The sequence below is a fragment of the Rhizobium johnstonii 3841 genome (assembly GCF_000009265.1).
Lineage (GTDB): Bacteria > Pseudomonadota > Alphaproteobacteria > Rhizobiales > Rhizobiaceae > Rhizobium > Rhizobium acaciae.
The window spans coordinates 2,733,383-3,631,570 of sequence record NC_008380.1 but is presented as its reverse complement, the minus strand read 5'-3'; the positions used below and the strand labels follow the sequence as shown (position 1 = coordinate 3,631,570).

The 898,188-nt window shown below is 61.5% G+C and carries 885 protein-coding genes, 2 tRNA genes, 2 other RNA genes, 14 pseudogenes, 5 riboswitches and 1 other annotated feature (2 of these 909 only partly in view); of the genes and pseudogenes, 503 read left to right on the top strand and 400 right to left on the bottom strand.

The features are described 5' to 3' along the window. Window positions 1-457 carry the 5' portion of an MBL fold metallo-hydrolase gene (locus RL_RS17810; RefSeq protein ID WP_011652936.1) on the bottom strand. 188 nt of this gene lie to the left of the window's left edge, so only the first 457 of its 645 coding nucleotides appear in the window; its start codon is at window positions 455-457; its stop codon lies beyond the left edge, outside the window. A 287-nt stretch (window positions 458-744) separates the two neighbouring features. On the opposite strand from RL_RS17810, the gene RL_RS17805 reads away from it, so the two are divergent. Both RL_RS17805 and RL_RS17800 read left to right on the top strand, forming a co-directional pair. After that, window positions 745-1,362 carry a DUF1236 domain-containing protein gene (locus RL_RS17805; protein WP_026159967.1) on the top strand — a complete coding sequence of 206 codons (618 nt, stop codon included), beginning with the start codon at window positions 745-747 and terminating at the stop codon, window positions 1,360-1,362. Window positions 1,363-1,545: 183 nt separating this feature from the next. Beyond that, window positions 1,546-1,815: a hypothetical protein gene (locus tag RL_RS17800; protein ID WP_003541697.1), complete on the top strand. Its 270-nt coding sequence runs from the start codon at window positions 1,546-1,548 to the stop codon at window positions 1,813-1,815. A 142-nt stretch (window positions 1,816-1,957) separates the two neighbouring features. Here RL_RS17800 and RL_RS39865 read toward each other — a convergent pair whose 3' ends face one another. Further along, complete coding sequence (locus tag RL_RS39865; protein WP_157865215.1) at window positions 1,958-2,113, bottom strand: hypothetical protein; 156 nt, start codon at window positions 2,111-2,113, stop codon at window positions 1,958-1,960. A gap of 265 nt (window positions 2,114-2,378) precedes the next feature. On the opposite strand from RL_RS39865, the gene RL_RS17795 reads away from it, so the two are divergent. The 3 genes from RL_RS17795 to RL_RS17785 are packed head-to-tail and all read left to right on the top strand — an operon-like array spanning window position 2,379 to window position 4,973. Then, the gene (locus RL_RS17795) at window positions 2,379-2,870 is read left to right on the top strand and encodes a MarR family winged helix-turn-helix transcriptional regulator (protein WP_017989072.1); all 492 of its coding nucleotides are present in this window, start codon (window positions 2,379-2,381) and stop codon (window positions 2,868-2,870) included. Beyond that, complete coding sequence (locus RL_RS17790; RefSeq protein ID WP_011652933.1) at window positions 2,871-3,572, top strand: response regulator; 702 nt, start codon at window positions 2,871-2,873, stop codon at window positions 3,570-3,572. Window positions 3,573-3,596: 24 nt separating this feature from the next. Continuing rightward, window positions 3,597-4,973: an ATP-binding protein gene (locus RL_RS17785; protein ID WP_011652932.1), complete on the top strand. Its 1,377-nt coding sequence runs from the start codon at window positions 3,597-3,599 to the stop codon at window positions 4,971-4,973. On the opposite strand, the gene RL_RS17780 is transcribed toward RL_RS17785, so the two are convergent. After that, a complete protein-coding gene (locus tag RL_RS17780; protein WP_041936408.1) occupies window positions 4,970-5,428 on the bottom strand; it encodes a winged helix-turn-helix transcriptional regulator in 459 nt (152 codons plus the stop codon). The two genes, RL_RS17785 and RL_RS17780, sit on opposite strands and share 4 nt — an antisense overlap. 34 nt (window positions 5,429-5,462) lie before the next feature. Here RL_RS17780 and RL_RS17775 point away from each other — a divergent pair, with 34 nt between their 5' ends. After that, window positions 5,463-6,356, top strand: coding sequence for an oxidoreductase (locus RL_RS17775; RefSeq protein ID WP_011652930.1), 894 nt, complete (start codon window positions 5,463-5,465; stop codon window positions 6,354-6,356). Between the two features lie 69 nt (window positions 6,357-6,425). Here the strand turns inward: RL_RS17775 and RL_RS17770 are convergent, their stop codons facing one another. The 3 genes from RL_RS17770 to RL_RS17760 all read right to left on the bottom strand — a co-directional run bounded on the left by RL_RS17770 (window position 6,426) and on the right by RL_RS17760 (window position 8,616). Then, a complete protein-coding gene (locus RL_RS17770; protein ID WP_011652929.1) occupies window positions 6,426-6,881 on the bottom strand; it encodes a BA14K family protein in 456 nt (151 codons plus the stop codon). A 141-nt stretch (window positions 6,882-7,022) separates the two neighbouring features. Next, complete coding sequence (locus RL_RS17765) at window positions 7,023-7,238, bottom strand: cold-shock protein (RefSeq protein ID WP_003561293.1); 216 nt, start codon at window positions 7,236-7,238, stop codon at window positions 7,023-7,025. A 487-nt stretch (window positions 7,239-7,725) separates the two neighbouring features. Further along, window positions 7,726-8,616, bottom strand: a complete 891-nt coding sequence (locus RL_RS17760) for a DMT family transporter (protein WP_011652928.1) — start codon at window positions 8,614-8,616, stop codon at window positions 7,726-7,728. A gap of 98 nt (window positions 8,617-8,714) precedes the next feature. On the opposite strand from RL_RS17760, the gene RL_RS17755 reads away from it, so the two are divergent. Further along, entirely contained in the window at window positions 8,715-9,185 is a 471-nt protein-coding gene (locus RL_RS17755) for a hypothetical protein (RefSeq protein ID WP_011652927.1), read from the top strand. 4 nt (window positions 9,186-9,189) lie between these two features. Here the strand turns inward: RL_RS17755 and RL_RS17750 are convergent, their stop codons facing one another. The 3 genes from RL_RS17750 to RL_RS17740 are packed head-to-tail and all read right to left on the bottom strand — an operon-like array spanning window position 9,190 to window position 13,543. Further along, the gene (locus tag RL_RS17750) at window positions 9,190-10,332 is read right to left on the bottom strand and encodes a PQQ-dependent sugar dehydrogenase (protein ID WP_011652926.1); all 1,143 of its coding nucleotides are present in this window, start codon (window positions 10,330-10,332) and stop codon (window positions 9,190-9,192) included. 60 nt (window positions 10,333-10,392) lie between these two features. After that, window positions 10,393-11,166: a class GN sortase gene (locus tag RL_RS17745; protein ID WP_041936407.1), complete on the bottom strand. Its 774-nt coding sequence runs from the start codon at window positions 11,164-11,166 to the stop codon at window positions 10,393-10,395. Next, complete coding sequence (locus RL_RS17740) at window positions 11,156-13,543, bottom strand: marine proteobacterial sortase target protein (RefSeq protein WP_041936406.1); 2,388 nt, start codon at window positions 13,541-13,543, stop codon at window positions 11,156-11,158. Before RL_RS17740 ends, RL_RS17745 begins: the two co-directional genes overlap by 11 nt. A gap of 384 nt (window positions 13,544-13,927) precedes the next feature. Between RL_RS17740 and RL_RS17735 the strand changes: the two genes are divergently transcribed. From RL_RS17735 to RL_RS17715, 5 genes are all read left to right on the top strand, one after another. After that, window positions 13,928-15,130, top strand: coding sequence for a pyridoxal phosphate-dependent aminotransferase (locus RL_RS17735; protein ID WP_011652923.1), 1,203 nt, complete (start codon window positions 13,928-13,930; stop codon window positions 15,128-15,130). Between the two features lie 100 nt (window positions 15,131-15,230). Beyond that, window positions 15,231-15,491, top strand: coding sequence for a type II toxin-antitoxin system Phd/YefM family antitoxin (locus RL_RS17730; RefSeq protein ID WP_011652922.1), 261 nt, complete (start codon window positions 15,231-15,233; stop codon window positions 15,489-15,491). A 2-nt stretch (window positions 15,492-15,493) separates the two neighbouring features. Next, entirely contained in the window at window positions 15,494-15,880 is a 387-nt protein-coding gene (locus RL_RS17725; protein WP_011652921.1) for a type II toxin-antitoxin system VapC family toxin, read from the top strand. A gap of 181 nt (window positions 15,881-16,061) precedes the next feature. Beyond that, window positions 16,062-16,967 (top strand): glycosyltransferase family 8 protein, encoded by a 906-nt coding sequence (locus RL_RS17720; protein WP_028740724.1) that lies wholly within the window; start codon window positions 16,062-16,064, stop codon window positions 16,965-16,967. A 46-nt stretch (window positions 16,968-17,013) separates the two neighbouring features. Beyond that, window positions 17,014-17,883: a hypothetical protein gene (locus RL_RS17715; protein ID WP_011652919.1), complete on the top strand. Its 870-nt coding sequence runs from the start codon at window positions 17,014-17,016 to the stop codon at window positions 17,881-17,883. Window positions 17,884-17,993: 110 nt separating this feature from the next. Here the strand turns inward: RL_RS17715 and RL_RS17710 are convergent, their stop codons facing one another. Beyond that, window positions 17,994-19,091 carry a calcium:proton antiporter gene (locus tag RL_RS17710; RefSeq protein WP_011652918.1) on the bottom strand — a complete coding sequence of 366 codons (1,098 nt, stop codon included), beginning with the start codon at window positions 19,089-19,091 and terminating at the stop codon, window positions 17,994-17,996. Window positions 19,092-19,322: 231 nt separating this feature from the next. Here RL_RS17710 and RL_RS17705 point away from each other — a divergent pair, with 231 nt between their 5' ends. Next, entirely contained in the window at window positions 19,323-19,610 is a 288-nt protein-coding gene (locus tag RL_RS17705) for a DUF2188 domain-containing protein (protein ID WP_003541669.1), read from the top strand. Here the strand turns inward: RL_RS17705 and RL_RS17700 are convergent. Continuing rightward, complete coding sequence (locus RL_RS17700; protein WP_011652917.1) at window positions 19,607-20,122, bottom strand: GrpB family protein; 516 nt, start codon at window positions 20,120-20,122, stop codon at window positions 19,607-19,609. The genes RL_RS17705 and RL_RS17700 overlap by 4 nt on opposite strands. Beyond that, window positions 20,100-21,026 carry a LysR family transcriptional regulator gene (locus RL_RS17695; protein WP_011652916.1) on the bottom strand — a complete coding sequence of 309 codons (927 nt, stop codon included), beginning with the start codon at window positions 21,024-21,026 and terminating at the stop codon, window positions 20,100-20,102. The genes RL_RS17700 and RL_RS17695 overlap by 23 nt, the downstream gene beginning before the upstream one ends. A gap of 94 nt (window positions 21,027-21,120) precedes the next feature. Between RL_RS17695 and RL_RS17690 the strand changes: the two genes are divergently transcribed. Beyond that, a complete protein-coding gene (locus RL_RS17690; protein WP_011652915.1) occupies window positions 21,121-22,143 on the top strand; it encodes an NAD(P)H-binding protein in 1,023 nt (340 codons plus the stop codon). Here RL_RS17690 and RL_RS17685 read toward each other — a convergent pair. The 6 genes from RL_RS17685 to trxB form a co-directional block, all read right to left on the bottom strand. After that, complete coding sequence (locus RL_RS17685) at window positions 22,140-22,940, bottom strand: aminoglycoside phosphotransferase family protein (RefSeq protein ID WP_011652914.1); 801 nt, start codon at window positions 22,938-22,940, stop codon at window positions 22,140-22,142. The genes RL_RS17690 and RL_RS17685 overlap by 4 nt on opposite strands. 75 nt (window positions 22,941-23,015) lie before the next feature. Further along, window positions 23,016-24,140, bottom strand: a complete 1,125-nt coding sequence (locus tag RL_RS17680) for an alkene reductase (protein ID WP_011652913.1) — start codon at window positions 24,138-24,140, stop codon at window positions 23,016-23,018. Between the two features lie 25 nt (window positions 24,141-24,165). Further along, the gene (locus tag RL_RS17675) at window positions 24,166-25,332 is read right to left on the bottom strand and encodes an MFS transporter (protein ID WP_011652912.1); all 1,167 of its coding nucleotides are present in this window, start codon (window positions 25,330-25,332) and stop codon (window positions 24,166-24,168) included. Between the two features lies 1 nt (window position 25,333). After that, window positions 25,334-25,627, bottom strand: coding sequence for an ArsR/SmtB family transcription factor (locus tag RL_RS17670; protein WP_011652911.1), 294 nt, complete (start codon window positions 25,625-25,627; stop codon window positions 25,334-25,336). Between the two features lie 554 nt (window positions 25,628-26,181). Further along, window positions 26,182-27,078 carry a LysR family transcriptional regulator VtlR gene (locus RL_RS17665; protein WP_028740720.1) on the bottom strand — a complete coding sequence of 299 codons (897 nt, stop codon included), beginning with the start codon at window positions 27,076-27,078 and terminating at the stop codon, window positions 26,182-26,184. A 22-nt stretch (window positions 27,079-27,100) separates the two neighbouring features. Next, window positions 27,101-28,075, bottom strand: coding sequence for a thioredoxin-disulfide reductase (trxB, locus tag RL_RS17660; protein ID WP_011652909.1), 975 nt, complete (start codon window positions 28,073-28,075; stop codon window positions 27,101-27,103). Between the two features lie 230 nt (window positions 28,076-28,305). Between trxB and RL_RS17655 the strand changes: the two genes are divergently transcribed. Continuing rightward, window positions 28,306-28,773 carry an Lrp/AsnC family transcriptional regulator gene (locus tag RL_RS17655; protein WP_003541645.1) on the top strand — a complete coding sequence of 156 codons (468 nt, stop codon included), beginning with the start codon at window positions 28,306-28,308 and terminating at the stop codon, window positions 28,771-28,773. Window positions 28,774-28,804: 31 nt separating this feature from the next. Here RL_RS17655 and RL_RS17650 read toward each other — a convergent pair whose 3' ends face one another. Together RL_RS17650 and RL_RS17645 are read right to left on the bottom strand one after the other, a co-directional pair. Next, window positions 28,805-30,151, bottom strand: a complete 1,347-nt coding sequence (locus RL_RS17650; RefSeq protein WP_011652908.1) for a sigma-54-dependent transcriptional regulator — start codon at window positions 30,149-30,151, stop codon at window positions 28,805-28,807. 4 nt (window positions 30,152-30,155) lie between these two features. Further along, complete coding sequence (locus RL_RS17645) at window positions 30,156-32,024, bottom strand: sensor histidine kinase (RefSeq protein ID WP_011652907.1); 1,869 nt, start codon at window positions 32,022-32,024, stop codon at window positions 30,156-30,158. A gap of 224 nt (window positions 32,025-32,248) precedes the next feature. Here RL_RS17645 and RL_RS17640 point away from each other — a divergent pair, with 224 nt between their 5' ends. Further along, window positions 32,249-33,583 carry a dicarboxylate/amino acid:cation symporter gene (locus RL_RS17640; RefSeq protein WP_011652906.1) on the top strand — a complete coding sequence of 445 codons (1,335 nt, stop codon included), beginning with the start codon at window positions 32,249-32,251 and terminating at the stop codon, window positions 33,581-33,583. A gap of 214 nt (window positions 33,584-33,797) precedes the next feature. On the opposite strand, the gene RL_RS17635 is transcribed toward RL_RS17640, so the two are convergent. Together RL_RS17635 and greA (RL_RS17630) are read right to left on the bottom strand one after the other, a co-directional pair. Next, the gene (locus RL_RS17635; RefSeq protein WP_011652905.1) at window positions 33,798-34,856 is read right to left on the bottom strand and encodes a glycosyltransferase family 4 protein; all 1,059 of its coding nucleotides are present in this window, start codon (window positions 34,854-34,856) and stop codon (window positions 33,798-33,800) included. Between the two features lie 27 nt (window positions 34,857-34,883). Beyond that, a complete protein-coding gene (gene greA / locus RL_RS17630; protein WP_003541639.1) occupies window positions 34,884-35,360 on the bottom strand; it encodes a transcription elongation factor GreA in 477 nt (158 codons plus the stop codon). 253 nt (window positions 35,361-35,613) lie between these two features. Here greA (RL_RS17630) and RL_RS17625 point away from each other — a divergent pair, with 253 nt between their 5' ends. Beyond that, window positions 35,614-36,846 carry a putative DNA modification/repair radical SAM protein gene (locus tag RL_RS17625; RefSeq protein ID WP_011652904.1) on the top strand — a complete coding sequence of 411 codons (1,233 nt, stop codon included), beginning with the start codon at window positions 35,614-35,616 and terminating at the stop codon, window positions 36,844-36,846. Beyond that, the gene (locus RL_RS17620) at window positions 36,846-38,300 is read left to right on the top strand and encodes a UdgX family uracil-DNA binding protein (RefSeq protein ID WP_011652903.1); all 1,455 of its coding nucleotides are present in this window, start codon (window positions 36,846-36,848) and stop codon (window positions 38,298-38,300) included. Before RL_RS17625 ends, RL_RS17620 begins: the two co-directional genes overlap by 1 nt. 55 nt (window positions 38,301-38,355) lie before the next feature. On the opposite strand, the gene carB is transcribed toward RL_RS17620, so the two are convergent. Beyond that, entirely contained in the window at window positions 38,356-41,844 is a 3,489-nt protein-coding gene (carB, locus tag RL_RS17615; protein WP_011652902.1) for a carbamoyl-phosphate synthase large subunit, read from the bottom strand. A gap of 269 nt (window positions 41,845-42,113) precedes the next feature. Further along, a complete protein-coding gene (locus RL_RS17610; RefSeq protein WP_011652901.1) occupies window positions 42,114-42,890 on the bottom strand; it encodes a LytTR family DNA-binding domain-containing protein in 777 nt (258 codons plus the stop codon). Between the two features lie 47 nt (window positions 42,891-42,937). Here RL_RS17610 and RL_RS17605 point away from each other — a divergent pair, with 47 nt between their 5' ends. Both RL_RS17605 and RL_RS17600 read left to right on the top strand, forming a co-directional pair. Further along, window positions 42,938-43,468: a DUF2306 domain-containing protein gene (locus RL_RS17605; protein ID WP_041936404.1), complete on the top strand. Its 531-nt coding sequence runs from the start codon at window positions 42,938-42,940 to the stop codon at window positions 43,466-43,468. A 76-nt stretch (window positions 43,469-43,544) separates the two neighbouring features. Beyond that, on the top strand, window positions 43,545-44,465 hold the full coding sequence (locus RL_RS17600; RefSeq protein ID WP_011652899.1) for a KPN_02809 family neutral zinc metallopeptidase: 921 nt from the start codon (window positions 43,545-43,547) through the stop codon (window positions 44,463-44,465). Window positions 44,466-44,763: 298 nt separating this feature from the next. On the opposite strand, the gene RL_RS17595 is transcribed toward RL_RS17600, so the two are convergent. Further along, window positions 44,764-45,759 (bottom strand): aldo/keto reductase, encoded by a 996-nt coding sequence (locus RL_RS17595; RefSeq protein WP_011652898.1) that lies wholly within the window; start codon window positions 45,757-45,759, stop codon window positions 44,764-44,766. A gap of 395 nt (window positions 45,760-46,154) precedes the next feature. On the opposite strand from RL_RS17595, the gene RL_RS17590 reads away from it, so the two are divergent. Continuing rightward, on the top strand, window positions 46,155-47,399 hold the full coding sequence (locus RL_RS17590) for a TCR/Tet family MFS transporter (RefSeq protein ID WP_011652897.1): 1,245 nt from the start codon (window positions 46,155-46,157) through the stop codon (window positions 47,397-47,399). Between the two features lie 142 nt (window positions 47,400-47,541). Continuing rightward, window positions 47,542-48,945, top strand: coding sequence for an MATE family efflux transporter (locus RL_RS17585; protein ID WP_011652896.1), 1,404 nt, complete (start codon window positions 47,542-47,544; stop codon window positions 48,943-48,945). A gap of 17 nt (window positions 48,946-48,962) precedes the next feature. Here RL_RS17585 and RL_RS17580 read toward each other — a convergent pair whose 3' ends face one another. Then, window positions 48,963-49,283 carry an antibiotic biosynthesis monooxygenase family protein gene (locus RL_RS17580; protein WP_011652895.1) on the bottom strand — a complete coding sequence of 107 codons (321 nt, stop codon included), beginning with the start codon at window positions 49,281-49,283 and terminating at the stop codon, window positions 48,963-48,965. Window positions 49,284-49,557: 274 nt separating this feature from the next. After that, on the bottom strand, window positions 49,558-50,763 hold the full coding sequence (gene carA / locus RL_RS17575; RefSeq protein ID WP_011652894.1) for a glutamine-hydrolyzing carbamoyl-phosphate synthase small subunit: 1,206 nt from the start codon (window positions 50,761-50,763) through the stop codon (window positions 49,558-49,560). 269 nt (window positions 50,764-51,032) lie between these two features. On the opposite strand from carA, the gene RL_RS17570 reads away from it, so the two are divergent. Next, complete coding sequence (locus RL_RS17570; protein ID WP_011652893.1) at window positions 51,033-51,488, top strand: GatB/YqeY domain-containing protein; 456 nt, start codon at window positions 51,033-51,035, stop codon at window positions 51,486-51,488. Between the two features lie 3 nt (window positions 51,489-51,491). Here RL_RS17570 and RL_RS17565 read toward each other — a convergent pair whose 3' ends face one another. Beyond that, window positions 51,492-52,382: a hypothetical protein gene (locus RL_RS17565; protein ID WP_011652892.1), complete on the bottom strand. Its 891-nt coding sequence runs from the start codon at window positions 52,380-52,382 to the stop codon at window positions 51,492-51,494. Between the two features lie 670 nt (window positions 52,383-53,052). Between RL_RS17565 and dnaG the strand changes: the two genes are divergently transcribed. From dnaG to RL_RS17520, 9 genes are all read left to right on the top strand, one after another. Further along, window positions 53,053-55,062, top strand: a complete 2,010-nt coding sequence (dnaG, locus tag RL_RS17560; RefSeq protein WP_011652891.1) for a DNA primase — start codon at window positions 53,053-53,055, stop codon at window positions 55,060-55,062. Further along, window positions 55,062-56,930 carry a DNA helicase RecQ gene (recQ, locus tag RL_RS17555; RefSeq protein ID WP_011652890.1) on the top strand — a complete coding sequence of 623 codons (1,869 nt, stop codon included), beginning with the start codon at window positions 55,062-55,064 and terminating at the stop codon, window positions 56,928-56,930. The genes dnaG and recQ overlap by 1 nt, the downstream gene beginning before the upstream one ends. Window positions 56,931-56,999: 69 nt before the next feature. Then, window positions 57,000-57,728, top strand: a complete 729-nt coding sequence (locus tag RL_RS17550; protein WP_011652889.1) for a class I SAM-dependent methyltransferase — start codon at window positions 57,000-57,002, stop codon at window positions 57,726-57,728. Window positions 57,729-57,793: 65 nt separating this feature from the next. Next, entirely contained in the window at window positions 57,794-58,981 is a 1,188-nt protein-coding gene (locus RL_RS17545) for a glycine C-acetyltransferase (protein WP_011652888.1), read from the top strand. A gap of 189 nt (window positions 58,982-59,170) precedes the next feature. After that, the gene (gene tdh, locus RL_RS17540) at window positions 59,171-60,208 is read left to right on the top strand and encodes an L-threonine 3-dehydrogenase (RefSeq protein ID WP_011652887.1); all 1,038 of its coding nucleotides are present in this window, start codon (window positions 59,171-59,173) and stop codon (window positions 60,206-60,208) included. 9 nt (window positions 60,209-60,217) lie between these two features. Next, entirely contained in the window at window positions 60,218-60,565 is a 348-nt protein-coding gene (locus tag RL_RS17535) for a GFA family protein (protein WP_011652886.1), read from the top strand. 468 nt (window positions 60,566-61,033) lie between these two features. Beyond that, window positions 61,034-63,091: an RNA polymerase sigma factor RpoD gene (gene rpoD, locus RL_RS17530; RefSeq protein ID WP_011652885.1), complete on the top strand. Its 2,058-nt coding sequence runs from the start codon at window positions 61,034-61,036 to the stop codon at window positions 63,089-63,091. Between the two features lie 318 nt (window positions 63,092-63,409). Then, entirely contained in the window at window positions 63,410-63,703 is a 294-nt protein-coding gene (locus RL_RS17525; protein WP_003541605.1) for a GYD domain-containing protein, read from the top strand. A gap of 526 nt (window positions 63,704-64,229) precedes the next feature. Further along, complete coding sequence (locus tag RL_RS17520; protein ID WP_011652884.1) at window positions 64,230-64,967, top strand: DUF930 domain-containing protein; 738 nt, start codon at window positions 64,230-64,232, stop codon at window positions 64,965-64,967. Between the two features lie 18 nt (window positions 64,968-64,985). Here RL_RS17520 and RL_RS40600 read toward each other — a convergent pair whose 3' ends face one another. Next, window positions 64,986-65,144, bottom strand: a complete 159-nt coding sequence (locus RL_RS40600; RefSeq protein ID WP_197730826.1) for a hypothetical protein — start codon at window positions 65,142-65,144, stop codon at window positions 64,986-64,988. On the opposite strand from RL_RS40600, the gene RL_RS17515 reads away from it, so the two are divergent. The 8 genes from RL_RS17515 (at window position 65,127) to RL_RS17485 (ending at window position 70,648) form a co-directional block, all read left to right on the top strand. Continuing rightward, on the top strand, window positions 65,127-66,104 hold the full coding sequence (locus RL_RS17515; protein ID WP_244432340.1) for a DUF930 domain-containing protein: 978 nt from the start codon (window positions 65,127-65,129) through the stop codon (window positions 66,102-66,104). The genes RL_RS40600 and RL_RS17515 overlap by 18 nt on opposite strands. Before the next feature lie 106 nt (window positions 66,105-66,210). Further along, window positions 66,211-66,372 carry a hypothetical protein gene (locus tag RL_RS40195; protein ID WP_011652882.1) on the top strand — a complete coding sequence of 54 codons (162 nt, stop codon included), beginning with the start codon at window positions 66,211-66,213 and terminating at the stop codon, window positions 66,370-66,372. Window positions 66,373-66,477: 105 nt separating this feature from the next. Further along, the gene (locus tag RL_RS17510) at window positions 66,478-67,275 is read left to right on the top strand and encodes an APH(3') family aminoglycoside O-phosphotransferase (RefSeq protein ID WP_011652881.1); all 798 of its coding nucleotides are present in this window, start codon (window positions 66,478-66,480) and stop codon (window positions 67,273-67,275) included. A gap of 78 nt (window positions 67,276-67,353) precedes the next feature. Further along, window positions 67,354-68,160: a helix-turn-helix transcriptional regulator gene (locus tag RL_RS17505; protein ID WP_011652880.1), complete on the top strand. Its 807-nt coding sequence runs from the start codon at window positions 67,354-67,356 to the stop codon at window positions 68,158-68,160. A gap of 83 nt (window positions 68,161-68,243) precedes the next feature. Then, window positions 68,244-69,140, top strand: coding sequence for a DMT family transporter (locus tag RL_RS17500; protein WP_011652879.1), 897 nt, complete (start codon window positions 68,244-68,246; stop codon window positions 69,138-69,140). A 3-nt stretch (window positions 69,141-69,143) separates the two neighbouring features. Continuing rightward, the gene (locus tag RL_RS17495; RefSeq protein ID WP_011652878.1) at window positions 69,144-69,836 is read left to right on the top strand and encodes a B3/B4 domain-containing protein; all 693 of its coding nucleotides are present in this window, start codon (window positions 69,144-69,146) and stop codon (window positions 69,834-69,836) included. Window positions 69,837-69,933: 97 nt separating this feature from the next. Next, complete coding sequence (locus tag RL_RS17490) at window positions 69,934-70,332, top strand: DUF427 domain-containing protein (protein WP_011652877.1); 399 nt, start codon at window positions 69,934-69,936, stop codon at window positions 70,330-70,332. An 82-nt stretch (window positions 70,333-70,414) separates the two neighbouring features. Next, on the top strand, window positions 70,415-70,648 hold the full coding sequence (locus tag RL_RS17485) for a DUF6894 family protein (RefSeq protein WP_011652876.1): 234 nt from the start codon (window positions 70,415-70,417) through the stop codon (window positions 70,646-70,648). Window positions 70,649-70,817: 169 nt separating this feature from the next. Here RL_RS17485 and RL_RS17480 read toward each other — a convergent pair whose 3' ends face one another. Further along, window positions 70,818-71,063, bottom strand: a complete 246-nt coding sequence (locus tag RL_RS17480) for a DUF6894 family protein (RefSeq protein WP_011652875.1) — start codon at window positions 71,061-71,063, stop codon at window positions 70,818-70,820. 402 nt (window positions 71,064-71,465) lie between these two features. Between RL_RS17480 and RL_RS17475 the strand changes: the two genes are divergently transcribed. The 3 genes from RL_RS17475 (at window position 71,466) to RL_RS17465 (ending at window position 74,215) form a co-directional block, all read left to right on the top strand. Beyond that, a complete protein-coding gene (locus tag RL_RS17475) occupies window positions 71,466-72,185 on the top strand; it encodes a Crp/Fnr family transcriptional regulator (RefSeq protein ID WP_011652874.1) in 720 nt (239 codons plus the stop codon). Between the two features lie 135 nt (window positions 72,186-72,320). Beyond that, window positions 72,321-73,541, top strand: a complete 1,221-nt coding sequence (locus RL_RS17470) for an MFS transporter (protein ID WP_011652873.1) — start codon at window positions 72,321-72,323, stop codon at window positions 73,539-73,541. Between the two features lie 74 nt (window positions 73,542-73,615). Next, complete coding sequence (locus RL_RS17465) at window positions 73,616-74,215, top strand: DUF922 domain-containing Zn-dependent protease (protein WP_032992421.1); 600 nt, start codon at window positions 73,616-73,618, stop codon at window positions 74,213-74,215. A 121-nt stretch (window positions 74,216-74,336) separates the two neighbouring features. Here RL_RS17465 and RL_RS17460 read toward each other — a convergent pair whose 3' ends face one another. Beyond that, window positions 74,337-75,023: an HAD family hydrolase gene (locus RL_RS17460; protein WP_011652872.1), complete on the bottom strand. Its 687-nt coding sequence runs from the start codon at window positions 75,021-75,023 to the stop codon at window positions 74,337-74,339. A 214-nt stretch (window positions 75,024-75,237) separates the two neighbouring features. On the opposite strand from RL_RS17460, the gene RL_RS17455 reads away from it, so the two are divergent. The 4 genes from RL_RS17455 to RL_RS17440 all read left to right on the top strand — a co-directional run bounded on the left by RL_RS17455 (window position 75,238) and on the right by RL_RS17440 (window position 77,049). Next, window positions 75,238-75,591, top strand: a complete 354-nt coding sequence (locus RL_RS17455) for a DUF1428 domain-containing protein (RefSeq protein ID WP_011652871.1) — start codon at window positions 75,238-75,240, stop codon at window positions 75,589-75,591. An 80-nt stretch (window positions 75,592-75,671) separates the two neighbouring features. Beyond that, window positions 75,672-76,094 (top strand): secondary thiamine-phosphate synthase enzyme YjbQ, encoded by a 423-nt coding sequence (locus RL_RS17450; protein WP_011652870.1) that lies wholly within the window; start codon window positions 75,672-75,674, stop codon window positions 76,092-76,094. Between the two features lie 123 nt (window positions 76,095-76,217). Continuing rightward, window positions 76,218-76,523: a hypothetical protein gene (locus tag RL_RS17445; protein WP_011652869.1), complete on the top strand. Its 306-nt coding sequence runs from the start codon at window positions 76,218-76,220 to the stop codon at window positions 76,521-76,523. 178 nt (window positions 76,524-76,701) lie between these two features. Continuing rightward, window positions 76,702-77,049: a hypothetical protein gene (locus RL_RS17440; RefSeq protein WP_011652868.1), complete on the top strand. Its 348-nt coding sequence runs from the start codon at window positions 76,702-76,704 to the stop codon at window positions 77,047-77,049. A 441-nt stretch (window positions 77,050-77,490) separates the two neighbouring features. Here RL_RS17440 and RL_RS17435 read toward each other — a convergent pair whose 3' ends face one another. Further along, window positions 77,491-78,231, bottom strand: coding sequence for an SIMPL domain-containing protein (locus RL_RS17435; protein ID WP_011652867.1), 741 nt, complete (start codon window positions 78,229-78,231; stop codon window positions 77,491-77,493). Window positions 78,232-78,427: 196 nt separating this feature from the next. Here RL_RS17435 and RL_RS17430 point away from each other — a divergent pair, with 196 nt between their 5' ends. Then, window positions 78,428-78,874 carry a GNAT family N-acetyltransferase gene (locus RL_RS17430; RefSeq protein ID WP_011652866.1) on the top strand — a complete coding sequence of 149 codons (447 nt, stop codon included), beginning with the start codon at window positions 78,428-78,430 and terminating at the stop codon, window positions 78,872-78,874. 99 nt (window positions 78,875-78,973) lie between these two features. On the opposite strand, the gene RL_RS40190 is transcribed toward RL_RS17430, so the two are convergent. Beyond that, window positions 78,974-79,120, bottom strand: a complete 147-nt coding sequence (locus RL_RS40190) for a hypothetical protein (protein ID WP_017989022.1) — start codon at window positions 79,118-79,120, stop codon at window positions 78,974-78,976. Between the two features lie 254 nt (window positions 79,121-79,374). Here RL_RS40190 and RL_RS17425 point away from each other — a divergent pair, with 254 nt between their 5' ends. Then, complete coding sequence (locus RL_RS17425) at window positions 79,375-79,566, top strand: hypothetical protein (protein WP_028740692.1); 192 nt, start codon at window positions 79,375-79,377, stop codon at window positions 79,564-79,566. A gap of 103 nt (window positions 79,567-79,669) precedes the next feature. Here RL_RS17425 and RL_RS40595 read toward each other — a convergent pair whose 3' ends face one another. Next, complete coding sequence (locus RL_RS40595) at window positions 79,670-79,864, bottom strand: hypothetical protein (RefSeq protein WP_041936402.1); 195 nt, start codon at window positions 79,862-79,864, stop codon at window positions 79,670-79,672. Between the two features lie 812 nt (window positions 79,865-80,676). On the opposite strand from RL_RS40595, the gene RL_RS40590 reads away from it, so the two are divergent. Beyond that, a complete protein-coding gene (locus RL_RS40590) occupies window positions 80,677-81,024 on the top strand; it encodes a hypothetical protein (protein WP_244432338.1) in 348 nt (115 codons plus the stop codon). After that, window positions 81,021-81,395 carry a hypothetical protein gene (locus RL_RS40585; protein ID WP_244432337.1) on the top strand — a complete coding sequence of 125 codons (375 nt, stop codon included), beginning with the start codon at window positions 81,021-81,023 and terminating at the stop codon, window positions 81,393-81,395. Before RL_RS40590 ends, RL_RS40585 begins: the two co-directional genes overlap by 4 nt. Window positions 81,396-81,616: 221 nt before the next feature. On the opposite strand, the gene RL_RS17410 is transcribed toward RL_RS40585, so the two are convergent. Beyond that, window positions 81,617-81,692: transfer RNA gene (locus RL_RS17410), tRNA-Ile, on the bottom strand. A gap of 200 nt (window positions 81,693-81,892) precedes the next feature. Between RL_RS17410 and RL_RS17405 the strand changes: the two genes are divergently transcribed. Next, window positions 81,893-82,261, top strand: coding sequence for a response regulator (locus RL_RS17405; protein ID WP_011652864.1), 369 nt, complete (start codon window positions 81,893-81,895; stop codon window positions 82,259-82,261). 122 nt (window positions 82,262-82,383) lie between these two features. Here RL_RS17405 and RL_RS17400 read toward each other — a convergent pair whose 3' ends face one another. The 3 genes from RL_RS17400 to RL_RS17390 form a co-directional block, all read right to left on the bottom strand. Next, on the bottom strand, window positions 82,384-82,587 hold the full coding sequence (locus RL_RS17400) for a hypothetical protein (protein ID WP_003541563.1): 204 nt from the start codon (window positions 82,585-82,587) through the stop codon (window positions 82,384-82,386). Then, window positions 82,584-83,249 (bottom strand): acyl-homoserine-lactone synthase, encoded by a 666-nt coding sequence (locus RL_RS17395; RefSeq protein WP_003541559.1) that lies wholly within the window; start codon window positions 83,247-83,249, stop codon window positions 82,584-82,586. The genes RL_RS17400 and RL_RS17395 overlap by 4 nt, the downstream gene beginning before the upstream one ends. A 158-nt stretch (window positions 83,250-83,407) precedes the next feature. Continuing rightward, window positions 83,408-84,133 (bottom strand): LuxR family transcriptional regulator, encoded by a 726-nt coding sequence (locus RL_RS17390; RefSeq protein ID WP_011652863.1) that lies wholly within the window; start codon window positions 84,131-84,133, stop codon window positions 83,408-83,410. Window positions 84,134-84,256: 123 nt separating this feature from the next. Between RL_RS17390 and RL_RS17385 the strand changes: the two genes are divergently transcribed. Together RL_RS17385 and RL_RS17380 are read left to right on the top strand one after the other, a co-directional pair. Next, a complete protein-coding gene (locus RL_RS17385; RefSeq protein WP_028740679.1) occupies window positions 84,257-84,451 on the top strand; it encodes a hypothetical protein in 195 nt (64 codons plus the stop codon). Between the two features lie 284 nt (window positions 84,452-84,735). Then, entirely contained in the window at window positions 84,736-86,661 is a 1,926-nt protein-coding gene (locus RL_RS17380) for a DUF5054 domain-containing protein (RefSeq protein WP_011652862.1), read from the top strand. Between the two features lie 98 nt (window positions 86,662-86,759). On the opposite strand, the gene RL_RS17375 is transcribed toward RL_RS17380, so the two are convergent. After that, window positions 86,760-86,999 (bottom strand): DUF2934 domain-containing protein, encoded by a 240-nt coding sequence (locus RL_RS17375; RefSeq protein ID WP_003541547.1) that lies wholly within the window; start codon window positions 86,997-86,999, stop codon window positions 86,760-86,762. A gap of 25 nt (window positions 87,000-87,024) precedes the next feature. Continuing rightward, window positions 87,025-87,231 carry a hypothetical protein gene (locus RL_RS17370; RefSeq protein WP_003541544.1) on the bottom strand — a complete coding sequence of 69 codons (207 nt, stop codon included), beginning with the start codon at window positions 87,229-87,231 and terminating at the stop codon, window positions 87,025-87,027. A 361-nt stretch (window positions 87,232-87,592) separates the two neighbouring features. Here RL_RS17370 and RL_RS17365 point away from each other — a divergent pair, with 361 nt between their 5' ends. Next, window positions 87,593-87,976, top strand: a complete 384-nt coding sequence (locus RL_RS17365; protein ID WP_028740677.1) for a hypothetical protein — start codon at window positions 87,593-87,595, stop codon at window positions 87,974-87,976. Between the two features lie 219 nt (window positions 87,977-88,195). Then, window positions 88,196-88,609, top strand: coding sequence for a DUF4174 domain-containing protein (locus RL_RS17360; protein ID WP_028740676.1), 414 nt, complete (start codon window positions 88,196-88,198; stop codon window positions 88,607-88,609). 60 nt (window positions 88,610-88,669) lie between these two features. On the opposite strand, the gene RL_RS17355 is transcribed toward RL_RS17360, so the two are convergent. After that, the gene (locus RL_RS17355; RefSeq protein ID WP_011652858.1) at window positions 88,670-89,380 is read right to left on the bottom strand and encodes a GntR family transcriptional regulator; all 711 of its coding nucleotides are present in this window, start codon (window positions 89,378-89,380) and stop codon (window positions 88,670-88,672) included. A 266-nt stretch (window positions 89,381-89,646) separates the two neighbouring features. Between RL_RS17355 and RL_RS17350 the strand changes: the two genes are divergently transcribed. From RL_RS17350 to RL_RS17315, 8 genes are all read left to right on the top strand, one after another. Then, window positions 89,647-90,735 carry an ABC transporter ATP-binding protein gene (locus RL_RS17350; RefSeq protein WP_011652857.1) on the top strand — a complete coding sequence of 363 codons (1,089 nt, stop codon included), beginning with the start codon at window positions 89,647-89,649 and terminating at the stop codon, window positions 90,733-90,735. A 54-nt stretch (window positions 90,736-90,789) separates the two neighbouring features. Further along, window positions 90,790-92,088: an ABC transporter substrate-binding protein gene (locus tag RL_RS17345; RefSeq protein WP_003541534.1), complete on the top strand. Its 1,299-nt coding sequence runs from the start codon at window positions 90,790-90,792 to the stop codon at window positions 92,086-92,088. A gap of 314 nt (window positions 92,089-92,402) precedes the next feature. Then, window positions 92,403-93,317 carry an ABC transporter permease gene (locus tag RL_RS17340; RefSeq protein WP_003541532.1) on the top strand — a complete coding sequence of 305 codons (915 nt, stop codon included), beginning with the start codon at window positions 92,403-92,405 and terminating at the stop codon, window positions 93,315-93,317. 1 nt (window position 93,318) lies between these two features. Next, window positions 93,319-94,140: an ABC transporter permease gene (locus RL_RS17335; protein ID WP_011652856.1), complete on the top strand. Its 822-nt coding sequence runs from the start codon at window positions 93,319-93,321 to the stop codon at window positions 94,138-94,140. Between the two features lie 2 nt (window positions 94,141-94,142). Further along, the gene (locus RL_RS17330; protein ID WP_011652855.1) at window positions 94,143-94,886 is read left to right on the top strand and encodes an aspartate/glutamate racemase family protein; all 744 of its coding nucleotides are present in this window, start codon (window positions 94,143-94,145) and stop codon (window positions 94,884-94,886) included. 4 nt (window positions 94,887-94,890) lie between these two features. Then, window positions 94,891-95,502 (top strand): flavin reductase family protein, encoded by a 612-nt coding sequence (locus RL_RS17325; RefSeq protein ID WP_011652854.1) that lies wholly within the window; start codon window positions 94,891-94,893, stop codon window positions 95,500-95,502. A 170-nt stretch (window positions 95,503-95,672) separates the two neighbouring features. Beyond that, window positions 95,673-96,161, top strand: a complete 489-nt coding sequence (locus tag RL_RS17320; RefSeq protein WP_011652853.1) for a heme-degrading domain-containing protein — start codon at window positions 95,673-95,675, stop codon at window positions 96,159-96,161. 1 nt (window position 96,162) lies between these two features. Further along, window positions 96,163-96,549 (top strand): hypothetical protein, encoded by a 387-nt coding sequence (locus tag RL_RS17315; protein ID WP_011652852.1) that lies wholly within the window; start codon window positions 96,163-96,165, stop codon window positions 96,547-96,549. Between the two features lie 72 nt (window positions 96,550-96,621). Here RL_RS17315 and RL_RS17310 read toward each other — a convergent pair whose 3' ends face one another. Then, entirely contained in the window at window positions 96,622-97,881 is a 1,260-nt protein-coding gene (locus tag RL_RS17310) for an AGE family epimerase/isomerase (RefSeq protein ID WP_011652851.1), read from the bottom strand. Window positions 97,882-98,050: 169 nt separating this feature from the next. Here RL_RS17310 and metH point away from each other — a divergent pair, with 169 nt between their 5' ends. Beyond that, a complete protein-coding gene (gene metH, locus RL_RS17305) occupies window positions 98,051-101,824 on the top strand; it encodes a methionine synthase (protein ID WP_041936400.1) in 3,774 nt (1,257 codons plus the stop codon). Window positions 101,825-101,958: 134 nt separating this feature from the next. Here the strand turns inward: metH and RL_RS17300 are convergent, their stop codons facing one another. Together RL_RS17300 and RL_RS17295 are read right to left on the bottom strand one after the other, a co-directional pair. Further along, the gene (locus RL_RS17300; RefSeq protein ID WP_011652849.1) at window positions 101,959-102,723 is read right to left on the bottom strand and encodes a GntR family transcriptional regulator; all 765 of its coding nucleotides are present in this window, start codon (window positions 102,721-102,723) and stop codon (window positions 101,959-101,961) included. After that, window positions 102,720-103,604 (bottom strand): N-acetylglucosamine kinase, encoded by an 885-nt coding sequence (locus RL_RS17295; RefSeq protein ID WP_011652848.1) that lies wholly within the window; start codon window positions 103,602-103,604, stop codon window positions 102,720-102,722. Before RL_RS17295 ends, RL_RS17300 begins: the two co-directional genes overlap by 4 nt. Before the next feature lie 528 nt (window positions 103,605-104,132). On the opposite strand from RL_RS17295, the gene RL_RS17290 reads away from it, so the two are divergent. The 5 genes from RL_RS17290 (at window position 104,133) to RL_RS17270 (ending at window position 109,479) form a co-directional block, all read left to right on the top strand. Beyond that, window positions 104,133-105,392: an ABC transporter substrate-binding protein gene (locus RL_RS17290; RefSeq protein ID WP_011652847.1), complete on the top strand. Its 1,260-nt coding sequence runs from the start codon at window positions 104,133-104,135 to the stop codon at window positions 105,390-105,392. A 223-nt stretch (window positions 105,393-105,615) separates the two neighbouring features. Continuing rightward, window positions 105,616-106,563, top strand: coding sequence for a carbohydrate ABC transporter permease (locus RL_RS17285; RefSeq protein ID WP_011652846.1), 948 nt, complete (start codon window positions 105,616-105,618; stop codon window positions 106,561-106,563). Window positions 106,564-106,572: 9 nt separating this feature from the next. Beyond that, complete coding sequence (locus RL_RS17280; protein WP_011652845.1) at window positions 106,573-107,412, top strand: carbohydrate ABC transporter permease; 840 nt, start codon at window positions 106,573-106,575, stop codon at window positions 107,410-107,412. Further along, a complete protein-coding gene (locus RL_RS17275) occupies window positions 107,409-108,467 on the top strand; it encodes a Gfo/Idh/MocA family protein (protein WP_011652844.1) in 1,059 nt (352 codons plus the stop codon). The genes RL_RS17280 and RL_RS17275 overlap by 4 nt, the downstream gene beginning before the upstream one ends. Window positions 108,468-108,477: 10 nt before the next feature. After that, window positions 108,478-109,479, top strand: a complete 1,002-nt coding sequence (locus tag RL_RS17270) for an ABC transporter ATP-binding protein (RefSeq protein ID WP_011652843.1) — start codon at window positions 108,478-108,480, stop codon at window positions 109,477-109,479. Between the two features lie 74 nt (window positions 109,480-109,553). Here the strand turns inward: RL_RS17270 and RL_RS17265 are convergent, their stop codons facing one another. From RL_RS17265 to RL_RS17240, 6 genes are all read right to left on the bottom strand, one after another. Continuing rightward, entirely contained in the window at window positions 109,554-109,859 is a 306-nt protein-coding gene (locus RL_RS17265) for an NIPSNAP family protein (RefSeq protein ID WP_011652842.1), read from the bottom strand. A gap of 196 nt (window positions 109,860-110,055) precedes the next feature. Continuing rightward, window positions 110,056-111,117, bottom strand: coding sequence for an ABC transporter ATP-binding protein (locus RL_RS17260; protein ID WP_011652841.1), 1,062 nt, complete (start codon window positions 111,115-111,117; stop codon window positions 110,056-110,058). Between the two features lie 12 nt (window positions 111,118-111,129). Continuing rightward, entirely contained in the window at window positions 111,130-111,918 is a 789-nt protein-coding gene (locus RL_RS17255) for an ABC transporter permease (RefSeq protein ID WP_003541491.1), read from the bottom strand. Beyond that, entirely contained in the window at window positions 111,915-112,808 is an 894-nt protein-coding gene (locus tag RL_RS17250) for an ABC transporter permease (protein WP_003541488.1), read from the bottom strand. The genes RL_RS17255 and RL_RS17250 overlap by 4 nt, the downstream gene beginning before the upstream one ends. A 71-nt stretch (window positions 112,809-112,879) precedes the next feature. Next, window positions 112,880-113,983 carry an ABC transporter substrate-binding protein gene (locus RL_RS17245; protein ID WP_011652839.1) on the bottom strand — a complete coding sequence of 368 codons (1,104 nt, stop codon included), beginning with the start codon at window positions 113,981-113,983 and terminating at the stop codon, window positions 112,880-112,882. A gap of 191 nt (window positions 113,984-114,174) precedes the next feature. Next, window positions 114,175-115,047 carry a MurR/RpiR family transcriptional regulator gene (locus tag RL_RS17240; protein WP_011652838.1) on the bottom strand — a complete coding sequence of 291 codons (873 nt, stop codon included), beginning with the start codon at window positions 115,045-115,047 and terminating at the stop codon, window positions 114,175-114,177. Window positions 115,048-115,225: 178 nt separating this feature from the next. On the opposite strand from RL_RS17240, the gene RL_RS17235 reads away from it, so the two are divergent. The 6 genes from RL_RS17235 (at window position 115,226) to RL_RS17210 (ending at window position 123,135) form a co-directional block, all read left to right on the top strand. Beyond that, window positions 115,226-115,996 carry an N-formylglutamate amidohydrolase gene (locus RL_RS17235; protein WP_028740666.1) on the top strand — a complete coding sequence of 257 codons (771 nt, stop codon included), beginning with the start codon at window positions 115,226-115,228 and terminating at the stop codon, window positions 115,994-115,996. Between the two features lie 119 nt (window positions 115,997-116,115). After that, entirely contained in the window at window positions 116,116-117,678 is a 1,563-nt protein-coding gene (locus RL_RS17230) for an amino acid permease (protein WP_011652836.1), read from the top strand. 145 nt (window positions 117,679-117,823) lie between these two features. Then, the gene (locus RL_RS17225; protein WP_011652835.1) at window positions 117,824-119,188 is read left to right on the top strand and encodes a glutamine synthetase family protein; all 1,365 of its coding nucleotides are present in this window, start codon (window positions 117,824-117,826) and stop codon (window positions 119,186-119,188) included. Between the two features lie 199 nt (window positions 119,189-119,387). Beyond that, the gene (locus tag RL_RS17220) at window positions 119,388-120,773 is read left to right on the top strand and encodes an aldehyde dehydrogenase family protein (RefSeq protein ID WP_011652834.1); all 1,386 of its coding nucleotides are present in this window, start codon (window positions 119,388-119,390) and stop codon (window positions 120,771-120,773) included. Next, the gene (locus RL_RS17215) at window positions 120,770-121,921 is read left to right on the top strand and encodes an iron-containing alcohol dehydrogenase (protein ID WP_011652833.1); all 1,152 of its coding nucleotides are present in this window, start codon (window positions 120,770-120,772) and stop codon (window positions 121,919-121,921) included. The genes RL_RS17220 and RL_RS17215 overlap by 4 nt, the downstream gene beginning before the upstream one ends. Window positions 121,922-122,421: 500 nt before the next feature. Then, window positions 122,422-123,135: a ParA family protein gene (locus RL_RS17210; protein ID WP_011652832.1), complete on the top strand. Its 714-nt coding sequence runs from the start codon at window positions 122,422-122,424 to the stop codon at window positions 123,133-123,135. Between the two features lie 74 nt (window positions 123,136-123,209). Here the strand turns inward: RL_RS17210 and RL_RS17205 are convergent, their stop codons facing one another. Beyond that, complete coding sequence (locus RL_RS17205; RefSeq protein ID WP_028740841.1) at window positions 123,210-124,610, bottom strand: L,D-transpeptidase family protein; 1,401 nt, start codon at window positions 124,608-124,610, stop codon at window positions 123,210-123,212. A 363-nt stretch (window positions 124,611-124,973) separates the two neighbouring features. Here RL_RS17205 and RL_RS17200 point away from each other — a divergent pair, with 363 nt between their 5' ends. The 3 genes from RL_RS17200 to RL_RS17190 all read left to right on the top strand — a co-directional run bounded on the left by RL_RS17200 (window position 124,974) and on the right by RL_RS17190 (window position 126,639). Beyond that, window positions 124,974-125,813 carry an aldose 1-epimerase family protein gene (locus RL_RS17200; protein ID WP_011652830.1) on the top strand — a complete coding sequence of 280 codons (840 nt, stop codon included), beginning with the start codon at window positions 124,974-124,976 and terminating at the stop codon, window positions 125,811-125,813. A 71-nt stretch (window positions 125,814-125,884) separates the two neighbouring features. Continuing rightward, complete coding sequence (locus tag RL_RS17195; protein ID WP_011652829.1) at window positions 125,885-126,223, top strand: TIGR01244 family sulfur transferase; 339 nt, start codon at window positions 125,885-125,887, stop codon at window positions 126,221-126,223. Window positions 126,224-126,294: 71 nt separating this feature from the next. Then, window positions 126,295-126,639, top strand: a complete 345-nt coding sequence (locus RL_RS17190) for a RidA family protein (RefSeq protein ID WP_003541466.1) — start codon at window positions 126,295-126,297, stop codon at window positions 126,637-126,639. A 39-nt stretch (window positions 126,640-126,678) separates the two neighbouring features. Here RL_RS17190 and RL_RS17185 read toward each other — a convergent pair whose 3' ends face one another. From RL_RS17185 to RL_RS17170, 4 genes are read right to left on the bottom strand one after another with little or no spacing between them, the layout of a single operon-like run. Next, on the bottom strand, window positions 126,679-128,337 hold the full coding sequence (locus RL_RS17185) for a thiamine pyrophosphate-binding protein (RefSeq protein WP_011652827.1): 1,659 nt from the start codon (window positions 128,335-128,337) through the stop codon (window positions 126,679-126,681). Beyond that, window positions 128,334-129,551 carry a CaiB/BaiF CoA transferase family protein gene (locus RL_RS17180; RefSeq protein WP_011652826.1) on the bottom strand — a complete coding sequence of 406 codons (1,218 nt, stop codon included), beginning with the start codon at window positions 129,549-129,551 and terminating at the stop codon, window positions 128,334-128,336. The genes RL_RS17185 and RL_RS17180 overlap by 4 nt, the downstream gene beginning before the upstream one ends. Window positions 129,552-129,577: 26 nt before the next feature. Then, complete coding sequence (locus RL_RS17175) at window positions 129,578-130,534, bottom strand: DMT family transporter (RefSeq protein WP_011652825.1); 957 nt, start codon at window positions 130,532-130,534, stop codon at window positions 129,578-129,580. Window positions 130,535-130,566: 32 nt separating this feature from the next. After that, a complete protein-coding gene (locus RL_RS17170) occupies window positions 130,567-131,496 on the bottom strand; it encodes an alpha/beta fold hydrolase (RefSeq protein WP_011652824.1) in 930 nt (309 codons plus the stop codon). A gap of 159 nt (window positions 131,497-131,655) precedes the next feature. Between RL_RS17170 and RL_RS17165 the strand changes: the two genes are divergently transcribed. The 4 genes from RL_RS17165 (at window position 131,656) to metF (ending at window position 136,241) form a co-directional block, all read left to right on the top strand. Next, the gene (locus RL_RS17165; protein WP_028740846.1) at window positions 131,656-132,396 is read left to right on the top strand and encodes a ribonuclease T2 family protein; all 741 of its coding nucleotides are present in this window, start codon (window positions 131,656-131,658) and stop codon (window positions 132,394-132,396) included. A gap of 97 nt (window positions 132,397-132,493) precedes the next feature. Then, a complete protein-coding gene (ettA, locus tag RL_RS17160; RefSeq protein WP_011652822.1) occupies window positions 132,494-134,143 on the top strand; it encodes an energy-dependent translational throttle protein EttA in 1,650 nt (549 codons plus the stop codon). A gap of 162 nt (window positions 134,144-134,305) precedes the next feature. Continuing rightward, window positions 134,306-135,331 (top strand): ArsR/SmtB family transcription factor, encoded by a 1,026-nt coding sequence (locus RL_RS17155; protein WP_011652821.1) that lies wholly within the window; start codon window positions 134,306-134,308, stop codon window positions 135,329-135,331. 1 nt (window position 135,332) lies between these two features. After that, window positions 135,333-136,241 carry a methylenetetrahydrofolate reductase [NAD(P)H] gene (gene metF, locus RL_RS17150; protein WP_011652820.1) on the top strand — a complete coding sequence of 303 codons (909 nt, stop codon included), beginning with the start codon at window positions 135,333-135,335 and terminating at the stop codon, window positions 136,239-136,241. A gap of 480 nt (window positions 136,242-136,721) precedes the next feature. Here the strand turns inward: metF and RL_RS17145 are convergent, their stop codons facing one another. The 5 genes from RL_RS17145 to RL_RS17125 all read right to left on the bottom strand — a co-directional run bounded on the left by RL_RS17145 (window position 136,722) and on the right by RL_RS17125 (window position 141,869). After that, window positions 136,722-137,627, bottom strand: a complete 906-nt coding sequence (locus tag RL_RS17145) for a DMT family transporter (protein ID WP_011652819.1) — start codon at window positions 137,625-137,627, stop codon at window positions 136,722-136,724. 104 nt (window positions 137,628-137,731) lie between these two features. Continuing rightward, window positions 137,732-138,949: a lytic murein transglycosylase gene (locus tag RL_RS17140; protein ID WP_011652818.1), complete on the bottom strand. Its 1,218-nt coding sequence runs from the start codon at window positions 138,947-138,949 to the stop codon at window positions 137,732-137,734. 81 nt (window positions 138,950-139,030) lie between these two features. Continuing rightward, window positions 139,031-139,828: a glycoside hydrolase family 25 protein gene (locus RL_RS17135; RefSeq protein ID WP_011652817.1), complete on the bottom strand. Its 798-nt coding sequence runs from the start codon at window positions 139,826-139,828 to the stop codon at window positions 139,031-139,033. Window positions 139,829-139,953: 125 nt separating this feature from the next. Further along, window positions 139,954-140,628 carry a class I SAM-dependent methyltransferase gene (locus RL_RS17130; protein ID WP_011652816.1) on the bottom strand — a complete coding sequence of 225 codons (675 nt, stop codon included), beginning with the start codon at window positions 140,626-140,628 and terminating at the stop codon, window positions 139,954-139,956. Continuing rightward, window positions 140,625-141,869 (bottom strand): DUF3419 family protein, encoded by a 1,245-nt coding sequence (locus RL_RS17125; protein WP_011652815.1) that lies wholly within the window; start codon window positions 141,867-141,869, stop codon window positions 140,625-140,627. Before RL_RS17125 ends, RL_RS17130 begins: the two co-directional genes overlap by 4 nt. A 217-nt stretch (window positions 141,870-142,086) precedes the next feature. Between RL_RS17125 and RL_RS17120 the strand changes: the two genes are divergently transcribed. Continuing rightward, window positions 142,087-143,511, top strand: a complete 1,425-nt coding sequence (locus tag RL_RS17120; RefSeq protein WP_011652814.1) for a serine hydrolase domain-containing protein — start codon at window positions 142,087-142,089, stop codon at window positions 143,509-143,511. Window positions 143,512-143,555: 44 nt separating this feature from the next. Here RL_RS17120 and RL_RS17115 read toward each other — a convergent pair whose 3' ends face one another. From RL_RS17115 to RL_RS17105, 3 genes are all read right to left on the bottom strand, one after another. Further along, window positions 143,556-144,497, bottom strand: a complete 942-nt coding sequence (locus RL_RS17115) for a lytic transglycosylase domain-containing protein (protein ID WP_041936399.1) — start codon at window positions 144,495-144,497, stop codon at window positions 143,556-143,558. A gap of 115 nt (window positions 144,498-144,612) precedes the next feature. Continuing rightward, a complete protein-coding gene (locus RL_RS17110; protein ID WP_011652812.1) occupies window positions 144,613-145,248 on the bottom strand; it encodes a LysE family translocator in 636 nt (211 codons plus the stop codon). Between the two features lie 57 nt (window positions 145,249-145,305). Next, the gene (locus RL_RS17105; protein WP_011652811.1) at window positions 145,306-146,517 is read right to left on the bottom strand and encodes a pyrophosphate--fructose-6-phosphate 1-phosphotransferase; all 1,212 of its coding nucleotides are present in this window, start codon (window positions 146,515-146,517) and stop codon (window positions 145,306-145,308) included. Window positions 146,518-146,927: 410 nt separating this feature from the next. Between RL_RS17105 and RL_RS17100 the strand changes: the two genes are divergently transcribed. The 18 genes from RL_RS17100 to murB all read left to right on the top strand — a co-directional run bounded on the left by RL_RS17100 (window position 146,928) and on the right by murB (window position 166,718). Further along, window positions 146,928-147,635 carry a J domain-containing protein gene (locus RL_RS17100; protein WP_011652810.1) on the top strand — a complete coding sequence of 236 codons (708 nt, stop codon included), beginning with the start codon at window positions 146,928-146,930 and terminating at the stop codon, window positions 147,633-147,635. Further along, complete coding sequence (locus RL_RS17095) at window positions 147,632-148,393, top strand: N-acetylmuramoyl-L-alanine amidase (RefSeq protein ID WP_011652809.1); 762 nt, start codon at window positions 147,632-147,634, stop codon at window positions 148,391-148,393. The genes RL_RS17100 and RL_RS17095 overlap by 4 nt, the downstream gene beginning before the upstream one ends. A 262-nt stretch (window positions 148,394-148,655) precedes the next feature. Then, on the top strand, window positions 148,656-149,276 hold the full coding sequence (locus RL_RS17090) for a lytic transglycosylase domain-containing protein (RefSeq protein ID WP_011652808.1): 621 nt from the start codon (window positions 148,656-148,658) through the stop codon (window positions 149,274-149,276). A gap of 81 nt (window positions 149,277-149,357) precedes the next feature. Then, on the top strand, window positions 149,358-150,548 hold the full coding sequence (locus RL_RS17085; protein WP_011652807.1) for an NAD(P)/FAD-dependent oxidoreductase: 1,191 nt from the start codon (window positions 149,358-149,360) through the stop codon (window positions 150,546-150,548). Window positions 150,549-150,635: 87 nt separating this feature from the next. Beyond that, window positions 150,636-151,811, top strand: coding sequence for an NAD(P)/FAD-dependent oxidoreductase (locus tag RL_RS17080; RefSeq protein ID WP_011652806.1), 1,176 nt, complete (start codon window positions 150,636-150,638; stop codon window positions 151,809-151,811). A 157-nt stretch (window positions 151,812-151,968) separates the two neighbouring features. Then, window positions 151,969-152,366: RNase P RNA component class A (gene rnpB / locus RL_RS36950), an RNA gene on the top strand. A gap of 415 nt (window positions 152,367-152,781) precedes the next feature. Further along, on the top strand, window positions 152,782-153,219 hold the full coding sequence (mraZ, locus tag RL_RS17075; RefSeq protein WP_025395324.1) for a division/cell wall cluster transcriptional repressor MraZ: 438 nt from the start codon (window positions 152,782-152,784) through the stop codon (window positions 153,217-153,219). A 17-nt stretch (window positions 153,220-153,236) separates the two neighbouring features. Continuing rightward, the gene (rsmH, locus tag RL_RS17070) at window positions 153,237-154,262 is read left to right on the top strand and encodes a 16S rRNA (cytosine(1402)-N(4))-methyltransferase RsmH (RefSeq protein ID WP_011652804.1); all 1,026 of its coding nucleotides are present in this window, start codon (window positions 153,237-153,239) and stop codon (window positions 154,260-154,262) included. 1 nt (window position 154,263) lies between these two features. Continuing rightward, entirely contained in the window at window positions 154,264-154,788 is a 525-nt protein-coding gene (locus tag RL_RS17065) for a cell division protein FtsL (RefSeq protein ID WP_011652803.1), read from the top strand. Beyond that, window positions 154,788-156,548, top strand: a complete 1,761-nt coding sequence (locus tag RL_RS17060; protein ID WP_011652802.1) for a peptidoglycan D,D-transpeptidase FtsI family protein — start codon at window positions 154,788-154,790, stop codon at window positions 156,546-156,548. The genes RL_RS17065 and RL_RS17060 overlap by 1 nt, the downstream gene beginning before the upstream one ends. A gap of 6 nt (window positions 156,549-156,554) precedes the next feature. After that, a complete protein-coding gene (locus RL_RS17055; protein ID WP_173364444.1) occupies window positions 156,555-158,075 on the top strand; it encodes a UDP-N-acetylmuramoyl-L-alanyl-D-glutamate--2,6-diaminopimelate ligase in 1,521 nt (506 codons plus the stop codon). Beyond that, window positions 158,072-159,505 (top strand): UDP-N-acetylmuramoylalanyl-D-glutamyl-2,6-diaminopimelate--D-alanyl-D-alanine ligase, encoded by a 1,434-nt coding sequence (locus RL_RS17050; RefSeq protein ID WP_011652800.1) that lies wholly within the window; start codon window positions 158,072-158,074, stop codon window positions 159,503-159,505. The genes RL_RS17055 and RL_RS17050 overlap by 4 nt, the downstream gene beginning before the upstream one ends. Window positions 159,506-159,527: 22 nt before the next feature. Next, window positions 159,528-160,628, top strand: a complete 1,101-nt coding sequence (mraY, locus tag RL_RS17045; protein ID WP_003541415.1) for a phospho-N-acetylmuramoyl-pentapeptide-transferase — start codon at window positions 159,528-159,530, stop codon at window positions 160,626-160,628. A gap of 7 nt (window positions 160,629-160,635) precedes the next feature. Beyond that, window positions 160,636-162,048 carry a UDP-N-acetylmuramoyl-L-alanine--D-glutamate ligase gene (gene murD, locus RL_RS17040; protein ID WP_011652799.1) on the top strand — a complete coding sequence of 471 codons (1,413 nt, stop codon included), beginning with the start codon at window positions 160,636-160,638 and terminating at the stop codon, window positions 162,046-162,048. 1 nt (window position 162,049) lies between these two features. Beyond that, window positions 162,050-163,204 carry a putative lipid II flippase FtsW gene (gene ftsW / locus RL_RS17035; protein ID WP_011652798.1) on the top strand — a complete coding sequence of 385 codons (1,155 nt, stop codon included), beginning with the start codon at window positions 162,050-162,052 and terminating at the stop codon, window positions 163,202-163,204. Between the two features lie 6 nt (window positions 163,205-163,210). Further along, window positions 163,211-164,335, top strand: coding sequence for an undecaprenyldiphospho-muramoylpentapeptide beta-N-acetylglucosaminyltransferase (murG, locus tag RL_RS17030; RefSeq protein ID WP_011652797.1), 1,125 nt, complete (start codon window positions 163,211-163,213; stop codon window positions 164,333-164,335). After that, window positions 164,332-165,747, top strand: coding sequence for a UDP-N-acetylmuramate--L-alanine ligase (murC, locus tag RL_RS17025; protein ID WP_011652796.1), 1,416 nt, complete (start codon window positions 164,332-164,334; stop codon window positions 165,745-165,747). Before murG ends, murC begins: the two co-directional genes overlap by 4 nt. Further along, window positions 165,744-166,718, top strand: a complete 975-nt coding sequence (gene murB / locus RL_RS17020) for a UDP-N-acetylmuramate dehydrogenase (protein ID WP_003541407.1) — start codon at window positions 165,744-165,746, stop codon at window positions 166,716-166,718. Before murC ends, murB begins: the two co-directional genes overlap by 4 nt. Before the next feature lie 4 nt (window positions 166,719-166,722). On the opposite strand, the gene RL_RS17015 is transcribed toward murB, so the two are convergent. Beyond that, on the bottom strand, window positions 166,723-167,652 hold the full coding sequence (locus RL_RS17015) for a UDP-glucose 4-epimerase family protein (RefSeq protein ID WP_011652795.1): 930 nt from the start codon (window positions 167,650-167,652) through the stop codon (window positions 166,723-166,725). 113 nt (window positions 167,653-167,765) lie between these two features. Further along, window positions 167,766-169,079 (bottom strand): MFS transporter, encoded by a 1,314-nt coding sequence (locus tag RL_RS17010; RefSeq protein WP_041936398.1) that lies wholly within the window; start codon window positions 169,077-169,079, stop codon window positions 167,766-167,768. A 269-nt stretch (window positions 169,080-169,348) separates the two neighbouring features. Between RL_RS17010 and aqpZ the strand changes: the two genes are divergently transcribed. From aqpZ to ligA, 10 genes are all read left to right on the top strand, one after another. After that, window positions 169,349-170,035 (top strand): aquaporin Z, encoded by a 687-nt coding sequence (gene aqpZ / locus RL_RS17005; RefSeq protein ID WP_011652793.1) that lies wholly within the window; start codon window positions 169,349-169,351, stop codon window positions 170,033-170,035. Window positions 170,036-170,308: 273 nt separating this feature from the next. Further along, a complete protein-coding gene (locus tag RL_RS17000) occupies window positions 170,309-171,235 on the top strand; it encodes a D-alanine--D-alanine ligase (protein WP_011652792.1) in 927 nt (308 codons plus the stop codon). Next, window positions 171,223-172,155: a cell division protein FtsQ/DivIB gene (locus tag RL_RS16995; RefSeq protein ID WP_041936397.1), complete on the top strand. Its 933-nt coding sequence runs from the start codon at window positions 171,223-171,225 to the stop codon at window positions 172,153-172,155. The genes RL_RS17000 and RL_RS16995 overlap by 13 nt, the downstream gene beginning before the upstream one ends. After that, a complete protein-coding gene (ftsA, locus tag RL_RS16990) occupies window positions 172,152-173,483 on the top strand; it encodes a cell division protein FtsA (RefSeq protein ID WP_003561012.1) in 1,332 nt (443 codons plus the stop codon). The genes RL_RS16995 and ftsA overlap by 4 nt, the downstream gene beginning before the upstream one ends. 56 nt (window positions 173,484-173,539) lie before the next feature. Further along, window positions 173,540-175,258 (top strand): cell division protein FtsZ, encoded by a 1,719-nt coding sequence (gene ftsZ / locus RL_RS16985; RefSeq protein WP_011652790.1) that lies wholly within the window; start codon window positions 173,540-173,542, stop codon window positions 175,256-175,258. Window positions 175,259-175,519: 261 nt separating this feature from the next. Then, on the top strand, window positions 175,520-176,476 hold the full coding sequence (gene lpxC, locus RL_RS16980; RefSeq protein WP_011652789.1) for a UDP-3-O-acyl-N-acetylglucosamine deacetylase: 957 nt from the start codon (window positions 175,520-175,522) through the stop codon (window positions 176,474-176,476). Window positions 176,477-176,735: 259 nt separating this feature from the next. Next, on the top strand, window positions 176,736-177,605 hold the full coding sequence (locus RL_RS16975) for an outer membrane protein assembly factor BamD (RefSeq protein WP_011652788.1): 870 nt from the start codon (window positions 176,736-176,738) through the stop codon (window positions 177,603-177,605). Window positions 177,606-177,610: 5 nt separating this feature from the next. Beyond that, window positions 177,611-179,284, top strand: a complete 1,674-nt coding sequence (recN, locus tag RL_RS16970; RefSeq protein ID WP_011652787.1) for a DNA repair protein RecN — start codon at window positions 177,611-177,613, stop codon at window positions 179,282-179,284. 94 nt (window positions 179,285-179,378) lie between these two features. Beyond that, entirely contained in the window at window positions 179,379-179,906 is a 528-nt protein-coding gene (locus tag RL_RS16965) for a DUF6886 family protein (RefSeq protein ID WP_011652786.1), read from the top strand. A 112-nt stretch (window positions 179,907-180,018) separates the two neighbouring features. Then, complete coding sequence (gene ligA / locus RL_RS16960; RefSeq protein WP_011652785.1) at window positions 180,019-182,175, top strand: NAD-dependent DNA ligase LigA; 2,157 nt, start codon at window positions 180,019-180,021, stop codon at window positions 182,173-182,175. A gap of 31 nt (window positions 182,176-182,206) precedes the next feature. On the opposite strand, the gene RL_RS16955 is transcribed toward ligA, so the two are convergent. Next, the gene (locus tag RL_RS16955; RefSeq protein WP_011652784.1) at window positions 182,207-182,743 is read right to left on the bottom strand and encodes a GNAT family N-acetyltransferase; all 537 of its coding nucleotides are present in this window, start codon (window positions 182,741-182,743) and stop codon (window positions 182,207-182,209) included. Window positions 182,744-183,026: 283 nt separating this feature from the next. Here RL_RS16955 and RL_RS16950 point away from each other — a divergent pair, with 283 nt between their 5' ends. Next, window positions 183,027-183,617 carry a 3'-5' exonuclease gene (locus RL_RS16950; protein WP_011652783.1) on the top strand — a complete coding sequence of 197 codons (591 nt, stop codon included), beginning with the start codon at window positions 183,027-183,029 and terminating at the stop codon, window positions 183,615-183,617. 78 nt (window positions 183,618-183,695) lie between these two features. Beyond that, window positions 183,696-184,190 (top strand): CreA family protein, encoded by a 495-nt coding sequence (locus RL_RS16945; RefSeq protein WP_011652782.1) that lies wholly within the window; start codon window positions 183,696-183,698, stop codon window positions 184,188-184,190. A 264-nt stretch (window positions 184,191-184,454) separates the two neighbouring features. On the opposite strand, the gene RL_RS16940 is transcribed toward RL_RS16945, so the two are convergent. Further along, window positions 184,455-184,925, bottom strand: coding sequence for a chemotaxis protein CheW (locus RL_RS16940; RefSeq protein ID WP_003541378.1), 471 nt, complete (start codon window positions 184,923-184,925; stop codon window positions 184,455-184,457). Between the two features lie 319 nt (window positions 184,926-185,244). On the opposite strand from RL_RS16940, the gene RL_RS16935 reads away from it, so the two are divergent. Further along, window positions 185,245-185,847 carry an SCO family protein gene (locus tag RL_RS16935; protein ID WP_041936396.1) on the top strand — a complete coding sequence of 201 codons (603 nt, stop codon included), beginning with the start codon at window positions 185,245-185,247 and terminating at the stop codon, window positions 185,845-185,847. A 68-nt stretch (window positions 185,848-185,915) separates the two neighbouring features. Continuing rightward, entirely contained in the window at window positions 185,916-186,794 is an 879-nt protein-coding gene (locus tag RL_RS16930; RefSeq protein ID WP_011652780.1) for a 50S ribosomal protein L11 methyltransferase, read from the top strand. A gap of 415 nt (window positions 186,795-187,209) precedes the next feature. Here RL_RS16930 and RL_RS39720 read toward each other — a convergent pair whose 3' ends face one another. Further along, window positions 187,210-187,422: a hypothetical protein gene (locus RL_RS39720; RefSeq protein ID WP_129557799.1), complete on the bottom strand. Its 213-nt coding sequence runs from the start codon at window positions 187,420-187,422 to the stop codon at window positions 187,210-187,212. A 240-nt stretch (window positions 187,423-187,662) separates the two neighbouring features. Here RL_RS39720 and RL_RS16925 point away from each other — a divergent pair, with 240 nt between their 5' ends. Then, entirely contained in the window at window positions 187,663-189,498 is a 1,836-nt protein-coding gene (locus tag RL_RS16925) for an aminopeptidase P family protein (protein WP_011652779.1), read from the top strand. Window positions 189,499-189,567: 69 nt separating this feature from the next. Here the strand turns inward: RL_RS16925 and RL_RS16920 are convergent, their stop codons facing one another. Together RL_RS16920 and RL_RS16915 are read right to left on the bottom strand one after the other, a co-directional pair. Next, entirely contained in the window at window positions 189,568-189,876 is a 309-nt protein-coding gene (locus tag RL_RS16920; protein WP_003541364.1) for an AzlD family protein, read from the bottom strand. Between the two features lie 3 nt (window positions 189,877-189,879). Beyond that, window positions 189,880-190,611: an AzlC family ABC transporter permease gene (locus RL_RS16915; RefSeq protein WP_003541361.1), complete on the bottom strand. Its 732-nt coding sequence runs from the start codon at window positions 190,609-190,611 to the stop codon at window positions 189,880-189,882. Between the two features lie 131 nt (window positions 190,612-190,742). Here RL_RS16915 and RL_RS16910 point away from each other — a divergent pair, with 131 nt between their 5' ends. Next, window positions 190,743-190,988, top strand: coding sequence for a DUF2164 domain-containing protein (locus RL_RS16910; protein WP_033181033.1), 246 nt, complete (start codon window positions 190,743-190,745; stop codon window positions 190,986-190,988). 166 nt (window positions 190,989-191,154) lie between these two features. Continuing rightward, window positions 191,155-192,747 (top strand): hypothetical protein, encoded by a 1,593-nt coding sequence (locus RL_RS16905; protein WP_041936395.1) that lies wholly within the window; start codon window positions 191,155-191,157, stop codon window positions 192,745-192,747. Window positions 192,748-192,842: 95 nt separating this feature from the next. Here RL_RS16905 and RL_RS16900 read toward each other — a convergent pair whose 3' ends face one another. The 3 genes from RL_RS16900 to RL_RS16890 all read right to left on the bottom strand — a co-directional run bounded on the left by RL_RS16900 (window position 192,843) and on the right by RL_RS16890 (window position 195,050). Next, a complete protein-coding gene (locus RL_RS16900) occupies window positions 192,843-193,508 on the bottom strand; it encodes a dihydrofolate reductase family protein (protein WP_011652777.1) in 666 nt (221 codons plus the stop codon). Between the two features lie 102 nt (window positions 193,509-193,610). Continuing rightward, the gene (gene pncA, locus RL_RS16895; protein ID WP_041936394.1) at window positions 193,611-194,237 is read right to left on the bottom strand and encodes a bifunctional nicotinamidase/pyrazinamidase; all 627 of its coding nucleotides are present in this window, start codon (window positions 194,235-194,237) and stop codon (window positions 193,611-193,613) included. 333 nt (window positions 194,238-194,570) lie between these two features. Further along, window positions 194,571-195,050 (bottom strand): EF-hand domain-containing protein, encoded by a 480-nt coding sequence (locus RL_RS16890; RefSeq protein ID WP_011652775.1) that lies wholly within the window; start codon window positions 195,048-195,050, stop codon window positions 194,571-194,573. Between the two features lie 401 nt (window positions 195,051-195,451). Here RL_RS16890 and RL_RS16885 point away from each other — a divergent pair, with 401 nt between their 5' ends. After that, window positions 195,452-195,799 (top strand): hypothetical protein, encoded by a 348-nt coding sequence (locus RL_RS16885; protein ID WP_011652774.1) that lies wholly within the window; start codon window positions 195,452-195,454, stop codon window positions 195,797-195,799. A 27-nt stretch (window positions 195,800-195,826) separates the two neighbouring features. Here the strand turns inward: RL_RS16885 and RL_RS16880 are convergent, their stop codons facing one another. Together RL_RS16880 and RL_RS39860 are read right to left on the bottom strand one after the other, a co-directional pair. Continuing rightward, window positions 195,827-198,316 (bottom strand): ATP-dependent helicase, encoded by a 2,490-nt coding sequence (locus RL_RS16880; RefSeq protein WP_011652773.1) that lies wholly within the window; start codon window positions 198,314-198,316, stop codon window positions 195,827-195,829. 52 nt (window positions 198,317-198,368) lie between these two features. Then, window positions 198,369-198,518, bottom strand: coding sequence for a hypothetical protein (locus tag RL_RS39860; protein ID WP_157865212.1), 150 nt, complete (start codon window positions 198,516-198,518; stop codon window positions 198,369-198,371). A gap of 45 nt (window positions 198,519-198,563) precedes the next feature. Here RL_RS39860 and RL_RS16875 point away from each other — a divergent pair, with 45 nt between their 5' ends. The 9 genes from RL_RS16875 (at window position 198,564) to RL_RS16835 (ending at window position 212,285) form a co-directional block, all read left to right on the top strand. After that, complete coding sequence (locus tag RL_RS16875) at window positions 198,564-199,040, top strand: VOC family protein (RefSeq protein WP_011652772.1); 477 nt, start codon at window positions 198,564-198,566, stop codon at window positions 199,038-199,040. A 411-nt stretch (window positions 199,041-199,451) separates the two neighbouring features. Further along, the gene (locus RL_RS16870; protein ID WP_011652771.1) at window positions 199,452-201,395 is read left to right on the top strand and encodes a PrkA family serine protein kinase; all 1,944 of its coding nucleotides are present in this window, start codon (window positions 199,452-199,454) and stop codon (window positions 201,393-201,395) included. Between the two features lie 12 nt (window positions 201,396-201,407). Continuing rightward, the gene (locus tag RL_RS16865) at window positions 201,408-202,682 is read left to right on the top strand and encodes a YeaH/YhbH family protein (protein ID WP_011652770.1); all 1,275 of its coding nucleotides are present in this window, start codon (window positions 201,408-201,410) and stop codon (window positions 202,680-202,682) included. Further along, a complete protein-coding gene (locus tag RL_RS16860; protein ID WP_011652769.1) occupies window positions 202,679-204,229 on the top strand; it encodes a SpoVR family protein in 1,551 nt (516 codons plus the stop codon). The genes RL_RS16865 and RL_RS16860 overlap by 4 nt, the downstream gene beginning before the upstream one ends. A gap of 156 nt (window positions 204,230-204,385) precedes the next feature. Next, complete coding sequence (locus RL_RS16855) at window positions 204,386-205,306, top strand: adenylate/guanylate cyclase domain-containing protein (RefSeq protein WP_011652768.1); 921 nt, start codon at window positions 204,386-204,388, stop codon at window positions 205,304-205,306. 268 nt (window positions 205,307-205,574) lie between these two features. Further along, entirely contained in the window at window positions 205,575-206,783 is a 1,209-nt protein-coding gene (locus tag RL_RS16850) for an efflux RND transporter periplasmic adaptor subunit (protein ID WP_011652767.1), read from the top strand. Next, complete coding sequence (locus tag RL_RS16845) at window positions 206,780-209,935, top strand: efflux RND transporter permease subunit (protein ID WP_011652766.1); 3,156 nt, start codon at window positions 206,780-206,782, stop codon at window positions 209,933-209,935. Before RL_RS16850 ends, RL_RS16845 begins: the two co-directional genes overlap by 4 nt. A gap of 273 nt (window positions 209,936-210,208) precedes the next feature. Then, window positions 210,209-211,207, top strand: a complete 999-nt coding sequence (locus RL_RS16840; protein WP_003541338.1) for a flagellin — start codon at window positions 210,209-210,211, stop codon at window positions 211,205-211,207. A 412-nt stretch (window positions 211,208-211,619) separates the two neighbouring features. Next, window positions 211,620-212,285 (top strand): OmpA family lipoprotein, encoded by a 666-nt coding sequence (locus RL_RS16835; protein ID WP_011652764.1) that lies wholly within the window; start codon window positions 211,620-211,622, stop codon window positions 212,283-212,285. 52 nt (window positions 212,286-212,337) lie between these two features. Here RL_RS16835 and RL_RS16830 read toward each other — a convergent pair whose 3' ends face one another. Further along, on the bottom strand, window positions 212,338-212,745 hold the full coding sequence (locus RL_RS16830) for a DUF2000 family protein (protein ID WP_003560946.1): 408 nt from the start codon (window positions 212,743-212,745) through the stop codon (window positions 212,338-212,340). Window positions 212,746-212,790: 45 nt separating this feature from the next. On the opposite strand from RL_RS16830, the gene RL_RS16825 reads away from it, so the two are divergent. After that, on the top strand, window positions 212,791-213,678 hold the full coding sequence (locus RL_RS16825; RefSeq protein ID WP_011652763.1) for an AraC family transcriptional regulator: 888 nt from the start codon (window positions 212,791-212,793) through the stop codon (window positions 213,676-213,678). Here the strand turns inward: RL_RS16825 and RL_RS16820 are convergent. Both RL_RS16820 and RL_RS16815 read right to left on the bottom strand, forming a co-directional pair. Beyond that, window positions 213,638-214,732, bottom strand: coding sequence for an AbrB family transcriptional regulator (locus RL_RS16820; protein WP_011652762.1), 1,095 nt, complete (start codon window positions 214,730-214,732; stop codon window positions 213,638-213,640). The two genes, RL_RS16825 and RL_RS16820, sit on opposite strands and share 41 nt — an antisense overlap. 327 nt (window positions 214,733-215,059) lie before the next feature. Continuing rightward, window positions 215,060-215,962, bottom strand: coding sequence for a LysR family transcriptional regulator (locus RL_RS16815; RefSeq protein WP_011652761.1), 903 nt, complete (start codon window positions 215,960-215,962; stop codon window positions 215,060-215,062). A 92-nt stretch (window positions 215,963-216,054) separates the two neighbouring features. Here RL_RS16815 and RL_RS16810 point away from each other — a divergent pair, with 92 nt between their 5' ends. From RL_RS16810 to RL_RS16800, 3 genes are all read left to right on the top strand, one after another. Beyond that, window positions 216,055-217,089, top strand: coding sequence for an aldo/keto reductase (locus tag RL_RS16810; protein WP_011652760.1), 1,035 nt, complete (start codon window positions 216,055-216,057; stop codon window positions 217,087-217,089). A 161-nt stretch (window positions 217,090-217,250) separates the two neighbouring features. Next, on the top strand, window positions 217,251-218,663 hold the full coding sequence (locus tag RL_RS16805) for an FAD-binding oxidoreductase (protein WP_011652759.1): 1,413 nt from the start codon (window positions 217,251-217,253) through the stop codon (window positions 218,661-218,663). A 202-nt stretch (window positions 218,664-218,865) separates the two neighbouring features. Then, window positions 218,866-222,582, top strand: coding sequence for an AsmA family protein (locus RL_RS16800; RefSeq protein ID WP_011652758.1), 3,717 nt, complete (start codon window positions 218,866-218,868; stop codon window positions 222,580-222,582). A gap of 107 nt (window positions 222,583-222,689) precedes the next feature. Here RL_RS16800 and RL_RS16795 read toward each other — a convergent pair whose 3' ends face one another. The 4 genes from RL_RS16795 to ssrA all read right to left on the bottom strand — a co-directional run bounded on the left by RL_RS16795 (window position 222,690) and on the right by ssrA (window position 224,321). Further along, window positions 222,690-222,914: a ribbon-helix-helix domain-containing protein gene (locus tag RL_RS16795; RefSeq protein ID WP_011652757.1), complete on the bottom strand. Its 225-nt coding sequence runs from the start codon at window positions 222,912-222,914 to the stop codon at window positions 222,690-222,692. Window positions 222,915-223,071: 157 nt separating this feature from the next. Continuing rightward, the gene (locus RL_RS16790; protein ID WP_011652756.1) at window positions 223,072-223,266 is read right to left on the bottom strand and encodes a DUF4169 family protein; all 195 of its coding nucleotides are present in this window, start codon (window positions 223,264-223,266) and stop codon (window positions 223,072-223,074) included. A gap of 49 nt (window positions 223,267-223,315) precedes the next feature. After that, window positions 223,316-223,831, bottom strand: a complete 516-nt coding sequence (locus RL_RS16785) for an SspB family protein (protein ID WP_003541317.1) — start codon at window positions 223,829-223,831, stop codon at window positions 223,316-223,318. 127 nt (window positions 223,832-223,958) lie between these two features. After that, window positions 223,959-224,321, bottom strand: a transfer-messenger RNA (tmRNA) gene (ssrA, locus tag RL_RS37045). A gap of 111 nt (window positions 224,322-224,432) precedes the next feature. On the opposite strand from ssrA, the gene RL_RS16780 reads away from it, so the two are divergent. The 5 genes from RL_RS16780 (at window position 224,433) to RL_RS16760 (ending at window position 229,861) form a co-directional block, all read left to right on the top strand. After that, a complete protein-coding gene (locus RL_RS16780; protein WP_011652755.1) occupies window positions 224,433-225,227 on the top strand; it encodes a thymidylate synthase in 795 nt (264 codons plus the stop codon). Window positions 225,228-225,240: 13 nt separating this feature from the next. Continuing rightward, window positions 225,241-225,759 carry a dihydrofolate reductase gene (locus RL_RS16775; protein ID WP_011652754.1) on the top strand — a complete coding sequence of 173 codons (519 nt, stop codon included), beginning with the start codon at window positions 225,241-225,243 and terminating at the stop codon, window positions 225,757-225,759. Window positions 225,760-225,907: 148 nt separating this feature from the next. Then, window positions 225,908-226,990 carry an FtsH protease activity modulator HflK gene (hflK, locus tag RL_RS16770; protein WP_011652753.1) on the top strand — a complete coding sequence of 361 codons (1,083 nt, stop codon included), beginning with the start codon at window positions 225,908-225,910 and terminating at the stop codon, window positions 226,988-226,990. Between the two features lie 3 nt (window positions 226,991-226,993). Continuing rightward, the gene (gene hflC, locus RL_RS16765) at window positions 226,994-227,959 is read left to right on the top strand and encodes a protease modulator HflC (RefSeq protein ID WP_011652752.1); all 966 of its coding nucleotides are present in this window, start codon (window positions 226,994-226,996) and stop codon (window positions 227,957-227,959) included. 201 nt (window positions 227,960-228,160) lie between these two features. Beyond that, complete coding sequence (locus RL_RS16760) at window positions 228,161-229,861, top strand: Do family serine endopeptidase (RefSeq protein ID WP_041936393.1); 1,701 nt, start codon at window positions 228,161-228,163, stop codon at window positions 229,859-229,861. A gap of 15 nt (window positions 229,862-229,876) precedes the next feature. On the opposite strand, the gene RL_RS16755 is transcribed toward RL_RS16760, so the two are convergent. From RL_RS16755 to serB, 3 genes are all read right to left on the bottom strand, one after another. Further along, window positions 229,877-230,164: a BrnA antitoxin family protein gene (locus tag RL_RS16755; RefSeq protein WP_011652750.1), complete on the bottom strand. Its 288-nt coding sequence runs from the start codon at window positions 230,162-230,164 to the stop codon at window positions 229,877-229,879. Between the two features lie 99 nt (window positions 230,165-230,263). Next, entirely contained in the window at window positions 230,264-230,434 is a 171-nt protein-coding gene (locus RL_RS40580) for a BrnT family toxin (protein ID WP_244432336.1), read from the bottom strand. A 47-nt stretch (window positions 230,435-230,481) separates the two neighbouring features. Beyond that, complete coding sequence (gene serB, locus RL_RS16745) at window positions 230,482-231,372, bottom strand: phosphoserine phosphatase SerB (RefSeq protein ID WP_011652749.1); 891 nt, start codon at window positions 231,370-231,372, stop codon at window positions 230,482-230,484. Between serB and miaA the strand changes: the two genes are divergently transcribed. Next, window positions 231,371-232,267 carry a tRNA (adenosine(37)-N6)-dimethylallyltransferase MiaA gene (gene miaA, locus RL_RS16740; protein WP_086935557.1) on the top strand — a complete coding sequence of 299 codons (897 nt, stop codon included), beginning with the start codon at window positions 231,371-231,373 and terminating at the stop codon, window positions 232,265-232,267. The genes serB and miaA overlap by 2 nt on opposite strands. On the opposite strand, the gene RL_RS16735 is transcribed toward miaA, so the two are convergent. Then, entirely contained in the window at window positions 232,264-233,772 is a 1,509-nt protein-coding gene (locus RL_RS16735) for a PLP-dependent aminotransferase family protein (protein ID WP_011652747.1), read from the bottom strand. The two genes, miaA and RL_RS16735, sit on opposite strands and share 4 nt — an antisense overlap. A 150-nt stretch (window positions 233,773-233,922) precedes the next feature. Between RL_RS16735 and RL_RS16730 the strand changes: the two genes are divergently transcribed. Both RL_RS16730 and RL_RS16725 read left to right on the top strand, forming a co-directional pair. After that, a complete protein-coding gene (locus RL_RS16730; RefSeq protein ID WP_011652746.1) occupies window positions 233,923-234,537 on the top strand; it encodes a LysE family translocator in 615 nt (204 codons plus the stop codon). A gap of 21 nt (window positions 234,538-234,558) precedes the next feature. Next, on the top strand, window positions 234,559-235,485 hold the full coding sequence (locus RL_RS16725) for a dihydrodipicolinate synthase family protein (protein ID WP_011652745.1): 927 nt from the start codon (window positions 234,559-234,561) through the stop codon (window positions 235,483-235,485). Here the strand turns inward: RL_RS16725 and RL_RS16720 are convergent. Then, window positions 235,470-237,508, bottom strand: a pseudogene (locus RL_RS16720) (ATP-binding protein). The gene RL_RS16725 and the pseudogene RL_RS16720 overlap by 16 nt on opposite strands. A 323-nt stretch (window positions 237,509-237,831) precedes the next feature. Between RL_RS16720 and RL_RS16715 the strand changes: the two are divergent. Together RL_RS16715 and ilvN are read left to right on the top strand one after the other, a co-directional pair. Further along, window positions 237,832-239,622 (top strand): acetolactate synthase 3 large subunit, encoded by a 1,791-nt coding sequence (locus RL_RS16715; RefSeq protein WP_003541291.1) that lies wholly within the window; start codon window positions 237,832-237,834, stop codon window positions 239,620-239,622. Window positions 239,623-239,644: 22 nt separating this feature from the next. After that, entirely contained in the window at window positions 239,645-240,217 is a 573-nt protein-coding gene (ilvN, locus tag RL_RS16710) for an acetolactate synthase small subunit (protein WP_011652743.1), read from the top strand. Between the two features lie 121 nt (window positions 240,218-240,338). Here ilvN and RL_RS16705 read toward each other — a convergent pair whose 3' ends face one another. Continuing rightward, the gene (locus RL_RS16705; protein ID WP_011652742.1) at window positions 240,339-241,187 is read right to left on the bottom strand and encodes an aldo/keto reductase; all 849 of its coding nucleotides are present in this window, start codon (window positions 241,185-241,187) and stop codon (window positions 240,339-240,341) included. Window positions 241,188-241,338: 151 nt separating this feature from the next. Here RL_RS16705 and RL_RS16700 point away from each other — a divergent pair, with 151 nt between their 5' ends. Further along, a complete protein-coding gene (locus tag RL_RS16700) occupies window positions 241,339-241,932 on the top strand; it encodes a LysE family translocator (RefSeq protein ID WP_011652741.1) in 594 nt (197 codons plus the stop codon). Here the strand turns inward: RL_RS16700 and RL_RS16695 are convergent. Then, window positions 241,924-242,400 carry a DUF2269 family protein gene (locus RL_RS16695; RefSeq protein ID WP_011652740.1) on the bottom strand — a complete coding sequence of 159 codons (477 nt, stop codon included), beginning with the start codon at window positions 242,398-242,400 and terminating at the stop codon, window positions 241,924-241,926. The two genes, RL_RS16700 and RL_RS16695, sit on opposite strands and share 9 nt — an antisense overlap. Then, complete coding sequence (locus tag RL_RS16690; RefSeq protein WP_011652739.1) at window positions 242,400-243,674, bottom strand: SDR family oxidoreductase; 1,275 nt, start codon at window positions 243,672-243,674, stop codon at window positions 242,400-242,402. The genes RL_RS16695 and RL_RS16690 overlap by 1 nt, the downstream gene beginning before the upstream one ends. A 97-nt stretch (window positions 243,675-243,771) precedes the next feature. Here RL_RS16690 and nthA point away from each other — a divergent pair, with 97 nt between their 5' ends. The 3 genes from nthA to RL_RS16675 are packed head-to-tail and all read left to right on the top strand — an operon-like array spanning window position 243,772 to window position 245,436. Then, window positions 243,772-244,425, top strand: coding sequence for a nitrile hydratase subunit alpha (gene nthA, locus RL_RS16685; protein ID WP_011652738.1), 654 nt, complete (start codon window positions 243,772-243,774; stop codon window positions 244,423-244,425). Beyond that, entirely contained in the window at window positions 244,422-245,081 is a 660-nt protein-coding gene (gene nthB, locus RL_RS16680; RefSeq protein ID WP_011652737.1) for a nitrile hydratase subunit beta, read from the top strand. The genes nthA and nthB overlap by 4 nt, the downstream gene beginning before the upstream one ends. Next, on the top strand, window positions 245,068-245,436 hold the full coding sequence (locus tag RL_RS16675) for a nitrile hydratase accessory protein (protein ID WP_011652736.1): 369 nt from the start codon (window positions 245,068-245,070) through the stop codon (window positions 245,434-245,436). Before nthB ends, RL_RS16675 begins: the two co-directional genes overlap by 14 nt. A 3-nt stretch (window positions 245,437-245,439) precedes the next feature. On the opposite strand, the gene RL_RS16670 is transcribed toward RL_RS16675, so the two are convergent. From RL_RS16670 to RL_RS16650, 5 genes are all read right to left on the bottom strand, one after another. Beyond that, window positions 245,440-246,222: an anti-sigma factor family protein gene (locus RL_RS16670; RefSeq protein ID WP_011652735.1), complete on the bottom strand. Its 783-nt coding sequence runs from the start codon at window positions 246,220-246,222 to the stop codon at window positions 245,440-245,442. Then, window positions 246,219-246,734: an RNA polymerase sigma factor gene (locus tag RL_RS16665; RefSeq protein ID WP_011652734.1), complete on the bottom strand. Its 516-nt coding sequence runs from the start codon at window positions 246,732-246,734 to the stop codon at window positions 246,219-246,221. Before RL_RS16665 ends, RL_RS16670 begins: the two co-directional genes overlap by 4 nt. A gap of 34 nt (window positions 246,735-246,768) precedes the next feature. Next, entirely contained in the window at window positions 246,769-247,149 is a 381-nt protein-coding gene (locus RL_RS16660; RefSeq protein ID WP_011652733.1) for a COG4315 family predicted lipoprotein, read from the bottom strand. Between the two features lie 143 nt (window positions 247,150-247,292). Then, window positions 247,293-247,709: a VOC family protein gene (locus RL_RS16655; protein ID WP_011652732.1), complete on the bottom strand. Its 417-nt coding sequence runs from the start codon at window positions 247,707-247,709 to the stop codon at window positions 247,293-247,295. 55 nt (window positions 247,710-247,764) lie between these two features. After that, window positions 247,765-248,100: a cupin domain-containing protein gene (locus RL_RS16650; protein ID WP_032992433.1), complete on the bottom strand. Its 336-nt coding sequence runs from the start codon at window positions 248,098-248,100 to the stop codon at window positions 247,765-247,767. A gap of 145 nt (window positions 248,101-248,245) precedes the next feature. Here RL_RS16650 and RL_RS16645 point away from each other — a divergent pair, with 145 nt between their 5' ends. Both RL_RS16645 and RL_RS16640 read left to right on the top strand, forming a co-directional pair. Continuing rightward, on the top strand, window positions 248,246-248,797 hold the full coding sequence (locus RL_RS16645; RefSeq protein WP_028740895.1) for a MarR family winged helix-turn-helix transcriptional regulator: 552 nt from the start codon (window positions 248,246-248,248) through the stop codon (window positions 248,795-248,797). Window positions 248,798-248,930: 133 nt separating this feature from the next. Next, window positions 248,931-249,419, top strand: coding sequence for an RrF2 family transcriptional regulator (locus RL_RS16640; RefSeq protein WP_011652729.1), 489 nt, complete (start codon window positions 248,931-248,933; stop codon window positions 249,417-249,419). 15 nt (window positions 249,420-249,434) lie between these two features. Here the strand turns inward: RL_RS16640 and RL_RS16635 are convergent, their stop codons facing one another. From RL_RS16635 to RL_RS16620, 4 genes are all read right to left on the bottom strand, one after another. Further along, the gene (locus tag RL_RS16635; RefSeq protein ID WP_011652728.1) at window positions 249,435-250,916 is read right to left on the bottom strand and encodes a cyclic nucleotide-binding domain-containing protein; all 1,482 of its coding nucleotides are present in this window, start codon (window positions 250,914-250,916) and stop codon (window positions 249,435-249,437) included. Window positions 250,917-251,108: 192 nt separating this feature from the next. Next, window positions 251,109-251,525, bottom strand: a complete 417-nt coding sequence (locus RL_RS16630) for a cupin domain-containing protein (RefSeq protein WP_011652727.1) — start codon at window positions 251,523-251,525, stop codon at window positions 251,109-251,111. Between the two features lie 68 nt (window positions 251,526-251,593). Further along, window positions 251,594-252,349, bottom strand: coding sequence for an SDR family oxidoreductase (locus tag RL_RS16625; RefSeq protein ID WP_011652726.1), 756 nt, complete (start codon window positions 252,347-252,349; stop codon window positions 251,594-251,596). A gap of 68 nt (window positions 252,350-252,417) precedes the next feature. Next, a complete protein-coding gene (locus RL_RS16620) occupies window positions 252,418-252,897 on the bottom strand; it encodes a carboxymuconolactone decarboxylase family protein (protein ID WP_011652725.1) in 480 nt (159 codons plus the stop codon). A 150-nt stretch (window positions 252,898-253,047) separates the two neighbouring features. Between RL_RS16620 and RL_RS16615 the strand changes: the two genes are divergently transcribed. After that, window positions 253,048-253,971 carry a LysR family transcriptional regulator gene (locus tag RL_RS16615; RefSeq protein WP_028740896.1) on the top strand — a complete coding sequence of 308 codons (924 nt, stop codon included), beginning with the start codon at window positions 253,048-253,050 and terminating at the stop codon, window positions 253,969-253,971. Between the two features lie 73 nt (window positions 253,972-254,044). Continuing rightward, entirely contained in the window at window positions 254,045-255,172 is a 1,128-nt protein-coding gene (locus RL_RS16610) for an ATP-dependent DNA helicase (protein ID WP_003541249.1), read from the top strand. Window positions 255,173-255,267: 95 nt separating this feature from the next. On the opposite strand, the gene RL_RS16605 is transcribed toward RL_RS16610, so the two are convergent. Both RL_RS16605 and RL_RS39715 read right to left on the bottom strand, forming a co-directional pair. Next, window positions 255,268-255,960 (bottom strand): MerR family transcriptional regulator, encoded by a 693-nt coding sequence (locus RL_RS16605; protein ID WP_011652723.1) that lies wholly within the window; start codon window positions 255,958-255,960, stop codon window positions 255,268-255,270. A gap of 77 nt (window positions 255,961-256,037) precedes the next feature. Next, entirely contained in the window at window positions 256,038-256,355 is a 318-nt protein-coding gene (locus RL_RS39715) for a hypothetical protein (protein ID WP_129557798.1), read from the bottom strand. A gap of 59 nt (window positions 256,356-256,414) precedes the next feature. Here RL_RS39715 and RL_RS16600 point away from each other — a divergent pair, with 59 nt between their 5' ends. After that, window positions 256,415-257,167 carry a pyridoxine 5'-phosphate synthase gene (locus RL_RS16600; RefSeq protein ID WP_011652722.1) on the top strand — a complete coding sequence of 251 codons (753 nt, stop codon included), beginning with the start codon at window positions 256,415-256,417 and terminating at the stop codon, window positions 257,165-257,167. A 72-nt stretch (window positions 257,168-257,239) separates the two neighbouring features. Here RL_RS16600 and RL_RS16595 read toward each other — a convergent pair whose 3' ends face one another. Next, entirely contained in the window at window positions 257,240-258,127 is an 888-nt protein-coding gene (locus RL_RS16595; RefSeq protein ID WP_011652721.1) for an SDR family oxidoreductase, read from the bottom strand. 123 nt (window positions 258,128-258,250) lie between these two features. On the opposite strand from RL_RS16595, the gene RL_RS16590 reads away from it, so the two are divergent. Continuing rightward, window positions 258,251-258,667 carry a winged helix-turn-helix transcriptional regulator gene (locus RL_RS16590; protein WP_011652720.1) on the top strand — a complete coding sequence of 139 codons (417 nt, stop codon included), beginning with the start codon at window positions 258,251-258,253 and terminating at the stop codon, window positions 258,665-258,667. A gap of 9 nt (window positions 258,668-258,676) precedes the next feature. Here RL_RS16590 and RL_RS16585 read toward each other — a convergent pair whose 3' ends face one another. The 4 genes from RL_RS16585 to RL_RS16570 all read right to left on the bottom strand — a co-directional run bounded on the left by RL_RS16585 (window position 258,677) and on the right by RL_RS16570 (window position 262,546). Beyond that, a complete protein-coding gene (locus RL_RS16585; RefSeq protein WP_011652719.1) occupies window positions 258,677-259,885 on the bottom strand; it encodes an MFS transporter in 1,209 nt (402 codons plus the stop codon). A gap of 110 nt (window positions 259,886-259,995) precedes the next feature. Further along, on the bottom strand, window positions 259,996-260,619 hold the full coding sequence (locus RL_RS16580; protein ID WP_011652718.1) for a TetR/AcrR family transcriptional regulator: 624 nt from the start codon (window positions 260,617-260,619) through the stop codon (window positions 259,996-259,998). A gap of 61 nt (window positions 260,620-260,680) precedes the next feature. Then, a complete protein-coding gene (locus RL_RS16575; RefSeq protein ID WP_041936392.1) occupies window positions 260,681-261,598 on the bottom strand; it encodes a bifunctional helix-turn-helix transcriptional regulator/GNAT family N-acetyltransferase in 918 nt (305 codons plus the stop codon). 228 nt (window positions 261,599-261,826) lie between these two features. Next, window positions 261,827-262,546, bottom strand: coding sequence for an aspartate/glutamate racemase family protein (locus RL_RS16570; RefSeq protein WP_011652716.1), 720 nt, complete (start codon window positions 262,544-262,546; stop codon window positions 261,827-261,829). A 158-nt stretch (window positions 262,547-262,704) separates the two neighbouring features. Here RL_RS16570 and RL_RS16565 point away from each other — a divergent pair, with 158 nt between their 5' ends. The 3 genes from RL_RS16565 (at window position 262,705) to RL_RS16555 (ending at window position 266,709) form a co-directional block, all read left to right on the top strand. After that, window positions 262,705-263,169: an Lrp/AsnC family transcriptional regulator gene (locus RL_RS16565; RefSeq protein WP_003541227.1), complete on the top strand. Its 465-nt coding sequence runs from the start codon at window positions 262,705-262,707 to the stop codon at window positions 263,167-263,169. A 108-nt stretch (window positions 263,170-263,277) separates the two neighbouring features. Next, entirely contained in the window at window positions 263,278-264,543 is a 1,266-nt protein-coding gene (locus tag RL_RS16560; RefSeq protein WP_011652715.1) for an NAD(P)/FAD-dependent oxidoreductase, read from the top strand. Between the two features lie 210 nt (window positions 264,544-264,753). Further along, entirely contained in the window at window positions 264,754-266,709 is a 1,956-nt protein-coding gene (locus tag RL_RS16555) for an elongation factor G (RefSeq protein ID WP_011652714.1), read from the top strand. A 61-nt stretch (window positions 266,710-266,770) separates the two neighbouring features. Here RL_RS16555 and RL_RS16550 read toward each other — a convergent pair whose 3' ends face one another. Further along, the gene (locus tag RL_RS16550) at window positions 266,771-267,817 is read right to left on the bottom strand and encodes an NAD(P)-dependent alcohol dehydrogenase (RefSeq protein WP_011652713.1); all 1,047 of its coding nucleotides are present in this window, start codon (window positions 267,815-267,817) and stop codon (window positions 266,771-266,773) included. A gap of 204 nt (window positions 267,818-268,021) precedes the next feature. On the opposite strand from RL_RS16550, the gene RL_RS16545 reads away from it, so the two are divergent. The 3 genes from RL_RS16545 to RL_RS16535 all read left to right on the top strand — a co-directional run bounded on the left by RL_RS16545 (window position 268,022) and on the right by RL_RS16535 (window position 271,763). Next, entirely contained in the window at window positions 268,022-268,930 is a 909-nt protein-coding gene (locus RL_RS16545; protein ID WP_003541220.1) for an AraC family transcriptional regulator, read from the top strand. 92 nt (window positions 268,931-269,022) lie between these two features. Next, the gene (locus RL_RS16540; RefSeq protein ID WP_011652712.1) at window positions 269,023-270,081 is read left to right on the top strand and encodes a glycosyltransferase family 2 protein; all 1,059 of its coding nucleotides are present in this window, start codon (window positions 269,023-269,025) and stop codon (window positions 270,079-270,081) included. Then, window positions 270,081-271,763, top strand: coding sequence for a hypothetical protein (locus RL_RS16535; RefSeq protein ID WP_011652711.1), 1,683 nt, complete (start codon window positions 270,081-270,083; stop codon window positions 271,761-271,763). Before RL_RS16540 ends, RL_RS16535 begins: the two co-directional genes overlap by 1 nt. Before the next feature lie 83 nt (window positions 271,764-271,846). Here RL_RS16535 and RL_RS16530 read toward each other — a convergent pair whose 3' ends face one another. Continuing rightward, entirely contained in the window at window positions 271,847-272,212 is a 366-nt protein-coding gene (locus tag RL_RS16530; protein ID WP_011652710.1) for a DUF4087 domain-containing protein, read from the bottom strand. Between the two features lie 21 nt (window positions 272,213-272,233). Further along, window positions 272,234-272,713, bottom strand: coding sequence for a hypothetical protein (locus RL_RS16525; RefSeq protein WP_011652709.1), 480 nt, complete (start codon window positions 272,711-272,713; stop codon window positions 272,234-272,236). Between the two features lie 141 nt (window positions 272,714-272,854). On the opposite strand from RL_RS16525, the gene RL_RS16520 reads away from it, so the two are divergent. Together RL_RS16520 and ilvC are read left to right on the top strand one after the other, a co-directional pair. Then, window positions 272,855-273,520, top strand: a complete 666-nt coding sequence (locus RL_RS16520) for a TetR/AcrR family transcriptional regulator (RefSeq protein WP_011652708.1) — start codon at window positions 272,855-272,857, stop codon at window positions 273,518-273,520. Between the two features lie 49 nt (window positions 273,521-273,569). Beyond that, the gene (gene ilvC, locus RL_RS16515; RefSeq protein WP_003560822.1) at window positions 273,570-274,589 is read left to right on the top strand and encodes a ketol-acid reductoisomerase; all 1,020 of its coding nucleotides are present in this window, start codon (window positions 273,570-273,572) and stop codon (window positions 274,587-274,589) included. A 49-nt stretch (window positions 274,590-274,638) separates the two neighbouring features. On the opposite strand, the gene RL_RS16510 is transcribed toward ilvC, so the two are convergent. The 5 genes and pseudogenes from RL_RS16510 to RL_RS16495 all read right to left on the bottom strand — a co-directional run bounded on the left by RL_RS16510 (window position 274,639) and on the right by RL_RS16495 (window position 277,245). Further along, window positions 274,639-275,226: a class I SAM-dependent methyltransferase gene (locus RL_RS16510; protein ID WP_011652707.1), complete on the bottom strand. Its 588-nt coding sequence runs from the start codon at window positions 275,224-275,226 to the stop codon at window positions 274,639-274,641. Further along, window positions 275,216-275,551 (bottom strand): type II toxin-antitoxin system RelE/ParE family toxin, encoded by a 336-nt coding sequence (locus RL_RS37625; RefSeq protein WP_011652706.1) that lies wholly within the window; start codon window positions 275,549-275,551, stop codon window positions 275,216-275,218. The genes RL_RS16510 and RL_RS37625 overlap by 11 nt, the downstream gene beginning before the upstream one ends. Beyond that, the gene (locus RL_RS16505; protein ID WP_003541208.1) at window positions 275,535-275,786 is read right to left on the bottom strand and encodes a ribbon-helix-helix domain-containing protein; all 252 of its coding nucleotides are present in this window, start codon (window positions 275,784-275,786) and stop codon (window positions 275,535-275,537) included. Before RL_RS16505 ends, RL_RS37625 begins: the two co-directional genes overlap by 17 nt. Window positions 275,787-275,904: 118 nt before the next feature. Then, window positions 275,905-276,054: pseudogene (locus RL_RS16500) on the bottom strand (PIN domain-containing protein); the annotation flags it as partial. A 90-nt stretch (window positions 276,055-276,144) separates the two neighbouring features. Further along, window positions 276,145-277,245, bottom strand: a complete 1,101-nt coding sequence (locus RL_RS16495; protein ID WP_012758181.1) for a branched-chain amino acid aminotransferase — start codon at window positions 277,243-277,245, stop codon at window positions 276,145-276,147. A 206-nt stretch (window positions 277,246-277,451) separates the two neighbouring features. Between RL_RS16495 and RL_RS16490 the strand changes: the two genes are divergently transcribed. Further along, window positions 277,452-278,672, top strand: coding sequence for a PLP-dependent aminotransferase family protein (locus RL_RS16490; RefSeq protein ID WP_011652702.1), 1,221 nt, complete (start codon window positions 277,452-277,454; stop codon window positions 278,670-278,672). A gap of 39 nt (window positions 278,673-278,711) precedes the next feature. On the opposite strand, the gene RL_RS16485 is transcribed toward RL_RS16490, so the two are convergent. The 3 genes from RL_RS16485 to RL_RS16475 form a co-directional block, all read right to left on the bottom strand. Then, the gene (locus RL_RS16485; RefSeq protein ID WP_011652701.1) at window positions 278,712-279,755 is read right to left on the bottom strand and encodes a DUF2278 family protein; all 1,044 of its coding nucleotides are present in this window, start codon (window positions 279,753-279,755) and stop codon (window positions 278,712-278,714) included. Between the two features lie 204 nt (window positions 279,756-279,959). Beyond that, window positions 279,960-281,018, bottom strand: a complete 1,059-nt coding sequence (locus RL_RS16480) for an aldo/keto reductase (RefSeq protein ID WP_011652700.1) — start codon at window positions 281,016-281,018, stop codon at window positions 279,960-279,962. Window positions 281,019-281,242: 224 nt separating this feature from the next. Continuing rightward, the gene (locus RL_RS16475) at window positions 281,243-281,713 is read right to left on the bottom strand and encodes a MarR family winged helix-turn-helix transcriptional regulator (RefSeq protein ID WP_041936391.1); all 471 of its coding nucleotides are present in this window, start codon (window positions 281,711-281,713) and stop codon (window positions 281,243-281,245) included. Between the two features lie 231 nt (window positions 281,714-281,944). Here RL_RS16475 and RL_RS16470 point away from each other — a divergent pair, with 231 nt between their 5' ends. The 10 genes from RL_RS16470 (at window position 281,945) to RL_RS16425 (ending at window position 291,295) form a co-directional block, all read left to right on the top strand. After that, on the top strand, window positions 281,945-282,712 hold the full coding sequence (locus tag RL_RS16470) for an alpha/beta fold hydrolase (protein WP_011652698.1): 768 nt from the start codon (window positions 281,945-281,947) through the stop codon (window positions 282,710-282,712). Window positions 282,713-282,903: 191 nt separating this feature from the next. Continuing rightward, window positions 282,904-283,881 (top strand): ABC transporter substrate-binding protein, encoded by a 978-nt coding sequence (locus RL_RS16465; RefSeq protein WP_011652697.1) that lies wholly within the window; start codon window positions 282,904-282,906, stop codon window positions 283,879-283,881. Between the two features lie 7 nt (window positions 283,882-283,888). Then, window positions 283,889-285,583: an ABC transporter permease gene (locus RL_RS16460; RefSeq protein ID WP_011652696.1), complete on the top strand. Its 1,695-nt coding sequence runs from the start codon at window positions 283,889-283,891 to the stop codon at window positions 285,581-285,583. Next, on the top strand, window positions 285,571-286,590 hold the full coding sequence (locus RL_RS16455; protein ID WP_011652695.1) for an ABC transporter ATP-binding protein: 1,020 nt from the start codon (window positions 285,571-285,573) through the stop codon (window positions 286,588-286,590). Before RL_RS16460 ends, RL_RS16455 begins: the two co-directional genes overlap by 13 nt. 525 nt (window positions 286,591-287,115) lie before the next feature. Continuing rightward, window positions 287,116-288,225, top strand: a complete 1,110-nt coding sequence (locus RL_RS16450) for an endonuclease/exonuclease/phosphatase family protein (RefSeq protein ID WP_003541181.1) — start codon at window positions 287,116-287,118, stop codon at window positions 288,223-288,225. Then, entirely contained in the window at window positions 288,222-288,995 is a 774-nt protein-coding gene (locus RL_RS16445; RefSeq protein ID WP_011652694.1) for a DNA mismatch repair protein MutT, read from the top strand. The genes RL_RS16450 and RL_RS16445 overlap by 4 nt, the downstream gene beginning before the upstream one ends. 165 nt (window positions 288,996-289,160) lie before the next feature. Continuing rightward, window positions 289,161-290,072, top strand: a complete 912-nt coding sequence (locus RL_RS16440; RefSeq protein WP_011652693.1) for a PhzF family phenazine biosynthesis protein — start codon at window positions 289,161-289,163, stop codon at window positions 290,070-290,072. 227 nt (window positions 290,073-290,299) lie between these two features. Continuing rightward, window positions 290,300-290,375, top strand: a tRNA-Lys gene (locus RL_RS16435). A gap of 144 nt (window positions 290,376-290,519) precedes the next feature. Further along, window positions 290,520-290,816: a hypothetical protein gene (locus RL_RS16430; RefSeq protein ID WP_011652692.1), complete on the top strand. Its 297-nt coding sequence runs from the start codon at window positions 290,520-290,522 to the stop codon at window positions 290,814-290,816. Between the two features lie 176 nt (window positions 290,817-290,992). Continuing rightward, on the top strand, window positions 290,993-291,295 hold the full coding sequence (locus tag RL_RS16425) for a hypothetical protein (protein ID WP_028740913.1): 303 nt from the start codon (window positions 290,993-290,995) through the stop codon (window positions 291,293-291,295). A gap of 286 nt (window positions 291,296-291,581) precedes the next feature. Here RL_RS16425 and RL_RS16420 read toward each other — a convergent pair whose 3' ends face one another. Beyond that, complete coding sequence (locus RL_RS16420; protein ID WP_011652690.1) at window positions 291,582-291,890, bottom strand: hypothetical protein; 309 nt, start codon at window positions 291,888-291,890, stop codon at window positions 291,582-291,584. 391 nt (window positions 291,891-292,281) lie between these two features. Between RL_RS16420 and RL_RS16415 the strand changes: the two genes are divergently transcribed. Together RL_RS16415 and chrA are read left to right on the top strand one after the other, a co-directional pair. Beyond that, on the top strand, window positions 292,282-293,097 hold the full coding sequence (locus RL_RS16415; RefSeq protein WP_011652689.1) for a chromate resistance protein ChrB domain-containing protein: 816 nt from the start codon (window positions 292,282-292,284) through the stop codon (window positions 293,095-293,097). Between the two features lies 1 nt (window position 293,098). Beyond that, complete coding sequence (chrA, locus tag RL_RS16410; RefSeq protein WP_011652688.1) at window positions 293,099-294,520, top strand: chromate efflux transporter; 1,422 nt, start codon at window positions 293,099-293,101, stop codon at window positions 294,518-294,520. Here the strand turns inward: chrA and RL_RS16405 are convergent. Together RL_RS16405 and RL_RS16400 are read right to left on the bottom strand one after the other, a co-directional pair. Continuing rightward, window positions 294,517-295,848 carry a hemolysin family protein gene (locus RL_RS16405; RefSeq protein ID WP_003541163.1) on the bottom strand — a complete coding sequence of 444 codons (1,332 nt, stop codon included), beginning with the start codon at window positions 295,846-295,848 and terminating at the stop codon, window positions 294,517-294,519. The genes chrA and RL_RS16405 overlap by 4 nt on opposite strands. Window positions 295,849-296,090: 242 nt before the next feature. After that, window positions 296,091-296,474, bottom strand: a complete 384-nt coding sequence (locus tag RL_RS16400) for a VOC family protein (protein WP_011652687.1) — start codon at window positions 296,472-296,474, stop codon at window positions 296,091-296,093. 363 nt (window positions 296,475-296,837) lie between these two features. Here RL_RS16400 and RL_RS16395 point away from each other — a divergent pair, with 363 nt between their 5' ends. Continuing rightward, on the top strand, window positions 296,838-297,167 hold the full coding sequence (locus tag RL_RS16395) for an RcnB family protein (protein ID WP_011652686.1): 330 nt from the start codon (window positions 296,838-296,840) through the stop codon (window positions 297,165-297,167). A gap of 115 nt (window positions 297,168-297,282) precedes the next feature. Here RL_RS16395 and RL_RS40575 read toward each other — a convergent pair whose 3' ends face one another. The 3 genes from RL_RS40575 to RL_RS16380 form a co-directional block, all read right to left on the bottom strand. After that, complete coding sequence (locus tag RL_RS40575) at window positions 297,283-297,462, bottom strand: hypothetical protein (protein ID WP_011652685.1); 180 nt, start codon at window positions 297,460-297,462, stop codon at window positions 297,283-297,285. Beyond that, complete coding sequence (zigA, locus tag RL_RS16385; protein ID WP_011652684.1) at window positions 297,459-298,664, bottom strand: zinc metallochaperone GTPase ZigA; 1,206 nt, start codon at window positions 298,662-298,664, stop codon at window positions 297,459-297,461. The genes RL_RS40575 and zigA overlap by 4 nt, the downstream gene beginning before the upstream one ends. A 146-nt stretch (window positions 298,665-298,810) precedes the next feature. Next, entirely contained in the window at window positions 298,811-299,860 is a 1,050-nt protein-coding gene (locus tag RL_RS16380) for a zinc ABC transporter substrate-binding protein (protein ID WP_028740915.1), read from the bottom strand. Between the two features lie 102 nt (window positions 299,861-299,962). Here RL_RS16380 and znuC point away from each other — a divergent pair, with 102 nt between their 5' ends. From znuC to RL_RS16360, 4 genes are all read left to right on the top strand, one after another. Next, the gene (znuC, locus tag RL_RS16375) at window positions 299,963-300,874 is read left to right on the top strand and encodes a zinc ABC transporter ATP-binding protein ZnuC (RefSeq protein ID WP_011652682.1); all 912 of its coding nucleotides are present in this window, start codon (window positions 299,963-299,965) and stop codon (window positions 300,872-300,874) included. Next, window positions 300,867-301,682, top strand: a complete 816-nt coding sequence (gene znuB / locus RL_RS16370; RefSeq protein WP_011652681.1) for a zinc ABC transporter permease subunit ZnuB — start codon at window positions 300,867-300,869, stop codon at window positions 301,680-301,682. Before znuC ends, znuB begins: the two co-directional genes overlap by 8 nt. Next, window positions 301,679-302,077, top strand: coding sequence for a Fur family transcriptional regulator (locus RL_RS16365; protein WP_011652680.1), 399 nt, complete (start codon window positions 301,679-301,681; stop codon window positions 302,075-302,077). Before znuB ends, RL_RS16365 begins: the two co-directional genes overlap by 4 nt. A gap of 270 nt (window positions 302,078-302,347) precedes the next feature. Beyond that, window positions 302,348-302,746: an ester cyclase gene (locus tag RL_RS16360; RefSeq protein ID WP_011652679.1), complete on the top strand. Its 399-nt coding sequence runs from the start codon at window positions 302,348-302,350 to the stop codon at window positions 302,744-302,746. A 31-nt stretch (window positions 302,747-302,777) separates the two neighbouring features. On the opposite strand, the gene RL_RS16355 is transcribed toward RL_RS16360, so the two are convergent. Beyond that, entirely contained in the window at window positions 302,778-303,149 is a 372-nt protein-coding gene (locus tag RL_RS16355; protein ID WP_028740916.1) for a hypothetical protein, read from the bottom strand. 332 nt (window positions 303,150-303,481) lie between these two features. Here RL_RS16355 and RL_RS16350 point away from each other — a divergent pair, with 332 nt between their 5' ends. Further along, entirely contained in the window at window positions 303,482-303,883 is a 402-nt protein-coding gene (locus RL_RS16350) for a hypothetical protein (protein ID WP_032992435.1), read from the top strand. A gap of 89 nt (window positions 303,884-303,972) precedes the next feature. Next, window positions 303,973-304,680, top strand: a complete 708-nt coding sequence (locus RL_RS16345) for a methyltransferase family protein (RefSeq protein ID WP_193784111.1) — start codon at window positions 303,973-303,975, stop codon at window positions 304,678-304,680. 279 nt (window positions 304,681-304,959) lie between these two features. Here RL_RS16345 and RL_RS16340 read toward each other — a convergent pair whose 3' ends face one another. Both RL_RS16340 and RL_RS16335 read right to left on the bottom strand, forming a co-directional pair. After that, window positions 304,960-305,490, bottom strand: a complete 531-nt coding sequence (locus RL_RS16340) for a gamma carbonic anhydrase family protein (protein WP_011652675.1) — start codon at window positions 305,488-305,490, stop codon at window positions 304,960-304,962. Window positions 305,491-305,500: 10 nt separating this feature from the next. Further along, window positions 305,501-306,197, bottom strand: a pseudogene (locus RL_RS16335) (fumarylacetoacetate hydrolase family protein). A 283-nt stretch (window positions 306,198-306,480) separates the two neighbouring features. Between RL_RS16335 and RL_RS16330 the strand changes: the two are divergent. Continuing rightward, the gene (locus RL_RS16330) at window positions 306,481-307,233 is read left to right on the top strand and encodes a nucleotidyltransferase domain-containing protein (RefSeq protein WP_011652673.1); all 753 of its coding nucleotides are present in this window, start codon (window positions 306,481-306,483) and stop codon (window positions 307,231-307,233) included. Between the two features lie 44 nt (window positions 307,234-307,277). Further along, entirely contained in the window at window positions 307,278-307,817 is a 540-nt protein-coding gene (locus RL_RS16325) for a GNAT family N-acetyltransferase (RefSeq protein ID WP_011652672.1), read from the top strand. Between the two features lie 48 nt (window positions 307,818-307,865). On the opposite strand, the gene RL_RS16320 is transcribed toward RL_RS16325, so the two are convergent. Both RL_RS16320 and RL_RS16315 read right to left on the bottom strand, forming a co-directional pair. Then, a complete protein-coding gene (locus RL_RS16320; RefSeq protein WP_011652671.1) occupies window positions 307,866-309,836 on the bottom strand; it encodes a CHASE2 domain-containing protein in 1,971 nt (656 codons plus the stop codon). Further along, window positions 309,836-313,552: a FecR domain-containing protein gene (locus tag RL_RS16315; protein ID WP_011652670.1), complete on the bottom strand. Its 3,717-nt coding sequence runs from the start codon at window positions 313,550-313,552 to the stop codon at window positions 309,836-309,838. The genes RL_RS16320 and RL_RS16315 overlap by 1 nt, the downstream gene beginning before the upstream one ends. Window positions 313,553-313,681: 129 nt before the next feature. Here RL_RS16315 and RL_RS16310 point away from each other — a divergent pair, with 129 nt between their 5' ends. Next, window positions 313,682-314,221, top strand: a complete 540-nt coding sequence (locus RL_RS16310) for a Pycsar system effector family protein (RefSeq protein WP_028740920.1) — start codon at window positions 313,682-313,684, stop codon at window positions 314,219-314,221. A gap of 125 nt (window positions 314,222-314,346) precedes the next feature. On the opposite strand, the gene RL_RS16305 is transcribed toward RL_RS16310, so the two are convergent. Together RL_RS16305 and RL_RS16300 are read right to left on the bottom strand one after the other, a co-directional pair. Continuing rightward, window positions 314,347-314,835 carry a RidA family protein gene (locus tag RL_RS16305; RefSeq protein ID WP_011652669.1) on the bottom strand — a complete coding sequence of 163 codons (489 nt, stop codon included), beginning with the start codon at window positions 314,833-314,835 and terminating at the stop codon, window positions 314,347-314,349. Continuing rightward, a pseudogene (locus RL_RS16300) lies at window positions 314,829-315,553 on the bottom strand (SDR family NAD(P)-dependent oxidoreductase). Before RL_RS16300 ends, RL_RS16305 begins: the two are co-directional and overlap by 7 nt. A gap of 193 nt (window positions 315,554-315,746) precedes the next feature. On the opposite strand from RL_RS16300, the gene RL_RS16295 reads away from it, so the two are divergent. After that, a complete protein-coding gene (locus RL_RS16295; protein WP_011652666.1) occupies window positions 315,747-316,649 on the top strand; it encodes a LysR family transcriptional regulator in 903 nt (300 codons plus the stop codon). 113 nt (window positions 316,650-316,762) lie between these two features. Further along, on the top strand, window positions 316,763-317,539 hold the full coding sequence (locus RL_RS16290; protein WP_011652665.1) for a DUF1194 domain-containing protein: 777 nt from the start codon (window positions 316,763-316,765) through the stop codon (window positions 317,537-317,539). A gap of 123 nt (window positions 317,540-317,662) precedes the next feature. On the opposite strand, the gene ampC is transcribed toward RL_RS16290, so the two are convergent. After that, entirely contained in the window at window positions 317,663-318,820 is a 1,158-nt protein-coding gene (gene ampC / locus RL_RS16285) for a class C beta-lactamase (RefSeq protein WP_011652664.1), read from the bottom strand. Window positions 318,821-318,943: 123 nt separating this feature from the next. Between ampC and RL_RS16280 the strand changes: the two genes are divergently transcribed. Continuing rightward, window positions 318,944-319,828, top strand: coding sequence for a LysR family transcriptional regulator (locus tag RL_RS16280; protein ID WP_011652663.1), 885 nt, complete (start codon window positions 318,944-318,946; stop codon window positions 319,826-319,828). 74 nt (window positions 319,829-319,902) lie between these two features. Here RL_RS16280 and RL_RS16275 read toward each other — a convergent pair whose 3' ends face one another. Beyond that, window positions 319,903-320,271 carry an antibiotic biosynthesis monooxygenase family protein gene (locus tag RL_RS16275; protein WP_011652662.1) on the bottom strand — a complete coding sequence of 123 codons (369 nt, stop codon included), beginning with the start codon at window positions 320,269-320,271 and terminating at the stop codon, window positions 319,903-319,905. Window positions 320,272-320,369: 98 nt separating this feature from the next. On the opposite strand from RL_RS16275, the gene RL_RS16270 reads away from it, so the two are divergent. Beyond that, on the top strand, window positions 320,370-320,846 hold the full coding sequence (locus RL_RS16270; protein ID WP_011652661.1) for a MarR family winged helix-turn-helix transcriptional regulator: 477 nt from the start codon (window positions 320,370-320,372) through the stop codon (window positions 320,844-320,846). After that, window positions 320,827-321,360 (top strand): cytochrome b, encoded by a 534-nt coding sequence (locus RL_RS16265; RefSeq protein ID WP_011652660.1) that lies wholly within the window; start codon window positions 320,827-320,829, stop codon window positions 321,358-321,360. Before RL_RS16270 ends, RL_RS16265 begins: the two co-directional genes overlap by 20 nt. Window positions 321,361-321,641: 281 nt before the next feature. Here the strand turns inward: RL_RS16265 and RL_RS16255 are convergent, their stop codons facing one another. After that, window positions 321,642-322,331, bottom strand: coding sequence for a VOC family protein (locus RL_RS16255; protein ID WP_011652659.1), 690 nt, complete (start codon window positions 322,329-322,331; stop codon window positions 321,642-321,644). Between the two features lie 227 nt (window positions 322,332-322,558). Further along, window positions 322,559-322,993 (bottom strand): 6,7-dimethyl-8-ribityllumazine synthase, encoded by a 435-nt coding sequence (locus RL_RS16250; RefSeq protein ID WP_011652658.1) that lies wholly within the window; start codon window positions 322,991-322,993, stop codon window positions 322,559-322,561. Between the two features lie 77 nt (window positions 322,994-323,070). Beyond that, window positions 323,071-323,213: riboswitch (FMN riboswitch) on the bottom strand. A gap of 244 nt (window positions 323,214-323,457) precedes the next feature. On the opposite strand from RL_RS16250, the gene RL_RS16245 reads away from it, so the two are divergent. Together RL_RS16245 and RL_RS37620 are read left to right on the top strand one after the other, a co-directional pair. Further along, the gene (locus RL_RS16245) at window positions 323,458-323,904 is read left to right on the top strand and encodes an SRPBCC family protein (RefSeq protein ID WP_011652657.1); all 447 of its coding nucleotides are present in this window, start codon (window positions 323,458-323,460) and stop codon (window positions 323,902-323,904) included. Between the two features lie 185 nt (window positions 323,905-324,089). Beyond that, the gene (locus RL_RS37620) at window positions 324,090-324,398 is read left to right on the top strand and encodes a GCG_CRPN prefix-to-repeats domain-containing protein (protein WP_011652656.1); all 309 of its coding nucleotides are present in this window, start codon (window positions 324,090-324,092) and stop codon (window positions 324,396-324,398) included. Between the two features lie 115 nt (window positions 324,399-324,513). Here RL_RS37620 and RL_RS16240 read toward each other — a convergent pair whose 3' ends face one another. Continuing rightward, window positions 324,514-324,738: a hypothetical protein gene (locus RL_RS16240; protein ID WP_011652655.1), complete on the bottom strand. Its 225-nt coding sequence runs from the start codon at window positions 324,736-324,738 to the stop codon at window positions 324,514-324,516. A 215-nt stretch (window positions 324,739-324,953) separates the two neighbouring features. Between RL_RS16240 and RL_RS16235 the strand changes: the two are divergent. The 3 genes and pseudogenes from RL_RS16235 to RL_RS16225 all read left to right on the top strand — a co-directional run bounded on the left by RL_RS16235 (window position 324,954) and on the right by RL_RS16225 (window position 328,064). Continuing rightward, window positions 324,954-326,058 (top strand): annotated as a pseudogene (locus RL_RS16235) (adenylate/guanylate cyclase domain-containing protein). Between the two features lie 84 nt (window positions 326,059-326,142). Continuing rightward, window positions 326,143-326,793 carry a winged helix-turn-helix domain-containing protein gene (locus tag RL_RS16230; RefSeq protein WP_011652653.1) on the top strand — a complete coding sequence of 217 codons (651 nt, stop codon included), beginning with the start codon at window positions 326,143-326,145 and terminating at the stop codon, window positions 326,791-326,793. Then, window positions 326,790-328,064 (top strand): MFS transporter, encoded by a 1,275-nt coding sequence (locus RL_RS16225; RefSeq protein WP_011652652.1) that lies wholly within the window; start codon window positions 326,790-326,792, stop codon window positions 328,062-328,064. The genes RL_RS16230 and RL_RS16225 overlap by 4 nt, the downstream gene beginning before the upstream one ends. Here the strand turns inward: RL_RS16225 and RL_RS16220 are convergent. Both RL_RS16220 and RL_RS16215 read right to left on the bottom strand, forming a co-directional pair. Then, on the bottom strand, window positions 328,027-328,926 hold the full coding sequence (locus RL_RS16220) for a LysR family transcriptional regulator (RefSeq protein WP_011652651.1): 900 nt from the start codon (window positions 328,924-328,926) through the stop codon (window positions 328,027-328,029). The two genes, RL_RS16225 and RL_RS16220, sit on opposite strands and share 38 nt — an antisense overlap. Before the next feature lie 298 nt (window positions 328,927-329,224). After that, on the bottom strand, window positions 329,225-330,148 hold the full coding sequence (locus tag RL_RS16215; RefSeq protein WP_041936388.1) for a phytanoyl-CoA dioxygenase family protein: 924 nt from the start codon (window positions 330,146-330,148) through the stop codon (window positions 329,225-329,227). Between the two features lie 97 nt (window positions 330,149-330,245). Here RL_RS16215 and RL_RS16210 point away from each other — a divergent pair, with 97 nt between their 5' ends. The 3 genes from RL_RS16210 (at window position 330,246) to RL_RS16200 (ending at window position 332,811) form a co-directional block, all read left to right on the top strand. Next, window positions 330,246-331,070, top strand: coding sequence for a helix-turn-helix transcriptional regulator (locus RL_RS16210; RefSeq protein ID WP_011652649.1), 825 nt, complete (start codon window positions 330,246-330,248; stop codon window positions 331,068-331,070). 188 nt (window positions 331,071-331,258) lie between these two features. After that, window positions 331,259-332,365, top strand: a complete 1,107-nt coding sequence (locus RL_RS16205; protein ID WP_011652648.1) for an AI-2E family transporter — start codon at window positions 331,259-331,261, stop codon at window positions 332,363-332,365. Beyond that, a complete protein-coding gene (locus RL_RS16200; RefSeq protein WP_011652647.1) occupies window positions 332,362-332,811 on the top strand; it encodes a potassium channel family protein in 450 nt (149 codons plus the stop codon). Before RL_RS16205 ends, RL_RS16200 begins: the two co-directional genes overlap by 4 nt. Before the next feature lie 96 nt (window positions 332,812-332,907). Here RL_RS16200 and RL_RS16195 read toward each other — a convergent pair whose 3' ends face one another. Then, complete coding sequence (locus RL_RS16195) at window positions 332,908-333,930, bottom strand: LLM class flavin-dependent oxidoreductase (protein WP_011652646.1); 1,023 nt, start codon at window positions 333,928-333,930, stop codon at window positions 332,908-332,910. A 159-nt stretch (window positions 333,931-334,089) separates the two neighbouring features. Here RL_RS16195 and RL_RS16190 point away from each other — a divergent pair, with 159 nt between their 5' ends. Next, the gene (locus RL_RS16190; protein ID WP_011652645.1) at window positions 334,090-334,872 is read left to right on the top strand and encodes a class I SAM-dependent methyltransferase; all 783 of its coding nucleotides are present in this window, start codon (window positions 334,090-334,092) and stop codon (window positions 334,870-334,872) included. Between the two features lie 298 nt (window positions 334,873-335,170). Here RL_RS16190 and RL_RS16185 read toward each other — a convergent pair whose 3' ends face one another. The 3 genes from RL_RS16185 to RL_RS16170 form a co-directional block, all read right to left on the bottom strand. Then, the gene (locus RL_RS16185) at window positions 335,171-336,040 is read right to left on the bottom strand and encodes a transglutaminase-like domain-containing protein (protein WP_011652644.1); all 870 of its coding nucleotides are present in this window, start codon (window positions 336,038-336,040) and stop codon (window positions 335,171-335,173) included. An 82-nt stretch (window positions 336,041-336,122) separates the two neighbouring features. Next, window positions 336,123-336,836, bottom strand: a complete 714-nt coding sequence (locus RL_RS16180) for a DNA helicase (RefSeq protein ID WP_011652643.1) — start codon at window positions 336,834-336,836, stop codon at window positions 336,123-336,125. A gap of 309 nt (window positions 336,837-337,145) precedes the next feature. Then, window positions 337,146-338,297, bottom strand: a complete 1,152-nt coding sequence (locus RL_RS16170) for an ROK family transcriptional regulator (RefSeq protein WP_011652642.1) — start codon at window positions 338,295-338,297, stop codon at window positions 337,146-337,148. 209 nt (window positions 338,298-338,506) lie between these two features. Here RL_RS16170 and RL_RS16165 point away from each other — a divergent pair, with 209 nt between their 5' ends. The 7 genes from RL_RS16165 to RL_RS16135 all read left to right on the top strand — a co-directional run bounded on the left by RL_RS16165 (window position 338,507) and on the right by RL_RS16135 (window position 345,301). Further along, window positions 338,507-339,814, top strand: a complete 1,308-nt coding sequence (locus tag RL_RS16165; RefSeq protein ID WP_041936587.1) for an extracellular solute-binding protein — start codon at window positions 338,507-338,509, stop codon at window positions 339,812-339,814. A gap of 77 nt (window positions 339,815-339,891) precedes the next feature. After that, entirely contained in the window at window positions 339,892-340,782 is an 891-nt protein-coding gene (locus tag RL_RS16160; protein ID WP_011652640.1) for a carbohydrate ABC transporter permease, read from the top strand. A 3-nt stretch (window positions 340,783-340,785) separates the two neighbouring features. Continuing rightward, a complete protein-coding gene (locus tag RL_RS16155; protein ID WP_011652639.1) occupies window positions 340,786-341,703 on the top strand; it encodes an ABC transporter permease subunit in 918 nt (305 codons plus the stop codon). 2 nt (window positions 341,704-341,705) lie between these two features. Then, complete coding sequence (locus RL_RS16150) at window positions 341,706-342,824, top strand: ABC transporter ATP-binding protein (protein WP_011652638.1); 1,119 nt, start codon at window positions 341,706-341,708, stop codon at window positions 342,822-342,824. 10 nt (window positions 342,825-342,834) lie between these two features. After that, on the top strand, window positions 342,835-343,665 hold the full coding sequence (locus tag RL_RS16145; protein WP_011652637.1) for a glycerophosphodiester phosphodiesterase family protein: 831 nt from the start codon (window positions 342,835-342,837) through the stop codon (window positions 343,663-343,665). Further along, window positions 343,662-344,492, top strand: coding sequence for an inositol monophosphatase family protein (locus RL_RS16140; RefSeq protein ID WP_011652636.1), 831 nt, complete (start codon window positions 343,662-343,664; stop codon window positions 344,490-344,492). Before RL_RS16145 ends, RL_RS16140 begins: the two co-directional genes overlap by 4 nt. A gap of 155 nt (window positions 344,493-344,647) precedes the next feature. Then, on the top strand, window positions 344,648-345,301 hold the full coding sequence (locus RL_RS16135) for a metallophosphoesterase family protein (protein ID WP_011652635.1): 654 nt from the start codon (window positions 344,648-344,650) through the stop codon (window positions 345,299-345,301). A gap of 109 nt (window positions 345,302-345,410) precedes the next feature. Here RL_RS16135 and RL_RS16130 read toward each other — a convergent pair whose 3' ends face one another. Together RL_RS16130 and RL_RS16125 are read right to left on the bottom strand one after the other, a co-directional pair. Further along, on the bottom strand, window positions 345,411-345,773 hold the full coding sequence (locus tag RL_RS16130; RefSeq protein ID WP_011652634.1) for a hypothetical protein: 363 nt from the start codon (window positions 345,771-345,773) through the stop codon (window positions 345,411-345,413). A 5-nt stretch (window positions 345,774-345,778) separates the two neighbouring features. Further along, window positions 345,779-346,588 carry a DUF899 domain-containing protein gene (locus tag RL_RS16125; protein WP_011652633.1) on the bottom strand — a complete coding sequence of 270 codons (810 nt, stop codon included), beginning with the start codon at window positions 346,586-346,588 and terminating at the stop codon, window positions 345,779-345,781. A gap of 119 nt (window positions 346,589-346,707) precedes the next feature. On the opposite strand from RL_RS16125, the gene RL_RS16120 reads away from it, so the two are divergent. The 3 genes from RL_RS16120 (at window position 346,708) to RL_RS16110 (ending at window position 349,889) form a co-directional block, all read left to right on the top strand. Continuing rightward, entirely contained in the window at window positions 346,708-347,928 is a 1,221-nt protein-coding gene (locus RL_RS16120) for a hypothetical protein (RefSeq protein WP_011652632.1), read from the top strand. Between the two features lie 56 nt (window positions 347,929-347,984). Continuing rightward, on the top strand, window positions 347,985-348,641 hold the full coding sequence (locus RL_RS16115; RefSeq protein WP_011652631.1) for a Vgb family protein: 657 nt from the start codon (window positions 347,985-347,987) through the stop codon (window positions 348,639-348,641). A gap of 333 nt (window positions 348,642-348,974) precedes the next feature. Next, window positions 348,975-349,889, top strand: coding sequence for a phosphotriesterase family protein (locus RL_RS16110; protein WP_011652630.1), 915 nt, complete (start codon window positions 348,975-348,977; stop codon window positions 349,887-349,889). Between the two features lie 56 nt (window positions 349,890-349,945). On the opposite strand, the gene RL_RS16105 is transcribed toward RL_RS16110, so the two are convergent. The 3 genes from RL_RS16105 to RL_RS16095 all read right to left on the bottom strand — a co-directional run bounded on the left by RL_RS16105 (window position 349,946) and on the right by RL_RS16095 (window position 352,214). Beyond that, window positions 349,946-350,800 (bottom strand): alpha/beta fold hydrolase, encoded by an 855-nt coding sequence (locus tag RL_RS16105; protein WP_011652629.1) that lies wholly within the window; start codon window positions 350,798-350,800, stop codon window positions 349,946-349,948. Then, window positions 350,797-351,378, bottom strand: a complete 582-nt coding sequence (locus RL_RS16100; RefSeq protein ID WP_011652628.1) for a glutathione S-transferase N-terminal domain-containing protein — start codon at window positions 351,376-351,378, stop codon at window positions 350,797-350,799. Before RL_RS16100 ends, RL_RS16105 begins: the two co-directional genes overlap by 4 nt. Window positions 351,379-351,677: 299 nt before the next feature. Further along, window positions 351,678-352,214 carry a GNAT family N-acetyltransferase gene (locus RL_RS16095; protein WP_011652627.1) on the bottom strand — a complete coding sequence of 179 codons (537 nt, stop codon included), beginning with the start codon at window positions 352,212-352,214 and terminating at the stop codon, window positions 351,678-351,680. Between the two features lie 87 nt (window positions 352,215-352,301). Here RL_RS16095 and RL_RS16090 point away from each other — a divergent pair, with 87 nt between their 5' ends. Next, window positions 352,302-354,047: a sensor histidine kinase gene (locus RL_RS16090; RefSeq protein WP_049778389.1), complete on the top strand. Its 1,746-nt coding sequence runs from the start codon at window positions 352,302-352,304 to the stop codon at window positions 354,045-354,047. Between the two features lie 10 nt (window positions 354,048-354,057). Further along, window positions 354,058-354,459, top strand: coding sequence for a response regulator (locus tag RL_RS16085; RefSeq protein WP_003560657.1), 402 nt, complete (start codon window positions 354,058-354,060; stop codon window positions 354,457-354,459). 241 nt (window positions 354,460-354,700) lie between these two features. Here RL_RS16085 and RL_RS16075 read toward each other — a convergent pair whose 3' ends face one another. Next, entirely contained in the window at window positions 354,701-356,110 is a 1,410-nt protein-coding gene (locus RL_RS16075) for a PLP-dependent aminotransferase family protein (protein ID WP_011652625.1), read from the bottom strand. 90 nt (window positions 356,111-356,200) lie between these two features. Here RL_RS16075 and RL_RS16070 point away from each other — a divergent pair, with 90 nt between their 5' ends. Continuing rightward, a complete protein-coding gene (locus RL_RS16070; protein WP_011652624.1) occupies window positions 356,201-357,064 on the top strand; it encodes a DMT family transporter in 864 nt (287 codons plus the stop codon). Between the two features lie 27 nt (window positions 357,065-357,091). On the opposite strand, the gene RL_RS16065 is transcribed toward RL_RS16070, so the two are convergent. Further along, window positions 357,092-357,706, bottom strand: coding sequence for a 3'-5' exonuclease (locus tag RL_RS16065; RefSeq protein ID WP_011652623.1), 615 nt, complete (start codon window positions 357,704-357,706; stop codon window positions 357,092-357,094). 251 nt (window positions 357,707-357,957) lie between these two features. On the opposite strand from RL_RS16065, the gene RL_RS16060 reads away from it, so the two are divergent. Then, window positions 357,958-358,695 carry a phosphotransferase family protein gene (locus RL_RS16060; RefSeq protein ID WP_011652622.1) on the top strand — a complete coding sequence of 246 codons (738 nt, stop codon included), beginning with the start codon at window positions 357,958-357,960 and terminating at the stop codon, window positions 358,693-358,695. 77 nt (window positions 358,696-358,772) lie between these two features. Here RL_RS16060 and RL_RS16055 read toward each other — a convergent pair whose 3' ends face one another. The 3 genes from RL_RS16055 to RL_RS16045 form a co-directional block, all read right to left on the bottom strand. Then, complete coding sequence (locus RL_RS16055) at window positions 358,773-359,300, bottom strand: cupin domain-containing protein (protein ID WP_011652621.1); 528 nt, start codon at window positions 359,298-359,300, stop codon at window positions 358,773-358,775. Between the two features lie 254 nt (window positions 359,301-359,554). Further along, on the bottom strand, window positions 359,555-359,941 hold the full coding sequence (locus tag RL_RS16050; protein WP_011652620.1) for a cupin domain-containing protein: 387 nt from the start codon (window positions 359,939-359,941) through the stop codon (window positions 359,555-359,557). Between the two features lie 432 nt (window positions 359,942-360,373). Beyond that, window positions 360,374-361,591, bottom strand: a complete 1,218-nt coding sequence (locus RL_RS16045) for an ROK family protein (protein WP_011652618.1) — start codon at window positions 361,589-361,591, stop codon at window positions 360,374-360,376. A gap of 195 nt (window positions 361,592-361,786) precedes the next feature. Between RL_RS16045 and RL_RS16040 the strand changes: the two genes are divergently transcribed. From RL_RS16040 to RL_RS16020, 5 genes are all read left to right on the top strand, one after another. Next, complete coding sequence (locus tag RL_RS16040) at window positions 361,787-363,058, top strand: ABC transporter substrate-binding protein (protein WP_041936385.1); 1,272 nt, start codon at window positions 361,787-361,789, stop codon at window positions 363,056-363,058. Between the two features lie 218 nt (window positions 363,059-363,276). Next, the gene (locus RL_RS16035; protein ID WP_011652616.1) at window positions 363,277-364,161 is read left to right on the top strand and encodes a carbohydrate ABC transporter permease; all 885 of its coding nucleotides are present in this window, start codon (window positions 363,277-363,279) and stop codon (window positions 364,159-364,161) included. Continuing rightward, entirely contained in the window at window positions 364,161-365,012 is an 852-nt protein-coding gene (locus RL_RS16030; RefSeq protein WP_011652615.1) for a carbohydrate ABC transporter permease, read from the top strand. The genes RL_RS16035 and RL_RS16030 overlap by 1 nt, the downstream gene beginning before the upstream one ends. 46 nt (window positions 365,013-365,058) lie before the next feature. Beyond that, window positions 365,059-366,204, top strand: coding sequence for an ABC transporter ATP-binding protein (locus RL_RS16025; RefSeq protein ID WP_011652614.1), 1,146 nt, complete (start codon window positions 365,059-365,061; stop codon window positions 366,202-366,204). A 14-nt stretch (window positions 366,205-366,218) separates the two neighbouring features. Continuing rightward, window positions 366,219-368,351 carry a beta-galactosidase gene (locus RL_RS16020; RefSeq protein ID WP_011652613.1) on the top strand — a complete coding sequence of 711 codons (2,133 nt, stop codon included), beginning with the start codon at window positions 366,219-366,221 and terminating at the stop codon, window positions 368,349-368,351. 252 nt (window positions 368,352-368,603) lie between these two features. Here the strand turns inward: RL_RS16020 and RL_RS16015 are convergent, their stop codons facing one another. Further along, on the bottom strand, window positions 368,604-369,581 hold the full coding sequence (locus RL_RS16015) for a LysR family transcriptional regulator (protein ID WP_086935555.1): 978 nt from the start codon (window positions 369,579-369,581) through the stop codon (window positions 368,604-368,606). Between the two features lie 48 nt (window positions 369,582-369,629). Here RL_RS16015 and RL_RS16010 point away from each other — a divergent pair, with 48 nt between their 5' ends. Both RL_RS16010 and RL_RS16005 read left to right on the top strand, forming a co-directional pair. Beyond that, a complete protein-coding gene (locus RL_RS16010; protein WP_011652611.1) occupies window positions 369,630-370,616 on the top strand; it encodes an MBL fold metallo-hydrolase in 987 nt (328 codons plus the stop codon). Between the two features lie 26 nt (window positions 370,617-370,642). Further along, window positions 370,643-371,728 carry an aldo/keto reductase gene (locus RL_RS16005; RefSeq protein WP_011652610.1) on the top strand — a complete coding sequence of 362 codons (1,086 nt, stop codon included), beginning with the start codon at window positions 370,643-370,645 and terminating at the stop codon, window positions 371,726-371,728. 156 nt (window positions 371,729-371,884) lie between these two features. Here RL_RS16005 and RL_RS16000 read toward each other — a convergent pair whose 3' ends face one another. Beyond that, window positions 371,885-372,865, bottom strand: coding sequence for an alpha/beta hydrolase family protein (locus tag RL_RS16000; RefSeq protein ID WP_011652609.1), 981 nt, complete (start codon window positions 372,863-372,865; stop codon window positions 371,885-371,887). 149 nt (window positions 372,866-373,014) lie between these two features. Between RL_RS16000 and RL_RS15995 the strand changes: the two genes are divergently transcribed. Genes RL_RS15995 through RL_RS15985 form a run of 3 tightly spaced genes read left to right on the top strand, consistent with a single transcriptional unit; the run spans window position 373,015 to window position 374,648 of the window. Beyond that, on the top strand, window positions 373,015-373,341 hold the full coding sequence (locus tag RL_RS15995; protein WP_011652608.1) for a PadR family transcriptional regulator: 327 nt from the start codon (window positions 373,015-373,017) through the stop codon (window positions 373,339-373,341). Further along, window positions 373,338-373,910, top strand: a complete 573-nt coding sequence (locus RL_RS15990; RefSeq protein WP_011652607.1) for a DUF1700 domain-containing protein — start codon at window positions 373,338-373,340, stop codon at window positions 373,908-373,910. The genes RL_RS15995 and RL_RS15990 overlap by 4 nt, the downstream gene beginning before the upstream one ends. Window positions 373,911-373,943: 33 nt before the next feature. Next, entirely contained in the window at window positions 373,944-374,648 is a 705-nt protein-coding gene (locus tag RL_RS15985) for a GIN domain-containing protein (protein ID WP_011652606.1), read from the top strand. 353 nt (window positions 374,649-375,001) lie between these two features. Here RL_RS15985 and RL_RS15980 read toward each other — a convergent pair whose 3' ends face one another. From RL_RS15980 to RL_RS15970, 3 genes and pseudogenes are all read right to left on the bottom strand, one after another. Next, complete coding sequence (locus RL_RS15980) at window positions 375,002-375,646, bottom strand: hypothetical protein (protein ID WP_011652604.1); 645 nt, start codon at window positions 375,644-375,646, stop codon at window positions 375,002-375,004. Between the two features lie 249 nt (window positions 375,647-375,895). Beyond that, a pseudogene (gene ctlX, locus RL_RS15975) lies at window positions 375,896-376,829 on the bottom strand (citrulline utilization hydrolase CtlX). 7 nt (window positions 376,830-376,836) lie between these two features. Further along, window positions 376,837-377,892: an ornithine cyclodeaminase gene (locus RL_RS15970; protein ID WP_011652603.1), complete on the bottom strand. Its 1,056-nt coding sequence runs from the start codon at window positions 377,890-377,892 to the stop codon at window positions 376,837-376,839. A gap of 138 nt (window positions 377,893-378,030) precedes the next feature. On the opposite strand from RL_RS15970, the gene RL_RS15965 reads away from it, so the two are divergent. After that, window positions 378,031-378,468 carry an Lrp/AsnC family transcriptional regulator gene (locus RL_RS15965; protein WP_028740977.1) on the top strand — a complete coding sequence of 146 codons (438 nt, stop codon included), beginning with the start codon at window positions 378,031-378,033 and terminating at the stop codon, window positions 378,466-378,468. Between the two features lie 106 nt (window positions 378,469-378,574). On the opposite strand, the gene RL_RS15960 is transcribed toward RL_RS15965, so the two are convergent. The 7 genes from RL_RS15960 to RL_RS15930 form a co-directional block, all read right to left on the bottom strand. Then, window positions 378,575-378,913 carry a slr1659 superfamily regulator gene (locus RL_RS15960; RefSeq protein ID WP_003541035.1) on the bottom strand — a complete coding sequence of 113 codons (339 nt, stop codon included), beginning with the start codon at window positions 378,911-378,913 and terminating at the stop codon, window positions 378,575-378,577. A 7-nt stretch (window positions 378,914-378,920) separates the two neighbouring features. Further along, entirely contained in the window at window positions 378,921-379,481 is a 561-nt protein-coding gene (locus RL_RS15955; protein ID WP_011652601.1) for a slr1658 superfamily regulator, read from the bottom strand. A gap of 3 nt (window positions 379,482-379,484) precedes the next feature. Further along, on the bottom strand, window positions 379,485-381,848 hold the full coding sequence (locus RL_RS15950; RefSeq protein WP_011652600.1) for a SpoIIE family protein phosphatase: 2,364 nt from the start codon (window positions 381,846-381,848) through the stop codon (window positions 379,485-379,487). Next, window positions 381,845-383,017: a class I SAM-dependent methyltransferase gene (locus tag RL_RS15945; RefSeq protein WP_011652599.1), complete on the bottom strand. Its 1,173-nt coding sequence runs from the start codon at window positions 383,015-383,017 to the stop codon at window positions 381,845-381,847. Before RL_RS15945 ends, RL_RS15950 begins: the two co-directional genes overlap by 4 nt. Next, the gene (locus RL_RS15940; RefSeq protein ID WP_041936384.1) at window positions 383,014-383,523 is read right to left on the bottom strand and encodes a hypothetical protein; all 510 of its coding nucleotides are present in this window, start codon (window positions 383,521-383,523) and stop codon (window positions 383,014-383,016) included. The genes RL_RS15945 and RL_RS15940 overlap by 4 nt, the downstream gene beginning before the upstream one ends. A 75-nt stretch (window positions 383,524-383,598) precedes the next feature. Continuing rightward, window positions 383,599-385,254 carry a putative bifunctional diguanylate cyclase/phosphodiesterase gene (locus tag RL_RS15935; protein WP_011652597.1) on the bottom strand — a complete coding sequence of 552 codons (1,656 nt, stop codon included), beginning with the start codon at window positions 385,252-385,254 and terminating at the stop codon, window positions 383,599-383,601. A 223-nt stretch (window positions 385,255-385,477) separates the two neighbouring features. Next, entirely contained in the window at window positions 385,478-386,356 is an 879-nt protein-coding gene (locus RL_RS15930; RefSeq protein WP_011652596.1) for a LysR substrate-binding domain-containing protein, read from the bottom strand. 129 nt (window positions 386,357-386,485) lie between these two features. Here RL_RS15930 and RL_RS15925 point away from each other — a divergent pair, with 129 nt between their 5' ends. Beyond that, window positions 386,486-386,872 (top strand): ectoine synthase, encoded by a 387-nt coding sequence (locus RL_RS15925; RefSeq protein WP_011652595.1) that lies wholly within the window; start codon window positions 386,486-386,488, stop codon window positions 386,870-386,872. Between the two features lie 174 nt (window positions 386,873-387,046). Here RL_RS15925 and RL_RS15920 read toward each other — a convergent pair whose 3' ends face one another. Further along, on the bottom strand, window positions 387,047-387,538 hold the full coding sequence (locus RL_RS15920) for a DUF4168 domain-containing protein (RefSeq protein WP_011652594.1): 492 nt from the start codon (window positions 387,536-387,538) through the stop codon (window positions 387,047-387,049). Between the two features lie 236 nt (window positions 387,539-387,774). Continuing rightward, window positions 387,775-388,443: a TetR/AcrR family transcriptional regulator gene (locus RL_RS15915; protein ID WP_011652593.1), complete on the bottom strand. Its 669-nt coding sequence runs from the start codon at window positions 388,441-388,443 to the stop codon at window positions 387,775-387,777. Window positions 388,444-388,566: 123 nt separating this feature from the next. Between RL_RS15915 and RL_RS15910 the strand changes: the two genes are divergently transcribed. The 4 genes and pseudogenes from RL_RS15910 (at window position 388,567) to RL_RS15900 (ending at window position 390,246) form a co-directional block, all read left to right on the top strand. Next, on the top strand, window positions 388,567-389,106 hold the full coding sequence (locus RL_RS15910) for a GFA family protein (protein ID WP_011652592.1): 540 nt from the start codon (window positions 388,567-388,569) through the stop codon (window positions 389,104-389,106). Further along, on the top strand, window positions 389,099-389,305 hold the full coding sequence (locus RL_RS15905; protein WP_032992437.1) for a DUF6958 family protein: 207 nt from the start codon (window positions 389,099-389,101) through the stop codon (window positions 389,303-389,305). Before RL_RS15910 ends, RL_RS15905 begins: the two co-directional genes overlap by 8 nt. Before the next feature lie 298 nt (window positions 389,306-389,603). Continuing rightward, a pseudogene (locus tag RL_RS40570) lies at window positions 389,604-389,693 on the top strand (aldehyde-activating protein); the annotation flags it as partial. A gap of 109 nt (window positions 389,694-389,802) precedes the next feature. Further along, a complete protein-coding gene (locus tag RL_RS15900; RefSeq protein ID WP_003540996.1) occupies window positions 389,803-390,246 on the top strand; it encodes an SRPBCC family protein in 444 nt (147 codons plus the stop codon). A 36-nt stretch (window positions 390,247-390,282) separates the two neighbouring features. On the opposite strand, the gene RL_RS15895 is transcribed toward RL_RS15900, so the two are convergent. Next, on the bottom strand, window positions 390,283-391,215 hold the full coding sequence (locus RL_RS15895; protein WP_011652591.1) for a hypothetical protein: 933 nt from the start codon (window positions 391,213-391,215) through the stop codon (window positions 390,283-390,285). A gap of 178 nt (window positions 391,216-391,393) precedes the next feature. Then, complete coding sequence (locus tag RL_RS40180) at window positions 391,394-391,567, bottom strand: hypothetical protein (RefSeq protein ID WP_012758079.1); 174 nt, start codon at window positions 391,565-391,567, stop codon at window positions 391,394-391,396. A gap of 103 nt (window positions 391,568-391,670) precedes the next feature. On the opposite strand from RL_RS40180, the gene RL_RS15890 reads away from it, so the two are divergent. The 3 genes from RL_RS15890 (at window position 391,671) to RL_RS15880 (ending at window position 392,589) form a co-directional block, all read left to right on the top strand. After that, on the top strand, window positions 391,671-392,096 hold the full coding sequence (locus tag RL_RS15890; protein ID WP_011652590.1) for a hypothetical protein: 426 nt from the start codon (window positions 391,671-391,673) through the stop codon (window positions 392,094-392,096). A gap of 81 nt (window positions 392,097-392,177) precedes the next feature. After that, complete coding sequence (locus tag RL_RS15885; protein WP_041936383.1) at window positions 392,178-392,378, top strand: hypothetical protein; 201 nt, start codon at window positions 392,178-392,180, stop codon at window positions 392,376-392,378. Window position 392,379: 1 nt separating this feature from the next. After that, window positions 392,380-392,589, top strand: a complete 210-nt coding sequence (locus RL_RS15880) for a hypothetical protein (RefSeq protein WP_011652589.1) — start codon at window positions 392,380-392,382, stop codon at window positions 392,587-392,589. A gap of 100 nt (window positions 392,590-392,689) precedes the next feature. Here the strand turns inward: RL_RS15880 and RL_RS15875 are convergent, their stop codons facing one another. Further along, the gene (locus RL_RS15875) at window positions 392,690-393,580 is read right to left on the bottom strand and encodes an SDR family oxidoreductase (protein ID WP_011652588.1); all 891 of its coding nucleotides are present in this window, start codon (window positions 393,578-393,580) and stop codon (window positions 392,690-392,692) included. A gap of 90 nt (window positions 393,581-393,670) precedes the next feature. Here RL_RS15875 and RL_RS15870 point away from each other — a divergent pair. The 3 genes and pseudogenes from RL_RS15870 (at window position 393,671) to RL_RS15860 (ending at window position 396,730) form a co-directional block, all read left to right on the top strand. Beyond that, window positions 393,671-394,499: pseudogene (locus RL_RS15870) on the top strand (helix-turn-helix transcriptional regulator). 223 nt (window positions 394,500-394,722) lie between these two features. Further along, window positions 394,723-396,259, top strand: a pseudogene (locus tag RL_RS15865) (Ig-like domain-containing protein). 258 nt (window positions 396,260-396,517) lie between these two features. Further along, window positions 396,518-396,730, top strand: a complete 213-nt coding sequence (locus RL_RS15860; RefSeq protein WP_011652583.1) for a hypothetical protein — start codon at window positions 396,518-396,520, stop codon at window positions 396,728-396,730. 124 nt (window positions 396,731-396,854) lie between these two features. Here RL_RS15860 and ftsZ (RL_RS15855) read toward each other — a convergent pair whose 3' ends face one another. From ftsZ (RL_RS15855) to RL_RS15845, 3 genes are all read right to left on the bottom strand, one after another. Then, on the bottom strand, window positions 396,855-397,874 hold the full coding sequence (gene ftsZ / locus RL_RS15855) for a cell division protein FtsZ (RefSeq protein WP_011652582.1): 1,020 nt from the start codon (window positions 397,872-397,874) through the stop codon (window positions 396,855-396,857). A gap of 181 nt (window positions 397,875-398,055) precedes the next feature. Then, on the bottom strand, window positions 398,056-398,628 hold the full coding sequence (locus RL_RS15850; protein WP_011652581.1) for a hypothetical protein: 573 nt from the start codon (window positions 398,626-398,628) through the stop codon (window positions 398,056-398,058). Between the two features lie 199 nt (window positions 398,629-398,827). Further along, a complete protein-coding gene (locus tag RL_RS15845; protein WP_011652580.1) occupies window positions 398,828-399,448 on the bottom strand; it encodes a hypothetical protein in 621 nt (206 codons plus the stop codon). A 67-nt stretch (window positions 399,449-399,515) separates the two neighbouring features. On the opposite strand from RL_RS15845, the gene RL_RS39855 reads away from it, so the two are divergent. Continuing rightward, entirely contained in the window at window positions 399,516-399,686 is a 171-nt protein-coding gene (locus RL_RS39855; protein WP_157865209.1) for a hypothetical protein, read from the top strand. Window positions 399,687-399,886: 200 nt separating this feature from the next. Here the strand turns inward: RL_RS39855 and RL_RS15840 are convergent, their stop codons facing one another. Both RL_RS15840 and RL_RS15835 read right to left on the bottom strand, forming a co-directional pair. Then, the gene (locus tag RL_RS15840; RefSeq protein ID WP_011652579.1) at window positions 399,887-401,260 is read right to left on the bottom strand and encodes a sensor histidine kinase; all 1,374 of its coding nucleotides are present in this window, start codon (window positions 401,258-401,260) and stop codon (window positions 399,887-399,889) included. Beyond that, the gene (locus RL_RS15835) at window positions 401,257-401,925 is read right to left on the bottom strand and encodes a response regulator transcription factor (protein WP_011652578.1); all 669 of its coding nucleotides are present in this window, start codon (window positions 401,923-401,925) and stop codon (window positions 401,257-401,259) included. Before RL_RS15835 ends, RL_RS15840 begins: the two co-directional genes overlap by 4 nt. 146 nt (window positions 401,926-402,071) lie before the next feature. On the opposite strand from RL_RS15835, the gene RL_RS15830 reads away from it, so the two are divergent. Both RL_RS15830 and RL_RS15825 read left to right on the top strand, forming a co-directional pair. After that, window positions 402,072-402,560 (top strand): hypothetical protein, encoded by a 489-nt coding sequence (locus RL_RS15830; RefSeq protein WP_011652577.1) that lies wholly within the window; start codon window positions 402,072-402,074, stop codon window positions 402,558-402,560. A gap of 68 nt (window positions 402,561-402,628) precedes the next feature. Then, window positions 402,629-403,042 (top strand): hypothetical protein, encoded by a 414-nt coding sequence (locus RL_RS15825; RefSeq protein ID WP_011652576.1) that lies wholly within the window; start codon window positions 402,629-402,631, stop codon window positions 403,040-403,042. A gap of 200 nt (window positions 403,043-403,242) precedes the next feature. Here the strand turns inward: RL_RS15825 and RL_RS15820 are convergent, their stop codons facing one another. From RL_RS15820 to RL_RS15810, 3 genes are all read right to left on the bottom strand, one after another. Beyond that, window positions 403,243-404,229: an aldo/keto reductase gene (locus tag RL_RS15820; RefSeq protein WP_011652575.1), complete on the bottom strand. Its 987-nt coding sequence runs from the start codon at window positions 404,227-404,229 to the stop codon at window positions 403,243-403,245. 189 nt (window positions 404,230-404,418) lie between these two features. Continuing rightward, entirely contained in the window at window positions 404,419-404,955 is a 537-nt protein-coding gene (locus RL_RS15815) for an ATP-binding protein (protein WP_011652574.1), read from the bottom strand. Window positions 404,956-405,063: 108 nt separating this feature from the next. Beyond that, complete coding sequence (locus tag RL_RS15810) at window positions 405,064-407,076, bottom strand: BTAD domain-containing putative transcriptional regulator (protein WP_011652573.1); 2,013 nt, start codon at window positions 407,074-407,076, stop codon at window positions 405,064-405,066. 176 nt (window positions 407,077-407,252) lie between these two features. On the opposite strand from RL_RS15810, the gene RL_RS41145 reads away from it, so the two are divergent. The 3 genes from RL_RS41145 to RL_RS15795 all read left to right on the top strand — a co-directional run bounded on the left by RL_RS41145 (window position 407,253) and on the right by RL_RS15795 (window position 408,584). After that, window positions 407,253-407,516 (top strand): DUF1127 domain-containing protein, encoded by a 264-nt coding sequence (locus RL_RS41145; RefSeq protein WP_011652572.1) that lies wholly within the window; start codon window positions 407,253-407,255, stop codon window positions 407,514-407,516. A 160-nt stretch (window positions 407,517-407,676) separates the two neighbouring features. Continuing rightward, window positions 407,677-408,057 carry a VOC family protein gene (locus RL_RS15800; RefSeq protein WP_011652571.1) on the top strand — a complete coding sequence of 127 codons (381 nt, stop codon included), beginning with the start codon at window positions 407,677-407,679 and terminating at the stop codon, window positions 408,055-408,057. Window positions 408,058-408,101: 44 nt separating this feature from the next. Beyond that, a complete protein-coding gene (locus RL_RS15795) occupies window positions 408,102-408,584 on the top strand; it encodes a cupin domain-containing protein (RefSeq protein WP_049778387.1) in 483 nt (160 codons plus the stop codon). A gap of 740 nt (window positions 408,585-409,324) precedes the next feature. Here RL_RS15795 and RL_RS15790 read toward each other — a convergent pair. The 3 genes from RL_RS15790 to RL_RS15780 all read right to left on the bottom strand — a co-directional run bounded on the left by RL_RS15790 (window position 409,325) and on the right by RL_RS15780 (window position 412,129). Next, window positions 409,325-410,815, bottom strand: a complete 1,491-nt coding sequence (locus RL_RS15790; RefSeq protein WP_011652569.1) for a DUF1254 domain-containing protein — start codon at window positions 410,813-410,815, stop codon at window positions 409,325-409,327. A gap of 63 nt (window positions 410,816-410,878) precedes the next feature. Further along, on the bottom strand, window positions 410,879-411,043 hold the full coding sequence (locus RL_RS39140) for a DUF1214 domain-containing protein (RefSeq protein ID WP_197729398.1): 165 nt from the start codon (window positions 411,041-411,043) through the stop codon (window positions 410,879-410,881). A 90-nt stretch (window positions 411,044-411,133) separates the two neighbouring features. Beyond that, the gene (locus RL_RS15780) at window positions 411,134-412,129 is read right to left on the bottom strand and encodes an AraC family transcriptional regulator (RefSeq protein ID WP_011652568.1); all 996 of its coding nucleotides are present in this window, start codon (window positions 412,127-412,129) and stop codon (window positions 411,134-411,136) included. Between the two features lie 68 nt (window positions 412,130-412,197). Between RL_RS15780 and RL_RS15775 the strand changes: the two genes are divergently transcribed. Together RL_RS15775 and blh are read left to right on the top strand one after the other, a co-directional pair. Further along, a complete protein-coding gene (locus RL_RS15775; RefSeq protein ID WP_011652567.1) occupies window positions 412,198-412,566 on the top strand; it encodes a DsrE family protein in 369 nt (122 codons plus the stop codon). A gap of 156 nt (window positions 412,567-412,722) precedes the next feature. Continuing rightward, window positions 412,723-414,009 (top strand): bifunctional sulfur transferase/dioxygenase Blh, encoded by a 1,287-nt coding sequence (gene blh / locus RL_RS15770; RefSeq protein WP_011652566.1) that lies wholly within the window; start codon window positions 412,723-412,725, stop codon window positions 414,007-414,009. 30 nt (window positions 414,010-414,039) lie between these two features. On the opposite strand, the gene RL_RS15765 is transcribed toward blh, so the two are convergent. Together RL_RS15765 and RL_RS15760 are read right to left on the bottom strand one after the other, a co-directional pair. Next, entirely contained in the window at window positions 414,040-414,423 is a 384-nt protein-coding gene (locus RL_RS15765) for a type II toxin-antitoxin system VapC family toxin (RefSeq protein ID WP_011652565.1), read from the bottom strand. Next, window positions 414,420-414,677: a type II toxin-antitoxin system Phd/YefM family antitoxin gene (locus RL_RS15760; RefSeq protein ID WP_011652564.1), complete on the bottom strand. Its 258-nt coding sequence runs from the start codon at window positions 414,675-414,677 to the stop codon at window positions 414,420-414,422. The genes RL_RS15765 and RL_RS15760 overlap by 4 nt, the downstream gene beginning before the upstream one ends. Before the next feature lie 202 nt (window positions 414,678-414,879). Then, window positions 414,880-415,136, top strand: a riboswitch (cobalamin riboswitch). 177 nt (window positions 415,137-415,313) lie between these two features. Here RL_RS15760 and RL_RS15755 point away from each other — a divergent pair. Genes RL_RS15755 through RL_RS15745 form a run of 3 tightly spaced genes read left to right on the top strand, consistent with a single transcriptional unit; the run spans window position 415,314 to window position 418,128 of the window. Then, the gene (locus tag RL_RS15755) at window positions 415,314-416,330 is read left to right on the top strand and encodes an ABC transporter substrate-binding protein (RefSeq protein ID WP_011652563.1); all 1,017 of its coding nucleotides are present in this window, start codon (window positions 415,314-415,316) and stop codon (window positions 416,328-416,330) included. Continuing rightward, window positions 416,327-417,367, top strand: a complete 1,041-nt coding sequence (locus RL_RS15750; protein WP_041936380.1) for a FecCD family ABC transporter permease — start codon at window positions 416,327-416,329, stop codon at window positions 417,365-417,367. The genes RL_RS15755 and RL_RS15750 overlap by 4 nt, the downstream gene beginning before the upstream one ends. Next, window positions 417,364-418,128 carry an ABC transporter ATP-binding protein gene (locus tag RL_RS15745; protein ID WP_011652561.1) on the top strand — a complete coding sequence of 255 codons (765 nt, stop codon included), beginning with the start codon at window positions 417,364-417,366 and terminating at the stop codon, window positions 418,126-418,128. Before RL_RS15750 ends, RL_RS15745 begins: the two co-directional genes overlap by 4 nt. A gap of 142 nt (window positions 418,129-418,270) precedes the next feature. Here RL_RS15745 and RL_RS15740 read toward each other — a convergent pair whose 3' ends face one another. Then, window positions 418,271-418,762 carry an HIT family protein gene (locus RL_RS15740; RefSeq protein ID WP_011652560.1) on the bottom strand — a complete coding sequence of 164 codons (492 nt, stop codon included), beginning with the start codon at window positions 418,760-418,762 and terminating at the stop codon, window positions 418,271-418,273. 226 nt (window positions 418,763-418,988) lie between these two features. Between RL_RS15740 and RL_RS15735 the strand changes: the two genes are divergently transcribed. After that, window positions 418,989-419,930: an MYG1 family protein gene (locus RL_RS15735; RefSeq protein ID WP_011652559.1), complete on the top strand. Its 942-nt coding sequence runs from the start codon at window positions 418,989-418,991 to the stop codon at window positions 419,928-419,930. Window positions 419,931-420,041: 111 nt separating this feature from the next. Here RL_RS15735 and RL_RS15730 read toward each other — a convergent pair whose 3' ends face one another. Further along, the gene (locus RL_RS15730) at window positions 420,042-420,686 is read right to left on the bottom strand and encodes a LysE family translocator (protein WP_011652558.1); all 645 of its coding nucleotides are present in this window, start codon (window positions 420,684-420,686) and stop codon (window positions 420,042-420,044) included. Window positions 420,687-420,949: 263 nt separating this feature from the next. On the opposite strand from RL_RS15730, the gene RL_RS15725 reads away from it, so the two are divergent. The 7 genes from RL_RS15725 to modA all read left to right on the top strand — a co-directional run bounded on the left by RL_RS15725 (window position 420,950) and on the right by modA (window position 426,754). Next, a complete protein-coding gene (locus RL_RS15725; protein WP_003540937.1) occupies window positions 420,950-421,339 on the top strand; it encodes a c-type cytochrome in 390 nt (129 codons plus the stop codon). A gap of 165 nt (window positions 421,340-421,504) precedes the next feature. After that, complete coding sequence (locus RL_RS15720; protein WP_011652557.1) at window positions 421,505-422,323, top strand: cytochrome c oxidase subunit II; 819 nt, start codon at window positions 421,505-421,507, stop codon at window positions 422,321-422,323. Between the two features lie 46 nt (window positions 422,324-422,369). After that, a complete protein-coding gene (ctaD, locus tag RL_RS15715; RefSeq protein ID WP_003540933.1) occupies window positions 422,370-424,148 on the top strand; it encodes a cytochrome c oxidase subunit I in 1,779 nt (592 codons plus the stop codon). Next, window positions 424,145-424,864 (top strand): cytochrome c oxidase subunit 3, encoded by a 720-nt coding sequence (locus RL_RS15710; RefSeq protein ID WP_011652556.1) that lies wholly within the window; start codon window positions 424,145-424,147, stop codon window positions 424,862-424,864. The genes ctaD and RL_RS15710 overlap by 4 nt, the downstream gene beginning before the upstream one ends. Window positions 424,865-424,875: 11 nt before the next feature. Beyond that, window positions 424,876-425,595, top strand: a complete 720-nt coding sequence (locus RL_RS15705; protein WP_011652555.1) for a heme-copper oxidase subunit III family protein — start codon at window positions 424,876-424,878, stop codon at window positions 425,593-425,595. Window positions 425,596-425,620: 25 nt separating this feature from the next. Beyond that, window positions 425,621-425,983, top strand: a complete 363-nt coding sequence (locus RL_RS15700) for a cytochrome C oxidase subunit IV family protein (protein ID WP_011652554.1) — start codon at window positions 425,621-425,623, stop codon at window positions 425,981-425,983. A 42-nt stretch (window positions 425,984-426,025) separates the two neighbouring features. Then, window positions 426,026-426,754, top strand: coding sequence for a molybdate ABC transporter substrate-binding protein (modA, locus tag RL_RS15695; protein WP_173364442.1), 729 nt, complete (start codon window positions 426,026-426,028; stop codon window positions 426,752-426,754). A gap of 57 nt (window positions 426,755-426,811) precedes the next feature. On the opposite strand, the gene RL_RS15690 is transcribed toward modA, so the two are convergent. Further along, window positions 426,812-427,849 (bottom strand): AraC family transcriptional regulator, encoded by a 1,038-nt coding sequence (locus RL_RS15690; RefSeq protein WP_011652552.1) that lies wholly within the window; start codon window positions 427,847-427,849, stop codon window positions 426,812-426,814. 121 nt (window positions 427,850-427,970) lie between these two features. On the opposite strand from RL_RS15690, the gene RL_RS15685 reads away from it, so the two are divergent. The 5 genes and pseudogenes from RL_RS15685 to RL_RS15670 all read left to right on the top strand — a co-directional run bounded on the left by RL_RS15685 (window position 427,971) and on the right by RL_RS15670 (window position 433,267). Continuing rightward, window positions 427,971-429,422, top strand: coding sequence for an APC family permease (locus tag RL_RS15685; protein ID WP_011652551.1), 1,452 nt, complete (start codon window positions 427,971-427,973; stop codon window positions 429,420-429,422). Then, window positions 429,419-429,592, top strand: coding sequence for a hypothetical protein (locus RL_RS40175; protein ID WP_003540919.1), 174 nt, complete (start codon window positions 429,419-429,421; stop codon window positions 429,590-429,592). Before RL_RS15685 ends, RL_RS40175 begins: the two co-directional genes overlap by 4 nt. 76 nt (window positions 429,593-429,668) lie before the next feature. Beyond that, window positions 429,669-431,657 carry a primary-amine oxidase gene (locus tag RL_RS15680; RefSeq protein ID WP_011652550.1) on the top strand — a complete coding sequence of 663 codons (1,989 nt, stop codon included), beginning with the start codon at window positions 429,669-429,671 and terminating at the stop codon, window positions 431,655-431,657. A gap of 411 nt (window positions 431,658-432,068) precedes the next feature. Next, a pseudogene (locus RL_RS15675) lies at window positions 432,069-432,441 on the top strand (FAD-dependent oxidoreductase); the annotation flags it as partial. A 244-nt stretch (window positions 432,442-432,685) separates the two neighbouring features. After that, on the top strand, window positions 432,686-433,267 hold the full coding sequence (locus RL_RS15670; protein WP_011652549.1) for a dienelactone hydrolase family protein: 582 nt from the start codon (window positions 432,686-432,688) through the stop codon (window positions 433,265-433,267). Between the two features lie 25 nt (window positions 433,268-433,292). Here RL_RS15670 and RL_RS15665 read toward each other — a convergent pair whose 3' ends face one another. Beyond that, window positions 433,293-433,667, bottom strand: coding sequence for a VOC family protein (locus RL_RS15665; protein ID WP_011652548.1), 375 nt, complete (start codon window positions 433,665-433,667; stop codon window positions 433,293-433,295). An 8-nt stretch (window positions 433,668-433,675) separates the two neighbouring features. Beyond that, window positions 433,676-433,852: a hypothetical protein gene (locus tag RL_RS40170; RefSeq protein ID WP_003540910.1), complete on the bottom strand. Its 177-nt coding sequence runs from the start codon at window positions 433,850-433,852 to the stop codon at window positions 433,676-433,678. Between the two features lie 263 nt (window positions 433,853-434,115). Between RL_RS40170 and RL_RS15660 the strand changes: the two genes are divergently transcribed. From RL_RS15660 to RL_RS15615, 9 genes are all read left to right on the top strand, one after another. After that, on the top strand, window positions 434,116-435,096 hold the full coding sequence (locus tag RL_RS15660; RefSeq protein WP_041936586.1) for an SDR family oxidoreductase: 981 nt from the start codon (window positions 434,116-434,118) through the stop codon (window positions 435,094-435,096). Window positions 435,097-435,345: 249 nt separating this feature from the next. After that, window positions 435,346-436,419: a helix-turn-helix transcriptional regulator gene (locus RL_RS15655; protein ID WP_011652546.1), complete on the top strand. Its 1,074-nt coding sequence runs from the start codon at window positions 435,346-435,348 to the stop codon at window positions 436,417-436,419. Window positions 436,420-436,588: 169 nt separating this feature from the next. Then, complete coding sequence (locus RL_RS15650) at window positions 436,589-437,821, top strand: efflux RND transporter periplasmic adaptor subunit (protein WP_011652545.1); 1,233 nt, start codon at window positions 436,589-436,591, stop codon at window positions 437,819-437,821. Then, on the top strand, window positions 437,818-438,516 hold the full coding sequence (locus tag RL_RS15645; RefSeq protein WP_011652544.1) for an ABC transporter ATP-binding protein: 699 nt from the start codon (window positions 437,818-437,820) through the stop codon (window positions 438,514-438,516). The genes RL_RS15650 and RL_RS15645 overlap by 4 nt, the downstream gene beginning before the upstream one ends. Beyond that, entirely contained in the window at window positions 438,513-439,652 is a 1,140-nt protein-coding gene (locus RL_RS15640) for an ABC transporter permease (RefSeq protein WP_011652543.1), read from the top strand. Before RL_RS15645 ends, RL_RS15640 begins: the two co-directional genes overlap by 4 nt. 4 nt (window positions 439,653-439,656) lie before the next feature. After that, complete coding sequence (locus RL_RS15635; protein WP_011652542.1) at window positions 439,657-440,859, top strand: ABC transporter permease; 1,203 nt, start codon at window positions 439,657-439,659, stop codon at window positions 440,857-440,859. A 138-nt stretch (window positions 440,860-440,997) separates the two neighbouring features. Further along, complete coding sequence (locus RL_RS15630; protein ID WP_041936378.1) at window positions 440,998-441,969, top strand: DMT family transporter; 972 nt, start codon at window positions 440,998-441,000, stop codon at window positions 441,967-441,969. A gap of 520 nt (window positions 441,970-442,489) precedes the next feature. Then, on the top strand, window positions 442,490-443,977 hold the full coding sequence (locus RL_RS15620) for a right-handed parallel beta-helix repeat-containing protein (protein ID WP_011652539.1): 1,488 nt from the start codon (window positions 442,490-442,492) through the stop codon (window positions 443,975-443,977). 463 nt (window positions 443,978-444,440) lie between these two features. Continuing rightward, window positions 444,441-445,934: a right-handed parallel beta-helix repeat-containing protein gene (locus RL_RS15615; RefSeq protein ID WP_011652538.1), complete on the top strand. Its 1,494-nt coding sequence runs from the start codon at window positions 444,441-444,443 to the stop codon at window positions 445,932-445,934. Window positions 445,935-446,000: 66 nt separating this feature from the next. On the opposite strand, the gene RL_RS15610 is transcribed toward RL_RS15615, so the two are convergent. From RL_RS15610 to RL_RS15600, 3 genes are all read right to left on the bottom strand, one after another. Further along, the gene (locus RL_RS15610; protein ID WP_028741026.1) at window positions 446,001-446,282 is read right to left on the bottom strand and encodes a nodulation protein; all 282 of its coding nucleotides are present in this window, start codon (window positions 446,280-446,282) and stop codon (window positions 446,001-446,003) included. A 489-nt stretch (window positions 446,283-446,771) separates the two neighbouring features. Then, window positions 446,772-447,416, bottom strand: a complete 645-nt coding sequence (locus tag RL_RS15605; RefSeq protein ID WP_011652536.1) for an NrsF family protein — start codon at window positions 447,414-447,416, stop codon at window positions 446,772-446,774. Further along, entirely contained in the window at window positions 447,413-447,961 is a 549-nt protein-coding gene (locus tag RL_RS15600; RefSeq protein ID WP_011652535.1) for a sigma-70 family RNA polymerase sigma factor, read from the bottom strand. Before RL_RS15600 ends, RL_RS15605 begins: the two co-directional genes overlap by 4 nt. Window positions 447,962-448,196: 235 nt before the next feature. Between RL_RS15600 and RL_RS15595 the strand changes: the two genes are divergently transcribed. The 3 genes from RL_RS15595 (at window position 448,197) to RL_RS15585 (ending at window position 450,168) form a co-directional block, all read left to right on the top strand. After that, a complete protein-coding gene (locus RL_RS15595) occupies window positions 448,197-448,466 on the top strand; it encodes a pentapeptide MXKDX repeat protein (protein ID WP_011652534.1) in 270 nt (89 codons plus the stop codon). Window positions 448,467-448,552: 86 nt separating this feature from the next. Further along, window positions 448,553-449,395, top strand: coding sequence for a cytochrome b/b6 domain-containing protein (locus RL_RS15590; RefSeq protein WP_011652533.1), 843 nt, complete (start codon window positions 448,553-448,555; stop codon window positions 449,393-449,395). Then, complete coding sequence (locus tag RL_RS15585; protein WP_011652532.1) at window positions 449,392-450,168, top strand: molybdopterin-binding protein; 777 nt, start codon at window positions 449,392-449,394, stop codon at window positions 450,166-450,168. Before RL_RS15590 ends, RL_RS15585 begins: the two co-directional genes overlap by 4 nt. 100 nt (window positions 450,169-450,268) lie before the next feature. On the opposite strand, the gene RL_RS15580 is transcribed toward RL_RS15585, so the two are convergent. Beyond that, window positions 450,269-451,045, bottom strand: coding sequence for a protocatechuate 3,4-dioxygenase (locus RL_RS15580; RefSeq protein WP_011652531.1), 777 nt, complete (start codon window positions 451,043-451,045; stop codon window positions 450,269-450,271). Window positions 451,046-451,382: 337 nt separating this feature from the next. Between RL_RS15580 and RL_RS15575 the strand changes: the two genes are divergently transcribed. Further along, on the top strand, window positions 451,383-452,966 hold the full coding sequence (locus RL_RS15575) for a Na+/H+ antiporter (RefSeq protein WP_011652530.1): 1,584 nt from the start codon (window positions 451,383-451,385) through the stop codon (window positions 452,964-452,966). A gap of 84 nt (window positions 452,967-453,050) precedes the next feature. Here the strand turns inward: RL_RS15575 and RL_RS15570 are convergent, their stop codons facing one another. Continuing rightward, on the bottom strand, window positions 453,051-454,952 hold the full coding sequence (locus RL_RS15570; protein WP_011652529.1) for a potassium transporter Kup: 1,902 nt from the start codon (window positions 454,950-454,952) through the stop codon (window positions 453,051-453,053). A gap of 348 nt (window positions 454,953-455,300) precedes the next feature. Between RL_RS15570 and tyrS the strand changes: the two genes are divergently transcribed. Continuing rightward, window positions 455,301-456,566 carry a tyrosine--tRNA ligase gene (gene tyrS / locus RL_RS15565; protein ID WP_011652528.1) on the top strand — a complete coding sequence of 422 codons (1,266 nt, stop codon included), beginning with the start codon at window positions 455,301-455,303 and terminating at the stop codon, window positions 456,564-456,566. Window positions 456,567-456,751: 185 nt separating this feature from the next. On the opposite strand, the gene RL_RS40555 is transcribed toward tyrS, so the two are convergent. Beyond that, a complete protein-coding gene (locus RL_RS40555) occupies window positions 456,752-457,351 on the bottom strand; it encodes a hypothetical protein (RefSeq protein ID WP_244432334.1) in 600 nt (199 codons plus the stop codon). A gap of 254 nt (window positions 457,352-457,605) precedes the next feature. Between RL_RS40555 and RL_RS15555 the strand changes: the two genes are divergently transcribed. Both RL_RS15555 and RL_RS15550 read left to right on the top strand, forming a co-directional pair. Next, window positions 457,606-458,778, top strand: a complete 1,173-nt coding sequence (locus RL_RS15555; protein ID WP_011652526.1) for an MFS transporter — start codon at window positions 457,606-457,608, stop codon at window positions 458,776-458,778. A 502-nt stretch (window positions 458,779-459,280) separates the two neighbouring features. Further along, window positions 459,281-459,703 carry a TIGR02594 family protein gene (locus RL_RS15550; RefSeq protein WP_011652525.1) on the top strand — a complete coding sequence of 141 codons (423 nt, stop codon included), beginning with the start codon at window positions 459,281-459,283 and terminating at the stop codon, window positions 459,701-459,703. Window positions 459,704-459,759: 56 nt separating this feature from the next. Here the strand turns inward: RL_RS15550 and RL_RS15545 are convergent, their stop codons facing one another. Further along, entirely contained in the window at window positions 459,760-460,545 is a 786-nt protein-coding gene (locus RL_RS15545) for a class I SAM-dependent methyltransferase (RefSeq protein ID WP_011652524.1), read from the bottom strand. Window positions 460,546-460,698: 153 nt separating this feature from the next. Here RL_RS15545 and RL_RS15540 point away from each other — a divergent pair, with 153 nt between their 5' ends. Further along, entirely contained in the window at window positions 460,699-461,175 is a 477-nt protein-coding gene (locus RL_RS15540) for a GNAT family N-acetyltransferase (protein ID WP_011652523.1), read from the top strand. A gap of 91 nt (window positions 461,176-461,266) precedes the next feature. Here the strand turns inward: RL_RS15540 and RL_RS15535 are convergent, their stop codons facing one another. Both RL_RS15535 and RL_RS15530 read right to left on the bottom strand, forming a co-directional pair. Next, on the bottom strand, window positions 461,267-461,587 hold the full coding sequence (locus RL_RS15535) for a low molecular weight protein tyrosine phosphatase family protein (RefSeq protein ID WP_012758013.1): 321 nt from the start codon (window positions 461,585-461,587) through the stop codon (window positions 461,267-461,269). Window positions 461,588-461,663: 76 nt separating this feature from the next. After that, a complete protein-coding gene (locus tag RL_RS15530) occupies window positions 461,664-463,067 on the bottom strand; it encodes a pyridoxal phosphate-dependent decarboxylase family protein (protein ID WP_028741033.1) in 1,404 nt (467 codons plus the stop codon). 314 nt (window positions 463,068-463,381) lie between these two features. Here RL_RS15530 and RL_RS15525 point away from each other — a divergent pair, with 314 nt between their 5' ends. The 3 genes from RL_RS15525 (at window position 463,382) to RL_RS15515 (ending at window position 465,518) form a co-directional block, all read left to right on the top strand. Beyond that, a complete protein-coding gene (locus RL_RS15525) occupies window positions 463,382-463,855 on the top strand; it encodes a hypothetical protein (RefSeq protein WP_041936376.1) in 474 nt (157 codons plus the stop codon). 136 nt (window positions 463,856-463,991) lie between these two features. Next, on the top strand, window positions 463,992-464,498 hold the full coding sequence (locus tag RL_RS15520; protein ID WP_011652519.1) for a GNAT family N-acetyltransferase: 507 nt from the start codon (window positions 463,992-463,994) through the stop codon (window positions 464,496-464,498). A gap of 99 nt (window positions 464,499-464,597) precedes the next feature. Beyond that, complete coding sequence (locus RL_RS15515; RefSeq protein WP_028741035.1) at window positions 464,598-465,518, top strand: ornithine cyclodeaminase family protein; 921 nt, start codon at window positions 464,598-464,600, stop codon at window positions 465,516-465,518. 15 nt (window positions 465,519-465,533) lie between these two features. Here RL_RS15515 and dapB read toward each other — a convergent pair whose 3' ends face one another. Beyond that, a complete protein-coding gene (dapB, locus tag RL_RS15510) occupies window positions 465,534-466,304 on the bottom strand; it encodes a 4-hydroxy-tetrahydrodipicolinate reductase (protein ID WP_011652517.1) in 771 nt (256 codons plus the stop codon). A gap of 428 nt (window positions 466,305-466,732) precedes the next feature. Further along, window positions 466,733-466,948 carry a hypothetical protein gene (locus RL_RS15500; RefSeq protein WP_011652515.1) on the bottom strand — a complete coding sequence of 72 codons (216 nt, stop codon included), beginning with the start codon at window positions 466,946-466,948 and terminating at the stop codon, window positions 466,733-466,735. Between the two features lie 193 nt (window positions 466,949-467,141). Between RL_RS15500 and RL_RS15495 the strand changes: the two genes are divergently transcribed. After that, window positions 467,142-467,531, top strand: coding sequence for a VOC family protein (locus RL_RS15495; protein WP_011652514.1), 390 nt, complete (start codon window positions 467,142-467,144; stop codon window positions 467,529-467,531). A 223-nt stretch (window positions 467,532-467,754) separates the two neighbouring features. Beyond that, entirely contained in the window at window positions 467,755-468,759 is a 1,005-nt protein-coding gene (locus tag RL_RS15490; protein ID WP_011652513.1) for a carbon-nitrogen hydrolase family protein, read from the top strand. A gap of 230 nt (window positions 468,760-468,989) precedes the next feature. On the opposite strand, the gene RL_RS15485 is transcribed toward RL_RS15490, so the two are convergent. Then, window positions 468,990-469,592 (bottom strand): histidine phosphatase family protein, encoded by a 603-nt coding sequence (locus RL_RS15485; protein ID WP_041936375.1) that lies wholly within the window; start codon window positions 469,590-469,592, stop codon window positions 468,990-468,992. Between the two features lie 268 nt (window positions 469,593-469,860). Here RL_RS15485 and RL_RS15480 point away from each other — a divergent pair, with 268 nt between their 5' ends. Next, complete coding sequence (locus tag RL_RS15480; RefSeq protein WP_041936374.1) at window positions 469,861-470,334, top strand: VOC family protein; 474 nt, start codon at window positions 469,861-469,863, stop codon at window positions 470,332-470,334. A 79-nt stretch (window positions 470,335-470,413) separates the two neighbouring features. On the opposite strand, the gene RL_RS15475 is transcribed toward RL_RS15480, so the two are convergent. Further along, window positions 470,414-470,815: a GFA family protein gene (locus RL_RS15475; protein WP_003560448.1), complete on the bottom strand. Its 402-nt coding sequence runs from the start codon at window positions 470,813-470,815 to the stop codon at window positions 470,414-470,416. 226 nt (window positions 470,816-471,041) lie between these two features. Between RL_RS15475 and RL_RS15470 the strand changes: the two genes are divergently transcribed. Continuing rightward, window positions 471,042-472,922: an ABC transporter ATP-binding protein gene (locus tag RL_RS15470; RefSeq protein WP_011652510.1), complete on the top strand. Its 1,881-nt coding sequence runs from the start codon at window positions 471,042-471,044 to the stop codon at window positions 472,920-472,922. An 88-nt stretch (window positions 472,923-473,010) separates the two neighbouring features. Continuing rightward, window positions 473,011-473,652, top strand: coding sequence for a glutathione S-transferase family protein (locus RL_RS15465; protein ID WP_011652509.1), 642 nt, complete (start codon window positions 473,011-473,013; stop codon window positions 473,650-473,652). 41 nt (window positions 473,653-473,693) lie between these two features. On the opposite strand, the gene RL_RS15460 is transcribed toward RL_RS15465, so the two are convergent. From RL_RS15460 to ubiA, 3 genes are all read right to left on the bottom strand, one after another. Beyond that, entirely contained in the window at window positions 473,694-474,341 is a 648-nt protein-coding gene (locus RL_RS15460) for a family 16 glycoside hydrolase (RefSeq protein WP_225510252.1), read from the bottom strand. 216 nt (window positions 474,342-474,557) lie between these two features. Then, complete coding sequence (locus RL_RS15455) at window positions 474,558-475,334, bottom strand: phosphodiester glycosidase family protein (RefSeq protein WP_011652507.1); 777 nt, start codon at window positions 475,332-475,334, stop codon at window positions 474,558-474,560. A gap of 37 nt (window positions 475,335-475,371) precedes the next feature. Further along, window positions 475,372-476,286, bottom strand: a complete 915-nt coding sequence (ubiA, locus tag RL_RS15450) for a 4-hydroxybenzoate octaprenyltransferase (protein WP_011652506.1) — start codon at window positions 476,284-476,286, stop codon at window positions 475,372-475,374. A 213-nt stretch (window positions 476,287-476,499) separates the two neighbouring features. On the opposite strand from ubiA, the gene RL_RS15445 reads away from it, so the two are divergent. Continuing rightward, window positions 476,500-476,883, top strand: a complete 384-nt coding sequence (locus RL_RS15445; RefSeq protein ID WP_011652505.1) for a VOC family protein — start codon at window positions 476,500-476,502, stop codon at window positions 476,881-476,883. A gap of 35 nt (window positions 476,884-476,918) precedes the next feature. On the opposite strand, the gene RL_RS40165 is transcribed toward RL_RS15445, so the two are convergent. Then, window positions 476,919-477,092: a hypothetical protein gene (locus tag RL_RS40165; protein ID WP_003540843.1), complete on the bottom strand. Its 174-nt coding sequence runs from the start codon at window positions 477,090-477,092 to the stop codon at window positions 476,919-476,921. A 344-nt stretch (window positions 477,093-477,436) separates the two neighbouring features. Beyond that, the gene (locus RL_RS15440) at window positions 477,437-478,648 is read right to left on the bottom strand and encodes an argininosuccinate synthase (RefSeq protein ID WP_011652504.1); all 1,212 of its coding nucleotides are present in this window, start codon (window positions 478,646-478,648) and stop codon (window positions 477,437-477,439) included. Between the two features lie 124 nt (window positions 478,649-478,772). Here RL_RS15440 and RL_RS15435 point away from each other — a divergent pair, with 124 nt between their 5' ends. Beyond that, window positions 478,773-479,240, top strand: coding sequence for an Lrp/AsnC family transcriptional regulator (locus RL_RS15435; protein ID WP_011652503.1), 468 nt, complete (start codon window positions 478,773-478,775; stop codon window positions 479,238-479,240). A gap of 196 nt (window positions 479,241-479,436) precedes the next feature. Here the strand turns inward: RL_RS15435 and RL_RS15430 are convergent, their stop codons facing one another. After that, the gene (locus tag RL_RS15430) at window positions 479,437-480,249 is read right to left on the bottom strand and encodes a hypothetical protein (RefSeq protein ID WP_041936373.1); all 813 of its coding nucleotides are present in this window, start codon (window positions 480,247-480,249) and stop codon (window positions 479,437-479,439) included. Window positions 480,250-480,395: 146 nt separating this feature from the next. Between RL_RS15430 and RL_RS15425 the strand changes: the two genes are divergently transcribed. Beyond that, window positions 480,396-481,271, top strand: coding sequence for a bifunctional helix-turn-helix transcriptional regulator/GNAT family N-acetyltransferase (locus RL_RS15425; RefSeq protein WP_011652501.1), 876 nt, complete (start codon window positions 480,396-480,398; stop codon window positions 481,269-481,271). A 149-nt stretch (window positions 481,272-481,420) separates the two neighbouring features. Here RL_RS15425 and RL_RS15420 read toward each other — a convergent pair whose 3' ends face one another. Next, window positions 481,421-482,452 (bottom strand): aldo/keto reductase, encoded by a 1,032-nt coding sequence (locus RL_RS15420; protein WP_011652500.1) that lies wholly within the window; start codon window positions 482,450-482,452, stop codon window positions 481,421-481,423. Between the two features lie 134 nt (window positions 482,453-482,586). On the opposite strand from RL_RS15420, the gene RL_RS15415 reads away from it, so the two are divergent. Next, the gene (locus RL_RS15415) at window positions 482,587-483,207 is read left to right on the top strand and encodes a TetR/AcrR family transcriptional regulator (RefSeq protein WP_028741047.1); all 621 of its coding nucleotides are present in this window, start codon (window positions 482,587-482,589) and stop codon (window positions 483,205-483,207) included. A 69-nt stretch (window positions 483,208-483,276) separates the two neighbouring features. Here the strand turns inward: RL_RS15415 and RL_RS15410 are convergent, their stop codons facing one another. Continuing rightward, window positions 483,277-483,930: an O-methyltransferase gene (locus tag RL_RS15410; protein ID WP_011652498.1), complete on the bottom strand. Its 654-nt coding sequence runs from the start codon at window positions 483,928-483,930 to the stop codon at window positions 483,277-483,279. 88 nt (window positions 483,931-484,018) lie between these two features. Here RL_RS15410 and RL_RS15405 point away from each other — a divergent pair, with 88 nt between their 5' ends. Continuing rightward, window positions 484,019-484,663, top strand: a complete 645-nt coding sequence (locus tag RL_RS15405; protein WP_011652497.1) for a TetR family transcriptional regulator — start codon at window positions 484,019-484,021, stop codon at window positions 484,661-484,663. 181 nt (window positions 484,664-484,844) lie between these two features. Here RL_RS15405 and RL_RS15400 read toward each other — a convergent pair whose 3' ends face one another. Next, window positions 484,845-485,486, bottom strand: coding sequence for a dihydrofolate reductase family protein (locus tag RL_RS15400; protein ID WP_011652496.1), 642 nt, complete (start codon window positions 485,484-485,486; stop codon window positions 484,845-484,847). 90 nt (window positions 485,487-485,576) lie between these two features. Here RL_RS15400 and RL_RS15395 point away from each other — a divergent pair, with 90 nt between their 5' ends. Continuing rightward, window positions 485,577-486,098: a winged helix-turn-helix transcriptional regulator gene (locus tag RL_RS15395; RefSeq protein WP_028741050.1), complete on the top strand. Its 522-nt coding sequence runs from the start codon at window positions 485,577-485,579 to the stop codon at window positions 486,096-486,098. Window positions 486,099-486,119: 21 nt separating this feature from the next. On the opposite strand, the gene RL_RS15390 is transcribed toward RL_RS15395, so the two are convergent. From RL_RS15390 to RL_RS15380, 3 genes are read right to left on the bottom strand one after another with little or no spacing between them, the layout of a single operon-like run. Further along, on the bottom strand, window positions 486,120-486,923 hold the full coding sequence (locus tag RL_RS15390; RefSeq protein WP_041936372.1) for an ABC transporter permease: 804 nt from the start codon (window positions 486,921-486,923) through the stop codon (window positions 486,120-486,122). Window positions 486,924-486,925: 2 nt separating this feature from the next. Further along, a complete protein-coding gene (locus RL_RS15385) occupies window positions 486,926-487,726 on the bottom strand; it encodes an ABC transporter permease (RefSeq protein ID WP_011652493.1) in 801 nt (266 codons plus the stop codon). Further along, window positions 487,723-488,724, bottom strand: a complete 1,002-nt coding sequence (locus tag RL_RS15380; protein ID WP_011652492.1) for an ABC transporter ATP-binding protein — start codon at window positions 488,722-488,724, stop codon at window positions 487,723-487,725. Before RL_RS15380 ends, RL_RS15385 begins: the two co-directional genes overlap by 4 nt. A gap of 162 nt (window positions 488,725-488,886) precedes the next feature. On the opposite strand from RL_RS15380, the gene RL_RS15375 reads away from it, so the two are divergent. Further along, window positions 488,887-489,429 (top strand): NADPH-dependent FMN reductase, encoded by a 543-nt coding sequence (locus RL_RS15375; protein WP_011652491.1) that lies wholly within the window; start codon window positions 488,887-488,889, stop codon window positions 489,427-489,429. A gap of 15 nt (window positions 489,430-489,444) precedes the next feature. Here RL_RS15375 and RL_RS40160 read toward each other — a convergent pair whose 3' ends face one another. Continuing rightward, complete coding sequence (locus RL_RS40160) at window positions 489,445-489,591, bottom strand: hypothetical protein (protein WP_165422417.1); 147 nt, start codon at window positions 489,589-489,591, stop codon at window positions 489,445-489,447. A 139-nt stretch (window positions 489,592-489,730) separates the two neighbouring features. Here RL_RS40160 and RL_RS15370 point away from each other — a divergent pair, with 139 nt between their 5' ends. The 3 genes from RL_RS15370 to RL_RS15360 all read left to right on the top strand — a co-directional run bounded on the left by RL_RS15370 (window position 489,731) and on the right by RL_RS15360 (window position 492,867). Then, window positions 489,731-490,402 carry a response regulator transcription factor gene (locus tag RL_RS15370; RefSeq protein WP_011652490.1) on the top strand — a complete coding sequence of 224 codons (672 nt, stop codon included), beginning with the start codon at window positions 489,731-489,733 and terminating at the stop codon, window positions 490,400-490,402. Then, window positions 490,402-491,763 carry a sensor histidine kinase gene (locus tag RL_RS15365; protein ID WP_011652489.1) on the top strand — a complete coding sequence of 454 codons (1,362 nt, stop codon included), beginning with the start codon at window positions 490,402-490,404 and terminating at the stop codon, window positions 491,761-491,763. The genes RL_RS15370 and RL_RS15365 overlap by 1 nt, the downstream gene beginning before the upstream one ends. A 204-nt stretch (window positions 491,764-491,967) precedes the next feature. Continuing rightward, window positions 491,968-492,867, top strand: a complete 900-nt coding sequence (locus tag RL_RS15360; RefSeq protein ID WP_011652488.1) for a DUF3313 domain-containing protein — start codon at window positions 491,968-491,970, stop codon at window positions 492,865-492,867. Window positions 492,868-493,216: 349 nt separating this feature from the next. Here the strand turns inward: RL_RS15360 and RL_RS15355 are convergent, their stop codons facing one another. The 4 genes from RL_RS15355 to RL_RS15340 form a co-directional block, all read right to left on the bottom strand. Continuing rightward, on the bottom strand, window positions 493,217-493,696 hold the full coding sequence (locus RL_RS15355; RefSeq protein WP_011652487.1) for a BA14K family protein: 480 nt from the start codon (window positions 493,694-493,696) through the stop codon (window positions 493,217-493,219). A 461-nt stretch (window positions 493,697-494,157) separates the two neighbouring features. Further along, complete coding sequence (locus RL_RS40385) at window positions 494,158-494,367, bottom strand: hypothetical protein (protein WP_028741058.1); 210 nt, start codon at window positions 494,365-494,367, stop codon at window positions 494,158-494,160. A gap of 196 nt (window positions 494,368-494,563) precedes the next feature. Beyond that, the gene (locus RL_RS15345; protein WP_041936371.1) at window positions 494,564-494,845 is read right to left on the bottom strand and encodes a hypothetical protein; all 282 of its coding nucleotides are present in this window, start codon (window positions 494,843-494,845) and stop codon (window positions 494,564-494,566) included. A gap of 43 nt (window positions 494,846-494,888) precedes the next feature. After that, a complete protein-coding gene (locus RL_RS15340) occupies window positions 494,889-495,725 on the bottom strand; it encodes an alpha/beta fold hydrolase (protein ID WP_011652485.1) in 837 nt (278 codons plus the stop codon). Between the two features lie 592 nt (window positions 495,726-496,317). Here RL_RS15340 and RL_RS15335 point away from each other — a divergent pair. Further along, on the top strand, window positions 496,318-497,274 hold the full coding sequence (locus RL_RS15335) for a S1C family serine protease (protein ID WP_011652484.1): 957 nt from the start codon (window positions 496,318-496,320) through the stop codon (window positions 497,272-497,274). A 37-nt stretch (window positions 497,275-497,311) separates the two neighbouring features. On the opposite strand, the gene dusA is transcribed toward RL_RS15335, so the two are convergent. The 3 genes from dusA to RL_RS15320 form a co-directional block, all read right to left on the bottom strand. Next, entirely contained in the window at window positions 497,312-498,313 is a 1,002-nt protein-coding gene (gene dusA, locus RL_RS15330) for a tRNA dihydrouridine(20/20a) synthase DusA (RefSeq protein ID WP_011652483.1), read from the bottom strand. Window positions 498,314-498,497: 184 nt separating this feature from the next. After that, complete coding sequence (locus tag RL_RS15325) at window positions 498,498-498,710, bottom strand: cold-shock protein (RefSeq protein WP_003540801.1); 213 nt, start codon at window positions 498,708-498,710, stop codon at window positions 498,498-498,500. A gap of 767 nt (window positions 498,711-499,477) precedes the next feature. Then, window positions 499,478-499,945: a DUF3828 domain-containing protein gene (locus RL_RS15320; protein WP_011652482.1), complete on the bottom strand. Its 468-nt coding sequence runs from the start codon at window positions 499,943-499,945 to the stop codon at window positions 499,478-499,480. A 180-nt stretch (window positions 499,946-500,125) separates the two neighbouring features. Here RL_RS15320 and RL_RS15315 point away from each other — a divergent pair, with 180 nt between their 5' ends. After that, window positions 500,126-500,437 (top strand): putative quinol monooxygenase, encoded by a 312-nt coding sequence (locus tag RL_RS15315; RefSeq protein ID WP_011652481.1) that lies wholly within the window; start codon window positions 500,126-500,128, stop codon window positions 500,435-500,437. Between the two features lie 85 nt (window positions 500,438-500,522). On the opposite strand, the gene RL_RS15310 is transcribed toward RL_RS15315, so the two are convergent. The 6 genes from RL_RS15310 to RL_RS15285 all read right to left on the bottom strand — a co-directional run bounded on the left by RL_RS15310 (window position 500,523) and on the right by RL_RS15285 (window position 510,794). Next, window positions 500,523-503,312, bottom strand: a complete 2,790-nt coding sequence (locus tag RL_RS15310; protein ID WP_011652480.1) for a cadherin domain-containing protein — start codon at window positions 503,310-503,312, stop codon at window positions 500,523-500,525. Window positions 503,313-503,690: 378 nt separating this feature from the next. Further along, the gene (locus RL_RS15305; protein ID WP_011652479.1) at window positions 503,691-504,077 is read right to left on the bottom strand and encodes a GNAT family N-acetyltransferase; all 387 of its coding nucleotides are present in this window, start codon (window positions 504,075-504,077) and stop codon (window positions 503,691-503,693) included. Window positions 504,078-504,146: 69 nt separating this feature from the next. Then, complete coding sequence (locus RL_RS15300) at window positions 504,147-504,482, bottom strand: hypothetical protein (protein WP_011652478.1); 336 nt, start codon at window positions 504,480-504,482, stop codon at window positions 504,147-504,149. 321 nt (window positions 504,483-504,803) lie between these two features. Then, window positions 504,804-505,682 (bottom strand): hypothetical protein, encoded by an 879-nt coding sequence (locus RL_RS15295; protein ID WP_041936370.1) that lies wholly within the window; start codon window positions 505,680-505,682, stop codon window positions 504,804-504,806. A gap of 112 nt (window positions 505,683-505,794) precedes the next feature. Then, on the bottom strand, window positions 505,795-508,824 hold the full coding sequence (gene uvrB, locus RL_RS15290) for an excinuclease ABC subunit UvrB (RefSeq protein WP_011652476.1): 3,030 nt from the start codon (window positions 508,822-508,824) through the stop codon (window positions 505,795-505,797). Window positions 508,825-509,003: 179 nt separating this feature from the next. Continuing rightward, the gene (locus RL_RS15285; protein ID WP_011652475.1) at window positions 509,004-510,794 is read right to left on the bottom strand and encodes a glycoside hydrolase family 15 protein; all 1,791 of its coding nucleotides are present in this window, start codon (window positions 510,792-510,794) and stop codon (window positions 509,004-509,006) included. A 249-nt stretch (window positions 510,795-511,043) separates the two neighbouring features. Here RL_RS15285 and RL_RS15280 point away from each other — a divergent pair, with 249 nt between their 5' ends. Together RL_RS15280 and RL_RS15275 are read left to right on the top strand one after the other, a co-directional pair. Further along, a complete protein-coding gene (locus tag RL_RS15280) occupies window positions 511,044-511,385 on the top strand; it encodes a lipoprotein (protein WP_011652474.1) in 342 nt (113 codons plus the stop codon). A 214-nt stretch (window positions 511,386-511,599) separates the two neighbouring features. Beyond that, window positions 511,600-511,893, top strand: coding sequence for a DUF982 domain-containing protein (locus RL_RS15275; protein WP_315860303.1), 294 nt, complete (start codon window positions 511,600-511,602; stop codon window positions 511,891-511,893). 78 nt (window positions 511,894-511,971) lie between these two features. On the opposite strand, the gene RL_RS15270 is transcribed toward RL_RS15275, so the two are convergent. Continuing rightward, window positions 511,972-512,739 carry an adenylate/guanylate cyclase domain-containing protein gene (locus RL_RS15270; RefSeq protein ID WP_041936368.1) on the bottom strand — a complete coding sequence of 256 codons (768 nt, stop codon included), beginning with the start codon at window positions 512,737-512,739 and terminating at the stop codon, window positions 511,972-511,974. A 244-nt stretch (window positions 512,740-512,983) separates the two neighbouring features. On the opposite strand from RL_RS15270, the gene RL_RS15265 reads away from it, so the two are divergent. Beyond that, window positions 512,984-514,723 (top strand): rhomboid family intramembrane serine protease, encoded by a 1,740-nt coding sequence (locus tag RL_RS15265; RefSeq protein WP_011652471.1) that lies wholly within the window; start codon window positions 512,984-512,986, stop codon window positions 514,721-514,723. 233 nt (window positions 514,724-514,956) lie between these two features. Continuing rightward, on the top strand, window positions 514,957-517,176 hold the full coding sequence (locus tag RL_RS15260) for an adenylate/guanylate cyclase domain-containing protein (RefSeq protein ID WP_011652470.1): 2,220 nt from the start codon (window positions 514,957-514,959) through the stop codon (window positions 517,174-517,176). A gap of 19 nt (window positions 517,177-517,195) precedes the next feature. Here the strand turns inward: RL_RS15260 and RL_RS15255 are convergent, their stop codons facing one another. Further along, on the bottom strand, window positions 517,196-517,687 hold the full coding sequence (locus RL_RS15255; RefSeq protein ID WP_011652469.1) for a YHS domain-containing (seleno)protein: 492 nt from the start codon (window positions 517,685-517,687) through the stop codon (window positions 517,196-517,198). A 95-nt stretch (window positions 517,688-517,782) separates the two neighbouring features. Beyond that, window positions 517,783-518,430 (bottom strand): ankyrin repeat domain-containing protein, encoded by a 648-nt coding sequence (locus tag RL_RS15250; protein ID WP_086935554.1) that lies wholly within the window; start codon window positions 518,428-518,430, stop codon window positions 517,783-517,785. Window positions 518,431-518,641: 211 nt separating this feature from the next. Here RL_RS15250 and RL_RS15245 point away from each other — a divergent pair, with 211 nt between their 5' ends. The 5 genes from RL_RS15245 to RL_RS15225 all read left to right on the top strand — a co-directional run bounded on the left by RL_RS15245 (window position 518,642) and on the right by RL_RS15225 (window position 524,248). Beyond that, entirely contained in the window at window positions 518,642-519,430 is a 789-nt protein-coding gene (locus RL_RS15245; RefSeq protein ID WP_003540756.1) for a DUF899 domain-containing protein, read from the top strand. Between the two features lie 235 nt (window positions 519,431-519,665). After that, window positions 519,666-521,426 (top strand): phospholipase D-like domain-containing protein, encoded by a 1,761-nt coding sequence (locus RL_RS15240; protein ID WP_011652467.1) that lies wholly within the window; start codon window positions 519,666-519,668, stop codon window positions 521,424-521,426. A gap of 376 nt (window positions 521,427-521,802) precedes the next feature. Then, window positions 521,803-522,180 carry a response regulator gene (locus RL_RS15235; protein WP_011652466.1) on the top strand — a complete coding sequence of 126 codons (378 nt, stop codon included), beginning with the start codon at window positions 521,803-521,805 and terminating at the stop codon, window positions 522,178-522,180. A 78-nt stretch (window positions 522,181-522,258) separates the two neighbouring features. Next, window positions 522,259-522,510, top strand: coding sequence for a hypothetical protein (locus tag RL_RS15230; RefSeq protein ID WP_011652465.1), 252 nt, complete (start codon window positions 522,259-522,261; stop codon window positions 522,508-522,510). Between the two features lie 146 nt (window positions 522,511-522,656). Next, window positions 522,657-522,712, top strand: a sequence feature (sul1 is cis-regulatory element that is thought to sense ions involved in sulfur or methionine metabolism; They are found in Alphaproteobacteria). Window positions 522,713-522,781: 69 nt separating this feature from the next. Further along, entirely contained in the window at window positions 522,782-524,248 is a 1,467-nt protein-coding gene (locus tag RL_RS15225; RefSeq protein ID WP_011652464.1) for a SulP family inorganic anion transporter, read from the top strand. 12 nt (window positions 524,249-524,260) lie between these two features. Here RL_RS15225 and RL_RS15220 read toward each other — a convergent pair whose 3' ends face one another. Next, entirely contained in the window at window positions 524,261-525,181 is a 921-nt protein-coding gene (locus RL_RS15220) for a LysR family transcriptional regulator (RefSeq protein WP_041936367.1), read from the bottom strand. 99 nt (window positions 525,182-525,280) lie between these two features. Between RL_RS15220 and RL_RS15215 the strand changes: the two genes are divergently transcribed. Continuing rightward, window positions 525,281-526,162, top strand: coding sequence for an NmrA/HSCARG family protein (locus tag RL_RS15215; RefSeq protein WP_011652462.1), 882 nt, complete (start codon window positions 525,281-525,283; stop codon window positions 526,160-526,162). A 92-nt stretch (window positions 526,163-526,254) separates the two neighbouring features. Here the strand turns inward: RL_RS15215 and RL_RS15210 are convergent, their stop codons facing one another. Beyond that, a complete protein-coding gene (locus RL_RS15210) occupies window positions 526,255-526,992 on the bottom strand; it encodes an SDR family oxidoreductase (RefSeq protein ID WP_011652461.1) in 738 nt (245 codons plus the stop codon). Window positions 526,993-527,085: 93 nt separating this feature from the next. On the opposite strand from RL_RS15210, the gene RL_RS15205 reads away from it, so the two are divergent. The 3 genes from RL_RS15205 (at window position 527,086) to RL_RS15195 (ending at window position 530,556) form a co-directional block, all read left to right on the top strand. After that, window positions 527,086-527,997: an AraC family transcriptional regulator gene (locus tag RL_RS15205; protein WP_011652460.1), complete on the top strand. Its 912-nt coding sequence runs from the start codon at window positions 527,086-527,088 to the stop codon at window positions 527,995-527,997. An 81-nt stretch (window positions 527,998-528,078) separates the two neighbouring features. Next, on the top strand, window positions 528,079-528,888 hold the full coding sequence (locus RL_RS15200; RefSeq protein ID WP_011652459.1) for a class I SAM-dependent methyltransferase: 810 nt from the start codon (window positions 528,079-528,081) through the stop codon (window positions 528,886-528,888). A gap of 417 nt (window positions 528,889-529,305) precedes the next feature. Beyond that, window positions 529,306-530,556: an MFS transporter gene (locus RL_RS15195; protein ID WP_011652458.1), complete on the top strand. Its 1,251-nt coding sequence runs from the start codon at window positions 529,306-529,308 to the stop codon at window positions 530,554-530,556. Between the two features lie 79 nt (window positions 530,557-530,635). Here RL_RS15195 and RL_RS15190 read toward each other — a convergent pair whose 3' ends face one another. Continuing rightward, window positions 530,636-531,469, bottom strand: a complete 834-nt coding sequence (locus tag RL_RS15190; protein ID WP_041936366.1) for an RDD family protein — start codon at window positions 531,467-531,469, stop codon at window positions 530,636-530,638. 293 nt (window positions 531,470-531,762) lie between these two features. On the opposite strand from RL_RS15190, the gene RL_RS15185 reads away from it, so the two are divergent. The 3 genes from RL_RS15185 (at window position 531,763) to RL_RS15175 (ending at window position 535,133) form a co-directional block, all read left to right on the top strand. Next, window positions 531,763-532,110, top strand: coding sequence for a DMT family protein (locus tag RL_RS15185; protein ID WP_011652456.1), 348 nt, complete (start codon window positions 531,763-531,765; stop codon window positions 532,108-532,110). Between the two features lie 211 nt (window positions 532,111-532,321). Beyond that, window positions 532,322-533,833 (top strand): DUF1800 domain-containing protein, encoded by a 1,512-nt coding sequence (locus tag RL_RS15180; protein ID WP_011652455.1) that lies wholly within the window; start codon window positions 532,322-532,324, stop codon window positions 533,831-533,833. Window positions 533,834-533,948: 115 nt separating this feature from the next. After that, window positions 533,949-535,133: a DUF1501 domain-containing protein gene (locus RL_RS15175; protein WP_011652454.1), complete on the top strand. Its 1,185-nt coding sequence runs from the start codon at window positions 533,949-533,951 to the stop codon at window positions 535,131-535,133. Between the two features lie 394 nt (window positions 535,134-535,527). Here the strand turns inward: RL_RS15175 and RL_RS15170 are convergent, their stop codons facing one another. Next, window positions 535,528-536,115, bottom strand: a complete 588-nt coding sequence (locus RL_RS15170) for a hypothetical protein (RefSeq protein WP_011652453.1) — start codon at window positions 536,113-536,115, stop codon at window positions 535,528-535,530. A gap of 19 nt (window positions 536,116-536,134) precedes the next feature. After that, window positions 536,135-536,521: an acyl-CoA thioesterase gene (locus tag RL_RS15165; RefSeq protein WP_003540707.1), complete on the bottom strand. Its 387-nt coding sequence runs from the start codon at window positions 536,519-536,521 to the stop codon at window positions 536,135-536,137. Window positions 536,522-536,810: 289 nt separating this feature from the next. On the opposite strand from RL_RS15165, the gene RL_RS15160 reads away from it, so the two are divergent. The 3 genes from RL_RS15160 (at window position 536,811) to RL_RS15150 (ending at window position 540,579) form a co-directional block, all read left to right on the top strand. Further along, window positions 536,811-538,628, top strand: coding sequence for a methyl-accepting chemotaxis protein (locus RL_RS15160; protein ID WP_011652452.1), 1,818 nt, complete (start codon window positions 536,811-536,813; stop codon window positions 538,626-538,628). 151 nt (window positions 538,629-538,779) lie between these two features. Beyond that, window positions 538,780-540,093, top strand: a complete 1,314-nt coding sequence (locus RL_RS15155) for an extensin-like domain-containing protein (protein ID WP_028741085.1) — start codon at window positions 538,780-538,782, stop codon at window positions 540,091-540,093. Between the two features lie 138 nt (window positions 540,094-540,231). Continuing rightward, window positions 540,232-540,579 (top strand): hypothetical protein, encoded by a 348-nt coding sequence (locus RL_RS15150; protein ID WP_012757920.1) that lies wholly within the window; start codon window positions 540,232-540,234, stop codon window positions 540,577-540,579. A gap of 17 nt (window positions 540,580-540,596) precedes the next feature. Here the strand turns inward: RL_RS15150 and RL_RS15145 are convergent, their stop codons facing one another. Then, window positions 540,597-541,394, bottom strand: a complete 798-nt coding sequence (locus RL_RS15145; protein WP_011652449.1) for a class I SAM-dependent methyltransferase — start codon at window positions 541,392-541,394, stop codon at window positions 540,597-540,599. Between the two features lie 281 nt (window positions 541,395-541,675). On the opposite strand from RL_RS15145, the gene RL_RS15140 reads away from it, so the two are divergent. Both RL_RS15140 and RL_RS15135 read left to right on the top strand, forming a co-directional pair. Beyond that, window positions 541,676-542,071 (top strand): Ohr family peroxiredoxin, encoded by a 396-nt coding sequence (locus RL_RS15140; protein ID WP_011652448.1) that lies wholly within the window; start codon window positions 541,676-541,678, stop codon window positions 542,069-542,071. 117 nt (window positions 542,072-542,188) lie between these two features. Next, entirely contained in the window at window positions 542,189-543,232 is a 1,044-nt protein-coding gene (locus tag RL_RS15135; RefSeq protein ID WP_011652447.1) for a DUF3095 family protein, read from the top strand. Between the two features lie 41 nt (window positions 543,233-543,273). Here RL_RS15135 and RL_RS15130 read toward each other — a convergent pair whose 3' ends face one another. From RL_RS15130 to RL_RS15120, 3 genes are all read right to left on the bottom strand, one after another. Next, window positions 543,274-543,690 (bottom strand): NUDIX domain-containing protein, encoded by a 417-nt coding sequence (locus tag RL_RS15130; protein WP_011652446.1) that lies wholly within the window; start codon window positions 543,688-543,690, stop codon window positions 543,274-543,276. Between the two features lie 44 nt (window positions 543,691-543,734). Beyond that, entirely contained in the window at window positions 543,735-544,208 is a 474-nt protein-coding gene (locus tag RL_RS15125) for a MarR family winged helix-turn-helix transcriptional regulator (protein WP_011652445.1), read from the bottom strand. A gap of 149 nt (window positions 544,209-544,357) precedes the next feature. Then, complete coding sequence (locus RL_RS15120; protein WP_041936365.1) at window positions 544,358-545,413, bottom strand: GlxA family transcriptional regulator; 1,056 nt, start codon at window positions 545,411-545,413, stop codon at window positions 544,358-544,360. A 162-nt stretch (window positions 545,414-545,575) separates the two neighbouring features. Between RL_RS15120 and RL_RS15115 the strand changes: the two genes are divergently transcribed. The 6 genes from RL_RS15115 (at window position 545,576) to RL_RS15090 (ending at window position 551,182) form a co-directional block, all read left to right on the top strand. Continuing rightward, the gene (locus RL_RS15115) at window positions 545,576-546,454 is read left to right on the top strand and encodes an ABC transporter substrate-binding protein (protein WP_011652443.1); all 879 of its coding nucleotides are present in this window, start codon (window positions 545,576-545,578) and stop codon (window positions 546,452-546,454) included. A gap of 183 nt (window positions 546,455-546,637) precedes the next feature. Further along, window positions 546,638-547,390 (top strand): amino acid ABC transporter ATP-binding protein, encoded by a 753-nt coding sequence (locus tag RL_RS15110; protein WP_011652442.1) that lies wholly within the window; start codon window positions 546,638-546,640, stop codon window positions 547,388-547,390. A 7-nt stretch (window positions 547,391-547,397) separates the two neighbouring features. After that, window positions 547,398-548,057 carry an amino acid ABC transporter permease gene (locus RL_RS15105; protein ID WP_011652441.1) on the top strand — a complete coding sequence of 220 codons (660 nt, stop codon included), beginning with the start codon at window positions 547,398-547,400 and terminating at the stop codon, window positions 548,055-548,057. Beyond that, window positions 548,054-548,716 (top strand): amino acid ABC transporter permease, encoded by a 663-nt coding sequence (locus RL_RS15100; RefSeq protein WP_011652440.1) that lies wholly within the window; start codon window positions 548,054-548,056, stop codon window positions 548,714-548,716. The genes RL_RS15105 and RL_RS15100 overlap by 4 nt, the downstream gene beginning before the upstream one ends. A gap of 23 nt (window positions 548,717-548,739) precedes the next feature. Next, a complete protein-coding gene (locus RL_RS15095; RefSeq protein WP_011652439.1) occupies window positions 548,740-549,969 on the top strand; it encodes an Atu1372/SO_1960 family protein in 1,230 nt (409 codons plus the stop codon). A gap of 1 nt (window position 549,970) precedes the next feature. After that, entirely contained in the window at window positions 549,971-551,182 is a 1,212-nt protein-coding gene (locus tag RL_RS15090; protein WP_011652438.1) for an FAD-dependent oxidoreductase, read from the top strand. Window positions 551,183-551,371: 189 nt separating this feature from the next. Here RL_RS15090 and RL_RS15085 read toward each other — a convergent pair whose 3' ends face one another. Continuing rightward, window positions 551,372-552,142: a siderophore-interacting protein gene (locus RL_RS15085; protein WP_011652437.1), complete on the bottom strand. Its 771-nt coding sequence runs from the start codon at window positions 552,140-552,142 to the stop codon at window positions 551,372-551,374. 262 nt (window positions 552,143-552,404) lie between these two features. Here RL_RS15085 and RL_RS15080 point away from each other — a divergent pair, with 262 nt between their 5' ends. Then, complete coding sequence (locus RL_RS15080) at window positions 552,405-553,016, top strand: O-methyltransferase (RefSeq protein WP_028741096.1); 612 nt, start codon at window positions 552,405-552,407, stop codon at window positions 553,014-553,016. Between the two features lie 120 nt (window positions 553,017-553,136). Beyond that, window positions 553,137-553,532, top strand: a complete 396-nt coding sequence (locus RL_RS15075; RefSeq protein WP_003540671.1) for a hypothetical protein — start codon at window positions 553,137-553,139, stop codon at window positions 553,530-553,532. Between the two features lie 5 nt (window positions 553,533-553,537). On the opposite strand, the gene RL_RS15070 is transcribed toward RL_RS15075, so the two are convergent. After that, on the bottom strand, window positions 553,538-554,230 hold the full coding sequence (locus RL_RS15070; protein WP_028741097.1) for a GntR family transcriptional regulator: 693 nt from the start codon (window positions 554,228-554,230) through the stop codon (window positions 553,538-553,540). Between the two features lie 371 nt (window positions 554,231-554,601). Between RL_RS15070 and RL_RS15065 the strand changes: the two genes are divergently transcribed. Next, the gene (locus RL_RS15065; RefSeq protein WP_011652434.1) at window positions 554,602-555,384 is read left to right on the top strand and encodes an alpha/beta fold hydrolase; all 783 of its coding nucleotides are present in this window, start codon (window positions 554,602-554,604) and stop codon (window positions 555,382-555,384) included. Window positions 555,385-555,423: 39 nt separating this feature from the next. Here the strand turns inward: RL_RS15065 and RL_RS15060 are convergent, their stop codons facing one another. Both RL_RS15060 and RL_RS15055 read right to left on the bottom strand, forming a co-directional pair. Further along, the gene (locus RL_RS15060) at window positions 555,424-556,935 is read right to left on the bottom strand and encodes an epoxide hydrolase family protein (protein WP_028741098.1); all 1,512 of its coding nucleotides are present in this window, start codon (window positions 556,933-556,935) and stop codon (window positions 555,424-555,426) included. A gap of 42 nt (window positions 556,936-556,977) precedes the next feature. Continuing rightward, window positions 556,978-557,649 (bottom strand): TetR/AcrR family transcriptional regulator, encoded by a 672-nt coding sequence (locus RL_RS15055; RefSeq protein ID WP_011652432.1) that lies wholly within the window; start codon window positions 557,647-557,649, stop codon window positions 556,978-556,980. A 93-nt stretch (window positions 557,650-557,742) separates the two neighbouring features. Between RL_RS15055 and RL_RS15050 the strand changes: the two genes are divergently transcribed. From RL_RS15050 to RL_RS15040, 3 genes are all read left to right on the top strand, one after another. Continuing rightward, entirely contained in the window at window positions 557,743-558,363 is a 621-nt protein-coding gene (locus RL_RS15050) for an NAD(P)H-dependent oxidoreductase (RefSeq protein WP_011652431.1), read from the top strand. A gap of 89 nt (window positions 558,364-558,452) precedes the next feature. Continuing rightward, complete coding sequence (locus RL_RS15045; protein WP_011652430.1) at window positions 558,453-559,412, top strand: acetylxylan esterase; 960 nt, start codon at window positions 558,453-558,455, stop codon at window positions 559,410-559,412. Then, window positions 559,409-560,137, top strand: a complete 729-nt coding sequence (locus RL_RS15040) for an esterase family protein (protein WP_011652429.1) — start codon at window positions 559,409-559,411, stop codon at window positions 560,135-560,137. Before RL_RS15045 ends, RL_RS15040 begins: the two co-directional genes overlap by 4 nt. A 10-nt stretch (window positions 560,138-560,147) precedes the next feature. Here RL_RS15040 and dhaK read toward each other — a convergent pair whose 3' ends face one another. From dhaK to RL_RS39850, 14 genes are all read right to left on the bottom strand, one after another. Further along, window positions 560,148-561,140, bottom strand: a complete 993-nt coding sequence (dhaK, locus tag RL_RS15035) for a dihydroxyacetone kinase subunit DhaK (RefSeq protein WP_011652428.1) — start codon at window positions 561,138-561,140, stop codon at window positions 560,148-560,150. 58 nt (window positions 561,141-561,198) lie between these two features. Next, window positions 561,199-561,612 (bottom strand): hypothetical protein, encoded by a 414-nt coding sequence (locus RL_RS15030; RefSeq protein ID WP_011652427.1) that lies wholly within the window; start codon window positions 561,610-561,612, stop codon window positions 561,199-561,201. Between the two features lies 1 nt (window position 561,613). Beyond that, window positions 561,614-563,218, bottom strand: a complete 1,605-nt coding sequence (locus RL_RS15025) for a putative PEP-binding protein (RefSeq protein ID WP_011652426.1) — start codon at window positions 563,216-563,218, stop codon at window positions 561,614-561,616. Next, window positions 563,202-563,558 (bottom strand): HPr family phosphocarrier protein, encoded by a 357-nt coding sequence (locus RL_RS15020; protein WP_011652425.1) that lies wholly within the window; start codon window positions 563,556-563,558, stop codon window positions 563,202-563,204. Before RL_RS15020 ends, RL_RS15025 begins: the two co-directional genes overlap by 17 nt. Beyond that, window positions 563,558-563,956, bottom strand: coding sequence for a dihydroxyacetone kinase phosphoryl donor subunit DhaM (dhaM, locus tag RL_RS15015; protein ID WP_011652424.1), 399 nt, complete (start codon window positions 563,954-563,956; stop codon window positions 563,558-563,560). The genes RL_RS15020 and dhaM overlap by 1 nt, the downstream gene beginning before the upstream one ends. Further along, the gene (gene dhaL / locus RL_RS15010) at window positions 563,953-564,573 is read right to left on the bottom strand and encodes a dihydroxyacetone kinase subunit DhaL (RefSeq protein WP_011652423.1); all 621 of its coding nucleotides are present in this window, start codon (window positions 564,571-564,573) and stop codon (window positions 563,953-563,955) included. The genes dhaM and dhaL overlap by 4 nt, the downstream gene beginning before the upstream one ends. Window positions 564,574-564,619: 46 nt before the next feature. Continuing rightward, complete coding sequence (locus tag RL_RS15005; protein ID WP_011652422.1) at window positions 564,620-566,260, bottom strand: dihydroxyacetone kinase subunit DhaK; 1,641 nt, start codon at window positions 566,258-566,260, stop codon at window positions 564,620-564,622. 53 nt (window positions 566,261-566,313) lie between these two features. Next, complete coding sequence (locus tag RL_RS15000) at window positions 566,314-567,321, bottom strand: ABC transporter ATP-binding protein (protein ID WP_011652421.1); 1,008 nt, start codon at window positions 567,319-567,321, stop codon at window positions 566,314-566,316. Then, window positions 567,314-568,411 (bottom strand): ABC transporter ATP-binding protein, encoded by a 1,098-nt coding sequence (locus tag RL_RS14995; protein ID WP_011652420.1) that lies wholly within the window; start codon window positions 568,409-568,411, stop codon window positions 567,314-567,316. Before RL_RS14995 ends, RL_RS15000 begins: the two co-directional genes overlap by 8 nt. A gap of 3 nt (window positions 568,412-568,414) precedes the next feature. Next, window positions 568,415-568,627 carry a hypothetical protein gene (locus RL_RS14990; protein WP_028741104.1) on the bottom strand — a complete coding sequence of 71 codons (213 nt, stop codon included), beginning with the start codon at window positions 568,625-568,627 and terminating at the stop codon, window positions 568,415-568,417. Then, window positions 568,624-569,577, bottom strand: a complete 954-nt coding sequence (locus RL_RS14985) for a carbohydrate ABC transporter permease (protein ID WP_011652419.1) — start codon at window positions 569,575-569,577, stop codon at window positions 568,624-568,626. The genes RL_RS14990 and RL_RS14985 overlap by 4 nt, the downstream gene beginning before the upstream one ends. Next, window positions 569,574-570,542 carry a carbohydrate ABC transporter permease gene (locus RL_RS14980; RefSeq protein ID WP_011652418.1) on the bottom strand — a complete coding sequence of 323 codons (969 nt, stop codon included), beginning with the start codon at window positions 570,540-570,542 and terminating at the stop codon, window positions 569,574-569,576. Before RL_RS14980 ends, RL_RS14985 begins: the two co-directional genes overlap by 4 nt. Before the next feature lie 123 nt (window positions 570,543-570,665). Further along, entirely contained in the window at window positions 570,666-571,991 is a 1,326-nt protein-coding gene (locus RL_RS14975) for an ABC transporter substrate-binding protein (RefSeq protein ID WP_011652417.1), read from the bottom strand. A gap of 80 nt (window positions 571,992-572,071) precedes the next feature. Further along, complete coding sequence (locus tag RL_RS39850; RefSeq protein ID WP_157865206.1) at window positions 572,072-572,320, bottom strand: hypothetical protein; 249 nt, start codon at window positions 572,318-572,320, stop codon at window positions 572,072-572,074. Window positions 572,321-572,564: 244 nt separating this feature from the next. Between RL_RS39850 and RL_RS14970 the strand changes: the two genes are divergently transcribed. The 5 genes from RL_RS14970 (at window position 572,565) to RL_RS14950 (ending at window position 579,031) form a co-directional block, all read left to right on the top strand. Then, complete coding sequence (locus RL_RS14970; protein ID WP_011652416.1) at window positions 572,565-574,010, top strand: MFS transporter; 1,446 nt, start codon at window positions 572,565-572,567, stop codon at window positions 574,008-574,010. Window positions 574,011-574,289: 279 nt separating this feature from the next. Beyond that, on the top strand, window positions 574,290-575,354 hold the full coding sequence (locus RL_RS14965) for a sensor histidine kinase (protein WP_011652415.1): 1,065 nt from the start codon (window positions 574,290-574,292) through the stop codon (window positions 575,352-575,354). Window positions 575,355-575,473: 119 nt separating this feature from the next. Next, window positions 575,474-576,025 carry a DUF924 family protein gene (locus tag RL_RS14960; RefSeq protein WP_011652414.1) on the top strand — a complete coding sequence of 184 codons (552 nt, stop codon included), beginning with the start codon at window positions 575,474-575,476 and terminating at the stop codon, window positions 576,023-576,025. Window positions 576,026-576,117: 92 nt separating this feature from the next. After that, a complete protein-coding gene (locus RL_RS14955) occupies window positions 576,118-578,652 on the top strand; it encodes a mechanosensitive ion channel family protein (protein ID WP_011652413.1) in 2,535 nt (844 codons plus the stop codon). Window positions 578,653-578,764: 112 nt separating this feature from the next. Then, a complete protein-coding gene (locus RL_RS14950) occupies window positions 578,765-579,031 on the top strand; it encodes a hypothetical protein (RefSeq protein WP_017994411.1) in 267 nt (88 codons plus the stop codon). Between the two features lie 21 nt (window positions 579,032-579,052). On the opposite strand, the gene arsK is transcribed toward RL_RS14950, so the two are convergent. The 7 genes from arsK to RL_RS14915 are packed head-to-tail and all read right to left on the bottom strand — an operon-like array spanning window position 579,053 to window position 583,437. Beyond that, window positions 579,053-580,285 carry an arsenite efflux MFS transporter ArsK gene (gene arsK / locus RL_RS14945; protein ID WP_011652411.1) on the bottom strand — a complete coding sequence of 411 codons (1,233 nt, stop codon included), beginning with the start codon at window positions 580,283-580,285 and terminating at the stop codon, window positions 579,053-579,055. Continuing rightward, window positions 580,282-581,007: an arsenical resistance protein ArsH gene (gene arsH, locus RL_RS14940; protein ID WP_011652410.1), complete on the bottom strand. Its 726-nt coding sequence runs from the start codon at window positions 581,005-581,007 to the stop codon at window positions 580,282-580,284. The genes arsK and arsH overlap by 4 nt, the downstream gene beginning before the upstream one ends. Then, a complete protein-coding gene (gene arsC, locus RL_RS14935; RefSeq protein ID WP_011652409.1) occupies window positions 580,982-581,410 on the bottom strand; it encodes an arsenate reductase (glutaredoxin) in 429 nt (142 codons plus the stop codon). The genes arsH and arsC overlap by 26 nt, the downstream gene beginning before the upstream one ends. Next, on the bottom strand, window positions 581,407-582,114 hold the full coding sequence (locus tag RL_RS14930) for an aquaporin (RefSeq protein ID WP_011652408.1): 708 nt from the start codon (window positions 582,112-582,114) through the stop codon (window positions 581,407-581,409). The genes arsC and RL_RS14930 overlap by 4 nt, the downstream gene beginning before the upstream one ends. Continuing rightward, the gene (arsN2, locus tag RL_RS14925; protein WP_011652407.1) at window positions 582,111-582,554 is read right to left on the bottom strand and encodes an arsenic resistance N-acetyltransferase ArsN2; all 444 of its coding nucleotides are present in this window, start codon (window positions 582,552-582,554) and stop codon (window positions 582,111-582,113) included. The genes RL_RS14930 and arsN2 overlap by 4 nt, the downstream gene beginning before the upstream one ends. After that, a complete protein-coding gene (locus tag RL_RS14920) occupies window positions 582,554-583,084 on the bottom strand; it encodes an arsenate reductase ArsC (RefSeq protein WP_011652406.1) in 531 nt (176 codons plus the stop codon). The genes arsN2 and RL_RS14920 overlap by 1 nt, the downstream gene beginning before the upstream one ends. Next, entirely contained in the window at window positions 583,081-583,437 is a 357-nt protein-coding gene (locus tag RL_RS14915) for an ArsR/SmtB family transcription factor (protein WP_012757878.1), read from the bottom strand. Before RL_RS14915 ends, RL_RS14920 begins: the two co-directional genes overlap by 4 nt. Before the next feature lie 42 nt (window positions 583,438-583,479). Between RL_RS14915 and RL_RS14910 the strand changes: the two genes are divergently transcribed. Continuing rightward, window positions 583,480-584,004: a DUF6428 family protein gene (locus RL_RS14910; protein WP_041936363.1), complete on the top strand. Its 525-nt coding sequence runs from the start codon at window positions 583,480-583,482 to the stop codon at window positions 584,002-584,004. Between the two features lie 106 nt (window positions 584,005-584,110). Here RL_RS14910 and RL_RS14905 read toward each other — a convergent pair whose 3' ends face one another. Beyond that, window positions 584,111-585,094, bottom strand: a complete 984-nt coding sequence (locus tag RL_RS14905; RefSeq protein ID WP_011652404.1) for a hypothetical protein — start codon at window positions 585,092-585,094, stop codon at window positions 584,111-584,113. A 347-nt stretch (window positions 585,095-585,441) separates the two neighbouring features. Between RL_RS14905 and RL_RS14895 the strand changes: the two genes are divergently transcribed. Next, complete coding sequence (locus tag RL_RS14895; protein ID WP_032992458.1) at window positions 585,442-586,272, top strand: response regulator; 831 nt, start codon at window positions 585,442-585,444, stop codon at window positions 586,270-586,272. 186 nt (window positions 586,273-586,458) lie between these two features. After that, window positions 586,459-587,790: a diguanylate cyclase gene (locus RL_RS14890; protein ID WP_011652402.1), complete on the top strand. Its 1,332-nt coding sequence runs from the start codon at window positions 586,459-586,461 to the stop codon at window positions 587,788-587,790. A 163-nt stretch (window positions 587,791-587,953) separates the two neighbouring features. Here the strand turns inward: RL_RS14890 and RL_RS14885 are convergent, their stop codons facing one another. From RL_RS14885 to RL_RS14855, 7 genes are all read right to left on the bottom strand, one after another. Then, complete coding sequence (locus tag RL_RS14885) at window positions 587,954-588,973, bottom strand: GlxA family transcriptional regulator (RefSeq protein ID WP_003540607.1); 1,020 nt, start codon at window positions 588,971-588,973, stop codon at window positions 587,954-587,956. 294 nt (window positions 588,974-589,267) lie between these two features. Next, window positions 589,268-589,468, bottom strand: a complete 201-nt coding sequence (locus RL_RS14880; protein WP_028741119.1) for a hypothetical protein — start codon at window positions 589,466-589,468, stop codon at window positions 589,268-589,270. A 329-nt stretch (window positions 589,469-589,797) separates the two neighbouring features. Continuing rightward, window positions 589,798-590,445, bottom strand: coding sequence for a MarC family protein (locus RL_RS14875; protein ID WP_011652400.1), 648 nt, complete (start codon window positions 590,443-590,445; stop codon window positions 589,798-589,800). A 109-nt stretch (window positions 590,446-590,554) separates the two neighbouring features. Then, on the bottom strand, window positions 590,555-590,956 hold the full coding sequence (locus tag RL_RS14870; RefSeq protein ID WP_011652399.1) for a hypothetical protein: 402 nt from the start codon (window positions 590,954-590,956) through the stop codon (window positions 590,555-590,557). Window positions 590,957-591,004: 48 nt separating this feature from the next. Beyond that, the gene (locus RL_RS14865; RefSeq protein ID WP_011652398.1) at window positions 591,005-593,161 is read right to left on the bottom strand and encodes a mechanosensitive ion channel family protein; all 2,157 of its coding nucleotides are present in this window, start codon (window positions 593,159-593,161) and stop codon (window positions 591,005-591,007) included. Window positions 593,162-593,209: 48 nt separating this feature from the next. Continuing rightward, on the bottom strand, window positions 593,210-594,469 hold the full coding sequence (locus tag RL_RS14860; protein ID WP_122330879.1) for an alpha/beta hydrolase: 1,260 nt from the start codon (window positions 594,467-594,469) through the stop codon (window positions 593,210-593,212). Between the two features lie 299 nt (window positions 594,470-594,768). Further along, window positions 594,769-596,589, bottom strand: coding sequence for an adenylate cyclase (locus RL_RS14855; RefSeq protein WP_011652396.1), 1,821 nt, complete (start codon window positions 596,587-596,589; stop codon window positions 594,769-594,771). 145 nt (window positions 596,590-596,734) lie between these two features. Between RL_RS14855 and RL_RS14850 the strand changes: the two genes are divergently transcribed. From RL_RS14850 to RL_RS14835, 4 genes are all read left to right on the top strand, one after another. After that, the gene (locus tag RL_RS14850; protein ID WP_011652395.1) at window positions 596,735-596,992 is read left to right on the top strand and encodes a hypothetical protein; all 258 of its coding nucleotides are present in this window, start codon (window positions 596,735-596,737) and stop codon (window positions 596,990-596,992) included. 151 nt (window positions 596,993-597,143) lie between these two features. After that, on the top strand, window positions 597,144-598,250 hold the full coding sequence (locus tag RL_RS14845; protein WP_011652394.1) for an HlyD family secretion protein: 1,107 nt from the start codon (window positions 597,144-597,146) through the stop codon (window positions 598,248-598,250). Continuing rightward, window positions 598,240-599,268: a DUF2955 domain-containing protein gene (locus RL_RS14840; RefSeq protein WP_011652393.1), complete on the top strand. Its 1,029-nt coding sequence runs from the start codon at window positions 598,240-598,242 to the stop codon at window positions 599,266-599,268. Before RL_RS14845 ends, RL_RS14840 begins: the two co-directional genes overlap by 11 nt. Window positions 599,269-599,296: 28 nt before the next feature. Then, window positions 599,297-599,551 (top strand): hypothetical protein, encoded by a 255-nt coding sequence (locus RL_RS14835; protein ID WP_011652392.1) that lies wholly within the window; start codon window positions 599,297-599,299, stop codon window positions 599,549-599,551. Window positions 599,552-599,622: 71 nt separating this feature from the next. On the opposite strand, the gene RL_RS14830 is transcribed toward RL_RS14835, so the two are convergent. The 5 genes from RL_RS14830 to RL_RS14810 all read right to left on the bottom strand — a co-directional run bounded on the left by RL_RS14830 (window position 599,623) and on the right by RL_RS14810 (window position 604,002). Next, complete coding sequence (locus RL_RS14830) at window positions 599,623-600,150, bottom strand: CYTH domain-containing protein (RefSeq protein WP_011652391.1); 528 nt, start codon at window positions 600,148-600,150, stop codon at window positions 599,623-599,625. Between the two features lie 178 nt (window positions 600,151-600,328). Next, a complete protein-coding gene (locus RL_RS14825) occupies window positions 600,329-600,661 on the bottom strand; it encodes a hypothetical protein (RefSeq protein WP_028741122.1) in 333 nt (110 codons plus the stop codon). A 107-nt stretch (window positions 600,662-600,768) separates the two neighbouring features. Continuing rightward, entirely contained in the window at window positions 600,769-601,614 is an 846-nt protein-coding gene (gene ppk2, locus RL_RS14820) for a polyphosphate kinase 2 (protein WP_011652390.1), read from the bottom strand. 6 nt (window positions 601,615-601,620) lie between these two features. Continuing rightward, window positions 601,621-603,339 carry a SulP family inorganic anion transporter gene (locus RL_RS14815; RefSeq protein WP_011652389.1) on the bottom strand — a complete coding sequence of 573 codons (1,719 nt, stop codon included), beginning with the start codon at window positions 603,337-603,339 and terminating at the stop codon, window positions 601,621-601,623. Between the two features lie 198 nt (window positions 603,340-603,537). Continuing rightward, window positions 603,538-604,002: a hypothetical protein gene (locus RL_RS14810; protein WP_003540585.1), complete on the bottom strand. Its 465-nt coding sequence runs from the start codon at window positions 604,000-604,002 to the stop codon at window positions 603,538-603,540. 450 nt (window positions 604,003-604,452) lie between these two features. Between RL_RS14810 and RL_RS14805 the strand changes: the two genes are divergently transcribed. From RL_RS14805 to RL_RS14770, 7 genes are all read left to right on the top strand, one after another. Beyond that, the gene (locus tag RL_RS14805; protein ID WP_011652387.1) at window positions 604,453-605,859 is read left to right on the top strand and encodes a DUF3300 domain-containing protein; all 1,407 of its coding nucleotides are present in this window, start codon (window positions 604,453-604,455) and stop codon (window positions 605,857-605,859) included. Between the two features lie 20 nt (window positions 605,860-605,879). Continuing rightward, window positions 605,880-606,836 (top strand): DUF2950 domain-containing protein, encoded by a 957-nt coding sequence (locus tag RL_RS14800; protein WP_011652386.1) that lies wholly within the window; start codon window positions 605,880-605,882, stop codon window positions 606,834-606,836. An 81-nt stretch (window positions 606,837-606,917) separates the two neighbouring features. Then, window positions 606,918-607,151: a DUF2171 domain-containing protein gene (locus RL_RS14795; protein WP_003540582.1), complete on the top strand. Its 234-nt coding sequence runs from the start codon at window positions 606,918-606,920 to the stop codon at window positions 607,149-607,151. Window positions 607,152-607,266: 115 nt separating this feature from the next. Continuing rightward, window positions 607,267-607,476, top strand: coding sequence for a DUF2945 domain-containing protein (locus RL_RS14790; RefSeq protein WP_028741125.1), 210 nt, complete (start codon window positions 607,267-607,269; stop codon window positions 607,474-607,476). Window positions 607,477-607,514: 38 nt separating this feature from the next. Further along, entirely contained in the window at window positions 607,515-607,700 is a 186-nt protein-coding gene (locus tag RL_RS14785; protein WP_003560205.1) for a DUF3008 family protein, read from the top strand. A gap of 265 nt (window positions 607,701-607,965) precedes the next feature. Further along, on the top strand, window positions 607,966-608,448 hold the full coding sequence (greA, locus tag RL_RS14775) for a transcription elongation factor GreA (RefSeq protein ID WP_011652385.1): 483 nt from the start codon (window positions 607,966-607,968) through the stop codon (window positions 608,446-608,448). A gap of 109 nt (window positions 608,449-608,557) precedes the next feature. Further along, the gene (locus RL_RS14770) at window positions 608,558-608,917 is read left to right on the top strand and encodes a hypothetical protein (protein WP_028741126.1); all 360 of its coding nucleotides are present in this window, start codon (window positions 608,558-608,560) and stop codon (window positions 608,915-608,917) included. 48 nt (window positions 608,918-608,965) lie between these two features. Here RL_RS14770 and RL_RS14765 read toward each other — a convergent pair whose 3' ends face one another. Then, a complete protein-coding gene (locus tag RL_RS14765) occupies window positions 608,966-609,859 on the bottom strand; it encodes a LysR family transcriptional regulator ArgP (protein WP_011652383.1) in 894 nt (297 codons plus the stop codon). Between the two features lie 100 nt (window positions 609,860-609,959). Here RL_RS14765 and RL_RS14760 point away from each other — a divergent pair, with 100 nt between their 5' ends. Further along, window positions 609,960-610,568, top strand: coding sequence for a LysE/ArgO family amino acid transporter (locus tag RL_RS14760; protein ID WP_011652382.1), 609 nt, complete (start codon window positions 609,960-609,962; stop codon window positions 610,566-610,568). 13 nt (window positions 610,569-610,581) lie between these two features. On the opposite strand, the gene RL_RS14755 is transcribed toward RL_RS14760, so the two are convergent. The 3 genes from RL_RS14755 to RL_RS41010 form a co-directional block, all read right to left on the bottom strand. Then, window positions 610,582-611,796, bottom strand: coding sequence for a LysR family transcriptional regulator (locus tag RL_RS14755; protein WP_011652381.1), 1,215 nt, complete (start codon window positions 611,794-611,796; stop codon window positions 610,582-610,584). After that, the gene (locus tag RL_RS14750) at window positions 611,793-612,674 is read right to left on the bottom strand and encodes an NAD(P)-dependent oxidoreductase (protein ID WP_011652380.1); all 882 of its coding nucleotides are present in this window, start codon (window positions 612,672-612,674) and stop codon (window positions 611,793-611,795) included. Before RL_RS14750 ends, RL_RS14755 begins: the two co-directional genes overlap by 4 nt. Before the next feature lie 96 nt (window positions 612,675-612,770). After that, the gene (locus RL_RS41010) at window positions 612,771-612,905 is read right to left on the bottom strand and encodes a hypothetical protein (RefSeq protein WP_261315767.1); all 135 of its coding nucleotides are present in this window, start codon (window positions 612,903-612,905) and stop codon (window positions 612,771-612,773) included. 163 nt (window positions 612,906-613,068) lie between these two features. Between RL_RS41010 and RL_RS14745 the strand changes: the two genes are divergently transcribed. The 14 genes from RL_RS14745 to RL_RS14680 all read left to right on the top strand — a co-directional run bounded on the left by RL_RS14745 (window position 613,069) and on the right by RL_RS14680 (window position 627,294). Beyond that, window positions 613,069-613,803, top strand: a complete 735-nt coding sequence (locus RL_RS14745; RefSeq protein ID WP_011652379.1) for a PIG-L deacetylase family protein — start codon at window positions 613,069-613,071, stop codon at window positions 613,801-613,803. Between the two features lie 33 nt (window positions 613,804-613,836). Further along, entirely contained in the window at window positions 613,837-614,799 is a 963-nt protein-coding gene (locus RL_RS14740) for a VOC family protein (protein WP_011652378.1), read from the top strand. Window positions 614,800-614,801: 2 nt separating this feature from the next. Next, a complete protein-coding gene (locus tag RL_RS14735) occupies window positions 614,802-615,473 on the top strand; it encodes a 4-carboxy-4-hydroxy-2-oxoadipate aldolase/oxaloacetate decarboxylase (RefSeq protein WP_011652377.1) in 672 nt (223 codons plus the stop codon). Then, complete coding sequence (locus tag RL_RS14730; protein WP_011652376.1) at window positions 615,466-616,533, top strand: 4-oxalomesaconate tautomerase; 1,068 nt, start codon at window positions 615,466-615,468, stop codon at window positions 616,531-616,533. The genes RL_RS14735 and RL_RS14730 overlap by 8 nt, the downstream gene beginning before the upstream one ends. Before the next feature lie 90 nt (window positions 616,534-616,623). Continuing rightward, a complete protein-coding gene (locus RL_RS14725; protein WP_011652375.1) occupies window positions 616,624-617,454 on the top strand; it encodes an amidohydrolase family protein in 831 nt (276 codons plus the stop codon). Window positions 617,455-617,796: 342 nt separating this feature from the next. After that, window positions 617,797-618,726, top strand: a complete 930-nt coding sequence (locus RL_RS14720; RefSeq protein ID WP_011652374.1) for a LysR family transcriptional regulator — start codon at window positions 617,797-617,799, stop codon at window positions 618,724-618,726. 162 nt (window positions 618,727-618,888) lie between these two features. Next, the gene (locus tag RL_RS14715) at window positions 618,889-619,773 is read left to right on the top strand and encodes a shikimate dehydrogenase family protein (RefSeq protein ID WP_244432333.1); all 885 of its coding nucleotides are present in this window, start codon (window positions 618,889-618,891) and stop codon (window positions 619,771-619,773) included. Then, on the top strand, window positions 619,770-621,662 hold the full coding sequence (locus tag RL_RS14710) for a bifunctional sugar phosphate isomerase/epimerase/4-hydroxyphenylpyruvate dioxygenase family protein (protein ID WP_011652372.1): 1,893 nt from the start codon (window positions 619,770-619,772) through the stop codon (window positions 621,660-621,662). Before RL_RS14715 ends, RL_RS14710 begins: the two co-directional genes overlap by 4 nt. Before the next feature lie 91 nt (window positions 621,663-621,753). Next, window positions 621,754-622,596, top strand: coding sequence for a shikimate dehydrogenase (locus RL_RS14705; RefSeq protein WP_011652371.1), 843 nt, complete (start codon window positions 621,754-621,756; stop codon window positions 622,594-622,596). Between the two features lie 134 nt (window positions 622,597-622,730). Beyond that, entirely contained in the window at window positions 622,731-623,879 is a 1,149-nt protein-coding gene (locus RL_RS14700) for an ABC transporter substrate-binding protein (protein WP_011652370.1), read from the top strand. A 49-nt stretch (window positions 623,880-623,928) separates the two neighbouring features. Next, window positions 623,929-624,813 (top strand): branched-chain amino acid ABC transporter permease, encoded by an 885-nt coding sequence (locus tag RL_RS14695; RefSeq protein ID WP_011652369.1) that lies wholly within the window; start codon window positions 623,929-623,931, stop codon window positions 624,811-624,813. Continuing rightward, complete coding sequence (locus tag RL_RS14690) at window positions 624,810-625,823, top strand: branched-chain amino acid ABC transporter permease (protein WP_011652368.1); 1,014 nt, start codon at window positions 624,810-624,812, stop codon at window positions 625,821-625,823. Before RL_RS14695 ends, RL_RS14690 begins: the two co-directional genes overlap by 4 nt. Beyond that, window positions 625,820-626,566 carry an ABC transporter ATP-binding protein gene (locus RL_RS14685; RefSeq protein WP_011652367.1) on the top strand — a complete coding sequence of 249 codons (747 nt, stop codon included), beginning with the start codon at window positions 625,820-625,822 and terminating at the stop codon, window positions 626,564-626,566. Before RL_RS14690 ends, RL_RS14685 begins: the two co-directional genes overlap by 4 nt. A 2-nt stretch (window positions 626,567-626,568) precedes the next feature. Further along, window positions 626,569-627,294: an ABC transporter ATP-binding protein gene (locus RL_RS14680; RefSeq protein ID WP_011652366.1), complete on the top strand. Its 726-nt coding sequence runs from the start codon at window positions 626,569-626,571 to the stop codon at window positions 627,292-627,294. 132 nt (window positions 627,295-627,426) lie between these two features. Here the strand turns inward: RL_RS14680 and RL_RS40550 are convergent, their stop codons facing one another. Further along, on the bottom strand, window positions 627,427-627,630 hold the full coding sequence (locus RL_RS40550; protein ID WP_041936359.1) for a hypothetical protein: 204 nt from the start codon (window positions 627,628-627,630) through the stop codon (window positions 627,427-627,429). A gap of 73 nt (window positions 627,631-627,703) precedes the next feature. Between RL_RS40550 and RL_RS14670 the strand changes: the two genes are divergently transcribed. Next, entirely contained in the window at window positions 627,704-628,645 is a 942-nt protein-coding gene (locus tag RL_RS14670; protein ID WP_011652365.1) for a LysR family transcriptional regulator, read from the top strand. 169 nt (window positions 628,646-628,814) lie between these two features. Then, complete coding sequence (locus RL_RS14665) at window positions 628,815-628,970, top strand: hypothetical protein (RefSeq protein WP_003540537.1); 156 nt, start codon at window positions 628,815-628,817, stop codon at window positions 628,968-628,970. A 73-nt stretch (window positions 628,971-629,043) separates the two neighbouring features. Here the strand turns inward: RL_RS14665 and RL_RS14660 are convergent, their stop codons facing one another. Both RL_RS14660 and RL_RS14655 read right to left on the bottom strand, forming a co-directional pair. After that, on the bottom strand, window positions 629,044-629,406 hold the full coding sequence (locus tag RL_RS14660) for a hypothetical protein (RefSeq protein WP_011652364.1): 363 nt from the start codon (window positions 629,404-629,406) through the stop codon (window positions 629,044-629,046). 20 nt (window positions 629,407-629,426) lie between these two features. Next, window positions 629,427-630,428 (bottom strand): glycine betaine ABC transporter substrate-binding protein, encoded by a 1,002-nt coding sequence (locus tag RL_RS14655; protein ID WP_011652363.1) that lies wholly within the window; start codon window positions 630,426-630,428, stop codon window positions 629,427-629,429. Window positions 630,429-631,083: 655 nt separating this feature from the next. On the opposite strand from RL_RS14655, the gene RL_RS14650 reads away from it, so the two are divergent. The 3 genes from RL_RS14650 to RL_RS14640 all read left to right on the top strand — a co-directional run bounded on the left by RL_RS14650 (window position 631,084) and on the right by RL_RS14640 (window position 634,821). Further along, a complete protein-coding gene (locus tag RL_RS14650; RefSeq protein WP_028741139.1) occupies window positions 631,084-632,538 on the top strand; it encodes a cobyric acid synthase in 1,455 nt (484 codons plus the stop codon). A gap of 123 nt (window positions 632,539-632,661) precedes the next feature. Further along, the gene (locus RL_RS14645) at window positions 632,662-633,432 is read left to right on the top strand and encodes an SDR family oxidoreductase (RefSeq protein ID WP_011652361.1); all 771 of its coding nucleotides are present in this window, start codon (window positions 632,662-632,664) and stop codon (window positions 633,430-633,432) included. A gap of 342 nt (window positions 633,433-633,774) precedes the next feature. Continuing rightward, the gene (locus tag RL_RS14640; RefSeq protein WP_244432332.1) at window positions 633,775-634,821 is read left to right on the top strand and encodes an adenylate/guanylate cyclase domain-containing protein; all 1,047 of its coding nucleotides are present in this window, start codon (window positions 633,775-633,777) and stop codon (window positions 634,819-634,821) included. A gap of 21 nt (window positions 634,822-634,842) precedes the next feature. On the opposite strand, the gene RL_RS14635 is transcribed toward RL_RS14640, so the two are convergent. Continuing rightward, a complete protein-coding gene (locus RL_RS14635; protein WP_011652359.1) occupies window positions 634,843-636,633 on the bottom strand; it encodes a chloride channel protein in 1,791 nt (596 codons plus the stop codon). Window positions 636,634-636,892: 259 nt separating this feature from the next. Then, window positions 636,893-637,290, top strand: a riboswitch (cobalamin riboswitch). Between the two features lie 190 nt (window positions 637,291-637,480). On the opposite strand from RL_RS14635, the gene cobU reads away from it, so the two are divergent. The 4 genes from cobU to cobO are packed head-to-tail and all read left to right on the top strand — an operon-like array spanning window position 637,481 to window position 643,862. Continuing rightward, complete coding sequence (cobU, locus tag RL_RS14625) at window positions 637,481-637,990, top strand: bifunctional adenosylcobinamide kinase/adenosylcobinamide-phosphate guanylyltransferase (RefSeq protein ID WP_028741140.1); 510 nt, start codon at window positions 637,481-637,483, stop codon at window positions 637,988-637,990. Window positions 637,991-637,994: 4 nt separating this feature from the next. After that, on the top strand, window positions 637,995-639,044 hold the full coding sequence (gene cobW, locus RL_RS14620) for a cobalamin biosynthesis protein CobW (protein WP_011652357.1): 1,050 nt from the start codon (window positions 637,995-637,997) through the stop codon (window positions 639,042-639,044). A 4-nt stretch (window positions 639,045-639,048) separates the two neighbouring features. Next, window positions 639,049-643,215 (top strand): cobaltochelatase subunit CobN, encoded by a 4,167-nt coding sequence (gene cobN, locus RL_RS14615; protein WP_011652356.1) that lies wholly within the window; start codon window positions 639,049-639,051, stop codon window positions 643,213-643,215. After that, complete coding sequence (gene cobO, locus RL_RS14610) at window positions 643,212-643,862, top strand: cob(I)yrinic acid a,c-diamide adenosyltransferase (protein WP_011652355.1); 651 nt, start codon at window positions 643,212-643,214, stop codon at window positions 643,860-643,862. Before cobN ends, cobO begins: the two co-directional genes overlap by 4 nt. A 5-nt stretch (window positions 643,863-643,867) precedes the next feature. On the opposite strand, the gene RL_RS14605 is transcribed toward cobO, so the two are convergent. The 3 genes and pseudogenes from RL_RS14605 to RL_RS14595 all read right to left on the bottom strand — a co-directional run. After that, complete coding sequence (locus RL_RS14605) at window positions 643,868-644,662, bottom strand: helix-turn-helix domain-containing protein (RefSeq protein WP_011652354.1); 795 nt, start codon at window positions 644,660-644,662, stop codon at window positions 643,868-643,870. Then, entirely contained in the window at window positions 644,662-645,075 is a 414-nt protein-coding gene (locus RL_RS14600) for a nuclear transport factor 2 family protein (protein WP_011652353.1), read from the bottom strand. Before RL_RS14600 ends, RL_RS14605 begins: the two co-directional genes overlap by 1 nt. A 51-nt stretch (window positions 645,076-645,126) precedes the next feature. After that, window positions 645,127-645,388 (bottom strand): annotated as a pseudogene (locus tag RL_RS14595) (TSUP family transporter); the annotation flags it as partial. A 100-nt stretch (window positions 645,389-645,488) separates the two neighbouring features. Between RL_RS14595 and RL_RS14590 the strand changes: the two are divergent. From RL_RS14590 to RL_RS14555, 8 genes are all read left to right on the top strand, one after another. Continuing rightward, window positions 645,489-645,908 (top strand): cobalamin biosynthesis protein, encoded by a 420-nt coding sequence (locus tag RL_RS14590; protein WP_041936356.1) that lies wholly within the window; start codon window positions 645,489-645,491, stop codon window positions 645,906-645,908. 70 nt (window positions 645,909-645,978) lie between these two features. Further along, a complete protein-coding gene (locus RL_RS14585) occupies window positions 645,979-646,932 on the top strand; it encodes a nucleoside hydrolase (protein WP_011652351.1) in 954 nt (317 codons plus the stop codon). Between the two features lie 323 nt (window positions 646,933-647,255). Beyond that, the gene (gene cobA / locus RL_RS14580) at window positions 647,256-648,095 is read left to right on the top strand and encodes a uroporphyrinogen-III C-methyltransferase (RefSeq protein WP_011652350.1); all 840 of its coding nucleotides are present in this window, start codon (window positions 647,256-647,258) and stop codon (window positions 648,093-648,095) included. Then, window positions 648,092-649,399 carry a cobyrinate a,c-diamide synthase gene (locus RL_RS14575; RefSeq protein WP_011652349.1) on the top strand — a complete coding sequence of 436 codons (1,308 nt, stop codon included), beginning with the start codon at window positions 648,092-648,094 and terminating at the stop codon, window positions 649,397-649,399. The genes cobA and RL_RS14575 overlap by 4 nt, the downstream gene beginning before the upstream one ends. After that, on the top strand, window positions 649,396-650,478 hold the full coding sequence (locus tag RL_RS14570) for a threonine-phosphate decarboxylase (protein WP_011652348.1): 1,083 nt from the start codon (window positions 649,396-649,398) through the stop codon (window positions 650,476-650,478). Before RL_RS14575 ends, RL_RS14570 begins: the two co-directional genes overlap by 4 nt. Continuing rightward, window positions 650,475-651,455 carry an adenosylcobinamide-phosphate synthase CbiB gene (gene cbiB / locus RL_RS14565; protein ID WP_011652347.1) on the top strand — a complete coding sequence of 327 codons (981 nt, stop codon included), beginning with the start codon at window positions 650,475-650,477 and terminating at the stop codon, window positions 651,453-651,455. Before RL_RS14570 ends, cbiB begins: the two co-directional genes overlap by 4 nt. A gap of 93 nt (window positions 651,456-651,548) precedes the next feature. Next, the gene (locus tag RL_RS14560) at window positions 651,549-651,749 is read left to right on the top strand and encodes an ECs_2282 family putative zinc-binding protein (protein WP_003540491.1); all 201 of its coding nucleotides are present in this window, start codon (window positions 651,549-651,551) and stop codon (window positions 651,747-651,749) included. 136 nt (window positions 651,750-651,885) lie between these two features. Then, window positions 651,886-652,317, top strand: a complete 432-nt coding sequence (locus RL_RS14555; RefSeq protein ID WP_028741146.1) for a L,D-transpeptidase — start codon at window positions 651,886-651,888, stop codon at window positions 652,315-652,317. 56 nt (window positions 652,318-652,373) lie between these two features. Here RL_RS14555 and RL_RS14550 read toward each other — a convergent pair whose 3' ends face one another. Then, entirely contained in the window at window positions 652,374-653,096 is a 723-nt protein-coding gene (locus tag RL_RS14550; protein ID WP_011652344.1) for a Crp/Fnr family transcriptional regulator, read from the bottom strand. 419 nt (window positions 653,097-653,515) lie between these two features. On the opposite strand from RL_RS14550, the gene RL_RS14545 reads away from it, so the two are divergent. From RL_RS14545 to RL_RS14515, 7 genes are all read left to right on the top strand, one after another. Further along, on the top strand, window positions 653,516-653,794 hold the full coding sequence (locus RL_RS14545) for an acyl carrier protein (protein ID WP_003540486.1): 279 nt from the start codon (window positions 653,516-653,518) through the stop codon (window positions 653,792-653,794). A 204-nt stretch (window positions 653,795-653,998) separates the two neighbouring features. Beyond that, the gene (locus tag RL_RS14540; protein WP_011652343.1) at window positions 653,999-654,481 is read left to right on the top strand and encodes a 3-hydroxyacyl-ACP dehydratase FabZ family protein; all 483 of its coding nucleotides are present in this window, start codon (window positions 653,999-654,001) and stop codon (window positions 654,479-654,481) included. Further along, entirely contained in the window at window positions 654,478-655,683 is a 1,206-nt protein-coding gene (locus RL_RS14535; RefSeq protein WP_011652342.1) for a beta-ketoacyl-ACP synthase, read from the top strand. The genes RL_RS14540 and RL_RS14535 overlap by 4 nt, the downstream gene beginning before the upstream one ends. Before the next feature lie 12 nt (window positions 655,684-655,695). Continuing rightward, window positions 655,696-656,982: a beta-ketoacyl-ACP synthase gene (locus RL_RS14530; RefSeq protein WP_011652341.1), complete on the top strand. Its 1,287-nt coding sequence runs from the start codon at window positions 655,696-655,698 to the stop codon at window positions 656,980-656,982. Window positions 656,983-657,038: 56 nt separating this feature from the next. After that, window positions 657,039-658,067: a zinc-binding dehydrogenase gene (locus tag RL_RS14525; protein WP_011652340.1), complete on the top strand. Its 1,029-nt coding sequence runs from the start codon at window positions 657,039-657,041 to the stop codon at window positions 658,065-658,067. A 4-nt stretch (window positions 658,068-658,071) separates the two neighbouring features. Further along, the gene (locus tag RL_RS14520; RefSeq protein WP_011652339.1) at window positions 658,072-659,007 is read left to right on the top strand and encodes a lipid A biosynthesis lauroyl acyltransferase; all 936 of its coding nucleotides are present in this window, start codon (window positions 658,072-658,074) and stop codon (window positions 659,005-659,007) included. Window positions 659,008-659,263: 256 nt separating this feature from the next. After that, window positions 659,264-659,980: a PAS domain-containing protein gene (locus tag RL_RS14515; RefSeq protein ID WP_028741148.1), complete on the top strand. Its 717-nt coding sequence runs from the start codon at window positions 659,264-659,266 to the stop codon at window positions 659,978-659,980. An 85-nt stretch (window positions 659,981-660,065) separates the two neighbouring features. Here RL_RS14515 and RL_RS14510 read toward each other — a convergent pair whose 3' ends face one another. From RL_RS14510 to RL_RS14500, 3 genes are all read right to left on the bottom strand, one after another. After that, window positions 660,066-660,428 (bottom strand): VOC family protein, encoded by a 363-nt coding sequence (locus RL_RS14510; RefSeq protein WP_011652337.1) that lies wholly within the window; start codon window positions 660,426-660,428, stop codon window positions 660,066-660,068. After that, window positions 660,429-660,827, bottom strand: a complete 399-nt coding sequence (locus tag RL_RS14505) for a polyketide cyclase (protein ID WP_011652336.1) — start codon at window positions 660,825-660,827, stop codon at window positions 660,429-660,431. Between the two features lie 70 nt (window positions 660,828-660,897). Continuing rightward, complete coding sequence (locus tag RL_RS14500; RefSeq protein WP_011652335.1) at window positions 660,898-661,689, bottom strand: helix-turn-helix domain-containing protein; 792 nt, start codon at window positions 661,687-661,689, stop codon at window positions 660,898-660,900. A 211-nt stretch (window positions 661,690-661,900) separates the two neighbouring features. Between RL_RS14500 and gndA the strand changes: the two genes are divergently transcribed. The 5 genes from gndA (at window position 661,901) to RL_RS14475 (ending at window position 666,052) form a co-directional block, all read left to right on the top strand. After that, entirely contained in the window at window positions 661,901-663,352 is a 1,452-nt protein-coding gene (gndA, locus tag RL_RS14495) for an NADP-dependent phosphogluconate dehydrogenase (RefSeq protein ID WP_011652334.1), read from the top strand. Window positions 663,353-663,436: 84 nt separating this feature from the next. Further along, window positions 663,437-664,195 carry a carbon-nitrogen hydrolase family protein gene (locus RL_RS14490; protein WP_011652333.1) on the top strand — a complete coding sequence of 253 codons (759 nt, stop codon included), beginning with the start codon at window positions 663,437-663,439 and terminating at the stop codon, window positions 664,193-664,195. Between the two features lie 13 nt (window positions 664,196-664,208). Then, window positions 664,209-664,703, top strand: a complete 495-nt coding sequence (locus RL_RS14485; RefSeq protein ID WP_011652332.1) for a GNAT family N-acetyltransferase — start codon at window positions 664,209-664,211, stop codon at window positions 664,701-664,703. 56 nt (window positions 664,704-664,759) lie between these two features. Then, window positions 664,760-665,269 (top strand): GNAT family N-acetyltransferase, encoded by a 510-nt coding sequence (locus RL_RS14480; protein ID WP_011652331.1) that lies wholly within the window; start codon window positions 664,760-664,762, stop codon window positions 665,267-665,269. Window positions 665,270-665,434: 165 nt separating this feature from the next. After that, on the top strand, window positions 665,435-666,052 hold the full coding sequence (locus RL_RS14475) for a class I SAM-dependent methyltransferase (protein WP_041936354.1): 618 nt from the start codon (window positions 665,435-665,437) through the stop codon (window positions 666,050-666,052). A gap of 9 nt (window positions 666,053-666,061) precedes the next feature. Here the strand turns inward: RL_RS14475 and RL_RS14470 are convergent, their stop codons facing one another. From RL_RS14470 to RL_RS14460, 3 genes are read right to left on the bottom strand one after another with little or no spacing between them, the layout of a single operon-like run. Further along, the gene (locus RL_RS14470; RefSeq protein WP_011652329.1) at window positions 666,062-666,607 is read right to left on the bottom strand and encodes an AAA family ATPase; all 546 of its coding nucleotides are present in this window, start codon (window positions 666,605-666,607) and stop codon (window positions 666,062-666,064) included. A 15-nt stretch (window positions 666,608-666,622) separates the two neighbouring features. Continuing rightward, a complete protein-coding gene (locus RL_RS14465) occupies window positions 666,623-667,699 on the bottom strand; it encodes a D-alanine--D-alanine ligase family protein (protein WP_011652328.1) in 1,077 nt (358 codons plus the stop codon). Window positions 667,700-667,733: 34 nt separating this feature from the next. Continuing rightward, window positions 667,734-668,348: a C39 family peptidase gene (locus RL_RS14460; protein WP_041936353.1), complete on the bottom strand. Its 615-nt coding sequence runs from the start codon at window positions 668,346-668,348 to the stop codon at window positions 667,734-667,736. 175 nt (window positions 668,349-668,523) lie between these two features. On the opposite strand from RL_RS14460, the gene RL_RS14455 reads away from it, so the two are divergent. Together RL_RS14455 and leuS are read left to right on the top strand one after the other, a co-directional pair. Then, the gene (locus tag RL_RS14455) at window positions 668,524-669,432 is read left to right on the top strand and encodes a LysR family transcriptional regulator (RefSeq protein ID WP_011652326.1); all 909 of its coding nucleotides are present in this window, start codon (window positions 668,524-668,526) and stop codon (window positions 669,430-669,432) included. 386 nt (window positions 669,433-669,818) lie between these two features. Beyond that, entirely contained in the window at window positions 669,819-672,335 is a 2,517-nt protein-coding gene (leuS, locus tag RL_RS14450) for a leucine--tRNA ligase (RefSeq protein ID WP_011652325.1), read from the top strand. 59 nt (window positions 672,336-672,394) lie between these two features. On the opposite strand, the gene RL_RS14445 is transcribed toward leuS, so the two are convergent. Beyond that, window positions 672,395-673,438 carry a LacI family transcriptional regulator gene (locus RL_RS14445; RefSeq protein WP_011652324.1) on the bottom strand — a complete coding sequence of 348 codons (1,044 nt, stop codon included), beginning with the start codon at window positions 673,436-673,438 and terminating at the stop codon, window positions 672,395-672,397. Window positions 673,439-673,892: 454 nt separating this feature from the next. Between RL_RS14445 and RL_RS14440 the strand changes: the two genes are divergently transcribed. From RL_RS14440 to RL_RS14385, 12 genes are all read left to right on the top strand, one after another. Next, the gene (locus RL_RS14440; RefSeq protein ID WP_011652323.1) at window positions 673,893-675,128 is read left to right on the top strand and encodes an ABC transporter substrate-binding protein; all 1,236 of its coding nucleotides are present in this window, start codon (window positions 673,893-673,895) and stop codon (window positions 675,126-675,128) included. Window positions 675,129-675,305: 177 nt separating this feature from the next. Beyond that, entirely contained in the window at window positions 675,306-676,211 is a 906-nt protein-coding gene (locus tag RL_RS14435; RefSeq protein ID WP_003540432.1) for a carbohydrate ABC transporter permease, read from the top strand. Next, complete coding sequence (locus RL_RS14430) at window positions 676,204-677,148, top strand: carbohydrate ABC transporter permease (RefSeq protein WP_011652322.1); 945 nt, start codon at window positions 676,204-676,206, stop codon at window positions 677,146-677,148. Before RL_RS14435 ends, RL_RS14430 begins: the two co-directional genes overlap by 8 nt. Before the next feature lie 4 nt (window positions 677,149-677,152). Beyond that, the gene (locus RL_RS14425; protein WP_003540428.1) at window positions 677,153-678,244 is read left to right on the top strand and encodes an ABC transporter ATP-binding protein; all 1,092 of its coding nucleotides are present in this window, start codon (window positions 677,153-677,155) and stop codon (window positions 678,242-678,244) included. A gap of 124 nt (window positions 678,245-678,368) precedes the next feature. Further along, a complete protein-coding gene (locus tag RL_RS14420; RefSeq protein ID WP_011652321.1) occupies window positions 678,369-680,831 on the top strand; it encodes a beta-mannosidase in 2,463 nt (820 codons plus the stop codon). Window positions 680,832-680,868: 37 nt separating this feature from the next. Continuing rightward, window positions 680,869-681,630: a sugar phosphate isomerase/epimerase family protein gene (locus RL_RS14415; RefSeq protein ID WP_011652320.1), complete on the top strand. Its 762-nt coding sequence runs from the start codon at window positions 680,869-680,871 to the stop codon at window positions 681,628-681,630. A gap of 9 nt (window positions 681,631-681,639) precedes the next feature. Next, the gene (locus tag RL_RS14410; protein WP_011652319.1) at window positions 681,640-682,773 is read left to right on the top strand and encodes a Gfo/Idh/MocA family protein; all 1,134 of its coding nucleotides are present in this window, start codon (window positions 681,640-681,642) and stop codon (window positions 682,771-682,773) included. A gap of 153 nt (window positions 682,774-682,926) precedes the next feature. Beyond that, window positions 682,927-683,958, top strand: a complete 1,032-nt coding sequence (gene mgrA, locus RL_RS14405) for an L-glyceraldehyde 3-phosphate reductase (protein WP_011652318.1) — start codon at window positions 682,927-682,929, stop codon at window positions 683,956-683,958. 97 nt (window positions 683,959-684,055) lie between these two features. Next, window positions 684,056-685,669: a glycoside hydrolase family 43 protein gene (locus RL_RS14400; RefSeq protein ID WP_011652317.1), complete on the top strand. Its 1,614-nt coding sequence runs from the start codon at window positions 684,056-684,058 to the stop codon at window positions 685,667-685,669. A 458-nt stretch (window positions 685,670-686,127) separates the two neighbouring features. Then, window positions 686,128-687,054, top strand: coding sequence for an ABC transporter ATP-binding protein (locus RL_RS14395; RefSeq protein WP_003540418.1), 927 nt, complete (start codon window positions 686,128-686,130; stop codon window positions 687,052-687,054). Then, a complete protein-coding gene (locus RL_RS14390; protein ID WP_003540416.1) occupies window positions 687,051-687,812 on the top strand; it encodes an ABC transporter permease in 762 nt (253 codons plus the stop codon). Before RL_RS14395 ends, RL_RS14390 begins: the two co-directional genes overlap by 4 nt. A 113-nt stretch (window positions 687,813-687,925) precedes the next feature. Then, window positions 687,926-688,663: an SDR family oxidoreductase gene (locus tag RL_RS14385; RefSeq protein ID WP_011652316.1), complete on the top strand. Its 738-nt coding sequence runs from the start codon at window positions 687,926-687,928 to the stop codon at window positions 688,661-688,663. Here RL_RS14385 and RL_RS14380 read toward each other — a convergent pair. From RL_RS14380 to RL_RS14360, 5 genes are all read right to left on the bottom strand, one after another. Further along, complete coding sequence (locus RL_RS14380; protein ID WP_011652315.1) at window positions 688,626-689,549, bottom strand: LysR family transcriptional regulator; 924 nt, start codon at window positions 689,547-689,549, stop codon at window positions 688,626-688,628. The genes RL_RS14385 and RL_RS14380 overlap by 38 nt on opposite strands. A gap of 128 nt (window positions 689,550-689,677) precedes the next feature. Next, window positions 689,678-690,115: an EamA family transporter gene (locus tag RL_RS14375; RefSeq protein ID WP_011652314.1), complete on the bottom strand. Its 438-nt coding sequence runs from the start codon at window positions 690,113-690,115 to the stop codon at window positions 689,678-689,680. Window positions 690,116-690,380: 265 nt separating this feature from the next. After that, window positions 690,381-691,082 (bottom strand): TIGR02281 family clan AA aspartic protease, encoded by a 702-nt coding sequence (locus RL_RS14370; protein WP_011652313.1) that lies wholly within the window; start codon window positions 691,080-691,082, stop codon window positions 690,381-690,383. Further along, entirely contained in the window at window positions 691,079-691,297 is a 219-nt protein-coding gene (locus RL_RS37570; protein WP_041936352.1) for a DUF1289 domain-containing protein, read from the bottom strand. Before RL_RS37570 ends, RL_RS14370 begins: the two co-directional genes overlap by 4 nt. Before the next feature lie 18 nt (window positions 691,298-691,315). Continuing rightward, window positions 691,316-692,098 carry an adenosylcobinamide-GDP ribazoletransferase gene (locus tag RL_RS14360; protein WP_011652312.1) on the bottom strand — a complete coding sequence of 261 codons (783 nt, stop codon included), beginning with the start codon at window positions 692,096-692,098 and terminating at the stop codon, window positions 691,316-691,318. A gap of 156 nt (window positions 692,099-692,254) precedes the next feature. Here RL_RS14360 and cobT point away from each other — a divergent pair, with 156 nt between their 5' ends. Together cobT and RL_RS14350 are read left to right on the top strand one after the other, a co-directional pair. Further along, window positions 692,255-693,271: a nicotinate-nucleotide--dimethylbenzimidazole phosphoribosyltransferase gene (gene cobT / locus RL_RS14355; protein ID WP_011652311.1), complete on the top strand. Its 1,017-nt coding sequence runs from the start codon at window positions 692,255-692,257 to the stop codon at window positions 693,269-693,271. A 139-nt stretch (window positions 693,272-693,410) separates the two neighbouring features. Then, a complete protein-coding gene (locus RL_RS14350; protein WP_011652310.1) occupies window positions 693,411-693,794 on the top strand; it encodes a diacylglycerol kinase in 384 nt (127 codons plus the stop codon). Window position 693,795: 1 nt separating this feature from the next. Here the strand turns inward: RL_RS14350 and RL_RS14345 are convergent, their stop codons facing one another. Continuing rightward, window positions 693,796-695,331: a sensor histidine kinase gene (locus RL_RS14345; RefSeq protein ID WP_011652309.1), complete on the bottom strand. Its 1,536-nt coding sequence runs from the start codon at window positions 695,329-695,331 to the stop codon at window positions 693,796-693,798. 106 nt (window positions 695,332-695,437) lie between these two features. Between RL_RS14345 and RL_RS14340 the strand changes: the two genes are divergently transcribed. From RL_RS14340 to RL_RS14320, 5 genes are all read left to right on the top strand, one after another. Next, a complete protein-coding gene (locus tag RL_RS14340; protein WP_011652308.1) occupies window positions 695,438-695,995 on the top strand; it encodes a thermonuclease family protein in 558 nt (185 codons plus the stop codon). 4 nt (window positions 695,996-695,999) lie between these two features. Further along, the gene (locus RL_RS14335; RefSeq protein WP_011652307.1) at window positions 696,000-696,632 is read left to right on the top strand and encodes a uracil-DNA glycosylase family protein; all 633 of its coding nucleotides are present in this window, start codon (window positions 696,000-696,002) and stop codon (window positions 696,630-696,632) included. Window positions 696,633-696,701: 69 nt separating this feature from the next. Beyond that, the gene (locus RL_RS14330) at window positions 696,702-697,190 is read left to right on the top strand and encodes an Lrp/AsnC family transcriptional regulator (protein WP_003540387.1); all 489 of its coding nucleotides are present in this window, start codon (window positions 696,702-696,704) and stop codon (window positions 697,188-697,190) included. A gap of 719 nt (window positions 697,191-697,909) precedes the next feature. Then, the gene (locus tag RL_RS14325; protein WP_011652306.1) at window positions 697,910-698,932 is read left to right on the top strand and encodes a porin; all 1,023 of its coding nucleotides are present in this window, start codon (window positions 697,910-697,912) and stop codon (window positions 698,930-698,932) included. Between the two features lie 447 nt (window positions 698,933-699,379). Next, the gene (locus RL_RS14320; RefSeq protein ID WP_011652305.1) at window positions 699,380-700,276 is read left to right on the top strand and encodes a LysR substrate-binding domain-containing protein; all 897 of its coding nucleotides are present in this window, start codon (window positions 699,380-699,382) and stop codon (window positions 700,274-700,276) included. Window positions 700,277-700,303: 27 nt separating this feature from the next. Here RL_RS14320 and RL_RS14315 read toward each other — a convergent pair whose 3' ends face one another. Beyond that, window positions 700,304-700,987: a DNA alkylation repair protein gene (locus RL_RS14315; RefSeq protein WP_011652304.1), complete on the bottom strand. Its 684-nt coding sequence runs from the start codon at window positions 700,985-700,987 to the stop codon at window positions 700,304-700,306. Beyond that, window positions 700,984-701,853: an NAD(P)-dependent oxidoreductase gene (locus tag RL_RS14310; RefSeq protein ID WP_011652303.1), complete on the bottom strand. Its 870-nt coding sequence runs from the start codon at window positions 701,851-701,853 to the stop codon at window positions 700,984-700,986. Before RL_RS14310 ends, RL_RS14315 begins: the two co-directional genes overlap by 4 nt. A gap of 164 nt (window positions 701,854-702,017) precedes the next feature. Between RL_RS14310 and RL_RS14305 the strand changes: the two genes are divergently transcribed. The 10 genes from RL_RS14305 to RL_RS14255 all read left to right on the top strand — a co-directional run bounded on the left by RL_RS14305 (window position 702,018) and on the right by RL_RS14255 (window position 709,092). Beyond that, complete coding sequence (locus tag RL_RS14305; RefSeq protein WP_041936582.1) at window positions 702,018-702,386, top strand: hypothetical protein; 369 nt, start codon at window positions 702,018-702,020, stop codon at window positions 702,384-702,386. Between the two features lie 179 nt (window positions 702,387-702,565). Further along, window positions 702,566-703,531 (top strand): aliphatic sulfonate ABC transporter substrate-binding protein, encoded by a 966-nt coding sequence (locus RL_RS14300; protein ID WP_011652301.1) that lies wholly within the window; start codon window positions 702,566-702,568, stop codon window positions 703,529-703,531. Between the two features lie 364 nt (window positions 703,532-703,895). After that, window positions 703,896-705,086: an FMNH2-dependent alkanesulfonate monooxygenase gene (ssuD, locus tag RL_RS14290; RefSeq protein ID WP_011652300.1), complete on the top strand. Its 1,191-nt coding sequence runs from the start codon at window positions 703,896-703,898 to the stop codon at window positions 705,084-705,086. 78 nt (window positions 705,087-705,164) lie between these two features. After that, entirely contained in the window at window positions 705,165-706,001 is an 837-nt protein-coding gene (locus tag RL_RS14285; protein ID WP_041936351.1) for an ABC transporter permease subunit, read from the top strand. 9 nt (window positions 706,002-706,010) lie between these two features. Then, window positions 706,011-706,838 (top strand): ATP-binding cassette domain-containing protein, encoded by an 828-nt coding sequence (locus RL_RS14280; RefSeq protein WP_011652298.1) that lies wholly within the window; start codon window positions 706,011-706,013, stop codon window positions 706,836-706,838. 248 nt (window positions 706,839-707,086) lie between these two features. Further along, complete coding sequence (locus RL_RS14275; RefSeq protein WP_011652297.1) at window positions 707,087-707,410, top strand: ArsR/SmtB family transcription factor; 324 nt, start codon at window positions 707,087-707,089, stop codon at window positions 707,408-707,410. After that, on the top strand, window positions 707,407-707,817 hold the full coding sequence (locus tag RL_RS14270; RefSeq protein ID WP_011652296.1) for an SRPBCC family protein: 411 nt from the start codon (window positions 707,407-707,409) through the stop codon (window positions 707,815-707,817). Before RL_RS14275 ends, RL_RS14270 begins: the two co-directional genes overlap by 4 nt. Window positions 707,818-707,874: 57 nt before the next feature. Next, a complete protein-coding gene (locus tag RL_RS14265) occupies window positions 707,875-708,096 on the top strand; it encodes a hypothetical protein (RefSeq protein ID WP_003560044.1) in 222 nt (73 codons plus the stop codon). Window positions 708,097-708,107: 11 nt separating this feature from the next. Beyond that, window positions 708,108-708,578 (top strand): DUF1801 domain-containing protein, encoded by a 471-nt coding sequence (locus tag RL_RS14260; protein WP_011652294.1) that lies wholly within the window; start codon window positions 708,108-708,110, stop codon window positions 708,576-708,578. A 46-nt stretch (window positions 708,579-708,624) separates the two neighbouring features. Next, window positions 708,625-709,092, top strand: a complete 468-nt coding sequence (locus RL_RS14255; protein WP_011652293.1) for a DUF1801 domain-containing protein — start codon at window positions 708,625-708,627, stop codon at window positions 709,090-709,092. 78 nt (window positions 709,093-709,170) lie between these two features. On the opposite strand, the gene RL_RS14250 is transcribed toward RL_RS14255, so the two are convergent. From RL_RS14250 to RL_RS14235, 4 genes are all read right to left on the bottom strand, one after another. Beyond that, entirely contained in the window at window positions 709,171-709,647 is a 477-nt protein-coding gene (locus RL_RS14250) for an SRPBCC family protein (RefSeq protein ID WP_011652292.1), read from the bottom strand. Further along, window positions 709,644-709,985, bottom strand: coding sequence for an ArsR/SmtB family transcription factor (locus tag RL_RS14245; protein ID WP_011652291.1), 342 nt, complete (start codon window positions 709,983-709,985; stop codon window positions 709,644-709,646). Before RL_RS14245 ends, RL_RS14250 begins: the two co-directional genes overlap by 4 nt. After that, window positions 709,982-710,668, bottom strand: coding sequence for a glutathione S-transferase family protein (locus RL_RS14240; protein WP_011652290.1), 687 nt, complete (start codon window positions 710,666-710,668; stop codon window positions 709,982-709,984). The genes RL_RS14245 and RL_RS14240 overlap by 4 nt, the downstream gene beginning before the upstream one ends. A gap of 127 nt (window positions 710,669-710,795) precedes the next feature. Next, entirely contained in the window at window positions 710,796-711,614 is an 819-nt protein-coding gene (locus RL_RS14235) for a class I SAM-dependent DNA methyltransferase (protein ID WP_041936350.1), read from the bottom strand. 114 nt (window positions 711,615-711,728) lie between these two features. Between RL_RS14235 and RL_RS14230 the strand changes: the two genes are divergently transcribed. Beyond that, window positions 711,729-712,454, top strand: a complete 726-nt coding sequence (locus RL_RS14230; RefSeq protein WP_011652288.1) for a DUF2270 domain-containing protein — start codon at window positions 711,729-711,731, stop codon at window positions 712,452-712,454. Between the two features lie 60 nt (window positions 712,455-712,514). Here RL_RS14230 and RL_RS14225 read toward each other — a convergent pair whose 3' ends face one another. From RL_RS14225 to RL_RS14210, 4 genes are all read right to left on the bottom strand, one after another. Next, entirely contained in the window at window positions 712,515-712,781 is a 267-nt protein-coding gene (locus tag RL_RS14225; RefSeq protein ID WP_003540344.1) for an usg protein, read from the bottom strand. A 221-nt stretch (window positions 712,782-713,002) separates the two neighbouring features. Continuing rightward, window positions 713,003-713,833, bottom strand: a complete 831-nt coding sequence (locus RL_RS14220) for an ABC transporter permease (protein ID WP_011652287.1) — start codon at window positions 713,831-713,833, stop codon at window positions 713,003-713,005. Then, window positions 713,830-714,636: an ABC transporter permease gene (locus tag RL_RS14215; protein ID WP_011652286.1), complete on the bottom strand. Its 807-nt coding sequence runs from the start codon at window positions 714,634-714,636 to the stop codon at window positions 713,830-713,832. The genes RL_RS14220 and RL_RS14215 overlap by 4 nt, the downstream gene beginning before the upstream one ends. Window positions 714,637-714,749: 113 nt before the next feature. Continuing rightward, window positions 714,750-715,523, bottom strand: coding sequence for a transporter substrate-binding domain-containing protein (locus RL_RS14210; protein ID WP_011652285.1), 774 nt, complete (start codon window positions 715,521-715,523; stop codon window positions 714,750-714,752). A 330-nt stretch (window positions 715,524-715,853) separates the two neighbouring features. Between RL_RS14210 and RL_RS14205 the strand changes: the two genes are divergently transcribed. Beyond that, window positions 715,854-718,043, top strand: a complete 2,190-nt coding sequence (locus RL_RS14205) for an OmpA family protein (RefSeq protein WP_011652284.1) — start codon at window positions 715,854-715,856, stop codon at window positions 718,041-718,043. Between the two features lie 279 nt (window positions 718,044-718,322). Here the strand turns inward: RL_RS14205 and RL_RS14200 are convergent, their stop codons facing one another. From RL_RS14200 to RL_RS14150, 11 genes are all read right to left on the bottom strand, one after another. Further along, complete coding sequence (locus RL_RS14200; protein ID WP_011652283.1) at window positions 718,323-719,411, bottom strand: ABC transporter ATP-binding protein; 1,089 nt, start codon at window positions 719,409-719,411, stop codon at window positions 718,323-718,325. A 220-nt stretch (window positions 719,412-719,631) separates the two neighbouring features. Beyond that, window positions 719,632-721,086 (bottom strand): extracellular solute-binding protein, encoded by a 1,455-nt coding sequence (locus tag RL_RS14195; protein WP_011652282.1) that lies wholly within the window; start codon window positions 721,084-721,086, stop codon window positions 719,632-719,634. Window positions 721,087-721,130: 44 nt separating this feature from the next. Next, window positions 721,131-722,159 (bottom strand): carbohydrate ABC transporter permease, encoded by a 1,029-nt coding sequence (locus RL_RS14190; RefSeq protein ID WP_011652281.1) that lies wholly within the window; start codon window positions 722,157-722,159, stop codon window positions 721,131-721,133. Further along, window positions 722,156-723,031, bottom strand: coding sequence for a carbohydrate ABC transporter permease (locus RL_RS14185; RefSeq protein ID WP_011652280.1), 876 nt, complete (start codon window positions 723,029-723,031; stop codon window positions 722,156-722,158). The genes RL_RS14190 and RL_RS14185 overlap by 4 nt, the downstream gene beginning before the upstream one ends. Continuing rightward, a complete protein-coding gene (rbsK, locus tag RL_RS14180; protein ID WP_011652279.1) occupies window positions 723,028-723,960 on the bottom strand; it encodes a ribokinase in 933 nt (310 codons plus the stop codon). The genes RL_RS14185 and rbsK overlap by 4 nt, the downstream gene beginning before the upstream one ends. A gap of 12 nt (window positions 723,961-723,972) precedes the next feature. Then, window positions 723,973-724,428 (bottom strand): RbsD/FucU family protein, encoded by a 456-nt coding sequence (locus RL_RS14175; RefSeq protein WP_011652278.1) that lies wholly within the window; start codon window positions 724,426-724,428, stop codon window positions 723,973-723,975. Between the two features lie 147 nt (window positions 724,429-724,575). After that, a complete protein-coding gene (locus RL_RS14170) occupies window positions 724,576-726,963 on the bottom strand; it encodes an aldehyde dehydrogenase family protein (RefSeq protein WP_011652277.1) in 2,388 nt (795 codons plus the stop codon). 5 nt (window positions 726,964-726,968) lie between these two features. Further along, window positions 726,969-727,997 carry a deoxyribose-phosphate aldolase gene (gene deoC / locus RL_RS14165; protein ID WP_028741186.1) on the bottom strand — a complete coding sequence of 343 codons (1,029 nt, stop codon included), beginning with the start codon at window positions 727,995-727,997 and terminating at the stop codon, window positions 726,969-726,971. 175 nt (window positions 727,998-728,172) lie between these two features. Next, window positions 728,173-728,895 (bottom strand): DeoR family transcriptional regulator, encoded by a 723-nt coding sequence (locus tag RL_RS14160; RefSeq protein ID WP_011652275.1) that lies wholly within the window; start codon window positions 728,893-728,895, stop codon window positions 728,173-728,175. Between the two features lie 398 nt (window positions 728,896-729,293). Next, complete coding sequence (locus RL_RS14155; protein ID WP_011652274.1) at window positions 729,294-730,052, bottom strand: alpha/beta fold hydrolase; 759 nt, start codon at window positions 730,050-730,052, stop codon at window positions 729,294-729,296. Window positions 730,053-730,106: 54 nt separating this feature from the next. Beyond that, entirely contained in the window at window positions 730,107-731,882 is a 1,776-nt protein-coding gene (locus tag RL_RS14150; protein ID WP_028741187.1) for a cytochrome c biogenesis protein DipZ, read from the bottom strand. 350 nt (window positions 731,883-732,232) lie between these two features. Here RL_RS14150 and RL_RS14145 point away from each other — a divergent pair, with 350 nt between their 5' ends. The 6 genes from RL_RS14145 (at window position 732,233) to maiA (ending at window position 736,958) form a co-directional block, all read left to right on the top strand. After that, window positions 732,233-733,282 carry an alpha/beta fold hydrolase gene (locus RL_RS14145; RefSeq protein ID WP_011652272.1) on the top strand — a complete coding sequence of 350 codons (1,050 nt, stop codon included), beginning with the start codon at window positions 732,233-732,235 and terminating at the stop codon, window positions 733,280-733,282. Between the two features lie 126 nt (window positions 733,283-733,408). After that, complete coding sequence (locus tag RL_RS14140) at window positions 733,409-734,149, top strand: response regulator (RefSeq protein WP_011652271.1); 741 nt, start codon at window positions 733,409-733,411, stop codon at window positions 734,147-734,149. After that, a complete protein-coding gene (locus RL_RS14135; RefSeq protein WP_028741188.1) occupies window positions 734,146-735,468 on the top strand; it encodes an ATP-binding protein in 1,323 nt (440 codons plus the stop codon). The genes RL_RS14140 and RL_RS14135 overlap by 4 nt, the downstream gene beginning before the upstream one ends. A gap of 190 nt (window positions 735,469-735,658) precedes the next feature. Next, entirely contained in the window at window positions 735,659-736,075 is a 417-nt protein-coding gene (locus RL_RS14130; protein ID WP_011652269.1) for an organic hydroperoxide resistance protein, read from the top strand. A 66-nt stretch (window positions 736,076-736,141) separates the two neighbouring features. Further along, window positions 736,142-736,303, top strand: a complete 162-nt coding sequence (locus RL_RS40155) for a hypothetical protein (protein WP_165422416.1) — start codon at window positions 736,142-736,144, stop codon at window positions 736,301-736,303. 19 nt (window positions 736,304-736,322) lie between these two features. Continuing rightward, on the top strand, window positions 736,323-736,958 hold the full coding sequence (gene maiA / locus RL_RS14125; RefSeq protein WP_011652268.1) for a maleylacetoacetate isomerase: 636 nt from the start codon (window positions 736,323-736,325) through the stop codon (window positions 736,956-736,958). Window positions 736,959-737,050: 92 nt separating this feature from the next. Here maiA and RL_RS14120 read toward each other — a convergent pair whose 3' ends face one another. Both RL_RS14120 and RL_RS14115 read right to left on the bottom strand, forming a co-directional pair. Beyond that, window positions 737,051-738,040: an aldo/keto reductase gene (locus tag RL_RS14120; protein WP_011652267.1), complete on the bottom strand. Its 990-nt coding sequence runs from the start codon at window positions 738,038-738,040 to the stop codon at window positions 737,051-737,053. Window positions 738,041-738,054: 14 nt separating this feature from the next. Further along, complete coding sequence (locus tag RL_RS14115) at window positions 738,055-738,450, bottom strand: (R)-mandelonitrile lyase (protein ID WP_011652266.1); 396 nt, start codon at window positions 738,448-738,450, stop codon at window positions 738,055-738,057. Window positions 738,451-738,572: 122 nt separating this feature from the next. Here RL_RS14115 and RL_RS14110 point away from each other — a divergent pair, with 122 nt between their 5' ends. The 3 genes from RL_RS14110 (at window position 738,573) to RL_RS14100 (ending at window position 743,260) form a co-directional block, all read left to right on the top strand. Further along, window positions 738,573-739,466, top strand: coding sequence for a LysR family transcriptional regulator (locus RL_RS14110; protein WP_011652265.1), 894 nt, complete (start codon window positions 738,573-738,575; stop codon window positions 739,464-739,466). Between the two features lie 145 nt (window positions 739,467-739,611). Further along, window positions 739,612-741,123, top strand: coding sequence for an ATPase domain-containing protein (locus tag RL_RS14105; protein ID WP_011652264.1), 1,512 nt, complete (start codon window positions 739,612-739,614; stop codon window positions 741,121-741,123). Next, window positions 741,098-743,260, top strand: a complete 2,163-nt coding sequence (locus RL_RS14100) for a PAS domain-containing hybrid sensor histidine kinase/response regulator (RefSeq protein ID WP_011652263.1) — start codon at window positions 741,098-741,100, stop codon at window positions 743,258-743,260. Before RL_RS14105 ends, RL_RS14100 begins: the two co-directional genes overlap by 26 nt. Here RL_RS14100 and mobB read toward each other — a convergent pair. Genes mobB through RL_RS14085 form a run of 3 tightly spaced genes read right to left on the bottom strand, consistent with a single transcriptional unit; the run spans window position 743,192 to window position 745,257 of the window. After that, the gene (gene mobB, locus RL_RS14095) at window positions 743,192-743,713 is read right to left on the bottom strand and encodes a molybdopterin-guanine dinucleotide biosynthesis protein B (RefSeq protein ID WP_011652262.1); all 522 of its coding nucleotides are present in this window, start codon (window positions 743,711-743,713) and stop codon (window positions 743,192-743,194) included. The two genes, RL_RS14100 and mobB, sit on opposite strands and share 69 nt — an antisense overlap. Next, window positions 743,710-744,339 (bottom strand): molybdenum cofactor guanylyltransferase MobA, encoded by a 630-nt coding sequence (gene mobA / locus RL_RS14090; RefSeq protein ID WP_011652261.1) that lies wholly within the window; start codon window positions 744,337-744,339, stop codon window positions 743,710-743,712. The genes mobB and mobA overlap by 4 nt, the downstream gene beginning before the upstream one ends. 9 nt (window positions 744,340-744,348) lie before the next feature. Next, entirely contained in the window at window positions 744,349-745,257 is a 909-nt protein-coding gene (locus tag RL_RS14085; protein WP_011652260.1) for a DMT family transporter, read from the bottom strand. Window positions 745,258-745,586: 329 nt separating this feature from the next. Here RL_RS14085 and RL_RS14080 point away from each other — a divergent pair, with 329 nt between their 5' ends. Next, on the top strand, window positions 745,587-746,354 hold the full coding sequence (locus RL_RS14080) for an SDR family oxidoreductase (RefSeq protein WP_011652259.1): 768 nt from the start codon (window positions 745,587-745,589) through the stop codon (window positions 746,352-746,354). Between the two features lie 84 nt (window positions 746,355-746,438). On the opposite strand, the gene ribB is transcribed toward RL_RS14080, so the two are convergent. From ribB to RL_RS14045, 7 genes are all read right to left on the bottom strand, one after another. After that, complete coding sequence (gene ribB / locus RL_RS14075) at window positions 746,439-747,074, bottom strand: 3,4-dihydroxy-2-butanone-4-phosphate synthase (protein WP_011652258.1); 636 nt, start codon at window positions 747,072-747,074, stop codon at window positions 746,439-746,441. Window positions 747,075-747,200: 126 nt separating this feature from the next. Beyond that, window positions 747,201-747,351: riboswitch (FMN riboswitch) on the bottom strand. Between the two features lie 193 nt (window positions 747,352-747,544). Then, window positions 747,545-748,327 carry a glucose 1-dehydrogenase gene (locus RL_RS14070; protein WP_011652257.1) on the bottom strand — a complete coding sequence of 261 codons (783 nt, stop codon included), beginning with the start codon at window positions 748,325-748,327 and terminating at the stop codon, window positions 747,545-747,547. A gap of 54 nt (window positions 748,328-748,381) precedes the next feature. Beyond that, a complete protein-coding gene (locus RL_RS14065) occupies window positions 748,382-748,576 on the bottom strand; it encodes a triose-phosphate isomerase (protein WP_028741190.1) in 195 nt (64 codons plus the stop codon). 28 nt (window positions 748,577-748,604) lie between these two features. Next, on the bottom strand, window positions 748,605-749,393 hold the full coding sequence (locus RL_RS14060; RefSeq protein WP_003540277.1) for an SDR family oxidoreductase: 789 nt from the start codon (window positions 749,391-749,393) through the stop codon (window positions 748,605-748,607). A gap of 22 nt (window positions 749,394-749,415) precedes the next feature. Then, entirely contained in the window at window positions 749,416-750,894 is a 1,479-nt protein-coding gene (locus RL_RS14055; protein ID WP_028741191.1) for a sugar ABC transporter ATP-binding protein, read from the bottom strand. 28 nt (window positions 750,895-750,922) lie between these two features. Continuing rightward, entirely contained in the window at window positions 750,923-751,852 is a 930-nt protein-coding gene (locus RL_RS14050) for a sugar ABC transporter substrate-binding protein (RefSeq protein WP_003540275.1), read from the bottom strand. Between the two features lie 117 nt (window positions 751,853-751,969). Beyond that, window positions 751,970-752,950, bottom strand: a complete 981-nt coding sequence (locus RL_RS14045) for an ABC transporter permease (protein ID WP_027667634.1) — start codon at window positions 752,948-752,950, stop codon at window positions 751,970-751,972. Between the two features lie 205 nt (window positions 752,951-753,155). Between RL_RS14045 and RL_RS14040 the strand changes: the two genes are divergently transcribed. The 4 genes from RL_RS14040 (at window position 753,156) to RL_RS14025 (ending at window position 757,428) form a co-directional block, all read left to right on the top strand. Next, window positions 753,156-753,965, top strand: a complete 810-nt coding sequence (locus tag RL_RS14040) for a transketolase (RefSeq protein WP_011652254.1) — start codon at window positions 753,156-753,158, stop codon at window positions 753,963-753,965. Then, a complete protein-coding gene (locus tag RL_RS14035) occupies window positions 753,965-754,921 on the top strand; it encodes a transketolase family protein (RefSeq protein ID WP_011652253.1) in 957 nt (318 codons plus the stop codon). The genes RL_RS14040 and RL_RS14035 overlap by 1 nt, the downstream gene beginning before the upstream one ends. Before the next feature lie 68 nt (window positions 754,922-754,989). Then, window positions 754,990-756,456 carry an FGGY family carbohydrate kinase gene (locus tag RL_RS14030; RefSeq protein ID WP_011652252.1) on the top strand — a complete coding sequence of 489 codons (1,467 nt, stop codon included), beginning with the start codon at window positions 754,990-754,992 and terminating at the stop codon, window positions 756,454-756,456. A gap of 21 nt (window positions 756,457-756,477) precedes the next feature. Further along, window positions 756,478-757,428 (top strand): sugar-binding transcriptional regulator, encoded by a 951-nt coding sequence (locus RL_RS14025; protein WP_003540269.1) that lies wholly within the window; start codon window positions 756,478-756,480, stop codon window positions 757,426-757,428. 22 nt (window positions 757,429-757,450) lie between these two features. Here the strand turns inward: RL_RS14025 and RL_RS14020 are convergent, their stop codons facing one another. Genes RL_RS14020 through RL_RS14010 form a run of 3 tightly spaced genes read right to left on the bottom strand, consistent with a single transcriptional unit; the run spans window position 757,451 to window position 760,410 of the window. Then, window positions 757,451-758,203 carry an ABC transporter ATP-binding protein gene (locus tag RL_RS14020; RefSeq protein WP_011652251.1) on the bottom strand — a complete coding sequence of 251 codons (753 nt, stop codon included), beginning with the start codon at window positions 758,201-758,203 and terminating at the stop codon, window positions 757,451-757,453. Then, window positions 758,197-759,267: a FecCD family ABC transporter permease gene (locus tag RL_RS14015; protein ID WP_011652250.1), complete on the bottom strand. Its 1,071-nt coding sequence runs from the start codon at window positions 759,265-759,267 to the stop codon at window positions 758,197-758,199. The genes RL_RS14020 and RL_RS14015 overlap by 7 nt, the downstream gene beginning before the upstream one ends. 6 nt (window positions 759,268-759,273) lie before the next feature. Beyond that, window positions 759,274-760,410, bottom strand: coding sequence for an ABC transporter substrate-binding protein (locus RL_RS14010; protein ID WP_011652249.1), 1,137 nt, complete (start codon window positions 760,408-760,410; stop codon window positions 759,274-759,276). A 115-nt stretch (window positions 760,411-760,525) separates the two neighbouring features. On the opposite strand from RL_RS14010, the gene RL_RS14005 reads away from it, so the two are divergent. Then, the gene (locus RL_RS14005) at window positions 760,526-761,311 is read left to right on the top strand and encodes a class I SAM-dependent methyltransferase (RefSeq protein WP_041936349.1); all 786 of its coding nucleotides are present in this window, start codon (window positions 760,526-760,528) and stop codon (window positions 761,309-761,311) included. 276 nt (window positions 761,312-761,587) lie between these two features. On the opposite strand, the gene moaA is transcribed toward RL_RS14005, so the two are convergent. Then, on the bottom strand, window positions 761,588-762,634 hold the full coding sequence (gene moaA, locus RL_RS14000; RefSeq protein WP_041936348.1) for a GTP 3',8-cyclase MoaA: 1,047 nt from the start codon (window positions 762,632-762,634) through the stop codon (window positions 761,588-761,590). Between the two features lie 137 nt (window positions 762,635-762,771). Here moaA and RL_RS13995 point away from each other — a divergent pair, with 137 nt between their 5' ends. Both RL_RS13995 and RL_RS13990 read left to right on the top strand, forming a co-directional pair. Next, on the top strand, window positions 762,772-763,146 hold the full coding sequence (locus RL_RS13995) for a gamma-butyrobetaine hydroxylase-like domain-containing protein (RefSeq protein ID WP_041936581.1): 375 nt from the start codon (window positions 762,772-762,774) through the stop codon (window positions 763,144-763,146). A gap of 62 nt (window positions 763,147-763,208) precedes the next feature. Beyond that, a complete protein-coding gene (locus tag RL_RS13990) occupies window positions 763,209-764,399 on the top strand; it encodes a low temperature requirement protein A (RefSeq protein ID WP_011652245.1) in 1,191 nt (396 codons plus the stop codon). Between the two features lie 3 nt (window positions 764,400-764,402). On the opposite strand, the gene RL_RS13985 is transcribed toward RL_RS13990, so the two are convergent. Beyond that, window positions 764,403-764,870 carry a MarR family winged helix-turn-helix transcriptional regulator gene (locus RL_RS13985; protein WP_011652244.1) on the bottom strand — a complete coding sequence of 156 codons (468 nt, stop codon included), beginning with the start codon at window positions 764,868-764,870 and terminating at the stop codon, window positions 764,403-764,405. Between the two features lie 47 nt (window positions 764,871-764,917). Between RL_RS13985 and RL_RS13980 the strand changes: the two genes are divergently transcribed. Then, window positions 764,918-765,898: an alpha/beta hydrolase gene (locus RL_RS13980; RefSeq protein WP_011652243.1), complete on the top strand. Its 981-nt coding sequence runs from the start codon at window positions 764,918-764,920 to the stop codon at window positions 765,896-765,898. 37 nt (window positions 765,899-765,935) lie between these two features. After that, the gene (locus RL_RS13975; RefSeq protein ID WP_011652242.1) at window positions 765,936-766,547 is read left to right on the top strand and encodes a pyridoxamine 5'-phosphate oxidase family protein; all 612 of its coding nucleotides are present in this window, start codon (window positions 765,936-765,938) and stop codon (window positions 766,545-766,547) included. A gap of 246 nt (window positions 766,548-766,793) precedes the next feature. On the opposite strand, the gene RL_RS13970 is transcribed toward RL_RS13975, so the two are convergent. Beyond that, entirely contained in the window at window positions 766,794-767,861 is a 1,068-nt protein-coding gene (locus RL_RS13970) for a GGDEF domain-containing protein (protein ID WP_011652241.1), read from the bottom strand. Between the two features lie 347 nt (window positions 767,862-768,208). Here RL_RS13970 and RL_RS13965 point away from each other — a divergent pair, with 347 nt between their 5' ends. Continuing rightward, a complete protein-coding gene (locus RL_RS13965; protein WP_028741204.1) occupies window positions 768,209-768,415 on the top strand; it encodes a hypothetical protein in 207 nt (68 codons plus the stop codon). A 25-nt stretch (window positions 768,416-768,440) separates the two neighbouring features. Here the strand turns inward: RL_RS13965 and RL_RS13960 are convergent, their stop codons facing one another. Next, window positions 768,441-770,048, bottom strand: a complete 1,608-nt coding sequence (locus RL_RS13960; protein ID WP_011652239.1) for a fumarate hydratase — start codon at window positions 770,046-770,048, stop codon at window positions 768,441-768,443. Window positions 770,049-770,245: 197 nt separating this feature from the next. Between RL_RS13960 and RL_RS13955 the strand changes: the two genes are divergently transcribed. Continuing rightward, window positions 770,246-771,079: a VCBS domain-containing protein gene (locus RL_RS13955; protein WP_011652238.1), complete on the top strand. Its 834-nt coding sequence runs from the start codon at window positions 770,246-770,248 to the stop codon at window positions 771,077-771,079. A gap of 135 nt (window positions 771,080-771,214) precedes the next feature. Here RL_RS13955 and fumC read toward each other — a convergent pair whose 3' ends face one another. Continuing rightward, window positions 771,215-772,606: a class II fumarate hydratase gene (gene fumC / locus RL_RS13950; protein ID WP_011652237.1), complete on the bottom strand. Its 1,392-nt coding sequence runs from the start codon at window positions 772,604-772,606 to the stop codon at window positions 771,215-771,217. A 61-nt stretch (window positions 772,607-772,667) separates the two neighbouring features. Here fumC and RL_RS39705 point away from each other — a divergent pair, with 61 nt between their 5' ends. Both RL_RS39705 and RL_RS13945 read left to right on the top strand, forming a co-directional pair. After that, window positions 772,668-772,934, top strand: coding sequence for a hypothetical protein (locus tag RL_RS39705; protein WP_129557796.1), 267 nt, complete (start codon window positions 772,668-772,670; stop codon window positions 772,932-772,934). A 94-nt stretch (window positions 772,935-773,028) separates the two neighbouring features. Next, window positions 773,029-774,942: a L,D-transpeptidase family protein gene (locus tag RL_RS13945; protein WP_011652236.1), complete on the top strand. Its 1,914-nt coding sequence runs from the start codon at window positions 773,029-773,031 to the stop codon at window positions 774,940-774,942. A gap of 302 nt (window positions 774,943-775,244) precedes the next feature. Here the strand turns inward: RL_RS13945 and RL_RS13940 are convergent, their stop codons facing one another. Next, window positions 775,245-775,961: an HAD family hydrolase gene (locus RL_RS13940; protein ID WP_011652235.1), complete on the bottom strand. Its 717-nt coding sequence runs from the start codon at window positions 775,959-775,961 to the stop codon at window positions 775,245-775,247. 225 nt (window positions 775,962-776,186) lie between these two features. On the opposite strand from RL_RS13940, the gene rpiA reads away from it, so the two are divergent. The 3 genes from rpiA (at window position 776,187) to RL_RS13925 (ending at window position 777,846) form a co-directional block, all read left to right on the top strand. Continuing rightward, a complete protein-coding gene (gene rpiA, locus RL_RS13935; protein WP_003540249.1) occupies window positions 776,187-776,885 on the top strand; it encodes a ribose-5-phosphate isomerase RpiA in 699 nt (232 codons plus the stop codon). 15 nt (window positions 776,886-776,900) lie between these two features. After that, on the top strand, window positions 776,901-777,464 hold the full coding sequence (locus tag RL_RS13930; RefSeq protein WP_011652234.1) for a DUF2059 domain-containing protein: 564 nt from the start codon (window positions 776,901-776,903) through the stop codon (window positions 777,462-777,464). Between the two features lie 97 nt (window positions 777,465-777,561). Further along, on the top strand, window positions 777,562-777,846 hold the full coding sequence (locus tag RL_RS13925) for an acylphosphatase (protein WP_011652233.1): 285 nt from the start codon (window positions 777,562-777,564) through the stop codon (window positions 777,844-777,846). Window positions 777,847-777,903: 57 nt separating this feature from the next. Here RL_RS13925 and RL_RS13920 read toward each other — a convergent pair whose 3' ends face one another. Beyond that, window positions 777,904-778,116 carry a hypothetical protein gene (locus RL_RS13920; protein ID WP_003540246.1) on the bottom strand — a complete coding sequence of 71 codons (213 nt, stop codon included), beginning with the start codon at window positions 778,114-778,116 and terminating at the stop codon, window positions 777,904-777,906. 249 nt (window positions 778,117-778,365) lie between these two features. Between RL_RS13920 and gor the strand changes: the two genes are divergently transcribed. Further along, a complete protein-coding gene (gor, locus tag RL_RS13915) occupies window positions 778,366-779,751 on the top strand; it encodes a glutathione-disulfide reductase (protein WP_011652231.1) in 1,386 nt (461 codons plus the stop codon). Window positions 779,752-779,902: 151 nt separating this feature from the next. On the opposite strand, the gene RL_RS13910 is transcribed toward gor, so the two are convergent. After that, window positions 779,903-781,186 (bottom strand): pilus assembly protein TadG-related protein, encoded by a 1,284-nt coding sequence (locus RL_RS13910; protein ID WP_011652230.1) that lies wholly within the window; start codon window positions 781,184-781,186, stop codon window positions 779,903-779,905. A gap of 220 nt (window positions 781,187-781,406) precedes the next feature. Between RL_RS13910 and RL_RS13905 the strand changes: the two genes are divergently transcribed. Beyond that, window positions 781,407-782,780, top strand: coding sequence for a class II 3-deoxy-7-phosphoheptulonate synthase (locus RL_RS13905; protein ID WP_003540243.1), 1,374 nt, complete (start codon window positions 781,407-781,409; stop codon window positions 782,778-782,780). Between the two features lie 222 nt (window positions 782,781-783,002). Here the strand turns inward: RL_RS13905 and RL_RS13900 are convergent, their stop codons facing one another. Further along, window positions 783,003-784,841: an ABC transporter ATP-binding protein gene (locus tag RL_RS13900; protein ID WP_041936347.1), complete on the bottom strand. Its 1,839-nt coding sequence runs from the start codon at window positions 784,839-784,841 to the stop codon at window positions 783,003-783,005. Here RL_RS13900 and RL_RS13895 point away from each other — a divergent pair. Further along, entirely contained in the window at window positions 784,834-785,037 is a 204-nt protein-coding gene (locus tag RL_RS13895; protein WP_244432331.1) for a hypothetical protein, read from the top strand. The two genes, RL_RS13900 and RL_RS13895, sit on opposite strands and share 8 nt — an antisense overlap. A gap of 101 nt (window positions 785,038-785,138) precedes the next feature. Next, window positions 785,139-785,537, top strand: coding sequence for a GFA family protein (locus tag RL_RS13890; protein WP_041936346.1), 399 nt, complete (start codon window positions 785,139-785,141; stop codon window positions 785,535-785,537). Here the strand turns inward: RL_RS13890 and RL_RS13885 are convergent. After that, on the bottom strand, window positions 785,534-786,064 hold the full coding sequence (locus RL_RS13885; RefSeq protein WP_011652227.1) for a DUF1003 domain-containing protein: 531 nt from the start codon (window positions 786,062-786,064) through the stop codon (window positions 785,534-785,536). The genes RL_RS13890 and RL_RS13885 overlap by 4 nt on opposite strands. A 193-nt stretch (window positions 786,065-786,257) precedes the next feature. Between RL_RS13885 and RL_RS13880 the strand changes: the two genes are divergently transcribed. After that, window positions 786,258-787,937 (top strand): NAD+ synthase, encoded by a 1,680-nt coding sequence (locus RL_RS13880; RefSeq protein ID WP_011652226.1) that lies wholly within the window; start codon window positions 786,258-786,260, stop codon window positions 787,935-787,937. A gap of 62 nt (window positions 787,938-787,999) precedes the next feature. Further along, window positions 788,000-788,827 carry a TolB family protein gene (locus RL_RS13875; protein WP_011652225.1) on the top strand — a complete coding sequence of 276 codons (828 nt, stop codon included), beginning with the start codon at window positions 788,000-788,002 and terminating at the stop codon, window positions 788,825-788,827. Here RL_RS13875 and RL_RS13870 read toward each other — a convergent pair. The 5 genes from RL_RS13870 to RL_RS13850 form a co-directional block, all read right to left on the bottom strand. Next, window positions 788,824-789,885, bottom strand: a complete 1,062-nt coding sequence (locus tag RL_RS13870) for a 3-deoxy-7-phosphoheptulonate synthase (protein WP_011652224.1) — start codon at window positions 789,883-789,885, stop codon at window positions 788,824-788,826. The two genes, RL_RS13875 and RL_RS13870, sit on opposite strands and share 4 nt — an antisense overlap. Before the next feature lie 342 nt (window positions 789,886-790,227). Further along, a complete protein-coding gene (locus RL_RS37560) occupies window positions 790,228-790,848 on the bottom strand; it encodes a hypothetical protein (RefSeq protein WP_011652223.1) in 621 nt (206 codons plus the stop codon). A 177-nt stretch (window positions 790,849-791,025) separates the two neighbouring features. Beyond that, window positions 791,026-791,607 carry a hypothetical protein gene (locus RL_RS13860; RefSeq protein WP_011652222.1) on the bottom strand — a complete coding sequence of 194 codons (582 nt, stop codon included), beginning with the start codon at window positions 791,605-791,607 and terminating at the stop codon, window positions 791,026-791,028. A 58-nt stretch (window positions 791,608-791,665) separates the two neighbouring features. Beyond that, window positions 791,666-793,540, bottom strand: a complete 1,875-nt coding sequence (locus tag RL_RS13855) for a methyl-accepting chemotaxis protein (RefSeq protein ID WP_041936344.1) — start codon at window positions 793,538-793,540, stop codon at window positions 791,666-791,668. Between the two features lie 269 nt (window positions 793,541-793,809). After that, window positions 793,810-795,213, bottom strand: coding sequence for an MFS transporter (locus tag RL_RS13850; protein WP_011652220.1), 1,404 nt, complete (start codon window positions 795,211-795,213; stop codon window positions 793,810-793,812). A 175-nt stretch (window positions 795,214-795,388) separates the two neighbouring features. Further along, a riboswitch (cobalamin riboswitch) is annotated at window positions 795,389-795,577 on the top strand. A 41-nt stretch (window positions 795,578-795,618) separates the two neighbouring features. Between RL_RS13850 and bluB the strand changes: the two genes are divergently transcribed. The 4 genes and pseudogenes from bluB to RL_RS41140 all read left to right on the top strand — a co-directional run bounded on the left by bluB (window position 795,619) and on the right by RL_RS41140 (window position 799,434). After that, complete coding sequence (gene bluB / locus RL_RS13845) at window positions 795,619-796,305, top strand: 5,6-dimethylbenzimidazole synthase (protein ID WP_041936343.1); 687 nt, start codon at window positions 795,619-795,621, stop codon at window positions 796,303-796,305. A 197-nt stretch (window positions 796,306-796,502) separates the two neighbouring features. Further along, window positions 796,503-797,381 carry a tyrosine-type recombinase/integrase gene (locus tag RL_RS13840; protein WP_011652218.1) on the top strand — a complete coding sequence of 293 codons (879 nt, stop codon included), beginning with the start codon at window positions 796,503-796,505 and terminating at the stop codon, window positions 797,379-797,381. Between the two features lie 6 nt (window positions 797,382-797,387). Continuing rightward, complete coding sequence (locus RL_RS13835; protein ID WP_011652217.1) at window positions 797,388-798,584, top strand: IS91 family transposase; 1,197 nt, start codon at window positions 797,388-797,390, stop codon at window positions 798,582-798,584. Between the two features lie 499 nt (window positions 798,585-799,083). After that, window positions 799,084-799,434 (top strand): annotated as a pseudogene (locus RL_RS41140) (DUF2750 domain-containing protein). A 38-nt stretch (window positions 799,435-799,472) separates the two neighbouring features. On the opposite strand, the gene RL_RS13825 reads toward RL_RS41140, so the two are convergent. The 3 genes and pseudogenes from RL_RS13825 to RL_RS40545 all read right to left on the bottom strand — a co-directional run bounded on the left by RL_RS13825 (window position 799,473) and on the right by RL_RS40545 (window position 803,097). Then, window positions 799,473-799,937: a DMP19 family protein gene (locus RL_RS13825; RefSeq protein ID WP_157865203.1), complete on the bottom strand. Its 465-nt coding sequence runs from the start codon at window positions 799,935-799,937 to the stop codon at window positions 799,473-799,475. 165 nt (window positions 799,938-800,102) lie between these two features. Then, window positions 800,103-801,097, bottom strand: a pseudogene (locus RL_RS13820) (tyrosine-type recombinase/integrase). After that, window positions 801,094-803,097, bottom strand: coding sequence for a tyrosine-type recombinase/integrase (locus RL_RS40545; protein ID WP_011652213.1), 2,004 nt, complete (start codon window positions 803,095-803,097; stop codon window positions 801,094-801,096). The pseudogene RL_RS13820 and the gene RL_RS40545 overlap by 4 nt, the downstream one beginning before the upstream one ends. 214 nt (window positions 803,098-803,311) lie before the next feature. Between RL_RS40545 and RL_RS13805 the strand changes: the two genes are divergently transcribed. Then, on the top strand, window positions 803,312-804,058 hold the full coding sequence (locus RL_RS13805; RefSeq protein ID WP_011652212.1) for an SDR family NAD(P)-dependent oxidoreductase: 747 nt from the start codon (window positions 803,312-803,314) through the stop codon (window positions 804,056-804,058). 9 nt (window positions 804,059-804,067) lie between these two features. On the opposite strand, the gene RL_RS13800 is transcribed toward RL_RS13805, so the two are convergent. Further along, window positions 804,068-805,165: a DUF2865 domain-containing protein gene (locus RL_RS13800; protein ID WP_011652211.1), complete on the bottom strand. Its 1,098-nt coding sequence runs from the start codon at window positions 805,163-805,165 to the stop codon at window positions 804,068-804,070. A gap of 249 nt (window positions 805,166-805,414) precedes the next feature. On the opposite strand from RL_RS13800, the gene RL_RS13795 reads away from it, so the two are divergent. Further along, complete coding sequence (locus RL_RS13795) at window positions 805,415-805,948, top strand: ribonuclease H family protein (protein ID WP_011652210.1); 534 nt, start codon at window positions 805,415-805,417, stop codon at window positions 805,946-805,948. A 171-nt stretch (window positions 805,949-806,119) separates the two neighbouring features. Here the strand turns inward: RL_RS13795 and RL_RS13790 are convergent, their stop codons facing one another. Continuing rightward, the gene (locus RL_RS13790) at window positions 806,120-808,432 is read right to left on the bottom strand and encodes an NADP-dependent malic enzyme (protein WP_011652209.1); all 2,313 of its coding nucleotides are present in this window, start codon (window positions 808,430-808,432) and stop codon (window positions 806,120-806,122) included. A 154-nt stretch (window positions 808,433-808,586) separates the two neighbouring features. Further along, window positions 808,587-809,207, bottom strand: coding sequence for an NADPH-dependent F420 reductase (locus tag RL_RS13785; RefSeq protein ID WP_011652208.1), 621 nt, complete (start codon window positions 809,205-809,207; stop codon window positions 808,587-808,589). A gap of 103 nt (window positions 809,208-809,310) precedes the next feature. Between RL_RS13785 and RL_RS13780 the strand changes: the two genes are divergently transcribed. Further along, window positions 809,311-810,198 carry a LysR family transcriptional regulator gene (locus tag RL_RS13780; protein WP_011652207.1) on the top strand — a complete coding sequence of 296 codons (888 nt, stop codon included), beginning with the start codon at window positions 809,311-809,313 and terminating at the stop codon, window positions 810,196-810,198. Between the two features lie 195 nt (window positions 810,199-810,393). Next, on the top strand, window positions 810,394-811,833 hold the full coding sequence (locus tag RL_RS13775) for an FAD-binding oxidoreductase (RefSeq protein ID WP_011652206.1): 1,440 nt from the start codon (window positions 810,394-810,396) through the stop codon (window positions 811,831-811,833). Window positions 811,834-811,893: 60 nt separating this feature from the next. Here the strand turns inward: RL_RS13775 and RL_RS13770 are convergent, their stop codons facing one another. Continuing rightward, window positions 811,894-812,454, bottom strand: coding sequence for a TetR/AcrR family transcriptional regulator (locus RL_RS13770; protein WP_011652205.1), 561 nt, complete (start codon window positions 812,452-812,454; stop codon window positions 811,894-811,896). Between the two features lie 231 nt (window positions 812,455-812,685). Here RL_RS13770 and RL_RS13765 point away from each other — a divergent pair, with 231 nt between their 5' ends. Beyond that, window positions 812,686-813,864: an efflux RND transporter periplasmic adaptor subunit gene (locus RL_RS13765; protein ID WP_173364441.1), complete on the top strand. Its 1,179-nt coding sequence runs from the start codon at window positions 812,686-812,688 to the stop codon at window positions 813,862-813,864. A 5-nt stretch (window positions 813,865-813,869) separates the two neighbouring features. Next, a complete protein-coding gene (locus tag RL_RS13760; protein WP_011652203.1) occupies window positions 813,870-817,022 on the top strand; it encodes an efflux RND transporter permease subunit in 3,153 nt (1,050 codons plus the stop codon). A gap of 65 nt (window positions 817,023-817,087) precedes the next feature. Here the strand turns inward: RL_RS13760 and RL_RS13755 are convergent, their stop codons facing one another. After that, complete coding sequence (locus RL_RS13755; protein ID WP_011652202.1) at window positions 817,088-817,837, bottom strand: histidine phosphatase family protein; 750 nt, start codon at window positions 817,835-817,837, stop codon at window positions 817,088-817,090. Between the two features lie 280 nt (window positions 817,838-818,117). Between RL_RS13755 and RL_RS13750 the strand changes: the two genes are divergently transcribed. After that, on the top strand, window positions 818,118-818,960 hold the full coding sequence (locus tag RL_RS13750) for a UDP-2,3-diacylglucosamine diphosphatase (protein WP_024321852.1): 843 nt from the start codon (window positions 818,118-818,120) through the stop codon (window positions 818,958-818,960). Between the two features lie 151 nt (window positions 818,961-819,111). After that, window positions 819,112-820,332: an MFS transporter gene (locus tag RL_RS13745; protein WP_011652200.1), complete on the top strand. Its 1,221-nt coding sequence runs from the start codon at window positions 819,112-819,114 to the stop codon at window positions 820,330-820,332. Here RL_RS13745 and dgcA read toward each other — a convergent pair. Next, window positions 820,284-821,267 carry an N-acetyl-D-Glu racemase DgcA gene (gene dgcA, locus RL_RS13740; protein WP_011652199.1) on the bottom strand — a complete coding sequence of 328 codons (984 nt, stop codon included), beginning with the start codon at window positions 821,265-821,267 and terminating at the stop codon, window positions 820,284-820,286. The genes RL_RS13745 and dgcA overlap by 49 nt on opposite strands. A gap of 99 nt (window positions 821,268-821,366) precedes the next feature. Between dgcA and RL_RS13735 the strand changes: the two genes are divergently transcribed. From RL_RS13735 to RL_RS13715, 5 genes are all read left to right on the top strand, one after another. Further along, complete coding sequence (locus tag RL_RS13735; protein WP_011652198.1) at window positions 821,367-822,536, top strand: ABC transporter permease; 1,170 nt, start codon at window positions 821,367-821,369, stop codon at window positions 822,534-822,536. Window position 822,537: 1 nt separating this feature from the next. Further along, a complete protein-coding gene (locus RL_RS13730; protein ID WP_011652197.1) occupies window positions 822,538-823,383 on the top strand; it encodes an ABC transporter ATP-binding protein in 846 nt (281 codons plus the stop codon). A gap of 9 nt (window positions 823,384-823,392) precedes the next feature. Beyond that, the gene (locus RL_RS13725) at window positions 823,393-824,763 is read left to right on the top strand and encodes an MlaD family protein (protein WP_003540159.1); all 1,371 of its coding nucleotides are present in this window, start codon (window positions 823,393-823,395) and stop codon (window positions 824,761-824,763) included. A 24-nt stretch (window positions 824,764-824,787) separates the two neighbouring features. Then, the gene (locus RL_RS13720) at window positions 824,788-825,399 is read left to right on the top strand and encodes an ABC-type transport auxiliary lipoprotein family protein (RefSeq protein ID WP_011652196.1); all 612 of its coding nucleotides are present in this window, start codon (window positions 824,788-824,790) and stop codon (window positions 825,397-825,399) included. Between the two features lie 147 nt (window positions 825,400-825,546). Next, on the top strand, window positions 825,547-826,800 hold the full coding sequence (locus RL_RS13715) for a sensor domain-containing diguanylate cyclase (protein ID WP_011652195.1): 1,254 nt from the start codon (window positions 825,547-825,549) through the stop codon (window positions 826,798-826,800). Between the two features lie 111 nt (window positions 826,801-826,911). Here RL_RS13715 and RL_RS13710 read toward each other — a convergent pair whose 3' ends face one another. The 3 genes from RL_RS13710 to RL_RS13700 form a co-directional block, all read right to left on the bottom strand. After that, window positions 826,912-827,787 (bottom strand): D-alanyl-D-alanine carboxypeptidase family protein, encoded by an 876-nt coding sequence (locus RL_RS13710; protein WP_011652194.1) that lies wholly within the window; start codon window positions 827,785-827,787, stop codon window positions 826,912-826,914. Between the two features lie 233 nt (window positions 827,788-828,020). Beyond that, the gene (locus RL_RS13705) at window positions 828,021-828,581 is read right to left on the bottom strand and encodes a cysteine hydrolase family protein (protein WP_041936340.1); all 561 of its coding nucleotides are present in this window, start codon (window positions 828,579-828,581) and stop codon (window positions 828,021-828,023) included. Between the two features lie 111 nt (window positions 828,582-828,692). Beyond that, on the bottom strand, window positions 828,693-835,820 hold the full coding sequence (locus tag RL_RS13700) for a membrane protein (protein ID WP_011652192.1): 7,128 nt from the start codon (window positions 835,818-835,820) through the stop codon (window positions 828,693-828,695). Window positions 835,821-836,282: 462 nt separating this feature from the next. Between RL_RS13700 and RL_RS13695 the strand changes: the two genes are divergently transcribed. Both RL_RS13695 and RL_RS13690 read left to right on the top strand, forming a co-directional pair. Further along, window positions 836,283-836,666, top strand: coding sequence for an Hpt domain-containing protein (locus tag RL_RS13695; RefSeq protein WP_003540152.1), 384 nt, complete (start codon window positions 836,283-836,285; stop codon window positions 836,664-836,666). 261 nt (window positions 836,667-836,927) lie between these two features. Then, window positions 836,928-837,248 carry a 2Fe-2S iron-sulfur cluster-binding protein gene (locus tag RL_RS13690; RefSeq protein ID WP_003540151.1) on the top strand — a complete coding sequence of 107 codons (321 nt, stop codon included), beginning with the start codon at window positions 836,928-836,930 and terminating at the stop codon, window positions 837,246-837,248. Window positions 837,249-837,562: 314 nt separating this feature from the next. Here the strand turns inward: RL_RS13690 and RL_RS13685 are convergent, their stop codons facing one another. Continuing rightward, a complete protein-coding gene (locus RL_RS13685) occupies window positions 837,563-838,189 on the bottom strand; it encodes a DUF922 domain-containing Zn-dependent protease (protein ID WP_017960676.1) in 627 nt (208 codons plus the stop codon). Between the two features lie 101 nt (window positions 838,190-838,290). Here RL_RS13685 and folP point away from each other — a divergent pair, with 101 nt between their 5' ends. From folP to folK, 3 genes are read left to right on the top strand one after another with little or no spacing between them, the layout of a single operon-like run. Next, window positions 838,291-839,160, top strand: coding sequence for a dihydropteroate synthase (gene folP, locus RL_RS13680; protein WP_011652189.1), 870 nt, complete (start codon window positions 838,291-838,293; stop codon window positions 839,158-839,160). Then, window positions 839,157-839,522: a dihydroneopterin aldolase gene (gene folB, locus RL_RS13675; RefSeq protein ID WP_003540148.1), complete on the top strand. Its 366-nt coding sequence runs from the start codon at window positions 839,157-839,159 to the stop codon at window positions 839,520-839,522. Before folP ends, folB begins: the two co-directional genes overlap by 4 nt. Continuing rightward, a complete protein-coding gene (gene folK / locus RL_RS13670; RefSeq protein ID WP_011652188.1) occupies window positions 839,515-840,033 on the top strand; it encodes a 2-amino-4-hydroxy-6-hydroxymethyldihydropteridine diphosphokinase in 519 nt (172 codons plus the stop codon). Before folB ends, folK begins: the two co-directional genes overlap by 8 nt. A 69-nt stretch (window positions 840,034-840,102) precedes the next feature. Here folK and RL_RS13665 read toward each other — a convergent pair whose 3' ends face one another. Beyond that, window positions 840,103-840,654, bottom strand: a complete 552-nt coding sequence (locus RL_RS13665) for a hypothetical protein (RefSeq protein ID WP_003540146.1) — start codon at window positions 840,652-840,654, stop codon at window positions 840,103-840,105. A 9-nt stretch (window positions 840,655-840,663) separates the two neighbouring features. On the opposite strand from RL_RS13665, the gene RL_RS39845 reads away from it, so the two are divergent. Further along, window positions 840,664-840,801: a hypothetical protein gene (locus tag RL_RS39845; protein ID WP_155251661.1), complete on the top strand. Its 138-nt coding sequence runs from the start codon at window positions 840,664-840,666 to the stop codon at window positions 840,799-840,801. 63 nt (window positions 840,802-840,864) lie between these two features. Here the strand turns inward: RL_RS39845 and RL_RS13660 are convergent, their stop codons facing one another. The 3 genes from RL_RS13660 to RL_RS13650 all read right to left on the bottom strand — a co-directional run bounded on the left by RL_RS13660 (window position 840,865) and on the right by RL_RS13650 (window position 843,987). After that, on the bottom strand, window positions 840,865-841,944 hold the full coding sequence (locus RL_RS13660) for a YcjF family protein (protein ID WP_011652187.1): 1,080 nt from the start codon (window positions 841,942-841,944) through the stop codon (window positions 840,865-840,867). Then, the gene (locus RL_RS13655; protein ID WP_011652186.1) at window positions 841,941-843,416 is read right to left on the bottom strand and encodes a YcjX family protein; all 1,476 of its coding nucleotides are present in this window, start codon (window positions 843,414-843,416) and stop codon (window positions 841,941-841,943) included. Before RL_RS13655 ends, RL_RS13660 begins: the two co-directional genes overlap by 4 nt. 76 nt (window positions 843,417-843,492) lie before the next feature. Further along, on the bottom strand, window positions 843,493-843,987 hold the full coding sequence (locus tag RL_RS13650; RefSeq protein WP_011652185.1) for a SixA phosphatase family protein: 495 nt from the start codon (window positions 843,985-843,987) through the stop codon (window positions 843,493-843,495). Here RL_RS13650 and RL_RS39840 point away from each other — a divergent pair. Next, window positions 843,986-844,150 carry a hypothetical protein gene (locus RL_RS39840; protein ID WP_157865200.1) on the top strand — a complete coding sequence of 55 codons (165 nt, stop codon included), beginning with the start codon at window positions 843,986-843,988 and terminating at the stop codon, window positions 844,148-844,150. The genes RL_RS13650 and RL_RS39840 overlap by 2 nt on opposite strands. A 113-nt stretch (window positions 844,151-844,263) precedes the next feature. Continuing rightward, window positions 844,264-844,683, top strand: a complete 420-nt coding sequence (gene dksA / locus RL_RS13645; RefSeq protein ID WP_003559816.1) for an RNA polymerase-binding protein DksA — start codon at window positions 844,264-844,266, stop codon at window positions 844,681-844,683. A 63-nt stretch (window positions 844,684-844,746) separates the two neighbouring features. Here dksA and RL_RS13640 read toward each other — a convergent pair whose 3' ends face one another. Continuing rightward, window positions 844,747-845,382, bottom strand: coding sequence for a DUF1062 domain-containing protein (locus tag RL_RS13640; protein WP_041936339.1), 636 nt, complete (start codon window positions 845,380-845,382; stop codon window positions 844,747-844,749). 411 nt (window positions 845,383-845,793) lie between these two features. Further along, a complete protein-coding gene (locus tag RL_RS13635; protein WP_011652183.1) occupies window positions 845,794-846,852 on the bottom strand; it encodes a flagellar biosynthetic protein FliO in 1,059 nt (352 codons plus the stop codon). A 299-nt stretch (window positions 846,853-847,151) separates the two neighbouring features. Here RL_RS13635 and cckA point away from each other — a divergent pair, with 299 nt between their 5' ends. After that, on the top strand, window positions 847,152-849,755 hold the full coding sequence (cckA, locus tag RL_RS13630) for a cell cycle histidine kinase CckA (RefSeq protein WP_011652182.1): 2,604 nt from the start codon (window positions 847,152-847,154) through the stop codon (window positions 849,753-849,755). Between the two features lie 261 nt (window positions 849,756-850,016). Here the strand turns inward: cckA and RL_RS13625 are convergent, their stop codons facing one another. Further along, entirely contained in the window at window positions 850,017-850,943 is a 927-nt protein-coding gene (locus tag RL_RS13625) for a pseudouridine-5'-phosphate glycosidase (RefSeq protein WP_003559809.1), read from the bottom strand. An 87-nt stretch (window positions 850,944-851,030) separates the two neighbouring features. Next, on the bottom strand, window positions 851,031-851,975 hold the full coding sequence (locus RL_RS13620) for a carbohydrate kinase family protein (RefSeq protein ID WP_011652180.1): 945 nt from the start codon (window positions 851,973-851,975) through the stop codon (window positions 851,031-851,033). Window positions 851,976-852,204: 229 nt separating this feature from the next. Between RL_RS13620 and recA the strand changes: the two genes are divergently transcribed. After that, the gene (gene recA / locus RL_RS13615) at window positions 852,205-853,299 is read left to right on the top strand and encodes a recombinase RecA (protein WP_003540131.1); all 1,095 of its coding nucleotides are present in this window, start codon (window positions 852,205-852,207) and stop codon (window positions 853,297-853,299) included. Between the two features lie 153 nt (window positions 853,300-853,452). Beyond that, the gene (gene alaS, locus RL_RS13610; protein ID WP_011652179.1) at window positions 853,453-856,107 is read left to right on the top strand and encodes an alanine--tRNA ligase; all 2,655 of its coding nucleotides are present in this window, start codon (window positions 853,453-853,455) and stop codon (window positions 856,105-856,107) included. Window positions 856,108-856,201: 94 nt separating this feature from the next. Here the strand turns inward: alaS and RL_RS13605 are convergent, their stop codons facing one another. After that, entirely contained in the window at window positions 856,202-856,834 is a 633-nt protein-coding gene (locus RL_RS13605) for a LysE family translocator (RefSeq protein WP_028741244.1), read from the bottom strand. Between the two features lie 128 nt (window positions 856,835-856,962). On the opposite strand from RL_RS13605, the gene RL_RS13600 reads away from it, so the two are divergent. Beyond that, window positions 856,963-857,814 carry an AraC family transcriptional regulator gene (locus tag RL_RS13600; protein WP_011652177.1) on the top strand — a complete coding sequence of 284 codons (852 nt, stop codon included), beginning with the start codon at window positions 856,963-856,965 and terminating at the stop codon, window positions 857,812-857,814. A 59-nt stretch (window positions 857,815-857,873) separates the two neighbouring features. On the opposite strand, the gene RL_RS13595 is transcribed toward RL_RS13600, so the two are convergent. From RL_RS13595 to RL_RS13585, 3 genes are all read right to left on the bottom strand, one after another. Continuing rightward, on the bottom strand, window positions 857,874-858,500 hold the full coding sequence (locus RL_RS13595; RefSeq protein WP_011652176.1) for a glutathione S-transferase family protein: 627 nt from the start codon (window positions 858,498-858,500) through the stop codon (window positions 857,874-857,876). 77 nt (window positions 858,501-858,577) lie between these two features. Further along, a complete protein-coding gene (locus RL_RS13590; protein ID WP_011652175.1) occupies window positions 858,578-859,024 on the bottom strand; it encodes a GNAT family N-acetyltransferase in 447 nt (148 codons plus the stop codon). 71 nt (window positions 859,025-859,095) lie between these two features. Beyond that, window positions 859,096-860,307, bottom strand: coding sequence for an NADP-dependent isocitrate dehydrogenase (locus tag RL_RS13585; RefSeq protein ID WP_011652174.1), 1,212 nt, complete (start codon window positions 860,305-860,307; stop codon window positions 859,096-859,098). A gap of 188 nt (window positions 860,308-860,495) precedes the next feature. Here RL_RS13585 and RL_RS13580 point away from each other — a divergent pair, with 188 nt between their 5' ends. From RL_RS13580 to RL_RS13530, 11 genes are all read left to right on the top strand, one after another. After that, window positions 860,496-861,023, top strand: a complete 528-nt coding sequence (locus tag RL_RS13580; protein ID WP_011652173.1) for a hypothetical protein — start codon at window positions 860,496-860,498, stop codon at window positions 861,021-861,023. 95 nt (window positions 861,024-861,118) lie between these two features. After that, window positions 861,119-863,158 (top strand): FUSC family protein, encoded by a 2,040-nt coding sequence (locus RL_RS13575; RefSeq protein WP_011652172.1) that lies wholly within the window; start codon window positions 861,119-861,121, stop codon window positions 863,156-863,158. A gap of 4 nt (window positions 863,159-863,162) precedes the next feature. Continuing rightward, window positions 863,163-863,993 (top strand): RNA methyltransferase, encoded by an 831-nt coding sequence (locus tag RL_RS13570; protein ID WP_011652171.1) that lies wholly within the window; start codon window positions 863,163-863,165, stop codon window positions 863,991-863,993. Then, entirely contained in the window at window positions 863,974-864,777 is an 804-nt protein-coding gene (gene murI / locus RL_RS13565) for a glutamate racemase (protein WP_011652170.1), read from the top strand. Before RL_RS13570 ends, murI begins: the two co-directional genes overlap by 20 nt. A gap of 96 nt (window positions 864,778-864,873) precedes the next feature. After that, window positions 864,874-866,049 carry an MFS transporter gene (locus RL_RS13560; protein WP_028741245.1) on the top strand — a complete coding sequence of 392 codons (1,176 nt, stop codon included), beginning with the start codon at window positions 864,874-864,876 and terminating at the stop codon, window positions 866,047-866,049. A 209-nt stretch (window positions 866,050-866,258) separates the two neighbouring features. Then, on the top strand, window positions 866,259-867,773 hold the full coding sequence (locus RL_RS13555) for an ATP-binding protein (protein WP_011652168.1): 1,515 nt from the start codon (window positions 866,259-866,261) through the stop codon (window positions 867,771-867,773). Between the two features lie 224 nt (window positions 867,774-867,997). After that, window positions 867,998-868,615: a 30S ribosomal protein S4 gene (rpsD, locus tag RL_RS13550; protein ID WP_003540107.1), complete on the top strand. Its 618-nt coding sequence runs from the start codon at window positions 867,998-868,000 to the stop codon at window positions 868,613-868,615. Between the two features lie 102 nt (window positions 868,616-868,717). After that, the gene (locus tag RL_RS13545) at window positions 868,718-869,647 is read left to right on the top strand and encodes a glutaminase (protein WP_011652167.1); all 930 of its coding nucleotides are present in this window, start codon (window positions 868,718-868,720) and stop codon (window positions 869,645-869,647) included. Between the two features lie 60 nt (window positions 869,648-869,707). Continuing rightward, window positions 869,708-870,577, top strand: a complete 870-nt coding sequence (gene ttcA / locus RL_RS13540) for a tRNA 2-thiocytidine(32) synthetase TtcA (RefSeq protein ID WP_011652166.1) — start codon at window positions 869,708-869,710, stop codon at window positions 870,575-870,577. Between the two features lie 47 nt (window positions 870,578-870,624). Then, window positions 870,625-871,452 (top strand): inositol monophosphatase family protein, encoded by an 828-nt coding sequence (locus RL_RS13535; RefSeq protein WP_011652165.1) that lies wholly within the window; start codon window positions 870,625-870,627, stop codon window positions 871,450-871,452. A 40-nt stretch (window positions 871,453-871,492) separates the two neighbouring features. Then, window positions 871,493-872,317 (top strand): inositol monophosphatase family protein, encoded by an 825-nt coding sequence (locus tag RL_RS13530; RefSeq protein WP_011652164.1) that lies wholly within the window; start codon window positions 871,493-871,495, stop codon window positions 872,315-872,317. Between the two features lie 23 nt (window positions 872,318-872,340). On the opposite strand, the gene RL_RS13525 is transcribed toward RL_RS13530, so the two are convergent. The 7 genes from RL_RS13525 to RL_RS13495 form a co-directional block, all read right to left on the bottom strand. Then, complete coding sequence (locus RL_RS13525) at window positions 872,341-872,814, bottom strand: GNAT family N-acetyltransferase (RefSeq protein WP_011652163.1); 474 nt, start codon at window positions 872,812-872,814, stop codon at window positions 872,341-872,343. Between the two features lie 74 nt (window positions 872,815-872,888). After that, on the bottom strand, window positions 872,889-873,755 hold the full coding sequence (locus RL_RS13520) for an alpha/beta hydrolase (RefSeq protein ID WP_011652162.1): 867 nt from the start codon (window positions 873,753-873,755) through the stop codon (window positions 872,889-872,891). A gap of 77 nt (window positions 873,756-873,832) precedes the next feature. Next, complete coding sequence (locus RL_RS13515) at window positions 873,833-875,113, bottom strand: multidrug effflux MFS transporter (RefSeq protein ID WP_011652161.1); 1,281 nt, start codon at window positions 875,111-875,113, stop codon at window positions 873,833-873,835. 35 nt (window positions 875,114-875,148) lie between these two features. Beyond that, complete coding sequence (locus RL_RS13510; protein WP_032992516.1) at window positions 875,149-876,354, bottom strand: multidrug effflux MFS transporter; 1,206 nt, start codon at window positions 876,352-876,354, stop codon at window positions 875,149-875,151. A gap of 137 nt (window positions 876,355-876,491) precedes the next feature. After that, a complete protein-coding gene (grxD, locus tag RL_RS13505; protein WP_003540084.1) occupies window positions 876,492-876,827 on the bottom strand; it encodes a Grx4 family monothiol glutaredoxin in 336 nt (111 codons plus the stop codon). Between the two features lie 144 nt (window positions 876,828-876,971). Continuing rightward, entirely contained in the window at window positions 876,972-877,796 is an 825-nt protein-coding gene (locus RL_RS13500; RefSeq protein ID WP_011652159.1) for a c-type cytochrome, read from the bottom strand. A gap of 49 nt (window positions 877,797-877,845) precedes the next feature. Then, on the bottom strand, window positions 877,846-878,076 hold the full coding sequence (locus RL_RS13495) for a hypothetical protein (RefSeq protein WP_028741249.1): 231 nt from the start codon (window positions 878,074-878,076) through the stop codon (window positions 877,846-877,848). Window positions 878,077-878,241: 165 nt separating this feature from the next. On the opposite strand from RL_RS13495, the gene RL_RS13490 reads away from it, so the two are divergent. After that, window positions 878,242-879,417, top strand: a complete 1,176-nt coding sequence (locus tag RL_RS13490) for a hypothetical protein (protein WP_011652158.1) — start codon at window positions 878,242-878,244, stop codon at window positions 879,415-879,417. Window positions 879,418-879,451: 34 nt separating this feature from the next. Here the strand turns inward: RL_RS13490 and RL_RS13485 are convergent, their stop codons facing one another. From RL_RS13485 to RL_RS13470, 4 genes and pseudogenes are all read right to left on the bottom strand, one after another. Then, a complete protein-coding gene (locus tag RL_RS13485) occupies window positions 879,452-879,685 on the bottom strand; it encodes a BolA/IbaG family iron-sulfur metabolism protein (RefSeq protein ID WP_003540079.1) in 234 nt (77 codons plus the stop codon). A gap of 19 nt (window positions 879,686-879,704) precedes the next feature. Next, window positions 879,705-881,939, bottom strand: coding sequence for a phosphoribosylformylglycinamidine synthase subunit PurL (gene purL / locus RL_RS13480; protein ID WP_011652157.1), 2,235 nt, complete (start codon window positions 881,937-881,939; stop codon window positions 879,705-879,707). Between the two features lie 233 nt (window positions 881,940-882,172). Beyond that, window positions 882,173-882,482 (bottom strand): annotated as a pseudogene (locus RL_RS13475) (acyloxyacyl hydrolase); the annotation flags it as partial. An 83-nt stretch (window positions 882,483-882,565) separates the two neighbouring features. Then, complete coding sequence (locus tag RL_RS13470) at window positions 882,566-883,984, bottom strand: PLP-dependent aminotransferase family protein (RefSeq protein WP_011652155.1); 1,419 nt, start codon at window positions 883,982-883,984, stop codon at window positions 882,566-882,568. Between the two features lie 81 nt (window positions 883,985-884,065). Here RL_RS13470 and RL_RS13465 point away from each other — a divergent pair, with 81 nt between their 5' ends. Further along, window positions 884,066-884,323 carry a DUF1127 domain-containing protein gene (locus tag RL_RS13465; RefSeq protein WP_017988467.1) on the top strand — a complete coding sequence of 86 codons (258 nt, stop codon included), beginning with the start codon at window positions 884,066-884,068 and terminating at the stop codon, window positions 884,321-884,323. Between the two features lie 125 nt (window positions 884,324-884,448). On the opposite strand, the gene RL_RS13460 is transcribed toward RL_RS13465, so the two are convergent. From RL_RS13460 to RL_RS13430, 7 genes are all read right to left on the bottom strand, one after another. Beyond that, window positions 884,449-884,844: a hypothetical protein gene (locus RL_RS13460; RefSeq protein WP_003540068.1), complete on the bottom strand. Its 396-nt coding sequence runs from the start codon at window positions 884,842-884,844 to the stop codon at window positions 884,449-884,451. 44 nt (window positions 884,845-884,888) lie between these two features. Beyond that, complete coding sequence (gene purQ, locus RL_RS13455) at window positions 884,889-885,560, bottom strand: phosphoribosylformylglycinamidine synthase subunit PurQ (RefSeq protein ID WP_003540067.1); 672 nt, start codon at window positions 885,558-885,560, stop codon at window positions 884,889-884,891. Further along, window positions 885,557-886,111, bottom strand: a complete 555-nt coding sequence (locus RL_RS13450) for an RNA 2'-phosphotransferase (RefSeq protein ID WP_011652154.1) — start codon at window positions 886,109-886,111, stop codon at window positions 885,557-885,559. Before RL_RS13450 ends, purQ begins: the two co-directional genes overlap by 4 nt. 44 nt (window positions 886,112-886,155) lie before the next feature. Beyond that, window positions 886,156-886,398: a phosphoribosylformylglycinamidine synthase subunit PurS gene (gene purS, locus RL_RS13445; RefSeq protein WP_028741254.1), complete on the bottom strand. Its 243-nt coding sequence runs from the start codon at window positions 886,396-886,398 to the stop codon at window positions 886,156-886,158. A gap of 15 nt (window positions 886,399-886,413) precedes the next feature. Further along, complete coding sequence (gene purC / locus RL_RS13440) at window positions 886,414-887,178, bottom strand: phosphoribosylaminoimidazolesuccinocarboxamide synthase (protein WP_003540062.1); 765 nt, start codon at window positions 887,176-887,178, stop codon at window positions 886,414-886,416. Window positions 887,179-887,449: 271 nt separating this feature from the next. After that, window positions 887,450-889,747 carry a bifunctional diguanylate cyclase/phosphodiesterase gene (locus tag RL_RS13435; protein ID WP_011652153.1) on the bottom strand — a complete coding sequence of 766 codons (2,298 nt, stop codon included), beginning with the start codon at window positions 889,745-889,747 and terminating at the stop codon, window positions 887,450-887,452. A gap of 96 nt (window positions 889,748-889,843) precedes the next feature. Then, window positions 889,844-890,398 (bottom strand): RBBP9/YdeN family alpha/beta hydrolase, encoded by a 555-nt coding sequence (locus tag RL_RS13430; RefSeq protein ID WP_011652152.1) that lies wholly within the window; start codon window positions 890,396-890,398, stop codon window positions 889,844-889,846. A 175-nt stretch (window positions 890,399-890,573) separates the two neighbouring features. Between RL_RS13430 and RL_RS13425 the strand changes: the two genes are divergently transcribed. From RL_RS13425 to RL_RS13415, 3 genes are all read left to right on the top strand, one after another. Next, window positions 890,574-891,380 (top strand): DUF2189 domain-containing protein, encoded by an 807-nt coding sequence (locus tag RL_RS13425; RefSeq protein WP_003540054.1) that lies wholly within the window; start codon window positions 890,574-890,576, stop codon window positions 891,378-891,380. A 210-nt stretch (window positions 891,381-891,590) separates the two neighbouring features. Further along, entirely contained in the window at window positions 891,591-892,079 is a 489-nt protein-coding gene (locus RL_RS13420) for a low affinity iron permease family protein (RefSeq protein ID WP_041936338.1), read from the top strand. A gap of 59 nt (window positions 892,080-892,138) precedes the next feature. Then, complete coding sequence (locus RL_RS13415) at window positions 892,139-892,540, top strand: hypothetical protein (RefSeq protein ID WP_041936337.1); 402 nt, start codon at window positions 892,139-892,141, stop codon at window positions 892,538-892,540. Between the two features lie 75 nt (window positions 892,541-892,615). Here the strand turns inward: RL_RS13415 and purB are convergent, their stop codons facing one another. From purB to RL_RS13390, 5 genes are all read right to left on the bottom strand, one after another. Further along, window positions 892,616-893,923: an adenylosuccinate lyase gene (purB, locus tag RL_RS13410; protein ID WP_011652150.1), complete on the bottom strand. Its 1,308-nt coding sequence runs from the start codon at window positions 893,921-893,923 to the stop codon at window positions 892,616-892,618. A 118-nt stretch (window positions 893,924-894,041) separates the two neighbouring features. Next, a complete protein-coding gene (locus RL_RS13405; protein ID WP_086935549.1) occupies window positions 894,042-894,527 on the bottom strand; it encodes a hypothetical protein in 486 nt (161 codons plus the stop codon). A gap of 32 nt (window positions 894,528-894,559) precedes the next feature. Then, window positions 894,560-895,285, bottom strand: coding sequence for a DUF2259 domain-containing protein (locus tag RL_RS13400; RefSeq protein ID WP_011652148.1), 726 nt, complete (start codon window positions 895,283-895,285; stop codon window positions 894,560-894,562). Beyond that, on the bottom strand, window positions 895,282-895,959 hold the full coding sequence (gene rpe / locus RL_RS13395) for a ribulose-phosphate 3-epimerase (RefSeq protein WP_003559730.1): 678 nt from the start codon (window positions 895,957-895,959) through the stop codon (window positions 895,282-895,284). Before rpe ends, RL_RS13400 begins: the two co-directional genes overlap by 4 nt. A 60-nt stretch (window positions 895,960-896,019) precedes the next feature. Continuing rightward, the gene (locus tag RL_RS13390; RefSeq protein WP_011652147.1) at window positions 896,020-897,102 is read right to left on the bottom strand and encodes an ABC transporter substrate-binding protein; all 1,083 of its coding nucleotides are present in this window, start codon (window positions 897,100-897,102) and stop codon (window positions 896,020-896,022) included. Between the two features lie 183 nt (window positions 897,103-897,285). On the opposite strand from RL_RS13390, the gene RL_RS13385 reads away from it, so the two are divergent. Together RL_RS13385 and RL_RS13380 are read left to right on the top strand one after the other, a co-directional pair. Beyond that, window positions 897,286-897,780, top strand: a complete 495-nt coding sequence (locus RL_RS13385) for a flavin reductase (protein ID WP_003559728.1) — start codon at window positions 897,286-897,288, stop codon at window positions 897,778-897,780. Window positions 897,781-897,825: 45 nt separating this feature from the next. Continuing rightward, a complete protein-coding gene (locus RL_RS13380; protein WP_011652146.1) occupies window positions 897,826-898,143 on the top strand; it encodes a TfoX/Sxy family protein in 318 nt (105 codons plus the stop codon). Here the strand turns inward: RL_RS13380 and RL_RS13375 are convergent, their stop codons facing one another. Continuing rightward, window positions 898,144-898,188, bottom strand: the final stretch of a protein-coding gene (locus RL_RS13375; protein ID WP_011652145.1) for an NUDIX domain-containing protein. Its footprint extends 378 nt past the window's final position; 45 of the gene's 423 nt are visible here — the last part of the coding sequence; the start codon falls outside the window, past its right edge — the gene reads right to left on this strand; it ends in the stop codon at window positions 898,144-898,146.

Sequence of the window (898,188 nt, the reverse complement as noted above, 5' to 3'; positions counted from 1 at the left end):
CGAGATGAGCGAAATTCTGCGCACGGTTGAAATAGATGACGTGGCCGGGGGCATGACCGGGCGTGTGATAGACTTCGAATTCATGGGCGCCGAAAGAGATCTTGTCGCCGTCCTTCAGCCAGCGGTCGGGTACGACGTCGCGCAATCCTGATATGCCGTATTTTTCAGCCTGCGTTTCGATCCGTTGCAACAGCGGCAGATCGTCCTGATGCGGGCCGACCACGTCGATGCCGAGGGCCTCCTTCAGCTCGCTGGCGCCGCCGGCATGGTCGAGATGGCCGTGTGTCAGCCAGATTTCCTTGATGGTCAGGCCGTTCTGGGTAATCGCCTGCAGGATGAGCGGCACGTCGCCGCCGGGATCGACGACGACGCCTTCCTTGGTATCGGGATCGAAGAAGATCGTGCAGTTCTGCTGGAAGGGTGTCACCGGAATGATGCCGGCCTGGAGCATGCCCATATGTGCCTCGCTTCGTGTCTCTGTTGCTTCGGGTATAGTCCGAAACCACGGCAAGGACAGCCGGAATCTTCCGCCATTGCGGCCTGCCTCACGGCAAAAAGACGGACTGAAACAAGAGTTTATGCCTCTCTTCGCCATTGCCGTAGAGCGGAAAAATTGAATTTTGTTCAATTCTTCAAGGTACTTGGATGAAATCTCCCACAAGCGGCTTTTCGCTGGGCGGAGTGCCGGGGAACATCGTGGAACCCCGCGCGTTGTCAGCCCATCGAAACCAAGGAGACGCTCATATGACCTTGAAGAGAAATATTCTGTTGGCTGGAGCCGTGCTCCTGGCGAGCGGCGGTCTTGCGCAGGCGGAGATGATGGCGACAACGGTCAACGATCTCAACGTCCGTGCTGGCCCCGGCCCACAATATCCCTCGGTCGGCCTTGCTACCCGCGGCTCGACCGCGGTGCTCGACGGCTGCATCGAAGGCAGCCGCTGGTGCCGCGTCGACGTCAACGGCATGCGCGGCTGGGTCTATGCGGATTATCTGCAGGTCGATCATGGCGGCAGCTCTGTCATCGTCGAACAGCACCGCGCCGAGATCGGCGTTCCCAGCGTGACTTACGAGTCGACCGCGAGTGTCGTTCCGGCCGAGCCACAACCGGCGCCGGGCGACGAGTTGCTCGGCCCTGTCGGAGCGGTCGAGACCATCACCCCGCCGGAGACGGTCCGCACCTATATCGACACCAATCCGGGCCAGGCGGTGCAGCTTGGCGGCGATGTCGTCGTCGGCGCTGAAGTGCCTGCAGACGTCACCTTCCAGACGATTCCCGACTACGAGTACCGCTATACGAGGATTAACGATCGGCCGGTGCTGGTCGATCCCGGTACACGCCGGATCGTCTACGTCTATCAATGACGTGATCGACAGAAACTGAGGCGAGGCGGACGTCGGACCGCCTCGTTCCGGGGCGCTTCTCCCTGCCTTAATCCCGCATCGGTTGATATTTCTTAACGCTTTCCTCCAAAATATGATAATATACTAATATGTCGAAGGTTCGGCATGGATCGGCGATCGGGGAGATCGCCAGAGGAGGAAATCATGGAAGCGCTACTTCCGCTCATCACACAATTGATTGCCGGTGCAATCGGCGGCAACGCCGCGAGCGCCGCTTTGAAACAGCAGGCGATCAACGTCGTCGCCCGTACGATCGCCGGTGCGATCGGCGGCGTTGCCGGCGGCATGCTGCTCAGCATGGTCGGCGGGGAAGCGGCTATGACCGGCCTGATCGCCGACGGCATCGGCGGTCTGATCGGCGGCGGCATTCTCTCGACGCTCGCCGGACTGGTCATGGCACGGGCGCATAGATAAAAGGCCCGACGGGTCTGTATCTACAGCGCCGCGCGTCTTTTCGAGAGCCGCAACGGACGCGGTAGCACTTTGAACTGTTGCATCCTTAAATCGATTCCGATTTTAGGAATTATGCAGTGGCCGGGCCGATTGCGTGAGGGCCTTATCCGGCGGCGATCGCCGCCGGATAGACTTCCTTCATGTCGTCGTTCATCAGTGTTTCGAGATCGTCGATGAGCGCGCTCGCCTTCGAAGACGGCGTTTGCATATGCAGGCCGTGGGTCAGCACGTGGATCTTGGCGCCTTTCCAGGCGACCATCCCTAACCCCCTCCGGCGCTTCACGCGCCATGCCTGTTGATTGTTGTCCCCATTACGTTTTATCCACAGACGCAAGGGGAAATCGCGTAGTGCGTCGGAGTGCCGGACGGGCCTTGTTTTCTGGGGAAATGCCAGGGAAATGAGAGGCCGTGCGGGGCTCCCGCAGAGTTCGCGGAAGCTAATAGCGACGCAAATTTATGTCAATAAAGCTGACATATCTTCGCGAAAGCTTCCGGCAGCGCGCGGAAAAGAAAGGAAATGCCGAGTGTCACGACAGACCGGCCCGAAAGCAGGCAAGCCAGAGCCGCTAGCCACGCCGATGGAAGATACTGATATCATCGATTTCGAGATCATCGAGCTGTTCTTCTTCGCCTATCGCGACTTCGTTTCCGATCCTGACGCTATCCTCGAAAAGAGCGGCTTCGGCCGGGCGCATCACCGCGTCGTGCATTTCGTCAACCGCAATCCCGGCATGACGGTAGCCGATCTTCTCGAAACGCTGAAGATCACCAAGCAGAGCCTTGCAAGGGTGCTGAAACAGCTGATCGACTCAGGCTATATTCGCCAGGTGGCAGGTCCTGAAGACCGGCGGCAGCGCAAGCTCTATCCGACGAAATCGGGGCGAGAGCTGGCGCTTGCCCTTGCCGAGCCGCAATCGCGCCGCATTGAGCGGGCATTCGAAGGGGCTTCTGCGGAGGTGCGGGAGGGCGTAAAAGCTTTCCTCAGCGGCATGCGGGACAGACAGAAGGCGGATTGAATGGCGGTCAAGACAGATATTTCCGACGATGCGGCGCACTTGCTGGTGGTCGATGACGACTCCCGCATCCGTGCGCTGCTCAATCGCTATCTCGCCGAAAACGGCTTCCGCGTCACCGTCGCCGCCGACGGCGCCGAGGCGCAGCGCAAGCTTGCGGGTCTCGACTTCGACCTGATCATCATGGATGTGATGATGCCCGGTGAATCCGGCATCGAGGTTACCCGCGGGCTTCGCGCCATCAAGAACGTCCCGATCATCATGCTGACGGCGCTGGCAGAATCGGGCAACCGCATCGAAGGCCTCGAGGCGGGCGCCGACGACTATCTTTCCAAGCCCTTCGACCCGCGCGAACTGGTGCTGCGCATCAACAACATCCTGCGCCGCAACGCCGGCGGCGAGGGACCGAAGATCGAACAAGTGATGTTCGGCCCCTACACCTTCTCGCTGACCCGCAAGGAGCTGAAGAAAGCCAGCGAGGTGATCCGGCTCACCGACCGCGAGCAGGAGATCATGCTGCTCTTTGCGCGGCGCGCCGGCGATACGATCCCCCGCCATGAACTGATCGGCAACGATACCGAAGTCGGCGAGCGGACGATCGACGTGCAGATCAACCGGCTGAGGCGTAAGATCGAGGACGATCCCGCCAATCCCGTCTGGCTGCAGACCGTGCGCGGCATCGGATACAGGCTGAGCATCGACTAAACTCAAGGTTCGGGACCGGCGCTGATGGTGACCATCGACAGCTTGCGGCGGGAAGACCGCACTTCTGCGCCGGGCTGGCGCTCGATCGTCCGCTGGCTGCGCCGGCGGTTGCCGACCGGCCTTTACGCGCGCTCGCTGCTGATCATCATCATTCCGATGGTGCTCTTGCAATCCGTCGTCGCCGCCGTTTTCATGGAGCGCCACTGGCAGATGGTAACGGAGCGGCTGTCGCTTGCGGTTACCCGTGACATCGCCGCGATCATCGAGATCATCGAGACCTATCCGCAGAATTCGGACTATAGCGAGATCATCCGCATCGCCCGCGACCAGCTCAGCCTGCAGATCTCGATCGAGCCGGACGGCGATCTGCCGCCACCGCGCGTCAAGCCGTTCTTCTCGATCCTCGACGGCATCCTCAGCGACGAGATCACCGACGAGATCCATCGGCCTTTCTGGATCGACACGGTCGGCAATTCGAACCTCGTCGAGATCCGCATCAAACTCGACAACAAGATCCTGCGGGTGCTGACCAAGCGCAGCCAGACCTATGCCTCGAACACACATATCTTCATCGTCTGGATGGTCGGCACCTCGCTGGTCCTGATCGGCATCTCGATCCTCTTCCTGCGCGGGCAGATCCGGCCGATCCTGACCTTGGCACGCGCGGCCGAAAGCTTCGGCAAGGGGCAGAAGCCCGATAATTTCTATCCGCGGGGTGCTGACGAGGTCAGGCGCGCCGGCCTTGCCTTCATTCTGATGCGCGAGCGAATCGAACGACAGATCGAGCAGCGCACCGCGATGCTCTCCGGCGTCAGTCATGATCTGCGCACCATCCTCACCCGCTTCAAGCTGCAGCTGGCGCTGGCCGGCGACAATCCCGACCTGCATGGCCTCAACGACGACGTCAACGACATGCAGACCATGCTGGAGGCCTATATGGCCTTTGCACGCGGCGAGGTCGAAGAGGATGTCGGCGAGCTGAGACTCAGTGAGATCTTCGCGAAGCTGGAATCCGATTTCGCCCTGCACGGTAAAAAATTCAGCTATTCGATCGAAGGCGATGACGATATTTCCGTCAGGCCGAACGCCTTCATGCGTCTCGTCACCAACCTTGCCTCGAATGCGCGCCGGTATGCCGATAGGCTCGACATCGAGGCCAAGCACAATGCCAAATGGCTGACCGTCATCTTCGACGATGACGGGCCTGGCATTCCCGAAAAGAACCGTGAGGACGTGTTCAAGCCGTTCTTCCGGTTGGATACGGCGCGCAATCTCGATGCATCAGGCACCGGGCTCGGCCTGGCGATCGCCCGCGACATCGCCCGCAGCCACGGCGGTAACGTCACGCTCAGTGACAGCCCGCTCGGCGGACTGAGGGCAACGATCCGCATCCCGGCTTAGCCACGGGCGGCTGTCAGCTTCACGGCTTTGCGTGCATCGAAATCGTCGAGGTGTTCGACGATCCAGCGCCAGAGCGATACGACCTGCATGAGGAGGTCGTGTCCGAGCGGCGTCAACTCATATTCGACGCGCGGCGGCACTTGGGGATAAAGCGTGCGGATGACGAGGCCATCCCTTTCGAGGGTGCGCAATGTCTGCGTCAGCACTTTCTGGCTGATGCCCTCGACCCTCTCCATAAGGCGCGAGAAGCGCAGGGGAGCGCCGGCATCGGAGAGCACATGCAGGATGCGCAGCGGCCATTTCGCCGCCGCCCGTTCGATCAGTTCACGGGCCCGCCCATCCTGTTCCTCCGTCATGCTGCTGCAGAAATCGAACATGTCGCTGCTCACGTCAGTTACCTCAAGGTGTGTATAGATCGTCTGGGTACCTTCTTTCGATTGGATACAGTAGACCATACATGAGCCGGGAACCAAAGAAGGAGGGTTTCCGATGTTCAGAGTCTGGTTGATTACAGGGAGTTCGCGCGGTCTCGGCCGGGCGCTGGCGGAGGCGGTATTGGCCGCCGGCGACAATCTGGTGGCGACGGCGCGCGATCCCGGCCAGCTTGCCGATCTTTCCGAACGGTATGGCGATCAGGTGCTGACGCTGGCGCTTGACGTGACCGACGAGGCGGCGGCAGCGGCGGCAGTCAAGGCTGGTGTGAAGCGGTTCGGGCGCATCGACGTGCTTGTCAACAATGCCGGCTACGGCAATGTCGGCTCGATCGAGGATACCAGCCTTGCCGATTTCCGAGCCCAGATCGAGACCAACCTCTTCGGCACGATCATCATGACCAAGGCAGTCATCGCCCTGATGCGCGGGCAGGGGGCGGGGCACATCATCCAGTTCTCATCCGTCGGCGGCCGGATCGGCCCTGCCGGGCGCGGCGCCTATTCGGCGGCGAAATTCGGGGTCGAGGGCTTTTCCGAGGTGCTGTCGAAGGAGGTCGCGCCGTTCGGCATCAGGGTGACGGTAGTCGAGCCCGGCGGCTTCAGGACCGATTTCGCCGGCTCCTCGACGGTGCTTGCCGAAGGGCGGCAGGACTATGCGGAGACGGTCGGCGCCACGGTGCGCTTCCAGCGTGAATATGATGGTCGCCAGCCCGGCGATCCTGCCAAAGCAGCGGCGGTCGTCATCCATATCGCCGGTCTCGACGAGCCGCCGTTGCGGCTGCTGCTCGGCAGCGATGCGGTCCACAATGTCGAAAAGGCGGATGCGGCGCGTATCGAAGCCGATCGGATGTGGCGCACCGTGAGCGTCTCGACCGATTTTGATGCCGAGGCCGGCGCCATGCCCCAGATCAGGATGATTTTGGGCCCGATCGGCCTAAAATCTGAATCCTGACCGGCTGACGCAGGCCGAAACAAAAGCGCCGCTGAAAAGCGGCGCTTGGCATGACGGATTATGGAGAGATCAGCCGGCGGTGCAGAAGTGGCTGCGACCGTCATTGCCGATGTAGGTGCCGCTGCGCGGATCGAAGGTGCGGTAGCGGTAGGAGCAGTAACGCTGCCATTGCGGCGACCAGGGCTCCACCGCCGTGCGGACCGGCTCGTAATATTGCGGCTGATCGACATAGACGCGGCGCGGGGCGCGATAGACCGGAGCGGGCTCGTAGTAATCCGGCTCGTAGGCCGGGTCGATGTAGCGGCGCTCTTCGTAAACCGGACCGTTATTGGCATTGGCGATGGCAGAGCCGACGATCAGGCCGGTGGCAAGGCCGACGGCGCCGCCGACCCACGCATCGTTGTTGTCGTGATTGCCATGGCGCCAGTGGCGATCGCGGGCCGACGCTTCACCGATGGCGGAAAGCGTGAGTGCGGCAGCGGTTGCCGTCAGCAGAAGGGTCTTGGCGAGCCTGTTCATAAGCATAAATCCTAATCCCGGGAACCGAACGCCGGTCCCTTTCTCGATGGTCACAGTCGTACAGATTTGTAGCTGAACGAAGGCTGAACAACAAAACCCGGCATTGCTGCCGGGCTTCAACTCGAATTCGCCAGCCTTGTTAAGGGTTCAGCCCGCAATCTGCAGATTGACGGCCTTCGGGCCCTTGCCGCGGCGATCCGGCTCCGTGTCGAAGCTTACCTTCTGGTTTTCCGTCAGACCGGCCAAGCCGGAGGCCTGAACGGCAGAAATGTGAACGAAGATATCGGCGCCGCCCCGGTCCGGCTTGATGAAGCCGAAGCCTTTGTCGGTATTGAAGAATTTTACAGTGCCAGTCTCTGCCATGCCTAAGGTCCTTTTCTCTCTGCCCGCCATCCACACGGGCAGCATCATAGCATTGCCTCCTTGCGGGAGGTGTTAGAAGGCAATTCTTGAAATTTGAGAAAAAGGTCCCCTCTACCTCGGCCTGTTCCAGGCAGGACTTTCGCCCGCCATTTTCGGAACCGGCTGACCGGAATATTAGCGTTCCCGGCGCGCAAATACTTAAGGACTTCCCATGCTCGCAAAATGCCCGAACGGGCTGAGAGTGCTGCGTTTAAAGGATTTTGGCAAGCAAAAGTTTTTTAACGTGTCGTTCGGGGCACACCCCTGCCGATATCCAATTTGCGCAAAAACGCGAAAAATTCCTTCGCCGATAGGGGATGATTAACGTTTTATATCGTCTGCAATATAAGTTCCGAGCAGATTTTCCCAAAAATGCAACGTGAACGCGTCTCCCGCATCCGATAAATTTTTTCTCGGATGAGTGACTCACCCATATTTGGACGCGTGTTCACGTGGCTGGCAGGCGTCGGCGGGTCAATCCCGGCACGAGTTCGACCACAAGCATAGCGATAAACATTAGCGCGCAACCTGCATAGCCTGTTACCGGCATCGTTTCGCCGAGCAGCAGGGCTGCAAGCGAGGCACCGAAGAGCGCTTCAGAAGAAAGAAAGATCGCGGCCTGCGAGGGCGTCGTGTAGCGCTGGCCGATCACCTGCAGCACGAAAGCCACGCCCGAGGAGAAGATGCCGACATAAAGGATCTCCGGCGCCGCGGCCTGTATTGCCGAAAGGCTGACAGGTTCGACGACTGCGGCAACGGCCAGCGCGCAGACTGCGGTGACGGCAAATTGCGTGGCGGAGAGTGCGAGCGGCCTTCCGGTCTCGGAAACGGTCGTGCCGGCAAGGGTGATCTGAATCGCCCAGAAGACGGCACAGACGACAGTCAGCAGATCGCCAGGTGTCAGTGCCGAGAGATGGCCCCCAGACAGGAGATAGATGCCGGTGACCGCCATCAGCGCCCCCGGCCAGATGATCCAATGCGGGGCACGGCGCAGGAAGAACACGGCGATAACAGGCACGAAAACGACGTAGAGGCCGGTGATGAAGCTGGAATTCGTCACCGTCGTCGTCTGCAGTCCGACTTGCTGCGTGGCTGCGCCGCCGAAAAGGGCAAGGCCGATCAGGATGTAGAGCTTCGCATGGCGTGCGCTGGTCTTCTCCTTTGCCTTGCGCGCTTCAAAAAGGACGAAGGGCAGCACGGCCAGGGTGGCGACGGCAAAGCGCAGACCGATGAACCAGAAGGGGCCGATCGCCTTCATGGCCGTCGACTGTGCGACGAAGCCGCCGCCCCAGATGGCGGCTGCAAGCAATAGGAGGAGGTTCGCCTGAACGCGCGTCATGTCGTCCTCGATGGGAAGGAGATGTGCCCGAGCGGTTAGCAGTTGCGTTTGCTTTCGGCAAGGGTGAAGACTTCGTGCCGGTTGACGGAGGTGAAGACATGCGAGGCGAAGAACGGAAGCCGGCCGGCAGTGCGGCGGCGCCTGGGACGGGAGGCTATTCCGGCACGCCGCTCGTCAGGAAACTCGGCCTTGCACAGGGGCAGGCAGCCGCTCTTCTCGACATTCCCGAAACGATCGGTGACATCAATGGTTTCGCCGGTTTTGCTTCGGTCGTCCATGCGCTTCCCGAGACGCCTCAGCGTGCATTCGAGTACGTGCATCTGTTTACGACAGAACGTGCGGCGCTGGAGGCCATCGCGCCCGCGCTTTTTTATGTCCTGAGACCGGACGGTATGGTCTGGATCTCCTGGCCGAAGAAGAGTTCACGGGTTTCGACCGATATCACCGAGGACGTGCTGCGGGAGGTTCTGCTCCCAACCGGTCTGGTCGACGTCAAGGTCTGCGCCATCGACGAAATCTGGTCCGGGCTGAAATTCGTCATCCGCAAGGAATTGCGCGGCTTGCTGTGACGTCTCAGCCGTTTCGGGCTTGCGCTCGGGAGATCCTGAGCAGCGCGCCATTGTCCTCGTCCGTCACCATCAGCAGGGCGCCGTCCGGTGCAACGACAACGTCGCGGACGCGGCCGTATTCGCCCTCGAACAGGCGCTCTTCGGTGACGAAGGCGCCTCCGTCGTCACGCTGCATGCGCGAGAGCAGCTGGAACTTCAGCGCCGCGACGATGAAATTGCCGTCCCATTCCGGGAACATGGCGCCGCGATAGACGACGAGCGCGCCAGGCGCAATCGAAGGATCCCAGTAATGCAGCGGCTGTTCCAGCCCTTCCTTGGCGGTGCCTTCGCCGATCTCGGCACCCGAATAGTCGCGGCCATAGGTGATGATCGGCCAGCCGTAATTCTTGCCGGCCTCGGGCTGGTTGATCTCGTCGCCGCCGCGCGCCCCGTGTTCGACGGTATAGAGCTTGCCATCCTTGGCGTCGAAGGTGATGCCCTGCGGGTTGCGGTGGCCTTTCGACCAGATTTCCGGCAACGCCTTGCCCCCGTCCTTGAATGGATTGTCGACAGGAATGCTGCCATCGGCATTGATATGGATGATCGAGCCGGCATCGTCTTGCCAGTTCTGCGAGCGGTCGCGGTTGCCGCGATCACCGACGCTGATGAACAGCGTACCGTCACCTGATATCGCGATACGCGAGCCGTACTGGATATTGCCTGACGTGAAGCGCCGCATGCTGAAGATAGGCGTCACGGCGTCGAGTGTCTTCTCGTCAGTGGAAAGCGTGGCGCTGAAGGCTTCGGTGCCGGAGCCCTGGCTGTTGGCGATGGCGGCGGTGAAATAGAGTTTGCGAGATGTCGCAAAGTCCGGCGCGAGCGCCAAGTCCATTAGGCCACCCTGGCCACGGGCACTGACCTTGGGCACGCCGCCGATGGGCTCGGAGACCTTGCCGTCGCGGACGATGCGCATGCGGCCCGGCCGCTCGGTGACGAGATAGGCGTCATCGGGCAAGACCTCGACCGCCCAGGGATGTTCGAGGCCGTCGGCGAGCTTGTCGACACGGACGGCGAGTTCCTGCGTGTTGACGGTGTCGGCCGCATCAGCGGACACCGTGCCGAACAGAACCAGCGCTGCGGCGAAATGGAAGGCGGACATTCTCTTCATCTTGCATCCCCGTCGTCTCTCCAGGCTGAAAGTGGAGCGGGCAGGGAAGGGCTTCAACCCTCATTCGACCTGCAATAACGGCTTTGTGTTTACCGGTTGAACTGAGCCCGTCGCCTGGTCGTCGACCAATTCTGCCTCGAGGATGTAGCGCAACGGTCCGCGTTCGGTGGCATTGAAGGGCCAGCAGGTGGTCAGCACCAGGCGGTGGCCATCGGAGGAGGGATCTATGCCGTTGGCATCCCACGGGGCGATGCGGCCCTGGCCGGCCTTGAAGGTCAATAGTTTGCCGTCGCGGCGCGTGATCTCGATCGTATCGCCGGGCCTTATATATTGCAGCCAGCGGAAATGCGTGTCGCGATGGGCGGCGATGACGGAGGTGCCTTCCTCGCCGGGCTGCGGCGTGTTGGCGAGCCAGGCCGGACCGAAGGCCAGAGCCTCACCAGAGGCGCCGGAGAGCACGATCGCCTCCTTGCCAAGGCGCGGGGCGCGCACCTTGGCCTCCGTGGTGAAATCCGCCCAGGGCCAGGGTTTTGTCTCTTTCCCCTGAAGCTCCGCGGCGAATGCGCGTTTCAGCAGGATCTGGGAGAGCTCCGCTTTCGCCTTCAGCAGGAAACCGTCGCCGATCAGCGCCAAGCCATAAAAGGCAAGGCCGGCGATGGCAAAGGCGATTGCCTTTTCGATTGAGGAAAGACGCCAGAGGAAGAAACCCTTCCGCTGGCGAGGCTTCGGCATGTCCTGGGCCGTGGCGGCGGCCATGGCGAGTTCCAGATAGGTCGGAAGCGGCTCGAATTCGGCCGCTTCCTCGTTCGGGCTTGCGGAGAGCCTAGAGACCATTTCGCTTGGCTCCGACCGCGATAATGCGCTTGAGGCGCCGCCGCCAGACGGCCAAACCGCTTGCCGCCGTCAGCGCCAGGAGCAGCATGGTCAGCCCGCGGATGATCTGCTCGTCAGCACGCGTCGCCGTCTGCGGCAGGTTCACGATCGAGCTCTTCTGCGCGATCATGGTGGCCGCCTTGGCGGTCGGGGCTGCGGCCATCATGTTTGCGATCTCAGGCGATGCGGCGAGATCCTGTGTTTCGGCTGCAGCCTGCTCCGGTCCGGCGCTTCCTGCCGGCGTAGCCGAGCCATGGCGTTCTGCGCCGCCAAGAGGGGCAACGTTTTCGCCGAAGACTTTATCGAAATCCCAACCATCCGGCAGGTTGAGCGGCAGCTTGGCCGAGCCGAGCGGCTGATCGGCCGGGCGCGACGGGGTGACATCGACGGCAACCAGGCTTGTGACGCGGGAGACGAGATGGTGGGCGAGCGCCACCGTCTCGATATCCTTGTCGAGCGCGGCCGGATCCTGACGCTCATAGGCGCGCGCCTCGAAATCGTCGATCTTGCGGCGCGCCCAGAGCTTGGAAATGCCGCTGCCGTCGGCGGCGTTGGCGATATCCATCTCGACGCGCCAAGGCTGGTCGCCTGTCTTGCCGATGATCTGCAGCTTGCCGGCCGGCTTCTCCTCAGGCAGCTCCGCGGTCAGCACGACGGGCTCGCCGCTGTAGAGGTCCGGCATCGGGTTCGGCGTGATATTCTCGGCTTCGATGCCTTCGAAGGTGGCAGTGATATCGGTCATGGCTGGGTTCTGCAGCTTGGCGAAAAGCTCGCCCATGCGGCTTGCCACCTGGTCGGTCGAGCCGATCGCCGTGAAGGTGCCACGGCCGATTTCGGCAGCCTTGGTCATGAAATAGGTGTTCGGCGCCGAGCCGATGCCGACGGTGAAGACGCGGGCATCGCTGCGATTTGCGGTGATTTCCTGGAAGAGCTGCCGTTCGTTGCCGATCGCGCCATCCGTCAGGAAGACGACCTGACGCAATGCTCCGGTTGCGACCGGTCCCTGGTTGCGCAGCGCAGCCTGCAAGGCAGGCAGCATTTCCGTGCCGCCGTCCGCGGTCAGGCCTCTGACATAGGCGATCGCCTTTTCGCGGTTGTCAGGCGTCGCGGCGACGAGGCCTTTGAAATAGTCAGTCATCGTATCGTCGAAACGGATGACGTTGAAGCGGTCGTCGGGATTCAGCTTGGAGATGGCAAGCGCCAAGCTCTGCCTCGCCTGCTCGATCGACGGGCCGGACATGGAGCCGGAATTGTCGATGACGAAGACCACTTCGCGTTTTGCCGGCGGCGCTGCCGTATCCGGGGCCGTGGGCGGGGTGACGAAGGCGAGCAGATAGGTCTTACCATCAATCACTTCGCGGAAGAGGCCGGCGCTCGGCATCTTTCCGGGAGCGGCCTTCCAGGTGAGTTCGAAATCCTTATCGGCGGGAACGGTGTCCGCCTTCAGGCTGATCGTCCTCGCCTGGTCGCCGTCCTGGCTGACATCGACCGCGTGGAAGGACGATTTGACATCGCCGAGCGGGAAACCGGCCCGGAGGTCGACGGTCAGCGAAACCGGATTGATCCTGGCGTTCTCACGCGGATCGAGCACGGGGGCTTCGATCTTGTCACGGTTTTCCACCGGGTCGCGCGGCGTCGCGAAACCGGCGCCGTTGTTGAACTCGACAGTCTGGACGATCGGCGCCGGATTATAGCGCGGAGCGACGACCATCGGGAAGCGCAGCGAGAACTCGCCGCCCGACTGGTGGATGGTCTGCTGGTATTCGATCTGGACGACGATGGTTTCGCCGGGACCGATATTGGCGACCTGGTTGGTGAAGATGTTCGGCCGCTGCTGCTCGAGCAACGCCGTCTTCTTGCCCTCGGCCTTGGCCTGTTCGTAGATCTCGCGGGCTTCCTGTCGCGGTTTGATCTGGCCTTCGATGAAGCGTTCGCCGATCTGCATTTTCAGCGCGTCGACGGCAGAATTGTCCGGCAGCGGGAAGACGTAGGTGCCTTCGACCCAACCCTGGCTCGGATTTTGGAAGCGCTGCGTCACCTTCACTCTGGCGATAGGACCGGAGACATCGATGGCGACATCGGTCTTCAGCCGCGGCGCTTCGACATAAAAGCCCGGCTCCTTCGACGGAAAGAGCAGCGAGCCGCTATTGACGTCGTTCGGCCGGACAAGCGCTGCGAGCTGGACGGATGCCTGCGGCGTCTGCCCGGCTTGGGCGGCGGAGGCAAGCCCCAGTATCGCGGCGATGCAGGCGGCAAAGGCGGTGACGGCAACAAGGACTGAAACGGAAATTCGGCGCGCACGAATGCGCCCTATGATAAACTCATCTTCCAGAAACATTGGCATACCCTCAATAACCAATTTCGGATGCCGGATGATGCGGCTTCGATCTCGGCGCGCTCGCGACGGAATTGCGGCGTGGCGCGGCATTTGTTGCGGCTTATTCGTGGCAATGGCCGAATTCGACGATGCCACTGATTTCAGGGGATAAATCCGGATGACTTCAGAGATTGATTCAAGATCTTCGCCTGGCGTTTCGACCGCGTGACGCAAGCTTCTCCGAAGGGGGCGGCATGCCGGGTGGGCGGCGTGGCGAACCGATCAATAAGAATCATGCCACCATGACGCCTTTCCGCTTGAAATGCCGTCATACATTGGACATAGAGCTAACCGCAGAACTCCGGTCCCGGCTTTCTGCCCGTTTCAACCATTAGGACCGTTATCATGGCTTTCCTTGCCGATGCTCTTTCCCGTGTGAAGCCTTCAGCCACCATCGCCGTCTCTCAGAAAGCGCGCGAGCTGAAAGCAAAAGGACGTGACGTCATCGGCCTTGGCGCGGGGGAACCGGATTTCGATACGCCCGATAATATCAAGACGGCCGCCATCGACGCGATCAACCGCGGCGAGACGAAGTACACGCCGGTTTCCGGTATCCCGGAACTGCGCAAGGCGATCGCCGCCAAGTTCAAGCGCGAGAACGGCCTCGATTATTCCTGGGAGCAGACGATCGTCGGCACCGGCGGCAAGCAGATCCTTTTCAACGCCTTCATGGCGACGCTGAACCCCGGCGACGAAGTCGTTATCCCGGCGCCTTACTGGGTTTCCTATCCTGAGATGGTGGCGCTGTGCGGCGGCACACCGGTTTTCGTTTCGGCCACCCAGGAGCACAACTTCAAGCTCCAGGCCGCCGATCTCGAAAAGGCGATCACGCCGAAGACCAAGTGGTTCATCTTCAACTCGCCGTCCAACCCGACGGGGGCGGCCTATACGCAGGACGAGCTGAAGGCGCTGACGGATGTGCTAATGAAGCATCCGCAGGTCTGGGTGCTGACCGACGACATGTACGAGCACCTGACCTATGGCGACTTCAAGTTCGTCACGCCTGTGGAAGTCGAGCCGAAGCTCTACGACCGCACGCTGACGATGAACGGCGTCTCCAAGGCCTATGCGATGACCGGCTGGCGTATCGGCTATGCGGCCGGTCCGATCCAGCTCATCAAGGCCATGGATATGATCCAGGGTCAGCAGACCTCGGGTGCGACGTCGATCGCCCAGTGGGCGGCTGTCGAAGCGCTGAACGGCACGCAGGGCTTCATCCCTGCGAACAAGAAGATCTTCGAAGGTCGTCGCGATCTCGTCGTTTCGATGCTGAACCAGGCCAAGGGCATTGTCTGCCCGGTTCCGGAAGGCGCCTTCTATGTCTATCCGTCCTGCGCCGGCCTGATCGGCAAGACGGCTCCGTCGGGCAAGGTGATCGAGACGGACGAGGATTTCGTTTCCGAGCTTCTGGAAACGGAAGGCGTCGCCGTCGTTCACGGTTCGGCCTTCGGTCTCGGCCCGAACTTCCGCATCTCTTACGCCACTTCGGAAGAGCTGCTTGAGGAAGCTTGCCGCCGCATCCAGCGCTTCTGCGGCGCTTGCAAGTAAGCGGTTCTCAAAAACACCAATCGAGGCCTGCTGGCGACGGCGGGCCTTTTTCTTTGCGGCGACATTGACGATGTAGCTGCATGTAGCTACATTTGCCTCCATGAAGACCGTTTCCATCCGTGATGCGAAGAACCGCCTGACCGAACTCGCCCGTGAGGTCGAGGAAGGGGAAACCATTGTCGTGACACGCAACGGCCGGCCGGTGTTCGATCTCGTGCCGCATCAAAAACGCGGCGGTTTGAACCTGGAGGCCGGCGAAGCCTATCTTCGTTCCAAGGGTATCACGCGGACGGAGATGTATATCGCCGACGACTTCGACGATCCGTTGCCGGAAGATTTTCTTCTCAAGCCGCTGCCGTGATCATGCGTGTGCTACTCGACACGCATATGATCATCGCAATTGTCCAACGAAAGCTGACGGACCGTTTTCCTGATGTCCAGCGTGTGCTTTTGGACGCGGCGACCGAGGGTTTCGTCAGCGTCGCTAGCCTTTGGGAAATCGCGATCAAGACACGACTTGGCAAGTTGCAGCCGGGACTAACCCTGGACGTTATTCCTGCCTACCTGCAGGGCACCGGGCTGAAGATCCTGCCCATCGATATCGCGCACGTCATCACCGCTGCCGACCCCGAGCCGGAGACGCGCGATCCCTTCGATCGCTTGCTGCTCGCTCAGTGCAAGGTCGAGGGACTGCAGCTTGCGACAGTCGATCGGCTGCTCGCGGATCATCCATTGGCGCTGCGGCTCTAAGTTCACGTTCCGATTCAATATGCTCCTCATCTGAATCCGCTTTGCCTCGCAAGTCGTTGAATTCCGATTCAAAACGTGACGCAGAGCGACGGTTCGGCGGGTGATCTGCGGTTGCGGGTTGGCATCAAACCAACTAGATATCCGGCATCAGTTTAAGTCGCCGCTTCGGGAGGCCGGGATTTTGCAGCAGAGTGCCGTGATCGTCTGTTCGGATGTCAACATGCTGCCGGCCGCCTGCTGCACCCTGCTTTCCGTCAAGCGCAATCTCTCAAGTGCCACTGTGGAGTTCCTGCTTCTCGGCATCGACCTCAAGCCGAACGAGATCGCCGAGGTCGGAAATTTCGCACGGCTGCACGGCATGGCAATCAAGGTTCTGCCCTACAATACGCCGGATACGGCGCTGCAGGCGCGGGGCCGCTGGTCGGGCGCGACGCTGGCGCGGCTCTACATGGATCTGCACATTCCCGATCATGTCGAGCGGCTGCTCTATCTCGATGCCGATGTGCTTGCGGTTGCGCCGGTCGACGACCTCTTCGCCATGGATTTGCAGGACAAGGCGCTTGCTGCCATAGACGATTATGTCATGGCCTTTCCCGAGAAGGCCGGCGCACGGCAGCGGAAGATCGGCATGCGCGAGGGCGGGCGCTATTTTAATGCCGGCGTGCTGCTGTTCGACTGGTCGGCCTGCCGGTCGAGAGGGCTTTTTGCCAGGACACGGGAGATCTTCGAGGAGCGGTCGCATCTTTTCGAGAATAACGACCAGGATGCGCTGAACGTCACTTTCGATGGCGACTGGCTGGTGCTCGATCCGCGCTGGAACACGCAGACCGGCCTCCTGCCTTTCGTCGGCCGGCCGGCGATTATCCATTTCACCGGCCGGAAAAAGCCGTGGCAGGCAACTGTGCCGTGGGTGCATCGCCGAATGGCCAAGCGTTATGCCGAGGATCTGGCCAATACGCCATGGGCTTCCTTCTGCAGGCAGCCGTCGATGACGGGCCGGATCGCGGGGTTCCTTTCGCATTTGGGAAAGCGGATCGGCGGGCTGGCGCGGCTGGCGCGGACGCGCGCTTATTTCAGCAACAGCTAGTGGGACGGCAGAGCGCATCGTCCTTGGAAAGTGCATGTGAGCCGATATGGAAGCAATCCCCAGCGACACGCAGAGTGCCGCCGCCGCAGATGGCGGCTTCAACGTCCTGACGCCGGAGGCGTGGAAGGCGCAGTTGTCGCACTATTCCCACGTCGTGCTGGTGGCAAACAGCGAAGCCGTCGACTTTAAACGGCTGCGAAGCGAATTGCCGGAGACGGCTCTCTACGTCTTCTTCAACAATGTCTATAAGGTGCTCGACGAACCCTTTGCCGGCCATGCGGTGCTGTTTGCCCGCAGCGGCGTGATGGGCGCCAATATCGTCCACAGGCGCGAGGCGGCGGATGTCCTGCGCTTCTTTGCCGGCGACGATTTTTTGGGCGTCGTCAACATTCGAGTCTCCCCGGAGGAAAACTTCAGCGAGGAGGGCCGCTTCGAAGGCGCTGAAACCCGTCACCTTGATCTGACGAAAATGCTCGTCGACCTCTATCCGGTGGGCAAGATCGCGACGAGTGGTTTTGCGGTGGCGCTGTGGCTCGCCGAGCTGCAACTGCCGGGCAAGATCCTGCTTGCCGGTTTTTCGGCGAAGAGGAGCGAGAAGTGGAAGGTCTTCGACGTGCACGACTGGACGTTCGAGCAGATCTTCCTGCGTCTCTTTGCACGGATGGGCACGATCTCGATGATGGGCGGCGTGGATGCCAGCCCCTATGCGGCAATTGCCAGACGGTTTCCACAGGTGCCGCCGATCGAGATCGCGATGACGGCGGCCGAAGTCCTGTCGGAACGGCTCCACAACGCTAATAGCCAGATCGACAGGCTCATGTCCGTCACCAAATCCATCCGCGCCATCGAGGGTTTCTTCCGGCGCTTCAAGCCGAAAACCCGCAAGCAGCGTTTCCTCGAAAAGTCGAAGGAATGACTGTCGAAAGCTCTCCCCAAAAGGCGGGGGCTGTCAAGAAAGCTGCTCTTTGAGTTGACGCTACGTGGCGGATAGCTGCTCTCCATTCTCCTGTCGGAGAGAAGAAGCCTTCAAAGCCCCAGCGCCGTCAGCATGACGAAGGTGGCGAAGAGGATGAAGTGCGTCATGCCCTCGATGGCGTTGGTCTCGCCGTCGTTGAGGTTGATCGCGGCGGCAATCAGCGTGATCGCCACCATCACGGTCTGTACCGGGGTCATCGCCATGATGAAGGGCTGGCCGGTATAGAGCGCGATCGCCTCCATGACGGGCACCGTCAGAATGACCGTCGACAGCGAGGCGCCCATAGCGATGTTGACCGTCGCCTGCATGCGATTCCTGAGTGCCGCCCTCAACGCCGTCAGGATCTCCGGGGCGGCCGAAATCGCTGCGACGACGACGGCGGTCACGGCGATCGGTGCACCGCTGTCGCGCAGGCCCTCGGTCATGAAGGCCGCCATGAACTCCGCGAGCAGGCCGATAATGACGACGCCGACGAGAATGGTGGCGATCGAGATCGCGGCCGACTCGTCGGGGCCATGCTCGTCCGAACTTTCTTTCTTCCGTTCGGAGCGCGGATAGCTGTAGCTGAAGAAATAGCTGTGTTGGCCGACCTGCATGCGCAGGAAAAGGCCGTAGAGCGCGATCATCGCGACGATGGTGAAGGCGGAATAATAGTGCCATTTGTCGCTCGGCACGAATTCCGGCACGATCATCGAAATGCCCATGGCGGTGAGGATCATCACGCCGTAGGTCTTGCCGGAATTGTCGTTGTAGGGCTGTTCGCCGTGCTTGAGGCCGCCGAGCAGGGCGGCCAGGCCGAGGATGCCGTTGATATCGAGCATCAGGGCCGAGTAGATCGTGTCGCGCACCAGCGTCGGCGAGCTCTCGCCGCTCATCATGATGGCGAGGATGATGACTTCGACGGCGACGGCCGAGAGCGTCAGGATCATCGTGCCATAGGGATCGCCGACCTTGACGGCGAGCAGCTCGGCATGATGGGCAACGCGGATCGAGGCGAGCACGATGGTGCCGACCAGGCCAGCGGCGGCAATCAGCGCGACGCCGCGCCCCATCTCGATCACCGCATGTTCCAAGAAATAGGCGATCGCTGCAACGACAAGTGCGGCGACAAGAAACTTTTCCTCTTTAAAGCGTGACGCGATCCCCAAGCCTCAGCTCCTGTCCCGATTCATGCGTTCTATCTAAGTCGCTGATTTTGCATATCAAGCAAGTCCCGGTAGAGTGCCATTTGCAGTCTTCGGCGTTTAATGGAATACTGAACGTCATCGGGGCCGGAAAGCAGATCGCGGCGTCCTCGAATTCTCGTCAAGCGGCCGCGATGATCCGGATCTTTTCCGGAAGCGTGCGAATGCGCAACAAGAAGATGAGGAGACTGATGCATGATCAAGGTGGTCTACGAAGTCGTGCCGCATGACGGCGGCTGGGCCTACAGGCTGGGAGGTGTCTATTCAGAGGCATTCCCGACCCATGCCGAGGCGCTCGAAGCTGCGCGCATCGTCGCGGCCGAACAGCAGGTCGGCGGCGATTCCGCCGAGATCAGTTGGCAGGACGAGAACGGCAAGTGGCATGAAGAATATGCCGAAGGTGGCGACCGGCCGGAAACCGAGGTGGTGGACGGCCAGTGGAAGGATCGCACAGCCGAAGCCTCGCAAGGCATCGGAAGCTAACCATCTCCCGCCAATGCCCGCGCGACGATCGCATCGACGAATTCGCGCTTATGCGCAGTATAACTGTCGCCGTCCATCCGGAATTCGGCCGCCAGCCTGCGTTTGAGCGCGGCATAATCGGCCGCCGCTTGCGGATGCGCAATGAGATAATCCAGGAAAGCCAGCCTGTTTCGATGCGTGCCGTTACCTTCAGGGCAAAGGTAGACCCGTTCCGCCGGCACCGAACCTTTCGATAAGAATGCCCAGACGTCGTCGTCATAGCGGTTGCCGCGTGGCTCGTAGCCTTCGGCCAGAAGCTTGTGTGTGGCGTCCTCGATGTGCTCGAGGCCGGGAAGAACGATGTCGATATCAATAAGCGGCTTGGCCATCATGCCCGGTATGGACGTGCTGCCGATATGATCGATGGACAGCGCCTGCGGCAGCAAGGCCAGCAGTCTTTCGCGGATGCGCTGGAAGGCTTGTGGCCATTGCGGATCATAGGGCACGAGTTCAACCGGATTGTGCGTTGCCATCTCGTTCCCGCCAGGTCGAATATCGGTGATAGTCCTGCAGGCCCTTGACCAGCGCGTCAAAGGTGGCGCGGTAGCGCGGCGAAGACTTCAAGTTCTCATGCATCGCCACCCACGTGCCGAGCGGAATGGCGAAGGCATCGGGCAGGACGTGCACCAGGTCAGGGTTCCCCCGGGCAAGTCCGATCTGGCAGAGACCGATACCGACGCCGGCGCGGATCGCCGAGAGCTGGGCAAGATTGCTGTCGGTCCTATAGGAGAAATTGATGCCGGGCACCGCATAGCGTTTCATCGCCATGCGGACATAGGCCGTCTGCCGGTCGAAGCCGATGAGCCGGTGGTTTGTGAGGTCAGTCAGGGTTTGCGGCAAGCCGTGTCGTTCGAGATAGCGGCGGTGGGCATGAAAGCCGAGGGGGATATCGCCGATGCGGCGCACGACGAGCGCAGCTTGCTGCGGCTCGGCCATGCGCACGGCAATATCGGCCTCGCGGTTCACCAGATCCTCGATCATGTCGGATGCCGAGAGCTCGATCTGCAGTTCGGGATAGGTCTCCTGCAGCGGTCCGAGAATCGCCGGCAGCACTTCGACGGCGATGACCTCGCTGGCGCTGACTCTGACCGTTCCCGCCATGCGCTCGCGCTGGCCGGATGCTGTGCGCAAAAGCGCGGCGGTGGTTGCAGCCAGCGTTTCGGCATAGGGCTTCAGCGCCAGTGCGGCGTCGGTCGGCAGCAGGCCGTTCGGTGAGCGGGTGAAAAGTTCGGCGCCGATCGCCAGTTCCAGTGCATCGACATGGCGGCCTATGGTCGGCTGGGTCAACCCCAGTTCGCGGGCGGCGGCCGAAAGCGAACCCTGCTGAAGCACGGTCAGAAAACTGCGGTAGAAATCCCAGCTCGGTTCCACGCCCATATATTTTTGTATAGCAGATGTATTTCTTTCGTCAATTTCGTTTATGCCGTTCTGGTGGCATGATCCTTTCATCCGATCGAAGGAGATGATTGTCATGAGCAGCGAAATGAAGACGACGGCCCTGGTTCTCGGCGCGACTGGCGGTATCGGCAGCGCGGTTGCCCGCAGGCTGCTTGCGCGCGGGTGGCGCATCCGGGCGCTGAACCGCGACGCCACAAAGGCGTCGAGGAGCGAGCCGGCTTTCGAATGGGTACAGGGCGATGCGATGAATGCCGGTGACGTCCTGAGGGCGGCTGAAGGCGTCGGCCTGATCGTCCATGCCGTCAATCCGCCCGGCTATCGCGACTGGGAAACGCTGGTGCTGCCGATGCTCGACAATACCATCGCCGCTGCTCGCGCTGTCGGCGTGCGCATCGTGCTGCCGGGCAACGTCTATAATTTCGGTCCCGACGCCCTGCCGGCGCCGACGGAAGAAAGCCCGCAGCATCCGGTGACGAAGAAGGGGGCGATCCGCGTCGAAATGGAGAAGCGGCTGAAGGCGGCCTCGCAGTCCGGTGCCGGCGCCATCATCGTCAGGGCAGGGGATTTCTTCGGTCCAGGCACCACGGCCAACAGCTGGTTCTCGTCCGGTCTCGTGACCCCAGGCAAGCCGGTCGGCACGATCAGGAACCCGGCACGGCACGGCATCGGCCATCAATGGGCCTACCTGCCCGACATGGCGGAAACCATTGCCCAACTCGTCGATCGGGCCGATCGGCTGCCGGCCTTCGCCGTCTATCATATGGAGGGCTTCTGGGATGCGGACGGCATGCAGATGGCCGAAGCGATCAAGCGCGTCGTCGGCGGTAAGGCGAAGATCGGCAACTTCCCCTGGTGGATCGTGCCGCTGGCCGCCCCTTTCGTTCCTGTGATGCGGGAGATCAAGGAGATGCGCTATCTCTGGAAGGTGCCGGTGCGGATGCGGAATACGAGGCTTACGGCCGAACTCGGCAGGGAACCGCAGACGCCGATCGACGAGGCGGTCAGGGCTTCGCTCGTGGCGCTTGGCTGCCTGCCCGAACCGCATCGTGACACGGCGGCTGCCTGTATCGGGCACCCGTCGCAGAACGCGGGTTAGCTCTCGAGTTCGGCCAGCGCGATCCGGGCGACCGTCAGGGCCGTTTCTGCCTGCTGAATATTCGGATCACCGAGGAACCAGGCGGCGGAAAGACCGGAATAGGCGGCGATCCATTGCAGCAGCCGCTTCGGCTCCAGCTTCGCCTCCGCTGAAACGATGGCGAGTTGGCGGCGGAAACGGGCGGGATCGGTGATCGTTGGCAGTTCTTCGTTGGCGAAGATATTGGCGAAATCGAAGCCGCGCTCGCCGTACAGCCGCTTCGGATCGATCGCCAGCCAGCCGCGGGCCTGGAAATCGAGAATGTTGCCGTGATGGATGTCGCCGTGGAGGATGGTGACATCACGCTGATCGGCAAGGAGGACGTTGGCGATCGCCGAGCAATCGGCAAGCGTGCCGCCATGCTTGCCCGCTGCCGGCTCCAGATCGCGGAACCAGCGGGTAAGGGGGACGGGATCGGGAAGCGGTTTTTCGCGCGGCGCATGCAGCCGTGCCGCCGTCCCGCAGAGGATGCGGCTTGCCTCATCGTCCTCGCCGTTCATCGCCATGGCAAGCAGCGAGCGTTTTCCCGTCGCCCTTTCGAGCAGCAGCGCATCGCCCTCATGGGCATAGACATAGGCTGCGCCGTCGCCGTCCCACCAGTGCATCAGAAGCGCGCCGTATCGTTCGTCGATATCGGCCGCCACTTTCAGCATGGCAGGCTTATCCTGCCAGAGGACCGGCAGGAGGCGGCTGGAATGGGTGATGATGGGCTCGCCGTCTGATATCAGCGACCAGCGATCAAGATAGGGAGCAAACATGGCGGCACCCTACAAAAACCCGTCGAAAATGGAAATCCCGCCATTCGGCGGGATTCGCGTTCACGTGTGAAAGGTTCAGGCGACCTTTTCGAGAATGGGATAGTCGATATAGCCCTTGCCGGTGCCGCCATAGAAGGTCGACTGGTCGGGCGTGTTGAGCGGCAGGTTGTGTACCAGGCGCTCGACGAGATCGGGATTGGCGATGAAGGGCTTGCCGAAGGCGACGAGATCGGCGCGGCCGCTTTCGACGGCGTCGATCGCCAGATCGCGATCGTAGCCATTGTTGACCATCCAGTCGGCCTTGCCGCCGGCCTTTTCATAAGTCTGGCACAGCGCCTTGTAATCGAAGGAGGGATTGTCGCCCTGCCTGTAGTCGCGGTCGCCGCCGGTCTGGCCTTCGATGACATGGATATAGGCGAGATCGTATTTGGCCAGTTCTTCGACGACGTGGGTGAAGGTCGCTTGCGGATTGGAATCGTAGCTTTCGCCGGACGGCGTGACCGGCGAGATGCGGATTGCGGTGCGGCCGGCGCCGATTTCCTTGACCACGGCGTCGACGACTTCGAAGGTCAGACGGGTGCGGTTTTCGATCGAGCCGCCATATTGGTCGGTGCGGTCGTTGATACCGTCGCGGATAAACTGGTCGAGCAGGTAGCCGTTGGCGCCGTGGATCTCGACACCGTCGAAGCCGGCGTCGATCGCCGCACGGGCAGCCTTGCGATAATCCTCGATGATGCCGGGAATTTCGGCGGTTTCGAGCGCGCGCGGCTCGGAGGTGTCGGCAAAGCTGCCGGTGCCGTCGGCATTGACCAGATAGGTCTTGGCCTTGGCGATCCGGTTGGTCGATGAAACCGGCTTGCCGTCGTTCGGCTGCAGCGTCGTGTGCGAGATACGGCCGACATGCCACATCTGGACGACGATCTTGCCACCGGCTGCGTGAACGGCGTCGGTGACGCGCTTCCAGCCGTCGAGAGCCTCTTTGCTATAGAGGCCCGGCACGTTGGCATAGCCCTGGCCCTGATGGGTGATCGCGGTTGCTTCGGTGATGATCAGGCCAGCGGTAGCGCGCTGACGGTAATATTCGACGTTGAGGTCGTTGGGGATTGCGCCCGGCGAGCGGTTACGGGTGAGCGGCGCCATGACGATGCGGTTCTTGACGGATATGTCGCCGACTTTCGTGGGTTCGAAGAGCTTGACCATGATGGTCCTTTCTTTTGCGGGAGGATCACTCGGCAGGGGCGAGGGCGGCCCGGCCCCTGGCGGAGAGATAGGTGAGTGCTGTCGCGCCGAGGCCGATCAGGGCCATCAAGGCCGCGGCGAGCGGAACGCGGGTGAGATCGAGGCCGGCGTCGATGACCAGACCGCCCACCCAGGCGCCGAGCGCATTGCCAGTGTTGAAGGCGCCGATATTGATCGTCGAAACCAGGTTCGGGGCGTCCTTGCCGAAGCCGACGACGCCGACCTGAAGCGCCGGCACGGCGGCAAAGCTTGCCATTGCCCAAAGGAAGAGGGTGATTTCAGCCGGGATGAAGAAGCGGCTCGTATAGCTGAAGGCGATCGAGGTGATGGCGATTGCGGCGAAGACGCCAGCAAGCGTTGCGCCGAGCCGCCAGTCGGCAAGCTTGCCGCCGACGAGGTTGCCGATGGTCAGCCCGAGGCCGATCAGGAACAGCGTCCAGGTGACGCCTTCCGGCGACACGCCGGTGACGTCGCGCAGCAGCGGCGCGATATAGGTGAAGAGGGCGAACATCGAGGCGGCGAAGAAGACGGTGGTGGAGAGTGCCAGCCACAGGCCGCCATTCCTGAGTGCTGCGATCTCGCGCAGGATGCTGCCGTTTTCTTGCTGCTTGTCCCTGGGCAGGATGGCGATCAGGCCTGATATGGTGACGATACCGATGATGGTGACGACGCCGAAGGTGGCGCGCCAGCCATAGGCCTGGCCGATCGCAGTGCCGAGCGGCACGCCGAGAGCATTGGCAAGTGTCAGGCCGGTAAACATCAGCGCGACGGCGCGGGCCTTGCGGTCTTCGGCAACGAGGCCGGCGGCGACCACCGAGCCGATGCCGAAGAAGGCGCCGTGGCAGAGTGCTGTCACGACACGGGCGATCATCAGCACCCAGTAGTCGCTCGCCAGAGCGCAAAGCAGGTTGCCGGCGATGAAGAAGGCCATCAGCGCAATCAGGGCGGTACGGCGCTTCAGCTTCGCAGTTGAAATCGCCATTACAGGCGCGCCGATCGCGACCGCCAGGGCATAACCGGTCACCAGCCACCCGGCCTGCGGGATGCTGACCGAGAGATCGGCGGCGACCTCCGGCAACAGACCCATGATGACGAATTCGGTGGTGCCTATCGCAAACGAGCTCAAGGCAAGAACGAGGAGGGCGAGGGGCATTCTAAAGGTCCTGCGTCAGTTGCTTGAGGAAGGCGGCGATGGTTTCTTCGTTGCGCTTGTAAAAGATCCACTGGCCGACGCGTTTGGTGGTGACGAGGCCGGCGCGATGCAGCGTGCCGAGATGGGCCGAGACCGTCGACTGCGACAGGCCGCAGCGCTCGAACTGGCTGGCGCAGACGCCCATTTCGAAAGGATGCTCCTGCGAGGGGAAATGCTCCTCGGGATTTTTCAGCCAGTTCAGAATGTCCATCCGAGTGGGATGGGCGAGCGCCTTGATAATTTCGTCTTTGTCCATCGTCGTTCGCCGATCGATAAATCGTCTCTGGCCGATATATCGATCGTCAGGCTTCGATATGCAAATCACGGAGGCGTGAGGCGGCAGGTTTTATTGAATGCGCAAATTTTGGGCAAAAAAAGAGGGCCACCGGAAAACCAGGGCCCTTATAATTGTGAAGGTCAAAAAACCTCCAGAGGGGAACAGCTAATGCGGTGGTACTGGGAGAGAAACCACAAGATGCATCAGCTGAGAGGGATATGGTGCTTCCTTGAGCAGGTTTCAATGCTTTTTTGTGCATGTCTGCTATGCGCCGCACAATTTTTTTGCGGCGCGGCATTTCGCTGAGGAAGAAAGGCAAAAAAAGAGGGCCACTGGAAAACCAGGGCCCTTATAAGTGTGAAGGTCAAAAACCTCCAGAGGGGAACAGCCAATGCGGTGGAACTGGGAGGAAAAGCCACCATGTGCATCAGCTATGAGCGATATGGTGGTTTATTGGGCAAACGGCAACCCTCATTTGTGCATGCCAGTCATGCACGTTCTGCATAGTCGGCAATTCATCAATAAAACCGGGCTCAAAAGTTCCAGTTTCTGGCCTTGCTGACGATAAAATCGCGGAAGGCCTTCAGCTTGGCGGCGTTCTTGATCTCGTCGGGATAGCAGAAATAGGTGTCGAAGGAGGGGACGTCGGCATTGATCGCCAGCTGAATCAGGCCGGGGTCGCGGCCGACGATGTAATCCGGCAGGCAGGCGACGCCGATTCCGAGCAGGGCGGCACGCTTGATCGAGGTCTGGCTGTTGATCTGCAGATGCGGGATGCGCTTGTTGTCGGACGAGCGGCCGGCGACCTCAAGCCAATTGACATCGAGCAGGTAACTCGGCGCCGGCTCGCCAAAGGTGATGATGCGGTGGTTGTCGAGATCCTCGACCTTTTGCGGCTCGCCGTGGCGGTTGATGTAGGACGGGGCCGCATAGACGTGCATGTGCACCGTGAAGAGCTTGCGCTGGATGAGGTCGGACTGCTGCGGCTGGCGCAGGCGGATCGCGCAGTCGGCATGGCGCATGTTCACATCCACTTCCTCGTTGTCGAGGATGAGCTGGATCTGCACGTCGGGATAAAGCTGCAGGAATTCCTGGATCTTGTCGGTGAGCCAACCCTGGCCGAGGCCGACCGTGGTCGTGACGCGCAGCTTGCCAGACGGCTTTTCCGTCGTTTCGGTGAGCTGCATCTTTACGGTTTCGAGCTTCAGCAGCACGTCGTGGGCAGTGCGGTAGAGCAGTTCGCCCTGTTCCGTCAGAATCAGGCCGCGCGCATGGCGGTGAAACAGCTTGGTGCCGACATCCTGCTCCAGCGCGCTCACCTGGCGGCTGATGGCGGATTGGGACAGATGCAGTTTATCCGCCGCATGCGTGAACGAACCCGCCTCGGCAGCTGCGTGAAAAATACGCAGCTTGTCCCAATCCAATGGCATTCCCCCACCCCTCATGCCGATCTTACTCCGCGGCCACGGCAACGGGCATGTGGCCCGTCAGATATCGCTCGGCTTCAAGTGCAGCCATGCACCCGAGGCCCGCGGCAGTGATCGCCTGGCGGAACGTATCATCCGTCACGTCGCCCGCGGCATAGACGCCGTCCAGGCTGGTCGCAGTCGAATCCGGCGCGGTCCAGAGATAACCATTGTCCTTCAGCTTCAGCTTGTCCTTGAAGAGCTCGGTTGCCGGCGCATGGCCGATGGCGACGAAGACGCCATCGATCACCATCTCCGTGATCGTGCCGGTTCTGACGTCGCGCAGGCGCGCACCGGATACGGATTGCGGCATCGGCGGCTTGGCCGGCGTGCCTGTTATTTCAGCCACTTCGGTATTCCACAGAACCTTGACATTGTCCTTGGAGAACAGGCGTTCCTGCAGGATTTTCTCGGCGCGGAAGAAGTCGCGGCGATGCACGACCGTGACCGACTTGGCGATGTTGGAGAGATAGAGCGCCTCTTCGACGGCGCTGTTTCCGCCGCCAACCACGATCACATCCTTGTTGCGATAGAAGAAACCGTCGCAAGTGGCGCAGGCCGAAACGCCGAAGCCCTGGAAATGCTGTTCGCTCTCGATGCCGAGCCACTTGGCCTTGGCACCGGTGGCGATGATCAGCGTATCGGCGGTCCAGACCTGGCCGCTGTCGGTGCGGGCGACGAAGGGGCGCTGGTTCATGTCGACTTCGGTCACGAGGTCGTTGACGATCTCGGCGCCGACATGTTTTGCCTGCTGCAGCATCTGTTCCATCAACCAGGGACCCTGGATAGGATCGGCAAAGCCCGGATAGTTCTCGACATCGGTGGTGATCATCAGCTGGCCGCCCTGTTCGAGACCGGCGATCAAAACCGGTTTCAGCATGGCGCGCGCGGCATAGACCGCGGCAGTATAGCCTGCGGGTCCGGAACCGATGATGAGCACCTTGGTATGGCGGGCAGGCATGTCATTTCCTTTCGACTGGCAGGAGGGCGGCGGCTAGATAGCGATTGCGGCCGTTTCGCGTCCCTGCGCCATTTATGAACGTCCAATGCTTTTATTCAAGGGCAGCCTTGCGTTACCAACAAGGCAAATCGCCCGGATGTGCAAGAATCCGTCATCGGCGTGAAACTTTCTTGCGTATTCCGCGGCTTTATATAGAAGCTCCCCGCGGAGAATTAAAGAAAGGCAATGATGTGGGTCGTGCGGAACTCGACGTCATCGACATAAAGATCCTCCGGGAGCTGCAGGCCGATGGCCGCATGACCAATGTGGAGCTTGCCGATCGCGTCGGCATCTCGGCGCCGCCTTGCCTGCGCCGGGTGCGCAAGCTCGAGGAAGCGGGCATCATCGAGGGCTATCACGCGATGCTGAACAGCCCGAAGCTCGGCTTCGACCTTGTCGCTTTCTGCATGGTCGGCCTCAAGCATCAGTCGGAAGGCAATCTCAAGGCCTTCGCCGCCGCCACCGCCGAATGGCCCCTGGTGCGCCAGGCCTGGATGGTCTCCGGCGACAGCGATTTCCTGCTGCATTGCGTCGCGGAGAACCTCACCCGCTTCCAGGATTTCGTCATCGAGGTGCTGACAGCGAACGAACATGTCGATACCGTGCGCACCATGCTGACGATCCGGCAAGTGAAGAAGCTGGGGCTGGTGGAAGTCTAACACCACTTCGGCAGAGCAAACGTCATCGCCATTACTTGCGCGAGATATAGCCACCCCGGTTGATGCCGTGGCGCTGGAGTTTGTCGTAGAACGTCTTTCTCGGAATGCCGAGCGCCTCGATGGTGCGGCGGACGTCGCCGTCATTGGCCGACAGCGCGTCGCGAATGATCTCCGCCTCGTAGCGCTCCAGCCGTTCGGGAAGCGTCGCATCCGTCGGCTGCGAAGGGACGGCTGCTGTTCCACCGCCTTCCACGCCAAGCACCACGCGTTCGGCATAATGCGAGAGTTCGCGGACATTGCCCGGCCATGTGTGCGAGGCGAGATGCCGCCGCACATCCGGTGAAAGCGGCGGGACATCGCGACGGAAGCGCTCGGCGGCGCGAGCGGCGAAGTGGGAAAACAGCAGCGGAATATCGTCGCGGCGTTCTCTCAGCGGCGGAATGGAGATCGTCACGACATTCAGCCTGTAATAGAGATCCTCGCGAAAATCGCCGCGCACCGAGGGATCTCCGAGGTCGATCTTGGCAGCCGCGACGACGCGAAGATCGACCGGACGCACCTCGTTGGTGCCAAGCGGCGTGATCTCGCGCATCTCCAGCACCCTCAGCATCTTGACCTGGGTGGCGGCTGGCATGCTTTCGATCTCGTCGAGGAAAAGCGTGCCGCCGCTTGCATGTTCGATGCGGCCCGTGCGGCGCTTCTGGGCGCCGGTAAAGGCACCGGTCTCGTGGCCGAACAGTTCGCTTTCGATGACGGTTTCGGGCAGGGCGCCACAATTCAGCGCCACAAAATTTCCTCTCCGGCGGTGGCTCCACTGATGCAGAAGCTGGGCGACCACTTCCTTGCCGCTGCCCGTTTCGCCGGCGACGAGCACGTCCACGTCGGTATCGGCGATATGGCGAAGAATGTTTCTGAGGTTTTCCATGACGGGCGTCTGGCCGATCAGCGGCAAGTTCTCCTGCGCATCTTCGGCTGCCTTCCGCAGCATGCGGTTTTCCAGAACAAGCCGCCGCTTCTCGCTTGCGCGACGCACGCTCTGCACGAGCCGATCGGCTGCGAAGGGCTTGGCGATGAAATCATAGGCGCCGTCCTGGATCGCCTGAACGGCCATGGGAATATCGCCGTGGCCGGTCATCAGGATCACCGGCAGGTCGGCATCCATGCCTTGTAGGGTGGCGAAGAGTTGCAGTCCGTCGATCTCCGGCATGCGGATATCGGTGACGATAGGGCCAGCAAAATCCGCCGGCAGGTCTGCCAGCGCGGCTTTTGCACCGTCATAGGCGGAAACGGAAAATCCGGCGAGTTCGAGCGTCTGCGCGGTGGCGCGGCGCAGATCCTTGTCGTCGTCGATCAGCGCAACAGGGGTCCGCGTTTCCATGATCTCAAGCCTTCCTTAGCTGAACGATGAACCGGGTTCCGCCGCCGTCGCTCAAAACCTCCATCCGGCCGCCATAGTCGCCGACGATATCCTTGGAGATCACCAGGCCAAGGCCGAGGCCGCTTTCCTTCGAGGTGTTGAACGGCGTGAACAAGCCCTTGCGAATTTCCGGCGGGATGCCGGGACCGTTGTCGGCGACCGTCACCGTTACCATCCCTGCATCGGTGGATGTTCTGATCTCGACGCGACCCTCTCCGGCCTTCGGCGCCACCGCCTCCAGGGCGTTCTGAAGCAGGTTGATCAGCACCTGCTCGAGACGGATCCGGTTTCCCATCACCTGCAGTTCGGCGGGCGGCAGGTCGATGTCGAGCGTATCCATGCGGCCGGCAAACCGGCTACGTAACAGCATCACCGCGCCCTCGATGACGTCCTTCAATCCGGTTGGTTCGGCGCTGCCTCGGCCTTTGCGGGCAAAGGTCTTCAGCTCCTCGGTGATCGAACCTATGCGCTCCGTCAACGCCGCGATGCTTTCGAGATTTTCGCCGGCAGGCGCCGTCTGGCCGCGATCGAGGAAGGTGCGGGCGTTATCCGCATAGGCACGAATGGTTGCCACCGGCTGGTTGATTTCATGGGCGACGCCGGCTGCCACCTGACCCAGGATGGCCAGCCGGTTGGCCTGCACCAGATCCTGTTGCACGGCCTGCAATTTCTGCTCCGTGCTCTTGTGGCCGACAATTTCAGCCTGCAGCCGGTCCCGCGCCCGGCTGAGATCCAGCGTCCGCTCGGCGACGCGCCGTTCCAGTTCCTCCCGCGCCCGCTGTTCGCTGGAGATTCGCAGGGTGATCACATGGCGACGGCGCAACAGGAAGGCTGCTCCGGCCAGCAGCGGCAGGAGAATGAGCAATGCCAGCATGCGGGCTTCACGAATCCCCGCATCGACGGATGGTCCGAGTGCGACGAGATGCTGCAAATGCCAGCCGGTCGCCGGCACCGACGTTGCGACATCGAGAAACCTGGTTTTCCCGGCATCGCCGGGCATGACGATCCCGACGACATCGAGCCCGTCACCGAGGTTTCGAACCATGTCGAGCGGCAGGGGTTGAAGCGGCGCATCGCCGAATTGAAGGCTTTCGCGGATCGCCGTCAGCCGGTCCTCGGCGATCCGGCCGATCGTCATGAACCGCCATGACGGAATACTGGTGATGAGGACAATGCCGCGCTCGTCAACGACATAGGACGGGGTGTTCGAGGCATTCCAATCCGCCTCGACGTCGTCGAATTCGACCTTGACCACAACGACGCCCAGCAAGCTATTGCCGTCCGAAATCCGCTGGGAGATATAGAGACCCGGTTTCTTGCTGACCGTGCCGAGCGCGAAGTGCTCGGCCTGTCCTCGTTCGACCGCCCCCTGAAAATACTCGCGGAAACGATAGTCATTGCCGACGAAGCTCGTCGGTTCGCGCCAGTTACTGGCCGAAACCGCCATGCCGTCCTTGTCGATGACATAGATGACGGCAGCCTTCGTGCCCGCCGCCAAATTTTCCAGCTTCTGACTGAGCCGCTCGAACGCGCCGGCATCGTTTCCCGCCAGTGCGGCAGCGAGTGCCGCGTCCTGCGACAGCACGAAGGGAAGCGCCCGGTATTTTTCGAGAACCGTGCGCAGCAAAGCCGCATTCAGCCTCGCATCCATGCGGGCCTGTTCCTGGAGAGCAGCCTCCGCTCGGTGCCGGCCGATCTCGCCGCTGGCCCACAGGCTTGCGACGACAGCGAGGAGGGCGAGCACGGCGTAGGCCCACCACATCCGGCGGATGCGGTGTTGCAGGGGCAGGGAAGGCCACAATTTCTGCGACACGGACATGGCGGATTTGTGCATTTTTCTGCACGAAACGCAAATAGATTTGTGCGGATTTCCGCATTTCTTAATGAGATATCAGAAGCCTCGTAAATTTTTATGTAATTAATTCAATACGTTGCTAGTCGACGCAAAACTGGCACGGCGATTGCGAAGAACCTGGCAACAACGGCTGAGCTGTTGGACTTGAAGCGAACGGCTCGGGAGGCCGGAGTACGTTCCGGACGAGCCACTAGGAGGACATCATGATCGCAGCACCACTCGATGCAGTCGCAGACAGCAAGGGCAAGAAGCCCTTTTATACCCATCTTTACGTCCAGGTTCTCGCGGCCATCGCTGCGGGTATCCTTCTCGGCCATTTCTATCCCGAATTCGGCACCCAGCTGAAGCCGCTCGGCGATGCCTTCATCAAGCTCGTCAAGATGATCATTGCCCCCGTCATCTTCTTGACGGTTGCGACCGGCATTGCCGGCATGAGCGACCTGCAGAAGGTCGGCCGCGTCGCCGGCAAGGCGATGCTCTACTTCCTGACATTCTCGACATTGGCGCTCATCATTGGCCTGATCGTCGCCAATGTCGTCCAGCCCGGCGCCGGCATGAACATCGATCCTGCCTCGCTGGATCCGGCCGCCGTCGCCGGCTACGCCGCAAAGGCGCATGAGCAGAGCATCGTCGGTTTCCTGACCAACATCATCCCGACGACGATCGTCGGCGCTTTTGCCGATGGCGACATTCTGCAGGTGCTGTTCTTCTCGGTGCTCTTCGGCATCGCGCTCGCAATGGTCGGCGAAAAGAGCGAACCGGTCGTCAACTTCCTCAATGCCCTGACGGCGCCGGTGTTCAAGCTCGTCGCCATCCTCATGAAGGCTGCTCCCATCGGCGCCTTCGGCGCCATGGCATTCACCATCGGCAAGTACGGCGTCGGTTCGATCGCCAATCTCGCCATGCTGATCGGTACCTTCTACATCACCTCACTGCTCTTCGTCCTCGTCGTTCTCGGCGCAGTCGCCCGCTACAACGGCTTCTCGATCGTGGCGCTGCTGCGCTACATCAAGGAAGAACTGCTGCTGGTCCTCGGCACCTCGTCTTCTGAGGCCGCCCTTCCGGGGCTGATGAACAAGATGGAAAAGGCCGGCTGCAAGCGCTCGGTCGTCGGCCTCGTCATCCCGACAGGCTATTCCTTCAATCTCGACGGCACCAACATCTACATGACGCTGGCAGCGCTCTTCATTGCCCAGGCAACCGGTATTCAGCTTTCCTGGGGTGATCAGATCCTGCTGCTCTTGGTGGCGATGCTGAGCTCCAAGGGTGCCGCAGGCATCACCGGCGCCGGCTTCATCACGCTTGCCGCAACGCTCTCCGTCGTGCCCTCCGTGCCGGTCGCCGGCATGGCGCTCATCCTCGGCATCGACCGCTTCATGTCGGAATGCCGGGCGCTGACCAACCTCGTCGGCAATGCGGTGGCGACGATCGTCGTTGCACGTTGGGAAAACGAACTGGATACGGCGCAACTCGCCGCGGCACTGGGCGGCCAGACCGGAGAGATGGCTCCGGCCGGCGGTCTTCAGCCCGCCGAATAATAAGCCACCTGTTCGTCATTCTTGGATGTTTGCAGCGGCCCGTCATCCGATGGGCCGTTCGCTTGTTGACAAATCTCGTTCTCTACTCGACGTCATCCTCGGCCTTGTGCCGAGGATCTACTGCCCTATCGAACGGAGGCAGATGCTCGGGACAAGCCCGAGCATGACGAAGGAGAGGTTGGCCGGCTTTTTCAGCGAGCCGTTCTCGTTCCACTCAGCCGCGATTGTCGCCGAGAAGGCGATCGTAAATCGCGCCGATCGCGCTTGCTTCCTTCTCCAGCGCAAAATTTGTCCTGACATGCCGAAGCGCATTCTCGCCATGGGCGATCGCCAGAGCGGGATCTGCGATATAGGGCGCGATTGCCCGCGTCAGCGCCTCGCCATCGCCGGCGGCGACGACCGAGCCCGTCTCGCCCGTGACGATGAGCTCGGCATAGGCGCCGGCGTCCGATGCCACCACCGCGGTGCGCGAGGCCATGGCTTCGAGCGGCGTCAGGCCAAAACCCTCGTTGCGGGAAGGGGCGACGTAAAGCGTCAGGCGGCGATACCAGACCTTGATGTCAGGCACTTCGCCGAGAAAGAGGATACGGTCGCTGAGCCCGGCGGCGGCGACATCCGTTTTAAGTTTGTCGCCAAATGCCGTGTGTTCGGCCGTCACCCGGCCGGAGACGACCGCCGTCCAGTCGGGATGCTGTGGCAGCAGTTCGATCATCGCCCTGACGAAAAGATCAGTGCCCTTCTGATGGCGCACGCGGCCGAAGCAGCCGATGAGATGGCGGCCCGGCAGGCCGGTGGCGGCGATGCCGTCCTCCGCAGTTTCCGGCGGATGGAACAGAGCAAGATCGACCCCGTGCTGGATGACCGTGTGCGGCACGTCGAGGAACGAGCCGGATCGATCGCTGGTCGCGATGACAGCGTCCATGCGACGGACCAGCCATTTCGTATAGGCGGTGTGGCGGCGTTGCGCGGCCGAGGTGAAGAGAAGCTTCAGCGGCATGCGCATGAGATGGCGCAGCAGGATGCCGACGGCCATCTCGTTGTTGCGGCGAGCGTGCCAGACGCGCTGGCGCCGGCGCGCCGGCGGGCGCCAGAGGCCGAGGAGCTGCGGCCACTTCAGTTTCGGCAGGCCTTCCGGCAGGCCGGGGCCGAGTGTCGCGATCTTGATACCGAGCCGGATCTGGCACGGGATGAGCTGGACGATCGTCGACGTGACGCCGGAGAGCCGGCGCTTGAAATTGGGCGCAATGATCTCGACGTCACGAATATCAGGCAAGGGAGGGGTCTCGCGGCTGGCGGGCGATCAGCCCCAGGAAACCTGGAGGATTTCGTAGGCCTTGGAGCCGCCCGGCGCATTGACTTCGATGGAATCGCCGACTTCCTTTCCGATCAGCGCGCGGGCGATCGGCGAGGAGATGGAGATGCGGCCGGCCTTGACGTCGGCTTCCTGGTCGCCAACGATCTGGTAAGTCTTTTCTTCCTCGGTGTCCTCGTCGATGAGCTTCACCTTGGCGCCGAACTTGATCTTGTCGCCCGACATCTTGGTGAGGTCGATGACCTCGGCGCGTGCCGTCAGGTCTTCCAGCTCGCTGATGCGGCCTTCATTGTGGCTCTGCGCTTCCTTGGCGGCGTGGTATTCGGCGTTTTCGGAAAGGTCGCCATGGGCACGGGCTTCGGCGATCGCCTCGATGATTCGGGGGCGCTCCTCCTGCTGGCGCCAGCGCAGCTCTTCCTGCAGCTTGACGAAACCGCCCGGTGTCATCGGTACCTTTTCAACCATTTTTCTGTCCTTCAATCCTCGTATCCGCACAATCAGCGGCGAACACAAAAGAAAACAGGTCCCGAAGGGGAGCTTCGGAACCGTGCCACAATCTTAGTCGGACGCTTATAGCAGATCGCCAAGGCCGATTTCCAGAAAATTCGCATAAAAGAAACGCGGCTCGCCCCGATATCAGGTGGTGCGACTTGAAAATGGGCAGAAATCGGACCGTCCTGATTGACTCTCTGTGTGTGAACATATAGTGAACATTGTAATGAAGAAGTCGCTCACAGAACGCTTGGCCATCCTTTCCGATGCTGCAAAATATGATGCTTCCTGCGCTTCCAGCGGCACGGTGAAACGTGATTCCCGGGCAAGTGGCGGGCTCGGTTCGACCGAAGGATCCGGCATCTGTCATGCCTATGCCCCGGACGGACGGTGCATTTCGCTTTTGAAAATACTGCTGACCAATTTCTGCATTTACGACTGCGCCTATTGCGTCAATCGCTCGTCGAGCAATGTCGAACGGGCGCGCTTTACGCCCGAGGAGGTCATCTGGCTGACGCTGGAATTCTACCGCCGCAACTATATCGAAGGCCTGTTCCTTTCCTCCGGCATCATTCGTTCGTCCGATTACACGATGGAAGAGATGGTCCGCATCGTCCGCGAACTGCGTGTCACCCATAATTTCCGCGGCTATATCCATTTGAAATCGATCCCCGAGGCGTCGCCGCGTCTGATCGAGGAGGCGGGGCTTCATGCCGACAGGCTGTCGCTGAATATCGAGTTGCCGACGGATCACGGCATCACCCGCTTCGCGCCGGAAAAGAAGCCTGCCAATATCCGGCGATCGATGGGAGATCTGAGGCTGAAGATCGAGGCCGCCGGCGAACCGACGCTACGGACGAAGAAGCGTCAGCGCTTCGTGCCGGCCGGCCAGAGCACGCAGATGATCGTCGGCGCCGATGGCGCGAGCGATGCGACGATCCTTGCGACCAGCGGCCGGCTTTACAGCAGCTACGGGCTGAAGCGCGTCTATTATTCCGCCTTCAGCCCGATCCCGGACTCGTCGAAAAACCTGCCGCTGATCAAGCCTCCGTTGATGCGCGAGCACCGGCTCTATCAGGCCGACTGGCTCTATCGATTCTACGGTTTCGGCATCGACGAGATCACCGCGAACCAGGCGGGCGGCATGCTCGATCTCACCCTCGACCCCAAGCTCGCCTGGGCGCTCGCCAACCGGGCCGAATTTCCCGTCGATATCAACCGGGCCGAGCGCGAGCGGTTGCTGCGTGTTCCAGGTCTCGGCACCAAGACTGTCAAAGCGATCGTTTCGGCCCGCCGTTTTCGCCGGTTGCGGCTCGACGACCTCCAGCGGCTCGGCATTTCGATCAAGATGGTCCAGTCCTTCATCTCGGCGGAAGGCTGGTCGCCGCGCCGATTGATCGAGCGCCCCGACCTTCGCGCCATGTTCGAACCGCAACCCGAACAATTGTCGTTGCTGTGATGCGCCGGGTCGTGCTGGCAGGACGCGGGGAGCTTGCCGAATGGCGTGACGCCGCGCGCGCCTTCGCGGTCGCCGGCATCCTGCCGGAAGAGATCGAGTGGCGCGAAAAACGCGCTGAGCCGGGTTTTGCATTTCAACACGACGCCATGCCGCCTCCGTCTGCCGCAGCATGCAAGCCGATGACAGTGCCTCCCGCCTTCATCGAGCTGGCGGAGACAGTTCTCTGCCATTCCGACCCGGCGCGCTTTTCCCTGCTTTACCGTCTGCTCTGGCGGCTGCAGCTGGACCGGCAGCTGCTTGAAGTGGCCTCCGACGAGGACGTCGCCCGTGCCAGGCTGATGGCGAAAAACGTTCGGCGCGACGCGCACAAGATGACGGCCTTCGTCCGCTTCAAGGAGGTTGGTGCGGTGTCGGCGGGCCGTCGAAAATTCCTCGCCTGGTTCGAGCCGGATCACCATATCGTCAGGCGCACAGCGCCTTTCTTCCAACGGCGCTTCACCGACATGGACTGGTTGATCGCCACACCCAGGGGATCGGCCGCCTGGGACGGAGAGCGGCTGACGATGAGCGACGCGCCGTGCGAAAAACCCAATCTCACCGATGCTGCCGATGAACTTTGGCGCACCTACTACGCCAGCATTTTCAATCCGGCGCGGTTGAAGCTGAAGGCGATGCAGGCGGAGATGCCGAAAAAATACTGGAAGAACCTGCCGGAAGCCGATCTCATCCCTGGGCTGATCGCATCGGCGGAGAGCAAGGTGCGGGCCATGGCTGCAAGAGAGGCGACCCAGTCGTTGCCTTTTCACGATCGCCTGCAGGAAGCCGCGCGTGGCATTCCAGCCGAGCCTGAAGCGCCGGCGGGCACGCTGGAAGCACTGCGCGCGGAAGCTGCCGGCTGCACCCGCTGTCCGCTTCATGCGAAGGCGACGCAAACCGTATTCGGGGAGGGGCCGCTCGATGCAGAAGTGATGTTAGTCGGCGAGCAGCCAGGCGACCAGGAGGATATTGCCGGGCGCCCTTTCGTCGGTCCCGCCGGCAGGCTGCTGGACCAGGTGATCACAGAAGCGGGCATCGACCGCTCAATGCTTTACGTCACCAATGCCGTCAAGCATTTCAAATATGAGCCGCGCGGCAAGCGTCGCATCCATCAGAAGCCCAATATGGGCGAGGTGAAGCATTGCCGCTGGTGGCTCAATCTGGAGATGGCGCTGATCAAGCCGAAGCTGGTCGTTGCGATGGGGGCGACGGCGCTCGCGGCGCTGACCGATACGAAACAACGGCTGCAGGATGTCAGGGGGAAAGCGATCGCGATCGACGAGAGGCGCACGCTCTTCGTGACGGTGCATCCATCCTATCTGCTGCGTATTCCCGATGAACGGCTGAAAGCGGATGAACTGGCACGATTTCGCGAAGATATGCTGACAATTCAGCGCCTTATGCTGGCGGCTGCATAAACTGATTCCGAAGCCTCTGGCGCCATCGATGATCGAGCGATGGCGCTGCCCTATCTCAGGCGAAGTAGCTCTGCAGCGGCCGTACTTCCAGATTGCCGGCTTTCAGCGCCTTGATCGCCTGGGCGGCGGCTTCGGCGCCTGCCATCGTCGTGTAATAGGGCACCTTCTGCATCAGCGTCGCACGGCGCAGCGACTTGGAGTCCGAGATCGCCTTGTTGCCATCGGTGGTGTTGATGACGAGCTGGACCTGGCGGTTGCGTATCGCGTCCTCGATGTGCGGACGGCCTTCCAGCACCTTGTTGATCTTGGTGGCGGTGATACCGTTTTCGGCGAGGAAGCGGGCGGTGCCGCCGGTCGCCAACACTTTGAAGCCCTGCTCGACGAGGATGCGGATCGCCGGCAGCACGCGCGGCTTGTCCGCGTCGCGGACGGAGACGAAGACCGTCCCGTCACGCGGCAGCTCGACGCCGGCGCCGAGCTGCGACTTGGCGAAGGCCAGTGCAAAATCGGTGTCGAGGCCGATGACCTCGCCGGTCGAGCGCATTTCCGGGCCGAGCAGCGTGTCGACGCCGGGGAAGCGGGCGAAGGGGAATACGGCTTCCTTGACGGCGATGTGCTTCAGTTTGCGCGGATCGGGCTTCTCACCATAGGCGGCGAAGGTGGCGTCAAGTTTCTCGCCGGCCATGACGCGGGCGGCGATCTTGGCGATCGGCGCGCCGATGGTCTTTGCAACGAAGGGCACGGTGCGCGAGGCGCGCGGATTGACTTCGAGAACGTAAACAGTGCCGTCCTTGATGGCGAACTGGACGTTCATCAGGCCGCCGACATTGAGCGCCTTGGCCATGGCCTTGGCCTGGCGCTCCAGTTCGTCGAGCAATTCGACCGACAGCGAGCGCGGCGGCAGCGAGCAGGCGCTGTCGCCGGAATGGATGCCGGCTTCCTCGATATGCTCCATGATGCCGGCAACATAGACGTCGGTGCCGTCGGAGAGGCAGTCGACATCGACTTCGATGGCATTGCTGAGATAGCTGTCGAAGAGCAGCGGGTTCTTGCCGAGCAGGGTGTTGATCTGGCCGGTCTTGTCGTTGGGATAGCGCTGCTTGATATCCTCCGGCACCAGTTCCGGCACGGTATCGAGCAGGTAGCTCTGCAATTGTCCTTCCGAATGCAGGATCTGCATCGCGCGGCCGCCGAGCACGTAAGAGGGACGCACGACCAGCGGGAAGCCGATTTCGGTGGCGACCATGCGGGCCTGCTCGACCGAATAGGCGATGCCGTTGTTCGGCTGGTTGAGGTCGAGCTTCATCAGCAGCTTCTGGAAGCGGTCGCGGTCCTCGGCAAGGTCGATCATGTCAGGCGCGGTACCGAGGATCGGGATACCGTTCTTTTCCAGCGCCTCGGCAAGCTTCAGCGGCGTCTGGCCGCCGAACTGGACGATGACGCCGACGACTTCGCCCTTTTCCTGTTCTGCCCGCAGGATCTCGATCACGTCCTCGGCCGTCAGCGGTTCGAAATAGAGGCGGTCCGACGTATCGTAGTCGGTCGAGACGGTTTCCGGGTTGCAGTTGATCATGATCGCTTCATAACCCGCATCCTTCAGCGCGAAGGCGGCGTGGCAGCAGCAATAGTCGAATTCGATGCCCTGGCCGATACGGTTCGGGCCGCCGCCGAGGATGACGACCTTCTTGCGGTCGGACACTTCAGCCTCGGAGCGGGCGGCGCCGACGAAAGGCGTCTCATAGGTCGAATACATATAGGCGGTCGGCGAGGCGAACTCGGCCGCACAGGTATCGATGCGCTTGAAGACGGGGCGGACGTTCAGGCTGTTGCGGAATTCGGCGACTTCCTTCGGGCGCTTGCCGGTCAGCGTCGCCAGACGCGCGTCGGAGAAGCCCATCGCCTTCAGCATGCGCAGGTTTGTGGCATCCTGGGGCAGGCCGTGCTCGCGGATCCGGGCCTCCATCTCGACGATCGCCTTCAGTTCGGCGATGAACCAGGGATCGATCTTGCAGCCTTCGTGGACTTCGGCTTCGCTCATACCCTGGCGCAGCGCCTGGGCGACCATGCGCAGGCGATCGGGCGTCGGTGTGCCGATTGCTGCGCGAATGGCGTTCTGGCTGGATTCGCCCTCTTCAAAGCCGGGGATCTCGATTTCGTCGAGGCCGGTCAGGCCGGTTTCCAAGCCGCGCAGCGCCTTCTGCAGCGATTCGGCGAAGGTGCGGCCGATCGCCATGACTTCGCCGACCGATTTCATGGCGGTCGTCAGCACCGGCGAGGCGCCGGGGAATTTCTCGAAGGCGAAACGCGGGATCTTGGTGACGACGTAGTCGATCGACGGCTCGAAGGAGGCAGGCGTTGCGCCGCCGGTGATGTCGTTATCCAGTTCGTCGAGCGTATAGCCGATGGCGAGCTTGGCGGCGATCTTGGCGATCGGGAAGCCGGTGGCTTTGGAGGCGAGCGCCGACGAGCGCGAGACGCGCGGGTTCATTTCGATGACGACGAGGCGGCCGTCTTTCGGATTGACCGCGAACTGGACGTTCGAGCCGCCAGTCTCGACCCCGATCTCGCGTAGCACCGCGATCGAGGCGTTGCGCATGATCTGGTATTCCTTGTCCGTCAGCGTCAGCGCCGGCGCGACGGTGATCGAATCCCCGGTATGGACGCCCATCGGGTCGATATTTTCGATCGAGCAGATGATGATGCAGTTGTCCGCCTTGTCGCGGACGACCTCCATTTCATATTCCTTCCAGCCGAGCACCGATTCCTCGACCAGCACTTCGGTGGTCGGCGAGGCATCGAGGCCGCCGCCGACGATCTCGAAAAATTCCGAGCGGTTGTAGGCGATACCGCCGCCGGTGCCGCCGAGCGTGAAGGAAGGACGGATGATGGCTGGCAGGCCGACATGGTCGATCGCCTGGGCGGCAATTGCCATGGCATGGCTCATGTAACGCTGCTTGCGATCGCTCTCACCGAGGTTCCACTGGTTTTCCAGCTCGTCCAGCGCCTTGTCGAGGTCGGATCCCGAGAGGCTTTCACGCAGCTTGACGCGCTCGGCCTCGTGCGTCTTGCGGTCGAGGTCCTTGATGTCGGTGGCATTCGCCAGCATCGAGCGGGGGGTCTCAAGGCCGATGCGGGCCATAGCCTCGCGGAACAGCGCGCGGTCTTCGGCCATGTCGATGGCGGCGGGCTTGGCGCCGATCATCTCGACATTGTAGCGGTCGAGCACGCCCATGCGCTTCAGCGAAAGCGCGGTGTTCAGCGCCGTCTGGCCGCCCATGGTCGGCAGCAGCGCATCCGGACGCTCCTTGGCGATGATCTTGGCGACGACCTCGGGGGTAATCGGCTCGACATAGGTGGCGTCGGCAAGGCCCGGATCGGTCATGATCGTCGCCGGGTTGGAGTTGACGAGGATGACGCGGTAGCCTTCCTCCTTCAGCGCCTTGCAGGCCTGGGTGCCGGAATAGTCGAATTCGCAAGCCTGGCCGATAACGATCGGTCCCGCGCCGATGATGAGGATCGATTTGATATCTTGGCGCTTCGGCATGGGTGCTTCCGTTTTCTGGCTGCGCAGAAAGCCGGCCAGGGTGGGAGATCACCGGGTCGGGTCGCGCATGCTGGGTCTTTTCAGGCTAGAAGCGGCTTATAGGCAAATGTATTTGCAAACGGAACCCCATAAATCGCGGAATCGACAGGAATCCAACACGGCGCGAAAGACTATTTCCCATCAGACACGACCGCCACCCGGATTTCGCCGCCGCCTTGCTTCCGGAAGTGCGAAAGCGGGAGTCCCATCAAGCGCTTGGCGCGTCTTCTTTACGTGAAACGCCGGCGCACATCCTCGGCATAGCTGCGGCTGACCGGGATTTCCGTGCCGTCGCGGGTGAGGATCAGCAGCCTGCCATTGTCGCGTTTCAGGCTTTCGACATGGGCGTCGGCCACCCAGTGCGAGCGATGGACGCGAAGGCCCGGCGTCGCGGCGGTTTCCCTCAGCGCATCGGCGAAACGCAAGAGCACCAGTTCGCGCCCGCGGCTGGTCACCACCTCGGTATAGTGGTCCTGGACGGAAAGGCGCAGCAGCGAGCCACGATTCTCAGGCTTCAGCCGGTCGAGGATCGAGGCTGCGGGGCTGGTTTCCTGAGGCGCTGCGGCTTCGGCTATTTTCTGGCTCATCGCCATATAGGTCAAAAGGCAGAAGAGGGCGCAGAGCGGCACTGCAAAAAGCGCGCGCTGCAGGCCACTTTCGAGCGTGGTCGCTTCGCCGGCGAAGACATGGTCGACGAGGCCGATGGCAAAACCGATCGGCAGGGCGGCTATCAGCGAGCCCGCCATCATGCGGGCGAACATGGAAACGATCATTCCCCGCAGCAGTCTTTCGGCCGTGACTGCGCAGAGAATGGCGATCGTCCAGGCAAGGGCATGCAGGGTCAGCCAGTAGGCGAGGCGTTCGCCGAAGGCCATGCTTTCCATCGTGCCGTAGGGGCCGGTGACGGCAAAGAGCAGGACGATCGCGGCAAAGGTTCCCCAGAAACGCCGGGAGTGGAGAAAGACCTGCAATTCGCGAAGCGTGGATTGCAAGAAGAGGTGAATCACGAAGTTTTCCTGCCGTTCGCGCGGTTCGGATTGAGGCGAATGAAGTCTTGGCGGAAAGAAGGATCGAATTCAACCGGATGTCGCTCATGACCCTCGAACCGCTCCTCGGCGCCCCGCTCGCCGTTCAGATCCATGTTACTGCTGTTACGCCGGCGGCACTTCTCGGCGCCTATATCCTGCTGCGCCCCAAGGGCACGCCGCTGCACCGGCTGCTCGGCAGGATCTGGATGGCGCTGATGGTTGTCACGGCGGTATCGAGCTTCTTCATTCATGAACTTGATCTCTTCTACGGGTTCAGCCCGATCCATCTTCTGTCGATTGCAACATTGTTCGGCAGCTGGAATGCGATCGCGGCGGCTCGTCGCGGTGATATCCGTCTGCACAAGCGCATCGTCGCAGGCCTTTATTTCGGCGGCATCGTCCTTGCCGGCCTGTTCACTTTCGTGCCTGGCCGGATCATGCATGCGGTCGTCTTCACCGGCGCGGAATGGACGGCTGCCCTTGCCGCGGCGGCGATCGGCTCGATCCTGGTCGCAATCGTGCTGCGTCGCCGACGCGGGCGCCTGGTTGCCCGATGAAGTCGCTGGAATTCCGACCGCCGACGGATATATAACTCCTTGAGCGCAAGCACAGGCATTGCCGGGGAGAGCGAAGATGGAATGGAAGGGCCGGCGTCAGTCCGACAATATCGAGGATCGCCGCAGCGATCCGACCGGCGGCGGTTTCGGCCGCGGCGGCGGCTTCAACTTTCCTTCCGGCGGCGGTGTTCGCCGGGCCGGTGGCGGCCTCAGCATCGGCACGATTGTCTTCCTCATCGTCATCTATTTCATATTCAAGATGATGGGCATCGATCTGCTGCAGATGCTCGATACCGGCGGCACGACGAGCGGCCCCGGCTACGAGCAGAGCCAGTCCGGCGGAACACGCACACCCGCCAATGATGAGATGACTGGATTCATGCGCACCGTTCTTGCCGAGACCGAGGATACCTGGCAGGGCATCTTCCAGGCGCAGGGCCAAAATTACGAAGAGCCGCGTCTCGTGCTGTTCTCGGGCTCGACGGCATCGGCCTGCGGCTCCGCATCATCGGCAACAGGCCCGTTCTACTGCCCGAGCGACCACAAGGTCTATCTCGATACCGAATTCTTCCAGGAGCTTTCCGACCGCTTCGGCGCATCGGGTGATTTCGCGGAGGCCTATGTCGTTGCCCATGAGGTCGGCCATCACGTGCAAAACCTGCTCGGCATCCTGCCGAAGTTCAACCAGGCCCGCCAGCGCATGAGCGAGGCCGACGCCAACAAAATGTCGGTGCGCGTCGAGCTGCAGGCCGATTGCTTTGCCGGCATCTGGGGCAAATATACCCAGCAGAAGGGCCTGCTCGAGTCAGGCGATCTGGAGGAAGCGCTGAACGCAGCCCAGCAGATCGGCGACGATTCGTTGCAGAAGCGGTCACAGGGTTATGTCGTCCCGGAAAGCTTCAACCACGGTACCTCGGAACAGCGGGTCAGATGGTTCAAGCGCGGCTTCGACAGCGGCCAGCTGTCGGCCTGCGATACGTTCTCGGGACCAGTTTGAGGGGGACGACGGCTTCTCTCAACGGAGAAAGGGCGGCGATATCTTCCAGCGGTTGTTGCCCTTCGCTTGCGCTCGAGGCATTCGCTCCTATCGTCGCTCACCCCCTCAACCGCCTGCCGGCACCTTCTCCCCGCTGGGGAGAAGAGATTTGTGGCGGCGCCTTGCTTCCTGTCATCCGCAATGAAGTTTCGAGGTGAGGCTTCGGCTTGCTTCCCCTTCTCCCCAGCGGGAAGGTGCCCGTAGGGCGGATGAGGGGGCCGCGCGGCACGACGTCAAGCCCTTTCAATCCGCCCTGTGCCTACTTCTCGCTGTCCATATGCTGCAGCATATGCTCGGGATAACGCCCACCCGCGGCCGCGTCTTTCGGCACGGCGCGTTCGATGACGGCGAAATCTTCTGGTGACAGGTCGACGGCGCGTGAGCCGAGCGCTTCCGTCAGTCGGTCGCGGCGGCGAGCGCCGATGATCGGGACGATGTCCTTGCCCTTGGCGGCCACCCAAGCGATGGCGATCTGGGCGACCGAGACGCTCTTTGCCTGGGCAATCTCGCGCAGCTTCTCCACCAGAGCGAGGTTCTGCTCGATATTGCCTTCCCGGAAGCGCGGGCTGTAGGCGCGGAAATCGCCGGCCGTTCCGCCCTGGCCCTTCTGCCAGTGGCCGCTGATCAGGCCGCGCGAGAGCACGCCGTAGGCGGTGATCGAAATGCCGAGTTCGCGTGTCGTCGGCAGGATCTTCTCCTCGATGCCGCGCGAGATCAGCGAATATTCGATCTGCAGGTCGACGATCGGGGCGACAGCGGCGGCGCGGCGGATCGTGTCGGCGCCGACTTCCGACAGGCCGACATGCCTGACATAACCTGCCTTGACCATGTCGGCGATGGCGCCGACCGTGTCCTCGATCGGTACGTTCGGATCGAGGCGGGCGGGGCGGTAGATGTCGATATAGTCGATGCCAAGGCGCTGCAGCGTATAGCTGAGGAAGTTCTTCACCGCGACCGGGCGGGCGTCGATGCCGCTCCAGCCGCCGACGGGATCGCGCAGGCCGCCGAACTTGACGCTGATGACGGCGTCCTCGCGCCTGCGGCCCTTCAATGCCTCGCCGATCAGCATTTCGTTATGGCCCATCCCGTAGAAATCGCCGGTGTCGAGCAGGTTGATGCCGGCATCGAGCGCGGCATGAATCGTGGCGATGCTTTCTGCGCGATCGGAGGGGCCGTACATGCCCGACATGCCCATGCAGCCGAGGCCGATGGCCGAGACATCGGGTCCGGTCTTTCCCAAACGATAGGTCTGCATTGTCTTCTCCTTCCTCTATGCCGAAGCGGCGCCGGCGGGCTTCTGCGCGGCGTCGCCGGACGCCGTTTTACCGCTTTCGCATTCGGGCGATAATCGGACGACATCGAACAGGCTGTGCGGGGAAATGCACAATGATCGGTCTTGTCTTCTGATCTGGATGCCGTCGCGGCGATTGCAAGGGAACGCATTGCCCGGCGATCCGTTGGGCGGCTGGCGATTTTCTGAAACTGGAACTACGGCGCGCGCCCACCGGTTGAGGCCTCTCATAAATTTCCCGTTGCGCATTATCAAAAACTTTGAAATGTTCACGGATTGTTTCGGTTTCTTTTCTGAGCTATGTCACTTTCTCGGCGACGAGATCGTCTTTTCAGAACCAACCGCTGTAGAGATGCCTCATGCTTGACCCGAAATTCGTTCGCCGCGGCCTTTTCCTGGTCTTCATCATCCTTTTCCTCGACATTATCGGCATCGCCATCATCATGCCGGTGCTGCCCGCCTATCTGGAGCAGTTGACCGGCGGCAGCGTCAGCGACGCGGCGATCGACGGCGGCTGGCTGATGCTCGTCTATGCCGGCATGCAATTCCTGTTCGCGCCGCTGCTCGGAAACCTGTCCGACCGTTTCGGCCGCCGGCCGATCCTGTTGCTTTCGGTGCTGACCTTTGCGATCGATAATTTCATCTGCGGCATCGCCACCAGCTTCTGGATGCTGTTCGTCGGCCGCGTGCTTGCTGGCATCAGCGGCGGCAGCTTTGCCACCTGCTCGGCCTATATCGCCGATATCAGCACGGAGGAGAACCGGGCGAAGAATTTCGGGCTGATCGGCATCGCCTTCGGCGTCGGCTTCACCATCGGCCCCGTCGTCGGCGGTGTCCTCGGCGAATTCGGCCCGCGTGTGCCGTTCCTCGGCGCGGCTGCGCTGTCGCTTGTCAATTTCATCGCCGCCTGCTTCCTGCTGCCGGAAACGCTGGAGCCGAAGAACCGCCGCCGGTTCGAGTGGAAACGCGCCAATCCGCTCGGCACGTTGCGCCAGATGCGCCATTATCCCGGCATCGGCTGGGTCAGCCTCGTCATGTTCCTGTTCTTCCTGGCGCATGCCGTCTACCCCTCGGTCTGGTCGTTCGTCTCGACCTATCGCTACGGCTGGAGCGAGGGGCAGATCGGCCTGTCGCTCGGCATTTATGGCATCGGCGCCGTGATCGTCATGGGGCTGGTTCTGCCGCGGATCGTGCCGGTGCTCGGCGAATGGAAGACCGCTCTTCTCGGCCTCTGCTTCTCGGCCGTCGGTCTCACCGGCTATGCCTTCGCCTGGGAAGGCTGGGTCGTCTATGTCGTCATCGTTGCGACCGTCATGGAAAACGTCGCCGATCCGCCGCTGCGCAGCATCGCAGCCGGCATGGTGCCGCCCTCGGCGCAGGGTGAGCTGCAGGGTGCGCTTACCAGCCTCAGCAGCATCACCACCATCGCCGGGCCGCTGATCTTCACGCAGATGTTCGGCTACTTCACGCGGCCCGAGGCGCCGATCACTTTTGCCGGCGCGCCCTATCTTGCCGCAGCCCTGTTCATCCTGGTGGCCGCCGGCGTGTTCCTGCTGCGGGTCCGGGTCCGTGAGCGGGCCGAGGCGCTGGAAGCGGCCGGTTGATCGATCAGAAACGCTGATGCGATGATGAATTTTTCATCATCTGCCTCATTTGGGGTAGTTCTTTGCAGGGCTTTGATCTAAGCCCGGATGATATTTCGCCGCAAGCTGTGGCGACGCATATTTCAATCACAGGACTGGTGTCATGGACACGCCGATCGACGCGCGCAGACTTGCGCCGACAAAAGATAATCGTTGGAGCGCACATTTCCGTGCCACGCTGGCGCTCGGCATTCCGCTGATCGGCGCCCAGCTCGCTCAGCTCGGCATCCACACCACCGATGTGATGATCATCGGACGTCTCGGCGCCGAGCAGCTGGCGGCGATGGTGCTGTCGGCCCAGTTCCTTTTCACGATCCTGATCTTCGGTTCGGGCTTTGCGATCGCCGTCATTCCGCTGGTGGCGCAGGCCTATGGCCGCGGCGACGTCGTCTCGGTGCGCCGATCGCTGCGCATGGGTCTCTGGGTGGTGATCGGATTCTGGATCATCATGCAACCGGCCTTCTTCAATGCGGAACAGATCCTGCTTTTTGCGCAGCAGAAGCCCGAGGTGGCCAAGCTCGCACACGGCTACATCATGATCGGTCAGTTCGGCGTGCTGCCGGCGCTGCTCTTCAACGTCATGCGCTCGCTCGTCAGCGCCATCGGCAAGGCGGGCATCATCCTCAACGTCACCATCGCCACGTTGGTGATGAACGCGATCTTCGCCTATATCCTCGTGCTCGGCCATTTCGGCTTTCCGGCGATGGGGCTCGAGGGCGCGGCGATCGTTTCGGTCGCCGTGCAGACGGCCGGCTTCCTCTTCATCCTGGCTTTCGTGCAGCGGCGGGAAGAGACGCGGCGCTACGAGATCTTCGTGCGGTTCTGGAAACCCGACTGGCACGCGCTGCTGGAGGTCATCCGGCTCGGTTTCCCGATCAGCGTCACCATCCTTGCCGAGGTCAGCCTGTTCACGGTGGCTTCGCTGCTGATGGGCTATATCGGCACCATCGAGCTTGCGGCTCATGGCATTGCCCTGCAATGGGCCTCGATCGCCTTCATGATTCCGCTCGGCCTCAGCCAGGCGGCAACGGTGCGCGTCGGTGTCGCCCACGGGCAGGGCGATTATCAGGGGCTGGTGCGCGCTTCGATCACCGTGCTCGTCCTCGCCTGCGCCATTTCGGCCGTGGGCAGCGTGCTCTTTGCCTCCATGCCGCAATTCCTCGGCAGCTGGTTCCTCGACGTCAACTCGCCCGAGGCGCCCGAGGTACTAGCCTATGCCGGGCCGCTGATCGTCGTTGCCGGCCTTTTCCAGCTGGTCGACGGGCTGCAGGTGATCGCTAATGGATTGCTGCGTGGCCTCAAGGACGCGCGCGTGCCAATGATCATGGCGTTGATCGCCTACTGGCCGATCGGCTTCTTCCTCGCCTGGGCCTTTGCCTTCCCGCTCGGTTTCGGCGGCATCGGCATCTGGTTCGGCTTCCTCGTCGGGCTGGCGGCTGCCGCCGTCATGCTCTGCGCGCGCTTCTACCTTCTTCTTCGCCGGGAGGCGGAACTGGCCCACGCCTGAGCCGGCCGCCTCCGCCGTCAGGCCGCGACAGGCTTGTAGCCGGCGATATCGGCGTGAATGCCGAGACGCGCAAACATTTCCTGCGGATCGAAATTGGCGGCCTTGTGGGCCGCAGCGACGGCGGCCCGCGCGCGTTCGACGACCTCTGTATTTTCCCATTCGGCAATCGTGACGAAATTGAATTCGCCTGGACCGGCGACCTGCTCCAGCACCCTGTGATCGATGAAACCGTCCTGCGCCTCCAACAGTTTGTGGGTCATCATCACTTTGACGAGAAATTCCTCGCGTGCCGCCGCCGGCACGATGAACTTGTCTACTCGAAAGAAAGCTCCGCTCATCCAGTTATCTCCTGCATCAGATGTCTGCAGGCAGATCTGTAATTCCTCAAGTTAACCTGAGGTCAATAGGCGGATAAAGAAAAAGGCCCGCCTGGGCGAGCCTTTGGGCTACCGACAAAGCAGGCCAACTCCTCTTTCGTTATGCTCGGGCTTGTCCCGAGCATCTGCCTTCGATCTATATGTGGCAGATCCTCGGCACAGGGCCGAGGATGACGAAGAGTGAGGTTTGTCAACAAGTTAAAGGCCGACCTTGGCGGTCGGAAATCGCTAGAAATCAGCGTTCGGCGAGCGCCGGTTCGCCCTTCTTCTCGCGCACCATGTTGATGAAGCGGCGGAAGAGGTAGTGGCTGTCCTGCGGGCCTGGAGAGGCTTCCGGATGGTGCTGGACGGAGAAGACCTGCTTGCCGAGGACGCGCAGGCCGCAATTGGTGCCGTCGAAAAGCGAAATATGAGTCTCTTCAACGCCATCCGGCAGCGACTTCGAGTCGACCGCGAAGCCGTGGTTCATCGAGACGATCTCGACCTTGCCGGTCGTATGGTCCTTGACGGGGTGGTTGGCGCCGTGATGGCCCTGATGCATCTTCTCGGTCTTCGCACCGAGTGCCAGGCCCAGCATCTGGTGGCCGAGGCAGATGCCGAAGACCGGGATATCGGTCTTGATCAGTGTCTTGATCACAGGCACGGCATAGTCGCCGGTTGCCGCCGGATCGCCCGGGCCGTTCGACAGGAAGATGCCGTCCGGCTGCATGGCGAGCACGTCTTCGGCGCTCGTTGCGGCCGGCACGACGGTTACCTTGCAGTCGAGGCCGGCAAACAGGCGCAGGATGTTGCGCTTGACGCCGTAATCGAGGCAGACGACGTGGTATTTCGCGTCTGTCGCCTTGAGTTCACCGTAACCTTCATTCCATACCCACGGCGTTTCGGTCCATTGCGAGGACTGGCCCGACGAGGCGATCTTGGCGAGGTCGAGACCTTCAAGGCCACTCCAGGCTTTGGCTTCGGCCTTCAGCGTCTCGATGTCGAAGACGCCGTTCGGATCGTGGGCGATCACCGCGTTCGGAGCGCCGTTCTCACGGATCCAGGCGGTCAGTGCACGGGTGTCGATGCCGCAGAGACCGATGACGCCGCGGGCCTTCAGCCATTGGTCGAGGTGCTTGGCGGCGCGGTAGTTCGAGGGCTCAGTGATGTCGGCCTTGAAGATGACGCCGACGGCGCCGTGGCGGGCGGCAGGCGTCAGATCCTCGATGTCTTCATCATTGGTGCCGATATTGCCGATATGCGGGAAGGTGAAGGTGACGATCTGGCCGAGATAGGAGGGGTCCGTCAGGATCTCCTCGTAGCCGGTGAGCGCTGTGTTGAAGACCACTTCGGCCGGCACCTTGCCGGTGGCGCCGATGCCCTTGCCTTCGATGACCGTGCCGTCGGCAAGAACGAGCAGGGCGGTCGGCTTTTCGATTGTCCAGGGTGCTGTCGCGGTCATCTTCATCCCGTTTCCGGCAGGTGGGCGCGTTGTCGCGCTCGTCGCCATTTGATTTCGCAGGCGTGTGGACACGGCAATGCCGCGCGCTTCAGGCCTGATCACGAATTTTGGTGCAGGTGGCGGTAAATAGCCACGCAATCGCTTAGCGTCAATCTTTGTAGCCGAGATGGCGGCCGTTTTCCTGCGCTTTATCGCGCTGACCGCGCAATTTATTTGATCCGCCACATCAGCGTGGTTTATGAAGCGGCATCAAAACAGGAGTGAAGACCATGCTGCGCGATCAACTCGCCACCCAGCTGAAAGAGGCGATGAAGGCCAAGAATGCGGAGCGGCTTTCCACCGTCCGGCTGATTCAGGCCGCGGTCAAGGACCGCGATATCGCCAACCGCGGCACCGGCAAGGAGCAGGCGAGCGACGACGAGATTCTGCAGATCCTCGCCAAAATGGTGAAGCAGCGTGACGAATCGGCAAAGATCTACGAGGAGAATTCCCGCCCGGAGCTTGCGGCCAAGGAGCGCGCCGAAATCATCGTCATCCAGGATTTCATGCCGAAGCAGCTTTCGGACAGCGAAGTGCGCGCCAACGTCTCGGCGATCATCACTGAAACGGGTGCCGCAGGCGCCAAGGACATGGGCAAGGTGATGGCGGCGCTGAAGGAGCGCTATGCCGGCCAGATGGATTTCGCCAAGGCGTCGGCGACCGTCAAGGAACTGTTGAACGGATAAGCCTCAGATAGCTTGCCTTGCCTGCGGTTCGTCACGGACCGCAGGCCCGAGCACCGCTTCGGCGGCGGCATCAATGATGGCGAATTTCGCCGCTTGATAATTCCAGTATTCGCGGATGAAATGGGCCGAAAGCCAGAAGTTGCCCTTGCGGGAGGGTTCCGTCCAGCCGATGCTCCCCATGGTCGCTGCCTGCATCAGAAGCCGCTTCAGGTGGGTGTTGGAGATCATGAACTGTTCGCGGATTTCCCTGAGCGACAGAGGGCCGAGCACGACGCGGTCGGCTGACCTTGGAAATTCGGGAAGGCGCGAGATCAGGTAGTCCATCACCAGCCCGCCGGAATTCGCCCAGTTGAAGAGGTTGAAGGTGGCGCCCGGGCTGCGCACCGCTTCACTCCCGATGATCGCTCTTGCGATCAGCGGCTGGATCGCTGCCATCATCGCCGAGGGGTCGGCGGTGATCTTATCGGCGCGCTCGCCGCCGTCGAGGCTGTCGAGGATCATCATATGGGCGACGAGCCATCGGGTGAAATGCTGCTCGGCGATTTCGGTAGGCTCCAGATAGCGTGTGCGCTTGTCGGGGCCGGGAACCGGTCGCAGGAAGCGATAGGCCAGCATTTCCTGCATGAAGGCCGCGGCCGTGTTGCGGCTGGCAATATCGTTTCTGACTGCAAAATCGATGAAGCGGCCGGAATACAGGCCGCCGCTCTTCCCGTCGTCGGAATAACCGTAATGGAGCGCGAAGCCGGTATGGGCCATCAGCCAGCGCTGCTGCGCGGCGAAGATCGAGGCGATGCGCGGGCTCTCGCGATAGATGGCGAGCATCTGATCGGCGCAATGCAGGATCGCAGCGAGAAAGCGATCGTCTGCTGCGAGATTGTCCGCGGTAAAAGCCATTTGGAGAGGTCCAGGGAGTTCGGCGCATACATCTTTCATGCAGGCGCCGCCTGTCAACGGTTTTGTCAATAAGCGGTTAATTTCAAAGGGAGAGTTGTCGCAAGGAGAGCCAAAATTTAAGAAGGCAGGAGCTGGGGGCGCTCCTGCCTTCTTGCTCTTTGCGTCCACCGGCACGCAGGGCCGAAGCCCAAGCCGGAGGGTATTTGCAAAGGCACCCTTGCGAAGCGGCGCCGGGGGTAGGGATGGTGCTTCGCTCGGGGATCGCTTTGTTGAGATCGAACCTATTGCGGTGCGGCGGCTTATTCAAATTACAAAAAAATAATAATTGCCGGAATCGGCGATTTGGGAGGCGTCGAGGCGGGCTCTCGGGAGGTGGTGCGGAGGATGATGAGGCGCAATCACCTGAGGGAATAATCCATTGTTTCCAAAATATTTTTTCTCACCTCTGTTGGATGTCGTCGCCCTTGCTGAAGTTTTTCTGACGGCGGAATTCCGGCTCTGAAGGGACAATAATGTCGCACCCTGTCGCAGGGGGCGATAACGCGTTGTTGATTGGATAACCGGAGCCGCGGATGACGGCCTCATAGCCTGTGAATAGCGGGTTTTCATGACAAGTTTCGTGGCATGGAGCGGAAAAGCAGCTTATATGGGAGCTGGCCAAGAGGTATAAATGCGCTTTTCCAACACCTTTCTCGATGATATTCGCGACCGCGTTCCGATTTCGAACGTGATCGCGCGCCGCGTGAGCTGGGACAAGCGCAAGACCAACGTGTCCCGCGGCGACTACTGGGCCTGCTGCCCGTTCCACGGCGAGAAATCGCCGAGCTTCCATTGCGAGGACCGAAAGGGCCGCTACCACTGCTTCGGCTGTGGGGTGACAGGAGACCATTTCCGTTTCCTGACAGAACTTGAAGGTCTGAGTTTCCCCGAGGCGGTACAGCAGATCGCCGATATGGCCGGCGTGCCGATGCCGCTTGCCGATCCTGTGATGGAGAAGCGCGAGAAGGAGCGGGGCTCGCTGATCGACGTCATGGAAATGGCGACCCAATTTTTCCAGGATCAGCTGCAGACGGCGAATGGGGCGAGGGCGCGCGCCTATCTGCGCGACCGCGGATTGACGGGACGCACCATCGAGACCTTCCGTCTCGGCTTTGCGCCCGACAGCCGCAATGCGCTCAAGGAATTCCTCGCCGGCAAGGGTGTACTCAAGGAACAGATCGAGGCCTGCGGTCTGGTCGTCCATGAAAACGTGCCGGTTTCCTACGATCGTTTCCGCGACCGCATCATGTTCCCGATCCTGTCGTCGCGGGAAAAGGTGATCGCTTTCGGCGGCCGCGCCATGTCGGCTGACGCGCCGGCGAAATATCTGAACTCCAACGAGACGGAGCTCTTCCACAAGGGCAATGTCCTTTACAATTTCGCCCGCGCGCGGCGCGCGATCCAGGGGCCGGGCCGCGGCGATCCTCAGGACGACAATGCGACCGGCACCATCATCGCCGTCGAAGGCTATATGGACGTGATCGCGCTGTATCAGGCGGGCATCGAGAATGCCGTTGCGCCGCTCGGCACGGCGCTTACCGAAAACCAGCTCGAGCTGCTCTGGAAGATGGTGCCGCAGCCGGTGCTCTGCTTCGACGGCGACGGCGCCGGCATCCGCGCCGCCAATCGCGCCGCCGAACTGGCGCTGCCGCATCTGAAGCCCGGCCGTTCCGTTCGCTTCGCGCTTCTGCCCGACGGCAAGGATCCCGACGATCTGGTGCGCGATGACGGGCGCGCGCCTTTCGACAAGGTGATGAGCCAGGCAAAGCCGCTCTCCGAGATGCTGTGGAGCCGGGAGGTCAACAACGGCAAGTTCGACACGCCGGAGGCGCGCGCCGAGCTCGAGGCGCGGCTGAAGCAACTGGTCGCCGTAATCGCCGACGAGAATGTCCGCCGTCACTACCAGCAGGATATTCGCGATCGGCTGAACATTTTCTTCCAGCCGCAGTTCCAGAACCGCAACAATGGCGATCGCCGCGGCGGCTTCAACGGCAATGGCAATTACCGGACGGGCCGCGACAATGCCGGCAAGGCCGGGCCGAAAAGCCCCAGCGTCATTTCAGAAAGGCTCGCCCGCTCGGGTCCCGTGCGCGGCCACCAGAACAATACGGCGCTGCGCGAATGCGTGCTGGCGCTGACCGTCGTCAATCACCCCTCGCTGATGATCGACGATTATGACGAGATCGCCGCGATCGAATATGACAGCCGCGAGCTGCAGCGGCTCTGGTCGGCGATGCTGGGAGCCGCCGCGGCCGTCGCTGGCCCGCATCTGACGCGCGAATATCTGACCGAAAGGCTGGAATTCGAAGGCTTCGGCCCGCTGATCAAGAGCCTCGACCAGCAGGTGCGCAATGCCCGGCTCTGGATCGCGACCGAGGAGGCGGCGATGGAGGATGCGCGTGAGGGATACCGCCAGGCGCTGGCTTCCCACAAGCGGGCGAAGGCGCTGCGCCGGCAGAAGATCGAACTCGAGCGCGAGATCGCGCTGGCAACCGAAGCCGGCGACGGCGAGGCGATCGTTCAGCTGATGCGAGCACAGCAGGAAGTGCATTTCGAAGGGGTGCGCCTTGAGAACCAGGAGGCCATCATCGATGGCTTCGGCGTGCTTTCCGGCCGCGTCAAAGGGGCGGCGAACCACTGATGTCGCTGACCGAACGAAACGAACCGGGCTTTTCCGCTTCCGGCGCGCTGTTTTCTTCCGGCCGCTCGCCGCTCGATATCCTCAAGCAGGTCTACGGCTATTCCTCCTTCCGCGGCAAGCAGCAGCAGGTGGTCGAGCATGTGGTTTCCGGCGGCGATGCGGTCGTGCTCTTTCCCACAGGCGCCGGCAAGTCGCTGTGCTTCCAGATCCCGGCGCTCTGCCGCGACGGTGTCGGTATCGTCGTTTCGCCGCTGATTGCGCTGATGCGCGATCAGGTGGAGGCGATGAAGCAGCTCGGCATCCGCGCCGCAGCACTCAACTCGTCGCTGTCGCGCGAGGAGTTCGTCGAGGTTCGACGCGCGCTTTCGGCAGGCCAGCTCGACCTTCTCTACGTGACGCCCGAGCGCATTCTGACCGATGGTTTCCGCGAGCTGATCGCCAACGAAAAGATCGCCCTGTTTGCCATTGACGAGGCCCATTGCGTCTCGCAATGGGGCCATGATTTCCGGCCGGAATATCGCGAACTCGGCCGGCTCGGCGAGCAATATCCCGGTGTGCCCCGCGTGGCGCTGACGGCGACGGCCGATCCGCATACGCGCGACGACATGATCGAGCGGCTGGGGCTCGATACTGCCGAGATCTTTACCACCAGTTTCGACCGACCGAATATTGCCTACGAGATCGTCGAGCGCGACCAGCCGCGCCAGCAGCTGTTGCGGTTCCTGTCCGGCCACAAGGGCGACAGCGGCATCGTCTATTGCCTGTCGCGCGCCAAGGTCGAAGATACGGCCGAATGGCTGAACGGGCAGGGCATCCGCGCGCGTGCCTATCATGCCGGCATGGACAGGGCGGTTCGTGACGCCAATCAGGATGCCTTCCTGAAAGAGGAGAACCTTTGCCTGGTCGCCACAGTCGCCTTCGGCATGGGCATCGACAAACCGAACGTGCGCTATGTCGCCCATCTCGACCTGCCGGGCTCGGTAGAAGCTTATTATCAGGAGACTGGGCGCGCCGGCCGCGACGGCCTGCCGTCCGAAGTCTGGATGGCCTACGGCATGGCCGACGTCATCCAGCGCGGCCGGATGATCGACGAGGGCAATGCCGCCCCAGAGATCAAGCGCGTCGAGCGCGCCAAGCTCAACGCATTGCTGGCGATCTGCGAGACCGCCTCCTGCCGCCGCCAGGCAATCCTTGCCCATTTCGGCGAGGCTCATGCCGGCCACTGCGGCAATTGCGACACCTGCCTGAAGCCGGTCGAGACCTGGGAGGGCACGGAGGCGGCGATCAAGGCGCTTGCCGCCGTCTACCGCACCGGCGAGCGTTTCGGCGCTGGCCATGTCGTCGACGTGCTCCTCGGCAACGTCAACGAAAAGACCGAACGTTTCGGCCATGCCGAAATGCCGGTCTTCGGCGCCGGCAAGGATATTCCAGCGCGCGTCTGGCAGTCGGTCTTCCGCCAGTTGCTCGCCATGGGGCTGATCCGCGTCGACCACGAGGCCTTCGGGGCATTGAAGCTCGAGCCGGAGGCGCGCTCCGTCTTCAAGCACGAGCGGCAGGTGTTCTTCCGCAAGGACCGGCCGGCCTCTGAACGGCGCACGAAGAAGGCTGAGCGCAGCGAGCGCAAATCGGGACTATCAGGCGCCGACGGCAGTCTCTTCGAGGCGCTCAGAGCCGAGCGCATGGCGATCGCCAAATCGCTCGGCGTGCCGCCCTATGTCGTCTTCCCCGATACGACGCTGATCGCCTTCGCCACGGAGCGGCCTGGCAGCCGCAAGGAATTGCTCGCCATATCAGGCGTCGGGCAGGCGAAGCTCGAACGTTACGGCGATGCCTTTCTGGAGATCATCCTGGCGCAGGACAACGGCTGAGCGGACCCGTCTGATCCTTGAGATCGGGCGAGGAGGCATGGTACTGCTGCCTTCAAGAGAGGAGCGCCGATGGCCCAGAATATCTACGACAAACCGGAATTCTTTGGCGAATACAGCCAGATGCGGCGTTCCGTTCATGGTCTCGAGGGGGCGTCCGAATGGCCGGCGGTGCGCGCGCTTCTGCCCGATCTTGCCGGCAAGCGCGTCGTCGATCTCGGCTGCGGTTTCGGCTGGTTTTCGCGTTTCGCCATGGCTCGAGGTGCTGCAAGCGTGCTTGCGCTCGACATCTCGGAAAAGATGATCGCCAGAGCAAGGGCCGATGCGGCTGAAGCAGCGATCACCTACGAGATCGCCGATCTCGAGCATCTGACGCTTGCTCAAGCTTCTTTCGATTTCGCTTACAGCTCGCTGGCGCTGCATTATATCGAGGATTTCGCCGGTCTCGCCGCGACTGTCTATCGCGCGCTTTTGCCGGAATCGCATTTCGTCTTCACCATCGAGCATCCGGTCTTCATGGCGCCGACCAATCCCGCCTGGGCAGCCGATGCCGAGGGGCGGCGCATCTGGCCGCTCGACCGCTATTCCGTCGAAGGTCCGCGCACCACCGACTGGCTCGCGAAGGGTGTCGTCAAGCAGCACCGCAAGCTCGGCACGACGCTGAACACCTTGATCGCGGCCGGTTTTACCATTCGCCATGTCGAGGAATGGAGCCCGAACGAAGATGAGCTCCACGACAATCCGGATTGGGCGGAGGAGTTGGACCGGCCGATGTTCCTGCTGATCTCGGTTCAGCGCTGAGAAGACAAGCCGGCGGCAATATGCTAACCCGGCGGGCAAACGGAAATCTCTGGGAAAGGCCGTCCATGACCTCGCAATTTCTCTCCCATCTCAGCAACGAGATCTCAGCGCTGAAGGATGCCGGCCTCTACAAATCCGAGCGCGTCATCAGCTCCAAGCAGGCGGGCGAGATCGCGATTTCCACCGGCGAGCGGGTGCTGAATTTCTGCGCCAACAACTATCTCGGCCTTGCCGACAACGAGGAACTGGCCGAGGCCGGCAAGCAGGCGCTCGACCGATACGGCTACGGCATGGCCTCGGTGCGCTTTATCTGTGGCACGCAGGAAGAGCATAAGCAGCTCGAAGCGCGCATCTCCTCCTTCCTCGGCATGGAAGACACGATCCTCTATTCCTCCTGCTTCGATGCCAATGGCGGCCTGTTCGAAACGCTTCTGTCGGAGGAGGACGCGATCATCTCGGACGCGCTGAACCACGCCTCGATCATCGACGGCGTCAGGCTTTCGAAGGCCAAGCGCTTCCGCTACGCCAACAACGATATGGCAGCGCTCGAAGAGGAACTGAAAAAGGCCGAAGGCAGCCGCTTCAAGCTGGTCGCCACCGACGGTGTCTTCTCGATGGACGGCATCATCGCCAATTTGGGCGGCGTCTGCGATCTCGCCGAGAAATACGGCGCTATGGTCATGGTCGATGACAGCCATGCCGTCGGCTTCGTCGGCAAGAATGGCCGTGGGTCGCCGGAATATTGCGGCGTCGAGGGCCGGATCGACATCATCACCGGCACGCTCGGCAAGGCGCTCGGCGGCGCCTCGGGCGGCTATACCTCCGCCAAGGCCGAGGTCGTCGAATGGCTGCGGCAGCGCTCGCGGCCCTATCTGTTCTCGAACACGCTGGCGCCCGTCATCGCCGCCGCCTCGCTCAAGGTGTTCGACCTCATCGAAAACGGCGATGCCCTGCGCAAACGGCTTTCCGACAATGCCGATCTCTTCCGCACAGAAATGACCAAGCTCGGCTTCAAGCTTGCCGGCGAGGGCCATCCGATCATCCCCGTCATGCTGGGTGACGCCAAGCTCGCCCAGGATATGGCAAGCCTGATGCTGAGGAAGGGGATCTATGTGATCGGCTTCTCCTTCCCCGTCGTGCCGAAAGGCCAGGCCCGCATCCGCACGCAGATGTCGGCGGCGCATTCGCGGGCGGATGTGGAGCGGGCAATTGCGGCCTTTGCCGAGGCAGGGCGGGAATTGGGTGTGATTTGAGTGGGATTTGAGAATAGGGTTTGCCCCTCACCCTAACCCTCTCCCCGCCAGCGGGGAGAGGGGACCTGCCAAACGCAGCGTTGAGGGGAAGGAAGCCGGTGCGGCATATCCCTTCGCCCCGCGTGCGGGGAGAAGGTGCCGGCAGGCGGATGAGGGGCTGCGACAGATACGGAGCCAAGGAATACAGATATGTCGAACATGATGAAGGCGCTGGTCAAAGCGAAACCGGAAGTCGGGCTCTGGATGGAGAATGTGCCGGTGCCCGAGGTCGGGCCGAACGACGTGCTGATCCGGGTGAAGAAATCGGCGATCTGCGGCACCGACGTCCATATCTGGAACTGGGATCAGTGGGCGCAGAAGACCATTCCGGTACCGATGGTGGTCGGCCATGAATTCTCCGGCGAGATCGCCGAGATCGGTTCGGCGGTCACCCGCTATCATGTCGGCGAGCGGGTTTCCGGCGAGGGGCATATCGTCTGCGGCAAGTGCCGCAACTGCCGGGCGGGCAGGGGCCATCTCTGCCGCAACACGCTCGGTGTCGGCGTCAACCGCCCGGGCTCCTTCGGCGAATTCGTCTGCATTCCCGAAAGCAATGTCGTGCCGATCCCGGATGATATTTCCGACGAGATCGCCGCGATCTTCGATCCGTTCGGCAATGCCGTGCACACCGCGCTCTCCTTCGATCTCGTCGGCGAGGACGTGCTCGTCACCGGCGCCGGGCCGATCGGCATCATGGGCGCGCTCGTCGCCAAGCGATCCGGCGCCCGCAAGGTCGTCATCACCGATATCAATCCGCACCGGCTGGAGCTGGCGCGCAAGCTCGGCATCGATCATGTCGTCGACGCATCGAAGGAAAACCTCGCCGACGTGATGAAGGCGATCGGCATGACGGAAGGATTCGACGTCGGGCTGGAAATGTCGGGGGCCGCACCTGCCTTCCGCGACATGATCGACAAGATGAACAATGGCGGCAAGATCGCCATCCTCGGCATCGCGCCGGCGGGCTTCGAAATCGACTGGAACAAGGTGATCTTCAAGATGCTCAATCTCAAGGGCATCTACGGCCGCGAGATGTTCGAGACCTGGTACAAGATGATCGCCTTCGTCCAGGGCGGCCTCGATCTCGCGCCCATCATCACCCACCGGATCGGCATCGACGATTTCCGCGACGGCTTCGAGGCGATGCGGTCGGGCAATTCCGGCAAGGTAGTGATGGACTGGATGTGAGGAGACGACATGCTCTATGAAGGAAGCTGCCATTGCGGCAACGTGGCTTTCGAGGTCGAAGGCGAATTCACCGAGGCGCTCGACTGTAATTGTTCGCTTTGCCGCAGGCGGGGCGGACTTCTCGCCTTCGTGCCGCGCGAGAAGCTGGTGCTGAAAACGCCGGAGGACAATGTCTCGACCTATACTTTCAACCGGCATGTCATTCAGCATCACTTCTGCGCCAATTGCGGCATCGCGCCGTTCGGCGAGGCCGTGGGTCCGAACGGTGCGGCCATGGCTTCGATCAATCTGCGCTGCATTCCCGCGGTCGATATCGGCGCGCTGACGGTGAAGGCGTATGACGGCGCGGCGCGTTAGCCACTATTCCTCAGGCCAAGCGCGCATATATCGTGTGTACAACTGCAAAAATTGTGGAAACAACCGGTACGGCGGGCAAAATATTTGCTGCCCTTGTCTTTTGTTCGCCGCATCTTAAATAAGGGTTCGCAATCGCTGCCGCGGTTCAAAGCCTGTGGATAAGGCTTTTTCCGTATTTTTGTGGGCTTTTTTTCTGGAAAAGCTTGACGAGAACAAAAAATGTGGGAATCACCGTTCGACTTGTTGAATGGTGAACTGGGTCAAGGCGGATCGCGCAACCATGGCCGGAAATCCAAGAGCAAGAAAGCTTTGCTGTCCGGTGCCGGTAATCGTGGTTAATCAGGCTTTAAATGTCATCCCGTTAGGTGGGCAAAGGTGATTCGAGGGCGGCGCGTGCGGCGCGTCAGGCCCTGAGACAGCCCGTTCACCGTAGCGAGATTGGATAGCGTCAGGAAGGCGACGATATAAATGGCAACCAAGGTCAAAGAGAACGAAGACGCGGAAGTCGAACGCGACGGCGCAAGCGACGGCCCTCTTCTCGATCTTTCCGACGACGCGGTCAAGAAGATGATCAAAGCCGCCAAGAAGCGCGGCTATGTGACCATGGACGAGCTTAACGCGGTCCTGCCGTCCGAAGAAGTGACGTCCGAGCAGATCGAAGACACGATGTCGATGCTGTCCGACATGGGCATCAACGTCATCGAGGACGAGGAAGCCGAGGAAGCCGGCGCTTCCGGCAGCAGCGATGACGACGACGCCGGCGGCGACGAGGAGAGCGAAGGCGGCGAACTGGCGCCTTCGAGCGGCACGGCGCTGGCGACTGCCAAGAAAAAAGAACCGACCGACCGTACCGACGATCCGGTTCGCATGTACCTGCGCGAGATGGGCTCGGTGGAGCTGCTTTCCCGCGAGGGCGAAATCGCGATCGCCAAGCGTATCGAGGCCGGCCGCGAGACGATGATCGCGGGTCTCTGCGAGAGCCCGCTGACCTTCCAGGCGCTGATCATCTGGCGCGACGAGCTCAACGAAGGCACGACGCTGCTGCGCGAGATCATCGATCTCGAAACGACCTATTCCGGCCCTGAAGCCAAGGCTGCGCCGCAGTTCCAGAGCCCGGAGAAGATCGAAGCCGATCGCAAGCTGGCAGAAGAGAAGGAAAAGACCCGTCGCGCCCGCTCCGGCGACGACGACATCACCGATGTCGGCGGCGAAGGCCTGCCTCCCGAGGAGGAGGAAGAGGACGAGGACGAATCCAATCTTTCGCTGGCGGCGATGGAAGCCGAGCTTCGCCCGCAGGTGATGGAGACGCTCGATACGATCGCCGAGACCTACAAGAAGCTGCGCAAGCTGCAGGACCAGCAGGTCGAGCAGCGGCTGTCGGCTTCCGGCACGCTGTCCACCGCCCAGGAGCGCCGCTACAAGGAACTCAAAGATGAGCTCATCAAGGCCGTCAAATCTCTGTCCTTGAACCAGAACCGCATCGACGCCCTCGTCGAGCAGCTCTACGACATCAACAAGCGCCTCGTTTCCAACGAGGGCCGCCTGCTGCGTCTGGCCGAATCCTACGGCGTCAAGCGCGACTCCTTCCTGGAGCAATACCAGGGCGCTGAGCTCGATCCGAACTGGATGAAGTCGATCGGCAATCTGGCCGCCCGCGGATGGAAGGAATTCGCCAGGGGCGAAAACACGACGATCCGCGACATTCGCCAGGAAATCCAGAATCTGGCGACCGAAACCGGTATCTCGATCTCGGAATTCCGCCGCATCGTCCATATGGTGCAGAAGGGCGAGCGCGAAGCGCGCATCGCCAAGAAGGAAATGGTCGAAGCGAACCTTCGCCTGGTCATCTCCATCGCCAAGAAGTACACGAACCGCGGCCTGCAGTTCCTCGACCTCATTCAGGAAGGCAATATCGGCCTGATGAAGGCGGTCGACAAGTTCGAATACCGCCGCGGCTACAAGTTCTCGACCTATGCGACATGGTGGATCCGTCAGGCGATCACCCGTTCGATCGCCGACCAGGCCCGCACGATCCGCATTCCGGTGCACATGATCGAGACGATCAACAAGATCGTCCGCACATCGCGCCAGATGCTGCACGAGATCGGCCGCGAGCCGACGCCGGAAGAGCTGGCCGAAAAGCTGGCCATGCCGCTCGAAAAGGTCCGCAAGGTCCTGAAGATCGCCAAGGAGCCGATCTCGCTCGAAACCCCTGTGGGCGACGAAGAGGATTCGCATCTCGGCGATTTCATCGAGGACAAGAACGCGCTGCTACCGATCGACGCCGCCATCCAGGCGAACCTGCGCGAGACGACGACCCGCGTTCTCGCCTCGCTGACGCCGCGCGAGGAACGTGTTCTGCGCATGCGCTTCGGCATTGGCATGAACACCGACCACACGCTCGAAGAAGTCGGCCAGCAGTTCTCGGTCACCCGCGAACGTATTCGCCAGATCGAGGCGAAGGCGCTGCGCAAGCTGAAGCATCCGAGCCGCTCCAGAAAGCTGAGAAGCTTCCTCGACAGCTAAGGCTTCGGCCACGTCGTTCTGATTGGAAAAGCCGGGCTTCGCGCCCGGCTTTTGCTTTTCCTGATTAATACCAATGATCCCAGGTGTCTTTCTTGTCCCTTCGTGGTGACAAGGCTATAATCCGGTCACGGGGGAAGGCATCGATCGCAACCCGCGAGCGAGAGCCGATGTGCGCCTGTTGAACCAATCCTCCGCTATATCCGGATAATTTCAGGCCTGACGGGCCTGAAATCTGAATCCGGATCCACATCAAAGAAATAGAGCATGACGTCCGAAAACGGCTGACACTTTTCGGCGTCATGCTCTGGGAGGTACGACATGACCACTTACATTCTTTTGATCAATTGGACTGATCAGGGCATCCGCAATGTGCGCGACTCGGCAAAACGGCTCGATGCCGCGAAGAAATTGCTCACCAGCGTCGGAGGCTCCATCAACCAATTCTACCTGACGATGGGCGGGCATGACATGGTCGCCGTCTGCGAGGCGCCTGATGACGCCGTCATGGCGCATTTTACCCTTTCGCTGGCGATGGGCGGCAATGTCCGCACTGAGACGCTGAAGGCATTCCCGGAGGCCGCCTATCGGGATCTCATCGGCTCGCTCGGGTAGCTAGAGCCTTTCCTGGTCAGATTGCAGCATTCTGTTGGCTCAAACGGAGTCGGATGGTCGACCGGCCGGCGCGCGTCGTAGCCAAGCTCTACGGCCAAGCCGGCCGGTCGATCAGCCGGCCCGTTTCAGCCAACCCCCCGCAGATTTGCCTGGCAAATCTGCAAGCCTTAGAATCGCCGGACGCACCTATCGCTTCGCCATGGCGAAGCGGTGCGGCCGGTGGGCCGGCATCTTTCCGCCAGGACAAAGGCGATCGGCTCGGACGTACCTTGGGGTATGCCCGTCGCCAATCGCCTTTGCCCTGACGAAAACCTGCTCCGGCAGAATGCTGCAATCTAACCCGGAAAGGCTCTAGGGCCGGAGATCATCGATCTTAGATGTTGCGGAGCACTCGCTGCGCTGGCAGTGTCGCTGCGTGCTTCAATTTCCGCGGCAGGCTCCGGCCCGACTTTTCGGCAAGCTCATGATGAAAGCGCTCCTCAGTTTCATGATCGTCATCGATCGTCCGACAGCCGCTTCCTGACCGATGGAGCTGGCGGCGGGCAAATGGGATGACGGGATCCAGCGGGGCGCTGCGGCGTCGTTCGCGCTGCATGCCATCGCGATCCTGCTCCTTCTGTTGCTGTTGCCGAAGGCCGAACCGCCGTTGCCATTGCCGGATGATGGTCTCTCGGTGGAGATCGTCCCGCAGGCCGTGGAATCGCTGAAAATGCCCGAACCCGTCAAGGCGCCTTCGCCGGAACAGGCAAAGCCTGAGGCGGCTAAACCCGAAGCCGAGCCGGCGGCGCCGGTAGCAAATAATCCGCCTGCCGCGGCAATGCTCCCCGCGGCACCAATCGCTCCGCCGGCGCCTAAGCCGACGGAATTCGTCGAGGCAAGACAGCTGTTTTCCGACAAGGTCCTTGCCGATCCACGCAGCCGCCGCGCCCGCGAGGCGCTGCGTGGCCTTGCCGGCAGCGAGCGCAATCTGCAGCTCTGTGATCTCGAGGCGCTGGAGCAGGTCCGCCGGGCGCAGCCGGTCATGGCGCCCGATACGCTTGCGCCCTATGCCATGGCGGCGGAGAAGGTCAGTGGCAACAGCGTCGAGGTGAAGGGCGGCGCCTTCCGCAGCAAACGCAAGTGGTACAACATCCAATTCAAATGCGAGCTCGATGCCGGCTCCGGCAAGATCGTGTCCTTCGCCTTCCTCGTCGGCGATGCCATTCCGCAAGGTGAATGGCAAGAGCACAATCTGGTGGCCGACGATGGAGCCGCCGACCAATAACCTTCATCGCTGCTGCGATCACGCGGTTTTTTTCTTTTGTGGCTTGATGCTGCCGGCTTTAGAGGCCACATCGCTGCTGTGACAGAAGTAGACGTAGAACCAGCGGAAGCGCAGCACGAAACGGGAAAGCAGCGGCCTGAAATCCGCTGGGGCGTTGTCGTGTCCGTTGCTGCCCATATTCCTATCATTGCTCTTCTCATTTTCGGGCTGCCGAAGATCGAGCCGAAACCTCCCGAAGACGAGAGCGTGAAGGTGGAACTCGTCCCGCCGCCGGAGGAGAAAAAGCCGGAGCCCAAGCCCGAGGAAAAGCCGCCGGAGCCGAAGCCGCCGGAAGAGGCCAAGAAGGAACCACCGCCTCCGCCACCGCCGCCACCTCCGCCTCCGCCGGCCAGCAAGACTCCCGAGCAAGCTAAGCCGAGGCCTATGCCGACTCTGAGCCCTGTCATCGAATTTGGCGACAGGAATAGCGGCCCCGAAAAGTCGTTGGCGGGAAATTCTCCTCAGGGCGAAACCAAACCCGCAACAACTCCGCCGCAGCACGATGCCGAACCGGCGCAGATGCCGACAAAGACTGCTGCAGAAAAACCAAAAATTGAGGAGCCTCCGTCGAAACCGGTGCCGGACGACGTGAAGCTTCCTGAGGTCGCGACGACTGACGTTTCCCCAGAGCGAAATGGGCCACCGACAGACGTCTCTGGCGAAGCCAATACAAGCATCGAGGAGGCCAAGTCGCCGGAGCAGCAGACGGCTGAGAAACCGAAAGTGATACCTAAGGACGATCTGCCCAAGGCAAAAACTCTGTTTTCACGGACGGAAGATGGCAGTTTGTTTGCGCAAACTGCGGTCAGTGGTCTACCGCGCAAAGAGCGAGTGGCCACGCTTTGCACCACCGAGCTTCAGGGCCAACTCGTTCACGGTTCGCCGCCTTATTTCCCGTCCGCATTGCCTAGTTTTGGATTGCGGACCGGTACCATCCTTGATGTAAGAGATGCCGCCTTTGGCACAGTCAAGGGCTGGTACCAGGTTCGTTTCCGTTGCGAGGTGGATGAGGAAGCGACGAAAGTCGTGTCATTTGCCCACGAAGTTGGTGGATTGATCCCCCGCAGTCAGTATGCGAAATATGAAATTCGTGACTAGTCCTCGTGATCCTGGATTGCGTCTCACCGGCAACAGCCACGCGCAAGCAACCCTACCTAGCTTCTTCCCATGGCCGTGATGATCCGGTGAAGAAGAGGACAATGATATGTCGAACGAGATCGAGCAGTTTTTTGAGCGTCAGGACGAAGCCGTCAATGCGCTGTTCCTGGAAAACAAGGGCGACGAGCTTACCGATATTCTGGTGGCCGCTCTGGAAGAGGCTCTTGAAATCCTTCTCGAAGCCGCACCCGCCGAAACCGTTCATTGAGGTTCCCGAGGACTGTTCAGTCAGCCAATGTGTGCTGACCGATCGCGCCACTTACGTTGTCCCGCCTTGTCGGGATAATGCGCCAGCATCAATGGCCTAGATATCATGTCGATTTTCCAAGAGGATCAACCGGGGTCGGCGAGCGCGCTTGATGCCCGTCTGGCCGGTTACCGGTTCGAACGCGATGCGCTCGGCCGTTCCGCCGCGAGTGTCTTCCGGTTGGAAGCTCTCGGATTGCCGACGCTTTATCTGAAGGTCGAAGAGGTCGGTCCTTTTGGCGAACTCGCCGACGAAGCCCTCAGGCTTCGCTGGGTCAAGGCTTCCGGTCTGCCCTGTCCCGATATCATTGCTGAGGACAGCGACGGTGTGCGCAACCGGTTGCTGATCAACGCGCTATCAGGGAGTGATCTCGCCAGTGCATCAGTGCTGACGCCGCTTGGGCGGGTCGAGCTGCTGGCTGCAGCACTTCTTGACCTGCATCGTCTGCCGATCGCATCCTGCCCCTTCGACCATCGGCTGGAGGCGCGTATCGCGGCCGCAAAAGCACGGATGCAGGCCGGTATCGTCGACGAGACCGATTTCGATGAGACGCGGCTTGGAAAGAGTGCCGAAGCCTTGTTTGCCGAACTCGAGAGCAAGAGGCCGGACGGCGCGGATCTCGTCGTTACCCATGGTGATGCCTGCCTGCCGAATTTCATCGCGTCGGAAGACGGGTTCTCCGGTTATATCGACTGCAGCCGTCTCGGCGTCGCCGACCGCTATCAGGTTATCGCGCTCGCCTGCCGCAGCATCGCCCACAATTTCGGCGAGGCGCTGGTGCAGCCCTTCCTTGATCGCTACGGATTGACGGCTCCAGATCCAGCGAGGCTCGATTATTATCAGCTGCTCGACGAATTCTTCTAGGCATACATCCTAGCCGCAATGATTGCGTCATCTCACTGTGGCTGGCAGAGTGGCCGGGATCGGACCTGCGGGCAGACTATGGCGAAAAACCAGTTCAGGATGTTGCGCTCGGCGCTATCAGGCGTCGAAGCGGTGGAGGCGGAGACGCATCACAGCTTTGCGCGCCATACGCACGAGCAGTTCGGCATCGGCCTGATGTCCGCTGGGGCGCAGTCGTCGCTTAGCGGCCGCGGCATGGTGGAGGCTGAGGCCGGCGACATCATCACGGTCAATCCGAACGAAGTGCATGACGGCGCGCCGATCGGTGAGGGCCGGTCGTGGCGCATCCTCTATTTCGATCCCGCCATCGTCAGCGGTCTGTCGCAAGAGATCAGCGAAAGCGGGGCAGGGCGATCGGAAATTCCGCATCCCGTCATCCGCAATGCGGAGATCGCCGCTCGCTTCGAAACGCTGTTCGGCGCGGTGACCGGCGATGGAGCGGCGGACGAGTTGCTGCATGAGGAACTGCTTCTGCAACTCGTCGCCGATGTCATGCGGGAGCGCTCTGGTACCGAAGGGCGGCCACTGGTGCCGGCGTCGATCCGCGCAGCCCGAGATCTGATCGACGACGACCCGCTTGCCGCCGTCTCGCTCGCCGACCTCTCCAGGGAAAGCGGACTTAGCCGCTTCCAGGTGCTGCGCGGTTTTGCCAAGGCGACCGGCCTGACGCCGCATGCCTATCTCGTCCAGGCACGCATCCATATCGCCCGCCGGCTGATCGCTCAGGGCATGCCGCTTGCGGAAGCGGCCTTTGCCAGCGGCTTTGCCGACCAGAGCCACATGACGCGCGTCTTCGTGCGCAAATACGGTCTGTCTCCGCGTCTCTATGCCGGCGCCTTTCTCTGAGCGCCTGCTTTGCACCTGCAATTTCGTTCAAGACCCCGACAGGCTTCTGCTGTTTTCTCGGCGTATCCAACAGGAGACGCTGAATGTCGAGGCAGGTTCAAGGTTATGTCTATCTGGCGCTGGCGATGCTGACTGTAGGAAGCACGGTCGTCGCCAGCAAACTCATCGCTTCGGGTCTGCCGCCGTTCGGCGCCACCGCATTGCGCTTCGCCATCGCCTTTCCTGTCCTTCTCCTGCTGATGTGGGCGACCGGCGCGCGGCTGCCGAGGTTTTCCCGGCATGACCGCCTCATCCTTGTCATTCAGGCCGGGGCCGGCAGCGTCGGTTATACGACGCTGCTGATCTCCGGCCTCAGCCTGACCTCGGCGGCCGATGCCGGCGTCATCATCGGCACGCTGCCGGTGGTTTCGGCCGCGATCTCCATCCTGCTGCTTCGCGAACGGCCGCAGCGTGCCCTGCTTCTTGCGGTGGCGCTTGCAACATCAGGCGTGCTGTCGATCGCCTTCACGCCGGATGCGGCAGGCGGATCATTGACTGGCAATGCGTTGATCTTCCTGGCCGTCGTCTGCGAGGGGTTGTTCATCCTGCTGAACAAAAGACTGAAGACGGAGATTGCGCCGCTTGCCCTGTCGACGCTGATGGCCGGCATCGGTTTCATCGTCGCCGCCATTCCGGCCATTTTCGAAGCGCCATTCGCAGATGGTATTTCGGCAAGCGCTGTCGCCGCCGTCGTCTATTATGCGCTGGTGCCGACCGTCGGCGGATTTCTGCTGTGGTATGCGGGGGCAGAAAGGGTGAGCGGCACGGAAGCCGCGCTCTTCACCGCGCTGGCGCCGGTTTCCGCCGTCATGCTTGCCTTCATCATTCTTGGCGAGCCGGTCGGGCTCAGCCAGATCGCCGGCATCGGCTGCGTGCTTGCGGCCGTGCTCGGGCTTGCCTTTGCCGGGAGCCGTACAGTGAAACTTGCCGGAGGGAGATAGACCATGCAGTTCAGCCATTCCGATGCCATGTGGCAGGCCTTTCCGGAGCTTCGCGCCGGCGCGCTCCATGCGGGAGGGATCCATGCAGATGCCGATGTCGAGGCGGCGATCGCAAGCTTCAGCGCGATCGCCGAGGCGCGGCTGGCCAAAGCTCAGGAAGGCGAATTCCCCGAAATCCAGGCCTGGCGGCGCGGCTTTTCCCGCATGGGGCTGAAGCCGACGCAATATCGCTGCGCTTCCGAGGCGCTGCTGCGCCGCTTCCGCCAGGAACATGCGCTGCCGCGCCTGCATCCGCTGATCGATCTCTGCAATGCGATTTCGCTCGCCTTTGCCATTCCGATCGCCGTCTTCGACACTGAAAAGATCGCTGGCGATCTCGAAGTCCGGCGAGCCAAGGGTGACGAGACCTATCTGACCTTCGGCGGAGAGAGCGAACATCCGGAGGCGAACGAGGTGATCTTTGCAGACAGTGAGGACAGGGCGCATGCGCGGCGCTGGACGAACCGGCAGAGCGGGCTGTCGGCGGTGCGGGCGACGACGCGTTCGGTGCTGATAGTTGCCGAGGCCCTGCACGTCTCCGCCGGCGATGACATCGCCAGGCTGGTCGAAACAGCTGCGGATGCGCTTGCACGGCACTGGCCGGCGACGCCGAAAACGGCGATGCTGAGCTTTGTATCGCCGCGTTTCGAATTCTAAGGGCGCAGCGTTTCAGGGAAAGCTGCGTTCGGGGCCTTGGGCCGGCCGCATGCCCGCCCTATCTCTATGCGATCGATAGCTTCTGGAGACGAACCCGATGTCAGATAAGTCGATCAAGATTCCGGGGCCGGATCATCCGATCACCGTCGAGCACAATCCTTCCCGCGTCGTCGTCACGCTCGGCGGCAAGACGATTGCCGATACGCGCGATGCACTGACGCTATGCGAGGCCTCCTATCCGCCGGTGCAATATATTCCGCGCAGGGATGTGGACATGTCGCTGCTTCAGCGCACCGACCATAGCAGCCATTGCCCCTATAAGGGTGACGCCTCCTATTACAGCATCATACCGGGCGGAGAGCGCTCGAAGAATGCCGTCTGGACCTACGAGGCGCCGAATGCCGCGGTCAGCAGCATCAAGGATCATCTCGCCTTCTATCCCGACCGCGTCGACGGTATCGAGGAAATGGCCTCTCCGGAAGCCGGCGCCTTCTGACGCGGCGCATGACATTGAAAACCCTTTCCGGCGGAACATGTTGTCCGCCGGACCGTTAGGTTCATCTAGCGGGGGATATGCCGTGCCGAAATTCTACTTTCAACTTTTCGATCGCGATGGCGCCGGGACGACCGAGACGGCATATGATTTCGAATCCATTGAAGCTGCGAAAGCGGAGGCGCGGCGGGTATTGGCGGAGATGGCCACCGAAGGCCTGCCGGCTGCACCTCTGAATATGATGTCGGTGGAACTCTTCGATGAAAGCCGTAAGCCGCTTGCGGAAATCCGGCTCATTCTCGAAGAAATCGCGAAATAGCCGCGATAAGGATGCCGGCCTGTGAATCGCTGTCGATCGCGCCCAAAGCAATCAAAAGACTATGTCAAATTTAATTGCCGGCTATGAAGGCGGGTCTTAGCGTCGCGCCAATCGACCGAGTCGGATTGATGCGTAGGAGTGACCGCCGGTAGCCGTTAAACGGCAGCCGCTATCGTAAGACGTCGAGCCATTCATTGTTGAAGATGAGGCTGGCAACCGTGACCGGATCGCCGCTTTCGTTGCGAACGGTGATGGCGATGGTCATGCGATCACCCGCCGGCAATTCGTCGCGGGCCACATCCAGCAGGATGCGGGTCAGCTCTTTCGGAATGTCTTCACGAGATTTGAGCTCGGTGCCGTGCTCGTCGCGCGTTGGACCTTCCCCGTTGTGTAGATCGAAATAGTAGCGAGCCATGGTCTTTCCTGCGCGTCATAGGAGAAATCACAGATGAAGACAATTGTTCCCGAGGCTAGAGCCTTTCCTGGTCAGATTGCAGCATTCTGTTGGCTCAAACGGAGTCGGATGGTCGACCGGCCGGCGCGCGTCGTAGCCCGGCTCTACGGCCAAGCCGGCCGGTCGATCAGCCGGCCCGTTTCAGCCAACCCGAAGGGCCGGGCATCTTTACGCCAGGGCAAAGATGCCCGGCTCGGACGTACCAAGGGGTATGCCCGTCGCCAATCGCCTCTGCCCTGACGAAAACCTGCTCCGGCAGAATGCTGCAATCTGACCAGGAAAGGCTCTAGGCATTGATTCTTATAGAAAATACAGGTCGCATCGAAATGATCAGGAACTCTTGCGCTATCGGCGGGCAAACCCGTGATTGAATCCCTGCTGCTGAATCTTGGCAGCCGCGATGTGCTGTCGGCGGAAGAGGAAAGCCATCTTAGAGCGATCGTCATTAAAGACAGGTATTTTGCTGCCGGGGAGGATCTCGTCTCCGAAGGGAGTCGACCGGGCTACAGCACGCTGCTGCTCGATGGTTTTGCGGCGCGCTATAAGGTGATGGCCGATGGCAGCCGCCAGATCACCGCGCTGCATGTCGCCGGCGATTTCGTCGATCTGCATGCTTTCCCGATCAAGAAGATGGATCACGGCATCGTCGCGCTGTCGTCCTGTCACGTTGCGTTCGCCGATCACGCCGATCTCAGGGCGATCACCGAGCGCATGCCGCACCTGACCCGGCTGCTCTGGCTCGATACGCTGGTCGATGGCGCCATCCACCGCGAGTGGATCGTCGCCATGGGCCGGCGCTCCAAGCGCGCCCATATCGCCCACCTCGTCTGCGAACTCTTCGTGCGGCTGCAGGTGGTGAAGCGGACGCGCGGCGCGAGCTTCCAGTTTCCGTTGACGCAGATCGAGATGGCCGACGTGCTCGGCGTCTCCGTCGTCCACCTCAACAAGACTTTGCAGGCGCTGAGGCGCGAGGGCGTGTTCACCTGGGAGAACCGGACGATCACCATCGTCGACTGGGAACGCCTGCAGGAGATCGCCGAATTCGATCCTGGCTATCTCAGCATCTTCAGGGAGCCGCGCTAAGACCGAGGTATCACACAATCCGGTGACGGTGCTTCATTGCGATTGACAATTCGACCATTCGGGCAGAACACCGCCTCGACCTTCTTAACACTCCTATAAAGGCTGGCGCGACCGTAGCCGGCCGGTGACATCGCAATGGACATATCCCAAGGACCGGGGAGCGTTCTTCGCCACCCCGGCTATCTGAACTTCGCTGCCTCCCGCGTTTTTTCCTCGCTCTCCTTCCAGTCCATTGGCATCGCCATGGGGTGGATGATCTACGACCAGACGCACAGTGCCTTTGCGCTCGGCCTGGTCGGCTTGTGCCAGTTCCTGCCGATGGCGGTGCTGACCTTCGTCGTCGGCCATGTCGCCGACCGGTTCGACCGGCGGCGCATCGGACTTGTCTGCCAGGTGATCGAGGCGGTGACGGCGCTGGTGCTGGCGATCGCCACCTGGCAGCAATGGTTGACGCCGGCCGGCATCCTTGCTGCCGTCACGGTGCTCGGCGCCGTCGTCGCCTTCGAACGGCCGACCATGGCGGCGCTGCTGCCGAACATCGTGCCGGCCTCGATGTTGCAGAAGGCAGTCGCAACTTCGACCTCGATGATGCAGACGGCGCTGATCATCGGCCCCTCGCTCGGAGGCCTGCTTTACGGCCTCCACCCCGTCGCGCCTTTTGCCATATCAGCGCTGCTTTTTGCCGTTGCAAGCTTCAACGTCATCTCGATTCGCATGCAATGGAGCCCTGCCAAGCGCGAGCCGGTGACGCTCGCCTCGGTCTTTGCCGGCGTCTCCTTCATCCGCAGCCGGCCGGTGATGCTCGGCACGATCTCGCTCGATCTCTTCGCGGTGCTGCTCGGCGGCGCGACGGCGCTGCTACCGATGTTCGCCAGCGATATCCTGCATGCCGGTCCCTGGGGCCTCGGTTTTCTCCGCGCGGCTCCGGCGGTCGGCGCGCTCGCCATGTCGATCGTGCTTGCCCGCCGGCCACTGAGCAGCAATGTCGGACGCAAGATGCTCGCCGCCGTCGCGGTGTTCGGCGTCGCCACCATCGTCTTCTCGCTTTCGACCAATATCGCACTTTCCGTCGTAGCGCTGCTCGTGGTCGGCGCCTCCGATACGGTGAGCGTCGTCGTGCGCAGCTCGCTGGTGCAGCTTCTGACGCCGGACGAGATGCGTGGTCGTGTCAGTGCCGTCAACTCGCTGTTCATCGGCACCTCCAACCAGCTCGGGGAATTCGAATCCGGCATGATGGCGGCAGCCCTCGGGCCCGTCGCCACCGGCGTTGTCGGCGGGCTCGGCACGATCGTCGTCGTGCTCCTGTGGATGCGGCTCTTCCCGGATCTCACCAAGGTCAAGACGCTGCAGGGTTAGCACATGTATGACGCGTTGAAAGCGGCGACCGCTCCCGTTAGGTTCGCCCCAAACATCATTCGGCGGAGCCGCGCGTGACGACAAATTTTCTATCCTATGTGCTTGCAGCGGTTTTCACCTCGGTGCCGGCCGTGGCGCTGGCCGAGTGGCAGGCGGTCGAAGAGGTGCGGCCCTATTCGATATCAGGCACGTCGGGGGCCGGGCTCTATGCATCGATCGGCGAGCGTGGGCCGAAGGCGGGTGGCTTCGGCCGGGCAATCGCGCATACGACGTTCAAGCTGACCTGGACCAGGAAATATGAACCGCAGGGCAATGCCTGCGTGATCACGACCAACCGACCGAAGCTGATCATCACCTATACGCTGCCGAAACCAGCTGCTGAGCTACCAGCTGCCGTGAAGAGCAGCTGGCAGGCCTTCATATCAGGTGTGCAGGCGCATGAGCGGGTGCATGGCGAGACCATCAAGGAGATGGTCAAGGAGATCGAGGCGACGAGCATCGGCCTCACCGTTGCCGACGATCCCGATTGCAAGAAAATCAGGATCGAGCTGACCCGCCGGCTCGGCGAGATCTCCCAGAGACAACGCCAGCGCGGCCGCGACTTCGACAAGATCGAAATGGGTGACGGCGGCAATATCCAGCAGCTCATCCTCAAGTTGGTCAATGGGCCTTGATTGGACTGACGGATAACGGCGAGCTTCTAAAGCGGTATAGCCGGAAAGCGTCGGGGGGCGGCTATCAGGCCCCAGCCAGATGCATGGGCGTCACCTTAGGAGCGGGCGCGCTTCGTCGCTATCAAGCCTCGGTGGGTGCGTTCAGATCGCGGACAAGGGCTATCAGCTGCGGCAGCAACTCTATTCGATACCGCGGCGAGGGCAGCGAAGCGGGCCAGGCGTTTTTCGGGCCGAAATAGACGGCATGCATGCCGGCACTGTCTGCTCCCAGAATATCGGCCTCGGGATTGTCGCTGACGAAGAGACAGCTGTCGACGGGTAGGTCGAAACGGCGAGCAGCCAGTTCGAAAATCTCCCGTGCCGGTTTACGAAGGCCGATATCTCCTGAAATGACCACCAAGTCGAGCCCTTCCGCCAGTCCGGCCGCCGCGATTTTCGGTCGCTGAACATTGCCTTCGCCATTGCTGACGACGCCGATTAGAACGCCGTATTGCTTCAGCGCCGAAATGGTCTGTTTTGCTCCTGACATGGGAACAGCCATGCCGGGATACACTGTTTCGAAGTCGTGGAAGAGGGCATCGGCAAGGTCGCCTGGAAGACCGAATGTCTCCGCCAGGCGCGGATAAAGATCGCGCTTTCTGACCAGGCCGGCTTTCTCCAGCCGCAGGAATTCAGCAATGTAGCGCTGCTCCTCGACACCGTGCTCGCCAAGACGAAATCGCTGATACTGGAGCGGCAGGAAGGTGAGGACGGTAGCGGTCTTGTCGATGAGGGTCTCGTCAAGATCAAAAAGGACCGCTTTAATCATGGTGTCCCGCCCGATGCTCACTCGAAGGATTGCTCTGCAAAGCCGGTAAAGCGGAAAACCGGATCGGGGTCAAACCTCACGAATCGAATGGACGATCGACCGCGGCGCAAATCCGAGATGAAAAGGCGGTTGAGCGCTTCGTCCCTGGACCTGCCTGGCCGCCGTCCTATCTCCTCCGCGATAACAAGGCGCAGAGACGCAAAGGAGGAGCGAGATGTCCTATGTCGATGGTTTCATCGTGGCGGTGCCGAAGGAGAATATCGAGGCCTACAAGGAATTCTCGACCTTTGCAGGCTCGATCTGGAAGGAATATGGCGCCCTCGAATATGTCGAATGCGTCGGCGACGACGTGCCTTACGGCGAGTTGACCTCTTTTCCACGCGCCGTGCAGGCGAAGGAGGACGAGGTGGTGGTGTTTTCCTGGATCGTATACGGCTCGCGCCAGGAGCGTGACGATATCAATGCCAAGGTGATGGACGATTCCCGGCTTAAGGGCGACCAATGGCAGATGCCATTCGACGGCAAGCGGATGATCTATGGCGGCTTCGAGATGCTGCTCAAGCTCTGAAGGTGACTTGAGGCGATCATTGACTTTGCGGCCGCAGCGCGCCAACTCGCGAGAATGTCATCTCGAAGCGGGAGAGCGCCTTGCCCCAGACAATCCTCACCTTGTCCACACGCGGACAGGGCCTTTACGAGTTCACCCACCAGGCGGAGGCCTTCGTCAGCGCGTCGGGGCGGGAGGAGGGGCTTCTCACGGTCTTCGTGCGCCACACCTCCTGCTCGCTGCTGATCCAGGAAAATGCCGATCCCGATGTGCGCACCGATCTCCTCGCCTTCTTCCGCCGCCTCGTGCCGCCGGCCTCCGATCCCGACATGGGCTGGATCGTGCACAGAGCCGAGGGGCCGGACGACATGCCGGCGCATATCAAGGCAGCGCTGACGCAGGTCTCGATTGGCATTCCCGTTGCCGATGGGCGGTTGATGCTCGGCACCTGGCAAGGCCTTTATCTTTTCGAACATCGAGACCGGCCGCACCGGCGCGAAATCGTGCTGCATCTCAGCACCTGAAACCGGCTTAATTCTTGTGAATGCAAACTGAATGCCCGGTTCGAACACCATTCATTTTGCAACGTTTACTGTCGAGACAATCCCTGAAGGGAGAGCTTGGAATTCAATCGACGGAGACACCCCATGACGCATTTCCTGACCAAGGCTTCGCTTGCCGCTCTGCTCGCCCTCTGCACTATTCCGGCCACTGTTTCCACGGCGGCAGCCGCAGGGCCGCAGACGAATTTGGTCGTCGAGGCGCAATATCATCGTCCGATCCGCGGCTGCTCGCCGATGCACGCGGTGCGCAAGGCGCGTGATTTCGGCCTGCGGAGAGCCCATATCACCCGCATGTCGCCGCGGGTCGTCGTCGTTGCTGGGCGTGACCGTCGCGGCTGGGACAGGATCACCTTCGCGAATGTCCGCGGCTGCCCGCTGATCCGGCGCTGAGGACTGCAGCCGGAGGCGCCGAAGCGGCGCTTCCGGTCTGTTTTTGCCTTGACGCTGACACTTTCAGCCGTCTCTTCTCTGACCTGTATGAGTGATTCCCAAATGATGCTTCGGCGTCATGCGGATTAATGGGGAGGGCGGCTCGACCGGCCCGACTTTCAAACGAAAAGGTTTTTCGATGATGCAGTTTCTGGCAAAGGCGGGTCTTGCCGTCATGCTGACAGCCGGCACCCTGGCCGGTACGGTGGCCCCGGCCGCCGCCCAGTTGAATATCATTATTGGCGAGCCGGACCGTGGTCCGCCGCAGGATTACCGCCGCCCGCCTCCGGGACCGGGCTACGGCCGGCCGTCGCGCGGCTGCAATCCGCAGCTTGCCGAAAACCTCGCCCGGGATTACGGCTTTCGTCGCGCCCGCGTCGTCGACATCACCCCGCGCCGCGTGATCGTCCAGGGCTGGACGCGTCGCGGCCCTGATGAAATGAGCTTCGGCAATGTGCGCGGTTGCCCCGCCCTGCGCCGCCGCTGATCGTTAGAAGAATACGCCGCCCCGTCTCCCCGATGCGGCGGCCAAGAACCGCCTTTGCCAGTCTCCCCGGATCGGCAAGGGCGGTTTTCTTTTTGTGCTCAGTCTGACTGCGCTCTTTCCTCCGGCATCATCGTGGGTCCCGTGCCACGGCCGGTTGGCGCCAATGGCTGCCCCTCACCCTAACCCTCTCCCCGTAAAAACGGGGCGAGGGGACGTGCCCCGCGAGGGGCTGGTGTGGAACGTAGAGGGTGCGGCATGGTTCCTTCGCCCCGTTTGCGGGGAGAAGGTGGCGGCAGCCGGATGAGGGGCTGGTCTCGCCGATCTCCAGAACCGAGATGTCGCAACACTGAACTTTTGCTCGTGTCTCAATCCGCAGGAAGTCGGTAGACGCTGTGAGCAGTTTGAGCGCCGCGCATCTGAAAAGACGCGCGGCGCTGCAGTTTATTGCTCGATCGCGAAGGTCACGGTGACGCTGACATTGTAATTGTTCTCGCCGCCCTGGACGGGAACGGCGGCGTCGGAGGCCTCCTTCATCATCGTGGCGCGATAGACCGGCTGCGGCATCGCGCGCGGCACGTTCTCGTTGATCTCAAGAATGCGGCCGAGCTTGACGCCGGCGGCTTCGCTCAGCGTCTTCGCCCTCTTGACGGCATCGGCGACCGCGGCCTTGCGTGCCGCTTCGATCGCGGCGTCCGGCTTGTCGTTGGTGAACTGGATTTCGCCGCCCTGGTTGATGCCGAGGGTGACGGACTGGTCGATCACCGCGCCGAGCTTGGCGAGATCGCGCAGCCTGACGGTGACCGAATTGATGGTCTGGTAGCCGATTAGCTGCGGCTGCTGCTGCTGGCCGTCGACCGGCTGCGGATAATTGTATTGCGGCTGGATGGAAAAGCCGGAGGTCTGCAGGTCGCGCTCGGCAATACCGCCGCTCTTCAGCGCGGCAAGCACGTCGTTCATTGCCTTGTTATTCTCGTCGAGCGCTTCGCGGGCGGTTTTCGCCTGCTTGACGACGGCGAGATTGACGATGGCCATATCGGGAGCGACGGAGGATTCGCCATCGCCGGTCACCGAAATCACCGGCTCGCGCGGCTTTGCCTCCTGCGCGAAGGCTGGCGCTGCGGCGGCGAGCGACAGCGCCAGAAGGGCGGTCATCAGGACAGTTTTGGTATAGATCGGCGCCATGTTTTCATTCCTTGGTTGTCGTTTCCCGGAACAGCTTTCTGTCGGTTGATTGTGAAGCTATTACGGCGGAAAAGACAGGCGCATGCGTAGCGAGAGAAAAATCTGCGGGGTGCATGCGTTGGGGCTGAACCGGGAGGGCGTCCGCCGCCCTTTGAAAGCCGAAACGGCTGGACCGGAACCGACGGCTCGTTATCATATGGAGGTCATCGACGACGAGGAAGCAATGTTAGAAACGCTCGATCCCGTCCCGCCCGAGATCGCCACCGCGATTTCCGACGGCTTGAACGCCTTCAACGAGAGCGCTGAGATCAGACGCGAGGCCTTCGCCATCGTCTGGCGGGAAAACGGAAGGCTTATCGCCGGAATAACGGCGTCCGTTTCCTTCTCGGTTCTTTTCATCGGCAATCTGTGGGTTGCAAAATCACTGCGCCTGAGCGGCATCGGCCGGAAACTGATGGCGGCGGCGGAAGAAGAAGGGCGCCGCCGCGCCGCCGTCATGGCCTGCGTCGACACACTCTCGATCCAGGCGCCGGACTTTTACCCGAAGCTCGGATATGTCGAATTCGGCAGGATCAGCGGGCATGCCGGAGGCCGGCCCGTTGACCGGATCTGGTTCCGGAAGGAATTTTCCGCCGCAACCTGATCAGAAGCCGCTGGCGGCTTCCCATCAGATATCAACTGAAATGACATTGGAGGACGTAATCGCGGGGCAGACGAGTCTGTTGACTCGCCAATTGTCCTGCTAGGCGCCGAAATCGTCCATGAAGGATGGATGGATAGCGGGCTTGCGCTCTTCGCGTGCGTCGCGAATGCGCTGGGGAACCGCACCGAGACCAGCGACGAAGCGGGTGAGGAGATTGCGGTTGAAAAGTTTCTGTATGGCACTCATGGCAGTTCACTCATTCTTTTTTTTGTTAGCCGGCAGCATATATTTTGCCCAGGCTGCCGTAACAATGGGCAATTTAGCATGACAGTTATGCGACAGTGCATAGCTGGGGCAGGGGCTGGCCTAAAAGATGATCACATTGACGTTAGAACGGGCCGCCGAGGGCGGCCGGCCGCTATAAATCCTCGTCGGTATTCGCCGTGGGTGGTAGATTGCCCGCTTGGGGTAAAGCCATGCCCCCCGAAGGAGAAGCTCAGATGAACCGATTTTTCGCAGTTATCGCGACCGGAACGCTGATCAGCCTTGCCACGATCATTTCGGGCTGCACTTCGTCCGGAAGCGTCGACCAGACGTCGTCGATCGGCGGCGGTTATTATGAGCGTCAGCCGCTCAATCCGGCGTGTGGAGGTGGGTTCAGGCCGAGCGATGGGCGTTCTTGTAGCTATTAGAAATGTGCGCCAATCGGGCATGATGCCGCCGGACGAAGTCGTGTGATCCTGGCCATCGCCGGAGGCGAACTACCGCAGCAATCAGACTTCTAATTTTCCAGCGCTAATAGCTGCACGGACGATCGTTGCCGAATCCATCGCGGCAGGCAGGCCGAAGGGCAAAGTCAGCGCTCTGCGCGGTATAGCCGACCGAACCCGTCTGCACCGAGTCGTTTGAGCTCGTGGTGCAGGCCGATGCCGACATGGCAATGACGAAGATGGCTGTCATGGCCCCCGATAGTTTGCGAGTTTGAAGCATCTCCCCACTCCACTGTCCAAAGTGTTTGAATAATTCTGGCAAGTAGGGCCGATCAGGCATCCCGATAACTGTCGTTGTCGATCAAGATTTTGTTATTGGCTGAAAACCCGTTCGCCAGCGATCGCTGCCACGATCAAGCTTGCCCCGGCCACGCCTACAGATGTCGTTGGCGCCTTGAGGCGCGGATGTCATATCCGCGCACCGGGTCAGGTCGCATTGAAACGCTTGGGTTCCACGGCAAAAGAACAGCAAGCGGCAACTAACAGGGCTTTGGAAAACAAGGCAGAAGTCCTGTCGCAAGTCCTTCCAACCAGTAGAGAGCTTAAGTTTATAGGGAGAACAACCTGCGACAGGGAAATTCGGCTTCTGCGCCGGACCTATCTTATTAGAAGAGCCGCCCGGGAAATCTGAGCTATTGCGCTCGGACAATCGGAGCGCCTGACGGGGGGCGGCATCGAGAACCTGGACTGGTTGAAGTTTATCGACCGCTAAGATCGGCAAGGGACACTTTTCTACCTAGACCATCCCTATTTCGGAAAACGAGAGTGACTATGGAAGGAGCTTGTTCGCCAGAGACCAGTTCGCCTTAATGGAAGAGCGTTTATGGCTTCTCAAAGGAAAATTTATTCTCTCGCTTAATGATCGCCCTGAGGTGTGCGAGTCTTTTCAGCGCTCAGAATAAGAGAGGTACAATTGACTTATTCCGTCGCTGGCGGTGAAGGTGTGCCGGCTAGGGAGCTGATCATAAGTGAGCGATAAAAGATCGTCGCAGCGTCATCGGAAAAGTGGGCTGCCGATAGCGAGGGGAAATAATGCGCATTGGTGCACTGATTGCGTCTGTGATCCTTTTCTTTGTTTTCCTTTATTTAGTCCTCATTGGCGCAGAACAAGTTCGCTTCATATCTGTGGCGTTCGTGCTAGTTTTCGCCGTCCTAGCTACGCGCTTAGATGATATCCGAGACCTGACATTTGGTCCGACAGGCCTGGCAGCAAAACTTGAAAAACAATTGGAAGAGGCTCGGGCTACCGTAAAGCAGCTTCAAGACTTTGCTGAGGTTTTCGCTGCTCGTAGTGTTCAGCAGATAGCAGGTGACAACCGAATGAGTGGACTACAACCGAAAAAAAGCGCGAAGCAATCGCAGAGATCGTGCGTGGCTTGAAGGTCATTGAACTGCCGCAGGACCGCATCGATAAGGTTCTATCGTTATCCGACCCCTACGACGATTTCGATTATTGGAGCTGGACCATGTCTCCGATTTACCGCGCCGAGGATGAAAAAGTGAAGGCCACTGCCGGCCAGTTTTACGACTATGGCGCCTCCAAGGGCATCGGACATACTCCGAGCGCTGAAGCCACCGAGAATTTCCTTAAGTCGAACCATCTTTATGTGGGCGAAATCGCGGAGCGTATGAAGGACTGGCTATATTGGAAAGCCAATCGCAAACATCGTCGTCTAGACGAGTGGGAGGCGCGTCAGGAGACGGCGAAGGACGCGAAAAGTATCGAGGATGTACTCAATCTAAAAAAATAGGTCAGCTCATCAGTTGCCGCTCGATGATGTTACCAACAGCTATTTGGCTATCGCTTGTTGCGTCACAGGTAAGACGGTCGGCATTCTTTCAAACTGACTTTGAACGAGCTGCTAATCAGGTTCAAAATTCCAGATTAAAGTGTCAAATTTCCGATTTTTCGCGTCCGGCTACAGTCAAAATTCCGGAAAATCGCGTCCGGCTAGATTGAGACAAGAGGAATTGGTGGGCCCGGAGGGACTCGAACCCCCAACCAAGCGGTTATGAGCCGCCGGCTCTAACCATTGAGCTACAGGCCCTTGGCGCCGGTGGCCGGCGCCGTGATGCCGGGGCAATGGTTCCCGCAGCACGGTTTCCGCTCTAACGCAAATCCGGGGGAGCCACAAGCGGGGAGCGCAAGCATCTGTGGACGATGCATATTTCGTGGGCAGCCACTGGAACCTTCTCGCGCGGGCTACACTTATTCAAGTCACATTCCGCATGAAGAGGGCGATCGCAGATGGTGGCTTCGAACAGTGCCGTGGTGCTCATCGTGGAGGACGAGCCGCTGATCCGGTTCAATATTCTCGATGTGCTGGAAGAGGTCGGTCATGTGGCGCTGGAGGCGGCGAATGCCGACGAGGCTCTGGTGGTGCTGAAAGGCAGGCAGGATGTCGATATCCTGTTCACCGACGTCAATATGGCCGGTTCGATGGACGGTCTACAGCTTGCCAATCGGGTGCGGGCGATGCGGCCGAACATCGGCATCATCATCACCTCAGGCATGGTGCGGCTCGATCCGATGGCGCTGCCCGCCAATACCGCCTTCCTGCCGAAGCCTTATATGCACGACGCGCTGATTTCGACCATCAATTCCCTGATGACGTAACGGCAATGCCCTGATGAGATGACAGGGGCGCGCAGCCGCAAAACGGGGACGGTTTTTGCGGCTGCGCGCGAGGCGCCGGGAGACATGCTCGTCTTCAGGCGGGGCGGAGGGGAACCACACCCTCAGCTGAAGCTGCTCTTCAGCGCCTCGTTCTCGTGATGGGCCTTCTTCTCGTAGATCGTGAACAGCGCCATCGAAAGGAGATAGGAGAGGAAGGGATCCCCTATCTGCGTGGCGATGTCGCGAGATGCGAGAACATGGCGCTCCAGCGCGCCGATATCCTTCTGTATTGCGGTCTGCGTGGCGGTTTCAGCGAGGCGGTTCATGCTGCCATCTCCAGGAATTGGGTCACGACCGAGCGGGCCGGCACGTGCCTGACATAAAGGGGTAGGGTGAGGCCGAGGGCGGCGCGCATCTTGCGCAGCACCCGGTCCGATACTTCGAAGGCGCCGCAGCAGACGGGGTATTTGCCGTAGCCATCTGCACGGCCGAGTTCTTCCACTTCGGCGCCGGCACGCTTGTAGACGCGCTTGAGGTAGGGCTCGTAGTTGGAAATCATCGTATGGATGCCGTGATCGAGCGCGCATTCGCAAAGCGCAAGCAGCATCATGGAGAAGGCGCGGCCGGCATCGACATTGGAGAAATCCTTGGCGATCGCCTCTTCGTCGATGCACATGCGCGTGCCTTCCCAGATGCCGGGGGCGATAAGATTGGCGGCATCAGGAAACGTTTCGCGGAAGACGTCGTAGAGAAGGGTCGGGCCTGTCGTCGGCATCAGGCGCATGCCGCCATAAAGGCGGGTGCGGCTGTCGTTGCACCAGACGAGATAGGCGGGGGCGAGCGAATCGTAGCTGTCGCGTTCGTAAGGGCCGATGACGGGAACGTCCCAGCCGAGCGTATCGGCGAAGACCTTCTTGCGCAGGCGAAACATCTGGTCGAGTACGGCAGCGTATTTCTGATACTCATGTGCCTGAATGATAACGAACATTTTGCCCTCCAGCGTTTTCAAGTTCGTGGAGAGCAGAATGGTTCATGCGGGCCGGATCGGAAATTCCCTCAGATGGGCCCCCCCAGATGAGGGGGGCAGAGCATGTCGCGCAAAAGTGTGCCGCGGTTTTGCGACAACGACATGCGCCAACAAAAGACCTAAGGATTGATGATGCGCAATTGAACGGCCCGGGAGGCGGCGGCAGAGATCGTGGCGCAGCCGAGTTTGAAACGAGCAGTCTTCAGATAATCGCGTGTGGTGTGCTCCGATATGCCGAGGATCACCGAAATATCCTTGTAGTCCTTGCCCAGCGCCGTCCAGTGCAGACATTCGATTTCGCGCGGCGACAATGACGGCACGGGATCGTTCTCGCCATGCAGCTCATAGACGGCCTTGCGGTGGATGAGATGGGCGATCTCGATCCATTCGTTGCGGCAGCGGCGCACGAGTTCGGCCCATTCTTCCGCCGGTATGCGGGCATTCAGCGACAAGAGCGCACGGCGCTGCGCCTTGTCGGCGACGGGAATGGAGTAGCCGTTGCCGCCGATACCGTGCTTCTGGGCATCGACCAGCATGGCATAGGCCTCCGGCGTCGGCTCGACCTCGCTCCAGTCGAAGGGCAGCTGACGTTCGAAGCCCTGTTTGACGATCGGATCGACTTTCACATAGCTGTTCAGGAGGTAGCGGGAGACCCAGGCATCCGGATAGGTGGTGCGTACGAAGGGCGAATCGATCTTGGCCGCGATCGTCTGGGCGAGATGGTAGGTGACGAAATCGAGGCCATATTCCGCCTGGAGAATGCGGATGGCGGCATCCACATTGGCCGCAGCCTTGATCTGTTCGAAAGCGGACTCGAACTTTTCGCTGTAGGTGTTCTCAATCATTTCCACTGCCCCAATCCCCTCAATCCTACCGTGAGCACCGTCATAAATACAAGGCATCCCCACATATGCGGGGAATGACAATCCGGGTCCCATCTGCTAGCGCCTGTCATGAGGAGGCCTCATATGGACAGCAAGAGACCATTCGAGATTGCCGAATGCCAACAGGCCGCCAAGGGCCTGAAATCCAGCTGGCAGGACATGGCGGGCTCCGAAGCGCTGATCCGCGCCCTCGTTGCCGAACGCAACGGCGACACGCCGCTGGCGCTGTTCTGGACCGAGGTCCACCGGGCGCTCTGCCAGGAAAACAGCCCCTTCTGATGGTCAGCCCGCCGGGGCACACCAGCGCAGGCTTTTCTCCTCGGCTACCATGAACACGTCTTCACTCTTGTCGCGATTCGACTTTAGGGCGAAAGCATCGAGCGACGACGTTCTGGGTTTATGGTTAAGAAAGCCGGATCATTTCGTCGATTTGTGCCAAAACGGTTGACCTAGCGTTTGCGGCAGGAGCATTGGTGTTTGTGGAAACGGTTACACTCAGCCTGGCCCCTTACCGGGCTGGCTGCAGAATGTTTCGGATGTCGTCACCGATGTAGTGGAATGGAATGACTGAAAAGCGCGTGCATCTGGTCTTCAAGACCCATCTCGATATCGGCTTTACCGACCATGCCGAGAAAGTCCGCCGGCAATATCACGAGCGCTTCATTCCGCAGGCGATCGAGACGGCCAAGCATTTTCATGCCGAAAATCCCGACGAGCCGAAATTCATCTGGACGACGGGCGCCTGGCTGATCTGGGACCATCTGAATTCGCGCTCGGCGGGAGAGGTGGCAGCGCTGGAGCAGGCGATCGAGCGCGGGCTGATCCGCTGGCATGGCCTGCCGTTCACCACGCATACGGAGCTGATGTCGCCCGACCTTTTCCGGGCCGGGCTTTCCTATTCGCAGGAGCTCGACCGGCGCTTCGGCAAGACGACGATCGCGGCGAAGATGACCGATGTGCCCGGCCATACGCTCGGCATGGTGCCGCTGCTTTCCGAGGCGGGCATCCGCTTCCTGCATCTCGGCGTCAATACGGCCTCACCGCCGCCCGATGTGCCCGACATCTTCCGCTGGCGGGCGCCCGGCGGCGAGGAGGTGGTCGTCATGTACCAGCGCTCCTATGGCGAGACCTGTTTCCCCGACGGTTTCGAAGACGGGCTGAGCTTTGCCCATACCAACGACAATATGGGGCCGCAGAGCGTGCCGCAGACGGCCGAGGCCTATCGCGAATTACGCGCCCGTGAGCCGGATGCGATCATCCGTGCGGCGACGCTCGAGGATTACGGCGCCATTCTCTGGAGCGAGCGTCAGCGTTTCCCTGTCATCGAGCTGGAACTCGGCGACAGCTGGATCCATGGCAGCGGCAGCGATCCGGTGAAGACGGCGCGGTTCCTCGCGCTGCAGCGGCTCCACGACCGCTTCGCGGCGGATGGGCTCGACGCGCGGCGTCTCGCCTTCGGGCGCGGACTGGCGATGGTGGCCGAGCATACCTGCGGCGTCGATATCAAATCCTATCTGCGCGACGACAAGGCATGGTCGCGGGCCGATTTCGAGGCCGCGCGCCGATCCGATTACCGCTTCGCCTATACCGAAGCCTCATGGGACGAGCAGCGCGCCTATCTCGACCAGGCGGTCTCGGAACTCGACGAGACGGACCGGAGGGCGGCCCAGGCGGTGCTTGCGGAATTCGCCACGCCTGCGGTGATCGAGGGCGGCGGACGGAAGCTCCGCCTGCAGACCGGTGGCTGGTCGATCGCGCTCGACGGTGCGAGCGGCGATGTGGCCGAAATCACCTCGCCCTCCGGCCGGACGATCTCCGGCCGCGACGGATCGCTGATCGCCTATCGATATGAGAGCTACGATGCCGGCGACGTTATCAGGCACATGGAGACCTACCTGACCCATCGCCAGGAATGGGCGGTGCTCGACCACGACAAGCCGGGGCTTGCCCGGTCGGGGGCAGCACTTTCGAAGGTCTTTCTGCCGAAGCTGGAAGCGACTGATGGGGCGGGCATTCTTCTGTCGATGCCGGTCGAGGCCGTGCAGACATACGGCGCGCCGCCGCATGTGATGCTGCATTTCACCGCCGAGGGCGATCGCCTCGACCTGCGTCTGACATTGCACGACAAGCCGGCCAACCGTATGCCGGAGGCAAGCTTCCTTTCCTTCACGCCTGATGGTGCCGGGGATTGGAATTTCCGCAAGATGGGCCTCTGGCACCGATCGGGGAATATTGCGACGAGCGGCGGCGGGCAATTGCAGGCGGTTACCGCGGCACGGGATGATCTTGCCGATGGCCCGCTGACGATCGAAACCTTCGATGCGCCGCTGGTTGCGCCGCAAAGCTCGGATTTCATGACGTTTTGCAGGACGCTGCCGGATTTTACCGCCGGCATCCGCTTCAATCTGCACAACAATAAATGGGGAACCAATTTCCCGATGTGGTGGCAGGGAGATTTTCAGGCGCGCTTCCGGCTCAGTCTCGACTGAGCCGCTCGATCCCGAGGGGATTAAGCCACGGGATTCGCCGCGATTGGGCCGCTTGCTCCTGTACGGATAAAGCGGCCCGCTCCGGTGTGATAAAGGGCTCAGCCGACGCTTGCTGTTCGGTTGAACCAGCCGGCGCATGGCGCTTCGGGCCGTTGCGGCTTCGGGCGAAATTTCACCAGCACCTCGCGGCCATCGGAGGAGGCCTGGGTGCGCTCCAGCGCGTCACGCTCGGCAACTGCCTGGCGCCAGTGCTCATCGCCGCGGCCATCAGGCCGGCCCTGTTCTTCCCAAATCGCGTAAGCTCTCTTGCTGATCCATTCGTGGCGTCTGTCGCTCATCGATCCATTCCATTCATCAAAACTGTTATTCGGCAATTCTGTCCTGCAGAACCGGCGGCCGGCGCTTGGCTGCCATCAGCAGGTCGAGTTCGATCGAGGAGGGCCCGAAACGGGTGAACAGACTTTCTGCCTGCTCGCCGCGTAGGCCGTATTTGGAGGCGAATTCATCAAGGCTATAGGGGCGGCCGCGCAGGATCCTGCTGCGGCGCTCCGGTTCACGGATTTGCGTCATTGGTGGTAACCCCAGTGTGTGTTGCGAATTGCGAGAACAAAACAGATTACAGCCATAAAGGTTCCGTGATTTTTCAGGGTTTTTTCGCCTCGCCGTGCCATTCCGAAGCGATTTCGGGCGGGTGGCATAGATTTTTAAGGCTGGTGTGCCCGGAGAAAATTTCGTCTAAAACACGCAAGAATATCAGCGTGTTATGGAATTCGCTTCCGCGATGGCGGATAAATGGGCTTTACCCCGGCGCGTTACTCTATAGAATCAATAGTGTTATTCGGTTCGCAGGGGCAGCAAAACGTTCCGTTCCCCGCGTTAGCGCGACCGATACCGGAGGACTTTGGCTTCAACCCATCAAGAGGAGACAGACATGATGAATGCACTGCCGCCACTTCATGACGGCCACGCGCCGTTCAACCTCCAGCAGCTGTTTCGCGAAGCGCTCTACGCCTTCGAGGAATGGGACAGCGAATTGACTGAACCGATCGTGACCCACGAAGGAAGGGTCATCCCCATCAGCTTCGTTTTCGAAGCCATGCGCGAATGCACCGACATTGTGCCGATGAACATCGTCGGCGCCGTCACCGAACGGCTGACCAAGCCGTGGGAGGGCGAAGGCCCGCTCGACCAGATGACCTTCTCGACGGCGGCGCGTGTCATGCGCGTTTTGGTGCGCAAGCGCCTTCACGTCACTGGGGCTGCGGATCTCGTCGCCGTTTCGGCCCACGCGTCCGAAGACCAGAGCCGCGACTGATAGGGGAGGATCGCGGCCATGGCTGCGATCCTTTTCCGCTTTTTGGCGGAACCTCGCTTATTCCCAGCCGTTTAATTCGGCAGGCACAGCCCGCCACTACAGCGCCCTTTTCGAGAGTCGCAAAGGGCGCTGTAGCACTTCGAATTGTTGCATAATCTATCCTTAAATCGATCCCGATTTGAGAATTATGCAGTGGTGACGGGCAAGGAATGAAGCACCATGCTAAAATCTATTGTTCATGAAATCATCGGTACACCCAGGCGTGAGCCTGAGCTTCCGCAATCGCTCGAGCAGTTTCGCGACAGGAAACGGGTGCTGATCATCTTCGCCGATGCGCAAGATGACCGCGCGCTGATCCAGGATGAATGGCTGCGCAAGGCGCATATGCGCCTGATCGAGGAAGACGTCGAGGCGTTCAGTATTGCCGGCGGCGGCGCGTTTGCGCTGTTCGACGATGACTGGGACCTCGATGCCGACGATATTCGCCATCGCCTCCAGGGACCGCCATCCGGCGAGTTCGGGTTGATTCTGATCGGACGCGACGGAACCGTGAAGCTGCGCTCGAGCGAGCCGATGAGCGCCGAGGATATCTTCGCAGCCTTCGAGATGTTGCCGAAGAAGACGCCCTGGTAGCGTTTCGAGAGTTCGTTTGAACGGGGCGCGGTAGATCTGCGTCCCGTGTCTTTTGCATGTTCAGAGTTCGAAGGCTTCCTTGAGGCCCAGGCTCTTGCGCTCGCGCAGGTCGAGATCGGCCTCGATATGGGCGATGTGATGCAGCATCAGCTGGCAGGCGCGGTCGAGTTCGTCGGCTTCGATCGCCGAGATGATGTCACCATGTTCGGAATGACCGCAGCTCGATGCGGTCGACTGGCCATAAAGGGCAATCACCAGCGACGAGCGGGCGACGAGCTCCTCCATGAAGCGCTGCATGATCGAATTTCCCGATATGACCGCCAGCGTCAGATGAAAATCGCCCGATGCCTTGATTTCGGCGCGGCGCGCCGTCTGACCGCGCTCGCTCATCAGGCGGCCTTCTTCCAGCAGGAGCTGTCGCAGATATGTGATGTCATCAGGCGTGATCCGCGCCGCGGCCTCGCGCAATATGCCCGGTTCGACCAACCGGCGGGCGGAAAAGATCTGGCGAGCCTCATCAGGCGAGGGATAGGCGACAAAGGCGCCGCGGTTCTTTTCGACGCTGACAAGGCCTTCATAGGACAGCGCCTGCAGGGCGGCGCGGGCAAGCGTGCGGCTGACGTTGAAGAGATTGCCGACATCGCTTTCCGAAAGCTTGGTTCCGGGCGAGAGCCTGCGCTCGACGATCGCTTCGCGAATGGCATCGCGGATCTGTTGCGCGCCTGTTTCGGCGGAGTCTTCGGCCTGCTGGGCCTTGGCGGCGGATTTCATGAAATTTATTTCCTGATGGTCGGCAAACCATACCCGGCTTCGCGGCAAAGTTAAACAAAATTTGTGCCCGAAATGATGGCGAGATTGTATACGATGTTTTGCACAAATTGCGCACGATAGCCTAAATCATGTGCAGATAGCGTTGCGCCTATAATTTGCTCTGTCAATTGCGGTGTGGATAAAATCGTTATTTCGCAATGGCTTCCTGTGAGCAACGGAGTTTGGCACGGCAGATGCATCGTCTTTTCCAAACAGGGGAAGGCATGATGTCGAAAGCGGCAGAGATCGATATAGTATCCGTTTCGAAGGTCTATGGCGCGACGACGGCGGTCCATGCGATCAGCCTGAAGATCCCGGCCGGCTCCTATTGCTGCTTCCTCGGTCCGTCGGGCTGCGGCAAGACCTCGACGCTGCGTATGATCGCCGGCCATGAGAGCATCTCGTCGGGCGATATCCGCCTCGGCAATGCCGTCGTCACCGATTTTCCGCCGGCCAGGCGCGGCACGGCGATGATGTTCCAGTCCTACGCACTCTTCCCGCATCTCGATTTGATCGACAACGTCGCTTTCAGCCTGAAGATGAAGGGCGTCGACAAGCAGGAGCGGCAGGCCAAGGCGCTCGAGATGCTGAAGCTGATGCAGATGGAGGCCTATGCCGCCAGGCGTCCGGCCCAGCTTTCCGGCGGCCAGCAACAGCGCGTGGCGCTAGCGCGCGCGCTGATCACCGATCCGGAAGCGCTGCTGCTCGACGAGCCGCTGTCGGCGCTCGATCCGTTCCTGAAGATCCGCATGCGTGCCGAACTCAAGAAACTGCAGAAATTGCTCGGCATCACCTTCGTGCACGTCACCCACAGCCAGGAAGAGGCGATGGCGCTCGCCGACGTCATCGTCATCATGAATGACGGCCGGATCGAGCAGGCGGCAGCCCCGCGCGAGGTGTTCGAGCGGCCGGCAACTGCCTTCGTCGCGCGGTTCATGGGCGACCACAACGTGCTGTCCGGCCGGGTGACCTCGAGCGAGAACGGCGTGCTCGTCATGACCGTGCCGGAAGGCCAGAGCTTTTCCGTGCGCGGAACGGGCAGGGAAGTCGGCGAGCCCGTCGATATCGGCATCCGTACCGACCGCGTGCGCCTGCAGGTGGCGACCGAATGGACGCTCGGCTTCGACGGCATCGTCTCCAACATCGAATATCGCGGCTCTTCCGTGAAAATCACCGTTATCGGCGCCGGCAGCGACGACTTCACCGTCATTGCCGACGACGGCGACTATTTCGCCCGGCCGGTCGCCGTCGGCGACACTGTCTCGCTGAGCTGGGCGCTCGATGATGCCGTGCTTCTCGGCCGCTCTTCCACGTAAGCCATCACCATCAAGAACACTGAACCTTCCATATCCAAGAAAAGGGGAACTGACATGACGACTGAAACGACATCGACCAAGGCGGAGAAGGGTCTTTCCCGCCGCGCGCTGCTGAAGACGGGTGCTGCCGCCGTCGGCGCCATCGCCGGCTCCGGCGCCATCACCGGCTTTCCCACCATCTGGGCGCAGACGAACATCACGCTTCGCCAGTTCGGCACCGGTGTTTCGAACATCAATGCCATTGCCGAGAAGTGCAAGGCCGATCTCGGCATCACGCTGGAGATGACGGCGACCGATTCCGACGCCGCCGCCCAGCGCGCCGTCACCCAGCCCGACAGCTACGACATTGCCGACATCGAATACTGGATCGCCAAGAAGGTGTTCCCGACCAGCGTGCTGCAGCCGATGGACGTCAAGAAGCTGAAATATTACGACAAGATCGTGCCGCTCTTCATCAACGGCAAGATGAAGCCGGAGAGCGTCATCGCCCAGGGCACGGCGCCGCACACGGTCGGTTTCGTCGAAGCGCAGGACTCCAAGAAGTTCGCCAAGGAGCCGACGCAGTGGATGACGATGGTTCCGACCATCTACAACGCCGATACGCTCGGCATCCGCCCCGATCTCGTCGGCCGCGACATCACCAGCTGGGCCGACATCATGGATCCGAAGTTCAAGGGCAAGACCTCGATCCTCAACATTCCGTCGATCGGCATCATGGATGCAGCGATGATCATGGAAGCCATGGGCAACATCAAATATGCCGACAAGGGCAACATGACGAAGGAAGAGATCGACAAGACGATCGAATTCCTGATCAAGGCCAAGGGCGACGGCCAGTTCCGCGCCTTCTGGAAGAGCTTCGACGAGTCGGTGAACCTGATGGCGTCGGGCGAAGTGGTCATCCAGTCCATGTGGTCGCCGGCCGTTGCCGCCGTCCGCTCCAAGGGCATCGCCTGCAAGTATCAGCCGCTCAAGGAAGGCTATCGCGCATGGGGCGGCGGCCTCGGCCTTGCCTCTCACCTCAAGGGGGCACAGCTTGATGCCGCCTATGAGTACATCAACTGGTACACGTCGGGCTGGGTCGGCGGCTACCTCAACCGCCAGGGCTATTATTCCGCCTGCATGGACACCGCCAAGGAATTCATGTCGGCCGACGAATGGGGCTACTGGATCGAGGGTAAGGCTGCAACCGGCGACATCATGTCGCCCGAGGGCAAGGTGATGGAGAAGGCCGGTGCGGTGCGCGACGGCGGCTCGTTCGAAGCCCGCATGGGTGCGGTCGCCTGCTGGAACTCCGTCATGGACGAAGACCGCTACATGGTCCGCCGCTGGAACGAGTTTATCGCGGCCTAAGCGATTGTCGTTTTTCCGCTCCCCAACCCTCCCCACAAGGGGGAGGGAGCCCGGAGAGGCGGTGCGAGCTGTCTTTCGCTATCGCTCAAGACGTCGCTTCGCTCCGCCCCCTCATCTGCCCTTCGGGCATCTTCTCCCCGCTGGGGAGAAGAGGGGATTTCGCGGTTCAGCCGCGTGACAAAATCAAGGTTCGCGGTGGCCGAGGCGCTGCCGCGAATCTCTTCTCCCCAGCGGGGAGAAGGTGCCGGCAGGCGGATGAGGGGGCGGCACGCACCTTCGTTCCACTTGACGTAATCAGAACGGAGAACCGGATCATGGCGACCATCGCAGCGGAAACGGAGGAGGATGGCCAGGGCGCGCGCGGCGGGCGCGGACTGAAGCTTTCCCCATCGGCGATATCCTATCTTCAGGCGACGCCGTTGTTCGTCATTCTCGGCTTGTTCTTCCTGCTGCCGATCGCCATGATTGCGGTCGTCAGCTTCTGGGACTACGACTTTGCCGGTCTCTATCCCGATTTCCTGACGATGAACTACACCGACACGCTCGGTTCGTGGGTGACGTGGAAGATCTATCTCAACACGTTGAAATTCACTGCGATCGTCTGGGCGCTGACGCTCGTCATCGGTTTCTGGGTCGCCTATTTCCTGGCCTTCCACATCCGCAAGACGTCGACGCAGATGATCCTCTTCCTTGTCTGCACCGTGCCCTTCATGACCTCGAACATCATCCGCATGATTTCGTGGATCCCGGTGCTCGGGCGCAACGGCCTCGTCAATTCGACGCTGATCAACATGGGCGTCATCCCGCAGCCGATCGAATGGCTGCTCTATTCCGATTTCGCCGTCGTGCTCGCCATGGTGCATCTCTATACGCTGTTCATGGTGACGCCGATCTTCAATACGCTGATGCGTATCGACCGGTCGCTGTTCGAGGCGGCGCGCGATGCCGGCGCCTCCGGCTGGCAGGTGCTGTGGAACGTCGTCATCCCGCTCGCCAAACCCGGCATGGCGATCGGCACGATCTTCGTCGTCACGCTCGTCATGGCTGACTTCTCGACGGTGCAGGTGATGTCCGGCGGCCAGAGCGCTTCGGTGGCGCTGATGATGAAGAACCAGATGTCGCTGCTGCAATATCCGGCCGCTGCTGCCAATGCCGTGGTGCTGCTTGCCGTCGTGCTGTTGATGGTCGCGGCCATCCTGCGCGTCGTCGACATCCGCAAGGAGCTTTGAGATGAGCCACGAAAAACGCGGCCTGGAATTCTATCTGCTGGCGATCTTCTTCATCATCTTCGTGCTGTTCCTCTACGGCCCGCTCTCGGCGATCCTGATCCTTTCCTTCCAGGGGCCGGACGGCGGCCTGACCTTCCCGATGAACGGCGTTTCCACGCACTGGTTCTTCAACCTGTTCGAGAAGCAGGCGGTCGGCGATTTCGGCGCCTCGTTCCGCCGCTCCTTCACCCTCGGGCTGATGGTGATGGCGGTGACGGTCGTCGTGTCACTGCTCGCCGGCCTTGCCTTCCGGCGCCGTTTCCGCGGTTCGACGGCGCTGTTCTATGCCACGGTCGCAAGCCTCGTCGTGCCGTCGATCATCATCTCGCTCGGCATCGGTGTCGCCTTCCAGGAGGGAGGGCTGAAGCCTGCCTGGTATTCCTCTGCCTTCGGTGCGCATCTGACCTGGACGCTGCCCTTCGGCGTGCTGATCATGTTTGCCGTCTTCAACCGCTTCTCGCCGGCCTATGAAGAGGCGGCGCGTGACCTTGGCGCCAGCTCGTGGCAGACGTTCCGCCATGTCGTGCTGCCGATGATCGCGCCGAGCCTCGTCGGCGTCGGCCTGTTCGGCTTCACGCTTTCCTATGACGAATTCGCCCGCACGCTGATGACATCAGGCACCTACAACACGCTGCCGCTTGAAATCTACGGCATGACGACCAACGTCACGACGCCGGTGCTCTATGCGCTCGGCACGGTGACGACGCTGTTTTCCTTCACCATCATTCTTCTCGCGCTCGGCATCATGACGATGCTCAGCAGGCGGCAGGCAAAGATAAGCTGAACATGCGCATCCTCATCGTCAATCCGAACACCACGGCCTCCATGACCGAGAAGGCCGCCACCGCCGCGCGGGCGGTGGCGGCATCCGGCACGGAGATCATCGCGGCCACCTCGCGCATGGGGCCGGTTTCCATCGAGGGGCATTATGACGGGGCCCTAGCGATCCCCGGCCTGCTCGCCGAACTCAAGGAACGACAGGGGTTGGGCTACGACGCGGCTGTTATCGCCTGTTTCGACGATACCGGGCTCGAAGCGGCGCGAACCTTCGCCAATGTGCCGATCCTCGGGCTTTGCGAATCCGCGGTGGTGACGGCGGGCTTTTTGGCGCAGCGCTTCACCGTGGTGACGACGCTGGAGCGCTCGCGGGTGCTGATCGACAATCTGGTGCGCCGCTACGGCATGGGCGACCGCGCCAAGGTGCGCGCCTCCGACATCCCGGTGCTGGAGCTGGAAGATGCAGGCTCGGGCGCGATCGGCAAGCTCAGAGCCGAGATCGAGCGGGCGCTTTTGGAAGACGGCGCCGAGGCGATCGTGCTCGGCTGTGCCGGCATGACCGATTTGGCGCGCGAACTGCAGGAGATCTACGGCGTGCCTGTTGTCGATGGCGTTGCCGCCGCCGTCAAGCAGGCCGAAGCGCTGGTGTCGCTCGGACTTTCCACCAGCAAGCGCGGCTCCTATGCTTCGCCGCTGCCGAAATCCTTCACCGGGGCGATGAGCGGTTTCTCGCCGGTCCTGAAGGTCGGCTGAACCGATGGCCGTTTCCTTCGATTTCAAACAGCTCACCGAGCGCGAACGCTACAAGCTGATGATCGGCACGGTCATTCCGCGGCCGATCGCGCTGGTGACGACGGTTGACGAGAATGGCCGAATCAACGCCGCGCCCTTCAGTTTCTTCAACTGTCTTTCGGCCGATCCGCCGATCCTGGCGATCGGGGTCGAGAACAATGCCGACATGTCGTTCAAGGATACCGGCCACAATATTCGCATGACCGAGGTATTCACGGTCAATATCGTCTCCTTCGCGATCGCCGAGGCGATGCATGTCTGCGGCGCCAAATATCCGCGCGGCGTCGATGAGTTGAAGGAAGCCGGCCTGACGGCGATGCCGGGCGAGAAGGTCGCCTCGCCCTTCATCGCCGAGGCGCCGGCCGCCTTCGAATGCAAGCGGCATGTGACGCTGGAGCTCGGCCGCTCCCGGCAGATCGTCATGGGCGAGATCGTCTACGCGCATTATCGCGACGGGGTGGTCGATCCTGAAAGGCTGCATGTCGATCCGGCCGCGGTCGATGCCATTGCGAGGCTCGGCGGCGATACCTGCGCCACCATCCGCGACCGTTTCGAGATGCTGACGCCGAAGCTCTGACATAGAGCATTTCCGTTTTCTTCGAGTCGCGACAATGCGCTATCTCTTTGTCTTCGCACAATTCCGGACGCTGGAATTGCTCCAGGGGTAGGCCCAAGTTTTTGCTTTACTTTTTTGCTCCTGGCGAGAATTGTCTGCACGGATCATCGCGGCAGAGGAGCGCTTTACCCATGACAATCGATGACGATCTCAGCCGGATCGCGGAGCAGGAGAAAGTGCTGAGCTTCGACGCCTTCGACCTGACGACGGCATGGCAGCTCGGCAAGCTCCTGCAGGAACTCGCCACCGAGCGCGGCCTCGGCATCGCGATCGACGTGACCTTGCATTCGATGCCCGTTTTCTACGCGGCACTCCCGGGTGTGACGCCCGATAACGTCAACTGGGTCCGCCGCAAGCGCAACATGGTGCTGCGTTATTTCCGCAGCAGCTATGCCTCCGGTCTGAAGCTGCAGAAAGACGGCAAGACGGTCGAGGATAACGGGCTTTCCGGCGCCGACTATGCGCCGCATGGCGGCAGTTTCCCGATCAACGTCAAGGGCAGCGGCTGCATCGGCGCCGTCACCGTCTCGGGACTGCCGCAGCGTGACGACCACAATCTCGCGGTCGAGGCGCTGGCGCTGATGCTCGCCAAGGACCTGGATACGCTGCGGCTCGCCTGAAATGGCTGCAATGCCCGGCAAGCGCCGCATGGGCGATGGCTACGAGCCGCATGTCGATGATGTCGATGGACGGTTGATCTATTCGCTTCCTGTCGATTCCGGGCATGTCAGCCTGTCCTTCGAGTATGAGATCGAAGCCGGCGATCTGGCTGTGCTGCTCAACGATATCTATCGCCGTGCAGTCTTGCATTGGGTTCTTCATACGAAACTTCAGCGCACGGTCATCGGTACAGCGGAGAAGATATCGCAAGCGGATTTTCGTGCGCTCTTGTCGGAGATATTGCATTCACCGATCGACAACGTCGAGCAGCTGATTCAGGCGGTGAACCGCGAGCACAATATCCATCTGCAATACTATATCGGTCTGGATCTGGCGCAGGCGCGCTGACAAGAATCGGTATCTCTCGTTTGCCGATGTCCTGCCGCAACTGATCGGTGCCGAGCTGCTGAGGCTTTCGCCTCAGAGCTTGCCGCCAGCCTCAGTGATGCCCTTTGTCAGGCTGCCCGTTGCCGGGTAGAGCGGGATGAGGCAGGCCTGCAGCGCGTGGTAGATATCGCCCTTGCCGGGGAAGAGCGAGTGAGAGGGGACGAGATTTTCCGTCAGTTCCTCGTGCCAGCCGCCGTTCTTGTGGTCGATGAAGGCGCGCTCGATCACGTTCCAGATCTTGCGGTAGCTCTCCTCATGGAAATCGCTCGGCAGGTGCTCGTTGAGAAAATGTGCGGCAGCCGCACCTTCGCAAGCCGGCCACCAGAGCTTGTTGCGCTTGGCGGGCTTGTCGTCCCAATCGAGCGTATAGAAGAAGCCGCCCTTGTCGTTGTCCCAGCCGAGCGCCATTGATTGGGCAAAGAGCGCCTTGGCCGCATCCGGCATCCACTCGATCCGTTTGCCGCCGAGCGCCCAGAGCTGCAGGATGAGGCGAGCCCACTCCAGCCAATGGCCGGGCGTCGTGCCGGCCGGGCGGAACATTTCATTCGGATGATAGTATGTCTTGTCGAGGTTCCATTCGGCGTCGAAATGCTCGGCGACGCGCCAGTCGACCGAACCGGCGGCGCGGCGGATGACGAGATCGGCGATGCTTTCGGCCTTGGTCAGATATTCCCGGTCGCCGGTGGCTTCGAAGGCGGCCATCAGCGCTTCGGTCAGGTGCATGTTGGAGTTCTGTCCGCGATAGGCGCCGCCATCGAGTGGCTGCCAGTCGGCGGTGAATTCCTCGGCAATCGCGCCGTGCTTCGCCTCCCAGAACTTCGTGTTGAGGATCTCGGTGATATCGGCGAGCATGCCGTCGGCAAGCGGATGACCGATCGTCTTTGCGGATGAGGCGGCAAGCAGCACGAAAGCATGGCCATAGCCCTGCTTATTGGAATCGACCGGACCGTCGTTGTTGAGCGACCAGAAATAGCCGCCATTTTTTTGGTCGCGGTGGTGGTTCCAGATATAGTCCATACCGTGGTCGACGACATCGGCTGCACCCGGACGGCCGAGCAGGGCGCCGATCGAGAAGCAATGCACCGCGCGCGCCGCGATATGGATGCCGCGAACCTGGCCCTCGGCGTCGAGAGGCCCGCCTTCGTCGTCGAGATCGTAGAAGCCGCCCTTGGGGTTGACCGAATTGTGCTGGAAGAAATCGAAGAGACCGTTCGCTTGGGTCAGCAGCCAGCCGCGGTGATAGGTGCGGGTCGTCCAGTTTCCAAGCACGGCGTTGCCGGTTGCGGGTGCCATGATGCTCCTCCGATTTCGTGCACAAAGCGTTGTAAACGCCTATATAGGCGTCGTGCGAGTCTGTCATCCGGCGAGATTTGCAAAGCACGAAATCGACAGGCATATATTGACATAAAGATATCTTTATGTGATTTGGAAGTCTGGTCTTATGACGTCAAGGAGCCCTCCCGTGTTTGACAATCTCTTTGGTCCGGAAACGGGCAAACGTGACGGCAGTGAAGTTTTCGCAGCTTTGAGACAAGCCGCGAGCGAACGCATCCTTGTTCTGGACGGCGCCATGGGCACGCAGATCCAGGGGCTCGGCTATGATGAGGACCAGTTTCGCGGGACGCGCTTCATCGGCTGCGCCTGTCACCAGAAGGGCAATAACGACCTTCTGATCCTGACCCAGCCGGACGCGATCGAAGAGATCCATTACAGATACGCCAAGGCTGGCGCCGATATTCTCGAGACCAACACCTTCTCCTCGACCCGCATCGCGCAGGCCGATTACGAGATGGAAGGTGCGGTCTACGACCTCAACAAGGAAGGTGCCGAGATCGTGCGCCGGGCGGCACAGCGCGCCGAGCGCGAGGACGGCCGCCGCCGCTTCGTCGCCGGCGCCATCGGGCCGACCAACCGCACGGCTTCGATCTCGCCCGACGTCAACAATCCTGGCTTTCGTGCCGTGACCTTCGACGATCTGCGCACCGCCTATGGCGAGCAGATCGACGGGCTGATCGACGGCGGCGCCGACATCATCCTCATCGAGACGATCTTCGACACGCTGAATGCCAAGGCTGCGATCTTCGCCTGCGAGGAGCGCTTCGAGGCCAAGGGTGTGCGCCTGCCTGTGATGATCTCGGGCACGATCACCGATCTGTCCGGCCGCACGTTGTCCGGCCAGACGCCGTCGGCCTTCTGGAATTCGGTGCGCCATGCCAATCCCTTCACGATCGGGCTCAACTGCGCGCTCGGCGCCAATGCGATGCGCCCGCATCTGCAGGAGCTTTCGGGTGTTGCCGATACCTTCATCTGCGCCTATCCGAATGCCGGCCTGCCGAACGAATTCGGCCAGTATGACGAAACCCCGGAGCTGATGGCGGCGCAGATCGACGGCTTCGCTCGCGAGGGCCTCGTCAACATCGTCGGCGGCTGCTGCGGCTCGACGCCGGAGCATATCAAGGCGATCGCCGAGACGGTTGCGAAATACAAGCCACGGCCGATCCCCGAGCATCGCCCCTTCATGTCGCTGTCGGGTCTCGAACCTTTCGAACTGACCAAGGACATTCCCTTCGTCAATGTCGGCGAGCGCACCAACGTCACCGGCTCGGCCCGCTTCCGCAAGCTGATCACCAATGCCGATTTCACCGCAGCGCTCGATGTCGCCCGCGACCAGGTCGAGAACGGCGCGCAGGTGATCGACATCAACATGGACGAAGGCCTGATCGATTCGGAAAAGGCGATGGTCGAGTTCCTCAACCTGATCGCCGCCGAGCCTGACATCGCCCGTGTGCCTGTCATGATCGACTCGTCGAAGTTCTCGATCATCGAATCCGGCCTGAAGCGCGTCCAGGGCAAGCCGATCGTTAACTCGATCTCGCTGAAGGAAGGCGAAGAGAATTTCCTCGCCCAGGCGCGGCTGCTGCACAATTACGGTGCGGCCGTCGTCGTCATGGCCTTCGACGAGACGGGGCAGGCGGACAGCTATGAGCGCAAGGTGGAAATCTGCACGCGCGCCTACAAGCTGCTGACCGAGAAGATCGGCTACCCGCCCGAGGACATCATTTTCGACCCGAACATCTTCGCGGTCGCGACCGGCATCGAAGAGCACAATAATTACGGCGTCGATTTCATCGAGGCGACGCGGACGATCCGCGAGCGCATGCCGCTGGTGCATATTTCGGGCGGCGTCTCCAACCTGTCCTTCTCGTTCCGCGGCAACGAGCCGGTGCGCGAGGCAATGCATGCCGTGTTCCTCTACCACGCCATCCAGGCGGGCATGGACATGGGCATCGTCAATGCCGGCCAGCTTGCCGTCTACGACAATATCGATCCCGAGCTGCGCGAGGCCTGCGAGGACGTGGTGCTGAACCGTCGCCCTGATGGTACCGAGCGGCTGCTCGAAGTGGCGGAGAAATTCCGTGGCGGCGCCGCACGCGAAGGCCGCGTCCAGGATCTTTCCTGGCGCGAATGGAGCGTCGAGAAGCGTCTAGAGCATGCGCTGGTCAATGGCATCACCGAATATATCGAGGCCGATACCGAGGAGGCGCGCCTGCAGGCAGTCCGGCCGCTGCACGTCATCGAAGGGCCGCTGATGGCCGGCATGAACGTCGTCGGCGATCTGTTCGGCTCGGGCAAGATGTTCCTGCCGCAGGTGGTCAAGTCGGCGCGCGTGATGAAGCAGGCGGTGGCCGTGCTGCTGCCCTACATGGAAGAGGAAAAGCGCCTCAACGGCGGCGATGAGCGTCGGTCGGCCGGCAAGATCCTGATGGCGACGGTCAAGGGCGACGTGCACGATATCGGCAAGAACATCGTCGGCGTCGTGCTTGCCTGCAACAATTACGAGATCGTCGACCTCGGCGTCATGGTGCCGGCGACGAAGATCCTCGAAACGGCGATTGCCGAAAAGGTCGATGTCATTGGCCTTTCCGGCCTGATCACGCCGTCGCTCGACGAGATGGTCCATGTCGCGGCCGAAATGGAGCGGCAGGGCTTCGAGATCCCGCTGCTGATCGGCGGGGCAACGACCAGCCGCGTGCATACGGCCGTGAAGATCCATCCCGGCTACAACAAGGGGCAGACGATCTACGTCACCGATGCGAGCCGCGCCGTCGGCGTCGTCTCGGCTCTGCTGTCGCCGGAAACGCGGCACAGCTATGTCGACGATATCCGCGCCGAATATGCCAAGGTGGCGGCCGCCCATGCGCGCAGCGAGGCCGAGAAGGTGCGCTTGCCGTTACCCCGGGCTCGCGAGAATGCGCATAAGGTCGATTGGTCTGCCTACCGGCCGGTGAAGCCGCAATTCTTCGGCACACGGGTGTTCGAGGATTACGATCTGGCCGAGCTTGCCAAATATGTCGACTGGACGCCGTTCTTCCAGACCTGGGAGCTGCGCGGCCGGTACCCGGCCATTCTCGAAGACGAGAAGCAGGGCGAGGCGGCGCGTGCGCTCTGGGCCGATGCGCAGGCGATGCTGAAGAAGATCATCGACGAGAAGTGGTTCCGCCCGCGCGCCGTCATCGGCTTCTGGCCGGCCGGTGCCGTCGGCGACGATATCCGGCTGTTCACGGACGAGAGCCGGAAGCACGAGCTTGAGACCTTCTATACGCTGCGCCAGCAGCTTTCGAAGCGGGACGGGCGGCCGAACGTGGCGCTCTCCGACTTCGTGGCGCCGGTTTCGAGCGGTGTCGAGGACTATGTCGGCGGCTTCGTGGTGACGGCGGGTATCGAGGAAATCGCCATCGCCGAACGTTTCGAACGGGCGAACGACGATTATTCTTCGATCCTCGTCAAGGCGCTGGCCGACCGCTTCGCCGAAGCTTTTGCCGAGCGCATGCACGAGCAGGTGCGACGCGAATACTGGGGCTATGCCAAGGACGAGACGCTCAGCAAGGAGGATCTCATCACCGAAGCCTATGCCGGCATCCGCCCGGCGCCCGGTTATCCCGCCCAGCCCGACCACACCGAAAAGGCAACACTCTTCAAGCTGCTAGATGCTGAAAAAGCGGCCGGCGTGAAGCTGACGGAGAGCTATGCGATGTGGCCCGGTTCGTCGGTTTCCGGCCTCTATATCGGCCATCCCGACTCCTATTATTTCGGTGTCGCCAAGGTGGAGCGCGATCAGGTGGAAGACTATGCCAAGCGCAAGGGCATGGGCATTACCGAAGTCGAGCGCTGGCTCGGACCGGTGCTTAACTATGTGCCGCGCAAGGCCGAAACCGAGATCGAGGATGCGGCGTAAGCGGCCGCTTGGCGCGGTTCGCTGATAAAGTGATTCAAGAAACGATGAAGCCGGAAAGTGATTCACTTTCCGGCTTCATGTTTTTGAAAATAAAGAAGATTATTCCTGGCTGCCGATGATGTCGGCTTTGCGGTTCAAGTCACCGCGATCGTCAGCTCCGCGACAAAGTCATAGGCGTCGCCGCGGTAGAGCGAGCGGGTGAATTCGACGGCGCGGCCGGAGCCGAGATAGGAGATACGCTCGATCGACAGGCCGGCCGCGCCGACGGAGACGCCGAGAAGCTGGGCGTCGGCTTCCTTCATGTTGGTCGCCGAGATGCGCTGCACGGCGCGCACGGGGCGGACCTGCAGCCGTTCGAGCTCGGCGTAGAGCGAATTGGTAACGGCTGAGGGATCGGGCAGGAATTCGCCGGAGACGCTGGCGTTCTCGATCGCCAGCGGCTGGTCGTCGGCGATGCGCAGGCGGGAGAGGCGCGAAACCTTGACGTCGGTACCGAGGCCAAGGATCATCATCTCGTCGGGCGAGGGGGTGTGGATGCCCTTGTGCAGCCATTCGGAGCGGGAGGACATGCCGCGGCGCGCCATATCCTCAGTAAAGGAGGTGAGCTGCGACAGGCGCTGCTCCACCTTGGAGACCGGCTTGGCGACGAAGGTGCCCGAGCCGTGGCGGCGCACCAGCAGGCCGTCGGCGACAAGTTCGTCGATCGCCTTTCGCACGGTGACGCGGCTAACGGCGGCGAATTCGGCGATGTCGCGTTCCGGCGGCAGCGCATCGCCGTGGCCGAGCGTGCCGGTGCGCACGGCCTCTTCGAGCATGCGGCGCAGCTTGACGTAGAGCGGGCCGGTGCCGGCAGCCTGCAAGCGCTCCAGGGACAGGATGGTAGCGAGGTCGTCGCTCATGCCGCACCTCTCTGCCGATCGTTCAGGAGCTTCATCGCAAGTTCAACTGCGCCCTGCAGGGCATCGCCCTTCGGTCTGGCGAGCAGCGACCGGTAGCGTTCGGAAAGCCACGGCTCATAAGCCTCGGCAAGACCGCCGAGCAGGCAGATCGACGGGCATTCGGGCCAGAGCAGCGCTTCGAGACTTTCGCCGATCGCCGTCGCCGCATCCGTGACGATGCCGACTGCCACGGCATCGTCCTTGGCCGCATGTTGGAAGACGATCGGCGCGTAACGGGCAAAATCCTTTGGCCTTGCTGAATGGGCGAACTCGACGATGCGCTCGGGATCGTTGCCGTATTCGGTCATGATCACTTCGGTGATCGGCGATGCCCGGCGCACCCCGTCATGGGCGAGCAGCGATCGTTCCAGCAGGTCGCGGCCGAGGCGGGCGCCGCTTGCCTGGTCGCCGACGACGAAGCCCCAGCCGCCGATGCCGTTCAGCCGGCCATCCCTACGGGCATTATAAACCGAGCCGGTGCCGAAGGCGCCGACGATGCCATCGGCATCGCCGAGTGCACCCTGCAGGGCGATCAGCGCATCGGTGACGACGCGGCCTTCGGCGAAGGGCAGGGCCTTTTCGATTCGCCTGCCGTAATCGCCAACATTGGCGCCGGCGACGCCGACGACGGCTGCTACGGAGGAAATGGTTTCAGCGGCAAGCCCCGCATCGCGGAGCGCCTGCCGGGCGGATTCAACGATATTGAGAAGAGAGTTTTCGAGATCCGACAGAATGTTGGCAGGGCCTGATTTGCCGCGGCCGATGATATTGCCGCTCCTGTCCGCGACCGCGGCCCGGCAGCTCGTTCCGCCGCCGTCTATGCCGATTGCAAGCTCCGTCATCGGGCCTCCGAATATGCCGTTCCCTATGTTTTTTAATACAATACCAAAAAAATACCATTTACCAAGTGGGAATGACGTGAAAAATCAATCTTTTTATCTTGTTGATTTCGCTTGATTAAATTTTTTAATGAGTTTTATCAGGTCGAAAAGTTAATTTCGGCTGGACAATTGGTATTTTTTTGGCATTAATTCGGCAAAAGGGAACAGCACTTCGAAGCCCACGAAAACCGGCAGTTAAGCCAAGCCGGAACCGCTACGAAGGTGATCGAGATGACGACCCGCCGGCCTATCGGGCTTGTGGCGAGGTTCAGGAATCCATCGGCTTTCCCCATCATTTCGCCGCCCTCGGTGTAGCCGCCGGGAAGGCGCGCAGTCCGGCCGCAGGCGATCCGCCTTCGTGTCCGTCGAGCTTTCGGGACCGGCATTGCTGGCGGTCCTCCAAGGGGCGTTGGGTGTTGCCTCAGACACACCGATTGCTTGTTTCAAATCGAAAACAGCGCCTTGCGGCGCTTAAAACAGGAGAGGGAAATGAAAAACACTGCTCTGAAAAGCCTGCTGCTTGCCTCCAGTCTGCTGAGTTCAGCGGGTCTCGTCCACGCCGCCGACGTCACGCTGACGGTCGAAAGCTGGCGTAACGACGATCTACAGATCTGGCAGGAAAAGATCATCCCGGCCTTCGAAGCCAAGAACCCGGGCATCAAGATCGTCTTCTCGCCGACCGCGCCGACCGAATACAACGCCTCGCTGAACGCCAAGCTCGATGCCGGCTCCGCAGGCGATATCATCACTTGCCGTCCGTTCGATGCCTCGCTCGAACTCTTCAACAAGAAGCAGCTTGCCGACATCACCAGCCTGCCTGGCATGGAGAACTTCTCGCCGGTCGCCAAGGCCGCCTGGAGCACCGACGACGGCAAGTCGACTTTCTGCGTGCCGATGGCTTCGGTCATCCACGGCTTCATCTACAACAAGGATGCCTTCGACAAGCTCGGCATCTCCGTGCCGAAGACGCAGGACGAGTTCTACGCAGCGCTCGACAAGATCAAGGCCGACGGCACCTACATCCCGCTCGCCATGGGCACGAAGGACCTCTGGGAAGCTGCTACCATGGGCTACCAGAACATCGGCCCGAACTACTGGAAGGGTGAGGACGGCCGCGCCGCCCTGATCGCCGGCAAGCAAAAGCTGACCGATGCCGACTGGGTCAAGCCCTATGAAGAGCTTGCCAAGTGGAAGCCCTATCTCGGCGACGGTTTCGAAGCCCAGACCTACTCCGACAGCCAGAACCTGTTCACGCTCGGCCGTGCAGCCATCTATCCGGCCGGTTCGTGGGAAATCGCGCTGTTCAACAGCCAGGCCCAGTTCAAGATGGGCGCCTTCCCGCCGCCGGTTCCGAAGGCAGGCGACACGGGCTATATCTCCGACCATCCGGATATCGGCGTCGCGCTGAACGCAAAGAGCACCCATGCCGAGGAAGCCAAGAAGTTCCTCAGCTGGGTCGCTTCGCCGGAGTTCGCAGATATCTACGCCAACTCGCTGCCGGGCTTCTTCAGCCTGAACTCCTCCCCGGTCAAAATGTCCGATCCGCTCGCTCAGGAATTCGTTTCCTGGCGCGGCCCGTACAAGTCGACGGTGCGCTCGACCTACCAGATCCTGTCACGTGGCACGCCGAACCTGGAAAACGAGACCTGGGTCGAATCGGCCAACGTGATCAACGGCACGGATACGCCTGCGGTCGCCGCCAAGAAGCTGCAGGACGGCCTCGACAGCTGGTACAAGCCGGCCAAGTGATAGCGTGTGAGAGGGGCGGCGTTTGCCGCCCCTGATCCGGCCTGCCGGCCACCTTCTCCCACTTCAGGGGAGAGGGAGACTCGCAGCGACCTCCCAGCCCGACATGGCATCAAAGCAGGGCACATTCCTTCTCCCCACAGCCGGAGAGAGGGTCAGGGGTGAGGCGCAATGTTTTCCATCTGCGCTGCACCTTGCGGCCAGTCGACAAGAACAGGCAAAAGCCATGAGCGAAACCGACAACACGGTCGATATCGTCCCGATCAGGCGCCCGGTGCGCTGGCACATCTTCGTCTTCATGTTGCCGGCCCTGATCGTCTATTCCGCGGTCATGGTGCTGCCGCTCATCGAAACTCTCCGGCTGTCGCTCTACAATACGGTCGACGGGCAGCCGGCCTTCGTCGGACTGGCGAATTTCAAGGTGCTGTTCGGCGATGCGCGCTGGGCGCGCGATTTCTGGAATGCCCTTGTCAATAACCTGATCTTCTTTGCCATCCACATGTGCGTGCAGAACCCGATCGGCGTGGCGCTTGCCGCCCTGCTTTCGGTGCCGAAGCTGCGCGGCGTAGCCTTCTACCGCACGGCGATGTTTCTGCCGACGCTCCTGTCCTTCGTCATCGTCGGCTTCATCTGGAAGCTCATCCTCTCGCCGATCTGGGGCGTGGCGCCCTGGATGCTCGATCTTATCGGCTTGAAATTCCTGTTCGCACCTTGGCTCGGAAAGTCCGGTTCGGCGCTGATCGCGGTGTCGCTGATCTCGAACTGGCAATATATCGGCATTCCGATGATGCTGATCTATGCCGCACTGCTCAGCATCCCCGAAGAGGTGATCGAGGCGGCCGAATGCGACGGCATCACCGGCTGGGCCCAATTCTGGAAAATCAAGCTGCCGCTCATCCTGCCGGCGATCGGCATTATCTCGATCCTGACCTTCGTCGGCAATTTCAATGCCTTCGACCTGGTCTATACCGTGCAGGGGGCGCTTGCCGGACCTGACATGTCGACCGACATTCTCGGCACGCTGCTCTACCGCACCTTCTTCGGTTTCCAGCTTCAGCTCGGCGACCGCTCGATGGGCGCGACGATTGCCACGGTGATGTTCCTCATCATCCTCGCCGGCGTCTCGCTTTATCTGTTCGTCATCCAGCGGCGCATGCGTCGCTACCAATTCTGAGGAGCGCGCATGTCCAAGGCACGCACATCTCCCATCCGCACCGGCCTCGTGCATCTGGCGCTCGGCGCCTATACGCTGGTCGCGCTGTTTCCGGTCTTCCTGACGATCGTCAACTCGTTCAAGGATCGCGCTTCGATCTTCCGCGAGCCGCTGATGATCCCGACGCCGTCGACCTTCAGTCTGGTCGGCTATCAGACGGTGCTCGGGCAGGGCGATTTCGCCACCTATTTCCAGAACAGCTTCATCGTCACGATCGTCTCGATCCTGCTGGTGCTGCTCTTCGGCGCCATGGCGGCCTTTGCGCTTTCCGAATACCGTTTCCGCGGCAATATGCTGCTCGGGCTCTACATGGCGATTGGCATCATGATCCCGATCCGTCTCGGTACGGTGGCGATCCTGCAGGGCATGGTGGCGGCCGGCCTCGTCAATACGCTGACGGCGCTGATCCTCGTCTATACCGCGCAGGGCATACCGCTGGCGATCTTCATCCTGTCGGAATTCATGCGCACGGTTTCGGACGATCTGAAGAATGCGGGGCGTATCGACGGGCTTTCCGAATATGCGATCTTCTTCCGCCTGGTGCTGCCGCTGGTGCGCCCGGCCATGGCGACGGTTGCGGTCTTCACCATGATCCCGATCTGGAATGATCTCTGGTTCCCGCTGATCCTCGCACCCTCCGAGGCCACCAAGACGGTGACGCTCGGCTCGCAGATCTTCATCGGCCAGTTCGTCACCAACTGGAATGCGGTGCTGGCGGCGCTGTCGCTGGCGATCCTGCCGATCCTCGTCCTCTACGTCATCTTCTCGCGGCAGCTGATCCGCGGCATCACGTCAGGAGCCGTCAAGTGACCGAAAAAACGATCCGCGTCCTCGTTGCCGGCCTCGGCAATATGGGCCGCAGCCATGCGCTCGCCTATCACAATAATCCCGGCTTCGAGATCGTCGGTCTCGTCAACCGCTCGACGCCGGAGCTGGCGGCCGAGCTGCAGGGCTATACGATCCACCCCGACTTCATGACGGCGCTCGCCGAGCTGAAGCCGGACCTCTGCTCGATCAACACCTATTCCGACAGCCATGCCGATTATGCGGTCGCCGCCTTTGAGGCCGGCTGCGATGTCTTCGTGGAAAAGCCGCTGGCGACAACGGTCGCAGACGCGGAGCGCGTCGTCGCGGCAGCTGGGAAGGCGGGGCGCAAGCTGGTGATCGGCTATATCCTTCGTCATCACCCTTCCTGGATGAAGCTGATCGGAGAGGCGCGCAAGCTCGGCCCGCCTTATGTCTTCCGCATGAACCTTAACCAGCAGTCCAGCGGTCCGACCTGGGCGACGCACAAGTCGCTGATGCGCACGACCTCGCCGATCGTCGATTGCGGCGTGCATTATGTCGACGTCATGTGCCAGATCACCGACGCGAGAGCCGTCGAGGTGCGCGGCATGGGGCTGCGCATGTCCGACGAGATCGCTGCCGACATGTATAATTACGGTCACCTGCAGGTGCTGTTCGAGGACGGTTCCGTCGGCTGGTACGAGGCCGGCTGGGGACCGATGATCTCGGAAACTGCCTTCTTCGTGAAGGATGTGATGTCGCCGAAGGGTGCGGTGTCGATCGTCATGGATCCGAACGCCAAGTCCGACGATATCGACACGCACACCAAGACCTCGGTGATCCGTCTGCACACGGCCGAGACCGGCCCGGACGGCAAGTTTATCCGGCCCGACCAGGACATGACGATGGAAGGAGAGCCCGGTCATCAGGCGCTCTGCGACCTGGAACAGGCCTTCATGCTGAGGGCGATCCGCGAGGATCTGGACCTCGACCGCCATATGGCGGATGCGGTGGCATCGCTGCGCATCTGCCTTGCCGCCGACGAGAGCGTGCGCACCGGCCAGCCGGTCAGATTATAAGGAAAGACCCGTGGGATCGCTTCAACTCAAATCCATCCGCAAGACCTATGGCACGCATGAGGTGCTGAAAGGCATCGACCTCGAGGTCAAGGATGGCGAATTCGTCATCTTCGTCGGACCGTCGGGCTGCGGGAAATCGACGCTGCTGCGCAGCATTGCAGGCCTCGAAGACGTCACCTCAGGCGCCGTCGTCATCAATGGCCGCGATGAGACACTGACGCCACCGGCCAAGCGTGGCATCGCCATGGTGTTCCAGTCCTACGCGCTCTATCCGCATCTGACAGTCAAGGACAATATGGGGCTAGGTCTTAAGCAGGCCGGCACCGCCAAGGATGAGATCGACAAGCGTGTCGGCAAGGCATCCGGCATGCTCTCGCTGGAACCTTATCTGGCGCGCCGGCCGGCCGAGCTCTCCGGAGGCCAGCGCCAGCGCGTCGCCATCGGCCGCGCCATCGTGCGCGAACCGGAACTCTTCCTGTTCGATGAGCCGCTGTCGAACCTCGATGCGGCGCTGCGCGTCCAGACCCGCCTCGAAATCGCCCGGCTGCACCGCAGCCTGAAGGCAACGATGATCTATGTCACCCACGACCAGGTCGAGGCGATGACGCTCGCCGACAAGATCGTGGTGCTGAATGCCGGCGCGATCGAGCAGATCGGTTCGCCGATGGAACTCTACAAACGACCGGCCAATGTCTTCGTTGCCGGCTTCATAGGCTCGCCGCAGATGAATTTTATCGCGGCCGAGAAGGTCGGCGATCACAGCGCCAAGACGATCGGAGTGCGTCCCGAACACCTGACGTTGTCGCGCGAGCAGGGCACTTGGGTTGCGAAGGTCGTGCATGTCGAGCATCTCGGCGCCGACACGATCATCTATCTGGAATCCGATCAATGCGGCCTGCTGACGGCACGTCTTTTCGGCGAGCATCAGTACGAGCCGGACGAGATCGTCTATGCAACGCCGGACCAGGCGCACGTGCATCGTTTCGATGTCGACGACCAGGCGATCCGCTAACCGGATGACAGAACGAAAAAGCTCCGCCATCCAGCCTGGCGGAGTTTTTCATTTCCCGTCGTGCGCGGGTTTGATCAGCCGAGCACGGGCCGCATGAAGCTGCGTTCATAGCTGACGATACTGCGGTTATGTTTATCGAGTTCGAAAGCCGCCTGACATTCCGGATCGCTTGCCATGCGTGTGCGATAGTCCTCGTAGGCGGCAAGGCTCGGGAAGGAAAACAGCGCAATGGCAATATTGTTGGCGCCTTCGGACGGCAGGAAATAACCGTGATGGGTGCCGCCCATCCTGTTGACGATCGGAATCCAGAGCCGGGCATATTCTTCGAATTCGGCAAGCTTGTACGGATCGATCACATAACGCAGGTGGCAGGTAATCATTGAAATATCCCATTTCTGAAAATGCAAGGCAGAGGGCTACCCGGCTCATTTGGTTTGCTCAACTTCTGGCACCGACCTCGGAGAGTTCAAGTGCATTATGGTGATGGCTGCATCACGATTGCTGACGGGTCGGACGAGCTGAAATGAAAAAAGGCGCCGTTTCGCGGCGCCTTTTGCCTCAGCAGTATTGGCGAAATCAGTCGCGGATGATCAGCAGGTCGGCTGCCATGAAGCGCAGGGTTACCGTTTCGCCGGCCTGCGGCGGTGTGGTGCCCGGGCTGTTGAACATGTCGAAGGAGATGACGTTGCCTCCGACATTCATGCGGGTGCGGATGACCGACCCCAGGAAGTGGGCAGAAACCACCTGGCCGGTCAGCGCCGTGTCGCTCTTGACGCTATCGGAGAGCGAGCCGGCTTCCGGACGGAGCGCCAGCGAGATGGTTTCGCCAGCCTTGTGAGCGGCCACCGACTGCTTCAGCGTGATACCCTGATCGCCGATCTGGATGCGGTTGCTGTCGGGATCGACGACCGTGGCTTCGATGAGGTTCAGCGTGCCGACGAAGGAGGCGACGAAGCGCGTCGCCGGCGTGTTGTAGATCTCGAAGGGCGAACCGATCTGGTCGGCCTTGCCGGCATTCATGACGACGATGCGGTCGGAGATCGACAGGGCTTCTTCCTGATCATGGGTGACGAAGACCGTGGTGATGCCGAGCTGCTGCTGGATCTGGCGGATTTCCTCGCGCAGCGACACGCGGATCTTGGCGTCGAGCGCGGAGAGCGGCTCGTCGAGCAACAGCACCTGCGGCTTGACGGCAAGCGCGCGGGCAAGGGCGACACGCTGCTGCTGGCCGCCCGATAGTTGATAGGGGAAGCGGTCGGCCAGGTGATCGAGCTTGATCAGGCCGAGCATTTCCTTGACGCGGGCGTCGATCTCAGGTTTCGGCGCGCCGGCGACCTTGAGGCCGAAGGCGACATTGTCGTGCACGGTCATGTTGGGGAACAATGCATAAGCCTGGAAGACCATGCCGATATTGCGCTGGTTCGGCTTCAGCGAGCTCTGATCCTTGCCATTGATGGTCAGCGTGCCGCCGGTCGGCGTTTCGAAGCCGGCGATCATGCGCAGGACGGTCGTCTTGCCGCAGCCTGACGGGCCGAGAAAGGAGATGAATTCACCCTTTTCGATCGTCATGTTGAAGTTCTTGACGACCTGCACCGGGCCGAAGGATTTCTGAATGTTGGTCAGTGTGAGAAAGGACATGAACCAGATACCTTAAGCCTTTGCCGGGCGGGCTTTGCCGACGCGGGAAACGAGGTTGAGCAGGCCCATGCTGAGCCAGGTGATCGAGAAGGCGATGACGGCGAGCGCTGAAGGCTCATAGGCCTTGTTGGCGCCGACGAGCTGCAAGTAGGGACCGAAGGCCGGACGGTTGAGCAGTGCGGCGAAGGTGAATTCACCCATGACGATCGCGAGCGTGATGAAGGCACCTGAGAGCACGCCGCTCATGACGTTGGGGAAAATGCACTTGAACATGATGGTCGTCCAGCTGGCGCCGAGACTTTCGGCTGCCTCCGTCAGGGTGCGGACGTCGATGGCGCGCATGGCGGTATCGACGGCACGGTACATGTAGGGCAGGGACAGGGTGATATAGGAGAAGACCAGCAGGATGTTGGTGCCAGTCGTCGAACCCGTCAGCGGCAGGTAGGACGACGAATTGTACATCCTGAGGTAACCGAAGACGATGACGATTGCGGGAATCACAAGCGGCAGCAGCGTGATGAATTCGACGACGGGGCGCATCTGCGGCAGGCGCAGCCGCACCCAATAGGCCGTTGGCACGACAAGCAGCATGCCGAAGACGATGGTGAGTAACGCCATCAGCATGGAATAGCCGAAGGTCTCGCGGAACTGAGCGTCCGAAAAGACCGATTGATAGGCGTCGAGGCTGTATTCGCCGCGGCGCATGCGCAGCGAAAACTCGATTGTGCCGATCAGCGGGATGATAAAGTAGGACGCGCCGAGAATGATGGCGATCCAGGCTCCGAGACGTTGAGCTTTCATTTCTGCCACCGTTCGGCGCGCATGCGCAGCAGGAGGTAAAGGACGTTGGAGACGCCGGTTATCACGATCATGCCGAGCGCAATGGCGTAACCGAGGTTGGCATTATGCAGAACGTCGCCGCGGATCTGCGCATAAAGCAGGATCGGCACGATGTTCAGCGAGCTGCCGGTCAGCGCAAAGGCTGTGGCGATGGCGCCGAAGGCATTGGCGAAGAGCAGCAGCGTCGTGCCGAGCAGGCTCGGCCAGAGGATCGGCAGCGCGACCATCGTCCAGTACTGACGGTTGGTGGCGCCGAGAATCTGCGATGCTTCGCGCCATTCCTTCTTCATGCCGTCGAGGGCCGGCGTCAGGATCAACACCATCAACGGGATCTGGAAATACATGTAGGTGATGGTGAGGCCGAAGAAGGACAGCAGGTTGAAACCGGTGCCGTAGAGATTAAAGCCGAACCATTCGCGCAGGAAGATCGTCACAAGGCCGGTGCGGCCGAGCGTTGCGAGGAAGGCGAAGGCGAGCGGCACGCCGGCGAAATTCGAGGCGACGCCGGAGAAGGTCAGCAGTGTCGAGCGCACGGAGGCGGGCAGGCCGCCGAGCACGACGGCCCAGGCAAGGAAAAAGCCGATCAACGCGCCGCCGAGGGCGGAGGCGACCGAGACGCGGATACTGATCCAGTAAGCGCTCATGATCGATGGCGTAAAAAGATCGCCGATATTCTTCAGCGTGAAATCGCCCTCGGGCGTCAGGAACGCGCCCACCACGAGATAAAGCGTGGGGATGATCAGGAATAGCAGGGAGAAAATAATGAAGGGTGAGATGCCCAGCCAGTCGATCACGCGGTCTTTGTTGATCAAGGGGGCACTGCTCGCCATCGGCGTTGAAACGGTGCTCATGGAAAAGCTCATCCTGGGGCGTCGGAGTGAGAAAACCTCCCCGCCTTGCGGCGGGGAGGCAGGATCAAAGTTTACTGAACGTTGGCGCCGACGACGGAATCCCAGTTCTTGGTAATGGTTTCCTTGCCGGCGGCCTGCTCTTCCAGCGTCGGGAAGACAGCCTTTTCATAGGCTGCTGCCGGCGGCAGCTTGTCGAGCAGTTCCTTCGGGATCTTGTTGTTCTTGGCAAGATCGTTGAAGCGGATCGGGTGGCAATAGCCCTTCAGCCAGCCGAGCTGACCTTCGTCGGAATAGAGGTATTCCATCCAGAGCTTGGCAGCGTTCGGGTGCGGAGCGAAGGCTGAGATAGCCTGGACGTAGACGCCGGCAACGACGCCGGTCTTCGGAACGACGACCTCGAACGGAGGATTGCCCTTCAGGCCTTCGCCCCACGAGAGGGCGTTGTAGTCCCAGGCGATGACGATCGGCGTGGAGCCCTGCGCGAAGGGAGCAGCCTTGCCGACGACCGGCACGAAATTGCCGCTCTTGTTCAGTTCGGCGAAGAACTTCAGGCCTTCTTCGCCTGCCTTGGCCGCGTCGCCGCCGGATGCGGAGAGACCAGCGGCATAGACGCCCTGGACAGCCTGGTTGGCGCTGCGCGGATCGCCTGCGAGGGCGACGCTGTTTGCATAGTCGCTCTTCTTCAGGTCGGCCCAGTCAGTCGGCGATTCCTTGACGAGATCCTTGTTCACCAGGAGCGCGAGAACGCCGTAATAGTCGCCATACCAGTAGCCTTCAGCATCCTTGGCGCTGTCAGGAATGGAATCCCAGGTGGAGACCTTATAAGGCTGGATCAGGCCGTCTTTCTTGGCGGACGGGCCGAAAGAGAGGCCGACGTCGATGACGTCAGGAGCCTGCGGGCCGGTGTTGCCCTTGTTGGCCTTGATGGCTTCGATTTCGTCGCCCGAACTTGCATCCGGGTTCAGTTCGTTGACCTCGAGGCCGTACTTGGCCTTGAAGCCGGCAATGACGTCGCCATAGCCGCACCAGCTGTGCGGCAGAGCGATCGTCGTCAGGCTGCCTTCCTTTTTGGCGGCGGCGATAAGTTCAGCGCTCGGCTCGGCGGCGGCAATCGCGGTCGAAGCCACGATCATCGCAGTAGAAAGCGACAGAAGTCGAGAAATGTTAGAGATCACTGTTGTTCTCCTTCGGGTTTTCAGTGTCTGGCGATGCTGTTAATGAGATTACATGAAGCTTGTGTGACAGTTCGATGACGTTAATTCTGCTTTGAATAGCGGGGGTTGCGACAAATGTTTTATTTGCGACAACACCGTCTGTTTCCACGAAAAATCCGCCATTGTTTTTCTTCTGTTTTAGTCTTGTCCTCCTAACCCGGTTTACGGAAAAGCTTGGTCTCCTCGAACAGGCCTTCCAGTGTCTTCATGCGCTCCTTCGTCTCGTCCCAGGTCGAATTCTGAACGGCCTCGATCAGCGCTTCGACGATGAAAAGGGTGACGACGGAGGAATCCCAGGCCGACGGCGCCTCGATCCGAACGCGGAAGGCATGCCTGGCGAGCTTGGCGGCCGGCGAGCCCCACTGGTCGGTGAAGACGATGATTTCGGCGCCGCGTTTGCGAGCGGCAGTCGCAAGGCTCACCATTTCCTGCTCATAGCGGCGGATGTCGAAAATGATCAGGATGTCGCCGGCATTCATGTTGAGGACATATTGCGGCCAGCTGCTGGAATTCGACGATAGCAGCGTCGTTGCCGGCCGGATCACCTGCATATGGGTGAAGAAATATTCGGCAAGCGCGCCGGTGATGCGGCCGCCGACGAAATAAAGGCCGCGCTTGCGGTCGGAAAGCAGCGCGGCGACGCTGTCGAACGTCGCGGTGTCGAGATCGGTCAGCGTCTGGCGCAGATTGCCCATGATGGCATCGGCGAAACGGTTGAGAATATGGGTGCCTGGTGCGTTCTGCGCCCAGCGATCGTGCTTGGCGATCGGGTTCGAGATCGTCGCCTCGACTTCCTGATGGAGATGCGCCTGAAAGTCCGGATAGCCCTTGAAGCCAAGCTTCTGCACCATGCGCACGACGGTCGGAGTCGAGACGCCGGCATTCTCGGCAATCGTGGTGATGCTGCCGAGGCCGGAAACCGGATAATTGTCGAGAAGGCTTTCGGCCAACTGCTTCTCGGCACGCGTCAACACCCCCAAATGCGAGTGTATAACGTCCGAAACCGTCTTCGACGCAACTGTCACCTAACTATGCTCCCCGGGATGGTCTGGCGCCACTTTCCCACTCAAAGTTAACAACGCTGTCATAATCCATGTCAACCACTGTCATGAAAAGAAATTTTCAGTGGATGCTTGACACCGGTTGAAACCTGAAGAATTCTTTTCTTCATCAAGAATTTGTTAAGGGATAGGAGTGGCGCCTTTGGTGCTGGCCCGGCCGAAAATCCTCAGTGAAGCGGACGGTGACTGCGTCGGGATCGAACGTATCCACGGCCGGAGCCCGGTGCTTCTTATCTGCGAGCACGCTTCGAATGCGCTTCCAGCCGTTTTCGGCGATCTCGGCCTGCCCAACGAAGCGCTCTCCAGTCACATTGCCTGGGACCCTGGCGCGCTGGCGGTTGCCCGCATCCTATCGGAAGCGCTGGACGCGACGCTCGTTTACCAGCGGTTCTCCCGACTTATCTACGACTGCAACCGGCCGCCCAGTTCACCCGGCGCCATGCCGGAGACCAGCGAGATCTACGCCATTGCCGGCAACAAGGATTTGAGTCCCGAAGAACGGCTTGCGCGCACCGATGCGCTCTATGTGCCTTTCCACGACGCCATTCGCGGGCTGATCCGCGATCGCCGGGCGAGGGGGCAGGACAGCATCATCGTGACGATGCACAGCTTCACGCCGGTCTATCACGGCCGCGAACGCGCGGTCGAACTCGGCATATTGCACGATGAGGATAGCCGGCTCGCCGACCGCATGCTGAGGGCAGCGGCCGCGGCGCCGCTTTACAGAACGGAACGCAACGAGCCTTACGGGCCTGAGGACGGCGTGACCCACACGTTGATCCTGCACGGGCTTTCGAACGGCTTGCGCAATGTGATGATCGAGGTCCGCAACGACCTCATCGCAGACGATATCGGCCAAGGGGTCATGGCCGATTATTTGAAAGGGCTGCTCCAGCAAAGTCTGGACGCCTGAATAAAAAGAAGACCCGAGGGAGCAGTTTAACTGCGAACGTCCGCACGGCGCAAATGCCGCGGGCAATTGGCACTGAATCGGCCCGCAATTCCGCGGCCGATCGTGAACAGGGGGAAGTCATGTCGGACTATACCGAACTGGACAAGAAGCAGGATGTGCACATCCTGCATTCCATGGGCTATGCCCAGGAACTCGAACGGCGAATGAGCTCGTTCTCGAACTTCGCCGTTTCATTCTCCATCATCTGCATCCTTTCCGGCGGCATCAATTCGCTGGCGCAGGCAACCTCCGGTGCCGGCGGAGCTGCTATCGGCATCGGCTGGCCGGTCGGCTGCTTCATCTCGCTGGTCTTCGCCGTCGCCATGGCACAGATCAGTTCCGCCTATCCGACGGCGGGCGGCCTCTATCACTGGGGCTCGATCCTCGGCAACCGCTTCACCGGCTGGCTGACCGCCTGGTTCAACCTGCTTGGTCTCGTCACCGTTCTCGGCGCCATTAATGTCGGCACCTATTATTTCTTCATGGGGTCCTTCGGCACGGGCTACCTCGGTCTGGCGGACACCATCACGGTGCGGATCGTCTTCCTCGTCATCATCACCGGCGCGCAGGCGCTCGTGAACCATATGGGCATTGGGCTGACTGCAAAGCTGACGGACTTCTCGGGTTACCTGATTTTCGCAACCGCCATCGCGCTTGCGGCGGTGTGCCTGTTGTCGGCCCCATCCTATGAATTCAGCCGGCTCTTCGCCTTCGCCAACTATTCCGGCGAAGCGGGCGGCAATGTCTGGCCGACGACGTCGGGCAGCTGGGTTTTCCTGCTCGGCCTGCTGCTGCCGATATATACCATCACCGGCTACGACGCTTCGGCCCATACGTCGGAAGAAACCGTCAAGGCGGCGCACTCCGTTCCGCGCGGCATGGTTTCCTCCGTGCTCTGGTCGGCACTCTTCGGCTACATCATGCTGTGCTCCTTCGTTCTCATGCTGCCAAACATGGACGATGCTGCGAAGCAGGGTTGGAACGTGTTCTTCTGGGCGATGGACACACAGGTCAACGCGACCGTGAAGGACATCCTCTACCTCGCGATCCTCGTCAGCCAGTGGCTGTGCGGCCTTGCGACCGTCACCTCGGTTTCCCGCATGATCTTCGCTTTCTCGCGTGACGGTGGCCTTCCGGCCTCCAAGGCGCTTTCGAAGGTCAGCCCGCAATACCGTACTCCAGTGGCCGCGATCTGGGCGGGTTCCATTCTGTCCGTGCTGTTCGTTTGGTTCACTTCACTCGACTTCATGAAAGTCGGCGACACGCCGGTTTACACGATCGTCGTCTCGTGCACGGTCATCTTCCTGTTCTTCTCCTTCGCGATACCGATCACGCTCGGCCTCTTCGCCTGGGGTACGTCCAAGTGGGACAAGATGGGTCCGTGGAATCTCGGCGAAGGCCTCTTCAAGCTCTTTGCCGTGCTCTCGATCATCGCGATGGTGCTAATCTTCGTTCTCGGGATCCAACCGCCGAACGGTGCTGCGCTTTACGTTACAGTCGGCTTCCTCCTGCTGACGGCAATCGTCTGGTTCGGCTTCGAAAGCCGCCGCTTCAAGGGGCCGCCGATCGGTGCCGAAGTGGCAAAGCGCCAGGCCGAGATCGCGGCCGCCGAAGCCGCCGTCGGCGAAAGCGGCGAACACTAAGCATCGAGCTTCCCTCTCAAATGGCGGGGCCGCATCCTGCGGCCCCATCACCGGTTCAACGAAAATGCATCAGGCCGCAAAGTCCGGCCGAGCGCATGCGATTTCGTTGCCCCGATTTTCTCAATTCAATTCAGGCGGATCAATCATGAGCAGCTACACAATCGACGATCTCAGGAAGGATGTTGCCGAAGGGCGCATTGACACGGTTCTGGCCTGCCAGGTGGATATGCAGGGTCGGCTGATGGGCAAGCGTTTCCAGGCGGAATATTTCGTCGAGAGCGCCTGGAAGGAAACGCATAGCTGCAACTACCTGATCGCCACCGACATGGAGATGGAGACCGTTTCCGGCTACAAGGCGACGAGCTGGGAGAAGGGTTACGGCGACTATACGATGAAGCCGGATCTTGCGACGCTGCGTCGCATTCCCTGGCTCGAAGGCACGGCGCTGGTGCTGTGCGACATGCTCGACCACCATACGCATGAAGAGGTCGCCCATTCTCCACGCGCGATCCTGAAGAAGCAGGTGAAGCGCCTCGAGGATATGGGTATGAAGGCCTACATGGCCTCCGAGCTCGAATTCTTTCTGTTCGACCAGACCTACGAGACGGCGCAGGCCTCGGGCTACCGCAACCTGAAGCTCGCCAGCGCCTATAATGAGGACTACCACATCTTCCAGACCACCAAGGAGGAAGAGGTGATGCGGGCGATCCGCACCGGGCTGCAGGGCGCAGGCATCCCGGTCGAGAACTCCAAGGGCGAGGCTTCGGCCGGCCAGGAGGAGATCAACGTGCGCTACGCCGATGCGCTCGCCATGGCCGACCGGCACGCGATTATCAAGAACGGCTGCAAGGAGATCGCCTGGTCGAAGGGCAAGGCCATCACATTCCTCGCCAAGTGGAATTACAATGCCGCTGGCAGTTCCTCGCATATCCACCAGTCGCTCTGGAGCCTGGAGGAAAAGCCGCTGTTCTTCGACCATACCGGCAAATACGGCATGTCGCCGCTGATGCACAACTACGTCGCCGGCCTTCTCGCCCATGCGAGCGAGATCACCTATTTCCTGGCGCCTTATATCAATTCCTACAAACGCTTCATGGCCGGCACGTTTGCACCGACCAAGGCGATCTGGAGCAAGGACAACCGCACCGCCGGCTACCGGCTCTGCGGCGAGGAGACCAAGGGGATCCGCATCGAGTGCCGCGTGGGCGGTTCCGATCTCAACCCCTATCTCGCTTTCGCCGCGCTGCTTGCCGCCGGCATTGACGGCATCGAAAACAAGCTCGAACTCGAAGCGCCCTTCGTCGGCGACGCCTATGGCGGCAAGGGCGTTCGCGAGATCCCGCGCACGCTGCGTGCGGCGACGGCGGCGATGACGGAATCGGCGATGCTGCGCAAGGCCTTCGGCGACGACGTGATCGACCACTATACGCGCGCCGGCGAATGGGAGCAGGAAGAATACGACCGCCGCATCACCGATTGGGAAGTGGCGCGCGGTTTCGAAAGAGCTTAATAGGCATTTGCGGGCTTGCCCGTCACCCTAGCCCTCTCCCCGTTTGAACGGGAAAGGGGACGTGCCCCGCGCGGGGTTTGCGGTTGAAGAAAACGGCTGCATATTCCCTTCTCCCCGCAAGCGGGGAGAAGTGCCGGCAGGCGAATGAGGGGCCACGGCCTCACTCAAATTTTGAAGAATACGAGGACAGGAACAGATCATGGCAATGATCCAATGCATTTCACCGGTTGACGGTTCGGTCTATGCCGAGCGTGCAGCCCTTTCTCTCGATGCGGCCAAGGATGTCGTGGCGCGTGCCCGCAAGGCGCAGAAGGGCTGGGCGAAGCGGCCGCTCGAAGAGCGTGTGCAACTGGTGCTGAAGGGTGCCGCGCGGCTGAACGAGATGTCCGATGTCGTCGTACCGGAGCTTGCCTGGCAGATGGGCCGGCCGGTCAAGTATGGCGGCGAATACAAGGGTTTCAACGAGCGCTCCAACTATGTGGCCTCGATCGCTGCGGATGCGCTGGCGCCTGTTATCGTCGAGGAGAGCGAGCGTTTCGAGCGCCGCATCGAGCGCGAGGCGCATGGCGTCGTCTTCGTCGTCGCACCATGGAACTATCCCTATATGACGGCCATCAATACGATCGCGCCGGCGCTGATGGCCGGCAATACCGTCGTGCTGAAGCATGCCTCGCAGACGCTGCTGGTCGGCGAGCGGCTGGTGCAGGCCTTCATCGAGGCCGGCGTTCCCGAAGACGTGTTCCAGAACGTCTTCCTCGACCATGAGACGACCTCGGCGCTGATTGCCGCCGGCAGCTTCAATTTCGTCAACTTCACCGGATCGGTCGAAGGCGGACGGTCTATGGAGCGGGCCGCCGCCGGCACGTTCACCGGCCTCGGCCTCGAACTCGGCGGCAAGGATCCGGGTTATGTCATGGAGGACGCCGATCTCGAGGCGGCCGTCGATACGCTGATGGACGGCGCGACCTATAATTCCGGCCAGTGCTGCTGCGGCATCGAGCGCATCTATGTGCATGAATCGCTCTATGACGCCTTCGTCGAGAAATCGGTTGCCTGGGTGTCGAACTACAAGCTCGGCAATCCGCTCGATCCCGAGACGTCGCTAGGGCCGATGGCCCATAAGCGCTTCGCCAAGGTGGTGCGCGAGCAGATCGCCGACGCGGTTTCCAAGGGCGCCAAAGCGCTTGTCGATCCCAAGCTTTTCCCCCAGGATGACGGCGGCGCCTATCTCGCACCGCAGATCCTCGTCGATGTCGACCACTCCATGGCCTTCATGCGCGAGGAGACTTTCGGTCCGGCAGTCGGCATCATGAAAGTGAAGAGCGACGAGGAGGCACTCGCTTTGATGAACGACAGCCAGTACGGGCTGACGGCCTCGCTCTGGACCAGGGATGCCGAGCGGGCAGGGAGGCTCGGCCGCGAGATCGAAACCGGCACCGTATTCATGAACCGCGCAGACTATCTCGACCCGGCGCTTTGCTGGACCGGCGTCAAGGAGACCGGCCGCGGCGGCTCGCTGTCGATCATCGGCTTCCACAATCTGACGCGCCCGAAATCCTTCCATCTGAAGAAAGTCACAGCATGAGCAGCAACATCACCGCAAACTGGAGCTATCCGACATCGGTCAAGCTCGGCCGGGGCCGCATCGCGGAACTGGCCGACGCCTGTAAAAGCCTCGGCATCAAGAAGCCGCTGCTCGTCACCGACCGTGGCCTTGCCTCGATGGCAATCACCAAGACTGCGCTCGATATCCTCGAAGATGCCGGTCTCGGCCGGGCGATCTTTGCCGATGTCGATCCAAACCCGAACGAGAAGAACCTCGAAGCCGGCGTCAGGGCCTTCAAGGACGGCGGCCATGACGGCGTCGTTGCTTTCGGTGGCGGCTCCGGCCTCGATCTCGGCAAGTGCGTCGCTTTCATGGCCGGCCAGACGCGGCCGGTTTGGGACTTCGAAGATATCGGCGACTGGTGGACGCGTGCGAGCCTCGAGGGCATCGCCCCGATCGTCGCGGTGCCGACAACGGCAGGCACCGGTTCGGAAGTCGGGCGCGCCAGCGTCATCACCAATTCCGAAACTCATGTGAAGAAGATCATCTTCCATCCGAAGTTCCTGCCTGGCGTCGTCATTTCCGATCCGGAACTGACGGTTGGCATGCCGAAGATCATCACGGCCGGCACCGGCATGGATGCTTTCGCCCATTGCCTGGAGGCCTATTCCTCGCCGTTCTATCACCCGATGTCAGCCGGCATCGCGCTCGAAGGCATGCGGCTCGTCAAGGAATTCCTGCCGCGCGCCTATCGGGAAGGCACGGATCTGGAGGCTCGCGCCAACATGATGGCCGCCGCCGCCATGGGCGCGGTCGCCTTCCAGAAGGGGCTCGGCGCCATTCACGCGCTGTCGCACCCGATCGGCGCCGTCTACAACACCCATCACGGCATGACCAACGCGGTGGTGATGCCGGCGGTGCTGCGCTTTAACCGCAAGGCGATCGAGGAGAAGATCGGCCGTGCGGCGGCCTATCTCGGCATTTCGGGCGGTTTCGACGGGTTCTACGATTATGTGCTGAAGCTCCGCTCCGAACTCGGCGTGCCGGAGACGCTGTCGGCAATGGGAATCGCTGCCGACCGCATCGACGAATTGTCGGCCATGGCGATCGAAGATCCGAGTGCTGGCGGCAACCCGATTGCAATGACGCTCGAAAATACCAAGGCCCTTTTCAGGGATTGCTTCTGACAACATAAGAGCGGACCAACAGACTGGCCTGGAAAACCTCGGTTTCCAGGCCTTTTTTCGTTTCGGCAACGTCCCTAGAGCCTTTCCGGGTTAGATTGAATCATTCTGCCGGAGCAGGTTTTCGTCAGGGCAAAGGCGATTGGCGACGGGCATACCCCTTGGTACGTCCGAGCCGATCGCCTTTGCCCTGGCGGAAAGATGCCCGGCCCTTCGGGTTGGCTGAAACGGGCCGGCTGATCGACCGGCCGGCTTGGCCGTAGAGCTTGGCTACGACGCGCGCCGGCCGGTCGACCATCCGACTCCGTTTGAGCCAACAGAATGCTTCAATCTAACCCGGAAAGGCTCTAGTTTTAGGGATGTGAAAATACCGGCTGCAATTTCGCCGCGCGTGTTTCGAATTTGTTAACCATAATTAGAAAGGATGCATTAACCGCACAATGCTCCGAGGGTGCGTAAAAGAGCGATTCCAGCTCGCACCATTTTCCTTCCGAGGACCGAACATGCCTGTCATCACATTCGCAAATACCAAGGGCGGCGCCGGCAAGACGACCGCTGTTCTCTTGCTCGCGACCGAGCTTGCCCGCATAGGCTATCGCGTCACCATTCTCGACGCGGACCCGCAGCACTGGATTTCTCGCTGGCACGAAATATCAGGCCATGTGCCCAATGTTTCGGTGATCGATTTCGTGACGACTGCGTCGCTGCCGCTGCATATCAGCGAGAACAAGCACAATACCGACTATTTCATCGTCGACCTGCCGGGTGCGCGCAATCCGCTGCTTGCCACCGCCGTCGGGCTTTCCGACCATGTGCTGATCCCGATCCAGGGCTGTGCGATGGATGCACGCGGCGGCGCGCAGGTGCTCGAACTGCTGCAGTATCTGGATGAGAAGGCGGGCATCAAGATCGGCCATTCGGTGGTGCTCACCCGCGTCAACTCGATGGTGACGACGCGGGCGCTGCAAGTCGTCAAGTCGCTGCTCAGCGAGCGGCATGTGCCGGTGCTCGATACCGCTATCATCGAACGCTCCGCCTTCCGCGACATCTTCGACTGTGGCGGCACGTTGCACACGATCGATCCGACACGCGTCAGCAATCTCGACAAGGCCCGGGAAAACGCTGCCTGTTTTGCCGAAGAAATAATGCGCAAGCTGCCGGCGAGGCTGACGGCATCCGCCCGCGTGACGAGCCCGATGGTCCGCTCCGCCGCCTGAATATATCCCCACCTGAAACGACAAGGCCGCCGGAGCGTTCCGGCGGCCTTGTCGTTGTTATCGTGAGAATGATTTCAGTCGACGAATTCGACCGTCACTCCCGGCTTGACCATCTTGGCAAGCTCGGTGGCATCCCAGTTGGTCAGCCGGATACAACCGTGGCTCTGAGTGCGGCCGATCTTCGAGGGCTCGGGCGTGCCATGGATGCCGTAGGTCGGCTTGGAGAGAGCCATCCAGACGGTGCCGACGGGACCGTTGGGGCCGGGCGGGATGTTGAGAATTTTGTCATTGGCGCCCTGCTGGAAATTGATCTTCGGATTGTAGGTGTAGCCGGGATTGAGGGCGACGCGCTCGACGTTGACCGTGCCTGACGGAGAGGGGGTATCGGTGGAGCCGATCGACGCCGGATAGGCAGCGAGGAGATTGCCGGCGCCGTCATAAGCGAAGACCTGCTTACGGCCCTTGTCGGCGATGATGCGGGCGACCGCGCCGCTCTTCGGCTCGCCCGGATTGACGACCTTGATGACGGTGCCGGGAACGGTGAAGTCGGCGCCGGGGTTCATCTCCTTGAGGAAAGCCTCATCCATGTGGAAACGCTCGGCCAGCATCTCGGTGGTCGAGGTGTAAGCCAGCGACGGCAGCAGCGCCTTATGCGAATAGTCTTCCGGAATCTCGGCGACGAAGGGGCCGGCCGCATCGGCAGGCGTGATTGTATAGCTGACGACGGGCAGCCCGCCGGTCATGCGCAGCTCTTCCAGAATGGCGTCTGTGTTGTTCGGGTCGAGCTTCGAGCCGGTCATCTGATCGTAGGCTAAGATCGCCTTGGTGACGTTCGAACCCATATGGCCGTCGATGACGCCGGGGGAGGCGCCGGCGCGGTCGAGGAAGACCTGCAAAGCGACGATCTCCGGCTTCGATTTGTTGTTCAGCGTGATGACAGGTTCATCGGGTGCGGCCTTCGGCTGATCGGCGGGCGGGATCTGCTGGTCGGGATCGATCGAGGCATAATCGTCGCCGGGCTGCGGATTGCCGATGCTGTTATCCTCGGGATAGAGCTGGTCACCGAGCGGCCGGCGCTCGATCGCGGCATCTCGCGGTATGCCGCCGGTGACAGCGCCGCGCTCGGAATAACGCGTATCGCCATCGGGATTGTTGTCGGAATAATAGGGGTCGTTGCCGTACTGGTCGTTATAGACCTCGCGCGGGCCGGGCCGCGGCGGATAGTAGCCGCGGGCGCGCATCTCGGTGGCGACGACGTTGCCATAGTCGTCGATCAAGACGCGATTGCCGCTACGGTCGCGGGCGTAGATATAGCCGGCTGGAACATAGTCGAGGATTTCACCGCTCGGCGTCACAAGCACGATATCGCTCTGGCGGCGATCGCGGAACTGCTGCGCGCTTGCCTGCGGCGCTGTAGCCGCAAGAGCAGCCAGGACGGCCGCGAGACAAAATGCCGACTTCAAAAAGCGATCCACGTATCATACCTCGATCAGTGACTGGCAGACACACACCTGCCAATTTTGACGCTAGTGTGGAATTTATGAAAGCGTGCTGAACAAAATATGAAAATCACTAAGATTTCCTTTTACTCATAAACGTTTGCGTCCTTGTGTCAGTTCCGCAAAATTCACGGTTGCTGCAAAAACGCAAGATACGGGCGACGCCGATTGACGAATGGCGGCCCGAAACCTAACGCTAGCGCATCATGTTTTGCGAAAATCGATTCCGTTTTTCGCAAAGCATGGTGCGTCGATTCAAAGTGTTAGAGCGTCCTTTGTACGTCCGAAAGGACGCTCGGCGCTCTAAGGGGCCGCCGACAATTCCCCAAGGAGACCGTGATGATCGAATTTGTCGCCGCAAGCGGGCCGCGCCTGATGCTGGACGAAACATCGGTGCTGGATATCGGCGGATGCATCGTCGAAGGCGCCGACATCGCGCCGAAACGCGCCATTCCCGATGACGGAGATCCGCGAATCGATCACTCGCTCGAAGGCTTCCTGTTCACCTGCGGGCCGGACCATATCCGCCACCGCCAACCGATTCCCGGCCGGGACGACGGCAAGGTCTATCCGCTGCACGGATCGGCCTCCGGTCATGCGGCAAAGGTGCTGTGGACGAAGTTCGAGAACGGCAATGCCGAATGCCGGGCCGATATCGACATCACCACCGTCGAGGGACTGCCGCAGCGCATCGAGCGGCTGTGGCGGATCGATGGGGCAACCGGCGAAGTGCGGCTCGAGGACCGGGTCGTCAATACGAGCGATCGGACGGTGCCGACCTTCCTGATGTACCACATGAACACCGGCGGCAAATGGCTGGACGAGGGCACGCGGCTCGAAGGCCGGATGCTGGAAAATGGCGGTTTCCCCTGGACGTTCGGCGAGGAGCCCGGCGGCATCTTCTGCGTCGCGGCGCCGGCGACGGAGGAGGGGTTCGCGGAGGTCCGCCTCGGACCGATCGCCGCAATCGGCGGCAGGACGCTGCGGGTGCGTTTCCGTGTCGACACACTGCCCCATCTGCAGGTCTGGCGGAACCAGAAGGCGCCGGCCCATATCATCGGCATCGAACCGGTTTCGCATCGGTGGATATCGCGCGACGAGCTTGAGGCAGCCGGTGAGTTCAACATGCTGGCGCCCGGCGAGAGCCGCAGCTATGCGCTGACCTTTGCCTTCCTGTGAGCGAAGTGTTGTTGACGCTGGCAGACCTCCGTCGTAGACCTTCAGCCCACGATTTTTGAGGAGACAAGACGATGGATGTTCGCCAAATCGACGATGAATATTCGGTTTCGGGCCAGATCACGCTTGAGGAGCTCGACGAGATCAAGGCGCTGGGGTTCAAATCGATCGTCTGCCACCGCCCCGATCACGAAAGTCCTGACCAGACGTCGTTCTCCGTTATCGAGGCGCGCGCCAAGGAGCTCGGCCTGAATATCGCCCATGTTCCTGTTGGGCCGATGGGCGTGACCGAGGAAGCCGTGCAGGGCATGGTCGACGCACTCGACGAATTCCCTCGGCCGATGCTCGGCTATTGCCGTTCCGGCGCACGCTCGACGGCGATCTACCAGAAGACCCACCATATCCGCAATTGAGCCCCGTTCCGGGCGCCATTTCGGGCGTTGAACCTCAGCGCCTCCACCTTCCATTCACTCAGGAGACTATGATGAGCATCAAGCGTATCGACGTCGGCTCGCGCATGAGCGGCGCCGTCATTCACGGCAATACAGTCTATCTCGCAGGTCAGGTCGGCGAGGGCGAAAGCGTCACCGATCAGTGCAAGTCCTCGCTTGCCGAAGTCGACCGGCTGCTGGCTGCATCAGGCAGCAGCAAGTCGAAGATCCTGCAGACGATCATCTACCTCGCCGACATCGCCGATTTCGCCGAGATGAACGCCGTCTGGGAAGGCTGGATCGATCCGGCCAATCCGCCGGCCCGCGCCACCAGCGAAGCCAAGCTCGCTGCGCCGAAATACAAGGTCGAGTTCATCATCACAGCCGCACTCGACTGAAGTCGCAGCGTCCCTATCCTTCAAGGCCGGTGAGTTTTCTCACCGGCTTTTTGTTTGCGCGATTTCCGAGAGCGTGCGCGTCGGCGTGATCGCTTCGGGATCGAGCTTGATTTCGATGATTGCAGGTTTGCCGCTGGCGCGCGCCCGCTCGAAGGCCGGGGCGAAATCCGCCGTCGTCTCCACCGTCTCGCCGTGGCCGCCATAGGCGCGGGCAAGAGCTGCGAAGTCGGGATTGGTCAGATCGGTGCTGCTGACGCGGCCGGGATACTCGCGCTCCTGATGCATGCGGATCGTGCCGTAGATGCCATTGTTGACGACGACTGCGATGATCGGCAGGCCGTAGCGGATGGCGGTCGCGAATTCCTGTCCGTGCATCAGGAAGCAGCCGTCGCCGGCAAAGCAGATGACCTCGCGCTCGGGAAAGAGCCGCTTGGCGGCGACGGCGGCCGGCAGGCCGTAACCCATTGAGCCTGAGGTGGGGGCGGCTTGGGTGTTGAAGCGGCGAAAACGATGGAAGCGGTGCACCCAGGTGGCGTAGTTGCCCGCACCATTGGTGAAGATCGTCTCCGGCCCGGTATTGGCCTCCAGCCATTCCATGATCGGCCCCATATGGACGGCGCCCGGTCCGCTCAAGGGCGGCTTCGACCAGGCGAGATAGGCCTGGTGCAGGCGCGCGGTGCGCTCGGCCCAGTGTGGTTCGGCCGGCGCTTCCAGATCGGCGAGGGCGGCCACGAAATCGGCAGGTGCTGCGCAGATGGCAAGATCCGGACGGTAGATGCGGCCGAGCTCGGAAGCGTCGGGATAGATATGCACCAGCGATTGCTGGGGGTAGGGGATATCGATCAGCGTATAGGACGAGGACGGCATCTCCGACATGCGGCTGCCGAGCAGGATCAGCAGGTCGCTTTCCTTGATCTCTTTTGCCAATGCCGGATTGATGCCGATGCCGACATCGCCGGCGTAGCAGGGATGGAGATGATCGAACAGCATCTGCCGGCGGAAGGAGCAGCCGATAGGCAGTTGGAAACGCTCGGCGAAACTCTGAAAATCGGCGACGGCATCGGCATCCCAGCGTGTGCCGCCAAGGATTGCCATCGGCCGCTCGGCTTTCAGCAGGCGGAGATAAAAATCGTCGATCTGCCGGCGGCCGGGATGGGCCTCGACGTTGGCATAGTGTCTGGCGCGGGGTGCCTCGACCTCATCGCGCAGCATGTCCTCCGGCAGCGTCAGCACGACCGGGCCGGGCCGGCCGGAGGTTGCGACCGCAAAGGCGCGGGTGACGAACTCTGGAATGCGGGCCGCATCGTCGATCTCGCCCACCCATTTGGCGAATTCGGTAAAGGCGCGGCGGAACTCGACCTCCTGGAAGGCTTCGCGCTCGCGTGCTTCGCGCTGCACCTGGCCGATGAACAGGATCATCGGGATCGAGTCCTGTTTGGCGATATGCAGGCCGGCGGAGGCGTTGGTGGCGCCGGGGCCACGGGTCACCATGCAGATGCCGGGTTCGCCGGTCAGCCGGCCCCAGCAATCCGCCATCATCGCCGCTCCGCCCTCCTGGCGGCAGACGAGGACGTCGATATCGCTGTCGCGCAACGCGTCGAGCACGGCAAGGAAGCTCTCGCCGGGCACGCAGGAGAGACGCTGGACGCCGTTCGCCTTCAGCGCCTCGACGATCAGTTCCCCGCCGGTTTTTTTCATGACGATGCCTTCTTCACGACAATGCCTTTCTCGCGCTCTGCGAGTTCCGCCAGAATTTCTGCCTGGTGTTCGCCGAGACGCGGGCTCGGCCTGATATAACGCAGCGGCGTCTCCGACAGCACCACAGGCGTCCTGACACCGGGGATCACGGTGCCGGCGGCATCCGCAAGGTCGATGCGCAGGCCGCGGGCCTGCACCTGCGGATGGGCGAACATTTCCTCGATCGTATTGATTGCGCCTGACGGAACCGCGTTCTCTTCACAGGCCTTCAGCAGATCCGCCTTCTGCCATTTCAGCGTTTCGGTGGAGACGAGGCGGCGCACTTCGCCGCGATTGCCGACGCGGGCCTTGTTGGTGGCGAAACGCTCGTCGCTGGCGATGGTCTCCAGGCCGAGGATGGTGCAGAGGCGGCGGAACTGGCCGTCGTTTCCAACCGCGAGAATGAGGTAACCATCCGCCGTCGGCACGACCTCATAGGGCGAGATATTGGGATGGGCATTGCCGAGGCGGGTCGGCGCCTCGCCGGAGACCAGGTAATTCATGTTCTGATTGGCGAGCACGGCCGATTGCACGTCGAGCAGGGCCATGTCGACCAACTGGCCTTCGCCTGACTTCAGGGCATGGATCAGGGCGGCTTCGATCGCCGCGACGGCATAAATGCCGGTGAAGATATCGGCGATGGCGACGCCTGCCTTCATCGGCTGGCCGCCCGGCTCCCCGGTAATCGACATGAAGCCGGACATGCCCTGGACGATGTAATCGTAGCCGGCGAGGCTGGCATAAGGGCCGTTCTGGCCGAAGCCGGTGATCGAGCAATAGACGAGCTTCGGGTTGACCTTGCGCAGGCTGTCATAATCGAGCCCGTATTTGACGAGGCCGCCGAGCTTGAAATTCTCGATCACCACATCGGCGGTGGAGACGAGGCGGCGGACGAGATCCTGGCCTTCGGCGCTCTTCAGGTCGGCGGTGACTGAGCGCTTGCCGCGATTGGCGGCGTGATAATAGGCGGCCGAGAGATTTTCGCCGTCGGCGCCTTCGACGAAGGGTGGCCCCCATTGGCGCGTATCGTCGCCGCCGTCGGGATTTTCGACCTTGATGACGTCTGCACCGAGATCGGCGAGCATCTGTCCCGCCCAAGGGCCGGCGAGCACACGGGCAAGCTCGATCACCCGGATGCCGGCAAGCGGCGGTTTTTTCGTCACGGTCTCCGTCATGTTCCTCCCGGCTCTCGTTCTTAGATTTAGGGCGCCAGCGTCGCCTCTGATGTACCGGATACCGGTTTCGATGCAAAGCGGCGCTCGCGCCAGACAATGTAGAAGCCCGACGCCATGATAATCATGATGCCGAGCCATTTGACCGCATCCGGGAAGTCGCCAAAGACCAGCCAGGCGAAGATCGTCGCCGAGACGATCTCGAAATATTGCAGCGGTGCGAGCGTCGAGGCTGGTGCTGCGCGATAGGCATAGACGCCGAGGATGCCCGATATCGCGGCCATGGCGCCGACGCCGGCGACATAGAACCAGGCGCGGCCATCCGGCATGACCGGATCGAAGAGATCGGAGCCGGTTCCCTGGCCGAGGAAAAGCAGGATGGCGCAGAAAAGCAGGCCCCAGATGCTCATCTGGAACTGCATCGCCCAAGGGTCCTCCCTGTGCGAGAGGACGCGCGTCATCAGCACGAAGATGGCAATGCAGAGCGCGCTGACGACAGGCAGAAGCGCGACGTAGCCGACTTCTTCGAAACTCGGCTGAATGATCAGCATCGCCCCGAAGAAGCCGACGCCGCAGGCACTATAGCGCCGCCAGCCAATCGTCTCCTTCAAGAAAATGCCGCCGAGGATCGTCAGCATGATCGGCTCGACGAAGAAGATCGCAATCGCGTCGGCGACCGCCATGTATTTCAGCGTGGTGACGAAGGAGATCATCGAGACAGTGATGATCGCGCCGCGGATGGCATGGAACAGGTTCTGGCGCCAGGAAAAATCGGCGAAGCTGCGCCGCCATATCACAATCGGCAGCATGCAGAGCGCCTGCACGGCGAAGCGGCCGGCGGTGATCTCCGCGGACGGGATTGTGACGATGGCAAGCTTGGCGAAAATATCGATGAGCGGCGAGAACATCACCGAGATAAACATCAGCACAAGCCCCATCGTCACGTCGGAGGCGGACGAAACGGGGCGGGCGGAGGTGCTGTTCATGATGAAATCCCTGTACTCAGGATATTGGTCGCTCAGGATCTTGCGACGGCCCTGTCGCACCAGTCCGCAAAGGCTGCGATCGCCGCATCCGCGCCGATCTCATTCAGTGTTTCGTGCCGCATGTCCTGATATATCTCAGTGCTGATACGGGAGAAGCCTTGGCCTTTCAAATGGTTTGACAGCCAGAGCACGGCTTTTCCACGTTCCGTCGCCGGGTCTTCTCCGCCGCCGACGAGATGGATCGGCATGTCCCGCGGCAGCCGGTCGAGGTGGATTTTCTGCGGCGCGCGGAAGGTCAGTTCGAAGAGATCGAGCCAGAGAGAGACCGAGGCGTCGAAGCCGCAGAGCGGATCGGCGACATATTTGTCGACTTCATCAGGTCTGCGCGACAGCCAGTCGAACTCGGTGCGGCGGCCGGGAATGGATTTGCCCCAGGTGCTGAAGGTGAGCTTCGGCAGCAAGCCGCTCGGCACGTCGGAGCCCTTCAGCATGCGCTCGGCAAGCAGCATCGCCTGGGCGGCGCGGCCGGCAAGGCCGACGGCGAAATTCGAATTCCAGACGGCGACGGCGTCGAAGTCGGCCGGAGCCGTGACGGCAGCGTTGAGGGCGATGAGGCCGCCCATCGAATGGCCGAAAAGGATCACCGGCAGACCGGGATGGCGGGAGGCCGCATGGCCGCGGATGGCGATGACGTCGCCGATCACCCTTTCGACGCCACTGCGCCGGGCGAAGCGGCCGATCGGCGCATCGGGTGCCGTCGTCTCGCCGTGGCCTCGATGATCATGGGCATAGACATGATAACCGCGCACCGCCATCGCCTCGGCAAAGGAGCGGTATCGTTTCGAATGCTCGGCCAAGCCATGCGAGATCAACAGGATGCCGCGTGGAGGGGTGATGGCCTCAGCATGGTGATAGGCCAGCGACGCCCCTGGCACGGCGAGCCTTTGCGTTTCAGAAAACATGTGGGTCCTCCCGGCGGCAACAGACCAGATCGCCGGGTAATTGCAACATGGGCATTTGATCATCTGATAACAATTTGCGGCCGTGTTGCGATTCAGGGTTGCGGCCTTTTGATTTTGATGCTTATTTGTTCCTGTATTGTTCTTTTTTTGGGGGTTGAAATGAGCAGCATGCAGTTGCGTACCTTGACGTTTGCCGTGTCGATGGTTGTTGCCGGCGCCGGCGTGGCGCAGGAGGCTGGCGGGCGCACCCGCTTCATTCTGGCGGCAAGCTGGCAGCCGGCCTTTTGCCAGACGAACCAGAAGAAAGCCGAATGTGCGAGCCAGACCGGCGAGCGCCCCGACGCGACGAACTTTTCGTTGCACGGACTTTGGCCGATGCGGCAGGATTATTGCGGCGTGAGCGCCGAGCAGAAGGCCGCCGACAAGGATGGCGACTGGAACAAGCTGCCGGAGGTCACGCTTGCGGCCGAGACGAAGACGGCGCTGGCAAAGGCGATGCCCGGCACGCAATCCGGCCTGGAACGGCATGAATGGGTGAAGCATGGCACCTGCACGAAGATGAGCGCCGACGACTATTTCGGCGTCGGCGTGCATCTCGTGGGCGCGCTCAACGCGTCGGCGGTGCGCGATCTTTTCGCTGCCAATATCGGCAAGCCGGTCAAGGCCGACGCGATCAAGGCGGCTTTCGACAAGAGCTTCGGGCCGGGTGCCGGCGACCGCGTCAAGATGAGTTGCCGGCGGGCCGGCAATGTCAGGATGATCAGCGAGCTGACGATCGGGCTTTCGGAAGCCGCCGGGGCGGCATCGGCGAAAACTACCGGCCTCGCCGACCTGATCCAGGGCGCTGGAAAAACGTCGTTCGGCTGTGACGAGGGCGTCGTCGACGCTGCGGGCTTTTGAGCGGAAATCCTGAGTAAACCGGGTTTGGCGTTGCCCGCAGGCGCTGTTTCGCCTACATAGCGGCACAATCGAAGTTTCCCGCCCGGAGCAGCGCAGCATGGCACGTCAGTTCATCTATCATATGTCCGGCCTCAACAAGGCCTATGGCAACAAGAAGATCCTGGAGAATATCCACCTTTCGTTCTACCCGGATGCCAAGATCGGTATCCTTGGTCCGAACGGCGCGGGTAAATCCACCGTGCTGCGCATCATCGCAGGTCAGGACAAGGAGTATACCGGCGAAGCCTGGCTCGCCGAAGGTGCGACGGTCGGCTATCTGGAGCAGGAGCCGCATCTCGATCCCAACAAGACGGTGTTCGAGAATGTCATGGAAGGCGTTGCTTCGAAGACGGCTGTCCTCGATCGCTATAATGAATTGATGATGAACTATTCCGACGAGACGGCGGAAGAGGGCGCCAAGCTTCAGGACGTCATCGACAGCCAGAACCTCTGGGATCTGGAAAGCCAGGTCGAGATGGCGATGGAAGCCCTGCGCTGCCCGCCGCGCGACGCCGAAGTCACCAGCCTTTCCGGTGGTGAGCGTCGCCGTGTCGCGCTCTGCCGCCTGCTGCTTTCGCAGCCGGATCTGCTGCTGCTCGACGAACCGACCAACCACCTGGACGCCGAAACCATCGCCTGGCTCGAAAAACATCTGCGCGACTATCCGGGCGCCGTGATGATGATTACCCACGATCGCTACTTCCTGGACAACGTCACCGGATGGATCCTCGAACTGGACCGCGGCCGTGGCATCCCCTACGAAGGGAACTATTCGGCCTACCTGCAGGCGAAAGCCAAGCGCATGCTGCAGGAAAGCCGCGAAGACGCATCGCGCCAGAAGGCGATCAGCCGCGAACAGGAATGGATCGCGTCCAGCCCGAAGGCCCGTCAGGCCAAATCCAAGGCGCGTATCAAGTCCTACGAGCAGCTGGTGGATGCCGCCGAGAAGCAGCGTCCCGGCGACGCGCAGATCATCATCCCGGTCAGCGAGCGCCTCGGCCAGGTGGTCATCGAAATGGACGGCATCACCAAGGGCTTCGAGGGCCGCACGCTTATCAACGACCTGTCGATCAAGCTGCCGCCGGGCGGCATCGTCGGCATCATCGGCCCGAACGGCGCCGGCAAGACGACGCTATTCAGGATGATCACCGGCCAGGAAACGCCGGATGGCGGTTCGATCCGCATCGGCGAGACCGTGCATCTCGGTTATGTCGACCAGAGCCGTGACACCCTTGCGGCCGACAAGACGGTCTGGGAGGAAATCTCCGGCGGCGCCGAAATCATCAAGCTCGGCAAGTTCGACATGAACTCCCGTGCCTATTGCGGCGCCTTCAACTTCAAGGGCGGCGACCAGCAGCAAAAGGTCGGCAATCTCTCTGGTGGTCAGCGCAACCGTGTTCACCTTGCCAAGATGCTGAAGGCCGGCGGCAACGTTCTGCTGCTCGACGAACCGACCAACGACCTCGATACGGAAACGCTGGGTGCGTTGGAAAACGCGCTGGAGAACTTTGCCGGCTGCGCCATCATCATCAGCCATGATCGCATGTTTCTCGACCGTCTGGCGACGCATATCCTCGCTTTCGAAGGCGATGGTCATGTCGAATGGTTCGAAGGCAACTTCGAGGATTATGAACAGGACAAGGTGCGCCGCCTCGGCCCCGACGCCCTCAACCCGGGCAGCCAGGCTCATAAGCGCCTGACACGCTGATTTCACTCATTTTTGCTTGCGGAAGCCCCGGTTCGGCCGGGGCTTTTTCATGTCACGCCTTGTCGCAATCTGAGCAGCCAATTTCGCGGAGAGTGCGAATTGCCGCTTGCCACTGCTTTTTAAATCACATAAAGATATCTTTATGTCTTGATTGGATCGAAGATGAGCGAACCCTTGAAGCTTGGACTGGATGCGCTGGTGGACGTCTTGAAGGCGGCCGGCGAGCCCACGCGCCTGCGTCTTCTGGCGCTTCTTGACGGCGGCGACCTGACGGTGACCGATCTTACCGAAATTCTCGGCCAATCCCAGCCCCGCATCTCCCGCCACCTGAAGCTGCTCGGCGAGGCCGAACTGATCGAACGCTACCAGGAAGGCGCCTGGGCCTATTTCCGCCTCAAGCAGGACGGTAAGGCAGCCATGTTGGCGCGGGCGCTGCTGAAGCATGTCTCGGAGAACGATCCCACCGTCCTTCGCGACGGCGAGCGGCTTTCGCAGGTCAAGCGCCAGCGGGCCGAGCGGGCACAGGCCTATTTCAGCCGCAACGCGGCCGAATGGGACGAGCTTCGCCGCCTGCATGCGGCCGATGAGGAGGTCGACGCTGCCGTCATCCGGCTGCTCGGCAGCCAGCCGATCGATTCACTACTCGATCTCGGCACCGGCACCGGCCGCATCCTCGAACTCCTGTCCGGGCTCTACCGCCGGGCGACCGGCGTCGATGCCAGCCGCGACATGCTGAGCGTGGCGCGCGCCAATCTCGACAAGTCCCGCATCACCAAGGCCACCGTGCGTCACGCCGATATCCTGAACCTGCCTTTCGAGGGACAGGATTTCGACCTGGTGACGATCCACCAGGTGCTGCATTTCTTCGATCAGCCGGAGATTGCGATCGCGGAAGCGTCGCGCATGCTGCGGCCGGGCGGCCGGCTCGTGGTCATCGACCTTGCGCCGCACACGCTCGAATATCTCCGCGACGAGCATGCGCATGTCCGTCTCGGTTTTTCGCACCAGGCGATGTCCGACTGGTTGCGCAAGGCCGGGCTCGACGTCGAGCAGGTCGTCGATCTTCATCCGGGTCAGCAAAGCGGGCAGGGGTTGACGGTCACCGTCTGGCTCGCGCGCGATCCGAGGCGCCTCATGGCTTCGCAGACGAGCGAAGGCGCCGAACCTACATTTGCCGGGAGGGTATGACATGGCTTTGAAAAACGAAGCGCGCGGCCGCAACATCAGGGTCTCCTTCGAATTCTTCCCGCCGAAATCGGAGGAGATGGAAGGGCAGCTCTGGCATACCGTCAGCGAACTGCAGGACTGGGACCCGGATTTCGTGTCGGTAACCTATGGCGCCGGCGGCACCACCAGAGCGCCGACGCTGACCACCGTCACGCGGTTCCTGTCGCAGACGCCGCTTGCCACCGCCTCGCATCTCACCTGCGTCGGCGCGACGAAGGAAGAGACGCATCAGGTGGTCGATACGTTCCGCAAAGCCGGCGTGACGCATTTCGTGGCGCTGCGCGGCGATGCGCCCGGTGGTGCCGGCGCGCCCTACCAGCCGCATCCCGGCGGATATGCCAATGCGGCGGAGCTTGTGGCCGGCCTGAAGGAAATCGGCGATTTCGAGATTTCGGTTTCCGCCTATCCGGAAAAACACCCGGAAAGCCACGACACGGCGGCCGATATCGACATGCTGAAGCGCAAGGCCGACAATGGCGCCGACCGCGCACTGACGCAGTTCTTCTTCGACAACGACAATTTCGAGCGCTACCTGGAACGGGTGCGCGGTGCCGGCATCTCGATCCCTGTCGTGCCCGGCATTATGCCGATCCAGAACCTGACGCAGCTGAAGCGTTTCGCCGGGGCCTGCGGCACCATCATCCCCGCCTTCCTCGACGAGCGCTTTGCGGGTTTCGACGACAAGCCCGAGGAGCGGGCGAAGGTCGCCGCCGAAGTCGCTGCCGAACAGATCGAAGATCTCGTCCGGCGCGGCATCCACGACTTCCATCTCTATACGATGAACCGTGCGCCGCTGGTTTCCGCCGTGCTCGACAATCTCGGCCTCTCTCGCCCCGGCCGCGAAACAAAAAGTGCTGGCGCAGCCGCCTGATCTTTGCGTGTCTGAAGGACGTGCGGCGCTGTAGAAGTGAAAAGCGCATGTCGGGCGGGACATGCGCTTTTTCGTTGGCGGATTGATCAGCTATTCAGGAGTTTAGGCACTATCAGTCATTACACTTTCGTCGGCCAGCTCAGATGAAGAGCATGGACAAGACGAAAGCAAACGCTGCACTGACCAACAGAACATTCAAGGATTGCGTGAGTCCCATGTCTGTCTCCTCGCGTTAACCGGCCAATAATATGTCTGAAATATGTCGGTTGGGAAGCAGATCTTATGCTGCGCTGCAGAAGGGCTCAGTGGATAAGTCGAATAGCGTTTCGGCAAGTGTTTGAAATTATTTGTTAATTTGCAACAAATTTTTGTTCACGGATTTTAACATGCCGTTAAATCGGGCGATTGCGCATTTACCTATGCGCCCAAAACATGGCGGGATCTCAACCGGTTGAAAACATGTGGAATTCGCAACCGGTTTCAGGCGGCCTTGGCCAGCAGGCGATAGGCGCGGCCGTCGAGAATGACGAGGCCGAAACCGATCAGCGCCATGCCGGCAAACTCGCTCAGTGCGAGCCTTTCGCCGAGGAAGAGCACGCTGAGAAGGATGGCGCTCGGCGGCACCAGCAGGGTGACGAGCGAGGCATTGGTGGCGCCGGCCGCCGCCATGATCCGGAAATAGAGGATGTAGCCGAAGGCGGTCGACAGCAGCGCCAGCGCCAGGATGGCGAGGAGGGCATCGAGCGGCGGTGCGGCAAGCGCCCATGGGCGATCGGCCAGCAGCGACAGCGGCAGCGCAATCAGCGAAGAGGCGGTCAACTGTCCGGCTGCGGTGACAGGGGCGGGAACATTCTTGAAGCGTTTTCCGTAAGTGGCGGCGAAACCATAGGAGATTGCGGCAAGCACGGGAAGAAGCAGCGCCCAGAGCGGGGCTTGGCTGCCGGCCGACATGCCGGGGCCGATCAGCACGACCGTTCCGGCCAGCCCGACCAGGCAGCCGGCGATCTTTGCCGGCGACAGCTTTTCGTCTGAGGTGAAGTAGTTGGCGATCAGCACGGTCCAGATCGGCGTCGTCGCATTCAGGATCGCCGCAAGACCGGCGCCGATGCGGGTCTGGCCGAAGAAGATCAGCGCATGCGGCAGGGCATTGTTGATGAGCCCGAGGATCAGGAATTCGGGCCAGCGGACCTTGAAGATCGCATAGAAATCGAAACGGCCGGCGATATAGATATGCAGCGCCAGCGCTGCGAGCAGCAGCCTGAAGAAGACCAGGGTCAGCGGCGGCACGTGCTGGACAGCGATGCGAGCAAAGAAGAACGAACCGCCCCAGATCAGGCCGAGCAGAACCAGCAGACCCCAGGTCCAGGCATTCATTCTGCTGTCCATGCCGATTCCTCCATCGCAAGCCGCTCGCTTGATGCTTTAGCGTAGGCGGCGAACGGCGCCACCCGTTTCTTGCGAAGCGGGCGGCGGCAGGGCGTCAGCTGAGATCAGAGGGCGTTGAGAAGGGCAGGCGTCGCCCATCCGTCGGCCGGCATGCCGAGGCGCTGCTGTTCCTTCTGGATCGCGACACGCGTGCCGGAGCCGAGGATGCCGTCGATCTCGCCGACATCATGGCCGAGCGACTGCAGCTTGGTCTGCAGCGCCTTCATCTGGTCGCTGGCAAGCCCCTGTTCCGGCACGCCCTTGAGGTACGGCTCAGCGCCCGAAAGGCGTGTCCCGAAATAGGCGGCCGAGGTCGTGTAGATGAACGACTTGTTCCATTCGAGATAGATCTTGAAATTGGGATAGGCGATGAAAGCCGGTCCCATGCGGCCCTGCGGCAGCACGAGGTCGCCTTCGAGATCGCCGAAAGCTGTATTACCGTCGCGCGGCTTGACGCCGAGTGCGAACCATTCGGCCGCCTTCATCGTGCCGCCAAGACCGGATTTCTCGAAGGGCAGGTTGTCGGGCACGGTCACTTCCTGCAGCCAGGGCTGGCCGCGCTCGAAGCCGAGGTGCTGGATGAATTTCGCCGCCGTCAGGATGGCGTCCGGGCTGCTCTGTTTCAGGCGGACATGGCCGTCACCGTCGCCATCCATGCCGTAGGCAATGATGTCGCGCGGCAGCATCTGCACCTGGCCGATCTCGCCGGCCCAGGCGCCGGTATTGGTGGCGGGGTCGAGGTCGCCATGCTGGACCATCTCGATAAGGGCGATCAGCTGCGGACGGAAGAGTTCCGGGCGGCGGCAATCATGCGACAGCGTTACCAGGGCGTTGCGGGTGTTGAAATCGCCTTGGACGGCGCCGAAATCGGTTTCCATCGCCCAGAAGGCGGTGATGACGCCGGGGGGGACACCAAATTCCTGCTCGGCGCGGGCAAAGACGTCGGCATATTGCTTCATTTTCTGGCGGCCAATGTCGAGGCGGGCCTGGCTGACGGTGCGCTGGGAGAATTCCAGGAAGGTCTGCTTAAAGACGCCTTGGGCGCGATCCCGGCTCAGGACCTTGGGATCGATATCGGCGCCGGCGAAGGCCTCGTCGGCGGCTGCGGCACTGGCGCCGGCTGCGACGGCATCTTTCTTCACGCCTTCGAGGAAGGCGGACAGATCGCCGCCGCAGGGTGCTGCCGGGGCTGCGTCCGGCGCCTGCTGGGCGGCCGCGCCGCCTGCGAGTGCGAGGGCAAACAGAAGGGCGAGTGCAGAGCAGCTTGCGAGCGAGCGGTGCATGGATGCGGTCCTTATATCAAACAGATTGCCGTCGCTTTCACAGACGAATGTGACGGAAGCAAGAAACATCGCAAGACGTTACTAAGAATTTCTATCCTTGGAAACGGTGGCCACCCAATTGTTCCAGTTCTTTGCGCTGCCGGCAAAGACATTGATATCGGTCGGTCCACTGATGCCGGGAATAACCCCGGTCGAGGTATATTGCCAGAAGGCCCAGCGGCGGTCGGAATAGGTCACCTCGGGGTGTTTTGCCACCGAACGGACCCAGAAATGATAATCCTGGAAGTAGCCGGCGAGATTTTCGCGGTGGAAATCGACCGAGGTATAGATGATCGGGCGCTTGCCGTAATAGGCTTCCAGCCGGTCCATGAAACGCTGCATTTCGGCGCGCACCGTTTCAGCATCGGGACGGTAGCGGCAGGTCTTCGATTCGGCGTTCCATTCGACGTCGAGCACCGGCGGCAGGCGCATGGCCTCCTTCGGCACGTTGCGGATGAACCAGTCGGCCTGCTGATCGGCGGAGGAGCAGAAATAGTAGAAATGATAGGGAGCGTGCGGGATGCCGGCGGCGCGGGCCTCTCGCCAGTATTCGTCGAAGCGCGAATCGACCCTGTCCTTGCCTTCGGTCGCCTTGATGAAGGCGAAGGCGACACCAGAATTCTTTACCGTGCGCCAATCGATATCGCCCTGCCATTTGGAGATATCGATGCCGTGGACCTGGTTCTGCTGCGGATGCTTTGGACCGAAATCCTGGGGATCGGTGTCCTTGAAGCGCGTCTTCGGCTTGATCGACGCCGTTTCGAGGTAGTCATAACCGGAGGAACTGCAGCCGGCCAAAAGGATGGCTAGGGGCAAAACGCAAAACAAAAGCCGGCGCATGGGCGTCCCGTCGTAGCTCGAATGATCTCTTTGCCCCACAACCTGACCTTCGAAAAAGACGAGTCAGCAGAGGATAACCCTCTTTTCACCATATCAACGTAAAAAATCGGTTAGTTTCAAGCGAATTATGAGCGCTTGCTGATAATAGCTGCCCGCCAGGCATAACCGCCGCCGACGGTATCGAACAACAATATCGCGTTGTTTTCATGGGCTTGCGCTTCCAGGACCTCACGCAGATCGGGGCGCGGGGTGACGTGGAATTTCGCAAGCCAGGACTGCAGCATGCGCCGGAACCAGCCCGGCAAGCCTTCCTGCTGGCCGAAATCGACGATGTACAGCTGGCCGCCGGGATTGAGGGCGGCGATCGATGCATCGACGGCGCGCTCCCAGTCCGGGATCATCGACAGGGCATAGGAAATAAGGATGCGGTCGAAGCCGCTGACGCCGAATTCGCGCGGTGTGAACGCCGTGGCGTCGGCGACGCGGAATTCCGGGATCGTCGCCTTGGTGGCGAAGGTCTTGCGCGCCGAAATCAGCATTTCCTGGGAAATGTCGAGGCCGAACAGCTTGGCGGTCGGGAAATGCCTATGGGCGAAAGCCATGTTGCGCCCCGTGCCGCAACCGACTTCAAGCAGCGTGCCGCCTTCGGGCACGTCGAGGTTGCGGATCGTGCTGTCGCGGCCGAGAAGATAATATTTGCGGGTCAGGTCGTAGATATGACGCTGGTGGCGGTACATGCCATCCATGAGGCTGGCATGTTCATCGCTCTGTCCTGCCGTCTCAGTGCCGACCTTGCTCACGCTTTCTTCCCGTAAATGTGGAAGCCGCCGTAGATTGCCGAGCGATCGAGCGCAGTCAGTTCACGCGACTTCCCTTCGAAGTAATCCCATTGGTCGCGGATCGCCGGAGCCAGGCGGCCTTCGATGATGCTTTTTTCGGCGGCGGTGCGGAAGATCACGCGGGCGCCTTCGCGCGCCGTGCGGGTGATTTCCGTCCAGACGTCGTTCAACTGCTCGTCCGTCATCCAGTCCTGTGCGTCGAGCAGGATGTAGCGGTCGCGCGAGGCGGCCGGCTCGCGGGCCAGAAGCTCGGTGAAGCTTGCATGGTGAACGTTGACGCGGTCGACATTGGCGCGGATCACCTGATAGTGCTCCGACTTCAGATAGGTCGGCAGCGGGCCTTCCGCTTCGGTGCCGTAGCGGCGGCCGAAGGCCTGCCAGGCGAAATAATTGTCGCTCATCGGGAAATGACAGGCGAGCTTTTCCAGGCGGTGCTTCAGCACCGGCGCGATCGAATGATCGGCGGCAAGGCTTGCGAGTTCGTCATATTGCTGTGGCGGAATGCCGAGGCCGAAGAGCGAGCTCTTGCGGCCGGTGATCCAGCGCACGACCGGCTTTTCGAAGAGCGGCGCGATCTGCTCGTCGAAGAACTGGCGCTGCTCACGGATCGAGCGGGTCTTGGTCATCTCCCGCAGCTTGACGCCATGCAGGCGGGCAAGAAGGTGGGCGGCGCCGATGAAGCGGCCGAGCAGGCCCGTTTCGTAAATGTTGCGGTCAAAGACCGTGACGCGGCGACGGCCGAACTTGCGGCCGTTCCAGTAGCTGCGAGTCGCCTCATCGAGACGGGCGGCGAGATGCTGGTCGTAGGCGCGGCTGTTCGACTTCTCGTTCGGCATTGCTAGGAAGCGGACGAGATCGGCATGGCCGGGAAGGTGCTTGAAGGCGGCAAGCTTCAGACGGTTCAGCGCGATGTGGTGCGGGTTGAGATCGACGACGTCGATCGAGGCCGGCGCTTTGGAGAGATAGGCGAGCATGTTGCAGCCGCCGGAGCCGATGGTGACGATGCGATGGTTTGGCTTAAGCTCCATCGCCTGCATGTCGAGATCCGGATCCTCCCAGATCTGCGGATAGACGAGGCCGGAGAAAAGAAGACCGAAGAGACGCTCGGAAAAGCCATCCTTCGAAAAAGCCTTATGGCGAAGAAGGGCGTCCTTAAGTTTCCGGTTCTTGCGGAAGCCGGCATCCGGTGCAAATTCTGACATGAGTCTGTCACCTTTTTAGCGTTCAGGGCGTGTAGCGCGCCTCTGCTACAGTTTGATGACGCGGGCTGTGGGCGCCGTTCTTCGGAGGCTTCGACCTCCTCGGGCGAGCGACCGGGATGGCTCTCCTGGGAAAGTGATCGGGAGGATCGCCCTTCTTCGGTTCGGCCTCTTTCCGGCGCGTGCGATTCCTGCTTTTCTCCCGGCATGGAGGAATGCCATGCGATTTGTCCTGCGTATCTTGAAGGCGCTTGCTCTCCTTCTCGTTCTTCTCGTCATCACTGCCGCCGGCTGGCTGTTCATCCGGCCGCCGGAACTGCTGCGCGTCGGAGACGGCTATGCCGCCAAGATCGTCTGCTCCAATGTCTTCATCGCCGGCCGGGAGGCGGAGGATGTGCTCCATGACGATGTCCAGGCGCCTGGAAATCCGCTGCTGCGGCTGTTGCGCGTCAGCGTCGACCGCGACAACGACCGTGTGACGGCGCGCTTCATGGGGCTGTTTGCGCCGAGTTATGCGCTCTACCGCGGTGCTTTCGGCTGTACGAGCGTGCCGGACGGCAATTTCGAGGCGGCCGCGAAGGCTGCGCCCTTCGATCCGCCGGCCAAGATGCAGGCGAATGACGCCTTGTGGCCGGAGGGCGAGGGGACCGGCAATCCGGCGGACGGGAAGATCGCCGCGCTGCTTTCCGATGCCGGAGTTGCCGGCCCGGCAATGCGGGCGATCGTGGTGGTGCGCAATGGCCGCATCGTCACTGAGGCCTATGGCCCCGGCTTCTCGGCGAAGACGCCGCTGATCGGCTGGTCGATGACGAAGACAGTGAATGCGACGATCCTCGGCCGGCTGATGCTTGGCGGCAAGATCTCCTTCGACGACGATAACCTGCTGGCGCAGTGGAAGAACGATGCGCGTGCCAAGATCAAGGTTTCCGATCTGCTCGGCATGGAGAGTGGCCTTGCCTTCAACGAGAACTATGGCGACGTCGCCGATGTGACGCGCATGCTCTATCTCGATCCCGACATGGTATCGCTACCGGCCGGTGCGCCGATGGAGGCAGCACCCGGCCAACGCTTCCGCTATTCGAGCGGCACGGCTGTGCTGCTCTCGCGCATCTGGATGGACAGGGTCGGCAATGCTCAGGCGGCTTTTTCCTATCCGCACGACGCGTTGTTTGCCCCGCTCGGCATGACGAGCGCCGTGTTCGAACTCGATGCGCGCGGCACGTTCGCCGGAAGCTCCTACCTTTATGCGACGGCGCATGACTGGGCGCGCTTCGGGCAGTTCCTGCTGCAGGACGGCGTGTGGAACGGCCAGCGACTGTTGCCGGAGGGTTTTGTCGGCGCCATGCGCACTCCGACGGCGGCTTCGAACGGGCGGTATTCGCAGGGCCAGGCCTGGCTGTCACCCGGCCGCGGTTCGAGCGCTGGGGCCGGGCTGCCTGAGGATACATTCTGGCTGACGGGGCACGACGGGCAGAGCGTAGCGATCGTGCCTTCCGCCAATCTGGTGGTCGTCAGGCTCGGCCTGACACCGAGCCGGCTCGGCTACCAGCCGCAGACGCTGCTGAAGGCGATCCTGGCGGCCCTGCCGCAATCGGGGGCGCAGCAGCAGGCCGGATCGCAACGACAAGCCCAGCCGCAGCCATAGGCCGCCGTTTCAGCCGTCATCCCTGTTTCAGAAATTAACCGGTTTCAGTAGTTGCCTTGGGCGATGTCGGTCATGCCCTTTCGCTTGGCGTCGTAATAATAACCGCGCGCGTAAAGGCGAACGGCGTCGTCTTCCTTACTGTCGGAGACGAGCCAGGCACCGCGCAGATATTTCGCGGCATACTTGATGTTGGTCTCGGCATCGAAGAGGCCACCCGGGGCACCGCCGTAGCCCATGGACTTGGCGGTGTTGTACTTGATCTGCATGAGGCCGAAATAGCCGCGCTTGTTGTAGGCCTTCGCATTATAGCGGCTCTCGCGATGCACGACGCGATGGAGCAGGGTCTCGGGAATTTCGTAGATTTTCGAATATTTTTGGATGAGCTTGGTGACAAAGCTCTTCTCGACGGTCGGCGCATCGTCTTTGTCATCGTCGCTGAACATCGGGGGTGCGGTCGGCGGATCGATCGGCCCGGATTCGTCGAAACCGTAGTCCATGCTGGCGCGCGGCGTGGTGTCGACTGCGGCAAGTGCTGCAAGCGCGCTGTTTTGCCGTGTCGCGGCAAAGGCAAGCTGCGTCGTCGGCTGTGCCGGCGTCCCCGGACGCGGCGTCGGCACGACGGACTGGATCGCCGTCATCTCGGGCGTCATCGGAATCTGCGCATAGGCTGCCGGTTGCATGCCTGCCTGCATGGCAAGATCGCCAGGCTGGGAGGCTGTCACGCCCGGCATCGCCGTTGCGGTCAGGGAGGGGGATGTCTGTGGAATGGTGGCGCCTGCAACAGCCTGACCGGCTGTGCCTTCGGCTGTCGGGATCGCGGCGAGTGTTGCATCTTCGCCGGGTTTCGGCATCGGCACGACGGTCTGGGCGGCTGTCAGTTCGGCCTGGGACGTGTATTCGACGCTCGTACATCCGGTCATCACGCCGCAGAGGATCGTCGAGACGACAAGACTGCGCTTCAGGCCGGATAATCCGATCGCTACCATTCCGCCACTTTCGTGAAATCGCGCCGCCCCGGCAGCGTATAAAAGTTACCAAAAGCCTTAAGCCCTGGTGACCCCATTAACCTATTCGTGGCATTCCGGCAACCACGGAATATTACTAGGCTGCAATACGGCGATACCCCGCCGTTACGGCCCCTGCAGCGATCAGCAGAGTGCCTCCGGTTCGGTTTACGGCGCGCTGGATGCTCGCCTTGCGAATCAGTCCGCGTGCGCTATGGGCGAGAAAGGCGTAGGTGGAAGCGTTGAGGATCGCCAGCACCAGGAAGGTCGCTTCCATGATCGCCATCTGCCCGACGAAGGGCAGGGCCGGATTGAGGAACTGCGGCACGAAGGCGACGAAGAAGATGATGCTCTTCGGATTGAGGGCGGTGACGACGTAGGCGTGGAGGAAGATCTTGAGCGACTTCTCCTCCGGAAGGTTGTCGTTGTCGGCAACCGGTTCGCCGATGATGGGAGCCCGCCAGAGCTTGATTCCCAGCCAGATCAGGTAGGCGCCGCCGATCCACTTCAAGATGGTGAAGAGGGTCGCGGAGGCGGCCAGGACGGCGCCGAGACCGAAGAGAGAAGCCGTCATCGCCGTGAAGTCACCAAGCGCCACGCCGCCCACCGTCGCGAACGCCGTCCGGCGCCCATGACCGAGCGCATAGGAAACGACGAGCAGTATCGTCGGCCCCGGTATGGCCAGCATGATGGCGGATGCCGCCGCAAAAGCGAGCCAAGCTTCAAGTGACATGGTGTCTCCTCCTATTCCTCAGGAACAAGCAAAGACATCATATTAACCATCCGTCAATCACGCTTCTTTGTATTTCTGGCCTATATTGTCCATGACTTCGGCAAACCATGCCGTCGAAAGGTCAAAAGCCTTGCCGCCCTTGATGCGCGGGAATTCTATAGTGCGCAATTTACCGTTCTGGCCTTCATCATGGCCGGTGACGCCGGAGACTTTATTGAGCGCGCTTTCGACGGCGAGATCGACCATGCTCTGGATCAGCCTGAGGTCATCGCCGTTGGCGGGTGCCGAGCGGGCGAAATAACCTGATTTCTGCACCAGGGAACGCTCGGCGTCGAGCAGATTGGCGAACTGCTTCTGAAACCAGGCGCCGACATTGATCGTGTCGATTTTCACATGGCCGAAAGCGTCGCGCTTGACCGTCTCGCCGGCGGCTTCGCGCTCGGCGACGATGGCATCGAGGCAGGCGCCTTCCGAGACGAAGACCGTGGCGTGGCCGTTGCGGTCCATGCTTTCCTTCAACCGGGCGGCCTCGGCCTCGAGGTCGAAGGCCATCTCAGGCAGGTAGACGGCGTCGATACTCTTCAGGTGCGCGTCCATCATCAGGCCGTCGACATACTGGTTGCGGCTGGTGCGCTGCAGATAGGCGCGGGCGGTGGCGGCCGTCAGCCAGCCGCAATGGCGGCCCATGACTTCATGGACGACGAGGGTGCGGGGGGCGGCCGTCTGCTCGTTGCCGACATTGTCGAAGAAATGCGCGCCGACTTCGGCGGCTGTCCAGGCGCCCAGCGATTGGCGGATCGGCACGACGTCATTGTCGACAGTCTTCGGCAGGCCGACGACGGTGAGATCATAGCCGTTGGCGGCGAGGTAGGCGGCAAGGTCGGCGGCCGTGGTGTTGGTGTCGTCGCCGCCGATCGTGTGGAGAATGGTGATGCCGTCATTGGCGAGGCGTTCGGCGGCGACCCGCAGCGGGTTCTCGCCTTCCTTGACCAGGCCGCGCTTGACGCAATCGGCGGCATTGGTGAGCTTGACGCGGCTGTTGCCGATCGGCGAGCCGCCGTAGCGGTGCAGCAGCGGCGCCTTTTCGCGCATCGCGCGGGTGATCTCGATGCTGTCGCCGAGGAGCACACCCTGGTAGCCCGACTTGTAAGCGACGATTTCGAGTTCGGGCGCGATGTCGCTATAGCGTTCGATAAGGCCGCCGACGGCGGACGAAAGACAGGGCGCCAGGCCTCCGGCGGTCAGCATTGCGACTTTCTGTTTGGCCATGATCCCTCCTACGGTGTTTCGGTGCGGCAGCGTTAGCTAGCGCATGGATGCGGCAGGGAAAGGGCCCTGTAAAGTAAAGAATTTACGAAAAATGCGTGTTTCTGCCGTGTTGCACCGCAAAGGCGACGCGAAGTGCTGATATAATCGTTTCAACCCGGTCTGCTTGTCGGAAGTGGCCGTGGAATTTTCCGCCGCGCGCTCCGGAATCCACGTGCCCGGGCAATGTCGGCGACCGCCGTCCATGCCCTCACGCGAGATGAAAGCGGGCGTGATGAACCGTTTGTTGCGGTGCGACAATTACCAAATCGTGAAAACTGTGTTCGGCCCTACGACGAATAGTCGCCTTGCAAAGGCTGCGATTCTTTGGTCAAGCTGTTTCTCTATAAGTTGACAAGTGTGTGAGATTTTCGATGTCCTTCTGGGAAAAACTGTTGAATGCCATTGGCAATACCGCAGGCAATGCGCTGTCTGCGGTGGTCGAGGCTATCCGCACGGTTTTTGAAGGCGATCCCGAGACCCGGCGTAAGGTGGCTTTCTCGGTGGCGATCATCGCGCTGTCGGCCAAGATGGCCAAGGCTGACGGCATCGTCAGCGAGAAGGAGGTCGAAGCCTTTCGCGAAATCTTCGAGTTTCCGCAGGACCAGGCGAAGAATGTCGCCAGGCTTTACAATCTCGCGCGTCAGGATGTCGCCGGCTACGAAGCTTATGCCGAACGGCTCTCCACGCTCTGCGTTACCTGTGCGGCCAATTGCCCGGTGCTGGAAGACGTGCTCGACGGGCTCTTCCACATCGCCAAGGCCGACGGGCTGATCCACGAGAAGGAACTGAATTTCCTGGGCCATATCGGCCAGATTTTCCAGATGAGCGAGACCCGCTTCGAGCAGATCGCCGCCCGCCACGTCTCGTCCGGCGGCGATCCCTACAAGGTGCTCGGCGTCTCGCCTTCGGATGATTTCCCGACTATCCGCCGCCGCTACCACGGCCTCGTCAGCGAACATCATCCCGACCGGCTGATCTCGCGCGGCGTGCCGAAGGAATTCCATGTGATCGCCAATGAGCGCATGGCGGCGCTGAACGCGGCCTATGAGGCGATCGAGAAGGAACGCCGCGCCGCATGACCTCTTTCGAGGCCGACTGCAAAAGCGCCCGCGTGCAGCCTTCGCCCAACCAAGGCGAACGGGCGGAGGGGCGCCGTCCGGATATGATCCTGCTGCACTATACCGGCATGCCGACGGCAGATGGTGCGCTCGACTGGCTCTGTCGCGCCGAGAGCCAGGTCTCCAGCCACTATTTCGTGCATGAGAATGGCGAGGTCGTCCAGCTCGTGCCGGAAATGCGGCGTGCCTGGCATGCGGGAAAAAGCAGCTGGCACGGCGAGACCGATATCAATTCGCTGTCGATCGGCATCGAGATCGCCAATGCCGGTCATCCCGGCGGGCTTCCTGATTATCCGAAAGAGCAGATCGCCGCGGTGATCGAATTGTGTCGCGACTGTGTCAAACGTTGGTCGATCACGCCGGAGCGGGTCCTCGGGCATTCCGATGTTGCCCCGATCCGCAAGGTCGATCCGGGCGAAAAATTCCCCTGGGCCGCGCTTCACCAAGCGGGCATTGGGCACTGGGTCGAGCCGGCAACGATCACCGGTGGGCGCTTCTTCCAACGCGGCGATACCGGCCAACCTGTGGAAGCGCTGCAGTCGATGCTGTCGCTTTATGGTTACGGCACTGAAATAACAGGTGAATTCTCCGAAAAAACGGCGGGTGACGTCGAAGCTTTCCAGCGCCATTTTCGGCCCGAACGGGTGGATGGCATCGCCGATTTCTCGACGATCGACACGCTGCACCGGCTGCTGTCGGCTTTGCCGCATTATTCCTGATTCCTCGACAATTACTGAAACGCCGAATTTCGCACTGCAGCACGAAATTCGGCCTGCCACATCATTTCCCTATTATCTCCTCATTGCGATGGTCTAAGAACGTCCGCCAAGGGGTGCTCGGGGTTGTTTTCGAGTTAAACCACGGGCGTTATGTGAAACGATAAGAATTACCGTGAATATCGATCGATTCTTGATCTGGTATTCATTATGACAGCGAGGCGCGCCGTCCGGAAATTCTTTGGGCCGGAGTGTTCAAGACTACATGAGAAAACTGATTGTTGTTGCTGCAACATGCGTCGGCATGGTGCTGGCCGGAAATAGCTTTGCCTTTGCGAATGATTGGGGCGTGCGAGCCGATGCGTCGGTGAAGAAAGTCGAGCGTCGTTCGAAGAAGACGGAGCGTCCGTTGAAGAAAGCGGAGCGTTCGGTCAAGCCGGTGAAGCATCCGCTCAAGACGGCGGAACGCCCGCTGAAGACGGTCGAGCGCCAGAGCGGTTATCCCGTCGCCAATGTTTCCGGCAATTCCTATTCCGCATTGATCAGCAAATATGCGAACCAATATGATGTACCGGTTGCGCTTGCGACCGCGGTCATCCGCATCGAAAGCAATTTCAATCCGAATGCGCGCGGCAGCCACGGTGAAATCGGCCTGATGCAGATAAAGCCTGCAACTGCCCGCATGATGGGCTATTCCGGCAGCGCCAAGGGCCTGTACGATCCGGAAACCAACATCAAGTACGGCATGAAATATCTGGCTGCCGCCCATGATCTCGGTGGTGGCGAGACCTGCAACACCATCCTCAAATACAATGCCGGCCATGGCGCCACGCGCATGAACCCGGTGTCCAAGTCCTATTGCGGCAAGGTTCTGGCAATGCTCTGAGCGCTGAAGCGCTTATCCCGACAAGAGCTGGATGATTCAAGATGATTGCCATGCTATCGCTGGAATTTAGCGAGGTGGGATATGGCAGTCGATTTCAGGTTCATCATCATCGGCCGCGGCATGATGGGTGCCGCGGCCGCACGGCATCTCTCCTCGATGGCCGACGGCATCGCACTGATCGGCCCGCGTGAGCCGGAGGAGCGTAAGGCCCATCACGGCGTCTTCGCCAGCCATTACGACGAAGCGCGCATCACCCGCACCTTCGACGGCAATCTTGCCTGGGGAACCTTCGCCGCCCGCGCGCTCGACCGCTATCGCGAGATCGAGGCAAAGAGCGGCATCTCCTTCTATTCGGAGGTCGGCTGCCTCTTTGCCGGTCCTGAGAAGGACGAGCAGGACTATATCGAAAGGGCGCTGACGGTCAGCCGGACGCTCGGCAGCGATATCGAGACCATCGCGCCGTCGGAACTCGGCCAACGTTTTCCCTATCTTGCCGTCGCCGCCGATTTTACAGGATATTTCGAGCGCAAGCGCGCCGGCTACATCAACCCGCGGGCGCTGGTGCGCGCGCAGGCAAAGCTTGCCGAACAGGGCGGCGTCTCGCTGATCGAGGCGACCGCAACATCGGTGCGCGATGCGGGTTCTCATGTCGAGGTGACGGCCGGCGACAAAATCTATAGTGCCGAGCGCGTGCTGGTCGCCGCTGGCGGTTTCAGTAATTTGCATGCCCTGCTGCCGCGTCCCGTCGATATCAGGGTCATGGCGCGAACGGTCGCCTTCTATGAGATCGGCGAACGCGAGATGGCGATCTTCGGCGATATGCCGTCGACCATCGTGCTCGGTGACCGGGAAGAGGATCATATCTATATCCTGCCGCCGGTGCGTTATCCCGACGGCAAGACCTATCTGAAACTCGGTGGCGACACCGAGGCGCTTTCCTTCGACAGGCTGGAGGACGCCGGCGCGTGGTTCCGTTCCGACGGCAGTGCCGCCGAGCGCGATCATCTCTCGCGCGTCGCCTTGCAGTTGATGCCGGAGCTTGCCGGCTGCCCGGTCACCTCGGCGCCCTGCGTGGCGAATTTCACGCCGACCGGTTATCCCTATGCCGGATTTACGCAGTCGCCGCGCATCGCGGTGCTGACCGGCGGCAATTTCGTCGCGGCCAAATCTTCCGACGAACTCGGCCGCTTAGGGGCCGTGCTTCTGGCGGAGGGGCAGCTTGGCGAAGCGGATTTCGGCGGCGCACTGACGCCGGTTTTGACTGCTGCATGATTCCCTAAGTCGAATGCAGCAATTCAAAGTGTTACTGCGTCCTTTGCGCGTCCGAAAAGACGCGCGGCGCTGTTGAGAGGAGACAGCATGGCAGTCGATTTCAAATATATCGTCGTCGGCCGCGGGCTGATGGGGGCCGCGGCGGCGCGGCATCTGGCGCGCCAAGCAGACGGTGTCGCGGTGATTGGCCCGGACGAGCCTGATGACCGCAAGGCGCATCAGGGCGTCTTCGCCAGCCATTATGACGAGGGGCGCATCACTCGCACCATCGATCCCGACCGTAATTGGGCACTGCTCGCCAACCGCTCGATTGACCGCTATGGCGAGATCGCCCGCGACAGCGGCATCGATTTCTATCGCGAGGTCGGCTGCGTCGTCGTCGCGCCGACCGGGGGCGATTATCTCGAGAAAACCCGACAGGCCGCCGTTTCGCTCGGCGTCGAAACCAGCCTGCTCGACGAGGCGGGGCTGAAGGCTGCCTTTCCCTTCTTCGCCTTTCCCGATGGGGGCACGGGCGTCTTCGAGGCGAGGGGCGCCGGCCATATCAGTCCGCGCAAGCTTGTGAAAGCCCAATCGCTGCTGGCGGAAAAGGCAGGCGCCACGGTTATCCGCGATCATGTCGTTTCGATCCGCAGCGAAGGTGGATCGGCTGTGGTCGAAACATCAGGCGGCCGCACCTATCGCGGTGAAAAGGTGCTGGTGGCGGCGGGCGGATTTTCCATTGCGGAGAATCTGTTGCCGCGGCCCGTTGCGATGACGGTTTATGCCCGGACGGTGACGCTTTTCGAGGTGAGCGATGCCGACGCGGCGCGCCTGGCCGCGATGCCGTCGCTCATTCTCAGGGCGCCCGGCATCGATATCTACCTGTTGCCGCCGATCCGCTATCCCGACGGCAAATTCTACCTGAAGATCGGCGGCGATCCTGACGATCTGGCGCTCAGCGACGACACGGAAATGCGCGCCTGGTTCAAGACCGAGGGGCGCGATACGGTGCGCGCGCATCTCAACCGCATCGTTGAAGGTCTCGTGCCCGATATGGTGCCGCTTTCGATTTCGACGGCCGCCTGCGTCGTGTCGCATACGGAAAGCGGCTATCCGATGATTGGCTATAGCTCATCGCCCGAGATCGCGGTGCTGACGGGCTGCGCCGGCACCTCGGCCAAGAGCTCGGACGAAATCGGTCGGCTTGGGGCCGAGCTGCTTTTGTCAGGCAGAATCAGCGAACAGGGCTACTCGACGGATTTCACACCGCAATTTCGCTAGAGCATTTCCATTTTTCTCCGAATCACGGAAGTGCTCTCTGTTTTTGTTCTTACGCAATTCCGGACGCAAAACCGCTGCGCAGTTTTGCTGGAATTGCTCTGAGCGATATCATTTATTTCGATAGCAATTGCGATCTCTCTCGTTTATGGGAGCCCTGCCAGTTGGCTGGGCAGCCGCGCTTTACCAATGCCGAAAGGCGGTAGGGTGAGGAAAGTCCGGGCTCCACGGAAACACGGTGCCGGATAACGTCCGGCGAGGGCGACCTCAGGGAAAGTGCCACAGAAAGCAAACCGCCTGTCATGACAGGTAAGGGTGAAAGGGTGGGGTAAGAGCCCACCGCATCTCCGGCAACGGAAATGGCACGGTAAACCCCACCGGGAGCAAGACCGAATAGGGATGACGCGGTAGGCCGAAAGGCCTTCCGGCTGGTTTCCAGGCCAGTCATCCGGGTGGGTTGCGTGAGGCAGCGTGCGAACGCTGTCCCAGAGGAATGGCTGCCACGTTCCGGTTCACGCCGGAGCCATACAGAACCCGGCTTACAGGCCAACTGGCGATTATCATCTTGACGGCGCGGCAGCCGGATTTTCAGCCTAAGTCGTTGAAACAGGCTGTTTTCAAGCAGATGTTTATGCATCCATCGGATGGATTTTTCGTGTAGAGATACCAATGCGTGTCATTTGTAAGATGACGCCGCTAACCCTTTGTTAAACTTAACGGCTTATAAATTTTCGATCATGCGTCTATTGCAAAATGGGCGTATCCCATTGACGCCCATATGGTCCCATGCTATCCCAAATGCGCACTGCACCAGGGCAATTACCTGCCCATTCATCGCAAAGCAAAGGCGTCTTCCTCTCCGGAAGCGTCGGAGGGGTTTTCGCTCATCCGGCTTGCGAAGCTGTGCCTGATATCGGGAGTTTCGGGCGTCTCTTGGTCGTCCGGATCCCTGCGGGAACGGATGTTTCGTGTCATGAGCCGCTTCCTTTCGAATGCGACCAACAGGATCGATGCCAAGGGCAGGGTTTCCGTGCCTTCGGCTTTCCGTTCCGTGCTGGCGCAGCGCAACGTCCAGGAGCTCTACTGCTTCCAAGACTTTGTGTTTCCGGCGATCAGCATCGGCGGTCCGGATCTTCTCGAAAGATTCGAACGGCAGATTGCGGCGGAGGATCCGTTTTCGCCGGATGCGAACGAGATGTCGCTTCTCATTCATGGAGGCGGGGTCTTCATGAAGCTCGACGCCGAGGGGCGGCTGATGGTCACGGATTTCATTCGTGGCTTTACCGGCATCTCGGACGAAGTGACCTTCGTCGGTCGAGCGGATCATTTTCAGCTCTGGCAGCCGCAGGCTTTTGTGGCCGCACAGGCGCAGGCACGAGGGGAGCGCAAGCTGGCGGGCAAGCGTTCCTGAAAAAACGAGGGAACGGAATGGTGGCGAATCCTGGCGGAGGTTCAACTGATGCCGGTGGCGGACCGGTTCGTCACATTCCTGTTCTTCTCGACGAAGTCCTTGCGGCATTGGCGCCCGCACCCGGCAAATTCATCCTCGACGGTACGTTCGGTGCGGGCGGTTACAGCTCGGCCATCCTTGCTGCCGGCGCCGAGGTGATCGCGCTCGATCGCGATCCGACGGCGATTGCGGCTGGCCAAGCGATGGTCGCCGCCCATGGCGGTCGTCTCAGGCTCGTTCATTCGCAATTCTCGCATCTCGCCGATCATGCGCCGCAAGGCGGGCTCGATGGCGTCGTGCTCGATATCGGCGTCTCCTCCATGCAGATCGACGAGGCGGAGCGCGGCTTCTCCTTCCAGAAAAACGGGCCGCTCGACATGCGCATGTCGGCCGAAGGCGTTTCGGCCGCCGATGTCGTCAACCGCGCCAAGGTCGCCGATCTCATCCGCATCTTCCATTTTCTCGGCGAGGAAAGCCAGGCGCCGCGCATCGCCCATGCGATCGAGAAGCGCCGCGCCGAAAAGCCATTTGAAACGACACGCGATCTGGCCGGTCTCATCGAGCTCGTCACGCCGCGCAAGATGAAGGACAAGATCCATCCGGCAACGCGGGTCTTCCAGGCATTGCGCATCTTCGTCAACGACGAACTCGGCGAACTGGCGCAGGCGCTGTTTGCGGCGGAAACGGCGCTGAAACCCGGCGGGCGGCTCGTCGTCGTCACCTTTCATTCGCTCGAAGACCGCATCGTCAAGAAATTCTTCTCCGACCGCGCCGGCAAGGCGTCGGGTTCGCGGCATCTGCCGGTCGCGCATGAGCGAGCGGCAACCTTTGAGGCAGTCGGCAAGCCGATGGTTTCGGCAAGCGAGGCGGAGGCCGAGATCAATCCGCGCGCCCGCTCCGCCAAGCTGCGCGCCGGCCTGAGGACGTACGCCGCAGCCGAAGCTGCCGATATGTCGCTCTTCGGGTTTCCCAATCTTGCCAGTCTCGGAAAGCTTGGAGGTTGATATGCTGAAAACGTTCGATCTCGTGCTCATCGGCGTCATGACGGCCACCGCCGCCGTGACCTACACGATCAAGCACCGCGCCGAATTGAAGCTCGAGGAGGTTCATCGCCTCGAAGCCGAGATCAAACTTGAGAAGGACACGATCGACCTTCTCAAGGCAGACTGGGCGTTACAATCGCAGCCGAACCGGCTGGAGCGGCTGGTCAAGGCGTATAACGAAGAATTGAAGCTGCAGCCGACGGAATCGACGGCGCTCGTGCATGCCAAGGAATTGCCGATGCTGAAATCCGAGGTTCCCGTGCCTGACGTGACGGAGGCTAAGGCCACCGCCAAGAGCTCGACCGTGGCCAGCGCCAAGGGCGCGACCGAGGCCAGCGCCAAGGGCGCGACCGTGGCTAGCGCCAAAGGCGCAGCAGACACCAAGGGCGCGCAAGCCACCGCCAAGGCGCAGCCCATTCCGATGCCTGCGCCACGCGACGAGGCCGAAGATGCAGACCAGATCGAAACCGGATCGGTGGAGGAATAATGTCGTTTCTTTCCCGCATCATGGTTTTGAAGAGCCAGGCGCATTTCTCCGCCGGCGTCTATAACCGGTTCGGCGGTCCTTCCCCCGCCGGCCTGGCGATCGAGGGATCGCGCAAGAAGAAATCAGGGCAGGCAAAAAGCCGCGTAGGCCTGCTGATCCTTGGCTTCATGGGTGTCTACGCCGTCATCGGCGGCCGTCTCGTCGAATATGCGATGAAGGATCAGGAGGTCGTCTCCAGCATCCTGCCGCCCGACCGGCTGATGGCCTCGCGCCCCGACATTCTCGACCGCAACGGCGAGGTGCTGGCGACCGACATCCGCACCGTCTCGCTGTTTGCCGAACCGAACAAGATCGTCGATGCCGACGAGGCGGTCGAGAAGCTTGCAACGGTGCTGCCCGAGCTCGACGTCAGAGACACTTATAAGAAGCTCTCGGTCAAGACCTCGCATTTCGCCTGGCTGCGCCGGCAACTGACGCCGAAGCAGCAGAGCCAGATCCTGGCGCTCGGCATTCCCGGCATCGGCTTCCGGCCGGAGAAGCGCCGCTTCTATCCGGGCGGTGCGACCGCCGCGCATATCCTCGGTTACGTCAACATCGACAACCGCGGTGTCGCCGGCATGGAGAAATTTATCGACGACCAGGGGCTTGCCGATCTCGCCTCCGTCGGCATGACCAGCGACCAGCCGCTTGAGCCGGTGCGGCTATCGATCGACCTGCGCGTGCAGAACATCGTCCGGGACGCGGTCGTCAATGCCGTCACCAACTTCCAGGCCAAGGGCGCCGGTGCTGCGGTCATCGACGTGCATACGGGGGAAGTGCTGGCGATGGCATCGGCGCCGGATTTCGATCCGAACGATCCGCAGGAAGGCGCCAAGGAGGGTTGGCTCAACCGGATGACCAACGGCACCTTCGAAATGGGCTCGACCTTCAAGACCTTTTCGCTGGCCATGGCCCTCGATAGCGGCAAGGTGAAGATGACCGACAGTTTCGATGCCAGCAAATCGATCTATATCGGCGGCTTCACTATCCACGATTTTCACGGGCAGCGCCGCTGGCTGACCGTTCCCGAGATTTTCCAGTATTCTTCGAATATCGGTACGGCGCGTGTCATCGACATCGTCGGCATCGACGCGCAGAAGGACTATCTGACCAAGTTCGGCCTGCTGACGAAGATGCAGACCGAGCTGCCCGAAGTGAAGATGCCGAGCCAGCCGCGCGTCTGGAAGAAGATCAATTCGATCACGATTTCCTTCGGCCATGGCGTCTCGACGACGGCGCTGCAGACAGGGGTGGCGGCTGCCGCTCTCGTCAACGGCGGCAAGCTGATCGAGCCGACATTCCTGCCGCGCACGCGCGAACAGGCCGATGAGATCGCCACGCAGGTCATCAAGAAGACCACCAGCGACGAGATCCGCTATCTCCTCGACTTCAACGGCTACAAGGGATCCGGGCGCGTCGCCCGAGTGCCGGGCTTTTCCGTCGGCAGCAAGACGGGCACGGCCGACAAGGTGGTGAATGGGCGCTATTCGGCAACCCTGAATTTCAATTCCTTCATCGCCGCATTCCCCATGAATGATCCCAGATATGCCGTGATCACTTTCTGCGACGAGCCGAAGAGTGGCGAGAAAGCCTATGGCGGAACGATCTCCGCCGGTACCGCCGGCCCGATCGCCCGCGAGATCATCAGGCGTGCGGCCCCTATTCTCGGCATCGAGCCGAAATTCGGGGAGGGCGGATCGGCCTTGCTGGTGTCTTATTGAGTGTGAATGAATATCGACGCCGATTCGCGAGGGGTGAACCGGCTTCAAGAGAGAAAAGTGCATTCGATGAAATTGCGAGACCTGGCCGGAGATCAGTTTCCGGAACTTGAAGCACAGCTCGAAGGTCCGGCAGGCCTGCTTGATATTTCAGGCCTGTCTTCGGATAGCCGCAAGGTGATGCCGGGCAATGCCTTCGTCGCGGTCGCCGGCACCAAGGCGGACGGCGCGGGCTTCATCGTGGATGCCGCCGGCCGCGGCGCTGCCATCGCGATAGCCTCCCAAGCCGTCGATGCTTCGATCCCCGTGTTTGCGGTCAAGGAGCCGCGCCGTTTCCTTTCCATCGCCGCCGCGCGCTTCCACGGCAGGCAGCCCGATACCATGGTCGCCGTCACCGGCACGGCCGGCAAAACCTCGGTCGCTTCTTTCACCCGGCAGATCTGGGCGTATGCGGGCCACGCGGCCGCGATGATCGGCACGACGGGTGTCGTCTCGCCGACACGCAACGAATATGGCTCGCTGACGACGCCCGATCCGGTCTCTCTGCACGCGCTACTGGCGGAACTTGCCGGAGAGGGCGTGACACATGCCGCGATGGAAGCCTCCAGCCACGGTCTAGACCAGTGCCGGCTCGATGGCGTCAGGCTTGCCGCCGCCGCCTTCACCAATCTCGGCCGCGACCACATGGATTATCATCCGACCGTCGAGGCCTATATGGCCGCCAAGATGCGGCTTTTCGATACGCTGCTGCCGAAGGGATCGCCGGCGGTGATCTTTGCCGACGATCCGTGGTCGGCGCAGGCGATCAAGGCCGCGACCGATGCCGGTCACGACATCCGTACCGTCGGGCGAAAGGGCGATTACCTCTCGTTGAAGCGCGTCGAGCACTTCCGCCACAAGCAGATGGCCGAGATCCATATCGGCGGCGAGATCTTCGAGGTGGACATTCCGCTGGCCGGCGATTTCCAGGTGGCCAACGCGCTGGTCGCAGCAGGGCTTGCCATGTCGACCGGCGTTGAGGCGAAGATTGCAATGGCCGCGCTCGAGAAGCTCGTCGGCGCATCCGGCCGTCTCGAACTCGTCGGCCATACGAAAGACGGCGCGCTCGCCTATGTCGACTACGCCCACAAGCCGGATGCGCTGGAAAACGTGCTGGGCTCGGTCAGACCCTTCACCACCGGCCGCGTCATCGTCGTTTTCGGCTGCGGCGGCGACCGTGACCGCGGCAAACGGCCGATCATGGGCGAAATCGCCTGCCGTCTTGCTGACGTCGTTATCGTCACCGACGATAATCCGCGTTCGGAGGAACCGGCCTCGATCCGCGCGGAGATCATGACGGCAGCAAGCTGCGCCGCGGAAATCGCCGATCGCGCCATGGCGATCCGCGAGGCGGTCGGCATGCTGAGATCCGGCGATACGCTGATCGTCGCCGGCAAGGGGCATGAGGAAGGGCAGACGATCGGCGGCGTCACCCTGCCGTTCTCCGATCATGCGGAGGTGCGCAAGGCCTTGGAGGAGTTGAAATCTTGAGCTGGCTCTGGACGACGGAAGACATGATCGCAGTGATGGCGGGGCGCCCTTTCGGCACGCTGCCCGAAGGCATCACCGGCATTTCCATCGACAGCCGCTCGATTACTCCAGGCGAAGCTTTCTTCGCGATCAAGGGCGACCGCGTCGACGGTCACGACTACGCCTCGATGGCGATGGCGAACGGCGCTTCCCTTCTCATCGTCAGCGAGGCGAGGCTTCCCGCCATGGGCCGCCTGACGGTGCCGATGATCGTCGTGGAAGACGTGCTCGCGGCACTCGGCCGGCTCGGCCTTGCCTCGCGCGAGCGTTCGCGGGCTCGGATCATCGCGGTGACGGGGTCTGTGGGAAAGACGACCACCAAGGAAATGCTGCGGCATGTGCTGTCGCCCTCCGGCAAGGTGCACGCCTCCGTCGCCTCCTTCAACAATCATTGGGGCGTGCCGCTGACGCTGGCGCGCATGCCTGAGGATACGGATTATGGCGTCTTCGAAGTAGGGATGAACCACCCCGGCGAGATCCGGCCGCTGGTGGCGATGATCCGTCCCGATGTCGCCATCATCACGACGATCGCGCCGGCGCATCTCGGCAATTTCAAGAACATCAAGGAAATTGCCGCCGCCAAGGCCGAGATCTTCGAGGGGCTCGAACCCGGCGGCCATGTCGTGCTCAACCGCGACAACGACCAGTTCAATTTCCTCGACCGCACGGCGCAGTCGCTCGGCATCGAGCATATTCATTCTTTCGGCCAGCATGCCAAGGCCGAATTCCGGCTCGCAGAATTCAACGGTTCCGACGAGAATTCGACGCTGTGGCTGACGATCGGCGGCGAGACGCTGGAGGTCGCGCTCGGCGCACCGGGCCGCCATATCGCCGAGAATGCGCTCGCAGCGCTCGGTGTCGTCAGGATCGTCGGCGCCGATATGCAGAAGGCGATCGAAGCCCTTGCGACGCTGAGGCCGGAAAAGGGCAGGGGCAAGCGCCACCGGCTTGTCATCGGCGGCGGCAGCTTCACGCTGATCGACGAGAGCTACAATGCCAATCCGGCTTCGATGCGCGCGGCGATCGCGCTGCTGGCGGCCTCCGAGCCGACCGGCCGCGGACGCCGTATCGCCGTGCTCGGCGACATGCTGGAGATGGGCGAGTATGCGCAAAAGGTCCATACCGACCTTGCCGTGCCGCTGCTTGCTGCCGGCATCGAACATGTGTGGCTCGCAGGAGCGGAGATGGCTGCGCTCAAGGAATCGTTGCCGGAAAGCGTCCATGTCGAATATCGCGAGAACACTAGCGAATTGACGGATTATGTATTGAACTCGGTCGCGCCAGGCGACGTGTTGATGGTGAAATCGTCTCTGGGCATCGGTTTCGGCAAGATCGTCGCCGCGCTCCTTGACAAGTTCCCGCCATTTGCCGACACGCAACGCGAATTTTGATCGGGTAAACAAGGGGCCCTGAATGCTGATCTGGCTTGTCGAACTGTCGGAATATTTCAAATTTCTGAACCTGTTCAGATATATTACCTTCCGCACGGGGGCTGCTCTCTTCACCTCAGCACTGATCGTCTTCCTGTTCGGGCCGACGATCATCAATTCGCTGCGCATCCGGCAGGGCAAGGGCCAGCCGATCCGCGCCGACGGGCCGCAGACGCATTTCAAGAAGGCCGGCACGCCGACCATGGGCGGGCTGATGATCCTCGCCGGCATCGTCGGCGCATCGCTGCTCTGGGCCGATCTTTCCAACGTCTATGTGGTCGCCACGCTGCTGGTGACGCTGGGCTTCGGTGCGATCGGCTTCTACGACGATTATCTCAAGGTCACGAAGCAGAGCCACATGGGCTTTTCCGGCAAGGCGCGTCTCGGTATCGAATTCGTCATCGCCGGCATCGCCGTCTATTTCATGATGCGCACCGCCCTTGCCTCGGGGATTGCCGGCTCGACCTTCGGCTCCTCGATCGCCTTTCCCTTCTTCAAGGACTTCATGATCAATATCGGCATCATGTTCGTCGTCTTCGGCGGCTTCGTCATCGTCGGCGCCGGCAATGCCGTCAACCTGACTGACGGTCTCGACGGGCTTGCCATCGTGCCTGTGATGATCGCCGCCGCCTCCTTCGGCGTCATCGCCTATCTCGCCGGCAACGTGGTGTTTGCGAATTACCTGCAGATCAATTTCGTGCCCGGCACCGGCGAACTCGCCGTCGTGCTTGGCGCCGTCATCGGCGCCGGCCTTGGCTTTCTCTGGTTTAACGCGCCGCCAGCCGCCATCTTCATGGGCGACACGGGGTCGCTTGCACTCGGCGGCACGATCGGCACCGTCGCCGTCGCCACCAAGCACGAGATCGTCATGGCAATCATCGGCGGCCTCTTCGTCATCGAGACGCTGTCGGTCATCATCCAGGTCGGTTTCTTCAAGATGACCGGCCGGCGTGTCTTCCTGATGGCGCCGATCCATCATCATTTCGAGAAGAAGGGCTGGACCGAGAGCCAGGTGGTAATCCGCTTCTGGATCGTCGCCGTCGGCCTTGCGATGCTCGGCCTTTCGACGCTGAAGCTCCGGTGAGGCAGCGATGATCTCGGTCACGACGCTCAAGGACAGGAAGGTCGCGCTCTTCGGGCTCGGCGGCTCCGGCTTTGCCACCGCCCGGGCGCTGGTAACAGGCGGTGCCGAGGTGACCGCCTGGGACGACAATCCCGACAGTGTCGCCAAGGCCGCTGCCGAAGGCATCAGGACGGAAGACCTGCGCAACATCGACTGGAGCCAGCAGGCGCTGTTCGTGCTGTCGCCCGGCGTGCCGCTCACCCATCCGAAGCCGCACTGGACCGTCGATCTTGCCCGCGCGGCCGGCGTCGATATCGTTGGCGACGTCGAACTCTTCGTGCGCGAGCGCCGCGCCCATGCGCCGGATTGCCCTTTCATCGCCATAACCGGCACCAACGGCAAGTCGACCACGACGGCGCTGATCGCCCATATCCTGAAATCCGCCGGCTACGATACGCAGCTCGGGGGCAATATCGGCACGGCCGTGCTGACGCTCGATCCGCCGAAAGCCGAGCGCTACTACGTCGTCGAATGCTCCTCCTACCAGATCGATCTGGCGCCGACACTGAACCCGTCTGCCGGTATCCTGCTCAACCTGACGCCCGATCATCTCGACCGTCACGGCACCATGCAGCATTATGCCGATATCAAGGAAAGGCTGGTCGCCGGCAGCGATGTCGCGATCGTCGGCGTCGACGATAGCCATTCGGCGCTGATCGCCGACCGCGTCGAGCGGGCAGGCGTCAAGGTGGTCCGTATTTCGCGCCGCAACGTGGTGGCCGACGGCATCTATGCCGAGGGCACGAAACTTATCCAGGCCGCCGGCGGCGCCATGCTGCCCTTCGCTGACCTTGACGGCATCCAGACGCTGCGCGGCAGCCATAATGCGCAAAACGCCGCCGCAGCCGTTGCCGCCTGCCTCGCGGTCGGGGTTTCCGCCGACGCCATCCGCGCCGGCCTTGCCTCGTTTCCCGGCCTCAAGCACCGCATGCAGCCGGTCGGGCAGCGTGGCCGCGTCGTTTTCGTCAACGATTCCAAGGCGACCAACGCCGACGCCGCAGCACCGGCTCTTTCGAGCTATGATCGCATCTATTGGATCGCCGGAGGCTTGCCAAAGGCTGGCGGGATCACGACTCTTGCTCCCTATTTTCCGCGCATCGCCAAGGCCTATCTGATCGGCGAGGCGGCGGCGGAATTCGCCGCGACGCTCGGCGAGGCCGTGCCTTACGAGATCTCGGGCACGTTGGAGCGCGCCGTCGCGCATGCGGCCGCCGATGCGGAACGCGACGAAAGCGCTGCTTCGGCCGTGATGTTATCCCCGGCTTGCGCAAGCTTCGACCAGTATAAGAACTTCGAAGTCAGGGGCGAAGCCTTCGTCGGCCACGTGGCGGCGCTTGACGGGATTACGATGCTGATCGGTCCGGCAACAGGAGAGAAATGACATGGTAAGCCGCGCGGAACGTGGGCCTCTGGCCGATTGGTTCTGGACCATCGACCGCTTCTTCCTGGCAATGTTCATCTTCCTGATGGGCATCGGATTCATGCTGTCATTTGCGGCATCTCCTGCGGTCGCCGAGCGCATCGGGCTCGAGCCCTTCCATTTCGTCAAACGCCATGCGGCCTTCATGATCCCTTCGATCGGCGTCATGCTCGGGCTGTCGTTCTTGACGCCACGCCAGGTGCGGCGAACCGCGATCCTGATCCTGATCATCTCGGTCGCGATGATGGTGCTGGTGCTGTTCGTCGGGCAGGAGGTCAAGGGTGGCCGGCGCTGGATCTGGATCGCCGGCCTTTCCATCCAGCCGTCGGAATTCATGAAGCCTGCCTTCGTCGTGGTTTGCGCCTGGCTGTTTGCCGAACATGCGCGCCAGCCGGAGATCCCCGGCAATCTCTTTGCCATCATTCTGTTCGGCATCGTCGCGGCCCTTCTCGTCGCGCAGCCGGACCTCGGCCAGACCATCCTGACCACGGCCGTCTGGGGCGGAATGTTCTTCATGGCCGGAATGCCATGGATCTGGATCATGCTGCTCGGTATCGGCGGCGCCGGCGGCTTGCTCAGCGCCTATTACGTCTTCCCGCACGTCGCCGGCCGAATAGACAAGTTCATGACCGGCGAGGGTGATACGTTCCAGATCGACACCGCGCGCGAGGCGATCATCCGCGGCAGCTGGTTCGGCCAGGGACCGGGCGAAGGCATCGTCAAGCGCATCATCCCGGATGCGCATACCGACTTCATCTTCTCGGTCGCGGCCGAGGAGTTCGGCATCGTCTTCTGCATGGCGCTCGTCGCGCTGTTTACCGTGCTGGTGCTGCGCGGCCTCTCGCATGCCTATCGCGAGCGGAACGATTTCAATCGTTTCGCCGTCGCTGGCCTGGTGTTGCAGATGGGCATCCAGTCGATCATCAATATCGGTGTCAATCTCGAACTGCTGCCGGCAAAGGGCATGACGCTGCCGCTGATTTCCTATGGCGGCTCGTCTATGGTGGCGGTCTGCGTCACCGCCGGCTTCATTCTGGCGCTGACGCGCCATCGACCGGAAAAACGCGCGCAGGACCGGAGCCTCTTCCGCGTCCCGCACGGCATGCCGGCGGAGTAGAAGACCATGAGCAAAGGCATCGTGCTGCTTGCCGCCGGAGGGACCGGCGGCCATGTGTTCCCGGCGGAGGCGCTGGCCTTCAAGCTGAAGGAGCGCGGCTATTCGGTGCATCTGGTCACGGACAGCCGGGCCGAGCGTTATGCCGGCAAGTTCCCGGCCGAGGAAATCCATGTCGTGCCGTCGGCCACGATCGGCTCGAAGAACCCGGTTGCCGTCGCCCGCTCGCTGTGGACGCTCTGGAGCGGCATGCGGGCGGCGAAGAAGCTGATCCAGCGGCTGCAACCGGTCATCGTTGTCGGTTTCGGCGGTTATCCCACCGTGCCGCCGCTGCTTGCCGCCACCCGGCTCGGCGTGCCCTCGATGATCCACGAGCAGAATGCGGTGATGGGCCGTGCCAACAAGGCCTTGGCAACTCGCGTGCAGGCCATCGCCGGCGGTTTCCTGCCGGAGGGGGGCGCTGCCTTTCCGGACAAGACGGTGACGACTGGCAATCCCGTCCGCCCGGCAATCATCGCCGCAGCCGAGGTGCCTTACACGCCGTCGCATCCGGGCGAGGCCTTCAACCTCGTCGTCTTCGGCGGCAGCCAGGGCGCGCAATATTTTTCCAAGGCGCTGCCGACGGCGATCAGCCTGCTCGACGACGCGCTTCGCGTGCGCCTGCGCATCACCCAGCAGGTGCGTCCCGAGGATATGGAGATGGTCAGCGGCTGCGTCGCCAGGCTGGAGATGGGAGCCGATATCGCACCCTTCTTCACCGACATGGCCGAGAGGCTGGCGAGGGCGCATCTCGTCATCTGCCGTTCGGGCGCCTCGACGGTTTCGGAAATCTCCGTCATCGGCCGGCCTGCCGTGCTCGTGCCTTACCCGCACGCTCTCGATCACGACCAGGCGGCGAATGCGGCGGCACTTGCTGCGACCGGCGGGGCGAAGGTGATCGCCCAGTCGGAGCTTTCGCCGGAGAAGATCGCGGCGATCCTGACGGCTGTGATGAACGATCCGGAAAAGCTTTCGCACATGGCGGCGGCGGCGAAACTCGCCGGGAAACCCGATGCCGCGAACTTGCTTGCGGACATGGTTGAGGCTATTGCCGCCAGACGGACAATTGCAGAATTCAAGAGGACACGCGCATGAAACTGCCGAAGACGATCGGTCTCGTCCATTTCATCGGCATCGGCGGCATCGGCATGAGCGGCATTGCCGAGGTGCTGCACAATCTCGGCCACAAGGTGCAGGGATCGGACCAGGCCGACAGTGCCAATGTCCAGCGCCTGCGCGACAAGGGCATCGAGGTGTTCGTCGGCCACCGAGCCGAAAACCTGGGTGAGGCCGAAGTCGTCGTCGTCTCGACGGCGATCAAGAAGAGCAATCCGGAACTCATCGCCGCGCGCGAAAAGCTGCTGCCGGTGGTGCGCCGTGCCGAGATGCTGGCCGAGCTGATGCGCTTCCGCAATGCGATCGCCATCGGCGGCACGCATGGCAAGACGACGACCACCTCGCTGGTCGCCACGCTGCTCGAAGCCGGTGGGCTCGACCCCACCGTGATCAATGGCGGCATCATCAATGCCTACGGCACCAATGCCCGCATGGGCGAGGGTGAGTGGATGGTGGTCGAGGCCGACGAATCGGACGGCACCTTCCTGAAGCTTCCGGCCGATGTCGCGGTCATCACCAATATCGACCCGGAACATCTCGACCATTACGGCAATTTCGACGCCGTACGCGCCGCCTTCCGGCAGTTCGTCGAGAACGTGCCGTTCTACGGCTTCGGCGTCATGTGCCTCGACCATCCCGAGGTGCAGTCGCTGGTCGGCCGCATCGAGGACCGCAAGATCATCACCTATGGCGAGAACCCGCAGGCCGACGTGCGCTTCAAGAATGTGCGCATCGACGGCACGCGCTCGATCTTCGACGTCGAAATCCGCCGCCGCCGTACCGGCCAGGTAATCGAACTCAAGGGGCTGGTCATGCCGATGCCCGGCCGGCATAATATTTCCAACGCGACGGCGGCGATTGCCGTTGCCAACCGGCTCGGCATATCGAGCGCCGATATCGCCAAGGGGCTCGCCTCCTTCGGCGGCGTCAAGCGCCGTTTCACGCTGACCGGCGAGTGGAACGGCGTGCAGATCTTCGACGATTACGGCCACCATCCGGTCGAGATCAAGGCGGTGCTGCGCGCCGCCCGAGAATCCTGCAAGGGGCGTGTCATCGCCGTCCACCAGCCGCATCGCTTTAGCCGTCTTGCGAGCCTGTTCGAGGAATTCGCCGCCTGCTTCAACGATGCCGACAGCATCTTCCTGGCACCCGTCTATGCGGCGGGCGAGGATCCGATCGAGGGTATTGATTCCGTGTCGCTGGTCTCGCGCATAAAATCCGGCGGCCATCGCGACGCCCGCTTTCTAACTTCGGCGGAGTTTCTGCCGCAGATGGTCGCGGAGGTTGCAAAGCCTGGCGATTTCGTGGTTCTGTTGGGGGCTGGGAGCATCACATCCTGGGCGGCGGCGCTGCCCAAGCAACTGGAAGGCCTATCGGGAAAGTCCGTATGAAACAGGTGAATGGGGAAAAGCTTCTCGCGTCTCTCGGAGACGGTGTAAAGGATATCCGCGGTCGTATCACGCCGGATGCCCCGATGGACCGTGTCACCTGGTTCAGGGCCGGTGGCCTGGCCGAGCTGATGTTCCAGCCGCATGATATCGACGATCTCGTCGCCTTCCTGAAGATATTGCCGGAAGAGGTGCCGCTGACGGTGGTCGGCGTCGGCTCCAACATCCTGGTGCGCGACGGCGGCATTCCCGGCGTCGTGCTGCGCCTGTCGGCCAAGGGGTTCGGCTTCGTCGAGCTTGCCGGCGAAAACCGGATTCTCGCCGGCGCCATCTGCCCTGATAAACATGTGGCGGCGATGGCGATGGACAACGGCATCGGCGGCTTCCATTTCTTCTACGGCATTCCGGGCGGCATCGGCGGCGCGGCGCGCATGAATGCCGGCGCCAACGGTGTGGAGACGCGGGAGCGGCTGATCGAGGTCCATGCGGTCGACCGCAAGGGCGACAAGCATGTGCTTTCCAATGCCGAGATGGGCTATTCCTATCGCCATTCGACCGCATCCACCGATCTGATCTTCACCTCCGTGCTGTTCGAGGGCTATCCGGAAGAGCGCGCCCAGATCCGCGCCGAGATGGACGCCGTGCGCAACCATCGCGAGACGGTGCAGCCTGTACGCGAAAAGACCGGCGGCTCGACCTTCAAGAACCCGGCCGGCCATTCGGCCTGGAAACTGATCGACGAGGCAGGCTGCCGCGGCCTCGTCATCGGCGGAGCGCAAATGTCGTCGCTTCACTGCAACTTCATGATCAACATGGGGCAGGCGACCGGCTACGACCTCGAATATCTCGGCGAACAGGTGCGTCGTGAGGTCTTCGAAAAAGACGGCATCAAGCTCGAATGGGAAATCAAACGCCTCGGCGTCTTCATGCCCGGCCGCGAAGTGCGTCCGTTCCACGGTGTGACGAGCGAATAACGGTTTACGTCACCGCAAGCTTCAGGCCTTCGCGCGGGGTGACGAGGGGCGACCAGCCAAGCACGTCCCGGGCATGGGATATATCGACCTGCAGGGAACCGCAAAGACGCTGGTAGACGGCGTCCTTTCCGGCGACTCTCGCGCCCATCTGCAGCAGCGCGGGGGGGAAGGGGAGCAGCATCGGTTTGACACCCAACCCTGCGGCAATCCCTTCGATAAGCCGGGGAGTCGAAAGATCTTCTCCATCGCCTGCGAGAAAGGTCTGGCCGGCAGCACCCGGATGCTTCATCCCGACGATGATCAGATCGACGAGATTTGGAAGCGCGACCAGTGTCCGGCGGTTCTTCAGCGACGCGAAGGGGAGCGGTATCTTCTTCCGGACAAGTCCGACCAGCAGGGCGAAGTTGCCCCGCGCACCGGGTCCATAAACGAGCGGCGGGCGAATGACCACGACTTCCATGCCTGTTCGGGCGGCGATTTCATGCAGCCCGATTTCGGTTTCCAGCTTCGAAATGCCGTAGGGGTCGATCGGCATTGGCGTATCGTCGTGCCGGAAGGGCCGATCGTTCTCCTCGCCATTGACCTTGATGCTGCTGATGAAGACGAACCTTTTTACGCCCGCGCGGGCGGCCTGTTCGGCGAGGTTCAACGTGGCGGCGGTGTTGATCCGGCGAAATTCCGCAAGCGGATCATCTGCGCGGTCGTTCATGATGTGAACACGAGCGGCGAGATGGACGATGACATCGATACCCTCGAGAACTACCGCCCAATCGGTTTCGCTTGTTATCTCGATGGGGAAATGCCGCACAGATGTCGGGAAGCTGGCGGCTGCAGATCGCGTCGTCACCGCAAGCTCGCATATCCGCTCTCCATACAGTCTTTCGACGAGAGGCCCACCGACAAAGCCGGCTGCGCCGGTAATGAGGCATCGCATGATCTGTTCCCGTTTTGCCGCGAGTGTTCGGGTTAACCGGAACTGCTCACGGCATCAATAAAAAAGCCGCGACGTTGGCAGTCGCGGCTTGTTGTTCATTTGCTGATCGAGGTTCAGACTTCCTCGCGGCCCGACAGCCGGATGCAGACGAGCGAGATCACGGCCGAGGCGGCGAGGTAGTAGCCGACATAGTCCAGACTATAATGGGTGGCGAGCCAGGTGGCGATATAAGGGGCGAGCGAAGCCCCGAAGATGCCGCCGAGGTTGAAGGTCATCGAGGCGCCGGTATAGCGCACCGTGGTCGGAAAGGGGGCGGCCAGGGCAGCGCCGATCGGACCATAGGTGAAGCCCATCAAGGCGAGGCCGATGATCGAGCACAGGAAAGCGCCTGTGAGACCGCTGGTCAACAGCGTCGCGTAGAAGAAGCCGAAGATGGCGATGGCAATCGTCGTCAGCGTCAGGATGATGCGGCGCGAATAGAGATCGGAGAGCCAGCCGGAGAGCGGGATCGTCAGGCCGAAGAAGACGACGCCGACAAGCTGGACGACCAGGAACTGCTCGCGGGAGTAACCGAGCCCACCCTTTTCCAGAGGTGTCGTACCCCAGGAGAGCGTGAAGACCGTCATCAGGTAGAACAGCACGAAGGTCGCGACGGCGATGAAGGTGCCGAGGATCAGGCTGCGCAGATGGTTGCGGAAGACGACCTCGATCGGCACGGCGACGCGCTCGTGCTTTTCGACGGCTTTGCGGAATTCCGGCGTCTCGGCAATCTTCAGGCGGACATAGAGGCCGACGGCGACGAGGGCGAGGCTGGCGATGAAGGGAATGCGCCATCCGTAGTCGAGGAAATCCTCGTTGCTCATCGTTTCCGCCAGGATGAGGAAGAAGCCGGAGGAGAGGATGAAGCCGATCGGCGCGCCGAGCTGCGGGAACATCGCGTACCAGCTGCGCTTGCCGGGAGGAGCGTTTTCGGTGGCAAGCAGAACGGCGCCACCCCATTCGCCACCGAGGCCAAGGCCCTGGCCGAAGCGGCAAAGCGCCAGCAACAAGGGTGCTGCGATGCCGATCGCATCATAGCCGGGCAGCATGCCGATCAGCACGGTCGATAGCCCCATCGTCATCAGCGCGGCGACGAGCGTCGCCTTGCGGCCGATTCGGTCGCCGAAATGACCGAAAACGACGGCGCCGATGGGGCGGGCGAAGAAGGCGATCGAGAAGGTGACCAGCGACTGCAGCGTTGCGGCGTTCGTATCGCTTGCCGGGAAGAAGAGGTGTGGGAAGACGAGGACGGCTGCCGTTGCGTAGACGTAGAAGTCGAAGAATTCGATGGTGGTGCCGACAAGGCTGGCGATAAGGACGCGAGCCGGAGAATTGACTTGCGTGCTGTTCGAGGCAGGAGTCGGCGATGCGGAGATCGCGTCAGTCATTTTCATTCCAATCCAGTATTTTCTAGGGAGCGCCTTGGGAGGCTGGCGGGTCTTAACGCAATTTCAGATCTGAGAAAATGTCAAAACATGCAGTGGATACAGGACGCGGCCCGCATGCGTGACCGGCTCGCGTCTCCGGGCGTCATTACAAATCCTTGGGTTTTCCTTCCTTGCGTGAGGCTTGCCACGGCGGCGTCCGCGCGCTTGACCGGAATCGAATTGTAACGGATTCATTGCTTACCCTCTGGTTGAGGGCGGAGGAAATATCCATGCAAAAGAGTCTTGTTGCCGAATTTCTCGGCACGTTCTGGCTGGTCTTCGGCGGATGCGGCAGTGCCGTGCTGGCCGCGGCCTATCCCGAGCTTGGGATCGGTTTTGTCGGAGTGGCCTTTGCGTTCGGTCTGACGGTGCTCACCATGGCCTATGCCGTGGGCGGCATTTCGGGCGGTCATTTCAATCCCGCGGTCTCGCTCGGCCTTACGGTCGCCGGACGGTTTCCGGCGGGGCGCCTCGTTCCCTATATCGTCGTGCAGGTTGTCGGCGCCATCGCCGCGGCGGCGCTGCTTTATCTCATCGCCAGCGGCAAGGCGGGTTTCGAACTCGGGGGCTTTGCCGCCAACGGATATGGCGATCATTCTCCGGGCGGTTATTCACTGCTTTCGGCGCTGCTGATCGAAGTGCTGCTGACCATGTTCTTCCTGATCATCATCCTGGGATCGACCAGCAGCCGGGTGCCTGCGGGCTTCGCGCCGCTTGCGATCGGCCTCGGGCTGACGCTGATCCATCTCGTTTCTATCCCTGTGACGAATACCTCGGTCAATCCGGCACGTTCCACCGGCCAAGCGCTTTTCGTCGGCGGCTGGGCGCTGCAGCAGCTCTGGCTGTTCTGGATTGCGCCGCTTGCGGGTGGGGCGCTCGGCGGGCTCGTCTGGAAATTCCTCGACGACGCCGACTGACTGCACGATACAGAGCTATCCCATTGAACCCGCGCGGTTTTTCCGTGCGGGTTTTTCTGTTTTCGTGGGTCGGCGGCATCTTCGATATGGCAATCCCGAAGAAGAGAAGGTTAAAAAATCAGGGGCGCGGCAATACGAAGTTAACGAAAGTAAACACTTCATTAACCATAATGATGCTCTAATGCACCCAGGTCGGACAAAGGCCCGAAATGGCGCAGACAGCTTCGCGCAAGCGTCGATTTCGAAAATGGAAGTTATTTTTTGGGGGTGTTGATGAGTCGCAAGCATGTCGCGGTCCTGATGGGCGGATTTTCCTCGGAAAGGCCTGTCAGCCTTTCCTCGGGAAAGGCTTGCGCAGAAGCCCTCGAGGCGGAGGGATTCGACGTGACGCGCATCGACGTGGCGCGCGACGTTTCCGAGAAACTCGCTGCGCTGAAGCCCGATGTCGTCTTCAATGCGCTTCACGGCCCGTTCGGCGAGGACGGCACCATTCAGGGCATCCTCGAATATCTCGAAATCCCCTATACGCATTCGGGCGTGCTTGCCTCGGCGCTGGCGATGGACAAGGACAAGGCGAAGCTCGTTGCCGCCGCTGCCGGCATTACGGTCGCCGAATCGCAGGTGGTCAACCGTTTCGCCTTTCCCTCGACGCATCCGATGAAGCCGCCCTATGTGGTGAAACCCGTCCGCGAAGGGTCGAGCTTCGGCGTCGTCATCGTCACCGAAGATCAGGCGCATCCGCCACAGATCGTCAGTTCGCCCGAATGGCGCTACGGCGAAGAGGTGATCGTCGAGCGCTATGTTTACGGTCGCGAACTCACCTGCGGTGTCATGGGTGAAACTCCCCTCGGCGTCACGGAAGTGGTGCCGCAGGGACACAATTTTTATGATTACGACTCCAAGTATGCCGCGGGCGGTTCAAAACACGTCATCCCCGCGAAAATTTCACCGAATATTTACCAAAAAATACAAACATTGTCCCTAAGGGCGCATCAGGCAATCGGTTGTCGCGGCGTCAGTCGGTCCGACTTTCGTTACGACGATCGTTTCTCCGAAGACGGCGAAATCATCTGGCTGGAGGTCAATACCCAGCCAGGCATGACTCCAACCTCGCTCGTGCCCGAAATGGCCGGTCATGCCGGTTATTCATTTGGTCAGTTTCTCCGGTGGATGGTGGAGGACGCGTCTTGTTTGCGTTGACAGTCAAGAGGATAGGGCGCCCCAGCCATCATGCCGTGCTTCCGATCATGGAGGCTGAAGAGCGGTTCGTGCTGCCGCGTCCGCTGCGCCGGGTCACGCGCTTCCTGATTAGCCTCTGCAGCGGCCGAATCTACATTCCCGTTCATACGGGCACGGTCTCGGCGCTCGCTTTCTTAGGCGCGACGGGGCTTTACGGCATGTCGCTCGGCGGCCACACGGAAGCCGTCGCGCAGGCAACGACGACGGCCGCGGGTTTTGCGATCGAGGACGTCAAGGTCTCCGGCAATTCGGAGACCTCCGAAATCGAGATCCTGCAGTTGATCGGCCTTGACGGCACGACCTCGCTGGTCGCCCTCGACGTCGATGCCGCCCGCCGGAAGATCGCGCATCTTCCCTGGGTCGAAAATGTCGAAGTTCGCAAGATTTATCCGAAGACGATCGAGGTGAAGCTCAAGGAGCGTCAGGCCTATGCGATCTGGCAGCACGGGCAGGAGCTTTCCCTGATCGAGAAGAACGGCAGCGTCATTGCGCCGCTGCGCGACAACAAGTTTTCGGCGCTGCCGCTCGTCGTCGGCCGCGATGCCGAAACGGCGGCGGCTTTGCTCGATGAAGCCTTCTCGAAGTGGCCCGACGTGAAGGCTCGCGTGAAGGCCTATGTCTGGATATCCGGCCGTCGCTGGGACCTGCACATGGATAACGGCGTCGTCGTCAAGCTGCCGGAAGACGGTATCGACCAGGCACTGGCGACGCTTTCGAAGTTCGACAAGGAGCATCAGCTCCTGGAGCGGGACATTGCTGCAGTCGATCTCAGGCTGGCCGACAGAACCGCGATCCAGCTGACGCCGGAGGCGGCGATCCGCAGGCAGACGGCAGTGACGGAGCGTACGAAGGAATTGAAGAAGGCGGGGCAGAATATATGAGCTTGTTCGGTTCATCCCATTTCGGATTGCCGCGCCTGAAGCCGCTTTCGTCGAAGCGGTCACATGTCGTTTCGGTGCTCGACATCGGTTCGACCAAGGTCGTCTGCATGATCGGCCGGCTGACGCCGCGCGAGGAAAGCCAGATCCTGCCGGGCCGCACGCACAATATCGAGATCATCGGCATCGGCCACCAGCGTTCCCGCGGCATCAAGACCGGCGTCATCGCCGATCTCGACGCGCTGGAAGGCGTCATCCGTCTCGCCGTTGATGCGGCCGAGCGCATGGCGGGGCTGACAGTCGAAAGCCTGATCGTCAACCTGACGGCCGGCCGTCTCGGCAGCGACATCTACACGGCGACGATCGATCTCGGCGGCCAGGAAGTTGAGCTCAACGATCTGAAGAAGGTGCTGTCGGCCGCCTGCCAGCAGTCGCTGCGCCAGGACCGTTCGGTGCTGCATTCGCTGGCGACCGGATTCTCGCTCGACGGCGAGCGCGGCATCCGCGATCCGCTGGCGATGTATGGCGATGCACTCGGCGTCGACATGCATGTCGTCACGGCGGAACGCTCGGCGCTGAAGAACCTCGAGCTTAGCGTCAACCGCGCGCATCTGTCGGTCGAGGGCATCGTCGCGACGCCCTATGCATCGGGCCTTGCGGCTCTCGTCGACGACGAGGTCGAACTTGGCTGTGCGGCGATCGACATGGGCGGCGGCACGACGACGATTTCGGTCTTTGCCGAGGGCAAGCTCGTTCATACGGATGCCGTCGGCCTCGGCGGCCATCACGTCACCACCGACCTGGCGCGCGGCCTTTCGACCCGCATCGAGGATGCGGAGCGGCTGAAGGTCGTGCACGCCTCGGCCCTTTCGAATTCTTCCGACGAGCGCGAGCTGATCTCGATCCCGCCGATCGGCGAGGACGATCGCGACCAGCCGTCGCAGGTGCCGCGGGCGCTGGTTTCGCGCATCGTATCGGCCCGAATCGAGGAGACGATGGAACTGATCCGCGACCGTATCCAGCGCTCAGGCTTCAGCCCGATCGTCGGCAAGCGCGTGGTGCTGACCGGCGGGGCGAGCCAACTGACCGGCCTTGCCGACGTGGCGCGCCGCATCCTTGCCCGCAACGTCCGCATCGGCCGTCCGATGGGCGTCTCGGGGCTGCCGACGGCGGCCAAGGGCCCGGCCTTTTCGACGGCCGTCGGCCTGATGATCTATCCGCAAGTCGCGGACATGGAGACACATGCGTCACAGAGCGGTCTGCTCATGTCGCTTGGGGGAAATAACAGCCGCATAGCCCGCATGGGCCAGTGGCTGAAGGAAAGCTTCTGAAATTTGCGTAATTGGCCGGCGTGGCGATGCGGCCAGAGAGAGAAGGAACAGGTACCATGACCATCAAGCTGCAAAAGCCTGACATCACAGAGCTGAAGCCGCGCATCACCGTGTTCGGCGTTGGCGGCGGTGGCGGCAATGCCGTCAACAACATGATTACCGCCGGCCTCCAGGGCGTCGACTTCGTCGTCGCCAACACGGATGCGCAGGCGCTGACGATGACGAAGGCCGAGCGCATCATCCAGCTCGGCGTCAACGTCACCGAAGGCCTCGGTGCCGGCTCGCAGCCGGAGGTCGGCCGTGCGGCCGCCGAGGAGTGCATCGACGAGATCGTCGATCACCTGAACGGCACGCATATGTGCTTCGTCACCGCCGGCATGGGCGGCGGCACCGGCACCGGTGCTGCTCCAGTTGTCGCACAGGCGGCCCGCAACAAGGGTATCCTGACGGTCGGCGTCGTCACCAAGCCGTTCCATTTCGAAGGCGGGCGCCGCATGCGCCTGGCCGAGATGGGCATCCAGGAACTGCAGAAGTCTGTCGATACGCTGATCGTCATTCCGAACCAGAACCTCTTCCGCATTGCCAACGACAAGACGACCTTCGCCGATGCCTTCGCCATGGCTGACCAGGTTCTCTATTCGGGCGTTGCCTGCATTACCGACCTGATGGTCAAGGAAGGCCTCATCAACCTCGACTTCGCCGACGTCCGCTCGGTGATGCGCGAGATGGGCCGCGCGATGATGGGCACCGGCGAAGCCTCCGGCTCCGGCCGCGCGCTGCAGGCCGCAGAGGCTGCGATCGCCAACCCGCTGCTTGACGAAACCTCGATGAAGGGCGCCCAGGGCCTGCTGATCTCCATCACCGGCGGTCGCGACCTCACCCTCTTCGAAGTCGACGAAGCCGCGACCCGCATCCGCGAGGAAGTCGATCCTGACGCCAACATCATCCTCGGCGCCACCTTCGACGAATCGCTCGAAGGCATCATCCGCGTCTCGGTCGTCGCAACCGGCATCGACCGGGCGATGAACGAAGCCGCCGAGCGGAACCTCCAGCCGGCAGCAAGGCCCGCTATCCGTCCCTCGGCGGCTGTTGCTCCGGCAGCGGCCGCAGTTCAGCCTGCCCCCGTGATGCAGGCACCGAAGGCCATGGATCCGATCGCACAGACCATCCGCGAAGCCGAGATGGAACGCGAGCTCGAAATTCCGGCCCCGCGTGCTGCCGCACCGCTGCAGCAGCAGGCGGCCCAACAGGAAACCTTCCGTCCGCAGAGCAAGATCTTCGCGCCTGCACCGGAAGCTCCGGCAATGCGTCCGGCACCGGTGCAGCAGCAGGCTCCGGCGCCCGTCATGAGCCAGCCGGTCATCAGCCAGCCGGTCCAGCAGCAGCCGGTTCGGCAGGAGCCGACCATCCGCCAGGCGCCCGAACCGATGCGCATGCCGAAGGTCGAGGATTTCCCGCCGGTCGTCCAGGCCGAACTCGACCACCGCACGCAGCCGGCTTCCGCGCATGCGGCTGAGGAGCGCGGTCCGATGGGTCTGCTCAAGCGAATCACCAATTCGCTTGGCCGCCGCGACGACGACGCCGTTGCCACCGATATGACCGCAGCACCGCCGGCCGCTTCGCAGCAGCGCCGTCCGCTGTCGCCGGAGGCAAGCCTCTACGCACCGCGTCGCGGCAACCTCGACGACCAGGGTCGCTCGGTTCCGCAGGCCCGGATGATGCAGGAAGACGACCAGCTGGAAATCCCGGCATTCCTGCGTCGCCAGTCAAACTGAGGCCGTGCTTCGACACCTCTCATGCCCGGGATCAAGGTCCCGGGCATTGCTGTTTTTCAGCCCGTGATTCGCAAATGATTTCAATCGGGTGACTTCGTAACAAAGCGAAAGAAACAGTGATTTGGATTGGAGCGCCGGCGCACGTAAGTATGGTGCAACGAAACTGCCCCAGGAGACCTTTCGACAGGCTCCGGCTGCAGAATAAACGATGACCGCGCCGATCGGACAGACCGCCGGTGCGGAAGAATAGAGGCAGAATTTATGGCAATTGGCTTGCTGGGTTTTCAAACGACGGTATCGCGTCCCGTGACGCTTTCGGGCATCGGGGTCCATTCGGGCGCTGACGTTTCGATCACCCTGAACCCGGCCGAATCGGGCACCGGCGTCGTTTTCCAGCGCCTGCATGACAATGGCGACATCACCGAACTCAAGGCCGTTTCCTCGCAGGTCGGCAATACCGACCTCTGCACCGTACTCGGCTTCTCGCCCGCCCATTCGGTCGCGACAATCGAGCATGTCATGGCCGCCGTCTATGCGCTCGGCCTCGACAATGTGGTGATCGAGGTGCAGGGTTCCGAAATGCCGATCATGGACGGCAGCTCGCTGCCCTTCGTTGAGGCGATCGAGCAGGTCGGTCTCGTCTCGCTCGGCGTCAAGCGCCGCTATATCCGTATCACCAAGCCGGTGCGAATCGAGCATGGCGGCTCCTGGAGCGAATTCCGCCCCTATGACGGCACGCGCTTCGAAGTCGAGATCGATTTCGATTGCCCGCTGATTGGCCGGCAGAAGTGGGCTGGCGATATGACCGCCGCCGTCTTCAAGGCCGAGCTTTCCCGCGCCCGCACCTTCGGCTTCATGCGCGATGTCGAACGTCTCTGGGCGTCGGGCCACGCGCTCGGCTCTTCACTCGAAAATTCCGTCGTCATTTCGGACGACAACACCGTCATCAACGTCGAAGGACTGCGTTACGCCAAGGACGAATTCGTCCGCCACAAGACGCTCGATGCCGTCGGCGATCTGTCGCTTGCCGGCGCCCAGTTCATCGGCTGCTACCGTTCCTATCGCGGCGGTCACAAGATGAACGCCAATGCGCTGAAGGCGCTGCTCGCCGATTCCTCCGCCTACGAGGTGGTCGAGACGTCGACGCCGCGCCAGCGCGTCGCTGCCCGCGAACTGATCGCGGTCAGTGCTTCGGAATTCGCTCCCTGGTCGGCATGACCTCCAGCATATTCTCAAGACCAGGCCGCCTCTTTCCCGGAGGCGGTTTTTTTATGTCCGGCCGCGTATGCGGCGATAACCGATGCTCTGGCTGCCACAGATCCGGAAGAAGATGAAAAGCCCGGTCATTTCTGCGGTCGTTGCCACAAAAATGCGTTAATGCCTTATCATTGCGTTGCTCTTGATGCACATTTGTGGCTAGAAACGCCAGCGAGGCGTGGCTGCCGTGGAGCGAGCGGCGGCAGTGGGGTTCTTTCGAATGGGTTATGCAGGATCTGAAGGTATGATGAAGACAGCGCGCGCTTTGTTCGCATCGCTTCTGGTGCTCAGCGCAGGCGCCTTGATCTCCGGTTGCCAGTCGGATCCCGACATCGACATCACCAAGCTCGGTCTCGAAACCGATCCGCCTGACGTGCTCTACACCCAGGGCCTGGCCAATATGAAGGCCGGCAACATGGCGGAAGCGGCGCGCAAGTTCGACGCGATCGACCGCGAGAATCCTTTTTCCGAATGGGCGCGCAAAGCGCTCGTGATGAGCACCTTCGTCAAATACCGCCAGGGCCGTTTAGACGATGCGCTTGCTTCCGGCAACCGCTACATGTCGCAATATCCGAAATCCCAGGATGCCGCCTATGTGCAGTATCTCATTGGTCTCACCTATTCCAAGCAGATCGTCGACGTGACGCAGGACCAGCGCGCCTCGGCCAAGACGATCGAGGCGATGCAGGCCGTCATCGACAACTATCCGAACTCCGAATATGTCGACGACGCACAGGCCAAGATCCGCTTTTCGCGCGACCAGCTCGCCGGCAAGGAAATGCAGATCGGCCGCTACTACATGGAGCGGAAGGAATATCTCGCTGCGATCTCGCGCTTCCGTATCGTCGTCGAGAAATACCCGAATACGAACCAGATCGAAGAGGCCCTAGCGCGTCTCGTCGAGGCTTATTACGCCATGGGCATCGTCGACGAGGCGCAGACAGCCGCTGCCGTTCTCGGTCACAATTATCCCGACAGCCAGTGGTATGCTGATTCCTACAAGCTGCTGCAGAGCGGCGGTGCCGAGCCGCGTGAAAACAAGGGCTCGTGGATCGCCGCAGCGGGCAAGAAACTTCTTCTCGGTTCCTGAGGCCAATGCTGATCCAGCTTTCGATCCGCGATATCGTCCTGATCGAGCGGCTGGATCTTGCCTTCGAGACCGGCCTCTCCGTGCTGACGGGCGAGACCGGGGCAGGTAAATCCATCCTGCTCGACAGCCTGTCGCTGGCGCTCGGTGGACGCGGCGACGGCGGCCTGGTGCGCCATGGCGAGGACAAGGGCCAGGTGACGGCGGTGTTCGACGTCGGCATGGAACACGGCGCCCGCACCCTCCTGCGCGAAAACGGCATCGATGACGAGGGCGACCTGATCTTCCGTCGCCAGCAGTCGGCGGATGGGCGCACTAAGGCCTATGTCAACGACCAGCCGGTCAGCGTGCAGCTGATGCGCCAGGCCGGTCAGATGCTGGTCGAAATCCACGGACAGCACGACGATCGCGCCCTTGTCGACACCAATGCCCACCGCACGCTGCTCGATGCCTTCGCCGGCCTCACCGACGAGGTTTCGGAGATCTCCCAGCTCTATCGCCTGTGGCGCGACAGCGAGCGGACGCTGAAGAAGCACCGCGAGAAGGTGGAAAGTGCGGCGCGCGAAGCCGACTATCTGCGCTCTTCCGTCGAGGAACTCGAGAAGCTCTCGCCGCAGGACGGCGAGGAGGAAGAACTCGCCGATCGCCGGCAGAAGATGATGAAAGCCGAGCGAATCGCCGGCGATATTGCCGAGGCGTCCGAATTCCTGAACGGCAATGCCTCGCCGGTGCCCCATATCGCCTCGCTGGTGCGCCGGCTGGAGCGCAAGAGCCATGAGGCGCCGGGACTGCTCGAAGACACTGTGACGCTGCTCGATGCCGCGCTCGACCAGCTTTCCAACGCGCAGATGGAAGTCGAAGCGGCACTGCGCAAGACCGAATACGATCCCAGGGAGCTGGAGCGGGTGGAGGAGCGGCTTTTCGCGCTCAGGGCCGCCTCGCGCAAATATTCTGTGCCTGTCACCGAACTGCCGGCGCTTGCCGTGCGCATGATCGCCGATCTTGCCGATCTCGACGCGGGCGAGGAGCGGCTTGCTCGGCTCGACGCGGAGGTCGGCCTAGCGCGGGAAAATTACGATGCGGCGGCGCGCTCGCTCTCCGACAAGCGCCATCATGCCGGCACCGCACTGGCTGGGGCCGTCATGGCCGAGCTGCCGGCGCTGAAGCTCGAACGCGCCCGTTTCATGGTGGAGATCACCACGGATGCCGGCGAGGCGCTCGCCGAAGGCATCGACGTCGTCGAGTTCCATGTTCAGACTAATCCGGGCACGCGACCGGGCTCGATCATGAAGGTCGCCTCGGGCGGCGAACTCTCGCGTTTCCTGCTGGCGCTGAAGGTGGCGCTCGCCGATCGCGGATCGGCCCCGACGCTGGTCTTCGACGAAATCGACACCGGCGTCGGCGGCGCGGTGGCCGATGCGATCGGCCAGCGGCTGAAGCGGCTGTCCGAGCGTGTGCAGGTGTTGTCGGTCACGCATGCGCCGCAAGTCGCGGCGCGGGCGGCGACGCATCTCTTGATTTCCAAGGGGCCGTCGGCCGACGGTTCGGAAAAGATTGCCACGCGCGTCGCGACGATGGCGCAGAAGGACCGCACCGAGGAGATCGCCCGTATGCTGGCCGGAGCTTCGGTCACCGAAGAGGCGAGGGCGGCAGCGAAGCGGCTGCTAGCCGGCAACGGCTAATTTCCGATGCTCTTTCCGCTTAGGCAGGCGGGATGACAATCATCCCGCGGCGCGATATGCGCTGAAGCTTCCCGATCGGCGGCGAGCCCAAGCCATGCGACTTTTCCATTTCAGCGACGATGCCGGTATCGCGGCGTTCGAGCCACGCCCGGTTCGCATCCCGTCTGCCCGTGCGCCCGGCCGGGAATGGCTGAACGGTCCGCTCGTCTGGGCAATCGATGCCGATCATGATTTCATGTATCTCTTTCCGCGCGATTGTCCCCGCATCCTCCTCTGGGCGACAGCCAATACGCCGGAGGCCGAACGGCGATACTGGCTCGGCGACTGGCGCGCCGTCGCCTACGTCGAGCGCCGTTGGCTGGAAAGGCTCGAAGCGGAGACGATTCATCGTTACGAGATGCCGGCCGAGGGCTTCGAGAATCTGGGTGATGCGGGCATGTGGGTGGCGCGCAGACGCGTCATTCCCATAGAGAGGACCGCCATCTCGCGGCTCGACCGAGAGTTTGCGCCGCGCAGGGTCGAGCTTCGGGTGGTCGATAGTCTGCAGCCGCTGAAGAGCCTCTGGAGCACCGGCCTGCATGTCAGCGGCATTCGGCTACTCAATGCGCGGGATTGGGAATAGGCCGGGGAGAGCGATCTTGCCGAGGCCGGATATCCAGTCTCTCTTTTCATCCGGCAATTTTGCTCTAAAAACAATCCAGATTTTCTGGCCAGATTCTCTGGAGTGATGTTTCATGCCCACCGAAGGTTCCACCGTCGACACGTTGACGATCGAAGAGGCCGCCGCCGAGCTCGCACGGCTGGCAAAGGAGATCGCGCATCACGATGCTCTCTACCACGGCAAGGACCAGCCGGAAATTTCGGATGCCGATTACGACGCGCTGAAACGCCGCAACGATGCGCTGGAAGTGCGGTTTCCCGAGTTGATCCGCGAAGACAGCCCGTCGCGGCATGTCGGCGCAGCACCCTCCGTCACGTTCTCGCCCGTCGTTCATGCGCGGCCGATGCTGTCCCTCGACAACACCTTCTCGCAGGAGGACGTGCAAGATTTCGTCGCCGGCGTCTATCGTTTCCTCGGCCGTCTGCCGGACCAGTCGATCGCCTTTACCGCCGAGCCGAAGATCGACGGCCTGTCGATGTCGATCCGTTACGAGAACGGCAGGCTGGTGACGGCCGCGACGCGCGGCGACGGCACGACGGGCGAGAACGTCACCGCCAATATCCGCACCATCGCCGAGATCCCCAACGAGCTGCCGAAGGGCGTGCCCGCTGTCGTCGAGATCCGCGGTGAAGTCTATATGGCCAAGAGCGACTTCCTGGCATTGAACCGGCAGATGGAGGCGGAGGGCAAGCAGACCTATGTCAATCCGCGTAATACGGCCGCCGGATCGCTGCGCCAGCTCGACGCCAAGGTGACGGCAAGCCGCAAGCTGAAATTCTTCGCTTATGCCTGGGGCGAGATGTCGGAGATGCCCGCCGATACACAGTTCGGTATGGTGCAGACCTTCAAGGACTGGGGTTTTCCGGTCAATCCGCTGATGAAACGGTTGAATTCGGTCGCCGACATCCTGGCGCATTATGACGAGATCGGGCTTGAGCGTCCGGATCTCGACTACGACATCGACGGCGTCGTCTACAAGGTCGACAGTCTGGAGCTGCAGGCCCGTCTCGGCTTCCGCTCGCGTTCGCCGCGCTGGGCGACGGCGCACAAGTTTCCTGCCGAACAGGCTTTCACGATCGTCGAGAATATCGACATCCAGGTTGGCCGCACTGGCGCCTTGACCCCTGTGGCGCGTTTGACGCCGATCACCGTCGGCGGCGTTGTCGTCACCAATGCGACGCTGCACAACGCGGATTACATCCAGGGCATCGGCAATAGCGGCGAACGCATCCGCGACGACGAGCACGATATCCGCATTGGTGATACCGTCATCGTGCAGCGCGCAGGCGACGTCATTCCGCAGGTACTCGACGTCGTCATGGAGAAACGCCCGGCCGAGGCCAGGCCCTATGAATTTCCGAAGACCTGCCCGGTCTGCGGTTCGCATGCCGTGCGTGAAAGACATGAGAAGACCGGAAAGCTCGATTCGGTCACCCGCTGCACCGGCGGCTTCATTTGCAGGGCGCAGGCGACGGAGCATCTGAAGCATTTCGTTTCGCGCAACGCCTTCGATATTGAAGGGCTCGGTTCGAAGCAGATCGACTTCTTCTTCGAAAACGAGGACGCGTCGCTGCAGATCCGCACTGCGCCGGATATCTTCACGCTGGAGAAGCGTCAGCAGCAATCGCTGACCAAGCTGGAGAATATTGACGGCTTCGGCAAGGTCAGCGTCGGCAAGCTCTATGGCGCGATCGACGAGCGGCGCAGCATTGCGCTCCATCGCTTTATCTACGCGCTCGGCATCCGTCATGTCGGCGAGACCACCGCGAAGCTGCTGGCGCGCTCCTATGGCACCTACGAGGCATTCGAGACGGCGATGCGGGAGGCCGAGGCGCTTTCTGGCGACGCCTGGAACGATCTCAACGCTATCGAAGGTATCGGCGAGGTCGTGGCGCGGGCCATCGTCGAATTCTACAAGGAACCACGCAATGTCGAGGTGATCACCCGACTGCTTGAGGAGGTGACGCCCGAGGAGGCCGAACAACCGAAGACGGCAGGCAGCCCGGTTGCCGGTAAGACCGTGGTTTTCACCGGCTCGCTGGAAAAGCTTACCCGCGACGAGGCAAAGGCGAGGGCGGAAAGCCTCGGCGCCAAGGTGGCGGGATCGGTCTCGAAGAAGACCGACATCGTCGTCGCCGGCCCAGGCGCCGGCTCCAAGCTCGACAAGGCGCGCGAACTCGGTGTGCAAACGATGGACGAGGACCAATGGCTGGCACTGATCAGCGGGTGAGGGCTGACGGCAAGCCGCCAGCCCCGTTTGCTCATAGCCTGAGCCGCGCCATCGTATAGGCGTCGACATACTCGCCGGATCGAAAGCCGAAGGCCCTCAGCAGGCCTTCCTGCTCGAAGCCGAATTTCCGGTAGAGGCCGATGGCGACATCGTTGTCGGTGTAGACGGTCAGTTCCAGCCGTTTGATATCGAGCCAGTCGTCGGCAGCGTCGACCATCGCGCCGAGCAGGATCCGGCCGAAGCCGCGGCCGGTAAAGTCGTCATGCACGCCCATGCCGAGGCTGGCGACGTGCTGCCTACGGCCGGAGAGCCGGTTGAGGACGCCATTGCCAACGATACTGCCATCCAGGGTGACGACGAGGTTGAGTGCGCCTGGCGACGGGTTTTCCATGTGCTTGCGAACCTCCTCGACCCGCTGGTAGGGCGGCCGCAAGGTGCCGGCCCGGTAGCCCGGCAGATTTATGAGATCGGTGATCTCCTCCGCATCGGACAGGCGGACGGCGCGCACGAAGACGCCATCTGGCAGGCGCGCTCGGTCGCGAGGTTCATTCTCTTCGTTTTCGGACATTCATGCTCTCCATCGATGTCGGGAGGAGAGCCGGTTTCCGAAAACCCTGCTCGCCTCGGCAGGGTTTCGGGATGATGATCGGATCGCTGCTATCGCGCCATCGCTCCCGCGTACCCTTCAAGGGTCGTGGTGTGATGGATAAGCGCTGCCATGGTCACGGAACCGATCATGGCGGCAAGTTTCGATATGCGGGTTAAAAAGTCAACCGGGCATCGTGTCGAATTTGCGCGGCCGGAAGCGGGGCGGTATTCCTGTTCCCGAAGAAACGATTCGGGTTGCTGCATTGAAGACCATCGCAATTGACTTCGAGACGGCGAACGAACAGCGCGGCAGCGCCTGCTCCGTCGGCCTTGCCTGGATCGAGGACGGCAGGGTCACGCGCGTCGAGGAGCGGCTGATCCGGCCGCGGGACATGCGCTTTTCAGGCATGAACATCGCGATCCATGGCATCCGGCCGGAGCATGTCGAGGACGCGCCCGAGTTTCCCGAGGTAATGGATGAGTTCGAGGAGGATTTTCGCGGCGCGACGATGATTGCGCACAATGCCGCCTTCGATTTCAGCGTCTGGCGGGCGAGCCTCGATCTCTACCGGCAATCCTATCCGGAGCTAACCTATCTCTGCAGCCTCAAGATGGCGCAGCGGATCTGGCCGCATTTCCTCTCGCACCGGCTGAACCTGATCGCCGAGCATCTCGGCCTGCGTTTCGTGCACCACAACGCCGCCGAAGATGCCGCCGTCTGCGCAGCGGCCGCCATCGAGATGGCAAGGGCGGTCAAGGCCCATGCCGTCCACGCCATACCGTCGTTGATCGGCATGACGCCAGGTCGGCTGACGGCGCGGGCCTACGAGCCCTGCACCTGCCGAAAAGGCTGATCCCTTTCTGTAAAGGCCCTTTTCTTGCAAAGCATGGGTGCATGCTTATCTAGAATGCGGATTATTCAGGGAGCCGCCATGTCCAGACTGCGCAATCTTCTCCTCGCCGCCTTCTCTTTCGCCGCCCTTTCCACAGGTGCTGCCTCGGCCGAAGTCGTCGGCAAGGTCGGGGTCGACTGGATCGGCAACGACATCATCGTCGAGGCGGTCTCCGACCCTGAGGTCAAGGGCGTTACCTGCCACGTCACCTATTTCGACCGCAGCCTGATCGACCGGTTCAAGAACGGCAACTGGTTCGAGGATCCGTCCAACAATTCCATTGCCTGCCGGCAGACGGGGCCGATCGAGATCGGCAATATCGACCTGTCCAAGGATGGCAGCGAGGTGTTCCGCCAGGGCATGTCGCTGATCTGGAAGACACTGGTCGTCAACCGTATCTACGACAAGACGAACGACACGCTGATCTATCTCGCCCATTCGCGCGAACTGACCGACGGCTCGGCGAAGATGTCGATCTCGACCATTCCGCTCTACGGGCAGAACGTGACCTGGAAGAATGGGAAGCCGCAATAAGTCTGCGAGGTTCCGGGGTCTCTCGCGCTTGCGATGAAAGACCCCGCCCCAACCCCTCCCCACAAGGGGGAGGGGCTTAACTTGCCGCACCCGCTTTCCAGATTTTCGACGTTTCGGGAGGAGCGGGTCGGGGCCTGAGCATATTCCCCTCCCCCTTGTGGGGAGGGGTGTTCGCAAAGTCTGATCCCATGCCCGCTCTACCTCCACCTTAAACTAAAAAGGCCCGGACGAGCCGGGCCTTCGAATTCCAGATATGGGTATTCCTCAGGCGGCCTGTGTGAGCTCGTCGGCAATGACCGTGTCGAGGTTCAAGAAGCAGACCATGGTCTTTTCGAGAGCGACGATACCGCGGCAGAAGGCGCGCTGGGCTTCCGGGATGATTTCCGGCGGCGGCTGCAGGTCTTCGCTCTTGATGGTCATCATGTCGGAAACCTGCTCGACCAGCAAGCCGACCAGCTTGCCGGCGATGTCGGTGACGATTATCGCCGAGCGCTCGGAGGGCTCGGTCATCTTCATGCCGAGGCGGCAGGCCATGTCGATAACGGGGATCACCGCGCCGCGCAGGTTGATGAGACCCAAGACGTAGGGCGGGGTGTGCGGCATCGGCGTCACCGGAGCCCAGCCGCGGATTTCGCGGATGGCCATGATGTCGATGCAGAATTCCTGATCGCCGAGGTGGAACGAAACGATTTCGAGATAAGCGCCCGACTGCTTGATGGCGTTATTGTTGTTCATGGTCAGAATTCTTCCCAGTTGTCCCCAGCGGGAGAGGCGATGTGGAACCGCCGTTAAATATAGATGTGACGGCTTAAGTCTTTCCTAACGATATGTATTTTCGGATTGGCCGTCGCTCTGGATGTAAGCTATTCAAACACATGCATTTTTGATCCGTGCAGGTTCCTGAGGGCGGATTTCGTTGCCGTGGCAGCTTCTACCGGTGAGACAATTCAACACGGGTTCGAAAACATATTCTTGAATTGCGCGCCTCCGCTCGAGGCTATAATCACGCCAGCAGGGGCGGGCCGCGTCTCCGCCCGGATCGAGGATCATGCCAATGAAGACATTCCGCATCGCCGTCTGGGTCGGTGTCCTGATACTTGCCGGGTTTCTCGGAGCGTTCACGCTCAACCTGACGAAGTCGAAGGATGTGGTGGCGGAACCTCCTTTCGGCGTGCCCTTCACCCTGGTCTCTCAGAACGGACAGCCGATCACCGAGGAGGCGCTGCGAGGCAAGCCGACGGCGCTGTTCTTCGGCTTCACCCATTGCCCGGAAGTCTGCCCGACGACGCTTTTCGAGCTCAACGGCTGGATGGAGAAGGTCGATCCGAAGGGCGATAAGCTGCAGGCCTATTTCGTAACCGTCGATCCGGAGCGCGACACGCCTGAGATCATGAACGAATACGTCTCCAATGTTTCCAAGCGCATCACCGGCATTTCAGGTGCGCCTGACAAGATCGCCGAGGTCGTCAAGGGGTTCCGCGTCTACGCCAAGAAAGTGCCGGTCGACGAGAAGGATCCGAACGGCGACTATACGATGGATCATACCGCCTCGGTCTTCCTGCTCGATTCGGCCGGGCGGTTTTCCGGAACGATCGCCTATGGCGAAAACCCGGACACGGCGGTAAAGAAGCTGGAGAATCTCGTCAGCAAGGGGTGACAGCTTCAGCGTGATGGGGCGTTGGCTCGACCGGCGGCGGGCAACGGAAACGGGAAAGACCGCCTATCGTGAGTGAAATCCGCCTTTACGTGACGACGACCGAAGCCAAGGCCGAGGAGATCCTCGACCTTCTGAGCGCGCTCTTCGGTGAAGAAGACTTTGCCATCGGCACCACCGAGATCGACGAGAAGAAGGATATCTGGGAAGCCTCGATCTACATGATGGCCGAGGACGAGGCTGAGGTGCAATCCCGCGTCGAGGACGCATTGAAGGCTTCTTTCCCTGATGCCCGGCTGGAGCGGGAAGTCATCCCCGAGATCGACTGGGTGGTGAAATCGCTGGAGGGGCTGAAGCCGGTCCGGGCGGGGCGTTTCCTGGTACATGGCTCGCATGACCGCGACAAGATCCGCCCCGGCGATATTGCCATCGAGATCGATGCCGGCCAGGCCTTCGGCACCGGCCATCACGGCACGACGGCCGGCTGCCTCGAGGTGATCGATAGCGTGGTGCGCTCGCGCCCGGTCCGCAACGCGCTCGATCTCGGCACCGGCAGCGGCGTACTGGCGATTGCGGTGCGCAAGCTCAGGAACATACCAGTGCTGGCGACCGACATCGATCCGATCGCGACGAAGGTGGCGGCCGAGAACGTGCGCCGCAACGGCATCGCCTCGGGCATCGTCACCAGGACCGCGCCGGGCTTTCATTCGACGGCCTTTTCCGAGCATGGTCCCTTCGATCTCATCATCGCCAACATTCTCGCCCGGCCGCTGATACGGATGGCGCCGAAGCTTGCGACGCATCTTGCGCCCGGCGGATCGGTCATTCTCTCCGGCATCCTTGCCGGGCAACGCTGGAAGGTGATTGCCGCCTATAGTGGCGCGAGGCTTCGCCACGTCAAAACCATCTGGCGCAACGGCTGGGTGACTATTCATCTCGATCGGCCCTGATTTTTCAAGGCTATGAGCAGGTGATTTCTCCTGCAACGCATGCCTCGCTTAAGGCAACGCGCCTCCTCCCCACCCTCATCCCTGTGCTTGTCACAGGGATCCAGCCACCGCGCGTCTGCGCGGTGAATGACTCTATACGAGCTTGAAGAGAGTTTCCCGCGCCAAGGACTTGGGCGCACTGGATCCCTGTGACAAGCACAGGGATGAGGGCGGTGGCGGGTGCCGCACCGCCCTATCGAAAGGGAGCCGCTCCGTGAGCCTTGTTGAAGACAAGAAAAAGGCGGTGCCGATGGCACCGCCTTGGACCGGTCTATCCGGTCAATGCCCGCGAGCTCAAGGGGAGGAGCGCTCGAGCGGGCTCTACTGCATTCCAATAGGCCGGTCCGGGAGGGAGGAGACGGACTGGCTTTCAGGCTTAGAACGCGTAGCTGGGGGCGCCCTTGTGGCGCGTGGCCCGCTGACCGGCGCCGAGCAGCTTGAGGCTGTCCTCGTTCTGCGGGCGGCGGGCGCCGATTACATGACGCACGGTCTGGCGTTCGCCAGCCTGCACCGGGCTGCTATATGCGAAGCGCGAGAGAGAGGCGGTCATTTCAAGAATTCCTTTGTTTACAGGTTCATCGCGAACCATTCGATGACGCCTATATAGCTATTCTGAAATGCGGAGGCAGAGGGTTTTGCTCATGGGAGCCATGCGGCCAATGCATAAAGCGTGCCAAATTAACTTTTGGCGTCACAGTTCCGTCAAAATGTTGAGCGGCCCCAGGGGCTTCGACTCGTTTTGTCGCTTTTTCTCCCCATCGATTGAAATTTCGCTAACATGGCCGGCATCCCATTAACCGGATTCGTCTCAATCATTCGGGTTTCCAGCATGTTCCAGTCTTTCGAGGTTACCTCCACGCCGCAATTCGGCAGGGATCGTGTATCGTCGCTGCGCGCTAGTTTCGATTCGCTCGGCATCGACGCCTTTCTCGTGCCGCGTGCCGATGAATTCAACGGCGAATATGTTCCCGCATGTTCGGAGCGCTTGGCATGGCTGACGGGCTTTACCGGCTCGGCCGGCATTGCGCTGATCCTGCGCACGCAGGCGATCGTCTTCGTCGACGGACGCTATGTGACGCAACTTGCCGAACAGGTCGACGGTTCGGTCTTTTCGGGTGGCGATCTCGTCAACGAGCCGCCGCATGTCTGGCTCGCCGCAAACGCAGCCAAGGGCCTGCGGCTCGGCATCGACCCCTGGCTGCATGCCGGGGCCGAGGTGCGCCGTCTGGAAAGGGCGCTGTCGGAGATCGGCGGCATGCTGGTCTTCCTGCCGCACAATCCGCTCGACAGGCTTTGGGCCGACCGGCCGGCCGAGCCGCTTGGCGCGGTCAGCATCCAGAACGTCGTCCAGGCCGGCGTGCTGGCGCGAGAGAAGATCGCGACGATCGCAGCCGATCTCTCGAAGAAGAACCTTGCAGCGGTGCTGATCGCCGATCCCTCTTCGGTCGCCTGGACCTTCAATATCCGTGGCGCCGACGTGCCGCACACGCCGCATCCGCTGGCGCGCGCCATCATCCATGCCGACGGCCGGGCCGAACTCTTCCTGGACAAGCGCAAGACCGGCATCGAGCCCGAGGCCTATCTCGGGCAGATCTGCGCGCAGCTGCCGCCCTCGGCGTTGGAGGAGAGGCTTGCCGCCGTTTCGAGAGATGGCGGCCGCGTGCTGATCGACCCTGACATTGCTGCCTATGCACTGGCGGAGATCATCCGCAAGGCGGGCGGCGAAGTGGTGGAGGGCGCCGATCCCGCCAAGTTGCCGCGCGCAGTGAAGAACGACGTCGAGATCAACGGCTCGGCCGCCGCGCATCTGCAGGACGGGGCGGCGATGGTGGAATTCCTTTATTGGCTGTCGCAGACGAAGCCCGGCACGGTGAGCGAGATCGCTGCTGCCGAGCATCTCGAAGCGGTGCGCGCCCGCGTCGGCCAGAGTATGCAGAACCCGCTGAAGGACATTTCCTTCGACACGATTTCGGGCGCCGGCGAACATGCGGCGATCATGCATTACCGCGTGACGACCGAGACCAACCGGATGATCGAGGCCGGCGAACTCTTCCTGATCGATTCGGGCGCGCAATATATCAACGGCACGACCGACATCACCCGCACCGTCGGCATCGGCACTGTTTCGGAAGAGCATCGGCGCTTCTTCACGCTTGTGCTGAAGGGGATGATAGAGATCAGCACGGCGCGTTTCCCGAAGGGCACGCGTGGCTGCGACCTCGATCCGCTGGCGCGCATCGCGCTGTGGCGGGCCGGCGCCGATTTCGCTCACGGCACGGGCCACGGCGTCGGCTCCTATCTCTCGGTGCATGAGGGGCCGCAGCGTATCTCCAGACTTTCAACGCAGGAACTGCTGCCCGGCATGATCCTTTCGAATGAGCCTGGCTATTACCGGCCCGGCAGCTTCGGCATCCGCATCGAGAACCTGATCTATGTACGCGGCGCCGAAGAGATCGAGGGCGGCGATGCGCCGATGCTCGGATTCGAGACGCTGACTTTCTGCCCGATCGACCGCAGCCTCGTCATTCCTGAGCTTCTGACCCATGACGAGCTGCACTGGTTCAATGACTATCATCGCCGCACATGCGAGGCGCTGATGCCGCTCATCCACGATCACGATGTCAGGGCGTGGCTCGAAAACGCGACGCTGCCGCTGGAATATTGAGAAAACGGCATTACAGCGTCGGCGACGCTGTAATGCCTTGAATTTCTTTGCCGGCTTTCGGGCCGGTGCTCAGGCGCCGATCGTGTGGCGCCAGCTCATCACGACGATCCAGGCGGCGACCAGCATCCATGTATGGCTGAAGCGCAGGCCGATGAAGAGGGCGACGATCAACGCCAGCTTCGATTCCCAGCCGCCGATGAAGAAGGCGGGTGCGACTAGCGTCGTCAGCACGGCGGCCGGCACGGCATTCAGCGCCGCCTCCATGCGCGGGGGGATGCTCTTCATTCGGGTGATGAGGATATAGCCGCCGATGCGGGTGGCGAAGGTGGCGGCGGCTGCGGCGAGGATGACGAGCGCCATGTGAAGATCGAATTCCATGGCTCAGACCTCGTGCACTTCGGATTGAAGGGCATCGGCTTCAAGATCAGGCTCTTCCGGCGGCAAAGGCAGCACGGCGGCTAGCACAATGCCTGCGGCGGCACCGAGGCTGACATGCCAGGGCGAGCCGACGTAACGGTAGGCGAACACGGAAGCCACCGCGCTAACGAGCGCCACGGGCAGGAAATTGTCTCGCTTGCGGAAGCCGAGGACGATGCCGAGGAAATAAGCCGGCAGCAGGATGTCGAGGCCAATAGCCTTGGGATCGCCGATGAAGCCGCCGAGCATGCCGCCGGCGACGCTGATCAGCACCCAGGGAATGTAGATGATGATGGCAAAGCCGAAATACCAGGCGAAGGTGAGTTGCCGGCCGGTCTCGGCGCGCTTCACCGCTTCGGCGAATTGCGGATCGACGAGCAGGAAAAAGGTGAAGAATTTCTGCACCGGCGTGAAATGGCCGATGTAGCGCGCCAGCGCCGCCGAATAGAGCACGTGGCGGAAATTGACGGCGAGGATCGACAGTACGATCAGCCAGGCGTGGACATTGTGACCGAAGAGTTCGATGCCGACCATCTGGCTGGCGCCGGCATAGACGGTGGCGCTCATGAAGGCGGCTTCGGAAAGCGACATGCCATTTTCGACCGCCAGCGCTCCGAAGAGAGCGCCAAAGGGCGCCGATGCCAGCGCAACGGCGGAGCCGCCCCGCAAACCTTCAACAAAGTCGGCGCGATTCATGGGATCTTTCCTGTTGGAATTCAGGTTTCCCCTTATGGTCTGCGGCTTGCAACGGCAATTGAATTTCCTTGATTGACCAATCGATTTTGCTGAACCATCAAATCCCGATCGCATTCGGCAAAGAGGCAACCATGAAGAAGATCGAATTTTCCAAGGAAGAAAAGGCTGAGATCGTTTCGCGCATCCGCGCTTATTTCGACCGGGAACTCGACCCCATCGGTGCATTGCCAGCCGAATTCCTGCTTGACTTCTTCGCCGAGGAGATCGGGCCGTACTTCTACAATCGAGGGCTAAGAGATGCCCAGGCCGCCTTATTGCAGAGAATGGACGACGTAGCCGAGGATATCCATCTTCTTGAGAGGGAGGAAAAATTTTAAAGCGCGTCGCGATCTTTCAGATTCGCTTGTCGCGTTTAAACCGCTGCACAGTTTTGCGCGACATGCTTCAGCGTCCCTGAAATCACAACCGGGCCTTTCATTTAACGCCAAATTATTTCTGCCCGGATATGGTCGAGACGCTTTCGTTCACCGGGTTGCGTGTTATTTGGCCGTGATTGTCTCTGTTATCGATGAACCTCGATCCGCCAAGCTCGGCAAGGCGTTGATCTTCATGGTCTGGCTTGCGCTGGCGTCTGCGCTTTGCTGGTCCGAAACGGTCTGGCGTGACGAGGTTCGTGCATTGTCACTCGCCCTCCAGGGGGATAATTTCATCGATATGCTTCGCCAGATGCATGGCGAGGGTCATCCTGCTCTCTGGTATATTCTCCTGCGCGCCGCCTATATCGTGGTCGGCTCACCTGTCGTCCTGAAGGTCGTTGGCCTGACAATCGCGGCGGCGGCGGCCTATCTTCTTGTTTTCGGGTTGAAATTGCCGCTTTCCATCATGCTGCTGTCGCTGTTCAGCAGCTTTTCGATTTTCGACTACGCCGCGATGTCGCGAAATTACGGCATCAGCATGCTGGTGATTTTCCTTATCGTCCTGAGTTGGGAGAAAGGAACACGAAACGGGCTATTGCTCGGCCTGTTGTTTGCCTTGCTGGCAAATACCAACGTCCATTCGGTCGTCCTGGTCGGCGGCTTTCTCGCCTATTGGTTTTTCGATTTAATTCTGGCGCGGCCAAGGCCTGCCCTGACGGAATATCGGGGCTTTGCGACAGCCGCTGCCATTGCCGCGGTTGGAATTATTCTATGTTTCGTAACAGTCTATCCGACCTTCAATGATACGGGGCAGAACGATCTCACTGGCAAGAATTTCGCTTTGCTTGCCCTTGGTGCACTTGCCGCGCCCAGTTCCCATTTTATGGCATTCTATCCCGACCGGATCCTTGAACTGGTCTTGGCATACCCGTTGGCCTCCCGGATTTTCGCAGCGTTGATGTCCGTGTTCATCTATGCCAGCCTGTTGGCTCTGGCGAACCGGCGGCCGGCGATGATCGCAGCCGGATTGGTTCTCTTAGGGCTTTCACTGCTTTTTACGCTTGTCTATCCCGGCGGATACAGACATCAGGCGCTCTGGCTGGTTTTCATGATCGCGATCACCTCCTTGACCAGGCATACTCAGCGCGAGGGGGCGGGCCCTGCCGGCATCGAGGCTGCTGGCGGCATCGTAAAGTTCGGACGCCTGTGCTTCCTGATATTGCTCGCGCTACAGGTCGTGTCCGGTATCGAAAAGATCAATCAGGCCTTCATAGCCGAAATACCCCTGAGCCGAAGCAAGGATTTCGGTGCGTTCATGCAATCGCGCCCTGATCTCAAGGACGCGGTCATCATGGCGGATCCAGACTATCTCGTGGAAGCCTTGCCCTATTATGTCTCCAATCGCACCTATCTCCTGCGGGAGGAGCGGTTCGGCGCCATAGTGCGATATACCCGGAACGCGCGGCTTTCGCTCAGCCTTGCCGATATTCTGCAAACGGCACATCGATTGCAGCAGAGTGAGCATGTGCCTGTCGTCATTCTTCTTTCGCAGCGGCTTGATCAGATTGCTGCGCCCGTCTCCCTGCGTGAAAGCTATGTTTGGCGGTTGTCTCTGACGCCGGAAGACATTTCTGCTTTCCAGAGCGCGACAAGCCTCGTCAAGCGCTTCGGCCCGGTTGGCGGAAGCGATGAGACGTTCGACGCCTACGTATTGAAATAAGACGCCGGTCAGCAGCCTATTTGTACAACACGTCCACGCTGCCGCGTTTGGCATCCTCGATGAAGTGCGGTGCCTGAGGAACGCGCCGGCGCGTCTCAGCCCTCGCGCTTCATCCGTTCTCTGCGTGCGATCTCGGCTTGCGAGGGCTCGGGCATTCCGAAGCTGCCGGTTTCGACCTCGCCGGCGCGCTCGTAGACGCTCATGATGACGCCGGTCGTCGATACTGAGTTGGTCGTGAGCTTCAGCGCCTCCGGCTTAGCGCCCTTGCCGAACAAGCGCTTCCCGGGGCCGAGGATGAGCGGGAATGTCAGGAGCCGGAGTTCATCGATCAGGTCGTGCGCCAGCAGGGTTTGCAGCAAGCCACTGCTGCCCTGCGTCAGGAGGTCGGGACCATCCTGCTGCTTCAAGCGGGCGATTTCGGCGGCGACATCGCCGCGTAGCGCAAAGGAATTTTCCCAGGTGAGCGGCTCGTTCGAGGTGGTTGCGACATATTTGGTCGCGGCATTGAAGGCTTTTCCGATGGGATCGTCTTTGCCGACGAAGGGCCAGTGAGCCGCGAAGATCTCGTAGGTCTTGCGGCCGAGCAGCAGCGCGAAAGGGTCGGTAAAAATCCCACCCATGAAACCGCCCATCGGCTCGTCCCAGTAATTGACGGTCCAGCCGCCAAGGGTGAAGCCGCCGGTTGGATCCTCCTGCGGCGCGCCCGGCGCCTGCATGACGCCATCCAAGCTCACGAAGGCTGCGGTAACAAGCTTTCTCATCTCTCAACTCCCTTGATTCATGATTGGTGTGTTCAGAGCCAAGGACGGATGGACGTGTGCCGATCCGACATCCGCCATATTGTCTTTTATCGCTGATCTCAATCAGCCGGCCAGGACCTTGGCGCTGTCGATGATTGCGATGCCATGCGTCCGCATTTCCTCGATGGCGGCGGCGACGCCCTCGGGCGTGATGCCGCGGCTTGCATCCTCGATGAAGCGCACGCGAACGTCAGGCATCATCTCCAGCGCGTCGAGCGCGGAGAACTTGACGCAATAGTCGGTCGCCAGCCCGCAGACGTCGAGGTCGGTGACGCCCTGATCCTCGAGGAAATCGGAAAGGCCGGTCGAGGCATCGCGGTCATTGTCGCGGAAGGCCGAATAGCTGTCGATATCAGGATCCTCGCCCTTCTGCTGGATCAGGTCGATCTCTTCGGATTTGAGTTCTGGATGCAGTTCGGCATCGAGCGTACCCTGAATGCAGTGGTCCGGCCACATCATCTGCGGCTTGCCCGACAGTTCGCCCATCTCGAAGGGGGCGGCGCCCGGATGGGCGGAGGCGAAGCTGCCGTGGCCCGGCGGATGCCAGTCCTGCGAGGCGACGATCAGATCGTATCTGCCGCTGTCGATCAGTCTGTTTGCGACGGGGACCACCTTGTCGCCGTCAGGCACCGGCAGATTGCCGCCTGGACAGAAGCCGTTCTGAATATCGACGAGCAGCAGCGCTTTCATCACGGCCAATCCCTTCGCTTTATTGCAGTGTAAGACGCCAAGCACACTGAATGGATCAACTAGTGGATTTCCAGGCGCTGACGCGCAAGTGTTAATTCTGGCACTAGCGGTAGTAAGTCGTCGAAACAGAATGCTCTAATGCAATCATTGCGATAGCTGGCGGCGGTCCTCGTGTTGAAATGGAACGGAGGGGAAGGCGCGTGCATGATTTCCGGATCGCAGACGCGGCCCACGACGTTGGCAAGTGCCGGCAAATCGATCTGCCTGCGTAGGATGCTTTTGTACGGCATCGATGGATCGAGGCTCCCCCGGCAGAGCCCGGATTTCGGCCAGCTAGACCGCCGCCACGTCTTCGGCTGCGGAATCACCTGCTGTGGCGGAAGCGCCGTAGGTATTGCGGTAGGCCTGAAGGGCCGTCTGCATGTCGCTCAGCACTTTGGTGAGCAGCGGATCGCTATCACCTGACGTCTTGATGCTGTTCGGATCGGCGGCGAGGAATTCGGACTCGGTCAACTTGCCGTCGCCATCCGTATCCATCGCGGCGAAGACGCCCTTGGAAGCGTCGTCGTTCTGATCGTCACTGCCGTCGGTCTTCTGCATCGACAGCATCAGCGATAGGATGTCGGCGGTGATCTTCTTGACGATGTCGGTGCTGCTGTCGTCGCTGTCGGTCGACGCCGTGGCCGATGTCGAGGACTGCGAGGCGGCGGCCAATTCGTCCGCCGATATGACGCCGTCGCCATTCTTGTCCAGACTGGAAAGCGGAGACTGATATTGAGTTAAGGTGCTGCCGAGAGATGAAACACTGGTCACTGGAACCTCCTTCGAAAAGTTCGTCGTGAAGCCTGCCTTTCATGGGCGGGCAGCCTCTGGGCTAAGCTGATTTGCGCGAGGCGTCAAAGCGACGTTTTGACAGGGCAGAAGTGCGATTGACGACGCGAAGCAACGCACGTTAACCTTTCGGTTGCCAAAGTTTTTTCATTGGATTTATTGGCTTTTTTTGGTGATCTGTTTGCCTGAGCGCGATTAAATCCATGCCGGTGTCGCCCCGAAATTGCCGTAACGCAGCGTGCGGAGGAGCCATGGGCGGACTGCCCGGGTTTGCGCGGCTGCGACATTTCGTCTGTTTCCTGTGAGGGCGACGTCAGGCCGAGCTTGCTCCGGATCATGATTTCTGCCTTTCTTACCCTCAGCAGCAAGCCGGAACCGAAGCCATGTCAGAGCCGGATCCCGACGAAAAGATCGATGCGACGTTTCGCAACGGGTCGCTGACGGCGGCCGGTATCATCCTCGGTTTCTCGCTCAATTTCATCAGCGTCTGGGTTTCCAACCCCAATGACTGGAGCCGCATCGATATTCTGCCGATGCTGTTCCTGACCGTGGGCATCGCCGTGCAGGTGAAAGTTTTTGCCGATTTGCTGGCGCGCGACTCTCTCTTTGCCGCCAAATATGACCGATCTCGCCGGCTCTTTCTGATAGGATTGGGAATCGTCGCCGCGGGCATGGGCATCGCGCTCGTCAACGATATTCTCGGGCTCGGAAGAATGCGGATGCTCGGGTAAGCCTTTTCGCGTCGTGCTGATGCGAGGTCACACGCGCTCGACAAATCCGTCCAGCACCCGTTTCTGTCCCGCCCGGTCGAACTCGATCGTCAGCTTGTTGCCTTCGATGCCAGTGATGTTGCCGTTGCCGAATTTCAGGTGGAATACGCGATCGCCGAGGGCGAATCTCGATGGTTCCGACGAGGTCGATTTCGCCACCAGCTCGCCTTCGATCGTGCGCCCCTTCGGGCCGCTTTCGCCATAGCCGATGCGTTCGACGGCGTGGCCGGAGCGGGTGCCCCAATTGTCGCGTGTGGCGTCGGTCTTGTTGGCCTGGGCGCGTTTCCAGCCGGGGGTGGAATAGGAGTTGGCGAAGGGTTCGGCTTTGTCGAAGCGGGACTGGCCGTAGCCGCCGCGGCCGTACCCGCCGTAGCTCTGTTCCATTTCAGCGACCTCGACATGGGTTTCCGGCAGTTCGTCGAGGAAACGCGAGGGGAGGGTCGACTGCCAGAGGCCATGGATGCGGCGGTTGGAGACGAACCAGATGTGGCAGCGGTGCTTGGCGCGGGTGATGCCGACATAGGCGAGGCGGCGTTCCTCCTCCAAGCCGGCGCGGCCGCTCTCATCAAGCGAGCGCTGGTGCGGGAAGAGGCCTTCCTCCCAGCCGGGTAGGAAGACGGTGTCGAATTCCAGGCCCTTGGCCGAGTGCAGCGTCATGATCGAGACGGCGTCGAGGTTCTCGTTGGTCTCGGCATCCATCACCAGCGAGACGTGTTCGAGGAAGCCGCGCATCGACTCGAAGCTTTCCATCGAGCGGATGAGTTCCTTGAGGTTTTCGAGGCGGCCCGGCGCTTCGGCGCTCTTGTCGTTCTTCCACATGTCGGTATAGCCGGACTCTTCGAGGATCTGCTCGGCAAGTTCGGTATGCGGCGTGTTTTCAAGCAGTTCCTGCCATCGGCGGAAAGATTGAATCACGTCGAAGAGCGCCTTTCGCGCCTTCGGCTTCAGCTCGTCCGTCTCGATGATGTCGGCGGCTGCCGCAAGCATCGGGATGTCGCGGGCACGGGCATAGTCGTGCAGCGCCCGCACCGTCGTATCGCCGAGACCGCGCTTCGGGGTGTTGACGATGCGCTCGAAGGCGAGGTCGTCGGAGGCTTGAGCGACCAGGCGGAAATAGGCCATGGCATCGCGGATCTCGAGGCGCTCGTAGAAGCGCGGGCCGCCGATGACGCGATAGTTAAGGCCGAGGGTGACGAAGCGGTCTTCGAATTCGCGCATCTGGAAGGAGGCGCGCACGAGGATCGCCATGTCGTTCAAGAGATGCTTGCCGCGCTGGAGCTGCTCGATCTCCTCGCCGATGGCGCGGGCTTCCTCTTCCGAATCCCAGGAAGCGTGGACCTGCACCTTGACGTCATCAGGATCGGAGCGGTCGGTGAACAGCGTCTTGCCGAGGCGGCCCTCATTATGGGCGATCAGATGGGCGGCAGCGCCGAGGATATGTTCGGTCGAGCGGTAGTTGCGCTCGAGCTTGATGACCTTGGCGCCGGGGAAATCCTTTTCGAAGCGCAGAATATTGTCGACCTCCGCGCCGCGCCAGCCATAGATCGACTGATCGTCGTCGCCGACGCAGCAGACGTTCTGTGGCTCGCCCTTGGGGCGTTGGGCGAGAAGCCTGAGCCACATATATTGAGCAGTGTTGGTGTCCTGGTACTCGTCGACGAGGATATAGCGGAAGCGGCCGTGATATTCCTTCAAGAGATCCGGGTTCTTACGGAAGATCGCGATGGGATGCATCAGCAGGTCGCCGAAGTCGCAGGCATTCAGCGTCGTCAGGCGCGCCTGATAGGCAAAATAGAGATCGCGGCCGCGGCCATTGGCAAAGGCGCGGGCGTCGCCCTCGGGGATATCGGCCGGGCCGAGACCCTTGTTTTTCCAGGTGTCGATCATGCCGGCGAACTGCTTGGCCGGCCACCGCTTGTCGTCGAGGCCTTCGGCCTGGATGATCTGCTTGATCAGGCGAACGACGTCGTCGGTATCGAGAATGGTGAAATCGGAGCGCAGGCCGACAAGCTCGCCGTGGCGGCGAAGAAGTTTGACGCCGATCGAATGGAAGGTGCCGAGCCAGGGCATGCCTTCGACGGCGCCGCCGACGAGCAACGCGATACGCTCCTTCATCTCGCGGGCCGCCTTGTTGGTGAAGGTGACGGCGAGGATCTGCGAGGGGAAGGCGCGGCCGGTATTGAGAATATGGGCAATGCGGGTCGTCAGCACGCGGGTCTTGCCGGTGCCGGCGCCGGCGAGCACGAGGACGGGGCCTTCCAACGTTTCGACGGCTTCGGTCTGCTCGGGGTTCAGCCCGGCGAGATAATCCGGCCGCTTGCCGCCGTCGCGAGCCGCCATGGCGCGGGCGGCGATGCCGCCACCGGCGGCGGGCGCGGCAGGCGCCCTTTCGGCGGGTGCGGCAGGCGGCTGCGGCTTGCGCGCCATCTCGCCCGGCTCTTCGTCGAAGAAGGGCATGTCGTCGAAACTATTGCTCATGGCGCGTAATGTAGTGATTCGGGAAGGAAAGACCAGAAAAGATGTTCTGCTTTCATTCCCGAGCCGGCGCTATTCCAAGCGGTATGTTGCGGACGGCAAGGCCGCCGCCGAGCGCGGCTGTGGTCGCCATGCGGGCAAGCGGGGCAAAAAATTCGGATCGTGGGGTGTCGGAACCGGCGCCGGTGGGGCGTCCTTGGGTCATCGGACAGCCGTCCGGATCAACACCCGTCAACAAGGAGGCCGTTTCATGCCGAAGGTCGTTTCAAATCTCTGGTTCGCCGAGGAAGCGCGCGAAGCCGTCGAATTCTACGTGTCTGTTATCCCGGACTCCAGCATCGGCCGCACCACCATATTGCCGGCGGAAACGCCGAGCGGGCCTCCCGGCAGCGTCGAGCTGATCGAGTTCACGCTCGCCGACCAGGCCTTCCTGGCCATGAAGGCCGGCCCCCTCGATAGCTTCAACCATTCTTTCTCGATCGCGATTCTCCTGGAAAGCCAGGCTGAGATCGATCGGATATGGGAGGCATTTCTCGCCAATGGCGGCACGCCGGAGGCCTGCGGCTGGCTGAAGGACCGCTGGGGCCTTTCCTGGCAGATCGTGCCGCGCATGCTGTCCGAGATGATCGCCGACAGCGACCGCGAGCGGGCCAGGCGCGTAACCGAAGTGATGCTCGGCATGGTCAAGATCGATGTCGCCGCGCTGGAGAAGGCATTCAACAGCTGAGTCGCGCCGGTAGGCGGATGAGTCGCGATAACGGGCGAATCGTCGCGATGCGTCCGTTTCAATCATGTCTGAAGCGGGTCGGCACACGCTGTCCTGCATCGACTTTGCGCAGATTGGCTGCCAATCGTCGATTTTTCCAGTGCTCGAATCACGGCCGGCATTGCACACCCTTTTCACCTTTCTGTCACGTCGCGAAATGTGCTGATATCGCAATAGCCCTTTTCTCAACTACAATAAGAAACAGTTTCGTAGAGTAAAAAATAACCGGTGCACGCACGTTTTTGTGCATTGCCAGAAACAGCCGGTGAGCGTGGAATATACCTGCGAAACTATTGATTCTTAGGAATGTCGTGGCCATCTCCTTTGGTATGACGACCTAGAGCCTGTGGCATTAACCTTGATGGAGGGCCCATGCTGAGCGAATCCGTATTTGATGCGTTCACCCGCAGCTATGATGCGCGTCGCGAGACCGATATGTCGATCTCGGAGTATCTCGATCTTTGCAAAAAGGAACCGCTTGCCTATGCCAATGCGACCGAGCGGCTGCTCGCTGCGATAGGCGAGCCGCAGATGGTCGATACCGCCAGGGACACGCGCCTCGGCCGGATCTTCATGAACCGGACCATCCGGATCTATCCGGCCTTTGCTGGCTTCCACGGCATGGAAGAGACAATCGAACGCATCGTTTCCTTCTTCCGGCACGCGGCGCAGGGGCTCGAGGAGCGCAAGCAAATCCTCTATCTGCTCGGCCCGGTCGGCGGCGGCAAGTCATCGCTGGCGGAGCGGCTAAAGCTGCTGATGGAGGTTCATCCGATCTACGTGCTGAAGGCCGGTGACGAGATCAGCCCGGTTTTCGAAAGTCCGCTCAACCTCTTCGACCCGGACACGATGGGATCGCTCCTGCAGGAGCAATACGGCATTCCGCTGCGGCGCCTGAGCGGACTGATGAGCCCGTGGTGCCTGAAGCGGCTCGACGATTTCGGAGGCGATATTTCCCGCTTCCGCGTCGTCAGAGTACAGCCTTCGCGGTTGCGCCAGATCGCCATCGCCAAGACCGAGCCCGGAGACGAGAACAATCAGGATATCTCGTCCTTGGTCGGTAAGGTCGATATCCGAAAGCTGGAGACCTATTCCCAGAACGATCCGGATGCCTACAGCTATTCGGGCGGCCTCAACCGCGCCAATCAGGGCGTGCTCGAATTCGTCGAGATGTTCAAGGCGCCGATCAAGATGCTGCATCCGCTGCTGACGGCGACGCAGGAAGGGAACTATATCGGCTCCGAGAATATCGGCGCCATACCCTTCACCGGCATCGTCCTTGCGCATTCGAACGAGGCGGAATGGCAGACCTTCAAGGCCAACAAGAACAACGAAGCGTTCATCGACCGAATTTGCGTGATCAAGGTACCCTATTGCCTGCGCGTGACGGAAGAGCAGAAGATCTACGAGAAGCTGATCGAGGGATCGGAACTCGCCGATGCGCCATGCGCCCCGGCAACGCTCGAAATGCTGGCCCGTTTCTCCGTGCTTTCACGCCTGCGCAAGCATGAGAATTCGACATACTTCTCGAAGATGCGCACCTATGACGGCGAAAGCCTGAAGGAGACGGATCCGCGCGCCCGCAGTGTCCAGGAATATCGGGATGCCGCCGGCATCGACGAGGGCATGGACGGCATATCGACCCGCTTCGCCTTCAAGGTGCTCGCCTCCACTTTCAATCACGACACCACGGATATCGGCGCTGATCCGGTTCATCTGATGTATGTGCTGGAGCAGTCGATCCGGCGCGAGCAGTTTTCCGACGATGTCGAGAAGCGATATCTGGAATTCATCAAGGCCGATCTTGCGCCGCGTTACGCAGAGTTCATTGGAAATGAAATCCAGAAGGCCTATCTTGAATCCTATGCGGATTACGGACAGAATCTGTTCGACCGCTACGTGGACTATGCCGATGCCTGGATCGAAGATGTGGACTTCAAGGATCCCGATACCGGCCAGCTTCTCGATCGCGAGCTCCTCAACCAGGAACTGACGAAAATCGAAAAGCCGGCGGGAATCGCCAATCCGAAGGATTTCCGCAACGAAATCGTCAAGTTCTGCTTGAGATCGCGGGCAGCCAACGGCGGAAAGAATCCGTCATGGACGAGCTACGAGAAAATCCGGGAAGTCATCGAAAAGCGAATGTTCTCGCAGGTCGAAGATCTTTTGCCGGTCATTTCCTTCGGATCGAAGAAGGATTCCGAAACGGAAAAGAAGCACAGCGAATTCGTCTCGCGCATGGCCGCGCGGGGTTACACGGAGAGGCAGGTTCGGCGCCTCGTCGAATGGTACATGCGCGTCAAACAGGCAAGTTAATGTGGAGCCAATATGCACATTGTCGACCGTCGGCTAAATCCGCGCGGTAAAAGTCTGGAAAATCGGCAACGGTTTCTTCGGCGCATGAAAGGCGCCGTGCAGCAGGCGGTAAAACGTTCTCTGCAAAACCGGAACATTCGCGATGTGCTCGACGGCGGGGAAATCAGCCTGCCGATCGATGGAATGGCCGAGCCGAACTTGAGAAGGGGCGACGGCGGCATCCGCGACCATATCCTGCCTGGAAACAGGGCCTTCGTCGAAGGCGACATTCTTCCGCGCCCGCCAGGGAGCAGGGGCGGAAAACCCAAGGATGCGGGTGAGGGCGAGGGCGAGGACGGCTTCCGCTTCGTGCTGACGCGCGAGGAATTCCTCGATGTGTTCCTGGACGATCTGGAACTGCCCGACCTTGCCAAGCGGCGCCTGGCCGAAACCGAGGAGGAAACTCCGTTCCGTGCTGGTTATTCCGTGTCGGGATCGCCGTCCAACATCGCCGTCGGTCGCACGACCAGGCTCGCGATGATGCGCCGTGTCGCGCTTCACCGTCCGCGCCGCGAGGAAATCGAAGCCCTGCAGCGGCAGATCGAGGAATGCGAGGACGACGAGAGCCGGCTGGCGCTTGAGGCAAAACTCAAGTCCCTGACGGAAAAAAGCCGGCGCATTCCCTACATCGATCCGCTCGACGTGCGGTATCGTCGCTTCGAAAACGAGCCGAAGCCTGTGGCGAAGGCCGTGATGTTCTGCTTGATGGACGTCTCCGGTTCCATGTCGGAACACATGAAGGATCTGGCGAAGCGGTTTTACCTGCTGCTCTATCTTTTCCTGTCGAAGCGCTACAAGAAAGTGGAGATCGTCTTCATCCGCCATACCGACAAGGCCGAGGAAGTCGACGAGGAAACCTTCTTCTATGGCCCGGCAACGGGCGGCACGCTGGTTTCCAGTGCGCTGGCGGCAATGCGGGCGATCATCGCGGCGCGTTTCGATCCGGCGGAATGGAATATCTATGGCGCCCAGGCCTCGGACGGCGACAACGCTCATTCGGACGGGAACCTGAGCGGACAACTGCTGCGCGAGATTTTGCCACTGTGCCAGTATTTTGCCTATATCGAAGTCGGCGAAGAAGGCGGTGACTCCTCGGTATCCCGCTCACCGCTTTGGATGCTCTATGACGGGATCCGTTCCGAGCTGCAGCCGCTTTCGATGCGCAAGGTCTGCCGGCGAAACGAAATATTCCCTGTTTTCCACGATCTCTTCCAGAAACGTGACGCACAGTCGAAGGTGACGCCATGACCATGACGATGAGGCCACGAGAGCGGCTATTATTCGAGGGGGCCGACTGGGACTTTTCAACACTCCAGCGCATTCACGACGCCTGCGAGGAGATCGCGCTCGGCGAACTCGGCCTCGACGTCTATCCGAACCAGATCGAAGTCATCACCTCGGAGCAGATGCTCGATGCCTATTCCTCGACCGGCATGCCGCTCTTCTACCGCCATTGGTCCTTCGGCAAACACTTTGCGCATCACGAAACCTTCTACCGTCGCGGGATGCGCGACCTCGCCTATGAGATCGTCATCAACAGCTCTCCCTGCATTTCCTACCTGATGGAGGAAAACACGGCGACGATGCAGACGCTCGTCACCGCGCATGCGGCCTTCGGCCACAACCACTTCTTCAAGAACAACTATCTCTTCAAACTCTGGACCGATGCGGAGGGCATCCTCGATTACCTCGATTTCGCCAAGGGCTATATCACCCGCTGCGAGGAACGTTACGGCGAGGCGGCCGTCGAACGCACGCTCGACGCAGCCCATGCGCTGATGTCGCACGGGGTGCATCGATACGCGGGCAAGACCACGATCGATCTTCGCCAGGAGGAAAAGCGGCAGCAGGAGCGCCGCGCCCACGAGGAGCAGATGTTCAACGATCTGTGGCGCACGGTTCCCGTCGGTAAGGCCCGAAAGGCGGGTGACATCGGCTTGGAAAAGCGCCGCGCCGCCCTCGGGCTTCCGCAGGACAACATCCTTTATTTTCTTGAAAAGTCGGCACCGCGGCTGCAGCCGTGGCAGCGCGAGATCCTTCGCATCGTCCGCCACGTCGCACAATATTTCCATCCCCAGCGGCAGACCAAGGTGATGAACGAGGGAACCGCCACCTTTGTCCACTACCAGATCATGACCCGCCTTCACGAGCGGGGGCAGATCAGCGACGGAAACTTCCTCGAATTCCTGAAGTCGCACGCCAACGTCGTGTTTCAGCCAAGCTATGACGACCGGCGGTTCTCGGGCTTCAACCCCTATGCGCTTGGTTTTGCGATGATGCAGGATATCGAGAGGATCGTCACGAATCCGACGGAAGAGGACCGTGCATGGTTCCCCGATATCGCCGGACGAGGCGATGCGATGGCGGTTCTTCGCGACATCTGGGCCAATTACCGGGACGAGAGCTTCATCAGCCAGTTCCTAAGCCCGAACATGATCCGGCAGTTGCGGCTGTTCCATCTTTACGACGATCCGGAACAGACCGAGGGGGTACTGGTCTCGGCGATTCATAATGAGCGCGGATACCTGCGCATCCGCCGCCAGCTCTCCCGCGAATATGATATCGGCTGGACCGATCCGGCAATCGATATCGTCGATGTCGACCTCGCCGGCGACCGCCGCCTGTTGCTGCAGCACATCGTCATGAATGGCTGCTATCTTCAGGAAAATGACACGAAACTCGTCCTGCAGCATCTTGCCGATCTCTGGGGCTATGACGTGTTGCTTCAGGAAATCGACAGTTCCAGCACGGTGGCAAGAGAACACGCGGCGAGCCCGCGCAAGATCGTTCAGTGATCACCGGTTATGCTGACGGGCGATAATGAACAATTATCGGTGGCAACAAACACAAAGCCTTAGTAGTTTACCGCCGTTGCAATCGCCCACTTGATCTCGACCAGTTTCACCCTTTGCAGCGATCTTCCGGGGCGGATAGCGCGGAGACGAGAGACCATGAGTGAAACGCGGCGCAAGCTGACGACGATCTTCTGTGCTGACGTGCAGGACTATACGCGGCTGATGGGGGCTGACGAGGAGGGGACGCTCGCTGCGCTCAAGCGCTGCCGGGAAGCGATGGGACGCTTGATCGAAAGCCATGGTGGCCGCGTCATCAATACCTGGGGCGACGGGCTGATCGCCGATTTCCCGAGCGTGGTCGAGGCGGTGCGTGCGGCCGTCGACACCCAGAACGAACTCGCGGGTTTCAACGCCCGCCGCCCAGCCGACGGTCGCATGCTCTTCCGCATCGGCATCAATCTCGGCGACGTAATCGTCGAGGGCGACGACATCTATGGCGACGGCGTCAACATCGCCGCGCGGCTGCAGACGTCGGCTGCGGCAGGCGGTATCGTGATATCGAGCACCGTCTATGACCAGGTCCGCAACAAGGTGGCTGTTGGTTTCGAGTTTCTCGGACCGCTGATGGTGAAGAATGTCGATGAAGGCGTGCCGAGCTACGCGGTGAAGATCGGCGATGCCAGGGACGAGACGCCATCTGCAGAACGATCCGGCCCCGCGCGGCCGCAGCCGGCGCCGGTTATGGCGGCCGCTGAGGCCGAGACAACCCCAGCACCGGGCGGACGCAGGCTGTATGGCGTGCTCGGCGTCATCGCCGCCGTCCTGATCGGTATCAATCTCCTGTCGTGGCAGGGCGTCTTCTGGGCGCGTTTTCCGGTGCTCGCGCTTGCCGTCATCGCGGCGCTCGCCTGGAACCGCGATCAGATCCGGTTCAACCGCAAGATCACCTTGCTGGCGATCCTGGCGCTTGGCCTTGCCGGCATCAACCTCTTCACCTGGACGGGGCAGTTCTGGGCGGTGTGGCCGATACTGGGGATTGCGGCTGTGATGGGTGTGCGGTGGTCGATGCGCCGATAGACATCCAACCCGCATCTTCAGGGATTTTGTACGGTATCTTGCCCGACAATCGGCGGGATCAAAGACACGGGCGAGTGTTCATTCAAGCAAAAGTGAGCGGCCGGGTTATTTCCATTCTTTGCTGATATTACAAATCGGTAATGCCGGCTGCTTATGCTTGCCGGTAAGCTGTAAACGCGCGATATTGTCGCATCAGACGGGAATCTGGATCCCGCAGCGCCTCTTTCGACCGACCCTGGTCCAACCTCGAGTCCCTCCGGAGACGTGAATGGCCTTTTGGAAGCAGTTTGTACTGTCGCTCATCGTCATTATTGCCGGCTTCGCCGCGTGGGTTTTCTTCGTGCCCGGCGCCGGCGATACGATGCGCGATGCAGGCATTCCAGACAGCATCGTTTCCAAGATCGCGCCGAAGGCCGAGGAGGCTGCCGGTGCCGACGCTCCGGCCCGGGCGCAAGGGCAGCAGCGTGGTGAGGGGCAGGGACAGGGGAACCGCCGTAATGGCGGCGGGCGCAACAACACCATTCTCGTCGCGACGCAGGCGGTCGTCCAGGGTATCGTCAACGACCGGCTGAACGCCATCGGCACGGGTGATGCGATCCGTTCGGTCGCGGTCACGCCGCAGGCGTCGGGCACGATCCGCGAAATCCTCATCAAGTCGGGCGACAGGGTGAAGGCCGGCCAGGTGCTGGCCAAGCTCGACAGCGAGGAGCAGGTGATCGCCCGCGGCCAGGCTGATGTGGCGGTCAAGGCCGCCGTCGAGAAGTCCAATCTCTATCACAACATCAAGTCCAGCGTGTCACGCATGGACGTGTTCGATTCGGAGATCGCCGAGCAGGGCGCGCGGCTGCAGCTGCAGGCCGCCGAGCTCAATCTCGCCCGGCGCAATATCACCGCGCCGATCGACGGCATCGTCGGCATCGTGCCGGTTAATATCGGCGACAACGTCACGACTAGCATCCCGATCGTCACGATCGATGACCGTTCGGAAATCCTCGTCGACTACTGGGTGCCGGAGCGCTTCGCCAATACGGTGTCGGTCGGCCAGCCGGTCGAGGCGATGTCTGTGGCAAGGCCGGGGCAGGTGTTTTCGGGCGTGGTCGAAGCCGTCGACAACCGCATCGACGCGGCAAGCCGCACGCTGCGTCTGCGCGCCCGGATCGACAATAGTTCCGATGAGCTGCGTGCCGGCATGTCCTTCAGTGTCAGCATGAAATTTCCTGGCGACAAATATCCGGCTGTCGACCCGGTCTCCGTGCAGTGGGATTCGCAGGGCTCCTTCGTCTGGCAGGTCAACGACGACAAGTCGCATAAGGTGCGGGTCAGCATCGTGCAGCGTAACCCGGATTTCGTGCTCGTCAAAGCCGATCTCAAGGACGGCGACGTGATCGTCACGCAGGGCCTGCAGCGCGTACGTGAGGGCGGGGCGGTGCGTGTGAGCGCCGATGTCGCCGCGACTGCGGAGGTCGCCACCCAATGAACGTGACCGAGATTCATCAGGACAGGGCGTCGGGCAAGCAGAGCTTCACTGCACTTTTCGTTCGTCGACCGATCCTGGCGCTGGTGTTCAACACGCTGATGGTCGTTGCCGGCCTTGCCGCCTATGTCGGCGTCGAAGTGCGCGAACTGCCCGATGTCGACCGTCCCGTCGTCACCGTGCGCACCACCTTCGACGGCGCATCGCCGCAGACGATCGACCAGGAACTGACCAAGGTGATCGAGGGGGCGGTCGCGCGCGTCAGCGGCCTGAAATCGATTTCATCGACCTCGTCCTTCGGTCAGAGCCGGGTGACGCTGGAATTCTCGGATGCGATCGATCTCTCGGTCGCCGCCAACGACGTGCGCGACGCGATCGGCCGCATTACCCAGAACCTGCCGGAAGAGGCGGATGCACCGCAGATCGTCAAGGCGGATTCGGATTCCTCGGCGATCATGCGCCTTGCCGTCACCTCCACCAATCTCAACATGGACGACCTGACCCAGCTCGTCGAAAACGAGGTGATCGATCGCCTCGCCTCCGTCGACGGCGTTGCCGACGTCGAGGAATATGGCGACCAGGAGAAGGTCTTCCGCGTTGACGTCGACCAGGGCGCGCTCGCCAGCCGTGGACTGACCATCGGCGACCTGACGAAGGCGCTCGATAATGCGGCACTCGACGTGCCGGCCGGCTCGCTGAAGAGCAATACGCAGGATATCGTGGTGCGCGCCACCGCCAACCTGCAGACGCCGGCGGATTTTTCCAACGTCATCCTGCAGGACCGCGTCCGGCTCGGCGACGTTGCGACGGTGATGCTTGGACCACGCGACGGCGAAACGGCGCTGCGCTCCAACGGCAAGCCGGGCATCGGCCTCGGCATCATTCGCCAGGCGCAGTCGAATACGCTGAACATCTCGACCGGCATCAAGGCGGCCGTCGACCAACTGTCGAAGACGCTGCCCGAGGGCACGACGATCGCCGTCACCAGCGACGACGCCGTTTTCATCCAGGGTGCGATCCACGAAGTGGTGCTGGCGCTGGTGCTTGCCGCCGTCATCGTCACCGCCGTCATCTACCTCTTCCTGCGCGACTGGCGGGCGACACTGATCCCGGCGGTCAGCATGCCGGTGGCGCTGATCGGCACGCTGGCGGCGATCTACATGGTCGGCTTCTCGATCAACATCCTGACGCTGCTCGCGATCGTGCTGGCGACCGGCCTCGTCGTTGACGATGCGATCGTGGTGCTCGAAAATATCGTACGCCGGCGCTCCGAAGGCATGGGGCCGCGCGCTGCTGCCGTGCTCGGAACGCGCGAGGTGTTCTTCGCCGTCATCGCCACGACGGCGACGCTGGCGGCGGTGTTCATTCCGCTCTCCTTCCTGCCGGGACAGGTCGGTGGCCTCTTCCGCGAATTCGGCTTCGTGCTGGCCTTCTCGGTCGGGCTGTCGTCGATCGTGGCGCTGACGCTGTGTCCGATGCTCGCCTCGCGCATGCTGACCAAACCGATGCTCGAAGATCACGGCATGCTCGGCCGCTTCGGCGGGGCGCTCGCCGATCTCTACAAATGGGCGCTGCACGGCTGTCTCAACGCGCCCTTCGTCGTCATCCTGTTCTCGGTGATCTTTGCCGGCGCGGCACTCGTCGCTTTCTCGACGGTGAAGAGCGAGCTGACGCCCGAAGAGGACCGGTCGCTGGTGATGATGCGGCTGACGACGCCGCAGGGATCAAGCCTCGAATATACCCGCGACAAGATGCAACTCGTCGAGGAATATCTGCAGCCGCTGGTCGACAGCGGCGACATCCGCAATATCTTCTCGATCTCCGGGCAGGGCGGTTCGCTGAACAGCGGCTTCATGGTGCTGACGCTTGCCCCCTGGGGAGAGCGTGACAGGACGCAGACGGAGATCGTCGGCGATATCAACCAGGCAGCCGCCAGGGTGCCGGCCCTGCGCGGCAATGCTATCTCATCGAACAGCCTTCGCATCCGCGGCGCCGGCAGTGGTCTGCAGATGGCGCTTATCGGCAATGATCACGAGGCGCTGACTGCGGCGGCCGCCAAGCTTGTTCAGTCGCTCGAGGCCACCGGCCAGTATGATACGCCGCGGCTGACCAACGAGCCCAGCCAGGCGCAGGTATCGGTGGCGATCGATCGCGAGCGCGCCTCGGATCTCGGCATCGACATAACCGGGCTCTCGACGGCGATCCAATCGCTGCTCGAAGGGCGATCGGTGGTCGACGTCTTCGTCGACGGCGAATCCTATCCCGTGCTTCTGACCTCGACGACGCGGCCGATCGACGATCCGACCGACCTCGAGAACGTGTTCCTGAAAACCGGCGACGGCAAGATCGTACCGATGTCGGTCATCGCCACGATGAAGGAAGGGTCGGTCGCGCCGCAGCTCAACCGCGAGCAGCAGCTCGCCTCCGTGGCGATCACCGCCGGCCTCAGGAACGGCATGTCGCTCGGCGATGCTGTCAGCCAAGTGACTGCGCTCGCCGAGCCGCTGCTGCCGCCAGGCTCCCGCCTGTTGCCGCTCGCTGAGGCGGCCACTCTCGAAGAGAATTCGAGCGGCATGGCGCTGACTTTCGGTTTCGCCATCGTCATCATCTTCCTGGTGCTGGCCGCGCAGTTCGAAAGCGTGCTGTCCTCGCTGATCATCATGTCGACAGTGCCGCTTGGTCTTGCCTGCGCCGTCTTCGCACTTGTTATCACCGGCTCCAGCCTCAACATCTACAGCCAGATCGGCCTGGTGCTGCTCGTCGGCGTCATGGCGAAGAACGGTATCCTGATCGTCGAATTCGCCAATCAGCTGCGCGACCGGGGCGAGGATGTGCGGTCTTCGATCGAGAAGGCCTGCGCGCTGCGTCTCCGGCCCGTGATGATGACGATGATCGCCACCATCCTCGGCGGCGTGCCGCTGGTCTTTGCCCATGGCGCCGGCGCCGAAGCACGTGTTGCGCTCGGCTGGGTGATCGTTGGCGGCCTCGGTTTCGCTACTCTGGTGACGCTGTTCATCACGCCGGTCGCCTATCTGCTGCTTGCCCGCTTCGCCAAGCCGCACGCCCACGAGGAAGCGCGCCTGCACGAGGAGATGTCGGTCGCCACTCGGCCGCGCGCCGCACCCGACGATGAGCAGCTGCAGGCCGCCGAATAGGGTCTTATCCGATGACGAAATGCCGCCGGCCAACCTCGTCCGGCTGCGTTTTTTATGGTGTATGAAACCTTGCAAAAACACCTAAATTACTTCTGAAGTTTAGTCGTTTGTTAAGCGTAAACGGCAATGATTGTAACCAGTAACCAACTGGTCTTCTTCGTTTCTTGAAGGCTGCGATGCGCTGAAGTTTCAGCGACCCCGGACATGAATGTCCGTGCGGCACGGTTCATTTTTAGTTCAGTTTGCGTCTGTTGTGTTTTGGAGTTTAGTCCCGTGAGTATTTATCAGCGTGTCTCCGTGGATGCGGCGCTTTATGTGCTGCGCGATATCAATCGGAATATGACGGTCACGCAAAATCACATTACGACGGGTATGCGTGTCGAAAAAGCCAGCGACAACGCCGTCTACTGGTCGATCGCCACCACCGCGCGGACCGACAATAAAGCGGTTTCGGCGATCCAGGATGCGCTTGGCATGGCCGCAGCGACGATGGGAACGGCCTATACCGGCGTTCAGAGCGTCATCGACGTCGTCTCCGAAATCAAGGCAAAGCTGGTTGCCGCAACCGAAGACGGCATCGATAAGAACAAGATCAACGAAGAGATCAAACAGCTGCAGGAGCAACTGCGCAGCGTTTCGGAATCGGCGACCTTTAACAGCGACAACTGGGTGGTCCTCACCAACGATGCGACGCCGACGCAGCCGCGCCAGATCCCGGCCTCGTTCATCCGCAACGCCGACGGCACGATCTCGATCGGCATGCTGAGCTACCATATCGACAACACACCCGTCGGGGCGACAACCTCCAAGGACGCGCGCTACCTGATCGACGACCGTGCCACCGGTTCCGGCGAATACGGGGTGCTGACATCGGCCTATTTCGCCACCGAGCTCGGTGCTGCGCAAAATTACGTGCTGATGACGAGCAAGAACGGCACCACCACCGGGCAGGTGGTGATCTCTGTGACATCAAGCACGACGCAGGGCCAGATCGGCCAGATGATCAGCGTCGTCGATGCCGCACTGACGCAACTGACGACGGTCGGTTCGGCCTTCGGCGCGCTGGAAAAGCGCATCAACCTGCAGAACGACTTCGCCACGAAACTGCACGACAATATCACCGCCGGCATCGGCCGACTTGTCGATGCCGACATGGAGGAGGAGTCGAGCAGGCTGCGGGCGTTGCAGACGCAGCAGCAGCTCGGCCTGCAGTCGCTGAACATCGCCAACGCCACTTACGACACCGTGCGGCAGTTGTTCCAGAATTTCTAAGAGGGCAACCCCACTTTCCCTCATTCCTGTGCTCGTCCCAGGAATCCAGTGCGCCCAAGTCCTTGGACGCGATAGACTTTTTGAATCGCCGCATTGACTCATTCACCGCACGGACGCGCGGCGGCCGGATTCCTGTGACGGAGGAGGCGCTCCAACACGCGCTATGGAGACGTCAGTCGATGACGGCAATCGTAATGAACGGCACCATCGGCCTGAAGGCCGCAATGGCAGACACGCCTTATACCTATGGAGGTGCAGGAGCGGTCATCGGCCAAAACTGGTGATATCAGCGCATTCCCGCAACATGGCTGTGTTTCGACGTCCGAATTTGCCCTATCAGGAGAACATCTTCATTTTCTTGCCGCAATCCTTGCCATTTGCTCGCATCAATCGAACGGAGACCGTCCTGCCCATGATCAAAAAATTCATACTTCTCGCTATTGCCGCAAGCTATCTCAGCGCCTGCACGACGACCGATCCCTATACCGGTGAACAGAAGGTTTCCAACACAGCCGGCGGCGCAGCGCTTGGCGCGCTGGGCGGTGCGCTCGTCGGCGTGGCTGTCGGCGGCGGCGGCCACGGCAAGCGCAATGCGGCGTTGATCGGCGCGGGCGTCGGCGCTCTCGCCGGCGGTGCGATCGGCAATTACATGGACCAGCAGGAATCCGAGCTTCGCGCCCAGCTCGAAGGAACCGGCATTTCGGTGACCCGCAACGGCGACAACATCATCCTCAACATGCCGTCGAACATCACCTTCGACGTCGATCAGGACGCTGTGAAGCCGGGCTTCTATCCGACGCTGAATTCGGTGGCGATCGTACTGCGCAAGTTCAACCGCACGCTGATCGACGTCAACGGCCATACGGATTCGACCGGCAGCCTGCAGCACAATCAGGACCTGTCGCAGCGCCGCGCACTTTCGGTCGCCGATTATCTCGGCGGCCAGGGCATCGACCAGCGCCGCGTCTCCGCCGTCGGCTTCGGCCCGTCGCAGCCTGTCGCCTCCAATGCGAGCGAAGCCGGCCGCGCGCAGAACCGCCGCGTCGAGATTCAGATCGCGCCGATCACGCAGAGCTGATCCTGGCTCATACCGTTTGTGGAAAGGCCGGGTCACGCCCGGCCCTTTTTCGTCAGTGCTGCATCGTCGCGCCCTTGGTGATCTTGTCGACGATCTTCTTTTCGGCGCGCAGGGCGATACCGACCACCTTGGCGTCTTCGGGCGCAAATTCTGCGAAGACGGCGCGGTTGGCCGCGTCGTGGCCGGTGGCAAACATCTCCTCGATAAACAGCGAGCTGGTTATATCGCGCTCCAGCGCGCGGCGGTGAACGGCTGATATGGTCGCCTCGTCGGCGGAGAGCACGATGATCGGCTGGATCGATAGCGGATTGTAGAGATTGCCGGCGCGGTCCCTGTAGGCTTCGCCGATGATCTCGGGATGCCGGCCGGCGATGCCTGTCATCAGGAAGGCGGTGACGTTCAGCTTCTGCCAGCCGGCAAGATTGTTTCGCAGGACGACGGCAATTTTGGTATCAAACATCGGACGGTCTTTCACCTATCTACGGGTTATGGAGTATCGGGCGCGTTGAACCACGATTTACATCCGCAGGTCTTCGAAGGTCTTGAACGTTTGTGCGCGGGACCATCCAGCAATGGCATTCTGGCCGCACCCGCCTTTCCCGGCATAGAGCGCATCGAGGCGCAGTTCTCAGGCAATGCCTTCGAGCCGCACCGGCACGACACCTATGCACTCGGCGTGACTCTGAAGGGGGTTCAGACCTTCCGCTATCGCGGCGAGCGGCGCTTCAGCCTGCCGGGGCAGGTGATCGTGCTGCATCCCGACGAGGAACATGACGGTGGTGCCGCGACCGAGGACGGGCTGCAATACCGCATGCTCTACCTGGAGCCGTCGCTGCTGCTCGAATGCCTGGAGGCAGACGGCGTCGGCCTGCCTTTCGTCGACGAACCCGTCATCGGCGACCCCTCGCTGGCGTCGGTGCTCTTGGCAGCGCTCGGTGAACTCGACCGCGAGCTGGACGAACTCTTCGTCGACGATTTCGTGATGCGGGTGACGGGCAGCCTGTCACGGCATGCGCGCCTGCCGCGCCGGCCGCTCGGCGGCGTCGCCTGGCGGCAGGCGCGGGCAGCGCGGGATTATCTCGAAGCGCATGCGACGCGGGCCGTACGTTCCGGCGAGCTGGAGACGGTGACAGGGCTCGACCGCTTCGCACTGTCGCGGCACTTCCGGGCGGCCTTCGCCACCAGCCCGCACCGCTACCTCTTGATGCGGCGGCTGCAGCAGGCGCGCGCGATGATCGGCACGGGCGAGGGGATTTCCGATGTGGCGGCGGCGACCGGCTTTGCCGACCAAAGCCATCTCAACCGCCATTTCAAGAAGGCCTACGGCATGACACCCGGCCAGTGGGCGGCGCTCAGGCGGGGTTTTCCGCAAGGCCGGAGCGGCGGGCGATGAAACGGGCGAGCGTCGGGCCGATCATCAAGATCACCAGGAAGCGGCCGGTCTGCATCGCCATCACGAAGGGCACGTCGACATCGCTCGAGGCGGCGATGATGGCGACGGAATCGGCGCCGCCGGGGCTCGTGGCGAGATAGGCGGTCAGCGGATCGATGCCGGCGAAGACGTGAAGCGCCACCGCCATGCAGCCGCAGAGCGCCATCAGCAGCACGATGCAGGCCGATACCCTCGGTAGGGCGCGCGCCACGTGCTTGAGGATCGAGCGGGTAAACCGCAGGCCGATGCTCCAGCCGACCAGTGCATAGGCGATAGCGAGCAGCCACATCGGTAACTCAATTTTCAGGAGGCCCATGCCCTGCAGCAAGGCGCCGAGAAAGAGCGGCACGATGATCGTGCCGCCCTGGAGGTGCAGGCGCCGGACGCCATAGGCACAAAAGGCGGCAAAAGCCATCGTCGCCGCAAAGGCTGGCCAGTCGATCTCGGGAAAGAGGACGAGCGGCGGCGGCTCGGCGCCGTCGGCTGCCACCCACAGGCGCGAGACCACAGAGGCGCCGACGGCGACGAAGACAACGCGCAGATACTGCATGAAGGCGACGAGACGGGCATCGGCGCCATAGGCTTCCGACATGATGACCATGGCGGAGGCGCCGCCCGGCGAGGAACCCCAGACCGCGGTCGTCCCCGGCAGCACCTGCCAGCGCGTCAAAAGCCAGCCGAGGCCGGTGGCGATGGCGATGACCGAGAAGATGAACAGCAGAAAGAGCGGTGCGTCCTTCGCCATGGTGCCGAGAATGTCAGGGGTGATGGTGCGTGCCATCATCAGGCCGACCAGGACCTGCCCGAACTGCAGCGGCCAGAAGGGCACGCGAAGCTTTCCCTTGCCGACGGTCAACGCCAGTGCGATTGCCGCGACCATCGGTCCGATCAGCAGCGAGGCCGGCAGAGCGAAGAGTTCGAGGAAGACGACGAGAGCGGTCGAAAGTGCCAATAGCAGCGCCCATTTCGGCAGGCCGGCATCCCGCAGCAGGCGGCTCGCGTCGCTGAATGACATGATCCCCGTATCTTTCCTAGAACAGGATGATTTTAGGCCGGGTCGGCCAAAATCTGAATCCTGCTCTAAATTAAATAGTTAGAGCATGACCGGCGCGAGCCCTTAAGGGCTGAAGATGGGAAGAGGCTCCGGCATGACGAAGAGAGGCCGGCTGCAAGGACCGACTGACGCGGGTTCGGTATAGGCGGGTGCGAGGCGGGCGGTCAATTGCGAAATCTGGCTTCTTGGCGCGCTGGAATGCGAAACTGATTCATACGACCGCTTCAAGTCGTTGTTTCTATACATGTCATCATTCCAAATGCGCTGAACGGTTTCGGGCTGGGTGCCTCAGAAACGGACATGGCCGACGAGAAAATCGAGCAGGGCGCGTATGCGCGCCGGCAGCGGGCCACCCTGGCCCATATAGACGGCGTAGAACTCCTCGAGATCGCCGGGATTGGCCTCTTCGAGCACCGGCACCAGGCGGCCGGCATCGATATCGGCGCGCACGGTGAAGGCGGCAAGGCGGGCAAGGCCGGCGCCTGACAGAGCGAGGTGGCGCATCGATTCGCCGTCTCCCACCTGCAGGCCCGGGGTGATCGGGATCGTTACAGTTTCGCCACCTTCGCGTAGCGACCAGCCCTCAATAGCGCGGGCGTAAGAAAAGCCGATGCGGCAATGGTGGCGGAGATCGGCGATCGTGCGTGGTTTGCCATGACGCGAGAGATAACCCGGCGATGCGACAATGATCTTGCCGGTGACGCCAAGCTTGCGGGCGATCAGGCTGGAATTCTTCAAGGGGCCGGCGCGGATTGCGACATCGGCGCGCTCCTCCATCAGGTCGACTATTCTGTCGGTATGGGAAATATCCAGCGTCACGGCCGGATGAAGCGCCATGAAGGTCGGCACGAGCGGCGCCAGCACATGGTTGCCGAAAGAGCCGCTGGTGTTGATGCGGATGCGGCCTGAGGCCTGTTCACCTGTCGATGCTTGACGTTCGGCCTCGGCGATATCGGCTAGGATGGTAATGCAGCGCTCATAGAAGGCACAGCCTTCCGGCGTCAATTGCAGCCTGCGGGTGGAGCGGTTGACGAGGCGGGCGCCGAGGCGTGTCTCCAGCCGGGTGAGGAGCTTGCTGACAGCCGACGGCGTCATGCGCCGGGCCGTAGCGGCCGCAGAAAAGCCGCCGCGCTCGACGACGCTGACGAAGACTTCCATTTCGCCGGAGCGATTGATGTCCTGACGACCCATGATGAATTCAAGTCACAGATGATTTGCTGATAGTCAATCTATATCATCGAATGCCCGAGGTCTATCTCATAGGAAATACAGGAGACAGATCCATGGACTATAGAAATCTCGGTGCCTCCGGCCTCAGAGTGCCGGTCTTGAGCTTCGGCGCGGGCACATTCGGCGGCAGCGGGCCGCTGTTCGGCGCCTGGGGCAATACCGATGCCGAGGAAGCGCGGCGGCTCGTCGACATCTGCCTGGAAGCCGGCGTCAATCTCTTCGACACGGCCGACGTCTATTCGGCCGGCGCATCCGAGGAGGTGCTCGGCCAGGCGATCCGCGGCCGGCGCGACGCTGTGCTGATCTCGACGAAGTCGGCGCTCCCGACGGGCGAGGGGCCGCAGGACTGGGGAACGTCCCGAGCACGGCTGATCCGCGCGACCGAGGATGCGCTGCGCCGGCTCGGGACCGACTATATCGACCTGCTGCAGCTTCATGCTTTCGATGCCTCGACGCCGGTCGAGGAGGTGCTGTCGACGCTCGATGGGCTCGTGGCTGTAGGCAAGATCCGCTATGTCGGCGTTTCCAATTTTGCCGGCTGGGAACTGATGAAGTCGCTCGCCGCCGCCGAGCGCCACGGCTCCCCGCGTTATGTCGCCCATCAGGTCTATTATTCGCTGGCAGGGCGCGATTACGAATGGGAGCTGATGCCGCTCGGCGCCGACCAGGGTGTGGGAGCCCTCGTCTGGAGTCCGCTTGCCTGGGGAAGGCTGACCGGCAAGATCCGCCGCGGCCAACCGCTGCCCAAGGCAAGCCGGCTGCACGAGACGGCGCAATACGGCCCGCCCGTCGACGACGAGAAGCTGTTCGACATCGTCGAGGTCCTGGACGCCATCGCAGGCGAGACCGGCCGGACGGTGCCGCAAATCGCCATCAACTGGCTGCTTAACCGGCCGACGGTATCGAGCGTCATCATCGGCGCCCGCAACGAGGAGCAGCTCAGGCAGAACCTCGGCGCGGTCGGCTGGAGCCTGTCGAGGGAGCAGATCGAAAGGCTCGATGCCGTCAGCGCTGTCACGGCGCCCTATCCCTATTTTCCCTATCGCAGGCAGGAGGGTTTTGCGCGGCTCAATCCGCCGATTGTCTGAGGCGCCGGGGCGGCGGATTTGGCCATAACAAGCGGCCTACAACAAAAGGGGAATGAAATCTTCTGCCAATCTTAACTGGACAGCCGCTTTGACTTGCCGCATACCCAGCTAACCTGCGGAACACGATATGGTTTCTGCGGAATGGCAGGGAGATCAAAGGGATGGCGCTGAAGGACGCGAAGGCGGGCACACGCAACGAGGTGGGTATCGCCGCGGTGCTTGGCATTCTCAAGCAGAGCTTCGGCGAGCGTTTCCAGACCGGCCAGTCCTTCCGCGAACAGCATGCCCATACGACCACCTATATCCCGCCGCAGCTGCCGGACGGGGTGCTTTTCGCCGAGAGCGCCGAGGATGTGAAGGCGGCGGTCAATGCCTGTGCGACCCACAAGGTGCCGGTGATCGGTTTCGGTGTCGGCACCTCGCTGGAGGGGCAGGTCAATGCCGCCAATGGCGGTATTTCCATCGATTTCAGCCGCATGAACCGGGTGCTCGAGGTCAATCCCGAAGATCTCGACTGCACCGTCGAACCGGGTGTCACACGCGAGGCGCTGAACATCCACCTGCGCGATACGGGCCTGTTCTTCCCGATCGATCCCGGCGCCAACGCCTCGATCGGCGGCATGGCCTCGACGCGGGCCTCCGGCACCAATGCCGTGCGCTACGGAACGATGAAGGACAATGTGCTTGCCGTCACCGCCGTGACTGCCAATGGCGAGGAGATCCGCACGGCCCGGCGCGCCCGTAAATCCTCGGCGGGCTACGATCTGACGCGGCTCTTCGTCGGCGCCGAGGGCACGCTTGGCATTCTGACCTCGGTGACGCTGCGCCTGCAGGCGATCCCGCAGAAGATCGCCGGAGGGGCCTGTGCCTTTCCGAGCATCAAGGCCGCCTGCGATGCCGTCATCATGACGATCCAGATGGGCATTCCGGTGGCGCGCATCGAGTTGCTCGACACGGTACAGATGCGAGCCTGCAACGCCTATTCCAAGCTTTCCTATGCCGAAAGCCCGACGCTGTTCCTCGAATTTCACGGCACCGACGAGACGGTGCCGCTGCAATCGGCAGCCTTTGCCGAGATCGCCGCCGAATGCGGTGGCGGCGAATTCCTATGGACCGCCAATGCCGAGGAGCGGACGAAGCTCTGGAAGGCGCGCCACGACGCCTATTGGGCTGCAAGGGCGCTGGCGCCCGGGCTTGCCGCACTTTCGACCGATGTTTGTGTTCCGATATCGAGGCTTGCCGATTGTGTTTCCGAAACGCAGGCGGATATCGAGGAGCATGGGCTGCTGGGGCCGATCGTCGGCCATGCGGGTGACGGGAACTTCCATGTGCTGTTGTTGTTTGATGACAAGAGCACCGAAGGCGTCGCCGTGGCCGAGGCTTTCGTGCAACGGCTCAACCGGCGGGCGCTCGCAATGGACGGAACATGCACCGGTGAACACGGGGTCGGACAGGGCAAGATGGCGTTTCTGGAACAGGAGCTCGGCGGCGCAGTGGATCTGATGCGACAGGTGAAACAGGCGCTCGATCCGGACGATATCTTCAATCCCGGCAAGATTTTCCACCATGGCTGAAAACGAAACATTCTCATGAAGTTGGGTCTTGCCCCCGGCATGAATAGCGCTAGAACAAGATGATGTTGGGCCGGCTCGCCCTGAAATTTGAATCCTGTTCTCAATTAAAGAGTTAGAGCATGATGTCGTCCGAAAACCGCTCACACTTTTCGGCATCATGCTCTAGTGTCGGCAACAGAATCCCGAATGGAGACGCTTTGCATTGGTAGGCCGGTTCCTCGTCTTTCTGGGGGGAGTGATCGTCGTAGTGCTGTTTGTGGCGCTGCTTGCGCCGCTGTTCATCGACTGGACGGATTTCCGCAAGAATTTCGAGGATCAGGCAAGCCGCATCATCGGCAAGAAGGTCACCGTCTACGGCACGGTGGATGCGCGCCTGCTGCCATTCCCGTCGGTGACGCTGCATGACGTGCGCGTCGGCCAGGAAGCGGACGGCACGCCGATCGTCAAGGTCGAGCAGTTCTCCATGGATGCGGAGCTCGCGCCTTTCCTGTCGGGCGAAGCGCTGATCTTCGACATGCGCGTCGTCAATCCGAAGGTGCGCTTGAGATTGCTCAAGGACGGCACGCTCGACTGGATGCGCGGCAGCCGCGCGGAAATACCGGCAAGGACGGTCGTTCTCGAAAACGTGCATGTCAGCGGTGGCGAGGTCGAATTCATCGACGATCAGTCGGGTCGCTCGCGTCGCATCACCGGCCTCAATGCGGAAATGTCGGCAAAGTCGCTGGCTGGTCCCTGGCGCATCGAGGGTGATGCTGCGCTCGACGGCGAGCACGGCGGCTTCTCGATCTCGAGCAGCCAGCCGGACGAGAAGGGCGTGCTGCGCATGCGCACAAGGCTTTCGCCGGACAAGCACCCTGTCAGCGTCGATCTCGACGGCGAGCTGAAGCTCGTCGACAGCAAGCCGAACTATCAGGGCCAGCTTTCGGCCGCGGTCGAAATCCGCAACAGTGCCAAGCCCGCCAACAAGAAAGAGCAGCCGCCGCGCGTCAAGGGCCGCTTCGAGCTTACCAACGAACGCATCCGCATCCCCGAATACCGGATGGAGATCGGCCCGACGGACGATCCCTATGTCATAACCGGCGAGGCGACGCTCGATACCGGCAATTCGCCGGAATTCCTGCTGACCGCCGACGGGCAGCAGATCGACGTCAACCGCATCGGCAATCAGGGCTCGGCCGGCAAAACGACGCGGGATCCAGCTGTTTCGGCGCGCCAGCGGCTGAATTCGCTGATCGATATCGTCGCGCAGGTGCCGATCCCGCAGGTGCCGGGCAAGGCGAGCGTCAAATTGCCGGCGATCGTCGCCGGCGATACGACGCTGCGCGACGTACAGCTGGAGCTGGAGCCTGCCGGCACCGGCTGGCTGATCGACAGCGCCACCGGCACGCTGCCGGGGCGCACGCAGGTGGAAGGCAAGGGCAAGCTCCTGCTTCAGGGCGAACCTTCGTTCAACGGCCAGATCGTGGTCGCCTCCAGCCAGCCGACGGGGCTTGCCTCCTGGCTTGCCGGCTCGGTCGATCCGGCCATCCGGCAATTGCGGCAGGCGGGCTTTTCCGCCAATGTCAGCCTGACGCATGAATTGCAGCGTTTTGAAAATCTCGAGATTGCCATCGGACCGGCGACGCTGAAGGGCCGGCTGGAGCGCCAGGCGATCTCCGGCCAGACGCCGACGCTTTCGGTAGCGCTGAACGGCGATACGCTCGATCTCGACGCGCTACAGGCGCTGAGCGGGTTGATGACCGGCCAGGATGCCGGCGACAACGTGCTCGACCACAAGATCGCCGCCCAGCTCAAGGCCGACAAGTTCACCGCCTTCGGCGTCAGTGCCGAGAATGTGGAGACCACGTTTACGATCGCCGATGGGGCGCTCGCCGTCGACCGGCTGTCGATCAAGAATATCGCCGGGGCCGAGCTGACGGCGACGGGCAGGGCGGAAGGTTCGCTGCTCGATTACAAGGGTGCCGGCGAAATCACCTTCAAATCGGCCGATCCCGGCGGCTTCTTCACCATGCTGCGCGAGCACCTGCCGCATCACCCGGTGCTCGACCGGCTGGTGCGCAACGCCGGCTGGTACGGCAATACGGCGCTTCGCGGCGCGCTGACGCTCGGCGGCGACGAGGGCAATGCGCTGACGGTGACGCTTGCCGGTGTGGCGAACGGCAGCCGCGTCAATCTCGATTACCGCATGTCCGACCTCCTGGCGCTGACCGGCAACGGCACGACGAGCCTCGAGGCGACGCTCGAAAACGCCGTGCCATCAGTCCTGTTCGGCCAGGCCGGGCTCGATCCGCTGCCGGTCGATGTCGGCGCCAATGGCCGACTGACGCTGAAGGTGAAGGCATCGGGCAACGATCCCGCCGATGCGGCGCTGACCTTTGCGACCGACCGGACCTCGTTCATGGCCAACGGCAAGGTCGACGTCCGGCCGGAGACCTTCATGAACGGCCAGATCGCGCTTTCGCTCGACAGCGCCGATATCGACCCCTATCTCATCATGAACGGCATCGCCCTGCCACAGACCGGAACCGGGCTGCCGTTCGGCCTTCAGGTCAATGCCGCCGTCGACAGCGACAAGATCGTCTTTTCCGATCTCAAGGGGCATGCGGCCGACAACGAATTTTCCGGTGCGCTGACCTTCGACCGGAAGGCTGCGAAGACGACCGCGAGCGGCGGGCTGACACTCTCCAAGGCAGATGCCGGCTGGCTCGGCGAGGCGGTGTTCGGCCAGATCGTCGATCCCGCCAACGGTCAACTGACGGCGGCGCCGCTGGGGCTGCCCATCTTCAAGGATCTCGACGTCAACGTGAAGCTGGCGGCCAAGGAGTTCTGGCCCGGCCTGCCGGAAACGGCGGTGTCGGACTTTACCAGCAACGTCGCCTATAAGGGTGACGAGCTGCAGCTCAACGACATGGCCGGCAACTGGGACGGCGGAAAGCTCTCCGGCAATCTGCTCTTCACCAATGCCAGCGGCACAGGTTTCCTGCAGACGAAGCTTGCGCTTGCCGATTCCGATCTTTCCGGCGTCGTCTGGCTGCGCGACGGCGCGCCGATCGCCAACGGCAAGTTCGGATTGTCGCTGTCGATGGAGGCCTCGGGCAAGACGATCGGCGAGATCGCCAGCTCGCTCAATGGTTCGGGCGAACTGAGGCTCGGCGATACCAGCATACGCGGGTTGAACCTTGCCATCTTGCCGCCGCTGCTTGCCGCGACCGATACGATGCAGGAGCAGATCAATGCCGGCAAGGTGCATCCGATCATCGAGACGCTGCTCAGCAACGGCGAGGCGAAGCTGCCACCACTCGGCATCCCCTTCAACATCGCCGACGGGACGCTGAGGGTGCAGAATGTCACCGTCGCCAACGATCTCGCCCGCATCACCGCCGATGCGCAGATCGCGCTGCCGGAAGAGCGGATCAGCGCGACGCTGGGTGTCGGGTTCAATCCCGGCACGGAAGCGCTTTCCGGCGCCGAGCCGGCTCTTCGGCTGAATTTTTCCGGCATGCTGCCGTCGCCCGGCAAGACGATGGATGTGACCGATATCACCAGCTATCTGTCGCTGCGCGCCTTCGAGCGCGAGCGCCGGCGCGTCGAGCGGCTGCAGGCGGTCGTGCTCGAAAAACAGCGGCTGCGCCGCGAGGTGGCGCTCTACCGGTTCAACGACGCCGAGCGCATCAAGGCGGCCGAGATCGAGCAACAGCGGCAGGCGGAGGAAGAGCGGCTTCGCGCGCTGGCGCAGAAGGCAGCCGCTGAGAAGGCTGCTGCCGAGGCGGAGGCCGCACGCGCGGCGGAAGCCAAAGCGAAGGCGGATGCGGATGCGCAGGCGAGAGCCGCGGCCGAGGCGGAAGCAGCACGGCGCAGTGGGCAAGCGCAGCCCGGTCCGCTCAATTTCGACCAGGTGCCGGGCGTTCAGGCGCAGTGAAAGCGCATAGAATTTAATTCATGCATAGCGCGTCAGGCCTTTGTTTTCATTGATGCCGTCGTCCCGAATCGCCACCAGATCTTGAGCAACGCGCATCATGCCCCGCGTCAGGGCTTGCGGTCGCCGCTGGCCTTCAGCCAGGAAAGCACATGCAAGCGCAGCGCCGAGGACAGGTTGCTGTCCGGTGGGCGGTGGTCGTCGATTTCGGAGATCAGGGCGGCGAGCGGTATCGAACGGGCTCCGGCAATCGTCTTCAGCTCAGCCCAGAACTCATCCTCCAGCGAGAAACTGGTGCGATGGCCGTGCAATGTCGCCGAATGCTTGCGAATCATGGGGCCTTCACATCCCGGATAGAGCATAGCGCGTCCGAAACGACGCGCTCAGGACGTTCTATCAAATTAAGCGTGGGTTGGCAGATCGATTCAAGGAAAGTGCGCAAGTGGCTGATCGCAGAATCCATTCCGGCTTTTCACGCTTTGCGTGAAAGCGTCACGCGCCGTCGTCATCCGTCTCGATCCGGCCGTCGCGATGGGCTTTGTCGGCCTTTTCGTTCAGGCTGCGGGTCAGTTGCTTTTCGGTCTTGGTGCGGCCGAAAGAGATGCGGTTCTGCTCGGCCTGCTTCTCCTTTTCGGAGCGAGCCTGCTTCTTGCGGAACTGGCGCAGATTGATGATTTCGGCGCTCATGCGGTTGCCTGGACCCTCACGAAAAAGGGAGGCTTGGCCTCCCTTCAAATCACTGCTTCTTGCGGAAGGAGTCGAGCGAGACGACGGAGCCCGGTTTCTTCTCCTCGCCGTCGGCGGGTTTTGCGCCTGCGGCGTCATCGGGCTTTCCGGCCGCATCCACCGGATAGGCGGTGATTTCTCCGGACGGCAACTCTTCGCCATCGGCGAGCGGCACGTCGAATTCGAGCTCGAAGTTGACGGAGGGATCGTAGAAGCCGCGGATCGCATTGAATGGAATGACCAGCTTTTCCGGAACGTCTGAGAAGGAAAGACCGATCTCGAAATGCGTCTCGGTGATCTTCATATCCCAGAACTGGTGCTGGATGACGATGGTCATCTGCTCGGGGTATTTCGACTTCAGGTGCTGGGAGATGCGCACGCCGGTGGCGCCCGTGAGGAAGGTGATGAAGAAGTGATGATCACCGGGCAGGCGGCCCGTGGCTGCGACTTCCGCCAATACCTTGCGGATGACGCCGCGAAGTGCATCCTGTGCCAGAATGTCGTAGCGGATATGATCCTGCCCCATGCTTTTCCTGTCTTTCGTCGGTTCGGAGTCTTTTCACAAGGTTGTATGCCACGTCCAGGCGCCTTGGGAAAGACCGGAGCCGAGTCACGTTTTTAAGCAACATACATGATTTCGGCGGCAGGGAGAAGGTGAAGGCTTCTGTTGCCAGGTGCCTTCGGACCCCGCCTAGAGGTGCGAACCACTAGGACTTTGATTGAAGTGTCACACCGCGATTAAGCAGCGAGACGAGCTTCCGCATAGTTGTCGTTTGCAACTACAATTTTAGCCCGATAACGGCGGTACAATGCCGAGCAAAAAGACGATCTTTACACCCTTGTCGATCCTGTTTCGCCCCCATCAAAAGCCGGCCTTTAAGACCGCCGGTTTTTGGTGGAGGCGCCGGGTACCGCCCCCGGGTCCAATAGGTTTATTACACCGCTCATTTATCGCCATAGCCGACCCGAAAGCCGGCAACGCTGATATAGTGGTTTCCTCAGCCCAAGGGAAGGGCAAACGTCATAAAAGCGTTATGCGACCCATCAGAAACATTGGGAAAATGCCCGCCGGTGATTGGTTTCCCGGTTCCGAAGGCTTAAATTGGCCGAAACGGAATCAGCGCGACATGAAGCAATATCTCGATCTCTTGAATCATGTGATGGAAAAGGGCTCCGACCGGGGTGACCGCACCGGCACCGGCACGCGCTCGGTCTTCGGTTACCAGATGCGCTTCGACCTCGAAGAGGGCTTTCCCGTCCTCACCACGAAGAAGCTGCATCTGCGCTCGATCATCCACGAGCTTCTCTGGTTCCTGAAGGGCGAAACGAATATCCGCTATCTCAAGGAGAACGGCGTTTCGATCTGGGACGAATGGGCCGATGAAAACGGCGATCTCGGGCCGGTCTACGGCGCCCAGTGGCGCTCCTGGCCAGCGCCCGACGGCGGCCATATCGACCAGATCGCCAATCTCGTCAAAGGCATCGTCAACAACCCGAATTCGCGCCGCCACATCGTCTCGGCCTGGAATCCGGCCGAAGTGGACGAAATGGCGCTGCCGCCCTGCCATTGCCTGTTCCAGTTCTATGTGGCTGACGGCAAGCTTTCCTGCCAGCTCTACCAGCGCTCGGCCGATATCTTCCTCGGCGTGCCGTTCAACATCTCCTCCTATGCGCTGCTGACGATGATGGTGGCTCAGGTGGTCGGGCTGAAGCCCGGCGACTTCGTCCACACGCTCGGCGACGCCCATCTCTATCACAACCATTTCGACCAGGCGAAGCTGCAGCTGGCGCGCCGGCCGAAGCCGCTACCGTTCATGCGCATCAAGCCTGATGTGAAGGACATTTTCGGCTTCACCTTCGACGATTTCGAGCTGATCGGCTACGAGGCCGATGCCAGCATCAAGGCGCCGATCGCCGTCTGATCCGGGATATTCCATGGCCGACATCCGCAGGACCATTATCGCCGCCGTTGCCCGCAACGGCATTATCGGCCGCGACGGCGATATGCCGTGGCGGCTTTCGAGCGATCTCAAACGCTTCAAGGCGCTGACATTGGGAAAGCCTGTCGTGATGGGCCGCAAGACTTACGATTCGATCGGTAAGCCGCTGCCGGGACGGCCGAACGTCGTCATTTCGCGGCAAGCGGCGATAGACCATCCTGATGTCTCCATGGCCCATTCGCTGCCCGAGGCGATGACGGCGGCCGACAGGCTGGCGCTCGAAACCGCTGTCGACGAGATCTGCATTATTGGCGGCGGGCAGGTCTATGCCCAGGCGATCGGTTTTGCCAACCGGATGTGCATCACGCATGTCGAGGTCGATCTGGACGGAGACGCGTCGTTTCCCGCGATCGATCCCGACATCTGGCAGGCGGGGGAGGCGATCGCGGTTCCGGCCGGCGAAAAGGACAGTTATCCCACGCGTTTCATCGTCTACGAACGCCGTTACGCCTGAAAATGAACTATTTTCCAATTAAATTGACCAAGTTTCTCACGCTGCGTTGAAAGCCGATGCGGTGATACCTATAACGGTCACCAACGCGTCCGCCGGTCAGCCCCCACGGTTTCGGATGCGTGGAGACTTAACGAACAACGAGGTTTTGATGCCCTGGAGCAATCAGAATGGCGGCGGCGGCCCTTGGGGCGGCGGCGGCGGTAATAATCAGGGACCATGGGGACAGGGGCCGAACCGGCCGCGCGGTGGCGGCGGCAAGGGCGGACCGCCTGATCTGGAAGATATCATCCGGCGCGGCCAGGACCAGCTGCGCAACATCATTCCCGGCGGCTTCAATGGCGGCGTGGCAGTGATCGTCGTGGCGATTGTCGCCGTCTTCTGGCTGATCCAGTGCATTTATGTCGTGCAGCCGGACGAGCGCGGCGTCGAACTGCGGTTCGGCAAGCCGAAGGACGAGATTTCCATGCCGGGCCTGCATTTCCACTTTTGGCCGATGGAAACGGTGGAGACGGTCAAGGTGACCGTGCAGCAGCTGAATATCGGGGCGACTTCGGCCTCGTCTTCAAACGGCTTGATGCTGTCCAGCGACAAAAGCGTCATCAATGTGCAGTTCGCGGTCTTCTATACCGTCAGCGATCCCAAGGCCTATCTCTTCAACGTCGAAAATCCGGCAGAGACACTGCAGCAGGTTTCCGACAGTGCCATGCGTGAAATCGTCGGCCGGCGTCCGGCGCAGGACGCCTTCCGCAGCAATCGTCAGCCGATCGAAGTTGATGTGCTCAATATCCTGCAGGACACGATGAACCGCTATGGCGCGGGCGTGACCGTGACCGGCGTGACGATCCAGAACGTGGCGCCGCCGCGGGAAGTCGCCGATGCTTTCGAAGAAGTGCAGCGTGCCGGCCGTGACCGTGACAGCACGATCGAAGAGGCCAATCGCTACACGAACCAGAAGCTCGGCCAGGCGCGAGGCGATGCGGCCAGAATCCGTGAAGATGCAGCCGCCTACAAGGACCGTGTCGTGAAGGAGGCAGAAGGTGAAGCGCAGCGATTCACGGCGATCAACGACGAATATTCCAAGGCGCCCGACGTGACCCGCAAGCGGTTGTATCTCGAAACGATGGAGCAGGTGCTGAAGAATTCCCGGAAGGTCATCATTGACGAGAAGCAGGGCGTCCTGCCCTATCTGCCGCTCAATGAGCTTGGCAAGCCGGCACAGCAGGGAGGTTGAGTCATGACATCGAACAGACTTCCCATTATTTTCATCATCCTCGCCATCGTGCTGGTCGGGCTTTATTCGTCCATCTTCGTGGTGAATGCACGCGAGCAGGCCATCGTCGTCCGTTTCGGCCAGATCCAGTCGGTCAAGACCGAGCCTGGCATTTATTTCAAGCTGCCTTTCGGCTTTATGGATGCCGACCGCGTTCAGCTGGTCGAAAAGCAGGCGCTGAGGCTCGATCTCGACAATATTCGCGTTCAGGTTCAGGATGGCCAGACCTTCGACGTCGATGCCTTCGTGATCTATAACATCGCGGATGTTCGCCGCTTCCGCGAAACGGTATCGGGCGATCGCGAAGCCGCGGAAGCGCGGTTGAGAGCCCAGCTCGATTCATCGCTTCGCCGCGTCTACGGTCTGCGTGACTACAATGCCGCGCTCTCGGAAGAGCGTGTCGCGATGATGCTGGAGATTCGCGACGACCTGCGCACGGATGCCGAAAATCTCGGCCTGCATATAGACGACGTTCGCATCCGGCGCACCGACCTTTCGCCGGAGGTTGCGCCCAACACCTATAATGCCATGCGGTCGGAACGCCTCGCCGAGGCCGAGCGTATCCGTGCGGAGGGCAATGAGGAAGGCCAGCGGCGCCGAGCCATCGCCGACCGTCAGGTCGTCGAGTTCACCGCAGGCGCCCAGCGCGATGCGGAAATCCTTCGAGGCCAGGGCGACGCGGAACGCAACCGCGTCTTCGCCGAAGTCTTCAGCAAGGATCCAGCCTTCTTCGAGTTCTATCGCTCGATGGCGGCCTATTCCTCCGCTCTCTCGTCGCAGGACACGACGCTGGTGCTGTCGCCGAATTCGGAATTCTTCCGCTATTTCGACAATGCCGCCGGCACCCTGCAGCCGACAAATCCGGCCGCGCCAGTTCCGGGAGTTCCCGGCGCAGCTGCTCCGGCGGCACCCGCCCAGCCGGCGAACTGACGGCAGGAGAAACGAGCCCGATAATTCTGGAAGGGCCGGCCCGAGCGCCGGCCCTTTTTTCGTGGAATGATTGTGACGATCCGGCTTTTGCGAGGGCACGTCACATTGCACGGGGATTTCGCGAAAAGGTGATTTCACCCTCCATCATTCCGCCTTATGCTGATGCTCAATGTGCGCATGCACCCCTTATGAGGAAGCTTGATGGCCCCCACGATTCGCTCGCCCATCAGACGAACGCTCGCGCTTATGGCCAGCGCCGCAATCCTGGCGCAAGCCGGCGTGAGCGGGATTGCCTATGCGCAAACCGCGCCTGAGACGACCGCACCCGGGGTTACGGCACCCGCTCCTACTCCTCCCGCACCCGCCGCACCACAGCAGACCGCTCCGATCCAGGCCGCCGTGCCCAACACCGGCCCGGCTTCCGTCGCCGATCTCGCCGAGGGGCTGCTCGACGCCGTGGTCAACATCTCGACCTCGCAGAAAGTGAAGGATGACGAGGGCGCAGGCCCGGCGCCCCGCGCGCCCGACGGCTCGCCTTTCCAGGAATTCTTCAACGACTTCTTCAACAAGCAGCAGGGCAACAAGGGCGGCAATCACAATGTCAGCTCGCTTGGCTCCGGTTTCGTCATCGATCCGGCCGGTTATATCGTCACCAACAACCACGTGATCGAGGGCGCCGACGATATCGAGATCAATTTCGCCAATGGTTCGAAGCTCAAGGCGAAGCTGATCGGCACCGATACGAAGACCGATCTTTCGGTGCTGAAGGTCGAGCCAAAGACGCCGCTGAAATCCGTGAAATTCGGCGATTCCAGCACGATGCGCATCGGCGATTGGGTGATGGCGATCGGCAATCCGTTCGGCTTCGGCGGTTCGGTGACGGTGGGCATCATTTCCGGGCGTGGCCGCAACATCAATGCCGGTCCCTACGACAACTTCATCCAGACGGATGCAGCGATCAACAAGGGCAATTCTGGCGGCCCGCTCTTCAACATGAAGGGTGAAGTGATCGGCATCAACACGGCGATCATTTCGCCGAGCGGCGGCTCGATCGGTATCGGCTTCTCGGTGCCGTCGGAGCTTGCTTCCGGCGTCGTTGATCAGCTGCGCGAATATGGCGAGACGCGGCGCGGCTGGCTCGGCGTGCGCATCCAGCCGGTGACCGACGATATCGCCGACAGCCTCGGGCTCGACACTGCAAAGGGCGCGTTGGTTGCCGGCGTCATCAAGGGCGGCCCCGTCGACGACGGCTCGATCAAGGCGGGCGACGTCATTCTGAAATTCGACGGCAAGACCGTCAGCGAAATGCGCGACCTGCCGCGCGTCGTAGCGGAAAGCACGGTCGGCAAGGAAGTCGACGTCGTGGTGCTGCGCGACGGCAAGGAGCAGACCGTCAAGGTGAAGCTCGGCCGGCTAGAGGACAGCGATCAGGCGGCTGCATCCGGCGATTCAGCGCCCGATGGCTCGCAGGACGACGGTGTGATCACTCCGGATCCCGGCGAGAATAATGACATGGACCAGCCTGACACCGGCGATCAGGCCAAGCCCGCACCTGATACACCCGACCAGCATAAGGGCCAGGTGTCGCCCGATGCGGCCACGCCGAAGAACGTGCTCGGACTGTCGCTGTCGCTGTTGAGCGCCGAGACCCGCAAGGCCTTCGGCATCGCCGAGAGCGTCGATGGCGTCGTCGTGACGGAAGTGACGCCCGGCTCCGCTTCCGCCGAAAAGGGGCTGAAGCCCGGCGACGTGATTGTCGAGGTGGCGCAGGAGTTCATGAAGTCGCCGGATGCGGTCGCCGCCAAGGTGCAGGCGCTGAAACAGGAAGGCCGCCGCAACGCCCAGCTGATGATCGCATCGGCGAATGGCGATCTGCGGTTCGTGGCGGTGCCGATGGAATAAGCGAAAGAGAAGCGGTCAGCCGCTCTCTTTTTGATGCCTGGCGATGTGGGTGCGCAGCGCGGCATTGATATCCGTCTGGTAGCCGCGACCGCCCGCATGGCTCTTGAACCAGTCTAGGATATCGGCGTCTACGCGGATGGTCACCGATTGCTTCAGCGGCCGGTACAAATTGCCCTTGCGGGCAAGGCGCCACTGTTCGTCGGTGATCTCAGGAATGTCGCCGGTGTCAATATCCTCGTCGGAAAGCTTCTCCAGTGCCTGGAGTTCGGCGAGCTGTGCGTCAGTCAAGGGTCCATTGCTCATATCGTCTTCTCTCGTGCGATGTCGCCTTTCGAGCGCTGATCACTCGAATGGTCTCTCCATCCTCGGCATCGTGGATGACATGGACGGCAACCAGTACAGTCACCAAACCCACGGTGCCGATCGCCAGCATCTTTGTTCGCCGTCATAAACCGCGTCCGGAATGAGAAGAAACTGCGGATCATTCCAGATCAGGCACGCCGTCTCGAAGGATACGCTATGCTTGGCCTTGTTGGTTCGGTTTTTCTCGTCGTTCCATTGAAACCGTGGCATGTGCTATCCAACAAAATTGTACGTACAAATTTGTAAATTTTAAGAGATCATCGGGAAATGAAATCCGTCTTCCGGTAGCCCTGGATATAAAGCAGGGCGGTCAAGTCGCCGTGGTTGATGCGCATCCGCGCTTCGGCGGCAACAGCGGGCTTGGCGTGGAGCGCGACGCCGGAGCCGGCAAGGTGCAGCATGCCGAGATCGTTGGCGCCGTCACCGACGGCGATCGCTTCTTCCGGCGAAATGCCGAGGCTTGCCGCAATTTCGTTCAACGAATCGACTTTCGCCTGTTTGCCGAGGATCGGTTCGGCGACGAAGCCGGAGAGGATGCCGCCGTCTTCGAGCAGCGTGTTGGCACGGTTCTCGTCGAAGCCGAGGGCGGCGGCGATGCGGCTGGTGAAGACGGTGAAGCCGCCGGAGACGAGCGCGGTGTAATGGCCTTTCGACTTCATGGTGGCGATCAGTTCCGGCCCGCCCGCGGTGAGCGTGATGCGCTTGGCGATAACCTCGTCGACGACCGATATCGGCAGCCCCTTCAGCAGGGCGACACGCTCACGCAGGGCCGGTTCGAAAGCGATCTCGCCGTTCATGGCTCGGGCAGTGATGGTGGCAACCTTCTCCTTCAGGCCGACTTCGGCAGCGAGTTCATCGATGCATTCCTGGCCTATCATCGTCGAATCCATATCGGCGATCAGCAACTTCTTGCGGCGGGTCTCCTGCTCCTGGATAACGAGGTCGATGGGCGCGCCTGATATGACGGCAAGGATACTGGCCTCGGCCGTTTGCGCATCGGTGCCGTCGCGCAGCGCGATGTCGCAGGCAACGCCATCTGCCAGCCAGTAGAGGCCGGAAGCCTTCACGGCCTCGGCCGCCTGCTCGGCGATCTCGGGTGTCAGCACGGGATTTGACGGATTGGCAACAAGCGTGGCAACGAGGGCCATGATGGAAAACCTTCTGAGCACAGTGAACGCGATCCTGATAACCGGGCCAACCGCCAGCGGCAAGTCCGCGCTCGCCGTCGAATTGGCGAAGCGCCATGACGGCGCGGTTGTCAACGCCGACAGCATGCAGGTCTATGACACGCTGAGGGTCCTGACCGCGCGCCCCTCGAAGGAGGAGATGCAGGGCGTGCCGCATCATCTTTACGGCCACGTGCCGGCAGGTGCAGCCTATTCCACAGGCGCTTGGCTGCGGGATGTCTCGGCGCTGCTGCCAGCGCTGAGGGACGCAGGACGGCTGCCGGTCTTCGTCGGCGGTACCGGACTTTATTTCAAGGCGCTGACCGGCGGTCTTTCCGATATGCCGGAGATACCGGAGACGCTGCGGGAAAAACTCAGGACGCGGCTGCTGCAAGAGGGCCCGGACGGGCTCCATGCCGAACTCGCCGTGGCCGATCCCGCCATGGCGGCAAGCCTCAACCGCCAGGACGGACAGCGCATCGTCCGGGCGCTCGAAGTGATGAAGGCGACGGGGCGGTCGATCGCCGATTTCCAGGGCCGGTCGGGACCGGTGATCATCGACGCGGCTGAGGCCCGAAAGATCGTCGTGCTGCCGGACAGGGCGGTGCTGCATCAGCGCATCAACGGGCGTTTCGAAAAGATGCTGCAGCAAGGTGCTGAAGACGAGGTACGGGCGCTGCTTGCGCTCGACATGCCGGCGGAGGCGCCTGTGATGAAGGCAATCGGCGTGTCGCAGATTGTGGCGATGCTCAGGGGCGAGATGACGCGCGGCGAGGTGCTGGAGAAGGGTGCTGCGGCGACGCGGCAATATGCCAAGCGGCAAATGACATGGTTCCGCAACCAGATGGACGATAGCTGGGAACGGCTGACAGTTTAGGCTTCAGCTTGTTGCGGGCCTCCCGCTTGAGGCATCTGCTGGCTCAGCAGTTTGACGAGTTCGCCGACCGCCGCCTGCAGCTGGTCCGGCAGAAATCCGCCGAAGCCCAGCATCAAGCCGGGGCGCGCCGGCTGGGCGGCATACATCGGGGAGATCGCCCGCACGGCGAGGCCGGCCGAGAGGGCGCGGGCTGCGAGTTGCACGTCGTCGACCTCCTCGGGCAGCCATAGAAGAATATGCATGCCGTGGTCGCTCTGCTGCACGCCGCAGCCCTCAGGCAAGACCCGATCGAGCGCCGTAAGCAGAACAGCGCGGCGCTCGGCATAGAGGCCGCGGATGCGCCGGATATGCGCTTCGAAATAGCCTTCCCGCATATAGGCCGCCAGAACATGCTGTTCGGCGATCGGCGAATGCCGGTCGAGAATGGCGCGGGCGCCGGCAAAGGCTTCTGCGAGGGGAGGAGGGGCGATCACGTAGCCGAGGCGCAGGGAAGGAAAGAGCACCTTGCTGAACGTGCCGAGATAGATGACGCGTGAGGGACGCAATCCCTGCATCGAGGGAAAGGGGTGTCCGGCATAACGCAGCTCGCTGTCGTAGTCGTCTTCGACGATCCAGGCGCGATTTTGGTCGGCCCAGGTGATCAAGGAATTGCGCCGAGCCATGCTGAGCGGCATCCCGATCGGATATTGGTGCGAAGGGGTCACGAATGCCGCGCGCGCCTGCGGGCATAGCTCGAGGCCGCGTTCGACATTCATTCCCTGTACATCGACCGGCAGGCGGTGCGTCCGGACGCCGAGATCATCGAGCACCGCCGTCAGGCCGGGATAGGCCGGGTCCTCGGCCCATACCGCATCGTCACGCGAGAGAAGTACCCGGCCTGCCATATAGAGGCCTTGCTGGGTGCCTGACGTGACGATGACCTGTTCCGGCTCACAATGAACGGCCCGTGCGCGGCGGACATGGTCGGCAATGGCAAGCCTGAGTTCGAGCAAACCCATAGGATCGTGGTAACCCGAGGGTGCGGCCTGTCGCGACGCGCGCACGCGATTGCCGAGACGGCGCCAGTTGTCGTCGGGCGCAATACCGCAAGCCGGGACGGCGATGGCGAAGGGAACGGGCGGGTGAGGGGTGAGCGCGCGGGCGATGGCGATCAGCCGGGCAGCCTGGGAAGGCAAGTCGACAGCATCCGCGCTTGACGGCACTGCCGGCTGAGGCGGGAGCGCCGGCGTTGCGTCGATCAGATCGGCGGCAACACGGGTTCCGGATCCGACCCGCGCTTGGAGATAGCCTTCGGCGGTCAACTGATCGAACACCTCGACGACAGTGCCGCGCGCGATCTTCAGCGAAGCCGCAAGGCTACGCGTCGACGGAAGGCGTTCTCCCGACCTCAGCTCACCGCGGGCGATTGCGTTGCGCAGGGCCTGCGCAAGCTGGCGACCGACATTGGCCGTTCGATCGATAGCGTTCAGCGATGGTATCTCGATGATGCTTCGCCGTTTGGACATCGCAAAATGGTCTATTGAAATTATCGAAAATGGTGCTTCATGATGGACCAGTTTTTGAGGAAAAGGAAGCCAATTGGCGGCTCCCCGATCGCGCATTCTTCGTCTTTGGGGTTGTGCCGTGCGTGAGCGCAAACTTCTGGAAACAGGTAAATGCAGGATCTTGTCGTCGTCTACATCGCCTACGCAATCGCTGCAGGCAGTCCCGGACCAAGCAACATGGCCATCATGAATGTGGCGATGCGGCAAGGGCGGCGACCGGCGCTGGTTTTTGCCGCCGGGGTTATAACGATGTCGACATGCTGGGGGCTGGTCGCGGTCACCGGCATCTCGACACTCCTCGTCCGCTATGCCCATGCCCTGCTGTTCCTTAAGATCGCAGGCGGATTGTACCTTCTCTGGCTCGCCTGGAGGGCGGCCCGCTCGGCAGCCGCCCCGGATAGGCCGGCAAGCGAGGCCGTGCGGCCTGCCGCGCAACTCGGCGCGCTCTATCGTCGCGGCGTTCTGATGCATCTCGGCAATCCGAAGGCGGTTCTGGCCTGGGTGGCGATCATGTCGCTCGGCCTCAAGCCGGGCGCTTCGCCGGAGATGGCCGTCACGGCATTCGGCGGCTGCGTGCTCTTGGGGACCTCGATATTTGCCGGCTATGCCGTGCTCTTCTCCACGGCGCCGATGGTGCGCGGCTACGCCCGTGCGCGGCGGTGGATCGAGGGCAGTCTCGCCGTCTTCTTCGCGGGCGCCGGATCACGCCTGCTGTTCTCACATTGACCGGATTTTCAGGATCGCATCATGTCTGTCGCTTCTCCGTTTCATGGTCTTTCGGCCTTTCCGCCCACGCCCGCCGATAGGGATGGCCGGGTCGACACCGAAGCCCTCGGCCGCCTGTTGGAACGCCTGTGTGATGCAGGCGTCGCTTCGATAGGCCTTCTCGGCAGCACCGGGATCTATGCCTTTCTCACACGCGAGGAGCGACGGCGAGCCGTCGAGGCTGCGGTCGAGTGCGTTCGCGGTCGCGTTCCCATCGTCGTCGGTGCCGGTGCTCTGAGGACAGACCACGCCCGGAGCCTAGCGAGGGATGCGGAGGCCGCTGGTGCAGATGCGCTTCTGCTTGCGCCGGTGTCCTACACGCCGCTGACCCAGGACGAAGCCTACGAGCATTTCCTGGCGGTCACCGAGGCGGCGAAGCTACCGCTTTGTATCTACAACAATCCCGGCACGACCCACTTCACCTTCAGCCGGGATCTTCTGCAGCGCCTATCCCATATCGAGACGATCAGGGCCGTGAAGATGCCTCTGCCTGCTGACGGCGATTTCGCAGGCGAGCTGGCGGCATTGCGAGAGAAGACGAGGCTTGCGATCGGCTACAGCGGCGACTGGGGCGCGGCCGAAGCGCTGCTTTCAGGTGCCGACGCCTGGTACAGCGTCATTGGCGGCGTGCTTCCGCGCGTCGCCCTTGCCCTGACCAGGGCCGCGATTGCAGGCGAGGGCGGCGAAGTGCGTCGGCTCGATGGTCTTCTCGAGCCGCTCTGGCAAACGTTCAAGGCGTTTGGAAGCCTTCGCGTGGTCTATACGCTGGTCGACCTTCTCTCCCTCGCCAGGGCAGAGCTCCCATGCCCTCTCTTGCCGCTCGGGCCGATGGACCGGCAACAGGTGCTCGACGCCGTCGAGCCTCTGATCGCTCTGGAGAGCGAGCTGAAGCCTCAATCCTTGTTGTAGAGGCTGCTCAGCGGCTTTTTCAGGATGCTTTCGCGCAGCGAGGTGCCGGGCTCCCGGCGGGAGACGGCGGGCTGGTTCCCGGCGGTGCCGGTCGGGGAAAGACCGGCTCATCGCGGCGCATCTCACGGCGGAGCGCATCCAGTCTGGGATCGATCGCGGGTGACGTAGCCGGGTCCAGCCGCGGTGTCTGCGGCAGCAGTTCGCGGCGGTAGGATTCGAGCGGTGCGGAGGCGGGCGGCGCGGCGGAAGAGGCGGGCGGCGCGTAGGGCTTCGCGTCGAGATCTTCGTCGGCTGGATCAGCCTCGTCGAAGTCTGCCACGGACGCGGCATAGTTCTGCTGGAAATTCGAAATGTCGGGTCCGACGGTCACCGCCCGCATGCGGGTGACGATCTTGCGCAGATCGACCGTATCCGGATCTTCTTCGCTGTTCTTGCTGTTGGCGCTGCTCGCCTTCGGCAAGAGCTTTTCGTCGACGCGGGAAAAACGCATGCGCATCGGCACGCTGATCGCCTCGCCGAAGGCGATCGCTTCGCCATTGCCGATCGAGGAGATGAAGCTGGTCGTCGAGATCGACGAGTTCGGAATGGCCGAGCGGATGATTTCCTGGTCTCGGTCGTTGGCAAGGCGCATGGCAAAGAGTGTCGAACATTGCGACAGGATCGTCTGGTCGAGCTCGCCCGGCCGCTGAGTGATGATGCCCAGCGAGACGCCGTATTTGCGGCCCTCCTTGGCGATGCGGGCGATCGCCTGGCGCGTCGGCACGAAGCCGAGGCTCGGATCGGAGGGGATATAACGGTGAGCTTCCTCGCAGACGACGAGCATGTGGATGGCGCCGTCGCTCCACAGCGCCACCTCGAAGGCCATGCGGCAGAGTACGGAGGCGACAGAATTGACGACCTCGGAGGGAATGCCGGCAAGCTGGAAAGTGCAGATCGGCCGGTTCTCGCCGGGGATGCGGAAGATCTGCGCGATGGTTTCGGTGATCGTGTCGCTGATCGTGTTGTTGGAGAACATGAAGTGATAGCGCGGATCGTTGATCGCAGCGATGAGGCGCATCTTCAGCGACCGCAGGAAGGGCTTTTCCGAGCGGCCTTCCAGGCGGCCGATGCGCTCGTCGATCAGCGCCAGCAGATCGGCCATGCGGTAGGGAACCGGCGTATCGGCGGTAATCGAGCTTTTTTCCGTCGTGCGGCGGACCAGCGAATTGTCGCTGCCGCGGAAGGCGCGCTTGGCTTCCGGCAGGATATCGCGCAGCATGTCGAGCTCTTCGGGCACCGGCGGGCGGCCGCGAAACACGACTTCGGCGAACTCCTCAAGCCGCATCAGCCAGAAGGGCAGGTCGAGCGTATCGGTATCGATGGTGACGGCGTGCTGAGGAAATGCGGCGGCGAATTCGTTATGCGGATCGAGGATCAGGACACGCAGCTTCGGGTCCGCCGCGATCGCCTTGTGCAGGAGCAGCGACACGGCCGTCGACTTGCCGACGCCGGTGGAGCCGACGACGGCGAAATGCTTGGAGAGCATTGAGGGGATATGGATCGCCGCATCGATGCTTTCGTCCTGCGTCAGCTTGCCGATGACGGCGGTCGTACCTTCGCCGGCATCGTAGATGCGCATCAGGTCGGCGGATCGGATGCGGTGGGCGATGGCGCCGAGATAGGGATAACGCGAGATGCCGGTCGAGAATTCCTCGCGCCCGTCCTCGTCGACACGGACTTCGCCAAGCAGCTCGGTCTCGATCCTGAACGTATTGTCTTCGCCTTCGCCCCAGGCATGACTGCCGGTGTTCATCTGATAGACGAGGGCGACGACGCGGTTGCGGCCGACGCTGATCGAAATCAGCCGGCCCACGGACCACAGTTCGGTCAGATCGGTGCCGCCCTGTTCGGCGACGGCGGCGATGGTGGCCCGCGACCCGCTGCATGCAACGACGCGGCCGAGAAAGCGGTTCCCGGGTGTATGGCCATCGCGGCGATCCTGTTCACCCGCCTTACCAGGCGCGTGCAAGTCGTTGTTAAGCAAAGGGCCTACTCCTACAATGGGAAGCGAGAATATAGCCCTTCCTTTAACAAATCCTTCCGCCCATGGATTTCCCGGTCTGGGGGAGGCTGGCAGTTTTTTATTGCGGCATGCGTTGACGCTGCGAAATTTTCTGTCTATCACTTCCGACCATGAAAATCGCAACGGCTCTTATCGTGGTGGGAAAGCGCATGGGCAGGATGGTGTAACCATCCGGCGATAGCCACCCATGCGCTAGATGACAGGCTCCTCAGGGGCCTTTTTTTATGCCCGAAATTCGGGCTTCCGGCCACAAACGCAATCCCAGCATCAAACGGAACAGACAGATGAGCACGGACAATCAGGCGGCAGGCAATCGGATGACGGGAGCGGAGATCGTTCTCAAGGCGTTGAAGGACAACGGCGTCGAACATATCTTCGGCTATCCCGGCGGCGCCGTTCTGCCGATCTATGACGAGATCTTCCAGCAGGAGGATGTCAAGCACATCCTCGTCCGCCACGAGCAGGGGGCAGGCCACGCGGCCGAAGGTTACGCCCGCTCTACCGGCAAGGTCGGCGTCATGCTGGTGACTTCGGGCCCGGGCGCTACCAATGCGGTCACGCCGCTGCAGGACGCGCTGATGGATTCGATCCCGCTCGTCTGCCTGACCGGCCAGGTTCCGACCTCGCTGATCGGCTCCGACGCCTTCCAGGAATGCGACACAGTCGGCATTACCCGGCCCTGCACCAAGCACAACTGGCTGGTCAAGGACGTCAACGAACTCGCCGCCGTCATTCACGAGGCCTTCCGCATCGCCCAGTCCGGCCGTCCGGGCCCTGTCGTCGTCGATATTCCGAAGGACGTGCAGTTTGCGACCGGCACCTACACGCCGCCGGCAGATTACTCGATCCAGAAAAGCTACCAGCCGAAGGTCCAGGGCGACCTCAACCAGATCCATGCGGCGATCGAGCTGATGGCGAATGCGCGCCGTCCCGTCATCTATTCCGGCGGCGGCGTCGTCAATTCCGGCCCCGAGGCATCCAAGCTGCTGCGCGAGCTGGTCGAGCTCACCGATTTCCCGATCACCTCGACGCTGATGGGCCTCGGCGCCTATCCCGCTTCGGGCAAGAACTGGCTGAAGATGCTGGGCATGCACGGCTCCTACGAAGCCAACATGGCGATGCACGACTGCGACGTCATGGTCTGCATCGGCGCGCGTTTCGACGACCGCATCACCGGCCGTCTCAATGCCTTTTCGCCGAACTCGAAGAAGATCCATATCGATATCGATCCGTCCTCGATCAACAAGAACGTCCGGGTCGATATCGGCATCCGTGGCGATGTCGGCCATGTCCTCGAAGACATGGTCCGCCTGTGGCGGGCGCTGCCGAAAAAGCCGGAAAAGGGTCGCCTGGACGACTGGTGGACCGATATCGCCCGCTGGCGGGCACGCAACTCCTTCGCCTATACGAAGAGCAATGACGTCATCATGCCGCAATATGCGCTGGAGCGGCTCTTCGCCCACACCAAGGACCGCGATACCTACATCACCACCGAAGTCGGCCAGCACCAGATGTGGGCGGCACAGTTCTTCGGTTTCGAGCAGCCAAACCGCTGGATGACCTCGGGCGGCCTCGGCACGATGGGCTACGGTCTGCCGGCCGCGCTCGGCGTGCAGATCGCCCATCCCGACAGCCTCGTCATCGACATTGCCGGCGACGCCTCGATCCAGATGTGTATCCAGGAAATGTCGGCAGCGATCCAGCACGATGCGCCGATCAAGATCTTCATCATGAACAACCAGTATATGGGCATGGTGCGCCAGTGGCAGCAGCTGCTGCACGGCAACCGTCTGTCGAATTCCTATACGGAGGCGATGCCCGACTTCGTCAAGCTGGCGGAAGCCTATGGCGCCGTCGGCCTGCGCTGCGAAAAGCCGGATGCGCTTGATGACACCATTCTGGAGATGATCGAGGTCAGAAAGCCTGTCATCTTCGATTGCCGCGTCGCCAATCTCGCCAATTGCTTCCCGATGATCCCCTCGGGCAAGGCCCATAACGAAATGCTGTTGCCGGACGAAGCCACCGACGAAGCGGTCGCCAATGCGATCGACGCCAAGGGCCGCGCGCTCGTCTAAAAAGGGAAGAGGAAACATCGCCATGAACGCACACCTACAGCCCACGGGCTCCGCTTACTTCATCTCGCCGGAAACGGCGGCGGTCGAAAGCCACACGCTTTCGGTTCTTGTCGACAACGAACCGGGCGTTCTTGCCCGGGTCATCGGTCTGTTCTCCGGCCGCGGCTACAATATCGAGAGCCTGACGGTCTCCGAGACCGAGCATCAGGCGCATCTTTCCCGCATCACCGTCGTCACACGCGGTACGCCGCAGGTGCTGGAGCAGATCAAGGCGCAGCTGGAGCGCATCGTGCCGGTGCATCGCGTCGTCGACCTGACGGTGCGCGCCCGCGAACTCGGCCAGGACCGGCCGATCGAGCGCGAAGTGGCGCTGATCAAGGTGATCGGCGAGGGCGAGATGCGCGCCGAGACCCTGCGCCTTGCCGATGCTTTTCATGCCAAGGTAGTGGATGCGACCATCGGTCACTTCATTCTGGAGATCACCGGCAAATCGTCGAAGATTGATCAGTTTGTGGCGATCATGAAGCCGCTCGGCCTCATCGAGGTGTGCCGTACCGGCATTGCGGCGATGAACCGCGGCGTGCAGGGCATGTAAATATCACAGCCCGGGCATGTAACATCACAGCCCGGGCATGTAAGATTACAGCCCGGGCATGCAGAAATACAGCCCGGGCATCTAAGCCCGATGCTGCAATAAATGGGAAAGCCGCTGAAGGTCAAAGCATCTCCAGCGGCTTTTTCTTTGTGGGCGGCGGAAAGGCAGCGTCGAGGGCATCCCAGTCGTCGTCGGTGATGTCGAGCGAGATGCAGTCGCGGTTTTCCGCGGCGCGTTCGGCATTCGAGGTCTTCGGAATGACGATGACGCCGTCGCGTTCGAGCAGGAAGGCGAGCGCCAGCTGGGCCGGTGTCGCCTGATAGGCCTTGGCGATGCGGATCAGTTCGGGATTGTGCAGGATGTGGCCCTGCTCGATTGGCGAATAGGCCATGACGGGGATCTTGCGGCTCTGGCACCAGGGCAGCAGGTCGAATTCGATGCCGCGGCGGGAGAGATTGTAGAGTACCTGATTGGCCGCGACATTGGCGCCGTCGGGCACTCCGAGCAGTTCTTCCATGTCGTCGGTGTCGAAGTTGGAGACGCCCCAGGCGCCGATCTTGCCGGATGCCTTCAGTGTTTCGAAGGCCGCGACGGTTTCCGCGAGCGGATAATTGCCGCGCCAGTGCAGCAGATAGAGATCGATGCGGTCGGTGCGGAGCCGTTCGAGACTACGCTCGCAGGCCTCGATCGTGCCTTTCAGGCTGGCATTCCAGGGATAGACCTTGCTGACGATGAAGACCTCGTCGCGCCGGCCGCTGATCGCCTGGCCAACGATCTCTTCGGCGCCACCGTCTCCATACATTTCGGCGGTGTCGATCAGCGTCATGCCGAGATCGATGCCGGCCTTGAGGCTTTCGATTTCGGCCCTGGCATGGCCGGCATCCTCGCCCATGGCCCAGGTGCCCTGGCCGAGGGCCGGCACCTCAGTGCCATCAAGGAATGTGATCGATGGAATCGGGTCGTCCTGCATGGTTTCTGTCCCTTCGACAGGAGATTGGGCCGCGTCGCCATCTTTCAAGTAATCCTGTCACCATGACAATGATGTAATGGCAGCGGCGGTTTAGGACAGTTATGCTGACCTAAATAAACGGGCCGCAGAAAAGCTGGCTTCGGGAGGTCGCATGCCGCTGGATACATTTCTCGCCCTCGTTCTCTTCGCCTTCACGACCTCGATCACGCCGGGACCGAACAATATGATGCTCTTCGCATCGGGCGTGAATTTCGGCTTCCGCAGGACGATCCCGCATATGTTCGGCATCGGCGTCGGTTTCTTCTCGCTGCTGATCGGCGTCGGCCTTGGGCTCGGCGCGCTGCTGCACACGGTGCCTATGGTCTACACGGCGCTGAAGTTTGCAGGCGGCGCCTATCTCCTCTGGATCGCCTGGAAGATCGCCTCGTCGCGCTCGCTCAGCGAAGGCAGGAGCGGCGTCGAGCCGATGTCCTTCTTGGCGGCCGCCGCCTTCCAGTGGGTCAACCCGAAAGCCTGGGTGATGGCGGTCACCGCGATGGCGACCTACACCAATCCGCAACTCTATCTGGTGAGCGTGCTGATCGTGGGGCTCGCTTTTGCGGCAGTCAATGTGCCCAGCGTCTCGACCTGGGCCGGCTTCGGCTCGGCGCTCAGGGAATGGCTTTCCGATCCGGTGCGGCTGAAATGGTTCAATATCAGCATGGCGGTGCTGTTGGTGCTAAGCCTCTGGCCGATGCTAAAATAGAGTGATCGCCGGCTTCATGAGCATCAGCCAGAGAATGCCGATGACGGCGAAGAAGGCCGGAAAACCGCAGGCGAACCAGATACGGTAGAGGCTGAAATAGGCCGGCGGCAGGGCTTTTCCCGCCGCTGCTGCGGCGCGGGCAAGATCGCGCAGCCGGATCTGGATCCAGACGACCGGCAGCCAGAACAGCCCTGTCACGATATAGAGCAGCAGCGACAGCGCAATCCATCCCTCCGACAGTTCCCAACCGATCGACCGGGCCAGCAGATAGCCGGTCACCGGCTGGAGAATGGCTGCGGTGGCGGTGAAGAGGGTGTCGGCGATGACAACCGTGCTGGCGACATGAGCGATTAGACGGGGATCGCGTGTCCGGTGCGCCATCACCATGAAGAAGGCGATACCGGCGCCGGTGCCGAAGAGCACTGTTGCGCCGATGACATGGGCAAGCAGCAGCCATTCCTCAAGCATCAGCGTTCATCCAGGATGGCAAGTGCGGTGAGCGTCAGCAGGATCGATGGCAGTACCTTGACGAGGGGACCGAGCGGATCGAGCCAGAGTGCGGGTTCGAGCAGGCTGGCGCCGGCAAGGTAGGCGAACGACACGGCCAGCATGCCGAGAAGGGCGCGTTTCGCCAGCGGGCGAAGGAGGACGGCGGCGCCGAGAGCGATGTCGATCAGGCAGGTTACAAGCGTCAGCGCCGTTGCTGCGGCCTCCGGCATGAACGGCAGGAAGTGAGCTGACGTTTTCTCCAGCGCCAGCAGCGGGATCAAACCTGAGAGCAGCCAGAAAACGGATAGGCCCGATATGACGAACGGTTTCAGAAGGTAGAGCCTGGCAAACCAGAGATCCTGTACGCCGGAGGGTTTGGCCGCGAGCGTCGACGCCGCGGATGTCGCAGCAAGGTCGCTCATTGCCTTCGAGCTCCGCACGCCTTCCGACATCACTGTCATCGCCGTCGAGCGCAGCGGCGAACGCCAGCCGAGTAGACCTGACAAATCGGCCAGCCACGTCACCGGCCTGGCAAGCCAGCCGGGAACAGGGAACGCGCGGGCGGGCGGAAGGCCGAGCCACTGGCGGTGAAGGCGGACGAGATCGGCGAGCGTCAGAACTTCGTTGGCGGCAAGATCGATATCGCCGGAGATGCCACCAGAGACCGCCCGCGACACGGCTTCCGCCACATCGTCCACCGAAAGCGTTTCGACCGGATTTTCGGCATGAACCAGTGGCAGCACCAGGGGAAAGGCGGCAAGCGCCCGCAGCAGCGCCGAACCGCCATGGGCATTGCGGCCGAGAACGAGGGCAGGGCGCAGGATGAGGTAAGGCAGGCCGCTTGCCGCCAGCGTCTCGTCGGCCCGCCGCTTGGTGGCGAGGAAGGGAAGATTGCCAGCGGCTCCCGCCGTCCTTGCGGATATCTGCACGATGAGCGGGCGCGACGAACGTCTTGCTGCGGAATAGAGCGCCAACATCGCCTCTGCCTGGGTGGCCGACAGATCATCCGACAGGCCATCCTGCAGGGCGCCGGCGCAATTGACGACGACATGCTGGTCCTTGAGGATCTCGTCCCAATCCGCTGGTTTCGTCATGCGCGAGAGATCTGCGCGCTGCCAGTCGATCGCCTGCTGTTTCAGGCGCGCGCGCGCGGGATTGCGGCCGAGGCCGGTCACGGCGTGGCCGTCGGCAACGAGCCGGGCCGCGACGACGGAGCCTATGAAGCCGGTTGCGCCGAGAATCAGAATGTTCATGACAGGAGATTAGCGGAAAAGCGCATGAGACATAGAAGGGCTTGGCGGGCCTGCGGCATATGTTAGAAATAGCGAGCAGTTTCGGGAGGGCTTCGCCTTGCACGACCATGAGGACGACCATGCTCACGGAGATGAGCACGCCCACGGGCATGGTCACGACAATCATTATTCCGACATGCAGGCGCGCGTGAAGGCGCTGGAAACGCTGCTGACGGAGAAGGGGCTGATTGATCCGGCGGCGATCGATGCGATCGTCGAGACCTACGAGACGAAGGTGGGACCGAGGAACGGCGCGCATGTCGTCGCCAAGGCCTGGAGCGATGCCGATTTTGCCGACTGGCTGAGGCGCGATGCGACGGCGGCCATCAACAGCCTCGGTTATACCGGCCGGCAGGGCGAGCACATGCGCGCCGTCTTCAATACGGCCGAGACCCATAACCTCGTCGTCTGCACGCTCTGCTCCTGTTATCCTTGGTCGGTGCTCGGCCTGCCGCCGGTCTGGTACAAGGCGCCGGCTTATCGTTCGCGCGCCGTCATCGATCCGCGCGGCGTGCTGGCCGAATTCGGTCTGAGGCTGCCGGAGGACAAGAAAATCCGCGTCTGGGATTCGACGGCGGAGCTGCGTTACCTCGTCATTCCCGAACGGCCCGAAGGGACCGACGGAATGGACGAGCAGGTGCTCGCCGGCCTCGTCAGCCGCGATGCGATGATCGGCACGGCGGTTGCCCGCAGGCCGGAGAGCGCCACATGAACGGACCGCACGATCTCGGTGGGCAGATGGGCCTCGGACCTGTTGCGCCCGAACAGAACGAGCCCTATTTCCATGCCGAATGGGAAAAGCGGGCGCTCGGCATCACACTTTCCTGCGGCGCTTTCGGCGCATGGACGATCGACGAAAGCCGGCATGCGCGCGAGAATATTCCGCCGGCCGATTATCTCGCTGCCAGCTACTACGAAATCTGGATCCGCGGCATCGATATGCTGCTTGAACGGCACGGCTTTGCGACGCGCGCGGAATTGCTGTCCGGCCATGCGCAGCAGGCGGGAGCGGTTCCAAAACGCGTGCTGAAGGCGGACATGGTGCCCGGCGTTCTGGCGAAAGGCGGCCCTTGCGATCGTCCTGTCGAGACCGCGCCGCTCTTCGTGGTCGGTGAGACAGTGAAGACCAAGAATTTCAATCCGGTCACACATACGCGCCTGCCGCGTTATGCCCGCGCCAGGACCGGAATGGTCGAGGCGGTGCAGGGCTCCTTCGTCTTTCCTGACGACAACGCGCATGGCAAGGGCGAAAACCCGCAATGGCTCTATACGGTCGTTTTCGACGGCGCGGAGATTTGGGGCGGAGATGCCGATCCCACGCTGACCGTGTCGATCGATGCCTGGGAGAGCTATCTTGCGCCGGCTTGAGATATCGCCGCTGACGCAATCGTCCGGGCTGCCGAGATCGCCGGAGGGCGAGCCGGTTTTCCCCGAGCCTTGGGCGGCCGAAGCTTTTGCCATGACCGTGCATCTGCACGCAAACGGCCTGTTCAGCTGGAGCGAATGGGCTGAAACGCTTTCCGCGCAATTGCACAAGCCTGGCCGGGCCGAAGATGGCAGCGACTATTTTGACTGCTGGGTGGCGGCACTCTCCAACCTCATCGTCGACAACGGCATCGCCGATGCGGAAACGATCCTGGCGCTGCAGCAGAGCTGGCAGCGGGCGGCAGAAGCGACGCCGCACGGACGGCCGATCGAGCTAAGCAACGATCCCTCGCGCTGATCCTCACGACGGGAATTGTCGGTAGCACTCCTCGGCCACCTCCCGCAGCGTCTCGCGGGAGATTTCGCCGGTGACGGCGTAGCCAAGTTCGCCGTCGATCCAGTAGAAGGTCTCGAGATTGTCGGATGAGGCGAAGCGGAAACTCGTCGTGCGGTTTTCCGTGTTGCGGCCGACCAGGACGGTCAGTCGCTCGCCGGCCTGGTTTTCGTACATGAACATGGCGCCCGGCCTGCCATCGACCGGCAACAAGCGACCGCCGACCAACTTGAAGCCGAGCGACTGCAAATTCGGGATCTTGAGATTCTCTATCGCCAGGCGTTTGCCGAGCCAAGTGGCGAGATGGGCCTCCTCGTTGGCGAAGACTTCGACGGGGTGGCGAACCTCAGCGGCATAGACCATGAAGGCGGTCTCAGCCTGTTTCGGCAGGGTCTCTGAGGCGGCAAGCTGCAACTCCGGTTTTTCCAGAAAGGCCGGACCATAATGACCGCTGACGGCGCCGAGCGCGAAGACGAGGAGGGCGGCTGCGGCGATCGCGGCGCGTTTCCGCCCGGAAGAGCTGCCGCGCGGCGGCGAAACCAGGAGAGCGTCGGTTTCCTTTGTTTTTTCATAGCCTGCAAACAGCGATCGGATGCCTGTATTCTGCGCCTGCCATTCGGCGACCATCGCCGCCTCGTCGGGATTGTCTGCCAGGAAGGCATCGATGCGGGCGCGTGCGGTTTCCGGCAGCTGGCCGTCGGCATAGGCGTGGAGGTCGGCTTCGGTTACGCTCGGGTTGGTGTCGTTCATTTCGGTCTCCGGAGCGTAATGATATTGTCGGCTTTCAGCCGCTCGGCGACACGCTGGCGGGCGCGCGACAGGCGGGACATGACGGTGCCGATGGGGATATCGAGAGCGGCTGCGACCTCGCTGTAGGTGTATCCCTCAATAACGACAAGCATCAGCACGGCGCGGTATTCCTCCGAAAGGCTGTTCAGCGCATTGTCCAGCCGCGCGCGCTCCTGCGGATCGGCCGGCACTTCAGGCGCGGCCAGATCAACTGCTGCGTCGAGTTCGACGAGGCTGTCGCGCGCCTTGCCGCGCCGGCCGTTGCGGTAGAGATTGGTCATGATGGTCAGGACCCAGCCGCGCAGGTTGAGGCCGCGCCATTGGCCGCGGCGCGTGAGAACCTTTTCGACGCAATCCTGGAGCAGGTCCTCGCCATCGGCATCCGAGCGCGTCAGGCTACGCGAATAGCGCCTGAGCGCGGGCAGGAGGGCCAGGATCTGGCCCTCGAAGGTTTCGGGTGCGGGTGTTTTCACGCCGGCAACTCGCTTGTGATCGGGGTCTTCGCGATCAAGGCTTGGCGAGGTCCCAGTTGCCGCCGACGCCATCGCCGGTGATGTCGCCGGCTTTCGTGTCCTTGACCCAGAAATAGAGCGGCATGCCGTCCTTGGCCCATTGCTTCGTGCCATCCTTGCGATCGACGATCGAATATGCACCATCAGCCTTGGCATCGCCAGCGGCCATCAGCGGCGGCCAGTTCTTGGCGCAATCGTCGTTGCAGTTGGAAACGCCCTTGACGTCCTTCTTGAAGGTGTAGAGCGTCATGCCGTTTTCGCCGGCAAGAACCTTGCCCTTGGCGGAGTCGACTTCCTTGACGGGAGCAGCGGCGAAAGCAGCGGTCGCGGCAAGGGCGACGGCCACCACGACGGACAGGAATTTCACGGATTTCATGATGTCTCTCCTCAGATTGGGCACGCAATCTTGCGATACCTGAGATGAGACACGAGGCGCGGTGGTTTTATTCCAGGCGCACCAAAAGTTTTCATGGCGGGCAAGGTGGGCCGAAGCTCGTTTCGTCCGCGCACGCCTTGCCGCTATTCTCCGGTGGCGGTCGCCGCCGCCATGTCGACCCAGACCGCTTCGAATATATGGCCATCGGGATCTTCGAAGGCACGGTTGTAGAGCCAGCCCATGTCCGTCGGCGCGCGCGGATCGGCTTTGCCGCCGGCGGCGGCTGCTGCCTCGACGATAGCGTCCACCTCTTCACGGCTGTCCATCGTCAGGGCGATCAGCATTTCGCTCGCCTTCTGCGCTTCGGCAACGGGCTTCGGCGTGAAGGTCGCGAAGAAATCGCGCGTCAGCAGATGGAAGAAGATGGCGTCGGACCAAACCATGTTCGACGCCTGGTGATCGCTGAACTGTTCGTTCTTGCTGCAGCCGATCGCTTCGTAGAAACGAGTCGCAGCGGCAAGGTCTTTCACCGGCAGGTTGACGAAGATCATCTTGGGCATTGCAGTTCTCTCCTCTTCCTTGTCTTCTGAGCTTTGCCTTCCAGGCGGCTTCGCCTCACACAAACTCCTGTACGATCGTGTCGCTGGCATGAATGCAGACGACTTCGAGCCGTCCGGTGCCGACATTCTCGAAGCGGTGGGGAATGTTGGCGGCCACGACGAGGATATCGCCGGGAAAGGCGCGGGTCTTGGCGTCGCCCACGGTGAATTCGGCTTCGCCTTTCCTGACGGCCCACGTTTCGGAATAGGGGTGGACATGCAGGTCAGGCCCTTGGCCGGGCTCATTGTCGACCAGAAAAAGCGATATCTCGCCGCCATGATCGCGGCCTTCGAAGCGGACCGTACGGGCCTGATCGGGTCGCGGTTCCTGGTGGCGAAGAATCCTGAACATCACTTGTCTCCTGCTGGTGCTACCTGCAATCGCAAAACTATCTTCGTGAGAAGATATATTCCCAAAACTATCTTCCCGTCAAGATATCTTCCTTGATGCAGATGGAAGGTGTATGTCTCGGCTGTGGTGGCATATGAGGCAGAAAATGACGAATGGAACTAAAGGAGACGACTCCTGCGAGGATCATGTCGACCGGCTGCGCGGGCAATGGGCGCTGGAACTGCCCGACGTCGACACCGAGCCGATGGCAATCCTGGGGCGGGCCTTCCGGCTGTCGAACCTGGTGCGTCCCAGCATCGAGGCGACATTTGCCGATTTTGGCCTCGACCGCGGCGAATTCGACGTGATCGCAACGCTTCGCCGTTCCGGACCGCCTTACCTGATGACCCCGACGGAGATGTATTCGGCGCTGATGATCTCCTCGGGAGGCCTGACCCACAGGCTTGACCGGCTGGAGAAGGCGGGACTGATCCGCCGGGAGAAATCACCACGCGATGGACGCAGTGTGCTGGTGGCATTGAGCGAGGCGGGTGCGGCACTCGCCGAAAAGGCCTTCCGCACAGACATGGCGAGCGAAGCTTCGTTTCTGCAGGCTCTTGACGGAAAGGAGCGCGAGGCGCTCGCTGTGCTGCTGCGCAAGCTGATCGCCGGAATTGAAAATGAGCAGGCGCGGGGAGAGGACGAGAACGGGGGCTGAGGGGAGATCGGAGCCCGCATCGCCGTTCAGGCAACAACACGCTGCTTTTGCAGCTCATTTACATCGTGTCGGTTTTCGGATATGATATATCCTTAATTCCAACGGCAGAGCCAGCCATCCAACGAGTTGCTGAATGATCCTGAAAAGCCAGGTCGAATGGGCGCTTCACTGCTGCGCCATTCTCGCGGGCCTGCCAGAGGGCAGGTATCTTTCCACCAAGGCGCTCGCCGAGCTTCATGGTCTGCCGAAGGAATATCTCTCCAAAGCACTGCAGAGCCTTTCGCAGGCATCGCTGGTCGAGACTACGCTCGGTCCGAGTGGCGGCTACAGGCTTGCCAAGACCCCCTCGGATATCAATTTTCTCGAGATCGTCGAGGCGGTCGAGGGGAAGGCCCGCAGCTTCACCTGTACGAACATCCGGGCGAACAATCCCTGCCGGCCGGAAGGATATTGCGACAGCAAGCCATGCGCGGTCGCGCGCATCATGTGGGAGGCCGACGAGGCCTGGCGGGATACGCTGAGGCGCGTCCGGCTTTCCGACCTGGTCGGCACCTTGTCCGAGGAAGTGCCGGCCGACATTTGGCGGAGGACGTTCGAATGGGTGCTCAAGCGCGCTGGCTGAGCGGGGTGCCGATCGCTATGCCTTGAAGATGGTCCTGATGGTCTTCAGGATGGCATGGGCGCTGCGGGCATGTTCCGGGGGCAAGGAGGCGCCGTTGCGGAAGCGCTCGGCGCGGCTGGCGAGGTGGTCGGCGATTTCTTCCGCCAGCGCCGGGCGTTCGCTTAGCAGCGGCGCGAAGGCCTCCTGATCGATCTCATAGGCGGTCACGGGGGTGAGAGCCTCCAGGGTGCAGACTTCCTGCATGCCGGCGAGCAGTCCGGTCTCTCCAAAAAAGTCGCCCGGCGCGAGCCGTCCGCGTTCCTCGCCTGCGTTCCGCGCCGCGATGATGCCGGCGCGCACCATCATCAGTGAGGGGAGCATTTCGTCCTCCCGCACGATCACATCGCCCTTGCGGAACTCCCGGACAGTCGCGGTTTCGGCGAGCCTGCGCTTTTCATCTGATGTCAGCGTCGTAAAGACCGGAATGGCCTCGATCAGGGCAAGCGGCGTTACGCTCGGCGGCTTTGCGCTTTCTTCCGTCGGCAGATCGGCGGTCAGCACCGTCGCCGACGGCGGAATGGCCAGCAGCAGGCCGGCGGATTTGCAGTGACGATAGACGAGATCGAGCACCTCGTTTCGCGCCGTCACACGCTGGCTCGGGCTCGTCACTCGGAACCACAGCTCGACCTCCAGCGCCGTGGCATCCAGCCCCTTCAGTGCCACGACCGGCGGCGGCTCGCGCACGATCGAATTGCAGCTCGCAAGCGCCGTTGCCATGATTTGCCGGACCGATGCCGGCATCCGCGTCGGGGCGATGCGGATGGTGAGGACCAGGAGATGGCTCTCGTCCGGCCGGCTGACATTCGTCAGGCCGAGCTTTGCCAGAAAACTGTTCGGCAGAACGACGACATTGTTTGCGCTGGTCAGGATGTGTGTCGCGCGCCAGTTGCTTTCGACGACGCGGCCCTCCGTGCCGTCGCTGAGAAGGATCCAGTCGCCGATGATGTATGGCCGTCCGAGTGTCAGGGCGATGCCGGAGAAGACGTCAGCGAGCGTGTTCTGTAGCGCCAGGCCGAGAATGATGGCGACCACGCCCGAGGTCGCGACGAGGGTTCCGATCGGCACGCCGAAGACGAAGGCCAGAACCGAGAGGGCCATGCCGATATAGACGACGCCGATAACCAGATCCTGGAGCAGGCGAGCCTCTCGTGGACTGCCCTCCAGCACCAGATAGAGCCTGATGAAACCGATGACGGCCCATGCCAGATGGATCCACCAGAGCGTTTTTGCGACGATGACGAGCAGGGCCCGCGGATCCTCGGACTCATATCCTTGAAACCGGTGGGGTTCGATGCCGCTCCCTACGAGGATCAGCGTCATTACTGCAAAGAAGAGGATCTGTACCACCAGCCGCGTCGTCGGCCGATGACGGGAGAGCAGATGCCAGACGACGATACCGGCGAATCCGACTGTTATCAGGGATATCAGAGGTTTGCCGAAGAGGGCGTCGTCAATCATCTCTCTGTCTCCGGGGTGCAGGCCGCACATGATTCAGCATCTCGGTCGCCCGCGCAAGCATCAGGCCTGCGCAGGCGGTATCGCATCGGCCCGAAAATCGGAACCGATTTTCGGAAAGCACGATGCGTAGATTCAAAGTGTTACAGCGTCCTTTGCGCGTCTGAAGGACGCGCGGCGCTGTAATGCGGATCATCACTTCTTGAGCGGGTAGGTCAGCTCTTTCTGGTTGGTGTCGACGACGAAGACGGCGAGCAGGCGGGCGGGCTTGGTCTCGCTGCCGTTGGCGCTGACGCCATGACGGTCGCCCGGCATTTCGGAGAAGCTCTCTCCGGCATGATAGACCTTGACCGGGCCGTCATTGACCTGGCTGCGGATCGCACCTTCGAGCACGGTGGCGTAGATGAAGGCGGTGTCGGGATGGGTGTGGCCTTCGGAGAAGCCGCCCGGGCCGTATTCGACCAGCACGCCCTTGATGCTCTTACCCGGCACGTTCGGAAGCTCGTGCTCATAGACGAGTGTCACTTTCGCAGACTCGCTGCTGTCATGGGCGCTGACGCCGGTGGCCGCCGGAAAGGCGAGGGCGGCGGCGAGGAAAAATGTTCTGATCATCGGAATCTCCATGGTTGCTGGGTCGGGGGAAGACGCGCCCGAGCGGTCGCGTCTTGAGGGCACGTCAATCATGTCGGCTGGGCGGACTTTGCGAACCACTGCTCGAAGGTGATCGAACCAAGTCGCGGATTGTCGTCGGAAACGAGCGACTGGTCGTTCAGTCTTGCGCCGAAATATCTCGCCTCGACATCAGCCTCGGTGGTGCGCGGGTCTTTGATGGCCTTCAGATAGCGGGCGACGAGCTCGCTGAGGCGCGCCCGTTCCGGACCAGCGATCTCGAGCGTCGCGTTGGCGGGAGCAGAGAGGGCCACGTCCGCCATGGCGTCCGCCACGTCGTCGGAAGCAATCGGCTGCACATAGGCCGGCGACAGGTGGACCGTCTGGCCGACCGTTCCCGATTGGGCGATGCCACCGAGGAATTCCATGAACTGCGTCGAATGGACGATGGTGTAGGGAATTCCCGATGCCTTGATCAGTTTTTCCTGGGCAAGCTTGCCGCGGAAATAGCCGCTTTCCTGCAGACGCTCGGTGCCGACGACGGAGAGGGCGATATGGTGCTTGACGCCGGCGAGTTTTTCGGTGGCGAGAAGATTGCGGCCCGAGGTCTCGAAAAATTCGAGCACGGCCTTATCCTCGAAGGACGGCGAGTTGGCGAGGTCGAGCACGACTTCGGCGCCCGAGAGCGCCTCCGTCAGCCCTTCTCCCGTGATCGTGTTGACGCCGGAGTTCGGCGAGGCGGCGATCACCTCATGGCCGCGTTTGCGCAGGCGTTCGACAGTCTTCGAACCGATAAGGCCGGTTCCGCCGATGACAACGATTTTCATAATGGATCTCCGTTCGCTGCCGTGGTGCGGCAGCGTCAAAGGTGAATCTTCTCAATGAATTGCGCGGTTTAGTTCAGGCCAGCCTTATCGAGGCCGTAGGCCTTGTCGGCCGTGCCGGGCACGGTCTTGAAGCCGACATTGACGCGGTTCCAGGCGTTGATCGCCATGACGACGAAAGTCAGATCCGAGATTTCCTTCTCGGAAAGCTGGCCGCGCACCCGTTCGTAAATCTCGTCGGGAATGCCGCCCTCGGGAAGCTTGGTCAGTGCTTCGGTCCAGGCAAGGGCTGCGCGCTCCCGGGGGATGAACAGGTTCGATTCCCGCCAGATGGCGACGTGGTAGAGCCGCAGTTCCGTCTCGCCGTGGATCTTGGCCTGCTTCACATGCATATCGAGGCAAAAGCCGCATCCATTGATCTGCGAGGCGCGGATCTCGACGAGGGCCTGCAGCTTCTCGTCGATCACGCTGCTTTTCAGCGCCATGCTGAATTCCATGAATTTCTTGAAAAGCTCGGGGGACTGCTGGGCGTAGTTCAGTCGCTGGGTCATGTCTCTCTCTCTCTCTCTCTCTCTCTCTTTCAATTAAGGATATTAAATATCCTTATGGATATAATATATCCTTAATTGCTGGACTGTAAAGCCATTCTCGCTTAGTCTGGCTGCATAAGGCCTATGCACAAAAGTATGAGGGGCAGGGGGATGGATATCGTTTCGGCATTGCGGACCTTTCAGCGCGTCGTGGAGACGGGTTCGTTCTCGGCGGCGGCGCACGATCTCGACGTGACGCAGCCGGCGGTCTCGCGACAGGTCGCAGCCCTCGAAGGCCATTTCAACACCCGCCTCCTGCATCGCACGACGAGCGGCCTGTCGCTGACGGCAGAAGGGGAGCGGATGCTGCCGATGGCGCTGCGGATTCTCGAAGCGGTTGAGGAGCTTGGCGATGCGGCCGGATCGGACGGAGCCATGGCCTCGGGAAAGGTCAGGCTCAGCGTTCCAGCACCACTCGGCCTCTATCTCAGCGAGCGGCTCGGCGATCTTCTTGCCGCCCATCCGAAGCTCGCGGTCGAACTCATCTTCAGGGAGCAGAGCTCGGATATGATCGAGGAGCGCCTGGATCTCGAAGTACGCTTGGGCCAGGTCGCCGACAGCAGCCTCGTCTGCCGGCGGATCGGCTGGACGACCGCGTTCCTCATTGCATCTCCCGCCTATCTCGCGCGCAGGGCGGCTCCCCGCGCACCGAAGGAGATCAAGGACCACGAATGCCTGTGCTACAACAGGGCAGGCGAGGCCAATACCTGGTCCTTCTCAAACGGTTCGGAAGACATATCGGTCCGGATCTCGCCGCGGCTGACCGCCTGCAATGCCGTCGCCATTCACCGGGCAGCCCTTGCTGGAGCGGGTCTTGCGGTGCTTTCGCACATCATCGCGATGCCCGATATCGCCGCCGGCCGGCTGGTCCCCGTGATGAAGGATTTCCAGCCGAGCCGGCTGCCGGTTACCGTCGTCTATCCCTCGCGGCGCAACATGCCGCTGCGCGTCAAGACGGTTCTGGATTTTCTCACCGAGGCTATGGGGCAGGACCCGTCGATGTGCGCCAGCGGCGCGGACCGGCAGTGGAACTGATGATCGTCCGGCCGGGCGATTTGCCGTTTTCCGCCTTGCCTAAAGCCCGCGAATCCTGCCAAGTCCTGCGATCATGCAATTTGCGCCGCAACAAGATGAAGCCCTGAAGGCTGTTTCGAAATGGCTGAAGGAAGGGCGCTCGCCGCTCTTTCGCCTGTTCGGCTATGCCGGAACGGGAAAGACGACGCTTGCCAAGCATTTCGCCGAAAATGTCGATGGCGACGTGCTGTTTGCCGCCTTCACCGGCAAGGCGGCGCAGGTGTTGCGCTCGCGCGGCGCCTCTAACGCCCGGACGATCCATTCGCTGATCTATCGGCCGCGCGGCGAGGAGGCGGTGGAAGACGAGGAAACAGGCAAGACCTCGATCGCGCCGATGTTTTCGATCAACCGGCAAAGCCCGGTCGCGAAGGCGGCGCTGATCATCGTCGACGAATGCTCGATGGTGGACGAGGCGCTCGGCAAGGATCTGATGAGTTTCGGCACGCCGATCCTGGTGCTCGGCGATCCCGGCCAGTTGCCGCCGGTCACCGGCGGCGGCTACTTCACCAATCAGGATCCGGACTACCTGCTCACCGATATCCACCGGCAGGCGCGCGACAATCCGATCATCAAGCTCGCCATGCAGGTGCGCGAAGGCAATGAGGTGATGTACGGCGATTACGGCACGGCCAAGGTGATCTCGAAGAACGAGGTGACGCAGCAGCTGGTGCTCGATGCCGATCAGGTGCTCGTCGGCACCAATAGGACGCGGCGGCGCTACAATCAGCGCCTGCGCGAGCTGAAAGGCTTCAATGCCGATTATCCGCAGACCGGCGACAAGCTCGTCTGCCTCAGGAACGATCCGGCCAAGGGCCTGCTCAACGGTTCGCTCTGGCAGGTGATGACCTCATCCAAGGAAACGACGAAGCCCGGCATCAATCTGCTCGTCCGCCCCGAAGACGACGACATGGACCGGGGAGCAGCCAAGATCAAGCTGCTGAAGCAGGCCTTCGAGGATGTCGAGGGCGAGATTCCCTGGAACACCCGCAAACGCTACGATGAGTTCGACTACGGCTATGCGCTGACCGTTCACAAGGCGCAGGGTTCGCAATGGAATGATGTCGTGCTCTTCGACGAGAGCTGGGCATTTCGCGATACGCGGGAACGCTGGCTCTATACCGCGATCACGCGCGCGGCGGAGACGCTGACAATCGTCCGCTAATTCCAGTCGCACCTACGACCAGGTCGCATTCCGATTTGGACTGGCGAGGAAGAAACGGTGGCGGCCGTGTCTTAGGCGGGGGCTCGTGAGTGGCGTTAAGCCTGTACAATACCGAGCAGAACTGCCTTGGCGATGGCCTGGAACCGGTTGTTGGCGCGAAATTTCAGGATAATTCCGGCCTCCAGGTCACGGGTTTCGTCATGCTTCAGGTCGAGTGCCCGGGCGATTCTCTGGGTGGAATAACCCTCGGCCATCAGTTCCAGGCAACGCCGCTCCTGCGGGGTCAGGCTTGCACTGTCCTGATTGTCGTTTAACGGCGGCTCCTCGATGCTGCCGTCGAAATCCAGGAGGTCGCCGACCTGCTGGAGCTGGCGGTGCAGGGTCGACATCTCGGCCGTCAGTTCGCGTTTGCGCACCTGCAGGGCCTCGCGGAACATCGCCTCGGCCGTTTCCTGCGAATCGGCGTTGCGGAGTTCGTCCATCAGTTCCTGGATGACGGCGATCGGCATGCCGGTTTCGCGGCAGACTGTAATGACGGCCATGCGCATCACGTCGTCCTGGCCGTAGACCCGCATCAGGCCGATGCGGTTGGCTGAAATCAACCCTTTCTCTTCATAGAAATGCAGTGTCCTGTGCGTGACGCCGAATGCGTTTGCCATGTCGGCAATGGGCACCGGACCATCGGGTAGATCCGGCGGCAGCGCGGCCGAAGGCAGGAACCGGTATTTCGACCGGGCCTCCGAAGCGATACCGGCGGTGGCAAACAGGCGTTTGGAACCGTCTGGCATGAACCCTCCTGGGGCATGTTGTTGCACCTCATGCGGTTTTGCCAGTTGCTTCCCATGCGCGGCGAGTGGGGTTTCCTCTAGGCGTTCTTCTCATTGGGAAAGAAGCAGTACGCGGCGTACACTACGCGATACGATCTCCACGTTATGCGTGAACGATCTTTTTTATAAGTGCTAAAAATAATCTCTTTTAAATGGGATAGCAACGTGACGGCATCATTTGCCGAGGTTTTCGGGTGTGCTGCAGCAAAACATGCGCTGCATTGCGGTATCGGCCGGTCGTCTTCAACAACAGCGAGAATTACTGTTTGCGGTACGCAGGTGCGGTCGAATCCCCATCCAGCAGCGATGCGCATCAACGATCGGCATCGCATCCATCTGCGAATCTCGTTGGTCATCGCGCGGTCCTTGGCTTAAAAGCAGAGCCTCCCGTTTCCGTGACCGATGGATATCAGCCATGCCCGCCAAGCTCTCCGTGAACCTCAACGCCATCGCCATGCTGCGCAACCGGCGCGATCTGCCGTGGCCGAGCGTCGAAGCGCTCGGGCGGATCGCACTTGCCTCCGGCGCCAGCGGCCTGACGGTGCATCCGCGCCCCGACCAGCGGCACATTCGCTTTTCCGACCTGCCTGTGATCCGCAACCTGATCGACGACGAATTCCCCAAGGCCGAGTTCAATATGGAGGGATATCCCACAGAGGAATTCTTTGAGCTCTGCGCCGGCGCGGCACCCGAGCAGGTGACGCTGGTGCCTGACGATCCCGCGCAGGCGACCTCCGATCACGGCTGGGATTTCCGCAAGCATCAGGCGTTCCTGACCGATGCCGTCGCGCGGCTGAAGACGATGGGGTGCCGGGTGTCGCTATTTGCCGACGGTGACGGGGACGCCCAGGCGGTTGAGATCGCCAAGGCGGTCGGCGCCGATCGGATCGAGCTCTATACCGGTCCCTATGGCGGCTGCTTCGACGCGCCGGAGCGGGCGGCCCCGATCCTCGAAGCGCTCGGTCGGACGGCGGATGCGGCCCTTGCGATCGGCCTTGCCGTCAATGCCGGTCACGATCTGACGGTCGAAAACCTGCCAGCGCTGGTGAAGCGCATTCCCCAGCTTGCCGAGGTCTCGATCGGCCATGGCCTGACCGCCGATGCGCTGGAATACGGCATGGCGGAAACGGTGCGGCGCTTTTGCCGGGCTTGCGGGCAGGCGGTTTGATCATTGAAGAAAGCCCGCCCCATGATGTGCGAGGCGAGCTTTCCTGGTGGCCTTATGCTGTCTCAGACCACCTCAGGCGGTCAGGGTAGCCTTGTGTTCGACGAAGAAATCCTTCAGCGGCTGCGGCTGTTTGCCGGTGAGCTTGGTGAAGTCTTCGGTGACGATGTCGAACTTGCCGGCGCGGGTGTTGGCGTCGGCAGAAACCAGCATATCGGCGACGAAACCGGGAAGTCCGGCGCCGCGCATGCCCTGGCCGAGCTGTTCGTCGGTGACGTCGATCACTTCGAGCGGCTTGCCGGCGACGTCGGAAACGATGGCGGCAATCTGCCGGCTGTTCAGCGACTGGGTACCGGTCACCGTATAGGTGGCGCTCTCGGATGTGCCGGAGGCAAGGGCTGCGGCGATCGCCAGGGCGCAGTCGTCACGCGAGATGGTGGAGATCTTGCCGTCGCCCGTGGCGCTGTACCATTTGCCGCCCTGCAGGTTGTGCGGCATGCCGTGCAGGTAATTGTCGTGATACCAGGCATCGCGGATGATCGTATGGGCGATGCCGCTTGCCTTGATGGCGTTTTCGCTGCCGAGATGATCGGGCGCGAAGGTGACGAGCGAATTGTCCGGCCCCGGCATCGAAGTGTAGGCGATGTGCTTGACACCTGATTTGACTGCCGCCGCGACTGCGCCCTTGTGCTGGGCTAGGCGTTTGCCGGGAGTATCCAGCGCATCGGTGCTGATGATCAACAACCGGTCGACGCCGGCGAAAGCCTTCTCCAGGCCTGCCGCATCATCGAAATCGGCCTTGCGGGTGACGACGCCCTTCTTTTCGAGTTCGGAGAGCTTTTCGGGGCTGCGCGTCGCCGCGACGATGTTGCCGGGGGCGACCTTGTAGGTCTCGATGAGGTGATGGATGACACGCTGGCCGAGCTGTCCGGCAGCGCCGGTGACCAGGATGATTTCGCTCATACGTCGTTTCCTTCTGTGTTGTGCAGGTGGTCTCGAAAAGAGAGTAACACTAGAATAGGAATTGACTTAGCGATGTAAAGGAGGCAGTTTTTCGGCTCTACGTTACCAAAAGGGAACCAGCAGATGAGCGGTGCGGTCGTCAGTCTGAAGAACAGGATGCCGGGGGCGCGGCGCGAGATCGATCTCGCCGGCCTGGATTTCGGCAATTGCCCGGTCAGGGACATGATGCAGCAGATCGGCGGCAAATGGTCGACGCTGCTGCTCGAGGTTCTAGCGGATCGGCCTTATCGCTTTGGCGAGCTGCGGCGGATGATCCCCGATATTTCGCAGCGCATGCTGACGCAGACGCTGCGCGACCTGCAAAGGGATGGTTACATCGACCGCGAGGTCTTCCCGACCAAGCCGCCGAGCGTCGAATATTCGATGACCGAACTTGGACGTTCGCTCTACCAGCCGCTGTCGCAGCTTCTGAACTGGGCGGAAGCGAACCATGATGCCGTTCGCGCCGCCCGTTCGCATTTCGATTCCACCGACAAATAGCCCGGTTTCTTACTTGCCGCGTCCTTCCGTCAGGAACAGCAGGAAGGCCAGCGCCGGGAAGCAGAAGCCGATCCAGGCCGTCATCGTCCAGCCGCCGGTCGCATAGGCCCAGCCGCCGAGTGCTGAGCCCAGCGCGCCGCCGGCAAAGAAGGTTGCCATGAACAGGCCGTTTAGCCGGCTGCGGTGTTCCGGGTTCAGCGCATAGATGGCGCGCTGGCCGCAGACGAGATTGGTCGTCACGCCGAAATCGAGAAGGATCGCCGCTGCCGTCAAGAGCAGCAAAGCGCCAAGCGAGCCGTCGCCGGCGAAATGGCTGATCAGGAAGGCGGCCATGCCGAGCAGCATGGCAAGCGTCGAGGCGATCTTCGTCATCCCGCGATCGGCAAGCCGGCCGGCGATCGGCGAGGCGATGGCGCCAGCTGCACCGGCAAGCGCGAAGAGGGCGATGCCGTTCTGTGTCAGACCGAAGGCGGGACTCGCGAGCAGCAGCGGCGTCGTCGTCCAGAACAGGCTGAAGGCGCCGAACATGCCGGCCTGATAGAGCGCCCGGCGCTGCAGCACCCGCGAGGTCAGTGCCAGGTGGCCCATGGAGGCGAGCAGTTCGCCGTAGCGTAGCCTGGTCGTCGGCCGGCGGACCGGCAGGTTAGCGCGGAGCACGACGGCGAGCACGAGCATGACGCCAGCAGTGACGTAGTAGACCACATGCCAGGAAGAGGCCTCGGCGACGAAGCTTGCGAAGGGGCGGGCGAGCATGATGCCGCAGAGCAGGCCGCTCATGACGTTGCCGACGACCTGGCCACGGGTGGCATCAGGCGCCATGTTGGCGGCAAAGGGAACCAGGACCTGAACTGCGACCGATGAAAGACCGATAGAGAGCGAGGCGACGAGGAAGGTTGTGGGCGTCGAAGACAGCGCCGCGCCGATGAGCGCAACGGCGGAGACGGCGATCAGCATCAGCACCAGACGGCGGTTTTCGGTGAGATCGCCGAGCGGCACGATCAGCAGCAGGCCGAGGCCGTAGCCGATCTGCGTCAGCGTGACGATCAGGCCGGTGGCGGCAGGCGTGAAGCCGAGATCGGCGCTGATCGGGCCGGCGAGCGGCTGGCCGTAATAGAGATTGGCGGCCACCAGCCCGCAGGCGGCGGCGAAAAGGAAGGTGAGCCAGGGGGATAGCGCCCGGGGAATGGCCTCATCCGGCGTAGTGGCTGAAATGCTCATCGGAAACTCCGGTATTCAAAGATTGGAAGGAATGAATGCAAACATGCTGGCTGCGGCCACCCGATCCTTGACCGAATGCCGGTATTTCTCTCGTCCACGGTGCGGACTTTTCAGGTCACGAGCTTCATCGCGGCCTCGGCCGCGGACAGCATCTCTTCCCTGCTGCGTCCTGTTTTGCCGATGACGCGTAGGCCCTTGGTAAAGCAGAGGAAGGCGAGGGCGGCGGCATCCGGGTCTACCGTCTTCGGAATAGTGCCGTCTGCCTGACCGATGCGGATGAGATCGGCCATCAGCTTTTCGTCCGCGGCAAAGGCGGTCACGACGTGGGCAGCGGCTTCCTCGTCAAGCAGGGCGAAGTCGTTGGCGCCACCAACGACGAGACAGCCTTTGCGGCCGGCTTCGCCATAGGAAAGCTCGGTATAATACATCACCATCTGAAAGACCTTCTCGCGACCGGTCTTCGCAGACGCGATCATCGCTTCCAGGCGTCGTCGGCCGAGTTTTCGATAATGGGCGAAAGCAGCGAGGAAGATGCCGCGCTTATCCTTGAATGCCTTGTAGATGCTCCCCGAAGCAAGGCCCATTGCTTCGGTCAATTCGCTGATGGCGGTGGCATGGTAGCCGCGTTCGGAAAAGACGCGGAGCGCCGCATCGAGTGCTGCGTCCATATCGAACTCGCGCGGACGGCCACGGCTACGGGTCTTTGCTTCGGATGTGAGGATGGCGTCGGTCATGGCGCCCTAATTAGGGAATGACCGTTTCCAAATCAAGTGAAATTTCTGCGACGCAGCAAATTCAGAGATCGAGCATCCAGTTCTGGCCGTTCGCCTCGGGGCCGAACATGCGATGTCTCTCCTCGGAGACAAGGCGGAATCCTGTTTTGACGTAGATGGCGCGGGCGGTCTCCAGCATGTCGTTGGTCCAGAGCGATAGTTCGCGGTAGCCTTTCTGCCAGGAGAAGCGGATGCATTCGTCGACCAGCAGTTTGCCGAGCCCGAGGCCGCGGGCTGATTTGTCGACATAGAGCAGGCGTAGCTTGGCGACGCCGTCGCCGCTATTGGTGATCAGCACCGAGCCGACATTGACGCCGCCGCGTTCGGCGATCCAGCAATATTCCTTGGCCGGATCGAAATTGGCGAGGAATTTGCCGGCGACGTCGGCGACCAGCGCCTCGAAGCGAAGATCCCAGCCATATTCCTCGGCATAGAAGCGGCCCTGGCTCTGGACGATCCAGCCTATATCGCCGGCCCGGTGAGCGCGGATGATTGCCGGCGCAGGTTTTGCCGCCGGGTCGAGCAGGGCGCGGATCGTGCACATGGCGGAGACGGCCGCCTCCGGCTCGCCGCTCGCTAGGCGGTCGAAACGGGCGGCGATCTGCGCATTGGAGCGCCGGCCGAGTTCCTCGAATGTCTCGCGTCCCTGGTCAGTGACAATGATGACCTGGCTGCGAAGATCGGCCGGATCGGGGCTGGTCTCGATCAACCCCTCGGCGCGGAAACGCTTGAGGATGCGGCTGAGATAGGCCGGGTCGAGCTGCAGGTCGCGGACAAGGGCGGCGGCGCTGACGCCATCATGCGAGCCGACCTCGAAGAGGATGCGGGCATCGGTCAGCGTGAAGGGCGTGTCGAGATAGGCCTTGTTCAGCAGGCCGAGGAAGTTCGTATAGAAGCGGTTGAAATCGCGGGCGGTTTCGATGAGCGATAGGTTAGACATGATGATCTCCAAATGGAGATTCTGGTCAGACTGCTGACGAACCGTCCTCTTCACTCGGCGTCATCCTCGGCCTTGTGCCGAGGATCTGCTGCACTGGTTGCAGATGCTCGGGACAAGCCCGAGCATGACGAAAGAGGAGTTGGCCGACTTTGTCAGCAGTCCGGACAAGATCTCCAGATGGAGATCTTGTCCTGTATTTAGTGGACTGAGTCAACTAACGCGGCAATATCAGGCGGCTTCTTCTTCTGCTGCCTCGTCCATTCCAAGCGCAAAATCGACCGCCGCCCGCGCATGGATCGCTGTGGTGTCGAAGCCCGGCAGCGGTAAATGGTCGGGATCGAGGATCAGGCAGATTTCGGTGCAGCCGAGGATGATGCTGTCGGCGCCGTTGTCGACGGCGCGAGCGATGACATCGAACAGTTTTTGACGCGAACTGTCGAGCACCTTACCGGCGCAGAGTTCGTTGAAGATGATATCGTGCACCGTCGTGCGGTCGCTCGCATCAGGCACCATGATATCAAAACCAAGGCTCTTCATGCGGTCGCTGTAGAATCCGTGCTCCATCGTGTAGCGGGTAGCAAGCAGCAGCGGGCGCTTGCGGCCGGCCGCATGCAGCGATTTCGCCGTCTCGTCGATGATGTGGATCAGCGGTACGGAGATCTTCTCCGCGACCTTGTCGGCGATCAGATGCATGGTGTTCGTGCAGATCAGGATGCAGCCGGCGCCGGCGATCTGCAGGCGCAGAGCCACGTCGGCGAGGCGACGGGCGGCCATATCCCAGTCGCCGGCCTTCTGAAGCGCGACGATCTCCTCGAAATTGACAGAATGCAGGATGAGTTCGGCCGAGGCGAGGCCACCCTTGCGGTCACGCACCATCTCGTTGACGACACGGTAATAGACCGCCGAACTTTCGAAACTCATGCCGCCGATAAGGCCGATCGTTTCCATCTCTTCATGCTCTCCATGCTTCTGAACTTTCGAAAATGATGCAGCAATCCCGACGCGACGTGTTTGCTTTGTTTGTCCCTCGCGTCATATATGTGATAAGATTTTGCGTCATTTTATGAAATCCTGCAAAAAAGACGCGAGAGGTATATGTTCGACACATGCTTGATGATCGCGACAGACGCATTCTGGACATGCTGCAAAAGGATGCGGGCATATCCGTGACCGATCTTGCCGAGCGCGTGGCACTTTCGATATCGGCCTGCTCGCGGCGTATCCAGCGGCTTGAGGAGAGCGGCCATATCGCCCGGCGCATCGTCGTGCTCGACCGGGAAAAAATGGGCGTGCCGACAACTGTCTTCGCGCTGGTCAAGACGGCGCACCATTCCGACGAATGGACGGAGACCTTCCGCCGGATCATCAGCGACATTCCGGAGATCGTCGAAGCGCACCGGCTGACCGGCAACCACGATTATATCCTGAAGATCGTGCTGCCGCGCGTCGAGCATTACGATGTGATCTACAAGCAGATCGTGCGCAAGATCGAACTCTTCGACGTCTCGGCCTCGATCTCGATGGAACTTCTGAAAGGCGGCACGGCAATTCCCGTTGGGTATGCCGATTGAGCCAGCTCCACCGACCGGGATGCAGGGGAGCTATGCCGAAACGGCAGTTGCAACCATCGCGGCGAAGGCCACATTGGCTTTGAGCGAAATGGCGCAAAGGGGTAGGTCATGAGCGATCATCATGTCGTCGTTGTCGGCGGCGGTTTCGGCGGGCTGCAACTCGTCAACGGGTTGAAGGGTGCTGGCGTCAAGATCACGCTGGTCGACCGGCGCAATCATCATCTCTTCCAGCCGCTGCTCTATCAGGTGGCGACCACCATTCTTTCCACCTCCGAGATCGCCTGGCCGATCCGCCGCCTCTATGCCGACCGGCCTGACGTGACGGTGCTGCTCGGCGAGGTCACGGGCGTCGACAGCGGTGCCAAGACGGTTTCCTTACGCAACGGCATGACTCTTGGTTACGATACGCTGGTGCTGGCGACCGGGGCGACGCATGCCTATTTCGGCCATGACGAATGGGAGCCGGTGGCGCCCGGCCTGAAGACGCTTGAGGATGCGACGACGATCCGCCGGCGCGTGCTGCTTGCCTTCGAGAAGGCGGAGATGGAGGCCGACCCTGCCGTACGTGATGCGCTGTTGACCTTCACCATCGTCGGGGCGGGGCCGACCGGTGTCGAGTTGGCCGGCATCATTGCCGAGCTCGCGCATTTCACGCTGCCCAAGGAATTCCGAAACATCGACACGCGCAAGACCCGCGTCGTTCTGGTCGAAGCAGGCCCGCGGGTGCTGCCGACCTTCGCCGAGGAGCTTTCGGCCTATGCGCGGAAGGCGCTGGAGAAACTGGGGGTCGAAATCCATCTCGGCAAGCCGGTGACCGAGTGCAACGCCGACGGCGTGAAGATCGGCGAGACCTTCGTTGCCAGCCGGACGATTGTCTGGGCAGCCGGGGTCACCGCCTCGCCGGCTGCGCAATGGCTCGGCGTGCCGGCGGACCGGGCAGGGCGCGTCGTGGTCGAGAAGGATCTGAGCGCGCCCGGTCTGCCCGAGGTCTTCGTCGTGGGCGATACCGCCTCCGTCATGCGCGAGGACGGCAAGCCGGTGCCGGGCATTGCGCCCGCCGCCAAGCAGCAGGGCGGTTACGTCGCCAAGGTCATCCGCGCCCGCATATTGGGCAAACCGGCCCCGGCGCCTTTCCGTTACTGGCATCAGGGCAGCCTGGCGACGATCGGCAAGAGTGCTGCGATCATCGATTTCGGCCGGATCAAGCTGAAGGGCTGGCTCGCCTGGTGGATCTGGGGACTTGCCCATATCTACTTCCTGATCGGCACCCGCTCGCGCTTCTCCGTCGCCTGGAGCTGGCTTTGGATCTATCTGAGCGGCCAGCACAGCGCCCGGTTGATCACCCAGCGGGAGACGATGCGGGAGGAGGGGTAACTCTTCTCCCGTCCTCCAGAGGCCAAGCCTCGAAGCAGTGATGTAGCCAAGCTTGACATATCTTCGGATCCGCCCTTAGGGTTTGCGCCGTGTCTTCCGGATACCACCGGGGGTTACGCATCCAGCCGTAGCTACAGCGAGTAGAGGTTCCAATGCGCCGATTCACTTCTCACGAAAATCACATTCGAAATTCTGAGAAGTTGGTGGTTCATGCGCACTTTGAATCTGGGCATTCTCGCCCATGTGGACGCAGGCAAGACTAGCCTTACCGAAAGACTGCTTTTTGACGCCGGCGTCATCGACAAGCTCGGCAGCGTCGATACCGGTAATACACAGACGGACACTCTCGAGCTCGAACGGCAACGCGGCATCACGATCAGGGCCGCGGTGGTGTCGTTCGCGATCGGCGACAGGACCGTCAATCTCATCGACACGCCCGGTCACCCGGATTTCATCGCCGAGGTCGAGCGGGTGCTCGGATTGCTGGATGCCGCAATCGTCGTCATTTCGGCGGTCGAAGGCGTGCAAGCCCAGACACGGGTGCTGGTGCGGGCGCTGCGGCGGCTTGGCGTTCCCTTCGTCTTCTTCGTCAACAAGGTCGATCGTCTCGGCGCGCAATATGAGGACGTGCTGAACGCTCTTGCCAGCCAATTGCTCGTTCGCCCCATCGCCATGTCTTCCGTCGTCGATGCCGGCAGCAGGCTTGCTCGGGTGGAGGCGTTGGCTCCCGGATGCGAACCGCTTTTCACGCCGCTCTGCGAAGTACTCGCGGAGAATGACGAGGCGCTGCTGGACGACTACGTCTTGGCGCCCGATCGCCTGATGGCGGACAGGCTTGGACGCTGCCTGACCGATCAGGTCGCGAGTGGTCTGGTGCATCCGGTCTTCGCAGGTGCGGCAACGACCGGCGTCGGCGTGCCGGCCCTGACATCGGCCATCGCGACGATATTGCCCGGCCGACGCCTCGATCCGGACGGGCCGATTGCCGGAAACATCTTCAAGATCGAACGCGGCTGGGGCGGTGAAAAGCTGACCTATATCTATCTGACGTCAGGCACGGTCCGGCTGCGGCAACATCTGGATTTGCCCAAAGGCCCGGAAAGAGTGACCGCGATCGAGGTTTTCGAGGCCGGCCGGGTTCATGGCGCCGCAAGCTTCCGCGCCGGGCAGATCGCGCGCGTAAGCGGCCTTGCCGGCGCACACATCGGGGATGTGGTGGGCGGCGACCTGCTCGCGGCTGGGCGGCCGCAGTTTGCCCCGCCCAGCCTCGAAACCCGCGTCCTTGCCCGGCGGCCCTCCGACAAGGCTGCCCTCTGGCTGGCGCTGAACCGGATGGCGGAGCAGGACCCGTTGATCAATCTGCGCCGGAACGATGATGCCGACGACATCTTCGTATCGCTCTATGGCGAGGTGCAGAAGGAGGTCGTCCAATCGACCCTGCTGACGGATTTCGGCCTCGAGGCTGGGTTCGACGAAAGCACGGTCATCTTAGTGGAAAGGCTTGTGGGAACTGGGGAAGGCCTGCAGATCCTCTTCAAGGAGCCCAATCCGTTTCTCGCCACCGTCGGTTTGCGCGTCGAGCCGCGTCCGGAAGGAGCGGGCAACAGCTTCGCGCTTGAAGTGGACGTCGGCCAGATGCCGGCCAGCTTTTATAGGGCGGTCGAAGAAACCGTGTTCGAAACGCTGAAGCAGGGCGTTTTCGGCTGGCAGGTCATCGATTGCCACGTAGCGATGACGGCGGCCCGGCACAGCTCGCCCGCAAGCACCGCCGCCGATTTCCGGCAACTGACACCTTGGGTGCTGGCAGATGCACTGTCCGCCGCGCAAACCGTCCTGTGCGAGCCGATCGATCGCTTTTATCTCGAAGCGCCGGGGGAGAGCTTGAACGGCTTGCTGACCCTGCTTGCGAAATCTGCCGCGACGATGACGGATTCCGTGATCGCCGACGGCACGGCCCGGCTGGAAGGCACGATGGCGTCCGCGATGATCCAGAGCGTCCAGCAGCAATTGCCGGGCCTGACAAGCGGGGCGGGGACGATGGAAACCGGCTACGATCACTACGCCCCGATGGCTGGCCCGCCGCGCGTTCGCCGGCGTTCAGGCCCCGATCCGTTCAAACCAGTCGAATATCTGCTGCGGCTGCAGTCCACGAGAGCCTCAGCATGAGGACGGATGGAGGATGCCGTATTCAGAAAGGCGGCCCCCTAAGGAGCCGCCTCTCGTTTTCTCAAGCCGCCAGCGAGGCGATGTCGATGACGAAGCGGTAGCGGACGTCGCTTTTCAGGACGCGTTCATAGGCTTCGTTGACCTGCTGGATGTTGATCTTCTCGATCTCGGAGACGATGTTGTGCTCGCCGCAGAAGTCGAGCATTTCCTGGGTTTCCTTGATCGAGCCGATCATCGAGCCTGATATGCTCTTGCGGCCGGGGATGATCGAGAACGCATGCACGGGGATCGGGTTTTCCGGCGCGCCGACCACCACGAAGGAACCATCCACCTTCAGGAGGCCGAGATAGGCATTCCAGTCGATCTCGGCGCTGACGGTGCAGATGATCAGGTCGAAAGTGCCGGCGAGCTTCGTGAAGGTTTCCGGGTCGTTGGTGGCGTAATATTCCTTGGCGCCGAGCTTCAGCCCATCTTCCTTCTTGGAAAGGCTCTGGGAGAGAACGGTGATATCGGCACCCATGGCGGCGCCGAGCTTGACGCCCATGTGGCCGAGGCCGCCCATGCCGACGATCGCGACCTTCTTGCCGGGACCGGCATTCCAGTGGCGCAGCGGCGAGTAGAGCGTGATGCCGGCGCAGAGCAGCGGCGCGGAGGCATCGAGCGGCAGATTGTCCGGAATGGACATGACATAGCCTTCCCTAACGACGATCGAGTCGGAATAGCCGCCCTGGGTCCGTGTCTTGCGGTCGGCTTCGAAGTCGTTGTAGGTGCCGGCGAGCCCCGGCATATACTGTTCGCGATCGAGGTCGCGCTCGGCGCAGCCGATGCAGGAATCGACGAAGCAGCCGACGCCGACGCGATCGCCGACCTTGAATTTGGTCACATCGGAACCGACAGCCGAGACGATGCCGGCGATCTCATGGCCCGGCACGATCGGATAGACGGCGTTCTTCCATTCGTTGCGGACAGTGTGGATGTCCGAATGGCAGATGCCGGCAAATTTGATGTCGATAACGACGTCATCGGGGTTCGGGTTGCGGCGTTCGAAGGTGAAGGGGGTCAGGGGCTTGGAAGCGTCGGTCGCGGCGTAGCCTCTTGCAATAGGCATGGGAACCATCCTTTTCGATTGTGGTGGGGGTTGAAAGAGATGGTGGACTATTGCCCGGAACTGCGTCAGAGGGTTAGAGCGATCCTCTCAGCTTTTTGCACGATCCTGCAAAAGTGAGGCGCCGGCCTGTTTGCGAAATGGCCAGGGCACTCTAGATAAGAGCGGTATCGCCGGCGTCAGACAGTTGACAGAAAGAGTTGCCGCATGACTTTGCCCTTCAGCCCCTATCAGGAAATCGTCGATATCGCGATGCGCTTCGCGGCTGGTGACGGTGAGTTTGCGACTGATATCGGCAATCTTCACATCAGCCGTCGGTCCAAGCCCAGCGATCCCTTACATAGCAGCTACCGGCCCTGTTTTGCCTTTGTACTGCAGGGCGCCAAGAGCTTGCGCCTCGGCACGGAGCTTATCAGCTATGGGACTGGGGACTATCTGCTGACCTCGCTCGACCTGCCGGTCGCCTGGCGCGTCACGGAGGCAAGCCCGGAGGTTCCGCATCTCTGCCTGGGGCTGGCAATCGACTCGGAAAAGCTGCTGGAGTTGCTCAGCCGCATCGATATTCCGAGCCCGGCCGCCCATACCGACGGGCAGCGCGGGATGGCGGTGAACGTCGCTCCGCCGGAGCTCCTGGATGCTGCCGTCCGCCTGCTGCGCTTGCTCGATCGTCCAGGCGACATTCCTGCCATGGCGCCGCTGATCGAGCAGGAAATCCTCTACCGGGTGCTGACCGGGCCGGATGGCGCGCGGCTGATCAACATCGCCACTGCAGACAGCCACAGCAATAGGGTCGCGCGCGCCGTCGCATGGCTGAAGGAGAATTTCGCGCGGCCACTGCGCATCGAAGACCTTGCCGACCGCGTCAGCATGAGCGTGTCGTCCTTCCATCATCACTTTAAATCGGTCACGGCGATGACGCCGGTGCAGTATCAAAAGCAGCTTCGCCTGCACGAGGCACGCCGGCTGATGCTCGTGGAGCGCCTCGATGCGGGCACGGCCGGCCACCGCGTCGGCTATCAAAGCCCGTCGCAGTTCAGCCGTGAATACAGCCGCCTCTACGGCGCCTCGCCGGCCCGCGATATTGACGGCGCCCGCGAGGTCATGGCGGCGGAATAGTCGGCCTTGCGACCGGTAGCCAATCGTTAAAGGATGTTTGACGTTTCGTCGCTAGTCTGGCGCCAAAACATCAAGCAGGCACCGACGTCAGCATGGCGCAAGTCCCATTTCTTTCCATCGTCGCGCCTTGTCACAACGAGGAAGAAGGGCTGCGCGAGTTCTGCCGCCGCGCCGCCGCCGCTGCTCATAGCGTTGCCGGTGATGCCTTCGAGCTCATTCTCGTCGATGACGGCTCGTCCGATCGCACCTGGGAGATCATTTCGGATCTGGCGGCAAATGTGCCGCAGGTGCTCGGTGTTCGTCTTTTGCGCAATCACGGTCACCAGCTGGCATCGACGGCAGGGCTTTCCGCGTCGCGGGGCGAGCGCGTGCTTTTGATCGATGCCGATCTTCAGGATCCGCCCGAGCTGCTTTTGATGATGATGCCGATCATGGAGCGCGGCGCCGACGTCGTTTACGGTCAGCGCACGCGCCGCCAGGGCGAAAGCTGGTTCAAGCTGGCCTCCGCTTCGCTCTTCTATCGCGCTTTGTCCAAGCTCGCTTCCGTGACCATCCCGCGCGATACCGGTGATTTCCGGCTGATGCGCCGGCGTGTCGTCGATATCCTGCTGGCGATGCCGGAGCGCGATCGCTTCATCCGCGGCATGGTCAGCTGGATCGGCGGCAGGCAGGTGGCGCTCCCCTACGAGCGTGACGCCCGTTTTGCCGGCACGACGAAATATCCTTTGCGCAAGATGATCAATTTCGCTCTCGATGCGATCACCAGCTTTTCAACGACACCGCTGCGCATCAGCACTTGGCTTGGCATGATGAGCGCCGGCGTCGCGATCGCATTGCTCGTCTACACCTTCATTCGCTGGCTGCAGGGCGAGACGGTGACCGGCTGGTCGTCGATCATGGCCGCGGTCAGCGCCTTCAGCGCTATCCAGCTGATCTGCATCGGCATCATCGGCGAGTATCTCGGCCGTCTGGTACAGGAGAGCAAGAAGCGGCCGATGTTCATGGTCGAGACGATCGTGCGCGGCGGTGAACAGGCACAATTGTCGATCGCTTTCTCGGAAATGAGCGCCAGCGACAAACGCGCCGCGCTGGATGCGGCCTTTGCATCCGAGGAGCCGCCGCGCTCGCAAAAGAACAGCCGGATCGGATAATGGACCGGATTGCCGCGCCTGCTGTGGCCGCAGCCGGGCCCGGGGAATTGATCGCCAGACAGGACTCCACCGTTGCGATCGTCGCATTCGTCGGACTTGCCGCGGCTTTGGTTCTCCTGTTTCCCTTTCCGCCGGTTCTCGATTACGCCAATCACTACGCCCGTATCTGGCTCCTTTCGGGCGGGATCGGCGAGCCGCCGTTTCCTGAGATCTATGCGGTCGATTGGAACCGCACCTTCACCAATGTCGGGATCGACGTTCTGGCCACCTGGATGGGGCCGCTTGTCGGCGCAGACAGGCTTGCAGGGGCCTTGCTTTTCCTGGCGATCGTGCTGCCGCCGCTCGGGGCAATCGGCCTGCACCGCGCGCTTTTCGGCGGCCGGCACCACTGGCAGACCGCTATGCTGTCGCTCGGCTGGTGCGCCACCATGATCGGCGGCTTCATCAACTTCCAGATCGGCCTCGGCATGGCCTTGTTCTTCGCCTGCATCGATCTGCGGCTGCAGCGCAGAAATCCCGCCGTGGTTTTTGCCTGGCGGCTCGCCGCCGCGCTGTTGCTGACGGTGATGCATCTCTTCGCGCTTGGCTTCTATATGGCGATCGTCTGCGGTCTCGAATTTTCCTGGCGCATCGATATCGTGCGATCGAAGGCGGGTCTGATGAGGCTCGCCGGCCGGTTGGCGCTGGCGCTCGGCGCCTGCGTCCTGCCGCCGCTCGCGCTCTATCTCCATACGGCGGCTTTGCCCAACGCCGGCGGCAACGGCCTCGGCCTTGCCTGGAACGAAGGTATCATCCTGATCGTCCTTAATCTGCTCTCCGCCATCACGACTTATGTCCCGGTGGTGGATGTCGTGCTGGTGCTGCCGCTGATCCTCATCTGCACGCGTGCCGTCCGCGCGGGCGATATTCGCCTGCATGCTGGGCTTGGCGTCGCCGCCTGCGGCCTGCTGTTGCTCTCCTGTGTTTCGCCTCGCCACATGCTCGGCACCGGATGGATCAGTTGGCGCTTTCCGATCATGACGGCGCTCGTCGCCATGGCGATGGTGTGCCCCTTCGCCAATCTCACGCGCCGGCAAGCGCTGTTGCTGGCGCTCATCATCAATGTCGCGGTCTTCGGTCGCACCGGCTGGGTCGGCTGGAACTGGTGGCTGGCACAGAAGGATGTTGCCGCCGTCGAGACCGTGCTTAAAAAGGTGCCGGCCGGTGCAGCCGTGCTGCCTCTGGGACATGAACCCGAGACAGTGAGCGGTCTTGCCCACTCCAACCGGCATTTTGCCTGGGGGTTGGATACTTTCCGGCACCTGCCGACGCTCGCCGTGCCCTTGTCGCATGCTTTCGTGCCGACGCTCTTCACGGCAAAAGGCAAGCAGCCGCTATCGGTTCTGCCGCCATGGTCTGAGATCGCGGTTCCCGAGGGCAATCTGCTGTCGATCGGCGTGCTTTCATGCCCGGCAATGATGCAGGAATATAGGAACTTTACGCCTTATCTGTTGGATTGGCGCAGGCGTTTCGATTTCGTCTTCGTCGCCAATGCCGATATCCCCGACCGTTATGTCGGCACCTTGATGCCGGCGGGCCTGACGCTGGTCGAGGATGCTGGTTTCGCCAAGCTTTACGCGATCGACAAGGCGATGCCGGCAGAGCCTCTCTCGATCCCCGCTGGTTGCGCTACGGCGTCATAGGCTCCGGCTCTTCGCGGATCAGCTGCCTCTGGACGAGTGGATCGTGATCGCGGCCGCCATCCGGTATTCGGGCGATGGGTTGGTCAGCCGGGGAATTTCAGCGCCTTGTCGGCACGGCATTTGGCGAGCTTTAGCTGACGGAAGGAGAGGATGCGGGTGATGCGGTTCTTGCCATCCGTTTCCACACTCATGCAGGCGCAGGCATAACCGTAATTGCCGTTGGTTCTGACATAATCATGTTCGGAGATGTCGGAGATCAGCTCCATACCTTCGACCTCGCCGGCATCGTCGCCCTGGGTCATGATCGTCCAGGTGTTCTCCGCGTCCTCCAGCCACCAGTTGGCCGGCGTCGGATTCTCGATCCAGCCGCAGCGCGTTTCGGCGGCCCGCGCATTGGCCGCGACGACAAGAGCTGCGATCATGACCGCGGCGGCTATCCGGTATCTCATTGCCTTTTCCCCTCGACAATATCAGTTGTTGATCGCGATGATCGCCCAATGGCTCGCCTCGCAGGCGTTGTCCTCGCAGATCGCGCCCATCCAGACGGCGCCGCCGGCCAGCATGACGCCGTCGCTGTTGACGAAGAGATCCTCGTATTGCTGGCGTCCGACGGCGCGGCGCGTCTCCGGCGTGACGAGATCATCGAAATTGTCGATGAAATCCTCGGCGTTCTCGAAGTCGTAGGTCTCACCATTGGCCTTGACCGTCAGCGGGTATTCGGCAAGGCCGGCGATGGTCTCGGCTTCGCCCGAGCGCATCGCCTTGACAAGCTGGCGCAGTGGTAGGTCGAAGCCCGCGGCGTCGCCGTGTAGCTCTTCGATGCGGTTATAGACGTCGCTGTCGGACTGCGCGAGAGCGCTTGAGCCGCCAAGGAGGATTGCTCCGAGCAGGAGAAGAGCTGCTGACAGGCGTGACATCGGAGCCCCCGGGCAAATGGTGTAGCGCGACATTACGCGATCGCCGAGGATTCGCGCCTATCCAATTCTGGTGTTTCATCGCGGTTTCACGTATTAAAAAAATCTATCCAGGCTTCTTGACGACCTGATCGGTTTATCGCATAAACCTCACGAACCGTACCGTACGGTACGTATATGGGAGCCATGACCGTGTCCGTCGATACCGCAGAGCCGAGCGAATTTTCGCCGCGCCAGAACGCCGTTCTGGAGCAGGCGCTGCAGTTGCTCGTCGATGGCGGCGAGAAAGCGCTGACGACCTCGGGTGTAGCGCGCGCCGCCAATTGCTCGAAGGAAAGCCTCTACAAGTGGTTCGGCGATCGCGACGGGCTGCTATCGGCGATGATCGCCTATCAGGCCAGCAAGGTGCGCACCTTCGAGCGCAACGGCGAGCGGCTGACGGCGGCGAGCCTGCACGACCATGTCGTCATTTTTGCGCGTGACTTGCTGGAGGTGCTCGCCGGCGACGTCTCGCTGGCGCTCAACCGGCTGGCGATCGGCCAGTCGAACCGCGACGGCTCGAAACTCGGCAAGTTGCTGCTCGAGCGCGGCCGCCGTCAGATCGACCGGCGCGCCATGGCGCTGATCGATGCCGGGAAAAGAGCAGGGCTCCTGCGTTTTGTCGATGCCGACGAGGCTTATCACACGCTTTACGGCCTTGTTGTGTCCGACCTGCATGTGCGCATGCTGCTCGGCGAACCAGGCCTCAAGGATACCGCACGCCAGGCGGAGAGGGCGGTCACCGCCTTCCTCAGGCTTTATGGCACGGACAAGGTTCTGGCGGAGATGCCGGTTCTCGGCTGATTCCGCTTTAATGACAGTCAACAAGACAAGCAAAGGGAAGGAACTTCAAATGCGCGTCTATTACGATCGTGATGCCGATCTCAACCTCATCAAGGCCAAGAAGGTCGCCGTCATCGGCTATGGTTCGCAGGGCCGTGCCCATGCACTGAACCTCAAGGACAGCGGCGCCCAGAACGTCGTCATCGCACTCAAGGCCGGTTCGCCGACCGTCAAGAAGGCCGAAGCCGATGGCTTCAAGGTCATGACGGTTGCCGAAGCTGCCGCCTGGGCGGACCTGATGATGATGGCGACCCCGGACGAACTGCAGGCCGACATCTACAAGGCCGACATCGCCGGCAACATCCGTGATGGCGCAGCCATCGCCTTCGCTCACGGCCTCAACGTTCACTTCGGCCTCATCGAGCCGAAGGCTTCGGTCGACGTCGTCATGATCGCACCGAAGGGCCCGGGCCACACGGTTCGCGGCGAATACCAGAAGGGCGGCGGCGTTCCCTGCCTCGTTGCCGTTCACCAGAACGCTTCCGGCAATGCGCTTGAACTCGCTCTCTCCTACGCCTGCGGCGTCGGCGGCGGCCGTTCGGGCATCATCGAAACCAACTTCCGCGAAGAGTGCGAAACCGACCTCTTCGGCGAACAGGTCGTTCTCTGCGGCGGTCTCGTCGAGCTCATCCGCGCCGGTTTCGAAACGCTCACCGAAGCCGGTTACGCGCCTGAGATGGCCTATTTCGAATGCCTGCACGAAGTGAAGCTCATCGTCGACCTGATTTATGAAGGCGGCATCGCCAACATGAACTACTCGATCTCCAACACGGCCGAGTGGGGCGAATATGTCTCCGGTCCGCGCATCATCACTGCCGAGACGAAGGCCGAGATGAAGCGCGTCCTCAAGGACATCCAGACCGGCAAGTTCACGTCCGATTGGATGCAGGAATACCGTGCCGGCGGCTCGCGCTTCAAGGGCATCCGCCGCCTGAACGACAGCCACCCGATCGAAGAAGTCGGCGCCAAGCTGCGCGGCATGATGCCCTGGATCGGCAAGAACAAGCTGGTCGACAAGTCGGTTAACTAAGCGATTTTTGTGCTGTTGCAGTTTAAGGCCGGGGCGAAAGCTCCGGCCTTCACCGTTCTGCGTCGACGGTCAGCCAGCGGGTTGGCTTGCCGTCATAGCCGCCGCCGTCGCTTTCGCTGATGGAGATGCTCCGCCAGCCGCCTTTCGTCAAAAGCTCCGACAGCCATTCGGCGGACGGATAGTTGTAATAGCGCCCGAAGCCGTCATGGCCTTCCGCGTCCCCGGCCTTGAAGCTCGCGTGAATGATGCCGCCGGTCCTCAGCGCGCGACGGATGCGGGTGAAAACATCAGGTAATTCCGGCCGTGGGACGTGGAGAAGGCTTGCATGCGCCCAGACGCCGTCGAAGGCGCTGTCGGCGTCGAGCTCCTGGAACAGCATGACCCTGACCGGCCTGCCGATCAGCGCTTCCGCTTGTCTTGCAAGCTCGGTCGAGCCATCCGTCGGCGTCACGTCGAAACCCTGCGCCAGCATGTAGGCGCTGTCCTGCCCGCCGCCGCAGCCGAGTTCGAGGATTGCCGCACCCGGTGCAAGCCCGGCGAGGAAGGCATCAAGCTGCTGCTTCGGCAGGCTGCGCGCCCGCTTGGCGTATGTCTCGGCATTCTCCTCATAGAAGGCGGAGGTGCAGTCAAGAGGCATGTTGTTCGGCCGATCGCGGGCGTCGATTGGATTGAAGATGTCTTTCAGGAAGCCGGTCGGCGTCGATGATGTCAATGACGACAATCCCTTCCGATGTCACCCTGTAGAAGGCGACGTGGCGCATGTGGAGGAGGCGGCGAAGGCCAGCGCCGAGTTCGTCGCACTCTTCTCCCATGGAGGGAGCATGCGAAAGAAGCACGAAAATCCTGTCCCAGTCGAGAAGATAGGCGTCTGCCTGCGCCTCGCCGAAATTGAGGCAAGCATATTCGTCGATGCCTGATAGCACGGAGTACGCGGTTCGGGTCAGCCTATAGGTGGTTGTCACGCAGCTTTGCCTTCGTTTCCGACAGGATGTCGGGAATGCGTCGCTCGCTCGGGCCGCTTTCCTCAGCCTGTCTCAGAATGTTGCGCAGTTCTTCGTCGTCAAGCTTATGATGGAGCTGATCCTTCAGAATAAGCTCCGCCAGGAATGCGCTGGCACTGCTGTATCTGCCGCTTGCGACACGGTTTTCGACGTAGTCCGCCAGATTATCCGGAAGCGAGATCGTCATTTTCGCCATTGGATTCGGTGCCGCCTGCACATGCCGGTTTTCAGCCATTCCAGATGCCAGATTATCATTTCCCAGTTTGTGATAGAAGCGTTGTGCCGCGCCGTCGAGGGCTTGGGTCACATGCGGATCAGTCTTTTTTATCGATATGGATCACGCGTTCGAGATCCTTAAAATGGGCATCGCAGGTCAGGATGTCGGCATCGTGGCGCTCCGCGGTCGCATAAATGATCGCATCGGCGGTGGCGAGTTTGTGAGTTGCCGCGACGAGGGCGTAATAGATCACCAGCCGGCGGCGTTGCGGGCGAGGCGGAGAGCGGCGCGCACCATGTCGGTGTTGACGCCGCCGTTGGCGCGACGCGTCCGGAGTTCAGGCCGGGATAAGGCGCGTCCAGCCGCGCTCATCGTTGGTTACGCCTTTCTGCAGACTGACGAGCTGCTGGCGCAGTTCGCTGGTCAACTTGCCGGTCTGTCCGTCTCCGACCAGAAACTCGCCGCCGGCATGCCGAACCAGGCCGATGCCCGCCAGAACCGCGGCAGTGCCGCAAGCGAAGGCTTCGACCAGCTTGCCGCTGGTTGCGTCCTGCTGCCATTCCGCGAAGGAGTAGGGACGCTGCTCGACGCGCAAGCCCTTTTCTCCAGCGAGCACGATCACCGAGGCCCGGGTGATACCCGGCAGGATCGTGCCGCCAAGAGGCGGGGTCACCACCGATCCGTCATTCATGACGAAGAAGACGTTCATGCCGCCGAGCTCCTCGACCCAGCGATGCTCTGCTGCGTCCAGGAAGACGACCTGATCGCAATCCTTCTTCGCCGCCTCGGCTTGCGCCACGAGGCTGGCTGCGTAGTTTCCGCCGCATTTTGCCGCTCCGGTGCCGCCGGCGGCAGCACGGGTGTATTCGGTCTCGACCCATAGGGAGACCGCCTTTGCTCCGCCTTTGAAGTAGGCGCCGACCGGAGAGGCGATGATGCAGAAGACATACTCCTGAGCCGGACGAACGCCGAGAAACGCCTCGTTGGCGAACATGAAGGGGCGAAGGTAGAGACTGGCGTCGCCGGATGGAATCCAGGCCTTGTCAACGCGGACCAGTTCTTCGACCGCCTTCAGGAAGAGTTCTTCGGGCACAGGAGGCATAGCCATGCGGGTCGCCGACTGCGCGAAGCGGCGGGCGTTCTCTTCGGGCCGAAAGAGCAGAATCCGGCCATCGTCTGCCTTGTAGGCTTTCATGCCTTCGAAAATTTCCTGAGCATAGTGCAGCACGGCGCTTGCAGGATCGAGCTCCAGAGGACGCCTTGGCGTAACCTTCGCATCGTGCCAGCCCTTGTCGGCAGTCCATCGTGCCAGGACCATATGATCCGTGAAGACCTTACCGAAGCCGGGTGTCTCCAGTGCCTGGATGCGGTCGGCGTCGGAGACGGGAGACTTGTGTAATTCGATTTTGATTTCAGGAGAGGTCGTCGTCGCGGTCATTGCTGGCACCTTGATAGTACATTGAATAGTGGCGGCGACACTACTGCCGCCGGGCTGGTCTTGGAAAGACCTGAATCAGCCGGTTTCGGCATCGATCAGAGGAATAACCGCTTTCTTGTCACAGGGACAAGAAAATAGGTCAGTATTGTTGACATAAATTCTCCGGCATGGTCTGCTGGGGGAATAGAAAAATACGAGGAAACCCCATGCTGAACTGGGACACCATGTTTGCGTCGCGCTCGTCGCGCATGCGCGCATCCGAGATCCGCGAGCTCTTGAAGCTTCTCGACCGGCCCGACATTATCTCCTTTGCAGGCGGCATTCCGGATCCGGCGCTCTTTCCCGATCAGGAATTCAAGCAGGCCTATGCCGATATCTTCGACGGCGCCGCCGTCAACTCGGCGCTGCAATATTCGGTTAGCGAAGGCTATAAGCCGCTGCGCGAATGGCTGGTCGGGCAGATGGCAGCTCTCGACATCCGCTGCGAACTCGATAACGTTTTCATCGTGTCCGGTTCGCAGCAGGGCCTCGATTATCTCGGCAAGCTGTTCCTATCGCCTGATGACACCGCGCTCGTGACATGGCCGACCTATCTCGGCGCGCTGCAGGCCTTCAATGCCTATGAACCGGCCTACGACCAGCTGACGCCGAACGGCAACCGGACGCCCGAGTCCTACCGCGCGGCCGCTTCCGCTGCCGGCGGCAAGGTAAAGTTCGCCTATCTTTCCACCGACTTCTCCAATCCGACCGGCGAGACCGTCGATCTCGACGGCCGCAAGAAGGTCCTGGCACTTGCAGAAGATCTCGACATCGCTGTCATCGAGGATGCGGCCTACCAGTCGCTGCGTTACGACGGCGATCCGATCCCGCCGATCCTGGCGCTCGAAATCGCCGAGAAGGGTCATATCAACGATACGCGCACGATCTATTGCGGCAGCTTCTCGAAGACGCTGGCGCCCGGCCTTCGTGTCGGCTTCATCGTCGCCAATGCGCCGGTCATCCGCAAGCTGGTGCTGATGAAACAGGCGGCCGACCTGCATTCTTCGACGATCAACCAGATGGCGATATCAGATGTCGCCGAGCGCGGCTTCGACGCGCAGGTCGCCAAGATCAAGGCCGCCTACAGCCGACGCCGCGACTGCATGCTGGCCGCGCTTGAGAAATACATGCCTGAAGGCACTAGCTGGACGAAGCCGGAAGGCGGCATGTTCATCTGGATCACGCTGCCAGAGGGCATGGACGGCGCCAAGTTGCTGGCGAAATCGCTCGAAACCGCCAAGGTCGCGTTCGTGCCCGGCAAGGCGTTCTTCGCCGACGGTTCCGGCGCCAACACCTTCCGCGTCAGCTTCTCCTGCGCCAACGAGCAGATGATCGAGGATGGCATCGGCCGCCTGAGCGCGCTGATCTCGGCCGAAATCGGCAGCTGAACGAGATGCCCGGCTGACGGATCAAGGGCAGGGCGCCGATCAGAAGATCGTCGTCCAGCCTTCGTTCGCCGTCTCGCTCTTGCCGTAGCCGACCCGATCGGCAACGGCGCCGTCGGCATTGCGCAGGATGATGTCACCGCCCCGGTTGGCAAGCTGCGGTCCGCCGGCTGCGGCATCGAGCGCTATGGTGCGCAGCTCGCCTGCGCTCAGCGATCCCGACAGCGTCTGGGTCCTGCCGTTTTCGTCCTCCAGCTTCCAGCCTTCGAGCGATGCCTCCATGTCGGAGCGGTTGATGATCGTCACCGTTTCGGCCTCGGTGCCGCCTTCGCCGTTGACCGGGTTGATCAGCGCGGCGACGATGCGCAGCGACGAGGCGACGACCGGCTGCGGCCGGCGTGTGCCTTCGCCGCGGCCCTGGCCGCCGCGGCTGTCGGAAACCGGATGGCCGGTCGCCGCATCGGTGTTCCAGTTCTGCGACTGAAAGCAGAGGAAGATCGCCGCCCATTCGTCGGTATCGTTGAAATGGACGAGCAGTGCGCCGTCCTGGTTCGGCCCGTTGGTGGCCTTGAAGCTGCCACCATCGCCCTGGTTCATGTGGATGTCGTGAATGCCGTTGCCGGGTTCGAAGTCGAAATATTGGTCCGGCTTGTTATTCTCAGGCCCCCAGGCTTCGCCGAAGGCGTAGAAATGCACGTCGGAATCGGCAATGCCCTCCTGGACGATCGGCTCGATGAAATCGCGCAGGTCGTTCTTCGGGCCGGATAGCTGGAAGGGCGCGACATTCATGTCCTCGCGCTCGATCAGTCCGCCGCGGACATAGTCGATCGCAAGCTCCGGACGGTCCTTGCGGATATCGGTCAGGCCCATCGGCAGGGTTTCGAGCGCCTCCGTCAGCGCCGGGTGCTTGAAATCGACGATATTGGCGTAGAGCAGGTCGTGCGGCGATTCCTTGGAGCGGACGTTGAGCGCGATGCGGTAGCTGACGCCGTTCGCCTCGATGCGGATTTCGATATGGGGATCGTTATCGTCGTCGAGGGCGAGTGCGCTCGCCGTACCCTTCAGGACCCTGTAATTCTTCAGCATGGAGAACCTCGCGGGGGGGCGGCGGGATATTACGGTAACACGGCGAAAGTGCATCTTTTGTGACGGCTAAAGTATGACGCGATCTTTCAGATTCGCCTGCCACACTTCAGGTCTTTGATTTGAGCATGTCGTGGTCGCAAACCGCTGCACACTTTTGCGCGACATGCTTTGTCTTCCGCCGTGCAATGCTTGATCCGCTATCGCCTATTGCTGGAGATGCGGGCCGAAAAGTTCGAGATCGGCTTCACCAAACCTGTCGCTCACCGTGTTCAGCTGGTGCCAGTAGGGATAGATCACCGGCGGCAGGCTGACCGCGTCGAGGCGCTTGCGCTCCTCGTCCGTGAGTTTCAGCTCGGCGGCGGCGATGTTGTCGCGGAACTGGGCTTCGGTGCGGCCGCCGATGATGACCGAGGTTACGGCCTTGCGGCCGATGAGCCAGGCGAGCGCCACCTGTGCGGCCGAAACGCCGCGTTCCCCACCGATCGCGACCAGCGTCTCGACGATGTTCCAGAGGCGGTTCTCATCGCGGATCGGCGGTTCGGTCCAGCCGGCGAACTGGCGCGTACCTTCGGGCGCTGCCTGGTTGCGGCGATGCTTGCCGGAGAGCAGGCCGCCGGCCAGCGGGCTCCAGACCAGCACGCCGAGCCCCTGGTCGATCGAGATCGGCAGCAACTCGTATTCGGCGTCGCGGGCTTCCAGCGTATAGTGGATCTGCTGGCTGACGAAGCGTTGGTACCGGTGCTCGTTGGCGATGCCGAGCGCTTTCATGATGTGCCAGCCGGAATAGTTCGAGCAGCCGACATAACGCACCTTGCCCTGCCTGATCAGGGTGTCGAGGGCTTCCATCGTCTCTTCAAGCGGCGTCTGGCCATCCCATTCATGCACCTGGTAAAGGTCGATGACATCGGTCTTCAGGCGCTTGAGGCTCGCCTCGCATTCGCGGATCAGATGGTAGCGTGACAGACCCTGGTCGTTCGGGCCGTCGCCCATGCTGAAGCGGGCCTTGGTAGCGAGCAGCACGCCCTGCGGCCGCTTGCCGGAGAGCACATCGCCGATGATGTTTTCGCATTCGCCGTCGGAATAGGCATTGGCGGTGTCAATCAGGTTGATGCCGGCATCGATGCACATATCGATCATCTTTTTCGCCTCGGAAACACCGAGGTCGCCGACGGTCTTCGCCCAACCGACGCCGCCGAAGGTCATCGTGCCCATGGTCAAAGTCGAAATCTTCAGGCCGGAACGGCCGAGCAAACGATATTCCATTGAAACTCCTCCCTTGAAACAAGACTGACGTACCTCAACGCTCCGAGATAGCAATGGGTGCGTATTCACGGCTGCGTGAGGCTTAGGCAAGATTCTGAGCGCCGGTATCTTCCGGCCCCGCAGCGGCTATAGCCGATCACGAGCCGAGCGGCAGATCGTACAATATGTCATCGGCTTGTCGACGGAAATTGTCTTGGCGCAGCGTCGACGCGGTGAAAGCCACGTCAGTTCTCGTGCTTGTCCTTCTTGTGAATATTGTCGCGAAGCGATGCGATTGTGTCCCGAATCTTGCTGACAGCCTCGGCGTCGAGACCGACAGCCTTGCCGATGCAGTCGAACACATGGGAGGCACCGCTCTTGAGGGCCAATCCCTTCTCCGTCAGGCGCAAGAGCACCTGGCGCTCATCGGCGGGATTTCGGTTGCGGGTGACGAGGCCGACATTTTCCAGTCGCTTCAGCAGCGGAGTGAGGGTGCTGGAGTCGAGAAAAAGCGTCTCGCCGAGATCCTTCACCGTGCGGTCGTCGCGCGCCCACAAAGCGGTCATGACCAGGAATTGCGGATAGGTGAGTTCCAGCTCGTCGAGCAGGGGACGGTAAAGCTGGTTAAAGGCGTGGCTTGCCGAATAGATCGAAAAGCAAAGCATTTCATCGATCTTGGGCACGTCAGCGAGATCATTTGATGTGGTGTCTTTCATCACGCTCTCCTTTGATCTCAATATAATTTGTGCGCGATCTGTTTGCAAGCTATTGACTCGGCAGACGAGAAAACCTAAATAGATCGCGCACAAATAAATCGCTGACAAATTATATACCGAACACGGAAAGCAGCAGAGGTTTGCTGCGTCAACGGATGCGCAAGCAGGTGAATTCCCTTGTGGCTCCCCATTCGGCTTCTTTGAAACTCAACCGACGAAAGGAAATGACCAATGTTCAAGTTTGCTGCTGCCGTCGCCCTGGCGGGCGCTCTTCTTTCCGGTGCTGCCGTTGCTCAGCCGGCCAAGCCGACCGTTGTCCTCGTCCATGGCGCCTTTGCCGATTCATCTAGCTGGAACGGCGTCGTCGAAATCCTGCGCAAGGACGGCTTTTCTGTCGTGGCAGCCGCCAATCCGCTGCGTAGCGTTTCTAACGACGCTGCCTATGTCTCCGACGTGGTTGGCAGCATCGCCGGCCCTGTGGTCCTTGTCGGTCACTCCTATGGCGGCCAGGTCATTTCGACCGCGGCCAACGGCCACGACAACGTCAGGTCGCTGGTCTATGTCGCGGCCTTCGCGCCGGATGCCGGAGAATCGGTCGCAGATCTCGCCGGCAAGTTTCCGGGCGGTACGCTGAGCGGAGCGCTTGCGGCTCCGGTAAAGCTCAGCGCCGGCGGTGTCGATCTGTATATCGACCAGGCCAAGTTCCATGATCAGTTCGCCAGCGACGTGCCGGCCGAACAGGCGGCCCTGATGGCGGCTGCCCAACGTCCGGTCACCGAGGCTGCCCTGACTGAAAAATCCGGCGAGCCCGCCTGGAAGAAGCTGCCGTCGTGGTTTGTCTACGGCACTGGCGACAAGAACATCCCGGCCGCAGCCCTAGGCTTCATGGCCGAGCGGGCAGGCTCCAAGCGGACCGTGGTGGTCGACGGCGCTTCCCACGTCGTGATGGTGTCGCATCCCGAGAAGGTAGCGGAACTGATCGAAGAGGCCGCAAAGTAGTATTCGATCCGAGGGCCACGGCGCGTGAGCGCCGTGGCCGGCCGCCGCGGAGGTTTTGTCCGCGCGTGGCGAGATCACGACTGGTCGATGGGAAAGCTGTGGTGCAGGGCGTGGACCAACCGCCGCGCCCTGTCACATCTCTGTCAACGACCCCTAATAAGGGAGGGGTATCGAAATCGAGGACCCCTCCCATGAAAACGATCGTTTCTGCCGCAGCACTTGTCGCCGCGGGCATCTTTGCCATTCCGGCTTCGGCCGCAAACCTGGTTCTCTACACCAGCCAGCCGAACGAAGACGCGCAGGCGACGGTCGATGGCTTCATGGCTGCCAATCCCGATATCAAGGTCGACTGGGTACGCGACGGCACGCCGAAGATCATGGCGAAACTCCAGGCCGAGATCCAGGCCGGCAACCCGGTTGCCGACATTCTCCTCATCGCCGACGTGGTGACGCTGGAGCGCCTAAAGGAAGACGGCAAGCTCTTGGCCTACAAGTCGCCGGAAGCTGCCCAATACGACGCCGCCCTTTATGACGCCGACGGCTATTACTATTCCACCAAGCTGATCACCACCGGCATCATGTACAATACCTCGGCCGCGATGAAGCCTGCGAGCTGGAAGGACCTGACTAAGCCGGAAGCCAAGGGCCTCGTCACCATGCCGAGCCCGCTTGCCTCAGGTGCGGCCCTCATCCACGCCCAGACACTTGCCGCCGTTCCGGGACTCGGCTGGGATTTCTACAAGTCGCTTGCGGAAAATGGCGCGATTGCTGCCGGCGGCAACGGCGCCGTGCTGAAGTCCGTTGCCTCGGGCGAAAAGGCCTATGGCATGGTTGTCGATTACCTGCCGATCCGTGAGAAGGCCAAGGGCGCTCCCGTCGAATTCGTCTTCCCGAGCGAAGGCGTTTCGGCCGTCACCGAGCCGGTCGGCATCCTCGCCAGCACCAAAAATGCCGATGCCGCCAGGAAATTCGTCGATTACGTGCTCTCCGAAAAGGGCCAGGAAGGCTTCCTGAAGCTCGGCTACATCCCGGCCCGCAACGGCATGAAGCTGCCGGAAGGCTTTGCGGCGCGCGACACCATCAAGGTATTGCCGATCAAGGCGGCCGAAGCGTTGAAGAATACCGATCAGGATCTCAAGACCTTCTCGGGCATCTACGGCTCGAACTGATCCTTTCATGCACGGATACATCAAAACCGGAAACAGCCAGCCCGCCTGGCTGTTTCCTTTTGTCGTCATCATCGTCCTGATCCTCAGCGTGCTGCCGCTCGCCCGCCTCGCCATGGTCGGAATAGCGGCCTTCGCCGATGGCGGCGTGATGACGGTTTTGAGCGAGGCGTCGCTGTGGTCGGCGACCTATTACACCGTCGTCACCGCTATCCTGGGCACGGTGATCTCGCTCGTCATCGGCTGCCTCTTTGCCTTCCTGCTGACGCTGACCGATATCCGCGCCAAGGGGCTGCTCAGCTTCTTCTTCGTGCTGCCGATGATGATCCCGCCGCAGGTGACGGCGCTTGCCTGGGTGCAGATGTCGGGCCCCTCCAGCCCGCTGTTGAAGGCGCTGCATATCGCTCCGCCACTCGGCTCGCCGCAGCCGCTCTATTCGGTAGGCGGCATCGCGCTGCTCTATGGCGTGCAGCATGCGCCGCTGGTCTACCTGGCGCTTCGGGCCGGGCTGATGACGCTGCCGCGCGACGGCGTCGAGGCCGCACGGCTTTCCGGCGCCTCCAGCTTGCGGGTATTCCGCGATATCATCCTGCCGCTGTCGCTGCCCGGCATCATCGCGGGTGCGGCGATCTCCTTCGTCTCCTGCACCGGCAATTTCGGCATTCCCGCCATTCTCGGCATTCCGCCCTCGATCTTCACGCTGCCGACGTTGATCTTCACCAAGTTCTCCGCCTTCACTAGCCGCACCTTCGGTGATGTCGCCGTGCTCTCGGCGATCATCGCCATCATCTCGGTCGTCGGGCTGATGATCCAGGACCGGGCGTTGCGCGGCCGCGACTACCGCGTCATCGGGTTATCCGGGGCGAGTGCGGCCTTCGAGCTCGGCGCCTGGCGCCTTGTTTTCACATCGCTCGTTTGGGCGATCCTGTTCTTCATGCTGGCAGCACCCTTCTTCGCGCTTGTCGCCGGCGCGCTGGTGCCGGCCTATGGCGTGCCACTCACTTTCAAGACGATGTCGCTGCATGCCTTTGAGGAGATCCTGTTCCGGCAGGCGGTGACGCGCACCGCCTTTATCAATTCGCTGTCGCTCGCCGGCGCGACTGCGCTTTGTCTCCTCGTGGTGACGGTGCTCGCAGCCTACACGCTGACGCGGCGCAAGGATTCTATTTCCCGCATCGTCTCCAGCCTGATCGAGATACCCTATTCGCTGCCCGGCATCGTCATGGCGGTCTGCTTCATCCTGGTGTTCGCAGCACCGATCCCGATCCTCCACGTGTCGCTCTATGGCACGATCTGGATCATCCTGATCGCCTATTTCTCCTCCTTCTTCGCCGTCAGCCTGAAACCCGTGGTCAGCGCCTTCCACCAGCTGGATCCGGCGCTGGAGGAGGCCGCACGGCTTTCCGGAGCCGGCTTCTTCCGCCGGCTTGCCGATATCATCGTGCCGCTGATTGCGCCGGCCGCCGGCGCCTCGGTCATCCTCGTCTTCCTGATCGCTTGCAATGAGCTGACGATCTCGGCGCTGCTCTGGTCTGCCGGCACCCAGACGCTCGGCGTCGCCATCTACAATCTCGACGACAGCGGTAGCTCCGACCTTGCTTCGGCGCTCTCGGTGCTCGTCGTGCTCATGGTCGTCGTGCTGATGCTGCTGCTCGAACTTCTGGCGAAACGACTGCCGAAAGGAGTGGTCCCATGGCGAGGCTGATCCTCAACCAGCTTGGTAAGGATTTCGGCACCGGGCGGGCCGCCGTCAACGGTTTTTCGCTCGAAGTGCGCGAGGGCGGCTTCCTGGCGTTGCTCGGGCCTTCCGGTTGCGGCAAGACGACAGTGCTGCGGATGATCGCCGGTTTCGAGACGCCGAGCGACGGCTCGATCCATCTCGGCGAGAGATTGCTTGCCGATGCCGCGCAGTCGCTGCCGCCGGAAAAGCGCAACATGGCGATGGTCTTTCAGTCTTACGCGCTGTGGCCGCATATGAGTGTTGCCGACAATGTCGGCTATCCTCTCAAAGTGCGCGGCCTCTCGGGCGAGGCCTACCGGGCGAAGGTGCGCGAGGCGCTCGGCACCGTCCGGCTCGCCGATTACGCCGAACGGCGTCCGGCCGATCTTTCCGGCGGCCAGCGCCAGCGCGTGGCGCTTGCCCGCTGCCTGGTGACATCGCCTGACGTGGTGCTGCTTGACGAGCCGCTTGCCAATCTCGACCGGCACCTGAAACAGGAGATGGAGGAGACTTTTCGCGAGTTCCACCAGCGCTCGGGCGCGACGATGATCTACGTCACCCACGACCAGAGCGAGGCGATGGCGCTCGCGACCGACGTCGCCGTCATGTCGGAAGGGCGGCTGCTGCAGGTGGCACCGCCGGCCGAGATCTACGCGCGGCCTGAAGGGCGCATCGTCGGCGGGCTCATTGGGCGAGGGGCGATCCTGACACTGCAGGTAATGGGCAGCGAACGCCAGCTGGAATGGGATGTCCTGCAGGATGCGCTCCAGGCCGCCAAGACCGATGGCGCCGATATCCTCGTGCGGCCGGAGGATGTGATCATCGGCGGCGAGGGGGCTCCGGCGATCGTCGAATCCGTGCTGTTCGAGGGCGAGCGCTACGCCGTGAAACTGATCCTCGGCAAGGGCCAGACGCTACGCGCATACAGCCGCGGGGTCGTCGAGGCGGGTGAGACGGTGCACGCCGTCATCCGCGCGGGCTGGCGGCTTTGATAGATCGAGAGTCGGCGTCTACAACAGCAATGGAAGCTCGATAATAGAAGTTGAAAATTCCCCAAATCTTCTTTCGAATCATCATAAAGTTGAATAGTTCTTCCGGCTTCGTGGTGCCGAGCAACGGACTGAATTAACAGAAGCGCATGGGATGAGTAAAACTCGCGCGATAATCGATTAATTGAAAGGACATATTAGTATGCCAATTCCAGTAAAGCGTATTCGATCCGTTTTCGTGCTTTCGGCGGCTCTTGTAAGCGCTGCGAGCGTTCTCCAGGGATGCCCATCTCTGGAGCGGGGCGAACGAACCCAGACATTTAGCCCAAGTGACTTATACCGCGGTTCGAGCAATAGGAGCTCGTCGAGCAGTCCTGATGGCGGGCACACCCAACCTCATGACAGCGCCACTTCAAGCCCGCCAAGCCGTATCTAGGCGCAGACGGCACTTGTCCGCATTTTTCTTGGTCTGCCGTCTTTTCCTGCGGCCATTGCCGGTTAAGGTACTGCCGCAACCGGATCCTTCCCATGTCGCTTCGCCTCGCCACCTTCAATGTCGAAAATCTTCTCACCCGTTTCGATTTCACCGGCTTCCGAAACCAGTTGCGCCAGGACCGGGTCATCAAGCTTTTCCAGGTGTCGAGCGAGGGCGTCTATCAGCAGCTCGAGCAGGCGCGGGTGATTGCCGCGACCGACGACACGCGGCAAATGTCGGCCCTTGCGATCGCCGACGCTGACGCCGATATCCTCTGCCTGCAGGAAATCGACAACATGGCTGCCCTTCAGGCCTTCGAATACGGCTATCTCTTCCGCATGGTCGGAAACGGTTACCGGCAGAAATACCTGGTCGAGGGCAATGACAGCCGCGGCATCGATGTTGCCGTGCTGATGCGCGAGGAAACGCGCGATGGCCAGAAGATCGAGCTCAGGGACATCAGAAGCCATGCGATGACGACCTATCGCGATCTCGATCTCTTCAATGAGGAGCTGGCGCTCACCAACCGCATCGACGACAAGATCTTCAAGCGCGACTGCCTGGAGCTCGACCTTCTGATCGGCGGCCGGCCATTTTCGCTCTACGTCGTGCATTTCAAGTCGATGGGCAATCCGCGCGACGGGCTGGACGGGCGGCAATCGACCATGCCGATCCGCCGCGCCGAGGCACGCGCCGTGCGCCGCATCATCGAGGATCGCTTCGGTGCGGAGCAAGCCGGCACCAAGAGCTTCGCCATCTGCGGAGACATGAACGATTATCAGGAGCGTGTCGATGTCATCGGCCGCCGGGGTACCGGCTATCGCTTCGAACATCAGAACGAGACCGAAAGCGCGCTCGACGTTTTCAGCAGCGACGGCTTTGCCGAAAATGTCGTGCGCCGCCGCGAACCCCTCGACCGCTGGACGCTCTATCACGCTCGCGGGCCGCAGGAGCAGTGGCTTTGCCAACTCGACTATCTCTGGCTTTCGCCAGCACTTGCCGCCCATAATGCCGGCCGCCTGCCCGAAATCATCCGCAGCGGCCAGCCCTACCGCACCATCTTCCCGCCGGGGCAGGAGGTGGAGCGTTATCCGCGCACCGGCTGGGACAGGCCGAAAGCGTCCGATCATTGCCCCGTCGTCATGACACTGGATCTCCCATGAATGCAAATTTGAACGCGAATTTCACCAACATCAATTTTTCCGATGATTTCGCCGGCTGGCCGCCGGAGGCGACGGTCTTCCCGATTGCCGGCGTGGATCTGCGCATTCTGCCCGGTCCCCATCCCTTCGTCGCCGCCGAAGAAGCGGCGATCCAGGAGAACTGGGTCAGGGAGACTGCTGCCAATCCGGCGCTGTTCGACGGGCGCATGGTGTTCCAGCGGCTGGTATCGCTCGGTGAAGACGGGATTGCCGGCGAGGGCCACGTCATTCCCTTTTCGGCCTTCATGTGGTGGCGCCGGCAGCCGCGGCGCCAGGGCGGCATTCACATCTTCGCCTATCCGGTGCTCGAGACCTCCGATGGCGCACTGGTGGCGATCCGCATGGGCGCCCATACCGCCAATCCCGGCCAGGTCTATTTCGCCGCCGGCTCGCTGGAGCCGGAGGATATCGTCGACGGGCGCTGCGACATCGAGGCGAACATGCGCCGCGAGGTCCATGAGGAGACCGGGCTCGATCTTGCCGAATCCGTCGCCGGCGAGGGGATGTTCGCCACCCATAACAAGCGCACGGTGACGCTGCTGCGGTTATTCCGCTTCGACATGACGGCGGATGAGATGATCGAGCGGATCGAGCGGCATATGCTCGTCGCCGAGGATCAGGAGATCGCGGGCGCGGTGGCGATCCGCTCGGCCGATCCCTCCGCCCATGCCTATAACATCGCCATGTTGCCTGTGATCGACTGGTATTTCGGTCAGGCCGAGCGGAGTTGATGTATGCCGCCCAAAGCCATGCAGCGTTTCGGGATAACGACACGCATCACGTAACGATCGAAAGCGCGTCGTGTGAATCCGGTTGACGTGACGCGTTTTAGCGCCTTGCACTCGCTCGCATGGTCGGGCAGGTTGGCGGCGCGATGACGATTCAAGGAGGCCGATGTGGCGCGAAGCTACAGCGTCTATGACGTGTTCACCGATCGAAAGCTTGCGGGCAATCCGCTGGCGGTGATCTTCGACGGAGACGATCTCAGCGACGAGGCGATGCAGGCGATCACCCGGGAGATCAATCTCTCGGAGACGGTCTTCGTGCAGCCTTCAACCAACCCCGCCTATGCGGCGCGTCTGAGGATATTCACGCCTGGGCGCGAGCTGCCGTTTGCCGGCCATCCCACGGTCGGCACGGCGGTGGCGCTGGCCGAACGGGCGCACGGTGCTGCGACGCGCGATCTCGTCACGGTGCTTGAGGAAAATGTCGGGCCGGTGCGTTGCGCGGTGCGGCTGAGGGAGGGCGAGGCGAGCTTTGCCGAATTCGACCTGCCGCGCAAATCGCAGCCGGCCATCATGCCGCTCGACAAGCTCGGCATCGCCGATGCGCTATCGCTGAAGGTGACCGAGATCGGCTTCGAAAATCACGTCCCGTCGATCTGGAGCGCCGGCGTTCCCTTCTTGCTCATTCCGGTACACGATGTCGGAGCCACACAGCGGGTGGAATTCGATCCGCAGCTCTGGGAAAAGATCGTGCCCTTCGTCGATGGCGCGCTTGCCTCGGCCTATGTCTATTGCCGTGGCGGCGTCAACCACGTGGCAAAGTTTCACGCGCGCATGTTCGCAAGCGGCATGGGCATCGTCGAAGATCCGGCCACCGGCTCGGCGGCGGCCGCACTCTCCGGCGCCATCCACCATTTCGACCGGCTGACGGACGGGCATCACCCGATCATGATCGAGCAGGGCGTCGAGATGGGCCGGCCGTCCTTCATTCACCTGCATATCGATGTCGACGGCGGGGCGATCTCCAACGCGCGGATTGGCGGCCAGGCGGTGCGGCTGGCCAGCGGCACGCTCGACCTTTGATTTCACTGGAGCGCCGCGCGTCCGATAGAACGCGCTAAGGACGCTCTATCACTTTGAATCGGCGCATAATCCTTTCCAAAAATCGATTCCGATTTTCGGGGTTCTGCGCTGCATTTCAGCCATGCCGAAAAATCTTCGCGATTAACCAAAGAAATTTCGCCTATGCGCTGGACAAGCCTGCCGATCCTGTTTATACGCCCCGTCACACCGCGCAGCCAAGCGCGAACGGGTGATTAGCTCAGTTGGTAGAGCAGCTGACTCTTAATCAGCGGGTCGTAGGTTCGAGCCCTACATCACCCACCAAATCTCTTGAAAAGATTGATGTATTTGAACTCAGGCCGGATTTTCCGGCCTGCTGGAAGCAGGCGGCATTGCTAGCCTTGCCCAAAGGACTGGTCGCAGTGATCTGCGCGCGCTAGTTTCCCTCACACACACTGGGAGGGTCCCATGAGAAGCGTCATTCTAGTCGTTGCCTTGACTCTGCCGCTACCCGCCTTTGGCGCAGGCGTCATGAACGTCAAAGCGAGCGAGCATAGCTGCAGCGAGCTTACGCAGATCATCCGCCAGAACAAAAAGGTCTTTGTTCGCGTCGGTTTCGGCGGCCGCAGTTTCCGTTATCCGCCCGCCCAATGCAGCATGGGCGATAAGCGCACCACGACCAGTTTGCGCGATGCAGGTGGAAATCAGTGCATCCTTGATTATGCCTGCGTCTTTGACCCCGCGTCGCCTTATAATTTTCCCTAGCGCATCGTGCTTTGTGCGTCCGAAAGGACGCACGGCGCTCTCGGCGCTTCCGGTTGAGACAGGCAGCGAGCGGGAAGTGCATGCGGCTGTGCTCAGGCGTGGAATTCGGAGGGTTTCGGGACTGGCCGCATGCGGTGCGATGCCCTAACTTCGCTCTCTCACATTCAGGAGTTTCCATGAAAAGCGTTGTTCTGGCCGTCGCACTATTGTTTCCGTCCGTCGCTCTTGCCGTCGAGGCGGTGGAGGTCAATGCCAGGGATCACAGTTGCGAAGAGCTTGCGCAGATCATCCGAAAGGACAAGGCGGTTTTTGTGCGCATGGGCTTTGGCGGCCGCAGCTTCCGTTATCCGCCGGCTAGGTGCAATCTCGGCGACAAGTACGACACGGCAAGGGTGAGGGATGCCAATGGCAAGCTTTGCCTCCTCGACTACGAGTGCGTGTACGATCCGCAGTCCTTCTATAACAGGATTCCCAAGTAATATCGGAGCCAAGCGTTGCCGGGACGAAGCGATGACCTTGAATTTCTTCGATCATGCCGCCAGCTTGAATGCCTGTTCGGCATGGATGACGAGGTCAAGAAAAAAGGCCGGGCGAAACTCGCACCGACCTTCCTCGATCAGTCTCGATAACGGCTGCCAGTACCTCCGTGGTCAGCCGTCAGAGACAGATTTGCTATCCCTTAAGTAGGGTTTTCTTAAAAAACTTCAAGAGCTCGCGGCTGAAAGGAAGCCGGCACTGGGCCGGCTTCTTCTGGCCGAGCGGCGATTACTGCTGTGCCGGGGCAGCCGGCGGAGTGGCCGGTGCTGGTGCCGGTGCGGGCGTAGCGCTGTTGTCGGTCGGAGCGATCGGCTTGGCCGGCGCCGGCTCGGATTGGGTCGTGGAAGCTGTCGTGTCCGGGGATGTCCCGGGGGTGCTCCACTGCGAATAGGCGAATGCAGCGACAGCGATCACGGCCAATGCAGCGGCCCAGACAACCCACGTATTATTGGTGCGCGCGCTCGGCGTGGTGCGCAGATCCAGATTTGGGTTCAGCGGGCGGTTCGGGTCGTTGGCATTATTGGGGTCGTACGTCATGGTACTTTCTCCTCTTTCGGTGAGAGAAGAATGCCGAAGTGGGCATTTTGTTCCGTTCTGGGCCGAAGCGCTTGTGCTGATTGGGTTTTCGTACTCTTCATTCCCGCTGGTTGATGGCGCTCCGTGCATTCGTGGCTTTGCCGCTCACCTCTCATCTGCCTGCCGGCTCGCCTGGAGGCGACCGGCAGAGACCCCGTGGAAGAGCTGCCGGCTGATCGGGTGCCGTGGTGGATGGCAGGCCGCTGCCGCGGACGGCAAGCCGCCATGGCGTAATGCGCTTGACACGACGGGGTCTGTTTGCGCATGGTTTGGCCATGGGGTCGCGATCACCCCACGAGGCGTCATGCTGAAGAATCGCGTCCAGTAAAACCGATCAACGGAGGGACGCGTCATGCCGTCATTTCTAGAAATCTCACCTGAAAAGCTCAGCCGCCTCATCGGGACACCTGGGGCTCCCGTCATTATCGACGTGCGCACGGAGGAGGACTTCGCGCTCGATCCGCGTCTGGTGCCGGGCTCGATCCGGCGCGCCCATGCCGATGTCGCGTCCTGGGTTGGCGGCGTCGATGCCGAAGCCGTCGTCGTGGTATGCCAGAGAGGCGGCAAGCTTAGTCATGGTGTTGCCGCCTATCTCCGCCATGCCGGGATCGACGCGGAAAGCCTCGAAGGTGGCTTCGAGGCGTGGATCGCGGGTGGACCGGCCGTGCCCGATGCAAAGCTGCCGCAACATGACGCTGAAGAGCGCACCGTCTGGGTGACGCGCGCGCGGCCGAAGATCGATCGTATCGCCTGTCCCTGGCTGATCCGGCGCTTCGTCGATCCAAACGCCGTGTTTCTGTTCGTGCCGGCGCCCGAGGTTTTGGCCGTCGGCGAGCGTTTCGGGGCGACGCCCTTCGATATCGAGGATGGGTTCTGGAGCCATCGCGGCGAGCTCTGTACCTTCGATGTGATGATCGAGGAGTTTGGGCTGGCTTCGGAACCGCTTCTGCGCCTGGCGCGGATCGTCAGGGCGGCGGATACCGCAAGGCTCGATCTCGCGCCCGAGGCGGCGGGCCTGCTGGCCGCCTCGCTCGGCCTCTCCAGGATGTATTCCGACGATCTGGAACAGCTCGAGGCCGGGATGCTTCTCTACGACGCCTTCTTCCGCTGGTGCCGCGATGCGACCGAGGAAACCCACAATTGGCCGGCGCCGAAGAAGAGGGCATGAGATGGTCGAGATGACGGATAATGCGCCCGGCGGCAAAACGGCGGAGGAGGACGCGGGAGAGGAGCATCATCACGGCGTCTCGTTTGGCGAGGCCTTCAGGGTGTGGCTGCGCGTCGCCGCCCTGAGTTTCGGCGGCCCCGCCGGCCAGATTGCAGTGATGCATCGGATCATTGTCGACGAGAAGCGATGGATCGGCGAGCACCGTTTTCTGCATGCGCTGAACTATTGCATGCTGCTTCCCGGACCCGAGGCGCAGCAGCTCGCCATCTATATCGGCTGGCTGATGCATCGGACAGTGGGCGGTCTCGTCGCCGGCCTGCTGTTCGTACTGCCTGGGTTCCTGTCGATCCTCTGTCTCAGCTATATCTACGCGGCTTACGGCAATGTCGGCATCGTCGCCGGCCTGTTCTTCGGGCTGAAGGCGGCGGTGCTTGCCGTCGTCGTGCAGGCCGTCATCCGCATCGGCGGCCGTGCGCTCAAGAATCGCGTCATGATCGGTATCGCGGCCGCGGCCTTCATCGCCATCTTCTTTCTTCATGTGCCGTTCCCGCTGATCGTGCTCGCCGCCGGCATCGCCGGCTTCTTCGGCGGCAGGTTCGGACTTGCCGCCTTCCGGATGGGCGGCGGCCACAAGGCCGGAAGCGGCGCGACACTGTCGGACGCCGAGTCGGCGCTCGGCGAGGGCATACCGGCGCATGCGCGCCCGAATCTCGCCTGGTCGCTGCGCATCTCGGCCGTGCTGCTTGCCCTCTGGCTCGCGCCGCTCGCGGCGCTTTACACAACCTTCGGTGCTGACAACGTCTTTACCGAGATCGGCCTGTTCTTCAGCAAGATGGCGGTCGTCACCTTCGGCGGGGCCTATGCCGTGCTTGCCTATGTCGCGCAGGAGGCCGTGCAGCATTTCGGCTGGCTGAAACCCGGCGAGATGCTGGATGGTCTTGGCATGGCCGAGACGACGCCGGGGCCATTGATCATGGTCGTCCAGTTCGTCGGCTTCATGGGCGCCTACCGCGATCCGGGAGCGCTGGACCCGATGCTTGCTGCAACACTTGCGGCGATCCTGACGAGCTGGGTCACCTTCGTGCCCTGTTTCCTCTGGATCTTCCTCGGCGCGCCGTTCATCGAAAAACTACGCGGTAACATTGCGCTCGCCGGTGCGATGTCGGCCATAACAGCGGCGGTGGTCGGGGTTATCCTCAACCTCGCTATCTGGTTTGCCCTGCACACGCTGTTTGCCGAGGTTGCGACCGTCGAGCTTGGCGGCTTGCGGCTCGATATTCCCGTGCTGCAATCGGCCGTGCCGGCGGCAATGGCGCTGTCTGCCGCCGCGGCCATCGCAATCTTCCGCTTCAAGGCTTCGGTGATCGCGACGCTGCTAGCCTGCGCGGCTACGGGGATGCTCTGGACGCTGGCGGTCGGCTAGGCCTCCGCCCCATCCGCGGAAATGCGCGTCGCGAGCATCTTGTCGATACGCATGCCGTCCATGTCGAGCACCTCGAAGCGCCAGTTGTCGAAGACGAAGGTTTCGCCGGCTTCGGGGATGTGCTGGAGCTGATGCAGCGCGAAGCCCGCCAGCGTATGGAAATCGGCGTCCGGACGATCGCGCAGGCCGAGCCGTTCGAAGGCGTCGAAGGCCGGCATCATCGCATCGATCAAGAGCGACCCGTCTTCCCTGACGACGATATCGGGCTCTTCGTTGGATCCCGGCAGGTCGCCAGCGATGGCTTCGAGCAGGTCGGTCTGGGTGACGATGCCTTCGAGGCTGCCATATTCGTCGATGACGATGGCGAGGCGAACGGGTGAGGCCTTGAAACTGTCGAGCACGCGGACGACCGAGGTGCCCTCATGCAGCACCAGCGGCTGCTTGATCACCTCCATCGGCCGGACCTTGCCGCCGTCGAGAACCTGATCGAGAAGGTCCTTCTTCAACACCATGCCAATCGGCTCGTCGATCGAGCCGCGGGCGACCAGCAATTGTTCGTGGCTGCATTCGCGGATGGTCTTCAGGATCTCGGCCTCGCTGTCGTCGGCGTCGAACCATTCGATGTCGAGACGCGGGGTCATGATGTCGGAGATCGGCCTGTCGCCGATGTTGAACACCCGCTCGACGAGCTGCTGCTGCACCTGGTTGAGAAGGCCGGCCTCCTGGCTCTCGGCGACCAACAGCTTAAGCTCCTGCGGCGAATGGAACGACGATTCCCCGGTTCCGGCGCGAAGACCCACACCCCGCAGCACCATGTTGCCCATGCCGTTCAGGACAAAGATCGCCGGCTTGAACAGCACCAGGAACAGACCGAGCGGACGCACCACGGCAAGCGAAGTGGCCTCGCTGCGCTGAAGCGCCAGGCTCTTCGGCGCGAGCTCGCCGAGCACGATATGCAGGGCCGTGATGATGACGAAGGCGATGACGACGGCAACAGTATGCGCGCCCGCCGTCGCCCATTGCCCGGGCAACCAGGACAGCAGCGGCTCGATCAGGTGCGCAAGCGCCGGTTCTCCAACCCAGCCGAGCGCGAGCGACGAGATGGTGATGCCGAGCTGGGTGGCTGCAAGGTTGGAGTCGAGATTGTCGACGGCGCGCTGAAGTGCCGAGGCGTTCATGCGGCCTGCCGCAGCGAGTTCGGCGACGCGGCTACGCCTGACCGACACCAGGGCGAATTCGGCGGCAACGAAGAAGCCATTGGCGGCGACGAGAAGAAACACGGCTAGTATCCCAACATAGTCGGAGAGCCCGCCGGCGGAATCGGACATGTTTTCCCTGCCTTCGAATTGATGGGAATCCGAAACTACACGCTCGCACACCGGTGGCAAGGCGTTCCGGCTAGTCCTGGGGCGAGAGATGCCGAAGCCGGGCTGCCGTAATCGAAATACTGCGTCGGTTTGCAATGCTGGCCGCAAAATGCGTGGCAAAGCGCATGACCGGGATCATACGTGCGGTTCACCGATGCGAGGCGTAAAACGCGTGGTGAACCGCATGACCGGCGTCGCCCCATTCACCTCTTGGGCGCTTCGAAGAGTTCGATCGGGTTTCCGGCCGGATCATCGAGCAGGATCTGCTTGCCGCCGATGCCCTGCACGATCTCGTTGCGGAAGCGCGCACCGGTTTGGCGCAGTGCGGTGACTTTCGCCTCCAGGTCTCCGACCTCGATCTGGATACGATTCCATCCGCCAGGCTCCGGCTTTCGCCCGTCGGGCATTGCTTGAGATGCTCCGCCCGGTCCCGTCATACCGCTGACGAACAGACGAAAACCGTCCCTGGTCAGGATGGCGAAACTCGGTGCGGGACGAAGCGCGACGGAGAATCCGAGATGTCTTGTGTAGAATTCCACCGCGGCGTCGACGTCGTCGACGATGTAGCGCATGCTGATACCGGGCATGGTTTCCTCCATTGTGGTCTTCGTTGTCTTGATCTGATCGTCCCCTCGCGGGTTGCAGAATTCTCCTATTCCTAGGATGTCTCGCCTTGAAACTCGATTATGCGCCCGTTTCAAGTTTTTTTATGTATTTCGTTAGGCCAAATCGCTGAGCACCCTTAGGCGAAACTAGATCGAATCGAGAGCATGCCGCCTGCCGCCAGCAGCAGGAAGCCAAAACTTCGATCACCGTGTATAAGCTTAATCTAAAATATAAACTTCGACCCGTAGCCATCGGATTCCATTACAAAAGTTTAATTTTTATTTCAGTTTCAGTTCATCTTTTCGGCCCTAGTTTGGTCTCGTACTCAACACGAGGAACTCCGCATGAAAAAGATTTTTGCAGCTCTTCTTTCCGCCTCCTTCCTTCTTTCCCCGATGGTTGTTTCCCAGGCCAGCGCCGACGATCATCGCCGTCCCCCGGTCGTCGTGCATAAGAAGGTGGTCGTGCATAAGAAGGTGGTCGTCCGGTCGCATTGGAAGAGGGGATACCGCGTCAATGCCAGCGAGCGTCGCCGGTTCTCCGATGTCAACGACTACCGCCGCTACCGGCTGGCGCCTCCGCCCCGCGGTTATCGCTGGGTGCGGGCCGATAACGATTACCTGCTGATCGGCGTTACCAGCGGGATCATCTCCAGCATTATTGCCGGTCGCTGATCGGTCGTTAGATCAGGAAAGGGCGGCTTCGGCCGCCTTTTTGATTCTGGGGAGGGCGTGTAGCCGTTTCGCGCCCTTCCTTCGCTTCTTCAGCTGGCGGCGGTTGTGACCCGCTTCAGAATTGCCTGCGCGACGGCATGACCCGATCAGCAATGATGCCGAGAAAACCTCTTGGTCTTCCGACTTCAGCGTCGGTATCCTCCTCGTGCGTAAGCGGATGAAGCCCTTCGATTGGCGGCAGCGGTTCGCATTCGGTACAGACGCAGAGAGTGCGTTTGATCGCCTTCGCCTTCATGCCGCCTGCCTGTTCCAGCTGGCGAAAGGGTCGGGCAGGTTGCGCCAGCGTTCCGGCGCAAATACCGTGGTGTCGAGCAGACAGGCGTCGAGTTCCTTCCTGATCCAGGCTTCGTCCATCGGATCGGCGCCGATGAAGACGATTTCCTGGCGCCGGTCGCCCCAGACGGGGTCGAGATAGGGGCCGATGGCGCGCATGAAGGCCGGTTCCTTAGGCCATTGTTCGCGGGGTACGGCCGCCCACCAGAGACCCATCTTGCCGGTGCGCACGATCGCGCCCGCCTGGCTGACCTCGCCGACATGGTGCGGGCGCGTCGCCAGCCAGAAGAAGCCCTTGGCGCGCACCACGCCTGGCCATGTCCGATCGAGGAAGGCCTGCAGCTTTGCCGGATGGAAGGGCCGCTTCTCGCGATAGACGAAGGAGCGGATGCCATATTCCTCGGTCTCCGGCACGTGATCGCGGAAACCGTGCAGTTCCTTGTACCAGAGCGGATGGGTCTCGGCCTTGTCGATATCGAAGCGGCCGGTGCCGAGCACGTCTTTCAGGGCGATCTTGCCGAAATCCGCCTCGATCAGCTTCGCATCCGGGTTGAGGCCGGTGATGATCTTGCGCGCGGCGTCGCGCTCTTCCTTGGTTGCCGTGCCGATCTTGTTCAGCACCACGACGTCGGCGAATTCGATCTGCTCGACCAGCAGGTCGACGATGGTTCTGTTGTCGCCGTCGCCGGCCGTTTCTCCGCGGTCGGCGAGGAAATCGGCCGAGGCATAATCGGCAAGCAGATTGGCGGCGTCGACGACGGTCACCATGGTGTCGAGCCTTGCGACGTCGGAAAGGCTTTGGCCATTCTCGTCGCGAAATTCGAAGGTGGTGGCGACGGGCAGGGGCTCGGCGATGCCGGTCGATTCGATCAAGAGGTAATCGAAGCGGCCCTGATCGGCGAGCTGGCGCACCTCCTTCAGCAGATCGTCGCGCAGCGTGCAGCAGATGCAGCCATTGGTCATCTCGACGAGCTGTTCCTCGGTGCGGGAGAGATTGGCGCCGCCATCGCGCACCAGGGCGGCATCGATATTCACCTCGCTCATGTCGTTGACGATAACCGCGACGCGTAAACCTTCGCGATTGGTCAGTACGTGGTTGAGCAGCGTCGTCTTGCCGGCGCCGAGGAAGCCTGAAAGCACCGTGACGGGAAGTCTGTTGTCCATGGGAACCTCATCAGAGTCTTATTTATGTTATATCATTACATTTGATGGTCCAAAAAAAGGCGGAACGGGGTTGTTCGCCTTTTTCCGCCTCAGCTCTCCCTGGAGCGTCGCGTGTCCGGCAGGACGCGCGGAGCGGCGCATGAGAGTCATGCGCTGGAGAGGCAGTCCTTCATGCTGTTGGCGATGCCGCGCATGAGGTTGAAGTAGAGATCGGGACCGGCCTTCAGTGTTGCCGCTTCGGGATCGAGCACGCCTGACTTGGCGCGCGTGCCTTCGATGACAACATTGACGAGGCGCGGCTCGAACTGCGGTTCGGCAAAGACGCAGGTGGCGCCGAGTTCGCCGACCTTGCGGTGGATTTCCGAAACACGCTCGGCGCCGGGAATGGTTTCCGGGCTGACGGTGATCGAGCCGGTGACGCGGATACCGTAGCGGTGCTCGAAATACTGGTAGGCGTCGTGGAAGACGATGAAGGGCTTGTCCTTGACGGGAGCGACCATGTCCTTGATCTCGGTATCGAGCGCATCCAGCTTGTCGTCCAGCGCCTTGGCGTTGCCCTGATAGGTCAGAGCATTGGCGGGATCGGCGGCGACCAACGTCGTGGTGATCATGGCCGCCATGGCCTTGGCGTTCATCGGGTCGAGCCAGAGATGGGTGTCGAATGTATCGTGGTCGTGGTCATGGTCATGGTCACTGGCGTGCCCGGGATCAGCATCATGTGCGGCGTCAGCCTCATCATGCTGACCGGAAGCACTTTCGTGCTCCGGGGCGTCATCATGCGGCTCGAAGGCGCCGCCTTCACGGAAAGGCAGCTTGACGAGACCGGGCGCGTCGTCGAGGGCCGCGATGCTGGCATTCCGGCCCAACGCCTGCAGCGGCTTTTCGAGGAAAGCCTCGAGGCCCGGGCCGACCCAGAAGATCACCTTGGCGTCCTGCATGGCGCGGGCATTCGATGGCTTCAGATTGTAGGTATGCGGGGAGGCTGCGCCATCGACGATCAATTCGGGTTCGCCGACACCCTGCATGATCGCCGAAACCAGCGAATGGATCGGCTTGATCGAGGTGACGACGACGGGTGCATCGGCTGCCCGCATGGTGCCGGCAAAGAGTAGGGCGGGGATCGCCAGGGCCGGGATTGTGAAGGCCGGCATTCGGAGGGCCAAGATTTTAAGGGCAGGCCCCAAGGCGCGTTTCATCAGTATGCTTCCCTTGAATTGCAATTGTTATGTTATTACATCAATTGCGTTATGCTATAACGTGTGCAATAGCAGGACGCAACAGCACTTTCGGAAAATTTGATGCTCTCTCCCGCAAAGACCCCCGCTGGTATCAGGGCCGAACCGCTGGTTTCGCTTGAAAATGTCGGCGTTCTGCGCAATGGCCGCTGGCTGGTGCGCGGCGTTGATTTTTCGGTCTCGCGCGGCGAGATCGTCACGCTGATCGGGCCGAACGGCTCGGGCAAATCGACCAGCGCCAAGGCAGCGATCGGTGTGTTGAAGCCTGATGAGGGCAGGGTGGAGCGCAAGGCCGGCCTCAAGGTCGGCTATGTCCCGCAGAAGCTGTCGATCGACTGGACGCTGCCGCTTTCGGTGCGCCGGCTGATGACGCTGACAGGACCGCTGCCGGAGCGCGATATGCTCTCGGCGCTCGAATCCGCCGGCATTGCCCATATGCTCGATGCCGAGGTCCAGCACCTCTCCGGCGGCGAATTCCAGCGGGCGCTGATGGCGCGCGCCATTGCCCGCAAGCCCGATCTGCTGGTCCTCGACGAGCCGGTGCAGGGGGTCGATTTTTCCGGCGAGATCGTCCTCTACGACCTCATCAAGTCGATCCGCAATGCGACGGGCTGCGGTATCCTGCTGATCTCGCACGACCTGCATGTCGTCATGGCCGAAACCGACACGGTCATCTGCCTCAACGGACATGTCTGCTGCCGCGGCACGCCTGAATCCGTCAGCCGCAGCCCGGAATATGTGCGCCTGTTCGGCAGCAGGGCGGCGCAGACGCTGGCCGTCTACAGCCATCACCACGATCATACGCACTTGCCGGACGGCCGGGTGCAACATGCCGACGGCACGGTAACCGATCATTGCCACCCCGACGACGGCCATCACGCGCATGAGCATGGGCATGCCGGTCATGAACATGATCACGATCATCCTGACCATGCCCATCCGCACGCGCATGAAGCGGGAGAGCGCCATGCTTGACGATTTCTTCGTGCGCGCCATCCTTGCCGGCGTCGGCCTGGCGCTGACGACGGGGCCGCTCGGCTGCTTCATCATCTGGCGGCGCATGGCCTATTTCGGCGATACGATCGCCCATTCGGCGCTGCTCGGCGTCGCACTGTCGCTGCTTTTCGAACTCAACCTGACACTGGCTGTCTTTGCTGTCGCCGCCCTCGTGTCGGTGCTGCTGCTCTTCCTGCAGAAGCGCCAGGCGCTGTCGGCCGATGCGCTGCTCGGCATTCTCTCGCATGCCACACTGGCGATCGGCCTCGTCATGGTCGCTTTCATGAGCTGGGTGCGGATCGATCTCATCGCTTTCCTGTTCGGCGATATTCTTGCCGTTTCCACCACCGATATCGCGCTGATCTGGGGCGGTGGGCTGTTCGTGCTTTTGGCAATGGCCTGGCTCTGGCGGCCGCTCTTGGCTGCGACCGTCAATGCCGAGCTCGCCGAGGCTGAGGGGCTGAAGCCCGAGCGGGCGCGGCTGTTCTTCATGCTGCTGATGGCCGTCGTCATCGCCATTGCCATGAAGATTGTCGGCATCATGCTGATCACCTCGCTGCTGATCATTCCGGCGGCTGCGGCGCGGCGCTTTTCGCCGACGCCGGAGATCATGGCGGTGCTCGCCTCGCTGATCGGGGCGGCGGCCGTCGTCGGCGGTCTGTTCGGCTCGCTCACCTACGACACGCCCTCCGGTCCCTCGATCGTGGTCGCGGCGCTGATCCTCTTCATTCTCAGCCTGCTTCCCGTCAGGCGCCACCGCGCGGTCATGCAAGGACAAGGCTCATGACGACACCGCAATTGACCAAGAACCAGTCGCTGGTCTTCGACGTGCTCGAAAAGGCCGAAGGGCCGCTCAGCGCCTATACCATCCTCGACAAGCTGCGCGACCACGGTTTTCGCGCGCCGCTGCAGGTCTACCGGGCGCTGGAGAAACTGCTCGAATATGGCGTGGTGCACCGGCTCGAAAGCATCAACTCCTTCGTCGCCTGCGCCCATCCGGGCGACGACTGCCACAGCCACGGCATCGTCGCCTTCGCCATCTGCGAAAGCTGCGGCCAGGTGACGGAGTTCCACGACCACGAGGTCGATCACCGACTGATGGAATGGGTGCGGGGGCAGAAATTCAAGCCTGAAAAGACGACGATAGAGATCCGTGGGTTGTGCGAGGCCTGCGCGGCATAAGCTTCGCTCGCGTTCGCTAGACGATCGCCTCGCGGGCTATTGCGATGGCAGAGCCCGCCGGGTCCCGACGTTATTGGACGCCGATCTCAAAGCGATCGGGTTAGTCCGGCTTAGATTCAGAGCCGCCCTTGCCGGGACCGTCATTGCCGCCCTTGCCGGGCGTGCAGGCGAGTTCTCTTGAACTGAAACTCTCGAGGCGGCGCGTTCGCCGCTGGCAAGTGCTGATCCCGGCGCTATCTTTGCCTGAGAAACCAAGCCAGGGACGATCGCGTGACGAAAACCGAACTCGCGGAGATATACCGCGGCTACATCGCCTGCTTGAACAGGCAGGACTGGCCCAATCTCAGGCAGTTCGTTAGCGACGATGCGGTTCATAACGGCCGGCGGCTCGGGCTGGCGGGTTACGTCGCCATGCTAGAGCGGGATTTCGATGAGATTCTCGATCTTTATTTCAAGGTGCTGACGCTGCTTTGCGATCCGCCATACATCGCCTGCCGGCTCGGCTTCGATTGCAGGCCGAAGGCAAAATTCCTCGGCCTCGATGTGAGCGGCAGACGCCTTTCCTTCACCGAGAACGTCATCTACGAATTTCGCGGCGGCAAGATCGTCGAGGTCTGGTCGGTCATCGATAAGGCGGCGATCGAAGCCCAGCTTGCGGGCTCGAATTGACCGCGCGGACGGTTTCCGGTCTGCGTTTTGATCAGATGATGGCGACGCGTTCGCCGAAGGGCGTATCGTCGTCGAAATTCCGGGTGCCGATCCGATCGCTTTCGCCTGACAAGACCGGCTGTTCCGCCTGTTTGCCGGCCTCTTCCCCATCGTCCGATGCCGCATGCCCGTGCCGCTTTTGCGGATGCGCCTCGTCGTCGACGATCAGATCCGCATGCGGGATGAGACCGTTTGCGGCCTCTTTCTCCACGGCCCTCTTCGCTGCCAGCTGATCGGCGGTGATCTGCGACTGGCGGGCGGCGACCCAGGCATTGTCGGGTTCGGAGCCGATCGAGGTGCTGGTGCCGACCTTGGTGGGTTCCGACGGGGCGGTGGCGGAGATGGGGTTGATCGCGTCGACCATGAAATTCTCCTGCGGTGACCAACTGGCGAAACAGCCGGCCGTTTCGTGGGGTGAAAAACGGCGCGGTGTTCGGGCCAATCAGGGAGACATATCGAGCCCGCGCCAAAAAACACAAGGGGACATTGACGTGACTGCCACCTCGGACAAATGACGAAATCGGTAGCAGGTTGCGGAAAATTCGACGAAGAATTGTGCGCGCAAGGGGGTGCTCGGCGCGTGGTTAATGTAAGAATCGGAAACACTTTGTGACTAAGTGTCTCCAAAAGCAGCGTTTTTTGACTTGCTGCACGCGAAGACATGACGGATATTGTTTAAACGTTGAGGAAGCCGTCATGATTAGAATGATTGAAAACCCTGCCGAACTGGCTGGCGAAGATATCACCGGCAAATATATTCTCCGGAGGCTGAACTATCACTGGTTCGCCTACGGCAAGGCGGCTATCGTGACTGCCTGCAAGGGAACGATCCTGCAGCTTGAGCGGGAAGAGACGGTCTATTCCGAGCGTTGGGGACGTCGCGCCTATACGGGCACCGGCAGACGCTATCCCGGCGGCATCTGTCCGATTTCTGCGGTCGCCTGCGTTTGCGATACGCCCGACGACGTCAACGCCGTCATTCAGCTGGATGTCGAAGCGCAGGACGAATTCTATCAGCTGATCGCCAAGGCGGAAGCCAGGGTTCAGGCTCTTGCCTCATCCTCACGAAACAGCCAGTTTCTCGAAGCGGCCGAGTAAGGCGATTTTTTCAATGAAATCCGCCATGTGCAGCGTCTTTCTGCGCGTCTAAGAGGACGCGCGGCGCTGTCATGGAACGGAGAGCGATCATGACGCAGCGGGACACTCGGCCCGGTCACTCATTCGCGGCGGCGCCGTCGCTCGGATCGCTCGCCATCACCATTGCCGTCATGTTTGCCGCGCTGTTCTGGCCGGCCGGTACGCTCGACTGGCCGCGCGGCTGGATTTTTCTCGGCCTGTTCCTTGTGCTGACTGCTGTCGCAATCATCTGGATCTGGCGGATGAATCCGGAGCTGTTTGCGGCGCGCAGCCGATACCAGAAGGGTACCAAATCCTGGGACGCCGTGGTGGCGACGCTGACGATTATTCTCTTTGCCGCCATTCTCCCGGTCGGCGCATTCGACGACGGACGTTTCCACTGGGCGCCGCAGCCCGATTGGGTCGTCTTTATCGGCTATCTCCTGATGACATCAGGTTATCTCGGCCTGACCTGGGCGCAATCGGTCAACCGGCATTTCGAGCCGACGGTGCGCATTCAGACCGACCGCGACCACAAGGTGATCGACACCGGACCCTACGCCGTAATCCGCCATCCCGGATACGCAACCGCCATCGTGCTCAGCGCCGGCATGGCGCTGTCGCTTGGCTCGCTCTACGCGCTGATCCCCGCCGGCCTGCTCGTCGTCGTCCTCTTCGGCCGCACGCTCGGCGAGGAAGCCGAACTGCGCAAGGGCCTGGTGGGCTATGTGGAGTATATGGCGTGTGTGCGCTGGCGCTGGATTCCGGGCGTGTGGTGAAGGGGCTCGGCGGGTCTGCCCTTCGCTTGCGCTCAGTGCATTCGCAGCTTTGCCGATCATTCCCCCTCATCTGCCTGCCGGCATCTTCTCCCCGCCGGGGAGAAGCGGAAACGTGGCGGCGTCTCACCCCTCCTGAAAGCGCCGTTTGTGGAAACGAGCGAAGGCAACTTGCTCCCTCTTCTCTCCAGCGGGGAGAAGGTGGCCCGAAGGGGCGGATGAGGGGATGAGCGGCAAAGTCGCAAATGCAGTAAGCGCAAGCGAGGCGTCCACGTTGCCCGATCAACCAATCTGTTTGAGATCGCGGGCGAAGCGTTGCCAGTTGGCGACGTAGTTTTCTGCCGAGCGACGGATGGCTTCGATTGCCGCCTCGTCGAGTGTGCGTACGCCCCGGGCAGGTGCCCCGACGATCAGGGAGTTATCGGGGAATTCCTTGCCCTCTGTCACCAGCGCATTGGCGCCGACGAGGCAGTTGTTGCCGATCTTCGCACCATTCAGGATGGTGGCGCCCATGCCGATCAGCGTGTTATCGCCGATGGTGCAGCCGTGAAGGATGGCATGGTGGCCGATGGTGCAGTCTTTGCCTGTTGTCAGCGGGAAGCCCATGTCCGTATGGGCCATCACGCCTTCCTGGATGTTGGTGCCTTCGCCGACGGTGATCTTTTCGTTGTCGCCGCGTAGCACGGCGCCGAACCAGATGCCGACATTCTCGCCGAGTTCGATCTGGCCGATGATGTTAGCATCCGGTGCGATCCAATAAAGGCCGGCGGCGGGCAGTTTCGGCGTTAATCCGCCAAGCGCGTAGACGGGCATGGCTCTCTCCTCAGACGACCTCGACCGATAGGGTGGCGACGCCGTCGATGCCGCAATTGATGCGATCGCCCCTGGGCCACCGCGCCGACGCCGGCGGGTGTGCCGGTCATGATGATATCGCCGGCTGCAAGAGTGAAGAGCTTCGACAGTTCGGCGATGATCTCCGGCACCTTCCAGATCATCTGGTTGAGATCGCCGTCCTGCACGCGCTTGCCGTTCTGTTCCAGCCAGATCCTGCCTTCCGCGGGGTGGCCGAGGCGGTTTGCCGGAACGATTGGCGAGATAGGGGCGGAATGTTCGAAGGCCTTGCCGACCTCCCAGGGACGACCAAGCTTCTTTGCCTCGCCCTGGAGGTCGCGGCGGGTGAAATCGATGCCGACGGCATAGCCATAGACGCAGTCGAGCGCGTCCGCGGCCTCGATGTTTGCGCCGCCTGATTTCAGCGCCAGCACGCATTCGACTTCGTAATGCACGTCTGATGACAGCGACGGATAGGGAAAGGCATTGCCCACCGGCAGCAGGTTGTCGGCATTCTTCTGGAAGAAGAAGGGCGGCTCGCGGGTTGGATCATGGCCCATCTCGATCGCATGGTCGGCATAGTTGCGGCCGACGCAATAGACGCGGCGCACCGGAAAACGCTCGGCGCTGCTTTCGACCGGCAACAACACCGGTTGCGGAAGCGGGATGACGGTGGCGGGATCGGACATTGGCGGGCTCTTCCTGTTTCGAGTCTTGATGCATCTTAGACGCAAAACATCGCGCCGGGAAAGCCGTCCTTGGCGTCCGGCTTCGGTGCATTGACGCTGTCGCGGCCGCGGGTTAACCTTAGCCATGAGCAGGATTTTTGCAGTTTCGATGGCGTCTACGACCACCGCGCCGCGGTGGGTGGTAGACGCGTGAACTGAAATCCGTTCATCGCTGCTAAGACCAACCCGCCGGAGACGAGCGGGTTTTTTGTTCCCGCACGTGTCCGCACTCGAGGACGAGATCGTGGACGATATCCAGAAGCATATTCTTGCGGAGCGGGCGCTGGCCGCTGCCCGCCGCTGTGTCGCCAGCCGCTATGCCGGGGCTGCATTCGCCTATGTCGCCGGCTCCATCATGCGCGGCGAAGGCGCCGTCTTTTCGGATATCGACCTGGTCGTAGTGTTCCCGTCGCTCCAAAGAGCCTGGCGGGAGTCGTTCAGCGCGGATGGGTTTCCGGTCGAAGCCTTTGTCCACGATCCGCAGACGCTGGCGCATTATCTCCATCAGGACGCAGACAGCGGCTATCCCATTATGGTCAACATGGTCGCAACAGGCTGTGTAGTGGGATCGGATATCGACAGCGCGCGCGTCATCCAGGCAAAGGCGGCAAGCATGCTGGCGGCAGGACCGAAACCTCTTGCCGGGGCAGACTACGACATGCTGCGCTATCAAGTCACCGATTTGGCCGATGACCTGCGCGGCGCCCGCCCGCCCGAAGAGGTCGCCGCCATCGCCGCACTCCTCTACCAGAAGCTGGCCGACCTGATTCTGCTCGGACGCGGCGCATGGACCGGCCGCGGAAAATGGGCGCCGCGCCTCATGACGAAGCTCGATGCGCAACTGGCAGCCGAATTCGACGCAGCGTTCAGGCTGGCGGCAGCGGGCGATGGCGCCCGATTTCTGGCTTTTGCCGATCGGGAGCTTGCCTTGCATGGCGGCCGCTATTTCGAGGAGTTCAGACAGGACGCGCCGCTGGAAGCGCGCCGCCTGGAATAATTTGGTATCGGTGACGTTGCCGCATTTTGAAAATTGGATGGAAGATGCTTGAGAACGAATTCAAGGGTGCCTTGCAGTCGGCAGTAAGGCGTACCGCCAGATTGCGCCTCAGAATTCCCGTGGAAGGGGATATCGATTTCCTGAGCCGACTTTTTTCGCGGCCGGAATTGGTCGCACACCGACCGGTGCCCCGGCCTGATACGCCGGCGGAAAGCGCAGCGCGGCTTGCGCACGACATCGGGCATTGGAAAGATCACGGGTTCGGGCGTTGGGCAGTTGAGGCGAACGGTACGTTGATCGGGTTCGGCGGTGTGACCGTTTCCAAGGAATTCGGCGACCTTAATCTTTCCTATCATCTGCAACCTGAAAGCTGGGGGCAGGGATATGCGACAGAATTGGTCAGGGAAGCCCTGGTGTTTGCCATTGATGATCTGCATGCGGGGCGGATGATCGGATTGGTTCGCACCGTCAACGTCGCCTCGAAGCGGATCCTTGAGAAATGTGGCTTCAACTTCGAGCGAAAGGTGATGCTGCATGGCGCGCTGACCAATATGTACGCCTTTGGCAAAACGAGCGGCTCATAAACGAACATCCGTGCGCAATTGTCAGGCGTGGCGAGACGTCGTGGTCAGTCATTCCTCGCCGGATTCGGCCAGTGTGTCGCGGACGATCGCGTAATAGGGGGCGAGCTCGGAGATATCGGCGGCCAGCCTGTCGAAGGCGGGGTCGGATGGCGCAAGCGTGCCGGTGTATTTCGCCTCGAGAAAGGCCCGATGGGCGGCAAGGGCTTCGGCGTCGGCATCGTGCACGACGGTATAGACAGGCGAGGGCACGGTGCGGCCCTTGACGATGATGCGATCGAGCTCGACGACGGTGTAGGTGCCGGCGACCAGCCTTGCTGTCTCCTCGCCGAGCAGCAGGGCTACGCCATAATTCTTCGAGGCGCCTTCGAGGCGCGAGGCGAGGTTGACGCTGTCGCCGAGGCAGGAATAGTCGAAGCGGCGGGTCGAGCCCATGTTGCCGACGATGCATTCGCCGGTGTTGATGCCGACGCCCATCTTCAGCACATGCGGCCTGCCGCCGCGCGCCGCCGCCTCCCGTTCCAGCTCACGGTTCAGGCTCGATATCGCCGCCTGCATGGCGAGCGAGGCTTCGACGGCGTGCAGGGCATGATCGGGATCGTCAAGAGGCGCGTTCCAGAAGGCCATGATGCAGTCGCCCATATATTTGTCGATGGTCCCGCCATGGTCCATCACCACGTCGGAAAGCGGCGTCAGCAGCCGGTTGATCAGGCTGGTCAGCTGCTCCGGATCATCCTTCAAGGTCTCGGCGATGGTGGTGAAGCCGCGTACGTCTGAAAACAGCACCGAAAGCGTGCGCCGCTCGCCGCCGAGCTTCAGCTGCGTGGGGTCGCTCGACAGGCGTTTGACGAGATCGGGCGAGATATATTGGGCGAACGCGCGGGTGATCTGGCGCTTGTTGCGCCGCTCCTCGGCAAAATCGAAGGCGGCCTGACCGAAGACGACAGAGATATAGGCGACCGTCGGGCCAAGCGGCGAGACGAAGAGATGGGCAAGCCGCATGCCGGCGGCACTGACGGCAGCGAAGGCAAGGAGGGCCGCCGCGCTAGTCACGATCGTCAGCCATCCGGTTGCGCGCCAGACGGTGGTAGCGGCCAGTAGCACCGATATCAGGATGCAGGCGGCGACCGTCGGCAGCCGGGCCTCCGCGATCGACAAGCCGCTGCGGATATTGTCGTAGATCGTCGCCTGGATCTCGACGCCGGAGACGAGCTTGCCGGTATGGACGGTATAGGGCGTTGCGAAGGCATCGACGCCGCCTTTATCGATGGCGGGCGCATTCTGCAGGCTGAGGCCGACCAGCACGATGCGATCCTTGAAATAATCCGGCGGCAGCAGGTTCTTCGGGTCGAGCGCCTGATAGTACGAGACGGTGGGATAGCTGCGGGCCGGGCCGAAGGTTTGGATGAGGCGGCCGGCCGGCAAGGTCTCGGGGGCCACCCCGGCGACCTTGGTCAGCATGGCGGCGAAGCCGTCCTCATAGCCGGGGATGCGCCGGAAGGTGCCGTCGCCGCTGAGTTCGACGGAGGCGATGCCGGTCACGGCACCTGCCTCGGTCAGCTGCGGCAGGGGTGTCGCGCGGATCAGCTGCGAGGCCTGCGGCGTTTCGATCAGCGTTTCGTCGCCGGCAAGCACGGTATCGGGGCCGACCGCTTTGGTGATCGCCGCGTCATTATCGGGGTTCGAGGGCTCGGCCATGATGATGTCGAAGCCGATGACGCGGGCGCCGGCGGCGCGCAGTTGGCTGATGAGTTCGGCATGAAGGCTGCGCGGCCAGGGCCATTGCGCGTTGATATCGGCAAGAGAGGGTTCGTCGATCGCGACGATGACGGGTCCGCCGGGTGGCGGACGGGGATCGTCGACGGTCGAGAGATAGTCGAAGCTTCTGAGCTCCAGCAGTGACCAGGCGGGCAGGCGCGACAGCAGCGAGATGGCGATCAGCGTCGTCAGCGACAGCACCAGCAGCCTGAGATGGCGGCTCCTGATCTGCCTGGCCTGCCCAGGTTTGTCCCGCATCCGCATCAGAAGCGGACTTTGAGCGTGCCCTTGAAGGCGCGGCCCCAGCCGGGCACACCGGGGGTGATCTCGAAGTCCTCGTCTAGCAGGTTATAGGCGGCCGCCTCCAGCTCGATGCGCTTGTCGAACGGTTCCCAGACCAGGTGGGCGTCGAGGCTCCAGTAGTCGTCGAGCTTGGTGCCAAACCGATCGCCATCGCGCTCGCCGATATAGTTGGCGGCGACCGTCGCCTTGACCTTGGCTTCGTTGACCCAGGTCAGCGCAATCTGTCCGGAATTCTGCGGTATGAAGGGAAGAGGGCCTCCATAGATCGGCTCGAGCGGATCCCTGTTTTCCGAATCCATATAGGCATAGGTAGCCGAAAGGCCAAAGCCATGGCCGAGCACGACGTTTGCGGTGACGGCAGCGCGATCGATGCTGCCGCGTGAGATCGGCAGGCTGGTATCTGAGGGAAGCGAGATCAGCGGAAAATCGATCGCGAAATCATGCAGTTCCTGGTGCTGATACTCGACCGAGGTGAAGAATCGATCGGTCCATTCGGCATCCCACTGCAGCGCGACCGTATCCGTGTAGCCCTGCGGATTGGCGGAAAACTGGTTGGCCTGAAGCCCGAGGACGCCGATGGGGGCAAGGGTCGGAATTCCAATATCAAAGCTCTGACGCATGAAGGCAGCACGCAGCCAGTGGTTTTGAACCGGCGCCCAGGCTAGGCCGAAGCGCGGCTCCAGCCGGCTGATATCGATGCCGTCGCCCTCCAGGCGAGTGGCGAACAAGGCGTATTCGCCCTTGAGGTCCGGCGTGATCTCATGCAGCACATCGATATAGCCGCGGCCGATATCGATGGTGTTCTCGGTACGATCGGTAGGAGCTGTCAAGCCTAGGAGCGTCGCATCGACGGTGCTGCTGGCATCCATCCAGCCGCCTTCGATGCCGTAGCGAAATGTCAACGGTCCGGCACCTATGGAATGGCTCAAAGCGCCGATATAGGTTTGAGATTCGGTCTCCTGAGTGACGTTGGTAAAGGGTATGATGAAGGGAACCCCTCTGCCGATAAACACTGGGTCCAGGTCGACATCAAGCGCGCTGTTCGTATTCGATTTGCTTCCTGAATAAAGCAGTGCTCCATTCAACACGTTTTCATAGGCAAACGTGTGGCTCCAGCCGATGCCGGCATATGTGCTTTCTCGTTCAGTCTCCTCTGTTGTGTAGAGAGGCAGCGGGATAGGCACACGGAACAGGAGTTCCATGAACCCGGTGTTTGACGATAACGCGTTTAGAGTCCCGTCATTCTTCCCGTGGTTGACGAAGGCTACCACGCGATCATCTGGCGTGACCGTTGCCGTCAGATAACCGTTGGCACTCAGCAGCTTGTTATCCGTCTGGACACCGCCGAAATCCTGGTAGTCGCGGTCGAGCGCCAGCTCTTCCCAGGTCAGGTTGCCATAGAAGCTGATCGGAATGGTCTCGTTCGAATAGCCTTGGATATCGGCTTCGCCGATGCGCCTCGTATGGCCGTCGACGCTGTTGATGCCGCCGCCGAGCGAGCCTTCGATGAAGGGCACATCGAACAGCGTTGCCGAGCGCGAGCGGCCGGAAAGCATGTGCGGCGAAAGCAGCAGGCCCTGGATGAAGGATGAGTAGCTCGACGCGTTGCCGCGATTCTGGATGATGTTGTCGTCGCTGAAGCTGGTCGCGTTGACGAAAGGAAAGATGCTGCCTTTGATCGATTGATCGATATAACCGGTGCCGTTGAAGGGATCAAAGACGGCATCGCCGTAGTAGCGGCCCCAGGCATCCAACCCTTGCAGGCGGAAGGCGTCATTCAGTGTCGAACCGGCGCTCGCATTGGCGCCGAGGCCGCTGTAATCGCCGCCGCGGGCGCGCGAGCGGCGCAGGAATTCCTGCGCGTTTCGGATCGCGCCGTCGGCGTCGTAGTCGTCGATATCGACGGCGGTGCGGAAGGCCGAGATAACCGGGTCGTTCTTGTCGAGCCGGTCGGCATTGTCGAGCGCCTGCTGGGAAGGGATGCGGTCGCCCTTTTCGTAATGGGCGGCGGCGAGCATCAGCTGTGATTGCGAATGCGCCGGGTTGGCGGTGCTGGCGGCGAGCAAATCTTGCAGCGCCCTGTCGCGCTCGCCAGTTTGCAGGTAGTATCGGCCACGGGCGAGCAGGGCTATATCGAAGGATGGATCGAGCGCAATTGCCGTGTCGATCTCGTGCTTGGCTTCCTTCATGCGCCCCTGATCGAGATAAAGGATCGAGAGATTCGCGCGCAGCAACGGGTCCTGCGGATCAAGCTCGATCGCCTTCTTGAAGGCCTGTTCCGCTTCGCCATTGGCATCGCGCGAACTCTGCAGCAGGCCGAGAGAATTCAGCGTGCCTGATGCGCCGGGGGCAAGCGCGATGGCGCGGTTCAGGTCCGCAAGCGCGCCGTCGATATCGCTTTCATAAATTGCCTTGTAGCCTGCACGGGCGGAGAGCGCCATCGGATGATCTGGGTCGAGCGACAGCGAGCGTTCTATCGCTTCCTTCATCTGCTCACGGTCATCGGTGAGCTGCGCCAGCTGGGCGCGGACCGCCGGCAGGGTCGGATCATCGGGATACCGCTGCTCCGCTTTCCTGATGATATCGATCGCAGCGCGCGGATTCTCAAGGAAGCCAGCGGTATATGCCTGCATGATCGCGCCGTAGGGGCCGGTGGTGCCAGCCGGCGGCGGTTCGGCATGGGCGGGGTCGGCCAGCGAACGAGCGAAATAGCCGCCATATTGGGCCATGTTGCGGCGTGTCGCGTCGAGATGCGGCAGAGCCTTCTGGAAGAGCTTGGCGGCATCGCCGTAGCGCTTTTCCGAGCCAGCGATGGTGGCGTCGATCAGGTCGACGCGTGCCTGCTGGGCTGTCGTCAGTTTGCGACCGCGGATATTCTGCAGCGTTGCGGCTGCAGCCTGGCGTCCGTCGAAGGCGCTCTGCACTTCGGCAAGTTCCAGCCAGTCTTCGGTGGTGCGGCGCTCCGGCGGCAGCCCTAACAGGCGGCGGCGTTCTGTCGCCATGCGGTCGGCCCGCAACGGCGAAGTCGGCATCAGGTCGAAGCCGTCGCGCAAGTCCAGATAGAAGAGCATCTGTTCGCGGTCATCGGGATTGACGCTGATGATCTTGCTCGGCGCCTGGCCGATGGTCGCGACCGCCCCTTCGCCCTCGTTCACCTCGACGCTGCCCTGCGGGTTGCTGAGCGCCACGCGGCCTTCGAGCACAACCATCGATGTCTTGGCGCCCTCGACGGTCATGGTCCAGTCCGTGCCGCGGATGGCGGCGGCGGCGGCCGGTGTTTCCACCGTCAGGCCCTGGCCGCCACGCTCGGCGCGTGCCCAGATGGTGCCGGATTGGAGATTGAGCACGGTATCGCCGCCGGCCGCCATCTTCTTCACCTGCAGCGAGGAATTCCGGCCGAGGCGGACCTGAGTGTGGTCGGAAAAGACGATGGCGAGCTGGCCGTTGGCATTGGTGCGCAGCACGTCGCCGGTCAGGAGATCCTGATTGATGTCGACGACACGCCAGTTCGACACGTCGATGAAGCGGACTTCCTCGCCGATCTTGCGTGCGATGACAGAGCCGGCGACCGGCGTAGCGCGCGGCACGGGATCGGCCATCGCCGGCAGCCCGAAACCGGGCACGGCAAACGCCAGCGCCATCCCGACGCGACAGATGTTTTTCCAGCGACCCAGCATGACTCCAACCCCAACTCCCGCTTCCCCTTTGTCCATGTAGAAAAGAAAAGTCAAGTCCGTTGCACACGTGTTCTTGAATTCTCTGTGAAGTGTAATATCAGGGAAACACTTGTGGGCTGGAGTATTCAGGTGAGCGAATTCGAGAGTGCAACTGAACTTATGCCAAGCGAACCGTCGACAGGTGACATTGGCGCCGGCTATTTTGATCATATCAAGAAAATCAACGACATATTCTACGATCAGATCAAGATATCCGATCAAAAGGCCGCCTATATCTTTACCTTCATGCTGGCCTTCCTGGTGAGTTCCAGTGATGTCAGGGCAGTCTTCAGCCTGGCGCGCTACGCGAGCGGGACGCCAGGGAGCATGCTGTTCTCGGGCCTGCTTGCCGCCGCTTCGGTCTTTTCCATCCTGTCGGCGATCCTCGTTGTGCTGCCGCGCCGTTTGGACACATCTACCTCGTTGTTCTGGGGCGCCTGGCAGAACCATCGCGACCTGTTCTTCGAGGCGGCACTGCGGCGCGACGAGCGCTACCTCTTCGACCAATATCTCGAAAACGCCAACATCCTCTCTGCCATCGCTCGCAGCAAATACCGCTGCGTCACCTTCGCGTTCCGCGGGCTGATGGTGAGCGTGATCGCCTATGTGCTGCTGTTGGTGGCGGTGTGACGGGGTGTTAATACCCGCATTTGCCTTTGGCTTGCAGCTCAAGGCGTTGGTCGCTGGCGAGTGCAAGAATGAAGAGGATAGCATAAGCCTGAGGGGTGCGGGCGCGCCGAGGCGCGCCCGTCGTTTTAATCCTCGACCTCAAGAACAATTTCAAGTTCGATCGGTACACCTAAAGGCAGGCTGGCGACGCCGAGCACGACGCGACCAGAAAGCTTTTGCTCGCCGAAGACCGCAAGCAGCATTTCGGATGCTCCGTCCGCAACCTTCGGATGGTCGCGGAAATCGCCTTCGGTCGCGATGTAGACGCCGAGCTTGACGACCCTGACGACGCTGTCCAGCGAGCCCAGATAGTCCCTGGCGGCCGCGAGCGCGCTCAACGTTGCGGTTTCGGCGGCCTTCCGGCCGTCTTCGGCCGTCAAGGTGCCGCCGACGCGGCCGATATAGCGGGGCTCATGGCCGACGACGGGCAACATCCCGCTGAAAAAGATCAGACTGCCGGTTCTCGTTGCTTCGACATAGGCCCCGAAGGGCGTCGGCGGCGGAGGAAGCCTGATGCCGAGTTCCTGCAGCCGCCGTTCCGCGCCGGCTGCCTCAGCTTTCGCATGGTCTACCATTTGCCCAGATGTGCGCCGCCGTCCACGTGCAGCACCTCCCCGGTTACGCGCGGAGCTTCGGTGAGGAAGACGACGGCATCGGCGATCTCCTCGACGTTGGAAATGCCTGCCATCGGCGATAGCGTGCTCAGGAAGTCCTTTGGATTGTCCTTGTGCAACGGCGTGTCCACGACACCGGGAGCGACGATATTGAAGCGAATTTTCTCGCTCGCATACTCCATCGCCAGGTTCTTGGAGATGGCGTTGATGCCGCCCTTTGTCATCATCGAGACTGAGGCGGAGAAGCCGGCGATCGGATGATCGGTCAATGGGGTGGTGATACTCACACGCTGCCGCCGGTTTTCTGCGCGAGCATCTGCCTGACGACCTGTTGGGTCAGGTGGATGAAGCCTTCGAGATTGGTCGAGGACAATTTCTCGAAGTCGGCCATCGTGAACTCGACGAACGGCTTGGCTAGAAAAATGCCGGCATTGTTGACGAGCGCGTCGATCGAGCCGAAGCGGTCGATTGCTGTCCTTGCCACCCGGGCTGCGGTTTCGGCATCGCCGATGTCGCCATCGACGAGCGCCAGCCTGTCCGAGGCTTGGAAAGCCTCCGAGGCGCTGACCTGGCGCGAGGTAGCGACGACATTGTAGCCGCGCTGGATGAAGGCGTTGACCAGGCCGGCTCCGATACCCTGGGAGGCGCCCGTGACGATGACTGTTTTTCTCGTAGTCATGCTGATCTCCATAATCTGGTTCGGGCAACGCGGGCCTTGCGGCTGCAAAGGCGGGGTCGCTCGAGATGGGGCTGCTGCGAATGCGCCTCCATCGGTTGTGATTGTTTTCGCAGGGTGAATATGGCGAAAACTCCATTACCCGATTAGATGGAAATATCTGGATTCTCTTTTGCATTCATGCAAAAATCAGTGCATGGCCGATTTGAACGACATCGCCGTTTTTGTGAAGGTGGCGCAGTATGGCAGCTTCAGCCGCGCTGCTCATTCCCTCGGCATGCCGGTATCGACCGTCAGCCGGAAGGTGACGTCGCTGGAAGAGCAACTCGGCGTGACGCTCATCCAGCGGACGACCCGCAAGCTGAGCCTGACCGCGCAGGGCCGGGCCTATTACGACAGGTGCAGCGAACCGCTCACCCATCTCCTCGACGCCGAGCAGGCACTCACCGAGACACAGAGAAAACCGGAAGGTCTGCTGAAGATCTCGGTGCCCGTCATCTTCGGGCAGGAGGTCTTCTACGAATTCATCTCATCCTTCCTGAAGACCTATCCCAATATCCAGATCGATCTCTTCGTCACCAACCTGTTTCTCGATCTGATCGCCGAGAATGTCGATCTCGGCATCCGCTTCGGCGAACTCAAGGATTCCTCCATCGTGGCGCAGCGGCTCGGCAAGAGCGTGCGCTATCTGGTCGCCGCACCGGACTATCTGAAGGGCAGGGTGCTTCCCACCAAACCCGAAGACCTGAAGGACCATCAGTGCGTGCTCTTGAACGGCCGCAACGGCGAGGCGGAATGGCATCTCGTGAGCGGTCGCAAATCGGTTCGCCTGCATGTGTCGGGGCCGGTATCCAGCCGGGATTTCGATGCGGTGAGCGCTTTCACCTATCGCGGACACGGCATCGGCCTGCTGCCTTCGACTTATTGCGACCAACAGATCAGAAGAGGCGAACTCGTCCACCTGCTGCCGGACTGGTCGTCCGAGGAAATTTTCGTGCACGCCGTCTATCCCACGCGCCGCTTCCTGCCCGCCCGATTGCAGGTCTTTGTCGAGGCGTTGAAAGCATGGAAGACCCCCTTGTGGCTTCCCTTGCATTGAAGGCTTCCAATTCCATCACCGAAAATTGAAGCCGTGCGCGTGGGCGAGCGTCCTCCCCCGGCCAAGCTGTGTTAGAGTTCGCGGGCTTGGATGGCGCAGGGATTGGATTGCCAATGCTGACGACTCTTGCGGTGCTTATGGGTCTTTCCGGCCTCGTCCCCATCGCGCAGGCGGGGGGAAGCGAGGTCGATGTGACCCTCGTGCTTGCCGTCGACACCTCGCGGTCGATGGACTTCGAGGAGATCGGCATCCAGCGCGAGGGTTATGTCGAAGCGCTCAAGCACAAGGAATTTATCGACGCGGTCAAGGGCGGGCTGACCGGCCGCATCGCCATCAGCTATTTCGAATGGGCAGGCTATGTCGTCCAGGATTCCGTCATCGACTGGCAGGTGATCGAGACCGAAGAGGATGCGATTGCTTTTGCCGATAAACTCGAAGCCCGGCCGATTGCCACGCAGCGGCGCACATCGATCTCCACCGCGATCGCCCAGGGCGCCAGCATGATCGTTTCCAGTCCCTTCCAGTCCAGGCGGCAGGTGATCGATGTCTCCGGCGATGGGCCGAACAATTCCGGCGATCCCGTCACCCCCGCCCGCGACAAGGCGGTGGAAGCCGGCATGATCATCAATGGCCTCGCCATCATGCTGCGGCCATCCGATGCGCCCAACGGGCTCGATAAATATTATGCAGATTGCGTGATCGGCGGTCCCGGCGCCTTCGTGCTGCCGGTCCGCAAAATCGAGGATTTCGCCGTGGCCGTGCGCCGCAAGCTGGTGCTGGAGATCAGCGGCGTTTCCCCGCCGGCGACGGTGCAGAAAACAGCCGGCGCCGAGGCGGGTGCCGACTGCCTGATCGGTGAGAAGCAATGGCGGGATATCTTCGACCGCTAATGCCAGAACAGGATGATTTTAGGCCGGGTCGGCCTAAAATCTCAATCCTGTTCTGAATTGCATAGTTAGAGCATGATGTCGTCCGAAAACCGCGCACACTTTTCGGCATCATGCTCTACCGGATCAGCGCGCCGAAATTATATCAGTCAGTATCTGGTAAGCGGCGGAGATGCGGTCCTCGTTGGGATAGTTTTTGTTGGCCAGAATGACGATACCAACTCGCTCTTTCGGGACGAACGCGACATATGCGCCGAAACCATTCGTTGAGCCGGTTTTATTGATCCAGACATCGTCGCGCGGTTTCATTACCGGCATCAGTTGCTTGACGGGAATTGTCTTGAGCATCGCGCTGGAATTGTTGTCCATCAGCGTCGTCAATGTCGCGGGATAGGAATACTGTTCCCAGATAAGGTCTTGGGTCATCGCGCCGACATCGAAGTATCCCGTGTGCGTATTCGTGATCGCCTGCTGGAGCTTATCGTCCAGTTCGACCAGTCCCATGTTCGCGTCGGTGAACCGGATCATGTCGCCTGCTGTGGATTTTACTCCATAGACCTCGGACGAAAGAGTAGCGGTTGTCATCCGAGCCGGCTCACCGCTTCGCTTATAGCCTTGGGCATAGTCGGCCATTTTCGATTTCGGTACATTGATATACGTGCTCGTCAACCCGAGAGAAGGAAACAATTGCTCTTCCATAAGAGCTGTGAAGTCGTTGCCCATGCTTTTTGCCGTTATATATCCGAGCGCGCCAATGCTTGGATTGGCGTATGTTCGGTGCGTTCCGGCGGCATATGATGGTTTCCAGCTTGCGAGATACTCCATCAGTTGCTTTTCGGTTTTGACGTCATCGGGAACTTGCAGCGGAAATCCGCCCGCCGTATGGGTGCCCAGATCCATCAGGACGACATCGCCGAAGGGCCTTCCCTTCATCGATGGAAGATATTTGCTTGCCTTGTCCGACAGCGAAAGTCGGCCGGTCACGTCTGCATAGGAGGTCAGGGTGACTGTAAAGGTTTTGCTGATCGATCCCAGTTCGAACATGGTCGCCGGGGTGACGGGCCTGCCCGTGTCCTTCGACTCGACGCCGTAGTTGAAGATGTGGTTCTGTCCGTCAGCGGTGATGGCAACGGCAATGCCCGGAATTCCGTATTTATCCATGATTGGTTTTATCGCGGCGTCCGAGCTGGCTTTCAGTTTCAGCTCGTCAGCCGCAAAGCTACTTGTGGAAATGCATGTCGAGACCAATGCGGCCGATAGAATTCCTATCCAATCACGCTTCATTTCTTCATCCTCTAAAAGCAGCTTCATCAGCGCAAAGGCGCATGAAGACGGCATTTAATGGCACTGTTTTGCGGCAGCAAACGATGATATCTCGGAGGAGATCCAAGAAAATCTAGGGCTAAGATGGTTCGGCAATTCCTCCCCTTGAATGGCTTGAGGGCCTTCGAAGCATCGGCAAGACATCTCAGCTTCACCCGGGCCGCGATCGAGCTTTGCGTTACCCAGGCCGCTGTAAGCCAGCAGGTCAAAAGCCTGGAGAAGCGATTGGGGGCAGCCCTTTTTCAGCGTCTCCCAAGAGGCTTGAAAATCACCGCTGAAGGCGAAGCTCTTTTGCCGACCTTGACCAATTCCTTCGATCAGATGGCGATCACGCTGGACCGGATCGAAGCCGGGCAGGTTCGGGAATTGCTGTTCCTGGGCGTGGTGGGGACGTTTGCCGTCGGCTGGTTGTTGCCAAGGCTTTCGGATTTTCAACAGCAGCACCCGTTCATCGATGTGCGCGTTTCGACAAACAATAATCGCGTCGATATGGCGGCCGAGGGACTGGACTTTGCCATTCGCTTCGGCAGCGGCTCCTGGCACGGCACAGAGGCGCTGCGTCTGTTCGAGGCTCCGCTCTCTCCTCTGTGCACACCCAAATTGGCGGAGCGTTTAAGGTCGCCTGCAGATCTGGTCGAGGCGACGCTTTTGCGGAGCTACAGGGCGGATGAGTGGAGCACCTGGTTTGCCGCAGCGAACGTTCCGCCGGCGGCACAGATAAACGCCGGTATCGTCTTCGACTCTTCCCTGGCGATGATGGAGGCGGCCCTGCAAGGACTGGGGATCGCTCTGGCACCGCCGTCGATGTTTTCCAGACATCTATCCTCGGGGGCTATCAGACAACCTTTTCCCACGACCATATCGTTGGGGAGCTATTGGCTGACCCGACTGCAATCGAGGCCGCCAACAGCGGCCATGCTAGCATTTTCCGATTGGATGACGTCGCAGATGTCTCCCGCATCGCAATGACAGCTTCCGGCGAGCCGGAGGCCGAGATCATCCCGACGCTCAAGGACTTCATGCCTCCACCGCCGCCGCTTTGTTTACGCCACACAGATGCCCGGCACGGCGACCTTCTGGAAGAGATGCGGTGAGGCGACCGCCGAGGACGGATAGGCCGAGAGCTTCGCCCGAAACTCCGGATGCGAGAATGCCGCCCGGAAATCGGCGGTCGATTCCCAGACGGCATAATTGAGATAAGCAGGACTTTCGCCGACGGCGCGATGCATCTGGGTCGAGATAAAGCCCGGCTGCCGTTTCATGAAGGCCGCATCGGCCTGCCAGGCATCAAGGAAGGCCTGCTCATCGGCCTTGTCGAGCGTGAAGAGGTTGATGAGGACGATCGCGGAGGCATCGATCGCGATTTGGCGATCGATCGGGAAGGCAGGGTCCATCGGGCGCATGAGCGACATGGTCGACTCCATCTGATTTGGTTACATGATGTCAATCTGGTGATACGGATACATATTCAATTTGACACTATGATGTCAATACAGCTATATGGTGACAAATGCACGAACCTCAACGGACCCCGGCCGGAACAGCTTTGACCGACCTCATTCTGGATCTCTTCCGGCTCAATAACCGGATGATCAACGCGGGAGACAAACTCGTCGACGGGCTCGGCCTGACGAGCGCCCGCTGGCATGTCCTCGGCACCGTCGTCACAGCAGGCCGGCCACAACCGGTCGCATGGCTGGCGCGCGACATGGGGGCCAACCGCCAGAACGTCCAGCGCATCGTCAACGATCTGGAGAAGGAAGGGCTTCTGGCGTTCCAGCCCAACCCGCACCACCGACGGGCACAGCTCGTCGTGCTGACGGACAGGGGAAAACAGGCATATGAAACCGCCATGCACCTGCAGGCCCCCTGGGTCGACATGCTCGCGGAAGGGCTTCAGGTCGAGGATCTCAAAATCACGCATGCCGTCATGAAGGCGCTGCGCAGCAAACTGGAAGGACATGGAGATGTTGAAGAGCAGGCCTGACCGCTATGGCGCAATAGCGGTCTCGATCCACTGGCTGAGTGCGGTTCTGATCCTGGCACTGCTCGGCTCCGGCTTCCGGGCCGCCAACGCCATGGACGCCGCGACCAAGGCAGGGCTGCTGCGTTTCCACATTCCGGTGGCGATCGTCGTCCTGCTTCTGACGGCTCTCCGCATTGTCTGGTGGTGGCGTTTCGATCGCAAGCCTGCGCCGGTGCAGGCATCGCCTCGCTGGCAGGAGCGGCTGGCGGGCTTTGTTCACGTCGCCTTCTACATTTTCATTCTCGGCATGGTCGCCAGCGGCATCGGAATGATGATCCTCAGCGGTGCTGCTCCCGCTGTCTTCGGGGCAGCCGGCGCCACGCTGCCTGATTTTACCGCCTATCCGCCGCGTGGCCCGCATGGGTTCGGCGCCTTCCTACTTGTTTGCCTGCTGGTCTTCCATGCCGGCGCCGCGCTCTATCACCAGTTCGTCCGCGGCGATCACCTGCTGCGGCGGATGTGGTATGGCGGCTGAGATCTCGCCGCCATCGATGTCTAGTGGCTCGATGTCTAATGTTTGGCTTCTCGAAGATCTGTCGGGCGGACACGTTCGAGCCTGACTCAGGAGACGCAGATCGCCAAGCCGGCAAGGAGCTTGCCAGTGCCACGCCCAATTCGACGATCAACGGTCACCGGGACTGGCTCGATGGTATGGTGACCGCTGTGTGCCAAGAAGGCGCGATGAAGCGCCGCGCCGTTGCCCGCCGAGACGCTTCTCAAATGATGTCACCGTCTGCGTGACGTCGCCGCCCCTGCCTATAAGGGCAGTTGCTTGCCGGCCTGTTCGCTGACCATGTATTCGGCGTACCAGTCCGGCCAGTTCTCGTCGTGTTTGCCGCCGTTTCGCTTCTCGTGTTCGCCGTGCGCGGTCGCCGCACGGCGCATGGCTGACGCGAGATCGGTCGACGTCGTGAATGTCGTCCCGTCGGCGTCGATGCGTCCCGGCAGGCGCGCGGTGACTTCCTGGAACAGCCAGCCGTTGCCATCGGGATCCTTGAAGGAGGCAAAGGAGCGATAGCTGCGGTGATCGGGATCGCGGCCGGCAATGCGGAGCCGCCCGAACAGGTATGGTTCGTCCTTGCCGGCATAGACGCCGGCCGCGTCATGGAAGACTTCGCTGACCTCGGCGCCGCGGGCGATGAGATCGCGGCGGGCGGCCTCGATGTCGGAGACGATAAGATAGAGCCCCTGGGCGGAGCCGGGGGCTGCGGCGGTGACGTTCTTGCCGAAGATGATCGCGCAGCCGGAGCCGGGCGGGGTAAACTGGATCACACGGAAATCGGCATCATTGGCAAAGTCGGCGTCGAGCCGCCAGCCCAGGCCGTCGTAAAAACGTTTGGCGCGGTCGACGTCGGAAACGGGGATGACGACGACCTCGAGCTTGGTGTCGACGGGCTGTGTTCTCGGGGTCTCAATGGGGGTTTCACTGCGCATGGCATTGCTCATCTTCAGCTCCTTGGGGTTTTGGATGCGTTAAGAATGGCGATACATGTCACCAGCCAGTGGACCACAGCGCGGTGAGGCCGTCGAATCAATTATTCTGTCTGATTTGGCCGGTGTCGGCGGATTCCGCTGCGACGCAAGGCGCTTCGCTCTCGATCCGCGCGGGTTGGTGAGGTCATGTCGATTCGATGAGGTGGCGAGGTCGGTTCCCCGCCACCTGCGGGAAGTTCCTACGCAGCGAAAGCGGCGCGGGTTTTGCCGATCGTCAGAGCGGCCTTTGCTGCTTCACGGCCTTTCTCGACGAAATGTGCGCGGTAGATCTGCTTATGGTGCTCGGTTTCCTGATACTGATGCGGCGTCAGCGAAACCGACAGCACCGGCACACCGGTATCCATGCCGGCGCGCATCAGCCCATCGACAACGGCCTGGGCGACGAATTCATGGCGGTAGATTCCGCCGTCGACGACGAAGGCGGCGGCAACGACAGCGGCATAGCGTCCGGTTGCCGCAAGATCGCGCGACAGCAACGGCATCTCGAATGCGCCGGGAACATCGAACACATCGATCTGCTCGGGCGGAATAAGCTGATGGAAGCCATCAAGGGCGCGGTCGACGATGTCGGCGTGCCAGCTGGCTTTGACGAAGGCATAGCGGGTGGGTGTCACAGTAATCTCCTTTGGCGAACAGACACATCACCCAAGGCGATCACGAACATCCCCGACAGCCGCAGGGCGGCAGGAACGCACGTTCTCTTTCATCCGGACTATGACCGTCGGCTCAGGCATCTCACCTGATCTGCTGACCCTTCCGAAGAAGGCGCTCGCGGGCTCGCAATCGAAATTGCATACCGCCGGTAGGGACTTGCACCCCGCCCTGAGAACGGCGCGAACAATAGGGGGAAGGTGACAGGCTGGCAATAGCTCGAATGTTTCACGGCCAATGCAGCATCAGGACTCCCTACGCGGCGATTTCGCTTGTTGGTCGATCGCGACGGGCAGGCCCTCTTGCGGAGGATGGGCTTGCGCCTACATGCTGTGCGTGAGGACATTCACGTCAGAATAGCACGGCAGGACAGGATGCGCCGTCTCTATCCGCGGCGGGCAGGGCCGTGGCAACATGGGAGAGAGAGATGGAAGACCCCTTCGTCGTCCGCCGCGAGGCGCATATCGCGGCGCCGCCGGCCGCGGTGTTCGCATTGATGACCGACCCGGAAAAGATCCTGCGCTGGATGGGAACGGAGGCGCAGGTCGAGCCGCAGCCCGGCGGGCTGTATCTCGTCAACGTTACCGGCGCCCGCTTTGCGCGCGGCTCGTTTCGTGAGGTGGTGCCGGTTCATCGCCTTGCCTACAGCTTTGGCTGGGACGGCAGCGAGGTGGTGCCGCCGGGGTCGAGCCTGGTCGAGATCGATCTGATCGAACAGGGAGGCGGAACGCTGCTGCGGCTCACCCATAGCGGCCTGCCGAGCGCCGAGCAATGCGCCGGCCATGCGGAGGGCTGGGCGCATTACCTCGGGCGGCTGACCGAGGTCGCCGCCGGGGGTGATCCGGGTCCCGACCCTTTTTACGGCAGGACATGAACAAATTTTGCGGGCGGCGGGGCATCTCTGAAGCGCTTGCCGTTGCGACAACAGCGGTCGGCGAGCGCTCGGACCGGCCGTGCGGAAGCGCCTCTTTTTCTCCCGCAAACATGAACGCGCAGTTCATCTCCAGTTCAATTTGGCGGTCATAAGGTGCGGACGGCTGGATTGAAATGGAGTTCTCGATGAAGGCACTTTCTATCGCGGCTGCCTTGCTCGCTGGCAGCCTCTCGTTCGGCACAGCGCAGGCGATGCCGATGGGGACAATCAATGTCCAGAGCAATATCACAACGGTCGATTATGCGTGCGGTCGCGGCTGGCATCTGACGCGCTGGGGTGAATGCCGACGAAACTGGAGACGCCCGCCGCCGGTAGCTTTTTACGGTGGCCCGCCCCGCTGGGGCTGGGAGCGGCGTCACCGGGATTGGGATGGTCCGCGCTGGCGCCATGAGCGGCGTTGGGATCGCGACCGGCGTTGGCGGGATGATGACTAAAGGTCTCGCTTAGATGGAGATGGACGAAGGCCGGAGCGATTTTCGCCCGGCCTTTTCTAATGAGATAGGTTCGCCGACGCTGACAGCCAGCGTTCTCCCGATTTGCCCGATACGGTCAGATCCTGCTGACGAGCCAGTGCTTGTCGTCGATCAATTCCTCGAGCTCGACGGGATCCTTGACGCCGAATTCGAACCATTCGACGAGTTCTTTCGCCTTGCGGCTGCTCTCCTCCGCCGTCAGCTCGACCTGATATCTTTCGCACCATCGCCGAAGGATCGACGTCAGCAGCGTCATGTCATTCCCATCCAGCGGATCTTTCGGCCAGAATATCGTGCCCATCGCACCCCTCAATCACACGATGACGAACGGCCGTATAATGGAACCAAAGGCGCGCAAGTTTAAAGTGTTTATTTTTTGTTTTCCACCGCGTCGGATGGTTTTCGACAGGCGATGCGGGCGGCCTTTGCGGGCGACAGGCTGAGTCGCTGGAAACGTCCCTACGATCACCCGGGGATGTCCTTGCGGACGTCCACGTGGGCGTGCGATGTTAAGCCATGGATCTGCCATCTCCCCTTGCCTGGCTGGTTGATGAGGCCGGTGCCTCGCCCAGTCCCGAATGGTTTCTGGCCGAACTCGGGCGCCGGCTGCTGGCCGATGGCTTGCCGCTTTTGGGCGGCACGCTGACGCTTTCGGTGCCGCATCCGATCATTGCTAGGCGCACCTGGCTGTGGCGGGCCGAGACCGGTGCTGTCATCGAGGCTTTGGCCTTTGCCGCGGCTCCGCAGAGCGAGGCCGGGCGCGACTGGCTGACCGCACTCGGGCCGATATGGGAGGAGCGAATCGGGCTTTCGCAGGATAGTCCCATGCTCGGCTGGGCGGGTATCGACAATGGGGCAGGGCGCGGCGCATTCGCTCCGGCCGAAGCCGACCGGCTGCGCGAGGTGGCGCGTTTTTGCCGCCGCACCGCTCGCAGCGCTCGCGGCGCGGGAGGCGCGGGCAGCCCTGCTCGAAGCCTATCTCGGCCGGCGTAGTGCCGCCCGGGTGCAGGCCGGCGAGCTTGCTCGCGGCACCGGCGAGACCATACGTGCCGCTCTTCTCTGCGCCGATCTGCGCGATTTCACGGCGCTTTCGGAGGTGACGGAGCCGCACGCGATGATCGCGACGCTCGACGCATGGTTCGACCGCGTCGCAGGCGCCGTGCATGCCTTCGGCGGCGAGGTGCTGAAATTCATCGGCGACGGCGTGCTGGCGATCTTTCCGGTCACTGCTACGTCAGGCGAGGGCGACGCAGCCCGAGGGGATCGCGAGGCTTGCGAGGCCGCACTTCGGGCGGTTGCTGCCAGCCGTGCCGGCATGGTCCATCTCGACCAGATACGCCAGGCGCAGGGACTGGCGCCGCTGCCCTTCGGCGCGGCGCTGCATTTCGGCGAGATCCTGTGGGGCAATATCGGCGCAGCCGATCGGCTGGACTTTACCGCCATCGGCCCCGCCGTCAATCTCGTCAGCCGGCTGGAAGGGCTCTGTAAGCCGCTCGGCCGAAGTGTGCTGATCTCGGGTGCAGTGGCAGCGAATACGGCAACGGCGCTGATGCCGCTCGGAGAGCACAGTTTGCGCGGCATCGCCCAGCCTTGCGCGGTCTTCACCCTGCCGGAGGATTGAGCCGCAAGGCGGGGTGCTGCGAGCGGCTTGCGTTTATGCAAAGAAAGCTTTGCAAAGATATCTTTGCAATAGTAGGCTTCTGGCATGAAAAATCCGCGCCCGCAGCCTGCTCAATCCGTCACCGCGCCGCGCACCCTCAGCCGCGTCGTGCCCGGCCCGACCGCGCTGAAGGCCCTGACGCATCCTGTCCGGCTGCGCATGCTCGGCATGCTCAGGATCGATGGACCTGCCACGGCGACGCAGCTTGCCGCGCGGCTCGGCCTGAACAGCGGCGCGACGAGCTATCACCTGCGCCAGCTTGCCCAGTACGGCTTCATCGAGGAGGCGCCGCATGCCTCGCGGCGCGACCGCTGGTGGCGCGCCAGCCATGAGCTGACCTCGGTGCCGGCAAGCGAGGCCGAGGGTGAAGCGCTTGATCTCGACCTCGCCTTCAACCAGGCGATACTCTCCCTGCAGGTCGGCCAGATGCAGCAGGCGCTGGAGGAATATGCCGAGCTGCCGGCTGAATGGCGCAAGGCGACGGCTGCCGACGACATCATAATCCCCATGACGGCGGCACAGGCCGAGGTCCTGACGAAACGGCTGAGCGACATCATCCTGGAGGCGATGCGGGCGGCCCCGCCGCTCGGGGAGGCGGCGTCGCAGGAATCCGGCATGGTTCCCTTCTATGTCATGTTGCACGCCTTTCCCTATCCGGGCCGCGTTCCGCATCGCGAAGGGGAGGATAAGCCGTGAGACGGGGCGGGCCGTTCCTGGCGCTCGCGGCTGCCGAGACATTCTCGCTCTCCGGCACGCGGCTTTCGACCATCGCCATTCCCTGGCTGGTGCTGAGCACGACTGGCAGCCCGGTGCTGACAGGCCTGACGGCAATGATGGAGATGCTGCCCTATGTCATCGCCAAGGCGCTCGGCGGACCGCTGATCGACCGCGCCGGCGCCAAGAGCATCGCCATCATCTGCGACACGGCTTCGGTGCTCGTGGTCGCTCTGGTGCCGCTTCTTGATCTCTTCGGCATGCTTGGCATGCAGGTGCTGCTGCCGCTCGTCTTTGCCATGGGCGTGCTGCGCGGCCCCTCCGATGCGGCCAAGCAGGCGATGGTTCCCGATATCGCCACACTCGCCAATGTACCGCTCGAACGAGTGACCGGCGTTGCGAGCGCCATCGAGCGGCTGGCCTCGACGGCGGGTGCGGCCGGCGCCGGCGCTTTGATCGGGCTGATCGGCCCGGGCCAGGCGCTGCTCGTCAATGCCGCCACCTTCGCCGCCGCCGCGCTGATCGTTGCCGCGGGCATACCCGGGACGCGGCGCGCGCCTGCGCCCGAAACTCGACCGGTCGAACGGGCGTCCTATCTCGAGGATCTGCGCGAAGGCTGGCGCTTTCTGCGCGGCGATGCCGTGCTCGTCAGCATCGTCGCCATGGTGGCGGTCACCAATCTCTTCGACCAGGCCTATCATGCCGTGCTGCTGCCGGTCTGGACACGGGATGCCGGCCATGGCCCGGAGCTGCTCGGTGCGATGTTCGCCGCCTTCGCCGGCGCCTCGATCGCAGGCGCGGCGATTGCCGCGGCAATCGGCGAGCGCATGCCGCGACTGATGGTCTATACGGTGGCCTTCCTCCTGACCGGCTTTCCGCGCTTTCTCGTTCCGGCGCTGGACGCGCCTATCGGTCTCGTCTTTGCGACGCTCGCCATCGCAGGATTCGCGTCGGGCTTCCTCAACCCGATCCTGTCGGCTGTCATCTTCGAGCGCATCCCCAAGCCGCTGACTGGCCGCGTCACCGCATTGAACACCGCCCTCTGCTTCGCCCTCATCCCCTTCGGCGGCCTCGCCGGCGGCGCGCTGATCAGCGCGCTCGGCCTTGCCGCGGCGCTGTTCCTGATGGGGATTGCCTATCTTGCGGCAACGCTTGCGCCGCTGGCGCTGAAGAGCTTTCGCGGGTTTGACAGGGCCTCGCCTGAAGCGTCCAGCTCTAGCCGCGGCCAAGCTCTTCAACTATCAGATCGATGAAGCGTCGGACACGTGGTTCCAGCACGCGCTTGTCGGGATAGAGCGTAACGATCTTGGCGTTGTCGGTTTCGAGGTCGGCCAGGATCTGCCGGAGGCGCCCGGCGGCGAGATCGTCGGCGACGAGAAAATCGGGAAGGAGGGCAATCCCCAGTCCCGCCAGGGCGGCGTCGCGGATTGCCTCTGCGCTGTCGAGCCTCAGGCGGCTGCGGCCCTGCGCCTTGATCCAGGAACCGCCTTCCCCGCGAAAGCGCCAGCCCTGCCTTTGATTGCGGCTGGCGAAGATCAGGCAGTCATGGACCGCGAGATCGTCGATATCGCGCGGCTCGCCGCGCTCGGCAAAGTAGGACGGCGAGGCGCAGAGGCGCGTCTTATAGGTGGCGATCACGCGTGAGACCAGGCGGTTGTCCGTCGCCGTCGCGCCGACCCGGATCGCCAGATCGAAGCCTTCCTCGACGATGTCGGCCGGGCGATCGGTGAAGCTCACTTCGACCTGGATGTCGGGCCAGGCCTGAAGATATTTTTCAAGCAAAGGCAACACGACGAGCCGCCCGAAAGCATCGGGAACGGCAAGCCGGAGAACACCTCGCGGCGTGCTGTTCTGTCCCACCACGCTCGCTTCCGCCTCGTCGACCGATACAAGGATCTGCAGCCCGCGCTCGTAGAACATCCGGCCTTCGTCGGTCAGGCTCAGCGTCCTCGTCGTGCGGTTGAGCAGGCGCGCGCCGAGCCGGTCTTCCAGGCGGATGACGGCCTTGCCTGCCGCCGAACGGGACAGGCCTATGGCCTGGCCGCCGGCGATAAAGCTTCCGGCATCGACGACGGCCATGAAGATCAGAATATCGTTCAGGTTCGTACGCGGCATCAGGCAACTCGAGCGGTTCGGCTACAGCCATAAGTCGGTCAGTCATGGGATCGATTCAAGGTTCCGACCATCAACGTCCAACACGGCAGTAAGGTCCGACCGCTTCACTCCTGCGTCGACATCCCTTCGTCAAACAACCTGCTATAGCAGCCGTCGCACCGGATCGCCGGTCAACAAGGGTGGCCGGGGGCACGACAAACAGGAAGGAAACGAACATGGCCGCCAATGCCGGCTGACGCGCGGCCGGGATCGACGTCAGACGATCGGGGTTCTGTCGAATGGGCCCTGGAAAGCCGGACTACAGCATGTCGCCGAGACTCCAATGGTTGTTCCATCGGACGTCGATCTCGTCATCGACATTCTGATATCTTATGTCGGTGGAGAGGCGCAGCCGCCGGCTGCGGTCCTGATTGATGGTCGAAGCGTGGATCATGTAGGGCGAGTGGAGCACCACGTCGCCAGCCTCGTAATCGGCGGCGAGCCAGCGGGTGTCGAAACGCTCTGCCATGTCGGGGAGATCCTTCGAGACCCAGCCGCCTTCGCTCATGTGGCTGTTATAGGCACTGATCTGCTCTTCCGGAGAAAGATCGCCACTTGCCGCCCTGAATTCGGCCTCCATCTTGGTGCCCAGAGCATGCGAGCCTTCGAGATAAACCAGGCCGCCCATCTCGGCGGGGGTGTCGCCGATCGGTATCCAGGCCGTCACCAGGCGGCTGGTGCCGCCGCGGAGATAGACGAGATCGTAGTGGGCGGGTGTGGCTGTCAGCGATCCCGGCTGGACGAAGCGCATGATCTTGCGCTTGTGCAGATAGGAGATGCCCTGCAGCAAATCGTCCATGAAGCGGGTGAGTGGCGGTTGCGCACAGAAGCCTTCATAGGCGGCGGAGCGGACGAGCGACATCAGGCGCCGGTCCGCCAGGCTTCTGTCGAAGCCACCGGCAGACGCGATCCCCAGAGAAAAATCGCTGCCCGGCTCGACCAGTCCGGTTTCGGCAAGGCGTTCGAAGACCCAGTGGCGGAAATCGATGACATCGGCCCGCGGCAGAAGGCCTTTCAGCCAGACATAGCCATCGTGCTGGTAGCGGCGGCGGATGGCGTCGACGCCGACGGCGGGATCGGTCGGCATGAGCCAGCCCGTCCGCTCCGCAGGCAAGGTTTTGCCATGGGCGGCAAGGGGAAATTCCGGCCTTCGGATCTGCACGGCCTCCGCAGCAATTGACATTTCACTCCTCCGTCGCTTGAGTTGGCTTGCCATCAATTACCTGATCCGGCGCGCCAACCGACATAGAGGAAATTCATAGCTGGACTTTTCGCTCACCATGAGAGACCCAGAGGCCATCTATAGGACGCCGCTTGCCGCTGCCGGCGGACTTGCTGTTACCGGCAGCGGCAGGCAGCAGGCTCGCCGTGCGGTGACGGACCGGAAACTGCCGAGTTTCGCCGTCGTGCTGGTAGAGCGCGGGCAGGGCTGGCTGGACACCGCGGCCAGCGGCCGCCTGAACCTCACCGGGCCGATCCTCTTCTGGCTGTTTCCGAACCGCGTGCATTCCTATGGCCCCGATGAAGGCGGCTGGGACGAGCGCTGGGCGCTTTTCGAAGGATCGTTCACGCGAGACTTCGTCCGGTTGAGGCTCATGACCGAGCGACAGCCCGTCGTGGCCTTGCATCACGTAGATGAGATGGCGCGGCTATTCGGCACCCTGCATGCCGATCTGCTCGACGATACCAACCTCGGGCAGGCATCGGCGGCCTTGATGCTGCATCGCATCGTCATATCAGCCGCAAGACAGGCAAGCGGTGCGGCCGATCAGCGCCGAGACAGGCCCGACGTGGCCGAAATCGTCGAGACGCTGCGGCAACGCGCAATGCAACCGCTGAACCTTACAGCCTTCGCCGCCGAGCACGGCATGTCGCCGGCGACGCTGCGCAGGCGGTTCACGGTCGAAACCGGGCTGCCGCCCAAGGCATTCCAGCTTCGTGCGCGCATGGACCACGCCAAACAGCTCTTGGCAACCACCGACGAGAAGATCGAAACCATCGCCGCCATGGTCGGCCTGGATGACCCGTTTTATTTTTCGCGTGTCTTTCACGAACGCGAGGGCTGCAGTCCTCGCGAATTTCGCGCCAGATACGCCAGGGGTTGAGAGCCCGGCAGCAGTGGCCGTATCCCGCTTTCACGAAGTCGTGTATGATGATGGGGCGTTGGAGACGATCTTTCGCGGCGTCGGCAAAATCTTCGCCGCGCAGGTCCGATACCGGGTGGAAGGTTTCGTTGTCCGATGCGTGAGCGTCCGGCTTCGCTCGTTGGCGGAGGCCGGGCCGGGAGGGGAAAATGACGTCCAGCGCATTGAACGCCGACCTAGCGTCGTCGAGACCATCCATCATTCACGCGGCGGTTCAATTGGGAATCGTCGCGCTTCTGGTTTATGTCTGTGCCAGGATCATGTTGCCGTTCCTCGGCCTTCTGCTTTGGTCGGTAATCCTGGCGGTCATGCTTCATCCCTTGCATCTGCGCCTGTCTAATCGGATCGGCAATCGGTGGTCAGCATCTCTCATCGGGATGGTCGGCGTTGCCGTGGTGCTGGTGCCCATGTACCTCGTGGTCACATCGCTTGGGTCTTCCATTTACTGGCTTGTTTCCGGCTTGCAGAACCACAGCCTGACGATCCCGCCGCCGCCAGCGTGGCTTGCCGATGTGCCGGCGGTCGGAGCGAAGCTCTCGGCGGGCTGGTCGCTCGCTGCCGCCAACCTGCCCTTGGCGCTCAGTCAATACGGAGAGATGCTGACCAAGCCTGCTGCGTGGCTCGCATCTTTCGCCGGCGGCCTGGCCACAGGTGGCCTATCCTTCGTTCTTTCGATCGCGATCGCCGCCGTGCTTGTCGCCTATGCCAAGGGTGCTGCGGCATTCGCCCTCAGTCTGCTGGAGCTCGTCACCAACAGCAAGGCGCGGGGTGCCCGGCTCATCCATCTGACAGCCTCGACGATCCGGGGAGTGGCGGTCGGCGTGGTCGGCGTGGCGGTGATCCAGTCGATGCTCGTCGGCATTGGATTCTTCGCTATCGGCCTTCCCGCGGCCGGTGCTCTGACGCTGGTCACCTTTCTCCTGGCAGTCGTGCAGATACCGCCGCTGCTGCTGACCCTGCCGGTCATGGCCTATGTCTTTGTCACGGAAGCGACAACTCCGGCAATCATCTTCGCCATTTGGTCTTTCTTCGCCGGGCTGAGCGACAATCTGCTCAAGCCCTTGATGCTCGGCCGTGGATCTGATGTGCCGATGCCGGTCATCCTGGTCGGTGTCATCGGTGGGATGATAGCCGACGGCCTTCTCGGTATATTTGTCGGCCCCGTGTTGCTGGCCGTAGGCTTCGTGTTGCTGATGGAATGGCTACATGAGCGCCCGGTCGAGGACGGCCCCCGGATCGAAGGTCCGGCCCCATGATCAAAGTCATTGGTCTCGGCCTGCTTGCGATGGCGATCTGCCTCGGACTGCAGGCGCTGGCTTCGGTGCTGGCCGCGCGTTATTTTTCTCACGCTCGCACGCAACCCGTGGGCCGAAACCCTTGGCGGACGGTCTTCGTGCAATTTTCGGTCCTGATGATCGTGCTCATGCTGGGCAATATCTTCCAGGTCGCTTTCTGGGCGCTGTTATATCGCGTACTCGGCGCCTTCGAAGACTTCGAAACGGCCATGTATTTTTCGGGGGTCACCTTCACGTCGCTCGGTTATGGCGATGTCGTGCTTGAGGGCCGCATCCGGCTGCTTGCGCCGCTGCAGGCAGCCAATGGGCTGATGATGTTCGGGATCACGACGGCGCTCTTCTTCTCGGCCATACAGCAGGCCATGGGGAAATTGGCTGCGGCAAATCAAACCGCGCATGAGCCGTAGTGTGCTGGAGCAATTCAAAGTGTTACAGCGTCCTTTGCGCGTCTGAAAAGACGCGCGGCGCTGTAGCCGGCGAAGACAGCCTGTCGTGCCGCGGCGTCAGCGCCAACCCATCGCTGGCGCGACGTGGGTGAGGATCGCTTCAATGACATGGGCGTTGTAATCGACGCCGAGCTGGTTGGGGACGGTCAGCAGCAGGGTGTCGGCTTCGGCGATGGCTTGGTCTTCAGCGAGCTGCTTGATCAGGGCGTCGGGCTCTGCGGCGTAGCTGCGGCCGAAGATCGCCCGGGTCTTCTCGTCGATGAAGCCGATCTTGTCCTCACCGTCATTGCCATAGCCGAAATAGGCGCGGTCGCGGTCGTCGACCAGTGCGAAGATGCTGCGGCTGACCGAGACGCGCGGCTGGCGTGTGTGGCCGGCTTCTTTCCAGGCCTCGCGGTATGCGCGGATCTGGTCGGCCTGCTGGACGTGGAAGGGCTCTCCCGTCTCATCGTCCTTCAGCGTCGAGCTCTGCAGGTTCATGCCGAGCTTGGCCGCCCAGACGGCGGTGGCATTCGAGCTTGCGCCCCACCAGATCCGCTCACGCAGGCCCTCGGAATGCGGCTCGAGGCGCAGGAGGCCGGGCGGGTTTGGAAACATCGGCCGCGGGTTCGGTTTGGCAAAACCTTCGCCGCGCAGCACTTCGAGGAAGTCTTCGGCATGGTGGCGAGCCATGTCGGCCTCGCTCTGGCCTTCGGGCGGGGCGTATCCGAAATGGCGCCAGCCATCGATCACCTGTTCGGGCGAACCGCGGCTGATGCCGAGCTGCAGGCGGCCGCCGGCAATGAGGTCGGCCGCACCGGCATCCTCGGCCATATAAAGCGGGTTCTCGTAGCGCATGTCGATGACGGCGGTGCCTATCTCGATGCGGTTGGTTCTAGCGCCGACGGCTGATAGCAGCGGGAAGGGTGCGGCCAGCTGTCGGGCGAAATGATGCACGCGAAAATACGCCCCGTCAGCGCCGAGCTCCTCGGCCGCCACTGCAAGGTCGATCGACTGCAGCAGCGCATCGCCGGCCGAGCGCGTCTGCGATTGGGGCGAGGGCGTCCAGTGCCCGAACGAGAGGAAACCGATCTTCTTCATGCCGATGCCGCACCTTGATCTGTTGTATCTGGGGTCGACCGGTCATCGCACAGTTTCGGTCTGGAAGACAATCGGAACCGGATGGCTGTACCGATGAAAACCCATTGACATAAACGTGTGTTACAGCCTCTGCTTATGCGGCGAGAGCATGGAGTCTTGATGGATCAGCGCAAGGGTTCTTCCTTTTCGGAAACCGACGTTGTCGCAAATTACCGGTATCGCCCGCCTTACCCCGATGCCGTATTTCGAAAGCTTCTGCCAATTGCGCCGCGGTCGGAGCATCTCCTGGATATCGGTTGCGGACCGGGAAAAATCTCGCGCGCGCTGGCGGGTGCGTTTACAAGTGTTACGGCAGTTGACCCCTCTGAGCATATGATCGCTCTTGGCAGATCGCTGCCGGGCGGTAACGCGGGGAATATCCGGTGGATAGAAAGTTTCGCCGAGGATTTCCCGGCCAATGGTGGACCTTTCGATCTGACGGTCGCTGCGGCAAGCATCCACTGGATGGATCATAGCAGGCTGTTTCCGCATCTTCTGGCAAACGCCGCGCCAGGCCATGTCATGGCCGTGATTTCCGGAGACGACCCGTTCGAACCTCCATGGCAATCGGATTGGCATTCTTTCCTGGGGAAGTGGGTTCCGGAGGTGACAGGCCAGCCTTTCGATCACGATAAAAGGTCCGAGGGCATGCGAAGCTATCAGAGCTATCTCAACCTCCATGGCAGCGAACACTTCGTATCAGAGCGTCCCTTCGTGCAGAACGTCGAAGACTTCGTATCCTGCCAGCATTCGCGGGATACATTTGCGCCTTCAAAACTGGGCGACCGCATCGCAAGGTTTGATGCGGAACTCTCGGAGCTGTTGCGCTCCTATTCGAATGATGATCGGTTGAGCTTTGTCGTGTGCACCAGGATTGTCTGGGGCGAAATCAAGCCGATCTGAGAAGAGTGGACATTTGGGGTGGGTGGCAGACAGAGGCGTTGCGGCATGCTCGCCTTACCTCTCTCGCCATAGTCGAGGAGAGGGAAACCAAGGCGCCGCCGCGTATCTCTTCTCCCCGGTGGGGAGAATGTGCCTGCAGGCGGATGAGGGGGTGAGCGACGACAGGAGCGAATGCGCTGAGCGCAAACGAAGGGGCAATGAATGGTGTGCCGTGTAACCCCCTCATCCGACCCTTCGGGCCACCTTCTCCCCGGCGGGGAGAAGAGGGAACAAGCGGCGATCTCAGCCATTCCATAAATCACGCGCTGCCCACATCCTCCATCTGCTGGCGCACGCCGTTGAAGACCTGCGCCGGCACGCGCAGCCCGGCATCGTCCTCATAGAGCGCCCGCAACTCCCCGAAGCGTTCGTCCGCTGCCACCGTCAGGGCAGCGAGGCGATCGAAGCGGGCGAGACCATCCGCAGACATCTCTTCTTCGGGTTCCGGCATCGATCCCCAATTGTCCCAGGGAAGCATCTCCATGTTATTGAGGGCGGCGAAGTCGCGGACGAGGTTCATGGCGATGAACCAGAAGCCGGACTCGTCGAAGATGCCGAATTTTCCGGGGTCGGCGGTGCCGGCGCGGCAGCGCTGCCAGGTTTCGCCGGCGCTGAGGAATTTGTCGAGGAGATCGAAATCGAGTTTCAAGGCAGCGCGCTGGAGATCGTCGATCTGGAAGTCCGCAGAGACCCAGCGCTCTCCGTCCCAATATTCGGTGATCCAGTGATCGATGCCCTTGCCGGCCTCGAAATACATGCCGAAGCCGCAGCGGGCACGTGCCGGGACGCCCTGGGCCTTGAGTGCCGCGCAGGCAAGCACGGTGAAATTGCGGCATGTGCCTATGCTGCGTTTGTCAGGCGGGCGCGGGATGTCGAACGGCGCGGGATCGATTGCCATGATCGTATCGAGTATCTCGCGCGCCGGCCGTGTGTGCGATTGCGCCCTTCGCTCCGGCGTCAGCACCTGATCGTACTGCTGCGCCCAGGCATCATGCAGCAGCGTGCCGTGTACGGCGGCGGCAACGGCGCCGACGCCCTTGAGCGCGGCAAGCGCTGCGGCATGCGCCCCGGCCGATGTCATCTGGCCGGGGCGCGTGTAGAAATCGACAGGGCTCTCATATCCGTTCATGCCGGGCAGTATGATAAAACCAGATCAACGGAGCAAGGTCCCGCTGGCCACGTGAGGCCCGCGAGCGGAGCACGGCAGGTCCTTATCGCGTAGCCTGAAACGCTACCTGGCCGTTGTTCAGGAAGCACGTCTTGTCGAACAGTTTCAAGTCGAGCGGGTTCGGCAGCCTGATATCGGCGATATCAGGCAGGGGCTTATGCGATCGCTCGTAGGATCGGTCGATTTGGGAGATGAAGACCACGATCAGGCCGCGTTCGCGGGCGAAAGCCTTCAGGGTGCGGACCTGGACGGAGAGTTCGGGGTTCTCGCGTTTCTGGTCGAGCAGCTGGAGATAGTCGATGACGACAAGCGTGCCGCGCGGTGCGGACGCCAATCTCTCGGCGATGTAGGCGGCGCTGATCGCGTCGGAGCCGTCGAATTCGAACAGACGCTCGAATTGCGCCCGGTCGACGCCGATGGCGCGGAAGCGATCGGCAATATCCTCTTCCGTATATTCCAGCGAGAAGAACACACCGGGACGGCCTGATTTCATCGCCTCGACGGCGAGTTCGAGGCCCATCAGGGTCTTGCCGTGGCCGGGCCGGGCGCCGACGAGCAGGAGATCGCCGGGCAGCAATTGCTGAAACAGCTTGCCGGCGGGTGCTTCCGCAGCTGCTTTTGCCGCAAGCAGGCTCCAGCCGCTGTAGCCCTCGTTTTGGGCTATGCGGTCGAGTGCCTGGTGCAGCGGTAGATTTTCGGCGCGCGACAACGCCTTGGCTTTGCGCTTGAGGTGATAGATAGGCGCAGACATCTTCATTCATAAACCTCCTATTGCGAGCGGTTTCCGCAATCCCTCCTTATGCAAGATGCTCGAACAGTCGGTTCGGTGTCAGGCAGCCCCGCATGACGTCTGCTTTCCCGATGGAGGGGGGAGGCGTGGGCTGCGCCAGAATCAGATCATAGCGCAGGGCCTGCCGGTCGAAAATCGCCCGCGTCGCTTCGGCGCGAAAAACGGCATCTTCCGCCAGCGCACATGCATCGATTTCCTCAAGCGGAAGGAGACGGAATAGCCGTAAGCGGCTGAGCGTCAGTTTCTGGCTCGGCGGAGCCGTTGAAGCGTCCGAAATCAATAATAGGCCGACTTGAACGGGGTGATCGCCGCGCCCATGGCCGAGGCGTCGCTTGAGATCTCGGAGATGATCAGCTTCGGGCGCGGGCGCTGCACGCCGTAGCGTGGCCGATCGAAATTCTCTGTCCGGTCGATCAGCATCTGCGCCAGAGCGGTGGGAACCTGGCCGCCGAAGATGATCGCCTGCGGATCGAAAATGGCCCAGATCGCATTGATCAGGCGGCTATAGGCAGGCGTGACCTCGTCCACCCATTCCGCGACACCTGGCCATTTAGGGTCGAAATGCTTGCGCATATAGCTGATCGAGGGAACGTCGACGCCGTTGCGGTTGAGTCTTTCGATCAGCCACTGCAAGGCCGGCCGGCGTTTGCTCTCCTCGGCGTCGTACATCCCCGAGAATTCGCCGGCATTGCCGATGCCGCCCAGCAGCAGTTCGCCGTCGCTGATCAGGCCGCCGCCAAAGCCGTAGTTGAAGCTCAGATAAGCAAAGTGCTTGATATAGCGGCCGACGCCGAACATGGATTCGGCGATGGCTCCCGTCTTGCCGCCGTTGCGCACCCAGGCGGGCTTGCCGAAAAATTCCGTGAGCAGCGGGCCGAGCTCGATCAGCGACCATTCATGCAGCGGGAGGGGCGCATTGTAGCGGGTGCCGCTGATGTGAAAGCCGGCAATGGCAAAGCCGATACCGAAGAAGGCCTCTTCGGAAAGATTGTTCACCCTCTGGTGTTCGATCAGCTGCTCGCGAACCAGATCGAGCGACTGGGCCATGGTGCGTTCGCGCAAGGCGACGCTGCTTTCGGCGAGCACATTGCCTGATATATCCATCAAGCAGATGCCGATGATGTCGGTATTGACCGAGATGCCGCAGGAATAAGCGTAGCGGCCGTCGAGCCGGAGTGTCGGGCTCGGCTGGCCGCGGCCGGTGCCGGGTTTCGGCGAGCCGAAGGAGACGATGCCGCGTTCCTCCAATTGGTCGATGATGCGGTAGACGGATTGCTGCGTAAGATCGGTGTGGGCGGTGACTTCCGATCGGGAAAGGCCGGGATGACGCCAGATCAGCTTTAGCAGGTCGCGTTCGTTCGGCGAGACGACGCCGCCGCCTTCGCGCAGGAAGCGCGTCGCGATCAGTGTCTCCGGAAAGTAGGCCATATCAACACTTCCCTCGTTAAAAATTACTACAGAGGTGTAGTAATAATTTTTCGTGCTTCCGGTTGTCGGGCGCATTCACGCTTTATCAGCGGCCTCTCTTCGCATCAAGTGTCACGGACTCGTCACTAAGTTGTTACACGCTATGTGTAATAAATTCGGCGTCACAGAGCCGGGCTCGAACCCGGCTGTCAAAACAGGCGAGGGCAATGATGAAGATTTCCATCCTGGCGGCTGCTGCCGCGCTGATGGCGGGCGCGTGTTCTGCGCAGGCCGCCAATATCGAATTCTGGTACGGCAATACGGGTGTCGTCGAAAAGGCGATCCAGGACCAGTGCAGCGCTTTCAATGCCGCGCAATCGGAGCATCACGTCACCTGCGTCGGCCAGGGAAGCTATGAAGTATCGATGCAGAAGGCGATCGCCGCCTTCCGCGCCAACAAGCATCCCGTCCTCATCCAGTTCTTCGACGCCGGCACGCTCGACCTGATGCTGTCGGATGCCGTCGTTCCGGTCCAGGACGTGCTACCCGACGTCAGGTGGGACAATTATATCGCCGGCGCCCGGGCCTATTACGAAACCTCCGGCGGCAAGCTTTTCGCCCAGCCCTACAATTCCTCGACGCTGCTGTTCTACACCAACAAGACCGAGCTGGAGAAAGCCGGCATCACCAAGACGCCGGCGACCTGGGAAGAGATCATCGAGGCCGCCCGCAAGCTGAAGGCTTCGGGTCATGCCTGTCCCTTCACCACCGACGGCGACACCTGGCGGGTGCTCGAACAGTTTTCCGCCCGCCACGGCCTGCCGGTCGCCTCAAAGCATAACGGCTATGACGGTCTCGGTGCCGAATATGTGTTCAACACGACCTTCGCCGCCAAGCATCTGCAGAACCTGATCGACTGGCGCAAGGAAGGCCTAGTCAAGCTCAATGCCGATACCAAGGCCGGCAACTTCACCGCCGCCTTCAACACCGGCGAATGCGCGATGATGGAGAATTCCTCGGGCTCCTATAGCGCCTCGGCCAAGGCGTTCGAAGGCAAATACGAACTGTCAGTCGGCATGGCGCCGATGTATGAGGGTTACGAGCGCCACAACACCTTCGTCGGCGGTGCCTCGATCTATATCATGAAGGGCCGCGACAAGGCCGAGGTCGAAGGCGCCAAGGCCTTCCTCGACTTCCTGCGCCGTCCCGAACAGCAGATGTTCCTGACCGCCGCCACCGGCTACGTGCCCGTCACCAACGACGTGATGGATGCGATCGCGAAAAGCGGCGAGGCGAATTCGCCGAAATATGCGACGGCCGCCGTCGGCATCGAGTCGATGAACCAGCCGCGCACGCCGGATACCCGCGGCATCCGTCTCGGCTTCTATGTGCAGTTCCGTCAGGTGTTCATGGAAGAGACGCAGAAGGCTTTTGCTGGCGAGGAGACCATGCAGGCGGCGCTCGACAACGCCAAGAAGCGCGGCGACGAGCTGCTGCGCCGCTTCGAGCAGACCTACAAGGGCGTGAAGATGCAGTGATCCCGACATCCCACGTACCGAGCGCGTGAAGCGCTCGGTACGTGGGTCCCGCCGGTCTTCCAATGCAGGGCTTCTTCATGACTTCGGAATCTTCGCTTTTCAGCCACCGCTGGCTGCCGCTTCTGCTGGTGGCGCCGCTCATGCTGCTGATCACGCTCTTCTTCTATGTGCCGATCTTCCAGGCCTTCTACTGGTCGTTCTTCCTCGAGCGCCCCTTCGGCGGCGGCTCGATGTTTGTCGGCTGGGACAATTTCGCCCGCGTGCTTTCCGATCCCGAATTCTGGGAGGGCGGCTGGCGCACAATCGTGTTCATGGTCACCGCATCCTCGCTTGCTGTGGTGATCCCGCTGATCCTTGCGGTCGCGGCCGACCGGAAGATCCGCCTATCGCTGCCGGCGCGTAATGTGCTCGTCTGGCCGAAGGGGGTTGCCGGCGCCTCGATCGGCGTCGTCTTCGCCTTCATCTTCAATCCTTTCGTCGGCGTGCTCGCGCCACTCAACTCAGCCTTTCCCGGCATCTGGGCGCCTGGCATCAACGGCACAGATGCCTTCATCACGCTGATCGCCGCGCATGTCTGGGGCGGCATCCCGTTCAATTTCGTCATCCTGCTCGCCGGCCTGCAGTCGATCCCGAAGACCATGCACCAGGCAGCCGCAATGGATGGGGCAGGGCCGTGGCGGCGCATCTTCGACGTGCAACTGCCGCTCATCATGCCGCAGCTCTTCCTGACGCTGGTGCTGGAGTTCACCGAAAGCATCACCTCGGCCTTCGCGCTGATCGATACGATCACCCATGGCGGCCCCGGCGGCGCCACCACGCTGCTGGTCTACAAGATCTACACGGACGGCTTCAGTGGCTACGACCTTTCCGGCGCCTCGACCCAGACGGCAATACTGATGGTCTTCGTCGTCCTCCTCACCGGCGCCCAGTTCCTCTTCCTCGGCCGACGCATCAAATACGAGCGGTGACCCATGATTGAAAACGCACGTTCCCTCAACATCGCAGCCAGCCTCGTCCTCATCGTCGGCATCGTCTATATCCTCGGGCCGCTCTATCTGACGCTGGCGACAGCCTCGCAATCCTATGAATTCATCCTGCGCAACGGGCTCGCCTGGTATCCCGGCGACCAGTTTTTCACCAATGCGGCGCACATCTTCACCGAGACGCACATCCCGGTCCAGATGCTCAACAGTCTGGTGGTCGCCTTCGGTGATGCATTCGCGACCTGCGTCCTGTCGCTTCTGTCGGCCTATGCCATCGTCTATTTCAGGGTTCGCTGGGCGGGCGTTGTCTTCGCGCTCATCCTTGCGACCATCATGCTGCCGATCGAGATCCGCGTCATCACCACCTACCAGGTGGCGTCGAACGTGTTTTCGCCGGTCAACGCGCTGCTCGATATCACCGGCCTGAACGGGCTGATCGCCGACTATTTCGGCGCGCCGGTGAAGCTCGAATGGAGCGTGCTGAACACGCATTTCGGCCTGATCGCGCCGCTTGTGGCGCATGGCACCGGCACCTTCCTGTTCCGCCAGTTCTTCCTCACCCTGCCCAAGGATCTGTTCAAGGCGGCGCGCATGGATGGGGCAGGGCCGATTCGCTTTCTCTTCGATATCCTGCTGCCCTTGTCGCGCACCAGCTTCGCTGCGCTCTTCGTGCTGACCTTCCTCAGCGGCTGGACGCAATATCTCTGGCCGCTGGTCGCCGCCTCGACGTCAGACATGCAGACCGCCGTCGTCGGGCTGGCGCGGCTTGTGCCGGATGCGGAGGGAGAGATCCCTGATTTCCCGATGATCATGGCCGGCGCCGTTATCGTTTCCATCATTCCGCTCGCGATGATCGCGCTTCTGCAGCGCTATCTCGTCCAGGGCCTCGCTCTCACGGAGAAATAGCCATGAACGCCATCGACATGGCCATCCGCGCCGCTGCCGCCAACATCACGCTATCAGGCGTCACCAAGGCCTATGACGCCGAGACCGTCGTCATCCCGCCGATGGATGTCGAGCTCAGGGCCGGCGAATTCACCGTCGTGCTCGGTCCCTCCGGCTGCGGCAAGTCAACGCTGCTGCAGATGATCGCCGGGCTGGAGCGGGTGAGCGGCGGCACGATCGTCATCGGCGGCCGGCAGGTGCAGGATCTGGAGCCGAAACATCGCGGCTGCGCCATGGTGTTCCAGAACTATGCGCTCTACCCGCATATGAGCGTCTTCGACAACATCGCCTACAGCCTCAAGGTATCAGGCATGGCGAAGGCCGAGCGCATCGAGCGGGTCGGCGCGGTGGCGAAGATGCTCGGGCTGTTGGATTTCCTCGGCCGCAAGCCGGGGCAGCTTTCCGGTGGCCAGCGCCAGCGCGTCGCGATCGGCCGGGCCATCGTGCGCGAGCCGGGCGTATTGTTGTTCGACGAGCCGCTGTCCAACCTCGATGCTCAGCTCCGCCACGACATGCGCGTCGAACTGGCCGACCTGCACCGGCGCATCGGCGCCACCACCGTCTTCGTCACCCATGACCAGGTGGAGGCGATGACGCTGGCCGACCGCATCCTCATTCTCAACAAGGGCCGGATCGAGCAATTCGATACGCCGAAGGCGATCTATCACCATCCGGCCTCGGTCTTCGTGGCGAAATTCATCGGCGCTCCGCCGATGAACATCCTGCCGGTCACCGGCGACGGTTCGGTGCTCAGGCTCGCCGACGGGCAGGTGGCGGCGCAAGCGCGGCTTACCGGTGCCTATCAGCTCGGCATCCGGCCGGAAGATATCCTTGTCGGTAGCAAGCCAGACAGCAAGGCAGGGGAGCATGTCGTCACATCAGCTCTGCGTTTTCGCGAGGACCTCGGCTCACATTCGATCCTGGCGGCCGAACTCGGCGGGTCGGTCGTGAGGATCGCTACACCCTTCGGCGTCGAGATATCGGACCGCAGCCAACTCTTTCTCAATCTCCCGGCTTCCCGCCTGCATCTCTTCGATGCAGCGAGCGGCAGGGCCATACCCGGCGCCCTCAGCGCAAACTAAAGGAAATCCCATGAAATACATCGACCACATTGCCGACCCGTCGCGCCCCTGCGCCATCGTCGCCCATCGCGGCGCCTGGCATCAGGCTCCGGAGAACAGCCTTGCTGCAATCGAGAATGCGATTGTCGGCGGCTATGACATCGTCGAGGTGGATATCCGCCAGAGCGCCGACGGCCACTTGTTCATCCTGCATGACGACACGCTCGAACGCATGGCCGGCATCGACCGCATCCCCGAGGAGATGACGATTGCCGAGATCACCGGCCTGCGGCTGCGCATGGCCGATGGCGGGCCGGACCAGCCGTTCACGACGCAGACCGTTCCGACGCTGGAACAGGTGCTCGAAACCGTACGTGGCCGCATCTTCGTCGATCTCGATCTCAAGGACCTCGAGATGATGAGCATCGTCGCTGCTAAGGTCAAAGAGATGGGCATGGCCGACCAGGTCGATCTCAAGGCTCGCGCCGATACGCCGGAGGCGCTGGCCTGGCTCGCCAGGCAGCCCGGGATCGACGGCATTCCGTTCATGGGCCAGGCGTTTTTCAGGGTCGGGAGCGCCGAAGAGACCGCCAAGGCAGTCATCGCGGCGCGCCCCTTCATGTGCGAAGCCAAGTTCGACGAGCTTGAGACGCTGGCCGGCCAGCACGAACGTCTGCGCAACGCCGGGATCTCCCTATGGGTCAACACGCTCGATCCGGTCTCCTGCTGCGGCCTGACCGACAGTGCGGCACTTGAAGATCCTGATGCGATCTGGGGACGGATGATGGCGGCCGGCATCAGCGTCATCCAGACCGACCAGCCCGCCGCGCTTAAGGCCTATATCGAGGCGCGCCGAGCATGAGGGAAGTGTCGGACGACATATTCTCCGCCGTGATGGAGGATATGCGCCGGGCGGCGGAGGCGGAAATCCTGCCCCGCTTCCCCGGCGTCACCGCCGAGGGCATCCGCACCAAGACCGCGCCCGACGATCTGGTGACCGATGCCGATATCGGTGCCGAGCGGCGGCTCACCGAAGCACTGTCGGCGCACTTTCCCGAGGCGCTGCTGGTCGGCGAGGAAGCGGTCTCCGCCGATCCGTCGATTCTGACGCGTCTTGGCGACGCCGATCTCGCCGTCATCATCGATCCTGTCGACGGCACCTGGAATTTCGCCCATGGCGTGCCGCTGTTCGGCATGATCGTGGCGATCGTCTCGGGCGGCGAGACGGTGGCCGGGCTGATCCACTATCCCGTAACCGGTGATTTCCTTGCCGCCCGGCTGGGGCAGAGCGCATGGCACATCGCCCGCGATGGCACGCGGACCCGGCTCAGCGTCGCGCCGCCAGGGCCGATCGGGGAAATGCACGGCTTCGTGCCGCTGCATATGTTCCCCGCCGAGGAGCAGCCGGTCTACGCTCGGAGCCTGCTGCACTTTGCCCGCACCACCACATGGCGCTGCTCGGCCTATGAATACCGGGCGGTGGCATCAGGCGCTATGAGTTTTTCGCTCAACGCCGAGCTCAAACCCTGGGACCACGCCGCCGGCGTGCTGATCCACCACGAAGCCGGCGGCTACGGGGCATTGCTCAGCGGCGAAGCCTATCGTCCTGCGATGACCAAGGGCCGGCTGCTGCTGGCGCCGGATGTGGAAAGCTGGGAGGCGATCCGGCGGGGTTTTGTCGAGGGGTGATGGCGGTTGCGTTTCGGCAGGAAGCTCTGGCTTGCTGCCGGCGCGCTTCGGTGCGCTGGCATGTAATCTGGCGGGAGCGCCACCCTCAATCTCCGTCATTCCTGTTCTCACAGGAAATCGTATCCAAGACCCCCGACAGGCGCTAAAAATGAAGCATGCGCTACACGTTCGCCATAGGTGATATCCACGGCTGTATCGATCCGCTGAACAGGATGATCGATCGGATCGAGGCTTATGCGTCTGAAGGGACCGTCGTCTTCGTTGGCGACTATGTCGATCGCGGGCCTGACAGCAAAAGCGTCCTCGACCGGATCATCGCCGGTCCATCGGACCCGTGGCGATGGATCTGCCTGAAAGGCAATCATGAGGACCTGATGGTCGCTGCCTATGCCGATATCAATAGCGATAGCAGAGACGTGTGGATCGGCAGCGGCATCGGCGGACTTGAAACCGAAATGTCCTATGGCGGCAGAGTTCTGCCCCAGCATCTGCAATGGGCTGCCGATCGTCCCCTCATGCATTTTGATCGATATCGCATCTTTGTCCATGCCGGCGTTGTTCCGGAATTTTCGCTGGAACGGCAGACCAAGCACGATCTTCTCTGGTTGCGGTTCCCTCCCGGTGAGTCCAGCGACTATTGGGGCAAACACCTCGTCCACGGCCATACGCCGTCGCTGTCCAATCCGGTGACGACAGGAAACCGCACCAACATCGACAGCGGCTGCGTCTTCGGCGGCAAGCTTTCCTGCGCGGTCTTCGATGACGAGATTGCCGGCGGGCCGATCGACTTTATCGAGGTGAAGGCATGAACTTGATCGCGCCGATAAGGAGGTAAAGCCGGACGCGGCCGAGCGGGAGTGCGGCTTGCTCCCTCTTCTCCCCGCTGGGGAGAAGAGATACCGGCAGCGTCGCGGAGCGTTATCGGGGGCTCAAGCCCCGCCAGCCGGCGGCGAGCCGCAACCAGGGCGCCAGGTGGAAGCCGCTCATCAGCAGGTACATGGGCACCATTCCGCCGATCGGGAAGGCATCCGGCGCCGTCATGCAGATCATGTCGGCGCTGCCGGTCGTGGCCGTCAGCAGCGCCATGATCGCGAATGTCGGGGCGGCGGCGAGTGATAGCCAGTCGCCGGCGTGGGCGGCGATCCGGCTGCCCGGGCTAGCCCTGCCACTGCTCGGCTTAGCAGCTGATCCGTCCGCGGCGGCAGCCAGCGAGAGCCATTCGGCGGCGTTGAGAGCGACATTGCCGTCGCCCCGCTCTGGAGTGTGGGCGGAAAGCAGCATCGGCGTCACTCCTTGCCGTACCGGTCGTGGTGGCGCCACCAGATGCCGGTTTCGTTGCGGCCCTTGGGGGCGCGGTCGAGCCATTGGTACATGCCCCATAACCCGTCCAGCCCGCGCGCATAGCTGGAATAGCTGTGGTAGACGGCGCCATCGATGAGTTCGAAGGCGCTGACACCCGGCCGGTCGCGGGTATAGGTGGGGACATCGGTGCCGGTCATGGCGGCGATCTGGGTGATTGGGGCCTCGCTGTCGCGCGGCTGCCATTCCGGGACAGTCTTGGCGGCAAGTTGTTCTAAGGCGGGTTCGGGGGCGGGCGGCTCCCGGCGGTAATTATAGTCTACGTCGCCCTGGTGCTGCTGCTCGGCCGAGAACCAGACGCTGAAATCGCCGTTGAAGTCGCTGCCGAAGGAGGAGGCCCAAGGAAAACTCCAGCCCATGCGCTGCTTGAACGCGTCAAGTTTTGCGAGCGGCGCGCGCGAGACCGCCCAAAAGGCGACATCGTGGTTTTCGAGATGGACGAAGAAGCCGTTGAAGCCATCGGCGATCGACGAGCAGGAGGGGCATCCCGCGGTATAATCCGGTCCGAACATGAAGTGATAGACGAGAAGCTGCGAGCGGCCGCCGAAGAGGTCTTTCAGCGAGATGTTGCCGCCGTCGGTGTCGAAGCGATATTGCTTGTCGATCCTGACACGCGGCAATTGCTGGCGCTTCATCGCCAGCGCGTCGCTCTGCCGGGTCAGCTCCTTTTCCTCCTCGAGCAGATCGAGGCGAGCCACCAGCCACTGCTGGCGTGTTGCGTTCAGCTGTATCGTCATGGGTCTTCTCCTTTGCCTGTCTCTCGTCGTAGCATCCGGTGCAGGCTTGCTTGCCGGTCGACGATAAATCTAAGGCCGGGTGCGGAAATGGTGGGAGTGACAAGTGTGACGGGATTTGAATGGACTCGCTGATCACGGCAGCGGCGCAGGCGCTGGCAGTGGGAGATGCGCTCGGCGCGCTGAAGCGGGTGGCGCTGCGCGACGATGCGCCGGCCTTAGCGCTGCGCGGCATTGCGATGGCGCAGCTCGGCGATCTCGTCCGCGCCAAGGCGCTGCTGAAGAGTGCGGCGCGTGCTTTCGGCCCGCGGGAGGCGGTGGCGCGAGCCCGCTGCGTGGTCGCCGAGGCCGAGATCGCGCTGGTCTCGCGCGATCTCACCTGGCCGCCCAAAGCGCTGGAGGCGGCGCGCAAGGTGCTCGAAGCGCATGGCGACAGGGTCAATGCCGCCCATGCCAGGAATGTCGAGCTTCGCCGGCTGGTGCTGATCGGCCGGCTCGACGAGGCCGAGCGGGCGCTCGAAACACTCGACCCGACGCCACTGCCGCCGGCGGCAAGGGCTGCCCACGAGCTGGTGGTCGCGGGCATCGCGATCCGGCGCCTGCAGACGAAAGCGGCGCGTGCGGCGCTTGACCGGGCGAGGCAGGCGGCGCGCGAGGCCGGTATGCCCGTATTGACGGCGGAGGTGGAAAATGCCGCCGGCGTGCTCAGCGCGCCGGTGGCACGGCTGATTTCGCGCTGGCGGGAAAGCCCGTTGCTGCTGGAAGAGGTGGAAGAGCTGCTAGGTTCGGGCGCGCTCGTCGTCGATGCCTGCCGTCATGTCGTGCGCGACGATCAGCTTTCCGTGTCGCTGGCAACGCGGCCTGTGCTCTTCGCGCTCGCCCGCGCGCTTGCCGAAGCCTGGCCGGGGGATATGGCCAGGGGCACGCTGGTCGCGCGTGCCTTCCGTGGCAAACATGCGGATGAATCGCATCGTGCCCGGCTGCGCGTCGAGATCGGCCGGTTGCGCGCCGAGCTCAGGGCGCTCGCCGAGGTTTCGGCGACGAAACGCGGCTTTGCGCTTTCGCCACGGCGCGCCGGCGAGACCGCCGTGCTGGCACCACTGGTCGAAGGACAGCATGGGGCGGTGCTCGCCTTTCTCGCCGATGGCGAGGCGTGGTCGAGTTCGGCGCTGGCAATCGCGCTCGGCGCCAGCCCGCGCACCGTGCAGCGGGCGCTGGATTCGCTTGCCGGGGAGGGCAAGGTGCAATCCTTCGGGCGCGGGCGGGCGCGGCGCTGGATGAGCCCGCCGCTGCCCGGTTTCCCGACGATCTTGTTACTCCCGGGACCTTTGCCAAGCGACTAGTATGGCCTGACAGATGAGGACGGCCCTGGTTAAACGGGGCAAACAGGATGGAAGAGATGAAAAAATCGGCTGCGACGATCATCCGTGAATATGGACCCTTTCCCGGCGCCGAGCGCGTCAACGGCGTCACCTTCGATGGTGAACACGTCTGGTTCGCCTCGGGCGACAGGCTGAACGCGCTCGATCCCGCAAGCGGCGAGGTGGTGCGCTCGATCGAGATCGCATCGCATGCCGGAACGGCTTTCGATGGCACGTTTCTCTATCAGATTGCCGAGGATGTCATTCACAAGATCGACCCGAAGACCGGACGTATCCTTTCCACCATCCCGGCGCCCGGCAATGGCGGCGATTCCGGCCTTGCCTGGGCCGAAGGCTCGCTCTGGGTCGGCCAGCACCGCGGCCGCAGGATCCATCAGATCGACCCGGAAACCGGAAAGATCCTCCGCACCATCGAATCCAACCGCGTCGTGACAGGCGTCACCTGGGTCGACGGCCAGCTCTGGCACGGCACCTGGGAGGGCGATGACAGCGACGTCAGGCGCATCGACCCCGAAACCGGAGAGGTGCTGGAGCGGCTGGAGATGCCCGAGGGAACCGGCGTCTCCGGCCTCGAATCCGACGGCGCCGACTGCTTCTTCTGCGGCGGTGGCGCCAGCGGCAAGGTCCGCGCGATCAGCCGGCCGGCGCAGGGCAAGGAGGGGAAGGGGAAGTAGCCGATGCGACGCCGAAGAGGCCGATGCGGCATACCTCCCCGGCAACAGTCAGGTCGCCGGCAATCCGGGCGCCAGGGCGGAAATCGACATCAAGGATCAAGCTGCAAGAATTTCGATCGAATGAGCGATTGATTTCGTCACGTGAGGATCTACTTTCGCGGGCAGTGTCGAGGCTTCGGTGTCGGTCTACAGCTTTGCGCGTCTTTTCAGACGCGCAAAGCACGCTGTAGCACTTTGAATGGCTGCATAATTTTATCCTTAAATCGATTCCGATTTAAGGAATTATGCAGTAGGGCTGTACGCCAAGCCAGTGCGACGGTAGGGGGAGAGACTTTGAAACATCTGCGCACGACGCTCGGGCCTAAGAGCAAATCCGAACTTGGGATGATCCTGCCGCACGAGCACGTCTTCGTCGACCTCAGGACGCCCGACCAGCCCGGTTATGCCGAAGCAGAGATCGAAGACGTCGTTCGGCTGATGGCCCCCGAGATCGAGCGGATCAAAAAGCTCGGGGTGACGGCACTGGTCGAATGCTCGACGGGCGGCGTCGGACGCCGCGCGGATATCGATCTTGCCGTGTCGCTTGCGACGGATTTTCCGATCGTCGTGCCCACCGGCAATTACCGCGAGCCCTGGATTCCCGAATGGATCGGCCATGCTTCCGAGAAGGAGCTGGAGGCATGGATGCTCCGCGAGCTGACGGAGCAGATCGACGAGACCGGGTTCCAGGCAGGCTGGATCAAGCTCAGCGCCGGCGATGACGGTATGACGGCGCTCGAGACGAAAATCCTGCGGGCCGCCGCGCGCGCGGCGGTGCAGACGGACGCCGTCATCGGCAGTCATACGATCAGGGGACGGGTCGTCATGGATCAGCTCGATGTCATCGAGGCGGAGGGCTACCGGGCCGACAGGTTCATCTCGATCCACACGCAGGAAGAACAGGACTTCGCCCTTAATGTCGCCGTCGCCGACCGCGGCGCCTGGATCGAGTATGACCATGTCGGCCGGGCGGGGGACAACGAGGTGGCGGAGCTGGTGATCAAGGCGCTGGAGGCGGGCTGCGGCGATCGCTTATTGCTGAGCCATGACCGCGGCTGGTTCGATCCGGCGCAGCCGATGGGCGGGATACCCAAACCGTATACGCATCTTTCTACCGTCTTGCTGCCCGAGCTGAAACGGCGGGGCATAGACGACGGCACCCTGATGCGCCTGACCCACGACAATCCGTTCGAGGCTTTCGCCCGATAGGGGGAGTGGCCGGGCACGACCCAATATCTGAATTGCCATTTGGCTTGTCTCTGTTACTAGACGCACATCGATCTTGCGACATGTTCGTCGATGGCGGAAATGATCTCTTCCCAATCTCCGGGATGAAGTTCGTGGCCGCCACCTTCGATCTTCACGAACTTCGCATCTGTCACAGTCCGCGCGAGTGTCTCTCCGTGCGTCGGCGGAAAGACCGGATCGGCGGTGCCGTGAAGGACGAGAAGCGGTACCTTCATCTCGTCGAGCCGACCCCGCCATGTCTCGCCGATCTCAAAGAGGACGCTGTGGTTGGTGGCGCTCAGATAGCCTCCGGAGCGGTCGAAGTCCCGTTCGAGGAAGGCTCGAGTTCCGGCTTCGTCGAATGGATGTGTCGTTCCGGCGGTCAGGCGCGCATCCTCGATCAGGTACGCGACTGCGTCCGCCCGGTCCGACCAGTCCGCCTCCACGGCCATATGTTCCAGCCAGCCCTCGCCGCTCGGAGGGAAATGGGATGTATCCACACCGACCGGCGAGGTACTGATCGCCGTTAGGGAAAGCACGCGTTCCGGGCTCTTCAGTGCGGCCGCCTGCCCGACCATGCCGCCAAGGGAAAAGCCGACGATATGAGCGTTCGGGATTCCATAGCCGTCGAGCACACGGAACACGTCATCGACGGCGTCCTCGAAGGTGTAGCCGGGCCGACCGGGCGGATATTTGGTCGAAAGGCCGGAATCGCGCTGGTCGTAGCGGATCACGAAGCGACCCGGTTCGGCGAGCCGACCGCAGAATTCCTCCGGCCACCACAGCATCGACGCCATTCCGCCCATGATCAGAAGTAGTGGCGGCTGGTTCGGATTGCCGAAGCTCTGCGTCGCGAGCTCGACCCCGTCAGTGCGGATCATCAGCCCGCTCATGCCAGGCCCTCGCGGTGCAGCGCGGCTTGCACCGCCGGCCGTTGTTCTATCCGTGCGATGTATTCGCCTAACGGCTCGGGCAGAGCGAACCCGAGTTGAGCTGCGCCCCACGCGAGTTGGAAAAGATAGGCATCAGCGACCGTGAAGGTCTCTCCGAACAGATAACCCCGCTCAAGTCGGCCGGCGACGAAGCCGAACCAGTGCACTATTTGCTGGCCCGTCGGCTCCCTGACTTCCTCCGGAAGCGATAGGTAGGTGGGAAAGCGCTTGTGAATCTCGGTTGCGATAAAGCTCAGCATCTCAAGCAGGCGGACGCGGCCCAGATGACCCTGCGGTGCCAACTCCGGTGCGCGGTCGGCGATCCAAGCCAGGATGGCAACATTTTCGGTCAGCATCTCACCATCGTCGAACATAAGGGCGGGCACATAGCCCGTCGGATTGATGTCCATGTATCGGCCGCCCCCTTCAATCTGCTTCGTCTCTAGGTCGACCTTGACCAGGTCGAATTGAATTCCAGCCTCCAGCATCGCGATGTGGTCCGCCAAGCTGGAGAATCCGGGCGCAGAGTAAAGTTTCATCCAACCGTTCCTTCCTTCGTTTCGTCCATCGTCCAAGAAGAGGTGGGCAGGGGCGGGCGGTTACCCGATCGCCCACGCATAGCTGTTCTCTTCATGTCCGCATACTGTGACTAAGGTGGGGGGTGCCGCATCGGGCATATTGAGTAGGACCGGTTTGAAATGCATGTCTGGGGCAGAGAAATCCAGTCGCTGACTATCAGTTTAATTGCGCCGCAGGCGCACTGGGCATTAGGCAGGCCAAAATGATGATCAGTCGGGCTTGCGGGAGCTTTTTCAGAAATCGACGGCGATATCAGGATCTATGAGAAGGAGCGCTCATCGAACAAAAGCGCCATGCTGATCGCATCGATGAACCGATCGTCGATGCGTGCCGCACGCCGGACGATGCCTTCGCGGGCAAATCCCATCTTTTCGTAGAGGGCGATAGCACGGGCGTTGTCTTCGTAAACATCGAGTTCAACCCTGGCGAAACCGCCTTTCTGCGCGGCTCTCAATGTCGTCTCGATGAGCCTTCGTCCGAGACCCTTGCCCCGATAGGCGGGAAGGATCCCCATTCCGAGTTTTCCGCGATGGGCGTGCGACGGGAAAAAATGCCGGCTGATATCGCACCAACCGACGACTTGGTCTTGAGCGATGGCAACGAATTGCGGATTGCCTTTCTCAATCATGCCCATCACGAACTCACGCGTCTGCGGCAGTGGAGTTGCTTCCAGCATGGAAAGGTATTTTTTCTCCCGCGCGACCAGGTCGAGCGCATGATGAAAGCTGTCGATATGGGCGGCAGCGATCGGCTCGATCCTGATGCCTGGCGTATCCGACAATGCTGCTGCATCCATGTGCTTCTCCCTCAACGATTGCGGAATGCCTATCGGAGACCTGCCGCGGACCCGCGCGGGAGCGCATAATTCACGGTCCGTCAACCTTTGCGTGTCAATTTCTCGGCAGCGGGCGCCATCAAAAGGTTGCAGGTATTGAAGGTCGGGCTCACATCCCACATTACATTCGTCTTGGTGACGCTCACCTGCGCGGCGGCTGCATTGCTGTGCGGATTTGCGTGGATCGCGGCGGTGAAGGTCGATGATCTCTCCCTGCGCCGGCAGGCTGACTTCGTCCGCCAAGGACTGGAAGAGCAGATCGCGGCACTTCCCCGGGAGCAGGAAAGCGTCACCAAATGGGACGATGCCTTCCTTTACGCGAAGCAGCGGAACCATGAATGGCTGCTCGAGAATGTCGGCCAGTGGACGAGCCGGTATTTCGGGCACGACAGGACCTATATCTTCGACGATACCAATCGCCTGATGTTTGCGTTCCGCGACGGCGCGGATGCCATGCTGCCGCGGCTCGGTGACGACGACGGCCGAGAAGTGACCGCTCTCGCCGGTGAGATGCGCGCCGTTCTCGTCGAGCCGGCTGCAAAACCTGGCGCCGAAGCGCTCGGTCAACTGGCCAAGGTTCGGACGATCATGATCGGCAACAGGCCGGCGATAGCAAGCGCGCGTCCTATTCTGCCGAGCTCGGCCCGGATGCAGATCGAGGCGGGCCAGGAGTTCATCGCCGTCTCGGTCACGTTCCTCGATGGAAAGGCTGCCGAAAGCATCGCCCATTATGCGCGGCTCGAAGGCTTGCACTTCGCGCCGTCGAAAGGTGAGGACGAGCGGGCGCAGGTGCCTGTGTTGTCCGATGACGGCGGCACGATCGGTTACCTCGTGTGGCCGCCTATCCTGCCCGGATTCATGCTGCTTAAACAGATTGCGCCGGCGGGGCTCGGCTGCCTGGCGCTGCTGATCGCCGTCGTCTTCTGGCTCGGACGAGGTCTGCATCGGACCTCGCTGACCCTGCTGGACAGCCAGGCGCAGCTCACCCACCACCGCAACCATCTGGAAGAGATGGTGGCCGATCGAACGGCCGAGATCGAAAGGCAGAGAGAGGAACTGGACCGCCTGCTGGTGCACGAACGCCAGGTGAATGCGCTCCAGCGCCAGTTCGTCGCCATGGCTTCGCACGAGTTTCGCACGCCGCTCGCCATCATCGACGCCGCTGCCCAGCGGCTCTGCCGCTCGACGACCAACGTCAGCGGCGATTACGTTCACGAAAAAGCCGGCGTGATCCGCAGCGCTGTCGTGCGCATGGTCGACCTGATGGAGAGCATCCTCGCCAGCGGCCGGCTCGAAACCGGACAGATCACACTGAAGCGCAGCCAAGGCGATCTGAAAGCCCTGCTCGTGACCTGCTGCGACAGGCAGCGCCATCTCAGCCGCTCGCATCTGTTCCATCTCGATCTTGAGCCCGTACCTGACATATTGACGTTCGACCGCAGCGCGATGGAACAGGTCTTCACCAATCTGATTTCGAACGCCGTCAAATATTCTCCCGACGCGCCTGATATTCATGTTCGCGCCCGGGCCGACGAGAAGACGGTGGAGATCGCCATCTCCGACAGCGGCATCGGCATGGATGCGGAGGATCTGCCGAAGCTGTTCCAGCCCTATTATCGCGCCCGCAGCGCGACGGGCATTGCCGGAACGGGCATTGGTCTCAACGTCGTCAAGCAGGTCGTCGAACTGCATGGCGGCACCGTCGAGGTGACGAGCGAACTCGGCAAAGGCACAACATTCACCCTTCTTCTGCCAATAGAATTTCTATTGTCGGATCAACAAGTCGCAGCTTAAGGAAGAGCTCATGGTTACAGTCCTGTGCATAGAAGACGAAGTCGAGATCCGGAACCTCCTCGTCGAAGAATTGAGCGAAGCCGGCTATAAGACGCTCGAGGCCTCGAACGGCGCCGAAGGGCTGGAGATGATCCTGTCGAAATGGCCCGATATCGTCATCAGCGACATTTCGATGCCTGTCATGGATGGGCACCAGCTTCTGGCGGAAATTCAGATCAATCACCCGGAGCTCTCCAATATTCCCTTCATCCTGCTGACGGCACTGACCGACCGGGAAAACACGCTTGCCGGCCTGCGTGGCGGAGCGGCGGACTATCTGACGAAGCCGCTCGACTTCGATCTGCTGCTCGCCAAGCTCGAAGGATGCGTGACGCGCCTTGCCAACGACAAGGCGGTCCACCGGTCGTTTTGATGGTCGCCGGCGGGACCCAAGAGAGCCTCATCCTGAGGCGCCCCGCAGGGGCGTTGAAGGGCGAGGCGGGCGCGCCGGCGTGGTGCATGCAAGGAGCTGCGTTGCGGCGTGTCCTTCGAGGCTTCGCCCTCTGGGCTACGAGCCTCAGGATGAGGGACGTTGGTGAATACCGCTCCTAAACAATCAGCGTTGGTGGACGCCGCGAGAAGAGGGCGCTCGATCCCCGACGGCCCACCTTCCATCATCCTCTTCCTGCCAGGATATCGCCCAGCACCTCGAAGACACGCGGATCGAGCGTTTGAGACACGTTGAAGCGCATGAAATTCGTTGCCGATTGCGACAGGCTGAATGCATTTCCGGGAGCCAAAACGATCCTCTTTTCCAATGCGGCTCGCGCCACATCAGCCGCATCGATGCCGTCGGGCAGCCGGCACCAGAGGAACATTCCAGCCTGGGGCTCCAGCCAGGGCGTTATCCCTAAGCCCTTCAGCTTGGCCGAGACCTCGCTCATCGCTCGGGAGAGCCGGTGTCTCAGCGTCTCGATGTGTTTGCGATAGCTGCCGTCGCTCAAGACGTTCAGCACCAGTTCCGCCGTCAGCCGGCCGCCGCCGAAGGAGGTGGCGATCTTCAGGTCCGTCAGGCCGTCGATCCATTCCGGCTTGGCCACGACGAAGCCGCAGCGGGCCGAGGCCGACAGGGTCTTCGAGAAGCTGCCGATGTGGATGACCCGCTCGAGCCCGTCGAAGGCGGCAAGGCGGGGCGCCGGCGTGTGCTCGAAGTCGGCGAAGATATCGTCCTCGATGATGGTCAGGTCGAACTGGTCGGCGAGTTTTAGAACCCGGTGAGCCGTAACGGGAGACAAGGTTGCGCCGGTCGGATTGTGGATGGCGGAGTTGGTGATGTAGAGCCGCGGCCGCTCATCGGCGACGACTTGCGCAAACAGTTCGACATCGGGACCGGACGCGGTGTAGGGTACGCTGACGATCTTTGCCCGATGGGCGCGTAGCAGCGCATGGAAATTGAAATAGCAGGGATCGTCGACCAGCACCGTGTCGCCGGGTTCCAGCAGGAAACGGCAGAGCAGATCGATTGCCTGCGTGCCGGAATCGGCCAGCATGATTTGATCAGGGGAGGCTTCGATCCCCCGTTCGCTCATGCGGCGGGAAATCAGCTGGCGCAGTTGCGGCAAGCCGAGCGGCGAGCCGTAGTCGGCGAGCGCCGGCCCGTCGGCGCGGGCAAGCGTTCTCAGCCCGCGGCGCATGCCGTCCCCCGGTAGCCAGGAGGGCGGCAGCCAGCCGCAGCCGGGCTTCAGGTCGGCTTCGCCCGCCTCCAGCGATTGCCGCGATATCCAGAACGGATCGACCGCGCGGTCGAGCTTCGGCCCGACCTCGGCAAGCGCAAAGGGGGCTGCCTGGTTGGCGACGTAGAATCCCGAACCCGGCCTTGCCAGGATCGCGCCTTCTGCGACCAGCCGCTCATAAGCGTCGACGACTGTCGATGTCGACAGCTTCAACGTCGCGGCCAGCCCCCGCACAGATGGTAGCTTTGCGCCCGGCGTCAGGCTGCGCCCGGCGATGCGTTGCCTGATCGTCGCGGCGACCATCTCCACGCGCGTGCGTCCCTCGTTCATCCGTATTGCTTTCTGGACCATTACAGTTTCGCAAAATCGTATCAGATTGTCACTGTCATGGCCATCCATGTTGGCCGATAAGAGTCAGAGAATGAAGGAGTGTAGGGCATCATGGACCGTGTGGCATCGGGATGGATCAATGGTTTTATCGGGGTGGTGATCTTCAGCGGATCGCTGCCGGCCACGCGCGTGGCGGTGATGCAGTTCGATCCGGTTTTCCTCACTGTGGCGCGCGCGGCGATCGCCGGCTTCCTCGCCCTCGGCCTGCTGATTGCTTTCAGAGAAAAGCGGCCGAGCCGAGGTGATATTCTCTCTTTGGCCGTCGTGGCGCTGGGCGTCGTTGTCGGCTTTCCCTTGCTGACGGCGCTGGCGCTGCAGCATGTCACCTCAGCCCATTCGATCGTCTTCATCGGCCTGCTGCCGCTCGCGACCGCGATCTTCGGCGTGATCCGTGGCGGAGAACGGCCGAAGCCGGCATTCTGGCTGTTCTCCGTTCTCGGCAGCGCGCTGGTGGCGGGATTCGCATTGACACAGGGCCTGACGGCCTCGCCGGTCGGTGATCTGCTGATGCTGGCGGCCGTCGTCGTCTGCGGCCTCGGTTATGCCGAAGGCGGCAGGCTTTCGCGCACGCTCGGCGGATGGCAGGTGATTTCCTGGGCGCTTGTGCTTTCGCTGCCGGTGACGGTCGCGGTCGCGCTTTTCCATCGGCCGGAGACCTTCTCAGGCATCGAAGCGCCGGCGCTGCTCGGCCTTGCCTATGTCTCGCTGTTTTCCATGCTGATCGGCTTCATCTTCTGGTATCGCGGCCTGTCGCAGGGCGGCATCGCCGCCGTCGGTCAATTGCAGCTGCTCCAGCCGTTCTTCGGCCTGGCGCTCGCCGCAACCCTGCTGCACGAGCCTGTGACCTCAGCCATGCTTGCCGTGACCGTTGCCGTCATCCTCTGCGTCGCCGGCGCTCGCAAGTTTGCGCGGTAGTGGAGGATCATGACGCTCTCTCTGTCCTCAGATTCGGTCGAAAACCGCGGGCTGCAATTTCGCGATCTTCATCAGATGCTGCAGCGCGTATGATATCGACAGAGCGTCGTCGAGCCCGTCATGCCCCCGCAATGGAGGATGTTCGACCTGGTAATAGTCGGCCAGTTTGTTGCTGGGCGTCTTTGCCAAATCCTCGATCGGCATGCCCGCAGCGACGAGAAGCTTGACGGCGTTGTCGAAGCGGCGGGCCGGGATGGCAGGCTGAACGCCGGCGACATAGCAGCTGATGGCCAACATGTTCAGCTCGTCCTTGCCCCACGACCAAAACCGGGCGCCGCCCGAGAATCTGTCGACGCCGGAAAGGGCATCCTGCAACGCCACGCCATGGGTGTCGATATCCTCCTCGGTGATGCCGGTCAGATTGGTGAAATAAGGATCGAGCGGATACCTCTTGCCGAAGCGATCGATGGGCCGAACATAGGACTTGTACGTATCGAGGATCGGAAACTCGCCCTCGAGGCCAAGCTTGACGGCTCCGATCTGTGCAATGACGGGATCGGGATCGTGGGCCGCGCACCAAAATCTGCGTTGCGAGCCTTCCAGGCAAAGAAATTCACAGTCGAATATGATGGCGGTCTTCATCGTCGACGCTCCTCTGACAAATTATCCGGATTAGTTTAAGGACGAATCCAACGCATGGAGCGCGTCCAGATGCAAGCGCCCGGCGTCTCTTTGGAGGCCTATGGCCGCCGGCCAAGCGTGCCACCTGCAGGTGCTGCCTCGACAATTTCGCTCACCTGTTTTGGTCGACCGTGGCAAACTGCGATGGCGGTGATCGCGGCATTTTTCGCGAGATCACCATCCACCTGCTGAATTCAGACGGAGGCACCGCAATGATCGAAATCGGTCGGCTCCTTGGTTCGGGTAAAGAGGCCGAGGTCTTCGAATATGGGGCCTTGGCGCTGAAGCTGTACAGACCAGCCGCATCCAAGGCATCGTCATTCAGGGAGGCCGCGAACCTGTCGATCCTTGAGAGGCTCGCGCTGCCGGCGCCAAAAGTCCACGCGGTCGGCGAATTCGATGGGCGCTGGGGCGTGTTGATGGATCGCGCGCCCAACTCCTGTTTTGCCGACCAATTCGTCTCGACGGCAGGAAGGGCGCCGCTTGAAGAAATGGCGCAACTGCATCGAAGCATTCACGAAAAGCCGGGCGACGGGTTGCCGTCTCTCATGGCGAGGCTTTTCGCCAGGATCCGCCGGGCCGAGCACTTGGATTCTTCATCCAGAAATCGGCTTCTGGCGCAACTCGAATCCCTGCCAGATGGTGACAGGGTGTGTCACGGCGATTTACACCCGTGGAATATTCACGGCTCGGGGCAGGGGTTTATGATCGTCGATTGGCTCGACGCCTGCTGCGGCAATCCTCTGGCCGATGTCTGCCGAACATACGTCCTGTTGCACCATGCGATGCCGGACCGGGCGATGGATTATGTCGAAACTTACGCCTCGCTCACTGGGTCGGAGGTCAGCGGCATTCTCGCCTGGCTTCCCCTGATTGCCGCCGCCCGGCTGACGGAAGGCGTTGTAAACGAAAATGATGAACTCTTGCGGTTGGCTGGCGCGAGCCCATAACTGTCGAAGCTCCAGCCAAGCCTTGGTCTCGGCTTTGCGCGAAGCCGCCATTGCGGCCGGCTATCGGCCTGGTTGATCTATTCGCTGTTTTCTCGGCCCTTTGCTTCCCGCACCAGGTCCGGCATTCCATCGTGCCGACCGAGGGTATGGGTGGGATGGTCATCCCACCAATCATTATGCAGCGGTCTGCGGTGAGGGTGGAGCGGGTAGAAAATGCGGTTCTCGGCCTTGTGGCGCTCGCCGACGACGAGGAGGTGCACTTCGGCTTGCGTGTTGTTGGGGAAACTATGGGCGATCCCGGTGCCGGCAGGAAATCCGACGGCGTCGCCGGGCTTCAGCCGATGGAGATGGCCATCGAGCCAGACGTCGGGCGTGCCTTCGATGACATAGACAAATTCTTCCTCGGCACTCTCGGCATGCGGAAAGGATGTGCGGCGACCAGGCGGCAAACGCTCGTGATGAATGCCCAATTTCGCCAGGCCGAAATAGCGTCCGAAAGGCGCGCCGATGCTCATCAACTCGTCGTCATCGTCATAATGCGAGTCGTCAGGCCGTTCGATCTCGCTCCAGTGGACGACAAAGGAGGGGCGCTCCGACGTTGCCATGGTAATCCTCCTGATGTGAGAGGTTCAGATGATTGAGGACACGGACATGCTGCCGTGAATGGAAGGGGACCGCAAGGGCGAAACGGTGGCTCCAACGCAAGCGCTGTCCGTCGCCATTCGGCTCGGGGGAGCCCTTCGCACTAACCCTCTCTCCGTGAACGGGGCGAAGGGAGTTGCCATGCGAGGGCGGAACCTTGATCCGAGGATCCCTGCCGCGGCAGCCCCCGATCCGGACGGAAATTTCTACGAACGGCTCACTTGGCAGGCACGACGAGCGGCGCCCCTTTGCGGACGATGTAGGTTGCCAATTCCGACGCCTTGCCGTTGCCGACGTTCTTCGCCGAGTGAACGACACCCGAGGGGATGAACAGGGATTGGCCGGCGTTTAGGGTAACGGGCTTTCTGCCCTCGAGCTGATATTCCAGGGTTCCCTCGATGACGAAGGCGACTTCCTCGCCGGGATGCGAGTGATTGGGGGCGAGAACGCCTGGAGCCAAATCGACGCGCACCTGAACGACCTCGTGGCCTGGCACATCGATATCGCTCGTGATGAGATCGGTGCGCTGTATCGGCTGTTCTGCATGTGCTGCGGCTGCGCCGCCGAGAACAAGGGCGAGCGCGATAGCCTGGATCATTTTCATGTCGTCATCCTTCCTGAATTGACCACTTCCGACCGGTTGGCCGCATCGGGATTTAAGTCGATGATTGAACCAGGGATGTGTCGGTAAACCCGCATTTTTGTAAGCCAGTGTATCTGCGGCGCGGCGGGATTGGTCTGCGTGAGATACTGTCCAAGATTGGGCCGGCATCGGTTCGGGCCAACGTTGCTTGCGACAGGGTGGGCCTGGAGCCCCCCTCTGCCCTGCCGGGCATCTCCCCCACAGGTGGGGAGATGACAAGTGGCTTGAACTGCTTGCTCGTCTACCGTTTCGCCGTGCTGGACGCTCATTGTTTGGGGAGGCCAGTGAGCCCAGCCAATCTCCCCACCTGTGGGGGAGATGGCCGGCAGGCCAGAGGGGGGCTTTGCACGGCACGCCTTACCCGACAAGCAATCCCACCGATCTCTCACGGCTTTACGCCGCCGACGACGAGCCCGCGGTCATGACACTCGCCAAGCTGGCAATGTCCGTGATGCCGCCGGAGGATTCGAAGTCGAATATTTTCTGGGTGACCAGCGCGGCCGCCCCCCGGGCCCAGGAATTGTCCTCCCAGTCAGGCAAGAGGGGCGGGGCGGTTCGGAAGGTTCGGGCAGCGAGGGCTTCGCGTAGCGGCGTCAGGAAAGGGTCGCCGAGGGAGACGGCTTCGCCGCCGGCGACGATGACTTCGGGATCGGTAATGTTGACGAGATTGGCAAGGGCGGTGCCGAGGGCGCGGCCGGAATCGGCAACGAGCGCGAGGGCGGTGGCATCGCCTGATGCGAGCGCGCCCGACAATTCCGGCAGACCGAGTTCCTCGTGGCCGGTCGCCTCCCGCCAGCGCCGGAGCATCGAGATTTGGGAGTGATAGGCCATCAGACAGCCGCGCTTGCCGCATTCGCAGAGCCGGCCGTTCTCCTCGTAGAGAGTGTGGCCGAACTTGCCGGCCGCGCCATTTGCGCCGCGATAGAGCTTGCCGTCGATGACAAGCGCGCAGCTGATGCCGACGCCGATGGCGAGAACGGCCATGTTGCGGTGCTGGCGGCCGAGCCCGAAGAGCTGCTGGGCGATGGCATAGGCGTTGGTGTCGTCTTCCAGCCAGACCGGGACATGGACGCGGGTAGCGACCAGTGAGGCGAGGGGGACATTGTCCCACTTGAATCGGTAGCTGCGCACGCAGGCCGTCTGTTCGTGGTTGATGACGCCGGGCATGGAGATGCCGATGCCGGCGAGCTTCGCGTCGGGCCGGCCGGCGAGCTTCACCAGCTCGGGAACCGTGCTCGCCAGCAGGTCGGCGACCTTATGCGGGTCGTGGCCGTCGAGGCTTACCCGCATGGCGGCGACGGGGTTGGTGGCAAGGTCGGTTGCGACGCACTCCACCGAATCGACCATCAGTTTGAAGCCGACGGCGAGCGCGTGCTCGTAGTTGATATCCACCGGGATCGGGCGGCGGCCGGTGAGGCCGGGCACGGTCTTCCCTTCGCTGACGATGCCTTCCTCCAAAAGGTCGGCGACGACGAAGGTGACGGCGGCGGGACTTAAACCAATCACGGTGGCGATATCGGCGCGGCTCCTCGGCCCCTCCCGCCGGAGAAGGTTGAGGATGAGGCGTCGGTTCATGGCTCTCGCCGTGGTCTGGTCGCCTTTTAACTTCACGATACATTCCTTAATTTTGTAAATTAATTATTGCGAGCTGCAAAGATCTATGCATAAGTTCGGCCGCGGATCAACTCAGCCAGGCGGATTATCGCTGGAATCGCCGAGCGGATCGCAGCGTTGAATGCCTGGTCGGTCGTTTCATGGAGGAGGCGACGGTCGGGAGATGTTGATCGATCAACTGGGAGGAATTCAATGGCATTTTCAAAATTTCCGTCAACCACCCGCAGGAGCTTCCTGAAGGGTGCGGGCATGGTGTCTGCCGCTGCGGTCACCGGTAGTTTTCCGATCCCTGCGATCGCGCAGGCCCAGGAGGTCACGATGATCTCTGCCGAAAACAATGGCGCCGCACTCGACGCGCTGAAGGCGATCGCCGCGAGCTTCAGCAAGGAAGCCGGCGTCAACGTCGTCATCAACAATATGGACCACGAGGCCCACAAGACGGCCATTCGCAACTATCTCGTCGCCGGCGCGCCTGACATTTGCTCCTGGTTTTCGGGCAACCGCATGCGCGCCTTCGTCAAGCGCGGCCTGTTTGACGACATCTCCGACCTTTTCGAGAAGGAGAAGTACAAGGACGTGCTGGGTGCCACGGCCGGCGCCGTCACCGACGGGGGCAAGCAATATGGCCTTCCCACCGGCGGCACGCTCTGGGGCATGTTCTACCGCAAGGACGTGTTCGAGCAGCATGGTCTGACCGTGCCAAAGACGGCCGAAGAATTCATGGCCTATGGCGACAAATGCAAGGCCGCGGGCATTACGCCTGTCGCGATCGGCACCAAGGAATTGTGGCCGGCGGCCGGCTGGTTCGACCAGATGAACCTGCGCATCAACGGCCTCGACAAGCATATGGCGCTGATGAACGGCGAGATGAGCTATCTCGATCCCGCGCTGACGGCGGTTTTCGACCAGTGGGAGGCGATGATTTCGAAGGGGTTCTTCACGGAGAACCACACGTCTTTCGGCTGGCAGGAGGCTGCGGCGCTCCTGGCGCAGAAGAAGGCCGGCATGATGAACCTCGGCGCTTTCCTGCGCTCGGCTTTCACCGCCGAAGATCTGCCGCAGCTCTCCTATGCGACCTTCCCGGTGCTCGACGCCAAGGTCGGTCACTACGAGGAGTTCTCGGTCAACTCGATCCACATTCCCGCCACGGCCAAGAACAAGCAGGGCGCACGCGAATTCCTCGCCTACTTCTACAAGCCCGAGAACCTGGCGGCCTATCTGGAGCCGGCCGGCAACGTGCCGCCGCGCAGCGATCTGCCGCCGAGCAAGGATCCGCTCGTCAATGTCGCCGTCGAGACGATGAAGACGGTGCAGGGCACGTCGCAATATTACGACCGCGACAGCGACCCCGACATGGCGCAGGCGGGGCTCGTTGGCTTCCAGGAGTTCATGGCCAAACCCGACCGGCGCAAGGCCATCCTGACGCGCCTCGAAGGCACGCGCAAGCGGATCTACAAGATTTAAGGGGCGGGTGCCGGCCCACGCCTGGTTCTTCGCCTGAGGCTGCCCCTCACCCTAACCCTCTCCCCGTAAACGGGGCGAGGGGACGTGCCATACGAGAGGCTGGTGGGGAACCGAGAGGTTGCCGCATATCCCCTTCGCCCCGTTTACGGGGAGAAGGTGGCGGCAGCCGGATGAGGGGCGGGTCGCCGCTTGCTTTTGTCGCAAATGAGGCTCCTGATATGTTGATGTTATGGTGCCGCCAGCGTTGGTGGCTCACCCCGACTTTGCTCATCGCGCCCGCGATCGGGCTGTTCTTCACCGTCATCCTGCTGTCGGCCATCAGGAGCCTCTGGATCAGCCTGCACGACTGGGATGGCTTCGGCCCGATGGTGTGGATCGGCTTCGGCAATTACGTCGAGCTTTACAACGATCCGCAATTCTACGTGTCGCTGAAGAACAACCTGATCTGGCTGGTGATGTTCATGGCGGCACCACCTCTCGGGCTCGCCATCGCGCTGCTGGTCAACCAGAAAATCCGCGGCATGCGCTTCCTGAAGTCGTTGTTCTTCATTCCGCTGGTGCTTGCCTCGGTGACGGTCGGCGTCGTCTTCACCTGGGTCTATACGCCGGAGTTCGGGTTGCTCGCGCTGATCTTCAAGGCCTTCGGGGCGACGGCGCCAGCGGTTCTCTCCGACGAGCATTTCGTCACTTTCGCCATCGTGATTGCAGCGCTCTGGCCGCAGATCACCTTCTGCATGGTGCTTTATCTCGCCGGCCTCAACAATTTGAGTGAAGAGCTGATCGGGGCAGGGCGCGTCGATGGGGCGAGGGGCTGGAACATGTTGTGGCACATCGTGCTGCCGCAGCTGACCCAGGTCACCTTCATCGCCATTGCCGTCACCGTCGTCGGGGCGCTCAGATCCTTCGACATGGTCTCGGTGATGACGAACGGCGGCCCTTTCGGTTCGTCCTCGGTTCTCGCTTACCAGATGTTCGAACAGTCGATCTTCTCCTACCGCTTCGGTTACGGCGCGGCGATCGCCTCGGTGCTGTTCGCGATCATGGCCGTCTTCATCGTCTGGTACCTCAGCCGCATCATCCATACCGAAGAAAGGGGAGGCTGATGTATCCTCGTCCCATTCCCGATGCCGCCATCTGGCAGCGCCGCCTCTACGTGCTCGCCGTCGTCATCGTCCTGCTGCTCTGGCTCTGCCCGCTGTTTGCGATCATCCTCACTTCGTTCCGCTCGACCGAGGATGTCATGGGCGGCAATCTGTGGGGATGGCCGACCGGGATCGGCGTCATCGACAACTATACTGCTGTCTTCACGCAGACGCCGATGGCTCGCTACTTCCTCAACAGCCTGACGATCACCATTCCCTCGGTGATCGGCGTGCTGGTGCTCTCCACGCTCGCCGGCTATGTGCTGTCGCGCTACCGCTTTCCCGGCAACATGCTGATCTTCGCGCTGTTCGTCGGCGGCAATTTCCTGCCGCACCAGATCATGATGATCCCGGTGCGCGACCTGATGGTCCGGCTCGACCTGATCGATACCACGGCGGCGCTGATCATCTTCCATGTGGCCTTCCAGACCGGCTTTGCGACGCTGTTCATGCGCAATTTCATCGCGGCATTACCCGATGAACTGTTCCAGGCGGCGCGCGCCGAGGGGGCCTCTCCCTTCCAGACCCTATGGCATGTTGCGATCCCGCTGGTGCGGCCGGCGCTTGCCGCACTCGCCATCCTGATCTTCACCTTCATCTGGAACGATTATTTCTGGGCCGTGGTGCTGACCGTCAGCGACTCCGTCAAACCTGTGACTGCCGGCCTTGCCAATCTTCGCGGCGAGTGGGTCTCGGCCTGGAACCTGATTTCCGCCGGCACCATCGTCGTCGCCGTGCCGCCCGTCGTCATGTTCTTCCTGATGCAGCGGCACTTCATCGCCGGCCTGACGATGGGAGCGGTGAAGGGATGAGCCAGCGCCTCGATATCAAGTTTTCAACAGCAGAGAGCCAGGACGCATGACCAGTCTCGAACTCCGACAGATCAACAAGAATTACGGCGCCTATCACGCGCTGCGCGGCATCGATCTTTCCGTAGCGCAAGGCGAGTTCATCGTCATGGTCGGCCCCTCCGGCTGCGGCAAGTCTACGCTGCTGAAGACGATCGCCGGCCTGGAGGAGATCTCCTCCGGCCAGATCCTGATCAACGGCCGCGACGTCAGCAAACAGGAGCCAGGCGATCGCGGCATCGCCATGGTCTTCCAGTCCTACGCGCTCTATCCGCATATGACGGTGGCGGAGAATATGGGCTTCGGTTTGCGCATGGCCAAGCGCCCGAAGGCCGAGATCGAGGCGGCCGTGGCGCGCGCCGCCAAGATCCTGAGGATCACCGACCAGCTGGAGAAGCGGCCGAAGCAGCTCTCCGGCGGCCAGCGACAGCGCGTGGCGATCGGCCGGGCGATCACCCGTTCGCCCGACGTGTTCCTCTTCGACGAGCCGCTGTCGAACCTCGATGCGGCACTTCGAACCCAGATGCGCGTCGAGCTCAGCAGCCTGCATGCCGAACTCGGCGCCACCATGGTCTATGTCACCCACGACCAAGTGGAGGCCATGACCATGGCAAGCCGGATCGTCGTCTTGAACCAGGGGGTGATCGAGCAGGTCGGCTCGCCGCTCGAGCTCTACCGCAACCCTGATAACCTCTTCGTCGCAGGCTTTCTCGGTGCCCCGCGGATGAACTTCCTCGGCGTTGCCGTCGACGAAGTGTCCGGTCGCAATATCACGGTCTCCGCACCGGGCCTCGTGCCGGTGACGGTGGAACTGGCGGAGGCGACGGTGCTGGCGAAGGGCGCCAGCCTGACTCTCGGTGTGAGGCCGGAAAACATATCGATGGTCGCCGACGGGGCGCAGGGTGGAGCGATCAACGGTGCGGTCCGACTGGTCGAGCATCTCGGGCGCGAAACCATTCTCTATGTCGACGCCGGAAATCTCAGGACCATCGCCTCGGAAAGCGGCACCGGCAACATCACGGTGCAGCTCAGCTACGTCGCGCCTTTTGCCACCGACCAGAACGTGGCGCTGAAGCTCGACGCCAACGAACTCTATCTCTTCTCACCCGATGGCGGACGCACGATCAGCGCCCGCAAGACGATCCTCGACAGATAACAGGAAACATCACCGTGTCCGACAAGACCCTCTCCGTATGGAACCCCGTCAAGACCGACCGCTTCCTCGTCGGCGCCCCGCATTATCCCGAGCACGTCGATGAAAGCTACTGGGAGCGCGATGCCGAGCGCATGGCGAAGGCCGGCTTCAACGTGGTCAGAATGGCCGAATTCGCCTGGCATATTCTCGAGCCGAAGCTCGGCACCTTCGATTTCGACCTGTTCGATCGTGCCATCGCCATGCTCGGGCGCTACGGCATCGACACGATCATGTGCACGCCGACGGCAACGCCGCCGCGCTGGCTGACCGTGGCGCATCCGGAGATCTTAAGGGTCGACGGCAAGGGGCGGCCGATGAGCCATGGCTCGCGCCAGCACTGCGACACGGCAAGTCCGGTCTTTCGCGAACACAGCCGGCGGATTACCAAAGCGATGGCCGAGCATTATCGCGACAATCCTTTTGTCGTCGGCTGGCAGACCGACAACGAGCTGAACACCAGCATGCCGGAGAGCTTTTCGAAGGCGACGCTTTCCGAATTCCAGGCCTTTCTTGCCGGCAGATATGGCGAGATCGGCAAGCTCAATACGGCGTGGGGCGGCGATTTCTGGGCGACGGCCTATGACGGCTTCGACCAGGTGGTGCTGCCGATCGAGTTCGGCCCGACCTTTCCGAGCCCCGGCCATCTGCAGGATTATCATCGCTTTCTGGCCTTCTCGACGGCGCGCTTCCAGCACGATCAGGTCGAGATCCTGCGGGCCGTGAAGCCTTCCTGGTTCGTCTTTCACAATCTCGGCGGTCTTCGGGATATCGATTTCCGCGGCCAGTTCACCACCGATCTCGATTTCGTCGGCTACGACATCTATCCAATGCTCTATGACGAGTTCCAGCGGCTCGGAAACCACGCCAAGGTCCAGGCGCTGCACCTCGATATCTGCCGCGGCTTCTCCGGCAACTACATCGTGCCCGAGCAGCAATCGGGCTTCGGCAGCCAGCCGGGCTTCTGCACGCTGACGCCGGAGCCGGGGGAGCTGCGCCGCATGGCGCTTTCCTCGGTTGCCCATGGCGCCGATGGACTGATGTTCTTCCGCTGGCGGCCCGCTCATTTCGGCGCCGAGATCTACTGGATGGGCATCATCGATCATGACGATATCGGCCGCCACCGCTATGAGGAGGCCAAGCGCTTCGCGACCGAAATGACGGCGCTGAAGGACAAGATCCTCGGCACCTATGTGCGCATGGATGTCGGCATCGCCGGCTCCGATTTCGACAATCAGGAAGCGCACAAGACCTATCCGATCGGCCTGCCGAGCCCGCAGGACGATGCGGTCCTGCTGCACCAATATTGCTACGACCGCGGCATCGCCTGCGGCTTCATTCATCCCGAGGACGATCTTTCCAAGCTGAAGCTGCTCTATGTGCCCCATTGGGTGATGTGGAAGGACGAATGGACTGAAAGGCTGAAATCCTTCGCCGAGCACGGCGGCACCGTTGTCATCGGCGCGCGCACCGGCACGCGCAACGAAGACAATCACGTCATCCGCGAGACCGCGCCCGGCACGTCGCTATCCCAGCTCACGGGCGTGCGTGTCGAGGATTTCGGCCGTCTCGCCGCCCCCGGCGCCAATGGGCTTTTCGATGTGATGGAACGTTCGGGCGGGCTTGTGATTCCGCCGAACAAGCCGGCGGAATCGCACCGCCGCGAACGCCGCTTCAAGATCGGCAACCGCGAACTGGTCGGCGGCTATTTCTATGAAAACCTGGCGATCGCAAGCGATGTCGAGGTAGTTGCGGCCTGGTCCAACCGCTATGCCGAGGGCCAGCCGATGGCGACGTCGCGTAAAATCGGCAAGGGGCAGGTGGTCTATGTCGGCACCTATCTCACCCCGGATCTGACGGCAGCGCTTGCCGAGCGGCTGTTTGCACCCGTCGGCATCGAGCCGTTACTCGGCGACCTTCCCGAGGGCGTCGAGGTGACCATGCGGATGAATGACGACCGGCGGCTGCTGTTCATCCAGAACTACACCGACCAGCCGGCCGCCATCGGCGGCGTTCCCGCTGGCCGTGATCTCCTCGATGACGAAAAACCGGTTGCCGGTAGGCTCGATCTCGAAGGCTACGGCTGCGCGATCATCGAGCTCGCGGGGTGAGTTGCGCTCGCCAGGCGAAAGCTTGGCGAGGGCTGCTGCTGCATTCTCCGTCGTCCTCGGCCTTGAGCCGAGGATCCATATCACGGGCGCTGACGGGTGATATTGTAGATGCTCCGGTCGATCCCGAGCATGATGGAGAGGACTGCCAGCGGAAGGAGTCATTCATAGCGCAGACGCCGATCACGATCTTTCAAAGTCGGCGTTGTCCTTTCAGGTCGAGAAGCGAGTCAGGCGTAGGGCATGACTGTTCAATTACGGCATCCGGGACAGCTTCCAATCGTAGGAGCGCAAGAAGCTCACCAGTTCTCGCATGGCGGCGCTGGAATGTCTTTTGCTCGGGTAATAAAGATACCAGCTTGGCAAAAGGGGGGTCCAGTCCTTCAGAACCTCCGTCAACCGGCCGTTCGTCAGGTCGGGTGTGGCGTAGTCCTCGAAGATATGGGCCAATCCGCATCCGGCGACAGCGGCCTGCAGTTCGTTGTGTGCGGAACTCACCGTCAATCGCCCCTCCGGCAAGACTTCGAGGGCGTCTCCGCCTTTTTCAAATTTCCAGGATACCAGCGTGCCGCCGGGAAATCGTCGTCGAATGCAGTTGTGGCCGGCGAGATCATTGGGGGTCAGAGGCAGGCCATGTTTTGCAATATAGTCCGGCGACGCCACGATCGCGTATCGAAGCGATGGTCCCAGCGGTACTGCGATCATATCTTGTGCCAGTTGCTTTCCGAACCGAACGCCCGCGTCAAAGCCTTGCTCGACGATGTCGATGACCGCTGCATCGCTGATGAGCTCGACCTTGATGTCGGGGTATGTGTCCATAAAGGTGAACATTGCCGGACAGAGCAGGTGATCGATTGCGGGGCCTGGCGCATTGATGCGAAGGGTGCCGGACGGGTTTTCCTTTAACTGGTTAAGGTCATCGACTGCGAGGCGGATGTCCGTCAAAGCTGGACCGAGGCGTTGCAAGAGACGCTGTCCCGCCTCCGTCGGCGAAACGCTTCTTGTTGTCCTGTTGAGCAGGCGGATGCCGAGCGCCTCTTCCAAAGCGTTGATTGTCTGGCTGAGTGCTGATGATGAAACGCCTCGCTCCAGGGCGGCGGCCCTGAATCCGCCGCACCTGACGATCGCCGCAAAAACATCCAGGCTATCCAAGCGAAACTGATCCATTGCGAAGCTTACCTTATCAAGCTGCGTAGATTTGCTCGTCTTATCAGCGCAGTGATTTGAGGTCATCTAAATACCTCAACCGCACATGCGGATTGTCGACTGAAAGGAAAAGCAATGGATCGACTCACATTGAACCGGCGAACGGTCATGGTTTCAGCGGTTGCTGGAACGGCCGCTCTGCTGCTCGGAGGTTCAGCCGGATCAGGCAATGCGCAGGTGCAGAGCCCGGACGCCCGTAATGTTGGATATTATCGATTTCGGGTCGGGCAGATCAAAGCGACAGTTTTGAGCGATGGCGTGATCGGCGGCCCACCGACGGTCTATGCCAACGATGCTCCGGAGGCTGAGCTGCAGGAGGTCCTTCGTCGCGCTTTCCTTCCTACCGATCACATGACACTTCAACTCAACACGCTGCTGCTGGAGGTCGGCGACAGGCGGATATTGCTTGAGGCGGGAGCCGGGGCCACGATGGGACCGAATGCGGGGCGTGTGTTCGACAATCTCGCCGCCATCGGTCTCGATGCAGGCGATATCGATACGATCGTGGTGTCCCACACGCATCCTGATCACGTCGGCAATCTCAGCACTTCCGAAGGCAAAAAAGCGTTTCCCAATGCCACCGTCTACGCACCCCGGGCAGACTGGGATTTTTTTGTGCGCAACGATCCCGATCTCTCCTACATGCCGGTACCAAGGGACTTTCGTGACCGGTTTGCAGCAGCGATCAAACGGAGTGTCGAGCCGATCGCAAAGGACATCGAGCTCTACGAGGCAGGTGCGGAAATCGTGCCGGGCCTCACCACGATAGCTGCGCCCGGACATACGCTTGGCATGGCAACATTCCTGGTCCACTCAGGAAACGACCAACTGCTCCTCACTACGGACCTTGCCTATCACCCGGTCGTCAATATCGACCATCCATGGCGACCCGGACCTGACAGAGACAAGGATACCGCGCTCGCGTCGCGCCGCCGCATATTCGATATGGCCGCGACCGATAGGCTCCTCGTTCTCGGGTTTCACTACCCGTTCCCGGGGCTGGGACGAATGCTCAAGACCGACATGGGTTACGCCTGGGTCCCGGCGGGCTGGCAGTTTTGACCAGAAATCCAACTGGAGGTTTTCTCATGACCCGAACGACAATCGGTCGGCGGCGCTTTCTGGGGGCGATGGGGCTGACTGCCGCGAGCGCAGCGATCGCAGCAGAAACAAAGGCACAAGACACGACAGGCGATGCGCCGCTCCCATCGACGCCGGCAACGGAGCCCGTCCTGACGCGCACGGTGCCGAAAACCGGAGAGCGGCTCACAGCCCTCGGACTTGGCACATTCCTGACATTCGACCGTCGACCGGGTGAAGCGCGGGACGACCTGCGGGAGGTGTTCAGGCGCTATGTCGCCGGTGGCGGCCGCGTCGTTGATACCTCGCCCTTGTATGGGTCTGCCGAGGTCAGCGTTGGTCAGTTCATGGCGGAGATGCCCGAGGCGTCCGAAATCTTCCTGACAAACAAAATCTGGGCGACGGGAGAATATCTGGGCGACGAGAGCCATGCGGAGGAAAGCTTTCAGCAGTCGAGGCTGCGGACATGGCGTGACACGATCAACCTGATGCAATGTCACAGTATCACAAATGCGCAGGTCGTCGTTCCGCTCCTTCGTTCATGGAAAAAGGAAGGGAAAATTCAGCACGTCGGTATCACGCATCACGAGGCTTCGGCCCAGGAGGCTCTCACGAAATTCATCGAAAGCGGTGAGGTCGACTTCGTGCAGACCAACTATTCCATCTTCGACAGGAATGCCGAAAGGCGTCTCCTGCCATCGGCCGCAGACAACGGTGTCGCCATCCTGATCAATCTGCCGCTTGAAAAGGCCAGATTGCTCAAAGTCGTCGAAGGCCAGCCGTTACCGGAGTTCGCAAACGAGTTCGGCGCGAAAACCTGGGCGCAATTCTTTCTGAAGTGGGTCATGGCCCATCCCGCCGTAACCTGTGTCCTGTGTGGTACTTCCAACCCGGACCACATGAGTGACAATCTTCAGGCGATGCGCGGCCCACTTCCCGACGAAGCGATGCGCCGACGTATGTTTACCCACATGGAAGCTATCCCAGGCTTTTCCTCCATAAGCACGATGCCATGGTATCCCGGCAAGGAGCAACTGTACTCGGGTCTGATCCGCGATGCGCAGGCGAAAGCCAGGAACCGGCTTGAAGAATGATGTCCGGGTGCCGTCGAGACGTTCCGTTCGACGTGGTCTGGCGAAGCTCCACCGAAGCGGACACTTGGCCGTGGCTGAAAGCTCCACAATGAATGATCGTGCTCCGCAAAGGAAAGCCAGACGTGAAAACCTAAGCCGTTCGTATCACAAGGCAGTTCACTCCCCTAGATTTCGCCGGAAGAACGCGACCACTTCAGCATTGAACTCCCTGTGGAAAGCGGCACGGTCGAAGCCCGGAGCATCGATGCACACGTCCGAAGACAGTTGGGTTTTAGGGCACATCGTCAAAAACGACAGATGGACGCCGTTGGGGACGATTCGGAAGTCAGGCTTTTCCGGCAATACACGCGCAAGTGTCGCCACATTTTCCGGCGATGCGCCGCCACCCCCTCCCAGCTCCGATCCCCATAGCTGAAGCGGAATCGTGATGTCCCTCACGCTATCTGTAGTCTGAAAGACGATGCTGAGAGGGTCTGCGACCACCATCGCCCTGATGCGGGAATCATGCGTTAGCGTCTGGGGCAACGGAGGTTGTTGCGGGGAGCGGGTTTGATTGGCCTGTGGGCAGCCGTCTGCTTTCGGGTCGGCGCAACGCGGCGGCAACTTGCTGAAATCTGGATTGGCCCCAGCAAGAACAAGACCAGTATAGCCGCCCTGGGAGAAGCCATAGAAGCCGATCTTTTGCGGATCGATCTTGGCGGAATCCGGGAAGCCGGTGAGCATGAAATCAATGGTTCGCTTGATATCGACGGGTCGTCCGATCAGGGCGCTCAAGCCATTCCCGCGGCTCATATCGGCATAGTTTGCATGCGGATGATTGATGGCGACCACGACAAAGCCGGAATCGGCCAAGGCCTCGGCCGTGTCATGATGGCCAAGATACCAGCCGCCATAGCCGTGCGAAATAATCACGAGCGGCAACCCTTCTCCAGCAATCGGGCAATCCGGAACCGCTGGAATCGTAAGCGCTCTGATCTGCACTTCTTCAGGCGCTTTTATGCAAGGCGACCACATCGCCGCGTCGATTGCCGGACCATCCCGCCCGCCCGGGATGTGAAGGTATTTCAGGCCTGCCGCCTGCGCAGTCGACATAGTGAGACAAGAAGCGGCCGCGAGGGCCAAGCATATGCGTGTCATGGTGATTGCTCCGATCCGAGAGAATTATGCGGCGGCCCGGCCTTTCACCGCGCGGCTCGTGTCGAGAACGAGAAATTTGGCGAAGTTGGTTCACTATCTTGCAATAACAGGTAGCGTGTTATAAACAGTCTGTAAATACTGGAAATGACATGGTTGACTCGATCCAAATCCAACTGAGAAAAGGCGCGCTCGATCTGTGCGTCCTTGCCGTGCTGTCACGGGGTGAGAGCTATGGCTATGAAATCGCCAGCACCTTGGTCGCGGCCGTCGGCATGGGCGAAGGGACTATCTATCCCCTGATGCGCCGCATGCAGAATGATGGCCTTGTGGCCACCCGACTTGTCGAATCCAGCAGCGGGCCGCCCCGCAAATACTATCGGCTCACGCCGCTCGGTGAGACCGTTTTCGAGGCGCATCGCAGCGACTGGCGCTCCTTTACGGCGGCCGTCGATAAACTTCTTGAGGATTTATCATGACCAGGGATGCCTTTCTGAACACGCTGCGGCTTGGGCTTCGCGGTCTTCCAGGCGAAGAGATCGAAGAAATCATGTCCGACTATTCGGCCCATTTTGCCGAATCCGAGAGCCGGGGACGCAGCGAGGCGGAGGTGGTCTCGGCACTCGGTGAGCCTGCCAGGATCGCGCGGGAACTGCTGGCCGACATCGGACTGAGGCGTTTCGAAAAGCATTGGAGCCTCTCGAACCTTATCGCTGCGGCCATGGCACTGGCCGGACTGGCTATTGTCGATCTGCTTGTCCTGCTGCCGTTGTTGTTACTGGCAATTCTACTGGCGGTGGGGTTTGCGGCTGGACTGTTGGCGATTGGAGCAGCCGGATTGAATGTCATTGTCACGGCTTTGCTCTTTAACCCAGGTGACGCGTTGATGGCTCTGCTGGCCCGCCTTTGTATCGGCGCTGGACTTGTGAGCGGCTTCCTCGGAGGCGGCGCTTTGCTTCTAATGGGGCTGGGGGCCGGTATCCACGTACTCGGCCAGTATGCGCGATTGCATTTCCGTCTGGTCCGGCCGGATCGGCTCGGCAACTGAGAATTTCAACCAAAGTTATCGAAGGGACGAGACATGACCCGCACACTGGCATTCATCGCGACAGGTGGACTGATCGGTGCTGCCGCCTTTCTGACGCTCGGAACCGTTCTTTCCGGATCTGGCTGGGCCAGCGCAGCATATTTATGGAAAGGGGGATCGACGTGCGAGCCTGCGAGCGGCACGCAGCAGCAAATTACGCTGCCTTTTATTGCGGGCGACAGGCTGGTGATCGACTTGCCCGGCTCCATACACTACCGGCCGGGGGAAAAGGCAGAGATTGTCGTCAGCGGAGACTCAGCGCTGCTCAGTCACTTGCGCATCGAATCCGGCCGACTGGGCCTGGGTTGCGCGCCTGGCTGGTCTGCGTCGCAGCTCGATGTCAAGCTATCGGGGCCAGCCATCACCAGATGGGATTTGCTCGGCAATAGCGACCTGACTCTGTCGCAGATCAACCAGCCGGAGCTTCAGGTGAACATCAAGGGCAGCGGAAACTCCTCCGCGACCGGAATTGCAGACGCAGTTAATCTCAGCATTTCCGGCTCTGGCGAAGCCCGGTTTGAAGGCCTGACTGCGCAGTCGGCGAGGGTGAAAATCCGAGGGAGCGGCGATGCAAAGGTGACCGCAAAGGTAGATGCGGATGTTTCGATTTCCGGGAGCGGCAATGTCGAGTTGTCGGGGCATCCGGCGATGCGGCGTGCAGAGATCAAGGGTAGTGGCCGCATCGTGCAGGTGCCGTGAACACGGACGTCATCCGGCTCGGCGCGTCAATGTCAGTAAATGGCGCCTAGTTGCCATGCCTGGCAGGACCGCTGGTCCTCCACACCGAATTCAGGATTCTTTGTCCAGGTGCAAGTGCACACCGCCTACAAGTTCAACCAGGACCGCGTCCAGTCGACAAGCGTGCCGATGGTTCCAAAGAACAGCGACTTAGCGGGGGCTTATAATCGGGCCTCGCTCGCTGCGCAGCGGTTTGCGTTCGAAAATATGCAAAAAAAGAGCATCTCCGTACTCAAACAAAACGGTGATGCTCTTCGTAGTTTAGTGCGGAGCCATACTTGTCAGCTCCACACCGCTCGCAACTGATTTATCGGCTATTCGTCTGATGTCGCCGGCGCAGCGTTCTCCAGAGAGGTGCGGATTTGATCGATCTTCCCGTTTGCGTCGCCAACCCCGAGGATGGTTTTGGCCTGGTTCAGAACCGCCGGACTGACTTCACCGGTTTTCGTTGCGGCAGCCAATGCGTCCTCCAGCGCCTCGTCCCCCAACAGAGGGTCATCGGCCGCGGGCTCGATTCCGTTGTCGAGTTCATACTGGGCATAAGCCACGGCATAGGCCGCGATGGCCGTCATGCGTGGGTCCGACGTATGCATCAACGCCTTGTAGTTTCGCTTCAAGGAGTTCAGGCCCGCAAGTTGCGCCGACAGGTTCTTTTGTTTGGTGCTGACTTTGGTCTCGTCTGCCTTGACGGACTTGGACTTGCTTGCCGCCTCGGTGGATTTGCCTTTCACGCCTTGAGATTTGGAGTTGCCATGGGTTGAACCGCTACCCTGGCTGCTGCTGCCATGGTTGCCGCTGTTTCCACTGCCGCCGTGACCGCCGCCATTGCCCCCACCGTTGCCGCCACCGTTTCCACCGCTCTTTGCCTGTGCGGTCATGTCGATTCCGGCAATCGTTGCCGGGCTTGCTGCAAGAGCCAGCGAAAGCGCGGCCAAGGACGCTAAGGTTGCTATCCGCATTGTTTTCCTCCAAGTCGGATCAAGCGCCGTGCAGATGCAAGGCTTGAACAGATACGAGAGGTTAGACGGTGATCGCGCGTTGCACATCGGACCGAGGTCCGATGCCGGCCCCGGCAATGGTCTTAGATGGCCTGAAATGCTTAACGATTCCTCTAGGCCCAGAGAGGCCATCGGTTTGAGCTCATTGCTGCTCAGGGTTTTCCGGTCGGCCTGAGAAAGGGGCTTCCTCGATTTGGCGTCGTCACGCAATCATCGCGGCGTCAGATGGATGCCTGCGAGCGTGCAGCGGACCGATCCACCGGCGCGCTCGATGGTAGGGATATCAAGCGCGACCAGTTCGGCGCTTTCCTCGATCGTGTTGCGTTCATCCCGGCTTAGGGATGCAAGCGCCGTGGTCGAGAGCGCAAGGATACGCGCCGCATTTCCCTGGAGTTCGAGAGCGTTGCCGGCGAAGGAGGCGATCTGATCGTTGGTGAGTGCGATGACGCCGCGGCCGGAGCGCTCCAGTCTTAGAACGACCTCCCGCCGTCTTGCCGCATCGGTCATCATCTCCAGTCCGATCATGGCGAAATCGGTGGCGATGCACATCAGGACATTGGTGTGGTAGACGGCGACGCCGTTTCCATCGCGTGCGTCGAATACCATCGGCTCTCAGTTGAAGTGGGTCGAGAAGCGCTCCAGCGCGATTGGATCGGTGCGGTCGGCGCGGACGGCATAGGCCACCCGATCGATGTGATCGAGAACCATGGCGCCGGTGCCCTCGAGAAACAATCCGTCCGGCTCGAGGCCGGAATAGTCGATCACCTCCTGCACCCGATACTGGCTCTTCAGCATTTCGAGGACGTCGCTGCGCCGCTCGTGCCGGCGGCTGACGGCCTTCATCGGATAGATCGCCACATGCCCCCCCGGCATGGGTGGAAAACCAGTTGTTGGGAAAGACCGAATCCGGTGTCTCGGTACCGGTGTCGTCGAAAAGATGCACGTTCACGCCATGGCTTCTAAGCACATCGGCCGCCCGGGTGATTTCGTCATAGGCCGCCAGTGAAAGGTCTTCCGTCGCATCCGGGCTGGACTGGAACAGGTTGTCGATAGCCGTCTCGGTATTCACGGTGAAGTGGTGCGGCCGGACCATGACGACAGCGGGGGCTGCCTGGACGGAATATGTGACATGTCTTGGCATCATCGTGCTCCTATGCCTGCTTTGCTCGCTGCAACATGCCAAACAGGTCGCGCGGATCGTCCGGGTCGGCGATGATATCGAGGTCCTGGTAAAGCCCGGTCCCCTTGAGCCTGTCACGGACATAACGAAGAGCGGAAAAATCCTCGATCGCGAAACCGACGCTGTCGAACAGGGTGATCTGGCTGGCATCGCGGCGGCCGGTCGCCTGTCCCGTCACGACCTGCCAGAATTCGGTGACGGGATAGTCGGCATCCATCTGCTGGATCTCGCCCTCGATGCGGGTCTGTGGCGGATATTCGACAAAGGTGTCGGCGCGCAACAGGATGTCGCGATGCAATTCGGTCTTGCCCGGGCAGTCTCCGCCGATGGCATTGATATGGACGCCAGCGCCGACCATGTTGTCAGTCAATATCGTCGCGTACTGCTTGTCGGCGGTGCAGGTCGTGATGATATCGGCATTTTCGATGGCCGATTGGGACGAACTGCAGGCGGTCACCTTCAGCCCTGTGCCTGAAAGGTTGCGGACCATCTTTTCCGTCGCCAGCGGATCGATGTCGTAAAGCCTGATGTGATCGATGCCGCAGACGGCTTTCATGGCAAGCGCCTGGAATTCCGCCTGGGCGCCATTGCCGATCATGGCCATGGTGCGGGCACCCCTGGGTGCGAGGTACCGCGCGGCCATGGCCGAAGTCGCGGCGGTTCTCAGTGCCGTCAGCAGGGTCATTTCGGTGAGCAGCACCGGATAGCCGGTCGAAACTTCCGCCAGAAGGCCGAAAGCCGTCACGGTCTGCAGGCCTTGCGCCATGTTCTTCGGATGGCCGTTCACATATTTGAAGCTGTAGATTTCGCCGTCCGAGGTCGGCATCAGCTCGATCACGCCTTCGCCGGAGTGAGAGGCAACGCGCGGGGTTTTGTCGAACGATCCCCAGCGACGGAAATCCGCCTCGATGACGTCGGTGAGTTCGGTCAAAACGGTTTCGATGCCAATGTGGTGGACAAGACGCATCATGTTCTCGACGCTGACGAAGGGTACGAGAGCTTTTTCCGATGGAAGGGGTGACGACATGCTGAATTCCTCCTGCATATGCTCGAGGAGAAAGATTAACTGTCCCGCATGTTGGCCGAAAGCTCAAATCTGTGCTAATTCTGGCAGCAAATTGTGCAATTCGTTCAGTTCATTTGCGCGAAATTACAGGGGGGCAATATGACTATCGCGAAATACGCACCCGACGATCTGGATCGGCGGATTATCGCTCACCTGCGCGCCGACGGCCGCGCTTCCTTGAGCAAGCTGTCCGATGCACTCGGTGTCGCACGCGGCACAGTTCAGAACCGGCTGGATCGCCTGTTGGAGACGGGTACGTTGCTCGGCTTCACCGTCCGAGTGCGGGAGGACTACGACGTCAACGCCGTGCGTGCCGTGATGATGGTCGAGGTCGTCGGCAAATCGACGACCCAGGTCATACGAAAGCTGCGCGGCCTGACGGAAATTTCAGCGCTGCACACTACCAATGGCAACTGGGATCTCGTCGCCGATATCCGGGCCGCAAGTCTTGCCGACTTCGACCGGGTTCTACGCGAGGTGCGGATGATCGACGGTGTCGCAAACAGCGAGACCAGCCTCCTCCTCAGCAGCGTCTGAGGGCGCAAGCGTGGTCCGCGGAGCGCCATCACGGCGGCTGTCGGCGTTGGCTTCGATTTATGATGGCGCGTCGAAGCGTGAATTGGCTCTTCCCCGGAAAGAGAAATCACGCCAAGCGCAAATCGACAAGCGGGTGTAACTTTTTGAGATTCGGCAGGGATTTCGCTTGCCAAGGATATTGGCTGGTGCCTTTGACGACGAGCAGGAGGTCGTCCATCTTTCTGGCTTCAATCGTCAGCTTGGCCAGGAGATTTATGCCAGAGGAATTGAGGAACTCGAGACCCGTCAGGTTGAACGTCACCTGTTTGTGCCCCTCATGGAGAAGGCCTGATATCAAGGAGTAAATGGGCGCATAGGCGTCCGGTCCCGCCAGCCGGAATACGCCATCGAAATAGACCTCGTTTTTCTCAGCCCATACGCGGAAGTTTTCGTCGCTGATTTCCATTCTTCGCTCACAGATTGGAGGAGGGCGGCATCGCCACTGCTGCAGTCGTCGTCAGTATGACACGCTGGTCATTATTCCCTTCGAATGCCCATGCCATTTTTGCATCGTAATCGCTCAGAAGGGTGAGCAACCCCAAGCCCGAACCGCTTTCTGCCGATATGGCATTGGTTTCGATTTGCTCAAGAAGAAGTTCGCCGGGGTCCCTCGATTGAAGGCGATGCAGCAGTTGCTGAAAGCGAGACGATGTCACGCCATCGATCGTGTTCTTCACCCTTATTAAAAAAGTACCGTCGAATATGCCGGCTTCAATGAGGATTTCCCCAGGTTGGCGAAACTTAACGGCATTTTCGATCAGCTCGTTGCTGAGATATCCGATGTCATGATGCGCCTGCACATAGTCTTTTCTTGAACGTGAATAGGGCAGAGCCATGACCTCCGCTATAAAGTCGGAAGTCATTCCTGAGTGCTTCCATCCAAGCTGAAGCGGTCCGTCGCTTAACGTGAGGCGAGTGCTTGATTTCAAGCTTATGCCCGTCAGAGATTCGATACCATATACCGTTGGCGTCATGTCTCACCTATGTCGCACTGCGAGAAGCGTGATGTCGTCGTAAATCTTCTGCGATCCGATGAAGAGCATTAATGTCGTTACAATTCCGGCAACGACCTTCTCAGCGCTCTGGTCCTTCAAGCGCAGTGCTTCGCGGCACAGACGTTCGATGCCAAAGAGTTCTCCAGCGTCGTTTTCGGCTTCTGTTACGCCGTCCGTATGCAGGAGTATGAGGTCGCCCGTCTCGAACGTTATTTCGCGGGTTTTAATGAAGGCAGAAATATCGGCTTCCAGCCCGATCGGTATACCCAGATCCATGGTGTCTATGCGCTCGACCTCGCCATTCGCCCGCACGACGACAACTTCCTCGTGTTGTCCCGACAGGATCATCTCTTTGCCGTCGTAGTCAAGAAACGCCAGAGTGAGATGCTTGTCGATTTTGGTCCTCACTATGTTTTTAAACAGGGCGCTGTTCAGGTCTGTGAGAAATTTGACTGCATCGGTGTTTCCGGCTTCCTGCAGGGCGCGGGCGACGGACTGAACCATCAACATCAGCACGCCGCTTTCGAGCCCGTGTCCGGTGACGTCGCCGATGCCAATCTTCAACCGATTTCCGCTCTTCAATACGTCGTAATAATCGCCGCCGACTTCTTCTGCAGGTCTCATATAGGCTGCGATCTCAAGGGCCTGAAACTCCTCAAGCTCCTGGTGCAGCGGAAGAACCATGAGCTGGATTCTCTCGGCGACGGCGAGTTCCGTTCCGAGACGTCGATTTTCTCGCTGGAGCTGTGCGTTCAGCGTCGAAATCTCTTCCTTTGCATCTTCGATTTGAGCTGTTCGCTCTTCGACAAGCTGCTCGAGATTTTCCGTATGATAGCTGATCTGTTCGGCCATCCGGTTGAATGCTTCACCAGCCTCGCCGACCTCATCTTTGGTTGTTATGGCCACCCTGACCGAATAATCCTTCGCCTGAATCCGTTTGGCGGCATCTGCAAGTGCACTGATTCCGCTCGTTATTCGTTTCGAAGCCGCAATTACTGCTATAGCCACAACAAGCAGTGACATTAGGATCGCCAGGATTTGGTAGATCACGATCCGGTTGGTAGCTTCCGAAATTTTGGCCTGGGCCGCATAGAGGGAGGCCTGGATTTCTCGTTCAGGCACAACCACTCCAAGAGACATCGCCTCTTGCCGAACCGGGCCGCTGGACCAGAGATTGGTCGCGGGGAGTTTCTTGACGATAACGATATAGGGGACCTCGTTTCCCTCCTGCTGCAACAACAAATGTTGGATGCCCAGTTCACGATCAAGGGCCAGTTTTGCTATCGCAGGCTGGGAGCTTCCCTTCAGGGAGCGCTCCAGGCCGGTCAAGGCGCTGGCTCCGCTCGCATCGCTCGCAGAACGCAGACCGAGGGTTTTTTCTCCTGTGCTGTTGATCGCCACAACGTTTCCGTCGGACATTGCGAGAAATCCAAAGCCGGACTGGGCCACTTTCACATTCTCAACAATCTGCGCGAGCTGGTCGAGTGTGATGTCCGCGCCAGCCGTCCCGGCGACATCCTGCCGGTCGGCTGTCCACAATGGATGAAAGAAACTGACGATCAGCTTTCCGGTAATGGCATCGGTATATGGAGCGGTCTGCGTGATATCGTCGGCGACCGGCCGCGTTTTCGCGTCCTTGGCCCAGCTCTGCCAGGACTCGTAAAGCCCGGGGAAAAAGAAGTCCCAGAAATCGGCTTCGTTGTGCCCCGAATAAAGGCGATCGAAGGTCTGAGCCTGGTCGGTGTAAGGCGCCGTCCTGAAGATTGGCCGTTCTTTCGGTCCGATGTAGTACATCTGCAGCTTGGAAGCGCCGTGCTGCAGCAGGCTCGGCGCAACGATGTCGAGAACCGCGCTCGTCTCTAGATCGCGCTGGATGTCGGGTTTCGGCCGATGGTCAGGTCCGAGCAAGTAACCCCAGACGCTCACAACCGAAGCGGAGCCGGGCAGGTTCTGAGACCATTTTCCCTTCTCGTCGTAAACAAGGCTGACGCTACCAGGCGATGTGCGCGCGATCGCCGCGCCGACATCGGAATTACGCTCGGGATCGTCGATTTGCGCCTGGAGCACACCTGCCAGGGTGCCGACGTCGCTATGAACCTGCCGCAGGAGCAAACTCACCTGGGCTGCGGTGGAATCGGCATATGTGCGGATGTATTCCTGGCTTGCTGCTTCCAGACCCTGTCCGACTTCGAGGGTGGCGTCGCGCGACAGCCTCTGAACATTCCAAAGTGCCAGTCCGCCGCTGACCAGCAGATCAAAGAGGACAGCTCCACCGACAACCAAGATGAACTTTGCCCGAAACGAACCTAGTCTTGCCGGTCTTTTCGATGAGCTTCTGTCCATCACAGTGGCTTTCGGCCGGAAGCTGCCCAGATCGGCCAGCCTGCATAACCCTTGGGGTGAAGAGCAGCAAAGACATGATCTTTGAATCCTTGCCGGAACCTACGAATGAAATCTGATGAGTCGCCCCGTCGAACGGCCATCTCACCCGCGTAGACATTTTCCCAAGCTTCGATGATGTCTGCGAAGTCCTGGGGATCCCCGTCAAGATTCGTGACCATAAAGGAATCGACCTTGATGTTATCGAAGCCCGCGTCGGCGAGGAGGTGGCGGCTTTTCGGCCCCATCTCGACATCCATGTCGAAGTGCTTGAACAGTTTGGCGACTTCTTCGTAAGTCCATTTTATGGATTCAGCATGTGGCTCGCCCAGACAATGCGAGTTTTTTTCGTTGGTGATGTAGACACGGCCGCCAGGCTTGCAGATGCGGTAAAGCTCCCTGAGCAGCATCTCGGGACGGTTGAAAATCTGCAGCGAATGTCGGCAGGTGACAAAGTCAAATTGATTGTCTCGCAGCAGCATTTGGGAAGCGTCACCGTAGGTGTACTCGATTCCCTGCAGATCGAAGTCGGCCGCGACCCTGCGCGCATATTCGAGGCTGCGCACGGAATGATCCAGCGCGACAAGGCGTGCCGGTTTAAATTCCCGTTGAACCAGGGCGGCGAAATCACCAATTCCGCAACAGATATCTGCGATGACAAGACCGCTGCGCAGGCCGTGGCGAGGCAACAGTTCGCGTTCGTGTCTCCATGTCATTTTCGTCTGGGTACGCAGAATGGGAATGAAAGTCTCATCCTCGACAAAGCTCTGCCCCGGATAAAACGCCGAATCGTAGACTTCAACCGACAGGCTTGGTTGTGATGCCGCCAGCGTTTGGAATAACGAGGTCGACCATGCCACCACGCTCGACGTAATGATGACGATCTTCCGTTCCGGTCTGATCCGGGAACTTGCCGCGAGTATATCAGCCAGGGCCGCGAAGGCAGTCATGTTGATGTGCGTCAGACGTTTGACATTGACGTAAACGACCCCGCTGTATTTTTCCAAACTTTGCTGCACCAGCTTGAGGGCGTCGGTGATTTCAGCGGCGCTTTCGGGGCGCATCTTGCCAGACAGCAACAGCTCCTGATTTGTCGGATCAAAATGAACAGTGAAGGGTAGGGGAAGCAGGCTCATTGGAAGTCCTCGATCGAGGGGAAATCCGCAATGATGTGAATCCCTTGTCTGCCGTCTTTCTCAATTCGGATCGTGGCGCGGAATATTGCTGCCAAATCACTAAGCAAAACCGTCCCGTCGGACTTCATCACCACGTATCCAGAGCCGGCGCCGGGGACAGGCTGGTGTTCGCTTGCTCTTGCACTCGTGTGCTCTCGGCTAGATGCTTCCTCGCACGGAAACGTAATTCTCAGCCGATTGAATGTCGCATTCCGGTAGAGACTGAAACTGATCCTTCCCAGCTCGCTCGTCGAACGGAAGGCAAGTTCGATGAGCTCGTTCGTCGCGACGGAAAGAAAATTGGAATATCGAGCGGGATCGCTGTGACCTTGGCCGAGAATGTCTGAGAGATATTCCGTAATCTTGTCGCAAAACTGCCATCGGGATTTGAACATCGCAACGTTCAGTTCCAGCGATACCATCGGCGAAAATGCATGGTCATCGAAGCTAGCTGCTTCCTGTTCCAATAAACCCTCCCTTCTTTTGCCTGGGGCGTCAGGTTGATGCATGCGATAGCTAAAGGCACGGCGAAAATCGGTTGTTCACTGTGGTAGCGCTGGGCTTACGGATGTGTCCGCCCGGGTGATGAACTCGCCAATCGCCTGGACCGGAAGCGGCCTGCTGATCAAATAGCCTTGAAGTCTGTCGCAGCCCACACTGCGCAACCATTCCGCCTGACCTGGCGTCTCTACCCCTTCGGCTGTCACCTGCATGTCGAGGTCATGTGCAAGGTTAACGATGCAGCGGACGATTGCCTGGCTTTTCAGATCGCTTTCGAGGTCGGTGATAAAGTATTTGTCGATTTTGATCGTGTCGAACGGGAATGTCTTCAGATAGCTCAGCGAAGAATATTCGGTCCCGAAATCATCAAGCGAGATTCGTATCCCTAGCACGTTCAGAGTATTCAGGGTGTCGATATTGTTGACGGTCCGCTCAAGCAGCACGCTTTCGGTTATCTCAAGCTCCAGACGGTCGGGCGGCAACCCGATCAAGTCCAGCGTCTGGGAGACCCTATCGGTGAGGCCGCTTGTCAAGAATTCAGCCGCTGACAAATTGACAGCGACGATATAGTTCTGCGGCCACTTCATTGCCTCGCGACACGCCTGCTCCAAAACCCATGCACCTATTTCCGGCATCATTCCATCGGCCTCGGCCATCGGAATAAATGCCGTTGGCGGGATTTTTCCAAGGAGGGGGTGGTGCCATCTGATCAATGCTTCGAAGCCGACAATGCAGCCGCCCTCGGCGATGGGTTGGTACTCAATAAAAAATTGTTGTTGGACCAAGGCCATGCGAAGGCTGCGGCGCAGCAGTTCGCGTTGTTCCAGCAACTCAAGCATTGAGGGATCAAACGGCCTTGCGCGACCGCGCCCGTCCTTCTTCGCGGCGTAGAGTGCGACGTCGGACGCCTTCATCAGCTGCTCCGGAGTTGTACCGTCCGGTGGAGCAGCAGATATGCCGATGCTGGTACCGACAAATAGCGCGATGCCATCTATCGTGAAGGGCTTTTTGAATGCATCAACCAAAGCTTCCGCTAGCTGGTGCCCTTTGGCGGGATGTCCCGGGCCCCTTGATATGACGGTGAATTCGTCACCCGCCAGTCGATAGGCTCTGTCGTCCCTGGTAAGGCACTCTTGAATGCGGCTTGCAGCGAGCTGAAGAAGCTTGTCGCCGGCCGGATGCCCAAGCGTGTCGTTAACAGGTTTGAAATCGTCAAGATCGAGTTGCATCAGGGACAGAGTCTCATCCGAGCCTGCGGTCTCCCGTAACAACACAGCAAGGTCCTCGCTGAACTGGCGTCGGTTCGGCAGTCCAGTGAGCGGATCGTGGGTGGCCAAATGCAAAAGGGTTGCGCGCTCATCGTCGATAGATTCCTCGGACCGAACCACGGCAAACAGATCTCCGATCCGATAGATCGTCAGTCCGTGCGACCCTGGCGCGCCAAGATCCCCCGATATTTGCAAGGGCTGAGCACTGTCACCCAATGAACGGAGGGCGAGCGTAATCGCCGATTTGTCCAATTCTGGAAAATGCTCCCAAAACGACGCAGCTGGTTTGACAGAAGCAGGCAGCTCATTGCCCAGCAAATTCTCGACGGGATTGAAATCGCGGTCAAAGAACAAAAGCCGGTCGATCGAGCTCGAAGCTTTTGCCTCTGTTTGTCCGAGCGCCGAGGGGGCCGCATGAATTTTCCGCATGTCCGAGGCCCTCCCTAGTCGCATGTCATAACCAGATATTGTAGCAAATCAGCTCCCGCACAACTTGTGCACGCCAAGATTTACATTAGGCATTTCTGATTAACAATCCCCAACTTCTGCCCAACTCGCGCTCGGACGGGCTTATGCAACGTCTTTATTGCCGCGACCCATTTACATCCATCGTCTCGGCGGCGACCCTTCGATGAGCAGCGGGCAGGGGATCTCATGCGCCCGATCCGCACTCCGTCATGAACCAGTCGATGAAGCGGCGGACCGGCTTTTTCGCCCAGCTGTTCGATATGACGTAATAGCCCTGGTTCTCTGCCGTCGCGATGTCGGAAAGCACCAGCAGATCGCCGCGTTCGATCTCGCGGCGGAACACCTCGACAGGGCAGAGCGCCACGCCATGGCCGGCGATTACGGCCGTCGCCAGCATGTTGAAATCCTGGAACATCGGGCCTCGGAGCGGCTCCGTCGCTTTCTGGCCGGCCTTGCGGAACCATTCTTTCCAACCATCGACGGATTCGTCGTGCAGCAGATCGGCGCCGGCGAGCGAGACGTCGCCGATCGTCCAGTTGCGTTTGGCAAGGTAATGGCGGCTGGCGACAGGCTGGTTGCGGCGGGAGAAGAGCAGGCGGCTTTCCCTGCCGCCGCTCAGATCCTCGCCCATGGTGATCAGCACGTCGAGGCTCTCGTCGTCGAAGCGTTCTTCGGCGCGGGCATAGACGATCCTGACGTCGAGATCGGGGTCACTCTCCTGGAAGGAGGGCAGGGCCGGGACGAGCCAGCGAGATGCGATCGAGGGAATGCAGCCGACGGTGATGGCGCGCATGTCGTGGTCGCGTCGCATATTGCCGGTCGCATGTGCGATCGCCGCCAGCGATCCTGAGACTGCCCGGTAATATTCGCCGCCGGCTGCGGTCAGCGTAATGCCCCGGCCCGATTTCTGCAGCAGCTTGCGGCCGAGCCAGGTTTCCAGATGCTTGATCTGATGGCTGATCGCTGCATGAGTGACGTGCAGCTCGTCGCCCGCTTTCGAAAGGCTCATCAGGCGGGCCGTGGCTTCGAAAGCGCGCAAAGCGTTTAACGGCGGCAATTGCATTTGTAAAATTTCCTCACAGATGACGCAGAAATCATCATTTGAAAATGCCAGTGATTTCAATAGCTAATTGTTGCGGGCGATGAAAATGAATCATCACTGCATCTTCAATAATTTATCAGGGGAATCGACGTGTTCGTCAGAAATCTTAAGGAGGTAGAGCTCACCGAGCGTTTCGTCGATTGGGGCAACGGCACAAGCCACCGCCTGCTGACCAAAGACGACGGCATGGGCTTTACGGTGTGCCATACTGTCGTTCGCGCCAATAGCGAGGCCTTGCTTCAATACCGCAATCATCTGGAGGCATGCTACTGCATCAAGGGCGAGGGCGAAGTGGAGGATATGGACGGCAATGTCTTTTCGATCCGCGCCGGCGATATCTACGTGCTCGACAAGCACGACCGCCATTATCTGCGCGGCGGCAAGGATCAGGATCTCGTTCTCGTCAGCATCTTCAACCCGCCGCTGACGGGCACCGAACGGCACGACCTGAACAATAAGAGCGGGTCGCAGTACTGAACCAGAGCATGATGCCGAAAAGTGTGAGCGGTTTTCGTCATCCTGTTCTGGCCGATCCCGTCGTCGACTGCCGAGATGGAAAGCAGGGCCCGGCAAATGGCGGGCACTGCTGCCGGCGCGAACGACAAGACATCCGCTGCCTATTCGTAGCGACTTACTATACGCGCGCGCAGCCTATTGCTGGGGCTGCTGCTGGCCCTGCTGTGGCTGCTGCTGGCCCGGCGGCGGCGTGCCGATCTTTTCCAGTACCTTCTTGGCCAGAGCCGGGTCGCTCTGCGCGGCCGTCAGGATCGACGAATATTCCTCGACGGAGATGTCGGGAGAAGCTTGGACGGTATCGACCATCTGCTTCTTGGCCTCCTCCTGCAGTTGTTGCTTGGCAGTCTCGTCCTTCGTCGCGCCGATCTTGGCCGAATATTCCTGTCTCACCTTGTCGACCTGCAGATAGGCAACGGCGAAGGCTTCGATTTTCTGATCGCTGACGGCTGCCGTCGCACCGTTGCCGCCGGGCTGTCCCTGCATCGGCGGCTGCGCCTGTGCCGGGGGCTGCGCTTGTGCCGACTGCTGTTGCGCCTGGGCCATGTCGACAGCGGATGCCGGGCTGAAAGCAAGCAGACTGAAGACCGCAGCGCTCAATGTTGCGACAGATGTGTAACGAGTGATCATATTCGTTCCTCTTCAAGTGCATGATTTGATTGGCAGCAGGACCGCCTCGGTCAATCGCTCAGCCCTCGAAGGCCGGGCGAGGTCGCGACGATGGAACCTTTAAGAGGGCACGGTGCGGCGGTAAGGGGGCGATTTGCTGACGATTGAGCGGCAGCTTTGTGACCGCCGGCATGTCGGCACGTGCGGAAAATTCCAGTCATTGCCGGATTCTGTGATACCCGGACCTGCGGTGGCGTTCATCGCTTATCTGGATGCAGAAATGCCGCCAGGAACGTGGTGACGGCCGCCTCGGCGTGGCGGTGAATCTGCTGCTTCGTCGGGATGGCCGCATCGCCCAGCATCATGACCCGGTTGACGGGGTCGGCCATCACCAGCCAGTTGAACTGTGATGCGGCCACCGTTGCATCGGAGAACTGCAGCAGCTTCTTGCCGGCCAATTGTTCGAAAGCGCTGCCCATGACCTCGAGCGCCCGTGCAGGGCCGCGCGCGTAAAGCAGCTTGGCGAGTTCCGGGAAGCGTTGCGCCTCCGCAATCACGAGCCGGCGCAATTGCATCAGCCCGGGTGTCAGGACGATGGTGAGCTGGCGGACGGCGTAATCAAGGAGATAGGCTTCCAGCTGAGCGCGGTTCTCCACCTGGGGGAGGCCGGTGTGAACGGCGGTATCTGCCTCTCCCATCATCTGGGTGAGCACCGCGACGAACAGCGCCTCCTTGCTGGAGAAGTGCTTGTAGACCGTCTGCTTGGATACGCCGGACCGGTTGGCGATTTCGTCCATGCTGGCTCCGGCATAACCGGTGCTCAGAAAGACTTCGGCCGCGGCACCGACGATCGCCGCCTGTTTGCGCTCCGAACGAGTGCCGGCCCGCCGCTCGGCCAGGTCGGCTTCCATACCCGGTATCAACATTCTCGATCTCCGCTCCAACCCTACTTGACACGATCAAACTGAACCGTCTAGTTCTTATAACGGAACTAAACGGTCTAGTTTGATTTTGCGGCTATTCAGCGATCCTCAACAGCGAGCGATGTCATGAACAACAAGACAACCCATCTGACGTGTGCCTGCGGAACCTTTCACCTCGAAGTGCGCGGCGCCCCGATCATCAGCGCGGAATGTCACTGCAAGAGTTGTAGTGACGCGGCTGGCAGGCTGGAGTCGCTTCCGATGCCGGAGGCGATCCGGACGATCCATGGCGGTACGCGCTACGTGCTTTATCGGAAGGATCGGATCAGCCTTTTGGCCGGAACCGAAAATCTGCGGGAATTCCGCCTCGGCCCCAATGCTTCAACGCGACGTGTCCTGGCGTCCTGCTGCAACACGCCCATTTTTCTGGAGTTCAAGGGCGGCCACTGGCTTAGCCTCTACGGCAATCTCTGGAAGCAGGACGAGCTTCCACCCCTCCAATTGCGCACGATGACCCAGAATGTGCCCGATCGCGCGAGTGTGCCCGATGACGTGCCTTCCGGCGCACTGGCGACGGCCGGCTTCTATGGCAGACTTCTCACCGCGTGGATTGCGATGGGTTTCAAAGTACCCAAACTCACTGTCAAAGGAGCGATCGATGCCTGATGACGAAAAAATCCTCATTGAAAGCATAACCTCGCCGCACCATACGGAGCGGGTCAACAAGGCCAAATACATGGCAATGCGCCACGCTCTGCTGGCCGCACTGACTGAGGGGGCACCCGGACTGACCGTAGCAGAGGCAAACATCGCCATCCTGCCGCATCTCTCCGAGATCGAATTCCCGGGCGGCGCTAGAGCATGATGCCGAAAAGTGTGAGCGGTTTTCGGACGACATCATGCTCTAACTATATAACGTAGAACAGGATTCAGATTTTAGGCCGACCCGCCCTAAAATCATCCTGTTCTAGGGCCGGATGGTGGTTGAAGGCCGTTCAACTGGATCTGGAAGCCAAGCGCATCATCCAGCGCGGGCCGGGAAAGCCTGTCAGGCTTTTCAAATGCCCTTGAGACGTCTGTCGGCTCGGCCCAGCGAACGGATGTCGCGCTAAACGTCCATTTCCTGAGCTAAGCTGAGAGTTGCCGCGTCGGTGCGCGAGGAGATCGAGCCGGGGGGCGAGATGTTCACCCGGCGCCGGCTGACCTGCGCAAGGCCGCTCGATCTTCCGCAGTTCGACGGTATGCCCGGTTGAACTACGCCAGGCAATTTTTCTTGAAGAAAAATTCGATCCGGTGTCGGATCGGCCATGCCACGCCCGTCCTAGGTGCGTCCATTCCGTCCATTCAAAAAGGATTACGACCATGCCGAGTACCATACGCCTGCATCGCGTTCTGGCGACCAGCCCGGAAAAAGTCTATCGCGCATTCCTGGAGGCAGACGCGCTTGCCAAGTGGCTTCCGCCGAACGGTTTCCTCTGCACCGTGCACCATTCGGAGCCGGTTGTCGGCGGCACGTTCAGAATGTCCTTCCGCAATTTCACGACGGGCAATAGCCACGCCTTCGGCGGCGAATATCTCGAGCTCGTCCCCGGCGAACGTTTGCGCTACACCGACAAATTCGAGGACCCCAACCTGCCCGGCGAAATGGAAGTTACCGTGACGCTGAAAAAGGTTTCGGTCGGCACCGAGGTGGATATCGTGCAGGCAGGCGTGCCTGACGTCATTCCGCCCGAGGCTTGCTATCTCGGCTGGCAGGAGTCGCTGCGAAACCTCGCCAAGGTCGTCGAACCCGACATCCAGGAATAGCGCAGGACGGACGATAATCGCCCGGCATCGGCCACATCAATCAATCCCCATGCCGCGTTTGGCCAGGGCGTTGCGGGCGGCCGCAGCGCCCCAGTCGTCGGAGAGGTCATGTCCCTCGATTTCGGTTTCGGCGATCGGCGTTGCCCGGATCAGTGGCACGGAGCCGAAAGGCAGGCCCTCGATGCGCCCGGGGTCGCGGCTCAACATGATGCGGGTCATCGGGTGGTAATCCTCGGTCAGCCGGCAGAACAGGATGGCACCGTGCTTCTCGACATCGCGGGCGATGCGATAACCGTCTGCCACGAGATCTCCGGTGTTGATCAACAGGTTCGCCCAGTTTTCGATCCCGGCCGCATCCAGTGTCGCGGCGTCGAATTCCATGAAAAGCTCGCATTCGACGCCGTTCTCTGGCTCGGATATGCCGGCCCAAGGGGTCGACAGCCCGTCGGTGGCAAGTGTCAGCCTTTCCGGCGCATGGATGGCGAGGATGCGGCAATGCGGGCCGAACCATTTCGTCTGGGCGTGAATGTTGGCCGTTCCGCGCTCGACGGCAAAGTCTTCGTGCAGCGTGCCGCGGCTCTGCCAGAAGACGCGCCGCGTAGCGGCCGCAGTCTCGTAGATCGGGTCGTCGGGGCCGCGCGGCACGATCGTCTGGTCATAACTGGTTTCGAGCGTGATCTTCGCCTGCATGAACGGAAATTTCGGCTTCTTCCAGCGGATCACCACCTTGTTGAAGCGCTGCAGCGCGGATGCATCGAGCTTTTCGACGACATCCGCGATGATGTCGAGCGGATGCCTGGAATCCTCCGGGACATGCTTTCCCTCGGCATCGAGGTAGCCGCCCGTCCTGGAAGAATGCCCCGCCTGCATCGTGGTGGCGGTCCAATCGCCGCTGACCGCGCCGGCCGGCGCCTTGCCGAGAGCCGGGGCAAGTTCCCGGATCGCATCGTCAATCGAATAGGATGCCACGTCGCCCCTCCGCCCTCATCCAAAGATCGTATCCCCAGCGGCCGATCGGCCGCGAGCAGAAGCTAGCGCGCAGGCGTCGCCGATCAATAGCGAGGTGGATCGCCCGCGAAGAGGCGCGCGCCCAGGTTCCCGGGCGCGGAGTGCTTAGGTGGAGTGGGGTGAAGCGCGCCCGCGGCGCCTATTTACTTCCGTCATTCGGCCGCGCCTTGGCGCTGTCGTTGTTGGTCGACGAGGCGGTTTTTCCGTCCGGTTGCTGCCCGAAATATGTGCCGCCGAGATGTCCGCCGGCGCTGGTATTCTTCACCTGCTGTTCGGCGCGTTTCTGAAGTTGACGAGCGTTGGTCTTGCTCATTTTCGGCTCCATGTTTGAGGTGGACCTTTGATCAACCGATGGCGGACGACACTGTTCCATATTTTCTGCAGGAACCCATCGCCTCGCGGCCGGTTTATCCACCATGAGATTCCTCGCCATCATCATAACGGGCATGGCGCTCGCAGCACCTGCAGCGCACGCCTTCGCGCTCTTGAACAAGATCGGGATGGCGAAGGCGGATTATTTCGTTGCGCAACAGGCCTATGCCGGATGGTGGATCGTCGGTCTCCTCTTGCCGCTGGCGCTTCTGGCGAATATCGGCAATGCCGTGGCGCTCAGGGCTGACGGAACAGCCATGATGCTGTCGATCGCGGCAGCAGCGCTGATCGCGCTCAACCTCGTCATCTTCATGGTCTTCACCCAGCCGGCGAACGCGGCGACGGAGAACTGGACAGTGCAGCCGGAGAGTTGGGAAAACCTTCGCGCCCGATGGGAATATTCGCACGCGGTCAACGCCGCGGTCACCTTGCTTGCCTTCTGCTGCGCCACGCTCGCCTCGATACGGTAAGCCGCTTTACGCGAAAGTGTTGCCGCGGGAACAGTTGCTGATCTTTTCGGTTTTCCCTGTTCCAACCAAGGAGGAACCACAATGGGCATGACCACACCGAAAGACGGCGCCCCCGGCACCACCGACCAGTCTCCCCGCTGGGAAGGGCCGAAGGGAAATAAGCCTCGCGGCTACATGAGGGCCAAGGATGATCCGGATCGCGACCGCGACGCACATGGCGAAAACAATCGCGACCCCGAGACGAAGAATATCAGTGACGCACTGAAGCAGAAGGGCGATTGATATGGCCAATCCCGAGAAAGACGCGGCTGGCCAGTTTGCCAAGTCGCGGGCGGACCGAAAAAGCAGTGGCGTTGCCAGCGCCAAGCCGACTGTCATCACCGGCTCGGAAGATGCCACGGTGAACAAGAACCCGCCCGGCAAGAAAAAGCCCGAGAAGGATTGGGACATCAATTACGATCCCACCGACAGGAACGAGAGCCGGTCGCACTAGCTCGGGCTGTCGCGGGTTCTCCTCACGAGCCAAGCCGGGAGGCATTTCCGCTTTCTCCAGTTACGGAAATGCTCCATTTTTATATAGCGGCACGGTTCCGCTACCCACCGAAATAGGCCGGATGGTCGATATCGGCGAGCAGGCCGGGTTCCTGCGGCTGCCAACCAAGAAGCGCGCGGGTATGCTCGCTTGAGGTCGGGATGTCGAAGCCGGCAAACATTCCGAACCAGCCGAAATGCTCTGCCGCCTCTTCCCGCGACAGCGAGACGGCCGGCACGTTGAGCCGCCGGGCGATGAGCTCGGCGATCTCCCGGAATGCCACACCTTCTTCCGCGACTGCCAGGAACGGGCCGCCGACGGCGCCGCGCTCGATCGCCAGCCGATAGACGCGGGCGGCATCGAGCCGGTGCACGGCCGGCCAGCGGTTTTGCCCTTCGCCGATATAGGCCGAGACGCCCTTGCGCCGGGCCAAATCGATGAGGATCGGCACGAATCCGTGGTCCCCATGGCCATGCACCGAGGGTGGAAGCCGGACGGTGGAGGCGCGCATGCCGCGGGCGACAAGCGATACCGCGGTGATTTCGGAGGCGCGAGGGTAGGTCTCCGAGGTCGGCATGGGCGGATCCTTCTCGGTGCCGACGCGGCCGGGGGCAAAGCCGAGGCCGGCTGTGACCAGCAGCGGCCGAACGGAGCCTTGGAGGGCTTCGCCGAGTGCCTCGATAGCGCGCCGGTCGGCGGCGCAGTTCTCTACGAATTTCGAGAAATCGTGGTTGAAAGCCGTGTGGATCACGGCGTCTGCCTCAGCCGCATCGCTTTTCAGGCTTTCCAGATCGTCGAGCGTACCGCGGTGGACTGCGGCGCCTGCGGCGGCCAGCTGATCCGCTCCCTTGTCAGAGCGGGTGAGGCCGAGCACCTGATGGCCGGCGGCAATCAACTCATTGACGACGGCTGAGCCGACCCAGCCGGTGGCTCCAGTGACGAATACGCGCATGTGTTATCTCCGTTTTTGCTGGAGACACATATCGGCCCTGCCTGTATCATGGTAAAGTAGTGACATTATCATGGTATAAAAGCTAACAGGATGGGCGAATTCGTCACCTCAGACAACCGGCTCGGCACCTATCTGAAGGACCGCCGCGTGAGGCTCGATCCCGCCGCCCTCGGCTTTGCGGGGGAGCGGCGGCGCACGCCGGGTCTGCGGCGCGAGGAGGTGGCGGGCCGCGCCAATATCAGCCCGACCTGGTACACCTGGCTGGAGCAGGGGCGCGGCGGGGCGCCGTCTGCCGACGTGCTCGACCGGATCTCGCGCGCTGATGCTGACTGATGTCGAGCGCGAACATCTCTTCCTCATCGGCCTCGGCCGGCCGCCTGAGGTGCGCTACCACAGACAAGAGGGCGTAACGCCGAGGTTGCAGGGCGTGCTTGATGCGCTCGACCCGAGCCCGGCGCTGATCCGCAATGCCATCTGGGACGTGATTGCCTGGAACAGGGCGGCGACTGTGCTTCTAACCGATTACGGCGCGCTGCCGCCGGAAGAGCGCAACGTGCTGCGCTTCATCTTCCTTGACCCGCGCGTGCGCGCCGCCCAGTACGACTGGGAAAGTGTCGCCCGCTTCGTCGTCGCCGCTTTCCGTGTGGATGCGGCCCGCGCGGGTGCCGCGGCCGAGGTCGAGCCCCTCGTCGACGAACTCTGCCGCAAGAGCCCCGAATTCCTGGCGATGTGGCGCGACAACGACGTGCGCACCCACGGTGAGGGCGCCAAGCACATCAAACACCCCATCCTCGGCCCACTCGCTTTCGAATATTCCGCCTTCCAGGTGGATGGCCGGCCGGATCTCAGCATGGTGGTCTACAACCCGGCGACGGCGGAGGATGCGGCGAAGATCAGGAGTCTGACGGGTCTGAAGTGAGCGGGTGTGTGAAGGGGAGTTTGGTTGCGTTATCGCTCTGTTGCAGTGGAGTTTTTTGACGCCCTCATGCTGAGGTGTGCAACCCATAGGGCGAAGCCCTCCATGCATGACAAAGCTGTGAAATTCTAAAATACTACCCTTGCTAGAAAATTCATTGACCGAGGCGATCTCAGCTGCTTTCCTCCCGATAGACCAAGGCGAATGGATCTTGAAGGAGATATCCATGACAGTGCTTGCAAAACCTGTGGCGGTCGATGATGTCAGCAGCGCTTCCGAGAATGACGTGATTTCGGGCAATCTGCTGGATAACGATCTGGCCGGAGGCTCCGGCAACATGTTCCTCAACTTCTTCGATGGCGAGCGGGTGCTTGCCAAGAAGGACGGGCAGATCACCGATATCGAGGGTGAATACGGCACGTTTCACGTCAAGGCCGACGGCTCCTATACCTATACGCTGAACGAGGCCGCCAAGGCGGGCTTTGTTGACGGGATGACGCTGACGGAGACGATCGGCTACAAGATCTCCGACGGCTCCGGCAACACGGATGTCGGCCACTTCAAACTCGACATTCACGGGGTCACGAGCCCGCCGGTCGCGGTCGACGACGCCTTCTCCTTCCACGAAGGAAGCGAGATGGCCCGCAACGTGCTCGCCAATGATCACCCGGGAGAGGCTGGCACGCTCTTCCTGCGCTCGGTCGAGGGCACCAGCATTCCTGCCGGTCAGGGGCAAGGGCAGACGACCGACGTGGCGGGGGAATTCGGCACCTTCCATTTTGCAGGCGACGGAAGCTTCACCTACGATCTCGATCCGGCCGTGAAGACTCGATGACGGCGAGCATGTCACGGAGAAACTCCAATATTACAAGGTCTCTGACGGCGCCGGTCACGCGGATGCCGGCGTGATCACCCTGACCGTCGACGGCGTGACGGACGGGAAGTCGTTGAACACCAATCATGTCGAGGCCCAGGCGGATGTGGTGCGCCCCTTCCTGGACCATTACGAACTCCAGGGGGTCGCGGTCGATCCGCTAACGGGTAAGTATTACGTCAGCTCCGGCCATGGTTTCCCAGATGATTCCATGGTGAGCATTTACGACAACGCCGCGGCATTTGAAGCCGACAACGCCAGCGGCGCCATCTCTCTTGGCGACTATGACAAGGGCGAATATGACATCGGCGGAACCTATTTTTCGGTCCGCGGCGGCGAGATCATCGGCCGAACCAACGAGGCGAGAGGCGAAGAGGACCCTTTCCCCGATCAGACCTATCTCGCAAAGTGGGATGCCGTCGACGGATCGTCCGATCAGCGGGGCGACCCGATCCCGGGCCTTATCGGCGAGAATGGGGCGGGTACGTTCGACTGGGGTGGATTCACGGCCGTCAATACGATGCAGGATTCGACCGGCATCTACGTCGTCGGCCGCATCGATGATTCCACCTGGCAGGTCTCCAAAATCGATCCAGATACGCTGAGCCCGATCGAATCCAAGACCTTCGCGGCGGGCGGGCTCGGATACGGCTTTGCCGTCGACGGCACGTTCTTCTTCGGCGATTCCTCCAGCAGCGAGCATATCGGCACGGCATTCGACTTCGAAACCGGGGTCAAGACAACGGTCGACGTCAACATCGCCATACCGGGAGACGACTTGATCACTAACGTGGTCTATGACTCAGCGGCGGATAATCTCTACATCACCAACACCGGGACCGACGAAATCTCCGTGGTGCACAATATCTCGGACGTCCTGTTCGTCTAGCGCATCGGCCCGAAACTCGGAATCGATTTTCGGAAAGCACGATGCGAGGATTGAAAGGTGTTAGAGCGTCCTTTGTGCATGGATGGCGGCCGACGCCTTCAGCCGGCCGCGTGGTCCGGTTTCGGCCGATGATTTGGAACCATGATCCCGCCGTACTGTTTAACTGGAAGGCGCGGAAGCGCCGATAGCGGGGATGCCGATTGCCGGCCACCCGGTAATGACGATCGGCCTTTCGGTTCGCCCATGGAGGAACACGACATGCAAACGACCCGATCGAAAGAACTGGCGGAGGAATACCTGCGGCTTGGCGGCAAACGGCTGGCCAAGATCGATGACAATATCGTTAAAATCCGCCACTGGGAGGATGACACGCCGGAGGCGGAGGCCTTCTGGCAGAAGTACATTGAGCCGCTGGATGACAAGCGCCGCGTAGAGGTCGAAACGCACCTTCCCACGATCAACGACAGGTGATCGCGAATCAACGACCGGTGATCGCCCCGATTCCCCCGGAGCGCATGACACTGACGCACGACAGCGCGGCGCGTCTGAAAAGACGCGGCAGGCTGCCGTGCTCAGATATGTCGCACCGCTGCGCTTACTGCAGCGTACGCGTCTGAACCTGCTCGGCGGCGTGAGGCGCGGATGCGGGCAGCGGGCTGCCTTCCAGGCCGGTCGCCACGACCGAGACACGGAACTTGCCGTCGAGGCTGCGGTCGAAGATCGCGCCGACGACGATATCGGCGTCTTCCTGGACTTCGTCGCGAATGCGGCTTGCCGCCTCGTCCACTTCGAACAGCGTCATATCCGAACCGCCGGAGATCGAGATCAGCACGCCCCTGGCGCCCCGCATCGAGATATCGTCGAGAAGCGGGTTGGCAATCGCCGCTTCCGCCGCCTTCATCGCGCGGCTCTCACCGGAGGCTTCGCCAGTGCCCATCATCGCACGGCCCATGCCTGACATGACCGACTTCACGTCGGCAAAATCGAGGTTGATCAGGCCTTCCTTGACGATCAGATCGGTTATGCAGCCGACGCCGGCATAGAGCACGCGATCGGCCGTCATGAAGGCATCTGCGAACGTCGTTTTTGCATCAGCGATGCGGAAGAGGTTCTGATTGGGAATGACGATCACCGTATCGGCCGCCTGGCGAAGCGCCTCGATGCCGATTTCCGCCATCCGCATGCGGCGGTTACCTTCGAAGGTAAAGGGCTTGGTGACGACGCCGACCGTCAGGATGCCGGCGGCACGCGCAGCGCGGGCGATGACGGGTGCAGCACCCGTGCCCGTTCCGCCGCCCATGCCGGCGGTGACGAAGCACATGTGCGAGCCGGCCAGGTGATCCATGATCTCATCGAGCGACTCTTCGGCAGCCGCATGGCCGACCTCCGGCAGCGAACCGGCGCCGAGACCCTCCGTCACATTCGCGCCAAGCTGGATGCGGCGCGTCGCCTTGGAGGTGGCCAGCACCTGAGCATCCGTGTTTGCAGCGACGAATTCGACGCCCGCCAGCTTTTCCGCGATCATATTGTTGATCGCATTGCCGCCACCGCCACCGACGCCAATGACTGTAATATGCGGCCGTAGTCCAGAAATGCCGCCCTTGGCGTCCGTCATCGCGCTCTCCTTTGATGCTTCGTTCATGCCCACCCTCGTATGCGGACGGCGAATCGGGCGTCAGGATACGCGAGCAACAAGGCAGAGGCGAGGCGAAAGACGTGTCAGGGGGAGTGGTGATGATGGGAAGGGGGCTTGGTTGCGGCTTTGAGGGAGGGAGTATTAGGTTGGGAGTTGACGATTACGCTTCACGGTCGCCGTGAACTCTGTTGCGACGCCGATCGATCGCGATGAGCAACCAGAAAGTCAGCAGAGCGTAAAAGAGGACCATGCGATAGACCGACTTCAATATAAGCGAATTAATGGAGTCATAGGTCCGGTAGGTCATCGACGAATAGTATCCTTGAGATTGATCATCGAAACCGTCGAAAAAAATCTGTTTGCCAATGAGCAGAACGGTGATTATCGCCATCCATGGCCAGCCCCTCCAAGCTGGCCGCTTTCCCTCGGCACGCGATATTAGAGCCGTGATACATGCGATGTTCGCAAAGTATAAAGACAGCATGGATCGCGTGGCAAAAAATACGCATTGCTCACTGTTCGAATGCCAAAGCTGCTTGAACTGGTCAAAGACGGTAAGGTTCTGATACCAGAGCGATCTCAAAAACCAAATGTCCCGAAAGTAGCAAACGCCTTTTGTCGGAAGGTGCGGAATCAGCACACAAGTCGCCACTGACAGAAGCAGCAGCGACGAGAACCAAATGCCAATCACGTTGTTTCTGCGCGAAATCTCTGGATTGTCCTGCTCGGACATATGCTTTCCCTCAACCCCCGCGAGAGGTAATTTCTTGCTGTCCGAGTGTCAACAAGAGGGCTGCTTCCTTCAAACATGCTCTCAGTTTGCCGGCAACCGTCGCTCTTGACTCGGCGTCATCCTCGGCCTTGAGCCGAGGATCCGCTGCACCGGTTGCAGATACTCGGGACAAGCCCGAGCATGACGAAAAAGGAGTTCGCTAGGGAAACGCGTCAATGAAGTTTTGATACACAATATAGAAGTGTTCGCCAACTTTGGTGACGCTGAAGGGCCAGTCCGAACTAGGATAGAGATTGACGCATTCTTTCTTTTCCGAGCACAATTTTTTTGTTCGCTGTTGCCAGGCGGCGGATTGCTCGCCGCTGGGCAAGGCAATCTCATCACTCTCATCGTACACAAGCGTTGTGGATGTTATCGCCTTGAACATACTGTCCAATGCAAATGTCCTGAATCGCGGCTCACCGCTCGTCACATCGGTTCGTTCGATCTCTGCCAGATACGCTTGCTTGTTCAAAGCAAATCGAACGCTGTCGGGCGTTATGCCGGTAGCAGCAACGATATAAATAATGACTAACCACGGAAGGGGCGTGATCAAGAGCGACACGACACGCCACCAGCGCCGCCGCGCCAAGTTGATGCAGATGGAACCGGCGATCGCGATCACGGTCAGCGCGAGAGTGATAAGGCCGATGATCCACCAGTCCCATTTGGGGGCCAGCCACCATAGCCAATATTGCGCCAGGTACGGCAAAAACCAGATTGCATATGTCCACGTAAACTTGTCATCACGTTTTTCCGACTCTGCCAAGCTACCGGTCATTTATTGATTCCCTGATCAACAATAACACGCAGGATAGATGGTGATTTGAAGAAGAGGGGTAGCACTGATGACCTATGTGAAACACGGCCTGCTGATCGCGGCCGTGATTCTGGCCACAACGATGACATATCTGCGTAGGGCCGAAGCCGCTGAATGCGAGCAGGAAACCTTCGAAGAGGCGGGATATGTCGTCTGTACTGTGGACGCTGACAAAGCCGACCCCTTTGCGAAACGTTGACCACATGAAGTTCTGGATGTCGCGGATCGGGTTATCGGCTTACAGCCTTCTTATGTGCCCCACGAACTTCCAGCATTACTGGCGGATATAGCTCAAGGGGCCCCGGCCCTCCGAAGCACGATCGCTTGGCGCCGCCTCCACAGCCTTGTCACGGGTTGAGCTCATCTGAACGAATGATCCCATTGTTTAGCTTGTCGTCATCACGCAGGAACCAACCCCATCGCCACCGGCAAACACAACACACACCGCAACCCCTTCGTCCTATTCGCCTCCAGCGCCAACGACCCGCCATACAACCCCGCCAGCTCGCTCGCGATACTCAGCCCAAACCCGTTGCCCGGCACATGCTCGTCCTCCCGCACGCCCGGCAGCAGCACGGCATCCAGGCGATCCGGCGGTATTCCCGGCCCGTCGTCCTCGATGGTGATGCGGGCGGTCGGGCCGTCGCGGCGGGCGCGGAGGGTGACGTGGGAGGCGGCCCATTTGAAGGCATTGTCGATCAGGTTGCCGAGCATTTCCTCGACATCGCTTTCGTCGCAGGCGACGCGCAGGCCTTTGGCGATGTCGGTGTCGAAGGCGATGTTGCGCTCGGCGTGGATCTGGCTGATCGCCCGGTGGAGATCGGCGACCGAGGCCGCCAGGTCGGTGCTGGCGACATTGTCTGATGATGCCATCACGCGGCGGGCGGCGGCGAGGTGGTGTTTGATCCGGTTGTCGATGCGGGCGGCGAGGCTGCGCAATGCGCCCTGCGGATCGTTTTTCTCGTCGAGCGCCAGCAGCAGGCTCGCCACCGGCGTCTTGAGGCCATGGGCGAGATTGGCGAACTGCATGCGGGTTGCGGCGAGCCGCTCTTCATTGGCCGCCAGCAGCGCATTGGTTTTCAGCGACAGTGGCGCAAGCTCGGCGGTTGTCTCATCGGGCAGGCGGGCGCGTTCTCCGCGGTTGATGGCATCGATATTGGCCGCCATGGATTTCAGCGGCCTGAGACCAAAGCGGATCTGCCAGAGCGTGCCGGCCATCAGCACGAGCCCTAATAGCAGCATGCAGGGCACCAGCCAGAAGAGCGCGCGGAGCGTCGGGCCGACGAGGGCGATCATCGGCGCCGTCGCGGTGATCGTCAGCGTCATGCCGTCGATGCTGCGCACGGCCTGGCGAAGATAGAGCGGGCCTCTTCCGTGATCACCGCCCCTGCCTGATGTCGGCATGCCCATCAGCACATGGCGCAGGTCCTGCCGGGGCGGCGGCGCGTCTATCGTGCCGTTCATCAGGGAGCGGGAGGTCAGGCGCTGTTGCCCGTCGTCGATCTGCCAGTACCAGCCGGATGAGGGGCGATCGAAGGGCGGCGCATCGAGCGGCGCGGACAAGGTGATCCTGCCTTGTGCGTCGCGCGTCACAGCAGCGGCAAGGGCGTTGATCTGGGTGTCCAAACGCTGGTCGACCTGCTCGCGCACCACCGTCTTCAGCGCCAGCCAGAGCACGATGGCGGCGACGAGGAGCGCCAGCGTCACGAAGAAGCCCGAGAACATCAGCAGCCGGCCGGCGATCGATTTCTGTTTGAGGGAGGGGGCCTTCATGGCGCCACTGCTGCCGTCAGCATATAACCGCGGCCGCGCACCGTCTCGATCCGATCGGCCCCGAGCTTCTTGCGCAGGCGGGCGATGATGACTTCGATGGAATTGGAGTCGACTTCGGCATCACCGTCATAGACGCGCTCGGTGAGTTCGCGCCGGTCGACGATCATCTCCTTGCGCAGCATCAGGCAGGAGAGCACCCGCCATTCCAGCGCCGTCAGCTTCAGCGGCAGGCCGTCGAGCTCGAAGGTGCCGAGCTGCGCATCGAAGGTGAGCGCGCCGCAGACGAGCCGCGAGGCGGCGTGGCCGGCTGCCCGGCGCACCAGGGCGCGCAGGCGCAGCACCAGTTCTTCCACCTTGAAGGGCTTGGCGAGAAAATCGTCGGCGCCGGCCTTGAAGCTCGAGACCTTGTCCGGCCAGCCGTCGCGTGCCGTCAGCACCAGAACCGGCAGGTTGCGGTCGCCCTCGCGCCAGTCCTTCAGCACGCTGACCCCGTCGATCTTCGGCAGGCCGAGGTCGAGGATCGCGACATCGAAGAGTTCGGTCAGCCCCGCATGGAGAGCGTCCTCGCCGTTGCGCGCGATATCGACGACGAAGTTTTCCGATCGCAGCACGGCAGCGATCCGGCCGCTCAGGTCTTCGTCATCTTCGACGAGCAGTACGCGCATGGGGCAGGGCTTTCATCGCAGGGCATCTCAGGGGACGGGGCCAAAACTATCGGGCCGAGCTTAACTCAATCTGAACGGAGAGGTTCAGGCAGGCGAGGGGGCGGGGCGGCTAGATTGCGACTATTACTGAAGCAAGGAGCAGATATATGCCGAACGAAGACCAGAACAACGCGCATTCCGAGGGCGCAGCCACGCCCGTGCCGCCAGGACAACGCCGGCGCCGGCTGGCGATCCCGGTGATCGCGGCCGCCGTGGCGCTTGTCATCGGGGCTGCCGGTGGCGCGAGCGCCGTGAAGATGATGCGCCCCACGCCTGAAATGGCGCCGATGACGCCGGTGGCGATTTCGGCCATGCCGGCCACCAGCCTCGTTACCATCAAGGGCAAGGTTGCCGAGATTTATGGCAACAAGTTCGTGTTGCAGGACGAGAGCGGCAAGGCGCTTGTTGAAACCGGCAGGGCTGGCGAGGATGGGGATCTTGTCGCGAAGGATGAAGTCGTCACCATCCAGGGACGCTTCGACGACGGCTTCGTGCATGCGAGCTACCTCGTTCGTCAGGATGGACGAACCGAAGCGCTGCGTCCGCCGAAAGGTCCGCCGCACAGACGATTTGCAGATTTTGATCACAGGCCGTGACGGGCGTGAACCAAAGCCGCGCTGCGGTGTTTACAGACACGCCTCATAACTCCGAAAGGAACGCTTCCATGCAACGACTTCTCCTATCAGGCCTTGCCCTTGCAGCACTCGCCGGCACCGCCTTCGCCCAACAGCCGCCCGCTCCGCCATCCGCCGGGACTCCACCGGCAGCGGCCGAACCCGGCTCGCCTCCTCCTCCGCCATCTCCGTCCACTGCTGATGACGATGAGCAGATGACGGACCGGCGGGATGCGCGGCCGGGAGATCGTCCCGATTACCGCTGGCATGGTCGGAGAGGCGACATGGGCTTCCGTGGTTTCCGCGGTCATCGCCCGCCGCCGCCACCGCCGTCCAAGGCAGCCCATTTCCGGATCGAGGACGGGAACACCCGGATCGATCTCAAATGCGCCGAGGACGAACCGATGAAGGCCTGCGCCGATCTGCTGCTCCAGGTGATGGACCGCCTGCAGGGCCAGGACTGATCATCCGCGCTTGAGGCGGGTGCCACACGATGATGCAACCGCCCGCGTTTTCTCGCGGGCGGTTTTGCGGGTTTCTCGGGGCCGTGACACCGGCGTCGAAGTCAAACGCCGCCCCGTAGACCTCAGGGAATGATGCCGCCGCTCGAATTGGTCGATCCCTCGCCATGGGGCTTTACGGTCGGCGACTGAGGGGCGTCGGTTCACCGCGTGACGCGGGCTGCCGATGTTTCCGAGTAGCGGTCGCCGTGGATCTCGATGCCTGAGAAGACCGCGTCGATCTCGGCCAGTTCTTCCGATGTGAAGGCGATGTCGGCGGCGGCGATGTTTTCCTCCAGCCGATGCAGCTTGGTGGTGCCGGGAATGGGGACGATCCAGGGCTTGCGCGCCATCAGCCAGGCGATGGCGACCTGAGCTGCGGTGGCGTTTCTGCGGGCGGCGATGGCCTCGATCGCATCGACCACCGGCTGGTTCGCCTTGCGGTTTTCGGCCGAGAGGCGCGGATTGGTCTTGCGGTGGTCGTTGCCGCTTTCGAAACTGGTGTTTTCGTCCATCTTGCCGGCCAGAAACCCGCGGCCGAGCGGGCTATAGGGTACGAAGCCGATGCCGAGTTCCTCGACAACAGGCAGGATTTCCCGTTCGGGATTGCGCCACCATAGCGAATATTCGCTTTGCAACACGGTGACCGGCTGGACGGCATGGGCGCGGCGGATGGCTTCGACGCCCGCTTCTGACAGGCCGAAATGCAGCACTTTGCCGGCGCCAATCAGATCCTTCACCGTGCCTGCCACCTCTTCGATCGGCACGTCAGGGTCGACCCGATGCTGGTAGAAGATATCGATGCGATCGGTGCGAAGCCGCTTGAGGGCTTCTTCGACAACCACGCGGATGCGTTGCGGCCGGCTATCCAGGCCGACTTCCGGCCGGCCATCCCTAAAGCCGAATTTCGTCGCGATCACCACCTGATCACGGATCGGCGCCAGCGCCTCGCCGACGAGATCCTCGTTGGTGAACGGCCCGTAGGCTTCGGCCGTGTCGAAGAAGGTGACACCCCGGTCGTGGGCCGCCCGCAGGAGCGCGACGGCATCACCACGCTCCATCGCCGGCCCGCGATGGTAGTTCAGCCCCATGCAGCCGAAGCCGATCGCCGATACGTCAGGGCCTCTTTGGCCGAGCTTGCGCTTGATCATTTCAAGTTCTCCTTCCCAGGTTTGATCCCAAGATAGGGCAAAGCCCGGCGGCGATTAGCCGGAGATATCGGCATGAACTTATGAGGTCCGCTCATGAGTTTCCCGGCTCGCTCGGAGAGGACGAACCGGGATCGGGTGAGTGGATCCCGACAGTGTCTGCCGCTTGCGCCAAAAGCTGAGGGGCTTGCGTTATGACGCCAGGCGAAACATGCCGCTGCGCATAGCCTCGATCACCGTGCGCAACGTATCTTCCCTGTCGTGCCCCTCCGTCGAGACGACATGTTGCTCGAACGGGCCCAGTGACGAGAATTGCTGATGGAGCGCGGCAATAGGGCCGGGATCGGTCAGCGTGTCGCCGCCGCGCTCCCGGCAGCGCCGGATGGCGACATCGAGCGGCGGACGCAAAATCACGTAGTGGAGGGGGGCCGCGATTTTCCGGAACGGTTCCAGGAACCAAGGCCCGACGATGCCGTCGACGACGACGAAGTAGCCGCCGCCGGCATAGCCTGTCGCCGCCTTGGTCAATACATCGACGACGACGACATTCTGTTCATGCGCTTCCGGCAGATAGGGCGGGATCACGCCGTTCTTGATGAAATGCCAGAAGTCGTCGGAATGAAGGTGGACCTTCGGCGAGCCGGGCTCGCGGGCGAGCGCCTCGGCCGTCGTGGTTTTTCCGGAGCCCGGCGGCCCGGTGAGAATGAGAACTTCGCCCGTGTGATCCATCGCGCGGCATTTTCGCACGAAGCAGCATCGTTTCGCAATTAGCCGATAGGGGGTCGGTGATAGCCCGGCATGACCCCCTTCGTTCCGAAGAAGCCGCTGAAGCGGCGGCTACTCCGGTAGTCCCGCCATCCTGAGAGCCTCGATATATCGATTGCGATCGTCCGGTCGCCGGAATGGTGGCAGCACGTCGGCGAGATTGGAAAGTCGGAGGGCTGGGTCCATCAGGCACAGGCGGGCGATCGTTTCCCGGGCTTGCGCAAGCCGCCCGGCCATGGCCTGGCTCGCCGCCATCACGCGCATCGCGCTCGGGTAGTTCAGCTGGTGGCGTAGCGATTTTCCTGCCCAGACGGCAGCATCGTCATAGTGGCCGGCGCAAAAATGCGCGAGACCGATGTTGAACTGCCAGGCAAACAGGCGCGGATCCAAAGGGCTGAGACGCATGGCGAGTGTTGCGTGTTCAATGGCCTTATCAGGCTCGCCCAGGCACACCTTCACCCAACTGCTGACGCCGAGCGCAGCGGCCAGGTTCGGGTTGAGAGAGACTGCGCGATCGATGCAGGCCGCACTGTCATCGAGGTCGCCGCCGACATAACCGATAACATATCCGCCGTAGGTGAGCGCAACCGCATCGTCCCAGCCGAGTTCGACCGCTCTCCTCGCCAGCCGGGTCGCTTCGGCAGTCTCGTCCGCGGGATTGAGCATCCAGCCGTTGCTCTTTCGTGTGGCGTAGCAGCGTGCTGCCCGGGCATGCGCTACGGCGAATTCCGGGTCACGCTCGATCGCCTCCCTGAAAAGCCGCAGGGCCTCGTCGATGACCGATCGGTTGGTGACCGTCCGGTCGAAGGCCGCCAGGCCGCGGAGATAGTAGTCGTAGGCGTCGAGGCTCTCGGTCGGCTTGCGTTTGGCACGCTCGATCTCAGCCTCCTCCACTTTCGGCGTTATGGCGCCGACGATGCTCGAGGCGACCTGATCCTGGAGATCGAAGACATTCGCCAGGGTTCCGTCAAAACGATCGGCCCAAAGATGTGTACCGGTCGACGTATCGATGAGCTGCCCGGCAATGCGCAGGCGGTCACCCGTGCGGCGCACGCTTCCTTCGACGACGTAGCGGACGTCCAGCTCGCGCCCGACCTGCTTTATGTCGACCGCCTGACCTTTGTAGGTGAAGCTCGAATTCCGTGCGATGACATAGAGGTGGCGGAATTGAGCAAGCGCGATGGTGATGTCCTCGACGATGCCGTCGGCGAAATATTCCTGCTCCGCGTCGCCGCTCAGATTCTGAAACGGCAATACGGCAACCGATGGCCGATCGTGATGTTTCGCCGGGGCTGAGATGGCCTGCGGCTGCGGCACGGGGTCGGGGCCCGGTGTGGTCCGCCGATGTTCGGATCCCTGGCGCGATTGCAGCGAAGCGGCCAGGGAGGAGGTCTCTGCCTCGGGTTCGGCCTGAAGATGCTTCCTCAAGAGCGCCCGACAGGCTTCGAACTGGCGCAGGGCTGCGTTCTCGTGGCCCCTCAGAGCGTGGATCTGCATCAGCGCTCGATGGGCGGCCTCCACGGTCGGGTCCATAGCGAGAAGCCTTTCGGCCAGCCCTTCGCAGGCCGATTCTTCCGCGGTGCCTGGCTCGGAAAGCGCTTGGCTCAGCCGCTCCACCAGCTGCAGCGCCTTGCGTTGATATGTGCTCCGATACGGGCCGAACCACTCGTCCAATTCGTCCGGAATGGCCTCGCCTGCGAGCACCTCACCGCGGTAGAGATCGGCGGCGAAGGCGAGATCGGCTGTCCGGCCAGCCTCCAGCTTACGGTCGAAGATCGAAATGTCGGTTTCATCAGGACCTGTTATCAGCGCGACGGTCTCCTGGTCCCCGTCGATGTAGACGGGGGCATCCCCGCCAGCCGGGAACGATCGCCTGATATCGACCAGCGCCTGGCGCAGGCTGTTGCGGGCCTGCTCATTGCTTCGTCCTGGCCAAAAGGTCTCGGAAAGCAGTTCCCTGCGATAGCCGCGGCGGCCGCCGAGGACGAGGGCTGCGAAGAGAAGCGAGGTTTTGCGCGTGGTGAAACGGACTTGCCGGTGCTCCCGGGACATCACTTCAAGGCCACCCAGCAACCTGATCCGCACAGATCGTCTCCCAGATTTCGACAGCGGCTGCAGGATAGCATTTCGGCAGATCGATTTAACACCGATTTAGCGGCGGCTTGTCGAGGTTTTCCTGGCCGTTCACGCTGAACCGAACAGCCGGAATACGCCCGTGTGTCAGGTTCCCACTTGCAAATCTCACAAATGGGAGACTGAAAATGGCTCACACGGAAACTCACGCCGGCATCAGCGCGCCGAAAGGACAGTCGTTCGGGTTCAGGCCAAACAGCGTCGCAATGATCGTCGCTGCTCTGAGGAAGTGGCAGCGGAGCGTCGCAAGACGGAAAGCATTGGCAGACCTGACGCCCGACCAGTTGAGGGACATCGGTTATCCCCGGGATGACATCGGTCATCCCCCGGCCAACCGACCCGTACTCGAAATCAAGGCAGGGCTGATGACGAAGTTGATGTCGATGCGGTAGTCGGAACGTACTACCCGCGCGGACGCGCCGGCTGCTGGTCGAGCGACCGGAAAGAGCTCACGGCGGGCGGCGTTGGCTGGATATCGAGTGGGCTTTGCCTGTTTTTCCGCTGCCGGGATTCAACTATGATGGGGCGCTGGAACGATAGGGAGGGCACGGCATGATCGATCATATCACCATCGCAGTGGGTGACCTTGAGAAGAGCAAATTGTTCTATGAGCGCGCTTTCGAACCTCTGGGTTATCGCCTCTCCTTCGGAAAGGAGGGTGTGTTCTGGGCCTTCGATGTCGGCGGCAGCCTGTTCGAGATACAGCACACCGACGACAAGCCGCCTCTGACGCGTTTGCACGTTGCCTTCCGGGTTCGGAGCAGGGCGGAGGTCGAGGCGTTTTATCGCGCCGCGCTCGAAGCCGGCGCCGGAGATAACGGGGCGCCCGGCCCGCGGCCGGAATATGAAGAGAACTATTATGCCTGCTTCGTTCTCGACCCCGACGGATACAATATCGAAGCGATGCTCAATGAGCCGGCGCCGCAAGGGTGAGCGCAGGGCTCCGCCCAAAGAATGCAATCGAGGGGGAGGTGGATATGTCGAGTTTCAGGAATGCTGTCGTCTCTTTACCCGGCAAGGAGCGCGTGGCGAAGACGCCGTTTGGCGCGAGGATCGTCATCCATGCCACGGCCGCCGAGACCGGCGGCGCGTTCGGGATGTGGGAAACCTTCACGCCGCCCGGTCATGGTCCGGCCCCGCACACGCATACGCGGGAGATCGAAGTCTTTCGGGTCATCCGCGGGCTCTATCGATTCCAATGCGGCGACGAGGCGTTCGACGCGCCTGTGGGAACCGTCGTCGTTCTGCCGCCATATGTACCGCACAGCTGGCGAAACATAGGCGACGAACCCGGCCAGATGTTCGGCACGGTCACGCCAGGCGGCTGCGAGCAAATGTTCATCGATATCGAGGCTTTTGGTGCCGATACGCCCGAGAAAATCGCGGTGATCGAAGCGCGACTGGGGATCATCAACGACATCACGCTTGCCCTCGGATTGACAGGCCCGCAATCGCGCTGACGATCGTCACGATGTCAATCGGGTCTGTCTATTGTCGGCGCGGTCGCTTTCGCGGCACGGCACTCTCTCAAGAGTCCTGTCGCTTGGAAGTATCCGCATGTCCTAGCCGCACGGCGTCCATGTCACCGACGCGCGCATATGGTCTTGAGGAGGCACATTTGATGCTTACGATTGGGTCGATTGTCTGGGGTGTATGGGATGTTGCGCGCGCCATCGAATTCTGGTGCGCTGCCTTGAATTACAAACCTCCGCGAGAGCTTATCGGGCGCGGTATCCTCCAACGCCCCTCATCCTGAGGTGCGCAGGCCAAAGGCCGGAGCCTCGAAGGACACGCTGCAGCGCTGCTCCTTGCATCGATGTTGCCTCCACACTGCGCACCCGCCTCGTCCTTCGAGGCCCCTGCGGGGCACCTCAGGATGAGGCTCTCTTGGGCGCTGGCGTGGCGGCGGCGGCAACTGGCAAGAAGCGGAACCTTTGCCGACCAGGTGAATGCTGTCGACTCGATGTCTGACGGATCTCACGTCCTACTCCCGCTTCATCGCCCGCCACACAGCCGGCGGAGTGGCGAGGGCGCGGTTGAAGGATGCTTGGAGGTAGCCGGCATCGTATCGCCGCGATCGGCTAAGCTGATGTGGCGAGCGCGGCGCTTGCGAGGTCGAGCCGCCAGTCCCTGATGCGACGGGCCGGAGGCAGCGGCGAGCTTCAGTAGCCGGTCGCTCCTGAGCTCCCCCTCAGCATCCTCATCCTGCCTTCGTCATCGGCGGCTGTTTCCATGTGCCGTCAAGCGCTTCCGGCTTCGGCCAATAGAGGCGCATCGCGATGAAGAAAGGGCCTTTCGGCGCCGGTAGCCAGTTCGGCTCCTTGTCCTTGCCGGGGGATTCGTTCTGGATGTAGAAAGTCAGCCCGCCGTCGGCATCTTTCACGAATTGCGGCAGCATCGGTGAATTCAAGAGGTAGCGGTCGATCGGGTTGGCGACGAGCAGGCTCTGGGGCAGCTCGTACATGGTGAGCGACCAGAAGGCATCGACCGGCGGCAGCTTGTCGGGGGCGAAATGGACCGTGTATTTGGCTGCGCCGTCGAGCTTCTTGCCTTCGGAATCGAGGGCATAGACGGGATACATCGCCTCCTCTTTGGAATTGCCGTAGATGCCGAGCACGGCGGCGGCCATCCGGTAGAGGTAATTGTTTTTCAGATAGGCGCGCGTACCGAACATGTCGCCCGAGGTCACTTCGCCCGCCTCGATGCGTTTGTGCAATGCCGCGAGATCGGCCCACGCGTCGGCCATTCCCTGTTCGATAGCGGTTTCGGTTGTGGGGGGAAGCGTGCCGGCGTCGAATGTCTTGCCCGCATCGATGCCGATCGTGGCGAAACGCTGCATTAGTTCGGTCTCGGAGGGATCGGTCGGGCAGAATTGCAGGATGAAATTGAGAATGTTGAAAAATTCGGGCGAGGTCTTCTGTTCGGCCGGTGTCAGTGGCTTGATGAAATCGATCGCAGGCGCGGCCTCAGGTGCCGGCTGGCCCAGGAATTTCGACAGCGGCTCCGCTTTGTACCCGGCCTGGATCTTCTTCACATTATCAAGGTCGCCGAGGTTGAAGAGCTGCGTCCTGTAGGCGGCAAGCGCCAGCTCTGTCTCCGACCGCATAACCTTGGTGATGCCCTTCGGCGTCTCGCCCTTCCAGTTCGGCCCGGCGATCAGGAAGCTGCCGCCATCATTGCCGGTGGCGCGGCTGCCGATGTAATCGAAGTTGAAGGTGTAGGCATCGATCAACTGGATGCTGAAATAACGATCCTTCTCGATGGGCGGCACCGTCAGCACCATCGGCTCGGCGCGAAGGTCGAGGCCGAGCATCGAATAGGGGGTGTCCGAGTTCGGCGTCTGCACTGCCGTGTCGGCAGGCGTATAGACGCGCGGAATGTTGACGAGCTGGTTCCACGGGCCCTTGTATTCTGGGTTCGCGGTATCGACGAAATAGGCGTGCTGGATGCGATAGTTGTCGACCATTGGAAAGCCGTAGATATAGGCCTCCTTGGCGATCACGCGCGCCTCGTCCTCGACAACATCGGCCGCCCTGACCTTGAGCGGGCTCAGCCCCGCCAAACCTGCCGTGACAACCAGACCCTTGGTGAAGTCCCGCTTCGTGATATCCATGGAGGTTCTCCCATTCATCAAGGTTGATGGTACCAATGTCGACGGCGAATGGTGCGCAGTCGAGGCAGGAAAGCGCAAGTATGTTACAGTAAACTGCGGCGTAACTTGCGTGCGAATGGCAATCTCGCGCCGGAAGCCCGCCTATTGCTTCACCGCCTTTATCTCTTCGAGCTTCCAGCTCTTGTCGAAATAGGCCTCCGTCGGGCTGTAGAAGCGGAAGATCGGGAACCAGCCCTTGCCGGGCACTATCCTGATCCAGTTTCCCTTCTCCTTCGGCGTTTCGGGGCCGAATTCTATGTCGCGCATCAGTCGTACCTCTGACCATATGCGAAGACTGGGCCAGAAACGTCGGCCGAGCGGAAGGCCGGTTTTCAGTCAAGGCGTGCGCACCGTGGGCTAATCCCGCGCCGTCGCGCGCCAGGCTGCCGGCGGGGTGGCGAAGGCGCGGGAGAAGGCGCGATTGAAGGCGGCTTCGGTGGCGTAGCCGGCGTCATAGGCGATCGCCGCGATCGGCTGGCCCGAGGTGGCGAGGGCGACACTTGCGACGTAGAGCCGCCAGTCCCTGATATAGCGGATCGGCGAGGTCGAGAGCATCGCCTGGAAGCGTTCGGCCAGCGCGCTTCGCGACATTCCCGATGCCGCAGCCAACTGCTCCAGCGACCAGTCGCGTTTGGGGTCGTCGTGGATGAGGGAGAGGCAGCGCGACAGCGCCGGATCGGCGAGTGCTGCCAGCCAGCCGATCGCATGCGGCTCGGCCATCATGATCTGGTGGCGCAGGATTTCGATGAAGATGATTTCCGTCAGTCGCGGCAGCATCGAGACGCCACCGGCACGCGGCCTGTCGACCTCCTCGACCATCTGGCGGATGGTGGCGCGCAGCCAGTCACCGTCATTGGCGGCCCGCGTCCTGACATGGATAAGGCTCGGCAGGGACTGCCGAAGCGGCGCGAAGCTCAGCCCATCCCACTGCAGATAGCCGCAGAGCAGCCGCACGCCCTGTGTCTCGTCGCCGTAGCGCAGCACGGGAATCTCACGCCATGGCTTCTGCGGCAGGTCGCGGGTCGGCAGTACCAGCATGCCGTCTCTGCCTGCGCCGAGCTGATGGCCGGTGCCGAAGGGGAAGACCAGCACGTCGCCGGCCTCCAGCGCGGTCTCTTCGCCTTCCGTCTTCAGCCAGCAGCGGCCCTCCACAACGATGTGAAACGGCATCGTGCCCGAGGCCTTGGCTAAAAGGCTTGCTAAGGCCGGCGTGGCATCGGTCTGCCAATCGCCAGTCGGCATGAAGCAGAACTGCAGCGATCCCGAAAGGCGGATCGTCGACAGCAGCGCCGACAGCACGTCGTCGCGCGCAACACCCGCAGCGTCTGGATTTTCGGACAAGGCTTCACGCATTCCGGCCAAATACGCGCGCCGCGCGTCCTCCTATCATCAGTGCGTTCAAACCGCTGAAGGAGAATACTATGCAAACTCAATGCGACAAACTGGTCGTGCTCGTCACCAAGGGCATCGAATCCGAACTGTCCTCCGTCGCCTTCACTATTGCCAATGGCGGCATCACCGCCGGGCTGAAGGTCTCGGTATTCCTCACCAGCACCGGGATCGACCTGGTGCGCAAGGGCGGCCAGCGGATGACGCATGTGCTGCCGCTTGATCCACTGTCTAGTCTGATCGAGAATTTCCAGCAGCGCGGCGGCACGATCTGGGCCTGTCCGCCCTGTGTGACCTCGCGCGGTTACAACAAGGAGGACCTGCTCGACGGCGTCGTCATCGTCGGCGCCAGCGCCATGCATGCCGAGATCAAGGAGGGGGCTGCGACGCTGTCGTTTTGACCGGGGAAAGCCGGGTCGGGCCGGCGTTGAGGACGCCGGCATCCTCAAACTTTGCTGATCTGCGGCATTCTGCGCTCAGAAATATACTTGTGTGATTGGGTCGATATACATGCGATACTGCATGACGAGGGCGGCGCGAGGCTTTCGGGGGCTTTAATGACATGCGTGAAGGTCAATGAACTGCTATCGGTGGCGGGGCAGCCCGACGCCGCAGCCTTCGCCGCTTTCGCCGCAGACGGCTTTGCCGCCGTCATCAATGCCCGGCCTGATGGCGAGGAGCCGGGGCAGCCGGGCAATACGGCGGAAAAAGCTTCCGCCGCGGCCGCCGGGCTTTCCTACAGTTTCGTGCCGGTGAAGGGGGCCGAGATCACCGAGGCCGATATCTTCGCCTTCCAGGCCACGATGGCGCAAGCGAAGGGGCCGGTCGTCGCCCATTGCAAGAGCGGCACACGGGCGTTGACGCTCCATGCGCTGGGCGAGGTGCTCGACGGGCGAATGAAGCCCGGGGATGTCGAAGCCTTCGGTCAAAACCTCGGCTTCGATCTTGCCGGCGCGCGACGTTTTCTGGAGAAGCGGGCAGGGCAGGCGCCTCATGTGACGGCCTTCTTCGAGCCCCGCACCTGCAGCGTGCAATATGTCGTTTCCGCCCCGAAGACGAAACGCTGTGCCATCATCGACCCGGTGCTCGATTTCGACGAGATGTCCGGGGCGACGGGGACGGCAAATGCCGATGCCATCCTCGCTCACATCGAAAGCGAAGGGCTGACGGTCGAGTGGATCCTCGACACCCATCCGCATGCCGATCATTTCTCCGCCGCGCATTATCTGCATGAGAAGACCGGTGCGCCGACGGCGATCGGCGCCCATGTCACCGATGTGCAGACGCTTTGGAAGGAGATTTATAACTGGCCGGCGCTTAAAACCGACGGTTCGCAATGGGACCAGCTGTTTGCCGATGGCGACACCTTCGAGATTGGCGGGCTTAAAGCCCGCGTGATGTTTTCGCCCGGACATACCCTTGCCTCCATCACCTATCTGATCGGTGACGCCGCCTTTGTGCACGATACTATGTTCACGCCGGATTCCGGCACGGCGCGCACGGATTTTCCGGGCGGCAGTGCTGCCGCCCTCTGGCAGTCGATCCAGGCCATCCTGTCGCTGCCCGAGGAGACTCGCCTCTTTTCCGGCCACGACTACCAGCCCGGCGGCCGGCACCCGCGCTGGGAAAGCACGGTGGCGGCGCAGAAGCGCGCCAATCCGCATATTGCAGGCATCGACGAGGCCGCTTTCGTGGCGCTGCGACAGGCGCGCGACCGCACGCTGCCGAAGCCGAAGCCGAAGCTGATGCTGCACGCGCTGCAGGTGAATATCCGCGGCGGGCGGCTGCCCGATCCGGAGGAGAACGGCCGGCGGTATCTGAAGATCCCGTTGGATGCGTTGTAGGGGCGGCCGGTGCTGCAACCGCCGCATCGTTCAAAGCGCGTTTTCTATATCGGTCTTAGCGAAGTCATCCCCCACAAATAGCAGCCGGCACCCATGTTCCCTAGCCACCTCGTAGGCGAAGCAGTCGCCGAAGTTCAGGCTTGCGGGGTGGGCGCCTTTGCCCCAGGTGCGGTAGGCTTCGGCGATGCGGCGGGCGGAGGCAGGGGTGACGGCGACGATTTCGAAGCCGAGGCCGTCGATCAGTTGTTCCATTTCATCGTCGACGTTGCGACGAGCCGAGACGATCAGGGCTTCGGCGACCGTGCCGGCGGAGATCAGGAGATCGTCTTCGGCTTCGAGGACGGCAATCAGGGCATCGGCCTGCGGTTCGCCAAGCACGATCGCCATCAGGGCGGAGGTGTCGACGGCGATCATTCGGGCAGGCCGTCATCGCTATAGAGGAAATCCTGGCTGCGTGCGGCCGGCGGTCCGTCGGCGGCTTTGGCATTGGCGGAGGCCCGCACCGCTTCCATGAGCATCCGGCGGGATTTCCGATCGGGCACTGCCCTCATCGGAACCAGCTTCACGGCGGCATGACCGTGCCGGGTGAGGATGACCTCGTCCCCGGCTTCGGCACGCCGGACCAGTTCGGTCAATTGCCCCTTGGCATCCGTCACAGACACTCGCATCGTTCGCACTCTCCAGGACCAGTGCAGACCAGTTTCTTCTAGAAAATTAGACCATTCGCTGGACCATATCAACGGATAATTTTCGCAGATCACGGATGGCGCGGGGCCAGTTCGCGCACCGAACGGCGGCATGAAGCCATGTGCGATATATCGCTGGCGGCATGCCACCTTCGGAATAATCATTGACGGCACATGGGCAGGCGACGTAACTGGGCGCGACGGTTCCCTGAAGATGACTCCAAGGGGATTAATAGGGAACACGGTGAGGACGACCCAGTAGGGACCGAGACCGTGGCTGCCCCCGCAACTGTAAGCGGATTGTCGATCATCTCAGAAGTGGCCAGCGACCGGCCATCTCTGAAGGGCTCATAGCCCTACCACTGCGAGATATCGCGGGAAGGAGGATGAAACGACGGATATCCGCAAGCCAGGAGACCTGCCGTCAATCACGATCCAATCAACCGGGCGGGGATGCCCGGACAAGGAACAGATATGATTGACCTGCTGAACCTTCGCCGAATTCCGGCATGCATCCGTCTCGATTGGGCCTCCTGCGGCTAGAGCACGCCTAAGCGTGCTTTCGGTCCGCGTATATGCGCGGAACGGCCGTGATTTTTCCCTTCATCGAGGTTTTCCATGCGCCAGATTCTCGCCACCATGACATTTGCCTTCGGGCTCGCCGGCCTTGCGGCACCAAGCCTTGCCGCGACCCGATATCCCTTGACCATCACCAATTGCGGCCAGCAGGTGACCTTCGAAAAGGCGCCGGCGAGGATCGTTTCGATCGGTCAGGGCATGACCGAAGTGCTCTTCTCGCTCGGCCTTGCCGACAAGATCGCCGGAACGGCCGTCTGGGTCGGTCCCGTCCTGCCGCAATATGCCGAGGCCAACAGCAAGATCAAACGGCTCGCCGACAATGATCCGAGCTTCGAATCTGTCGTCGGGCAGGAGCCCGACTTGGTGACGGCTGAGTTCGAATGGCATGTCGGCGCTCAGGGTTCGGTCGGCAAGCGGGAGCAGTTCAAGGATCTCGGGATCAATACCTATCTCGCGCCGGCCGATTGCGTCGCCAAGGTCAACACCGATGGCGGCGACGGCGTGCGCAAGGAGCTGTTTACGATGGACCTGATCTACCGAGAGATCGCCGAGCTCTCGGAGATTTTCGACGTGAAGGAGCGCGGCGATGCGCTGATTTCCAAGCTGAAGAAGCGCGAGGCGGATGCCGTCGCCTCGATATCAGGCGCCTCGGGCAAGAACCTGCCCGTCGTCTTCTGGTTCTCCAGCAAGGAGGTCAATGGCGACGCCTTCATCGCCGGTAAAAACAGCGCGCCCGCCTATATTCTGAAGACGATCGGCGCGAAGAACGTCGTCATGACGGAAGAGGAATGGCCGCTGGTCGGTTGGGAAACCATCGCCCAGGCGAACCCTGCCGTGATCGTGCTGGCGACCATGGACCGTCGCCGTTACGCCGCTGACGATCCCAAGGTCAAGGTCGATTTCCTCGAGAACGATCCTGTGACCAAGGAACTGGACGCGGTCAAAAACAAGCACTTCGTGATGATGGACGCGCAGTCGATGAACCCGACGATCCGCACGATCGACGGTATCGAGACATTGGCGAACGGCATCAAGTCCTTCGGCCTGGCGCAGTGAAGGCAGTGTCGGTCCGGCAACAGGGATGGTGGGCGCTTGCCGCGCTCACCATGGCAGCACTTCTCATGCTCGGGCTGATGATCAGTCTTGCCGTTTCGATCGGCGAGGTCGCCATCCCGCTTGCGACGACGGCGGAGGCGGTTTCGAACCGCTTGTTCGGAACGGATTTCGAGCTCAGCCGCATCCACCAGGGCATCGTCTGGGATTATCGTTTGAGCCGCGCGCTCGTCGCTGCAAGCGCCGGCGCGTCGCTCTCGCTCTCAGGCGCGATCCTGCAGGCGCTGCTGCGCAATCCGCTGGCCGAACCCTACGTGCTCGGCATCTCCGCCGGCGCCTCGACGGGGGCCGTCTGCGTGATGATCCTCGGTTTCGGCTACGGTGTTCTCGGCCTGTCGAGCGGCGCCTTCATCGGTGCGGTCATTGCCTTTCTGCTGGTCGGCATCCTGGCGACGGGTGCGGGGGGAACCGGCGAGCGCATCATCTTGTGCGGCGTCGCCGGTTCGCAGCTCTTCAATGCGCTCACCTCCTACATCGTGACGACGTCGGCCAATGCCGAGCAGGCGCGCGGCATCCTGTTCTGGCTGCTGGGTTCGCTCAGCGGAGTGCGCTGGCCCGATGTCTATCTGTCGGTGCCGATCGCGCTTGCCGGCTTCGTCATCTGCATGGCCCATGTGAGGGCGCTCGACGCCTTCGCCTTCGGTACGGATGCCGCCGCCTCGCTCGGCATTGCCGTACGCCGCGTCCAGATCGTGCTGTTCGCCATGACGGCGGCGATGACGGCAAGCGTCGTCAGCATGGTGGGTTCGATCGGATTCGTCGGCCTCGTCATCCCCCATGCCGCCCGCTTCCTCGTCGGGCCGGCGCATAGGCGGCTGCTGCCGGCAACGGCGCTCGGCGGCGCGATCTACATGGTCGGCGCCGATATCATTTCGCGCATCATCATACCGCAGCAGATCCTGCCGATCGGGGTCGTCACCGCGCTCTTCGGCGCACCGGCCTTCGCCGTCATCCTCTATCGCGTGCGGGGGAAGGCATGAGCATCAGCATCGACGAGGTGAGCTTTGCCGCCGGCAATATCGTCATCGTCAACGGCGTCAGCCTGACGGTGGAAAAGGGCAAGGTGCTCGGCCTGCTCGGGCCGAACGGTTCCGGCAAGTCGAGCCTTCTCAGATTGATCTGCCGGCTGCGCAGGGTTCGCAGCGGCATCATCCGGCTGGGTGACGACGACATTTCCTCGCTGCCGCGCGCCGCCCTTGCGCGTCGCGTCGCCTTCGTCGAGCAGCAGTCGACGACCGATACGCAATTGACCGTGCGCGACGTGGTGCGGCTCGGCCGCACGCCGCATCGCGGGCTGTTGTCGTCCTGGGGTGCCGGAGACGACGCCGCCGTCGACGAGGCCCTGTCGCGGGTGGGCATGCAGGAGAGGGCGGGCCAGCTCTGGCAGACGCTGTCGGGCGGCGAGCGTCAGCGCGTCCATATTGCCAGATCGCTGGCGCAGGCGCCGAGCGAACTGCTGCTCGACGAGCCGACCAACCATCTCGATATCCAGCATCAGCTCGACATTCTCTCGCTGATCTCGAAGCTCGGCATCACCTGCATCGTCGCGCTGCACGATCTCAACCTGGCGGCGATGTTCTGCGACAGGTTGGCGGTGATTCAGAAAGGCGAGGTCGTCGCCTCCGGTGCGCCGGAGGATGTGCTGACCGAGGATATGATCGGCCGGGTCTTCGGCGTTCGCGCCCATGTCCAGAAATCGGCCGTGCACGGCCGGCATCATATCCAGTACCTCATGGATTGACCGATGGCCGGGAATTTCGATCTCAAGGAGGGATTGTTGGTCGAGACGGTCGGAGACCTTCGACCTCGCTTTCGGCCACAGGATGCCAGGGGTCACAAGGCCGGCGCTGTCTCTTCATGCATGCCGTCATGAGTACAAAGATCTAGAGCGGCGGAAACCGCATTGCCTCCCGCAGCAACTTGATAGCCTCTGAGACCGAAGGCCCTCTGACTGGCGGCGGCTCTGCGCGTTCACAGAACTCTCGCCAGACAAACAGCGTCAGTTCTGCGCCATCCGTTGCAGTTTCCCCCGGTCCCTCTGCAAAATTCTCGAGCAGGCGATATCGAGCGTCCTTCCAGAACAACTCCTCCACCCAGTCATATATCGGGATCACATGGAAATGGATCGGATAACCGGGCGCGTGTCCATACCGGCCGATATAGACGCGCTGAGCATTCAATTGCCGTTTCAGCGTACTCTGAGCCCTTGCGAGCAATGGGCCGAATTCGGCCAAAGCGTCTTCGGGCAGATCCGACAGATCGTTGGTGTCGGTCTTGGAACTGATCATGAGGTAACCGGGGAGGGCGGAGTTCATGCGGTGGTTCACAAGCCATCCGGCCGTCTCGACAACGTGAAAATGCTGAGGGATCTCCATGGACTGCCTCGTACTCCCGATGCACCTTCAGGGGCTTCGATGAAACCAGCTAGAGACCGGTATTTTGGCGACGTGCGAAAGGACGCTATAACACATTGGATTGCTGCATAATTTTATCATTAAATCGACTCCGGTTTAAGGTATGGGTTGAGATAGCTGCCGGCAACGGCTATCTCCAGCCGACCTGCAAGCGGTTCGTCCGCGAACGACAAGGCGCATAGTTCCCATGATCCCCGATTTCCTCGTCACCCATTCCGGTGGCTTTCATGCCGACGAATTGCTGTCGAGCGTCATCCTGACCCGGCTTTTCCCGCAGGCGCGTATCGTTCGGAGCCGGGCGCCGGAGTGGATCACGCCGGGCGAAGACCGGATCATCTACGATGTCGGCGGAGCCTATGACCCAGCTGCCGGGATATTCGATCACCACCAGCGCGGAGCGCCGCTGCGCGACGATGGCCAGCCTTACAGCTCCTTCGGGCTGATCTGGAAGCATTACGGCCGTGATTATCTCGCAGCCTCCGACCTTCCCGAAGCACATGTCGAGGCGATGCATGGCTCTTTCGACGCCGGCTTCGTGCTGCCGGTCGATCTGACTGATAATGGCGCGCTCAGCCCATCCGGGCCGCTGGCCGGGCTGACGCTGCCGGCGCTGCTGGAGACCCTGAAACCGGTTTTCGACGAGACGGACCCAGAGGCCGACGATCGTGCCTTCCATGCGGCCCTTGCTATTGCCCGCAGTTTCATCGAGGCCAGGATCGCCCAGAGTGCCGCGAAGTTGCGGGCCGAGGCGATCGTGCATCGGGCAATCGAGGCTGCGGGGCAGGGGCGTGTTTTGGAATTGCCGAGGGGCATGCCCTTCCGTCCCGCCATCGTCAAGGCGGGCGCCGATCAGCTGCTGTTCGTCGTTCACCCGCGCGAAAAGGATTGGTGCGTGACCGGCATCCGCCGCGCCGAGGACGGGTTCGAGCTCAGGGCCGACCTGCCGGCGGCCTGGGCCGGGCTCACCAATGGTGCACTGGAGGCGGTTTGCGGCATTGAGGGCGCAAGCTTCTGCCACAACGGCCGCTTCATTGCCGCTGCCAGGACCCGCGAAGCCGCTCTCGCCATGGCCGAGCTGGCGGTAAAGGAGGCGCTTTCGATCGGGGCGCAGTCAAATGGCGGCAGCTGAGGTCGCGTTGAAGGTATCATATCCGGTCCTGGCGGCAGGTCGCTGATCCTGTTGCCGCCCTGCGGACGTTCGGCCTGCCTTTCCGTGACGAAGGCGGTTTGCCCGTCTTCGCTATCCGGCCTGCAATGTCGCCATCTTGGCTCCGAAGCCGATGAAGACCACGCCTGTCGCGGCTTTCAGCCAGCGCTGGAAGCGCTGGTTGCGCGCAGCTCTGGCGAGCCTCGCAAAGATCATGACCATCGAGCCGAACCAGATGACGTTGAGGCTGGCATGGACGGTGACCAGAAGGAAAGCCTCGCCGATCGCGGCCCGGCCATTGGCGTCGTGGTGGATGAACTGCGGGAAGACCGCGAGGTAGAACATCGACACCTTCGGATTCAGGGCGTTGGTGAGGAAACCCTCGAGGACGGCACGGGGGAGGTGCCTTACCTTACGGGAAGGGGTCACTGACGTTACGGCAGCATAACCGCGCCAGGCGCCGACCAGCGCCTTGATACCGATCCAACAGAGATAGGCGGCGCCAATCATCTTGACGACGAGGAAGGCCTGCGCCGACTGCGCCAGCAGCAGTGAGATGCCGCAGATCGACAGGGTGCCGTGCACATAGAAGGCGGCGACGAAGCCGGCAATATTGGCGAAACCGGCGCCACGCCCCGAGGTGGGCACCGTCTTGGCGATGAGGACGCCGTTGGGGCCGGGGGAAATGATCAGCAACGCGGCGACGAAAGCAAAAGACAGAATTTCAGCAATCGACATTGCGCGCCTTTCCTGGGCCCGGTTTCGCCTGTGGGGGCTTCGAGCAAGTCTGTCGTCGCCGATACCGGCGTCAATATCCAATGTTCAAGGGTGACGGACCCTCCTGGGAGGACTGGAACAGGCCCGGCCAGCGTCCAAATTGTGGAAACGATTGACTTGCACCCGCGAAAGACTAAGCTTTATACCATAGCAACCACCACCCACACGCGAGAGATACCGGAGGGTGCAAGTGGCTGGCGACCTTGAGGAGGATGAGGTTTGCCGTGGATTACCGTGTTGTTCTGCTGATCGCCACATCCGTCATTGCTCTTTCCCCTGCTGACGCCGGGGCGCAGGAGGGCGATGCGACGGCGGGTGCTGCCGTTTTTAAGAAATGCGTGACCTGTCATGTCGCCGATTCCGATACGAACAAGGTTGGCCCGTCGTTGAACGGGTTGTTCGGCCGGAAGGCCGGAACGCATCCCAATTACGCCTATTCGGCCGGGATGAAGGCGGCCGGCGAGGGCGGTCTCGTCTGGGACGAGACGGTGCTGCGTGACTATCTGCACAATCCGAAGGGGAAGGTGAAGGGTACGAAGATGGCCTTCGTCGGGGTGAAGGACGACCAGGAAATCACCAATCTCATCGCCTATCTCAAACAATATTCCAAGTGATGGGCAATATTCCCAGCGACGAGCAATACTCCAAATGGCGGCTCGCGGCCGGGGGCGCATGCCTAAATTGCCGTAATTGCCGATATTTTCTATCTGTGCGATAATAAACACGGACTTTTTGCGGAATGCGGTTTCACGGGTCGACCTGCTCGAGGAGGAGCGGACATGGCTGTCGTGCTGATCCTCGTCCTGATTGTCGTCGGCTCCGTGCTGTTCCATGTGCTGAGCCCGTGGTGGTGGACGCCGATCGCGTCCAACTGGACCTATATCGACACCACCCTCGTCATCACCTTCTGGATCACCGGCATCGTCTTCGTGGCGGTGGTTTCGTTCATGGCCTATTGCGTCTTCCGCTTCCGGCACAAGCCCGGCAACCGGGCACATTACGAGCCCGAGAACCGCAGGCTGGAATTGCTGCTGGGAGGGGGAACGGCGCTCGGCGTTGCGGCGATGCTGGCGCCCGGCCTGATCGTGTGGAACCAGTTCATCACAGTGCCTGCCGATGCCGCATCGGTCGAGGTCGTCAGCCAACAGTGGCTGTGGAGTTTCCGGCTGCCGGGAGCCGACGGAAAGCTCGGCCGCGCCGAGACCGGCGACGTCACCCCCGAAAACCCGCTCGGCCTTGATAAAAACGACGCAAGCGGCCTTGACGACGTCATCATCGAGGGCGGCGAGCTACATCTGCCGATCGGCAAGCCGGTGCACATATTGCTGCGCTCGGTCGATGTGCTCCATGATTTCTACGTGCCGGAATTCCGCGCCAAGATGGACATGATACCCGGCATGATCACCTATTTCTGGTTCACGCCGACGCGGACAGGGACCTTCGACATCCTCTGCGCCGAACTCTGTGGCGTCGGCCATGGGCAAATGCGCGGCACCGTCGTTGTCGAGGAGGATGCGGACTACCAGACCTGGCTCGGGCAGCAGCAGACATTCACCCAGCTTACGGCGTCATCGGGAGAGATGCCGCCGGCAAACTGAACCCCCAGCGGTCGCAGACCGCTGGGAGACGAAGGGGAGAGAGATCATGGTCGAGATTCCATCCGACAGCGCAGGCGCCATCCCCTCTGCTGAAGTCGAGGATGTCGAGCTCTATCATCCGAAAAGCTGGTGGACAAAATATGTGTTCAGCCAGGATGCCAAGATCATCGCCGTGCAATATTCGCTGACGGCGATCGCAATCGGCCTAGTGGCGCTGGTGCTCTCCTGGCTGATGCGGATTCAGCTCGCCTTTCCCGGCTATTTCACCTTCATCGATGCCGATCATTATTATCAGTTCATCACCATGCACGGCATGATCATGGTGATCTATCTGCTGACCGCACTGTTCCTCGGCGGCTTCGGCAATTACCTCATTCCGCTGATGGTCGGCGCGCGCGATATGGTGTTTCCATACGCCAACATGCTGAGCTATTGGATTTACCTGCTCGCAGTGCTGATCCTCGCTGCGGGCTTCTTCGCCCCCGGCGGCCCGACGGGGGCCGGCTGGACGCTCTATCCGCCACAGGCCGTTCTCTCCGGCACGCCTGGCGGCAAGGACTGGGGTATCCTGCTGATGCTCTCCTCGCTGATCGTCTTCATCATCGGCTTCACCATGGGTGGGCTGAACTATGTGGTGACCGTGCTACAGGGGCGGGCGCGCGGCATGACACTGATGCGCATGCCGCTCACCGTCTGGGGCATCTTCACAGCGACCGTCATGGCGCTGCTCGCCTTTCCCGCCCTCTTCGTCGCCTGTGTCATGATGATGTTCGATCGCCTGCTCGGCACCAGCTTCTTCATGCCTGCCATCGTCGAAATGGGCACGCAGCTGCAGCATGGCGGCGGCAGCCCGATCCTCTTCCAGCACCTCTTCTGGTTCTTCGGGCATCCGGAGGTCTACATCGTCGCATTGCCTGCCTTCGGCATCGTTTCGGACCTGATCAGCACGCATGCGCGCAAGAACATCTTCGGCTACCGCATGATGGTCTGGGCGATCGTCATCATCGGCGCGCTCAGCTTCGTCGTCTGGGCGCACCACATGTATGTCAGCGGCATGAACCCTGCCTTCGGCTTCTTCTTCGCCACGACGACGCTGATCATCGCCGTCCCAACGGCGATCAAGGTCTATAACTGGGTGCTGACGCTGTGGCGCGGCGACATCCACCTGACGCTACCGATGCTCTTTGCGCTCGCCTTCATCGTTACCTTCGTCAATGGCGGGCTGACCGGCCTGTTCCTCGGCAACGTCGTCGTCGACGTGCCGCTGTCGGACACGATGTTCGTCGTCGCGCATTTCCACATGGTCATGGGTGTGGCGCCGATCCTCGTCATCTTCGGGGCGATCTATCACTGGTATCCGAAGGTGACGGGACGCATGCTGAACGACGTGCTCGGCCATATCCACTTCTGGATCACCTTTCTCGGCACCTATGCGATCTTCTTTCCGATGCACTATCTCGGCCTGCTCGGCGTGCCGCGCCGCTACTTCGAGATGGGAGAGACGGCCTTCGTTCCGCCTTCGGCCCATACGCTGAATATCTTCATCACCGTCATGGCGCTGATCGTCGGAGCCGGACAGATGGTCTTCCTGTTCAATCTGGTCTGGAGCCTTTTCCGGGGCAAGGAGTCCGGTGGCAATCCGTGGCGGGCAACGACGCTCGAATGGCAGACGCCGCAGACGCCGCCCGCCCATGGCAACTGGGGCAAGGATCTGCCGGTCGTCTACCGCTGGGCCTATGACTACAGCGTGCCCGGGGCGGCCGAGGACTTCATTCCGCAGACGGTGCCGTCAGGCGGCGGCGTCACACGGGAGGTCCACGCATGAACGTCATGCTGATCTTCCTTGCCGCAGTCGCCGCCATTATCTTCTGGTGGCTTTCCGGGCAGCGGTTGACCTCGAAGCCCTGGCTGGAAACCGGGTCGGTGCAACTGCCGGGTCATGACGGTGCCGAGCGGCAAAGGCTGCCGGCGCCGGCGGTGAAAATCGGGCTCTTCGTGTTTCTCGGCGTCGTCGGCGCTGTCTTCAGCCTTGCCGTCAGCGCCTATTTCATGCGCATGGCGTCGACCGACTGGTGGGCGACGCCTGTTCCCCGGCTGCTCTGGGTGAACACTGCGGCGCTGGCCTTAAGCAGCGCTGCCCTGCAATGGGCGAAAAGAGAAGCAGTGCATGGCCGCATGGAGGTGTTGCGACCGGCGCTTGCTGCAGGGCTTGCGCTTGCCATCTTCTTCCTCGTCGGACAGATCCAGGCATGGCGAGAGCTGACGGCGGCCGGGTACGTGCTGGCCGATAACCCTTCCAACAGCTTCTTCTACATGCTGACCGGGCTGCACGGCCTGCATATCCTCGGCGGGCTTGCCGTGCTCGCGCACACGACGGTCAGGGCATTTTCAACGGCTGTGGCGACGGACAGGCTGCGCCTCAGCGTCGATCTTTCCGCCATCTACTCGCATTTCATGCTCGCCGTCTGGCTGTTGCTCTTCGCGCTCTTTGCCGGATGGGCGAATGATTTCGTCGATCTCTGCCGCACACTGCTCAGTTAGGAGATTTGCAGATGGCACATCCTGTCCAGACACACGGCGAGCCAGGCCTCAGCCCGGTCGGCCTGCGCGGTGTCGCGGCCGATTTTAGCTCGGATCAGCGCGCCTTCAAGACCGCCTCCTGGGGCAAGGCGATGATGTGGATCTTTCTCTTGAGCGACACCTTCGTCTTCGGCTGTTTCCTCATCGCCTATATGACGGCCCGGATGTCGACGCCGGTTGCATGGCCCAATCCGAGCGAGGTCTTCGCGCTGCATATCGGCGGCCAGGACGTGCCGCTGATCCTGATCGCGATCATGACTTTCGTGCTGATCTCGAGCAGCGGCACCATGGCGATGGCGGTCAATTTCGGCTATCGCCGCGACCGCCGCATGACTGCCATGCTGATGCTGCTCACGGCCGTTCTCGGCGCAGGCTTCGTCGGCATGCAGGCCTTCGAATGGACGAAGCTGATCACTGAAGGCGTGCGCCCCTGGGAAAACCCGTGGGGCGCGGCACAGTTCGGATCGACCTTCTTCATGATAACAGGCTTTCACGGCACCCATGTCACGATCGGCGTCATCTTTCTGCTGATCGTCGCCCGCAAGGTCTGGCGGGGCGATTTCGACGTGGAACGGCGCGGCTTCTTCACCAGCCGGAAAGGCCGCTACGAGGCCGTCGAGATCATGGGCCTCTATTGGCACTTCGTCGACCTGGTCTGGGTCTTCATCTTCGCGTTTTTTTATCTGTGGTAGGGCTTCTATCCGTGGTGAGGTCGTCATGAACGAGACAACGGCGCATGCACAAAGCCAAATGGTGGCACAAACACACACCGGACAGCAGCACCCGATCCGGCTCTATCTCTTCGTCTGGGGCCTGCTCTTCGTGCTCAGCGCCTTTTCCTACATGGTCGATTATTTCGGCATCCAGGGTTATCTCAGGTGGACGCTGATCCTCATCTTCATGATGCTGAAGGCGGGGCTGATCGTCGCCATCTTCATGCACATGGCCTGGGAACGGCTGGCGCTCGTCTACGCCATCCTGCTGCCGCCGCTGCTGGTGCTGGTCTTCGTGGCGCTGATGGTATCGGAAGCGGACTACACGATCTTCACCCGGCTCGCCTTCTTTGGGGCGGCGCCGTAGGGTCTGTTGGACAGGATGGACAGATCGGAGCGGAGTTCGGCCATGACCCAGGAAATCCGCCTTTTTGGCGCTATTGCGGTCCGACCCGCCGTCCTTGCTCTCATATCCCAGTTCGAAACGGACACAGGATTCACAGTTGCGGTCAAGTGGGAGCTCAATCCTGTCGTCAAGAAGCAGATTGAAGCTGGGGAGCCTTTTGACCTCGTCATCACCAATCCGAACCTGGTTGAGGATCTGGCCGTCTTGGGAAAAGTCAAGGCGGGGAGCGAGGTCGCGTTCGGCCGGATAGCAATGGGGGTGGCGGCCAAGGCAGGCGGTCGGCCGCTCGACATCGGGTCGGTGGAAGCATTCAAACATGCGTTGAAGAGCGCCAGATCGATCGCCTACGCCAGTGAAGGAACGAGCGGCGGCTACTTCTCCGGTTTGCTGGAACGCTTGGGAATAGCCGATGAGGTGAAGCCCAAGCTGGTGGCCATATCAGGAGGGCAGACAGCGCCGGCCGTAGGCCGTGGGGAGGCCGAGTTGGGCGTCGTTCCCGTGACTTCGATTCTCGCCGCCGCTCCCGAGGTCATGCTTGTCGGTCGGTTTCCGGCAGAACTCCAAAGTTACATTGACTTCGCTATTGGCATCAGCGCCGATTCAACGGACGCAGAAGCTGCCAGGCAGCTGTCGGAATTTCTGACGTCGACAGCCGTTGATGACATCCTGGCGGCAAAGGGCGTCGAGCGCCACCAGCGGGCAGGCGTAACGCTCAAGAGAGCCTCATCCTGAGGCGCTCCGAAGGAGCCTCGAAGGGCGAGGCGGGTGGTCCGGGCCGTGCATCTTCGATCAACGTCTCGAAGATAGGTGGTTTCCCTTCTTCTCCCAGGACCGTAGCGCACGCCAGAGCACCGTGTTGTCTGCGTAACCCAGCACGCGCGCAATCTCGGACATCGGTGCGGCATGTCGGTCGCCGAGATAGTGGGCGGCGAGTGTCTGGCGGTGCTGGCGAACGAGATCGCGAAGCGACACGCCTTCCTCCGACAGCCGGCGCTGCAGGCTTCGCGTCGACATCTTCAGTTCGGCGGCAAGCGTTGCGACCGTGACCGGTTTGCGGCCGAGATAGATGCTGATCAGAGCCTGGACCTTTTCCGTGACGATATCGCCGGCCGCCGGCTCGTTGACCAGATCGCCGATATGCCGCTCCAGGATTTCGATCAGGCTTTTGTCTTCCGCACGGTGCACACGGTCAGCCTCCGCCTTGTTCATGACGATCCGGTTGCCAGATTGGCCGAACAGGATGGGCGCGCCACAGATGCGTTCCAGCACGCCGGCGTCGCGCGGGGCGTGATGCTCGAGCTGGATTTCGATCGGCCGCCAGCCACGGCGGAAGCACGAACGGACGAGCTGACAGGAGGCGGCGATCGTGAATTCGCTGTCCTGCCGGCGCGGCCACATCGCTGGATCGACGATCCGATAGCTCCAGACAAAATCGCCATTTTCCTCGAACACGCCGGAACTGGTCGCGCCCTGGACCGCGTTGACATATTTCGACAGCCGCTCGAAAGCGCTGCGAATGGTCGGCGAGAGCGCGAAGACCATGCCGATGGGGCCGATGTCGGCGGGCTTGAACCCGGTGCCCATGCGGGCTCCCAGTGCCGGCTCGCCGGTTATCGTCGCGGCCTCCTCGAAAAGCGCGACATAACGCGCCATGGGCAGGACAGCGTAGGGATCTTCCAATTGCGAGCGCAGAATGCCGTGCGAAGCGAGAAGAAGGTCGGTTTTCCCGGATCTTTTATCGATTTGTTGCACCAGCGGGATCAAGACGGAGGCTCGAATTGAAGCAACTGCGGGCATGCGGCTGATCAAATGCGATGCAACTGCCATTTTCAGCGTCTCCGGTGACCTTCGTGGCGCGAATTATCGATTCATTGGCATAAACTGCAATTTCGGGGCCAGATCGCCGCGCTTACCTTCTTGGCAACAAACAAGCAAAGAGGGGTTCTCCATGACACTGGAAGCAAGCATGCCCGCACCATCATTGCCGGAGCGTCGTCTGGCCAGGGACTCGGTGGGCCTCGCCCATATCGTGTTCTTCGTCGTTGCCGCGGCCGCGCCGCTGACGGCCGTCGTCGGCGCTTCGCCGGCCGCTTTTGCCTTTGGCAACGGCGCAGGCGTCCCCGGCGCTTTCGTGCTCGCCGGCCTGCTCTACCTTCTCTTCTCGATCGGCTTCACCGCCATGAGCCGGCATGTGGGCGGGGCAGGGGCGTTCTACACCTATATCACCCATGGCATCGGCAAGCCGGCTGGCGTGGGTGGCGCCTTCATGGCGCTGGTCACCTATAGCGCGGTTCAGATCGCCATTTATGGCCTGTTCGGTTTCTTCATGGCCAATGCCATAGCGCCGCTCGGACTTGTTCTGCCCTGGTGGGCCTGGGCCTTCGCGGCACTGGTCGTCGTGCTGGTCTGCGGTCAGCGCAACATCGCCTTCTCAGGCGCGATCCTCGGCGTCTGCATGATTGCCGAAATCGCCATATTGCTGGTTCTGGATCTTGCCATCGTCTTTTCAGGCGGCGGACCGGAAGGCATCAGCTTCTCCTCCTTTGCGCCATCGTCGGTCTTTGCGCCCGGTCTCGGCGTGGCGCTGGTCTTCGTCATCGGTTCCTTCATCGGCTTCGAAGCGACGGCCATTTTCGGCGAGGAAGCCGAAGATCCGGAAAAGACCATTCCCCGCGCCACCTATGTCGCTGTGCTGCTGATTACCCTCTTCTATGCCTTCTCCACCTGGGCCATCGTCCAATTCTACGGTCCGGGCAAGGTGCAGGCCGCTGCTGCTGCCAGCCTCGACAGCTTCTACTTCACCGCCGCCAATTCCGTGCTTGGCCCATGGTCGAGCCAGGTGATGAACGTGCTGTTGATCACCAGCCTGTTTGCCTGCATCCTGTCCTTCCACAATACGCTCAACCGCTATTTCTTCGCTCTCGGCCGTGAAGGTCTAGCCGCCAAGGTGCTTGGCAAGGTTCACACCAAACATGGCTCCCCCTATGCTGCAGGTCTTCTGCAAAGTCTGGTCGCGGCCGTCGTCCTTGCCGTGTTCGTGATCTTCGGTGCCGATCCCTACACTGTCGTGTTCTCGTGGATGGCAGCGCTGGCAGGTATCGGTATCCTGCTGGTGCAGGTGCTGGTCTCCGTCGCGATCATCATGTTCTTTCGCAAGACGCCGAACAGCTACAGCGCCTGGACCACGATGACCGCGCCAGTGCTGGCGCTGCTCGGTCTCATAGGTTCGCTGGTGCTGGTCAGTTCCAATCTTTCACTCCTTTCCGGCAGCGAAAGCCTGATCGTCAAGGCTTTCCCCTATGCCATGGTGCTGGTGGGCATTCTTGGCGCGCTGTTTGCGATCCGGGTCAAGAGATCCAAGCCCGCTCTCTACGCCTCGCTTGGAAAGGTCTTCGAATGAGTGCGGTTGCTGAATTTTCACCCGTCGATCGCCTTCTGGTTCTCGCGGTCGCGATCCTCGCCGGCGCAACATTGCTGGTTGCCGTCGAGGCACACGCCTTCTGCTCTCTGTTCTGCATTCATGCAGACCAGATGATGATCGAGACGCAGATCTGCTCCGGCCGATCCTGATCACCGCAGCTAGCGACGCGCCATGCTGCGTCGTCTCTTCCGAAACCAAGAGGCCAAAAACCAAAGAGGTATATCCATGGACGCCGTTGTCGCAGTCACCCATCCGCTTGATCCTCTGAGCCTCGACGAGATCGCTTCTGCCGTTGCCATACTCAAGGATACGCAGACACTCGCAGCCACCTTCCGCTTTCCGATCACCCGGCTGGAGGAGCCGACCAAGGCAGATCTTGCCGCCTATCGCCTGGGCGACAGGCTGCCGCGGCTCGCCTTCATCCTGGCAATTGACATCAGCAATGGCGAAACCTTCGAGGGTATCGTAGACCTGACTGCCGGCACGGTATCCTCCTATATCCGGCTGCCTCTCGATGAACTGCCCTACGGTCAGCCGCCGATCATGCTGTGCGAATTCGAAACCGTTGAAGGCACCGTCAAATCCGATCCGCGCTGGATCGCTGCCGTCAAGAAGCGCGGCATTACCGATGAGGATATTCCGCTCATCCAGATCGATCCTTTTTCCTCGGGCTATTTTGGCCGCGAATTCGAGAAGGGAAAGCGCATCGTCCGCGCCGTGTCCTATTGGCGCGAGGATGTCCGTGACAACGGCTACGCGCATCCGATCGAGGGCGTGGTGGCGGTGGTCGATCTGATCACCAACCGGGTGGTCGATCTCGTCGACGACGAGAAGATCATTCCGGTCCCGAAGAAGAAGCGCAATTATGGCCGCGAAACCTTCCCGGAACAGCGGCCCGATCTCACGCCGCTGCATATCGTTCAGCCGCAAGGGCCGAGCTTTACGGTCGACGGCTGGAAAGTCGAATGGCAGAACTGGAGTTTCCGTGTCGGTTTCACCCCGCGCGAAGGCCTCGTTCTGCATGAACTCGGCATCAAGGATCAGGGCAGGCTGCGGCCCGTCGTCTTTCGCGCCAGTGTCACCGAAATGGTCGTGCCCTATGCCGATCCGACCGCGAACCACTATTGGAAGAGCGCCTTCGATGCCGGCGAATATGGCCTTGGACGCCTGGCCAATTGCCTCGAACTCGGCTGCGACTGCCTCGGCCATATTCACTATTTCGACGTGCCGGCGGCGGATGATCTCGGCCAGCCTTTCATCATGAAGAACGCCATCTGCATGCATGAGGAGGATTACGGAATCCTCTGGAAGCATTACGAATTCCGCAACGGTATTTTCGAAGTGCGCCGTTCGCGCCGCCTCGTCATCTCCTTCTTCGCAACCGTCGGCAACTATGATTACGGCTTCTACTGGTATCTCTACCAGGACGGCACGATCCAGCTCGAAGCCAAGCTCACCGGCATCATCCAGACGGCGGCGGTCGCGACCGGCGAAACCTATCCATGGGGCGGCATGGTTGATGACAATCTCGGCGGTCCGACCCACCAGCATTTTTTCAATGCGCGCCTGCACATGGATGTCGATGGCGGCGACAATACCGTGACCGAGCATGAGTTCGTGCCGCGTCCCTGGGGTGAAGATAATCCCTATGGCAATGTCTTCGATACCAGGAGCCGTGTGCTGAAGCGCGAACTCGATTCGCCGGCAGTCGCCAATGGCGAGACCGGCCGCTATTGGAAAGTCTCCAACCCCAACATAAAGAACAGCGTCGGCAAGGCGCCGGGCTACAAGATTGTCGTCATGCCGTCGCCGGTCATGCTTGCCCAGCCGGATTCGACCGTTGCCCAGCGCGGCGGCTTCGCCAAGAAACACATCTGGGTCACGGCCTTCGATGCCAGGGAAAAATACGCGAGCGGCGATTATCCGAACGTGCATGCCGGCGGCGACGGCCTGCCGGGTTATGTCAAGCAGAACCGCGACATCGAGAATGCCGATGTCGTGCTCTGGCATTCCTTCGGCCATACCCATGTCTGCAAGCCCGAGGATTTTCCAATCATGCCCGTGGAATATGCCGGCTTCACGCTGAAACCGAACGGCTTCTTCGCATCCAACATCGCCATGGACCTGCCGCCGGAAGAAAACAGCCAGAGCGTCGACAATCGCCTGCAGCGTTCGGCCGATGACACCGGAAACGGTTCCTGCTGCCACACATAGCTGTACGGCTGTTCCTTTTTAAATAGCTTTTTGGTAGTCCGACGGATTGTAAGAAGGGCAGGGTTGGGCGGCTGCGAATACGCGACCGTCCAGGCTGAGGGGAAAGCCGATGTCACATCTTGACTCGCTCCGGCGCTCCCGCCCTGACGGGGCTTCCCCGTCAGGTCAGGCCTTCAGAAGAGAATATCTTCTGTTGCCGATCGAGTGCCCCGCGGCTATGTTGCCCACGTCGGAAAAGGCATGACTTGGTGTGGTTGGCCCAAGTCCTTTCGGAAACGAAAGCTCTGTTCCTTGCCTCGTGCATGAGTTCTCCACGACGAACACGGACGCTGCTCAAGCGTCCCATTGTTCGTCCGTGTGGTTCTCGAAACGACGAACTGCTCCGGTCGAACGACCATAAAGGAGTAGTTCATGCCCGATTTTCTTATGATTCATGATGTTGTGATTGCTGGTGCAGGCCCTGTCGGTCTGTTTCTAGCCTGTGAACTGCGGCTGGCCGGCCTCTCAGTGTTGGTGCTGGAACAGACCGAACACCCGCATTCGCCCTTGAAGCGGCTGCCGTTCGGCATGCGCGGTCTTTCCGCGCCGACCATCGAAGCCTTCTACCGTCGCGGGCTGCTGGATGACATGACAGCGCCGCAACGCGAAAAAGATCAATCGACGTCGGCGCATTGGATGCAACAGCCGCGCCGCCCATTTCGCCGGCATTCAGTTCTTCCACGACACCATCGACACCACGACGTGGCCCTATCGCCTGCCAGGTCCGGCCGGTATCAGCATGGCGAAGCCGCGCAGGCAGCATCGCGGTGGTTCGGCAAAGCCTGAAACTATGAATGGAGCAATCAATGTACAGGTCTCGGAAAGGTTCTTCAGCCTTATCAGTCCGGTAGAGCGTCAGGAGGTTTCCCGCCGATCGGTTTTCGGCGGGTTTGCAGATGTTACTTCGGCAAGGTGTCCGCACTCTTCCAGGCAAGGCGGCGACGCTGTAGAGTGGCGATGCGCCCGACCGTCCCGCCCGGAGTCTCCTTATGGCTGAGATCCTGTTGTTCCATCACGCACAGGGGCTGACCCCCGGTGTGCGCTCGTTTGCCGACGATATCAGGGCAACCGGTCACATCGTGCACACGCCTGATCTGTTTGACGGGCGCACATTCCCAAGCATCGAAGCGGGGATCGCCTATATCGGCGAGATCGGATTCGACGCCATGCGGGAGCGCGGCGTGCGCCTCGCCAACGAATTGCCGCCCACGCTGATCTATGCCGGGTTCTCGTTCGGGGTGCTGCCGGCGCAGAAGCTGGCGCAGACGCGGCCCGGCGCCCGCGGGGCTCTGCTCTTCTACTCCTGCCTGGCGATCAGCGGCGAGTGGGCCTTCGGACCTTGGCCGGACGGTGTTCCGGTGCAGATCCACGGCATGGACAACGATCCGATCTTCGTCGGCGAGGGCGACATCGACGCCGCTCGCGAGATCGTGGAGAAGGTCGAGGACGCGGAGCTTTTCCTGTACCCAGGCGATCAGCACTACTTTGCCGACAGCTCGCTGCCGTCCTATGATGCGGATGCGACCGCGCTGCTCACCCTCCGCGTGATCGAGTTCCTGAATCGTGTCTGACCCAGACATTCCGGCCCGGATCGGACTATTCGGACGCCACGCAGAAATTGTTGCCTTCGGGATCATTCAAGACCGTATAGCCATCCGCTTCGCGGACGAAGCTCGCTCCGAGGGATAAAAGCCGTTCTACCTCCCTGGCCCGATCGGAGGTGGCAATATCGAGATGAAGCCGGTTGCGGGCGGGGCGTTCCCCTTGGCGAAGGTGGAAGCAAAGGCGGGTTCCGGGACCTTCGACCATCACGGTCGGGTCAGTCTCGGGTGTCAATCCGAGGGCGGCAAGACGGGCCAGTTCTTCGTCGTCATATGGCACCACGTCGTAGCCATCGAGCGCCTCCGCCCAGAACCGGGCGACACGCGAGGGAATGTCGCAATCAATGACGATTTCTTTCAGCCTTGCCATGGAACCCTTCAAGAATTGTTGGGCCGGCGACGGCAAACGCGTTCGACGAGAGCGCCACCGACGGCCGGCAGCAATGCGAAAAGCACGAGCTGCGGTGTCTCCGTCAGCGCCAACAGGCCAGACATGAGGAAGGCGACCAATAATCCTGCCAGCACCCCGGCTGCATAGGGCAGATAGTCCTTCAAGAAAGCCTCCGTCTTGTGCTGATCTCAAACAGAAGGGCATTATTGGCTTGAGATAGAGATCTTTGCGGTATCGGCAATGGCTGGTTGCGGCTGAACCTCACGTCGTCCGATTGGCTTATGCGGAATGCCACCACGTTGGTTTACGGGACCGGTCGACCCAGACGACGTGAGCCGGTGCACGTGTTTTGCAGGAGACGACCGATTTCTTTCGCGCTATGAAGACTACTGCATATCCCGCCACATCCGACACCGAGGTCCTTCACATGGCTTTGAAAATCCTTTTCGTTGGCGGTACTGGCCAGATTTCATATCCATGCGTCGAGCGTGCCGTGGTGCAGGGCCACAATGTCAGCGTCTATAACCGCAGCTTGAGAGGCGACCCATTGCCTGCGGGGGTTACCTCGATCGTCGGCGATCTCGCGGCTCCCACCTATGCGGACTTGGCCAAGGCCAATTATGACGTCGTGTGCCAGTTCATTGCCTTTACGCCCGATCAAGTCGCGCGTGACATCGATGTGTTTGCCGGGCACTGCGGCCAGTACATCTTCATCTCTTCGGCTTCGGTCTATGAAAAGCCGCCGCGTCACTATCTGATTACCGAGCAGACACCGGCGATCAACCCCTATTGGCGCTATAGCCAGGACAAGATTGCCTGTGAGACGCTGCTCAAGAATTCCGAGAATCTTGCCTGGACCATCGTCCGTCCCAGTCACACTGTTCGCACCGGCCTGCCCATCATGATGGGCGACAGCGACGTCATGGCGAGACGCATGCTGGACGGCCAGCCCACCATCGTGGCGGGCGATGGCCACACGCCCTGGACACTGACGCGCTCGGTTGATTTCGCGGTGCCCTTTGTCGGGCTTTTCGGCAAGCCGGCGGCGTTGAACGAGATCTTCCACATCACCTCCGACCGCGCCCATATCTGGGACGATATTCAAAAGACGATCGCCAGATTGCTTGATGTCGAGGCCAGGATCGTACACGTGCCGACGGACACCCTGGTCCGCTACAATCCGGAGTGGGTTGGGCCGCTGCGGGGCGACAAGGCATGGTCGGCGATCTTTGACAATTCAAAGGTCAAAAGCGTGGCGGGCGAATTCACCTGCGCCGAAAGCCTTGATGAAATACTGGCGGAGCCGATCATGCATCTCAAGCAGCGCCTGGCCAAGAACCGTCCGCCAAGGGGCGATCTCGATGCTTTGGTCGATCGGATTTGCGCAGCACAAAGCGCTCTCGGCTAGGCAGGCCCTCGTAGAGCGCGTGCAGGGTATTTTATGATCCGCGTTCGCCTGTCGGGGTGCGCCTTTGCGGAATGCCAACCGGCGCACGCTTCGCCACAATGATCGTGGCCACTTGCCCTCGACGCAGAAACTGCACGGCGGCCCCGGACCGTCGGATGAGGGATGGCACGGCATATCGCTCACAAAAAATCCCAGCCTAAAACGCGTCCTAAAACATGATGGAGGTCGCGCCGGCTGAGGATCTCGGCAATGATGGCCATCCATTCGCCACTCCGATCCTATCAGGCCATGCTGTTCATTCCGCTTCCCTTCGTCGTTGCTCTGCTGCTGCTCATCCTCTTCGTCACCGTCCTCAGGCGCGACGAGGAGGCGCAGCCCAACCTGCCGTTTCTGGCACTGATCCTGCTCGCCGTGCTGCAATCCCTCCTCTCCGGCCTGCGCTGGGGCTACGGGGTGCAGGCGGTGGGCGTGATCATGCCTGTCACCGCGGCGATGGTGCCGCCGCTTGCCTATGCCGGGGTTTCCAGGCTGGTGAGGACGAGCCGGCGGCCGCTGCCGACGCGCATTGCACTGCATGCGGTGCCCGCCGCGGTCATCCTGCTTTTGATGGTGTTCCGGCGGGATGCGATCGATCTCGCGCTGGTGCTTGTTTTCGTCGGCTATGCCCTAGCGATCCTGCTTCTGATGCGGCCGGGGGCCGATGCGCTTCGGCTTGCGCCCTTCGAGGGAGCGGTGCCGGCCTATCGGGCCATCATCTTCGCGGCGGTGGCGCTGTGCCTGTCGGCCTCGGTCGATATCTTCGTCTTTTTCGATTTCACATGGGCGCATGGCGAGCATGCGCTGACGCTGATCAGCGTCAGTAACCTCGCCGTTCTCGTCATCCTCGGTATTGCGGCAGCCGCCGCCAGCCGAAGCCGGGCGCCGGCCGAGACAATGGAGGCGGTGCTGAAGTCCGAAACGACCGAAGACAAGGAGACGATCGCCACGGTCGATGCGCTGATGGAGGCAAAAAAACTCTATCGCGATGCCAATCTCAATCTCGACCGGCTGGCTCGCAAGGCCGGCATTCCCGCCCGCCAGATCTCGGCGGCGATCAACCGGGCGATGGACAAGAACGTCTCGCAATATGTCAATGACTACAGGATCGGCGAGGCCTGTCGGCTGCTTGCCGCGACCCAGAAATCGGTGACCGAGGTGATGTTCGAGGTCGGCTTCCAGACCAAGTCCAACTTCAACCGCGAATTCCGCCGCGTCACGGATATGACGCCGCTTGCCTGGCGGGAGAGGAAGGGCGGATCCGGCGTCTCTTCGGCTTCTTCCTGAAGTGACGCCTGTCCTCTCTTCAGCCTCATCCTGAGCGCCGCCCGTAGGGACCTCGAAGGACGGGGCTGGCCACCGGCGCTTCATCCAGCCAGTCTGCACCCACGCAATCACCAGCCCTCGTGGTTCGAGACGGCCCTTCGGGCCTCCTCACCATGAGGGCTGACCCGGGGTGCCTTGCCGCGCCAAGTACACAATCGCGATCGAGGACTGTCAGAAACGCGTTCGAGGTCGCGGTTTTGCTGCCATTGGTCATTCTGGCGGCATGAACACGACATCAGAACATGACCGAGATCTTGCCGCCAAGCTGCGATCGCTTTCGATCGAGCCCGCGGCCTTCAAGACAGAGCCGCCGGAGCCCCGTGTCCGGCGGCGTGTGATCCCCGGAGCAATGCTGGCCCTTGCCGCGACGGCATCGCTGGCGGTGGTGCTTCTCTATAGGCCTGATACGCTGGCGCGCATCGAGACTGTGCTTGCGGGTCTCATAGGCAAGGACGAGGCCGCAATATCCGTCGATGGAACAGACGTGCCCGCCGCCGGTCCTATCCGGGCTCTGCCCTCCAATAACCCAGCGGACAGAGCATTGCCGTCCCGGGAAGTCACCGGCTCCGGCTACGTCGTGGCACCTGATATCGCCACCATCTTCTCCAAATATGAAGGTCGGATCGCTGCCGTCGAGGTCGAGGCGGGCGACAGGGTCGTATCGGGCCAGGTGCTGGTGCGGCTCGATGATGCCGGCGCCCGCTTTGCGCTTCAGGGGGCCGAGATCACCCGGCAATCGGCGGAGTTGGCGCTCACGGCGAAGACTATTGAATTGGCGCAGGCGCGGTCTTCCCTCACGCGTACCGAGCGGCTGGCCGGGCGCGATGCGATGTCGGCGCAGACGCTGGAGGAAGCGAGGACGGCGTTCGACACCGCCGAAAATGCCGCTCAGCAGGCACGGCAGGACGTGGCCAAGGCCGATCTCGATATCGACAGGGCGCGCGAGCAGGTGGAAGCGTTAACCGTCCGGGCGCCGATATCAGGCACCGTCACGCGGCTTACCGCACATGTCGGCGACACCGTGCTGTCGCGCGAGGATAGCGTGCGGGAGAATGAAAGCCTGCTTGCGATTGCCGACATGACAACCATGGTCATCGATGCCGATGTGGCCGAGGCGAATATCGCCTTGATGCGGCCGGGCTTGCGTGGCGAGTCGGTGCTCGACGGCTTTCCCGACCGGCCTTTTGCGGTCGAAGTATCGAAGATCGCGCCGATGATTTCGCGGGAGAAGGGGACGGTGACGCTTCGCCTGTCACTTTCCTCACCGCCGTCAGACATGCGCCCCGCCATGGCCGCGCGCATCCGCCTTCTGGTGGGTGAGGCCGGGGATAGCACAGACCATCAGCAAGGAGCAGAGCGATGACCGACACTCAAGAACCCTATATCGCGCTTCGCGGCGTCAGGAAGGCATTCAGGATCGGCGTGGAGACGATCCCGATCTTTTCCGGGCTCGACCTTTCCATAGCACGCGGCGATTTCGTCGCCGTCATGGGCCCATCGGGCTCGGGGAAATCGACGCTGCTCAACATGCTCGGCGGCATTGACAGCCCCGACGGAGGGGAGATCAGGATCGGCCGCAGCCATCTCGAGCAGATGGGCGAAGGCGCCAGGGCCGCCTGGCGGGCACACAGCATGGGCATCGTCTTCCAGTTCTACAACCTGCTGCCGATGCTGAATGCGGGGGAGAATATCGAGCTGCCGCTGCTGTTGAAGCCGCTCAAGCGCAAGGAGCGGGGGGCGCGCGTCGAGACCGTCATGGATCTGGTCGGGCTCTCCGGGCGGCAGCGGCAGTTTCCATCCAGCTTGTCTGGCGGGCAGCAGCAGCGCGTCGGGATCGCCCGCGCCATCGTCGGCGATCCCGACCTCTTGCTCTGCGACGAACCGACCGGCGATCTCGACCGGAAATCCGCCAATGATATTCTCGAGATGCTGGGCTTTCTCAATCGCGAGCTTCAGAAGACCATCATCATGGTCACGCACGATCCCGAGGCAGCCGCCTTCGCTCGGCGCACGCTGCATCTCAACAAGGGCGAATTCACTGAGGGGGCAGGCCGATGACCTTCTTCGACCTCATGCGGCGCAATGCTTGGCGCAAACGGCTGCGCTCCGTGCTGCTGATGTTTTCCGTCGGCATCGCCTTCCTGATCTATGGGCTGACGGCGAGCTTCGTCAGCGGCAGCCAGGGGGCGGCAGGCGCCAGCGACAATTTGCTCGGCGTTTTCAACAAATCGGGCCGGGGACTGCCGCTGCCCTTCGCCTATCTGAACAGGATCGCGGCCGACGGCGATGTCGCCGCCGTCGTCTATACTGCGCGCATGCGCGGTTTCGTCGAAGTCGCGAAGAATGTGGTTGTCGTCAGCGCCGTCGATCCGAGCGCGATTGCCGCCGCCAATGGCAAGGAGCTCGGGCTGACGCCGGAGCTGATCGCAGCGCTCGAAGAGGGCGGCGACCGGGTGCTGGTCGGCAGGGCGTTGGCGGAGGCGCAGGGCTGGTCGGTCGGCCAGCGCATCGGCGTCACCAGCCAGGTCATGAAGGAGGACGGCAGCCGTGATTGGACCTTCGTGATCGCGGGTATCTTCGAGGGTGCCGATGCCAGCACCGACACCTATTTCATGCTCGCTCGCTACGACACGATCAATGCGGCCCGCGCCCGCGATAAGGATACGGTCGACGCCTTCGTGGTGCGCCCGCGCGAGGGCGTTTCATCAGGCCTGCTCGCGGCGCGAATCGACGCGCTGTTCGCCAATTCGGCGGCTCAGACCAGGACGCAATCGGAAAAGCAGTTTCTCGAGGCCTTTCTCCGGCAATTCGCCGATGTCGGCCTAATCGTCAGCCTCGTCGTCGGCGCCGCCTTCGTAACGATCCTGATGATCGCGGTGAACACCATGCTCTTTGCCGTGAGAGAACGCCGCTTCGAAATCGGCGTCATGAAAGTGCTCGGCTTTTCCGGCGGGCGGATCATAGCGCTGATCCTCGGCGAGACGCTGTTCATCTTCGCTGTCGGCGGCGTGGGCGGGCTCTTTCTCGCCAAGCTCGCGACGCTCTCGATCGGGCCGGCATTCGGCCTCGTCTTCAGCGCCGAGGTGTTGCTGAAATCCGTCGCGATCATTGCCGGTCTCGGCCTCCTGACCGGGCTGTTGCCCGCCTTCAGCGCCATGCGCCTGCCCATCGTCAACGCCTTCAGATCGAGATAGTCGAATGTCATCAACGCTCAAGCAGATCTTTCTCATGATCAGAGTCAATCTCGGCAGCCTGCCGCGGCGGCTGTGGATCTCGGCGTCGATGGTGCTGTCGGTCGCCCTGGTGGTGGCGGTGCTGGCGGGTTTCCTCGCCATGGCCAGGGGCTTTGAGGCAGCACTTCAAGGCGCGGGTTCGCCCGGCATCGCCGTCATCCTCGGCGGCGGCACCAACCAGGAGACGGGCTCGGATGTGCCGGCCGAAACGATCCGCAGCCTTGCGGCCACGACCGGCGAGATCGGCGTGGCGGGGAATGCCGCGGGCGGCCTAGCACTGTCGCGCGAGATCGTCGTTGCCGTCGATGTCGTCAGGGCCAGCGACAGCGCGGAGCAGACGTTGTCGCTGCGCGGCAAGGATGCGGGCGGCCCAGGCTTGCGCGAGCGCGCCGCGATATCGGCGGGTCGGCTGTTTTCGCCGGGCGCCCGCGAGATCGTCGTCGGCGCCCGCATCGCCGATGAATTCTCCGGCTTTGCCGTCGGCGACAAGGTGCGGCTCGGCGCTGTGGACTGGACGGTCGTCGGGCATTTCACCTCTGGCGGCAGCGCCTTCGAATCCGAGATCTGGGCGGATCTGGAGGCAGTGCAATCGGCCTTCGACCGGCAGGGACAGGTGCAGAGCCTGCGCGTGCGTCTCGATGGGGCAGGCGGGTTGTCTGTGTTGCAGGAGCATCTCTCCGCATTTCCCGGTGCGCCGCTCACCGCCCTCTCCGAGGCCGATCTCTATGTCGCGCAATCTGAGCGTACCGCGAGCCTCATCCGCCTGTTCGGCTGGCCGCTGGCGCTCTTGATGGCGGTCGGGGCAACCGCCGGCGCTTTGAATACGATGATGAGCTCGGTCTCCGACCGCGCGATAGAGATCGCCACGCTCCGCCTGCTCGGCTTCGGCCGCCTGCCGGCCTTCACTGCCACCTGGGTCGAGGCCGTGGCTCTCTCGATATCAGGCGTCGCCCTCGGCATCCTCGCCTCATGGCTCGCCTTCAACGGCTGGCAGGCCAGCACGATGGGCGCCAACAACACCAAGATGGCCTTCCAGCTCGACGTCACCACCGACGTGGCGCTCACCGCCGGCCTGCTGGGGCTTGCCATCGGCATAATCGGCGGCGCGTTGCCGGCACTTGCGGCGACACGGCTGCCGCTGACCTCTGCTTTGCGGGCGAGAGGGTAGAGGCTGGCCGTCTAAATCTTCCGGGCGGGTCACATCATCACGGCGACCGTCCTGATCGGCCCGAAGGAGACATCCGCAACGGGCGGAGCGCCGCCGCCTCATCTGTGCAGCCCATGGAAACTGTGGCATAACTCAGCCATGGCAATGAATGTCTTGGCGGTCCATCGCGACACGGTCGGGACGGAACAGGCGGCAGGCAATTCGCTTGCCGCCGCCTATTCCGTGGGTGTTCTCTGCTGGCTGCTGTCGGCAGGCGTCTATATCGCCGCGAAATGGGTTTCTTCGGAGATGCCGCCCTGGGCGCTCTGCTTCTGGCGCGTGCTGATCGCCTTCGCGATCCTGATGCCGATCGTGCGCCGGCATTTCGGCGACATGGTCGCGCTGGTGCGGGCTCGCGCCCTCGAACTGCTTGCGATTGGCGGTGTGGGACTGGCGATCTGCCAGGGCATGATTTTTGTCGGCCTCGAACATGCCGATGCCACCACTGCCGGCATCATCATCGCCCTGATTCCGATCATCACCATGATCCTTGCCCGCTTGATGCTGGCCGAGCCGATGGGACGCTGGCAGGTGATCGGATCGATCTTGGCCTTTCTCGGGATCGTGGTCATCATCATCAAGGGCAGTCCGGCCGCGCTGATGCGGCTCGACTTCAACCCGGGTGAACTGTGGATCGTCGCCGGCGCGTTCTGTTTCAGTCTCTATACCGTCCTGCTCCGCCGCGCGAAATTCGATTTGAATCGCCTTGCGCTCCTGGTGCTGCTGCTCGGTGCGGCGGTGCTGACGGCGCTGCCCTTCTACCTGTCCGAGCTATTCTCAGACGAACGCTCGACGCTCAACGGCAACGGGCTCATCGCGCTCGCCTATGTTGCGATCCCTGGCGGGGCGGTCATGTACTACCTCTTCAATCGTAGCATCGAGGCGCTGGGGGCGGCTCGGGCTGGCGTCCTCCTCTACATTCAGACCATCTTCATCGCCGTGCTCGCCTATCTGATCCTCGGCGAGCAGTTGCAACGCTATCACCTCGAAGGCGCGGCACTCATCATCGCCGGCTTGCTTCTCATCATCCTGCTGAAGCCGAAGATCAAGGCCGAAGCGGCTACTGCATAATTCCTTAAATCGGGATCGATTTAAGGATAAAATTATGCAGCAATTCAAAGTGCTACAGCGTCCTTTGCGCGTCTGAAAAGACGCGCGGCGCTGTAGGGCCTGAGGTCTCCCTATCGCTGCGACATGGTTGCCGCTGACCTCGGCTTTGAGGGCGAGGGGGTAGGGTTTCACCTTGGAGTGCGCCTTTCGCTTACGCTCAAGGCGTTCGTCGCTGGCGCTCCTCACCCCCTGAGCGCAAGCGAAGGCAAGAATCACATGACGCACAGACTGAAGGCGACGTACGCGCAAACACGCCGCGATTTATTCACCTCGAAGTCGCCGATTTCTCGGCCCAAGTTGTAACTTTGGTCACACCAGGCAATTGCCTGTGGAATGAGGCGCGCGAACTCGCCCGCTGCCCCATTGACAACATCTTATCGCCTTCTTGCCGTGGCCGGTTGCCCCCGCCGCATCCGATCGGCCGATCCTGGGCGATTCCGGCGGCGACTTAGCGATCCGACGAACAGGGCAACATGGCGATATGACAGTCTACTATGTGAACTCAGCGACTGGCTCCGACCGCAACGGTGGAACGGGCCAGAACTCGGCTTTTGCGACTTTGTCCAAAGTGGAATCCTTGAAACTGAAACCCGGCGACAGCGTGCTTCTTGCCAAGGGCAGCGTGTTCAACGAGCAGTTCGATATCAAATATTCCGGCAGCGAGAGTGCGCCGATCAAGATCGGCAGTTACGGGACGGGTGCGGCACCCGTCATCCACAGCAGCGGCGACGGCATCCACAGTCTCTATGCCTCGAACATCGTCATTGAGAACCTGAAGATATCGAATGTCGGCGGTTCGGGCATCTATGGCGGCAGTGTCACGAACTGGACGGTCCGCGACGTCGAGGTCGCCAAGACGGGATTGTCGGAAAACGCAGGCGCCGTCACCTTCCGGAGCAGCAAGAACGTCACGGTCGAAGACAGCAAGATATCCGGCGTCAAAGGCGACGGCTTCTGGATCGAAAAGGTCAACGGCGTCAAGCTTCTCAACAACACCGTCACCACCGCGAACGGTTCGACGGCCGATGCGGTGCAAGTGAACGACAGCAGCAATATTCTGATCAAGGGCAATCATCTCGATCAGACGCATGCCAGCAGCCCCAAGGGCGTGATCGCGCTGGTGCGGGCCACGAATGCCGTGGTCGAGGACAATGTGCTCACCGGCGGCGGCTTCGGCATCAGCGCGCCCGCTGGCAAGAACGTCGCCATCCGCGACAACGACATATCCGGATATCACGGTTACAGCTGGTCCTTCGCCGTCGGTCTCGGCGACCAGGGCAATGCGCGGGACTATGATATTTCAGGCAACCATATTCATGACGGCGCATGGGGCGTTGCCGTCAGTGGCCCCAGTGGCGCCAGCTATACCCGCACGAATATCAAGGTCCACGACAACGTCTTCGACGACCTCTCGCAGGCGGCGCTGAAGGTCGACAGGCCGGCATCCGGCTCCTTCTACAGCAATACGATCGAGACCGGCACCAAGGCCACCAGCATATCGCCGGCCATTGCCGACGCGCATACCTTCACGGTCAAAGGCAACCATACGGTCGCCAATGTCGAGACGGCACTGGCAAGCCCGGTTGCGAAGACCGCGGCAGTCACGGAGGCCTCCGCGGATCCGGCGGTTGTTGCCGTCCATGACAATTTGAAGATCTTCACCGATACGGGCGACGCCCATCGCGGCAATCTCCTCGAAAACGACAGCTCGGATAACGACACCCTGGTGCTTCGGCGTTTCGGGGACGAAACCGTCGGCAAGCACGGCCTGACGCTGACCGGGGAATATGGCGACATCCATGTGGACCGGGAAGGCAACTATGCCTACACGCTCGATGAAACGAAGCTCCCTGACCATAGCGGACATGTGAGCGAGTCGTTCAGCTACGGGATCAACGATGGAAGCTCGCATCATAGCGACGGGGATACGCTGACCGTCTTCATCCACCTGGATGGCTTGCTAAGCTGAGGTGAGGGTGCCGGGAGCGGCGCTATGCCGGAAGGCGTTCCTTCCGGGAGGCGTGGATCCCCCGGGGAAGCGTTGCTCTCGCCATCAAATGGCTCCGCAGTGTCCCTCATCCGGCTGCCGCCGGGTGAGGGTAAGGGGCTGCAATGCGGCCTGAACCTTTCCGGCTTGCGACTGACCTGAAACGGGACGTCTCACCTCTGCGACCATACGTCGCCGAGGGGTACGATTATCGTTCATTCACCTTTCGGTCGTTATTTAGTAGATTGTTTTCGTATAAGTTGTCATTTCCAGGATATCGCCTCCGCCAGGCGTTCTCGGGACCAAGGCAGGCCCATAGGGTCCGCCAACCGTCGTGAGGGCAATATCGAAGGCCTTTTGACATGGCCTTTAGCCCCGACCGCATCCGATCCACGCGTCGCAGCCGATTCAGACGGCTGCGAGGGTAATTCGAGAACAAGGCGATATGACAATCTATTATGTGAATCCAGCGATAGGCTCCAACGGCAACAGCGGAACGAGCGAGGACGCGCCGTTTTCGTCGTTCTGGGCGGTGGAAAACTTGAAACTGCAGCCGGGCGACAGCGTGCTGCTCGCCGCCGGAAGCGTGTTCAACGACCAGCTCGACCTGAAATATTCCGGCACGGTGAGTGCCCCGATCACCATCGGCAGCTACGGGGTCGGCGATGCGCCAGTCATCCATAGCCCCAATGATGGCATCCATAGCCTTTATGCATCGAACATCGTCATCGAGAACATCAAGATCTCGGACACCGGCGGTGCAGCCATCTATGGCGGATATGTTTCGAACTGGACGGTCCGCAACGTCGAGGTCGATCACACCGGACTGGCAGGCAAGTCAGGTTCGATCACCTTCCGGACCGGCTCGAACATCACCATCGAAAACAGCACGATCAACGACGTCAACGGCGACGGCGTCTGGATCGAAAAAGTCAACGGCGTCAAGTTTCTCAACAACACCGTCACCAATGCCCATGGCACCGCGGCAGATGCCGTCCAGATGAATGACAGCAGCAATATCGTGATCAGCGGCAATTACCTCGACCAGACGGGCGCTGCTACGCCGAAGGGTGTCATCGCGCTCGTTCGGCCCGTAAATGCCTTGGTCGAGGACAACGCGATTATCGGTGGCGGCTTCGGGATCGGCGCACAAGCAGGCACCAACGTCGCTATCCACGACAACGATATTTCAGGCTATGGCGGCTACAGCTGGTCCTATGCCGTCGGTCTCGGCGACCAGGGCAATACGCGGGACTACGATATATCCGGCAACTATATCCACGATGGCGTATGGGGCGTGGTGGTCAGCGCCTCCGGCACGACCAGTTACGTTCGCGAAGATATCAATATCTACGGCAACGTTTTCGATGACCTGTCCTCAGCGGCGCTGAAGGTCGACAGGCCGGCATCCGGCTCCTTCCACGACAATGTCATCGCCAGCGATGTTACGCCCTACAGCATCTCCCCCGCCATCATCGCCGCGAACACCTTTCCCGTCAGTAACAACACGACGCTCGACGAGGCCCAGGCGACGCTGCTTGCGAGCAGCGATAGTCTCGCGGTCGGCGATGTGACGCACACCGACACGGCGCCTGCGCTTGTCGCAACCCATGACAGCCTGAAAATCTCCTCCGACCTGGACGCCGCCCATTATGGCAATCTCCTCGAAAACGACAGCTCGGCCAATGGAACCCTGCTGCTTCGCCGCTTCGACGGCCAATTCGTCGACAAGGACGGCGTGACACTGACCGGCCAATACGGCACCATCCATGTCGACAGTGACGGCGATTACACCTATACGGCCGACGCGGCAAAGCTCGCCGGGCTCAGCGGAGATGTCAGCGACACCTTCCACTACAAGATCTCCGACGGGACTTCGCTGCATTTCGACACGGATACGTTGAGCGTTTCCATCCATGTGGATGACCTGCTGAGCTGATAGGGATGCCGGCGGCAAATGGCGTTGCATTATCGCGGCGGCAGTCCGACCAGCATTTGCGAAGTCTCATTGATCGCCGAGCAGGATCCTGATGACGTCGACTTCGATTTCCGCGCAGATGATCTCGTATTCGGTGATGATTGCGGGATCGGTCGATCTATCCCGGCGCATGCGATCGAGGACGGCGCAGGCTTCGCCGTAGGCGCCGCATAATTCATAAAAATGAGGCTGGCTCGCCGCAACGGCTCTGATCGTTGCCCGCGTCGCAGGCAGCCTCATCATCAGCCTGGCCAGCCCCAGTTCCGCGGCTTGCCGGGTGAGGTGGGCTACGCCTTCTTTCCTGACCATGCCGTCATTCCTCGCTACCTGTGTTTTCCGATCCAGGGGGTACGCAACACTCATCCCCTGACTAGTACGCAGGAATGCTGCATCTGGTTTCATGCCGGATGAAGGATTAGAGCCTTTCCGGGTTAGATTGAAGCATTCTGCCGGAGCAGGTTTTCGTCAGGGCAAAGGCGATTGGTGAAGAGCATACCCCTTGGTACGTCCGAGCCGATCGCCTTTGCCCTGACGGAAAGATGCCCGGCCCACCGGCCGCACGGCTTCGCCATGCGAAGCAAGAGGTGCGTCCGGCGATTCTAAAGTCTTGCAGATTTGCCGGGCAAATCTGCGGGAGGGTTGGCTGAAACGGGCCGGCTGATCGACCGGCCGGCTTGGCCGTAGAGCCGGGCTACGACACGCGCCGGCCGGTCGACCATCCGACTCCGTTTGAGCCAACAGAATGCTTCAATCTAACCCGGAAAGGCTCTAGTGGCGCGGTGCCTCAAATAGCCGGTGCTACCAGCGCAGGAGGCGGGGGCCGAGCAGCGCGCCGATTGCGCCGGTCAAGAGGATGCCGAGCGAATACCAGAGGGTGACGAAAGGCAGGCCGTTTTCTGTGCAGAACCAGGAATAGACCCAGGCGCCGGATGCGCCGGCGGCAATGCCGGCGATGAAGCCTGTGATGCCGAGGTTGCTCGGGGCGCCGCCACGGAGAACCCAGGTATTTGCGATCAGGATCGGCATGGCAAAAGCAAAGATCAGCAGCGGGCAATGCAGGGCGGAAGATCCAAGCACCAGCACGGGATAGCTTGCGGCCGGTGACAAAGCGAGCTGGATGACCGCCATGACGGCGAGGGCGAGTATGATGGCCGCGGCAATCCCGAAAAAGCGGCCCTCCGAGCCATCCGGCCGGGACAGGCGGTAAACGGCTGTGAAGGCGGCGATTGCAAGCAAGGCATTGTAGGCGGACTTGATCCAGAAGACCGGCAGCATCAGCGCCTGCGCCATATCGGTGCGCAGGCCGAGGACGATAAGCATCAGCAGCAGCGAGACTGTCAGGGCAGGCAGGATGGCGAGCGCGAAGCGGCGTTCGAGCGCATGTCTCGGCACCGGCTTCAGATCCCGGACAAGGCTGTCGATCACGTCCTCAGTCTCTCTCACATCCCACCTCGCAATCTTGCCGCCAGCGCCTTGATGCCCCTGTGAACGCCGACCTTGACCGCCGATTCCGACTGTCCGGTGCGGCTTGCTGTGTCGGCCACCGACTGCCCCTCGAGCTTGACCTGACGGATCAGCTCCTGCTGGTGCTGCGGCAGGCCGTTCAACAGCCGTTCGACATCCATGCGCGCTGCAATCGCATCCTCCCTGAAGTCGTCTTCGATCTCCTCGTTCAGCTCCATTTCCGCTTTATACCGGCTGCCATGCTTTCGATGGTGGTCGATCAGCTTGTAGCGGGCAATCGAGAAGAACCATGCGGTGAACGGCCGCTCCCTGTCATAAGTCGCCCGGCGCGAATGCAGCGCCAGCAACGTCTCCTGCACGAGATCTTCCGTGTCGGATTTCGCGGTAGTGCCGATCCGCCCGCCATAATAACCGACGAGCAGGGTTCGCAACGTCACGAGCAGACGCCGATAGGCTGCCTCGTCCCCGTCGAGGGAAAGAAGCATCAGCATCTTCAGTGCTTGTTCCGAATGGGCGCTCGTCATGTCGTCTGCAATATCATTCGGGTGGATGACGCTTTGGTTACAGGCGGGTTCAAAAAATCTTCCGGCGGCAATCCAAAGTGTACAGCGTCCTTAGCACGTCTCCAAAAGACGCGCGGCGCTGTAGCGCTATCACATAAGCGTGAGGCTGTAACCGCCTTCGCAAGGGGATCGAATTCAGGACTGTGAGCCGTCGGCGGGTGCCGGCGGACATGTCAATCGATCCGAGGAGACCCTCATGACCAAGATCCTTTCCAGCCTTGCCGCCTGCACCTTCGTCATCGGCCTGTCGCTTGCCGGCGCCGCCAGCGCCGAAAGCAGCGATGCCATGAAGAAAGACAGCATGAAGACCGACACGATGTCGAAGGACGCCATGTCCAAGGATGCGATGTCGAAGGACGCAATGGCGACCGGCAGCACCAAGGCCGACTGCATGCACAATGCCGGCATGGAGAAGGACACGATGAAGAAGGACACGATGATGAAGGCCTGCGACGCGATGAAGTAAGCGTTAGCCGCGGCCGCTGAAACTATTTGGCCGGCGGCCGCGTCCTTTCTCGCGAAGACCTTTCACGCCGATCCGGAGGAACCACAATGGCCACGACCGATGCCGGCATGGCGAGCGGACGCACGCTCTTCTACCGCCATGGCCTGCTGGTGCGCCTGTCGCACTGGGTGAATGTGCTGTGCATGACGGTGCTGCTGTACAGCGGTCTGCAGATATTCAACGCCCATCCGGCGCTCTATTGGGGCCAGTACGGCGCCGACGACGATCCGTCTTTCATTTCCATGGAGGCGGAACAGGAAGGCGATGCGCTGAAGGGCGTGACGCGCATCGGCGGATTGAGTTTCGACACGACGGGCATTCTCGGGGTTTCGAATGTCGACGGCGAGGCCGCGGTGCGCGGTTTTCCGAACTGGCTGACCTTGCCGAGCTACCAGGATCTTGCATCGGGCCGGCGCTGGCATTTCTTCTTTGCCTGGCTGTTCGTCATCAACGGCTTCATCTATCTCGCCTATGGTTTCGTCAGCCGGCATTTCCGCCGCGATCTGCTGCCGGCGGCCGAAGAGCTGAAGCCTTCGCATCTCGGCCATGAGATCGTCAGTCACGCCCGGCTGCGCTTTCCCAAGGGGGCCGAGGCCCGCCACTATAATACGCTGCAGAAACTCGCCTATGTCGCCGTGATCTTCGTGCTGTTGCCGCTGATGATCGGGACAGGGCTTACCATGTCGCCGGGCTTCAACGCGGTCGCCCCCTGGCTGCTCGATCTGTTCGGCGGCCGGCAATCGGCCCGCACGCTGCATTTCCTGACCGCCTTCTCGCTCGTCGCCTTCGTCGCGGTGCATGTGGCGATGGTGCTGGTCTCGGGCGTGTTCAACAATCTGCGCTCGATGGTCACAGGCTATTACCACATCGGGCAGGGAGGAAAGTCATGAGCCGCATCATCACCAGGCGTCGCTTCCTGATCGGCGCGACTATGACGGCATCGGCGCTGGGGCTTGCCGGCTGCGATGCCCTCGTCGAAAACGATCGGACGAAATCGGTGCTGAAGATCGCCGAAGGCCTCAGCATGAAGACGCAGCGCTTCCTGCTCGGCGACGACGCGCTCGCCCGCGAATTCACCGAAGCCGATATCTCGCCGACCTTCCGCGCCAACGGCACCAGCATGCCTGATAATGCCCGCTATATCGACTGGATGAACCAGCGGTTTTCGGGCTGGAAGCTCGAGGTCGGCGGACTGGTCGACAAGCCGATGCAATTGTCGCTGGCGGAGCTGAAAGCCCTGCCGGCCCGCACGCAGATCACAAGGCATGACTGCGTCGAGGGCTGGAGCGCGATCGGCAAATGGACCGGCGTGCCGCTCGGCGCGCTGCTGCAGGCGGCGGGCCTGAAACCCGAAGCCCGCTACATCGTCTTCCACTGCGCCGACGAATATGAAAAGACGCTCGACGGCAGCGGCTGGTATTACGAAAGCATCGATCTCGTCGATGCGTTTCACCCCCAGACGATCCTTGCCCACACCATGAACGGCCGCGATCTCGAAGTTGCCCATGGCGCGCCGCTCCGGCTCCGGGTCGAGCGCCAGCTCGGCTACAAGCAGGCAAAATACCTGACCGGCATCGAAGCCGTCGCCGATCTCGGCCAGCTCTACGGCGGCAATGGCGGCTTCTGGGAGGATCGCGGTTATGAATGGTATGCGGGCATATAGTCTCCGACCGACATGCCGACATTGACGCTTTCCTCGTGTCGGGTTCCACGGCCGGAGAGGTCGTCGTGATCGAGGGTGCGCAACCCCGCCGCTGCCGCGCTCAGGCAGAGAGGCCGATGGTGATGGTGGCGGACAGCACGCCGCTATCGAGCTTTTCGAAATCGAACATGTGGTCGGCCGCATCCTGCGGGATGAGGCCGTCCTCGTCGTTGCGCGTATCGCGGGCAGGGCGCCCGAGATAGTCGGGATGCTCGCCATAGATGATATCGCTCAGCACATCGTCGAAATAGATCTGGCTGACGAGAAGCTCCTTGCCCTCGACGAGGATACGGCAGTGAACATGCGGCGTGCGGCCCTTGTACCATCCGGGATAGGCCGTCAAAAAACTTGCCTGCCCCTTGGCATCCGTCAGCTGGCGGCCGCGGAAGGCAAGACCGCTGACCGCCTCGGCATCGCCGAAAGTGCACATCTCCGCAGCCTCGCGGCCGGAATAGATGCCCCGGTGATCGGTATGCCAGATTTCGATATCGGCATTTTCGACCGGCCGGCAATCTGCCGCGTGGACGATCCGAACGGCCAACCGCAAAGGCAGCCCGGCCTTTCCTTCCGAGACGTCCTGACGGGCCGGGACATTGTTGACATGGCAGGGGCCAAGGGTCTGGGCGACGGTCACAACGCAATTCGGACTGGTACGGAAGAGCGGCTCAGGCAGCTTTTCCAAGATAACCGACTTTGTGCCGCCGCTTACGAAATCCGTTCCCTTCCAGTCGAATGTCCTGGCGGCAATAGTGACATGCCGCCGCGGCCAGATCGCCACCGCAGCCACGGATGATGCGACAATGGCCACACCTCCAAGCACAAGGGTCCGCCTCTTCATCTGTCTTCCTTTGCCTCAGACGCATGATTTAAGGAGGATGCGCAGGAAACTCCAATTAAATCCAGGCAAGGATCGACGGCAACGCGATCATCGGCGTCAGATGTCTGCCGAGACAGTGGGCTGCGGTCCCGAAGCGGCGATTCCGTCCGGCGCATTGACGAGAAAGCGTATTCTGCCGATGCTAGCACACGGACGGCTTGCTCTAAGCTGTCCACTGGGGTTCGTCGCGAAAATGCAGGGTAACGCTTTGAATTGTTGTATAATTCTTTGAAACGTCTCCAGATTTGAATTATGCAGAAGGTATCCGAAATTCGTTGCTGAGCCGGGGCAGAGGCACATGGAACCAACCCACTTATTCGAGCTCGTCATCGCGATGTTTCTGGCGATCATCGCGCTGCACTATGCCGCCCACCGGCTCGGACTGCCGCCGTCCGTCGCGCTGCTGACTGGGGGCGCCTTGCTGGCCTTTGTACCAGGGTTGCCGGCGATATCAGTCGATCCGGAGCTGGTGCTCGTCATCTTCCTGCCGCCGTTGTTGATGGACGGCGCCTGGTCCATTGCGGTGGCGCGGTTGCGGCGGCATGTGATCGGCATCGCCTCGCTTGCCGTCGGCGCGGTGTTGTTCACTTGCGCGGTCGTCGCCGTCGTCGCCCATCTCATCTTTCCATCGATCCCCTGGGCAGCTTGCGCAGCCCTTGGTGCGATCGTTGCGCCGCCGGATGCGGTTGCGGCGCGTGCCGTGCTGCAGCGCGTCAGGCTGCCGCGGCGGCTTCAGATTCTGCTGGAAGGCGAGAGCCTGCTCAACGATGCGAGCGGCCTGGTTCTCTTCCGCTTCGCCGTTGCCGCCGCCGCAACAGGCGCCTTCAGCGCGGCGGAGGCGGGTGGCAGCTTCCTCGTGCTGGCGCTCGGCGGCGCAGTCGTCGGCATCGTCGTGGGAACGGCGTGGTTCAAGCTCGTCCGGCTTCTCGGCGACGAATATCTCATCATCGCAGCCTCGGTGCTGCTCGGCTGGATTGCCTATCTCGCCGGAGAGCAACTGCATGTTTCCGGCGTCATCGCCACCGTGACCGCGGGTCTGATCATGAGTTGGCACCAGCACACCGTGCTATCCGCCGCGATGCGCATGCGCGGCACCTCGTTCTGGACGGTGATGATCTTCCTGATGGAAGCGGCGGTGTTCATCCTGATCGGGCTGTCGCTTCGGGATGTCGTCGAACGCGGCGGCGGCCTTACCACCGTGATCGCGACGATGGGACTGCCGATGCTGGCGATCCTCGTCGCACTCGTTCTGGCGCGTTTCGCCTGGGTCTTCGCCTGCGATTTCGCCGTCAGATTCTGTGCAGCGCTCGGGTTCGCACAAGCCCGACCGCTCGGCGTCGGCGGCGCCACCGTTCTCAGCTGGGCGGGCGTGCGCGGCGTGGTGACACTCGCTTTGGCGCTGAGCTTGCCCGAGGGATTTCCGGGCCGTGACTTCATTCTCGTCACGTCCTTCGCCGTGATCCTCGGAACCGTGCTCATCCAGGGCACGACATTGGGGCGGGTGATCGCCTGGGCGCGGCTGGTGGAGCCGGAGTCGGAACGGGCGCGGCTGACGATGAGCCAGGCCGAAGCCGCCATGGCGCAGGCGCAGGTTGAGGTCGTCCAGAACCTGGCCTACGACGCGGAGGGAAAACTCATCCACCCGCAATTGCTGGAGCGCTACCAGCGCCGGGCCACGTCGATCGTCGACTACGCCGAGAAAACTGAGCAATATATGCCGGTGCTGCATGCGCATTTCGACGTCATTCTCGAAGCGGTTGCCATCGGGCGTCGGGAACTCATCCGCCTCCACCGCGCCGGCGAGATCGACGACGAGACGCTGCTGGAGCTGGAACGGGATCTCGACCTCGAGGAACTGAGCGCGATCTCGGCCAAGGCGTGAGGTTCAGCGCCTCGTGCCTTTGACATCATCTTCAACGCATTGCGATATCGAGGCGGATGTAAGCCACGGCCTGAAGGTCCTGCCCTAAATGGCGATCTGTTCGCCGAGTTCGACGACGCGGTTGGACGGCAGGTTGAAATAGTCGGACGGATCGATTGCGAAGCCTTCCAGCACCACGAATATGCGCTCCTGCCAGCCGGGCAGCCCGGTATTCGGCGTCCTGACGAGGTTCCTACGGCCGAGATAGAACGACGTCTTCATGATCTCGAACTTGAAGCCGCTTTCCCGGCAGAGAGCTAGCGCCCTGGTGACGTCGGGGTCGTCCATGAAGCCGAAAGTGATGTCGAGGCGCACGAAACGCGGCGAGAGCTGGCTGATCTTGATGCGGCGGCTGTCGGGGACGTAAGGTTCGTCCTCGGTCCAGACGGTCAGGATGACGTTCTGTTCGTGGAGCACGTGGTTGTGTTTCAGATTGTGGAGCAGGACGTTCGGGGTGCGATCCGGGACGCTGGTCAGGAAGACCGCCGTTCCCGGAACGGTGACGGGCGAATGGTCCGACTTTCGCTCGATCGACCTGATGAAGGAATCGAGCGGGATCTCGTTGTTGGCGCGCAGTCTCTTCAGATAGGCCTGGCCTCGGGTCCATGTCCACATCATGATCATGATCGCCAGCGCAAGGGCGACCGGCACCCAGCCGCCATCGTGGATCTTCAAGAGGTTCGCCGCCAGGAACAGGACTTCGATGATGAAGAGCGGCAGCAGCAGGACGGCGGCAACCACCAAGGAGTAGCCCCAGACGGCCCGGAGAAACTGGAAGGCCAGCATGGTCGAGATGACCATGGTTCCGGTCACCGAGATGCCATAGGCCGTCGCCAGCGACTCGGAATCGCCGAAGGAAGAGATCAGCATCAAGACGCCGACCAGCAGCAGAAGATTGACGCTCGGCACGTAGATCTGGCCGGTGTTGGTCTCCGACGTGAACTTGATCCTGAGCCTCGGCAGGAAGCCGAGGTGAACAGCCGAGCGGGCCAGCGAAAATGCGCCTGTGATCACCGCCTGGCTGGCGATGATCGTTGCCATCGTCGCCAGGATAACCACCGGCAGCAAGGCCCAGTCGGGATACATCAGAAAGAACGGATTGGTGGCGGCTTCCGGATGGGCGAGAACGAGCGCGCCTTGGCCGAGATAGTTCAGGAGCAGTGCGGGAAAAACGAGCACGAACCATGCCATCTGGATCGGGCGGCGCCCGAAATGCCCGAGATCGGCATAAAGCGCTTCGGCACCCGTCACCGTCAGAAAGACGGCGCCAAGCACGATGAGGCCGACGCTGCCGGCATGGGCGAGGAACGAGAGCGCGGTGAGCGGATTGAGTGCGGCCAGAATCCTCCAGTCGTCGCCGATATGGATCACGCCGCCTGCCGCCATGGCCAGAAACCACAACACCGTGATCGGCCCGAAAAGCTTGGAGACGGCGGCTGTTCCCCTCGACTGGACAGCGAACAGAACGATCATGATCGCCGCCGACGCAAGCGGGACGTATTCGGCAAAGGCGGGTGTGATCAATTTCAGGCCTTCGAGTGCCGACATGACCGACAAGGCAGGCGTGATCATCGCGTCGCCGATGAAGAGGGCGGCGCCGATCAGCCCGGCGAAGAAGAGCACCGGCACGTTTCGCCCCATCTTCTTCATCAGGAGGGCGAGAAGCGAGAGCGTGCCGCCTTCGCCGTCATTGTCCGCCCTGAGAAGGAAGAGCACATATTTGAAGGTTACGATGATCGTCAGCGTCCAGACCATCAGCGAAATCAGGCCGATGACCTCGGCTTCGTGTACGCCATCGGCGGCGAAGGGCCTCAGCGCCTCGCGAAGGGCATAGAGCGGGCTGGTGCCGATATCGCCATAGACGACGCCGACCGCGCCGATGACCAATCCGACAAAACCCTTCCGGCCGGCGCCATCCCCCGTCTTATCCATATGCGTCGACGTCATGGTTCCCCGCTCATGCCATTTGCCAATGAGCACAAACATATGCCGCATTGCGGAACGGCAAGCAAATTGATGCGGGTGCTAATTTTTTTATGAGGGGCGGAGGCGGCGGGCGCGGAAGGGTGGCGTTACGATCCGTTCAAACCTCGTTCGCATCCTCTTGTGATTGCGCTTTCGCATGATAATAAGGGTGCATGACCTGCGCCCGGACCCTTTCGAGCTTCTATTACTCGCTGCTCACATAGAGAGAGCGGCGCAAGGTCATATTCCTGACACTCGAGACGCCGCACGGTCGGCGGCACGTGTGTCAACAGAAGGTCTCCGGCCTCATCGGCCCAAATGGAGACCCTCGTGAAACTATCCTCTCAGCCTACCGGACCTAGATCCGACTTTCTTCGCACTTTGAGCGAGCGCGGCTTCCTGCATCAATGCACCGACTTAGGAGCACTCGACAGCTGGCTTTGTTCAGGAGCCGGCACCGCCTATAACGGATTTGATCTCACCGCCGACAGCCTGCATGTCGGGCATCTCATTCCGATCATGATGCTCCGGTGGTTCCAGAAGACGGGTAACAAACCCATTGCGTTGCTCGGCGGTGCAACAAGCCGCCTGGGCGATCCGAGCTTCCGCGACACGTCGCGTCCTTTTCTCAGCGAAGAGCAGATCATGAAAAACCTGATCGGCATCCGGCGGGTCTTCGAGCGCTTCCTCGCTTTCGGGGACGGTCCGACAGATGCCGTCATGGTCAATAATGCCGACTGGTTGGGCGGGCTCAACTATCTCGATTTCCTGCGCGATATCGGGCCGCATTTTTCAGTCAACCGGATGCTCACATCGGAGAGCGTGCGCCAACGGTTGGAACGAGAGCAATCGCTGTCATTGCTGGAATTCAACTACATGGTCATGCAAGCCTACGACTTCCATGTTCTCGCAGAAAGCCGCGGCTGCCTGCTTCAACTGGGTGGCTCCGACCAGTGGGGCAATATTGTCAGCGGCGTCGAATTTGGGCGGCGGATCGGTGGACGCACCCTGTTTGGATTGACTGCCCCGCTGCTAACGACGTCATCGGGCGCGAAGATGGGCAAGAGCGTTTCGGGGGCAGTTTGGCTAAACGCCGATCGGCTGTCGCCCTATGAGTTCTGGCAATTCTGGAGAAACACCGGGGATGCCGATGTGGGGCGTTTCCTCAGGCTGTTCACCGAGTTGCCCTTAGACGAAATTGCACGCCTTGAAGTGCTTCGGGATTCCGAGATCAACGAAGCAAAAAAGATCCTTGCCGACCAGATCACGCGCCTGTGCCACGGGGCCGATGCGGCAGTACAAGCTTCCGAAACTTCCCGGCGCATCTTCGAAGCGGGTGAGGTGCCGGCGGGTCTTCCGACGGTCAGGCTCCCCGATAGCCTTCGCGGTGATTTTCCGCTTGTCGACGCCATGGTCGTTGCCGGGCTCGCCAAGTCGAAAAGCGAAGCACGTCGGTTGATCGGCGGTGGCGGTGTGCGGGTGAACGGCGGCAGCGTGAGCGACGAGGCAATGCAGCTTGGCGACTTCGACGTTCAGGACGGCGTGATCCGGCTGTCGGTCGGCAAGAAGCGACACATCCTGCTTCAGCCGGTCTAGCGTTGTGTGTTCAATTCGGGGAGCGGGGCAAACTCGAAACACTTTGTCGCGCTCCCCGCGATACTCCAGAACAGGATGATTTTAGGCCTGTTCGGCCTAAAATCTGAATCCTGTTCCAAATTAAATAGTTAGAGCATGATGTCGTCCCAAAACCGCTCACACTTTCGGCATCAAGCTCTAGGCAGTCAGCGAACAGGCGTGCAACTCCCAACGTCATCAGGCTTGACGCGGCCGGATTGAAGATCGCTCCATTGCGGTATCGACGGGTCAGGGCCGCCGATCTTCGTCTCGAACGTGGCACGGTCCACCTTGATGAGCCGTCCAGACGACGTGATGCTGACCATCTCCTTTTTGTTGACATAAGCCAGGCTGGCATTCAGCCGGCAGAAGAACCGCTTATTGCTGTTCGAGATGACCCAGCCGTAGCCGCCGGCCTTGCCTTTGGTGAGTTTACCGACGGCATAGCCCTGCTTTTCAAGCTTCGAAAAGGATTCCGCCTGCGCAATGCCCGGCATCATGGCAAAGCCGATCACCGCGCCGACGACCGGTCCGACAAAGCCCTTCCAGCCGGCACGTGACCCGTATTGTTTATATGCGTCGTCGCCATAGTTCCCCTCTCGTGCCGCTTGCCTATGGGCACAAACATATGCCGATTGCAGAATGGCAAGTAAATTGAGGTGAATGCGAATTTTTCTGAGAAAGGGAGGTGGATGTGGGCGGAGCAGCTGCGCGTCACAGAAACACCAGCGGCCGCCAAGCACCCGTGAAATCAGCGGCGGCTGCATGATGCTGACAGGGGCTGTCAGCAAGGGTGGTTGATAATCCTGAGAACGCCGCTTTTGAGCTAGAGCATGATGCCGAAAAGTGTGAGCGGTTTTCGGACGACATCATGCTCTAACTACATAATGTAGAACAGGATTCAGATTTTAGGCCGACCCGGCCTAAAATCACCCTGTTCTAGCGCCATTTCGTCGGAAAGTCCGGCTATCTGCGGGATCGCTCTGCTTCGATCCCGCTCCAATCGGAGCAGAGTGTCGAGATGAAGCCGCACCACCGCATTTTCTTCATCCAGTTTGCCGTGGCCCTTTCCTTAGGCGCGTTTGTTTCGCGGTTGCCCGACCTTCAGGTCAAGTTCAACCTGACCGAGGGAGAGCTGGGCCTTTTGCTCGCTGTCATGTCCTCCGGAGTTCTCTGCGGGTTGACGTTCTCGGTGAGGTTGATCGAGAGGCTCGGTGCGCGCACCACGGCTTTCGTCACCGTCTACGGTGCGGCGCTGTTTTTCGCGCTGATCCCCTGGATGCCTTCAGCTCTCCTGGCGGTGCCATTGTTCTTCATTGCCGGCATTTTCACCGGCGCGTTCGAGATCAACGCCAATATCGAAACCGATCGCCGTGAGGCGCTGCTTGGGTACCGCATCATGAGTCGGGCTCACGGCATGTGGAGCCTCGGCTTCTGCATCACCGCCCTTGTTGCCGCCGGCATGCGGCAGGCTGCCGTCTCCATCGAACTGCATAGCTTGATCATCCTCGTCACCGTCTTGATTGCGGGGTCGATCGTTTTCGCCGGGATCGAGAACGCGCCCCCGCGGCAGGACGCGCACCCGGGAGATAGTCCGCCCATCGCTTTTCCGACGATCGGGCTGCTGCCCCTTTGCCTGATCGGCGCAGCTCCCCTTCTCGCCGAAGGCGCGAGCGTCGATTGGTCGGCGATCTATATGCGTGACGTATTCGCAGTCGAACCCTTCATCGGCGGGCTCGGCGTGACGATTTTCTCCCTGTTCATCGCCATCGGCCGGCTCGGCATGGATCCTGTCATCGACCGCTTCAATCCACGCCCGGTCGCGATAACCCTCCTCGGGATCGCGACCATCGGCCTCGTCATGGTTGCGACGGCGACGCATCCTGTTGTCGCGCTCGCAGGCTTTGGCCTAACAGGTATCGGCTGTTCTTCCGTCTATCCGCTTGCCATCTCGGCTGCTGCCCGACGCACGGATCGGTCCGCGCCGGTCAATGTTGCGGCGCTGGCGCAGACGACGTTTCTCGTGTTTTTCGCCGGGCCGCCGCTGCTCGGTTTCGTTGCCGAACATTTCGGCATCCGTTTTTCGTATGGGATGGCCGTCCCGGTTATCGGTGCCGCACTCCTGGTCACCAGGGCGCTTGCCGCTGATCCTGCCCACATGGGCCAGCCCGAACCGGTGCAACCCCCCGGTTGATATGCCGCACCGTCCGTCTGCTGTCCGAAAGTCGTTATGGTCCGCGACCGGCCGTAAGTAAGCCCGGCCTTCGCCGACGAATGGAGCGAGCGCAATGTATTTTCCGTCACGTCGAAGTATTGTGAGTGATCCTCATAAATATAACTGCTGCGGGCGATAACCTAAGTTTGCGCGCGGTGGTCCGCCCTTGGGAAATGTTCTTGCCGCTCAAGCAGTTGAGGCGCGATCCATCTCCATTTGTGTGAACCCGGTTTGGACGGCGTACTGCAGCCTGTGGCACCGGCATAATAGGCCGTTTCGGAGTTTTCTGTGGCCGTGTCCGGTCATAGAGAGAGGCTCGCTAGCGGCGGTCGACGCCTCGTTTCGGACAAATTTCTGCCGCCAAAATGCCAGTATTAGTTGTTTCTAAATCATGCCATAATTCGCATCTACGTTGCCGCGCCTGTTTTATTCTTCGCCACATTTCGGATCTTCGAAATTATACAAACAATGGTGGGTAACTATGAAAGTTATTCTCGTCATCGTCCTCACGGCGCTTGCCGTGCCCTGTGAGGCGGACATGCTCGGCACGGCGTCCCGATACAAAAGTATGCATGAACGCTCCATCTCGTTCCTCGGCATCAATCCGCGCCGGGTGTCGTGGTGCGGCGCATTCCTGGCCTTTGTCGCCAAGCGATCTTCGCGGCAGCCGCCGCCCAACCCCAACATGGCGGCGTCCTGGAAGAATTTCGGCAAGCCAGTCGGCGTCCGCTCCGCCAGGCGAGGGGATGTCGTGGTGATCCGCACCGGCCGGCGTTTTCATGTGAGCCTGTTCGATCACATCGACCAGCGCCGGCAATACGTCTACCTGTTCGGCGGCAACCAATCCAACCGGGTCCAGCTGTCGCGCTATCGCGCCAGTTCGGTGGTCGCCGTGCGACGATGATGTTGGGTGAGAACTCACCCTCCTTACAAACCTCGGTGGCGGCGGGAAAACAGGCCCTACGCCTTGCGCGCCCTGATGTGGAGGAAGATCGGCGCGATGCGGGTATCGGCGACCATTGGCTCGGCGAGCGCCACCTCGACTGACGCAATGGGCTCGCCGAAAGCTTCGATCGTCAGCCCCGCCTCGACGATCATCGACACCCAGGTCGACAGCGTCCGGTGAAAACGCGGAATGGCGAACGGCGTCAGCGTCGCCCGTTCTTCCTTGGGGATGGAGGAAAAGATCCAGCGCTCGACCCGGCCGTCGCTCTCGTCGAAATAATCGGCGATTTCAACCGCGACGGGCTTGCCGGCCTCGTCACGGATATTGCGGCGCGTCGGCGGCACAAAGCAGGGGTGCAGGATCGAAAACTGCAGGAAACCGCCCGATTTCAGGACGCGGTGGATCTCCTTCAGCACCTGGCGCTGGTCGGCCATGTCCATCATCGACATGAAGGCGGTGACGAAATCGAAACTCGCCTCCGGGAAATCGATGCCCTGGCCGTCGCCGAGCACGTAGTCGATGCCGAGCGGCGCTTTCGTCTCGGTCTCGCGGGCATAACGAATAAAGGTCGGCGCGATGTCGAGACCGGTCATGCGGGCACCGAGGCTGGCGACGGCGCGGGTGTTGGAACCTTCGCCGCAGCCGAGATCGAGTCCGGCAAGGTCTGCCACCGGCGGCAGCATCTTCAGAAAGGCCGGTGTGTTCAGCGCGTCGCGATATTTGTCGTAGCCGGCGCGGCTATAGATCGTCCAGGTCTCGGCATTGCTCTCCCAATGGGCGGCGACATCATTGGCGTTCATGGCTATCCTCCTTGTGCGATCGGAACGGGCGGGGAGCTATAAGCGCAGCGGATTACAATGGGAAGACAGGCAGTCTACTGTAAGTCGTTCACGCCCATGGATCATGACCGAGTTCGCGTGCACTATCATGCGACCGAGAGGTAGGGGGCTGCTGTGTCCGACGAAGTGATCATCCGCGAGCTGGTCGGCCTCGATCAGACGATGGCAATTTTCCCGCTGTACAGCCAGGTTAGTCGCCTGAGTCAGGCCGTGGTTTGCCAACGACTTTCAGCCATGTTCGCACAGAGCAACTACCGCTGCATAGCAGCATACATCGACGAACGGATGGTGGGTGCGTCGGGTTTCTGGACGGGCACTCAGTTGTGGTGCGGCAAGTATATCGAGGCGGACAATGTGATGGTAGACAGCGCCGTGCGCAGTCAGGGCATCGGCAGCAAGATGATGGCGTGGATCGAGGCGGAAGCGGAGCGGACTGAATGCGCGGTGATCCGCATCGCCATGGTGCTGGGCAGAGAGCGTACGCACCAGTTCTACGCGAGAAATGGCTACTTCGACGACGGCCTGTTGATGGTGAAAGCCCTAAGTCGCGGTGCGGCCGAATTTCCGGAATATGTCTCTCAACAAGTTTGACCATCGGCCCCCGCAGCTCGGCGCAAGTTGCCACCATTGGCACGCGCCCCTTCTTGTTCGGGGCGGCGATTTTACGGTCGCATGACCGAGCTTAGAGATGCCGAGGCACCTTTGCCTTCAGCAGCTGCACGAGCGCGGGATCCATGAAATCGTAATCGTCAGGAATATGAAGGCAGATCAACCGCTTGTCCTTGAGAGCTGACCGGTACTTGCCCTGAACTTTCGCACGGTGAGCCTTCTCCATGACGAAGACGATATCGGCCCATTCGATCAGCTCGTTCGATAGTGGGTTTTCGGCATCGTTGTTGGTGCCGGCCGAGGAGACCTCGATCTCCGGCCAGCCTGCGAAGACCTGTTCGGCCGTCGGGCTGCGAAGCTTGTTCTGACTGCAGACGAACAGGACGTTTTTCACGTTCGATCTCTCTTCAAGTGTACAGGGCCGGCGATAGCACAATTCCATGTCCGGGCGAACCAAGGGAGTTGATGCATCACCCTCGGCTCACACTCTTGAACGCGGCGATGATGCTTTGTGCGGCGAGTTGGGCTTCATCTGACGTCGTCTGGAAATTGGTGACGGAAAGGCGCAGCACGTCGCGGCCGCGCCACTTGGCGCCGCCGGCGAAGATGATGCCGTCAGCTTGGATCTTTTCGATCGTCTTTCGGGTCAACGCGTCGCCTTCTTCGGAGGGCAGGTCGGCTCCGAAGCGGATGACGAGCTGGTTCAGCGTCACCTCGTTCAGGATGGCGATGCCCGGTTGTTGCGACAGGAGATCGGCAACCAGCCGCGCTGAGGCGCAGCACTGGTCGATCAAGGCGGCGATGCCGTCGCGGCCGAGATGTTTCAGCATCGCCCAGGTGGCAAAGCCGCGCGCCCGTCTCGAAAGCTCGGGCACGTAGTGTGAGGGATCGCGTTCGCCTTCGCCGGCGAGCGGCAGGTAGCTCGCGGCGATCGTCATGGCGCGGCGATGGGCGAGCTCGTTGCGGACGATGGCATAGCCGCAATCATAGGGCGTCTGCAGCCACTTGTGGCCGTCGGTCGCCCAGCTGTCGGCCGCTTCGATGCCGCGGCTGAGGTGGCTGGTCCTCGCTGATGCCTGCGCCCAGAGGCCAAAGGCGCCATCGACATGCACCCAGGCGCCTTTCGCCTTCAACGGCGGGATGATGGCGGCGAAATCGTCGAAGGCGCCAGTATTGATCTGCCCCGCCTGGAGAACGGCGATGACGGGTCCAGAGACAGTATCGAGCGTGCCCGCCAGCGCGGCCGGGTCTATCCGTCCCATCGCGTCGGTGGGCAGGCGCAGCACGCGATCATGCCCGAGGCCGAGGAACTGAAGCGCGGAGAAGACGGTCGTGTGGGCGTCGTCGCCGATCAGCACGGTAATCTCAGGCGCTCCGAACAGGCCCTTTGCATCGGCATCCCAGCCCACCTGGCGCAGCACCTCGCCGCGGGCGGCGGCAAGGCAGGTAAAGTTCGCCACCGTTGCGCCGGTGACGAAGCCGACCGAGCTTTCGGCCGGCAGCTTCAGGAGATCGAAAAGCCATCTCGCCGCGACGGTCTCGACCGCGGCTGCGGCCGGGGCGGCGGCATGGTTTCCGGCGTTCTGGCCCCAGGCGCTGGTGAGGAAATCGGCCGCGACGCCGACCGGATGGGAGCCGCCGATGACCCAGCCGAAAAAGCGCGGCCCAGTGGTTGCATGCAGCCCGGGTTCGGCGCCGTCCGAGAGACGCCTGATGACATCAAGCATATCGGAACCGGCCGCCGGCAGCGGCTCTTCGAAACAGGCTAGCGAGGCCGCGTAGTCGTGGGTGGGCATATGGCGGGCGGGCGTTGCCTGCCGGAATCCTGCCGCACGGCGGGCGGCTTCCTGAAACAGAGATGCAATTGCCGTCATGCGGATCCCCCCTGCCGCCACCGATCCTGGAGGGTGTCACCCTCGAAAGCAGGCTGCCGGCACACGCAATCTAGCCCATATCGCCGAGGCTGTCTTCGCCTGGCAGATCTCGGATCTGGGTTCCGGGGCCTTCCTTGGGCTTGCCGAGACATCAAGACAAATTGAGCATCGGGGAGGCGCTTCCTAAATATCTACAATAACTACCTTATCCCGTTCTGTGCATTTTTGAAATTTTGCGGCTCTTGTTGAAAATGATTGCCTTCGCCTCAAGTATCGTTCAATGATGCGGAAATATCATTTGCACCATTGTCAAGTTGGTGCTGCCAATCAGCGAGGGATATGCACTGAAATATTTCCTTCTCTACGCGCTGACGTGCACGTTGGTCGGGATAGTTCTTCTCTTCATCATCCGTGAAGTTGTACCGTTCACGATCGACAAGCCAACCGATCAATCGGTGGCCGACTCAACTGAAGAGCCAGTTGCCGGGCCAACCGAGCGATCAACGGCCCGACCAACCGTTGAGCCGTTGAACGCGGCAACCGGCCAGCCGGTGCCGGGGACAACCGGCAAGCCGGTGCCCGGGCCAACAACCGATCAGTCCGCCGTCCAGCCAGCCGATCCCCTGGTCGTCCGATCCACCGGCCAGCCGGTCGACGGGCTAGCCCGTGAACCGGTAGTCGGGCCAACTGGCGAACCGGCAGCGAGGCCGGCCGATCAATCGGTGGTCGGCCCGTCCGGCGAACCGGTCGTCCGGAAGGGTGGCCGGCTGGGGAGTCCGGCGCAGTGACCGGCGCCTGAGACGACGGATTTCCGTTCGATCTCGTCACTTCGAGCATATGCTGAACTATGAAGCTTCCTGACACCGGTTGCATCGGCTGAGGCCATCTGTATTGACAGTACCTCTCATCTCGCAGGAGGTCCCGATGGATGGAAGTGGCACGACGATCAGGCATGTCAGGGCAGACGAAGTGGAGGCTTTCCGGCGCATCCGTCTGGAAGCGCTTCGCACCGAACCGTCCCTCTTTGCAAGCCGCTACGAGGACTGGGAGGCTCTTTCTCTCGAGGAGTGGCGCAATCGCCTGAATGAGCCGGTTTTCATCGCCTTTCAGGGTGACGAACCCGTCGGCATAACCGGCCTGGTTCGGCAGCGGTCGAGCAAGATGGCCCATCGCGCGACGATCATCATGGTTTACGTCAGAAGGAGCCTGCGCGGAACGGGCCTTGCCGGCAAGCTGCTCGGCGCGGTGGCCGATCACGCGCGCGATACCGGCATTCTGCAACTGGAACTCTTCGTCAGCGCGGAGAACCCGGCGGCAATACGATTCTATCAACGGGAAGGCTTCTCCGAGATCGGCAGGATTCCCGGCGGGGTTCTGGAGGAGGGCAGGGAGATCGACGACGTCATGATGGCTCGCCGTCTGGTCGGTTAGGTCTCACGCGGATGTTTCAGCGCATGTCGGCTTGCCAGACCTATTGACCTCAAGTGGGGTTGGGGTTGCAGCATGCCGGCATGGGCTGGAGGTTTGGCCGTGACGAAAATTCTGAAAGACGAGGATCTGGTCGGCGGCGCGCTGATGGTGGTCGCGATCGATGCGCTCGAGACCGCTTTTCTCGCGAGGGCCGGCAATCGACTGATCTCTCCACCCCGGCACCATGTCTCGTTTCCCGGTCGAGGCGATCTCGTCTTCACCGTCGGCGGCATCCTCGGCGAGAAACCGCTTGCGGGCTTCCGGGTCTATGAAACATTCGACGGGGCGGAGCATTCGCAGATCGTCGCGGTGTGGTCGGCCGACGACGCGAAGCTCAAGGGTATTATTCTCGGAGAGCGTCTCGGCAACCTCAGAACCGGTGCGATCGGAGGGCTCGCCATCCGGCATCTCAGCGCGCCTGACGCCAGCATCGTCGGGATCCTTGGCAGCGGAGCGCAAGCGCGAACCCAGCTTGCCGCGGCGGCCGCCGTTCGAAAACTGCACCGCGCCCGCGTCTATAGCCGAAACGAGAGGAATCGCGCCGCCTTTGCAACTGAGATGCAGCACGCCTTGGGTATTGACGTGGAGCCTGCAGGCAGCGCCTCTGAAGCCGTCGATGACGCCGACATCGTCATCTGCGCGACGACGAGCCGAACGCCCGTCATTCATGCCAGGGATTTGAAGCCCGGCGTGCACGTCAACACCGTCGGCCCGAAAACGCATGAGGGATACGAACTCGGCCTGGATATCGCCGATGCCGCTGCCGTGATCGCGACGGACTCTCCCGAACAGACGAGCGCCTATGCTTCGCCCTTTTTCCTGGCCGGCTCCGGCAATGAACATCGCATGACCGACCTTGCCGATATCATGGCCGGGAAAGCGGCCGGGCGAGGATCGCCTGGCGATACGACGCTGTTTTGCTCCGTCGGCTTGGCTGGAACCGAAGTCGTCGTCGCCTCGGCAATCCTCGATATGCTGTGAGCCTGTTTCCCTTGCTCACACCAGACCCAGCACATCCCCCATGGCGTATTCGCCGGGTGCACGCCCTGCGATCCAGCGGGCGGCGGCAAGCGCGCCGCGGGCGAACATGCCGCGGTCGAGAGCCGAATGCGAGAGCGTCACGACCTCCTCGGCGGCGGCAAAGAGCACGCTGTGTTCTCCGACCAGCCCGCCGGCGCGCAGCACGGCAAAGCCAATTTCGCCGGGCGGGCGCTCGCCGGTGATGCCGTCACGCCCGCGCCGCTCGACGGATGCGAGGGAAACCCCGCGGCCCTCTGCGGCGGCTTCGCCGAGCATCAGCGCCGTACCGGACGGCGCGTCGATCTTCCTGTTGTGATGGGCTTCGAGGATTTCGATATCCCAGCCATGCGCGGGAAGGGCGCGCGCGGCCTGGGCGACGAGGCCAACCAGCATATTGACGCCGATGGAGAAGTTGCCGGAGCGCAGGATCGGAATCGTGCGGGCGGCCTCTGCAATCCGTTCGAGCTCATCCGGCTCGAAACCCGTCGCCCCGATCACCAGGGCAGGTCCGCCGGCCGACGCGCACAGGCCGACAAGTTCGGCGGCCGCACGTCCCGTCGTGAAATCCAGGATCACGTCGGCTGCTCCGATTGCGGCCGAACGATCGATCAACCCGTCGCCTGCAGAGCCCTCACGGCCGATGCCGCCGACGAACGCAAAATCCGGATCGGCCGCCAGCAGCGGCAGGATGGCACGACCCATGCGGCCGCTCGCGCCGGCGACGGCTATTTTGATTGGTGAGGTCACGGATTTTCCTAACTCAGGAGGGCGAATGCGGCGCGAAGGAGGTTTGTCGCGTTAGACGCAGATAAAGGAGAATGACAGCATAAACGACGAGTACGATCGGTGTTTCTCCCAAGATGGAAGCAGGATCATCCCGCTACCAGGCCCAGCCTCTTCTCCTGGCGCCATCGTCGGCATTGTCAATATGGCGAGCGTGAATGGCGAGAGGAACACCCATAGAAATGCGAATGTGTGCGGCAGCCATCTCCGTCGCTGGAGCTTTCGGGCAATGAAGATGGCCGAAACGGGTATCAGGATGTTCAAAACGAAGACAAGCGGAAGCGCGATCGGGTCAGGCAGAATTGTCGGGTAATGCGGATCATATTCCATCAGGTTTTTTCAAAGGCTGCTATCGATGGGATGTCGGCCAGTCCCAGTGGGTCAGCTGAGGCTTACCAGTTGCCGGGGTCGGCGGTGTGATCGATGGTGGCGAATTCGTCGGCCTTTTCCCGGTCGAGCTTCACCTCCGTGGTAGCCTTCGTCTCGTCGACGACCGAGTAGCGGTCGGGGATCGGTCCCCTTGATAGTTCCTGATACAGGAGCAAGGCGGCCTCCTCGGCAGTGTCGGCCTCGATTTGCCGAATGATTGATACGGTGAACTTGTGCATGGCTTCGGCCCTCTCGATCGGTGCGCCGGCGTGTGCGTGGCTTGCACAGTCTGACACGAGTTTTGTGTCGATGACACTAAAACTGCTCGCTTAGAATTTGATTCATGCGACGGCTTCAGGTCTTTGTTTTTATGAGTGTCGTGGTGCCAAGCCGCCGCACAGTTTTGGGCGAACTCAGCCGAGGAGGTAGATCATGCGCCTGAATCAAGTAACCGTTACGATGCCTGACCTCGATGCGGGCTGGAACTTCTACTGCGCTCTCGGTCTCAAGCCCGTCGTCGACGCCCGTCCTCGCTATGCGCGCTTCGTCTGCCCGGACGGGGACAGCACCTTCTCCCTGCATCAGGGTGAAGGCGGCGGTGGCGGCACCACGGTGTATTTCGAGTGCGAGAAGCTGGACGAGTTGGTCGGCAGTCTCAGCGAAGCAGGTCTTTGTTTCGTAAGCGGACCGGAGGACAAGAGTTGGCTCTGGCGCGAGGCGGAGTTGTTCGACCCGGGCGGTAACCGCATCATCCTTTATTTCGCCGGATCTAACCGCACCGATCCGCCGTGGCGCGTGGATAAGGTGGACCGCCCGACGTAGGGCGCCTCGGCGCCTGCCGATCCCGGCCATTCCCCGAATTGACGAATCGCGGCCGTCTCGGCATCTTTGTGTCGGCGTGGCCTAACGCCGAACCTCCCAGGACCTTCCCCAGCAGGGTCTTCAACCGGAGGCAAAGGGACTTTCGTCTCGGGTCGTGATCCTTGGTCCTGATGTTTCGGGCCTGTTGCTGGGGAACGAAGTCCGGAACGTGAGAGGCCCTGATATGACTGAGAATGGAAATTTCAAGCGGCGGGTGCGTGCGCGCGCCGCCAAGACGGGTGAATCCTACACCGCCGCCCGCATGCATGTTCTTCCCAGCTCGGCGAGCGATGCACTGCCTGAGGCAAGACGCTTGCGTCTCGCCGTGGCCCAGACCACCCATGCCGACGATCCCCGCGATGCCGGCAAGCTTCGCCAGAGCGGCCAAGAGATGCGCCTGCTGATGCGGCAGGCGCGAGAGGCAGGGGCGCGGCTCATCCACTTTCCCGAAGGAACGACATCATCGCCGAACAAGCGCATCATGTCGGAAATCGGGCCGAGAGAGATCGGGCCGTCCGATTGGCGGCGGTTCGAATGGGCCGTGTTGCGTGAGGAGCTGGATACAACGCGCAGACTGGCGCGCGAACTCGGCCTCTGGGCGATCATCGGCTCGGTGCATCCGCTGACGCCGCCGCACCGGCCGCACAACAGCCTTTATGTCGTCTCCGATCGCGGCGAACTGGTGACGCGCTACGACGAGCGGCTGCTGTCCAACACCAAGATCTCCTTCATGTACACGCCGGGTTCGATCCCCGTGACCTTCGAGGTCGACGGCATCCGTTTCGGCTGTGCGCTCGGCATGGAGTGCAACTTTCCTCAAATTTTCACCGAATACGAGCGGCTCGATGTCCACTGCGTGCTGTTTTCGTCCACTGGGGGGACGTCGGCCAATGATACCTCCTTCGCCGCTGAGGTGCAGGGGTATGCGGCGAGCAACAGGTACTGGGTGAGTTTCTCCATACTGGCACATCCCGGTTTGGCCGATCCGGTGTCTTCCGGGATTGTCGCTCCCGGTGGCCGGTGGGCGGCGCAATGCCCTGCGGATGGAACGGCCGCGATATCGCTCGCCGATATTGACGACAATCACGGCGATATTGCCCGGCCGTGGCGGCGCAAAGCGCTGAGCGGCCTCTACGAGCCGCACCGCGTGGCCGGCGATCCGCGCAGCGATGGGCGGGATATGTTTTAGAGCCGTATCGAACCTCATCCATGCGACGCGTTTGCCCAATGATTTTCCTGTGGCTTAGCCGCGTTAAGTTATCACCGGTGGGTCGACTCCACCGGTGATGCAGCACCAAAAGAGACTCACTCTGAGGGGCATGAAGGTCGATGTTCGCAAGTCGAGGCGTCAATCTCTGGCATCGAGCCGCGTTATAGTCAGGATTGGCGGCCGGGCTGGCACTCAGGGATGAACCCTTCCTAAGCGACCACGTCGGATATCATATCAGCCGAACCGCTTACCAGACTGAACTCACCGTCGCAAAGACAATAAAACCAGTCTTGGGGAACGGGCAATTCCAGCATTTCCTGCTTTGAAAGGCCGGCATATACACCACGCACCAATCTGCCAAACAGCCCGTGAGAAATCGCAACTGTCGGTCCATGTATGCCTGCGATCCAGTCCTTTGCTCGCGCACAGGCGGCATCGAAGCTCTCCCCGTCTGGAGATTTGAAATACCAATCAAAAGCGCTGGACCCGTCCAGCATTCCTGGAAACTCGTTGTCGATCTCGAACTTGCTCATGCCGTCCCAAGAACCGACGGTCACCTCCATTAGCCGCGATTCCGGACGAGCCGTCAGCGGCAATACACGTTCGATGCGAGCCGCAGTCTCCTGCGTTCTGCCGAGAGGGCTGACATGGAGTTGGAAAGATTGTTCGCTCCCTGCTATTTCCTTTTTCAGAAGCTTCGCCATCTGTTCGGCCTGTACGATGCCGCGCTCTGTCAGCGGTGAATCTTTTTGGCCCTGGAACCGACCTAAGGTGTTCCAAATGGTCTCGCCATGGCGAAGCAGGTAAATCACTGGTGTTGTCCTAGATGAATACAACAATTCGATGAACTAAGAGCCGAAGGGGTGCTTGTAGCAGCTAAGTGATGCGACAGATCAATGATGACCGCAACTGATGCGATTTAGATAAGCTTGGTCTTCTGCCGTCGGCCGAAGCGGGCACTTCGACCACTTAGCAGCGTTCGGCAGTTGCCAGCGTCAAATCGCTTCCATGGGCTGGAGAAAGACGGCTTGCCTCTTATTTCACTGGGAATTGCGAAATGAAGAGCGAAAGGACCGCGTGATGGCAAAGAACACGATCTGCGTATGGTACGACAAAGACGCTGAGGCGGCTGCCCGCTTCTATGCCGCGACTTTTCCCGATAGCGCCGTGGGTGCCGTCATTCGTGCACCGGGAGATTATCCTGACGGCAAGCAGGGAGACGTTCTGGTTGTTGAATTCACCGTTGCGGGTATTCCTTGCATCGGCCTGAACGGCGGTCCTGCGTTCAAACACAACGAAGCCTTCTCCTTTCAGATCGCAACCGACGATCAGGAAGAAACCGATCGCTATTGGAACGCCATCGTCGGCAATGCTGGCCAGGAAAGTGAGTGCGGCTGGTGCAAGGACAAGTGGGGTGTGTCCTGGCAGATTACGCCGCGCGTCCTCTCCGAAGCGCTCTCGGCAGGTAGTGGCGAGGCAAAGCGTGCTTTTGACGCGATGATGACCATGAGGAAGATCGACATTGCGGCGATCGAGGCGGCGCGGCGCGGCTGAGGTGGTCTCGCGCAAGACGATCTCTTACCAGGGCTCGCATCTGCCGCGGTCCGGCCGCGTGTCGATCCTCGCAGTTGGCTCAGAACCAGAGATCGCGCACGCAGCGCTCCTTGGATGGAAGGTCTTCAAACGTGTCCAGGCCGTCGAAATGATCGATAGGCAGATCCTGAACGAGATCCGGCGGCGCAAGCCGCATGTTGACGGCCATGCGCCGGCGGCCATCCCTTCCAAGCCGGAGGCCGCGCCAGCTCAAGACACAGGCGCAGGATCGGCAGAACAATATCTCGAGAGACGGCTCGTCCCTGTCGGCGCGGGTGTAGGAGGCGGTCTCACCGGTGAGAGCGATGCGCTCTCCTTCGTAGTCATAGGCCCATAGCGTGCCGTAGCGCCGGCAAAGCGTGCAGTTGCAGGCGGTGATCGAGCCCGGATCACCCTCAAGTGTCCAGCTTGCCTTGCCGCAATGACATGAGCCCGTCAGCATGAGCGTCGGTTCGATCCTGCACCACAACGATCGCATCCTGCCCCAATCCCGTGATGATCGCAATTGGCGCTTTTCGCCGCCGCCTGCTTCCAGCGCTTGCGAACCAATACCTCCTGTTGGCGGATTTTCTGAAATTTCTAATTGAGTTCGCGGCTGGAGGATGGTTTTCTGCGACCCAGCGTAGCTGAGTCCACGCCTCCTCCCGATTTTTGATCCGAGCGGCCTCATGTCGATTTCAGATGCTATCTATCGTCCCTTCGAAACCTTGATCCGGCCACTCGACATCCCCTACCGGCCGATGCCCACCAAAGGGCCCGTGGCAGTCCTCCTACACTTCATCGCGATGTTTCGGGGCGTCGTCATCACCATGGCGCTGACCTCGATGGCCATCGAAGCCATCAACCTTACGATCATCTGGGGTCTTTCGGTCATTGTCGACGGAGTGACGACACACGGCGTGGAACTCTTCGTCGACAATAATTTCCGGCTGCTGGCAGTCCTCGCCTTTCTGCTTTTTCCCGTGATGCCCGTTCTTTTCTACATCACCAATATTCTCAACTCGCATACGATCGGCATCAGCCTGCCCGTTGCGATTCAATGGCAGGGGCACAAGGCGGTCGAGCGGCAGGACCTCGCCTTCTTCCATGATCTTTTCGCCGGCCAGGTCGCATCCCGGCTCGGTCAGGTCGCCAATGCCGTTCAGCAACAGATCCTGATCGCGTTCCAGACGGCACCGCGCTTTCTGCTTCAGATTATCGGCTCCGTTGTTCTTCTGCTCACGCTCTCCTGGCAGCTTGCGCTGCCAGTCATCGTCTGGGTTGCCTTCAACGTGCTCTTTGCAATCAAGGTCGTTCCGGATTTCACGGAGCGCGCCCGCCGCTCGGCAAAGCAGAACAGCCTTATCTCCGGTGCCCTGACGGACATCTACGGCAACATCCAGATGGTCAAGCAGTTCGCAGCAGAAGACAGCGAGGCAGGCGCGCTGAGAAAGATCATGTCCAAGGGGGTCGATACGCTTCACCACGAACAGCGCATCTACCGGACAACCGAACTCGTCGTCATCAGCCTCAACATGGTGCTCTGGCTCGTCATGCTCGGCATTGGTTTCTGGGGGCTGTTTGACCGATTCCTGACCGTGGGCGATTTCGCCGCAACAGTTTACATCCTCCAACGCCTCTCGGCAGGGTCCTTCACCTTCCTGCAAATGGGACAACAGATCTTCCGCGCGCTCGGCACGATCAAGGACGCCATGCCGGTCATGACAACACCGCCCACCATCACCGATCGGCCGGATGCGGCCGAACTGACGGTCAGCCGTGGGGGGATCCATTTCGAGAACGTCCGCTTCGCCTACAAGTCCGGCAAACCTGTCATCGATGACCTGTCGCTGATGGTTCGGCCGGGCGAAAAGGTAGGGCTCGTCGGCCTCTCCGGTGCTGGCAAGACGACGCTGGTCAGCCTGCTGCTGCGTTTTTACGACATAGAGGACGGCGCTATCCTGATCGACGGGCAGGACATCCGCGCGGTCACGCAGGCAAGCCTTCGCCGAGCCATCGGCGTCATCGCGCAGGACGTCGCGCTGCTGCACCGTTCGGTCGGCGACAATATCCGCTACGGCCGGCCGGAGGCGACGACGGACGAGATCGAAGCGGTGGCGAAGATGGCCAGCGCCGATGCCTTCATCGCCGATCTTTCCGACGGCGAAGGCCGCAAGGGCTATGACGCCTTCGTCGGCGACCGCGGTATCAAACTGTCAGGCGGCCAGCGCCAGCGCGTGGCCATCGCCCGCGTTCTCTTGAAGGACGCGCCGATCCTGGTCCTCGACGAGGCGACCTCTGCCCTCGACAGCGAATCCGAAGCCGCCATCCAGGAAAGGCTGAACCTCGTCATGGAGGGAAAGACGGTGATCGCCATCGCCCACCGCCTGTCGACCATTGCCAGAATGGACCGGATCGTCGTGCTCGATCACGGGCGCATCGTGGAGGAGGGCAGGCCGGACGAACTGGTCGAGCAGGATGGCCTGTTTGCCCGCCTGTGGAAACGCCAAACCGGCGGCTTCATACCCGAAGACATCGACGAACCCTTGCCGGCCTCGCCGGCGACCTGACCACCCGATTGAAAGAATTTGTCGGTGATGTCGAAACGCGGGCCGTTCGTCCGTCCTTTGTCCGTGAAACAAAAAATGGAGATGCCGGATGGGCGACCTTACCCTCACCACGTTCGACTGGGTTCCCGAGCCTCCCAGGGGTTATGTGCGCGACCTGCGTGTGCGCTGGGCGCTGGAAGAGAGCGGCCTGCCTTACCGCGTCGAGAGCGTGCCTTTCCGCGACCGCAAGCCCGAGCATTTTGCGCACCAGCCCTTCGGCCAGGTGCCGTGGTTGACCGATGGCGACATCTCGATCTTCGAGAGCGGCGCCATCCTGCTGCATCTCGGCAATCGCAGCGACGCGCTGATGCCTGCCGATCCGCGCGGTCGCGCCGAAGTTTTGGAATGGCTGTTTGCGGCGCTGAATTCCGTCGAGGCGGCAAGCCTGCCGTGGTCGATATTGATCTTCTCCGGCATCACGGGTGATGCGCCGGCATATGGGCTTATGGACTCGTTTCTCAAGCACCACCGGCTGAAGCACATGGAGCCGGTCCTGGCAGGGCGCGAATGGCTGGCGGGCACCTTCTCCGTTGCCGATATCCTCATGGCCGATGTGCTGCGCCTCATCAACCGGTTCGACGGGCTGGCGGAATATCCCGCCTGCCGTGATTATGTCGCGCGTGCCACGGCCCGCCCGTCCTTCGCAAAGGCGCATGCCGACCAGATCGCCCATTTTGCCGCAGCAGATTGAGTAAGGCCCATCTCCCAAAACCGATGGAATCAGCATGTGAACTAGGAGCTTATCCTCAAATTCGAGAAGTAGGCTTGGGTTCCGATGTCGACGAACAGGCCGATGCGGCCGGCCGAAGGCGGTGACTTGGCCTTCGTTATCTCCAGAACCGTCTCACCGTTTACGGACGCGGCGACGTGATGATCCTGAATCCGAAGAGTCAACTCTATCCATTCGCCGGGTCTGATATCGGCTCCGGCCTCATAACGTCCGTCTGGATATTGCTCGCGCAGACGCTCGAACCGCCAATCAGGATAGGAGAAATACTGGACGGCCCGACGCGAGCGCGGAGGATGAGGCTCAAGCCGGAGACCATTCAGAGGTCTTAGGTAAACGGCTTCGAATCCGGTTTCGGTTATGCGGTAGGCGATCCCTGCAAATGCTCTTGCGTAGTCGGGCGCATCTGCTCGGAGCTCGCCCAGGATGTCGACCGAAATCTCGCCGTTCTCAAACTCGATCGGCAGTTCGAGAAACGTCGGCATGTCGATGTAGTCGATATTCGGGGTGCCTCGGGCCGTGCGCTCATTGAAGGTCACGCTCAGAGCCGTTCGGCCGACCTTGTCTGCCGTTGCGACCTCGACTGATCTTGCTTTGGAACCCTGCGGCACCGTGGCGAGATCAAAGAACAAAGCTGTATCACTCACACTCATCTCCTCCTGGGGACTTCCAATCGATCAGCCGATCGACGTTAGAATCGCCGCGCAAAGAAAGACATAGGATCGTGGCGATTGCCGCAATTGCTTTTCAAAGCGACTCTTCCGGATTTTGTTTGCGTATCGGGGAACAGCGGTCGCTCCGCCTCCGGCCAGATGCAAAGGCCCGCTGACGGGATCGCGGGCGTTGATGAAGGCGAACTCTCCCATGCGCTATTCGACAAGCCCAAAGATAGGGCCGTAGCCGCCGTGCCAGGACCAGTCGTTGTGGCCCATGTCAGGATTGTAAAGTCCGACACCGCGTCCGCCATCGAGAAACAAGGCATCCGGGCATTTCAGATGGTCGCGGAAGAGCCGTGCGAAATCGTGGAAATTCACCCTGTCTTCGCTGATCGCGAAACGAACCGCGCCGCGCTCGCAGGTTCCGACACCGCTGCGGCGGGTCCGGTCTGTCGAGCCGACGATGAAGATCGGGTTCAGCTTGTTGGCGATGACAAGCATCGGGCCGGACTGGGTAGCGAACCGCGCCTTGGGCCGGCGTTTCAGAAATTCATCGGTCGGGAGTATCCCGGCGCCTGTTTCACCGAGAAAGAATACGCCGTTCGGCTTCTTATAAAAATTCGGCACCTGACCCGAGGAGCTTTCGGCCTCTGTCGTATTGGCGGGGTTCAATTCCCTGCCGTTCTCGACATAGAGTCCCATCGGCGAAAAATCGGCCCGGTACATCCCGGCGTTGACGGCGAAAGCCAGCGTTCGCCCTTCGGCGCGAACGGCTTCGGCTAGGCTTGAAAACGCGCGGTATGGGGCGCCATCGGCGTTCTTCCAGAACAATCGCAGGTCGGCTTTGCCCGGTTCCAGCGTGCAGACAACGTATTTCGCCTCTTCGAAGCTTTCCTGCTCGCATGCTTGCGCATGCGCCTGATCCAGGGATGTCATCGTTGCTGTCAGCATGATGGCGGCGGCGAGCACGCTGTGTTTGAGATAGCTCATCGGTGCCGCGTCCAATCTTTCAAATCCATCAAGCCGCTTACCATGTTCCCGCGAACGCCGTGCAGGCGAGCAGCACCCCCGTCAGGATATTCGCCAGAAACAGGCGATAATTCATGTCCGGGCGGGCAAGATCGAACCGCCGGGTCTGCCAGGCAAGATGGACGCCGATCAGGAGCATTCCGATCGCATAAGGCGGCGACATTTCCAACAGCCAGCCCCCGAGCGACCACGCGCCGACCGCCAGAGCATAGAACAGGCCGATAAAGGTCTTGCCGTGCCGGCCGAACAGGATTGCCGTTGATTTCAGGCCAAGACGGGTGTCGTCCTTCAGATCGACATAGGCATAGATCGTATCATAGCCGATCTGCCAGGCGATGGCCCCGGCCCACATCAGCACGGCGCCGACCGGGATATGCCCGGCAGCCTCGGCCCATGCCATCAGCATGCCCCAATTGAACGCCGCGCCCAGGATGGCCTGCGGCCAGTTGGTGAAGCGCTTGCAGAGCGGATAGATAAAGACGAGCGGCAGCACACATATCGCGATGAGGCGGGTGTAAGGCGTCAGGAAAAACAGAAGCGAAGCCGCCAGCGCGAGTTCAACGGCCAGGAAGACAAAGGCCGGCAGCGTGGTGATCTCTCCGCTTGCCAAGGGTCGAAAGCGGGTCCGCTCGACATGGCCATCAAACTTCCGATCGGCGATGTCGTTGACCGTAGAACCGGCGCTTCTCATCAGAAGAGCGCCGAGAGAGAAGATCGCCAATTGCCTGAGATCTCCGAGACCGTGCGATGCCTGGATAAGGGCGGCCCAGCACGGGAACAGCGTCAGCCATATTCCGACCGGGCGATCCAGCCGCGCCAACCGCGTATATGGCCGCCATGCGGCCGGCAACCGGCGATCCACCCAGTCGCCACGGTGGATATCGCTGAGATCAGGGCGGCTCACAGTCGTCATGATGATCCAAATTTCCTGTCATAAATAGCCGTGAAGCCTCAGGTTTTTGTCGCCATCGGCGCTGCCCAGAATAGGAATTTTTGCAGACACGGCAATAACCATCCGCTGCGATTGGTCGCTGACCTTCCGCGGAAAATGCAAATGCATGTTCTTGTTGTGTTCACATGTTTGCGATATGGATTCTTCCGATCCTGCAGCAGGGAAGAGAAGATCATGAGTGTCTACGCAACAGTCGGTGCAATCGATTCCGCCAAATCGAATGGCTTCTATGATGCGACTTTGGCAACGATCGGTTGGAGCAAACATCGGGAATTTCCCGGATGGAGCGCCTATTCCGAAGGCGGGAAGGGTGACGGTTTCGTTCTGTGGGTTTGCACGCCGTTCAACGGCGAACCGGCGAGCGCCGGAAATGGCTCGATGGTTGGTTTCATGGCCAAGTCCCATGCCGAGGTGAACGCTTTTTACGATGCGGCTATGACAAACGGCGGAATGGACGACGGCGCGCCTGGTCTACGTCCGCACTACGGGCCGAACTGGTATTCCGCCTACGTGCGCGACCCCACCGGAAACAAGATTGCTGTCGTCTACGACGACTGAGGCTAGTTTGATTGCCGCAATTCGACGTCTCGGGACTACCAGGCGGTACGGGCGGTGCCGAGCGCGGTCGTATGAGAGGATGAGACCTGGGCGACGTGCGCCTTGAGCGACACGACGCAGTTTCCCGGAACGCTGAGATTGTGCGACGTCAAGTGTTTCAGCAATGTCTCGGCGTCGCGCTTTTCGGTTAGCGGAAATGTCACAGTCATGCGAGTTCTCCAACGAATAAACTGAGCATCTGCACAAATTAATGTCTAAATTCTTTTGCGCTGCAACAAGAAAATTTTAACGATAAAATTAAAATCGATTAGCTTTCAGAGTGGCTATTTTAAAATCGTTTGAAATTGGATTCGGGGCTTCTCCATGGATGCCTGGACTGCTACGGCCAACCGCGAGGGAAGATGCCGTCAATGCGGGCATTGACCTATCCGGCCATTGACCCCCGCAGCTTATTGGGATCCGAACCGCTCGTTTCGTCCGGTTCCTTCCGGTCGAAGTAAAGGCGTTTGGAGCGTCGAGCGTTGAGTGCGCTGGCTGACGTAAGATCGGGCGGTCATCTGCCGTTGCGGGCGGCCCAGCTCCTGAGCCGCAATCCGTTGAGCCTGATGAAACCTTCCGCGTCGTGATGATCGAAGGCGATGGTGCTTTCTTCGAAGGTGACGAGGTCGGCGGAGTAGAGGGAGCAGGGGGAGGCGCGGGAGATAACCGAGGCGCTTCCCTTGTAGAGCCTGAGCGTCACTTCGCCGCTGACGAAAGCCTGGCTGTGGTCGATCAGGGCTTGCAGCATTTCCCGCTCGGGAGCGAACCAGAAACCGTTGTAGATCAGCTCGGCGTAGCGGGGCATGATCTCATCCTTCAGATGGGCGGCGGCGCGGTCGAGCGTGATCGATTCAATGCCGCGATGGGCCGCGAGCAGGATCGTGCCTCCCGGCGTTTCGTATATTCCCCTCGACTTCATGCCGATGAAGCGGTTTTCAACCAGATCGAGCCGCCCGACGCCGTGCCGGCCGCCCAGTCCATTGAGCTCGGTCAGCAATGCGGCTGGCGTCATGGCCTTGCCGTTCACCGAAACCGGATCGCCCCTCTCGAAACCAACGGTGATGATCTCAGGCGTGTCGGGAGCGTCGACGGGATCGACCGTGCGCTGATAGACATGATCGGGCGCGACCTCCGCCGGATTTTCGAGACTCTTGCCTTCGGTCGAGGTGTGCAGCAGGTTGGCATCGATCGAGAACGGCGCCTCGCCGCGCTTGTCGCTGGGCACCGGGATCCGATGCTTTTCGGCATATTCCGAAAGCTGTAAGCGGGAGCGGATGTTCCATTGGCGCCAGGGAGCAATGACCTTAATCGACGGGTCGAGCGCATTGACGGCCAGCTCGAACCGGATCTGATCATTGCCCTTGCCGGTCGCGCCGTGGGCAACGGCGTCGGCGCCAACCTCCCGGGCTATGCCGACCAGATGCTTGGCAATCAGCGGCCGTGCGATGGAACTGCCCAGCAGGTACTGCCCCTCATAGAGCGCGTTCGCCCGCAGCATCGGAAAGACGAAGTCGCTGACGAACTCCTCGCGCAGATCGACGATACGGATGTCCTTGACCCCTGACATCTCCGCCTTGGCGCGCGCCGGCTCGAGCTCCTCGCCCTGGCCGAGATCGGCGGTGAACGTCACCACCTCGCATCCGTAGGTTTCCTGCAACCATTTGAGGATGATCGAGGTATCCAGCCCACCCGAATAAGAAAGCACAATTTTCTCTATCTTCGTCATTTACCCATCTCCATCTCGATGCTGGAACGATAGGCCAAGCTCTGCGCAATGAGCTTGCGAAGCATCTGTAAAATTGCGAAAGTTTGGCATATCATGCCATTCCAGCATGAATAGGAGCTATGAAATGCCAGTCATCCTGGATCCGATCGACCGCCATATCCTGCGCGTACTTCAGCGTGACGGGCGTATTTCGAATGTCGATCTGGCGAGGGAGGTAGGGCTGTCGCCGTCACCGTGCCTGCGTCGCGTCCGGTTGCTGGAAGAGGCTGGGATCATCGATCGCTACGTTGCCGTGCTGGACCCTGCAAAGGTCGGGGCGGGACTGACGGTTCTTGCCCGCGTCTGGTTCAAGACCCAGGATGCTGAGGTCACGCTCCGCTTCGCCGAAGCCGTCAGGCGGTTTCCCGAGGTGATGGAATGCTATCTGACGACAGGAGAATGTGATGCCGTGCTTCGGATCGTCACCGCCGATCTGCATAGCTACTGGCGTTTTCAGGCCGATCACCTGACGCGCATTCCGAGCGTCCTCAGCGTCAAGACCGACGTGCCGATGGAGACGCTGAAGCGAAGCTTCGAGCTGCCGTTGAGATAGGCTTCGTGCTCGATCCCTATCCCGAGGGAGAGGTGTTCCGGTTCCTTACCAGCCAGACCAGGCCTGTGACCAGGAGCAGCATCATCACGGCATGGGTGATGTAATCGAGCGTGGTTTGCGGGCCGACGCCGATGGCGATGGTAAAGGCGCCGACGAGGGTGCCGAGGAGGGCGAAGGACTGGGCGGGGCGAGAGGATCACTCGACCTGGATATGAATATGGTCATCGTGGCGGGCTGCGCGGCAGCCTTGAAAGCGGACATGGCTGTCGGTGATGCCGAGCGCGTTCTTCAGATGCGGCTCGATGAAGATCTTCTGCAGGCCGAAGCGCGCAACGCCTTCGCTCGTCAGCCAGCCGATCGCTGCCGATGTGCGCTGCTCCTCGATCCGATAGGCCGGAAACAGAGGCTGCAGCGCATCGAAGTTCCAGCGGGTGGTGAGCCAGTCGTTGCGCCCTTCGCATGGCAGTTCGTCGCCGGGGGCGGGTTGCTCGAAGGCGAAGTAGCCGATCGGGGAGCGGGTGGCGCCATTCAGGAAGGCACCGTCGGCATCCTTGTAATAATAGGCGAAGTCTAGCTTTTTGCCATCGGCATGCGACAGATGCGGCAGCAGCGGAAAGCCGTTCAAGAAGGGGAAATTCGCATCCAGCGCGACGGTGACGGTTCCGGGGAATTCCTTGTCAATGTGGGCGGCAAGCGCCTTTGCCAGATCGCGCACGTCTGGGGTGACGTAGTTGCGGTTCAGTAGGCAATAGATCGGGGAGCGGACCACGAGCCTGTCTGCAGCGTCGGCGACGCAGGAGAGGGGAACCCGCCCGAAGATCGGCGCGGCGAGGCTCGCGGTAAAGGTGGCGCCGGCATAACAAAGCAGAAAGATTGCAAACTTTGCCGGAAGCCGCCGCAAGCCCCAGCCGCGCGATGCGGCCAGCGCTACGAGATAGGCGATGCCGCCGATCTGCGTCAGCAGCGTCAGGATGAGAACGATCAGGGCGTGAAGGGCATAACGGAACACGGGAGGGGCCTTGGGGGTGCTGTCATTCCCATAGGCGAGGGGATGGTGGCGCGCAAGGCGGATGGCGGGGAATGCGTGGCTCATTTGCACGCCCCCTGGAATGCTTTGAATTGACAGGATCAATTATCTGACTAAAGTCAGACAATATGACCTACGATCCTGTCTCTCGCGTCCGTCGCTTCAACCGTGCCGTCACCTCCGAAGTCGGCGCTCTCGATACGTCTTTCCTCGGACGCGGCCGTCCGTTGGGTGCTGCCCGCGTCCTCAATTCGATCGGCCGGGGACAAACGGATGTTGCGGTGATCCGCGATTATCTCGGTCTCGACTCGGGGCTGATGAGCCGTCTGCTGCGCAGTCTGGAAGAGGAGGGTCTCATCGAGACGGTGCCGAACCCTCAGGACGCGCGTCGCCGCGTTGCCAGGCTGACCGAAACCGGCCGTTGCGAGTTTCAGGCTTATGAAGCGCTTTCCAATGCGCAGGCGAAATCGTTTCTGGCGCGCCATCGCCGCCCGGACGAACTGCTGCGCGCCATGGATATCGTCGCTTCTTCGCTGAGGCGTGAGCAGATCGTGCTCGAGGAGAAAGACCCGCGGCACGAGGACGCCAGCTATTGTCTCCGCGAATACTATGGCGAACTCGCACGCCGCTTCGAGAAGGGTTTCGATGTATCGCTTTCTCGCGATCCTGACGCCATGGATATGATCCGTCCGCGCGGTGCGTTCCTGGTGGCGATGTCGGATGGCCTGCCGATCGGCTGTGTCGGGCTGAAGGGCAATGGCGGCGAGGTCGCGGAGATCAAAAGGCTCTGGGTCGCCCCGTCCGCGCGTGGCCTTGGGCTCGCAACACGCCTTATGACGGCCGCCGAGAACATCGCCCGCGAGTTATCCATCAAGCTCCTGCGTCTGGATACGAATAGCGCGCTACCCGAGGCAACACAGCTTTATCGCGGAACTGGCTGGAGTGAGATCGACCGTTTCAATGACGACCCATACCCGGACACGTTCTTTGAGAAACGCCTTTAAGCTCTCTTCCTGTGACGAGCACGGGAATGAGGGAGGTAAGGGGGTCGCCGCTGCCCGGCCCTTCGCATGGCTCAGGGCGTTCGGCCCTGCGATCGATTCACTGGATCGATCGCTCCTGCTTCGCAGGACCGGGCCTCACCCCCTGCCGGTCAGGCGGCGAAGCGCTCCGTTATCGGGCGGCGGCGCAGGTTCGGCTGTGTTACCGCAGGTGGGTTATAGGCCGCCTCCAAAGGGCCGGTGTCGGTGCCGGGCGGGACGATCGCGTCGATCCGGTCGAGGATTTCGTCCGTCAAGCTCACCCCGGCGCCGGCAAGCAGATCGTCGAAGTGCTCCATCGTGCGCGGGCCGATGATCGCCGAGGTGACGGCGGGATGGGCGATGGTGAAGGCCATCGCCATGTGCGCCAGCGAAAGCCCCGCCTGCTGCGCGAGCGAGATGAGCCGTTCGACCGCGTCCAGCCGGCGCTCGTCGTTCATCTGCCTGGGGAAACGTTTGGCGCGGGCGCTGTCGGGTTGCGGGGCGCCCTTGCGGTATTTGCCGGTGAGCATGCCCATCGCCAGCGGGCTCCACACCATCGCGCCCATTCCGTAACGCTCGCAGGCGGGCAGCACTTCGCGTTCGATGCTGCGATTGAGGATCGAATAGGGCGGCTGCTCGGCGCGGAAGCGCGCCAGCCCGCGGCGCTCGGAAACCCATTGCGCCTCGACAATTTCCGAGACGGGGAAGGTCGACGATCCCACGGCGCGCACCTTGCCCGCCCGTATCAGGTCGGTGAGGGCCGATAGCGTTTCCTCGATGTCGGTGTCGGGTGCCGGCCGATGGATCAGATAGAGATCGATATGGTCGGTCTGCAGGCGACGGAGCGAATCCTCGATCGCCCGCGTCAACCAGCGGCGTGAATTGCCCTGCCGGTTCGGGTCGTCGCCCATCGGCAGATGTGCCTTGGTGGCGAGCACGACGTCGTCGCGCCGGCCCTTGAGCGCCTTGCCGACGATCTCCTCGGATTCGCCGCGGCTGTAGATATCGGCGGTGTCGATGAAGTTGATGCCGGCATCGAGCGCTTTGTGGATGATCCGGAGCGAATCTACGTGGTCAGGATTGCCGGCGGCGCCAAACATCATCGCGCCGAGGCAATAGGGGCTGACCTTGATGCCGGTTCTTCCAAGCGTGCGGTATTGCATGGTCTGTTCCTTTTATTGGGAGGCGAACTTCGTGCGCATCGATGTGGCCAACACCGTCGCGCTGTGTTAATTTGCATAAACGGAACCGTATTCCGTTTATATACGGAACAATGTTCCGTTTTGCAAGTGAGTGAATGATGAGCGATGAGAGAAATGAGCATGAGGACGGATTGAAGCCCGGGGAACGGGCGGACAGGCGTGTGCGCGCCGACGCCAAGCGCAATCTCGACGGGCTGCTTCAGGCGGCATTGACGGTGTTTGCGACCTCCGGCGTCGATGCCCCGGTGCGTGAGATTGCGGAGAAGGCCGGCGTCGGCATCGGCACCGTCTATCGGCATTTTCCCGAGCGTTCCGACCTCGTCGTTGCCGTCTTCCGCCGCGAAATCGACGCCTGCGCCGACGCCGCGCCGATCCTTGCCGCCGAACATGCGCCGGGCGAAGCGCTAGCCAGATGGATGCAGCGTTTCGTGGATTTCATCGCGGCCAAGCGCGGGCTTGCGGCGGCCCTGCACTCTGGCAACCCAGCCTTCGATGCCTTGCCCGCCTATTTCCAGCAGCGGCTGCAGCCGGCCCTTCGCTCGCTTCTCGACGCCGCCGCTGCCGCCGGCGAGGTCCGCACCGATATCGCCGCCGAGGATCTTTTGAATGCGGCCGCAAGCCTCAGCATGCACGCCTACGCCCAAGGGTCCGAACATGCGCGGCGCATGGTGTCCCTGCTGGTCGACGGGCTGCGTTACGGCGCTGTACAGCGGTGAAGCCCCGACAATGAAACGGGCCGTTGCCCGGCCGGCACGCGTGCTCGGCCGGGCAACGAGCCGGCGTCATCAGGCCCGCATCGACAGCTCGATGTCCTCTTCGAATGGTGTCGAGAGGTAGCCGGCCGCGGGCGAGCGTACGCGGGCAAGATATTCCGGGCAGAGGTCGGCATTGTCGGCGATGACGAGGGCGCCAGGCCTCAGGCGGTCTTCCACCAGTTCCAGAATATCGCGATAGAGCGCCTTGGCGCCATCGAGGAACAGCAGGTCGATCGTTTCCGGGAGATCCGTGCTCAGGGTCTCAAGGGCATCGCCTTCGCGGATCTCGACGAGATCGATGAGGCCGCCGGCCGTCAGGTTGGCGCGGGCGCGAGCCAGCTTCGACGGCTCGAACTCGCTGGTGATAAGCCGGCCGCCGCCATTGTCGCGCAGCGCGGCTGCGAGATGGAGGGTCGAGATGCCGAAGGATGTGCCGAATTCGACAATCGTTCGTGCGCGGCTGCTTCGCGCCAGCATGTAGAGCAGTACGCCGGCCTCCCTGGAGACGGGAAGCCAGAGATCCTTCAGGCGCCCGTAAAGGTCGAGATATTCGGTCTTGCTGCCGATCAGGCGCATTCGCTCATCACCCGACAGGGCCGACATTGCAGGGCTCGTTGCCGCTTCAGCCTCCTCGAACAGGCCGTCGAGCAGGGGCACCAGCGGGGCGGTGGTCAGTGTCGTCATGTAAAATCTCCTTGGTGACAGGTTCTTGTGTGGAGCGAAAAATACGAGTAATTCGTCGCATCTGCTATTCGCATTGCGGAGCGCCGCCATGATCGATCGTCCAAGGGCCCGGATTTCCTCACGAAAACAGCCCAAGCAGGCCCGATCCAACGAGCTCGTGGCGGCGATCCTGGATGCCGCTGCTCAGGTTTTGGCGCGGGAAGGCGCCCAGCGCTTCACGACGGCGCGGGTGGCCGAAAGGGCAGGCGTCAGCATCGGATCGCTCTACCAATATTTCCCCAACAAGGCAGCGATCCTCTTCCGGCTGCAGAGCGACGAATGGCGGCAGACGACGGACATGCTCGGCGGCATCCTCGCCGATGCGCAAGGGCCGCCGCTCGAACGGCTGCGCCGCCTCGTCCATGCCTTTCTTCGCTCGGAGTGCGACGAGGCAGCGATGCGCGTGGCGCTCCATGATGCCGCGCCCCTTTATCGCGATGCACCGGAGGCGCAGGCGGCGAGGGCATCGGGAGACCGCATCGTCGATGTGTTCATGCAGGAAGTGCTGCCTTGCGCCCCGGAGGCGATCCGGGCGCTCGCCGGCGATTTGATCACCACGACGCTCGGCACGGTGGGCAAGCAGTTCTCGGAGTCTCCGCGGAGCCTTGCCGAGATCGACGCCTATGCCGACGCCATGGCCGATATGTTCTGCGCCTACCTTGAACGGCTTGGGTTTGGCCAGGACCGAGCATAACGTTCCCGGCGGCAGACCCGCTTCGTCCTTCGAAGCCCCTCAGGATGAGGCTCTGCGCTGATGCTTATCGGCGGTGACGCAACGGGGCGGCAACCGAAAGCGCGGCATCCTCAACATCTGTCATTGGAGGGCGCCTCGGCTTCGATGAATGGATGTCGAGTCCTAGTCCCGAAGGGCTCGTTTATTTCGCCAGCACGATATGCGTGGCGTGTTCGGTTGCGACATGCTCGGCGACGCGAAAGCCGAGGGCCGGAAGATCGATGCCTGCAAACATCGCCTCGCCCTTGCCGAGCACGACGGGCGAGATGGCGAAATGCAGTTCGTCGATCAGGCCGGCCTGCAGATACTGACGGACGGTGCTGACGCCGCCGCCGATTTTCACATCCTTGCCGCCGGCCGCGGCCTTCGCCTTGTCAAGCGCTTCCTCGACGCCGCCGGTAACGAAGTGAAACGTCGTGCCACCCTCCATGACGATCGGTTCGCGGGGATAATGCGTGAGGATATAGGTCGGTGCATGATAGGGCAGGTTCGGTCCCCACCAGCCCTTCCAGGCATTATCCGGCCAATCGCCGCGGATAGGGCCGAACATGTTGCGTCCGAGAATGAAGGCGCCGAAATTGGCCATACCGCGGGCTGCATAACCCTCGTCGACGCCTTCAGAACCGCCGTCCTTTCCGATCATCGCGCGGAAGGTGCGGGTGCGGAAAAACCATTCGAACATCTCCGTTCCCCGCTTGCCCATCGGATCGGTCATGCTTTGCTCCGGCCCGGCGCCGAAACCATCCACGGAAAGGGAAAATGCTGCGACACGCACCTTGGACATGCTGCTCTCCTCCACCTGATTGCAGACCGAAACTAGTTGCGCTGTCGCATAAGCGATCCTATATTGCAACCAGTTTTAAGGAGAGAATTCGTGGATATTGAACTGCGGTCGGGCTGCCCGATCAATCTGACGATGGAAGTGCTGGGCGATCGGTGGAGCCTCATCATCATCAGGGACATCATGTTCGGCAACCGCCGCCATTTCCGCGATCTTCTGACCCATTCGGAGGAGGGGATTGCCTCCAACATTCTGGCCGCCCGGCTGAAGCGTCTGCTCTCGCTCGGATTCATCAGCAAGCGGGACGACCCGAGCCACAGCCAGAAAGCGATCTACAGCCTCATGGAACCAGCGATCCAGCTCGTGCCGGTCTTTGCCATGATCGGCGCCTGGGGGCGGCGGCATCTGCCTGTGAGCGAGGAACTGAGCATTCGCGCGCAGCTTCTCGAAGAAGGCGGGCCGCCGCTATGGGACGAATTCATGGAGGATCTCCGGCAGATCCACATTGTCGACCCGATCGGTGGCGCCAACGGTACATGCACCTCACCCGTACTGGCCAAGCTGACGGCTGCGTTCCTCGAGGTCCGCGCGAGATCGTTGTCGCAGGCATCCTGATATAGAGGGAGGTCCGCTCGATCAGCCGCCGGCACCCTGGTACTTGCCGGTGGCATACCGCCAGTAGGCGATTGATATCAACACCCAGATCGGGCCGGCCACAAGAGATGCAGGCCCGGCCCAGTCCCCGAGGATCGGGATGGGTTTGCCGAGCAGGGCGCCGACGGGGACCGAACTGCTGAGAGCCAGCGGGACCGCGGTGATGAGGATGGTCTGGATGCCGCCCGGAAAAATATTGAGCGGGTAGCGCGTCAATTCCCAAAAGCCGAAGAAGATCGAGAACAGATGGTTGGACCGCACCCAGATCAATGCCGTGGCGCCGATCATGGTGATGAGCGCACCCGTCAGCAGCGTCGCGCTGATAAGCGCAGCAATGAAGAATGACGCGGACAAGACCGACCAGGTGAAGTCGACGGACAGAACGGCCCAAGCCATCAGCGCCACTGCGAGGATGACGTGGCCGGCATAGCCGATATTAAGGCCGGAAAAGACCAGATAGGCCCAGGGGCTGAAAGGCTTGACCAACAGTGTGTCGTAAGTGCCGAGCCGCACCAGTTCTTCGAGCTCGCGCAACTGCACGAAGCTCATCGCAGCGCCGAGCGAATAAGCGAGCAGCTGGAAGCTGAACAGCAGCGCAAGCTCCGGCCAGCTCCAGCCGCCGAGGGTGTCGAAGCGGGCAAGCAGGATGCCGATGGTGGCGAAGACGCTGCCATAGGAAAGGATCTGCGCAAGACGGTCGAGCCAGAAAGCGCCGCGATATTCCATCTTGGAGCGGACATGCATCCGGACCAGCAGCGGAAGGACCCGCAGGTGATGAACAAGCACGATCAACCTCCCTGCACGGTGATGCGGCCGGAGGCACAGCGCCACAGCCAGAGGACGCCGGCAAGGAACAACGCGGCCCAGGCAAGGCCCAGGCCGAGATGGAGCCAGACATCGGCCGTGGAAAGCCTGCCGAGATAGACCGCATTGGGATAATAGACCACCCAGGCGAAGGGCAGGTGGCGGGCAATCGTGGCCAGCGGTTCGGGGAAGAACCAGAACGGTATCAGCAGGCCCGAGAATAATTGCAGCAGGGCGCCCAGGATCCAGTCCAGCGAGAAACTCGTCATCAGCCAGAAGGCGACGAGGCCGAAGAGCGCCGACATCAGGAACAGCAGCGTAAAGGATAGCGCCCAGAAGGCGATGAACATCAGGCCATCGAACAGGCTTGCCGGCGGCAGCATACCGTAAAACAACGCGGTGAAGGCGATGGTCGGAATGACCTGGGTCATCAGGCGATAACCGAAGCTGCCGCATTCGTTGGCGAAGAGATAGAGCGGATAGGACAAGGGCTTGAGCAGCCAAACCGCGATATCGCCTGTTTTGAGCGACCGGCCGATCTCGCCGATGATCCTTTCAGGGCGGGTAGCGCCCATCACCGCGCCGCCGAGCAGGGCATAGGTCACCATCTGCTGCAGGGAGACGCCGTCGACCACGATTGCGCTGACGCCGGCATAGGCCGCCTGCCAGATGGCGACCCGCGCGAAAACCTGCACGAGTTTGCCGAAGATGTTGGCCCATACTTCGTTGCGGTAGGCGAGCTGCGAATGGAAGGAGCTGCGCGCGAAGGCGAAATAGGCGCTCATGATGCCAGAGCCTTGGCATTGCGCCGCTGGTAGAAGGTGCGGATGACCTCTTCGATGTCGGGCTCCTGCAGCGCCACATCCTTGAGGCCGCGCCCGCTGCCGACCTCCGACAGGATTGCGACCAGCGAGATGTCTTCACGCTCGATGAGATAGTTCTTGCGCAAGCCTTCATCGCTGACGAGAGCCGCGGTGCGCAATGGCAGCGGTCCGGGGTCGCTGGCAAATTCGAGTGTCAGCCGCCGAGCCGAGCCCAATGCCGCGCGCAGGCTTTTCAACTCACCGTCGAAGATGAGCCTGCTATGATCGACCATGATCAGCCGCGGGCAGATGGATTCGATGTCCTGCAGGTCATGAGTGGTGAGGATGATGGTGACGCCGCGCTCACGGTTGATCTCGGAGAGAAAACGCCGCACGGCATCCTTGGCGACCACATCAAGCCCGATGGTCGGCTCGTCCAGAAAGAGGATCTTGGGGTCGTGCAGCAGCGACATGACGATCTCGGCGCGCATGCGCTGACCGAGGCTGAGCTGGCGCACCGCCCGGTCGAGAAAGGGCGTCAAGTCCAGTAACTCGCTGAAGCGTCGGAGATTATCCGCATAACGCGCGACGGGGATGTCGTAGATACGCTGATGCAAGGTAAAACTGTCGACCAGCGGCAGGTCCCACCACAGCTGGCTGCGCTGGCCGAAAACGACGCCGATCTCGCGGGCATTGTCCATCCGCCGCAGATGCGGTGTCCGGCCGAGGACCGAGAGCGTGCCGTCGCTCGGCACCAGGATGCCGGTCATCATCTTGATCATCGTCGATTTGCCGGCGCCATTCGGGCCGAGATAGCCAACGGCTTCGCCCGCCGCGATGTCGAAACCGATGTCGGAAACGGCCAGAACCTCCGTATATTCGTTGGTCACCAGAGTCTTCAGCGCGCCCAGCAGGCCCGGAAATCGCTTGTGCTGCCGGAAGCGTTTGCTGACGCCCCGCGCCTCGATCAAAGCCGACATGTGTATTTCCTCAAGGGGTAATTCCAGCCGATTCGGCAGCAGCATCCAGGCTAACGCGGGGCTCGGCCAGTTCAAGCAAAAGTCGCTTTTTTGGCGCTACTCAATCGCGCCTGCGTAGCCTTTTGCGTTGACAGCCATGATCGATCGATTCCTGGTAGGATCATGAAGATTCTCGCAATATCCGGCAGCGCCCGGCGCAATTCCACCAATACGGCCATGCTGCAGGCTGTCCGCGCCGTTGCGCCAGGTGAGATCGAGATTTCGATCTTCGACGGCGTGGGGCGGTTGCCGGTATTCTCGCCTGACCTCGAGGGAGAATCTCTGCCGGAGGTCGTGCGGAATCTCATCGATGTGATCGCTCAGAGTGACGGGGTGATCATTGCCAGCCCGGAATATGTCCGATCTATCCCGGGCGGCCTCAAGAACGCGATCGATTGGCTCGTGTCAGGAGATGATATCGTCCACAAGCCGATCGCCCTGCTGCACGCATCGCATCGCGGCGATGACATGCTGGCGGGCCTTCGCACCGTTCTTGCGACCATCACCGACCGGTTCGCGGGCGATATTTTCCTTAGGCTTCCTCTGATGAAACTGGAGCCGGCCGACGTGCTCAAGGCCGTCGAGGCAGCGGAGAACCGTTCCAGGGTGCAGGCCTATCTTCAGGCATTCTCGGCCTATTGCATGGCAGACAGTAAGACCGCCTGAGGTTCGCTCGCTGCATCATCGGACGTCCATCAGCAGGCCGTTCTCGAATGCCGTCTTTTCGTGAAGCATGTGCAGAATGACGAGCGGGGCTGCGAGCAGCGCGGCAAGGATGAAGGCAGAGAGGAAGTGTCTCGTCAGGAGACGGAGGATAGGTCGGATCATCTTGATCTCCAGCTGCCGCGAATATTCTTTGTGCTGGACCTCAACAATTGCGACAGCATGACCGGCTGCCTTGCAAGCTCCGCAATGCTGCCGCAACCCTTGTGGCGGACAGAGGGGAGAGCGAGACAATGGACGGGCGATGCGGATACTGTTGATAGAGGATGAGAGGGAGTTGGCCGAGGCGCTCTCGGCTGCACTCGGCAAACATGGGATCGTCACCGACCACACGGTGCATCTGGTCGATGCGGTCGAGCTGACGCGGCAGAACCTCTACGATGCGATTCTACTCGACCGGCGCCTGCCTGACGGGGAGGGGCTGAGTTTCATTCCGGAACTCAGGCGGACGGGAAAGGATACGCCGATCATCGTGCTGACGGCGCGCAACGAACCGAAGGAGCGGATCGAAGGCCTCGACCTCGGGGCGGACGACTATCTCGGCAAGCCGTTCCTGGTCGAAGAGCTGATGGCGCGGCTCAGGGCCGTGTTACGGCGATCGCCCGAACTGGCCGAACTCAAGATCACGGCCGGACGGATGGTGATCGACCCGCTGCATCTGAGTGTCACCGTCGATGCCGTGCCGCTGGACCTGCCCCGGCGCGAACTTCTGGTGCTGGCGGCACTCGCAAGGCGCAAGGAGCAGACCGTGCTGCGCTCGACGCTGGAGGCGGCGGTTTATAACTACGAGGAGGAAATCCAGTCGAATGCACTCGACGCGCATATTTCGCGCCTGCGCAAGCGGCTGATCGATGTCGGCGCCGGCGTCGCGATCCATAATATCCGCGGCGTCGGTTACCTCATGAAGGAAGAATGATGGCCAAGGCGCAATACGCCAATCCGTCGCTTTGGTGGCGGCTCAGCTGGCAGCTGAGTCTCGTATTCGTTGCCGTGGTGGCGGCTGTCATCGTCGGGCTCTGCGTCTACGGCGCGATGATCCTCTCGCCCAATGTGGGCACGGAGGATAAGCTTACCGCGGTGCTCGACGAAGCGCTGGGGCGGGAGGCTGACGGCAGGCTGGTGATTATCGACAGCCCGCGTCTGAGGTCGCTCAAGGCGGAAGCTGAAAGACTCTGGTTCATCGTTGCGGACCAGGATGGGCGGACGGTCTCATACGGCGCGATCCCCGAGGCTTATCGCGGGCTTGCCGACTATATCCGCCTCATCAAGGAGGGCGACATTCGCGGTGCCAGGGAGACGGAGGAGAGCGCGTCGATCGACGCTATCGAAACGCGGCTAGGCGCCTTCAGGGTGATGTATGGTGGAAATCCGAGCAGGAGTTCGACCTTCCTGACCATGCTGATTGAGACCTATCCCATCTACATACCGCTGCTTGCGGTCGCCCTGCCGGCTGTCTTCCTCGCCGTGCCGCGGATCGTCGGACGTGCGCTCCGGGGGATCAGCGACGTTGCGCGCGAGGCGGCCGAGATCGAGCCGCTCCGGCAGGGCGCGCGCCTTCCTGTGAACGGCATTCCCCGGGAAGTGTCGCCATTGGTGACCGCCTTTAACGGCGCGCTGGAGCGGCTGGAGACTGAATTCCGCAAACGCCAGCGCTTCCTGATAGACGCGGCGCATGAGCTAAGGACGCCGATCGCCATCATGCAGACGCGCATCGACGGCATGCCTGATGGCCGAGAGCGGCAGCGACTGCTCGACGACGTTGCGCGGCTGGCCGAGGCGGCCGAACAATTGCTCGATTTCGAGCGCAACGACCAAGCGGCGGATCTCGACGAAATAGTTGATCTGGTCGACATCGCCCGCACCGTGGTCGCGGACCTCGCGCCGCTGGCGATCACCGCCGGCTACCAGATCTGCTTTCAAAGCAAGGTGGAGAGCCTTGAACGCCGGGGCAGCCCTTCCGCTCTGCCGCGGGCGGTGAGCAACTTGGTACGCAACGCCATCGACCACGGCGGCAACAGCGGCATGATCACGGTGTCGGTCTCGGCTTCTGGGGCGGGGCGGATCAGCGTTGCCGACGAAGGGCCGGGCATTCCGGCCGAACACCGGCAGCTGGTTTTCGAGCCCTTCTACCGCGTCACCCCGAAGAGCAGGGGCGCCGGTCTCGGCCTCAGCCTCGTCAAGCAAGTCGCCGCAAACCATGGCGGCGGGGTCAGCATCGAGAGCAGTGCTGCCGGGACGCGGGTGACGATCGAACTCGCATCGGTCAGGCCTGCTTGAGCAGCATCCGTCCTTGGAGCTTTTCTCGGTTCTGAGCAGGAAAGGCGCTGGGAAGCGAACTGTAATGTTGCGGCAATTGTCGACCGGCAATTTCGCCCGACACTAGAGCGCCGCGCGTCCGACAGGACGCGCCAAGGACGCTCTAGCGTTTTAAACCTGCGCATAACACTTTCCGAAAATCGATTTCGATTTTCGGAAAGGATTATGCGCTATCGGCGACGGAGGCCAGACAGCGTGCGCAGCAATCCATTCCTATTTTCCTTCCCTGTGGCGTCGAGAGGCTTGTCCCTCGCTCTGCCGGTGGCGCTCGCCATGGCCGTGGCCGGGTGCAGCTCGGTGCCGCTAAAGGAGGCCGGCACGCTCTCCTCCTATGGCAATCTCGGCGCGCCGAAGGGCAAGCTGTCGAAATCGCGCGTCTATGTCGATGGGACGCGCCTTAGTCCGGCAAAGACGGTCAGCATCGTGCCGACGACCTTCGCTTTCAACGCCGCGACCCGCGTCAAATCGAACGCCGACCGCGTGATGGTGGCGAACGCTCTGGACCGGGCGCTCTGCATTTCGCTCAGCGACAAATACCAACTGGTCTCTGCCGGGCAGCCGGCGGATCTGACGATCCGCTCGGTCGTCACCGACATTGTGCCGACCAACAAGGCGATGGCGGGTGTTTCGACCGTCGTGACCGTTGGCACCGGTTTCGTGCTGCCGGTCAGCGTGCCGCGGCTGCCGGCCGGCCTCGGCGGACTGGCGGTCGAGGCGGAAGCCGTCGATAGCGGTGGCGTGCAGCGGGCGGCGATCGTCTGGTCGCGCGGGGCAAACTCGCTGCAGAACAGCCCCCGCGTTTCCGAAGTCGGCGACGCCTATAGCCTGGCTTCGAAATTCAGCAGCGAGTTTTCCCGCATGCTGATCAAAGGCAAAGAGCCGAAAGGACTGGATATCTCGCTGCCCTCGGGGCAGCGGATGAAATCCTGGCTCGGCGGAAAACCGAAATACGCCGCCTGCGACGCGTTCGGCCGGCCGCCCGGACTGATGGGGGCGGTAGCCGCCAAATACGGCGCGCCGCCGCAATGGACCGAGAAGAAGCCGAAACCAGCGGCGACCTATTGAGAGACGATGCGCGGCGGCGACTGCCGCCGCGACCAGCACTCAGCCCGCCCCAGGCTGACGGGACGGACGGAGCAAAGGCAGGCAAGGCTTGTGCTCCGTCCGTCTGGAAATCCGTCGCGCTTCACGCCAGCCGGCGGCTCCGGGATTCAGCCAGAAATACAGTTTGATCTGATCGGCTTTGCTGGATCTCCAGATGTCATGTCGCACCCAGTTTCGTGTCGCCTGCCGACAAATCTTGGCCGCGCAGACAAGCACGACCAACCGGCGATTGGAAGCCGTGCAACGGGGTTTCGGCCATCAAAAAAGCCCCGCATCTTCATGCGAGGCTTGCTCCGATGGATGGGCCTGATTACTGGCACTGGCGGCGCGGGCCGTAATTCGGCTGGTAGGTATTGTCATAGGCGCGGTAGGACCGATAGCGGCTGTAGCAATAGTCGGCATGCGAACTATAGGCACGCGTGCGCGGCTGAGAAGCGATGATGCTGCCGATGATGGCGCCGGCGGCCAGGCCGCCGATGATGGCGCCGCTGTTGTCGTGGTTGCGATACCGGCGATCGTAGCGCCGATCCCAGCCATAGCGGTCGTCGCGGTAGTGGTCCCGGTTGCGGTAGTGGTGGCGGTCGCGGTAGTGCCTGCGGTTTTCGCCATAGCGTGAGCAGACGATGGAGTACCTGCTGCAGCCGACAGTGATGATCCGGGCATCGGTATTTTGCGGCGCCGACTGGACAGCCGATTGCACCGGGCTCGGCACAAAGGCCGGGCGGGCCGAGGCCGGCATTCCGGAGAAGGCAGTCGCTATCGATAGGGCAATAATGGCGAATCTGTTCATTTCACTCACATTGGGTCAACGAATGTTCGAGGATATAACGCGGCGGGGGAGATAAAGTTTCATTTTTGGATCGAGGCGATGGGCTTATACAGAAGGGCTGCACATCATTCACGGACGACCGGATCGGCCGGCCCTGGGTTATCTCGCGCGCTCCAGCGCAGCCGTAGGCCACCGTGCCGAATTAGGGTGAGCAGACGAATGCGAAATTCTCACCCGCTGGCGATGCCTTCCTGTTCAACGGACTACATTGCGCGTCATGACGTCAGTGACCCTGGGTTACCGAAAGCCGTTAGCTGCTGCATCATTTGATGATTGCGGTCATCTGATATCTGTCCGAAGCGTCATTCCGAGCTGTGCAGACAGGTCAATGCGAAGTCCTGATGACCCAGGAAAGCGCCTCTTTCGATCCGCAGGGAGAGAAGGAAAGGCTGCAGGTCGCTTGATCCTTCGCGCTAGCAGGCTCACCTTCCGCCGGCCAACAATCGGAGCTGGCTTTCGTCATGCACACCTTGGCGGTAAAGCTCGATGATGAGGGCGCCAAGACGCTCAGCTTCCTTGCTGGATCTGTCGATCTTTAGCCCGCTACAGAGAGCTTCGTGGACACGCCTGCAAACATCGAGGTCCTCGGAGGCGAGCGGTTCGTCACGTGTGCTGAACAGCTTGTCTGACATCGCAATCTGCCCTTTTTGGATGCCGTGAATCGCTTTTGTGAAAAAAAGATAGTTTCGCGATCTTTGCTCTGCAAGACGGGCGAAGGTCCGAAATTCAAAAACAATTCGGGGCACGCACGGGAAGATGCGGGCGAGGGCGGCTGGGCATGGATATGAGACCGATCTGTGTGTCGGCTCGATGGATAGCGTGCACGTGCTACTTGATTGCGGGGCCTTTGGGGTCTTGCTGGGACAGGCGCAGCTCTTTCAGCCGCTTGGTTTTTTCCCGGCGGGCCCGCTGCTCCGCCTCGATGGTTTCCTTGGCGGCGCGCTCGGTGTTTTCGAAACGATCCTGCCGGTAAGCCTTTGATGAGGGTTCACGTTCTCTTTTCATGGCCGCTAAACGCAAATCGGCGAAAACGGTTTCATGGGAAAATGCATAACTGGCCGTCAATCGATCGACGTGGCCAGAACGCCGGCGCGTAGAATGGTAAGCCATCGTCGCAACCGGGCGCCTGATCGGCGCCCGGCAACATCACGGGTCAGCCTTTGATGAAGGCCAGGATGTCGGGGTTTATGATGTCTGCGTGGGTGGTGCACATACCATGCGGGAATTTCTCGTAGACCTTCAGCGTGGCGTTCTGCAGGAGCTTGGACGAGAGCAGGGCAGAGTCAGCGATCGGCACGATCTGGTCGTCATCGCCGTGCATGACGAAGGTCGGCACGGTGATGATCTTCAGGTCTTCGGTGAAGTCGGTTTCGGAGAAGGCCTTGATGCCGTCGTAATGCGCCTTGGCGCCGCCGATCATGCCCTGACGCCACCAATTGTTGATGACCGGTTCCAGGACCTTCGCGCCCGGCCGGTTGAAGCTGTAGAACGGGCCGGCCGGCAGATCGTGATAAAACTGCGCGCGATTGTCGGCGAGCTGCTTGCGCAGGCCATCGAAGACTTCGATCGGCAGGCCGCCGGGATTGGCTTCCGTCTTCACCATGAGTGGCGGCACGGCGCCGATGATGACGAGTTTGGCGACGCGGCCCTGCGGCTGGCCATGGCGGGCGACATAATGGGTCGCTTCGCCGCCGCCGGTGGAGTGGCCGACATGGACGGTGTTCCTGAGATCGAGATGCTCGACGACGGCTGCGGCATCGGCAGCGTAATGGTCCATATCATGGCCGTCACCCACCTGGGTGGAGCGGCCGTGGCCGCGCCGATCATGGGCGACGACGCGGTAGCCCTTCTCGAGGAAGTACAGCATCTGGGCGTCCCAGTCGTCGGAGCATAGCGGCCAGCCGTGATGGAACATAATCGGTTGGGCGCTCTTCGGCCCCCAATCCTTGTAGAAGATTTCGACGCCGTCCTTGGTGGTAACCGTGCTCATCTCTGGGCTCCGTTGGTTGGGGTTGGTTGGATTAATGCGGTCAGAAGTTTGCGCCGTTGCCGGCAGAATTGACAAGGCCACGAGCGCCGTTGGGCCGGAGGCTAGGGCAAGAAGGTCGCGCCTGATCAACCCGAGTATGTTGATGTGCTTATTGAATATCTCTTTTTATTCCGCTGATATGACAGAAGTTTGTATGTCTCCATGAGATGGGTGTAGCACCCGCCCATTTCGCTGACGCGAGGGGCCTGAGTGATCCTCGCCAGGCTGCTTCGCGCTGCGAACATTCTTTTAATCCACGGTATCTCGCCTGTCGGCCACCTCAGGCCAGTTCGTCATGGGCGAGACGCGCGTCTGTAATGAGCCATTTTTTTAATATTCGTTCAATATATCCGTCCGGGTAGTTCAATATATCTGTCCGGCGTAGGTGTGTTCCCGTTCTGCCGCCGCGTGCATGCCGCTGCTGGCGCTCACTTGAACGCGGTTCATCGCCCAACCATCTAATCCTCATACAACAGCGCCATGGCGGACCGTCGCAACCGCGACGGCTTCGCCGGCGGCGGGACGGCCGTTACTGCCGCCTGAGGATTAAATAATGGGTTACATGGACAAGCAGATAGTGCCTCAGAATGATGAGGCGCTGATCGATGCCTATTCGCAATCGATCGCAGCAGCAGTCGACACGGTCGGGCCAGCAGTCAGCCGGATCGAGAGGGTGGGAGGTCGGCAGGGGCACGGGTCGGGCTTCGCCATCTCGCCTGATGGTCTGATCATCACCAACAACCATGTCGTCGATGATGCCAAGGTCGTCCGCATCACCACGCCCGACGGCTTCGTCACCGAGGGCCGGGTGCTCGGCCGCGATGTGGATACCGATATCGCCCTCATTCGCGCCAATACGAGCACCGGCGCCTGGGCGAAGCTCGGAGACTCTCAGCACTTGCGCAGGGGCCATATCGCGATCGCGATCGGAAACCCGCTCGGCTTCGAATGGACGGTTACCGCCGGCATCGTCTCGGCGCTCGGCCGGTCGATGCGGGCAGCCAGCGGCCGGCTGATGGAAGATGTCATCCAGACCGATGCGGCGCTCAATCCCGGTAACTCGGGCGGGCCGTTGGTGTCGTCAGGCGGGGAGGTCATCGGCGTCAACACCGCCGTCATCCAGGGCGCGCAGAGCATCGCCTTTGCCGTGGCGTCGAATACGGCCAATTTCGTGGTTTCGGAGATTCTGCGCTACGGCCAGGTCCGGCGCGCCTTCATCGGCATAGCAGGCGACACGATCGTGCTGCCCCGCCGGGTGGCGCTTGTGGCCGGCACGGTGCAGACGACCTCCGTGCGCATCCGCCGCGTCGAAGCCGATGGGCCGGCGGCAAAGGGAGGGCTGCAGGAGGGCGATTATATCCTCGCCATCGACGGCAGCCCGGTTGGCGGCGTTGATGATATCGTCCGATTGATGGATGGCAGCAGGATCGGCAGGGATACGGAGATCCTGGTGTTTTCGGTGGCGGGCCGGATCGAGAAGAAGATCTTGCTGCCGATGGCGCGGTCCTGACGCCGCGCTTCAGCGCCATGACAGACCTCACCTTACGTCAGGCGCTGACCGCCTCTTGCTCCGTCCCCGAAAAATCCACCGCCGCAAAAGCTGCGGCCAGTACCTCCGGCCCGGCGCCGCTTTTCGCCGCGTCGGTCGAGAGGATCTGGCGGTAGCGCCTTGCGCCGGGCAGGCCGGTGAAGAGGCCGACCATGTGGCGGGCCACGTGCTGCAGCCGGCCGCCACTGGCGATGTGGCGTTCGGCATAGGCCATCATCCGATCACGCAGCGCTTCCCAGTCCGGCTCGCTCGCCGGGGCGCCGAAGAAGCGCTGGTCGATGTCGGCAAGGATCGCGGCATTCTGGTAGGCGGCGCGGCCGAGCATGACGCCGTCGACATGGGCAAGGTGGGTTGCCGCCTCGTCGAGCGTGCGGATGCCGCCGTTGATGCCGATGAAGACATCGGGCCAGCGCTGTTTCATCCGGTAGACGATCTCGTAGTCGAGCGGCGGGATCTCGCGGTTTTCTTTGGGGCTCAGGCCCTTCAGCCAGGCCTTGCGGGCGTGGATCCAGATCGCGTCGGCACCGGCATCGAGAACACGGGTGATCAGCTCGGGCAGCGCCTGTTCCGGCTCCTGCTCGTCGACGCCGATCCGGCATTTCACCGTCACCGGCACGGTCGCAACCCTTTTCATCGCCGCGATGCATTCGGCCACCATTTCCGGCGTCAGCATCAGGCAGGCGCCGAAGGTGCCCGACTGCACACGGTCGGAGGGGCAGCCGACATTGAGGTTGATCTCGTCATAGAAGTAGGGTTCGGCAATCTTCACCGCCTCGGCAAGCTTTGCCGGGTCCGATCCGCCGAGCTGCAGCGCCAGCGGATGTTCTGCGGCGTCATGGCCAAGCAGCCGGTCGCGCGGGCCGTGGATGATCGCATCGGCCACCACCATCTCGGTATAGAGCAGCGCCTCGCGGCTGATCTGGCGGTGGAAATAGCGGCAATGCCGATCCGTCCAGTCGATCATCGGGGCGACCGCAAAAATCGGCCTCTTCTGCGTCATCGACGTTCCATTGTTCGTTGTTCTCTGGGTACCGCAGTGCGGCGCCGCACCGCCACAGGGGCGGGATCATCCATAAGCGCGCATATAACACTTGCCGGCACGATCGACAAATGATGGCCGCGCCGCAAACAGAAACGGCGCTCCTTGCGGAGCGCCGTTCATGCCGCGTGAGCGGAAGTCTGACTTACGAAGCCGAGATGTTGACAGCCTTCGGGCCCTTGCCCATGCGGTCCGGCTCGGTGTCGAAGGTAACCTGCTGGCCTTCGCGCAGCGACTGGATGCCAGAAGCCTGCAGCGCAGAGATGTGGACGAAAACGTCCTTTGCGCCGCCGTCCGGCGTGATGAAACCAAAACCCTTGTCCTGGTTGAAGAATTTTACGGTGCCCTTGGTGGCCATTGGGATCGTCCTTTTCCCTTAGTCTGTGTAGTATCCGCGCCCCCGAGAGGAAGCGGACGGCTTTAGCTTTCGCCCCGATCGATTGGGACGAAGGGTCAGTCGGAGAAGTCACGTACGGGGAAAGAACGTCTACGTAGGCGGGTAGTCCCGCGCCGCCTTCCAAACGGAAGGGATTACCACATCAGTCCAGTCACCGGCATGCAAATGCCCGAGTAAGTCAATTCGTGCCAGCATTTCGGGCAAAAAGCAAGCGGGATTCTTTTGGCATACCTGCATCGATGTCGGGAAATGCCGAAGATTCAGATACTTGACGATGGGTTAACGGATTCTTGCACGCCTGTGCCATATCGGGATTCCGTGCCGAAACGGGATAGCGGCAGATTCGATAGCCGGGCAGCGATTTGTTCGGGGGCGGTCGGGGCGGCAGGGCACATCGATCAGCCCTTATTCATGGTGAAGAGGATCGCAAAGTCTTCTCTCCGGTGTTCCTCGCGCCGTCTTTGCTCCGCCCTCATCCCGAGGTGCGTAGCCCGCAGGGTGAAGCCTCGAAGGACGGGGGCGGCCACGGCGCCATTGCCTTCGATTTTGCATAGGGGGGCTTTGTGGAATGCAGGTAAGGAGCTTCCACGCCCGCCTTGTGGTTCGAGACGGCCCCTTGGGCCTCCACGCCATGAGGGCTCTCTTTGGCGCCTGCGGCTTTTATCCTAAAGCTAGTGCAATTGTCCGCTCCATCCTCGTCGTAGGCGAGCCCCCCAAAGGCTTCCCACCTACTGCGCATCCCCCAGCAACGCACTCAGGCTCCAAGGATTATTCCCCTTCTGATTGGCGATGTCGTCGACCTTCCAGCCGCCGTTTTCGCGCACCAGAGTATAGAAGAGCGTCACCTCTTCGCCGTTTTCGAACTGCACCTCTACCTCGGCCTTGTCATCCAGCAGGATCGGTTGGCCGATCCTGACGTCGCTGGCGGCGCCGTCCTGACCCGCGATCACGGGATCGAAGTCGATAGCGCCGACATCGCCCTCCGGCGTGTTGTCGAGATCGGTCTGAAGGAGCTCGTTCAGGTGGTCGGAGAAAAACGTCGAATAGGGCGAGGGTGCCTCGGCGTCGCTGTTGTCGGTGTCGTAGCTGTAGAGCGCCTTGAGCAGCGCCTTCGGCGTCTTGTAGGTCGCCGCCGATGCGGGCAAGGCTGCGAGCGCCGAGACGGCGAGGGCGAGGATGATTGTGGGCAGGCGCATGCGAACTCTCCTCGGATGAGCGGTGAATCATAGCGGAATCGGGCGCGGAGGTGGAGCGGCATTTTTGGAGGGGGTTATCAGGTTTGGCGCGGCCATCGGCCGTGTTCCGATGACAAGGCTCCGCACTTGCTTGTGACAGACGCCCGGGCGAGACTTCCAAATCAAGCTGGGGAGGGTGAGATGAAATGCATCGTCGGATTCTTCATGACCAAGCCTGGAAAGCGCCATGCCTATCTGGCCGCGGCTCAGAACCATCTCGAACAGAGCCGGCTCGACCCGGATTGTCTCTATATCGAGCTGGTACCGATGCCCGAGCATCCCGACAAGATCCTGTTGGCCGAGGCCTTCACCAGCGAGGAAGCGCATCGCCGGCACGAGGATACGGACCACATGCGCGAGTTATGGGCCGTCGGCCCGACGCTGCTGTCGCATGTCGTTATCGACAATGTGATTTCCGCTCAGGTGGAGCATATCGACGAGCGGTTTGACTGATGCGTGCCTGATGTCGCGCGGCCACCCATCGGTGGGGCTTGCACGACTGCAAGTCCCACCTCGGTGCCCGGCAATTCTGTCGCGGCTAAATCAACGCCTCATGCGACAAGCTCGAAACCGACAGCTCGAAGACGTCCTTCACGGCCAGCGTGAAATCGTGGCTGGTGACGTTTCCGGCCGCGTCGTAGGCTTCGGCGGTGAAGGTCAGGCTGTGGGTGCTTTCGTAGTCGATCGCCGCCTTGGTCTGGATCTTGTTGCCGACGAGCTTGAAGATGCCGTCGGCATCGTCCGTCAGCCGCCATTTCACCGTGTCGCCTTCCGGATCCTTTGCCGTGAGCAGGCCGACGGAGGTGCCGATCGCGACATTCTCGGAGATCGAGCTGCGCGAGAAGGCGAGATTGGTCGGCGCCTTGTTGACGGGGGCCTCGTTGACGTCGAGCACGTTGATCGTGATGTCCTTTTCGACCGTGACCTTGCCATCCGAAACAGCGACCTTGATCGTGTGTGACTTGGCGGTCTCGTAGTCCAGCGCCTTCGAGGTGACGATGCGGTTGCCATTGATCCGGAAGTGGTCGTTTGCTCCGTCGAGCAGCGAATAAGTGAGCGTGTCGCCATCGGCGTCCTTGGCGCTGAGCAGGCCGACCGTGGTCCAGATCGGGGTGCTCTCCAACAGGGAGGTTTTCGAAAGCTGGATATTGGTTGGGGCGCTGTTGCTGCCGTCGGGCGTGAACTTTCCCTTGGCGAAATCGTAGACGCCGTCGGCAAAACGGGCGAATTCAACATCGGTCAGCGTATCCTTGCCCTCCAGGGCGCTCGTCAGGATGTGGCTGCCATTGTTCAATGCGAAGGTGTATTTGGCGAAATTGCCTGAGAAGACCGCCGTATCGATGCCCGCACCGCCCAAAAGCACGTCGTTGCCGGCGCCGCCTTCGAACCTGTCATTGCCGCCGGTTCCGAAGAAATAGTCGTGGCCGCCGCCGGTCTTGACGTCGATGCCGAAGGCGGTGCCGAAGATGTCGACGTGGCGGTTTGCCAGTTCGTCGGAGAGGTCGGCATGGGCGCTGTCCGTCAATGTCAGCGCCAGGACATCATTCTCGTAGCCCGGCTTGTCGTATTTGACGATCTTGTCGAAGCTTTCGAATTGGGCGGCCGAAGCGAGAACCTCGGCTCCTGCCGTTTCGAGGATTTCGACGTTCTTGATCGTGAAACCGGCAAGCCCCATGGATTCCTGCCCAGGGCCTAAAGTAGGTTTGATGACCTGCAGCGTGTCCGTACCGGCGCCGCCATCGATTACTCCGGAAAGCGCGGAAGAGTGTGACTGCAAGTTGATGGCATCATCGCCATCGCCGGCATCAATATCGAAGGCCTCAGGGGCGGTGGACATATTATCGCCATCGGTGATCTTGTCGTCGCCCGCGCCGCCTTTGATGACGTCATTTCCGACGCCGCCGAAGATCTGATCGTTGCCATCGCCGCCGGTCAATTTGTCGTTGCCGGCATTGCCGTTGATCGTGTCGTTGCCGCCGCTACCATCGAAAATATCGTTGCCGTCGGTTCCCGTAAATATGTCGTCACCGGCGCCAGTCTTGACGTCAATACCGGAGACCGTGCCAAATATACTAGCCCGACTGTTTCCAAGCTCGTCGGAAAGATCGACATGGGCCTTGTCCGTCAATCTCAAGATGGCGATGGAGGAGCCGAAAGCGTCCTTCGTTCCCGAGATTTTGTCAAAGCTTTCTAACTGCGCGGATGAACCGGTAAAGCCATACTCATTCGTTTCAAGAATTTCGAAATTCTTGATCGTCAGCCCGGCTAGCCTGGATACGCGCAGTGTATCAATGCCGGTACCGCCATCGATCGTGCCTGAAAGCCCCTGAGACTGTGTCTGGAGGGTTACGATATCGTTTCCGTCGCCGGCATCGATATTGAAGACTTCTGATGAAAGACTCGAAACATCACCATCGACGATTACGTCGTCGCCCTTGCCACCGATCAACCGGTCATTTCCACCATTGCCGTTGATGTAGTCGTTACCGTCGCCGGCGTCGAAGATGTCGTTGCCGGCAGTTCCGGTGAGAAGGTCGCGAGCGCTCCCGGTCGTGACGTCGATGCCGGAAACGTTAGGGCCGCCAAAGATGTAGTTTAGCTTGCCTGCCAACTCGTCGGAAAGATCGACATGGGCACCGTCTGTCAAGACCAGCTGCACGGAAGAATCGGAGCCGGTACCGATGATTTTATCGAAGGATTCGAATTGTGCCGTCGATGCGGTCACGCTGGATGTCGCAGGCTGGAGAATCTCGACGTTCTTGATCGTCAGGCCTGTCAGATCATTGGCTTGCAGCGTGTCGGTGCCGGCCCCGCCGTCTATCGTTCCCGATATCTTGGCGAAAGAGCCGGTGAACAAAATCACTTTGTCGTTGCCATCGCCGGCATCGATATTGAAGGTTTCAGCGACATCGGAAAAATAATCTCCGTCGCTAATTGTGTCATTACCCGCGCCGCCCTTGAGGACGTCATTGCCGACGCCGCCGTAAATCTCGTCATTGCCATCGCCGCCATTCAGCGTGTCATTGCCTGCTTCACCATTGAGCAAGTCGTTACCGGCGCCGCCGCTCAGCGTGTCTGCGCCACCACCACTCACGATGGTGTCGTTGCCGGCGCCCGTCGTGATCGTATTGGGGCCGCTCGAGCCCCTGACGCTCGCGGAAACCGAGCCCAACTCGTCGGCGAGGTCTGCCACGCTGGAATCTGAGACGGTGAGGGCAACGGCGGAGAGAGGATTAGCGGCGGAGTTACGGATAACATCGTAAGCTTCGAACTCAGCGCCGGTCTTGGTAACTGTGGCGCCGTTCGTGTCCAGAATATTCAAGGCCATATATATCTTTCCCCAAAAGATGCTTTGTACTCGGCAATATGAGACATCCCCGAAACAACTGTTTTATTGCTCGGCGGACGACAACCCTTCGGGGATCTATGCCAATCCCCGATTAAGTTTTCAATGCAAAATTGTGTCTTTTCATTGCTTTTTTAATGAAAAACTAAGGATGAAATACTGGGGGAATGAATTTTAATTTGAGAACTCAAAGAGATACTTGGTCTCCTAAATAGTATTACCTTTCATTTTCGAGCGGGATGCTCTCGCGAAAATTGTGTTTTCAGCGGGTTCGTCGGTAGTGCTGCGCCGCGCGACCATGCGCGTCACTATCGCAGGTTGGTGTTGCTTCGACTTGTTCAGACTTCCCGCGCGGAAGAACTACACGAGCTTGATGAGTCCTGCCTCTGTCGGGACGAAGCCGCAGCCGCGGTAGAAGCCGGTCAGGTGCGGTTCGAAATCGACATGCAGCCACTCTGCGCCACGCTCCCGCGCAATCCTTGTCGCTTCCCTGACTAACCGCGTCGCGATGCCTTGCCTTCGCATGTCGGGATGGACCGATGTATCGAGGATGAAGGCATGGATGCCGCCATCCCAGGCGACGTTGACGAAGCCCATGAGCTGGTTGTCGTGGTAGGCGCCGATATGGGTGAGGCTGCGGGACAGGATGGAGGTGAAGTCGCGCGGGGTAGGCGCGTCCCAGGCGGCGGACCAGAGGGCGTTGAATTCGGCGGCGGAAGGGAAGGGGTCGATGCGGAGTTCTGGCATGGGTGGCGGCTCCTTCCCTCATGCTGGCGGTGCTTTGGTTAGCGGCTCTGGCGCGCGTCCTGATATAACCTAAACCTGCCCCCATATTTTCCGCAGTGGTGTTCCAAGGCATTCAGCCATCTTCCGATCCTGCTCCTCGGTGGTATCGCCGATGCCTGGATTGTGGGCCTCGAGAGCAAAGCGGCCGAACGCGGCGGGCCAGATATACCGCAAGTCGTTCAATGATACGGTGGCGCCGCAGCAAGGGGCCACGGTGTTGAGGTCTTTAAACCCATCGGCAGAAGCGGTTTCCATCGCCTCTCCCCACCATTCCTCGGCATCCGCACCGCAGGCGCTGCACTTCACGCCAGACCAGTTTTCACCGGGATCGTAGAACCTGACCTCATCCTCGAAGCTCGATTTCACTTCGTCCGCCCTGGACGATTGTTTCCAGCAAAGAGACCGCCTTGCTGGCGTTTTCCGGGGAGGGTTGCCAATACGGGTCGGACGGGACGTAGCGGAGGATGGTGGCGGACATTGTTGGTTTCTTTCTGGTCACAAGCGCTTGCTCATCGAACTGCGAGCATGGGTATTCGGTGCTTGAGGGGAAGGTAAAGGTTATGGGGCTGTGTCGAACTGTGTGGGGCTGCGAAGTGGGGTTAGTCGACTTCCGGCCCATCGGTCGTAATCAATTATCAAGCCCGTAGTATTTCAATGCGCCTTTCGTCAGCAGTTCGGTCCCAACGGTCAAGCCAGCTTTCCATGCAGCCGCGCTACCTTTGGATATCTTATCGCCCAGCCACGCCTGAGCCCGCTTCCCGAAGGTCTCATTTCTCTGTCTGGATCTTCAGATTCAACGATTTCAGCGAACTCAACCGCGTCTTCGATCGGCAACCCACCTTGGGTGAGTGCTTGGACGAGATCGTTCTTATTTCCCTGCGCGATTTGAACGTTGATCGTAGCGGACGTTCCGGAACTCTGAATGTTCGTAACCGTTCCGTAGTTGATAAGTTGTTGTGCAACGCTCGATACTCTTTCCGGATCGATCCTAGGTACGTCGCTTGATTCGCCGATAACGATATCGACAGCACCGGGAATAGTCTTCTCTAGTTCAAGCGTGAGTTCGAGTACTTTGGCACGAACGGTGCTCTGTATTTTGACAAAAACCCCCGGACTGAACTCGCTATACATTTCGATCATCGGCAAATTGTCATACAGTTTGTTTTGCAGGAGTAGCCTGAGATTCCCGGTGGAAATGCCGTACTTTTGTTTTTTCTTAGGATCGTCAGAAATATCGGCAACGATCCCATCGATCACAGAGAGCGGGTCCCGTATATCGATGTGAAGCCAGCTTTCACCCGCAAGCTTTTTGATGTGATATTCAGAGATAGCAATATTGTTAAGTGTCTGGAAACCGTTCGAAAAGGTGCCGGAGTAGCTAATCGGAGCCGTTCGATAATCTGGAACCGGAATGTTCTGAGGATAGCCATTCATCTCGTGGAGCACCCAATCTTCTAAAACGTCACTACCCAATCGAGCAGCAAGAAACCTGAGTTTCAGAAGGATAGGTCCAATGGCGGAGTTGTCGTTAAGAAGAGACGCCTGAATTTCGTGAAGGAGACCCATGTTGTTGCCAATCGATTGGTGCTGTACCTAAAGGTAAATCTTGGCCATACAAATCATTCATAGTTGTTGGCTTCTGACAAAGAGTGGGCGGTCGTTTGTGCAGCTAGTTCAATCACCGCCCCGGCCGCCCAGTCTTCCCCTTCGTCCGGCTCTTGCGCTTCTGCTCGCCCGGGTCCTCATAGCTCCCCACGCCCGTCTTCCCGCGCACGACCGGCCGCACGTCATCGCGTTCCGGCTGGCCTTCAAGCAGCGGCGAGAACCGCTTCGTGCTCTTGGCGGCATCCGGCTTTTCCGGCAGCGCGCCGGTGACCGGCTTTTCGGTTCGTCCGACGGTCATTTCATCGAGGTCGTTCTTGCGGAAGAGGGTCTTCTTCGCGGGCTCGGCGATGTCGCGGCCCATCTCATCCAGAGCGGGTTTGCGGAAGAGAGGGGTGGTGGTGTCGGTGCCTGGGCCCATGTCGTCGAGGCTGGGTCTTGAGAAGTAGGAGGGGGTGGCCGCCTCATCCGCCTTGCCGGGCACCGACCGGGGTCGAGCCGCTTGTCTCGACCCGTCCTCCGGACCCCCGGCGGGGAGGAGGGACTCGCGGGTCGCTTTGGCGTTCCGTCTGACGCCTTCCATCGCCTTCGACTCTTCTCTAGCCATCGGGTCGTCCATGACCGCCAGCTCTGCGGCCTTGAGGCGTTTGATTTCGTCGCGGAGGCGGGCGGCTTTTTCGAAATCGAGGTCGGCGGCGGCGTCGCGCATGCTCTTTTCGAGCGCGTTGAGATGGGTCTGCAGGTTGTTGCCGACGAGGTTGCCGCCATCGGCGAAGCCCTTGCCCGAGGCGCCCGAGATATCGGCGCGGACGTGGTCGCGTTCGTAGACGGAGTCGAGGATGTCGGAGATCCTTGCCTTGACCGATTCAGGCGTGATGCCGTGTTCCTGGTTATAGACCATCTGCTTTTCGCGGCGGCGGCCGGTTTCCTCCATCGCCCGCTTCATCGAGCCGGTGACCTGGTCGGCATAGAGGATGACCTTGCCGTCGACGTTGCGCGCGGCGCGGCCGATCGTCTGGATCAGCGAGGTTTCCGAGCGCAGGAAGCCTTCCTTGTCGGCGTCGAGGATGGCGACGAAGCCGCATTCGGGAATGTCGAGGCCTTCGCGCAAAAGGTTGATGCCGACGAGCACGTCGAAGGCGCCGAGGCGGAGATCGCGGAGGATCTCGATACGCTCCAGCGTGTCGATGTCGGAGTGCATGTAGCGGACGCGCACGCCCTGCTCATGCAGATATTCGGTCAGGTCCTCGGCCATGCGCTTGGTCAGCACGGTGCAGAGGGTGCGGTAGCCCTTGGCCGCGGTTTCGCGGATCTCGCCGAGTACGTCGTCGACCTGGCTGCGGGCCGAGCGGACCTCGACCGGCGGGTCGATCAGGCCGGTCGGGCGGATCACCTGTTCGGCGAAGACGCCGCCGGATTGCTCCATCTCCCAGCCGCCTGGTGTGGCCGAAACGGCGATGGTGTCGGGGCGCATGGCGTCCCATTCCTCGAAGCGCAGCGGCCGGTTGTCCATGCAGGAGGGCAGGCGGAAGCCGTATTCGGCCAGCGTCGCCTTGCGCCTGAAGTCGCCCCGGTACATGCCGCCGATCTGCGGCACGGTGACATGGCTCTCGTCGATGAAGACGAGGGCGTTGTCGGGGATATATTCGAACAGCGTCGGCGGCGGATCGCCGGGGTCGCGGCCGGTCAGATAACGCGAATAGTTCTCGATGCCCTGGCAGGAGCCTGTGGCTTCGAGCATTTCGATATCGTAGCGGGTGCGCTGCTCCAGGCGCTGAGCCTCCAGCAGGCGGCCGGCCTTCTCCAGCTCGGCCAGGCGAAGCCTGAGCTCCTCCTTGATCGACTTGATGGCGCCATTCAGCGTCGGGCGCGGAGTGACGTAGTGCGAATTGGCGTAGATCTTCACCGATTTCAGGTCGCCGACCTTCTGGCCGGTGAGCGGGTCGAACTCGGTGATGGCGTCGATCTCGTCGCCGAACATCGAGATGCGCCAGGCGGCATCTTCCAAGTGGGCGGGGAAGAGTTCGATCGTGTCGCCGCGCACCCGGAAGGAGCCGCGGGTGAAATCCATGTCGCGGCGCTTGTATTGCTGGGCGACGAGGTCGGCCAGCAGTTGGCGCTGGTCGAGCCGGTCGCCGACCGACATCTGGAAGGTCATCGCTGTATAGGTCTCGACCGAGCCGATACCATAGATGCAGGAGACCGAGGCGACGATGATGCAATCGTCGCGCTCGAGCAGCGAGCGCGTCGCCGAGTGGCGCATGCGGTCGATCTGCTCGTTGATCGAGCTTTCCTTCTCGATATAGGTGTCGGAGCGCGGCACATAGGCTTCCGGCTGGTAATAATCGTAGTAGGAAACGAAATATTCCACCGCATTGTCGGGGAAGAAGTTCTTGAATTCGGAATAGAGCTGGGCGGCCAGCGTCTTGTTCGGCGCCAGGATGACGGCGGGGCGCTGCGTCGCCTCGATCACCTTGGCCATGGTAAAGGTCTTGCCGGAGCCGGTGACGCCGAGCAGCACCTGGCTGCGGTCGCCATTCTCCAGCCCCTCGACGAGATCGCGGATGGCTGTGGGCTGGTCGCCGGCCGGCTCGTAATCCGACTGCATGCGGATGGCGATGCCGCCCTCTGACTTGTCGGGCCGGGCAGGGCGGTGCGGCGTCCAGATCTTGCCGTTCTTGTGCAGCGGATTGCCGCTCTCGATCAGCGCCGACAGCGCTTCGACCGTGGCGGTGACCGCGGTGCCGGCCTGCAGCGACGAAGCCTCCTCCAGCGTGGTATCCATGCCGGAGACGGGATTGAGGCCGGCGGCCGCACGCGTCTTCGGGTCGGTCGAGCCGCCCATGGAGGTGCCGCGCGCCGATTTCGACGCGCTGACGCCGCCGTCGCTGGTTTTCGTCCTGGCGGCGATTTCCACCTTTTTGCGATGTTTGCCGGCCTTGGAGGCGATCTGGCGCTGGGTCTCGACGCCCGAGGTTTCGGCATCGGCCTCCAGCTGCTTCACCCAATCGGCAACCGAGCCTGAGAGAGGGGCTCCCTCAAAAGACGATTGAGGGGCTTCCTCGAAGCCATTCGGGGCGGGGGATTTCTTCGGAGATCTGGCCATGGCGGGAATATGGAGAGAGTCAGCGCGAAAGGGAAGAGGGAAAGAGTACAAAAGGGAAACGAATGAATCGTTCGGATTTTTGAATAGTGGGGTGGTGTCTCTTAAGAGCGCTAACCTCGCCTTACCACTACGCCGGGTGTTCTTCCGCCGGTCTCCCAATGACCAAGCCGAGTATATCATCAAGCCGAACGCTGGTCCGCCGGCCCCTCCAGCCGCGCGAGGTTCAACGCACTGTTGATCAACCCGACATGGCTGAAGGCCTGCGGGAAGTTGCCGAGCATGCGGCGGGCGGCGGGATCATATTCTTCCGCCAGAAGCCCGACATCGTTGCAGATAGAAAGCAGCCGCTCGAACAGGCGCAGCGCATCGTCGCGGCGGCCGATCATGCCGAGGGCGTCGACGAGCCAGAAGCTGCAGGCGAGGAACGCGCCTTCGCCTGGCGGCAGGCCGTCGTCCACCTCCTGCGTCTCGTAGCGCAGCAGCAGGCCATCGCGCAGCAGCTTGCGCTCGATCGCCTCGACTGTCGCGACATAGCGCGCATCATCAGGCGGGATGAAGCCGACCATGCCGAGATGCAGCAGGCTGGCATCAAGCGCCTTGGAGCCGTAGGCCTGCACGAAACAGCCGAGTTCGGGATCGAAAGCCTTCTCGCAAACCTCGGCATGGATGTGATCTGCGAGCGTGCGCCAACGTGCGGCAGCCTCGGGCTCGCCGTCCGCCTCGGCAATCTGGACGGCGCGGTCGAAGGCCACCCAGGCCATGACCTTCGAATAGGTGAAATGCTGGCGCTGGCCGCGCACCTCCCAGATGCCTTCATCGGGCTCCACCCAGACTTTTTCGAGAAAGGGCAGAATGGCCGCTGCCAGTTCGCGTCCGCGGTGATGCGGCGGAAGCCCGCCCTTGCGGGCCTGCAGCATGGCGTCGGCCACCTCGCCATAGACATCGAGCTGCACCTGTTCGGCAGCGGCATTGCCGATGCGTACGGGTGCCGAGCCCTCGTAGCCACTCAGCCAGGGAACCTGCCATTCCAGCAGATTGCGCTCGCCGGCGACGCCATACATGATCTGCATCTGCGCCGGGGCGCCGGCGACCGCGCGCAGCAGCCAGTTGCGCCAGGCACTGGCTTCCTCGTAATAGCCGAGTTTCATAAGGGCGAGCAGGGTCAGCGTCGCGTCCCGCAGCCAGCAATAGCGGTAGTCCCAGTTGCGCGGCCCGCCGATCTTTTCGGGGAGGGAGGTTGTCGCCGCGGCGACGATGCCGCCCGTCGGCATGTAGGTCAGTGCCTTGAGCGTGATGAGCGAGCGTTTGACCTGTTCCGTCCACCGACCCACTTTCGGGCATTTCGCGGCAAAGGATTGCCAGAATTCCTCCGTGTCCGGCAGCGCATATTCCACCTGCCGCTGCGCCGGCTGCGGCATATGCGAGGGGGACCAGGTCAGGGTGAAGATCTGGCTCTCGCCAGCGGCAACCTGGAAGGAGCCGACCGTGCTCATGCCGCGGCCTTCGAGCGGGACGGCGCAATTCAGGGTTAGCCTGTCCGGGCCGGCAATGGCGGTGATGCCGCCATCCTTGCCATGCGTGACCCAGGGAACGGTTCGGCCGTAATCGAAGCGAAGGTTGAGCTCCATATCGAAGGCGACGGTGCCGCTCTTGCCCTCGACGATGCGCATGAGATCGCTCGTGCCATCGCGAAGCGGCATGAAGTCGATGAGAACGGCGGTGCCGGTCTCAGTCTGAAACTCGGTTTCGAGAATGAGCGTGTCGTTGCGGTAGCGGCGCGTGACGCGGACATTTTCACCTGACGGTGACAGCGACCAGAAGCCGTTATCCTCGGCGCCGAGCAGGGCGGCAAAACAGGCGGGGGAATCGAAGCGCGGAAAACAGAGCCAGTCGATCGAGCCGTTCTTCGAGACGAGTGCGGCGGTTTCGCAATCGCCAATGAGCGCGTAGTCCTCAATGGGTACCGACACCGGAGCCTCCTTTGCATAGCAGTCGGGCTTTTAGGTAGAGGCCGTGCGCGGAGGTCAAGCGCGGAAACTAACGGGGCGGTAGGCGTGCCGGCTATCATGCAAACTCCGGATATCAATCGGGGAGCATCGCCAGCAATGCCAAGCCGAAATGGAAAGTGTCGATAAATAAAAGTCTGTGGTTGAAGGCTCTGCCGCCTCCCGCATTGCGCGCGCCGATGTTACAGCTGCTGCTGGAATTGGGGACCATTCATGAACAAGATAATCATTGCATTCTCGGCCGCCGCGGCGCTGGCCGGCTGCGCCAAACGTCCTGACGCCATCGTCCAGGTCGATATTCCGATGGCGGCCTATACGAATCTCAGCTGCGAGGCGCTTGCCGTGGAACTCAAGAAAGAGAAGGCCAAGCTCGACGACCTTTCCAAGCAGCAGATTAGCGCAGCGAACGGCGATGCTTTCGGTGTCTTCCTCGTCGGCGTCCCCATCGGCAGCGTCGCCGGCGGAGACAAGGAAGGGGAAATTGCTGCGTCCAAAGGCAAGGTTTCCGCCATGCAGTCCGCTGGAATGAGCAAGGGCTGCAAGCTGCCAGGCTGACAGCCGGGCCGCAACCATCGAGATCGGCCCCGCCAAAATTGAGGCATTGGCCGGCGATCCCGACTTCAATATCCATTCGCGCCCGTCGTTTCTTCGCCGAAAGCTCGGCGGCATTCGTGCAATGCCGCGCCGCAATCGTCCGCCCCTCGTATCGGAACCGAAATCGGCCTTCCGCAGTTAGTTTCCTGTCAACTCAGCTGCAGGTGCGACTGCCATTAGCGACCATTCCGCCTTCTGGGAAAACCCCATCTCGATCGACCTTGATACCGGCGAACGGCTGGTTCTTCGCTCACCGCAGGATGCGCTTTATGCACTCGTCTCGGACTGGCCGGTCAATGGTGGCGTCCACCAGCAAAGGGCGATCGATTTCTGCCGCGCCTGGCTTGCCGGACGGATGCCGGCCGAGACGGTGCGGCAGGCCTTCATCCTGGCCGCGCTGGAAGCCGGCGTGCCGCTCGATGATGATGAAGACGGGGCCGAAGCCGCGGTTGTGAACCCTCCAGTATAGGAGGAGCGACGCCGGCTACATTCAGTCTTCACGCGGCCGGCATCCTCTTCGAAGAGATCGTGGCGTGGTCGCAATCGCTCAGCGTTTGATCAACACACGCGCCTGCACCTGCTGCTCGATGCCCTTGAGCGTGAGCGTGCGCTCTTCCGCTCCGGCAACAAGTGGGGCAGCCTTCGCCGCCGTTTCAGAAGAGATCAGAATCTCACCGGCGGCGGCCTGGGATTCCAGCCTTGCGGCCTGATTGACGACGCCGCCGATGGCGGTGAAATCGCTGCGGAAGCTTGAGAATTCGCCGATCTGGACCTCACCGGAATGGATGCCGACGCCGACGCCGAGGGTGCGGCCGGGCAATGCCTCGAGCGCCAGACCGTTCAGCGCGGCGGCGCAGTTTCGCTGGATCTCCTGCGCGGCCAGGATCGCGGCGCCGGCATGATCCTTTCGGACGATCGGGAAATTGAAGATCGCCATCAGGCCGTCGCCCATCTGCTTGTTGACGATGCCGTCATGCGCCCAGATCGCCTGCGCGCAGCGATCCTGGAACAGGCTGACGATCTCGCTCAGTTGCACTGCCTCGATGCGCTCCGAAAGATCCGTGAAGCCCCTGATATCGGCAAACAGGATGGAGGCGTCGACGGTGATCTGGCGCTGCTTCTTGACATATTGGAAGGAGCGTTCGCAGATCGTGCAGATATCGGGGTTCATCTTGCTGCGGGTGATGCCGAAGGCACGGAAGGGCAAGGCAAGCGCACCGCCGATCGGGATCGGCATATGCATCTGGTCCCAACAGCCGCGGCAGATCCTGGCGCTGCCGTGCCTGGCCGGCTCCGTAGAGGAGGCTGTCGTCATCTGTAGCAACCCGTCGCCTGATAGACAAAAAACAAGCTTCCGACACTCGCCTGCTTTTGGCAACTCTGCTGATGGTCTGGGGTGACGATGGATTGAAGTATTTCATATCGAATTATGAAGCATTCATCTTGCTGGTGATGTCGAAACTCGCCTTGCAAAATGCTACTTCCACTAGATAAATTCGATTCAATGTCATCACCTTGTCTACAAGGTGCAGTCGATACTTTTTTAGCGAGAATTTTGGATGAAGCCTGAAGAATTGCGCAGAACGGAATACGTCTACAACAAAGGAAAATTGCTCCTGGTCTTCTTGGTTATGGTTGCCACTACGGCGGGAGTCATCTGGTTAGGTTTCCATCCACCCAGAGACAAGGATCCTCATGTCATTTGGTTCTTCGTATCGTTGTGGTTGGCGTTATTTTGCATCCTCGCATCGCTGGCATTGCCCAAACTCCTCTCGAAGCGGCCGGGACTGATCATTTCAACAGCCGGAATCCGTGCGCCGAATTTTCCCGACCAGATATTGCCGTGGTCTGCCATCCGAAGCTTTGACAGAGTTCAAGCCAAATATTCGGATGTCATCGTTCTTCACCTTGAGCCCATTGCCGCCAGGACCTTGACTAGGCAGTGGTTGGTGGGCCGGCTGCCGGAATGGCTCACCGGTTCACGCGCCAAGGTCAGCATCCCTCTGCAGGTGTTGCGGGGCAATCCGAATACGATATTCGATCAGTTCGTCGAATTGCTGTCCGAAGCTTACGAAGCCGAACGCCAAGCCATGCAGGAGGATGGCTCGATTGCCCCGAACGACGAAGACGAAGCGCTGGAACCCGCTCTCAACAGCGGCGGGCATCCTATATTCACCTACATTCTTCTCGCCACTCTGATTGCGGTCTATGCCGGCGAACTAACCTTCGGTCTCGAGCCGCCCGTCGCCGGCACTCCCACCAATTGGACTCTCTTCGTCCTCGGTGGGACGTTTCGTCAAAGCATTGTCGAGCATGGTCAATGGTGGCGGCTGTTTACCGCACCCTTCATGCATGGAGGTATCCTCCATCTCGCGTTCAATTGCGTTTCCTTATGGTTCGCAGGAGGGCTCTTTGAACGGCTGATCGGCTGGCGCTGGTTTGCAGCGATTTTTTTCGCAAGTGCCCTTGGCGGGTCTGTCGCATCGGTGTGGATCAATGCGCCGAACACGATCGGGGTCGGCGCCTCCGGCGGGATTGTCGGACTTTTTGCAGCCGTGATCGCTGCCAGCTTCCGTTTCCGCTCAGGGCCGATTGCAGATACCCTGCGGATCGGGGCAGCTCAAATTCTCATTCCCTCCCTGCTGCCATTCCTTTCGGCAGCAAGAGGCGGTGAGAACATCGATTATGCCGGACATTTCGGCGGCGCCTTGATCGGGGCCGCGCTATCGTCCCTGCTGTTGGCTTTCTGGCCGAGAGAACGCCCGACGCCTCGTTTCGGCGCGGCGGCGACAGCCTTCAGCACTCTGTTCGTTATTATAGCGGCGGCATCGCTTTGGCCGATCAGCAATACACGTCAATTCATCGTCAATGACCCCATGGCGAACTATTTCGCAGGAAAGTACGAGCAAGCCGCGACAGGGTTCGCCGTTAGGACAGCCGAGAATCCCCCGACGGCTCCCTATTATCATCTCTGGCGCTTTATGGCTCAAAGCCGGGGCAATGATACAAAGGCAATCGCCGATCTCAAGATCGCGGCCAGTAAAACCGACCAGGGAACATGGCCCTATCCCGTTTTCAGTCTCTTTCTCGGCGATTTGAAACCGGATGAACTGATGGCGAAGGCGGCCGATAGCAACCAACGTTGCGAGGCCACATTTTACAATGGCGAATGGTATCTGTTGGGTGGCAACACCCAGGAGGCACGCCAACGTTTCGAGGCTGCCTTGTCCTCCTGCCCTACGACATACATGGAATATGACGGCGCGAAGGGTGAATTGAACAGCCTCGGCGTGCAATAATTCCGTGCCCGCTCAGACCCGAAACCGACCGGGCTCGGGAAAAGGCGGATGAATTCGCCAGTACCGATTACACCGCGGAGCCTGGTAATTGGTAGGCGGCAGACATCTGCTTTGTCAGGCGTGATCCGATATCATCGCTAAGTTGAATATCGCGACCGCCGACGATAGCATCGCGCTGGGACATACTGTAGCATATTGTTAGTAATACATTCGCTCTCCAGGAAAGACCGGGGATGGAGCGCCGTCTTGCAGCAATCCTGATCGCTGATGTCGTCGGTTACAGTCGATTGAGCCAGATCGATGAAGAGGGCACTCGTGCGCGTTTTCAGGCGGACCAGAACGATGTCTTCGAGCCGGCGATCGAGCGTCACCATGGCCGGCTGGTCAAAACCATGGGCGATGGTCTGCTGGTCGAATTTCAGAGTGTCGTCGATGCCTTGCGCTGCGCGGTGGAGGTTCAGCAACTGAAAGCCACGCAGAGTGCCGCGTCGCTGCCGGAGCATCGGCTCGAGTTCCGGATCGGCATCAATCTCGGCGATATCATCGTCGAGGGCGAAGACATCCAGGGCGACGGCGTCAATATCGCCGATCGAATACAGGCGCTGGCCGAACCGGGCGGTATCGCCATATCGGGCACGACATACGACCAGGTGAAATCGAAAATCCCGGTCGGTTTCGCTTCGCTCGGCGAACAGCGGTTAAAGAGCATCACCGAACCGATCCGGGTCTATCGCATCCTGCTTGACCCGACTGCTGCCGGCAAAACCCTCAAAACCCGCAGGCGGCTGCCGAGACGCCGTCTTGTTGCGGGCATCGCAGCGGCCATTGTTGTCCTCGCGCTTGCGGGCGCAGCACTCTGGTGGCAGCCATGGATGCCGGCAAAGCCGCCGGGGCCTGGCGAACGTTTTGCCTATCCGTTGCCGGACAGGCCCTCGGTCGCGGTTCTGCCCTTCATCAATGTCAGCGGCGACAGCGAGCACGACCATCTCGCAGAGGGTTTGACGGACGATCTGATCACCGAATTGTCCAAAGTATCGGGCCTCTTCGTCATCGCCCGCCACTCGGTCTTCGCCATCCAGGGCTCCGTCGGCAAGATCCAGGACGTGGCCACCGAACTCGGCGTTCAATATGTGCTCGAAGGAACCTTGCAACGCGCCGGGCCGCGGCTACGGATCAATGTCAAACTGATCGACGCAGTCAGCGGCTTGTCGCTCTGGGCCGAACGCTACGATCGCCAATATGCCGACCTCTTCGCCGTTCAGGACGATGTGATCGGTAAGATCATCTCGGCCCTGTCGGTCAAGCTCAGCGCCCGCGAGCGCGACCAACTGGCCCGGATCCCGACCGAAAATCTCGAAGCCTACGATTTTTACATGCGGGCCGAGCAGGAGGGTTTCATCTTGAGGGATGTCGATACCTATCGCCGGACCCTGTCTTTCTACCAGAAAGCGATCGATCTTGATCCGGGCTTTGCCAATGCCCACGCGGGAATCGCGCGCGTCGCCGTCGATGTCTGGCGCAACGACTATAATTACCTCTGGTCGGCTGCCGTCGCCCGCAAGATCGCCTATGACGCCGCCGGGCAGGCGCTCAAACTGGATCCCAACAATGCCAGGGCGCACACGGTGCTTGCCCTGCTGCAATGGGTGGATGGACGCGAGACGGAGGCCAAAAATTCCGCCAACATGGCGGTTGCGATGGAGCCGAACGATGCGGAGGCCGCCGCCAACCTCGCTCTCATCCTGGTCCACACCGGAAGCAGCGGGCAGGCGATCACGGAGATGGAAAAGGCTTTGCGGCTCGACCCTTCGCCGGCGTCGAGTTTTCAACTGCTGGCGGGGATCGTCTTTTATACCGCGGGTGACGATCAGCGCGCGATCTCTCTGATAGAGCCGACGCTCGACAGCCTGCCGAAGGTCGAGCCGGCACGCGAATACCTGGCGGCGGCCTATGCCGACCAGGGCAATGAAACCAAGGCTGCAGCGGAGACGGCAAAGCTGCTGGAGCTCTTCCCGGAAGGCAATCTCACCTATTACGGCTATCTCTATGATTACTGGCGGGACGGCGATCTGCAGCGCCATCTGGCCGCATTGCGAAAGGCCGGCATTCCCGAATGGCCGTTCGGTTTTACAGGCAGTCAAGCCGACAGGCTCGGCGAGGCAGACCTGCGCAATCTTGTCGATGGCAAGAGCTGGACCGGCAAACACAAGAACGGCACGGATTTCACCCAGTACTTCGACAGGGCTGGAAACACTGCCTATCGCAGTGCGAATACCAACATCACCGGTATCGTCGAGGTGCGAGGCGACAGTCTCTGCGAAAAATTCGAAGGCTATTTCCTCGACCGGATGGTGTGCGGATATGTTTACCGCAACACGTCAGGTGAGCAGCGTGACAGGCCATACGTCCATGTCACGCCGCGCGCCTTGACGTTCTTTTCACCCACACCCTGACGGGTCGGGCGTTGCGGCTTCATTTCGTATCCGGTTGTTGCCAGACGGTGTGCATCTTCTCCGAAATCAGCGTCTGCTGAACTTCGGACCAATGCTTCTTCGAGTCGGTCACCTTGGTCGGATTTTTCTCCATGCCTTCGGCTGCCCCGGGGTCATAGCTCAGGTACAGTTTGCCATCGATGATCCGCCAAGCTTTCGGATCGATATTGGTGGTCACTGTCCCGAAAGACACGCCGTCAGCGCAATAGCCGCCATATTGCGGCGCATATTTGGATGGATCGCCCTTGAAGAGGTCGCGATTTCCAGCGCTGGCGAAATACCAGGTCGCGCCAAGCCAGTGGTGGGAATATGTCTCGGATCCTTCGACGGCCTGGTTTTCAGTGAAATAGGCGACCGGGTCGTAGCCCTTGATCGCGACATCGCCGAAATAGCCGGTATTGATGAGTTCCTCGGCCCCCGCAGGCTGAAGGAAGAAAAGCAGCAAGACCGCAGCGCCAACAGCCACGCCCATTCGCTTTCCGGATTTTCGCATATGGCCGCATTTTTGCACATGGTAAGACATAACAAGCTCCGTTCCCGGACGCGGTCTGTTACTCCAGCGAAATGCTATTGCCGTTTGGTGCATTCCTTGTAGAGCGGTTCGCCCACAAGCTCGGCTTTCTGGCAAACAGCACCGGCTTCCATGAGTAATTTGGCCGTGTCCCAATGCGCCCGCCACCCCGCTTGGGTGAGAGGCGTGTACCCGTTTCTTTCCGTCGCTTCGACATCCGCGCTCTTCGTCAGCAGAAAAGCGACGACGTCGGTGCGGCCCTCTTCGGCGGCGGCGTGCAGCGGCGACATCTGATAGAAATTCTTCCTGTCGTTGAAGTCAGCTCCCTCGGCGACAAGCCGTTTCACCACCTCCAGATTTCCTCCATAGGCTGCTGCATGCAGCGCCGTCAGCCCACCCTTGTTGCGAATTTCGATGTCGGCGCCGCGATCCAGTAAAAGAACGACGACATCGGCATGGCCCGCCAATGACGCGATAATCAGCGCCGGCTCGCCCGCCTCATCGAGCTCCGACAGATCGGAGCCCTGGTCCAGCAACTGTGTGACGCGGGCGATATCGCCGTCCTTGGTCGCCTGATGCAAAGGACCTGCCCATGCCGGCAGGACGCCAATGACAAGCGTAGCAACAGTCGCGATAATAATATTCACGGGCACGATCTCGGTTTGATCAGGGTTCGTATGCGCCGTTTTGTCGCGTTTTAGCACGTGTGCAATTCGTAAACAAGATTGCGCTAATGGACGCGCTCCCGCTCAACCCACTTGCGCGCCAAGGCTGCGACCGGCGGTATTTCATGGAATACGGTCACACTTGTTACTCCCCCTGTTCGATTTCCGATGCGAAAGTATCGCAGACCAATGCGCGATGAACCGGGCTTCCAAGCCCCCAGAAATCGCCCCAATGAGGAGATTGAACGCCATGACTGCTTCAGCCGAGAATGGAAAAAGCGGACAAGCCATGCACAAGCCACCGGTCGTGTCGCCGCAGGCCTGGGAGGCGGCCCGCGCGCAACTGCTCGTCAAGGAAAAGGCTGAGACCCGCGCCCGCGACGCGCTGGCCGCCGAGCGCCGGCGCATGCCGTGGATGGCTGTCGAGAAGGCCTATGCGTTTGAGGGGCCTCAGGGCAAGGTCAGCATGCTCGACCTGTTCGACAACAGACACCAGCTCATCCTTTACCGCGCCTTCTACGAGCCCGGCGTGTTCGGCTGGCCCGAACATGCCTGCCGCGGCTGCTCGATGGTGGCCGATCAGGTCGCCCATGTCGCCCATCTCAACGCCCGCGACACGACGCTGGTCTTCGCCTCGCGCGCGCCGCAGGCCGATATTGCACGGCTGAAGGCGCGGATGGGCTGGACGATGCCGTGGGTCACGATCACCGACAGCTTCGACAAGGACTTCGGCGTCGACGAGTGGCACGGCACCAATGTGTTCTACCGCGACGGCGAGCGCATCTTCCGCACCTATTTCATCAACAACCGCGGCGACGAGCAGATGGGCGGTACCTGGAACTATCTCGACATCACGCCGCTCGGTCGCCAGGAAGTCTGGGAGGAATCGCCCGAGGGCTATCCCCAGACCCCGACCTACAAGTGGTGGAACTGGCACGACAGCTACGTGCCGGATGCCGAGCCAGACAAGAAGTGGGTCGAGGTCTCCGACGCCGGTGAGGCGGCGTTCAGGGCCGAGAGCGCAAACGAGAAACCGTAGGGTCGGTCCGGCCGTATCCTCCGTCCCGGCAGGAGGGTACGGCGGTCCGTCTGAAAGTCTGGCGAACCGCAATCTGCTTTCATGACGACGCATCAGCTGGGCAGGTCGTGGCGCCGCTGGCGCTTGCTCCGTACCGTCGCCTCCATGCACCTTCTGCGCGCAAAATTTCACCGACATATCTCCTTACTGTCACGGAACCATGCTAGATTCTCCCCGATTTCCAGGGGAGGCGGGCATGGATACGGATTTTCGTGTGACCGGCAGGAATGCGGCGGCGCTTTTTGCGCTGACCATCCATCGCGGCGACGGCATGGTGCTGCTCGGCATGGATTGGAAGAATGGCCGGCCGCCGATCGATTTCGTCGGTTTCGCCATCCAGTATCGCGAGCCGGGCACCGACTTCTTCAAGAACGTGCGCAACCGTATCGGCTTTCCCGGCCAGCCGGTTCCAGCCGACGGCATCCGCACGACAGAGGCGCCGATCCAGAAATTCCGCTGGGTGCATTTTCCCTTCAATGCCGATCTGCCCGGCAAGTTTCTCTATCGAGTCACGCCGAAGTTCATGGATGCGGCGGGCGGGCTGGCATCGGGCGAGGCACAGGAGGCGGAACTGGCGCTGATGCGCGAGACCATTCCCGGCAAGCTCAACGTCGCCTTCACCCGCGGCTTCGTCTCGTCGCAGGCCTTCGTGCGCAATTTTGCCCCCGACGCGCCGACGATCATCACGCTGGTGCCGCCTGTCGGCGATGAGGGGCTGGACTTCGTGCCGACCCACGCCGATGCCGAGCGGGCGCTGGCCTGGATGGGCTTCGAGGCGCGGGCTGAAACGCTCGATCTGCTCGACAGGGCGCAGGCGGCTGGCGCTGAGGTGCGCGTCATCGCCTATGACCTCAACCTGCCCGAGGTGGTCACCCGGCTGGAGGCGCTGGGGCCGAAGCTGAAGATCATCATCGACGACAGCGCCCGCACCGACGGCCACGGCCGACCGGATTCGCCTGAGACGAAAGCTGCGGAGCGGCTGATCGCCTCGGCGGGTGCTGCCAACGTCAAACGCCAGCATATGGCGAACCTCCAGCACCAGAAGTCCATTGCGGTCCGTGGCGGCGGCATTTCGACTGTGCTTTACGGTTCGACCAATCTCAGCTGGCGCGGGCTCTATGTGCAATCGAACAACAGCCTCGCCGTCCACAGCGAAAAGGCGATCGACGATTATTTCACCGCCTTCGAGAGTTATTTCACCGCCAAACGCGCCGCCGATTTCCGCAGCTCGGCAAGTTCTGCCGGTTGGATCGATCTCGGCCTCGACGGCGTCGACGCCAAGGTCGCCTTCTCGCCGCACAGCGATGCCAATGGCCGGCTGGACGAGATCGGTGCCGATATCGATACCGCCCAGTCCAGCGTGCTGTTCTCGCTCGCTTTCCTCGGCCAGATGACCAGAGGAGCGATCGGTCCGGCGCTCGGCCGCGCGCTCGAACGCCCCGAGGTGCATGTCATGGGCATCGCCGATGCCGAGGTCCGCGCCGGCAATCTCGGCCTCAACGTGCTGACGCCGGACAATCGCCGCAGGGTGGTGCGGGCGGCCGCCTTGACGGGCAACGTGCCGCCGCCCTTCCTGACGGAACCCTCGGGCCTTGCCGGCGTCGACGGCAACCAGCGCGGCACGCGCATGCACCATAAATTCGTCGTGCTCGATTTCGACAAGCCGACGGCGCGCGTCTATCTCGGCTCCTACAATTTCTCGAACCCCGCCGATGACGAGAACGGCGAGAACCTCGTCGTCGTGCGCGACCGAACGGTTGCGACCAGCTACATGATCGAGGCGCTCAGGATGTACGACCACTACGTCTTCCGCGTCGCCTCCGAAGCGAGCGACGGCCCGGCCCGTCCGCTGGAACTTAAACGCCCGCCCCAGCCCGGCGGCACGCCCTGGTTCGAACGCGACTGGACCGACCCCATCCGCGCCCGCGACCGGGAGTTGTTTGCCCGGGCGGAGTAATGTCGCTGGTCACGACGGCCCTTGAACCTCAACCATTCCGCGCGGGTGATTTCGAAAGGCGCAACAGGCGTTCGACGGACGGCTGAGGTGAGGCGGTCTTACACTTTGGGGACGATTGCCTTATCCATCGTTGATACGGATGACGAAGGGGCGATACCCCCGGATTCCTTCCGTGCGGCGATTGCCGCTCTTCCGATGCCGGAGCGACCGCGCCATTGGCTGGTTCCTCCACAAGGACCTGTAGCGGGACCGGTAACGCGGCGCTGCCCGTTGATCGTCAACATATTCTTCTCAAAGTGGAAACATTCCGGGGACGGTTGCGTTGTAGCCGCTACCGGCAGTGCGCCTGACAGGCCGTCTATGAGGAGGCTTATCCATGAAGGTCATGATCGTTGAAGATGAGAATTTTATCGCTCTGGAGCTCGAGCGCATTGCGCAAGAGGCCGGACACCAGACCATCGGGCCGGTTTCGACGGTGGAGCAGGCACTCGCCCACGCAAAAAGAAGCGATGTCGCGCTCGTCGATCTCAGTCTCTCCGATGGGCTGAGCGGCGCCCAGCTCGCGCGCCGGCTGATCGACCGCCATGGGGTTGACGTCATCTTCGTGACCGGCAGTCCCGAGAATGTCGGTCATGGTATCGAAGGGGCGCTCGATGTCATCTCCAAGCCCTTTACCGATGAGAGGATCGCCAGCGCGCTCTCGCGGGCGGAGGCCCGACGCAAAGACTTCGACAGCAGCAAGGCTGCGTTCTGAACAGCATCAAGGCTGCGTGTTATAAGAAGGGAAATCGACGCCGCTCAGGCGGCTGCGCCTGCCCGAGGAGAAGTTCGGATGAAACACGCGCTCCTTGCCGTTCTCTTCGCTCTCTCGGCCTGTGCCAGCGCAGGGGATCCGCAGCCTCTTCCCGGCAGCCTCACCTATGGTGGAAAGGTTCTCCGTTCGCCCTATCGTCCGGGAACGGTGGTCAAGAATACCTTCCTTGGCGATTTCGGTTACCGTGTGTTCGAGACCTATGTCGTCCAGCCGGACGGGACGCTGAAGCTTACCTCACAGAGCACGGGGCCGGACTTCCTCTGGCAGTGAGGACTTCCGGTTCCTCAGCGCCCAAGCGAATGGGTGAGCAGAGTGCCGTCCGGTGAGAGGCCGACGGCTCGTGCGTTTTCGCTTTCGTCCTTCGCACTTGAATGTTGCGCTGCAGTAAAGATCTCGTCTATACCGCAGGCATTCACCACGGACCCGGTGAGATCCCGGGTGGCTCTTCTGGCCGCCGATCCGCCAGACAACGCAAAACCTGCACGCCATTACGCGACCGCTCGGCAGAGCGGGTCCGGCCGTGCTTTGCGAGAATCCATCTATGCTGCTTTCCTCCATCCGTCGTGATTGGTCCGCCAATCCCATGCGCGAAATGCTTGCCGGAGCGGTGGCGACCTTCGCTCTGATCCCCGAGGTGATCGCCTTTTCCTTCGTGGCAGGGGTCGATCCCGAGGTTGGCCTGTTTGCCTCTTTCGTGATCGGCATCGTCATTGCGTTTACCGGCGGACGCCCGGCGATGATTTCGGCCGCCGCCGGATCGGTGGCGTTGGTCGCGGCACCGCTGGTGCATGCCCACGGTTTGCCCTATCTCTTTGCGGCCGGGCTGCTGGCGGGGATGATGCAGATCGTGTTCGGCCTGCTGCGGCTTGGCGTGCTGATGCGCTTCGTGTCGAAATCCGTCCGCACCGGCTTCGTCAATGCGCTTGCCATCCTGATCTTTGCCGCGCAGATGCCACACATCATCGGCGTCGGCTGGATGGAATACGCCCTGCTGATCGCCGGACTCGTCATCATCTATCTGACGCCGCGGGTCACCACCGCGATCCCGTCGCCGCTGATCTGCATCCTGATCCTGACCGTCACCTCGATAGCGCTCGGGCTTCCGGTTCTCACTGTCGCCGATCTCGGCAAGCTGCCGGATTCGCTACCGGTGTTCGGCTGGCCGGCAGTGCCGCTGACGCTGGAAACGCTTCGGATCATTGCAGCACCCGCGCTTGCCATTGCCATGGTCGGACTGCTGGAATCGATGATGACGGCGAGCGTCGTCGACGATCTCACGGATACGCCGAGTTCGAAGAACCGCGAATGCACCGGTCTCGGCCTCGCCAACGCCGCCGCCAGTCTGTTCGGTGGCATCGCCGGCTGCGGCATGATCGGCCAGACGGTGAGCAACGTGAAATATGGCGGGCGCGGCCGGCTCTCGACGCTGTTTGCCGGCGCGTTCCTGTTGATCCTGATGGTGCTCCTGAAGCCTTGGGTCTCCGAGGTTCCCGTCGCCGCGCTGGTGGCGATCATGGTCATGGTATCGATCGACACGTTCGACTGGTCGTCGCTGAGAGCGGTTATCGTCCATCCCCGGATGTCGAGCGCGGTCATGGTGGCAACCGTCCTCGTCACCGTCTTCACCGCCAATCTGGCGCTCGGGGTGACGGTCGGCGTTCTCCTCAGCGGCGTGTTCTTCACCTTCAAGGTCGCCAGCCTGCTGCGCGTCGACGTGGCGCCCGACCAAGCCGCCGGGCGGCTGATCTATCGCGTATCCGGCCAGGTGTTCTTTGCTTCCGCCGACGTCTTCGTCGAAGCCTTCGACGTTCAGGATGCAGTCGGCAAGGCCGTATTGATCGATGTGTCGGAGGCGCATTTCTGGGACATCACCGCCGTTGCCGCGCTCGACAAGGTCGTGCAGCGCTTCAGGGCACACGGCATCGCCGTGGAGGTCGCGGGCCTCAACCAGGCGAGCGCAACCTTGATCGGAAGCCTCGACAGCAAGGTGGTGCTGAAAGAGGTGTGAGGGGCGCGAAAGCTACCGCGAGACGATCACGTAATCGTCGCTGTCGCCGGTTATCGCGTTCAGCCATCTGACGGCCAGCTCGATGAATGCCTTGACCAAAGGCGGCAGGTGCCGGCTGCTGGGATAGACGACATGCAGGCCACCGGCCGGCGTCGTGTAGCCGTCGAGAACCCGGCGCAGCCGCCCGTCCTTGATGCAGGCATCGGCGATGCCGTGCGGCAATTGCGCAATGCCGTGACCGGCGATCGCCGCGGCCATCACCGCCTGCATTTCATTGGCGGCAAAGCGTCCCGAAACCGCAATCGTTTCCTGACCCTGCGGACCTTCCAGCAGCCATTGCGCATGGGCGGATTGGCCGGCGATGACGCAGTCGTGGTGGGCGAGATCTTCAGGTACATCGGGTGATCCGCAGCGGACGAGATAATCCGGGCTCGCACAGAGAAGCCGATGCGTCGAGCCGAGCTTGCGGGCGATCAAGGTGGAATCCTCGAGGATGCCTGTGCGGAAGGCGAGGTCTATGCCGTTTTCGACGAGGTTCAGCCTGTCGTCGGTCAGGCGCAGCTCGACCCTCGTCTTCGGGTAGGTCGAAAGAAATTCGAAGATCGCATCCTGGAGGAAGTGACCGCCGAAGCCGACCGGTGCCGATATGCGGATCGTGCCGGCAGGCTCCGCACGCGTTTCCGCGAGCCGCAGGTTGGCGTCTTCGATGGTGCGCAGCGCCTGGCTGCTTTCCTCATAGTAGAGGCGCCCTGATGCCGTCAGGCTGAGGCTGCGGGTCGTGCGCTGCAGCAGCCGCACGCCGAGTTCGCGCTCAAGCGCGGCGATACGGCGGCTGACCGTCGTCTTCGGCATTCCGAGCAGGCGCGCAGCGGCGGTGAAGCTGCCGGCTTCGGTGACTCGGGCGAAAATCATGATGTCGTTGAGATCGATCATTGTAGCTCAGTGTGGCACGATGTTTCTCAACTATAGGCCATTATGGTTCAATGCGACAGGCACTAACTTTGCTCCATCAGTCCAACAAGGAGCAGACAGATGAGCAATACACGAAGCGTTCTGGTCACGGGCGCCACCGGCCAGCAAGGCGGCGCGGTTGTCCGCGCCCTGATCGCGCGGGGACATCGCGTCAAGGCGATATCACGCAAGCCGGATAGCGACGGCGCAAAGCGGCTGGCCGCGGCAGGGGTGGAGGTCGTTGCCGGCGATCTTAACGTCGGCGCATCCGTGATAGAGGCCGCGCGCGGCGTCGACACGATGTTCCTGATGGGCAGCAGCTACGAGGCCGGGACGGAAGCGGAGACGCATCAGGGTATCACCGTTGCCGATGCGGCGAAGGCCGCCGGCATCGGCCACCTGATCTATTCCTCCGTGGCCGACGCCGACAACAAGACCGGCATTCCGCATTTCGACAGCAAGTATCTGGTCGAGAAGCACGTGGCTGGCCTCGGCATTCCCTACACGATCAGCGCACCCGTCGCCTTCATGGAGAACACCGTGGCGCCCTGGGCGATCGACGGCCTGCGCCAGGGGGTCTATGCCGCCGCCCTGCCGCCCGCCCGCGTGCTGCAGCAGATCACCATCGACGACATCGGGGCTTTTGTCGCGGCACTGGCCGAGCGGCGAGAGCAGGTGTTCGGCAAGCGTTTCGACATTGCGGGCGACGAATTGTCGGGCGAGCAGCAGGCGAAGATCCTCACCGAGGCGCTCGGCCGCCCTATCACTTACCGGGAATTGCCGATCACGGCGATACGGCAGCAGAGCGAGGATACGGCGCTGATGTTCGAATGGTTCGATCGTACCGGCTACGACGCCGATATCGCCGCCCTGGGCCGCGACTTCCCCGACGTCGGCTGGCACAGCTACGCCGACTGGGCGCGCGGTTTTGACTGGAGTGTGCTCGATAAGGCGGCTGGGTGAGTACGCTGTGACACCGGTGATCTGACCGGTGTCACCGACAGGTGATGCCTTGATGGCCTTAGCCACACTCTCCGGCCGCTGCCAACGATACCTCACGCCTGCGCGGTCGGCCGCACCACGACGTCGCTGATATCCACATCGGCGGGTTGCTCGATGGCAAAGGCGATGGCGCGGGCAATGGCATCGGGTGAAATTGCCATCTCGCGCATGCGTTTTGCCATCTCGGCTTTGATCCCTTGGTTTGTCATGGAGTCGGCGAAATCAGTCCTGATCATTCCCGGGGAAATGTTGGTGACGCGCAGATGCGGGCCGGCCTCCAGCCGCAAGCCTTCGGCGATGGTGCGCATGGCGTTTTTCGTGCCGGCATAGACAGCCATGGTCGGCTTGATGATGAGGCCGGCGGTCGAGAGCGTATTGACGAAGTGGCCAAAACCCTGTTGGCGGAACACCGGCAAGGCCGCGGCAATGCCATAGAGCGGACCCTTGATGTTGACGTCGATCATCTCCTCCCAATCCTCGACTCGCAACTCATCGAGAGGCGAGATCGGACCGATTCCGGCATTGTTGATCATCACGTCGATCCTGCCATAGGTGTCGCGGGCAAGGGCGACGAGGGCTGTGAGATCCTCGCGCTTCTTGACGTCCATGGCGAGGCAGACGGCCTCGCCGCCCTTGTCGGTGATGCGTTGCGCCAGCGCTTGCAGCCGATCGGCGCGGCGGGCGCCGAGCACGACCTTCGCGCCGCGCTCCGCCAGGATCAGTGCCGTGGCTTCGCCGATGCCGCTGCTTGCGCCCGTGATGGCAATAACCTTGTCCTTGATATCTGACATGTTCGTTCTCCGTCGTGCCGCCAAGGATTGCAGGTGCCGCCTGGAGAATCTATGCTGTAGGCTCCATGATTTCGTCGAGATCGTCCAAACCTCATGATCGATCCTTTCTCCGATGTGTTTTCGCTGCTCGATATCGAGAGCGCACGCTGCACGCGTTTCGAGGTCGGCGGGCAATGGGCTTTTCGCTTTCCGGCCAAGCCCGCGCTCAAGTTCGTCGCCGTCCTCCGTGGCGCCTGCTCGATCGTTCTGCCTGACGAGCCGCCGTTTGCGCTTGTTGCGGGCGACACCTTCCTGCTGGCCAATGCGCCCGCCTATGTGATCGCCAACGATCTCGACCGCGAGCCGGAGGACGGGATCGCCTTCTTCGACTGGGAGCAATCCAACATCGCCCGGCACGGCGGTGACGAGACCGCGCTGATCGGCGGCAGCTTTGTCATCGGAGGCGGCAACGCCCGGCTGCTGCTCGACGCGCTGCCGCCGTTCATTCATATCCCCGCCAGCGACCGCGCCGCCGCGCTCCTCAGCACTACGCTTGCAACCCTCGACGGCGAACTCGAGGCCGGGCAGATAGGCTCGACGCTGATGACGCGGCGGATGGGCGATATCCTGCTCGTGCAGGCGCTGCGGGCCTATGTCGGCCGGAAGGGTGCTGCCGAAACGGGATGGATCGGCGCGCTTACAAATCCGCAGATCGGCGTGGCGATCAGCCTGATCCACAACAGGCCTGGCCATCGCTGGACGGTCAACGAACTGGCGACCCGGATCGGCATGTCGCGTTCCGCCTTTGCGCAACGCTTCAAGGAACTGGTCGGCACAGCACCGCTCGACTATGTCACGCGCTGGCGCATGTATCGCGCCCGCGAAGCCCTGCGCCGGGAGGACGTCTCGGTCGCCGGCCTTGCCGCCGCACTCGGATACTCCTCCGAAAGCGCCTTCGGAAACGCGTTCAAGCGTGTCTTCGGGCGCGCTCCGAAGCGCTACTGGTCGGACGCGAAGGTCGAATGAGAACGGCTGTTCCGCTTGCGACGGCTGCCGCTTAACCCTATTGTTCGACGGCAGACCAGCGTCCTTGAGGGGGAGACTTCAATGCCGTCGAGTTTCAATGTTGAAAGTGCGGATGGTTACGAACGGCTGATGGGGCGCTGGAGCAGGAAGCTCGCGCCGATGCTGATCGATTTCGCCGGTCTCGCGGATGGGGATCGCGTGCTCGATGTCGGCTGCGGCACCGGCAGTCTGGCGTTCACGCTGGCGGAAACGTCGGGCCTGCAGGAGATCGCCGCCGTCGACTATTCGCCGGTCTTCGTCGAGGCTGCAACGCGGCGCAATACCGATCCGCGCGTATCGATCCGGCAGGCCGATGCCTGCGCGCTTCCCTTCGAGGATGACCGCTTCGACCGGGCGATGTCGCTGCTCGTGCTGCATTTCGTGCCGGAGGCGGGAAAGGCGGTATCCGAGATGCGCCGTGTGGTGCGCCCGGGCGGCGTGGTCGCCGCCGCCGTTTGGGACCATTATGGCGGCATGTCCGGCATGCGGATGATGTGGGATACGGTGGCGATGCTTGATGAGGGCGCGCTGCCCCTGCGCCGCAAATATTGTTTCCAGCCGATGATGCGGCCAGGGGAAATGAAGGAGAGCTTCATCGCGCAGGGCCTTGCCGATGTCGAGGAAACCTCGCTGTTGATCCGGATGGAATACGTCTCCTTCGCGGACTACTGGGAGCCGATCGCCGCCGGCGAGGGACCGCTCGGCAAATACGTCGCGGGGCTGGATCCGGCGAAACGAAAAGCGGTCGATGCGGCGATGAGGGCGGCATACGAGGCCGGCGAGCCGGATGGGCCGCGGTCGTTTGCGGCAGTTGCTTGGGCGTGCCGGGGTAGGGTGCCGGGCCAGAGCTAGGCATAGCGTTTTCGCATGGCGGCAACATCCAAGAGAGCCTCATCCTGAGGCGCCCCGTAGGGGCCTCGAAGGACGAGGCGGGTGCTTCGACGTCAAATGGACGCAAGGAGCAGCGTTGCAGCGTGTCCTTCGAGGCTTCGCCCTGCGGGCTCCGCGCCTCAGGATAAGGGATGTTGGAGGGTGCCGCGCCCAAGGGCAGGGCGCTGGACGGTCGTATGCCTGCGACAAGGAGCCGCGTGGGACGCCGCCCGATCACGGCAATCGTGATGGAACACGGGCAGCATTGCTGACGTTGTTGCCCGCTGTCTCCGACTGCAAACGTCGCCGCAACAGTATCACCCGCCCGGTTCGGGCACCCCTTCCGACGGCATCCGGAATTGCCCGCCTCGCCGCCGCTTTCGGACGGAGGAATATCAGATGTCCGCTTTGGAAAGCCTGCGCCGGCTGACGCCGCAGCAGCGCAACACCGTCATCGCCAGCTATCTCGGCTGGACGCTCGACGCCTTCGATTTCTTCATTCTCGTCTTCGTTCTCAAATATATCGCCGAAGAATTCCACACCGACGTTCCTGCCGTCTCGGTGGCGATCTTCCTGACGCTCGCCATGCGGGCGCTCGGCGCGCTGGTCTTTGGGCTGGCGGCCGATCGCTACGGGCGGCGCATCACGCTGATGGCCGACGTGCTGCTCTATTCGATATTCGAATTTTTGACCGGCTTTTCCACCGGGCTCACCATGTTCCTCGTCTTCCGCGCGCTCTACGGCATCGCCATGGGCGGCGAATGGGGCGTCGGCGCCTCGCTGGTCATGGAGACGGTGCCGGAGGAGAGCCGCGGCATCGTCTCGGGCATCCTGCAGGCGGGTTATCCCTCGGGCTATCTGATCGCCTCCATCGTGTTCTTCCTGCTGTTCCCCGTCATCGGCTGGCGCGGCATGTTTTTCGTCGGCGCGCTGCCGGCGCTGCTGGTCCTCTACATCAGGCGCAATGTCGAGGAGAGCCCGGCCTTCCTGAAGCGACAAGCTACGGGGCGCCGGCCTTTCCTGACGGTGCTGCGCGAGAATATTCCGCTGTTCATCTGGGCGGTGCTTTTGATGACGGCGTTCAACTTCTTCAGCCACGGCACGCAGGATATCTACCCGACCTTCCTTGAGACGCAGCGCAACTATTCGAGCTACACGGTCGGCGCCATCGCTATCGTCTACAACATCGGGGCGATCTGCGGCGGGCTGTTCTTCGGGGCGCTGTCGCAGCGGATCGGCCGCAGACGGGCAATCGTCATCGCCGCGCTCATCGCCGTGCCCGTGGCGCCGCTCTGGGCCTATGCGCCCGGGCCAGTGCTGCTCGCTATCGGCGCCTTCCTGATGCAGTTCTTCGTCCAGGGCGCCTGGGGCATCGTGCCGGTGCATCTGAACGAGCTCTCGCCGGATGAGGTGCGCGGCACCTTCCCCGGCTTTGCCTACCAGCTCGGCAACCTGCTGGCGTCAGGCAATGCGACGCTGCAGGCGGGCTTGGCTGCCCGCTGGGATGGCGACTATGCCTATGCGCTGCTGATCGTCGCGGCCGTGGTGGCGCTCGTCGTCGCGGCCCTTGCCGGCTTCGGCTACGAGAAGAAGGATGTCCGCTTCGGCACGGAGGAGGCCGAGGAACCGCATGGCGCGATGCGAATCTAGCGCTGCCTGCGGTTATGAAGGCCGGCGGCATTTGTCGCCGGCCTTTCCTTGTGCTCTGTCGCCCAGGCTACAGAGCCTTTCAACTCTTCACCACTTTGCAGGCGCAGATGCGATCGTAAAAGGTCTGTCCGCGCCAGAAGATGAGGGGCAAGAACCACCAAATCAGGGCAGCGATACCTAGGACGATGTCGAACAATGCGGCACCACTGTCCAAAAGTGTGTATCCGTCGCGGGACATACGGAGCAACGCGTCGAAGTCTTCGGTGGGAAAGACCGGAAACAACGAAAACGCGAAATCGGCAGCGATGAAAAGCAGATACGGGCTGAATTTCAGGATCTCTCGTCTAAACTCGTTGCCAAGGCCGGGGTTTTTACCATCGACGGATTGGACTCTCAGGCCCAGCAGCTTTTTTCCGATCGTGCGGCGGCCATTTGCGGAAAAATACGCAAAAGCCAACGCAAGAAGTGCAATGTTGACGATGCCGGAGATCACGATGGGGTATACGGACACGGTTCCGATCGCTGGATTGCCGTCCGCGTCGACAGGGATGGTCAGCCACCGGGCCGATGTCCAGTTGTCTGTTTGATGGGAGACGCCCGTCTGCAGGTATCTTTGCTTTTCCGAACCGATTTGGCTGACTTCGCAGATCTGGTTAATGCGAACTTCCCCCGGTTTCAACGGCCATCCGGCGTCAATTCGCTTTGCAAGTTGATCCGACACCTCCACGCCGCACTGTGTGTAACTCCAGCCGGCAAAACGGAAGTCCAGAGGAATAACTGTTGAAATGCAGTAAACGGCTATGAGAATGACAGCCTGAAAGATGATGATGTCGACGATACAGGCCACGGCGCGTCGCCAGAAGTGGCGGGAAGGCAAAGTAGCGTATTGCGGTATCTGCGGTGTCGTGTCCATGTGGCCCCCTATGTATCCGCGCAACCTAGTCCGGCAGGTTGATTCGTTTCAACATTAAGTAGAAAAATGCGCGGCATTTGTCACAGAAGCATCGCGCTCCCGCGAGTCCGGTTCCGATGCAATCTCTGCGCTGGGAAGGCGAACCGCCGCGCGACCTGCCTGGTATCCGCATCGTCTCAGTGGCGTAAGGTCGCAACCGTTCCCGGGGCTTGCCGTCGAATAGCGGCGTGCTAGGTAAGGCGCGCCGGCATCTCGCCGGATCCATCGTTCCCTCCAAAGCCCCCGAGTTACCCATGCCATTTTCTCCCGCCGCCCTCTGGCCCGTCGTCATGCTGTTTGCCTCCAACATCTTCATGACCTTTGCCTGGTACGGGCATCTCAAGCACAAGAGCAGCGCCATCTTCCTCGCCATCATCGTCAGCTGGGGCATTGCCTTTTTCGAATACTGCCTAGCGGTACCGGCCAACCGGATCGGCTCGGCGGTCTATACGACGGCACAGCTGAAGACGATGCAGGAGGTGATCACGCTGATCGTCTTTGCCGGCTTCTCGATTTTCTGGCTGGGCGAGAACCTGACCTGGAACCATGCGATCGGCTTTGCCCTGATTGCAATCGGGGCATCCTTCATCTTTCGTGCATAAACTTTAGCCTTTTCAATAGATTACAAATCGTCCATGTCTAGATATCGCCACATTTCCTACAGATTGGCGTCGCAATCGGCTGGCAGCCTGTCACCTCAAGCATTTCCGGGTCACGGAAATGCTCTGACGTTTGTTTCACGCAATTCCGGACGCAAAACCGCGACGCACTTTTGCTGGAATTGCTTTAGCGGTGATGACGAGGTGAACGGCCATGAGCCTGTCTTTCCCGACGATGGCGGCGATCCGGTTCGGCTATGGTTTCCGGCCGGGCGAGGCGCCGCCCAGCAGCAAGGACGATCTCATCGGCCAGCTGCGCATGGGGGCGGCGGCGACGCCGGACTTTCCGCTCGGTGGCCCCGACATGCGCCACCAGGCGATTCTCAGCCTGCAGGAGCAGCTGCAGCAGATCCGGCAAGACGCCAAGACGGTGACCGACGATACGACACAGCGCGAGATGCGCAAAGGGGTCCAGCGCCAGGCGCAGCAGCAGTTTCAACATGATGTGAACCTGCGGTTGATGCAGGCGGTGCTGTCGCCGTACGGCTTCTACGAGCGGCTTTCGACCTTCTGGACCGATCACTTTTCCACCAGCGCCAACAAGAGCCTGCCGATGCGCCTCATCGTGCCGCTTTACGAGGCCGAGGCGATCCGGCCGTTCATATCAGGCAGGTTCGGCGATCTTTTGCGCAATGCCACCGCCCATCCGGCCATGCTGATCTATCTCGACCAGGCGGATTCGCTTGGGCCGGATTCGGCCGGCGGCATGAAGCGCAACAAAGGGCTGAACGAAAATCTCGGTCGCGAACTGCTGGAGCTGCACACGCTCGGCGCCGGCAGCGGCTATAGCCAGGCGGATGTCACGGCGGCGGCCATGGTGCTGACGGGGCTCACCATCGACCGCAAGGAGATGGACATCGCGTTCCGGCCGAATATTTCGGAGCCCGGCGCACATGAGGTGCTCGGCGTCAGCTATGGCGGGCGCAGGCGTTCGCGCGACGATTATCTCGACATGCTCGACGATCTCGCCGTCCACCCGAAGACAGCGGCGCATATCAGCCGCAAGCTCGCGGTGCATTTCATCGCCGACCAGCCTGACGAGGGCGTGGTGTCCGATATGGCCGAAGCCTGGAAGAAGACGGATGGCGACCTGACCGCCGTCTACACCGCCATGCTCGATCATCCCGCCGCCTGGCGCGACGAGGGCGCCAAGGCGCGCCAGCCTTTCGACTATATCGTCGCCGGCCTGAGGGCGCTGAATGCGGGACCGGTCAACGGCGTTGTCGGCAGCTTCCTGGCGGCGAACCAGCAGGGCACGGACGAGGGCGACATGGCGGCGAACACGCCCGGCATGGCAGGATCGCCGGTGCCGACGGATCCCGCCGGCGAGGCGAGGGAGAAGCGCCTCAAAGCCTTCCGGACGGCGCGGGCGCTGGGGCAGGGCGCACTCAGGCGCATGGGCCAGCCGACCTGGCTGCCGCCGAGCCCGGCCGGTTTCGAGGAAGGCTTCTCCGCCTGGATCACCGGCAGCCAGCTCGCCGAGCGGCTGGCCTGGGCAAGGCGGGCCGCAGCGCAGTTCGGCCGGGACGAGGATCCGCGCGAATTCCTGAAGTCGACGCTTGCCGATGCCGCCCGCGACGAGACGATCCGCGTGGTGTCGCAGGCGCCGAACAAGATCAGCGGGCTGACGCTGGTATTGGCATCGCCCGAATTCAATCGCCGCTAAGCAGACTTTCGTTGGCAAGCCAACGCTTCGTCTGCTTAGCTCCTTTGTTTTGTCGCAGGTTCTGGCCGGAAAACCGTTGGACACTTTTCCGGAACCTGCTTAGGAGGCCCCGCCCATGACGCTGCCCATGAACCGGATTTCGCTGTCGCGCCGCGGCTTTCTGACCTCTGCCTGCTGTCTTGCCGCTGCCCCTGTCTTCACGCCGGTCACCTTTGCGGCGATGCCGGGTGACAACCGTTTTGTCACCATCGTGCTGCGCGGCGCGATGGACGGGCTGGATCTGGTGCAGCCCTATGGCGATGCCGGCTTTGCGGCGCTCAGGCCGACACTGGCGCTGACGCCCGATACCGGGCTTCTCGATCTCGACGGGCATTTCGGCCTCAATCCGGCGGCGGCCGAGCTGATGCCGCTTTGGAAGAGCCGGGAACTCGCCTTCGTGCATGCGGTGTCGACGCCCTATCGCGACCAGCGCAGCCATTTCGACGGGCAGGACATGCTGGAATCCGGCGGCGAACATGTCGCCGAGGAAAAGACCGGATGGCTGAACCGGGCGCTCGCCGTCATTCCGCGCTCGGATGCGCGCAAGGCGATCGACATCAATACCTCGACGGAGCTGATCCTCTCCGGACCGAACAATGTCGATGTCTGGGCGTCGGATTCCAATCTGGCGCCGGCGCGCGACGAGATGCAGTTCCTGGCGCGGCTCTATGCCGGCGATCCGCCATTCGCCGAGGCGCTTGCCGAGGCGACGCGGGCCAATAGCGCCTCGATGATGGTCGAGCCGGAGGGCCAGCGCGGCGCAAAGATCGCCGATGTGGCGGCGCTCGCGGCCAACATGCTGAAGGGCGATTACCGCATCGCCAGCTTCTCGATATCAGGCTGGGACACGCATATCGGCCAGGCCGGCCAGTTCAAACGACCGGTGCAGGACCTTTCGCAGGCGATCAACACGTTGAAGGCGACACTCGGGCCCGAGATCTGGGCAAAGACGGTGGTGCTTGCCATGACCGAGTTCGGCCGCACCGTGCGCCAGAACGGCTCAGCCGGCACCGACCACGGCACCGGCGGCTGCGCGCTGCTATCAGGCGGCGCCGTCAATGGCGGCCGCATCCTCGGCCGTTGGCCGGGCATCGGCGACGGCCAGCTGCTCGACGACCGCGACCTGATGCCGACCGCCGACGTACGCGAGCTTGCGGCAGCGATGCTTTACCGGCAGTTCGATGTGTCTGCCGATGATTTGACGGGGAAGATCTTCCCCGGGCTGGGGTTCGACAAGGGATCGCAGTTTTTGCGGGGGTGAGGCCCGGTCCCGCTTCTCCTTCCTCATTCCTGCGCCTGTCACAGGAGTCCAGCCACGGCGCGTCTGCGCCGTGATTGACTTTCATCCAAGCAACGAAGTCTCCCGCGCCCACGGATGTGGGCGCACTGGATTCCTGTGACGAGCACAGGAATGAAGGAAAGGTGGGCGGGTGCTGTTGCCCGTAGCCCCGAACGAGTGCTCAAATTACTTCAAACAAGCCGGATATGAACTGAACTAAAATCATACCGGTCTAAACAGTCACCGGAGAACGGACTCCTTCCAGCGAGCATAGGAATAGTGAGTCTCCCGCTGCCCATCCCTTCGCTTGGCTCAGGGCGTTCGTTGCTCCAATCGATTCACTGGATCGATTGCTCGGGCTGCGCCCGACCGCAACTCACCCCAGTACATCATAGAGCCGGAAGATGAAGCTGATCTGGTAGATCAGGTTGGCGATGATGAAGGCGGTGTGGAAGCGGCGGTTGGGGGTCCAGGCGGCGATGGCGCAGAGGAGGATGTAGATGATGTTGCGGGCTGGGTATTCCCAGCCGAGCGAGAGGATGCGTTCATGGCCCTTGATTGCCGTGTCGAGAATATCGACGGCGTAGGTGAGGCCGAGGATGCCGAAGAACCATTTGCGCCGCGAGATGAAATATTCCTCGTAGCCGCCATATTCGTCGAGCGAGGCAGGAAAGAGCAGGGCGCAGAGCAGGAAGAACAGGCTGCAGAAGCAGATGAGGAAGAGATAGATGCCGAAGCCGATCGCCGGCACCGCCTGCAGGCGATATTCCCACCACCAGATATGGATGATGAACAGGAACATCGATAACGCCCAGCCGAGATGGATGGGATAGACCTTGGCTTTGGCGGGATGCTGGACGATGCCGGCAAGGCCGGTGAGCACTCTCGCGAGCGAAAGGCTGATGACCATGCCCATCACCACCTTGATGTGAAGGAAGACCTCCGGCGAGCTGACCGTTTCCATGCTTTCGATCCTTAGGCTGTCACTCCTCGGGGACTTGCTTCGGTTTGCCCTCTTCGTCGAGCGCCACCATGATGAAGGTGCCAGCTGTGACCTTTTCCATCTTGGCGTAACGTGCGCGGTGCGCCCAGGCTTCGACGCAGAGCGTGATCGAGGTGCGGCCGACGCGGTCGATATCGGTATAGACAGACAACGTGTCGCCGATCTTGACCGGCAGCTCGAAGGCCATCTCCTTGACGGCGGCGGTGACGACGCGGCCCTTGGCGCGCTCGGCTGCACGGATGCCGGAGGCAAGGTCCATCTGCGCCATGACCCAGCCGCCGAAGATATCGCCAGCCGGATTGGCATCGCCCGGCATGGCAAGCGTCCTCAGCGTTAATTCGCCTCTCGGCTTGGCGGCATCGGTCATCAAGTCTTCTCCATCTGGTGCGGCGTCGGGCCGGCGATTCACTCGGAAGTACCCTATTGCAAAGGCCGAGGGCTGTAAAAGGCGGCGGGGCCTACTGCTACGGACGATCGACGGGAAAAATGTTGCCGCCTTTGCCGATTGAAATTTCATTTGATTTCAAATGGTTGAATTTTGTAGGTTTCATCTGACCTTACGTTATTTAATCTTTTTCTAATTAAGCTTTACGCTCCAGTAATTCCGGCAATTCAGAATGCGATCGATCTCAAATATAAGAATCGCCGGGAACCTCATGCGCAACGTCAAGATTTCCACCCGACTTTACTGCCTCGTCGCATTCACGCTTGCCGTGCTCACGGCGACGATGGTCTTCTTTCTGAACTATTCTTACTCCGAGCTGGAAGACGAGCGGAAGGCAGGGCTGGCGCAGCTCGATGCGACAGCGCTCGGCATTTTCGAAAAATATTACAAGATGGAGCAGGCGGGCACGATGACCCGCGAACAGGCGCAGGCGGCCGCCAAGGACGTGATCGGCGCGATGCGCTACGGCGCCGACGGTTATTTCTGGATCAACGACATGCATCCCAAAATGGTGATGCACCCGATCAAGCCGGCGCTTGATGGTACCGATATCTCGCAGATGAAGGACCCGGCCGGCAAATTCCTGTTCGTCGAGTTCGTCAACAAGGTGAAGAAGGACGGCAAGGGTTTCGTCGACTATCTCTGGCCGAAGCCGGGTGCCGATGAGCCGGTGCTGAAATACTCCTATGTCGCCGGGTTCGAGCCCTGGGGCTGGATCGTCGGCACCGGCGTCTATGCCGACGACCTTGCCGCGCTTTATCGCCAGAATTTGCTCTGGGCCACGATTGCCTGCCTGGTCGGCGCTGCGGCGACGATCGCGATCGCCTTTGCCATCGTGCGCAGCGTGACGGCGCCGATTGCCCGGCTGAGGAAAGCGATGAATGCGATTGCTGCCGAAGAAGCGTCGGTAGAGATCGCCGGCAGCGAGTATCGCGACGAGGTCGGCCAGATGGCCAAGGTGCTGCTGGTGCTGCGCGATTCCGTCGACGAGCGCAGCACGCTGCGCGGGCGGGAAGACGAAAGACAGCAGCAGATCGAGGAAGAGCGCCGCGGCAACGAGGCAAGCCTCCGTTCGGCCTCCGAACGGCAGAACCGCGCGATGCAGGCGCTCGGCGTCGGCCTGGAAAAGCTGGCGAGCGGTGACCTGACGGTTGCGATCGGCGATATCGGCGAGGACTACGCCAAGCTGAGGGGCGATTTCAACGCCGCCGTCGACGCGCTGAACGGCGTCATCCATGCGATCGCCGAATCGAGCCGCGTCGTCAACGAAAGCGCGTCCGACATCAGCGAGGCGACCGGCAATTTGTCGAAGCGCACGGAACAGCAGGCTGCTGCGCTGGAAGAGACGGCGGCCGCTCTCGACGAGATCACCGCGACGGTCAAGACGGCATCCGAACGGGCGAACGAGGCGCGCGAAATGGTGGCCGAGACCAAGGCGAGTGCCGGAAAATCCGGCGAGATCGTTCGCAACGCGGTGACGGCGATGGGCCGGATCGAGGATTCGTCCAACCGCATCGGTCAGATCATCTCGGTCATCGACGAAATCGCCTTCCAGACGAACCTTCTGGCGCTGAATGCCGGCGTCGAGGCTGCGCGGGCGGGCGAGGCAGGCCGCGGCTTTGCCGTCGTCGCCCAGGAAGTGCGCGAACTCGCCCAGCGTTCTGCCAATGCGGCCAAGGAGATCAAGGAACTGATCAGCCGGTCGGCAACGGAGGTCGAGGGTGGGGTGGCGCTGGTGCGCTCGACGGGTGAGGCACTGCTGGAGATCGAGGCGCTGGTCAACCAGGTCAACGATCACGTCGCATCAATCGCGACGGCGGCGCGCGAGCAGTCGACCGGGCTGAACGAGATCAACGGCTCCGTCAATCACATGGACCAGATGACGCAGCAGAATGCCGCGATGGTCGAGGAGACGACGGCGGCAAGCCGCACGCTCGCCGACGAGAGCACCCAGTTGAAGACGCTGCTTTCGAATTTCCGCCTGCGCGGGGAGCCGCCGCCAGTGACCCGATACACACGGGCAGCGTGAGAAAACGTAGAGATGAAAGGCCGGGAAACCGGCCTTTTTCATTTCCGTCGCGTTCAGATTGTGCCGGTAAGTTTTCATTCACCGTTTTTAATTAAAATTGGAGTGAGTTTTTTCGGTCACTGCCCAGCCAGCCTGCGGAAGCGATAAGAGTATGGCGTTTGTTTCCTTTCCTCGGCGAACCCTTTTGCCCGTTATCCTCTCGGCGGCGCTGACGACCTGTTCGATCAGCGACGGACTGGTACCGCCGGCCAATGTCGACAACGGCACCAGGGTCAGCTCGATCTCGCCGTCGCGGGGGGCAGCGCGCATGGCGCCTGCCGTGCGCATGGCGCCGGTGGAGAGCCAGGCTTCCTATCCGGTTTCCAGCGCGCCCGTCGGCAATAGCCAGGGCTCCGTCGATTATCTCGACACGCCAAACCTTGCCGGCACCGGCCAGACGGCACGAGCCGTTCCGCCGCAAACCGCACCGGGACGTAAGCTGCCGATGATCGACAGCGACGAGGCCTTAGCGCAGCAGAACCAGAACTGGGGCGGCACGCAAGATCTTGCGATCCCGTCGGGCGGCGTCAACATGGATGACGATCTCGGGGCGGAGCCGGTCGTCGGGCTGGCGCAGGAACAACAGCAGCAGATCGCCGAGGGCAACGCCACCGAGCCGGTTGTCGACGGCATCGGCACCGATAATCCAACGCAGCTCAACCAGACCATGCGCCAGCCCGCACCGCAGCCAATGCCGCAGCCGGCGGCCGAGGCACAGATGAGCCGGGCGCCCGCCTGGAACGACGGCAGTCCTGTGGTGGCGCCGACCCGTGTTCCCGAAGAGGACGAGAGCGAAGAGGTCGCGATGCTGCGGCCGAACAATCCGATGATGAGCGAACCGGCAGCGCCCGTCGATCCCAGCGTCATGCCGTCCTCCGAGCTTGCCTGCCGGCGCGAGCTGAAACGCATGGGCGTGCTCTTCGACAACAAGCCGCCGATCTCGAACGGGCCGGCCTGCCAGGTGCCTTATCCGGTGTCGCTGAAGGGGCTTTCCGGCAATATCGGCGTCCGCCCCGCCGTGACGCTGAACTGCCAGGTGACGCTTGCCTTCGCCAAATGGGTGAAGAACGAACTGGCGCCGTCCGCCCGCTATCGTTACTGGTCCGGTATCAAGACGATCCAGCCGCTCGGCGGCTATTCCTGCCGTCGCATGAACAACAGCCGGCAGAGATACAATCCGATGTCGGAACACGCCCGCGGCAACGCCATCGACGTCGGCAAGTTCGTGCTGAAGAACGGACACGAGATCGACGTGCGCAAGAAGGGCCTGTTCTCGCTGCGCGAAGGGCGGCTTTTGAAGGCGGTGCGCAGCGACAGCTGCCGCTATTTCAACACCGTGCTCGGGCCGGGCAGCAACCCGGAGCACTGGAACCACTTCCACTTCGATCTTCGCTCCCGCAAGAGCGGCAAGGCCTATTGCGACTGATGCATGTCCTGCTAAACCATGCGGCGGATGCTGATGTTGCGGCCGCAATTGGGCCTGGCTGGCAGAAAACGGTTCATCCTCGCCGCAGGGCACGCTATAGATCGGCCAGGCGGATTGCCGTTTCGAGAGTTTGATCCCATGAGCTATGATTTCCACGTCGGCCAGAAGGTCGTCTGCATCAACGATACCTTCAAGCATGTCAGCATCGACCAGCTCATCCGCAAAGGTGAGATCTATACGATCCGCTGGGTGGGCGAATATACCCATTATATCGACGGCACCTTTATCGGCGTGAAGCTCGCGGAGATTAACCGCGGCAATGATGACGGGCCGGAAGGTTACGGAGCGGCCGACATGCCCTATCGGGCCACGCGTTTCCGGCCACTGGTGAAGGACAAGATCTCGTCACTGCGCAAGCTGTTGGCCCCGACGCCCGATGCACCGGTGGAACCGAAGGAAAAAATCAGGAAAAAAGAGAAGGTCTGAGCGCCCCACGATACCGATCAGACCGTCTTTCTGCTCAGGAACAGCGCAGTCTCCTTGCTGACCTCAAGCACGCCGCTGCGTTGGCTGAACGCATCGGCAATGGCTTGACGGAACCTGGTGAGTTGAGGTTCGCCGGCGCCATCGCCGGGCGGATAGGAGGTGAGCGCCAGGAAGACATCCTCGGGCTCAGTGATCCGGAGGCTTGCCGGATGCTGCGACATGGTCACGTTTCCAAACTGCGACCGCATCGATCGCTCGGCAGCGTCATATCCGAAGGCTTCGGCAGCCGGATCGGAAGGGGCACTGCCGAATAAGGTCGTCAGCGCGTAAATCTCGCGCATATTGCCGGCACCGTTGGTTGTGACCGCGAGTAAGCCGCCCGGCTTCAGCACTCTCGACATGTCCGCGATGCCGGCGACCGGGTCTGTCAGGTGATAGAGCATATGCATCGCGACCACCGCATCGAAGGCGCCATCTTCGAAGGGGAGCGCGGCGGCGTCGGCCTGGCAGCCTCGGACGGAGCCGAACGGCAGTGCGCTGCAACGCGCCACTGCCTCGTCGACCATGCCGGGTGAAAGGTCGGTGAGCGTCAGGTCGAGATCCGCCGGCAGCAGACCTGTCGTTGCCGCCCAGAACCAGGCCGGCCCGCAGCCGACGTCGAGGACGCGATCGCCCGGCTTCAGGGACAACTGCGCAGCAACCCATGGAAACCAAGCCGTCTCGGCGATGGTGTATTGGCTATGCAGTCGGGCCCGCGCAGCGAGCTTCCGGCTGTCGCCATACTGCCCGGCATTGTCTGCTGTTATGGAGGACATATCATCTCTCTGGGTTTCTTCACAGGATGCGCCCCGCCTCTAGTTCGTCGGCAGAGCCTATAGATGGCCCGATTCCCGGACAAGAGGTGACCTTGCGCAGCGGGCCGGCTTGTTCGCATAGCTGCCGCTGAGGGTTGCCCGGATATGGCGCGTTTCCGCCCATGGAGACAAATCGCATCCGATTAAATCGGAATGGTGTTGACATCGGTTTTGGCTGGGCGTATTAGAACGCATCCGATTTAATCGGATGTGAATAAAATCTAAACCGAAAGGATATCACCATGACCGAGAAGCTTCTCTTTACCGGCAAAACCCACATCTCCGGCGGCCGCGACGGCTCTGCACGCAGCGGCGACGGCACGATCGACATCAAGCTGCCGCAGCCGCATCCGGCCGCCGAAAACCTGTTCGGCATCGCCTGGTCGGCCTGCTACATCGGCGCCATGGAACTTGCCGCTGCTCAGAGAAAGATCACGCTGCCTGATGGTCCCGAGGTCGACGCGGAGATTACTCTCAACGCCGACAACGGCTCCTTCTTCCTGAGGGCGCGCCTCAATGTCAGCCTGCCCGGCATCGATCGCGACGTTGCGCAGGAATTGATCGAGGCAGCCCATGGCATCTGCCCTTATTCCAAGGCGACACACGGCAATATCGACGTCGAGACCACACTTGTCTGAGCGGGGAAGGGCGGACCTCACCGCCAGAGGATTTGATGCGGAGGGCCTGCCGATCGGCCGGCAGACCCCTTCCTGAGGTAGCAGGCACCGGAACCTTGCCGATCTGGAGAACATGCCATGATCAATAGCCACGCCCAGCCACACCAGGCCTATGACGAGTTTTCGCTCGTGCTCGACCCAGCCGTCTATGAGCCGCTGCCCGAGGATTGGCTGATCGGCATCACCGACGTCGTCAGCTCGACGCTGGCGATTAAGTCGGGACGCTATGAAGATGTCAACTTCGCAGGCGCATCAATCATCGCCGCTCTCGGTAATGCCTGGGGTTCGTTCGATTTCCCCTTCGTGTTTCGTGGAGACGGGGCGGCATTCGCCTTGCCGCCGCACGGCATCATGGCCGCGACCTCGGCGTTGCGGCGGGTCGCGAGCTTTGCAAGAAGCGATCTCGATCTCACCCTTCGTATCGGGCTGCTCACCGTGCGCGAAATCCGCAATAGTGGGCGTGACGTCAGAATTGCCCGTTATGCCGCCTCCGAGAACGCGACCTATGCGATGTTTACAGGGGGAGGGCTCAAATGGGCGGAGCAGCAGATCAAGAACGGCCGGTATCTGGTCAAGCCGGGCCGCTACGCGACGAAGCCCGACCTGACCGGCCTCAGCTGTGACTGGGCTCCGTTCCCGAGCCGGCAGGGCGAGATCCTGTCGCTGCTAGTCGAGCCGAATGACCATACGAGCCCCGAGGTCTTCGCTGCTTTGGCAAAACGGGTGCTTGCGGTTTTCGACGCCGCGCCGCGCCAGTCTCATCCGCTTTCGGGGGATAAGGCTATTCCTAAGGACAGTGGCAGACAGGTCGATGCGAAAGGCTGGTCGGAGGTCGCCGCCAATTCGGATTTCCGCAAATTCGATGATGGTTTGCGTTTGACGCTGGACTGCACGCCGGAGCAGATCGACGGGGTCGAAGCGATTCTCGTTGCGGCAAGGGCGCGCGGCGAGATCAACTTCGGACTGCACCGCCAGACGCATGCGCTGATGACCTGTCTCGTACCATCAGGCAGCCCGGATGCGCACCTGCATTTCCTCGACGGAATGGGCGGCGGCTATGCCAGGGCCGCCGAGATGATGGAGGAAGGCGCGCTTAGAGACATCCAGCACCATGCTCGCTGAAGACCCGTTCAACTGGCGAGACGTCGTGACCGCCAAGAGAGCTAAGCGGGCGTGCCTGTTTCCCGCATGGCCAGGTTTGCCAGCATTTCAGTGAGCTGAGGTAACGCCAATTCGGCTTCTTTTTCTATCTCGGCGGCGGTCAACCATCTGAGCTCGGTGTGTTCGTCACCGATCAGTCGCGGCCGGCCGCGCCATTTATCCACGTGATAGACATGGAAGGTGACGGATGTTTCGGGCGAGTCTTCCGATCCGAACCCTCCTGCAAACTGCCAGCGCTGCGGCATCACGCCTATTTCTTCCATCAATTCCCGGCACATTGCCGTCTCGGCGTCTTCGCCCTCTTCGATATGGCCGCCCGGGAGGCTCCAGCGATCCGGATGCACCTTGCGCCTGGAACTGCGTCTGGCCAGAAGAACGGTTCCGTTCTGGCTCAAGGCGCCTATCGCAATCTCGGGCATGTCGTCTTCTCCGCTATGTCAGTAGCTACCAACTGATGCCGCGATCACGACTTCCCCGGTTCGCCCTGCGTTGACCGCAGGAGGTTGTCGCGGAGCGTCGTCACCGATTTCTGCACGACGGGAAAGTCGTCGCCGAGGCCGGTGGCGCCAAGCAGCGCGTTGCCGGGATCAGTTTCAACGAGTTGGCGCCCTGCCGGCGTCAGGCTGACCCGCACCTGCCGTTCGTCGGCGGGATCGCGGTGACGGGTGATAAAACCATTCGACTCCAGCTTCTTGAGGATGGGCGTCAGCGTGTTGGATTCGAGGAACATCTTTTCCCCCAATACCCCGACGGTCTGGTCGTCCTCTTCGGAGAGGGCCACCATGGCGATGTATTGGGTATAGGTCAGGCCAAGCCTGTCCAGGATCGGCTTATAGGCGCGGCCGAAGGCGAGATTTGCCGAATAGACCGCGAAGCACAGGAAATTCGAAAGTTTCCTGCCTTCCTTGCCCGCTAGCGGGGAGGCGGGCGCAGGCATATCCGGCCCCTTGGCTGCTTTAGATGTCGGCATCGGTCCATCCTGTCCAAGCTTTCTGACGATGAGATCTATATAAGTCGCATCCGATTAAATCGCAATAGTGTCGAAGCCGGTTTTCGACCCCGCCGTTTGTAGTGACTCGACGAAGATCAGCGGAAACTCCTGGGAGGCTTCCCATACTTCTTGCGAAAAGCGGTCGCGAAATGGGCGGAGTCGGAGAATCCGATTTCAAAAGCGATCGCCGTCATGGGCAGTGTGCTGTTTTCGACCAGAAACCGGCCATAGCGCAATCTCGTTTCAACGATAAAACGCTTCGGGGTCATGCCTATATTGTCCTGGAACAGACGCGCGAACTGGCGTGGTGACAGGCCGACCAGAGAGGCCACCTGTTCCGGTGAGACGTCGCGGCCTTTCCGACTCTCGATGAGAACGACGGCTCGCTGTATGCGCGAATCTTCCGTGCGGCGAAATGTTGTGGCGCGGCCGTGATCGAAGGCGCTCATGTGCTTCTGCTCCGAGAGCGAAAGCTGGTGCACGGCCTTGGCCGCCCGATCCGGTCCGCAATGCGTGCGGATGAGTTCAGTCATCAGCGACAGGATCGATACGCCGCCAGGCACGGTAATGCGGCCGTTTTCGATCAGGAAGTCATCGCGCGTGGAGAAGGCAAGACGCGGGAAGGCAATTCGGAAATCCTCCGCGTGAAAGGGATGAACGCACGCCCTGCGCCCGGCGAGCAGTCCCTCCTGCGCCAATATGAAGGCGCCCGTACAAACGCCAATGACCGGAACACCCGCCGATGCCGCCACCCTGAGATAGTCGCGATGCTTGCTGGGTGCGGCGCGCAGATGTGGCAGGAGGCCACCGATAACCACGACGTAGTCGAAGTCGGTCGGGTTTATGTAGGGCGCATCGGCGTGAATCCGGATGCCGCAGCTGGCGACCGCTGCATGGCCCGGAGCCCCCATGATCGACCAGCGACAATGCAATGGACGGGAATTGTCGGCAAAGTCCGCCGCATGCCTGAGAGGCTCGACGATACCCGTCAGCGACATCATCGGGAATGTCGGCCAGAGGAGAATGCCGACCGAGAGATCGGCCTTTCGGTCGCGTGCGACCAGAAGCCGCTCGGCCCAAAGATCGTCGAGCCAGCGCACATAGTCCGGCTCGTTGGTAGATATTTCGGAAGGTTCCTCGGATGTGATCATGGCGCATGGCAATGGTAGAACAACCATGTCCTTTTTTCAAAGAAAATGTCCGATTTATAAAATTCAGTAGGCGCCTTCAGTGTCAAGTTTCCTCTCGTCGAACGCGACATCCGGGGACAGAAACCACCGGACCGGGGAACCAACAAATCAAGGATCACAACAATGGCACTTTCTCTATCGAGAAGGATGGTGACGTGCGCTCTGCTGGCAGGCAGCTTCATGTCCCTTTCATCTATCGCCAATGCTTTCGAACTTGCCGAGCAGGGCAAGCTGACGGTTGCCTTCACCGGCGACATGCCCGGCTCCGGCTGGCAGGACGGGAAGCTGGTAGGCTATGACGGTGAAATCATGCAGCGAATTGCCGACAAGCTCGGCCTCAAGATTCAGCCTGCGCTCATGGAATGGTCGGGTACGATCGCCTCCGTTCAGTCAGGCCGCGTCGACGTCATGCTCGGCACCATGGGCTGGACCGAAAAGCGTACGAAGATCATGACGCTGTCCGAGCCGATCCACTACTTCAAGAACGGCATCATGCAATCGTCGAAGACGAGCTGGGACAAGCTCGCTGATCTGGAAGGCAAGAAGATCGGCACAATCACCGGCTTTTCGTTCGTCCCGGAATTGAAGAGCATCAAAGATCTCCAACTCTCGCTCTACGACACATCCGACGCGGCCGTGCGCGATCTTATCGCCGGGCGCATCGACGCTGTCATCGGCGATCCGCCGGTAATCTCCTACGCCATCAAGCAGAACCCCGATTGGAACATGCACTTCCTCGCCTTCACCGATAACAGTCCGGATTTTCCGCTGCTGACCGGTCTCGGACAGGTCGTCTATGGCCTCAACCAGAAGAACGACGATCTGCGCCAGAAGATGGACGCCATCATCGCCGACATGTGGAAGACTTGCGAGATGAAGGAAATCGGCGCCCGCTACGGATTGTCGTCGGATGTCTGGTTCAAGCCTGTGGGCCAAAACTTCCGCGCCGGCGTCGATCGCCGCGCAGATTACAAGCTGCCGTCCTGCGCAGCTGGCGGCTGAACGGCCGTGTGGACGGAAGCTGCAATCGGCAGCTTTCGTCCACCCTCTTCGCCTACTGCATAATTCCTTAAATCGGAATCGATTTCAGGAGAAAATTATGCAGCAATTCAAAGTGCTACAGCGTCCTTGGCGCGTCTGAAAAGACGCGCGGCGCTGTAGATATAATCGCATAAGGAAACGGCGATGAATGCGCTTTTAAGCGTTGCGCGCCTGCGCAAGAGCTATGGTCCTATCGAAGTTCTCAAGGGCATCGATTTCGATGTCGCACCAGGTGAGAAGATTGCCCTGATCGGCCCATCCGGGTCTGGGAAATCCACCTGTCTGCGCTGCATGAATTTTCTGGAAAAGCCCAGTGCCGGCGAGATCCGCCTCGACGGCGAGCGGATCGGCGTGCGCAACGGCCAGGTCATGAGCGACCGGCAACTTGCACCGCAGCGCGCCGAGATGGGCATGGTCTTCCAGCTCTTCAATCTCTGGCCGCATCTGTCGGTGACGGAAAACGTGGCGATTGCCGCGCGCAAGGTGCGCGGCCTGGCTGCTGCCGAGGCACGCGAACTGGCTTTGGAGATGCTGGCCAAAGTCCATATGACGCACCGCGCCGAAGCCTCACCACTCGAGCTGTCGGGCGGCCAGCAACAGCGTGTCGCGATTGCGCGGGCGCTTGCCCAGAAGCCAAAGCTCATGCTGTTCGACGAGCCGACATCGGCACTCGATCCCGAACTGGTCCAGGAGGTTCTGAAAGTGATGGAGGAACTGGCAGACGAAGGGCGCACGATGCTGATCGTCACGCACGAGATCGCGTTTGCGCGCGACATTGCCGACCGCGTTCTGTTTCTCGACGGCGGCACGATCGTGGAATCCGGCCCGGCACGCCAGGTCATAACCGCTCCTCGGGAAGCGCGCACGCAAGCGTTTCTCAACAAGATCCGGCACTAGGCGCGTCATGATTGGATTTTCCGTATTCTTCTCGGTCGTCCAGGGGCTCGTCGCCGGGCTTGGCGTAACCGTTTTCGTCACGATCGCCTCGCTGGCGCTTGCAGCCGCTTTCGGGTTCCTTCTCGCTCTGCTCAGGCAATTTGCCGGGATCAGGTTCATCAATCTCGCGATCGATGCCTGCTGCGAAATCCTCTGCAATGTGCCGGCCTTGACGCATCTGTTCATCCTCTACTTCGGGCTTGCCAGCCTCGGCGTGAAATTGACGTCGATCACGGCGGCCATCCTGGGTCTCGGGCTCATCGGGGCGGCGATCACCTGTGCAATCTTTCGCGCCGGTTTCGCCGCGCTGCCTGGCGGGCAGGCGGAGGCGGCGCTTGCTGCAGGGCTGACCCCGCTCCAGACCATCTTTGGGATCCTGACGCCGCAGGCCATGCGGATAGCGCTTCCGGGGCTCGGAAACTACGCGGTGCAGCTTCTCAAGGATACATCTGTCGTCTCGGCCATTGCGGCGCCGGAAATCATGTTCTTCGCCCGTTCAATGGTGACGTCGTCCTTCCAGACAACAATGATCTACGCGACGGCGGCTGCACTCTACCTGTTGCTGAGCCTGCCATTGATGCAGGTCACGCAGTTCCTCGAAAGACGTTACGGGAGATTGAAAGGATGAGTGCTTTCCTGGCGCCCTATGGCGATTATGGTGCCGAATGGCTGCCTCTGCTGCTGCGGGCGATGGTGAATACGGCACTGCTTTCCATTTGTGCCTTTGCCTTGGCATTCGTTTTCGGCCTGCTGCTTTCGCTCTGCCAGAAATCCAGTTTCGCGGCGCTGCGGTATTTTGCGGCTCTTTATGTGACGATCATGCGTGGCGTGCCGCTGCTGGCGGTTCTGTTTCTGCTTTATTTCGGCTTGCCGGGCATCGGGGTCGTCTTCGATGCTTTCGGTGCGGCGATCGCCGGCTTGGCGTTGTGTTTCGCGGCCCAGGTCGCAGAGCTTTTCCGCGCCGGTCTGAAGGCTATACCGGCGGGGCAGAGCGAGGCAGCGCTGGCCGCGGGCTTCACCCCGGCCCAGAGCTTCGTCTGGATCATCCTGCCGCAGGTCGCGCGTGTCATCCTGGCGCCGATGATCATCACCTTCGTCTCGCTGCTCAAGGATTCTTCGCTCGCTTCGCTGATTACCGTCGACGAACTGGTGCTCACGGGGCGGTCCATGGCGACGGAGTATTTCCTTCCCTTGCAAATCTATGTTGCCGTCGGGCTCTGCTATTTCGCGATAGCCGGGCCGTTCTCGGTCCTCTCGCGCCGGCTAGCCCTTCCGGCCGCCCGCTAACTCGTCATCACAAGGCCAAGACCATGACCACTGAAACGACCGTTGCCACGGGCAACGCACGTCGGCATTCAACGCAATCGCATGAACCTCGCTGGCCGGTGATCCTCATGACGCCCGACGTCAGCGAGGCGCCCGATGCGCCGACCGAGACGGAGTATGTGGTGCGCGCCAACTATGCGGATGCCATAGCCGAGGCAGGGGGAATTCCTTTGATCTTGCCTTACAACACCTGGAACCTGGCATCGGCGTTGGCACTCGCCGATGGGATCGTTCTCACCGGTGCGCGGCCGGGGACCGAGGTGACAGGCGCGCGCCGGCAGTTCGAAATTCAGTTGGTCGAGCAGGCGTTGAAAGCGGGCAAGCCGCTTCTCGGCATATGCCACGGCATGCAACTGATCGGTGAATGCCTTGGAGGCGAATTTCAAACCGAACTGCCGGCCGCCGCCGTATCCCACATCCCGCAAGATATCCCCGACGTGTTGGCGCACGAGATCATCGTCGAGCAGGGCAGCGTGCTGACCGATTGGGTGGGGAAGGGGCCGGCACGCGTCAACAGCCTGCACCGGCATGCTTTGGCCGGCCAAGGACGCTTCCGTGTCGCCGCGCGGGCGCCGGACGGAACCATCGAAGCATTCGAAGGGGACACGGACGGCTTTTGCCTCGGCATCCAGTGGCACCCCGAATATCGGCTGAGCGAACTCGACAGGAATATCATGAGGGCCTTCGTCGACCGCAGCGCAGAAGCAGCAGTCCGCAAGGCACGCAGTGCTTCATCGGCTGGAAGCAATCGTGTGCGCGAACGGCTGGCACAGCTTGAGCTTGCTCTGCCGGAAGCATCCTCGCCGCCAGGCGCATTTTCCGGGGCTGTGCGGACCGGCAATATCATCACCGTTTCAGGTCAGGTGCCGCTGAAGGACGGTGTGGTGCTGCAGACGGGACATCTCGGAGCATGCGTTTCCATCGAAGAGGGGCGAGAATGCGCGCGCTGGGCGCTTCTTAATGCGCTTGCACAGCTGGAGGGGGCTGCGGGCGGCTTTGACAACATCCTGGGCTTCGTCCGGCTCGCGGGCTATGTCGCGGCGGATGCCGCTTTCGAGCGCCACGGCGCCGTCGTCGATGGAGCTTCGGAATTGCTCCGAGAGCTCTTCCCGGATCGATGGGCGCATGCCCGTATCGCGATCGGCGTAACATCTCTGCCGCGCGGGGTTCCTGTTGAAGTCGAGCTGACAGCCGTCGTCGGCGACGAGGCTTGAGATGGCGCGCGTTGCAGTGATCGGCGCCGGCGTCATCGGCGTATCGTCGGCCTATCTTCTGGCCCGGGCGGGGCATGATGTGACACTTATCGATGCGGCAAGCGAGCCGGGCATGGGGGCGAGTGCCGGCAACGCCGCGCAGCTGTCCTGGGCCTACGGTGACGCAATGGCATCACCAGCCCTGCTGAAGCATCTGCCAGCGATTGCGATGGGCCGCGATCCAGCCTTCCGGATCCGCTGGCAACTCGATCGGGACTTTCTCTGTTGGGGGCTGAAATTCCTTGCCAATACACCGTTCAGTAGTTGGTGGAACAATACGCAGGAGATCCTGCGCCTTGCCGAGCAATCCCGTCACGAGCTCGTAATCCTGCTTAAGGAAACCGATATCGAATTCGACTATCGTGTCGCCGGAAAACTGCACCTCTATGCCGACCGGCAAAGTTTTGCCGCCGCCGATTCCAGTGTCGCGCGCAAGAATGCTCTCGGCTTCGAACAGCGCCTGCTGACGCGGGTGGAGGCGGAAGACGTCGAGCCTGCGCTCGCCGCATATCAGGGAGAGATTGCCGGCGCCGTTTATACACCCAGTGATGCCCTCGGCGATGCGGCCGGATTTTGCCGCCAACTGACCGCCTGGATGATCGAGCGCCGGCAGGTGTCGGTGCTTTTCGGCAGGAAGGTCTCGACCTTCGTCCAAACGGGAAGCGTGCTGACAGGATTGAGGTTCGAGGACCGCGACGAGCTTCGCGTCGACGCGGCCATCGTTGCCGCAGGACCGGAGGTCCGTTCCTTCATATCCGATTTGCCCGAGGCCCGAGACATACGCCCCATCAGAGGCTACTCGCTCACCGTTCGAAGAACTGGCCTCGCACCAAGTATCAGCCTGACAGACGTCAAACGAAAGCTTGCCTTTGCGGCAATCGGCGACCGTTTTCGTGTCGCCGGACTGGCAGATATCGAGCGTCCCGGGGCCGGTTTTGATGCCGGACGTTTCGAGACGCTGAGGCTGGCCGCGTCTGCTGTGCTGCCCGACCTTTTCGAGCGATCGGACGAACTGATGAGATGGTCGGGCGAGAGGCCTATGACACCGACCTCCATGCCCATTATCGCCGCTTCCCGACGCATCAAAGGTCTCTACATCAATGCCGGTCACGGCATGTTGGGATGGACGCTTGCATTAGGCTCTGCCCGCCGCGTGGTCGATTTCTTTCAATAAGTCGGTGGCTGGCGCCCGGTGCTTACAGTTGCTGATGCTCTTCCACCTACCGCAGCGTTCCGGCAGAGGCTGCCGAGACTTCGCTCAATTCATACCTCTTCACATCCATCTAATCGTTCCGGATCATAGAATCCGGAACGAAGTGAGACAGAACTCATCACCAAATGGAATTCGTAATGCGGGTTGGTCCTAGCCGAATTTCTCCGTCGTATCGGCCTTGCCGAACACCCAGTAGCCGGAAGCCTTGATCCAGCCGAGCGGGCAACCTCGTTCTAGCAGGTAGGCGCGGATATCGCGTGTCACCGAGGCTTCCGCCGCGACCCAGATGAAGGTTTCCGGTTTGATATCGACCGTACTCAAGAGTTTCAGCAGCGCTGCGGCATCGGTTGCCTGAGAGAGCGGCCGGTGCGCCCAGTGGAGGTGCAGCTCGGCTGATGTCTCGAAGGTCTGCTCTTCCAGCGGGCCGGTGATGGCTGCGATTGTGGTGACGACGGTTCCGGCGCCGCTTTCCTCGATCCGGCGGCCGATCGCCGGCAGTGCTGTTTCGTCGCCGATCAGCAGCCATCGCTTTACGGTCTTCGACACTACGGCGGAGCCTCTTGGTCCGCCGATCTCGAGCTCGTCGCCCGGGCCGGCTTCGATCGCCCATTTCGTCACCGGACCTGCCTCATGCAAGGCAAAGTCGATGGTCAATCTCCGCTCGGCATTGTCATAACGGCGCGGCGTGTAGTCACGGCGCTCTTCTCCACCGCCGGCAGTGGGAATGAAGATCTTGATGTGGTCGTCAGCACCGAGACTGATGAAATCGGCGAGATCGTCACCTCCCAATACGACCCGGCGCATGCTCGGAGTGATATCGACGACGCTTTCGACTGTCAGTAAGCGCCGCCGCGTGTCGTGGCGGATCCGCTCGATGCCAGGGGTCGATGAAGCTTGATCTTTGAATTGATTGTTATCCATGTGTCCTTCCGGGGCTTCTGAAGCTCGATCCGCAGGACACAGTCGCGCAGATCGAAGCCGCAAAGCCGTTCGATCATACGCGTTGAGTGACGTTAACGCTTACGTGGCCGGGTGACCCGACCATTGACGGCATGATGTAGCCGACGACGGCGGCATGTGCAACGGCAAGGTGGTCAACAAGGGCGATGATTGCCAAAGTTTAACTTTCCGGCGCCGTTCCGGTTGGGCAATGATCGACCGATCAGCGGTTATGGAGAAGACAATGGACAGCCGAATCCAGGACGTGCTCGACATCTATCATGCGATGATCGAGACGGAGCATAACAGCCCACGCGAGCTGCCTCCCGGCGGGCGCGATGGAGGACAGGATCAGCGGCTGCGGGCGGTCGGGCAGGCGACCGGGCAGTTCATCAATATCCTCGCCAAGAGCCTCAAGAGCCCGACCATTCTCGAACTCGGCACCTCCTTCGGCTATTCCGGGATCTGGCTGGCGGAAGCCGCGCGCGCTTCCGGCGGGCGGCTGATCACCATGGAAATGCACGACTACAAGTCTGCCTACGCACGCGACATGGCCGTCAAGGCAGGGCTCGCAGAGCATGTGGAATTCAAGGTCGGCGATGCGGTCCAGATGATCGGCGCGCTTTCCTCCGGCATCGATTTCGTGCTGGTGGATCTCTGGAAGGATCTCTACGTTCCCTGCCTTGAAGCCTTCTACCCCAAGCTCAATCCGGGCGCGATCATCGTCGCCGACAACATGCTGCGCCCGGGAGGCGATGATCTCAAACGCTACAGCGATGCTGTCCGTGCCAAGCCCTGGATATCAAGCGTGCTGCTGCCGGTTGGCAGCGGGCTTGAGGTCAGTCGGTTCGATTGAGGCTGAGGTGAGATTAGCGGCCATTTTATTTTTGGTTGCAGCAAAAAAGATGACACGTTTGAAGCTAATTTCCGACACTTTCCCGATCAAAGCTCCGCCATCGCGAGCTTTGGAGATGTGATGTCGGGCATTCTTATCGCCACCCTGTTGGCAACGGTTTCAGCAAAGATTCCTGCCGGATTTTCCAGCGGTGACCTGCTTTATTCTGATTGCGGCGGCTCCCGGCAGTTTGTCGTCGGATATGTCGCGGGTTGGTTGGACAAGTGGAACCGGGACGAGTATTTGGCCCGCCGTATTTTCACTGAAGTCGTTCCTGCGCCGAAAGCAATGGTGAACTCGGCGTATTTTGCCAACTCCGTTGGGGTAAATGTCTGTGTGCCGGTTGGAACGACCGCGGAAGCAATCGGCAATACGTTGTGTACATTCCTGGAAGAGAATCCCGGCATTCGCGAGGCCACCGGCGACGAGCTGATGACGACGTTGATCGCCTATAAATACCGCTGCCCCGTGCCGTGAGAACGTCAAACTCCTCCCGGCTTGTTGGCGTCGATGAAACGGCTGAGCGAGGTGGCGGCGTTCAGCATGTGGGCGCGCATGCGCCGGGATGCCATCTCGCCGTCGCCTTCGGCGATCGCCTGCATGATTGCCTCGTGTTCGTCACGGGATCGGCGGAGCCGTTCGCCCTGGCGCAGCTGCGTGCGCCGGAAGGCATTCAGGCGGTTGCGCACGGCGATCGCCTGTTCGGCAAGGAAGCTATTGTGGGTGGCGTGATAGATGGCTTCATGGAATTGGCGGTTGAAGCTGTCATAGGCGTCGAAATTTCCGGCTTCGACAATCGGCCCTGAGAGGTCGTGCAGTTCGATCAGATGGCTGCGCTCCAGCGGTGTCATGCGGTAGGTGGCGAGCCTGACGCATACGGCCTCGATCTCGGCCACCGTCTCGAACATCTCCATGATGCGTTCCGGCGTCATGCGGGCGACGACACCGCCGCGTCGGGCGCGAAGCTCGACGAGACCGCCCGCCGCCAGCTGACGCAGCGCTTCGCGAACCGGCGTGCGGGAGGCGCCGAAACGATCGGCAAGTTGCTGTTCGTCCAACGCTGCGCCCGCCGCCAGCGTGCCGGTGGCGATCTCGTCCGTCAGGGCGTTGCGAATGCGGTCGGAGAGCAATCCGCGATCATCGCCGTCATCCTCGGTTTCGAAACCACTCGCCATTCCGTTATCTCCGATCTGTTTCAGCATCGACGGCTCGGTCGATTGTGTATGCAAATGCGATCGACGTGCCTCTGGGCGTATACACTTATTGCATCACGAAGGTGTTACGTATTCAATAATTGACTTTATATCGGATGGGAATACATAAATCTCCAGCAAGCAGGCTTCTGCATACACGAAGCCGCTTCAGATACCGAATTTGAATACGACGGGAGCCGCAACGCGGCGACGGCCAACGCCTCGCGCCGGGCAAAGCGAACCGTTTCGACACGGCATCACAGACCAACCGATTTTGACTTGGCTTCGGTTCTTCGGTCCCGAGCCGATATGCTTTCGATCCTTCAATTCCTGGACGCACAAGGAACCAGATCATGATGATGAACAGACGGACTTTCTCGGCTGCCCTTGTTGCCGGCGCCGCCGCTTCTCTGCTTGCCACCCGCGGCATGGCCGCGACATCCGCTCCCGTAAAGGCGCGCAACGTCGTGCTGGCGCACGGGCTGTTTGCCGACGGCTCGTGCTGGACCGAGGTGATCGCGCGCCTGCAGGCGACCGGGCTCAATGCCACGGCCGTGCAGAACCCGTTGACGACGCTGCCCGAGGCCGTCGCTGCCGTGAAGCGGGTGCTCGACCGGCAGGATGGCCCGACGGTTCTGGTCGGGCATTCGTTTTCCGGCATGATGGTCACCGAGGCCGGCGTGCACCCTGATGTTTCGGCGCTCGTGTACGTCGCAGCGCGGGCGCCGGATGCAGGTGAGGATTATACCGCTCTCGCCAAAACCTTCCCGACGCCGCCGGCGTCCGCCGGCATTGTCTTCGACGGCGACGAAGGCCGGCTGAGCGAGGAAGCATTCCTGCATGATTTCGCCGGCGACCTGCCGGAGGCGAAGGCGAAAGTGCTCTATGCCGTGCAGCAGCCGTTTCAAAAGGCGCTGTTGACCGGCAGGACGACACAGGCTGCTTGGCGTTTGAAGCCGAGTTGGTATGCCGTCTCGACCGAGGACCGGACGATAAATCCCGATCTCGAACGCTTCATGGCCAAGCGCATGGGAGCAAAGACCATTGAAATCCAGGCCAGCCATCTGTCGTTGATCTCTCACCCGGACGAGATCACAAAGCTGATCCTCACGGCGGCGGGGCAGAATACGGACTGATGCCGACGCCGGGAAGCGGCAGGGCCGTTCGCCGGCTGGTCACCGGCGCAGCGGCCTGAACGCTGCTCGAAGCTCGGCGGAGAAGAGCTCCGGCTGCTCCCAGGCGGCGAAGTGGCCGCCCTTGTCGACCTTGTGGAAATAGATAAGGTTGCGATAGGCGCGACGTGCCCATGTCTCCGGGGCCTGATAGCTCTCCCCAGGAAAGACGGTGATGGCGACCGGAAGCGCGATCTTGGAGGTCTTCTCCCCGGCCGCAAGGACGGGACTGCGCCCGCCGCCATATTCCCAGTAGATCCGGGCCGAGGAAGCGGCGCTGTTGGTCAACCAGTAAAGCGTGATGTCGTCGAGCACCTCGTCGGGAGACTTTTCGGGATCGTTGCTGTCGTAGGTCCAGTGCGTGAAGCCTGGATGACCGAGCGTCCATGCCGCAAGGCCGGCCGGGGAATCCGATATGGCGTAGCCGATCGTCTGCGGCCTCGTGCCCATCATCGTGGCATAGGACATGTTCCCCATCTTGGCTGCGGCGCTGAGGGCATCGAACGCCGCGCGTTCCTCGGTGGAGAGTCGCTGCGGCGCCGGCCCGCCCGCGGCGAGCACCGCGGCAACTTCGGGCGGCACGACAGCCGGCAGGTTGATGTGGATGCCGAGCAGACCTTGTGGCGCGAGCCGTGCCATCGCGCCGGAGACCGGCGAGCCCCAGTCGCCGCCCTGGGCGACGTAGCTGCTGTAAGCGAGGCGCTTCATCAGTTCCGCCCAGGCCCGCGCGATGCGGTCCGGCCCCCAGCCGGTGCCGGTCGGCTTGCCGGAGAAGCCGTAGCCCGGCATCGACGGAATGACCACGTCGAACGCATCTTCGGCGCGTCCGCCATGAGCGGTCGGATCGGTGAGCGGGCCGATGATCTTGAGGTTCTCGAATACCGATCCCGGCCAGCCATGGGTGATGATGACGGGCAGGGCATTCGGATGTTTCGAGTGGACGTGAATGAAGTGGATGTCTAGGCCGTCGATCTCGGTGATGAATTGCGGCAGCGCGTTCAGCTTCGCTTCCGCCTTTCGCCAGTCGTAGCCGGTGCCCCAATAATCGACGAGCGGCTTGATCTTTTCGAGCTGTATGCCCTGCGACTGGTCGTCGACCGTCTCGCGTTCGGGCCAGCGTGTTGCCAGCACGCGCCGGCGAAGGTCGAGGAGGTCCGCCTCGGGAGTGTCGACGCGAAACGGGCGGATCGCATCTCCCGTGGCAGCCGATGCCGGATAGGACGGAAACAGGCTGGTCGCGCCCACCGCGGCGATCCCGATCGCCGCGGTGGTCAGGAACCTGCGCCGGTCGCGGTTCAGGGATTCCGAGCCGGCACTTTTGAGCATTTTGAAGAGCATGGTCATGGCATTGTCCTTTGAAGCAGACGCCTTGGGCAAGACTTCGATGAGTTCGGCCGTCGTCAGAATAGCATGGGCGTAGGTCGGGCCGTTCAGCTTGTGCGCAGCATGCATCATTAGGTGCGAGAAGGCGGCCGTCGCGTCGCTCACCAGGGTCGCCAAATAACCGAGTTCCATGACGAAGCGGGCGGTGGATTCGATACAGGTATTCCCGCCGGATCATCTCGATGCGGGGCCGGCCGTATTGCGCAGGTGATCGGGATGCGTGCCGCCGACCATACTTCTCGCCACCATCGCGACGATGGTTTCGAAGAGTTCGTTCTTTGCCTCGACGGCGGTGATGTCGCCCGACGCGGCGGCATAGGAGAGGCCTTCGGCGGCGCCGAGCATGGCCCAGAGGCCGGCTGCGGCGATCGTACCGGCACCGGTAAAGGGCGAAAGCGCGATGCGGCATTTCTCGATGAAGGCCGCTTCGTATTCGCGCTTGATCCTTTCGAGTTCCGGCGAGCCGGCAAGTGCTGCGATCACGCCGGGGATTTCACGGCCCTGGAGAAGCACGCAGTCGACATAGGAGGTGGCGATGACTGTGGCCCGGTCGGCGAGCGACGGCTGGCTTGCCGCAAGGGCTGCGTCCATCACAGCCGTCTGGCGGGCGTCGAATTCGCGGTAGAGCGCTGCGAGCAGGCCGGGGCGGGTTTCGAAATGATCATAGACCACGGGTTTCGTTACGCCCGCCAGCTCGGAAAGCCGGCCGAGGGTCAGCGCTTCCGTTCCCTCGTCACGGGCGATCTGCCAGGCGACATCGAGCAACTGGCGATGCCGATCCTGCCGCGACAGGCGGCGGCGCGGTTGCGGATCGGTCGGCTGACCTGCTGTTTCGGAGCTTGACATCGCTATATACCAAAAGTAACTTACGGAAAGTAGCTTACCAAAGGTATACAGCCCCGGACTTCCGTCCGCAATCATTCAACAGGAGTTTTCTGCATGCACGCGCTCATCGTCGTCGCGCATCCCGATCCCCAGTCGCTCACCCACGGCGTCGCCGCCCATCTTGCCGAAGGTGTCACACTTTCCGATGCCGGCCATTCCGTCGAGTTTGCCGATCTCGCGGCCGAGGGCTTCGATCCCCGGTTCACCGCGGCCGATATCGCTCTGCATCTGAGGAAAGGGGTGCTGCCCGCCGACGTTGCCGCCGAGCAGGCAAGGATCGACCGCGCCGATGCGCTGGTGCTCGTCTATCCCGTCTACTGGTGGTCGATGCCGGGGCTTATCAAGGGATGGATCGACCGGGTGTTCACCAATGGCTGGGCTTACGACGATCGCCCGGATACCGGGCTGGTGAAGCTGCTTGGCCGCCTGCCGGTGCATCTGGTCGGCCTCGGCGGCGCTGATGTCAGAACCTATGCGCGGCACGGTTATTTCGGCGCGATGAAGACGCAAATCGATCATGGGATCTTCGACTATTGCGGCGCCCGGGTCGTGACATCAGAGGTGCTGTTCGAAGCCGGACCGGACCATGCGACCGTTCATCTGGAGGCTGCGCGCGTCATCGGCCGCAGGCTTTTTGATGCCTCCCGGCAACGCCAGGCGGCCGACGCGGCGTAACGATGTAGCGCGAGATCCGACGGCGCGGTTTTGCTGGCTGGCGCGGGCAGAGTCTTGCGCCGCCGGCTTTTTCACGAGACAAGCCTTAGATGAGTATTCCGACGACACATCCCTTCGATTTCGATCCGACCTACGGAATGCAGCTCGAAGAACTTCTCGCGGTCGAGCCGCTCGAGGCGCCTGCCGGCTTCGATGATTTCTGGAAGGCGCGGTATCTCAAGGCGCTGGCGGTCGATCCGCAGCCGGTGCTGCGCTGGAGCAAGATCACCCATCCCGATTGGCATGTACTCGATCTCGTCTATCTCTCGACCGGTTCGTTCCGGATCGGCGGCTGGCTCATCCTGCCACGTCAAGGGGAGGTGCGGCGCGGCCTTGTAGTCGGGCATGGTTATGGCGGGCGGGATCGTCCCGATTTCGATCTGCCGGTCGAGCAGACGGCGGTGCTCTTTCCCTGCTGCCGCGGGCTGTCGCTCAGCGCCCGTCCGCCGATTTCGCAGAATCCCTCCTGGCATGTGCTGCACGATATCGACAAGCCTGAATCCTATATCATCGGCGGCTGCGTCGAGGATCTGTGGCTTGCCGTCTCGACGCTGGTTGCGCTCTATCCCTGGGTGTCAGGGCATATCGGCTATAGCGGCATCAGCTTCGGCGGCGGTGTCGGCGCAATGGCGATCGCTTACGACCAGCGTATCGATCGCGGTCATCTGGCGCTGCCGACCTTCGGGGACCAGCCGCTGCGGCTGACGCTGCCGACCGTCGGCAGCGCGCAGTCGGTGCAAGCGTATCATAAGAAACACCCGGATGTCCTGGAGACGTTACGCTTCTACGATGCGGCGACCGCCGCCAGCCGGATCAAGGTGCCGATGCTGACGGCCGTCGCCCTTTTCGATCCTGCCGTCGCACCGCCCTGCCAATTCGCCGTCGCAAATGCGATACCAAAATTTAATGAAATCTTCATTCTGGATGCCGGGCATTTCGATTACCCTGGAAGTGCTGAGCAAGAAGCGGTTCTCCGCGACAAGATCGGACAGTTTTTCAGGGTGCCATGAACCGCGAATATCTGCGCTGGTACAGTCAGCGGCTGCATCGAGACATGGAGATGCTGGTGTTCGGCCATGCCGGCGCCAAGGTTCTGGTGTTTCCGACGCGGGACGGGCGCTTCTTCGAATATGAACAGCTCGGCCTCGTCGCGAGTCTCGCCGACAAGTTGGAAGCCGGCCATCTCCAGCTCTATTGCATCGAGGGCCTGGCGGCAGAAACCTTTTACAGCTTTCACCGTCACCCGGCCGAGCGCATCCGCCGGCATGGCGCCCTTGAGGATTATATCCTGCACGAAGTGCTGCCGCTGATGGCGGCGAAGAACCAGCATGACTGCACCATCGTGCACGGATGCAGCCTCGGCGCCTTCCAGGCGGCGAGCCTGTTCTTTCGCCATCCGCATCTCTTCTGCAAACTCGTCGCCTTTTCCGGCCGTTACGATCTGACGATGAGGGTGGAATCCTTCGGCGACCTGTTCGACGGCTATTACGACGACAGCGTCTATTTCCACACGCCGGCGCATTTTCTGCCAGGGCTCGGCAGCGACTGGCGGCTCGACAGGCTGCGTGAGCGTGACATCGTTCTCACCATTGGCGACGCCGACCCTTTCCTCGACAACAACCTCTATCTCAGCCGGCTGCTCGGCGAAAAGAATATCGGCCATCAGCTGCATGTCTGGGATGGACGCGCCCACCGCGCCGGCGCCTGGCGGAAGATGGCAGCGCTTTATATTTGACGGGGCGCCGTTATGGCCAATGCAGCGCCGCCGTCGCTACCGGCGCGTCCCAGAGTGCGATCTCCTCGTCGCTCAGCAAAGCAAGGGTGACCGATAGACCCTGCATGTCGAGCGAGGTGACGTAGGTTCCGACCAGCGAGCGCTCGATCGGGATACCTCTCTCCTCGATGAAGCGGCGGGCGCCGTTATAGGCGAGGTAGAGTTCGGCCGGCGGCGTGCCGCCGAGGCCGTTGACGAAGAGCAGTGCGCGGGTACCCGGCGCCACCGCGATATCGCCGGCGATGGTCTCGCAGAGATGGCCGATGATGGCGTCGGAGGCGGCGAAGGGCTGCCTGGCATGGCCGGGTTCTCCATGGATGCCGACGCCCATTTCCATCTCGCCGGGCCTAAGCGAAAATGTGGTGCGCTCGGTCTGCGGCACCGTCACGCCGTTCAGCGCGACACCCATCGAGCGGATGCGGGTGTTCAATCCTTCGCCAAGCTGCTTCAATTCGGCAAGCGACATGCCGCGTTCGGCCGCAGCACCCAGGAGCTTTTCGACGATCAGCGTTCCGGCGACACCGCGCCGGCCATTGCCTTCGCCGGACCTTGATGTCTCGATATCGTCGCTGACGACGACCATGTCGATGTTGTGGCGGTCGCCGGCCATCTCGATCGCCATTTCGAAATTCATCAGGTCGCCATCGTAATTCTTGACCACCAGCAGGCAGCCGGCGCCGGTATCGGCCTCTTCGATGGCGGCGATGATCTGGCTCGGCGTCGGAGAGGTGAAGATATGGCCGACGCAGGCGGCATCCAGCATGCCGTGGCCGACGAAGCCGATATGCATCGGCTCATGGCCGGCGCCGCCGCCTGATATCAGCGCCACCTTGCCAGCGATGAGATGGCGGCGGCGGATGCATCTGCGCTCAGGCCCGAACACCACCAAGGCCTCATGGGCGCGCACGAAGCCTTCGACGCTTTCGGCGACCATGGTTTCCGCAGTGTTCATGAACTTCTTCATCAAGCCCCTCCCAAGGCCAAAAGCATTGCGTTACGTCAACCCGCTCACTACTCACTATTCACTGCTCACTCGCCCCTGAAATCGCGACGATCTTCTGCACCAGATCGGAGATCGCCTCTTCCAATAGGCGGTTTTTCCTGTCGTCGCCGAAGTCGGGCACCATCAGCGAAAGGTGCCGCAATTTCTCGGAATGGCCGAGGTCCGGCAGCTTGCCGGGATGGGCGGCCTGATAGGCTTCGAGAAAGCGCTCCTGTTCGGCGGCGCTAAAATGGCAGACGCGGACGATGGTGGCGAGATGGCGCGCCGGCAGCGGCGTTGCATAGGTCGGGCTGGTGATCTGGGTAACGAAGCTGCGATGTTTTCCAAGCGCCGTCGCCAGGCGCTGGCGTGTGCCGGATGGCCTGTTGTCGATGATCTGCGCCAGAATGGACTTGTAGGCGATAATGGCGTCTTCGGTGTCTTCGCGCGCCATTCTACTCTCCGGCTGCCCTTGTGCCATCGGCGTTGAGGCCGATGATCGCCGATCTTATCGCGGGACGCCGGGCCGGCGCCACGGAAAAATGCCGGAGGCCGGCGGCGAGCAGCCCGGGCAGATAGTGCGGATTGCCGGCCATGTCGCCGCAGATGCTGACTGGCTTGCCGGCGGTCAGCTTCACCGCCTGGGCGAGCAGCCGGAGCACGGCGGGTGCAGCCTTGCCGGCATCGGCGTCGATATCGTCGCGGGTCGAGGCGGCAAGATATTGGGTGAGGTCGTTGGTTCCGAACGAGAAGAATGCCGCCGCCCCGAAGGCGTCGAGCATCAATGCGGCTGATGGTACCTCCACCATCATGCCGATCGGCGGCATCCGGTGGGGCAGGGCGCGGCGGCCGAGCTTTTCGGCTTCCTCGCGGAATAGCTCGCGCATCCTGTCGATCTCGTCGGGAAAGGTCACCATCGGCAGCATCACCGACAGCCTGCCGAAGACAGCGGCGCGCAGCAGGGCGCGGGCCTGGACGCGGGCGATTTCCGGCCGGGCAAGCAGCAGCCGGATGCCGCGCAGGCCCGAGGCGAGAACCGGCAGGTCTTCGAGGCCGGCGAGCGGCTTGTCGCCGCCGATATCGAGCATGCGGATCGTTACCGGCCTGTCGCCCGCCTGTTCCAGCACGCTGCGATAGATCGCCAGCTGCCGTTCCTCATTGGCGGCATCGGCGACCGAGGCAACCGAAAATTCCGAGCGCATCAGGCCGACGCCTGCCGTTGCCGGATCGAGCGCATCGATCTCAGCGGGATCGTTGATGTTGATCGAGAGCAGGATCGGCACGCCGTCCGCAGTGCGCAATTCGCCGCCGATGGTTTGCGTGTCGCCGGCGGGTTCTTGTGCCGGCACCAGGGGCGGGATCAGCATGCTGCCCGCCTGCAGGATGACCGCACCGGCGTTACCATCCACGCTGACAGGATCTCCGTCTGCGGCTGAAAAGCGGCCTGTGCCGATCACCATCGGCACCGATTTCGCCCGGGCGAGCAGGGCGACATGGCCGGCGGTGCTGCCTGCGAACAGCGCGATGCCGCCGCCTTTCGACCAGTCATGGGCGAGAAAGCGGCTCGGCTCCATATCCTTGCCGACGAAGACCGAGCCGGGCGGGAAATCGGCAATCGGGGTGCCGGCGAGCGCGCCGAGCACGCGGTTCTTGATGTCGAGAATATCGACGGCGCGCGCCCGCATCTGCTCCTCGTCGGCCGCTTCGAGTTCGCCGATATAGGCGTCGAGGGTGGCGACCCAGGCAAAGACGACATTCTCGTCGGCCTCCATGCGCGCGCCGGTCGCTTCCGCGATCGTCGGATCGCGCAACACCTCGATCTGGAAATCGATGATGTCGCGGCTTTCGGCATCGGCTCCATCGGCAAGGTGTTCGAGTTCGCCGATCGAGATGTCGATCGCCTTCTCCAGCGCGCCGTATCCACCGACGGCTCGGGACGCAGGGGCGGCGTCCGGCCGCCCGGCAGCGGAAGGAGCCTTCGGCTCCTCCGCGAGAAAGGCCGGGCCGGATGCGATGCCCGGGGATGCGCTCTTCGCTTTCAGCCTAAGCGGTTCGGCCATGTTTCTTTTCCTCATCGAAGTTGCGCTCGATGAGTTCCTTCAACGCGCGGATCGCCTCCTCGGCGAGAATGCCGTCGGCGCGGATCCGGAGGATCGAACCTTTACGGATTCGCGCGCCCATGATCTTGATGATGCTCTTGCCGTTCAGCCAGACGTCGCTGCCATTGACGGCGATCTCGATCGAACAGGGGAAGGACTTGGCAAGCCGCGTGAAGGTAACGGACGGGCGTGCATGCAGCCCGACGCCGTGCTTGACTTCTACCTCCGTCTGGCAATTCACCTTAAATGGCTCGGGCAATGGCTCGGGCTCCTGTTTTTCACTACGCAATCCGCTCGTCATCAGGGGGACAGTTCCTCGGCTGTGGCGACGACCTTGGCCAGCGACGCGCCCCCCGATGCCTCGGCGGCGGCGATGACGGCGCCTTCGACGAGCGGCGCGTTGCAGATGGAGACGAGGGCCGAGCGGGGAAGCCCCAGCATTTCGATCGCCATCTCGCTGTTCGTTTCAGCACCGCCGAGATCGACGAAGACGGCGACGCCGGCATCGGACCAGGCAGCCTCGATCGCCGTGAGGATACCGCCTGCATCGGTGCCGAGTTCGCCATGGACATTGCCGCCCGACCAGGCGAGCGGCACGCTGTCGCCCACCATCTGTCGCACCATTTCGGCGATCCCCCTTGCCACCAGCGGCGAGTGGGAGACGATCACGATACCCACATTTGCGGTCTTTCCGTTCATTGCGGACGATGCTCCCCGAGATAGCGGCAGATCGCCGTGGTCAGCAGCGCGCAGCTCGACGCGCCGGGATCGACATGGCCGATCGAGCGGTCGCCGAGATAGGCCGCGCGCCCGCGCATCGCCTTCATGTCAGCCGTGCGGCTGGCGGAACGCTCCGCCCTGCGGGCGATTGCGCCGAGCGGCGAGCGGCTGGCGAGCGCCGCATGCACGGGATAGAGCACGTCGAGCAGGGTTTTGTCGCCGGCATGCGCCCGACCGCGTCTTGCGACGGCATCGATCGCCTGTTTCAGCACCTGCGAAAAATCGGCCTTTTCGTCACTTTTGCGAAGCTCGCGGCCGATCTCCATCAGCAGCGTGCCGTAGAGTGGCCCGGCCGCACCGCCGACATTCATCACCAGCGTCAGGCCGATCTTTTCCATGGCGTCGGGGAAGGGCAGGCTGGACAGGCTCTCGCCTTCGGCGCTCACCGCATCGCAGCCGCGCCGCATGTTGGTTCCGTGATCGCCATCGCCGATGGCGCGATCGAGCGCGCAGAGATGGTCGCTGTTTGCCGCGATCGTCGCGCGGCACACCTCGATCAATCCTGCCACAAGCACCGGTTCCGCCTGCACTGCCATCCTCCCTGTCGCCGCGCCTCCCGCGGGCTTTTGAATTTCACGCCGGTCAGGCGAGGCTTGCCGCCACACCGAACGCGCCGGCAACCGCGACGGCGCCGGGATCAGCGACACCTGCCAGATCCCTTTCGCCGACATAGGAGGCGCGGCCGGCTCTCGCTTTCATCATCGTCTTCGTCGACTCCGCACCTGCGGCAGCAGCCCTGGCCGCTGCCGCGACATCGCCGGATGCGAGCGCCTGCAGGGCAGGCGACAGCGCATCGACCATCGTCCGGTCGCCGACTTCGGCTCCGCCATAGAACGTCATCCTGTCGAGCCCGGCAATAAGGGCTGCTGATATATCGGCCTTGTCGGCCATCGCCTTTGCCGCTGCGGTGAAGAAGATCGACAGCAGCACGCCGCTCGATCCGCCCATGCTGGTGCCGAGGATGTCGCCGAGCGAGGCAAGCGTTGCAGCCGGCCGATCAAGCGGCAGCGTGTCCAGGCGGGCAAGCACGCTGCGGGCGCCTGTCGCCACCGTCGAGCCGGTATCACCGTCGCCGACGCGGCCATCCAGCCGGTTGAGTTCGCTTTCCTGCGAGATCAGATGCTCGCAGAGCGCTGTGATCAGACGCCGGTTGCGGAGATTATCCCCGGCCACTGGCGCGCCGTTCAGTCCGGCTGATGTTCGCGGTGCGGCGATGACCCTGATCTCGTGGCGTTCGACGGCTGGCATCCAGGCATGCGGTTCGACCGCTGCCGTCAGCGCCGCCTCGCGAGCGGCATCCAGTCGGATCAGCGACAGCGAGAAGCCGTTCATGTTGAGCGCGGTCATCATCGGCGCCGGGCCGATGATCAGCCTGACGCGATCGGCAAGCGACGAGGACAGCACCACATTGGCAATAACGGTCATTTCGAGCGGCGGTACGGCGCCGAGATTGTTGATGAGAAGGGCGTGGTTTCCCCCTTCGCGCAGCGCAGGCGATAGGCGCGCCACCATGGTGGCGACGATATCGACGACCGGCTGCAGCGCAATGCGCTCGACGCCGGGCTCGCCATGGATGCCGAGACCGAGTTCGCCCTCGTTCTCGCCGAGGCGGCTCTCATGCGCCTGGCCGGGCACGCTGCAGGTGGACAGAGACATGCCGAGCGAGACGATGTCGCCGGCCGCTGCCGCGGCATGGGCTGCGACCGTCTTCAGGTCCTCGCCCCTTTCGGCGTGATAGCCAGCGATCTTGTGGACGAACAGAGTCCCGGCGACGCCGCGCGGCTGGTTGATCTCGGGGATGGCGATATCGTCGGCGACGATGACCATTTCGACGTCGAAACCTTCGGCGCGCGCCTTCTCGGCGGCGAGGCCGAAATTCAGCCGGTCGCCGGTATAGTTCTTGACGATCAGCAAGGCGCCCTTTTCGCCGGCGACGGCGCGGATCGCTGTCAGCACGGCATCGACGCTCGGCGAGGCGAAAATCTCGCCGGATACGGCAGCCGTCAGCATGCCCTTACCGACGAAGCCGGCATGGGAGGGCTCATGACCGGCGCCGCCGCCTGAGATGATCGCCACCTTCGACTTGTCCCAGTCAGCGCGCAGGATCACCTTGATGTCGGGAAAGCTGTCGAGGCGGGCAAGACGACCCTTGCTGCTCGTCAGAAGCAGACCGTCCAAGGCTTCGGTGACGATGTTTTCCCTGCGGTTGAAGAAGTGTTTCATCGATTGAGACCCGTCTGTTTGTTTTTCATGCCATCATCATGTCTGTTTGCCGGTCAGGACAGGCGCTGTCCAGCCGCATCGAAATAAAGCGGATCGCGCAGCGTCAGGCTGATCCGGTCGCCCGGCGCGATCGCCAGATATGGATCTGCGAGTGTGACGAGCTTGTGATTGCCAACCCTGATGTGCAGATGGTTCTGGTCGCCCAGATGCTCGATCCAGTCGATCTCGGCATTGGCATCCTTGCCGACAATGATGTCGAGATGTTCGGTGCGCGCGCCGACGGTTTTCGTGCCGGCCGGCGGCTGGCCGCCGGGAAGCAGGGCGGCCGGTAACAGGTTGATGTGCGGCTGCCCGAGGCGGGCGGCGACGTGCAGGTTGGCGGGATTGCCGTAGATCTCGCGCGGTGTTCCCACTTGCATCAGCCGTCCCTCGGCAACGATGCCGATGCGGTCGGCCATGGTCATGGCTTCCACCTGGTCGTGAGTGACATAGAGCAGCGTCGAGCCGAGTTCCTTCTGGATACGCTTCAGTTCCAGGCGCAATTCGGCGCGCAGCTTGGCGTCGAGCGAGGACAGCGGCTCGTCCATCAGGTAGATCGCCGGCTTGCGCACCAGCGCCCGGCCGATCGCGACACGCTGCATCTCGCCGCCGGAAAGCCTGGTCGAGCGGTTCTCCAGCTTATGGTCGATCCGGACCATGCGCGCGACTTCGCGCACGCGCCGATCGATCTCCGCCGCACTCAGCTTGCGGATCGGCGCCTTCAGCGGGAAGGCGAGGTTCTCGTAAACAGTCATATGCGGATAGAGCGAATATTGCTGGAAGACGAAGGCGACATCGCGTTCGGCGGGCGCTTCGGCGGCGACATTGCGGCCGCTGATCTCGATGCCGCCGCTATCGGGCTTTTCGAGGCCGGCGATCAGCCGCAGCGTCGTCGTCTTGCCTGCGCCTGTGGGACCGAGCAGCACGACGAACTCGCCGTCGCGGATCGAAAGATCGAGGTCGGCCAAAGCCTGGGTGTCGCCGAAGCGTTTGGTGAGGTTCCTGAGGACGACATCAGCCATGCCGGGTCTCCTGATAGAGCTGGGATGGCACCGCGCGGCCCGATGTGCAGTCGAAGAGCGCGAGTTTCGCCGGGTTGAATTCGAGGCCGACCCTTTCGCCGATCTGGAAGCTGCGATTGGCGGGAACGCGGGCCTTGATCAGCCCGCCCTGGGTTTCCACAGCCACGACCTGGTTGGTGCCGAGATATTCGCTGCCGTAGACGGCGCCGCGCAGCGCCGAGGCGTCGCTGAAGCGGATATGCTCCGGCCGCACGCCGAGCGCCAGTTCGCTTTCGGCCATGTTCTGGTGGATCTCGGGAACTGCGACATCGACGCCGTCGAGCAGGATGGAGCAATCGCCGCTTTTCAGGCCGGAGGTGAAGCGCATGAAGTTCATCGGCGGCGAGCCGATGAAATCGGCGACATACATGGTCGCGGGCTTGGCATAAATCTCCTGCGGCGTGCCGAACTGCTCGATGACACCATGGTTCATGACGGCGATCTTGTCGGCCATCGCCATCGCCTCGTGCTGGTCATGGGTGACGTAGACGGTGGTGGCGTGGATGCGGTTGTGCAGTTCGCGCAGCTCATGGACCATGATCTCGCGGAACTCGGCGTCGAGCGTGCCGAGCGGCTCGTCCATCAGGAAGCACTTCGGACGCCGGACGATGGCGCGGCCGAGCGCCACGCGCTGCCGGTCGCCGCCGGCAAGGCCGGAGACCGAGCGGTTGAGAATATGGTCGATCTGCAGCAGGCGCGCGGTCTCTTCGACGCGCTGACGGATTTCGGCCTTGGGCATGCCCTGCGACAGCAGCGGAAAGCCGATATTCTTGCGCACGTTCATATGCGGGTAGAGCGCGAAGAGTTGGAAGACGAAGGCGATATCGCGGGCGCTGGCGCGGTTGAAGGTGACGTCCTCGCCGTCGAGATAGATCTTGCCGCTGCTCGGCAGCTCGAGGCCGGCGATCATGCGCAGCGTGGTGGTCTTGCCGCAGCCTGATGGACCGAGGAGCGCCAGGAATTCGCCGTCATGGACGGTGAAGCTCGAATCCTGAACGGCGACGAAACTGCCGAATTCCTTGCGGAGATTTTCGATCCGGATGTCCGCCATGGTTCACTCCGGGAATTTCGAAACGATGATGAACATGACGGTGCCTATGAGCAGGGTCACCAGCGAATAGGTGTAGAGCACGAGCAGGAAGGGCTGGAACAGCATCAGGAAGCCGAGCCCGATCAGCACTGTGGCGATGGTTTCCATCGGGCCGCGGCGCAGGAAGAACGGCCGTTTCGGACGGGCAGGGGCGGGTGTCTCAATCAGATGGCTCATTTGCGGACGGCTCCGAAGGTGATGCCGCGCAGCAGCTGCTTGCGCAAGAGAATGGTGAAGACCAGGATCGGGATCAGGAAGATCGTCGTGCCGGCAGCGACCGCCGGCCAATCCTGTCCGCCTTCGCCGATGATGGTCGGGATGAAGGGCGGCGCGGTCTGGGCCTCGCCCGATGTCAGAAGGGCGGCGAAGGCATATTCGTTCCAGGCGAAGATCAGGCAGAAGATTGCCGTTGCGGCAATGCCAGTCGTCGCCTGCGGCAGCACGACCTTGCGGAAGGCCTGCAGTCTCGTATAGCCGTCGATCATCGCCGCTTCCTCGTATTCACGGGGGATTTCGTCGATGAAACCCTTGAGCAGCCAGACGGCGAGCGAGACGTTGACGGCGGTGTAGAGCAAGATCATGCCCAAGGCCGTGTCCGACAGGCCGAGCTCGCGGTACATCAGGTAGATCGGGATGGCGACGGCGATCGGCGGCATCATGCGCGTCGAGAGGATGAAGAACAGCAGGTCGTCGGCGAGCGGTATCTTGAAGCGGGAAAAGCCATAGGCGGCGAGCGTACCGAGGAAGACCGCGAGGAAGGTGGAGCCGAAGGCAATCACCAGCGAATTGACGAAGCGTGGTAGAAAATTCGACGGGCCGGCGATCACCATGTTGCGCTTGCGCGTCACCTCATCGCAGATGCCGGCCGGCGCCGGCAGCGAGGCGATATAATCGGGCGTCTGGCGCGTGCGTGTCGTGAACAGGTTGCAATAGCCCTCGAGCGACGGCGAAAAGACGATCTTCGGGGGATAGCTGATCGAATCCGGCGGCGACTTGATGCTGGTCAGGAAGATCCAGACGAGCGGGATGAGGGTGATCAGCGCATAGATGATGACGATCGTGCCGGCGATGCGCTTGCTGGACAGGCTCGGTTCGACGACCGAATGGGCTGAGTTGGCGGCGCTCATCGTTGCTTCACCTTGTTCAATGCCTTGACGTAGATATTGGCGAGGCCGAACACCGCGACGAAGAGGATGATGGCGAAGGCCGAGGCCCGGCCGGTCGCCCAGCTTTCGAAGGCGGCGCGCTTCAGGGTGATCGAGGCGACCTCGGTGACCGAGCCCGGTCCGCCGCCGGTGAGCAGCGTCACCATGTCGAACATCTTGAAATTCTCGATGCCGCGGAAAAGCACGGCGAGCATGATGAAGGGCAGGGCCATCGGCACGGTGATCGACCAGAACTGCCGCCAGGGCGAGGCACGGTCGACCTCGGCCGCCTCATAGATATAGTCGGGGATCGAGCGCAGGCCGGCGAGGCAGATCAGCATCACATAGGGCGTCCACATCCAGGTGTCGACGATGATGATCGCCCAGGGCGCCAGCGTAACGTTGCCGAGCATCTGGATATCGGAGGTCGGAATGCCTGACACCAGCGACACGGCATAGGCGAAGAGGCCGATCTGCGGCTCGTAGAGAAAGCGCCAGAAATTGCCGACCACGGCGGGCGACAGCATCATCGGGATCAGGATGATCGTCGTCCAGAAAGCATGGCCGCGAAACTTTCGGTCGATCAGATAGGCGAGCGTGAAGCCGATCACCGTCTGCAGCACGATCGTCCAGAAGACGAAATGCGCGGTGGTCTGCATCGCCTGCCAGATGTCGGGGTCGTTCAGAACGCGCTGGTAGTTTCCAAAGCCGACGCCCAGGACCGGCGCATTCGGCCGGTTGGCGCGGTAATTGGTGAAGGAGAGATAGACCGCCCAAAGCAGTGGGAAGATATTGATCGCCAAGAGCAGGGTGATGGCAGGCGCAATAAACAGCCAGGCGATCGCCCTGTCAGAGAGGCCGCGGACGCGCCGGGCGACCGAGGAGGGCGTTGCCCTTGCAGTCGCATCGGCAGCTTTCTCGACGATGGAGGATTGGGAAATAGTCAAGTTTTCACCTGGTATTTTTGGGGTACGGGGTCTTTTGGGGTATGAGAGATCTGGCGGCCCGGCTCGTCTGCCGATCCGGGCCGCCATCCTGTCGAGGATGGCGCGCATCAGGGATGCCACGCGTCAGATCTTGCCGTCGTCCTTGAAGACGTCGCTCCAGTCCTTCACCAGGCCGTCGAGCGCTTCCTTGGCGGTGCCGTTGCCGGCGACCACGTAGTTATGGACGCGCTTCTGCATGGCCTGCAGCAGCGAGGCGTAGCTCGGCTCTGCCCAGAAGTCCTTGACGATCGCCATTGAGTCCAGGAAGGCCTGGGCATATGGCTGGCTCTTGGCAAAGCCCGGCGCGTTGACGACGGAATTCAGGCATGAAAAACCGCCAAGTTCCCACCATTTGGCCTGCACGTCGGGCTGGGCGAACCACTTGATATATTGCAGGGCGGCGTCGCGCTTGTCGGAATAGGAGACCACCGAGATGCCCTGGCCGCCGAGCTGGGCGAAGTGCGCCTTTTCAGCCGGATTGGGGAAGAAGCCGATCCTGTCGCCGCCGACCTTTTCGTCCTTGTAGAGGCCAGGCCAGGTGAAGGCGAAGTTCATCTGCATGGCGACCTGGCCGGATTTGAAGGCGTCGGCGGATTCGACCATATAGACGTTGGAGCTGCCGGGCGGCGTGCAGCAATCATAGAGCGACTTGTAGAATTCGAGGCCCTTGACCGCGTCGGCCGAGTTGACGAAACCTTCCATGTCATAGGGCTTCTTCGGGTTCTCGTACTGGAAGCCCCAGTCGTAGAGCACGTTGGTGACGCCCATGGTGATGCCTTCGGAGCCGCGCTCGGTATAGATCGAGGCGCCATAGACGGTCTTGCCGTCAATCTCGCGTTTCTGGAAGAACTCGGCGATCTGTTTCAGCTCGTCGTAGGTCTTCGGGGCTGCGAGATCGTGGCCGTACTTCTCCTTGAATTCCTTCTGCAGTTCCGGCTTTTCGAACCAGTCCTTGCGGTAGGTCCAGCCGACGACGTCGCCCATGGCAGGCAGCGCCCAGTAGTTCGGCGTGTTCTTCGGCCATTCCGAATAGCCGACGACCGTCGCCGGCACGAAGTCATCCATCTTGATGCCTTCCTTGTCGAAGAAGTCGTTGAGCTTGACATAGTGGCCATTCTCGGCCGATCCGCCGATCCATTGGCTGTCGCCGATGATGAGGTCGCAGAGCTTGCCGTGCGAATTCAGCTCGTTGAGGAAGCGGTCGGCATAACTCGTCCAGGGAACGAATTCGAACTTCATCTGCGTGCCGGTCTTGGCGGTGAAATCCTTCGACAGCTCGACCAGCGCATTGGCGGGGTCCCATGCGGCCCAGCACAGCGTCAGTTCATCGGCTTTGGCGAGATTGGGCAATGCCGACGACATGACGAATGCCGTGGCCAGCCCGAAAAGGGCTTTCGATGTTTTCTGCATAAGTTCCTCCCAGAACCAAGGGCCGGCTCCCCGCCGGCGTCGCATGTTCACCCACTTCAGAGAATGCTCACATGAACTCCTCAATCATCATGTTTAGCAATATGTTTAGTGATATCTATTTTTATAAACATTGCAAGCGCCAATCGTTGTTGCAATGCGACAGGTGTCGCGCCACATGGGCTGATAGTTTCGGGGCCGCGATCTTTTTTCGGCAGATCGCGAAAAATTCTTTGGCGAGCGTACCGATGCAGCGACATCTGGCCTCGCTGCGACATCGATCGCACGGTATGGACTGCACGCCGCTCCTGTTTTTCCCCGGAGCGGTTCAAGCTTGGCCTCGCTTCGGTGGGGCCTTTTTCTTGAATCCTTTCTTAGGATCGATAGCGGCCAGCTATCCGGCCGCATCGGGAATATTCCTGCGCAGTGCGAGATTTAGCCTTTCCGGCCGGCTGCAACGGGCGTATTCAGCCAGTGCGCGGCCTTCCATGTCCGCGCTCCTCCGCGCGGCAGATCTCCGATCGGCTTCCGTCCCGCTTGCCTGCCGCGTCATCCAGAATTTTCATTGGCAGATCGATGACCACGGCAGAGACGAGCGAGAATGGGCAAGAGGCCGCAGGCGGCCGCCAGGCGAAGATCGTGGCGCTGGTCGTTGCCGTTTCCTTCTTCATGCAGATCCTCGACGGCACGATCGTCACCACCTCGCTGCCGCAGATGGCGGCGAGCTTCGGCGTGCAGCCGGTGTCGATGAGCATCGGCATCACCGTTTACATGCTGACGATGGCCGCCTTCATTCCGCTGTCGGGCTGGCTCGGCGACCGGTTCGGTGCGCGCCGCATCTTCCTGATGTCGATCGCCGTCTTCACCGGCGCCTCGCTGTTCTGCGGGCTGTCCGGCAGTCTTGCGGAATTCGTGCTGTGGCGCGCCGTGCAGGGGGCGGGCAGCGCGCTGATGACGCCGGTCGGGCGTATCATCGTGCTGAAGAATGCCCGCAAGTCGGAACTCGTCCAGGCGATCGCGCTGATCACCTGGCCGGCGCTGACGGCGCCGGTGATCGGCCCAGTGCTCGGCGGCTTCATTACCACCTATGCCAGCTGGCACTGGAACTTCCTCATCAATATCCCGATCGGCATTCTCGGTATCGCGCTGGTGCTGCGCTTCGTGCCGGAGCAGCGCGAGACCAATCCCGGCCGGCTGGATCTCGTGGGCTTTGTGTTGAGCGCCGCCGGGCTGACCTTCCTGCTCGCCGCCCTCGAACTCTCGGTCAAATGGGACGGCGGGCTTTTGCCCATCATGTCAATGCTGGCGGCGGGCATCGTGCTGTCGGTCATGGCGACGCGGCATTTCCTCGCCGTCGACAATCCGCTGCTCGATCTTTCGGCCTTCCGCATCCAGACCTTCTCGATGTCGACTCTGTCGGCGGGCACGGCCTGCCGGATGGCGATCAATGCGACGCCGTTCCTGCTGCCTCTGCTCTTCCAGCTCGGCTTCGGCCTGAGCTCGATTGCCGCCGGCACCTATCTGCTCGTCTATTTCCTCGGCAATTTCAGCATGAAGGCGGTGACGACGCCGCTGCTGCGCATCTTCGGCTTTCGCGCAGTGCTTGGGGTCAACGGGCTGATCGCCGCTCTTTCGATCGTCGGCTGCGGTTTCCTCTCGCCGCAGACGCCGCCGTTTTTCATCCACGCGCTGCTTTTCCTCGCCGGCCTTTCGCGGTCGATGGAATTCACCGCTTTGAACACACTCGCCTTCGCCGATATCGGCCCGGCGCAGCGAAGCTCGGCCTCAACACTGTCGAGCATGTTGCAGCAGGTATCGATGCTGCTCGGCGTGGCAGTGGCGGCCGCCGTGCTCAACATTGCCTCGGCTCTCAGGGGCGCCGACAATCCCGTCCTTGCCGATTTCCGATGGGCTTTCGTCGTGGTCGGCGTGATCGGCGTCGTCTCGTCGCTGCGTTTTCTGCAATTGCCGGCGGAGGCGGGAGCCGAAGTATCCGGCCATCGGAAATTCCAGAAAAATTAGCTTATCCGCGGAACCAATCGGGCCGCTTGGCGTTTATGCATCTCATTTCAGGTTTTTCGTTTTCCCATCTCCTGCAACGGCTTCCATAGGGTTCCTCCCCAGGCCAGGATCATGTTCTGAAAATGCCGGCTTCCCGACATCCTCCTTCCGCGCCGCCTGCGACAAGAGCGAGGGACAACCGCTGTTTACCCCAGGCGGCCAATGCAATACGACATTGCCATGCGGACGACTCGGACGCTTGCGGGCGGTCGTCGCTGCGAGAGAACGCCGGGAGACCGAATGAGCAATTCTAGCGGCGATGCGGATGCCCTGATCCACATCCTCTATATCGACGACGACGAGGGGCTTGCCCTGCTGATGCAGAAGAACCTGCTCCGGCGCGGCTTTTCGGTCGAGTGGGCCGAGAGCGGCGCTGCCGGCCTTGCGAGACTCGGCGAAGGCGGGATCGACGCCGTCGTCCTCGATCATGTCCTGGCGGGCGAAACCGGCCTCGATATCCTGCCCTGCATCACGGCGATGACGGATCATCCCCCGGTCATCTATGCGACAGGTTCGGACGATACCAGCATCGCGGTCGCCGCGCTGAAGGCCGGTGCCGACGATTACATGCTGAAGGGGATATCAGCCGATTATTTCGACCTGCTCGCCGCCGCCCTCGAACAGGCGCTGGAGCGGGCGCGGTTTCGCCGCGAGACGGCGCAGGCACAGGAGGTGATCCGCCAGCAGCGCGACCTTGCCGAAATGCTGCTCGCCGAGGTCAATCACCGCATCGCCAACAGCCTCGGCCTCGTCGGCGCGCTGATCCGCATGCAGTCCTCGATGACCACGGATCAGGTGGCGATTGACGCGCTGCACGAAACGCAGATGCGCATCAACGCCATCGCCAGCGTGCACCGCCGGCTCTACACCAACCGGCAGGTCGGCTCGGTGCAGGTCGATGAATATCTGAACAGCCTGCTCACCGAACTCGAAACCTCGATGCGCGACGACAAGCGGCCGCACCGGATCGTCCTCACCGCGCAGCCGGTCAATCTGGCGACCGACAAGGTGATCACGCTCGGGCTGATCGTCAGCGAGCTCGTCACCAATGCCTTCAAATATGCCTATCCGGACAACGTGCCGGGTGAGATCCGCGTCATCGTCGACCAGGCGGATGGGGCATTGCGCGTCATCGTCGAGGATGACGGCGCCGGTTTCGACCCGTCGAGCCCGGCCAGGGGAACCGGCCTTGGTACACGCATTCTGACGGCCATGGCCGCCAGCCTGAAATCGGATTTCGCCTATGACCCCGGCCACGACGGAACCAAGGCGACGCTGGTGTTTTCGTTGCATGAGGGGAAGTAGGGGATTTCCCCGGTCCGGCACTGAGTTTTGCCGCCCCCTCATCCGCCTGCCGTTTACCCTATATCTCCAATAGCTTGCAGACGCCGCATTAACAAGCCTAACGCTAGGGAAGGGGAAACATGACGACGATCCGCACACCGAAGGAAGTGTATGATTTCTGGTTCGTCAGATGCGGCCGGGAGCTGTGGTTCCGCTCGACGCCGGAACTCGACGTGGAGATCCGCGAAGGCTTCCGCGAAACCCATCTGGCGCTTGCGGCGGATGTTGCCGCCGAATGGCGGGCGGGTGCGGAGAGCCGGCTGGCGGCTGTGATCGTGCTCGACCAGTTTCCCCGCAACATCTATCGCGGCACGGCGCTTGCCGTTGCGACCGATGGGCTGGCGCTTCGGGAAGCCAAGCTCGCGCTGGCATCGGGCGCCGATCGGGCGGTCGAGGCCGCATGCCGTACCTTTTTCTACATGCCGTTCGAACATGCCGAGGACCTTGGGGAGCAGGAGCGATCGGTGGAACTGTTCGGCGCACTCGGCGATGCGGAATATCTCGATTATGCGATCCGCCACCGCGACGTGATCGCCGCCTACGGCCGCTTTCCGCACCGCAATGCCATGCTCGGACGGGAGTCGACGGCGGCGGAGCGCGACTACCTCTCTGGGCCCGATGCGGGTTTCTGAGGGGTTCCAGGGAGCTTCCGCCTTTCTGTCGCCTTTCTTTACTAAGACAAGCTGGCATTCTATTCCGACGACAAGCTTTCCCGGAGGCGCATTTGCGGCTGAGACCGATCCTGCTTCGCACCATTCTTCTGCTGACGCTGGCGGTCGCCGGCGCGCATTTCAAGGGTGCTGCCGCCTTCGCACAGGAGCCGCAGGCACCGGCGGCGGCGCAGGCGCCGCTCGCCGATACGCCGTTCGACCAGGCGACAAAGGAGATCGACAAGGCGAAGGTCCAGCTGACGGCGCTTCAGGACGGCGTCAAGCAGAATGCCGACAATGACGATGCCCTGGTGGGGCTTGCGACCAAGGCCGACGAACTCAGCCGCGCCGTCATCACCATATCGGTCAATCTCAGGCCGCGTTTCGACCAGATCAAGAACCGGCTTGCCGAGATCGGCGATCCGCCGAAAGACGGGCAGCCGCCTGAAGCCGAGATCGTCACCCAGGAGCGCAACGCGCTCGCCGCCGAACGCGCGCAGATCAACGCGCTGACGGGCGACGCCGAAAACCTGTCGATCACGGTGACGAAGCTCGTCAACGAGATCACCGAGATGCGGCGGCGGCTGTTTGCCGATACGCTGCTCAGGCGTACCGAGATTTCGGTCTCAGTGCTCGACGATGCCGGCAGCGCCTTTGTGCACGAGGCCAGCGAATTCTCGCAGGCGCTGTCGAGCTGGGCAACCTTCGTCTGGAAATTCAAGCGTTTCCCGATGTTTGCCGCGATCTTCCTGTCGCTTGCCGCGGCTCTGATCCTGCTCTCCGGCAGCTACCGGCTGTTCGGCTCCTACTTGCAGCGCGACGAGGCTGTCGAGAACCCGTCCTATATCGGCCGGCTGTCGATCGCCTTCTGGTCGACGTTGATCCGCACCCTGGCGCTCGCGGTGCTGCTCGTCACCTCGTTCTTTTTCCTTAACGGGTTCAATGTGCTGAGGCCCGACATCGCACCTGTCATCGGCGCGCTGTTCGGGGCGATCGGGCTCGTCTATTTCGTCGGCCGCTTCGTCAATGCCATCTTCGCACCGCACGAACCGCGCTGGCGCCTCGTTCGGCTTTCCAATCTCGGCGCGCGCTCGATCGGCTACTGCTTGCTGGCGATGGCGATCGTCAACGCGCTTGATTATCTGTTCGGCACGATCGGCGAGGCGATGGGCTCGCCGCTGGTGCTGACCGTGGTCAGAAGCCTGATCGCTGCGCTGATCATCGGTCTGATCCTGATCGCGGTCTCGTTCGGAAAACCGATGCTGGCGAAGAACGGCGATCCCGATGCGCCGGGAAGGCATTGGCCGCGCGGCATGGCGATCATCCTGCGGGTCGTCGGCACCGGCCTGATCCTTACCGCGCTCACCGGTTATGTCGGGCTCGCGCGCTTCGTCGCCACGCAGCTCATCATCACCGGCGCCGTCGTCGTCACCATGTATATCGGCCTGCTTTCCGGCAAGGCGATATCAAGGCAGGAAAGCTTCGGCGACACCTTCTTCGCAAGCTTCCTGACGCGCCGTTTCAAGCTCGGGCCAGTGGCGATTGACCAGGCCGGCCTGCTTGTCGGTCTTGCCATCTATGCGGTGGCGCTTCTCGTCGGCATCCCGCTGATCCTGCTGATGTGGGGCTTCCATGTGCAGGACCTGCAGATTCTTGCCTATAGACTATTCACCGAGGTCAGGCTCGGCGGTATCAGCATTTCGCTGCTCGGCATCTGCACCGGCATTCTCTTGTTTGCCGGCGTCTACCTGCTGACGCGCTGGCTGCAACGCTGGCTCGACGGCAATGTGATGGCGAGAAGCCATGTCGATCTCGGCGTGCGCAATTCGGTCAAGACGGGCATCGGCTATCTCGGCGTCGGCATCGCGGCGATCATCGGCGTTTCGGCGGCCGGCATCGATCTGTCGAGCTTCGCGCTCGTTGCCTCCGCACTTTCGGTCGGTATCGGTTTCGGCCTGCAGAACATCGTCTCCAACTTCGTCTCCGGCCTGATCCTGCTCGTTGAACGGCCGTTCAAGGTCGGCGACCATGTCGTTTCCGGCACGGCCGAAGGCATTGTCAAACGCATTTCGGTGCGCGCCACCGAGATCGAGACCTTCCGCAAGCAGTCGATCATTGTGCCGAATTCGGAGTTGATCAACGGCCTCGTTGGCAACTGGACGCACCGCAACAAGATCGGTCGCTCGGAAATTCCGGTTTCCGTCGCCTACAACGCCGATCCGCAGCAAGTGATGGACATCCTGCTGGAACTGACGGCCAAGATACCGCTCGTCATGCGCAATCCGGAGCCGCATGTCGAATTCCTGCGCTTCGGGCCCTATTCGCTGGATTTCGAGCTGCGTTTCTTCCTCGCCGACATGGGTGACGGCATGGTGGTGCGCAACAATCTCAGGATCGAGATCCTTAAACGCTTCAAGGCCGAGGGCATCGAGATCCCGCTGCCACAGACCGATCTTACCATCCATCGAGAGGCTCGTCCCGCGCTTGCCGATGCGGGCAGGGATCAACCCAACAAGCAGGAAAACGCGGCGGTCACGCCCATGGAGGAGGAAGAGCAGCCGGTGCGGCAATTGCGCAGCAAGACGGCAGACGGCAATCGGAAAGGCTGAACGGGTCATTCAGCCATCATTCACAGCTATATGTGCATGATCTCCACTATCGGGATCGCTGCCGGGGGCAGCACCGATCGTTCGAGGGGAGGGCGCGCCAGCGCCGCCGCACATGATGGCAAGATTTGCCGCCGTTCTGCTTGTCCCGCTGCTTGCCGCACCCGCGGCTGAAGCGGCATCCATCACCAACACCGATCCAGCCGCCGTCGTGCTCGTCATCACCGAGAGCGGCCAGCGCGTCGAGGTTGTGGTCGATGCCGGCGCTTCGGAAAACCTCTGTGCTTCCGGCTGCTTCATGACGACGCCCGACGGCGACCGCATCGGGCTCGACGGCGGCGAGACGATCGATATCGTCAAGGGCTCGGCCGTCGTCAAGTAGCGCCTGTCCTGATTAACGCGCTCAAGCTTCTCGGGGATTGGGAACAGTGTCCGGCCGGGCAACCGGGCGCGTCAGCCGCATGATGGCGAAGAATGCGCCAACGGCGACGGTGCTGAGCAATGCAGCGATCGACAGCGACCACGATACGCCGAGATAGCCCATCAGGAAGGCAAGCGCGAACGGCGCCATCGAGGAGACGACGAGACGAACCGACATGATTTGTCCTTGCCGCCGGCCGTAGCCATCGCTTCCGAAGAGCGCCAGCGGCAAGGTTCCGTAGACGATGCTGTTAAGCCCCGAGCCGAGGCCGAAGACGACGGCGAAGACCAGCGCACCGGGCACCGAGGGTGCGGTGGCGATGAGGATGACAAGGGCTGTCGGCAGCAGGATGGCGCAGATGATCGCCAGCATCACTTGCGACAAGCTCTCGCCAAAGACCATGTTAATGAGGCGGCTCAGCACCTGTGACGGGCCGAAGAGCGTTCCGACCACCACTGCCATGGCGCCGAGGCCGAGGGCCGACATCACAGGCACCATGTGAACCAGAAGCGCCGAGTTCACGAAGCTTTCCAAAGCAAAACCCGTCACCATCAGGATAAAGGCCGGCCTGCGCACCGACGGCGGAAGGCTCGGCTCGACGCGTCTTGCAGCCTCGTCTCCGGTCCGTCTCCTGGTTTGGCCGACGCCACGAGAGAGCCAGGCATGAATGGGAAGGCAGACAACGAGATTGAGCCCGGCGAAGATCAGATAGACGTTCTGCCATGAGAGATGCGCATGCAGCGCCGTGGTGACCGGCCAGAAAATGGTTGAGGCGAAGCCGGCGATCAGGGTCAGATAGGCGATGCTGCGCTGGGCGACCTGCGGCCTGATCTGCACGAGCAGGGCGAAGGCTGCGCCATATTGCACCAGGTTCGATGCGATCTCGATGCCGATCAATGCCGCGACGAAAGCGATCTTTCCCTGCGCGAAGGCGCAGGCGACGAGGGCGGCCGCGGCAATCGCCGATCCCGATGTCATGATCCTGCCGGCGCCGAAGCGATCGATCCACGTGCCCATGAGAGGTGCAGCCAGACCGCCGATCAGAAGGGCCGCGGAGAGCGCACCGAAGATCCATTCCGATGACCAGCTCAGATCACGGGCCATGTCGGGGGCGAGGATGCTGAAGCTGTAATAGAGCGATCCATATCCGATGATCTGCGTCAGCCCGAGCGCGGCGATGGCCGCTACCGGCGGTCGTTCGGTGCTGATTGTCATAGGGATCTGAGGCTCACGCGCTGTTCGAGCTTTTCGGCTTCTTCCTTCCGCTCGCTGTAGCGGTCGGTCAGATAGTTCGAGGCATCACGGGTCAGCAGCGTGAACTTGACCAGTTCCTCGCAGACGTCGACGACGCGGTCGTAATAGGACGACGGTTTCATACGGCCGTCCGCGTCGAATTCTTGGAAAGCTTTGGCAACCGAGGACTGATTGGGAATTGCAATCATCCGCATCCATCGTCCAAGGATGCGGAGTTGGCTTACCGCATTGAAGGACTGGGAGCCGCCAGAGACCTGCATCACTGCCAGCGTCTTGCCTTGCGTCGGCCGGACCGAGCCGACCGACAATGGAATCCAGTCGATCTGCGCTTTCATGATGCCGGTCATCGCGCCATGACGTTCGGGGCTGACCCAGACCTGGCCTTCAGACCATGCCGACCATTCGCGCAACTCCTGAACTTTCGGGTGGCTCGCCGGCGCCGCATCAGGCAGCGGCAGACCTTCCGGATTGAAGATGCGCACTTCGCAGCCGAAATATTCGAGCAGCCGCGCGGCCTCCTGTGCGAGGAAGCGGCTGTAGGACACTGCTCGCAACGAGCCATAAAGGATCAGGATGCGCGGCTTGTGCGTCGAGAACGCCGGCCTGAGCGCGTCCATATCCGGTTGACGCAGATGCATCAGTGATATGGCAGGCAAATCAGACAATGCGCTTGCCTCCGGCATCGAGCACCTGCTCGCCGTCTTCCTTGGTGAAGGCCCCCTGATGCGTTTCCGGCAGGATTTCGAGGACAAGTTCCGACGGCCGCGACAGGCGCGTGCCGAGCGGCGTGATGACGAAGGGCCGGTTGATCAGGATCGGGTTTTTCAGCATCGCGTCCAGCAATTGCTCGTCGGTAAGATCAGGGTTGTCGAGGCCGAGCTCCGCATAGGGCGTGCCCTTTTCGCGCATCGCCTCGCGAACGCTCAAACCTGCATCCGCAATCACCTTGATTAGCTGCTCGCGCGACGGCGGGTTTTTCAGATATTCGATAACGTTGGGCTCAATGCCGGCGTTCTGGATCATCGCAAGCGTGTTGCGCGAGGTGCCGCATTCGGGGTTGTGATAGATCGTAACATCTATGGTCATGAGGCGGATTCCGTCTTGGTGAGGGTTTCAGGATCGCGGGCTTCCATCAGCAGCCATCCCGCAAGCATCAGCGCCAGCAAGGCGCCGAGGACTTCAGCGGCGATAAAGCCCGGTAGATCGATCGGGCGGATGCCGGAAAAGGTGTGCGTCAGCGATCGAGCAATCGCGACGGCGGGATTGGCAAAGGACGTGGAGGCGGTGAACCAATAGGCGGCGGTGATATAAAGGCCGACCAGCCATGCCACGGCATCGGCGCGAAAGCGCACACCGGCTAAGATGACGAAGACGAGGCCGAAGGTTGCCGTCACCTCAGAGAGCCATTGCGCGCCGCCGGTGCGCACGGTTTCCGAGGCCTGCAGCACGGGAAGGGCGAACATTGCATGAGCGAGCATCGTTCCGGCAATGCCGCCGACGACCTGCGCGGCGATATAGGCGGGAACGGAGGAGGCAGGCAGTTCGCGCCGGAGCGCAAACACCAGCGACACGACCGGATTGAAATGAGCCCCGGAAATCGGGCCCAAGATCGTGATCAGGACGACGAGGATTGCCCCCGTTGCCAGCGTGTTGCCGAGCAGCGCAAGCGCCGTATCGTCCGTCAGGCTATCCGCCATGATGCCCGAGCCGACGACGGTTGCTACGAGCAGCAGCGTGCCGAGCGCTTCGGCGACCAGTCGTCGAGACGGGGGAAACATCGGCGCGCTCATGCCGGCAGGCTCCGGACCATCAGGGCGGCCGATGCCGGGCACAGGCTTGCGGCCTGCCGCGTCGTCAGGATCTCGGCCGGCGCTTCATCGCGGGCGATCGGACGAAAGCCGAGCGATTGAAAGAAGGAGGCGGCTGTTTCTGTCAACAGATAGGCGGCGGTGGCGCCTTTCCTTTGGGCCTGATCGAGCAGGCTAAGGGTGATCGCATGGCCGAAGCCAAAGCCTTGCTGATCGGACAGCACGACAATGGAACGCAGGAGTACAGTCTCGCCATAGAGTTCCAGCCCGCCGAAGCCGACCGTCTCGCCGCCACGTGAAAACCGATAGAAGCTTCGGCCGGCGTCTGTGAGGTCATCGACCGGAAGCCCGGCGCCTGCGAGCGCGCCGCGAAGTCTGTCGTCGTGCCCTTCCAAGGCCTGCTGGTTCAAATCGAAACCCATCAGCTCGCCTTGGGCTGTTTAATGCTGGCGCCTTCCATGGTGCCGATCTGGCGCAGGTGCGATTCCAGGGCGAGCTTGTCGATCGAGGAAAGAGGCAGGCTCAAAAAGGCGCTGATCCGGTTCTTGAGGAAGCGGGCGGCCTGCGCGAAAGCGCGGCCTTTGTCGACTTCGCTGCCCTCGACGACAGCGGGGTCCTCGACGCCCCAATGGGCGGTCATCGGATGACCGATCCAGACGGGACAAGCCTCGCCGGCAGCGCTGTCGCAAACCGTAAAGATGAAGTCCATCTCCGGAGCGCCCGGCTCGGCGAATTCGTCCCAGCTCTTTGAGCGGAAGCCGGCTGTTGGGTAGCCCTGCGCCGCAAGCTCCTTCAGCGCATAGGGATTGACCTCACCCTTCGGCTGGCTGCCGGCCGAATAGGCCTTGAATCGACCCTTGCCTTCGGTCTCAAGGATGGATTCAGCCAAGATCGAGCGGGCAGAATTGCCCGTGCAGAGAAAGAGCACATTGTAAATGCGGTCAGGGGTCATTGCAATTTCTCCTTCATTTTAGGGGCGCAGCAGGCCGCGACCTCCGCGGCAGGTGCGCAGATTTCCGGATGCCCGGAACAGCAATCTTCCATCAGAAAGCGAACCAAGCCACCAAGTGCCTCGTAGTTCGCGGTGTAAATGATCGACCGGGATTCACGCTGTTGCGCGATCAACCCAGACCGTTCCAGCTCTTTCAGGTGGAAGGAGATATTGGAGGGCGAGACCTCCGCCTTCTCAGCGATCGCGCCTGCCGCCATGCCGTCGGGACCCGAAACCACGAGCATGCGGACGATGTGAAGGCGGGTTTCCTGCGAGAGCGCGCCGAATGCGATGAGGGCTTGACGTTGATCCATATTTCAATAATCCTTGAATCATTGAAACGAGGATTAGCGCAAATGAACGTCATCGACAACAGCAAAGTTCAAGAGAACGACATCGATCTCGGCCTGCTGCTCAGTGTGCTTACCGGCGCCAAGGATTCTCCGCTGATTTTCTATTATGGCGGCAAGGCGGTGAAGCCTGGCTATCATGTCACCGAGGTCAAGGCGGGCCAATTCTCGGCGTTGGATTGCGGCGCCAATCCCGAAGCATGGGCGGAAATCTTCATCCAGCTCTGGGATGTCGAGGAAGGCGAACGCACGCATATGCCGGCCGGCAAGTTCCATGCAATCATCCGCAAGGTTTCCGATCATGTGCAACTGGATGGTTCGGCGAAGCTGACCTTCGAAGTCAGCGACGGCGTGCGGCCAATGCAGCTTTATTGCGCGGCGATGCCGGTTCTTCGCACCGGCGCCGTCCATGTTACGCTTTCGCCGCGGCCGGCAAGCTGCAGGCCTCGCGACCGATGGCTGGCGGAGGAAAACCGCAAGGCGGCGGCCTGCTGTGGGCCGCAAGCGGCAACGAGCGGCTGCTGCGCTTGAGGACACATGAGATCGTGCGGCAGGGCAGGGTGGCGGCGAGATCAGGATCATATTGGCTGACCACCAGTCAGTCATGGGTGCATTTCCTGCGCGCTTGGGATTGCGGTTAGGCATTGATTGAGCGCTGGGCATCCCACCATCTGAGCACCCGCGTCGCCCGGAGCGTCACCCACCGCGAGGGCTTGCCTTGCCCGTCATCGAGCTTGAACCACACCCGCCCGGCAGGGCTGTCGTCGAGCGGCCAACTGCCGTCCTGCAAGCGCCGGGAACGAAGGTGGTCGATTGCCTCGCCGAGGCGCGGATCGGGATTGGCGCCGGTCAGGATCGCGCTGGCGCGGAAATAATCGAGGGCGCGCAAAATGTCGTAGCGCCACCGGTTCGGATGCAGGAGGCGAAGGAAGCGTTCGTCGGCCGGCTCGCCGGTGCCAAGGCGGCGGAAGAGGCTGCGGGCCAGCAGAAACTCCTCGCCCGTCCTGCACGCCTCTCGAGACCGATGCGTGCCGCCGGTCGATCTCTGGTATTCCAGCAAACCTTCCAGCACATTGATGGTGCTGGCGAAAGACGAGCGGACGGAGCCATTGATCCGCTCGCAGTTCCAGCCGCCGTCGTCGAGACGCTCGCCGGCCAGCCTGTCGACGATGGGCGAGACGTCGACGCCGAAATAGGCCCCGTCGGCAACGGTGCGGCCGTTGATGCACTCCTCGACTTCGCCCTCCCAATAGGGCTGGCCGCCTTCTTCCCAACGGGCGTTGGCGCCGATCAATTTGACGGTGCGCTTGGCGCAGCCGCAAGCGGGATCGAGACCGAACTCCCGCAATTGCGACAGCGAGAAGGTCGTGGCTGTCCACGGCTGGCCATGCTCCTTCCACTCTCGCGGGTCGAAACCGGCGGGCAGGAAGGCGCCGCCTGCCCATTGCCCGTCCGCATCCTGGCAGGAGAGCAGCCTGGCGCCCCAGCCCTCGGTCTCGACTTTGGCCCGCTCAGTCATCCACTCCCGCTCCGGAGCATCGAGCAGGTCGCGCATCACCTGCCATCGGATCGACGGGTCGGAGTCGAGAAGCCATGCGATCACCGGGTCGGATTGGAGCATGGGCGAACCTGTCGGCGGGTCGGGGTCGATGGCTCGTTTATAATCGCTTCGGCCGAGCGGTGCCAGCCGGGTGGGCTCGTCGGCCGCCGGATTGCGCCAAGGAAGGCACGAAGCTGAACATCAAAACCTCGGTTCGACCTATAATGCGACGGTTGTCGGCAAACGCCTTTTCGATGCCGAGAATGCGACGCTTCGCGCCCGATTTCTTAATCATATCCGCAAAGAAGTCGGAGGCGGCCCGATCGGGCCGCCTCTTCATTTATATCCAGGCGCGTCGATTAATAATTACTCAAATCAATTGATGTATCAGTTTGATCCGGGGACAGATTTTACATCAAAGGTTTGCTATGGCGTTTCTAGGTATTTCGGGGATGCAATATTCCGGGGAAATGTTTGCCGGTGCGCGTATTATTGTCGCGGAAGATTCCAACGTATTCACTTCGATGATCAGCAAACGCCTGAAGGAGCTGTTCGACATCGATGTCGAGATCTGCCGCAACTTCGAGGATCTGCAGGTTTCCTACGACAAGTCTTCCGATCCGATCACGCTGGCGATCTCGAACATCAACCTGCCCGGCGCCGAAAACGGCGAAGCGCTCGAATATCTGGTCGATCTCTCCATTCCGACCATCGTCTTCACCGGCACCTTCCATGAAAACATGCGCGACAAGCTGATGGCCAAGGATATCGTCGACTATATCCTCAAGGACAATATCTTCGCCGTCGACCTGCTGGCGGAATCGATCTGCCGCTTCCTCACCAATCATCGCCACCACGTGCTGATCGTCGACGATAGCGCGACTGCGCGCGCCCTGCTGTCGAGCCGGCTGAAGCGCTACAATTTCCGTGTCAGCGTCGCCGAGAGCGGCGGCAAGGCGCTGGAAATCCTGAAGGCCAACCGCGATATCGGCCTTGTCATCACCGACTACAATATGCCCGACATCGACGGCTTCGAGCTGACGCGGCGCATCCGCGCCAATATCGGCTCGCACGAGCTGCGCATCATCGGCGTTTCCTCCTCTTCGAACCGGCTGCTTTCGGCACGATTCCTGAAGGCCGGCGGCAATGATTTCATGCTGCGTCCCTTCATCGACGAAGAGTTCTACTGCCGCGTCAACCAGAACCTCGATACGCTGCTGCAGATTCAATCGATGCGTAAGGAGCGGGCGGTTGCCTGACGGCCCTTCCAGTATCGGTATTCCCAGGGGGCCGGATATCACGCTCGGGGACAGTCGTCGAATTTCTGCAATTACAGGTAATGTCGCCGTTATTTGTCCCCTTCACGCGCACACGCCTCTCGGTTATCGTTCCCGCCGGGGAAAGGGCCGAGTCGAGCCCATCGGACGCATCGGGGAGTAGGAGCTGTGGCTTTTCAAGCGGATTTCCAGCGAGATGGCATCGGGCTGCGCTCCGGCGGGCTCAAGATACTTCTGGTTGAAGATTCCCGGATGTTTTCCGCCGTTCTCTGTCACCGGTTCCAAACGGAGCTCGGCCTTGCCGTCAAATCCTGCCCGTCTCTCAAGGCACTTCGCAAGGAACTTGCCGATGACGGTCACGGCTACACCATGGCCGTCGTCGATCTCAACCTGCCGGATTCGCCCTATGGTGAAGCGCTCGACTGCACGATCGAGCACGACATCCCGGCGATCGTCTTCACCGCGACATTCGATCTCAACACGCGCAACAAGATTATGGAGCGCAACGTCATCGATTACGTGCTGAAGGACAATGAATTCGCGCTCGACAATCTGGTCGCCACCGTCCGGCGGGCGATCTCCAACCGCAAGACGCGGGTGCTCGTCGTCGACGATGTCGTCTCGGCGCGCCAAGTGCTCGTCGACCTGCTGAAGGCACAGCAATATCTCGTCGTCGAGGCAAATTCGGGGCTCGAGGCGCTGGCGGCGCTCGAGGCCTACAGCGATATCGAACTCGTCGTCACCGACCACCATATGCCTGATATGAGCGGCTATGAGCTGACGCGGCGCATCCGCCATCGCTTCGGTTCGGACAGGCTGCGTGTCATCGGCGTTTCCTCCTCCAACGACCGCATGCTTTCGGCGAGTTTCCTCAAGGCCGGCGCCAGCGATTTCGTTTACCGGCCCTTCGTTGCCGAGGAGCTGCAATGCCGCATCGCCAACAACGCTGAAACGCTTGCGCAGATGCGGCAGCTGAGGGCGGCGGCGGCCTGCGACTACCTGACCGGTCTCTATAACCGCCGCTATTTCTACGACAACGGCCCGAAGCTGGTCAACGAGTGCCTGCGGCTGAAGGTGCCGAGTTCCGTCGCCATTCTCGATATCGACCATTTCAAACGGCTGAACGACACCTATGGCCACGAGATCGGCGACAAGGTGCTGAAGGCTGTCGCAAACAGGCTGTTTACGATCTTCGAGGGCAGCGACAATCTTCTGTCGCGGCTCGGGGGCGAGGAATTCGCCATCCTCTTTCCGCAGATGGATTCGGCAGCTGCTACCAAGCTCTGCGACGAGATCCGCTCGGACATTTCGCGACTGAAGGTCACGGCCGACGACGAGGAACTCGGCGTTACGATTTCGATCGGCATTGCCGAGATCGCCGGTTACGAAACCTTCGAGAACTACCTCAACGCCGCCGACCAGTTTCTCTACATGGCCAAGCACAGGGGCCGCAACCAGGTCTATTCCGACGCCAAGATGACGGAAGAAGCGGCGCAATAGCGCCTTCCGAGGCCAAGCCGCCGCCCTTTATCTCAGGCGGCGACGATCTTTTCGCGTCAGGCGAGGTCAGCTTTTTACTGTCTCAGGCGGCGGCCCGCCTTATTGTCTCAAGCGGCGACGGCCCGCCTTATTGTCTCAAGCGGCGACGGCCCGTCTTATTGTCTCAAGCGGCGACGGCCTGGCGAGCGGTCGCCATGGTCATCTTGCGCTCGGCGCGCTCCTGCTGCGGCGAGCGATGGTAGAGTTCGCGATAACACTTGGAGAAATGCGAGGCCGAGACGAAGCCGCAGGCGACGGCGACCTCGACGACCGGCATCGAGGACTGCACCAGAAGATGGCGCGCACGGTCGAGGCGGATTTCCAGATAGTAGCGGGCCGGTGAGCGGCCCATCTCCTGGCGGAACAGCCGTTCGATCTGGCGGCGCGAGAGGCCGGCGCCATCGGCGATCTCGATCAGCGACAGCGGCTCGGCGAGATTGCCTTCCATCAGCTCGATAATCGAAAGCACCTTGGCGTTCTGCACGCCGAGGCGGGCGCGCAGCGGCAGACGCTGGCGGTCGTGCGGGTTGCGCACGCGGTCGGTCAGGTGCTGCTCGCAGATGCGGTTGACAAGGCTTTCGCCAAAGTCCTCGCCGACAAGGTTCAGCATCATGTCGAGCGAGGCGGTGCCGCCGGCGCAGGTATAGAGATTGCCGTCGATCTCATAGAGGTCGGCATAGACCTCCGCCTGCGGGAAGGCTTCCGAAAAGCCCGGCAGGTTTTCCCAGTGGATGGCGCAGCGCTTGCCGTTCAGGAGGCCGGCCTGGGCAAGCACATGCGCGCCCGTACAGAGGCTGCCGACGGCGACACCGCGATTGTAGCATTCACGCAGCCAGGCATTGACCGACTTGTTGTTGAACTGCTCGACATCGATGCCGGAACAGACGAGCACCATGCCCGGCCGGTTTTCGCCGCCGAGATGACGGCGCTCCTCGGCAAGCGAGGAGTTTGCCTCGACGCCGATGCCGCAGGAGGAATAGACCTTTTCTCCATCGACGGAGGTCAGCCGCCAGGTATAGGCCTGATAGCCGAGCATGCGATTGGCGATGCGCAAGGTGTCCACGGCCGCCGAAAAGGGCAGCATGGTGAATTGCGGTACCATAAAGAAGACTACTGAACGCTTCTTGATCTGCATCCTGTTCATAGCGAAATCCATGCTCGAGGGGCGATGACACATTCGTTGCGCGGAATGCGTCGCGCCGATGTCCTGAAAGCGACACTGGCATGGAAAAATGCGGCCGGGAAGAGCAAATATGCGACATCGCCCGCGATTTGGCCGGTCAAATCGTCGGAATGGCCGCGGGCAGGGAAAAGACAGGCTGATAGGCGACTGAAATTCAATGTTGAAAATGGCTTAGGAATGGACGGTCAGGCCACGAAAAAGGCGGCGTTGCACGAGGCAGGCGCCGCCCTTATCTTGGGAGGAATGTCGCATTCATTACATGGTCCGGTGTTTGTTGTCGTCCGTGCTCGGCCAGCCGATGTCCTTGCGAATGTCGAAGGGCATGGCTTCGATTTCGCGGGCCGTCTGCCAGCGCGTCCAGGCGAGCACGAGCTTACGGGCATAATGTGCCAGATCGAAGCGGCTTTCGCCGGAGGTGAGGGACTTACCACCACCGCGATAGGTGAGCGTGGTCATTTTCCGGTTCCTTTCTTGGGTCAGGGGCATGGTCGTCAATGGGAGGTTCGTCCATGTCCATGATTCTAATATGGGCTTTGAAAACTCATCATTCAAACGAATAGAACTTATGGATAACATCAGAGATATTGAATGATCGCGGCGCGCCCGGCGGTCGGTGGCGACACCATTGTCGTCTGTTCCCGACCTTAATCCCCGGGCTTTCCGCGCAGGGGGACAGCAAATCCGCAGCTGAGCATGATGCCGAAAACCGAGCGGCTTTCGGCTCTATTGTATGATTTAAATCCGGGTTCAGATTTTTAGGCCGACCGGCCGCAAATCATCCGCATCTAATGCGCAGCGGTCGGGGTGATGATGCCAAGACTGCCAAGCCCGCTGACGATCAGTTGGACTGCGACTGCGGTCAGCAGAATGCCGAAGACGACCTCCGAGACGATCAGACTGGCAGGCTTCATGCGCTTGGCGAGCGCGTCGATGTTGGTGAACACTAGATAGTCCAACGCGCCGACGATCAGGATCAGGCCGATGACGAGTATCGCGCTGGCAATCGAGACGACTTCGCCGGAGGCGATGATGACGACGGTGATGCCGACAGGATTGAGCAGGTAAGGGACCGCAAGCGGAAAGACGGCGATCTTTTCTGGATCGACGGGAAGCCCCGTTTCATCATGCGGCTTCTCTGTTGGTCCTGATGCCATCTTGATCGCGATAAGCGCGAGGATGATACCGCCGGCGACGGCGACTGCGCCACCCGTGATATGGAGAAGCCGCATTAGCAAAGCGCCGGTGGCAAAAAGGATCAAGGCTGTGACTACTGCGACCAAAACCATCTGGCGGCCGATGCGCGCCTTGGTTTCGGTATCGAAGGCATGGGTCTTCTCCAGAAACGGCACCAGGGCGATCTTCGGCCCCAGGCCGACCAGAAGCAGCAGGAGAAGTTTTCCGACGAGTGCGGCATCGATGACTGTGAAATCCATGGAACGTACCTTCTAAAATTTGTGACCTGGAATTCGAGGTCCTCCCCACTCATGGGAGGGCGGGCGACGAAGCGAACCAAGCGAGCTGGCAGTTTTTCTGCCCGGTCGCTCACAGCGGGCACACGTCCCAGAAGCCCGTCGTCTTGGCGGGCGAGGTGTAGTACCAGCATTGACCGGATTGCGGCGGCGTGCCTGCCAAGGACACGGCGGCAGCTCCGGCGACGAAGCCGATGGCAGCACCCGCGGCGATTGCCGTACCCGGGCGCCAGTAGCGGCGAGGGGTGACGACGACGACGCCGCGCCGGACAGGCGGGCGAACGACGGGGCGGGTGCTTCCGACTGCAGCGCATCCCCGCGGTCCGCAGGCCGCGGCACCGCAGCCTCTCGGGCCGCATGCCGCCACGCCACGACGGGCGGCTTCGGCCGTTACGGGAACGAGGACCGGCACGCAGACCGTCATCAGAACGGCAAGTGTCGCAAGCATCTGCGTAGGGATGACCAGGATCTTCATTCATTTCTCCATTGCTCACGTGTGTCGTTCATTTCGAAAATGCCGCCCTCAGGCCGGGTTTGCGACGGCGGCCGCGTTGTGTGCTGCGAGCGTCTGCTGGGCAGCGGCGGCAACAGCGTCGTCCTTGCCGCCCGAGACCTGGACTGTGGGCACAGCGAGCTTGATGCCGTTTTCGTGGAATGCCTCATGGATCATCCGCAAGGCCCGCCGCTTCAGCGTGAACTGCTGGCCGGGAAGCGTCATGACCTTCATCCGCAGGAGCAGACCGGAATCGCCAAGACTATCGATCCCCTGCATCTTCAGCGGCTCGAGCGTCGTCGGTTTGAACTCAGGGTCCTCGAACAGTTCCTGGCCAATCTTCTTGATGATCTTGCGGGCTTTCTCGATGTCGGAATCGTAGGTGACGGTGATCGTCATTTTCTCGATCACCCAGTCGCGGCTCATGTTCTGGACCGCGCCGAGCTCGCTGAAGGGGACGATGTAGACCGCGCCGCGGTGGTGCCTGAGCTTGACCGATCGCAAGCTGAAGGATTCAACGGTGCCCTTGTAGCTGCCGCTCTGGATATATTCGCCTATCCTGAAAGCGTCGTCGAGCAGGTAGAACATCCCGCTGATGACGTCCTTGACCACCGTCTGCGCGCCGAAGCCGATTGCGACACCGACCACGCCGGCGCCGGCGATCAACGGGCCGATTTCTACCCCCAGTGATGACAGCGCCATCATGATCGCGATGGCGACGAACAGGATCATCAGGAAATTGCGAAGGATCGGCAGCAGGGTTCTGAGGCGCGTGCGCCGCCGCTCCCGTTCGCTGCCGACTTCGAGGACGGTCTCGGTGTCGTCGAGCTTGCGATCGATGAGGACCTTCACGACGCTCCAGGCGAGATCGACGATCAGGAGAATGATCCCGGCGCTGAGGAGGCCGCGCACGAGGCGCAGAAGTGGCGAATCCTGCATCGTCATTTGTGTGAGCCGGACCTCCAGGGCGTCCGCAAGCAGGACGATGGCTCCGACGATCAGCGCCGCCCTGATGCCGCGCTCCACAATCACCGACACGACGGTGCCTCTCTTGTGGCCGTCCCCTTCGTCCTCAGAAGAACGCAGGATATTGTCGACAGACGCCTTGGTGAGGGCGATGGCACCTGGCAATGCCGCGCAGATCACCGCAATCCAGAACAGCTTCATGGCTCCCATCACCCACAGCAGCCAGACGCTCGCGAAGTAAACCGTCCAGAGCCAGTTCCGCGCTCGCAGGCCGATGCGGGTGGTCTGGCCGGCCGTCAATCCGGACGGACGTCTCCAGACGGCTTCGATACCGATGATGAGGAGCACGAGGCCGAGGGCATAGGCCACGAGTTGCCGTGCCGGGACGGAAAAGCCGAGGGTGCCGAGCAGGCGAATGGTCACCCAGCCGAAGGCAAACCAGCCGACAAGATAGCCCAGGCGTTTCGCCCAGTGACCGGCGGCATCCTTTGCGATCGGTACGACACGAAAACGGCCCTCTTCCTCGGCCTGTGGTGCCAACAACACGTCGAAAAGAGCGCTCGCCAGACGGAAGACGACGATCGCGAAGAGGTAGCCGACGACGATCTCTCTGATAGCCGGCGGCCATTGGAACAGCAGGAAGAAGCCGATACTGCCGAGGCCGAAGGACAGGACGTAACAGGCAGCCCAAAGAAGCCTCGCAGCCAGTGCAATCACTCTTTCTAGAACCGTCTCATAGGGCGCGCGTGTCATCCATGAGCGCCAGCCGGCGCTGATCCACCAGAATAGCCATTGCGCGGCCAGCCCAACGGCGACGAAGGCAGCGACCAGGAAGATCGGCCGCGTCCCGCCATTCGCCCGGATGTCCCGTTCGAGCACGGCCCCGCCTCGCATCGTCTCCAGGGGAAAGGACTGGATGGCGCCGAGAAGACTTGAGGCATGGGCACGGAATCGCATCGTGAATTCCGAGAATGAAGGGTCTGCGTTCCGGGTTTCCAAGGGCGGTTCCGCCGCGGTCTTGGCTGCTTCCGACTGCTGCTGCAGGAAGCGTTGGACGTCAGGATCCGAGAACATGCCGATAAAGCGCTGGACGCTTTCCGGCTGTGGGCTCGCTGGCGTCACGCTCTGCGCCACAGCAATCGAGGCACTAAGGAGAACGGAAGCCACGGCTGCCCCCGTGAAAAGCGGTCTAAATATGCGGATCTTGAAAAGTAATAGCATCGTCTATCCTGATCTCGATGAACCTATTTCGTCTGCCGGATCCTTCCGTCATTGCCTGCACGACTCTTTCGATCGGCCCGCGGCAGTGCATTCGGATGCTCGCGGCTGTGTGCCCACGGGACCTGTGAGGCCGCTGACATGGCCGGCGTAATTGTCTCTGGTGTCGGCATCGACGACGGCGACCGGGGCGGCGAGGATCAGGCCGGCCGCGCTACCTGCTGCGGCGGCTGTACTCGTCGTCGCGGCAAGGATGTGATCCCCGAGCCCGACCTTGCTGTCGGTCAGTGTCTGGCCGTCGGAAATCCGCGCCCCAATCAGTTGAACGACCTCGGGCGATTCCGCGAACTTTCCGTGGTTCAGCTTGTCGCCCGCCTTGACCTTGGTGAGGTCGATCACCGTGATCTGGCTATCGGCCAGCTCCTTCTTGAAGGGAGATGCCTCGGGATCGATGGCGCCGAGTCTGGCGACGTCGCCCCATACCCTGCGGGATACCGCGAGCGCACGGTCGTCTCGTGAAACGAACAAGGTGAACTTCGGATGCTTCTTGCCCATGTCGACGATCTGTTGGCGGAAGACGTCGACATCCACGTCGGGCGAGGCCAGCATCACGTTCTCGAACTTGGCGGGGAGGTGGCCGTTGCGGATCGCCATCTGGCGAAGCGCTTCCAGCGCCAGCCAGTTCCCCATGGAATGCGCAAGGATCGAGACTTCCTTCACCTCTGGATCCCTCGCGAGATACTGGAAGAGCGTTTCCAATGCGTTGCGCGTGTAGTTGGTGCTCTCCCTGTCATAGCCATATGCGAGCAGACTGCCGCGCGACGGCCATGTCACCAGCACCGGCGCACTATGGACGCCGGAATCCTTGACGATCTGGGCGAAGCGATAGACGGAGTCTTCGAAACGGTTGTTGAAGCCGTGGATGAACACGAGCACGCTGCGGTCGTGGCTCCTCTTGACTGAGGCGCTCAGCCACTTCTTGGCGTCGTCGCGCGTGATCTCCTCGGCTTTCAAGGTTGCAAAGTCGGTGGCCGGGTTGGATGGAAGCCTTCTCGGCCAGGCGACTTCGCCGACCTTGCGGACGTTCGCAGGCGGAATGGATACGGTGATGTCGGCAAAGGCCGGGGCGAGTGCGCGCTCGCCTGTGAACATCTCGCCTTGGATCGTGGAGCGGCTGCGCGTCGTGGCTACGAGCATGTCGACCTTGGTGGCGTTCGGCGCGCTATCGGCAACCGGGATGAGGACGTTCTTCGGATGGCCTCCGCATCCGGCCAATGCGCAGAGCAACAGCAGAGCCGAGATCCATTTCAAGACCAGAGCAATACCTGGTTTCTCCGAGCCACGGAAATGCTCTGTCTTTTTGTTTTCACGCAATTCCGGCCGCAAAACCGCTGCGCATTTTTGCTGGAACTGCGCTAGGGAAGGGCTTGGTTGAATTCGGCCGTCAAGACATTTTGCTGTGCTCACTAGCGTTCCTCATAGCCCTGTCAAGTTTGTACGGGCCTCGACGCAGCACGCCGCGGCGGTCGAAGTCGGCACCGAGGTCAGACTATGCGAAGATGAGATGGCGTGCCCGTATGATCGGGTATGTTACGGTCGGGGAGACAGCATCAGCGAGGTTGCAGGTCGGAGGTGGTGGCAGTCGACGCAATTGCGTCGGGATCAGGTACCGTCATCCCCGCCTTGCGAAGTCCTTCGATCAGGCGGTCGCGATCTTCGGGCTGCATGTTGCGCATTGCAAGTTCCGTGACGATGTTTGGCAGGAAGTCGGGTCGCATGCTGACGAACACCTGTCCTTCCCGGCGGGCGTCGTCCATCATGCCAGCCTCTGCGTAGATGACGGCGGCGACAACATGGAAGAGAGGGAACTTTTGCATGTTCGCCTGCCTGATCTCCAGCACGGCAGTGTGGTTGTCGCGGAGCATATAGGCGGCCAGGGCTCGCGTTCCGTGGTAGAAGCCGCCGCTGCCTGGATTGAGGGCGATGGCCTGGTCCAGCAGGCTTGCTCCACGTTGCCACTGGCCAGCGATCGCAAGCCGGGTTCCGAACTCGCCCATCAGTTCGGTGTCATTAGGATTGGTGGCGAGCGCCTGCTCGCCCACACGAAGCGATTCAGCGAGCTGCCTGTCGAAGAACAACGCCGTCATCAGCGCTTGGAGCCCGCGCGTATTGTTTGGATCGATCTGGGTTGCGCGCCTGGCGGCATCGTGTGCACGCTGTATTGCTGTATCCTGGCCTGGTGTCGGATTGAACTTGTACCGGTCCTCATCGAGATAGACGATCGACAGCATTGCCCAGGCGGTCGCGTAGTTCGGAAACCGCGCGAGCGCGGCCTCGAGGCAATCTCGGACGCGCGCATGCGCTTCGGCGCTCAGTTCCGAACGATAGGCATAGAAGCGCAAAGTGCACTCATACGCGCCGAGGTCATCCGGCGGCGGACTGGCGGAGTCGATCTGTGCCATGACTCCGTAGGGTTGGGCGATGGCGGTCGCGACCTTTCTGGCGACATCCGTCTGGATCGCAAACAGGTCCCCCGATGCGAGATCATTGTCATAATTCTCCGACCAGAGGATCTCGCCGTCCGACGTATCAAGCAATCTGGCCGTCACGCGAAGGCGCTTTCCCGACATCCGGACACCGCCGGCAAGGAGATAGCGTGCGCCGAATTCGGCCCGGATCTTCGATGCGCCCACATCCGCGGGGAGTGACTTGGACGTTTCGCGACCGAAGACCTTGATCTCCTTGAACCGTGGCAGGATGGTCATCAGCTCCTCGGTCAGGCCGGCGGTGTAGAGCTGCGCCTCTGGCCCTTCGCCGAGATTGGCAAAGGGGGCGACCACGAGGGCCGGGCGATCGGGCATTAGATTTCCGGCGCGTTCGAGCGACGGAGCGGTAGATCGTGCGCCGATCCAATATAGCGAAATAGCCACTGCAGCGAGCGCAGCAGCACCCGGCCACAAGACCCTTCTTGCGCGCCACCAGCGTCCGGAACGGACCTCAGAGGCCGATGTTTCGCCAGCGTCTTCGCCTCCAATGTCGACTAAAGCCGCACAGGACCAGGTGAAGGTTGGAACATATCCGCCTTTGGGAATGTCGATCCTGACCGGATCTTGCTGCCCGGCGACGAGATAATAACGCTCGAGCGACCGCCGCAGCCGTCCGGCCTCGATCCTGACCACCGGATCGTCCTGGGTGAAGCCGGGATCCCGGCCGAACACCTCGATTGCGATCGAATAGGCTTTGATCCGGTTGCCCCGGCCCTCGAGGGTTTCCGAGACGACATAGCGGAGAAACGTGGCGGCGCGACCGACGCCTGGAAATTCAGGGCTGGAGACGACACGTTCCAGCTGCTCCCTGATCTCGTCGGCTTGAGGCGCCAGCCCTGAAGAAATGAGCGCTGCAGACCCCTCTGCTGGTATCCACGTCTGCATGTCTGCCCCAATCCCCCCGTTGAGTCACATCACTGCCAGACCGTATGTTACGGTAACATACTCCACGAACTGATCGTCGTCCACGAAGATTGAGCCGGGCACACGTTACAGAGGCAGCGTTCCAAATGCCGTTAAGGAGTGGACCATGGACGAAGGCGTGACCGCAGTCCGTCGGCAGTTTCCAGCCAGGATCAAGGCGATCGACGATCTTTCTGCCCGCAGTGAGGATTTTCGGGAAATCTGCAGGGACTTTGCCGACGCCCAATCGGCGCTGCAGAAATGGAACGTCTCGACCGATCTGAAACGCGACGAGCGCGTCGTCGAATACCAGGAACTCATCGCCGAACTCTCCAAGGAGATAGAGGGCGCGCTTGACGCCTCGGTACCGCCAACCGCTCGCTGATGCGTGCGACCAGGCCGGCGGCAAGCCATCGCAAGGCGTATGTTACGGTTACCTACTTGCGTTCCATCGCCCGGTAACGACCATCGCGACAAATGTCCGGCGCTGAAACTTTGCGCTTCCACGAAACGAAACGCCTCCGAAGGATATTGCCGTGGTTTCCGAAAACTTGGACGAGCCAGCCATTTCCCCAACGCCTCGGAATCCCCTCCGCAGGATAGCACTCATTATCGTCCTTTTGGCGCTCGCCCTGTTCGTTTTCTCCATCTTCATGGAGCGGCGCACGCCGTCGACCTCGCAGGCTCAAGTCCAAGCCTATATCGTGGGCATCGCGCCCGAAGTCACCGGCCGGGTGGTGGAAGTCGGCGTCACCGACAACTCGCGCGTCGAGGCCGACCAGCTTCTCTTTCGTATCGATCCCGAGCGCTACGAACTCGCGGTCAGCGAGGCCGAGGCGAGCCTTGCAAGTGTCGGCCAGTCGATGGGCGCGTCAACGGCTGCTGTCGATGCGGCGCAGGCAAAGCTCGTAACGGCCCAGGTCGATCGCGACAATCTTCGCGAACAAGCTGCGCGCGCCGCAGAGCTGGAAAAGAGGGGCGTGTATTCCAAAGCGCGGGCTGATTCAACCAGATCGGCTTTCGGTCAGTCAGAGGCGGCCGTCATCGGTGCTGAGGCTGAGTTGGCCAAGGCCAAGGAGCAGCTCGGGCCGAGCGGAAATGACAATCCGCAGCTCCGGGCAGCTCTGGCAGCGCTCGAAAAGGCACGACTCGATCTGGTGCGGACCACCGTTCAGGCACCTTCGGCCGGGGTCGTGACCAACCTCCAACTTACAATCGGTAAGGTCGTGTCGGCTGGACAGTCAGCCATGACCTTTATTGATGTCGGAACGATCTGGATCACAGCCGCCTTCAAGGAGAACAGCCTCGAGAAGGTGGCAGTCGGCAACCGGGCGGAAGTCCTTTTCGACGCGCTTCCCGGCCGGTTGTTTCCGGCGCAAGTCGAGAGCGTTGGTTTCGGCGTATCGCAAGGCAGCACGGACCCGAACACCGGATTGCCGACGATCCGGAGCGATAGCGGCTGGGTCCAGGAGCCGCAGCGGTTTCCGGTCCGGCTCATCATCGAGGAGGCGCAGAGGCCCAAGGGCGGCGTACGCTACGGATCGCAGGCGACCGTCGTCATCTACACCGGCGACAACCCGGTCACCAATGCCTGGGGATCGCTCTGGATCCGCATCATGTCGGTGCTGACCTATGTCCGCTGAGAGGAGCCCCGCGGTCGAGGAGCAAAAACGCAAGGGGCTGCGGGTTGCGTTCGCGGTCTCGATCGGCTTCACGCTCGCAGTCTATGCGGGGGCCATCGTGCCCTTCCTGGGTCCGCTCTTTGCCGCCCAGTTTCTGCTCGGAAGTTCGCGGCCCATGCCGCTCGGCAAGACCATCGGCGCGGCGATGGTCATGCTGATCGCCGGGATCGCGATGATGGTTCTGACCGACGTCCTCGGCGAGCGTCCCGCACCCTTCCTTCTCATCCTGGGGCTGACCTATTTCGCGTGCTTCGCCGCACAGTCGACGGGAAAGGGAGGACCGGCCGTCTTTCTCGTGCTCGTCGTCGCGATTATCGTGCCTCTGCTCGGCATCCTCAACAAGGAACTCGCCAACTCCATCCTGTCCATCCTGGTCACCGGGGTGTTGTCGGGCACGGTTCTGATGTGGTTTGCCCATGCGGTCTTTCCCGAGCCGTTCTCCCAACAGATCGAGGCGGCGCCGATCGAGGAGCGGCCGCCGGCCTTGGGTCGGGCACTGGCCAACACGGTCATCCTTCTGGGCTCCGTCGTGATCTGCCTGACGAGCGACAACCTGACCGCTGCGGCGGTCATTCCGATCACCGTTGCATCGCTGCTTGGGCAGCTCGACGTTGCCGCAAGCGCGAGGGCGGCGATCGGGCTCGTGCTCATCAACCTGTTCGGTGGCGTGCTCGCCTCCGTTGCCTATGCCGCGCTATCGCTGCGCCCCAATCTTTTCTCGATCTTCCTCATCGTTCTCGTCGTCGTCCTCCTCATCGGAGGGCGCGCGGCTGCTCGCTCGAAGGACGCCCCGGTTTTTGCCGGCGCCCTGACAACCTTCCTGATCCTGTTCGGCCTCGGGGTCTCGCCTCTGCCCGGCAGCGCCGCAGAATCCTTCGCCACCCGCATCGTCTATGTCGCAGCAGCCTTGATCTACGCGCTGCTGTTTGCCGTCATCCTGTGGCCGCGGACGGGGGAAACGAAGAGGATATCGGCATGACTCAGGCGTTCTCTGAGAGCACCTTATCTTGAAGACGTCGGCTGCCTTGAGTTCCGCGATGTTCTTGGCGTTAGCCGCTTCGGCGGCTTCAGTTGACGCCACTGAGAGAACAGAAGACTTCTTCAATGTCCGCAAGCACTGCGAACTCGCCCATCTGTGGAAGGATCCGCCCGATCCCAATGGCTTCAGCGAATGCATGAAAGAAAGGCGCTATCGCCTCAATTTCTCGCCGACCTGCCAGACCGGGAGCCGCAGGGCGCAGTGCTACGACCTGCAGCGCTGACTCCGATGCGTTAGCTTCAGGTCTTTGCTTTCAACCCGGCATGGAGGAACTGCCGCCCGTTACCAAGGCACTCATTGTTCCCTCCTTTGGGAAGGCTGCCCATCAGGTTGCAGCCTGGATACATTCCGGCTGCGGTAGTCGTTGCGTTGCACGAGCATTGCGAGCGTACGATTGGAAAATGCGGCATTTCCGGTCACTTCCGGGCCGAGCCACGGCGGGCGGGGAGGTTGGTCGCTTTCGTCGGCAAGCTCGATTTCTGCGACAACCAATCCGTCGTGGACGCCACTGTAGACGTCCACCTCCCAAAGGCAGCCACGATGCGTCACCTCATAGCGGGTCTTCTCCACCACACTTGTTGCAAAGGCGATCATTTCGAGGGCATCGGCATAGGGAATCTCATATTCGAACTCCTCGCGGCGCAGGCGCCCGGTCCGGAGTTTAACGGTGAGGACGGCGTGTGCCTTATCGATGATCCTAACCCGTACGAAGCGGTTTTTCCTCGCCAGCAGGTAGCCCTGGCAGAATGCGCCGCCTTTGGAAGCGTGGTCCCGCCAACTATCGTTTACGACGAGATATTTTCGCTCAATCTCTGCGGTCATCTTTGCCTCCTTTGTCGTTCCGAATCACGACGAACCTCAATGACGGTGCTTGACGGACTTCTCGACCAGGTCCTGTTGTCCGAACGTTAAAATTGAGTATGCAGGTGCAGCCTCCCTCCTGCCGGATCGGGTCGTCGATTGCTGCATGGGGATCCATGACACCCGGAAGGGAAGGTTGCTAGGGCTTTAGGTCGCGAGCTTGTCCCGACGCCCTGAGCTCTTTAAGTGTTTTACCCAAGCAACTTCCGCCGATTGATTCACCCAACGCTTTAGCTGTACCGCTGACCGATATCGTTCCGGCAAGCTTGCTCGGGTTGATGTAGGTGGCCATACCATCAGCATCCAATCTCGTGAAATAGAAGGCTTGGTGCAGGCCTTTATATTCGCAGGTTATGACCATCGGAAATTGTTCGAACGGCTCGCCCGCCTGCGCTTGCGAAACGGATATGCCGGCCAAGGGAAGAATGCAGGCAATAGCGACAGACAGCACACGGATCGATGGATGGATCATCACACACTCCTGTTGATTGATAACATCACCGCGCCGGACAGCCGCTGCTGTTCCGGGCGCGGGCCTTCCTCCTGAAATTGCGGCGGCGTCCCCCCCCGCGGCTTCAATTATTGCATCTGCTCTGCGACCACATCCGGCACAAAACGCCGGATGCTTTTGTCTTCGACATAGGCAGCGGGCCGCTTTTGACGTTTCCCAAGATCCGGTGCGTTGAACTTCATCGTTTCGTACGGAATCGACTTCAGGATGTGCGAGATGCAGTTGATGCGCGCGCGCTTCTTGTCGTCTGACGGCACGATCCACCATGGAGCGTGCTGGCGGTCCGTCGCCCGGATCATCTCGTCGTAAGCAACCGTGTAGTCCCACCACCGTTGGTACGACTCGACATCCATCGGGCTGAGTTTCCACTGCCGCAGCGGATCGTCGATCCGCCGTCTGAAGCGCCGATCCTGTTCCTCCTCGCCGACCGTCAGGAAGTACTTCAGCAGAGTGATGCCGCTTTCGACGATCGAGGCCTCGAAACCGGGAGCCAGCTCGAGAAAGCGCCGGGCCTTTTTCTCGGAGCAGAATCCCATCACCCGGTCGACGCCGGGGCGATTGTACCAACTGCGATCGAATATGACGATTTCGCCCGCGGCGGGCATATGCGCGATGTAGCGTTGCATATACATTTGCGTCTTTTCGCGATCGGTCGGAGCCGGCAACGCGATGACGCGAAAGACCCGTGGACTGACGCGCTCGGTAATTCGCTTGATCATCCCGCCTTTGCCGGCAGCATCCCGACCCTCGAAGATGATCACGATGCGAGCGCCGGATTTCTTCACCCAGGCCTGCAGATGCGCGAGCTCGACCTGAAGCTTTACGATTTCCTTGTCGTACTTCCAGGACTTCTTGCCTTTCTTTTCGTCTACTTCTGTGTCGTCGTCCTGCCGTTTGTTCATCACTTCCTCCATGTCCCTTCACTGATGACCTCCGGCCAAAGGCCGGTCGCTTTCTTCCCCCAGGCGCGCGGCGCGCAGCGCGTCCTCCGTGTCGTCAAAGAACTTTCCTGCTCCGATGCCGTCGACGACGCCGGCGCGCGCCAGCAGCTCCGTGACCTCGGCGTTCAGGTGAGCGACGCCGAAAGCGATGCCCCGCCCGGAGAGGTTTGCCTGCACGGCATCGAGTGCTGCGGCTCCGGTGCTGTCGATATGCGCAATGGCGCTGGCGTCGAGGATGAACCAGCGTGTTTCGGCCGGCAGGCCGTCAGCGATGGCGCGAAGCCGGATGCTGATATAATCGGCGTTGTAAAACAGCAGATTGCCCTGGACGAGACATATGGCGATGCCTGGAATGCCCCGGGCCTCCGGAAACCGCTGCATGTCGTAGAAGCCATCGCGTCCGGCAATGCGGCCGAGAAGCGTGTCTTTCGGAAACATCGTCTTGCGCAGGAGATAGATCAGGGTTGCGGCAATCGCGACGATGACGCCGTTCAGCACGCCGAAGCTGATGGCTCCGAACATGGCGATCAGGGCAAAGACGAACTCCATGCGGCTGATGTGCCATATCTTTCTCAACTCGCTGACGTCGATCAGGCTGATTGCGGCTGCCGCCAGGATCGCCGCCAGGGCAGGGATCGGCAGGATGCGCAGGGCGTCATTCAAGAACAGTAGCGCCGCCATCAGGGTCACGGCGGAAACGAGACCGGCTGCTTGCGATCTGCCGCCGACTGCAAGATTGATCGCTGTACGCGAGTCGGACACGGCGATGGGAAATGAACCAAACAGACCGGGGGCGATGTTCGCCGCGCCCAGCCCGATAAGTTCCCGGTTGGCGTCGACCTCCTCGCCGGAGCGCGCCCCGAAGCTTCGTGCGGCGACGATACTCGAACCAAAACTGATCAGAAAGACGGCTGCCGACCCAAGCACGATCCTGTCCATGGGCATTTGAGAGAATGCATCGAGGGAGAATGACGGCAGCCCGGTGGGGAGATCGCCAACGACGCGGATGCCTGCGGCTTCAAAGTTGAAGATGGCGGAGAGAATGACGGAAACGACGACAACGACGACGGGTCCTGGTACAGGCAGCCGCGTGGCTTTCACGATCCACAACAGTGCGAACATGGCGAGCCCGAACAGCAATGTCGGCCAATGGATCAAGGCACTCTTGCGAATGATCTCGGCAATCGGCGGCAGGAGACCGTCGGACTCGATACGCACCCCGGTAAAGCGGCCGATCTGCCCGACAAGAATGGAGATGGATACGCCGGCAAAGAAGCCGACTAGAATCGGGCGGGATAGAAAGCTTGCGAGGACGCCCAGCCGCAGCAGCCGTGCTGCAAAATAGAAGGCTCCGACGCCGAGCGCCAGGGCAGAGGCGATTGCAACCGGATCGGCTGATGTGCCGGCAGGTTGCGCGGCGATGACAGTTCCTATGACCGCCGCGAGAACCGCCATGGTCCCGGCGTCCGGCCCGACCACCAATAGCCGCGACGGCCCGAACAGAGCGTAGGCAACGGGCGCGACGATACTCGCATATATCCCGGTTTCCGGGGGGAGGCCGGCGATGGCGGGATAAGCGATCGCACTCGGCAGGCCGACAGCTGCAATCGACAGCCCCGCAGGAATATCGCTTCGCAGCCAGTCCGCGCGAAATCCCTCCAGACCCCTGAATATCGGCATATGAAAACTTTGAAGCATGCCACCCCCCCGGAAATTCATTCATCTGCCGAAGCGAACCCAGGCTACCAGTGGGTAGCCTCCGATCGCTCCAGACTGGGCGCAGATTGGGCTTTGACGAAGATGGTCTTGCCAAGCAGCATCAGCCGAAGGGTTGACCGCGGGCGCTGATGCGCCGACCTAACCCATGGCTGACGAACCGCATAGTTGCGTAGCGGCCTAGCCGACTGGTGCCTCCCAGTTCAGGAAGAAGCCGATGTCGCCCGGCATGCCGCCCGGAAAACTGATGACCATTGCTTTCAGCTTGTAGCCGTGAGGCCGGGCCACTTCGACGAAAAGATCATATATTTCCTTGGCTTTTCCTTGAAGCGTCGTCGGCCACTCTGGCCGGGCACTGTTGATCGCGCGGCCGCTATCCGTGCAGAAGCTCGACGGAAAGCTATAGACCATGGCCTCGGATTTGCCGTCGGCGGCTGCCTTCATGACGACGCGCCTGATAATGTCACGTTCCTTGTCGCCGACGTGTTTGCGGAAGAAGTCATCGACGAACTCCGCGTGTTTTTTTGCTTCACGCGCTTTGACTTTGTCATCACGCTGCATTTCTACCAGCTGCAGTTCCAGAGCTTTCTGTCTCAATTCTTCCGCGCTAAGCATCTGAGGATTTGACTTTTCACTTTCAGCCATGACGTTACCTCCCAGTGGTCGAAGGCCAAGACCGAGAACTACAGCATCGATAAGTTAAACTAGACAGTATGATACTGTAGGTTCTGGTAACCTACGGCTTGGCCGATATTTTAGCCGTCAACCGCGCCCTCGCGGTGACTGATAATTGGCGTGCCATGTCGCCTTCAAGGGAGGCAGTGGTCCATGCCCTTGACTTCGTGATCAAGCGGCCTGCAGTCGATTTTAGCCAGCGCGCTGAACTCCGCTTTTGTAAGCGTGTTACTGTAACATACGTCCCAGATCAGCCCCGCGACTACGCTTGGAGCTGTCTTTGCTATAGATATGGAGCAAAAGACGGCTTGGCCGATGTTTAGCTATCAATCCTCCTCCACTCGGAGGAGGATGCGGCACGAGCGAAGATACAATAGTCGACAGCCTACACACTATGTCTGACCGCAAGGAGGATTTGAGATGGCTAGACCTCACGCATTGTTACTCGCCACGGGCCTGTTCCTGCCTTTTGCAGGCTTCCCGTTTTCGCCACATCCGACGCCGATCGCCGCCGCGCAGGAGCCGACCGCTTCCAGTCCCGCCGCGGCGACGGAAGACGACGCGCCGGCGCCGCTGAGTGAGGACGAACTCGAGATCCTGGTGGCGCGGATTGCACTTTATCCGGACGAACTGGTCGCGCTCGTCACATCGGCGTCGCTCTATCCGCTGCAGGTCGTGGAAGCAGCCCGGTTTCTCGAAACCTTGAAGAAGCAGCCCGAACTCAAGCCGAAGACGACGTGGGACGGCAGCATCGTATCGCTGCTGAACTATCCCCAGATCGTCACGATGATGAGCGAGGATCTGGACTGGACGCAGTCGCTCGGAGAGGCGCTCTCCGTCCAGCAGAAGGACGTTCTGATCGCCATACAGCAACTGCGCGACAAAGCGGTCGCCGACGGCATCATCAAGACTGACGACAAGATCAAGGTCAGCCAGGAGAACGACAACGTCGTGATCGTCTCCGCCAGTCCTGACAAGATCTACGTTCCGCAGTATGCGCCGGAGATGTTGTATGAACCAAACTATGCGGCTGAGCCTATCGGCTACTATTCAGAGCCGTATCCGAACTACTACTATCCGACCGCCACCTTTTTTGCGGGCGTGGTGACAGGAGCGGTTTGGGCTGCTGCGGTCGACTGGAACGGTTGGGGCGTATGGGGCGGGCGCTGGAACGGCAACGTCGATATCGACTGCAACAATTGCCTCAACAACATCAACGGCAAAGTGAATATCAACGACGTCGACTGGAAGAATGTCGACCGCAGCAAGATCGGGTTCGACGGCGCGCAGTTCAACAATATCGATCGCAACTCCTTCCGGAGCAGTATCGAGGCGAATGCCGGCAACAGGGTCGGAGCTAGAGGCAACGACCGTGCGAACACGATCCGCAACCAGCCGGGCAAAATCAGCGTCAACGATGTCCGCAAGAGCAAGATCGATGCGGACAGGATCAATGCTTCCCGCAACAAGGCAGGCAACACGGGAGCGGCACCTGGCGGCGGGAAGGCAGCGCAGGCCGCGCAGAACCGCAGGCCCGACGCGAGGACGACGAACAGAGCTGGCGAAAAGGCAAGGTCCGGGGGCAACGCCAAACGTCCGGTCGCAAAGGCGAAGCCAGCGGCCCGGGTCGACAACCGGCCCAGAAAGCCTTCAGCCCTCGGTCAGGTCGACAGCGGCAGGCGCGCGCAGATGCAGTCCAACCGCGGCAGACAGGCCATGGCCGGGAGCAATCGCGGCGGCGGTAGAGAAATGCGCGGCGGTGGCGGCGGCCGCGCTGGCGGTGGCGGTGGCCGCGGTGGCGGTGGCCGCGGCGGCGGTCGTCGGTGACCGAAAGAAGGAGGAAAGTCATGACCAAATCAGTCAGAAACATGCTTCTGGGTTCTGTGTTCGCTCTTGCGGCTCTCGCCACCAATCCGGTTCCGACATCTGCGGCAGAGCCATCCGATGCGACCGTCATCTCGGGCTTCGCTTCGCAGAGCGATCCCCCGGTATTCGAGACGCCGGAACAAGCCGTCGACGCCTTCAAGGCGGCCTTGTCGGCTGATGATTTCGACAAGTTCGCGGCGCTGCTGGGAATTGATGCGGCGAAAGCGAAGGCAGGCGAAGGAGTGATGGACACCTACGCACAGATCCGGGACGGCACGAAGAAGAAGATCGTCGTGAAGGACGTCGATGGCCGCAAGATCATCGAGATCGGCGACAAATTATGGCCTCTGCCATTTCCGATCGCGAAGGGCGACGATGGCAAATGGGCCTTCGACACCTATGCCGGGTTCGAGGAGATCATCAATCGTCGCGTCGGCGAGAACGAATTGCAGACCATCGACACGATGCGGGCCTATGTCGATGCCCAAAGGGAATATGCTTCCGCCGACCGCGACGGTGACGGCGTCCTGGAATATGCCCAGAAACTAATCAGCAGCGACGGCAAAACCGATGGTCTCTACTGGTCGCCTGATCCGGGCGAAGGTGATAGCCCGGCGGGCAATGCCCTCGAAGACGATGCGGCACTTGATAAGGCGAAGGCCGGCGAGGGCTATTACGGCTATCGCTACAGGATTATCGACAGCCAGGGGCCGAACATCGCCGGCGGAAAGTTCGATTATGTGATCAACGGCAACATGATCGCAGGATTCGCAATGATCGCCTGGCCGATCCGATATGGCGAAACCGGCATGCACACCTTCGCAGTGAACGCGAACGGCACCGTCTACCAGGCCGATCTCGGCCGGCAGACCGAAAAAATAGCTGATGGCATCAGGACCTTCAACCCGGATGACAACTGGGACGTGACTGCTGATTGAACACCGTCGCTCGTGTTTGGAACCAAGTCCGCTCCACGTTGTTGCCGCTTCGTATCTGACAATGATGCAAAGGAGGAAACGATGATTTCCGCAGAGCAGATCCGTGAACATATGGAAGTTCGGGCTGCCGACGGCACCCATGTCGGCACAGTCGATCATCTCGATGGCACCACCCGCATCAAGCTGACAAAGATGGATTCGGAGGACGGCAAGCACCACTTGATCCCGATCGATTGGGTCGATCACGTCGACGCACACGTCCATCTGTCGAAGAACGCCAGGGATGTCCGGATGCAGTGGGCTACCATCAACTGACAGCCGGTCGGCTGCGGCTTGCGGGCCGCAGCCTCCTTGGAACAGGATGATCAGAGCATCATGTCGTCCGAAAACCGCTTACCCTTTCGGTATGATGCTCTTAAGGGCGCCCGCCATGTCGAAGCAATTAAAGAGGGGCGATGAGGTAAGTTGGAATACCAGCCAGGGAAAGACCGAGGGTAGGGTGGTCAAGAAGCAGAGCAGTCCGACGACGATCAAAGGCCACAGCGTGAAGGCATCGAAGGCCGAGCCGCAATATATCGTCGAAAGCGACAAATCTGGAAAGCGCGCGGCACACAAGCCTGACGAACTCAAGAAGCTTTGACGTCGGCGGCCGTTCTGTTCGAGCAAAAGGAGATCGATATGCCAGCCAAGTCCAAGGCCCAGCAGAAGGCGGCAGGCGCCGCACTTTCGGCCAAGCGTGGCGAGACGCCGAAGAGCGAACTCAAGGGCGCCTCGAAACAGATGGTCGAATCCATGAGCGAGAAACAGCTTGAGGAATTTGCCTCAACCAAGAGGAAAGGCAAACCTCAGCACGTCTCGAAATGAGAGTGTCGAACCGCCGGCAGAGCGGGTTCAGCATTACCGAAAGGTCGGGGATATTGCCGTTCGAGGCGCGGACGACAAGCGCTACTTTCTGTTTGCAGCGCAGGACGTTCCCAACGCTGCCAGGCTACCTGGGCATAACCGGAAAAGCGGCTGTCGTTGAGACCAGATTGGCTGTTCGTCTGTAGTCGGTGTATGAGTCCGACAAAGGTCTGGGGCAATTGTCCGTCTGCTACAAGACCGCATCGCGCTAAAACGGAGTTCGAGATTGGCCGTCGCTTTCACCAAGGAAGAGAGTTTTGAAACCGCTTCGGAAACCCTGCTGCCCGATCGTCCGATTTCGCCGCATCCGAACCTAGTCACGGAAGCGGGATTGAAGGCTCTGGAATTACAGTTCCAGCAGGCTCGCGAGGCCTATGATGCTGCGAGCCCCATCGAAGATGTGAACGAACGGCGGCGGCAGGCGGCCAATCCCTTGCGGGATCTCCGCTATTTAGCCGCAAGACTTCGCACCGCACAGCTGATGCCTGCCGCTACGTCAATCGATACCGTCGCCTTCGGCAGCACGGTGACTTTCCGTCGCGACGACGGGCGTGTGCAGACCTATCGCATCGTCGGAGAGGACGAGGCCGATCCGAAGGCCGGCTCCATTTCCTATGTCTCCCCGGTGGCGCGGCTCCTGATGGGCAAGGCTGTCGGCGATGCGGTGGAAACGGGCGGCCAGGAACTGGAGATCATCGCCATCGCATAGGATAGCACTATTCGCGTGGCCCGCTCATTAATTTGGTACTAGTCGGTACGTTATTTATCGAACCTTTACCATCCGTGGCTAGAACGATGACATTCCATCATCGAAAGTCATGCTCATGGTCAGCGCAATTTCCAGTTCTGCATCCACCATTTTGAGTTCAGCCGCTTCAACCTCGTCTTCCAGTTCGTCGGACCAACTTGCCTCTCTCGAGGCGCAGCTTGCCGAAAAGCAGGCAGCCCTGTCGGAAACACAGGACGAGCAAGAGAAGGCCACAATCGAAAAATCTATCGATACGCTGGAAGCGAAGATCGCCAAGCTCGAAGCGAGCGAGAGCAGCCAAACTCAGGCGTCTGCTGCATCGAAGCCTGCCGGTGAGGCTCCTAAAGAACTTTCCGGCGAAAGCGAGCGTATCGGCACGACGAATTTTGACGAGACCAGCGAGTTCGGCAGCCGCACGGCTTACGTCTAATAAGCGCGACCCGTTCATCGGGATGATGCTGCATTTTTGAGTGATGCATCAAAGGCGGAGCTTGGCCACGGTGACGACTTCGCGCGTCAGATCCGCCAGGCGGTCGGCGGCGAGGCGATTTATCTGCCAGTAGAGCGGGACATCGAGCGGCGTATCGGGCACCAGCTCGACCAGCCGTCCGGATGCGAGGTGCTCGCGGGTCAGCTGTGTCGGGTTCATTCCCCAGCACATGCCTGAAAGGCTGGCCTCGACGAAGCTCTGCGGCGAAGGCAGCCAGTGGGTGGGATAATCGAGATCGCGTCCGAATGTTCGGCTGATCCAGCTGCTCTGCAGCCTGTCCTTTTGATTGAAGGTCAGCGCCGGAGCGTTGCGGATCGCCTCTGATGTCACGCCCTGCGGAAAATAGCGCGCGACGAAGTCGGGGGTTGCCGTTGCATGGTAACGCAGAACGCCGAGGGCAAAACGCCGGCATCCTCGGACCGGTTTTTCCAGGCTGGTGACGGCGGCGATCACTCGTCCGCGCTGGAGCCATTCGGCGGTATGGTCCTGGTCGTCGACGGCGACGTTCAGCAGATAGGAAGAGCTTTTGGCAAAATTCGACATGGCTTCGACGAACCATGTTCCGAGGCTGTCGGCGTTCGTCGCGATTTGAAGCGTGACCCTTTGCCGTGGTTCGTCGGGATCGACGAGGGCGGGCAGCTGCCCGAAGAGTTCTGCTTCGAGCATGCCGACATTCTCCATATGGCGGCAGAGCCATTCTCCCTTTTCCGTCGCCGTGCACGGCGTGCCTCTGACGATGAGGACGACGCCGAGACGCTCTTCGAGCTGCTTGACGCGCTGCGAAATGGCCGAAGGGGTCACGTTCAAGGCGGTCGCAGCTCTTTCGAAGCTGCCTGCCTGGACAATGGTTGCGACGGCGCGAAGAGCGGGATAGTCGAGCATGGATTAGTTTCACTTAATCTAGGTAAGCTGGATTAACTAGCCTAACTCTCGGAATAACGATAGCGCAACCTCACCGAAATGAGGGGCGTTGGCCGAAGAGATGAATTTTTCGATCTATGGAACCGGCCTGATGATGGGCCTCAGCCTGATCGTCGCCATCGGCGCGCAGAACGCCTTCATTCTCCGTCAGGGCTTACGCAACGAACATGTCTTTGCCGTCTGCCTCGCATGCGCGGTATCGGATGCCGCGCTGATCGTGCTTGGCGTAACCAGCCTGCAGCAAATCGCCAGGTTCATGCCCTGGCTCGATCCCGTCATGCGCTACGGCGGAGCCGTATTTTTGATCTGGTACGGGGCAAGAAGCCTCTATTCCGCCTTGCGGTCGTCCGCCGCTCTCACGGCCGCGGAAGCCAAACCATCGAGCTTTCGGCAGACGCTGGCCACCTGCCTCGCACTCACCTGGCTCAATCCGCATGTTTATCTCGACACCGTGGTGCTGCTCGGCACGATATCGACACGATATCCGGGAGAGCAGGCTTCTTTTGCGGCAGGGGCGGTGACGGGGTCCTTCCTGTTCTTCTTTTCGCTCGGTTATGGCGCGAAGCGGCTGCGGCCGATCTTCTCGAAACCCTCATCCTGGCGCATGCTGGAAACGCTCGTCGCTTTCACGATGTGGATCATAGCGTTCAAGCTGCTGGGCGGGTTGTGATCGCCGATCCGCTTCACGGCGTTTCGGCGGCAGGCTCCTCCTTCGACGAGACGAACCTCAGGAATTGTTCTTGCGCGCGCGTCGGCATCCAGTTGATGCGCAAGGTGAGGCCGATCGGGCGTGCGGTGTGGCTGAGGTCGAGCGGCAATGCCTTGAGGAGGCCGCGTGACAATTCCGCCTGGGCCTGCAGGTAGGAAATGCAGCCGAGATGGTCCGTTCCGTTCAGCAGTTCGCGCATCAGGATGAGCGAACTGGACTCGACGATGCTCGTCGGCGGGTGGTCCAGGCCCTCGAACAGGGTGTCGAAATGCCGCCGGATCGGCGTGCCGCGCTGGCCGACGATCCATGGATAGGCCGCGAGTTCCTCGACCGTGAGCTGCTCGGAGCGTGTCGTCAGCGGATGGTTGCTGCCGGCGACGACGACCAGCGTATCGGTGAACAGGAAGCGTTGCTCGACGTCACCGATCGGTGCGGGATCGCGCAACGCGCCGATCAGGAAATCGATCTCGCCGCGCCTGAGGCCGGCAAGCAGGTCGGCATAGGGACCCTCCAGAATGTGGATCGGCGTGTTCGGACGGAACTTCCGGAACTCGGCGATGGCTCTCGGAAGCACGAAGGAGCGCGAAAGCGGCATCGCACCGACGACGATCCGGCCGGCTTCCTCTGAAAGTGTTTCGGCGAGATCCACCTCCGCCTGCGCCAGTTCGGCGAAGGCGAGGCGTGCGGCCTGGGCGAGCGTTCCGGCGGCGCGGGTGGCGACGATGCCATAGGAGGTCCGCTCGAACAACGGGCGGGCGGCTTCCTCCTCGAGTTGCGTCACCGCCCGGTGAACGGTCGGCTGGGCCAGGCCGAGCCTGCGGGCGGCAAGCGTGAAGTTCTCGGCCTCGCGGACGGCGATGAGGGCCTGCAGTTGAGAGGACGTCGCGACCATGCGAAGGCGTGGGCTGAGTTCATTGAGGGCCGGATCGAGGAAGCCGAAGGCTCTTCGCACGCGCTTTGCGAGAACATCCCCTTGCGCGTTGGCGAACAGGCCTTGCGGGGTCCTGGTAAAAAGGGTCGTTCGCAGGGCGCGTTCGATCTTGGAGAGCGCCTGCGTGACCGCGGGCTGCGAGAGATGGCAGACATCGGCCGCCCGGGTGACGGAATTGGTGTCGACCACGGCAAGGAAGACCCTCAGATGGCGAAGGTTGTGCTGGACTTGCAATGCCGGAGACGCCGCTGAATTCAAGTCAAATCACGCTCCAAAATGGCATCGGCCCGCGCTTCCAGGGAATTTTCCGGCATCAGGATGTCCAATTCGCCGATCCGGCGCTGCCAGTCGGCCGTCGCCGAGGCCATGCGATCCGGCAGCCCCAGTTCTCTCAGTGTCGCGGCGACTTCCTGCATTTCCGCGGCCCGCCGCTTGCCATGTATCATCATGCGTTCAAGGTTGTAAGCTGCACGCATCGTCCAGTCTATGCCAGGATCCGAGGCCTGGAGAGATGCGAGCACCGCTTTTTCCACGCCGGCGCGGCGGGCAGCCAGCAGGCATTCCGCAGTCAGCGCCTCGAAGCCCTTGATCATCACCGACCGCAGCATCTTGATCGACGAGGCCTGTCCTATCTCGTCTCCCGCCGTCCGGGCCTGCATTCCGAGGCCAAGGAGCACGTGCTGCGCCCGTTCTGCCGACGATCCTGAGACCAAGAGCGGCGTGCGATGGCGGGCGGGATGAACGGGCGACATCACTGCGACGTCGACGTAGACGGCGCCGGCTGCTTCGACGAGCCTGGCGGCGGCGGCCTTTGTTGCGGGAGAGCAGGAGTTGCAGTCGAGATAAAGCGCGTCTCTCCCGAGGAATTCGGCGACCCGGGTCGCCGCTTCCAGGGCGCGGTCTGCGGTGACCAGGCTGAAGACGGTGCCGGCACCCGCTAGCGCCTGTGCCGGTGTTTCGGCGCAATCGACACCGAGATCCGAACATGCCTGCAGCAGATCGCCAAGCTGGGATGGATCTTCAACCTTTATGTCGAAGGTGGAGATATTTTCAGGCGATGCGCCGTTCTCGGATCGCCAGCCCGATACGAAGGCCTGCGCCGCTTCGCCGAATCCGATCGTTGCAATAGCCGACATCCGCTTTTCCCTTTTCGATGCTGTTAGGCAGCCCGCTTTCTCGACCTGAAGTTGGAGAGGCAAGCGCGGCTTCAGCCGCGCTTGCCATGGCTGGTATCAATGAGCCGGATCCTTGACGCTCTCGAACGTCTGGAATTCGGTATTGTAGAACTCGCCGTCCACTTTTTCGACCTTGCGCACTTCGAGATCGATCTTGGCCTTAGGCTGTCGGGAGATGCGGGAAATGCCCATTTCAAAATGATCCATTAAATATAAGAAAAAGCTATAGTTCTCTGGCTGTTGAGCCGCTTGAGAAGATTCCCTATAGCGAAAACTTATAGGCTCTGCGGCAATTCCAAATTGGCAAAAGGCAGCCTGGGGAATGAAATCCCTCCAACGAGGAAGGAGGGATTTCATGTCGGAAAAGAAGACGGCCCTCGTCATCAGCGCCCATGCCGCGGATTTCGTCTGGCGCTGCGGTGGCGCGATCGCGCTGCATGCCGAAATGGGGTACGACGTCACGGTCGTCTGCCTGTCCTTCGGAGAGCGCGGCGAATCCGCCAAGCTGGGGAAGCAGCCCGGCATCACGCTCGAGAAGGTTAAGGCGGCGCGCAGGGCCGAGTCGGAGAAGGCGGCAAAGGCGCTCGGCGTCCACGACCTCATCAGCTTCGATCTCGGCGACTATCCCCTGAGACTGACCGATGACGACAAATACCGCCTTGTCGACGTCATAAGGCAGCTTCAACCGTCCTTCATGCTCAGTCACTCCCAGTACGACCCCTATAACACCGATCATATGTATGCGACCCAGGTGGCGCTCGAGACGCGGATGATTGCGCAGGCATGGGGCCACAATCCCGGACAGAAGGTGCTCGGCGCCCCCCAGCTTTACCTCTTCGAGCCACACCAGACCGAACAGATGGGCTGGAAGCCTGATGTCTTCCTCGACATCACCTCGGTGTGGGAGAAGAAGCGTGCGGCGATCGAGTGCATGGAAGGCCAGGAACACCTCTGGGAATTCTATACCCGCGTCGCGCAGAACCGCGCGAACCATTTCCAGCGAAATTCCGGCGGGCAGTCCGGCGGCCGCGCTGCCAAATATGCGGAAGGCTTTCAGTCGGTCTTTCCGCGCACGGTCGACGAGCTTTGATCGCCATGCGGAGAGATCGGAGGAGGAGATTAGATGGAGCCCTGTTTCGACATTGCGCATCTGGCGCATGTCGAGATGTATTCGAACAAGTTCGAAGAAAGTCTCGACTTCTTTCTGCGGGTCTACGGCCTGAGCCTTGCCGGCCAGGACGAGAATTCCGCCTATCTCAGGGCATGGGACGATTACGAGTTCCATACGCTGAAGCTGACGCGCCATCACACGACCGGCGTCGGCCACATTGCTTACCGAGCCTCGTCGCCGGAGGCGCTCGACCGGCGGGTGAAGGCGATCGAGGCGAGCGGTTACAAGGTTCTCGGCTGGGTCGACGGCGATCTCGGCCACAACAGCGCCTTCCGCTTCGAGGATCCCTTCGGGCATGTGTTCGAAATCTATTACGACACCGTGCGCTACAGACCGCCCGATGACGAAAAGCCTGCTCTGAAGAACATCGCGCAGCGTTTTCACGGCCGGGGATGCCATCCCCGGCGTCTCGACCATCTCAATCTTCTGGCCTCGGATGTTTCCGAGTTCAGGCGGTTCATGGAGACGTGTCTCGGATCCCGGGTGACCGAGATGATCCAGCTCGACAACGGGCGCGTGGGCGGCTGCTGGTTCACCATCAACAACAAGGGCTACGACCTTGCCTGCACCGAGGAGCATGGCCGCGGCAACGCCCGTCTTCACCATGTCACCTATGCGACGGACACGCGGGACGACATTCTGCGGGCGGCCGACATCTTTCTGGAAAATGGCGTCCATATCGAGACCGGCCCGCACAAGCACGCCATCCAGGGCACGTATTTCCTCTACGTCTGGGAGCCGGCCGGCAATCGCGTCGAGCTTGCCAATGCCGGCGCGCGTCTCATCCTGGCGCCCGATTGGGAGCCGATCGTCTGGACCGAGGCCGACCGGAAAAAGGGGCAGGCCTGGGGACTGAAGACGATCGAAACATTCCATACCCACGGCACGCCGCCGGCGGACAAGAACGGAGCATAAGCATGGGCATCGTCGTACAGAACATACCACGGGCGGAAGCTGATGTGATCGACAGGCTCGCCAAATCAGGCGTCGCGACGGTCCACGAAGCCCAGGGGCGCAAAGGCATGCTCGCCAGCCATATGAGACCAATCTATTCAGGTGCGCAGATCGCCGGCTCCGCCATTACGATCTCCGCACCGCCCGGTGATAACTGGATGATCCATGTGGCGATCGAGCAGATCCAGGCCGGCGACATCCTGGTGCTTTCGCCGACCTCGCCCTGTGACAACGGTTATTTCGGCGACCTGCTTGCCACCTCGGCGCGGGCGCGAGGTTGCCGCGGCCTTGTCATCGACGCCGGTGTCCGCGATATCAGGGATCTGACCCAGATGCAGTTCCCCGTGTGGTCCAAGGCCGTGTCCGCGCAGGGGACCGTCAAGGAAACGCTCGGTTCGGTCAACGTTCCGATCGTCTGCGCTGGCGCCTTCATCGAAGCCGGCGACATCATCGTCGCCGACGACGACGGGGTGTGCGTGGTGAAGCTCAACGCGGCCGAGGAGGTTCTGACTGCTGCCGAGAACCGTGTGGCGAACGAGGAGGCCAAGCGGCAACGCCTCGCCGCCGGCGAACTCGGGCTCGATATCTATGACATGCGGTCGAAGCTCCGGGAAAAGGGGCTTAAATATGTATGAGGACGGCATTCCCTGCCTCTGGATGCGAGGCGGAACGTCGAAAGGCGCCTATTTCCTGGCCGACGACCTGCCCGGAGATCCCGGCGAACGGGACGCGCTGTTGCTTGCCATCATGGGCTCACCGGACCCGCGGCAGATCGACGGGATCGGCGGCGCCGATCCGCTGACCTCCAAGGTCGCGGTGCTCTCCGCCTCTTCGCGCGAAGACGCTGACGTCGATTATCTTTTCCTGCAGGTCTTCGTCGACCAAGCGCTGGTCAGCGATGCGCAGGGGTGCGGAAACATTCTTTCCGGCGTCGGTCCGGCCGCCATCGAGCGGTGTCTGGTGAAGGCATCGGGCGAGATTACGCCCGTCCGCATCCATATGGTCAACTCCGGCGAGGTTGCCGTTGCCAGGATCGAGACGCCGAACGGTAAGGTCAACTACCAGGGCAAGGCCGAAATCGCCGGTGTGCCGGGAAGCCACGCCGCTGTACCGCTGCTCTTCGTCAACATCGCGGGCTCGATGTGCGGCGCCCTTCTTCCGACAGGAAACGAGGTCGATATCATCGACGGCGTCGAGGCGACGCTGATCGACAACGGCATGCCCTGCGTGATCATGCGGGCCTCGGACTTCGGGCTTTCAGGCACGGAGAGCCGCGAGGCCCTGGAAGTAAATGAGGGCCTCAAGCAGCGTATCGAAGTCATTCGCCTGAAGGCCGGGCCGATGATGAATCTCGGCGACGTCAGTGCCGCGTCCGTTCCCAAGATGACCCTGGTATCGGAGCCCCGAACCGGCGGATCGATCGGCACGCGCAGCTTCATTCCGCACCGCGTTCACGCCTCGGTCGGCGTGCTCGCCGCCGTCACCGTTGCGACGGCGACGCGGCTTGTCCGTTCTCCGGCGCATGCGCTGGCTCATGCTTCCACAGATGGCCGTTACCGGATCGAGCATCCCACAGGTGACATGGAAGTGTTCCTCGATCTGGCCGCGGACGGCTCGGTCCGGGGGGCGGGGACGATCAGAACGGCGCGCAAGCTGTTCGACGGGAGGGTGTTTGCGAATGTGCCCGCTTGGTGAGGGACCGCACTGATGAAATCATAATGCAGAACGGCGCAGTCACGGGTCGCGCGTGAATGAAATCTACGTGCGCCGTCGTCGGGAGGACGAATGAGTATTTTTGAAGAGGCGAAGATCGACTGCCATGCGCATGTCCTCGATCCCGCGCAGTTTCCCTATGCGGAGGACGCGGCGTATAAGCCATGGGGGCAGGAGATCGGCACGACCGCCCAACTTGTGCAGGTGATGCAGGCCTATGGCACCCGCCACGCCCTTCTGGTGCAGCCGAACTCCGGATATGGCTCGGACAACAGCTGCATGCTCGATGCGATCCGGCGTCATCCGAAGCTCTTCAAGGGCGTGGCGATTGCCGCTCTCGACGCAGAGACGGCCACACTTCGCGCGCTTCGGGACCAGGGCATCGTCGGAATTGCCCTCAATCCGACCTTCCATGGAAACGCTTATTACGAGAGCGCTTCCGGCTTGATGGAGAAGCTCGCCAAGCTCGATATGTTCGTCCAGATACAGGTCGAGCACGACCAGCTGGCGATGTTCCGGCCATGGATCGAAAAAATCCCCGTACGGGTATTGATCGATCACTGCGGACGCCCGACGCCCCGCGATGGGTTGGACTATCCCGGATTCGAGACGCTGCTGCGGCTTTCCGATACCGGCCGCGTCCATGTGAAGCTGTCCGGCTACGCGAAGTTTGCGGGCACGGCCTACCCCTTCGAAGATACCTGGCCTTTCCTGCGGGCGCTGGTCGGTGCCTTCGGGCTGGAACAATGCATGTGGGCTTCCGACTGGCCCTATCTGCGCGCGGCCGACCGCCAGGATTACGGCCCACTTCTCAAGCTGGTCGAAATGCTCTTTCCCGATGTCGAAGACCGTCGCCAGATTCTGTGGGAGACACCGCGCAGACTGTTCGGCTTCGGCAGCTAGAGCCTTTCCGGGTTAGATTGAAGCGTTCTGCCGGAGCAGGTTTTCGTCAGGGCAGAGGCGATTGGCGAAGGGCATACCCCTTGGTACGTCCGAGCCGATCGCCTCTGATCCTGGCGCAAAGATGCCCGGCCCTTCGGGTTGGCTGAAACGGGCCGCCTGATCGACCGGCCGGCTTGGCCGTAGAACTGGGCTACGACACGCGCCGGCCGGTCGACCATCCGACTCCGTTTGAGCCAACAGAATGCTTCAATCTAACCCGGAAAGGCTCTAGCGCTTGATTTCACGATCTGAACACGGCTTGCGGCAGCGGGCGCGGCACACCGGAAAGAGGAAGGAGTTTCGGTGCTGACACTGAGGCAGATAGAAATCATCCGCGCCATCATGGTGACCGGCACGATTGCGGGTGCGGCCAAGCTGCTGAACATTTCCGCGCCGGGCGTCAGCCGCCTGATGAAATATACCGAAGACATGGTCGGCGTGCCGCTCTTCAACCGGCGGCACGGCCGCTACGTGCCCACACCCGAAGCGCGCAATGTTTTCGATCTTCTCGACAACATTCATTTGAAGGTCGAAGACCTGCAGAACGCGATCGGGCGCCTCGGCAGCGGCGAGGGGCGCGAGTTGAGTTTTGCTTCTGTGCCGAGCATCGCCAACGCCATGGTGCCGCGTGCGGTCGAAAGGCTGAAGCGCCGCTTTCCCGATATCGGTATCGAAATCGACATCCTCAAGATCGAACAGTCGATCGACTATCTTCTGCTCGGCCGCGGAGAGGTCGTGGCAATCAGCTCGCGATTCGACCATTCGATCATCGATTTCGCGCCACTCGCCACGGGACGGCTGTTCTGCATCGTCGCGCTCGACAGCGAGCTTGCGCAGCAGGATTCGATCCGTCCGGCCGACATCGTCAAGCACCCGCTGATCGGCATCGATCCGAACGATCCTTACGGCCGCATCATGACCGAGATCTTCCGCCGCGAAGGGCTCTCATTCAACATGAAGATCAAAACCCGCTTCGGCACCACGGTGGGAAGCCTCGTCGCCGCCGGCCTGGGGATCGCCATCATCGACGAGTTCACCGTGGCTCACGGGAAGATGCCCGACGTGAAATGCCTCGAGATCGAAGCGAAGACCACGTTCAGCACCTATGCGGCCCACCGCAACGACATGGCCCTTTCCGTCTACGCGGAAGCACTCATCGAATCTCTGCGATCCGAAATGAAGGCCGTGTCGTCTCCGCCGCAACAGAAGGCGCAGAAACTGCGCAAAACTTAACATGATGTTACGGTTTGGGAGGATTTTGGTATTTGCGATTCATTTTTGACCAGTTCATCAATCGTCCCGTCGAAGATTTCTTTGGAGGCGGCAGGAGGAGGCCACCTCGCACGGAGGAGCGGATCCCCGTGTGAACTCTTCGCGATGGAGGATGGAGGATCAATGGTTTCGCCCAAGCGCAAGCGCCTTGTCACCGGCAAGACCATCGTCATCCCGCTAGTCGGCCACCCTGTCGAGCAGGTCAAGTCGCCCGGTCCGATAAACAACTGGTTTGCCGAGCACGGCGTCGACGCCGTCATCGTGCCGATGGATATCCGTCCGGAAAAGGTCGCCAGCTTCTTCGACGTCCTCAGGGCGATGGAGAACTGCGCCGGCTGCTCCATCACCATGCCGCACAAGCAGGCCGCCTTCGTGGCCTGCGACGAGGTCAGCGAACGGGCTCGCCGCGCAAGAGCCGTCAATACCATCAGGCGATCGCCTTCAGGAAAGCTCATCGGCGAGATGACCGACGGGATGGCGTTCATCGCCGCGCTCGGCGGTCATGGTGTCAGGGTGCGCGGCTGCAATGCCCTGCTGATCGGAGCTGGCGGCGCGGGCATGGCGATCGCGTTCGAACTGGCTTCGGAGGGCGCAAGCTCGCTTACCATCATCGAGCCCGACCAGATGCGCCGCAGAGCGCTCGAGGCCGAGTTGAGCCGCTATCATCCCGCACTCGAAGTGTTCGATCGCGTTGCTGCCGGTCGGAAAATCGATATCGCCGTCAACGCTTCGCCGCTCGGCATGAACTTCGGCGATCCGCTTCCTTTTCCGATCGCCGAACTGGCCGGTGCGCTGATCGTCGCCGACGCCGTCACCAAGCCTGTCGTAACGCCCTGGCTGAAAGAGGCGGAGCGGCACGGGCTGAAGGTTCAAAACGGCGAGGAGATGGCATTGGCGCAACTGCCGATCCAGCTGAGCTACCTCCGGTTCATGAATTCGTCCTCGCGCTCCGCAGGCGAAGCGACCGGCGAGGACGAATTGTCCGTTGCGCCGGAGGCAGCGAAATGAAGACCTCGATTGCAACGGTCTCGATCAGCGGCGATCTCAGGGAGAAATTGGAGGCGATCTCCGCTGCCGGCTTCGACGGTGTCGAGATTTTCGAAAACGATTTCCTGACATTCGACGCGTCGCCCCGGGAGATCGGCCGGATGGTGCGCGACGCCGGGCTGGAGATCACCCTGTTCCAGCCGTTTCGCGACTTCGAGGGCATGCCCGAGCCGCACCGCTCCCGGACATTCGATCGCGCAGAACGGAAGTTCGACGTCATGCAGGAATTGGGCACCGAGCTGATGCTCGTCTGCTCCAACGTCTCGACCATCGCGCTCGGCGGTATCGATCGTGCCGCTGACGACTTCCGCGAACTCGGGGAACGCGCTGCCAAACGATCGATCCGGGTGGGATACGAGGCGCTCGCCTGGGGGCGTCACATCAACGATCACCGCGACGCCTGGGAGATCGTCCGCCGGGCCGACCATCCGAACATCGGCTTGATCCTCGACAGCTTCCACACGCTGGCGCGACGGATCGATGTCGAATCCATCCGGGCCATTCCCGGAGACCGCATCTTTATCGTGCAGCTTGCGGATGCGCCGATGATCGACATGGATCTGCTCTACCTCAGCCGGCATTTCCGCAATATGCCCGGAGAAGGCGACCTGCCCGTCGTCGACTTCATGCGGGCGGTCGCGGCGACGGGTTACAAGGGGCCGCTATCCCTGGAGATCTTCAACGACCAGTTTCGCGGCGGCTCCGCAAAACTGATCTCCGTCGACGGGCGCCGGTCGCTGGTCGACTTGGCGGATCGGGTGGCGCGCAGCGAAGGCGGCGTCTCCTTCGACGCGCCTCAGATACCGCCCCGCAGTTCCGTGCGGGGTGTGGAATTCATCGAATTCGCCACCAGCGCCGAGGACGCTGACGAACTCGCGGCCTTTCTCCACATCATGGGCTTCAAGACCTATGGCCGGCACAAGTCGAAGGCCGTGACCCTGTTGCGCCAGGGCGGCATCAATATCCTGCTCAACACCGAGCGGACGGGCTTTGCCTATTCGTCCTTCGTCGTCCACGGAACCTCCGCCTATGCCGTCTGCCTGAAGGTGGACGATGCGAGGGACGCCGTTGAAAGGGCCAAGGCACTCGGGGCGGAGCCTTTCGAGCAATCCGTGAGTCCGGGAGAGCTGACAATCCCAGCGATCCGGGGTGTCGGCGGCGGCCTCGTTTATTTCGTCGACGAAAAGAGCGAACTCGGCAGCCTGTGGGGGATCGACTTCGAGCCGGTGGAAGAGACGGACGCCGGCATGGCAGCCGGTCTTTTCAGGGTCGATCACGTCGGACAGACGATGAAAGCGGACGAATTGCCGTCCTGGCTGCTGTTCTACCTGTCGATCTTCGATCTCAGGAAGACGCCGATGATCGATATCGTCGATCCCTCGGGCCTCGTTCGCAGCCAAGTCGTCGAAAGCGCCGACGGTGCGCTGCGGATAACGATGAACGGCGCCGACAACCGACGCACGCTTGCCGGCCATTTCATCGCCGAAAACTTCGGCTCGAGCATCCAGCACCTGGCATTTGCGACGGCGGACATTTTCGCGACCGCCGAAGCGCTGAAGGCCAATGGATTTTCGCCGCTCAAGATCCCGCGCAACTACTACGACGACGTCGAGGCCCGCTTCGGCCTGAATCCCGTCATGGCGGACCGGCTGCGCGAGGCGAATATCCTCTACGATCGCGACGAACAGGGCGAATATCTTCAGCTCTACAGCCCAAGTTTCCGCGAAGGCTTTTTCTTTGAAATCGTCGAGCGGCGCGGCGGATACAGGGGATATGGCGCACCGAATGCGCCGTTCCGCATAGCCGCCCAGAAGCGCCATCTCCGACCGGAGGGCATGCCAGGTGCCTGACCCCGACCAGCCCACCATCATTGCAGGAAGACGTCGTATCGGTTTCCGAGCCGCCGAAAGCGTCGCGAAGAATTTCAGGGAGTGGACATAAATGGCGCAGAACCGCGCATTCGTCATGGGACATCCAATCGCACATTCGCGTTCGCCGATGCTGCACGGCTATTGGCTGAAACGCTGTGGGATCGAGGGCAGCTACGAGCGTCTGGACGTCCCGCCGCAAGATATCGATTCCTTTTTCTCAGGCTTCAGAGAGGCCGGATGGATCGGCGGCAATATCACCGTGCCGCACAAGACCGCCGTGATCCCGCATCTTGATCACATCGACGACGCGGCGAGGAAGATGGGCGCGGTCAACACCATCTGGTGGGAGGATGGCGTTCTCGTCGGCGGCAACACGGATGCCATCGGCTTCCTCGGCAATATCGACGAACTGGCGCCCGGCTGGGACAAGGGGAAGCGTGCCGTCATCCTCGGCGCCGGCGGCGCAACGCGGGCTGCCACCTACGGGCTTCTGAGCCGCGGACTGACGGTCGCCTTGTGTAACCGCACGGTTTCCAAGGCCGAGGCGCTGGCCTCGCATTTCGGCGCCGGCGTCAGCGCGCATGGAATGAACGCTCTGCCTGAACTCATCGCCGAATGCGACCTACTGGTGAACACGACCAGCCTCGGCATGATCGGGCAGCCGCCGCTCGATATCGATCTCAGCCCGCTGAAGAAGGATGCGATCGTCTACGACGTCATCTACGTGCCGCTCGAAACCGAGCTGATCAAGGCCGCGAAGGCCCGAGGGCATCGTAGCGTCGACGGGCTCGGCATGCTGCTGCATCAGGGCGTGGTCGGCTTCAACAGGTGGTTCAGGATCAAACCAGAAGTAACCGGCGAGCTTCGTCAAATTCTTATCGACGACATCCGCGCGAAGACACCGGGTGCGTGAGCGGGCGCAAGGCCGCCCCGGGGAGCGGCGGTCTGACGTCCTCAAGTGAATCCGTTCGAGCTCCGGCGCTGTAGCCGGCCTCGGGCGATTGGTGGAGGTCTCCTGCGTGGGCGGGAGGTATTTGGGAGGAAGACATGAAAAGACGTTATCTGATAGCTTGGGCCGCAGCGTCCCTCATCACGGGCGCTGCTCTTCATCCGCAGGGCGTGCGTGCCGAGGACACGGTCTCGTTGCCGTGCGTATGCGAACTCTCCGGCGCCGGCGCGGTGTCCGGCAAGAACTACCGGGACGGCGCCTACATGGCGGTCGAGGAGATCAACGCCGACGGCGGCATTCTCGGCAAGAAAATCGTCATGGACGATTACGATACGCAGTCGGACGCCCCGACGTCCCGCGCGCTCGTGCAGAAGGCGATCGACGCCGATGCCTATGCGATCATCGGGACGGTCTACTCCGGTTCGACGATTGTTAACATGCTGGTCGCAAAGCAGAACGGCGTCCCGCAGTTCACCGGTTCCGAAGCCCCGAACATCACACAGCAGGGCAATCCCTACATCTTCCGCACGTCGTCCAGCGCTGCAAAGGGCGTGCCGGGACTGACGCCCTATTTCAAGGACACGCTGAAGGCGAAGAAGATCGGCGTCGCCTGGGTGAACAACGAGTTCGGCAAGGGCGGCCATGACGTCTTCACCGACGAGATGAAGAAAGCCGGCATCGATATCGTCGCCGATGTTCCTTCCGAGCAGGGCCAGGCCGATTTCGCAGCCGACGTATCGAAGATCAAGGAATCAGGCGCCGAAGCCGTCTTCGTCTATCTGAACGAAGAGGAGGCCGCCCGCTTCCTGAAGGAAGCCAAAAAGCAGGGATTGAAGGTGCCGCTCGTCGGCGAAGTGACCCTGACCAGCCAGAAGGTCATCGATCTTGCCGGTGATGCCGCCGACGGCGCCTACGCGCATGTCGGCGTCACCGCCGGCGCCGACGTTCCAGCGATCCAGGCGTTCGGCGAGAAGTTCAAGCAGAAGTACAATCGCGCGACCGATCACAACGGTCTCAAGGGCTACGTCGCCGTCTATGCGGTGAAATACGTCTCCGAGATGAACGGCTCGCTCGACCGGGAGGCGCTGGCGAAGAAGCTGCACGGGCTGACGCTCGATGTCGCCAAATATCCCGGAATGCTGCTGACGACGACCTGGGACGATACCGGCGAAATGTCGCGTGAAAGCTTCATGACGCAGGTCGTCGACGGCAAACAGAAGGTTGTCGGCACCGTTCCGGCGAACTGAGGTTCAGCGCGGGTGCCGGCCGGGCCGGCACCCTTTCGAGGCAAGATCCATGCAACAGTTTCTGCAAGTCCTTATGTCGGGCCTGGCAACGGGATCGATCTACGCGCTGGCGGCGATCGGCTTCACGCTGCTCTGGCAAGCTGCGCAGACGGTCAACTTCGCGCAGGGCGAATTCGTCATGCTGCCCGCTTTCTTCATGCTGATGGCGCTTGGGGCTGGGCTGCCGATGCCTTTGGCCATTCTCGTCGCGCTTGCGGCTTCCGTTTTCGTGCTCGGCTATCTGTTCAAGCGGCTGATCGTGGAACCAATGCAGGCGTCGAAAGCAGGCGGAGGTCTTCCCCTGGTGATAGCGACCATGGCGTTGGCGATCCTGTTGAAGGAGAGCGTCAAGGAATTCTACGGGGCGGAAGCGCAGCCCTTTCCGGAGCTCGTCTCCGGTGGCAGCCTGAACGTCTTCGGCGCAGTCATTTCGGTCACTGACATCGCCCATCTTTTCATTTCGCTGGCGGTCGTCGTGGCTCTGACGCTGTTTCTCAACCGCACGAGAACGGGCCGCGCCATGCAGGCGACAGCACAGAATCCCAACGTGGCGGAAATTCTCGGCGTGGATACGAGACGCATGGTGCTCTACACCTTTCTGATCAACGCGGCACTCGCGTCGCTGGCATCGTTCCTGATCACGCCGTTCTATCTCGCGAAGTTCTCGAACGGGGAATATCTCGGTCTCATCGCTTTCATCGCCGCGATCGTCGGAGGCTTCAACCAGATCCGCGGCGCGCTCGTAGGCGGCCTGCTGATCGGCGTGCTCGACAATATGACGGCAACCTACGTGACCGCCGAATATCGGGCGGCCGTTCCGCTCGTCCTGCTCATCGTCATCATCCTGTGGCGGCCGGAAGGCCTGCTGGGTACGCCTGAGGGGAGGAAAGTATGATGAACCTCGTCCCGAAATGGCTGCTGATCGCCGTCGGAATAGCACTTCTCGCGCTTGCTCCGATCGGACACGGAAATTACGTGGCCCTCATCCTCTGCTCGTGGCTCATCTACACGATCGCGGCGATGGGCCTGAACCTGACGCTCGGCTATGCCGGACAGATATCCCTCGCGCAGGCCTCGTTCATGGCTGTCGGCGCCTATATCACCGCCCTCATGACCATGAACGGCATCCACTGGCTGATCGCCATGCCGGTATCGGTGGCCGCCTGTTTCGTGATCGGCCTGCTGGTGGGCTTTCCGGCGCTGCGCGTCAAAGGCCATTTCCTTGCCTTCGTCACGCTCGCCTTCAACACGCTGCTCGTGCTCGTGCTTCGCAACGAGGACTGGCTGACCGGGGGATCCTATGGAAAGTCGAACATGCCGCGGCCTGATTTCTGGGTGTTCGATACCGGCATGAAATCCACCGTCCTGTCGATCCCGCTGACGTCGAACCAGAAGATGTACTATCTCTGCCTGGTGGTCTTCGTGATCTTCGCCCTGCTGATGTACGGGCTGGTCCGTTCTCCATGGGGGCGTGCCTTCAAGGGCCTGCGCGAAAATCCAATTCGCGCCGAAAGCCTCGGCCTCGATATCCGCCGGATCACCCTGCTTGCCTTTGCGATCGGTTCGGCGGCCGGGGGGCTTGCCGGATCGCTGGTCTCGCCGGTGGTCCAATATATCGAGCCGAACTCCTTCGCGCTCAGTTTTTCGCTGAAAATTCTGCTGATGGTCGTCGTTGGCGGGTCCGGCTATTTCTTCGGCCCGATGCTGGGAGCCGCGGTGGTGATCCTTCTGCCGGAATTCCTTCGGTTCACCGAAGGCTATTACCTCATCATATATTCCGCGCTGGTGATCCTGCTCATGGTGTTTTCGCCGAGCGGCCTGATGGGGGTAGGCGGTCGACTGGTCGGCGCCGTTCGTCCGAGACGCGTCACCCGCGGCGACATGAAGGAAGGAGCACAGCTATGAACCCTTCCGTCCTCTCGGTGCGCAACATTTCCAAGACCTTCGGCGGTATCCAGGCCGTCAAGGACGTCAGCTTCGAAGTCATGAAAGGCGAGGTGCTCGGCCTGATCGGTCCGAACGGATCGGGAAAGTCCACTTTGTTCAATTGCGTGCTCGGTCAGCTCCGTCCGGATCGCGGCGAAGTCTTCGTCAACGGTCATGCCGTCGCCGGGATGAAGGCCTGCGACCTCGCCAAGCGCGGCGTCGGCCGCACGTTCCAGCAACTTTCGGTCTTCCCTGATATGACTGTGCTCGACAATATCATCCTTGCCGGCCAGGAGCATCAGGGAACCATGTTGTCGCGGCTGTTCGGAAAGCCCGATGCCGGTCTGACTCAGCAGGCCGAGCAACTCGTCGATTTCTTCAAGCTCCGGCATCTGAAAGAAGATAAGGCCGGCGCTCTTTCCTACGGCCAGCAGAAGCTGCTGGATGCGGCAATGGCCTTCATGGCCGGGCCGGATCTTGTTCTGCTGGACGAGCCGGCGGGCGGCGTCAACCTGACCATGCTCGGCAATCTGAAGGAACGCCTCCAGACATACAACCGCGATCACGATACGACCTTCGTGGTGATCGAGCACAACATGGAATTCGTGATGTCGCTCTGCACGCGGATCATCGTGCTGGCGGAAGGGGCAATCATTGCTGAGGGGGCACCGGACGAGATCCGCGCCAACCAGCAGGTCATCGACGCATATCTCGGAGGCTGAGCATGCTGGAATTGAAGGACGTCTACGGCGGCTACGGCAAGATCACCATCCTGAACGGCGTCTCGTTCAAGATCCCGCGAGCCTCCATTACAACCATCATCGGTCCGAATGGCGCCGGCAAGTCGACCGTCTTCAAAGCGATCTTCGGCCTGCTCGATATTCATTCGGGTCAAGTGCTGCTGGATGGCCAGGATGTGACCGGCTGCAAGCCGCGCGATCTGATCGGCCGTGGCGTCAGCTATGTGCCGCAGGGTCGCAACATCGTGCCGCAGCTTTCGGTCTATCACAATCTGGAACTCGGCGGCATCACCTCGAAAAACCCGTCGAAGGTGGGTGAACGCATTGACGTGGTGATGGAGCAGTTTCCGGCGCTGAAGACCCATCGGGATCGAAAGGCGATCGAACTCTCCGGAGGCCAGCAGAAGCAGCTGGAGGTGGCGCGGGCGCTGCTGCTCGACCCCAAGCTCATTCTGATCGACGAGCCGTCGATCGGCCTGTCGCCCAACCTCGTCCAGGAGGTATTCCGGACGTTGATCCGGCTGCGCGACCAGGGCGTGACGATTCTGATGGTCGAGCAGAATGCCAAGGCGGCGCTCGCCATGTCCGATTACGGGCTCGTCCTGGAACTCGGCCAGACGCGGATGCACAACAAGGCAAGCGAACTTCTTGCCGATCCGCGGGTCGGCCGGCTCTTTCTGGGCGGGCACATCGATGACCTAGCGAGTTGATCGGTTCGATCTGCGCGGATTCAAAGTGATGAAGCGTTTGTTGGAGCCTGATGCCGAAAGATTTCAGACCGCCCCGGCCTAAAATCATCCTGTTTTACAGCGCCGCGCGTCTTTTCAGATGCGCATTCCGATTTAAGGAATTGTGCAACAGCGCGTCTCATCGAACGCGCGGCGCTCCGGGACGGTCAACTCCATCTCGCGCTGACAATCTGCCAGCAGATGTGGTGGAAAACGCCTTAGTTCCCGGAGCGCATGCTCATGGTTCGCATCCCTGCGCCGCTGCGACTTGAATGCGGAAAGGGCCTGTACGATATTCCAGATGCTTGTTTGAGACATGTCGGGCCTCCTTTGCTGCATTTAGCTGCCGACACCCGAAATATGGTGGTCAATTGACATTCAATCAAACAAAATGATATGGCGTTATAAATCAGAAAAATTGAAAGATGTGACGATGAGCATTCCCTTTCGCCGTCCCATTCCGCTGCTTGACAACGAGGTGCTGCGCACCTTCGTGGCTATCGCCGAAACAGGCAATTTTTCGACCGCCGCAGAGGCTGTCTTCCGCACGCCGTCGGCGGTGTCGATGCAGATCAAGAAGCTTGAAGAGCAACTGGGGGCAACGCTGTTTCTGCGCGACGCCCGCTCGGTATCGCTGACGCGCCACGGCGAGATGTTGCTGTCCTACGCGCGCAACATCCTGGCTCTGTCGAACGAGGCCGTGTCGCGCTTCATCATGCCGGAGCTCAGCGGCGTCGTGCGGCTCGGCGCGCCGGAGGATATCGGCGAACGGCTGCTGCCGAGCATCCTGAAGAGTTTTGCCGAAAGCTATCCCGGCATCATGGTCGACGTGACCATCGACATGAGCATGGGGCTGAAGAAGCGCATGGAGGAGCAGCGGCTCGACCTGGCCTTGATCAACTGTGCGACACGGCCGTTCCCGACGGGCGGTGAGGTGGTGTTCCGCGAGCGGCTGGTCTGGGCCGGCGCCAAGTGCGGTTCGGCGCATCGCCGCGATCCGCTGCCGATCTCGATCTGGGAAGACGGCTGCATCTGGCGCCAGGAAGCACTCTCCCAGCTCGAACGCAACAAGCGGCATTATCGCGTCGCCTATCTCAGCGGCCACACGATGGCGCAGCGCGCCGCCGTGCTTTCCGATCTCGCCATTGCGCCGTTGCCGCTGTCCTATGTCAACGAGGACATGGCGATCCTCGGGCCTCAGGAAGGGCTGCCGGAGCTCGGCGCCTTCGATATCCGCCTGCTGACCGCCTCGCAGGTATCGGGGCCGATCGAAACGGTGGCCGACAGTATTCGCGGCGCCTTTGCCGAGAGAGCGAAGGCGGTCGCCGCCTAGCTGCATCGGACAGGATTATGCGCCGATCGAAAGTGATGGCGCGTCCTATCGGACGCGCGGCTGTAGCGGGTATACTTATATCCAGTGAACCTTTTGGTTTGTCGTGCGTTATTGGCGCGGGACGGCAATTGTCGCCGTTCGGGGTTGATTTCAAACAAGGATATCCGAGATGACGACAACGGCCAAAATTGCCGCAGCCTTGATGGTTCTTCTTGCCCTTTCTTCCTGCGGCAACACGATCCGCGGCATAGGAAAAGATACGGCAAACACCGTGAACGCCACGCAGGATGCCGGCCGCTCAGTCGACCGCGCCGCGAAGAAGTGATGACGGTTCAGCTGCTAGAATCGCCGGATCAGATGCTGACCCGGGGATCAGCTATTGGCCGGGTCTGATCATCCTAACGGATGACCGAGGGATAAACCTTTTCCAGCCCACCGGATCGGCTGAGGCCGGTCCGGAAGGCCTGGTAGGCGGGGTGCTGGCTGGAGCGGGCGGTTTCCGTCAGCCGGATCTGCAACCGGTCCGGCGCCTGGGCCCCCAGCCACATTCCCAGATTTTCAAGCTTCAGCGAATTCAGGAAACGCGAGCCGGCGGCAAGGTCGAGATGGCGGCGCAAGCCGTCGAGCAGGTTGTCGTCCTGGGCGGCGTTTTCCATGAGCAGCGCCAGGTATGATTTGTCGGTTTCCGACAGTGCGGCGAGCTTTTCCGCAACGGTATCGCGGTCGGGAAAGGGAACATTGCCTGTCATCGAATCGTCCATGCTTGATCTTGTTTTGGCCGTTATAAGCTCGCCTTGACCTTCTCGGCTACATCGACCGGCACCCATTTCGTCCACAGACTCTCGTAGTTGCGAAGGAAATAGATCGCGGCATCCTCGTTGCTTTCGCGGTTTTCGTCCTGCCAGGCGAGCACCTGGTTGATCGTCGCATTGTCCCATTTGCGGGTCTTGAGATAGGCCGTGACAGGTCCGGCGCGGCTGGCGAAGGACCTGGTTATCAGGGTGAAGGCGCGCGAGACCGGGTAGGAGTTGAGCTCGGGCCTGACGCAGCCGGCAACCGCGGTACAGCGGTCCCATTCATTCTTGTTGTGGCCGACGCCGAAGCTCAGGCGCGTCATGTCGTATTTGCCGAGGATGGCGGTCGGCGCCCAGTAATAACCGAGCCAGCCGATCTTGTTGTCGAAGGCGCGGGCAATCGACGCATCGAGCCGTTCGGGACTGCCGGTCTCGACAAGCTCGAAGCCCTTCTTGTCGGCGGCAAGCGCCTTGAACAGGTTGGTGGTCGATATCTGGCAACTCCAGTCGGCGGGGCAGTTGTAAACTGCGCCTTTCGACGGGTCGTCCTCGGCGGGGAAGAGTTCGGGATGTTTCAGCGCGTCCTCGACCGAGCGGATGTCGGGGTGGGCGTCGGCGATAAATTTCGGGATCCACCAACCCTCGACGGCGCCGTCGGCCAGGATTTCGGCCCCCTGTACCAGCCGGCCGGTGTTGACAGCCTGATCGAGCAGGGACCTGACGGAATTGATCCAGTATTCCGAGGCGATGTCGGGGAGGCCTTTCTCATTCATCGAGGCGAAGGTCGGCAGCGTGTCGCCATCGACGATGGTGACCGAGCAGCCGTAGCCCTTTTCCAGGATGATCTTGTCGAAACTCGCCGCGATGCCTGCCGAGGCCCATTTCATTTCGGCGATCGAAACGCTGCCGCATTCCGCGGCTTCGGCCGGCGCGACGGTAGAAAGAGCCGCGGCAAAGACGGCCGGAACCAGAAACGTCTTCATCGTCATTCCCCGAATTCTTCTTAGGCGGACGTGCAGCAGGCTCTGAAATTCACCGACAAATCTCTCCGGCACCCGAATGGAAAATGCCTGCCGGGGCGATACCGCAACAGGCTTTCCGGTTCACGGGCAGGCCATGTTCAACAATGGCGTGTTATGACGGAGCCTACGCGTTCGCTCGCAGAAATCAACCGTCTTCTGCTCATGGTTGCGTGACTAAATTATTGAATTCGAAGAATTTATGTCAGCATTCCTAAATTGGCGCCCTCGGGCGAAAAGCACGCTCGTGGCGAGAGGCTGCGGATCTTCGGCAGAAATTTTGGCCAGAATGTCAAAAAAGATCAAAATTAACATTTGCGTAAGCCTTCAATAACTCTCCGGTAAGAATGTGCCGCTATCAGTTGGGTCGTGGCAGCAATGACCGCCGCTTCTCCGGTTCAGGTAGTGCGTACCGGAGAAAGCGAGCTTCGCCGTGTAAGGGCGAAGACGCCTGAGTTTTTCGGCAAACCGCGCAGAGCCAAAGGCCATGCGCGGTTTTCGTGTTTGCAGGGCGGAACTTTAGGCCCAGTCTTGACCCGGGCCAAGTCTTGACCAAGCCAAGTCTTGACCTGGGATTGCCGCCCATTGTAGGCCTCGCCTGAACGAGAGGCGAATGCGGGCCACCATGGCAAGAGCGATCATGCTGCAGGGAACCGGCTCCGATGTCGGCAAGACGGTTCTGGTTGCGGGCCTCTGCCGGCTGGCGGCCAATCGCGGGCTGACGGTCCGGCCGTTCAAGCCGCAGAATATGTCGAACAATGCGGCGGTCGCCGATGACGGCGGCGAGATTGGCCGGGCGCAGTGGCTGCAGTCGCTGGCCGCGCGCACGCCATCCTCGGTCCAGATGAACCCTGTGCTGCTCAAGCCGCAATCGGAAAATGGCAGTCAGATCATCGTCCAGGGCAGGGTGTTCGGACAGGCGAAGGGACGCGACTATCAGCGGCTGAAGCCTGAGCTGCTCGGCGCCGTGCTCGAGAGTTTCGAAAAAGTGGCTGCTGGCGCCGACCTTGTTATCGTCGAGGGCGCCGGATCGCCGGCCGAGATCAATCTCAGGGCCGGCGATATCGCCAATATGGGCTTTGCGACGCGGGCCGGCGTGCCCGTCGTCCTCGTCGGTGATATCGATCGCGGCGGCGTCATCGCCTCGCTGGTCGGCACGCATGCGATCCTCGAGGATGGCGACCGGGCGATGATTGCGGGCTATATCATCAACAAGTTCCGCGGCGACGTCTCGCTGTTTGACGACGGCGTCCGCGCCATCGAAGGCTTTACCGGCTGGCCGTGTTTCGGCATCGTGCCGTGGCTGCGGGGTGCGGCGCGCCTGCCGGCCGAAGATTCGGTCGTGCTCGAACGGCTGGTAAGGGGCGGAGCGGGCGCGTTGAAGATCGCTGTGCCGGTGCTGCCACGTATCGCCAATTTCGACGATCTCGATCCTCTGAGGAGCGAGCCGGATGTCGAGCTGGTCTTCGTGCGATCAGGCGAGCGGATACCTGCCGATGCGAGCCTCGTCGTGCTTCCCGGCTCGAAATCAACGATATCGGATCTCGCCGACTTCCGGGCCCAGGGCTGGGACCGCGATCTCCAGGCACATGTCAGGCGCGGCGGCCGGGTGATCGGCATCTGTGGCGGTTACCAGATGCTCGGCCGCATGGTGCACGATCCGCTCGGCATCGAGGGCGGGACGCTCGAGACGCCGGGGCTTGGGCTGCTCGATATCGAGACCGAGATGGCGCCGGAGAAGACCGTGCGCAACAGCCAGGCTCGCTCGACCGAATATGACGCGCCACTTGCCGGCTACCAGATCCATCTCGGCGTGACCCGCGGCCCGGATTGCGATCGGCCTTCGGCAATCATAGACGGCGCGTCCGACGGGGCGTTGTCCGCCGACGGCCGGATCATGGGCACCTATCTGCACGGGCTCTTCGGCAGTGACGCCTACCGCGCCGGACTGCTTCAAAGCTTCGGCCTATCGGGTGAGCGGCGGAATTACCGCGAGAGCGTCGAGCAAGCGCTCGACGAGATCGCCGGGGAACTGGAACGTCATCTCGATCCACGCTGGCTGGCCGGGCTGCTCGGTTAGGCCGGACGTTCACGGGCATGGGCTGTTGCACCATCAACGGTGCCGTCGTTCTGCTATTGCCAGGTTAGTTGACTGAGTCCATTAATTGTCGCGACGACGGACCCAGGTGAGAGCGACGAAACTATGAGCATATTGGATAGATTTTCACTGGCTGGTCAGGTGGCGCTCGTGACCGGCGGCGGCCGTGGTCTGGGCTTCGAGATGGCGCGCGCCCTCGCAGAAGCCGGCGCGCATGTCATCGTCAACGGACGCACGGCGGCGACGCTGGAAGACGCCGTAAAGGCTATCCGTGCCGCGGGCGGCACGGCGGAGGCCGCCGCATTCGACATCGCCGACCGCGGGGCACAGCGTGCTGCGATGGCCGATATCGACAAGATCCATGGTCGTCTGGATATCCTGATCAACAATGTCGGCGCCCGCGACAGGCGGCCGCTGGCCGAATTCGACGATGATGCCATCATCGAGCTGCTGCGCACCGACCTGGCGGCGGCCATGACGCTGTCGCGGGACGCTGCCGTGCTGATGAAGCGACGCAATCACGGTCGCCTGATCGCCGTGACCTCGATCAGCGGCCATGTCGTCATGCCCGGCGACTGCGTCTATCCGGCGGCCAAGCAGGGACTGACCGGACTGATGCGCGGCATGGCGGTCGAATTCGGCCCGCACGGCATCACCAGCAATGCGATTGCGCCCGGCTGGTTCGCCACCGAGACGAACGCGGCGATGGCTGCGAACGAGGAATTGATGCCCTTCGTGCGTCAACGCATCCCGGTTCAGCGCTGGGGACGGCCGGACGAGATCGCCGGCGCGGCGCTGTTTCTTGCAAGCGACGCCGCTTCCTTCGTCAACGGTCACGTGCTGACGGTGGACGGCGGTATGACAGTCAGGATGTGAGATATCCGCAAGCGCTGCGGCACCATCTTTTACTTCTGCGGCACTCTCACAGCTCCTCGTCGGCAGGCGAATGACGGGTTGTTGTTGCTGGAGACCATGGCTAGAAATATCTGCCTAACTCGACTATTGGTTGACGTGGCAATGCCCCGGTGGTCATCGCCGTCCATTTGCCCGATTTCCGACCATAAACTGCGTCGGTCATTTGGAGGTTCGGAAATCAACAATCATATTCAGTGGCTTATAGAGCATGGAATCACAGCTGAGCATATTGGCGAGCTGATAGCGGGATTGTGCGATCGGCTGACCGCGGATGGCTTTCCAATCTGGCGGGGAAGCATCTCAATGCCGTCTATTCATCCCATGTATGGCGGCGTCTCGGCCAATTTCGTGCGCGACGGTGCGACCACGATCGAGAATGCCGAGTACGGCAGTGCGGCAGTGCTGAATTTCGAGAAGACCCCGATCTATTTTCTTTTGGGCCGCGGCGAAACGTCAGGTCGATGGAACATCGCCAAGGGTGAGGGTGTCGATGACTACCCGCAGCTTGCGGAATTCGCGCATGGCGGCGGCACGGATCACCTGGTCAGCCTGCTGGAGTTCCCGAAGGAGGCTGCGCTGCGCGGGGTCAGTCTGTCTCTCACAAGCGACAGGCCGGGCGGATTTTCTGACGACCAATTGGCGATCGTCGCAAAGCTCTTCCCGGCGCTGGGGCTGGCTTGCTACCGCATCGCGGCATCGAAAACCGCTGCGGATATCCTCGCCGTCTATACGGGCGCCAAAACAAGCGCACGCATCCTTGCAGGCGAGATCCAGAGGGGAAAGGGTGGCTCCATCAATGCTGCGATCCTGCTTGCGGATCTCAGGAATTTCACGGCGTTGACCGAAGTCTATCAGCCAGGCGAAATCGCCGGGTTTCTGGACGAGCATTTCGAGCTGATCGGCCGGCATGTCGAGGATAATTCCGGCGAGATCCTCAAGTTCATGGGCGATAGCGTGCTGGCGATCTTTCCGACCGATGCTGAAGACCCGCAAAAGGCCTGCATGGCCGCACTGGCTTCCGCAAGGAATATTCTAGAAGCCAACAAGGTGCTGAATGGTCAGCGGAGGAATGATGGAGGTCCAGACATCGGAGTTGATGTCGTGCTGCATCTCGGCGAGGTCTTCTACGGAAATATCGGCGCGCGCGGCAGGCTCGACTTCACGGTGATCGGCAGCGCCGTCAACGAGGCCTCGCGGCTCGAAAAGCTCTGCGGCACGCTCGGGCACCATTTGCTGATGTCGGAGAGTTTCGCCGTCACCTCTGCCGTTGCCAGTGAATGTCTTGGCTCTTTCGAATTGCGCGGCGTTTCGAAGCCGGTCAACGTCTTCAAGCTCGCCGGCACCGACTGACGACGGAGTGTTCCGACTTACTCAGATCTCGCCTGAGACCTCGCGGCGGCGGCGGTCGAGTTCTTCGCTGTAGCGGCGCAGCGTGTAGCTTTCGCTGAGCTGGCCGATCACCTTGCGTTCGATCAGGTTGTTGACGACGGCGAGCGCTTCGCTTTCGCTCTTGTCGAAGATCGCCGCCGCCTGCCTGGCATTCATCTGCGGCTGCAGGAAATCGTTGCGGTAGTGGACGAAATCGGCAAGCGTCTTGCCCTCGTCCTGCGCATCGGTCGGATTGGCGTAGATCTCCGGCACCAGCACCAGACCCGCATATTTGTCGCTCTCCTCGACGAGGATGACGCGCTGGGTCGAGCCGATCGGGAAGGCCTGCTTGAATTCCTCCAGCGAGATGCCCGCCCTTGCCGTCTTGACGTCGGCGCGCATCAGCTTGTCGACCGTCAGATTGCGGATCCAGCCGACGTCGTGGGCGCTGCGGATGCTTTCGCCGCGCAGATGGAACCGCCATGTGGCGAAGGAGTAGCCGAAGGTCGAACGCACGACGAGCGAGGAGGTGATGACGGCAGCGAGCACCAGCGCTGTGATCGGAAAATCGCCGGTGATTTCGAGCGCCAGGAACGTCATGGTCAGCGGCCCGCCGATGACGGCGACGGCAAGCGAACTCATGCCGACCACGGCATAGATGACGGGCGTCAGCGTCGCATCGGCGAAATAGGGGCCGCAATAGGCGAAGAGTTTGCCGAGCAGGGCGCCCATGAACAGCGAGGCGAAGAACAGCCCGCCCCTGAAGCCGGAGCCGATCGAGATCGCCGAGGCGAAGGATTTCAAGAGGAAGAGGCCGATCAGCGTCGGGATCGCCACCTCACGGGAAAGGTTGAGATGCAGCGCGCCGTGGCCGGCCGAGAGCACCTGCGGCGAGATCATCGCCAACAGCCCGACGATGATGCCGCCGAGTGCCGGGCGGAAGGGTGGGGCGATCGAGCTCTTGCGCGCCAGTTCCTCGACAAAGGCGACGCCCTGCATGATCAGGATGCCGACACCGGCGCAGAAAGCGCCGAGCAGCAGTGCCGGGATATAATCGGCCGGCACGACCGAGCCGAAGCTGCCGATATCGATGGTGAAATCGCTGCCGGCGAGCAGCCTTGCGATCAGGGTGGAGACAAGGGCGGAGACAACGACCGGGGTCAGCGAGACGATCGTATAGGTGCCGATGATCAGCTCGAAAGCATAGAAAGCGCCGGTCAGCGGCGCGTTGAAGGCGGCGGCGATGGCGCCCGCCGCGCCGCAGCCAACGAGGGTGCGCAGGTCCGAGCGGCGAAGCTGGAGCTTCAGACCGAATTTCGAAGCGAGGCCGGCGGCAAGCTGGGTATAGCCAGCCTCCAGGCCGACGGAGGCGCCGAAACCATTGGAGATCAGGTTCTGTACGGCAACGATGATGCTGTCGGTCAGGGACAGGCGGCCGCCATGCAGCGCATTTGCCTCGATCGGGTCGACCATCGGTTTCTTGCGCCGTTTCGCCAGCACGAAAAGCAGCAGACCGAGCAGGGCGCCGCCGATGACGGGGGCGGTGAGCAGCAGTAGCTTGTTCTCGATCTCGGACGAGCTCAGCCGTTCGCTGTCGGCGATGCCGAAGACCAGCTGATGCAACTCGTTGGAGACGTAGCTCATGCCGGTGACGGCGAGACCGGAGATGATGCCGACGACGGCGCCCGCCAGCGACAGGCCGACCTCGCTGCGCCGGGTCAGCGCCCGCAGGCGTCCCGGATCGAAGAAAACACGCAGCGCGCGGAAACGGCGCCGATCCAATTTCATAAGCATGGCTAGACAACTAGGCGGGGAGAGGCCCGGTCAAGGGCGGAGATGGTCGCGCAGTCCGCTTGCGACGCAATTGCGGCGAAAAGCCGGCGGTTGGAATAAATTTCGATGACGTAAGTCTCTGATAAATGACGATATTTTAGGTAGGGTAAGTCGTGTTTGGGTAGCCACGCCTCGGAACTGGCGATCAGGCGGCCGCGAAGGCCGGTTGACTTCATCCCTGCGCTTGCCTAACCATCCCGATAACGGATGGTCGACTGACCATCCTGACATAACGGATGGTTCCGGATCGGTGTTGCGCCCTTCCGGATGAAAAGGGAATGTGACGGGGCGGACCCAAGCCGGGCGCCTTCATCACAGCCGACCCCGCGACTGTAGAGCGGTCAGGGTCTTCCATCCGGCACTAAGCCCTTCCGGCCGGCGGCTCGCAATCATGCAAGCGGGCGGGACGGGCGACATGCCGGAAAAGCCACTGGATATGCATGGTGATCAACCGGGGTCGGACGCCTCTCAAGTCTACGAATCGTCCACCTTTTCACTGATGCAGCCGGGAAGGCGAGGATGATCCGCTGGCACGATCAGGGCGACCGGTTTCCGGTCTGCCCCGATCGCGGCCGATAACCGCGAGCCAGGAGACCTGCCATGCGTGCCGGGCGAAAAACCCACACCTGGGCACTATGCCCGTTGCCAGCACGGAGGTTGTCTTGGCTGAACGATTGAATTCGGCGTGGCTTGGTGCTGCGCGCGCGACGCCTCCAAGCAGCGCTGCAAGAGGAGTGCTTTCGGCCGCCGAGAAAGGTGCACTCGGAACAAGCCACAGCTACGCACTCTCCCTGAGGGGCGTTTGAGTATGACCGCCACCTTCATCCTCGGCGGCGCACGTTCCGGCAAATCCCGTGTCGCCGAAGACCTCGTGACGGCGACCGGTCTCGATCGCCACTATATCGCGACCGGCCGCGCTTGGGACGAGGAGATGCAGGCTCGCATCTCCCAACACCGGGCCGACCGGGGCCCGTCTTGGACAACGCATGAAGAGCCGCTCGATCTGGTCGGCAAGCTCGCTGCAATCGACGGCGAAGGTCGCATCGTGTTGATCGATTGCCTGACGCTCTGGGTCACCAATCTGATGATGGAGGAGCGGAACATGGCGGCGGAATTCGCCGCCCTTGCCGATTTCCTGCCCGCCGCGAAAGCGCGGCTCGTTTTCGTTTCCAATGAGGTCGGTCTCGGCATCGTGCCCGACAATCGCATGGCGCGGGATTTTCGCGATCATGCCGGCCGGCTGCACCAATCGATCGCGGCGAAGGCCGCTGAAGTTTATTTCATCGCGGCAGGCCTGCCGCTGAAAATGAAGGGTTAAGTCCATGAACCAGCAGAAGATTCCCGCAACCGTCATCACCGGCTTCCTCGGCGCCGGCAAAACGACGATGATCCGCAACCTGCTCACCAATGCCGGCGGCAAGAAGATTGCGTTGATCATCAACGAATTCGGCGATCTCGGCGTCGACGGCGACGTGCTGAAGGGCTGCGGTGCGGAGAATTGCACCGAGGACGACATTATCGAGCTGACCAATGGCTGCATCTGCTGCACCGTCGCCGATGATTTTATTCCAACGATGACCAAGCTCCTCGAGCGCGAACAGCGTCCTGACCATATCGTCATCGAGACCTCGGGCCTTGCTTTGCCGCAGCCGCTGGTCGCCGCCTTCAACTGGCCTGACATTCGTACGCAAGTGACCGTCGACGGAGTTATCACGGTGGTCGACAGCGCTGCCGTTGCCGCCGGCCGTTTCGCCGACGATCACGATGCCGTCGATGCGCGCCGGGCCGAGGATGAATCGCTCGATCATGAGAGCCCGATCGAGGAGCTGTTCGAGGACCAGCTCACCTGCGCCGATCTGATCGTGCTCAACAAGACCGATCTGATCGACGCGGCGGGCCTTGTCAGGGTGCGCGACGAGGTCGCCTCCCGCACCGTCCGCAAGCCCGTCATGATCGAGGCACGGAATGGCGAGGTGTCGGCCGGCATTCTGCTCGGCCTCGGCATCGGCACGGAGGACGATGTCGCCAATCGCAAGTCGCATCACGAGCTGGAACACGAGGACGGTGCGCCGCACGACCATGACGAATTCGACAGCTTCGTCGTCGAACTCGGACCCATTGCCGATTCCGCCGGCTTCGTCGAAGCGCTAAAGAGCATCATTGCCGCCCATGATGTGCTGCGCCTCAAAGGTTTCGTCGATGTCTCCGGCAAGCCGATGCGCCTGCAGCTCCAGGCTGTCGGCAGCCGCATCGACCATTATTTCGACCGCGCCTGGGGCGCGAGCGAAAAGCGCGCCACGCGCCTCGTCGTCATCGGCCTGCACGAAATGGACGAGGGCGCGGTGAGGGCGGCGATCGAAGCGCTGGCGTAACCCGATGCATCTGCTTCTGGCTCAACAGGGAACGATCAGCGACGGCGAGGAGGCAATCGACCTCGGGCAGACGCCGGGCGATATCCTGTTCCTGTCGGCGGCCGACAGCGAGCTTGCCGCGATCGCGGCCGCCCATCGCGATCGCGGGGCGGGACCTTCGCTCCGGCTCGCCAGCCTGATGAGCCTCAAGCACCCGATGTCGGTCGACACCTATGTCGAGCGCACGGCGCGGCATGCCAAGCTGATCATCGTGCGCGCACTCGGCGGCGCCAGCTACTTTCATTATGCGCTGGAGGCGCTGCATGCGGCAGCAGCGCGCGCCGGGGCACTGATCGCGGTGCTGCCGGGTGACGCCAGGCCGGATGCGGGGCTGGTGCCTTTCTCCAATATTGATCTGGACGATCTCAACGCGCTCTGGGCCTATCTGATCGAGGGCGGCGATGCCAACGCGCGGGCCTTTCTCGACTATGCCGAGGCGACGCTGTCGGGCGCCGAGAAGCCGGCGCCGGCCGTGCCGCTGATGAAGGCCGGCATCTGGTGGCCGGGGCGGGGTTTGATCGGGGTTGAGGAGTGGCGGCGGGTTGTTGCTTCGCTCCAGGGTGCGCCTTTGGGTGTGGCACCCCCCTCTGTCCTGCCGGACATCTCCCCCACAAGGGGGGAGATCAGGGATGAAAGGTCTCGCTCCATCTCCTCGGCCGAAGGCACGGCATCCTCCAACGTTTCTTTTGTGCGAAGCCCAAGCGACTTGCCGATCTCCCCCCTTGTGGGGGAGATGTCCGGCAGGACAGAGGGGGGTACTAAGAACTCGACGCAACAGGCATCCCCCATCGTCGCCATCAGCTTCTACCGCGCCCTCGTCCAAAGCGGCGAGACCGGGCCGATCGAAGCTCTGATCGAAGCGTTGATGACACTCGGCCTCCGCCCGCTGCCGGTCTTTGCCTATAGCCTCAAGGATTCGGTTTCTACAGGCATTCTTGAAAGCGTGTTTTCGGCGCTGAAACCCGATGTCGTCATCAATACGACCGGCTTTGCCGTCTCGGCACCGGGTGCGGACCGGCAGCCGACGGTGCTGGAGGCGAATGAGGCGATCGTGTTGCAGGCGATCTTGTCGGCCTCGTCGAGGGAGGCATGGCTCGCTTCCTCACAGGGTTTGTCGGCGCGCGATCTCGGCATGAACGTGGCGCTGCCTGAAGTCGATGGCCGGGTGCTGGCGCGGGCGATCTCCTTCAAGACGGCGGCGCGCTACGATGCTGCCGTCGAGACGAATATTGTCGCGAGCGAACCGGATGCTGGCCGGGTACGTTATACGGCGGAGCTTGCCGCCAATTGGGCACGGCTGCGGAAGACTTCCGCCGGCGACCGGCGCATTGCGCTCGTCATGGCGAACTATCCGAACCGCGACGGTCGGCTCGGCAATGGCGTCGGCTTGGATACGCCTGAAGGCACCATCGAGGTGCTTCGCGCCATGCGGGCGGCGGGGTATCCGGTCGCTGACATTCCGGCCGACGGCGACGCGCTGATCCGGCATCTGATGGAAGGGCCGACCAATTCCGGTTCCGATGGAAAGATCATCCGCGAGACGCTTTCCCTGAGTCTGTACAACAGCTTCCTGGAATCTCTTCCCGATAAGATTCAGGATGAGGTGAGAGCTCGCTGGGGCAATCCGCAAGACGATCCGTATTTTCGCGAGGGCGTCTTCGCCCTGCCTTTCGCCCGTTTCGGCGAGGTGCTCGTCGGCATCCAGCCGGCGCGCGGCTACAATATCGATCCGAAGGAAAGTTATCATTCGCCGGATCTCGTGCCGCCGCACGGTTATCTCGCCTTTTATGCTTTCCTGCGCCGCGAGTTCGGCGCCCATGCGATCATCCACATGGGCAAACACGGCAATCTCGAATGGCTGCCCGGCAAGGCGCTGGCGCTGTCGGAAAGCTGTTATCCCGAGGCGATCCTCGGGCCGTTGCCACACCTCTATCCCTTCATCGTCAACGATCCGGGCGAGGGCACGCAGGCCAAGCGCCGAAGTGCGGCCGTCATCATCGACCACCTCACGCCGCCGCTGACGCGGGCCGAGAGCTACGGGCCGCTGAAGGATCTGGAGGCGCTGGTCGACGAATATTACGAGGCGTCCGGCGGCGATCCCCGCCGTATCCGCCTGCTCAGCCGCCAGATTCTCGATCTCGTGACCGATATCGGTCTCGACCGGGATGCCGGTATCGCCAAGGGCGAAAGCGAAGGCGAGGCGCTGAAGAAGCTCGACGCCTATCTCTGCGACCTCAAGGAAATGCAGATCCGCGATGGGCTGCATGTGTTCGGCGTGTCGCCCGAGGGGCGGCTGCTGACGGACCTGACCGTGGCGCTGGCGCGGGTGCCGCGTGGGCTTGGTGAGGGTGGGGATGCGAGTTTGCAGCGGGCGATCGCGGCGGATGCGGGCTTGGACGGCGGCGTGCGCGGGATACCCCCCTCTGTCCTGCCGGACATCTCCCCCACAAGGGGGGAGATCGGCAAGTCGCTTGGGCTTCCCGACAAAGAACCGTTTGAAGATGCCGCACCTTCGACGCATGAGATTGAGCGAGGCCTCTCATCCTCGATCTCCCCCCTTGTGGGGGAGATGTCCGGCAGGACAGAGGGGGGCGCCTCCTCCTTCGACCCTCTCGATTGTGACATGGCCGCCGTCTGGACCGGCCCGCGTTCTGATGTCCTCGCGGATGTTCTCGATGCCCCATGGCGGACCCACGGAGACACTGTCGAACGCATCGAACTGCTCGCTGCAAAGTTCGTCTCCAGTGAGACGGAATGCCCCGAAGATTGGAAAGCGACGCGGGCCGTACTCTCCGAGATCAAAACCCGTCTCAAACCCTCGATCCTCGCCTGCGGCCCCGCCGAGATCGCCGGCCTGCTCGCCGGTCTCGACGGCCGCTTCGTGGCGCCCGGCCCTTCCGGTGCGCCGACGCGGGGGCGGCCCGATGTGCTGCCGACGGGTCGCAATTTCTACTCGGTCGACAGCCGCGCCGTCCCGACGCCGGCGGCCTACGAGCTTGGCAAGAAATCGGCGGAGCTGCTGGTGCGCCGCTATGTGCAGGATCACGGTGAGTGGCCTGTTTCCTTCGGGCTGACGGCCTGGGGCACGTCAAACATGCGCACTGGCGGCGACGATATCGCCCAGGCGCTGGCGCTGATCGGCGTCAAGCCGCTCTGGGACATGAGCTCGCGCCGTGTCACCGGCTACGAGATCATTCCGCCGGCGATGCTCGGGCGGCCGCGCGTCGACGTGACGCTCAGGATCTCCGGCTTCTTCCGCGATGCCTTTCCCGAGCAGATCGCGCTGTTCGACAAGGCGATCCGTGCCGTCGGCGCGCTTGAAGAGGACGAGGCCGACAATCCGATCGCAATGCGCATGTGCGGCGAGACAGCAAGGCTTGGTGCTGCCGGCCTCGACGAAGTCTCGGCAAAGCGTCGGGCGGGCTACCGCGTTTTCGGCTCGAAGCCCGGCGCCTACGGCGCCGGACTACAGGCACTGATCGACGAAAAGGGCTGGGAGCGGCGCGCCGACCTTGCCGAGGCCTATCTCGTCTGGGGCAGCTATGCCTATGGTGCCGGCGAGGAGGGCAAGGCCGAGCGCGGCCTGTTCGAGGAGCGGCTGCGTTCGGTGCAGGCAGTCATTCAGAACCAGGACAATCGCGAGCACGATCTGCTCGACAGCGACGACTACTACCAGTTCGAGGGCGGCATGGCGGCGGCGGCCGAACAGCTCGCCGGCGCGCGCCCCTCGATCTATCACAACGACCATTCCAGACCGGAAAAGCCGGTGATCCGCTCGCTGGAAGAGGAGATCGGCCGGGTCGTGCGTGGGCGCGTCGTCAATCCGAAATGGATCGCGGGCGTCATGCGTCACGGCTACAAGGGTGCAGCCGAGATCGCCGCCACCGTCGATTATCTCTTCGCCTTTTCGGCGACGACGGGCGCAGTCGGCGAACATCATTTCGAGGCGGTCTACCAGGCCTTCGTCGCCGATCCCGCCGTCGCCGGCTTCATGATCGAGAAGAACCCGGCAGCATTCGACGAGATGAGAGAGCGGCTGCTGGAGGCGATCGACCGCAGCCTCTGGACGCCGCGCAGCAATTCGGCCCGGTTCGAGCTGACCAAGAGACAACAGAATGAGGTGAACCAATGAGCGACGAAACCCCCGACAGCGAAATTCCAGAAGCCGGGTCAGGCAAGGACGATGCGCGCCACGCCGAGAAGATGGCCAAGAAGAAGGCCGCGCGCGACAAGATCATGGCCACCAAGACCGATGGCAAGGGCCTGATCATCATTCATACGGGCAAGGGCAAGGGCAAGTCCTCTTCTGCCTTTGGGATGATCTTCCGCCACATCGCCCATGGCAAGCCGTCTGCCGTTGTGCAGTTCATCAAGGGCGCGATGTGGACCGGCGAGCGCGACCTGATCGAGAAGCATTTCTCCGATCTCTGCCAGTTCCACACGATGGGCGAGGGTTTCACCTGGGAAACGCAGGACCGTGCCCGCGATGTCGCCGCAGCGGCGGCCGCCTGGGAAAAGGCCAAGGAACTGATCCGGGACGAGCGCAATTCCATGGTGCTGCTCGACGAGATCAATATCGCGCTGCGCTACGACTATCTCGACATCAACGAAGTCGTCGCCTTTCTGAAGAGCGAGAAGCCCCATATGACGCATGTCGTGCTGACGGGGCGCAACGCCAAGGAAGAATTGATCGAAATCGCCGATCTGGTGACCGAGATGGAGCTCGTCAAACACCCCTTCCGCTCCGGCATCAAGGGTCAACCGGGCGTGGAGTTCTGAGGCGGTCAGTTGAGTGCGAGGCTGCGCAGGATGGCAGCCGTTTCCTCATCCGCCGGGAAGAAGGATTCGACCGCGAGTTCCGACAAAGTGATTTCGACGGGCGTGCCGAAGACAGTCGTCGTCGAGATCAGGGAAAGCAAGCCGGCCTTGGTTGAAAGCTGAAGGGGAACGGCGATGCCGGCATAGTCGGTATGGACCTCGCCAGCAGTTTTAGGCGCTGGATAGGACAGCAACTCCTTCAAAAGCTTGTCCAACATTGGATCGCCCGAAGCCGATAACTGCTGGCGCAGCCTGCCGATAAGGTGGGCGCGCCACTCGGAAAGGTTTTTGATGTGGGGCGCCAATCCTTGTGGATGCAGGCTGAGGCGCAGTACGTTGACGGGTGGTGTGAGCAGAGACTGGTCGGAGACGGCTGAGAGCAGCGGAGCGATGGCCGCATTGGCCGCGATGAGTGTCCAATGGCGGTCGACGGCGATTGCTGGGAAGGGCTCGTGCCCTTTCAGCACCATGTCGATGGCGCGACGTGCCGGTTCCAATGCGGGATCGTCGAGCGCGCGTTCGGCAAAAACAGGAGCGAAACCCGCCGCAAGCAGCAGCGGGTTCCGATCGCGAAGGGGCACGTCGAGCCGTTCGGCAAGATGCAGCAGCATGTCGCGGCTCGGTGTCGAGCGCCCGCTCTCGATGAAGCTCAGATGCCGCTGCGAGATCTCCGCCTCCAGCGCGAGGTCGAGCTGGCTCATGCGGCGGCGCTGGCGCCATTCGCGCAGATGGTCTCCAAGGGAGCGGGCGGTCGGCGTCATCAGGCGGCTTCCGGCAGCAAATCTATGAAACCGCGGACGGATTTCAGCTTGCCGCCTTCGAGTTCGGCGAAATCCGTGCCCTTGATTAGCGCATCGCCGTTTTCCGGGCCTAGGCCCCAGGAGAAGCGCAGGTTGTCGCCGTAGCCGTCGGCCGCCCCGATCAGGGCGAAGCGGAAGCCGGGGAAGCGGCTTTGTACCGCCTCGACCAGCGAATTGATCTGCTCATGGCCTTCGCCGCGCATAAGTGGGTCGATATAGGTGGCGGCTTTGCTCCAGCTCTCGGCGATCAGAGCGCGACGGCGAACGGCATCCGTCTCATTCCAGATGGCGAGATAGCGCTCTGCGTTGGTGTTTGCGTCGTTCATCGGGTCATCTCCTTTTGATCGCCCGTCAGTTCCAGGCAGTCCGATCATGCGGGAAGGCGATGCACCTTATCAATTACGCCAGAGGTAATGGAAGATGGTCGAACCGCCCATGACAGCCATCAGCGCCTCGGCAATTGTTCCGCAAGCTGCACATGGCCCTTGTATAGGCGATCGTGGCCGAGGCCGCGCCGAAGAGGGACTGCACCTTGTTGGTGCCGAGGGTCTGGAGCGGCGGAATGCCCGCGATCAGCATGACGGGGACGGTGATGAGGCCGCCGCCGCCGGCAATGGAATCGACGAACCCGGCAAAGAAAGCCGCTGCGCAGAGCGGCAGAAGCAGATGGAAGGCGATATCGGGCAAGGTGGTATTCCGGGCGGGGATTTCGGACGGCCTTGTTGCATTTGCCGCCCCAAGCTGCAATGGCTGCAAAGACATGGGCAGGGCGTATTTGACGGTTTCCATGAGCGATATCTCTTTCGATACGGCGAGGCGCCACGTGCTCGGCCTCGGCTGCGAGCGCGGGACGCCGCCTGCCGAGGTGCTGGCGCTTGCGATCGAGGCGCTCGACGTAGCCGCTATCGGCGCGGCGGAACTCACAGCCATTGCCTCGATCGACAGCCGAAGACTGGAGCCGGCGATCCTTGCCGTTGCCGCGCATTTTTCCGTGCCTGCCGTGTTCTTCGGCGCGCTGCGGCTGGAGGAGGAGACGCCGCGGCTGGCGAATCCCTCCGCGATCGTCTTTGCCCACGTCGGCTGCCATGGGGTCTCCGAGGCAGCTGCGCTGGCGGCTGCGGGGCCGGATGCCGAGCTTGCTGTCGCCAAGATCAAATCTGCACATGCGACGGCGGCAGTTGCCCGCAGCGGGTTGCAGAAAGCCTAGTGGACGTTATGGTGGCGGCAATTCGCGGCGCCGTCCGGCAGCCTCACGGTTCACATCTAGAGGATATCTCATGCACAAGGTCATTTATGACACCGACCCTGGCGTCGACGACGCCATGGCGCTTCTCTTCCTGCATCGCCATCCCGAAATCGACCTTCTCGGCATCACCACGGTCTTCGGCAACGCCTCGGTCGAGACGACGACGCGCAATGCGCTCTTCCTCAAGCGCGAATGGAATATTCCGGCACCCGTTTCCAAGGGCGCCAGTGTCACCATCGATTCCGCGCGGGCGGAGCGGCCATGGCCGGCCATGGTGCATGGTGATAACGGCCTCGGCGATATCGACGTACCGGAGACGATCGACCTGCCGCTCGATCCGCGCCCGGCGCATCGCTTCATCATCGACACGGTGCGCGCCCATCCGGGCGAAGTGCGACTCGTTGCCGTTGGCCGAATGACCAATCTGGCGCTGGCGCTGAAGGAAGACCCCGAGATTGCGACGCTGGCCAAGGACGTCGTCATCATGGGCGGCAATTTCTATGTGCCGGGCAATGTCTCGCCGGTCGCCGAGGCCAATATTCATGGCGATCCCGAGGCCGCTGACATCGTCATGACCGCGCCGTGGAAGGTGGCCGTCATCGGCCTCGACGTCACCGCGATCACCACGATGAGCCGCAGCTATCTCGGCGAAATGGCAGCTAGGGGTGACAAGGCGGTCAAGCAGCTCGATGCACTCTCGCAGTCCTACATCGATTTCTACAAGCATGCGGTCGAAGACGGCATGATGGTGCATGACAGCTGCGCCTGCGTCTATGCCGTGGCGCCGGAGCTGTTCTCGTCGATATCGGGTGCGGTGCGTGTCGTCTGCGGCGGCATCGCCGATGGCCAGACGATCGTCAGGCGAGATGGGCGGCATTTTCCGCCTGATGGCGCCTGGGATGGCTTGCCGAGCCAGGTCGTCTGCACCGGCATCGAGTCGGAGAGGGTCCTCGACCTCATTCGCAATACACTGCTTGCAGCCTGACTAACTGAAGGCCGGCAGCATCGACAGGCCTCGTTCTTTAGTCGGCGTCATCCTCGGCCCTTGTGCCGAGGACGTGCTGCACCGGCTGCAGATGCTCGGGACAAGCCCGAGCATGACGAAAGAGAAGTTGGCCGACTTTGTCAGCAGTCCGTGCCGTGGCTGACCGTTCTGGGTGATATTCTAATATATTCATATTGTTGCGCGGCTTTTCTGTACAATCGAATCCGCCTGTTCACAAAGTGAGTCACGATCATCTCAGCAACTTCAAGTGAGGTGATGGGCGCGGCGTTGACCTTGCCCTTTGCGGGGCCTAGATCAGCAAGATGATCGATGCCGCATTCTCCCATCTTCCGGTGCTTGAGCCGGGCAACGTCTGGCTCGTCGGCGCCGGTCCCGGCGATCCCGGGCTTTTGACGCTGCTCGCCGCCAAGGGGCTTTTCGAGGCCGACGTCATCGTCCACGATGCGCTGGTCAACGAGGAATGCCTGGCGCTGGCGCGGCCGGAAACTCTGGTGGAATATGCCGGCAAGCGCGGCGGCAAGCCTTCGGCGAAACAGCGCGACATTTCGCTGCGGCTGGTGGAGCTGGCGCGCGCCGGCAAGAAGGTGCTGCGGCTGAAGGGCGGCGATCCCTTCGTGTTCGGCCGCGGCGGTGAGGAGGCGTTGACGCTGGTCGAGCACAACATTCCCTTCCGCATCGTGCCCGGCATCACCGCCGGCATCGGCGGGCTCGCCTATGCCGGCATTCCGGTGACGCATCGCGACATCAACCATGCCGTGACCTTCCTCACCGGCCATGATTCCTCGGGCATCGTGCCCGACAGAATCAACTGGGAGGCGATCGGCCGAGGCTCGCCCGTCATCGTCATGTACATGGCGATGAAGCATATCGCCGAGATCAGCACCAATCTCATCGCCGCCGGCCGGCTGCCGACCGAGCCCGTCGCCTTCGTCTGCAATGCAGCGACCGGCCGGCAGCAGGTGTTGGAAACAACGCTCGGAGAGGCGACCGAGGCCGTCGCTGTCTCCGGCCTGGAGCCGCCGGCGGTGGTCGTTGTCGGTGAAGTGGTGCGGCTCCGAGCCTCGCTCGACTGGCTTGGTGCGCTGGCGGGGCGGCGCCTGCAACCCGATCCATTCCGCCGGTCCGGCAAGGTGCGGGCATGAGCGGCCTCCTGATTGCAGCACCATCCTCCGGCGCCGGCAAGACGACGGTGACGCTCGGTCTGCTCCGGGCGCTTCGCCGGCGCGGCATCGCGGTCGCGCCCGGCAAGGCCGGCCCTGACTATATCGATCCCGCCTTCCATGCGGCCGCAAGCGGCACGCTCTGCCTGAATTTCGATCCCTGGGCAATGCGCCCGGAACTGATCTCGGCCAATGCCGCCCTTCACCGTTCCGGCGACCGCATCCTCGTCATCGAGGCGATGATGGGGCTTTTCGACGGGGCGGCCGACGGAAAGGGAACGGCGGCCGATCTCGCCGCCCAGCTCGGGCTTTCCGTGGTGCTCGTCGTCGATGCCTCGCGCATGTCGCAGTCGGTCGCGCCGCTGGTTTCGGGTTTTGCCGGTTTCCGTGCCGATGTCCGCGTCGCCGGCGTCATCCTCAACAAGGTCGGCAGCGACCGGCACGAAGCGATGCTGCGACAGGCGCTCGAAGCGATCCGTATGCCTGTCATCGCCGTCATCGGCAGCGACAAGGCGCTTTCCCTGCCGGAGCGCCATCTCGGCCTCGTCCAGGCCGGCGAACATGCCACGCTCGACGCATTCATCGATCATGCGGCGGATGCGGTCTCCGAGGAATGCAATTTCGAATTCCTGCTGCGCATTGCAAAGCAGGGTCTCAATCGTCCGTCGGCGGCCAATATCGACCGACTGCCGCCGCTGGGTGCTCGGATTGCAGTGGCGCGCGACATCGCCTTTGCCTTTTCCTACGAGCATATGCTGCTCGGCTGGCGCCGCCGGGGTGCTGCGATCTCCTTTTTCTCGCCGCTCGCCGACGAGCCGCCGGCTTTGGATGCCGATGCGATCTATCTGCCCGGCGGTTATCCCGAGCTGCATGCCGGACGGCTGGCAGAGGCGCAGAATTTCCGCGCCGGCATGCTCGATGCGGCAGCGCGCGACATCCGGATCTACGGCGAGTGCGGCGGCTACATGGTGCTTGGCGACGGGTTGATCGACGCGGAGGGCAAGCGTCATCAGATGCTCGGCCTGCTGCCGGTCGTCACCAGTTATGCCGAGCGGAAACGCCATCTGGGTTATCGCCGCGTTGTGCCACTCGACGGCGCCTTTTTCGCGCGAATGATGACGGCGCATGAATTCCACTATTCCACCGTCGTCTCCGAGGGCCAGGGCAAGCGGCTTTTTCAGGTGCAGGATGCGCTCGGAACCGATCTGGGTGCCGCCGGTCTCAGGCGCGACCAGGTGGCAGGCTCCTACATGCATCTGATCGATCTTGCCGGAGCGGCAGGATGAGCGCACCGATCGTTCACGGCGGCGGCATCACCGCGGCTGCCGCTACCTTCGGCGGCAGGCCGGAAGACTGGCTCGATCTTTCCACAGGCATCAATCCGTGCCCCGTCGCGCTGCCGGATATTTCGGCAAGGGCCTGGCATCGCCTGCCGGACAGGCATCTGGTCGAGGCGGCGAGGCGTGCGGCGCGCGATCATTACGGCAGCGGTGAGATCCTGCCGCTGCCGGTGCCAGGCACGCAATCGGTGATTCAGCTTCTGCCACGTCTGGTCGAGGGTAGGCTGGTTGACGTCACGGACGACCGAGTCGCTGTGACGGACAACAGGGTTGCCGTGACGGACAACAAGGTTGCCGTGACGGACAACAAGGTTGCCGTGGTATCGCCGACCTATGGCGAGTATGCGCGTGCCTTGACCTCGGCCGGTTTTACCGTCGACGCGGTCGATAATGTTGCCGCGATCGGGATCGAGCATCGGCTGGCTGTCGTCGTCAATCCGAACAATCCCGACGGACTGGCATGGCCGGCCGAAACACTGATTGCCCTGCACGACAGGATGAAGGCAGCAGGCGGGCTTCTCGTCGTCGACGAGGCCTTCGGTGATACCGATCCGGCGCTCAGCCTCGCATCCCGGGCGCAGCAGCTTCCGAACCTGATCATCTTCCGCTCTTTCGGCAAGTTCTTCGGGCTTGCCGGCCTACGGCTCGGTTTTGCGATTGCGCGGGATGATATTCTCGCGCGTTTCGAAGACTGGCTCGGTCCCTGGGCGGTCTCCGGCCCGGCTCTTTCGATTGCGGGTTCGCTGCTGCGCTCGGATGTTTCTCCGATTCGCGGCCGCATCGACGAGCGCAGCGCCGGCCTGCATGCAGTGCTGAAGGGCGCGGGGTTGCGGATGGCTGGAGGAACAGCGCTCTTCACCCTTGTCGCCGATGCGAAAGCCGGCGACATTTACACGCATCTCTGCCGCCATCATATTCTCGTCCGCAAGTTCGACTATGCGCCGGATTGGCTGCGTTTCGGGCTGACGCCCGCTCCGGCGGCCGACAGGCGGCTTAGCGAAGCCCTTCAGAGATTTGAGCGATGACGATCGACGAAAACCTTCTCGTACTGCTTCTGGCGCTGCTGCTCGACCGGATCGCCGGCGATCCGCAATGGTTGTGGTCGCGGATGCCGCATCCCGTCGTCATGTTCGGCGCGGCGATCTCTTATGCCGACCGGCAGCTCAACCCGGAAAGTCTCACCGGCTCGCAACGCCGAATGAACGGTATCGCCGCCATCCTGGCGCTGCTTCTGGTGGCGATAGCCGCAGGCTTCGTGTTCAACCGGTTCTTCGCGCTGTTCGGCCTTGCCGGCATCTTGCTGGAGACCGGGCTGGTGGCGATCTTCCTGGCGCAGAAAAGCCTTGCCGATCACGTCGCGGCCGTCGCCGTCGCCTTGCGCGACGAGGGGCTTGCCGGCGGGCGGACCGCCGTTTCCCGCATCGTCGGACGCGATCCCGAGACGCTGGATGAGCCAGCCGTCTGCCGCGCGGCGATCGAAAGCCTTGCCGAGAATTTTTCCGACGGCGTCGTGGCGCCGGCTCTCTGGTATGCCGTCTTCGGCCTGCCAGGGCTCTTCGCCTACAAGATGCTGAACACGGCGGATTCGATGATCGGCCACAAGTCGGAAAAATATATCGATTTCGGCTGGGCGGCCGCCCGACTCGACGATATCGCCAACTGGCCGGCCGCCCGGCTCTCTATCCTGCTGATCGCCGCCGGCGCCTGGATCCGGCGGGGAACAAGCGCCGGGCGCGAGGCGATCCGGGTCGCGATGCGCGACGGGGCCCTGCACCGTTCGCCGAACTCCGGCAGGCCGGAGGCGGCCATGGCAGGCGCGCTGAATGTCCAGCTCGCCGGCCCGCGCATCTATGGCGGCGTCATCGTGCGCGAACCGATGATCAACGACACCGGTCGCGACGTGGCGACCTCAGGCGACATCGAGGATGGCGTATCGGTATTCTATGCCAGCTGCATGGTGCTCGCCGGTGTTACGTTCGGGCTTTTCTTGTGTTTTCTGTAGAGGCGGCAGGGTACGATCACGCCTTGGTAGACAGCTCCCACTCAAACGTTTATGCGAAACGCCTCCTACCTCCACCAGACCGGAAGCAGAGCGATGACAGTTCAGGTTGAATTACCGTGCCCGAAGTGCAAGAGCACCAAGATGAAGTTCGAGCGTCCCGAGATCCGGGAGACCGACATCATCACCTGTGCCGCCTGCGGCCATAATCTCGGCACCATGGCCTCGATCCGCGAGAAGATGAACAAGGCCTACCAAGGGCTCAATCAGGCTGGGGCGAAGCGCAAGCTTCAATAAGCCTGCGGCGCATCCGCTTGCTGCGATGCGCCGTTAAAATTGTGATTACCATTCGGATTAAAGCAATCTAATAAGTATTGCCGTAGTCTCTCTTTCGTGAGGGCGCAATTAATCTGCGCGAGTTCGAAGAGGGGCTATGATGAAGACGATTTTGGCGGCTGCGGCCGCAAGTTTATTGCTGCAGTTTTCTCCTGTTGCCGCTCAGGCAGCAACGCTGGTCGCCAATATCAGCATCGGCAAGCAGACGATGACTGTTTCCGAGAACGGCTTCGTCAAGTATCGCTGGAAGGTTTCGACCGCGCGCAATGGCTACGTCACGCCGACGGGTTCATGGAGCGCCAAGTGGCTGTCGCGCGATCACCGCTCCAGGAAATACGACAATGCGCCGATGCCGTACGCTGTGTTCTTCAACGGCGGTTATGCCGTTCACGCCACCTTCGACCTGAGGCGCCTGGGCCGGCCGGCCTCGCATGGCTGTGTTCGCCTGCATCCGGACAATGCCGCCCAGTTCTTCTCGCTGGCGCGGCAGGCCGGCCTTGCCAATACCCGCGTGGTCATTACGCGCTAACCGAACAGGTTATACGCCGCGCTAACCCAACGGGTTATACGCCGCGCTGATCCCTCTTATGCGCTGATCATCCGCTCCAGTTCATCCATGTCGGGGACGATGATATGTCGGAAATTCTCGATGCGAATGACGCCGATCTTGCGCAGCCTGGTCATCTGACGGCTGACGGTTTCGATCGTCAGCCCGAGGAAGTCGGCGATCTCGGCGCGGGATAGCGGCAGGTCGAAGGCGGTGCTTGTGGCCGTTTGCGGTTCGGCGTGGGTGGCGATGAGGTGGAGCAGGCTTGCGACCTTCTCCTCGGCGGTGCGCCGGCCGAGCGTCAGCATCCATTCGCGCGCGGCATCCAGCTCCTTCAGCGCCTGATCGTGCAGGCTGCGCTGCAGCTCCGGCGTCTCCGATATCATGCGGTCGAGCAGGTTGCGCGGGAAGACGCAGATTTCGGAATCGGTCGCAGCCTCGGCCGACAGCGTGCTTTCGCGCACGAAGGGCCTGCCGACGAAATCGGGGGCGAATTGCAGGCCGACGATCTGCTGGCGCCCGTCCGGCATCACCTTGCAGAGTTTCATCACCCCGCGCATGATGTTCGAATAGAAAGAGCTTTCCGACCCCTGGGCGATGATCTCGCAGCCGGCTTCGATCTTCCGGCGCAGAGAGTGGCGGTTGAGCTCCCTCAATTGACCTTTCGACAGAGCGCCGCAGACGACTCCGTGTCGCGCCTGGCAGGAAGTGCAAGCGACGGGAGTGCCGGTCTCGAAAAATTCACTGCGGGCAACATCCATGTCCTGATCCCTTTTGAAATCCTCGTCTGGCTGGCACGACTGGCGCGTCCGGCATGCCCCGCATGCCCCGCATGCCCCAGCGCCGCTTGAGGATTATCAATTTCGCCGAGATGGCTGTTTGATCTAGATCAAAGCGTACCCGCCCGCGGGTTTTGTCGGGAACCGCGCTTGCTCCGGTGCGAGGCCATCCATGGGTTAGATTCGGACGGCTTCTCCGATCTGCCGGCGCGGCGGGCCTTCCACAGAGGCCTCGCCTTCCGCCCCGACGCCTGTTCGGGTGACGGCAAAGGCCGGCATTCCATTGCTGTTTAAGCAACACCCGATCGACAAATTGCCATAGTGCCGGGACGAAAGCATTGGCTTTTGAAATGGATTTGCCTATGAGGGGGTTTAAATCGTCATTTCATGAGGTACAGCGCGTGACCGCTACATTCGATAAAGTTGCCGACATTATTGCAGAAACCAGCGAGATCGACCGCGCGACGATCACGCCGGAGAGCCATACGATCGACGACCTCGGTATCGACAGCCTCGATTTCCTCGACATCGTCTTTGCAATCGACAAGGAATTCGGCATCAAGATCCCGCTCGAAAAGTGGACGCAGGAAGTCAACGAAGGCAAGGTTTCTACCGAAGAATACTTCGTGCTGAAGAACCTCTGCGCCAAGATCGACGAGCTCAAAGCGGCCAAGGCCTGAGCGACATAACCGTCTTTTTTGAACGCCCTGCCGCCATGAATATGGCGGCCGGGCGGTTTCGTTCCTAACTAGTGCATGCCGCCCAAAAGTGCGCAGCGGTTTTGGGACAACGGCATGCATAAAAACAAAGACCTAACGTGCGAACCAGACGCGCTTTAGGCGTCACCGGCGGGCGGATCTGGCCTGTCGGGCCGGAGGATCCGAATGCTGCTGGAATATTTCCAGATGATTGATCGCGTCGAAGCGGTGGACCTGACGAAGGGCACGCTTAAGGCGCGATCCGTCGTGCCGGCGAAGAGCCCCGTCTTCGAGGGTCATTTTCCCGGCATGCCGCTCGTTCCCGGCGTCCTGCTGATCGAGACCATGGCCCAGGCCTCCGGCATGCTGGTGCTTGCCGTCACCAATTTTGCCGCCATGCCCTTCCTGATGACGGTCGACGGCGCCAAGATGCGCACCTTCGTCGAACCGGAAGCCGTGCTCGACATCGAGGCGGTGTTGGAGCATGACGGTTCGGGTTTCGCGGTTACCAAGGCTAAAATCACCAGCGGCGGCAAGAAGGTCTGCGATGCGCAGTTGAAACTGCGCACCATGCCGTTTTCCGAGGTACCGCTCGGCGATATCGTGAAGAAACGTGCCGGCGAGATCGGGCTTCTCGAAGCGATCGCGGCGCAGGGAGTGATTGGATGAGCAAGGCTGCAAACGACGTCGTCATCTCGGGCATCGGCATCGTCACCTGTCAGGGCGTCGGCAAGGATGCGCATATCGCGCTACTTTCGGCCGCCAGCGCGCCGAAAGCGATCGTCGAGACCGAGAAGTTCAAGCCCTATCCGGTGCATCCGCTGCCCGAGATCGACTGGTCGCAGCAGATCGCCAAACGCGGCGACCAGCGCCAGATGGAGAACTGGCAGCGCATCGGCGTCTTCGCCGCCGGCCTTGCGCTCGACGATGCCGGCTTCAAGGACGATATCGAGGCTTGCGGTACGATGGATATGATCGTGGCGGCCGGCGGCGGCGAGCGCGACATCAATGTCGACACACTGATCGTCGATGAGGCGCTGAAGCGCAACGACCGTGAGTTGCTGCTCAACGAGAAGCTGACGACGGAGCTGAGGCCGACACTGTTCCTCGCCCAGCTTTCCAACCTGCTCGCCGGCAATATCTCGATCGTGCACAAGGTCACCGGCTCGTCTCGCACCTTCATGGGCGAGGAAGCGGCCGGCATTTCTGCCGTCGAGACAGCCTTTTACCGCATCAAATCAGGCGAATCCTCGCATGCGCTTGTTGGAGGCGCCTTCGCGGCCGAGCGGCCTGACATGATCCTGCTCACCGAAGCGATCGGCGCCCATGCGCGCGGCGACTGGGTGCCGCTCTGGTCGCGCAAGCCGAGCGATGGCGGCGGCATGATCACCGGTTCGGCAGGCGCTTTCCTGGTGCTGGAATCGCGCAAACATGCCGAAGCCCGCGGCGCTCATATCTATGCCGTCGTCGATGCGGTCGAGGGTGACCGCGGCAACCGCAATTCCGGCAATCTCGAGGTTCGGCTGGAGCGGCTTCTGGGGCCGGCAGCCGGGCTTGCCGCTGAAAGCACGGCGATCTTTTCCGGCTCGACCGGCATGCACGATCTGGCCGCCCGCGAGCGGGCGGTGCTCGAACATCAATTGCCCGGCGTTGCGATCCGTGGCTTCGGCGGCGTTACCGGCCACACGATCGAGACGCAGTTCACGCTGGGTCTGGCGCTCGCAGCCCTTGCCGTCGACGGCAAGGCCAAGGTTCCGCCCTTCGATGCCGCCCATGAGGCGCCGATGCGGGCAGGCGCCACCGCCGCCGTCGTGACCACGGTCGGACACCAGCGCGGCGAGGGCGTTGCCGTTCTTTCCGCAAATGCGTGAGGAGTGAGAGATATGACAGCTTCCGCTTATAGAGATCACCTCGGCCGTCCGATCGTGGCTGTTACCGGCATGGGCATCATCACCTCGCTCGGCCAGGGCCTCAGCGACAACTGGGCAGCGCTTTCGTCAGGCACGTCGGGCATCCACGAAATCAACCGCTTCCCGACCGAGGGCCTGTCGACGCGGATCGCCGGCACCGTCGATTTCATCGGCATCCCGGTGCCGAACGCCGTCGAGCGCTCCTATGCCTTTGCCCGCGAAACGACGATCGAGGCGCTGGCCGATGCCGGCCTGTCCGGCGATTTCAATGGCCCGCTATTCCTCGCCGCTCCACCGATCGAGCCGGAATGGAGCGCGCGCTTCGAACTTGCCGACCGTTCACCGGCCTCCGACCATCCGGGTGACGCTTATGAGCGCTTCCTGACGGCGCTGCGCCAGCGACCGGACCCGGCCTTCCATGAAGCAGCGTTGTTCGGCGCGATTTCCGAGCGGCTTGCCGACCGGTTCGGTACGCGTGGCCTTCCGGTCACGCTGTCGACCGCCTGCGCCTCTGGTGTCACCGCGATCCAGCTCGGCATCGAGGCAATCCGCCAGGGCCGTACGACGCGGGCACTGACGGTTGCTACCGACGGCTCGCTGAGTGCCGAAGCGCTGATCCGCTTCTCGCTGCTATCAGCTCTTTCGACACAGAACGATCCGCCGACTAGGGCCTCCAAGCCGTTCAGCAAGGATCGCGACGGCTTCGTCATCGCCGAAGGTGCAGCGACCCTGGTGCTGGAATCGCTGGAATCAGCGGTCGCCCGCGGCGCCAAGGTGCTCGGCATCATGAAGGGCGCCGGCGACAAGGCCGACAGCTTCCACCGCACCCGGTCGTCGCCCGATGGCGGCCCGGCGATTGCGACGATCCGCGCAGCGCTCGCCGATGCCGGCATGAGCGAGGGCGATATCGGCTATATCAATGCCCACGGCACCTCGACGCCTGAGAATGACAAGATGGAATATGGTTCGATGTCTGCCGTCTTCGGTGAGAAGCTGGTCGGCATTCCGGTCTCGTCGAACAAGTCGATGATCGGCCACACGCTGACCGCAGCGGGCGCCGTCGAGGCGGTGTTCTCGCTGCAGACGATGCTGACCGGAACGCTGCCGCCGACGATCAATTACAACAATCCCGATCCGTCGATCATTCTCGATGTCGTGCCGAACAAGAAGCGCGAAGCCCAGGTTTCGGCCGTGCTTTCCAACTCTTTCGGCTTCGGCGGGCAGAATGCCAGCCTTGTCATGGCGCTCGAACCGGCTTAAGCGGTTTCCGACAATTTCAAGACAAGAAAAACGCCTTCAGGGCGAGGGATTTTGCCATGCGCGCTTTGCAACTGATCGACGACCGCAAACTTGAGATCACCGATCTGCCGGAACCGGATGCGCCTGCCGCCGGCGAGGTAACGCTGCGCGTCAAGGCGGTCGCGCTGAACCATATCGACGTCTGGGGCTGGCGCGGCATGGCATTCGCCAAGCGCAAGATGCCGCTGGTCATCGGTGCGGAAGCCTCCGGTGTCGTCGAGGCGATCGGACCAGGTGTGGCGAACGTGCTGCCCGGTCAGCTGGTCGCGATCTACGGCGCGCGCACCTGCGGCCTCTGCCGTCCCTGCCGCGAAGGCCGCGACAATCTCTGCGAACATGTCTCCGGCGTGCACGGCTTCCATCTCGACGGCTTTGCGCAGGAGAAGGTCAACCTGCCGGCGCGCCTGCTGGTGCCGGCCCCTCCCGGCGTCGACGCGATCGGCGCGGCGCTTGCTCCGGTCACCTTCGGCACGGTCGAGCATATGCTGTTCGACAATGCCAAGCTTGAGCCGGGTGAAACGATCCTCGTCCATGCCGGCGGCTCCGGCATCGGCACGGCTGCGATCCAGCTCGCCAAGAAGATCGGCTGCACCGTCATCACGACAGTCGGTTCGGACGACAAGATCGAGAAGGCCAAGGCGCTCGGCGCCGATCACGTCATCAACTACCGCACCGACCGTTTCGAGGGGGTGGTGCGCAAACTCACCAAGAAGAAGGGCGTCGACGTCGTCTTCGAACATGTCGGCAAGGACACATGGGCGGGCTCGATGCTCTGCATGAAGCGTGGCGGACGCCTCGTCACCTGCGGCTCGACCTCGGGTGTTTCCACAGAGATGAACCTGATGATGCTGTTCCAGCAGCAACTGAAGCTATTCGGCTCCTTCGGCTGCCGCATGGAGAACATGGCGGATGCGATGCAGAAGATGGGCCGCGGGCTCGTCCATCCCGTCATCGATACCGAGGTCAGCTTCAGCGATATCGACCGGGCGCTGGAGCGGATGGAATCGCGCCAGATCTTCGGCAAGATCATCCTGAAGATGGATTGACCGCGTGAAACTGTTCATCACCCGGATCGTTCTGGCGCTCAGGAATTTCCAGCAATGGCTGGTGGCGCAGGTGATGTTCGGCTTCCTGAATTTCCTGAAGCTGTTTCCGGCCGATGGCGCGATCCGCTTCGCCGACAGGATGATGCGCCGCATCGGCCGGCTGACCAGCCGCCACAGACTGATGCTGACCAATCTGCGCAATGCCTTCCCTCAGAAGAGCGAGGCCGAGATCGAGGAGATCGCGCTCGCCAGCTGGGGCAATATGGGCCGACTTGCTGCCGAATACGTCTTCCTGGACCAACTGTTCGACTACGATCCCGAAAAGTCGGAGCCGGGCAGGGTGGAGGTGTCGGGCGTCCCGATCTTCCTCGACCTGCGTGACAATCCGCGCCCCTTCATCGTCTTTACCGGCCATACCGCCAATTTCGAACTCCTGCCGGTTGCAGGCGCCGCCTTCGGGCTCACCGTCACCGTGCTCTTTCGGCCGCCGAATAATCCTTATGTCGCCAAGAAGGTGTTCGACTTCCGGAGCGCCCGCATGGGCAAGCTGGTGCCCTCGCATGCAGGCTCGTCCTTCGCGCTCGCCCGTCAGTTGGAAGCAGGCCAGGGGGTGGGCGTGCTGGTCGACCAGAAATTCCGCAAGGGGCTTAAGGGCACCTTCTTCGGACGCGAGGTCAAGACAAATCCTCTGCTGCCGAAGCTGGTGCGCCAGTTCGGCTGCGAGGTCTATCCGGCGCGCTGCATCCGTCTGCCCGGAAATCGCTACCGGCTGGAAATCGAGCCGCGGCTGAATATGCCGCGCGACGCCGCAGGTAATCTCGACCTGCCGGCCGCCGCCCAGCTGCTCAACGACAAGGTGGAAAGCTGGGTGCGGGAATATCCGGAACAGTGGCTCTGGTATCACGACCGTTGGCAGATCAAGCAGACGCTCGCGCCTTAGATCAGGATCAGAAAATAATTAGACCCCGATGTCGCCCGAGAACCGCTCACACTTTCGGCATCATGCTCCAAGAACGTCCACCCTCATTTATCAGCGGTAAAAAGCGGCAAGTGTGCTTGGATTGAAACTGAGGGCACTTCATGTTATCCGTCACCACCAGGACGCGAATAATGTCTACCGGAAAGCGCATTTTTGGGAAATGCAGCCATGTGAGGTTTCGGACTCGTCTCTTGGGACAATGGGAGTGGGAGGCGTCTTGCTGGAGCTTTTTCGAGCTTTTTCTTTACGTTGCGTGCAAATCGAGGACGCCATACGCCTGGGCGACGACCAGCGCGTCACGGCGCTCGACCGCAATGTCGAGCCGCTGGTCGAGGCAATCCTCGCCTGCCGGGCAACCAACCTGCTTGAAGTCTATATGCAGCTGCAGTTCGTGAGCCACCTGATCAGCCAGGATGCCGACGACAGCGCCAGCGTCACGGAGCACACGTCGGTGCTCTCCTATCTGCTCGACCGCTATTTCGGGGCGCATGGGCCGGACTGGCGCGTGCCTTCGCCGCAGGATGTGCGCATCGAGCCGCCGCCAGCCTATGTGCCGGATACCGACAATGGACAGTTCCTCAACGCGGTAATCCTTGAAAGCCTGCCGGATCGCGTGGCGGTGCTGACCAGGGACTATCGCTACCTTTATTCCAATCCAGCCAACAGCGCCCATCTCAACAGGAAGCCGATGGAGCTCATCGGCCGCCATCTTTCCGAATTCATCGGCGAGGAGCGGTTTGCCGAATGCGCCAAACATAAGCTCGACGCCTGTTTTGCCGGCGACCAGATCGACTATACCTATGAGCGCTCGGCCGGCAGCGGCGGGTCGCGGCAGGTGCGCTGTCGCATGTCGCCGCTGCGCGATGCGGGTGGCACGGTGATCGGCGCCCTGCTCGTCATGGAGGATCTCGATCGGCTGTCGCAGGCTGCTTGATCCCGGTCGGCAGCCTACAGCGCGTTCCGATCTAAGGAATTATGCAGTCGTGCTGCCTGATCAATCGCTGCCTTGGGTAGTCTGGCTAAGCAGCCGCCCAGACGGCGAGCTCGTAGCCATCGCGGTCGAGGAAATGAAAGCGGCGGCCTCCAGGAAAATCGGTGATCGGCCGGCAGATCGTGCCGCCGGCTCTTTCGACTGAGGTCAGCACGTCTTCCAGATCACTGGCATAGACGACGACCAGCGGGCCGCCGCCCGGCCGCACCGGTCCGAAATCGGTAAAGCCGCCCTTCAGCCGGCCGTCGTCGAATTCGCAATAATTGGGGCCGTAATCGGTGAAGCGCCAGCCGAAGGCCGAGCCGTAAAAGGCTTTGGCGGCAGCGATGTCGGCGACGTTGAATTCGACATAGTCGATACGGCGGTCTTGGTTTTCTGTCTTCTCGGCCATCTATCTCTCCATCAGGGCTTTCAGCATGGCGAGATCCTTCTCGACATGGGCGGCATCGGCGGAAAACTGCGCGTCGGTCATGCCGGGCAGACGCAGCAGCGTGAACATGACCTCGCAGCCATCGCCGTTCGGTACGATGCGCAGGGCATTATAGACCCTGAGGCCGGATTCGATCGTCACCGTATGGTCGATCACGCCGAATTCATTGGCAGGCACGAAGCTCACCCTGATTCTTCCAAGAGCGCCATCGGCGATCCAGTCGGCACCGTCAGGATCGAGCCCGCTCGCAAGGCCGGAGGCCCAGAGCGGCATGTTCTCCGGCTTGCCGGCGAATTCATAGACGTCGCGCCAATCGCGCTCGATCGACCGGTGGATGATTTTCGCGGGCATTGTCGTCATGGCTTGCAGGTCCCTGTCATTTGGTTTCGTCAGAATAACGGACCGGCCGGCAGCGTCTTGAACAAAACGGTCAGTCGGCTCTTTTCCGCATGCCGAGCTGATCGAGAATGACGGCGGGCGTCAGCGTGGACAGCTCACCGGCCTCCCGCGTCATGTGGGGCTGGTCGGCAAAGCCCGCTTCGAGCGCAAGGCGGGCAAGCGGCATCGTGCCCGACTTGCGGCAGAGGTCGAGGAAACGCTGGAATCGGCGGATCCGTTCCAGCGTCTTTGCGCCATAGCCGAAATGATGGTGGCAACGACGGCGCAGCTGCCTTTCGCTCATGCCGAGCCGGTCGAGCAGGCCGGATGCTGGGCGGCCGCCGTCGGCGGCGGCGAAGATCATGGCGGCGTCGCGGGCGGGCTCCTCCGCATCGCGCGCGGCCTCTTCGAGCAGGCGGCCAAGCAGCGCCATCGTGGCCGAGAGGTCGGGACAATCCGCAAGCCGCGCTTCGAATTCGGCGGTGTCCTTCCGACCGATGTCGGCAAGGGGCACCGAGCAGCCGACCAGCGCCGAGAGCGGCGTCTTCAGCCAGGGTGCTGCAGCGCCGGGCGCAAAACGTGCGCCGATGACGGTCGCGCCCGGTTGGATGACGGGAAAGGCCGCCGTCCTGTCGGGGCCTGCGACGACCAGCCGGCCGTCGATCCAGAGGAGATCGCAATAGCCGTCCGGCACGATCGCCAGCATTGCCGGCGGTCCGTTGTGAAGCGCGTGCGACCAGAGGCGGCTGAAATGGCGTCGCAGCGGCGGCGGCGGTGCATATTCGCGGTAGCGGCCGGCGCGGGCCGCCAGGAGAGCCGTCTCTTTTCGTTTTCCCGATGCCAATGCGATATCTCCCGAGGCACTGATAATAACATGAGATAGGGCATTACGGGCAGGGCGCGCGAAAAACTTGCGGCTTCGGATTAAAGCGGCATCTGGTGGGTTGTCGGACAAGCGGGGATATTGCAAGCCTCATTTCATTGGCTTTTGCGAACCGATTAGACCCTTGCGAGACTTGCCGTTTGACCGAGACAGTGCCACAACACCGGTCCAAATGACACATCGGAGGTTTGTCGTGGAAAAGGCAGAAATCGGACTGATCGGCCTTGCGGTCATGGGCTCCAACCTGGCGCTCAACATCGCGGAGAAAGGCAATAAAATCGCGGTCTTCAACCGCACGCCGGAGAAAACCGACGAATTCTACGAAAGCGCCGGCGATCTGAAGAAGCAGATCATTCCCTGCAAGACCATCGAAGAGTTTGTCGATGCGATCCGGCCGCCGCGCCCGATCGTCATCATGATCAAGGCGGGCGAGCCCGTCGACCAGCAGATGGAGCTGCTGCGCCCGCATCTCTCCAAGGGCGACATCATGATCGATGCCGGCAACGCCAATTTCCGCGACACCGTCGCCCGCTTCGACCGGCTGAAGAATACCGATCTGACCTTCATCGGCATGGGTGTTTCCGGCGGCGAAGAAGGTGCGCGCCACGGCCCGTCGATCATGGTCGGCGGCACCGAAGAGTCCTGGAAGCGAGTCGAGAAGGTGCTGACCTCGATTGCCGCCCGTTACAATGACGAGCCCTGCGTCGCCTGGCTCGGGAATGACGGCGCCGGCCATTTCGTCAAGACCATCCACAACGGCATCGAATATGCCGACATGCAGATGATTGCCGAAATCTACGGCATCCTGCGCGACGGCCTCGGCAAGAGTGCCTCCGAAATCTCCGGCATCTTCGGCGAATGGAACAAGGGCCGGCTGAACTCCTACCTGATCGAAATCTCCGAGAAGGTGCTTGCCGCAACCGATCCGGTTTCCGGCGGGCCGATGGTCGACATGATCCTCGACAAGGCCGGCCAGAAGGGCACCGGCAAGTGGTCGGCGATCGAGGCGCAGAACATGGGCATTCCCGCAACGGCGATCGAAGCCGCGGTCGCCGCCCGCAGCCTCTCCTCGATGAAATCGCAGCGCGAAGCCGCCGAGAAGATCTTCGGCACCCAGGCCGTGTCCTTCCCGATCGCTTATGGCCCCGAGCTCAACAAGGATCTGGAGCTGGCGCTTTTCGCCGCCAAGATCGGCGCCTATGCGCAGGGCTTCGCGGTGATGGCGGAAGCATCGCGCGAGTTCAACTGGTCGCTGCCGATGCCGACCATCGCCAGGATCTGGCGCGCCGGCTGCATCATCCGCTCGCAATTCCTCGACGAGATCACCTCGGCCTTCACCAAGGCGCCTGACGCTGCCAACCTGATCGTCACTCCGGCTTTCTCCGACATGGTCAAGGAATCGATCCCGGCGCTGCGCCGCGTCGTCGGCGCCGCGATTGCCGCTGGTCTGCCGGTTCCGGCGCTGACCTCGGCGCTGACCTATTTCGACGCCTATCGCCAGGGCAGGGGAACGGCAAACCTCATCCAGGCACAGCGCGACTTCTTCGGCGCCCACGGCTTCGACCGCCTTGATGGCAAGGATTTCCACCACGGCCCCTGGGGTAGCGGTGCCTCGACCTTCTGAGGTTTACAGATTTTTCAAGAAGAGGCCCGGCCACAGTGCCGGGCCTTTTGCTGAGATGCTGCGGCCGAGAACCCGGAGGTCTAAGTGACGAGCATTCGGATAGCCGCCGCGCAGACGCCGGAATTTCGGGAGAATGTTGAGGCGGCATTGGATTATGCGGTTAGGGCCGCGGCGCTCGCCGAGGCTGATGGCGTGGCCCTGCTGGTCTTTCCAGAAGGTTTTCTGCAGGGCTACCTGACCGATGAACCATCGGCGCGGCGTGTTGCCCTCGATCTCGCATCGGCCGAGTTCGCGGCGGTCCTGGATCGGTTGCCGAAGTCGGGACCGGTGCTGGTCATGGGGCTGATCGAGATCGATGACGGGCGATTGTTCAACACCGCCGTCGTCGTCGAGCGCGGCGTTCTCCTCGGTCGCTACCGGAAAACCCACCTGCTGCCCGGCGAACGGGCTTTCGAGGCAGGAAAGGACAGTCCGCTCTTTGCGATCGGTGCCCTGCGCTTCGGGATCAACATCTGCTACGACACCAATTTTCCGGAGGCAGCCGCAAAGGTTGCTGCGTCTGGCGCATCGGCGATCTTATGCCTGTCCAACAACATGATGCCACGGGAGAAGGCGGAAATATTCAAGCAACTGCATAATGCCGTTCGCGGTGAAAGATGCCGCGAGACAGGCCTGTGGCTGATATCATCCGACGTGACAGGCGAGCGCGACGGGCGCATTGCCTGGGGCCCGACGGCGGTGCTGAACCCGGAAGGGCAGGTCGTGACGCAACTGCCGCTGGAGGAGCCCGGCTTGCTGGTCTTCGACTTTCCCTGCATAGCACCTGTGAGCTATCGCGCTTGAGGAATTGACAGAGATGCTTATCCGAGACGAAACGCCTGATGATATCGATGCGATCCATGATCTGACCTCGACCGCCTTCAAGCCGATGCCCTACAGTGACGGTACGGAAGCGGAGATTGTCCGAAGACTTCGCGCGGCGGGCGATCTCAAGATATCGCTGGTGGCCGAGCAGGGCGGCGAGATTCTCGGACATGTGGCGTTTTCGCCGGTGACGATCGACGGCGCGCATGAGGGCTGGTTCGGGCTGGGGCCGATATCGGTCAAGCCGGAGAGACAGCGGCAGGGCATCGGCAAGGCGATGATTGCACGGGGTCTCGAATTGTTGAAAGAGATGGGCGCCAGCGGATGCGCCCTGATCGGCAATCCCGAGATCTACAGCCGTGTCGGTTTCAGCAGCGATGGACAGTTGAAGTATCTCGACCTCGATACTCGGCTCGTGCAGAGGATTGTTTTTCGCGGATCTCCGCCAAGCGGGATGTTGCAATTCGCCCCGGCATTTGAAAGCTAGAATATTTCGTTCAACGGCCGAAACTCCAAACCCAACCTGACAGAGAAGGCGACGACATGTCCGAAGCGGGCGCGATGACCATTCGAACCGACCGTCTTAGGCTCCGCATGCCTGATATCGACGATTTCGTCGCTTATGCTGAGATCATGGCCTCGCCGCGATCCGTCGGAATGGGTGGCCCGTTCGATCTGCGTGCTGCATGGGGGATGTTCTGTCACGACGTGGCTCTGTGGCAGCTTTTCGGGCACGGAGCGCTGATGATCGAGCTTGGCGAAACCGGCGAATGCGTCGGTCAGGTGGGGATCAATCACGGGCCGCTTTTTCCGGAAAAGGAACTGGGCTGGTTCGTCTACGAGGGATACGAGGGCAGAGGCTATGCGACCGAAGCGGCGCTCGCGCTGCGCAACTGGGCCTCCGCGACGCTCAAATTGCCATCGCTCGTCAGCTATATCGCTCCTGGCTATGCCGCATCCGTTGCCGTTGCGGAGCGGCTTGGCGCGCGTCTCGATCCCGCAGCACCCCGAACGGATCCTGCCGATCTCGTTTATCGGCACCTCGCTTCCTGAAACGCGGAACATGGTCTTGGGCGCACTGCGATTGGTTGCAGACGTCTCAGTCCCTACATGTTGATCAGCTACTGCATACTTGAAAGCGCTACCGTGTCATTTGCGCGTCTGAAAAGACGCTCGGCGCTGGAGGATATCGGGCACTGCAAGAGATGGGGATATCAGATGACAGGCGAGAAGCGGGAACACTGGGACGAGGTCTACCGCACGAAATCTGCCGACAGCGTCAGCTGGTATCAGCCGACGCCCGGCCCTTCCTTGCGGGCGCTTGACGAGTTGCAACTGCCGGCCACGGCCTCGCTGATCGATGTGGGCGGCGGCGCATCGAGCCTTGTCGACCGTCTTGTCGAGCGCGGGTGGTCCGACCTCACCGTCCTCGACATCGCCGCGCCAGCGCTCGAGGTCACCAAGGCGCGACTGCGGGAGGAAGCAGCCCGGATCGCCTGGGTGGTTGCCGACGTCACTTCATGGCTGCCCGACCGCCATTACGACGTGTGGCACGACCGCGCCGTTTTTCACTTCCTCACCGAACCGGAGCAGCGGCTGGCCTATCGTCGCGCACTCGAAACCGGCACGGCGCCGGGCAGCGTCGTGATCATCGCGACCTTCGCGCCGGACGGGCCGGAACGGTGCAGCGGCTTGCCGGTCCAGCGTTACGACGCGGTGGCGCTTGCGACCGAATTCTCGTCCACCTTCGCGCTTCAGCGTGACTGGCGTGAGGAACACACGACACCCGGCGGTGGCCGGCAGTCGTTCCAGTGGTGCGTTTTTCGCAGGCGCTGACGATCTCATCTACTGCTGCCTCGTTTCCCGAGAGAGGCAGTCGAGGATGAAATCCGCCCGGTCGGCGACCGAGATTTTCGGCAGCATGAAGACGTCGTAACCGAGCATCGGATAGATGGCGGCAAGTCGATCATATTCGGCGACCGCCTCGTCGAAGCCATGGCGCCGCTCGGGGTCGGTCGTGTAGATTTCGGGCCATGGCGGGGTGAGAAAAACCCTCTGGTGATAGCGGTGGGCGACGCTCAATTTTTCCAGGATCGGTTCTCCGGTGAGGTGTTGGAGCGCTGCCGCCGCATCGATCAGCCCACGGTCGAAAAACGTCCAGCCGGACTGCTCAGGCGCCGCCGCGTGATCGGTGATCGCCATCTCGATTGCGCGGCGGGCAAAGGCCGCCATGTTGACCCAGGGCAGGGCTGCGCCGTCGCCTTCGGCTTCTTGGCTGACGATCCGCCGGCCGGGCTCTTCGACGACGGCATGACCGCGGGCGGCAAGTTCCGCAAGCAGTGTCGATTTTCCGCCGCCGGAACATCCCGAAATCAAGACCGACCTGTTCATGATCAAGCTCCCGTCTCAGTCGGCCCGTCGGGCGCGCGCCATGCCGTGGTCCACCAGACGGTCGATGATTTCGGCGTAGGTAACGCCGCTTGCCGCCATCGCCTTGGAATACATGCTGATATCGGTGAAGCCGGGGATGGTGTTGATTTCATTGACGAGGAATTGCATGTCATCCGTCAGGAAGAAGTCGATGCGGGCCATGCCATCGCAGCCGACGGCCCTGAAGGCTTTTGCGGCGACGTCGCGCATGGCGGTCTCGACCTCCTGCGGCAGTTCGGCCGGCACTTTCAGCGCCGCACCTTTCTCGTCGATATATTTGGCATCGTAGCTATAGAAACCGTGGCTTTCCGCCGGCACGATCTCGCCCGGCCGGGAGACGAAGAGTTCTCCTGCCGCATCCTCCAGCACGCTGAATTCGATCTCACGGCCGCGCACGAATTCCTCGGCGAGCAGTGTGCGGTCGTGGCGGAAGGCCTCAGCAAGGGCAGGCGCGACTTCCTGGCTGGCATGGACCTTGGCGACACCGACCGACGATCCCTGGCGCGCAGGCTTGATGAAGAGCGGCAGGCCGAGCTCACCTTCCAAGGCTGCCAGTGAAGGGACGGCACCCTCATGGATCGTCACCGCGCGCGCCACCGGCAGGCCCGCCGCCCTCAGCAGGCGTTTGGCGATGTCCTTGTCGAGCGCAGCGGCGGAGCCGAGGATGCCGCAACCGGCGAGTGGAACGCGGGCCACCTCCGCAGCGCCCTGCACTGATCCGTCCTCGCCATACTGGCCGTGGAGGACAGGAAACAGAATGTCGACCTTTGCTAGGTCATGCGGCGCGCCATGAGCTGGGATCGCCAGCATCCGGCCCCGTCCGCCCGGCACGAGGCAGATTTCCGTGCCTGATGATGGCGTCGCCAGTATACCGTCCTCGAAACTGCTCAGCAGCCATTGCCCCTCGCGGGTGATGAAAACAGGGACGGCGTCGTATTTTTCGGGTTTGAGCGCGCCCATGACATTGGTTGCCGAGAGCACGGAAACGTCGTGCTCGGCCGAGCGGCCGCCGAAGAGCACGGCAATGCGCAGCCTGTTTGGGGATGGGGTCATGAAAGTCTCCAAAACGATCTGGTGTTGAAAAGGGTTAGGCGTCGACCGATATGCCGCGATTGGCAAAGAATCGGTCGAAGATGGCGAGCGGCAGCGTCACATCGGCCTGGCTCGCTTCGTCATGACCGGACGGGTTGTGAAAGCGGATTGTCTCGCCGCAGGCTGCCGTCACCAGCACCAGGTGTCCACCTTTCGACGGCGGCTCGCGCTCCGGCCAGCGGATGCCCGAGTTCACCGAGGCGATGAAGAACCGGCGTTTCGACAGAAGCTCGGGAATGGCCGATGTCTCGACGCCGGTCATCGTCTCCGCGCTAAGCCCGAAACGGTCGGCGGCGAAGCGGACGAAGGGCGCGTAGACCAGCCCTTTGATCGAGGCATCGATCTCGTTGACGACATAACCGCCATAGGCGGTGCAGGCGCGGGCAAGCTCGAGGGTCGGATGGATCTCGCCGCGGGCAGCAAGGATCATCTTCAGGCAGGCCATGCCGCAGACATTGACCGCCCAGCGCGCATATTCCTCGATCGTCGTGGCTCCCGAATGGCGCCAGAGCGGATCGCTGAGCAGAGCCTGCGATCCCTCTGCAAGCACCGGCAGTGTCATGCAGGGTGTTTCCCATTGGCTGAAATAGGGCACGCCGCTCTGCTGCATCCTGTCGATATCCCCCGTGACTCGTCTCATGAGATGGCGGGCAATCTTGGCTTTTTTCGAACCGATGCCCCGCTTGCGAATCCAAGGCTAAGGTGCAGTTTTCTTCAGGTCCACTTAATTAAAATAAGCATATAGGTTAGAAATTATGGCCGATTGATCAACCGGAGAAACGGGCTTGGATTTCTTCCGATTGCGCACGCTTCGCGAGCTCTCGCGCCGCGAGACGATGGCGGCGGTCGCCGACGCGCTCGGCATTTCCTCGTCCGCCGTTTCCCAGCAGATCGCCCAACTGGAGGACGAAGTCGGCATTGCGCTCGTGGAGCGGCGCGGGCGAGGCGTGATGCTGACACCGGCCGGCCAGCGGCTCGTCCTGCATGCCGACCGGATATTCGGCATCGTCGAGGAGGCCAAAACCGATATTGCCGAACTGCAGAACATCGTCGCCGGTGACCTCAGGATCGCCGCCCAACCCTCGGCGGCCTCCTCCTTCATCCCCGCCGCAATACGGCAACTGGCGATCGACCATCCGCATCTCGACATCGTCATGACGACGATGGGACCTGCCGAAGGCGTGGCGGCACTCCGGGCCTGGCAGGCCGATATCGTCGTTGCCGATGACATATCGTTCGATCCGCATACGCTGGAGGGCACGGCCGACACGCTGTTCCTCTGCCGCGACCAGCTCTTCGTGCTTCTGCCCGCTGGCCACAGGCTGGAGAGCGAGTCCGTCATCGAACTCGCACAGCTGAGGGATGAACATTGGGCGCTCGACGTCGCCTCCGGCGCCTATTCCATGGCTATCCGCCAGGCCTGCCGCGACATCGGTTTCGAGCCCGTCATCAACGGCTTCAGCGACAGTTTCGAAGTGGTTTTCGCACTTGTCGAAGCCGGTTGCTCGATTTCGGTGATGCCCGGACTGGCGCTTCGAGATTTTGGCGAAGGCCTGACCGTCAAGCCGCTGGCGCCATCCACCTACCGGAGCATCCATGCGATTACCCGGCGCGGCGAGGTGCGTAACCCGAAGGTCGCCGCGGTACTCGATCAGTTGGTAAAGAGCGCGCCGCGGGATTTGAACAGATCCTGATTTCGCGCGAATGCACTCTTGGCAGAAGCGATCATATCGGGCACTCTTGGTTCATGATTATGGCAACTCAAGCAGCAGGCGTTCGCGCACGCGACGCACGACTTACCACCACGGCCTCCTGATCGGAGCCGGTTAACACTGTCGCTTGCTTTCTCCTTATTTGCCTTGAGCCACCGCCCATGAACACCAGATCAAAGCCACATCGCGCTTTTTTCGTCCGGAGCGTAGCGCAGACGTCCTGCGCCGCAACTCCGCGCGCGTTTCGACTTAGCCGCGGCTGCCGGACGTCACCGGAGCACCGGCAGCCGTAGCTGCTCCTGAACCAAAGAACGCCTCCATTTTTCAGGACACGCCGCCGCAAAGCCGGCCGGCGCCAGGAGTAATGCATGCCTTATGATCCCACAAAGATCGAACCGAAGTGGCAAGCCTATTGGGCTGGCCACCATATCTTCCGAGTGGAAATCGATCCGGCCAGACCGAAATTCTACGCACTCGACATGTTCCCATATCCTTCCGGTGCGGGCCTGCATGTCGGCCATCCTCTCGGCTATACGGCCACTGATATAATGTGCCGCTACAAACGCATGCGCGGCTTCAACGTCCTGCATCCGATGGGATGGGACAGTTTCGGCCTGCCGGCGGAGCGCCACGCGATGCGGACTGGTGTGCATCCCGATATCACGACGAAGCGCAATATCGAGACGTTTCGCGGGCAGGTGCAGAGGTTGGGTTTCTCCTATGACTGGAGCCGCGAGTTTGCCACGACCGACCCCGCCTATGTGCGCTGGACGCAGTGGATCTTCCTGAAGCTGTTCGAGAATGGCCTCGCCTATCAAGCCGAGGTCGCGGTCAACTGGTGCCCGGCACAGAACGCAGTGCTTGCCGACGAGGAGGTCAAGGACGGGCGTTATGTCGAGACCGGTGATCCCGTCATTCGCCGCAGGATGCGCCAGTGGATGCTGCGCATCACGGCCTATGCCGATCGGCTGCTGCAGGGACTGGACGGCCTCGACTGGCCCGAAAACTTGAAAGCCATGCAGCGCAACTGGATCGGACGCTCCGAGGGCGCCGAAATCCGGTTTCCGCTCGAGCACGGCAAAGGCGTCATCACCGTTTTCACGACGCGCCCCGAGACCCTGTTCGGAGCAAGCTATATCCTGCTCGCGCCGGAGCATCCTGCAGTTGCCGCCATCGTCGAGCCGGAAATGAGCGAGGCGGTGGCCGCCTATATTGCCGAGGCCGAAGGATTGGAAGAGACGGTGCGGGCCGATGCCGGGCGCGAGAAGACGGGCGTCTTCACCGGCGCCTATGCGATCAACCCTGCCAACGGAGCCCGGCTGCCGGTTTGGGTGGCCGATTACGTGCTGGCTGGCTACGGCACCGGCGCCCTGATGGCGGTGCCGGCTCATGACGCGCGAGACTACGCTTTTGCCCATTCGCACGAGCTGCCGATCATTCGCGTGATCGACAGCGAGGCCGATATCGAAAAGGGGGCTTATGAGGGCGAGGGGGCGATGGTCAACTCCGGCTTCCTGAGTGGCCTGGGCTCACCAGAGGCGAGATCCGCCATCGTCGCCTGGCTGCAGGCGAACGGCACGGGCTGGCCGAAGGTCATGTACCGCCTGCGCGACTGGCTATTTTCCCGCCAGCGCTACTGGGGTGAGCCGATCCCGGTGCTGCATCTGGCTGATGGCTCGGTGATGCCGCTGCCTGAGGAATGCCTGCCGCTGCTGCCGCCTGAACTGGACGACTACGCTCCGACGCCGGATGGCGAACCGCCGCTTGCCCGTGCGCAGGCCTGGGTCGAAACGATCGTGCCAGGCACCGACATTCCGGCTAGGCGGGAGACCAACACGATGCCGCAATGGGCGGGCTCCTGCTGGTATTATCTCAGATTCCTCGATCCGGAGAATACCAGCGAACCCGTCGGGCGCGAGGCCGAGCGCTATTGGATGCCGGTCGATCTCTATGTCGGCGGCGCCGAGCACGCGGTCCTGCATCTGCTCTATGCCCGCTTCTGGCATAAGGTGCTCTACGACATCGGCGTCGTTTCGACGGAAGAGCCGTTCCAGCGGCTGTTCAACCAAGGCATGATCCTTGCTCATTCCTACCGCGATGCGGCGGGCCGGTATTACGCGCCGTCGTCCGTCGTCGAAGAGGAAGGCAGATGGTTCGCTGGGTCGGTCGAAGTGCAGCGCGCCGTCGAGAAGATGTCGAAGTCGCAGCTGAACGTTGTTAATCCCGACGATGTTGTCCATCAGTTCGGGGCCGACGCCTTGCGCCTGTACGAGATGTTCATGGGACCTCTGGACGCGGCAAAACCCTGGCAGACCGCTGGCGTGATCGGCGTGCGTCGGTTTCTGGAGCGTGCCTGGCGCATTGTCTGCGACGAGAGCGACGGATTGTCTCCAGTAGTGCTGGAGGCGGCCCCCAGCCCGCAGCTTCTGCGCTTGCGACACCAGACGGTGAAGACCGTGACGGCGGATATCGAAGCAATTCGGTTCAATACCGCGGTTTCCCGGCTGATGGAACTGGCCAACGCACTGACGGCGGAAGCAGCGCGTCCGCGCGAAGTGGTGGAGACATTCGTGCTGTTGCTCGCACCCTTTGCGCCTCACATCGCGGAGGAGTTATGGAGCAAGCTTGGTCACGGGGAAACACTGACATGGGTTTCCTGGCCCACCTTCGATCCTGCACTGATCGAGATGGAGACCCGCGAATATGTCGTGCAGATCAACGGCAAGGTTCGCCACCGCTTCGAAGCCGCCGCCGATCTCGGCGAGGCGCTGCTTGCAGCGGCGCGATCCGAACCTTCCGTCATGGCCTTGCTCGACGGCAAAACGGTGGTCAAGGAAGTTCTGGTCCCGGGGCGACTGGTGAATTTCGTCGTCGAAGACCTGTGATGATCCAAAGCTGATCGTCGGGGATTTGAGCCCGACGATCCATTCCCTCAACCGACCGCCTACCTGCCGCTCTCCGGCCAGGTCGGCTGGCTTACGCTCTGCAACAACTCCGGTTCGACGCCGTCGATGCGGGCGATGACGGCCTTGGCCATTTCGCGGCCGGCGTGGCGGACGTCCTCCTGGGCGGTGATGATCTCGGGGCGGATCCAGTTCAGGATCGGTACCGATTGTTTGGAGACCATGTCGAGATCGCGGCCGAGCGCCTTGCCGGCGGCTTCGATGCCGGCATTGACGGCGATTGCGGCACTGCCGGCTGAACAGACGATGCCATCCGGCGCGTTGGCCGAGCGCATCATCACCTCGACGACGTCGCGGATGTCGGCGAGCGGGGCGTCGGTGTTGATGCGCAGCGGCACTTCCTCGGCACCGTAATCATGCAGGCCGGTCTGGAAGCCGATGCGGATATGGGCGTAGTAAGTGAGCTTGCTCGGCGGCTGCAGCAGGGCGATGCGGCGCCGGCCGCGCTTGACCAGCTTTTCCACCGCCTTATGGGCGAAGGCCTCGTTGTCGAAATCGTGGAAGGGATGCGTGAGACCCGCATCGGTGCGTCCATGCGTGGCAAAGGGCATGCCGCGCTCGCTCAGCAGCCTTACGCGCGGATCGTCCGGCTCGATGCGTGAGATGATGACGCCGTCGGCCGAGCCGGTATCAAGGATATAGCGCACCGGCAGCATCGGGTCCTTGCTGTGCGAATGCGGCGTGATGACGATATGATAGGGCGTGCCGGATAGCACCTCGGAGATGCCGAAAACCATCTGGCTCGAGAAGCCCATGATCTCCTCGTCGATGCTGAGGACGAGGGCGATGACGTTGGTCTTGCCGGTACGGAGGCGCACACCCGCCCTGTTCGGCTGGTAGCCGAGCTGGCGGGCGACCATGCGCACGCGCTCCTTGGTTTCGGCCCCGATATCCGGCGCATCCTTCAGCGCGCGCGACACCGTCGTCACGCCAAGGCCCGTCATGAAGGCGATCGTCTTCAACGTCGGGCGCTCGCGCGCTGCCGGCGTCGATGCCGCGTTCCCGAAATTTCCCTTGTTTTCCATCCCTTTAGGCCGTCCTGCGCGAATTGGTGTCGCTTATAGAGGCTTTTTCCAGCGTCGTAAGCCCGCCGCATGCCAAAATCGCACCTCCCTGAAGAATGCAATCTGTAACGATACAGTAGAAATGTCGAGCGCTTTTTGTTGTGTGCATTGCAACATTGTACGTATAGGTTGAATCGGCAATCCGTGCTCTGTTTTATTGCGATTGCGAAGAGACTGAATTGGAAGGCTAAATTTCTTATGCAAAATTATTACGCAAATTCAAATTGATAAAGTAGAAACGCATGTGCGAGAACGCCCGGCCTGGTATCGTTTCAAGGGGATGCAGCGCTCCTGATGTAAACAGGCAGAAGTAGCAATTCCGGTTATCACGGAAAAATTTGCCTGCGGGCAGTTGCGTGGAGAAATCGATTGATCTAAGTTTTTCCGGCAACGTTTCAGTGAGGGAGGAGAACTCATGAAAATCCGTATAATGGCGGCCGTGCTTGCCGCTTCGGTCGCGCTTCCGTTCGGCGCCGCCAACGCCACCGATCTCGAAGTCACGCATTGGTGGACGTCCGGCGGCGAAGCCGCAGCCGTCGCCGAACTGGCTAAGGCGTTCGACGCCACCGGCAACCACTGGGTCGACGGCGCGATCGCCGGTTCCGGCGGCACTGCTCGCCCGATCATGATCAGCCGCATCACCGGCGGCGACCCGATGGGCGCAACCCAGTTCAACCATGGACGCCAGGCCGAGGAACTCGTCCAGGCCGGCCTGATGCGCGATCTAACCGACGTGGCGACCGCCGAGAAGTGGAAGGATATCATTCGTCCGTCGAGCCTGCTCGATTCCTGCACCATCGACGGCAAGATCTACTGCGCTCCCGTCAACATCCACTCCTGGCAGTGGTTGTGGCTTTCGAACGCCGCCTTCAAGAAGGCCGGCGTCGAAGTTCCGAAGAATTGGGACGAGTTCGTCGCTGCGGCTCCGGCTCTCGAAAAGGCCGGCATCATTCCGCTCGCCGTCGGCGGTCAGCCGTGGCAGGCGACAGGCGCCTTCGACGTGCTGATGGTTGCGGTTGCCGGCAAGGATACCTTCAACAAGGTCTTCAAGGACAAGGATGCGGAAGTCGCTGCCGGTCCTGAAATCGCCAAGGTGTTCAAGGCGGCCGACGATGCTCGGCGCATGGCCAAAGGCAGCAACGTCCAGGATTGGAACCAGGCCACCAACCTTGTCATCACGGGCAAGGCCGGCGGCCAGATCATGGGCGACTGGGCGCAGGGCGAGTTCGCGCTGGCCGGTCAGAAGGCCGGCACGGACTATACCTGCCTGCCGGGCCTCGGCGTGAACGAGATCATCTCGACGGGTGGCGACGCCTTCTACTTCCCGCTGCTGAAGGACGAAGAAAAGTCCAAGGCGCAGGGGGTGCTTGCCAAGACCCTGCTCGATCCCAAGACCCAGGTTGCCTTCAACCTGAAGAAGGGTTCGCTGCCGGTTCGCGGTGACGTCGATCTCGCTGCCGCCAACGATTGCATGAAGAAGGGTCTCGAAATCCTTCAGAAGGGCAACGTGATCCAAGGCACCGACCAGCTGCTTTCGGCCGACAGCCAGAAGCAGAAGGAAGACCTCTTCTCGGAATTCTTCGCCAACCCATCGATGACGCCGGAAGACGCTCAGAAGCGTTTTGCCGGGATCATCGCTTCTGCTGACTGATCAGCAGATTCGCCGCCCTTGCGATCCGGCTCCCATGGGGGCCGGATCCTACCGGACGATCGGTGATGGTCGCGGCGAGACTCTCCGGCATCTTCAGCAGGTTTCGGAGGTGGAGACGACAGGCGGCGCCTCGCTGATCTGTCACTGGTCGCAGTTGCGATTTGAGGAGAAGTATTCATGACGGGTCAAGCGCGAGCAGGCCGGCCAAATAAGTTACTGCGCAATCTGAATGCCAAGATTGCGTCCATTCCGATGATCCTGACGGCGCTGGTGATCTTTGTCGGCGGGACGTTGTGGACGGTCTTTTATTCCTTCACCAATTCCAAGCTCCTTCCGCGGTTGAGCTTTGTCGGCTTCGATCAGTACGAGCGCCTCTGGGCTGCGCCGCGATGGGTGACGGCGATCGAGAATCTGGCTGTCTACGGCATCCTCTCGCTGATTTTCAGCCTGGTCATCGGTTTCATGCTTGCCGCGCTGATGGACCAGAAAATCCGCTTCGAAAACACCTTCCGCACCATCTTTCTCTATCCCTTCGCGCTGTCCTTCATCGTGACGGGCCTCGTCTGGCAATGGGTTCTGAATCCCGATTTCGGCATTCAGGCGGTGGTGCGCTCGATCGGGTGGACGAGTTTCACCTTCAATCCGCTCTATACGCCTGAAATCGTCATCTACGGCATTCTGATCGCGGCGCTCTGGCAGGGAACGGGTCTCGTCATGTGCCTGATGCTCGCCGGCCTGCGTGGGATCGACGAGGATATCTGGAAAGCGGCGCGCGTGGACGGCATTCCGATGTGGAGGACATATCTCTTCATCGTGATCCCGATGATGCGGCCGGTCTTTATCACGACGATCGTCATCATCGCCTCCGGCATCGTCAAGGTCTACGACCTCGTGGTCGCGCAGACATCGGGCGGACCGGGCATCTCCTCGGAAGTGCCGGCGAAATATGTCTACGACTACATGTTCCAGGCGCAGAACCTGGGGCAGGGCTTTGCTGCCTCGACCATGATGCTCGTCACAGTCGCGATCATTATCGTTCCGTGGGCCTATCTGGAATTCGGCGGAGGGCGCAAGCGTGGCTAATACAGGAACTCTCAACACCGTTACTGCCGGCATCGACGCCGTCGCGCCGAAACTCGGCGAAGGCCCCAGCGGCCCCCGGCCACGCCCGGCGCTGTCGGCGCGCAACATCATGCTCTATGGCACACTGATCATCGCAGCGCTCTACTATCTGTTGCCGCTCTATGTGATGGTCGTGACGTCGCTGAAGGGTATGCCGGAAATCCGTCTCGGCAACATCTTTTCGCCGCCCATGGAGATCACCTTCGAACCCTGGGTGAAGGCCTGGGCACAGGCCTGCACCGGGCTTAACTGCGATGGCCTGTCGCGCGGCTTCTGGAATTCGGTGCGCATCACGGTGCCGTCGGTGATCATCTCGATCGCAATCGCCTCGGTGAACGGCTATGCGCTGGCAAACTGGCGCTTCAGGGGATCCGAGCTTTTCTTCTCGATCCTCATCATCGGCGCATTCATTCCCTATCAGGTAATGATCTATCCGATCGTCATCATCCTGCGCGAAATCGGCATCTACGGCACGCTGACCGGCCTCGTCATCGTGCATTCCATCTTCGGCATGCCGATCCTGACGCTGCTCTTCCGAAACTATTTCGTGTCGCTGCCGGAGGAGTTGTTCAAGGCGGCGCGTGTCGACGGGGCGGGCTTCTGGCAGATCTTCCTGCGGATCATGCTGCCGATGTCGCTGCCGATCTTCGTGGTCGCGATGATCCTGCAGGTGACCGGCATCTGGAACGACTTCCTGTTCGGCGTGGTTTTCACCCGGCCGGATACCTATCCGATGACCGTGCAGCTCAACAACATCGTCAATTCTGTCCAGGGCGTGAAGGAATACAACGTCAACATGGCGGCCACGATCCTGACGGGTCTGGTACCGCTCATCGTCTACTTCGTGTCGGGGCGGCTTTTCGTCCGCGGCATCGCCGCCGGCGCAGTGAAGGGTTGATCTCATGAATATGAATGCAAGCGTCTCCATCAAGGATCTGTCCCTGAACTTCGGTGCGGTGAGCGTACTCAAGGACCTCAACCTCGACATCAACGACGGCGAATTCCTCGTACTGCTCGGCTCGTCCGGCTGCGGCAAGTCGACCTTGCTGAATTGCATCGCCGGCCTGCTCGATGCCTCGGAAGGACAGATCTTCATCAAGGGCAAGAACGTTACCTGGGAAGAACCGAAGGACCGCGGCATCGGCATGGTGTTCCAGTCCTACGCGCTCTATCCGCAGATGACCGTCGAGAAGAACCTGTCCTTCGGTCTTCGCGTCGCCAAGGTGCCGCAGGCAGAAATCGACAAGCGCGTGGCGCGCGCCTCCGAAATCCTGCAGATTCAGCCGCTGCTGAAACGCAAACCGGCCGAGCTTTCCGGCGGCCAGCGCCAGCGCGTGGCGATCGGCCGGGCGCTGGTGCGCGACGTCGACGTCTTCTTGTTCGACGAGCCGCTGTCCAACCTCGACGCCAAACTCCGCTCGGAGCTGCGCGTCGAGATCAAGCGCCTGCACCAGTCGCTGAAGAACACGATGATCTACGTCACCCACGACCAGATCGAGGCGCTGACGCTTGCCGACCGCATCGCCATCATGAAGAGCGGCATCATCCAGCAGCTCGACGATCCGACGACAATCTACAACAGGCCGCGCAATCTGTTCGTCGCCGGCTTCATCGGCTCGCCGTCGATGAATTTCCTGCACGGCGAGCTGGTCAAATCGGGCGACGGCATTGCCTTTTTGGCCAACGGCGTCATTTTCTCGCTGGCTGCCTACGACGCCAGCGAGACGCTGCAGCCCGGGCGCAAGGTGGTGCTCGGCGTTCGTCCAGAACACATCAAGGTCAACGAGAATACCGGCGGCGAAGAACATGACGCCACCGTCGATATCGAGGAGCCGATGGGCGCGGACAATCTGCTGTGGCTGAAACATGCCGGTCACACGATGTCGGTACGTGTCAACGGCGCACGCCGCTTCAACGTCGGAGCCAAGGTGAAGCTCAGCTTCGACATGACGGTCGCCTCGGTCTTCGACGCCGAAAGCGAGCTGCGTCTCTAGAAGGTTCTGCGGGCGGGGCCGAAATGGCGCCGCCCTATCTCCAATCGGCCATCAGGCCAGCCAAATTCGGCCGCGGTCCGGCTTGTCCGGCAATCCCCACGAGCGGTCCGATCAGGATACGACTATGACATCCTTGCCGAAGAACGGTTTCAACATCGACCTTTCCGGTTCGTGGCAGCTCGCCTCCGTCGACGGCGAGATCCGCACCGCGATCATGCTGCCGGGCGACGTGCACACGGCTCTGCACCGGGCAGGATTGATCCCCGATCCCTATTTCGGCCGCAACGAGGAAAAGGTGCAGTGGGTCGCCGAGCGCGAATGGGCGGTCGAGCGCAGCTTCGCGCTTCAGGAGGTCGAGGGCGACTGGTATCTCGATATCGATTATCTCGACACGGTTGCCAGCGTCCACGTCAACGGCTTTCTGGCGCTCGAAGCCGACAACAGCTTCCGCCGCTACCGGCCCGATGTCTCCAGCATGCTGAAATCAGGCGATAACAGCATCCGCATCGTCTTTGCCTCCAACATCGCTGTCGGTGCCGCGCGACAGAAGCAGCAGCCCTTCTACATTCCCTACAGCACGGGCAACTCACCGATCCCCGACGGCAACATGCTGCGCAAGCCGCAATGCCATTTCGGCTGGGACTGGAACATCGCCATTGCCCCGCTCGGTCTTTACGGAACGATCGCGCTGAAAAAGCTCGAAACGGCGCGCATCGAACACGTCGTCACCCGCCAGACCCACAATAATGACGGTTCGGTCGACCTCAAAGTGACGGCGACGCTGTTTTCCAAGGGGCCAGACATTGCCCAGGTCTATTTCGACCTCGATGGCGAGCGCGTGCGCCTGGATGTCGGCGTCAATGGCGAGACCCATGTCAACCATCTCTTCCATATCGACAATCCGCGCCTCTGGTGGCCCTCCGGCAGCGGCGAGCAGGCGCTCTACAGGCTTTCCGTCGAATTGCCGACGGATGAGGTGACCAAGCAGATCGGTCTTCGCACCATCGAGCTGATCACCACGCCGGATGCGGCCGGCAGCCGCTTTGCCTTCAAGGTCAACGGCCGCGAGATCTTTTGCCGCGGCGCCAACTGGATCCCGGCCGACGCGCTGTTTTCGCTGTCTTCACCTGAGAAGACCGAAGACCTGCTGCAATCGGCCAAAGCCGCCAACATGAACATGATCCGTGTCTGGGGCGGCGGCTTCTATGAGCAGGATCATTTCTACGATCTCTGCGACCGGCTGGGCCTTATGGTCTGGCAGGACTTCATGTTTGCCTGCAACCTCTATCCGTCGACCGAGGACTTTCTCGACAATGTGACGATCGAGGTCGACTACCAGGTGCGCCGGCTCTCCTCGCATGCCTCGATCGTGCTCTGGTGCGGCGACAATGAACTGGTCGGAGCGCTCACCTGGTTCGAGGAATCGCGGAAGGATCGCGACCGCTATCTCGTCTCTTATGATCGCCTCAACCGCACGATCGAGCAGGCAGTGAAAAAGGCGCTGCCCGGCGCGGTCTGGTGGCCGTCGAGCCCGGCCTCCGGCTATCTCGATTTCGGCGATGCCTGGCATGCGGACGGGTCCGGCGACATGCATTACTGGTCGGTCTGGCACGAGAACAAGTCGTTCGACAATTACCGCTCGGTGCGTCCGCGCTTCTGCTCGGAATTCGGCTTCCAGTCCTATACGTCGCTGCCTGTGATCAAGACCTATGCCGAGGCGAAAGACATGAACGTCGCTTCCCCGGTCATGGAGCTGCACCAGAAGAATGCCGGCGGCAACGAGCGCATCGCCGGCACGATGTTCCGTTATTTCCGATTCCCCAAGGATTTCCCGAACTTCGTCTATCTCTCCCAGATCCAACAGGGGCTGGCGATCAAGACGGCGGTGGAATACTGGCGGTCGCTCAAACCCCATTGCATGGGCACGATCTACTGGCAGCTCAACGACACCTGGCCGGTCGCCTCCTGGTCGAGCCTCGACTATGGCGGCCGCTGGAAGGCGATGCACTATCTCGTCAAGCGCTTCTTCCAGCCGGTCGCGGTCGCGGCCATTCCTTCCGACGACGGAAAGACGATTCGCTTCTCGCTGGTCAACGACACGCTTGCCGATGTCAGCGTCGACCTTTCGATCTCGCTGCTGACGATGCAGGGCGAACGCCGGCACCTGAGAGACGTACAGGCCATATGTTCGCCGGATGCGGCCGTCACTGCCACGAGCATCGACGTTTCCGATATTCCCGAGGGAACGTTGCTTGCCTGGCGTTTCACCGCGTCGAACGGCACGGGCGGCGAGGGGCACCATGTCAACGGTACCTACAAGGCGCTGGAGCTGGAACCCGCGGGGCTGACAGTCACCCACGAATATGTCGAGGAGAATGGCTCGGTCGACATCAACGTCACCGCGAAGGGACTTGCGCTTTTCGTGATGATCGAAACCGAGACCGACGGCAAATATTCCGACAACGCCTTCGATCTTGCGGCCGGCGAGAGCCGCCGCATCGCCTTTACCCCGGCACGGCCGCTCGATCGTGGCGCGCTTCCGGAGTTCCGGTTCTACGACCTGTATTCCTGCCAGTCGGCGGATTGATCCTGCAAGAATGGGCACGAGGCCCAAGGAGAACATGATGACGAAACTCAGCTACCAGCTCTATAGCGCCCGCAACTTCCAGCCTTATTCGGCGATCTTCGAAAAGCTCGGCAAAGCGGGCTATGCCGAGGTCGAGGGCTTCGGGGGCATCTATGCCGATCTCGACGATGCCGGGCTGAAGAGCCTTCGCGCTGAGCTCGACAAGAATGGCCTGGTGATGGCGAGCGGCCATTTCAGCCCTGATTTCCTGGAGAAGGAAGTTCAGAAGTCGCTGAACATTGCCAAGATCCTCGGCATGGATTCGATCTATGCGCCGCATCTCGCCGCCGAGGAACGCCCGTCCGATGCTGCCGGCTGGATCGCCTTCGGCAAGCGCCTGCAGGAAATCAGCAAGCCCTACAAGGCTGCCGGCTACGAATTCGGCTGGCACAATCACGATTTCGAGTTCTTCAAGCTGCAGGACGGCTCGCGGCCGATCGAGCACATCTTCGAAGGCGCGCCCGACATTTCCTGGGAGGCCGATATCGCCTGGGTCATCCGTGGCGGCGCCGATCCCTTCGCCTGGATCGAGAAGCTCGGATCGCGGATCACCGCCGTGCATGTCAAGGACATCGCACCGGCCGGCGAAGCGACGGATGAGAGCGGCTGGGCCGATGTCGGTCACGGCAAGGTCGAGTGGGCCAGGCTGATGACGGCATTGCGCGCCACCAAGGCCAAGCACTACGTCGTCGAACACGATAACCCGAATGACATCGATCGCAATATCAGCCGCTCGATTGCATCCTTCCAGACCTACTGAGGCTTCATCATGACCAGGGAACTTGGCGTCGGCATCGTCGGATGCGGCAACATCTCCACTACTTACTTCTCGCTGGCACCGCTCTTCAAGGGGCTGAAGGTGCTGGCCTGCGCCGATATCAACGCGCAGGCGGCCGAGGCGCGCGCCAAGGAATATGGCGTCAAAGCGCAGACGATCGACGAGCTTCTCGCCAATGACGAGATCGACGTCGTCGTCAACCTGACGATCCCGGATGCGCATTTCCGGGTATCGAAGGCGATCCTCGAGGCCGGAAAACACGTCTATTCCGAAAAGCCGCTGGTGCTTTCGCTCGAAGAGGGCGAGGAGCTTCGCCGCATCGCCAAGGAAAAAAACCTTGCCGTCGGCTGCGCGCCCGACACTTTCCTCGGTGGCGCCCATCAGCTCGCCCGCAAGTTCATCGACGACGGCGGCATCGGCCGAGTGACTTCGGGCGCCTGCTACGTGATGAGCCCGGGTATGGAGATGTGGCATCCGAACCCGGATTTCTTCTTCCTGCCGGGCGGTGGCCCGATCCTCGATCTCGGCCCCTATTACATCGCCAACCTGATCAACCTGATCGGCCCGGTCAAACGTGTCGGCGGCATGACCTCGATGGCGTCGCCGACCCGCACCATCACCAGCCAGCCGCGCAATGGTGAGATCATCCCGGTCAAGACGCCGACGACGATCCAGGCGCTGCTCGAATTCGTCAACGGCGCCACGGTGACGCTGACGGCGAGCTGGGATGTGTGGTCGCACCGCCATGCCAATATGGAGCTCTACGGCACCGACGGTTCGCTCTACGTGCCGGATCCGAACTTCTTCGGCGGCACCGTCGAGGCAAGCGGCCGCGACAGGGACATCAAGCCGCTCGATGCGTGGGAACATCCATTCGGCAAGATCAACCAGGAAAGCCCGAACGGATCGCGCGCCAACTACCGCACCGCCGGCCTTGCCGACATGGCGATGTCGCTGATCGAGGGCCGCGATGCGCGCTGCTCGCTCGACCGCACGCTGCACGGCGTCGACGTCATGACCTCGATCCTGAAATCGGGCGAAGAGGGCCGTTTCATCGACCTGACCACGACCTGCACGCAACCGGCAGCGCTTGGCATCGAAGAAGCGCAGGCGCTTTTGAGGTGATAAGAAGATGCCTCGGGATCTCGCTGGATCGCGAGACATCCCGCCAGAACCGTCATCCTCGGCCTCGTGCCGAGGATCTGCAAACAGGATGGCAGATGCTCGGCACAAGCCGAGCATGACGACTACACAGATATTTTGATCAAGGAGAGTCTCATGAGCTGGCAACCGGCCGCAGACCGTTATTCGAAAATGAAATATAACCGCACGGGCCGTTCCGGCCTGAAGCTGCCGGCCGTCTCTCTCGGCCTTTGGCACAATTTCGGCGGCGACACGCCGCATGACCGCAAAATCGATATGTGCCGCACGGCCTTCGACCTCGGCATCACCCATTTCGACCTCGCCAACAATTACGGCCCGCCTTCCGGCAGCGCCGAGACCGCCTTCGGCGAAATCATGCGCAGCGAATTCGTCGGGCTTCGCGACGAACTGATCATCTCATCCAAGGCCGGCTACGACATGTGGCCCGGCCCTTACGGCGAATGGGGCAGCCGCAAGTATCTGATCGCCTCCTGCGACCAGAGCCTGAAGCGGATGGGCCTCGACTATGTCGACATCTTCTATTCACACCGCTTCGACCCGGAAACACCGCTGGAAGAGACCTGCGGCGCGCTCGACCATATCGTCCGTTCTGGCCGGGCGCTCTATGTCGGCATTTCCTCCTATAATTCGCAGCGCTCGCGCGAAGCCGCGGCAATCCTCAAGGAGCTCGGTACGCCGTGCCTGATCCACCAGCCGAGCTATTCGATGCTCAACCGCTGGGTCGAGGACGACAGGCTGCTCGATACGCTGGATGAGGTCGGCATGGGCTCGATCGTCTTTTCGCCGCTTGCCCAGGGCATGCTGTCGACGAAATATCTCGGCGGCATTCCCGACGACAGCCGCGCGGCGCAAAACCATTTCCTGAAGAAGGACTACATCCGCCCCTCGATCATCGACAATATCCGCAAGCTCAACGAGATCGCCGAAAGGCGCGGCCAGACGCTGGCGCAGATGGCGATCGCCTGGGTGCTGCGCGGCGGCCGCGTGACCTCGGCGCTGATCGGCGCCAGCCGCTCGTCGCAGATCGTCGATTGCGTCAAGGCGCTCGACAATCTCGAATTCAGCGTCGAGGAGCTTGCCGAGATCGACGTCTATGCCCGTGAGGCGGACATCAACCTCTGGGCCAAGTCCGCCGAACGCGCATAGTCACATCAGGCCCGGAGGCAAGTCTTCCGGGCCGTTTACTGCTATAATGTGATGTACGTACAGCAAAAAAGCGCCGCCGGTCGGAGGAGACCCTGTCATGATCCGCAATCCCATTCTGCCGGGGTTCAACCCCGACCCGTCGATCTGCCGTGTCGGCGCGGATTATTACATCGCCACCTCGACCTTCGAATGGTATCCCGGCGTGCAGATCCACCATTCGCGCGACCTGGTGAACTGGACGCTGGTGCGCCGGCCGCTGGAGCGCAGATCGCAGCTCGACATGCGCGGCAATCCCGATAGCTGCGGCATCTGGGCGCCGTGCCTGTCTTATGCCGACGGGCAGTTCTGGCTGGTCTATACCGACGTCAAGCGCTACGACGGCAATTTCAAGGATGCGCCGAACTACATCGTCACGGCCCCCACGATCGAGGCCGAATGGTCCGAGCCGGTCTATGTCAATTCCTCCGGCTTCGATCCCTCGCTCTTCCACGATGATGACGGCCGCAAGTGGTTCGTCAACATGCAGTGGAACCACCGGACCGAAAGCTATGGCGGCTCGCCGAAATCGCCGGCCTTCGACGGAATCCTGCTGCAGGAATGGGATCCGGCGACAAAGGCGCTGAAGGGGCCGATCAAGAACATTTTCGCCGGCAGCCCACTCGGCCTCGTAGAAGGCCCGCATCTCTTCAAGCGCAACGGCTGGTATTATCTCACCACCGCCGAGGGCGGCACCGGCTACGACCATGCCGTCACCATGGCGCGGTCGCGTAATATCGACGGGCCCTATGAGATGCATCCGAACATGCATCTCATCACCTCCAAGGATCATCCGGGCGCGGTACTGCAGCGGGCAGGGCATGGCCAATATGTCGAAACGCCCGAGGGCGAGGCCTATCACACCCATCTTTGCGGCCGGCCGCTGCCGCCAAAGCGGCGCTGCACGCTGGGCCGCGAGACCGCCCTGCAAAAGTGCGTCTGGCGCGACGACGACTGGCTCTATCTCGAAAACGGCACCACCGTGCCCGATGTCGATGTGCCCGGCCTCTCCGGCGCGGTGCCCGTGGAAAAGCCGATGCGCAGCGAATACAGCTTCGACGGCGGCACGCTGCCTGCCGATTTCCAGTGGCTGCGCACGCCTGAGCCCTCGCGTATCTTCAACCTGACGGATCGTCCCGGCCATCTGCGCCTGATTGCGCGCGAAAGCATCGGCTCCTGGTTCGAACAGTCGCTGGTTGCCCGCCGCCAGGAACATCACAGTTTCCGCGCCGAGACCGTGGTCGAATTCTCACCCGACACCTACCAGCAGGTGGCGGGGCTGACGCATTACTACAACCGCCACAAATTTCACGCCGTTGCGGTGACGCTGCACGAAACACTCGGCCGCTGCGTGACGATCCTCTCCTGCAACGGCGACTACCCGAACGGACGCCTCAGTTTTCCCGCCGAAAGCGGCGTGGCGATTGCCGTCGAGGGCCGCGTCCAGCTCGCCATGGAAATCCGCGAGAACGACCTGCAATTCTTCTGGCAGACCGAAGGCAAGGGCGCCTGGCAACCAATCGGCCCGGTCCTCGATGCCGGAGTGATCTCAGACGAGGGCGGACGCGGCGAACACGGCTCCTTCACCGGCGCTTTCGCTGGCGTGTTTGCCTTCGATACATCGGGTCGGGCGAAGGCCGCGGATTTCGACTGGTTCAATTACGACGAGCTGTGAGGGATACCCTTGATCCCTTTCATCCGCAGCGAGCCACGGAAAGAGCGAGGTGCGGATGAACGAAAAAAGAAAGCCGGCACAGGGCCGGCTAAGACGAACGCGGCTGAACAGGGGATACTGGCCGGTTCCAAGCACTTCGTGACTGAACAATAACTTTCACTACATGCCGAGGCAGCAAAAAAAGGGGCGCAACGAGAACACCCGAGACGGCTCCGCAAAGGGGTGGGCGGCGGGGCGGATGCCGGTGCTGACCTCGGCTCTCTTATCGGGCACGAAGATCACCGGATGATGACATCTGAAGCCGGGCGCCGCCTTTCTTTCGCCGGCCAACCGCTTCGGCGGGCCAACTGTGTTGGCAGCATGTGAATGCAGTGTTCATGCGCTTAAGGATGTTAAAGCGTTACAAAGGGACTATATAGCGGGCCGAAGTAACTTCCGAGAATCCGCAAGAGTCCCGCATGGCCCCCATCATTTCCGTTCAGAACCTCACCAAGACCTACTCCAATGGGTTCGAGGCCCTGAAGGGCATCAATCTCGACGTCGAAAAGGGCGAGATCCTGGCGCTGCTCGGGCCGAACGGCGCGGGCAAGACGACGCTGATCTCGATCATCTGCGGCATCGCCAATCCGAGCGGCGGCCGGGTGCTGGTCGCCGGCCACGACGTGGTGAAGGATTTCCGCGCCACCCGCGGGATGATCGGGCTGGTGCCGCAGGAGCTCACCACCGATCAGTTCGAGACGGTGTTCAATACAGTCAGCTTTTCGCGCGGGCTGCACGGCAAGAAAGCCAATCCTGCCCACATCGAGAAGGTGCTGCGCGCGCTCTCGCTCTGGGACAAGAAGGACAATATGCTGCGCCAGCTCTCCGGCGGCATGAAGCGACGGGTGCTGATCGCCAAGGCACTCTCCCATGAGCCGGATATCCTTTTCCTCGACGAGCCGACTGCCGGCGTCGATGTGACGCTGCGCAAGGACATGTGGCATGTCGTCGAAGAGCTTCGAGCCTCCGGCGTCACAATCATCCTGACCACCCATTATATTGAAGAGGCCGAAGAAATCGCCGACCGTGTCGGCGTCATCAACGGCGGCGAGTTGCTGCTTGTCGAGGACAAGGCAGCGCTGATGGCCAAGCTTGGCCGCAAGCAGCTCATCCTCGATCTCACTGAACCGCTGAGCCGTCTGCCGGATTGTTTTGCCGGCAACGGGCTGACGCTGGAGGCGGACGGCAACCGGCTGACTTATGATTTCGACGCTGGCAACGAACAGGAAAGCATTGCGGCACTGCTGACCCGGCTCGGCGAGAACAATATCCATTTCAAGGATCTCTCGACGCGGCAAAGCTCGCTCGAAGACATCTTCGTGGCGCTGGTGGGAGCGGAAAAATGAACGTCGAGGCCGTCAAATCGATCTATTTCTTCGAGATGGCGCGCACGCGCCGCACGCTGCTGCAGAGCGTCATCTCGCCCGTCATCTCGACCTCGCTCTATTTCATCGTCTTCGGCGCCGCTGTCGGTTCACGTATTCAGGAGGTGGAGGGCGTGTCCTACGGCGCCTTCATCACGCCCGGCCTGATCATGCTGACGCTGCTCGGCCAGTGCATCAGCAACGGCTCTTTCGGCATCTATTTCCCTAAATTCACCGGCACGATCTACGAGGTGCTTTCGGCGCCGGTGGCGATGACGGAGATCCTGCTCGGTTATGTCGGAGCGGCGGCGACCAAGGGCATGATCATCGGCTTCATCATTCTCCTGACCGCCAATCTCTTCGTTGACGTCAGGATCGAGCATCCCTTCATGATGATCCTGTTCTTCCTATTGACGGCGATCACCTTCAGCCTGTTCGGCTTCATGATCGGCATCTGGGCCGGGAATTTCGAACAACTGAACCTCATTCCCATGCTGGTGGTGCCGCCGCTGACCTTTCTCGGCGGCAGCTTCTATTCCGTCAGCATGCTGCCGCCCTTCTGGCAGGCGGTCAGCCACCTCAACCCGGTGCTCTATCTCGTCAGCGGCTTCCGCTGGAGTTTTTACGGGATCGCCGACGTCAATCCGGCGATCAGCCTGGCGATGATCACGGTGTTCCTGGTGATCTGCCTAGGAACGCTCGCCTGGATCTTCAAGACCGGCTACCGGCTGCGCAATTGATCAATCACCCGAATACGCGCCATCGGAAAACCCGATGACACCATCGGTTTCTACCGTTTTTCTTCCGCTCTGATGCGAGGCATCTGCTGCATCAGCCGAGAAGGAGATGGCAGATGACGGATATCAGGATCGAAGGCGCGAAGATCATTATTGTTGGCGGCAGTTCCGGAATGGGGCTGGCGCTGGCGAGGCGGTTGCTCGGGGAAGGGGCGGCGGTGATGATCGCCGGACGCAGCGAAGATAAGCTTACGGCGGCCCGCCGCGATCTCGGTGACCATCCTGGATTGGCGACGGTTGCCGTCGATATATCGCGCGAGGAAGAGGTCGCGGCGCTGTTTTGCAATAGCGGGCCGGTCGATCACATCGTCAGCACGGCGGCCGATATCGAAGGCGCCTATCAACTGCTGCCTACGATCGAGCTTATGGCGGCGCAAAGGGTGGTCGAAAGCAAGTTCTATGGGCCGCTGCTGCTGGCGAAATACGGGGCCGCCCATCTGCCGCCCTCAGGATCGATTACTTATACGTCAGGTGTCGCGGCCTATCGGCCGGCGGCGCGGGGATCCGTGGTCGCAGCCGTCAATGCGGCGCTCGAAGGCCTGGTCAGGGCGCTTGCTGTCGAACTGGCGCCGATCCGGATCAACGCGGTGTCGCCCGGATGGGTGGACACGCCGATCTGGAGCTTCGTCGCCGGCGACGCCAAGCAGGCGACGCTCGACGCGATGGCACAGCGCCTGCCGGCCGGACGCGTTGGGCGGCCCGATGATATTGCTGATGCGATCCGCTTCCTGATCGGCAACGGATTTACGACAGGTACTATCCTGCATGTCGAAGGCGGGCATCGCCTGGTCTGAGCGGCGAGAGTTCTTCGCTTGCCGATTGCAGCAGGAGGGTAAGCGCCGGCGGCTGCACGCGCCTGCGCCGCCACATCATTATCAGCGAGGCTGCGGGTGGTTTGCCCGGCCATGGCAGTTCGACGAGGTTGCCCCGCGCTGCGGCCGGGCCGACGGCAAGGCGCGGGACGAGGCCATAACCGGTGCCGGAGGCAACGAGCCGGACGATCGTCGCGATGCTGTCGGCTTCCGTGACGATTGAAGGCGCTGCAATGCGCGCTTCGGCAAAGGCAGTGTCGAACAGGTGCCGGTAGACGCAGCCGGTTTCGGTGGCGACGAAGGGTGCCGTGCTCAGTGCCGCGAGGCTTGCGGGTGGTCGGGCTTGCGAATCTCGGCCGGCAATCAGCACCAGCGGTTCGCTGCCGATGCGGCGCGTCAAGAAGCGTTCATCCTGCTGCCCGCGATCGAAGATGAAGGCGACGTCGATCGAGCCCTGCTGCAATTGCGCAAGCAATTCGCCGCTGCCGCCGACCTTGAGCTTGAGGCCGACGTCTGGGTTCTTCTTGCGAAAGAGTGACAGCCAGGGCGCCAGCCTTTCGGCGGCGATGGTTTCGAGCGTCCCCAAGGTGATGGACTGTGCGGCGTTGCCGGCTGCAGCACTGACGGCGGCCTTCGCCTCGTCGTTCAGTGCCAGTATCTCTTCGGCATAGGCCTTGAGGACCGCGGCTGCCGGTGTCGGGACGACGCCCTGCCGGGAGCGGAGGAAGAGGTCTGCGCCCAGTTCCTCTTCCAGCGCCTGTATCTGGTCGCTGAGGCTCGACTGAGCGAGATTGACCTCGGCAGCGGCGCGCGTGAGATTTTCGTGCCGGATCACTGCGAGGAATGTCTTCAACTGTCGTGGGTTCATGTCGAGCTCCGGTATGGCGCGGAGGCGCCGTGACGCAGGATATCAACAAAGCGGAACGCGCTGCAACGCAGGAGCATGGGGCGGCGAACTGCTCGTCTTCTGCTGCTGCATATTGCGCCAGTTTTCCGTCAGGCGCTGCTGACGAGAAGGGCGCCGGAGATGATGAGGAGGGTGCCGGCGACGAGCTTTACGATGTCGAGCTCGGAGGCTTCGCCGAGAAAGACGGCGCCGATTGCCAGCGTCACCAGCACGTTGCAGCTCCAGATCGGGGCGAGTTTCGAGACGGGGACACCATAAGTGAAAAGCGCAAAGCTGATGAGGCCGGTGCCGACGGCAAAGCAGGCGCCTGATGTGGCGGCAAAGCCAAGGCCTTCGGCGGTCCAGGGGGCAGGGCGCCAGATCAGGGCGGCGATCAGCCCGGCGAGCGCGCAGGCAGCGCCGAAGGCGATCAGGTAGATGGCGGAGCCGGTGGCAGCCGTGGCGCTCTGCTTCTGGAAGATGGCGGTGATGCCCCAGAACAGGGCGGGCAGAATGCCGCCGATGACGATCGGCCAGAGTGAATTCATCGCGAAACTCCTGTCGCACCCATGGATCAAGGCCTCGCCGCGGGCGAAGGCCGGCCGAACATGTGGTGCCACCAGACTACAGCGCCGCGCGTCTTTTCAGACGCGCAAAGGACGCTGTAGCACTTTGAATTGTTGCATAAATCCTTAAATCGATTCCGATTTAAGGATTTATGCGGCAGGAGTTTCTTTTTGCTCTTTGTGGTCTTGTTGTTCTTCCGCTCAAGCTGCCAGATCCGGTCGTCGCCGTAAAGCGGCGGAGCCGCAACTAGTCGCGCATGCGGAGTTCGTCGGTCTGCATCTGCAGCGAGCCCAGCGTTTCGAGGAAGCTCATACCGAGCAGGCTCTGGTCGAGCCGGCCATCCTCGGAAACGCTGGCTGCGACATTGTTGCGGACGATCGGGCCGATCGCTACCTGGTCGAGCGTGACGGGTGCTGCGCGGCCGCGGCCGTTGGCTGTCATGATAGTCATGGAATAGGTGAGGCGGGAGAGATCGATGCCGATCCGCTCGGCATCTTCGCGCGACAGCGCCACCATGCTGGCGCCGGTATCGACGAGCATCTCGACCGTCTGGCCATTGACCGCGACATCGGCTTGGAAATGGCCGTTCAGCAGCTTGTGCAGAATGATCTCCTGGCCGCCCTCGCTTGTCGTGACGACGACGGCGCGGCCGGGAACGAGGCCGGCGAGCAGCCTGTTGCCGACGCCGAGCGCTTCCTGGCGATAGAGATAAACGGTCACAAGCGCCAGGATGATGACCAGCCAGATCATCATCTGGCGCATCGTTTCGCCGACGCTGCGCCGGCTCGCCCAGATGCCGGCAGACAGCATCAGCGCGATCGGCAGCAGATAGACGACGCGGCCGAAGTCATCGCTCTGCAGGCCAAGAATGCGGCTGTTGTCATTGTTGACGATCAGCACGGCAAGGCCGATGCCGATTACGACGAGGAAGACGGTCAAACGAATCATAGAGGCCGCTCCGGCCCGGCGACGAGGCTTGATTTCATAAGGTTCGGCACCGTGGTGGCGCCTGCAAGCCTTGCCGGCAGCAGCGCCATGATCCGCCTTCGCTCAGTGTCGGAATAGCTCGTCCAGCTGCCGATTTCCTGAAGAGTCCGGCCGCAGCCGGCGCAAAATCCGGTGCTGGGCTCCAGGGAGCAGAGGTGAATGCAGGGTGTTTGCATGAAGGATATATCGGAGTTTCAAAGTGCCGTGGCAAGGGCGCAAAGAGTGGCGATCTCGCAAATTTGCTGCGTCGCGCCCAGCGTATCGCCGGTGTGGCCGGCAAGCTTGCGGCGGATGAAAGCGGTGAAGGCAAACCCTGCGATGCCGGTGGCGAGAAGGCTTGCAACCAGCGGCCGCAGGCCGAAGGCAGGCCAGATCAAAAGCGCTGCGACGAGGCCGGCTGAGGCGAGCGCAAACTGCATCGCCGCCTCGTCCGGCTGGCCGGTCGAGGCGGCCACGCCATCGGCCTTTGCCGGTGCCAACCGCTGCCAGTGCCAGGCGATGGCGCCGCGGCTGAGAGCCGCGACGGCGGGAATGGCGAGGGCTGCCGTGAGCGGCGAGGAATGGCGGGCGATCACAGCAAGCGCGGCGGCGCGGATCGCCAAGGAGAGGATCAGCGCTATCGCGCCATAGGTGCCGATCCGGCTGTCTTTCATGATGAGGAGGCTCTGTTCGCGGCTTTTGCCGCCGCCGATGCCGTCGGCCGTATCGGCCAGACCGTCCTCGTGCAGTGCGCCGGTGACGAGGACCTGGATGGAAAGCGCGATCAAGGCTGCCATCAGCGGGTCCGCACGCAGCCCCAAAAGCAGGAGGAGGGCGAGTGCGGGGATGAAGCCGATGACGATGCCGGCAAAGGGAAAGGCGCGCACCAGCCGGCCGAGCCTGCCGTCATAGCCTTTGAACAGCGATTGCGGCATGGGAATGCGGCTGAGGAAGGCGACGGCGCGGGCGGTATCGACCGCATAGTCCTTGATCTTCATTCTGCTTCGTTCTGCCGGAGGTCTCGGCTTATGGTCGCGGCGGCGCTTTTGGAGTTGTTCGCCTCGTCCGCCCGCTTTAAGAGAGTTGCCACCCGCAAAGAAGCTGATTTGCGGGAAAAAAACAAGAATACCCGGATTCATAGGAAAACCGCACAGATGAGCGTTTCAGGCCTGCCGTTCGACGATTTCCGTACCCTGCTCCGTGACCTGCCGGGACCGGATGCCCGCGCGCTGGTGGCGGCGCGCGAACGTGACGCGCAGCTGACCAAGCCACCGGGCGCGCTCGGACGGCTCGAGGAAATCGCCTTCTGGCTTGCTGCCTGGACGGGCCGCACACCTGCCGTCAACCGGCCGCTGGTGGCGATCTTTGCCGGCAATCACGGCGTCACCAAGCAGGGCATCACGCCCTTTCCGCCAACGGTGACGCAACAGATGGTCGAGAATTTTGCGGCGGGCGGTGCTGCAATCAACCAGATCTGTGTCGCCTATGACCTCGGGCTGAAAGTCTTCGATCTGGCGCTCGATTACCCCACCGGCGACATCACCGAGGAGGCGGCGCTTTCCGAGCGCGATTGCGCGGCGACCATGGCCTTCGGCATGGAGGCGATCGCCGGCGGCACCGACCTGCTCTGCATCGGCGAGATGGGCATCGGCAATACGACGATTGCGGCGGCGATCAACTATGCGCTCTACGGCGGCTCGGCGCGTGACTGGGTGGGACCCGGCACCGGTTCGGAAGGCGAGATGCTGGAGCGAAAGATCGCGGCGGTGGAAAAGGCGGTGGCACTGCATGGCGACCATCTCGACGATCCGCTGGAGATCATGCGCCGGCTTGGCGGCCGCGAGATCGCGGCGATGGCCGGCGCCATCCTTGCTGCCCGCATGGAGCGCATCCCGGTGCTGATCGACGGTTATGTCGCGACCGCGGCGGCGGCGATCCTGAAAGCCGCCAATCCATCCGCGCTCGATCATTGCCTGATCGGCCATGTCTCCGGTGAGCCCGGGCATTTGCGCGCAATCGAGATGCTCGGCAAGACGCCGCTTCTGGCGCTCGGCATGCGGCTCGGCGAAGGCACCGGTGCCGCCCTTGCCGCCGGTATCGTCAAGGCTGCTGCCGCCTGTCATTCCGGCATGGCGACCTTCGCCCAGGCAGGTGTGTCGAATAAGCATTAAGGCCGCGGTGGGCGCCGTCGATCCGCACGCGTTCGCTTGCACGGCCCAAGTGGATTCGGTATTTGCGTATTGGCTCATCGAAGGGGAGGCGGCAACGCCTCTCCCGGTCTGCGATGCAACGGGAAGAGGAGAGGGCATCTTGACGAAGCCTGCGGTGACGAAAGAGACCGGACTTCGGCATTTCATCGCCGCCGCCAGCTATTCCTGGGCGGGCTTCGTGCGGGTGCTGAAAGAGGCGGCCTTCCGCCAGGAACTCGGCTTCTTCGTCGTTTCGATCGCGGCGCTGGCGCTGATCGGCGCTACTGCGGGCGAGATCGTCGTCGCAGTGCTTCTGTTTCTCGGGCTCTTTTCGATGGAGGCGATGAATACCGCCGTTGAAGAGGTGATCGACCGGATTTCACCGGAGATTTCGATCGTCGGCAAACACGCCAAGGATCTCGGTTCCTTCGCGGTGACCTGCATGATCGCCGCCTGCTGCCTTTATCTCGGCTTCGTCCTCAGCAAGCACCTGTTCTTTAGCTGAATCAGGCAAAACTCTTGCGCTTGCGCGCGACGGCCTGGGCCTCCTCGACGGCCGGCAGGCTCTGGAGCACGCGCTTGGCGGGCAGGATGGCGATAACTTCGGTGCCCTCGCGCAGCTTCGATTTCAGCAGGAACTGACCGTCATGCTTGGCAAGGATCGCCTGGACGATCGGCAGGCCGAGGCCGGTACCTTGTTCGGCGCTCTTGATGGCGATCGAGCCTTGGCCGAAGGCCGACAGGACGATGGGAATCTCTTCTTCCGGAATGCCGGGGCCGTTGTCCTTGATCGAGATGTACTGTCCGCCGCCGGCGGTCCAGCCGACTTTGACGTGGATCTCGCCGCCCTGCGGCGTGAACTTCACGGCATTGGAGAGAAGGTTGAGCACGACCTGGCGCATCGACTTCTCGTCGGCCCAGATGGCCGGCAACTGCCGCTCGAACTGGTCCGAAATGGCGATGTTCTTGGCGCGGGCGCGCAGTTGGACCATGCCGATGCAATCTTCGGTGATATCGAGAAGCGAGATCGCCTCCTCGCTCAGCTCGTATTTGCCGGCTTCGATGCGAGACAGGTCGAGGATTTCGTTGATGAGATCGAGCAGATGCTGGCCGGAGCGGTGGATATCGCCAGCATATTCCTTGTAGGTCGGATTGGCGAGCGGCCCCATGACTTCGGCCGACATCACCTCGGAAAAGCCGAGGATGGCGTTGAGCGGGGTTCTGAGTTCGTGCGACATGGAGGCAAGAAAGCGCGATTTGGCGAGGTTTGCCTCTTCGGCGCGGCGGCGAGCTTCGTCCGACATCGATTTCGCCACCTCCAACTCGGCGATCAGGTCGTCCTTCTCCGATTGGTAGGAAAGGATCCTGAGGTTCGACTTGAAGAGCCGGTCGCTGATATAATTGAAGAAGACGAGGGTTGTGGTGACGAGCCCCGTCAAGCTGATTTCGAGGAGGTCGCGCGACAGGCCGCTCTTGGCGGCAAGCGCCAGGACCGCCGGCGAGAAGGCGGCGAGCACGGCGGGCGTCAGCATGAAGTTCGACATCGCCGTGACCGAGAGCGCGATCAGCAGCGTGGCGCCCTTATAAAGAATGAAGCTCGATGGCTCGCAGGTGTCGCAGCCCTGCAATGCGAAGACGGCCCAGCAGCAGCCAATCAGGAACTGGCCGGAGAGCAGCAGGCGGCGCCATTTGCGGGCGCTCTCGGCGGTAATCTCCTGCCGGCGCGCGCGCCTTGCAAGCAGGATATTGCCGGCGTGACAGGTGAGTGTCAGCAGCGCCCAGAAGATCAATTGCGTATCTTCAGTGAAATAGACGCCAAGCGCGGTGATGATGACGACGAAGAGCGGCATGATCGTCGCGCCCTGCAGCACCGACGCCACATACATGTCGAGCACGTCACGATCGAAGGAGGAATTGGACGCGTGACCGGACTGAAGACGTTCGCGCGTCTGCCGCACGGCCTTGGAAACGGCCTTGTTGCGGTGGCTGCGCGACCTGTCGACGATGATCTTGTCGGTCGATGTGCTTACGCCGGTACTCATGTGCACGTTGAAACTTCATCCCAGGGTGGATAAGAGCTTAACCGGCAATTCTTAAGAAGATGTTTGCCATCTTTGCCAAGGATTTGTTTTTTAAGGAGGCAAAAGCGTGACACGGGGCCTGCGCCTGATTCGCGACGGCGTGATTGCTTTTGCCCTGCTGGCGCTCATGGCGCTGATCGCCGCCAAGCTCAACGATGCAGCAAAAATCGAGCATGCGGGCGCCTTCCATGCTGCCGACGGCGACAGTCTGGTGTTGGGAGATGAACGTTTGCGCCTCGAAGGCATCGATGCGCCGGAACTCAACCAGAGCTGCGAGCGGGCGGGGAAGGCCTGGGCCTGCGGGCGCGCGGCGCGCGAGGCGCTGCAGGACATGGTGCTGGTATCGGGAACGCTTTGTCAGGGCAGCCGGCGCGACCGCTACGAAAGGCTGCTCGTCGTCTGCCGGAGCGGGGCGGGCGGCGACATCAATGCCGCCATGGTGCGCCGGGGCATGGCCATCTCCTATGGCGATTATGGCAAGGAGGAGGCCGAGGCGAAGGCTGAGAAGTCCGGTCTCTGGGCCGGAACTTTCGAGCGGCCGCGCGATGTGCGCGATCATGCGCGCCAGAGTTCCGGCTTCGATGGCGCCCTGCGCTTCATCGGGCAGGTCGTCGGATGGGAGTAAAACCATGAGCGGTGAAGCCATGCTGGAGACGCTACGGCGGGAGATCGCCTGCTGTCGCATCTGTCGCGACGCACCGGCGAAAGGCCTCGAATACCGGCTGCCGCACGAGCCGCGGCCAGTGGCGGTGATCTCATCCAGTGCGCGCATCCTGATCGCCGGGCAGGCGCCCGGGCTTCGGGTGCATGAGAGCGGTCTGCCATTCGACGATGCATCGGGCGACCGGTTGCGGTCATGGCTTGGCGTTGACAGGGCAAGCTTCTACGACCGCGATCGATTCGCCATCGTGCCTATGGGCTTCTGCTTTCCGGGCTACGACGACAAGGGTGCGGATCTGCCGCCGCGGCGCGAATGCGCGCCGTTCTGGCGGCAAAGGGTGATCTCAGCCATGCCGCAGATCGAACTGGTGCTGGTCATCGGCCAATATGCGCAGGCTTGGCATATGGCCGGTGAAAGGCGGGACAATATGACCGAGACGGTGCGGGCATGGCGTGACTGTCTTCTGTCCGACCGATCGCCGGTCGTGCTGCCGCTGCCGCATCCGAGCTGGCGCAACAGCGGCTGGCTGAAGCGCAATCCCTGGTTCGAAAAAGAATTGCTCCCGGTCCTGCAGGATCGGACGAAAATGCTGCTTTCCTGAAACAAAATTCTTTTCGTTGCGCGGAATCGAGTTATACAAAGAAAATAATTCGAAAGGACTGTTGTGCGCATGGATCGCCTCGACCGAAAAATACTGCGTCTTCTGCAAGAAGATTCAACGCTTGCCGTTGCCGATCTCGCCAAGAAAGTGGGGCTTTCGACGACGCCGTGCTGGCGGCGCATCCAGAAGATGGAAGAAGACGGCGTCATCAAGCGCCGAGTCGCCATCCTCGATCCGGAGAAGGTCAACACCAAGGTCACCGTCTTCGTGTCGATTCGCACTGCCACCCACTCGATCGAATGGCTGCGCCGCTTTTCAGAGGTGGTCGCCGAATTCCCCGAAGTGGTCGAATTCTACCGGATGAGCGGCGATGTTGACTATCTCCTGCGAGTCGTCGTGCCCGATATCGCCGCCTATGACGCCTTTTATAAGCGGATGATCGCCAAGATCGAGATTCGCGACGTTTCCTCCGCCTTTGCGATGGAGCAGATCAAGTATTCGACGCAACTGCCGCTCGACTACATGATTCTCGACAATGCCAAGTCCAACGAGGATTGAGGTCGAGCGTGCGGCCGTGACCGGACGCGACACGGCAAAGTCCAGCGCGGCCTCATACCAGGCGTGAGTCTGCGACCTCGGATATGCCCGTTGGGGGCGACTGTGACATCCTGGCCGCACATGGGAATGCCAGTTGGCAAAGGCCGAATTTGGGGATGTGCGGTCCCTCGACTGAAGAAAAGCCTCAAAAATAGCGAAAAAAACGCTCAAATCGAACCAAATTCCTCGAAAAATGAATAGCCTGGTAAGGATTCTGCGGTTATGGTCGATGAAACCACTGGGCGATATGTCATAATTTCGTCTCATTGGTACCGAATTCAGAACACCATGTTCTAAACTGGCGCCTTGTTTGTGCTTGTTAGCCGGCGGTAGAGTTTATGCGCTTCACCAGTATGTTCGACCGGGGTCGGACGGTGGAGAATTTGACAATGGGGTGTAACGTGTGCGGCTTGCGATGGAGGATTTCCGTCGCGGGGCCGCTTTGCCTGTTTTTCGTCTAGATATTTGAAATTGTTGTATAAAAATCACGCTGCCGGGGAAAGTAGCCCGTGAGAACCCATCTGGCGTATATCGAGAATTGCTTGAAAGAGCCTTGTATGTGATGACGGTTTGGCGGTTCGATCGATCCGCACGCCGAGATGGCTGTTCAAACTGGGCCGGCTTCAAATCGACTACCCGATCTGAAGCCAGCCCCGATCGACAAAGGAATGGATTGGTAAATGAACATCAGAATGGTTTTGCTTGCATCAGCAGCAGCATTTGCTGCATCGACGCCGGTTCTTGCAGCTGACGCTATTGTTGCTGCTGAGCCGGAACCGGTTGAGTATGTTCGCGTCTGCGACGCCTACGGCACCGGCTACTTCTACATCCCGGGCACCGAAACCTGCCTCAAGATCGAAGGCTACATCCGTTTCCAGGTTGATGTTGGTGATCAGCCGCTCAATGGTTCGGAAAGCAACGACTCCGATTGGGATGCCAGGACTCGCGGCCAGGTTCAGTTCACGGCCAAGAGCGACACCGAGTATGGTCCGTTGACCGGCGTTATCGTCATGCAGTTCAATGCTGACAATGCCACCGATCAGGATGCGATCCTCGATTCTGCTTACCTCGACGTCGCGGGCTTCCGCGCCGGTCTGTTCTACAGCTGGTGGGACGATGGTCTTTCGGGTGAAACCGACGACATCGGCTCGATCGTAACGCTGCACAACTCGCTGCGTTATCAGTACGAAAGCGGCACCTTCTACGCTGGTATCAGCGTCGACGAGCTGGAAGACGGCTTCTACAAGTCTGACGAAGAGCCGAACAACGTCGGCGTTGCCTTCGGCGTCGGCGGCACTGCCGGTGCATTCAGCTACCAGATCACCGGTGGCTGGGACTTCGACAACGAAGACGGTGCTATCCGTGCAATGGGTACGGTTGACATCGGTCCCGGTACGCTCGGCCTCGCCGCCGTATACTCTTCCGGCCCGAACTCCTACTACTCCGCAGCTGAATGGGCTGTCGCTGCCGAATACGCTATCAAGGCAACCGACAAGCTCAAGATCACTCCTGGTGTCCAGTACTACGGCGACTACTACGTCGACGGCGACGACTTCAGCGGTGGTGATGCCTGGAAGGTTGGTCTGACGGTTGATTATCAGATCGTCGACAACTTCTATGCCAAGGCTTCGGTTCAGTACCTCGATCCAGAAGATGAAGACGACTCGACGGCTGGCTACTTCCGCCTGCAGCGTTCGTTCTAATCGACTAATGAATGCTCCCGGTCTTCTGACCGGGAGCACTTAAATCAGTTTCTGATCCGAGTGACCTCCGATCAGCTACGGGGACGGGTCCGGTCTTCCCTGCCGGACCGTCCTTGCAGCGTTTTGACGCACAGTCTTCAAGGCAGTCTTTCAAGATCGTCTTTTCAGGTGAGCCGAACAGGTACGTTGCGTATCGCAAATCGGCATTTTGTTAGCCCGTTTATTGGGGCATCCCCGTTTTCAATTTATCAAGCGAGCTGGATCGGCCGAGATATTGCCGTTCGGACGGCTGTCGATTGATTGTCTTCGTCTGCATCGGCTGGTTTGCCGCAACGGGTTCTCAAAAGAAAATCCAATGCCGACAATGTGATTACAGCTTCTTGGGAGAGAGGATACAACCCCTGCTGGGGGCTGGCATTCATTCTTACTCTCGGATAGCTTGTTTTTATGGACGATCTCAACGATTACTATTATTTCGCCGCTGTCGTCTCCAGCGGCGGTTTCGCTTCTGCAAGTCGCGATCTCAAAATACCACGTTCAAAACTCAGCAGGCGGGTCAGCCGTCTCGAGGATGGGCTTGGCGCAAGGCTTATAGAACGCTCGACGCGTCACTTCCGGGTGACAGAGATCGGTCAAGCTTTTTACGAAAGATGCCAGACCATCCTGCAAGAGGCCGACCGCGCCAAGTCGATCGTCACCGAGGCCCAATCCGATCCACAGGGCGTCGTGCGGATGGGCTGCCCGCTCGGTCTCGTCGACATCTCGGTCGGGGGCATCCTGCCTGAATTCCTGGAACGTTATCCGAAGATCAAGCTGCAGATCATCGGCTCCGACCGGCGCGCCGATCTCATCAACGAACGGATCGACCTCGAGGTGAGGGCGACCAACGAGCCGGAGACGCAGACGAGCCTGACGATGCGCAAGCTCGACCGTATCAGGCGTATCCTGGTCGCAAGTCCGTCGCTCGTCGAGCGTACCGGCAACTTGAATTGCGTGGACGAACTCGCCGACCTGCCGACGCTGGCAATGACGTCATGGGTGTCGTTCCACACCTGGGAACTGGTCGGTCCGAATGACGCCAAGCAGGTGATTCGACATCAGCCGCGGCTCACCTGCCGCAGTATGACCGCTATCCTCGACGCGGCCCGTGCCGGCCTCGGCTTCGGGCTTCTGCTCGAAAGTGCCTGCGAGGCCGATCTTCAGGCCGGCAAGCTGGTGCGGGTGCTGCCGGACTGGCAGTCGGAGGAGAGCCAGTTCTACATTGTTTTCACGACGGCCAAGGGCATGCCGCCGGCGGTGCGGGTCCTGATCGATTTCCTGGTCGAAAAATCCAAACAGCATTGATTTAGTTATTTGAGCCGGCATCCCGCCTCATCTCAACCGTGCCAACAGCTTTGCGCCGGCCAGCTCCCTGACTGCGTCCTTGCCGATCCAGCGGGCGGTTTTGTCAGGGCTTTCCGTCAGGGCCTTTGCGAGCGCCAGGGCCGGCGCATGGCAGGCGAGGTTGCGCTTGCCGATGCTGCGCAGCGCCCAATTCACCGCCTTGCGCACGAAGTTTCGCGGGTCGCCGGCTTGGGCCTCGATCAGCGGCAACCAAGCGAGGATGGTCGAATCAGCTTCCTTCTTCAAGTGAACCGCGGCACCGGCAATCATGGCGAAGGCTGTGCGCCTGATAAATTCACGCTCGTCGGCGGCGAAGTCTGAGATGAGTTCGTCCAGCCCAGCCTCGACGAAGAGATCGGCGGCGCAATCGACGATCTCCCAGGAGTTGAAATCATCGGCCCAATTTTGGGCTTCTTCCGTCGTTAACCGCTTCGGCTCGGCTGTGTAGAGGGCGAGCAGGCGGGCTTCGCGGATATCGCTTCGCCAGAGCTGCATTGCCCTGACGTGATCCTTCTTCGCCACTCTGGCGACCGCCTTGATATCGGGATTGGAGATACCGAGGGCGCGATCGGTTACGATGCCGAAGCGCGCCATGCTGGCAACATTCTCCTCCGAGCGCAGCGTTTCGAGATGCGCGATCAATTCGGCCGCATCGGAGGGGGGGCCGATCATTTTTCCAGGCGGGCGAGCAGCGAGGATGTGTCCCAGCGATTGCCGCCCATCGCCTGCACGTCGCCGTAGAACTGGTCGACGACGGCGGTGACCGGCAGCTTGGCGCCGTTGCGGCGGGCTTCGGTGAGCACTATGCCGAGATCCTTGCGCATCCAGTCGACCGCGAAGCCGAAATCATACTTGCCTGCGTTCATGGTCTTGTGGCGGTTTTCCATCTGCCAGGAGCCCGCTGCCCCCTTGGAAATCACCTCGACCACCTTTTCGATATCGAGGCCGGCGCGCTTGCCGAAATGCAGCGCCTCGGCAAGTCCCTGGACGAGGCCGGCGATGCAGATCTGGTTGACCATCTTGGTCAACTGGCCCGAGCCTGCCGGTCCCATCAAACCAACCATGCGGGCATAGGCGTCGATGACGGGTCTGGCGCGTTCGAAGACGGCTTCGTCGGCGCCGCACATGACGGTCAGGACGCCGTTTTCAGCGCCGGCCTGGCCGCCGGAGACGGGAGCGTCGATGAAATCGACACCTTTTTCCTTTGCCGCGGCATAAAGTTCGCGGGCGACTTCAGCGCTGGCTGTGGTGTTGTCGATCAGCACCGAACCGGGCTTCATGCCGTGCAGGGCGCCGTTTTCGCCCAATGTCACCGAGCGGAGATCTTCGTCATTGCCGACGCAGACGAAGACGAAATCGGCCCCGGTAGCGGCCTCGGCCGGGGTAAGGGCGGACTTTCCGGAGAATTTCTCGGCCCAGGCCGCGGCTTTTTCTGCCGTGCGGTTGTAGACGGTAACATCGTGGCCGCCCTTCGTCTTCAGATGGCCGGCCATGGGAAAACCCATGACGCCGAGACCGATAAACGCGACTTTTGCCATATGCCCTATCCTTTTCCTCAAGTGCAGGCCCCGAGGATTAACCGAAACGGCGGGAGCAGAAAAGCCCGTGAAGGCGGACTTCGGTCAGATTGACGCATATGAGGCTGGCCGCCATTCGGCCGAGCCCTAGATCGGGAGAAGGCAAGATGTTTCCGGGAGGTGACATGAGGGAAATTCCGACGATCAAGCCGCGGCGCAAAGGCCGCAGCGGAATGCAGGCGATGCTCATTCCATCGCAGCAGATGGTCGAAGAGCAGATTCGATCGGCACCGGAAGGTGTCCTCACCGAGGTCGGCATCCTCCGCCGCCATCTTGCTGCTCAATACGGGGCGGATGCCTGCTGCCCGGTGACCGTGCAGCGGCATTTGCGCGCGATCGCCGAACTATCCTTCGGGGCACTGGAGAAGGGCGAGCCGCTTTCGACGGTCACGCCCTATTGGCGCATGGTCGATCCCGCAAGCCTGCTTGCGAAGCGTCTGGCCGGCGGCCCCACCTTCATCCGCGAGCGGCTGACCGCCGAAGGTCGGAGGTGAGGGACGCGCGAAAAAATTCCGCTTGAGGGCGATTTCCGGGCCGCAAAATTTCAGCAAAGGCGGAATCTTGCAAGTAAAGTCGTCGATATAAATTATAGATTTCATCATCATGACATTCATCACTGACAGGGTCGACCAGCCGAAACAGGCCCGGCACCATCAAAAAAAAGGGAAAAGTCATGATTTCACGTCGACAAACGCTCGGGCTTTTCGCAGCCGCTGCGGCCACGGCAATCCTGCCGGGTGTCCGGCCGGCACGCGCTGCCGCCAGCGAATTCCGTATCGGCTGGCAGAAGAACGGCGTGCTGGCGCTCGCCAAGCGGCGCGGCGCGCTCGAGAAGCGGCTTGCCGATCGTGGCATTGCCGTCAGTTGGTCGGAATTCACCTCCGGCCCACCGCTTCTCGAAGCGCTGGGTGCCGGCGCTCTCGATTTCGGTGCGACCGGCGATGTGCCGCCGCTCTTTGCCCAGGCGGCCGGCGGGCAGCTCTATTATGTCGGTCTCTACAAGGGCAGCCCGGCAGCCTCGGCCATCCTCGTGCGCAAGGATTCGCCCATCAAGACGCTTGAAGATCTCAAGGGCAAAAAGGTTGCCTTCAAGCGCGGCTCCAGCGCGCATAACGTAACCGTCAAGGTTCTACGCCAGGCGGGCTTGAAGCCGGAAGATGTCGAGCAGCTCGATCTTTCGCCGCCGGATGCCGCCGCCGCCTTTAAGAATGGCAGCATCGACGCCTGGTCGATCTGGGATCCCTATCTGGCGATTGCCGAATCCGATCCGGAGACACGTATCCTGACGACCGCCGAAGGCATCGTCGACTCCTACAGTTTCTTCCTCGCCAATCGCGATTTCACCGATGCCAACGGGCAGGTGGTCGTCGATGTGATCGATGAGCTTGCCAAGGTGGGCACGTCGGCCCAGAGCAATCTCGACGAGACGGTGAAGGAACTTTCCGAGATCACCGGCGTGCCGGTTGACGTGACGCGCGTGACCTTGACGCGAAAGGGCGCCGATCTCGGCAGCGTCTCGACCATCACCGATGCCGCCGCCGCCTATCAGCAGGCGCTCGCCGACGAGTTCCACGGGCTCGGCATCCTGCCGAAGAAGCTCACGACCGGCGATATCGTCTGGCGTCCCAAGGCAAGCTGATTTTCCGGCCGAGCCAAGATTTCCGCGAGGCGGCATGGAGAGGGCGTCCATGCCGCTGAACCGGAAAAATATTCTCCAAAGCGGATTAGAATAGCAAATTGATATTGTCGATCTAATTGATGGTCTATGTCACTATCCTCTCGATCGAGCGAACACCCCAAAGGCATGTGCCTGCTGCCGTCCGATCGACAGGGATATTTCAGATGCTCGCGTATAGACAGACAGCCGGCCTTCTTGCCGCCTCCGCCGCCACTAGGATCCTCCCAAGCATCTGTGCGGCGGCGGCGCTATGCAAGGCAGACAGAGAGCCATCTCGACCACGCGAGTTGATTTTCGAATTCCGCAGCGAAAGGACCGTCTTCCAATGACCACCATCTCCCATACAGGCACATCCGAGCCCATCAATTTCCTCTGGTTCATCCCGACATCGGGGGACGGCACCTATCTCGGCTCCTCCGATCTCAACCGTGCGCCCGAGATCGGCTATCTCACGCAGATCGCCCAGGCCGTCGACCGGCTCGGCTATTCCGGCGTGCTGCTGCCGACCGGGGTTGCCTGCGAAGAATCCTTCGTGACGGCGGCGGCCCTTGCCGCCAAGACCGAGAAGCTGCAGTTCCTGGTGGCGATCCGTCCCGGCACGGCATCGCCTGCCTATTACGCGCGTCTTGCGACGACGCTCGACCGGATCTCCAACGGTCGCCTGCTGCTCAACATCGTCGTCGGCGGCAGCCCGGCGGAGCTTGCCGGCGATGGCATCCATCTCGAGCATGACGAGCGCTACGCCCATGCCGAAGAGTTCTTCACGGTGTTCGAGGAACTGCTGGAGAAGGGAACGGCAAGCTTCGACGGCAAATACATCAAGGCAACCAATGCGCGCCTCGGCTTCCCCTCGGTGCAGAACCCGCGTCCGCCGCTCTATTTCGGCGGCTCGTCGGATGCCGGCATCGATTTCTCCGTCGGCCGCGTCGACAAGTACCTGACCTGGGGCGAGCCGCCGGCACAGGTTGCCGAGAAGATTACCAAGGTGCGCAAGGCCGCCGGCGAGCGCAGCCGCGAGGTGAGCTTCGGCATCCGTCTGCACTTCATCGTGCGCGAAACCGACGAGGAGGCGTGGGAGGCGGCCGAGCGGCTGATCCGCCATCTCGACGACGATACGATCCGCGAGGCGCAGGAGCGCTTTGTCCACGAGTCCGACTCGGTCGGCCAGAAGCGCATGGCCGCCCTTCACGGCGGCCGGCGCGACAAGCTCGAAGTCTCGCCGAACCTCTGGGCCGGCGTTGGCCTGGTGCGCGCCGGTGCGGGCACGGCGCTGGTCGGCTCGCCGAAGACGGTGGCCGCGCGCCTTCGCGAGTATCAGGAGATCGGCATCGATACGGTGATCGGCTCCGGCTATCCGCATCTCGAAGAGGCCTATCGCGTCGCCGAGCTGCTTTTCCCCGAACTCGGCATTACCCGCGAGCAGCAGCGCCTGGGCTTCAACAACGAGTTCGGCCGCAAGCAGGTCTTCGCAGGCGGCAGTCATGGCGGCAATCTGAAAGTCGTCTCCGGCTCCTGAGCTCGAACAGAGCGTGACACCGTCGCAAGCCGCTTACGGCTTGCGGCATCCTGCTTTCGATAAGCGCGAGGACAATGCATGTCGACTTTCGATACTCCGTTCGAACGGTCTGTCGTTTCCGAAAAGGCCGGGAAGGCGGGTCTGCGCCTGCCGTTGCCCGGCCTGGAGAAGCTTACGCCCTATCTGGTGCCGGTGGCGATCGTGGTGTTCTGGCAGCTTGCCTCCTCGGCCGGCTGGATCTCATCGCGCATCATGCCGTCGCCGGCCGATGTCGGCCTTGCCTTCTGGTCGACGATGGTTTCCGGCCAGTTGCCGAATGACGTGCTGGTGAGCGCCGGCCGCGCCTTTGCCGGCCTTCTCGTCGGCGGCTCGATCGGCTTCCTGCTCGGTATCGCCAATGGCGTATCGCGCATCTCCGAACAGCTGACCGATACGACGCTGCAGATGCTGCGCACCATTCCGCATCTGGCGATGATCCCGCTTGTCATCCTGTGGTTCGGGATCGGCGAGGAATCGAAGTTGTTTCTCACCTCGCTCGGCGTGCTCTTCCCGGTTTATCTCAACACCTATCACGGGGTGCGCATTGTCGATCGCGATCTGATCGAGATGGGCAAGGTCTATGGCATGGGCAACTGGACGCTTTTCCGCAAGGTGATCTTTCCAGGTGCGCTGCCGTCGATCTTCGTCGGCCTCAGATATGCGCTCGGCATCATGTGGCTGACGCTGATCGTATCGGAATCGATCGCCGCATCGTCAGGCATCGGCCACATGGCCAACAATGCCCGCGAATTCATGATGACTGACGTCGTCGTGCTAGCCCTCGTGATCTATGCCGTGCTCGGCAAGCTTGCCGATGTCATCGCCCGGGTGCTGGAGAGGCGGCTGCTCGCCTGGAACCCGGTCTATCAGAAATAGGAGAGACGCATGACATCGATCGCACATGAGCGTTTTCACGCCGTCGCCGAAGAGCCAGCTTATGCGCGCGAAAACGCGCCGGCAGTGAGCCGCAGTGCGCCCGCGGCGATCAGCCTGACGGGGCTTGAAAAGAGTTTTGGGGGCAACCGCGTGCTGCGCGGCATCAACCTGCATATTCCGGCCGGCCAGTTCGTCGCCGTGATCGGCAAGAGCGGCTGCGGCAAGAGCACGCTGCTGCGCATCCTGATGGGCCTCGACGAACCGAGCGCCGGCGAGCTGCATTTCGAGGATGCCGATGGCGCGCAGGCGAGCCCGAACGCGCGCATCGTCTTTCAGGAGCCGCGGCTGCTGCCCTGGCTCAGTGTCGCAGACAATGTCGTCGTCGGGCTCGGCGACGGCGTTGACAGCCGGGCGGCGGCGAAGGCGGCCGAGGCCGTGCTTGCCGAAGTCCAGCTTGGCGAAAAGACCGAGGAATGGCCGGCGCGGCTTTCCGGCGGGCAGCGGCAGCGCGTGGCGCTGGCGCGGGCGCTGATCAGCCGGCCAGGCGTGCTGGCGCTCGACGAACCGCTCGGCGCCCTCGATGCGCTCACGCGGATCAGCATGCAGGAACTCATCAACCGTGTCTGGCGCGAACTCGGCTTCACCGCCGTACTCGTCACCCATGATGTCAGCGAGGCGGTGCATCTCGCCGACCGGGTCATCGTGCTCGACGAGGGGCGGATCGCACTCGATCTTCCCATTCCCCATCCTCGCCCGCGGCGGCACGGCCATCCTGGCCTCTGCGAACTGGAAGGCCGGCTGCTTGCCGCGATTCTCGGCACCGACGGCGGCCATTGATCCCAGGGTTATTCGCGACGCCACATGACCTCGGCACAGGCGAGGCGTGTCCGCGCAAGCATGTATGCCCAATGGCGAAAATGTATAGCCGCTTGGGTATGTGAAATTAAATCGCCTCTGCCAAGCGCGCTGCCACGTGCAACAGATGCAGCAATAACTATTTTCTCGAGTTGTTTTACGTCCAGCTTGACTCACTCATACCTCCGTAGCTATACGTCAATCCATAGCCAATGAGGTATGGATTGTAGATGTCGGACACCCAGGACGTGCTCTTCAGAACGCTCGCCGATCCGACCCGGAGGGCTCTTTTCGAACGGCTGTGCCGCGAAGGAGAGAAGACGGTCGGGGCTCTGACGGTTCGGGCCGGGGTCTCGCAACCAGTCGTCTCGAGACATCTCGGAATCCTGAAGCAGGCCGGATTGGTCCGCGATCGTCACGAAGGTCGCCAGACCCACTATAGCGCCCAGCTCGGTGCGCTGGCGCCGCTGGTCGACTGGACACGTGAGATGGCGGGCTTTTGGCAGAATCGGTTCGACCAGCTGGAAGATCTATTGAAAAGGATGGACCAATGACCGAAATTTCAAACGAAACCCGTTCCGTCGTCGTCGAAAGGGAGATCCCTTTTCCGCCGGAAAAGATCTGGCGCGCGCTCACCCAGCCGCATCTGATCGCGGACTGGCTGATGAAGAACGACTTCGTGCCGGTCGTGGATCACCGCTTTAAGCTGAGCGCGGATTGGGGCTCCGTCGATTGCCAGGTCCTGGAAGTCGAGCCGAATAAAACACTGTCTTACACTTGGGCTGCCTATGATCTCGTGAGCGTCGTCACCTGGACTCTCACGCCCACGGGCGCGGGCACGCAGCTGCGCATGGAGCAGTCGGGCTTCCGGCCGGATCAGGGGCAGGCTTATGGGGGCGCCAAAAGCGGTTGGCGGCAGTTCTTCGCCAAGCTGGAGCAGGTGCTGACGCGCATCGAGTGAGACCGCTGTCAAAACGGATCACGCCATCCGCTTCGCTTGTTTTCGCAGGAGGTTTCCTTGAATTGGAATAACTGGCTTCGGCAAATCCACCGCTGGCTGTCCATTGCCTTTACGCTGGCCGTCATAATTAATATCATCGCGATGGTTCAGGAGAAATCGTCGGTCTGGGTGGGCCTCATGGCGCTGCTGCCGCTGACCTTGCTCCTGCTCACCGGTCTCTACTTGTTCGCGTTGCCATATGCCACCAGGTGGCGCGGCGCAGGACGCAGCGGAGGGTAGGAGTGAAGGCAATGTCCGGCGAGACATCCAAGACCGCAGCAAAGGTCACGAAGAAGACAGCCGCTAAGCCTGATACCGCGGAGCCGGTCCTTCTCTCGGGTGGCAACCCTCAGATCGCCAAGGGTTACGGCGACGCTCCCGTGCAGGCCTATATCGCCGCCATGCCCGGCTGGAAGAGCGACGTCGGGCATCGCCTCGATGCGCTCATCACCCGCACGGTGCCCGGGGTGTATAAGGCAGTCAAATGGAACTCGCCTCTCTACGGCATCGAAGGGCAGGGCTGGTTCCTCGGTGTCCATTGCTTCGCGAAATATATCAAGGTCGCTTTCTTCCGCGGCACGTCGCTCAGCCCCATCCCGCCCGGCGAGTCCAAACAAAAGGAAGTGCGTTACTTCCACATCCATGAAGAAGACCAACTCGACGAGGCTCAGCTCGCCGCCTGGGTGGAACAGGCCAGCCAATTGCCCGGCGAACGAATGTGAACGGACGCCAGGCCACCAGCACTTAAGGGGTGGAGGAGAGATATCGATGAAGAAAGCCGCAGCAACCCTGAAGAAGAGCGAGTCCAGCGAAGAGAAAGACGGAGACTCTCCTTCTCGTTTGATCGATGCGAGAATCGAGGAGTTGAGTGATTGGCGCGGCGAGATGCTCGCTCGGGTCCGAACTCTCATCAGGCAGGCCGAGCCCGACGTGGTCGAGGAATGGAAGTGGAGAGGCGTTCCGGTGTGGGAGCACGCCGGGATCATCTGCACCGGCGAGACCTACAAAAGCGTGGTGAAACTGACCTTCGCCAAAGGCGCCTCGCTGGAGGACCCTTCAGGCCTTTTCAACTCCAGCCTTGACGGCAATACCAGGCGCGCTATCGATTTCCACGAAGGCGACGAGATCGACGAGCAGGCGTTCAAGGCGCTCATTCGCGGTGCTGTCGCACTCAACACTTCAAAGCGGGCCGCCGCTCGTCCTGCCGGCTCTCGGAAGAAACCAAGCAGCGTTTGAGGCTTGGCTTATTTCGCCTGAAACGCGTCGCGTCAAACTTGATTCATGCGAGGCGATTTGGTTTTGCGTGACATGCGATCAGTGGATCGGACTTTCCTCGCGCTCGAGGAAGAGTTCCAGATTGTCGAGACCGATTTCGGTGCCCTGGAGGCGGGCGCCGTTATCGGCGTAGCCGTCGAGGAAGACCACCTGTTCGGTGAAGACCATTTTCGTGCCGCCGGGTGCGGCTTCGAAGGCAACGGTTGTGAGCGACGCGGAGATGCGGCTTTCCCCAAGCTTCATTTCATAGGCATAGATGATGCGGGCATCAGGCACGATATCGATGTAATGGGCGTCATAGGCGTGCAGGAGGCCGTCAGTATCGGCGACGTAGTTCCTTTCCGTGCCGCCGGGGCGGAAATCGAGCCCGTAGTCCAGCGGTACCCACTCGCCATGGCAGGCGAACCATTGCCGTTTGGATTCCGGTGTTGACCAGGCGCGGAAGACGCGGGAAATCGGCGCCTTGAGATGGCGTTCGATGACGAGAGTGGCGTGTTCGGCGGATCGTATCGTCATTCGGGGAGGGTCTCCGTTTCATTGGCGAGAAAATGGTCCAGCCTGTCGAAGGTCGTCGTCCACTGGATCTTCCGCTGTTCCACCCAGCGCTCGACGGCGGCAAGCGCGTCCTGCTGCAAGCGATAGGTTCGCACCCGGCCGGATTTTTCGGAGAAAACGAGGCCGCTTTCCTCCAGCACCTGCAGATGTTTCATCACCGTCGGCAGGGCAACCGCGAGCGGCGCGGCCAGCTCGGTGACGGAGGCCGGGCCGCGGCCGAGACGATCGATCATGCCGCGGCGGCTGCGGTCGGAAAGCGCATGGAACATACGGTCGAGATTCGCCTGGCTTTCGATCATCCCGCCGCATCCCGGAAGCGAGCCGGCAGTCTCTCTTTGTAGGGGTAGAACTTGAAGTAGGGGCGGGCCTCTTCCAGCACCCTTGTAAAGGACGGGCGCGCCAGCAGCCGATCGTAATATGCGCGAAGGTTCGGCTGTTCCGGAGTGAAGGGGATCAGCGTCTCGGCATAGAAGAGGGCGGGGGCGGCGGCGCAATCAGCCATGGTGAAGCCGTCGCCTGATATCCATTGCTTGTCGGCGAGCTGCTTTTCGATCATCGCATAGGCGGTCGCGAGTGTCGCCTTGGCCGCCGCTACCTCGATCTCGTCCGCCGTGCCGTCGGGGCGCCGGCGATTGCTGACGATGGTCTGCATCGGCGCCTGGACATAGTGGTCGAAAAAGCGGTCCCAGAGGCGAACCTGCAGCGCCCGGTCGATCTCCAGTGGCAGCAGGCGAACGGGGCCGGGATAATATTGCTCGAGATATTCGATGATGATCGATGTCTCGGGAATGGTGCTATCGCGCGCCTCGTCCCGCAGCAGCGGCATCTTGCCGATCGGCCAGAAGCGAAAGAGATCGGCGCGCGAGCTTTCGTCGGAAAGATCGACGATGCGATTCTCGAAGGGAGTGCCGTTTTCATAAAGCGCGATCAGCACTTTGTGGCAGAAGGAGGCGAGCGGATGCCCATAGAGCACGAGCGACATGCGGCGACCTTTCTATTGTTGCGGTAAACTTTGCCGATCGACTAACTATCAGGTCGTAACGCATCACGCAACAGATACTTCGCCAACCGTGCAAGTATTCCGTCAGCCGATCTATCGGGTGTTGGCTTCAGCCATTATACCGGGCGATCACCAGATGGCCCGGTGTCGGCTGGCCGTCTTCCATGCGCACGTTGATATCCGATATCTCGACGAGTTCGAAACCGGTGGCCGTCAGGCGTTCTCTGACATAGGCGTCGGCATGAGCGAAACGTTGGTGTGGGCCGACCATGTAGGCGCGGCCGGCGAGTATTTCCTCGGGCAGGGTTTCCGAGGAGAAGATGAACAGGCCGCCCGGCGTCAGGTTCTCGGCGGCGCCGAAGAACAGCGGTTCGAGCGCGCCAAGATAGGGCAGCACGTCGGTGGCGGCGATGATGTCGAAGGCTTCCTCGTCGTTGTCGTCGAGGAAATCCTCGACCTCGGCGACGAAGAGCGTCTCGTAGAGATCCTTCTCATGGGCGATCTCGACCATCTTCTCCGATATATCGATGCCGGTCATATCACCGCAGAGGTCGCGCAGCGCGCCGCCGGTGAGGCCCGTGCCGCAGCCGAGATCGAGCAGCCGCTTGAACGGTCCGAGCTTCAGCGCCTGCAGGCGTTGGCGCACCAGCATCGGCACGTGATAGCCAAGCTGCTCGACGAGCACGTCCTCGAAAACCTCGGCATGCTGATCGAACAAGGTCTCGACATAGGCATCGGGCGCCTTGACCGGCGTTTCGCCGCGGCCCATCGCGGCAATGCGCACGGCCGCACCGCCGTGATCGTCGGGATCGAGTGCCAGGACTTCCTCATAGGCTGCAACGGCGGCGTCGACATCGCCGGCCTTTTCCAGCGCCAGCGCGCGGTTATAGGCCTCGCCAAGGGCTTCTTCGTCGATCTTCTTTGCCATCGTAGTCCATCGTCCTTTTGTTTCAGGCATGCGTCTAAGGCGGCTTTCGATGTTTTGCAATGGCGCGATTGCGGGCGCAGAATGGCCGAAAAGAAGACCAAGGGAGGAAAGGTCATGAAAACGGAGCCAGAGAGGACATCATCGGCGAGGGAAGGAGAGGCCGGCCGGGCATTACTGTTGCCTACGACACCAAACGAGGTCACCAACACGCTCAGCCATTATTACCGCGGTGAACTCGGGCGGATGACGAGCTGGCGCGACCGCATCGACCGGACGTCCAACTGGGCGATCACCGTGGTCGCCGCACTCCTCTCGGTGTCGCTGTCGACGCCGACCTCGCATCACGGGGTGCTGCTGTTCGGGATGATGCTGGTGACGCTGCTTCTGATGATCGAGGCGCGGCGCTACCGCTTCTTCGATATCTATCGCGCCCGCATTCGCCAGATCGAGCGCTGCTATTTCGCGCAAATCCTGGCGCCCGACGCCAATGCCGGCAGCGAATGGGCGGTGGTGGTCGCCAGCAGCCTGCGCAAGCCGCGCTTCCTGCTCAGCTATCAAGAGGCGATGCACCGCCGGCTCAAACGCAATTACGGCTGGATGTATTTCATCCTGTTGCTCGCCTGGTGCCTGAAGATCTCAACGCCGAAGCTGCAGACGGAGGGCATGCCGGCGCTGCAGGCGCAGTCATGGGCCTATGTCATCGACAATGCCGTGCTCGGGCCGGTTCCCGGCCTTGCGGTCATTGCCATCGTCGTCGCCTTCTATCTCGGCATGCTCGGTTTCGCGCTTCGCCCGGATCGCGACGAAGGCGAATTCGGCCGTGGCGAGGCGCATGTCTGACGCGGTCAGAACATATCGCCCGAACCGTTCACACTTTTCGGCATCATGTTGCAGAGCCGATCAGTGCAGGATGAACTCGCCCTTCAGTGCCCGCCACTCGGTTGCCGAGATCAGTTTGCGGTGGATGTAGCGCACCGAATGCAGCGGCCCGTCCAACTTCTCTTCCCAGAATTTCAGGAAACCGCGCATTTCGGGAAAATCAGGAGCGAGGTCGTAATCCTGCCAGACATAGGTCTGTAGGATCACCGGGTGGTCCGGCAGACGGTAGAGGATCTGGGCGGTCGTCAGACCATAGCCCTTCAATTGTTTTTCCATGTCCTTGTGCATCGTATTCCGCTTCTTCTTGTTCCCACTCGCGCGCTTATTAGCGCTACATGATATGGAAGCATGCGAGTGGTTAACGGAAGCTTTACAGATACTTCGTAAAAGGACAATTTATTTTTAATATCAATGTCTTGGCAGCATCGTCCCAAGAGTGCTGCCAAACTGGCTTTTGTTTGATGAATGCCGTTATCCCAAAGCCGCGACACAGTTTTGGGCGTCATGCATCAGCGTTTGAGGTGCCGGGTCAGGCGGCGCTCGAACCAGGCCCAGAGATGGCGTAAGGCCTCTACGATGGTGAGGTAGAAGATCGCCGCCCAGAGATAGGTCTGGTAGTCGAATGTGCGGGAGAAGGCGTAGCGGGTTTCGCCCATCAGGTCGAGCACGGTGATGATGGCGACGACCGCCGAGCCCTTGATCAGAAGGATGATCTCGTTGCCGTAAGGGCGAAGTGCGACGATGAAGGCCTGCGGCAGGATGATCTTGCGGAAGGCGATGCTGTTATGAATGCCGAGCGCCGCGGCCGCCTCGCGCTGGCCGTGCGGCACGCTTTCGATCGCGCCGCGCAGGATTTCCGCCTGGTAGGCCGCGGTATTGATGGTCATGGCAAAAAGGCCGCAATACCAGGCTTCGCGGAAGAACCACCAGATGCCGACGGCCTCAAGCTGCGGCCGGAATACGCCGAGGCCGTAATAGACCAGGAACAGCTGGGCAAGCAGCGGCGTGCCGCGGAAGAAATAGATGTAGCCGTAGGCCAGCGCATTCAGCACGCGATTGTTTGACATGCGCGCCATGGCAAGCGGCAGCGACAGGATGGCGCCGCAGATAACGGAAATGAAAACGAGGCTCAGCGTTATCCAGAGACCATGGAGGTAACGCGGCCCGTAGCGAATGAATTTTTCCGAATCCCAGCCATTGATGACGGAAATGACAAGAAGGGCCGCGAGCACAGCCCAGATGGCGACGAGAATATAGCCGGCCATGCGCGCCGGCGTCATCGGCTTTATCACCTCGCGGGGTGCTGGCTGCGGCGGGATCAGCGTTTCGGCGTAGCTCATCGACGGACCTCCGAACGCTTGGCCCAACGCTCGACATAGACGAGCAGAAAGGAGGAGAGGATGGCAAGCACCAGATAGAGACAGCAGGCCACACCATAAAAGAAGAAGGGTTCCTTGGTCACGCGCACGGCAACACTTGTCTGGCGCAGGATATCGGCAAGGCTGATGATCGAGACGTAGGAGGTGTCCTTCAGCAGCACCATCCAGAGGTTCGTCAGGCCCGGCAGCGCGATGCGCACGAGTTGCGGCAGGATGATCAGACGCAACGTGCGGCCGCGATGCAGCCCAAGCGCGTCGCCCGCCTCATATTGTCCTTTGGGAATGGCGTGGAAGGCCGAGAGCAGCACTTCCGAACAGTAGGCGGAGAAGACGACCGAAAGCGCGATGACGCCGGCGAGGAAGGCGTTGATCTCGATCGGCGGCCCGTCATAACCGACGAAGGTCAGCAGAGACTGGATCAGCATCTGCATGCCGTAGTAGATGATGAAGAGCGTCAAAAGCTCCGGCAGGCCGCGGAAGATCGTCGTGTAGATGCCGGCCGCCAGCCGCAGCGGCTTTTCCTCCGACTGCTGGCCAAGCGCCACCAGGAAGCCGATGGCGAGGCCGATCGGCAAGGTGACGATCGCCACCGAAACGGTGACCTGCAGGCCAAGCGCAATCTCGTCGCCCCAGCCGGTATCGCCACAGGCAAGGATCGTCGACTGACCTAGCCAAGTGAAGATGCCAACGGGCCCGCACAGCGGATCGAAAATGTGCACAATCCAGCTCCAGAAGGAGCCCAGCGCGGAAAATAATCCGCTCATGCGAGAATTCCCCTCACGGCTTTTGCCGTTTTAATCTTGCTATCTTTGTCAAACAAAAATGGCGGAAGAGCAAGCCTTCCGCCATTACCTTCATCGGCGAGATAACGAATTTCTTATTCGCCGTAAACGTCGAAGTCGAAGTACTTGTCCTGGATCTTCTTGTATTCACCGCTGGCGCGGATCGCAGCGATCGCCGTGTTCAGCTTTTCCTTCAACGGGTCGCCCTTGCGGATGGCAATGCCTGCGCCGTTGCCGTTGATTTCCTTGTCGACCGGCAGGGTCGTCAGGATCTTGCAGCAGGCGCCGGCGTCGGACTTGACCCATTCGGAGAGAACGACGACGTCGTCGATGACGGCGTCGACGCGGCCGCTGGCAACGTCGAGCTTGTATTCGTCAGCGGTCGGATAGAGCTTCAGCTCAGTGTCGGCGAGATGCTTCTCGGCATAGTTGGCGTGCGTCGTGGAGGTCTGCGCGCCGATCACCTTGCCCTTGAGGCCGGCGACGTCTGATATCGTCGAATCCTTCGGCACGGCAATGGCCGGCGGGGTGTTGTAGTACTTGTTCGAGAAATCGACGAGCTTCAGACGCTCCGGCGTGATCGACATGGAGGAGACGATCATGTCGAACTTCTTGGCGTTGAGCGCCGGGATGATGCCGTCCCAGTCGGTGCTGACGAAGGAGCATTCGGCCTTCATTTCAGCGCAGAGCGCCTTGGTGATGTCGATGTCGAAGCCCTGAATCGTGCCGCTGGCATCGACGAATTCGAAGGGCGGATAGGTCGAATCGGTGCCGATCACATATTTCTCGCCATCGGCCATGGCCGAGCCGGCAAAGAGGGACATCGCCGCGATCGAGGCTGCCGCGAAAATACGGGTAGAGTTAAGCATGAGGATCCTCTCTGTTGGTAGCCGTCGCTCCTTTTTCTGTTGGGCTGACGGCCGCAGTTCAACGGTGCTGAGACCGCCTTGCGGCGATAATCAGACTTTTTTTCATGGAATTGCAACACAAATCCCATCGCAATTGTGCGGTGCAAATAGCAGGCGAGATGAACGCCGGCAGACTGCAACATTCACGCGAGGTTAATCCCGGACTTCCTAGAACCGGAACAAATCGGCGGCTCGGCAATTGCCATTCCGCCGTTTCGCCTCAATGCGAAGCTAGGGGCGGAACCAGGGCCTGACGGCCTCAAGAAGCTCAAACAGGATCGAGGAAACCCGATGGGCATGAAATCAAGATTGTTCGCGAGCGCGGCTTTTCCGTTGCTTTCTCTTTCGCTGGCTCTGCAGCCGGCAACGGCGATGGCGGCCGTGCGCGACGTCGCGACGCAGGCCTCGGCCGTGCAGCAGGCCGAGCAAGGCAGCTTCGAGGTGGCGCAGGATGCACCTTCCGAGGAAGAACTGCTGAAGAAGAAGCGCAAGCAGCAGGAAGAAGCCCCGGCCGAAAAGCCGGCGCAGCAGGAAGCGCCCGCGGAGAAGCCGAAGGCTGAGCGCAAGGAAGCTCCGGCGCCCGAACCCAAGGCCGAGCCGGAACCGCCCAAGGCCGAAGCAGCGCCGAAAGAGGAGCCTGCTCCGCAGCCGGAAAGCAAGCCCGCGCGGAAAGCCAAATCGGAAGCCCAGCCCGAGGCAAAGCCGGAGGCCGAGCAGCCGGTAACCCAGGAAAAGCCGAAGAAGCCGAAAAAGCCGGAGGCGCAGCAGGCCGAACCCGAACAGCAGCCGGCAGCAAAGGAAGCTCAGCCGGAAGCCGAGCAGGCACAGCCCGAAGCCAAGCCGGAAGGCGGCAAACGGGATAAAGGACAGGACAAGGCCCAGGGCCGGGATAAAGGCAAGGGCAAGGCTGAGAAAGAAGCGCAGCCTGCCGCTCCCGACGCCGTGACACCGACTGCGGAATCGGCCAAGCCCGAAGCCACGCCTGAGGCAAAACCCGCCGCCGAGGCGCCGGCCGAGAAAAAGCCGGCAAAGGGCGAAACTGCAGCACCAGCAGACAAGGCACCCACGGACAAGGCGACGGAAGGCAAGGCAACCGAAGGCAAGGCGACCGAGGACAAGGCGGCAGCCCCGGAAGCCGCACCCGCCGAAAAGCCCAAGGATGGCACGGCGGCAAAGCCCGCCGGTGAACAACCCGCCGGCGCACAGCCGGCTGCGCCCGCAACTGACACTGCCCAGCCGCTGCCGGATGCCAGCGGCGGCCAGCAGGTGGAGCAGGCCATTCCGGCGCCGGAAAAGGTTTCGCCCGAGGAGCTGGAGCGCCGCAAGAAGATCGCTGCAGATCCGGCCAAGAGCAGTGAGACCGTCGTGCTGCCGGTGGAGAACGGCGCGGCCGTGCTCGACAGCGACAAGGATGCCGACCGCAGCAAGGGCCGGGAAGGCCGCCGCGATCGTGACAGGCAGCGCGCCGACAGCCAGGAGGTGAAGGTGCCGACCTCGGATGCCGATGCACAGGCTTTGAGCGGCGCCAAAGCGCCGGCGCCGGTCAAGCTCGAGGCGGTGACCCGCGAGAAGGGCAGGAAGCTCGACGAGCGGCCACGATTCGTCCGTCCCGACGGCGCGCGCTTCGACGATCGTGGGAGCGACGACAGCCGTGTGATCATCCAGTACGATAACAGGACGATCGTGCGCGGCGATGACGACAGGCGTTTCCTGCGCGACGGCGAACGGCCGAGCTACGAAGAGCTCTCCGGCGACCGCTACCGCGAGACGATCACGCGGCCGGAAGGCTATCGCATCGTGACGATCCGCAACCGTTACGGGGACATCATCCAGCGGTCGCGCGTCGATGCCCGCGGGCGCGAGGACGTGCTCTATTATTCGCAGGATCTCTATGACGATCCGGACCGCGACTATTTCGAGGATCCGGGCGCCGACCTGCCGCCGATGCGGCTGCGCGTACCGCTCAGCGACTACATCATTGATACTCGCAGCGACCCGAACCGGGACTATTACGAGTTCCTGAGCGAGCCGCCAGTCGAGCCGGTCGAGCGCGTCTATTCGCTGGATGAGGTGAAGTACTCGGCCCGTATCCGCGACAAGGTGCGTCGCATCGACCTCGACACGATCACCTTCGCGACCGGCAGCGCCGATATCCCGATGACCCAGGCGCGCACCTTGCGCAAGGTCGCCGACGCAATCAGCCAGGTGCTCGAGAAGGATCCGAGCGAAACCTTCCTGATCGAGGGTCATACCGATGCCGTCGGCTCTGACCAGAGCAACCTGATCCTCTCCGACCAGCGGGCGGAATCGGTCGCCAACGTGCTCTCCGACGTCTACGGCATCGCGCCGGAAAACCTCGCGACGCAGGGCTATGGTGAGAGCTACCTGAAGGTCAACACGTCGGCCCCTGAGCAGGAAAACCGCCGCGTCACCATCCGCCGCGTCACGGCACTGGTCCGCCCGGTCGCTGCCAACAAGTAATGATGTTGCCCCTCCCCATTTCCGGGGAGGGGCATTTCGGTCTTGCTTCTTCTTTCCAAGTTGCTTGAAGGGTGATTGAGACGGGTGGCTCGCTCCCTCTTCTCGCCAGCGGGGAGGTGCCGGCAGGAGACCGGATTGTCGTCGATCACCGGAGGCATTGCGACACCCTTTAGCGCCTTGGCGGCGCTGCCGACGCCCCGTATCTTTGAATTCATACGGCGCAGATCGCGATGTGCGAATGTCCTCTTGGTGGATTGCCGTATAAGTTTACGGTGCTTTTTAGCCCACCGTGTCTCCTGTACTTTTAAGGAAAAAGTGCATTTTCTGGGTATCAATTGGAACGCTAATCCTGTCATCCGGGCCAACGCGCGATGACGCGTGGATCTGGGCAGTAAAGGCCGCTGAGCCGACCTTGCCGATCGCCAGTGTGTATGGACCGAGGGGCTCGATATCGGCGACATGAAGGCTCACAGTTGAAACGTTGGAATCCCCAACCATAGTATGTTCCGGTCGGATCCCGAGAACCACTGACTGTCCTACTGCCGCCGAAAGGCGCTCGGCTCTTTGTGTGGGAACCGGAATGTCGACCCCACCCTCGGCTTGGAAGGCAATTCCACCGGCGTTTTGCACAAGTTGCCCCTCGATGAAGTTCATGCTTGGCGAGCCGATGAAGGCGGCGACAAAGAGATTCTTCGGATATTCATAAAGGGTGATCGGATCCGCGGCCTGTTCGATCCGCCCTTGATTCATAACCACGACCCGATCTGCCATCGTCATCGCCTCTACCTGATCATGTGTAACGTACACGATCGTGGTTTTGAGCCTGCGGTGTAACAGCTTGATTTCGGTTCGCATTTCAATGCGCAATTTAGCGTCGAGGTTGGACAACGGTTCGTCGAACAGGAACACATCCGGCTGGCGAACGATCGCCCGACCAATCGCCACGCGTTGGCGTTGGCCACCTGAGAGCGCGTTCGGCTTGCGTTTCAAATAGGCACCGAGATTGAGAATGCGCGCCGCATTTGCAACGGCGGCATCGATGTCCTGCTTCGGCGTTCCGCGCACCTTCATGCCGTAGCCGATGTTTTCGGCAACCGTCATATGCGGATAGAGCGCGTAATTCTGAAACACCATCGAGCAATTGCGCAGACCCGGACGCAGCGTGGTAACGTCCCGCTCACCGATACGGATTTCCCCTGATGTCGTCTGTTCCAGCCCCGCGATCATCCGCAGGGTGGTTGTCTTCCCGCACCCGGAAGGCCCGACAAGAACCACGAATTCCTTGTCGGCAATTGCCAAATCGAGCGGAGGAATGACCTCAACGCTACCAAAGGATTTGGTGACCTGATCCAAACGCACCTGGGACATGCTGTAACCTTTTCATGAGAATTCCAGCGCCTGGCCCAGCGCATAGGCCCGAAAATCGGAATCGATTTTCGGAAAGCACGATGCGTAGATTCAAAGTGTTAGAGCGCCCTTTGTGCCTCCGAAAGGACGCACGGCACTCTAAGCGGCGATGGTTTGCTTCTTCTTCCAACGATGTCTGATCCCATCCCGGCACCGCCGGGATGGGATGTTGAGGATGGGTTTATTTTGCAGGCAGACCCATCGACGAACGATAGGCTGCCAGCTGCTTGTCGCGGCCGAACTCGTCCGTCAGCTTGTTCCATCCGGCAGCCACGGTATCCAGCGCCTGCTGCGGCGTCACTTCTCCAGCCAATGCCTTGGAAAGCTCGATTTCGAGAATTTCCGTATAGGAGAAATAGCCCGGCAGGCGCATGTCGAGCGCCGTGTTCTTGGCGGTCACCGCGTCCTTCTGGCTTCCAAGATATTCCTTGGCCTCACGCTCGGAAAAGATCTTCGACCACAACGCCGTATTTGTCGTGTGCGAAAGACGGTAAGGATTGACGCCTGTGCCGCCGGTGATGGCCGCCTGACCGGAAACCGCCGGGCTCGTCAGGAACTGGATATAGTTCCAAGCGGCCTCCTGGTTCTTGGAGGACGACGGAACAGCCGCCTGCCAACCGCCGAAGGCCATGAAGGAAGTCTGGACGACTTCGGGCTGCTTGTCCCACTTTTTGGTCTTGTAGTTCCAGATCTCGTCGGATCCCGGCAGGGATGCCGAGCCGACGCTACCAGCAACCTTCGACTGCTTCGGGTCGGCGGCGATGACGCCGGTATCGCCCCAGCCGATCGATTCCGCGACCTGGCCACCGGCAAAGGCCGCGTTCACTTCGCCGAACGAGAAGTTCAGCGCATTTGGCGGCGCCAGTTTGGAGGCGCGGATATATTCTTCCAGGCCGCGCACCCAGCCCGGATTGTTGACCTGCGCATCCATCGTGTCAGGATCGAAGAACATACCGCCGGGATTGTCGGGATGGCTGGTGTATCCTGCCACGTGACTGAACAGGAACCAGAATTGCTGGCCACCACGGCGGAAGGCTTCCGCCGTGCCCCAAAGGCCCTTGTCCGGCTGCTGGAAGAATTCAGCGATGTCGAGATACTGCTTCCATGTCTTCGGCGGGGCCAGATCGTAGCCATACTTCGCCTTGAAGGCGCTCTGGTTTTCCGCGTTTTCAAACAGATCAATGCGGTAGGTATAGGTATGGGCATCACCGTCCATGGTCTGCGACAGGACCTTGCCGTTCCAGACCATCAGTTGCTCGCGGTAAACAGGCGCGATGTCCTCCCAGTCGGCACCGGATTGCATATTCTTCGGCATTTCCGAGAGGAAATCGGTGAAGTCCGGTGCCCAGGCCGGCGCGAAGGCGACCACGTCGAACGTGTCTTCGCCCGAGGTCAGCGAGGTTACGATCTTGGGATAGAGTTCCGACCACGGAAATTCCACCACATTTACCTTGCCGCAGGTCTTTTCCTCCCAGCCCTTGGCCGCCAGCTGCAGCGCAGATGCGATGTAAGGCCCCGTCTGCGTCGTGGCAGTGAGCGTGACACCGGTGTAGTCCGGTTCGCACGCGAGCGCCGGTGCGGTGCCCGCCGCAGCAAGCAGTACCGCGGCCGTTGAACTTAGTAGCAATCTTCTCATGTTTTCCTCCCCGGAATTGAACAATGACTAGGCTTGTCGAACGGTCACTTTATTGCTCCTAAAAGCAGGCCGGACCGCATCAGCCTGCTTAAAATGCCCGCCATGACGACCATGGGTATGATCGCGACCAGGGCGGCTGCCGATATCGACCACCACTCGTCGCCGCGCTGGCTGTTTTGCCCTGCGACGAGAATGGGAAGTGTCTGCCATTTGGAACTGGTCAGGAAGAGTGCGAACAGGAACTCGTTCCAGACGAAGGCGAGCGTGATCATGAATGTCGCGATCAGGCCCGGCTTGGACATGGGCAGAACGATACCGAAGAAAATTCTCCACGACGGCACATTGTCGACCATCGCCGCCTCTTCGACTTCCACCGGCAGTGCCGCAAAGAAATCGCGCATCAGCCAGATCACGATAGGCAGCGAGAAGGCGACATAGGCGAAGGTGAGGCCCGTATAGGTGTCCACCAGCTTGAACCCCAACTTGCCCATTTCCGTATACATCAGGAACAAGGCAAAGGCGGCGACGATCGGCGGAAACATGCGCTGGCTGACAAACCAGAAGACGATGTCATCATTGCCGAGGAGCGGCCCCGGAAGCCTGATGCGGCTGGAGCCGATGGCGAGTGCAAGCGCTGCAACAAAGGCGTAGATCAGCGAAATAGCCTGCCCGTAGCCCAGCACATGACGGCCGAGCAGGTATCCGCCGAAGGCAACAACGACGAAAATCACCCCGGACAGCAGCTTCACCTCGAAGGTGAAGCGCACCAGCGCATAGGCTGCCATCGAACCGATGAAGGTGGCCAGCAACGATGCGGAAAGCCCGACGATGGTCGAGGCGATGAAGGTGTTGTAGAACTGGCCGCGCGCGCCCGACAGAAGCTCGCTCCAGGCTGTCAGCGTCGGGTCGAAGTCGACAAATGGAATATAGGTCGGCCCGCCGACGACGCCGAGCGGCGACTTGAACGAGGTGATCGCGACCCAGTAAAGCGGAAAGAAGGTGAAGGCGAGCCACAGTAGGCAGCCTGCGAGCGCCCACCAGCGGCCGGATCCTTTAAGGTCACGCACGCTCATTTGTGCTTCTCCAGATAGGGCTTCAGGATGGCGAGATAGACGAGCCCGATCACGGTAATGACGATCAGAAACAGGAAGGAGAGGGCGGAGGTGTAACCGAGGTTGAACTTCTTGAAGCCCTCCTGATACGCGAACAAGGTGAGCGTTTCGGTCGAAATGCCGGGCCCTCCGCCTGTCATGACGAACACCGTGTCGATGATCTTGTAGCTCTCGATGAGGCGGATGAAGACCACAGCCACCGAAATCGGCAGCATCATCGGGAAGGTGATCCCCCAGAACTGCTGCCAGGGGCTGGCATTTTCAAGCGCGGCAGCCTCGTAGACGTCCTCCGGCAGGGTTTGCAACCCGGCAAGAAGCATGAGGATGACGAAGGGTGTCCACTGCCACACTTCGACGGAAATGATAGCGCCGATAGCCCATCTGGTCTGCGTCAGAAACGGCAGGTTGGGAAAACCGAAGACGGTCATCAGCTCATTGAGCGGCCCCATCGTGGGATTGAGGATCTGGCGGGCAATCAGTGCAACGGCAACGGGCGCTACCAGCATTGGCACCAGGAAGCTGACCCGGAACAAACCTTCACCAGGCACTCGACGGCTGAGCGCCAGCGCCACGGAAAAACCGATGACATATTGCAGCGTCACCGCGATAAAAGCGATGATCGTCGTCGTCCAGGCGACATTCCAGAAGCGCGGATTCTGAAGCAGTTCCGTATAGTTGCCGAAGCCGACGAAACGCGCGGGGATCGGCGGCACGAGCCGCAGGCTCATGAAGCTGGTGGTCAGCGAATAGATCAGCGGGAAGATCGAGATCACCAGCACGATCAGCAGCGCCGGCCAGATGAAGAAGTGTTTGATCGGATCGTTGCGGGTCATGCTGCGCCTCCTTTCTGGAGAAGCGCCTCGATTTCCTCGATCTTCGGCATTGCAGGCGCGGTACCCCGCCGCGTCACCGCAATACCGGCGGTCGCGCAGCCGAAACGCACGGCCTCGACCGGACTAGCGCCCCGCGAGAGCGCTGCCGAGAAGCCACCGACAAATGCGTCGCCGGCGCCGGTGGTATCGATGACCGCTCCCGACGAGACCGCCGGAACATGAACCGATTGCCGGGCCGTATGATACAACACACCGCGACCACCCAGTGTGATCAGCGCGGCTTTCACGCCCTTGGCAAGAAGCGCGTCGCCAGCCCGTCTGGCGTCGTCGAGTGTGTCGAGCGGAAAACCGACGATGGCGGCTGCCTCGGTTTCGTTTGGCACGATATAGTCGCAGAGCGGATAGATCGTGTCTGGAAACGGCTCGGCCGGCGCTGGATTGAAAACAGTGGTAACGCCGGCCGCATGGGCGATCTCGAGGGCGCGCTGCGCCGCTTCGGCCGGTTGTTCGAGCTGGGTCACGAAGACAGCCGATTGCTCGATGGTTTCGCGTGCCGCCTCGACATCACCAATGCCGATGGTGCCCGCGGCACCTGGATAGACGATGATCGCATTGTCGCCGTTACCGTCATTGACGTAGATGAAGGCAGCGCCGGTCGGCATATCGTCCATCTGCACAACCTTCGGCGTTACGCCAGCTTCCGCATAGGTCTTCAGCGCCATGTCGCCGAACGTGTCGCGGCCGATCTTCGAGATGAAGGAGACTGTTCCACCGGCGCGGGCAGCAGCGACAGCCTGGTTGGATCCCTTGCCGCCCGGACCTACTGCAAAACCGGTCCCGGTGATGGTCTCGCCAACGTTTGGCATGCGCTTGGCCAGATAGGCCGTGTCGGCGACGAAAATCCCGAGGATCGAAACACCCACCTTCATTATCGTTTCCCCTCAAACGGCTTCCGGCGGAATCACGCCTTTGGTGAAAAGGAAGCAGCCGTAGAAGCGGTTTTCGCCCGTGGTGATGACGCAATAGGCCTTTTTGGCTTCCTCATAGAAGGCGAAACGCTCGATCCCGTACATCGGCGCCGGCTTGCCCTCGGCGCCGTCGATAACGGCCTGGACTTCCTGCTGCACGGGAGGGATCTCGTCCGGCGCGCCCATGATTTCCATTCGCCCGGCGGACGGCTGCAGCGGCGTATCCAGCGGCATTACCGAAAGAATAGCTTCGATGGCGCGGGCAGCAGACACATTGTCTATCCGCAAGAGCTTGCCGAGCACCGTTTGCCGGGCAATGGAATCCGAAGGAAAATTGGTGTCGGAAACGACGACGGTGTCACCATGCCCCATGGACCGGAGCGCGTGCAGCACGTCCGCATTCAGAGCCGGATCGATATTCTTCAGCATGAAAATCCTCCCTTAGTTGCACCATTTCGCAGCACCTCGTGCCGCAAAACAGAGCCCAATAACCGCAGCCCGTTATTCCCTCAAATTCCGTTGTTCTCGCCTGCCGGAGCGGTTCTCCTCCCGCCCGGATGACCAGAGTTGGAGCCCTTATTCTCCGTAGGGGATCCAGATATTCTTCACATCCACAGCGCGGCGAAGGTATAGCGCGCCTTCGCCAGCGGCTCTGTCCATCCAGTCCGTCGCCTTGCCATTGTCCACGAAGGTTCGCTTGAGGTTGCCCGAAGACAGCTTCTCCACCGTCGTCGAAAGTTCCGCCGAGCCGAAGGCCCACAACGCATCAACGTCATTGTGCGCGGCAAGGATCTTTGCCAGTTCGATCGCCGACCCGGTGACGATATTGACGACACCGGCAGGCAGATCCGACGTTTCCAGAACGGAATAGAAATCCGTGGCCGAAAGCGGGAAGGCCTCACTCGGCACCGCGACGACACGATTGCCGGTGGCAATCAACGGCGCAATCAGACTGATAAAGCCGAGCAGTGGCGCTTCCGGCGGGCAGATGATGCCAACCACGCCGATGGCTTCCGGCATGGCCAGGGCAACGCCGCGAAGCGGCGGCTGGTGAATGCCGCCTTCATATTTGTCCGCCCAGGCTGCGTAGGTGAAGAGACGGGAAATCGCGGCGTCGACCTCGGCGTTTGCATTGGCTGCGGAAGCTCCGGTCATCGCTGTTATCCGCGAGGCGAACTCGTCGGCGCGGCCACTGAGGTTTTCAGCGATGTAATAGAGAATCTGGGCGCGGTTATGAGTCGTCGCATTCGACCAGGCGGAGGCGGCCTGTGCGGCAACTACCGCATTGCGGATGTCCTTTCGGTTGCCTTCGCCGACCTCCCCGATCGCTTTGCCCTTGGGCGAGGCGATGACACGGGAATAATTGCCGTCCGGGCGTGCCTGCTTGCCGCCGATGAAGAGCTTTGCCGTCCGGTCGATGCTTGGCAGGGCAAAATCGCCGGCAACCGGCTTTACTTGCGAAAGTGCGGGCATAGCTGCGCGCGTCTTGCGACCGACCCAAGCCTTCGGCTTCAGATATTCGTAGCAACCTTCGCGTCCGCCTTCGCGGCCGAATCCGGATTCGCGCTTGCCGCCAAAACCGACGGCGGCATCGAAAAGATTGGTGGCATTCACCCAGACCACACCGGCTGCGAGCTTTGCCGCAACGTTCAGCGCCAAGCCGATCGTCTCGCTCCAGACGCTGGCGGCGAGGCCGTAGCGGGTGTGATTGGCAAGCTGGATAGCCTCTTCCGGTGTCCGGAAAGTCATGGAGACCGCAACCGGCCCGAAGATTTCCTCGGTCGCGACGATCGATGTCGGCTGCACGCCGCTCAGGAGCGTCGGCGGGTAGAAGCTGCCGCCCTTGGGCAGGTCGATCTTGGCCTGATGCAGTGTCGCGCCTTCTGAAACTCCCTTTTTCACCAGCGCTTCGATACGCGTCAATTGCACGGGCGCTATGATCGCACCCATATCGATACACTTGTCCAAAGGCTGACCGACCCGCAATGTCTCCATCCGGCGCTTCAGCCGCTCGTGGAAAAGATCGGCAATGCCTTCCTGGACCAGAAGCCGCGAACCGGCGCAGCAGACCTGTCCCTGGTTGAACCAGATCGCGTCGACCGCGCCTTCCACGGCGCCGTCGATATCGGCGTCGTCAAAGACGACGAAAGGGGACTTGCCGCCGAGTTCCAGCGTCAACGATTTGCCGCTACCTGCGGTCCGCTCGCGAATAACGCGCCCGACTTCGGTCGATCCGGTAAAGGCAATTTTGTCGATGTCCTCATGCCCGACGAGCAGCGCGCCTGTTTCGCCTTCTCCCGTCACGATATTGAGGACGCCCGGCGGAAGGCCCGCCGCGGATGCCAGTTCGGCAAAGAGAAGCGCCGTCAGCGACGTGAATTCGGCAGGCTTAAGGATGACGGCGTTGCCGAGCGCCAAAGCCGGCGCCACTTTCCAGGCCAGCATCAGGAATGGGAAATTCCACGGGATGATCTGGCCGACGACGCCGACTGGCACGTGATCGGCAAATTCCGTGTCCTGGATTTGCGCCCATCCGGCGTGATGATAGAAATGACGGGCCGCCAGGGGCACGTCGAGATCGCGGGTTTCGCGGATCGGCTTGCCGTTGTCGATTGCCTCGACCACAGCAATCAGACGCGCATGGCGCTGGATCATCCGGGCAAGTGCATAGAGATGGCGCGCCCGCGCGTGGCCCGGCAATCGCGCCCATGACGCCTGTGCCTTGCGGGCCGCCGCAACTGCGTTGTCCACATCCGTCGCGCCGCCGTTCGCGAGCTTCGCCAGGACCTTGCCGGTGGCTGGCTCGAACGTGTCGAAGTTCTTGCCCGACGCAGAGGGCACGAATGCGCCATTGATGAAGTGACCGAAACCGGAAGCGTGGCGCGCCAACCAGTCACGAGCTTCGATATCGGATTCAGGTGCGGGGCCGTAGGACATTTCGTCGAAATACTTTGCAACAGTCATCTGGATCATCCAATCGGGTGTCTGTTGAGGGCCGAATAGGCACCGGTGACGTGATGCTCCAACTGCCGCTCGATATCCGCAAGCAGGCTTGATGCGCCGATGCGGAAGAGGTCGGCCTCCAGCCACTCGCGCCCCAGTTCGTCCTTCATCAGGAACTGGTAGTTCAACACGTCCTTCGCCGCGGAAATGCCGCCGGCCGGCTTGTAGCCGATCTTGATGCCGGTGCGCTCCTGATAGGAGCGGATCGCCCGCAGCATGGTCAATGTCACGGCCAGCGTCGCATTGACGCCTTCCTTGCCCGTCGAGGTCTTGATGAAATCGGCTCCCGCCATCATGCAGACCAGCGAGGCCTTGGCGACATTGCGCAGCGTCTTCAGGTCGCCGGTCGCCAGAATGGCTTTGACATGCGCATCACCGCAGGCGGCGCGATATTCTTTCATTTCCTCGTAGAGTGCAGTCCAGTTACCGGTCAGCACATGCTCGCGGGTGATGACGATGTCGATTTCCTTCGCGCCATCGGCAACTGACGCCTCGATTTCCTTGACCTTGAGGTGGTGCGGGCTGAGGCCGGCAGGGAAACCGGTCGAAACCGCGGCGACCGGAATGCCAGAATCTCCGAGCGCCTCGACGGCCGTTGCAACAAAACGATGGTAGACGCAGATGGCGCCGGTGGTGATCGAACGGCCGCTCATGCCAAGAGAATCCAGAATGTCGGCGCGTATCGGATTCATCGCCTTCGCGCACAACCGCTTGACGCGTTCGGGGGTATCGTCGCCGTTCAACGTCGTCAGGTCGATGCAGGTCACCGCCTTCAGGAGCCAAGCCGCCTGTGCGTCCTTTTTGACGGTGCGGCGTCCGGGAAGCGAGGCTACGCGGCGCTCGGTGGCAGACAGGTTGACCCGGGTATCAAGCACCCACGACAGATCGAGTTCCATACCGGTATTGCGCGGCCGGTTATGGGTGCCGCCCGGCAATCGCGAAGGGCCTCCATGATGCGTCGCGTTTGCCGCATTGTGAACAGCAACGGTTTCCAACTAGAATCCTCCCGATCCGAGCGTGAAGATCCTGTTGCTATCAGTGCAGATGCACGTAGAGGAAGCTTCACGACTGGCTCAAATGTGATTTTTTTTTCACTGTTTGTGAGGTTTGCATCACCGTGCCGCTGCGTCAAGTTTAGATTTCGACAGACACAGAAAAAATGCGGATTTCTCAATCGAAATCGTTCATGCCGTTTTCGGTGATGACCACATCGAACGACTTCATGTCGCTGAAAAAGGCCGGCTTGAGCTTGCCGATTTTGCTGCTGTCGGCGAGAAGAATATTCTTTCGTGCCCGGGACATCGCCTTTTTCTTGATCTCCGCTTCGTGAAAATGCGCGCAGGTCGCGCCACGCCGGGCATCGACACCGGCTGCAGAAAGAAATGCCACGTTGATCACAAGCTGATCGAGCATTTCCAGCCCCGTGGCACCGGAAAAGCTCGCCGATGCGGGATGGTAAAGACCACCGAGCATAACAAGGCGAACGTTGGGTTTTCGCGTCAGACGATCAGCGACATTCATGGCGTAACAGATCGCCGTTATGTGAATCTGGTCTGGGAGGAGATCGACCAGATAGGGTAGCGTGGTGCCGCAATCGAAAAAAACCGTGTCATCATCGTGAATGTAATCAATGGCTTGTGTGCAAACTTGCCGTTTTGCAGTGGCATGACTGTCGGCTGCCCTGGAAATTTCATAGGGATCGTTTTCCGCTTCGATAGCCGCAACGATATGACCGCCGAGGAACGCGAATTGGTCTGCATTCGCACTGACATCACGCCGAACCGTCATCTCTGAGACGCCCAGTATCTCGGCAGCATTCTTGATGTGCAGAATGCGATGTTGTGAAAGGGCCTCGGATAAGACTGCTATGCGCCGGCCCCTGCGACTATCCATATCGCGTGTCTCCCTTATCGTTTACACTGGAATAGTGTCTGATGAATATTTAACAAGGGACTGCCATTCCCATCTCGTTTGCTCCTCGATTCACGATTCGGCATCTGCGCCGAGATACAGCTTCTGCACCAGCCGGTCGCGCGAACATGGGATATCGTCGCAATTTTATATAGAGAAACTCCGCAATTTGAAATGAGAATTTGTGACTGATCTTCCATTTTTTTGATGGAATAGTCACAAGGCCGCATAAAAGGTGCCCGGCTTCGGCTGCGGGATGCGGGGACGACGAGATCGACATTTCGGCCGGCAGGGGCGACTTCGCTATGCCTCTGGTCGGGTGGCCCTCCGACCAGAGGCTTCATGCGCGCGACTGCTTAGGACATTCCTGGCTGCGCGTGCTACTCGCCGGCTTTCCTTGCTGCCGTTTCGATCGCATCGGCGACCTTTTCCGGTTGGGATGCGAAGACGGCGTGGCTTGCCTTGATTTCAGTCACCTCGCTTCCGGCGCGTTTTGCCATGTCGCGTTCCAGCTCGGGGTTGATGGAGCGATCCTCGGTGGCGACGATCGACCAGCTTTTCTTCGTCCGCCATGCCGGCTGAGTGATTTTGGCGGAGAATGCCTGCTTTGCGGCGAAGACCTGTGACTTTGCCATGAAATCGGCTTCGGCTTGCGGAAGGTCGGCTGCGAAATCCGCGGCGAAGGCGCCCGGATCGAGATAGAGATATTTGCCGTCCTTCGTTTCCTTTATATCCATGCTGCCAGCGGGCTTCGAGCTGGCGAGGCTCAGCAGGCTTTCGCCCTTGTCGGGCTGGAATGCCGCGACATAGACCAGGCCGGCCACCGCGGGATCGTTGCCGGCTTCGGTGATGACCATGCCGCCGTAGCTGTGGCCGACGAGCAGGACCGGTCCGCCCTGAAGGTCGAGAACCCGCTTGGTCGCCGCCACATCGTCGTTGAGCGAGGTGATGGGCTGCTGGACGATGGTGACGTTGAAGCCGCGCTTCTCGAGAATGTCCGTCGCCTTGCGCCATCCCGATCCGTCGGCCAGCGCGCCGTGGACGATCACGATGTTCTTGACCGCGGCAGCCTCGGCTGCGAACGCGATGGCGGTGGTGGCAAAGGCAAGGGCTGCGGTGAAAAGAAGACGTTTGTTCATGACTATCACTCCTTTGGTCATTGTTGGTGATCGGGATATTGATGCGTTTCAGGTTCAGCCGAATGTGAAGGCGTAAGCCTGCACGCCGGGATCGAGGAAGCGGATCTCGAAGTTGCGGGCAACGACCGTGCCGGATTGGCGGACGAGCTGGTAGAGCCTTGTTGCGGTCACCGTGCCGTTGCCATCGGCATCGATGTCGGAGCCGTGGTCGGGCCCTGGCGCCTTGCCGTCGATCTTCACCTGGAAGCGGATCGGCTTGTCGCCGGCGCCAGGCCCAAGAACGAGATGCAGATCGCGGGCGCTGAAGCGATAGGTGATGCCGCCGCCCGGCTGATCAAGCGTTGCCTGATCCCTGCCGACAATCCAGGTTCCCGACAGGCCCCAGCCGTTGAGGTCAGGCTCGGCGATCGAATAGTTGCGCGCGGCGTCGGCTTTCAATCCCTCGGGAGAGGTGAAGTTCGCCGCCTGTTCGTAGCCGAGATAGGTCTCGCCGGAGCGGATATTGCCGAGATCAGGACCTGCTTCCACGCCCTTGGCATCCGGCACGACCGGCGCGCTTGCCGCCATTTCGCTGCCGGCTTCGCGCAGCAGGTCCTGAATGGCTTTTTCGGTCCTGTTGTAATTGCCTTCGCCGAAATGGTGGTAGCGGATCTGGCCCTTGGCATCGATCAGATAGGCGGCAGGCCAGTAGCTGTTCTGGAAGGCGCGCCAGATGCTGTAATCATTGTCGATCGCAACGGGATAGCCGATCTGGAAGTCGCCGATCGCCTTCCTGACGTTGTCGACCTTCTTTTCGAAGGCAAATTCCGGGGCGTGGACGCCGATCACCACGAGACCCTGATCCGCATATTTTTCGGCCCAGGCCCTGACATAGGGGATGGTACGAATGCAGTTGATGCAGGAATAGGTCCAGAAGTCGACGAGCACGACCTTGCCCCGCAGTTGTTCCGTGGTGAGAGGCTCAGAGTTCAGCCATTCGACCGCGCCAGCGAGCGAAGGGGCGTGGCCTTCGACGGGCAAGTCGCTACGGAAGGGGTTCTTCGCATCGGCTGCGGCGATCATCACCTCGTTGCTCGCCAGCTCGGAAGATGCGCCGCTGAGCGGCTTTGCATGCAGCCTGTCGAGCACGGCCTGTTCCAGCGATGCGGTGCTGGCATAGGAGAGCCGGGCGAGCAGGCTGGTGTCGAGGCCGAGCGCGATGACGGCGACGCCCGCCAGCACGGCAGCGCCGAGCCCCTGACGAATCCTGTCGCCAATGCCGAGCGAACGCTTCATGGCGGTGAATATCTGGCCGCCGACAAGCAGGGCGACGGCAAGCGAACTTGCAGCACCAGCGGCATAGGCGATCAGCAGGAAGGTCGTTTGCAGATTAGCGCCCTGCAATGCAGCTCCGGTCAGCACAAGGCCGAGGATCGGACCGGCGCAGGGCGCCCAGAGCAGTCCGGTGGCGACGCCGAGAAGAAGCGCGCTCTTCACTGTCGTGGTGCCGCGCCCGCCGCCGGTGGCGTTGATGAGATTGTTGCCAAGGTCGACGATCGGCCGGGCAAGCGTGCTTGCGAAACGCGGTGAAAGCAGGCTTGCGCCAAAGAGGGCAAGCAGGACGATGGCGGCAAGCCGGCCATATTCATTGGCGCGAATGGCCCAGCTGCCGCCAACTGCGGCCAGTGTGGCGACCATCGCGAAGGTGGCGGCCATACCCGCCAGCATCGGCAGCGTGCTCCTGACGAAGGGCTGTCCGGCGCGGGCGAAGACAAAGGGGAGGATGGGGAGGATGCACGGGCTGAGGATCGTCAGCGCGCCTCCGAGATAGGCAATGATCAGTAGTGTCATCATCGTTTCCTTTGAAACCGATTGATCGGGCTCTGGGCGGCGATGGGGCCTGAACCAGCAACGGCGGGGATATGGCCGGTGTGAAGTATCCCCGATGTGTCCGGCTTTGCGGAAAAATGTACCGAAGTGTCGGGGTAGGGCGGCGGCGATACAAAGCGATACAAACTGCCGCGGTGGCGAGGAAACGGCTGCGGCCAATGTGACCGCTTGCTGAGGCAGCGCGATTGTATCGGAATGTATCTAGGCGGCCGGAAGCTACATCCGCATTCAAAAAACGGTTGCTTGCGACATATCGGGGATACAAGTAGAGCGCCTTTTCGCGACCGTGATCCATTCGACAGGAGAGACCGATGTCAGAGCAAATCAACCATCACCGCCGCCGTTTCTTCGGCATGACGGCAATCGCCCTTGCGGCGGTCGAATTCGGCGTGGCCGGCACGGCCGCAGCCCAGTCGTCTGCGACGGCCGCTTCGGTGCCAGCTATAAAGCCCGGAACCAACACGTCCTTCGAAGCGCTGAAGCAGGTCAAGGCAGGCGTGCTCGACATCGGCTACGCCGAAGCGGGCAAGGCGGATGCCCCTGTCGTATTGCTGCTGCATGGCTGGCCCTATGACATCTATAGTTTCGTCGATGTCGCGCCCCTGCTTGCCGCGGCGGGCTACAGGGTGATTGTGCCTTATCTGCGCGGTTACGGGACGACCCGCTTCCTGGACGATCAGACACCGCGCAACGGCCAGCCGTCAGCGCTCGCCGCCGACATGATCGCGCTCCTCGATGCGCTGGATATCGAGAAGGCCGTCATTGCCGGATACGACTGGGGCGGGCGGACCGCCAACATCATGGCGGCGCTCTGGCCCGAGCGCTGTAAGGCGATGGTATCTGTAAGCGGCTACCTGATCGGTAGCCAGGAGGCCAACAAGAAGCCGCTTCCACCGAAAGCCGAACTCGCTTGGTGGTACCAGTTCTATTTCGCCACCGAACGCGGTCGTCAGGGATACGAGAGCAACACCCATGATTTCGCAAAGCTAATCTGGCAGACGGCATCGCCGAAGTGGAACTTCGACGATGCGACATTCGACAGGTCGGCCGCTGCCTTCGACAATCCCGACCACGTCGCGATCGTCATTCACAATTATCGCTGGCGCCTCGGGCTTGTCGAAGGCGAGGCCAAGTACGATGCCTACGAGACGACGCTCGCCGCAACGCCTGTCATTTCGGCACCGACCATCACCATGGAGGGCGATGCAAACGGTGCGCCGCATCCGCAGCCTTCCGCCTATGCCGGAAAATTCTCCGGAAAATACGAGCATCGCACGATCGGCGGCGGCATCGGCCATAACCTGCCTCAGGAAGCGCCGCAGGCTTTTGCGCAGGCGGTCATAGACGTCGATCGTTTCTAGGTCGACGATGCCGGTTGCAGCGCCTCGTTGCTCCGGCCAGCGGAATATGTGTAGGTCGCGTCTGTCGCTTCGGTCAGGAACGGAGCGACCGGCGCGGCCGCTTCTATCGATAAGGAACAGGGAAATATGGATCATGTCGATCACATCCTGATCGTCGATGACGATCGCGAAATCCGCGAGCTGGTATCGGGCTACCTGCAGAAGAATGGCCTGCGCACGAGCGTTGCTGCCGACGGACGGCAGATGCGCAGTTTTGTCGAAGCCAATGCGGTCGACCTGATTGTGCTCGATGTGATGATGCCCGGCGATGACGGGCTGGTGCTCTGCCGCGAATTGCGCGCCGGCCGGCACAAGGCGATCCCGATCCTGATGCTGACGGCCCGCACCGACGAGATGGACAGAATCCTCGGGCTGGAGATGGGCGCCGATGATTATCTTCCCAAGCCCTTTGCTGCGCGTGAGCTTCTCGCCCGCATCAAGGCGGTGCTGCGGCGCACGCGGATGTTGCCGCCCAACCTGCAGATCAGCGAGGCCGGGCAATTGCTGAGCTTTGGCGACTGGCGGCTCGATACGGTCGCCCGGCATCTTCTCGACAGGGAAGGGACCGCGATTGCGCTCAGCGGCGCCGAATACCGTCTGCTCCGCGTCTTCATCGACCATCCGCAGCGGGTGCTCAATCGCGACCAGCTTCTGAGCCTGACGCAGGGCCGCGACGCCGATCTCTTCGATCGCTCGATCGATCTTCTGGTCAGCCGCCTTCGTCAGCGGCTGGGCGACGATGCGCGCGAACCGACCTATATCAAGACGGTGCGCAGCGAAGGCTATGTGTTTTCGGTCCCGGTCGAAATATCGGAGCCGCGCCAATGAAGGCGGCAATCCCCTTGCGTTCGGGCTTGACGTGGCCGAGCACGTTGCGGTCGCGGATCTTCCTGATCCTGCTGATCGGATTGGCCTTCGCCTACGGTCTGTCGTTCAGTGTGCTCTATATGGAGCGGTACATGTCGGCCAAGGCGGTGATGCTCGGCACGCTGGAAAATGACGTGGCAACATCGATTGCGGTTCTCGATCGGCTTCCGCCAGGCGAACGCGGCGACCTGCTCGACCGGCTGAGCCGCGGCAATTACCGTTTCGTGCTCGGACCCGGCCTTCCCGGCGTGCCTGACACGTCAAGCAAAGGGGCGGAAATCTCAGGAAAGATCGAGGAGGCTATCGGGCACCGCTTTCCAATCCGGATCGAACGGATTCCTGGCGATGTGAACCGATTGCAGGCGCATTTGACGCTGAGCGACGGAAGCCCCTTGACGATCGACGTCACGCCGAAGGGCGTCATGCCGATCGCCGCATGGCTGCCTTACGTCTTCGTCATCCAGATGGCGCTGCTCATCCTCTGTACCTGGTTTGCGGTTCGCCAGGCGATCCGGCCGCTCGGCGAGCTTGCCGCCGCCGCCGATTCCCTCGACCCGAACAAGGACGGTCCCGCTTTGAGCGAGGCGGGGCCGAGGGAAGTCGCGCATGCGGCACGGGCGTTCAATGCGATGCGGGAAAGGATCGCTCATTATCTCGAAGAGCGCGTTCAGATATTGGCGGCAATCTCGCATGACCTGCAGACGCCGATCACCCGCATGCGGCTGCGCGCCGACATGGCGGAGGATTCGCCGGAGAAAGACAAGCTGGTGCACGATCTCGCCGAGATCCAGCGCCTCGTTCAGGACGGCATTGCCTATGCACGCAGTGCGCATGGCAATGGCGAGAAGAGTGCCCGCATCGATCTCGCCTCGTTCATCGACAGCATAGCCTACGACTACCAGGATACCGGAAAGGCCGTCACAGTCGTCGGCCTGGTTCAGGGTGCCGCCTTCACCAAGCCGCATGCTCTCCGCCGCATCCTATCGAACTTCATCGACAATGCGCTGAAGTTTGCCGGCGCCGCCGAGATCGGCGTCGAGCGTAGCGCCGAGAACGATATCGTCATCACGATTATGGACCGTGGGCCTGGAATCCCCGACGATATGCTGGAGGCGGCCATGCAGCCTTTCTTCCGGCTGGAGCAATCCCGCAACCGGGAGACCGGCGGCACCGGTCTGGGTCTTGCGATTGCCCAGCAACTGACGGCCAAGATCGGTGGGTCGCTCCGGCTCTACAATCGCGCCGGCGGTGGGCTGGCGGCGGAAATCACTATCCGCTGACATCGGCGCACGCCGCGAAATTTCGAGACGTTTTGTATGCGAAGTTGTCCTCGATATCGGATGCTACGCTTTGTGACATTTCGGGCGATTTTGGAAACATGGCGGATATATCCGTCGGTCAAACCACACTCCGTCAACCCGGCCGCGCACCGCGGCCAGTCGCCTTAGCGACGCAACAAAGGAGTGTTTCATGACAAAGATCGACAAGGTTCTCTATACCGGCAAGACCCACACGACGGGCGGGCGCGACGGCGCGTCGCACAGCGACGACGGGCAGCTTGATATCAAGCTTTCGCCTCCGGGCAGCAACCGTGCCGGCACCAATCCCGAACAGCTTTTCGCCGCCGGCTGGTCTGCCTGCTTCATCGGCGCGATCGGCATTGCTGCCGGCAAGCTGAAGGTCAAGCTTCCTGCAGATGCCGCCGTCAACGCCGAGGTCGATCTCGGGGCGACCGACGGCGACTATTTCCTACAGGCTCGCCTCAAGGTCAGCCTGCCGGGCATCGAAGCGGATCTGGCAAGGGCGCTTGTGGATGAAGCGCACCGGACCTGCCCCTATTCGAAAGCAACCCGCGGCAATATCAATGTCGAATTGAGCATTGCCTGACAGATGGGATCGATCGCCAAAAGGAAACATGACGAGGCCGGTCGGGCCTCGTCGATGGAGGAAATAATGAGACTGATGATGATCTGCATTCTGGGGGCGACGATTTTCGCAGCGCCCTGCATCTACGATGTAAGCTCACAGGAGCCGTCGCCGCTTGCCGGCCTCGTGACGGCGGCATCCGCAGCTTCATCCTCAGGGGAGCAGCCGTCGCTCCAGCTGTTCTTTTAGATCACCAGGGAGAAAGACAGTGAAACTCTATCAGAACGAAATTTCCTCGGCGACATCTCGAGTCCGCATCGCACTCGCCCTGAAAGGATTGACGGCCGAAGCGCTGCCGGTCACCATCCTCGGCGAAAATTCCGAGAGCCGGCAGGCCGGATATCGCAGTATCAATCCGCAGGGGCTCGTGCCCGCCTTGCTGACGGATAGTGGCGTCCTCATTACCCAGTCGCTGGCGATCGTCGAATATCTCGATGAGATAAAGCCTGAACCGCCGCTATTGCCTGACACCGCGGAAGACCGGGCGCAGGCGCGGTCGATCGCGCTTGCGATCGCAGCCGAGATCCACGCGCTGCTGCCGCCGCGGATCGGTCTGCATCTCGGCAAGGTCTTCCAGGCGGATGCCGATGCCATTACTGCCTGGAATCGTCATTGGGTCGGTGAAGGAATGGCCGCGGTCGAGACGATGATCGGCGGCCGCAGGCAGGGAGCTTTCGCTGTTGCGGATCAGCCTGGTATTGCCGAGATCTTTCTCTTCCCGCAGGCGATCAGCGCCCGGCGCCTCGGCTTCGATCTCGCCCGATGGCCCAATATCGCCGAGATTGTCGCCAGGCTGGAGGCGATACCGGCTTTCCGGGAAAATGCGCGGACACCGAGACGATGATGCAATCGATGAAGAAGCGGCCGCAGGTGACTGTGGTCGCTTCGCTTCTCGTGTTCGGATGAGAGATCGCCCTGACGGTCTTTCGGCCGCTTTTAGCGGTTGACCCTTGCCTGCAGATGGGCGGGATAACGATCACCTTCCACCTTGATCGTGGCGAGCGCGCTTTCGATGCTACGGAGATCCTCGGCCGTCAGTTCGATCTCGGCGGACTGGATGTTCTCCTCGAGGCGATGCAGCTTGGTGGTGCCGGGAATCGGCACGATCCAGGGCTTCTGCGCCAGCAGCCATGCGAGAGCCACTTGGGCGGAGGTGGCCTTTTTGCGGGCGGCGATTTCTCCGAGACGATCGACGAGTGTCTGGTTGGCTTTTCGCGCCTCCTGAGAAAAGCGCGGCACGACGTGGCGGAAATCCTTGCTGTCGAAGGTGGTCGTTTCACTGATCGCGCCAGTCAGAAAGCCCTTGCCGAGCGGGCTGAAGGGCACGAAACCGATGCCGAGCTCTTCAAGCGTCGGCAGGATTTCCTGCTCTGGTTCGCGCCACCACAGCGAATATTCGCTCTGCAACGCCGCCACCGGCTGGACGGCATGGGCGCGGCGGATCGTCTGGGCGCCCGCTTCCGAGAGGCCGAAATGTCTGACCTTGCCTTCCGCGATCAGCGCCTTGACCGTGCCGGCGACATCCTCGATCGGAACATCGGGATCGACGCGATGCTGGTAGAAGAGATCGATGACATCAGTCTTCAAACGCCTCAGCGCCTGGTCGGCCACCGCGCGTATCTGCTCGGGCCGGCTGTTCATGCCGCTCTGGCCGCCATTGGCATCGAAGTTGAAACCGAATTTCGTGGCGATCACCACCTCCTCGCGGAAGGGGGCGAGGGCCTCTCCCAGAAGCTCTTCGTTCTTATAGGGGCCGTAGGCCTCGGCCGTGTCGAAGAAGGTCACGCCGCGTTCAAATGCCCGCCGGATCAGTGTGGTCGCTTCCTGAATATCTGTCGCCGGGCCATAGCCGTAACTCAGCCCCATGCAGCCGAGACCGATGGCCGAGACTTGAAGTCCGCTCTTTCCAAGTACACGCTTCTGCATAGAAATTTCCTTTTCTAACCTTGGTATTGCGTGTCGGTGACATGCTCCATCCAGTCGACGACCTTGCCGTCGAGCTGTTCCTGGATGGCGATATGGGTCACCGCCGTCGTCGGCGATGCGCCGTGCCAATGGCGTTCAGCCGGTGCGAACGAGACGACGTCGCCGGCGCGGATGTCCTCGACGGGACCGCCTTCGCGCTGCACGCGACCGAAGCCCGATGTGACGATCAGCGTCTGGCCGAGCGGATGAGTGTGCCAGGCGGTGCGGGCTCCGGGCTCGAAGGTGACGCTGGCGCCAGCCGCACGTGCGGGGCTGGTCACGGCAAACAGCGGGTCGACACGCACGCTGCCGGTAAACCAATCGGCTGGTCCCTTGGCCGAAGGCTGCGAACCGCTTCGCTTGATCTCCATCTTTGTCTTCCTTTCGATGTCGGGTGGACGTGTCCACTCGAGTAACAACAAGGTATTTAGGGCGTGCGCCTGGTCGCGATTAGATGGTATAAACGGCAAGAACCCATGAGAAAGTTTCATAAATGCCGCGCCCCGCCGTCAACGACCTCATCGCCTTCCTTGCCGTTGCACGCGCACAGAGCTTCACGAAGGCGGCGGGCAAGCTCGGTGTGTCGCAATCGGCGCTCAGCCACACCATCCGCGGGCTCGAGGAGCGGCTTGGACTGCGATTGCTGACACGCACGACCCGCAGCGTCGCGCCGACAGAGGCGGGCGAACGTCTGCTCGTTTCCATCGGACCGCGGCTCGACGAGATCGAGAGCGAGCTGGCTGCCTTGAGCGCGTTCCGGGAGAAGCCGGCAGGCACCATTCGCATCAATGCCGGCGAGCACGCGGCCGATGCCGTCCTTTGGCCTGCCTTGCAAAAGCTGCTGCCCGATTATCCCGATATCAATGTCGAGATCATCGTCGACTACGGTCTGACTGACATCGTCGCCGAGCGTTACGATGCGGGGGTGCGGCTTGGAGAACAGGTGGCGAAGGACATGATCGCGGTGCGCATCGGCCCCGACATGCGCATGGCCGTGGTCGGCGCTCCCGCTTATTTCGACACCAGGCCGAAGCCGCTGACGCCGCAGGACCTTACGGATCACAATTGCATCAATCTACGCCTGCCGACCTATGGCAGCGTTTACGCATGGGAGTTCGAGAAGGACGGGCGCGAACTCAGGGTTCGCGTCGAAGGGCAATTGGTCTTCAACAATATAGCCCTGCGGCTAAACGCAGTGCTGGCGGGCATGGGACTTGCCTACATGCCGGAGAACTTGGTTGAGGCGCCTCTTGCCGACGGGCGGCTGGTGCGCGTCCTCGAGGATTGGTGCCTGCCGTTTTCCGGTTACCATCTCTACTATCCGAGCCGCAGGCATACGTCGCCGGCATTTGCTCTGCTCGTCGATGCACTTCGCTATCGAGCATAACCGCCCGCCGTTTCGGGCCGCCCGGACAGGCATATATCCGAACCACTGGTGATCGGCTCTTGCCGGAAGCGAAATCATGCCTGCCAGCGATTTGACATTCCATCGCTCGCCGCTAATTCACACTTGAAATTGAAGGAAACAGTGAATGAATACTGCGGCACCTGCCACGAAAGCTCGGACCGGCGTGTCCGGTTTGGATACAGTTCTGGCGGGGGGCCTTTCGCCGGGGCACGTGTTTCTCCTGGAGGGAAATCCGGGAGCGGGCAAGACGACCATCGCGCTGCAGTTCCTGATCGAAGGTGCGCGGCTCGGCGAGCAGGGGCTCTACATCACCCTTTCGGAAACCGAGAGCGAACTCCGGGCCGGGGCCGCATCGCATGGCATGGTGATCGATGGCAATATCGAGATCTTCGAGGTCGTGCCTCCGGAAAGCCTGCTGGATGCCGACCAGCAGCAAAGCCTGCTTTATTCGTCGGATCTTGAACTCGGAGAGACGACGAAGGAAATCTTTGCCGCTTTCGAGCGGATCAAGCCACGTCGCGTGGTTCTCGACAGCCTGTCGGAGATAAGGCTGCTCGCGCAAAGCTCGCTACGCTACCGCCGGCAGATCCTCGCGCTCAAACATTATTTTGCCCGACAAGGGGCGACAGTCCTTCTGCTCGATGATCTGACCTCCGACGTGCTCGACAAGACGGTGCATAGCGTCGTGCACGGAGTCATCCATCTCGAAGAGATGGCGCCGAGCTACGGCTCCGAACGCCGACGTCTCAGGATCATAAAATATCGTGGACAGGCCTTCCGCGGCGGTTATCACGATTTCATCATTCAGACTGGCGGCGTTGTCGTCTTTCCGCGGCTTGTCGCCGCCGAACACAGGTCGAGCTACGCCCGCGATCAGATTTCCTGCAATATTCCGGAACTCGATCTGCTTCTCGGAGGTGGACTGGAGCGAGGTTCCAGCACACTCATCCTTGGTCCTGCCGGCACCGGCAAAAGCACGTTCTCGTTTCAGTTCCTGGTGGCCGCGGTCGCGCGCGGCGAGAAAGTGGCGGCCTTCATTTTTGACGAGGAGCTAGGCCTGCTCTTCACGCGGCTGAAGGCGCTCGGAATGGATCTCGAAGTCATGCGGAACGCGGGTCTTATCCACATCGAACAGCTCGATGCCGCCGAGCTGTCGCCGGGCGAATTTGCCCACCGGGTGCGTAGCTGCGTCGACAAGTCGGATGCGAAAACCGTCATCATCGACAGCATCAACGGTTATCAGGCTTCGATGCCGGATGAGAATTCGCTGATCCTTCATATGCATGAGCTGCTGCAATATTTGAACAGGCAAGGGGCCAACACCTTTCTCACCGTTGCCCAACACGGGCTGGTCGGTGACATGAAGGCCCCTGTCGACGTCACCTATCTCGCCGACACCGTCATTCTGCTGCGCTACTTCGAGGCTGCGGGAAAGGTGCGGCGGGCCGTCTCGGTGATCAAGAAGAGGACCGGCTTTCACGAGGATACCATCCGGGAGTATCGTATCGACACGTCCGGCTTGAGGTTCGGAGATCCTCTCGTCGGGTTCCAGGGCGTGCTTCGCGGCGTTCCCGAATTCATCGCGACCTCAACGCCGCTCCTCGCGACCGATGGCGGGGATAGCGGCAATTCTTAATTCCGGAAAACCGAAAGCATTGATCTACACCCCCGCCGGTCGCGATGCCTGGGTGGCGAGATCGTTGGTCGATGAAGCCGGATTGGCATCGATCGCTGCCACCGACCTGTCTATGTTCGCGTCATCGCTCAGCGATGACATCGCGCTTGGCGTCTTGACGGAAGAGGCCGTTCGCTCGAGCGATCTCAAGCCGATCGCCGCCTGGGTTTCGGCCCAACCGAGCTGGTCGGATCTGCCATTCATCGTGCTCACCACGCGTGGCGGCGGGCCTGAACGAAATCCGGCCGCTGCGAGGCTTTCCGAGGTTCTTGGCAACGTCACCTTCCTGGAAAGGCCGTTCCATGCGACCTCCTTCATCAGCGTTGCCCGGACCGCATTAAAGGGGCGCCTGCGCCAATATGAGGCGCAAGCCCGGCTTGAGGCTCTGGGCGAGGGAGAGCGCCGGTTGCAAACGGCGCTCGCCGCCGGTCGTCTCGGGGCGTGGGAGCTGGAGCTGTCCTCGATGGCCCTGTCCGCCTCGGCCACCTGCAAGGCAATCTTCGGCCGAAAGCCGGACGATGATGTGACTCGCGACGATCTGATCGAAAGCATCCACCCCGACGACCGGGATCTTGTGCTGGCACGCCTGCGCCAGACGATCGATACCGGACGCGACTATTCGATCGAGCACAGGACGATCTGGCCGGATGGATCGCTGCATTGGACCGAGGTCCACGCGCAACTTTATTCCGACAGATATGGTTCCGCCAGAAAACTCGTCGGCGTCTGCTCCGATACCACCGTCCGAAAGACCATCGAGGAAAATCTGAGGCGGCTCAATGAAACTCTCGAAGAACGTGTGAGGGAACGGACCAAAGAGGTCAACGCCGCTCACCAGACCCTGCTCGAGGAAGTCGCCCAGCGCGAAAGAGCCGAGGAGCAGCTTCGCCAATCGCAAAAGATGGAGGCGATCGGCCAACTGACCGGCGGCGTCGCCCACGATTTCAACAATCTGCTGATGGTCGTTCTCGGAAATCTGGAGTTGCTCGGCAAGCACGTTGGCGGAGATGCCAAAGCGACGCGTCTGGTCGACGGGGCGATTCAGGGCGCGCGGCGCGGGGCGGCGCTGACGCAGCGGCTGCTGGCTTTTGCCAGACAGCAGGATCTGCAGGTCAAGCCCGTCGATCTGGCCGAGCTGGTCTCGGGCATGAACGACCTGCTGCGGCGCTCGGTCGGATCCTCGATCAGCATCGAAACCATCCTGCCGGCAACCCTGCCGCCGGCGCTGGTCGACGCGAACCAGCTCGAATTGGCGCTGCTCAACCTTGCGGTCAATGCCCGCGATGCGATGCCGGATGGCGGGACGCTGTCCATATCGCTGCGCAAGGAGCAGGTTGCTGGCAATGAGGCTCTCGGCAAGGGAGCCTATCTTGTGTTGGCGGTGGCCGACAGCGGCACCGGCATGGACGCGGAGACGCTGAAGAAGGCGGTGGATCCGTTTTTCTCGACCAAGGAACTCGGAAAGGGCACGGGTCTGGGCTTATCGATGATCCACGGACTTGCCGTTCAGCTCAACGGCGCACTTCGTCTGACCAGCGAGCTTGGAGTGGGAACGATTGCCGAATTGTGGCTTCCGGCGACCGAACGGCGCCCCGAGCAGCCAGCCGAGGCGGAGCTGCCCGTCCCGCAAGCTGCATCAAGACTGAAGATCCTGCTCGTCGATGATGATGCCTTAATCGCCATGAGTTCGGTCGACATGCTTGAAGATCTCGGCCACGAGGTCGTCGAGGCAAATTCCGGCGCGCAGGCGCTGGAACTGATCAGCAGCGGTCAGCATTTCGACCTTGTCATCACCGACTATTCGATGCCTGGCATGACCGGCGCACAGCTTGCCCAGGCCGCGCGTGACATTCATCCGGGGTTACCGATGGTGCTGGCGACAGGTTACGCCGATCTTCCTGCCGGCACGGATATCGATCTTCCGAGATTGGCAAAGCCCTATGATCAGGCTCAGCTTGCCAAGGAAATCGCCAAGGCGATGGCAAGCGAAAAGGTTCCGCTTCTTAGATCCGGCGGCGATGCAGGTGGTTCAAAGCCTCGCCTGTCCAAGGGCGACGATGTCAGCGATGAAATCGGCGATGGCGCCTGTGTCGTCTAGATCGAAGACCGGCAGAGCCGTATCCATGACGGCATGATCGGCGGCGATGGCGCAGATATGGGGATCGCTCGGCGCCAACGGTTCACGATTGGCGGCCTCCAGGCGGCGGGCCTCGATCTTCGGGATCGGTTCGCGCTTGTAGCCTTCGATCAGCACGAGATCGCAGGGCGCGAGGCGGGCGAGGATCTCCTCGAATTCAGGTTCTGGCGCGCCGCGCAGCTCGTGCATGATGGCGTAGCGGGTGCCGGAGACGATGGTGACCTCGTGGGCGCCGGCCTGGCGGTGGCGATAGCTGTCGGCTCCGACCTTGTCGATGTCGAAATCATGATGGGCGTGCTTGATCGTCGAGATCTTGTAGCCGCGGCGGGTGAACTCCGTCACCAGCCGGACGGCGAGCCCCGTCTTGCCTGAGTTCTTCCAGCCGGCGATGCCGAAGATTTTCGGTGCGGTCATGCGCGAAGGGCCTCCAGCCAGCGTTCCGCCTCGACGAGATCATCAGGCGTGTTGATGTTGAAGAAGGGATCGAGCAGGCTGGCACGGGTCGGATGCAGCGGAAACGCCACTTCCGTAACGTCATGTCGTAACAGGAAGTCGCGTACGCGGCGCTTCTCGTCGGTGGCGATCCAGGCTTCGAGATCGGCGGCCAGCGTCACCGGCCAGAGCCCGAAGACGGGATGGCTGCGGCCCTCGGAGGCGGCAATGGCGATCTGCGACGGGTGCTCGATCGCTGCCGCCAGCCGGGCGACGAGATCGGCCGGGAAGAATGGGCAATCGACCGAGACGGTGACGACATGGGTGATCGAGGGCAGGTCGGCGGCATAGACCATGGCGGCATGGATGCCGGCCATCGGTCCGGCCTTGCCGGGAAAACGGTCGGGAACGACAGGCACGTCCTCGGCGGCGGCATCGGCATTGACGGCAACGTGCAAGGCCTGCTGCGAGAGGCGGGTCAGCGCATGGCGGAGCAGGCTCTCGGCCCCGAGCATCACGCCCGCCTTGTCGCGGCCCATGCGCTGCGAACGGCCGCCGGCCAACACGACGCCCGCTATATGAGATTTATCCAACGAGAATTCAGCCATGATCCTTCCTCAAACCGGCGCGCGCGGCGCGGATTCCTGCGCAATCGGCGACAAACGGCGCTTGGCCTCACGATAGAACGTATAGAGGCCGGATGCGATGACGATCGCAGCCCCGACGAGCGTCCAGCTGTCAGGCACTTCGGCGAAGAAGAGGAAGCCGAGCAGAGAGGAAAAGATCAGGCTGGTATAGCGGAATGGCGCGACGAAGGAGATTTCGCCGGTGCGCATGGCGAGGATGACCGACTGGTAGCCGACGAGCACCAGCACCGATGCGAGCACGAGATGCCCAAGCGCGTTAGCGCTGACCGGCTGCCAGCCGCCGAGCACCGGGATAAGGAGCGCGCCAAAGAAGGAGGCTGATATGGCGGTGATGACGGTTATCATCAGCGAGGGAATTTCCGGGCTGATGCTCCGGGTGGCGAGATCGCGGCCGGCCGTCGTCAGCACCGCGGCGACGCAGAGGAGGGCGGCGGCGGTGAATCCCTCCGGGCCGGGGCGGATGATGATCATTACGCCGACGAGACCGACGAGGATCGCCGACCAGCGCCGCCAACCGACAGGCTCGCCGAAGAAGAGCGCCGCTCCGAAGGTGACGACCAGCGGCAGCGATTGCAGGATCGCCGAGGCATTGGCGATCGGCATCATGCCGAGCGCGGTGATATAGGTGACGGCGGAGAGCGTCTCACAGATGATCCTGAAGATGATCATCGGCTGCAGCATGACTCGCCAGGAGCGCAGCGCGCCCATTTTCCAGGCGATCAGATAGACGAGCAGGCTGGTGAAGAGGCCGCGCAGGAACATGATTTCGCCGGCGTTCATATAGGCGATCACCGATTTGGACAGGGCGTCGCTCGCGGAAAAGCCGGCCATCGCCAAGCTCATATAGATGGCGCCCTCAGTATTGCGTGACCGCGGCATGAAGAGATTCCCGTTACCTGTGCGCTCCTTTTAGTCGCGAAGATGCATCAAGGGAATCGGATGAATGTCACACCAAGCATAAATCGATGACGCGGTGCACAATGGCGCCGGTGTCAACGCAGGCGTGTGGGTGGAAGTCCAGGCAAATCTCCGTTTTATAAGCTGAATTCCGACAGTTCCGACGCCGCAATCAACGCGTCGATGAGGACGCGCCGTCGCGCTGCCGGTTCGGGCCATAGGCGTTTTTCTCTTCCTGCGCGGGAAACGGGTGGCTGCATCGCCTGATGTTTGAGCATCTCAGATCTCGCAACAACCCAGGAGAGATCGATATGACACTTCTCAACGACAAGATCGCCATCATCACCGGCGCAAGCTCCGGCATCGGCCGCGCGGCGGCGAAACTCTTTGCGCGGCAAGGCGCCAAGCTCGTGGTCACCGGCCGGCGGCAGGACGCGCTCGATGCCGTCATCGCGGAAATCGAGGCGGAGGGTGGTCAGGCCGTCGCCATATCAGGCGATGTCAAGGATGAGGCGCTGCAGGCAAGGCTCGTCGAAACGGCGGTCTCGCGCTTCGGTGGGCTCGACATCGCCTTCAACAATGCCGGCATCCTCGGTGAGATGGGGCCGGTCGCCGGGCTGTCGCTGGAGGGCTGGCACGAGACGATCGAGACCAATCTCACCGCCGCCTTCCTCGGCGCCAAGTACCAGTCGGCGGCGATGGGAAAAGCCGGCGGATCGCTCATCTTCACCTCGACTTTCGTCGGTCACACCGTTGGCATGCCCGGCATGGCCGCCTATGCGGCGAGCAAGGCGGGTTTGATCGGCTTCGTGCAGGTGCTCGCCGCTGAACTCGGAGCGCAGAAGATCCGCGTCAACGCACTGCTTCCCGGCGGCACCGACACACCCGCCAGCATCACCAACGCGCCCGATGCCACGCCGGAAGTGCTCGCCTTCGTGGAGGGATTGCATGCGCTGAAACGCATGGCGCAACCCGACGAGATCGCCAATGCAGCGCTTTTCCTCGCCTCCGACATGTCAAGCTTCGTGACCGGCACGGCAATGCTGGCGGATGGCGGCGTTTCGATCAGCCGGACATAGGGCGAGCAAGGGACAGTGCCGTCACGGTCATCGCTTCGGCGTTCTTAGTTGCGGCGGGCTATGCCGCCGCAACTAAGGCGTCGATCAGGCGACTTCGCGTATGTCTCTTGCCGCCTGGCGTTCGAGATAGGCGACCAGATCCTCGATGGTGACGAGGGGGAGGTTGTGGCGTTCGGCGAAGAGCGTGAGTTCGGGCAGGCGGGACATGGTTCCGTCGTCGTTGGCGACTTCGCAGATGACGCCGGCGGGGATCCTTCCGGCGAGGCGGGCGAGATCGACTGCGGCTTCGGTGTGGCCAGGGCGGCCGAGCACGCCGCGGGGGTTGGCGCGGAGCGGAAAGATGTGGCCGGGGCGGGCGAATTCGTCGGGCTTTGTGCGATCGTCGACGAGGGCGCGGACGGTGGCGGCGCGGTCCGCCGCAGAAATGCCCGTCGTCGTGCCCTTGAGATAATCGACCGAGACCGTGAAGGCGGTTTTGTGCGATTCCGTGTTGTTGGGCACCATCAGCGGGATATCGAGTGCATCGAGACGCTCGCCTTCCATGGCAATGCAAACGAGCCCGCGGGCGTGGTTCATCATGAAGGCGATTGTTTCCGGGGTGACGGCATCGGCCGCGACCACGATATCGCCTTCGTTTTCCCGGTTCTGGTCGTCGACGACGACGACCATCTTGCCGCTGGCAATGGCTGATATGGCATCTTCAATTCTTGCGATAGTCATGCTGTCTGGCCTTTCAAGGGTTATGTCAGCGGGCTGACATGGTCTGCTCGGCTCAATCCGTGAGCGAGCCTTCTGCCCTTGGGCGAACAAACGTCAGCCGACTCCCGGATGGAGTGCGACTGCCCGTGTTGTCCTCTTCCATCCGGACTATACCGTCGGCTCCGGCATCTCACCGGATCTGCTGACCTTCCGACAGGAGGTGCCGGAAGCGCTCGCGGGCTCCAGGATTGCTCCTGATACCGCCGGTGGGGAATTACACCCCGCCCCGAGAACATTTCAAAGATAGGATCAAAAACAGGCGGATGGCAAGGTCACTCGACCCGGCAAAAATGCAAAGCTGCCCTAACGCCGATGGACACACTGTTCACACGGAGGCGACGACCGGGTCGCCTTCCGTGCTTCGTTGGTGCTTTGATCCTTCCATGCATGTCGTTGTCCCAAAACCACTGCGCACTTTTGGGCGACATGCATCAGGACATGATCAGGCCGCCGTCGACATTGATGGTCTGGCCGGTGATATAGGCGGCGTCGTCGCTGGCGAGGAAGGTAACCAGGCCGGCGACATCCTCGCCGGAGCCGGCCCGTTTCATCGGGATGCCCTCGACCCATTCCTTCATCAACTCGCCGGGGGCGTAGTTGCCGAGCAGCTTGCCCCATGCCTGGTCGTTATAGGCCCACATGTCGGTCTCGATGATGCCGGGGCAGAAGGCGTTGACGGTGATCTTCTCGGTCGCGACTTCCTTGGCCAGGCTCTGGGTGATGCCGACGACGCCCATTTTCGAGGCGGCATAATGCGGCGTGTAGATAAAGCCGTCACGGGCCTGGCCGGAAGCGGTGTTGATGATGCGGCCGCCGCGCTTGTGCCTGCGCATTCTCGATATCGCCTCCTGGGCGCAGAGGAAGACGCCCTTGGTGTTGACGGCCATGACCTTGTCCCACTCGTTTTCGGTCAGGTCCTCGACGCGGGCAATGGTGATGACGCCGGCGTTCTGGATCGAGACGTCGACCGAGCCGAATTCCTTTTCGGCGGCATCGTAGAGGGCGGTGACGCTCGCTTTGTCGGTGACGTCACCGATGAAGGAGATCGCCTTGCCGCCTTCGGCCCGGATCTGTTCGGCAACGCTATGGACCAGGTCCTCGTTGGCCGAGACGACGAGATTGGCGCCCTCGCGCGCAAAACGTCTGGCGATGGCGGCGCCGATGCCGCGGCTACCCCCGGTAATGACGACAGTCTTCTGTTCAAAGCGTTTCATGCTCTTTCCTTGTCCATCGGTAAACAGCAAATCTGGGTGCGACCTACCATGCGATCATTGTTGGAGCTCAACCGGTTGTCGCGAATTCAGGCAGTCTTGGGCGCCGATGACGACGTCCGAGCCCTCCGTCCGTTCGACAGCCCGTTCGATCGGCGTGAAGGGCGGGCAGACGGCGATATCGCACGCCGTCTTGCCCGTTGGTCCCTTCAGCGCCTCGATCTCAGCCAGGGAGGAAGCGAGATCGGTCACTTTCCAGCGCCGGCAATGAGCTTTCTCATCACCAGCAGCAGAAACCGCCATCGACGAGAAGATCGACGCCGGTCACGAAACTTGCCGCATTTGACAGCAGAAACACCGCCGGGCCTACCATCTCGTCCACCGCTGCCATGCGCTGCATCGGCGTCTGCTCTTCGAAGAGCTTGGTCTGGTGGACCATCTCCGGACGGGTGTTCATGGGCGTTGCCGTGTATCCGGGGGAGATGGTGTTGACGCGAATGCCGCGGTCGACCCATTCCATCGCCATGGACTTCGACATATGGATGACGCCCGCCTTGGAGGCGTTATAGTGCGCTTGGCTCAGCCCGCGGTTTACGATCACACCGGACATGGAAGCGATGTTGACGATGGAGCCGCGTCCATTCTTCAGCATGGCGCGAGCCTCTGCCTGGCAGGAAAGAAAGACGCCTTTCAGGTTGATATCCATCAACGTCTGATATTGGTCCTCCTCCATCTCTTCCGCGGCGTTCGCGTTAGCGATGCCCGCCGCGTTGACTGCAAGTGTCAATGGGCCGAGATCGGCTTCGGTACGTGCTATTGCCTCTCCAAGGGAAGATTTGCTCGTGACATCCGCCGCGATCTGGATCGAGCGGCGGCCGGCGGCGCGAATATGTTCAGCCGTCTTGGCCAATCCGTCGTCGGTTCGGCGGTCGAGCAGCGCCACGTCGGCGCCGCATTGCGCAAGGCCGATGGCAATGCGCTGCCCAATGCCGCTCCCGGCTCCGGTAACGATGGCAACCTGGCCGCTGAGATCGAAAAGCTTCGGGGCGTTCAGAGTGATGTCGGACACCGCTCTTCCTTTCTCTGTCTGTTTAGATGGTGGCTAGCTCCATGACCGAAACGTCATTTGCCTGGTCACGATTGAGAATGCCTGCCTGTTTGCCTTGTGCAAGCACGAGAATGCGATTGGAGACTCCGAGAACTTCCTCGAGGTCCGAGCTTACGACGATGACCGCCACGCCCCGTTTGGCAAGATTGACGATGATGTCGTAGATGCCGGCTCGGGCGCCGACGTCGATGCCTCTCGTCGGTTCGTCGAGCACGACGACCTTAGGATCGCGCATCAGCCATTTCGCGATGACCACCTTCTGCTGGTTGCCGCCGGACAGGTCCGAGGCATATTGCTCCGCACGGCCCTTCACGCCGAACTTGGCCACTGCCTTCTCCGCAAACGAGCGCTTGACGCTCGGCGTAATCCAACGCCCGCCCAGCTTGTCGAGATTGGCGTAGATAATGTTCTCGCCGATCCGGTGCCCGACAACCAGGCCTTGCTCCTTGCGGTCTTCCGGGACCATCACGATGCCCTTGGCGATCGCATCCGCAGGATCGCGCAGCCTGAGTTCTTCGCCTTCCAGCTTGATCGAACCTGCACTGATTGGGTCAGCGCCCGAAATGGCGCGGACAAGTTCCGTGCGGCCGGCGCCGACCAGTCCGGCGATCCCGAGAATTTCCCCGGCCCGCACATCGAAGGTAACGTCGCGGAACGAGTTGTCGGGCGAGCACAGCCCCGACACCTGGAGGACTGGATGGTCTGTCGGAACCGGCAGGGCAGGGAACAAGCGGTCAAGCGGGCGTCCGACCATGCTCTCGACGATCGTTCGCACCGGTGTCGCGCTGTCGGAGAATTCCTGCACGCGCTCGCCATCGCGAAGAACGACGATCCGGTCGGTGATTCGCTTGATCTCTTCCATGCGGTGGGAAATGTAGACGATGCCGACACCTTGTGAGCGAAGCTTCCGAACCTGTTCGAAAAGAGCTTCCGTCTCCGCGCCGCCAAGGGCGGCCGTCGGCTCATCGAGGATCAGGAGCTTTGCGTTGAGAGCCAGCGCCTTGGCGATCTCGATGAGTTGCTGATTTGCTGTGGAAAGGCCGGCGACCGTCCGCGTTGCAGGGATGTGAAGGTTCAAGCGAGCGAGCTGGTCCTGGGCCCGGCGAACCATCTGGGCGCGGTCGACGACGCCGTTCTTCATCGGCCAGCGCCCGATGAAGACGTTTTCCGCGATCGACAGCTGCGGCAGAAGCTGCAGCTCCTGGTGGATCAGGACAACGCCCTTGTCGATCGCTTCCCTTGGGGTGGCCGGGGCATAAGGCTGCCCCAGCCATGTCATTGATCCTTCGGACGGTGTGCGTGACCCGGCGATGATGCCTGATAGCGTTGACTTGCCCGCTCCGTTTTCACCGAGAAGTGCAACCACTTCGCCCGGATAGACGTCCAGGCTGACATTCTTCAGAACCTGGAGCGGCCCATACCATTTGGATATGCCCCTCAGGGAAAGAACTGGATCAGTCACGGCACACCTCCTCAAGACCTCGACTTCATTACGGATGGTTGGCGATGAAGCCTGCGACGTTTTCCTTGGTTGTCAGCGTGGCATCCAGGAGCTGGACCGGTGGCACCTTTTCTCCGGCGACAAGCTTGGCGGCGTTTTCAACCGCGTCGCGGCCCATCTTCTGCGTCTGCTGGGTCGCAGTTACGTTGAAGACACCCTTGCTGAGCGCTTCGAGAGCTGCGGTGTCACCATCGAAGCCGCCAACCACGATCTTCTGGGAAGGATTGGCGACCTTGATCGCCTGCGCGGCGCCAAGGGCGAGGCCGTCGGCCTGGGCGAACACGATCGAAACGTCCGGATTTGCCTGCAGCATATTCTGCATGATCTGGAACCCTTCGTCCTGGCTCCAGATGTTTGAGAACTGCTCGGCGACAACCTTGACGTCCGGATATGCCTTGAGAGATTCAGCGCAGCCCTTCGAACGATCGACTTCCGGCGTCGTGCCCTTCTGGCCGTGGATGATGACCATCTTCCCCTTGCCGCCGGCTTCCTTCAGAATGTAGTCGCACACGGCCTTGGCAGACGCGACGGAATCCGTTGCAAGGAAGGTATCGCCGGGTGCTCCCTCGGCGTTGCGGTCAACGTTCACGACCGGGATACCAGCGCTCTTCGCGAGCTTGACCGGAACGGTCGCAGCCGCCGCACCGGCCGGAATGTAGATCAGCGCGTCGATTTTCTGGGTCAGGAGGTCCTGGATTTGATTGACCTGTGTCGGCCCGTCGCCCTTTGCGTCGACCGTGATGACTTCGATGCCGCGCTTCTTGGCTTCGGCTTCGACCGATTGCTTGATCTGGTTGAAGAAGTTTGCCTGAAGGTTGGCAACGGCCAAGCCGAGCTTCTTCAGTTCCGCCGCGTGTACTGGGCCGAGCATGAGACCGAGCAGGGCAGCAGACGCGAGCATGGTGCGCGCAATTTTCATTGTATTTCCTCCGTTGTTTGATGGAACCCTCGGGTATGTCCTCCCCCTCGGGGTATTGATCCGCCCCAAACCCTTGGAGCGGAATTCCTGGTCCGCCAACGCGGCGGACCTCGTTTGTCAGGCGCGACGCCGACGAATAGTCTCCGCGCCGACCGCGAGCACGATGACGATGCCGATGATCACTTGCTGCAGGAATGGCGAGACGTTGAGAAGATTGAGCCCATTGCGAAGGACGCCGATGATAAGAACGCCGATCAGTGTTCCTCCGATACCGCCCGCGCCCCCCGAAAGCGAAGTCCCGCCGATGACGACCGCTGCGATGGTGTCCAATTCATAGCCCAGACCACTGGACGGCTGGACGGAATCCAGCCTGGCGGCGAGTACGATGCCTGCGAGCCCCGCAAGGACTGAACTTGCGACGTAGACGCCAATCGTCACGAGCGGAACGTTGATACCCGCAAGGCGCGCGACTTCTGGATTTCCTCCCACCGCGTAGAGCATGCGACCTTCGGACCGGAAGTGCAGGAAAAGCCAGGCCGCAAGAACAACCGCAAGCATGAGAAACACAGTGGCTGTCAACACGCCGAAATGGCGATCGATTGCCAGCATCATGAACCAGTCGGGGAATCCGACGATCTGCTGGCCGTCCGTGATCATATTTGCGACGCCGCGAGCCGCGGACATCATCGCAAGAGTGGCAATAAACGCTGGAACCCTGAACTGCGTCACCAGAAGTCCGACGATCAGGCCCGAAACGCCCGATGCGACCAGAGCAAAAACGATCCCGACCGGCAACGGTAGGCCGGCGACATTCGCAGTCCAGCCCATGACCATCATCGCAAGAGCGAGTGCCGAGCCGACGGAAAGATCGATGCCGCCGATCAGAATGACAAAGGTCATTCCGACGGCCATGATGCCGAGGACAGTGATCTGATCGAGGATGTTGAGACCGTTCCGAACCGAAAGAAACGTGTCGGTGCTGAGGCTCAGGAAAACGCAAAGCGCGAGCAGCCCCACGAGCGGGCCGGTGGCTCCCTTGAGTTTGCTCAACCAGGCGCCGGACGAAAGCCCGTGTTCATTGATATCGAGCGCCACCATTGTTCCTCCCTATGCCTAGGCTGACTGCTAATTCATTCTGCGAATAAATATTCACCGATGCTGGAAAATTCATTAACAAGTTGCTTTCCGGCTGTCAACAGGATTTCTAGACTTGCAACTGTTGGTGTAGCACTTAAAGGGCTTGACTAATCGGTGTCTTGTGCAAAAATATTGATAACTGAATATTTATGCATGAGAGGAATCCATGAATACGACAGAACTCGAGCGGGTCGCTCGCGAGATCCGATTGCGCGATCTCCAGGCGGTCTTTGAAGCGGGCGCCGGCCATATTGGCGGGGAAATGTCGGTCATCGACATTTTGACTGCCCTCTATTTTCGTGTGCTGAATGTTTGGCCCGATCAACCGAAGCACCCCGACCGCGACAGGTTCGTTCTTTCGAAGGGACATACTGCATGCGCGCTGTATGTGACGCTCGCAAAACGCGGCTTCATCCCGGAGGAAGAGATTTCCACCTTTTTGCAGCCGCATTCGAGGCTGAACGGGCATCCAAATTGCAACAAGGTTCCTGGCGTCGAAACGAATACCGGGCCGCTCGGCCACGGTCTTCCAGTCGCAATAGGAATGGCAAAAGCCGCCAAGCTCTCAGGCGCGAAGTATCACACCTATGTCGTCACCGGCGACGGTGAGATGCAGGAGGGCTCCAACTGGGAAGCGATCATGGCGGCCGCGCAGTTCAAGCTCGATAACTTGACGCTGGTCATCGACCACAACAGGTTCCAGCAGGGCGCCGCCCTGGCGGAAACCAACGATCTCGCCCCGCTTCGTCCGAAGCTTGAAGCTTTCGATTGGGAAGTCACCGAGATCAACGGGAACAATATGAGCGAAGTCGTTTCAGCCCTCGAACACCGGGGATCGAGACCGCATTGCATCGTGGCCCACACCAACAAGGGGCATGGAATCTCGTTCATGCAAGACCGAGTCGACTGGCACCACAAGGTACCGAGCAAGGAACAATACGAAATCGCATTGGCAGAATTGTCGGAGGCACTGTAATGAACGCGCCAATAAACGCACCCAAGCTCTACGATTGCCGCGACGCATTCGCCACCACGCTTGAGCGGCTGGCAGCCGAAGACGAAACGATCGTTGCCGTCTGCAACGACTCCGTGGGCTCCTCCAAGCTCGGCGGCTTCAAGGCGAAATTTGGAGAGCGTCTTGTCAATGTCGGCATCGCCGAGCAGAACATGGTGGGGGTTGCAGCAGGCCTCGCCAATGGCGGACGCCTTCCGTTCGTGTGCGCCGCCGCTCCGTTTCTAACGGGACGGTCGCTGGAGCAGATCAAGGCCGATATTTCGTATTCAAATGCCAACGTCAAGCTGGTCGGCATTTCTTCTGGAATGGCGTATGGCGAACTCGGCCCGACCCATCACTCGATCGAAGACTTCGCCTGGACGCGGGTTCTGCCTAATCTTCCGGTCATTGCGCCTTGTGACCGCATCGAAACAGCTGCTGCGGTTGAGTGGGCCGCGGCCTACAACGGCCCCTGTTTCCTGCGTCTGTCTCGCGTAGGTGTGCCTGATCTTCTTCCGGAGGGTCACAAGTTCGAACTTGGCAAGGCAAACCTCCTTCGCCAGGGTTCCGACGTCACCCTTATCGCAAACGGCACTTTGACTCATCGAATCTTAAAGGCTGCCGAGATCCTCGCAGAACGCGGCATCAACGCCAGAGTGCTCAACCTTGCAACGGTTCGTCCGATCGACGAGGACGCCATCATCGCCGCGGCGAAGGAAACCGGAGCGATCGTCACAGCCGAAGAGCATTCGATTTTTGGCGGGCTCGGTTCCGCGGTCGCCGAAGTGGTGGTCGACAATGCTCCGGTCCCGATGAAACGTCTCGGCGTTCCCGGCGTCTACGCTCCGACCGGTTCGGCAGAGTTCCTGCTCGACGAATTCGGGATGGCGCCGTCCGCAATCGCCGACGCCGCGCAGTCGCTGATCAGGCGCAAGTAACTGGGATGACGTGATCAGCCCGGACGCTTTTTGTCGTCCCGGCTGCCGTCTGATCTGGGGAGGATAGAATGCGGGCAATTCTGGCAATTGACCAGGGCACGACCAATTCAAAGGCAGTTCTGGTTTCGGAGAAGGGAGAAATTGTCGGTAGAGGTTCGGCTCCAGTCGGCATTTCCTATCCGAAGCCGGGTTGGGTCGAACAAGACCCAAATAGGCTCTACGCATCGGTCTGCGAAGCGATCGACGCCTGCCTGAACGCCCCCCCCGATGTGGCTATCGAGGCGGTGGCCATTTCCAATCAGCGCGAGTCTGTCACTGCCTGGGACGCCGAAACGGGAGACGCGCTTGGACCGGTGGTAAGCTGGCAGTGCCGTCGAACGGCACAGGATTGCGAACGTCTCATTGTCGAAGGCCGCCTTGACCGTGTGCAGGCGCTCACAGGCCTGCCATTGGATCCGATGTTCCCGGGTTCGAAATTCCGATGGCTGCTCGACCGTATTCCGGCCGGGCGATCGGTGCGGCTGGGAACGGTCGACAGTTGGCTCGTCCACTGCCTGACAGGCGGGCGCCGGCATGTTTGCGACGCTTCGAATGCCGCCAGGAGCCAGTTGTTCGATCTCCGGGAGCAGAGATGGAGCGAGGAGCTTGGCGAGATTTTCGGCGTGGATATCGCGCTCCTCCCCGAGGTACTCGACAGCTCTGCCGACTTCGGCAGGACGCAAGGGTTGCCAGGGGTGCCGGATGGAACTCCGATCATGGCCGTGATCGGAGACAGTCATGCTGCGCTGTTCGGTCATGGAGCATTCAAGCCGGGTGATGGCAAGGTAACCTTCGGAACCGGCTCGTCGGTGATGACGACGCTTCCGCAATTTATTCCTCCACGCAACGGCGTCACAACGACCGTCGCATGGCGTCTCCATGGAAAGCCGACTTTCGCTTTCGAAGGCAATATTCTCGTCTGCGCCGCCAGTCTCCCATGGATGGCGGGCATTCTCGGCCTTTCGGACGTGGCGGCCCTCGTCGAACTTGCGGCGAGCGCCGAACCGGGCGGACCGGGCTTCGTGCCAGCATTCGTGGGACTGGGCGCACCCTATTGGAATTCCGACGCCCGGGCCCTGTTTTCCCAGATCAACTTCAATACGACACGTGCGCAAATGGCGCGATCGGTAACCGACTCGATCGCCTTCCAGGTGCACGACGTGATCGCCGCCATGCGAGCACAAAGCGGCGGCGAGCTCGGGGCGCTCTATGTCGACGGCGGACCGAGCCAGAACCGCTTCCTGATGCAGTGTGTCTCGAATCTCATCGAACATCCCGTGATCCAATGCGAAGCACCCGAGGCGTCGGCTTTGGGAGCCGCATATCTCGCGGGTCTCTCACTTGGCTTGTGGAGCGATCTTCAGGTTATCGCGGAGCTGCCCCGGAGCTCACATATCATTGACCCGGAACCCGTGGATCGAGCGGTGCTTCTGAATACCTGGAATGATGCACTTGCCCGCTCGACGGCACGCGAAACAACGGCTAATGATGAATAAAAATTCACCCTAGGATTAGCGATGACTCGCCTCAATGAACTCCGTCTCATCTCGAGGGTCGCCCAGATGTACCACTTGGAGGGGCGGCGACAGGCGGAGATCGCACAGCACCTTCGCCTGTCGCAGGCGACAGTGTCGCGCATGCTCAAACGTGCCGAGGCCGAAGATATTGTGCGAACCAGCGTGACCCCCCCCGTTGGCACCTACAGCGAGCTTGAGAGCGCGCTTCGCGAGAAATATGATTTGCCGGAGGCGATCGTCGTCGAGTGCACGGAAGATCGGGACGGCGCCATCATGGCCCGTATCGGAGAGGCAGCGGCTCATCTCTTGGAGGTGACGCTTGCGCCAGGGGAGATCATCGGCGTTTCGAGTTGGAGCCAGACCATCTCCAAGATGGTCGAGAACATTCATCCCCTGAAGAGCGCTCAGGCGAAATACGTCGTCCAAACCCTTGGAGGCATGGGCGATCCTTCAGTGCAAACGCATGCGACGCAGCTTACCACGCGGCTTGCTCGGCTGACCGGCGCTGAGCCAAAACTGCTCGCTGTGCAGGGCGTTACGACGTCCAGAGAGGCAAAATTTCTTATGCAGGCCGATCCATACGTTCGGGAGACGATGGACTTGTTCGGCAGCATAACGCTTGCGATTGTCGGAATCGGAGCAGTCGAACCGTCCGAACTTCTCGCACGGTCAGGCAACATCTTTTCGTCTCGCGAACTGTCTGATCTCGCGGAAGCGGGAGCCGTCGGCGATATCTCGCTTCGCTTCTTCGATAAAAACGGCAAGCCGGTCAAGACGCCCCTGGACGACCGGGTCATAGGGCTTCCACTCGAGGATCTCGAACGGGTGGACCGGGTCATTGCTCTTGCCGGCGGGTCTAAAAAGACCGACGCAATCGCAGGCGCGCTCCGCGTGGGAGTCATCCACATGCTTGTTACGGACAAGTTTACTGCGCAGCGACTGATCAACTGATGAGTTAGGCTGATTTGCCACCTCAATGCGCCGTCCCATCCACAATCACGTGGTCATGGTCCAGCGAGCATCTCTCCACCCGGGCCTCGACCCTGTAGATCTCCCGCAGCATCTCGGCGGTGACGACGTCGCGGGGGGTGCCGCAGGCATGCATGCGGCCGTTGGCGATGACGATGACCTTGTCGGCGAAGCGCAGCGCCTGGTTGAGATCGTGGATGGCGATCAGCACGATCATGCCCTTGGTGCGGGCCTGTCGGCGCATGAAGTCGAGGACCTCGACCTGGCGGTGGAGATCGAGCGCACTGGTCGGCTCGTCCATCAGCATGATCTCGGGTTCGCGGACGAGCGCCTGGGCGATCGAGACGAGCTGGCGCTGGCCGCCGGAAAGCGCGCCGAGGTCGCGGAAGGCGATGGAGGTAATGTTCAGCGCCTTCATGATCTCGTCGATGAAGCGCAGGTCGCTGTCGCTGACGGCCCAGGACTGGCCCTGCTTGCGGGCGAGCAGGATGGATTCGTAGACCGTCAGCACGGCGTTTGCCGAGGTATCCTGCGGCGTGTAGCCGATGGCGTTTTTCGCCTTCGAGCCTTCGACGACGACATGGCCCGGCCCTTTTAGGAGGCCGGTGATGCGCTTGAAGAGGGTCGATTTGCCGGCAGCGTTCGGGCCGATCACCGCCACGACCTCGCCTGACTTCATCACCGGCGTCGTCACGTCCTCGACGAAGAGCTTGCGACCGTGATAGGCGCCGACCGACTGCAACTGAAGCGCTACCACGACCGGCTCCTGTTCGAGAGGATGAGGGAGAAGAAGAAGGGGACGCCGACCAGGGCGGTTATGATGCCGATCGGAAAGACGACGCCCGGAATGATCGACTTCGAGACGATTGAGGTCAGCGACAGGAGCAGCGCACCCGACAGGATCGAGCCCGGCCGGAAGAAGCGCTGATCCTCGCCGAGGATCATGCGCGCGATATGCGGCCCGACGAGGCCGACGAAACCGATCGTGCCGACGAAGCTGACGGGTATTGCGGCAAGCAACGACACCACAAGCATGGTTTCCAGCCGGATGCGGCGGACATTGACGCCGAAGCTTGCGGCCTTGTCCTCGCCGAGGCGGATGGCCGTCAGCGCCCAGGCATTGCGGGCAAAGAGGGGAAGTGCTGCCAGCAGAACCGCGAGCGTCACCCAGATCTTCGGCCAGGTGGCCTTGGTGAGGCTGCCCATCGTCCAGAAGACGACAGCCGACAGTGCCTGTTCGGAGGCGAGATATTGCAGGAAGGCGAGCAAGGCATTGAAGGTGAAGACCAGCGCGATGCCGAGCAGCACCACCGTCTGCACCGAGACACCGCGGGCCTGCGAGACGAAATGGATGAAGAGCGTGGCGATCAGCGCCATGATGAAGGCATTGACCGGCACCAGCAGGCCGGCTGCAACAGGCAGAAGCGGAACGCTGGTGACGATCGCCAGTGCGGCGCCGAAGCTTGCCGCCGCTGAAATACCGAGCGTGAACGGGCTGGCGAGCGGATTGGCGAGGATCGTCTGCATCTGCGCGCCGGCGACGGAGAGCGACGCGCCCACGACGATCGCCATCACCGCAACCGGCATACGGATGTCCCAGACGACGGCCCGCACCTGATCCGAAACGGAGGAGGGGTCGAGGAGGGCCGAGACAACCTCGGTAAGACTATAGCGGGCCGGCCCCCAGGCGAGATCGACGGCAAAGGACAGGCAGAGCGCTGCCGTCATGGCGATAAGGATCAGCAGCTTGCGCCGGGCAAGGGCGCGGTAGCGCTCCCTCCCGGCTTCGGCTTCGATCGATATGGCGGCGATCTCGGCCATTTTGGACTACTGACCCACCTTGGCGTCGACCCAGTAACCCGGCTGGTATGCGACCGGCAGGAATTTTTCGTGGAATTCCTTGAAGGTGGCATCGGGATCGAGATCGGCAAAGAGGTTCGGATGGAACCACTTGGCCAGCTGCTGCACGGCGACGAACTGGTAGGGGCTGGTATAGAACTGGTGCCAGATCGCATGGACATTGCCGCCGGCAACAGCTCTGGAGCCGGTGAAGGCAGGGTTTTCCACCAACGTGTTCAGCGCCTTGCGGCTGTCGTCGAAGGTGGCGGCGGCATTCGGACCGACATTCACATAATCCTTGGCATTCTTGGTCTGGCTCCAGTTGGAGCCGGTGACGACGATGACGTCAGGATTGGAGGCGACAACCTGCTCGGCATTGATCGAGCCGGTATAGCCCGGCAGGAAATCGGAGCCGAGATTGTGGCCGCCGGCCCAATCGACCATCAGGCCGAAATTGTCGGGACCGAAGGTGCCGCAGCATTCGACCAGACCTGCGGCGCGGTACATGAAGACATTCGGCTTCGGCGGATTGGCGGCCTTCAGTCTGTCGGTGACGCGGGCCATCTGCTCTTTCCAGAAGCTGGCGACGGCTTCGGCGCGGTCTTCATGGCCGAAGATCTGGCCGAGGATCTTCAGGCTCGGCTCGGTATTGGCGAGAATGTGCTCGCGGAAATCGATGTAGACGATCTTCACGCCGATGCCGTTCAGCATGTCTTCGAGCTTCACCTCGTCGGCGGCCGCTTTGTTGCCGATCGGCAGCAGCAGCACGTCGGGATGAAGCTTGACGACCGTCTCGGTCTGCAGCGTGCCGTCGGTCAGGTTGCCCAGAAAGGGCAGGTCCTTGCCCTTCGGAAACTTCTCGACATAGGCGTTGAAGCCGTCCTTGTCGGTGGTCCAGAGATCGTTGCGCCAGCCGACGATTTTGGCGAAGGGATCTTCCTTCTCGATCGGCGCGACGGCGTAGAGCATGCGGCCTTCCCCAAGGATCACACGCTCGACCGGCTTGTCGAAGGTCACTTCACGACCCGCGACATCCTTGACGGTGAAGGACTGCGCCCAGGCCGAAAGCGGCAACAGGCTCGCAATCGCCGCTGCGGAGACTGCGAGTATTTTCACGAAATTCATCTGGAAATTCCCCCGAGGTCTGAATAATGTCCGCAGGCATAAGAAATATGACTTAATGAATCAAGTTCTATGTTTTAGAGCGTTTCCAAACTGATCCGATGCCGGGGTGCCTCAAATGAATTCCATGAATACGAACTACTCCATCCGCGATGAAATCCGCGATTTCTGGTCGGAACGGGCGGCGACCTTCGACCAGAGCGTCGGTCATGAAATCTTTTCGGAAGCGGAGCGCAAAGGCTGGCAGCGGCTGATCAGAAAACATCTCGGCGAGGGGCAGGGGCGAGCGGCACTCGATCTCGCCTGCGGCACCGCCGTCATCTCGCATCTGATGCACAGTGCCGGCTTTGCGGTCACCGGCCTCGACTGGTCGGATGCGATGCTGGCGCAGGCGCGTGCCAAGGCGAAGAAGCGCGGCGCCGATATCCGCTTTGTTTCCGGCGACGCCGAAAACACGATGGAGCCGAAGGACAGCTACGACGTCATCACCAACCGCCATCTCGTTTGGACGCTGGTGGACCCGGCTTCGGCCTTCAAGGAATGGTTCTCGGTATTGAAGCCGGGCGGCAAGGTGCTGATCCTCGACGGCAATATGGGTAAGGAAACCTGGGTCAAGGGCCTGCAGAAGCTCTGGACGAAGGTGACCGGCAAGCCGCCGGCGAGCCACATGTCGCCGGAGATGATGGCGCGGCACCAGAAGATCCGCTCACGCGTGCATTTCTCCAGCCAGATGCCGGCCGAAGCAGTCGTCGATCTTCTGCGCCAGGCCGGTTTTACGGACATCGTCGTCGACCGCAAGCTCAGCGATATTCATTGGGCGCAGGCGCGCAAGATGCCTTTTTTGCGCGGGCTTGAGCGTATGGTGCAGGAGCGGTTTGCGATTTGTGCGCGTAAGCCTGGGTGATGAGGAGCGGCTCCCTCTTCTCCCCAGCGGGGAGAAGGTGGCCCGAAGGGTCGGATGAGGGGGCCACTCGGCACAACGTTGATTGCTCTTCGCTTGCGCTCAGCGCATTCGCTCCTGTCGTCGCTCACCCCCTCATCTGCCCTGAAGGGCATCTTCTCCCCGCTGGGGAGAAGAGGGAGTCTGCCTCACCATATCCCGGCCCTTCGCGGGGCTCAGGGCGTTCGAAGCTGCAATCGATTCACTGGATCGATTGCTCCCGCTTTGCGGGACCGCTTCTCACCCACCCGTAACGCTCATATGCCTGGCCACGGCCGGACGGTTATGCGTCCGGTCGATGATGAAGTCGTGGCCTTTGGGTTTGCGGGTGATGGCCTCGTCGATGGCGGCGTGGAGGAGGGCGTCGTCTTCGGTGGCGCGGAGTGCGGCGCGCAGATCGGCGGCGTCGTTCTGGCCGAGGCACATGTAGAGCGTGCCGGTGCAGGTCAGGCGGACGCGGTTGCAGCTCTCGCAGAAATTATGGGTCATCGGCGTGATGAAGCCGAGGCGGCCGCCGGTTTCTTCGACCCTGACATAACGCGCCGGGCCGCCGGTCTGGTAATCGATGTCAGCAAGAGTGAACTGGTCTTCGAGATCGGCGCGCAGTTTCGAAAGCGGCAGGTACTGGTCGGTGCGGTCTTCTTCGATCTCGCCCATCGGCATGGTTTCGATGACGGTGAGATCCATGCCGCGGCCATGGGCGAAGCGCAGCAGCTCCGGCATCTCGGCATCGTTGAAATCCTTCAGCGCCACGGCGTTGAGCTTGACCTTCAGCCCGGCTTTCTGAGCCGCGTCGATGCCTTCCATGACCTTGGCGAAATCACCCCAGCGGGTGATTTTGCGGAACTTGTCGGGGTCGAGCGTATCCAGCGAGACGTTGATGCGGCGCACGCCGCAATCATAAAGCTCCTCCGCATTGCGAGCGAGCTGCGAACCGTTGGTCGTCAGCGTCAGCTCGTCGAGGCCGGAGCCGATCTTCTGGCCGAGCTGGCGAACCAGATACATGATGTTCTTGCGCACCAGGGGCTCGCCGCCGGTCAGCCTGATCTTTCTGACACCCTTGGCGATGAAGGCGGAACAGAGCCGGTCGAGCTCTTCCAGCGTCAAGAGATCCTTCTTCGGCAGGAACGTCATGTTCTCCGCCATGCAATAGGTGCAGCGGAAATCGCAGCGGTCGGTGACGGAAACGCGGAGATAGGTGACCGCCCGCCCGAAGGGGTCGATCATCGGGTCCGCACCTGCCACCAGCGGCAATGCATTGCCTATCGTTCCAACTCTGGTGTTCACCTGTATCTCCGTACCTCTCATCAATGTGGGCATATGCTATTGTCGCGTCAAGGGAAACAGCCCGCGTGAGCATGCCAATTTCAGCTTGCGCTGAAAAAGATCAACGCCTACTCCTCGCATGAGAAGAGGACAAAATGATGAGCGATATCTGGCCGAGCGAACTTCGCGTCTCGAAAGACAGGCAGCGGCTGGTGGTGACCTTCAACGACGGCCAGAGCTTCGACCTGTCGGCGGAGATGCTGCGCGTGCTGTCGCCCTCGGCCGAAGTGCAGGGCCATGGGCCGGGGCAGAAGCTGACGGTGCCGGGCAAACGCAACGTCGCGATCATCTCGATGATGCCGACCGGCAATTACGCGGTCCGGATCGGCTTCGACGACATGCACGATACCGGCATCTACACCTGGACCTATCTGCGCGAGCTCGGCGAACGGGGCGCGGAGCTGTTTTCGGCCTATGAGCACGAGCTCAGCGAAAAGGGCATGAACCGCGATACGGCGGAGAAGCCGCGCTGACGCTCACGAGCGCGCCGCTATCAAATTCAACAGACTCATAATTCCAGCCATCGGGGGGCCATATGGCGAAAACGAACGGAAAGAACTGGCTGCGCGCCAAGGGCAGCGCCAGCGGCAACAAGGTGACCTTCCTCGAACTGTTCTTCGACCTGGTCTTCGTCTTTTCGATCTCGCAGCTCTCGCATGCGCTCGCCGCCCACTACACGCCGCTCGGTGCGGCCGAAGCGGCGCTGATGACCTTCGCCGTCTGGTGGGTGTGGATCTTCACCGCCTGGGTGACGAACTGGCTCGATCCGGACAAGATGCCGGTGCGCGGGATGCTGGTGGCGCTGATGATGCTCGGGCTGCTGCTGTCTGCCTCCATCCCCGAGGCTTTCGGCGACAAGGGCCTGCTGTTTGCCGGCGCCTATGTGGCGATGCAGGTCGGGCGCTCGCTGTTTACGACCTATGCGATGACGCGCGTCGATCGCGCTAATACGCTGAATTTCGTCCGCATCACAGCCTGGCTCGTGGTAGCAGGCGCCTTCTGGATTGCCGGTGGGCTGCTCGAGCATGAAGCCCGGCTGATCGCCTGGGTGATAGCGCTTGCGATCGAATATGCCGGGCCGGCCGCAGGCTTTGCCGTGCCGGGGCTCGGCCGCTCGACGGCGCGGGACTGGGACGTTTCCGGCGCGCACATGGCGGAGCGCTGTGCACTCTTCGTGATCATCTGCCTCGGCGAAGCGATCCTCGTGTCCGGCCGCACATTTGCGGAGCTGCCGTTCTCAGGACTGACCAGCGTCGTCTTCGTCACCGCTTTCATCGGCACGGTCGCCATGTGGTGGCTCTACTTCCGCTTCGGCCACGGGCGCGCCGCCCACCGCATCGAGCATGAAGAGACGCCGGGAAGCTTGGCGCGGCAGGCCTTCACCTATGGGCATATCCCTATCCTTGCCGGCATCATCGTCCATGCTGTCGCGGTCGAGTTCATGTTCTCGCATCCGCACGAAACCGGCGATCTCGGTATCGCCGCGGCCGTGCTCGGCGGCTCCGGCCTGTTCCTGATCGGCAATCTCTGGTTCAAGGGCGCGACCAGCGGGCGGATGCCGCTCTCGCATCTCGCCGGCCTGGTGTTTTTGATCCTGCTTGCCTTTGTCGCGCCCTTCATCGAGGTCTATCTGATGGGCATCCTGGCGACGTTGGTGCTGATCGTCGTCGCCGCCTGGGAATACCGCTCGCTGACGGGTACGGAGGCGGCGCCGACGCTGCATTGAACATCAGTCCTCGTCGCGCAGATCTTTCAGCAGCACGGTGATGATCCGCTCCATCGAATCGGCGGTCGCCATGCATTGCTCTATCGGCTCGTCCGACAGCACGCGGTCGATGAGGCCGGTCTGGATGGCCATGGCCTCCTCACTCAGTTTTCGACCCTCTGGCGTCAAATAGAGGCGCAGCACGCGCTTGTCGCGCTCGTCATCGCGGCGAAGGATCAGGCCGCGCTTCTCCATCTGCGGCAAGAGCATGCTCATATTGGAGCGGCCGACCAGCAGTTTGCGCGCCAGCTCCTGCTGCGAGATGCCTTCGAAACGATAGAGATTGACCAGGATATCGAGGTGCGGCGGCTTGATATCGAGATCGGCAAGCGAGCGGGCCAGGGATTGTTGCATCAGCTGGCAGGCGCGAGCCACCGCGATCCAGCTGCGAAAACGCGGATGATCCCAGGGAAGGGATTGATTTTTGTTCATCGTTGTACTTTATTGTTCAGTGTTGAACAGTCTTTTGGAATCCCACTATGGCAAACTTTGCGCTTGACGTCACCCGCCTCGGGTTTTCCGTTCTGCAGGCGGTTTCTCCTGATCTGGCAGGCAAAGCGGCGTTCCAGCTGTTCTGCCGGACGCCATCGACAAAGCCGAAGGGAGCAAAGGCGAAAGCGGTGCATGCAGCGGGTGCGCTCCGGCTTGCCGGTGCCGAACGCTTCACCCTCCGGCTTGCCGGCGGGCGCCAAGCGCATGCCTATCGGCTGAACGGCGGGGCGAGGGGTAAACGCAAGCGCTATCTGGTGACACATGGCTGGGGATCGAGCGCGGCATATATGGCCGAACTCGTTTCGATGCTTGCGGCAATGGGCGCGGAGGTCGTGGCGCTCGATTTTCCCGGCCACGGCCGTTCCGGCGGGCGCTTCCTGCATATGGGGCTTGCGGTCGAGACGATCGCGGCGGCCGAGGCGCGCTTCGGCGCATTCGATGCGGCGATCGGCCATTCCTTTGGCGGCGCGGCGCTGATGGTCTCGGCGGCGGGCCTGCTGCCCGGCGTTGCGCCTGTTGGCGGCGACCGCCTGGTGCTGATCGGCGCGCCGAGCGAGATGGGCTGGCTGTTTACCGATTTCAGCCGGATGGTCGGCCTTCGCCCTGCGGCGCAAGCGGCACTGGAGAATGAGGTCCATCGCGTCACCGGCCGGAGACTTGAGGATTTCGACGCCGGCGCGGCGGCGGGCGTCATCGGCCGGCCGGTGTTCGTCATCCATGCCGAAGATGACAAGGAGGTGTCGTCTCTCCATGCCAGGCGCTATGGCGCGGCGGGGAAGGGCGTTCGGCTGTTCTGGGCGAACGGCTTCGGCCACCGGCGCATCATCGGCGCCGCGCCCGTTCTTGCCGCGATCGCGGCGTTTCTCGACGGCGATCGGGGCGTGGGTGAAGTGCCTAATGAAAGCATCAAAAAAGATGCGGAGATCATTCCGTTTTTTGACCTTCCGGCAAGGCGCGCGGCATTGTAGCGTCCGTCGCGAAGATTAAGCCGCGGCGGGACGCCTCATGAAAATCATCAGCAGCATCGAAGAGCTCAATACGATCTATGGTGCCGGCCTGTCGCCGGCTTCCGTCACCAAGGTGACGAAGCAATTGACCCCGCTTTATCGTGAGATGATCGAGATCTCACCGTTTGCGGCGCTTGCGACCGTCGGGCCGGAAGGGCTCGATTGTTCACCGCGCGGCGATCTCGGCGGCGTGGTGCGCGTCGCCGACGATGAGACGCTGCATCTGCCGGATTGGCGCGGCAACAACCGCGTCGATTCGCTCTCCAACATCGTGCGCGATCCTCGCCTGGCGCTGATGTTCCTGATCCCCGGCTCGAACACGACGATGCGTATCAACGGCCGCGGCGTCGTCTCCAACGATGAGACGCTGCTTTCGAGCTTCGAGATGTGCGGCAAACATCCGCGCACCGTCGTCGTCATTTCGATCGACGAGGTCTATTTCCAATGCGCGCGCGCCGTGATGCGAGCCGAACTCTGGAATGGAGAACACTTCGCCGATCCGGCGAAGCTGCCGACGCCCGGGCAGATGCTGAAGGCCGCAACCGGCGATTTCGACCAGGAAACCTACGATCGGGAGTGGCCGGGGCGGGCGGCGAAGACGATGTGGTAGGGTATCCAGCCTGATATAAGCTGCACCGACTGCAGATGTTTGGGACAAACCCACTGCTGCCCGGTTCGCGCTGGTGGCAGCCCCTCACCCTAACCCTCTCCCCGTAAACGGGGCGAGGGGACGTGCCATGCTCGAGGTCGGCGGGGGAACGGAGAGGTTGCGGCATACCCCTTCGCCCCGTTTACGGGGAGAAGGTGCCGGCAGGCGGATGAGGGGCTGGTCTCGGCATGCCGAGACCGATTGCCCTCACGTCTTATAAATCAGCCAGCTCTTGGTGAAATCCTTCTGCATGCCGTCCTGATAGAGGATGGTGCAGTTGCGGCCGGCATTCTTGGCGCCGTAAAGTGCGATGTCGGTCTTGCTGTAGAGTTCGCCGGCATCCTCGGCATTGGAGGCCATGCAGATGCCGATCGAGACGGTAACCGGACCGTAATTCACCCGGGTGCGGGAGTTCTTGAAGGGCGTCGTCTCCAGGGTGCGGCGGATGCGCTCGGCGATGCCGGTGACTTCCTCGGGCGTGTTGCCGTCGATGATGAGGGCGAACTCCTCGCCGCCGGTGCGGGCGACGAAGATGTCGCGACGGACATTGCTGCGGATAACGGAGGCGACGGTGGCCAGCACTTTGTCACCGACCGGATGGCCGTAGGTGTCGTTTATCTTCTTGAAATTGTCGATGTCGCAGAGCAGCAGCGCCGTCACTGGCCGCATGCTCGAATTGTCGAAGATGGCGGCGAGGCGGTCATCGAAGGCGCGGCGGTTGGAAAGGCGCGTCAGCGAGTCGGTGTTGGCGATCCGCTTGTATTCGTCGAGTTCCTTGCGGACCTGATCCATTTCCTGCGAGCGCTGGACGACGTTCTCGACGGTGCGTTCACCATGCGCCATGGTGTCTCCGGTCGCTTGGCTCAGCAGCTCGATGGCGTTTTCGATCAGTTCGACGCTGGCATTGCTCTTGGAGGTGATGCGCTTATGGGTCTCGCCAAGAAGCCTGGTATAACTTTCGAGCGAGTTTTGCTCCTGCCTGAGAATGCGCAACAGGCCATCAAGTTCGCCTGATATACGCGTATGGGCGTCGTCGAAGACACGGGCAGGGCTGTGGGTGAAGTGCTGCGCGCCGAGCGCATCAAGCTCGGCCTGGGTCACCTGGCCGCCGAGGGCCGCGAGTTCGCGGGTCAGGGCCGGATTGGAGCCGATATAGGCCTCGTAGAAGAGTTGGTAATTGCGCGGTATCGGCGCGACGCCCATGGAGCGCATGGCATAGGTGATCTGACCCGCAACGTCGGGGATCTGCACCTTGGGCGCGACAGCCGTATTCATCCGGCGAACTCCTCATATATTCAAAGGCAATATTCTATTTGTTAGCTTAAATTTCTTGGGAAAAGATTAAAGCGATATATACCAAAGATTACATACGACAAATGCCCCATGGGTCAATACTTCGACCAGACCTATGATTCTCCACGGAAAAACGTATCTTTAGCGGGGCAGTGCATACTCGCTGAGCGGGAGCGGTGTCTGAAAAACTTACAGTTCTTCTCTGCCGGAGACCGTATTCATCTTGTCGACAGCTGGTTTTGGCCGTTTCGTATTCCAGTTCCGGTATTTCGGGGTGATATTTCTTGGTGGCAAACCCGATCGTAGCCTGCAAGCCAGGGCGTGAGATCGTGGAAACCTCCCGCCATATTTCTTTCGCGATCCTCGCCTTCACCGTTCTCGCCGCCGGCACCTTGCTGCTGGAGCACCCCGGCTTCTTCGCCGGTGCGTTCCGGACGGAGATCCTGGCAAGGGTCGATGCCGGGGATGTGGTGAGCGTGGGCGAGGCGGTGACGGCGCGGAATGTCAACGCGTCGGATAAGGCGTCGGCACGGTAGAACGGGCGGCAACGCAGCCTGCCCATCACCCCAAATTCAACTCCTGGAAGAAATCATTGCCCTTGTCGTCGATGACGATGAAGGCGGGGAAGTCTTCGACTTCGATCTTCCAGACCGCTTCCATGCCGAGTTCGGGATATTCGAAGACTTCGACCTTGCGGATACAGTCCTGGGCAAGACGGGCGGCGGGGCCGCCGATGGAGCCCAAGTAAAAGCCGCCGTGTTTCTTGCAGGCCTCGCGCACGGGGCGCGAACGGTTGCCCTTGGCGAGCATCACCATCGAGCCGCCGAAAGACTGGAACTGATCGACGTAACTGTCCATGCGGCCGGCCGTGGTCGGGCCGAAGGAGCCGGAGGCGTAGCCGACCGGTGTCTTGGCCGGGCCGGCATAATAGACCGGATGGTTTTTCAGGTAATCGGGCATGCCTTCCCCCTTTTCCAGCCGCTCGCGGATCTTGGCGTGCGCTAGGTCTCGGGCGACGATGATGGTGCCGGTCAAGGAGAGGCGCGTCTTGACGGGATGCCTGGAGAGTTCGGCGAGAACCTCGGCCATCGGCCGGTTGAGGTCGATGCGCACTGTCGATTCCGACAGTTTTGCCTCGTCGATCTCGGGCATGTATTTCGACGGATCGGTTTCGAGCTGCTCGACGAAGATGCCGTCGCGGGTGATGCGGCCCTTGGCCTGACGGTCGGCGGAACAGGAGACGCCGAGGCCGATCGGCAGCGAGGCGCCGTGGCGGGGCAGGCGGATGACACGCACGTCATGACAGAAATACTTGCCGCCGAACTGGGCGCCGACGCCCATCTGCTGCGTCAGCTTGTGGATTTCCTTCTCCATCTCGACGTCGCGAAAAGCGTGGCCGCTCTCGGAACCTTCGGTCGGCAGCTCGTCGAGATAGCGGGTGGAGGCGAGCTTGACGGTTTTGAGGTTCATCTCGGCCGAGGTGCCGCCGATGACGATCGCCAGATGGTAGGGAGGACAGGCTGCTGTCCCTAACGTCAGGATCTTTTCCTTAAGGAAGTCGATCATCCGGTCATGGGTCAGGAGCGAGGGCGTGCCCTGGTAAAGGAAGGTCTTGTTGGCCGAGCCGCCGCCCTTGGCGACGAAGAGAAATTCGTAGGCGTCGGTGCCTTCCTCGTAGATGTCGATCTGGGCCGGCAGGTTATTCCTGGTATTCTTCTCCTCGAACATTTTGACCGGCGCGAGCTGCGAGTAACGCAGGTTCTTCTTCTCATAGGCGTCCATGACGCCGCGGGCGAGCGCTGCCGTATCCTCGCCATCGGTCCAGACCCTGCGGCCTTTCTTGCCCATGATGATCGCCGTGCCGGTGTCCTGGCACATGGGCAGCACGCCGCCGGCGGCGATATTGGCGTTCTTCAAGAGATCGTAGGCGACAAAACGGTCATTGTCGGTCGCTTCGGGATCGTCGAGGATCGAGGCGAGCTGTTTCAGGTGGCCGGGACGCAGCAGGTGGTTGATGTCGGCAAAGGCGGTTTCGGCCAGCAGGCGGATGCCTTCCGGCTCGACGGTCAGGATCTCCTGGCCCTTGAACGTATCGACCGAGACATGGTCGCCGCTGATCTTGCGATAGGGGGTGGCATCCTTGCCGAGGGGGAAGAGATCGTCAGCCATCGAAGTGACCTTTCTGGTAGGGCGTGCGTCGCTAGATTGGAACCGGTCTAAATCCGCTGCGGGGCAAAAGCAATCGGGACCACGCGCGGCGGATGAGGCGAACCGTCGAAATCGGTCCGACAAAAAGACGACTTCAAGTTGCCTTCTTTTCGAGGCCAGTACATATTCCCGGCAGCGTTAACCTGCCGGGGCTTCAAATGACAAATGCAAAGCCAACTGCTGTCGACGACCTTCTCGTTTTTTTCGAAGACAATTGGATCCGCGGGAATCTGCTGCGCCTCTCCAGCGATCCCGAGGGAGCGGACATGTATGTTCGCTTCGTCAATGGCGTGCGTATCGACGCCAAACATGGGCCTGACCACGAAACGATCATAAGGGGCGAGTACGGAACCTTCAGACTGAAACCTGACGGTCACTTCGAGTACGAGCTGGACTACACGCTCGACGTCGTGAAAAATTTAACGAAATACGATCAGCTCATCGAGAAGCTGAGCTTCAAGATGTCAGATGGCTCAGGAGGCACGGACTTCGGCGTGTTGACGCTCGCGATCGACGGCGTCAACGAAGGCGACAAATACCATGAAAACCTGGATTTCGACGATTTGGGCGTCTTATCCAGGGCAGATAATTTCTCTCTGCCTGACTATCGCAACTTTGCGCTCTCGGTGAATGGAAGCCACGAAGTGACGCTTCTGAACGGCATCGTCTACGACACGATCCCGGGCGTCAACGCCATCACCGAGGACGGTTTCAGCGATACCGTTCTATCGCCGGGTTCTGCGCCCGTAAGCTTGAAAATGCTCGATGGCGGAGAATTCACCTTTCAGAGCGTTTCGATTGCCGAATTGTCGGCAGCGCCCTTTCACCTCACGCTCACCGCGCTGAACGACGGTCAGATCGTCTATCAGCAGGAGCTCGAGGTCACCGGCCCCACTCTCGAGGTCAATCTCGAAGACATCGAAGAAATCCGTTTCGACTTCATGGGCAATTCTGTCGTGATGGACAATTTTTCGCTGTTTGCCTTGCTATAGGCTGGAGGGAGTCGAGGCGTTGCGGCATATCACCTTGGCCCCGCGAGCGGGGGTCCGAAGGACGGGTCGAGACCTGTGGCTCGACCCCGGTTGGTGGCGGCAGCCGGATGAGGGGCTGTGGCCTATGCGACCTTCCTACTTCGGCCCGATCATCGTTTCCGGCCGGACGATCGCGTCATACTCTTCCGACGTCACTAGGCCGCTGGCGAGGCTCTCTTCCTTCAGCGTCGTGCCGTTCTTGTGGGCGGTCTTGGCGATCTTGGCGGCTGCGTCGTAGCCGATCTTCGGGGCAAGTGCCGTCACCAGCATCAGCGAGCGTTCGAGGCCGGCCTTGATATTGTCCTCGCGCGCCTCGATGCCGACGACGCAATTGTCGGTGAAGGAGACGGCGGCGTCGGCGAGCAGCTGCACCGACTGCAGGAAATTATAGGCCATCATCGGATTGTAGACGTTGAGCTCGAAATGGCCCTGGCTGTCGGCGAAGGTCAGAGCCGCGTTGTTGCCGAAGATATGGATGCAGACCTGCGTCAGCGCCTCGCACTGGGTCGGATTGACCTTGCCGGGCATGATCGAGGAGCCGGGCTCGTTTTCCGGCAGCGCCAGCTCGCCGAGGCCGGCGCGTGGGCCGGAACCGAGCAGGCGGATGTCGTTGGCGATCTTGAAGAGGGCGGCGGCTGCCGCATTGATGGCGCCGTGGGAAAAGACCATGCTGTCATGAGAGGCGAGCGCCTCGAACTTGTTCGGCGCGGTGACGAAAGGCATGCCTGTGATGGCGGCAATCTCTTCGGCGACCTTTTCGGCAAAGCCCACCGGCGCATTGAGGCCGGTGCCGACGGCAGTACCGCCCTGGGCGAGCTCGCAAAGGCCGGGCAGGGTCATTTCGATGCGCCTGATGGCGGAGCCGACCTGGGCGGCATAACCCGAAAATTCCTGGCCGAGCGTCAGCGGCGTCGCATCCTGGGTGTGGGTGCGGCCGATCTTGATGATGTGGCTGAATTCTGTGACCTTCATGTCGAGCGCGGCATGCAGGTGCTTCAGGGCCGGCAGCAGGTGATGGGCGATCTGCTCGGCGCAGGCAATGTGCATGGCCGTCGGATAGGTGTCGTTCGACGACTGGCTCATATTGACGTGATCGTTCGGATGCACCGGCTTCTTGGAACCCATGACGCCGCCGAGCATTTCTATCGCACGATTGGAGATCACTTCATTGGCGTTCATGTTCGACTGTGTGCCAGAACCGGTCTGCCAGACCACAAGCGGGAAATGGTCGTTCAGCTTGCCGTCGACCACTTCCTGGGCAGCCTCGACGATCGCTTTGCCGAGGGCAGGATCGAGTTGGTCGAGCGACATGTTGGCGCGGGCGGCGGCCTGCTTGACGATACCGAGCGCACGCACGATCGACAGCGGCTGTTTTTCCCAGCCGATCTTGAAATTGCCGAGCGAACGCTCGGCCTGGGCGCCCCAATATCGGTCGGCGGCGACCTCGATCTGGCCAAAAGTATCGGTTTCGGTGCGGGTTGCAGTCATCAGCCTTGCCTTCCCTTTACATGCTGTTTTAGGGCATTTTCCAAAGATGAGGTCTTATAGGTTGGAAAGTCCGACAAGAAAACTGGACGCCGCGCGAAATATTGAAATCGGAAGTCATGTTTGCGCTGGCTTTTCGGCGTGCCTTTTAAGCCACTTTGGAAATTTTATGCGTCCGGGCGTTTTCGCCGGACTGGCCTGGCGGCGAAAATTCGGTAAAAAATTAACTAATAATTTCATAATTTTGTGTGAACTGCTGGGCGGCGCCGTGCAGGATCTCCGTCACACAAAATTGAGTCCGCCGGCGCTGGCGGCGCAGGCCGGTTTCTGATCAATGAGGCCCTACGCTGCTTGAGTTTCGCGGGATTTGAGCTTGAGCCTTGCGCTCGTGACAAGAACAGCATGACACCGGGACTGGAAGATATATGACGTTCGTTTTGAAAAGCGCGGCATCCGCATTGGCAATTTCCTGCGGCGTGGCAGTGATGAGTGCCGTACCCGCGCATGCTTATACATTGATGGATATGCTGCGCGGCGACAGGCAGCGGACGCAGAGCACCATTTTCATGGACCAGATGCCGCCCGGCCGTGTGGGTTCGCGCAGCGGCGTCGGTGGCTCGCTCGGCGGGCTCGATCCGGAAGCGCCGCTGCCGAAGGTGAGCGGTCCGCGTTATTATACCTACAAAACCGAGACGCTGCAGTTCGTCGATACCGGCAGGTTTGCCGATCCCGTCGTCACCGGCGCGGTCGCCGATGTTTCGGGCAGCGGTGATGCCAGCGCCGAGCCGGCTGTGCAGCGCCGTTTCCTGGCGCAGGCCAAGGTGCGCGCCAATGCCGACGTCGCAAAGGCGCTCGAAGCCTATTACGGCGACAGCCGCAATCCGCTCGTCTGGGTCGAGGGCAACCAGATCAACGACCGCGCCAAGTCGGCGATGCTGGTACTTGCCGATGCGTCCTTCGTTGGCCTCGACCCGGCGGATTACGCCGTCCAGACGCCTGATATCGACCCGGCCAATCCCGATCCCGCCTTCCGCGACCGGGCGCTGACACAGTTCGAGCTCGATCTCTCCGCCAAGGTGCTCGCCTTCGTGCAGGACACGGTGCGCGGCCGCATCGATCCGAACAAGATCTCCGGCTATCACGACTTCCAGCGCAAGGTGGTCAATCTGGCCCCGGTGCTGAAGCTTTCCCGCATGAGCCCCGATGTCGGCGCCTACATCGCCAGCCGCTCGCCGGATAGTCCGCAATTCCAGGCGCTGAAGGCGGAGCTTGCCAAGCTTCGCGCCGCCGACGGCGGCAATGAGGAGCGAATCGTCGTTTCGCTCGACAGGCTGCTGAGGCCTGGCGACAGCTCGCCGGAGATCGCCAATATCGTCAAGGCGATCGGCAAGCACGGCTCCGAAACGCTGAATACCGATCATGCGGCAACGCTTGCTGCTTACGCCGGCAGCATCGACTATTCGCCCGACATCGTTTCGCTGGTCGAGGATTTCCAGAAAGAGCGTGGGCTGAAGCCCGATGGCGTCATCGGCCAGGCGACGGTGCGCGCCATGACCGGCGGCGATACCAATGCCTCGAAGATCGACAAGCTCGTCGTCGCCATGGAACAGGCGCGCTGGCTGCCGGAGGATCTCGGTTCCCGCTACGTCATGATCAACCAGCCGGCCTACATGGTCTACTACCACAATGACGGCAAGGAACAGCTGTCGATGCGCGTGGTGGTCGGCGGCAAGAACAACCAGACCTATTTCTTCGACGACGAAATCGAGACGGTCGAGTTCAACCCTTTCTGGGGCGTGCCGCAGTCGATCATCATCAACGAGATGCTGCCGAAGCTGCGCTCGGATCCGAACTATCTCGACCAGCTCGGTTATGAGGTCGAGGTGAACGGCCACGCCGTCGCCTCGTCGAGCGTCGACTGGTACGGCTCGACCAATAATGTTTCGGTGCGCCAGCCGCCAAGCAGCGACAATGCACTCGGCGAACTGAAGATCCTGTTCCCGAACAGCCACGCGATCTACATGCACGACACGCCGTCGAAGAGCTTCTTCAAGCGCGACATGCGGGCTCTCAGCCACGGTTGCGTGCGCCTTGCCGATCCGCGGGCGATGGCGGCTGCCGTGCTCGGCACGACGGTCGACGACATCGCCAAGCAGATCGCGAGCGGCCAGAACCATGCGGTGCGCGTGCCGCAGAAGATCCCGGTCTACGTCTCCTACTTCACCGCCTGGCCGAACAAGGACGGCGTGGTGGAATATTTCGACGACGTCTACGGCCGCGACGGTTATGTCGACAAGGCCTTTGACGCGACGAGCAAGGCGCGGGGCGCGCAGATCTGATAATCAGCTCTGATTAGTAATGCTGGCGGGCGGTCTTTGGGCCGCCCGTTTTTGTTTTTGGGGTGTTGCGTGCAAGAAGTAAGAGGAGAGGGCGTGCTGTGTGGCCCCCTCATCTGCCTGCCGGCATCTTCTCCCCGCTGGGTAGAAGGGACGTTGCCGCGACGCCTCGCTCCTGATCAAAGCGTTTCGTGCGGTTGCAGCCGTGCCGCTGGTTCCCCTCTTCTCCCCAGTTGGGAGAAGGTGGCCCGAAGGGTCGGATGAGGGGGCCGCGATCGCAAAGACATACGCCCGATCGCCAAGCCTCAGACGGCGACTTTCTCCGCATATTCCCGCAACAGCGTTTCCACCATCTCCGGCGTCAACTCATCGAAATGGGTGATGATGCGGTCGGGGTTAAGCGTGTTCACCGGCACGTCGGAATAACCGAAAGGCACGGCGATCGACGGTGCGCCGGCGTTCTTCGCCACGGCGATATCGTTGACGCTGTCGCCGATCATCACGGTGCGGGTGATGTCGCCGCCGGCGCGTTCGATCGTGCCGGTGAGGTGACGGGCGTCGGGCTTGCGGTATTCGAAGCTGTCGCCGCCGGTGATGGCGTCGAAATATCGGGTAAGTTCGAGCTTGCCGAGCAGGCCGAGCGCCAGGCTCTCCATCTTGTTGGTGCAGACGGCGAGGCGGTAACCCTGAGATTTCAGCCGGTCCATCGCGGCGACCAGGCCGGGATAGGGTTCGGTCCGGCCGGGCATGTTGCCGGCATAATGGGCGACGAAACGCTCGACCAGCGGCGGCAAGGCGTCGCTTTCGAGCGGATGGCCGCGCAGCCTGCAGGCGCGCTCGATCATGACACGCGCGCCCTGGCCGACGAGATGGGTGAGGTCGTCATAGCTGACCGGTTCGAGGTCAAGGGCCGCGATCGTATGGTTCAGGCTCTCGACCAGATCCACATGGGTATCCAGAAGGGTGCCGTCGAGATCGAAGACGACGAGCGCCGGGCGAGCGGGAACAGGGGTCAAGGGCATGTCTCTTTGAGCGGTGGTCGTCTTGAGGAGCGATAGATCGTCCTAGGGAACGATGGATCGTCCCTGAGGTAGGCGATCGTGCGGCGGAAAGCAACGTCCGGCGATGGTCGGGAAGGCTGCAGGCCTCTGTTTCGGCTTTTCATTTTCCGTGATGATTTTGACTTTCGTTTGCCAGGCGAGCCGTGTAAACAGCACATCCAACGCAATATCAGGAGCTGGCGGCGCATGGATGCCCGCGAAATGAAGATCAAGGCCGCCGAGGCCGCACTCGCCCATGTGGAAAGCGGGATGCGTCTCGGGATCGGCACCGGCAGCACGGCGGAAGAATTCGTTCGCCTGCTGGCGGAGAAGGTCGCGGGCGGCTTCAGGGTCGAAGGCGTTCCGACGTCCGAACGAACCGCGCGGCTCTGCGTCGAACTCGGCGTGCCGCTGAAGTCGCTCGACGAACTGCCGGCACTCGACCTGACGATCGATGGCGCCGACGAGGTCGATCAGGCGCTCAGGCTGATCAAGGGCGGCGGCGGCGCGCTGTTGCGCGAAAAAATCGTCGCGGCCGCCTCCGAGCGAATGATCGTCATTGCCGACGAGAGCAAGCTGGTGGAAACGCTCGGCGCTTTCGCGCTGCCGATCGAGGTCAATCCGTTCGGGCTCGTCTCGACGCGGATCGCGATCGAAAAGGTCGCGGCCCGGCTAGGTCTTTCCGGTGAACTCGATCTGCGCCAGTCGGGTGACGGAGAGTTTACCACGGATGGCGGCCATCACATCATCGATGCATCTTTTGGCCGCATTCCTGATGCAGAGGCGCTTTCGAGCGAGCTGAATTCCATACCCGGCGTCGTTGAACACGGGCTCTTTATCAATATGGCGGCACTTGCGATCATTGCCGGTCCTGCGGGTGCGCGCACGCTGCAGGCAAACAGATAACAGGAGCATATACTCATGATGAACATTGCAGGTCTTGGCCGTCTCGCCGCTGCGACCGTCGTTCTTTCCGGGCTTGCCTTCGGCTCCGCCGTCAAGGCGCAGGAGGTCTCCGAGGAGCAACTGAAGGCGTCTCGCGCGGCGATCGACGCCATTGGCGCCACTGCCCAGTTCGACAACATCCTGCCTGGTCTCGCCGAGCGCCTGAAGGCCGGGCTGATCCAGGATTCGCCGAACTACCAGGACATCATTTCGTCGACAGTCGACGCGCAGGCGCTGGCGCTGGCGCCGCGCCGCGGCGATCTGGAGAAGGAGGCGGCACTCACCTATGCCAAGACCTTCACCGTCGACGAGCTGAAGGCGATCGCCGACTTCTATAATTCCGACGTCGGCAAGAAGCTGCTGCGCGACGGCCCGGTCGCCTCGCGCGAGACGGCGAAGGCTGCCGACATCTGGGCGCAGGGCATTTCCCGCGATTTGGAAAAACAGAGCAACGTCGAGCTTTCCAAGGTCATCAAGGCACCGCCGCCGGCAACCGACAGCCCGACCGCTCCCGCTCCGGCACCGGCTGCCCAGCAGTAAGGCCTGTCCCATCAAATTTGCGAAAGCCCGGCATCGTCTGGGCTTTTTTGTTATGATAGGGCAAATGCCGCCGGCGAGGCTTCAGGTGACCGCAGACATGTTCGATCATGATAAGGCTGTCCGAGTGCGGATATCCGGCAAGGTCCAGGGTGTCGGTTTTCGCTATTGGACGCGCGATGAGGCCGTACGGCTCGGTTTGACGGGGTGGGTTCGCAATGAAGAGGACGGGGCCGTCGTCGCTGTGATCGCAGGACCCGACAGCGCCATCTCGACGATGATCGAGCGTTTCAGGCGCGGGCCTTCGGGGGCGTCGGTTTCGAGCGTCGAGACGGAAGCAACCCAGCTTGAGAAGAACCCGACGGATTTCCGCATTACCCGCTGACAGCGCTAATCGCTAAGCAGATGCAATTGGCATCGCATATGCGCCGCAACTCAGCCCCTATGGGTTCGGGTTCTTTGCAAGTTGCCACACACCCTCTTCATCCGGCTCCACGCGCTTGTTGCCGCGGTAGAAGATCGGCAGTCGCGTCTTCTTGTCGATCGAGAAACGGCTCGGCGTGTATTTTTCGTCCTCGTGGCCCTGAATGGCGAGGCCGAGCGCTTCCTTGAATTTGCCAGCCTTGCACAGGTTGCTGAAGAGAGTTTGATCCATCTTTTGCTCCGCCATTCTTTTCCATCCCATGGATTGCCTGCCAGCCTCGGCCGACCGGGTCAACCGAAGACGGTGACCGGGTCAACCGTAGACGGTGACTGGGTCAACCGTAAACGGTGACTGGGATCAGCCCTTTACAATGAAGATTCGGCGATGGGAACCGGATGACGCAGGAGCGGGCTTTTGTTTTCATGACGATCGCCCCTATATCAGGAACATCCTTCCTGCGATTCCCTTCCGGAGCTCCCCATGTCTTCCTACGACTACGACCTCTTCGTCATCGGCGGCGGTTCCGGAGGCGTGCGCGGCGCCCGTGTCGCCGCCTCGCTCGGCAAGAAAGTGGCGATCGCCGAGGAGTATCGCTACGGCGGCACCTGCGTCATCCGCGGCTGCGTGCCGAAAAAGCTCTTCGTGTATGCTTCGCAGTTCCATGAGCATTTCGAGGATGCGGCGGGTTTCGGCTGGACGGTCGGCGAAAGCAGCTTCGACTGGAAGAAGCTGGTGGCGGCCAAGGATGTTGAAATCGCCCGTCTGGAAGGCCTCTACAAGAAGGGGCTCGCCGGCGCCAATGCCGAGATCCTGGAAACGCGCGCGGAACTCGTCGATGCCCATACTGTCCGGCTGCTGAAGACCGGACGGACGGTGACGGCAAAGACCATCGTCATCGCCACCGGCGGACGGCCGAACCCGCATGCAGCCCTTCCGGGTCACGAGCTCTGCATCTCCTCCAACGAGGCCTTTCATCTCGAGGAGCTGCCGAAATCGATGGTGATATCAGGCGGCGGCTATATCGCCGTCGAGTTCGCCAATATCTTCCACGGCCTTGGAGTCGAGACGACGCTGATTTATCGCGGCGCCGAGATCCTGTCGCGCTTCGACGAGGACCTGAGGCGCGGGCTGCACGAGGCGATGGTCGCCAAGGGCATCCGCATCCTCTGCCATGACACGCTGCAGAAGGTTTCGAAGGGTGAGGACGGGCTCGTTCTGGAGACGCTGAACAACGGCACGCTGCAAGCCGGCGTCGTCATGCTGGCTCTCGGGCGCGATCCGAACACCGAAGGCCTCGGCCTCGAGGCGGCCGGTGTCGCGGTCGACGAGCGCGGCGCCGTTATCGTCGATGAATATTCCCGCACCAATGTCGAAAACATCTATGCGCTCGGCGATGTCACCAACCGGGTACAGCTGACACCGGTGGCGATCCACGAGGCGATGTGCTTCATCGAGACCGAGTACAAGAACAATCCGACCCGGCCGGACTACGAGCTGATCCCGACCGCCGTCTTCTCGCAGCCTGAGATCGGTACCGTCGGCCTTTCGGAAGAGGACGCGGGCAAGCGTTATTCCGAACTCGAGGTCTACCGCGCCCAGTTCCGGCCGCTGAAGGCCACGCTTTCCGGGCGGGCCGAGCGGATGATCATGAAGCTGATCGTCGATGCGGCGAGCCGCAAGGTGGTCGGCGCCCATATCCTCGGCCACGATGCCGGCGAGATGGCGCAGCTGCTCGGCATCACTCTGAAGGCCGGCTGCACCAAGGACGATTTCGACCGGACGATGGCGCTGCACCCGACGGCCGCCGAAGAGTTCGTCACCATGTATGCGCCGAGCTATCGGATCCGCGACGGCAAGCGGATTTGAGCCGCGACGTGCTTTTGCCCTGCATGTCGTTGACCCGGAACCGCTGCAAATTAGAGCGCCGTGAATCCTTTCGGACGCACAAAGGACGCTCTAACTTTTTGAACCGCGCATTGTGCTTTCCGAAAATCGATTCCGTTTTCGGGTCGATGCGCTAGCTGGTGATGCGCGGCGAGCGGATAACCTTGAGGAAAAGCGCCTTCATCGCATCGGTGATACCTTCGGTCGGCGTTACTTCGAAATAGAAGCCGGGCGAAGCGCATGCCTGCATCTTCGTCGGGATCTCGCTCTGGAAGGGGCTGATCCATTTGTTGTACCAATCGTTGCTCGGCAGTGGCAGGTAGGTTGTGTAGAGCACGGCGATCTTGACACCGCGATCCTTCAGCGGCTTGCAGAAGGAGGTGTCGATCGGTTCCTGACAGCGGCCGCCGGTCGTCTTCTTGGTGCATGTCGACGGCTTGTAGCTGTCGCCGACGCCATCGGAAACGAAGAAGAGGATCTTTTCGGGGCTGATATTCGACGTGCCGTCGCCGGCCGGATCGATGATGGTATTCATCTGCGTCAGGGCGCTATCGAAGCTCGTGAGCTGATCCTGGTTGTAGTTCTGGTAGGGAATGGTCATCAGGTCGACTGTGTCGGTGTAATTCTTCACCTTCGTCAGGTCGGATGTGGGGCTGGAGATCGTCGTCAGCTTTGCGTCCTCGGCTTTGGTGCCGAAAGTATAGACGCCCATACGGAACTGGTCGCTGCTGACGCGCTCGGTCTTGGCCGTATCGGTCAGTGCCTGGGTTGCCTGGCGCACCACGTCGATGCGCATTGCGACGCCGAGGCCTTTGGCGATGGTGTAGTTGTTGGTGCTCTGGTCCATCTGATGGCAGGCGAAGGCGCAGCCTGTTTTGGCCTGCAGCTTGGAAACATCGTTCGCGGTTGCGCCGACGCCCATGGAAGGCGTGTTGTCGAGCAGGATGTAGAAATCCATGAAGGCGGCGGTTTGATATTCGGCAGTCGCCGCACCCGAGATCGTGATCGAGTCCCGGCCCAGGATGCGCATGAAGGTGGTGGGCACGGTGGCGCTGAAGGAAACCTGCGAATTCAGCTTGTTGGCGGTCTTGGTGACGTTAATGCCGAGATCGATATGAACGTCGGTCAGCTCCCCGGACATTTGAGACATGAAAATATTGCGGGCGTCGTCCTTGCCGAGCGAGATCGTGCCGTTGCCGCTCATGGTCATGGCGGCTGCGACCGCGCCGGATTTTTCCGCGATCGAACCGACGGCGGCGGCATCGGCAGCGGCGTAAAGCTGTGTCCTCAAGCTGAGCGCGTGGGCGAAATCCACCGCCATGCCGGCAGCACCGAAGAGCGGCACCACCAGCAGTGCCGTCATGATGCCGAAATTGCCCGAGCGGTCCGATATGAAACCGGGCGGAAGGATTGCCATGCCGTGTCCCCGAAGTTGAAACTCTCTCCGGTTCTACATTGAAAGTCTAAAATATGGGAAAATCGACATGGTATATGCTGGTTTAACTAGAGAGCGGCGGGCGGCGGCGGCGAGGCGACAAGCAGTCGGCGAATGGCCTTTGCAAGCCTGACCTAAAGGTCTATAAGCCGCCGCATATTGAGGGCATCCTGAGGTATGGATGTGAGAACAGGTGAGTGAGATGGCAGACAATTGGACCCCGAGCAGCTGGCGGCAAAAACCGATCCTGCAGGTTCCCGAATATCCCGACGCAGCCGCTTTGGCGGCAACGGAAGCCACGCTCGCCAGCTATCCGCCGCTTGTCTTTGCAGGTGAAGCGCGCCGCCTGAAGAAGCATCTCGCCAATGTCGCCGAAGGCAACGGTTTCCTGCTGCAGGGCGGCGACTGCGCCGAGAGCTTCGCCGAACACGGCGCCGACAATATCCGCGACTTCTTCCGCGCCTTCCTGCAGATGGCCGTGGTGCTGACCTTCGGTGCGCAGCTGCCGGTCGTCAAGGTCGGCCGCATCGCCGGCCAGTTCGCCAAGCCGCGTTCGTCGAATGTCGAGAAGCAGGGCGACGTGACGCTGCCGGCCTATCGCGGCGACATCATCAACGGCATCGAGTTCACAGAGGAGTCGCGCATTCCGAACCCGGAACGCCAGGCCATGGCCTATCGCCAGTCGGCTGCGACGCTGAACCTTCTGCGCGCCTTCGCGATGGGCGGCTACGCCAATCTCGAAAACGTACATCAGTGGATGCTCGGCTTCGTCAAGGACAGCCCGCAGGGCGAGCGCTACCGCAAGCTCGCCGACCGCATCAGCGAGACCATGGATTTCATGAAGGCGATCGGCATCACCTCGGAAAACCAGCCGGCGCTGCGCGAGACCGATTTCTTCACCAGCCATGAGGCGCTGCTGCTCGGTTATGAGGAGGCGCTGACCCGCGTCGATTCCACGTCGGGCGATTGGTATGCAACGTCGGGCCACATGATCTGGATCGGCGACCGTACACGTCAGGCCGACCATGCGCATGTCGAATATTGTCGCGGCATCAAGAACCCGATCGGCCTGAAATGCGGCCCGTCGCTGCAGGCCGACGACCTGCTGCAACTGATCGACATCCTGAATCCTGCCAACGAGGCCGGGCGCCTGACGCTGATCTGCCGCTTCGGCCATGAGAAGGTCGCCGACAGCCTGCCGAAGCTCATTCGCGCCGTCGAGCGCGAGGGCCGCAAGGTCGTCTGGTCCTGCGATCCGATGCACGGCAACACGATCACGCTCAACAACTACAAGACCCGTCCCTTCGAGCGGATCCTGTCGGAAGTCGAAAGCTTCTTCCAGATCCACCGCGCCGAAGGCTCGCATCCCGGCGGCATTCATATCGAGATGACCGGCAAGGACGTGACCGAGTGCACCGGCGGCGCCCGCGCGGTCTCCGCGGAAGACCTGCAGGACCGCTACCACACTCATTGCGATCCGCGCCTCAACGCCGACCAGGCGCTCGAACTCGCCTTCCTGCTTGCCGAGCGCATGAAGGGCGGCCGCGACGAAAAGCGGATGGTCGCCAACGGCTGAGACCGGGCCGAAACGGATGATGAAAAGCCCGGTTCGCCCGGGCTTTTTGTTGACAGGCTTCGCTCTTTGCTCGACGTCATCCTCGGCCTTGTGCCGAGGATCTGCTGCACCGGCTGCAGATGCTCGGGACAAGCCCGAGCATGACGAAAGAGGAGTTGGCCGACTTGTTAGCAGCCCGGCGAACCGCCGGGCTTCTTGTTGCCGTGCGCGCGCACCAGACTCTCAGATGCTGGCCTGGACGCTGTGCAGATTGGCGTAGACACCGTCTTGCGCCATGAGCTCGTCATGCGTGCCCTGTTCGACGATGCCATCGGCCGTCAGGACCAGGATGCGGTCGGCGTGGCGGACGGTCGACAGACGGTGGGCGATGACCAGGGTGGTTCGGCCGTTTGCCAGGCTGAGCAGCGCCTGCTGCACCGCCCGTTCGCTCTCGTTGTCGAGCGCGCTGGTCGCTTCGTCGAAGATCAGGATCTCCGGATTCTTGAGGAAGGCGCGGGCGATGGTGATGCGCTGGCGCTGGCCGCCCGAGAGCTTGACGCCGCGTTGGCCGATATCGGTGTCATAGCCATGGGGCAGGGCGCTGATGAAGTCGTGCGCATTGGCGGCGCGCGCGGCCGCCTCCAGTTCGGCATCGCTGGCGTCGGGCCGGCCGTAGCGCAGGTTTTCCGCCACCGTACCGGCAAACAGGTAGACATCCTGCTGCACCACCCCGACATGGCGCCGGAGCGAGGCCAGTGTCACTTCGCGGATGTCGATGCCATCGATCTGGATCGCCCCGGCCTCGACATCGTAGAAACGCGGTATCAGCGCGCAAAGCGTGCTCTTGCCGACCCCTGACGGGCCGACCAGGGCGACAAACTCCCCGGGAGCGATGGTGAGCGACAGCTGCTCGAGCACGCGCGGGCCATCGGCCTCGTAACCGAAGGCGACGTTGGAAAAACTGATCTCGCCGCTTGGTGCCGGCATCGGACGCGCGGCTGGCCGATCGGTGATATCGGGGGCGATCTCCAGGATCTCCATGGCCCTGACGAAGCCGGTATAACCCTCCTGCCAGAGGCGCACGAAATTCGCCAGCCGCTGCACGGGATCGACCAGCACGGCGACGCAGAGCAGGAAGGTCAGCATATCAGGCACGGTCAGCTCCGCCGCCAGGATGCGCAGGCCGCCGACGATGATCACCAATATGGTAACCAGCTGGGCGAAGGTTTCGGTGCCGACGGAAAACCAGGCTTCGCTGCGGTAGCCCTCGGCGCGGCTGTGCAGGAAGCGTCGGTTCTGCTCGGCGAAGCGTTCCTTCTCCAGCGCCTCGTTGGCAAAGGACTGGACGACGCGGATGCCCGCAAGAGCGTCCTCCACCCGCTCGTTGACGGCGGCGATCTGCCGTTTGCTGGCTTCGAGCGCGCGGTTCATACGCCGGTTGAAATAGAGCGCATAGGCGACCGCCGCGGGCGTGAGCAGCAGGATCAGGGCCGCCAATGGTGGATCGATGAAGAACAACACCAGCATGGCGCCGCCGTATTTGAGTACGGCGATGGAAAGATCCTCGGGGCCATGATGAAAGAGCTCGCCCAGCCAGAGGCTGTCATTGGTGATGCGGCTCATCAGCTGGCCGGTGCGCTGGCGATCGTAGAAGCTGAACGAGAGCTTCTGGCAGTGCTCGAAGAGTTCCTGCCGCACCGTCGCTTCGATGCGCGCGCCCATCACATGGCCGCGATAATCGACGAAGAAGATGGCAACGATCTGGACCGCCAGAACGGCCAGCATGACGCCGCCCATCGCAAGGATGTGTGCGAAGGCCTGCGGCGCGTCTGGCAGAGCCAGAAGGCGGCTCGTGACGATGTTGGCGCAGAGCGGCAGGGCGACTGCCGTGCCGGCGACCAGGATGGCGCAAAGCAGATCCGCCAGCAGCAAAGGCAGGTGCGGACGATAGTAGGAGAGGAATTTGCGCATACGCGACCAGCGCCGCTCGCGGTCGACGGCATTCGCATTGTCGCGGAAGAATCTCGGGAAGAGGTTATGGCGTCGCGAGTTTTTCCTCGCGCGGGAGAACCGAATGTTCATGAAGCTGAATGTCCTTGTGGGGGATGTTTCCTTTCTGTTTGGACAGGGTCGCTCTCATGTCAGTCTCCCGGGGGGGTTGAATGAATTGGACCTTAAGTATTGCCGACAACAGCAGGCGATTCAATGCCGGGATGAGATGAGGTTGGTGGCTGTTGTCGTCGAGCAACAGGTGCTTGAGCCGACCAAGCATGGATAAGGCCGGTGATTTTCAAGATTTCTGATAATTTCGTTGAACGGAATGGATTTGACGCCAAGGGCGATCGGCGGCAACGTCCCGTCATAAACGGGAGAGCGATGATGACCGAACGGCATACAGGTGGCTGCCTTTGCGGCGCCGTGCGATTTTCAACGACGGCGAAGCCAGGACCTGTCGTCGGCTGCCATTGCTCGCAGTGCCGCCGGCAGACGGGGCTTTATTACGCCGCGGTCAACGTGGCGCGCGCGGCTCTTTCGGTAGAAGGCGCGGAAGTGGTCCGCTGGTACAGGTCGAGCGAGGAGGCGCAGCGCGGCTTCTGCTCGAATTGCGGCTCCGCGCTGTTCTGGCAGGCGGACGGATCGGCGGAGAGTTCCGTCATGGCGGGCGCCTTCGACACGCCGAGTAGCCTTGCCTTCGGCCATCATATCTATTGCGCCGACAAGGGCGATTTCTACGAGATAACGGACGGCCTGCCGCAATATGCGGTGAATCCGGTTTAGCCTTTGGCCGAAAGCGCGGCTGTGAGGCGGGCCACGTCCTCGCGCAGCGCCGTCAGCTCGGTCAGCACGCGCATGTCGATCTTCTGGTGCAGGGAGAGCACTTCCAGTTCGGCCTTGAGATTGACCTCGTAATCCTTGGCGGCCTCGAAGCGGTCGCGCTCGGCCTGGCGGTTCTGCGACATCATGATGATCGGCGCCTGGATGGCGGCGAGCATCGACAGGATCAGGTTCAGGAAGACGAAGGGATAGGGGTCGAAGGCGCCGCTCATTAGAATGACGGTGTTGATGACAGTCCAGGCGACGAGGAAAGCGAAGAAGGCGATGATGAAGGACCAGGAGCCGCCGATGCGGGCGATGCTGTCGGCGATGCGCTCGCCGAAGGAGGCGTCGGCGGAGAAGGCGGCGTTGACGTCGGTCGAGATGACCTTGCGCTCGCGCGCTTTCGCCAGCACGCGCTTTTCGACGTCGCCGAGCTCGTTGGCCGCTTTGTCGAAATGATGGTGCACGAAGTCCGAAAAATTAGACATGGCCTGTTTCCGATACCCGTTTATCGATGCGGTCGCTTTCGGCGCCAGTATTCTGGTCCAGAGGTAAATTGCAATGCGTATCGGCGCCGCGGGACACTATGCGCGATTCGTTCATAAAAATTTCGTCACTGCCAGACGCCGCTTTCGGTGCGAACGTGTTGCGGTCGCGAAAGGTGCAGGCTAAATAAATGACATGACACAGGAAAACGCCCTTTCTGATATCTTCCGCATCGCCATCGGCCAGCTCAACCCGACGGTCGGCGATGTTGCCGGCAATCTTGCCAAGGCGCGCGAGGCGCGTGCCGATGCTGCCCGGGAGGGCGCGCATCTGCTCGTTCTGACCGAGCTTTTCATCTCCGGCTATCCGCCGGAGGACCTAGTGCTGAAGCCCGCCTTCATCCGCGCCTGCTGGAAAGCGGTGGAGAGCCTGGCCGCCGAGACCGCCGATGGCGGGCCGGGGGTCATCATCGGCTTTCCCCGGCAGGACGACACCGGGCGCTATAATTCGGTCGCCGTGCTCGATGGCGGCAAGGTGATCGCAGTGCGCGACAAGATCGACCTGCCGAATTACGGCGAATTCGATGAGAAGCGCGTCTTCGACCAGGGCGCCATGCCGGGGCCCGTGAATTTCCGCGGCGTGCGTATCGGCATTCCGATCTGCGAGGATATCTGGGGCGATCTTGGCGTCTGCGAGACGCTGGCCGAAAGCGGGGCCGAGATCCTGCTGTCACCAAACGGTTCGCCCTATTATCGCGGCAAGGTCGATATCCGCCATCAGGTGGTGTTGAGGCAGGTGATCGAAACCGGCCTGCCGCTGATCTATGCCGCCCAGCTCGGCGGCCAGGACGAACTCGTCTTCGACGGGGCGAGCTTCGCCTTTAATGCCGACAAGTCGCTTGCCTTCCAGATGAGCCAGTTCGAAACCGCGCTTGCGGTGACGACATGGAAGCGCGGCGACAGCGGCTGGCACTGCGCCGAAGGGCCGATGGCGCATATCCCTGAAAGCGAGGAGGCCGATTACCGCGCCTGCCTGCTCGGCTTCCGCGACTACGTCAACAAGAACGGCTTCAAAACCGTGGTGCTCGGCCTTTCCGGCGGCATCGACTCGGCGATCTGTGCGGCAATCGCCGTCGATGCACTCGGCGAGGAGCGGGTGCGCACCGTCATGCTGCCCTACCGCTATACCTCCGAGGATTCGCTGAAGGATGCGGCCGATTGCGCGAGGGCGCTCGGCTGCCGTTACGATATCGTGCCGATCGAACAGCCGGTGACGGGTTTCAGCAGCGCGCTCGCCAGCCTTTTCGAAGGCACGGATAGTGGCATCACCGAAGAGAACCTGCAGAGCCGGGCGCGCGGCGTCATTCTGATGGCGATCTCCAACAAGTTCGGCTCGATGGTGGTGACGACGGGCAACAAGTCGGAAATGTCAGTCGGCTACGCCACGCTCTACGGCGACATGAACGGCGGCTTCAATCCGATCAAGGACCTCTACAAGATGCAGGTCTATGCTCTTTCGCGCTGGCGCAACGAAAACGTGCCGCCGGGTGCGCTGGGGCCGTCGGGCGAGGTGATCCCGCAGAATATCATCGACAAGGCGCCTTCGGCCGAGCTGCGTCCCGACCAGAAGGACCAGGATTCGCTGCCGCCCTATCCCGTGCTCGACGATATCCTCGAATGCCTTGTCGAGAAGGAGATGGCAGTCGAGGAGATCGTCGCGCGCGGCCATGATGTCGCGACCGTCCACCGGGTCGAGCATCTGCTCTATCTCGCCGAATACAAGCGCCGGCAATCGGCGCCGGGCGTGAAGATCACCAAGAAGAATTTCGGCCGCGACCGGCGCTATCCCATCACCAACCGGTTCCGGGATCGCTGACGTAATCGAGATCGCTGTCGCAATCGAGATCGCTGACGGCATCAAGCTTTTCGGGAGGAAACATGCGCAGCTCGGTTGAGATCTACAATGTCAGGACGGGCAGGGCCCGTGAGGTCTGGCAGACGGACAGGCTGGTGGAGGCGCCGAATTTCTCGCCTGATGGTTCCTACTTGCTCTTGAACGGCGACGGGCTGCTCTATCGCCTGCCGCTCGATGGCGGCGAGGTGGTCAAGGTTGATACCGGCTTTGCCGTCAACTGTAACAATGATCACGGCATTTCGCCTGATGGGACGAAGATTGTCATCTCCGACAAGACCGAATTCGGCAAGTCGGCGATCTATACCCTGCCGATCGAAGGCGGCACGCCGCGGCTCATCACCGAGAACCTGCCATCCTACTGGCATGGCTGGTCGCCGGACGGGCGCCAGCTCGCCTATTGCGGCATCCGCGACGACCTCTTCGATATCTACACCATCTCCGTCGACGGCGGAGCCGAGACGCGGCTGACGCATGGCGAGGGCCGCAATGACGGACCGGACTATTCCGCCGACGGCCAATGGATCTATTTCAATTCCAGCCGCACCGGGCTGATGCAGATCTGGCGCATCCATCCCGATGGCACCGGGCTCGAACAAGTGACCTCGGACAATCAGGGCAACTGGTTCGCCCATCCGTCGCCCAACAACGACATGGTGCTGCTCCTATCCTACGACCCATCGGTGTTCGACCATCCGCGCGACCTCGACGTGCGGCTGCGGCTGATGGATATGGACGGCGGCAATCTGAAGACGCTGTTCGAGCTCTTCGGGGGGCAGGGCACGATCAACGTGCCCTGCTGGTCTCCTGACGGCGAAGAGTTCGCCTATGTCCGCTATTTCCCGGCGGCTTAAGCGCGGGTCCGGCGGCGCTCGCGGGCGGATTTTGCCAGGTCTTCCAGCACTGCGACCGACATCTCCCAGTCGATGCAACCGTCGGTGATGGACTGGCCGTAGACCAGCGGTTTGCCGGGAACGAGATCCTGGCGGCCGGCGACGAGGTTGCTTTCGATCATCATGCCCTTGATGTCGCTGTTTCCGGCGGCAATCTGTGCGGCGACGGATTTGACGACGAGCGGCTGGTTCATCGGGTCCTTGCCGCTGTTGGCGTGGCTGGCATCGATGAGGATGCGCGGGGCGACGCCAAGCTTGACGGCTTCGCCGGTCACCGCTTCGACGTCGGCAGCTTCATAGCTCGGCCGCTTGCCACCGCGCAGGATGATGTGGCAATCCTCATTGCCTGTCGTCGAGGCGATGGCCGCTTGGCCGTCCTTCGTTACCGCCGGGAAGTGATGCGGCTGCGAGGCGGCGAGGATGGCATCCAGCGCAACGCGGACGCCGCCGTCGGTGCCGTTCTTGAAGCCGATCGGGCAGGAGAGGCCGGAGGCGAGCTGGCGATGGATCTGGCTTTCGGTCGTGCGCGCGCCGATCGCGCCCCAACTGACGAGGTCGGCGATGTACTGCGGCGTGATCGTGTCGAGGAATTCGACGCCGGCGGGAAGGCCCATCGCATTGATGTCGAGCAGCAGACGCCTGGCGATGCGCAAGCCTTCCTCAATGCGGTAGCTGCCGTCGAGATGCGGGTCGTTCATCAGACCCTTCCAGCCGACGGTGGTGCGGGGCTTTTCGAAATAGACGCGCATGACGATCTCGAGATCGCCGGCGAAGCGCTGCCGCTGTTCCGTGAGCCGAGCGGCATAGTCCCTGGCGGCAACGGGATCATGGATCGAGCAGGGGCCGATGACGACGATCAGGCGATCGTCTTCGCCCCGAAGAATTTGGTGGATCGCATCGCGATTGCTGGTCACGGTCTTACTGACATCAGCATTGCGGGGAATTTCCGCGATGATATCGGCAGGCTTGGTCAGGGGGGTAATTTCGACGATACGCAGATCGTCAATGGTATCAGACACGGTATGGCTCCTGTTTGGTCATACCCGCGCGGAACAAAAAAGCCGCCAGGTAGACTAGCGGCTGTTCGGGTTGTCGTCGCGTCGAATTCAGTTACGCATGGACCCGCATCCGCTGTAAGCAGCGGTACCAATAAAATCGCGAGGCGTAGATTGATGTGATCGACATGAGGCGTATGTAGTGTCACTGCCGCGCGTTGTCACGCAGAATTTTCTGTCTGGAAGCTGGTGCTTTTGCGGAAGGTGCAACGGAGATGAAATCGAGAACGCGCCACAGAGAGCGCGGTGAACTAGATGAGGAGCGGCTGCGCAACTTGGGTCAAACGACATACCGTCTCTTGCGCTTTATGGATGTATTAGGCGTGGTGCTCCACCACAGGTTCCGTCTTGCTCACCAGAGCCCGTTTGAAGAAATGACGGGAAGTTGGATTGGGTGTCGATGAACAGGAGAGAGACTACACGGCAGCCATTCACATTGTTCCCTGCCAGCCGAATACCAAGATTGGTGGAAAATATGGGGTCGGGGTTCCAGTGCTCATAGCGTCCATCAAGGAGTTTATCGCGTTCGGCAAGAAAAGCCGCTCTCAGGAGACTCTCTTCGTCAGCAGAGATTGGCTTCGCCTGTGGAGCAAGTTCGAGATTGCAGGAACGTCTTGTTTTGCCGCCATGCGGTGGATACTCCGTTTCGACCACGACAAAACGATCCCCTGGAATTCCCCAACGCTGTTCGGCCACGTCGTAGCCGGGCATGATAGCCTTGGTAGATCCGGCCATCGTCGGCGGCGCTGCGATCCTCAGGCTTTCTCCCAAGTCGCGTAATCCCATTGCATCGAAGTCTTTGCCCGTTTCTACTGCAACTCGGCACCGTGTAAACAAGTCTCGCCAAACGCCGGAAATGTTTTCGCCAGCGTTGGCGGAGGCTATCAGAGCCAAATTCAGAAGCACTGACAAAGTGATATGGCGCAAGCAGAGTTTCCTTTATCACTGGCATCGCCGCGGTACCCCGGATGATAATGGTCTCGGGGGATGCACGAAGCACGTCGCACTCAATCTCACTCATGCGACGTGCGTGCCAAGTCGTAGTCCATGCATTTCGCCCGCGCTTGCTACCGGGCAATATGCATTTGCACTGCTTTAATGAGATTACAGGGCGTCGACGTTGACACCGACGGTGATGGCGCCGATCGGTGTTCCCTTGTCGTCTGATATCGTGACGCTTGCCTGCGACTGCAGCGTCTGGGTCGACTCATCCTTTTCGATCTCATCGACGAAGACGGCGTCCTTGCCGGCTCCGAAGGACTTCTGGAACTTGCCCTCGTCGCCCTGCCAGTAGTCGGATGTGACGTCGCTTTGGCCGACATTCAGGCCCTTTGCATCCATGACGAAGATCTCGGTGATCTTGCCGCCGGAGGCTTCCTTCTTTGACTGAAGGAATTTCGACAGGGCGTTGTTGAGCACGCCGTCGATCATCGAGTGGTCGGAGCCATCGACTTCGGCGCGCCACTTCTTGTCGAGGGCGTCGATATCGGCCTCGCTCAGATTGGCGTTCGTAGCGTCCTGCGCCTTGATAGCCTCGATGATGGCGGGGTCGTTGAGCCAGGGCGTTACGTCGCTCTTCACGTAGTCGAAGATCGGGGCAAGCTTGGCATCCTGTGCCATGGATGCGCCCATGGGCACGGCAAATGCGGTGCAGGCCAAAAGAAATGCGGGCACGATTTTCTTCATAGTGTTTCCTTCCTGATTATGGGTTGCTGCGGCATAAGCTTGTCGAACGAGGATGACGTTAGAACTCCTCCCAGGCACCGGGAGCAGCGGCGACGGCGGCATTTCCTGCATGCCGCTGCACGAAGGCTCTGGGCTCGGGACGAGATTGGCGGGCGGGTTGCATGGGTCTGGGCTGGCTGGCTGAAGACGCGCCGACGACGAACCTGCCGGCCGAGTCCTGCAGAAGGCGTCCCTGCTGCAGCAGTTCCTGGCAGGCCGCGTTCGTTTCCTCGACCATTGCCGCGTTCTGCTGCGTCGCCTGATCCATCTGGTTGATCGCGCCGTTGATTTCTTGCAGACCCGTCGCCTGTTCGCGGTAGGACTGGACGATGGAAGCGATACTGTCGCTGATGCGGTTGATCTGCTCCTCGATCTTCAGCAGGGCATCGCCGGTTTCGTTCACCAGCCCGACGCCTGCGGCAACTTCCTGGCCGGATACGTTGATCAGGTTCTTGATTTCCTTTGCCGCATTTGCAGACCGCTGGGCCAGTTCACGCACTTCCTGCGCGACAACCGCAAAACCCTTGCCGGCCTCGCCGGCGCGAGCGGCTTCGACGCCGGCATTCAGCGCCAGTAGGTTTGTCTGGAACGCGATTTCGTCGATGACGCCGATGATGCGGCCGATCTGACTCGACGAGGTCTGAATCCGGTCCATCGCTCCGATTGCATCACGCACCACCGTTGCCGAGACATGAGCGCTCCGCTTGGTTTCCTCGACCAGCTTGCCGGCATTTTCGGCTCGCTGCGACGATGTTCTGACCGTGGTAGTCACCTCATCCAGTGCCGCGGCGGTCTGTTCCAATGCTGCCGCCTGCTGCTCGGTCCGCCTGGCGAGTTGATCGGCGGAGGATGCCAGCTCGCTCGACCCGCCTTCGACCGCGACCGAGGCAGTCTTGATCTCTGTCAGCGCAGCCGCGACCGCTTCGACCATGTTGTTGAAATCCTGCCGCAATTTATCGAATTCAGGACCGAGATCGGCCAGGTGTATCGAGAAGTCGCCTGCGGCAAGCTTTTCCAGTGAGTTTGCAAGAGCGGTCATGACCAGCCGCTGGGTGTTGCTGGCCTCTTCCGTGAACAATGCGTTGCGCGCCCGTTCGGCGTCGAGCGAAGCGCTCTGCTCGGCAGCGGCCTGCTCTCTTTCGACCTTCGCGATCGCTTCATGACGGAAAACTTCCAACGCGCGCGCCAGAAAGCCGATCTCGTCGCCGTTTTCCTTGTAGGTAACAGGAGAGGCCAAATCGCCTTTCTGCAACGCGCTGATTCGTTCGCTGATCACCCTGATGGGCCGGCCGACCAGGCTGCGCATGGCGAGAAGGAAGGCAACGACGGCCATGGCGGTGATCACGGACTGCGTGAGCAGCGAAATGAGAACCTTCTGCCTGACTTCGGCAGCGATTTTTTCGACAGACCAATTCGTGACGATGTAACCGGCGGCCTTGCCTGACTTGTCCAGCGGAAGCGGCGCGATGATCGTGACCGCGCCAGCGGATATTCCACTGTCATCAATCGTCGTTTTTTCCGGCTTCGCACTAAGGCTCTTCGCCAGGTCTGCCGGTGTGGGCAAACCGTTGATGCCGTCGCGTGTCCATGTATCGACTGCGGCAGGTTCGGCGTTGAATGCGGCAAACTGCACAAGATCGAGCGAGGGGTCGTCGCGGTAGAGCGAATAAGCCTCTCGAACGGCGTTCGCCTTCCCCCATTTCACGCCGCCGGCGGCCAGAGATGCAAACTGCTCCGCATCCTTGGACCAGTTCGCCTTGGCGCCATCGATCAATGCCCGGGTTTCGTACATCCAGGTATAGGTGGCGAAAGCGGAAATGCCGCAGAGATTGACGGCAACGATAATCGCCGCCAGCTTGGCTGTCAGAGGCATCGTTTTCATAAATTGGAACATTCCGCGGCGGCCTAGAATTGCGGCTCAGTCGGACATGTTCCCGACCGGCGTCTCAATACGGGCATCCGCGCTGACGGTCACATCACGAGCCCTCATGCCCATGTCCGGATTGCAACCCAAAACGCGCAAACGCAGTGTGTATTTGATATGTGAATAAATCATAAAGTAGAATGGTATGCCGGAGCACACGCGGGTCATTTCACTCTGGCGCGCCTGCGTCGAGCTTTGCGAACCGCTGTGGGAAAAGTGCTTCCATCGCGCCAGGGAGATCAGCTATTTTCCGCCACGGCCTCTTCGGGCTCGGCATGCCGGCGCTTGCGGCCGCGTGCCGTCAGTTCCGCGCCGGCATCATGCGGCAGGCGCAGGAAGGTGACGCAGGCCAGCGCCGAAATCGCCGAGACGCTGAAGAAGGCGATATGGAAATCAGCGATCAGCAGCCTGCCGTCGTGAAAGCTGCTCGAAATTTCGAGGATGCCGCCGGCGATCGCCACCCCCATCGCCATGGAGATGCGCTGGGCAACGGCATTGATCGCGGTTGCCTGGCTGCTGTCGGCATCATCGACATCGCCGAAGGCCATGGCATTGACGCCCGAAAAAGCCATGGAGCGGAACAGGCCACCGATCAGCAGGCAGGCCATGATCAGGAACAGCGGCGTTTCGGCGGTAAACAGGCCGTTGATGCCGAGGAAGATCGCCGCCAGCAAAGTGGTGATCGATATGACTGTGAGGAAGCCGAAGGCATTGAAGGTGCGCGAGGCGGCGAATTTCGAGCCCATGGAGCCGAGCGCGCTGACGAAGGTGACCGAGCCCGATTGCAGCGGCGTCAGGCCGAAGCCGAGCTGCAGCATCAATGGCATCAGGAAAGGCAGTGCGCCGAGCCCCATGCGAAAATTCGAGGCGCCGAGGATCGCCGCCCGAAACATCGGGTAACGGAACATCTTCGGGTCGAGAAGCGGATAGGGCGCGCGGCGAGCATGCAGGAGGTAGAGGAGGCCGGCAAGGATGCCGATCGCAACCGTGACATAACCGTAGATGACGGGCACGGCCGGCAGGCTGATCACCGACACGCCGAAAACGAAGCCGGAGAAGCCGATGCCGCAAAGGAAGAAGCCGGGGAAATCCATCGGCCGCGGACTGCGTGGCTCGACCGCCGGCAGGAAGCGTGTGACGAGGATGATGCCGAGCACGCCGATCGGGACGTTGATCCAGAAGATCCAGTGCCAGGTGAGATAGGTGGTGAGGAAACCGCCGATCGGCGGACCCATGATCGGGCCGATCAAAGCGGGAATGGTAAGCCAGGCCATGGCATCGACGAGTTCGTGGCGCGGCGTTCCCCTGACCAGCAGCAGGCGGCTGACCGGGGTCATCATCGAGCCGCCGGCGCCCTGGATCAGGCGCGAGACGACGAAGGCCGTGATCGAGTTGGAAAAGGCGCAAGCGATCGAGCCTATCATGAAAACGAAGATCGCCATGCGGAAGATGTTGCGCGCACCGAAACGATCGGACATCCAGCCGCTGATCGGGATGAAGATCGCCAGCGCCACGAGATAGCTGGTGACGGCAAGCTTCAGCGCGATCGGCGAGGTGCCGATATCGGCGGCGATTGCCGGCAGGCTGGTGGCGATCACGGTCGAATCCATCTGTTCCATGAACAGGGCGACCGCAAGGATCATGGGTGTGAGGCGGGGCACGGGCAACCGAAATGCAAAGAGATAAAGTGCGGCGTCATGGGCGTCGGTCAGGATCGGTTTGTTTCTAAGGCAGCGACGCGCCTCTGTCCATGAAATCGATATCGCATGCAGCGTGTCGGTGGCATTGGGGGCCGGCTTGCCGCCGCTCCGGTTTCCTGAAATAGATGCGCCGTCAGGTGCCCGCCGGTAAGGCGGGAGAATCGGGAATCCGGTGCAAGACCGGAACGTGCCCAACGCTGTAAGGCCGACGTTTGCCGCTTCATCACGCCACTGGCTTTTCGCCGGGAAGGCTGCGGCAGACGGATGACGCCCAGTCAGAAGACCGGCCTGGCAAGATAGACCGATCCGCGCGGACGGCGGGGCGGTTGCGTTGTTGGGGATTTGACGATGCGACCCTTTGATGAGGATGCCCTTTCGGCGGCGTCCGGTTTTTCCTTGGCCGAACGCGAGGCCGTCTATCACGCTATCATGACGCGGCGCGACGTTCGCAGCCAGTTTCGACCCGATCCTTTGCCTGACGATGTTGTGCAGCGGCTGCTGACGGCCGCTCACCACGCACCCTCCGTCGGCTTCATGCAGCCGTGGAATTTCATTCTGGTGAAAAGTGCCGCTGTGCGGGCGCGCGTCCGGGACGCCTTTGCGAGCGCCAACGAGGAGGCGGCGCTGATGTTTGCTGGCGAGCGGCGGCAGGCCTACCGCGCCCTCAAGCTCGAAGGCATCGTGGAGGCGCCGCTCGGCATATGCGTGACCTGCGATCCCACGCGCAGTGGCAGCGTGGTGCTGGGGCGCACCCACAATCCGAAGATGGATTTATATTCGACCGTCTGCGCCATCCAGAATCTCTGGCTTGCTGCGCGGGCGGAAGGGGTCGGCATCGGCTGGGTCAGCATTTTTCGCGAAGGCGACCTGAAAACCATTCTCGGCATACCCGAGCATGTCGAGGTGGTTGCCTGGCTCTGCGCCGGCTTCGTCGACCGGCTCTATGACGAGCCGGAACTCTCCGTCAAAGGCTGGCGGCAGCGGCTGCCGTTGGAGGAACTCGTCTTCCACGATGGATGGGGACTGAACACCTAGGGCACGGTCTTCCGCCGGTGCCGTGCGATGCCGAGATATCTTTGTGCCTTTATGCCGAATTCGGCATAACGGGATTTGGACTAACCCGCTCCGCTACGCCGGAGCGGCAAGGAGGTCAGGTATATTCAGTAGGAGCCCCAACTGCGCGAGGATGGCACGGCTGTTTGCAGCCATTCCATCAGACTGAGGAGCTCATCATGACCCCACTTCGCCAGCGCATGAGCGAGGACATGCAGGTGCGCAATTTTTCGCTCAATACCCAACTCGCATATCTGCAACAGGTGTCGCTGTTTGCGCGATACTTCAGCAAGTCGCCGGACTTGCTCGGCCGCGAGGATGTCCGGATCTATCAGGTCTATCTGGCCAACGAGAAGAAGCTGGCGCCAAGCTCGATCCATACCGCAATTTCGGCGCTGCGTTTTCTCTATAAGGTGACGCTCGAGAGAGACTGGGTGCCTGAAGAGGTCCTCCCGCTTCCCAAGAAGCCACAGAAGCTACCGATTATCCTCAGTCCGGATGAAGTGCAGCACTTTCTCGGCTGCGTGCTCGATCCCAAACATCACGCCATCCTGACCACGTGCTATGCCGCGGGCCTACGCATTTCGGAAGCGGTGCAGCTGAAGCCCACGGACATCGATAGCCAGAGAATGGTCGTCCGTGTCGAGCAGGGTAAAGGCCAGAAGGACCGCTATGTGATGCTGTCGCCCAAGCTGCTTGAGATCCTGCGCGATTACTGGAAGATGCGGCGGCCGAAGGCGTGGCTCTTCCCCGGCGATCGAGCCGGCCAGCCGATCACCAGGGATGCAGTGGGGGAAGCTTGCGCGAAAGCGCACAACCTCTCCCGCTTGTCCAAACCGGTGACGCCGCACAGTTTGCGGCACGCCTTCGCCGTCCACCTCCTGGAAGCCGGTGCCGACGTGCGCACCATTCAATTGTTGCTCGGTCACCGCAGCCTCGCGACCACCGCCCATTATCTGCGCATCGCCACGAACAAGGTCTGCGCCACGTCGAGCCCCTTCGAGCTTTTGCCGCGTCCGGCGCCCACCCTGCCGCCCGCTAAGCCTGAGTACTTCTGAGCGCTGATGGCCCGTCCGGGGCCGGAAGTGGCGGATATATTCCGTCGCTACGGCGAGGCCTATCGTGCCCAGCACACATCGCTGTCGACCGCTCAGCGCCGTGTCATGACGGCGATCGAGTTGTGCCGCACCGCCGCGCTCGGGGGGCATGTCGAAGCGTGCGATCAATGCGGCCACCGGCGCATCGCCTTCAACAGCTGCCGTGACAGACATTGTCCCCGCTGCCAATCACTCGCCCGTGCACAATGGCTGGAGGATCGTCGCGCCGAGCTACTCGACACGCAGTACTTTCACGTCGTCTTCACGCTGCCGGAGGCCATTGCCGCCATCGCCTATCAAAACAAGGCGCTCGTCTACGGCCTGCTGTTCCGCGCCACCGCCGAGACGCTGCGCACCATCGCCGCCGACCCCAAGCATCTCGGCGCCGAGATCGGCTTCTTTGCCGTGCTGCACACCTGGGGGCAAAATCTGCTGCACCATCCCCATCTGCACTGCGTCGTCCCGGGTGGCGGGTTCTCGCCGGACGGCACGCGATGGATCACCTGCAAACGCGGCTTCTTCCTGCCGGTCCGGGTGCTCTCACGCCTGTTCCGCCGCTTGTTCCTCGAGCACCTGCAGAAAGCCTTCGACGCCGGCAAGCTGCAGTTCTTCTCCGACTTGCGAGCCCTGAGCGACCGCAACGCCTTCCGGCGCACTGTGGCGCCCCTTCGAAAGGCCGACTGGGTGGTCTACGCCAAGCCGCCCTTCGCCGGGCCCGAACAGGTGCTCGATTACGTCGGCCGCTACACGCATCGCGTCGCCATCTCCAACAACCGCCTCGTCGATATCGAGGATGGCGCGGTGCGCTTCCGCTGGAAGGATTATCGGCACGGCGATCGGCAAAAAGTCATGACCGTCTCCGCCGATGAATTCATCCGCCGCTTTCTGTTACACGTCCTGCCAGAGGGCTTCCATCGGATCCGCTATTACGGTTTCCTTGGCAATCGGTATCGCGAACAAAAGCTTGCCCGTTGTCGCGACCTGCTCGGCATGCCGGTACCAGAGCCATCAGAGAGCCGAGCCTCGAAGGACTACCGAGACCGCTACGAGGAACTTACTGGGTGTTCCCTCAGGCAATGCCCGGCCTGTCGTCAAGGGCAGATGATCACCATCGAAACCTTCGACGGCGTCAGCGGACCACCGCGATACTGGGATACGTCATGAAAGAAGAGCACCGCTTTCATCGTCACCGTCGCACCGTTCCGCCGGAAACCGGTCGGTCCCGCGAAGGTGCGTGCCGTCGCGCCTGCCAGTTCCTCGCGCCAGGTCACGATGGCAATCTTTACCCCTTGTCGAGTTCGAAATCGGCGCTGCTTTCGTCCCGTGCACCCCGCGGCGGCGCAGGTCGATACCGCCCCTGCAACGCCCTTCGTTGGAGCCGCGCCATTCAATACCCATAGAACCTCAATCGCGCCCGCGGCTTAGCCCAACACGTTTTTAGCTCACCGTCGCTATCTGCCTCGGTGCGCCTCTCATCGTCGATATCAGCGACGCCAAGCTAAAAACGCTCTGCCTTATCCCGAGCCCGATACTATGCCGAGCCCATTCCCTAAATCCCGAGATTTCCGGTAATCCAGGATTGAAAGCTCGGCATAATTTGAACGCGTTGGAAGACCGGGTTCGGCCTATTGCGGACCTTTGCCTTCAATGCTTTGATGAGGAAATGAGCACCGCAGCTGCACAAGCCGAGAGATTTTTTAGCGAGGTCATCGCACACGGAAGCGTTTGGTCGATTCAAGATGGTGAGGGGTTCCCTACATCGACGAATTTAGATGGCGAGACCGCAATGCCCTTCTGGTCTTTGGAAAGCAGGGCCTAGAAGGTCATCGACAACGTCATTGCATATAACAGTTTCCGAACGCGTCGAATTGAGCTGTCAGAATTCCTGGATCGCTGGCTTTCCGGACTGAAAAGAGATGGGCTTGCTGTTGGCATAAACTGGTCCGGCAAACGCGCGATTGGATATGACATGACGCCCGAGAATGTCCGAACACGAATAGAAATCAGTCGCTGACCGTCCGCTATTTAAGCGATTTGAGGGTGTGCATTGCGTCATTTTACAACGCCGTTGTCTCTCGCATACTTAGCGCGCGCAAGGCAGAACTCTTCGGTCCAGACATCTATTGCTTGATATCCGCGATCTAACATTTCTTGGAACGCTGGATTGGACTGCATCTTTACCAGCCTTGCTGATTGATCGAATGGATACTCAGGCCCGAGAGCAGTGACGAGTTCCCCCATGATGTTCGCGTAATCCGATAAATTCATTTGTTCCAACGCATCTCGAACGATCGGTGCCAACGCGCCTGACGAATTCTCGAAAAATTGATGAAGGCCGCCGTTTCCGACCTCCCCCTCAAAAATTGTCTGCACGTAGAGATGAATATAAACTCGACCTAGTTGCGCGACCGATTCCGGCACCAGTTCTTCGTCAATGGGGACACGGCGCTCCGCTTGCTCAATGGCCTGCCTAAGAAGCCAGTCATCGAGTAAGTTTAAATCATCGTACTGCGTCATCATCATCTTTCCATGACTATCTACGAAGAGACATAGGTGCAGCCGTAGCGCGTAATCCAAATGACCGCAATTGGCGCTTTCCCACCCAGTGAAAGTTCCTCGATGATTGGTGGGCTCGGCATTGACATCGCGGCCCTCACCGCGATGTCAATTGCTCCGGCAGGATCAAAGTTTGTCGAGAAACGCCAATAACTCGTCGCCAGCCCTGAACCGGCCAGGCGATTGTCCATTGAACGGATCGATCTTGGCTAGAGCGGCCTCCTTGATTGCCAGGTGGGCATGCAAGTATGGCTGTGTGGACCGCGTGGACTCATGGCCGAGCCACAATGAGATCACCGTGCTGTCGACACCGGCATCCAGCAACTCCATCGCGGCACTGTGTCGAAGGACATGGGGTGATATCCGCTTTGATCGTAATGACGAGCAGCCCTTCGACGCCGTCGACACGTATTTTGCCAGAAGATACTGAACGGCATCAGGGCTCATCCGCCCACCGTGAACGGTCGGGAAAGAGCATTGCCGTTTCCAACCGGTGGCTCGTTCAACCAGGCCCTAAGCGCAACATTGAGCATTCTGGTTATCGGCGTAGTGCGTTCTTTGCGTCCCTTCCCGAAACACCGGATGTGCGCCCCTGTGCCGATGGTGACGGCACTTCGATCAAGGCCCACGAGTTCGGAGAGGCGCATCCCTGTCTGCACGGCTGTCAACATCACAACATGGTCACGACGCCCAACCCAGGTTCGTCGATCAGGAGCCGAAAGAATCGCTTCGATCTCGCTGCGGGTGAGGAATTGCACCTCCCGCTTCGACCCGATCTTGCCTGGGATCGCAAGGACACGCTGTATCTGCCCACTATATACTGGTTCCTCGAAGGCCAGGAAACGGAAGAAGCACCGGATTGCCGTCAGCCGAAGGTTATACGTCGCAGGGCTGGCGTGGCGCTCGGAGTCCAGATCGTCAAGGAACGCGACAACCAGCACCGCATCGAAATTCTCCAGTCGAAGATCAGACGGAAATTTGCCGGTTCGGCGATGTGCGAACTCCAGGAAGAGCTTGAATGTGTCGCGGTAGGAGGCAATCGTATGTGGGCTCACGTTGCGCTGGCGAGCAAGGCGCTGTCCAAAGAAGCGTTCAATCAGTCGAGGTAGCGGATTGGTCATTCTGCCATCTCCCACCTTGCGTCGAGGCGAAGTCTTGCTTGATCCAGCAGATTGGGATGCGCGGTAAGATACCAATAAGTGGCGCTGACATGATTGTGCCCGAGATAGGTCGAAAGCTCCGGCAATCGCCGCTCAATGTCCTCACAATCCCGGTACCAGGACAGCAGCGTTCGAACGGCGAAGCTGTGGCGGAGATCGTGTATCCTGGGACCGTCACGTTCATCCGGTTGCCTCAGTCCCGTCTGGCGTGTCCAGAGGATAAAGGAGAAGTGTGGGTTGGCATGGATCAGGGCCCTGCCAAGGTCTCCGGTAAAGAAGTATTTGCTAACCCGTCTGACCGCGTGATCGTCACGGATTGACGCATACCGCCGAAGCGCCAGCGTCGTACTGGGATGCAGCGGCACAATGCGGGTCTTTCCAAACTTCGTCTCACGGATCGTCAGCATGCCTGCTTCCAGATCGACATCCTCACGAAGCAACCGCGCCGCCTCCGAGAACCGAAGTCCGGAGGATGCCAGCAAGCCAAAGAAGTAATGATATGTCGGCCCTCGGAAGCTTCCAGGGTGCATGTCGAGCATCGACTTCAGGAGATCGGCGATCTGTTCGTCCGAATAGATAAAGGGACGCGGTCTTCGTTGTGGTGGAAAGATGTGCGAAGGCGGAATCTCGGTTTGGGGGTCGACCACCTGGAGATGACGGGCAAAAGCTCTGACCGTCGAAAGGCGCGACGACCACGTTGCGGGACCACATTGGTGGTTTGCCCAATCCACCGCAGTCTTCGCGGTTACCCGCAGTTCGCCACGAGCAGTCGCATACCTCACAAAATTGCGCAGACGGCTCTCCTGAGTTTGGAGCTTGAATCCGAGTGAGCGCCGCAATGTCAGATATTGTTCAAGGGCATCGATCGCAATCGTGGCGAAGGTGTGCCTGAAAATATGCGCATGGTGAGACCGCGTGCCTGAAATCTTCGCCCGCTTCAGCGCCCTGCGTGCGACCAGGATGACGGGTGTGGCCGTCTCGAACGGTGTGCATGGGGTCTGCACCCTGTGAAAGATAATGCGGGACCCGGATGTTGGACGTCCATGCAGGATGTAGTCCGATATTGCCGCCCCGACGTCCTTCGGAAGGGGCATGGTTGCGACCCTACCGCCTTTGCCGTTCACACGCAGGAGGCCTGATCGCCAGTCGATGTCATCAAGCGACAAAAGGGCAACTTCGCTTGCACGCAGACCGAGCTTCGAAAGCAGCAGAAGCACAGCAAGGTCTCTGCGGCCAGGGATCGTGGACAGATCACAGGCCTCCAGAACTGAATTGAGTTGTGAGACGCTCATATAAGCTGGCAATGCCGAGAAACGCAGGTTCCTTGGGCTCGGGACCGCTGCGGAGAGATCATGCTCAGTGAGCCCCGTTGCGTGCAGGAAGCGCAGCAACACCCGAAGGTGCGAGAACCAAGTCCCAAGGGAGGTGCTCTTCCGGCCTTCGAAGTTGTTCGTCAAATCAGCGCGTACTTCGATGTGTGTGAGGTGGGAAATGTCACCTTGCTCGAAGAATACGGTTCGAAGAAATCGCCGCGCCAGCCAGACATGCCCGGTGATCGACTGCTTCGAATAGCCTCGGCGAAATAGCTCCGCACCGTAAAGCGTGGCGACCTTCTCGGACGGGTCGGCTTTCTCTGCCGGTGGGCATAGGACACCAGCTCTCACGAGTTCGATTTGCAGGCGGCGCAGAGCGATGCGATTACCATTCGCTATAGCACCTGAAGACAATCGGCTGGCGATAAACTGGTCGATATCACCAGCGTCCAGTCGTTCTGGCTCTCCACCGTCACGATTGTTCTGGTATTCGATAAAGGCCCCGATAAATCGAACGGCTCTCACCATGGTCTCAGACGAGTAGCCTTTGTCTATCATGGAGGTGATTACCGCATCCACGCTCGCCCGATGTGGCCAATCTTCAATCAGTTGCCAGCGCTTTATTGTCTCAAAAGATGGAATAGTCATGCGTGTCTCCGCTAAGTTGCCGTTGCGGAGACAGAATATTATGCTGAGCTTTCGATGCTGGACTACCGAAAATCTCGGGCTTTAGAGAATGGACTCGGCATGGTGTCGGGCTCGGGATAAATTCCTGACCTTCATATCGATACGCTGAAGGCGAATCCCGGAATTTCCAATAGATATTCAGCTATCGGCGGCTCAATCGGAGGATAACGGCCCAATGAACATGATCGACTTGAAGGAACGCATCATCGTGATCACGGGCGGTGCGCGCGGCATCGGTTACGCGATCGCAGAGCGCGTCATCCAGTCTGGTGGCAAGGTGGCCATCTGGGACCAGAACGAAAACATGGCGAAGGACAGCGCTTCCGCTATCGGATCCGGCACGGTCGCTTTCGGCGTCAACGTCGCAGATCCCCTATCCGTGAAAAACGCGGCGGCGACGACCGAGGAGATTTTTGGCCGTATCGACGGCTTCGTCAATTCCGCCGGGATTACCGGTCCGGTAAAGCCCACGATCGAATACGATGTCGACGAGTGGAAAGATGTCGTCGATGTCTGCCTGACGGGAACCTTCAATTGTTGCCGGCACGTCGTTCCGGTCATGTCAAAGCGCGACTACGGACGGATCGTGAACATCTCTTCGGTTGCGGGCAAGGAAGGAAATCCGAACATCGCCGCCTACAGCGCTGCGAAAGCTGGTGTGCTGGGCTTCACCAAGTCTCTTGGCAAGGAACTCGCAAAGACGGGAATCGCCGTGAACGCGGTAACGCCGACGACAGCAAAGACACCTATTTTGGACGGGCTGACAGCCGAGTTTATCGAATATATGCGCGTCCGCATTCCGCGCGACCGTTTTGTCGAACTTCGTGAGATCGCTTCGATGGTGGTCTGGCTGCTTTCCGAAGAGAACTCCTACACGACCGCATCGACCTTCGACCTGAGCGGCGGTCGTACGACATACTGACCCATTCGATCACTGCTGCTGTTGCGGCTGCGGACCTGACGTTGCCGGGTTGGCGAGATCGATCGAGCCCTGATCGCCGGCCAGAAACTGCGGGCCGACCTGACGGACGCGGTTCTGCGTCGGATCGTAGGGGCGCTCGGGAAAGGATGATTGCGGCGCGGCGGCTGCGGTATCCTTCGCCGGTGGATTGGTGCGAATGGTAGTGATCGAGCCCTGCTGCGGCGGTTCGCTCAACGCCTGCTTGCCGCGCATCTCCTCGTAATAGGCGGTGAGATTGCAGGCGCAGGAGGACTTTTCCCCGGGCGTGCGGTTCTTGTAGGCAAAGGCGTTCTTCATGGCGCTGTAGGGCGTACCCGTTGCGACCGAGATCATGTTCGAGGCTTCGGTGCTCGTCACGTCACGATAGAACAGTTCGGTCTCGATGCCCGGGCACATCTTGGCGCAGGTCTGGGCGTCGCGGCCGAAATCGACGGACGTGGCGTTCGAGCTGATCGGGAAGAAGCCGCCGTCACAGCTGCGCACGCACATGGTGCTGACCGGCGAGAGCATCTCGGCCCGCGGCACGCCGTAACGCGGATCGATCTCTTCACCGCCGCCGAGCGGAATGAAGGTATCGGTGCGCATCGCCTGTTCCTCGACGCTCGGAGCGGGGTCGGCGGCGCTGCGATCGCTAGGCGCGTAGAAATTCTCGCTGTTACAACCATTGCGGTCGAGAGCGGCGATCAGTTCGCGGCGGGCGCCGTCAGCGGCGCCGTTCTGGTCGGCCAGTTCGTTGCGGCGGCCTTGGAGATAGCGGATATTGTCGATCATGCGGGCTTCGGACTGCGAGAGCTCGGCGCAATAATCGGCATTCTCGCCGCCGATTACGACCATGCTGCCTGAGGTGCAGCCATTGTTGCGCAGCTCGTTACGAACCTTGCGCAGCTCGAGGTTCTGCTCGGCCATGGCGCTGGAATATTGGCGCGCTTCCGGGCCGTTGCCATTGCCGATCGATCGCGGCAAGTCGGCCAGGCGGCCGCGCAGGTCCTCACAAACGGCGCTGCTTTGCGCGGCGGCCGGCGCCGCAAGAGCAATGAGAAGGGCAAGAGACAGGTTTCGGCGTTTCACGGCGTCGTCCCGGAATGAGCAAAGAATCGATCGGTCGATTGCGGCCTCGATCGCCGCCGGTTTCTCTTAGGGTATTTCTCTTAATAAGCTGGGATAAATTCCTAGCGTATTTTCGCGATTTTATCCAGCGGACCGCCGAAGACCCAGTGTTCGATTATGAAGAAGCTGCCGATGGTAATCAACGAGGCCAAGTCCTCCACTTCAATCTCCTGGTCGCTTGGGGAACGTACTCATATCCGGACGTCGAAAATGACAGGTATTGCCAACGAATTCAGCTCCCCCGCAATGACAGTCGGGCTGCCGGAAACCCAACACGGCTTCCACGTCTTCGTGGACGGTTGTTATGAACCCGGTTCCGGGCGCGGCGGTTGGGCCTTTGTCGTTTACCGCGACGCGGCGGAAATCGCGTCCGGCTTCGGTGGCGCCGAAGATTCCGCCAATAATTCGATGGAATTGACCGCCGTGCTCAGGGCGGCAATCTGGATCAACAGCGAGGCAAGCGGCGAGCCCGCGACCATCTGGTCCGATTCCGTCTACGCCATCAAAGGCTGCAACAGCTGGCGGCATATCTGGAAGAACAACGGCTGGAAGAAAAGCAGCCCGAATGGGAATGCCCGAAGGCGAACGATCGCCAATGCGGAACTCTGGAAAGCGGTCGATCTTCAACTATCCCAGAATGGTCTGGTGACCATTGCTTGGTGCAAAGGCCATTCCGGCATTGCCGGCAACGAGCGCGCGGATGCGCTGGCGGATAAAGGGCGTCTGTCGTTACGAGGGGCCTGATATGGCATCAGGACATGTATCGGAGCGGCTTCAAGGACCGCTCGTCCCAAAGGATTTTATCTCATGCCCCGTGCCTGATATCTGCTGCATATCAACCGGCTGCAGATGCTCGGGACAAGCCCGAGCATGACGACAGAGGCGTTGGCCGACTTGTCAGCAGCCTGAGCCGGCTCAGGCCGGTTGCGATGCCTCGACGACGGCGAGTGCCGCCATATTGACGACGCCGCGGGAGGTAACCGAGGGGGCGAGAATATGGGCGGGCAGGGCGGTGCCGAGCAGGATCGGGCCGACATGCAGGCCGTCGGTCATCGACTTGACCACGCCGAGGGTGATGTTGGCGGCATCGAGGTTCGGGAAGACCAGGAGGTTCGCCTCATCGTGCAACGTCGTGTCCGGCATGACGCGCTTGCGCAGTGCTTCGGTGATGGCGCTTTCGCCGTGCATCTCGCCGTCGACTTCGAGGTCGGGCGCAGCGTCGCGCACGAGCTGCAGGGCGTTGCGCATTTTCGTGGCGCTTTCGGACTCACGCGAGCCGAAATTGGAATGCGAGACCAGGGCGGCGCGCGGCGTGAGGCCGAAACGGCGGATTTCCTCGGCCGCTAGCACAGTCGCCTCTGCGACCTCCTCGGCGGTCGGATTGAAGGTGACGTAGGTGTCGGTGAAGAAGGTGGCGCCACGCTGTGAAATCATCAGGCTGAGTGCGGAGAAATCGCGGACATTCTTGCGCTTGCCGATGATCTGGCGGACGTCGCGCAGGTGCTTCTCGTAACGGCCTTCGAGGCCGCAGATCAGCGCATCGGCCTCGCCGCGCCTCAGCGCCAGCGCGCCGATGACGGTGGTGTTGGTGCGCACGATCGTCCGGGCCGCTTCCGGGATGACGCCGCGGCGGCCGACGAGGGAGAAATAAAGATCGACATATTCGCGGAAGCGCGGATCGTCTTCCGGATTGATGACTTCGAAATCCTGCAACGGGCGAATGCGCAGGCCGTAGCGCTTCAAGCGCGTCTCGATGACTTGCGGGCGGCCGATCAGGATCGGCTCGGCAAGGCCTTCTTCGAGCAGCACCTGGGCGGCGCGCAGCACGCGCTCGTCCTCGCCTTCGGAAAAGATGACGCGCTTGCGCTCGGCGGCCTTGGCCGCGGTGAAAATCGGCTTCATGACGAAGCCTGAGCGGAAGACGAAGCGGTTCAACTGGTCGAGATAGGCGTCGAAATCCTGGATCGGGCGGCGTGCCACGCCGCTCTGTTCGGCGGCTTTGGCGACGGCAGGTGCGATGCGCAGGATCAGGCGCGGATCGAAGGGCGAGGGGATGAGGTAGTCAGGGCCGAAGACCGGAGTCTCACCGGAATAGGCGCGGGCGGCGACATCCGACGGCTCTTCGCGGGCAAGGGCTGCGATGGCACGCACGGCCGCCATCTTCATCTCCTCATTGATCGTCTCGGCGCCGCAATCGAGTGCGCCGCGGAAGATATAGGGAAAGCAGAGGACGTTGTTGACCTGGTTGGCGAAATCCGAGCGGCCGGTGCAGATCATCGCGTCGGGCCGGGCAGCGCGGGCGAGATCCGGCATGATCTCCGGCGTCGGATTGGCGAGCGCCATGATCAGCGGCTTGTCGGCCATCTGCGCCAACAGCTCCGGTTTCAGCACGCCGGCGGCCGAAAGGCCGAGGAAGACATCGGCGCCGCCGATATTTTCGGCGAGCGTGCGCGTCTCGCTCTTCTGGGCATAGATGGATTTCCATTCGTCCATCAGCTCGACCCTGCCCTCATAGACGAGGCCTTCGAGATCGTGGACCCAGATGTTTTCGCGTTTTGCTCCGAGAATGACCAGCAGGTTGAGGCAGGCAAGGGCGGCAGCACCGGCGCCGGAGGCGACGATCTTGATGTCGGCGATGTTTTTGCCGGCGAGTTCCAGCCCGTTCAGGATCGCAGCGGCGACGATGATCGCCGTGCCGTGCTGGTCGTCGTGGAAGACGGGGATCTTCATCTTCTCGCGCAGGCGCCGCTCGACCTCGAAACATTCCGGCGCTTTGATGTCTTCGAGGTTGATGCCGCCGAAGGTCGGCTCCAGCGAGGCGATGGTCGAGACCATCTGGTCGACGCCTGGGGCATCGATCTCGATATCGAAGACGTCGATGCCGGCGAATTTCTTGAAGAGCACGGCCTTGCCCTCCATGACCGGTTTGGAGGCAAGTGGGCCGATATTGCCGAGGCCAAGCACGGCGGTGCCGTTGGAGATGACAGCGACGAGATTGGCGCGCGAGGTATATTCTGCCGCCATTTCGGGATTGTCGCGGATGGCAAGGCAAGGGGCAGCAACGCCGGGCGAATAGGCGAGCGCCAGGTCGCGCTGGTTGCCGAGCGGCTTGGTCGCCTGGATCTCCAGCTTGCCGGGGCGGGGATAGCGGTGGAAGAAAAGTGCCTGCTCGTCGAAATCGCCGCTCGTCAGGTTCTTTTCTGTCTTCGATTTTTCCGGGTGATCCATCGCCGCCTCCGTGCACGTCTTTTGAGCTCCCTCCATACATCAATCGGATACGGGCGACAGTATGGAAATGGCGGAGTTGGCGAGTTTTTGTCCAGGCAACAAAAACATCCCGTCCTCACGGACGGAATGTCGGTCTGCTGATCGATGAGAGGCCTCAGACGGCGAGGTTTATCCAAGCCGGGGCGATGGCGGTTCCGCGGCCGAGGCCATAGCCGAGGCGGATATTGAGCATGCCCAGCGGTTCCAGGAGCTTGGCAGCATCGAGGCCTCCGGTCTTTTCGACGGCAAATCCTGCGTCCACGACCAGTCTGGAAACCTTTTCCACCGCGTCTTCGTCATTTCCGGCGACAAATACCGGCACCTTGGCCGTGGCATCGCGGGACGCGTAGAAGAGCTCGGCGAAGATGGTGTTGAAAGCTTTGACCACCTTGGCGCCGGTCGCGGCATTCTGGATTTTGTCGGCGGCGGAGATCTCGTGACCGAAGAGCAGACCGGAGAAATCGGGCTTCAGGGGATTGCTGATGTCGACGACGATCTTGCCCGAGAGCGACGGCGAGGTGGCGATCTCAAGAGCACTGGCATAGGGAACGGCGAGGATGACGATCCCCGCGGCGGCGATCGCGTCTGCAATGGTGGCGCTTTCAACGCCGAGGCTTTCGGCAAGGCTGCGCGCGGCCTGATCGTTACGTCCCGCGACGATCAGGTCAGTCTTCCCGGCAAGGCGTGAGGCCAGGCCCTTGCCCATGTTTCCGATGCCGATAATTGCAGTCTTCATCGTTCTGTCTCCTGTTTCCGATGTGATGGTCACAGGGATACATCCGAAATATTCCGTCGTTAATTGCATTGATATCGATAACAGAGATGCATAAAAGTATCGAATGCCCGATCTTCTGAACTTGCAGACCCTCATTGCTGCCGCGACGTCGGGGAGTTTCGCCGGCGCTGCGAAACGGCTCGGCATTTCGCCTGCCATGGTCGGCAGGCGCATCCAGGCGCTGGAGCAGGAGTATGGGGTCAAGCTGATCGAGCGCACGACGCGCACGCAGCGGCTGACCGAGGTCGGGTCCCGTTTCCTGGTCAAGGCAAACAGAATCATCGATGAGTTGGAGGAACTCAACGACATCTCCCGGCCCGACGCAGAGGCCATGTCGGGACGCCTGCGTTTAAGCGCTCCGACGACACTGGGGATCAAGCGGCTTGCGCCCGTTATGGCCGAACTCGCGGAGCGGCATCCGGCCCTTTCGGTCGAGCTCAATCTCAGCGATCGCAATGTCGACTTGGTGGCCGAGGGGTATGATCTGGCGATCCGGATCGGCGAATTGAAGCCCTCGTCGCTCATTGCGCGGCGCGTCGGCAGCTATCATTTTGTCTGCTGCGCCTCTCCGGCATATCTCGATAGATTTGCCGTGCCGGAGAGGCCTGAGGATCTTCGCCTCGGCCGCTGCATCCTCAACCTCAATCTCGTTCCCCGCGACGAATGGCCATTCGAGACAGAGGGCAGAGAGAGTTTCACGGTGGGTGTTCGCGGCAACATCGAGATCGACAACGGAGAGGCGCTGCGGATGGCGGCGCTCGCCGGAGCAGGCGTCATCTACGTCCCGGTGGATCTCGTGGCGGACGACATAGCGGATGGCAGGCTCGTGGAAGTTCTCGCCGGCTGGCGGAAACTGGTGCTGCCGATCCACGCCATTCATCCGTCACGCCGGTTCGTACCCGGAAGGATTGGCGCGGTCATTGAGGCCATTGCTCGGGGACTGCGGGATTAGGGCCTGTTCCACCGCATGCCGGGATTGCCGGGATTGCCGCCGCAGGCATCGATTTTCCATGAAAATTCAATAGGAAGCCGCTTCCTTTCGTTGCGGGCGCAGAGGGCTAATCCTTTTCGAAACTTGTTTGACGACCGCAGCAAGCGCAAAATGCCGGCCGCGACGGTGCGGGGCGCCGGTCGCATGGAGGAAATCATGGACAATTTGAACCTGACGACCCTGCAAAGGGGGCAGACGATGGTCAATGACGTGGCCATCGATGCCTTTGCCGCCGGATTTCGCGGCAGTCTCCTGACCAGTAAAGACATGAATTACAACGAGGCGCGGGCAATCTGGAATGCGATGATCGACCGCCGGCCCGGGCTTATCGCACGATGCGCGGGTGCCGCCGATGTCGTGCGGGCGGTGCGGTTTGCACGCGACAACAATCTGCTCCTTTCGGTGCGTGGCGGCGGCCACGGCATCGCCGGCAATGCGGTCTGCGAGGGCGGTGTGGTCATCGACCTGTCGGCGATGAAATCGGTGCGGGTCGATCCGCAAACGCGGCGCGCCAGGATCGAGCCGGGCGCCACGCTTGCCGATGTCGACCAGGAAACGCTGGCCTTCGGGCTGGTGCTGCCGACCGGCATCAATTCCACCACCGGCATCGCCGGGCTCACACTCGGCGGCGGCTTCGGCTGGCTGACCCGCAAATTCGGGCTGACGCTCGACAATCTGCTTTCGGTGGACGTGGTGACGGCCGACGGCGAGTTGGTCAAGGCGAGCGAGACGGAAATGCCGGATCTCTTCTGGGCGCTGCGGGGCGGCGGCGGCAATTTCGGCGTCGTGACCTCCTTCGAGTTCCAGCTCAACCCTCTCAACACAGAGGTTCTCGCTGGGCTGGTCGTGCATCCCTTCGCCGATGCGGAGAAGGTGCTGAGGGAATACCGGCAGGCGCTGGACGCGGCCCCTGACGAACTGACCTGCTGGGTGGTGATGCGCCAGGCGCCGCCTCTGCCGTTCCTTCCCGCGGAATGGCACGGCAAGGAGATCGTCGTGCTCGCCATGTGCTATTGCGGAGACATCGCGGCGGGCGAAAAGGCGACAGCCAGATTGCGCGCGATCGGAAATCCGATTGCCGACGTCGTCGGCCCGGTGCCGTTCACCGGCTGGCAGCAGGCATTCGACCCGCTGCTCACGCCCGGTGCGCGCAATTACTGGAAGAGCCAGGATTTTGCCTCTCTCTCTGATGTCGCGATCGAGGTTCTGCTCAATGCCGTGCGCAGGCTGCCCGGCCCGGAATGCGAGATCTTCATCGGCCATGTCGGCGGTGCGGCTGGCCGCGTGCCCACCGAGGCCACCGCATTTCCGCAGCGCAGCTCGCATTTCGTCATGAATGTGCATGCGCGCTGGCGGGAGGCCGGGATGGATGGAAGCTGCATAGGCTGGGCGCGGGATCTGTTTGAGGCCACCAAGCCGCATTCGGTCGGCACCGCCTACATCAACTTCATGCCCGAAGACGAAGGCGATCGCGTCGAGACCGCCTACGGCGCCAACTACGCTCGCCTTGCCGAGATCAAGCGGCGCTACGATCCGAACAATCTGTTCCGGATGAACCAGAATGTTAAACCGATGGCGGCAGTGCGAGCTGCCTAGCCCCGACGATCCCGCGCTCGGGTGAAATAGCCGGGCGCGGGATGAGGCGCCAATTGCTTGTCACCCCTCGGTGAGTTCGATCAATTCGCGCAGCAGAACCGCGTCGTCGGACGCGGCACGGTCGTCGGGCCTTAGAACGTGGGCGAGCCATGCGCCGTCCGCCGCCAGGCGAACGATCTCCAGCCGCATTCCCATGTCGGTTTCGGCGTGCCTGACCAGCCGGTCATTCATCCATCTGTGCCAGAGGCTCTTGGAGTAGGGGTCGGCGAGCACCGTCATCGTCTGGGCCGACCACGGGCTGTTGGCAAGGGCTCGGTCGGCAAACAGGGTGCGGACATAGGCGCGGGTAAATGTGCCATGGCCGCCCTTATCCTTTTCAAGCTCCTCGTCGATCTCGCGGTCGAGGCTTTCCATCATGCCGTCGAACACGGCCTCTACAAGAGCCTGCTTATTGGGGAAGTGATGAAACAGACCTCCCTTGGTCACGCCGGCTGCGCTGGCGACCGCCTGCAAGCTGACGGCGGCCAGACCATGCTCGAGCGCCAGCTTCCTGGCGCAATCGAGAAGAGCCTGCCGCACGACATCCGGCTGTTTCTTTCTGTTGCGGGGGCTATCTACCAATGCATGACCTGTGTTCGAGATAAGCTTCGCGCCGAGGCGGCCGAGAAGATCAGTATCACTCCCGGGATCGCCGTGCCATGGGAGTCCGATCATGATAATGCTATAATACCAACCGGTAGGTATCTTGCAAAGCAAAAAAAGATCGACTATCTGTCGGCTGAGGAGGCCCGCCGAACGTCATTTCGGCGGGCTGTGCTTTTTTGGACCCCAGCGGGACCAGCAGGAAGGCTAATGAACATGCTTTTTCGAACGAAATCATTGCATTATACGCTTGTCCTGGCGCTGATATTCGGCGCCGGCCTGTCGGCTTACGCACAGGAAGGCGGCGCGATGCCGCCAGCAGCCGTCAGCGTCCTGACGCTCAACGCGCGTCCGGTTCCCGTTATCAGCGAATTGCCCGGCCGCATTGCGGCAACGCGCGTTTCGGAAGTGCGGGCCAGGGTTTCCGGCATCCTGCAGGAGCGGATCTTCGAGCAGGGCAGCCTCGTTCAGCAAGGCGACGTGCTCTACCGGATCGATCCGGCGCTGTTCCGGGTCCGGGTGGCAAGTGCAGAGGCAAGCCTCGATCGCGCCAGGGCGACGCAACTGAATGCCCGCCAGCAGCTGGACCGGCAGAAGTCGTTGCGCGACCGCGATGTTGCAAGCGGTATCGAATACGATGCGGCGGCCGTCGCCCTTGCCCAGGCCGATGCCGATGTCGCGCTGGCGCGGGCCGCACTCGACGAAGCGAAAATCAATCTCGGCTATACCGAAGTTCGTGCGCCTATCACAGGCATCATCGGCGGCGCGCTGGTGACGGAAGGCGCGCTGGTGACGGCGGATGCCGGCGACGCGCTGGCAATGATCCAGCAGATCGACCCCGTCTATGCCGACTTCACGCAATCCTCCGGAGACCTGCTGGCGCTGAAGCGGGCGGTCGAGAACGGCAGCCTCACATCGACCGAACCAGGCAAGGCCGATATCAAGCTCGTCTTCGACGACGGCACGGTATACGGCAAAGCCGGTAAGCTGCTCTTCAGCAGCGCCAGCGTCGATGCGACGACGGGGCAGGTCACCCTCCGCGGTGAATTCCCCAATCCGAAGGGCGACCTGCTGCCCGGTCTTTACATCAGGGTCCGCATCGAACAGGCCGTCCGTGAGAAGGCGATCCTCATCCCGCAGCGCGCCGTCATCCGCACGGCCGACGGCAAGGCGCAGGTCTATGTCGTCCAGGAGGGAGATGTGGCGCAACCGCGCGACGTCGAGCTTGGTCAATCCTCCGGCAATGAGTGGGTGGTCGAAAGCGGCCTGTCGGCAGGCGAGCGTCTCGTCGTCGACGGCGGCCAGAAGCTGCAGCCGGGCGCAAAGGTCGCGCCGGAAGAGTGGCGGGATGGCCAGCTCGCGTCCGGTGACGCCAAGAAGCCGGAGTAAGGTCGATGGCACGTTTCTTTATCGATCGCCCGATCCTAGCCTGGGTCTTTGCGATCTTCATCTCCCTCGCCGGTCTGATCGCGCTGCCGTTCCTGCCGGTCGCGCAATATCCGAAGGTCGCGCCGCCGCAGCTCAGCATCACCACCAGCTATCCCGGCGCTTCGCCCCAGGATATCTATCAGGGCGTCACTCGCCAGATCGAAGAAGAGCTGAACGGGGTTGAGCACCTTTCCTATTTCGAGTCGACGTCGGATACGTCGGGTGCGATGACCATCACCGCGACTTTTGCGGCCGGCACTGATATCGACCAGGCCTCGGTCGACGTTCAGAACGCCATCCGCCGCGTCGAACCGCGGCTGCCGCAATCCGTCAAGGATCAGGGTATTACGGTCGAGGAGGCGTCTTCGGGCTTCCTGATGTTCATCTCGCTGACCTCGACGGACGGGAAGACCGACGAGGTGGCGCTCGGCGACTATCTCAACCGAAACGTCATCGGCGAGCTGCGCCGTCTCGAGGGCGTCGGCCGTGCCCAGCTGTTTGCGTCGCAGCGGGCGATGCGCATCTGGATCGATCCCGACAAGATGGTCGGCCTGAATCTCACCGCGTCCGACATCAGCGCGGCGATCTCGGCGCAGAACGCCCAGGTCGCGGCAGGCCAGATCGGTGCAGCACCCAATCCGATCTCGCAGGACCTGACGGCGACGGTGCTGGTGAAGGGGCAACTGACCGACATCAAGGAGTTCGGCGACATCGTGCTGCGCGCCAATGCCGACGGATCGAACGTCAGGCTACGTGATGTCGCGCGCATCGAAGAGGGCAGCGAGAGCTACAGCTTCTCCACCCGCTTGAACGGGCAGCCGAGTGCCGCCATCGCCATCCAGCTGTCGTCGACGGGCAATGCCGTCAACACCTCCAACCTGGTCAAGGCGAAGATGGAGGAGCTGTCACGCTTTTTCCCTGATGGCGTCGAATATTCCGTTCCTTATGATACCAGCCCGTTCGTCTCGGCATCGATCGAGAAGGTGGCGCATACGCTCGCAGAAGCCGTTGCGCTCGTCTTCGTCGTCATGCTCATCTTCCTGCAGAGCTTCCGCTACACCATCATTCCGACGCTCGTCGTGCCCGTCGCGCTGCTCGGGACGCTTGCTGTCATGTATGCCGCCGGCTTCTCGATCAACGTGCTGACGATGTTCGCGATGGTGCTTGCCATCGGCATTCTCGTTGACGACGCCATCGTGGTGGTGGAAAACGTCGAGCGGCTGATGGCGGTGGAAGGGCTTTCACCTAAGGAAGCGACCAAGAAGGCGATGCGGCAGATCACCGGCGCGATCCTCGGGATTACGTTGGTTCTCTCCTGCGTCTTCGTACCAATGGCGTTCTTCCCAGGCTCCACAGGCATCATCTACCGTCAGTTCAGCCTGACCATGGTCGTCTCCATCCTGTTTTCGGCCTTCCTGGCACTGTCGCTGACCCCGGCGCTTTGCGCCACCTTCCTGAAGCCGATCAAGGGTCATCACGAGAAGAAGGGTATCGCCGGCTGGTTCAACCGCAACTTCGACCGGCTGACCGGCCGTTATGCCCGCACCGTCGAGGGACTGGCCAAGCGCTCCTGGCGGGTCATGGCCGTCTATGTCGCGCTGCTGATCGGCCTTGGCTACCTCTTCGTCAACCTGCCGAGCAGCTTCGTGCCGGATGAGGATCAGGGCTTCCTGATCGTCGACGTGCAGGGACCGCCGGAGGCGAGCCGCAACCGCACGGTGGCCTCGCTCGAAAGCATCGAAGCGATCTTCAAGAAGGAGCCGGCCGTTGCCAACGTCGTCGCGATCCAAGGCTTCAGCTTCTCGGGGCAGGGACCGAACGCCGCCCTGGTGTTCGTTACACTCAAGGACTGGGCCGAACGCGGCGCCGGCAATTCGGTGCAGGAGATTTCCAACCGCGCCAACATGCAGCTGTTTGGGCTGAAGGACGCCACGTCCTTCGCGCTGTCGCCGCCGCCGATCGAAGGTTTCGGCACGACCAACGGCTTCACCTTCCGCCTTCAAGATCGCGGGGCGAAAGGTCAGGCGGCACTGACCGAGGCGGCGGGAATGCTGATCGGCAAGGCATCGCAGAACCCCATGATCGCGGGTATCCGCCCGGAAGGCATGCCCGACTCGGCCCAGCTCGTGCTCGTTATCGATCGCGAGAAGGCAAATACCTTCGGCGTCGCTTTCGCCGACATCAACAGCACGATCACCGCCAATCTCGGTTCGAGCTATGTCAACGACTTCCCGAATTCGGGCCGCATGCAGCGCGTCATCGTGCAGGCGCAGGACAAGAGCAGACTTCAAGCCGAAGACCTGATGAAGCTCAATGTCCGCAATGCGAGCGGCGGCATGGTGCCGCTATCGTCCTTCGCCGTCGCCGAATGGCAGAAGGGACCGGCGCAGATCGTCGGCTATAACGGCTACCCTTCCGTACGTATCTCTGGCGCTCCGGCGCCTGGATATTCGTCGGGGGCGGCGATTGCCGAAATGGAGCGGCTGGCCTCCGAACTTCCGGATGGCTTCGGCTTCGAATGGACCGGCCAGTCGCTGGAGGAGCTGAGATCGGGATCGCAGGCGCCGTTCCTGTTCGGCCTCAGCATTCTCTTCGTCTTCCTGCTGCTGTCGGGGCTTTACGAGAGCTGGTCCATCCCGTTGTCGGTGATGCTGGTCGTGCCGCTTGGCGTCATCGGCTGTGTGCTCGCGGTGATGAGCCGCGACATGTCCAACGACATCTACTTCAAGGTCGGCCTGATCGCGATCATCGGACTGTCGGCGAAGAACGCCATCCTGATCGTCGAATTCGCCAAGGACGGTTTTGCCGAGGGCAAATCGCTGATGGATGCCGCGATCGAAGGCGCCCGTCTGCGCTTCCGGCCGATCATCATGACCTCGCTCGCCTTCACACTGGGCGTGGTGCCTCTGGCGATCGCCACCGGGCCAAGCGCGGCGAGCCAGAATGCCATCGGTACGGGCGTGCTTGGCGGCATGATCTCGGCGACGGTGCTGGCGATCTTCTTCGTTCCCGTCTTCTTCGTCTTCGTGCTGCGTCTCTTGAGGACGAAGCGGCTGGAGACTGTGAACGAGGAGGCGCCGGCCGGGCAGGAGCCTGCGCCGGTGACGTCACCGACCTGAGGTGAAGAATTGGCGGGTTGCCTTGCGCAACCCGCCGCACCTTTGCGCCGGTCCGATTTCAGGAATTATGCGGTCGGCTTCGGCGTGATCGTCACGTCGGCGCCATAGGCATCGCGCAGTTCGCCTTCCTGTCCTGGCTGCCGGTCGGCGGCCTGATGCAGCAGGATCGACTCGTATCCTTGCGAGCGCGTCCCCTCGATCAGGGTGATATCGGCGTTTCCGGGATTGTCGGAGCGCTCGAACCACTCGACAGGGCGGTGCAGGAAGTTCATTTCGATCGCGCGGTTGGTGACGCCATGACCGACGATCACGAGGTTGTGGTCGCTATTTTCGGCATCGTGCATGACGGTCTGGAGGAACAGGCGCACCCGCTGGGCCACATCCGCCCTGCTTTCGCCATCCGGCGGCCGGGCGTAGAACTTGCCGCTGTTACTGCGCAGCCTAGCCCATTTTTCGAACTCCTCGGGAAACTTCTGCTTCTGTTCGGCGTGATCGTAGATTTCGGTGAAGAGACCGAAATCCTGCTCGCGCAGCAGATAATCCTCCCTGATATCGCCGACGAAGCTTTCCGGCAGGGCTTCGAGCAGCGCATCCTTGCTCTGCCGGGTCCTGAGAAAGGGCGAATACCAAACATGCAGCTTGCCGAAACCCGCGCTCGGCAATGCCTTGAGATAGGACGCGATCACGCCGCCTGCCTCGAGAGCCTGCCGATGGCCCCATCGCGTCAGCGGCACGTTGTGATCGCCGAATTGGCGGTAGGCCTGTTCATTGATGTTGCCGAGGGATTCGCCGTGGCGAACGAGAAAGAGACGCATCAGCCATCCCGCATTGTCGGATATGAATCGCCGTCATCATGAACGCCCTGAATGCACAGGGCAACCTTGTCGGCGGGCCTTGGCCGCGACGGCATACTGCCCGCGTGGCGACGGGCATGCTGCCCGCGTGGCGACGGGCATGCTGCCCGCGCGGCGACGGGCATGCTGCCCGCGTGGCGACGGGCATGCTGCCCGCGCGGGATGAACAGGTTTGCAGGGCATTTCCCCAGCTTGTCATCTTCCTGAAACACGAGTCTGGTTTTGGAAGGTTAGATGAAAGATGGGACATGAGCGGCAGCTCGTGAAAGACATGATGGAACCCAGACATTTCCGCACGCTCTTCATTTCCGATGTCCATCTCGGCTCGAAGGCCGCGAAGGCCGACTTCCTGCTGGATTTCCTGCGCCACCACGAGGCCGATACCATCGTGCTCGTCGGCGACATCGTCGACGGCTGGCGCCTGAAGCGCAGCTGGTACTGGCCGCAGGTCTGCAACGACGTCGTCCAGAAACTGTTGCGCAAGGCGCGCAAGGGCACGCGCGTCGTCTATATTCCCGGCAATCATGACGAATTCCTCCGCGCCTTCCCGGGCATGCATTTCGGCGGCATCGAGGTCGTCGAACGCATGATGCATGACGGCGCCGACGGCAAAAAATACCTGATCCTGCACGGCGACGAGTTCGACGTCGTGGTCCGCAACGCCCGGCTGCTCGCCTATCTCGGCGACTGGGCCTATGACACGGCGATCCGCATCAACATCATCCTGGCGGCGGTGCGCCGCCGGCTCGGCATGCCCTACTGGTCGTTCTCGGCCTGGGCGAAGCTCCAGGTCAAGCATGCCGTCAACTTCATCGGCGAATTCGAGCGTGTCGTGGCCGAGGAAGCCCGCAAAAACGGCGCCGATGGGGTGATCTGCGGACATATCCATCATGCCATCATCCAGGATATGGACGGTATCCGCTACATCAACACCGGCGATTGGGTGGAAAGCTGCACGGCTGTCGCCGAACACGAGGATGGCACGTTCGAACTGATCACCTGGCGGGCGCTCGCCAGCAGTGTGCCGGCGCTTGCCGCTATCGAAATGCATGACGAGGGCGAACTGGCCCCGCAAGCCGCCTGATTTTGGCGCCTGCGCTCCATCGAATTTAGCCGTTACCGTCAGGCGACAGGCCCTATTTATTTTCTAAAACGTTTCAGAACGGCTATTTCTCGCAATAGTCGCCTCCAGGGTGGTGTGTTAGGACAACGTCCAGTTTCCTTCAGGTCCACCCATGATTCCCGCTCAAAATTCCCCGACGGGTGAGGGAGCGCCGCCGCGCTTCCGGCTGCTCAGCGCGCTTTCCTATTGCGCACCGCTGCTCGTCAACGGCATCGTCTTGCCGTTCTTCCCCGTCTGGCTTGCGGGCCACAGCTTCAGCGACCACGAAATCGGTGTCATCCTGGCCGTTCCTATGGTGGTGCGCGTGCTGGTGGCGCCTGTTGTCGCCATGATTGCCGACCGGATGAAGGAGCGCGCCGACGTGTTGCTCTGGTCAGGCGGCCTGTCGCTGCTGACGGCCGTAGCACTCTACTGGACGACGACTTTCTGGCCTGTCTTCATCGTCTTTACGCTGCAGGGCGCCACCTTCGCGCCCTATGTGCCGGTCGTCGAATCGATCGTCATATCGGGCGTGCGCCGTTGGGGGCTCGATTACGGATCGATGCGGGTCTGGGGCTCGATCGCCTTCATCGTCTCGACGCTGGTCGGTGGCCAGTTGATCAACCGGTGGGGCGGCGGGATGGTGCTTGAAGTCATGGCGTTCGGCTTTATCATGACCGTTGTTATGGCGATCTTCTGTCCGCGCATCGGGCCGACGCGGCGCCGCGGCCAGCCGATCGATCTTCCGGCCGCCACCGGCAGCGGCCTGCGGGAGCCGCACCTGCTGCTGCTCTTGATCGGCGTCGCCATCCAGCAATCGAGCCATGCGGTGCTCAACGCCTTCTCCTCGATCTACTGGCATCACCTCGGCTTTTCCGGCACCGAGGTCGGCCTGCTCTGGAGCGCCGGCGTCGCTTCGGAAGTGACAGTGTTCTTCCTGTCGAAGCGCCTCAGCCGTCGCTTCGACGCCTGGACGCTGATCCGCTTCGGCTGCGCCATCAGCGTCTGCCGCTGGATCCTGTTTCCGATGAATACGGGATTTGCCGGTTTCTTCCTGCTGCAATGTTTCCACGGCTTCACCTACGCCTTCGTGCATACCGGCGTGCAGCGACGGATCGTGGCGACGGTGCAGGAGACGCAGGAATCCTCGGCACAGGGCGCCTATTTCTTCTATGTCGGCATGGCGATGGCGCTGATGACCCTGGCGTCGGGTTATCTCTACGCCTCGCTCGGCGTCGTCAGCTATTACGTCATGGCCGTAGTCGCGTTCTCCGGCCTCGGCCTCGTCATCTTCGCCTATTATCTTCAGCCCCAAAGGTTAGTTTCGGGCGGAAAGACCAGGGAGGCGGCGTAACGCAGGCCGGGTTCGCGGTCGCGGGCAAGTAATAGCGGACCATCGAGATCGACGAAATCGGCATTCTGGGCGAGCAGAACGGCGGGCGCCATGGCAAGCGAGGTGCCGACCATGCAGCCGATCATGATGCTGAATCCAAGCCGTTCGGCCTCGGCCTTCATCGACAGCGCCTCCGTCAGGCCGCCGGTCTTGTCGAGCTTGATGTTGATCGCGTCGTAGCGGTCGGCAAGGCTTGCGAGATCGCCGGTGTGGTGGACGCTCTCATCGGCGCAGACGAGGAGCGGGCGGCGGATTTCGGCGAGCAGCCCATCGCGGCCGGCCGGCAGCGGCTGCTCGACGAGGGCGATGCCTGCTTCCGCGGCGATATGGAGATGACGCTCCAACACCGCTTCGGGCCAGCCTTCATTGGCGTCGAGGATGATTTCGGCATCGGGCGCGGCGGCGCGGACGGCGCGGATGCGGCTTTCATCGTCGCCGGTACCCACCTTGACCTTCAGCAGGGCCCGGCCGGCATGCTCGCGCGCCTGGGCGGCCATCACCTCCGGCTCACCGAGCGAGATGGTGTAAGCGGTGGTGAGCGGCTGCGGAGCGGAAAGGCCGAGGCGGGCGGCGACACGGTCTCCCGTCCGCTTCGCCTCGAGATCCCAGAGGGCGCAATCGACGGCGTTGCGGGAAGCACCCGGCGGCATGGCCGACAGCAGATCGCTGCGCGAGATGCCGGCCTCGATCAGCGGTCGCGCGGCCTCGATCTGGGCGAAAACACTCTCCATGGTCTCGCCGTAGCGGCGGTAGGGCACGCATTCGCCAAGCCCCTGCGCACCCTCTTCGATAAGCGTGCAGGTGATGATCTCGGCTTCGGTCTTTGCCCCGCGCGAGATGGTGAAGGTCCCGGCAATCGGAAAGGAATTCATCTGGATATCGAGGGTGCGCGGCATTATTGCTCTCCTGCAAGCATGGAAATTGCACGGTGCTTCTGTATATTAACGCGCCGGGCGAACGATCTGCTTCGCGATTCGGCAATGTCGCTGTAAGCCTTGAAAGACACAAGTATCTTGAACGCCGAGAATCGCAACGCCGCCTCACTGCAAGTGGACGACCAGGCTGATGGCTCGGGACAGCGTGTGCGTCTTCAGGGCAATTGGCGCAGCGCCTACATCCATCTGGTGCTGCGCGATTTCGAAAAGCTTTTGCAGAAGAAGACTGGCGACCTGTCGGTAGACCTCTCGGATATTTCGGAGATCGACACCGCCGGCATCTGGCTGCTGTGCCGGCTGAAGAAGCAAGAAGAGGCGGGCGGGCGGACGGTTCGCTTCGAAGGCACCAACTCGCATATCGACGAAATGCTGGAGATGTTTTCCGAGGAGCCGGCCAAGGTCGAGCCGGAGCAGACGGAGAAAGTCTCGCTTGCCGCGCGCATCTTCGCGCCGATCGGCAAAATGACCTATGAGGTCTGGGACAATTTCGCCGCCGCCATGTACATCCTCGGCTCGGCGGTGCGCGGCGCGCAGATGAAGTTCGGTCGCGGCAGCGGCGTTTCGCCGGCCTCGATCGTCAACCAGATCGACCATATGGGCGTTCGCGCCGTTCCGATCATTCTGTTGATGTCGTTTCTGATCGGGGCGATCATCGCCCAGCAGGGCGCCTTCCAGCTGCGTTACTTCGGCGCTGAGGTTTTCGTCGTCGATCTCGTCGGCATCCTGCAATTGCGCGAAATCGGCGTGCTTCTGACCTCGATCATGATCGCCGGCCGTTCGGGCAGCGCCATCACCGCCGAAATCGGCTCGATGAAGATGCGCGAGGAGATCGACGCGCTGAAGGTGATGGGGCTGAACCCGATCGGCGTGCTGATCTTCCCACGACTGGTGGCTCTGACCATCGCGCTGCCGCTTTTGACGGTGCTCGCAAATTTCGCTTCGCTGGGCGGGGCTGCCGCTGTCGCCTGGGGCTATTCCGGCATCACCTTCGCCAATTTCCTGTCGCGCCTGCACGAGGCGGTGACACTGTCGACGGTGCTCTCAGGCATGATCAAGGCGCCGTTTATGGCGCTGGTCATCGGCATCGTCGCCGCCGTCGAGGGGCTGAAGGTCGGCGGCAGCGCGGAATCGCTCGGCCAGCATGTGACGGCCGCGGTGGTCAAGGCGATTTTCGTCGTCATCCTGATGGACGGGCTTTTTGCGATGTTCTATGCAGCGATCGATTTCTAGGATGGCGGACCGCGTGGACGAGAAACCGATCGATATGGAAGACAAGGACGAAAGGGACATCGTCCTGTCGGCGCGCGACGTCACCGTCGGCTTCGGCTCCAAGGTCGTGCTCGACAATCTGAACCTCAATATCTACCGCGGCGAGATCCTCGGCTTCGTCGGCGCGTCGGGCACCGGCAAATCGGTGCTGATGCGCACGGTGCTCCGACTGCTGCCGCGCCGCTCCGGCACGATCAAGATCCTCGGCCAGGATTTCGACGAGCTCGACGAACCGCAACGCAACGCGCTCGACATGCGGCTGGGCGTGCTGTTCCAGCAGGGGGCGCTGTTCTCGTCGCTGACGGTCAAGGAAAACATCCAGGTGCCGATGCGCGAATATCTCGACCTGCCGACCTCGCTGATGGACGAGCTGGCGCATCTGAAGATCCGTATGGTCGGGCTTGCAGCCGATGCCGCCGACAAATACCCCTCCGAACTGTCCGGCGGCATGATCAAGCGCGCAGCCCTTGCGCGCGCGCTGTCACTCGATCCGGAACTCGTCTTCCTGGACGAGCCGACCTCCGGCCTCGACCCGATCGGCGCGGCCGAATTCGATGAACTGATCGCCAACCTGCGCGATAGTCTGGGATTGACCGTGTATATGGTGACGCACGACCTCGACAGCCTGTTTTCGGTCTGCGACCGTATTGCCGTGCTCGGAAAGAAGCGAGTAATGGTGGAAGGCACGATCGACGACATGCTGGCCTATGACGATCCGTGGGTGCAGGCCTATTTCAAGGGCAAACGCGCGCGGTCGATCGTGCCGCAGAACGATGCTGCCGCGCGGCACGACAGCAGCGGAAAGTGACCGGATAAGATGGAAACCAAAGCCAATTACACGATTGTCGGTTTTTTCACGGTGCTGGTGATCGCGGCTGCCTTCGGCTTCGTCTACTGGATGGCCGAATATGGCCGCGGCGGCCCGATGACGGAACTGATCGTTCGTATTCCGGGTTCGGCCAACGGCCTCAGCGTCGGCTCGCCGGTGCGCTTCAACGGTATCCAGATCGGCTCGGTGCAGACGCTGTCGATCGATGCCGACGATCCGCAATATTCGCTGGCCTTCACCCAGGTGCGCACCGATGCGCCGATCTACCCCTCCACCAAGGCCGCCCTTGAAATCCAGGGTTTGACCGGGGCTGCCTATATCGAACTGTCGGGCGGCCGCAAGGGCGAGGAAAGCATTCTCCAGCACGCGATCGACAACGGCAAACGCGCCGTCATCGTCGCCGACCAGTCGAGCGTCACCAATCTTCTGGCGACGGCCGACAAGATCCTCGATCGGGCCAACGACGCGGTCGGCGAACTTCAAGGTTTCATCGAGGATTCGCGCGGGCCGCTGACCGAGACTTTCAAGAATGCCGAGACCTTCTCCGATGCGCTTGCCAAGAATTCCGGCAATATCGACGCCTTCCTGCAGAGCGTGGGTGAGCTCTCCAATACGGTGAAGGCGGTCTCCGGCCGTGTCGATTCGACGCTTCAAGCCGTCGAATCGCTGGTCAAGGCGGTCGATGCGCAGAAGATCGACAACATCGTCTCCAATGCCGAGAAGATCACCGCCAATGTCGCCGATGCCTCGGGCGACCTCAAGGGCGCGATCCAGAAGTTCGACCAGACGGCCACCACCTTCAACGATTTCGGCAAGCAGGCGCAGGCGACGCTCGATCGCGTCGATACGCTCGTTGCCCAGATCGATCCCGCGAAGGTGAAGGGCTCGGTCGACGACATCGCGCAGGCGACCAAGGATGCGCGCGCCGCCGTCGCTTCGATCCGCGATGTCGCCAACACGGTTTCGGCGCGTCAGAAAGATATCGACCAGACGATCCAGGATGTGTCGCAGCTTTCCAACAAGCTGAATTCGGCGTCGACCCGCATCGACGGCATCCTCATCAAGGTCGATGCGCTGCTCGGCACCGACAATACGCAATCGCTGTTCACTGAGGCGCGCAATACGCTGGAATCCTTCAAGAAAGTGGCCGACAACCTGAATTCGCGCATTGGGCCGATTGCCGACAATCTGCAGAAATTCTCGAGCGGCGGCTTGCGCGACGTGCAGACTCTCGTCAACGACATGCGCGGAACCGTGAGCAATCTGAACGATACGATCACCAACTTCGACCGCAATCCGCAACGCCTGATCTTCGGCGGGGACACGGTCAAGCAATATGACGGCCGGACGCGGCGTTAACTGGGAAATCAGGGGTAGCCTAATATGGTCGCATCGCATCTGTTGTCGCGCCGTTCTTGGATCAGGGGAACGGTGATCGCGCTGCCGCTGACGGCGCTGATCCTATCGGGGTGCGGCACCGCGGCCAAGAACGACACCTATGACCTGCCCGCCGCCGTCGATGGAAGCGGTCCCGCGGCCAAATCCCGCCAGATCCTGATCGCCAGCCCGACGGCGCTAAGGTCGCTCGACAGCGAACAGATCGTCATCCGTGTTTCGCCTTCGGAAATCCAGTATCTCTCAAAGGCGCAGTGGGGCGACAAGCTGCCGCGCATAGTCCAGTCGAAGCTGGTGGAAGCCTTCGAGAATTCGGGCAAGCTCGGCGGCGTCGGCATGCCGGGGCAGGGGCTGGCGATCGACTACCAGATCGTCACCGATATCCGCTCCTTCGAGATCGATGCTTCGCACGGCAACCAGGCGGTGGTCGAGATCTCCGCCAAGATCCTCAACGATCGCAACGGCTCGGTGCGCGCTCAGAAGGTGTTCCGCGCCATGGCGCCGGCCGGCGGCGACAATGACGGCTTCGTCAAAGGCCTCGATCGCGCCTTCTCCACGGTCGCCTCCGAGATCGTCAGCTGGACGCTGCGCTCAATTTGAACTGGAATTTCGAGGCCGCCCCGTGAATATCGGGGGTTGTCGATTGTGAAAAATGTTTGATCCCATGGCATAGGGGTCGTCATCGTATTCAATTTCTTCACGAATTTATGGAACGCATCATACAGTCCCTTTCAGGAGGAATGCTGCATGGTGGTTGCGCGAGTATTCGGGAAATCGTCATCGGAGGCGATCCAGCGCGAAAATGATCGCCTGGCTGCGCTGCAACAGCTCGATCTGCTCGACACGCCGAGAGACGAGGGCTTCGAGCGGATCGTACGCCTGATAAAGGAGATCTTTTCCATCGACATCGGCATCGTGTCGCTGATCGATGCACATCGGCAATGGTACAAGGCTTGCTCCGGCCTCTCGGCCGACGAGGTGTCGCGCGAAGACACGTTCTGCCGCTATGTCGTGGACTGTGAAATGCCTGTTGTCGTGCAGGACGCCATCAAGGACCCGCGGTTTTCACAGCATCCCTCCGTGACGGGAGAGGATCATATTCGTTTTTATGCCGGTGTGCCGTTGAGAACAAAAGCCGGGCACTTGATCGGGACGGTATGCGCGATCGACCGCAGGCCACGATCGTTCGGCAACAGGGATATCGGCATTCTCGAGGAGCTGGCAGGGGCCGCGATGGACCGCATCGAGCTCATGCAGTCGGCCGCGATCGACAGCCTGACCGAGGCGATGACGCGGCGTGCCTTCAAGCAGGAAGCCGAGCAGCTCATTTCGCTCGCTCTGCGGCACAAGCACGACCTCTCATGCATCGTCTTCGATATCGATCATTTCAAGAAGGTGAACGATACGCACGGACATGCCGCAGGAGACGAGGTCCTCAAGGCGGTGGCATCGACCTGCAAGACGACCCTTCGAGCCGGTGATCTGTTCGGCCGTCTTGGCGGCGAGGAATTTGCCGTCATCCTGCCGCATGTCGATCGGGAAGGTGCTGCCGCAGTCGCCGAGAAACTCAGAGCCGCCATCGCCTCTCAGATCATACGCGGCGATCATGGCGACCTGACCGTTACAGCCAGCTTCGGAACCTCGGCGCTCTCGATCGTCAGCAAGGAGATCGAGACCCTGCTGGCTCAGGCGGATGCGGCAATGTATCAGGCCAAGCATGGCGGACGGAATCGGTGCGTGTCGTGGAGTTCCATCCACGCCGATCACGCCATTGGGGCGCGACGGCGGGTGCTGAAGGCGGGTTCGATCCTGTTCAACGATCGACGCTCAACCATCGACTGCACCGTCAAAACCATTGGATCGGAGAGCGCCGGCATTTCAGTCTCCAACACATCAGGCATTCCTTCGGAATTCATCCTGGCCATCAAAGGCGAAGGTTTCGAAACGAATTGCAGGGTGATCGCGCAAGACCGGCAGCATCTGGAAGTCGCTTTCAGATAAGCCGTTAGAGCGCCGTGCGTCCTTTCGGACGCATGAAGGACGCTCTCACTCTTTGAGTTTTTCGGGCCGATGCGCTAGCGAAAACCTGTCGGCAGGTCTCCGCTCATTGATCTACTTCGTCGGTTGCGAATCCGTCATCGTCGCGCCCGGCTGGCTGCCTGGCGTCGTCGAAGCTGTGGCGGTCGATGACGGCGATAGGGTGCTGTCCAGCAAGCTTGCCATCTTGTCGTCGCGTATGCTCGCGGTCTTTTCGCCCATGACGACGCCGACCACGCGGCGGCCATCCTTCAACGCCGACGTCACGACATTGTAGCCCGATGCATCGGTGTAGCCTGTCTTGATGCCGTCGACACCGTCGTAGCGATACATGAGGTTGTTGTGGCCGCGCAGCTTCATGCCGCGGAACTGGAAGCCGCGCATGGAGAAGAGTTTGAACTCCTCGGGGAAGTCCCGCATCAGCGAAACGCCGAGCGTCGCCATGTCCCGCGCCGTGGTGACCTGCTCCGGATCGGGAAGGCCCGACGGATTCCTGAAGACCGTATCCTTCATGCCGAGCTGGTGTGCCTTGTCGGTCATCGCCTTGGCGAAAACCTGTTCGGTGCCGCCAAGCTGTTCAGCGATCGCCACAGCCGCATCATTGGCAGAGAGCACAACAATTCCTTCGACCGCTTCGCGCAGCGTCACCTTGCGGCCGGCGCCGACAGCGAGCTTGAAGGGCTCCTTGCTCTCGGCATTTTCCGACATGGTGAGCTTCTGGTCCCAGTTGAGGCGTCCGTCATGCAAGGCTTCGAAGGCGAGATAGAGCGTCATCATCTTGGTCAGCGACGCCGGATAGTTCAGATCGTCCTGGTTGGAACCTTCGAGGACTTGGCCGGACTGCACATCCACGACGAAGCTTGCCTGGCCTGCCTGAACCTGAGTGAAAGCGCCCATCAGGAAAAAGGAAGAGAGCGCGGTGGCAAGGAGCCTGGATGTCGTCTTGGTCATCAATGTTGCTGTCTCTGTCGTTTGAGTGAGCCATTCGCTTTGATGTGAGCGGATCAGAAAAGTTTGTGACGGAATGAAGGACAGGGGGCAATAAAAAAGGGTCATCCACAGCTGATTCCTTTTGTCTCACCCTGCCTCGATTGTTGCGTCCACAACTGGAACATAGCGGACGATCGGTAAGAAATAGGAGACCGGGGCCGCCTGGCAATTCCGGTCACCTGCAGCTCGAAAAATTATCTAAAGTCGATCTCGGCGGCGGGGCGGATTTCTACCGTCGCCTTGCCCGCATCGAAACCATTGAGTGTTTCGTTGTGATGGGCAATGATCTCGGAGAAGGTCAAGGTCGCCGTGTCGCCGGTCGTGTGACCATCGGCAATCAACGTCACGTCATATCCGAGCGACACGGCTCGCCTGACTGTCGTGTCGACACAGAATTGCGACATGCATCCACCGATGACGAGGTGGGTGACCGATCGTTCGTCCAGGCGTTCGGCAAGATCGGTCTCGAAGAAGGCGTCGGCGCTTTTCTTGCGCACAACGACCTCGGCCTGCCTCGGCGCGAGCTCGTCGCGCAGCGCCCAACCCGGCGTGCCGACAGCCAATCGATGGCCGCTGTCGCCGTCATGCTGAACGAGCACGATCGGCGCGCCCGCCTGCCGAGCTTTTTCCTGTAGCGCGGCCAGCCGTGCGACGGTCTCGTCGAGTGCGGCATCGACTTGAGGCTGCCGCTCTGGCGAGGCTTTTCCGCGGAGGATCGCATTCTGTACGTCGATGATCAGAAGGGCCTTGGTCATTCGGGAGTGGCTTCCGCGGCTGGATGGCGAATGGATAACACTCGCTTCATAGAGAGAAAGCCGCCCGACACGTGGTCAAGCGGCTTTCCAATCGGCGGGTACCAGTCAGGCTCAGCCGAGCCTGCCTGCGGCATGAGCGAGCATCGTGTAGACCTTGCCCGTATCCGAGGTGAGGTAGGACTGCGTCACCGTCCGGTTCGGGTCGGTGCGGGCGACGTCGGCGAGCAGCTTTTCGAAATCACCGATGTAGCGGTCGACGGCGGTGCGGAACTCCGGTTCGCGGTCATATTTGCGCTTGATCTCGTCGAAGGTCTGCTGGCCCTTCAGCGTGTAGAGGCGACGGGTGAAGACATCGCGCTCGCCGCGCTGGTAACGGCGCCAGAGATCGACCGAAGCGTCGTGGTCGATGGCGCGGGCGATATCGACCGAGAGCGAGTTCAGCGATTCGACGACGTGGCGCGGATTGCGGCTGTCATTGCTTCGCGCGGCCGGCGCGGCAGTTTCCGCCGGGCGGGCCGGAACACGGGCGGCCGCGGCCTCGTCGGCGGCCTCCTCACGCGATGCGCCACGCAGGAGATCGCTGATCCAGCCGCCGCTTTCCGGACGAGCCGGCTCCTGGCGACCTGTTTCCGGGCGGCCTGTTTCCTGGCGAGCGGGGGCAGGCTGCGGCGCGGCGCGCTGGGGGGCGGCAGCCGGCGCAGATGGTGCGATCGTTCCGCGCAGACCTGTCGCTTCGATCGGCGGGGGTGCTGCCGCCTGCGGCGGCTGGGCTGCGACCGGCTTGGAGGGACGCGGGGCCGGCTGCACCTGGGCGAGCGTGCGGGCAACGGGTTCGGAGATCTCGAGCTGTTGGCTGGAGCGGCCGACGAGTTGGGAGATATCCTGCAGCGCCTTAATCTGCTCGGCGACGGCCCGGCGCATGGCCGAGGCGCTTTCCTTGGCTTCCTCGGGAAGATCGAAGGCGCCGCGCTTCAGTTCGGCGCGGGTGGCGTCGAGCTCGCTGCGGATGTCGGCGGCGGAGCGGCGGATATCTTCGGTGGCGCCGGAGAAGCGGCCGACGGCATCATCGATCGCCTCGCGCAGCGCTTCGCGCATATTCTGGGCGGCGCCGTCGGAAGCGCGGCCGGCTTCGCCGAGCATGCGCTCGACTTCCGACAGCGAGGCGGTGAGACCGCCGCGAATGCGATTGGAGAGATCGCCGGAGCGGCGCTCGACATTGGCGAAGGTGCCGTCGATCGTCGTATTGGCCTCGTCGCCGGCGCGGGTGATCGCCTCGCGCATCGTCTCTGCCGCTTCCTGGGCGCGCTTCTCGGTTTCGGTGAGAATGCGGCCGATATCGGCGAAGGACGACTGCACGCCTTGGCGCAGATTGCCGGTGACTTGGGCTGAGCGCTGCTCTGCCCGCTCGAACACGGTCTCGATCATGCCGCCGAGGCCTTGCATGGTCTTTTCGATCTCGGCGGAGCGCTGGACGAGGCCGACCGAGAGCGTCTGCAGAGCGCTCTCGCGCTCTTCGAGCGTCGAGGCGAGGTTGGACTGGGCGGCGCCGAGAAGCTGCGAAGCCTGGGTCAGAACCTTGGAGTGTTCGTCGAAGCGACCGATGATGCCGCCGACCTGTGCCAGCGTCTGGCCCGAGATGTCGGAGAGGCGGTCGACCTTGCCTTCGAGAAGCCTGGTCGAGGCGGAGACCATTTCAGCGGCCTTGGTGGCGGAGTCGGCAAAGCGTGTGGTGGTATCGCCGAGACGGCCGTCGACGCTGGCCAGTTGCTCGGCGGCGCGGTTCATCATCATCGCCATTGCAGCACTGCTTTCCGACATGCGCTCGACGAGGCCGTTGACGTTGCCGACCAGGCTGTTCTCTATGGCGCTGACGGCATTGGCGACATTCTCGGTGCGGGCGGCAACGGCGCTGGCGAGCGCTTCGTTTTCGGCGCGCAGGCGGTCGGCGCTGAGGTTGGCCGCGGCGGTAATGCGGGCGGCGGCCTGCTCGCCGGCATCGGTGTAGCGGTCGATGATCGGGCGGGCCGTTTCGTCGAGGATGCGCGTCAATTCGACCGAACGGCCTGATAGCATCGAGTTGAGGTCGCGCGTGCGCTCCTCGAGCGTCGAGCGGATCGAGTTGCCGCGTGCTTCGAGCGCCCGGTCGATATCGGAGAACGTCGTATCGATCTCGCGGGCACGCTCTTCGAGGTTGGTGCGAATGGCGCTGCTGCGTGCTTCGAGCGCCCGGTCGACATCCGCCATGGTGGCGGAAATCTCGCTGCCGGCGCCCGACAGTGTCGAGCGGATGGCGTTGCCGCGTGTCTCCAGAGACTGGCCGGCATCCGACAGCACCTTGGAGATGGCATTGACCTGCGTGCCGACGATGGTCTCGGCTTCGGCGACCTTGTTGACGATGGCGTTGCCGGCTTCCGAGAATGTCTGGGCGACGGCAGCGGCCTGGCTTGCCAGCCGGTTCTGCGCTTCGGCGACGCGGGTTACGATCTGCGACGAGCGCTCATCCATTGTGCGGGTGAATTCGTCGCTTTTCGTATTGAGATCCTCGGCGAATTGCTGGCCGGTCTTGCCAAGCAGTTCGGTGGTTCTCGTGGCTTCGCCTTCCATTCCCTGGGCTGCGTCGGCAACCGCGCTGCGCAGCGTCGAGGCGAGACCGGCGGCCTTGCCTTCGATGGTGCGGTTGACGGCCTCGAGGCCGACGGTCAACGCACGGTCCATGGTGGAGAGGCGTTCCTCGATGCGTTCATTGCCGCGGTCGAGAGTTTCGCCGAGGCTCGCGGTGCGGCCGTCGATAGCGTCGGTCAGGCTGGTCGTGCGGCTGTCCAGCGTCTCGGCCAGATTGGCAGTGCGGTTGTCGATCGCCTGGGTGAGGTTTGCGGCACTGCCTTCGAGCGTCGCCGAGATGCGCTGCGTGGCGTCGTCGCTGAGCGCGCCGATACGAGAGACGCCGTCGGCAAGCACGCCCGACAGCTGGCCGCTGGCCGCTTCGACCCTTTCGGCAACGCCGCCGACGCCGTCGCGGATGCGGGTCTCGATCGCCGCAAGGCCGGCTTCCACACGCGCCCCGGTTTCTTCAAAACGGCCCGTCAGGCTTTCGACCGACCGATCGAGGTGGGCGGAGAAATCCTGGGTGGAGCTCGAAATCGCATTTGCCGCCTCCTGGAAGCGGCCGGCGATTTGGCCCGCGCCGGCATGCATGCGATCTTCCAATGTCTGGGCGCCGGCATCGATCGCCTGGCGGATCGCGGCTTCACGGTGCTCCAGCGACAATTCGAGCATGCCGACGCTCGTCGCCACCGAGGTGCCGATGCTGGTCGCCTGTTCGGCCAGCGTATCGCTGATCAGCGCATGGGCCTGGTTCAGCGATAGGTCGATGGCGTTGGCGCGGTCTTCGAGCGTCGTACGGATGCGCTCATGGGCAGAGGCGAGCCCGCCCTCGATACGAGCCGCGGCTTCGTCGGCGAGGCCTCCGAGCCGTGTATGGGCATCGGTCAGACGGCCTTCGATGCGGCCGGTCAAGCCGCCGACGAGATCCTCAAAGCGGTTGCCGCCAGCATCGAGAACGCCCGAGAGGGCGGCGCTATGTTCAGAAAGCGCATTTTCGAGCCGCTGTTGATTATCGGTATAGGCAGTGCGGATCGCATCGGTCTTGTCGGAGAAGGCGCCGGCGACTCGTGCCTCGGCACCGGAGACGGCCTCCATGATGGCGTTGCTGCGGGCTTCGAGCACACTGTCGAAGCGGCTCTGGTTATCATCGAGCGAAATGGCGAGCGCCATGGTCTTTTCGTCGAGCGTATCGGTGAGCCGATCGTGGGTTGCCGTTACGGCGCCGATGATCGCGGCGGTGCGGTGGCCCAAGGCTTCCTCGAGGCGGGCCTGGCCTTCGCTCAGCGAGGTGGCGAGGGCGGCGGCCTTCTGGTCGAGTACACCGTTCAGGCCGACATGCGTGCCGGAGACCGCATTGGTGATCGCATCGGCGCCTGTTGTCAGCGTCTCCTCGAGACGGCTCTGGCTCTCGTTCAGCGAGATGGCAAGCGCCATCGCCCGATCGTCGAGTGTCTCGGACAGGCGGTCGTGGGTGGCAGAGACCGCATTCAGGAAGGATTCCGAGCGGCTCTCCAGCGTGTCCTGCAGGCGGCTCTGGCCCTCGTTCAGGGAGGCGGCGATCGCCGTCGCCTTTTCGTCGAGCGTTTCCGAGAGACGGTCGTGCGTACCGGACACGGCCTTGAGGAAGGCTTCGGAGCGTGCTTCCAGCGTGTCTTCGATCCGCGACTGGCTCTCATTGAGCGAGATGGCGAGCGTCATCGCCTTCTCGTCCAGCGTCTCGGAGAGGCGATCATGCGTGCCGGAGACCGCATTCAGCAGGGCCGCCGAACGGGTTTCCAGCGTGTCCTCGATACGCGTCTGGGTTTCGTTGAGCGAAATGGCGAGTGCCATCGCCTTTTCGTCCAGCGTCTCGGAGAGGCGATCATGGATGCCGGAGGCGGCGTTCAGCAGCGCTGCGGAGCGGCTTTCGAGCGTATTCTCGATACGGGCCTGGCCTTCGCTCAGCGAGGTGGCAAAAGCTGCCGCCTTGCCGTCCAGAGTCTCCGAGAGACGATCATGGGTGCCGGAGACAGCGTTCAGCAGGGCGGCGGAGCGGGTTTCCAGCGTCTCCTCGATACGGGCATGGCTCTCGTTCAAGGACATGGCGAGCGCCATCGCCTTCTCGTCGAGCGTCTCGGCAAGACGATCGCGCGTGCCGGATACAGTGTTCAGCAGTGCCTCGGCGCGCGTTCCAAGCGCATCCTCGATGCGGGCATGGCGCTCGTCGAGCGAGGTCGTCAGGGCCGCCGCCTTGCTGTCCAGCGTTTCCGACAGGCGATCATGCGTGCCAGACACGGCGTTGAGGAAGGCCTCGGAGCGGGTCTCGAGCGTATCCTCGATGCGGGCCTGGTTTTCGCTGAGCGAAATGGCGAGCGCCATCGCCTTCTCGTCGAGCGTCTCGGAGAGGCGATGATGGGTGCCAGACACGGCGTTGAGGAAGGCCTCGGAGCGGGTCTCGAGCGTGTCCTCGATGCGGGCCTGGCTCTCGTTCAGAGAGATGGCGAGCGCCATCGACTTTTCGTCGAGCGTCTCGGCAAGACGGTCATGGGTGTCGGAGACGGCATTGATGATGGCGTCGGAGCGGGTCGTCAGCGCTTCCTCGAAGCGGCCGTGATGGGTGGTCAGCGCCTCGACCAGTGCGCCGCCGCGCTCTGCCATGACGCTGTCGATACGGCCATGGGCCGTGCCGAGCGCCTCGCTGATTTCGGCCGCACGGGCGGCAAGCACGCCGCTCAGTTCCTCGGCGCGACCGCCGAAGGCCGTGGTCACCTGCTCGGTGCCAGCGGCAACGGCAGTCGTCAGATCGGTGGTGGTGGTGCGCAGCGTGTCGCGGAATTCGGCCGAGCGTGTCTGAAGGTTGTTCTGCAGCTCGGAGGTGCCGGTCGCAAGCGTCAGCGCGATTTCCGAGGTCGCGCTCTGCAGCGCCGAGGTCAGCTCGCCAGTGCGGCTGGTGAGTGCGGTGGTGATTTCGTCCGCCCGGTTACCGAGCGTGCTTTCCAGCACTTCGTGGCCGGTGGCGAGCGCGGTGGCGAGCGCCAGCGACTGGTCGGTCATCGACGAACCAAGGCGGTCGATGCCGGAATTCAGGATGCCGTCGATCGAATCCGATCCGCCGGTCAGCGTCTCGTTGATACGGGCGAGGCTCTCCATCAGCTTGGTGTCGAGCGAGCCGGTGCGTTTGTCGAAGGCGCTGGTGAATTCGGAGACGCGTTCGTCGAAGGCGGTCGACAGCTGGGCGACGGTCGTCTGCAGCCGCTCCTCGAAGAAGCCGGAGCGCACGTCGAGATCCATGACGGCGTCGTCGGCGGTGGTCTGCAGGCTCTGGCGGAAGCTTGCGCCCTTTTCGTCGAGCGCGTTGTTCAGCTTCGATAGCACGTCGTCGAGCGTGCCGCCGATGGTGCGTTCGCCTGACGTCAGGCTCTCATTGATCTCGCGGGTGCGGGCGATCAGGATCTCGTTGAGCTGGTGCGTACGCTCGTTCAGCGCCGCATTCAGCTTTTCGGTGCTGCTGTCCATGGTCGAGGCGCGCGTCTCGAACTGGCTGAGCAGCCTTTCGCCATGATCGTTGAGATTGACGGAGAGGGCTTCGAGGCGGTTGTCGAATTCGGTGGCCAGCGCAAAACCCGATGCGTTTAGGGTCTGCAGCAGGGTATCGGTCTTGGCGGCGAGCAGGCTGCCCATCGACTGCAAGGCGCTGTCCGATTTTTCCAGGATCGTTGCGGCGCGTGTATCGATCAGCGAGGCGAAGGCTTCGCCCGATGTGGCCAGCCGCACCGCGATCTCTTCGGTCGCAAGCGACAGCTCTTCCTTCAACTGGTCGTGCACGCTGCCGATCGAGGTGCGGATACGGTCGGCATGGTTGACGATCGCCTCGCGTTCGGAGCCGAGTTCGTGGACGAGGCCGCGAACGCGCAACTCGTTGTCCGCATAAGAACGTTCAAGCGCATTGACTTCGGAATGGACGAGCGTTTCCAGCTCGGAGGCACGCGCGATGGTGCGCTCGATGCCTTCATTCATGGCCGAGACCTCACGGCGCACGGCCTGGCCGACGGTCATGATGCGCTCGGAGGCGATGGTTTCCGGCTCTGCCAGGCGCAACGCCACCTCTGCCATGGAGCGGGCGGCGTTGCGCATGTCCTGGGCGCGGGAGATCATGATGGCGAAGGCATAGAACATCATCACGGGAATGATGATGCCGACGAGGCCGGCGATCACGCCGGGCAGGGCGACGAGATCGGCGAGCGAACGGATCTGCCAGATCTGCGGAGCATAAAGCAGCGACATCAGGCCAAGGCCGGCCATAACCCAAAGCACGGAAAACAGGGTGGCGGTGCGCACCGCCGAGCGGCTGGAGGCGCCGTCAAAGGATTTCAGGATCGAGGCGGGCGTATTGCGGCTGGCATCGTTGGCGGGCGCGAAGGCCGGACCCCTGGAAGCCTGCTCGCCGGCGGCACCGCGGCGGCTGCGGCGCTGCGCTTCTTCCTGGGCCTGCTGGTTACGCGCATTTACTGGATCAGACACATTAGCCTCCGGGGCCTGGGGCGCGTCGCCGCGGCGAGACGGTACGTTATCCTTGCTAAAGTCGATCTGGAGCGCCTCGTCCAATGCCTTGAACGCCTTGTCCTCAATTGACTCGTTATATTTGTTGTTCGCCATTCGGTTATGCCTCGTTACTGTCAGCCAGTCCGACAGCGCTTCCTGGGCTTCCGCCTCACCCGGGAACAACTTTGCCGTTCCAGCCTTCCATCCCAACGAAGGACGGATAAGCATGTCATTTCAGAGTAGATAGCCGCTTTTTCAAACGGAAGGTATCAAAACACTACCATTATCCACTCGCTCGGCAAAGGCGCGTACCATAAACCCGCTCCACCAGTATCGTAGTGACACATCTGGGCTCTTCACACAATTAATGAAGGCTTGAGATTCATGGCGCGTTAACCCTTTGTTAACACCTTTGAATCCTAGGCGCGGCTTAAAAGCCAATAGTTTAGGGATATTTAACGGATGTTAACCATATGGCGAGATTTCCGCCCTGACTGTGCCGGAATTTAACGTGATGGCCACCCTCCTGTCGCAGAACTGTTGCAACTGCGGACGACAGAGACGGGAGAATTGGCAATGGCAGCCCAGATGGCAGCATTGAACATCGTATTCGAGGCGCCTGATAATGCAAAGGGACCGTGTCCCTCGAAGGTCCGGCCGATCGATCTGGTCCATCTCGCAAAGCAGACGATGGGCGACAAGACGCTGGAACTCGAAGTCCTTCAGATGTTTGCGCGCCAAGCCCGCGCATGCCTTCAGGATATTGCCAGCGGCGAAACCATCCGGATCGGCGCAGCCGCGCACCGGCTGAAGGGCGCGGCAAGCTCGGTCGGCGCGTTCCGCGTGTCTCAGACAGCGGAAGCCGTCGAGGAAAACGGTGGCGATGCCGGCGCGACGGCAGCGCTCGGTGCCGCCGTCATCGACGCCGAGAATTTCATTCTGAAGCTCTGCCGCGGCTGATCTCCAAGTTTTATTCGATGCATCTCGTTGTCCCAAAACCGCTGCGCACTTTTGGGCAAAGTGCATAAGATACCGTTCGAACGAGGCCCGTTGTTCCATTGCGGAACCGCGGGTCTTTTTGCGACGTGCCTTATGACGCTTTGAAGACGGCGGACGAAGGCCCGATCTGCGAGGCTGTGGCGAATTTCCCCAATATTGACTGATGCGTCGAATTGTCGGAAGAAAATCCGCCCACCCACCTGAAGACCGGAAATAGTCCTGATGCCAAAACTTACCATCGTCGCCTTCGACGGCACGCGCTTCGACCTCGACGTCGACCAAGGCTCCACCGTGATGGAGAATGCCGTGCGCAATTCGGTGCCCGGCATCGAAGCGGAATGCGGCGGCGCCTGTGCCTGCGCGACCTGTCATGTCTATGTCGACGAGGAGTGGACGGAGAAGGTCGGGCAGCCGGAAGCGATGGAAGAGGACATGCTCGACTTCGCCTTCGATGTGCGCCCGACCTCGCGGCTTTCCTGTCAGATCCGGATGAAGGCTGTCTATGACGGGCTGGTGGTGCACGTGCCGGAACGCCAGGCCTGACGCGTACTGCGCTTCAAACGTCGCCGAAAAATTCGAAAAAAAAAGACGCCTCGCGCGCTAGAGCGAGCGAGGCGAGGCGGGCGCATTACCTACGGATGAGGGAGGAACATCCGCGGCTTCGGAACGCGCCAGGAGAACCCAGCGATGAAAGTGCAGATGCCGTACCTGAACTTTCGAATGTGTTCATATTAACGCGTTCCGGTTGAGTCTGCCAGGATGAAAAATGACCAGTAAAACGCTGGGGAGCGTGCAAGTTTCGCACAAGTTTCGTTATGCAGCTAAGGGTTTCCGCTCGCAATCAGACTGAAAAAGCCTTATTTTGCGCCGGCTCGACCGTTGATTCGATTGTTCAGCAACCTCAGCATCCGCTTCTGGAAATTGACCGCCTCGACCCGGTCGAATCGCGCCTGCTGCCGGTCGTGCTCCTCTATACCGCGAGCTGATTCGTCGGAGACGAGTTCCTGCATGGCTTCGCAGCTGCGCTGCTGCGGCAGCGCGCGAATGGCTCGCTCCATGGCGCGGGCCTGGTCGCGGGCGATCTCGGCATGGCGCTCCTCGTGGCGCTTGATATCGCTCGACAGCGCGTCCCAGATCATCGACAGCTCCTTGCTGGCGCCCTTGCGGCTGCTCCAGCGCGGCAGGATGATCTGGGTGTGGACCGTGACCTTGACGTTGCCGACACGGCAGCGCCCGTTATTCTGAATATAGGTTGCCTCACCGCCGAAGCGGATCTTCGTAGCGCCGGGATGGCGTGCCGAGGAACCGCTCGCCGTCGGGCCGCGCCGGCTGAGCTCGCGGTCGAGTTCATCCGCAGTTTTACCGCGAATGTCGAAATAGGAATAGCTTTTCGATGCGATCACTTCGGCTGCCGACGGGCTGCAAAGGGAAAGAGCAATGGAAAAGGCGATAGGAACGACCATATAACGCACTGCAAGCGGCATTCTGAACGCAACCCGTGTTGAAATCGGCAGGAGCTTGGGGCATAGCCACCCCAAGCGCAATATCAGATGGCGCTTTTTTCGTCATCAATGGGATAAGTCTGGTGACAGGGCTCGAAGGCAGCATATGGCGTGTCGGCCATGGCCGGGAGATCGAACTCGGCCGTCGTTCGGTGATCATGGCGATCATCAACGTGACGCCGGACTCCTTTTCCGACGGCGGACGCTTTGAAACCGTCGATGCGGCGGTCGAACAGGCGCTGCGGGCGGTGAGCGAGGGTGCCGGCATTATCGATATCGGCGGCGAATCGACCCGGCCGAACGCAGCAACCGTCAGCCCTTCCGAGGAGCAGGCGCGCGTGCTGCCCGTCATCGAGGCGTTGCGCGGCCGCACCCAGGCGCTGATCTCGATCGACACTTATCGCGCCGAGACGGCGCGGCTTGCGATCAGTGCCGGGGCCCATATCGTCAACGACGTCTTCGGGCTGCAAAAGGAGCCCGATATCGCCGATATTTCTGCGGTGACCGGAGCCGGACTCTGCATCATGCATACCGGCCGCGACAGGGTAAAACTCGTCGATGTGATTGCCGATCAGGTGCATTTCCTCGAACGGTCGCTTGATATCGCCGCTGCATCAGGCGTCAACCGCGACCGCATCGTGCTCGATCCGGGTTTCGGCTTCGCCAAGGAGACGGCGGAGGAGAACCTGGAGCTGATGGCGCGGTTTTCCGAACTTTCCCGCTTCGGCCTGCCCCTGCTCGCCGGCACATCGCGCAAGCGCTTCCTAGGCACGGTGACAGGGCGTGAGGTGCAGGGGCGGGATGCAGCGACGGCTGCGACCAGCGCGCTGCTCAGACTTCAAGGGGCTGCGGTTTTCCGGGTGCACAATGTCGCAATCAACAGGGATGCGCTCGATATCGCCGATGCTATGCTTAATGCGCGCCAGGAATTCGAGAGGAAGCGGCCGACATGACCACCTACACGATCACGCTGCAGAACTGCGCCTTCTTCGCGCGCCACGGCGTGCATGACGAGGAGGAATTCCTCGGCCAGCGTTTCTTCGTCGATGCCGAGCTCGATGTCGTCGCCGGCGAGGCGCTGGAAAGCGATTCGATCAACGATACCGTCAATTACGGCATCGCCTTTACCGTGATCGAGCAGATCGTCACCGGCAAGCGGCGCTACCTGATCGAGTCCCTGGCGCTCGATATCGCCAAGGGGCTCTGCGAGACATTCCCGCAGATCCGGCGGGCGAAGATCACGGTGCGCAAGCCGAACGCGCCGGTGCCCGGCGTGCTCGATTTCGTGCAGGTGAGCGTTGAGCACTTTGCCTGAGGCCGCATTGCAATCCGCCACACTCGGTCTCGGCGGCAATATCGGCGACCCTGTGAAGGCGATGGCTGCAGCACTGCAGAAGCTGGACGGACGGGACGACTGCCGGGTTAGCGCGGTCTCGCGGCTCTATCGCACGCCGCCCTGGGGCAAGACCGACCAATCGTTCTTCTTCAATGCCTGCGCCGCCGTCGAGACCAGGCTGGAGCCCGAGGCTTTGCTCGATGTCTGCCTGTCGATCGAACGGGAGATGAAACGCGAGCGCATCGAGCGCTGGGGTCCGCGCACGCTCGATATCGACGTGCTGACCTATGGCGACGTGATCCAGGATGCGCCGCGGCTGGAGCTGCCGCATCCGCGCATGACCGATCGCGGTTTCGTGCTGATGCCGCTTGCCGATATCGCGCCGGGTCTTCTGGTCAGGGGCAGGGCGGTCAGTGATTGGCTGTCGGATGCCGACGTGACCGGCATCGAGATCGCCGACGACAGCCGCGAGTGGTGGCTGAGCGCCTGAAGCAGGGAAACTGAAAACGGAAAACGGCGGGAAACCCGCCGCTTCAGGAAAATCCGCTGTGCGATTTGTCTACTGGATGGAACCGACGGCCATCTCGTCGACCTGACGCGTCAGCGTCAGGCCGATCACCGGGATCATCTGGCTTTCGACCTTGACCGAAACGGTGACGTTCATCGTCTTGTCGTCGCGTACGCGGGCAATCATCGCACCATTCAGCTTGGCGCGGTTGATGCCGACAACGACGGTATCCTCGCTGACGGCGCCGGAGACGACGTCAAGGCCCTTGCCGGCGGCGCCGTCGAGGAATTTGCCCTTGTAGCTCGAGCCCGACTGAGAGATGACGGCGGTCATCGGCTGCTTGAAGACGCCGACGCGGCAGGTGCCGTCGAGCTTGATGCCGGCGCTGCTGTCGCCTGTGGGCTCGCCGATCAGGTTGCAGGTGAATTTCGTGCCCTTGTACTTGCCGGCGACGATTTCACCAGGGCCTTTCCAGGAGCCGGCGACTGAATCGAAGAAGGCCTTGTCACGGGTTGCAGCGGTGGCTGCCGGTGCGACATCTGCGACGGGAGACAATGCCGCGGCGGCTAGGCCGCATACGATGAGAAACTTGCGCGAATACATGGATTTTCCTTGGCAAACACCACTCACGAACTGGCTGCAAGTTTTGCCGAAGAATGGTTAATCCTTCCTTTCGATTGTGCCGAAATGCAAGGCAGCGCAGAGCTTTCGCGCGGCATAGATTTTAGAAAATCGTCACTAAAGCATTGAATCTGCTGTAATCCCTTCGGCGTTACGCAAGGGGAGGCGAAAACTGCGGAATCGCTGCTTCGTTCAAGGATTGTTGCCGCGCGGTGACATGGAGGGGGTGAGATCGCCGATGAAATCACCGATTCCCGGCCGCTTCAGGGCGCGGAAGGCGAGCGGACGGCAGAGATCCATCGCCGCGATTCCAATGCGGGCGGTCATCAGGCCGTTGATGACGCCTTCGCCCAGTCGTGCCGAGAGCTTCGAGGCCAGCCCATGGCCGAGCACCTGCTGGACCAGACTGTCGCCGACGGCGATCGAGCCGGTGACGGCCAGATGCGCCAGCACGTCGCGCAGCAGGCGGAACATGCCGAGTGTGCCAGGCCGGCTGCCATACAGCTCGGCCATGGCGCGGATCAGGCGCACCGCCTCATAGAGCACATAGAGCAGGTCGACGACGGCGCGCGGGCTGACGGCGGTGACGATCGAGACGCGCTTCGAGGCGTTGACGATGAGCGCCCGGGCCTTGCGGTCGAGCGGAGCGAGCAGTTCTCGTTCGGCTAGCGCCATCAGATGCGGGGGATCGATGACCTCGCCCTCGGTCGCCTTCAGCGTCGCGCGACCCTTTGCCGTCTCCGGATTGGCGGAAAGGAGCGCGGTGAGGCGTGCGACGACGGCGCGAGCCTTCACTGGTCGGGTTTCAAGCATCGCCGCGTCAGCCTCGGCCTTGATCGTCTGGACGGTGGCAAGGCGCATCATGCCTGATGTTTCGCGGATGACGAGAGCCAGCACGGCAAGGATGCCGACCGCGAGCACGGCAAGGGCCGCATAACCCAACCAGTCGGCGCGGGTGAAGAGATCGCGGATCAGGCTATCGGTCCAGAGGCCGATGGCGAGCGACAGCAGGATGCCGAAGGCGCCGGCGGCGATCTTGCCGAAGGAGGTCCGCCGCTTGCGCGGCGCTGCAACGGGGACCGCGCTCAGATCCTTGTCGGGATTGAGGAAGGGATCGTCTTCATCAGGCGTCACGACGATATGCTCCGAGAAGCTTTCCGGCTTGCGCCGCTCACCTCCTTGCCGGCCGTTGTCACGCCGCTCGGTGGCTTCGTCCTCATAGATGAAGGCGGCGGGCGCGCGGCGCGGCGGATCGGACGGTGGCTTGCTCATGCGAGACGGTCTCCGAACAGGAACTGCATGGCGCGGTCGAGGCGGATATGCGGCACCGACAGCTTGATGCCGCCGCCGGTTTCTTCGAGATGCGGCGGGCGGAACCTGACGACGTTGACATCGGGCAGCTGCAGGCCGGTCTCGCCCGAGGCGATGCGGTCGAACAGGCTTTCCGGATCCTCCGGCAGGTCGCCGGGGAAAATCGCGGTCTTTCTCTCACCGTCGAAACGCTCGCCGGCGATTGTTTCGCCCTCCATCGGCGTGCCGACGATGACCGGCAGTTCATGGCCGTCGCGCTTGACGGTCGCTTCGCGGGTGGCGCGCACAGAGGCAAGCGCCATGACGTCGATGCCGGCGCCGGCCATGCCGATGCGGTCGATGGCGCGATCCACCAGGCGGCGGGTCAGCGCATCGAGCCGGTCGTGGCTTTCATGATGGAGATGATCGGCCTTGGTGGCGGCGACCAGCACGCGGTCGATGCGGCGCCCGAGTAGGGACGAGAGCAGCGAATTGGTGCCGGGGCGGAAACAGGCGAGCACGTCGGTCAGCGCGCGTTCCAGATCTTGCACGGCTTCGGGGCCGCGGTTCATCGCCTGCAGCGCATCGACCAGGACGATCTGCCGGTCGAGCCGGGCGAAATGCTCGCGGAAGAAAGGTTTGACGACGACCGATTTGTAGGCCTCGTAGCGCCGCTCCATCATCGTCCAGAGCGAGCCGCGGCCGGGACGCCCGTCCGGCGGCAGAGCCAGCGGCGCGAAGGTCAACGCCGGCGAGCCGTCGAGATCGCCGGGCAGAAGCAGACGGCCAGGCGGCAGGGTGGAAAGCGAGCGCTCGTCGGCCTTGCAGGCTTTGAGATAATCGGCGAAGGCGGTGGCGAGGTCGCGGGCGATCATCTCGTCGGCGCCGGCATGGATGTCAGTGGCGCGCGTCAGCGCCAGCCATGGGCGCGACAGCTCGGAGCGGACGCCGGTTTCGGCAAGTGCCAACGTTTCCTCGCTGAAGGTGCGGTAATCCTTGCCGAGCAGCGGCAGGTCGAGCAGCCATTCGCCGGGATAATCGACGATATCGATCGACAGGCGGCCGGGCGAAAACAACCGGTTCCAGCCGCTGGCGCTCTGATAATCCAGGGTGATGCGCAGCTCGGAGATGGCGCGGGTCGAATCCGGCCAGATACGGTCCTTCACCAGCGCACGGATATGGTCCTCGTACTGGAAGCGCGGCACGGCATCGTCGGGCTGCGGCTCCAGCCGTACCGCCGAGACGCGGCCTGATTGGACCGGTTCGAACAGCGGCAGGCGGCCGCCATGCAGGAGATTGTGGACGAGCGAGGAGATGAAGACCGTCTTGCCGGAGCGGGAAAGGCCGGTGACACCGAGCCGCACGGTCGGATTGACGAGGCCGCTCGCCCGGTCGGCGAGATTATCGAACGCGATGCGGGCATCGTCGGCAAAAGATGTCAGGCGTGGCGGCAAGGCGCTAATCCGGTTGGTGACTGCCCCGCAATATAGGGAGAGCGCGCCGCCCGCAAAAGAAGCGGCGAGAAAGACTTCAGGCGACCAGGAAATCGGTGAGGTGCCACACGGTGGCGGAAGCATCGAAATCGAGCACGGCAAGGCCTGCCGTCGGAAAGCCGCCGGGAAGGGCGCTGACCATCGCATCGTGGCCGATCAGCGTCTCCAGCGCCTGCTCCATGGTCGGATTGTGGCCGACCAGCATGACGGCGGCCTCTTCCTGCGCATCGATGATCTCGAGATAGTTATCAACCGTGGTGTTATAGAGCGCGTCGACATAACGGACCTCGAGCGTAAGGCCCATCGCCCGGTACACCGCATCGGCGGTACCGCGGCAGCGCAGCGCGGTCGAACTGATCAGAAGATCGGGACGGTAGCCTTTGTCGGCGGCCTTGTCGGCGATGATTTCGGCATCGCCGAAGCCATTTTCGTTGAGCGGCCGGTCGAAATCGCGCTGTCCGGGTTCGGCCTGGGCGGCCTTGGCGTGGCGCAGGAGATAGATGCGGTTGGGCGGAGGCAGGGGTACGGTCATGGGCAAATCCAAGATCCAGCGGGCCTTTTCAGTAGCGGTTGCAATCGGCCGGCGTCAACCGTCAGCGCTGCTCCAGCTGCCCAAAATGCGGCTGACAACACGGCGTTTTGAAGGCGAAGCAAAAAACGACAGCCGGAATAATGATGAGAAAATAGTCTGTTAGCCGAAAACTGTGACAGATTTAAAAATCTGTTTACCTGTCGTATTTGGCTTGAATCGCGACTAGCGCTTGGGATATACACCCCGCCAGATGAGATGTTCTTCAGGAGAATCGCGTTGAGTGAGAAGATCGATCTTAGCAATTACGTTCCCTCGGAAGAGGAAGAGTTCATGAACGTAAACCAGCGCGCCTATTTCAGGGCCAAGCTGGTTGCATGGAGAAATGATATCCTTAGAGAAGCGCGCGAGACACTCGACCATCTGGCCGAGGAAAGCGCAAACCATCCCGACCTCGCCGATCGGGCGTCGTCGGAAACAGATCGGGCGATCGAACTTCGCGCCCGTGATCGGCAGAGAAAGCTGATTTCGAAGATCGACGCGGCAATGCAGCGCATCGACGACGGCACCTACGGCTATTGCGAGGAAACCGGTGAACCGATCGGCCTCAAGCGTCTCGACGCCCGCCCGATCGCGACACTGTCGATCGAAGCGCAGGAGCGTCACGAACGCCGCGAAAAGGTCTATCGCGACGAATGAGAGTTTTCATGCAGGCATGAAAGCAAAATAGGCGCCGCGATCAGATCGCGGCGCCTTTTACAATTAGGGTGAACTTCCGGTCGCCACAGACCTCCACCATTGCTCCCGGCCGGTCTCGGCGGCGAGGTCGACTGCAACCCTGGTGCCGTTCTTGATCCGCCGCCGCAAAACGTCTGCTCGATTCGAATCCGTCCGCAGCATGCCACCATCGTGAAGAGCCTGTAGCCGGGTGCGCGAAACTTGCAACTCGGACGCCAGCAGGCGGTCGAGGCGCGTGCTGGATGGAAACTGGACCATCAGTTCGATTTCCAGTCTCGTCCAATTGGCAATGTCCTGCTGCATCTCTTTTGCGATTTCAAATTCAGCAAACTCGTCGACACGCTGCGACTTGCGCCTGAGAGCTTCGAGGTTGAACGCTTCTGCCCGGATCCAATCCGGATCGTTGGACTGCAACGCCTCGAGGACTGCGGGATCGATGTCGCGAACATTCCGACGCTCGAAGATCGGACGGTTCCACGTCTTTTCGCAGGTCGAGCATTTGTAGACAAGCCAGGCATCGAGCTTGCGGCCATTGGCGTTGAGCCGGATCTTGTCGCTGCATCGGAAAGCTCTGAGGCCCCCGCAGCCGCTGCACACAATCCAGGGCTGGGGCGCTGTTTTCGGCAGAATGGTCCATCGGACCCGAAGGGTATTGCACATATCGTGTTGGTCTTCCGTTCGGAAGTCCACCAGGATGGTGCGTGAGAAAGCCCTTGGGGGCGCGGTGTGGCGATGTTCTGGGCGGCGGAAGAGCTGAGACAGCGGAGCTGCACATGGCACATGTCAACAATGCCAAACCGGTCTCTCGCCACCACCCGATGAACATGTTCATACGCCGTCAGCGTGTCGCTGTCCGGCAGTACGGGTGAAACTGGAGTGAGACCGGTATTTACTTAGGCAAAGTATGACCTCGATGCGCCAACGCTCTTCAACTGGAGCGATAACAAATTATCAGCACAAGATGGAGTCCCCTGGTGCATCGGGAACTGAAAGTCGCCGCATTGCGGCTTTTATGCAACTTGGTGATGAAGGAAGGTCGGACGTGCGTTTCCGCTCACTTGTCGCGCCCGGTTACTTGTCGCGGTTGACGCTCATCTCGCCGAAGATGCGGGCGACTTCCTTTTGCAGATCGGTATCGGCGCCGGTGATCGGGGCCATTTCCGGATCGCGGCGCGGCAGGTTTCCGGGTTGCGGCGCTCCGGGCCGGGGCGCCTGGTTTGCCGGCGCCGGCACGATGCGTTCGGCCGTCAGATTGTTCGACATTTCCTGTTCCAGCACCCGCTGGAAATCAAGACGGCTCGCTGCTGCCGACTGCGCAGCCGAATCGTCTTCGGCGCTACCCGGTGCGGCTCGTGCGGCCGCCGGCATGTCCTTGACAGGCGGGGCGGAGACCTCGGGTTCGATGCGCTGCTGCGGCAGCACGCGCTGGCGGGCGGCATCGAGGATCTCGGCGGCACTTGAGGTATCGTGGAACGGGGCTGGCTGCGCGGCCGGGGGAGCGACGGGACGCTCCAGCGGACGCGGCTGGGGTGGGACGGCGCGCAGAGGATTGTCGCGCTCGGCCGACAGCGCTGCAGTCACCGGCTCTGCTGGAAGAGGGCTCGTGACCACCGGCGGTGCGACGGCCGGCTGAGCCGGCGGTTGGGCCGACGGTTCTGGGCGCGGGCGCGGCTCCGCCGAAGCCGGCGCGGAGAAAGCGGGCTCGGCCGCCGGCTCGACACGGGCTGCGACCGGCGGGCGCGGTGGCGAGACCGGTGGCGTTTCCGGCCGCGCAACGGATATCGGACGCTGCTCGACGGGCTGAGGGCGGATGGCGCTTTCCGGCTGCTCGGCCGCTGCCGGCAGGATGCGGCTTTCGATGACGATATCGCTCGGGCCGCCGATCATGATCAGGTGCTCGACCTCGTCGCGGCGCACCAGCACCAGCCGGCGACGGGCATCGACGGCTGCGGCATCCAGCACCTGCAGGCGGGGTTGGCGATTGCGGCCGCCGCGTACGAAGGGCGAGGGCGCCCGGCTGCGGATCACCCAGAGCACGATGATGAGCAGGAGAAGCGCCAGACCGACGCCACCGGCCGCAAGCAGGAAACGGCTGCCATAAGCTCCGACAACATCATCCAACATAGTCACTTACTCCATTTCGCATTCGGCACATATTGACGACTTTTCCGTTCCTTAGGCAAGGGCCGCCGGTGCTGTCCAGTCACGGGAGAACGCGATTTCGTGTTCCGCTGCTTGGCACCCGGCGACCTTGCGCGCGGGTGGCAGCGGTGGGCTTCTGGGGCAGATGGCGCTGTTGCCTGTGAATTCAAGCAGTCTTGCCGGCCAGCGGTGTTTTTGCCGACGCGGCAAATTGCTAAGAAGGAAAGAGTGCCTGATTCCTGCTTCGTGTTCGTGCTACGAAGCGGTAGGGTTTATGTGAGGAATATATGACGAAACCGCGTCAGGCCGACGACTATAACGCACCACTTGTGGATCGTGGGGGGCGTTCTGGCACGGTCTTGCGCATTCTTCTGCTGGCGCTCGTGCTGATCGCAGCTGCCGGCGCCTTCGTCTTCTTCAAAAAGTCGCTCGACAACGAGGTGGTGCTTGGCGGTCTCGGCGTGCTCGCCATGGTCGGCATCTTCTTCCTGGTGTCTTCGGTCATCGGCTTTATCGAGGTCATGCCGCAGCACCAGTCCGACAGCCTGGCGCGCGCCTTCCTCAACAGCCATCCCGACGGTACGCTGATCACCGACGAAAAAGGCCGGATCATCTATGCCAATGCCGCCTATGGCGCGCTGACCGGCGCGCGCAAGGCGACCGAGGTGCAGACGCTGGAAACGCTGCTGTCGCGCCATCGCGAATCCAACGAGGCGCTCTACAGGCTGGTCAACGGCCTGCGCGAGGGCAAGGAAGGCCGGGAGGAATTTCGCCTGCTGCGCGCCGTCGGGCCTGGCAGCAACAGCTCCGGCGCGCATTGGTACCGGCTGAAGGCGCGGCTGCTGCAGCCGGAGGAAAACGGCGGCAAGCCGCTGCAGATCTGGCAGATCACCGACATCACCACGGAGCGCGACGACCAGGAGCGCTTCTTCAAGGAATTGCAGAACGCGATCGACTATCTCGACCATGCGCCAGCCGGCTTCTTTTCCGCCGGCAGGAAGGGCGAGATCTTCTACCTGAATGCGACGCTTGCCGAGTGGCTCGGCCTCGACCTCACCAAGTTCGTGCCGGGCTCGATGACGATCGGCGACGTGGTGGCGGGCGAAGGACTGGCGCTGATCCAGTCGGTGCAGGCCGAACCGGGTCTCAAGAAGACCGTGACGCTCGATCTCGACCTGCGCAAGAGCAACGGCCAGAGCCTGCCGGTGCAGATCATCCATAGTGTTACCTCGATGCGCGACGGCGCACCCGGCGAAAGCCGGACGATCGTGCTGGCGCGTGAAAAGAGCGATGCCGGCGGCCAGTCCGCTTCGGCCGCCGCCATGCGCTTCACGCGCTTCTTCAACAATACGCCAATGGCGATCGCCTCGGTCGACGGCAACGGGCGCATCTTGCGGACCAACGCGCCGTTCCTGAAGATGTTCTCCGGCGTCGTCTCGCGCGACGACCTCGAAAAGGCGCCGCATCTTGAAACCATCGTGCAGGAGAGCGACCGGCCACAGCTGGCCGCGGCGCTGGCGGCGGCCAAGGACCGCCAGGGCGACATCGCGCCCCTCGACACCCGGACGCCGACCGACGAGGCGCGCTATTTCCGCTTCTATGTCAATGCCGTCATCGACCAGAGCGACGAGGCGCCAGAGGAGGCGGCGATCGTCTATGCCGTCGAGGTGACCGAGCAGAAGGCGCTGGAAGCGCAGATGGCGCAGACGCAGAAGATGAATGCTGTGGGAACGCTCGCCGGCGGTATCGCGCATGATTTCAACAACGTGCTGACGGCGATCCTGCTTTCCTCCGACCACCTGCTGCTGCAGGCGCGGCCGGCCGATGCCAGCTTCGCCGACCTGATAGAGATCAAGCGCAACGCCAACCGCGCCGCCGTGCTGGTGCGCCAGCTGCTCGCCTTCTCGCGCAAGCAGACGATGCGGCCTTCGGTGCTGAACCTTACCGATGTCGTCGGCGACCTGCGCATGCTGGTCGACCGGCTGCTCTCAGGCACCAATGTCAAGCTCGACGTGCAATATGGCCGCGACCTCTGGCCTGTCAAAACAGACCTTTCGCAGTTCGAGCAAGTGCTGATCAATCTCTGCGTCAATGCGCGCGACGCGATGCCCGAGGGTGGCACGCTGACACTGCGCACCCGCAATCTGACCGCCGCCGAGGTCTCGGCCTTCAATTACTCCTACATGCCGGCCGAGGACATGGTGCTAGTTGAAGTCGCCGATAACGGCACCGGCATCGCGCCCGAGATCATGGACAAGATCTTCGAGCCCTTCTTCACCACCAAGGATGTCGGCAAGGGCACGGGACTTGGCCTCGCCATGGTCTATGGCATCGTCAAGCAGTCTGGGGGCTATATCCAGCCGGAATCCGAAGTCGGCAAAGGCACGACCTTCCGCGTCTTCCTGCCGCGCCATATTCCGGAGCCGGCGGTGGCCGCCGAAGCAGGCTCGATCGACGGCGCCATCGCCGGGGCCGAAGTGGTGCCGCTGCCGGTATCGCGGCAGCAGCCGGAGGACCTGACGGGATCGGCCGTCATTCTTCTCGTCGAGGACGAGGAGGCGGTGCGTCGCGGCGGCAAACGCATGCTGGAAACGCGCGGCTACACCGTGCACGAGGCGGGCTCGGGCGTCGAGGCGCTGGCCATCTTGGAAGAACTCGACGGCAAGGTCGATATCGTCGTTTCCGACGTCGTCATGCCCGAAATGGACGGCCCAACGCTGCTGCGCGAGCTGCGCAAGACCTATCCCGACATGAAGTTCATCTTCGTCTCGGGCTACGCCGAAGATGCCTTTGCCCGCAACCTGCCGCCGGAGGCGAAATTCGGCTTCCTGCCGAAGCCTTTCTCGCTGAAGCAGCTTGCTGTTGTGGTGAAGGAGACGTTGGACGGGTGAGGGAGGTTTGACGGAGAGGTCGTGCCGTGTTGGCCCCCCCTCTGTCCTGCCGGGCATCTCCCCCACGGGTGGGGAGATCGGCTGGGCGCACCGGATTCCCCAACCAAGTATCCATTGTAATGCAGCGAGACGTTGATGTGGCGGGAAGCCTTAGCCGCTTGTCATCTCCCCACCTGTGGGGGAGATGCCCGGCAGGGCAGAGCGGGGCTGGAGCGGCACCAGCTATCTAGCAAGGCGATTCCGGCCAACCCGCATTACCCCTCATTCACCCAGCGCCACCGCGATTTCAGCGGCAAGTCGCGCGTTGTTTTCGACGAGCGCGATGTTGGTCTTCAGGCTCTGGCCGTCCGTCAGGTCGAAGATGGTCGACAGAAGATAGGGTGTGACCGCCTTGCCGGTGACTTCGTCGCGTTCGGCGCTGTCGAGCGCCCGCTCGATATAGATTTCCATCTCCTCGCTCGCGATCTCGTCGGCCTCCGGGACCGGATTGGCGACGAGCATGCCGCCGTCGATGCCGAGTTGTTCGCGAACCGTCTGGAAATTGGCGATCGCGGCCGGGCTGTTCAGCGACAGCGGGCTGCGGATGCCCGAGGAGCGCGACCAGAAGGCGGGGAATTCCTCGCTCTCATAGGTGACGACAGGCACGCCGCGGGTTTCCAGCACTTCCAGCGTCTTCGGAATGTCGAGGATCGCCTTGGCGCCGGCGCAGACGACGATGACGCCGGTGCGCGCCAGTTCCTCGAGATCGGCTGATATATCGAAACTTTCCTCGGCACCGCGATGCACGCCGCCGATGCCGCCTGTGGCAAAGACGCGGATGCCGGCGCGCGCCGCCGCGATCATCGTCGCCGCGACCGTGGTGGCGCCGGTGCGGCGCTCGGCGATGGCGAAGGCGAGATCGGCGCGTGACACCTTCATCACTTCGGTCGCCTTGGCGAGTTGCTCCAGTTCCGCAGCTTCGAGGCCGATATGCAGCGTGCCGTGAATGACGGCGATCGTTGCCGGCACCGCACCCTGTTCGCGAATGATGGCCTCGACGCTGCGGGCCATCTCGATATTGCCGGGATAGGGCATGCCGTGGGTGATGATCGTCGATTCCAGCGCCACCAGCGGCGCGCCGCGCTGCTTGGCGCTGGCGACTTCCTTCGAATAGGCGATCGGCAGAAGAGGGGAGATGGGCTTAGTCATGGTCTTGTCCTGTGATCGACTGAGCATGATGCCGAAGTGCGAGCGGCTTTCGGGCGACATCATGCTCAAACTATTTAATCGGCCACTTCAATGCAGAATTCTGACCTTGGGAACAAGGGCAAGCGCTTCATTCAGCAGATCGGGTGTCAGATTTTCGTTCACGGCATGCTGCGACTGGACGGTCAGCGTGGCGGCCGCGGTGCCGTGGCGGACGGCCTCTTCGAGCGGCAGGCCTGATATCAATGCGGCGAGCGTGCCGGCCGCAAGTGAATCGCCGGCACCCGTAACATCGGCGACGGTGTCGGCAATCGGCGGCTGCAGCGTCACGGCGCGGCCCTCGCAAAGCGCGACGAGCTCGCGCCGGCCGCGGGTGACGACGGCGTTCCTGATGCCGATCTCGTTCAGCAACGGCGGCCAGCCCGCAGCCTCTTCCGGCCGCTCGCCCGTAAGAGCAGCGGCCTCGGCTTCGTTCAGGAACAGGTAGTCGATACCCCCGATGCAGGGTCTCAGCCTGACGACCTTGGCGGGCGAGATGGCGATTGCTGCTACGGGCTTGGCGAGCGAACGGGCCTTTGCGACGATCGCCGCGATCGTCTCCTCCGGCAGGTTGGCGTCGAAGAGGACGAAATCATGGGCGGCGAAGGCCTCCCGCACCCAGCGGATGGAGAGACGCCGCGGCACGAAGAAGCGGTAAAGATCCATGTCGGCGAGGGCGATCACCAGATTGCCGTCCTTCTCGATGATTGCCGTGTAGCTCGGCGTCTTGCGGTCGAGGAAGACGAAGGGCCGGTCGTCGATGCCGGCGAAATCGGCAGCTTCTCCGACCGTCTCGCCCATCGGATCGCCGCCGCGCGGCGAGATCATCGTCACCTGAAAACCGAGCCTTGCCAGGTTGCGCGCCGCATTGAAACCACCGCCGCCCGGCTCCTCGAACCAGGTGCCGGGATTGCTGGCGCCAGGCGCCGTCTCGCCGCAGATGCGGCCGCGCCGGTCGATATGGGCGCCGCCGAGAACAAGAATCTTTTTCTTCATCCGATCCGCTCTCCCGATGCCCGAAGGACGAATCGATACGGTGCGCCCTGCCGCGGCCGAGTCGGCACTTTTGGCCTAAGCCGTTGCTTTTCATCGATAAAACAAATGCAGAACACGTGTCGTTTTACCTTTTTCTTTCAACTGTTTGATCGCCTATTGCGAAAATGGAACAAATAGGGTACAAACTCGACATTGCTTGAGCGGCTTCAATAACCTAAAGGTGGATCGGATGTCTCAGAATTCATTGCGGCTGGTAGAGGACAAATCGGTGGACAAAAGCAAGGCGCTTGAAGCGGCACTCTCACAGATAGAGCGGTCGTTCGGCAAGGGCTCGATCATGAAACTCGGCTCCAACGAGAATGTTGTCGAGATCGAGACGATCTCGACCGGCTCGCTTGGTCTCGATATTGCACTCGGCGTTGGTGGCCTGCCGAGGGGCCGCATCATCGAAATCTACGGGCCGGAAAGCTCCGGTAAGACGACGCTTGCACTGCAGACGATTGCCGAAGCGCAGAAGAAGGGCGGCATCTGCGCCTTCGTCGATGCCGAACATGCGCTCGATCCCGTCTATGCCCGCAAGCTTGGCGTCGACCTGCAGAACCTTCTGATCTCGCAGCCCGATACCGGCGAGCAGGCGCTTGAAATCACCGATACGCTGGTGCGCTCCGGCGCCGTCGACGTTCTCGTCGTCGACTCGGTTGCGGCATTGACGCCGCGCGCCGAAATCGAAGGCGAAATGGGCGACAGCCTTCCCGGCCTGCAGGCACGATTGATGAGCCAGGCGCTGCGCAAGCTCACCGCTTCGATCTCGAAGTCGAACACTATGGTGATCTTCATCAACCAGATCCGCATGAAGATCGGCGTCATGTTCGGCTCGCCGGAAACGACGACAGGCGGCAATGCGCTGAAATTCTATGCTTCCGTGCGCCTTGACATCCGCCGCATCGGCGCTGTCAAGGAGCGCGAAGAGGTGATCGGCAACCAGACCCGCGTCAAGGTCGTCAAGAACAAGATGGCGCCACCCTTCAAGCAGGTCGAGTTCGACATCATGTATGGCGAGGGTGTTTCCAAGACCGGCGAACTGGTCGATCTCGGCGTCAAGGCCGGCATCGTCGAAAAGTCGGGCGCCTGGTTCTCCTATAACAGCCAGCGTCTCGGCCAGGGCCGTGAAAACGCCAAGACTTTCCTGCGCGACAATCCGGACCTCGCCCGCGAGATCGAACTGTCGCTGCGCCAGAATGCCGGCCTGATCGCCGACCGTTTCCTGCAGAACGGTGGACCGGACCCCGATGACGGCGATGGCGATGCCACTGCGGAAATGTAATTTTCGCGCCTAAACTCATCGGACAGTTCCAGCCGGCCGCATTCCTGATGAGAATGCGGCCGGTTTTGTTTGTCTGCTGGACAGCGGCGGGGGTGAACGTTAAAAGCCGATGAATTTAAATTACCTGCCTCCGGCAGCATTGAAGGGCATAGCATGAGCGGTGTGAACGATATCCGGTCGACCTTCCTCGACTATTTCAAGAAGAACGGCCATGAGATCGTTCCGTCGAGCCCGCTCGTGCCGCGCAACGACCCGACGCTGATGTTCACCAATGCCGGCATGGTGCAGTTCAAGAACGTCTTCACCGGCCTCGAAAAGCGTCCCTATTCGACGGCGACGACTTCGCAGAAATGCGTGCGCGCCGGCGGCAAGCACAACGACCTCGACAATGTCGGTTATACTGCACGCCACCTGACCTTCTTCGAGATGCTCGGCAACTTCTCCTTCGGCGACTATTTCAAGGAGAATGCGATCGAGCTTGCCTGGAAGCTCGTTACCGAAGGCTTCGACCTTCCGAAGAACCGTCTGCTGGTGACCGTCTATTCCGAGGACGAGGAAGCTGCGACGCTGTGGAAGAAGATCGCCGGCTTTTCCGACGACAAGATCATCCGCATCTCGACCTCCGACAATTTCTGGCAGATGGGCGATACCGGCCCCTGCGGCCCGTGCTCGGAAATCTTCATCGACCAGGGTGAGAATGTTTGGGGCGGCCCTCCGGGCTCACCGGAGGAAGATGGCGACCGGTTCCTGGAATTCTGGAACCTCGTTTTCATGCAGTTCGAGCAGACCGAGCCTGGCGTTCGCAACCCGCTGCCTCGCCCGTCGATCGATACCGGTATGGGGCTGGAGCGCATGGCCTGCATTCTGCAGGGCGTTCAGAGCGTGTTCGACACCGATCTCTTCCGCACGCTTATCGGCACCATCGAGGATACGATGGGCGTCAAGGCTGAAGGCAGCGCCAGCCACCGCGTCATCGCCGACCACCTGCGCTCCTCGGCCTTTCTGATCGCCGACGGCGTGCTTCCGTCGAATGAGGGTCGCGGTTATGTGCTGCGCCGCATCATGCGCCGCGCCATGCGCCATGCGCAGCTGCTCGGCGCCAAGGAGCCGCTGGTCTACAAGCTGCTGCCGACGCTGGTGCAGCAGATGGGCCGCGCCTATCCGGAACTGGTGCGCGCCGAGGCGCTGATCTCGGAAACGCTGAAGCTCGAGGAAAACCGCTTCCGCAAGACGCTGGAACGCGGCCTGTCGCTTCTGTCGGACGCGACGACGGATCTTGCCAAGGGCGATATGCTGGATGGTGAGACCGCCTTCAAGCTCTACGACACCTACGGCTTCCCGCTCGATCTGACGCAGGATGCACTGCGTGCCCGTGAGATCGGCGTCGACATCTCCGGCTTCACCGATGCGATGCAGCGCCAGAAGGCCGAAGCCCGCTCGCACTGGGCCGGTTCCGGCGAGAAGGCGACGGAAACCGTCTGGTTCGAGCTCAAGGAAAAACACGGCGCCACCGAATTCCTCGGCTACGATACCGAGACGGCCGAGGGTGTCGTGCAGGCAATCGTCAAGGACGGCGCTGTCGCTGCCGAGGCGTCGGCCGGCGACAAGGTGCAGATCGTCGTCAGCCAGACGCCGTTCTACGGCGAATCCGGCGGCCAGATGGGCGATACCGGCGTGATCTCGTCCGACCACGGCAAGATCGAGATTTCAGATACGCAGAAGAGGGGCGAAGGCCTGTTCGTGCATCAGGGTACGGTCGTCGACGGCGTGTTCAAGGACGGCGATGCGGTCGTGCTGACGGTCGATCATGCCCGCCGTTCGCGGCTGCGCGCCAACCATTCTGCGACCCACCTGCTGCACGAGGCGCTGCGCGAAGTGCTCGGCACCCATGTTGCCCAGAAGGGTTCGCTGGTCGCGCCCGAGCGCCTGCGCTTCGACGTTTCGCATCCGAAGCCGATGTCGGCCGAGGAGCTGAAGATCGTCGAGGATATGGCAAACGAGATCGTGCTGCAGAATTCGCCGGTTACCACGAGGCTGATGAGCGTCGACGATGCGATCGCCGAAGGCGCGATGGCGCTGTTCGGCGAGAAATACGGCGATGAAGTCCGTGTCGTGGCGATGGGCGAGGGCGTGCGTGGCGCGAAGGCCGGCAAGCCCTATTCGATCGAACTCTGCGGCGGCACGCATGTCGGGGCCACTGGCCAGATCGGCCTGATCCGCGTTCTCGGCGAAAGTGCCGTTGGCGCCGGCGTTCGCCGTATCGAGGCCGTCACCGGCGAATCGGCGCGGGAATATCTGGCCGAACAGGATGAACGCGTGAAGACGCTTGCCGCCTCGCTGAAGGTGCAGCCGGGCGAAGTGCTGTCGCGTGTCGAAGCGCTGATGGACGAGCGCCGCAAGCTCGAAAAGGAACTGGCTGACGCCAAGCGCAAACTCGCCATGGGCGGCGGGCAGGGCGGTTCGGTCGATGCCGTGCGCGAAGTCGCCGGCGTCAAATTCCTCGGCAAGGCGATTTCGGGCGTCGACCCCAAGGATTTGAAAGGTCTTGCCGATGACGGCAAGACCAGCATCGGGTCCGGCGTCGTTGCCCTCGTCGGCGTGTCCGACGACGGCAAGGCAAGTGCTGTCGTGGCGGTGACACCGGATCTCGTGCAGCGCTACAGCGCCGTCGATCTCGTCCGCATCGCCTCGGCCGCCCTCGGCGGCAAGGGCGGCGGCGGCCGCCCCGATATGGCGCAGGCCGGCGGCCCCGACGGATCGAAGGCCGATGAAGCGATCGAGGCAGTTGCCGTAGCACTTGCCGGCTGAACTACCGCCTGACAACAGTTTGAAATTTAAACCGGCTGCGAGATCATGGATTTCGCAGCCGGTTTTGTTTTCAGCGACCGTGGTCACTCGATGTTCAGCTTCGCGGCTGCAATGCCAGGCGGCAGGCGAGCCCGGTGAAGACCGTTGCCAGGATATATTGCGGCAACTTCGGGAAACGCCTCGTCGATTGGAGTCTCGAACGGATCGTGCTTCCTAGGAAAATCACGGCGCCATTCACGACGAGGCCGATGCCGTTCAGGATGCTTGCAAGTATCAGCATCTGTACCGTCAGAGATCCTGCTGACGCATTCACGAATTGCGGAAAGAGCGCCATGACGAAGAGCGCCATCTTCGGATTGAGCAGATTGGTGGCAAGGCCCGCAGAGAAGATACGCCGGCCCGACAGTCGCTTCAGCGTCGATGCCGGCTGAAAGGCGATGCCTTCCGAGCGGACCGTCTTGTAGGCGAGATAGAGAAGATAGCAACAGCCGGCCCAGCGCACCGTCTCATAGGCGGCCGGCACGGTCATGAAGAGCTGCGACAGCCCAAAGGCTGCGGCAATGGCGTGGCAATAGGTGCCGAGCGCGATGCCGGCATAGGTCAGGAAACCGGCAGCGCGTCCCTGGCTGATGCTGCGAGAGGCGATCAGCAGCATGTCGGGACCGGGCGTGGCGGTCAGCACCAGCGCTGCGGCGGCAAAGAGCATTAATGTTGAAAAATCCGGCATCTATCATTCCTTTTGAGTTCGAGCCGGAATTCCGGTCTACGCAGGATTCGCCGAAGGTTCAAGTCCGCAGGATTTGTCAAATCGGGTTATGGTTCTCTCAAGCCGATCGATTTGCACGAGGTTCCGACATGAATGGCGACACGGCATGGGCACTTTATGAAAACCGTCTTAGACGGGTTTCGGCCTATATTCACGACCACCTCGACGAGGAGCTGGATATGGAGCGCCTTGCCGAGATTGCCTGCATGTCGAGCTATCACTGGCACAGGATCTACCGGGCGATTTACGGCGAGACGCTGGCGGCCACCGTCAAGCGGCTCAGGCTGCATCGTGCGGCGGGCGAGATCGTCCGCACGGAGCTTGCCGTCAGCGAAATTGCGAAGCGATCAGGCTATCCCAATCTCCAATCCTTCAATCGTATCTTCAAGTCGGTCTACGGCATGCCGCCGGCCCGCTATCGGAAAGAGGGAAGCCACACAGCCTTCGAACCCTCACCTGACGGAAAGACCAAAGCCATGTTAGACGTTACCATACGCGAGATCGGGCCGATCGAGTTGATCGGCGTTGCCCATACCGGCTCCTACATGCAGATCGACAAGGCCTTCGAGACGCTGTTCGGCACGCTTTATGCCCGCGGCCTTGCCAAGCCCGACATGCGGATGATCGGCGTCTATCTCGACGATCCCGATCTTGTGCCGGAGAAAAAGCTGCGCTCGATAGCCTGCGTCACCGGCGCTGCCGAAGTGCCGGCGGCGGCACCCTTCGAGCGGCGCACGATCGAGGGCGGCGATTATGCGGTGCTGCGCCACAAGGGTCCCTATGCCGACATGTCCAAGTCCTATCAGTGGCTCTTTGCCGATTGGCTGCCGAAATCCGGCCGGCAGCTGAAGGACGGGGTCATGTTCGAGGAATATCTCAACAATCCGCGCGAGGTGTCGCCGACCGAGCTTCTGACGGATATTCACATGCCGCTCGTATGAAGTCATCGATCGGCGGCGCGGCGGATCTGCCGCGCCGCCGGGGACGCTTAGCACTTCTCTCAGGCGGCCTGCATTGTCTTGATGGCTTCGTCATCAAGGGCGTTGGCCCGCTTGTAGGCCTCACGCTGGCTGATGCGGCCGACATAGTCGAGGAAGGCCTGGCGTCTTTCGATGCCGCCGAATCCGATGCCCCAGCCGATATGGGAGCCGACATAGACGTCGGCGGCGGTGAAACGCTCGCCGGTGATGTAGGTCGAAGCGGAGACGGCTTTCTCGAGTGTGTTCATGACGTCGCCGAAACCGCCGCACCCGGCCATGCGCAGCCGCTCTTTCGGAATTTCGAAGCCGAGAGCCTTCATCGTCACCGCCGATTCGAGCGGGCCGGCGGCAAAGAACATCCAGCGGTAATAGCGGGCGCGCTCCTCCTGCTTCGGCGCCAGGGCCTTTTCGGGGAAGGTCTCGGCTAGATAGGCGCAGATCGCCGCGCATTCGGTGACGATGGTGTCGCCGTGGCGGATTGCCGGCACCTTGCCCATCGGATTGACCGCGAGATATTCCGGCGCCTTCATGGTTTCGCCGAAGGTCAGGAGTTCGGTGCGGTAAGGCTGGCCGATCTCCTCCAGCATCCAGCGCGCGATGCGGCCGCGCGACATCGGGTTCGTATAGAATACCAATTCTTCTGTCATGACGTCCTCCTCGTGTTGCCGTTATTTGGTCCCACGGAATCAATAGCGCAGCGATGGCCGCCTGCAAGTCCCGACCGTTAGAGCGCCTTGCGATATTGGATGAAGCCGGAGCGCTCGGCGATCCTGTCATAGAGCCGGCGGGCCGTTGCATTGGTCTCGTGGGTCATCCAGTAGAGCCTGCCTGCGCCGTTGGCGCGTGCGAGGTCGGCGACGGCCTCGATCAATGCGGCTCCGGTGCCGAGCCCGCGCTGGCTATTGTCGACATAGAGATCCTGCAGGTAGCAGGTCCATTGCGGCAGCCAGCAGGAGCGGTGAAAGATGGCATGCACGATGCCGACAAGACGGCCGTCTTCGTCGAAGGCGCCGAGTGCATGCATCGGTTCGTCAGGATCGTGGAAGCGAGCCCAGGTGAGATCGGTGGTTTCTGGCGGAATGACCACTTCGTAGAAGCGCTGATAGGCCTCCCACAAGGGTTCCCAAGCGGCGCGGTCCGAGGATTCGAGCGGTCGCAGGATGGCCGTCATCGGTTCATTCTCCCAAAATGAAAACGGCGGGGAGATCCCCGCCGCTTCGATGTTATCTCGGAAAGGCCGGCTTACGCCATGGCCTTCTGCAGGTTCTGGTCGATCTTGTCGAGGAAGGCGGTGGTCGAGAGCCACGGCTGGTCGGGGCCGATCAGCAGCGCCAGGTCCTTGGTCATGAAACCGGATTCGACGGTGTCGACGCAGACCTTTTCGAGCGTCGCGGCGAAGCGGGCAAGCTCGGCATTGTCGTCGAGCTTGGCGCGGTGCGCTAGGCCGCGGGTCCAGGCGAAGATCGAGGCGATCGAGTTCGTCGAGGTTTCCTGGCCCTTCTGGTGCTGGCGGTAGTGGCGGGTGACCGTGCCGTGAGCGGCTTCGGCTTCGACCGTCTTGCCGTCGGGCGTCAGCAGAACCGAGGTCATCAGGCCGAGCGAGCCGAAGCCTTGAGCGACGGTGTCGGACTGGACGTCGCCGTCATAGTTCTTGCAGGCCCAGACGTAACCGCCCGACCACTTGAGCGCCGAGGCGACCATGTCGTCGATCAGGCGGTGTTCGTAGGTGATGCCGGCTTCCTTGAACTGATCCTTGAATTCGGTCTCGTAGACTTCCTCGAAAATGTCCTTGAAGCGGCCGTCATAGGCCTTGAGGATGGTGTTCTTGGTCGACAGATAGACCGGCCACTTGCGCATCAGGCCGTACATCATCGAAGCGCGGGCGAATTCACGGATCGATTCGTCGAGGTTGTACATGGCCATGGCAACGCCGGCGCCCGGTGCGTTGAAGACTTCCTTCTCGATGACTGTGCCGTCTTCGCCGACGAACTTGATCGTCAGCTTGCCCTTGCCGGGGAACTTGAAATCGGTGGCGCGGTACTGGTCGCCGAAGGCATGGCGGCCGACGACGATCGGCTTGGTCCAGCCGGGAACCAGGCGCGGCACGTTCTTGCAGATGATCGGTTCGCGGAAGATAACTCCGCCGAGGATGTTGCGGATCGTGCCGTTCGGGCTCTTCCACATTTCCTTGAGGTTGAATTCCTTGACGCGGGCTTCATCCGGCGTGATCGTCGCGCACTTGATGCCGACGCCGTACTTCTTGATGGCGTTGGCGGCATCGACGGTGACCTGGTCGTTGGTGGCGTCGCGGTTTTCGACCGAGAGGTCGAAATAGTCGATGTCGAGGTCAAGATACGGATGGATCAGCTTATCCTTGATGAGCTGCCAGATGATGCGCGTCATTTCATCGCCGTCGAGATCGGCGACGGGATTGGCGACCTTGATCTTGTTCATGTATCTGCCTCGTTCGAGCTTCAATGGGGACCGGCGTCCCGGGTGGGTGATGTGATGAGGAGCGCTATAGCATTGTGATCAGGGAACGCAAAGCTGCAAGGGGCTCGACAATGCGTTTTTGCCGCCATTGCCAAGTGCTGGAATTTGGCTAGTGTCCGCCTCGATCTGCCGCCCCCGGACATTCGAGCATGAAGACATTCGCCGTTGTTATCGTAAGCCTTATCGCCTTTTCCGGCATCGGCCATGCCGCCGACATTACCGCTCCCGTGAGGGAGATCATGGAGGCGACCAAGAGCAATTGGGCCGACAATAACAGCGATTGGACCGACATTTTCGATGCGAGCCGGCTCGACCATCTCTACAGCCGCGATTTCGTCGCGAGATACCAGGCGGCGGCGCAGTTTCCTGCCGTCGACGACGACGGCATTTCGCCCTTCGACTACGACGTCATCGTCAACGGCCAGGATGCCTGCCCGCTGGAGGATCTGACGATGGCGGCAGCGCCTGTGGTCGACGGCGTGGCCGAGGTGACGGTGCGCTTCCGAAAATCCGCCTGCTCGGACGCTCCTGACGCCAAGGATTATACGACCGTTCATTTCCTCGTGGTCGAAGAAGGCGGCAAACCCGTCATCGACGATATCGTCACCGAGAATATCGAGACGCAGGCACGCGATTCCCTGAAGGCGACGATGGCGCTGATTGCCAAAGGCCAATAGGCGCGCGACATTCGAGAGCATCGGGATTCGATCTCGGGCGGTTTGATTTCCGCTCTTGCGGCGGTATCTGTCGATCTGGGCGGCATGAGGGGCGTTTGCATTTGTTTTCCGGTTTTCAGTTCCGCGACTGGCTGCTTGCAAACGATCCGGCGCTTTCGCGCCTGCGCATGGCTTCGCGGGTGACGCTGACGATCGTTTTCTCCTTCTTAATCCTCCTCGCCATCCAGATGTTCATCGTGCCGTTGCCGACGGCGGCTTTCGGTCTTGGCATCGTGCTATCGATCGAGGGCGGGGTGGCTGTTCGCGACAAGGGCAATGCGCGACAATTGGTGACGCGGCTCTTCGGTTGCGTCGCAAGCCTTGGCGTTGTCGCCATCGCGGCGGGCCTTGAGGATCGCCGCTTTCTCTCCGATCTCGTCTTTCTGGTGGTAATCGCGCTCGCATCGGCGGGCCGCGTGTTCGGGCCGCGCGGTTTTGCAGTCGGCATGTTCGCCTTCACCTCCTATTTCATGGGGTCCTATTTCCGGCCTTCTCTTGCCGAGCTGCCAGCGGTGGCGATCGGCCCCGTCGTCTCGGTGCTCGTTGGCCATCTGGTGAGAGCCGTGCTCCTGCCGGACGACTGGCGGCGCGACCTGCTGCGCTCGCTCGAAAGCGTGCGCGGCCGGATCAACCAGATCCTCTTCAAGCTCGCCACCCTTGCCGGTGGCGCCGAGATCGGCGAAGCCGACCGGCAGGAGCTGCGCCAGCTGGAAGAGCGGCTGAAGGAAGTGGTGTTGATGGCGGAGACCTTCATTCCACGCCCGCCCGGCGGGGTTTTCGATGCCGCCGCGGATCCCGCCGCAGAGCTGGCGATCCGGCTCTTCGATGCGCATCTCGCCGCCGAGAGCGCGATTGTGCTGAGCTTTCAGAGCCCGCCGCCTTTTGCGCTCGTCCATGCGGTGATCGAGGCGGATGCAACCCAGCTTGCACCCTATAGTGCCATGGCGGAAGCCATCAGGGACGAGCCTCAGGGCGAAACCGTGCGGGCGCTTCTCTGGCTCGGCGAGGCGCGGCAGCAGCTGACGCAGGCGATCGCCGAGGGGCAGGCCTCCGGCTTTGCCGGCATTGATGTCGTCAAGGACACTGCGCAGCCCGAAAGGATCGACTTTTCCTTTGCCAATCCGCTGCTGCGCTCGGCACTGCAGATCACGCTCTCCTCGGCCCTTGCCATGGGCTTCGGCCTGCTTCTGTCGCGCGACCGCTGGTTCTGGGCGGTGCTTGCCGCCTTCCTGGTTTTCACCAACACCAATTCGCGCGGCGACACGGCGATGAAAGCGCTGTCGCGGTCGCTGGGCACGGTGTTCGGGATCGCCATCGGCCTCGTGCTGGCGACGCTGATTTCGGGTGAGCCTGTCATCGCCATTCCTGTCGCCGGCATCTGCATTTTCCTCGCCTTCTATTTCCTGCAGGTCTCCTACGCGACGATGACCTTCTTCATCTCGATTGTGCTCTGCCTGGTCTATGGCATGACCGGGGTGCTGACGCTCGATCTCCTGCAGCTGCGCATCGGGGAGACCTTGATCGGCGCGGTGGCCGGAACGGCGGTCGCCTTCCTGGTCTTTCCCGCACGCACGCGGGGCGCGCTTGATGCAGCACTCGCCCGCTGGTTTCAGGCGCTGGACGAGTTGTTGAGCGCGATCGGCGAAGGCAAGAGCGGTTTTGCGCTAATTACGCTGTCGCAGAAGATCGATGCCTGCTACCGCGACGTGACGGTTGCTGCCAAGCCGCTCGGCTCCTCCTGGTCGGTGGTGACGCGGCCGGGCCAGATTCGCCAGACGCTGGCGATCTTCCTCTCCTGCACCTATTGGGCGCGCATCCTGGCGAAGAGCTACGCAGCATCGGACGAGGCCGACGAGCTGAACAGGCTGATCGCCTCGGATCTGGCGCTGATGAAGGATGCGGCCGCGCAAGGCTCGACCTGCTTCTTCATCGAGCGCAAGGCATCGCGGACGACAGGACGGCATCTGCCGCTGTCGCGCGAGGGCGCCAGATTGGGGCTCGAAATGATCGGTTCGGCATTGGAAAGGCTCTATCCGCAGGCTGATGTCTTGCCGTTTGCACCGGGCGAGGTTATTGCGCGCTCGAAACAGGGATAGAACCATGGCAGGCACGAACAGCGAGCGTCAACTTCTGGCCGAAGGGCCGGCCATCATTTTGGTCGAGCCGCAGATGGGCGAGAATATCGGCATGGTGGCGCGCGCCATGGCGAATTTCGGCCTTGCCGAGCTCCGCCTCGTCAATCCGCGCGACGGCTGGCCGAACGAGAAAGCACTGGCGACCGCCTCCAAGGCCGATCACGTGATCGAGGAGACCAAGGTCTACGATACGCTGGAACAGGCGGTCGCCGATCTTAATTTCGTCTATGCGACGACGGCGCGCGAGCGCGATGGCTATAAGCCGGTCCGCTCGCCCGTCATCGCCGCTGAGACGCTTCGGGCGAGGTTCCGCGCCGGCGAGGGCACCGGCATCCTCTTCGGGCGCGAGCGCTGGGGGCTGACCAACGAGGAGGTGGCGCTTGCCGACGAGATCGTCACGTTCCCCGTCAATCCTGCTTTCGCCTCGCTGAACATCGCCCAGGCGGTGCTGCTGATGTCCTATGAATGGATGAAATCAGGCATGGAGGATCTCGGCGCTGTGCCCTTCCAGGCGATGGGGCAGACGCCTTCGACCAAGGAACAGCTGTTCGGCCTGTTCGACCAGCTGGAAGAGGCGCTCGATGCGCGCGGTTATTTCCATCCTGCCGGGAAAAAGCCGAAAATGGTCGACAATCTGCGCGCTGTCTTATCCCGCCGAGCCTTCACGGAGCAGGAAATCAGCGTGTTGCGCGGCGTCATCTCCTCCCTCGACCGCTTCTCGCGCAAGAGCCCGCGCGGCGGCCGGTTCCCGACAGCGGCCAAGGAAACACCGCCAGATGACAGCGCCGACGCATGAGCTGAAACCCGTCCTCGTCTTCGATTCCGGCATCGGCGGGCTGACCGTGCTGCGCGAGGCGCGCGTGCTGATGCCGGAACGCGGCTTCATCTATGTCGCTGACGATGCCGGCTTTCCCTATGGCGGCTGGGAAGAGCAGGCGCTGAAGGAGCGGGTGATCGGCCTCTTCGGCCGGTTGCTCGAAGAGCACGACCCGGAAGTCTGCATCATCGCCTGCAACACCGCCTTCACGCTCGTCGGTGCGGATCTGCGCGCCGCCTTTCCGCAGATGACCTTCGTCGGCACGGTGCCGGCCATCAAGCCTGCCGCCGAGCGTACACGCTCCGGCCTCGTTTCGGTGCTTGCCACCCCCGGGACGGTCAAGCGCGCCTATACGCGTGATCTCATCCAGTCCTTTGCGCAGCAATGCCATGTGCGGCTCGTCGGGTCGGAAAACCTGGCGCGCATGGCGGAGGCCTATATCCGGGGCGACGTGGTTTCCGATGAGGCGGTGCTGAGCGAGATCGACCAATGTTTCGTCGAGAAGGAAGGCCGCAAGACCGATATCGTCGTGCTCGCCTGCACGCACTATCCCTTCATGGCCAATCTTTTCCGCCGGCTTGCGCCTTGGCCGGTGGACTGGCTGGATCCGGCAGAAGCCATTGCCCGGCGGGCGCGCACACTCGTTCCGCAGATCGCCGATGCCGTTCACCCCGATAATTTCGACTTTGCCGTCTTTACATCCGGCAATCCCGACTTTGCGACGCGCCGACTGATGCAGGGTTTCGGTCTCAGCACGCGATAAGGCACTGCGCGCTTTATTTCACCGATGCCATCGCGCAAGATCTCCGCGGGGAATCGCGGGCGCGTGTTTGCCGCTCAAGACATAAAGGGATGCGCCGTGCCGCTGCAAAGACTTGTCATGCTGATCTTCTTTCTGCAGCCGATAGCCTTTGGCGCCTGGTTGCCGCGCATTCCTGATATCCAGGCGAAGCTTGAACTCGGCACCGCCGATCTCGCCTTCGCACTTCTGGGATTGCCGATCGGCACGCTGATCACCCTGCCGTTTGCCGGCCGCCTCGTCTCGCGCATCGGCGGGCGCATGGCGATCATCTATGGTTTCATCTTCTTTCTTGCCGTGGTTTCGCTTCCAGCCTTCGCGCCCAACGCCATGCTTCTATTCTTCGCCTTGATTGTCGTTGGGGTCGCGCTTTCGACGGTGGAACTCGGCATGAATGTCGAGGCCGATGTGACGGAGAAGGCGACGGGGCTGGTCATCATGAGCCGCTGCCACGGCTTCTGGAGCTTCGGCATCATGGCAGGCAGCCTGATCGGCGTTGGTGCTATAGCCATCGGGCTTTCGCCGCACTGGTCGATCCTGATAACGGCGATTATCATCCTGCCGGCTGCGCTGATTGCCAGCCTGCGCCTGCCGAAATTGCCGGAAAGTCACCATGCGGAGAATTCGCAGGCGATGACCGGCTTCAAGCTGCCCAGTCTTGCTCTGCTCGGGATCTGCGCCTTCGTCTTCGGCGTGACGATGACCGAAGGTGCGATCGCCGATTGGTCGGCGGTCTATCTCCGCGATGTCATGAATGCAGAAGGCGCGCAAACCGGCCTCGGCTATTCGGTTTTCGCTTTCATGGTTGCGGCGGGGCGCTTCAGCGGTGATTACATGAAGGGCCGTTTCGGCGCGGTTGCCATCGCCCGTGGCTGCGGCATCGCCTCGCTTGCCGGCATGCTCGTCGTTCTCCTTGCACCGGCGACGCCGCTTGCGCTACTCGGCTTTGCCGCAGTCGGTGTCGGCGTCTCGGTCGGGTTTCCGCTTGCGGTGACGGCCGTCGCTTCGCTGACTGACCGCCCGCCCGCTTCAAGCGTTGCGACGCTCTCCTTCGCAGCCCTGACCGGTTTTCTCATCGGGCCGCCGATCATCGGCTTTCTCGGCGAACTCCTGGGCTTGCGCGCGGGGCTTGCGGTCTTGCTGGTACCGCTTTTAGTCAGCCTGCTCTGCACACCTTTGCTGATTCCGACGCAGAAGGACATGGCGGGCGACCTCGTCGAGCGCGAGGCGGTGTGAAGCCTTATTTCTCTGGAGCGCCGTGCGTTCATTTGGACGCACGGCGCTCCATCTTCTTGAATCGACGCATCAGGCTTTCCGAAAATCGATTCCGATTTTCGGGCCGATGCTGTAGGGCTGGCTTTCCCTGTGGGTTCTTAAAGGTTTGTCGACAACAGTGCCTGCGAATCTGCTAGAGACGGGCCGGGAATTTGTAAGGGGAATTGGACGTGCAGGTTGGCATCGATATGGGACTGGCGTCCGGCGCTCCGGCGACGCTCGATATCGAGGAGCTGCTGGCGACACGTCTGCTCGTTCAGGGCAATTCCGGCTCCGGCAAATCGCATCTTCTCCGCCGTCTGCTCGAGCAATCGGCGCAATGGGTGCAGCAGGTCATCATCGATCCCGAGGGTGATTTCGTCACCCTCAGCGACAGGTTCGGCCACGTCGTCGTCGACGGTGAGCGCACAGAGGCGGAGTTGGCGGGCATTGCCAACCGCATCCGCCAGCACCGCGTTTCCTGCGTGCTGACGCTCGAAGGCCTCGATCTCGAAGACCAGATGCGCGCCGCCGCCGCCTTCCTCAACGGCATGTTCGATGCCGATCGCGAATACTGGTATCCGGTTCTCGTCGTGGTCGACGAGGCGCAGATGTTTGCGCCGTCGGTTGGTGGCGATGTCTCGGAAGATGCGCGCAAGATGTCGCTCGGCGCGATGACCAACCTGATGTGCCGCGGCCGCAAGCGCGGCCTTGCCGGCGTGATCGCGACGCAGCGGCTTGCCAAGCTCGCCAAGAATGTCGCGGCCGAGGCCTCGAACTTCCTGATGGGCCGCACCTTTCTTGATATCGACATGGCGCGTGCTGCCGACCTGCTCGGCATGGACCGGCGCCAGGCCGAGATGTTCCGCGATCTGAAGCGCGGCAATTTCGTCGCTCTCGGACCGGCGCTGTCGCGCCGGCCGCTGCCGATCCAGATCGGCGCGGTGGAGACCTCGGCGCGCTCTTCCAGCCCGAAGCTGATGCCGTTGCCGGATGCGCCTCAAGATGTCGAAGACCTGATTTTCACGCCCGATCCCGAGGAATTCCAGCGTCCGCTGGTGCGCCGCGCCGCGCCGGCGCCGCGGCCGACGACCGATATCCTGGCAGAACTCTCGCGATCGACGCCGGCAGCGTCAGCAGCACCGGTCGAGGCGAGGGCGAGCCAGGTGGAAGTCTCCGCCGAGGAGCGGGAGGAGCGCCTTGCCGGCGTGCTGGCCGAGATACTGGACGATCCGGCATCTGCCTTCCGCACCGATTCGGTGCTTTACCAGGACTTTCTGGTACGGCTGCGCATGCGCCGCGTACCGGGACCGCCGATTGCGCTGCCGGATTTCCGCCGGCGCGTGGCGATCTCGCGCTCCGGCGTCGATGCGGCAACGGCCGCGACCGATGCGTGGGCGACGGCGCTGTCGCTGTCTTCAGGTGTCACCGACGACCTGCAGGGCGTCTTCCTGATGCTCGCCAAGGCCGCCGTCTGCGGCGAACCGTGCCCGTCGGACGCCCGCATCGCCCGCGCCTACGGCACCCATTCCGCGCGCCGCGCGCGGCGCCTGCTTGGCTATTTCGAGGAGCAGGGCATCATCGTCGTGCACGCCGATTTTTCCGGCAAGCGTATCGTTGCTTTCCCTGATATGGACAACCAGACGGCGCCGGGCGACGCCAGCGCACCTGATGCTGGCGGGGACCAACGGCTGGCAGCGGAATAGTGGTGGTTTCGAGCTTTGCCGCTGTTGACAATTTCATGACGGCCCTCTAAAGACCGCCGCAAGCACCGGGCAGCAATGTCCGGTGTTTCATTTGACATGTCCCGTGGATCGTTCCTGTTCGCTAACCGGAACATCCTGTCAGGTCTTGGAAGAGACCAGAGGAGGGCGTGTTTCCTTCGTGCGGTTTGGCAACAAACCGTCATAAACCTTTGAAAGGAAATACGATGAGCAAGCGCGAATCGTCCAAATACAAAATTGACCGCCGTATGGGTGAAAACATCTGGGGCCGTCCGAAGTCCCCGGTGAACCGCCGCGAATACGGCCCGGGCCAGCACGGCCAGCGCCGCAAGGGCAAGCTTTCGGACTTCGGTGTGCAGCTGCGCGCCAAGCAGAAGCTCAAGGGCTACTACGGTGACCTGCGCGAAAAGCAGTTCCGCGCGATCTTCGCCGAAGCCGACCGCCGCAAGGGCGACACGTCTGAAAACCTGATCGGCCTGCTGGAATCGCGCCTCGACGCGATCGTCTATCGCGCCAAGTTCGTTCCGACGGTCTTTGCTGCCCGCCAGTTCGTCAACCATGGCCACGTCTCGGTCAACGGCGTGCGCGTCAACATCGGTTCCTACCGTTGCAAGGCCGGCGACGTCATCGAAGTTCGCGAAAAGTCGAAGCAGCTGGTGATCGTTCTGGAAGCTGTCAGCCTCGCAGAGCGCGACGTTCCCGACTATATCGAAGTCGATCACAACAAGATGGTCGCAACCTTCGGCCGCGTCCCGACGCTCAGCGACGTTCCGTTCCCGGTCGTCATGGAACCGCATCTGGTCGTCGAATTCTATTCGCGTTAATGCATTCGTCTCGCAGTCGAAACCGATTGCGAGACAACAGCATGCGTCGATATACGGAAAGCCGCTCTTTCGAGCGGCTTTTTTGCGATCTGGAGAGAAGCGATGGCAGATTTGCAGGCGACCCTCGATAGCATTTACGCCGATATCCAGCCGCGGATCGGCGAGGGCAAGGTCGCGGACTATATTCCGGAGTTGGCCAAGGTCGATCCGCAGCAGTTCGGCATGGCGATCGTCACCGTCGACGGCAAAGTCTATCGCGTCGGCAATGCCGATACCGCCTTCTCGATCCAGAGCATATCGAAGGTCTTTATGCTGACGCTGGCGCTCGGCAAGGTCGGCGAAGGCCTATGGAAGCGTGTCGGGCGCGAACCCTCGGGATCGGCTTTCAACTCGATCGTCCAGCTGGAGCACGAGAGCGGCATTCCCCGCAACCCCTTCATCAATGCCGGCGCCATCGCCGTCAGCGACGTCGTCATGGCCGGCCATGCGCCGCGCGAGGCAATCGGCGAGCTGCTGCGCTTCGTGCGTTATCTCGCCGACGACGAGTCGATCACCATCGACGACAAGGTGGCGCGCTCGGAAACGCAGACCGGATACCGCAATTTCGCGCTTGCCAACTTCATGCGCGCCTACCGCAATCTCGACCATCCGGTCGACCATGTGCTCGGCGTCTATTTCCATCAATGCGCGCTGTCGATGAGCTGCGAGCAGCTCGCCCGCGCCGGGCTGTTCCTGGCGGCGCGCGGCAGTAATCCAACGACCGGCCATTCGGTGGTCTCGCCGAAGCGGGCGCGTCGCATCAATGCGCTGATGCTGACCTGCGGCCATTACGATGGCTCGGGTGACTTCGCCTATCATGTCGGCCTGCCCGGCAAGAGCGGCGTCGGCGGCGGCATCTTCGCGGTGGCGCCGGGCATAGCCTCGATCGCGGTGTGGTCGCCGGGGCTGAACAAGGTGGGCAATTCACAGCTCGGCGCTGCGGCATTGGAGATGCTTGCGGCGCGCACCGGCTGGTCGGTTTTCGGCGATTGACGCTGTGTTGCGGGGCGGGTTTCTGCTAGAGCAAATGTGGAATTTCTGTAGGACGAAGCAATGAATATCGCAGCCAACATCGCCGATGATTTGGAAACCGGCGAAGCCGACACCAGCGGCCATGCGCTGTTTGCCGATGCACCGCGCTCGGTCTCCTTCAACAAGCTGCGCAAGCGGCTGCTGCGGCAGGTGCGCCAGGCCTTCGACGATTTCGACATGCTGAAGGGGCAGAAGCGCTGGCTGGTCGGCCTTTCCGGCGGCAAGGATTCCTACGGGCTGTTGGCGCTGCTGCTCGATCTCAAATGGCGCGGCCTGCTGCCGGTCGAACTCATCGCCTGCAATCTCGACCAGGGACAGCCGAATTTTCCTAAACACGTGCTGCCGGACTATCTCACCAAGATCGGCGTCCGCCACCGGATCGAATATCGCGATACCTATTCGATCGTGAAGGAGAAGGTGCCTGAAGGCGCCACCTATTGTTCGCTCTGTTCGCGGCTGCGGCGCGGCAATCTCTACCGCGTCGCGCGGGAAGAGGGTTGCGATGCGCTGGTGCTCGGCCATCACCGCGAGGACATTCTCGAAACCTTCTTCATGAATTTCTTCCATGGCGGCCGGCTCGCCTCGATGCCGGCCAAGCTTCTGAACGACGAGGGCGACCTGATGGTGCTGCGGCCGCTCGCCTATGCCGCCGAAGACGACCTCGCGAAATTCGCCGCCGCCATGCAATTTCCGATCATCCCCTGCGATCTCTGCGGCTCGCAGGACGGGCTGCAGCGCAATGCTATGAAGGATATGCTTGCCGATATCGAGCGGCGGATGCCGGGACGCAAGGATACGATGCTGCGGGCGCTTTCGCATGTGAACCCGTCGCATCTGCTCGACCCGAAACTCTTCGACTTTTCCACCCTTGGTGTCACCGATCCTTCATGAATGGCCGACTAAGCAGGCTGGCTATTGCATCAAGGACAGGATTTCGCATGACTATTTCAGATCAGGATATTCTCTTTCTCGGCGATTGCGTCCGGGAGGCGGCCCGCGCCGAGATCATGCCGCGTTTCCGCAATCTCGGCGCTGCCGATGTTTCGGAAAAGACTTCGGCAATCGATCTGGTGACGCAGGCTGACCTGCTTGCCGAACACCGGATCACCGCGGCGCTGAGAGAGCGCTTTCCCGCAGCACTCGTCGTCGGCGAGGAGGCTTATGACGCCGACCGGTCCGTCGTGCCCGCACTTGCCGATGCCGATCTCGCCTTCGTCATCGATCCTGTCGACGGGACGTTCAATTTCGCCGCCGGGCTTCCTGTCTTCGGGACCATGTTGGCGGTGACCGTCAGGGGCGAAACGGTCGCCGGCATCATTCACGATCCCGTTCTCGGCGATACAGTGACCGCGATCAAAGGGGCAGGCGCCTTTCTGACGCGTCGGGACGGACAGTCGACAAAGCTGAAGGTCGCCGAGCCTGCTAGCCTGAACCAGATGGTCGGTGGCATGTCGTGGGGGCATATGGATGAACCGGATCGCTCGCGTATCTGCGCCAACATGGCAAAGATCCGGATGACCTTCGCCTTCAACTGCTCGGCCTACGAATATTGGATGGTTGCCTCCGGCAAGCTGCATTTCATCGGCCATACGAAACTGATGCCCTGGGATCACCTGGCCGGGGTGCTCGCGCATCAGGAGGCCGGCGGCCATACGGCGAAATTCGACGGCACACCCTATCGCCCCGGCGAGACTGTCGGCGGTATCATCTCCGCGCCCGACAAGGAGAGCTGGCAGCTCATCCGGCGCGAGATCGTCGGCATCTGATTCAAGCTTCTCCTGAGAGACCTAAGCGTGAGGATTTGACATGACTTCGACTGTCGACGTGACCGTTCTTGCCGATCTGCTGCGCCGCGCGGCGAAGGCGGAAATCCTGCCGCGCTTTCGCCGGCTTGGTCAGGACGACGTGCGCGCCAAGAGCGAGGCCACCGATCTCGTCACCGAGGCCGATGAGCAGGCCGAGCGTATGATCAAGGCGGAAGCTGTGCAACTCTGGCCGAGCGCACTGTTCCTCGGCGAGGAATCGGTCGCGGCCGATCCTGATTTGCTCGGCAGCCTCGAACATGCCGATCTTGCGATCGTCGTCGATCCGGTCGACGGCACCTTCAATTTCGCCGCCGGCATCCCGGCCTTCGGGGTCATGGCGTCCGTTATCTCCGCCGGCGAGACGGTTGCCGGCATCATCTACGATCCGATGGGCGACGACTGGGTGATGGCGGAAAAGGGTGGCGGCGCCTGGCTGCGGCGGCCGGATGGCGGCGCCGAGCGGCTTTCGGTCGCAGCGCCCGTGGGATTGGAGCATATGGTCGGCATGGCCTCGACCGGCTACCTGCCAAAGGAGAAGCGCGCCGAGGTACTCGGCAATCTCGCCAAGGTGCGCTTCCTCACCAATTACCGCTGCGCCGCCCACGAATACCGCACCTTTGCCGGCGGCCATGTGCATTACCTTATGTACAACAAGCTGATGCCCTGGGATCACCTCGCCGGCACGCTGATCGCGAAGGAGGCAGGCGCCTATGCGGCACGCTTCGACGGCTCGCCCTACCTGCCGCATCATCTCGACGGCGGGCTGCTGATTACCCCCGACAAGGCCTCGTGGGACGTGTTGCGGAGTGAGGTTTTCACGGTCTGAACAACCGCTAGACCGGCCGCATATTACTGGTAGAGCTTTTCCATGAGAAAGTTTTCCAGGCCTTGCCCACGCTTCTCGGCGATTTGCTGTGTTATGACGCGGAAGCCTTTGCGCTCAAAAAACGGTCGGGCCGTTCGGCTGGCTTCGGCATAGATTCGGCTAACCCCCAGTTTCAGTGCTTCGTCTTCGACCCTGCTCAATAGCCGACTTGCGATTCCAAGCCCCTGGAACTCGGGGTGCACAAACATCATGTCCAGGCATCCGTCGCCGGTCAGGTCGGAAAACCCGACAGGCTGCCCGTCAAATTCTGCGATCCAGGCAGGCCTGCTTATCCTTCGCTCTGCCCAGAGCCCCTGATCTTCCACCTTTGCCCAAGCCTGTATTTCGGAGGGTGAGTAGTCTTTCGACGCGACCTCTCGAATGGCGCGCAGAAAAATTTCAATCGTCGCGTCCACGTCGCCTGGCGCGTAAGGCCTGATCAGAATTCGGTCGTCCATCGAGGGTGCCTTTCGCGAACTGCCGCGCCAATCCGATGGATTGAACCATCGATCAAATCCCTGCAGTCCTCACGCTATAGCATCTCAAGAATATGTTCCCACGCGAGTCGTCCCAATTGGGCGTCGGCCTCGTCACTTCCGCCATGAGCGCGCAGAGATGATCGGGGAGTCGTTTCGCCCGGCAGCAGAATGCGATGGCCCGCATCTTCTCCCAAGACAAGCTGGGTGAGTAAGCCCGAAGCTGCGCGCCTCCGAACAAGTGACGCGGCAAATTTGTCTGATGGCCAGAGCGCGTCATCGCATCCTGCTACGAGCAGAATTTCGGCATTCGTTTTCTCCAGAGGGATAGCCGCTGCGTCGATCTCAGACTGGTGCACCTGAAGGCACCGTTCGAACAGGCCCCGATAGGCGACCAGCTCGTCTCTGTACTCCCGCACCCATTCTGGGCCCGACGAAACAAAAGGAAGCGGCGTACCTCGCAACGTCCACGACGACCTTTCCGGCCAGCTAATGCCATCAAGCCCTGGACCAATATTTCCCCAGACGACTGAAGAAGGGCTCATTGCCACGACCGCGCTGATGCGCGGATCGTATACCGCTGTGAGCAGCGCAGCTTCGGCGCCTTTCGATGTCCCCACCAGGACGATGCGTTTACAACCGAGTTCGATCAAATAATCAGTGGCAGCGAAAAAGGTTTCCAGCGGCACTTCGCAAATGCCTGGCACCTGACCGTCGCCGCCGAACCAGCGAAGCGCTATGACCGTTGCCCCCTGGCTCGCAAACAACCTGGCGCGGGCCACATCGACCCGGCCACTGGAGCCGCCGAGTACAACAACGCCAGTGCCGGTATCCGGTTTGACTCGAAATATCTCACCCTGCAATGGCGGGGGGAGACGTTGATATCCTGCATCCAAAACCAGGCTCCTTCTTCCAGGGGGCATCCAGATTTAGGAACGTGCCGAGTTTGCCGTCTAATGCAATGCCGCCGGGGACCAACCGCTCCGGCAGACTTTCCATTTCAGAAGTGAGCAGCACCCGGATCGAGCTGCGGGCTGTCGCCGGGGTGGGTGAAGAGCTTACCGTTTTCCGCCCAGAGGGTGGCTGCGATCGTCACCGCGCCGAAGAGCGCGAAGCCGCCGAAGAGCGGCTGCACCGTGCCGTTGAACATCTGACCGACCAGGCCGCCGAGGATGGCGCCGGCCGTCGTCGAGACGAAGCCGGTGATGGCGGTCGCGGTGCCGGCGAGATTACCCATCGGCTCGAGGCTGATGGCGGTGAAATTGGTGGCGATCAGGGCAAACATCATCAGCACGATGGTGAAGATACCGTAGGCAATGGCGAAATCCGGCTTGCCGGCCAGCGAATAAAAAAAGCCGACAGCCGACAGCGCCGTGAAGATCAGCAGGGCGGCGTGCGAGATACGGCGCATGCCGAATTTGCGGACGAAGAAGCCGTTGGCGAAATTGGCGACGGCGATGCCGCCGGCTGTGGCCGCAAAGGCGATCGGCAGCCAGTCGCCAAGGCCGTAGACCTCGCCGAAGACCTGCTGCACCGAGATCACATAAGCGCTGATGACGCCGGTGAACATGGTGAGGCCGATCATGTAGCCGCAGGTGATGCGGTTGGTGAGCACGGTCTTGAAGCCATCCACGACAGAGGCGACCGACAGCGGCAGCCGCTCTTCCGGCGGCAGCGATTCCTTCAGCCGCAGGAGAGCCCAGACGAACAGAATGGTGGCGATGATGCCGAGCAGGATGAAGATCCAGTGCCAGTTGGCATAGAGGATGATGAGTTGGCCGACGGATGGGGCAACGATCGGCACGATCATGAAGACGATCATCACATAGGACATGACACGGGCCATTTCGCGGCCACCGAAGCAGTCGCGCACCATGGCCATAGTGGTGATACGCACGGCCGCGCCGCCAATACCCTGGACAAAACGCATGACGAGCAGCATTTCGAAGCTGCCGGTCGCTGCGGCGGCAAACATTCCGACAATATAGCAGGCCAAGCCGCCGAGCAGGATGTTGCGGCGGCCGAACGTATCCGAAAGGCTGCCGAAGAAGATCTGCGAGACGCCGAACCCTAAGAAGAACACGCCGATGATCAACTGCGCGTCGTTGGTATTGGTGACGCCGAGGGAATGGCCGATATTGGGCAATGCCGGCAGCATGCTGTCGATCGCCATAGCAACGCTGGCGGTCATGATGGCGATGGTAACGACGAATTCGCCAAAGCCCATGCCGATGCGGCGGGAGCCCTGGTTTTCCTGGTGCGGTTTATGCGGCGGCGTCATGTGGTGAAATCCCGGATGCGAATGAGGTCGGCCGTTCAGACGGCTGGGTTCTGCGATTGGAAGAGGCGGCCCTTTTCGGCGATCAGCACGAAGATGAGCCCGATGATCGACACGACGAAATAACCGGCGACCATCGGCAGCGCAGTGCCGTCGAAGGCCTGGCCGATGCCGGCGCCGATGATGGCGCCGCCGACCGTGCTCATGAAGCCGAGGACGGAGGAGGCGGTGCCGGCGACGTGGCCGAGCGGCTCCATGGCGAGCGAATTGAAGTTCGAGCCGATCCAGCCGAACTGGAACATGGAAAGGCCGAAGAAGGAGATGAACAGAGCGAAGGGCATCGGTTCGGTGCTGGCCATCTGGACGATCAGCCAGATTGTGTTGATGGCGATGAAGCCGATGAGCGAGCCGTGCGACAGGCGGCGCATGCCGAGCTTGCCGACGAAGCGCGAATTGAAGAAGGACGACAGCGACATGAAGATCGCCACGCCGGCAAAGGCGAACGGGAAATAGACGCCGAGATCGTAAATGCCGACATAGACCTGCTGGGCCGAATTGATGAAGCCGAACAGCGCGCCGAAGATGAAGGTGCTGGCAATGGTGTAGCAGAGCGCGACGCGATTGGTCAGCACCAGCTTGAAGGCGCCGAAGATCGAGCGGGCGGTGAAGGGCCTGACATTGGCGGGATGCAGGGTTTCCGGCAGGCGTAGATAGGCCCAGACGGCGATACCAGTCGCCATTGTGGCGATGAAGAGGAAGATCAGGTGCCAGTTGCCGAAGAACATGACGATCTGACCGGTGCCGGGCGCAATCACCGGCACGATCATGAAGACCATCATGATCAGCGACATGACTTCGGCCATCTGCCGTCCGCCATAGATATCGCGGACGATGGAGATGGTGATGACGCGGGTGGCCGCCGAGCCGATGCCCTGGACGAAGCGCAGCACCAGCAGGCCGGCGAAGGAGGGGACGAAGACGATGCCGATGGCCGAAACGATATAGACGACAAGGCCGAACAACAGCGGCGTGCGGCGGCCGAAGCGATCGGAAAGTGGTCCGTAGAAAAGCTGGGCGCAGCCGAAGCCGAGCAGATAGGAGGAGACGACGAATTGCCGGTGGTTCTCGCTCTCGACGCCGAGGCTCGCGCCGATCTGCTGCAAGGCCGGGAGCATGATGTCGATCGCCAGCGAATTGATGGCCATCAGGAAGGCTGCGAGCGCGATGAATTCTCGCTTGCCCATGGGCAGGCGGCCCGCGGACACGGCTTGTGAAGAATCTGTCACAATGAAATTCCCATAAACAGGTCAAGGCGCTGCTGGCCGCAGCGCCTCGAACTCAAGAAACAGATTTGGAAACCGGGCGGACGTCCGGTGACCGGTCAGGAGGCGGCGCGCACCGCGATGCCATTTTCCTGGAGATGCTGCTGCAGTTCACCAGCCTGGAACATTTCCCGGACGATGTCGCAACCGCCGACGAACTCGCCCTTTACGTAGAGCTGCGGGATCGTCGGCCAGTTGGAATATTCCTTGATGCCCTGGCGGATTTCCGAATCGGCGAGCACGTTGACGCCCTTGTAGTCGACACCGATGTAATCGAGAATCTGCACGACCTGCCCGGAGAAACCGCACTGCGGAAACTGCGGCGTGCCCTTCATGAAGAGGACGACGTCGTTGGTCTTGATTTCGTTGTCGATGAATTCGTGAATGCCGCTCATGGGACCTAATCCTTTCAACAGGCGGGTTAAAGGCCCACCGTTTCAATCGTTGCCTTTAGATAGCATGCGACAGCAGGAATTCCAGCCGCCCGAACCAAAAAAAGACCAATTCGAGCAGGCCGCTGCCGGGTTGTTGCCGTCGCGTTACGGTCGGCGGGCGAGATAGATCTGAATCTGTTCGATTTCAGGATCGGTGAAGTGGCTGAAATCCCACTGTGAAACCTGCGTCATCACGCCGAGATCGCGGCCGCCGACACCCTTGCCGGTGCGCAGCAGAGTCTTGAAATCGGCAGCCGAATAGGATTGCGCCAGCGGCTTAAGCGCCGGCGCCAGGAAGGCTTCCGACTGCTTTGCCGTGTCGAGATTGTGGCAATGGCTGCAATCGGTCCTGAAGGCATATTCGCCGATATCGGCCGGGCGCGTGGCGGCGGCAGGGGCGATGACGGCGGGCACCAAATCGGCTTCGAAGGGGATCTTGTCGAGCGCCAGGCCGATTCGCCCGAGCGGCCCCCATTGCGTCGTTCCAGCCACCGCATCTGGAAGCTGTTTCAGACTGCGCAGCCAGGCAATGATCGCCGCCATGTCGTCATCGGTGATATTGGCGAAGTTGCTTGCCGGCATGATGAAGACAGCGGTGCCGTCTTTCTTGATGCCGTGGCGGATGAGGCGCACGAGTTCAGCATCGCTGTACATCGGCACGAAGCGGGTCAGGTTCGGCGCGACAATGCGGCCGACGCCCGGCTCGTCGATCAGCACGTTGCCGGCATCATGATGACAGCCGCCGCACATTAGCGTGCGGGCGCGGCGTTCGGCTTCTTCGGCAGACAGCGTCGTCTTGACGGTGAAATCGGTCGCCGCAATCTCGTAAGTCCTGGAAAGGCGCATCTCCGAAAGGGCATAGATGCCGGCGACGGCGATGAGACAGACCGCGACGACGGTCGCGAGAGTGATTTTCAGAATGCGTTTCATCGGTTCAGTCCCCCAGTGTCCCGAAGATGCAGCTTTTGCTCGTAAGATATCAGCTGCGGCGCTGACGGCTGCGGCCGGCGGCGGTGCGGCGTTTGCTGACCTGTTTGCGGGCGGGCTTGGGTTTGACCGGGTTCGCCTTGCGCGCAGCTGTCGTCGTCGACGAGCTGCTTGTTTTGCGCTTCTTGCGCTTGCTCGTCGCGCGGCCGGTGGTTTTCTTGAGGATTTCCTTGAGCACGCTATCGACGACGCCCGATATCAATTCTTTAACAAGGTCGGCCACAAAACCCCTCCGTTCGTGGTGGAAACGACATCCTGGCTATTGAATTCCGGAAGAGTTCGGTTAGCAAGACGGCTTCGAGACCATACCCGGTTTTTCGCCGATAATATCGGCGGAATGGCCCGATCGCAGCAGCATGCCGGCCATTCGCCCGGCCGGAAGAGCGGAATGAAACTGATCGCGAAGCGGGTCGTCCTGCATTTCCCGGGCTTCGAGCCATTGGATGGCACTGCTCACAGGGCGCGCTACGAGCGATCCGCCAGGCAAAGCGCCGCCGTCTGGGGGGTTTCGATTGCGACGGGGGCAGCGGAAGAAGGAACCGATCCTGTCAGTTTCGAGGTCACGATGGGCGATGGGATGGGCAGCGATGCCGGAGATTCATCCGGCTGGCAGACCAAGAGCCGGATCCACATGATCGATCAAGACGCGCTGGTGCATCGGCTCCGCGGCGGCAATACCCTCAGCCAGATCATGGCGGGTTTCCGAAGTTGCGCTGCGATCATGCTCGAAGGCGGGATGCGGGGATATTTCCGCCATGCCTGGCGCTTTGGCCTGTTCTTCGTTTTCCCGTTCCTGTTGATGGCACTGGCGATCGCTCTGACAGCACAAATTACCGTAATGCCTTATGTTCTCGGCTTTTCTGCCTGGCACATGTTCTGGAGCGGGCCGCTGGCGCTGTGTTTCTTCGTCTTCGCCTTCCTGCCGTTTTCCGAACGCTTCCATACGCTGCATCTCTTTGCCGATTGGGAAATGGCCGTGGCGCTCGGTCGCATGGACCGCGCTGACTTCAACGGCTGGCTGGAAGACCAGGCCATGGCCGTGCGCAAGGCGCTTGAGGAAGAGGCGGACGAATATGTGATCTCCTCGCACAGCATGGGATCGAGCGTCGCCGCCCATGTCATCGGCATATTGCTGGAAAAGGAGCCGGAGATCTTCAAGGGCAAGCGCGTGGTATTTGCCACCCTCGGCAGCGCCATCCTGCAATGTGCGCTCATGTCATCGGCAACACTGCTTCGCACCCGCGTCGGGCTGATTGCCCGCTGTCCCGAAATTTCCTGGCTCGATGTGCAGTGCCTGACGGATTCGATCAATTTCTACAAGGTGCCGGTCGTTGCCGTCTCCGGCCATGCGGATGCGCCTCAGGCGAAGATGATCCTGATCCGCGTCAAGCAGATGCTGACGCGCGAACACTACCGCAAGATCCGCAAGGACCAGCTGCGCGTCCACCGGCAATATGTGCTTGGGCCGGACCTCAGGGCGTCGTTTGATTTCACTCTGATGACCGCGGGACCGATGCCGGCCTCGGTCTTTGCCGATCCCGACGAAAAGAGAATGCCCGGCTGAGGGCCGGGCATCGTCATCCGGATTGCGTCTGGCTCTATTCCGGCGCGGAGGTCTGCAGGGCCAGAGCGTGCAGCACGCCGCCCATATTGCCCTTCAGCGCCTCGTAGACCATCTGGTGCTGTTGTACGCGGCTCTTGCCGCGAAAGGCTTCGGCGACGACTTCGGCGGCGTAGTGATCGCCGTCGCCCGCCAGATCGCGGATTGTCACTTTGGCACCGGGAATCCCAGCCTTGATCATGTCTTCGATATCGCCGGGTTTCATGGCCATGATCGTTACTCCTTGCGCATCATTCCGCAGCGGCAAGTTCGCCGCGGCCTTCCATGAAATCAGGGAACCATGATTCATGGGCATCGCGCAATTGCTGAATCGGCAGCGAGATGAGATCGCCGACGACGAGCGCCGTTCCTCCGACCGTGCCGAGACGGCGGAAGGGAACGCCGCCGCCTTCCGCATTGACGCAGACAAAATCGGCGACATCGGCCGGCAACGTCAACACGTAGCGCGCCTGATCCTCGCCGAAGAGCAGCGCATGCGGTTCACCCTTGCCTTCGCTCAGATCGATCGTCAGGCCTTTGCCCGAGGCCATCGCCATTTCGGCGAGCGCCACGGCAAGGCCACCGGAGGAAATGTCGTGGCAGGCGGTCGCCTGGCCGTTGCGGATGACGGAGCGGACGAAATCGCCATTGCGTCTTTCAGCGAACAGATCCACTTCAGGAGCCGGACCTTCGCTGCTGGAAAGCACGTCGCGGAGATAGACGGACTGGCCGAGATGGCTGCCGTCGACGCCGATCATGATCACCTTATCGCCATCGTTGGCGCTGCCGATGCGGGCCATCTTGCTCCAATCCGGCAGCAGGCCGACACCTGCGATCGTCGGGGTCGGCAGGATGGCGACCCCGTTGGTCTCGTTGTAGAGCGAGACGTTGCCGGAAACGATCGGGAAGTCGAGCGCACGGCAGGCCTCGCCGATGCCTTTCACCGCCTCGACGAACTGGCCCATGATCTCGGGCTTTTCGGGATTGCCGAAGTTCAGATTGTCGGTGGCGGCGAGCGGCTCGGCGCCTGTTGCAGTGATGTTGCGCCAGCATTCGGCGACCGCCTGCTTGCCGCCTTCGAAAGGATCTGCCTCGACATAACGCGGCGTGACGTCGGAGGAGAAGGCGAGCGCCTTGGAGGGATGGCCGTCGACGCGTACGACGCCGGCGTCGCCGCCCGGAAGCTGCAGAGAATTGCCCTGGATCAGCGTGTCGTACTGCTCATAGACCCAGCGGCGGCTCGACTGGTTGGCGGAGCCGACGAGTTGCAGCAGCGCCTGGCCGTAGTCTTCGGGGGCGGCGACGAGATTTGCGGGCAGAGGCGCACGCTTGCCGGATTCGCGCCAGGGGCGGTCATATTCCGGCGCCTGGTCACCGAGATCCTTGATCGGCAGGTTGGCGACTTCCTCACCCTGGTGCATGACGCGGAAGCGCAGATCGTCGGTCGTCCAGCCGACAATGGCAAAGTCGAGGCCCCACTTGACGAAGATCGCCTTGGCTTCCTCTTCCTTCTCCGGCTGCAGCACCATGAGCATGCGCTCTTGGCTTTCCGATAGCATCATTTCGTAGGCGGTCATTCTCTCTTCGCGCACCGGCACCTTGTCGAGCTCGAGCAGGATGCCGAGATCGCCCTTGGCGCCCATTTCGACGGCAGAGCAGGTGAGGCCGGCGGCACCCATATCCTGGATGGCGATAACTGCGCCGGTCTGCATCAGCTCGAGGCAGGCTTCCAGCAGGCACTTTTCAGTGAAGGGGTCGCCGACCTGCACGGTCGGGCGCTTCTCCTCGATCGATTCGTCGAATTCGGCCGAGGCCATCGTCGCGCCGCCGACGCCGTCGCGACCGGTCTTGGCGCCGAGATAGACCACGGGCAAGCCGACGCCCTTGGCTTCGGAGAGGAAGATGGCGTTGGATTTCGCAATGCCGGCGGCAAAGGCGTTGACCAGGATGTTGCCGTTGTAGCGGGCGTCGAACTCGACCTCACCGCCGACCGTCGGCACGCCGAAGGAATTGCCGTAGCCGCCGACGCCGGAAACGACGCCGGAGACGAGGTGGCGGGTCTTCGGATGATCCGGTTCGCCGAAGCGCAGCGCGTTCATCGCAGCGATCGGGCGCGCACCCATGGTGAAGACGTCGCGCAGGATGCCGCCGACGCCGGTCGCAGCACCCTGATAAGGCTCGATATAGGAGGGGTGGTTGTGGCTCTCCATTTTGAAGACGACGCAATCGCCATCATCGATGTCGACCACGCCGGCATTTTCGCCCGGGCCCTGGATGACGCGCGGCCCCTTGGTCGGCAGCGTGCGCAGCCACTTCTTCGAGGATTTGTAGGAGCAGTGCTCGTTCCACATGGCCGAGAAGATGCCGAGCTCGGTGAAAGTCGGTTCGCGGCCGATCAGATCCAGAATGCGCTGGTACTCGTCCGGCTTCAGGCCATGGCTCGCGATGAGTTCCGGCGTGATCGGGATGGTGTTTGGAATGGTCATGAGCTCTCGGAAGTCCCTGCCTTAGAGCAATCCAGCAAAAGTGCGCAGCGGTCTTGCGTCTGGAATTGCGTGAAAAGAAAGAGATAGAGCATCTCCGTGATTCCAAGAAAAACGGAGATGCTCTAGCGCGTTTTCCGCTCTTTAACCTATGTAGGGACGGCGCGCGACAGGAAAATGCCCGCCGTCAACAGCGGGCCGGCAACTTCTTTCTCACGAGGAAAAGCGGCCGCTGCCTAGAATTTGCAGCCGATCTGCAGACCGGCGCGTGTCATGCCGTCGTTCGGCCCATCGCAGAGATTGGCATGCGAGGAATGGGCGATCTGGGCGATGACGTTACAGTGTGCGTTGAAACGATAGGCCGCGCCCAGATATTCGTGGAAGAGGACGCGACAGCCGAGTTCCGGGCCCGTGATCATCGCCCTCGAGATCGCCGGTATGAATGACGCCGCCGAAGCCGGCTTCGGCAAAAAGATTCTCGTTGAAATCGACCGTCCAGGTGAAGCCGGTGAAGAACTGGGTGGCCTCGCCTGACGTGCCGATCGAGAGGCAACATGGAGGCTGAGTCGGTAAAGCGCTCCGAATAGGCGTCAGCGTTTTTCCGATTTAGGGCCTGTATCTGCAACACGTCATATTTCGCCATCATAGGCCGAGCCGCCATTTTCCAGCAGACGGCGCAGGATCATCAGGCCCGAGATCAGTTCCTGCCCTGTCTTCGGCGAGGAAAAACCGATGCGAACGCGATGATAGGGTCTCTCCCCGCGCGCCGCCTTGAATTCGTCCTCGTCGTCGACGAGCACACCGTCGCGGAAGGCGGCATTCTTGAAGGTGCCCGACATCCAGGGTTCCGGCAGTTTCAGCCAGAGGAAGGGCGCGTGTATGTGCGATTCGAAATCGAAGCCCTGCAACTGTTCGCGGGCGAGCCGGACGCGCCGGGAGAGTTCCTCGACACTTGCTTTGCCAATCTCGTGCGCCATGCCGCTTTCGACGAGGCGCGCGCAGGTCTCCGCCAGGATGAACGGCAGGCCGCCGGTGATCATCCTGTGCGTCACCTTGATGCGCTGGGCAAAATGCGGCGGGCAGGCGACCCAGCCGCCGCGCACGCCGGCAGCGACCGATTTCGACAGGCCGTTGACGAGGAAGGTGCGATCGGGCGCAATGGAGGCCAGCAGCGGCGTATCGTCGTCGGCCATGCCGCCGTAGAGGTCGTCCTCGATCAGCCAGACACCGTGTTTCCTGGCGATTGCGGCGATTGCCGCGCGCCGCTCATAGGGCATGATCGCCAGCGTCGGATTGTGGACAGTTGGCATCAGGAAGGCGATTTTCGGATGCTGCTGCTGACAGAGCCGCTCGAAATCCTCCGGGATCACGCCGAACTCATCGGAATCGACTGTCAGCGTGCGCCGGCCGAGCAGGCGGGCGCTGCGGCTGACCTGGGTATAGGTGAGATCCTCGAAGACAATCTTGTCGCCCGGCGCCGAGACGGCGGCGATGACGGCGATTGCTGCCGCATGGGCGCCGAGCGTCGGCACGATGTTTTCGACCTCCGGCGTCCAGCCGCTGCGGGCAAGCCACAGGCGGCCGGCCTCGAACCAGTTGCGCGGGAAGCTCCGGGAATAGGAGGAGATTTCCGACAGATGCTGCTCGCCGATCTCGGCGAGGATGCCAGCGATGATCTTGCCCTGGCCGAGATCGGGAGCGGCTGTCGTGTCGAAGCGGATCTTGTTGGCAGGCGCATCCTGGATGCGGGTGCCACCGAGCGAGACGGTCAGCGGATCGATCTGTTCTCCAGGGGGCGTTTCGGAGCGGTTCAGCACATAGGTGCCGCGCCCCACTTCGCCGGCGACCAGGCCGCGCTCATGCACCAGCGCATAGGCGCGGCCGATCGTGCCGATCGTCACGCCGATGTCGTAGGCAAGGTTGCGCTGTGGCGGCAACTTGCTGCCGGCGGGCAGGGCGCCGCTTGATATGGCGGATTCGATGCTGTCGGCGAGCCGGAGATAGACCGGCCCGGAACCGCGGGAAATATCGGGAAGCCAATTTGTCATGGTGACAATTGTATATATTGGCACATTGTACCCGTCAAGCGTATGAGTCAATTCCAATGGCAAACCGAGAGGATTCCTGGAATGTCTGCCTTGCCTGAAATCAAAATGCCGATTGTACCGATTGTCTCTTGCGATGACAGGAGACAAATCATCCTCCCCGACGCGCCCGCAGAGGTGACGACGCATTTGGAGCGAATCTGGGCCGCCATTCTTCTCTGGCATCAAAAGCGGGAAGGCCGGCGCGCGCTGAGAGGCCTGACTGCGACCGAACTCAAGGATATCGGTGTGTCGCAGTCCGATGCCGCGCGCGAAGTCGGCAAGTCGTTTTTCTGGGACTGATCATGCTTTCAGGCTGCCGCATCATTCCTTAAATCGGAAGCGATTTCAGGAGCATATCCAGCATTCAAAGCGTTACAGCGCCCTTCGCGCGTCTGAAAAGACGCGTGGCGCCGTCATCGCCGCGATCAGCTGCAGGCCTTGTTGCCGCCGGACCAGCGATTGACGTCTGTGGTGATGCGGCCGGCGACCGGTTCCTGCATCATCGGACCGAAGGCCTGCAGGCGGGACGGGCTTCCCTCGGCTTGAACGACGAGCAGCGGCCGGCTTTCCGGGCTGCCCTTATGGACGAGCAGGATGCGCGGACGGCCGGAGAAGGAATTGAGCTCCGGCGCGAGCTTATAGGCTGCAAAGGCCGGATCGCCCGATTTGAACCAGCAGGCACTGGCGCCGAGCGCCACGCGTTCCATCGTCGGCAGTGCGGCGCGGTTCGGGCCTGTCGGCGCCGGCGTCTGGCAGGCTGCCACCATGGCTGCCAGAGCGGTCAAGAGGGCGGCGTTTGCGACGGAGAGGCGAGGGCGCATCGATTGCTCCAGATCCGAACAGAAGGATTTTTGTGTGCCGAGGTTCAGGCGGCGATGACGTCGAGCGCCGAGGCGAAGAGGCCGCGGCCGTCCGAACCGCCATGGGCGGCCTCGATCAGGTTCTCGGGATGCGGCATCATGCCGAGCACATTGCCCTTTTCGTTCATGACGGCGGCAATATCATTGATCGAACCGTTCGGGTTGGTGCCTTCGGCATAACGGAACACCACCTGACCATTGCCTTCGATCGCAGCCAGCGTCGCATCGTCGGCGAAATAATTGCCGTCATGATGGGCGACCGGGCAGCGAATGACCTGGCCCTGCGCATAGGCGCGGGTGAAATCCGTCTCGGCATTGACGACTTCGAGCTTGATCTCGCGGCAGACGAATTTCAGCGAGGAATTGCGCATCAGCGCGCCGGGCAACAGGCCGGCCTCGACGAGGATCTGGAAGCCGTTGCAGACGCCGAGGACTTTCACGCCCTTTGAAGCCTTGTCGATGATCGCCTGCATGACCGGCATGCGGGCTGCGATCGCGCCGCAACGCAGATAATCGCCATAAGAAAAGCCGCCGGGGATGACGATCAGATCGACATCGGGGATCTCGGTTTCCGTCTGCCAGATCGTCACCGGTGGCTGGCCGGAGATCTTGGTCAAGGCGGCGATCATGTCGCGGTCGCGGTTGAGGCCCGGAAGTTGAACGACGGCTGATTTCATGGGGTCCCTGCGTTTCGCGAAAGATATTGAACTGGAACGCTTTCGGCGAGCCATACTCCATTGTCGGAGACAAAGAAAGAATGACCCTCGGAAAACATGCGGGCCGCGTCCACACGCAGGATGATATGTTCACCCTTGCGGCGCGCTGCGACAATTTTCGCCGTTTCGACATCCGCCGACAGATGAACGTGGTGCCGCTGCATCTTCTTCAAGCCTTCGCGCTCGATCGACTGCCAGTTCGTCAGAGACGTGCCGTGAAAAAGAGCGGCGGGCGGTTCGGCCTGGTTCAATGCGAGATCGATGTCGACGCTATGACCTTGATTTGCGCGAATTCTGTTATGGGCGAGGGTGAAGCGCTTCTTTGGATTGTTTTCGACAATCTCGATGATCTCTGCGCGGGAAACGTCGTATTTCGACGCCAACGCTTTTTCGAGCTCATCGAACGACACCCAACCCCCGCTATCAAGCGTCAACCCCGCAGCATCAGGCGCATGACGCAAAACATAGCTCATATATTTCGAGACTTCCGTCTCCAGCCTTGCTTTCATCATGACGCCAAATCCTCAAAGTCCGCCAGACGACGGGTCTGTGATCATCAGTCGATCGCGATTGCGTAGTTCTCGATCACCGTATTGGCGAGCAGTTTTTCGCACATGGCCTTGAGGTCGGCCTCAGCCTTGCTCTTGTCGGCGCCTTCCAGCTCCAGGTCGAAGACCTTGCCCTGTCTTACATGGCCGACGCCCGAGAAGCCGAGGGCACTAAGCGCACCCTCGATTGCCTTGCCCTGCGGATCGAGAACGCCGTTTTTCAGCGTGACGGTGACACGAGCCTTGATCACTTTGTCTTTCCTGCCTTACTTGACGAGAACCGGGCCGGTGCCGCGCACAGGCTCGTTTTCATTGATGATGCCGAGACGGCGCGCAACTTCGGAATAGGCTTCGAGCAACCCGCCAAGGTCACGGCGGAAGCGGTCCTTGTCCATCTTCTCATGGGTTTCGATATCCCAGAGCCGGCAGCTGTCCGGCGAGATCTCGTCGGCGAGGATGATGCGCATCATATCGCCTTCGAAGAGACGGCCGCATTCGATCTTGAAATCGACGAGCTGGATGCCGACGCCGAGGAAGAGGCCGGTCATGAAGTCGTTGACGCGGATGGCAAGCGCCATGATGTCATCGAGTTCGGCGGGGTTTGCCCAGCCGAAGGCAGTGATGTGCTCTTCGGAGACCATCGGATCGTCGAGCGCGTCGGACTTGTAATAGAATTCGATGATCGAGCGCGGCAGCACGACGCCTTCGTCGATGCCGAGGCGCTTGGCGAGAGAACCGGCCGCGACATTGCGCACGACGATCTCCAGCGGGATCATCTCCACTTCCTTGATCAACTGCTCGCGCATGTTGAGCCGGCGGATGAAATGAGTAGGGATGCCGATCTTGTTCAGATGGCTGAAGATATATTCGCAGATGCGGTTGTTGAGGACGCCTTTGCCATCGATGACTTCGTGTTTCTTCTTGTTGAAGGCAGTGGCATCGTCCTTGAAGAACTGGATCAAAGTGCCCGGTTCCGGGCCTTCATACAGAATCTTTGCCTTGCCCTCGTAGATACGGCGGCGACGGTTCATCGTGGTCATTCTCTATTGTTGGCGCTCTTGGGATAGCGCGAGTGGATCGATCTCGTGGCGTCCCCTTAAAGGAAAAGAGATGGTTTCACAATCCGCCTGTCGTTCCTTCCCTGGTTTCAGGATTCTGTGGCCCCGGTTTCCGGATTTCGCGGCCCGGTTTCCGATTTTACGGAATACCGCCAAGAGAATCGAATGAATTCGCAAGACGAGTTTAGCGCCTTTTCCTCTACCGTGGAATGAAGGCGAAATGGCGAGCCGCTTATGCAGGTTTTTATTTGGCGGCTCTGCTTGGCAGCGCGCGGCGAAGCTGCGCCTGCAAGGCGCGAGCGGCGATTTGCCCTTGGCGCCAGCTTCCAGCGCGGATGAAGGAGGGGATCTGCATGGCCGGCATCGGCCGGGCGAGCGCGTAGCCCTGCAGCGTGTCGCAGTCGAGTTCTTCGAGAATGCGGATGTGCTCCGCCGTCTCGACGCCCTCGGCGATGACGAGGATGTTCAGCGAGCGGCCGATATCGATGATCGAGCCGACGAGTTTGCGCTGCTCGGCCGATTGCGGCAGCATGCGGATCAGCTCGCGGTCGATCTTCAGCGTCTTCGGGCTCAGGCGCAGCAGGCTGACGATCGAGGCATGGCCGGTGCCGAAATCGTCGATCTGGATGTCGATGCCGAGCTTGCGCAGCTTTTTCAGGTTGGCGGCCACCGCCTCGTCGCAATCGTCGAGCGAGATCGATTCCAGCAGCTCGAAGGAGAAGGTGCCGGGCTCGATCTTCAAGGCGCGGAGCTTCTTGCCGAGATCGGGATCTGCGAGCCGTCTGGCGGAGACGTTGACCGATATCTTCGGGATCGGCAGCCCGTCCTTCAGCCACACCTTTCGGTCGGCAATGGCGCGCTCCAAGATGAGGGCGTCGATGGTCGAGACGACGTCGAGATCCTCCGCGATGTCGAGGAAGCGGTCGGGCGTCAGCAGCCCGTGCACCGGGTGCTGCCAGCGGGCAAGTGTTTCGACGCCTGCGACATCGAGCGTGCGGGCATCGAACTGCAACTGATAGAAGGGCACGAATTCATTGCGTTCGAGGCCGATCAGGATCTCGTCGGCAAGGTGCTTGGCGGAGATGATGTCGCGGCGGGCAGAAGCCGAGAAGAATTCGAAGCGGTTGCGGCCGAGGCCCTTGGCACGGTAGAGGGCGATATCGGCGTCGAGCAGCATCTGCTTGGCGTCGAGCTTCGGTCCGCTGTCGATGGCGATGCCGATGCTGGCGCCGAAACGGCAATCGTGCCCCTCATATCTGACGGGTTTGCGCAATTCGCGGATGACCCGTTCGGCAAGGCTGGCGATCTTCTTCGATGCGGGATCGACAATGCAGAGGATGACGAATTCGTCGCCGCCGATGCGGGCCACGAAATCGACGGCGCGGACGGACGTTCTCAGCACGCTTGCGGCATGCTGCAGCATGGCGTCGCCGGCTCGGTGGCCGAGCGTGTCGTTGATCTGCTTGAAGCGGTCGAGATCGATATGCAGGATCGCCAGCGCCAGCCCCTTGGCCCGGCATTCGGCCGCACGCTCGTCCAGCATCTTGTCGAGATAGCGGCGGTTCGGCAGGCCGGTGAGGTAATCGTGCAGCGCCAGGTGCTCGATGCTCTCCTTGGCGGCTTCGAGTTCGCGGTTGCGCGCCTCGGCCAGATCCTTGGCGCGGCGCAGCTCATTGCGGAGCGCGACTTCCTCGGTGACATCCCAGTTGGCGCCGATCAGCTTACGGTGGCCGTTGCCGTCGATGAAGAAGGCCGAGCGGGCGCGGATGACGCGTTCGGCGCCGTCGCCGCGGATGATGCGGTATTCCTGCTGGAAATCGCTGCCGCTTTCGACGCTGCGGTCGGACAAGCCAAGCACGCGCTCGCGGTCGTCTGGATGCAGGCTTTTCGCCCAGACGTCACCGCCGATCTGACGCGAGGCACCCTGCAGCCCGTAAATGGCGATGAGGCGGTCGTCCCATTCGACGGTATCATGCTCGATATCGGCCTCGAAGACGCCGATGCGGGAAACCTCCAGCGCCAGATCGAGACGGCGCGACAAACGCGACAGCGTCTCCTCGGCTTCCTTGCGGGCGGTGATATCCGTATCCGTGCCGATGATGCGCGTCGGCACGCCGTTCTGGTCCCATTCGACGCAGGCGCCGCGACACTCGATCCAGACCCAGTGGCCGTCCTTGTGGCGCTCGCGATATTCGAAGACCTGGTAATTTGGATCGCCGGCGTTCTGCCGGTCGATTGCATCGACGACGAAATCGCGATCGTCGGGATGAACGAGCTGCAGCCAGGCCTCGTAATCGCCGTCGGTTTCCTCGTCGGGCGCCATGCCGCGGATGGTTTTCCACGTCGGCGAGTAATATTTCCGGTCGAGACGGTAGTTGTGATCCCATACGCCGAGACCAGAGCCGACGAGTGCATAATTCCAGCGGCTCTCCCGCTCGGCTAGGTCGGAATCGTCGGTTGTCCCATTGCCGATGCCTGCCTCAACCGCTGCGGCATCGCCATGCGGATCACCGGCCTCTGGATGGGCTTTCTTCACGGGCATTCTCGCTTATGTCACCTCGGCGCAGTCTGCTGTCATTCCATTAAGAAAGACTTAGAAAGCACCTGCTCAACAAGCGAGGCGGCGTCTTTTCCGCAATCAGGCGGAGAGCCGGCCAAGGAACTGGGCAAAGACCATGGTGCCTTCGGGCCAGGGACCGTGACCGGAATCGGCATTGATGTGGCCGGCTTCGCCGGCATCGACGAGGAAAGAGCCCCAGCTGCCGGCGACATCGTCGGCATGTTCGTAGCTGCCGAACGGATCGTTGCGGCTGGCCACCGTGATCGACGGGAAGGGCAGCGGATCGCGTGGATAGGGGCCGAAGGTCATCAGGTGCTTCGGGCGGATGTCGGGATTGGCGACATCGGGCGGGGCGACGAGGAAAGCGCCCGCCACCCGGTTGCGGAAATGCGGGATGGCATGGATCACCGAGGGCACACCCAGCGAATGGGCGACGAGAACGACCGGGCGGGTCGAGGCGTTCACTTCCTCGGCGATGCGGGCGATCCAGTCCTCGCGAACCGGCTTCGTCCATTCGGCCTGTTCGACGCGCCGCGCCGTGCTGAGCTTTGCCTCCCAGCGGCTCTGCCAGTGGCTCGGGCCGGAATTGGTATAACCGGGGATGATGAGGATATCTGCGTCTGAGGCTTTCATGATGCCGCCGATGTGAGAAAGCTGGTCCAAGATGTCAAGAGGGGGTGTCAAGGGAGGGAGCGACACAGGCCCTGAAAGTTGCTATATTCCTCCAGTGCCGGTTGCGGAATACGTATCGGCTTGCCCGCCGATGCTGTCCGCCGCCGATCAGGTCTCGGCTGAGGAGGAGAAAGCCATGGCGGCATTTCACGTCATGACGGGTGCAAGCGAAAGCTTAGCGCGGCCCGTCGTCAATCGCATCGGTATCGCCGACGTTTTCGACGCGCTGAAGCGCGGATACGACGATTTCATGGAGAAACCGTCCCACTATGTGTTCCTGTGCCTGATGTACCCGATCGCCGGCGTTTTTCTGACGCTGTGGACCTCGGGCGCCAACCTTTTGCCGATGGTCTTCCCGTTGATGGCGGGTTTCGTGCTGATCGGCCCGATCGCAGCGATTGGCCTCTATGAGATCAGCCGCCGGCGCGAGGCCGGCCTCGACGCGTCCTGGACGCATGCACTCGATGTGCGCCATTCGCCGGCGCTGCCGTCGATCGTGGCGGTCGGGCTGATGCTCTGCGGCCTCTTCGTCGTCTGGCTGGTGACGGCGCAGACGCTCTATAGCAATCTGCTCGGCGAGGTCTTTCCGCGCAGCATGGGGGATTTCTTCCGCCAGGTCTTCGGCACGTCAGAGGGCATGCAGTTGATCATCTGGGGCAATCTCATCGGCTTCGTCTTTGCGCTCGTCGTGCTGGCGATCACCGTCATCACCTTTCCGCTGCTGCTCGACCGCGATGTCGGGGCAGTCGCCGCCGTCACGGCGTCGATCCGCGCGACGATTCTCAATCCGGTGCCGGTGCTGCTCTGGGGCCTGATCGTCGCCGCGCTGCTCGTCATCGGCACGATCCCGGTCTTTGCCGGGCTTGCGCTCGTCATCCCGATCCTCGGCCATGCGACCTGGCATCTCTATCGCAAGCTGATTGCACGGGAAGTCACAGCATAACCACGGTCTCGCCTGCGGGGAATCCCGGAGATCCCTCGGGGGAAATCTAGGATCCCCGGGGGAATCTGAGATCCCTAGGGGAATCTAAGATCCCTGGGGAATCTGGGATACCCCCGGGAACCTCGATCCTGCCTCGGAGTTTGTTTAGCCGAGAGCATGATGTCGTCGACATCATGCTCTCGGGATTTCGAGGAGGATTTTGAGGTGACGATGAAGCATCTGTTTGCCCACTTCGCAACCAAGGTATCGGAATGGGCGGGCAAGCCTGTCATCTTCATCCTGGCACTGATTGCCGTCGTTATCTGGGCGGCACTCGGCCCCTTCTTCGACTATTCGGAAACCTGGCAGCTGGTCATCAATACCGGCACGACGATCGTCACTTTCCTGATGGTCTTCGTGCTGCAGAACGCCCAAACGCGCGACACCAGGGCGATTCAGGCAAAGCTCAACGAAATCATCCTGACCAGCCATGCCGAGAACCGTTTCATCGGCATCGAGAATCTCGACGAGGAAGAACTGAAACGTCTCGACGAGCTGGTCGCCAAGGCCGCAAAGGGCAGGGGCGAGACGGAGGCTTGCAGGACATCGGAGCCAACCGAAGCAGCGAATGCGACGCCGTCGAAAAAGGCGGAGGCACGCAAGCGTCCTGTGGTTGCCAAAGCACCGAAGCAAAAACAACGGCCGCTTGAGAAAAGCTAAACTATGAAATACGATCGACAATTATCTTAAGTTCATTAAAGCCAACTCCGTAGGGGAAAATGAACGACTCCCTTCTTAGAGAGCCGCAGGTCGAACTGTTCTTTCAGGCTTATTTCATAGGAATGACGCTAGGTCATTTGCCATTTCTCTTCGACGATATCGGCTTTATCGCGTTTATTCCAAAGTTTATTGTTTCGCTGCCAATCGTTTTTGTTTTGTTTATTTTTTATCGTGTGAAATACATTGAAATAAATTTGCGGCCATTTTTTTGGTCATCTATCATTTTTATAGTAATTTTGTTGCTGATTGTGGCGGCTTTCTTGTTGTTGTCAGGTGGAAGTATTCAGAGGCTGACCTTGTTAGCTTTTTTCCTAATTATTTCTCTGCCTTCTGTCCTTGTCGCATGCATCTACTTCACAGTTATGATCAGATTGCGACTGAGGGGAAAAGCCGTTCGATAGATTCTCGACGGAGAGGTGTGCCGGCAGAAAAACGGCGCCCGCACGGGCGCCGCTATATCGTTGATTGCAGATCGCTCAGGCGTTGCCAAAGACGCGGCGGAAGATCGTATCGACATGCTTGGTATGATAGCCGAGGTCGAACTTCTCCCGAATATCCTCCTCGGAGAGCGCCGCGCGCACCTCTGCGTCGGCGAGCAGCTCTTCCAGGAAATCCTTGCCCTGTTCCCAGACCTTCATGGCGTTGCGCTGTACCAGGCGGTAGGCATCTTCGCGGGAGGTGCCGGCCTGGGTCAGTGCCAGCAGGACGCGCTGCGAATGGACGAGGCCGCGGAACTTGTTGAGGTTCTTTTCCATGTTCTCGGGATAGACCAGCAGCTTTTCGATGACGCCGGCCAGCCGCGACAGGGCGAAATCGAGCGTCACTGTGGCATCGGGGCCGATCATGCGCTCGACAGAGGAATGCGAGATATCGCGCTCGTGCCAGAGGGCGACGTTTTCCATCGCCGGCATGGCGTAGGAGCGGACCATGCGGGCAAGACCGGTCAGGTTTTCGGTCAGAACCGGGTTGCGCTTGTGGGGCATGGCCGAGGAGCCTTTCTGGCCGGGCGAGAAATATTCCTCGGCTTCCAGCACCTCGGTGCGCTGCAGGTGGCGGATCTCGGTCGCCAGCCGCTCGATCGACGAGGCGACGACACCGAGGGTGGCGAAATACATGGCGTGGCGGTCACGCGGGATGACCTGTGTCGAGACCGGTTCGGCCTTCAGACCAAGGGCTTTTGCGACATGTTCCTCGACGCGCGGATCGATATTGGCGAAGGTGCCGACGGCACCCGATATGGCGCAGGTCGCGACTTCCTCGCGGGCGGCGACGAGGCGCTGGCGGCAGCGCTCGAATTCGGCATAGGCGAGCGCCAGCTTGACGCCAAAGGTGGTGGGCTCGGCATGGATGCCGTGCGAACGGCCGATGGTGACCGTGTCCTTATGTTCGAACGCGCGGCTTTTCAGCGCTTCGAGCAGGCGGTCGATATCGGCAAGCAGGATGTCGGTGGCGCGCACCAGCTGGACGTTGAAGCAGGTGTCGAGCACGTCGGACGAGGTCATGCCCTGGTGGACGAAGCGCGCATCCGGGCCGACGATCTCGGCGAGGTGGGTGAGGAAGGCGATGACGTCATGTTTGGTGACGGCCTCGATATCATCGATGCGGTCGACGTCGAAGGTGGCGGCGCCGCCTTTCTCCCAGATCGTCTTTGCCGCCGATTTCGGGATGACGCCGAGTTCGGCCAGCGCGTCGCAAGCATACGCCTCGATCTCGAACCAGATGCGGAACTTGGTTTCGGGAGACCAGATGGCGACCATTTCGGGCCGGGAATAACGCGGGATCATGGGCGGCTGCCTTCACTTCAAGAGGTTGAGCGTCTAAGACGCAATTCCGGACGCAAAACCGCTGCACACTTTTGCTGGAATTGCTTTAGCGCCCCTGTAGCAAAGAAGGGCGGCAATCTCAACGCATGCGTTTGGCAAGATGATAGCTGCTTGCGACAAGACTGACGAGGCCAAGCGGCAGGAAGAGACGCAGGCCGATCACCAGGAACTGGTAGACTGCGCTGATACTGGTGAAGACGAACTGGAAAGCCCAGACGATACTGCCGAAGGGCGCATGCCAGCGCGAATAGAACATCCGGTATTCCATGGCGAAGAGGAAGGCGGTCATGAGGATCGTGGCCGCTGTCAGCGTCACGAAAAACGCGGCAAAACGCGTTTCCAGCGGCCTGTCAAAGGCGAGGAAGCGGGCGACCGGCAGGGCGAATGGCCAGGCAAACAGGCCGCCGGCGAAATAGAGTGCGGCGATCTCGGCAAGGCGGCTCGTCTGCAGGCCATTGCGCAGGTAAAGGCCGAGCATGGCAGCGGTAAGCATCTGCATGCCCCAAAGCAACGCGCCGCCGATCAGATCGGGATAGGGCGGCCGTGCAGCTCTTAGACGATCCATCCGGGGGCGATCCGTCCTCGGGCGATCCATGCTCAGGGATGAACCGGAACGGCAATCCAGCGTCCGTTCCTGTCGGCATCGAAGGCCAGGACGAGGGCGATGTGAACCTGGTTTCCGGCCTCCGGCTGATAGACCACGGCGCCGCCGATCCGGTATTCGACGGAACATACGCGCTCGGCCGGAACTGCGGTGGCCTGGCGCGCCGCCTGCCGGTTCGGAGCGCCTTCCTTCTCGATCATCTGCAGGCTGAAGCCGATGACGCGTTTGTCGACCGCAGTGCAATCCTTCGGTGTCGGCACCGGCATCTCGCCGAGCGAGAGCGTATAAGGCGCCTTCGGCGGACCGTCGGTCGCAAGCGTCGTGTAGCGGATCGTCTTCGAAGGGGAGCCGAGTTCGGTCGGCGGATTGAAGGCGGCGATCAGGCCGGGATTGGTCAGCAGATCGTATTTGTCCATCTGGCTGCGCGCCGCCGTCAGGTTCTGCCGCCGCGCCTTGGAGAGATTGGCGTCCTTATCGGTCAGCTCGGTATGGAAGGGCGTGCCCTCGAGATAGTGGCCGTCTTCGGTATCGATGAAATAGGTGTTGGAGTAGGGAAGGTTGCCGCTCTCCTCGATGCCGAACTCCTGAAATCCGAAGACCTTGCCGTCGGCGGAAAAGCCGATCGGCTGGATATTGGCGATGTCGCCGGCGAGTGACATGCCGGGCAGGCCGGCAAATGCGACAGCAAGCATGCCACCAATGATCAGACGTTTGTTCATGCTCGTGCCCCTTCGGCTGCCTGACGCAGATCGGCGACGGTCCGGCGATAATCCTCGACGGTATCGCCCTTGAAAATTGCCGAGCCGGCGACGAGAACGTTGCCGCCCGCCCGCGCGATATCAGGCGCCGTTTCCACCGTGACGCCGCCATCGACCTCGAGTTCGATCGGCCGATCACCGATCAGTGACTTCGCCGCCGCGATCTTCTTCGCCATCGCCGGAATGAATTTCTGTCCGCCGAAGCCGGGATTGACCGACATGATCAGGATGAGATCGACATCGTCGAGCACGTTCTCGATGGCGCTGAGCGGTGTCGCCGGATTGATCGTCACGCCGACCTTCTTGCCGAGATTGCGGATGGTCTGCAGCGAGCGGTGCAGATGCGGTCCGGCTTCGGCATGGACAGTGATACGGTCGCAGCCGGCCTTGGCGAAGGCTTCGAGATAGTCGTCGACCGGCGAGATCATCAGGTGGCAGTCGAAGGTAGCTGATGTATAGGAGCGCAGCGACTTGATGACATCGGGGCCGAAGGAAATGTTCGGCACGAAATGGCCGTCCATCACGTCGAGATGGATCCAGTCGGCGCCGGCGGCCGTCACGTCTCGCACCTCCTCGCCGAGCCTGGCGAAATCCGCCGCGAGGATCGAGGGGGCAATGCGAATGGGCAGCGTCATCAATTCTTACTCCGTATGGGCCGCCAGAGCGCGGGGCCTGAATTCAAGGCAGCGCGCCGTTCATTGCGTCGGCGCGGCAGGTGGAAAAAAGCCGTTGCGCCGCCATTCGAGCAGGCGGTAGGGATTTTGCGAAAGTTCATGCGCGCCGGTGAAGGCGATAGCGCCGACCGGCGTCTGGAATGTCGTGCCGAGAAGCGTCTCCTGGAGGGGTTTGCCCGCCGCGGCGGCGGCTTGTCCCGCCTGGCCGGCAATGAGGGCGGCGGCCAGCGACGGCAGGACATAACCTTCCGGCTCGATGCCTTTGGCGCGCAGCGCGTCTGCCGCGGCCGTGCCTTCCGGCAGGATGGCATATTCGGGCAGGGCGACGGCGCGCACGCCGGCATCAAGCGGCAGCGGCTGGTCGGCAGCGCGCATGGCATCGCCGCCGAGGATGGACAGCTGGATGTTCTCGGCCTTGGCGTCGCGGGCGACGACGGCGATATCGTTGCGGTCGCCGCCGATGAAGACCCTGGTGGCGCCAGCCCGTTTCAGGCGGCGGACGAGGGCGATCTGCTGTTCCTGTCCCGGCCGGTAGGTGTCGGTAAAGACCGGCTTCAGGCCGTTCTGCTCCAGCGCATTGCGTACCGCTTCCGTCAGTTCGCGGCCGTGGATGGTGCCGTCTTCGATCAGGGCGATCGGATCGGCGGCCCAGTCCTTCAGGATCACCTCGATGACCTTTGCCGCCTCGGCACCGTCGGCGGGCGCCGCCCGGAAGAGCGGCCAGCCGTTCTTCAGCGCATCCTCCATCAGGATGCGGGAGCGCACGGAGACGGTGATCGCCGGAATATTGGCATCCTTCAGCTTCGGCAACGCGCCTTCCAGCGTCTCGCTGCAGAGAAAGCCGACCGCGACCTGCACCTTGGCATTGACGAGCGCATCGGCGACCGCAGCACCACTATTATCCTCGCAGGTCTCGTTGATGGCGACGAGGGTATTTCCGGACTGCTGGATCTCGAAACCGGCGCCGGCGGCAATCTGAGCGCCGAGGAGGGCGAGGGGGCCATTCTGAGGGGCGACGACACCGATCGTCACGCCGGCCGCATGGCTTTCAGCCGCCGCTCCCAGCAGCGCCAGAAAAGCTGCTATGCCACGCAGGTTGATCATGAAAGGCGGAGATCCCTAGCCATCGTCCATGCCCTTTTATCCGCAAGGCCGCGATCGTCAAAGAAAAACAAGCGCAACACAGCGCTTTTCACCGGTCCTATTGTAGAAAAGGTAACCGATGCTCGCCATATTGGCGCGGTAGCAAGTCGATCAAGGCAGAGTAAGCGCGCACGGGAGAAGCAGGTGTTGAACAGGCAGCATATCGACCCCGGCCTTTATCGCGATGCCATGAGCCGTTATGCCGGCCATGTGCAGCTCGTGACGACGGCGATGGGCGAGCTGCGCCGCGGCGTCACCATCACCGCCGCCTGCTCGGTCTCGGACAATCCGGCCTCGGTGCTGATCTGCCTCAACAACACCAATCCGAAGAACGAGATCTTCTTCCGCAGCGGCATCTTCGCGCTGAACACGCTCGGTGCCCACCACCAGGGCGTTGCCGATGCCTTTTCCGGGCGCACGTCGCTTGCCAATGACGACCGTTTCGCCAGCGCCCGTTTCGAGATGCTTGCCACCGGTGCGCCCGTGCTGGCCGACGCACTTGCCGCCTTCGATTGCCGGGTGATCGATATCAAGGAAATGCCGACGCACAATGTCATCTTCGGCGAGGTCGCGGCTGTCCGCTTCAGCGAAAAACATCCGGCGCTCATCTATATGAACCGGGATTATCACGCGCTGTAATTGGAGCCCGTGCGTCCTTTCGGAAGCATTTCGGGGGAATAGAGAATGGACAATGCCGGGATCGAGGAAATGTTTCAGGGGCTTGGCCCCGTCACGGTCAAGCGCATGTTCGGCGGCAAAGGCATCTATCATCTCGGGCGCATCATCGCGCTCGAAGTGCGCGACGAGATGCTGCTGAAGGCCGACGAGACGAGCGCTCCGGAATTTGCCGCTGCCGGCGCCACGCAATGGACCTATGAGGGCAAGACGGGCAAGCCGGTAAAAATGCCCTATTGGTCGATCCCCGACGAGGCTTACGACGATCCAGATCTGATGGCGAAATGGGTGAGGCTTGCCTATGAGGCGTCGCTTCGCGCCGAATAGTTAGCCGCGTTCAGCGGGCGACAAGGCTGCTATCGCCGCCTTGGT

Excerpts from the sequence above, each read along its gene's own strand:
- RL_RS40160 (WP_165422417.1), bottom strand. The coding sequence starts at position 489,591 with ATGATCCGACCTATCCTCCGTCTCCTGACGAGACACTTCCTCTCTGCC.
- RL_RS14550 (WP_011652344.1), bottom strand. The coding sequence starts at position 653,096 with ATGGATGTTGCCCGCAGTGAATTTTTCGAGACCGGCACTCCCGTCGCT.
- RL_RS17760 (WP_011652928.1), bottom strand. The coding sequence starts at position 8,616 with ATGACGCGCGTTCAGGCGAACCTCCTCCTATTGCTTGCAGCCGCCATC.
- RL_RS14270 (WP_011652296.1), top strand. The coding sequence starts at position 707,407 with ATGACCGAAATTTCAAACGAAACCCGTTCCGTCGTCGTCGAAAGGGAG.
- RL_RS15600 (WP_011652535.1), bottom strand. The coding sequence starts at position 447,961 with ATGACGAGCGCCCATTCGGAACAAGCACTGAAGATGCTGATGCTTCTT.
- purC (WP_003540062.1), bottom strand. The coding sequence starts at position 887,178 with ATGAACCGTCGCCGCCGTATCTACGAGGGCAAGGCAAAGATTCTGTAT.
- RL_RS13465 (WP_017988467.1), top strand. The coding sequence starts at position 884,066 with ATGTCTGCCTTGCCTGAAATCAAAATGCCGATTGTACCGATTGTCTCT.
- RL_RS15055 (WP_011652432.1), bottom strand. The coding sequence starts at position 557,649 with ATGTCAAGCTCCGAAACAGCAGGTCAGCCGACCGATCCGCAACCGCGC.
- RL_RS16380 (WP_028740915.1), bottom strand. The coding sequence starts at position 299,860 with ATGAAACGCGCCTTGGGGCCTGCCCTTAAAATCTTGGCCCTCCGAATG.
- RL_RS13890 (WP_041936346.1), top strand. The coding sequence starts at position 785,139 with ATGACCGAACGGCATACAGGTGGCTGCCTTTGCGGCGCCGTGCGATTT.
- RL_RS14420 (WP_011652321.1), top strand. The coding sequence starts at position 678,369 with ATGACATCCTTGCCGAAGAACGGTTTCAACATCGACCTTTCCGGTTCG.
- RL_RS17400 (WP_003541563.1), bottom strand. The coding sequence starts at position 82,587 with ATGAACCGCCTCGCTGAAACCGCCACGCAGACCGCAATACAGAAGGAT.
- RL_RS14245 (WP_011652291.1), bottom strand. The coding sequence starts at position 709,985 with ATGATCGAAAGCCAGGCGAATCTCGACCGTATGTTCCATGCGCTTTCC.
- RL_RS15340 (WP_011652485.1), bottom strand. The coding sequence starts at position 495,725 with ATGAGCACGGTTACCACCAAGGACGGCGTCGAAATCTTCTACAAGGAT.
- murB (WP_003541407.1), top strand. The coding sequence starts at position 165,744 with ATGAAACAGGTGAATGGGGAAAAGCTTCTCGCGTCTCTCGGAGACGGT.
- RL_RS16340 (WP_011652675.1), bottom strand. The coding sequence starts at position 305,490 with ATGCCCGTCTACGCGCTTGGCGGATTAACGCCGAAACTGCCCGCCGCC.
- RL_RS13430 (WP_011652152.1), bottom strand. The coding sequence starts at position 890,398 with ATGAAAGCCTCAGACGCAGATATCCTCATCATCCCCGGTTATACCAAT.
- RL_RS40195 (WP_011652882.1), top strand. The coding sequence starts at position 66,211 with ATGTCGAACGAGATCGAGCAGTTTTTTGAGCGTCAGGACGAAGCCGTC.
- RL_RS17740 (WP_041936406.1), bottom strand. The coding sequence starts at position 13,543 with ATGTTTCTGGAAGATGAGTTTATCATAGGGCGCATTCGTGCGCGCCGA.
- RL_RS17310 (WP_011652851.1), bottom strand. The coding sequence starts at position 97,881 with ATGGCACCCGCAACCGGCAACGCCGTGCTTGGAAACTGGACGACCCGC.
- RL_RS13975 (WP_011652242.1), top strand. The coding sequence starts at position 765,936 with ATGAAAATCATCAGCAGCATCGAAGAGCTCAATACGATCTATGGTGCC.
- RL_RS13875 (WP_011652225.1), top strand. The coding sequence starts at position 788,000 with ATGCGCAGCTCGGTTGAGATCTACAATGTCAGGACGGGCAGGGCCCGT.
- RL_RS15585 (WP_011652532.1), top strand. The coding sequence starts at position 449,392 with ATGAGCCGCATCATCACCAGGCGTCGCTTCCTGATCGGCGCGACTATG.
- RL_RS16775 (WP_011652754.1), top strand. The coding sequence starts at position 225,241 with ATGGCCGACATCCGCAGGACCATTATCGCCGCCGTTGCCCGCAACGGC.
- RL_RS15135 (WP_011652447.1), top strand. The coding sequence starts at position 542,189 with ATGATCAATAGCCACGCCCAGCCACACCAGGCCTATGACGAGTTTTCG.
- RL_RS15500 (WP_011652515.1), bottom strand. The coding sequence starts at position 466,948 with ATGCACAAGTTCACCGTATCAATCATTCGGCAAATCGAGGCCGACACT.
- RL_RS16365 (WP_011652680.1), top strand. The coding sequence starts at position 301,679 with ATGACGACACCGCAATTGACCAAGAACCAGTCGCTGGTCTTCGACGTG.
- RL_RS15580 (WP_011652531.1), bottom strand. The coding sequence starts at position 451,045 with ATGAAGAGGCGGACCCTTGTGCTTGGAGGTGTGGCCATTGTCGCATCA.
- RL_RS16010 (WP_011652611.1), top strand. The coding sequence starts at position 369,630 with ATGGATCGACTCACATTGAACCGGCGAACGGTCATGGTTTCAGCGGTT.
- RL_RS14690 (WP_011652368.1), top strand. The coding sequence starts at position 624,810 with ATGATGAACCTCGTCCCGAAATGGCTGCTGATCGCCGTCGGAATAGCA.
- RL_RS14380 (WP_011652315.1), bottom strand. The coding sequence starts at position 689,549 with ATGAACCCACGACAGTTGAAGACATTCCTCGCAGTGATCCGGCACGAA.
- RL_RS17055 (WP_173364444.1), top strand. The coding sequence starts at position 156,555 with ATGAATATCGACGCCGATTCGCGAGGGGTGAACCGGCTTCAAGAGAGA.
- RL_RS15115 (WP_011652443.1), top strand. The coding sequence starts at position 545,576 with ATGGCACTTTCTCTATCGAGAAGGATGGTGACGTGCGCTCTGCTGGCA.
- RL_RS15360 (WP_011652488.1), top strand. The coding sequence starts at position 491,968 with ATGCGCTATCGGCGACGGAGGCCAGACAGCGTGCGCAGCAATCCATTC.
- RL_RS15860 (WP_011652583.1), top strand. The coding sequence starts at position 396,518 with ATGCAAACGACCCGATCGAAAGAACTGGCGGAGGAATACCTGCGGCTT.
- RL_RS14025 (WP_003540269.1), top strand. The coding sequence starts at position 756,478 with ATGACTCGCCTCAATGAACTCCGTCTCATCTCGAGGGTCGCCCAGATG.
- RL_RS15985 (WP_011652606.1), top strand. The coding sequence starts at position 373,944 with ATGACCCGCACACTGGCATTCATCGCGACAGGTGGACTGATCGGTGCT.
- RL_RS13590 (WP_011652175.1), bottom strand. The coding sequence starts at position 859,024 with ATGACGGCCATCCTGCGACCGCTCGAATCCTCGGACCGCGCCGCTTGG.
- RL_RS16105 (WP_011652629.1), bottom strand. The coding sequence starts at position 350,800 with ATGAGCGGGCTGATGATCCGCACTGACGGGGTCGAGCTCGCGACGCAG.
- RL_RS14200 (WP_011652283.1), bottom strand. The coding sequence starts at position 719,411 with ATGTCCCAGGTGCGTTTGGATCAGGTCACCAAATCCTTTGGTAGCGTT.
- RL_RS14870 (WP_011652399.1), bottom strand. The coding sequence starts at position 590,956 with ATGAAGATCCTGGTCATCCCTACGCAGATGCTTGCGACACTTGCCGTT.
- RL_RS15590 (WP_011652533.1), top strand. The coding sequence starts at position 448,553 with ATGGCCACGACCGATGCCGGCATGGCGAGCGGACGCACGCTCTTCTAC.
- mraY (WP_003541415.1), top strand. The coding sequence starts at position 159,528 with ATGCTGATCTGGCTTGTCGAACTGTCGGAATATTTCAAATTTCTGAAC.
- RL_RS15520 (WP_011652519.1), top strand. The coding sequence starts at position 463,992 with ATGGATGGAAGTGGCACGACGATCAGGCATGTCAGGGCAGACGAAGTG.
- RL_RS40580 (WP_244432336.1), bottom strand. The coding sequence starts at position 230,434 with ATGCCACGGTTTCAATGGAACGACGAGAAAAACCGAACCAACAAGGCC.
- RL_RS13805 (WP_011652212.1), top strand. The coding sequence starts at position 803,312 with ATGAACATGATCGACTTGAAGGAACGCATCATCGTGATCACGGGCGGT.
- recN (WP_011652787.1), top strand. The coding sequence starts at position 177,611 with ATGCTGATCCAGCTTTCGATCCGCGATATCGTCCTGATCGAGCGGCTG.
- RL_RS16290 (WP_011652665.1), top strand. The coding sequence starts at position 316,763 with ATGCTGACGACTCTTGCGGTGCTTATGGGTCTTTCCGGCCTCGTCCCC.
- RL_RS14050 (WP_003540275.1), bottom strand. The coding sequence starts at position 751,852 with ATGAAAATTGCGCGCACCATGCTCGCGTCTGCTGCCCTGCTCGGTCTC.
- RL_RS14390 (WP_003540416.1), top strand. The coding sequence starts at position 687,051 with ATGAACGTCGAGGCCGTCAAATCGATCTATTTCTTCGAGATGGCGCGC.
- RL_RS16880 (WP_011652773.1), bottom strand. The coding sequence starts at position 198,316 with ATGAGCAATAGTTTCGACGACATGCCCTTCTTCGACGAAGAGCCGGGC.
- RL_RS14645 (WP_011652361.1), top strand. The coding sequence starts at position 632,662 with ATGAGCATATTGGATAGATTTTCACTGGCTGGTCAGGTGGCGCTCGTG.
- RL_RS41010 (WP_261315767.1), bottom strand. The coding sequence starts at position 612,905 with ATGGGCATTTCCCGCATCTCCCGACAGCCTAAGGCCAAGATCGATCTC.
- RL_RS15315 (WP_011652481.1), top strand. The coding sequence starts at position 500,126 with ATGAAATGCATCGTCGGATTCTTCATGACCAAGCCTGGAAAGCGCCAT.
- RL_RS15200 (WP_011652459.1), top strand. The coding sequence starts at position 528,079 with ATGCCGTCGAGTTTCAATGTTGAAAGTGCGGATGGTTACGAACGGCTG.
- RL_RS15835 (WP_011652578.1), bottom strand. The coding sequence starts at position 401,925 with ATGCGCGTACTGCTCGTCGAAGATGACGAAGACCTGAGCGGCCGGATC.
- RL_RS17585 (WP_011652896.1), top strand. The coding sequence starts at position 47,542 with ATGGACACGCCGATCGACGCGCGCAGACTTGCGCCGACAAAAGATAAT.
- RL_RS16755 (WP_011652750.1), bottom strand. The coding sequence starts at position 230,164 with ATGAGCAATGGACCCTTGACTGACGCACAGCTCGCCGAACTCCAGGCA.
- RL_RS14100 (WP_011652263.1), top strand. The coding sequence starts at position 741,098 with ATGGCGGGGATAGCGGCAATTCTTAATTCCGGAAAACCGAAAGCATTG.
- RL_RS13585 (WP_011652174.1), bottom strand. The coding sequence starts at position 860,307 with ATGAACAAGATCAAGGTCGCCAATCCCGTCGCCGATCTCGACGGCGAT.
- RL_RS14640 (WP_244432332.1), top strand. The coding sequence starts at position 633,775 with ATGCCGTCTATTCATCCCATGTATGGCGGCGTCTCGGCCAATTTCGTG.
- RL_RS17165 (WP_028740846.1), top strand. The coding sequence starts at position 131,656 with ATGAGCAGCATGCAGTTGCGTACCTTGACGTTTGCCGTGTCGATGGTT.
- RL_RS13760 (WP_011652203.1), top strand. The coding sequence starts at position 813,870 with ATGGCACGTTTCTTTATCGATCGCCCGATCCTAGCCTGGGTCTTTGCG.
- RL_RS17470 (WP_011652873.1), top strand. The coding sequence starts at position 72,321 with ATGGACATATCCCAAGGACCGGGGAGCGTTCTTCGCCACCCCGGCTAT.
- RL_RS16805 (WP_011652759.1), top strand. The coding sequence starts at position 217,251 with ATGGCGCTGAAGGACGCGAAGGCGGGCACACGCAACGAGGTGGGTATC.
- RL_RS16320 (WP_011652671.1), bottom strand. The coding sequence starts at position 309,836 with ATGCGGATGCGGGACAAACCTGGGCAGGCCAGGCAGATCAGGAGCCGC.
- RL_RS14810 (WP_003540585.1), bottom strand. The coding sequence starts at position 604,002 with ATGGCTGAAAGTGAAAAGTCAAATCCTCAGATGCTTAGCGCGGAAGAA.
- RL_RS15550 (WP_011652525.1), top strand. The coding sequence starts at position 459,281 with ATGAAAGTTATTCTCGTCATCGTCCTCACGGCGCTTGCCGTGCCCTGT.
- RL_RS15495 (WP_011652514.1), top strand. The coding sequence starts at position 467,142 with ATGCGCCTGAATCAAGTAACCGTTACGATGCCTGACCTCGATGCGGGC.
- RL_RS16690 (WP_011652739.1), bottom strand. The coding sequence starts at position 243,674 with ATGAACATTCTGATTCTCGGCGCAACCGGCTTCATAGGCTCCGTCGTC.
- RL_RS14120 (WP_011652267.1), bottom strand. The coding sequence starts at position 738,040 with ATGCAGAAGCGTGTACTTGGAAAGAGCGGACTTCAAGTCTCGGCCATC.
- RL_RS15845 (WP_011652580.1), bottom strand. The coding sequence starts at position 399,448 with ATGACCGGTAGCTTGGCAGAGTCGGAAAAACGTGATGACAAGTTTACG.
- RL_RS13685 (WP_017960676.1), bottom strand. The coding sequence starts at position 838,189 with ATGCCGCTTGCAGTGCGTTATATGGTCGTTCCTATCGCCTTTTCCATT.
- RL_RS15295 (WP_041936370.1), bottom strand. The coding sequence starts at position 505,682 with ATGGGTCTCCTTCACGAAATTCAGGCGTCTCTTCTTAACGACAACTCC.
- folB (WP_003540148.1), top strand. The coding sequence starts at position 839,157 with ATGACCACCTACACGATCACGCTGCAGAACTGCGCCTTCTTCGCGCGC.
- RL_RS15570 (WP_011652529.1), bottom strand. The coding sequence starts at position 454,952 with ATGACGTCGACGCATATGGATAAGACGGGGGATGGCGCCGGCCGGAAG.
- RL_RS39855 (WP_157865209.1), top strand. The coding sequence starts at position 399,516 with ATGACCTATGTGAAACACGGCCTGCTGATCGCGGCCGTGATTCTGGCC.
- RL_RS16115 (WP_011652631.1), top strand. The coding sequence starts at position 347,985 with ATGAAAAAATCGGCTGCGACGATCATCCGTGAATATGGACCCTTTCCC.
- RL_RS16015 (WP_086935555.1), bottom strand. The coding sequence starts at position 369,581 with ATGACCTCAAATCACTGCGCTGATAAGACGAGCAAATCTACGCAGCTT.
- RL_RS16025 (WP_011652614.1), top strand. The coding sequence starts at position 365,059 with ATGACCAGTCTCGAACTCCGACAGATCAACAAGAATTACGGCGCCTAT.
- RL_RS16510 (WP_011652707.1), bottom strand. The coding sequence starts at position 275,226 with ATGCCTCTTGACTGCACCTCCGCCTTCTATGAGGAGAATGCCGAGACA.
- RL_RS13380 (WP_011652146.1), top strand. The coding sequence starts at position 897,826 with ATGGACAATGCCGGGATCGAGGAAATGTTTCAGGGGCTTGGCCCCGTC.
- RL_RS17370 (WP_003541544.1), bottom strand. The coding sequence starts at position 87,231 with ATGACGCAAATCCGTGAACCGGAGCGCCGCAGCAGGATCCTGCGCGGC.
- RL_RS14885 (WP_003540607.1), bottom strand. The coding sequence starts at position 588,973 with ATGAACAGGATGCAGATCAAGAAGCGTTCAGTAGTCTTCTTTATGGTA.
- ppk2 (WP_011652390.1), bottom strand. The coding sequence starts at position 601,614 with ATGGAGGAAGTGATGAACAAACGGCAGGACGACGACACAGAAGTAGAC.
- RL_RS14555 (WP_028741146.1), top strand. The coding sequence starts at position 651,886 with ATGATGAAGACGATTTTGGCGGCTGCGGCCGCAAGTTTATTGCTGCAG.
- RL_RS16055 (WP_011652621.1), bottom strand. The coding sequence starts at position 359,300 with ATGGCAACGTCGGAGCGCCCCTCCTTTGTCGTCCACTGGAGCGAGATC.
- RL_RS16615 (WP_028740896.1), top strand. The coding sequence starts at position 253,048 with ATGGATATCGTTTCGGCATTGCGGACCTTTCAGCGCGTCGTGGAGACG.
- RL_RS15965 (WP_028740977.1), top strand. The coding sequence starts at position 378,031 with ATGACTATCGCGAAATACGCACCCGACGATCTGGATCGGCGGATTATC.
- RL_RS14250 (WP_011652292.1), bottom strand. The coding sequence starts at position 709,647 with ATGACGATACGATCCGCCGAACACGCCACTCTCGTCATCGAACGCCAT.
- RL_RS14375 (WP_011652314.1), bottom strand. The coding sequence starts at position 690,115 with ATGAATTCACTCTGGCCGATCGTCATCGGCGGCATTCTGCCCGCCCTG.
- RL_RS14080 (WP_011652259.1), top strand. The coding sequence starts at position 745,587 with ATGACACTTCTCAACGACAAGATCGCCATCATCACCGGCGCAAGCTCC.
- RL_RS16965 (WP_011652786.1), top strand. The coding sequence starts at position 179,379 with ATGCGACTTTTCCATTTCAGCGACGATGCCGGTATCGCGGCGTTCGAG.
- RL_RS15220 (WP_041936367.1), bottom strand. The coding sequence starts at position 525,181 with ATGATCGATCTCAACGACATCATGATTTTCGCCCGAGTCACCGAAGCC.
- RL_RS13690 (WP_003540151.1), top strand. The coding sequence starts at position 836,928 with ATGCCAAAACTTACCATCGTCGCCTTCGACGGCACGCGCTTCGACCTC.
- RL_RS14480 (WP_011652331.1), top strand. The coding sequence starts at position 664,760 with ATGTCCGAAGCGGGCGCGATGACCATTCGAACCGACCGTCTTAGGCTC.
- RL_RS16220 (WP_011652651.1), bottom strand. The coding sequence starts at position 328,926 with ATGCCGCGTACGAACCTGAACGATATTCTGATCTTCATGGCCGTCGTC.
- RL_RS14130 (WP_011652269.1), top strand. The coding sequence starts at position 735,659 with ATGACAAAGATCGACAAGGTTCTCTATACCGGCAAGACCCACACGACG.
- RL_RS15670 (WP_011652549.1), top strand. The coding sequence starts at position 432,686 with ATGGCTGAGATCCTGTTGTTCCATCACGCACAGGGGCTGACCCCCGGT.
- RL_RS17590 (WP_011652897.1), top strand. The coding sequence starts at position 46,155 with ATGCTTGACCCGAAATTCGTTCGCCGCGGCCTTTTCCTGGTCTTCATC.
- RL_RS14385 (WP_011652316.1), top strand. The coding sequence starts at position 687,926 with ATGACGGATATCAGGATCGAAGGCGCGAAGATCATTATTGTTGGCGGC.
- RL_RS14670 (WP_011652365.1), top strand. The coding sequence starts at position 627,704 with ATGATATGGCGTTATAAATCAGAAAAATTGAAAGATGTGACGATGAGC.
- RL_RS17175 (WP_011652825.1), bottom strand. The coding sequence starts at position 130,534 with ATGAACAGCACCTCCGCCCGCCCCGTTTCGTCCGCCTCCGACGTGACG.
- RL_RS16610 (WP_003541249.1), top strand. The coding sequence starts at position 254,045 with ATGCAATTTGCGCCGCAACAAGATGAAGCCCTGAAGGCTGTTTCGAAA.
- RL_RS16400 (WP_011652687.1), bottom strand. The coding sequence starts at position 296,474 with ATGCCCGGTATCAGCATGCGCTACATCGTCGACGACGTCGACGCCGCG.
- RL_RS16560 (WP_011652715.1), top strand. The coding sequence starts at position 263,278 with ATGAGCGATCATCATGTCGTCGTTGTCGGCGGCGGTTTCGGCGGGCTG.
- RL_RS14085 (WP_011652260.1), bottom strand. The coding sequence starts at position 745,257 with ATGCCGCGGTCACGCAATACTGAGGGCGCCATCTATATGAGCTTGGCG.
- RL_RS16860 (WP_011652769.1), top strand. The coding sequence starts at position 202,679 with ATGACCATGACGATGAGGCCACGAGAGCGGCTATTATTCGAGGGGGCC.
- RL_RS17365 (WP_028740677.1), top strand. The coding sequence starts at position 87,593 with ATGATGAATGCACTGCCGCCACTTCATGACGGCCACGCGCCGTTCAAC.
- RL_RS16100 (WP_011652628.1), bottom strand. The coding sequence starts at position 351,378 with ATGAAACTTTACTCTGCGCCCGGATTCTCCAGCTTGGCGGACCACATC.
- RL_RS14230 (WP_011652288.1), top strand. The coding sequence starts at position 711,729 with ATGAAAACGGAGCCAGAGAGGACATCATCGGCGAGGGAAGGAGAGGCC.
- RL_RS17670 (WP_011652911.1), bottom strand. The coding sequence starts at position 25,627 with ATGGACAAAGACGAAATTATCAAGGCGCTCGCCCATCCCACTCGGATG.
- dhaL (WP_011652423.1), bottom strand. The coding sequence starts at position 564,573 with ATGGCAGTGCAGGCGGAACCGGTGCTTGTGGCAGGATTGATCGAGGTG.
- RL_RS17680 (WP_011652913.1), bottom strand. The coding sequence starts at position 24,140 with ATGGTCAAGCTCTTCGAACCCACGAAAGTCGGCGACATATCCGTCAAG.
- RL_RS15155 (WP_028741085.1), top strand. The coding sequence starts at position 538,780 with ATGGCGTTTGTTTCCTTTCCTCGGCGAACCCTTTTGCCCGTTATCCTC.
- RL_RS16655 (WP_011652732.1), bottom strand. The coding sequence starts at position 247,709 with ATGCCCAAGATGATCTTCGTCAACCTGCCGGTGAAAGACCTTGCCGCT.
- RL_RS16255 (WP_011652659.1), bottom strand. The coding sequence starts at position 322,331 with ATGAGCAATGCCATGCGCAGTGAAACCCCCATTGAGACCCCGAGAACA.
- RL_RS15465 (WP_011652509.1), top strand. The coding sequence starts at position 473,011 with ATGGGCGACCTTACCCTCACCACGTTCGACTGGGTTCCCGAGCCTCCC.
- RL_RS17640 (WP_011652906.1), top strand. The coding sequence starts at position 32,249 with ATGATCGCAGCACCACTCGATGCAGTCGCAGACAGCAAGGGCAAGAAG.
- murI (WP_011652170.1), top strand. The coding sequence starts at position 863,974 with ATGACAGCGCCGACGCATGAGCTGAAACCCGTCCTCGTCTTCGATTCC.
- RL_RS16670 (WP_011652735.1), bottom strand. The coding sequence starts at position 246,222 with ATGAACGACACCAACCCGAGCGTAACCGAAGCCGACCTCCACGCCTAT.
- RL_RS15375 (WP_011652491.1), top strand. The coding sequence starts at position 488,887 with ATGAAGATTCTCGCAATATCCGGCAGCGCCCGGCGCAATTCCACCAAT.
- RL_RS16795 (WP_011652757.1), bottom strand. The coding sequence starts at position 222,914 with ATGATTCGCAAGCATTCGGCGACATTGCACGGCCATCGCACCAGTTTC.
- RL_RS16130 (WP_011652634.1), bottom strand. The coding sequence starts at position 345,773 with ATGCTGCTTTCCGCCCACACTCCAGAGCGGGGCGACGGCAATGTCGCT.
- RL_RS14370 (WP_011652313.1), bottom strand. The coding sequence starts at position 691,082 with ATGATTCGTTTGACCGTCTTCCTCGTCGTAATCGGCATCGGCCTTGCC.
- rpsD (WP_003540107.1), top strand. The coding sequence starts at position 867,998 with ATGAGCAAGCGCGAATCGTCCAAATACAAAATTGACCGCCGTATGGGT.
- RL_RS16545 (WP_003541220.1), top strand. The coding sequence starts at position 268,022 with ATGACTTTGCCCTTCAGCCCCTATCAGGAAATCGTCGATATCGCGATG.
- RL_RS16280 (WP_011652663.1), top strand. The coding sequence starts at position 318,944 with ATGGTTCGGCAATTCCTCCCCTTGAATGGCTTGAGGGCCTTCGAAGCA.
- RL_RS14510 (WP_011652337.1), bottom strand. The coding sequence starts at position 660,428 with ATGGCCGAGAAGACAGAAAACCAAGACCGCCGTATCGACTATGTCGAA.
- RL_RS14235 (WP_041936350.1), bottom strand. The coding sequence starts at position 711,614 with ATGGCAAAGAAGATCGACGAAGAAGCCCTTGGCGAGGCCTATAACCGC.
- RL_RS16405 (WP_003541163.1), bottom strand. The coding sequence starts at position 295,848 with ATGTCCGATTCCGCCGGCGGGCTCTCCGACTATGTTGGGATACTAGCC.
- RL_RS17705 (WP_003541669.1), top strand. The coding sequence starts at position 19,323 with ATGATCAAGGTGGTCTACGAAGTCGTGCCGCATGACGGCGGCTGGGCC.
- RL_RS15875 (WP_011652588.1), bottom strand. The coding sequence starts at position 393,580 with ATGCGCGTATTCGTCACTGGAGCCACCGGCTGGGTCGGCTCAGCCGTC.
- RL_RS14635 (WP_011652359.1), bottom strand. The coding sequence starts at position 636,633 with ATGCTTATGAAATTGGATCGGCGCCGTTTCCGCGCGCTGCGTGTTTTC.
- RL_RS15910 (WP_011652592.1), top strand. The coding sequence starts at position 388,567 with ATGAACAACAAGACAACCCATCTGACGTGTGCCTGCGGAACCTTTCAC.
- RL_RS14205 (WP_011652284.1), top strand. The coding sequence starts at position 715,854 with ATGGGCATGAAATCAAGATTGTTCGCGAGCGCGGCTTTTCCGTTGCTT.
- RL_RS16070 (WP_011652624.1), top strand. The coding sequence starts at position 356,201 with ATGGACCGTGTGGCATCGGGATGGATCAATGGTTTTATCGGGGTGGTG.
- RL_RS15025 (WP_011652426.1), bottom strand. The coding sequence starts at position 563,218 with ATGGCCGAACCGCTTAGGCTGAAAGCGAAGAGCGCATCCCCGGGCATC.
- tdh (WP_011652887.1), top strand. The coding sequence starts at position 59,171 with ATGTCGAACATGATGAAGGCGCTGGTCAAAGCGAAACCGGAAGTCGGG.
- RL_RS15435 (WP_011652503.1), top strand. The coding sequence starts at position 478,773 with ATGCCAGTCATCCTGGATCCGATCGACCGCCATATCCTGCGCGTACTT.
- RL_RS14785 (WP_003560205.1), top strand. The coding sequence starts at position 607,515 with ATGCCAGCCAAGTCCAAGGCCCAGCAGAAGGCGGCAGGCGCCGCACTT.
- RL_RS15830 (WP_011652577.1), top strand. The coding sequence starts at position 402,072 with ATGCCGAACGAAGACCAGAACAACGCGCATTCCGAGGGCGCAGCCACG.
- RL_RS16180 (WP_011652643.1), bottom strand. The coding sequence starts at position 336,836 with ATGAAGATGTCTGCGCCTATCTATCACCTCAAGCGCAAAGCCAAGGCG.
- RL_RS17730 (WP_011652922.1), top strand. The coding sequence starts at position 15,231 with ATGAAGACCGTTTCCATCCGTGATGCGAAGAACCGCCTGACCGAACTC.
- RL_RS14345 (WP_011652309.1), bottom strand. The coding sequence starts at position 695,331 with ATGAGTACCGGCGTAAGCACATCGACCGACAAGATCATCGTCGACAGG.
- RL_RS14045 (WP_027667634.1), bottom strand. The coding sequence starts at position 752,950 with ATGGTGGCGCTCGATATCAATGAACACGGGCTTTCGTCCGGCGCCTGG.
- RL_RS15105 (WP_011652441.1), top strand. The coding sequence starts at position 547,398 with ATGATTGGATTTTCCGTATTCTTCTCGGTCGTCCAGGGGCTCGTCGCC.
- RL_RS14605 (WP_011652354.1), bottom strand. The coding sequence starts at position 644,662 with ATGACGCCGACCGCCCGCTCCCTTGGAGACCATCTGCGCGAATGGCGC.
- RL_RS14010 (WP_011652249.1), bottom strand. The coding sequence starts at position 760,410 with ATGAATTTCGTGAAAATACTCGCAGTCTCCGCAGCGGCGATTGCGAGC.
- RL_RS13420 (WP_041936338.1), top strand. The coding sequence starts at position 891,591 with ATGAAGCATCTGTTTGCCCACTTCGCAACCAAGGTATCGGAATGGGCG.
- RL_RS16635 (WP_011652728.1), bottom strand. The coding sequence starts at position 250,916 with ATGATTGACGACGCCCTCTTCGGCAAACCTCTGATATCCCTGATAACA.
- RL_RS16350 (WP_032992435.1), top strand. The coding sequence starts at position 303,482 with ATGATTAGAATGATTGAAAACCCTGCCGAACTGGCTGGCGAAGATATC.
- RL_RS17750 (WP_011652926.1), bottom strand. The coding sequence starts at position 10,332 with ATGAAGAGAATGTCCGCCTTCCATTTCGCCGCAGCGCTGGTTCTGTTC.
- RL_RS16705 (WP_011652742.1), bottom strand. The coding sequence starts at position 241,187 with ATGCAGGACGACCCGATTCCATCGATCACATTCCTTGATGGCACTGAG.
- RL_RS14540 (WP_011652343.1), top strand. The coding sequence starts at position 653,999 with ATGCTGCTGGAATATTTCCAGATGATTGATCGCGTCGAAGCGGTGGAC.
- RL_RS13855 (WP_041936344.1), bottom strand. The coding sequence starts at position 793,540 with ATGTTCCAATTTATGAAAACGATGCCTCTGACAGCCAAGCTGGCGGCG.
- RL_RS13860 (WP_011652222.1), bottom strand. The coding sequence starts at position 791,607 with ATGAAGAAAATCGTGCCCGCATTTCTTTTGGCCTGCACCGCATTTGCC.
- ampC (WP_011652664.1), bottom strand. The coding sequence starts at position 318,820 with ATGAAGCGTGATTGGATAGGAATTCTATCGGCCGCATTGGTCTCGACA.
- RL_RS17190 (WP_003541466.1), top strand. The coding sequence starts at position 126,295 with ATGAGCATCAAGCGTATCGACGTCGGCTCGCGCATGAGCGGCGCCGTC.
- RL_RS40550 (WP_041936359.1), bottom strand. The coding sequence starts at position 627,630 with ATGTCTCAAACAAGCATCTGGAATATCGTACAGGCCCTTTCCGCATTC.
- ttcA (WP_011652166.1), top strand. The coding sequence starts at position 869,708 with ATGAATATCGCAGCCAACATCGCCGATGATTTGGAAACCGGCGAAGCC.
- RL_RS16210 (WP_011652649.1), top strand. The coding sequence starts at position 330,246 with ATGAGAGACCCAGAGGCCATCTATAGGACGCCGCTTGCCGCTGCCGGC.
- RL_RS13660 (WP_011652187.1), bottom strand. The coding sequence starts at position 841,944 with ATGAGCAAGCCACCGTCCGATCCGCCGCGCCGCGCGCCCGCCGCCTTC.
- RL_RS13415 (WP_041936337.1), top strand. The coding sequence starts at position 892,139 with ATGAACGACTCCCTTCTTAGAGAGCCGCAGGTCGAACTGTTCTTTCAG.
- RL_RS13640 (WP_041936339.1), bottom strand. The coding sequence starts at position 845,382 with ATGTGCAATACCCTTCGGGTCCGATGGACCATTCTGCCGAAAACAGCG.
- RL_RS15545 (WP_011652524.1), bottom strand. The coding sequence starts at position 460,545 with ATGAACGCCAATGATGTCGCCGCCCATTGGGAGAGCAATGCCGAGACC.
- hflK (WP_011652753.1), top strand. The coding sequence starts at position 225,908 with ATGCCCTGGAGCAATCAGAATGGCGGCGGCGGCCCTTGGGGCGGCGGC.
- RL_RS15255 (WP_011652469.1), bottom strand. The coding sequence starts at position 517,687 with ATGGGCGTGGCTGTTGGCGCTGCGGTCTTGCTGCTTTTCTTCCTTCAG.
- RL_RS17445 (WP_011652869.1), top strand. The coding sequence starts at position 76,218 with ATGACGCATTTCCTGACCAAGGCTTCGCTTGCCGCTCTGCTCGCCCTC.
- RL_RS15665 (WP_011652548.1), bottom strand. The coding sequence starts at position 433,667 with ATGGCAAGGCTGAAAGAAATCGTCATTGATTGCGACATTCCCTCGCGT.
- RL_RS17330 (WP_011652855.1), top strand. The coding sequence starts at position 94,143 with ATGCGCATCCTCATCGTCAATCCGAACACCACGGCCTCCATGACCGAG.
- RL_RS37620 (WP_011652656.1), top strand. The coding sequence starts at position 324,090 with ATGAAGGCACTTTCTATCGCGGCTGCCTTGCTCGCTGGCAGCCTCTCG.
- RL_RS14105 (WP_011652264.1), top strand. The coding sequence starts at position 739,612 with ATGAATACTGCGGCACCTGCCACGAAAGCTCGGACCGGCGTGTCCGGT.
- recQ (WP_011652890.1), top strand. The coding sequence starts at position 55,062 with ATGTCGCTGACCGAACGAAACGAACCGGGCTTTTCCGCTTCCGGCGCG.
- RL_RS16295 (WP_011652666.1), top strand. The coding sequence starts at position 315,747 with ATGGCCGATTTGAACGACATCGCCGTTTTTGTGAAGGTGGCGCAGTAT.
- RL_RS14315 (WP_011652304.1), bottom strand. The coding sequence starts at position 700,987 with ATGATCGGCCCCCCCTCCGATGCGGCCGAATTGATCGCGCATCTCGAA.
- RL_RS17675 (WP_011652912.1), bottom strand. The coding sequence starts at position 25,332 with ATGCCCCTCGCCCTCCTCGTTCTTGCCTTGAGCTCGTTTGCGATAGGC.
- RL_RS15690 (WP_011652552.1), bottom strand. The coding sequence starts at position 427,849 with ATGGCAGTTGCATCGCATTTGATCAGCCGCATGCCCGCAGTTGCTTCA.
- RL_RS14990 (WP_028741104.1), bottom strand. The coding sequence starts at position 568,627 with ATGAGCCATCTGATTGAGACACCCGCCCCTGCCCGTCCGAAACGGCCG.
- RL_RS14135 (WP_028741188.1), top strand. The coding sequence starts at position 734,146 with ATGAAGGCGGCAATCCCCTTGCGTTCGGGCTTGACGTGGCCGAGCACG.
- RL_RS15635 (WP_011652542.1), top strand. The coding sequence starts at position 439,657 with ATGTCATCAACGCTCAAGCAGATCTTTCTCATGATCAGAGTCAATCTC.
- ftsZ (WP_011652582.1), bottom strand. The coding sequence starts at position 397,874 with ATGACGGACGCCAAGGGCGGCATTTCTGGACTACGGCCGCATATTACA.
- RL_RS17735 (WP_011652923.1), top strand. The coding sequence starts at position 13,928 with ATGGCTTTCCTTGCCGATGCTCTTTCCCGTGTGAAGCCTTCAGCCACC.
- RL_RS17770 (WP_011652929.1), bottom strand. The coding sequence starts at position 6,881 with ATGCTTATGAACAGGCTCGCCAAGACCCTTCTGCTGACGGCAACCGCT.
- RL_RS14745 (WP_011652379.1), top strand. The coding sequence starts at position 613,069 with ATGTCGGAAAAGAAGACGGCCCTCGTCATCAGCGCCCATGCCGCGGAT.
- RL_RS17170 (WP_011652824.1), bottom strand. The coding sequence starts at position 131,496 with ATGTTTTCTGAAACGCAAAGGCTCGCCGTGCCAGGGGCGTCGCTGGCC.
- RL_RS14210 (WP_011652285.1), bottom strand. The coding sequence starts at position 715,523 with ATGCTTAACTCTACCCGTATTTTCGCGGCAGCCTCGATCGCGGCGATG.
- RL_RS14530 (WP_011652341.1), top strand. The coding sequence starts at position 655,696 with ATGACAGCTTCCGCTTATAGAGATCACCTCGGCCGTCCGATCGTGGCT.
- RL_RS40175 (WP_003540919.1), top strand. The coding sequence starts at position 429,419 with ATGAGTGCGGTTGCTGAATTTTCACCCGTCGATCGCCTTCTGGTTCTC.
- RL_RS14110 (WP_011652265.1), top strand. The coding sequence starts at position 738,573 with ATGCCGCGCCCCGCCGTCAACGACCTCATCGCCTTCCTTGCCGTTGCA.
- RL_RS13995 (WP_041936581.1), top strand. The coding sequence starts at position 762,772 with ATGAGCGATATCTGGCCGAGCGAACTTCGCGTCTCGAAAGACAGGCAG.
- RL_RS16445 (WP_011652694.1), top strand. The coding sequence starts at position 288,222 with ATGAATGCAAATTTGAACGCGAATTTCACCAACATCAATTTTTCCGAT.
- RL_RS17375 (WP_003541547.1), bottom strand. The coding sequence starts at position 86,999 with ATGAGCGACAGACGCCACGAATGGATCAGCAAGAGAGCTTACGCGATT.
- RL_RS16940 (WP_003541378.1), bottom strand. The coding sequence starts at position 184,925 with ATGAACAACAATAACGCCATCAAGCAGTCGGGCGCTTATCTCGAAATC.
- RL_RS14855 (WP_011652396.1), bottom strand. The coding sequence starts at position 596,589 with ATGCAGACGTGGATACCAGCAGAGGGGTCTGCAGCGCTCATTTCTTCA.
- RL_RS17350 (WP_011652857.1), top strand. The coding sequence starts at position 89,647 with ATGTCGAAAGCGGCAGAGATCGATATAGTATCCGTTTCGAAGGTCTAT.
- RL_RS15880 (WP_011652589.1), top strand. The coding sequence starts at position 392,380 with ATGGCCAATCCCGAGAAAGACGCGGCTGGCCAGTTTGCCAAGTCGCGG.
- RL_RS16455 (WP_011652695.1), top strand. The coding sequence starts at position 285,571 with ATGGCGAGGCTGATCCTCAACCAGCTTGGTAAGGATTTCGGCACCGGG.
- RL_RS13470 (WP_011652155.1), bottom strand. The coding sequence starts at position 883,984 with ATGACAAATTGGCTTCCCGATATTTCCCGCGGTTCCGGGCCGGTCTAT.
- RL_RS13885 (WP_011652227.1), bottom strand. The coding sequence starts at position 786,064 with ATGTCTAATTTTTCGGACTTCGTGCACCATCATTTCGACAAAGCGGCC.
- RL_RS13525 (WP_011652163.1), bottom strand. The coding sequence starts at position 872,814 with ATGGACGACCGAATTCTGATCAGGCCTTACGCGCCAGGCGACGTGGAC.
- RL_RS15190 (WP_041936366.1), bottom strand. The coding sequence starts at position 531,469 with ATGGACACGACACCGCAGATACCGCAATACGCTACTTTGCCTTCCCGC.
- purQ (WP_003540067.1), bottom strand. The coding sequence starts at position 885,560 with ATGAAATCAGCCGTCGTTCAACTTCCGGGCCTCAACCGCGACCGCGAC.
- RL_RS15145 (WP_011652449.1), bottom strand. The coding sequence starts at position 541,394 with ATGTCCTCCATAACAGCAGACAATGCCGGGCAGTATGGCGACAGCCGG.
- RL_RS17230 (WP_011652836.1), top strand. The coding sequence starts at position 116,116 with ATGTCGGACTATACCGAACTGGACAAGAAGCAGGATGTGCACATCCTG.
- cobW (WP_011652357.1), top strand. The coding sequence starts at position 637,995 with ATGAACCAGCAGAAGATTCCCGCAACCGTCATCACCGGCTTCCTCGGC.
- RL_RS14740 (WP_011652378.1), top strand. The coding sequence starts at position 613,837 with ATGGAGCCCTGTTTCGACATTGCGCATCTGGCGCATGTCGAGATGTAT.
- zigA (WP_011652684.1), bottom strand. The coding sequence starts at position 298,664 with ATGGACAACAGACTTCCCGTCACGGTGCTTTCAGGCTTCCTCGGCGCC.
- RL_RS14760 (WP_011652382.1), top strand. The coding sequence starts at position 609,960 with ATGAATTTTTCGATCTATGGAACCGGCCTGATGATGGGCCTCAGCCTG.
- RL_RS14815 (WP_011652389.1), bottom strand. The coding sequence starts at position 603,339 with ATGCTTCAAAGTTTTCATATGCCGATATTCAGGGGTCTGGAGGGATTT.
- RL_RS40155 (WP_165422416.1), top strand. The coding sequence starts at position 736,142 with ATGAGACTGATGATGATCTGCATTCTGGGGGCGACGATTTTCGCAGCG.
- RL_RS15730 (WP_011652558.1), bottom strand. The coding sequence starts at position 420,686 with ATGTCGATTGCTGAAATTCTGTCTTTTGCTTTCGTCGCCGCGTTGCTG.
- RL_RS14735 (WP_011652377.1), top strand. The coding sequence starts at position 614,802 with ATGGGCATCGTCGTACAGAACATACCACGGGCGGAAGCTGATGTGATC.
- cobA (WP_011652350.1), top strand. The coding sequence starts at position 647,256 with ATGATCGATGCCGCATTCTCCCATCTTCCGGTGCTTGAGCCGGGCAAC.
- purB (WP_011652150.1), bottom strand. The coding sequence starts at position 893,923 with ATGATCCCGCGTTATTCCCGGCCCGAAATGGTCGCCATCTGGTCTCCC.
- RL_RS15900 (WP_003540996.1), top strand. The coding sequence starts at position 389,803 with ATGCCGAGTACCATACGCCTGCATCGCGTTCTGGCGACCAGCCCGGAA.
- RL_RS17220 (WP_011652834.1), top strand. The coding sequence starts at position 119,388 with ATGGCAATGATCCAATGCATTTCACCGGTTGACGGTTCGGTCTATGCC.
- RL_RS17695 (WP_011652916.1), bottom strand. The coding sequence starts at position 21,026 with ATGGGCGTGGAACCGAGCTGGGATTTCTACCGCAGTTTTCTGACCGTG.
- RL_RS15705 (WP_011652555.1), top strand. The coding sequence starts at position 424,876 with ATGGCACATCCTGTCCAGACACACGGCGAGCCAGGCCTCAGCCCGGTC.
- RL_RS16470 (WP_011652698.1), top strand. The coding sequence starts at position 281,945 with ATGTTCAAGTTTGCTGCTGCCGTCGCCCTGGCGGGCGCTCTTCTTTCC.
- RL_RS14985 (WP_011652419.1), bottom strand. The coding sequence starts at position 569,577 with ATGAGCGCCGCCAACTCAGCCCATTCGGTCGTCGAACCGAGCCTGTCC.
- RL_RS15260 (WP_011652470.1), top strand. The coding sequence starts at position 514,957 with ATGGAGCGCCGTCTTGCAGCAATCCTGATCGCTGATGTCGTCGGTTAC.
- RL_RS13695 (WP_003540152.1), top strand. The coding sequence starts at position 836,283 with ATGGCAGCCCAGATGGCAGCATTGAACATCGTATTCGAGGCGCCTGAT.
- RL_RS15610 (WP_028741026.1), bottom strand. The coding sequence starts at position 446,282 with ATGGTCAGGAAAGAAGGCGTAGCCCACCTCACCCGGCAAGCCGCGGAA.
- RL_RS16050 (WP_011652620.1), bottom strand. The coding sequence starts at position 359,941 with ATGAAAATGATCCAGGCTATCGCGCTCGCCCTTGTTCTCGGCGGCGCA.
- recA (WP_003540131.1), top strand. The coding sequence starts at position 852,205 with ATGTCTCAGAATTCATTGCGGCTGGTAGAGGACAAATCGGTGGACAAA.
- RL_RS15080 (WP_028741096.1), top strand. The coding sequence starts at position 552,405 with ATGGACAGCCGAATCCAGGACGTGCTCGACATCTATCATGCGATGATC.
- rbsK (WP_011652279.1), bottom strand. The coding sequence starts at position 723,960 with ATGAAGGTGGGTGTTTCGATCCTCGGGATTTTCGTCGCCGACACGGCC.
- RL_RS17440 (WP_011652868.1), top strand. The coding sequence starts at position 76,702 with ATGATGCAGTTTCTGGCAAAGGCGGGTCTTGCCGTCATGCTGACAGCC.
- RL_RS16650 (WP_032992433.1), bottom strand. The coding sequence starts at position 248,100 with ATGTTCAGGATTCTTCGCCACCAGGAACCGCGACCCGATCAGGCCCGT.
- RL_RS15935 (WP_011652597.1), bottom strand. The coding sequence starts at position 385,254 with ATGCGGAAAATTCATGCGGCCCCCTCGGCGCTCGGACAAACAGAGGCA.
- RL_RS14585 (WP_011652351.1), top strand. The coding sequence starts at position 645,979 with ATGCACAAGGTCATTTATGACACCGACCCTGGCGTCGACGACGCCATG.
- RL_RS17155 (WP_011652821.1), top strand. The coding sequence starts at position 134,306 with ATGAGCGAACCCTTGAAGCTTGGACTGGATGCGCTGGTGGACGTCTTG.
- arsC (WP_011652409.1), bottom strand. The coding sequence starts at position 581,410 with ATGACCATAGATGTTACGATCTATCACAACCCCGAATGCGGCACCTCG.
- RL_RS17115 (WP_041936399.1), bottom strand. The coding sequence starts at position 144,497 with ATGGTAGCGATCGGATTATCCGGCCTGAAGCGCAGTCTTGTCGTCTCG.
- RL_RS15160 (WP_011652452.1), top strand. The coding sequence starts at position 536,811 with ATGCGCAACGTCAAGATTTCCACCCGACTTTACTGCCTCGTCGCATTC.
- RL_RS16475 (WP_041936391.1), bottom strand. The coding sequence starts at position 281,713 with ATGAAAGACACCACATCAAATGATCTCGCTGACGTGCCCAAGATCGAT.
- RL_RS15130 (WP_011652446.1), bottom strand. The coding sequence starts at position 543,690 with ATGCCCGAGATTGCGATAGGCGCCTTGAGCCAGAACGGAACCGTTCTT.
- RL_RS16395 (WP_011652686.1), top strand. The coding sequence starts at position 296,838 with ATGAAAAAGATTTTTGCAGCTCTTCTTTCCGCCTCCTTCCTTCTTTCC.
- RL_RS40600 (WP_197730826.1), bottom strand. The coding sequence starts at position 65,144 with ATGGGCAGCAACGGACACGACAACGCCCCAGCGGATTTCAGGCCGCTG.
- rpiA (WP_003540249.1), top strand. The coding sequence starts at position 776,187 with ATGGATGCCCGCGAAATGAAGATCAAGGCCGCCGAGGCCGCACTCGCC.
- RL_RS16645 (WP_028740895.1), top strand. The coding sequence starts at position 248,246 with ATGACGAATGGAACTAAAGGAGACGACTCCTGCGAGGATCATGTCGAC.
- RL_RS16135 (WP_011652635.1), top strand. The coding sequence starts at position 344,648 with ATGCGCTACACGTTCGCCATAGGTGATATCCACGGCTGTATCGATCCG.
- RL_RS16270 (WP_011652661.1), top strand. The coding sequence starts at position 320,370 with ATGCACGAACCTCAACGGACCCCGGCCGGAACAGCTTTGACCGACCTC.
- RL_RS15840 (WP_011652579.1), bottom strand. The coding sequence starts at position 401,260 with ATGAAGGCCCCCTCCCTCAAACAGAAATCGATCGCCGGCCGGCTGCTG.
- RL_RS14030 (WP_011652252.1), top strand. The coding sequence starts at position 754,990 with ATGCGGGCAATTCTGGCAATTGACCAGGGCACGACCAATTCAAAGGCA.
- RL_RS14310 (WP_011652303.1), bottom strand. The coding sequence starts at position 701,853 with ATGGCAAAAGTCGCGTTTATCGGTCTCGGCGTCATGGGTTTTCCCATG.
- RL_RS13530 (WP_011652164.1), top strand. The coding sequence starts at position 871,493 with ATGACTTCGACTGTCGACGTGACCGTTCTTGCCGATCTGCTGCGCCGC.
- RL_RS13780 (WP_011652207.1), top strand. The coding sequence starts at position 809,311 with ATGCCCGATCTTCTGAACTTGCAGACCCTCATTGCTGCCGCGACGTCG.
- RL_RS16200 (WP_011652647.1), top strand. The coding sequence starts at position 332,362 with ATGATCAAAGTCATTGGTCTCGGCCTGCTTGCGATGGCGATCTGCCTC.
- RL_RS16790 (WP_011652756.1), bottom strand. The coding sequence starts at position 223,266 with ATGAGCGCCGAAATCATCAATCTGCGCCAGTTCCGCAAGAAGCAGGCT.
- RL_RS17550 (WP_011652889.1), top strand. The coding sequence starts at position 57,000 with ATGGCCCAGAATATCTACGACAAACCGGAATTCTTTGGCGAATACAGC.
- RL_RS14280 (WP_011652298.1), top strand. The coding sequence starts at position 706,011 with ATGACATCGATCGCACATGAGCGTTTTCACGCCGTCGCCGAAGAGCCA.
- RL_RS17285 (WP_011652846.1), top strand. The coding sequence starts at position 105,616 with ATGAGCGAAACCGACAACACGGTCGATATCGTCCCGATCAGGCGCCCG.
- metF (WP_011652820.1), top strand. The coding sequence starts at position 135,333 with ATGGCTTTGAAAAACGAAGCGCGCGGCCGCAACATCAGGGTCTCCTTC.
- RL_RS16625 (WP_011652726.1), bottom strand. The coding sequence starts at position 252,349 with ATGAAAATCGTTGTCATCGGCGGAACCGGCCTTATCGGTTCGAAGACT.
- RL_RS15990 (WP_011652607.1), top strand. The coding sequence starts at position 373,338 with ATGACCAGGGATGCCTTTCTGAACACGCTGCGGCTTGGGCTTCGCGGT.
- RL_RS39865 (WP_157865215.1), bottom strand. The coding sequence starts at position 2,113 with ATGGTCGCCTGGAAAGGCGCCAAGATCCACGTGCTGACCCACGGCCTG.
- RL_RS14685 (WP_011652367.1), top strand. The coding sequence starts at position 625,820 with ATGAACCCTTCCGTCCTCTCGGTGCGCAACATTTCCAAGACCTTCGGC.
- RL_RS13435 (WP_011652153.1), bottom strand. The coding sequence starts at position 889,747 with ATGCCCGTGAAGAAAGCCCATCCAGAGGCCGGTGATCCGCATGGCGAT.
- hflC (WP_011652752.1), top strand. The coding sequence starts at position 226,994 with ATGACATCGAACAGACTTCCCATTATTTTCATCATCCTCGCCATCGTG.
- RL_RS39720 (WP_129557799.1), bottom strand. The coding sequence starts at position 187,422 with ATGGTTCGCGATGAACCTGTAAACAAAGGAATTCTTGAAATGACCGCC.
- RL_RS14950 (WP_017994411.1), top strand. The coding sequence starts at position 578,765 with ATGATGGCAAGATTTGCCGCCGTTCTGCTTGTCCCGCTGCTTGCCGCA.
- ftsZ (WP_011652790.1), top strand. The coding sequence starts at position 173,540 with ATGACCATCAAGCTGCAAAAGCCTGACATCACAGAGCTGAAGCCGCGC.
- RL_RS15920 (WP_011652594.1), bottom strand. The coding sequence starts at position 387,538 with ATGATCACTCGTTACACATCTGTCGCAACATTGAGCGCTGCGGTCTTC.
- RL_RS16000 (WP_011652609.1), bottom strand. The coding sequence starts at position 372,865 with ATGACACGCATATGCTTGGCCCTCGCGGCCGCTTCTTGTCTCACTATG.
- cckA (WP_011652182.1), top strand. The coding sequence starts at position 847,152 with ATGACGAAACCGCGTCAGGCCGACGACTATAACGCACCACTTGTGGAT.
- RL_RS15310 (WP_011652480.1), bottom strand. The coding sequence starts at position 503,312 with ATGGCCTTGAATATTCTGGACACGAACGGCGCCACAGTTACCAAGACC.
- RL_RS15235 (WP_011652466.1), top strand. The coding sequence starts at position 521,803 with ATGAAGGTCATGATCGTTGAAGATGAGAATTTTATCGCTCTGGAGCTC.
- RL_RS14650 (WP_028741139.1), top strand. The coding sequence starts at position 631,084 with ATGGCAAGAGCGATCATGCTGCAGGGAACCGGCTCCGATGTCGGCAAG.
- RL_RS15230 (WP_011652465.1), top strand. The coding sequence starts at position 522,259 with ATGAAACACGCGCTCCTTGCCGTTCTCTTCGCTCTCTCGGCCTGTGCC.
- RL_RS14680 (WP_011652366.1), top strand. The coding sequence starts at position 626,569 with ATGCTGGAATTGAAGGACGTCTACGGCGGCTACGGCAAGATCACCATC.
- RL_RS16820 (WP_011652762.1), bottom strand. The coding sequence starts at position 214,732 with ATGTCATTCAGCGACGCGAGCCGCCTGCTGCGGGATGCCGGCCTGCCG.
- RL_RS14470 (WP_011652329.1), bottom strand. The coding sequence starts at position 666,607 with ATGAACAGGTCGGTCTTGATTTCGGGATGTTCCGGCGGCGGAAAATCG.
- RL_RS16810 (WP_011652760.1), top strand. The coding sequence starts at position 216,055 with ATGGACTATAGAAATCTCGGTGCCTCCGGCCTCAGAGTGCCGGTCTTG.
- RL_RS16030 (WP_011652615.1), top strand. The coding sequence starts at position 364,161 with ATGTATCCTCGTCCCATTCCCGATGCCGCCATCTGGCAGCGCCGCCTC.
- RL_RS41145 (WP_011652572.1), top strand. The coding sequence starts at position 407,253 with ATGGCTCACACGGAAACTCACGCCGGCATCAGCGCGCCGAAAGGACAG.
- RL_RS13390 (WP_011652147.1), bottom strand. The coding sequence starts at position 897,102 with ATGATCAACCTGCGTGGCATAGCAGCTTTTCTGGCGCTGCTGGGAGCG.
- RL_RS16485 (WP_011652701.1), bottom strand. The coding sequence starts at position 279,755 with ATGCTGAAGAATTACAGGGTCCTGAAGGGTACGGCGAGCGCACTCGCC.
- RL_RS16785 (WP_003541317.1), bottom strand. The coding sequence starts at position 223,831 with ATGGGGCAGGATCATATCCGCTACGACATTCTGGCACAGGATGCACTT.
- RL_RS15490 (WP_011652513.1), top strand. The coding sequence starts at position 467,755 with ATGACTGAGAATGGAAATTTCAAGCGGCGGGTGCGTGCGCGCGCCGCC.
- RL_RS16815 (WP_011652761.1), bottom strand. The coding sequence starts at position 215,962 with ATGGGTCGTCAGGACATCAATCGCTCCGGCGAAATGGAAGTCTTCGTC.
- RL_RS14830 (WP_011652391.1), bottom strand. The coding sequence starts at position 600,150 with ATGACCGCAGAGATTGAGCGAAAATATCTCGTCGTAAACGATAGTTGG.
- RL_RS15270 (WP_041936368.1), bottom strand. The coding sequence starts at position 512,739 with ATGACGACAGCCTCCTCTACGGAGCCGGCCAGGCACGGCAGCGCCAGG.
- RL_RS16490 (WP_011652702.1), top strand. The coding sequence starts at position 277,452 with ATGCTGAACTGGGACACCATGTTTGCGTCGCGCTCGTCGCGCATGCGC.
- RL_RS17805 (WP_026159967.1), top strand. The coding sequence starts at position 745 with ATGACCTTGAAGAGAAATATTCTGTTGGCTGGAGCCGTGCTCCTGGCG.
- RL_RS15030 (WP_011652427.1), bottom strand. The coding sequence starts at position 561,612 with ATGGCGCGCGAAGACACCGAAGACGCCATTATCGCCTACAAGTCCATT.
- RL_RS15370 (WP_011652490.1), top strand. The coding sequence starts at position 489,731 with ATGCGGATACTGTTGATAGAGGATGAGAGGGAGTTGGCCGAGGCGCTC.
- RL_RS13790 (WP_011652209.1), bottom strand. The coding sequence starts at position 808,432 with ATGGATCACCCGGAAAAATCGAAGACAGAAAAGAACCTGACGAGCGGC.
- RL_RS14175 (WP_011652278.1), bottom strand. The coding sequence starts at position 724,428 with ATGCTGAAGAATATCGATCCGGCTCTGAATGCGGACGTGCTGCACGCG.
- RL_RS17315 (WP_011652852.1), top strand. The coding sequence starts at position 96,163 with ATGGCTGCAATGCCCGGCAAGCGCCGCATGGGCGATGGCTACGAGCCG.
- RL_RS15700 (WP_011652554.1), top strand. The coding sequence starts at position 425,621 with ATGAACGAGACAACGGCGCATGCACAAAGCCAAATGGTGGCACAAACA.
- serB (WP_011652749.1), bottom strand. The coding sequence starts at position 231,372 with ATGGCCCTCGTTGCCACGCTTGTTGCCAATCCGTCAAATCCCGTGCTG.
- RL_RS15065 (WP_011652434.1), top strand. The coding sequence starts at position 554,602 with ATGATGATGAACAGACGGACTTTCTCGGCTGCCCTTGTTGCCGGCGCC.
- RL_RS16160 (WP_011652640.1), top strand. The coding sequence starts at position 339,892 with ATGACTTCGGAATCTTCGCTTTTCAGCCACCGCTGGCTGCCGCTTCTG.
- RL_RS39840 (WP_157865200.1), top strand. The coding sequence starts at position 843,986 with ATGGGCAAATCCAAGATCCAGCGGGCCTTTTCAGTAGCGGTTGCAATC.
- RL_RS17545 (WP_011652888.1), top strand. The coding sequence starts at position 57,794 with ATGACCTCGCAATTTCTCTCCCATCTCAGCAACGAGATCTCAGCGCTG.
- RL_RS13910 (WP_011652230.1), bottom strand. The coding sequence starts at position 781,186 with ATGGCAATCCTTCCGCCCGGTTTCATATCGGACCGCTCGGGCAATTTC.
- RL_RS15640 (WP_011652543.1), top strand. The coding sequence starts at position 438,513 with ATGACCTTCTTCGACCTCATGCGGCGCAATGCTTGGCGCAAACGGCTG.
- RL_RS13840 (WP_011652218.1), top strand. The coding sequence starts at position 796,503 with ATGACCCCACTTCGCCAGCGCATGAGCGAGGACATGCAGGTGCGCAAT.
- RL_RS15385 (WP_011652493.1), bottom strand. The coding sequence starts at position 487,726 with ATGAGCGCCTATTTCGCCTTCGCGCGCAGCTCCTTCCATTCGCAGCTC.
- RL_RS15125 (WP_011652445.1), bottom strand. The coding sequence starts at position 544,208 with ATGCCTGCGCCCGCCTCCCCGCTAGCGGGCAAGGAAGGCAGGAAACTT.
- RL_RS13765 (WP_173364441.1), top strand. The coding sequence starts at position 812,686 with ATGAACATGCTTTTTCGAACGAAATCATTGCATTATACGCTTGTCCTG.
- RL_RS17120 (WP_011652814.1), top strand. The coding sequence starts at position 142,087 with ATGCGATTTGTCCTGCGTATCTTGAAGGCGCTTGCTCTCCTTCTCGTT.
- RL_RS14185 (WP_011652280.1), bottom strand. The coding sequence starts at position 723,031 with ATGACCCGCAACGATCCGATCAAACACTTCTTCATCTGGCCGGCGCTG.
- RL_RS15595 (WP_011652534.1), top strand. The coding sequence starts at position 448,197 with ATGACCAAGATCCTTTCCAGCCTTGCCGCCTGCACCTTCGTCATCGGC.
- RL_RS15660 (WP_041936586.1), top strand. The coding sequence starts at position 434,116 with ATGGCTTTGAAAATCCTTTTCGTTGGCGGTACTGGCCAGATTTCATAT.
- RL_RS17225 (WP_011652835.1), top strand. The coding sequence starts at position 117,824 with ATGAGCAGCTACACAATCGACGATCTCAGGAAGGATGTTGCCGAAGGG.
- RL_RS16600 (WP_011652722.1), top strand. The coding sequence starts at position 256,415 with ATGCCCGCCAAGCTCTCCGTGAACCTCAACGCCATCGCCATGCTGCGC.
- cobN (WP_011652356.1), top strand. The coding sequence starts at position 639,049 with ATGCATCTGCTTCTGGCTCAACAGGGAACGATCAGCGACGGCGAGGAG.
- RL_RS15365 (WP_011652489.1), top strand. The coding sequence starts at position 490,402 with ATGGCCAAGGCGCAATACGCCAATCCGTCGCTTTGGTGGCGGCTCAGC.
- RL_RS16325 (WP_011652672.1), top strand. The coding sequence starts at position 307,278 with ATGCTTGAGAACGAATTCAAGGGTGCCTTGCAGTCGGCAGTAAGGCGT.
- RL_RS14070 (WP_011652257.1), bottom strand. The coding sequence starts at position 748,327 with ATGAAACGCTTTGAACAGAAGACTGTCGTCATTACCGGGGGTAGCCGC.
- RL_RS17460 (WP_011652872.1), bottom strand. The coding sequence starts at position 75,023 with ATGATTAAAGCGGTCCTTTTTGATCTTGACGAGACCCTCATCGACAAG.
- RL_RS13405 (WP_086935549.1), bottom strand. The coding sequence starts at position 894,527 with ATGGATCGTCTAAGAGCTGCACGGCCGCCCTATCCCGATCTGATCGGC.
- RL_RS17125 (WP_011652815.1), bottom strand. The coding sequence starts at position 141,869 with ATGTCAGAATTTGCACCGGATGCCGGCTTCCGCAAGAACCGGAAACTT.
- RL_RS15170 (WP_011652453.1), bottom strand. The coding sequence starts at position 536,115 with ATGGAAACGGTCAGCTCGCCGGAGGTCTTCCTTCACATCAAGGTGGTG.
- RL_RS15380 (WP_011652492.1), bottom strand. The coding sequence starts at position 488,724 with ATGTCGGCTTTGATCGAGGCGCGGGGCGTCAGCAAACGCTTCCGGCAG.
- RL_RS15680 (WP_011652550.1), top strand. The coding sequence starts at position 429,669 with ATGGACGCCGTTGTCGCAGTCACCCATCCGCTTGATCCTCTGAGCCTC.
- RL_RS15345 (WP_041936371.1), bottom strand. The coding sequence starts at position 494,845 with ATGGCTTACCATTCTACGCGCCGGCGTTCTGGCCACGTCGATCGATTG.
- RL_RS15240 (WP_011652467.1), top strand. The coding sequence starts at position 519,666 with ATGGATACGGATTTTCGTGTGACCGGCAGGAATGCGGCGGCGCTTTTT.
- arsN2 (WP_011652407.1), bottom strand. The coding sequence starts at position 582,554 with ATGGGTTTCGATTTGAACCAGCAGGCCTTGGAAGGGCACGACGACAGA.
- RL_RS14905 (WP_011652404.1), bottom strand. The coding sequence starts at position 585,094 with ATGCTCCAATCCGACCCGGTGATCGCATGGCTTCTCGACTCCGACCCG.
- RL_RS14995 (WP_011652420.1), bottom strand. The coding sequence starts at position 568,411 with ATGGCGGACATCCGGATCGAAAATCTCCGCAAGGAATTCGGCAGTTTC.
- dnaG (WP_011652891.1), top strand. The coding sequence starts at position 53,053 with ATGCGCTTTTCCAACACCTTTCTCGATGATATTCGCGACCGCGTTCCG.
- RL_RS13650 (WP_011652185.1), bottom strand. The coding sequence starts at position 843,987 with ATGACCGTACCCCTGCCTCCGCCCAACCGCATCTATCTCCTGCGCCAC.
- RL_RS16730 (WP_011652746.1), top strand. The coding sequence starts at position 233,923 with ATGCAGGATCTTGTCGTCGTCTACATCGCCTACGCAATCGCTGCAGGC.
- RL_RS15180 (WP_011652455.1), top strand. The coding sequence starts at position 532,322 with ATGAGCCTGTCTTTCCCGACGATGGCGGCGATCCGGTTCGGCTATGGT.
- RL_RS14590 (WP_041936356.1), top strand. The coding sequence starts at position 645,489 with ATGAGCGATATCTCTTTCGATACGGCGAGGCGCCACGTGCTCGGCCTC.
- RL_RS17565 (WP_011652892.1), bottom strand. The coding sequence starts at position 52,382 with ATGGCTTTTACCGCGGACAATCTCGCAGCAGACGATCGCTTTCTCGCT.
- RL_RS15745 (WP_011652561.1), top strand. The coding sequence starts at position 417,364 with ATGAGCATCAGCATCGACGAGGTGAGCTTTGCCGCCGGCAATATCGTC.
- RL_RS17200 (WP_011652830.1), top strand. The coding sequence starts at position 124,974 with ATGATCGAATTTGTCGCCGCAAGCGGGCCGCGCCTGATGCTGGACGAA.
- gor (WP_011652231.1), top strand. The coding sequence starts at position 778,366 with ATGTCTTCCTACGACTACGACCTCTTCGTCATCGGCGGCGGTTCCGGA.
- RL_RS13710 (WP_011652194.1), bottom strand. The coding sequence starts at position 827,787 with ATGACCAAGACGACATCCAGGCTCCTTGCCACCGCGCTCTCTTCCTTT.
- RL_RS14960 (WP_011652414.1), top strand. The coding sequence starts at position 575,474 with ATGACGACGATCCGCACACCGAAGGAAGTGTATGATTTCTGGTTCGTC.
- RL_RS13665 (WP_003540146.1), bottom strand. The coding sequence starts at position 840,654 with ATGTATTCGCGCAAGTTTCTCATCGTATGCGGCCTAGCCGCCGCGGCA.
- RL_RS16150 (WP_011652638.1), top strand. The coding sequence starts at position 341,706 with ATGAACGCCATCGACATGGCCATCCGCGCCGCTGCCGCCAACATCACG.
- RL_RS14460 (WP_041936353.1), bottom strand. The coding sequence starts at position 668,348 with ATGCAGCAGAGCGGCGTGCCCTATTTCAGCCAATGGGAAACACCCTGC.
- RL_RS14895 (WP_032992458.1), top strand. The coding sequence starts at position 585,442 with ATGGCGTTTCTAGGTATTTCGGGGATGCAATATTCCGGGGAAATGTTT.
- RL_RS15740 (WP_011652560.1), bottom strand. The coding sequence starts at position 418,762 with ATGGAGATCCCTCAGCATTTTCACGTTGTCGAGACGGCCGGATGGCTT.
- RL_RS16140 (WP_011652636.1), top strand. The coding sequence starts at position 343,662 with ATGAGGGAAGTGTCGGACGACATATTCTCCGCCGTGATGGAGGATATG.
- RL_RS15140 (WP_011652448.1), top strand. The coding sequence starts at position 541,676 with ATGACCGAGAAGCTTCTCTTTACCGGCAAAACCCACATCTCCGGCGGC.
- RL_RS14765 (WP_011652383.1), bottom strand. The coding sequence starts at position 609,859 with ATGCTCGACTATCCCGCTCTTCGCGCCGTCGCAACCATTGTCCAGGCA.
- RL_RS15400 (WP_011652496.1), bottom strand. The coding sequence starts at position 485,486 with ATGTCCAAGGTGCGTGTCGCAGCATTTTCCCTTTCCGTGGATGGTTTC.
- RL_RS17080 (WP_011652806.1), top strand. The coding sequence starts at position 150,636 with ATGGCAGTCGATTTCAAATATATCGTCGTCGGCCGCGGGCTGATGGGG.
- RL_RS15850 (WP_011652581.1), bottom strand. The coding sequence starts at position 398,628 with ATGTCCGAGCAGGACAATCCAGAGATTTCGCGCAGAAACAACGTGATT.
- RL_RS16565 (WP_003541227.1), top strand. The coding sequence starts at position 262,705 with ATGCTTGATGATCGCGACAGACGCATTCTGGACATGCTGCAAAAGGAT.
- RL_RS17000 (WP_011652792.1), top strand. The coding sequence starts at position 170,309 with ATGAGTCGCAAGCATGTCGCGGTCCTGATGGGCGGATTTTCCTCGGAA.
- RL_RS16185 (WP_011652644.1), bottom strand. The coding sequence starts at position 336,040 with ATGAACGGATATGAGAGCCCTGTCGATTTCTACACGCGCCCCGGCCAG.
- RL_RS14790 (WP_028741125.1), top strand. The coding sequence starts at position 607,267 with ATGTCGAAGCAATTAAAGAGGGGCGATGAGGTAAGTTGGAATACCAGC.
- nthB (WP_011652737.1), top strand. The coding sequence starts at position 244,422 with ATGAACGGACCGCACGATCTCGGTGGGCAGATGGGCCTCGGACCTGTT.
- ribB (WP_011652258.1), bottom strand. The coding sequence starts at position 747,074 with ATGACTATCGCAAGAATTGAAGATGCCATATCAGCCATTGCCAGCGGC.
- chrA (WP_011652688.1), top strand. The coding sequence starts at position 293,099 with ATGGTCGAGATGACGGATAATGCGCCCGGCGGCAAAACGGCGGAGGAG.
- RL_RS14660 (WP_011652364.1), bottom strand. The coding sequence starts at position 629,406 with ATGGACGATTCGATGACAGGCAATGTTCCCTTTCCCGACCGCGATACC.
- RL_RS15720 (WP_011652557.1), top strand. The coding sequence starts at position 421,505 with ATGGCTGTCGTGCTGATCCTCGTCCTGATTGTCGTCGGCTCCGTGCTG.
- RL_RS17495 (WP_011652878.1), top strand. The coding sequence starts at position 69,144 with ATGCAGTTCAGCCATTCCGATGCCATGTGGCAGGCCTTTCCGGAGCTT.
- RL_RS13500 (WP_011652159.1), bottom strand. The coding sequence starts at position 877,796 with ATGAAACGCATTCTGAAAATCACTCTCGCGACCGTCGTCGCGGTCTGT.
- RL_RS16885 (WP_011652774.1), top strand. The coding sequence starts at position 195,452 with ATGTCAGAGCCGGATCCCGACGAAAAGATCGATGCGACGTTTCGCAAC.
- RL_RS14875 (WP_011652400.1), bottom strand. The coding sequence starts at position 590,445 with ATGGATTTCACAGTCATCGATGCCGCACTCGTCGGAAAACTTCTCCTG.
- uvrB (WP_011652476.1), bottom strand. The coding sequence starts at position 508,824 with ATGGCCAGATCTCCGAAGAAATCCCCCGCCCCGAATGGCTTCGAGGAA.
- RL_RS15620 (WP_011652539.1), top strand. The coding sequence starts at position 442,490 with ATGACAGTCTACTATGTGAACTCAGCGACTGGCTCCGACCGCAACGGT.
- RL_RS16540 (WP_011652712.1), top strand. The coding sequence starts at position 269,023 with ATGGCGCAAGTCCCATTTCTTTCCATCGTCGCGCCTTGTCACAACGAG.
- RL_RS14425 (WP_003540428.1), top strand. The coding sequence starts at position 677,153 with ATGAATATGAATGCAAGCGTCTCCATCAAGGATCTGTCCCTGAACTTC.
- RL_RS16555 (WP_011652714.1), top strand. The coding sequence starts at position 264,754 with ATGCGCACTTTGAATCTGGGCATTCTCGCCCATGTGGACGCAGGCAAG.
- RL_RS14465 (WP_011652328.1), bottom strand. The coding sequence starts at position 667,699 with ATGACCCCATCCCCAAACAGGCTGCGCATTGCCGTGCTCTTCGGCGGC.
- RL_RS15885 (WP_041936383.1), top strand. The coding sequence starts at position 392,178 with ATGGGCATGACCACACCGAAAGACGGCGCCCCCGGCACCACCGACCAG.
- RL_RS16630 (WP_011652727.1), bottom strand. The coding sequence starts at position 251,525 with ATGATCAGAACATTTTTCCTCGCCGCCGCCCTCGCCTTTCCGGCGGCC.
- RL_RS13570 (WP_011652171.1), top strand. The coding sequence starts at position 863,163 with ATGGCAGGCACGAACAGCGAGCGTCAACTTCTGGCCGAAGGGCCGGCC.
- RL_RS15890 (WP_011652590.1), top strand. The coding sequence starts at position 391,671 with ATGAGATTCCTCGCCATCATCATAACGGGCATGGCGCTCGCAGCACCT.
- RL_RS39140 (WP_197729398.1), bottom strand. The coding sequence starts at position 411,043 with ATGCGCGACATAGAATTCGGCCCCGAAACGCCGAAGGAGAAGGGAAAC.
- RL_RS14415 (WP_011652320.1), top strand. The coding sequence starts at position 680,869 with ATGACGAAACTCAGCTACCAGCTCTATAGCGCCCGCAACTTCCAGCCT.
- RL_RS17090 (WP_011652808.1), top strand. The coding sequence starts at position 148,656 with ATGAGAAAACTGATTGTTGTTGCTGCAACATGCGTCGGCATGGTGCTG.
- znuC (WP_011652682.1), top strand. The coding sequence starts at position 299,963 with ATGCTCTCTCCCGCAAAGACCCCCGCTGGTATCAGGGCCGAACCGCTG.
- RL_RS14195 (WP_011652282.1), bottom strand. The coding sequence starts at position 721,086 with ATGAGAAGATTGCTACTAAGTTCAACGGCCGCGGTACTGCTTGCTGCG.
- RL_RS16900 (WP_011652777.1), bottom strand. The coding sequence starts at position 193,508 with ATGAGAAAGCTTGTTACCGCAGCCTTCGTGAGCTTGGATGGCGTCATG.
- RL_RS13880 (WP_011652226.1), top strand. The coding sequence starts at position 786,258 with ATGACACAGGAAAACGCCCTTTCTGATATCTTCCGCATCGCCATCGGC.
- RL_RS14155 (WP_011652274.1), bottom strand. The coding sequence starts at position 730,052 with ATGAACAAACGTCTTCTTTTCACCGCAGCCCTTGCCTTTGCCACCACC.
- RL_RS16305 (WP_011652669.1), bottom strand. The coding sequence starts at position 314,835 with ATGGTAGACCATGCGAAAGCTGAGGCAGCCGGCGCGGAACGGCGGCTG.
- RL_RS17785 (WP_011652932.1), top strand. The coding sequence starts at position 3,597 with ATGGTGACCATCGACAGCTTGCGGCGGGAAGACCGCACTTCTGCGCCG.
- RL_RS14770 (WP_028741126.1), top strand. The coding sequence starts at position 608,558 with ATGCTCATGGTCAGCGCAATTTCCAGTTCTGCATCCACCATTTTGAGT.
- RL_RS17745 (WP_041936407.1), bottom strand. The coding sequence starts at position 11,166 with ATGGTCTCTAGGCTCTCCGCAAGCCCGAACGAGGAAGCGGCCGAATTC.
- RL_RS17700 (WP_011652917.1), bottom strand. The coding sequence starts at position 20,122 with ATGGCAACGCACAATCCGGTTGAACTCGTGCCCTATGATCCGCAATGG.
- arsH (WP_011652410.1), bottom strand. The coding sequence starts at position 581,007 with ATGCCGGAGGCAAGCGCATTGTCTGATTTGCCTGCCATATCACTGATG.
- RL_RS40385 (WP_028741058.1), bottom strand. The coding sequence starts at position 494,367 with ATGTCAGACAAGCTGTTCAGCACACGTGACGAACCGCTCGCCTCCGAG.
- RL_RS14300 (WP_011652301.1), top strand. The coding sequence starts at position 702,566 with ATGATTTCACGTCGACAAACGCTCGGGCTTTTCGCAGCCGCTGCGGCC.
- RL_RS17580 (WP_011652895.1), bottom strand. The coding sequence starts at position 49,283 with ATGAGCGGAGCTTTCTTTCGAGTAGACAAGTTCATCGTGCCGGCGGCG.
- RL_RS13485 (WP_003540079.1), bottom strand. The coding sequence starts at position 879,685 with ATGGCCATGAAACCCGGCGATATCGAAGACATGATCAAGGCTGGGATT.
- RL_RS16120 (WP_011652632.1), top strand. The coding sequence starts at position 346,708 with ATGGACTCGCTGATCACGGCAGCGGCGCAGGCGCTGGCAGTGGGAGAT.
- RL_RS16355 (WP_028740916.1), bottom strand. The coding sequence starts at position 303,149 with ATGGTCGACGCGATCAACCCCATCTCCGCCACCGCCCCGTCGGAACCC.
- RL_RS16155 (WP_011652639.1), top strand. The coding sequence starts at position 340,786 with ATGATTGAAAACGCACGTTCCCTCAACATCGCAGCCAGCCTCGTCCTC.
- gndA (WP_011652334.1), top strand. The coding sequence starts at position 661,901 with ATGACACATCGGAGGTTTGTCGTGGAAAAGGCAGAAATCGGACTGATC.
- RL_RS16850 (WP_011652767.1), top strand. The coding sequence starts at position 205,575 with ATGGCCTTTTGGAAGCAGTTTGTACTGTCGCTCATCGTCATTATTGCC.
- RL_RS15945 (WP_011652599.1), bottom strand. The coding sequence starts at position 383,017 with ATGAGCCTGCTTCCCCTACCCTTCACTGTTCATTTTGATCCGACAAAT.
- RL_RS14435 (WP_003540432.1), top strand. The coding sequence starts at position 675,306 with ATGACGGGTCAAGCGCGAGCAGGCCGGCCAAATAAGTTACTGCGCAAT.
- RL_RS15095 (WP_011652439.1), top strand. The coding sequence starts at position 548,740 with ATGACCACTGAAACGACCGTTGCCACGGGCAACGCACGTCGGCATTCA.
- RL_RS14570 (WP_011652348.1), top strand. The coding sequence starts at position 649,396 with ATGAGCGCACCGATCGTTCACGGCGGCGGCATCACCGCGGCTGCCGCT.
- RL_RS15575 (WP_011652530.1), top strand. The coding sequence starts at position 451,383 with ATGGAACCAACCCACTTATTCGAGCTCGTCATCGCGATGTTTCTGGCG.
- RL_RS13700 (WP_011652192.1), bottom strand. The coding sequence starts at position 835,820 with ATGGCGAACAACAAATATAACGAGTCAATTGAGGACAAGGCGTTCAAG.
- rpe (WP_003559730.1), bottom strand. The coding sequence starts at position 895,959 with ATGACGCTGCCCATTCGCATTGCCCCCTCGATCCTCGCGGCGGATTTC.
- cbiB (WP_011652347.1), top strand. The coding sequence starts at position 650,475 with ATGACGATCGACGAAAACCTTCTCGTACTGCTTCTGGCGCTGCTGCTC.
- RL_RS16975 (WP_011652788.1), top strand. The coding sequence starts at position 176,736 with ATGGGTTATGCAGGATCTGAAGGTATGATGAAGACAGCGCGCGCTTTG.
- RL_RS14560 (WP_003540491.1), top strand. The coding sequence starts at position 651,549 with ATGACAGTTCAGGTTGAATTACCGTGCCCGAAGTGCAAGAGCACCAAG.
- RL_RS13490 (WP_011652158.1), top strand. The coding sequence starts at position 878,242 with ATGAAACTGATCGCGAAGCGGGTCGTCCTGCATTTCCCGGGCTTCGAG.
- RL_RS14330 (WP_003540387.1), top strand. The coding sequence starts at position 696,702 with ATGGATCGCCTCGACCGAAAAATACTGCGTCTTCTGCAAGAAGATTCA.
- RL_RS16845 (WP_011652766.1), top strand. The coding sequence starts at position 206,780 with ATGAACGTGACCGAGATTCATCAGGACAGGGCGTCGGGCAAGCAGAGC.
- RL_RS14865 (WP_011652398.1), bottom strand. The coding sequence starts at position 593,161 with ATGCTATTACTTTTCAAGATCCGCATATTTAGACCGCTTTTCACGGGG.
- RL_RS15960 (WP_003541035.1), bottom strand. The coding sequence starts at position 378,913 with ATGGAAATCAGCGACGAAAACTTCCGCGTATGGGCTGAGAAAAACGAG.
- mraZ (WP_025395324.1), top strand. The coding sequence starts at position 152,782 with ATGAGCCGCTTCCTTTCGAATGCGACCAACAGGATCGATGCCAAGGGC.
- RL_RS14255 (WP_011652293.1), top strand. The coding sequence starts at position 708,625 with ATGAAGAAAGCCGCAGCAACCCTGAAGAAGAGCGAGTCCAGCGAAGAG.
- RL_RS16535 (WP_011652711.1), top strand. The coding sequence starts at position 270,081 with ATGGACCGGATTGCCGCGCCTGCTGTGGCCGCAGCCGGGCCCGGGGAA.
- RL_RS17100 (WP_011652810.1), top strand. The coding sequence starts at position 146,928 with ATGTCCTTCTGGGAAAAACTGTTGAATGCCATTGGCAATACCGCAGGC.
- RL_RS17010 (WP_041936398.1), bottom strand. The coding sequence starts at position 169,079 with ATGACTGACGCGATCTCCGCATCGCCGACTCCTGCCTCGAACAGCACG.
- RL_RS16170 (WP_011652642.1), bottom strand. The coding sequence starts at position 338,297 with ATGGCCTACTTTCCGGAGACACTGATCGCGACGCGCTTCCTGCGCGAA.
- RL_RS13625 (WP_003559809.1), bottom strand. The coding sequence starts at position 850,943 with ATGACTAAGCCCATCTCCCCTCTTCTGCCGATCGCCTATTCGAAGGAA.
- RL_RS15005 (WP_011652422.1), bottom strand. The coding sequence starts at position 566,260 with ATGAAACACTTCTTCAACCGCAGGGAAAACATCGTCACCGAAGCCTTG.
- RL_RS14445 (WP_011652324.1), bottom strand. The coding sequence starts at position 673,438 with ATGGAAAACAAGGGAAATTTCGGGAACGCGGCATCGACGCCGGCAGCG.
- RL_RS13730 (WP_011652197.1), top strand. The coding sequence starts at position 822,538 with ATGGCGGACCGCGTGGACGAGAAACCGATCGATATGGAAGACAAGGAC.
- RL_RS17265 (WP_011652842.1), bottom strand. The coding sequence starts at position 109,859 with ATGATTACCTGCCACCTGCGTTATGTGATCGATCCGTACAAGCTTGCC.
- RL_RS15175 (WP_011652454.1), top strand. The coding sequence starts at position 533,949 with ATGACGCTGCCCATGAACCGGATTTCGCTGTCGCGCCGCGGCTTTCTG.
- RL_RS15045 (WP_011652430.1), top strand. The coding sequence starts at position 558,453 with ATGAGTATTCCGACGACACATCCCTTCGATTTCGATCCGACCTACGGA.
- rpoD (WP_011652885.1), top strand. The coding sequence starts at position 61,034 with ATGGCAACCAAGGTCAAAGAGAACGAAGACGCGGAAGTCGAACGCGAC.
- RL_RS14850 (WP_011652395.1), top strand. The coding sequence starts at position 596,735 with ATGGACGAAGGCGTGACCGCAGTCCGTCGGCAGTTTCCAGCCAGGATC.
- RL_RS16620 (WP_011652725.1), bottom strand. The coding sequence starts at position 252,897 with ATGACCCAGCGACTGAACTACGCCCAGCAGTCCCCCGAGCTTTTCAAG.
- RL_RS15460 (WP_225510252.1), bottom strand. The coding sequence starts at position 474,341 with ATGAGTGTGAGTGATACAGCTTTGTTCTTTGATCTCGCCACGGTGCCG.
- RL_RS15970 (WP_011652603.1), bottom strand. The coding sequence starts at position 377,892 with ATGTCGTCACCCCTTCCATCGGAAAAAGCTCTCGTACCCTTCGTCAGC.
- RL_RS17135 (WP_011652817.1), bottom strand. The coding sequence starts at position 139,828 with ATGCGCCGGCTTTTGTTTTGCGTTTTGCCCCTAGCCATCCTTTTGGCC.
- alaS (WP_011652179.1), top strand. The coding sequence starts at position 853,453 with ATGAGCGGTGTGAACGATATCCGGTCGACCTTCCTCGACTATTTCAAG.
- RL_RS15225 (WP_011652464.1), top strand. The coding sequence starts at position 522,782 with ATGCTGCTTTCCTCCATCCGTCGTGATTGGTCCGCCAATCCCATGCGC.
- RL_RS16870 (WP_011652771.1), top strand. The coding sequence starts at position 199,452 with ATGCTGAGCGAATCCGTATTTGATGCGTTCACCCGCAGCTATGATGCG.
- ilvC (WP_003560822.1), top strand. The coding sequence starts at position 273,570 with ATGCGCGTCTATTACGATCGTGATGCCGATCTCAACCTCATCAAGGCC.
- RL_RS17335 (WP_011652856.1), top strand. The coding sequence starts at position 93,319 with ATGAGCCACGAAAAACGCGGCCTGGAATTCTATCTGCTGGCGATCTTC.
- RL_RS14800 (WP_011652386.1), top strand. The coding sequence starts at position 605,880 with ATGACCAAATCAGTCAGAAACATGCTTCTGGGTTCTGTGTTCGCTCTT.
- RL_RS15905 (WP_032992437.1), top strand. The coding sequence starts at position 389,099 with ATGCCTGATGACGAAAAAATCCTCATTGAAAGCATAACCTCGCCGCAC.
- RL_RS17525 (WP_003541605.1), top strand. The coding sequence starts at position 63,410 with ATGACCACTTACATTCTTTTGATCAATTGGACTGATCAGGGCATCCGC.
- RL_RS39860 (WP_157865212.1), bottom strand. The coding sequence starts at position 198,518 with ATGACCCAAGGACGCCCCACCGGCGCCGGTTCCGACACCCCACGATCC.
- RL_RS15630 (WP_041936378.1), top strand. The coding sequence starts at position 440,998 with ATGGCAATGAATGTCTTGGCGGTCCATCGCGACACGGTCGGGACGGAA.
- RL_RS16590 (WP_011652720.1), top strand. The coding sequence starts at position 258,251 with ATGAGCGGTGCGGTCGTCAGTCTGAAGAACAGGATGCCGGGGGCGCGG.
- ilvN (WP_011652743.1), top strand. The coding sequence starts at position 239,645 with ATGAACGCACACCTACAGCCCACGGGCTCCGCTTACTTCATCTCGCCG.
- dhaK (WP_011652428.1), bottom strand. The coding sequence starts at position 561,140 with ATGAAGAAGTTCATGAACACTGCGGAAACCATGGTCGCCGAAAGCGTC.
- RL_RS15655 (WP_011652546.1), top strand. The coding sequence starts at position 435,346 with ATGATGGCCATCCATTCGCCACTCCGATCCTATCAGGCCATGCTGTTC.
- leuS (WP_011652325.1), top strand. The coding sequence starts at position 669,819 with ATGCCTTATGATCCCACAAAGATCGAACCGAAGTGGCAAGCCTATTGG.
- RL_RS15755 (WP_011652563.1), top strand. The coding sequence starts at position 415,314 with ATGCGCCAGATTCTCGCCACCATGACATTTGCCTTCGGGCTCGCCGGC.
- RL_RS17395 (WP_003541559.1), bottom strand. The coding sequence starts at position 83,249 with ATGTTCGTTATCATTCAGGCACATGAGTATCAGAAATACGCTGCCGTA.
- RL_RS16145 (WP_011652637.1), top strand. The coding sequence starts at position 342,835 with ATGAAATACATCGACCACATTGCCGACCCGTCGCGCCCCTGCGCCATC.
- RL_RS17510 (WP_011652881.1), top strand. The coding sequence starts at position 66,478 with ATGTCGATTTTCCAAGAGGATCAACCGGGGTCGGCGAGCGCGCTTGAT.
- RL_RS15765 (WP_011652565.1), bottom strand. The coding sequence starts at position 414,423 with ATGATCGCCGTCGACACCTCCGCCCTGATGGCGATCGTGCTTGGCGAA.
- RL_RS15480 (WP_041936374.1), top strand. The coding sequence starts at position 469,861 with ATGGCAAAGAACACGATCTGCGTATGGTACGACAAAGACGCTGAGGCG.
- RL_RS13545 (WP_011652167.1), top strand. The coding sequence starts at position 868,718 with ATGGCAGATTTGCAGGCGACCCTCGATAGCATTTACGCCGATATCCAG.
- RL_RS13515 (WP_011652161.1), bottom strand. The coding sequence starts at position 875,113 with ATGACGCCGCCGCATAAACCGCACCAGGAAAACCAGGGCTCCCGCCGC.
- RL_RS15305 (WP_011652479.1), bottom strand. The coding sequence starts at position 504,077 with ATGCCAGAACTCCGCATCGACCCCTTCCCTTCCGCCGCCGAATTCAAC.
- RL_RS15820 (WP_011652575.1), bottom strand. The coding sequence starts at position 404,229 with ATGATCAAGCGCAAGCTCGGCCAAAGAGGCCCTGACGTATCGGCGATC.
- RL_RS15425 (WP_011652501.1), top strand. The coding sequence starts at position 480,396 with ATGACCTACGATCCTGTCTCTCGCGTCCGTCGCTTCAACCGTGCCGTC.
- RL_RS17490 (WP_011652877.1), top strand. The coding sequence starts at position 69,934 with ATGTCAGATAAGTCGATCAAGATTCCGGGGCCGGATCATCCGATCACC.
- RL_RS13775 (WP_011652206.1), top strand. The coding sequence starts at position 810,394 with ATGGACAATTTGAACCTGACGACCCTGCAAAGGGGGCAGACGATGGTC.
- RL_RS17685 (WP_011652914.1), bottom strand. The coding sequence starts at position 22,940 with ATGTTTGCTCCCTATCTTGATCGCTGGTCGCTGATATCAGACGGCGAG.
- RL_RS16925 (WP_011652779.1), top strand. The coding sequence starts at position 187,663 with ATGTTCCAGTCTTTCGAGGTTACCTCCACGCCGCAATTCGGCAGGGAT.
- RL_RS13795 (WP_011652210.1), top strand. The coding sequence starts at position 805,415 with ATGACAGGTATTGCCAACGAATTCAGCTCCCCCGCAATGACAGTCGGG.
- RL_RS15165 (WP_003540707.1), bottom strand. The coding sequence starts at position 536,521 with ATGACCGATGCCGCCAAGCCGAGAGGCGAATTAACGCTGAGGACGCTT.
- RL_RS15775 (WP_011652567.1), top strand. The coding sequence starts at position 412,198 with ATGCAAACTCAATGCGACAAACTGGTCGTGCTCGTCACCAAGGGCATC.
- RL_RS13785 (WP_011652208.1), bottom strand. The coding sequence starts at position 809,207 with ATGAAGACTGCAATTATCGGCATCGGAAACATGGGCAAGGGCCTGGCC.
- RL_RS17320 (WP_011652853.1), top strand. The coding sequence starts at position 95,673 with ATGACAATCGATGACGATCTCAGCCGGATCGCGGAGCAGGAGAAAGTG.
- RL_RS14240 (WP_011652290.1), bottom strand. The coding sequence starts at position 710,668 with ATGTCGCTCGTGCTCTATGGGCATCCGCTCGCCTCCTTCTGCCACAAA.
- RL_RS15795 (WP_049778387.1), top strand. The coding sequence starts at position 408,102 with ATGTCGAGTTTCAGGAATGCTGTCGTCTCTTTACCCGGCAAGGAGCGC.
- RL_RS14035 (WP_011652253.1), top strand. The coding sequence starts at position 753,965 with ATGAACGCGCCAATAAACGCACCCAAGCTCTACGATTGCCGCGACGCA.
- RL_RS16275 (WP_011652662.1), bottom strand. The coding sequence starts at position 320,271 with ATGTCGCTCATGCGCCCGATGGACCCTGCCTTCCCGATCGATCGCCAA.
- RL_RS15615 (WP_011652538.1), top strand. The coding sequence starts at position 444,441 with ATGACAATCTATTATGTGAATCCAGCGATAGGCTCCAACGGCAACAGC.
- RL_RS15780 (WP_011652568.1), bottom strand. The coding sequence starts at position 412,129 with ATGCGTGAAGCCTTGTCCGAAAATCCAGACGCTGCGGGTGTTGCGCGC.
- RL_RS13425 (WP_003540054.1), top strand. The coding sequence starts at position 890,574 with ATGGCGGCATTTCACGTCATGACGGGTGCAAGCGAAAGCTTAGCGCGG.
- znuB (WP_011652681.1), top strand. The coding sequence starts at position 300,867 with ATGCTTGACGATTTCTTCGTGCGCGCCATCCTTGCCGGCGTCGGCCTG.
- RL_RS14190 (WP_011652281.1), bottom strand. The coding sequence starts at position 722,159 with ATGAGCGTGCGTGACCTTAAAGGATCCGGCCGCTGGTGGGCGCTCGCA.
- RL_RS14325 (WP_011652306.1), top strand. The coding sequence starts at position 697,910 with ATGAACATCAGAATGGTTTTGCTTGCATCAGCAGCAGCATTTGCTGCA.
- RL_RS16480 (WP_011652700.1), bottom strand. The coding sequence starts at position 281,018 with ATGGAATATCGTTTGCTCGGCCGTTCCGGCCTGAAGATTTCGACTTTG.
- RL_RS16830 (WP_003560946.1), bottom strand. The coding sequence starts at position 212,745 with ATGTTTGATACCAAAATTGCCGTCGTCCTGCGAAACAATCTTGCCGGC.
- RL_RS13945 (WP_011652236.1), top strand. The coding sequence starts at position 773,029 with ATGACGTTCGTTTTGAAAAGCGCGGCATCCGCATTGGCAATTTCCTGC.
- RL_RS16575 (WP_041936392.1), bottom strand. The coding sequence starts at position 261,598 with ATGTCTAACCTATCGCTCATCGAAACCGCCCGCGATTTCAACCGCTTC.
- RL_RS15085 (WP_011652437.1), bottom strand. The coding sequence starts at position 552,142 with ATGGATAACAATCAATTCAAAGATCAAGCTTCATCGACCCCTGGCATC.
- ctaD (WP_003540933.1), top strand. The coding sequence starts at position 422,370 with ATGGTCGAGATTCCATCCGACAGCGCAGGCGCCATCCCCTCTGCTGAA.
- RL_RS17210 (WP_011652832.1), top strand. The coding sequence starts at position 122,422 with ATGCCTGTCATCACATTCGCAAATACCAAGGGCGGCGCCGGCAAGACG.
- RL_RS14440 (WP_011652323.1), top strand. The coding sequence starts at position 673,893 with ATGAAAATCCGTATAATGGCGGCCGTGCTTGCCGCTTCGGTCGCGCTT.
- RL_RS16095 (WP_011652627.1), bottom strand. The coding sequence starts at position 352,214 with ATGGATGCAGCAGCATTGTCGGATACGCCAGGCATCAGGATCGAGCCG.
- trxB (WP_011652909.1), bottom strand. The coding sequence starts at position 28,075 with ATGCCTGCCCGCCATACCAAGGTGCTCATCATCGGTTCCGGACCCGCA.
- RL_RS17800 (WP_003541697.1), top strand. The coding sequence starts at position 1,546 with ATGGAAGCGCTACTTCCGCTCATCACACAATTGATTGCCGGTGCAATC.
- RL_RS15205 (WP_011652460.1), top strand. The coding sequence starts at position 527,086 with ATGATCGATCCTTTCTCCGATGTGTTTTCGCTGCTCGATATCGAGAGC.
- RL_RS17255 (WP_003541491.1), bottom strand. The coding sequence starts at position 111,918 with ATGAAAGCTCAACGTCTCGGAGCCTGGATCGCCATCATTCTCGGCGCG.
- RL_RS16215 (WP_041936388.1), bottom strand. The coding sequence starts at position 330,148 with ATGTCAATTGCTGCGGAGGCCGTGCAGATCCGAAGGCCGGAATTTCCC.
- RL_RS15215 (WP_011652462.1), top strand. The coding sequence starts at position 525,281 with ATGAGCAATACACGAAGCGTTCTGGTCACGGGCGCCACCGGCCAGCAA.
- RL_RS15060 (WP_028741098.1), bottom strand. The coding sequence starts at position 556,935 with ATGGAACTCGGTTATTTGGCGACCCTGGTGAGCGACGCGACGGCCGCC.
- RL_RS16420 (WP_011652690.1), bottom strand. The coding sequence starts at position 291,890 with ATGACGTACGACCCCAATAATGCCAACGACCCGAACCGCCCGCTGAAC.
- RL_RS16835 (WP_011652764.1), top strand. The coding sequence starts at position 211,620 with ATGATCAAAAAATTCATACTTCTCGCTATTGCCGCAAGCTATCTCAGC.
- RL_RS16240 (WP_011652655.1), bottom strand. The coding sequence starts at position 324,738 with ATGGGCACGATATTCTGGCCGAAAGATCCGCTGGATGGGAATGACATG.
- RL_RS13905 (WP_003540243.1), top strand. The coding sequence starts at position 781,407 with ATGGCAGACAATTGGACCCCGAGCAGCTGGCGGCAAAAACCGATCCTG.
- RL_RS14805 (WP_011652387.1), top strand. The coding sequence starts at position 604,453 with ATGGCTAGACCTCACGCATTGTTACTCGCCACGGGCCTGTTCCTGCCT.
- RL_RS13520 (WP_011652162.1), bottom strand. The coding sequence starts at position 873,755 with ATGCCCCCTGGAAGAAGGAGCCTGGTTTTGGATGCAGGATATCAACGT.
- RL_RS13895 (WP_244432331.1), top strand. The coding sequence starts at position 784,834 with ATGTTCATGAAGCTGAATGTCCTTGTGGGGGATGTTTCCTTTCTGTTT.
- cobO (WP_011652355.1), top strand. The coding sequence starts at position 643,212 with ATGAGCGACGAAACCCCCGACAGCGAAATTCCAGAAGCCGGGTCAGGC.
- RL_RS13600 (WP_011652177.1), top strand. The coding sequence starts at position 856,963 with ATGAATGGCGACACGGCATGGGCACTTTATGAAAACCGTCTTAGACGG.
- RL_RS16595 (WP_011652721.1), bottom strand. The coding sequence starts at position 258,127 with ATGAGCGAAATCATCCTGGTCACCGGCGCTGCCGGACAGCTCGGCCAG.
- RL_RS16700 (WP_011652741.1), top strand. The coding sequence starts at position 241,339 with ATGCCGCTGGATACATTTCTCGCCCTCGTTCTCTTCGCCTTCACGACC.
- RL_RS17430 (WP_011652866.1), top strand. The coding sequence starts at position 78,428 with ATGGAGGTCATCGACGACGAGGAAGCAATGTTAGAAACGCTCGATCCC.
- RL_RS15980 (WP_011652604.1), bottom strand. The coding sequence starts at position 375,646 with ATGCGGATAGCAACCTTAGCGTCCTTGGCCGCGCTTTCGCTGGCTCTT.
- RL_RS15195 (WP_011652458.1), top strand. The coding sequence starts at position 529,306 with ATGTCCGCTTTGGAAAGCCTGCGCCGGCTGACGCCGCAGCAGCGCAAC.
- RL_RS16530 (WP_011652710.1), bottom strand. The coding sequence starts at position 272,212 with ATGAGATACCGGATAGCCGCCGCGGTCATGATCGCAGCTCTTGTCGTC.
- RL_RS15050 (WP_011652431.1), top strand. The coding sequence starts at position 557,743 with ATGCACGCGCTCATCGTCGTCGCGCATCCCGATCCCCAGTCGCTCACC.
- RL_RS13605 (WP_028741244.1), bottom strand. The coding sequence starts at position 856,834 with ATGCCGGATTTTTCAACATTAATGCTCTTTGCCGCCGCAGCGCTGGTG.
- RL_RS17095 (WP_011652809.1), top strand. The coding sequence starts at position 147,632 with ATGACCTCTTTCGAGGCCGACTGCAAAAGCGCCCGCGTGCAGCCTTCG.
- RL_RS14410 (WP_011652319.1), top strand. The coding sequence starts at position 681,640 with ATGACCAGGGAACTTGGCGTCGGCATCGTCGGATGCGGCAACATCTCC.
- RL_RS16315 (WP_011652670.1), bottom strand. The coding sequence starts at position 313,552 with ATGCTGGGTCGCTGGAAAAACATCTGTCGCGTCGGGATGGCGCTGGCG.
- RL_RS16910 (WP_033181033.1), top strand. The coding sequence starts at position 190,743 with ATGAAGAAGATCGAATTTTCCAAGGAAGAAAAGGCTGAGATCGTTTCG.
- RL_RS17355 (WP_011652858.1), bottom strand. The coding sequence starts at position 89,380 with ATGAAATCCGCCGCCAAGGCCCAGCAGGCCGAAGACTCCGCCGAAACA.
- RL_RS13725 (WP_003540159.1), top strand. The coding sequence starts at position 823,393 with ATGGAAACCAAAGCCAATTACACGATTGTCGGTTTTTTCACGGTGCTG.
- RL_RS15410 (WP_011652498.1), bottom strand. The coding sequence starts at position 483,930 with ATGACGACACTGACCACCGCCCCGCTGGTGCCCCTGCTCGACGGCCTG.
- RL_RS14505 (WP_011652336.1), bottom strand. The coding sequence starts at position 660,827 with ATGACGACAATGCCCGCGAAAATCATCCACCGGTCGATCGAGCGCGAT.
- RL_RS17765 (WP_003561293.1), bottom strand. The coding sequence starts at position 7,238 with ATGGCAGAGACTGGCACTGTAAAATTCTTCAATACCGACAAAGGCTTC.
- RL_RS13720 (WP_011652196.1), top strand. The coding sequence starts at position 824,788 with ATGGTCGCATCGCATCTGTTGTCGCGCCGTTCTTGGATCAGGGGAACG.
- RL_RS16695 (WP_011652740.1), bottom strand. The coding sequence starts at position 242,400 with ATGCTTGAGGAATGGCTGCTGCTTGCCCATGTCATCGGCGCAACAGTG.
- RL_RS15325 (WP_003540801.1), bottom strand. The coding sequence starts at position 498,710 with ATGGCCACCAAGGGCACCGTAAAATTCTTCAACCAGGACAAGGGTTTT.
- RL_RS14150 (WP_028741187.1), bottom strand. The coding sequence starts at position 731,882 with ATGACACTACTGATCATTGCCTATCTCGGAGGCGCGCTGACGATCCTC.
- RL_RS17385 (WP_028740679.1), top strand. The coding sequence starts at position 84,257 with ATGGACAGCAAGAGACCATTCGAGATTGCCGAATGCCAACAGGCCGCC.
- RL_RS14320 (WP_011652305.1), top strand. The coding sequence starts at position 699,380 with ATGGACGATCTCAACGATTACTATTATTTCGCCGCTGTCGTCTCCAGC.
- RL_RS16725 (WP_011652745.1), top strand. The coding sequence starts at position 234,559 with ATGTCTGTCGCTTCTCCGTTTCATGGTCTTTCGGCCTTTCCGCCCACG.
- RL_RS13985 (WP_011652244.1), bottom strand. The coding sequence starts at position 764,870 with ATGAACAAAAATCAATCCCTTCCCTGGGATCATCCGCGTTTTCGCAGC.
- RL_RS13620 (WP_011652180.1), bottom strand. The coding sequence starts at position 851,975 with ATGAAGAAAAAGATTCTTGTTCTCGGCGGCGCCCATATCGACCGGCGC.
- RL_RS15440 (WP_011652504.1), bottom strand. The coding sequence starts at position 478,648 with ATGACGAAGATAGAGAAAATTGTGCTTTCTTATTCGGGTGGGCTGGAT.
- RL_RS16520 (WP_011652708.1), top strand. The coding sequence starts at position 272,855 with ATGGGAGCCATGACCGTGTCCGTCGATACCGCAGAGCCGAGCGAATTT.
- RL_RS16735 (WP_011652747.1), bottom strand. The coding sequence starts at position 233,772 with ATGTCCAAACGGCGAAGCATCATCGAGATACCATCGCTGAACGCTATC.
- RL_RS14305 (WP_041936582.1), top strand. The coding sequence starts at position 702,018 with ATGAGGGAAATTCCGACGATCAAGCCGCGGCGCAAAGGCCGCAGCGGA.
- RL_RS13460 (WP_003540068.1), bottom strand. The coding sequence starts at position 884,844 with ATGCGCCCTCGCCTCTCCGTCGCAAACGCCGCCCTCTTGACCGCTCTG.
- murD (WP_011652799.1), top strand. The coding sequence starts at position 160,636 with ATGATCTCGGTCACGACGCTCAAGGACAGGAAGGTCGCGCTCTTCGGG.
- rsmH (WP_011652804.1), top strand. The coding sequence starts at position 153,237 with ATGGTGGCGAATCCTGGCGGAGGTTCAACTGATGCCGGTGGCGGACCG.
- lpxC (WP_011652789.1), top strand. The coding sequence starts at position 175,520 with ATGGCAATTGGCTTGCTGGGTTTTCAAACGACGGTATCGCGTCCCGTG.
- RL_RS16505 (WP_003541208.1), bottom strand. The coding sequence starts at position 275,786 with ATGGCGAAAATGACGATCTCGCTTCCGGATAATCTGGCGGACTACGTC.
- RL_RS14880 (WP_028741119.1), bottom strand. The coding sequence starts at position 589,468 with ATGACCACGCTCACCTATCGCGGTGGTGGTAAGTCCCTCACCTCCGGC.
- RL_RS15090 (WP_011652438.1), top strand. The coding sequence starts at position 549,971 with ATGGCGCGCGTTGCAGTGATCGGCGCCGGCGTCATCGGCGTATCGTCG.
- ubiA (WP_011652506.1), bottom strand. The coding sequence starts at position 476,286 with ATGACGACTGTGAGCCGCCCTGATCTCAGCGATATCCACCGTGGCGAC.
- RL_RS14360 (WP_011652312.1), bottom strand. The coding sequence starts at position 692,098 with ATGAAGATCAAGGACTATGCGGTCGATACCGCCCGCGCCGTCGCCTTC.
- RL_RS40555 (WP_244432334.1), bottom strand. The coding sequence starts at position 457,351 with ATGCAGCCGCCGCTGATTTCACGGGTGCTTGGCGGCCGCTGGTGTTTC.
- purL (WP_011652157.1), bottom strand. The coding sequence starts at position 881,939 with ATGACCATTCCAAACACCATCCCGATCACGCCGGAACTCATCGCGAGC.
- RL_RS15185 (WP_011652456.1), top strand. The coding sequence starts at position 531,763 with ATGCCATTTTCTCCCGCCGCCCTCTGGCCCGTCGTCATGCTGTTTGCC.
- RL_RS16040 (WP_041936385.1), top strand. The coding sequence starts at position 361,787 with ATGGCATTTTCAAAATTTCCGTCAACCACCCGCAGGAGCTTCCTGAAG.
- mobA (WP_011652261.1), bottom strand. The coding sequence starts at position 744,339 with ATGGCTGAATTCTCGTTGGATAAATCTCATATAGCGGGCGTCGTGTTG.
- aqpZ (WP_011652793.1), top strand. The coding sequence starts at position 169,349 with ATGCAAAAGAGTCTTGTTGCCGAATTTCTCGGCACGTTCTGGCTGGTC.
- RL_RS17790 (WP_011652933.1), top strand. The coding sequence starts at position 2,871 with ATGGCGGTCAAGACAGATATTTCCGACGATGCGGCGCACTTGCTGGTG.
- RL_RS16585 (WP_011652719.1), bottom strand. The coding sequence starts at position 259,885 with ATGAGCATTTCAGCCACTACGCCGGATGAGGCCATTCCCCGGGCGCTA.
- RL_RS17295 (WP_011652848.1), bottom strand. The coding sequence starts at position 103,604 with ATGACGGAGCTTGCAATCGGCATAGACGGCGGCGGAACGAGCTGCCGG.
- RL_RS15000 (WP_011652421.1), bottom strand. The coding sequence starts at position 567,321 with ATGGCTGATGTCGTCCTCAGGAACCTCACCAAACGCTTCGGCGACACC.
- RL_RS17185 (WP_011652827.1), bottom strand. The coding sequence starts at position 128,337 with ATGAAAAAAACCGGCGGGGAACTGATCGTCGAGGCGCTGAAGGCGAAC.
- dgcA (WP_011652199.1), bottom strand. The coding sequence starts at position 821,267 with ATGCCGCGCACCCTCGATATCCAGATGAATTCCTTTCCGATTGCCGGG.
- RL_RS15110 (WP_011652442.1), top strand. The coding sequence starts at position 546,638 with ATGAATGCGCTTTTAAGCGTTGCGCGCCTGCGCAAGAGCTATGGTCCT.
- RL_RS17405 (WP_011652864.1), top strand. The coding sequence starts at position 81,893 with ATGGTGGCTTCGAACAGTGCCGTGGTGCTCATCGTGGAGGACGAGCCG.
- carB (WP_011652902.1), bottom strand. The coding sequence starts at position 41,844 with ATGCCGAAGCGCCAAGATATCAAATCGATCCTCATCATCGGCGCGGGA.
- RL_RS14655 (WP_011652363.1), bottom strand. The coding sequence starts at position 630,428 with ATGACGATGAAGACGTTTCTGGTTCCGGCCGTCTTTGCCGCGGCTCTT.
- RL_RS17480 (WP_011652875.1), bottom strand. The coding sequence starts at position 71,063 with ATGGCTCGCTACTATTTCGATCTACACAACGGGGAAGGTCCAACGCGC.
- RL_RS17260 (WP_011652841.1), bottom strand. The coding sequence starts at position 111,117 with ATGTCCTTTCTCACACTGACCAACATTCAGAAATCCTTCGGCCCGGTG.
- RL_RS13750 (WP_024321852.1), top strand. The coding sequence starts at position 818,118 with ATGGGACATGAGCGGCAGCTCGTGAAAGACATGATGGAACCCAGACAT.
- RL_RS15335 (WP_011652484.1), top strand. The coding sequence starts at position 496,318 with ATGGGTTACATGGACAAGCAGATAGTGCCTCAGAATGATGAGGCGCTG.
- RL_RS14015 (WP_011652250.1), bottom strand. The coding sequence starts at position 759,267 with ATGGCCGAGATCGCCGCCATATCGATCGAAGCCGAAGCCGGGAGGGAG.
- RL_RS17435 (WP_011652867.1), bottom strand. The coding sequence starts at position 78,231 with ATGGCGCCGATCTATACCAAAACTGTCCTGATGACCGCCCTTCTGGCG.
- RL_RS14970 (WP_011652416.1), top strand. The coding sequence starts at position 572,565 with ATGACCACGGCAGAGACGAGCGAGAATGGGCAAGAGGCCGCAGGCGGC.
- RL_RS16345 (WP_193784111.1), top strand. The coding sequence starts at position 303,973 with ATGACGCAGCGGGACACTCGGCCCGGTCACTCATTCGCGGCGGCGCCG.
- RL_RS14705 (WP_011652371.1), top strand. The coding sequence starts at position 621,754 with ATGGCGCAGAACCGCGCATTCGTCATGGGACATCCAATCGCACATTCG.
- RL_RS14910 (WP_041936363.1), top strand. The coding sequence starts at position 583,480 with ATGAACGTCATCGACAACAGCAAAGTTCAAGAGAACGACATCGATCTC.
- RL_RS13970 (WP_011652241.1), bottom strand. The coding sequence starts at position 767,861 with ATGAATACGGCTGTCGCGCCCAAGGTGCAGATCCCCGACGTTGCGGGT.
- RL_RS15645 (WP_011652544.1), top strand. The coding sequence starts at position 437,818 with ATGACCGACACTCAAGAACCCTATATCGCGCTTCGCGGCGTCAGGAAG.
- RL_RS14395 (WP_003540418.1), top strand. The coding sequence starts at position 686,128 with ATGGCCCCCATCATTTCCGTTCAGAACCTCACCAAGACCTACTCCAAT.
- fumC (WP_011652237.1), bottom strand. The coding sequence starts at position 772,606 with ATGACTGCAACCCGCACCGAAACCGATACTTTTGGCCAGATCGAGGTC.
- RL_RS13755 (WP_011652202.1), bottom strand. The coding sequence starts at position 817,837 with ATGCGTCTCTTTCTCGTTCGCCACGGCGAATCCCTCGGCAACATCAAT.
- RL_RS14170 (WP_011652277.1), bottom strand. The coding sequence starts at position 726,963 with ATGACTGTTGCAAAGTATTTCGACGAAATGTCCTACGGCCCCGCACCT.
- RL_RS15955 (WP_011652601.1), bottom strand. The coding sequence starts at position 379,481 with ATGACGCCAACGGTATATGGTATCGAATCTCTGACGGGCATAAGCTTG.
- RL_RS17775 (WP_011652930.1), top strand. The coding sequence starts at position 5,463 with ATGTTCAGAGTCTGGTTGATTACAGGGAGTTCGCGCGGTCTCGGCCGG.
- RL_RS39715 (WP_129557798.1), bottom strand. The coding sequence starts at position 256,355 with ATGACCAACGAGATTCGCAGATGGATGCGATGCCGATCGTTGATGCGC.
- RL_RS14400 (WP_011652317.1), top strand. The coding sequence starts at position 684,056 with ATGATCCGCAATCCCATTCTGCCGGGGTTCAACCCCGACCCGTCGATC.
- RL_RS15075 (WP_003540671.1), top strand. The coding sequence starts at position 553,137 with ATGTCGGGCATTCTTATCGCCACCCTGTTGGCAACGGTTTCAGCAAAG.
- RL_RS14695 (WP_011652369.1), top strand. The coding sequence starts at position 623,929 with ATGCAACAGTTTCTGCAAGTCCTTATGTCGGGCCTGGCAACGGGATCG.
- RL_RS16935 (WP_041936396.1), top strand. The coding sequence starts at position 185,245 with ATGAAGACATTCCGCATCGCCGTCTGGGTCGGTGTCCTGATACTTGCC.
- murG (WP_011652797.1), top strand. The coding sequence starts at position 163,211 with ATGAGCAAAGGCATCGTGCTGCTTGCCGCCGGAGGGACCGGCGGCCAT.
- RL_RS15815 (WP_011652574.1), bottom strand. The coding sequence starts at position 404,955 with ATGGATCACACGGGCGAAGTTCTCATTCTCACCGGGCCGCCGGGCTCC.
- RL_RS16760 (WP_041936393.1), top strand. The coding sequence starts at position 228,161 with ATGGCCCCCACGATTCGCTCGCCCATCAGACGAACGCTCGCGCTTATG.
- RL_RS16265 (WP_011652660.1), top strand. The coding sequence starts at position 320,827 with ATGTTGAAGAGCAGGCCTGACCGCTATGGCGCAATAGCGGTCTCGATC.
- RL_RS15210 (WP_011652461.1), bottom strand. The coding sequence starts at position 526,992 with ATGTCAGATATCAAGGACAAGGTTATTGCCATCACGGGCGCAAGCAGC.
- RL_RS16205 (WP_011652648.1), top strand. The coding sequence starts at position 331,259 with ATGACGTCCAGCGCATTGAACGCCGACCTAGCGTCGTCGAGACCATCC.
- RL_RS17755 (WP_011652927.1), top strand. The coding sequence starts at position 8,715 with ATGCGAGGCGAAGAACGGAAGCCGGCCGGCAGTGCGGCGGCGCCTGGG.
- ettA (WP_011652822.1), top strand. The coding sequence starts at position 132,494 with ATGGCACGTCAGTTCATCTATCATATGTCCGGCCTCAACAAGGCCTAT.
- greA (WP_003541639.1), bottom strand. The coding sequence starts at position 35,360 with ATGGTTGAAAAGGTACCGATGACACCGGGCGGTTTCGTCAAGCTGCAG.
- RL_RS14825 (WP_028741122.1), bottom strand. The coding sequence starts at position 600,661 with ATGATCCATCCATCGATCCGTGTGCTGTCTGTCGCTATTGCCTGCATT.
- RL_RS17015 (WP_011652795.1), bottom strand. The coding sequence starts at position 167,652 with ATGCGATGCCTCATTACCGGCGCAGCCGGCTTTGTCGGTGGGCCTCTC.
- RL_RS16915 (WP_003541361.1), bottom strand. The coding sequence starts at position 190,611 with ATGAATCGCGCCGACTTTGTTGAAGGTTTGCGGGGCGGCTCCGCCGTT.
- cobU (WP_028741140.1), top strand. The coding sequence starts at position 637,481 with ATGACCGCCACCTTCATCCTCGGCGGCGCACGTTCCGGCAAATCCCGT.
- RL_RS17380 (WP_011652862.1), top strand. The coding sequence starts at position 84,736 with ATGACTGAAAAGCGCGTGCATCTGGTCTTCAAGACCCATCTCGATATC.
- RL_RS40595 (WP_041936402.1), bottom strand. The coding sequence starts at position 79,864 with ATGCTTCAAACTCGCAAACTATCGGGGGCCATGACAGCCATCTTCGTC.
- RL_RS13955 (WP_011652238.1), top strand. The coding sequence starts at position 770,246 with ATGACAAATGCAAAGCCAACTGCTGTCGACGACCTTCTCGTTTTTTTC.
- blh (WP_011652566.1), top strand. The coding sequence starts at position 412,723 with ATGACATGCGTGAAGGTCAATGAACTGCTATCGGTGGCGGGGCAGCCC.
- modA (WP_173364442.1), top strand. The coding sequence starts at position 426,026 with ATGACCCAGGAAATCCGCCTTTTTGGCGCTATTGCGGTCCGACCCGCC.
- RL_RS17340 (WP_003541532.1), top strand. The coding sequence starts at position 92,403 with ATGGCGACCATCGCAGCGGAAACGGAGGAGGATGGCCAGGGCGCGCGC.
- RL_RS16245 (WP_011652657.1), top strand. The coding sequence starts at position 323,458 with ATGGAAGACCCCTTCGTCGTCCGCCGCGAGGCGCATATCGCGGCGCCG.
- RL_RS15280 (WP_011652474.1), top strand. The coding sequence starts at position 511,044 with ATGAACAAGATAATCATTGCATTCTCGGCCGCCGCGGCGCTGGCCGGC.
- RL_RS15685 (WP_011652551.1), top strand. The coding sequence starts at position 427,971 with ATGACACTGGAAGCAAGCATGCCCGCACCATCATTGCCGGAGCGTCGT.
- RL_RS14260 (WP_011652294.1), top strand. The coding sequence starts at position 708,108 with ATGTCCGGCGAGACATCCAAGACCGCAGCAAAGGTCACGAAGAAGACA.
- RL_RS15445 (WP_011652505.1), top strand. The coding sequence starts at position 476,500 with ATGAGTGTCTACGCAACAGTCGGTGCAATCGATTCCGCCAAATCGAAT.
- RL_RS17280 (WP_011652845.1), top strand. The coding sequence starts at position 106,573 with ATGTCCAAGGCACGCACATCTCCCATCCGCACCGGCCTCGTGCATCTG.
- RL_RS16125 (WP_011652633.1), bottom strand. The coding sequence starts at position 346,588 with ATGACGATACAGCTGAACGCAACACGCCAGCAGTGGCTGGTGGCTCGC.
- RL_RS14285 (WP_041936351.1), top strand. The coding sequence starts at position 705,165 with ATGTCGACTTTCGATACTCCGTTCGAACGGTCTGTCGTTTCCGAAAAG.
- RL_RS16855 (WP_011652768.1), top strand. The coding sequence starts at position 204,386 with ATGAGTGAAACGCGGCGCAAGCTGACGACGATCTTCTGTGCTGACGTG.
- miaA (WP_086935557.1), top strand. The coding sequence starts at position 231,371 with ATGATGGAAAACCTTCTGAGCACAGTGAACGCGATCCTGATAACCGGG.
- RL_RS17290 (WP_011652847.1), top strand. The coding sequence starts at position 104,133 with ATGAAAAACACTGCTCTGAAAAGCCTGCTGCTTGCCTCCAGTCTGCTG.
- RL_RS13400 (WP_011652148.1), bottom strand. The coding sequence starts at position 895,285 with ATGAACAAACGTCTGATCATTGGTGGCATGCTTGCTGTCGCATTTGCC.
- RL_RS14600 (WP_011652353.1), bottom strand. The coding sequence starts at position 645,075 with ATGATCGGACTGCCTGGAACTGACGGGCGATCAAAAGGAGATGACCCG.
- RL_RS15120 (WP_041936365.1), bottom strand. The coding sequence starts at position 545,413 with ATGATCACATCCGAGGAACCTTCCGAAATATCTACCAACGAGCCGGAC.
- RL_RS16570 (WP_011652716.1), bottom strand. The coding sequence starts at position 262,546 with ATGGAAACGATCGGCCTTATCGGCGGCATGAGTTTCGAAAGTTCGGCG.
- RL_RS13930 (WP_011652234.1), top strand. The coding sequence starts at position 776,901 with ATGATGAACATTGCAGGTCTTGGCCGTCTCGCCGCTGCGACCGTCGTT.
- RL_RS15420 (WP_011652500.1), bottom strand. The coding sequence starts at position 482,452 with ATGCAATACCGCACGCTTGGAAGAACCGGCATCAAGGTCAGCCCCTAT.
- RL_RS17645 (WP_011652907.1), bottom strand. The coding sequence starts at position 32,024 with ATGCACAAATCCGCCATGTCCGTGTCGCAGAAATTGTGGCCTTCCCTG.
- RL_RS13990 (WP_011652245.1), top strand. The coding sequence starts at position 763,209 with ATGGCGAAAACGAACGGAAAGAACTGGCTGCGCGCCAAGGGCAGCGCC.
- RL_RS17360 (WP_028740676.1), top strand. The coding sequence starts at position 88,196 with ATGCTAAAATCTATTGTTCATGAAATCATCGGTACACCCAGGCGTGAG.
- RL_RS13920 (WP_003540246.1), bottom strand. The coding sequence starts at position 778,116 with ATGGATCAAACTCTCTTCAGCAACCTGTGCAAGGCTGGCAAATTCAAG.
- RL_RS13850 (WP_011652220.1), bottom strand. The coding sequence starts at position 795,213 with ATGATCCTTGCGGTCGCCCTGTTCATGGAACAGATGGATTCGACCGTG.
- RL_RS15915 (WP_011652593.1), bottom strand. The coding sequence starts at position 388,443 with ATGTTGATACCGGGTATGGAAGCCGACCTGGCCGAGCGGCGGGCCGGC.
- RL_RS17345 (WP_003541534.1), top strand. The coding sequence starts at position 90,790 with ATGACGACTGAAACGACATCGACCAAGGCGGAGAAGGGTCTTTCCCGC.
- RL_RS17425 (WP_028740692.1), top strand. The coding sequence starts at position 79,375 with ATGAACCGATTTTTCGCAGTTATCGCGACCGGAACGCTGATCAGCCTT.
- RL_RS17500 (WP_011652879.1), top strand. The coding sequence starts at position 68,244 with ATGTCGAGGCAGGTTCAAGGTTATGTCTATCTGGCGCTGGCGATGCTG.
- RL_RS16780 (WP_011652755.1), top strand. The coding sequence starts at position 224,433 with ATGAAGCAATATCTCGATCTCTTGAATCATGTGATGGAAAAGGGCTCC.
- RL_RS14920 (WP_011652406.1), bottom strand. The coding sequence starts at position 583,084 with ATGACCCCTGACCGCATTTACAATGTGCTCTTTCTCTGCACGGGCAAT.
- RL_RS17595 (WP_011652898.1), bottom strand. The coding sequence starts at position 45,759 with ATGCAGACCTATCGTTTGGGAAAGACCGGACCCGATGTCTCGGCCATC.
- RL_RS15415 (WP_028741047.1), top strand. The coding sequence starts at position 482,587 with ATGATGAGCGATGAGAGAAATGAGCATGAGGACGGATTGAAGCCCGGG.
- carA (WP_011652894.1), bottom strand. The coding sequence starts at position 50,763 with ATGACCGCGACAGCACCCTGGACAATCGAAAAGCCGACCGCCCTGCTC.
- RL_RS14700 (WP_011652370.1), top strand. The coding sequence starts at position 622,731 with ATGAAAAGACGTTATCTGATAGCTTGGGCCGCAGCGTCCCTCATCACG.
- RL_RS40180 (WP_012758079.1), bottom strand. The coding sequence starts at position 391,567 with ATGAGCAAGACCAACGCTCGTCAACTTCAGAAACGCGCCGAACAGCAG.
- RL_RS14710 (WP_011652372.1), top strand. The coding sequence starts at position 619,770 with ATGAAGACCTCGATTGCAACGGTCTCGATCAGCGGCGATCTCAGGGAG.
- RL_RS15475 (WP_003560448.1), bottom strand. The coding sequence starts at position 470,815 with ATGCTGACGGGCTCATGTCATTGCGGCAAGGCAAGCTGGACACTTGAG.
- RL_RS13745 (WP_011652200.1), top strand. The coding sequence starts at position 819,112 with ATGATTCCCGCTCAAAATTCCCCGACGGGTGAGGGAGCGCCGCCGCGC.
- RL_RS16075 (WP_011652625.1), bottom strand. The coding sequence starts at position 356,110 with ATGGTCCAGAAAGCAATACGGATGAACGAGGGACGCACGCGCGTGGAG.
- RL_RS15355 (WP_011652487.1), bottom strand. The coding sequence starts at position 493,696 with ATGAACAGATTCGCCATTATTGCCCTATCGATAGCGACTGCCTTCTCC.
- RL_RS15470 (WP_011652510.1), top strand. The coding sequence starts at position 471,042 with ATGTCGATTTCAGATGCTATCTATCGTCCCTTCGAAACCTTGATCCGG.
- RL_RS13595 (WP_011652176.1), bottom strand. The coding sequence starts at position 858,500 with ATGACAGAAGAATTGGTATTCTATACGAACCCGATGTCGCGCGGCCGC.
- RL_RS17060 (WP_011652802.1), top strand. The coding sequence starts at position 154,788 with ATGTCGTTTCTTTCCCGCATCATGGTTTTGAAGAGCCAGGCGCATTTC.
- RL_RS14795 (WP_003540582.1), top strand. The coding sequence starts at position 606,918 with ATGATTTCCGCAGAGCAGATCCGTGAACATATGGAAGTTCGGGCTGCC.
- RL_RS15320 (WP_011652482.1), bottom strand. The coding sequence starts at position 499,945 with ATGCGCCTGCCCACAATCATCCTCGCCCTCGCCGTCTCGGCGCTCGCA.
- RL_RS17505 (WP_011652880.1), top strand. The coding sequence starts at position 67,354 with ATGGCGAAAAACCAGTTCAGGATGTTGCGCTCGGCGCTATCAGGCGTC.
- RL_RS14275 (WP_011652297.1), top strand. The coding sequence starts at position 707,087 with ATGTCGGACACCCAGGACGTGCTCTTCAGAACGCTCGCCGATCCGACC.
- RL_RS16955 (WP_011652784.1), bottom strand. The coding sequence starts at position 182,743 with ATGTCCGAAAACGAAGAGAATGAACCTCGCGACCGAGCGCGCCTGCCA.
- RL_RS17535 (WP_011652886.1), top strand. The coding sequence starts at position 60,218 with ATGCTCTATGAAGGAAGCTGCCATTGCGGCAACGTGGCTTTCGAGGTC.
- RL_RS14485 (WP_011652332.1), top strand. The coding sequence starts at position 664,209 with ATGCTTATCCGAGACGAAACGCCTGATGATATCGATGCGATCCATGAT.
- RL_RS16605 (WP_011652723.1), bottom strand. The coding sequence starts at position 255,960 with ATGCCAGACGGTTCCAAACGCCTGTTTGCCACCGCCGGTATCGCTTCG.
- RL_RS14975 (WP_011652417.1), bottom strand. The coding sequence starts at position 571,991 with ATGCAGAAAACATCGAAAGCCCTTTTCGGGCTGGCCACGGCATTCGTC.
- mobB (WP_011652262.1), bottom strand. The coding sequence starts at position 743,713 with ATGACCGCACCGAAAATCTTCGGCATCGCCGGCTGGAAGAACTCAGGC.
- RL_RS16450 (WP_003541181.1), top strand. The coding sequence starts at position 287,116 with ATGTCGCTTCGCCTCGCCACCTTCAATGTCGAAAATCTTCTCACCCGT.
- RL_RS17520 (WP_011652884.1), top strand. The coding sequence starts at position 64,230 with ATGGAGCTGGCGGCGGGCAAATGGGATGACGGGATCCAGCGGGGCGCT.
- RL_RS16005 (WP_011652610.1), top strand. The coding sequence starts at position 370,643 with ATGACCCGAACGACAATCGGTCGGCGGCGCTTTCTGGGGGCGATGGGG.
- RL_RS16195 (WP_011652646.1), bottom strand. The coding sequence starts at position 333,930 with ATGAAGAAGATCGGTTTCCTCTCGTTCGGGCACTGGACGCCCTCGCCC.
- RL_RS13450 (WP_011652154.1), bottom strand. The coding sequence starts at position 886,111 with ATGATGAAAGCAAGGCTGGAGACGGAAGTCTCGAAATATATGAGCTAT.
- RL_RS15800 (WP_011652571.1), top strand. The coding sequence starts at position 407,677 with ATGATCGATCATATCACCATCGCAGTGGGTGACCTTGAGAAGAGCAAA.
- RL_RS14220 (WP_011652287.1), bottom strand. The coding sequence starts at position 713,833 with ATGAGCTACGCCGAAACGCTGATCCCGCCGCAGCCAGCACCCCGCGAG.
- RL_RS15530 (WP_028741033.1), bottom strand. The coding sequence starts at position 463,067 with ATGACGGCAATTGCATCTCTGTTTCAGGAAGCCGCCCGCCGTGCGGCA.
- RL_RS40575 (WP_011652685.1), bottom strand. The coding sequence starts at position 297,462 with ATGAAGGCGAAGGCGATCAAACGCACTCTCTGCGTCTGTACCGAATGC.
- RL_RS16525 (WP_011652709.1), bottom strand. The coding sequence starts at position 272,713 with ATGTCGCGCTACACCATTTGCCCGGGGGCTCCGATGTCACGCCTGTCA.
- RL_RS17325 (WP_011652854.1), top strand. The coding sequence starts at position 94,891 with ATGGCCGTTTCCTTCGATTTCAAACAGCTCACCGAGCGCGAACGCTAC.
- RL_RS17180 (WP_011652826.1), bottom strand. The coding sequence starts at position 129,551 with ATGACGGAGACCGTGACGAAAAAACCGCCGCTTGCCGGCATCCGGGTG.
- RL_RS17665 (WP_028740720.1), bottom strand. The coding sequence starts at position 27,078 with ATGCCATTGGATTGGGACAAGCTGCGTATTTTTCACGCAGCTGCCGAG.
- RL_RS17600 (WP_011652899.1), top strand. The coding sequence starts at position 43,545 with ATGGAATGGAAGGGCCGGCGTCAGTCCGACAATATCGAGGATCGCCGC.
- grxD (WP_003540084.1), bottom strand. The coding sequence starts at position 876,827 with ATGAGCGGCATTCACGAATTCATCGACAACGAAATCAAGACCAACGAC.
- ligA (WP_011652785.1), top strand. The coding sequence starts at position 180,019 with ATGCCCACCGAAGGTTCCACCGTCGACACGTTGACGATCGAAGAGGCC.
- ssuD (WP_011652300.1), top strand. The coding sequence starts at position 703,896 with ATGACCACCATCTCCCATACAGGCACATCCGAGCCCATCAATTTCCTC.
- RL_RS16460 (WP_011652696.1), top strand. The coding sequence starts at position 283,889 with ATGCACGGATACATCAAAACCGGAAACAGCCAGCCCGCCTGGCTGTTT.
- RL_RS40190 (WP_017989022.1), bottom strand. The coding sequence starts at position 79,120 with ATGAGTGCCATACAGAAACTTTTCAACCGCAATCTCCTCACCCGCTTC.
- RL_RS16920 (WP_003541364.1), bottom strand. The coding sequence starts at position 189,876 with ATGGAATTCGATCTTCACATGGCGCTCGTCATCCTCGCCGCAGCCGCC.
- RL_RS14225 (WP_003540344.1), bottom strand. The coding sequence starts at position 712,781 with ATGCACAAGGACATGGAAAAACAATTGAAGGGCTATGGTCTGACGACC.
- RL_RS13960 (WP_011652239.1), bottom strand. The coding sequence starts at position 770,048 with ATGGCTGACGATCTCTTCCCCCTCGGCAAGGATGCCACCCCCTATCGC.
- RL_RS17105 (WP_011652811.1), bottom strand. The coding sequence starts at position 146,517 with ATGGCCAAACAGAAAGTCGCAATGCTGACCGCCGGAGGCCTGGCGCCC.
- arsK (WP_011652411.1), bottom strand. The coding sequence starts at position 580,285 with ATGACAATCAGCACCGAACGACCGCCGGTAGCGGCCATCGCCGCGCTC.
- RL_RS14215 (WP_011652286.1), bottom strand. The coding sequence starts at position 714,636 with ATGAGCGGATTATTTTCCGCGCTGGGCTCCTTCTGGAGCTGGATTGTG.
- dusA (WP_011652483.1), bottom strand. The coding sequence starts at position 498,313 with ATGACGCAGAAGAGGCCGATTTTTGCGGTCGCCCCGATGATCGACTGG.
- RL_RS14725 (WP_011652375.1), top strand. The coding sequence starts at position 616,624 with ATGAGTATTTTTGAAGAGGCGAAGATCGACTGCCATGCGCATGTCCTC.
- RL_RS37570 (WP_041936352.1), bottom strand. The coding sequence starts at position 691,297 with ATGCAAACACCCTGCATTCACCTCTGCTCCCTGGAGCCCAGCACCGGA.
- RL_RS17690 (WP_011652915.1), top strand. The coding sequence starts at position 21,121 with ATGAGCAGCGAAATGAAGACGACGGCCCTGGTTCTCGGCGCGACTGGC.
- RL_RS16660 (WP_011652733.1), bottom strand. The coding sequence starts at position 247,149 with ATGAAATCCGTGAAATTCCTGTCCGTCGTGGTGGCCGTCGCCCTTGCC.
- RL_RS17085 (WP_011652807.1), top strand. The coding sequence starts at position 149,358 with ATGGCAGTCGATTTCAGGTTCATCATCATCGGCCGCGGCATGATGGGT.
- RL_RS16550 (WP_011652713.1), bottom strand. The coding sequence starts at position 267,817 with ATGCCTATTGCAAGAGGCTACGCCGCGACCGACGCTTCCAAGCCCCTG.
- RL_RS17725 (WP_011652921.1), top strand. The coding sequence starts at position 15,494 with ATGCGTGTGCTACTCGACACGCATATGATCATCGCAATTGTCCAACGA.
- RL_RS14750 (WP_011652380.1), bottom strand. The coding sequence starts at position 612,674 with ATGTCGGCTATTGCAACGATCGGATTCGGCGAAGCGGCGCAGGCCTTC.
- dhaM (WP_011652424.1), bottom strand. The coding sequence starts at position 563,956 with ATGAACGGAAAGACCGCAAATGTGGGTATCGTGATCGTCTCCCACTCG.
- RL_RS16495 (WP_012758181.1), bottom strand. The coding sequence starts at position 277,245 with ATGACCGCGACGACGACCTCTCCTGAAATCAAAATCGAATTACACAAG.
- RL_RS17570 (WP_011652893.1), top strand. The coding sequence starts at position 51,033 with ATGCTGCGCGATCAACTCGCCACCCAGCTGAAAGAGGCGATGAAGGCC.
- RL_RS13980 (WP_011652243.1), top strand. The coding sequence starts at position 764,918 with ATGGCAAACTTTGCGCTTGACGTCACCCGCCTCGGGTTTTCCGTTCTG.
- RL_RS15020 (WP_011652425.1), bottom strand. The coding sequence starts at position 563,558 with ATGACGAGCGGATTGCGTAGTGAAAAACAGGAGCCCGAGCCATTGCCC.
- RL_RS17620 (WP_011652903.1), top strand. The coding sequence starts at position 36,846 with ATGCGCCGGGTCGTGCTGGCAGGACGCGGGGAGCTTGCCGAATGGCGT.
- RL_RS16060 (WP_011652622.1), top strand. The coding sequence starts at position 357,958 with ATGATCGAAATCGGTCGGCTCCTTGGTTCGGGTAAAGAGGCCGAGGTC.
- RL_RS40545 (WP_011652213.1), bottom strand. The coding sequence starts at position 803,097 with ATGACTATTCCATCTTTTGAGACAATAAAGCGCTGGCAACTGATTGAA.
- RL_RS14575 (WP_011652349.1), top strand. The coding sequence starts at position 648,092 with ATGAGCGGCCTCCTGATTGCAGCACCATCCTCCGGCGCCGGCAAGACG.
- RL_RS13510 (WP_032992516.1), bottom strand. The coding sequence starts at position 876,354 with ATGGGCAAGCGAGAATTCATCGCGCTCGCAGCCTTCCTGATGGCCATC.
- mgrA (WP_011652318.1), top strand. The coding sequence starts at position 682,927 with ATGAGCTGGCAACCGGCCGCAGACCGTTATTCGAAAATGAAATATAAC.
- RL_RS15555 (WP_011652526.1), top strand. The coding sequence starts at position 457,606 with ATGAAGCCGCACCACCGCATTTTCTTCATCCAGTTTGCCGTGGCCCTT.
- RL_RS13940 (WP_011652235.1), bottom strand. The coding sequence starts at position 775,961 with ATGCCCTTGACCCCTGTTCCCGCTCGCCCGGCGCTCGTCGTCTTCGAT.
- RL_RS14715 (WP_244432333.1), top strand. The coding sequence starts at position 618,889 with ATGGTTTCGCCCAAGCGCAAGCGCCTTGTCACCGGCAAGACCATCGTC.
- RL_RS17145 (WP_011652819.1), bottom strand. The coding sequence starts at position 137,627 with ATGGACAGCAGAATGAATGCCTGGACCTGGGGTCTGCTGGTTCTGCTC.
- RL_RS16035 (WP_011652616.1), top strand. The coding sequence starts at position 363,277 with ATGTTGATGTTATGGTGCCGCCAGCGTTGGTGGCTCACCCCGACTTTG.
- RL_RS16190 (WP_011652645.1), top strand. The coding sequence starts at position 334,090 with ATGGATCAGCGCAAGGGTTCTTCCTTTTCGGAAACCGACGTTGTCGCA.
- RL_RS13535 (WP_011652165.1), top strand. The coding sequence starts at position 870,625 with ATGACTATTTCAGATCAGGATATTCTCTTTCTCGGCGATTGCGTCCGG.
- RL_RS15150 (WP_012757920.1), top strand. The coding sequence starts at position 540,232 with ATGAGCTATGATTTCCACGTCGGCCAGAAGGTCGTCTGCATCAACGAT.
- RL_RS14930 (WP_011652408.1), bottom strand. The coding sequence starts at position 582,114 with ATGAGCGCGCCGATGTTTCCCCCGTCTCGACGACTGGTCGCCGAAGCG.
- RL_RS15405 (WP_011652497.1), top strand. The coding sequence starts at position 484,019 with ATGATCGATCGTCCAAGGGCCCGGATTTCCTCACGAAAACAGCCCAAG.
- RL_RS15760 (WP_011652564.1), bottom strand. The coding sequence starts at position 414,677 with ATGCGAGTGTCTGTGACGGATGCCAAGGGGCAATTGACCGAACTGGTC.
- RL_RS15825 (WP_011652576.1), top strand. The coding sequence starts at position 402,629 with ATGCAACGACTTCTCCTATCAGGCCTTGCCCTTGCAGCACTCGCCGGC.
- RL_RS17780 (WP_041936408.1), bottom strand. The coding sequence starts at position 5,428 with ATGGTCTACTGTATCCAATCGAAAGAAGGTACCCAGACGATCTATACA.
- RL_RS40590 (WP_244432338.1), top strand. The coding sequence starts at position 80,677 with ATGCGCATTGGTGCACTGATTGCGTCTGTGATCCTTTTCTTTGTTTTC.
- RL_RS14665 (WP_003540537.1), top strand. The coding sequence starts at position 628,815 with ATGACGACAACGGCCAAAATTGCCGCAGCCTTGATGGTTCTTCTTGCC.
- RL_RS14840 (WP_011652393.1), top strand. The coding sequence starts at position 598,240 with ATGTCCGCTGAGAGGAGCCCCGCGGTCGAGGAGCAAAAACGCAAGGGG.
- RL_RS13705 (WP_041936340.1), bottom strand. The coding sequence starts at position 828,581 with ATGACCAAGGCCCTTCTGATCATCGACGTACAGAATGCGATCCTCCGC.
- RL_RS13900 (WP_041936347.1), bottom strand. The coding sequence starts at position 784,841 with ATGAACATTCGGTTCTCCCGCGCGAGGAAAAACTCGCGACGCCATAAC.
- RL_RS14140 (WP_011652271.1), top strand. The coding sequence starts at position 733,409 with ATGGATCATGTCGATCACATCCTGATCGTCGATGACGATCGCGAAATC.
- RL_RS14475 (WP_041936354.1), top strand. The coding sequence starts at position 665,435 with ATGACAGGCGAGAAGCGGGAACACTGGGACGAGGTCTACCGCACGAAA.
- RL_RS14160 (WP_011652275.1), bottom strand. The coding sequence starts at position 728,895 with ATGGATAGTCGCAGGGGCCGGCGCATAGCAGTCTTATCCGAGGCCCTT.
- RL_RS16580 (WP_011652718.1), bottom strand. The coding sequence starts at position 260,619 with ATGACCGACGCCATCCTCACATCCGAAGCAAAGACCCGTAGCCGTGGC.
- RL_RS16065 (WP_011652623.1), bottom strand. The coding sequence starts at position 357,706 with ATGAAGACCGCCATCATATTCGACTGTGAATTTCTTTGCCTGGAAGGC.
- murC (WP_011652796.1), top strand. The coding sequence starts at position 164,332 with ATGAAACTGCCGAAGACGATCGGTCTCGTCCATTTCATCGGCATCGGC.
- RL_RS13835 (WP_011652217.1), top strand. The coding sequence starts at position 797,388 with ATGGCCCGTCCGGGGCCGGAAGTGGCGGATATATTCCGTCGCTACGGC.
- RL_RS14005 (WP_041936349.1), top strand. The coding sequence starts at position 760,526 with ATGAATTCCATGAATACGAACTACTCCATCCGCGATGAAATCCGCGAT.
- RL_RS17300 (WP_011652849.1), bottom strand. The coding sequence starts at position 102,723 with ATGAGCGACGACCTCGCTACCATCCTGTCCCTGGAGCGCTTGCAGGCT.
- RL_RS14525 (WP_011652340.1), top strand. The coding sequence starts at position 657,039 with ATGCGCGCTTTGCAACTGATCGACGACCGCAAACTTGAGATCACCGAT.
- RL_RS16640 (WP_011652729.1), top strand. The coding sequence starts at position 248,931 with ATGATCCTGAAAAGCCAGGTCGAATGGGCGCTTCACTGCTGCGCCATT.
- RL_RS16415 (WP_011652689.1), top strand. The coding sequence starts at position 292,282 with ATGCCGTCATTTCTAGAAATCTCACCTGAAAAGCTCAGCCGCCTCATC.
- cobT (WP_011652311.1), top strand. The coding sequence starts at position 692,255 with ATGAGCGTTTCAGGCCTGCCGTTCGACGATTTCCGTACCCTGCTCCGT.
- RL_RS15930 (WP_011652596.1), bottom strand. The coding sequence starts at position 386,356 with ATGCAATTGCCGCCGTTAAACGCTTTGCGCGCTTTCGAAGCCACGGCC.
- RL_RS17650 (WP_011652908.1), bottom strand. The coding sequence starts at position 30,151 with ATGGAAACGCGGACCCCTGTTGCGCTGATCGACGACGACAAGGATCTG.
- RL_RS16230 (WP_011652653.1), top strand. The coding sequence starts at position 326,143 with ATGAAAAATCCGCGCCCGCAGCCTGCTCAATCCGTCACCGCGCCGCGC.
- RL_RS17215 (WP_011652833.1), top strand. The coding sequence starts at position 120,770 with ATGAGCAGCAACATCACCGCAAACTGGAGCTATCCGACATCGGTCAAG.
- ftsA (WP_003561012.1), top strand. The coding sequence starts at position 172,152 with ATGAGCTTGTTCGGTTCATCCCATTTCGGATTGCCGCGCCTGAAGCCG.
- RL_RS17455 (WP_011652871.1), top strand. The coding sequence starts at position 75,238 with ATGTCCTATGTCGATGGTTTCATCGTGGCGGTGCCGAAGGAGAATATC.
- RL_RS13825 (WP_157865203.1), bottom strand. The coding sequence starts at position 799,937 with ATGACGCAGTACGATGATTTAAACTTACTCGATGACTGGCTTCTTAGG.
- RL_RS17625 (WP_011652904.1), top strand. The coding sequence starts at position 35,614 with ATGAAGAAGTCGCTCACAGAACGCTTGGCCATCCTTTCCGATGCTGCA.
- RL_RS16945 (WP_011652782.1), top strand. The coding sequence starts at position 183,696 with ATGTCCAGACTGCGCAATCTTCTCCTCGCCGCCTTCTCTTTCGCCGCC.
- RL_RS15070 (WP_028741097.1), bottom strand. The coding sequence starts at position 554,230 with ATGGCGAGTGGTTTCGAAACCGAGGATGACGGCGATGATCGCGGATTG.
- RL_RS14040 (WP_011652254.1), top strand. The coding sequence starts at position 753,156 with ATGAATACGACAGAACTCGAGCGGGTCGCTCGCGAGATCCGATTGCGC.
- RL_RS14145 (WP_011652272.1), top strand. The coding sequence starts at position 732,233 with ATGTCAGAGCAAATCAACCATCACCGCCGCCGTTTCTTCGGCATGACG.
- RL_RS16085 (WP_003560657.1), top strand. The coding sequence starts at position 354,058 with ATGGTTACAGTCCTGTGCATAGAAGACGAAGTCGAGATCCGGAACCTC.
- RL_RS15040 (WP_011652429.1), top strand. The coding sequence starts at position 559,409 with ATGAACCGCGAATATCTGCGCTGGTACAGTCAGCGGCTGCATCGAGAC.
- RL_RS16465 (WP_011652697.1), top strand. The coding sequence starts at position 282,904 with ATGAAAACGATCGTTTCTGCCGCAGCACTTGTCGCCGCGGGCATCTTT.
- RL_RS15455 (WP_011652507.1), bottom strand. The coding sequence starts at position 475,334 with ATGAGCTATCTCAAACACAGCGTGCTCGCCGCCGCCATCATGCTGACA.
- RL_RS17195 (WP_011652829.1), top strand. The coding sequence starts at position 125,885 with ATGGATGTTCGCCAAATCGACGATGAATATTCGGTTTCGGGCCAGATC.
- RL_RS16715 (WP_003541291.1), top strand. The coding sequence starts at position 237,832 with ATGAGCACGGACAATCAGGCGGCAGGCAATCGGATGACGGGAGCGGAG.
- bluB (WP_041936343.1), top strand. The coding sequence starts at position 795,619 with ATGCGACCCTTTGATGAGGATGCCCTTTCGGCGGCGTCCGGTTTTTCC.
- RL_RS17390 (WP_011652863.1), bottom strand. The coding sequence starts at position 84,133 with ATGATTGAGAACACCTACAGCGAAAAGTTCGAGTCCGCTTTCGAACAG.
- RL_RS14915 (WP_012757878.1), bottom strand. The coding sequence starts at position 583,437 with ATGGATCAACGTCAAGCCCTCATCGCATTCGGCGCGCTCTCGCAGGAA.
- RL_RS17715 (WP_011652919.1), top strand. The coding sequence starts at position 17,014 with ATGGAAGCAATCCCCAGCGACACGCAGAGTGCCGCCGCCGCAGATGGC.
- RL_RS15100 (WP_011652440.1), top strand. The coding sequence starts at position 548,054 with ATGAGTGCTTTCCTGGCGCCCTATGGCGATTATGGTGCCGAATGGCTG.
- RL_RS16430 (WP_011652692.1), top strand. The coding sequence starts at position 290,520 with ATGAGAAGCGTCATTCTAGTCGTTGCCTTGACTCTGCCGCTACCCGCC.
- RL_RS14535 (WP_011652342.1), top strand. The coding sequence starts at position 654,478 with ATGAGCAAGGCTGCAAACGACGTCGTCATCTCGGGCATCGGCATCGTC.
- RL_RS15995 (WP_011652608.1), top strand. The coding sequence starts at position 373,015 with ATGGTTGACTCGATCCAAATCCAACTGAGAAAAGGCGCGCTCGATCTG.
- RL_RS13580 (WP_011652173.1), top strand. The coding sequence starts at position 860,496 with ATGAAGACATTCGCCGTTGTTATCGTAAGCCTTATCGCCTTTTCCGGC.
- RL_RS15265 (WP_011652471.1), top strand. The coding sequence starts at position 512,984 with ATGAAGCCTGAAGAATTGCGCAGAACGGAATACGTCTACAACAAAGGA.
- RL_RS17250 (WP_003541488.1), bottom strand. The coding sequence starts at position 112,808 with ATGAGCACCGTTTCAACGCCGATGGCGAGCAGTGCCCCCTTGATCAAC.
- RL_RS14115 (WP_011652266.1), bottom strand. The coding sequence starts at position 738,450 with ATGGAGATCAAGCGAAGCGGTTCGCAGCCTTCGGCCAAGGGACCAGCC.
- RL_RS15245 (WP_003540756.1), top strand. The coding sequence starts at position 518,642 with ATGACTGCTTCAGCCGAGAATGGAAAAAGCGGACAAGCCATGCACAAG.
- ftsW (WP_011652798.1), top strand. The coding sequence starts at position 162,050 with ATGGTAAGCCGCGCGGAACGTGGGCCTCTGGCCGATTGGTTCTGGACC.
- RL_RS13715 (WP_011652195.1), top strand. The coding sequence starts at position 825,547 with ATGGTGGTTGCGCGAGTATTCGGGAAATCGTCATCGGAGGCGATCCAG.
- RL_RS16875 (WP_011652772.1), top strand. The coding sequence starts at position 198,564 with ATGCCGAAGGTCGTTTCAAATCTCTGGTTCGCCGAGGAAGCGCGCGAA.
- RL_RS40165 (WP_003540843.1), bottom strand. The coding sequence starts at position 477,092 with ATGACTGTGACATTTCCGCTAACCGAAAAGCGCGACGCCGAGACATTG.
- RL_RS13925 (WP_011652233.1), top strand. The coding sequence starts at position 777,562 with ATGTTCGATCATGATAAGGCTGTCCGAGTGCGGATATCCGGCAAGGTC.
- RL_RS14335 (WP_011652307.1), top strand. The coding sequence starts at position 696,000 with ATGAGCGGTGAAGCCATGCTGGAGACGCTACGGCGGGAGATCGCCTGC.
- RL_RS17110 (WP_011652812.1), bottom strand. The coding sequence starts at position 145,248 with ATGTCACTTGAAGCTTGGCTCGCTTTTGCGGCGGCATCCGCCATCATG.
- RL_RS14965 (WP_011652415.1), top strand. The coding sequence starts at position 574,290 with ATGAGCAATTCTAGCGGCGATGCGGATGCCCTGATCCACATCCTCTAT.
- RL_RS16865 (WP_011652770.1), top strand. The coding sequence starts at position 201,408 with ATGCACATTGTCGACCGTCGGCTAAATCCGCGCGGTAAAAGTCTGGAA.
- pncA (WP_041936394.1), bottom strand. The coding sequence starts at position 194,237 with ATGAAAGCGCTGCTGCTCGTCGATATTCAGAACGGCTTCTGTCCAGGC.
- RL_RS14730 (WP_011652376.1), top strand. The coding sequence starts at position 615,466 with ATGTATGAGGACGGCATTCCCTGCCTCTGGATGCGAGGCGGAACGTCG.
- RL_RS17065 (WP_011652803.1), top strand. The coding sequence starts at position 154,264 with ATGCTGAAAACGTTCGATCTCGTGCTCATCGGCGTCATGACGGCCACC.
- RL_RS16165 (WP_041936587.1), top strand. The coding sequence starts at position 338,507 with ATGAAGATTTCCATCCTGGCGGCTGCTGCCGCGCTGATGGCGGGCGCG.
- RL_RS17140 (WP_011652818.1), bottom strand. The coding sequence starts at position 138,949 with ATGCACCGCTCGCTCGCAAGCTGCTCTGCACTCGCCCTTCTGTTTGCC.
- RL_RS16425 (WP_028740913.1), top strand. The coding sequence starts at position 290,993 with ATGAAAAGCGTTGTTCTGGCCGTCGCACTATTGTTTCCGTCCGTCGCT.
- RL_RS15735 (WP_011652559.1), top strand. The coding sequence starts at position 418,989 with ATGATCCCCGATTTCCTCGTCACCCATTCCGGTGGCTTTCATGCCGAC.
- RL_RS15710 (WP_011652556.1), top strand. The coding sequence starts at position 424,145 with ATGAACGTCATGCTGATCTTCCTTGCCGCAGTCGCCGCCATTATCTTC.